This window comes from Halomonas sp. RT37 (genome assembly GCF_040070525.1).
Classification (GTDB): Bacteria; Pseudomonadota; Gammaproteobacteria; order Pseudomonadales; family Halomonadaceae; genus Halomonas; species Halomonas litopenaei.
The window spans coordinates 848,631-1,771,376 of sequence record NZ_CP098827.1; the positions used below are offsets into that span (position 1 = coordinate 848,631).

Sequence of the window (922,746 nt, forward strand, 5' to 3'; positions counted from 1 at the left end):
ACTCCTGGCTGCCGCGCCAGGCGGTGATGTCATGCAGCAGCGGGTACCAGGCCAGGTCTTCGGGACGTCTGAGTGGTGGGCGGCCCTTCAGCAGGCCGGGTGAACAGACCGGGAAGATGCGTTCCTGCATCAGCGGGGTGATGGCAAGTCCCGGATAGTGGCCGTCGTTGAGGTCGAGCGCGAGGTCAAAGTCGCCGTCACGCAACGAGATGTTGCTGTCCTCGGCGGTGATATGCAGTTCGATATCGGGAAACCTGGCCTGCAGACGCGGCAGGCGGGGCATCAGCCACTTGTTGAGGAAGGAGGGCACCGAGCGCAGGCGGATGACCCCGCTCATTACCCCGCTGCGCAGGCGACTCACCTCGAGTCCCACCGCCTGGTAGGCGTCGTCCACCACGGCGGCCAGGCGCTTGCCTTCTTCGGTCAGTTCCAGGCGACGGGGCAGGCGTCGGAACAGCTTGAAGCCCAGCCGGTCCTCCAGTTGCTTGATCTGCTGGCTGACGGCGCCGGTGGTGACGTGCAGTTCCTCCGCCGCTCGGGTGAAGGACAGGTGGCGGGCGCTGACGGCGAACCCCTTCAGCCAGGCGTGGGTCTGGGCGTTGAGCAGTCGACTCATTGCGATGTGTTCCGACAAGAGGTCATGGTCTGGCCGTGGTATGGCGGTGGTTTAGGTATGGTTTAGCTGAGCTATAGTGAAGGCAAGATATTCTGCCTTGTCCATCGAAGCGATGGCAGCCAGCATAACGATATCCCGGAGGAACGACAGCCCTCGCTTTAGCGAAATTGACCTCGCAGGTCTCGGACCTCCGCCCCTCATGCCCCACACTTCGCGTCATTCGTACAAGAGGCAGCGCCATGGCTATCAGCGTATTCGACCTGTTCAAGATCGGGATCGGGCCGTCCAGCTCCCACACCGTGGGGCCGATGAAGGCCGCCTACGACTTCGTCGAGGCGCTGCGGTCGCAGGACCTGCTGGAGCGCGTCGCGGGGATCGAGATTCACCTCTACGGTTCGCTGTCGGCCACCGGCAAGGGCCACGCCACCGATCGCGCCTGCGTGATGGGACTGATGGGTGAGCGTCCAGACCGCATCGATCCGGCCGTTGTTGGCCCCTGCATCGAAGAGCTGCTCGAGAGCCAGACCCTGTTGCTCGGTGGTCAGGTGGCGGTGCCTTTCCTGTGGGCCAGAGACCTGCAATGGCACGAGGAGAGCCTGCCCTATCACCCCAACGCCATGACGCTGGTGGCCAAGGGGCACAGCGAGGAGGTCAAGCGCGAGACCTACTACTCGGTCGGAGGTGGCTTCGTCATCGACGAGGCCCAGGCCCGGGACGGAGCGCTGGATTCCGACACCACCCCCTTGCCTTACGACTTCAACAGCGGCGCGGAACTGATGGCGCTGTGTCGTCTGCATGGCATGAGCATCAGCGAGCTGATGCTGGAAAACGAGAAGGCCTGGCGCAGCGAAGCCGAGGTGCGCTCCGGTCTGTGGGATATCTGGCAAGCCATGCAGGCCTGCGTCAACCGTGGTGTCGAGGGGGAAGGGGTGTTGCCTGGCGGGCTCAACGTCAAGCGTCGCGCCGCGTCACTGTATCGCCGTCTCGAGGCGATGGGCGATGACGCGGGGCTGATCGCCACGACGTTTTCGGCGATGGACTGGGTCAACGTCTACGCCCTGGCGGTCAACGAGGAAAATGCCGCCGGTGGGCGCATGGTCACCGCGCCCACCAATGGCGCCGCGGGGATCATTCCCGCCGTGCTGCACTACTACATGAAGTTTCAGCCCGGTGCCTGTGAGAAGGACGTGGTCAACTTCCTGCTGACCGCCGGTGCCGTCGGCATCCTGTGCAAGAAGAATGCCTCCATCTCCGGCGCCGAGGTGGGCTGTCAGGGTGAGGTGGGATCGGCCTGCGCCATGGCCGCGGCCGGACTCGCCGAAGTCATGGGGGCCAGCGTTCCCCAGGTCGAGAACGCCGCCGAGATTGGCCTCGAACACAACCTGGGGCTGACCTGCGATCCGGTCGGAGGCCTGGTCCAGGTGCCCTGCATCGAGCGCAATGCGATTGCCTCGGTCAAGGCCATCAACGCCGCCCTGATGGCCTGTCGCGGTGATGGTGAGCACTTCATCTCGCTGGACAAGGCCATCCGCACCATGCGCGACACCGGCGCCGACATGCAGGAGAAGTACAAGGAAACCTCCAAGGGGGGACTCGCCGTCAACGCCATCGAGTGCTGAGCAGGACGCGGGCCCTGGTCGTGGTGGCTGACCAGTCGCTCGACGAGGACCGAACCATTGGAGCCTCTTCCTTCAGGCCCCCCACCCCCCCCCCCTTCGGCCTTGGGGGCGGCGGCCTTGATGCGTCCCCGGGCGCGGGGGCCTTGTGCTTTTCAGGGGGAAAACCTCGCGGGGCCAAGGTGTTGCCGGTTTGTCGTAAGCAACCTATTGAAATGCGGAGAATACATCTTTGGTCTTGTTCAACGCTTGGCCAATTGCGTCGGGCCTTTGACTCTTCTAGCTTACGTAAACGTAAAGTAGAGCGTCGCCATCGCGGCATCGAACAACCATAACAACCTCAAGCCAGGGACCCCGGTCCCGCAGAGGACGCCACATGACCCAGCAGTACGTGCTAGAGACCCGTGGCCTGACCAAGTCGTTTCGTGGCTTCACCGCCGTGGACGGCGTGGATCTCAAGATCACGGAAGGGCATATCCACGCCCTGATCGGCCCCAACGGCGCCGGCAAGACCACGGTCTTCAATCTGCTCACCAAGTTTCTTCCGCCGACCCGCGGCGAGATCCTCTATCGCGGCAAGCCGATCACCCGCATGCGGGCCAACGAGATCGCGCGGCTGGGGCTGGTGCGTTCGTTCCAGATATCCGCCGTGTTCGCCCACATGACCGCGCTCGAGAACGTGCGTGTGGCCCTGCAGCGCAAGCTCGGCACCTCCTTCCACTTCTGGAAGTCAGAGCGCTCGCTGGAGCCACTCAACCAGCGTGCCATGGAACTGCTCGAGCAAGTGGGACTGGCCGACGTCGCCGATGTCCTCACCGTGGAGCTGCCCTACGGACGCAAGCGTGCGCTGGAGGTGGCCACCACCCTGGCGCTGGAGCCCACCGTGATGCTGCTCGACGAGCCCACCCAGGGCATGGGAGCCGAGGACGTCGACCGTATCGTCGAGTTGATTCGGCGGGTTTCTGCCGGGCGTACCGTGTTGATGGTCGAGCACAATCTGAGCGTCGTCAGTCGTCTTTGTGATCGCATCACCGTGCTGGCCCGGGGCTCGGTACTGGCCGAAGGCGACTATGCCAGCGTCTCGGCCGATCCGGCGGTGCGTGAAGCCTACATGGGCAGTGAAGCCAGCGTCGGTGAGGAGGCCAGCGCATGAACCAGACTCTCGACAGGCCAACTCCTTCACCGGCGGTCGGCGCCCATGGCGACGAAGCGCTCAGTCTAGCGGACGTCAACGCCTTCTACGGCGAGTCGCATATCCTGCATGGCGTGGAGCTGCGCGTGAAGCGGGGAGAGCTGGTGACCCTGCTGGGGCGCAACGGTGCCGGACGCAGCACCACCCTGAAGACCATCATGAACATGGTCGGTTCGCGCAGTGGCTCGATCAAGATCAACGGCCAGGAGACCCTGGCCATGAAGCCTCATCACATCCCGCGTCTGGGGGTCGGCTACTGCCCCGAGGAGCGTGGCATCTTCGCCAGTCTCGACGTCGAGGAGAACCTGCTGCTGCCGCCCACCGTGCGCTCGGGCGGAATGAGCCTGGATGACATCTACGCCATGTTCCCCAACCTCTACGAGCGGCGCCGCAGTCAGGGGACGCGGCTGTCCGGCGGCGAGCAGCAAATGCTGGCGATGGCCCGCATCCTGCGTACCGGGGCCGAGATCCTGCTGCTCGACGAGATCACCGAGGGGCTGGCACCGGTCATCAACCAGAAGCTCGCCGAGGTGCTGATTACCCTCAAGTCTCGGGGCATGACCATCGTGCTGGTGGAGCAGAACTTCCGCTTCGCCGCGCCCCTGGCCGATCGCCACTTCGTGATGGAACACGGTCGCATCATCGAGACCATCGAGGCGCGTGATCTGGACGCTCGTCGTGAGCACCTCAACAGCCTGCTCGGGGTCTAGTGTCCATGGCCGCTGTCTTCCAGGCCTTAGAGGACCTTTGCATCAACCACAAGATGTCCGGCAGTAGCCGTTCAACAACCACTTTCTAAACAACAACCTATTCAACAACAACAAGGGCCGCTGGCCCCAGGAGCCTCCCATGACCAAGGTACACGCTTCCTCCCCCCGTCTTGCCCGCCGCCACCTGGCCCTGGCGGTCGCCGCCGCCACCGGCCTGGGCCTGGCATCGTCGGCCATGGCGCAGGATGCCATCAGCGATGGCGAGGTGCGTATCGGCTATCTGGCCGACATGTCCGGCACCTACCGTGACCTGGCCGGCCCCGGCGGCCTCGAAGCGCTGAAGATGGCGGTAGAGGACTTCGGCGGCGAAGTCGCCGGTGCCCCCATCGAGGTGTTCAGCGCCGACGATCGCAACAGCGCCGACGTGGGCGCCAACACCGTGCGCGGCTGGGTCGACCAGCAGAACGTCGACCTGGTGGCCGGCATGGTCGCCTCCTCGGTGTCCATCGCCGTGACCAAGGTGCTGGAGGAGGCCGGTGGTCTGGCCATCATTTCCGGCTCGGCGGCCTCGAGCATCACCAACGAACACTGCACCCCGAACCATATTCACTACGTCTATGACACCTATCCGCTGGCCAACGGTACCGCCAAGGCGGTGGTCGAGCAGGGCGGCGACAGCTGGTTCATGCTCACCGCCGACTACGCCTTCGGTCATGCCCTCGAGAGCGACGTGGAAAAGGTGGTCACCGACAACGGTGGCACGATCATCGATCGCGTTCGCCATCCGTTCCCGACCAGCGACTTCTCCTCCTACATCCTTCAGGCCCAGGGCTCCGGCGCCAAGATCGTCGGTCTGGCCAACGCCGGCTCCGACACCGTCAACGCGATCAAGACGGCCAGCCAGTTTGGCCTGACCCAGAGTGGCCAGCAGCTGGCCGGCCTGCTGATCTTCCTCAACGACGTCCATGCCATGGGCCTGGAGACGACTCAGGGCCTGTTGTTGACCACCGGCTGGTACTGGGACATGGATGACGAGTCCCGCGAGTGGGCCGAGCGCTACTTCGAGCGGGTGGGCAAGATGCCGACCATGGTTCAGGCCGGCATCTACTCCAGCACCACCCAGTACCTGAAGGCGCTGGAAGACGCCGGCACCGACGATCCTGCCACCGTCAGGGCCAAGCTGGGCGAGGCGCCGATCAACGACTTCTTCGCTCGCAATGGCCAGATTCGCGAGGATGGTCGCATGGTGCATGACATGTACCTGGCCGAGGTGAAGGCTCCCGCCGACTCCGAGGGCGAGTGGGACCTTTACGAGATCCAGGCCACGATCCCGGCCGAAGAGGCCTACCGTCCGCTGTCCGAGAGTTCCTGCAAGCTCGTCAACTGAGCCGCCCGCGCTCGATCTACGCCGGGGTCACCAGGGTGGTGCCCCGGCCTGATGCTCAAGGGAAATCATCATGACCATGATATTCGGCGTACCGCTGGCGGTGTTCATGGGCCAGCTGATGCTGGGGCTGATCAACGGCGCCTTCTATGCGCTGCTCAGCCTGGGGCTGGCGGTCATCTTCGGTCTGCTGAAGATCGTCAATTTCGCCCACGGCGCCCAGTACATGCTGGGTGCCTTTGCTGCACTGCTCGGGGCTCAGTACCTGGGCATCAACTACTGGCTGGCGCTGTTGCTGGTGCCGCTGGTGGTCGGCGCCTTCGGTGCTCTGCTCGAGCGTCTGGTGCTGCGGCGCATCGCCCACCTGGATCACCTCTATGGGCTGCTGCTGACCTTCGGCCTGGCGCTGATCTTCGAGGGTAGCCTGATCAACCTGTTCGGCGTGTCCGGGGCCAGCTACCCGATTCCCGAGGCGTTGAGCGGCGGCATCAAGCTGCCCTTCATGTTCCTGCCGACCTATCGCGGCTGGGTGCTGGTGGCGGCCCTGGTGGTATGCCTGGGCACCTGGTTCATCATCGAGCGAACCCGGCTTGGCGCCTACCTGCGGGCGGGCACCGAGAACCCCGCCTTGATGCAGGCCTTCGGCGTCAACGTGCCGCTGCTGGTCACCCTGACCTACGGCTTCGGGGTGGCCCTGGCGGCCTTCGCCGGGGTACTCGCCGCGCCCTTGTACCCGGTGTCACCGACCATGGGCTCGAGTCTGTTGATCGTGGTCTTCGCGGTGGTGGTGATCGGCGGCATGGGCTCGATCCTCGGTGCCATCCTGACCGGTCTTGCCATGGGGCTGATCGAGGGGCTGACTAAGGTGTACTACCCGGAGGCAGCCAACACCGTGATCTTCCTAGTGATGATCATGGTGCTGATGCTGAGGCCCGCCGGGCTGTTTGGAAAGGAGGCCTGAGATGTCCACAACCACTACTTCGCCGACGCCGACTCAGACCCGGGCCCGCGCCGCGCGCCGACGCCAGGGCATGCTGATGATCGTGTTGCTGGCCATCGCCCTGGTCGCGCCGCTGTTTGCCTACCCGGTGTTCCTGATGAAGGTGCTGTGCTTCGCGCTGTTCGCCTGTGCCTTCAACCTGCTGCTGGGCTTCGCCGGACTGTTGTCCTTCGGCCACGCCGCCTTTCTCGCCACCGGGGGCTACGTCACCGGCTTTCTGCTGTCGAGCTATCCGGGCCTGACGCCGGAACTCGGGATCGTCGTCGGCACCCTGGCGGCGGTGATCCTCGGCACCCTGTTTGGGGCGCTGGCGATCCGTCGTCAGGGCATCTACTTCGCCATGGTGACCCTGGCGCTGGCCCAGATGATGTTCTTCTTCTACATCCAGGCGCCCTTCACCGGGGGCGAGGATGGCCTGCACGGTGTGCCGCGGGGCAAGCTGCTGGGGCTGATCGATCTGTCCGACAACCTGGCGATGTACTACGTGGTGCTGGCGATCTTCGTGATCGGCTTCGCCATCATCCAGCGCACCGTGCACTCGCCCTTCGGTCAGGTGCTCAAGGCCATCCGCGAGAACGAGCCACGGGCGGTGTCACTGGGCTACAACGTCGACGCCTACAAGCTGGTGGCCTTCGTCATCTCGGCGGGGCTTGCTGGCCTTGCCGGCGCGACCAAGACGGTGGTGTTCCAGCTTGCCTCGCTCACCGATGCCCACTGGCACATGTCCGGCGAGGTCATCCTGATGACCCTGGTCGGTGGTGTCGGCACCCTGTTCGGCCCGCTGGTCGGCGCTGGCCTGGTGGTCAGCCTGCAGACTCAGCTGGCGCAGTCGCCGCTGGGCAACTGGGTCAGCGTCATCCTGGGGTCCATCTTCGTGCTCTGCGTGCTGAGCTTTCGCAGCGGTATCGTCGGCGAGATCCAGAACATGGTGCGCAAGAACTTCAAATAGACACGGCGATTGCCGCTGTTCTCCCGCTGCCCGGCCTCAAGGCCGGGCTTTTTTTGTCAGGATTTTTATCTCAGGGTGGAGTGCGTGGTTTTGATGTGGAGAAAAATATTGAAGATATGGTGAAATATAATGAGAACGCCTGGAGGTTGGGTGCAGTTGATGCGGGACACGTTCTGTTTGGAATGTACTATACCGGGGGTGGCGTCGAGAAAAACAAAGGAGTTGCATTAAGATATCTATTGGATTCAGCTAGGCTAGGTTTTATTAGATCGCAAAGACAATTGGGCGTGGCATATAGGGGGCTAACTTTACGTGACTTGGTGGATAAAGATGAAGCTGCAGCATTCGAATGGTTTTTATTGGCTGCAGAGCAAGGAGATAGGACTTCTGCAACGAATGTGGCAGTGTTTCTTCACGAAGGAAGAGGTGTAGATAAAGATGACGATGAGGCATTTCGTTGGTTTTCTAGGACGGAGGATATGCCTTATGGCCGCGATACATCAGGGTTTAGAGGGCTGGCAGCATTTTATGAAAAAGGTATCGGTACCGACATAGATCTCGTCCAAGCCTATAAATATTACGACCTTCTCTCCCCCGGCAGCGCCCCCGACAAAGCCCGCCTTGAAGAACAAATGACCCCTGAGCAGATCCGTGAGGCGATCCGACTTTCTCGCCAGTGGCAGGAAGAACACAATATCTTTGTTCCCAGCTACTACGGCCTGGAGTATCAGGAGGATGGGACCTTTCAATAGCCGCAGATGGCAGGCAATAGGAGACAAGGCTTTTGGTGACCAGATGTCGAAGGCCCTCGATACGAAAGCGTATCGAGGGCCTTTTTGTCGCTGGGGGTTAATCGGATGGCGCTGGCTCGTCGATGCCTCGCCTGTCGCGATATCGCGGTGGCAGGCGCTCTGCGAGGTGCTCGGCGAGGTAGTCGATGACCACGCGGACCTTGGGGGAGCGGTGGCGGTGGTGGGGGGTGACGGCCCAGACGCCGGTATCGCTGTGACGGTAGGTGTCGAGTACCGAGACCAGCTCACCCTGGGCCAGATGGTGCTCGACGTAGTAGTCGGGAAGCTGACCCAGGCCCACGCCCTTCAGCACGGCGTCGAGCAGGGCCGGGCCGGAGTTGCCCTGCCAGGGCCCCTTGATCGCCACTTCCCGGGGAATGCCGTCGACGGCGAAGCGCCAGCGATCGCGTGAGCCATGCAGACAGCGGTGATGCTTCAGCTCGGACAGGGCGTGGGGCTGCGAATAGCGCTGGAAGTAGTCGGGGGAGCCCACCACGTACTCGCGGCGATCGGCCAGACGACGGGCGATCATGGTGCTGTCCTCCAGCGTGCCCATGCGGATGCCGATATCGAAGCCTTCCTCGATCAGGTCCACCTGGCGGTTGGTGAAGTGCAGGCGCACGCCGAGCTGGGGGTACTGGATCAACAGGTCATTGATCAGAGGCGCCACGTAGCGCTCGCCAAAGGTGGTGGCGCAGGTCAGCGCCAGCTCGCCCCTGGGGTGAGCCTCGAAGTCCTTGACCACGGCGTCGGCCTCGCGAAAGCCGTCGACCAGCGCCTCGCACTGCTGATAGTAGAGCCGACCGGCCTCGGTCAGGCTTATCTGGCGGGTGGTGCGATACAGAAGCGGCGTATCGAGCCGGCTTTCCAGGGCGGCCACCTGTCGGCTGACGTGGGAGCTGGATACACCCAGGCGTCGGGCGGCGGCGGCAAAGGACTTCAGGCGTACCACTTCGATAAAGGCTTCAATGCCGGCCCAGGGGTGCATGGCGCTCTCCATTGTTGCGAGACAGCAACAATGTTATGCCGAATGCGTGCTTTATCCCAGTCCGTAGCGAGGTCTAGACTGTGGTCATCATCAACCGGGTCAGGATGACCCGTGCCCCTTACATCAGTGCGCCAGGCTTGGTCGTTCATGCCTGGCGTGCAACCCCCGATCCGAGGAGATTGCCATGAAGTCTCGCGCCGCCATTGCCCTTGAAGCCGGCAAGCCGCTTACCCTGACCGAAATCGATGTCGAAGGCCCCAAGGCCGGCGAGGTGCTGGTCAGGGTGGTCGCCACCAGTGTCTGTCACACCGACGCCTATACCCTGTCCGGAGCCGACCCGGAGGGGCTGTTTCCTTCGGTACTGGGTCACGAGGGAGCCGGTGTGGTCGAAGAGGTGGGGGAGGGCGTCACCAGCCTGAAGCCCGGTGACCACGTCATCCCGCTGTATACGGCCGAGTGCGGCGAGTGCAAGTTCTGCCGTTCGGGCAAGACCAACCTGTGCAGCTCGGTCCGTGCCACCCAAGGCAAGGGCCAGATGCCTGACGGCACCACGCGCTTCTCGCTGGATGGCAAGCCGCTCTATCACTATATGGGCACTTCCACCTTCAGCGAGTACACCGTGGTGCCGGAGGTCTCGCTGGCCAAGGTGTCCAAGGAAGCGCCGCTGGACAAGATCTGCCTGCTCGGCTGCGGGGTGACCACCGGGATCGGCGCGGTGATGAACACCGCCAAGGTCGAGCCGGGCGCCACCGTGGCGGTGTTCGGTCTCGGTGCCATCGGCCTTGCGGTAATCCAGGGTGCGGTGATGGCCAAGGCCGGTCGTATCATCGCCATCGACGTGAATCCGGACAAGTTCGAGCTGGCCAAGCAGTTTGGCGCCACCGACTTCGTCAATCCGAAGGACTACAGCGATTCCATCCAGCAGGTGATCGTCGACCTGACCGACGGCGGCGTCGACTACTCCTTCGAGTGCATCGGCAACGTCAACGTCATGCGCTCGGCGCTGGAGTGCTGTCACAAGGGCTGGGGCGAGTCGATCGTCATCGGTGTCGCCGGCGCCGGCGAAGAGATCTCCACCCGGCCTTTCCAGCTGGTGACCGGTCGGGTATGGAAGGGCTCCGCCTTCGGTGGCGTCAAGGGCCGTAGCCAGCTGCCGGGCTACGTCGAGCAGTACATGAAGGGCGAGCTGAACATCGACGACTTCATCACCCACAACATGGAGTTCGAGAAGATCAACGAAGCCTTCGACCTGCTTCACGCCGGCGAGAGCATCCGCACCGTACTGCATTACTGAGCCGGTAGCATCGAGACGGCGCTGATGAGGCCACGCCCGCCTGACCCAAGCGATGGGCCAGGCGGGCGCCGATTGGCGGTGAGTCGAATGCTGGCGCAGTATTGATGCCAGCTCGCCCCACCGCCAGACGGCCGCGTCGTCCGCCAGAACGCACCGCGTCGTTTTATCCGCCCCGGACCTCGGGGCTTCATCGTTGAGGGGAAGTCGCCATGTCCATGAGCGAACATCTGGAACTGGTCAGCGCCAATCGCAGCTTCGGCGGCTGGCACAAGCGCTATCGTCATCATTCGCGGGCGCTGGACTGCGAGATGACCTTCGCCATCTATCTGCCGCCCCAGGCCGAGACGGAAAAGGTGCCGCTGCTGTGGTGGCTGTCGGGGCTGACCTGCACCGACGAAAACTTCATGCAGAAGGCCGGTGCCCATCGGCTGGCGGCGGAACTGGGCATCGCCATCCTCTGCCCCGACACCAGTCCCAGGGGGACCGACCTGCCGGGTGAGCACGACAGCTATGATCTGGGCTCCGGGGCGGGCTTCTACGTCAACGCCACCCAGGAGCCTTGGAAGGCCCACTACCGGATGTACGACTACGTCACCGAAGAGCTGCCTTCGGTGGTTCGTCAGCACTTCCCGCTCAACGGTCGCGAGTCCATCAGTGGTCACTCCATGGGAGGCCACGGTGCCCTGATTCTGGCGCTGCGCAAGCCGGGGCACTACCGCTCGGTGTCGGCGTTCTCGCCGATCGTCAACCCGACCCAGTGCCCCTGGGGGCGCAAGGCTTTCTCGGCCTATCTGGGCGAGGATTCCAGCAAGTGGACCCAGTACGACGCCTGTGAACTGGTGGCCCGTGGCGCCTCACGTCAGCCGTTGTTCATCGACCAGGGCGACGCCGATGACTTCCTCGATGAGCAGTTGTGTCCAGAGCGGCTCGAGGCGGTCTGTGCCGAGCGCGATCACCCGCTGATCCTGCGTCGCCAGCCCGGCTACGACCACAGCTACTTCTTCATCGCGACCTTTATCGAGGATCACCTGCGCTACCACGCCGAGAAGCTCTACGCCAAGCGCTGAGCGAGACTTCTCGCCAACCTGCAGTACCCTCCAAGGTATCCACCACGGCCCCCGATCATCGGGGGCCGTGGCGTTTCTGGGCTCTTGATTCTTGGGTCCAGAATTTCTGCGGCCTGAACTTCCGGGCCATGGAGTGGGAGAAGAGAGTGCTGGGTTTGGCGTGTCCGGGCAGGGGGGGCGTGCGCTGGCTGGCGAGCCAAAGGCGGCGTCCCGGCAAGGCATCGCCGGGTCGCCTGGAGAGATAGCCCTGTCGTGAATGGGGAAATATGGCCGATCCTTTGCCTTGTCAGATGACAGATGCGACCTCGTCATAGTCACCAGCGACATCATTGTCGGAGACGACTGGTCAAGCGGCAGCCGATAGCGATTATTGTGATGCCGAGACTCAGTCGCCAGGCGTAAAGTCGTCGGAGAAAAGCACGGACGCTCCTGCCTGCGATACCCGTAGCGACGCTGGCAACGTCGAGGGTGTCGACACCATGCGCGAGTCCTGTTCCGTTTACGACGTCGCGATAACAACAAATGGACGTGACGGTACCTCGTGGCTTGCGACGAGGAGGCCGACGCTGTGGAGAAGATGACCATGACCCTGCCCAGCCGGCCCGAGGGGCCACAGACCGTAGGTTTTCTGCTGCTCGAGCATTTCACCCTGATCTCGCTGGCCTCGGCCATCGAGCCGCTGCGCATGGCCAACCAGTTATCGGGCCAGGAACTCTATCGCTGGTTCACCCTGAGCCTGGATGGTGCGCCGCTTCAGGCCAGCGACGGCCTGACCGTGACGCCGGACTCGTCGATCACGGTGCCGCTGTCGCTGGATATGGTCGTGGTCTGCGGCGGCGTGGCGCCGACCCGCCATGTGCACCAGGGCCACGTCAGCTGGCTGAAGGCCCAGGCACGCCACCTCAAGCGATTTGGCTCGGTGTGTACCGGCGCCTGGGCGCTGGCCCGGGCCGGGCTGCTCGAGGGTTATGAGGTCAGCACCCATTGGGAGTGCCAGGCAGCGCTGCAGGAGGCCTACCCGGGTATCGGCCTGACCTCGAAGCTGTTTGCCATGGACCGGGACCGTTTCACCTGCTCCGGCGGCACGGCGCCGCTGGACATGATGCTGACGCTGATCGGGCGTGACCATGGGCGCGAGCTGGCGGCGGGCATTTCCGACATGTTCGTGTGCGATCGGGTGCGTGGCGAGCAGGACCAGCAGCGAGTGCCGCTCAAGCATATGCTCGGCACCACCCAGCCGCGACTGCAGGAGATCGTCGCGCTGATGGAGAACAACCTTGAAGAGCCCATCGACCTGGACGAACTGGCCCGCTATGTCAGCTTGTCGCGGCGCCAGCTGGAACGGCTGTTCCAGCGCAACCTGCACTGCTCGCCGTCGCGCTATTACATGCGCCTGCGGCTCAATCGCGCGCGTCAGCTGTTGAAGCAGACCTCGATGTCGATCATCGATATCGCCGCCGCCTGTGGCTTCGTCTCCACCCCGCACTTCTCCAAGTGCTACCGCGAGTGCTTCGGCCTGCCGCCGCGGGAGGAACGCCTGGGCTGGAGCGCCTTCTCACCGGTGGTGGCCGGTAGCACCGTATCCCCGCTGCTGGCGGCCGCCCCTGACGAACCGGTGTCCCGGGCGCTGTCGGCGTTGGAAGAAGCGCGCGGGGAGCCGACCTACGGCAGCTTCAAGGTGTTGCCCAAGTAGCGAAGAGCGTGTTGAACAATGCGCCTTCGCTGGCTGAATTTGCTGGACGAAGCCAGGGACCAGGCTTCGGCATGCCTGGACGCCAGATATCGGCAGAAGAGCCTTTGGCCACACCGGTAAAATGCTGACAGCGGCGATTGCCCGCCCCACCCAAGGCCTTGATATACTCCCCGGATCGATTCCAACCGAGCCCGATGCATGCGCAACTGGTGGCGCCCTCTCAGCCGACTTCTGCTACGCGCCACCCTTGCCTTTGCGCTGGGGTCAGTGGTGCTGGTGCTGGTGTTTCGCGTGGTGCCGGTGTTCGGCTCCATGGTGATGCTGGAGCGCGAGGTCTCGTCCTGGTTCTCCGGCGAGCCGCTGGACATCCAGCAGCGCTGGCGTCCCTGGGACGAACTATCCGACAACGCCAAGCTGGCGGTAATCGCGGCGGAAGACCAGCGCTTCCCCGATCATCACGGCTTCGACCTGGTGGAGTTGAAGCGTGCCATCGAGTCCGCGATGAACGGAGGCTCGCTGCGCGGGGCCAGCACCATTACCCAGCAGACCGCCAAGAACCTGTTTCTGTGGACCGGGCGGGACTATGTGCGCAAGGTGTTCGAGGCCTGGTTCGCCACCCTGATGGAACTGCTGTGGCCCAAGGAGCGCATCCTCGAGGTCTATCTCAATATCGTCGAATTCGACCGGGGGGTCTTTGGCCTGGAGGCCGCCAGTCGCCACTACTTCGGCGTCGGTGCCGATCAGTTGAGCGCCGCGCAGGCGGCCCGCCTGGCGGCGGTGCTGCCCAACCCGCGAGAGCGCAGCGCCTCGCACCCGGGGCCGCGCACCGCCCGTCACGCCGCCTGGATTCAGCGACAGATGAATAACCTGGGGCTTGGCTACCTGGAGAAGCTGTAGCCGGCAGGCGTCGCAGTCCTTGATCCTTTGGGTTCTGCCCATTCACTTCTTTCCCTCTTCGCCCCTTTGCTTCCGGCACGTCTTCGCGGTGTTTTGAGGCGCGTCGTTTCGCTTCTTTCCTTTGCCCACGGGTGCCTTTTGTCGCTGCCGGAACGGCGGTGACGCTTTTGGAATTCTCGTCGTCGCAATCAGGCGTCGTGGCCCCCCGGGGCGGCGCTATCCTGCCCGCACAACGCCAGCGTTTGCCGCTGGCGCTCTCCCTGAAGCGGGTAAGGACAACAGCGATGAACTCCCCTCTGACGCAAACCGAAACTGGTGCCATCGACGCCCGGGCGCTTCACCGCGAGGCCACGGTGATCGACGGTCTGATCATCGCCAAGTGGAGCCGTGAACTCCTCGAGGACATGCGCCGAGGTGGGCTGTCGGCGGCCAACTGCACCGTGTCGGTGTGGGAGGGGTTCCAGGCCACGGTGGACAATATCGTGGCCACCAACGCGCTGATGGAAGAGTGCAGCGACCTGGTGCTGCCGGTGCGCACCACCGCAGACATCCGGCGTGCCAAGCAGCAAGACAAGACCGGCATCATCTTCGGCTTTCAGAATGCCCATGCTTTTGAAGACCAGATCGGCTACGTCGAGATCTTCAAGAAGCTCGGCGTCGGTATCGTCCAGCTCTGCTACAACACCCAGAACCTGGTGGGCACCGGCTGCTACGAGCGCGACGGTGGCCTGTCCGGCTTCGGTCGCGAGATCGTCGCCGAGATGAACCGGGTCGGGGTGATGTGTGACCTGTCTCACGTTGGCGCCAACACCTCCCGCGAGGTGATCCTCGAATCCTCCAGGCCGGTCTGTTATTCCCACTGCCTGCCCTCCGGGCTCAAGGAGCATCCGCGCAACAAGTCCGATGAGGAGCTCAAGTTCATCGCCGACCACGGCGGCTTCGTCGGCGTGACCATGTTCACCCCCTTCCTGCGGGCCGGGGTCAACGCCACCATCGACGACTACGTCGAGGCCATCGTCTACGTGATGAATATCGTCGGCGAAGACGCCATCGGTATCGGCACCGACTTCACCCAGGGCCACGATCAGGCCTTCTTCGAGTGGCTGACCCACGACAAGGGCTACGCCCGTCGCCTGACCTCCTTTGGCGAGATCATCAATCCCAAGGGCATTCGCACCATCGGCGAGTTCGGCAACCTCACCGAAGCTCTGCTGCGCCACGGCCTCAGCGAGGCCCAGGTGCGCAAGATCATGGGCGAGAACTGGGTACGGGTACTGGCCGATGTCTGGGGCGAGTAGCGCACAACCACCACAACAATACCGCCTGCCAAGGAGTCGACCGTGACCAAGATGGCGCCTGAACTGCCCATAGAGGTGGACGTCGAGACCGGTGTCTGGACCACCGACGCCCTGCCGATGCTGTATGTGCCAAGACACTTCTTTATCAACAACCATATCGCCGTGGAGCAGGCGCTGGGCGTCGAAGCCTACGCCGAGATTCTCTACCACGCCGGCTACAAGAGCGCCTGGCACTGGTGCGAGAAGGAAGCCGAGTTGCACGGTCTGGCCGGCGAGGCGGTGTTCGAGCACTACATGACGCGTCTGTCCCAGCGGGGCTGGGGCCGCTTCATTACCGAGGCCATCGACCTGGAAGCGGGGACCGCCCGGGTGCGCCTGGAACACAGCGCCTTCGTCTATCAACTGGGCAAGGTCGGCTACCGGGTCGAGTACATGTTCACCGGCTGGTTCGCCGGTGCCATGGACCAGATTCTGGCGGCTTCGGGGTCGGCGCTGCGTACCCGTGCCGAGCAGACCCAGAGCGCCGCTGAGCCAGGCTGCGAGGTAGGCCGCTTCGAGGTCCAGCCGCTCGCCACCGTGTCTCGCTGAGCTGCGCTATCTCGTCGATTCGGCGCACCGCCCTGGTGTCCTTGTTGGGTGACGCTGTTCGGCGAGCCCGATTGGCCAACCCCGTCGGCGAGCTCAGCCAGCAACCCCGGTCGGCGAGCCCAGCCAGCGATTCCCGTCAGCGACCACCGTCAGCGACCACCACTGGCCAAGCGTCTGTCGTGGTTCCACCTTCGTCCGGGCAGAGGAGTTTCCCCCATGGCCTTTGACGCGATCTTCGAGCCGATCACCATCGGCAGTCAGACCATTCGCAATCGCGTGGTCAGCACCGCCCACGCCGAGGTCCACGCCACCGACGGTGGCATGACCACGGAGCGCTACGTGCGCTACTACGAGGAGAAGGCCAAGGGCGGCTGCGGGCTATGCATCTGCGGCGGCTCCTCGGTGGTCTCCATCGACAGCCCCCAGGCCTGGTGGAGTTCGGTGAATCTGTCCACCGACCGCATCATTCCGCACTTCCAGAATCTGGCCGAGGCGGTGCACCGCCATGGCGGCAAGATCATGATCCAGATTACCCATATGGGGCGTCGTTCGCGCTGGGACGGCCACGACTGGCCCACTCTGGTGTCGCCCTCGGGCATCCGCGAACCGGTCCACCGCTCCACCTGCAAGACCATCGAGGAGGAGGAAATCTGGCGCATCGTCGGCGACTTCGCCCAGGCCGCGCGCCGGGCCAAGGAGGGCGGACTCGATGGGGTCGAGCTGTCCGCCGTGCACCAGCACCTGATCGACCAGTTCTGGAGCCCCCGCGTCAACAAGCGCGAGGACGCCTGGGGCGGCACCTTCGAGGGCCGCATGCGCTTTGGCCTGGAGGTGCTCAAGGCGGTGCGTGCCGAGGTCGGCGACGACTTCGTGGTGGGCATGCGCATCTGCGGCGACGAGTTCCACCCCGACGGCCTGACCCACGAGGACATGAAGGCCATCGCCGCCTACTACGACGCCACCGGCAAGGTGGACTTCTTCGGCGTGGTCGGCTCCGGCTGTGACACCCACAATTCCCTGGCCAACGTCATTCCCAACATGTCCTATCCGCCGGAGCCCTTCCTGCACCTGGCCGCCGGCATCAAGGAAGTGGTCAGCGTGCCGGTGATCCATGCCCAGAACATCAAGGACCCGACCCAGGCCAACCGCATCCTCGAAGGCGGCTACGTCGACCTGGTGGGGATGACCCGGGCGCATATCGCCGACCCCCACCTGATCGCCAAGATCAAGATGGGTCAGGTCGACCAGATCCGTCAGTGCGTCGGCGCCAACTACTGCATCGATCGCCAGTACCAGGGTCTGGACGTGCTGTGCATCCAGAGCGCAGCGACATCGCGGGAGTACATGGGCCTGCCCCATGTCATCAGCCAGAGCGAAGGCCCGAAGCGTCGCGCGGTGGTGGTGGGTGGCGGTCCCGGTGGCATGGAGGCCGCCCGGGTGCTGGCCGAACGCGGCCATGAGGTGACCCTGTTCGAGGCCGAGGACGGCCTGGGCGGCCAGATCACCCTGGCGGCCAGGGCCCCGAGCCGCGATCAGATCGCCGGGATTACCCGCTGGTATCAGCTCGAGCTTGCTCGGCTCAAGGTGGACCTGCGCCTGGGCACCCGGGCCGATGTACCCACCATCGACGACCTGAGGCCCGACCTGGTGGTGCTGGCCACCGGCGGGCGGCCGTTTCTCGACCAGTACGCCGACTGGGGCTTCGACCCTGATCCGGAAAAGAGCCTGGTCGTCAGCACCTGGGACATCCTCTCGGGCAAGGTGACACCGGGCAAGAACGTGCTGGTGTTCGATTCCATCTGCGAGTTCTCCGGGGTATCCGCCGCCGACTTTCTGGCCGACAAGGGCGCCCGGGTCGAGATCGTCACCGACGACATCAAGCCCGGGGCCGCGGTGGGGGGCACCACCTTCCCCACCTACTACCGCAGCCTGTACGAGAAGGAGGTCATCATGACCTCGGACCTGATGCTGCACGAGGTCTACCGCGAGGGGGCGTCGCTGGTGGCGGTGCTCGAGAACGAGTACAGCGGGGTGCAGGAAGAGCGTGTGGTCGACCAGATCGTGGTGGAGAACGGCGTGCGCCCGGACGAGCGGCTCTACCTCGAGATGAAGGAGGCCTCGCTCAATCGCGGTCAGGTCGATCTGGAAGCGCTCTACGCGGCCAGGCCGCAGCCCTGTCTGGCGGACCTGGACGCAGAAGGTCGCAGCGCTGGAGATCGCAGCGCAGGTTTCGTGCTGTTCCGACTGGGCGACGGGGTGGCGCCGCGCAATGTGCACGCCGCCATCTATGACGCCCTGCGTCTGTGCAAGGACGTTTGAGCGAGCCACGAGGGCGGCCCAGTCGCCGCCCGCCTGACCCTCGTCGAGAGGAGATAGAAGATGCCCGCAACCGTTCTTCCTGACCTGCTGGCCGTGCTGGTGCTGGCCGTGCTGGTGCTGACCCTGGTGGGTGGGGCCAGACGCTTCACCCTGTGGCGACGCGGGCGGCCCTCACCGGTGCCCTGGTTGGCGGGCCTGGCGGCGATGCCACGACGCTATCTGGTGGATCTGCATCATGTGGTGGCCCGGGACAAGGCCTTCGCCCACACCCACGTGGCCACCGCCGGAGGCTTCGTCGCCGCTGCGCTGATGATGCTGGTGGTCGTGCTGGTGCCGCTGCCGGCGGGGCTCAGACTTGCCCTGACCGGCCTGATGCTGGCCGCCAGCGTGCTGATGCTGGTTGGCGCCAGGCTGGTCGCCAGGCGTCGACGCTCGCCGCCGGCGCGGCTGTCACGTGGCCCCTGGATGCGCCTGCCCAGGAGCCTCACGGTATTCTCGGCAAGCCTTGCCGGCGTTGCACTGGTCAGTCTGCTTTCCTCGCTGCTGCCGCCAGGCTGGCTCGGCGGCATCCTCGGCTGGGCGCTTGCCGGCGTGCTGCTGGTGGGACTCGCGCTGGGGCTCGCCGAGATGTTGCTGGGCATGACCTGGGGCGGGCCGATGAAGCACGCCTTCGCCGGTGCGCTGCACCTGGCCTGGCATCGCCGGGCAGAGCGCTTTTCCACGCGCTCAAGCGAGCGTGAGGGGCGCACGCCGCGCTCCACCGGGCTCAAGGCGCTCGATCTGGACGACCCCGAGGCGCCACTGGGGGTGGCGTGTCCCGAGGACTTCACCTGGAACCAGCGCCTGGGCTTCGATGCCTGCGTGCAGTGCGGGCGCTGCGAGGCGGTGTGCCCGGCCTTCGCCGCCGGCCAGCCGCTCAATCCCAAGAAGCTGATCCAGGACATGGTGCGGGGCATGACCGGCGCCAGTGCCGACAGCTACCACGGTTCGCCCTATCCCGGCAGGCCGCTGACTCAAGACAAGGGGCAGGACAAGGGTCGCCAAAATGGCCAGCCGAGTGGACCCATCGTCGTCGAGGCGGGCGGCGCCCTGCTCGATGCCGATACCCTGTGGTCCTGCACCACCTGCCGGGCCTGCGTGGAAGAGTGCCCGATGATGATCGAGCACGTGGACGCCATCGTCGACCTGCGCCGTCACCTGACCCTGGAGCGCGGCAAGACCCCTGGCAAGGGCGCGGCGGTGCTCGACAATCTGATCGCCACCGACAATCCCGGCGGCTTTGCCCCTGGGTCACGCATGCACTGGGCGGCCGACCTGGAACTTCCGCTGATGCGCGACTACGGCCAGGTGGATGTGTTGCTGTGGTTGGGCGATGGCGCCTTCGATATGCGTAACCAGCGCACTCTGCGTGCCCTGGTCAAGATCCTGCGGGCGGCAGCGGTGGACTTTGCCGTGCTTGGCAACGAGGAGCGCGACAGCGGCGACGTGGCGCGCCGGCTGGGGGACGAGGCGACCTTTCAGCGTCTGGCCAGGGCCAACGTGGCGACGCTTTCACACTATCGCTTCCAGACCATCGTCACCTGCGACCCCCACAGCTTCCACGTGCTCGGCAACGAGTACGGCGCCTTCGGCGGCGACTATCGGGTACGCCACCACAGTACCTTTATTCAGGAATTGATCGCCGGTGGACGGCTTGCGCTCGAGTCCCGTCAGCGTGGCCGCGTCACCTATCACGACCCTTGCTATCTGGGGCGCTACAACGGCGAATACGAGGCCCCACGCCAGGTGCTGGCGGCGCTCGGCATAGAGCTTGCCGAGATGCAGCGCTCCGGCTTTCGTTCGCGCTGCTGCGGTGGGGGGGGCGGCGCCCCGATCACCGACGTGCCCGGCGAGCGGCGGATTCCCGACATGCGCATGGCCGATGTGGCCGAGACCGGCGCCGAGCTGGTGGCGGTGGGCTGCCCCCAGTGCACCGCCATGCTCGAAGGGGTAGTCGATGCCACCGCCCAGGTGCGCGATATCGCCGAGCTGGTGGCGGAGGCGTTGATCGAGCCGCCGGCTGGCAAGCGCCAAGCGCGCAAGGCGCAAGCACACGACAGGACGGTCGCCGAGGGTGTGGCAAAAGGAGGTGTGGCAAGAGGCGCCGACCCGGCCGTGGACCGAGGCGTGGGCCATGACGTAGAGGAGCTGAGCCAATGAACACGTCCGACGAAGCGACGCAAGGCAGCGCCCCTGTAGAGACGGCTCGGTGGCGTCGCGATCCCCGGCAAGAGTGGATCGCCCGCAACCGCCTGCATCCGCAGCATCAGGCGGTGCTGGCCACGTTGGAGGGCGCTACCACGCCACAGGCGTGGATGGGCCCCCAGGGACGGTTGCGCCGGAACCCGCACGCGGTGGGCTTTATTGGCCCCAACGGTCGCCGGCGTATCGACCGCAGCGGCGTTCAGGCGGGAGCCACCGCGTCGCCTGCCGGTCGCGCCCAGACCACAGACGTTCAGGCCGCCCGCGACCGGCGCCGAGCGGTAACGCTGGAGGCCCCGGCGGGCTGGATCGCGGTGGTCCCGGATACCGCCACGGGCAGGCTGACCGATCACGATCGTGATCTGTTCGGCCTGGCCCGCCAACTGGCCGATAACGGTTCGCAGCCAGAGGGAGCTGAACTGGCCGTGGTGGCCATCCTGTTCGGAGATTCGCCGCCATCCACGCTGCAACAGGCGCTGGGCGAGGCCGGGGCCGACCGGGTGGTCTGCCTGGCGGTGGCGGAGGGTTATGCCCCCGAGACACGTCTGGCGGCCTGCACCAGGGTGGACGAAGCGCTGGCCCCGCGCCATTGGCTGTTCCCGGATACCGTCCTGGACGGCGGCGATCTGGGGCGTCGGCTGGCGGTGCGGCTGGGCGAGCGGCCCGCCTGCGGGGTGTGGCGGGTCGAGGCGGATGGCGGGCTCGATACCGGCGGGTCCTGTGTCTGTCGTACCGGCTCCGGTCGCGAGGACCAGCCCCGTCCGCTGCCGCGCATCCTGATGGCGCTGGCCGAATGCGCCGAGCCGGTGGTCGAGACCCGCCACGAGGCGAGAGCGATGGACCTGGAGCCACCGCGCGCGCCCCAAGCATTCCAAGCAAGGCTCGAGGATCTTGGCGCGGTGGCGGTGGACCCCGCCGAGATCGCCCTGCACGAGGCGCCCTTTATCCTGTCCGGCGGCAATGGCGTTGCCGACTGGGCGGGCTTTCACCGGGCCGCCCAGGCGCTGGGCGCCAGCGAAGGTGCCTCCCGGGTGGCGGTGGACGACGGCCATATGCCGCGACATCGCCAGGTGGGGGCCACCGGCACCTTCGTCAGCGCCCGGGTCTACCTGGCGGTGGGGATCAGCGGGGCGATCCAGCATCTGCAGGGCATCCAGCGCTGCGACAAGGTCATCGCCGTCAACCGCGACCCCGGCTGCGATATGGTCAAGCGGGCCGATCTGTCGGTGATTGGGAATGGCGACGAGATCCTCGCCGAACTGGTACGTCTGGTCGAGGCCGGGGGGGAACGTGGAGGCAAAGGTGATAGCGAGCCTGGCGATACCCTCGAGTCCCGGCCCGCGGAAACATCCTCGAAGGAGGCCCTGAATGTTGCCTGAATTTTCGTCCCCCCATGGCGAGGCCCAGATCGGCGCCAGTGCCGATGCCAATGGCGGTGTCAAAAACAAAGCCAACGCCAACGCCAAGGCCTCCAGCGCAGACGCTGCCTACCTACAAGCCAGCGCCATCACCTCGCTTCGCCTGGATGTGCTTTTGTCGGTGGGGCGCCATCGCCTGACCGGTCGCGCCCAGCGTGCCGATGGCGACGCCCGGGCGCTGGAAATGGCGCTGTCGCTGAGACAGGCGTTGCAGACCGAGAAGACGACCCCTCCCGAGGTGGAGTTGATTCCCTGGCACCTGGGGCCGGAGGGCGACGACACCGAAGCAGCGCTGCGTGGTTATCTGGGCATGGGCCTGGACGCCATTCGCTGGATCAAGGCACCGGCGGCGACGGACGCCATGGCGCCACTTCGGGCGTCGCTGGCATCGTCCTCGGTGCAGGGTGTTCAGCACCGCCAGGCGCGCCTGGTGCTGTGCGGGATGCGTGCCGAGCAGGGCGAGGGCACCGGCATGCTGCCCATGGTGCTGGCCGAGCAACTCGGCTGGGCCTGGGTCCCTGGGGTGGTGGCCCTCGAGCGTATTGAAGCGATCGAGGGTCGCCAGCGGCACGCTGAGGACGGTGAGCCAGGCGAGGCGAAGCACGACGGGGAGACCGTGCTGTTCCAGGCCATCGTGCTGCAGGCGCTGCCGCAGGGACAGCGACGCCGTCTGGCGGTGACCCTGCCGGCGATCCTGGGGGTGGACAGCGCGGCACCGGCCGCGCGCCAGAGCGCCTTCGGTCCGGCCCGGCGTGGTCAGCTGCGTCTGGTCGAGTCAGGCGAAGAGCTGGTGCTGGACCCGGCGGTGGAGCAGTGGCCGCTGATCCCGGCCCGCGCCCGCCCCAGGCGGCTCAAGATCGTCACCGCCACCAGCGCCCGGGATCGCTTCAAGGCCGCCGCCGCCAAGGCCGAAGGGGGCGGTGGTCGGGTGCTCGAGGATGTCTCGGTCACAGAAGGGGCCGCCGCCATCCTGTCGATGCTCGAGGCAGAGGGCGTCTTGCCTGCCGGCGGGGCCCGGCACGGTCAACAAGGTAGCCCACAAGGCGATGGACGCTGACGCCAAGCGGTGCCAGCATCAAGGCAGGGACCGCCAGTGGCAGGGCGCGTCGACCCGGCAAAGTCCGCACCGCTGCCTTACATGGACATAACTAGAGTCAAGCAATGACCGTCGAACCCGATACCACCGTGACTTCCGACGCCAGTCGACCCCGGCGTACCCGGGCGACCCTCAAGGGGCGCCAGACCGATCCCGACCTCCTCGAGGCATTGCGTCGGTTGCTGGGCGATGAACGCAAGCACCCCGAGCTGCGGCGGCGCGATCTCTTGATCGAGCACCTGCACGCTATCCAGGGCGCCAATGGTCATCTGGCGCTTGACTGGCTGAGGGCGCTTGCGAGCTACATGACGCTGCCCATGGCGGCGGTCTACGAGACGGCGACCTTTTACGCTCACTTCGATGTGGTGCATGACGGCGAGGCGCCGCCACCCGCACTGACGGTGCGCGTGTGCGACTCGCTGTCCTGTGAGCTTGCCGGGGCCGAGCGTCTGGCCAAGGCGCTGAGCGACGGCCTCGACCCCGAGCAGGTGCGCGTCACCCGTGCCCCCTGCATGGGCCGCTGCGACCTGGCGCCGGTGGTCGAGGTGGGGCACCACCACCTGGGCCACGCCACCCCGCAGGCGGTGGAGGTGCTGGTGGAAACCGGCAAGACCCATCCAGAGGCGGTGCTGTGGCAGCGCCTCGACGAATATCGCCGAGAGGGCGGCTACGAGCTGCTGCGCGGCTGCCGGGAAGGCCAGGTGACGGCCGATGAGTTGACCTCGATGCTCGAGCGCGCGGGCCTGCGGGGGCTTGGCGGCGCGGGTTTCCCGACCCATCGCAAGTGGCAGAGCGTTCGCGCCGAGCCCGGTCCTCGCTGGTGCGCGGTCAACGCCGACGAAGGTGAACCGGGGACCTTCAAGGATCGCTACTACCTGGAGCGCGCCCCCCATCAGATGCTGGAAGGCGCCCTGGTGGCCTGCTGGGCGGTCGAGGCAGAAGGCGTCTATATCTACCTGCGCGACGAGTATCCCGGCGTCCACCGGGTACTGATCGAGGCCATCGAGGAGCTCGAAGACGCCGGTATCGCGCAGCCGGGCCAGCTTATCCTCAGGCGTGGCGCCGGGGCCTACATCTGCGGCGAAGAGTCGGCGATGATCGAGTCGCTGGAGGGCAAGCCCGGCAAGCCCAGGCATCGTCCGCCGCTGGTCGCCCACAAGGGCCTGTTCGGCCGGCCTACGCTGGTCAACAACGTCGAGACCCTGTACTGGATACCGGTGCTGTGGCGTGAGGGGGTGGCCATGTACGCCGGTCAGGGCCGACGCGAGCGCAGCGGCCTGCGCAGTTTTTCACTGTCCGGGCGGGTGCGGCGGCCTGGTGTCTATCTGGCGCCCGCCGGCATCAGCCTGCGCGAGCTGGTCGACGAGTACGGCGGTGGCATGGCGCCTGGCCATCAGTTGGCCGGCTATCTACCGGGGGGAGCCTCCGGCGGTATCCTGCCCGCTGCCAAGGCGGATATCGCACTGGACTTCGACACCCTCCAGGCCGAGGGCTGCTTTATCGGCTCGGCGGCGGTGATCGTGCTGTCCGACCAGGACGACCTGCGCGCGGTGGCCACCAACCTGCTGGCCTTTTTCGCCGATGAATCCTGCGGTCAGTGCACCCCCTGTCGGGTCGGCAGCGAGAAGATGCTGAGCCTGCTCGAGCGCGATCGATGGGTGGTGGAGGACCTGGAACGACTTTCCCGGGTGATGCAGGACGCCTCGATCTGTGGCCTGGGGCAGGCGGCGCCGAATCCGGTGCTGAGTCTGCTGCGCCACTTCCGCGATGACCTGGGGCGCCACGACATCATCGTCACCGATACCGCCGAGGGAGCATGCTGATGACCGGATCCCGGAACGCTTTTGTCTCCCACGTCGCTGAAGATTCGACGCTCGAGTCCTTCACGCTGACGCTGGATGGTGTCGAGGTGAGCGCCTGGCCCGGCGAGACCCTGTGGCAGGTGGCCAAGCGTGCCGGGGAGACCATCCCGCACCTGTGCTTCAAGGACGCCAGCGGCTACCGCGCCGACGGCAACTGCCGCGCCTGCATGGTGGAGATCGAGGGCGAGCGGGTGCTCGCCGCCAGCTGCCTGAGGGAGGCGCGCCCCGAGATGGTGGTCAGAAGCCAGTCGTCCGAGCGAGCCCGGGTCGCCCGCGAGGGCGTGCTGGAGCTGCTGCTCAGCGATCAGCCGCCGCGCGACGATAGCCCGGACCGTGCAAGCCAGCTGTGGCAGATGGCCGATCACCTGGCGGTGGACGCCACCCGCGCCCGCGCACGCTACCCCAGGCGCAGGCCCGACGTCGTGCGTCATGCGCCCGGCGCTCGCCTTCCCGGCCAGTGCCCGCCGATCGCAGATGATGCGAGCGGGGGGCGCCGTGCTTCCGCGACAGCAGGCCACGACACCAGCCATCCGGCGATGACGGTCAATCTGGACGCCTGTATCCACTGCAACCTGTGCGTGCGCGCCTGTCGTGAGGTGCAGGTCAATGACGTCATCGGCATGGCCCATCGCGGCGCCGCCAGCAAGGTGGTGTTCGACCTCGATGACGCCATGGGCCAGAGCAGCTGCGTGGGTTGTGGCGAGTGCGTCCAGGCCTGTCCCACCGGCGCCCTGTCGCCGACCAGCCTGATCGATGCCCAGGGCCGTGGTAACAGCGACAGCGCCGAGCGCAAGGTGGACTCGGTGTGTCCCTACTGCGGTGTCGGCTGCCAGTTGACCTACCACGTCAAGGATGACGCCATCCTCTACGTGGAAGGCCGCGACGGCCCGGCCAACCAGGGGCGGCTGTGCGTCAAGGGACGCTTCGGCTTCGACTACGGCCGCCACCCGTCACGGCTGACCCGGCCGCTGGTGCGGCGCGAGGGCGTGCCCAAGGGCATGGACGAGGGCTTCGATCCCGCCCGGCCACTGACCCATTTTCGCGAGGCCGACTGGGACGAGGCGCTGACGCTGGCCGCCGGGGGCCTGACCCGGCTCAATGCCGACCACGGCCCCAGGGCGCTGGCAGGCTTCGGCAGTGCCAAGTGCTCCAACGAGGAGGCCTGGCTGTTCCAGAAGCTGGTACGCACCGGCTTCGGCTCCAACAACGTCGACCACTGCACCCGTCTGTGTCACGCAAGCTCGGTGGCGGCGCTGATGGAATGCATCGGCTCCGGTGCGGTGACCGCCTCCTTCATGCAGGCGCTGAACGCCGACGTGGTGATCCTCACCGGCTGCAATCCGGCGGTCAATCATCCGGTGGCGGCGACCTTCTTCAAGCAGGCGGCCAAGGGTGGCACCCGGTTCATCATCATCGACCCACGGGGCCAGGCCATGGGCGCCTATGCCCATCGGGTACTGCGCTTCACCCCGGGGGCCGACGTCTCGCTGTTCAACGCCATGCTGAACGTCATCATCGACGAGCAGCTCTTCGATGAGGCCTATATCCGTGAGCACACCGAGGGCTTCGAGCGGCTCAAGGCATCGGTGCGCGATCAGACGCCGGAGTCGGTGGCCATGGCCTGTGGCGTGCCCGCCGACGAGATCCGCGCGGCGGCGCGGGAATACGCCAACGCCGAACGGGCGATGATCTTCTGGGGCATGGGGATCTCCCAGCATACCCACGGCACCGACAATGCCCGCTGCCTGATCTCGCTGGCACTGGCCTGTGGTCACACCGGGCGCCCCGGCACCGGCCTGCATCCGCTGCGTGGCCAGAATAATGTTCAGGGGGCCTCCGACGCCGGCCTGATCCCGATGGTGCTGCCGGACTATCAGCCGGTGTCCGACGCCCAGGTGCGGGCCTCCTTCGAGGAACTCTGGGGCAACGCCGGCACAAGCAGCGACGGCAGCGGCGACGCCCTGGATCCCGAGCCGGGCCTCACCGTGGTCGAGATCATGGACGCCATCCACGCCGGCACCATCCGCGGCATGTACATTCTGGGCGAGAACCCGGCCATGTCGGACCCGGACCTGACCCACGCTCGTGGTGCGCTGGCAAGCCTCGAACATCTGGTGGTGCAGGACCTGTTCGTCACCGAGACGGCGCAGTTCGCCGACGTCATCCTGCCGGCCTCGAGCTGGCCGGAAAAGGACGGTACCGTGACCAACACCAACCGTCAGGTGCAGCTGGGGCGCCAGGCGCTGCCGCTGCCCGGTGATGCGAGGCCGGACTGGTGGATCATCCAGGAGATGGCGCGGCGCTTCGGCCTCGACTGGGACTATGGCCACCCGCGCGAGGTCTACGCCGAGATGCAGAAGGGGATGGCCTCGCTGAACCATATCGACTGGGAGCGACTCGAGCGCGAAGGCGCGGTCACCTATCCCTGCCTGGCGGAAGGGGCGCCGGGCGAAGACGTGGTGTTCTCCGAGGCCTTCCCCACGGCGAGCGGCAAGGCGCGCTTCTCGCCGGCGCTGCCGCTGCCGCCCGATGAACCCATCGACCGTGACTACCCGACGGTGCTGTCCACCGGACGCCAGCTTGAGCATTGGCACACCGGGTCGATGACCCGCCGGGCCCAGGTGCTCGACGACCTGGAGCCCGAGGCGGTGGCCAGCCTGTCGGCGGGGGAGCTCACCCGGCTGGGCGTGCACCCGGGAGAGCGGGTGACCATCACCACCCGGCGTGGCGCCATCACCCTGGTGGCGCGGCTCGACGACGGCATGCCCGACGGCATGGTGTTCGTACCCTTCTGCTATGTGGAGGCGGCGGTGAATCTGCTGACCAATCCGGCGCTGGACCCCTACGGCAAGATTCCGGAGTTCAAGTATGCCGCCTGTCGCTTGAGTCGCGCCGAGCCGGCCCAGGTCACCTAGGCGCTGTCCGAAAAGTCGACGAGCGAAGGTTAGACAAGGCAAAAATCGGTGAGAAAGCGCAGTTTACGGGGTGTAAATGAGCATTTTGATCCGATTTTTAACGCCGTATTACCGAGCGCAGGCACTTTTCAGACAAGCCCTAATCTGAACGTAAGACACAGCAACAAGGAGTCACCCACCATGATGATTGCCGAGCTGATCGACGGTCGTGACTTTCGTGATCGGCTGTTGGCGCTGGGAGTGCGCCTGCCCGAGGATGCCTGCCCGGAGACCTGCGCCAGGATGGCCAGGCTCAAGGCTCGTGAGGTCGGCCTGCCCGGCCTTGCGGCGCTGGTGCGCGAATTGATGGACAAGCAGGAGGTGCTGTTGCCGTCGGTCCATCAGGCGATCCAGGCCCACCTGCTGGGGCTCGATGATAACGGCGAATCCAGGGCTGCAGGGAAGGGCTCAGCCTAGGGCGCCTAGCCTAGGGCGCCGACTGTGGTGCCGTCTATGGCTCAGCCTGGGGCGCAGGCTAGACCGCCGGCTTGCAGCCGCTCAGTCGCAAGGCGAAGATGGCGTTCTTCGCCAGCGGCGGCAGGTGGCCCCATGATTCTGAGCGCTGAGCTCGCACAGCAGATCATCGACAAGACCCAGGATATTCTCGACGCCAACATCAACGTGATGGACGCGCGCGGGGTGATCATCGCCAGCGGTGATCACTCGCGTCTGGGTACCCTGCACGATGGCGCAATGCTGGCGCTTCAGCGTGGCAATGGACTCGAGATATCCGAGCATGACGTCGATGCCTTCAAGGGGGCGCGACCGGGCATCAATCTGCTGCTTCAGTGCGCCGGCGAGACCGTGGGAGTGCTCGGTATCACCGGTCCGCCATCGCAGGTACGTCAGGCGGCGCGGCTGGTCAAGGTGACCGCCGAGATGCTGGTCGAACAGGCCGACATGCTGAGTCAGCTTGAGTGGGCCAAGCGCCACCGGGAAGGTTTTATCCTGTCATGGGTCAACGCTGAGCTTTCTTCCGAGCAACTTCATGACTGGGCCGAGCGACTGGGGATCGACGTCGCCTGTCAGCGACTGGCGGTGCTGATCGAACTGGACAGAGGATCGCCCAGTGCAGATCTGGACGCCATGCAGCGATTGATGGACCTTCTGGCCCACGACAGCCTGGTCACCCAGGTGTCACCCCATCGCGCTCTGGTGCTCCAGCCGGTGATGGATCAGGCTGGACAGCGCAGGCAGGGCGCACACCCAGGCCCCGACGGGGCTATCGAAGCCCTGCTGGCGCGACTGGCACGCCACGATATTCACGGGGTCAAGGTCGCCGTCGGGCGTGCCTTCGATGCACCCGGCCACCTCCACCTGTCCTACGAGAGCGCCCGGCAGGTACTGGCGATCGGCAAGCGCCAGTTTCCCGAGCGAATGACCTATCACTACGACGAGCTGCGCCTTCCGGTGCTGCTGTCGCCACTGAACGATGGCTGGCAAGGCGAGCAGTTGCGCGAGGCGGTCGAGCGCATCCGTGGCGCCGACAGCCATGGGCGTCTGCTCAAGACCCTGGCAATGCTGATCGAGCACGAGGGCAACCTGAGTCGCTGCGCCGATGCCCTGCATGTCCATCGCAACACTCTGCGCTATCGGCTGGATCGCATCCACGAGATTACCGGTATTTCTCCCCATTGCTTCACCGGCCTGGTGGAGCTTTTCCTGGGTCTGGAGCTGTCGTCCGGCGACGGCGCTCATTGAAACCCACAGGCTGATCTTTCTCGCGGGTGGCGAGCGGCGGCTTGCGAGCTGTCGCTTGCGAGGTAGTGCCTAGATGCTGTCCGTCATCATGTCGCAGGGGGCATCGGGCCTGCTGGTGTGTCTGCAGGTAGGGTGGTGGTTGCCACAAAGTCTGCCGTCAGGACTTGCCCGCGATAAGAATGTGAAGCCACGGCGCTTAGCTTGTGGCTTTTTTCTTACATTAAATTACGAATTAGTTACTGAGAGTCGTAGCGACATTTTGTGCAGGATAATTAGCAGGGAGACAAATCTGTGCAGCTTTCCCCTGAGGCGGGCTGATCTAAGGCGTTCGCCCAGGAGGCTTGCGCCGCCCATCTGGACGCTCCTTCACCACTGAGGCCGGCCGATGAGTGACTGGAAGTCCGAGGAAGAGCGGAGTCTGGGCTTTCCGCCACTGCTGCTGGTGGTGCTGACCTTCGGGGCCCTGATGGCCCTGCATACCCTGTTCGCCTCCTCCTCGTCCTCATTGTTCCTGTTCGATCTTCTGACTTTCAGCCGTTGGGGCGCGGTGGCGTCGTTGCTGGCGACGCTCGGTATTCTGGCGCTGGTTATCGGCTGTGATCGTGTCAGGCGGCTGGCCTCGTTGGCGCTGCTGGGGTACAGCCTGGGACAAGGGCTATGGCTGCTTGATCAAGTCAATCGTCAGGTGAGCCTCGAGGCGCTGCCGGCAATGTCGTTGCTGCTGATGCTGCTGATGCTGCTGTTCGCCTTCTGTCTGTGGCACGGTCGAGGCGTCGGGCGCAGGCGCTACGCGGCCCTGGGAATCGTGTGCATGGTGGCTGGTGCGCTGGGATTTTCGATCCTTTGGACGACGGAGGATGCCCCTCGTTGGCGCCTTATACTGTTCGAGTCCCGGCCGCTTGGCACCGTCATGGTGTTTACCTATGGCGTCATCTTCTGGCTGTTCGCCCGCCAGCGCAGCTTGAACTTGCGACGGCTGGCGCCCAGGGTGATCAAGGTCGGGCTTATCGGCACCAGTCTCAGCATGCTGGTGGGCTTTGGGGGCTACCACCTCTATTCGCTCGATCTGAAACAGGATCTGAGCACGCAGCTGGATACCTTGAGTGAGCGCATCGCCAATTGGGAAGAACGCTACCGCCTGGGCTGGAGCGAATGGAGCCTTCCACTGACCCAGGCAGGAGGGTCGCCGGAACCCACCGGTCCCGCAGCCCGGGGAGAGGTGCTTGCCTACGTCTGGTGGCAGGACAGGGGCGCATTGCGCTGGAACCCCGCTGACGGTGGTGGGGCGACGTCTCGACTCGAAGAAATGCTGGCGTTGCACGAGGTTCGAAGTTGGCTCGAACAGCGTCAGAACGAGGCCATGCGCTGGTGGATTCCGGGCAAAGGCGCGGCGCTGCTAGAGGTCAACAGCTTCGGTGCTGCGGGCCCCCGGCTGGTCGTACTGGTCGACACGACGCTGTGGCTTGAGCATATGAGTGAAGGACTGACGGCGAACCTGTCGCTGTTGGGGCTCCGCCCGGCAGAGGCGTTGGATCATGGTGCCCGCGAGGTCTGGGTCGAGCGCGGCAGGCTGGCCGGCGTAATGCGAGACGATATTGCCCTGGCTGGCGGCACGCTGCTGCGGGTTCAGGCATCGAAGCCGCTGTCGCTCAAGTGGGTGCTATTGCCGGCGCTGTTGCTGGCGTTGGGCCTTTTTGTCACCTATCAACTGATGACCTGGATTGCGCTGGCGCGATTGCGTAGAGAGCAGGCGATTTCGCTGGCGACGCGTGAACAGGAGTTTCATTCCCTGTTCGGACTACACCCCGTGCCGATGCTGCAGGTTCGACGTTCGGGCCTGATCGGTGCGCTCAACGACTCTGCCACGGAAGCTCTGGGTGACAGCGCAGGGGAGGCTATCGCTCGACCCTTCACCGAGGTAGCCAGTCGACTGCTGGGATGCGGTGATGCGCCCGATGAATTGATGAAGCACTTCGACAATGTCATGACCGGGCGACAGCGGTCCGTGGTGTTCGAGTGCTCGATCGCGGATTCTACCTTCAGGATACGCCTGCAGCAGGTCCGGGTGGGGGCGGCCTGTGTGGGCCTTTTCGCCAGTTTCGCCGACATCAGTCTGCGTCAGAAGGAGCAAGCCAGGCTGTCGATCATGGAGCACTGTCTCAGGGAGAGCAGCAATGGGGTCGTAATCTTCGACGCCCAGTCCAGGGGCTGCCCCGTGATGTATGCCAACGCTGCTCTGTGCCGCATGCTGGATGCTTCGGCATCCTCGGTGACCGGACTGCTGGCGAGTGAGCTTGCCAGGACCATGTGTCTGGACCCGGTGACCGAAGCCGAGATCTGTCACTGGATGAAGACCCAGCAGCCGGGCTCGGTCACTGCGCTGGCCAGCCAGGGAGGAGGAGGCGGTCGCTGGTACGACCTGACGCTCTCGCCGGTGCATGCGCTCCGCGAAGGCGTAAGTCACTACATCGGCATCGTCGATGACGTCAGTCAGCGCAAGGTTCAGGAAGAGATGCTGGCCCACCAGGCCACCCACGACGCCCTGACTGGTCTGCCCAATCGCACCCTGCTGGCCGACCGACTGGAGCACGACGTAGCCCTGGCGACACGTCATCGGCAGGGGCTGGCGGTGCTGTTCATCGATCTGGATGCGTTCAAGCCGATCAACGATAGCCTGGGGCATGAGGTCGGTGATCGCGTGCTGATACAGGTCGCCAAACGCCTGAGCCGAGGGCAGCGACGCTCGGATACCCTGGCGCGTCTGGGCGGGGACGAATTCGTGCTGGTGCTGGTGGATATCGGTGGCAAGGACAAGGCCATCGCGGTGGCCGAGCGTCTGCTGAACCAGTTGCGTGAACCCTGCCGCGTCGACGGCTTCCAGCTGCAGATATCCGCGAGTATCGGGATCGCCTTGCTGGACACCGGGACCACCCTGTCGCCACAACGGCTGATCCAGCAGGCCGATCTGGCCATGTACCAGGCCAAGCAACGCGGGCGAAACCAGTATCAGTTGTTCACACGCACCCTCGACGGTGTCCCCGGGCGTCATGTGACCCTGCGCAACGCGCTGCGTATTGCCATGGAACAGCAGCGTCTGCAGTTGTTCTATCAGCCCCAGGTGGATGGCGAGGGCAGGATCACCGGTCTGGAGGCATTGATACGCTGGTCCCATCCCGAATTCGGCTGGGTCTCACCGTCGGAGTTCATTCCACTGGCCGAAGAAACCGGCCAGATCATCGATCTGGGGCGCTGGGTGATGCGCAGGGCCTGCTACGACGCCAAGCGCCTGTGGCGAAGTGGACTCAAGCCGGGGCGGGTGGCGGTGAACCTGTCACCGCTGGAATTTCATCGCATGGATTTTCTATCGAGCGTGTGCCAGACGCTGGATCAGACCCACCTGCATGCCGAGTGTCTGGAGCTGGAAATCACCGAAGGCATGTTGCTGGATGACCAGGAACGCGTGGCTCGTACACTGGGGGCCCTGGCGGCCCGCGGGGTCACCACGGCGATCGATGACTTCGGAAAGGGATACTCGAGCTTCGATTACCTCAAGTCCCTGCCCATCGACAAGATCAAGATCGATCGTGGTTTTGTCGCCCAGTGCCTGGACAGTGAACGAGATATCGCGGTCTGTCGCAGCGTGATCACCCTGGCCCAGGAGTTGGGCCTCGAGGCGCTGGCAGAAGGGGTCGAGACACCGCATCAATGTGCCGCCCTGAAGGACCTGGGCTGCACCACCTTCCAGGGCTATCTGTTCTCTCGACCGGTGCCTTTCCGGGAGCTTGCCGGCCTGCTGCGTCGCCCCCATCTGGCGCCGCAGCAGGAGGTCCCGATGGATCGGCAGGACTTGATTGGGGCGGAAGCGCGCCGACGCTGAGCGACCGCCGAGTCCTGAAATCCGCCCAGGTGTCGTCTTGAAGACGACACCTGGGCTGGCTTCAGGGCAAGCGATGACGGCAGGCCGTTTCAGCAGGCTATGTCAGCGGGCTATGTCAGCGGGCTATGTCAGCAGGTCGGACACCAGGCCGTGACAGAGAGACACCCAGGGGGCCGCAATGTCGACAAGCGCAGGGGCTTTTCCGCCAGGCCCTAGGGCTTGTCTGAAAAGTGCCTGCGCTCGGTAATACGGCGTTAAAAATCGGATCAAAATGCTCATTTACACCCCGTAAACTGCGCTTTCTCACCGATTTTTGCCTTGTCTAACCTTCGCTCGTCGACTTTTCGTACAGGCCCTAGCCGCTGGCCAGGCTCAGCGCTGGGCTGCTGCCCAGGTTGGCTGCCAAGGTGGTGCGGTACCAGTCGATAAAGTCGATCACCCCGTATTCGTAGGTGGGGGAGTAGGGGCCGGGGCGATAGGCCAGGGAGTTGATGCCTCGCTGGTTCTCTTCGGCAAGCCTTCGGTCCTGGGCGTTGGTGGCGTCCCATACTCGGCTCAGGTTCTCGACGTCGTAGTCGACACCCTCCACCGCATCCTTGTGGACCAGCCATTTGGTGGTGACCTGAGTGCGCTGGGGACCCAGCGGCAGCACCCGGAACACCGCGGCGTGGTCGCCGACAAAGTGATTCCAGCTATTGGGCAGATGCAGGATGCGCAGGGAGCCCATGTCCTCGATGCCCTGGTGGGTCAGCGGACGGCGACAGGCGGCCCTGCCGTCCATGGTCATGGACACGGTGCCTTCGACCAGCGGGGTGCGGGTCAGGCGATTGCGCTTGCCTCCCGCCCAGCTCATCTTCCAGGGGATGCCGAGGCCGTCCCACTCCTGCTGCTTGCGTGCTACCAGACTGCGGTATTCCGGCGTGGCACGGGGGTCCTCGGTGTCGTCAAACTCGTAGAGCGACTTGATCAGCTCCGGGTGAGAGCCGTTGCAGTGGTAGCACTCGCGGTTGTTCTCGAGCACCAGTTTCCAGTTGGCCTGCTCCTCGATGGTGGTGGTCACGGCCACCTTGAGGTTGGCCATGTCGTAGAAGCTCAGGTAGCTGTCGAAGATGGCCTTGAGGTCGCTCACGTCCGGCGGATTCTCGGCGAGGCTGACGAACAGGTAGCCGCCGGCTTCGGTCAGCGCGACCGGGGCGAGTCCGTAGTCCTCGAGTCGAAAGTCCTCGCCCATCTCGGTGCCGGCGAACAGCAGGCGTCCGTCCAGCTCGTAGGTCCACTGATGGTAGGGGCACACCAGCTTGGCCAGCTTGCCCTTTTCGGTGGAGCACAGGCGAGATCCGCGATGGCGGCAGGTGTTGTGAAAGGCGTGAATGGCGTCGCCATCGCCGCGCACGATGACCACCGGATTATGGCCGATGTCGAGGGTGATGAAGTTGCCCTTGGCGGGAATCTCGCAGCTCATGCCGGCGAAGATCCACTCGCGCTCGAAGATGGTCTGCATGTCGAGCTGGAACAGTCGTTCATCGTTGTAGAACGGCTGCGGCAACGAGAAGCCGAAGGGGTGATGTGACATCGTCTCCAGGGCGAAACGACGGGCGTCCCCCAGGGGATCCTCCAGATTGAGATGGGCGATGGGCTCCATGGTGCACTCCTCGTGATGCGATAGATGCGGTGTCGATGGGCGCGGTGGCCCATGGTAAGGGGCGCCGCTATGGATCAGGGGAAAGCATTAGCGGCGCTATCAGCTGGCAGCTGGCGTGCGTCGCGGTTGTCATGCTGCGCAGTCTGGGGCAAGGGTGGGGACCCTGGGTATCTGGTGGCGACACCAGATGATGCCGTTGCGACCTCTTTGTCGCTGCAGCGAGCGTGGCCGGAGGATTCGAGTATGCTGATGTCGCGATCAGACAAGTGGCGTGCGAGGCGCGAGGGGCAGAATGCGCTCAATGACCAGGCCTCGAACGAGGTTCGGGGCCTGGGTGAACCGCCGACTGTCTGCGAGCGAAACCGCCATGGTGACGAATTTTCTCAATCCGGTGACCACCCAGACCTGGGCCAATGGCCGCCACGTCGTGCGCTGCGTCAAGGTCATCCAGGAGACCTGGGACGTCCGAACCTTCTGCTTCATGGCCGAGCAGCCGGTGATGTTCTTCTTCAAGCCGGGGCAGTTCGTCACTCTGGAGCTCGAGATCGACGGCGAGTGCGTCTTCCGCTCCTATACCATCGCCAGTTCACCCTCCATCCCCTACAGCTTCTCGATCACCGTCAAGCGGGTGCCGGGGGGGCGCGTCTCCAACTGGCTGCATGATCAGATGGACGTGGGCCACGAGCTGGCGGTGCACGGTCCGGTGGGGGACTTCAACTGCATCGACCATACCGCCGACAAGGTGCTGATGCTCTCCGGCGGTGTCGGCATCACGCCGCTGATGTCGATGACCCGCTGGTTCTTCGATACCAATGCGGCGGTGGACCTGGCCTTTATCCACTGCGCCAGAACCCCCAGGGACATCATCTTTCACCGTGAGCTTGAGCATATCTTCTCGCGGATTCCCGAGTTCCGGCTGAATATCGTGTGTGAACGGGACAACGAGCTGAACCAGGCCTGGGCGGGTTTCCGCGGCTTCCTGTCGGAGCCCATGCTGGAGCTGATGGCGCCTGATTTTCTGGATCGAGAGGTCTTCTGCTGCGGGCCCACGCCCTTCATGTCGGCGGTCAGGCGTCTGTTGACCCAGCGTGGCTTCGACATGAGTCGCTACCACGAGGAATCCTTCGGTGCCACGCCGGTCGACGTCCAGGAAGACGTCCACGAGCTGGCGGAGCAGGCCGAGGCAGAGGCCGAGGAGCTCGTGGCGGCCGACATGCACTGTGTCGAATTCGCCTCGGCGGGCAAGAGCGTGCGCATCCAGCCGGGCGAGACCGTGCACGCTGCGGCCTCAAAGCTCGGACTGCATATTCCCAAGGCCTGCGGCATGGGCATCTGCGGCACCTGCCGGGTGCCACTGGTCGCCGGCGAGGTGGACATGGAACACAACGGTGGCATCACCGACGAGGACGTGGCCGAGGGCTTCATCCTGTCCTGCTGCAGTCGGCCCAGGGGTAACGTCACGGTGGACTGGTAGCGGCGGTGGCTCCCGGCGGAGGCGGGTCGTGGGCTACCCAGCGCGGCAGTGGTGTAACCGTCCGGTGCAGGTGACTCCGTATGGCGTTGATAAATAGGAGGGCCGTGAGAAATTCGGTTAGGCTGGAGTCTGATTTTTGCTGGTATTTGGACGCCATGCCATCCTCGCCCCTGCACCCGCTCCATCCATCACGGCCATCGCCGGCACCATCGTCAGCACAGCAAGGGCACGCCGATGTCTCTGGCGGCGAGCCGCTCACGCCGGCGCTGTCGGTGGGCTTTGTGTTGCTGTCGCGCTTTACCTTGCTGCCCTTTGCTGCCTTCGTCGACTGCCTGCGGCTGGCGTCCGACGAGGGCGATCGCAGTCGTCAGCTACGTTGCCGCTGGCGCTTTCTGTCAGAGGATGGCGCCGAGGTTGCGTCAAGCTGTGGTGCGGTGATCTCGCCCTGCGAGCCGATAGGGGGGCGTCATGGGCAGCCTTTCTGTGATCCCCGCCAGTTCGACTACCTGGTGGTTATCGGCGGGGTGCTGGGGGAAGGCGAGGAAGCTGATAGCCCTGAGCGAACGAGCCCTGAACGACGGGCTCTCGAGCGAAACCGCCCCGAGCGAGATGGCGGCACCCTCGACTATCTGCGCCATGCGGCAGCGCTGGGCGTGCCGCTGGTGGGGGTGTGCACCGGGGTCTACTCGCTGATCCAGGCCGGTGTGATGGAGGGGCGGCGTTGCTGCGTCAGCTGGTACCACCACCTGGATCTGACCCGGCGTTTTCCCGCCGTCAGCGCGGTGGCCGACCGCCTCTATGTCGACGATGGCGACCGCTTGACCTGTGCCGGTGGTGCTGCGGCGGCGGACCTGGCCGCCTATCTGGTGGAGCGCCACCTGGGACGCGCCTGGGCACGCAAGAGCCTGCATATCATGCTGCTGGACGGCCACCGAAGCGGCGACCACTCCCAGCCCCAGCCGGTGGTCTTCGATCGCATCGAGGACCGCATCGTGCGTCGTGCCGTGGCAATTCTCGAGCAGCATCTGGGCGAGCCGCTGTCGGTGGATGAGCTGGCGACGCGCGCCGGCGCCTCGCGTCGGGGGCTCGAGCGCAAGTTTCGCCAGGCCTTCGGTGTCGGCCCGCAGAAGTTCGCCCGTGACCTGCGCCTGCGCTACGGTCTGTGGCTTCTGTACTTCACCGACCATAGCGTCACCGAGATCGGCGAGCGCTGTGGTTTCGCCGACACCGCCCACTTTTCCCGCCACTTCCGCAGCGCCTTCGGACAGTCGCCCTCACGTCTGCGTCGCGATCCCGTCGGTCGCGAGGAGGCCGGCGTCGACCCCTTCTTTCTGCATGTCGGTGCACGCCTGGGGCATCGCTGAGCGCCCCCCGCTGGCGCAATTGCCCCTGATATTGCTCCTGATAGTGCCGCTGATAGCTCCCCTGATCGTGCCGCTGGCAACGTCATCCAAGCGCTCGTCCACGGCGCTCGGCTCATGCCTGCGTCCAACAAAGCTGTCGCATTTGTTCAAGTTTTGAAGGAGCCGCTCGGCTTCAATGACCTTATCCCGCCGGGCACCTGCGCTCGTCTGGGCCGGCCTCTGCCTGTATGGGCCAGTCTGGGCCGGGCTCTGCCAGTCTGGGCCCGTCTGGGCCGGTCCGGGCAGCGTCGATGTCCCTGACGGCGACGCCGATGTCGTTTCCAGAATATCGGCGCCGGGATAGCGGCTTACCTTGGAGGCGGGGGACTGCCCGTCTTCGTCAGCCATCACAACGACAATATCGACCAGGCGAAAGCGGCCGCGAAGAGGCGCTTCGCCATTATCGGAGATACCCCATGCCAAGCGCTCATCTGTCCAGCTCGTCACTGTCCCGGTTCGATCCGCAGATCGCCGAGGCCATCGCCGACGAGGTCGTTCGCCAGCAGGATCATGTGGAGCTGATCGCCTCCGAGAACTACGCAAGTCCCGCGGTGATGGAGGCCCAGGGCACCCAGCTGACCAACAAGTACGCCGAGGGCTATCCCGGCAAGCGCTACTATGGCGGCTGCGAGCACGTCGACGTGGTAGAGCGTCTGGCCATCGAGCGGGCCTGCGCGCTGTTCAGCGCCGACTACGCCAACGTGCAGCCCCACAGCGGCGCCCAGGCCAATGCCGCCGCCTTCATGGCGCTGGTGTCCCCCGGTGATACCGTGCTCGGCATGAGTCTGGCTCACGGCGGCCACCTGACCCATGGCGCGGCACCGAACTTCTCCGGCAAGCACTACCACGCGGTGCAGTATGGTCTGGACGAGGCCACCGGCCAGATCGACTACGCCGAGGTCGAGCGTCTGGCCAACGAGCATCGCCCCAAGTTGATCGTCGCTGGCTTCTCGGCCTACTCCCAGGTGGTCGACTGGCGCCGCTTTCGCGCCATCGCCGACAGCGTCGGCGCCTGGCTGCTGGTGGACATGGCCCACGTCGCCGGTCTGGTGGCGGCCGGGCTCTATCCAAGCCCGCTGCCCCACGCCCACGTGGTCACCACCACCACCCACAAGACCCTGCGCGGGCCGCGCGGTGGCCTGATCCTGTCGGCCAGCGGTGACGAGGCGCTGTACAAGAAGCTCAACGGCGCGGTTTTCCCCGGCCAGCAGGGCGGCCCCTTGATGCATGTCATCGCGGCCAAGGCGGTGGCCTTCCGCGAGGCCATGAACCAGGACTTCGTACGCTACCAGGAGCAGGTCATCGTCAATGCCAAGGCCATGGCCGGGACCTTTCTCGAGCGCGGCTACGACGTGGTCTCCGGCGGCACCGAAGACCATCTGTTTCTGGTCTCGCTGATTCGCCAGGGGATCACCGGCAAGGACGCCGACGCGGCCCTGGGTCGCTCGCACATCACCGTCAACAAGAACGCGGTACCGGGAGACCCGCAGAGCCCCTTCGTCACCTCGGGCCTGCGCATCGGGACCCCGGCGGTGACCACCCGCGGCTTCGATGCCGAAGAGTGCGAGCGGCTTGCCGGCTGGATCTGCGATGTGCTGGACGTGCTGGCCCGTGGCGAGGACACCGCCGCCATCGAAGCCGACGTACGCCAGCGGGTCGGCGAGCTATGCACGCGCCACCCGGTCTATCCGACCCCTCGGCAAGCCGCTGCCGTGCCGGCCTGATGACCCCCCGGCGGTCGTGACGCACGCAGCGACCGCCCAGGCACTTTTCAGACACGCTCTAGCCCAGAGTTTTGAGGGACACCCTATGCAACGCTACTCCGGATTCGCGCTGGCCCGCCACGCCCTGAGTCACCACGAGAACTGGCAGCGCCAGTGGCGCAACCCGACCCCCAAGGCCGCCTACGACGTGATCATCGTCGGTGGTGGCGGCCACGGCCTGGCCACCGCCTACTACCTGGCCAAGGAATTTGGCGTGCGCAATGTCGCGGTGATCGAGAAGGGCTGGCTGGGCGGCGGCAACACCGCCCGCAACACCACCATCGTGCGCTCCAACTATCTGTGGGATGAGGCCGCCGCGCTCTATGAGCACTCGATGAAGCTGTGGGAAGGGCTGTCCCGGGATCTCAACTACAACGTGATGTTCTCCCAGCGCGGCGTGCTCAATCTTGGCCATACCCTGCAGGACATGCGCGACATCCAGCGCAGGGTCAACGCCAACCGGCTCAACGGCATCGACGGCGAGGTGCTCAACGCCAGGGGCGTGCAGGAGATCGTGCCGATCCTCGACTGCTCGAAGAACGCGCGCTACCCGGTGATGGGGGCCTCCTGGCAGCCCCGTGCCGGGGTCGCCCGCCACGACGCCGTGGCCTGGGGCTACGCCCGTGGTGCCGATGCCCTCGGCGTCGACATCCTGCAGCAGACCGAGGTGACCGGATTCAAGATCCGCGACGGCCGCATCCTTGGGGTGCACACCAATCGCGGCGATATCGAGGCTCGCACCGTGGGCTGCGTGACCGCCGGCAACTCCGGGGTGATGGCATCGCTTGCGGGGCTGCGCCTGCCGCTGGAGAGCCACCCGCTGCAGGCGCTGGTGTCAGAGCCGCTCAAGCCGGTGCTCGATACCGTGGTGATGTCCAACCACGTGCATGGCTATATCAGCCAGTCCGACAAGGGTGACCTTGTCATCGGCGCGGGCATCGACGGCTACAACGGCTACGGCCAGCGTGGCAGCTACGCCACCGTCGAGCACACCCTGCAGGCCATCGTCGAGATGTTCCCGATCTTCTCGCGGGTGCGCATGAACCGGCAGTGGGGCGGCATCGTCGATACCTGCCCGGACGCCTGCCCGATCCTGTCGAAGACCCGAATCGAGGGGCTCTACTTCAACTGCGGCTGGGGCACCGGTGGCTTCAAGGCGACCCCGGGTTCCGGGCATGTGTTTGCCGCGAGCCTGGCCAAGGGCGAGATGCACCCGCTGGCCGCCCCCTTCTCGATCGACCGCTTCCACAGCGGCGCGCTGATCGATGAACACGGCGCCGCCGGTGTCGCCCACTGATTTCAGGAGGTTTGCATGTTCCATATCCATTGTCCCTACTGCGACGAGTGGCGCGAGGAAGAAGAGTTTCATCCCCGGGGACAGGCGCACATCGCACGCCCCGAGGATCCGGCCGGATGCTCCGACGAGCAGTGGGGCGACTACCTGTTCTTCCGCGATAACCCCCGCGGCATCCACCACGAGCTGTGGGTCCACGCGGTGGGCTGTCGCAAGTTCTTCAACGTGACGCGCCACACCCAGAGCTACGAGATCCTCGAGACCTATCGCATCGGCGAGCGACCGCGCTTTACCCGGGACAACCCCGACGGGGTGGTTGCGTCAGCGCCTGAGTCCCTTGACGACAGCGACATCGCCACCGCCGCCCAGGAGGTTCGCGCATGAGCCAGCCCAATCGCCTCGACACCGGGGGCCTGATCGACCGCAGCAGGCCCCTGCGCTTTACCTTCAATGGCAAGGAGTACTCAGGCTTTCATGGGGACACCCTGGCCTCGGCGCTGCTGGCCAACGGGGTGGACGTGGTCAATCGCAGCTTCAAGTATTCGCGTCCCCGCGGCATCGTCGCCGCCGGCGCCGAGGAGCCCAATGCGGTGGTCCAGCTCGGCCACACCGAAGCCGAGCAGGTGCCCAATGTGCGTGCCACCCAGCAGGCCCTGTTCGAGGGGCTGACGGCACGTTCCACCAACGGCTGGCCCAACGTCCAGCGCGACCTGATGGGGACCATCGGCAAGCTTGGCGGCAAGCTGATGCCCCCCGGCTTCTACTACAAGACCTTCATGGCGCCGGCCTCGCTGTGGATGACCTACGAGCGCTATATCCGCAAGAGCGCGGGGCTGGGGCGCAGTCCACTGGAGCGCGACCCGGATATCTACGACCACATCAATCGCCACTGCGAGGTGCTGGTGATCGGTGCCGGGCCAGCGGGACTGGCGGCGGCCCTGGCCGCCTCGCGCAGCGGCGCCCGGGTGATCCTGTGCGATGAGCAGGAGCGCTTTGGCGGCTCGCTGCTGGACGGGCAGGCGTTGCTGGATGATCGTCCGGCGTTGCAGTGGGTCGAGCAGGTGCTCGAGGAGCTTGCCGCCAACCCCGAGGTGACGCTGTTGCCGCGCACCACCGCCAACGGCTATCACGACCACAACTTTGTCACCCTGCACGAGCGGCGCAGCGAGCACCTGGCCCACTGTGCCCCCCGAGTGGAGGGACGCCGTCAGTCGCGCTCGCGCCTGCATCGGGTGCGGGCCGCTCGGGTGGTGCTGGCCACCGGTGCCCATGAGCGTCCGCTGGTCTACGCCGGCAATGACGTGCCGGGCAATCTGCTGTGCTCGGCGGTGTCCACCTACATCCGCCGTTACGGTGTGGTGCCGGGCAAGCGGCTGGTGGTTTCCACCAGCAACGACGACGGCTACCGCGCCGCGCTCGACTGGCTGGACGCCGGGCGCGAGGTGGTGGCGGTGGCCGATGCCCGTCCCGCCCCCGACGGTGAACTGGTCGAGATTGCCCGGGCGCGCGGTATTCGCATCCTGCCGGGCTCTGCAGTGGTCGAGGCCAGGGGCGAGCAGCGGGTCGCCTCGGCGCGGGTCGCGACCATCGATATCGACGCCTTTCGCGTTACCGGCGCCAGCGAGACGCTCGACTGCGACACGCTGGCCAGTTCCGGTGGATTCAGTCCGGTGATTCACCTGGCCTCCCATACCGGAACGCGGCCGAGCTGGCGCGACGACCTGATCGCCTTCGTGCCCAACCTGCCCAGGGGCATGTTGGCGGCCGGTGCAGCCGGCGGCACCTTTGGCCTGGCCGAGGTGCTGGCGGAAGGTCGCGACGCCGGCCTCGAGGCGGCGAGCCAGGCCGGCTTCGAGAGTGCCGAGCTTATACTGCCGGCGGTAGCGTCGCGGCGAGACGGTGCGGCGGTGGCGCTGTTCCAGGTGCCCCACGAAAAGCCGACCCTGCGGGCGCCCAAGCAGTTCGTCGACCTGCAGAACGACGTCACCGCCGCCGGGATCGAGCTTGCCACCCGGGAAGGCTTCGAGTCCATCGAGCACGTCAAGCGCTACACCGCCATGGGCTTCGGTACCGATCAGGGCAAGCTTGGCAACATCAATGGCATGGCCATCGCCGCGCGCTGCCTGGGGCGCTCGATTCCCGAGGTCGGCACCACCGTGTTCCGGCCCAACTATACCCCGGTCACCTTCGGAGCCATCGTCGGTCGCTACTGCGGAGCGCTGTTCGATCCCGAGCGCTACAGCGCGCTGCACCAGTGGCACGTCGAGCAGGGTGCCGAGTTCGAGGACGTGGGCCAGTGGAAGCGGCCCTGGTACTTCCCCAGGACCGTCAACGGCAAGCGCGAGACCCTGCACGAGGCGGTGATGCGTGAGTGCCGCGCGGTGCGCGAAGGTGTCGGCATCCTCGACGCATCGACCCTGGGCAAGATCGATATCCAGGGGCCGGACGCCCGCGAGTTTCTCGGCCGCATCTATACCAACAAGTGGGCCAAGCTTGGCGTGGGCAAGGTGCGCTACGGCTTGATGTGCAAGGACGACGGCATGGTCATGGATGACGGCACCACCAGTTGTCTGGCCGAGGATCACTTCCTGATGACCACCACCACCGGTGGCGCCGCGGGAGTGCTCGAGTGGCTGGAGCTGTGGCACCAGACCGAGTGGCCGGAGCTCGACGTGAGCTTTACCTCGGTCACCGACCACTGGGCCACCATGACCGTCACCGGCCCCATGGCGCGAGAGCTGATGCGCGAGCTTACCGAGGGCATCGATCTGGATCGCGAGGCGTTTCGCTTCATGGACTGGCGTGAGGGCAAGGTGGCCGGGGTGCCGGCACGGGTGTTCCGGATCTCCTTCACCGGCGAGCTGGCCTACGAGATCAACGTCCAGGCCCACGCTGCCATGCACGTGTGGAAGGCGCTGTTCGCCCACGGCGAGAAGTACGACCTGACACCCTACGGGACCGAGACCATGCACGTGCTGCGTGCCGAGAAGGGCTTCATCATCGCAGGTCAGGACACCGACGGTTCGGTGACCCCGGAGGATCTGGGCATGCAGTGGGCGGTGGGTTACGACAAGCCATTCTCCTGGGTCGGCCAGCGGGCGCTGACCCGCAGCGACACCGCGCGCCAGGACCGCAAGCAGCTGGTGGGGCTGAAACCCAGGGATCCGTCGGTGGTGCTGGAGGAGGGCGCCCAGATCGTGCTCGACCCTGACCATCCGATTCCCATGCCGATGGTCGGCCACGTGACCTCGAGCTACTACAGCCCGACGCTCGAAACCGGCTTCGCCCTGGCGGTGGTCAAGGGTGGCCACCAGCGGATGGGCGAGACCGTCTATCTACCCTGTGTCGACGGCAAGGTCCACGAAGCCGAAATCGTTTCCACCATCTTCCTCGACCCCAAGGGAGAGCGCCAGAATGTCTGAAGCTATAGAACGTGCCCGTACCTTTGATGCCTTCCCGGACGAAGGCATCCCCCTGGAGTCGCCGCTGGCCTGGTCGTTTGAGCACGTCGGCTGCCCGGCGCCCGGCACCCACTCGCGGGTAATGATGCGCGAACGCCAGCACGACCATCTGATCCTGCGCGGTGGCGCCATCGTGCTCGACGAGGCGGTGCGCGCGGTGCTGGGGCTGTCGTTGCCGGCGCGTCCGCTGGAACTCAGTCAGGGAGAGAGGGCTTCGCTGCAGTGGCTAAGTCCCGACGAGTGGCTTGCCGTGCTGCCCCAGGGTGACGCCTTTCGCGTGGAGACGGCGCTGCGCAGCGCCCTGGGCGACGCCAGCGTGGCCTTCTCCGACGTCAGCGCCGGTCAGACGGTGATCGAGCTGACCGGTGATGACCAGGCCCTGCGCGAGCTGTTGATGAAGTCGGTGGTCTACGACGTCCACCCGCGCCACTTTGCGGTGGGCAAGGGGGTGACCACGGTGCTGGCCAAGACCAGCGTCATCCTGCGTCGCCCCGACGAGCGACGCTGGGAGCTGGTGGTGCGGCGCAGTTTCGCCGACTACGTTTATCGTTGGTTGCTCGATGCCGGTGAGGAGTTCGCCATCGGCGTCGAGCGTGACGTCACCGCCGGGGAGACGACATGACGATCAGCGTGAGCGCCGTGCGCACGACCCACTGGATCCTGACCGCCCAGTGTCCTAGTCGTCTTGGCACCGTGGACGTGGTTACCCGCTTTCTGCGCGAGCAGGGCTGCTACATCACCGAGCAGCAGTCCTTTGACGACAGCAGTTCCTGTCGTTTCTTCATCCGCACCGAATTCCGCCCTCCCGAGGAGGGCGAGTTCGATGCAGGCGCCTTCGAGGCGGCCTTTGCCGAGCGCGCGGCGCCGTTCTCCATGGCGTTCGAGCTGACCTCACCAGAGCGCCTCACTCCGGTGGTGATCATGGTTTCCAAGGCCGATCACTGCCTCAATGACCTGCTCTATCGCTATCGTACCGGCCAGCTTCCGGTGGCCATCAAGGCGGTGGTGTCCAACCACCCCGATCTGGCGCCGCTGGCCGAGTGGCACGGGCTGCCTTATCACCATCTGCCGATCAGCGCCGAGACCAAGGCCGAGCAGGAGGCCGAGGTGTGGCGGATCGTCGAGGACAGTGGCGCAGAGCTGGTGATCCTGGCGCGCTACATGCAGGTGCTGTCGAGCGAGATGAGCGAACGCCTGGCCGGTCGAGCGATCAATATCCATCACTCGCTGCTGCCTGGCTTCAAGGGCGCCAAGCCCTACCACCAGGCCTTCGAGAAGGGCGTCAAGCTGGTTGGGGCGACCGCCCACTACATCAACGATGACCTGGACGAAGGCCCGATCATTACCCAGGGGGTGGAGCCGGTCACCCACGCCGATACCGCCGAGGACCTGGTGGCCCGAGGGCGTGATATCGAGTGCATCACCCTGGCCCGGGCCGTCACCCTGCACCTGCAGCGTCGGGTGTTTCTCAACGGCTCGCGCACGGTGGTCTTCCAGCGCTGATGTCAGGGACAGACAGGCGGCGACGACGAGGCGCTGAACTCCATCTTGCTGAACCAGGCGGTGGCGTCGCCTCCGGCGTTGTCGCCATCGCTCATCAGCGCCAGGCCATCGACGCCGTCGGGGCTCGCGCCGAACAGTCGACGGTAGTCGGCGGCCACGTCGCGCACCTCGCCGACCCACTGACCAGCCTTGGCACCTCCGCTTTGCAGCGCCAGCAGGACGGCACGATCGGTAAAGGCGTTGGGCCAGCTGGTGCCTGCCGGCTGATTCGATGACCACACATAGTTGACCGACTCCACCTGCCAGGGCAGAAGGCCGGTGCGTCTGGCCACGTAGACCCGGGCGGGATAGTCGTCGCCACTCTCTGTGCGTTCGTCGACCCCGGAATAGACCCCGGATACCTGCCAGCACCAGCGCAGGTAGGGCGTCTCGCCGAGGTCGATGTCGCGCTCCAGATAGCGGGCCGAGGCCTGCCCCCGGGAGCGCGCTTCGAGCACGCTGACGCCATCGTGCTCGACCAGTCGGTAGGCCGTTTCGCCGGCGAAGGATTTGGTTGGCCAGTCGAGCATGGCGCGCGGGCTGAAGGTCTGGGCCTGGGCGCAGGAGGCCATCAGGACCGCAGCCGAGACAAGGGCGCAGGTCAGGGTACGCGGCGGTGGGGCAGCGAGGTGGCGAAGGGGAAGAATCCGGGCCATGCAGGCTCCTGTCGTCGGCAATCGGGGAAGCGGCTGAAACGACGTGAACGATATGAACGATATGAACCATCAGGTCCAAATCGTGTGGGCGGTCATCGCCTGTGCGCACATCGTGTAGCTGCATTGCGCGCACTATGCCCAGTCGCGTCGGCTATGGGTACTGGGTCGTCGCCCCGGCGTTGAACCTTACACAGCGTCAACCCGGATTGTGAGAGATTTCCCCTTGTGGTGGTCGGGGACCGGCGACCATGCTGTAGGCACATTGACCTGGAAAGGAAGCTCCATCATGAAGCAGTGCTATCGCAAGATGTTCACCCTGTGCCTGGGCAGCGTGCTGGCAGGATCGATGGCGACCATGGCCTGGGCGCAGGGCGAGGTCGAGGTGAGCGACAGCGGTATCGCCAGTCTGACGTCGACCGATAGCCTGGAGGCGGTGGAATCTCGCTTCAAGGAGGGGCTGGAAAAACGGGGAATGGGACTGATGGCAAGCGTGGACCACCAGGCCAACGCCGCCGGGGTGGAGCTGGAATTGCCAGCGACACGCACCTACATCTTCGGCAAGCCCGAGGTGGGCACTCGACTGATGCAGTGCGAGGGTAGTGTCGCGCTGGATCTTCCCCAGAAGATGCTGGTTCGCCAGCAGGAAGATCACCTGGTGATCGAGTGGAACGACCCTCATTACCTGGTGGAGCGCCACGGCCTGCAGGACTGCGAGCTGCCCGTGGACAAGATCGCCGAGGCCCTGACCGGGCTGGCGCGGGAGGCAGCGGGCCAGCAATGATGGCCTGGTCTTGCCCAGGCACCTCCCGAGCCTTGCTCACCGGGTCCGGCTCGGGACCTCTTTACCGGGGATCTGGCACGCAATCGCTTGAGGCTGACTCAGGTGGGGGGTAACTGGCGCCCCGTCGGCGGGCTGCCTTGGTGGCCCGCCAGGGGGAGGCAGAATGGTGGGTCGACCAGCGAGATGCTTCCCTCGAGGTAGGGCAGTCGAGGTAGGGCAGTCGAGGTCCTTGCGCCAAGTCCGTCAGCCGAGTCCTTCAGTTCTGGCGACGGGTCTCCGCCTCGGCCATCGCTTCCTTTACCTTCAGCAGGTCCTGATCACTGGCGACGTTGTCGGTAGTCGCGCCAGGGGACGTACCGTCCTGGGGTTTATCAATTGTGCCGTTATAGGCATTGCCGACCCGGTGCAGCATGCTGAACTGCTTTTCGCAGTTGCGACAGGCCGAGCACAACATCAAGTGAAACCGCAGCGAAATACGCTCCCTGGCCGTCAGGGGGGCATCCAACTGCTTTGACATCAGCCGCGTAGCGGCCTTGCACATCATCATGCCGCGTCCTCCTTCCATCCCTTTTCAATGCAAGCGCGAAGCTTGAGGCGAGCCCGATGCAGGATCACCCAAGCGTTGTTTTCCTTGATGCCTACTTCCTTACAAATATCGTCGGTGGAAAGGCCCATCAATTCGCGCAGGGAGAAAACGCGAGCCACGTTTTCTGGAAGACTCAGCATACAAGCGTCGAATACTTTCCAGAAATTTTCGTTCTCGAACGCTTGCTCCGGGGTGCTCCATGCCTGGGGCTTGGCGTCGGCGGCCCAGTGCCCATCCTGTTGAAACATGCGGTCGATGGCGTCGTCGCTGTGCTCTTCATCGAAGGGCTCCCAGCGACCATGACGCTTCTGCTGGCGCATCTGGTCGAGCAGCTTGTACTTGAGGATGCCGAATACCCAGGTTTCGTAGCCGGAGCGCCCCGAAAAGCTGTCGTTCTTCTCGATGGCGGCGATCATGGCTTCCTGCACGGCGTCCTCGGCGGCGGCATGATCGCGCAGGTGCATGCGGGCGAAGGACACCAGGCGGGGGCGCACGGCGGCGAGTTTCTTGTGGCGGTCGGTGAGCGTTTCTTGGGTCACGGCAGAATCTCCAGGGCGAGGGCTTCCATGTCGGCGAGGCGAGCCAGGTCCTGGGGCGTATCCAGGTCCCATACGGTCGTTGGACACTCCAGCGTCCACAAAAGCTCCGCAAGACGTGTGCGCGTCTGGGACATGACGCTGGACGTGCCCCAGTCGATTCCTCGGAAGAGACGGGGATCGGGGCGACGAACTCCAACCAGAGCATAGCCGCCGTCCTCGGCCGGAAGAAAGACGCTATCTGCGTCTTTAAGCCGTTTATGACAAGTTTTTAGTAATGTCTTATCCAATATCGGGCAATCTGTGCCGATTAGAAGGCTCGGGCCACCTGCCGAGCACAGCGCCGCGTGCATGCGCACCCCCAGGTCGCCTTCAGGCTGTGGTCTCAGCGTCACGCCGAACCGCTGGCGGATATCGACAAAGCACGGATGGTCGTGCTCAAGCGCCGTCCACAGCGTGATGTTGCGCGCGGACGTCGTCTCCAGCGCCGTCTTCAGGGTGTACTCGATCAGTCTGTGCTGGAGACGAGCGGCGCCTTCGGCGCCGAGGGCGGGGATCATCCGCGTCTTGGCCTGGCCGGGGATCGGCGCCTTGGCCAGGATGGCCAGCTTCAGGCCAACCTGGCCAAGGCTGCCAGCCAGCCCGTCGCTATCGTGGTCAGCGCACATGGCGATACTCCTCGGCCAGGCGAACGGGATCGGCCCCTCGCCAATAGCGAAAGCGCAGTCGCCACATCAGCAATATCGTCGTCAGCACGCCGCCCTGCTCCCAGCGGCGACCGTCGGTGAGCACCTTGAAGCCAAGGCAGGCAGGAGGCGACAGTCGCTTGAGGCGCTTGGACATTTCGATGTCTTCCATCAACGGCTGGTCGGGGAAGCCACCGACGGCGTCGAAGGCGCTGCGACGCATGAACATCGCCTGATCGCCGGTGGCGATGCCGGTCAGGCGTGAGCGCAGGTTCATGCAGGCGGCGATCAATGATAACCAGCGCGAGCGGCCCTGGATGCGCACGTCGAAGCGCCCCCAATGGCGCTTCTCCAGCGCCTTCAGTATCGCCGGCATGGCCGCCGCGGGCAGTCGAGTGTCGGCGTGCAGAAACAGCAAGGACGGCGCACTCGCCGCAGCGGCTCCCTGGTTCATCTGGCGCGCCCTTCCGCGGGGGGCATCGATGACACGATCGGCCAGGGGGCGGGCAAGCGCCCGGGTATCGTCCTCGCTGCCACCATCGACGACGATCACCTCGACGCCCTGCTGGCGCCACTCGGATAGCCGCTCAAGACCCGCGACGATGGTCGCTGCCTCATCGAGGACGGGAATGATCACACACAGGCGTGGGGCGACGACCTCGGACCCTGGTTCAGCGAGAGGCACGGCGGGCACCCTGCCAGGCGGCCCCGGCGGGGGCTTCGGTGGCGGCCGCCAGTTCGACGATCGGACCCGCCGCTGCCTCGGCGTCTGCCCTGTCGTGGGTGACCAGCAGCGCCGGAAGACGATGGTCTCGGATGCGCTGGAAGACCAGGTCACGCATCTCCTGGCGGAGCGCGGCGTCGAGCTTGGAGAAGGGCTCGTCCAGCAGCATCGCCTGGGGACGCGACAGCAGGGTGCGCATCAGCGCGACACGAGCGCGCTGGCCGCCGGACAGCGTTGCCGGATCGCGCTCACCGAATCCGGCAAGACCGATATCCGCCAGGGCCTCTTCGATGGCCTCGCGGCGCTCGCGTCGGCTGGCAGACGACGGCATGCCGAAGGCCAGGTTGCCGGCGACGCTGAGGTGGGGAAACAGCAGCGCATCCTGGAACAGCAGACCGAGTCGGCGGGCCGAGGCAGGCAGGTCGGTGACTCGCCTGTCGCCGAGGCGGACCTCGCCCTGGGCGTCAAAGGCAGGTGCGAGAAAGCCCGCAGCGTAGGCCAGCAGGGTGGACTTGCCGACACCGGAAGGCCCCATGACGCTGACCACCTCGCCGGGGGCGACCTGAGCATTCAGTGATACCAGGGGGGCACCGTCCAGCGAGATCACGACCCGATCGAAGACCAGTGCGCCCGTCGGGTTCGCTGGAGACGTGGGGGGAAGGTGGCATCGTGTGTCTGGTGTCTGTGACATGGTGGGCTCGGATGGCGTTGAGGCGGTTCAGGTCAGCAGGGCGCGTCGGTGGCTATGCAGTACGCGCGGCAAGCCGATGGCGAGGGCGAAGCCGAGTGCCGGCAAGAGTAGCTGGGCCAGGGCATAGACCGCCGTCAGGCGACGATCCCCGCCGGAGGCAAGCGATACCGCCTCGGTGGTCAGGGTGGTCAGGCGTCCGGCCCCCAGCAGCAACGTCGGCAGATACTGGCCGGCGCTGACGGCGACCCCCACGGCGGCGGCGGTGGCGATGGGGGCCAGCAGCAGCGGCAGGCGAACGCGTACAAAGGCGGCGGCCGGGCCATGGCCGAGACCTGCGGCGACCTGGGCCCAGCGGGGGTCAAGCCGCCGGTAGCTCTCGGCCAGTGACAGAAAGACGTAGGGCAGCACGAACAGGCAGTGTCCCAGTACCACCACCATGAAGCCCGGTGCCACCGACAGCTGCGCCTGAAGCTGCACCAGACCGTAGAGAAAGGCGACCGGTGGCACCAGCAGCGGCAGGTAGAGCACCAGGGTGGCGCTCGCTCCCATGCTGCGGTGATTGAGCGCTTCGCTCTCGAGACAGCCGATCACCAGGATGGTTGCGAGAGCGGTGGCGGCCAGTGCCAGCCACAGGGTGTCGAGGGCGGCCGGCAGCAGGCCTGGCAGCGCACGACCCCAGTTGGCCAGGGTCAGGGGCGTGGGCCAGGCCGAGGGAAAGGGCCAGAAGGCCGCCAGCGACCACAGCGTCAGTCCCAGCAGACTGGCACCGAGCAGGGTGACGCTGAGCCAGGTCAGACCGCCGCCCAGCAGGCTACCGAGGCGTTGACCGCTGTTGCGTCGGCCGTCGGTCAGGCGTGGCGTGGCGCACCAGCGTACGGCCTGTTCCAGGCACCACCAGCAGGCCAGTGCCAGCAGCGTGATGCCGAGCTGGCTCAGCGCTGCGGCGGAGGCCATGAAGCGCATCGACAGGTCGGGATCGCCAAGCCAGCGGACCACGCTGACCGCCAGGGTCGGTGGGGTGGACGGGCCCAGGATCATGGCCACATCGACATTGGACGAGGCAAAGGCGATGACCGCATAGACCGGTAGCCGAATCAGCGGGTACAGGCTCGGCAGTACCGCCTTGAGAAAGGCGGTCACCGGCGAATAACCCAGCGACAGTGCCAGGTGCCGACGATCGTCGGCCTGGCACTGAGGCAGCGCCGATAGACTCATCAGCAGCAGAAAGGGGACTTCCTTGACCACCAGTCCGGCGATCAGCGCAAGGCCAAAGGGATCACCGGGAAACAGGTAGTCAGGAGGCGTGGCGTGACCGCTCAAGGCCGGGGAGACCAGGCGCATGGCCAGGCCCGAGGGCGCCAGCAGAAAGGCCAGACCGATGGCGGCGGCGGCGTGGGGCACCGCCAGGAGCGGCGACAGCAGGCGCTTGAGCCAGACAAAGGCGGTGCTGTCGGCGAAGGCACCGAGAAACAGCACCACGATGGTCAGGGCCAGGGCGGTGCTGATCAGGCCAGTGGTGAAGCTGAGCACCAGCATCTCGAAAAGCCCGGGGGTGTTCGCCAGGCTCACCCAGGGCGCCAGGCTCAGCTGCTCTCCACCGAGCACCGGCAGCCAGCCGAAGGCCGGCGCCGCAGCGCCTGCCAGGCCGGCCACCACCGGGGCCACCAGCAGCAGTACCGTCAGCGCCGGCGCCAGCCCCACCAGGCGGGAGAAGGTCGAGGTATCAGCGGCTGCCATAGCGCTCGAGCCAGGCCGCCTCTACCGCTTCCATCCAGCTCGGGTGCGGCTCGGGCAGGGTCTGTTGCAGGGCCTGTGGCGCCAGTCGCGCTGGCTGGTCATCCATGGGCGTCAATGCCTGACGCTCGGCCTCATTCAGGCGCGCGAGATCGAGCACGCTGGGGTCGCCCCAGACGTCCAGGCGCTGCTTGCGCGCCTGGGCCTCGGGCGAGAGCAGGAAGTTGGCGGTGACCATGGCGCCGGCCTGGTGGCTGGCGTTGAACGGGATGGTGACAAAGTGAACGTTGCCGATGGTCCCGCCGTCGAGCACATAGCTGCGAATCGAGGGAGGCAGTTGGTAGTTGTTGACCGCAGCGGCAGGCTCGGCGGGGTTGAAGGTAAAGGCCAGCGACAGTTCGCCGTCACCCATCAGGCTTCTGAGCGCAGGCCCTGAAGCGGGGAAGTCCCGCCCCTGGCGCCACAGATGGGGATGCAGGGCGTCGAGATAGTCCCACAGCGGTGCCATGGCCGCTTCGGCGTCGGCTTCGCCGACGGGGCGGGCAAGCACCGCCGGGTCGTCGATCAGTGCGATGAGCGCCTGCTTGAGAAAGGTGGAACCGTGGAAGTCCGGGACCAGTGGATAGGTGAAGCGCCCAGGATGCTGCTCGGTCCAGTCGAGCAGGGCGGCCATGCTGGTCGGCGGCGCCTCGACACGCTCGCTGTCGTAGTAGAAGGTCAGCTGGGCCTTGCCCCAGGGTGACTCGAATCCCTCGGTGGGGACGGTGAAGTCGGTGGTCATCTCGGGATTGGCGTCCGGCGAGGTCAGCGCGAAGTTCGGCAGGCGCTGGGCAAAGGGCCCGAGCAGCAGATCATTGGCCTTCATCGCGGCGAAGTTCTCGCCGTTGATCCAGATCAGGTCGATGGCGCCCTCGTCGACGTTGCCAGCGGACTTCTCGGCCAGTACCCGGGAGACCGCAGCGGCGGTGTCGTCGAGCTTGACGTGGACCAGATCGATGTCGTGGCGCTGTTCGAGCTCGCCGGCGACCCAGTCGAGATAACCATTGACGTTGGGGTCACCGCCCCAGGCGTTGAAGTAGACCGTCTGCCCCCTGGCCTGCTGCTCGATCTCCTGCCACGGCTGGTTCAGCGGCGTGGACGTATCCTGGGCCCAGGCGGGCGAGCCTAGCCCCAGGGCAGCCAGGGCGGTGAGGACGAAGGCGCCACCGGGAGGCCAGGTCAAGCGGAGGTCGGCCAACGGGCGTCTACAGGAAAAAGGCGTGGTCATGGTCGCGTCCTTGTGACGATGGATAGGCAGGGGTGGATAGAGCCGGACAGGGTTGGATAGAACCGGGCAGGGCCGGACAGAGCCGGACAGAGCCGGACAGAGCCGGACAGACTTGGACAGCGCCAGACAGCGCCGGGAAAGTCAGCCGGCACGGGCGAGTTCCTCGAGTTCGTCGGCGACACGCCTGATGATGGGGGCCGAGAGGTAGTGATCGACGCGGTCGGCCACATGGGCGATCAAGGCATGGTCGCTTAGCTGTGCCGACCAGTCTTCACCACTGTGCTGCCTGTCGACCTGGCGGCGCTGCTGGGCACGCCATTTGGCACACCAGGTCAGCGACCATAGCCACATGGCGCGACGACAGGTGATCAGCGTCGACCAGTCGCTGTGATGACTGTCTTCGGCCATCAGTTCCTGCCAGCGCCGATACAGCGCCACCAGATCCTCGACGAACAGCACCGCGCGGCTGTTGAGGTCCCAGGTGGTGGAGGTGTAAAGGCTCAGGTGGGCCAGGTCGAAGCCGGGTAGCGAATAGCGGCACTTTTCCAGATCCACCAGTACGGCGCGTCCGTGAGGCGTGATCAGAAAGTTGCCGGGGTGAGCATCGAAGCTGATTAGGCGAATCTCGTCGTCGGCGATGCGAAGCCTCTGCGGGAGCTGTGCCAGCGCCTGTTCGATCAGGGCAGTGCTGGTGCGAGATAGCCCGGCCCCGGGGAGAAAGCGGGCCTGGGTGGCGATCTCGTCGAGCATCTCTCGCCAGGGATCCACCGGTGAGGCCAGGGGGGCGCGTTGATCGGGCAGCGGCAACCGGTGCAGGCTGGCCAGGGCCGAGGTCAGGGCCGGCAGGTCCGAGGGCAGGCTGGCGGGACGGCCATCGATGGCCTCCACCACCAGCGCGCCTCTGGGCAGCAGGTCGTCGCAGGGCAGCCAGTCATCGAGTCTGGGTGTATGGCCACTGGCCTGGGCGCGGTCAAAGCAGGCGACCTGATAGGCCAGGTTGGACGCCGCGTCCAGCCCCATCTGGCTCTGCTTGGGCAACCGCGCCAGCCAGCCGCCCTTGTCACTGCCGCCGGCCAGGCGCACATGCCAGTGGGCCAGGCCGGTATCGGCCAGTGGCTCCAGTCGATGCCCGGACAGAGGCCTCCCATGGCGCGCGAGACTATGCTCGAGCGCTATCAGCGGCGGGCCCGGCGATGGGCTCTCCGTTCGCGATGACGGTGGCGTCGAGGCGCATCGCTCCATGTCGCGTTCCTTGGACGTAGTCAGCTGAGTCGGCAGGGGGCAACGATCCTTACACATTTTTTTAAGAAGATGCCACCGGGCGGGCTTGGCCGGATCGAGACTGGTCGGAGTCAGGCTGGGTAGCAGCGTCGCCTTGCTCGGGTGGTTCTGGTAAACTGCGCCCCTTCCCGTGTCTCCACTACATCATGACAGCGCCAGGCTAACGCCTCCCGGTGCGCTGCTGTCGTGGAGAAACGGTCGGCCCTGGGCCGCTTGTCGCGATATCTCACAACCACTCCCCCTGGACCGCCTCATGATGCGATCGATCAAGCAAGACTGGTTTTCCAATATTAGGGGCGACGTGCTGTCCGGCATCGTCGTGGCCCTGGCGTTGATTCCGGAGGCCATCGCCTTCTCCATCATCGCAGGTGTCGATCCCAAGATTGGCCTCTACGCCTCCTTCTCCATGGCGGTGATCATTGCCTTCGCCGGGGGCCGGCCGGGGATGATCTCTGCCGCCACCGGCGCCATGGCACTGTTGATGGTGACCCTGGTCAAGGAGCACGGACTTCAATATCTGCTGGCCGCGACCCTGCTGACCGGGGTACTGCAGATCATCGCCGGCTATCTGCGCCTGGCCGACCTGATGCGTTTCGTCTCGCGCTCGGTGGTGACCGGCTTCGTCAACGCCCTGGCGATCCTGATCTTCATGGCCCAGCTGCCCGAGCTGACCAACGTCACCTGGCACGTCTACGCGATGACCGCGGCGGGTCTCGGCATCATCTATCTGTTCCCCTACGTGCCCAGGATCGGCAAGCTGCTGCCGTCCCCGCTGGTGTGCATCCTGGTGCTGACCGGCGTCTACCTGGCGACCGGCATGGACATCCGCACCGTCGGTGACATGGGCGAGCTGCCCGATACCCTGCCGATGTTCCTGTGGCCTGACGTGCCGCTGAATCTCGAGACCCTCGGCATCATCTTCCCCTATGCGGTCATGCTGACCGTGGTCGGTCTGCTCGAATCGATGATGACCGCCACTATCGTCGACGATCTGACCGATACCTCCAGCGACAAGAACCGCGAGTGCAAGGGCCAGGGTCTGGCCAACATCGGTACCGGTCTGCTTGGCGGCATGGCGGGCTGCGCGATGATTGGCCAGTCGGTGATCAACATCAAGTCCGGCGGGCGTGGACGCCTGTCTACCCTGCTGGCGGGGGTCTTCCTGCTGCTGATGGTGGTGTTCCTGTCGGACTGGGTCTCGCGCATCCCCATGGCGGCGCTGGTGGCGGTGATGATCATGGTGTCCATCGGTACCTTCAGCTGGAGTTCGCTGCGCGACCTCAAGAAGCACCCGATGTCCACCAATGTGGTGATGATCGCCACCGTGGCGGTAGTGGTGTGGACCCACAACCTGGCGATCGGTGTGTTCGTCGGTGTGCTGATCGCCGCGCTCAACTTCGCCAACAAGGTCGGCAACTTCCTGTACATCGCCAGTGACGAGCTGGAACAGCAAGAGGAGCTTGGCAAGGGACGGCGCTACCGCGTGGTCGGCCAGGTGTTCTTCGCCTCGTCTCAGCGTTTCTCCGCCGCCTTCGACTTCAAGGAAAGCGTCGAGAAGGTGGTCATCGACCTGTCACGTGCCCACTTCTGGGACATCACCGCGGTCCAGGCGCTGGACATGGTGGTGATCAAGTTCCGCCGTGAGGGCACCGACGTCGAGCTGATCGGGCTCAACGAGGCCAGCGCCACCATCGTCGATCGCTACGCCATCCACGATAACCCGGCGGCGGTGGAAAAGCTGATGGGTGGTCACTGAGGCAGGCGCCGAAGATGTGACGGGTGTGTGCCAGTTGGTGTAGAACTGGAGGTAACACCCGGATCGGGCTAGACAACAGGTCTGAGGGTCGCGCCCCGCTCGGGCGCGACGACAAGGCCACAATCGATGGAACGCGACGTCTGAGGACGCGCGTTCGCCCCCAACGCCAGGCAGGACGATTTCATGACAGAACAGGTGATGGCCGCCATCGACGGGTCCCCGTTTTCCGAAGGGGTCTGCGACTCTGCCGCCTGGGCCAGTCAGGCCCTCGATGCGCCGCTGACGTTTCTTCACGTGGTGGATAACCACCCCCAGACCGCCGAGGCCGATCTGTCCGGTAACCTGGGACTCGGCGCCAGGGAGCACCTGCTCGAGGAGCTGGCCAGTCTCGATGAGCGGCGGGCCAAGGTCGCCCAGGAGCACGGCCGCCTGATGCTCAAGGCGGCCAAGGATCGCGCCAGCGCCAGTGGTGTTGATGACCTGCATTGCCGACAGCGCAACGGCACCCTGGTGGAGACACTGCTGGAGCTGGAAGACGAGATCCGCCTGCTGGTGATCGGCAAGCGGGGCGAGAGCGCCCAGCAGGCCAGCGAGCACCTGGGCTCGAATCTCGAGCGGGTGGTCCGCGGTCTGCATCGGCCGATTCTGATGGTACCGGAGAGCTTTACGCCGCCGACTCGGGTGATGATCGCCTTCGATGGCAGCAAGACCACCCGCAAGGGCGTCGAGCTGCTGGCCAGGAGCCCGCTGTTCAAGGGGATCGCCTGTCACGTGGTGATGGTCGGCGCCGATACCGGTGATAACCGCACCCAGCTGGAGTGGGCGCTGGACAGCCTCAAGGGCGCCGGTCACGAGGCCCAGGGCGAGATTCGCGCCGGAGAGGTCGAGGAGACCCTGCGCGCCTACCAGAAGGACCACGCCATCGAGATGGTGGTGATGGGAGCCTATGGCCACTCGCGGATTCGCCATCTGCTGGTGGGCAGCACCACCACCAGTGTGCTCAGGCGCACCTCGCTGCCGGTGCTGCTGCTGCGCTGACGAGGCTGAGCCGACATCGACATCGACACGACATCGACCCCCCGCCGAATCCTGTTCGGCGGCGGGTCGTTTCTTTTTTGCGTCTATGCGTCGTCGGCGCGGTCCTGCTGTGGCGTCATCGGTTCGCGACCTTTGCCTTTCATCCTGCACAGCAGCCACTCCAGCGAGAGACAGCCGCCGCCGCGCAGGATCAGGGTGGCGAGGCTCGCCGCCCAGAGTCCGTGGGTGACCCAGGCCTCGGGATAGACGAAGGTCTGGATCACCAGGGTCATGATCAGTAGACCCAGGGCTGCAAGTCGCGTGGCAAGCCCCGCCCACAGCAGCAGCGACAGCGAGAACTCGGCGAGTGTTGCCAGGTAGGCGGCCAGCACCGGCGAAATCAACGGCAGGGCGTATTCGTGCTCGAACAGGAAGAAGGTGCTGTCGGCGATACCGAACCCTTCCACCTTGGTCAGCGCCGACAGAAAGAACACGGCGCCGAGTACCAGGCGCATCAACGCCAGCACCAGGTCCAGCGAACGACGCTCGAGCCAGGGGCAGAGTCGCCCGTAGTAGGTGTCCAGCAGGTTTGTCATCGGTGTCATGGGGTGCCTCGTAGCAAAGTGGGGGCGGGGTCCAGTACCGCGAGCGCGCCATGGCCGACCAGGGTGCCCAGGGCGTGGCCGAGCGCATCCTCTGCCACGCCGCTGTCGGCCAGTTCGCCCAGCGCCTGGGACAGCGAGGTCGGTGTGTCCAGCAAGCCGTATAACGCTGCGCTTGCCGCATCGAGTGGCCTAAGCCTGACCTGGCGACCCGAGCGGATCACCAGCCAGTGGCCGGCGCCTCGCTCGCCCAGGGGGGCGCCACCCTCTCCGCTCTCCAGCGCCTGCCACAGGGCTTCGACGTCATGTTGGCAACGGATGGTCCGGCTGGCCGGACGGGCCTGGACGAGCCGCTGGTCGTCAAGGACGGCGCCGATATCGGACGCCTCCAGCGGCACTGCCTCGGCTGCGTGACTGACCTGAAGCCGGGCGTGCTCGAGTCGCGCGATATCGGCGACGAAGCGATAGGGCGCAAGCGCCGGTGCGCGCGCCAGAGCGTCGGCAAAGCCCCGGCCGTAGCGGCTGAGTCGAGGGTCCTGCGGGGGGCTTGTGGCCGCGTAGCTTGCGGCCTCGGCACTGAAGCAGCCCTCGCCCAGCAGGGTCAGGGTATGGGGAAAGGCTTCCTTCAGGGCCTCGATCAGGCTTGAGCGAATATTGTTGCGGTAGACGTCGAGCCCGGCCTTGTGGCCGAGCTGTGGTGGCGTCGCCTGGGGGCGATGCATGGCATCGATGAAGCTGCGCTGCCAATCGAGCAGGCCGCTCATGGCGCTCTCCCTGTGGCTTGCGCCGAGGCGCTGGCTGCCAGGGCGGTGCTCGCATCGGCGCCGGGGCCATGGGCTGCATGCTGATGCCGGCGTGCCAGGTCGACCTCCTGCATCCAGCGCTCTAGCGTCGGCACCCGGTTGTCCCACTCGATCAGTGTGGGCAGGCCGGGACGCCGGGCGAGCACCTGGCGGTAGCGCTGCCACACCGGCTCACTGACGGCGCTGCCATGGTCGTCGATGTACAGCTCGCCGGCGGCATCGAGACTGTGGCCGGCCAGGTGCCATTCGCCGACGGCGGCCCAGGGCACCTCGTCCAGATAGGCATCCAGGTCGCGTCCCAGATTGGCGGCGCTGATATAGGCGTTGTTGACGTCGAACAAGAGCCCACAGCCGGTCATTTCCACCAGCCGCTGGAGGAACTCGGTCTCGCTGAAGCGATTGTCGAGGCTGACGTAGAGGCTCGGGTTCTCCACCAGCAGGCGGCGGCCGAGACGGTCCTGGGTGCGTGCGATATTGTCGCCGAGGACGCGCAGCGATTCCTCGGTCAGCGGCACCGGCAGCAGGTCGTTGTAGCTGTGGCCATCAAGACGGCTCCAGGCCAGGTGCTCGGAGACCAGTGCGGGGTTCAGGTGATCGACCAGGCGTGCAAGACGTTCCAGATGGGCCGGGTCGATGCCCTCGGCACTGCCCAGCGACAGGCCGACGCCGTGGACCGAGAGCGGGTAGCAGCGTGCCAGTTCATCGAGTCGATCCTGAAGGGGCCCGCCGGCGTTCATGTAGTTCTCGGCGTGCAGTTCGAGAAAGTCCGGGGCCTGGGCCGACTGGGCTGAGTGAACCGAGTGAGCCAGATGGACCAGCGCCTGCATATGCTGAAACTTGAGGCCGATACCGACCGCATTGGCCGCCATTGGCTGTGGCGCTGGCAAGGACGCCGAGACGGGCGTCTCGAGCGACTCGCGTGGAAGGCTGGATGACAGGGAAGAGGGCATGGGCGATTCGCTATGGCTTGAGGCTTGGCGTGTAAACGTCACGGGAAGGCCGTAGCCTCCCCGTGGCGCCAGTGCTCTGGCTCAGGGGCGCTCGACCTCGCTCAGGCTGCCATTGCCGTGGGGCGTTTCGATATCGGTACAGGTGCCTTCCGGGACCAGGGTCCAGGCGTTGCCCTGGTAGTCGACGGTAGAGGTGCCGGCGCAGGTGGTGCCTGGCCCTGCCTTGCAGTCGTTCTCTCCGGCCAGGGCGACGCCGTAACACTTTTCCATGTCGCCATCGGCGGCCTGGACGGTGGCGATGGCGCCGGCTTGCGCCAGGGCGGTGGACAGCACGGCGGCCATCATGACGGAACGTTTCATTTGCAAACCCTCATATAAACGGTTGGGCGACAGCAGGACTGTCGTGACTATGTCGCCGGGGTGAGGGATACCTGACATCGCAAAAGAGGCAAAAGCGCGACAACAGACTATCTGGCGCAGGGAGAAGTTGGCTATATTGGGCGGCTGTCTAACGTTGCAGAGAAGACACTGGTGAAGAGGTGGTCGAATCGGCTGTCTTTTCGAGATTTTTTAGAAATACCGACTTTTTTGGAGAGAGCGATGAGCATTCAGCGTCACGACACCAAGACCCGCATGAGCCGCGCCGTCATCCACCACGGTGTTGCCTACCTGTGTGGTCAGGTCGCCGGACCGGACGCCCGTCAGGGGGATATCACCGCCCAGACCACCAGCATGCTGGAGCGTGTCGATGAGCTGCTGGCCGAAGTGGGCAGCGACCGCGAGCATCTGCTGAGCGCCACCATCTACCTGCAGAACGGCGAGGACTTTGCCGCCATGAACGCGGTATGGGACGCCTGGGTGCCGGAAGGCCACGCCCCCGCCCGTACCTGCGTGTGCGCGCCGATGCCGGCCAAGGAGCTGAAGGTCGAGATCACCGTCACCGCCGCCGTCAAGGGCCTGTAACAGAGCCGCAGTGACATAGCCGTTGACGTAGCCGTCCGCTCGAACGACAACGCCGGCCCCGTGGCCGGCGTTGTCGTTTGTGTTGTTTTTGAGGCACTGGTCCTGGCGTCAGGATGTGCCGGATAAAGCGCGTGTGCCGCCCTTCAAGACGTCTTGTCTTCGGTGCAGGCAGGGGTCTTCCCTTCAGCGCAGACAGGGGTCTTCCATGGGTGGCTCACAAGGCCTCAGACGGCGAGCCAGGGCGTCGACGGCGATATTGAGCAGGGCGGTGATCACCAGCAGGGCGAAGGCCACGTCGAACATCAAGGTCTGGAAAGCGTCGTCGATATTATCGCCGAGGGTGGCGACCCCAAGCATGCCGAGCAGGGCGCTTTCGCGCAGGATCACCTCGGCGCGGTAATAGACCAGCGCCAGCATGCCCGGGTACAGCCGCGGCAACAGCTCGTAGGCCAGCCGCCCCGAGGCCGGGAGTCCCGGCATGCCGGGCTCGATGGCCTGGGCGTGGCGACATACCAGAAAGGCGATCAGGGCGCCGTTATGCAGCGCCAGGGCCAGCCAGGCCGGCAGCAGCGATGGCCCCAACAGCAACAGGAAGACGAAGGCCAGCATCAGCTCCGGGGTCGAACGCAGAAAGATCAGCAGACCCTGGCCGATGCCCTGGCTGACGCGATTGCCGAAGTGGCGCGATGCCAGGGGCCACAGCACCAGGGCGAGCAGCAGGGCGCCGACGGTGCCGAGCAGCCCCAGCAGCAGGGTATTGGCCACCGCGCCGACGAGGTCGGGCAGTTCGGCCAGCCAGCGGAGCACACCGCCGATGTCGCCCTCAAGCAAAGCGCGGGGCCAGATGTCTACGCTGACGAAGCGCCATAACAGGCCTGGGTCGATCTCGGGCCAGGGACCCAGCAGCCACACGCTGGCCAGCCCCAGCGGCAGCAGCAGGCGCCGATGGGCCCACCAGGGCAGGGTGGCGACCAGCAGGTAAAAGGCCCACAGCAGGGCGCCGGCCTCGAAGTAGCGACCCTCGCGAAAGGCGCTCTCGAGTTGGTAGCCCAGCGTCGGCAGACCGACAAAACCCAGCAGCACGCTGCTTCTGAGCGCGCACTCGAAGCGGTAGCGGGTGTAGGCGGCCAGTTGGGCGAAGGCCTGGGGCAGCTCGGTATAGGCCAGCCGGGCAAGGCGCCCGGTACCCTCGGGCAGCGCCGCCTGGGGCGCCTGGGGCGTCTGCTCGAGGATCTCGGCGTAGACCTTGGCGAAGATGCCGGCGTAGGGGATCGCCAGGGCCGCCAGGGCGGTCAGCGCGGACAACCCGAACACCTGCAGGAACAGCAGCGCCCAGAACAGCTCATGCACTGCCCGCACCGCGGCACTGGCCGCGCGCACCAGGCGTGAGCGGGCGTAGACCAGCGCCAGGGGCAGCCCCAGCACCACGCCGGCCAGGGTGCCCCAGAAGGCCACCGCGATGGTAAGGCCGATGGCCTGCAGGGGCGTCTCGATGGCGCCGAAGTCAGGCAGCGCCAGGCCCATTGCCATGCGTCCGAGTTCGCCCCAGGGATCGCGGCTCAATACTTCGAGGTCGGCCAGCGGAATCGCCAGGGCAGCCAGCACCACCAGCCACAGGCTGTGGCGTGCCAGGCGGGCACCGATACCGTCGCCGGCCAACAGGCCTGGGCGTGTCGCTTGCGCGGCGCTCACGGTCGTGCCTGCTCCTCGCCGGCCTGGTGCGAGGCGTGGCGAGCGCTGGCCTCGGCCGGCGAATCGCTGTTGTCGTCGCGAGCAGGGCTGGGAGCAGCGGGAGAGGAGGCCGTGCGTGACGCACTGGGGTAGAGCGCGTCGAGATCATCGAGGCTTAGATCTTGGCTGGGCGCGTCGAGCACCACGCGACCGTCGGCCAGCCCCCAGACGCGATCGAAGTGGCTCAGCGCCAGCTCGCGCTGGTGCAGGGCCATCACCGTGGTAGCGTGCTGGGCATCGATTCGATCGAGCAGCGCCATGGCCTGGTGGGGGTCGACGCTGGCGACCGGCTCGTCACCGAGAAAGACCTGGCGGCGCTGATAGAGCGCACGGGCGATGGCGACCCGCTGGCGCTGGCCACCCGACAGCCGACCTACCGGGCGCCTGATGGCGCCTTCGAGCCCTAGTTCAGCGCACAGACTTGCGACATCTTCCCAGGCCTGGCGCAGCGGCCTGACCAGGTTCCACAGGTTGACCAGCGCCGAGTGGCGCTCCAGCCTGCCCATGTAGACGTTATGGTAGACCGATAGCTGAGGCACCAGGCCGTGGTACTGGGGACACCAGGCGGCGTGGCGGCCAAGACGGCGGCGCAACTCCGCCAGCAGGGTGGACTTGCCGACGCCGCTTTCCCCGAGCAGGGCGACGCGCTCGCCGGGCGCAAGGCGAAGGTGGACGTCATGCAGCACCCTGTGGTCGGCGTGGCCCAGGTCGACCCCGTCGAGGATCAGTGTCGGGAAGTCACCGTGGCCGTTGTCCCGGCCGCCGGTGACCTGACGTTGGCCATCGTCCATCAGCGCAGCAGGCCGAGGCTCTCGGCGACCGTCTCGATGGGGGCGTACATGCTGTTGTCGGCGGGAATGAAGCCGGAACGCGGGAAGCTCTCCAGCAGTTCGGGATCTTCCATCTCGAGCAGTGCCTGGCGAACCCTGTCGGTAAAGCCTTCGCCGAAGGCCTCATCGGCGTCGCCGCGCAGGGTCCACTGGTAGTCCGGGTAGCTCGGGGTAGACCAGATCACGCTGACCTTGTCGGTGTCGACATCGCCATTTTCCAGCGCCGCGTCCCACACCTTGAAATTGACCGCGCCCAGCTCGTAGGTGCCGGCCTCGACCAGGGCGATGGTGCGTGAGTGATCACCGGAGAAGCCGACCCGTGAGAACAGCTCTTCCGGCGCGGCGTCGAAGCGCTCGCGCAGGTAGTGCTCCGGCATCAGGCGACCGGAAGTGGATGTCTTGGCGCCAAAGGTGAAGGTCTTGCCCTCGATCTCTTCGGGCAGCTGGTCGGCGGCCTCGAGTCCGGTGCTGGAGTGGGCGATGAAATAGCTCTCGAAGGCCGCATCCTCGACGCCCTGGGCCAGCGCCTGGGAACCGGGCACCAGACGACGGGCCTGGACACCGGACAGACCGCCAAACCAGGCCAGCTGAACCTGGTCGTTGCGGAAGGCGGTGACCGCCGCACCGTAGGACTTCACCGGCACGTACTCGACCTCGACCTCGAGCGTCTCGGACAGATAGTCGGCCACCCGCGAGAAGCGCTCCACCAGACGCGATTCGTCCTCGTCGGGGATGGCGGTGAAGCGGAAGGTCTCGGTCTGGTCGGCCAGCGTCGGCAGGCTGAACAGCCCCAGGCTCAAGACGGTCAGAACGGAGGTCAGGGATGGCAGTGATCGCATGAGGCTTCCTGGCAATGGTGTGGATGGCGGCGTGCGGACAGGGACGCAAGACAGGCCGCTATTGTTGTGCCAATACGCTAAGGAGGCAAGCCGAGGAGCGGGCCTGACGTTGTTGTCACTCGTCGACGCTGTACCTTGTGCTGCGCAGGCTGTCCTTGATCTTCTTGAGGTGGTGCAGGAAGTCCTCGCCGCGACGCAGGGTGACGCCGGTGGCCAGCACGTCGATCAGCGCAAGCTGTACCATGCGTGAGGTCATCGGCATGTAGTGGTCGGTGTCTTCGGGCGCGCTGACCGCAAGGGTTTCGGTGCACTGGCGCGACAAAGGTGAGTCCGGCGCGGTGATACCGAGCACCACGGCACCGTTTTCACGGGCCAGGGCGGCGATGTCGACCAGTTCCCGGGTGCGCCCGGTGTAGGACAGTACCACCACCACGTCGCCGGTGTGGCAGGCCGAGGCGACCATGCGTTGCATCAGTACGTCGATGTAGGCGCTGACCGGCAGGTTGAAGCGAAAGAACTTGTGCTGGGCGTCCTGGGCCACCGCGCCGGAGGCACCGAGTCCGAAGAAGTGGATCTGCTTGGCCTGGATCAGGTAGTCGACCATGCGCTCGATGCGCTCGGGAGCGACCTCCCGACTGGCGAGGTCCAGCGCCGCGATGGTGGCGCCGAAGATTTTGCCGCTGTAGGCCTCGGCACCGTCATCGGGTTCCACCGCCTGGCTGACATAGGGGGTGCCGCCGGCCAGGCTCTGGGCCAGCTGGATCTTGAAGTCGGGATAGCCCTTGGCCTCGAAATTTCGGCAGAAGCGATTGACGGTGGGTTCGCTGACCGAGGCAGCTTGAGCCAAACTGGCGATACTCATGCCGGTTGCGGCGGCGGGGTCGGCCAGAATGACGTCGGCGACCTTGCGCTCGGAGCGGTTGAGCTCGTCGAGGCGGGTGCGAATGCGTTCGATAAGGTCGTGGCGAACCATGGTCGAGGTCGGCTCCGTGACGAAAGGCGCGGGCAACTGCGCGGTGGTGCGCGGGCAGCGGCGCATTTATTGGGGTACCCGAGACAATTCTCTCTGGGGATGTGGTGATTTAACTACGTATTGGCGGCTATCCTAGCGCTCCACCGATCTACATCCAACGTATAAGCGCGCCAGCGGGATATTTTGTGTAAGTTTACAAAATATTTTTCAATCTGGCCGTCGAAAGTTGACCATTTTTTTGTAAACTTAGATACCCTGACGGTAAGCAGGACACATCTCGCTCGATAGCCTTCTGCGATATCCAGGGGTCTACCACCAAACGAGGACGGTTATGACACGACACACCCGATCCGGTGACGCCGAGCGTACCGACATCGATCTGGCGTTGTTCGGCGCCCTGGGCGACCTGTCTCGCCGCAAGCTGTTCCCGGCGCTCTACCAGCTGGACCGCGAGGGGCTCTTGCATGACGACACCCGGCTGCTGGGCCTGGCGCGTCAGGACATCGACCAGGAGGCCTTCCGCGAGCGCATCCATGGCTCCTTGAAGGAATACGTCAAGTCGAGCGAGCTCGATGACAAGGTGGTCGCCCGTTTCCTCGATCGCCTGTCCTTCCTGTCGGTGGACTTCACCACGGTGGAAGGCTATGGCGCCATCGCCGAGTGGCGTGAGCAGGGCGGTCAGCAGCGCCCGTTGGTGGTCTATCTGGCGGTGGGGGCGAGCCTGTATGGCGATATCTGCCGCCACCTCGAGGCCAGTGGCAGCCTGGACGAGCAAAGCCGCGTGGTGGTGGAGAAGCCGATCGGCTACGACCTGGAGTCGTCGCGGGAGGTCAACGATGCGGTGGGGGCGGTGTTCCCCGAGTCACGGGTCTATCGTATCGACCACTACCTGGGCAAGGAGACGGTGCAGAACCTGATCGCGCTGCGCTTTGCCAATCCGCTGTTCGGAACCCAGTGGAACCAGAACCATATTTCCCACGTGGAGATCACGGTGGCCGAGAAGGTCGGCATCGAGGGCCGCTGGGGCTACTTCGACGAGGCTGGCCAGCTCAGGGACATGGTCCAGAACCACCTGCTGCAGCTGGTCTGCCTGATCGCCATGGACCCGCCGGCCAACCTCGACGCCGACGCCATCCGCGACGAGAAGGTCAAGGTGCTCAAGGCGCTCAAGCCATTCACCGACGACATGATCGGACGTGACGTGGTGCGCGGACAGTACACCGCCGGCACCAGCGACGGCACCAGTGTACCCGGCTATCTCGAGGAAGAAGGCGCCAATACCCGCAGCCATACCGAGACCTTCGTGGCGATGAAGACCGAGGTGTCCAACTGGCGCTGGGCCGGCGTGCCCTTCTACCTGCGTACCGGCAAGCGCATGCCCGAGAAGCTGTCACAGATCGTGATCCACTTCCGTCAGCAGCCGCACTATATCTTCGACCCGGATCAGCGGGCGCTGGCCGCCAACAAGTTGATCATCCGGCTGCAGCCGGAGGAAGGTATCCGCCTCGAGGTGCTGACCAAGGACAGTGGTCTCGACAAGGGCATGCGCCTGCGCCGTGGCCCGCTGCACCTGGACTTCAACAGCGCCTTCCCCAAGGCACGTATCCCCGACGCCTACGAGCGTCTGCTGCTCGAAGTCATGAAGGGCCAGCAGTACCTGTTCGTTCGGCGTGACGAGGTCGAGCATGCCTGGCACTGGTGCGACGAGCTGATCGCTACCTGGCAGGATCGTGACGAGCCGCCGCGCCGCTATCCGGCAGGCTCCTGGGGACCGGTGGCCTCCATCGCCATGATCACCCAGGACGGACGCAGCTGGTACGAGGACTACTGACATGAGCAGCGAGCAACTTTCTCCGTCTCCCCGAGAGCAACTGGCGCACCAGTTGGCCCAGACCGTGGCCACGGCGCTGCGCGAGGATCTGTCGTCCCAGGATCGCGCCCTGCTGATCGTGTCCGGCGGCTCCACCCCGGTGCCGTTCTTCGAGGCACTGTCCCGGGAAACACTGCCCTGGGATCGGGTCGACGTGACCCTGGCCGACGAGCGCTGGGTCGCTGCCGAGGCCGACGATTCCAACGCCCGGCTGGTCAGGAAGCACCTGCTGATCAACCGGGCCGAGGCGGCCACCTTTGTCCCGCTCACCACCGAACACGATACCCCCGAGGAAGGCACCGACGAGGTCGCCCAGCGACTGAAGGGCCTGTCCTGGCCGGCATCGGTAGTGATCCTGGGGATGGGCGGCGATGGCCATACCGCCTCACTTTTTCCTGACAGTCGCGAACTGGACCTGGCACTGAGCACCGATGCCCATGTGGTGGCGGTGCGCACACCGAGCCAGCCCCAGGCGCGCATTACCCTGAGCGCCGAGCGCCTGCACCATGCCCGCCGCCATTACCTGCACCTGACCGGTGACGACAAGCGCGCCGTGCTGGGAAGCGCCATGGCCGGTGACAACGTACGTGAACTGCCCATTCGTGCCTTTCTTAGCTGCCCGCTGGCCGTCTACTGGGCGCCCTGATTTCCTGGAGCCACGCTCATGACCATTGAAAAACAGCTTCCGTCTACCCGCACCACCGAGCTCGACAGCATCTGCCTGAAGGCCGAGGTGATCCCGGTGATCGTCATCGATCGCATCGAGGACGCCGTGCCCATGGGCCGCGCCCTGGTCGAAGGTGGTCTCAGCGTGCTCGAGGTGACCCTGCGCACCGACTGCGCGATCGAGGCCATCGCCCGGCTGAAGAAGGAGCTGCCCCAGGCCAGCATCGCCGCCGGTACCGTGCTGACACCTGCCCAGTATCGTCAGGTCGAGCAGGCCGGTGCCGACTTCGTGGTGACCCCGGGCGCCACCGAGGCGCTTTACCGTTACGGCGTCGAGAGCCCGGTGCCGATGTTGCCGGGGGTGGCCACCATCTCCGAGCTGATGACCGGCTGGCAGTACGGCTATCGTCGCTTCAAGTTCTTCCCGGCCGAAGCCAGCGGTGGCGTCAAGGCGCTCAAGGCCTTCGCCGGCCCCATTGGCGAGGCTCGCTTCTGCCCCACCGGCGGCATCAACCTGGGCAACGCCTCCGAGTACCTGGCGCTGCCTAACGTCATGTGCGTGGGCGGCTCCTGGCTGACCCCGAAGTCGCTGGTCGACGCCGGTGACTGGGACGCCATCCGCGCCCTGGCCAAGGAAGCCGCGGATCGTTTCCATCACTGAAGCCATCACCGAATGCTCGATGACGAAGCGGCGCTGGCCGCTTCGTCATGATTCCTGAGCTCTCTGCACCGGAAGGGCGTCATGCCTATCCATGTGCTCTCTCGACAGCTGGTGCTGTCCTTGATCCGGCCTCTGGCCGGATTTTTTTTGTCCGCCGCCATGGGATGATGGTTGCCTGAGCGAGCGGAGAAAAACCTATGAAACTGTTGATACTGGGCGCGACGGGGTTGGTGGGTAGCGAGGTGCTGCGCCAGGCATTGGCCCATCCCGACGTCACCGAGGTGCGGGCACCGGTACGCCGACCGCTGACGCTGGAGCACCCAAGGCTAGCCGCCCCGGTCGTCGATTTCGCCGATCTGGAGTCACTGCGACCGGACAAGACTGGACGAGGTGATGCACCGGCGCTGGAGGGGAATGACGAGTTGTGGAAGGCGGATGGCGTGATCTGCGCACTGGGCACCACCCTCAAGGCCGCCGGCTCGCGAGAGGCCTTTCGACGTGTGGATCTCGAGCTGCCGCTGTGGTTTGCCCGCCACGCCAGAGCCGCCGGTGCCGAGCGTTTTGCCTTGAACTCGGCACTGGGCGCCGATCGCGGCTCGCGCTTCTTCTATTCCCGGGTCAAGGGCGAACTGGAAGCCGAAATGACCAAACTCGACTACCCGAGCCTGACCCTGGTCAGGCCGGGCCTGATCGACGGCGAGCGCGCCGAGGTGCGCCACGCCGAGCGCCTGGGGCTCGCGCTTTCTCGCGGTCTGCGTCCGTTGCTGCCACGCCAGTGGCGACCCAGTCCGGTGGCCCGCATCGCCGAGGCGCTGGTGCAGGGCGCCATCAGCGCGCCAGCCGGAAGGCATCTGGTAAAGGCCAGGGACCTGGCCTGACTCAAGCCGTCAACGCAGTGATGGAATAGGCCGTCAATGAACCTAGGATTGCTTTACCGCGTGCTTGGACTACCAGGATTGCGCTTTCTGCTTCTGGTGGTGGGGTACAGCGTCGGTCATGAGATCGCCGATCACCTGGGCAGGGAGTACCGGGGTGGTGTGTCCTGGGGGATGACCCTGGGCTACTACTCGTGGGGGGTTGTGTTGCTGTCGCTGGTCGAAGGAGTCGTGGTGTACCGCTGGTCGCGGCGCTGGGTCAGGCTCGAGTGGTTGGCGGCAACGATCACCGCGGCCATCGTGCTGACCTTCACGGGGATCCTGACTGGACACTCGGGCTCATGGGCGCACCCTTATCGTCTGGCCTGGTTCCAGGGCTGCGCGGTGGCTGCCATCTTTCTGCCGCTGATCGTCCACAGGCGGGTCAATCGCTGGCGCCATGCCAGGGCGGGGAGGCGATAAGCCCTGGCATGGCGGCGGGGGACTTTCGGGTCACCCGAGGTTGTCATGATGTCAGCTGTCGATCACGTCTTCGCGGCGCGGCAGGGCCGCGTAGGCGCCGGGGCGCGTCACCGCGTGGGCGCCGCAGCGACAGGCCAGGGTCAGGGCGCGTTCGAGGAAGGCCTCGTCGTGCTGCCAGTTGGGGCGCTGCCAGTCGTGGTCGGCCAGAGCCGCCAGCAGACCGCCGATAAAGGCATCGCCACCGGCGGTGGTATCGACCGCCTTGACCGGCGGCGGTGTCATGCGCTTGACGCCCTGGGTGGTGTGGGCGGCGACCGCACCGGGACCATCGGTGATCACGATCAGGCGAGCACCGGCGGCCAGGCGTTCGGCCAGCCAGTCGTCACGCGGGTGATCACCCCGCAGGGCGTCGAGTTCATCGGTGGACAGCTTGATCAGGTCAGCCTGGTCGAGCAGGCGGGTGACCAGGCCGACGTCGATGCTGTGCTCGGGCCAGAGGTTGTGACGCAGGTTGGCATCGACGCTGACCAGACAGCCTGCCCGGGAGGCCATCTCGGTGATCGCCAGGGAGGTGGCGGCGATGGCATCGTCCGTAAGGCTGTTGCTACACAGGTGGACGATGGCGGGCTCGCTGAACACTCCATGGGGCAGATGCTCGGTGCGATACAACAGGTCGGCGGCGGGAGGACGATAGAAGTCGAAGGTGCGCTCGCCGTCTGCGTCGCGGGAGACGAAGGCCAGGGCGGTGCGGGCCTCGCGGGTGCGTGATACGCCGGAGACGTCGACGCCGTGGTGCTCGAGCTCACGGGCCAGGAAGTCGCCGAAGTGGTCGTCGCCCAGCATGCCGAGAAAGCGACTGGTCAGTCCCAGTCGCGCACAGGCCACGGCCACGTTGGCCGGCGCGCCACCGGCGTAGGGGGTGAAGGTCTCTGGTCCCTCGGCGGCATCACCGAGACGACTGGAGAGCATGTCGACCAGGGCTTCACCAAAGGCGATCACGGGGGTCATGGCGGGATTCCTCGTCGATCAGTGGTTGTCGGCCAGCGACAGGGTGGTGCCGAGCATATGCTGGGCGCCGGGTACCAGCCACACCGGATCGAGGCGGGTGTTGGCGGACTCGACGCACAGAAAACGGCGGGCGGCGTCCAGCGGGGTGTCCGGGTTGGGTGTCTCGCCGGGATTCCACACCACCACCGAGTCGCTGTTCTGGCGAGCCACTCGCAGGCGGCGCTGGCCGTCATCGAGCACCACCTCGGCGTTGGAATGATAGATACGATCGACGCCTTCACGGACCCCGAGCTCACCCACCTGCTCGCTCTCGGCGAAGCCCTTGAGCTTGTCCAGGTAGCGGGCCCCGACGAGGCCTTCGACGCGACAGGCGAAGACCTGATCCACCGCCAGATAGCTGTGCAGGGCGGCGGTCATCTTCACCGGCGTCTCGCCCAGGTGCTCGGTGATCAGCTCCACGTGCAGACGCTGGGCGTTGGCCTGGACCACCGCACGGGGATGCAACTGGCTGTGCAGGCGCTGTGGCAGTGACAGGTGCACCTCGACGCCGTCTTCGTGCTCGTCCACCGCGTCCAGTTGCCAGTCGGCCTTGCGCGCCGGGCCGTGCATCGGGCCGGAGCGGTCGGGGGACTCGTCGGCGGTGTTCTCGTCGGCGAACCACGGCCAGCACAGGGGGATGCCGCCACGAATCGCACCCGGCACGTCCTGGGGCGTGGGGGTCACCCACAGCCAGCCAGCGGGCACCAGAGGATCATCCGCACCGCTGTCGACGGTGGCTTTGGCGGGAGAAGCGCCTGCGGCTCGCGTGGGGTCGGGCGCGGGAGATGCGCCTGCGGCTCGCGTGGCGTCGGGCGCAGGTTGAAAGTGAAGCACCTGGGCGCCCTGCAACGAGATCGCCAGCTGGCCCCAGCTCTCGTTGGCCACCCAGATGTCGCGGCCGGCCCAGTGGATGTGCCCCTGGCCCTCTACCTCGTCGATACGTGTCTTGAGCGTTGCCGGAATCATTCGACCTCCTCGTTGTGGAGCGCCTCGGCGGCGCCCAGCAGCCCCGTCCACGGGGCCGTGACCACCTGGATGGAGATGGCTTCGTTGTAAGGGCGCATCCTTCCCTTGTTGCAGAAGGCGCTGAGAAACCCACTGTGAGGCAGCCAGTCGATCAGCCGTGGCACGATGCCACCACACAGGTAGACGCCGCCTCTCGCACCCAGGGTCAGCGCAGCGTCGCCCGCCACGTCGCCGAGGATCTTGAGAAAGCGCAGAATGGTATCACGCCCCAGCGGGTCGCCGCGGTTGGCGGCCTCGGTGACTTGAGCCGGCGTGCTGGCGCTGGCCTCCAGACCATCGATCTCGGCCAGTACTCGGTAAAGGTCGAGCAGGCCCTGGCCGCACAGGATGCGTTCCACACTGACCCGGCCATAGCGACGGTGGAGGCGTCGATAGATCTCGAGCTCCTGTTCGTCGGTGGGCGCGAAGCTGGCATGGCCACCCTCGTTGGGCAGTGGCACCCAGGCGCGCCGTGCCGGGAAGAGGCCAGCCATGCCGAGGCCAGTGCCCGGTCCGATGACCAGTCGAGCGGCGTGCCCTTCGGCCTCGCCGGTCTGGATGCTGACCAGATCATGCGAATCGACGTGGGGGACGCCGAGCGCCTGAGCCATGAAGTCGTTGATGACCTTGAAGTCATCCAGGGCAAGGTCACGCTTGACCTCGCCCTTCAGGAAGCTCCAGTGATTGTTGGACATGCTGACCCGTTCGGCGTGCACCGGACAGGCGAACGCCAGGCACGCCTCCCGCGGGGCCTTCTCGCCGCTGGCGCCCACCCGCTCGAGGTAGTCACGGGCAGCTTCCACCACGCCGGGATAGTCGGCACAGGGCAGGGTCAGGATGTCGTGGGGGGCAGTCTTGCCCGGCGACACCAGCGCGAAGCGTGCGTTGGTGCCGCCGATGTCCCCGATCAGCGCTTGGCGTGTCATGGGCGAACTCAGGCGTCCTCGTCGTGGATCTGTCCCTGCTGGCGCTCGAGGTCGTCGGCCTCGAAGCCACCGAAGACGCCGGCGCCTTCCTCGGCGCCCATGGCCAGGTGACGGTAGCCGCCGAACAGCTCGCGACCCAGACCCACATGGTAGTGGTCCAGTTCGGCCACGCGCTTGGGACGATCCCGCCATTCGGCGTCGCTGAGCACGACAGACAGCTCGCCCTTGTCGGCGTCCAGGCGCACCACATCGCCATCACGCAGCCTGGCCAGCGGGCCACCGTCCAGCGCCTCCGGGGTCATGTGGATGGCCGCAGGTACCTTGCCCGAGGCACCGGACATGCGCCCGTCGGTGACCAGGGCAACCTTGTAGCCGCGATCCTGCAGGACGCCCAGGTAGGGGGTCAGCTTGTGCAGTTCGGGCATGCCATTGGCCTTGGGGCCCTGGAAGCGCACCACCACGATGACGTCACGGTCGAGATCGCCGGCGTCGAAGGCGGCCTTGAGGTCGTTCTGTTCCTCGAAGATCTTGATCGGCGCCTCGACGACCCGGTGCTGAGCCTCTACCGCCGACACCTTGATGACGCCACGGCCGAGATTACCCTCGAGCACGTTGAGGCCACCGGTGGCGGCAAAGGCGTTGGATACCGGGCGCAGCACGTCCGGGTCGAGGCTCTCCAGGGGGCCTTCGCGCCATACCAGCTTGCCATCCTCGAGGAAGGGCTCCTGGGTGTAGGCGGTCAGGTCGGTGCCGAATATCGTCGGGATGTCGCCGTGGATCAGGCCCGCACCGAGCAGCTCCCGGATAAGCAGGCTCATGCCGCCGGCGGCCTGGAAGTGGTTGATATCGGCCTGGCCGTTGGGATAGACCCGGGTCAGGCTGGGCACCGCGGAGGACAGCTCCGAGAAGTCATCCCAGTTGATGGTGATACCCGCCGCCGCGGCCATGGCCACCAGGTGCATGGTGTGGTTGGTGGAGCCGCCGGAGGCCAAGAGGCCGACCATGGCGTTGACGATGGCACGCTCGTCGATCTGGCGATAGAACGGGCGGTAGTCGCCGCCGGGCTCGGTATTGCGGATCGTCTGTTCGGTGGCGAAACGAGTCAGCGCTTCGCGCATGTCGGTACCGGGGTTGACGAAGGAAGCGCCCGGCAGGTGCAGCCCCATGAACTCCATCATCAGCTGGTTGGAGTTGGCGGTGCCGTAGAAGGTGCAGGTACCGGGGCTGTGGTAGCTCTCGGACTCGGCTTCCAGCAGCTCGTCACGGCCGACCTTGCCCTCGGCGAACAGCTGACGGACGCGGGCCTTTTCCTTGTTGGGCAGGCCGCTGGGCATGGGCCCGGCCGGGATGAAGGTAGTCGGCAGGTGGCCGAAGCGCGCCGCGCCGATGAACAAGCCCGGCACGATCTTGTCGCACACGCCAAGATAGAGGGCGGCGTCGAACATGTTGTGCGACAGGCCCACGGCGGTGGCCATGGCGATGACGTCGCGGGAGAACAGCGACAGCTCCATGCCCGGCTGGCCCTGGGTGACGCCGTCGCACATGGCCGGCACTCCGCCGGCGAACTGGGCGGTAGAGCCCATCTGGCGGGCGCTTTCGCGAATCACCTCGGGAAAGGTCTCGAACGGCTGGTGCGCCGACAGCATATCGTTGTACGACGAGATGATGCCGAGGTTGGCGCTATTCATCAGCTTGAGCTGATTCTTGTCCTCGCTGCCGCACGCGGCAAAACCGTGGGCCAGGTTGCCGCAGGACAGTTCGGAGCGATGGACGCCGCGACGATGCTGGGCCTCCATGCGCTCTTCGTAGAGGGCGCGCCTTTGCCGAGAGCGCTCACGGATGCGCTCGGTGACGCGGGCGACGGTGGGATCGAGCGAAGAAGCTTGCTGGCTAGCCATGGTCAACCTCAGACGTGTTGATGCGGGTCAGGTACGTAACTTTACCAAATAAAAAGCCAATTTCCTCCCCCTTGACCGAGTGCTTTGGTCGAATATGTAGTTTTTTTACAGGGAGTGGCCGGTGGTCGCCGCCTTCGACGATCTCGGCGACGAGCACCTCCAAAGTCTGGCACTCTGTGGCTGAATCGCAAAGTGCAAGGAGTGGGTTGTGACGCCATCATCCCCGCAGCAAGAACAGGGCGGCCACGCCGAGGAAGGTCTTTCGGTCAAGTGCCTGGAGACCGTCGCCGAGGTGCCGGCCGAGCACTGGAACGCCCTGGTGGACCCGGACCACCCCTTTGCCCGTCACGAATTTCTCGATGCGCTGGAGGCCACCGGTGCGGTGGGGGAGGGCACCGGTTGGCAGCCTCGACATCTGACGCTGTGGCGAGGGGCGCGACTGGTAGGCCTGCTGCCGTACTACCTCAAGGAGCACTCCTGGGGCGAGTACGTGTTCGACTGGAGCTGGGCGGATGCCTGGGAGCGTGCCGGGGGGCGCTACTACCCCAAGGCGGTGAGCGCGATCCCCTTCACCCCGGCGCCAGGCCCGCGCCTGGCACTGGCAGAAGGTGAAGACGAGCAGACCGTCATGGCCATGCTGGCGAGCCAGTGGCAAGACGACCCCGGGCTATCGGGCTGGCATCTGCTGTTTGCCGAGGACTCGGAGGTGGCCGCCTGGCGACAGGCCTGTCCGGGCCTGATCGCCCGAAGCGGCGTGCAGTTTCAATGGCGAGACGAGGGCTTCGGCGACTTCGAGGGATTCCTGGCGGCGATGACATCGAAACGGCGCAAGGAAGTAAGACGCGAGCGTCGCCGTGTCGCCGACCAGGGCATCGAACTGCGGCGCCTCGAGGGCAGCGAGATCGACGAAGCGGCGATCCGCCACTTCTTTCGCTGCTATCGCATCACCTATCTCGAAAGAGGTACGACAGGATATCTAAGCGAGGTATTTTTTCAGCGGCTTCGCCGTCATATGCCGGAAAACCTTGTGCTTGTTCAAGCTTTTGTTGAAGGCCGCCCGGTGGCCGCCGCGCTCTGCCTTCAGGGAACTCGAACCCTCTACGGTCGCTACTGGGGCAGCGAGGTGCTGGCCGACTGTTTGCACTTCGAGGCCTGTTACTACCAGGGTATCGAGCACTGCCTTGCGCGAGGCCTCGACTGCTTTGACCCCGGAACCCAGGGTGAGCACAAGGTGTCCCGGGGCTTCGTCCCCCGCCGGCTGACGTCCTTGCATCATGTCAATGATCCCCGCCTCAACGATGCGGTAGCGCGATTTTGTCAAGAGGAAGCCCGACAGCTCGAACTGTATGTGGCGGCGGCCCACCGTGGACTACCGTTTCGAGGTAGAGCGTAATACGGTGCTATGATTCAACCGATACTCATGTGAGATAACGATTACATTACGCAGGCGCAGATGGATCGAGGGCGGTCGGGTTCGTAGTCGCGCTGGCGCGACAGTCCGATCGTTGCTGGTGTCTGCGGGCGGTTGGGTTCAGGGGACAGGCGATGGACGTCAAGCAACGTTGCAGTTGGTGGATCGGCGACCCCGGTGGTCGTGCCGGCCACCTGCTGGAGGGATTGCAGTCGAGTGGCTGGCAGATGCATCCGCTGGTGTCGCCGCTGTCGGATTGCCGCTTGCAGCCTGATGACCCTTGCCGGGTCGGCATCATGGTACTGGAGGACCTGTCCTGTCAGGACCTGCGCCATCTGGAACCGCTGATCCTGAAAAGCGAAAGGCCCTGGATCGCGGTCGGCACCTCGGATCAGTGTGACGACCCCGAGATGCGTCGCATCATGGCCCACCTGAGCCACTCCCTGGTGTCGCCCCAGGTGGATCTGCTACGCCTGTCGATCCTGATGGAGCACGCTGCGGAACTGTCGATGCTGCAGCAGCGCGACCGTGAAGAACAGCGCATGTCGGCCGCCGCCGAAGACAGCGAGTACGAGTTCGTCGGTACGACGCCGGTGATGTGGAACCTGTTCAAGACCATCCGCAAGGTGGCGGTGGTCGATGCCCCGGTGTTCATCAGCGGGGAGTCCGGTACCGGCAAGGAGCTGACGGCCCAGGCCATCCACGAGCGCTCCACGCGTTCGCGCCAGCCCTTTCACGCCATCAACTGCGGCGCCCTGCCCGAGCATTTGATTCAGTCAGAGCTGTTCGGCCACGAGAAGGGCGCCTTCACAGGTGCCTCGCAACGCAAGATCGGTCGTATCGAGGCGGCCGACGGTGGCACCCTGTTCCTCGACGAGATCGGCGACCTGCCGCTGGAGCTTCAGGTCAACCTGCTGCGCTTTCTGGAAATGCGCTGTATCCAGCGCGTCGGTGGGCTCGAGGATATTCCGGTGGACGTGCGCATCGTCGCCGCGACCCACGTCAATCTCGAGCTGGCGGTGAAGGAGGGACGCTTTCGGGAGGATCTCTATCACCGGCTCAATGTGCTCCAGGTGCAGGTACCTGCCTTGCGCGAGCACTCGGAAGATATCGAGATCCTGGCGCGTTTCTTCTTCGAGCGCTTCTCCTGCGAGAAGGCCTCCTGTCTGAAAGGCTTTTCCCGAGAGGCGCTCTCGGTGATGCAGCGCTACCATTGGCCCGGCAACGTCCGCGAGCTGATCAATCGGGTTCGCCGGGCCATGGTGATGTGCGAAAACCGCCTGATCCAGCCCGAGGACCTCGGCATCGAACGGCGTGGCTTGAACCGCCACCAGATAACGCTTGAAGAGGTTCGCGAGGAAGCCGAGCGTGATGCGCTGCTCTCGGCGCTGGGGCGCAACAAGTACCGGGTCAACGCCGCCGCCAAGGAACTTGGCGTCTCCCGGGTGACCATCTATCGGTTGCTCGACAAGCACGGTATTTCACGTACGCCTCCCCAGGAGGCCGCCTTTTCCTGACGGCCTGGTGTCATTGATTCTGTTCGAGCGATAGTGAAGAGGCGTTATCGGCAGGTCTCTCCTCGCAGCGCTCTCTTCTCTCTATATGACATCTCGGCTATATGACCTCTCGGCAAACCACTCTTTAATAGCCCCGCTGCAAGCGGGGCTTTTTGCATCCAGGTTCCAGTGCTCTGCTATCTGGGGGCTTTCTATCGCCCTGGCATCTGGGTCCTTCTATCACCCTGGTATCTGCGTCCTTCTATCACCCTTGTATCTGCGCTCTGACATCCGGATCCGATTATCGACGTTGAGAGATCGCGGCAAGATGTCGACGCTATGCGGACGAAGCTGATGCTTCGTACTCCCGAAAAATGGGCCTGGCGCAAAAGTGTTGCTTTGTTGAAACATTGGCCAGAAGGACAGTGTTGAAGTGGTGAATGTCTAAAAAATACCTTTTATATCAGTATATTGCTTGTTGATGGGTCAGTTTTAACTGTGCTCAATCATGCGATTTCTGACATTTCTCCCCCATCCGTACAAGGTGCCGGCTTCCCTCGTAACGCGAATGTCGTCCTTGAACACACCCTGCCACATTTTTTTGCTGTTTCTTCTGAAACCCCCGCCTCGCGGGCCCTTCAGCACGATAGTGCCAGGCTGGCAGCGTCGCTTTGCCTGTTTGTCGCTATCGCTCAGTTCTGTGCTGTACCAGTAACGGTACTTTTTGGAAAACCACCGACAAAACAGATAGTTGACGATGTTTTGTGCTGTTTTTTCTCATCGGCTGAAGGTGCGTTGTTTCATCCGCTTAACACTCTTCATTTCGCACAAAAATAAAAATGCCTATAAATCAACAGATTATAAGTTGGCACGGCGATTGCTCTGTTCTTTGTGCAGGAGAAACACTGCAACGGGAACAGGACCCGAGGAGACGCCGACATGAACCAGACGATCGCAAACAGCCGGACCCTAGTCCTTGGCGCGTCCATCGCGATCGGTGTGGCGCTGGCCGCCACCGGATCCATGTCGGCCCGATCGGACACCGCGATGCTCGACGAGCAGCAGGTGTTCGGCGCTCCCGGGGAGCAGCACCTCGTCAATGACGGGGCGCTGGACACAATTCGAGGCCGCTTCGTGCCGGAGCAGGGAATCGACGCCGACGGCGTCATCCTCTGGGACGAACGGCCGGGACGAGGTGCCGGAGGCGGGGGCGACGACAGCAGCCATCGCGCAGCCAACGGGCTGAACAACCGTCAGAGCGCCAACGTCACTACGCAACGGGACTGGTGATCACCATGGGACACCTGAAGCACAAAGAAGGGCAAGGGGGGAGCGGGAACGCCGTGACGTGCCAGTGGCGTCTGGCCCTGGCCGCAGCGGTAGTAGCGGTGGGCCTGGTCGGTGTGGGGACCGACCAGAGCCTCGGCGCCGATCTTCGCCCCGGCGTCCAGCCCGGCGAGATCATCATGCTGCGAGAGGTCGAGACTGCGCCATTCGGCTACGTCAATCGCGAAAGCGGGCCGATTCGTGGCCGTGCCGACCTGATGCACAGCAGCAACATGGCGCGCAGCGCCACCGGCAGCGTTCACACCCGCATGGGTGGGGTCTCCGCGATCATGCTCGATGACACCCGGGCGGCCAGTATCTCCGCCGGCGTAGGCCGCGGCATGAGTCAGATGCACCGCGCCCTGGGTACCGGCGCCAATCTCGGCACCGGCCCCCTGGGCAGCAGCAATCGGGTAGCGACCTCGGTCGGTGGCGGATCGGCAGCCGGTGGCAGCGTGATCGGGGCGACCTCGGGTATCGCCAATACCGTGACTGGCGCGCTGGCGCCCCTGACCGGCGGGAGGCGCTGATCATGCGGATCTTCAAGCCTTCATTCGTGCCGGTACGGCTGACTCGCAGCCTGGTGCTTACCGCCGCCTTCGGGCTGGTGATGGTGAGCCCGGACCCGGCCCAGGGCCAGGACCTGAGCGGCCTGCGCAGCAGCAGCGTGATCAGCGGACAGGCGCTCAGCGGTGTCAGTGGTGTCGCGGCGGCCAACCAGGCCGCGGGCAACCAGAATCTGCAGTCCAACAGCGGCGCCCTGGCCATCGGTGATGGCGCCACCATCAACAATCGTCTGGTGCAGCAGGTGCGCATCGACGAACGACTCGCCGGCATGGAGGTGGGCACCGCCATCAGGGAGGGCGCCTTTAGTGGAGCCTCCGGGTGGATGTCCGTCAACCAGGCGGCGGGGATAGGCAACCTTCAGAGCAACAGCTTCGGCATGGCTCTGGGGAGCACGGTCAGCGGCCTGAGCGACGACAGTCTGCAACAGGTGCTGGCACCAAGGCAGGGGCTGAATGGGTCGAGCAGCAATGGCTCCGACAGCGCCATCCGGAATCTCGAGATCGATGAGAGTACCTTCGGGGGCGCCAGAGGAGTGATTCAGGTCAACCAGTCAGCCGGCACGGGGAACGCCACTCGCAACAGCTTCAGCTATCGCTTCAACCAATAGAGCAAGCGTGGAAGACAACGAGTGACGTCAATAAAAGCAGTGAAAAGACAGTACGGTTCATTCAGGAGAACGATCATGAAAACTTTCGAAAAAGCACCGCTCGCTCTGGCCATCTCTGCACTTCTGGTCGCACCGGCGGCACTGGCGGACAACAGCTTTGACACCGATTCCTACATGGATTCCGACGTCAACAACCGCTACGACGTTCATATCAAGAACGATTCCCACACCTACAAGCGGCTGGGTGCGCTCGGTGGAGCCCTGGTTACAGATGACAACTACTCCGGCGCCACCGTGGACAGCAAGCAGTTCAGCGACAACAACTATGCCACGCAAGACCTGACCACCAATGACGCGACCCTGGGCGGCAATGCCCTGCAGGGTGCTGCCGGTAATATCGGTGCCAACGTGGCCGCCGGTGACAACAACCAGCAGGCCAACGACGCCGCGCTGTCGTCTTCCGACGCGGCCACCGTATTCGGCCAGGCGGCTTCCTTCTCCTTCCAGTCCACCTCCAACAACATGACTGGCATCACCGGCAGCCCGAACACTGCCCTGATGGGTGGCAACGCCCTGCGTAACGCCAGCGGCAACATCGGCGTCAACGTCGCGGCTGGTATCGGCAACGCCCAGCACAACAGCCTGGCGGCAGCCGTCAACACCGCCAGCGGCAGCGCCGACGCCACCACCGGCGGCGTCCAGGCCAGCTACAACAACAGCACCACCACCGCAGGACAGGTCGTGACCCTGGAAAGCGGCTCCGAGTTCAGCGCCGGCGTGGTACTGGGCGGTGGCTACATCGGTGGCGGTGTCGGTAGCTACGAGGGCAACTGGGAGCAGACCAACGACGTCTATCCGGAAATCTGGCAGGGCGGCGATAGCCACCCCGGCGGCGAGTCCCTGTGGGGCCATGCTGACTTCGACGACCAGGGCCCGGATGGCAACGACGGTCGTTTCGAGGGTGAAGAAGGCGGTTCTCTCGGCTTCGTCGAGGCCGGTCTGATTGGCCTGGCCGGCACCGCTTCCGGTTCCAGCAACTCCTTCAATGAAGTGCTGGTCTACCAGGAAAATACTGCCACCCTGGGCGGCAATGCCCTGCGCGGCGCCACCGGCAACATCGGCGTCAACATCGCCTCCGGCACCGGCAACATGCAGCGCAACTCGCTGTCGATTGCCTCCAGCATGGGCGGCGCAGCCACCGGCGGTGGCGCGGGCGAAGCGCAGTAATCCGTTCGATCCAATCGGTACTTCCCCGGCCCATCTGGGTCGGGGATCTTTCCAACAAGACACGACCGCCAAAGCTCACCAAGAAGCTGGCCAATACGACACTCACCATCTGGATACGGGGGACAGGTCATGACACTGCCACGCTGGCCGCTGGCCGCGGCACTGGCCATCGGCCTCGCACTACCACTCGGCAACACCCAGGCTGCCACCATTCGCCTGGGAGGGATCGTGCCGGGGACGGTGATCAACAAGGACGTGCAGTCCATCCGTGAGCGTCGCTACGAAAATCTGGTCGAGCAGCGCACCGACTTTTCCTGTGGTGCCGCTTCGCTGGCCACCCTGCTCAAGTACGCCTACCAACGTCCCGACACCACCGAGCACGACGTGCTGGCGGGGATGCTGGAGGTAGCCGACCTGGAGCTGGTACAGCAGCAGGGCTTCTCCCTGCTGGATCTGAAGAACTATGTCGAGACCCTGGGCCTGCGCGGGCGCGGCTATGAAGTCGACGCCGAGACCCTGGATGACGTCTCAATTCCGGTGATCGTCCTACTGGACCTCAACGGCTACAAACACTTCGTGGTCATGAAGAAGGCCAGCGCAGATCGCGTCTATATCGGTGATCCGGCGTTGGGCAACCGGGTGATGTCCCGGGACGAATTCATGGCCGCCTGGAACAATATCATCTTCGCGGTGGTGGGCGACGGCTTCGATCGCTATACCGCCTTGCTCGATCCGCGCCAGCCTTTGACGGCGCATCGAATGAAGGACGTGTTTTCGCCCGTCTCACGCGAGCAGATGATCGACTTCGGTTTCCGTCACGCTGAACTGTTCTGATAACGATAACGCTCTTTCGGCAAGGCTCAGCGGCGAGCAGGAAGGCGCCGTCGATCAGGGGGCAACACCATGATGGGACATGACAGGGGACCAGGGCTGAAATACTGGGCAATGCTGTTGGCATTGTCGTTGGCTCTGGGCGCACCGGCAGCGTTGGCTGCCACCACCGACTTTGACCGCTTCGAGGGTTTCAGCGAGGCGCGTCAGCTATCCGACAGTGAACTGGGACAACAGCGCGGGCGCTTCGCCGATAAGGGGCGCCTGATGTTTTTCGGGGTGCAGATGGTCAGCGAATGGCGCACCGCGGCGGGGGATCATCTATCTGCCGGGGCGCAGATGCTGGGTGATCTGAGTCGAGGCCAACCCACGGTGAGCTTCCAGCCCACCATTACCGTGGTGGAGAGCGCCGCGGGTCTGGCAAGTCTTGGCAACGGTGCAACGATAGTCGATCGGGGCACCGCCAACGCCTCCGGCGTGGTGCAGTCGATCCAGGCGGGGGGGGACTTCAACGTCGCCGCCAATGACCTGGTCATCGATGTCATGGACGCCTCGAGCTTCGGTGGAGTGAGCCCGGACACCAGCGGCAATCTGACCCGCTCCATCGCCGGCAGTACCATCGCGGTATCCGCCGTTGGCAACAACATGAGCGTATCCGTGGACATTCCGGGTATGGGCAGCATCAGTCAGGCCATTGTACCCGGCGGCGGGCTGAATCAGGCGATCCAGCTCTCCAGCAACATGCAGCAGGTGCGCAACCTGACCCGGCTGCAGCTGTATATGGGTAACCAGGCCGGGGTGGGAGACAGGGCGGTACCCGGCATGCTCAGCGGCATCAAGTCCGCGGCGGCACTGCGTTGACAGCTATGAAGGATTTGGCCGTCGTAAACGCACAATTTGACTACACTTTACCAGGAGTGTCGGGGGACCCTGCTGGAAGGGGAGCAGAAGGGCGCAGTAGACGCTCGACAAGAAGTACAAACGATTTCATTCGGGGACAAGGAGATCGACGTGAATATCGTCATCAACAGGACGCTCTGCCCGCCGTTGGCGGGCCTTTTACTGGCCGGTGCTGCGGCGCCTGCTCTTGCACAACAGACCGTCGGAGCCGAACAGCAAGAAGCGCTGGAATCCCAGGAGGCCTCGCGCAGCGTGCAGGATATTTTCCGCGAGGAGCACGCGCTGTTTTCCGATCGCCTGACCATCGAACCCGGGATCACCTACACCTACTCGGATCGGGATAGCCTGGCACTACGCGGCTTTCTGGCACTGGACGCCATCTTTCTCGGCGAGCTGAATCTCGACAATGTCGAGACCCACATTACCACCCTGGATATCAATACCCGTTATGGCCTGACCGATCGGCTGGAAGCCAGCATCAATGTGCCCTTCGTCTATCGCACCACCACCATCCAGTCCATCGGTGGTGAGTTCTCCACAGAACGCAATGTGGAGGATGACGTCGATGAAGCCGGGCTAGGTGATATCTCGGCGAGCCTGTCCTACCGGCTGCTGCCGGAGACCGTGGAGAGGCCCGACGTGGTGGTCAGTCTGGGGGTGCGTGCGCCCACCGGCAAGGACCCCTACGGCATCGAAATCGAGCAATCCGATACCGCCGGTAACCTGTCGGTTCCCAAGGAATTGCCCACCGGCAACGGCGTCTGGGGCGTGACTGCCGGGGTGTCGGTACTCAAGACTCTGGACCCGGCCATCGTCTTCGCCAACCTGGGCTACACCTACAATATCGAGGAAGATTTCGACGATATTTCGGCGGGTGAGGGTGATCAGCGCGCCGATGTGGATCTGGGTGACAGCATCAGCGCAGGCTTCGGTACCGCCTTTGCCTTGAATGAGCGGCTGAGTCTGGCGTTGTCCTACTCCCACGAATATATCCGCAAGACCGAGATTACTCCGGAAGGTGGCAATGAGACCGAGGTTATCGGCAGTGACGCCACTATCGGGGTGTTCAATATCGGTGGCACCTACGCCATGACCGATTCCACCTCGGTGGTCACCAACCTGGGCATCGGCATGACCGATGACGCCTCGGATATCAGCCTGACCTTCCGTATGCCGTTCCAGCTATAGAGCGGTTGGCATTTAACCAGCGCAAGAACGCTCGCCAGTGAGTCGGCTGACCCTCGGGGTCGGCCGATTGCGTTGGTGCCTCTGGTCTTGATGCGCTCTCCTGGCCATCGTGACATGGGCCGACCCGCGACTCGCCCCCGACCGGGCGGCGATGGCATACTAGGCGCCGAATCGAATGTCGACGGTACCTGCATGCTCAAGACCTTGGCGATAGTGCTGCTGGCACTGCTCGCCCTGCTTCAGTATCGACTGTGGCTGGGCCAGGGCGGTGTCATGGAAATGAATGAAGTCAGCGGGCGGGTGGCGGCGCTGGAGGCGGAAAACCAGCCCCTGCGCGATCGCAATGCTCGCCTTAGCGCCGAGGTGGTGGACCTCAAGACCGGTCTCGATGCCATCGAGGAACGCGCTCGCAGCGATGTGGGCATGGTGCGCACCGACGAGCAGTTCTTCTGGGTGCCCGGGGTCGAGACCGACGTCGCCCCGGTGGCCCAACCGACACCGGGATCTGCCCAGGGGGCCAGTGAATGAGCCGACTGTGGCTGATCGTGCCGGCGGCGGGCGTCGGCAAGCGGGTCGGCGGGACCTGCCCCAAGCAGTATCTCGAAGTGGCGGGGCGACCGGTGCTGGCGCATACCCTGGCGCGGCTGCATCAGAGCTTTCCCGAGGCGCGGCTGTGCCTGTGCCTGGCGCCCGATGACGACTGGTTCGACCCGGCGCTGGTCCCCTTTACCGACTGGCAGCGGGTGGCCGGCGGCGCCGAGCGCGTGCACAGCGTGGTCAATGCCCTGGCGGCGGTCGCCGCCCAAGGCGCCCCCGATGACCTGGTGCTGGTGCACGACGTGGCGCGCCCCTGTGTCAGCGCCGATGACCTGTCACGGCTCTACAACGCTGCCCTCGCGAGCCCTGACGGGGCGCTGCTGGCCTCGCCGGTGGCGGATACCATCAAGCGTGACGATGGCCAGGGGGCGGTGGCGAACACCGAGGACCGACGGGGTCTGTGGCAGGCCCAGACGCCCCAGGCATTTCGCTTTGCTCTGCTTCAGGAAGCTCTGGCCCGGGCGCTGGCGCCGGACGGCATCGGTGTCGGCCGGATCACCGACGAGGCGTCGGCGGTGGAGGCCCTGGGCCGCGCGCCCCGACTGGTCGCCGGTCGCCGCGACAATATCAAGATCACCCACCCCGAGGACCTGCGCCTGGCCGAGTTGATCCTGGCCGGCGACGCGGTGCTCCGGGATCTGCACGAGAGTTCATGAACATGCTGCTGCCCCTGCGCATAGGCCACGGCTTCGACGTCCATCGCTTCGGCGAGGGTGACCACCTGATGATCGGGGGCGTGCGACTGCCCTTCGATCGGGGGTTCGTGGCGCACTCCGATGGCGACGTTCTGTTGCATGCCATCAGTGATGCGCTGCTGGGCGCCTGCGCCCTCGGTGATATCGGTCACCTGTTTCCGGATACCGACCCTGAGTGGAAGGGCGCCGACAGTCGCGACCTGCTGCGGCGGGTGGTGGCACGGGTGGCGCAGGCCGGCTACCGGGTGGCCAACCTGGACGCCACCCTGATGGCCCAGGCGCCGAAGATGGCACCGCATCTCGGTGCCATGCGCGACGCCCTGGCCGAGGACCTGGGCATCGACAGGGGCGCCATCAACGTCAAGGCCACCACGACAGAGCGTCTCGGCTTCACCGGGCGTGGCGAGGGCATCGCCGCCGAGGCGGTGGTGCTGATGGCGGCCATTGACAATGATGCCACCAGCGCCGCCGGGGACCCTGGCGCCAGTGTCACGAGGGCCGAATCGACATGAGCGATGCCATCGTCTGGCCCCCGGACTGGCCGCGCTATCTGGACGAGCGTTTCGGCGCCCCGATGGCTGGGCGTTACCGGGAAACCCCCGAGGATTTCCAGGTCGAGGAGGACCTTGGGTTCGCTCCTGAGGGCCAGGGCGAGCACCTGTGGCTGTGGATCGCCAAGCGTGACACCACCACCGCCAGGGTCGCCTCGACCCTGGCCCACCAGTGTCAGGTGAGTCGCCGCGACGTCGGTTATGCCGGCATGAAGGACCGCACGGCGGTAACGCGTCAGTGGTTCTCGGTGCATCTTGCGGGGCGTGAGGCGCCGAAAGATCTCGACGCACGACTGGCGGCGGAGGGCTATGTGGTCGAGGCCGCCAGCCGTCATCCGCGCAAGCTCAAGCGTGGGGTCCATCGCGGCAACCGCTTTCGTCTGAAGCTGACCGGCGAGGTGGCTCGGGACCCTGGGCTCGAACAGCGCTTCGAGGCCTTGGTGAGCGACGGGGTGCCCAACTATTTCGGGCCCCAGCGGTTCGGTCACGAGGGGCGCAACCTGAGCAAGGCCTGTGCGGTGCTCGAGCGCGGCTGGCGCAAGCGTGATGACCGCGAGGGCATGCTGTTGTCCGCCGCTCGCAGCTACCTGTTCAACGCCCAGTTGGCCGAGCGTCTGCGCAGGGGCTGCTGGCGAGAGGTGCTGGCCGGCGATGTGATGATGCTGGAAGGTACCCACAGCCTGTTCGACGTGGAAAGCCCCGATGACGCCTTGAAGGCGCGCCTCGAGCAAGGCGACATCCATCCCGCCGGGGTACTCTGGGGGACCGGTGGCAGTCGCGCCCGGGAGCGAGCCGAGGCGCTGGAGCAAGACGTCCTGGCCGAGGCGCCGGCGCTTTGCGCCGGACTCGAGAAGGCCAGGGTCAAGGCGTCCCGACGGGCGTTGAGAGTCATGCCCACCGAGGCCCGTCTATGGCGTCAGGGCGACGCGGTGTGGCTCGAGTTCCGCTTGCCCGCCGGGGCCTTTGCCACCGCCGTGCTGCGTGAGCTGATGGATCACCCCACCTTGAGCTTTCGCAACGCGCCGTCCGTCGACGAGCCTTTAGTGAAGGAGCCTGTGGCCAGGCAGCCTGGGGAAGAGCTGACCGGGGACGCGCAACCAGTGGCCGAGCAACACCAGGGAGATACACCATGAGGAGACTGCTGCTATCCAACGACGACGGCGTCAACGCGCCTGGCTTGAAGGCCTTGCATGACGCCCTCAGCCCCTATGCCAAGCTCAGGGTGGTCGCCCCCGATCGTGATCGCAGCGGTGCCAGCAACTCCCTTACCCTGTCGCGTCCGCTGTCGCTCAGCCCCATGGACAGCGGCTTCTACAGCGTCGACGGTACCCCCGCCGACTGTGTCTATCTTGGCGTCAACGGCGTCTGGGACGAGACGCCGGATCTGGTGATCTCGGGTATCAACCATGGCGGCAACCTGGGCGACGACGTGCTCTACTCGGGCACCGTGGCGGCGGCCATGGAAGGGCGCAATCTGGGCATGACGGCCATCGCCGTGTCACTGGTCGGGCACCGCTACTTCGAGACCGCTGGCCGGGTGGCGGCGAGCCTGGTAGGGGCACTGGAGCAGCTTTCGCTGCCGCCGCGCAGCCTGCTCAATGTCAATGTGCCGGATGTGCCGTGGGAGGAGCTGCGCGGCTTTCGCGTCACTCGCATGGGCTATCGTGGCCCCGCCGAACGCCCCATCGAGACGCGCGATCCCCGTGGACGGTTGCGCTACTGGATCGCCCCGGTGGGGGAAAATGCCGACGATGCGCCGGACACGGACTTCGCCGCGGTGGCGGAGGGTTACGTCTCCATCACCCCGCTGCAGACCGATCTGACCCGACACGCCGCACGCGATGATGTGCAGGACTGGCTTGATGCGCTCACCTGATCTCAGAGGCGTCGGCATGACGTCCCAGCGAACCCGGGACCGCATGGTCAGCCGCATGCGCGAGCAGGGCATTCGCTCGTCTCGCGTGCTCGAGGTGATGGCGCGGGAACCTCGCCATCTGTTCCTTGACGAGGCCCTGGCGCATCGTGCCTACGAAGATACCGCGCTGCCGATCGGCCACGGCCAGACCCTGTCGCAGCCCTGGATCGTCGGACGCATGAGCGAGCTGATCCTCGAGCAGGCGCCCGAGCGAGTGCTGGAGGTGGGGACCGGGTCAGGCTACCAGACGCTGATCCTGGCACGTCTGGTGACGGAACTCTGGTCGGTGGAGAGGATCAATGCTCTGCATCGTATCGCCGCCTCACGCCTGCGCCTGTTGAAGACCTACAACGCGCGCTTGAGGCTGGCCGACGGCGGGCACGGGTGGCCCGAGGCCGCCCCCTTCGACGCCATCCTGCTGACCGCCTGTGCCAGCGAACTGCCCGAACCTCTGCTGTCCCAGCTGGTGGACGGCGGCGTGCTGATCGCGCCGCTGGAAGGGCACGATGGACGCCAGTGGCTGACCCGTGTAAGGCGCGAGGGAGAGCGCTTTGAATTCGAACGGCTGGAGCCGGTACGCTTCGTGCCGTTACTTGAAGGAGTAATTCGTTGAAACATTCGCTAGGCCTCTACCTCCGGGGTGCGGGCATGGGGGCGGCGGATGCCGTCCCGGGAGTCTCCGGGGGCACCATTGCCTTCGTCACCGGCATCTACGAGGAGCTGATCCACACCATCAAGCGCTTCGGTCCCAGTGCCTTCGGGGCGCTGAAACAGGGCGGCGTCAGGGGGCTCGTCGCTCACCTGAACCTGCGCTTCCTGCTTCCGCTGATGGCCGGCATCCTGACCAGCCTGATCACCGTGGCTCACCTGGTGGTGTGGCTGCTGGATAGCCATCCGCTGCTGCTCAACGGCTTCTTCTTTGGCCTGGTGGCGGCGTCGGCGCTGGTGGTCGGCAAGCACCCGGCCGACTGGCGCTGGTGGCACATGCTGCCGCTGGCGCTGGGACTGGTGCTGGCCCAGGCGCTGCCGTCGCTGATGCCGCTGGTCAACGCCCTCGGCAGCCCCTCGCTGGTACTGGTCGTCGGTGGCGCCATCGCCATCAGCGCGATGCTGTTGCCCGGCGTCTCGGGCAGCTTTCTTTTGTTGAGCATGGGCCTCTACGACGTGGTGATGCAGGGGATCCGCGGTTTTGATGTACCGCTGCTGGGGCTGTTTGCCCTGGGGTGCCTGGTTGGCCTTTTCACCTTTTCGCGTCTGCTGTCGTGGCTGCTGCGACGTCATCACACCGCCACCCTGCAGCTGCTGGTCGGCTTCATCGTGGGCTCGCTGCCGATCCTCTGGCCCTGGCGGGAGCTGACGCGCTATCAGCTAGGCAGTGACAATCAAGTCATCCCGCTGGACTATCGTTATCTGGCCCCCTGGGATTATTCTGCGGTGACCGGAGAGGCCGCGCAGCTGGTGGGGGTGACGCTGCTCGCCATCCTCGGCATGCTGGTGGTCCTCATCGTTGCCAGGGTTGGCGCTTCGTCCGCCGCCCGCGAAGACGCCAACGCTAGCCGCTCGACGCGGTCAGCCGACAAGGAGACACCACACGATGCATAAGACTCTCGTCATCTCCAGCCTGGCGCTGGTCCTGGCCGGCTGTGTCAATCAGCAGGGCCCGAGCCAGCCGGTCCAGGTTCAGGACCTGTCGTCGGCCCGTGCCGCCCAGGTGCCTGCGCAGTACACCGTCGAGTCCGGCGATACGCTGTACGGCATCGCCTGGCGCCACGATATGGACTTCCGCGAACTGGCCCGGATCAACAATATCCAGCCTCCCTACCGCATCGACGTCGGCCAGACGCTGAGCCTGTCGGCCAACGGTCAAGCCCCGTCGTCGGGCGCCGGTAGCCAGCAGGTAGCGGGCGCGCAGGCAGGCCAGGGCGGGGCGGTGGCAACGCCCCTCGGCCAGGAAAGTCAGAACGCTCAGCCCTCCTCCGAGGATCTCGAGTGGCTGTTGCCGGACGGCAGCACCGAGACCGTGAGCGCGAGTACCGAGCAGATCAGCGGTACCGCGGCCCAGGGCGCAGCCGCCGTGGCCGGTGTCAGCGCGACCGCTCCGGGACCGGTGTACGACTACGACACCCCCGGCGCCGATGGCAGCCTGAGCAGTCAGGATGAGGCCGAACGCGCCCAGCGCGAAGCCGAGGAATCGGTGGTGGCGGCCGCCGAGGAAGAGGCCAGGGCACAGCAACAGCAGCAGGCCGAGGCTAGCGATTCTGCACAGTCAGAAACCGTGGCCGCCAACGCTTCGCAGGACAGCGGCAGCAGCAGCCAGGCGACGTCTTCCAGTGGCGGCGAAAGCGCTTCAATCGGCGGGTCCCGGACCTATACGCCGGTCGATGAGGTCCCCTGGCAGTGGCCGGCCGACGGCCAGATTGTCAGCCAGTTCGGCGAGAGTTCGAGCATCACCGCCGGCATTGATATCGGCGGTCAAAAGGGGCAACCTGTCAGAGCGGCGGGGCCGGGCAAGGTGGTCTACGCGGGCAGCGGTGTGCGGGGCTACGGCAAGCTCATCCTGCTCAAGCATAACGATGAATACCTGAGTGCCTACGCCCACAACGACAGTCTCAAGGTCAGCGAGAACGATGTCGTCGAGGCAGGCCAGGTCATCGCCACCATGGGCGATTCCGACGCCGAGGACGTACGCCTGCATTTCGAGGTGCGCAAGGACGGTCAGCCGCAGGATCCGACGAAATATCTTCCTTCCCGTTGAGAAACGGCAGTTTCTCCAGGATGAGCGTCACACAATAATAATCTTTGGCGTTGATCGTAGTGGGTGACGACAACGCCGGGTCGCAACCACGGGGTAGCTATACGATGAGCATGCTTGAACGGGATCTTCAGGATGTGAATCTCGAAACGGTAGACGAGGCTGACGAGGACGCCGTCGAGGACGTGACGGACGAGGCCGAAGAGGTCGAGGAAGCCGACGACGAGACTCAGGCGTTCGAGAAGGCGCTGGGTCGCGAGGATCGCTATGCGCGCCAGAGCCTCGACGCCACCCAGATCTACTTGAACGAGATCGGCTTCTCGCCATTGCTGACGCCGGAGGAAGAGGTCTATTTCGGCCGTCTGGCGCGCAAGGGCGACCCCCAGGGGCGGGCACGGATGATCGAGTCCAACCTGCGCCTGGTGGTGAAGATCGCGCGCCGCTACCTCAATCGTGGCCTGACCCTGCTGGACCTGATCGAAGAGGGCAACCTCGGCCTGATTCGTGCGGTGGAGAAGTTCGATCCGGAGCGCGGCTTTCGCTTCTCGACCTACGCCACCTGGTGGATTCGCCAGACCATCGAACGGGCGCTGATGAATCAGACCCGCACGATTCGCCTGCCGATCCACGTGGTCAAGGAACTCAACATCTACCTGCGCGCCGCCCGCGAGCTGACCCAGAAGCTCGATCACGAGGCCACCGCCGAAGAGATCGCCGAACATCTGGACAAGCCCGTCGAGACCGTCAAGAAGATGATGGGGCTCAACGAGCGGGTGTCCTCGGTCGACTACCCCATGGGCGGCGAGAGCGACAAGCCGTTGATCGAGACCCTCACCGACGACAACGAGCAGGGGCCCGAGTCGACGTTGGTCGACGGTGACGTCAAGGCCCACGTCAATCACTGGCTGGCGGAGCTTACCGAGAAACAGTGCGAGGTGGTGGTGCGACGCTTTGGCCTTCGTGGCCACGAGGCCGCCACCCTGGAGCAGGTCGGCGAGGAGATCGGCCTGACCCGCGAGCGGGTGCGCCAGATTCAGGTCGAGGCGCTCAAGAAGCTGCGCCGGATGCTCGACAAGCAGGGCCTGTCGCTGGACGCCATCTTCGAGTAGTCCCGTCAGCCTGGCGTGACCAGGGTACTGTCGGTGGAGGTACCCGCTAGTAGATGATGTCAGTGCATGCTGGAGCGCTTGGATAGAGGCATGTGCTCGACCTTCAAGACTGACCCCGTGAGACGTATCCATAAGCGCCGGGCCAAGCCTGGCGCTTTTTTTAGTGGTTTTGTCTGGTTGCTATCTAAGTATTGGTTTAACTAGCTGTCTCGGAAGAGTTTTATGGACTTATATGCCATGAAATACCCTTTTCTATTGAGCATAATATGGTGACAACACTAGCCTCTGCACACTGACCTCGGAGTCCCCATGTCTCGCCCCCTGATCGCCGATATCGACCTGGATGCCCTGCGCCACAATTACCGGCTTGCCGCGGGCCTGGCCCCTGGCAGCCTCAGCGTCGCGGTGCTCAAGGCGGACGCCTACGGCCATGGCGCCGTCGCCTGCGCGAGGGCCTTGTCCGGCGAGGCGCCGATGTTTGCGGTGGCAGCGATCGAGGAGGCGGTCGCCCTGCGCGAGGCCGGCATCGAGGAGCCCATCGTGCTGCTCGAGGGGATCTTCAGCGCCGATGAGCTGGCCCAGGTGGAGGCGCTTGGCCTGGGCATGGCGATTCACAGCGACTGGCAGCTCGAGGCCGCCCTGGCACGGCGTCCGGCCCGGCCCATCCCGGTGTGGCTGAAGGTGGACTCCGGCATGCATCGGCTGGGCTTCCCGCCCGAGCGGGCCGAAGCGGCCTGGCGGGCACTCGAGGCGGCCCCCGAGTGTGTCTGTGATCTTCACCTGATGAGCCACTTCGCCACCGCCGACAGTACCGATGCTGGCTACTTTCAACGTCAGCGCGAGTGCATTGTGGCGCTGGCCGAGCGTCTCGACGCGCCCACCTGCCTGGCCAACTCGCCAAGTATTCTTGCCCAGCCCTCGGCCCACGGTGCCATCAACCGTCCGGGAGTGATGCTCTACGGGGCCGACCCACTGGAGGTCGCCAACAGCGCAAGCCAGCAGCTTGCACCGGTGATGAGCCTGCGCAGCGAGATCATCGCCGTGCGCGAGCTTTCCGCGGGGGAGCCGGTGGGCTACGGGGGGCGCTTCGTCACCTCTCGGCCCTCGCGTATCGGGGTGGTGGCCTGTGGCTACGGCGACGGCTATGACCGCCACGCGGTGGACGGCACTCCGGTGCTGGTCGACGGCAAGCGCACCCATGTGGCCGGCAAGGTGTCGATGGACATGATGACGGTGGACCTGAGCGAACTACCCGAGGCAGGCATCGGCAGCGAGGTGGTGCTGTGGGGCCGCAGCCGTCACGGTGGCGTTCTGTCGGTGGATGAAGTGGCCCGATTCTGCGACACCATCAGCTATACCCTGTTGACCGGGGTGCTGCCACGGGTGCCCAGGCGGTACAATGGCGCCGTTAGCGACTGACGGCCTGGCTCGTCGGTCGTCCTGATCGACCGACGAGGGATCGCATGTCCAAGGACACAACGACCGCGCCACGTTACTGGACCCAGCCACGCTACTGGCCGACCTACCTTGCCATCACCGCCATGCGCGCCAGTGCCTGGTTGCCGTGGCGCTGCAAGCTGGCGCTGGGCCGATTGATCGGACTGGCTGCCTGGCGTTTCGCCGGGCGTCGCCGTCATATCACCGAGACCAATATTCGCCTTTGCTTTCCCGAGCTCGACCCGGCGGCCCAGGCCCGCCTGGTCAAGCAGAGCTTTCTGGCCAACGGCATCGGCATCTTCGAGACCGCCACCGGCTGGTGCCGGGATCCCGAACATCTGCGCCACCGGGTCACCTTCAAGGGCCAGGAGCATATGGCCAAGGTCCAGGCCGAAGGCAAGGGCGCGCTGATCATCGGCATCCACTTCTCCACCCTGGATCTCGGCGGCGCCCTGCACTCGCTGTTCTTTCCCGCCGACGTGGTCTATCGCCCCCACGACAATCCGGTGTTCGAGCGTTTCATGACCCGTGCCCGCAACGGCATCTTCGGTACCGCCATCGATCGTCATGACCTGCGTGGCGTGGTGCGACGGATCAAGGCCGGTCACCACGTCTGGTACAGTCCGGACCAGGACTTCGGTCGTGACGCCAGCGTGTTTGCGCCCTTCTTCGGGGTCGAGGCGGCGTCGATCAAGCTGACGGCCAAGATCGCCAAGATGACCGGCGCGCCGGTGATGCCGCTGATCTTTCATCGCAATCCCGACAATCGCACCTACAGCCTCGAATACCTGCCCGCCCTGGACAACTTCCCCAGCGGTGACGAGGTCGCCGACGCTGCCCGTATCAACGCGGTGATCGAGGCCGCGATTCGCCGCCATCCCGAGCAGTATCTGTGGATGCACCGGCGCTTCAAGACCCGCCCCAGGGGCGAGGCCAAGATCTACTGATGGACCCGCCTGGCGGGGCTTGCCGGCTTGGCCGTGGGCGCCCCGTCGGTCCAGGCGTCAACCGATCTGCTCGAGGCGCGCCGCCAGGCGTTCTCGCATGGGGGTCAGGTCGAGGCGGTGTGCGCCTCTTTCCAGTCGTTCCACGATAAAGGCCTGATCCATCGGGTCGCTGGCGCCGTCCGCCAGCGCCTGGCCGACCCGCTGAGCCATCCGCTGAATGCTGGGGAGCTGGTGTTCCCCGGCGAACAGTGACTGGGTCTTGAGCGACTTGAGCAAACCCAGCAGGGTGCTCTGGTCCTCGGCGCCGTAGGACAGGATCGGCACGAACAGGCGGTGCAGCAGGCTGTCGTAGCGTTCCACCGGCCAGGTCACACGGCGCTTGCCGTCACCGTCGACCATGGTGTTGGCCGGCTGCCACTTGAGGTAGCGGCACAGCAGATCGGTCATCCGGTGCAGGCACAGCCTGGCGGTGCCGGGGTCGTTGATCCCCGGGGACAGCGCCTTGATCGCCACTTCCATCATCTGGGTCAGTCCGTGGACGAAGTGCTCGTCGATGGATTCACCGTCGAGATAGGTGAGGGTGGAGAGCACCTCGTCGCACCACTCCTCGTTGGGCGTGTCCTCGCATTCCAGGATAGCGATGGGCAGACCTTCCACCACGTAGTCGCCGAAGCGAAACTGCAGATGCAGCACGCCACCGATGCGCTCGGCAAGCTCCGCCAGTCGCTCGAGGTTGGCGTTCTGCACATAGCCCGCCATGCGCGCATGGATCTCGTGACACTGGGCGCTCGGCGGTGCAGCCGAGGGCAGGTAGCGCCAATGGTCATCGGTTTCCTTGTCGTGCAGACGCTGCATGCTGGCCAGGGTGGTGTCATGGAGCCCGGAGATCACGGCGTCGATCTGGATCGACTGGGAGGCGTTGTGGATGAAATAGACGAACAGCGCCAGGCAGTGCAGCACCATGGCACAGGCCAGATAGATGGCGAGCGAACGCCAGGCGGCTTCGCCGTCGTCGACCTCCGGCACGATCAATAGAATCAGGATGAACAGGATGGTGCCCAGGTAGTGGCCGAGCACCCACTGATTGGCGCGCTCCGATACCAGCCCGAATACCAGCTTGTGGGAAAAGTTGCCGCCGGCCTGGGACAGCACCGACATCACCATGGAAAAGCTGAACACCATCAGCGAGATCATGCCGCCGAGCATCGCCGCCAGCAGTGACTGGGCGCTGCCCGGGGCGGTGAGACTGAGCTTCTGGATCACCTCCGGCAGCGAGGTGTCGCTGATCGGTGGGGCCAGCGCCAGCAGGCCGAGCAGACCGTAGACCAGGGCTGCCAGGGTCGGCAGGTAGGCGATGCTGGTATAAAAGGCGCGAATCAACCGCACCGGATGGAAGGTCAGCGATGACATGGCAGGGACCCTGTCAGGTAGCGGTGGATGGGATAGGTCGATGTCGACGACAAGATGCGTCGCATGTGGCTCTTATCGCTTCAAGCGTGCTGTCATGCAAGTACGCCGGTAAACGCTGGCGGCAGCGGAAAGACTGGAACTGCACAAACGACGACGCCACCGGCGTGGGCCGGTGGCGTCGTTGCAGTGCGCAGTGCTTGTCGTATCAGGCGTCGATACGCTTGTACTTCATCCGATGCGGCGTGTCGTCACCGACGCGCTTCTTGTGGTCGGCTTCGTACTCGGTGTAGTTGCCGGCGAAGAACTCGACGTGGGACTCGCCTTCGAAGGCCAGGATATGGGTCGCGATGCGGTCCAGGAACCAGCGATCGTGGGAGATCACCATGGCGCAGCCGGGGAAGGCCAGCAGAGCCTCTTCCAGCGCACGCAGGGTCTCGATATCCAGGTCGTTGGACGGCTCGTCGAGCAGCAGCACGTTGGCGCCCTGCTTCAGGGTCTGGGCCAGCTGCAGGCGGCCGCGCTCACCACCGGAGAGGTCCCTGAGGAACTTCTGCTGGTCATTGCCCTTGAAGTTGAAACGCCCGACGTAGGCCCGTGAGGAGACCTCGTAGCCGTTGATGTTGAGGATGTCCTGTCCATCGGACACCGCTTCCCACACCGTCTGCTTGTCGTCGAGGGCGTCGCGCATCTGCTCGACGTAGGCGATGTCCACTGTCTCGCCGAGCACCACTTCGCCGGCGTCCGGCTTCTCGCTGCCCTGGATCAGCTTGAACAGGGTGGACTTGCCGGCACCGTTGCCGCCGACGATACCGACGATGGCACCCTGGGGGATGGTGAAGCTCAGGTCCTCGTAGAGCAGCTTGTCGTCGAAGCGCTTGGACACCCCGTGGAATTCGATGACCTTGTCGCCCAGACGCGGACCCGGCGGAATGTAGATCTCGTTGGTCTCGTTGCGCTTCTGGAAGTCGCCGGACTGCATCTCCTCGAAGCGGTTGAGGCGCGCCTTGCTCTTGGCCTGACGGCCCTTGGCGTTGGAGCGAACCCACTCGAGCTCGTGCTTGATCGCCTTCTGACGCGAGGCCTCGGCCTTGGCTTCCTGCTCCAGGCGCTTCTCCTTGGCTTCCAGCCACTGGGAGTAGTTGCCTTCGAAGGGGATGCCCTGGCCGCGGTCGAGCTCGAGGATCCAGCCGGCCACGTTGTCGAGGAAGTAGCGGTCGTGGGTGATGGCCACCACGGTACCGGAATAGTCGTGGAGGAAGCGCTCGAGCCAGGCCACGGACTCGGCGTCCAGGTGGTTGGTCGGCTCGTCCAGCAGCAGCATGTCCGGGTTGGACAGCAGCAGGCGGCACAGCGCCACGCGGCGACGTTCGCCACCGGACAGGTGGCCGACATTGGCCTCCCAGGGCGGTAGCCGCAGCGCCTCGGCGGCGACTTCCAGCTTGCGCTCCAGGTTATGGGCGTCGGCGGCCTCGATCAGGTTCTCGAGCTTGGCCTGTTCGGCGGCCAGCGCGTCGAAGTCGGCGTCCGGTTCGGCGTAGGCCGCATAGACGGCGTCCAGCTTGGCCTGGGCTTCCTTGATCTCGCCCAGTGCCTCCTCGACGGTCTCGCGCACGTTCTTGGTGTCGTCGAGCTCGGGCTCCTGGGGCAGGTAGCCCACGTTGAGGCCCGGCATCGGCCGTGCCTCGCCTTCGATCTCGGTGTCCACGCCGGCCATGATCCGCAGAAGGGTGGACTTGCCGGCGCCGTTGAGACCGAGCACGCCGATCTTGGCCCCGGGGAAGAAGGACAGGGAGATGTCCTTGAGGATCTGCTTCTTGGGGGGCACGACCTTGCCCACCCGGTTCATGGTGTAGACGTATTGCGCCATGGGAACTCGCTAGTGTTGGGGAAACGATCACCACCGGCGCTGACGGACGCCCTGGGCGTCGACAGCATAGCCAGACGTGGACGATGCCGCGTTTCCACTGGGGTTCGCGGAAAAAAAGCTGGTCACAGATGATAGAGCCGGAGGCGCACAAACGCCAGCCATGTGGCGAGATCGAGGGTCGCCTCACACAAGGTGAGGGGATTCGCCAGGCGAGAGCGAAGGGCGGGGGCGATGCACCGACCGCCCCGGGAAAGACAGGTGGCGCTGGGTGCTATTCCTCTTCTTCTTCTTCCTCTTCCTCGTCATAGCCCCAGTCGTCATCGATGGCCTGGCGCAGGCGACGTTCCTCGAGCAGGGCTTCCACTCGTCGGCGGGCGCGCAGGGTGTCAGCACGGTTGGAAGGACGACTGCGGGAATAGTCCTCGTCGTTGACCGCCTCCTGATCAGAGAGGTCGAGGTAGGCATCATCGAGAAGGGAATCACGGCTCATGTGAAATCTCCCATGGCCAGAGCGCCGAAGCGCGTCTTGTCACACCATGCTTCCGACGGCGGGAAGCGCCAACAGAATCCGAGGACTCTGTTGGCTATATAAGCGGGAATCGAGAAAAGTGCAAGAGGGAGGCGTGGACTGGCTCAGGCGCTGTCGGCGCCGTCACGCAGGCGATCGATCTCGGCCAGGTTGGCCACACGTTCGCTGACGTCCTTCTGGACGCCGATAAAGTAGACCAGCTCGTCACTTTCGTCCAACACCGGGGTCAGTGACAGCTCGTTGTAGAACAGGGTGCCGTCCTTCTTGTAGTTGCGCAGAACTTCGCGGCAGGGGCGCAACTCCTTCAAGGCCTTGCGCACGACGTCGAGGGCCGGCTGGTCGGTATCGTCGTTCTGCAGGAAGCGGCAGTCGCGGTAGAGGATCTCGTCCGCGCTGTAGCCGGTCAGGCGCTCGAAGCCCTGATTCACGTAGATCAGGATATGCTCGTCGCCTTCCTTCTCGGCCACCACGATCCCGTCTTCCGAGGCGTTGACGATGCGTTCGAGCAGTTCCGGGGCGATCATGTTCGGTCGTGTCATGGGACGTCCTGTTGCGGGCTTGGCGTTACACCCTTGTTGCCTGGTAATCAGGGGCCGGGGATTCAGGGGCCAGGATGTGCACCAAACCGGTAGTCTCTCAAAGACGGTTTGTGCGCAACCTCGGGATGTAATGATGGCTCTAATCGGCAAAATTTGATGCTAAGCATGGCCAGAGGGCGAGATTAAATCAATGGTCCGCTAAGGAAACGCTGCATAAATTGCTGCGCTCGACATCTCGACCGCCGGCGGTACTCAGGCTCCTCATTTAACCCATGTAAACTCGAAACCTTGCGTTCCGGCGGCAACCGACCTGTCATCGCTCGCGAGATTTCTTCAGCGCTTCCTGTCGTCTTTGCTGTGGCGGTAGTGTGGAGCGGACGCTGAGGCTGCCCTTGCGTCACTCTACCTCCGGCAGGCGCAACGCGCTGAGGGCGGCCAGGGCGGCGGTGGCGGCCAGCACCAGCAACAGCGGGCCGGCGCCGAGCCATTGCGCCAGAGCACCGATCACGGCGCCGACGATCAGCATCAGCACGCCAGTGATGGTGTTGGACAGGGCCACATAGAGGGCACGATTGTCGGCGCCGGCCATGTCGACGATGTAGGTCTTGCGACCGAGGCGAATGCCCGAGTGGACGATGACCAGCAGCGCGTAGACCAAGGCGTAGGGCCAGACACTTGCGCTCATCGACTCGGGCAACCAGGCCAGCGATGCCCCCAGCAGGCAGCACAGGGTGGTACCGATGGCACCGTCGCGCATCACCGTTTTGCTGGAGGCATCCGAACGCTTGCCCCAGATGGGGCTGGCGACCATGCCGGCGACCCCGGATACCACGATCAGAAGTCCCAGTCCGCCAAGTTCAGTACCGCCGTTGTCCTGGGCCATCAGCGCTACATAGGGCAACGCCAGGGCGCTGGACAGCAACAGGGCGCGGGTCAGATTGAAGTTACGAAAGGCGGCGTCGTCGCGCATCAGGGCGAGGCCGGTCTTGACCGAATCCCAGGCGTTGGCGCCGCCGTCGGTGGCGCCTTCCGCTTCTTCGATGGCGGCGGCGCACAGCGCATTGAGGGTCCATCCCAGCGCCGCCACGCCAAGCAGCACCGCCAGGGCGAGCTCGCCGGGACGGTCGTCGAACAGCACCAGCACCGCACCGGCGGCCAGGGTCACGGCGCCCGCCACACTGCCGCTCCAGCCCATCAGGGTCCCGCGACGTTGCTTGGAGATGGTCTTGCCGAGCACGTCCTTGGTGGCGATGGACGACAGCCCCCGGGCCAGCGACAGGGCGACCAGGGCCAGCAGTACCAGGCCGCCGCCAACACCGCCGGAACCGATCAGGGCAAGAACCGACAGCGCCGCGGCGGCCAGCGCCTGGAGCAATCCACCGACCATCCAGACGCCCTTGCGCCTGGGTTTCAGGCGGATAAAACCGGCCACGAACAGTTGGGGCAGCAGGGCGCCGGCCTCGCGAATCGGCACCAGCAGGCCGACCATCCAGGTCGGCGCGCCGATGGCGCCCAGTAGCCAGGGCAGGACCAGACGGGCGCTGGAGAGTTCGTCGGCGAGCTTGTTGCCTAGCGACGCCAGCAGATGCAGGAAGAAGTTGCGCGGCTGCTCATCGCAGGCGCTGTCCGGGATGTCCTTGCACAGGCGACTGTCCTCGTCGCCGGTGAGCCACTCGTAAAGTCGCGTCTGGGTTTCGCCACTGGCCATGGAGGCTGTCCTGACTGTTATGATCGTGGTTTGAGGGAATACGGTGTACGTGCTGCCTTGCAGCGCGTTTCCGGTGTTTCCACCTACGTGCTGGAACAGGGAGGCTGAACGTGGCACGCATTCGGATTATCTACTGTACGCAATGTCAGTGGCTCTTGCGTAGTGGCTGGTATGCCCAGGAGCTGCTCTCGACCTTCGGCGAGGATCTCGAGGAGGTGACGCTGGTGCCTTCCCACGGCGGCCATTTCGAGATCCGGCTGGATGACGAGACGCTATGGGAGCGCAAGCGAGATGGCGGCTTTCCCGACGTCAAGACGCTCAAGCAACGGGTCCGCGACGGCATCGCTCCCGAGCGCGATCTGGGCCATCTGGACCGTTGAATGTTGCCGATGGTCATCCTGTGTTGACGGTCTGAACGCGGGCTCGATGGCGTCATCCTGATTGACCGCGTTCCCCCTTCGCGTGGCTATGGCTCGCGGCTCCTTACCCTCATCTTTACCCCAGGGAATGTCATGACAACTGATCGACAGGCCATGGCCTTCGGCCTTGGCGCCGTGGCGTTGTGGTCCACGGTGGCCACCGCCTTCAAGCTGGCGCTTGCCCATATGAGCCCGCTGGAGCTGATGTGGCTGGCGGCGCTGGTGTCCTGGGCGCTGATGAGCGTGCTGATGCTGCGGCGCGGACAGCTGCATCAGGCACTTCGTCGCGGCTGGCGCACCGCTGTGTGGGCCGGGCTGATGAACCCGGTGGCCTACTACCTTGTGCTGTTTGCGGCCTATGACCGGTTGCCCGGACAGGAGGCCATGGCGCTCAACTACACCTGGGCGCTGGCCATGGCCCTGCTGGCGGTGCCGATCCTCAAGCAGCGGTTGACGCCGATGGACGTGGTGGCCGGCCTGGTGGCCTACGCCGGGGTCTGGGTCATCGCCACCCGTGGCCAGGTTTTTGACGTGGCCTTCGCCGATCCTCTGGGCGTCGCACTGGCGCTGGTGTCGACGCTGATCTGGGCGCTGTACTGGCTGTTCAATGCCCGCGACCGGCGTCCGCCGCTGGTCGCCCAGTGGCAGAACTTCAGCGTCGGGGTGCCGGTGCTGACGCTGCTGATGGTGCTGGGTCCAGGCTTTCAGTGGCACGGCAGTGCCGCCCTGGGCGCGGGCATCTATGTCGGACTGTTCGAGATGGGCGTCGCTTTTGTGCTATGGCAGGCGGCGATGCAGCGGGTGTCGCGCACCGCCAAGGTCTCCAACCTGATCTTTCTGTCGCCACCGGTGTCGCTGATGCTGCTCTACCTGGTGGTCGGCGAGCCGATACTCCCCTCGACCCTGATCGGACTGGTGCTGATCCTGCTGGGGCTTGGGCTACAGCAGTGGCAGAAGGCGCCGGCTCACGTCGAGCCATCCTCCTCATGAAGACCTGGCGGTAGGCGCTTCTGCGCACTCCAGCGCGGAGCAAAGCGGTGGGATATCAGGAGGCGCTCGCTTGCTCGCTGCGTTCTTCGCTGTCCTTCTGGCTGGAGGGCTGGGTCGACACCGCCTCGGTCCCCGGCGTCTCGGTCTCGTCCAGCAGGGGCGCAAGGCTCGGCCAGACGTTGTCGAGCAGCCTTGGCTGGGCCTCGGCGGTGGGGTGGATGCCGTCGTCCTGCATCAGCTCAGGGTCCAGCGCCACCCCTTCGAGCAGGAAGGGCACCAGCGGCACCTCATGGGTGTCGGCCAGTTCTCGAAAGACCCCGGTGAAGGCCTGACGGTAGGCGTCGCCGTAATTCGGGGGAATATCGATACCCAGCAGCAGCACCTGGGCGCCGGCGGCCTGGCTCTTTTCGATCATGCCTTCGAGGTTTGCCGACATCTGGCTCGGCGGAAGGCCCCTGAGTCCATCATTGCCGCCCAGCTCCAGCAGAACGATGTCCGGGTCGTGCTGTCGGAGGAGTTCAGGGAGACGGGTGGCGCCCCCGCCGGTGGTTTCGCCGCTGATGCTGGCATTGACCACCTCGGCGCGGTGCGCCACTCGCTCGGCCAGCAACGCCACCCAGCCGGCGTCCCGTTCGATGCCGTAAGCGGCGCTCAAGCTGTCGCCCACCACCAGCAAGGTCGGCGGGGCTGTGTCAGACTGGGCCCAGACCGACCCCGGCACAAGGGCGGTCAAGACGCAGGCCATCATCAGCGTCTTCAGCATCCGCCTGGCGGGCGTTGCCCGGCGATCCTGCGCTCGTCTTCCTGACGTCGTGGCATCAGCAGCGCCGAAGCGCGAGGCTCCAGAAAAAAACCGCCGTGCCGCCCCAAACGTCCAAGTCCCAGGGAATGCCATCACCATGTCGCTGTCTCCTTCCGAGAATACCGTCCCGACCACCGTGCTGCGCGCGCGAGGCCTGTCCAAGCGGGTCGCCAGCGGAACGCGGGAACTGACCATCCTGCGCGAGCTTGAGCTCGACGTACAGTCCGGCGAGAGCGTCGCCATCCTCGGCCAGAGCGGTGCCGGCAAGTCGACCCTGCTGGCGCTGCTGGCCGGTCTCGATACGCCGAGTGCCGGCGAGCTTGCGATGTTCGGTACATCGCTTGCCGAGCTCGACGAGGACGGTCGCGCGGCGCTGAGAAACACCCGAGTGGGCTTCGTGTTTCAGAACTTCCAGTTGCTGCCGACCCTGACGGCGCTGGAAAACGTGCTGCTGCCGACCGAGCTGTCGACCCTTGCCAACCGTGAGGCCCGTGCCACCGACTGGCTCGGTCGAGTGGGGTTGGGCGAACGCCTGGATCACCTGCCCAAGCAGCTGTCCGGCGGCGAACAGCAACGGGTGGCGCTGGCGCGGGCCTTTGTCACCGGCCCCGAGCTGGTGTTTGCCGATGAACCGACCGGCAATCTCGACCCGGACACCGGGGAGCGCATCATTCAGACCCTGTTCGAGCTCAACCGTTCCGAGGGCACCACCCTGGTGCTGGTTACCCACGACCACGCTCTGGCGAGGCGCTGCGATCGGTGTCTGCGCCTGGCCGACGGCCAGCTCACCGAGGTGACATCCAAGCTTCCAGCCGAGGCGCCAGACGCCCAGCGGGAGGCCTCGGCATGAGTGAGCGAAGCTCCACGGCGAAGGGCCAATTGGGACGTCAGCTGGTGATGGCGGCGCGCTCTCTGCGGCGCGATCTTCGTGCGGGTGATGTACGCGCCTTGCTGGTGGCGCTGACCCTGGCGGTGGCCGCCTCGACCATGATGGGGTTCTTTCTCGACCGGCTGGAACGTGGTCTGACCCGTCAGGCTAGTCAGATGATGGGCGGCGATGTGGTGCTGGAGCAGTCCAATCCCTTCGCTCTGGAGATCCGGGAGCGTCTGGAAGGCGCCGGCATGCGCCTGAGCGACCAGGTCGATCTGGTCTCCATGGCCAGTCGCGATGGCGCCTTTCAGCCGGTCAGCATCAAGGCGGTGGACGAAGACTATCCACTCTACGGCGTGTCCCGGGTCGACCAGGGCGCCGGCGTCGAGGAGCTCGCCAGTGGCCCTGCGCCAGGCGAGGTGTGGCTGGCGCCGAGGCTCGAGACGCTGCTGGACATCGAACTCGGCGATAGTCTGACGCTGGGCAGGGGCGAGTTCCAGGTGACCGGCTGGATCGAGCGGGAGGCCGACCAGTCTGCCGGCTTCGGCAGCTTCAACCCGCGGGTGATGATGCACGTCGACGACGTCGAGGCGACCGGGCTGATCCAGCCCGGTTCGCGCATCGAGTTCGAGATCCTCGCCGCCGGCTCGCCCCAGGCGGTGGAGACGCTGTCGCCCTGGCTCGCCCGCCTGCGCGCCGACGGCGTCGAGGTACGTGACGTGCGCGAGGACCGGCCTCGGCTGGGCTCGGCGCTGGAGCGAGCCGAGACCTACCTGAGCCTGGCCGGTCTAGCTGCCGTGCTGCTGGCCGGGGTGGCGGTGGCCATGGCGACGCGGCGCTACGTCGATCGCCATCTGGATACCGCCGCGCTACTGCGCTGCTTCGGCGCGTCCCAGCGGGACCTGGCGCGTATCTTTACGTTCCAGCTGGCCGGTCTGGCGCTGGTGGCCTCGCTGATCGGCGCGCTTCTGGGGCTGGCGGGGCAGGCGTTGCTGCTGGCCTTGATGCAGCGTTTTCTGCCGCTGGAGCTGCCGCCCCCCGGAGCCTTGCCGTTGTGGCTGGGCGTGCTGACGGCACTGGCCGTGCTGGCCGGCTTTGCCGGGCCGACCCTGCTGCGCTTGAAGCGGGTTAGCGCACTCAAGGTACTGCGCCGGGAGCTGGACCCCTTGCCTGCCTCCGGTTGGTCGCTGCTGCTGGCGGCGGCGCTGGCCTTCGGTGCTCTGCTTTGGCTGTACTCCGGCAGCCTGGGGCTGGCGGCGGGACTCTTGGCCGGCGGCATGGTGGCGTTGGGCGTACTGTGGGGCCTGGCGGGCTTGATCCTCGATGGACTGTTGCGTCTGGCCGCGCGGCTCGACGGTGGTGATCCCGCTGGTCTGCGCGGGTCGTTGCGTCTGGGCGCTCGGCAGTTGGCGCGCCGTCGCAACGCCAGCCTGGGGCAGATGCTGGCGTTCGCGGTGACCTTCTTCGCCATGACCATGATCGCCCTGGTGCGGGGCGATCTGTTGACCACCTGGCAGGCGCAGTTACCCGAGGACACACCCAATCACTTCGCGATCAATATCCAGCCCGGCGAGCGCGACGACTTCGAGCAGCGGCTCGAGGCCATCGCCGAGGCCAGCAGTGATCTCTACCCCATGGTCCGCGGGCGTATCACCGCGATCAACGGCCAGCCGCCGAGGCAGGCCGTGCCCCCCGAGGCGAGGGGAGAAAACGCCCTGCGCCGGGAGCTCAACCTGACCTGGCGGGAGGACCTGCCGAGCGGTAATCGTCTGGTGGCCGGCGAATGGTTTGCCTCGCGCGCCGAGGCCGGCGGCTGGCTCGACGAGGTGGACGCCCAGCCGTCCTCGGCGCCCGCAGGCGATGACGTCGCCGAGACGGCGCCGATCTCCATGGAACGAGAACTGGCAGAACGTCTGGGGCTGGCGCTGGGGGATCGTTTAAGTTTCACCATCGGCGCCGACACCCTGGTCGGTGAGATCACCAGTCTCCGCGACCTCGATTGGGACAGCTTCAAGCCCAACTTTTACGTGATCTTCCCGCCTGGTGTGCTGGAACGCTACGGCCATAGCTACATCACCGCCTTCTATCTGGAGCAGCAGCAGAAGCGCGAACTGGGGAGCCTGGTCCAGGCCTTCCCGGGGGTGACGCTGCTCGACGTGGATGCCCTGCTGGGGCAGGTCCGTGAGGTGCTGGGGCACGTGACCCGGGCGGTGGAAGTGGTGCTGGCCTTCGTGCTGCTGGCCGGGGTCAGTGTGCTCTACGCCGCGTTGATCGCCAGTCAGCCGGTACGTGCCCACGAAAGCGGCTTGTTGCGCGTCTTTGGCGCAGGTTCCCGTCTGCTCGCGCGGGTGCAGTGGGCTGAATTTGCCGTTCTGGGACTGGCCAGCGGCCTGATGGCGGCGCTGCTGGCGGAGGTCGCCACGGCCGCGTTATATCTGCTGTGGCTGGATCTGCCGCCGCGGGTGCATCCCTGGGTCTGGCTGCTGGTCCCGACGCTCGGCGCTGTGGTACTGGGCTTGGTAGGGCATCTGTTGTCCCGGGGCATTCGGCGCCAGGCGCCGGCGGCGAGCCTGGGGCTGCTGGGCGAGGCCTGAAAGGCGAATCATGGCATGAAAGGGTGAATCGCCTCACGAAACGCGAAGCGCCTCATGCAAAGCGATGCGCCTCATGCAAAGCGATGCGCCTTATGCAAAGCGAAGCGCCTTATGAACAGGGAAGTGCGTCATGAAGGAGCGACGATGACCAGGACCAAGGTGGCAAAGGGAAAGAAGCGGGGCTCAACCAGCAACGCCTCTCGCAAGAGCGCCTCCGGCAAGACCATGTCCGCCGAGGAGTGTCAGCGGTTTCGCCTGCTGTCGGCCCAGCTGGAATTGGCCCAGCGAGCGGATCGGGCAGTGGTAGTGCTGGTGGCCGGCCACGCCGCCACCGGCAAGGGCGAGCTGATCAACCTGCTCAACCACTGGCTGGAGAACCGGTTGACCGAGGTGCACGCCCTGGTGCCCGGCGACGAGGAGCGCCGACGACCTTACTGGTGGCGATTCTGGCGGCGTCTTCCAGGGCGTGGCCGGCTCGGGGTGTTCGTCCATGGCTGGGTCGGCGATGCGGTGCTGGCGCGGGCCTCCCGCGCCTTGGGTGAGGGCGCCTACAATGACCGCATCGAACAGATGCGTCAGTTCGAGGCGGAGCTTGCCGCTGACGGAGTTCGCCTGGTCAAGCTGTGGCTGCAGATCGATGCAGACACCCAGCGACAACGACTCGAGGCCTGGGCCGCCGACCCGGCCAGTCGCTGGCAGGTCACCGACGAAAAGTGGCGCCGCCACGCCCAGCATGGCCTGCTCGATGAGCTTGCCCGCGACCTGCGTGCGCGCACCCACTGTCGCCACAGTCCCTGGATCGAGCTCGACGCGAGCCCCGGCAACGACCTGCTGCCCCAGGTGGCCGAAGTCCTCGAGAAGGTCATGGCAAGCCCTGTCCCGGCCCTCGAGCGCCCCGAGACTCCCCCACTGAATGCCATCGCTCCCCCTCGGCTCGACGCCCTCGAGCATGACGACCCGCCCCCCCGACTCAAGAAGCGCGACTACAGCGAGCGCCTGGCCGACGCCCAGGCCAGGCTGGCCCAGCTGGCGCGCAGTGCCGCGCGCCAGGGAGTGCCACTGGTGGTGGTGTTCGAGGGCCATGACGCTGCCGGCAAGGGCGGCGGCATCCATCGCCTGACCTCGGCGATGGATGCACGTCAGTACCGTGTGCATCAGATCGCTGCGCCCACCGAGGAGGAGCGCCTGCACCCGTGGCAGTGGCGCTTCTGGCATCGTCTGCCCCGCGATGGCCGGGTGGCGATCTTCGACCGCTCCTGGTATGGCCGGGTGCTGGTGGAACGGGTCGAAGGCCTCGCCGATGAGCGGGACTGGCGACGCGGCTTTGAAGAGATTCGCCAGTTCGAGGCGCGCCTGCTCGAGCACGGCACCGTGCTGGTCAAGCTGTTCCTGGCCATCGACAAGGACGAGCAGCTCGAGCGTTTCGAAGCCCGGGCCGAGACTCCTCACAAGCGGCACAAGCTCACCGACGAGGATTGGCGCAACCGCGAGCGCTGGGACGACTACCAGCAGGCCATCGACGAGATGTTCGCGGAAACTCATGCCCCTGGCGGCGAGTGGGTGCTGATCGACGCCAACGACAAGCGTCGGGCGCGCCTGGCGGTGATCGAGGAGGTGAGTCGGCGGTTGTCGGCGCGCCTGCCGCTGGATTGAGTGACCGATGTCCTGTCAACACTGCTGAAGGCCTGTCGACGGGTTCGTTCAGGCGCTACAGTGAAGGCTGACACAACTGCCGTATCGGCAAAGATCGTTGGCGTTTGCCAGGTTCTATTTTCACACCGGAGGTGAAAGTTCATGAAGTGCCGTCTGTCTTCCCGCCACGCCGTCCCTTTCGTGGCGCTGCTTTCTCTGGGGGCGAGCGTCGCCCAGGCCGACGCCGAACGTCTCGAGGCTGACCTGCGTGCGGCCCTGGAGCGTGAAGGTACCCTCGAGATCGGCGAGGTATCCGATGAGCTGCTCGGCAGCACCACCAGTGCCGAGAACCTGACCCTGACCGGCGACAGCGGCGAACGCCTGACCATCGCGCGCTACCTGGTCGAGGGCGACTACGACGCGCCGGAAGAAGTGGTGCTCGAGGACATCGAGCTGGTCGACCGGGGCGCCAGCATGCTGCTTGAGCGGCTGGTGTTCGAGGAGCCCGGCCAGCCGGTGCTCGATCTGCGTGATCTGCCCTGGGATGAAGACAACCCGCTGGCCGGGATTAGCCTGGAAGGACTGGTGATGGATCAGCGCCAGGGCAAGGTGGGGGCTGACCTTCCCTGGGGCGACTATCCCGGACGCATCGAGATCCAGAGCCTGGGCGCCAGCGACGTCAGCGCCGATGCCATCGGCAGCCTGACGCTGACCGGGATGAGCGGCTCCAGCGACAACTTCGAGGAGCTCGGGGCCGGAACCTTCTCGCTGCCGTCACTCAGTCTGACCGGCCTCAAGGGGCTTGCGAGCGACGCGCCCACGGTGGACGCCCTCGAGCTCGAGGACCTGGAGATCGCCACCGATCGCCTGGTGGCAAGCCTTGAGCATCTGGTGGCCGACGGCGACATGAACGACGGCGAGTACAGCGGGCGCATGGACAACCTGACGGTGGATCTGGCCAGGATGATCGAGCTGGCGCCGGTGGACGAGCGCACCCAGCTACGTCTGGTCAGCAACGTGCTGACCGATGGCTCCGGACAGCTCACCCTGGACGCCGACATGGACGGTACCTGGGAGGCCAGCGGTGCCAATGGCCAGGTGGCCAGCCGTTTCGAGATGACCGCAGCCGATGCCTTCCGCCTCGGCTTCGACAGTGACCTGCCGGTAAACCTGCCCAAGGGCCAGGACCCTGCGGCCTACTTTGCCGGCCTCGAGGACTGGACCGAGCTGGACACCCAGGGCGGCGACGTCTCGCTCAGTCTCAGCGATCTGGGCGTGTTCGGGCGTATCGCACCGGTGGTGGCAGCGACCCAGGGGGTGTCCGAAGACGCCCTGCTCGAACAGCTCAGGACCCAGTCCGAAGGCTTCGGCATCATGATGGGACCGCAGATCGGCGCGGTGCTCACGGGGCTGGTGCAGATGATGGCCGGCGAGGCCAGCGAGATGTCAATCGACCTCAGCCTGCCACCCAGCCGACAGCTCCAGAAGCTGGCCCAGGACCCGCTGGGGCTGCCCCAGGCGTTGTCCATGGAAGTCACGATGGACTAGGGCTTGGCCGAAGGGTCGTGGCGCCCGCCGGCGTTTCGGGCTGAGCCTGGAAAAGAGCGCCCGGTGGGCCACGCTTCAGTCTGACTGAAGCCAAGATGAGAAATCATGCAGCAGCCCATGACGGTCTTTCATGTGAAAGCGGTCATGGGCTGCGCTATGATGGCGGCCCGCTTTTCGCGATTGCCCCTTGAATCCCCCGCTGCGAGGTTATGCCGCCGATGTTCAGCCGTGATATGCAGATTGCCGGTTTCGATGATGCCCTGTTCGATGCGATGCAGAAGGAAGTCGCCCGTCAGGAGGCTCACATCGAGCTGATTGCCTCCGAAAACTACGCCAGCCCCCGGGTGATGGAAGCCCAGGGTAGCCAGCTGACCAACAAGTACGCGGAAGGCTATCCCGGCAAGCGTTACTACGGTGGCTGCGAGTACGTCGACGTGGTCGAGCAGTTGGCCATCGACTATGCCAAGGAGCTGTTTGGCGCGAGCTACGCCAACGTCCAGCCGCACTCAGGCTCCCAGGCCAACGGCGCGGTCTTCCAGGCCCTGGTCAAGCCCGGTGACACCGTGCTGGGCATGAGCCTCGACGCCGGCGGTCACCTGACCCACGGCGCCCGCCCGAACTTCTCCGGCAAGCACTACAATGCCGTGCAGTACGGCATCGACGAGTCCGGCCGCATCGACTACGACGAGGTGGCCCGCCTGGCCCGCGAGCACCAGCCGAAGATGATCATCGCCGGTTTCTCCGCCTACTCGCAGATCATCGACTGGGCACGCTTCCGCGAGATCGCCGACGAGGTGGGTGCCTTCTTGCTGGTGGACATGGCCCACGTGGCCGGCCTGGTTGCCGCCGGTGTCTACCCGAATCCGCTGCCCCACGCCCATGTGGTCACCACCACCACCCATAAGACCCTGCGCGGTCCCCGTGGTGGCCTGATCCTGTCCGCCGAGAACGACGCCGACATCGAGAAGAAGCTGCAGTCTGCGGTCTTCCCCGGTGGCCAGGGCGGCCCGCTCGAGCACGTCATCGCGGCCAAGGCGATCTGCTTCAAGGAGGCCATGGCGCCCGAGTTCAAGACCTACCAGCAGCAGGTGGTCAAGAACGCCCAGACCATGGCCAAGGTATTTATCGAGCGTGGCTACGACGTGGTCTCCGGCGGCACCGAGGATCACCTCTTCCTGCTGTCGCTGATCAAGCAGGGCCTGACCGGCAAGGACGCGGACGCGGCCCTGGGTCGTGCCCACATCACCGTCAACAAGAACGCCGTGCCCGGTGATCCGCAGAGCCCCTTCGTGACCTCTGGCCTGCGTATCGGCACCCCGGCGGTCACCACCCGTGGTTTCGGCGAGAGCGAGTGCGGTGATCTGGCTGGCTGGATCTGCGACATCCTCGACGTCATGGCCAAGGGCGAGTCCACCGAGGCCATCGAGGCCGAGGTCAAGGCCAAGGTGGAAGAAGTCTGCACCCGTCTGCCGGTCTACGGCTGAGTGCCCGGCGGGGTGACCCGCCGCTCAGGCCACCAAAGACACCCCCGAGAGCTCCGCTCTCGGGGGTGTCGTCGTTCTGGGGCTGTGTGCTTGCAGCGGGGCGTCGGCTGTCGATGCACCATTGTGGTGCCTTATCCTGCACCGGGCACGGCCGCGTCCGCCCCGGACCTGACGGGGCCTCGTTGCGCTGACGTCTACATTCCCTTCATCTGCTTGTTTTCCCGTTGCTCTTCTCAGCGATGGCGCAGCCCTTGCTTTGTATCTCGGTGAACCCTTTTGATGCGAAGGTCCCACCATGCACGCCAGCACGACTCCCCGAATCGGTGCCTTCGACGGGCCCAGGCTGCTGTTCACCGACCTGGATGGCTCGCTGCTCGACCACCATGACTACGGCTGGAAGCCCGCCGAGCCCTGGCTCGATGCCCTGCGTGAGGCCGGCGTTGCGGCGATCCCGGTGACCAGCAAGACCCGCAGTGAACTGCTCGGGCTGCGCCAGCAGCTCGGCCTCGCCGATCGCCCCTTTATCGCCGAGAACGGCGCGGTGATTGCGCTGCCCCCCAGCTGGTGTCACGCCCGACGTGAGGGACAGCCGGGCCCGGATGGCCTGGTGATCCGCACCCTCGGGGTGGATATCGGGCTGATTCGCCGGCGGGTGGCGATCTGGCGTGAGCGGCTGTCCGCGCGCTTTCTGACCATGAGCGAGATGGCGCTGGAGGACGTGGTGGCCTTCACCGGTCTGGATGAACAGGAGGCTCGCCTGGCACGCCTGCGCGAGGGCAGCGAGCCGCTGTTGTGGGAAGACGACGAAGCGCTGCTGCAGCGCTTTCGCGAGGGCCTGGCCAGTGACGGCCTGCGCATGACGAGGGGCGGGCGCTTCTGGCACGTGCTCGGCGACACCGACAAGGGCCAGGCGGTGCAATGGCTGTGCGCCCGCTTCGAGGCGCTCAAGGGCCGACGCCCCGAGACCCTGTCGCTGGGCGATGGCCCCAACGATGTCGCCATGCTCGAGGCCACCGATGCGGCGGTGGTGATTCGTGCCCGCCATGGCCTCGACGTGTCCCCGTGCCAGCCGCGCTTGTATCGCAGCGAGGCGCTGGGCCCCAGGGGCTGGGCCGAGGGGGTTGCGCACTTCTGGGGAGAGCAGGACGCGGCGGAGCCTGCCAGCAGCGCTGAGGCCGGCAGCACCGATGCCGGCGGCGCCGACGACAAGGATCATCACAAGCTGGGCGAGGAGGGTGAGGCATGAGCGATTTCCACCAGAACGGCATCATCACCGACTTTCACAACCTGACCCGGCGCAAGGTCGAAGACCTGGAGGCGGATCTGGAGCGCTTCGGCCGCCAGCGCCCGCTCGGGCTGATCCTGCCGTCATTGTACTCGGAGCTGGAAGGACCGGCGCTGGACGCCATCGTCGAGTCCCTGGCCCAGGCGAGCTATCTGTCGGAGATCGTGATCGGCCTCGATCGTGCCGACCGGGACCAGTTTCTGCGGGCACGCGAGTTCTTTTCGCGCCTGCCCCAGCACCATCGCATCCTGTGGAATGACGGCCCGCGCCTGAGCGCGCTGGACGCGCAGCTGGCCGAGGAAGGCCTGGCGCCACAGCAGCCGGGCAAGGGCCGCAATGTGTGGTTCTGTGCGGGCTATGTGCAGGCATCCGGGCGCACCGCCGCGGTGGGGCTGCATGACTGCGATATCCTGACCTACGACCGCGGCCTGCTGGCACGGCTGATGTATCCGGTGGCCCACCCACGCTTCAACTACGCCTTCTGCAAGGGCTACTACCCGCGTATCGCCGAGGGCAAGCTCAACGGCCGGGTCTCCCGGCTGATGGTGACCCCGCTGCTGCGGGCGCTAAAGATCATGCACGGGCCCTTGCCTTACCTGGACTACCTGGACAGCTATCGCTACCCGCTGTCGGGGGAGTTCTCGATGCGTACCGAGGTGCTGGACAACATCCGTATCCCCGCCGACTGGGGGCTGGAGATCGGGGTGCTGTCCGAGGTCCACCGCGACCACTCCACCAATCGGCTGTGTCAGGTGGATATCGCCGACGTCTACGACCACAAGCATCAACCGGTGTCCGCCGATGACGCGGCCACCGGGCTCAACCGCATGAGCCTGGATATCGCCAAGGCGCTCTATCGCAAGCTGGCCACCCAGGGTGTGGGGTTCTCGTCGGAAGGCTTTCGTACCCTCAAGGCCACCTACTATCGCCTGGCCCTCGATCTGATCGAGGCCTACGACCACGACGCCACCATGAACGGGTTGAGCCTGGACCGTCACGCCGAGGAGCAGGCGGTGGAGTTGTTTGCCGCCAATCTGATCGAGGCCGGTAACGCCTTTCTCGACAACCCCAGGGAGAAGCCCTTTATCCCCAGCTGGAACCGTGTGCGGGCGGCCTTGCCGGACCTGCCCGAACAACTATATAGCGCGGTAGAGGCCGATAACGCGGGGGATGTCTAAGGCTTTGACGAAAAGTGTCTGCGCTCGGTAATACGGCGTTAAAAATCAGGTCAAAATGCTCATTTACACCACGTAAACTGCGCTTTCTCACCGATTTTTGCCTTGTCTAACCATCGCTCGTCGACTTTTCGTTTAAAGCCTAAAGCGTGCTGGCACCAGGCCCTGGTGCCAGCGCCTTGATAAACCCTGTCAGTTGGGCTCCGGCCCCATGATGGTATGGAACAGTTCTTCGCTCGGCAGGCCTTGGCTCATCTCGAGCTTGCCATCGTTGCGATAGACGATGCCCGGGGTCGCCACCATGCCGAAGCTGCGAAACAGTTCGTGGTTGCTCTGCAGGCGCTGCTCCAGGTCTCTGGGCAGTTGGCGCATGGGCTCAATCGGATCGCCGCTCTCATGGGCGCGGAGGGCGGCCTGAGGGTCATCGGCGGCCAGCATCGTGACCGCCTGGCGCGGACTTTCGGGGTCGAGGATACCGACCATCACGTGGCGTAGCTGGACCTGGCCGCTTTCGACGAAGGGCCGGCTCTGCTGCCACAGGCGGGTGCAGTAGGGGCAGTTGGGATCGGTGAACACATAGACGATGCGCTCGGCGTCGGGATCGCCGTCGGCGATCCAGGCGCTGTCCTCAAGGCTCTGCCAGGTGGTCTCGTCCTGGGGGCCGCGTACCAGGCGCTCCAGCGGCGCCTCCGACAGATTGTTGGCGTCGGCATCGATCAGATTGCCGACGATGGCGTGCTCGCCATCCTCGGTGACGAAGATGGTCATCGGCTGTCCGCGATGGCTGGCGGCGAAGCCGCTGAGTCCACCCGGCGCGTCGAATTCACCGTGCACCTCAAGACCTTCCTCTTCCAGCGCTTCGATGGGGGCGGGGTGGTCCTCTGCCTCGACGCTGGACAGTGGCATCAGGCCGAAGGCCACCGCCGCCAGGGTCATGAAGGAACGCTGATGGCGGGGCAGGTCGGGGAGGCGGGGCAGTCGGGGGCGGCGGGGCATGTCGTTACTCTCCGGCATCTTGTAGGACGAATCCCGCGACAAGCGAGAATCACTCGCACTAGGACAGCAGCAAACGCCATCGGTTCGACCGCTGACGTCGCCGGGCAGTGAAAGCGCCAGGGCCGCGCTGTTGTGTGATACACCGAGCGCGCGGTGGCTTATCTGTCGGTGCGCACCAGCCACAGTGAACGATAGGGGGCCAGGGTGTCGACGGGCCGCCAGGCGCCTCCTTCCAGCAGGTCCTGCCAGCCGGACTGGTCGAGGCCGTCCAGTACCAGTGGCTGAGGCCGATCGGTGACGTTGTGAATGGCCAACAGTCGACGGCCATCGTCCAGGGGGCCGCGCTGGATCGCCAGCAGCTCCGGTGGTGTGGGGATGACCGTCTGGGCCGCATCGGGGTGGAAGCAGGGTTCCCTGCGACGGATCTCGAGGCGTCGGGTGAGGGCGAAGAACACCTCGCGGGTCGGCGTGTGACGGCTGTCCAGCAGAGGTTCCAGCTCCTGGCGGTCCCAGCGCTTGCGATTGATCGAACGCAGGCGCCCGCTGCGTTCGACCCCGTCGTGGTCGTTCTGGGTGGCGGTCAGGCAGTGCAGGTAGACGCCGGGGATACCCTTCAGCACCAGCATCAGGTGCTGGCTCAACAGGAAGCGCTCGACCTGCCACGGGTCGGGGCCGCGCCGGGTGCCGCTCATGGCGTCGAACCAGGTGATATTGAGCTCGTAGGGGCTGTCGCTGCCGTCGGCCTGCCGGCGCATGCTGACGAAGCCACCGAAGCGCTGCATCAAGGAGACCAGGGCGTCGATCTCGTGGCCTTCCAGCCAGCCTTCCAGCGGGCGCACGCCAATGCCATCGTGGCTGGCGGTGAAGTTCAGATAGCTGCAGCCGGCGGGGAGCTCGGGCAGGCTGTCGAGCCAGCGCGCCAGGGTGCCGGCCTCGCCACTGGTCAAGGTGTGCAGCAACAGAGGTGGCAGCGGAAACTGGTAGACCAGATGGGCCTCGTCGGGCGGCGTGTCCTGTCGCTCAAGGCCGAAGTAGCTGATGTTCTCGGCGTGGGGCACATTGGTCTCGGTGATGATCAGGGTGCCGGGGGCGACGTGGTCGACCACCGCCCGCAACAGCCGCACCACCGCGTGGGTCTCGGGAAGGTGGATACAGCGGGTGCCGGGGCGTTTCCACAGGAAGGCGACGGCGTCCAGCCGGACGATGCGGGCGCCCTGCTGCAGGTAGAACAGCAGGATGCCGACGAATTCGATCAAGACGTCGGGGTTGGCGAAGTTGAGGTCGATCTGGTCCTCGGAGAAGGTCGCCCACAGGTGGCGAACGCCACGGCGGGTGCTGACGGGGACCAGCAGCGGTGAGCTGCGCGGACGCACCACCTCGCTGAGATCGGTATCGGGGTCCATCTCGATGAAGTAGTCGCGCCCGGGCAGGTTGCCGCCGAGATAGTCGGCGAACCACAGCGATTCCCGCGAGACATGGTTGAGCACCAGGTCCACCATCAGATCATGGTGGCTGGCCAGGCGCCGGATATCGCGCCAGTCGCCCAGTTTCGGGTCGACCTCGCGATAGTGGATCACCGAGAAGCCGTCGTCGCTGCTCCAGGGGAAGAAGGGCAGCACATGGACACCGCTGAAGACGGTCTTCAGGCGCTTGCTCAGGAACTCATCGAGTACCGCCAGGGGGGGCTTGTCGGCATCCAGCAGCGAGTCGCCATAGACGATCAGCCACTGGTCCTGCTCGCTCCACAGCGTCTGGCGTGCACCATGACGGTGCCTCAACCCGGCCCCCTGCGCTTCGATCAGGCGCAGCAGACGGCGCAGGACCTCTTCGCTGCGTGCACCATAGAGAGGCGCGAGCAGCTCTGCGGCACGCTGGCGAAAGTCGTCGGGTTCCAGGGGGGAGAGGTGGCTTGCCATGGTGTCCTCCGCAGGCGTGGGGGCGCCTTGCCCCGTGAGCGCTCGCCATTTCATTGACGGCTAGAAAGAAAGTATCAAGCACAGGGCGTGCCAACTCAGCTGAAATCGCGGATGACCTGGGCCATTGCGCTGGGCGGGGCAGGCCTCAGCCGTTACACTATGGCGACATATTTTTCCTGCCGGACTGTCCGCTATGCATTGCCCCTTCTGTGGCGCCCAAGAGACCCGAGTGACTGACTCCCGGCTGGTCGCCGAAGGTGATCAGGTGCGCCGACGGCGGCAGTGTGCTGGCTGCGGTGAGCGCTTCACCACCTACGAGACCGCTGAACTTATCATGCCACGGATCATCAAGGCCGATGGCTCGCGGGAGGTGTTCGACGAGATCAAGCTGCGGGCCGGCATGCTGCGGGCGCTGGAAAAACGCCCCGTCAGCGCCGAGTCGATCGAGGCGGCGGTGGAACGTATCCGCCAGAACCTGCGCGCACGGGGCGAGCGCGAGGTCCAGGCGCGGGTGGTCGGTGAAGAGGTGATGAATGCCCTGAAGCGCCTCGATCAGGTGGCCTATATCCGCTTTGCTTCAGTCTATCGACGGTTTCAGGATATCGACGAATTTCGCGCCGAGATCGACCGCCTGGCCCAGGAGCCGAGTTTCTCGCCCGACACCGGGGAGAGCACATGAATCCGACGGACATCACGGCAGGCCAGGATGAAGCCTGGATGGCCAGGGCATTGAAGCTGGCCGAACGCGGTCGCTACACCACCATGCCCAATCCGAGGGTCGGTTGCGTACTGGTCAAGCACGGCAAGCATCTGGCCGACGGCTACCATCAGCGCGCCGGGGAGCCCCACGCCGAGGTCCATGCACTCGAGGCTGCCGGTGAGCACGCCCGAGGCGCCACCGCTTACGTGACGCTGGAACCCTGCTCTCACCAGGGGCGCACAGGGCCTTGCTGCGATGCCTTGATCAAGGCCGGTGTCGCCAGGGTGGTGGTAGCCATGCAGGATCCCAATCCTCAGGTGGCGGGACGCGGTATCGCACGCCTGCGTGACGCCGGGGTCGAGGTAAGGCTCGGTTGCCTCGAGGCGGACGCCCAGGTATTGAACGCCGGCTTCGTGTCGCGCATGACCCGGGGGCGTCCACGGGTCAGCCTCAAGCTCGCCATGAGCCTCGACGGCCGTACCGCCATGGCCTCCGGCGAGTCCCAGTGGATCACCGGTGCCGAGGCTCGGCGTGACGTCCAGCGGCTGCGGGCTCAGAGCTGCGCCATCCTCACCGGGGTGGATTCGATCATCTTCGACAACTCGCGGCTGACGGTGCGTGCCGATCAGCTCGGGCTCGATGACGCCGAAGTCATCGCCCGACGCCAGCCGCTTAGGGTCGTGGTGGACTCGCGCCTGCGCATGCCGCTGGCCGCGGCCTGCCTGAGCGAGCCAGGGGAGACGCTGGTGGTCTGCGTCGAGGGCAGCGAATCCCCTCGCAGAGACGCGCTGATGCGCTCCGGCGCGCGGGTGCTGGAGATGCCTGCAGGCGACGACGGCCGCGTCGATCTTGGCGCGCTGCTCAAGTGGCTCGGTGACGAGGGCGGCTGCAACGAGCTGTTGGTGGAGACCGGCGCGACCCTGGCAGGTGCCTTGATGGATGCCTGTCTGGTGGACGAGTTGCGTCTTTACATGGCGCCGACCCTGCTCGGCTCCGACGCGCGCGGGCTGATGGCGTTGTCGGGCATCGAACGCATGGCCGAGCAGCGGCCTCTGGAAATTCTCGATATCCGTGCCCTCGGCAAGGACTGGCGTATTCTGGCGCGCCCGGCGCTGGCCGCCTGCGCCGAGCACTGACCCGACGAAAGTCACCGGGGCCCGGGATCGTAGTAGCGGGGCTTCATATAAGCGGCGCCCGACGCGGAGTCGCAGTGGCCGATCTTGATATAAGCGGCGCCCGACGCCCTGTCTGGTCTTTGTCTTTGACTGGCGCCCGACGCCGCGCCACGGTACCCTGACGCGGTTTCTGGCCGCCGTCGCGAGTGGCCATTTTAGATCCAGGGAGCATACATGTCGCAGTCTTCCAGCGGGGGCCTGGCCCCTATTGCCGAACTCGTCGAGGATATCCGCCAGGGCCGCATGGTGATCCTGATGGACGACGAGGATCGGGAAAACGAAGGTGACATCATCATGGCCGCCGAGAAGGTCGAGGCCTGGCACATCAACTTCATGGCGGTTCACGCCCGTGGTCTGATCTGCATGCCGATGACCCGGGAGCGCTGCGAACAGCTCAAGCTGCCGCTGATGGTGCAGGACAATGGCTCCGGTTTCGGTACCAAGTTCACCCTGTCCATCGAGGCCGCCGAAGGCGTCAGCACCGGCATCTCCGCTGCTGACCGCGCACGCACGGTGCAGGCCGCCAGCGCGCGCAATGCCAAGGCAGAAGACATCGTCCAGCCCGGCCACATCTTTCCGCTGATGGCCGAGCCCGGCGGCGTGCTCAGGCGCGCCGGCCACACCGAGGCGGCCTGCGATCTGGCCGCCCTGGCCGGTTGTGATCCCAGCGGTGTGATCTGCGAGATCATGAACGACGATGGCAGCATGGCCCGACGTCCTGAGCTCGAGCGCTTCGCCGAGACCCACGGGATCAAGATGGGCACCATCGCCGACCTGATCCACTACCGGATCCACAACGAGCAGACGGTAGAAGAGGTCGAGCGACTGCCGGTGACCACCGCCTACGGTGAGCTGACCGCCCACGTCTTTCTCGACCGCACCCACAAGGTGCACCACCTGGCGCTGGTGAAGGGCTCGCCGAGTCCGGACAGCGTGACCACGGTGCGGGTGCATCTGGCCAACGAGATGCGTGACCTGATGTGCCTGGTCAAGGGCGAGGACGCCTCCTGGCGCGCCCACCAGGCGCTGGAAGAGGTGGCGCGGGCCGAGCAGGGTGTCTTCGTGCTGCTCGATGACATGCGTCCGCATCAGGACCTCAACGATATGCTGCAGGTGTTCCTGGAGCGCCGCCGCACCGCTCGCGGCAGCGAGTCCGACGGCGCCGGCAACTACCTGACCATCGGAACCGGCTCCCAGATCCTGCGCGAGCTCGGTGTCGGCAGGATGCGTCTGCTGAGCTCACCGTGGAAGTTCTCCGCGCTGTCGGGTTTTGATCTCGAGGTGGTGGACATCGTCTCGCCAGGTGATATCAGCGGTTGATTCACGCCGGGCGAGGCAGTAATGCTGGCGTCCGGTGTTTCGGTTTTTACCAGGGGACAGGCCCTTTGACAGGGTCACCCCGACTACCGGCCCCAGGCCGGTACATTCAGGAAGATTCAAGATGCAACCTATTTCCCAAGTCGAAGGCAGCTTCGTCGACGTCCAGGGCCGCTACGTGATCGTCGTGGGCCGCTTCAATCACCATGTGGTAGATAGCCTGGTCGAGGGCGCGGTGGACAGCCTGGTGCGCCACGGGGTGGACATGGAGATGATCGACATCGTCCACGTCCCGGGCGCCTGGGAACTGCCGCTGGCGGTCAAGCGTGTGCTCGCGGTGGCGCGTCCCGACGCCGTGGTCGCGCTCGGCGCGGTCATTCGCGGCGGTACCCCGCACTTCGAGCACGTGGCCGGCGAGTGCAATTCCGCGCTGTCGCGGCTGCAGCTGGAGTTCGATACCCCGGTGGCCAACGGTGTGCTGACGGTCAACTCCATCGAGCAGGCCATCGAGCGGGCCGGCACCAAGGCCGGCAACAAGGGCGTCGAAGCCGCCATGGCCGCCATGGAGATGGTGTCGCTGCTGCGTCATTTTGGTGACGATGCCGAGGAGACCCCCGCATGAGCCGCGAACAGCGTGCGCCCAGCAAGGCCCAGCAGTCTCGCCGTGCGGCTCGCGAGCTGGCGGTGCAGGGACTTTATCAGTGGCAGATGACCGACAAGTCCATCACTGCGGTCGAGGCCGAATTTCGCAGCCAGGTGCCCGATGACGACCTGGAGGTGCACGAGAACTGGCTCAAGGTCATGGAAATCGCCGATCTGGCGCTGTTCCATGAGCTACTGCACAACGTCGCACGCTACCGCAAGGAGCTCGACGCCTCCATCTCGCCGCTGCTGGACCGCCGCCTCGAGGACATCGACCCGATCGAGCTGGCGATCCTGCGCCTTGGAGCCTACGAGCTGTCCAAGCGTCTGGAGGTCCCTTATCGGGCGGTGATCAACGAAGGGGTCGAGCTGGCCAAGTCCTTTGGCGCCACCGATGGCCACAAGTACATCAACAGCATTCTCGACAAGCTGGCCATCAAGCTCAGAAGCGCCGAGGTCAGTGCCCGTCGCCGCTGAAGGTCGCGCCTGATGTACGGAGAATTCGAACTCATCGAGCGCTGGCTGGCACCCACGACGGGCGAGCCCGGCAAGGCCTCCGGCGTCTCGCTCGGGGTGGGTGACGATGCCTGCCTGATGCGCCCTGCGCCAGCGCACGAACTGGTGGTCAGCGTCGACACGTCGGTGGAAGGGCAGCATTTTCCCGAAGACGCACCGCCGCAGGCGCTGGGGCATCGCGCCCTGGCGGTGAGCCTGAGTGATCTGGCCGCCATGGGCGCGCAGCCGCGCTGGTGTCTGATGGCGCTGACGTTGCCCGAGGTGGAAGAGCAGTGGGTGGCAAAGTTCGCCCAGGGCTTCCATGCTGTGTGCGACGAGGCGGACATGACCCTGGTCGGGGGCGACGTCACCCGGGGCCAACGCGCCGTCAGCGTCACCGTGATGGGTGAGGTACCCACGGGCGAGGCGCTGCGTCGCGACGGTGCCCGCGCCGGCGACGTGCTGGCGGTCACCGGTGCGCTGGGTGGCGGCGCCGGGGGACTGGCGGCCTGGTACGAGGGTCAGCGAGATCTCGAGTCACCGCTGCTTGCCCGCTACCTGTTGCCCCAGGCGCGCTGGCAGGCAGGTCTGGCGCTGCGGGGACTGGCCAGCGCGGCCATCGACGTCTCCGACGGCTTGCTTGCCGACCTTGGTCACCTGCTGAAAGCCAGCGGTGTCGGGGCGCGTCTTGACGCCGAAGCGCTGCCTCTGGCCGAAGGGCTCGTAGAGGCCCTCGGCACCGAGGCGGCCCGAGAGGCCGCCCTGACCGGCGGCGACGACTACGAGCTGGTCGTGGCGCTGCCGTCGGCGGCGTTCGATCGGGCCCGCCTGGCACTGGCGGAACTGGGGCTCGCCTTCGTTGCCATCGGCCAGGTCACCGCGTCGCCGGGGATACAAGGGGTGAATGCCTCTTCGCTGCCGGGGTGGCAACATTTCCACGGAGGGACATCGTGAACAAAGCACCGGCTAGCGTGTGGCGTCGACCGACCCATTTTCTTGCCTTCGGGCTGGGCAGCGGGGCGGCGCCCTTTGCCCCGGGGACCTTCGGGACCCTGGCGGCCATTCCCTTCTACTGGCTGTTGTCCGAGCTGACCCTGGGCTGGTACCTGGTGATGATCGCCATCACCTTCGTCTGGGGTGTCTGGCTGTGCGACAAGACGTCCCGGGACCTCGGCGTGCACGACCACTCCGGTATCGTCTGGGACGAGTTTGTCGGCTACTGGCTGACCATGGCGGCGGTGCCCTTTTCGTGGGAAGCGGCGCTGTGGGGCTTCGTTGTCTTTCGCGTATTCGACGTGATCAAGCCCTGGCCCATCCGCTGGGCCGATCGTCGCGTCGCCGGCGGCTTCGGCATCATGGTCGATGATGTCATGGCCGGCGTTTACTCCTGGTGCACCATGCACCTGTGGTTCTGGCTACACTGAACAGCGTATCGTCACGCCGACGGGGGCAGGGAGGCTCCTCTCGGCAGAGAGGGCAAGGAATGCGCAAGGAACGATGGATCGTACCGGTGGTGGTGGTGCTGGCGCTGGCCTGGGCGGTGGCCCAATATATCGCCAGTCTGCTGTTCGAGCGCGAACTGGAGAGGGCGCTTGCCGATCTCGAGGCGCGCGGTGACCTGCGAATCTCGCGCGACGACGTGGAGCAGGGCTGGCTGCGTTCCTCCGGCGTGTTGCATGTGGCTCCCCTGATCGGTCACGCCTGGCATCTTGCGATTCCCTATGAGGCACGCCACGGCGTACTCGATACCAGCGTCTTTGGCCGGCTCGACGTACACGTCGGCGACGCCGACCGGCGCCTGTTCGGTGATGCCATGCCGGCAAGCCCGCCCCGCTGGGAAGCTCACTACCGCACCCTGGGGGGCACGCTGCAGGGGGAGTTGCGGCTGGCACCATTTCTCATCAGTCAGTCGCCGTCCGGTGAAGCGCCTCGCTCGCTGCAATTCTCCGGTGGACGTATCGCCTTTGACGGAGTCTATGGCGACTGGCGCACCCAGGTGCTGCTGGAGGCGATCGAGTTGCGCGATGGAGACGCGGTGCTGGAAATCGGCCCGCTCCATCACGAAAGCCGTTACGCCTATACCCCCGGGGCCCTGCACTTCACCCAGCAGGACAAGCTGACCCTGGACGCCGTCAGTCTGCGTCACCCTCAGGTCAACCTGGATGGCACCGAACTGGTGCTCGAGGCCCGCACCCTGCTGGATGACAGCGAGCTGAGGCTGCAGAGCACCTTGACCATCGGTGAGGTGCGCTCCGGCGACGACATGCTGGTGGACGGCGAGGTCAGTCTGGAGTTGTCTCGCATCAACGCCGAGGCGCTGCGTTCGGTGGTGGCCCTGGCGCGTCACAAGACCGCGCTAGGCACCGTCTCGCTCGAGGACGCCGAGGCCTACTCGGCGATGGATCGCGCCCTGGCCCAGTTGCTCAAGGACTCACCGCGTCTGGATCTGAAGGACGTGGATCTCGACAGCCCCATGCTGGGACTGAGTCTAAAGGGCGAGGGCGTGCTGGTGCTGGACCCCCGAGATCTTGCGTCGCTGAGCCTGCTGTCGCTGGATCGCCCCGAGATGCGCGAGCGCTTTCGCCAGCGCCTGGACGGAGACTTCGAATGGCGTGATCCGCCGGCCGTGGTCGCGCTGTGGCTGGGGTTGCCGCTGGATACCTCGATGCTGGGCATCGACGTGGTCAAGGGGCGACTGCGGGTCAACGGACGTCCGTTACCACCGCTGCTGGGTGGTTGAGCGGACTCCGTTCACACCGTCAGAAGAGCCACCAGATTCCTGTCCTCTGAATTCCCTCCCGGCCGGGCCCGGCAGCGTCCCCGATGGCGTCACTCTGCTGCTATCCTCCTGTCACGCCTTGAACTTGGTCGTGGTCGCCCGCATTGCTGATACCCAGACGGGCAAGACGCCCCCTACTTCAGGATGAGGACACCATGAGCGATGATCGCGATCCCCGGTCCGACGATCTGGACTGGATTCCCATGAGTGGCGACGCCGAAGACGGAACCGCGGACGGCCTGGCCGATGGCGAGCAGGTCCAGGGCCATGCGGTGATTCCTGCCAGCGCCTCGCTGCCGGAACGGCTTTACCTGTTGCCGATTCACAATCGTCCCTTCTTTCCCGCCCAGGTGCAGCCGCTGGTGATCAACCGCGAACGCTGGTCCGAGACCATCGAGCGGGTCGCCAATACGCCCCATGACACCGTCGGTCTCGCCTTCGTCGGAGAGGCCGGTGTCGAGGAGCTGTCCTACGAGGACTTTCCGACCATCGGCACCGCGGTCAAGGCCCACAAGCTGCAGGGCGAGGACAACCAGATCCAGTTCATCGCCCAGGGCGTGCGACGCTTCAAGATCGAGCGCTGGCTGTCGCGCACCCCGCCGTTTCTGGTCGAGGTGTCCTACCCTCGTGAGCCGGTGGACGCGGAGGAGGACGAGACCCGCGCCTACGCCATGGCGCTGATCAACGGCATCAAGGAACTGTTGCCGATCAATCCGCTGTACGGCGAGGAACTCAAGCACTACCTCAATCGCTTCAGTCCCCACGAGCCGGGCCCGTTGACCGACTTCGCCGCCGCCATCACCTCCGCCCAGGGGCAGGAGCTGCAGGACGTGCTCGCCACGCTGCCGGTGGTGCCGCGGATGCAGAAGGTACTGCCGCTGCTGCGTAAGGAGATCGAGGTAGCGCAGCTGCAGAGCGAGATCAGTGAGCAGGTCAACGCCCAGATGCAGGAGCGTCAGCGCGAATTCTTCCTGCGCGAGCAGCTCAAGGTGATCCAGCGCGAGCTGGGCATCTCCAAGGACGACCGTGAAAACGACGTCGACACCTTCCGCGCGCGCCTCGAGGGCCGCGAGGTGCCCGAGCGGGTGCAGGAACGCATCGACGACGAGCTGGCCAAGCTGTCGGTGCTCGAGACCGGTTCGCCCGAATATGGCACCACCCGCAACTATCTGGACTGGCTGACGGCCATGCCCTGGGGCCAGCGCAGCCAGGACCAGCTGGACCTGGCCCACGCCAGACAGGTACTCGACCGCGACCATGACGGACTCACCGACGTCAAGGAGCGGATCGTCGAGTTCCTCGCCGAGGGCACCTTCAAGGGTGACGTGGGGGGCTCCATCGTGCTGCTGGTGGGACCACCAGGTGTCGGCAAGACCTCCATCGGTCGCTCCATCGCCGAGGCGCTCGGCCGTGAGTTCTATCGCTTCTCGGTGGGTGGCATGCGCGACGAGGCCGAGATCAAGGGCCACCGGCGCACCTACGTCGGCGCCATGCCCGGCAAGCTGGTCCAGGCGCTCAAGGAGGTCGAGGTCGAGAACCCGGTGATCATGCTCGACGAGATCGACAAGATGGGCCAGTCCTTCCAGGGCGATCCGGCCTCGGCCTTGCTCGAGGTGCTGGACCCGGAGCAGAACGTCGACTTCCTCGACCACTACCTGGACGTGCGTCTGGATCTGTCCAAGGTGCTGTTCGTGTGCACCGCCAATACCCTGGATTCCATCCCGCCGGCGTTGCTCGACCGTATGGAGCAGATTCGCCTGTCGGGCTACATCGCCGAAGAGAAGCAGGCCATCGCCAGGAACCACCTCTGGCCCAAGCTGCTCAAGCGCGACAACATCCCCAAAAAGCGTATCAATCTGACCGCCGCAGCCCTGCGCCAGGTGGTCGAGGGCTACGCCAGGGAGGCCGGTGTCAGGCAACTGGAGAAACAGCTGCACCGGATCGTGCGCAAGGCCGCCGTCAAGCTTCTGGAGAACGACCAGGCGACGGTCAAGGTCTCGCTCAAGAACCTCGAGGAATTCCTCGGCGCCCCACTGTTCCGCAAGGAAAAGGTGATGAAAGGGCAGGGCGTGGTCACCGGCCTGGCCTGGACCTCCATGGGCGGTGCCACCCTGTCCATCGAGGCCGGCAAGGTGCACGGGCTGGATCGCGGCTTCAAGCTCACCGGCCAATTGGGCGACGTGATGAAGGAGTCGGCCAACATCGCCTACAGCTATGTTCAGGGGCACCTGACCGAGTACGGCGCCGATGCCGGCTTCTTCGATGCCTCCTTTGTTCACCTGCACGTGCCCGAAGGCGCCACCCCCAAGGATGGCCCCTCGGCGGGGGTGACCATGACCACGGCGCTGCTGTCACTGGCGCGTCATCAGTCCATCGAGCGCAACCTGGCGATGACAGGCGAGCTGACGCTGACCGGACAGGTGCTGCCGGTGGGGGGGATCCGCGAGAAGGTCATCGCCGCGCGCCGCAGCGATATCTTCGAGGTGATCCTGCCCGAGGCCAATCGGCGCGACTATGACGAACTGCCGGAGTACCTCAAGGACGGCATGACCGTGCATTTCGCCAATCGCTACAAGGACGTCGCCAAGGTGGTATTTGGCTAACGACGGCACTTCGGCGCATTTCGCCGACCGCTCTCGTCGGCCACTGCAGGGATGTCGCCAAGGTGGTGTTCGCCTAACGGCAATATGACGGTGCATTTCGCCGACAGTGAGCCGTCAAGCCGTTCCGGATCGGGCCCGAGGCCGCATGACGCGGTTCTCGGGCCCGTGGCGTGATGGCCTGTGCAAGGCTAGTCAGTGCCGTCTGTGCGTGACAGAATCGACAGTCTGGACACGCGACACCGCCCGGTTGCCTTCTGCATCACGGGTGGACGAAAAATGACGAGGATTCCATGCCTGAGTATCGCTCCCGTACCACCACCGCCGGTCGCAACATGGCCGGCGCTCGCGCCCTGTGGCGCGCCACCGGCATGAAGGATGGCGACTTCCAGAAGCCGATCATCGCGGTGGCGAACTCCTTCACCCAGTTCGTGCCGGGCCACGTTCACCTGAAGGACATGGGCCAGCTGGTCGCCCGTGAAATCGAAAAGGCCGGCGGTGTGGCCAAGGAATTCAACACCATCGCCGTGGACGACGGTATCGCCATGGGCCACGACGGTATGCTCTATTCGCTGCCGAGCCGCGATCTGATCGCCGACAGCGTGGAGTACATGGTCAACGCCCACTGCGCCGACGCTCTGGTGTGCATCTCCAACTGCGACAAGATCACGCCTGGAATGTTGATGGCCGCCATGCGCCTCAACGTGCCGGTGATCTTCGTCTCCGGCGGCCCCATGGAAGCCGGCAAGACCAAGCTGCTGGATCACGGCCTGGACCTGGTGGACGCCATGGTCATGGCCGCCGACGATTCGGTGGACGAGGAAACCCTGAACGAGGTCGAGCGCAGCGCCTGCCCCACCTGTGGCAGCTGCTCCGGCATGTTCACTGCCAACTCCATGAACTGCCTGACCGAGGCGCTGGGTCTGGCGTTGCCGGGCAACGGCACGGTGCTGGCCACCCACGCCGATCGCCGCCGCCTGTTCGAGACGGCGGGCGAGCGCATCGTCGAGCTGGCCAGGCGCTACTACGAAGGTGACGAAGCGCACCTGCTGCCCCGTGCCATCGGCTCCAAGGCGGCGTTCAAGAACGCCATGACCCTGGATATCGCCATGGGCGGCTCCACCAACACCATCCTGCACCTGCTGGCCGCCGCCCAGGAGGCAGGCGTCGACTTCAACATGATGGACATCGACCGGCTGAGCCGCGAAGTCCCTCAGCTGTGCAAGGTGGCGCCCAATACCCAGAAGTATCACATCGAGGACGTGCACCGGGCCGGCGGCATCATGGCGATCCTCGGCGAGCTGGATCGCGCCGGAGTGCTGGATACCTCGGTGCCCACGGTCTACGGCGACAGCCTCAAGCTGGCCCTCGACGAGTGGGACATCATGCGCAATCCGTCGGCGGAGGTGGTCAACTTCTTCAAGGCCGGCCCCGGTGGTATCCCGACCCAGACGGCGTTTTCCCAGAGCGCCCGCTGGCCGAGCCTGGACGGTGACCGCGCCACCGGTTGTATCCGCGACTACGAACACGCCTTCTCCAAGGAGGGCGGGCTCGCCGTGCTGAAGGGCAACATCGCTGAGAACGGCTGTGTGGTGAAGACCGCCGGCGTCGACGACAGCATCCTGGTGTTCGAAGGGCCGGCCCACGTGGTCGAGTCTCAGGATCAGGCGGTGGAACATATCCTTGGCGACAAGGTGAAGGAAGGCGACGTGGTGGTGATCCGCTACGAAGGCCCCAAGGGCGGCCCGGGCATGCAGGAGATGCTCTACCCGACGTCCTATCTCAAGTCCAAGGGGCTGGGCAAGGGCTGCGCCCTGCTCACCGACGGACGCTTTTCCGGCGGCACCTCAGGGCTGTCGATCGGCCACGTCTCACCGGAGGCCGCCGCCGGCGGCGCCATCGCTCTGGTGGAAAACGGCGACCGTATCCGCATCGACATCCCCGCTCGGACCATCAATGTCCTGCTGGACGACGCCGAGCTTGCCGAGCGCCGCCAGCGCCAGCAGGAGCGCGGCAAGGATGCCTGGAAGCCGAGCATTCAGCGTCTGCGCAAGGTGACTCCTGCGCTGAAGGCCTATGCCTTGTTGGCCACCTCGGCTGACATGGGCGCGGTGCGCGATCTGGAAAAGCTTGACGACTAATATCTGCGCTTTTTAGCACAGAGTAGCTCGATGAAGGCCGGCATACGCCGGCCTTCATCGTTGATGGCGTCCAGCGCTCAGGCGACTCGCTTGAAGAAATGAGCGACCGATCAGCGAAATGAAACAGCTTGCGTGTACGCCGGAACTCGATAATTTCCGGGGATTTGGTCATTCTGACGTGACAGGGGATCGACAGATCAAAGAAGCCCTCGACAAGATGGGCGAGATGCAGGCACGGGGACCGCTATGAAAACACAGACTCTCAATGTGGGCCTGGTGGGTTACGGCATGGCTGCCAAGACCTTCCATGCCCCCTTGATCCAGGCCGCGCCAGGGCTCGAGCTGACCTCGGTGGTCAGCTCCGACGCCGACAAGGTCTTGCGTGACCTTCCGGACGTGACGGTGCACGCCAAGCTCAACGAGCTGCTCGAGGTGCGCCACGTTGACCTGATCGTGATTGCTACACCCAACGAGCAGCACTATGCCATGGCCAAGGCGGCTCTTGCGGCAGGCAAGCACGTGGTGGTGGACAAGCCGATCACTGTGTCGGCCTCGGAGGCGCGTCAGCTCCGCGCCCAGGCGGACCGCTCGGAACTGCTGCTCAGCGTCTTTCACAATCGTCGCTGGGACTGCGACTTCCTGACGGTGCGCAAGCTTCTGGAGCAGGGCCGGCTGGGGCGAGTGACGTCCTTTACCTCGCGTTTCGATCGCTATCGACCGGCGGTGAACAACCGCTGGCGAGAGCAGCACAAGCCCGGTGGCGGCATCTGGTACGACCTCGGCCCGCATCTGCTCGATCAGGCCATAGAGCTGTTCGGCATGCCTCGGGCAATTCTGCTGGAACTGGCCTCCGCCAGAGACGGCGCCGAGGTGGATGACGACTTTCTGGCGCTGCTCGAGTACGACCGCCTCAGGGTGACCCTGCAGGCCAGTTCGCTGGTAGCCGAGCCCAGCCCGCGCTTCGTGGTGCACGGCACCGAGGGCAGCTATTCGATCTACGGGCTCGACCCCCAGGAAGGCTGGCTCAAGCAGGGACTGATGCCGAGTGAAGACTGGGGCGTCGACGATGCGCCGGGACAACTGACCCTCAACCGGGGCAGCGCCGAGGAGCCGGACCTGGTCACCGAAGAGTGGCTGTCGGAACCGGGCAATTATCCCGCCTTTTACACTGCCGTCGCTCAGACCCTGCTGCATGGCGACCCGCCGCCGGTGTCCGGCGAGCAGGCGGTGGACGTGATGACCTTGCTGGAAGCGGGGCTCGACAGCTACCGCCAGGGGCGCTGGGTGCGCCTGAAGGAAGGCAACAGCAACCTCCGCCGGCTGCACGCCCGTCGCTGAGGCGAATCAGCCAGGCACGACAAGAGGGCCTTGGCCAAGGAAGCTTGGCCAAGGCAAATTCGACCAAGGCACGTTGACCAGGGGGCCGTCAGGGCCCCCTGGTCGTATTGGTAGGGTGGGTCTTACCAAAGTGAGGTATCGGCCTGCTCGCCCTTGAGCTTGTCCCGGGCGATGTACAGCGCAGCGATGGCGCGGGCCTCGTGGAAGTCCTCCCGGGCGAGCAGCGCGGTTATGCTGTCCAGCGCATGGGTCTCCACCACCAGCGGCTCCGGCTCATCGCCCTCCAGGCGCTTGGGGTAGAGGTCGCTCGCCAGCATGACCTGCATACGCTGGCGCATATAGTTGGGCGACAGGGAAAGCTCGACCAGCGGTTCGATACGCCGGGCGCCCACACCACACTCTTCCATCAGCTCGCGGTTGGCGGCGGTGACGATGTCCTCGCCGGGGTCCACGACGCCCTTGGGCAGGGTCAGTACATAGTCCTCGAAACCGGCGGCGTACTCTCGGATGAGCAGCACATGGTCGGGGTCGGGCATGGCGACGATCATGACCGCGCCGATGCCCTTGCCGTTGCCAAGCAGCCGTTCGAAGTGACGCTCGGCGCCGTTGGAAAAGCGCAGTTCGAGTTCCTCGACCCGGAACAGACGGCTCTCGGCGACGGTCTTGCGTGAGAGGATGCGGGGTTTTTCCGGGGAACTGTCGTCCATGGGAGCTCCTGGGCGGTGGGATGGGCTGGTGGATCGCGTAATGAATAGCGCAATGACTAGCGCAATGAACAGGGGGCAGGCGGGGTTGGCGGCGTCGCGGGACATCCGCCGTCCGCACCGGGCCGAGACCAGGCGCAAGCGCCCGGGCTGCGAGCCCGAATGCCTTTGAGGTACACTAACACGTTACTCAGGTGTCGGCGGACGTTCGCCGGCGCAGTGGAACAAGCATTGAGCTGGTGATGGCTGGAGATGAGGTAATGCTCGATTGGGACACCATCGATACCGTGCTGCTGGACATGGACGGCACCTTGCTGGACTTGCACTTCGACAGTCATTTCTGGCTGGAGCATCTGCCTCGCCGCTACGTAGAACTGCACAAGCTGGATGAGGCCACCCAGGAAGTGGTGCGCGCGCGGATCATCCGGGAGCAGGGCACTCTCAACTGGTACAGCCTGGCCTACTGGAGCCGCGAGCTCGACGTGGATATCGTCGCGCTCAAGCGCGAGGTCCAGCATCTGATCGGCCTGCGCGGCGATGCTCTGGACTTTCTGGGCTGGCTCAAGAGCGCCCATCCGCGAGTGGTGCTGGCGACCAACGCCGATCGCGAGAGTCTGGCGCTGAAGCTGCCGCTGACGGGCCTCGACGACTACCTTGACGCCATCGTGTCGTCTGCCGATATCGGTGAGCCCAAGGAAGAACAGGCGTTCTGGCATGCGCTCAACGAGATCGAGCCCTTCGACCGCGAGCGGACCCTGTTCATCGACGACAACGCGGCGGTGCTCGAAAGCGCCCGCGAGTACGGTATTCGCCATCTGCTGGGGATCCGCCAGCCGGACAGCCGGCGGCCGGAGAAGTCGCTCAAGGACTTTATCGCGCTGGACCGTTTCGCCGATATCATGCCCTCGGCGCCGCAGACTCCGGAGGCCCCCCGTGGATAGCGTCAGACTCGACAAGTGGCTGTGGGCGGCACGATTCTTCAAGACCCGCGCCCTGGCCAAGAAGGCCATCGAGGGTGGCAAGGTCGAGGTCGACGGGGCCAGGGCCAAGACCAGCAAGTCGGTGAGCCCCGGCATGTTGATACGTGCGCCTCAGGGCTGGGATGTGTGGGAGGTCGAGGTGCTCGAGGTCAGCGAGCAGCGTCGTGGGGCGCCGGAGGCGCGGCGGCTGTACCAGGAGACCGAGCAGAGTCGCGAACGTCGCGAGCGCGAGGCCGATCAGCGCCGCCAGGCCAACGAGGTCTTCAAGCATCCGCTCAAGCGCCCCGACAAGCGGGCGCGCCGCGATATCAAGCGCTTCCAGCGCGAGGGCGGCTCCTGACGGCGCGCGTCGCGCTCATCCCAGCGCCCTCGTCGAACACCCTTCTTTTCGTCAGACGCGCGCCCGCCGGGGCGCGCCCAGCAGAGATCGTTTTTCATGGCTGATCAGATACAGCGATTCATTATCGATGACACCAACGTCCGCGGCGAAGTCACCCGCCTGTCCGAGGCCTACGACGAGGTGCTCAAGCGTCACGAGTATCCGGCCGCCGTCAATCGTCAGCTCGGTGAACTGCTGGCGGCGGTGGCTCTGTTGACCGACACCGTGAAGCTTGACGGCACCATGACCCTCGAGGTGCGCGGCAGTGGTGACGTCTCCCTGATGATGGCGGAGTCCAATCCTGGCGGTGAGCTTCGCGCCATCGCCCGCCTCGCCGAAGATGCGGCACTGCCCGGCGATGAGGCCGGCTTTCGCGAGCTGGTGGGAGAAGGCCAGATCGTGATCACCCTCGACCCCAAGGAAGGGCGGCGCTATCAGGGTATCGTCGGCATCGAGCACGATCGCCTGGCCGGCTGCCTGGAAGCCTACTTCACCCAGTCCGAGCAGCTGCCCACGCGGCTGTGGCTGGCGGCGGACGGTGTCAGCGCCGGTGGCCTGCTGCTGCAGCGACTGCCCGACGAGTCGCTCAATCAGGATGACGACGCCTGGGATCGCGCCTATCACTTGGCTGCCACCCTCAGCGAACAGGAATTGCTGGAACTGGATGCGGCAACTTTGCTGGTGCGGCTGTTCCATGAGGAGCCATTGCGTACCTTCGAATCCAAGGCGTTGCGTTTTGGTTGTACTTGTTCTCGTTCGCGCATCGCCGGGGGACTGATGTCGCTGGGGCACGAGGAATTGCGTCAGATCGTCGCGGAGCAAGGTACGATCGAGACCCAGTGTCACTTCTGCAACACCCGCTACGCCTTCACCGCGGCCGATGTCGAAGCCTTGATCGAGGACCCCAGCGACGGCAGCCCAACGGTGCATTGAGCGGTTGCAGCGTCCAGGCCCGAGCCGTTTCGCTGGCATGAATGGCAGGCTCGAGGTTATCGGGACTGCGGTGGCGGTTGCAGGTTTGTAGTGGAATGACAGGAAATGCACCAAAAAGGCCGAAATGTTGTAATTAAACTACAATAACGTCTTGAAAAATGGGCATTTCCTGTCTCGGGGTTTTTTGCCATAATCCCCGCCGATCCCGGACGCGTCGTCAGTCGAAGAAGACGGTCGAACCGCGTAGTCGACTCGCCGGATCCCTTGCGCCGTTCGCCCTGTCGGATGGCGCCAGTCCACGAGAGAGAAGCCGAAGGCCCAGGAATCCTATGACCACCACCACGCAGTCTTCTACCGTTCACGTCAACCTCAGCACTGCCGAGCTCATCGAGCGTGCGGTGGCCCAGGGCGAGGGCCGACTGGCCTCCCACGGCGCCCTCGTGGTCAAGACGGGTGAACGTACCGGGCGCTCCCCCAAGGACCGGTTCATCGTCGACGAACCGTCCACCAGTGCCCAGATCGACTGGGGCAGCGTCAACCGTCCCTTCGACGCCGAGCGTTTCGATGCACTGTGGGAGCGAGTGGAAGGCTACCTGGGCGAGAAGGACAGCTATGTCAGCGAGCTTCACGTGGGCAGCGATCCGACCCACTACCTGCCGGTTCGTGTGACCACCGAGACCGCCTGGCACAACCTCTTTGGCCGCACCATGTTCGTGCGTCCCGAGGCCTACAATGCGTCACGCAAGGACGAGTGGGAAATCCAGAATGCCCCGCACTTCGTGTGTGAGCCGAGCCGTGACGGCACCAACTCCGATGGCTGCGTGATCATCAACTTCGCCAAGCGCCGGGTGCTGATCGCCGGCATGCGTTACGCCGGCGAGATGAAGAAGGCCATGTTCTCGGTGCAGAACTTCCTGCTGCCCGAGGCCGACGTGCTGCCCATGCACTGCAGCGCCAACGTCGGCGAAGACGGCGAGACCACCCTGTTCTTCGGCCTGTCCGGCACTGGCAAGACCACCCTGTCAGCGGACCCGGGTCGCTACCTGATCGGCGACGACGAGCACGGCTGGGGCGTCGGTACCGTGTTCAACTTCGAGGGTGGCTGCTACGCCAAGTGCATCGACCTGTCGGAAAAGAACGAGCCGGTCATCTGGAATGCCATCAAGTTCGGTACCGTGCTCGAGAACGTGGTGCTCAACGATCGTCGTGAGCCGAACTACGCCGACGACAGCCTGACCCAGAATTCCCGCGCCGCCTATCCGCTCGAGCACGTCGACAAGCGTGTGGCCGAGAACCGCGCCGGCGAGCCCAACGCCATCGTCTTTCTGACCTGTGACATGAGTGGCGTGCTGCCGCCGGTGTCGGTGCTGTCCAAGGAGGCCGCCGCCTATCACTTCCTGTCCGGCTACACCGCCAAGGTGGGCTCCACCGAGATGGGCTCTTCCAGCGGTCTGGAAGCGACCTTCTCCACCTGCTTCGGTGCGCCGTTCTTCCCGCGCCCGGCCCGCGAGTACGCGGATCTGCTGATCAAGCGCGTGGCCGAGAAGGACGCCCAGGTCTACCTGGTCAACACCGGCTGGACCGGCGGTGCTTACGGCGAGGGCGGCTCACGCTTCTCCATCCCGACCACCCGCGCCATCATCCACGCGATCCAGACCGGCGTGCTGCGTGACGTGGAAACCCGCCACATCGACGGCCTGAACCTGTCGGTGCCGGTGTCCGTGCCCGGCGTCGACTCCAGCCTGCTGGACCCGCGTCAGACCTGGGAAGACCAGGCGGCCTACGATCGCAAGCGCAGCGAACTGGCAGGCAAGTTTGTAGAGAACTTCAAGAAGTTCGACGGCGTCAGCGACGCCATCGTCAAGGCAGGCCCGAGCCTGGTCTAGGCGGCTCCGGGCCTGGTTTAACCTGCGGGTTGCCAAGGCAGTAAACGACTGAACCTTGCCGCGAGGCAGGGGTCGAGAAGAGGAGAAGGCGATGGCCTTCTCCTCTTTTTTTGCTCTTGTTCCAGCGCCTTGCCGTCGATAGTTGGCGAAGGTCCGGACGGACAGCGACGATTGAGTGTAAGGAAGGGGAGGGGCAGACCGACCCAGCACAATCCTTGACGCAGGAGACTCTACAATGAAACGACGCAATTTCCTCGCGCTGCTCGGGCTCGGCGGCCTCGCCAGCATGGTGCCGGCGGTGGCCAATGCCCGCCCGGAGCTGGAGCTTTCGCCAAGTCCCGATATCGAGCCGCTGGAATTGAGCGAGAGCGAGTGGCGTGAGCGCCTGAGCCCGGCCCAGTACGATGTGCTGCGCGAGGCAGGGACCGAGCCGGCAGGCTCCAGTCCGCTCGACGGCGAGAAGCGTGAAGGCGAATTTCGCTGTGCCGGTTGTGATCTGTTGTTATTCACCAGCGCCATGAAGTACGACTCCGGCACCGGCTGGCCGAGCTTCTACGAGCACGTGGAGGGCCACCTGCTGACCAGTGTGGACTACAAGATCCTGTGGCCGCGTACCGAGTACCACTGCGCTCGCTGTGGTGGTCATCAGGGGCACGTGTTCGAGGATGGGCCCGATCCCACCGGTCTGCGCTGGTGCAACAACGGGGTCGCGCTCAAGTTCGTTCCGGCCTGAACGAAAAGCTGCCCGGGGGATGACGCCGGGCAGCGGGTGGCGGCGGCGCAAAAGGGCGCTTTGTGATACCTTGGCCGGATCACAGACGTCGTATTGCCAAGGATTTCATGGACGCTACAGCCAAGATCATTGCCCGCCTGGCCGAAGAACTGGCGGTCAAGGCCCCTCAGATCTCCGCGACCGTCGAGCTGCTGGATGGCGGCGCGACGGTGCCGTTCATTGCGCGCTATCGCAAGGAAGTGACCGGAGGACTCGACGATACCCAGCTGCGCAACCTGGAAGAGCGCCTGGGCTATCTGCGTGAACTGGAAGAGCGCCGCACCACAGTGCTTGCGGCCATCGACGAGCAGGGCAAGCTCAGCGATTCGCTGGCCGCCAGCATCCAGGCTGCCGATACCAAGCAGCGCCTGGAAGACCTCTACCTGCCCTATCGCAAGAAGCGCCGGACCAAGGCACAGATCGCCCGGGAAGCGGGTCTCGAGCCGCTGGCCGACGCGCTGCTGGCCGATCCAACCCTCGACCCCGAGACCGAAGCCGCGGGCTACCTGCGGCCTGCCGAAGGCGAGACGCCGGCGATCGAAGACGCCAAGGCGGCGCTCGATGGCGCCAAGCAGATCCTGATGGAGCGCTTCGCCGAGGACCCCGAGCTGGTCGGACGCCTGCGCGAGAGGCTGTGGAGCGAGGGCGAGCTGTCCAGCCGCGTGATCGCCGGCAAGGAGCAGGAGGGCGCCAAGTTCTCCGACTACTTCGAACACGACGAACGGCTCGCCAAGGTGCCTTCTCACCGCGCCCTGGCGATGTTCCGTGGCCGTAACGAGGGTGTGCTGGCGCTGGCGTTGCGCCTGCCTGGCGAAGACGAGGCGCCGGTGCACCCAGCCCAGGTCGCCATCGCGCGTCACTTCGAGATTCGCGACGAGGGGCGCAAGGCCGACCGCTGGCTGGCCGAGGTGGTGCGCTGGACATGGCGGGTCAAGCTCTACACCCATCTCGAGACCGAGCTGATGGGGCGTCTGCGTGAGCGGGCAGAAGGCGAGGCCATCGACGTCTTCGCCGCCAACCTCAAGGATCTGCTGCTGGCGGCGCCGGCCGGCCCCAAGGCCACGCTGGCCATCGATCCCGGCCTGCGCACCGGCTGCAAGGTGGCGGTGGTCGATGCCACCGGGCAGTTCCTCGAGCAGGCCACCATCTTTCCCCACGCCCCGCGGAATCAGTGGGATGCGTCGCTTGCCGAACTGGCGAAACTGGTCAAGAAACACGGCGTCGAGCTGATCGCCGTAGGCAACGGTACCGCCAGCCGGGAGACCGATCGGCTGGCCGGGGATCTGCTCAAGGCGATGAAGGATCCCCGGTTGTCGAAGGTCATGGTCTCGGAGGCGGGGGCCTCGGTGTACTCTGCCTCCGAGTATGCCTCCCGCGAGCTGCCTGATCTCGACGTGACCATTCGTGGCGCGGTGTCGATCGCGCGCCGCCTGCAGGACCCCCTGGCCGAGCTGGTCAAGATCGAACCCAAGTCCATCGGCGTCGGCCAGTACCAGCACGACGTCTCCCAGGTCCAGCTGTCACGCAGCCTCGAGGTGGTCATCGAGGACTGCGTCAACGCGGTGGGGGTCGACCTCAATACCGCCTCCTCGGCGCTGCTGTCGCGGGTGGCGGGGCTCAATCCGGGGCTGGCCGAGAACATCGTCACCCAGCGCAACGCCAAGGGCGCCTTCCGTGATCGCCGTGATCTGCTCGAGGTGTCCCGGCTGGGGCCCAAGACGTTCGAGCAGTGCGCCGGCTTCCTGCGCATCATGAACGGCGCCAATCCGCTGGACGCTAGCGCCGTGCACCCGGAGGCCTATCCGCTGGTCGAGCGCATCGCCGAGCGCAGCGGGCGCGAGCTGTCCGGGCTGATCGGCGACAGCGCCACGCTGAAGGCGCTCAAGCCCAGCGAGTTTGCCGACGAGCGCTTCGGGGTGCCCACCGTCAGCGATATCATCGCCGAGCTCGACAAGCCTGGCCGCGACCCTCGTCCCGAGTTCCGTGCAGCGCAGTTCCGCGAGGGCGTCGAGACGCTCAAGGACCTCGAGCCGGGCATGGTGCTGGAAGGTACCGTGACCAATGTCACCCACTTCGGTGCCTTCGTCGATATCGGTGTGCATCAGGACGGTCTTGTGCACATTTCAGCGCTGTCGGACCGCTTCGTCGAGGATCCACGCACCGTGGTCAAGGCGGGCGACATCGTCAAGGTCAAGGTGATGAACGTGGATCTGCAGCGCTCGCGTATCGGGCTGTCCATGCGCATGGACGATACTCCCGACAGCGCCGACGGAGGTGACGCTCGCCAGGCCCCCAGACGTCGCGAAGGCGGTGGCAAGGGCAAGGGCCCTCGGAGCCAGCAGGGTCGCGGTCAGGCAGGCAAGGGAGGGCGCGACGAGGCCGCTCCCATGGGCGCTCTGGGTGCCGCTCTGCTCAAGGCGAAGCAGGGCCGTTCTTGAAACCTGCCAATGGAACGCCATAATCTGTCGACCTTATCCAGCGATCTCGACTGTCGACCTTCGCTGTCGACCGTATCTGTCGACTGAAACAACGGGCGCCTGAGCGCCCGTTGCCGTCGCCGCCATTCGAAGCAGGCCCCCGGGCCCTTCCACGACACGGGGTGTTCACCTTGTCCACTCAGCTTTCTTCGCTCCTCGAACGCCTGCGCGGCCCGGCGGCCGCACGACGCTTCGGCCGCCTGCGCCGCGGCATTGAAAAGGAGGGGCTTCGGGTCGACGACCGCGGCGTGATCGCGGCGACCTTCCATCCCCGGGCGCTGGGCTCCAAACTGACCCACCCCCATATCACCACGGACTACTCCGAGGCGCTGCTGGAGTACATCACGCCGGTCTACAGCCGTCCCGACGAGGCGCTGGAATTTCTGGCCGATCTCCATCGCTACACCTATCGCCATCTGGACGGAGAGTGGATCTGGCCGGCCAGCATGCCTTCCCGGCTCAATGGCAACGACAGCGTGCCCATTGCCGACTACGGGAGCTCCAACGTCGGCACCATGAAGCATGTCTATCGTCGCGGCCTGGACGCTCGCTACGGGCGGATCATGCAGTCGATCGCCGGCATCCACTACAACGTGTCGCTGCCCGACGACCTGTGGACGCTGCTGCAGACCCTGGACGAGCAGGAGCAGGTGTCCATGGGCGAGTACCGCTCGTCGCGCTACTTCGGACTGATCCGCAACTTCCGGCGCCATAGCTGGCTACTGCTGTATCTGTTCGGTGCATCGCCCGCCATCGACGACAGCTTCCTGGATGATGGCGAGATCCCCGAGGGGCTGGAACGCCTCGGCGAGCGCACCCTGGTATCTCGCTATGCGACGAGCTTGCGGATGTCCGATCTGGGCTACCAGAACAAGGTGCAGGATCAGCTCAAGATCTGCTTCAATTCGTTGTCGAATTACGTCAACACCCTGCGCCATGCCATCGCCACCGGCTGGCCGGACTACGAGGCGTTGGGTGTGCGTGATGGCGATAGCTGGCGTCAGCTCAACGCCAACATCCTGCAGATCGAGAACGAGTACTACAGCGATATCCGTCCCAAGCGGGTCACCCGTCACGACGAGACACCGAGCCAGGCCCTCGAGGCCCGTGGTGTCGAGTACATCGAGGTCCGCTGTCTGGATATCGATCCCTTCGCTACCCTGGGGATCGATGCCGCCCAGACCCGCTTTCTCGACACCTTCCTGGTGTGGTGTCTGCTGTCCGACAGTCCCTGGATCTCCGACGAGGAGTGTGACCACCTGGACGACAATCGGCGCCTGGTGGTGGAGCGCGGTCGCGAGCCCGGGCTCGAGCTCAATGACCGAGGCAACCGCCGCGGTCTGGTCGACTGGAGTCGTGCCATCGTCGCCGAGATGCGCGAGGTCGCCGCGCTGCTCGACCAGCTCGAGGATGGCAGTCCCCACCAGCAGGCGGTGGACGCGATCGCGCCGCGCATCGATGATCCGTCGCTGACGCCTTCTGCTCGCGTGCTGGCGCGCCTCGAGGACAACGGTGAGGAGTTTGTCGAGGCCATGGTCGCCATCGCCCGTGAGCAGGCCGCTGCGCTGGCTGACGAGCCGCTCAATCGGTGTCGTGCGTCCATGCTGGAAGACCTGGTCGAGACCTCTCATCAGCAGCAGCGGGAGATCGAGGCATCCGACACCAGCGATTTTGCTCAATTCCTGAGCGACTATTTCAGCCGAGCCCGGGAGACCCGGGCGTTGGCACCCACGGATCAACCGACCCATAGCGGAGAGAGCCTGAAATGAGCGAGTGGAGCCTGCGGCAGTGGAGCCTGGCGGGACTGGGCTTTTGCGTGGCAATGATGGCCGTGGCCCTGGGGCTTGAGCACCTGGTCGGGCTCGAGCCCTGTCCGCTTTGTGTGTTTCAGCGGGTGGCGGTGATCGCGGCAGGGCTGGTGTTTGCCGTGGCCGCGCTGCATGGACCTCGTGGTGCATTCGCCACAGTGGCCTACAGCGGTCTGGCGGCCCTGGCGGTGCTGTCCGGGATCGCCGTTGCCGGGCGTCATCTGTGGCTGCAGTCGCTGCCGGCGGATCAGGTGCCGAGCTGTGGCCCCGGTCTCGATTACATGATCGATGTGCTGCCGCTGCAGAAGGTCATCGCCTCGGTGTTGTCCGGCTCCGGCGAGTGCGCCGAGGTCGGCGCTACCCTGCTCGGGCTGTCGCTGCCAGGCTGGACGTTGATTGGCTTTGTGGTACTGCTGGCGGTGCCGGTGGGCATGCTCACGACGCTGCGGGCCACGACCAGCGGCTATCGCTGGAACGGCTGAAGCTTGGCGGTAGAGGCGTTCTCTGCGCCGTTTTGCTGTCGGTGATGACGGCCAATCAGGTACTTGGCATGCATTCGTTGACAGGGGCGGCGGCACGAGGGAGTCTGTTCATCCGCCTGGATTCGGGGTGAGGCAGTGCTAGGGAGGCCGCCATGTTGGAAGATTGCAAGACCGCTCGCGAACGCTGGGGAGGCGTCCATCGACTGATCGACCGCTGGCTCGAGCAGCGCGAGGGTTTGCTCGTTGTCTTGAATGAGCTCGAACAGTCATGCGATGCGGATCTGGAAACCATCACCAAGGAACGCATCGACACCTTCAGCGAGACGCTGATGGACTACATCAGCGCCGGCCATTTCGAGGTCTATCCGCAACTGAGGGAAGAGGCGCGTGCCTTCGATGACACGTCGGCACTGAATATCGCCGATCGTCTGCTGGAACGCCTCGAGATGTCCACCGAACTGGTGCTGTCCTTTGACGAGGACTACTCTACTCCGGTGCGCTGCCAACGCTTTCTGCCGCGTTTGCCGGCCTGGCTCGAGCGTCTGAAGAAGGGCCTGTCGGAGCGCTTCGGCCTGGAAGATCAGCTGATTGCACGGCTCCACGACGAGCACGCCCCCGCCGAAGGCATCTCCTGACAGGGGTGCCGGCGGTGAAGGAGGGTAGTGAGGGCGGACCGTGAGGGCGGACCGTGAGGGCGGACCGTGAGTGAGAGGGTTAGTGAGAGGGTGAGTGGGCGCGCAAGGCCAGCGCAGCGCCTTGATCGCCTTCGATAACACCGAAGGCTTTGGTGGCGTTGTTCGCACCAGGCCGCCGATTTCGCCCGCTCCCGATACTCAGAGGATCCGACACTTCTGGATCTGGCTCTTGAGGGCCGCCACGTCAGATCGTCCAGGCGGACGTGCCTGGCGACAACCCAGGTCGGCGGTGCGAGGCCAGGTCAATTGCGTCGGGCCAATTGAGTTTTGTGCACTGCAAGCATAAGATTTTCCGCGTCCTGAACGCCGCCCGAGGCAGCCAAGGTGTCGGCCGACGTCTGCATGATGCCGCCCGGGCCCCTTCACGGCGACAATCCCAAGGAGCCATGATGAAAGACCCCGTACGTATTGCCATCACCGGTGCCGCCGGTCAGATCAGCTACTCTCTCGCCTTCCGTATCGCCGCCGGCGATATGCTGGGCCCGGACCAGCCGGTCATCCTGCAGCTGCTCGAGATCACTCCGGCCATGGAAGCGCTGAATGGCGTGGTGATGGAGCTCAACGACTGTGCCTTCCCGCTGGTTCAGGACATCGTCGCCACCGACGATGCCAACGTGGCCTTCAAGGACGCCGACTTCGCCCTGCTGGTGGGTGCCCGTCCGCGCGGTCCGGGCATGGAGCGCAAGGATCTGCTCGAGGCCAACGCCGCCATCTTCTCCGCCCAGGGCAAGGCCATCAACGACAACGCCAGCCGTGACATTCGCGTGCTGGTGGTGGGCAACCCGGCCAACACCAACGCCCTGATCGCCTCCTGCAACGCGCCGGACCTCGACGCCGGTCAGTTCACCGCGATGATGCGTCTGGACCACAACCGGGCCAAGACCCAGCTGGCGCAGAAGGCCGGCAAGCACGTCACCGACGTCGACAGCATGATCGTCTGGGGTAACCACAGCGCGACCCAGTACCCGGATCTGTCCCACTGCAAGGTGGACGGCAAGCCGGCCTTCGACCTGGTCGAGCGCGACTGGTACGAAAACGACTTCATCCCGACCGTGCAGCAGCGTGGCGCCGCCATCATCAAGGCGCGTGGTGCATCCTCCGCTGCCTCCGCCGCATCCGCCGCCATCGATCACATGCGTGATTGGGCGCTGGGCAGCGACGGCATCGTCAGCATGGGCATTCCTGCCGACGGCAGCTACGGCGTCGAGCCGGGCATCATGTATTCCTACCCGGTGGTGTGCAAGGACGGCAAGTACGAGATCGTCCAGGGCCTCGAGGTCGACGAGTTCAGCCGCACCAAGATGAAGGCGACCGAAGACGAGCTGCGCGAAGAGCGCGCTGCGGTCGAGCACCTGCTGGGCTGATATCGGTCTCGCAAGGCCCGACAGGGCCTTGCACAGCATCGCCGGCACGTCGACCAGCGGTCATCGTGCCAACGAAGAACCCCGCCACAATGTGGCGGGGTTCTTTTGTGGATGGCGTCGGCGTCGTGCGAGGGGGCTTGTCTCAACCGCGCTTGGCTCAACCGCGCAGGGAGATGATCTTCCAGCCCTTGGCCTCGGCGACTTCGCGCAGGGCCGGGTCCGGGTCCACCGCGACCGGATGATCGACCTGCTCGAGCAGCGGCAGGTCGTTGTGGGAGTCGCTGTAGAACCAGGCGCCGTCGAGGGTGTCGTCGCGCTCAGAAAGCCACTGTTCCAGGCGGGTCACCTTGCCCTGCTGAAAGCTCGGCACGCCGCTGACCCGGCCGGTGTAGCGGCCATCGACGAGCTCCGGTTCCACGGCGATCAGGTCATCGATGCCCAGGCGTTCGGCGATGGGGCCAGTGATGAAGCGATTGGTAGCGGTGATGATCAGAAGGGTGTCGCCCCGTGCGCGGTGGCGGGCGATCAGTTCCTCGGCCTGGGGCAGGATGGCGGGCTCGATCTTGCTGGCCATGAACTGCTGATGCCAGGCGGCGAGCTGTTCCATGGAATTGTCCGCCAGTGGCTTCAGGGCCACCTCCAGGAAGGCCATCATGTCGAGACGACCGGCGTCGTAGTCGGCCTTGAAACGGTCATTGGCCTCGCGATAGGCCACCGCGTCCACGGCGCCCTGCTCGAGCAGGAATTCGCCCCAGGCATGGTCGCTGTCGATCGACAGCAGGGTATTGTCCAAATCGAAGATGGCCAGACTCAAGGTGTGTCTCCCGGCGCTTGGGTGAGGCGACCTCCCGGCCCGGCGATCTGTGTCGGAGTGGCCAGCAACAGGCGTACGTCATGCCCATGGGCCCCTGGCCCGGGAAGGCCACAAAGGGGGCGATTATGTCAGAACCTCGGCAGGGGTTCGAGATGTCGTATTGATGCGCTTCGAGCCATTGTGGAAGAATGCAGTCAATACCGATTGGAAAGGTGAAGCCCGTGATCGACGCAGACGGCTTTCGCCCCAACGTTGGCATCATCATCGTCAACGACCAGGGGCAGCTGCTATGGGCGCGTCGGGTAGGGCAGAACGCGTGGCAATTTCCCCAGGGAGGCATCAAGTCAGATGAGACGCCCCAGCAGGCTTTGTTCAGAGAGCTCCACGAAGAAATCGGCCTGACCGCCGAGGATGTGGAGGTACTGGCCTGCACCAGGGGGTGGCTACGCTACCGCCTGCCGCGACGCATGGTTCGCACACATTCGCGCCCAGTGTGCATAGGACAGAAACAGAAGTGGTTCCTGCTGCGGATCCGCTGCCAGGAAAGCCGCATCTGTGTGGATGGCACCCCCAAGCCCGAGTTCGATGGCTGGCGTTGGGTCAGTTACTGGTATCCGCTGGGGCAGGTGGTACCGTTCAAGAGGGAGGTCTACCGCCGAGCACTACGTGAGCTATTGCCTCGCGCCCAGAGCCTGGCGCTGGAGAAGGGATGAATCCAGCGCCCGCGGCAGCACATCAGCCACGTCGGCGAGAGGCCGGTGGCGTTGCTGCCTCCCACTTATCGTTCGGTCGCCCCATGGCCGGACCAGTACAAGAACAGGGGTGAGACCTTTCCATGCTCAAGGTCCTGCAACGAATCATTCAGGAGGTCAACAGCGCGCGCAGCCTGGACGCGGCGCTGGCGACCCTGGTGCGCCGGACACGCAAGGCGATGCAGACCGATGTCTGTTCGTTCTACCTGTTCGACGGCGAACGCGATGCGCTGGTGCTGATGGAGACCATCGGCCTGAGAACCCAGGCGGTGGGCCAGGTGGCGCTGCCGGTAGGGGAGGGGCTGGTCGGCACCGTGGCCCGCCGCGAGGAACCGCTCAACCTGGAGGACGCCCAGGCTCACCCCAGTTTCCGTTACTTCGAGGCCACCGGTGAAGAGCGCTACTCGAGCTTTCTCGGTGTGCCCATCATCCATCAGCGCCGCATGCTCGGTGTACTGGTGGTGCAACAGGCAGAGCGTCGTCGTTACGATGAATCCGACGAGGCCTTCCTGGTCACCATGGGCGCCCAGCTTGCCGGCGTGCTGGCCCATGCGCTGGCCACTGGTGGGTTGACCTGCCCGGCCTTTCCCGGCGTCCAGGCGACCTTCATCGGGGTCGCCGCCTCACCCGGCATGGCCATCGGCGAGGCGGTGGTGCTGTCACCGCCGGCCGATCTCGACAGCGTGCCGGATCTGGTGCCCACCGACGTCGAGTTCGAGATCGCACGGCTCAAGGACGCCATCGCTCGGGTGCGCGAAGAGATTCGTGCCGCCGGCGAGCGGCTGGCCAATCGTATCTCGGCCCAGGAACTGGCGCTGTTCGACGTCTATCAGCAGATGCTCGGCGAGGCGGCGCTGTCCCAGGAAGTCGAAAAGCGTATCCGCGAGGGCCAGTGGGCGCCCGGCGCCCTGGCCGACGTGGTGCGCCGCCATGTGCAGTATCTTGAGCGTGTGGACGACGATTACCTGAGAGAGCGTGCCGCCGACGTGCGCGATCTCGGACGCCGAGTGCTGGCCCATCTGCAGGAAGAGTCGCCGCGGTTGCCCGAACACTACCCCCAGGGGGCCATCCTGATCGGTGACGAGATCAGCGTCGCGCTGCTTGGCGAGGTGCCCCGGGACCGACTTGGCGGACTGATCTCGGTACGAGGGTCGAGCAACTCCCATGTGGCCATCATCGCCCGTGCCATGGGGATTCCGCTGGTGTCGGGGATGATCGACCTGCCATTGCCGCGACTCGACGGCGCCCCGCTGGTGCTGGATGGTCACCGAGGGCGCGTGTTCGTGCGTCCTGGCCCGGAGCTGGTGGCCCATTACCAGAGCCAGATCGACGAGGAGAAGGCCCTGGCGGCGCTGCTCGAACACGAGCAGGACCTGCCCAGCGTGACCCCGGACGGTCACGCCATGACGCTGATGGTCAATACCGGACTGACCGTCGATACGGTCGCATCGCTCAAGACGCGTATCGGCGGGGTAGGGCTGTATCGCACCGAAGTGCCGTTCATGATCACCGAACGTTTCCCCGGCGAGCAGGAGCAGACCCGGCTGTACAGGGAGCAGCTCGAGAGCTTTGCCCCGCTTCCGGTGGTGATGCGGACCCTGGATATCGGTGGCGACAAGGACCTGCCGTACTTCCCCATCGAAGAGGCCAACCCCTTCCTCGGCTGGCGCGGTATTCGCGTCACCCTGGATCACCCCGAAGTGCTGATGGTACAGCTGCGCGCCATGCTCCGGGCCTCCCAGGGGCTCGACAACCTCGAGCTGCTGCTGCCCATGGTGACCAATGTCGATGAAGTCGATGACACCCTGAAGCTGATCGAGCGGGCGATCATCGAGCTGGGCGAAGAGGGGGTGGAAGTGCGCCGGCCGCGCCTCGGGGTGATGCTCGAGGTGCCGGCGACGCTTTACCAGCTCAGGGCACTGGCGGCGCGGGTCGACTTTTTCTCCGTGGGCAGCAACGACCTGACGCAGTACCTGCTGGCGGTGGATCGCAACAACCCGCGGGTCGCTGACCTCTACGATTCCTGTCACCCTGCGGTGCTGTCGGCGCTGCATCGCCTGGCCGCCGAGAGCAGCGAGCTGAATGTGCCGACCTCGGTGTGCGGCGAACTCGCCGGCGACCCGGCTGGTGCGCTGCTGCTGATGGGCATGGGCTTCCGGGTGCTGTCGATGAATGGCCCCAACCTGCCCCGCGTGCGGGCGGCCATTCGTCGGGTATCGCGAGAGGCGGCAGCCGAGCTGGTGGAGCAGACCCTTGCGCTGGAAACGCCAGCCGAGGTGCGCGCCCACCTGGCGAGCCGCATGCAGGCCTGGCAGCTGGCCCATCTGCTGCCGCCCAGGGATTGAGCGAGGCAGCGGCCGTCAAGGATGGCCGCGCGCCTTGGCATCTCGCAGCGTGGCCAGCGACGCTTCAGCCGTCTCGGTCGATGGTCAGCGCCAGCCGGGTCTCGCCCTGAGGCCGCCCGCCCGGGCCAAAGCGCCGTTCCGAGATGTCGAAACGCTCGCCGTTCACGTCGCGGTGCAGCGTCAACTCGCTGGTGGCACGGGTGCCGTAGTCGTCGCCGACGATAAAGGCCGGTGACAGGAAGCGTTCGAGCTCCAGCCCCACGCCGGTGTCCGGCAGGCTAGCGTCCGGCGCCGGGTGGCGGTCGAGGAAGCCCTGGCGGGCGTTTGCCAGGGAGGCGTGTCTGGCCTCGGCGATGTCTTCGGCCAGGGCGTTGCGCACCTGGACCAGCTTGGGCCAGGGGGTATCCAGAGAGGCGTTGGACAGGCCGTGCACTCCGGCCTCGACCGCCTGCAGTGCGCAGCCGTGGCGATGCCGCTCGAGGTGCCAAAGCCGCTTGCCGTCGCCGATCAGCAGATTGAAGCCACCGTAGCGCAATGCCTCGCCCGCACTCTGGCATTCGAGCCAGGCCTCGAGGTCATCGGTTTCGAGGCCACGGCGCACCAGCAGGCCGCGGCTTTCGCTCGGTTGCGGTGGTATCAGTTCCGGGTCGCGAACATTGGTGATGGCGGCGAAGCGGCCGCGACGATGGATGCCGAGCCAGGTCCCGCCGGCCTCGAGGTCGCGACCGGCGACCAGTCCCGGGGCGTCCGGCCAGGCGGCCAGGGGCGCGGTGGGGCGCGCGTGGACCTCGTCGCGGTTGGCGATCAAGGTGATCGGCCGCGCACTGTCCGGGGCGAAGTGAAAGGCAATCAGGCACATGGGCGCAGCGTAGCCGGATTTTCTGCCCAGGGGAATCCGGGGAGAGCCTGCAACTGTGCCACCATGACAGGCTGCGGCCGGCAACGTACACTCTTGGCTTCTTCATTCAACAGGATGGAAGATGGAAGGCGACGATAGCAGGGATCGCTTTTGGCGCAGGCTGGTGATTCCCATCCTGTGGCCGGTGGTAGCCGCCCAGGGGGTGCTGCTGGCGCTGTGTCTGGTGCTGGGCGCCTCGCTGCACTGGCTGATGCCCGCCGCCGCCGGCTGGAGCACCACCCTGTGGATCGTCATGGGTCTGCTGGTGGGCACCACGCTCAACATCCTCGTCTTCCTGGTGCTGCTCAAGCATCGCCTATCCCGCGCTCAGCGTGACTTCGACAGCCTGCTCGAACGGGTCGAGAGCCAGTTGTCGCCACAACTCGATGGGCGGCACGAAGCCCCCTCGCCGGAAGACTCGCTGATGGAGCGAGTCAGGTGGCTGCTCGAGGCCATCGACGCTCGACCGAAGGCAGGCCAAAGACGGCGCGGCAGTCCGCCTGACGTCGAGAGCGGTGATGCGGTTTGGCTCGAAAGCCAGGGGGAAGTCAGAGCAGATATCGGAGTAGATAGCCGAGCAGATAGCCGAGCAGATAGCCGAGCAGAGAACACGCCGGATTCGCTGGGCGAGCCCAGCGACTGGGAGCACGAAAGCCGGCGCCTGGCCGCCGCGCTGTCCCGCGCCAGAGAAGAGTCGCGTCTGAAGTCGAGCTACCTGAGCCACGTCGGCAAGGCATTGGCACCCTTGATCGCCGAGCTCGATCAGCTGATCAACCGGGCCGGCGACGGCGCCGAGCCCGAGGCGTTACGCCGACTGAGCGATATTCGCCTGTTGCTCGACAACCTCGAGGACGGCACCGACACGGCGCCTGTGGCAGAGCCTTCCGAGTCATCGGCCGACGAAGCGACACCCAGGGTGCTGATCGTCGACGACGGTCCGGTCAACCTGATGCTGGCGCGGGAGGTTCTCGAGCGCCGAGGCGTCGAGGTGGTGACCGCGACCCGCGGAGAGGAAGCGCTGGAGCGGCTGGCGGCGGTTGCCGTCGATCTGGTGCTGATGGATATCGTGCTGCCGGATATCGACGGCGTCGAGACCTGCCGTCGTCTGCGCGCGATGGAGGCGGCGGATTCGGGCCGCCCGCGTGCGGTGGTGATCGCCCTGACCGCCAATGCCAGCGACCAGGACCAGGCGCGCTTTCAGCAGGCCGGCATGGACGCCTGGCTGGCCAAGCCCTATCGTCCCCAGGCGCTGCTCGAACTGCTCGATCACTGGTTGCCGCTGCCGACGAGGTCGGTCTGATGCTGGCGTCCCTGGTCTCCTATCTGGCGCTCGGCACCGCGGCGGGCTTCCTGGCCGGTCTCTACGGCGTGGGTGGCGGGCTGATCATCGTGCCCAGCCTGATGACGGTATTCGCGCTGCAACAGGTGTCCGGCGAGGTGGCCATGCACCTGGCGGTGGGGACCTCGCTTGCGACCATCGTGATCACCGGCGCCTCGTCCGCCTGGGGCCACTTTCGCCGGGGCAGCATTCGGCGTGACTGGCTGGTAGCGCTGCTGCCGGGGCTGGTGATGGGCGCCGTGCTTGGGGTGTTCGTTGCCGGCGCCCTGTCGGGCGGCCTGCTCGGCACGCTGTTCGGCGTCTTTCTGCTGCTGGTCGCCGCCAAGCTGGTGCTGGGGCGCTCGCCCAAGGCGGGGCGTCAGGCCCCCGGGCGTGGCAGCATGGTCGTCGCCGGCGGTGTCATCGGAGGTGTCTCTGCCCTCTTCGGTATCGGTGGGGGGACACTGAGCGTTCCCTGGCTGATTCGCTGCGGTGCCAGCATGACCCAGGCGGTCGGTACCTCGGCGGCCTGCGGAATGCCCATCGCCCTGGTCGGCGCGGTGACCTTCATCGCCGTTGGCCTTGGTGATCCGCGACTGCCCGATGGCGCCTTCGGTTTTGTCATGCTGCCGGCGCTTTTGGGGATTGCCCTGACCAGCGTTCCCTGTGCGCGGCTTGGTGTGCGACTGGCGCATCGGTTGCCCGCTCGGGTGCTCAAGCTGTCGTTCGCGCTGTTGCTGACGGTGGTGGGGCTCGGCTTCCTGCTGTAGCGAACCGTCGCCGCCGCTTGCTGTCCTATTGCCGCTGTGGCGTTTTTCTGGCGGTCATCCGCTTGTATAGCGCTACGTTACTCTCTGGTCACCTCGGTCACTTTCAGGAAATCTACCGACTATGCTGTCTTATCCCCAGATCGATCCCGTTGCCATCTCGCTGGGTCCGCTCCAGGTCCACTGGTATGGACTGATGTACGTGGTGGGCTTTGTCGCTGCCTGGTGGTTGGGCTGTCGACGCGCCCACCGCATCGGCCTGACCCGGGACGACGTGGGCGACCTGCTGTTCTACGCCGCCCTCGGCGTGGTGCTCGGTGGACGCCTTGGCTACGCGCTGTTCTACGGGCTGGATCAGTGGCTCGCGGACCCGCTGTGGATCGTCAAGGTGTGGGACGGCGGCATGAGCTTCCATGGCGGCCTGCTCGGGGTGTTGCTGGCGGCCTTGCTGTTCGCCCGGCGCAAGAACCTGGCGTTCTTCACCCTGACCGACTTCGTCGCGCCGCTGGTGCCGATCGGCCTGGGGGCCGGGCGCATCGGTAACTTCATCAATCACGAACTGCCGGGCCGCGTCACTGACCTTCCCTGGGGCATGCCGTTCCCTGGCTACGGCCCCGAGCCGCGCCATCCTTCCTCGCTGTACGAGGCGCTGCTCGAAGGCCTGGTACTGTTCGTGGTGCTGTGGTGGGTGTCGAGCACACCGCGACGTCGCGGCCTGGTCTCTGGTCTGTTCCTGTTGATCTACGGCTTGAGTCGCTTCGCCGTGGAGTTCGTGCGTCAGCCGGACCCGCAGCTTGGCTTCATTGCCCTTGGCTGGGTCACCATGGGCATGCTGCTTAGCCTGCCGATGATCCTGTTCGGCGTGCTGTTGGTGGCCTGGTCTCGCCGCCAGCCGATGGATGTCCGTACCGCGCCTGCGGCCGACTAGGCGCTGACGATCCGCCGATGCATGATGCGGCCGCCTTGGCCCGGCCCGGTTGGTCATGCCCGAGAGGCTGCGTCACGCCGACAGGGCCCCGGTGGCCGCGCCAAGCTGGCCGCGCCAAGCTGGCCGCGTCTGGCATCGAAGCATGCCGAGCAGTACAATTGCCGGTTTTTCTGGTTTCGAGAAACCGTCCCGAATCCGTCACGACCAAGCGAGTGAATCCCGATGCCTGTTGATAGCGCTGCCGAAGCCACCGACCTCCCCGCCCTGGAGCAGCCGTATCTGGATTTGATGCGCAAGGTGCTGGACGAAGGGGTCGAGCGTGACGACCGCACCGGCGTGGGCACACGCTCGATCTTTGGTCATCAGATGCGCTTCGATCTGTCCCGCGGCTTTCCGTTGGTGACCACCAAGAAGCTGCATCTGCGGTCGATCATCCATGAGCTTCTGTGGTTTCTGAAGGGCGATACCAATATCGCCTACCTCAAGGAAAACGGCGTGCGTATCTGGGACGAGTGGGCCGACGAGAACGGCGACCTCGGCCCTGTCTATGGCTATCAGTGGCGTAGCTGGCCGGATCCTCGCGGTGGCAGCGTCGATCAGATCGAGACACTGCTCGACCAGCTTGCCACCAACCCGCGCTCACGGCGGCTGATCGTGTCCGCCTGGAACCCGGCGCTGGTGGACGAGATGGCACTGCCTCCCTGTCATTGCCTGTTCCAGTTTTACGTGGCCGACGGCAAGCTGTCCTGCCAGCTCTATCAGCGCAGTGCCGACATCTTCCTTGGCGTTCCCTTCAATATCGCAAGCTACGCGCTGCTCACTCGGATGATCGCCCAGGTGGCGGGTCTTGCCCCCGGTGATTTCGTTCACACCCTGGGGGATGCCCACCTTTATCTGAACCATCTCGAACAGGCCGAGTTGCAGCTGAGTCGAACGCCCACCCGGGCGCCTCGCCTGGAGCTGGAGCCGTCGGTGGATAACCTGTTCGACTTCCGTTTCGAGCACATCAGCATCCACGACTATGAACCCCATCCCCATATCAAGGCCGAGGTAGCGGTATGAGCAGCGCCGACAATGCGAGCGAAGGCCAGGATCTGGCGAGGCTCGACACCTTCGTGCCGGTGGCGATGATCGCCGCCATGTCGCGTAACCGGGTCATCGGGGTCGACAACCAGCTGCCCTGGTACCTGCCGGAGGACCTCAAGTTCTTCAAGCGCATGACCCAGGCCAAGCCCCTGGTGATGGGACGCAAGACCTTCGAGTCCATCGGCCGTCCGCTGCCTAACCGGCTGAATATCGTGGTCACCCGTGACACCTCCTTTCATCACGATGGCGTCAGGGTCTGTCACGACCTGGCCAGCGCGATCGAACTGGCCGACAGTCAGGCCACCATCGAGGCCGCCGAAGAGATCATGGTCATGGGCGGGGCTCAGATCTACGCCCAGGCCATGCCGATCGCATCGCGGCTCTATCTCACCGAGGTGGATGTCGATATCGAAGGTGACGCCCACTTCCCGGCGCTTGAAGGCGACTGGCAGGAAGTCGCCAGCGAAGCCGGCTCGCCGAGCGAAGGCCAGCCCGCCTACCGCTTCGTTCGCTACGAGCGTTCAGCCGAGAGCTGAAGCGCCTAATGCCTGGTTGCGGATTTGCGGTAGTCGCCACGGGACGAAATTGGCGTCTTGCAGGTGACACAATGAGCGTCGCCGAGCGGCGACAATTGCGACATCGCAAGCCCTGGCACAGACTGTGGCGACAACCCTGACAACAGCGGGGCGTGACCGGAGTCACCCCTGCAACGCGGCATTTTGCTGAGCCTGGAGGAGTCGACGTGATCGAGACACACGCAGAACACCCGTTGGAGGCGCTCGAGCAACGCACGGCGACGCTATTGGACGGACTGCGTGAAGGGCGTCGGCGCGAGCGTCAGCTGTCCAGCGAGCACCAGCGTATGGCCGACGAGCGCCAGCGCTTGATGGAGGAGTGCGAACGGCTGGCGTCCGAACGAGAGCGGTTGAGCGCTGAGCTGAACGCCGAATTGACCGCCGCCCGAGAACGTCAGCGTGAGCTCGAGTCGCAACTTGGCAGCGCCGTCGAACGCAGCGGTCAGCTCGAGACGGAGCTTGAGGCACTGCGCGCCGAGCGCCAGGCGCTGTTTGAAGAAAACAGCGAACTGACCGAGGAAAATCGCGAACTCGACGAACAGAATCGTGAACTCGAGGCCCACAACGCCAGGCTGCGTGAGCGCGTCGAACATCCCGAAGCCGAGCCTCAGTCCCCCGCCTTTGTTCGTCCCAAGCGACGCGCCCAGGGCCTGGCTGCATTGATGCAGCATCGCCCGCGTCATGCCAGTGGTGATCAGTCAGCCGACGAGACAGACGATCGGACGACTGAACAAGCAGCCGACCAGGCGTCTGACCAGACAGCGGCTCATACAGCCGTTGAGCAAACCGAGCAAGCCGACAAGACATCTGCCGAGCACAGCGGTGAGCAAGCCCCTGTCCAGTCTCCTGAGCAAGCCTCTGACCTGGATGCTGGGCGAGTGGACGGGCCTGCCGGCGAGGTCGCATCGGCTGTAACGGCCAGCGAAGCGTCCCCGGCCCCGTCCACTGACGCGACGGTGTCATCCGACGCCTCTCGGTCGCAGTCAAGCCAACAAAGCCAAGGGGCGCCTTCCAGGGACGCTGACCTCCAGGGTGATACATCCGAAGCGACGGCCTCCGACGAGGCTGGCCGCCAGGGGGATCTGGCCATCGACAAGGCGCCGTCTCCCCAGGCGCTGTTGGGTGAGTGGTACCAGCGCTATGACAAGACCTTCTTCAAGGGCCACACCCGTCCCTTGAAGGTGGGCATCCACGAGGACCTGGCGGCCAGCGAGCCCTGGCCCGAGAAGCTGGTGCGGCGGGCCCTGGCCTGCTACGTCAACCTGCCGCGGTATCTCAAGTCGGTCAGGGAAGGCGCCGAGCGTATCGATCTGCAGGGCGCGCTGGTCGGAGCGGTCGATGCCCAGGCCGCCGAACACGCCAAGCGCAAGCTGGACCGCCTGCAGGCGGAGCAGCAAGGGCGCGGCAAGGTGTCGCAGCGGCGCAGCGGCCAGGGCCGGCGGCGCGCTGGCGCAGGCAAGGGCAATCAACCCCAGGGGGCATCAAAGGCCGACCCGCAGCCCCATCGGGAAGTCGAGAGTGAACAGAGCAGCCGCACGGCGATGTCACAGGGGCGCCCCCCGCATCTCCACCAGCCGCAGAACGAGTCCAGGCACCAGTCTCATGGCCACGACAGCGAGGAGTCGCGGCTACAGCGCAAACTCGACGCCCTGATGGCCCGCCACAATGGTAGTCACTGACCGCGCTCCTTGGGTGTGGTCGTTGTCTGGGCGCTTTATGCCTGGTCCTGATGTGCGGTCCTCAATTGTGCGGTCCTTATGGACGGCCGCCGCCGTTGACGACTGTCGACAGTGTTCAACCCAGCTGACTTGAAAGCGTCACATCAGCGGGGCATGATGTAGTCGCTATGCCCGGCGCAGCACTTTGTGCAGAATCGGTTCGAGGTTAGCGAACAATGTTCGTTAAGTCGTTTTTCCGGTTCCAGCGCTGGCGGCGCCTTCGCAGGGATCGGTGTCGAATCGAGGGGCGGCGGGAACGAAAACAGTGTTTTTTTCTTGTTGCGCTCCTGAGAATCCCGGTATATGGTTGCCCTTGCGAGCATTGGACTATAACAAGGCTTCGCCGCTGTCAGGCTCGCTGCCTCGGTTCCCTGCCAGGAACCACAAGGCCAGAAAAACGAGCCGGCAACGACCGGCAAGCCAAGGCTGCCAAGCGCAGCAACGATCGAAACAGCAAGCTAGTCAAAAGGAACTCAGCAATGAAAAAGACACTGTTAGCGACTGCCATCGCCGGTGCTGCCGCCTTTACCGCCGTCAGTGCCCAGGCCGCCACCGTCTACAACCAAGACGGCACCAAACTCGACATCTACGGCAACGTCCAGCTGGTCTACGCCGGAGTCAAGGATGACGATGGCGAAACTCGTGACGAGATCGCCGACAACGGTTCTACCTTCGGCTTCGCCGCCGAGCACGTCATCTACAACGGTCTGATCGGCTACGCCAAGATCGAAATCGACGACTTCAAGGCCGACGAAATGAAGGTCGCCGGTCGTGATGCAGGCGACACCGCCTACATCGGCCTGAAGGGCAACTTCGGTGACGCTCGCGTTGGTTCCTACGATTCCCTGCTGGACGACTGGATCCAGGATCCGATCTCCAACAACGAATACTTCGACGTTTCCGACTCCAACACCTTCAAGGGTGCTCCGGGTGACGAAGCTGGCGACGCTGACGTTATCGTCGGTGATCCCGAAGGCGACAAGATCACCTATACCTCTCCGGTCTGGGGCGGCTTCCAGTTCGCTCTGGGTACCCAGTACAAGGGTGACGGCGAGTCCGAGAACCTGACCGATTCCGGTGAGGCCTCTATCTTCGGTGGTCTGAAGTACACCTACGGCGGCTTCTCCATCGCCGGTGTCTACGACGATCTGGGTATCTACGACATCGAAGATCAGTCATTCACCTACATCGCTACCGATGTTGATGGTGATAGCGTCACTAACAGTGTAGAAACGGTGGACATCGATAGCGACCTGGGCGACCAGTACGGTGTCACCATGCAGTACCAGTGGGACAGCCTGCGCGTTGCCGTCAAGTACGAGCGCTTCGAGTCCGACAACGACCTGCTGAAAGACGCTGACTACTACGCCATCGGTGCCCGTTACGGCTACCTGGACGGTATGGGTGACGTTTACGGCTCCTACCAGTACATCGACTTCGGTGGCAGCGGCTTCAGCGACTTCGACAGCGCCAACGATGACGAGAACGACGACGACAACCACAACGAGTTTGTTGCCGGCGTGACCTACAACATCTCCGACGCCATGTACACCTACGTGGAAGGCGCCGTGCGTGACCGTGACAACGACCAGGGTGACGGCTACGCCGTGGGTCTGACCTACCTGTTCTAATCCGACAGGTTTGACCCCCTAGCGTTGGAACGCTATAAACGAAAGCCGATCCTCCGGGATCGGCTTTTTTTCTGCTCTCAATCGGCAAGCATGTGAGGATCCATGAAAGACGTCACCCTACCCGCGGCGCTGCTGGCGCTTGGTGTTGCCCTTGCAGGTACCACCGTACAGGCTTCTGACAGTGCCATGACCGAGCGCTTCCGTGAGGAGAACCGCCAGCTCGATCTGACCGGCTTCTTCAAGCCGGAGAGTGACGCCCGCAGCCAGAGCTTCATGTTCGGGTCCCCCCATGCCCATGACTTCGAGGTAGAGGAAGAAGGGGTCTATCGTTTCGAGAGCCGTGTCAGCGCAGGCTATGAAGACAGCTACCAGATCGATGCGGTGCTGATGGACGATGCCGGCAACGTGATCGCTCGGGGCGAGGGCTACGGCCAGGATGGTGGTCTCCAGTTGGAGAGTCGCCTGACACCCGGCAAGTACGAGTTGCAGGTCAAGGGCACCCGCTTTGGTCGACGCGGTCGCGCCGGCGACGGCTACAGCATCGCCGTGGTGGGTCTCGATGATCGTGGTAATCGTATCGAGGTGGATGATGGCACCGGCTTGCAGTTCGTGGGCTCGGATCGTGACGGGAGCCAGAGCGCCTTTGTCACCAGTCGTGACGCCGTGGTTACCCTGGGTAGTCAATCCGGTGCCTCCGGGGCCGCCGCGACTCAGTCTGCCGCAGCCCAGTCCTCCAGCGCAGCAGCGACTTCTGCGTCTGCCTCCTCCGCAGCGGCAGCAGGCGAAGTGGCCTCAAGCGCAGGTGCCTCGGCGGCCACCACGGCGTCCACGGCCGGGGTGGCGGGTTCCTCCTCGGCGGCCGGTGCCACAGCAGGTGCAGCCGCCGGCGCTGGCGCGGCAGCCAGCGTCAGCGGTAGTGCAGCGCGCAGCGATAACCCGGATGAGCGTCAGGTGCAGAGCGTCAAGACCGACGTCAAGATTCGCGCTCGTGGTGAGGTACTGAGCTTCAACGTGGCCGAGCCGAGCAGCGTGCGTATCACCACCTCGACCTTCCCGCCGGGCGACGAAGACACCTATCGCCTGACCATGGAGGTGGCCGATGCCTCCGGGCGTATCGTCGCCGAGGGTGAAGGTCAGGGCTTCAACGGCAACGTCGATCTGACCACCCAGCTGGATCCGGGTATGTACCACATTCGGGTCACCGGTCAGAAGTTCGGCAACGCGCAGGACGGCCCCAACAACTACGAGCTCAAGGTCGTGCTCGACAACTGATATCGCGAGCGACGTATCGTCGCGAGTGGTGACAACAGGACGGGCCCTTCGGGGCCCGTTTTTTGTGCAAGACGTTGGTCTCTGGCCGGTGGGGTCGCCCGACAAGCCGAACGATGCCACCACGGTGGACACAAAAAAATACCCCCGCCTTTAGGCGGGGGCATGGGGACGTGCTGTGACGGGATTGGTCAGCGGGTGGCACTTCTCGCCTGGTGGCAAGATGGGTCAGTCACCGACCCTTGCGATGGCCTCACGGACACCGGCAGCATACTCCGGGTGGCACTTCTCGAAGTGGCCGAGCTGACGCTCCTTGATAAAGTCCGGGACACCCTGCATATGCCGGGCGATATTGCCGAACAGTCGCTCCCGCTGCTCCGGGCTCATCAATTCGAACAGGGCGCGCGGCTGCGAATAATCGTCGTTGCCTTCGCGATGGTCGTAGCGCCAGGCGTCGCCTTCCAGCGGCAGCGGCGGTTCCACTACGCTCGGGTCCTCGGTCGGTCCATCGAAGGAGTTGGGCTCGTAGTAGGCGTCGCCGTTTTGCTCTCCGTTGGCGAAGAAGCGCATCGGGCCGTCCTTGTGGTAGTGGTGGACCGGACACTTCGGCTGGTTGACCGGCAGCGCCTCGTAGTGGGTGCCGAGGCGGTAGCGGTGGGCGTCGGCGTAAGAGAACACCCGTGCCTGCAGCATCTTGTCCGGCGAGAAGCCGATGCCCGGCACCTTGTTGGACGGTGAGAAGGCAGCCTGCTCGATCTCGGCAAAGTAGTTGTCGGCGTTGCGGTTGAGCTCGAAGTAGCCGACCTCGATCAGCGGGTAGTCGCCATGGGGCCACACCTTGGTCAGGTCGAAGGGATTGAACGGCGCCTGCCTGGCCTGTTCCTCGGTCATCACCTGGATAAAGAAGTTCCAGCGCGGGTAGTCGCCGTTTTCCAGGGCGTTGTAGAGGTCTTCCTGGGTGGTCTCGCGGCTCTTGCCCACCACCTGTTCGGCCTCGGCATCGGTAAAGTGCTTGTGACCCTGGGCGGTGCGGAAGTGGAACTTGCACCACACGCGCTGGTTGTCGGCGTTGATCAATGAGTAGGTGTGGGAACCGTAGCCATTGATGTGACGAACGTCGGTGGGCAGGCCACGGTCCGACATCAGCATGGTCACCTGATGCAGTGACTCTGGCGACAGCGACCAGAAGTCCCAGGCCGCGGTGGCCGAGCGCATGTTGGTGCGCGGGTGGCGCTTCTGGGTATGGATGAAGTCCGGGAACTTGGACGGATCACGGATAAAGAACACCGGCGTATTGTTGCCGACCACATCCCAGTTACCTTCCTCGGTGTAGAACTTCAGGGCGAAGCCGCGCACGTCACGCTCGGCGTCCGCCGCACCCTGTTCGCCGGCCACGGTGGAGAAGCGGGCCAGCATCGGCGTCTGGCTACCCGGGGTGAAGACCTTGGCCCTGGAGTAGCGGGTGATGTCCTGGGTGATGGTCAGGGTGCCGTGGGCGCCCCAGCCCTTGGCGTGGACGGTGCGCTCGGGGATGCGCTCGCGGTTCTGGTGAGCGAGTTTCTCGAGAAGCTGGTAGTCCTCGAGCAGCAGAGGTCCACGGGGGCCCGCACTCAGGCTGTTCTGGTTGTCACCGATGGGGGCACCGGCGCTGGTGGTCATTGTCTTGCGGGTCATGTGGCGTCTCCTGCTCTTGGTCTGGTCCGATATAAGGTATAGACCGCTGTCGACGAAGAACAATCGAACCTTTCTATTTCGTTTATAGGAAATGGATGTTTAGCGTTACTATTTATGCTATTCACGATGCATGTAACGTATTTCGCACCACCGCCACCGGCGGTTCGACCCTGAAGGAAAGCCTTCGTGCCCAAGCTGTGCAGATTTGTCGCTTCGCTCTCGCTGCAACTGAGAATGATGACTGGCCTGGCGATGACCTGGGTTGTCGTGGTGACGATCCTGCTGGCGTGGGGCTGGTACACCGGCAAGGACCTGGTGCGTGAGGTGAACTTTTCTCACCTGCGTTACGAGACGCATCTGATCGCCGATGAGGTGACCGAAGAGATCGAGACACGCCTGGCGATGCTTGAGCGGGTGGCGTCCAGGCACCCGAGTGGCGCGTTGCTCGACCCCGGCGGTGGGGTGTTGAAGGACAACAGCGTACTGCTCGAACTGTTCGACGGCCTGGTGGTGTTCGACGGCGACGGCAAGGTGGTCACCGATTGGCCGGTGACACCGGGGCGCGAAGGGCTCGATATCAGCGATCGTGAGTACTTCAGTTTTTTGCGCGAGGTCGGGCGGCCCTACGTCAGTGACCCCATCTATGGGCGTATTACCGGGCTTCCGCTGGTGCTGATGCTGGTGCCGCTGAAGGGCGACGACGGTCGTTTCATGGGGGCTCTGGGAGGCGTAGTCGAAGTTCATTCGGGCGGTATCTTCCGACGCTTGAGCCGGGTCCGGCTGGGTGGCGAAGGCTACGCAGCCGTGTTCAGCGCCTCAGGGCAGGTGCTCTACCACCCTGACCGTCGGCGCGTGATGGGGACGCTGGGAGACCTGTCCCACAACCCGGCCCTGGACCTGGCCCTCGATGGCTGGGAGGGCGAGCGTTATGGACCTACGGTAAATGGCGAAATGACCTTTCAGGCCTACCGGCAGGTGTGGCCGGCGGACTGGATCGTCGGCGTGTTCTTGCCGGAAGGCCAGGTATTGGCGCCCTTGTGGGGCTTGCTGAAACGCCTCAGCTGGGTCGGGGTGGGTATCGCGCTATTGCTGCTGCCGCTTCTTGGCTGGATGGTTTGGCTGCTGCTGCGGCCGCTTTACCAGTTGCAGTCGCAGATCGCCCAGGTAGGCAAGGGGCTGCGTGGGCGCGTCTCGCTGGGTACCGAGATGAAGGAATTGACCCAGGTCGCCGAGGCATTCAATGCCGTGGAGGTCGAGCGAAACCGGGCGCTGAATGATCTGCGCGGACGTCAGGCGTTCCTCGACAGCGTGCTGGCGTCCTCGCCGGTGGGCATGTTCGTGACCGACACCCAGGGGCGCATCACCTACATGAATGACGCCCTGGCCCAGTTGACCGGTCGTACCATGAAAGGGCAGGACCGCTACGGCTGGGTCCAGGCGATCCACGCCGAGGATCGTGATGCGGCGATCGAGCTGTGGCGCTACAGCATGGCCTCAGGGAAGGACTTTCTGCGTCAATACCGCTACTGGCGGGCCGATGGCGAGCTTCTGTGGCTGGAGGTTCACGCCAGCCAGGTCGCCATCGATACCGAGGTGATCGGCTTCGTCGGTACCGTGAAGGACATCACCGCCCGTCGTCAGCAGGAGGCGATACGTCAGTGGGAGGCCGAACACGATCCCCTTACCGGCCTCTTGAACCGTCGAGGCTTCGAGCGTCGCCTCGAGGAGGCCATGGCGGACTGGCGCAAGTTGGCCAAGCCCTCCGTTCTGATGCTGTTCGACCTGGATCGCTTCAAGCCGATCAACGATGAGGGTGGCCATCCGCTCGGTGACGAGATGCTGCGTCGCATCGCTCGGGAAGTCGGCCGCTGTGTTCGCAGCAGCGATCACGTGGCACGCCAGGGCGGCGATGAATTCGCGGTGCTGCTGCCAAGTTGCACACTGGCCCAGGCGCAACGCATCGGCGAGGCCATCCTGGCGGTGATCAACGACACCTGTGTGGTCCACGAGGGGCGTGAATACCATGTCACCACGAGCCTCGGCATCACCGAGTTTCGTGAAGGCGATGCCGATATTCACGCCCCCATCGAACGTGCCGATGCGGCCAGCTACGCGGCCAAGCGCCAGGGGCGCAATCGCCTGGTGGTGGACGAGAGCGAGGCGTAAGGCCGGCCGCACCGACGACCCAACCAACGACCCCACCGCCAACCACCCGACGACTCTTTGGCTGTCGCATCAGCGCCTGGGCGACGTCGGTCGACGTCCGATGACGCCCAGGCACTTTTTCATCCAGGCCGAAGGGGGCAGGGCATCTTCAGGGATGCTATTGATTGCCGCGTAGCTGGCGCTCCAGCTGCCCCAGTCGTGGGTCGTCCGGGCGTAGTCGGCGCAACTCGGCCAGGGCCGACAGCGCCTGGGGGATGCGCCCGCTGGTGGCGTTGACGTAGACCAGGGCGTAGAGCAGGTCGGGATCTCCGGGTGCCTGCCGGCGTCCCTGTTCGAGTGCCGCCAGGGCCTCGTCCTTGCGTCCCAGGCGGTCCAGCATCAGTCCGCGGTTGTAGTGGGTGCGGGCGTGGTCCGGGCGCCATTCGGCCGCCTTCTCGAGCCAGGACAGGGCCTCTTCCATCCCACCCTCTTCTTGCATCCCTCCATCCTCTGCCAGCGACAGTGCCAGCAGGTAGGCCAGGTGGCCTCGATCCGGTGCGGGCATGCCATCGAGGGCGATGCCGTCCTTCAGCAGTGCTCGGGCGTCCTGTTGGCGGCCTTCGGCGCTGAGCTGGGTGACCAGGTTGGCGCGGGCCGGCAGGAAGTAGGGGTCCATCGCCAGCGCCGCACGATACTGTTGCTCGGCTTCGTCCTCGCGTCCGGTACGCGCCAGCAGTACCGCCAGGTTGAGGCGGTTGCCGGGCAGGTCGGCGTTCTGCTCCAGGCGCCGCTCGTAGTCGCGACGTGCCTCGAGAAAGGCTGCACGACGCTCTTGTGGCATGACCATCAACGAGGTGCCGGCCAGCGCCTTGACCGCCTCGTCGCGTACCGCCAGGCGTTCGTCATCGATCAATGGAAGCAGCAGCTCGACCCTGGCGCCTTCGGGGGCCTGGGCGAATACTGGCGCTGCGGCGGCACGGACCAGTGGGGACTCGTCTTGCAGCGCCTGCTCAAGCGTCGGCAGGGCGTCGCCGGCAAAGGGGGTGAGCGCGTCCACCGCGGTGGCGCGCACTATGTCCGGAGTATCGTCATCCTCAATCAGCGCCTTCAGATAGTCCGGCGCTTCAGGGCGGCCCAGGCGGGCCGACTGAAGCGCCACACCGTAGTGGGAACGACTGGCGCTGCGGCTGTCGTCACCGAACCACTCACGAATCTGCGCCGCGGCGTCGGCGGGCGACAGGTCCTGGTGGCAGCCGGTGCAGGCGTCGGGGCTACCGGTGGCCTCGGCGAGATCCGGGCGGGGCACCCGGAAGCTGTGGTCGCGACGCGGGTCCACCACCATGTAGGTGGTCTCGGGCATATGGCAGCTCACGCACTGGGCGCCTTCGCTGCCGGGGGTATGGTGATGGTGCTCGGGACTGTCGTAGTTGTTGCGCTGCATGGTCGGGAAGCGCGGCGGAGGCGCCGGGTTGTGGCACTGCAGGCACAGGCCGTTGCCCTCGATCTTTACCTCGCTGGTATGCGGGTCATGACAGTCCATGCAGCTGACACCCTGCTGGTACATGCGGCTCTGGGTGAACGAGCCATAGACGTAGACCTCGCCCTGGATCTGGCCGTCGGCGTGGTACATGCCCTCGCCCAACAGGCTCGGCAGGGCGGCATCGGTCAGCGGAGCACCATGCACCGGGCCCGCGCCCAGCATCTGGCGGCGACTGTGGCAGCGAGCGCACTGCTCGACCAGCTCGGGGGCGTCCATGTCGGCGAGATCCAGGGCAAGGCCCATATCGCCGGCTGAGGCGGGAGAGGACGCGGGAGCGACTTCGTCGGCCTGCCACCGGGCCGCCCAGTCCAGGTGATCCTGGGCGGGGCCGTGGCAACTCTGGCAGCCGACACTCTGCTCGTGCCAGGTGGTGGCGAAGCTGTCGCTTTCAAGATCGTAGTGCTTCTCGAGGTTGGTCGAGTGGCAGTCGGCGCACATGGCGTTCCAGTTCTGGTAGCGCCCGCGCCAGTGCAGGGGGTCATCCGGGGTAAACGCCTGGCCCGGGTAGAGCGAGAACCAGCGCTGCCCACCTTCGTCGGCGGGGCGCGAGTCCCAGGCGATGGTCAAACTCTGCAGTCGTCCCCCTGGCTGCTCTACCAGATACTGCTGCAGCGGGCGTACGCCGAAGGTGTGGCGGATCTCGAAGGTCTCGGCGGGGTCCTGTGGGCCTTCCAGAGTCGCCAGGAAGGTATCGCCTCGGCGGTGAAAGCGTGCCTTGACCTCGCCATCCTCGAAGCTGGCGTCGTCGAAGTCGCCCAGTACATTGTCGGGGGTGGCGTCGCGCAGCGCCCAGGCGTGGTCGGAATCCTGCCATGCCTGGGTCTCGGCCTCGTGACAGGAGGCGCAGCTTCCTTCGGGGGCGTAGCCCTTGGCTTCGGTGGCCGTCGTCGGGGGCGTTCCCTGAGGCGCCTGGGCAATGCTCTCCGGTGCGGCCAGCAACCCCGCCATCAGGGCCATGGCAAGCGCTGGTGCCGATACCATCGAAAGCGCTGGTGTCAGCGTCGACGAAAGCGCAGGTGCGGGCCCTGTGGACTCGACGCTCGGAAGGAGCGTCGCAAGTCGAGCACGCAGGCATCGAAGAAAGGATAAACGGCCAGGTTCACGCATTACGTCGGGTCACTTGTGCAGTCGGGTTCAACGCCGTCAGGCGGTCGTGGGCAAGCTGTCGGTTTGCAGAGCGCGATGATGCAAGCTCTCGTGCACTTGGCAGGGCCTGTGCCAGGCGTTGCCAGAGGGATTCTTTACTGTCCATGCCATCGCCTTCGCCGCCGCCATCCCCATCGCTGCCGCCGTCGCCACCAGTATCGCGAAAACCTGCCGCTGGCTTGGCGATCTCGCGATCGGGACCGAGGCGGGCGCGACACAGGGCGTCGAGTCGGTTGGCAAAGCGGGCGCGCGCCTCGCTATTGCTGTCCAGATGGGGTTCCAGGGCCTCCCAGTGTCGGCGCACCGCGACCAGGTCGCGGGCATCGAGGGATCGCTTCAGGCGATGAAGCCCGGCCACGCCGCTGGCCTCGCGACGCTGGCGCTGTTGTTGCTGGTGATATTGCCAATGCGCACGCACCTTGGCACCGATGGCAAGGCGCCGCCACAGCCAGGCGGTGAGCGACACCAGCAGCACCAGTCCCAGCAGCCAGGGCAAGACGCCGAGAACGAGGCGCGACCAGTCCTCTGCGCTGCGAGCGGCGCGGGGTGCCGAGACGCTGACCTCGAGTGGCGCAAGCTCTGCCTGCTCCAGGCTGTCGCTCTCGGGATCGTACCAGCGCAGCGAGACTCCGGGCAGAGAACTCTTGCCACCGGTTTCTGCCACATAGGTCACGCGGTCGGTACGGGTGCCGCCATCGCTGGACTCTTCAAGGCGTGGTGTCTCGGGATAGACCCCGAGCGGGGCCATCGCTGTCTCGTCGCCTGCCTCCTTGGCCGGTGCAGACAGCAGGTCGGGCAGCAGCAGAGCGCTGCCGCCGCTCAGTCGCGCGGTGACCGTGCGGGTGACGCTGTCGCCGGCCTCGAGCTCGATGGGGCCGCTGTCACCGTCGGCACCGTCTTGCTCCGGTGACTGTCGGTCGTCGCCCGCGTTTTCGGTGTCGTCAGCATCACCATCGTCTCCTTTCTGGCCCTGCGCCTGCTCACCGTTCTTGCCATTCTCTCCGTTCTTGCCGTTCTTGCCGTTCTCTCCGTGCTTGCCCGCTCGCACGATCTCGAGCGTCTGGGTCAGCTCGATGTCGCGGGCCGACAGATAGGGCTCGAGTCCCTCGGCGGCCTCGGGCAGCTGGGCCGTCAGGGTCACCGGTGGCAGGGTGAGGCGTTGCTGGGTCGGGGAGTTGTCCTCGGGAGAGGCGTAGGTGACCTCGAGGCTGCCGCTGCCCAGTTCGAAGCGTCCGGCGGACAGTGGCGTCAGGCGATAGCGGCGCGATACACCGGACCAGGTCTTTCCATCGACGCGCTGGCTGGTCGGGGTGGTGGCGCGATCGCCCAGGGTCACCCTGAGCCCCGGCTGGTCCAGGCTCGGAAAGGTGACAGGCTCAGGCATCCAGGTGGGTACCAGCACCTGGACACGCAGCTCGGCGCTGTCGCCGGGCGCCAGCTCCTGCGGCTCGAGCTCGACCGTGAGCCGGACCGGGGACGAGCTGGTATTCGCCGCTGTCGCTGCGGCCGAGCAAAGTGTCGACATCAGCGCCAGCGACGACAGCAGCAACGACAGCAGCATGAGCCCCGCCAGACTCGGCGCACTCTTGCCAGGGCGCGAGGCGCGGCTGACTCGACGTGGGTTCATGGCGCCGTCTCCCTGTCGTTGTCGCTATCACGATCACTATCGGTCCCACTCACGGAGCTAGCGGGAGCCTGCGCCTCGATGGCGAAGCGCTGGCGTAGGAAGTCGCTGGTATCGGTGTCCAGGGTCTCGATCCACTGCTCGGCGGTGATCTGCTGGCCAGGTTTCTCCACCGGCTGTTCGGTGTCCTCACCCCGGGCCTCTTCATTGTCGAATACCACGTCGTCGGCGCCGATGCCGAGCTCCTCGCCGGTATCGGACTGCTCACGGGTGTCCTCGACGTAGGCGAGTATCTCCCTGGCCAGTTCCAGGTTGCGTTGACCTTCGGGATAGTCGGGGTCGCGCTCGAGCACCGTCTCGAAGGCGTCGATGGCGGGGCGGTACTGACGATTCTTGATCAGCGCCAGACCCTGGGTGAAGGCAGCATCGGCGCTGTCGAGCCGTTCGAGCACCTCGACCGCCGCCTGGTACTGGCCATCGCGGTAGAGCGCATAGCCGAGCCAGGCCGGATCCTCGAAGTGGCGGGCCGCACGGCCGTAGTCGTTGTGTTCGGCCCACCATCGGCCCTGCTGGTCCGGCGTCAGAAAGGCGTCTGCGAGGCCTTGGGTCAGCCTTCCCGCCAGGCTGGTGTCGAGGGTCTCGGTGGCCCTGGACGCCTCCTGGGCCAGGGCCGGCGTGACGGGCCCGGCCCACAGCACCGGCAGCAGCGCCAGGCCGGACAGGCCGAGCTGCCAGCCGCGGCGAAAGCCCAGTAGAGCGAGCAGTGCCGCCGGCCAGGCCAGCCATACGCCGCGATCCTCCCAGGCCAGGCGGTCGTCATCGCGTAGCGCCTGCTGGTAGGTGGCGGCCAGACGGCGGGTGATCTCGTCCACGTCGGCGTCGTCAACGCTCAGCCCCACGCGGGTCGCGCCTGCCACCGACGCCGTGCTTGTCCCGGAGCTGCGGGGAGCGTTCACGTCCAGCACCAGCAGGGTGTCATCCTCGCCGAGACCGGCCGTGACGGAACCCTGCGCGGTGACGCCGTCGCTCACCAGCAGTACCGCGCCGGGAAGCCCTGCGTTGTCGCGTCGAGCCCCGTCGAGCACGCTGGCGGCAAGCGCCAGCGCTTGCCCGGCGGCGTCGCCGTCTTCCGGCATGACGTCGCTGGAAAGCCCCTCGAGGTAGGGCGTGACCAGCGCCGGGTCGTCGGTCAGCGGCACCACCTGGTGGGCACTGCCGGCGTAGGCGATCAAGGCGGTACGGGCGCCGTCGCGACGTTCGAGCAGGGTCTGGATCTTGTGCTTGGCGCGCTCCAGGCGGCTTGGTGGCACGTCGCTCTGGTCCATGCTGGCGCTGACCTCCAGCACCACCACCAGCGGGGCGCTCTGGGCGATCAGCGGGTTGGGCATGCGCGTCCAGGCGGGACCGGCAACGCCCAGGATCAGCAGGATGGCGAGCAGCGCCAGGGTGTCCAGCGGCCGCAGTCGGCGGCGGTCGTGCCCATCGGCACGCAGGGCAGATGCCAGGTGGGGGGCAAAATGGTCACCGCCGATGTCCGCCGAGGGGGTCCGGCGGCGCCACCACCACAGCACCACCACCAGCGGCAGCAGCAGGCACCACAGTGGACGCAGCAGGTGCAGCGCGGAGAGACCGTCGAGCCATTCGCTCATGGCGTGCCCTCCTGCGTGTTGTCGCCGCGGCTGGTATCAGGGTGTTCGGCGACGTCTGTCCGGGTATCTGCCTTCCCGCCAGCGGGAGCGCCAGCCGTCCGTGAGCGGACCAACTGCCGGCGATCGAGCGCCAGGGTCAGCAGCACCAGCGCCGCCGCCAGAGCGAGCGGCCAGTGACTCAGCGAGCGGTGCTCGCGATAGCTGTGGGTGGCGACCTCACGCGGTGCCAGTTCATCGATCCGCGCGTAGATGGCGGCAAGTGCCTGCTGGTCGGTGGCGGTGAAGAAGGCGCCGTCGGTGGTCTCGGCGATGGCCTCGAGGGTTTCGCTATCGACGCGGTTTTCGCCGCTGCCCTGAGGATCACCCATGGCGATGGTGATCACCCGCACGTCGCGCTCGGCGGCGATGGAGGCGGCGTTGATGGGGCTCATGCGGCTGCCGGTGTCGGCGCCGTCGGACAGCAGGATCAACAGCCGCTGTTCCACGTCGCTTGCCTCGAACTGGCGGATGGCCAGACCCATGGCGTCACCCAGCGCGGTATGCGGGCCGGCCATGCCGACCTCGGTCTGGTCGAGCAGCGTGGTCAGCGTCTTGAGGTCCTCGGTCAGCGGCGCCTGGACGTAGGCCCGCGAGCCAAACACGATCAGCGCCAGACGCTCGCCCTCGCGATCGGCGACGAAGTCGGCGATGACCTCCTTGACCGCCGCCAGGCGCTGGCGGGGCTCACCCTCGGCATCGATCAGGTCGGACTCATCCATGCTGCCGGAGATGTCCACCGCCAGGATCAGGTCGCGGGCGGCGCTCTGCCAGACGATGGGTTCGCTGAGTTTCTCCGGACGGGCCAGGGCCAGCACGATCAGTCCCCACACCAGCGGCTGTGTCAGCCGAGCCAGCGGCGAGCGCTGGCGGCCGCGCGGAACCGAGACACCGGCGGCCTCCACCAGTCGCTGAAAGAACGGCAGGCGCAGCGCTGCCAGCCGTTGGCGGTGGGCTGGCAGCAGCCAGTAGGCCAGTAACGGCAGCGGCAGCAGGGCCAGCGCCCAGGGCGTCGCCAGTTCGATCATGACGCCGACTCCTGGGGAATATCGCGACGGTGGTGGCGGATCCAGCGTCGGCTCAGTGCCACGAGTTCCGCCGATGGGGGATTGGTGCCGTCTGTCGGGGTGGCCCGGTAGGGCGCCGTGGACAGCTCCTGGCCCAGCGGGCCGTCGAAATGCGGGGTGCGTCTGTCGCCCAGGCTTGCATCGAGAAAGCGCCACCAGCGCTGGCCGGTCAGGCCGGCGACACGCTCTCGCGGATAGGCAGAGAGGGCGGTCCGCCTGAGGATCTCCGCCAGGGCGATCGCTCCTTCGTCATCCAGGCGCTGGTCGAGCTCGATCAGGGCGGCGCGGCGATAGGCATCGGCACGCCAGCGCAGATACCGACGGATGCCCCATAGCGCCAATAGCGCCACTATCACGACGGCCAGCAGCGACCAGCCCCAGGTCTGGGGTATCCAGGGGATCGCAGGGGGAACCGGTGCCTCGGACAGCTGATCGATCAGGTCGGGCAACATCACGATATCGTCGTTGCTCGCAGCGGTACTCATCGCGGCCCCCCTGTCGCCGGGTCATCGCCAGCGTCTGAACCAGCAGCACCCTCGGACGGCAGCCCCAGTAAGGTACGCAGCTGGGGCAGGGTGGGGGAGCCCGCAGACAGCGACGCCAGGCCGACGCCAAGCTGTCGTGACCAGCGCTCAAGCTGCTGGCGGCGCTCCCTGGCCACGCTTTCCAACGCCCGGCGCTGATCGGCGTCGGAGGTATCAAAGCGGGCGTGGCGTTGACCGTCGGTGGCCACGCAGGCGAGGTCGTCAGGCAAGCGCTCGGACAAGGGGTCGCTGACCGCCACCAGCATCAGGTCATTGTGGCGGCGGATGGCGCCGAGCAGTGCTTCGGTGCGCGGGCCCGGAACGTCGAAATCGCTGAGCAGGATGATCAGGTGGTCACGGCTGGCCAGGCGTGCCACCGACGTCAGTACCTGATCCAGCGAGGTCGGCGCGGGTGCCTTGCGCTGTGGATGCAAGGCCTGGTTGGCCTGGGCCAGGGCGCTCAGGTAGCGCATCAGCTGGGCCCGGGAGCGACGCGGTCGGAACTCTTCGACGGCCTCGTCGCTGACCACGATGCCGCCCACCCGGTCGCCCTGCTCCAGCACAGCGAAGCCCAGCAGCGCGGCGGCTTCGGCGGCGGTGACCGACTTCATGGCGTGGCGGCTGCCGAAGAACATCGACATGCGCTGGTCGACCACCAACAGGGCGGGGCGATCGCGCTCTTCGGTGAACACCCGTACATGGGGAGTGCCGGTGCGCGCGGTGACCCGCCAGTCGATGTTGCGCACGTCGTCCGATGGCTGATAGTCGCGTAGTTCAAGGAAGTCCAGGCCGCGCCCCCGGAGGTGCGAGCCATGGCGGCCATTGAGCACGCTGCGAGCCGGCTGGCGCGGCAGCAGTCGCAGGCGGCGGCCCTGGGGTTCCAGCGCCGTCAGCTGGGCCAGGTCCAGGTGCACGCGCGGATCCAGCGTGGTTCGCTCCGTGGAGCCGGGCACCGTCCGGGAAGCCGGGTGTCTGGCGAATGGCAGGCGCATCGATACCTCTTGTCCAGGGATCCGTCCCTTGCCGGGGCGAGGCTCACGCCGTGGCGAAGTCTGGCGGCTAGAAGGCGTGTACGGACCGGGTTTGCACGAGACCAGGCCTCAGGGGAGCGCCACGCAGCCAAGCAGGGTGGCGACCGCGTCGTCGGCGCTGAAGCCCTGGCCCTGGGCCTCGAAGCTCAGCCCGATGCGGTGGCGCAGCACCTCCGGAGCCACCTGCTGGACGTCCACCGGATCCACGTAGTCGCGGCCTTCGAGCCAGGCGTGGGCGCGGGCGCAACGGTCGAGCGCCAGCGAGGCGCGCGGGCTGGCGCCGAGTTCGATGTAGCGGGCCAGGTCGTCGCTGAAGTCCGCCGGGTGACGGGTGGCGTCCACCAGCGTAGCCATGTACTGCTCCATCGGCTCGGCCACGTGCAGGGCGGCGATCTCGCGGCGGGCGGCGAAGATCGCCTCCTGGGCCAGGGCCACGGGGACCTGAGCAGGAGCGTCGCCGGCGGCCGGGCTTGCCTCGCGATTGTTGGCCTGCTCTTCCTGACGCACCAGGCGAATCACCTGAACCTCTTCCTCGCGGCTGGGGTAGTCGACCCGCACATGCATCATGAAGCGGTCCATCTGCGCCTCGGGCAGCGGGTAGGTGCCTTCCTGCTCGATCGGGTTCTGGGTAGCCAGCACCATGAACAGCGCCGGCATCTTGTGGGTCGTGCCGCCCACCGTGACCTGGCGCTCCTCCATGGCCTCGAGCAGGGCCGACTGTACCTTGGCCGGGGCGCGGTTGATCTCGTCGGCCAGCACCAGATTGGCGAACAGCGGGCCCGGGTGAAAGCGGAATACCGCGCCTTCCTCGCCCTGATGGTAGACCTCGCTGCCGGTCACGTCGGAAGGCAGCAGGTCGGGCGTGAACTGGATACGACTGAAGTCGGCCTCCAGGTGGCGCGCCATGGCCTTGACCGCGCGGGTCTTGGCCAGTCCCGGCAGGCCTTCGATCAGCAGGTTGCCGCCGGCCAGCAGGCCGATCACCAGCCGCCGAATGACGTCGCGCTGGCCGATGATCGACTCGCCGATGGCGGCCTCGAGTCCCTTGATGTCGTCGTTGAGGCTCATGGTTTCTCCGGGTAAAGGCGTTGCCAGTCGCGGGCCATGTCGATCAACTGCCAGTCGCGCGCTTCAGCCTGTTCCAGGCCATCGGCCAGGCGTCCGATATGGCTGTCGCTGTCGTAGGCGACCTCGCGCTCGCCATCGGTGTGGTGAACCAGCACGCCAAGGCGCGGGCCTTCGCCCTCGGTGGTCCAGATCAGCATCGGCACGTCGCCGTCTGAGTTGCCCACGGCGAGAATAGGGCGCTGGCCCAGATGGCGGTTGATCGATATCACCTTGCCGGGGCCGTCATCGAGCCAGATGTCGCCGCCGCGCTTGTAGAGCTGCGGATCGTCTTCGAGATCGACCAGTTCCATCTCGCCGGTACTGCCGATGATGTTCTGGGGCGGCACGCCATAGACGTCGCTGGCGAAGACGCGCATGAACTCGAGCCCGCCACCGGAGACGATGTAGGTCGAGAAGCCGTGGTCGCGCAGATAGCCGAGCAGTTCGAGCATCGGCTGGTAGACCATGTCGGTGTAGAAGCGGCCGGTCGCGGGGTGGGTGGCGTTGGCCAGCCAGTCGCTCACGTCCTGCTGGAAGTCACTCAGCGACAGGTCCTGGTGGGACAGCGACAGCAGCGCCTGGATGCCTTCCTCGCCTGCCTCCAGCAGGGTGTCGATGTCACCTTCGGCGGCGGCCTTCTTGAGCGGCGTGTCGAGCGCCTCGGGGTCGGCCTCGCTGGCGCGGTCCAGGGCGTAGAGCAACTGGGTGTAGGCGGGCTGTTCACTCCACAGGGTGCCATCGTTGTCGAACACCGCGATGCGTCGCTCCTGTGGCACGAAGTCTTCGCTGTCCGGATCGCTGGTGGTCTCGACAAAGTCGACGATGGTGCTCTTGCTGTGACCGGCATTCCAGGAAGGCAGCGGGTCGGCCAGTGCCATCGCAGGAAGCAGAGACAACAGTACCGCGGGCAGCAGCGTTGCCAGTGACTGTCGTTGGAGGATGCTCGGATTAGGGGGATTCATGCACTCGGTTCCTTGAGAGAATGGAAGGGGCTCTTCGACCCGTCTTTTTTCACCGACGAGCCGCCCCCGGGGGAGCGGCTCGTGGCGTTCAAGCCGGCGTTAGTGAACGCTGGCGGGTTGTTCCAGGGCTTCCATTACCTGATCCAGACTGAAACTTGCTGCCTTCATGCGTGGCGGAAACTCCTTGAAGGTCTCCAGGAAGTTTGCCACATAGGACTGGGCGGGCAGGGCCAGGAAGGAGTGATCCAGCAACCAGTCATAGTAGGTGTTGGAGGTCAGCTGAGCACGCTCGTAGGGATCGCGGCGAAGGTTGAACATCAAGGGGACACGCAGCGGGGTGAAGGGGTTCGCCCACACTTCGAAGGTACCCTCGATGCGCTGCTCCATGAACACCAGCTTCCAGTCATCGTAGCGCAGCGCGGTCAGGTCACCGTCATCGGAGAAGTAGAACACCTCATGACGGGGGCCTTCCTCACTTTCCCCGGTGAGCAGGGGCAGGAAGTTGTAGCCGTCCAGATGTACGTTGTACTCGCGACCGATGGCCTGAACGCCACCCTCCAGCAGGTCCTGCTTGATGGAATCGTTGCCGACGGCGGCCATGAAGGTCGGCATCCAGTCCATGTGGTGCATGACCTCGTTGGAGATGGAGCCTTCCTCGATCTGACCTGGCCAGCGGACCATGGCGGGTACCCGCCAGCCGCCTTCCCAGTTGGTGTTCTTTTCACCGCGGAATGGCGTCATGCCAGCGTCGGGCCAGGTATTCATGTGCGGCCCGTTGTCGGTGGAGTAGAACACGATGGTGTTGTCGGCGATGCCCAGCTCGTCAAGCTTGTCGAGGAACTGGCCCACGTGCATGTCGTGCTCGACCATACCGTCGGCGTATTCGTTCTGACCGGAGATACCGCGCAGCTCGTCCTTGACGTGGGTACGGAAGTGCATGCGGGTGGCGTTCCACCAGACAAACCAGGGGGTGCCCTCGGCGGTCTTGCGCTCGATGAAGTCCAGCGCCGCGGCGGAGGATTCCTCGTCGATGGTCTCCATTCGCTGGCTTGTCAGCGGTCCGGTGTCCTCGATCTGCCCGTCGGCGCTGGACTTGATTACCCCACGGGGGCCGAAGGCCTCGCGGAAGGTACGCCCGTCCGGCATTTCCATATCGGCAGGGTAGTCCGGGTGCTCGGGTTCTTCCTCGGCGTTGAGGTGATAGAGGTTACCGAAGAATTCGTCGAAACCGTGATTGGTCGGCAGGTGTTCGTCGCGATCACCCAGGTGGTTCTTGCCGAACTGGCCGGTGGCGTAGCCTTCGGCCTTGAGCAGGGCGGCGATGGTCGGGTCCTTCTCGCTGATGCCCTGAGCGGCGCCCGGCAGGCCGACCTTGGATAGCCCTGTGCGAAACACGCTCTGGCCGGTGATGAAGGACGAGCGGCCGGCGGTGCAGGACTGTTCACCATAGTAGTCGGTGAACATCATGCCTTCGTCGGCGATGCGGTCAATATTGGGGGTCTGGTAGCCCACCAGACCGTGGGTGAAGGGCGAAATATTGGACTGCCCGATATCGTCGCCCCACAGCACCAGGATGTTGGGTTTGGACGAGTTCCCGTTGTCCTGCTGCTGGGAGTCATTCTCCTGGGCAAGCACCGACGTGGACATCGTCATGATAAGGCTGGCCGCTAGATAACCGCTCCAGCGTTGCGCTCTGTTGCGATAAGGATTGAATGCGAACACCGTCTGTCTCCCTGACCCGGTCACGTACGACGATGACCAGTGATTTGACGCGATGAGAGGCTCCAAGGGAGCCCGATCGAACGAGTATAGGAGGAGTTGTTGACGATTCAGTGCAACAGAAGAGGTAAGGCGGGGGAGGATAATCAGGGTAAGGAGAGAAAGCGTCTCATTGCGGCGAGAAAGTCCGATGTTGGCGGACGTTTCGCGTCAAATACAAGGAGTTGCTGGATTGTCGTATTTTTGTAAAAAAGTGTTTTGATGACGCGGTCGACGTCGGTACAGAAATTGGAAGGGCGTCGAACGAAAGATCAGATAGAAAGGCTAGACAGAAAAGCCAGAAAGAAAAGACAGACAAGATACAAGAAAGACAATCGATGGCGCGCCCGGGAGGATTCGAACCTCCGACCACCTGATTCGTAGTCAGGTACTCTATCCAGCTGAGCTACGGGCGCGCAGATGCCGCAGGGGATGCGGCGTCGAGAGGCTGCGCATGGTAGAGCAAAGAATGTGATTTCGCAAGGTGTCTTCGGGAGGCAGTACCAGGCCCGGCCTGCGGGACTGGCCGCCGAATCAAGTAGCGGAGCTGCTTGATCAGGAACCAATCAACCGATCCGCCAACTTGCCGATATCGTCGACGCTATAGTCCGGTACCGGGACGCCGTCCGCCGGCAACATGGCGTTGTAGGGTCGTAGCACCAGTGCACCCTGCCAGCCGGCGGCCTGGGCGCCGATGGTATCCCACAGGTGGCAGGCAATCAGGCACAGTCTAGATGGCGGTGTCTGCATGGCCTCGGCGACCTGGGCGTAGGTGTCCGGCGCGGGCTTGAACTTTTTGACCTGGTCGACGCTGAACGAGCGCTCGAAATACTCGGCCAGTCCTGCCTTTTCCAGCGGCGTGGGGCCAGCGCCCGGTGCCGAGTTGGTCAGGGTGACCATGCGAAAGCCGGCCTGACGAAGCCGCTCGAGTGCCGGGGCCACGTCGGAGTGCGCCGGCATGGAGCCGATGCGCTCACCCAGTTCGTCGAGATCGTTCTGCTCGAGGGTGACCCCGTGAATCTCGGCGGTCATGCGCAGGGCGCCTGCGCCGAGTTGGCCGAAGGGCGTATAGAGACCCGACAGGGTCATCGACTGGGAGTAGAGGATCAGCTGGGCGAACCATTCGCGCAGCATCGCCGGGTCGCCGAACAGCCGATCGAACAGCGGCTCAAGGTGGGTCAGGTCGAGCAACGTTTCGTTGACGTCGAAGACCAGCACGTCGGGGCGTTCTGGGGCAGTCATGGCGTCTCCTTGATCGAGCCCGTCGCGATCGACGGGGCCTTCGGTGGCCTCGGCCAGGTACCACGACCAGGCACCACGACAGGACGCCACAGTAGCGTCCTGTCGATAGGGTGGTCGTTACTCGGCCTTCTTCCAGTCGAACTTGGCGAAGGGTTCGTCCACCGGGGTGTTGGCCAGGTGATTGGTGTAGTTGCTCATGACCTTCTGGGACAGGGCCAGGATCACTTCGAGCACCTGGCGCTTAGTGTAGCCGGCGTCGAGGAAGGCCTGCACGGCGTCGTCATCGACGTTGCCACGTTCGCGCACGACCGACAGGGTGAAGGTACGCAGCGCTTCGAGGCGCTCGTTGGGCAGCGGGTCTTCGTTGCGCAGGGCGTCGGAGACGGCGTCATCCACTTCCATCTGCTTGGCGATGGCGGTGTGGGCCGGCACGCAGTAGTGACAGTTGTGCTCGACGTTGATGGTTTGCCACACCACGGTGGTTTCCTCGGCATCGAAGGAGGAATCCAGAAATAGCTGGTGCAGGCGCTGGTAGCCTTCCAGCAGGCCCGGTGCCTCGGCCATGACCGCGTGCAGGTTGGGGATCATGCCAAAGGCGTTGACCGAGTTGTCGAGCAGTGCCTGGCTCTCTTCGGGGGCGCTTTGCTTGTCGTGGAGGCTAAAGTCGGTCATCGGGTTCTCCTGTGTGATGGCGCCTGTGGCAAGGCCGCAGACCGTTGCAGACCGGGGCGTTGCACGCGCCATTGATTCCGAATTTTTTGAGCGATTGCTCAAAATTGGCCGCCAGCAGGCCCTGCTGAAAGCCGTTCGGGCACACTCTAGCTATACCTGAGCGATCACTCAAGTTAAAATTTGAGCAGTTGCTCAATTTTCTGAAGGCCGTACCGGCCACGACACCGGACCCATCCATGCCGCGCGCGACACTACACAACCGTCAGGATTCGCTTGAACGTGCCCTGCACCTGTTCTGGCAGAAGGGGTTCCACGCTACCTCGCTCAAGGACCTGGAACGCACCCTCGATATGCGGCCGGGCAGCATCTATGCCGCCTTCGGCAGCAAGGATGCGTTGTTTCAGGAGGCGCTGGAACGCTATGCCCGGCTCGGGCTGGTCGAGCTCGAGCGTACCCTGGCCGAGTACGACTCGCCCTTGGCGGGGCTGGCCGCCTACCTGCGCAAGCTGGGCTGTCTGCGGGACCAGGAGCTTCCCAGCCGGGCCTGCATGCTGGTGAAGAGCCTGCTGGAGTTGGGCGAGCGAGAGCAGGCGGCGCTGGGCAAGGCCGAGGCCTTGCTCGAGGCCATGGAAGCCGGCTTCGTCGAGCAGTTTCGCGCAGCCAAGGACGCCGGAGAGCTTGAGCCGAGCGCCGACCCGGTGCGCCTGGGACGGCGGCTACAGGCCGAGGTGATGGGTCTTCGCGCCTACGCCCAGCGCGAGGTCGATAGCCAGGCGGTGCACGCCCTGGCCGACGATATGGCCCGGTCGATCGAAGCGCTGCGGCTTCCCTGATAGCGGCGCGCCTGTTCTGATCGAAGCGCTGCGGCTTCCCTGATAGCGGCGCGCCTGTTCTGATGCACGTCCGCCAATGGTGGGCTGCCTGCCGAGTCCGACGCAGGTAACGCCAGACTCGGCAGCGGGCAGGGCCTCAGGAGGCGGAGGGTGATGTCGCCTCGGGTGACGCGGTATCGCTATCGCCTGAGCGTGGCCGGCGACGTTCCACCAGGCGACGCACGCCCACATAGAAGAGCGGGGTCAGCAAGAGCCCGAACAGGGTCACCCCGATCATCCCGTAGAACACCGCCACGCCCATCGCCTGACGCATTTCGCTACCCGCACCGGAGGCCAGCATCAGCGGGATGACGCCCGCGGTGAAGGCCACCGAGGTCATCAGGATCGGCCGCAGGCGCAGGCGGCAGGCGGTCAGCACAGCGTCCAGTCGCGACTGTCCCTGGCTCTGCTGCTCGCGGGCGAACTCCACCAGCAGGATGGCGTTCTTGCAGGCCAGCGCCACCAGCACGATCAAGCCGATGCGGGTGAAGATGTTGTTGTCACCGCCGGTCAGCCACACACCGGCCATGGCCGACAGCAGCGTCATTGGCACGATCAGGATGATCGAGAACGGTAGCGACCAGCTCTCGTACTGGGCCGCCAGCACCAGGAACACCAGCAGCACCACCAGCGGGAAGACGTAGATCATGGTGTTGCCCGCCAGCACCTGCTGGTAGGTGACCTCGGTCCACTCGTAGGCCACGCCGGCCGGCAGGGTGGTGGCCAGCACCTCCTCGATCGCCTGCTTGGCCTGGTCACTGGACACGCCCGGTGCCGGCGAGCCGTTGATGTCGGCGCTGACGAAGGTGTTGTAGTGCATGACCCGGTCCGGCCCGGTGGTCGGGCTGACCTCGACGAAGCTGCCCAGCGGGATCATCCGGCCGTCGTTGCTGCGCACCTTGAGCTGGCGGATGGCCTCGGCGTCCAGGCGGTATTCGGCGTCGGCCTGGGCGCGCACCTGGTAGGTGCGCCCGAAGCGGTTGATGTCGTTGACGTAGAGCGACCCCAGGTAGATCTGCAGGGTGTCGAACACCGCGTCTAGCGAGACATTCATCACCAGCGCCTGCTCGCGGTCCACCTCCACGTCGTACTGCGGCACCTGGATGCGGTAGCTCGAGTAGACACCGGCCAGCCGCGGATCCTGGTTGGCGGCGCCGACCACCGCCTGGGTCGCCTCGAACAGCCCGTCGAAGCCGACGTTGCCGCGGTCCTGTAGCTGCAGCTTGAACCCCCCGGTGGTGCCGAGGCCAAGGATCGGCGGGGGCGGGAACACCGCCACGTAGGCCTCGTCGATCTGGGCGAACTGGGCATTGAGGCGGGCGGCGATGGCGCCGGCCGAAAGCTCCGGCGACTGGCGCTCGTCGAAGGGCGCAAGCGGGGTAAAGACGATGCCCGAGTTGGAGGCGTTGACGAAGCCATTCACCGAAAGACCGGGGAAGGCCACGGTGTTGGCTACCCCCGGCGTTGCCAGGGCGATCTCCTGCATCTCGGCGAGCACCTCGCTGGTGCGCTCGAGGCTCGCGGCGTCGGGCAACTGGGCCATGGCCACCAGGTACTGCTTGTCCTGGGACGGAATGAAGCCGCCGGGGACCTCCTGAAACAGCTTGCCGGTGAGTCCCAGCAACGCCAGGTAGCCGAGACCGACGATCAGCCCGAAGCGCAGCAGGCGACGAATCAGCCCGGTGTAGCCCCGCGACATGGCAGCGAAGGCCCGGTTGAAGGGGCTGAACAGCCAGCGGCCGAACAGGGCGTCGATCAGCCGGGTCAGCCAGTCGGGCTTCGCCCCGTGGGGCTTGAGCAACAGCGCCGACAGTGCCGGTGACAGGGTTAGCGAGTTGAACGCCGAGATCAGCGTCGAGATGGTGATGGTCAGCGCGAACTGCTGGTAGAACTGGCCGGTCAGACCGCTGATGAAGGCGGTCGGCACGAACACCGCGGTCAGTACCAGGGCGATGGCGATGATCGGCCCGGTGACCTCGCTCATGGCTATGCGGGTGGCCTCATAAGGCGAGTGGCCGAGTTCGATATTGCGCTCGACGTTCTCCACCACCACGATGGCGTCGTCCACCACGATGCCAATCGCCAGCACCAGGCCGAACAGTGACAGCGTATTGATCGATACGCCGATCAGTTGCATCACCGCGAAGGTGCCGATCAGCGAGACCGGCACCGCGATCAGCGGAATCAGCGATGCTCGCCAGGTCTGCAGGAACAGCACTACCACGACCACTACCAGCAGCACCGCCTCCAGCAGCGTATGCACCACCGCCTCGATGGAGCCCCGCACGAACACCGTGGGGTCGTAGACGATGTCGTAGTCGACGCCGTCGGGGAAGGTCTCGGCGGCCTCGGCCATATAGTCGCGCACGCCGTCGGACAGGGCGATGGCGTTAGAGCCCGGACGCTGGAACACCGGCAAGGCCACCGCGTCCTTGCCGTCGAGCTGGGCGCGCAGGGCGTACTGGTCGGCACCGAGCTCCACCCGGGCGACGTCGCCCAGGCGGGTGATGCGGCCGTCGTCGTCCACCCGGATCACGATCTGGCGAAATTCTTCAGGCGAGGACAACCGTCCCTTGACGTTGAGCAGGCGCTGGAACTGGCTTTCGCGCGGGGCTGGCTGGGCGCCCAGGCTGCCGGCGGCGACCTGCTGGTTCTGCTCACGCAGCGCCGCCACCACGTCGCTGGCGCCGAGGCCCCGGGAGGCGATGGCGTCCGGGTCGAGCCACACCCGCATGGCGTACTCGCCGGCCCCGAACAGGCCGACGTCACCTACGCCCTCGAGGCGAGCGATGTCGTCCTGCAGGTTCAGCCGCGCAAAGTTCGACAGCCACAGCTGGTCGTAGCGCCCATCCGGTGAGGTCAGGTGGACCACCATGGTCAGGTTGGGCGACGACTTCTCGGTGGTCACCCCCAGCGCCTGGACCTCCTGGGGCAGGCGAGGCGTGGCGCGGGCCACCCGGTTCTGGACGTTGACCTGGGCCTGGTCCAGGTCGGTGCCGAGGGCGAAGGTCACGGTCAGCGTCAGGTTGCCGTCGGCGGTGGACTGGGAGTCCATGTACAGCATGCCTTCGACCCCGGTGATCTCCTGCTCCAGCGGGGTGGCCACGGTCTTGGCGATGACCTCCGGATTGGCGCCGGGGTAGTTGGCCTTGACCACCACGGTGGGCGGCACCACCTCGGGGTATTCAGAGACCGGCAGCTTGAACAGCGCCAGGCTGCCGGCCACCACGATCAGGATCGACAGCACCGCAGCGAACACCGGGCGTCTGATAAAGAAGTTCGACAGGTTCATGTGCGCGCAGGCTCCTGATCGAGGTGCTTGGCGTCGAGGCGTTCGGCCAGGCGACGGGTACGCTCTCGCAGTTGCTCCAGCGGGGCGCGGTCGGGGCCGTCGACCAGCGCAGGAGAGATCGCCATGCCGGGGCCGAACTTCGAAGGACCGGCGGCGACCACGGACTCACCGCCCTCGAGCCCTTCGCTGATCTCGCGCCAGGCCCCGAAGCGGGCGCCGGTGGTGACCTTGCGGTAGGCGAGTTTGCCCTGTTCGTCGGCGACCAGTACAAAGTTGGCGTCGAGGTCGGTGCCAATGGCGCGGTCGGGCACCAGCACCCCATCGCGATGGCGGGCGGCAGCGATTCGCACCCGGGCGAAGGCGCCGGGGCGCAGCGAGGGATGCCCGGCGTCGAAGCGAGCGCGCACCCTCAGGGTGCCGGTGGCCTCATCGACCCGGTTGTCGATAAAGTCGAGCTCGCCCAGGTAGGCGAAGTCGTCCTGGCCGGCGAGCTGCAGTTCTACCGGCCAGCCCTGATCGGCGGTAATCTCGGCAAAGTCGCGGTTCCAGCTGCGCTCGTCGATATCGAAGTAGGCGTCGACCTGGTCGGTGCTGACGATGGTGGTCAACACGCTCTGGCCGGCGCTGACCACGTTGCCCACCGTCAGGTCGGCGCGGGAGACGCGACCGCTGATCGGCGCGCTGACCTCGGCGTGGGCCAGATCGAGACGAGCACTGTCGAGCTGTGCCTGCAGCGAGGCGACCTCGGCATTCTGGGCCTGGGCACTGGCGCGCCGGGCCTCGGCTTCCTCGCGGGCCATCAGGTTGCGCCCGACCAGCTGATTGGCACGGTTGGCCTCACCGTTGGCGCGGGCCAGCTCGGCCCGGCCCCTGGCAAGCCCCGCCTCCAGCTCACGCACCCGCGCCTCGAAGGGCGCCAGGTCCAGGCGCACCAGCGGTTGGCCCTGTTCGACCAGGGAGCCTTCCTCGAACAGGATCTCGGCCACCTGACCGGTGACCCGGGGGCGCAGGGTGACACGCTCGGGAGCCTCGAGGCGGGTGGTGTAGCGATACCAGTTCGAGACCGGCTGACGCACCGCCTGAACCACCTCGACCCGAGGCGCGGGCGCAGAGCCCGCGCCATCGGCAGCGTCACCCTGTCCTCCCTGACCTTCGCCGGGTTGGCAGGCCGCCAGCAACAGCGCCAGGGTGGCGAGCCCCAGGCCACGGGCCAGGCGACGTGTTGCACGAGGTGCAGTGCGACGTGCCGTGCGACTCGCCTTGCGATGTCCAGTGCGGCCAGCGCTATCGGCACCCCCTCGAGCCGGCAGGTCGTCAGGCTGCGGTGGCGATACGGCAAGCGCAGGGGAGGGGGCAGGCGACACCACCTGGGGGTCGCACGGGGGGCGTTGGTCGGACATCTGGCGACTCCTGAGCAAAAGGTTCGCCAGTGTAATCCTCGATCGAGACTTGTATTAGACCGGTTGGTCGCACATTATTGATGCCAAATATGCACGCATGTGTGCGCTTGTACCTTCTGTGGAGACCTTCATGGACCAACCGAGTCGTCTGCTGCTGCTGGTCGATGTGGCCGAGCTTGGCAGCTTTTCCGAGGCCGCCAAGCGCCGCGAATTGGATCGCTCGGTGGTGTCCAAGCATATCGCGCGCCTCGAGCAGGAGCTGGGGGTGCGCCTGCTCAATCGCTCGACGCGCTCGCTGTCACTGACCCAGGCGGGGCAGGCCATGGTGCAGCAGGGGCGTGAGCTGCGTGACTGGATGTACCACACCCAGGCGCTGGCCGAGAACCTGCAGCAGCTGCCGAGCGGACGGCTCAAGGTGAGCGCCCCGGGCATCCTCGGCCGCTGCCTGGGCTTCGAGGCCATGCGACGCTTTCGCCAGCACTATCCCGATGTGCAGGTGGACCTGCAGTTGGAAGAACGACGGGTCGACGTGATCGGTGAAGGCTATGACCTGGTGCTGCGGGTCGGCGACCTGAAGGATTCCAATCTGGTGGCCTCGCCACTGGCGCCCAATCATCTGTTGATCGGCGCCAGTCCCGCCTTTATCGAGCGCCATGGTGAGCCACGAGACCTCGCCACCCTGGCCCGGCTGCCGGCGTTGACCTTCAGCTCACAGCAGTTCCAGCTCGACTATCTGCCGTACCTCGATGACCAGGGGCGGGAGCAGAAGCTGCCGCTCAATAGCCAGGTGCGCACCAGCGAGGCTGAGGTGATCAAGCGTGGGGTAATGGAAGGCATGGGCATCGGGGTACTGCCGGCCTTCGCCATGTACAACGAAGTCAGTGACGGGCGCATCTTGCCGCTGATGACCGACCTGGCACTGCCGGAGTTCGGCGTCATCACGCTGCTCTATCCCCACCGCGAGATGCCGCTGCGTACCCGGCGCTTTATCGAGATTCTGCGCGAGATGGTCGGCTCGCCACCCCAGTGGGAGGCACGCATCCCCGGCTTTGCCGAAATGTACGGCAAGGGCACTGGTGGGATGGGCCTGGCGTCCTGAGTGTGGAAAGGGTGACGAGCCGGCTGTTAGTCGCACGTCGCTGCGCGGTGAGCCTAGCCAGCATCGAAGGCCGGCAATACCTCCTCGGCCAGGCGATGCAGGGTCTCTTCCACCGGCGCCTGGTTGCGGCGCAGGTTCAGGCCGATGTGATTGACGCCGGCGGCCTGCATGGCCTCGAGCTCGGCGATCAATCCCTGGCTGCCGACCCTCAGCCCGAAGCGGTGGCGGCGAGGCGGTTCGTCCGCGCGCTCGGCCAGGTCCAGGTGCAGGAAGCTGATGTAGGGCTTGTCGCCGGCCACCTCGCGCCACAGGCCGACCCGACGGCGGTGGTCCTCCGGCGTGCCGGGGTAGGCCAGCCAGGCATCCATGTGCTGACCGACCCAGTCCGGGCGCTGCTGGGCCAGACCGGCCACCAGCAGGGGCGGTGGCGTCGCCATCGGCAGCAGCGCCTGGCCCGCGTCCAGGCGCGCATCCTGATCGCCCCTCAGCACCGCGACGGCGTCGCGAAAGGCCTCGCCGCGCTGCTCGAAAGGTATGCCGAACAGCGGATACTCCACCGGACGGTCACCGCTGGCGACACCCAGCAGCAGCCGGTCACCGCTGAGCTGTTGCACGCTCGCGGCGGCCTTTCTGACCAGCCAGGGCATGCGCAGCGGCAGCACCGCAGCGGCGGTGCCCAACAGTGCATGCTGCGTGGACGCCGCCAGATAGCCCAGGTAGGTGAACATCTCGAACACCTGACCGGCGTCGCCAAAATGCGGGTCGTAGAGCGGTACATCGCGCAGCCACAGCGCACGAAAGCCGAGGCGATCGGCCAGCTGGACAGGGTTAAGGTGTTCGCTCAGATCGGGGACGCCGAAGGCGCGACCATCGCGCAGGCGGGCGGCTTCACCGGCGGGGCTCCAGTCATTGTCCAGCGCCAGCTCCAGACCCAGGGTCAAGGGGCCACTGGTCAGTCGTTGCAAGCTCATCTTGGCTCCTGCCTCGAGGGGAGGCGTATCAATTCGATAGAACGCTAGGCGCTGTCCGAAAAGTCGACGAGCGAAGGTTAGACAAGGCAAAAATCGGTGAGAAAGCGCAGTTTACGGGGTGTAAATGAGCATTTTGATCCGATTTTTAACGCCGTATTACCGAGCGCAGGCACTTTTCAGACAAGCCCTAATCGTTGTAATGGAGTGTGGCGCCGTCAGGGGCGGGGAAAAAGAGGCTCGCGGCGGAATCACTTTTTCGTTTGCGGCAACAATCGACACGAAACATCCGATGATGCTGGCGCAGGCACGGGGCAGGGCGACACCATTGAACTGACACGGTGAGTCCTGCTTCACTAGGACAGCGGTATCAGCGATAAAGATATCGCCGACTGGGGCCGGCTCAGGGAAGGGCAGCGGGCGATGCCACGGCGCAACGGGAGGAAAAAATGAAAGACGAGACAACCCAGCAGGTCATCTTGGCCGGAGAGCCGATCGACGAGCACCAGGGCCACTATTCCGACGAGCGCTTCTGGGCCAAGGTCGGGCGCTACGCCAAGGCCGCCGGCGAGGTCACCCTGTCCCGGGCACTGACGCTCTACTACGCCGCCCGGGACAAGGACACTCCTGTGTGGGCCAAGACCACCATCTACGGTGCGCTCGGCTACTTCATCTCACCGCTGGACGCCCTGCCGGATCTGACCCCGCTGGTCGGCTACACCGACGACATGGGCATGCTGGCGGTGGCGCTGATGACCGTGGCGGCCTACGTCAAGGATGAGCACAAGGACAGGGCCAGCGCTACCTTGACACGCTGGTTTTCCTGATCAGCCCTCGACCTCCACGACCACCTTGCCGACGGCCTTGCCCGAGGTGAGGTGGGCGTAGGCCTTGCCGACGTCGGCCAGGGCGAAGCGGTTGTCGTCCACCAGCGGCGTCAGTGCCCCCGAATCGATGATCTCGGCAAGCGTCGACAGGATGTTGCCGTGCACTTCCCGCCCGACGTTGTGGATCATCGGAATCAGCATGAAGATCACGTGCAGCGAGGCGCCCTTGAAGTGCGCCGGGGTCATGTCCAGTTCGGCCAGCGACATGGTCGTCGCCACCTGGCCGTTGAGCTTGACCGCATTGAAGGAGTTGATCAGGTTGGGGCCGCCCACGCTGTCGAAGATGACGTCGAAGCCGGCACCATCGGTGTGCTGGTTGACGTAGTCATCGACGCTCTGGGTCTTGAAGTCGATGGCGGTGGCACCGAAGCCTTCGATCAGTTCGCGCTGTTTGTCGCCGGAACCGGTGGCGTAGACCTCACACCCCAGATGGCGGGCAAGCTGCACCGCCACATGGCCGACGCCACCGGCGCCGCCATGCACCAGTACCTTATCGCCGGTTCCTGCGCCTGCGCGGGTCAGGCCCTCGTAGGCGGTGATGGCGACCAGCGGCAGGGCCGCGGCGTCACGCATCGACAGGGAACGCGGTTTGTGCGCGATCAGTCGGGCGTCGGCGAGCATGTACTCGGCCAGACTGCCCTGCAGGTCGGTGAGCCCGCCGGCGCAGCCGTAGACCTCATCGCCCGGGGCGAAGCCGGTCACGCCTTCGCCGACTTCCTCGATGGTGCCGGCAAAGTCCATGCCGAGCACGGCGGGCAGATCCGGTGCGATCGGCAGCTCCTCCTGGCCCAGCTGACGGATCATGGTGTCGATGGTGTTGACGCTGGTGGCGGCGATACGCACCACCACCTGACCGGCGCTGACCTGGGGGCGAGGCAGTGTGGCGGATTCGAACGGCGCGTCCTCGCCGTAGCGGTTGAGGACCATGGCGGACATCGATGAGGTGGACATTGTCGGTCTCCTGTAGGGGGTGTGGATCAATGCCTACAGGATTGCCGATGCCGCCTTGGAAAAAAACGCCATGACCCGGGAATCAGTTTCTGGAAATCGCTGACAGTGCGCGCCGGCTACTGCGTAGTACGGCGTAGTAGGGCGTAGTGCTGTCAGTGCCTGTCCCAGATCGGTGGAGTGCCGATCTTCTCCAGCAGGAAGTCGATGAAGACCCGGACCTTGGCCGTCAGCACGTTGGCTTTCGGGTAAACCAGCCAGATGGCGGAATGATCGTCGACCTCGTGGTCGGGCAGTATCCTGACCAGCGTCCCCTGTTCCAGGTCCTCGTGGATGCTCCACAGCGCATGCATGGTGATGCCGGTGCCCGCCACTGCGGCCACCCTCATGCTGGCGCCATCGTCGCAATAGACGCGGGGCTTGGCCCCGGCCGGGGGAAAGGTGTGAGGGGTGCGCATCCCGTTCTTTGATAACGCCCGCGGCGTGCCACCCTGAAAGGCCACCAGCCGATGGCTTTGCAGGTCCTGCGGCGTCCTCGGCACGCCGTGGCGCTTCAGGTAGTCGGGGGAGGCACACAGCACGCGCTTGTCGTCGGCCAGCTTGCGCGCCTTGAGGTTGCTGTCCTCGATCGGATAGTTGCGCAAGGCCAGGTCAAACCCACCCTCGATCAGGTTGGTCTGGGTATCCGACAGTCGCAACTCCAGGCTGACGCTGGGATAGCGTTCGAGAAATTCCGGCAGAATCGGTGCGACATAGAGCTGGGCGAAGGTGCTGGAGGCGGCGAATCGCAGGCGCCCGGTCGCCTCTTCGCTGTCCTTGCCGAGGGCGGCGAGCCCGGCGTCCTCCTGGGCCAGCATCTCCTTGGCGAAGGGAAGAAAGGCCGCGCCCTCCTGGGACAACGATACCTTGCGGGTAGAGCGGTGCAGCAGGTCGGCACCGACCTGATGTTCAAGCTTGGATAGTCGAGCGCTGGCGACCGCCGGTGCGATGCCGAGTTGGCGTCCCGCCGCGCTGATATTCAGCGTCTCGGTCGCCAGTACAAACAGGCGTAGTCCATCTGTGTCCATTCACTAGGCTCCCGGTGACGTTGATGGCCTCGGCACCAGCTTAAGGCAAGCGCCACGCTGCAGATAGCGCGGTTCGCTGCAGGGCCGAGGCAAGGGCTTGAAAGGACCGCGGCGCGGTGGTGCTCCGGCGATGCCTTAACCACACCTCGGCGATGCCTTACCCATGCCTCGGCGATGCCTTACCCATGCCTCGGCGATGCCTTGACCATGCGCAGCGCCCCCTGGCCGGGCCGGGCGGCAGCACCGAGCGGCCCCCGGGGCAGAGGCGCGGTATCGAGGCCGCACGAATCTTTCCGGGAGGCCGGGGGCACGGCGAACGCGAGGCGTCGGGAGGTCAGCGCGACGCGAAGTCGAAGCTGCCATCCGTGCGCACGTAGAACAGGCATTCGGCGTCCGAGGTGCAGGTCAAGAGCGGAGCCGAGTCGTCATTCGCGCTGAAATAGCTGCCAGAGGGAAGCGGTGACGAGCCCTGAATATCGGCCCCGCTCAATTCGGCGTCGCCCTGGATGACAACCGCGCGCAAGGTATCACCGTCCCCGCTGATGGTCCCCGAGGCTCCTGCCGGGATCTTCAGCAGGGAGCCGTTGGCTTCTCCGGGCGCGGTGCTTCCCCAGAGAAAGGCCACTTCGGCGCCCTTTTCCTGCGACTGGCCGGGTACCTCGAGCCAGTTGATGGCATCGGCATCTAGCCAGACCATATTGCCGGCTTCTAGGTTGACGGGTTTCTCACCATTGTCGAAGGCCTGGTCCGAGGGCTGGACCAGGTAGGGGCCCTTCAGAATTTCCAGAAAGATGGTGGCGCCTTCTTCGGCGATGGCGGAGGTAATGTGATCCTCGCCAGCCGGCTGTGTCCAGAACGACCCCGGACCCATCCACATGGTGGCGGCATCCGGGTCATCATTGTGCACGGCACCCTCGATGACGACCGCACGGTAGGTGATGTTGTGAATATGTGGGGGCGAGGCAAAGCCTTCCTTGAACTCGATGATGGCGCCACTGGGCACATCTTTGGTGATGTCGCCCCACAGCACGCTGGCCTGGGGACTGGCGTCGCCTCTGGCAGGGTTCAGCGGCTGTGGCGTCACCTCCGAGCGCAGCACCACCTCGGTGGCGGCGGTGGCTGGGCCGGCGATCGAGAGCGTTGCCATCGCGACGCTGGTGGCAAGCAGGGGGAAAGCAGACAAGCGCATGGGATCACTCCTGAGAAGACGCTGGTTGGACGGCGGGGGGGCCGGAGCTTCGGAATGCGAGGGTCGGCAACCGAAGCCTCGTTCAAGGCTCCGCAGGGAGTAGCATGGCTACCGGCCCAGCAGTGAGGCGATGAACGGTATCGGCTGGGGTTGGGGGGATAAACCGCCTATATTCGAAAAATAAATCCGGAGAATCCGAATAATGCTCGTTCACAACATGCGCCTCTTTCTGACCATCGTGGAAAAGGGCAGCCTGGTGGCGGCGGCCAGAGAGACGGGGCTTTCCAGTACCACCGTGTCCGAGCGCCTGGCGTCGCTGGAGCAGTACTTCGGCGTGGTGCTGATCAATCGCACGACCCGCTCCATCAGCCTCACCGAAGAAGGCCGTACTCTGGTCGAGGGCGCCAAGCAGGTGCTGGCAGAGCTTGAGGAGCTGGAATCCCGCATTCGTCATGGCGCCCAGACCCTGTCCGGGCCGATTCGCATCAGCGTGCCCATCGACCTGGGCCGCGGGGTGGTGTCCCAGGTGATGGCGCACTTTGCCCGCGAAAACCCGGACGTATCGCTCGAACTGTCGCTGTCGGACGGTTTCACCGATATCGTCGGTCAGGGCTTCGACCTGGCGCTTCGGTTCGGGCAAGTGCTGGACAGCAGCCTGCGCATTCGCCAACTCGGATCGTTTCGCCGGATCGTCTGTGCCGCCCCTACCTACCTGGAGCGCCATGGCGTTCCTGGCACTCCCACGGAACTCGCACAGCACAACTGCCTGGTGATGCGTTTTGGTGCGGCGCTGGACAACGTCTGGAGCTTTGGGCCTGAGGACGCACCGCAGCAGGTGACGGTAAAGGGCAATCGGATCGCCAACGACGGCTCACTGGTGCGCCAGTGGGCGGTGGAAGGTCATGGCATCTGCCTCAAGTCCGAGCTGGACGTCCAGGAGGACCTTGAACAGGGACGGCTGGTGCCACTGCTCGAGGACGTGGCGGCGCCGCCCAAGCCCTTGCAGCTGATGTTTCCCCCCGCTCGCGACCAACCCCGGCGGGTGAAGGCGTTCGCCGAAGCGCTCTGCCAGGAGCTGTCTGCCAGAGAGCAGGCCGCCACGGCCCACAGGGCTGGCAGAGAGAACCGGTAATGAGAGCTGGTAGAGAGCTGGTAAAGAGAGCTAGCAGAGGGAACTGGTACAGAGAGCTGGCACTGGCGGGCGTCTTGTCGGGGGAGAGAATGTGAGGGAAGTGCCTGAAAGGGCAAAAATTGGTCCCCATTATACGGATTTTGCGAATTCTGAAACCGGAAAGCGGCCATTCTGAAGCCATCTCGACTGGGCTAAGTTGGTCCGAGTGTCATCGAGCTGAATGGTAGCCACGGGAGGCCGGCGTGCAAGGCGCAGAATGGCTCGACCATCCGCAGTGCCAGGCCGGCGACGGATTCACGAATCTGTCCGAGGGGATTGTCATGCAGTACAGAAATTTCACCACCTTTAACGTATCGGTACGCCGAGGTGCCGCCTGGGTGACCTTCCTGGAGGCCCCGCTGGACCCGAGCGGTGCCATCTTTCTCGACGAGATGAGCAAGCTGCTGGATCATCTCGAGCGCGATGCCAGAATCGATGCCATCGTCTTTCAGTCTCGGTTCCCTGAAGTGTTCTCGCGCCTGGCGGGATACCAGATATTGAAGGGTGCCTCGTTCCCCCAGGTCGGCGATGACGACAGCAGAAAACGTGAGTTCAAGCGTCTTCTTGCGCGAATCGAAGACCTCCCGCAGACCACCATCGCCAAGGTGGAAGGCATGGCCCGGTATGGTGGCCACGAGCTCGTCATGGCGTGTGACGTGCGCATTGCCGCAAGAGGCCTTGCGAGATTCGTGCCGATGGAGGTGGGCTTGACGGGGCTGCTGGCCCGTGGCGAGTCTTACGGGCACGAGAATCGTGTGGGTCCGGTCGGTGGACTGAGTTCCTTGCTGGGTAGCCGAGACTACGGAGCCGATCAGGCGGAATATCTTGGCACCATTCACCGTGCCCTGGACCCGGAAGATGTCGCCGCCTATGTCGATGATCTGGTGAGACGGCTGACGGGCCAGACCGGCGTGACAGATGAACGCAGAGACATCGACCCTGCGTCGACACCCTTGCACGATAGCCCAAGGGAAGATGCACAGACGGATTACCCAGGCTTCGCCCTGGCCTAGGGCTTGTCTGAAAAGTGCCTGCGCTCGGTAATACGGCGTTAAAAATCGGATCAAAATGCTCATTTACACCCCGTAAACTGCGCTTTCTCACCGATTTTTGCCTTGTCTAACCTTCGCTCATCGACTTTTCGGACAGCGCCTAGTCGAGAGGAATGACGCGCGACCTGACGCACAGTGCAGCGCGCGACATGACAGACGGTATGACGAGCCCGGTGTGAACCTCCCGGGTCGGCAGGATCATGGCTTCCCGCGTGCGAGCGTGCCGACATCGACAGCACGATCCTTGATGTAACGTTCTGTTGTTTAATTGCTTTCTTTTGGATGTTTTTCCGTTTTGCCGGTCATTGGTGAGATAGGCTGGGGGCGCCGGTACCTCGGCGACTTTTCACCAAAAAAAGACGGGAAGGATCCATGTCACGACACCTCTTGCTTGCCTCTCTGCTGATCGCGGTATCCACCAGCGCCATGGCCAGCGACCTCAAGCCTGGACAATGGGAAATTATCCAAAGCATGTCGGGCGACCAGATGCCTGAGCAGATGACTCAGGAGACGACCGAGACGCAGTGCATGACCGCGGAAGAATCCAGTGACATGATCGCCACGTTGCGCGATGACTGGACATCGTCTGGTTGCGAAGACATCAAGATCAGACGCGATGGCGATACCATCGATGCCCAGGCAACCTGTCCCGCCGGCGCTCGCACGACCACCTTCGATGCCAGTATCACGATGCACAGTGACGAGCACTTCAATAGCATGATCGAGATGGACAACGGCCAGCAGGTCACCATCGAGCAGGAAGGTCACTGGGTCGGCGAGAACTGTGAAAGCTAAGCTAAGCCAAGCCAAGCCAAGCCAAGCCAAGTAAGCCAAGTAAGCCAAGTAAGACCAAGCCAAGTAGCCAAGCACGGCCCTCGAACCACTTGGCTTGCAGCATGGCTGATCAAGCAGAAGGCCCGCCATAGGCGGGCCTTCTGCTTTTCTCCATCAAGGCGATAGCGAGTGAGGGCGTTGCCACCTGGCCAGGTGCCCTCACACATTCTCGGGTGGGAGCGGTAGTTACTGCGCCTTCTCGATATCACCTGGCTTCCAGCTACCATCCAGCGCCGGTTCGGCGGGGGCATAGAGGCGCAGGATGGCGAAGAAGCCGCGCCCCGGGGCGGTGGCGAGCCAGTTGTCCTGCTGGCCCTCCGGGGCCTCGGGACCGAGATAAAGCTGGGTGCTGCCGTCATCCTCCTGGGCGGGTTCATCGAGCTTGCCGAGCGAGGGAAACGGTTGGCCATTGTCGAGGCCCGAGGCATTCTCCGCCTCGTACAACGTCACCGACCAGAACAGTTCCGCCGGGATATCGGGGGGCAGTGTCAGGGTGTAGTGCTGGTCGCCGACCAGTGGCTCGCCGTCCGCATCCTCGAAGGCGATCATGTAGAAGGCGCCCTTGCCGGGGGTCATCGACACCATGCCGGGGCTGATCGAGAAGTAGTCGGTGAAGAACCAGGCGCGAGCGTCCAGTTCACGGTATCCCGCCTCGTTCGACATCCAGTCGAGCCCGACCGGCACGTCGGGCCAGCGGGCCGAGACGTTGTTGACCGGATTCAGCCATTGGCGGTCCTCGTACACGCGGAAGTCCTCGCCGTTCAGACCGTGCTGGAAGCCGATGACGCGGCTGGTCTTGTAGCCGGTCCGGGCGGCGGCTTCCAGTGTCTTTCGGGTCGACTCATCCGGGGCGAAGTCCCGATCGGAGGCGATACCGATACCCTCGAGCATGCCCAGCCAGTCGGGGCCGGCAAGGGCTTCTCCTTCGGTATCGACCAGATACTTGAGCTGGTCGAATGCCGTGGCATCGGAGCGCGGCAGCATGTTGTAGGAGCCGCCCGCGGCGTCCGGGAATTCCATCGGCCTGGCGCTATCCTTCTCGCCGAGGGGATAGATCAGCGACTGTTTCAACAGGTCCGTCGCCGGCGCGATGTTGTCGAGGGACTGATAGAACGAGCGCAGGAAGAAGAAGACGTTATTGGTGCCCGAGCGATAGACGTAGTGATCCTCGGGAACGTCGCCCTCCCAGCCCGGCGGCACGATCAGGAAGTTGCCGCCCTCGCCACCGTCTGGCCCCGGCAGGCCCAGATCACCGAAGTATTCGCCGCCGTCGACGGGAATCGGGCGTTGCCAGGCATCCAGCAGGATACCCTGCAGCTTCGGTGGCGCCTCGAAGACCAGCGGGCCGCTCTCGCCCAGGTCTGCGAATACCATGCCGTAGATCAGGTCCGAGTTGGGCGTCGTGATCAGCGTCCTGGCGTCCAGGCGCTCGGTCCAGATGGGCATGACGTTGTAGCCGGTGCCGAAGGCCTCCGCCGCGCCGTCGCGCATTCCCATGGTGTTCAATAGTGGCAGCGCCCACAGATAGGTCTGTGTCGCTCGCTGGAAGGTCAGCTCCTCCATCAACTGTTGGGCGGTCTGCTCGGTGGGACGGTTCTGTTCAAAGGGCAGGTTGGCAAGTTCCGTCGCGCGCTCGGACTGGGCCAATGCGACCGGTGTCAGGGCCAGTGGCAGGGTCAGGGCAAGACCGGCACAGAGAAGGGGTCTGGACAGGCATTTCATGATCGGCTCCCGCGGCGTGAAAAGGGGCGACCCGCCGGCAAGGGCGGCGGGTCGAACAGGGGATTACTCGACGAGTTCAAAGTCCGGGAGTGAGAAGGACTTGTCGAAGAAGGCCTGGCCTGGTGCGTAGAGGCGGAAGTACACGAACCAGCCATCATCCTCGACCGTCTTCATGTGATTGCTTTCCAGGCCGTCCGGGGCATCTGGACCGATGTAGAGATCGATGGAGCCGTCTTCGTTGTACTGGAGCTGTTCCATGCGGCTGTCGAGGCTGACATCGGAGATCTCCGTTCCTCCGTTGTCATAGGGGCGGCGAGTGTCTTCGCTGTAGAGCGTCAGCGACCAGAACTGCTCCACCGGAACCTCCGCCGGGACATGCAGCACGTAGTTGCGATCGGCGCGCAGCATGTCGCCGTTGGCGTCACGCTTGGTGGTCATGTAGACCTGTCCCGCGCCGGGCGTCGGGTTGACCATTCCCTCGCTGGAGCCGACCGCCTCGTAGAACCAGGTCGCACGTTCGTCGATCTGCTGCAGCGTATCGGTGGCCTGGGCGACGACGAAGTCGAAGCTCTTGTACCAGGAGGTGCCCTCCCACCAGACATCCGCATAGCGCGGATTCACCTGCAGGTTGCGGGTCATCAGCTCACCCAGGGCCGCGCCCTGCAGCAGGATCTCTCGCTGGCGCTCGTCCGGTGCAAAGGCCTCGCCCTTGATGATGCCGAGCGGCGCGAGCATCGCCATCCACGCCTTGTCGATCTCGCGCACCGGCTCTTCGTCGATGATCGAGGCGAGCTTTTCCCAGTAGGCGAGGCCCCGTGGGGCGGTGGCGCTCCACTCGACGTCCTTGCCCTTGACGAAGGTGCTGGGCGAGGTGTCACCCACCGGCCCCATCTGGTATTGGGACACATAGGTGTCGTAGTAGGCCGGGTCGGGATCGAGGATACGGATGCCCACCAGCACGTTGTTCGTCTCGCTCTGGAAGACGTGGGCATCTTCCTCGCTGTAGTCGTCGGGATCGTCACCGGGGCCGACCACGATGTAGGTGGCGCCTTCGCCCTTGTCGGGGCCGGTCAGGCCGAGGTCGAATACCGGGCGCATCCACATGTCGAGCACCCCGCCGGCGGTCTGGCCGGGTGGGTAGTCGATCTGCACCGGTCCATCGGAAAGATCGGTGAAGTTGAAGATGTAGGGGGTCGTCAGGTTGGCGGTGACGATGCCGCGTTTTTCCTTGAGCGTCTCGAGGACGGCAAAGGCACCGGGTTCATCGGTACCGAAGGCTTCGCCCTGGTTGTCCCGCCAGGTCGTCGTGCTGACCAGCGGCGTCGACCAGATATAGGCCTGGGCGGCCCGTTGTACGTCCATGGTATCGAACAGTCGCTGCGACGCCTGTTCATCGAAGTAGCTGTCCTGCAGTTCGATCTCGCCGGCGGGCGTCTCGATCACCTCGTCGCCCTTGAGGGTTGCCTGATCGAGTGGAACGGCCGCCTGCGCAAGCCCCGAAGCGCAGAGCAGCGCCCCGGCGACGGTGGCCGTGGTCATGTGACGAAGCATCTTCCCGAACTCCCTTTCTGTTATCGATGGTGGTCTGAGCCGGGCGGAGTTCGCCTCCATCGCGCTAATCCGCGCCGTCGTGCTATCGATCCGGTCGTGCCTGGTTGCGTCCGAGTCTCGTGTGGGGGCCCTGCGCATCGACAGGACGCAACAAAGCCCGCCCGGCGCGGCGCCTGATTCGCCACCGCTCGAGAATCGTCTTCAAAATATTTCTGATTTAGAAAGCTGGCACAGAGCCCGAGATCCCGCCACTAAGCCGCCTTCGGGCTGATGGTGATTCTGCATACTTTCTATGTGACAGGATCCAGGCCTGCCTGGTGTCATTTCGAGTCGTAGCTGTCAGGGAGCAGACGAGGCATGGCTGGGGTAAACACCAGGGATCGCTGGCAGGAAGAGAGCCGTGGCCTGTTTGCGTCCGGGGGCACGCCGGATATGGTGTTGGCAGACATGCCCAGGTCCGATGTTTCAGACGGATGATCCCAGGGGGAAGGTGGCTACTTGGCGGCGGGCATGAAATGAAGATGGGGATGGCTGTTGTCATGGTGAGCGGCCGCCAGGCGACCGCTCACACCCGATGGGGTCAGGCAAATTTCCGGGAGAAGGTGACGAGGGTGGACTTGAGGTCCCTGTCGTCCACCGCTTCACCGATCGAGCGGAACTTCCAGCTCTCACCATGGCGGTAGACGCTGGCCATGATCATGCTGATCTTGCCCGAAAAGCTGGCGTCATTGGCGACATCGAAGGTGCCAAAGATCGAACCACTGCCGTCATGGATACGAATGTTGGCATAAGGGATGTCGGCGAAATCCTGCTTTCGAAATGAGTTCAGGACAAGGCCGAGTCTGGTGATGTTGGCAGGGATCCGATTGAGGTCGATGGAGATGACCTCGTTGTCGCGGCCGTCGTCACCGCCGATATCGCCGGTCAGGTCGTCACCGCTATGGTGGATGGCTCCACACCTGGATTTCAGCTGACCGAAATAGACGATATCGACGACCTCGCCTGACTCATCGAAAAGCCCTACCGAGGCGTCGAGGTCAACGTCTACATTCCTTGTTTTTTCGCCGCCAAAAAAGCCTTTGGTTGTCTTTTTGATGGCGCCCCAGTTTACACCGATTTCGATACGGGAAAGGGAGGTCCCGTTCTTTTCAAGACTGATGCGCTGCCCCTTGGAGAGATTGATGCTCATAAGAAATTTTCCTGGTGATGTCTGTTTAGGCTCTTGCGAAACGATATCGGCCGGTTGAAATAGGCCGAGACAAGGACGAGAGGTGATGACGTCGCACCTTTAGCCGAAGAGCCCGAAGAGGCCTTTCTTTTGTAGCTTTGACTGGTCGACGTTGGCGAACGTCTTGGTGATGTTTCGCTGGCGGTTGTACGAGGGGCCCTTTGACGCCTGCTTTCCCTTGAAGACCGCTGGGCCGTTGACATCGACATCGACTGAGCTTCCATGCCAGGAGATCCAGGCGGTTTCTTCTTCACCTGGTCGTGAGGTCTTTCCAGATGGAGCGAGGATTACCTCGGACTCCGTGACGATGGCGTAGCCGATGACGTAGGTGTAGATGTTGGGGTTGGCTGTGCTTATATCCTTGGAGAAGTCGTAGGAGCAGACGACGACATCCGTGCCGCAGCTCATTTTCATTTGAGGCTTCAGCGATGCGACCGAGACGGCGCCGTTGCCAAGCGCCGAATAGACGCTGAACACCATGGCCACTGGCCCACCGGCCCTCTTGGCGATGTCCTTGGCTACCGTGATGACTTCCTCTCCCGGCATTTCCTGGCTGGCATTCTGAACATCGCCGTGGTGATGGGCATAAGGCGCCTGGTCGAGCGCGCAGCGGTACTCGGCATCGACCAGATACATCTGCCCGTCTGGAAAGAGAATCGAACAGCGAAGGTCCAGATCATCGTTGTCACTTGAGGCATCGCCGTTGTCTACCCACTGGGCCTTGACGACCAGGTCGGTGGTGCCCTTGGAGAGATCGATCGTGGCAGTTTCGTCGACTTTGTTGAGGTTGATCATCGTCAGCTTCCTTACTGTTGATGTTGATACTCGGCTTGCAGGGAATGGATTCGCTGCGCCCAGGACCCATGGCAGGTCTGCTCGAGCATTTGCCCGTTGTCCTGGAAGACGGCGTCTCCACGTGTCAGGAGTTGGTTGGCCTGTTGACGCTGTCGCTGGATGGCCTGCTTCAGGTGGGCCTCGATGACATCGATCTGCGATGGGTGGATGCAGGTCTTGGCGTAGAATCCCCAGGCGATGTCCTGAGCGACCTCACGGGCCAGTGTCTCCGGCTCGCCGATCAGGTCACAGACCGGCGCCGCTATCTCGTAGCCGGCCGGTCGGAACAGGGTCACGATGCGCTCCAGTGTCGAGCGTAGCGGTGTGTCGTAGATCGTCATGCCCGGTTCGCGCTTGATGCCGAGCGTGCCCAGAAGATCGTTGGCGCCGATGCGCAGTGTGATGACGGGATTGCGCAGTTCATCCAGAGACTCGCCGATGGCATCCGCCGTCGCATCGCGAAACAGCGCGGCGGTCTCCAGAGTGGGCATCAGTGGCAACTGTGGGGCGCTGTCGAGGACCGACTTCCAGCGCGCCGCGCTGCGGCTGTCGAACTTCGGCACCACGATACCGTCCAGGGCGTCCAGCGCTCCCGCTGACTCGACCAGTTGGCGTAGCACCAAAGGCGAGCGTGGCCTGACAAATCGCAGATGTCGGGTATCTCTCGGTGTGCTCTTGAGTGCCTTGATCAGGCGCTGCACGGCCCAGGCGACTGCATCGGGTGCCACCGCATCCTCGGTGCAGAAGATGATCGAGCGTGCCCCGTGGCAGCCGTGGGCAAGGATATGGTCAAGACGCGGGTGGGTTGCCGGAACATACAGCGAGGCGCCCAGCGCGGCGTAGAGTCGGGAGACGCTCATGGGCGTGCCTCGGCGGTCAGGGTCTTGATGATCGAGCAGGCGTGGAAGGGCATGTCCGGACGCTCCACAACCGCAACGGCCTTCTCACCAGCCAGCAGCAACAGGTGTTCCACATCAGGATGGCGCTTGTCTCGCACCAGCAGCAGGGCCGGTACGCGACGCAGCATGACGCGTGTTGCCTCGGCAATGCCGGGTTTGATGTGATTGATGTCACTGACCTGATAGTCCCGGGCCAGGGTATCCAGCATCGTCAGCATCGATTGCCGCTGGCGGGCACGCTCGGCGGTGGCGGTGGCGGTGGCGGTGGCGGTGGCGCGGGAAAGGGAGCTATCGAGGCCGGTGAAGTGCGTTGAAACCTGATCCAGAAAGGCATGAGAGCGGTCGTGTTCGGCCAGGTCATCATGGATCACGCAGCCGTGGAAGGCGCCGGCGGGCACCTGGTCATTGACCACCGAGCGGGAGACGAGACCCGAGACGGTCGCGTTGAGTACGCCGGAAGGAATGGCGTAGTCGTCGAAGGTGGCCGAGTAGTCGGCGGTGCCTCCGATGTCCGAGATGACGGCCAGGCGCACCGGGACCGGCGACTTGCCAGCCGCTTTGCGTTCAGCGTTGTAGCGCGCCAGACTGGCACGCAGCTCCCGCGTGATGACGCCTTTGGCGGTCCAGGCATCGATGAAGACCAGCCGCTCTGGTGCCAGGCCGACGGTGTCAAGAATATAGTCCAGTGCCTGGGTGTCGATGCCACGGTCGCGAATAATGGAAATACTGTAGTGCTCGCAGGGCTGTTGCCCCTGCCCCACCAGGGCGCGCCGAAGCAGTGCGCCCACCGGCGTCCCGGCCCGAGCGAGGCTGACCAGTCCGATCGGTGCCTGACTGTGGCCGATGTCGGCCAGCAGACGGCCAGCGAGCGAGCAGACTTCCTGGGCCAGACGCTGGGCGTAGCGGTCACTCAGGGCGTCGAAGAGACTCAGATACCGAGCGCTGGGCGCCGCCTCGCGATGGATCATCTCGCTGTAGTGGGCTTGTCCCGTCTGAATTCGCCTTTCCTTCTCCTCGATGGACAGAAATCGTGGGCTGATCGGGGTCAGCAGGAACTGGCAGTCGTCGGGACAGTAGGATCCGTGGATGGGAGTAAGGCCGATCATCGAGGTCATTGGGCAAACTCCTGCAATTGGCGCCAGATCTGGCTGTTGGTCGGCGCCACGGCCATGTCGCCAGTCCCCATGAAGTCGATGTCGGACAGGCTGTCACCGAAGGTGAGCACAGTGTCTTCGGGGTGGCGTTCCAGCAGCTGTTCGAGGACAAACCTGGCGGCGCTGGCCTTGCAGGTGTAGTGGGGTCGCAAGGCTGCATTGCGTGCGTTGGCGTGGAGTCTCAGCCCAAACCGAGCGGAGGCCTCGCTAAGCGCCGCGACAAGGCGCTCTGGCAGTTCAGCGCAAGACTTGACGGAGAGATAGACGGGAACATCGAGGTCATGCAGGACGCGCAGATGGATGTCGCCACCTGGCGCGAGTCTGGCGACGAGCGGCTCGAGATGATTTCTGGCCTGTTCAAGGGCCGTCTTGGCCTCATCCAGGTGCGGTGCCAGATGCTCTGCCCAGGCCGAGACGATAGTGCCATCCAGTGTCACCAGGGCACCGTGGCTAGCGATGGTGTAGCCGCCTCGCGCCAGCAATGTCACTCGTTCGACCGCGTAGCTGGTGCGGCCGGTCACTGGAATGATGATATCGGCGGTGCGTTCGATCAGCTTCCACAGCGCACTTTGCCGGGCTGTCTGGAAGCAGAGGGGGGCTCCCTGGCGATCGACTGCAGCAAGATGGAGCCGCTTGTCCTCGGTGGGCTCTGCGCGTTGGGTGCTGAACCAGGTATCGTCGAGGTCGCTGAGAACGATCAGGCGGTTGGTCATGGACAGGCCTGTCGACTGAAGGACTGGAGATGGTTGGCTTCCAGTTCACGGCTAAGGTCGATCCGTCCGATACCGTCAAAGGCCAGTGGCAGGTGTCGAGCCGGAGCGTTGTAGAGGTAGTGCCTTTTTCCTCCGGCATCCGGCGCCGCGTGCTCGATCCGGGACGTCACCGCGTCGGCCACGGCAATGGGCGAACGTGTCGAGCTTTGAAACAGCACTTCTTGTCCACGCTGCTCCAGCTGAAGCGCCAGGCGAAAGGGGGCGTCAAGATATTCACCCATGCCGAACACCACGACAGGCACGTCGGGGGTGATATCGAGAGCCTCGAGCATTGCCGGAGGGGGCTGCTGGCGAGAGCTCATGACCTTGCCGTAGAGGCCTTCGTTCTCGATCGGCAGCGGTCGATGTCGGCGATGCGCAATCGCCTGGCAGAAGCCAGTGTCAACGTCGTCGGGCAGGGATGGAGCAAAGTCAGGGCAGGGGCGGAACGTGAATTCTCCCGCCATCAACTGGATGAAGCGTACCTCCAGCATCTCAGGCAGTTGATCGAGAAGCGCCTGTCGAGCGGTCGGCGAAAGCCAGCTTACCAGAGAGACGATATGGAGCCGCTTCACCCGAGCAAGCTCGGGTTGAATCATCAGCGCCCGTGCCAACTGGGCCAGCGTTCTGCCGGTGGTGATCTCATCGTCGACCAATACCAGATCCTGCACCTCGCTGACCGCAGCTTGAGCCTCCACGCCAAGCTTCGCCAGGTGCATGGTATCTGCATGGGAATGGGCCTCCCTGATACGGATCCAGGGCGTCGCGACGGTGAAACGTGTGGTGTGATGGAAGACGCTGTCGTCATGGGTAGCGGCGAGGTGACGGCTAACGCCGGCACCGAGGCCGACGGCGGTTTCCGCCATGCCTACGACATAGGCGGTCGACCCCAGCAGCTGGATCGCGGACGCCAATTCTGCGTGAATGCTATCCATCGCGGTCGGGCGGACGGGGATATGCTTGCCCAGAACCCTGGAGATAAACAGATAGCCACGGCGCGGATTGAGCCGCGAGCCGAAGGCCAGCAGTTCCTCCAGCCTCTCTCCCTGCTCGTGAAGGGTCAGCTCGAGAGTGCCGGCACAGATGGTGGCACTATGCTGCGTGATAGGCACGGAATCCCCTATCGTTGGTGCAAGCGAGGGTCAGCCCATGAAGACGGGACCTGGCGCTTTCCTTGACGCTTGATGGATGAAGGTGGGGCGAAAAGCCCCACCGTAGCTGCTCAGTTTCGGGCTATGGCTGGGGGCCAAGCGTCTGCAAACAATGAAACGACAATGAGAAGATCGGCAGGTAGCCTGAGCTCACCAGATGCAAGAGCATCTATTGAGCCGATCCATCATGTCCTAATGCCCGATGCAGACTCATGGCCGCCAAGCCTCAGGCAGCGTTGAGGCCATACTTGCTGACAAGGTCAGCCAGACCGCCGTCGAAGCCCTGGCCAATGGCGCGGAACTTCCACTCTTCGCCATGACGATACAGTTCACAGAAGATCATGGCGTCTTCGGTGCTGTAATCCTCTGACAAGTCGTAACGAGCCACTTCCTGGTTGTTTTCCGCGTTCACCACCCGGGCAAAGGCATTCTCCACCTGTCCAAAACTCTGCCCACGGCTCTTTGACTCATGGATGGTGACGGTGATAGCAATGCGATCAATGTCGCGAGGGACAAGAGGCAGGTCGATGACGATGGTTTCATCGTCGCCTTCACCGTCGCCTGTGGTGTTGTCTCCAGTGTGTTCGACAGACCCGTCAGCAGATTTGAGGTTGTTGTAAAAGATGAAATCTTTCTCGTTACGGCATTTTCCATTTTCATCAACCAGGAACACGCTGGCATCCAGGTCGAAGTCGTGCCCGGTAGTGATGCGAGCATCCCAGCCAAGGCCAACCCGAATTTTCTTGATGCCCGGCGCTTCCTTGGTCAACGAGATGTTGGCGCCTTTGGAAAGTGAGATTGCCATGATGACCTCCGTTAGTGGCTTTCGCTCTTTTGTCGGTTAGTGGAAGAGGTGTTACTGAAGTCCGTATTCCTTGAGGAATGCAGCCAGTCCCCCTGCGAAGCCATCTCCCTTTGCCGCGAAGCGCCAGTCACCATCTTTCTTGTAAAGCTCGCCGAAGATGACAGCCGTCTCGGTAGAGTAGTCTTCGGAAAGGTCATATCGTGCAATGACATCCTCGCTGCCATCCTGAAGGATGCGGACATAGGCGTTGCTGACCATGCCGAAGTTCTGTCCACGACTTTCGGCTTCATGGATGGTTACCAGAAGAATGATTTTTTCGATGTTGCTATCTATGGCAGTGGTATCGACAATAATGCTTTCATCATCACCGTCTCCTTCCCCGGTCAGGTTGTCCCCAGAGGATGCGACACCGCCACACGGTGATGTCTGCTGTCCATAGAACACCAGTGACTTTGGTCCGCCGACCGGTTTCTCGCTGGCGTCCAGTAGCAGGGCCGAGGCATCCAGGTCAAAGTCGGTACCATCGGTCTTGCGCGCGTCCCACCCCATGCCGAGAATAAACTTGGTGGCGCCGGGGGCTTCTTTTGACAGGTTGATGCGGCTACCTTTACTCAGATCAATCATGATTTGCCTTCTCCTTGGCTGGTGGCAGCGCTCAGTAAAGAGGCGCTGGAAAGTCTTGGGTGGCTTTCCAGTGCCCCCTCAATGGAGGCATCGGCTGACTTATGGATCAGAGGCATGTTGTTCCTTCTCGGGAAATAGAAGGCTTGCAACCACGCCAAGCGTAATAAGGCCAAGCACCACGATAAGACTTACCTCATGATGGATGTGATAAAGACCCAAGGCGGAACTGCCGAGCTTGATAGCGATGAATACCAGCACGAGTGCGACGGCCTTCTCCAGGTGGATCAGGTACTTCGCTGCCGCTGCCAGCATGAAGTAAAGGTTCCTGAGTCCGAGTATGGCGAAGATGACAGCCGAGTAGACCAGGAATGGTTCCTTCGTTACTGCGATAATCGCCGGGACGCTATCGAAGCTGAAGATGATGTCCGAGACTTCGATGCAAAGAAGACACAGCAATAGAGGTGTCGCATATAAGGGAGCGCTTCTGGAAAGTGAAAATCCTTCCTTTTCAGCAACGTCATCGGCTATTGAGCGTTTCACAAGGAATTTGTTTTCCACCAGGCGGGGGAAGACGGGTAACAGTTTCTTGGTCAACCGCACCGACCAGTGGTGTGAATAGTCGATGGTTTCATCGTTTTCCTCGCTGCCGTTGAACATCTTTATGCCTGTCCACAGGACGATGGCGGCGAACAATAGTTCAATCCAGTGGGAGAGTCCGAATACAGCGGTGCCGGCCGCAACAAAGGCGGCACGAAATACCAGCGCACCAACGATGCCGTAGTAGAGGATTCGGTGCTGCAAGATCCCCTTGATGCCGAAGCTGGAAAAGATGGCAACGAACACCATCATATTGTCTATCGACAGCGCTTTCTCGAGCACGTATCCCGACAGGAAGAGGCTGGCAAATTCTTCGGAGTATCTAAAATGAAGATAGCCGTAGAACGCTAGTGCCACGGATATCCAGAAGACGGACCAGGCGGTCGCATTCTTCAAGGTGACCTCTTCGCTGTTTCGGTGAGAAAAAAGATCTAGCCAGACCGAAGAGACGACGGTTACCCCCAGAATTACTACGGCCTCGGAGGGGAATCCAAAATCCATGGGGACATTCCTTTATCAAGAGGGCAGGTCAAACTCTGAGGGGGAGAGTCCCAACTCCTTGGCGATCTGTGATGCCTTGGCCTTCTCTTGGTCATCGAAGTTGCCGTCGGCCCCGCCAATGGCGATAGCCAGGCGAAGCACCATTCGCGCTTGTGCATCGTTTTTCTTAATCTTTCCAATGATTTGCATTGAAGTTATGCTCGCGATATCGACGTCGGTGCCAGGGTTGTCCGGGTCAAGGCGATCCAGATGCTTCTTGAAACAGTTTCCTACCTCAATCGGATCGAAGATCTGAAGGGCTTCCAGGTTTTTGACAAAGTTGAACGCCTTTTCCTTCTCTTCCCGACTGATGCTTCCGTCGGCAACGGTAATCATCGCACTTGCGGCCATTGCCGATTCGAGAAAATCAGCATTGCGATATTTTTTTGCATTTGTTGCCAGGTCGCTTAAGCCTTTCTTGGTCTTTTCAAGGAAGCTGTTCAGCATGTTTATCTCCGTTTTTTCGTGGTTTTTATTCCTGTCTCAGCGTATCCCATCGTGACTTTTATCGATAAGTGTCGACTAATCTATTTCGGTAGGCCGATGACAAGGGATGATCGAGATCATTTTTTACAGGGAGGGTAAAGTTTGTGGACTGGGCGTAATCTGGTGAAAAGGGGGCTGGGCGACGACGCCATGTTCGGATCACTGTGAGGGGGAGTTCTGGTGACCATTTCTGGATATCGTCATCTGTCGAGTGACAACACGGTGTCAAATGACGACGCCAATAGCGTCGGCTGCACTGATCGGGGCGCTTCATCTGGCCCCGAGCGGCCCCTTTGCGACGGGGCCGGTATAGACAAGGGGGCGTGCCGGTGGCGGTGAAGGAAAGCCCTAGTCGCTGCCGCCCTCGACCATTTGCAGCAGCAGCAGACGCTGCCCAGGCCGAGTACCGGCAAGAAGCTTGAGATTGGTACGCAGTTCGACTCTGGCGCCGACAGGACAAGGGGCGTCGGTATCGGCATTTTTCAACTCGGGCATGCCCTCGTTCACCAGAAACCAGCGTCCCTGGTGCTGCACGAAGTAGCCGACCCGTCGCCTGTGAGCCGCAGGCAGGCGTTCATTCGGGGTGATGGTGCGGTCGATGTGCCAGGGAAAGAGGCTCAGGTTGGAGTACACCATCAGGCGATGGTTGTCCGGTCGATATTTTTCGCCACGCTTCGAGTACAGATTGATGATCGGCAATTGGCCCGTGTAGTGCGTGCCACAGAACGGGCAGCGTGGTGGCGTGGCATTGTCGAAGACGAACCAGCCCTGCTCACAGGCGTTGTTTTGGCAGGGCTGTATCAGGTCGACGGTGCGTACCAGCGCCGACTCCCATTCGTCCGCGCTGGGCCGCATCGCCGGGTTGTGCAGTCCGTCGATGAAGGCTCTGTCGAAAAGCACCTTGAGGTAGGGGCCGGTGGCGGTGCAGGGGAGGCTGTCGGGGTCCACCCAGGGCAGTTCCGTGGGTCTTGCCCCATCGACGCTGAGGCGGTTGGAGCTATCCACAGGGTGCTCGATGAACACGGCCTTTTCCCCCATGGCCAGCCGCTCGTCCTCGACCGGGTCCTTGGCGTGGATCTTCTTTCCCCGCAGAGGGTGACGCAGCAGCAGCAAGCTATAGATCATCACGGCCAGTGCGTGGCTATCGGTGCTGATGCTGGGCAGCACGCGGCGAGGGTCATCCCGCGGCAGGCTGCTGCTCATCACGACCTCTGGCGCGATGAAGTCGGGTGTGCCGACCACCTCCGGTGGAAACCGAGCGGGGACCACCAGGCCATCGACATCGATGATGCAGACCCGGCCGCTGGTAGGGGCCAGCAGTACGTTCTTGTAGCTGAGGTCGGAGTGGGCGAGGCCCGCTGCGTGCAGGCGTCGCAGAGCGCGTGCCAGTTTCAGGCAGAGCTGCAGGTAGCCAAGCCAGTTGCCGCGCTCTCTGGCATCCAGAAACTTGAACTGATGGTGAGGAGAGGCAAACCATTTGCCTTGCTTGTCCTTGCCTCGAATCTTGAGCATGTCGTTGTTGAACGAACCATGCTTGAAGAAAAAGTGGTCGTGGTAGAACGGGGCCACGACACCGATGCGCCCGCCATGCTGGACCGTTGTGGTGGGCCAGCAGAACAGTTGTTTCCAGTAGTCCCCGGCCTCGCCTTCGAATATCCGCTCGCGGTAGGGGCCGGTGATCATGTCGAGCCGCTCGATGGCGTGCACGTCCGGTGCCTTGCGGTAGAAGGCCACGACATAGTCCCTTTCCGGGCTTGCGTAGACATCCTTCATGCCGCCACTGGCGATGATTCTGTCACGGAACTTGATCGTCTCGCCGTTGGCGGCCGTCAGCGTGGTGATGGCATCAGTCATGCTGTCCCCCACCGACGGTTGATGCCGCTTCGGGGTTGGTGACGCCACCGCGACGATGCAGCAGCGCGATCGTGCGGTCATCGTGGTGCCGTTCGACGAAGAAATCGAGATACTCCAGCAGCGGATCCATGGTCTCCGTCGTCGACGGGGCCACCAGGTGCGGTCTGATGTCCTCGAACAACGACCACCAGAGGGGGCCATTGTGCAGATCGTTGTCGGAGTCGAACTTCGGGTCTGTGACCCCATCGGTGGCCAGCACGAGCGCCTCCAGGTCAGGCAGCACCTGAACGTGAATACGCCGGTACAGATCATCGACCTCCTGGAACAGAGCCCTGTCGAGGAACCGTGTCTGGCCAGCGTGGTCACCGCAATCGGGCGTATTCATCAGACGGACGTCATCTGGCGCCGTCAGCGCTGCGATCGCGCCATCGCCGATGCCGAAGCTGATGATCAGGTGACCGTCTTCGGTCGCTTTATGGACCGCCAGCAGCAGGGTCGTGGCGAAGGCCTTGACGGGGTGGCCGGAGGCCTCGGCTTCCTCGACGATGGCCTGGTAGCCGGCATGAATCGAGGAAACGACGGTACTGCTCAGCGCTGTGATTGCTGTCTGGGGTAGTGTCGATCGATCCTTCGATCTCCACCATTCGGTCAGCGCCTTTTCCAGGGCGCCACCTTCTCGGCTCAGTGATTCGCCAAGGACCTCAAGGGTACGGGTGGTGGCCAGCCGGCTGCCTTCCCGGGAAAAGTGACAGGAACCTGCTCCGTCACCGATGACCAGCAGGTCCCAGCCGCCTTCATGGTGGGTGATGACGCCATGATCATCGCGGTGACTGCCACGGTGGGCGTGTGATCGTCCTCGTTGTGACCCCACCGTCAGCTGCCAGCCTGGGCGGGACGCGCATCGATCGATGTCGCTTTCGGGTTTCGCGTAGGGCGCGGTCTGATCGGCAGGCATGTTCTGCCAAAGATCACGCGAGTTGGGGATGACGGCAAATTTCAGGACAGCATCCACCAGCGGTTGGCCATCATGGCCCACGCCGCGTACCCGTAGGCGATGAGAGCCTGTGCTGGAGGGGTATCCGCTGAGGCATGCAGGAGGCTCGAGCACCAGGCCGATATCGTCCCCCTCCATCATGGTTACCTCAGCACATGCTTGCAGGCCGGAGCAGAGGCGGGTCAGGTCCGCCCGGTAAAGCTGACCCAGGCGCCCGTTGGGTATGCTCAGCGTCAGCGCGGTGATGGCTGGCTCATGGGTAGGGCGTGGCGTCATGCTCGTCGGGAGTTCTTCGCACGCCTGTGGCGTATTCGATGGACGGCTAGTGTCGACGGGCTCATGGGGAGCGCTGCCAGCCTCCTTGTCGGGTACCGCCGGGTCCTGCGGCAAGGAAGTTCGAACGTCTGCTGACTGGGCTTCGCCATAGGCGCGCATGGCCTCGCCGAGGTCTTGCCTGAAGCGCTTGATCAGGTGCTGGATCGTCGGCGATTCGGCGAGTCGATCCAGTTGCGAGGGGTGTCTGGGCCGAACATTCGGGTCCGGGTACAGGGTGGCGAGGATGATGCGAGCGTTGTGTCGCGGGGTATCGTATTTCACGTTCATCCAAGCCCCCGGGTCATATCAAAGCCGGCTCCATGGCTTTCGGCAACGAACTCGACCGACTGGTCGCACCAGGGACACTGCTGGACACCGGGACCGTTGCAGCACATCAATTTTCCACAGCTGCACTTGGCGAGAGTGGTGCGGGCACCGCAATGGGGGCAGGGGGGAACGCCCTCGATCTGGCTTGTGGAAAGCGCCGCGTGAAGAGGCACGATCGATGACCACTCGAAGTAGCTTTCTTCCAGTGGGTAGCATCCTTCGAGACCGTAGAAGTGGTCCCAGTCACCCGTGCTGAACGTACCGGGGACGGCCACACTGGCGTACTTGAGTAGATAGGGGCGAGATGTTCGATGGCATCGACCGGTGAACACCGCTACCCGTTCATCCATCGGTGCCCAGGATGAGACGTCCGATTGCTTGATCAGGTTGATTCCCGCTTCTTCTGCCTTGGCGATCGACAGACGCGACGAAGTCCCCTCTGCGATATCGATGGCCTGGCTCTGGGCGGCCACGGAGGCGGTGACCCATTATGCGAACCGTCCCAGTGCCTCGGCGCTGGCAGTTTCCATGGCGACCACGTCATCGGTGAGGCGCTTGAGTAGCGCCAGGTCCGCCGCCGGACCCAGGGTCACGGCAATCAGGTGGGCGCGGCTGGCGAAGTGGCGTTGCCAGCGTGCTATCGCGTGATCGGTGTTGTCGGTAGGACGGCCGTCGGTCAACAGGTAGACGATGGGCTCCCAGTCCCCGCGCTGATCGGCAGTCGTCTTTTTGACGTCGACTTCGATGCGGGTCATCAGCTCGTCGAGGGCCGCCCCTAGCGCCGTTCCGCCGCCAAGCGGCAGTCGTGGCGGGTAGAACGTCATCAGTTCGACCATCGGCACGATCAGCTGGGCCTTGCCGGCGAAGGCGATGACCGACAGGTGAACCGACTCCAGGGCGTGGGGATCCTGGCGCAGCGAGTCGACGATGGACTCCATCGTGTGTCCGAGTTCGGCCAGGGGGTCACCCGCCATGGATTCGGAGACATCGAGAACAAGATAGATCGGTAGACGACGCATCGGCGATTCCTCAGATCACGACCTGGACTTCATCGGGCGGCGGGGGCAGGTCGATGTCCTGGTCATCGTCCTGCTGTTGGCCGGATGCGGAAGCCGCGATCGAAGCCGACACCCACTGGAAGTAGTTGGCGAAGCTGGAACTGTCCATGTGCTCCAGCGATACCGTCTGGGTAGCGAAGCGTTTCAGCTCCTGCGTCCTGGCCTTTGGCCCGGCGGCGCAGGCGATGATCTGGGCGAACTCCACGCCCTTGAGGCGTTCGACGGCACTGTTGAAAGCCATGAGATCGGACGGTGAGCCATCGGTCATGACGAACAGCATCGGGCGAAAGTCGCCCTTCTGGTGGTCTGTCGAGGTACGGACATCCCTGGCGATTCGATCGCAGACGAAGTGGAGACCTTCTCCCAGGTGCGTCGCCCCCGAGCGAGGCAGCTCGATATCATCGATGTGCGCCGTTTCCAGGGCCTGCAGGGGGACCAGCTCCTTCACCTGGTTGTCGAAGGTAATGATCGAGATATGTACCGTTTCGAGGGCATAGGGATCTTGGCGCAGGGCGGACAGCATGGCGCTGATGCCGACGTTCACGGATTCAATGGGTTCACCGCGCATCGAGCCTGAAGAGTCGATGAGCAGATAGATGGGGAGTCGACGATCCATGTGAGTCCTCTTGTGATGGGGGCATGTCTTGGCGATATCGGTGATCTGGCTCTCGTCAGGGGCGGGGAAGCGGGGTCGGGTGTCGAGACCAAGCCCCGGGATCAAGCCTCGGGACAGGCATCGATGCCCACCCGCACAGGTCTTAGATGTCAGCGGCTTCGAGAACGTCGAAGCAAGCGACCTGAACGGGTAGATGTGGCGCGCTTTCCCGTGTCCTCGCCGTCGACGTGGAGACGAGCTTCCGGCCCGGTGCTCTAGCAATTATTAGGTTTGTCTGATGCTGACAAGCCGGTGCAACCCGGAACCTGACCTGGGTCCTGGGTTGGGCGAGTCGAATGCTCGATGGAAGCTAGGCGCTGTCCGAAAAGTCGACGAGCGAAGGTTAGACAAGGCAAAAATCGGTGAGAAAGCGCAGTTTACGGGGTGTAAATGAGCATTTTGATCCGATTTTTAACGCCGTATTACCGAGCGCAGGCACTTTTCAGACAAGCCCTAGAAGGAAGGCTCGCCAAGGTAAGTGGACGGTGCATGGCACGTCACTCGTCGTGGGCGAAGGTGGGGTGACCTTCCCCCTGATCCAGGTTCACCCCCGTTTCATGCGTCAGCGACACAGGCCCGGGACAGCAATTGCGTCAGGAGGCCCACTGGTATCGATGAAAAGAAGACGACAGGCTGAGGGTATGGTGATGTCGGCCTGGTCGAGGGAGCGGGCCTGGAAAAGCGGGCCTGGAAAAGCGGGATAGAGGCGGATGCGGTCGGAGAAGGCCGGCCCTGGCAGTGGAGGAGCGAAGCGAGCAGATAGGGACCAGCGAGACGGTGGCAGGGCGCCGATGGCGCGCTCTGCAGGATTCGATATGTAGCATTAACGATTTTATTTTTATGCATTTTTTCGAATGCGTGATTTTTGTTATACCGTTCGCTATACCAGTCCCCCTGCACAAGGCTATGCACCAACGCCTTTGCAGAGAGCATTATGCCCCCTTGCCCACTCTCGGCCAGAAGTAGACAATTAGTCATACTCTCATATGACGATGAAGCTCTGATCCGCCGATCCCTGCTAACGGTGAAGATGCAGTAGCGGCCTCAGCGAAGCATTAACTCTCATTTTTGCGCTCAACGTCATCGATAATTCGATTCAGATTTACTCCAATGCCGAAAAAGTTGGGGTTCAAAGTCACATATCTATTTAACGAGTGTACTAACTTCCGCAGCGTGTTAGATCCTCTAGAAGGAATAGCTTCTGCTTCGAGGAGATCGATCATCCATCGATCACGCAGCTGAATAAACAGTGGATCATGCGCTTTGACAAATTTTAGGCGTTTCTTAGCCTCATCTAGGTCCCGCCGATCGAGAGAAGTTGCCGCCAAGAGCGCCCAAGAAATGGCAAGATCGAACCGCCCTGGCTCCTTAAGCGATGTTTCATCTATCGAGTTTAATAACTTCCTCGCACGCTCTCCGTCTCCAGAACTCTTGATTGCTCTTGCTAAAAATATTTTGGTGAGATCTGCTGAGAAAATCTTTAGGCTCTTAGTATAAGCTTTCTCGGCCCCAACAGAATTCTCCAGAGCCGCTTCATAGTCACCCAACAATTTGTAAAGCTGTGAAAAGTATTCTCGTGAAAATTGGTCATCGGCGTGCTTAATTAACTCAATGACTGCCGCTCTTCCTTCCTGAAGCACCTCAGTTCTTCCTTCGGCGGCTCCATATAGTTCTAAGGCATGGACAAACTGGAACCTACCATATAGAGTTTTCTTGTCTTCCGGAAGCGAACGGAAGATAGAAAGTGCCTCTTCAAATATCTTGTCACCTTCCTCTGGTTGGCATATCAAATGATATTTTATCGCTTTTAGAATACGGTATTGGAGCCGTACTGACTCCTTTGGCGTACTGTTGATAATCCGATTGATTATGCCAATATATTCTGTGAATGCGATCTGCCTTGGAGCCACTTGCAGATATAGTGCCAGTATATCCGCATCGTTGCACGCCCCGATGTTGATGTCTTTGAGCGCCTGATATGCTGTCGCCTCATCATTCTTGTATTCGACGTACCAGAGCCCTCGCATATAGGCTGACTTTCCAATCCACCGCTCATGATTAACAACATAAGTGGTTGCATCAATAACATTAAGAAATTCTTCCCCCCTCCCTAGGTGGTGGTAGCAGAGATGAATATTTTCTAGCAGTTCTGTAAGCGCCCCGATGTCTATGTCGAGAAGTTCCTGGCCAGCGTCGTGATTGGCGCGCAGCAGTGGAACTGTGTGCGCTTTATGTGCTAGGGCGTACCAAGTGAAGTGCCGCCGCGCTTGGAGTAGTGCCTGCGCAAAATTTCCTGAGTTGTAAGCGTTACGAAAAAGGCTCGATGCCTCCGATGAGTACACATCAGAACAGCATCGCTTAAATTTTAGGCCAGAACCACAAACACACGGTGTGTTTCTTCCGGGTTCGTAAATAGAGAGGTGGTGGCTTGGGTGATTACTTGGCATAGTGCACACTGGTAATGGATTTTTAGACTTGAACGCACAATCTCGTTTAAGTCAATGTACGAGTATGATTGTCCTCGTGACCCCTGAGTTATCTCGAAATCAAACATGGCTCGGCAGCTTGACACCGATAGGCCTGCGGGCTGGATAACACGGATGGGCATGCCATCAGCGCTAACTCGCATGACAGCTTTTGATCCTTAGCTGCCAACCAATCGTATCAGAATAGACGACACTGCCGCGCTCCACCAGAAACGGTCCTACAAGAAAACAACTAACTCTCTCTTTTCTGGAAAGAAATAGTCTAGGGAATAATTGCATCTGGTTACTTTCCAGGTAAGAATCTGCCTGTACTAATTATGGTGAGGGACTTTGATCCACGGGTCATCGCTACATACAAATGCTTAGCGTCAAGTACGTCCGCATCAAGGATTACCGCATGGTCATATTCCAACCCTTTTACTAAGAGGGTCGTGCCGATAAGCTTCCGGTGGCTAATAGGGCGTCCCGCATGTCTCATCTCTCGCTGGTATAAATTTGCGGTTTCTGAGAGTGTCATCCCTTCATATTCAACGTGCATCCTAAGCACGTTCAGGAATCGATAAAGCAGGTCGCGACGGTAGGCCGAAGTTTCAGGGTTGTCCCTCAACTCTAGGAAGAATGCCTTGAGGTTTCTGCTTGTTGGCTGATTCAAGTATGAATTCGCTGCCTGCAAGAGCAAGGGGTACTTAGTTCCTTTAGTTTTTTTCGCCACCTCGCCTCGTTTTGTTCCGGCTGTCAGTGCTTTACCCACACCAGTAAAGCACTTCTTCGCAAACTCCAATGCGAGAAGAAAACCTGCTTGGACCGACTTCGCGGCTTCGAGCTTATTAATAAATATATGAAGGTCTTTACCTTCAACTTCTTCAATAGAGGAAAACCTGCCTGCCATGGTTCTTGCTAGCAAGTGAGACTTGCTTTTTGAGAGCGGATCCCCACCATGCAGGGCTATCACGCTCTCATTATGATCCAGCAACTCACAGAGCGACGAATACTGTTTGGCAGCAAGGTATTCGGAGCCGGTATAAACATAAACCACACTACGCGGCCGCTCGCCATGCAGGTCAACTTTCTGTCCCTGCTCAATCTTATTCCTTGCCTCCTTCAGCCAAGCGCCAAGATCTGGCTCTCCCGCTTTCTCCCAGCGCCAAGGAGTTTCCAGCTGCCCCAGACAAGAAAAATTCGGGTAGACGCTTGCGTCCCAGTTCACAGGCTTGCCATCGTCAAAGTCAAAGATGGCTTGCATGGGATCGCCCAAGATACGAGTAGGCAAGAACTCGGATAAAGCGCAGACAAGTGAGTGCTGAGAATTGGAGCAATCCTGATACTCGTCTACATAAACTCCAGCATAGGTAGCGGTGACTATATGACGAACGAATTCTTTACTCAGCAACTTAGAGCAACATTCGTATAGCATGTTCCACTGCTTATTAGTTGGATTTTCAGTCACCCACCCCGAGGTCTTGGGATAAGATAAGCAAAGGCGCAGTGACCAGCTTGCGATCGTATCCACGTGATATTTTTCGGTAGAAATACCAAGTGTGGTCATCTTGCTCTTGATCGAACTCACACCTGCAAAGGTGTGGGTCAAAATCAGTTGTCTTCGGCTAGATACTAGCACTGATAATGCGATGAGATGTGTCTTACCATATCCCGCAGGTGCGATCACATATCCTTTTGTTGTGCAGTTGTTGAGTTTTTTTGCCAGATCCTCAGGCATGCTCTGACCACTCCCAAAGTTTGCCGAGCTCAAGCGCAAGATTCGACCTGGCAAATTCAGCGTCTTGGAATGCTGGACTGATCAACTTGAACCATAAGTCGCCTCTCGTAGTGTCCTTGAACCACTTGAACTTGTTAGCGGAAACTCCAATGGCCGTTCTTAATTCCGTATTTTCCTTCCACGTACCAATATCCTTGGCTAAACTCTCATCGAACTTAGATTGCACCTGATTATGCACAGGGAACCCCAGATCCTCTTGAGCGTACTTAAGACTGATTAAAACATAGTCCCACGGCAGATCATGGAAAGCCCGCTCTTCCAGTGAAAGTTTCTCGCTCCATGCATGGACCGGTATTCCCAAACTGATGAGCTCTGCCTCATCAGCGGGAGAAAACTGCTCCTCGGCATCGCTATCAGCGAGCACCGACACGTCATAGCAAAGCGATTTGAAAGCCTTCGCAAGCGCCTTCACCTTGCTGGCTCCCCTCGCATCGAGCAGCGCTACGCCGTGGAAAGAAAGCGGATCTTTATCGTTCTCTACCTGATAGTCGTCAAAGCCCCTCAGAAAACCCACCTCAGTGGCGCCTTCACAAACCACAACCTTCTTCGCTAGAAACGCATCGGTGCTTGACCGTATTTTGCCCTGCACCTCGTGCTCTTCAAGTCCCTCCCTAGCGGCTGAAATGATCTGCACCATACCGACCTTGTTATGAACTATATGAAGCTCTTTGACTGTTAGTTCCCGTAAAACAATGGGTGAGTGGGTTGTGAGGAAGTACTGCCCACGCTTGTCTTCTCTTATGTGCTTTATTAGCCGGGTAATCCGGTGTGGCTCCAAGCCAAACTCAACTTCATCGAACAAGGTGATATGACCTTCTTCTAGGCCCTCTTTCTGAATGCCACACAGAAGCATACGACGCGATCCAAGTCCCAACTGACGTAGCGGTATGTCGCCGTCATGTAAGGTCAGGCCGCCTACCTTTAAGTTTATAGAGGTCAAATCAAGGTGAGCTTTATAGTGATCCAATACGGGGACTCCCAGAAGCTTAGCCATCTCTTGCGATTTCACGGCCGCAGCGTCAAAGTTCTTAAGACTGACGGACCTATTAGCATCCAGTGAGTTTCTGGCAGTTCTGGAGGCGTGCGCCAAAAGTTCGCTCAGACTCTGTGCCTCAGTCAGCTTAGCCAACGCTGTCCCATTCGCCCACGAGAGTTGCTTCTCACTATATGCACCTATAAGACCTACGCTTACTTTATTTCTGTCGGCCTTCTTGAATGGTATACCTTCTGGGCTGCGGTCACAGACTACGTTCCATTTCGGTTCTAAGTCCTTCTCAACCGTAAGCTGTACAGTCAAAACGTTCTCTAGATGGTCATCCGGCTCATCCATGATCTTGAGTGCTGCTCCGTCCCATCCACGAAGGTAGTTGCCGTACTTATTTAGAGAACATAGATCTTCCATCAAGTCACCAATCGTTATTTCGATGACGATTGAGTTTTTAATCTCGCATTTATAGAAATCCGAGTCGCTGAGGATGAGATTCCATTGGGGATAGAACGCATATCGGATCGCTTCCAAGATGCTCGACTTGGAAGAGTCTCCTTTCCCTATGAGACAGAAGATATCGGCTTCTGGAAGACTCCAGTCAAGTTCTTTCACCCCACGAAAATTTTTGATCGATATTTTTCTAATTTTCAATTATAAGTATCCTATAGAAAGTTCAAAAGTAAATTGTGATCTTCGGAAAACTCCAACTGAATATTCTTGGCAAAGAAAGGAATGGTTTTTGATCTTTAATGATTTTTGTAAATTATGTTAAGCAAATGAGTAGATAGGATAAGAAGTTTTGTAGTCAGTGCCTTTATCATACATTAGTAAATAAATGCTTGACGTGTGGGCAACTGATTTCGACCGTTTTATAAAGCCATCAGCGTTCGCTGTGGGTCGTAAGCCGCCTTCGGATTAATCAAGCCCTTTTAGGGCCATACCGTTGCGAACTTGGCATAGATTCATCCATTTCTCCACATACGTTACTCCAACGCGTAGCATCCCCGGCCCAAATTTGCATGATTTCGCATGAGTCCTAGCGACCCTCTTTTACCGGCAGAGCCCCATAGTGCCGCGTCTTCGACCTCAGCGCATGAGTGCATTAAAACCGACAGATTTAGCGCGCAGGCGGGGCGGGGTGTCGACAGCGCGCCAGGGCCGGGCATTTGATAGGGCTCGAAACGGATCAACCCCGCCGTATGGCGGGGTTGATGGGTAGGGCGCTTGCCAGAGTTGCCTCCAGCTCCTTCAGGCGTCTCGCTGGTGTGATTGGCCTCTCGCGGTATTTTACCGCTCAGCTCTGGGATTACTGCTTGATGCTCATCGCTGGCATGAGGTAGCGGTAGCAGCTTGAGGAAGAGAGCACCGATAGCGGCCAATGGTCTCTGCTCAATGTCATGTTTGACCTGTTGGGGTTCCTACCGGTCGAGGTGGCTGAAAGCTCCTCTACGGGCTGCTTGCTGGTGCCGATCTGGTGGACGGTGTCAATCTTGTGGCAAAACCGAACTGGGCCATAAACAAGGCGTGGGTCATCTTTGAGCAGCAGGATTGATGACGTGCAAAAGTACGGTTGAGCCTGGGCAGGAAAGGCTTGCAGCAACATCCAGGAGCAGCAATCGGGAAAAAAGCGCCGGAATGTCAGGGGAGGGGGCATGGATCGCAGATCTGACATGGCGCCCTCTGCAGGATTCGAACCTGCGACCTGCCGCTTAGGAGGCGGCTGCTCTATCCTGCTGAGCTAAGAGGGCGTTGGGGCGGCATTATAAGCGGCTGACTCGCCAAGATAAACCCGCAGTTGGCAGGGAAGGTGGCTGGGACGGTGGCAGGGAAGGTGGCTGGGCAGGTGACGAGGGCGGGTGTCAGCGCTGGCCTGGCTCGGTAGAATGCGCGCCACGGCTCTTTGTTATCCACACCTGTCTGGCGTTTTCGATGTCTCAACACCCCACGAGTGACGCTGCCGTCACCCCCGCTGCTGGTTCTGTCGCTGCTTCTGATGCTGCCGCTTCTGTTGCTGGTCATGCGTCCGGCGGCGCGCCGCTGTCTGTCCATGGCGATCGCCACTTCGATGGACTGGCGGACAAGTTCTCGGCGTCGCTCTACGGGCACCTGCGCGGCGAGCTGCGCCTGTCGTTGCTGGACCGCCTACTGCCGGAGATGCTCGATCTCGAAGGCCAGCCGGTGCTGGACGTGGGCGCGGGGCTCGGTCAGCAGGCCCAGTGGTTTCTCGAGCGTGGGCATGCGGTGACGCTGGCCGAGCCCGCCGGCGAAATGCTCGACCGGGCCCGGGAGGCGATCGACGCCCAGGGTGTCGAGGCGTCCCGGGTCCGTTTTCTGACGTCGCCGCTGCAGGATCTGGCGGGCGAGGCCCCTGGGCCCTGGCCGCTGGTGGTGTGCCACGCGGTGCTCGAATGGCTGGGCGACCCCAGGGCGGCCATCGATCGCCTGGCCGCGCTGATGGCGCCGGGGGCGCAACTGTCGCTGATGGTGTTCAACCGCGACGCCCTGCGGCTGTCCAACGTTGTAAAGGGCAACCTGGACAAGGCGCTGGAGGACCGGCTCGAGGGCAAGGGGCAGCGCCAGCGGCTGACGCCGATCTCGCCGCTGACCCATGACCAGGTGATGGCCTGGACCGAAGAAGCCGGGCTTCGTTGCGAGGGCGTGGCGGGGATCAGGGTGTTCCACGATTACCTGCGCCAGCCGCCCCAGAACGACAATGAACTCGACAAGCTGGTGGCGCTGGAGCACGCCTACTGCCGCCTGGATCCCCACTGGCGGCTGGGCCGCTATCTGCTCTATACCTTCCGCCGTCCGGCCGACCCCGAGGGGAGTCCATCGCCGCGCGACGGCGGCGCTGACACCCGTGAGGAGACCCCGACATGAGTGCCGAAACCCCGGTGTGCCAACTGCTCGAGCGTCAGGACGCCGATTATCGCGGCTGGTGGTGGGTGGCGCCGCCCCGGGATGGCTGGCTCGAGCAGGGCGAAGGGACCCTGATCAGCGCCGATGTGTCGGTGCGCGCCGCCTGGCAGGCCCAGGGGCGCCCGGCGCTGTCTCCGTTCTCGCCCGAGGCGCCGCCGCCGGGTGTGGTGCTGTTCTGGCCCAAGTCCCACGCCCTGGGGGAGTGGTGGCTGCTGTGGCTGTGTCAGATATTGCCCGAAGGCACGCCGATGCAACTGGTGGGCGAGCACCAGGGTGGCATCAAGCGGGTACTCAAGGTGCTGGCGGCCCTGGGCATGGGCTGTCGCAAGCTCGACAGCGCCCGGCGCTGCTCGCTGTTCGCGACCCGCTCGGCGCCCCAGCCCCTCGATCCAGAAGCGGTGTGGACGCGTTTCGAGGCCGCCGGCCTGACGCTGGCAAGTCATCCCGGCGTCTTCGGACACGGAAAGTTCGACGAGGGCACGGGGCTGCTGATCGAGCAGCTAGAGACCGCTTTGCCCCGGGGCCAGGTGCTCGACATGGGCTGCGGTGACGGCATTCTGGCGGCCTGGATGGCGAAGCAGGGGAGTGATGTCACCGCGGTGGATGTCAGCGCCTTTGCGGTGGAAGCGACCCGGCGCTCGCTGGCGGCCAATGGGCTCAACGGCGAGGCACTGGAAAGCGACGTCTACTCGGCGCTGGCGGGTCGTCGCTTCGACGCCATCGTCTCGAATCCGCCGTTTCACCAGGAGCGCTCCATCGACTACGGCCCGGCGGCCCGTTTGATCCAGGAGGCGCCCCAGCACCTGACGCCGGGCGGGCAATTGATCCTGGTGGCCAACGCCTTCCTGCCCTACGCAGATCCCCTGGAGAAGGCCTTCGGCGGCTTCGAGATCCTGGCCGACAATGGCCGTTTTCGGGTCTACCGTGCCCGCCTCGCCAGGGGCTAGGTGCCAGCCAGGCTAGGTGTCTGCCGGGCTACGTCTTCTGACCCGGCGTGCGGTAGTGGATCTCGGTGATCAGCCAGGTGGTCTCCCCGCCGGGGGCGGCCACCGTCACTTCGTCGTCCAGCGACTTGCCCAGCAGCGCCTTGGCCAGCGGCGCGTCGACGCTGATCCAGCGCTTGCTGGTGTCGGTCTCGTCGTGGCCGACGATGCGCACTGACATCTCTTCGCCGTCTTCGTCCTCCAGGGTGACGAAGGCGCCGAAGAACACCCGATCGGTGTCGGCCGGCAGGCGGTCCACCACCTGCAACTCATCCAGGCGTTTGGTCAGGTAGCGAATGCGACCGATGACCCGGTTGAGTTCCTTCTTGTTGTAGGTGTAGTCGGCGTTCTCGCTGCGGTCACCAAGGGCCGCCGCCTCGCCGACCTTGGCCGATAGCTGCGGTCGCTTGACCCGGCTCAGGTGGTCGAGAATGCCCCTCAGGCGCTCGGCACCTTCCAGGGTGATCAGGTTGCTCTTGGGTTCCTGACGGGGATCCTTCGCCGGGTCACGCCAGCGAGTCATGTTGCGGCCTTTCATGGCGATCCTCGGTGCGTCGTTGAATCAGACAAGGTCCACGAGGGTGCCGCGACTTGGGTCAGGTCGCAAGCGCTTTGGGTGGTGGGGGAAAGGTCAGGGGAGCGATGCAGTGAGCGGTCGACGAAGAATGCGACTGGCGAATAAATCAAACGTTCGTTACATTTCGGGGAGGGCGCCAGAACGCGTGTGGCTTTCCGTATCGGGTCACAACGCTGCCGGTCAGTGCTCGGTAGCGCTCGGCCTGATCGCTCAGCCTGACTGCGCACTACGGCCGCCCACCATGACCACCCAGCATCAGGGTGCATCACAATAACAGTATCCGGAGCCGCCAAATGTCACGAACCCTGTTTTCCGCCTCGCCCGATGTTCCGTCTACGTCGTTGCGCCGTCGCCCGCGTCGGCTCTTAGCCACGACGGCGTTGACGCTTGTCACCCTGTCCGCCTGCCTCGCCAGCGGCGTGGCGCTGGCCTGGCAGGGTGAGCTCGACCAGCTAAAGAACCGCTGGGAAAGCGTCACCACCTCGAGCGCCTTGTCGGCCCAGGAGGACCCGTTGACGGCGCTGGCCGCCGAGGCCCACGAGCTGAGCTCGGCCAATCCCAACGTCAGCGAGCTGCTGGTCTGGGAGGGCATCATCGAGGCGTCCCTGGCCAAGGCCAAGGGCGGGCTCGGCGCGCTGGACAACGCCAAGGCCGCGCGGCGGGCGCTGGAGCGGGCCATCGCACTGGACGCCAATGGCCTCGATGGCTCGGCCTACGTGACCCTGGGGGCGCTGTATGACCGTGCTCCGGGCTGGCCGGTGGCCTTCGGTGATGACGACAAGGCCGAGGAAATGTTCAAGCGCGCGCTGACGATTCGCCCCGGGGGTATCGACGTCAACTACTACTATGCCGCCTACCTGGCCGATGAAGGGCGCGATGCCGAGGCCCGCCAGCACGCAGAAAAGGCCATCGCCGGCGCGGTTCGCGCCGGACGCGAAGCCTCTGATGAGGCGCTCAAGGCCGAGGCGCGCGCCCTGCTCAACGAGCTATGATCAGGCGCTAAACGAGCTCTGACCCACGCCAATTTCCCTGTCGTTTCCCGCCTTGACAGGAGGCCCCACCTGGACTCGCCTTGTGGGGCCCCTGACCGATCCGGATAATGGGCCGATCTGTCTGCGGAGGTCCCCATGCCGGAAACGAGCAACATCGATGCCCCCTTTACCGCCCAGGACGTCGAACTGGTGTCACGCGATTGCCTGCACCAGGGCTTCTTTCGTCTGGACAAGCTGACCTTCCGTCATCGCAAGTTCGAAGGTGGCTGGAGCGAGGCGGTGGTGCGCGAGGTGCATAGCCGGCACGACGCCGTGGGCGTCATGCTCTATGACCCCGAGCGCGACAGCGTGGTGCTGGTGGAGCAGATCCGTGCCGGCGCAATGGAAGATGCCCACACCCCGTGGAAGCTCGAGTGCGTGGCCGGACTGGTCGACAAGGACGAGTCTGCCGAGGAAGTGGCCCGTCGCGAGGCCCTCGAGGAGGCCGGTTGCGAGGTCGGGGACCTCATCTTGCTGCATAGCTACTATCCTAGTCCGGGTGCCTGCGACGAACGTGTGACGCTTTTCTGCGGTCTCGTCGATACCAGCGGACTGGGTGGGGTGCATGGCCTGGACGAAGAGCACGAGGATATCCGCGTCCATGTGTTGCCATTTCATCGTGCCTGGGAACTTCTCAATCAAGGGAGACTCGATAACGCCATGTGCCTGATCGGCTTTTACTGGCTGGCCGCCGAACGGGCGTCGTTGAGAGCAAGGAGGTAGCGTGACCCAACGCAGCGCCTACGTCACCGATCTGCGCACGTTGCAGAGCGAGTGCACGGCCAACTACATCCGCCTGACGCGCCTGCTGGGCGAGCTGGAAGAGGGCGAAAGTCGCGAGGTCGAACTGCTCAACGGCGAGCGTCGACTCGGTGCCCTGCGCCTGCATGTCGAAGAGCTGGCGCCCTATACCAGCATCATTCGCGTCAGCCAGGAGGGTATCCTCGACGGCGTCATCGACAGCCCGCGCATGCGCGTGCACCTGTATCACGATGTGCGCATGGCCGAGGTCACCGACTTTCAGCGCCGGCGCCACTTCGATGGCCGCTACCGCTACCCCAACGCGCATATGCACCAGCCCGACGAGAAGCTGCAGATCAATCGCTTCCTCGGCGAATGGCTCGATCACGGGCTGGCCCACGGCCACTCGCTGGATCTGCCGCAGTTGCCCTGAGCCGGTTCGCCGTTGCCGCCCGTCGAGAGATCTCCATGCGCCTGATCCAGATTAGCGATTGCCACCTGTACGCCGACCCGATGGCGCGCTCGCGCCGAGGCCTGCCCGCCCATCAGCTGGAGGCGGTGGTCAAGGCGGTGGACGCCGACCGCCCGGACCTGGTGCTGGTCACCGGTGACATCAGTCAGGATGAGTCCGAGGCCGCCTACCGGCTCGCCACCGAGCGATTGAGCCAGCTCGACTGCCCCTGGTTCTGGATTCCCGGCAACCACGACGACGCGGCACTGATGGGCGCCGAGCGGGACATCCTGCCCGAGGTCGAGGCCGGCCACTGGCGGCTTCTGCAGCTCGATACTCAGCTTGTCGGCGAGGCCTCCGGGCAGCTGGGAGAAGAGGCCCTGGCCGCACTCGGCACGCGTCTGGCCGAGGACGACCGCCCGACCCTGATCGCCATGCACCATCCGCCCCTGGCGGTGGGCAGCGCCTGGATCGACGCACTGGGCCTGGTGGATGCCGACGGCTTCTGGGAGGTGCTGGACGGCTATCCCCAGGTGAAGATGGTGCTGTGCGGTCATGTGCATCAGGCCTTCCATGGCGTGATGTCACTGGCCCATGGGCGGGTCGACGTCTACGCCTGTCCCTCCACCTCGGACCAGTTCCTGCCCGGCAGCGAAGACTTCGCCGTTGATGAGGCGTCGCGCCCCGGCTACCGGGTGGTGGAGCTGAAGCGGGAGGGGGAGTGGCAGACCTGGGTGGAGCGCGTCGATATCTAGGTTGTCTTACGCTTGGTTCTAAAAAGATAGTTATTAATTCTTTTACGTTATTACTCGCCCCGCAGTATCCTCGCTGACATCTCCACTTTTCCCGTCATGCGAGGTGTCCGGCCATGACCAGCCTTTCCGCACCAGCCCGTGAGGGCGCCGCCCAGGCGTCGCTCACGCCGAAGCGACTGACCCACCTCAAGCAGCTCGAGGCGGAGTCCATCCATATCATCCGTGAAGTGGCCGCCGAGTTCTCGAACCCGGTGATGCTCTACTCCATCGGCAAGGACTCCTCGGTGATGCTTCACCTGGCGCGCAAGGCCTTCCATCCTGGCCCGCCGCCGTTCCCGCTGATGCACGTGGATACCACCTGGAAGTTCCGCGAGATGATCGCCTTCCGCGACCGCATGGCCAAGGAAGCGGGCATGGAGCTGATCGTCCACACCAACGAGGAAGGGCGTGCCGCCGGCATCAACCCCTTCGACCACGGCTCCAGCGGCTATACCGACGTGATGAAGACCCAGGCCCTCAAGCAGGCGCTGGACCAGTACGGCTTCGACGCCGCCTTCGGTGGCGCCCGCCGCGACGAAGAGGCCAGCCGTGCCAAGGAGCGGGTGTTCTCCTTCCGCGACCGCCACCACCGCTGGGACCCCAAGAACCAGCGTCCGGAACTGTGGAATCTGTACAACGCCCGCATCAACAAGGGCGAGTCGATCCGTGCCTTCCCGCTGTCCAACTGGACCGAGCTGGATATCTGGCAGTACATCTACCTCGAGAACATCGACATCGTGCCGCTTTACTTCTCCGCCCCGCGCCCGGTGGTGGAACGCGACGGCATGCAGATCATGGTCGATGACGAGCGCCTGCCCCTGGCCGAGGGCGAAGAGCCCGAGCAGAAGTGGGTTCGCTTCCGCACCCTGGGCTGCTATCCGCTGACCGGTGCGGTGGAGTCGAAGGCCCAGACCCTGCCGGAGATCATCCAGGAGATGCTGCTGACCCGTACCAGCGAGCGCTCCGGCCGTGCCATCGATCATGACCAGGCCGGCTCCATGGAGAAGAAGAAGCGCGAAGGCTACTTCTGACGCCGGCACCGACCGCACGCAGCCACGCGCCTTGCTCCGGCCGACAGTGATCGGGAGCGAGGACGCAGATGACAGATCAAGGGCCCGGCGTCCTGCACGACGTCGGGTCACCATCAGGGGTACAGCATGTCTCACCAGTCCAGTCTGATTGCTGACAACATCGAGCAGTATCTGCACGAGCACGAAAACAAGGACCTGTTGCGGTTCATCACCTGCGGCAGCGTCGATGACGGCAAGTCGACCCTGATCGGTCGCCTGCTGCACGATTCCAAGATGATCTTCGACGACCAGCTGGCGGCCATCACCCAGGCCTCCAAGACCAAGGGCACCACCGGCGAAGAGGTGGATCTGGCGCTGCTGGTCGACGGTCTGCAGTCGGAGCGCGAGCAGGGCATCACCATCGATGTGGCCTATCGCTTCTTCTCCACCGACAAGCGCAAGTTCATCATCGCCGACACCCCGGGGCACGAGCAGTACACCCGTAACATGGCCACCGGTGCCTCTACCGCCGGCCTCGCGGTGATCCTGATCGACGCCCGTTACGGCGTGCAGACCCAGACCCGTCGCCACAGCTTCATCGCTGACCTGCTGGGCATCCAGCATCTGGTCATCGCGGTTAACAAGATGGACCTGGTCGACTACTCCCAGGCGCGCTTCGACGAGATCGTCGCCGACTACCGCGCCTTCGCCGAGCAGCTCGACGCCAGCGACATTCACTTCGTGCCGCTGTCGGCGCTCAAGGGTGACAACGTGGTCGATCGCGGCGAGCGCCTCGACTGGTACCAGGGCCCGGCGCTGCTGGAGCTTTTGGAGACCGTGGAGGTCAGCCGCGACCAGAACCTGAGCGATCTGCGCTTCCCGGTGCAGTACGTCAATCGCCCCAATCTCGACTTCCGCGGCTACGCCGGTACCCTGGAGGCGGGCATCCTGCGCCCCGGCCAGGCGGTCAAGGCGCTGCCGTCCAACAAGCTCAGCCGGGTCGAGCGTATCGTCACCTTCGAAGGCGATCTTGACGACGCCTACCCGGGCCAGGCCATCACCGTGACCCTGGAAGACGAGATCGATATCTCGCGTGGCGACTGGCTGGTGGCGGCGGACGCGGACATCACCCTGTCCAATGCCTTCGACGCCGACATCGTGTGGATGCACGACGACGCCCTCGAACCTGGGCGTCAGTACGATATCCGCATGGCCGGGCGTGCGGTGGCGGGACACGTCGATGCCATCCACTATCAGGTCGACGTCAACAGCCTGGAGCGTCATGGCGCCGAGCGACTCGAGCTCAACGCCATCGCCCGCTGCCGGGTGGCGCTGACCGCCGAGGTGCCCATCGATGACTACGCGCGGGTGCCTGGCACCGGCAGCTTTATCGTCATCGACCGGCTGACCAACGTCACCGTGGGCGCCGGCATGATTCGCGGTGCGGCCAGTGTCGAAGGCGGCGCTGCCGAGCAGGTCGACTGGGCCGGCTTCGAGCTGGAACTCAACGCCCTGGTGCGCAAGTACTTCCCCCACTGGGAGGCCAAGGACGTGCGCGAGCTGTTCAAGCGCTGACGTCCGGGACCGGCTTCACCATCGTTGGTTCGCTACAACAGCGGCGTCTCAGTGGCTTGGTTGAACCAGAATGCTAGTGCTTTTCGATGGGTTTAACTCCAACTGCGCAGACAGATGGTGGCGGGCTGGTGCCTGGGCTAGACCAAAGGCAGGATGCGTCGCGTGTGACGTCATGACGACGTCTTCCATTCCCCCACGCAAGCAGGGAGGGCATGAATATGGTGGCCTGCCATCTCTATGACAATATCGAAATCGCCTGCCTGTACCATTTTCCGGTCAAGCTGTCGCTACGAGACGGTGATGAGAAGCACGGCGAGGCACTGGATACCGCCTTCAACGAGGATCGCGAGGAGTGTCTGTCGCTGAAGACAGAGCGCGGCGAGCGCATGGTGGTGCTCGACGACATTACCCGCATGGAAGTGCTGGTCGACAACCCCCATTTCATGGTGCTGGACTTCGTCTGACGCGGATCCGCCCCTGACACAGCCCCTGACACAGCCCCTGACGACGACGCCCCGCTGACTGGATCAGCGGGGCGTCGCGTCTTATGGGGGCAGGGGGCACGGGATCAGGCTGGGCGCGTCGCGATCACTACGGCCCGACGCGGGGCCGGGTGTCCCTCGCGGGTCAGGTGGGGGCGCTCAGGGTCGAGGAAGTCACCCAGCGACTGAAAGGTCATCCAGTCGGTGGAGCGCTGCTCCTCCAGGCTGGTGGGTGCTTCATCCACCACCCGAACGTCGCAAAAGCCGACCTTCTCGAGCCAGCCCACCAGGGCGCGCGACGATGGCAGGAAGTAGACATTGGGCATCGCCGCGTAGCGATCGCCCGGCACCAGTACCCGGGTCTCGTCGCCTTCCACCACCAGCGTCTCGAGCACCAGTTCGCCGCCCCGACGCAGGGCGTCGCGTAGCTGCATCAGGTGGTCGAGGGGGGAAGGGCGGTGGTAGAGCACGCCCATGGAGAACACGCTGTCGAAGAAGCCCAGGCCCTGGGGCACATCGTCGATGCCCACCGGCAGGAAGTGGGTACGCCCGCCGTCGGCATCGCCGACGAAGTGCTTGACCGCCTGAAACTGCCAGTAGAAGCGCGGTGAGGGATCGATCACCAGCACGAAGTCGGCACCGGCGCCGGCCATGCGCCAGGCGTGATAGCCGTTGCCGCCACCCACGTCGAGCACCCGTCGACCGCGCAGCGGCGACAGGTGCGGCGCCAGCCGTTGCCACTTCCAGTCCGAACGCCACTCGGTATCGATCGCGATGCCTGCCAGTCGGTACGGGCCCTTGCGCCACGGCATCAGCGCGCGCAGCAGGTTCTCGCTCTGGCGACGACGGCTGTCGTCGAGCTCCAGCTCGACCGTGACCTCGTCGCGATCGAGCTGGACCTGGCGCTTGTCGGGCAGCGCCGGCAGCTTGGCCACCGCCTTCTCCCAGGCCGGCAGGTCGCCGTGACGCTGGCGGTCGAGGCCGCGGGCGAACTGCTCGGGCAGGCGGGCAAGCCAGTCGCCCATGCCGGCGTGGCGGAAGGATTGCTCGAGAAAGGCGCGGTACACATCGCGCTGATGCTCGGGAATCATTTGAAGGCCACCATGGAGGCGAAGTTCAGGTACTGAAACCAGGTCAGCGAGCGTGCAAAGCCTACCCGCGCAAGGCGCTGGTGGTGCTGCTCCAGGGTGTCGGGCACCAGCACGTTCTCCAGCGCGTTGCGCTTCTGGCTGATCTCCAGGTCGCTGTAGCCATTGGCGCGCTTGAAGTCGTGATAGCGCTCCACCAGCCAGGCGTTGTCCTGTTCGTCTCCGGCCTTGATCTTCTCCGACAGGATCAACACACCGCCGGGCTCCAGCGCCTGGTAGAGCTTCTCGAGTACGCCGTCGCGGTCTTCCGGGGCCAGAAACTGCAGCGTGAAATTCAGCACGATCATGCCGCTGGGACGGTAGTCGAGGTGGCGGATGTCGCCTTCGATCACCTCGATGGCGTGGTCGGGGCACTCGTGCTCGAGGGTCTGGCGGGTGCGCTCGACCATCGCCGGGGACAGGTCGACCCCGGTCAGGCTGAAGGCGTCCTTGGGTAGCTGGCCGGCCAGCGCCAGGCCCACGGCGCCAAGCGAGCAGCCAAGGTCATAGACGTGGGCGCCGTGGCGCAGGTGGCGCTCGGCGATCACCCCCAGCATGCCGAGGATCTGGCCGTAGCCGGGGACCGATCGGCGAATCATGTCGGGGAAGCAGGCGACGACCCGCTCGTCGAACGAAAAGCGCGCCACCTTGTCCAGGGGTGTGGAAAAGATGGCGTCACGGTAAGATGCGTCACTCATGGATTGCCAGTGTTGTCGGGCTCGGGGGGAGTGATTGTACGCGCCCCGCGGTCAGGCTGCACGATGAGGCTTGCCGTCGCCGTTCGGCCCAGCTTTGCCCACCAGACAGGGCCCAAGGAGAGGAATCATGCCATCGATCGATCAAACGCCGGCCTGGCAGGCGTTGAAGCAGAAGGCACAGGAAGTCGGCAAGCGGCACCTGTGCGACATGTTTCGCGAGGATGCCGGGCGATTTGCCACCTTCAGCCACGAGGCTGCGGGGCTGAAACTAGACCTGTCCAAGCAGCGCTGGGACCAGCAGACCCTCGAGGATCTGCTGGCGCTGGCCGACGAGGCCGGCGTGCCCGACGCCATCCGTCGGCTGCTGGCCGGTGAGCGGGTCAACGTCAGTGAGGACCGCCCTGCGCTGCATACCGCGCTGCGTCTGCCGCAGGATGCATCTCTGGTGGTCGAAGGCGAGGATCTGGTGCCGGCGGTGCACGCCACCCTGGACAAGATGGCGACCATGGTCGAGCGCTTCCATTCCGGCCAGTGGCGCGGCGCCACCGGCAAGCCGATCCGCGACGTGGTCAATCTGGGGGTCGGGGGCTCCGACCTGGGGCCGCTGATGGTGACCCACGCCCTGGCCGACTATCGCCCGGCGGATACCCATCCGGTCGAGGTCCACTTCGCCTCGACCATGGACGGCTCCCAACTGGTCGACTACCTGATGCGCTTCGACCCCGAGACCACGTTGTTCGTGCTGTCGTCGAAGTCCTTCACCACCATCGATACCCTGTCAAACGCCAACACCGCGCGGGATTGGCTGCTGTCCCGGCTGGTCGAGGCGCGCCAGGAGGGCGTGGATCGCGAGCTGGTGCTGCGCCAGCACTTCATCGGTGTCTCGGCAAGCCCGGACAAGATGGCCGAGTGGGGCATCGCCTGCGACCACCAGCTCGAGTTCTGGGAGTGGGTCGGCGGGCGCTACTCGCTGTGGGGCGGCATCGGTCTGCCCATCGCCCTGGTCATCGGCATGGACGGCTTCCGCGACTTCCTGGCCGGCGCCCACGCCATGGACGTGCACTTCCAGAAGGCGCCGCTCGAGGACAATCTGCCGGTGCTGCTGGCGCTGGCCGGTATCTGGAACAACAACTTCCTGGATATCCGTGCCCACTCGATTCTGCCCTACGACGGACGCCTGGAGTACTTCGCCGCCTACCTCGAACAGCTCGAGATGGAGTCCAACGGCAAGTCGGTGACCAACGACGGCGATATCGTCGACTACTCCACCTGTCCGGTGCTGTGGGGCCAGCTCGGGCCCAACGCCCAGCACGCCTTCTACCAGTTGCTGCACCAGGGCACCCAGGCGGTGGAGTGCGACTTCATCGCGCCGCTGGCCCGCTACGATGACGTCGAGGATCCGGCCACCCGCGAGCACCTGATGGGCCAGCACCGGCTGACGCTGGCCAACTGCTTCGCCCAGTCCCGTGTATTGATGCTCGGCGACGACGCCATCGCCGATGACGGTCCCAGGCCCGAGCACAAGCGCTATCGTGGCAACCAGCCCTCGACCACCCTGCTGCTGGAGCGGTTGACCCCGCAGACCCTGGGCGCGTTGATCGCCCTCTACGAGCACAAGGTGTTCGTCCAGGCCACCATCTGGGGCATCAATCCCTTCGACCAGTGGGGCGTTGAACTGGGCAAGAAGATCGCCAACGAGACCCGTGACATCATCGAGGGGCGCCAGGGCCTGGAGGCGATGGATGACTCCACCCGCGGGCTGATCGAGGCCACCTGGCAAGCCGCGCGGGACTGATGGCCGTTGGCATGAGTGATGGCGATAGCGATAGCGACAGCGCCCCTGCGGGCGCAGGGGAGGGTTGAAAACTGGCCATTTATACAGGTTTTCCGTTATGCTGAGCCCATCAACAGCGTCGAGTGCTGCCGCAGCGAGCGGCGTGCTCTACCTGCATGGATTCAATAGTGCCGGCGCCTCGCCCAAGGCGCGGCTGATCAAGGCCGCCTGTGCGGAGCTGGGGCTTCCCTGCGAGACCCCGGACCTGTCCTCGCAGGCGGCCGACGCCCTGCGGCTCGCCGAATCGCTGTTACCCCGGCTGGGGCCCAGTCCGATGCTGATGGGCAGCTCCATGGGCGGCTTTCTGGCCACGGTGCTGGCAGAGCGCCACGAGCTGCCGGCGGTACTGGTCAATCCGGCGGTGCGACCGGCCAGGCTGGTCGACACCATGCTCGGCGAGAGCTTCGTCAACGCCTACACCGGTGAGCGCTTCGTGGTCGAGCAGGGCCACCGCGACCAGATCGCCGAGATGACGCCGGAGGTGGTGACACCTGGGCGCTATCTGCTGCTGCTGGTGACCGAGGACGAGACGCTGGACAGCGCCGACGCCTTCGCCGCCTACCGCGGGGCCAGGGCGATCCTGCATCCCGGCGGCGAGCACGGCTTCAATGCCCTGGCCGACTACCTGCCGGCGGTGTTCGCCCACGGCGGTCACGCCCTGGCGCCCGGGCGAGTGGCGCCGGTACCGGCCGAGTGAGCCGTTCAGTCGACGGCGCAAAGACGATCCCAGTCATCCTGATGATGGACCACGCATGACCCAATACAGTGCCAGTTCGATCGAGGTGCTTTCCGGGCTGGAGCCCGTTCGCAAGCGCCCCGGCATGTACACCGACACCTCCCGCCCGAATCACCTGGTCCAGGAGGTCATCGACAACAGCGTCGACGAGGCGCTCGCCGAACACGCCAACGAGATCCGCGTGGTACTGCGGGACGACGGCGGCATCGAGGTGACGGACAACGGTCGCGGCATGCCCATCGACGTTCACCCGGAGCACGGGGTGTCGGGGATCGAGCTGATCATGACTCGGCTGCACGCCGGCGGTAAGTTCTCCTCGTCGAGCTACCGCTTCTCCGGCGGCCTGCACGGGGTCGGGGTGTCGGTGGTCAACGCCCTGTCGCGACGCCTCGAGGTCGAGGTCCTGCGCGACGGCGAGCGCCACGCCATGGCCTTCGAGCACGGCGACAAGGTCGAGGACCTGCACGTCATCGGCACCGCGGCCAAGCGTGCCAAGGGCACCCTGGTGCGCTTCTGGCCGGATACCAGCTACTTCGATAGCCCCAACCTGGCGGTGGGACGGCTCAAGCACCTGCTGCGGGCCAAGGCGGTACTCTGCCCCGGGCTCAAGGTGGAGCTGGTGGAAGCCGACGGCACCGCCACCACCTGGCAGTTCGCGGACGGTCTGCGCGACTATCTGGCCCAGACCACCGACGGCTACGAGGTGCTGCCGAGCTCGCCCTTCGTCGGTCACTTCGCCGACGACGAGCAGGGGGTGGACTGGGCGATTCAGTGGTTGCCCGAAGGCGGCGACTCGCTGATGGAAAGCTACGTCAACCTGATCCCCACCGCCCAGGGCGGCACCCACGTCAACGGCCTGCGCTCGGGCCTGCTCGAGGCACTCAAGGAATTCTGCGAGTACCGCAGCCTGCTGCCGCGCGGGGTCAAGCTGACCGCCGAGGACCTGTGGGAGCGGGTCGCCTACGTGCTGTCGGTGAAGATGCTCGATCCGCAGTTCGCTGGCCAGACCAAGGAGCGGCTGTCGTCACGCACCGTGGCGGGCTTCGTCTCCGGCGTCGTCAAGGACGCCTTCTCGCTGTGGCTCAACCACCACGTCGACCAGGCCGAGGCGCTGGCCGAGCTGGTGATCAGCGCCGCCCAGCGGCGCCAGAAGAGCTCGAAGAAGGTGGCGCGCAAGAAGGTCACCTCCGGCCCTGCGCTGCCCGGCAAGCTGGCCGACTGCAGTGGCCAGGACCCGGCCTTGAGCGAGCTGTTTCTGGTCGAGGGTGACAGCGCCGGGGGCAGCGCCAAGCAGGCGCGCAACCGCGAGACCCAGGCGATCCTGCCGCTGCGCGGCAAGATCCTCAACACCTGGGAGGTCGATTCCCACGATATCTACGGCTCCCAGGAGGTCCACGACATCGCCGTGGCCATCGGCGCCGACCCGGCCAGCGCCGACCTGTCCAAGCTGCGCTATCACAAGATCTGCATCCTCGCCGATGCGGACTCCGACGGGCTGCACATCGCCACCCTCCTGTGCGCGCTGTTCGTGCGCCACTTTCCGTCGCTGGTCGACGCCGGCCACGTCTTCGTCGCCATGCCGCCCTTGTACCGCATCGACCTTGGCAAGGAGGTCTACTACGCCCTGGACGAGAGCGAGAAGGCGGCCATCCTGCGCAAGCTGGAAGGCAAGCGCGGCACCCCCAACGTGCAGCGCTTCAAGGGCCTTGGCGAGATGAGCCCGCTGCAGCTGCGCGAGACCACCATGGCGGTGGAGACCCGGCGGCTGGTCCAGCTGACCCGGGAGGAGGGCGACGGCACCATGGAGATGATGGACATGCTGCTGGCCAAGAAGCGCGCCTCGGACCGCAAGAGCTGGCTCGAGGACTACGGCAACCTGGCGGATATCGAAGTGTGACGGGCCGCTATCGCGGTGACTTGCACGCAGTGACGCTCCCGGATTTCACGTCGTCGGTTCAGGCGACCAGGATTGAGAACGAGGGATCATGACTCTGGACATTGAGGTGGCGGAGGGCGACGTCGAGCGACTGTCCCTGCGCGAATACACCGAGAAGGCCTACCTCGACTATTCGATGTACGTCATTCTCGACCGGGCCCTGCCCCATATCGGCGACGGCATGAAGCCGGTGCAGCGGCGCATCATCTACGCCATGCGCGAGCTGGCGTTGAACGCCAACGCCAAGTACAAGAAGTCGGCGCGTACCGTCGGCGACGTGCTCGGCAAGTTCCACCCCCACGGTGACAGCGCCTGCTACGAGGCCATGGTGCTGATGGCCCAGTCGTTCAGCTATCGCTATCCGCTGGTGGACGGCCAGGGCAACTGGGGTAGCCCGGACGATCCCAAGTCCTTCGCCGCCATGCGCTACACCGAAGCGCGGCTGTCGAAGTTCGCCGAGGTACTGCTCAGCGAACTCGGCCAGGGCACCGTGGACTGGGCGCCCAACTTCGATGGCACCATGAACGAGCCGGTGGTGCTGCCGGCACGTCTGCCCCATGTGCTGCTCAATGGTGGCACCGGCATCGCCGTGGGCATGGCCACCGACATCCCGCCCCACAATGTGCGCGAGGTGGTCGAGGCCACCTGCGAGGTGCTGCGCAATCCCGGCGTCACCACCGCCGACCTGATGGCGCACCTGCCTGGCCCGGACTTTCCCACCCGGGCGGAGATCATTACCCCGCGCGCGGACCTTCGAAAGCTCTACGAGAGCGGTCGCGGCAGCGTCAAGATGCGCGCCCGCTACGAGCAGGAAGAGGGCCAGGTGGTGATCACCGCGCTGCCCTACCAGGTCAGCGGGGCCAAGGTGCTGGAGCAGATCGCGGCGCAGATGCAGGCCAAGAAGCTGCCGATGGTGGCCGACCTGCGCGACGAGTCGACCCACGAGGAGCCGACCCGTCTGGTGATCGAACCGCGCTCCAATCGGGTCGATATCGAGTCGCTGATGGCGCACCTGTTCGCCACCACCGACCTCGAGAAGAACGTGCGGGTCAATCTCAACGTGATCGGCCTCGACGGCCGCCCACGGGTGATGCCGCTGCCGGAGCTGCTCGGCGAATGGCTCGACTTCCGCCGCACCACGGTGCGCCGTCGCCTCGAGCACCGGCTGGGCAAGGTCAACGACCGCCTGCACCTGCTCGAAGGCCTGTTGATCGCCTACCTCAATATCGATGAGGTGATCCGCATCATCCGCGAGGAGGATGAGCCCAAGAGCGCGCTGATGGCGGCCTTCGGTCTGACCGACCGTCAGGCCGAGGCGATCCTGGAGCTGCGCCTGCGCCACCTGGCCAAACTCGAGGAGATGAAGATCCGCACCGAGCAGGATGAGCTCGAGGCGGAGCGCAAGCGTCTTGAAGAGCTGCTCGGCAACGAGGCGGCGATGACCGACCTGATCGAACAGGAGCTGCGCAAGGCCGCCGAGGAGCACGGCGACGAGCGCCGCTCGCCGATCGTCGAGCGCGAGGAGGCCAGGGCGCTGTCCGAGGTCGAGCTGGTAGGCGCCGATCCGGTGACGGTGGTGCTGTCCGAGAAGGGCTGGATTCGTGCCGCCAAGGGCCACGACATCGACCCCTCCGGGCTATCCTACAAGGCCGGCGACGCCTTCCACCTGGCCGCGCGAGGCAAGACCAACCAGCCGCTGGTGCTGCTCGATGACACCGGCCGGGCCTACACCCTGCCGGCCCACCAGCTACCCAGTGCCCGCGGCCAGGGCGAGCCAGTCACCGGCAAGGTCAATGTGGTGGCCGGCGCGCACATGGCCGGCGTCATGCTGGCACCGGGGGACGCCCGCTTCCTGCTGGCCTCCGACGGCGGCTACGGCTTCGTCGCGCGGCTCGAGGACCTGACCGGCAAGAACCGTTCCGGCAAGGCGGTGCTGAGCCTGCCCAAGGGCTGCAACGTGCTGCCCCCGGTGGAGCTGCCGGCGGCCGAGGAATTGACCGTGGCCACGGTCTCCAACGAAGGCCGACTGCTGCTGTTCCCGCTGGACCAGTTGCCGGAGATGTCCAAGGGCAAGGGCAACAAGATGCTGGATATTCCCGGTGCTCGGGCGGCCCGGCGCGAGGAGTTTGTGCGCGGCCTGGTGGTGCTGGCGCCAGGGGATACCCTGGTGGTGCACGCCGGCAAGCGCAAGCTGTCGCTCAAGAACGGTGAGCTCGACTACTATCGGGGAGATCGCGGACGGCGAGGCAGCAAGCTGCCACGCGGGCTGCAGAAGGTCGACCGGCTCGAGCGCCTCGAGGCGTAACCCTTACGACGGTACGGCGCCCGCCGGTTGCTGCGGGTGCCCAAGGAAGACACATCATGACACGACGAATCCTGATGCGCGCCACCGGCCGGGCCCGGCCCGGCCAGCTGGCCGGCCTGGGGCGGATCCTGGCCCGCAGTGGCGCGCGCCTTCTGGACATCAACCAGAGCGTGACCTTCGGTATCGTCTCGCTGGAGGCGCTGGTAGCGCTTGACCACGAGGCCGACCTGGAAGGCGCCCTGTCGGGCGCCGGCGATGAACTGGGCCTGGACGTCCAGGCGATCCAGATCAGCGCCGAGGAGTACCATCGCTGGAGCGAGACCGCGAGTCAGCCGCGCCTGATCATGACCCTGCTGGCGCCGCGACTGCCTGCCGGCATCCTGGCCGAGGTGGGGGCGCTGACCGCCGAGCACGGGCTGACGGTGGAGTTGATCCATCGCCTGTCCGGGCGCGAGCCGCTGGACGGCGAGGCACCGGCCCAAGGCAGCTGCGTCGAGTGCTGGCTGCGCGGCGAGGACGTCGACCTTGAGTCGCTGCGCGAGAAGGCGCTGGCGCTGGGTGCGACCCACGGGGTCGATATCGCCCTGCAGGAAGACTCCATCTGGCGCACCCACCGTCGCCTGGTGTGCTTCGACATGGATTCGACCTTGATCAAGGCCGAGGTCATCGACGAGCTGGCGCGCCGCCACGGGGTCTACGACGAGGTGGCCGAGGTTACCGAGCGGGCCATGCGCGGTGAGCTCGACTTCCAGCAGAGCTTCCGGGAGCGCATGGCCAAGCTGAAGGGCCTGGACGAGTCGGTGCTGGCCGAGATCGCCGAAGAGCTGCCGCTGATGGACGGGGTGGAACAGTTGATGGCCCAGCTCAAGCGCTTGGGCTACCGCACCGCCATCCTGTCCGGCGGCTTCACCTACTTCGCCCGGCATCTACAGCAGCGGCTGGGCTTCGACGAGATCCACGCCAACGAGCTGGTGATCGAGAACGGCAAGGTCACCGGCGAGGTGCGCGAGCCGATCGTCGATGCCGATCGCAAGGCCGCGTTGTTGCACCAGATCGCTCAACGCGAGGGGATCGCCATGGAACAGACCATCGCCGTGGGCGATGGTGCCAACGATCTCAAGATGCTGGCCGCCGCCGGACTCGGTATCGCCTTTCGGGCCAAGCCGCTGGTGCGTGCCCAGGCCCGTCAGAGCATCTCGACCCTGGGGCTTGACGCCGTGCTCTATCTGATCGGCTATCGCCAGGCGGATCTGTCCTGCCAGGCGCCGGGCCACGACTAGTCCGGACGTCATCGACATCGCCGCTTGGACGCGATGTTTACTTCTACTGCAAGGGAGCCCAGGGCTCCCTTTTTTTGTCCCCCCCATTCCCGCACGGTGCCAGCGAGCCTGGACGCTGTCGCGAACCTGGTAGCGACATGGCGCTGCAGGCACCCGCGAAGCAAAGTTCCCTCGTTCGGGACGAGCCACTGACCGCAAATCCGAGGGAAAGGTCGTTGCAAGCGGCCGAGATCAAACAGTGGTGGTGGAGCGATATAACCTGATCGGGGTCGTTATTATGTACTTCGAAAGGCGTAGTTGACACGAGTCAGCAGAGAGGTGTGTACGGCGGTTTCGGTAGCCTCAAGGGGCCAAAAAGAGAGTAGCCTGAATTGGCAAACTTTTGGTCCCCACGAGGAAACCCTTCCCATGGAAAATGACACAGGAAAGCTGAGACTCGGCGCCTTGCTCGCGCTGGTCGTCGGCTCGATGATCGGGGGCGGTATCTTTTCGCTTCCGCAGAACATGGCGGCGAGCGCCGCACCAGGGGCGGTGCTGATCGGCTGGGGAATTACCGCGGTCGGCATGCTGGCACTGGTGTTTGTCTTTCAGACGTTGGCCAATCGCAAGCCGGAACTCGACGCCGGCATCTATGCCTACGCCAAGGCCGGTTTCGGCGACTATCTTGGCTTCTCTTCCGCCTGGGGTTACTGGATCAGCGCCTGGCTCGGCAATGTCAGCTACTTCGTTCTGTTGTTCAGCACCCTGGGCTTCTTCTTCCCCATCTTCGGCGAGGGTAATACGCCGGCGGCCATCGGCTGTGCATCGATCCTGTTGTGGGCCGTTCACTTCCTGGTGGCCAGGGGCATCCAGCAGGCGGCGTTCATCAATCTGGTGACCACCATCGCCAAGATCGTCCCGCTGATCATGTTCATCGTGCTGGCCGCCATCGGCTTTCACCTGGACGTCTTCACCATGGACTTCTGGGGCACCGGCAACGCCGATCTGGGCAGCGTCATGGACCAGGTTCGCAACATGATGCTGGTCACCGTCTGGGTATTTATCGGTATCGAGGGTGCCAGCATCTATTCCGCCAAGGCTCGCGATCGTCGCGATGTCGGGCGCGCCACCGTGATCGGCTTTGTCGGTGTGCTTCTGCTGTTGGTGATGGTCAATGTGCTGTCCATGGGCATCATGAGCCAGCCGGAACTCGCCGAGCTCAAGAACCCGTCCATGGCGCTGGTGCTGAGCCAGGTGGTCGGCCCCTGGGGCAGTCATCTGATCAGCCTTGGCCTGGTGATCTCGCTGCTCGGTGCCTTGCTGTCCTGGACACTTCTGTGCGCCGAGATTCTTCACGCGGCCTCCAGCGACGGCACCATGCCTGAACTGTTGAGCAAGGAAAACGCCAACAAGGTGCCGGTCAATGCCCTGTGGCTTTCCAACGGCCTGATCCAGCTCTTTCTGCTGCTGACGCTGGTCAACGAGTCCACCTACCTGAGCCTTCTTTACCTCGCAAGCTCGATGATCCTGGTGCCTTATCTGTGGTCGGCGGCCTACGCCCTGTTGATCGCGGTAAAGGGGGAAACCTACGAGAAGGAGCCTGAGGTACGCCGCAAGGATCTGTTTATCGGCGGCCTGGCTACCCTCTACGCGATCTGGCTGCTGTTTGCCGGCGGTATCGACTATCTGTTGCTGTCGGCGCTGCTTTACGCCCCTGGTGCCGTGTTTTTCTGTAAGGCCAAGAGCGAGCGTGATGAAAAGGTCTTTACCCCCATCGAGAAGATTATCTTCGCGGTCACTATCGCCTCGGCGCTGGTGGCCACGCTGGGGCTCTATCAGGGGTGGTTGAGCCTGTAGTTAGACCTCGATGTTCAACATGTTACAGCGGTCAGGTTCATTGATGATGCGGTAGTGACAGTCCCGCTAAAGGGAAGGAGAAACAGAATGAAAAGTGGATCTTCACGATTGGGTGTCTACTCCGAGGTAGGCAAGCTTCGCAAGGTCATGGTGTGCTCGCCAGGGCTTGCTCATCAGCGGCTGACCCCCAGCAACTGTGATGACCTTCTGTTCGATGATGTGCTGTGGACCAACCAGGCCAAGCGCGATCATTTCGACTTCGTGACCAAGATGCGCGAGCGTGACATCGAAGTGCTCGAGATGCACAACCTGCTCACCGAAACCCTCGAAAATCGCGACGCCATGCGCTGGATTCTCGAGCGCAAGGTGACCTCCAACCTGGTCGGCTTCGGCCTTGCCGATGAGGTCCGTGCCTGGCTCAGCGAACTGGAGCCACGGCGTCTGGCCGAGTTCCTGATCGGCGGGGTGTCCTGGGCCGACATCACCGAGAGCCACGGAGGCGAGACCCTCAAGACCTTCCGCGACTATCTGGGCCAGTCCAGCTTCGTGCTGCCACCGCTTCCCAATACCCTGTTTACCCGCGACACCACCTGCTGGATCTATGGCGGGGTGACACTCAATCCGATGTTCTGGCCGGCCCGCCGCCAGGAGACGCTGCTGACCTCGGCGATCTATCGCTTCAACCCGCGCTTCGCCGGCGCCGAGTTCAAGGTGTGGTACGGCAATCCCGACCTGGACCACGGTTCGGCCACCCTGGAGGGTGGCGACGTGATGCCGGTGGGCAATGGCGTGGTGTTGATCGGCATGGGCGAGCGCACCTCGCACCAGGCCATCGGTCAGGTGGCGAGCGCCCTGTTCAGGGCCGGCGAGGCCGAACGGGTGATCGTGGCGGGACTGCCCCGGTCGCGTGCCGCCATGCACCTGGACACCGTCTTCAGCTTCTGCGATCGCGACCTGGTGACGGTCTTCCCCGACGTGGTCAAGGATATCGTTCCCTTCAGTCTGCGCCCCGACGAGAGCAAGCCCAGTGGCATCGACGTGCGCCGCGAGAAGGGGAGCTTCATCGAGGTGGTGGCCGAGGCGCTGGGACTGCCGAAACTGCGGGTGGTGGAGACCGGTGGCGACAGCTTCGAGGCTGAGCGCGAACAGTGGGACGACGGCAACAATGTGGTCGCCCTGGAGCCAGGCGTGGTGGTTGGCTATGACCGCAACACCTACACCAACACCCTGCTGCGCAAGGCCGGGGTCGAGGTGATCACCATCAGCGCCAGTGAACTGGGCCGTGGACGGGGCGGCGGTCACTGCATGACCTGTCCGATTCAGCGAGATCCCGTCGACTTCTGACGACGACGCTACGCGTTACTTCGCTTTTTCTTACCGTGAATCGGCGGCTGCCCAGGTGGCCGTCAAGGAGACCCTCATGTCCTTCAATATCCACAACCGTCACCTGCTGTCGCTGATGCATCACTCCGAGCGCGAGCTGCGCTACCTGCTGGACCTGTCGCGGGACCTCAAGCGGGCCAAGTACAGCGGCTGCGAGGCCCAGCGACTCAAAGGCAAGAACATCGCCCTGATCTTCGAGAAGACTTCCACCCGGACCCGCTGCGCCTTCGAGGTGGCCGCCTATGACCAGGGCGCCAACGTCACCTACATCGATCCCACCTCGTCCCAGATCGGGCACAAGGAGTCCATGCGTGACACCGCCCGGGTACTGGGGCGCATGTACGACGCCATCGAGTACCGCGGCTTCAGCCAGGAGGTGGTCGAGGAGCTGGCGGCGTTCTCCGGGGTGCCGGTCTACAACGGTCTGACCGACGAGTACCACCCGACCCAGATGATCGCCGACGTCCTGACCATGCGCGAGCACGCCGAGAAGCCGTTGCACCAGATCTCCTTCGCCTACCTGGGCGATGCCCGCAACAACATGGGCAACTCGCTTCTGCTGATCGGCGCCAAGCTGGGCATGGACGTGCGGATCGCCGCGCCACGTTCGCTGTGGCCGGACGAGGAGCATCTGGCCAACTGCCGGCGCTTCGCCGAGGACAGCGGCGCGCGCATCTGCCTGACCGAGGACCCCCGCGAGGCGGTCAGGGGCGTCGACTTCATCCACACCGACGTCTGGGTGTCCATGGGCGAGCCGGTGGAGGCCTGGGCCGAGCGCATCGACCAGTTGCTGCCCTACCAGGTCAACAAGGCGCTGATGGAGGCCGCCGGCAACCCCAGGGTCAAGTTCATGCACTGCCTGCCGGCCTTCCACAACTGTGACACCAAGGTGGGGCGCCAGGTCGCTGAGCAGTACCCGATGCTGAAGGACGGCATCGAGGTCACCGAGGAGGTGTTCGAGTCACCGGCCTGCATCGCCTTCGAACAGGCAGAGAACCGCATGCATACGATCAAGGCGGTGATGGTCTCGACCCTTGGCGATGTGTAAGCCACGCACCAACGGATCGGCAAGATAGCCTGGCGGCCCCTGGGCCGCCAGCAACCCCGAACGGGAAGGACACTGTTATGCGTATCACGATTGCCCTTGGTGGCAACGCCCTGTTGCGGCGTGGCGAGGTCATGAACGGCGAGGCCCAGCGCGCCAACATTCGCATCGCCTGCGAGCAGATCGCGCGCATCGCATCGGGCAACGAGCTGGTGATTGCCCACGGCAACGGGCCCCAGGTGGGCCTGCTTGCCCTGCAAGGAGCAGCCTACGACGAGGACAACGCCTTTCCTCTGGATGTGCTGGGTGCCGAGACAGAAGGCATGATCGGCTACATGATCGAGCAGGAGCTCGGCAATCTGTTGCCGCCGGAGGTGCCCTTTGCGTCGCTGTTGACCCAGGTCGAGGTGGACGCCGATGACCCGGCCTTCCAGCAGCCGAGCAAGCCCATCGGCCCCATCTACCAGCGTGACGAGGCCTGCCGGCTGGCGGAGCTCAAGGGCTGGACCATGGCCCGTGACGGCGATCACTACCGCCGGGTGGTGCCGAGCCCTAGACCCAAGCGAATCTTCGAGATTCGCCCGCTGCGCTGGCTTCTGGAGAAGGGCACCGTGGTGATCTGCGCCGGCGGTGGCGGCATCCCCACGGTCTACGGGGAGGATGGCAAGCTCGAGGGCATCGAGGCGGTGATCGACAAGGACCTGTGCTCATCGCTGTTGTCACAGCAACTCGCCAGCGATCTTTTGATCATCGCCACCGACGTGGACGGGGTCTATCTGGACTGGGGCACGCCGCATAGCCGTCGGGTGGCAATGGCCGATCCCGATAGCCTGGAAGCCCAGGGTTTTGCCGCAGGATCCATGGGGCCCAAGGTGCAGGCGGCCTGTGAGTTTGCTCGTTCAAGCGGCAAGACGGCAGTTATCGGTGCGCTGGCCGATATAGAGGCTATCGTCGCCGGCCACGCCGGCACTCGGGTCAGTGTCAGGGCCACCGGCATAAGCTTCGCTCAGGAGACGACAGCTCCTTGAAGGAGGAGCGGGACATGCCTGGTTGCCTGCCCTCGTCTGGAGGCGGCTGGCTACCGCCGATGGGGGAGCGCTCTCCAGGTTGACGATCGTTAGGATGGAGCCCTCGGAATGGCGTTAGGGGCGCCAACGCCACGGAAGGCGTTCTGGCCGGGTGGTTATCCACCCGGCCGTTTTTATGCGTTCCGCCTAGATTCGCGGGTGGTCATTGCCGCTTATTTTGCCAACTCGTCGGCCATGCAGTTGGCGTAGAAGGTGACCGCCGCCGGCCAGTCAGAGAACACCGCCTTGACCCCGATATCGCGGGCCATCACGTCAAGCGCCACCATCTTGTCGCCATCGTTGTCGACGACATTGTCGATGGTCTGGTGGTACCAGGCACCGTCACGGGTCAGCGGCGCCGAGCGCTCGAAGGACCAGGCGATCAGCTCCAGTCCTGCCTCCTTGGCCTTCTCGGCGTAGACCGATGGCACGATGGGCCGGTCTTCGCTGCCCCCCTCGGCCAGCAGCATCCACATCGGCGGGGCCAGAATCTTCACCCCCATGTCGGCCAGCTCCTGCATCGACGGCTCCCAGCTTGCGGGATCGGTCACGTCGAAGCCTTCCACGTCATAGCGATCGTCCAGGTATACCGCCTGGTCGGCGAACTCGGTGTTGTCGACCCAGTAGCGCACGTCATCGAGCAGAAACGACTGGGGAAAGACGTCTTCCGGGGGCACGCCGGCCTCGACGTACTCGTCGATCAGCTTCTGGGCATAGTCCTGCTGGCTCATGCCGTCGAAGGGCATCTCGACGCTCGGTGTCTTCAGCTCCGGGGTCATCTTGACGCCCAGGTCCTGAAACAGCGCGATGCTTTCGGCGTGACTCATCAGGGTACCGCGATCGGCATAGAGCTCGGTGCGCCAGCGCGGGTTGCCGGCCAGGTAGGCCTCCAGGGTGTCGGCGCTGGTGTCGACGCCGTCCATGCGGCCTTCCAGGGTCTTGAACTCGGCCAGGGTGATGTCGCTGGTGCAGCACTGGACGTCGGCGGCGTTGGTCAACTTGCCATCGGCATCGAAGGTCGGTGGCACGCTGCACTGCTCGGCAAGCTCGGTCTCGAGGATATTGGTGGTGCCGTGCAGGTCGCACTGGGAGTGGCGGCAGACCAGTTCCTTGTCCTCGGTAAAGGCCACGTCGCACTCGAGCACGCCAGCGCCCATGCGCGCGGCGGCCAGGTAGGATTCCCGGGTGTGCTCGGGGAACATCAGGGGGGCGCCGCGGTGGCCGATGGAAAAGTCGCTCCGGGTGGGCTGCTCAAGGTTGGCTGCGCACTGCTCAAGGGTCGCCTTGAGCTCGGCGGACTGGGCATTGTCCTCGTCCATGTCGTCGATCAGGAAGTAGGGGCGGGGGCCCAGACTGACCGGCAGGGAGGAAGAAGCGCTGGCGTTGGAGGCGTTGTCCTCGGCCATGGCGGGCGCGACACTGGCCCCGCAGAGCGCGATGGCAGTGATCGCGCATGACAGTAACGCGGCGAGGGGAGCGGGGCGGCGGTGGTGATGGGCATCCATGGAGCGTCTCCTTTGTGTCAGCCATGCTGAACCATCAGCACGAGTCTGGTGGTGTTGTCAGAGATTACGGTGGTTCCGGGGCGCCGGAATCGCTCTATTACCCTAGTCCGGCTCGAGGACATTCACATGACAGCGAGCGCTCTTGGCGCCCGCGCTGGCGCGCCGCAGTTGACAACGTCGCTGAAGACTGATTTTCTAGAGCGCATGAACATGACATCTCGCCACCTCGACCTACGACTACTACTACGCGTTTGAATGCGCGTGGCGACGCCCTTTGTGCTTGCGTCGCCGGCAGGATCGCCACCAGTCAGGTTGAGTCGAGGTTGCAAGATGTCCGTCAGTACCCAGTGCCCCACCATGAACCCGTCCCGTCACGCCACCTGTGGTGTCCGCTCTCGTCGTTGCGACGATGTACGGATGGCTGGTGCGCGAATTGTCGTGGTCGCTATCGTCTCGGTCCTGGAACGACTTATGACGCCCCGCTCGCCTCTGGCGAGCGGGGCGTCGCCGTTTTCACCTGGCCTTTGCTCACAAGGCGCTGGCCGGGTCGCCCAACAGGCCTTCCAATAACGCTTCGCTCGACACACCCTATTCCGGAGAAAACGCCATGATGCTCAAGGACCCTTCGACCAAGTACCGCCCCTTCGTGGCCGTGGACCTGCCTGATCGGCAGTGGCCCAGCCAGCGCATCGAGACCCCGCCCCAGTGGTGCAGCGTCGATCTGCGCGACGGTAACCAGGCGCTGATCGATCCGATGGACCAGGAGCGCAAGCAGCGCTTCTTCGATCTGCTGGTCAAGATTGGCTTCAAGCAGATCGAGGTGGGCTTCCCCTCCGCCTCCCAGACCGATTTCGACTTCGTGCGCAGCCTGATCGAGGAAGACAAGGTCCCGGACGACGTCACCATCCAGGTACTGACCCAGGCCCGTCCGCACCTGATCGAGCGCACCTTTGAATCGCTCAAGGGCGCCAAGAACGCCATCGTTCACGTCTACAACGCCACCGATCCGGTGTTCCGTCGCGTGGTATTTAATGTCGACAAGCCCCAGTGCATCCAGATTGCGGTCGATGCCACCACCCAGATCCGTGACCTGATGAAGGCGGCCCCCGAGACCAACTGGACCTTCCAGTATTCTCCGGAGCTGTTCACCACCACCGAGATGGATTTTGCGGTGGAGATCGTCAATGCCGTGCGCGAGACCTTCGGGGCCAGCGCCGACAACAAGATGATCGTCAACCTGCCGGCCACGGTGGAGTGCGCCACCCCCAACAACTACGCCGACCAGATCGAGTGGTTCTGCCGCAACGTCGAGCACCGCGATCACCTGATCGTCAGCGTTCACCCCCACAATGACCGTGGTACCGGTGTGGCCGCCGCCGAACTGACGGTGATGGCCGGCGCCGACCGGGTCGAGGGCACCCTGTTCGGCAACGGCGAGCGCACCGGCAACGTCGACATCGTCACCCTGGCGATGAACCTCTACACCCAGGGCGTCCATCCGGGCCTCGACTTTTCCAACATCACCCCGATCATGCGTGAGGTCGAGCACTGCAACCAGCTGCCGGTCCACCCGCGTCATCCCTACGTCGGCGATCTGGTGTTCACCGCCTTCTCCGGCTCTCACCAGGACGCCATCAAGAAGGGCATGGCGCTGCGCAAGGAAGACCCGGACAGCGTCTGGGCGGTGCCTTACCTGCCCATCGACCCGCTCGACGTGGGCCGCAGCTACGAGGCGGTGATCCGCGTCAACAGCCAGTCCGGCAAGGGCGGCGTCAGCTACCTGCTGGAGCAGGAGCACGGCATCGAACTGCCGCGCCGGCTGTCCATGGAGTTCAGCCTGGTGGTGCAGGAGGTGGCCGATCGGGTCGGCAAGGAGATCACCTCGGCGATGATCTACCAGACCTTCGTCGACGAGTACCTGGCCAAGACCGAGCCCTACAGCCTGGTCAGCCACCGCCTGTCGTCCGAGCCGGACAGCCCGACGGTGACGCTGGAAGCCTGCATCGCCAAGGACGGTGAGCGCCACACCATCAGCGGCGAAGGCAACGGCCCGCTGGCGGCCTTCGTCAAGGCGCTGCGCAGCGAAGGCCACGACATCGAGATCATCGACTACCACGAGCACTCCCGCGGTCAGGGCGCCGACGCCGAGGCGATCGCCTACGTCGAGGTCCGAGTCAAGGGCGAGGCGGTGTTCGGCGTCGGTACCGACGAGAGCATCACCAGCGCCTCGATCAAGGGTGTGATGAGCGCGATCAACCGCTGCCTGTCCACCGAAGAGGTGGCGCCCAACGTCACCGCCGACAGCGTGGCCTGATTCGCGCCGCTGGCAAATGGCGTAAACGCACCGCCCCCGGGGGAAAACCCGGGGCGGTTTTTTTGCAGCATGCTTGGTGTCGGCTACAACGGCGTCTTGCTGGCTTCGCCGGGGACCTCGCGGACCAGGGTCGGCATCAGGAAGCCGGGCAGGCGGGTGCGCAACTCGTCGACCAGAGCGTTGGCGCGGGCGTCGGCCACGTCGAAGTGGGCTGCCCCGGACACCGGGTCGAAGGCGTGCAGGTAGTAGGGCAGTACGCCGGCCTCGAACAGCCGCTCCGAGAGCGCTTCCAGCGCATCTACCGAGTCGTTCACTCCCTTGAGGATCACGCTCTGGTTGAGCAGGGTCACGCCGGCCTGCTTGAGCCGCGCGCAGGCGCCGGCCACGGCCTCGTCGATCTCGTTGGCGTGGTTGATATGCAGCACCATGACCTTCTGCAGGCGGCTGCCGGTGAGCCACTCGAGCAGGGGGCCGTCGACGCGATCGGGGATCACCACCGGCAGCCGGGTATGCAGGCGTAGTCGCTTGAGATGGGGGATGGCGTCGAGCCGCTCGACCAGCCAGGCCAGCTGGCGATCGCTGGCGGCCAGCGGATCGCCACCGGACAGGATCGCCTCGCGCAGGGTGGCGTCCTCGCGCAGGTAGTCCAGGGTGTCGTCCCACTGGCTGCGTGAGGGCGCGTTTTCCTGGTAGGGGAAGTGGCGACGGAAGCAGTAGCGGCAATTGATCGCGCAGGCGGGGCTGGTGATCAGCAGTACCCGTCCGGCGTACTTGTGGATCAGGCCGCGACGGGCGGTGTGCTGGGCCTCCTGGAGCGGATCAGTGACGTAGCCCTCGGGGTTTGTCTGCTCGGCATCCAGGGGCAGCACCTGGCGCAGCAAGGGGTCGTCCGGGTCTGCGTGGCGCATGCGCGCGGCAAAGGCCTCGGGCACACGCACCTCGAACAGGGAGTGGCCGGCCTCGGCGCCGGGGATCAGGGAGGCGTCGAGCCCCAGGCGTCGGCACAGCTCGCGCGGGTCACGAATGGCGCCGGCCAGCTGTCGCTGCCAGCCACCGAGGGCGGGAAGTCCCGGCTCATCCGGGGCAGAGCAATGCAAAAGCGTCGAGCTTCGGGTTATCATGCGGGCCATCCATCGATGCGTGCGAGGGGCTTGTCCTCGCAAAATGTCAGTTGAGTGCCGCTCTGAGCCGATGGCCGGGCCGGGCACCGAAAGGAACGAGATCTCATGGCGAACTATTCTACCAACGAATTCAAGGGCGGTCTGAAGGTGATGCTCGACGGTGACCCCTGTGCCATCGTCGAGAACGAATTCGTCAAGCCCGGCAAGGGCCAGGCCTTCAACCGCGTGAAGCTGCGCAACCTGATGACCGGCCGCGTGTGGGAGCGTACCTTCAAGTCCGGCGAGTCGCTGGAAGGCGCCGACGTCATGGATCTGGACATGGAGTACCTCTATACCGACGGTGACATGTGGTACTTCATGAAGACCGACGGTTCCTTCGAGCAGTACGCCGTCGAGAAGAAGGCCCTGGGCGACAGCGACAAGTGGCTCAAGGAGCAGGTGGTGTACACCGTGACCCTGTGGAACGACAACGCCATCTCGGTCTCCCCGCCCAACTTCATCGAGCTGGAAGTGGTCGAGACCGACCCGGGCCTCAAGGGCGACACCGCCCAGGGCGGCTCCAAGCCGGCGACCCTGTCTTCCGGTGCGGTGGTGCGCGTTCCCCTGTTCATCAACCAGGGCGAAGTGCTCAAGATCGACACCCGTAGCGGTGATTACGTCTCCCGCGCCTGAGGCGAGGGCGATATCCCCGGATCGGCAGATCGAGATACAGACAAAGGCCACGTGATCGCGTGGCCTTTGTCGTTTGGGCAAGTGGTAAGGAACGAACGATGACAGACTGGCAACCCACGGCCTCGCTGGACACCCTGCGCTGTCGCGCCGTGCTGATGCAGCGGGTGCGCGGCTTCTTTGTCGAGCGCGGCGTGCTCGAGGTGGAGACCCCCTGTCTCGGTCACGGCGGCAGCACCGACGTGCACCTGGCGTCGCTGTCCTGTCGAGCGGTCACCCCGGCGGGCAGCGAAACCCTGTGGTTGCAGACGTCGCCGGAATTTCACATGAAGCGCCTGCTGGCGGCCGGCAGTGGGCCGATCTTCCAGATCGCCCGCAGCTTTCGCGACGGCGAGGTGGGTCGTCGCCACAATATCGAGTTCAGCATGCTGGAGTGGTATCGCCCGGGGTGGAGTCTCGATGCTTTGATCGAAGAAACCCAGGCGCTGATCCGCGAGGTGCTGCCGTTTAATCCCGGCCCGACGCGAAAGCGTTGCTATCGCGAGCTGTTTGGCGAGGTGCTGGATATCGATCCTTTTGAGGTGGAAATCGCATCACTTCGCCGTATTGCCGGTGAACGCGGTGGCCTCGACATGGCCGAGGCGCCGCGCGATGAGTGTCTCGACCTGCTGATGAGCCTCGTCATCGAGCCCGAGCTAGGCCGCGACGGCATCGACGTGGTGCTGGACTACCCAGCCAGCCAGGCGGCGTTGGCCCGGCGTCACCAGGACCCCCGCGACGGCGCCTGGGTGGCCTCGCGCTTCGAGGTCTATCTAAACGGGCTCGAGCTTGCCAACGGCTACGACGAGCTGACCGATGTGGACGAACAGCGCGTACGCTTCGCCGGTGACAATCGTGCCAGGCGTGAGGAAGGCCTTGCCGAGGTCGACGTCGACGAGCGCCTGCTGGCGGCGCTGGGCGCCGGCATGCCCGAGGGCAGCGGGGTCGCCCTGGGACTCGACCGGCTGATCCAGCTGGCGCTGGGCAAGTCGCGTCTTGAAGAGGTGATCGCCTTTCCCACACCGCGCTGTTGAGGGGGGCTGGGCACCTCGTGGGGTGGTGATCCAGACAGCGTCCGGATCATGCAATCATCCGGGACCTGACAGCTACGCCAAGAAGGGCGGCCATAGCCGCCTCTGTCAAAGGTGTTACCAATACGCCTTGGCGCTTCAGTCCGCGCTGGTGGTCGCTTCGCCGTCTGCCGTCGCCGCTGTTGCGCTAGTTCCCGGCTCGCCGCCCAGGCGTTGGCCCATGCTCACCGCGACGGGGCTGCCGGCCTTGCCGCTCAAGGCATCGAAGTCGACCTTTTCGGCGAAGGCCATGACCACGGTGGAGCCGAGCTTGAAGCGGCCCATCTCGGCGCCCTTGGCGAGGTGAATCGGGCGATCGAAGCGGACACGCTCGACCCGGCCGGACTGCGGTGTCACCTGGCCGGCCCACACCGTTTCAATGGCGGCGACGATCATCGCGCCCACCAGCACCAGCACCATGGGGCCGTGTTCGGTCTCGAAGTGGCACACCAGCCGCTCGTTGCGGGCGAACAGGCCCGGGACGTGGCGGGTGGTGGCGTCGTTGACCGAGAACAGGCGCCCGGGCACGTAGACCATCTCGGTCAGGGTGCCGGCAAGCGGCATATGCACCCGGTGGTAGTCCTTGGGCGACAGGTAGACGGTGGCGAAGCTGCCGCTCTGGTAGCGGGTGGCCGCCCTGGGGTCGCCGCCGAGCAGTTCGGTCATGCTGAAGCGATGGCCCTTGGCCTGGACCAGCCGGCCATGGTCGATGGCGCCCCATTGGGACAGGGTGCCGTCGGCGGGGCACAACAGGCCGTCTTCCAGTGGACGGGCGCCGGCCGCCAGCGCCCGAGTGAAGAAGGCGTTGAAGCTCGGGTAGACCCTGGGGTCCGATTCCACCGCCTGGCTCATGTCGACCTTGAAGCGCTTGATGAAGGCGCGGATCAACAGGTTCTTGAGCCAGCCGATACGGCAGTCGGCAAGCAGACCGACCAGGCGCGACAGCAGGTGGTGGGGGATGGGGTACTGGATCAGGGAAAACAGCTTGGCGAGGGTCACGAAGGGACGATCTCCGGGTGGTCAATGACGCGCACGCGGCCTCACGGCCGCGCCGCTGGTGCAATCAAGTGCCCTAGGCTCAGTCCGAAAAGTCGACGAGCGCAGATACTTTTCAGACAAGCCCTAGATGGGCAGAGGAACAAGGGGGTCAGTGTTCGATGGGGGTATCGTCGCGATTGCCCCACTCCTTCCACGAGCCCGGGTAGGCACGCATGCGTTCGAACCCCAGTGCCTTGCCTACCAGCCAGGTGAAGCCGCTGCGATGATGGGTCTGGCAGTGAGTGACCACTTCCATATCCGGGGTGATACCCATGGCGCCCAGTTCGGTGATCAGCTCGGCGTAGTCGCGCAGGCGAAGTGAGCGTTCACGGTCCATGGCGTCGGTCCACTCCATGTTGACCGCTCCGGGCAGGTGGCCGAGGTGCCGGTTCTGGCCCTTGTTGCCATCGAACTCGTCGACGGAGCGGGCATCCCAGATGGCGAAGTTGTCGCTGCCCAGGCGCTCTTCAAGCTCGAGTCGGTCGATCGCGACCTCGGGATTGAGGACCTCGGCCTGGTAGTCCGAGGGCTTCGGCGCATGGTCTTCGGTGGACTGTGGCAGCCCCTCGTCACGCCAGGCGTGAATGCCGCCATTCAGGTAGGAATAGCGCTTGTGGCCAATCAGCTCCAGCGTCCACAGCAGGCGCCCGGCCCAGCCGCCGCCCTCATCATCGTAGGCGACAACGTGGGTGTCCCGGGTCAGGCCCAGCGACGAGAACAGTTGTGACAGGGCCTCTTCATCGGGGACGTCGTTGGGGACGTCGCCGGAACCTTTCAGCAGACGACGATGGTCGAGAAAGATCGCGCCGGGCACGTGGCCCTCGGTGTAGCTTTCCGCCTTCAGCGGCACGTCGATCACCAGGATGTCCTCGTGATCCAGCACGCCGGCGAGTTCCTCGGGCTCGGCGATCAAGGGCAACAGATTGTCTTCTGAGCTCATGGTTCTCTCCTGGCGGATCCACACGGATGAAAGGGGCGGGCGCTGTGTCTGGCGCCTGGCACTTCGCGAGGGGACGCTACTGGCGTTTCCCTATTGGCTATCCAGACTATCGACGATACGACGATAACTGGCAAAGCGTTCGGGGTGAATCGCCCCCTCGTCGATGGCGTCGCGAATGGCGCAGCCCGGCTCCTGCCGGTGGCGGCAGTCGCGGAAGCGACACAGGCCGAGGTAAGGGGCGAATTCGATAAAGCCCTCGGTGACCTCGCGCTCTGTCAGGTGAGTGAGGCCAAACTCGCGGATGCCGGGGGAGTCGATCAGCTCGCCCGAGGCCAGGCTCTCGTCCGGTGCGGGCAGGTGGTAGAGCTGGGCGGTGGTGGTGGTGTGGCGACCCTTGCGCGAGTCCTCCGACAGCGCGCCGATGCGCAACTGTTCGTCGGGCAGCAGACGGTCGATCAGTGAGGACTTGCCGACCCCGGACTGGCCGACGAGCACCGAGGTGCGGTCGGCGAGCTGGGCGTAGAGGGCGTCGAGTCCGCCGTCGACCTCGGTGGAGGTGGCCACCACCTGGTAGCCGATGCCGCGGTAGCGATCGAGCAGCCCGCGCAGTTCGCCGCCCTCGTCGGGCAGCAGGTCGGTCTTGTTGAGTACCAGCACCGGGGTGATGCCGGTGGCCTCGGCCGCCACCAGGTAGCGATCGATCAGGCCGGCGTGGGGCTCGGGTTCCACCGCGAAGACGATCAGTATCTGGTCGATATTGGCCGCCACGGGCTTGAGTAGCCCGCGCATATCCGGGCGTTCGAGCACATTGTCGCGCTCGCCTCGGGCCACCACCACGCCGCTGCCGTCCTCGCCGGCCCGCCAGATGACGCGGTCTCCGGTGACCAGGCCCTCGAGGTTGGCGCGCAGATGGCAGCGGGTGGGCGTCTCGCCGGCACGGCTGGCGACGTCCAGGGTCCGTCCGAAGTGAGCGATCACTCGGCCGTCTCGCTCGGCGCCGTATTCGCCGGCGGCAAGCTTTTCGTCGTCCTGGCCGGCCTTTCTGGCGGCGCGCTCGGCGCGTTCGGCCTGGATCTTCTCGATGCGCCAGCGCTGCTGGCGGCTCAACTTGCGTTTGCTCATGAGCACCCGATGGTCGGTACAATGGTCGGCATTGTACCTACACGCACGGCCCCTGTCCCGACAAGGGCCACCGCCTGATCAAGGAAGCGACGATGTCCGATGCCAGCGCCAGCCCCGACGATACCCTCAACCCGCGTCCTGACGATGCCAAGACCGGCCCGCGAAACGACGCCCTGATCTGGATCGACCTGGAGATGACCGGGCTCGACCCGGAGCGTGAACGCATCATCGAGGTGGCCACCCTGGTCACCGACGGCGAGCTCAATGTCATCGCCGAGGGGCCGGTGATCGCGGTTCACCAGAGCGACGCATTGTTGTCCGGCATGGATGAGTGGAATACCCGTACCCACGGCAATTCCGGGCTGGTCGAGCGGGTGCGCAAGAGCCAGATCGATACCCGCGAGGCCGAGCGCAGGACGCTCGAGTTTCTCTCAGCCCATGTGGCCCGGGGAACCTCGCCGATGTGCGGCAACTCGATCCACCAGGACCGGCGCTTTCTGGAGCGCGAGATGCCCGAGCTGTGGGCGTTTTTCCACTACCGCAATCTCGACGTCTCGACCTTGAAGGAGCTGGCCAAGCGCTGGAATCCCCAGGCGCTGGAGGGCTTTTCCAAGCGCAACGTGCACCTGGCCATGGACGACATCAAGGAATCCATCGCCGAACTCGCGCACTATCGCAAGACGTTCCTCAAGGCTGGGGAATAGTCAGCAGTTGACGCCAGGTTCGAGGCGAGGGGCGCGTTCAGCTTGAGGCGCTCGGCTCGAGGCGCTCAAGCAGAGGTGATCAGCTCGGCGCGCCGCTGGCGCTGGCGGGCGAGCGCCCAGCGTACGTGCTCGCGCACCAGCTCGGAGGGATAGGCCAGGCGGGTGAGCAGGGCGCGTTCGATGGCGGCGCTCCAGGGGGCGTTACCGAGCCCCACCGCCAGGTTGCGCAGCCAGCGTTCGTAGCCGATACGACGAATCGGGCTGCCGGCGGTGCGCTCGAGAAACTCCTCCTCGCTCCAGCCGAACAGGGTCAGCAGCTCCACCCGGTCGAGATCGTGGCGCGGCGCGAAGTCAGGTTCGCTGCTTGCCCGTGTGAAGCGGGTGAAGGGGCACACCAACTGGCAATCGTCACAGCCGAACACCCGATTGCCCATAGCCTCGCGATAGCGCTCGGGAATGGCGCCGAACAGCTCGATGGTCAGGTAGGAAATGCAGGCGCGGGCGTCGACCACCTTGTCCTCGACGATGGCGCCGGTAGGGCAGGCGGTGCGGCAGGCGCTGCAGCTGCCACAGTGTTCCTGCTCGAATGGCTCGTCCACCGGCAGCGGCAGGTCGGTGTAAAGCTCACCGAGAAAGAACATCGAGCCGGCTCTGGGATTGAGCAGCATGGCGTTCTTGCCGAACCAGCCGATACCGGCCTTGCGCGCCAGGCCGCGCTCCATCACCGGGGCCGAGTCGACGAAGGCGCGGTAGCCGAAGTCCCCGACTTCCGCCTCGATGGTCTTTGCCAGGCGCTGTAGCCGCTTGCGCATCAGCTTGTGGTAGTCACGCCCGGTGGCATAGCGTGACACATAGGCGCGGCTGGGCTGTCCCAGCACCTTGGTGGTCTCCACCTCCGGCGGCAGATAATCCAGGCGCACACTGATGACCCTGATGGTGCCGGGTTCGAGCTCGGCCGGACGGGTACGTTTGGTGCCGTGCTTGGCCATGAAGCCCATCTCGCCGTGGAAACCTGCCTCCAGCCAGCGCTCGAGGTGAGCCTCGTCGTCGCTCAAGTCGACGTCGGTGATGCCGACCTGCTGGAAGCCGAGCTCCCGCCCCCAGGTGCGGATGCGCGCCGCCAGGTCGTTGAAGTCGACGTCGGTGGACGGGGACGATGCAGACATAAATGAGGACATACCCGGCAAATGGCAAGACAGCCCGGCTCTGCGCTTGGCGCGAGAGGAGAAGGGCTTAGACTTCATAGGGAAGGAAGTGACCGCCATGGTAGACCATCACGATCGAAGGGAGAACCGCATGGACATCTTGGACGGCGGCGTGATTGAGCCAGGACAGACTCCGTTGTACACCGCCGAGCAGGTACGCGAGCTGGACCGACGGGCGATCGCCGGCGAGAGCGACGGCTTCGCCCTGATGCACCGGGCCTCCGGCGTCGCCTGGCGCTGGCTGAAGGCGCGCTGGCCGGCGACCAAGTCGCTGACGGTGTTCTGCGGTGGCGGCAACAACGGCGGCGACGGCCATGTGCTGGCAGCGCTGGCCGCGACCGAAGGGCGCCAGGTGCAGCGCATTTCCCTGACCCCGCGTGAACGCCTGAAGGGTGACGCCTTGCGCGCGGCCGAGATGGCCGACGACGCCGGGGTCGGCTTTATCGAATGGCGAGAAGGATTGCGCGTGGAAGGGGACGTGGTGGTCGATGCCATGCTCGGTACCGGCTTTGCCGGCGACCTGCGTCCGACCTACGCCGCGGCCATCGCCGCCATCAATGAAAGCCGGTGTCCGGTGCTGGCGGTGGATATTCCCTCGGGCATCACCGCCGACGGCGGCGCCGAGCCCAGCATGGCGGTCAGGGCGGTGATGACGGTGACCTTCATCGCCGACAAGCTGGGACTGCACACCGGGCGTGGCGCCGCCCTGGCCGGCGAGGTGGTGGTGGAATCACTGGGGGTAGACGCCCTGGCCCATGACGATATCGCGCCCACCGCCTGGCGCCTGCAGTCGAGCCTGGTGAACCTGGCGTTGCCTCCGCGTGAGCGCGACATGCACAAGGGCGCCGCCGGATTCGCCGGCATCTTCGGTGGCGCACCCGGGTTCGGCGGGGCCGCCCTGCTGGCGGCAGAGGCCTGCGCCAGGGTGGGCGCTGGCCGAGTGCTGCTGGCCACCGCGCCGGAACACGTCGGCGCCAGTCTGGTGCGCTGCCCCGAGGTCATGGCGCGTGGGGTGACCCATGCCAGCGAACTCGATGAGCTGCTCGATCGCCTGAGTGTGCTCGCCGTGGGGCCAGGGCTTGGTCAGGGGAGCTGGGGCCAATCGGTGCTGCAGACCGCGCTGAAGCGCTCGATTCCGCTGGTGCTGGACGCCGATGCCCTCAACCTGCTGGTCAGCCGCTTTGCCGATCTGCGGCGTGACGACTGGATCCTGACCCCCCATCCGGGAGAAGCGGCACGCCTGCTCGAGACCAGCGTGGCCGAGGTCGAGGCGGACCGCCCCGGTGCCGCGCGCGCCCTGCAGCAACGCTGGGGCGGGGTGATCGTGCTCAAGGGGGCCGGCACCCTGATCGCCGGTCCCGACGGCCTGGCGCTGTGTCCTTTCGGCAACCCGGGCATGGCCAGCGGCGGCATGGGCGATACCCTGACTGGTGTGCTGGCGGGCTTGATGGCCCAGGGCCAGGCCCCGGGCTGGTCACTGGAACGCACCGCGCGGCTGGGCGTGCTGGTACACGCCCTGGCCGGTGACATGGCGGCGAGAGAGGGCGGTGAGCGTGGTCTGTTGGCCAGCGATCTGGCATCCTGTGCACGAAAATTAGTCAATCCGACGATGGGCGAGGAAGATGCAGCTGCGACTCGATGATGAAGACCGCCAGGTCGCACTGGGGGAGTGCCTGGGACGGGCCTTGCAAGGACGAGGACGCGTCCACCTGTCGGGAGAGCTTGGGGCCGGCAAGACCACCCTGGCTCGCGGTGTGTTGCGCGCCTACGGCCATCAAGGTGCGGTGAAGAGTCCTACCTATACCCTGGTGGAGCCCTACGAGCTTTCGCTGGACGGGGAGCCGGTCACGCTGCACCACTTTGACCTCTACCGCCTGGGCGATCCCGAGGAGCTTGAGTTCATCGGTGGGCGCGATCTGCTCGCCGAGGGGCATCTGTGCCTGGTGGAGTGGGCCGAGCGCGGCGAGGGCTGGCTGACGCCGCCGGATCTCGAGGTGGCGCTAAGCCATGCCGAGACAGAAGGGCGCGAGGCGCGCATCAGCGCCGCCACGACCCTGGGCGAAGCGCTGCTGACGCGCCTGAAAGACGAAGTCTCCCGCGATCAACGACTGGCGGGAGGCAAGGCATGAGGCGTCGCCTTCCGGCCCGTATGGGTGCTGGTCTATTGACGTTGGTGGCCACACTGGGCCTTACGCTTTCGAGCCTTGCCCAGGCCGCCAGCGTGGACAACATGCGCCTGTGGGCCGCGCCGGATCACTCGCGGCTGGTGTTCGACCTGTCGGCGCCGGCCACTGCCAACGTGTTCGAGCTCGACAACCCGCGCCGGCTGGTCATCGATCTCAGTGGCACCAGCCTGGCCGCCGATCCTGCCAGCATGGACCTGTCCAACAGCGCCATCAGCTCGGTGCGCACAGGCGTGCGCGACGGCGGCGATCTACGCGTGGTGCTCGAGCTCAGCCGTGCCATCGAGCCGCGTCACTTCTCGTTGGCGCCCAACAACCAGTACGGCGATCGTCTGGTGGTGGATCTGGAGTACCCCGGCGAGAGCGCGGTGGAAGACCCCATCGATCCCATCGAGTCGATGATCCGTGAGCAGGAGATCGCCGCCGAGCGGGCCAAGACCGTGGCGGTGGCCGAGGGCCGTGACCCGGTGGAGGCAGCACCGGTGATCGACACCGCTCAGCCCCATCCCAAGCGCGACATCATCATCGCCGTGGACGCCGGGCACGGTGGCGAGGACCCCGGCGCGCTGGGCCCGAGCGGTACCCGCGAGAAGGACGTGGTGCTGCAGATGGCCGATCGCCTGGCGCGCATGATCAACGACTCCCCCGGCTTCAAGGCGGTGCTGATCCGCGACGGCGACTACTACGTCGGGCTGCGTCAGCGCACCCTGATCGCCCGCGAGCAGAAGGCCGACTTCTTCGTCTCCATTCACGCCGACGCCTTCAACAGTCCGCGTCCCCACGGCAGCTCGGTGTTCGCGCTGTCCCAGAGCGGAGCCACCTCGGAGACCGCCAAGTGGCTGGCGGCCAGCGAGAACCGCTCGGATCTGATCGGCGGGGTCGACGGCAACCTGTCGCTGGATGACAAGGATCAGGTGCTCAGGGGCGTGCTGCTGGACCTGACCATGACCGCGACCCTCAATGACTCCCTGACCATCGGCGACGAGGTGCTCAGTCGCATCGGGCGCATCAATGATCTGCACAAGCCCAGGGTCGAGCAGGCCGGCTTCGTGGTGTTGAAGTCCCCGGACATTCCTTCGCTGCTGGTGGAGACGGGCTTTATCTCCAACCCCGAGGAAGAGCGACGACTCAAGGACGGCGGTTACCAGCAGCGGATGATGAGCGCCGTGTTCGGCGGCATCCGCTCGCACTTCGAGCGCAACCCGCCACCGGCAAGCCTGCTGGCCTGGCAGCGCGATCAGGGGCGGTCCACCGCTACCAACGAGTATCGCATCCAGCCAGGCGACACCCTGTCCGCCATCGCCTCGCGTCACGGCGTGGCGCTCAGCGCGCTCAAGCAGGTCAACGAGCTGTCCGGGGACGTCATTCGCGTCGGCCAGGTGTTGAGGATTCCCAGTTCATGAGTGATATCCCGTGTGAGAGCGAGCCTGGCGTCCAGGTGTCACAGCGCCGCTCGATCAAGATTCTCGACCCCCGGCTGGCCAACCAGATCGCCGCCGGTGAGGTGGTGGAGCGCCCGGCCTCGGTGGTCAAGGAGCTGATCGAGAACGCCATCGACGCCGGCAGCACCCGCATCGAGGTGGACATCGAGTCCGGCGGTGCCCGGTTGATTCGGATCCGTGACGATGGCTCCGGCATCGGTGAGGAGGACCTGCCGCTGGCGCTGTCACGACACGCCACCAGCAAGATCCTGTCGTTGGAGGAGCTCGAGGGCGTCGCCAGCCTCGGCTTTCGCGGCGAGGCGCTGGCCTCGATCAGCTCGGTGTCGCGACTGGAACTGACCTCCAACGTCGAGCAGGACCCTCAGGGCGGCTGGCGGGTGGTGGCCGAAGGGCGGCGCATGGAGCCCCGCGTCACGCCGGCACCCCATCCTCGTGGCACCTCGGTGGCGGTGCGTGATCTGTTTTTCAACACTCCGGCCCGGCGCAAGTTCCTGCGTACCGAAAAGACCGAGTTCAACCATGTCGAGGAGGCCTTTCGGCGCCAGGCGCTGTCGCGCTTCGACATCGGCTGGACCCTTCGCCACAACCAGAAGACCATCCACCAGTTGCCGGTGGCACGGGATGACCACGCGGTGGAGCGACGTCTCGCTTCGCTGCTGGGCAAGAACTTCCTGGACAATGCCCTGACCCTGGACATCGCCACCGGCAGCCTGCGCCTGTGGGGCTGGGTGGGGCTACCGACCCACTCTCGCGCCCAGGCCGACCAGCAGTACTTCTTCGTCAATGGCAGGGTGGTGCGCGACCGGCTGGTGGCCCACGCCATCCGCCAGGCCTATCGCGATGTGCTGTTCAATGGTCGCCACCCGGTATTCGTGCTCTATCTGGACGTGGACCCCACGGTGGTGGACGTCAATGTCCACCCGACCAAGCACGAGGTGCGCTTTCGCGACGGGCGCATGGTCCACGACTTTCTGTTCTCGAGCCTGCACCGGGCGTTGGGCGAGGCCCGCGCAGGGCATCAGGATGGTCAGTCTTCGCAGCAGCAGGCGAGCATCCAGAGTGATGGCCTCGACGTCGACCCCGAGACCGGCGAGATCCGCGAGCCGACCCCCCAGGGCGGGAATCCCGGCCAACACCCGTCCCGGCAACAGCCTTCCTGGCAGCAGCAGCCGATGGCGCTGCACCCGCGCCGCGACGAGGGCGAGGGCGGTGTCACCCCGGACCGGGTGCGCGCCTTCATGGACGGCTACCGCAAGCTGCACCCGGACCACGAAGACAGCCTGCTGACGCCGCAGCCAGGAGGCCCAGGCGCCGGCGGTCTGGCCGCCGGCACGGCCCAGGCCGAGCGCCATAGCCCCACGCCGAGAACCTGGCCCGGCGCCGCTGGCGCGGCTAGCGAGCCCCCTGCCGGGGCCGGCGGTGCATCGCTCACCTCGTCGACGCCTGAGGTGATGCCGGAAGACGACGCCACCCAGGCGCCGCCGCTGGGCTACGCCATCGCCCAGTTGCACGGCATCTACATTCTGGCCCAGAGCGCCCATGGACTGGTGCTGGTGGATATGCACGCGGCCCACGAACGGATCGTCTACGAGCGCATGAAGACCCAGGTCCACGGTGGCGCGCTGGACGCCCAGCCGCTGCTGGTACCGGTGTCGCTGGCGGTCAGTGCCGCCGAGGTCGAGACCGCCGAGCGCGAGCGCGAAGCCTTCACCCGGCTTGGTGTCGAACTCGATGCCGCCGGTCCAGAGACCCTGCTCGTGCGCCAGGTGCCGGCGCTGCTGGCCGATGCCGACGTGGAACCGCTGGTGCGCGAGATGCTCTCGGACCTGGAGCGCTACGGTCGCTCCGATCGCATCGAGGCCCACATCAACGAGCTGCTGTCGACCATGGCCTGCCACGGCAGCGTACGCGCTAATCGCCAGTTGACCATTGCCGAGATGAACGCGCTGCTGCGTGACATGGAGCGCACCGAGCGCAGCGGTCAATGCAACCACGGCCGCCCCACCTGGACCCAGATGAGCCTCAAGGATCTGGACCGGCTGTTTCTGCGAGGGCAATGATGGCGCCGACAGACGCTCCGGCCGCGGCCACGCCGCCCGCGCAGGACGACCGACCGCTGGCGCTGCTGCTGATGGGCCCCACGGCGGCGGGCAAGACCGATCTTGCCATCGAGATCCGCGAGCGCCTGGGTGGCGAGATCATCAGCGTCGATTCGGCGATGATCTATCGCGGCATGGACATCGGCTCGGCCAAGCCCTCGGCCGAGGAACTCGCCCGGGCGCCCCATCGACTGATCGATATCCGTGATCCGGCCCAGGCCTACTCGGCGGCGGAGTTTCGCGACGATGCCCTGGCCGAGATGCACGATATCGCCGCCAGTGGCCGGCTGCCGCTGCTGGTCGGTGGCACCATGATGTACTACAAGCGCCTGGTCGAGGGGGTCGCCAACCTGCCCTCGGCGGACAGCGCCGTGCGTGAACGCCTGTCCCGGCAGGCCGAGCAGGACGGCCTCGAGGCGCTGCATCGCCGCCTGGCCGAGGTCGATCCCGAGTCGGCCGCGCGCATTCACCCCAATGATCCTCAGCGCCTGATGCGGGCGCTGGAAGTGTTCGAGCTGTCCGGGCGGCCGATGAGCGAGCTGTGGAATGAGCAGCGTCGTGAAACCTTTCCCTTTCGTCTGCTGTCCATAGGGCTCGCTCCCGCCGAGCGCTCCGTGCTGCACGAGAGAATCGCCAGGCGCTTCAACGCCATGCTGGACGGCGGATTTCTCGATGAAGTGGCGGCGCTCAAGGCGCGTGGCGATTTGACGCTGTCGCTGCCATCGATGAAGAGCGTGGGCTATCGTCAGGCATGGCAGTACCTGGATGGCGAGTTTGATCGTGAGACGTTCATTCATCGTGGCGTGGTGGCGACGCGTCAACTGGCCAAGCGGCAGCTGACCTGGATGCGTAGCTGGCCTGCGCTGACCTGGGTGGACCCGTTGGCGGCCGACCCCGCCGAGCGCCTCGTGAAACTCGTGCGCGAAGCGGGGACTTAGCGTAAGATAACGAGTTCGTGCGACCACTTGCAGGGTCCCGCCGAACAACCGAATACCTGTCGCCCGCCGTCTTGAAGACCTCGGCGGGCGGCACCATAACCTAAAACCCTAAGACACTTCAGGGAGAGCAACATGTCCAAAGGGCAGTCCCTTCAAGACCCGTACCTGAACATTCTGCGCAAGGAGCGCATTCCGGTATCGATTTTCCTGGTCAACGGCATCAAGCTGCAGGGCCAGATCGAATCCTTTGACCAATTTGTCATCCTGCTGCGCAACACCGTCAGCCAGATGGTCTATAAGCACGCCATCTCCACGGTGGTGCCGTCACGCAATGTGCGTCTGCCGGCCCAGGATCCCGCTGCGCAGCCGGAGAGCTGATATTTCGTGAGGTATTGATTGTTTTTTGAACGTCCCGACGCCGGTGAAACGGCGGTACTCGTCCATATCGACTTTCAGGACGAGAAGGAGCGCGAAGATCCCGGTGAGTTCCACGAGCTGGTGAGGTCGGCGGGTGCCGAACCCGCAACCCTCGTGACCGGCTCGCGGCAACGACCCGACCCCAGGAGTTTCGTGGGGTCGGGCAAGCTCGAGGAAATCGGCGAGGCCCTGGCGGTACACAAGGCCGAGCTGGTGATCTTCAATCACGCGCTCAGTCCTTCCCAGGAACGCAACGTCGAGCAGACGCTGAAGTGTCGTGTGCTCGATCGTACGGGCCTGATTCTGGATATCTTCGCCCAGCGGGCGCGGACTCACGAGGGCAAGCTGCAGGTGGAGCTGGCCCAGCTCGAGTATATGTCCACGCGGCTGGTGCGAGGCTGGACCCACCTGGAACGCCAGAAGGGCGGTATCGGCCTGCGCGGTCCGGGTGAAACCCAGCTCGAGACCGACCGCCGCCTGCTGCGTGCGCGCATCAAGTCGATCCACAAGCGCCTGGACAAGGTGCGTAGCCAGCGCAGTCAGAATCGTCGCGCCCGCTCGCGTGCCGAGATCCCCAGCGTCTCGCTGGTGGGCTACACCAACGCCGGCAAGTCAACGCTTTTCAACAGCTTGACGGCGTCTGAGGTCTATGCGGCGGACCAGCTCTTCGCTACTCTCGACCCTACGCTGCGGCGTCTTGAGGTCGAGGACGTGGGGCCGGTGGTGCTGGCGGACACGGTGGGCTTTATCCGCCACCTGCCGCACAAGCTGGTCGAGGCGTTCCGTGCCACCCTGCAGGAGGCCGCCGAGGCCAGCCTGCTGGTGCATGTGATCGACTCAGCGGATCCTGATCGTGAGCTCAACGTCACCCAGGTGGAGGCGGTGCTCGACGAGATCGGCGCGCTGGACGTGCCGACGCTCAAGGTGATGAACAAGATCGACCTGTTCGACAGTTCGCCACGCATCGAGCGCGACGAGCACGGGGTACCGCAGACGGTGTGGCTGTCGGCGCAGAAGGGGCTGGGGCTGGACCTGCTGACCCAGGCCCTGACCGAGCGGCTGGCGGAAGACATCATCGACTTCTCGCTGACCCTGACGCCGGAGCAGGGCAAGCTGCGCGCGGCGCTGCATGAGCTGAATGCCGTGCGCGACGAGTCCTTCGACGAGGACGGCCAGACGCAGCTGGATGTGCGTCTGCCGCGTCGTGACTTCAATCAGTTGATGGCACGCCTTGGCGAGCGTGCCGCCGATTACCTTCCCGTCGCGCTGCAGGAACGCGACGTCTGGGAAGCCTGAACCGACCCGCCTGACGGGTCGGCAAGAGCGTCGCCCGGATGGTGACGCCACAAGGAAAGCACTGAAGAAATGTCGCGAGCGACGACAGGTTGGTCGCCGCCGGAGCGCAAAGGTCGGAGTTGACACAGGGTTAAATGAGAACCTTGAGCACCGCCGGCGGCCGAGATGCCGAGCGCAGCAATGTATGCAGTGTTTTCCAAGGATCGCAATCGATGCGCCTCGTCTAGGCGGGGGCACAGAGTGGAGACGACGTATGGCCTGGAATGAGCCTGGTGGCGGCAACGGCAACCAGCACGACCCCTGGAGTGGCGGGGGGCGCCGTGGCGGTAATGGGGGCGGTGGCAACCGCGGTGGCGACAATCAGGGTCCCCCCGACCTCGATGAGGCCCTGAAGAAGTTTCAGGACAAGCTCAATGGCATGCTCGGCGGCCGCGGCGGCAAGCGCGGCGGTGGCAAGGATGGCGGCAAGGGCGGCGGCAATCGCCCGCGCAATACCTTCGCCTTGCCGGGACTGTTGATCATCATCGGTCTCGCCGTATGGGCGGCCAGTGGCTTCTATCTGGTCGACCAGTCGGAGCGGGGCGTCGTGCTGCGCTTCGGCAAGTTCCAGGAAGTCGTCACCCCGGGTCTGCAGTGGAATCCGCCGCTGATCGACGACGTGCGCATGGTCAACGTTACCCGCGTGCGCTCGGTCAGCCAGACCCAGTCGATGCTGACCCAGGACGAGAACATCGTCTCGGTCGAGATCTCGGCCCAGTACCAGGTGGCAGCGCCGCGTGACTACGTGCTCAACGTGCGTGATCCCGAGCTGTCGCTGGAAAACGCCCTCGACTCGGCGCTGCGTCACGTGGTCGGTGGCACCGACATGATCGACATCCTGACCTCGGGTCGTGAGATCCTCGGCAGTGCCGTGACCAGCCGTCTGCAGACCTACCTGGACAACTACGGTACCGGTATCCGTCTGGTGACCCTGAACGTCGAGTCCACCTCGCCGCCCGATGCGGTGCAGGATGCCTTCGATGACGTCATCCGTGCCCGCGAGGATCGTCAGCGCACGATCAACCAGGCCATGGCCTACGCCAACGCCATCATCCCGGCGGCTCAGGGTCAGGCGCAGCGTATCGTCGAGCAGGGCCAGGGTTACCGCGAATCAGTGGTCGCCGAGGCGCGTGGTCAGGCCAACCGCTTCACCGCACTGCTGACCCAGTATCGCAATGCCCCCGAGGTGATGCGCGAGCGTCTCTACCTCGACGCCATCTCCGAGGTGCTCGGCCAGACCAACAAGGTACTGGTGGACGTCGATCAGGATGGCCCCTTGATGGTGCTGCCGATGGACCGTATCGGCCGTGGTCTGGGCACGTCCACCGCTGCCGACGCCGAGAATCAGCTCGATCCGCAGGTGCTGGAGCGCATCCGTGCCGAGTCCGCCAACGCGGCCTCCAATTCAAGCTCGAACCGCAACGGTCGTGACACCGGTATTCAGCGGGAGGGTCGCTAAATGATCAATAATCGATCCCTGCTCATCGTCGGCGGCCTGGCCGCCGCCGCCTGGCTGGCCAGCAACAGCCTCTACGTGGTCGACGAGACCGAGCGTGCGGTCAAGCTGCGCTTCGGTGAGATCATCGAGGAAAATATCCAGCCGGGCCTGCACGTCAAGGTGCCGATCACCCAGACCATTCGCAAGTTCGACACCCGGGTGCTGACACTGGATACCGACGCCAGCCGCTACCTGACCCAGGAGCAGAAGGCGGTGATCGTGGACTCCTACGTCAAGTGGCAGGTGGTCAACCCCACTCGCTACTACGAGGCCACGGCCGGCGACGAACTGATGGCGGTTCGCCTGATCCAGCCGCGGGTCGACGAGAGCCTGCGTAACGAGTTCGGCCAGTTGAACCTGCAGCAGATCATCTCCGAGAAGCGTGACGAGCTGATGTCCGGCCCCACCGAGGAGCTCGACAAGCTGATGCGCGAAGAGATCGGGGTGGCCATCCTCGACGTGCGGGTCAAGCGTATCGACCTGCCCGAGGACGTGTCCTCGGCGGTGTACGATCGCATGCGCTCCGAGCGTGAGCGTGAGGCCCGCGAGTGGCGTGCCCAGGGTCAGGAGGAGTCCGAGCGGATTCGTGCCAACGCCGATCGCCGCCGTCAGGTGCTGCTGGCCCAGGCCAACGAGCGTGCCGAGACCCTGCGTGGTGAGGGTGACGCCGAGGCCGCCGGTATCTACTCCGACGCCTACGAGGGCGATACCGAGTTCTATCGCTTCTGGCGTAGCCTCAACGCCTATCGCGACTCCTTCGGTGCCGGCGAGGGCAACATGATGGTGCTGGATCCCTCCAGCGACTTCTTCCGTTACCTCAAGAGCGCCGATCCCCAGGGAGCTGGCAGCCAGCCCCAGGGCTAGCGGTGGCCCCTGGCCGCCGACCGCAAGGGCGAATGCCGCCCTTGCGGGGTTCAACTGGCGGCCAAACGTGATAGAATCGGTAAACCGGGCGTGGCCCGGTTTTTTTGTGGCCGTCATTCCCGACATCGTTCCGTCCGACGCATTCGCCAGCACGCCAGAAGTTCCGAGACCGCTCCGAGATGAGTTCCCGGATTTCACCAGTGCGCGAGGTTTTGCGTGCGCGCGGACCAGGCCCACCGTCTAAGCAAGATATCGACCAAGCAGGATATCGACATGACCATCGCTGACCGCTGGCTCCTGCCCGACGGCATGGACGAGGTGCTGCCACCTCAGGCCAGTCGTATGGAGGAGCTGCGCCGGGCGCTGCTCGACCTCTTCCATCTCTGGGGTTACGACCAGGTGATGCCGCCCCCGGTGGAGTTTCTCGACTCCCTGCTGACCGGCACCGGCACCGATCTCGACCTTCAGACCTTCAAGCTCACCGACCAGCTCACCGGGCGCATGATGGGGGTGACCGCCGACGTCACGCCGCAGGTGGCGCGCATCGATGCCCACTCGCTCAAGCGCGAAGGGCCGGTGCGTCTGTGCTACTGCACCAACGTGCTGCGGGCCAAGGCCGACAAGCATCAGGGCGGGCGCAGCCCGGTCCAGGTCGGTGTCGAGCTGTTCGGCAGCGCCAGCCTGGCGGCGGATCTCGAGATCCTGCGCCTGGCGCTGGAGAGCCTCTCTGCCTCCGGCGCCGGCGAGGTGCACCTGGCGCTTGGCCACGTCGGCATCTACCGCAACCTGGTCGAGGTCGCCGAGCTCGACGCCGAGGCCGAATACGCCATCTCCGCGGCGCTGGCGCTGAAGTCGCCGGGGCAGCTCGAGGCAGAGGTGTCCAGGGCGGTAAGCGATCCCGCTCTGGCGGCCATGTTCCGCACCCTGGGCGAGCTGCACGGCGGCCCCGAGGTGCTCGACCAGGCCCGCGAAGCCTTTGCCGAGGCGCCCCAGGCGGTCAACGACGCCCTCGACAAGCTGTGCGAGCTGTATCAGGGCGTGCATCGCGAACACCCCGAGGTGGCCTGCTACTTTGACCTGGCCGAGCTGCGCGGCTATCAGTACCACACCGGCATGATGTTCGCCGCCTACGTGCCGGGGTACGGTCAAGCCCTGGCCAAGGGCGGGCGCTACGACGACACCGGCCGTGCCTTCGGTCGCGCCAGGCCTGCTACCGGCTTCTCGATGGATCTGAAGCTGTTGGCGACGCTGGCCTCCAGCGAAGCCGCCAGCGACAGCGTCTGGGCGCCGGCGGAAGGTGACGCCGAGGGCCTCGACGAGGCGGTTCAGGCCTTGAGGCGTCAGGGGCGCCGGGTGATCCAGGGGCTGCCCGGCCAGCGCGCTGCGGGACACGGCTGCAGCGAGCAGCTGGTGGCCCGAGACCAGCGCTGGGTGCTCGAACCGCTGGCGACATGATCCTGCCGGCAGTGCCTGGCACTGTCTGGCAAGCAATACCGGGGCGCCGGGGCGTGGCGCTTTAATCGACTGTGGCGCCAAGGCGCAACCAAGAAGAGACGAGAACTGCAATGGGCAAGAACGTAGTCGTACTGGGTACCCAATGGGGCGATGAGGGCAAGGGCAAGGTCGTCGACCTGCTGACCGAGTCCGCCTCCGCCGTGGTGCGTTTTCAGGGCGGTCACAATGCCGGCCACACCCTGGTCATCGACGGTGAAAAGACCGTCCTGCACCTGATTCCGTCCGGCGTGCTGCGCGAGGACAAGACCTGCGTCATCGGCAACGGCGTGGTGCTGTCGCCGGAGGCACTGATCAAGGAAATCCGCGAGCTCGAGAGCAAGGGCGTACCGGTGCGCCAGCGCCTGCGTCTGTCGCCGGCCTGTCCGCTGATCCTCGACTACCACGTGCGTCTGGATCAGGCTCGCGAGAAGGCTCGTGGCATCGCCAAGATCGGCACCACCGGTCGCGGCATCGGTCCGGCCTACGAAGACAAGGTTGCCCGCCGTGGCTTGCGTCTGGGCGATATGCTCCATCGTGAGCGCTTCGCCTCCAAGCTGGGCGAGGTGCTGGACTACCACAACTTCGTGCTGACCAAGTACCACGGCGAAGAGCCGGTGGACTTCCAGGCGACCCTGGAAAGCGCCATGGAGATGGCCGAAGAGCTGCGTCCGATGGTCACCGACACCGTGAGCCTGGTCCACGACCTGCGCAAGGGTGGCGAGAACATCCTGTTCGAAGGCGCCCAGGGCTCGCTGCTGGACATCGACCACGGTACCTACCCCTACGTCACCAGCTCCAACACCACCGCCGGCGGCACCGCTACCGGTTCAGGCGTCGGCCCGCTGTATCTGGACTACGTGCTGGGTATCACCAAGGCCTACACCACCCGTGTCGGCTCTGGTCCGTTCCCCACCGAGCTGTTCGACGAGCACGGCCGTCACCTGGCAGAGAAGGGCCACGAGTTCGGTGCCACCACCGGTCGCGCCCGTCGTTGTGGCTGGTTCGATGCCGTGGCGCTGCGTCACGCGGTGCAGATCAACTCGGTATCCGGCATCTGCCTGACTAAGCTCGACGTACTGGACGGCCTCGAGAACATCCGTGTCTGCGTGGGCTATCGCAGCAAGGACGGTGAAGTGCTCGACAACCCGGTGGATTCCGAAGGCTACGAGGCCATCGAGCCGGTCTACCAGGACCTGCCGGGCTGGAGCGAGTCGACTCTGGGCGTCAAGCGCGTCGAGGACCTGCCCAACGCCGCCCGCGCCTACATCAGCTTCCTCGAGGAGCAGGTCGGCACCTCCATCGACATCATCTCCACCGGCCCGGACCGCAACGAGACTATCGTCCTGCGCAATCCCTTCGGTGACTGATCGTCAGGTCGCCTGACCCAAGCGACGGGCGCAACAGAAAAGGCCGGCAGTGATGCCGGCCTTTCGCCCTCTATCGATAACCCTCACCGATTCCCTTTGCTGGTGAATTTACGGCGGCACTCCATCGAGAGCCTCGTGTGATTTTCTGTATACGCGCCCCAAAGCAAGCAGAATGACGCCAAGCAAAGCGACGCCGATCATGATCGAGAAGCCGGAGAGATAGTCGCTGAAATAATCGAAAGCGCTTGTGTCCATAACGTTAGAAAGCTCTTCCGATCGCTTGAACGATATCAATAGAAAAGTAATCAAGACATTGACTGCCTGCCCTGATAGTAGCGTGATGCCTGACAATGTCATCCAATTTGACCCAGGGTATACCACCAGGCCAAGTAACAGGAATCCTGCCAGAGGTATGCAATATTCCCCCATTACTTCAAATTTTACATTCCCGGTTTCTGGGACATCGAAGAAGGCCAGCAGGCCCACTGTATATACGAAAAAGGCGCAGATCGTTAGAAAGAGAATAACAAATAATTTTCTCATGATGATACCGTCATGAGACGAGAGAATTAAAATAGATATTGGCTTTCTGACGATATAGGAAAAAGGTGGATATTATAAAAAACAACAATAATAAATTTGTTATTGATTTGTCGAAGTTAATGAAAAACAAAAACAGAAGAGTGAAGCCGTGCCAAAATATAAAGATATTTCTCCCTCTTTTTAGACGAGCGAATATCATCATTGCTGCATATAGTAGCATAGTAGCATTAACGGTTAGTAATAATGGCTGCATTTGCCTAGGCAGCCCAATCATGTGCATTTTTATGGTAAAGTCGATGCTTTCATAGCCTCTCATCATTAATACAAATTGTACTGTGGAAAGTATCATCAAGGCGCAGCAGATGATTGATATGGAAATAGGGCGTTTAGGCATTACACACTCCTTTGTGTAGTTTACTTCCTGCAATAAGTTACGGCTGGTTTATCAAAGCTCCTTTTTTCCTGAGTGAATTTCACATATGTAAGGTGACAGCATACGTCTATATAAAGTGTCGAAGCGTCCCCAAAAACTGGATGTGTGGTAGTACTGGGGTAGGGAAACGAACATATAAAACGAAGACATAGCATTCTTGCTACTTGTAGCTACCATCCGGCTGGTGCTTCAGGCCATAGTAGCTCGGGAAAAACGCGCGATTCTCTTCCTGCCAAACTCGGGATAGGGTAATGGCCTGCTGCACTTGTTCCGACGTCATCTGGGCCTCCAGTCGGCGTTTGTCGGGTACGCCAGCGGTGCCCTGAAGATCGTAGTACTTATATGCCTGAACCAGATCTACCTCGGTGCCGATACCCTGCTCGTAACACATGGCAAGACCACTATGGCTCATGCGTCCTTCAAATGGCATGTTCTCTGCTCGCTTTAGCCATTCAAAAGCGACTTTGTCGTCCTTAGGTACTCCTAATCCCTTATAGTAAATTTGTGCTAACTGAGTGGCAGACTCGGCATCGCCCTGTTCCGCCGCTTTGGTAAACCAGTATCGTGCCTTCTCGATATCCAGCTCGACGATGCCTCGTGGTTGAGGACCTTGGCTATTTCCCCTATAAGCATAAGCAAGGTTTTTTTGCGAACGTATGTAGCCTTTTTCTGCCGATGCTTCGAGATAGGCCAATGCAAGGGGGTGATTGACGCGGACGCCATGTCCGTAGAAGTAAACTTTGAATAAGATATGGCCCGCATCCACCACGCCAAGCTGCCATGCTTCCTGAAGCAGTGTTAACCCGTATGCTTTGTCCACGGGTTCTTCAATCCCTGTGACCATATCTAAATATATCAATCCAAGGATAAGTTTGGCCTCTCCGTCGTTTTTTTGCTATCTTCTGTTAGTTGCGTCATGTCGATATTTTCAAGTCTATCCGACAGTGCGTATCGACTGGGCGCATTGGCAATAAAATATGGAGAATTTTCCATTTCTATAAAGGCTGTGCTTTGTTCGTCATTTTTATGGATGTTCGATAAGTTGTCGCAGCCATGTAGTGTTGTTGTTAAAAATAATGTCAGGATGAATGATAGGACTTTGTTGATAGAAGGCATTTTTATACTCTAATTTTGAATCCGGCCTTGAGCTCGATATCTCCGCGTTGGCAAATGCAGTCGAGGGTGTAGCGGAAGGGGTGGGACATTCGCTCATTGCCCACCAGTCGATGGGGAATCAGTGGATGCTTGCCGACGCTGAGTTTCAGCAGTCGTTCGTCCTGCGTGAGTTCCGTATCGAACAGTGATCCCAGCCAGCGGCCCGAGCCATTCTCCATTGCTTTGCGCTCCCTGTGCGTGTCCATGCCCACGCTTCCGCCAGAACGTGTCCGGGAACGCTCTTCAGGTGTGTCGAACTTCGGGTCGGACTTGTACGGGGCGAGCGACGGCGAACCGTTATCTAATGGTTATCGCTACATTAGGCATCATCGGTTGTCTGGGGGAATCGGTGATATGGATGGATGAATGGAAGCGGTGGATTTGTAAGAAGATCAGTACAAACTAACCGGGAGTGACGAAGTGGCTCGCGCGGTATCTCTGGCGGGGACGTGGCGGCTCAAGGCGGGGCGCTGCGTTGGCGCAGATGAGGAGAGCCGCTGACGAGAGAGGCTCCCCCGTGGCCAGGATATCGTCCACGGGGGAGAGAATGATCGACCCTTCAAGGCCAGTAGTGGCTGCCCACATCGGGCACGCTGCCTGGCCATCAATCGAGCAAGCCTGGCTGGGTCGGGGCGCTACAACTCGTTGAAGTAACAGTGATGCCGGGTCTCGCAACGAGACACTCGGTACTCCAGCGCCTGCTCTTGAATATCTCTTGCTACCCGCCGTATCTCGAGGATCGGACTACCTTCGGCGATTTCCAGGTGGTGGGCTTCGTCCTTGCCAGCCGCCACCGCGAACAGGCGTTCCTCGGCGTGGCTGACGTTGCAGCCGAAACGCTGCTGATACAGCTGATAAAGGGTGTTTGGCAGGGTCTCCGGCAGGCTTTCCAGGGTCGGAAAGCGTGTCGCCGCGACCACCACGTCCTCAAGCAGGGCGGGGCGTTCGTCGAGCTCCCTGACACGGCGAATATGGATGACGTCGTCTGCGTCCTCCAATCCCAGCACCTCCATTTCCTCTTCGTTGGCCGGACGCCTTTCGCGCACCAGGATGCGTGACGTCGGTAGCGAGCGGGTGCCATCGAGCCGGGTCAGGTGGAAGAAGCGAAACAGCGAGCTGTCCTGATCGTGGGTGGCGACCACGGTGCCCTTGCCCTGGTAGCGGATCACCACGTTGTCGCTGGCCAGGGAGTCCAGCGCCTTTCTCAGGGTGCCGACACTGACCTGATACTCCTTGGCCAACGCCGACTCGCTGGGGATAAAGGTGCCGGGTGCCCACTCTCCCGAGACGATGCGCTGAAGCAGCACCTCCTTGATCTGCTGGTAGAGCGGTCGGTAGCTGAGGCTTGGCTGATCCATGCGGGTTCCTTCTTTGCGTTGGGCGAGGCCCGTTTCTTCGTCGCCAGTATAGCTCGAGGGAAATCTAGTTGATACTTGACTAACCTATATCCTATGTCCTATACATGAATTGTGAGGGCAGCAAGCGAGACCTGCCCAGGGCCAACCGGCGATATCACAACGTCAACAACATTCGTTCAGGAGAGGGGCAGCATGAGCATCGATTTCGTAGTGCACGATGCCGACGACAGTGTCGGGGTCGTGGTGGTCGAAGGCGTCGAGGCGGGGCAGACCCTGACAGGCTGGGTCATGCATCAGGACCAGACGGTCACCTTCGAGGTGAGCGACGCCATTCCCATCGGTCACAAGCTGGCCATTCGTGACCTCGATGAGGGCGACACCGTGATGAAGTACGGCGTCGATATCGGTCGCGTCGTCCAGCCGATCAAGCAGGGCGAGCACCTGCACGTACACAACGTCAAGACAAAGAGGTGGTAAGCATGGAAATCAAGGGTCGCAAGTTCCAGGGGTATCGGCGTGAAAACGGCCGTGTAGGGGTCCGTAATCACGTGATCGTGCTGCCGGTGGACGACATTTCCAATGCTGCCGCCGAAGCGGTTGCCAACAACATCAAGGGCGCACTGGCGCTGCCGCATCCCTACGGCCGCCTGCAGTTCGGCGCCGATCTGGACCTGCACTTCCGTACGCTGATCGGCACCGGCTGCAATCCCAACGTGGCGGCGGTGGTGGTGATCGGTATCGAGCCAGGCTGGACCAACAAGGTGGTGGACGGCATCAAGGCCACCGGCAAGCCGGTCGAAGGCTTCTGGATCGAGCAGAACGGTGATCACAACACCATCTGTGCCGCCTCCAAGAAGGCCAAGGAATTCGTCCAGTACGCCAGCGAGATCCAGCGCGAGGAGTGCGACGTCAGCGAACTGTGGGTGTCCACCAAGTGCGGCGAGTCGGACACCACCTCCGGCTGCGGCGCCAACCCCACCGTGGGCGACGCCTTCGACAAGCTGTACGACGCCGGCTGCACCCTGGTATTCGGCGAGACCTCAGAGCTGACCGGCGGGGAACACCTGGTGGCCGAGCGCTGCGCCACCCCCGAGGTGCGTGAACAGTTCCAGGCGATGTTCGATCGCTACAGCGACATGATCGACCGCCACAAGACCAGCGACCTGTCCGAGTCCCAGCCGACCAAGGGCAACATCGAAGGTGGCCTGACCACCATCGAGGAGAAGGCGCTGGGCAACATCCAGAAGATCGGCCGTCGCTGCAAGGTGGATGGCGTACTGGACAAGGCCGAAACGCCGGACAAGCCGGGCCTGTGGTTCATGGACTCGTCTTCCGCCGCCGCCGAGATGGTGACCCTGTGCGCCGCCGCCGGCTACGTGGTGCACTTCTTCCCGACGGGGCAGGGCAACGTCATCGGCAACCCGATCCTGCCGGTGGTGAAGATCTGCGCCAACCCGCGCACCGTGCGCACCATGAGCGAGCACATCGACGTCGATGTGTCCTCGATCCTCAAGCGCGAGATCAACATGGAAGAGGCCGGTGATCAGCTGCTTGAAATGATGCTGCGCACCGCCAATGGCCGCAATACCGCCGCCGAGGCGCTGGGGCATCGGGAGTTTGTGCTGACCCGTCTGTACGAAAGCGCCTAAGCCAACGCCCGAGGCGGCGATCTGGCAAAAAAACCGGCTCCTCCCGCCGTTCGTCGGGAGGGGCAGGCCGTTGTAGTAAATAAGGTTGTGCAAGAACGGCGAGCAATGAAAGCGAGTTGCTCGTAGCGAAGATCCTGACCACCCCATAACGACAACATCAGGAGTAACGTCATGCGCCTTTCCCACACCCTGACCCTGACCGCGATGCTGGCGGCGTCAACCCTTGTGGCCCCGCTGGCCCTCGCCGACGCCGAGGACTTTCCCGCCAAGGACGTGCAGTACGTGATCCCCTTCGGCCCGGGCGGCGAGTCCGACATCAGTGCCCGACTGCAGCAGAGGTACTTCGAGGAGATCACCGGCCAGCAGCTGATCATCCAGTACATGCCCGGTGGCGGCGGCGCGGTGGGCTGGTCCCAGCTCAACGACATGACCGCCGATGGCCATACCATCATGGGCTCCAATCTGCCCCATATCGTGCTCAAGCCGATGGGCAAGGACGCCGGTTTTGCCACCGAGGACGTCAACAACTTCTACTTCTTCCACTACTCGCCGGACGCCATCCTGGTCCGCGAGGACAGCCCCTACCAGACCCTGGAAGATCTGGTCGAGGCGGCGCGCCAGGCGCCCGGTGTGGTGACCTTCTCCGGTAGCGGCACCTACAGTGCCAATGACGTGGCCAATACGCGCTTCCAGCAGTTGGCCGACGTCACCACTACCTACATCCCTTTCAAGGGCACCGGCGCGGCGGTCACCGCTCTGCTGGGTGGCCAGGTCCAGGCCGAGTGGGGCTATACCACCGTGGCCGCCAACCATCAGGACAAGGTGCGCATGCTGGCGGTGGCCGCCGAGGAGCGCCATCCGCTGTTCCCCGACGTGCCGACCTTCCAGGAACTCGGCTATGACATGGTGGGCGGCGCCTATCGTGGCATGGCGGTGCCCAGCGAGACGCCGGCAGACGTTCAGGCGCGGTTGTCCGAGATCTTCGATCAGATCAACCAGAATCCCCAGTTCCGCCAGGAGATGGAGGATCTGGGCTTCGTGTTGATGGACGTCGGCAATGATGACGTTGCCGACTTTCTGGCCGAACAGAGCCAGCAGTATGAGACCAGCGCGCGAGAACTCGGCCTGATCGACTGAGGTCAACGCCATGGATCTTATCGTTCACGCGCTCGGCGCTCTGTCGCCGCTCAATCTTGCGCTGGCCCTGCTCGGGGTAACGGCGGGCATCGTCATCGGTGCCCTGCCGGGGCTTTCCGCCACCATGGCAGTGGCGGTGCTGGTCCCGGTGACCTTCGGCATGGCGCCAGAGTCGGCCCTGATCATGCTCGGCGCCATCTATACCGGGGCCATCTACGGCGGCTCCTACTCGGCGATACTGGTCAATACGCCAGGTACGCCCTCGGCCATCGCCACCACCTTTGACGGCTATCCCATGGCCCGCCGGGGTGACGGTGATCTGGCCGTCACCCTGTCGACCATCGCCTCGGTGGTCGGTGGGCTGGTCGGGGTGCTGGCGCTGCTGCTGCTGGCGCCGCTGCTGGCCCAGGTCGCGCTCAGCTTCGGGCCGGTGGAGTACTTCTGGCTGGCGATCTTCGGGCTGACGCTGATCTCGGCGCTGTCCGAGGACTCGACCCTCAAGGGGTTCATGGGGGCGGGCTTCGGCCTGTTGCTGTCCACCGTGGGCGTCGCGGTGATCGGCGGCGATATCCGCTACACCTACGGCTCGCCGGTGCTGCTTGGTGGCATCGAGACGGTCTCGGCGCTGATCGGCCTGTACTGCATTCCGGTGCTGATCGATCTGGTGGCAACACCCGCCGCTCACCTCAAGGTGGATGGCGTGTCGCGCGGGGTGCGCTTTCGCGAGGGCATGGCGATCGCCATCAAGGGCAAGCTGAACCTGCTGCGCTCGGCGACCATCGGCACCGGTGTCGCCATCCTGCCCGGGGCGGGCGGCTCGATTGCAAGCCTGGTGTCCTATTCGGAGGCACGCCGGGTGGCCGACGAGCCGGCGAGCTTCGGCAAGGGCAATCCTCAGGGGGTGCTGGCGACCGAGGCCGCCAACAATGCCACCGTGGGCGGCGGCTTCATTCCGACCCTGGTGCTGGGCATCCCGGGCACGCCGCCGGATGCAGTGATCCTCGGGGCCTTGCTGGTGCAGGGCTTTCGTACCGGGCCGGAGCTCTTCACCACCAACGCCGGCATCACCTACACCTTCGTCGCCGGGCTGTTTCTGGCCACCTGCCTGCTGCTGCCGCTGGGTCTGTTGATCGGGCGCTACGCCTTCAAGTCGATCATCTCCATTCCCAAGGCGCTGCTGGTACCGACCATCGCCTTCATGACGGTGATCGGCACCTACGCCATCCGCAACAGCGCCAGCGACGTGGTGATCATGCTTTGCCTGGGGGTGCTGGGCTGGGTGCTCAATCGCTACGGCTTTCGGCCCTCGCCCATCGTGCTGGGGCTGATCCTCGGACCCATTGCCGAGCAGGGCTTCGTCCAGGGCTTCCTGATGGGGCGGGCCAGCGGATCGCTGTTCGCTACCTTCTTCGGTGGTCCGATCAGCCTGACGATCATTGCGTTGTCGTTGCTGAGCGTCTTCTACCCGATGGTCAAGGCACGGCGTGAGGCAAGACGTCAGGACAAGACGATCAATGGGGAGGCGTCGCCATGAGCGCTGTTCACAACAGAAGCACTGGTCACGACACGAGCACTGGCCACAACACCAGCGCTGCCGGCAAGAAGAAGCACGCCATCCAGGCCTCCTGCTCCCGCGCAAGCGAGTATCTGCTGCCGACGCTATTCGTCGCTGGCGCCGCTCTATGCCTGTGGGAGACCCGTGAGATGAGTCAGCTCGGGGCGGTATTCCCTGCGGTGATCTCGCTGGTGGTAATCGTCGCGGGACTGCTGCGCCTGGGGCAGCTTGGGCTGCGCGGGGTGGTGGCCAACCATGAGCGGGGCTCTGATTCGAGTTCTGATCCAAGTTCTGATCCGAGTGTGGGCTCGGGTTCGACCCCTCGTCGCCTGGCGTTGGTCGGAATCATGCTGGCCTGGGCCCTGGCGCTGCCCTGGCTCGGCTTCCTGCTGACCGGCCTTGCAAGCTTCGTCGGGCTGATGGTGGTGGCGCAGTACCGGCGCTGGCATCCGCGTCGCCTGGCCGGACACCTGCTGACCGGCGCCGTGCTGGTGGCCTTCTTCTATGCCCTGTTCGCGCTGGTACTCAATGTTCCGCTGCCGGCGGGTCGCTGGTTCACGCTGTGAGGCCGATTCGACGGCAACATCGAGGGAGTAAAACGATGGCCAGGATAGTTATCTCGGAATTTATGGATGAGCAGGCGGTGGCCTGGCTCGATGAGCACCACGAAGTGCTGTGTGACACCCGTCTGGTCGAGGATCGAGGACGCCTTCTGGACGCGGTGGCCGACGCCGATGCGCTGATCGTGCGCAATCGGACCCAGGTCGATAGCGAACTTCTGACACGGGCGCCGCGCCTCAAGGTGGTGGGGCGTCTTGGTGTCGGACTCGACAATATCGACCTCGGGGCCTGCGCCGAGCGCGACGTCGAGGTCAAGCCGGCCCAGGGTGGCAACGCCGGCTCGGTGGCCGAGTACGTGATCGCGGGGGCGCTGATGCTGCGCCGAGGTGCCTACGCCTCGACCCCGGCCATGTTGGCAGGGGAGTGGCCCCGCCAGGCGCTGATGGGGCGTGAGGTCAGCGGCGCGAGGTTGGGTCTGGTGGGCTTTGGTGCCATCGCCCAGGTCACCGCCGGGCTCGCCCGGGCCCTCGGTATGGAGGTGCTGGCGTTTGATCCCCACCTGCCGGCCGAGTCTGCGGCCTGGGGCCAGACCCAGCGCTGCGAGACGCTGGAAGCGCTGTTGGCCGAGGCCGACGTGGTCAGTCTCCACGTGCCGCTCAATGACCAGACCCGACACCTGCTGGACGCCGATCGCCTGGCCGTCATGAAGCCCGGCGCAGTGGTCATCAACGCCGCCCGCGGTGGGGTGGTGGACGAGCCGGCACTGGCCGAGGCGCTCACCAGTGGACGCCTGGCGGGGGCCATGCTCGATGTGTTCGAGCAGGAGCCACTTGGCGCAGGCTCGGTGCTCGAAGGGGTGCCCCATCTGGTACTGACCCCGCATATCGCCGGGGTGACCGAGGAGTCCAACGCGCGTATCAGCCAGATGACCGCCGAGAACGTGGTTGCGGTACTGACGCCGGAGGGGGTGGCATGAGCCAGACGACAACACTTGCCCGCGAACAGGCGCGGGAACTCGCCATGGAGGCGATGCGTGCCAGAGGCTTCCCCGAGCGCGAGGCCGCCATCACGGTGGAGGCGCTGCTCGACGCCGAGCGTGACGGTCTGCCGTCCCACGGGCTCTCGCGCCTGCCGTTCTATCTGGACCAGGCCGCCAGCGGCAAGGTCAACGCCGGTGCCATACCCAGGGCCGAAGCCGATGGCGCGGTGGTGCGGGTCGACGCCGACCATGGACTGGCCTTTCCGGCCATCGCCAGCGGGCTGGAAGCCGGCTTCGAGGTGGCGCGGCAGCAGGGGCTATGCGCGGTTTCCATCGGACGCTCTCACCACTTTGGTGTGGCCGGTGCGCCGGTGGAGCGAGCGGCTCGGGAGGGCTTCATGGCGCTGGCATTCAGCAATGCACCGTCGGCCATGGCGCCCTGGGGTGGTCACAAGCCGCTCTACGGCACCAACCCCATCGCCTTCGCCTGTCCGCGACCCGAGGGCGAACCCATGCTGCTGGACCTGTCGCTGTCCAAGGTGGCCAGGGGCAAGGTGATGCTGGCGCGCAAGGCCGGCAAGCCGATTCCCGAGGGCTGGGCGGTGGGGCCGGATGGGGCGCCTACCACCGATCCGGAGGCCGCCATCCAGGGCAGCATGGTGCCGGCAGGAGACGCCAAGGGGGCGGCGCTGGCGATGATGGTGGAGCTGTTGTGCGCGGGGCTTTCCGGTAGTCGCTTCGGTTTCGAGGCGGGGTCTTTCTTCGAGGCGCAGGGAGAGCCACCCGGGGTCGGTCATTTGATGCTGCTGTTCGACGTCGATCGCTTCGCGCCCGATGTACTCGCGCGCTGTGAAGTGCTGTTCGCCGCGATGCTCGAGCAGCCGGGCGTACGCCTGCCCGGCGACCGGCGCCACCAGCTGCGACGCCAGAGCCATGATCGGTTGACGCTGCCGACGGCGGTGGTGGATGACCTGACGGCCATTGCGGCTTCCTAGACGTGCGGTTTCCTGGATAGCGTTCGCGGATACAGTTCGCGGACAGCGCCTAGAACGACTTTCTCGAATAGCTTTGCTGAATGGCTTTATCAGCCAGCTCAGCCACCCTACTGGCCGATTCCGGCAGGTGGCGGCGCCGTCGATCCCCGTAGCTGGACGCTGGCATCCAGGTGCAGGTCGCTGGGCCGCTCGCGATGGCGAATCCACGTCATCAGGGCGTCGGCGGCATGCACTCCGATGTCACTGGCGGGCACCGAGACGGTGGTCAGCGATGGCGACATGTAGGCCGCCTGGGGCAGGTCGTCGAAGCCGGTAATCGACAGTTCCCGAGGCAGGTCGAGCCCGCGTCGCTGGGCCTCGAGCAGGGCGCCGAAGGCCAGGGTGTCATTGCCGCAGAGCAGCGCCGTGGGCGGGGAGGGCATCTCCAGCAGTCGGGCGCAGGCGTCGGCGCCCTCGGCGACACCATACTCCACTACCTCGACGTCTGGCGCCGGGCAACCGGCAGCGGCAATCGCATCGCTGAACCCCTCGAAGCGGGCCCGGGCACGGTCATTGTGTTCATAGGGTGCGGTGACGATGGCGAGGTGGCGGTGGCCCAGGTCGATCAGGTGGCTCGCCAGCTGTCTGGCGGCGCCGCGATTGTCGAAGCCGATACAGGGGGCTTCGGCCTTGTCATGGGTCTGCCAGCTGGTGAGGAAGGGCAGTTGACGCTGGTGAAGCAGACGGTAGGCGTCGGCAAGGTGTTCATGGCCGATCAACACGACGCCGTCCACGCCATGCTGGACCAGCGTCCGCAACGCCTGCAGTTCGTCCTCGAGGTCGTAGCGGTAGGTGGCCAGCAGCAGACGACAGTCATGCTCCTTGAGGCGCCGCTCCAGGCTGTTGGCCATGGTGCCGAAGATCGGGTTGTCGAGGGTCGGTACCAGCAGACCGATGGCGCCGATGCGGCGTGAGGCCAGTGCACGGGCCGAACCATCCGGCACGTAGCCGAGGCGGCCGACGGCAGCCTCCACTTTCTTTCGCAGGCGGTCGCTGACGTGGGGTGCGCCGTTGAGCACCCGCGAGACAGACGCCGTCGAGACCCCGGCCTCCCGGGCCACATCTTCCAGCAACGCTCTGGTGGGACGATCGTTCATCTGGCCTCTCCTGGGTGGCGCCACCGGTGTGATCCGATCGGCGCCACGGTTGCGGCTAAAGTCGAAGGTCCTTTACAGGATTCTGGCTGGACAAGTCCTATAGAGGAATCTACCTTGAATAGTGCGCCATGTAAGCGCTTACAATTATAGCAGCAGACAGCGTTGATCGTAGTTCACTGCTGCATTTTTGCCTCGTTAGCCTGACCACGGCTTCGAGCGGAGCCGGTCCAGGCTCAGCAAGATCGACAACGACGCGTACCACCAAATACAACGAGAGTCGGGAGTCGCCACCCATGTCCAGGTCGTCTTCGTCCTCAGCCAAGTTGATGTTATGGCTGTCGATATGTCTGTTCGCCGCCTTTTTCATCAACGTCGCCATCCAGCGCTATGTACCGGGAATATGGGCGCTGGAAGCCGCCTACGAGGCGGTGCTGTTGACGCTCGCTACCGCCTTCTTCGTCTCTGCCTGCCTCAAGTTCGAGGGCAAGGCGCCGTCTGGCGCCAAGCCGGGCACGCCAACCACACAACAAGGACAATGACCATGCGAGATTTCATCACCAATGACAGCGGTGCTCCCAGTCAGCCGGAAAGACGGCTGTTCATGGGCACCGTGGCGAAGTTCGGTTTTACCGCCGCGGTGGTCGGTGCGGTCGGCGGTGCGTTGTTCTCGGAAAGCGCCATGGCGGCCACCGCCAAGGAAGAGTCCGAGCGGGAAGCCGCCGCCGAGAGCACCATTGTACTCGCCACCGGCTATACCCTGGGTGCCTCGCGGGCCTATCCGATCATGCAGCTCAACTTCAAGGAGAACCTGCAGAACTTCTCCGGCGGTCGGCTCTACGTGAAGCTGGCGCCCGGTGGTCAGCTTGCCACCGGCGGGGCGCTGATCTCGATGGTCCAGAACGGTTCCATCGCCATCGCCCAGCATTCGCTGTCCAACCTGTCGTCCTTCGCCCCGGAAGCCGACCTGGTGAACATTCCCTACTGGTGTGGCGAGAACCAGCGTCTGATCAATCTGGTGACCTCGGACGCCTGGCGCGACACCGTTCACCACAAGGTCGAGGAGCGCGGCTTCAAGGTGCTGTCCTATATCTGCATCGACCCGAGGACCGTCGCCGTGCGCGAGGGCCTGCTCGATGGCCCGGTGCGGGTCCCCGATGACATCTCCGGCATCAAGTTCCGGGTGCCGTCCTCGCAGATCCTGCAGCAGGTCTATCGACTGGCCGGTGCCAACCCGACGCCGGTGGCCTGGGGCGAGACTTCGTCGGCGATCAAGCAGGGCGTGGCCGATGCCCTCGACCCTAGCGTCCAGGCCCTGCTGGTGTTCGGCTTCACCGACGTGCTGTCCAGCATCTCCACCATCCAGTCGGTGCCGGATGCCCAGGTCTACACCTGCAACAAGGCCTGGTTCGACAGCCTGGATAGCGCGCTTCAGGACGCCGTCATGCAGGCGTCTGATGTCACCTTCCGCGAAAACCTCGCCAAGGTCCCGGCGGCGCGAGCCTACGCCCATGACCAGATGCGCCTGGCCGGCGTCGAGGTCTACTCCCTGAGCGACGAGGAAAAGGCCCAGTGGGTCGAGCGTTGCGGCCATCAGCTGCCCGCCTGGGACGACACCAAGCGTGAACTGGCGGGGTCGCTGGAGGCATTCGACAAACTGCTGGCCGCCACGGAGGTGCAAAATGGCTATTTCGTCGACAGCAACGCCTAAGGACACGCGCTGGCGCGCCCTGCGCCTGCGCTGTGACGACGTCGATCGCCGCACCGAGCGCTGGCTGCTGCTGACCTTCTACGCGCTGATCATCCTGACGGTGGCGGTGGAAGTCATTCGCCGCTTTGCCCTCAACTACTCCTCTGTCTGGGGCGAGGAGCTGGCGCGCTATGCCTTTATCTACCTGGCCTGGCTCGCCGCCGCCGCGGCGGTCAGGGACCGCGCCCATATCCGCATCGATGTGCTGATCAACCTGGGCGGGCCTCGCATGAAGCGCCTGGGCTGGTGGATCTCGGATATCGCCACCCTGGTGCTGGCGGTGTGGGCGCTGTACCTGTCGATCTCCCCGGTGCTGACGTCGATCAACTTCGGTTCGGTCACCGCGGGGCTGCGGGTTTCCCAGGCGTTCTTTCTGGCCGCCATCCCGGTGGGCTTTCTGCTGATCGCCTGGCGGGTGGTACAGAGCATGCTGGCGGATATCCGGCGCATGCAGCGTGGTGATCCGGTCTTCGATGGCCAGAAGCTCTTCGACTGAGGGGGACCGTCATGGAATTCATGGAAATTCAACAGGCTGCGGCCTCCCTGGACTGGACCTTCTATGCGCCGCTGGCGGCGCTGATCGTGATGATCCTGGTCGGGGTGCCGGTGTGGGTCGCCATCGGTCTCGGCACCCTGGGCATGCTGACCTTTACCGAGACCTTGCCGCTGTCGGTGTTCGGCGAGTCGCTGTTCGAGGGCATCAACGCCTTTGCGCTGATCGCGGTGCCGCTGTTTATCCTGACCGGTGATGCCCTGGTGCGCTCCGGGCTTTCCGGCAAGCTGCTGGATGTGGCCGAGGCCAGCGTCGGCGGGCTCAAGACCGGCCTTGGCAGCTCAACGACGCTGGGCTGCGGCTTCTTTGCCTGCATCTCCGGCTCGGACGCGGCGGGTGCCGCGGCGGTGGGGCGCATGACCATTCCCCGGCTGGTGGAGCGCGGCTATCCGTTGCCGGCGGCCTGTGCGCTGGTGGCCTCCGGTGCCTGCACCGGCATCCTGATCCCGCCATCGATCGCCTATATCGTGATGGGCCTGGTGCTGGGCATGTCCGCCTCGACGCTGTTTCTGGCGGCGGCGATCCCCGGGGTGATGGTGATGATCTCGGTCATGGCCACCAATATGGTGCTCAATCGCATCTACGGCTTCGAAGGCGATCGCGAGCGTTTCTCCTGGCGACGCTGGATCGACACCGTATGGGACGCCCGCTGGGCGCTGTTCGTACCGGTGGTGATCCTGGGCGGCATCTACACCGGCATCTTCACTCCTACCGAGGCGGCATCGGTGGCCGTGGTGGTGGTGGTCATCATCGGCCTGCGCCAGGGGCGCCTGACGCTGGGTGACATTCCGCGCATGCTGGAGAGCTCGGCGCGGGTTTGCGGCGTCATCGTGCCGATCATCGCGGTGTCCCTGCCGCTGGCGCAGAGCCTGGCCAGCCTCGATATCCCCCAGACCCTGGTCAGCGGAATCAGCGGTGTCACCGACGCCCCCTGGCTGATGATCCTGATGATGATCGGTATTCTGGTGCTGGCTGGCTGCGTGATGGAAACCACCCCCAACATCGTCATCCTGGCACCGCTGCTGCTGCCACTGGCGCTGGAGGCGGGGATGAACGAGTTCCACTTCGCGATCCTGATGGTCACCACCCTGGGCCTGGGCTTCATCACGCCACCGCTGGGACTCAACCTGTTCGTGGTATCCGGCTTGACCCGCTGTTCGGTGCTGTCGATCGCTCGCTACGCGCTGCCGTTCGTGCTGGGGATGCTGATCGTGGTGTTGATGATCGCTTATTTGCCTTGGTTGTCGACCTGGGCGATAGGGTAGGGCTCGTCTGAAAAGTGCCTGCGCTCGGTAATACGGCGTTAAAAATCGGATCAAAATGCTCATTTACACCCCGTAAACTGCGCTTTCTCACCGATTTTTGCCTTGTCTAACCTTCGCTCGTCGACTTTTCGGACTGAGCCCAGGGAGAGGTTGGGGGAGAGCTGTCTTCCCCCTTTTTTCAACGGATTTGTAAGCGCTTACAAAAGTGTGGACGTAAAGATACGAAGCGAGGGCAAGGGCGACGCTAGGCGACTGGCTGGCCCACGCCTCGCCAGAGCAACACTCACCAGAACAACGACGCCGTCGGCGCATCACGGCCGAGTCGACGGCACACCCTAGGCACTGCGCATGCTCAAGACTCAAGCATGTGTGGCGACCGATACCGGCCGATGACCTCAAGGAGACTCAACATGGCGATTCACTACTACAAGCAAGCCGACAAGAATGCCTCCAGCAACGACACCCAGACCCATGAAGTCGTCTCGCGCATGCTCGCCGAGATCGAGGCCGGGGGAGAGGCCAAGGCGCGGGAGTACTGTCGCGAACTCGACGGCTGGGAAGGCGACGTCATCGTCAGCCGTGACCAGATCGAGGCGGCCAGGGAGAAGGTCCCCGAGCAGCTCAAGCAGGATATCCACTTCGCCTATGAGCGCGTCAGCCGGTTTGCCGCTGCCCAGCGCGACAGCATCCAGGGCTTCGAGACCGAGCTGTCTCCGGGCCTGTTCGCCGGGCAGAAGCTGATCCCGATGGAGACCGCCGGTTGCTACGTGCCCGGTGGCCGCTACGCGCATATTGCCTCGGCGATCATGAGTGTGGCCACCGCCAAGGTGGCCGGGGTCAAGAACGTGGTGGCCTGTTCGGTGCCGCGGGACGAGAACGGCATCCACCCGGCCATCCTCTATGCGATGGATCTCGCCGGTGCCGACGTCATCCTGCAGATGGGCGGGGTTCAGGGCATCGCCTCCATGGCCTTTGGACTGTTCACCGGCAAGCCCGCCGACATTCTGGTCGGCCCGGGCAACCGCTTCGTCGCCGAGTCCAAGCGTCAGTTGTTCGGACGCTGCGGCATCGACATGTTCGCCGGGCCCACCGAGATCGGCATCATCGCCGATCACAGCGCCGATCCCGATATCGTGGTCGAGGACCTGGTCGGCCAGGCCGAGCACGGCCCGGATTCGCCGGCCTGGCTGTTCACCACCTCGCGCGAACTGGCTGAAGCGGTGGATCAGCGCATCCAGGCGCGTATCGATGACCTGCCGGAAACCCAGCGCAAGGCCGCCGACGCCGCCTGGCGCGACTACGGCGAGATCATCGTCTGCGATACCCGGGAGGAAGCCGTCGAGGTCAGCGATCGTTATGCCTCCGAACATCTGGAACTGCAGGTGGAGGATCTGGACTGGTGGATGGAGCGCCTCAACAGCTACGGCTCGCTGTTCGTCGGCGAGGAGGCTTCGGTGGCGTTCGGCGACAAGTGTTCGGGTACCAACCATATCCTCCCGACCAAGGGGGCGGCACGCTACACCGGCGGGCTGTGCGCCCAGAAGTTCCTCAAGATCGTGACCTACCAGCGCCAGAGCCGCGAGGCCACCCGTACCGTGGCCGCCACTGCCGCCAGGCTGTCGCGCTGCGAGGGCATGGAAGGCCATGCCCGTACCGGCGATATCCGTCTGGCCAAGTACTATCCCGATGAGCGCTTTGTGCTGGCGGTGGAAGAGGACGTATGACCATGCGCCCCGATTTCGACCTCGACGGGCGGGTGGCGCTGGTCACCGGGGGCAGCAGCGGGCTGGGTCTTGCCATCGGCGAGGCACTGGCGGCGAGCGGCGCCCGGGTGGTGCTGGCCGCCAGGCGTCAGGACGCGCTGGATGCGGGAGTGGAGCGGATTCGGAGCATGGGCGGCCAGGCGGCCGCCCTCAGCGCCGACCTGGCCGACGCCAGGGGCCTCGAAGAGGTGGCACGTCGCGCCACCGAGGCCTTTGGCGACCCCCAGATTATGGTCAACGCCGCCGGGGTGAACCTGCGCCAGCCGGCAGAAGAGGTCGATCTGGCCTCGTGGGAGCTGACCCTGCAGCTCCACCTGGGCACGCCGTTCTTTCTGTCACGGGCGCTGGTGCCGGGGATGCGCGCGGCGGGCTACGGTCGCATCATCAACCTGGCCTCGCTGCAGTCCAGTCGTGCCTTTCCCGACAGCGCCCCTTATGGCGCCGGCAAGGGCGGCATCGCCCAGCTGACCCGCGCCATGGCCGAGGCCTGGTCGCGCCATGGCATCAACGCCAACGCGCTGGCGCCGGGATTCTTTCCTACCGAGCTGACTTCGCCGGTGTTTGACGACGCGGCCAGGTCCGAGGCGCTGGCGCGCCAGACCGCCATTGGCCGTAACGGAAGGCTTGAGGATATCGCGGGACCGGCGGTATTCCTGGCGTCCCCGGCCTCGGCCTACGTCACCGGACAGATCCTTCACGTCGATGGCGGCTTTACCGCCAAGTGATTCAGGAGACTCACCATGCAAGCCTTGTTCTACGTCGGTCGCGAGCAGATGGAGATGCGTGGCACCGAACCCGAGCCGCTCAAGCCGGGGGAGTCGCGGGTGCAGGTGGAGGCCACCGGCATCTGCGGTTCCGACCTGCATGCCTACCATGGCCATGATCCCCGGCGGGTGCCGCCGATGATCCTGGGCCACGAGGTCGCGGGACGGGTGGTCGAGGGCGCCTGGAAGGGCAAGCGGGTCACCATGAACCCGCTGATCGTCTGCGGCCACTGCGAGTACTGCCAGGCCGGGCGCCAGAATCTGTGCGAGAACCGCAGCATGATCGGCATGAATCGCCCCGGCAGCTTCGCCGAGACGGTCAACATCGCCGATCACAGCCTGATCGAGCTGCCACAGACGCTTAGCGCCGAGGTCGCCGCCATGACCGAGCCGGTGGCGACTGCAGTGCATGGTATTCACCGCCTGGAGCGGGTGCTCGATCGCCCGCTGGCGGAGTCCCGGGTGCTGGTGATCGGTGCCGGCGCCATTGGCCTGATGACCGCCTTGATCCTGCGCCAGCGCGGGGTGCGCTCGCTGCGTATCGCCGATCTCAACCCGCTGCGCCGGGAGGCGGCGCTCAGGGTCGGGCTCGAGGCCTTCGACCCGCGCGAAGCGCCGCCCCGGGCCGACTCGGTGGAAGCGGTGTTCGACTGTGTGGGAGCTGGCCCCACGCGCAAGATGGCGGTGGCCTCGGCTAGTCCTGGTGGCGCCATCATGCACCTTGGTCTGCAGGACAACGATGGGGTCACGGATACCCGCGCCATCACCTTGAAGGAGCTGAGTTTTCTTGGTGCCTACACCTACAGCTTCGGTGATCTTCGCGCTGCCGTCGCACTGCTCGACGCCGGTGCGCTGGGGGAGCTGTCCTGGGTCGAGAAGCGGCCTCTGGCCGAGGGGCCGGCCGCCTTCGAGGAGCTGGCAAGCGGGCGCAGCGCCGCCGCCAAGGTCATTCTGTATCCGTAAGGGCCGCGTTGGCACCGAGCAGCGCTTTGAACAGGCGATGTCGAGTGGACGCGCTGTGCGTCGCCTGTTGCTTCACCAGCGCTTTTGCCAGCGCTATCTGTCATCCTTTTGCCAGTCCTGTCGCCAGCGCTATCTGTCATCCTTTCGGCTATCTTCTGGGTTCATCCGGTCGGCAAGGTGGCGCAGATGTTCGACGTTTTTTCTGAGCGAATAAATAGCTGAGTGAGCGCTTGTTCAATCGTGAAAGGGCGGTCGACCTCAGGCTGCATTTTCCGTTGTTGTTCGCTGGAGGTTGCCTTCAGGGTGTGATCACGCCGCCAGACCGGGCACGCCGGGCCTGGGAGGCTCGGAAGGGCATAAGGTTACACCCCGCTTCGTGCCGGTTCTCTTAATGGATTCAGGTGGTTGCTCTCACATTGCAGTGCACAAATTACTGGCGATCCCCTCTTGTGCAGACTAGCCACAAGAGGTAACACTGGTAGGAATGACAACAAGAAACCATAACAAGCAATCGTAATAACGTTGGCCACATGGGAGATCCATCGTGAAGATAGGAGCACCAAGGGAACGGCATAAGGGCGAGGCGCGTGTCGCGCTGACGCCCGAGAGCGCCGGACACATTCAGAAGCTGGGTCACGAGTGCCTGATCGAGACGGGCGCAGGTGAGCTTGCCGGCTTTACCGACGCCGCCTATGAAGAGGCCGGTGTCACTATCGTCGACAGCATGGAGGCGGTGTTCGAGCAGGCCGACGTGGTCGTCAAGGTGCGCGAGCCACAGAAGGAAGAGTCCGACCTGCTGCGCCAGGGCCAGACCCTGATCAGCTTCTTCTGGCCGGCCCAGAACGAGGAGATGCTCGAGACCTGCAAGGACAAGGGTGCCAGCGTCGTCGCCATGGACATGGTGCCGCGGATTTCCCGCGCCCAGAAGATGGATGCGCTGTCCTCCACCGCCAACATCGCCGGCTATCGCGCGGTGATCGAGGCAGGCAACCAGTTCGGGCGCTTCTTCACCGGTCAGGTTACCGCCGCGGGCAAGGTGCCACCGGCCAAGGTGCTGATCATCGGTGCCGGCGTCGCCGGTCTTGCCGCCATCGGCACCGCCACCAGCCTTGGTGCGGTGGTGCGTGCCTTCGACGTGCGCCCCGAGGTTTCCGAGCAGATCGAGTCCATGGGCGCCGAATTCCTGTTCCTCGATTTCGAGGACTCCCAGGACGGCTCCGAAAGCGGTGGCTATGCGGCGCCCTCCAGCCCCGAGTTCCGCGAAAAGCAGCTCGAGCTGTTCCGTCAGCAGGCCCCCGAGGTGGATATCGTCATCACCACCGCCCTGATCCCCGGACGCCCGGCTCCCAAGCTGTGGCTCGAGGACATGGTCAAGGCGATGAAGCCGGGCTCTGTGGTGGTCGACCTGGCCGCCGAGAAGGGCGGCAACTGCGACCTGACCAAGCCTGATGAGCGCGTGGTCACCGACAACGGCGTCATCGTGGTCGGCTATACCGACTTCCCGTCGCGCATGGCCACCCAGTCGTCGCTGCTGTACTCGACCAATATCCGTCACATGCTGACCGATCTGACGCCGGAGAAAGACGGCAAGATCGTTCACGACATGGAAGACGACGTGATCCGTGGCGCGACCGTCACCCACCAGGGTGAGGTCACCTTTCCGCCGCCTCCGCCCAAGGTCAAGGCCATCGCCGCGGCCAAGCCGAAGCCCAAGGAGAAGGAGCCGACACCGGAGGAGCGCAAGGCTGCCGAACACGCCGCCTTCATGAAACAGACCAAGAGCCAGGTCACCATGCTCGCGGTCGGCGGTATCGTCATGGGGCTGCTCGGTCTGGTGGCGCCGGCGTCCTTCATGCAGCACCTTATCGTCTTCGCGCTGGCCTGCTTCGTCGGTTTTCAGGTCATCTGGAACGTCAGTCACTCTCTGCACACGCCGCTGATGGCGGTGACCAATGCGATTTCCGGGATCATCATCCTCGGTGCCGTGCTCCAGGTGGGCTCGGGTAGCTGGTTGGTCGCCTTGCTGGCGGGCATCTCGGTGCTGATCGCTTCCATCAACGTCGTGGGTGGCTTCCTGGTGACACGCCGGATGCTGGCCATGTTCCAGAAGTCCTGAACCGCGGAGAGACGAAATGCTAGGACAACAATTCGTAACCGCCGCGGCGATCGCGGCGAGTGTGCTGTTCATCCTCTCGCTGGGGGGACTCAGCAATCAGGAAAAGGCCAAGCGCGCGGTGTGGTACGGCATCGTCGGTATGGGCCTGGCGGTGTTCTCAGTCATGCTCGGCCCGAACATCGGCAACTACTGGCTGATGATTCCGTTGATGATCGTCGGTGCCGTGGTCGGCACCATGGTGGCCAAGCGGGTCGAGATGACCCAGATGCCGCAGCTGGTGGCGGCGCTGCACTCCTTCGTCGGTCTGGCGGCGGTGTTCGTCGGCTGGAACGCCGAGATGGAACGTGCCCGGGTGCTGGCGCTGAAGGCGGCCGGTGAGTCCCTCGACGGCCTGTCGGCGTTCGCCGCTACTCTGGCCTACAAGACACCTGCCGAGCTGACCTTCCTGCAGGTCGAGGTGGTGCTGGGCGTGTTCATCGGTGCGGTGACCTTCACCGGCTCGGTGATCGCCTTCGGCAAGCTGGCCGGCAAGATCGACGGCAAGCCGAAGAAGTACCCCGGCGGTCATGCACTGAACGCCGGTGCCGCGATTCTCTCGCTGGTGCTGGCCATCGCCTACCTCAACGGTGCCGGCTTCTGGACCCTGTTGCTGATCGCGCTGCTCGCCTTCTTCATCGGCTGGCACCTGATCCTCGGCATCGGCGGCGCCGACATGCCGGTGGTGGTGTCGATGCTCAACAGCTACTCGGGCTGGGCCGCGGCCGCTATCGGCTTCACCCTGTCCAATGACCTGCTGATCGTCACCGGTGCGCTGGTGGGCTCCTCCGGTGCCATCCTGTCGTACATCATGTGCAAGGCGATGAACCGCAACTTTGTCAGCGTCATCCTCGGTGGCTTCGGCGGTGCCCAGGGGCCGGCCCAGGAGATCGAGGGCGAGCAGGTGTCGATCGACGCCGGTGGCGTCAGCAGCGCCCTCAACGACGCCGACAGCGTGATTATCGTGCCGGGGTATGGCATGGCGGTGGCCCAGGCCCAGAACGCGGTCAGCGAACTGGTGCGCAAGCTGCGCTCCGCCGGCAAGGAGGTGCGCTTCGGCATCCACCCGGTGGCGGGTCGTCTGCCGGGCCACATGAACGTGCTGCTGGCCGAGGCCAAGGTACCCTACGATATCGTGCTGGAGATGGACGAGATCAATGATGACTTCGCTTCCACCGACGTGGTCATCATCATCGGCTCCAACGACATCGTGAACCCGGCCGCCCAGGAAGACCCCAATAGCCCCATCGCCGGCATGCCGGTGCTCAAGGTGTGGGAGTCCAAGCAGGTGTTCGTGTGCAAGCGTGGTCAGGGAACCGGCTACTCGGGCATCGAGAACCCGCTGTTCTTCAAGGAGAACACCCGGATGTTCTACGGCGATGCCCGGGCCAGTATCGATTCGCTGATTCCGCTGATCGACTGAACTGAGCCGCGTGTAGTACAGGGCTCCTCTTTAGAGGGGCCCGACGACGCCCCTGTTTCAAGGGGCCCGAAGACGCCCCTCTTCAAAGGGGCCCGACGACGCCCCTTTCGAGGGGCGTTGCTCGTTGTGGCACCAGGTCAGTCAAAGTGGCGACGAGATCCCTCGTCGTGACGTCAGATTCGGTACAATCCACCAAGACTCATCGACTGCGGAGCAAGCATGACCGACATGGACACCAGGGTGGCGGTGCTGGGGGGCGGGAGCTTCGGCACCGCTCTGGCCAGCATCGCCGCCGATAACGGCTTCCACGTGCGCCAATGGCTCAGGGACGGCGCGCTGGTGGAAAGCATCAATCGTGATCATCGCAATCCGCGCTACCTGCCCGACTACGCCATTAACCCCAGGGTCGAGGCGTCCACCGAACTTGAGTGGGTGCTCGAGGAGGCCATCCTGGTGCTGGTGGCGATTCCCTCCAAGGCCTTCGCCGAGGTGGTGCGCCAGGCACGTCCCTGGCTCAAGCCCGAGCAGATTCTGGTCAGCACCACCAAGGGTATCCAGGAGGATGGCTTCAAGCTGATGAGCCAGATCCTCGAGGACGAGACGGGGTTTGCCCACGTGGGCGTGCTGTCCGGGCCCAACCTGGCCTCCGAGGTGGCCCAGAAGCAGCTCACCGCCACGGTGATCGCCAGCCACGACGCCGAGACGCGATCGCGGGTGCAGGCGGCGCTGGGCTGTGACTATTTCCGCGTCTACGCCAGCAATGACCGCTACGGGGTCGAGCTTGGCGGTGCGCTCAAGAACATCTACGCCATCGCCGCCGGCATGGCAGCGGCGCTGGGCATGGGCGAGAATACCCGCAGCATGCTGATGACCCGTGCGCTGGCCGAGATGAGCCGATTCGCCGTATCCCAGGGCGCCAATCCGATGACCTTCCTGGGGCTGGCCGGCGTCGGCGACCTGATCGTGACCTGCTCGTCGGAACTGTCGCGCAACTATCGCGTCGGCTTCGCGATGGGCAAGGGGCAGAGCCTGGACGAGGCGGTGGCGTCTCTCGGCCAGGTGGCCGAAGGGGTCAATACCGTCAAGCTGGTGCGCGACAAGGCCGACGCCGAAGGCGTCTACATGCCGTTGGCGGAAGGGCTCTATCAGGTGCTGTTTCGCGGCGTGCCGGCCCGTGACATGGCCAAGCTGCTGATGCGCGGCGAGCAGAGCAGCGATGTCGAGTTCGTGCTCCCCCGCGAGGACGTCAAGCAGGACCGGCGACAGACGGAGGCCAAGAATGGCGGATAGACTCTGGATCATGCGTCACGGCGAGGCCACTCCGGGCTTTCCCGACGAGGCGCGCAGGCTGACCACCCGCGGCGAGGACGAAGCTCGCGCCATGGGGCGCTGGCTGGCGAGTCGTGACGACATCGACTGGCGTCGGCTCAAGGTGCTGGCCAGTCCCTACGTGCGTGCTCAGCAGACCGCCGCCCTGGTGCTCGACGCTCTGCCGGACGAGGTGAGTCTCGATACCCTGGACATCATCACCCCCGACGATTCCCCCGAGGCCGTGGTGGACTGGCTGACGCTGGAAAGTGACGAGGGCCCGCTGCTGCTGGTCAGCCATATGCCGTTGGTCGCGGCCCTGACCGGGCTGCTGGCGGAGGGCAGGGCAGGGGCCGGGGTGGGCTTTGTCACCGCGGCAATCGCCGAACTGGAAGCCGATGTCAGAGCCGCTGGTTGTGCGCGGCTGGTGGGCATGACCACGCCATCGTCACTTCGCTGACCCTGACCGCAGTAGTTGGAGTGGTGCGAGCGACGTGTCTGCCATATTTCGCACTCGATAGAACAGGCCCGTCACTGGCGGGCTTTCACCTGAAGGGACGCCCATGAGCTTTTTCGTCAACAACCGCATCTTCGTCAATCCGGGCTTCGAGGACGAGTTCGAAGAGCGCTTTCGCCGTCGCGCCGGAGAGATCGACAAGCAGCCGGGCTTTGTCGCCATGCGTGTGCTGAGGCCACTGGGCAACCAGGCGCCCTACGTGGTGGAGACCCAGTGGGAGAGCCAGGCGGCGTTTCGTGCCTGGGTCGGCAGCGACGACTTCAAGCGTGCCCACGCCAACCCGCTGCCGGCAGAGGCCACCCGCGAGGGCGGCGGTATCGAGCAGTTTGAGGTGGTCGAGGGGACTGAAGCCAAGGGCTGAACTAGGCACTTTTCAGACAAGCCCTAGATCAGCCCGTTGAGCCGCAGGGCGAAGACACCCACCGTCACGCTGATGCTGGCCACCAGGGTGGTGAGGGCGATGATATTGGCCGTCAGGATCTCATCGCCGCCCATGGCCTTGGCCATGACGAAGGCCGCCGCCGCGGTGGGGCTTGCGAAGAACAGAAACAGCACGCCCAGCTCGGCGCCACGAAAGCCAAGCCCAAGTGCCGCCAGGGTGGCCACCAGCGGGATCACCACCATCTTGGCGAGGCTTGCGCTGACGGCGGTGCGATAGCTGGTCTTGAGCGCCCGGGTCGAGATGGTGGCGCCGATGCAGATCAGCGCCAGCGGCAGGGTCAAGGAGGCAAAGTAGTCACCGGTGGTCTCGATCCACTCGGGCAGGCTGACCTGCAGCGCTGCCAGGGGCGTGGCGACCACCACCGCCAGGATCAGCGGATTGGTCAGGATATGGCGGAAGATGCTGTTCCAGTCGATGGCCTTGCGCCGGCCGTCCTCGTCCAGTTGGTACGCCGCCAGCACCACCACCGACAGCACGTTGTAGCAGAGGATTACCACCCCCAGCAGCAGACTCCCCAGCGATAGCCCCACCTCGCCGTACATGCCGTGGGCGAGTGCCAGGCCGACCACCCCGCAGTTGCCGCGAAAGGCGCCCTGTACATAGACCCCGCGCTGGTGACGCTTGACCCTAAGCGCAGCGTAGCCCCAGGCGAGAACGAAGCTTGCAATGGTGGCCAGTGCGAAGAAGGCCAGCATCCAGGGGTTCAGGGTGCGTTCCAGATCGGCGCGGATCAGGCTGAGAAAGAGCATGGCCGGCAGGGTGGCGCGAAACACCAGTCGCGACGCCGTATTGACGAAGGCCTGATCGATCCAGCCGAGTCGCTTGAGCGCAATGCCGATAAACACCATGGCAAACACCGGCAGGCTGATGTTGAGCGTCGACAGGAAGACATCGATCAATGACATGGGCGCGCTGTGAAGCCTCTTGATGGTGGCGCCGGGTCGTCCACAAGGGATCAGAGAGGTGCGCCTTGAACTTTGGTCTCAATTTACCATAGCGTCCCTTGTCAGTCCTGAAACAAGTCGCTAACTTGTACTTTGTATGATGTATGACATGATGGGGAATCGAAACCCTCATGTCCGTTCACGACGAAGACAGGAGGACGTTTCGGTGAAATTTTCCCATGCACAGGTCAAGCAGGCGATCAGCGATGGTCTGCTGTCCTTTCCGGTCACGGACTTCGACGCCGAAGGACGTTTCGACGCCGAGAGCTATCGCGCGCGTCTCGAGTGGTTCATCAGTCACGAGATTTCGGCGGTGTTCGTCGCCGGTGGCACCGGCGAGTTCTTCAGCCTGTCGCTGGAAGAATTCCGCGCGATCGTCCGTCTGGCCGTGGAAGTCGTCGATGGCAAGCTGCCGGTGATCGCCAGCGCCGGTCTGAGCGTGGCCACCGGTTCCGAGTTCGCCCGCATCGCCGAGGAAGAGGGCGCCGACGGTATCCTGCTGATGCCGCCCTACCTGACCGAGTGTCCCCAGGACGGCCTGGTGGAATACGCCAGCCAGATATGTCAGTCCACCAGCGTCAGCGTGATCTATTACAACCGTGGCAACGGCGTGCTCAACGCTCAGTCCGCCAAGCGGCTGGCCGACGCCAACCCCAACCTGGTGGGGCTCAAGGACGGCAAGGGCGACATGCAGGCGCTCAACCGCGTGATCAAGACCGTCGGCGATCGACTGGCTTACGTCGGTGGCGTGCCCACCGCCGAGATCATCGCCGAGGCCTACCTGGCGGTGGGCGTAAACACCTACTCCAGCGCGGTGTTCAACTTCGTGCCGGACATGGCGGTGACCTTCTACAAGGCCCTGCGTGCCGGCGACAGCGACACCGTGCGCAAGATCTCCCGCGAGTTCTTCCTGCCCTTTGTCGCCCTGCGCGACCACAAGGCAGGCTACGCCGTCAGCCTGATCAAGGCCGGCACCGACCTGATCGGCCGTCCGTCCGGCGCGGTGCGTGCCCCGCTGGAAATGCCAAGCGATGAAGAGCGCAAGCAGCTCGAGCAGCTGATCGAGCGCGCCCGATCCTTCTGACCGAGGACGGTCGCTAGCGCTACGGTGTAGACCGCCCCTCGATCTGGCCCTTCGTCACGATCCTCCCGTATCGAAGGGCACCACTCGTCCAGCCACCAACAACCATTTCAATGAGGTGACTTCATGAGCATGCCAAGACTCTCTTTGCCCCTGACCCTGACCGCTACCGCCCTGGCGACCTCGCTGGCCTTGGGTAGCGCTGCGGCGCTGGCCGCCGACGGGCCCCTGCGCGGTAACATCCGTGTGGTCATCGGCTCCAGTTCCACCGGTGGCGACACCTACCAGAACTCCGCCATCGTGGTGGACCAGCTGTCCGAGGCGCTGGACCTGAACATGAAGGTCGACGCGGTGGGCGTCAGCGCTGCCTATCGCGCCCTGGATCGTGATCCTCGCGGCAACACTCTGATGATCTTTCATGACCAGGCCTACCTGGGGAATCAGTACGGGGTCGAGGGCTACAAGGACCCGTTCGAGAATTACATCATCGGTCCGACCATCGCGATCAATCCGGGCAATGCCTACCTGGTGCCCAAGGACTCGCCCTACCAGACCCTGGACGACATCATCGAAGCGGTCGGCAGTGGTGAGACCGTGCGCGTGGCGATCCAGCCTGGTGGCGTCTCCGAGATTGGCTACACCGCACTCAAGAACGCCATCCGCATCGAGCACCCCGGAATGGAAGACAACCTGGTGGCGGTCAATACCGGCTCCCAGGCCGACAAGAACCAGCTGCTGTTCGATGACCAGGCGGACTTGATCAACGGCTCGGTGCAGGCCAACGAGCAGTACACCCGTCTGCCTGAGGATGACCAGAAGGCCATGCGCTTCGTCTGGCTGACCGCACGCCATGACACCCTGCAGCAGGCCAACGAGGAAGGTCTGGGTCAGACCGACCGCGAGACGCTGCTGCAGTTCGTCGAGCCCAACGTCGAGGTGACCATGGGAGAGGGCGAGAACTTCGCCTTCGATAAGGAATTCTTCTTCCTCTACAACAAGGACATGAATCCAGAGATCGTCGAGCAGATCGACGCCACCCTGGAAGAGATCTACGCCGAAGGCGAGATCCAGGAGGCCCAGAAGACGTCGTTCTTTATTCCTGACTTCATGCCCTCCGAAGAAGCCCAGGCCCACCTGCGCGAGAAGGCCGACCGCTACGCCGACATCATCGACAGCATCAAGTAAGGGACCGCTGCCGGCGGCTTGCCCGCCGGCATCCTTGTACTTGTCCGTCCACACAACTCGCAAGGCTCTCCCGTCAGGCCTGCCCCGGAGCCGCTATGGAAACCTCACCGTTGAGTGTGTCGATCGACTTCGACAGCTCTCACCTGTTCTTCCCCACGATCATTCACTGGGTACTGGCGTTGCTGTTCGCCCTGATCGTGGTGTTTCGCCTTGTTCCTTTCTTTGCTGCGGTCAAACGCGGCGAGAAAACGTTGCCGATCATCGGCGAGTCCATGGACGGATTTCGTTTCTTCGGCACCCTGGTGCTGATCACCGCCTATTTCGTGCTCATGTCGGTGGTGGGGAACCTGTTCCCCTATACCGGCTACGGCTTTCTGTTCGTGTCCATCGTCTTTCTGTTCTTGATGTCGATGATGTACATGCACACCCGCACCCGCCGCAAGGTGATCACCGCCGCGATCAATGCCGTGGTGGCACCCTCACTGGCCTGGCTGATATTCGCCAAGCTTTTTTACATCACCTTGCCGTAGGGGAGAGTTGACCCATGGAACTTCTGTCCTACCTCGATATCACCTTTTTCCTGCTGGCCGCGATCGGTGCCTTGATCGGCATCATCTTCGGCGCTATTCCCGGCATGACCGCCACCATGGCGGTGGCCGTGTGTCTGCCGCTGACCTACGCCCTCGGCCTCGAGCATGGCCTGGCACTGCTGCTTGGCCTCTACGTCGGCGGCATCTCCGGCGGTATGGTGCCGGCGGTGCTGCTCAATATTCCCGGCACGCCCTCGTCGATCACCACCACCTTCGACGGCTACCCCATGGCGCAGAAGGGCCAGGGCGAGAAGGCCCTGCGCGTATGCGTCGTGGCGTCGCTGGTGGGTGGACTTGTCAGCGCCCTGGTGCTGTTCTTCTTCGCTCCCTTGCTGGCCGAGTTTTCGATCAAGTTCTCCTATGTGGAGAAGTTTCTGATCATCTTGCTGGCGCTGACGGTCATTGCCTCCATGTCCAGCAACATGTTGATCGGTATCTTCAGCGGTGTACTGGGCATCTGGCTGAGTCTGATCGGCACCTACAGCCTGTCCGACGGCGGTAACGGCAAGACGCGACTGATGTTCGACTTCATGCAGCCCTATCTGGTGGATGGCTTTGCACTGCTGCCGGTATTGATCGGGATCTTCGGCATCTCGACCATCCTGCTGGAGGCAGAGAAGGGTGTGAAGAGCGGTCTGTCCGGCGCCAAGATCGAGATGGGCAAGGGCGGTGGTTTCACCTTCGGCCTGTTCAAGGGCCGCCTGACCAACCTGATGCGCTCGTCTTTCATCGGCACCTTCGTCGGCATGCTGCCGGGGGTCGGCGGCAGCGCCGCCTCGGTGCTTGCCTACACCCAGGAAAAGAACCTGTCGCGGGATTCCAGCCAGATGGGCAAGGGTGCGCCCCAGGGGCTGATTGCTTCCGAGTCGGCCAACAACGCCTTGACCGGTGGCGCCCTGATCCCGCTGTTGTCGCTGGGGATCCCCGGGGACTCCACCACGGCGGTATTGATCGGTGCCTTCACCCTTCAGGGCATTCAGGTGGGGCCGTTGTTCATCCCGGAAAACCAGGACACCTGGACGGTGATGATGATCGCTCTGGTGTTCGCCAACATCGTGATGTTCTTCCTGATGTTCTACGCCATCAAGTACATCGCCCGGGTGGTGCTGGTGCCCAAGTACGTGCTCTATCCGATCATCGTGATGATGTGCGTGGTCGGCGCCTACGCCATCAACTACGGCATCATGTTCGACGTCTGGACGCTGCTGATTTTCGGCATCTTCGGTTACCTGATCGAGAAGATCGGGCTCGAGGTCGCGCCTTTGATCATCGGCTTCATTCTGGGCAGCTCCGCCGAGGTGTACTTCGTCAAGAGCCTGGAATCCTTCGGCACCTTCTCGATCTTCTTTACCAAGAGCCCCATCGCGCTGGTGCTGTGGGGGCTGATCGCCGCGTCCATCGCCTTCTCCATCGTGCTGGGCATCAAGACCCGTGCGCGTCAGAAGATGGAATTGAGTCAGGTGTCTGGCACCACTTCTGGATCGGGAGAACGTCATGACGGCTGAACCCAGGACCAACGAGAGCCGCGTGATCCGCGTCCATCCAGGCGACAATGTCGCCATCGTGGTGGGCCAGGGCGGATTGCCCCGGGGTACCCAACTGGATGATGGCGTGGCGCTGGTGAGCGACATTCCCCAGGGCCACAAGGTGGCCCTGGCGGATATCGCCGAAGGTGAGCGCATCCTGCGCTACAACGAGGTGATCGGCACGGCGCTGTCGGCCATCCCGCGCGGTGGCCACGTCAACGAGAACAACGTCAGGCTGCCGATACCACCGAAGCTCGACGAGCTGCCTCTGGCGACCCGCAAGGCGCCGGTGGTCGAGCCACTCGAGGGCTACACCTTCGAGGGCTTTCGCAACCCTGACGGCAGCGTCGGCACCAGGAATGTGCTCGGCATCACCACCAGCGTGCAGTGCGTGGCCGGTACCGTCGATCACGTGGTGGCGAAGATCAAGCGAGAGCTATTGCCGCGCTTCCCCAACGTCGATGACGTGGTCGGGCTCAACCACAGCTACGGCTGCGGGGTGGCGATCGGCGCGCCGGCGGCGATCGTGCCCATCCGCACGCTCAGGAACCTGGCGCTGAACCCCAACTTCGGTGGCGAGGTCATGGTCATCGGCCTTGGCTGCGAGAAGCTGCAGCCCTCGACTCTTATCGAGGACCGCCCGGTCAAGATTTTTGAGCGCAGCGAGGATGCCGCCACAGGTTCCGCCAACGACGACGCCAACGTGTTGAGTCTGCAGCACGAGTCCTTCGAAGGTTTCTGCGAGATGGTCGACGGCATCATGGCCATGGCCGAGCGCCACCTTGAGCGGCTGAATCGTCGCCGCCGGGAGACCTGTCCGGTGTCGGAGCTGACGGTGGGCATGCAGTGCGGCGGCAGCGACGCCTTTTCTGGGGTAACCGCCAATCCGGCGGTGGGATTTGCCACCGACCTGATCGTGCGTGCCGGCGGCAGCGTGATGTTTTCCGAAGTCACCGAGGTGCGCGACGCCATCCATCTGCTGACGCCTCGAGCGGTAGACGAGGAGGTCGCTCGGGCGCTGATCGAGCAGATGGCCTGGTACGACGACTATCTGGCCCAGGGCCAGGCCGATCGCAGCGCCAATCCGTCGCCGGGCAACAAGAAGGGCGGGCTCAGCAATATTGTCGAGAAGGCGCTCGGCTCGGTGATCAAGTCCGGCAATTCACCTATCGTCGACGTCATAGGCCCCGGCGAGCGCCTGCGCAAGCGCGGGCTGACCTTTGCCGCCACGCCGGCCAGCGACTTTATCTGCGGCACCCTGCAGGCGGCGGCGGGCATGAACCTGCAGGTCTTCACCACCGGGCGCGGTACCCCCTACAACCTGGCGATGACGCCGGTGATCAAGGTTTCCACCAACTCGACCCTGGGACGTCGCTGGCACGATCTGATCGACCTGGACGCGGGGCGCATCGCCACCGGCGAGGCCAGCATCGAGGACATCGGCTGGGAGCTGTTCGAGCTGATTCTCGAGGTGGCAAGCGGCCGTCACCAGGTCGCCGCCGACCGCCTGGGTCTCTACAACGACCTGGTGCTGTTCAACCCGGCGCCGGTCACCTGAGCGCTTCATCATCTTTAACCGAACATCCAAGAGGCAAGACTCCATGTTTCCCAAGATCACCAAGATGAACATCGTGCCGGTGGCCGGCGAAGACGGTTTTCTGCTCAACCTGAGCGGTGGCCATGCCCCCTGGTTCATCCGCTGTGTGCTGGTGCTGGAAGACGAGTCCGGCAATCGCGGCGTCGGCGAGATTCCCTCCAGTGACGGCATCCTCAAGGGGCTTGAGCAGTGTCGTTCGCTGGTCGAGGGCGCACGGGTCAACGAGGTCAAGCAGGTGCTGAGCCAGGCTCGCCAGGCGCTGTCGCAAAACGGCCCGGAGGAGCGCGGTCGGCAGACCTTTGATCTGCGCGTGGCGGTACACGTGGTTACCGCCATCGAGTCGGCACTTTATGACCTGTTCGGCCAGGCGCTGGGCATGCCAGTGGCCGACCTGCTCGGCCAGTACGGACGTCAGCGTGACGAGGTAGAGGCACTGGGCTACCTGTTCTTGCTCGGCGATCCGGACAAGACCGACCTTCCCTATCCCAAGGTCAGCGACCCGATAGACGCCTGGGACGAGGTGCGGTACCAGAAGGCGATGACTCCGGAGGCGGTGGCCAACCTGGCCAAGGCCGCCTACGCGCGCTACGGCTTCAAGGACTTCAAGCTCAAGGGGGGCGTGCTGCGCGGCGAAGAGGAGGCCGACTGCATCCGCGCCCTGCACGAGGCCTTCCCCGAGGCACGTCTGACGCTGGATCCCAACGGTGCCTGGTCGCTGGATGAGGCGGTGCGAGTGCTCGAGCCGATCAAGGAACTGTTGAGCTATGCCGAGGATCCCTGCGGCCAGGAAGGCGGCTACTCCGGTCGCGAGACCATGGCCGAGTTCAAGCGTCGTACCGGCCTTGCCACCGCCACCAACATGATCGCCACCGACTATCGTCAGCTGAAGCTGGCGGTCCAGCTTAACTCCGTGGACATCCCCTTGGCGGACTGCCACTTCTGGACCATGCAGGGGGCCGTGGCGGTGGGCGAGCTGTGCAACGAATGGGGCATGACCTGGGGCTCGCACAGCAACAACCACTTCGACATCTCGCTGGCGATGATGACTCACGTCGCCGCTGCCTGTCCTGGCGAGATCACCGCCATCGATACCCACTGGATCTGGCAGGACGGTCAGCGCATCACCAAGGAACCGTTCAAGATCGAAGGCGGCAAGCTGAAGGTGCCGACCACGCCAGGCCTTGGCGTCGAGCTCGACGACGACAAGCTGATGGAGGCCCATCGGAAGTACCAGGGCCTCGATGTCACCAGCCGCAACGACGCCATGGCCATGCAGTACCTGATCGACGGCTGGGAGTTCGATCCCAAGCGTCCTGCCCTGGTGCGTTAGCCTCGACTCGATGGCTCAGGTGCGAAAGCCCCGGTGAGGACGAAAGCCGACGGCCTTTACCGACGCTCACCCCGTCGAACGTCACACGACAGGAGAAGATTCATGAAACTGGAAGGAAAGCAGCTGATCGGCAGCCAGGCCGTCGAGGCCAAGGGCGAGCCCATCCACGCCGTCAATCCGGCCACCGGCGAGACCCTCGAGCCTGGCCACAAGGCAGGCGCGAAGGCCGAGGTCGAGCGCGCCTGCGAACTGGCCTGGGCGGCCTTCGATAGCTACCGCGAGACCGGCCTCGAGGCCCGTGCGACCTTTCTCGAGACCATCGCCGAGGAGATCGAGGCGCTCGGTGACGCCCTGATCGAGCGGGCCATGCAGGAGTCCGGCTTGCCCCAGGCACGTCTTGAGGGCGAGCGTGGCCGTACCTGCGGCCAGCTGCGCCTGTTCGCCTCGGTGGTACGCGCCGGCGAATGGCTCGACGTGCGTCACGATCCGGCGCTGCCGGACCGCGAACCGATGCCGCGGGTCGACCTGCGCCAGCGCCATATCGCGCTGGGTCCGGTGGCGGTGTTCGGCGCCTCCAACTTCCCGCTGGCGTTCTCGGTGGCCGGCGGCGACACCGCCTCCGCCCTGGCCGCCGGCTGTCCGGTGGTGGTCAAGGCCCACTCGGCCCACCCCGGCACCTCGGAGCTGGTCGGCCGCGCGCTGCAGAAGGCGGTGGCCCGCTGTGAACTGCCGGAAGGCGTGTTCTCGCTGTTGTTCGGTTCCGGTCGCGAGGTCGGCCAAGGCCTGGTCAGCGACGCGCGGATCAAGGCGGTGGGCTTCACCGGCTCGCGCAGCGGTGGCACCGCCCTGATGAAGACCGCTCAGGCGCGTCCCGAGCCGATCCCGGTGTACGCCGAGATGAGCTCGATCAATCCGGTGTTCCTGCTGCCCGAGGCGCTCAAGGCCCGTGGCAAGGCGCTGGGCGAGGCCTTCGTCGGCTCGCTGACCATGGGGGCCGGCCAGTTCTGCACCAACCCGGGGCTGGTGATCGCGGTCAAGGGCGAGGCGCTCGACGGCTTCGTCGAGGCTGCCGCCGAAGCGGTCAAGGGCGCAGGCGCCCAGACCATGCTGACGCCGGGCATCCACGACGCCTACACCCAGGGCGTCAACACCCTTGGCGGCAGCGACAAGGCCCGTGAAGTGGCGCGTGGCCCACAGGGCGACGGACCCAACCAGTGCCAGGCCGGCCTGTTCGTGGCCAAGGCCAGCGACTTCCTCAATGATGAGGCGCTCAAGGCCGAGGTATTCGGTTCGACCTCGCTGGTGGTCGAGTGTGCCGACCTAGACGAGGTCAAGGCACTGGCCGAGGGGCTCGAGGGCCAGCTGACCGCGACCCTGCAGATGGACGACGGCGACATCGACGCGGCCCGTGGCCTGCTGCCGATCCTCGAGCGGCGTGCCGGACGGGTGATGGCCAACGGCTGGCCCACCGGGGTCGAGGTGTGCCACGCCATGGTCCACGGTGGCCCCTATCCGGCCACCTCTGACTCGCGCACCACCTCTGTCGGCAGCGCCGCCATCCACCGCTTCCTGCGCCCGGTGTGCTATCAGAACCTGCCGGATGCCCTGCTGCCGCAAGCGCTCAAGGATGGCAATCCGCTGAACGTCAGCCGCCTGGTGGACGGCAAACGGGACAGGTGAAGGGACTGATGGACAGCGCCAGACGCGCTCGGTGGTGACACCGCTGACGTGCAGACAGCAAGGCCCGGTGAGTCGATCACCGGGCCTTGCTGGTATTGCATTGACGCTCGCACTTTTCAGGTTGCGCAGGAGCGTTCATTTGACTCGAGGTGGTACTAAGCTTTGGTACTGTCGGTGCGTGAAACGAAAACACGCAAGTTTCGAGAAGTGCGCGTGTTTCATCGTCCACACCCGACACCGGATACGGATAAGGGGGCCGTCGCAAGCCTTCGTAAATGGCTGGAAGCAAACGGATTGATGCCATGAACAATGTCATGATGATCAATGGTTATCGCGCCATTATTCAGTATGACCCCGAAATCGAGATGTTTCGCGGAGAATTCACGGGACTCAATGGGGGCGCCGATTTCTATGCCGATAGTGTCTGTGCCTTGCGCAAGGAAGGGGAGATATCGCTGCGTGTCTTCTTGGATACTTGCCGCGAGATGGGGATCGATCCTGTCAGGGCGTACTCTGGAAAGTTCCAGGTCCGCGTTCCCGAATCGATGCACAAGCAGGCGGTTGATGCCGCCAAGGCCCGCGGCATCAGCCTGAATCTGTTGATGACGACTGCGCTAGAGAACGAGCTATCGACGTGACGTCGATGAATTGAGGTCAAGACGTACCGAGATTGCTGGACGCATAGGGTGTGCTGGACCTTTTTCTTACACCAGTTCGGCAGCCGTCAACACCATGATCCCCACACTGATGGAGACCAGGCTAAGCAAGGTGCTGAGCATGATGATGCTGGCGGCGAGGCGTTGATTGGCGCCGGCCCCCCTGGCCATGACGTAGGCTACGGCGGCAGTGGGGCTACCGAGAAACAGGAACAGCATGCCGAGTTCGGCGCCCCGAAAGCCCACCGCCAGTGCCAGTGCAACACCGATGGCCGGCATGACGGCAACCTTCCACAGGCTGGCCGACAGCGCCAAGGTTCCGCTCTCACGGGCGGCCTGCAGGCTCAGGCTGCCACCGATGCAGATCAGCGCCAGCGGTAGCGACAGCGAGGCCAGGTAGTCGCCGGATGTCATCAGCCAGGGCGGCAAGTCGAGGTGAAGGTAGGTCAGCGGCAGGGCGGCGACGATACCGATGATCAATGGGTTGGTGGCGACGTCCTTGAGGATCGCCAGGGGACGTGAGCTGACCACCGGACTGTAGACCGACAGTACAATGGCCGACATTACCAGGTTGACGATGATGATGCCGCCGGCCATGACACTGCCGAGCGACAGGCCAAAGTCGCCGTACATGTTGGCCGACAGGGCCAGTCCGACGATACCGCAGTTGCCGCGAAAGGCGCCTTGCACAAAGACGCCGCGATCCACTCGCGGGCAGCGCCACAGGGCCCAGCCCCAGATGACAAGAAAGATGGCCACCGAGACGACCAGATAGAAACCGACCAGTCCGAGCTTCAGGTCCTGGCCGGGATCGGCGCGCAGCAGGCTCAGGAACAACAGCGTTGGCATGGTCAGGCGAAACACCAGGCTCGAGGCGGTGTCGACGAAGGCTTGATCGATCCAGCCCAGACGCTTCAGAACGGCGCCGATGAAGACCATGGCGAAAACGGGCAGGCTGACGCCGAGGGTGCTGGCAAGGATGCTGATATCGATGGGGAGACCCTCCTGCTCGGATAGCACGCTAAAGGACTTAATATACTATGTATGATTTATAGTTGGGAAGCCTTTGGGTGGACGGCGTCGGGTGAGGTTCTTGGTATGACCGGGAGCGCGGGACTTGGATGGTGGCTGGATTCAGGAATCTGAGGGCCAATCACGGTGCGGTTCGACCAGGGAGAGGGCCGGTCGAAGAAGAGGTGGTGAAGAGGACGTGAAGATGAGGTGAAGAGAACGACTGAAGAGGGCGCACGTCGGGGCTTCTGGTGCGCCCTTGTCAAGAGAGTTCAGCGCGCCAGCCAGAGTCCGATGACCACCGCCACGGCCACGGTGGTGAAGAACAGACGGTTGCGCAGGCGGGTATCGCGGGCGGGTTTACGGGACACGCGTTGCTCCTTGGTAGCGGGGAGTCAGGGGGAATTCCGGGGAATCTAGGCTTTGGTTCACTTGGCGGCCTAGGGTAATGCCGTTAGCCTGCCAAGGCTACAGCGGCGGGTCGCCGCCTCTCATCGGATGAGACAGAATCATGCCAGATACCCCAACCTTGCTGTTCGCCCACGCCAATGGCTTTCCCGGCGGCAGTTACAGAAGCCTGCTGGCACCACTCGCAGAGCGCTTCGACGTCCAGCCGCTCGATCGCCTGGGCCACCATCCCGATTTTCCCGTGGGCCACAACTGGTTGGCATTGCGTGATGAATACCTCGAGAGCACCCGCCACCTGGCCGGACCCTTTATCGGTGTCGGCCACTCCATGGGCGGGGTGATCACCGCCATGGCGGCGCGCCAGGAGCCGGAGCGGTTCCAGGCCGTGGTGATGCTCGACCCGCCGCTGATGCTGGGCATCGACGCCTTGGCCATGCGCGTCAGCAAGTGGCTCGGCATGGTGGATCGAGTGACGCCGGCAGGCAAGAGCAAGGGGCGCCGTACCCGTTGGGAAAGCCGTGATGCGATGCGCGCTCAACTCCGGCGCAAGGGTCTGTTTCGCAGCTTCACCGAGGAGGCGCTGGACGACTACATCGATGCCGGCACCACGACCCTGGAGGACGGCGCGGTGGTGTTGAGCTATGACCCGGATATCGAGGTCGAGATCTTCCGTCATCTGCCCCACCATCTGGATCGTCTGCCCACGGAGGTACGAGTACCTCTGGGTGTGCTGGCAGGGGAGACGTCTGACTTGCTGACCGAGGCACGTTGCCGACGTCTCAGCCGGCGCGGTATCGCCCTGGACAGGGTGCCCGGCAGTCATATGTTTCCGATGGAGCAGCCCGAGGCAACGCGACGCGCCTTGCTTGCCATGATCGACCGTCTGCTGGGCGAAGGGACAACGCAATGAAGCCATCGGGAGAAGCGCTTCGCCTGGCACAGGGGCGCCTGGCCGCACTGGCCTGGGGACGCACGGAGGCGCCGGTGTGGCTGGCGCTGCACGGCTGGCTCGACAACGCCGCAAGCTTTGCGCGTTTAGCGCCGGTGCTGGCCGAACGGCTCGATATACGCCTGGTGGCCATCGACATGGCCGGCCATGGACACTCCGAGCGGCTGCCCGGTGACTACGACTACGCCATCTGGGACTACTGCCACGACCTGCTCGATGCACTGGATGATCTCGGACTGGACAGTGCCCCGGTGCTGGCTCACTCCCTCGGCGCCGGGGTGGCCTGCCTGGTCGCCGCGGCCTGGCCCGAACGCATCGAGCGCCTGGTGCTGGTCGACGGTCTGGGGGCCTTGACCACCCCACCTGAAGATACCGCTGGCCAGTTGGGGCGTTCGTTGCGGGCCCAGCGTCGCCGTCGCTCGCGGATTCCTCATTATGCCGATCTGGATACCGCGGTGGCGGCGCGGGTCGCCGGTGGCGCCACCCCGGTGGATGCCGACACGGTGCGCGACATCGTGGCCAGGAACCTGACCCCCTGCGACGAGGGCGGCCTGCGACTGCGCACCGACCCGCGCCTGCTGCGCCCCTCCCCCGTGCGGCTGACCGATGACCAGGTCGCCAATCTGCTCGAGGCTATTGCCTGCGAGGTACTGCTGGTCGAAGGGCGTGACGGTATTCTCGGGGAACGTCCACGAGGGGTGGCCTCGCGAGCACGCGTTCGCCGCCTGACCCGTTGCGTGCTGGAGGGCGGACACCATCTTCATGCCTCGCCGCAGCACGCCCCCGCGGTGGCCGATGCCATCGTCGAGGCGTTGTCCGCAACACCTTGATCGACAAGACGACCTTGGCAGCCAGTCGGTGGATGAGTCTTGGCCGCTGCGCCGTGACAGGCCGCGTAAGCTTTTCCACGGTGGGTTAGTCTAAGCTTATAGACAGGCCTGCGAGTGCGAGGCATGCGCTGTTCAAGCGCTGCCCGCGCGGCCAATCCGCAGCAGGAGGGCATTGCCATGACCGTCTATCGCCACGATTGTCCCCCGGGATCGAGCGGCAAGCGCATTGCGCTGACATTGGGTAGTGGTGGTGCCCGAGGCTATGCCCACATCGGTGTGCTGCAGGAATTGGTCGCCCGCGACTATGAAGTGGTGGCGATCTCGGGGTGCTCCATGGGCGCCCTGGTCGGGGGCATCTTTGCTGCGGGGAAGCTCGAGCCCTACCGTCAGTGGGTCGAGGAACTGGGCTCCTTCGGCGTACTTCGTCTGCTCGACATGTCGTTCACCTCCATGGGCGCCATGCAGGGCAGGAAGGTGATGAGCAAGATCGAGTCGTTTATCGGTGATGTCGCCATCGAGGACCTGCCCATTCCCTTCACCGCGGTGGCGACCGACCTGATGCGCCAGCGAGAAGTGTGGTTTCAGCGGGGGTCCCTGCTCAAGGCTATCCGTGCCTCCATCGCCATACCCGGGGTCTTCACGCCGGTCGAGGATGGGCCTCGGCTGCTGGTCGATGGCGGTCTGCTCAATCCGCTGCCGATCATCTCCAACGTGTCGGTCCACGCGGACCTGGTGATGGCGGTCAACGTCACCGCCAACAGCCCCAACCTTGTCTCTCTCGAGGAGTTGCTGCCGGTGGAGTGCCCGAGCTGCGATGAGGCCCGAGGCGGTAAAGGTACCAACGGAGAACGCCGCAGGGGCGATCGACGCGGTGCGCTGATGGCGCGGCGTTTTCAGGAAAGCGCCGAATCGGAGGCCGAAGCCGACCGTGCCGAGCGCGGTAATGCCGCGCTGGGGCGCAAGGACTGGGGGCGGCTGGCCACCATCCTGACCTCCTTCGACATCACCCAGGCGGCGTTGGCGCGCTACAAGGAGGCGGGCTATCCGCCGGACATCCTGGTGGAGATACCCAAGACCGTCTGCGGTTCCTTCGAATTCCACCGTGCCAGGGATCTGATCCGTCTGGGGCGTCACCTGACCTGCCAGGCGCTGGATCGCATCGAGACCTGCGGTATCGTCGAGCAGACCGAAAAGCCAGCAGGCTGACCCAGGGCATCGGCCGCGACTTCCAGGCCCATATCGACTGCGCCGCCTCAGCAGCATTTGGGTCGCACCGATGCACCTTCTGAGAGGGGGGCAGGGTGTCTGTCTGACCGGGGCTCAGGGCGTTTGTCCGCGCCGTCTCAGCAGCACGTAAACCGCACCGGTGCCGCCTTCGGCGTCGGTGGCCGAACAGAAGGCCAGCACGCTCGGCCATTCTCTCAACCACGCATTGACGTGACTCTTGATCACCGGATAGTCGGCGGTGGCGCCCCAGGCCTTGCCGTGGACCACGATCACGCAGCGATGGCCACTGGCCACCGAGTCACGCAGAAAGCTCTCGAGTTCCGAGCGAGCCTCCTCGAGGCTGTAGCCGTGCAAGTCCAGACCGCCTTCCCAGCCGATCATCCCGCGCTTCAACTGGCTACGGGTGCGATAGGGCAGGTCGGGAAGGGCAAAGTCCAGATACTCCGATGGGCGTACCGGCTCGACTCGGCCATCCGAGGTGCGCCCGGTGGCCACGTCATCACCCGCGCTGACGGCGGCAGCGCGGCGTGCGGCGGCGGCCTGATCTCGCTGGGCACGGGTGGTCGGACGCGGCTTGCCGGTGTCGGCGCGGTTGTGGCGGATACGACGGACACCTGCCTGCTCCAGGGCCTGGCGAAACGCGCTGATCTCGTCGTCGGGCGGTGGCTGGCGCTGGCTCATGGGGTCCTCGGGTCCGGTAAAAGGGAGGCCCAGTATACCGTGGTGGCCGTGGCAGTGAACCGCCGGCACGGATACAATGCCTTGCGAGTCAGATAGCCATCTATATCGCTATCTCGATCTCTATCTATATCGCTATCCAGGATCTTGCATCTGCCTTCGCCCCTGGAACGGAAGGGACCTTCGCGTGAAGGTCGTCGAAGGCGGTGATTGTCCATGCGATCCTGGCGCACGCCTCTTCTTGAACCCGATCGACAGGATGCCCTCTTGGCCGACTCTTCCTCCTCTCCGTCCACTTCCAGGTCTTCGACGCTGGCGCTCCCCGACGCTGAATTGGCCGACGGCCTGTTCACCCTGCGCGACTGTCTGCGCTGGGCAACCAGCGAGTTTCACCTGGCGGGGCTGACCTACAGCCACGGCACAGACAGCGCCTGGGACGAGGCGGTGGCACTGGTGCTTGGCGCCTTGCATCTGCCCTGGAACGTGGACCCCGGCGTGCTGGACGCGCGGCTGCTGCCGATGGAACGCGAGCGCATCGTCGGTCTGGTGCGCGCCAGGATCAGCGACAGGCGGCCCTTGCCCTACCTGCTCGGCGAGGCCTTCTTCGCCGGGCTTGTGTTCAGTGTGGACGAGCGGGTGTTGATTCCGCGCTCGCCGATTGCCGAGTTGATCGAGTCGGGCTTTCAGGCCTGGTTCCCCGAGGAGCCGCCTCGGCGCATCCTCGACCTGTGCACCGGCTCGGGCTGTATCGGCATCGCCTGCGCCGAGTATCTGCCTACCGTCGAGGTGGACCTGTCCGATATCAGCCAGGACGCCCTGGCGGTGGCCCGTGAGAACATCAATCGCCACGACGTAGGCCGGCGCGTGCGCGCGGTGCACAGCGACGTCTTCGATGGCCTGGAAGGTCAGCGCTACGACTTGATCGTGTCCAACCCGCCCTACGTCGATATCCGCGACCTGACCACCATGCCGGAGGAGTTCCGTCATGAGCCGGCTCTGGCGCTGGGGGCGGGCAGCGATGGCCTGGATATCGTCAGACGTATCCTGCGCGAGGCAAGAGCGCACCTCAGCGACCACGGCGTGCTGATCGTCGAGGTCGGCAACTCCGATCATCATCTGGAAGCGGCCTTCCCCGAGGTTCCCTTCCTGTGGCTCGAATTCGAGCGCGGCGGTCAGGGCGTGTTTGCCCTCACCGCCGAAGAACTCGACGCCCATGCGGCGTCCTTTGCACAACAATAGAGGAGCGCCCATGTCCGGCAATACCTTCGGCAAGCTGTTTACCGTCACCACCTTTGGCGAGAGTCACGGGCTTGCGCTCGGCGCCATCGTCGATGGCTGCCCGCCTGGCATCGAGCTCAGCGAGGCCGATCTGCAGGCCGACCTGGATCGTCGCCGTCCAGGCACGTCGCGCCATACCACCCAGCGTCGTGAGCCTGATCAGGTGAAGATCCTGTCGGGCGTGTTCGAGGGGCGCACCACCGGTACCTCGATTGGCCTGTTGATCGAGAACACCGACCAGCGCTCCAAGGACTATTCGAAGATCAAGGACCAGTTCCGGCCGGCCCACGCCGACTACACCTATCACCACAAGTACGGCGAGCGCGACTATCGCGGTGGCGGACGTTCCAGTGCCCGCGAGACCGCCATGCGGGTGGCCGCCGGGGCCATCGCCAAGAAGTACCTGGCGAGCCAGGGCATCGTGGTGCGTGGCTACATGAGTCAGCTGGGCGAGCTGGCCATCGAGTTTCGTGACTGGGAAGCGGTCAACGACAACCCCTTCTTCTGTCCCGACCCCAAACGGGTGCCGGAACTCGAGGCCTACATGGACCAGCTTCGCCGTGACCAGGACTCGGTGGGGGCGAAGATCACCGTCACCGCCGAAGGGCTGCCGCCCGGGCTTGGCGAGCCGGTGTTCGACCGCCTCGATGCCGAGCTGGCCCACGGCCTGATGAGCATCAACGCGGTCAAGGGCGTCGAGATCGGTGACGGCTTTGCCAGCGTGGCCCAGCGTGGCAGCCAGCACCGTGACGAGATGACCCCGGAGGGTTTTCTGTCGAATCATGCCGGTGGCGTACTGGGAGGCATCTCCAGCGGCCAGACGCTGATCGCTCACCTGGCGCTCAAGCCGACCTCCAGCATCACCATTCCTGGGCGCTCCATCGACGTGGACGGCAATCCGGTGGAGGTGGTAACCAAGGGACGCCACGATCCCTGCGTGGGGATTCGTGCCACGCCCATCGCCGAAGCGATGATGGCGCTGACCCTGATGGACCACCTGCTGCGTCATCGCGCACAGAACAGTGATGTGCGAGTCAGCACACCACGGCTACGCTGAATCGCAGAGCATGACAGGACTGCTACACTCAAGTAACTGTGGCAGGGAAGGTGCAGGATGCAGGCATCTTTGCGCCCGATAGCGCGGGCTACCGGCGCCACACACCGCCATACAAGGATCACGAGGCCAGCATGAAGATCAACGTCGAATTCGATCTGACCCCGGAAGAGTTACGCCAGGCATTGGGGCTTCCCAATATCGAGGCCTTCCAGCAGGACCTGCTCGATCGCATTCATCGGCAGATGGAGTCCGGTGTCGAAGGCTACGATCCGATGAGCCTGATGCAGCCGTTCCTGCAACAGCCGGCGCTGCAGCAGGGACTGTCCCAGGGGCTTGCCAGTTTCGGCAACTATCAGAAGATGATGATGGATATGCTGACCCAGGCCGCCCAGAGCGCCAAGGGTTCTTCTGCCAAGGATGACAAGGCCGAGGAGGCGTCAAGCTCCACGGCGCCGCGGTCCAGTGGGGCGGCCAAGGCCAGCTCGCGCAGTGCCAAGGGCGGCAAGAGCTAGCCAGGTGCTCGTCAAGTGCCCGCCAGGGGCCCGCAGGAAAGCGGCCACGGGTATGGCGGGGAGGGCAGATTCGCCGATGGCGAGGGTGCGGGGCGTCTTGATGCACAATCGCGCAGGAGGCGACGCCTGTCATGGCGTTGTCACCGAGGGTGTGCCAGACTGAGTTTGTTGCGCTGCAACAACGCTGTCCTCAGCATGCTTCCTGGACGGAGGCTCCCTGGCGGACAGTGGCAGCGGATTGCCGAGTGGACAGACACCATCGACACGATTCCAGGAGGTTCGGTCATGCAAGACAAGATGTTCGACAACTTCAACGAGCAGACTCGTCAGTTCTTCGAGCCGATGCGCAAACTCAACTCCCTGATGCTGGACAACATGCAGAAAATGTCCCAGTACCAGATGGAGTCGATGAAGCGCTATAGCCAGATGGGTACCGAGCGCATGCGTGAAGCCACCGCGATCAACGACGCCGAGGGGCTGCGCGACTTCTCTACCCGTCAGGCCGAGATGCTCAACGAACTGTCGGCGCAGATGCTCGAAGATGCCCGCGCCATGAGCGAAATGAGCCTCGAGTTCAAGAGCGAACTGGAGTCGCTGTTTGCCGAGTCCGGCCAGCAGCTTGCCGATCAGGCGACCCAGGCCCGCGACCAGGCGACCGAGGCGGTCGAGAAGGCCACCCAGCAGGTCACCGAGGCAGCCGAAAAGGCCACCCAGCAGGCCAGCCAGGCGACTTCACAGGCGGCCTCCCAGGCCTCGTCTCAGACCAGCAGCGCCAGCAAGTCGACCGGCGGAACCGCCAAGGCGACCTCCAGCCGCAAGCGCACTTGAGGCAAGCGGGTCTGAGGCAAGCGCACCTGAGACAAGAGTACTGTTGGACGTGCCAATGAGTGAGCGGCCGCAGGCGAGTGCAGGCATTGGCGTGAAGCGCCTGCCGCACGACGGCATAGTCAGCGGCGGCCGACTCGCCCCCCAACAACGATGACGAAACGAGGGTGGATAGCTGCGACGCCGCGAGGCCGACGGTGGTCCACCCTTTTTTGCAGGGCAGGCCAGAGGAGAACGCAATGGCGGCAGGTGATCAGGCGGCGGACAACCCGGAGGAATGGGGCAACCAGCTATCGGTGCTGGGCGCCGAGTACCAGGCGTTGATGGAAGATTTCCTTTCGCGCATGGTGCCCAATGACGCAGCGGATTCGGTGATGGAGGACATTCGCAACAGCTTCCAGGCCGGTGCCGAATCGCTGATGCGCAATCCCACCCTGCTATGGGAGACCCAGGCCAAGCTGATGCAGGATCAGATGGCGCTGTGGCAACAGGCCATGGCGGCGGCCAGCGGTGGCGCTTTCGAGCCCTTGGTGACGCCGTCCCGCGGCGATCGCCGCTTCAAGGACGAGGCCTGGACCAGCGATCCTGGCTACAACGCCATCATGCAGCAGTATCTGCTGTTCTCGAACACCGTCGAGACTCTGGTGGACAAGCTCGACGATCTGAGCCCCGGCGAGAAGCGCAATCTGTCCTTCTACGCGCGTCAGATGGTCAACGCCATGTCGCCGACCAACTTCGTCTCCACCAATCCCGAAGTCATGCGCAAGACCCTCGAGACCCGGGGCCAGAACCTGGTCGACGGTCTGTCGCGTCTGCGCGAGGACCTGGCCAACTCGGCCGAGGGTCTTAACGTCACCATGACCGATCGCAGCGCCTTCGAGGTCGGTGAAAACATCGCGGTGTCACAAGGCGCGGTGGTGATGGAAAACGAGCTGATCCAGCTGATCCAGTACGCGCCCACCACCGAGAAGGTGTTCAAGACGCCGCTGTTGATCGTGCCACCCTGGATCAACAAGTTTTACGTGCTCGACCTGCGCCCGGAAAACTCGCTGGTGAAGTGGCTGGTGGACCAGGGCCACACCGTGTTCCTGATCTCCTGGCGCAACCCCGGACCGGAGCAGCGCGATCTGACCTGGGCGGACTACATGCAGCTTGGCCCGATCGCGGCGCTGGACGGTATCGAGCAGGCCACCGGCGAGAAGTCGGCCAACTTCCTGTCCTACTGCATCGGCGGCACCCTGACGGCCTCGACCATGGCCTACCTGACCAGTACCCGGCGCGGGCGCAAGGCCAAGTCGGTGACCTACATGGCGACCCTGCAGGACTTCCGTGACCCCGGCGAGATCGGCGTCTTCCTGAGCGAACCGGTGCTCCAGGGCATCGAAGCCAAGCTCGAGCAGGACGGTTACCTGGATGGCCGCGTCATGGCCTACTCGTTCAACCTGCTGCGGGAGAACGACCTGTTCTGGTCGTTCTACGTCAACAACTACCTGAAGGGCGAGGATCCTGCGGCCTTCGACCTGCTGTACTGGAATACCGACGGCACCAACCTGCCGGCGGGCACCCACGGCTGGTACCTGCGTCACCTGTATCAGGAGAACCAGCTGGTCGAGCCAGGCGGTGTCGAGCTCGACGGCGTCAAGATCGACCTGCGCAAGGTGTCGACGCCGAGCTACTTCATCGCCACCAAGGAAGACCATATCGCCAAGTGGAACAGCAGCTACTACGGCGCGCTGTTGCCCAAGGGCCCGGTGACCTTCGTGCTGGGGGGCTCCGGCCATATCGCCGGTGTGGTCAATCCGCCGCACAAGAACAAGTACGGCTACTGGACCAACGACGAGCTACCCGACAACCACGAAGAGTGGCTGGCCGGTGCCGAGGCTCATGAAGGTTCCTGGTGGCCCCACTGGCAGGAGTGGATGGTCAAGGGTGGCTACGTGGACGCCGACAAGATGGTCGATGCCCGCGAGCCTGGTGGCGGTGAGCTGCCGCTGCTGGAGCCCGCGCCGGGGCGTTTCGTCAAGACCAGCATCCCTGAAGTGCTGGGCGAGGCGGAGGACGACGAGGCCGCCGAGTAACGTTCGTCAGCGTGACAGGCAGGAGGGTATCCGAGGAACGCATCTGGCCTTTGATACCCGCCTGACGCTCGTACACTAATCCGCACTGTTGCAACACGGTTGCAACACAACAACGCCGGGGGGGCCTGAGCCCTCGCGGCGTTGTCGTTTGTGGTGAATGTCGTTCGCGGCCAGAGCGGCGTCGACGGTCGTTGGCTTGCGTCGGCTTGCGTTGGCTCAGTCCCGCCGGCGCCACAGTGCGCCCGCCAGCAGCATCAGCCCGGCGACGAGCCAGGTGGGCCAGCTACCGGTGCGGGTGAAGGGCGTCAGCCCCTGCATCGGCTGCACCTGACCGTCCAGGCGCGCCGTCTCGAACTGGGGCAGCTGGTCGAGCAGGCGGCCCTGATCGTCGATGATGGCGGTGATGCCATTGCTGGTGGCTCGCATCACGTAGCGGCCGTTTTCCAGGGCGCGCAGCCGGGCCATTTCCAGATGCTGGTGGGGGCCGATCGAATCGCCAAACCAGCTGTCGTTGGAGACGGTGAGCAACAGTTCCGAATCACGGGCACGCTCGGCCACCAGGTCGGCGTAGATGATCTCGTAGCAGATGGCGTTGCCGAGGGTGTGACCGGCGGCGGTCATCGGCGGCTGCGTATCCGGTCCCGGCGTCATGGCAGGCATCGGCAGGTCGAAGAAGGCGATGGCGCCCCTGAGCAGGCTTTCCAGTGGCAGGTACTCGCCGAAGGGCACCAGGTGGGCCTTGCGATAGGCGCCACTGGCGTTGCCGTAGGCGCTCACGGCGTTGAAGAAACGCCCGTCGGCGTCGCGCTGAAGGATGCCGGTCAGCAGCGCCGTCTCGGGGGCCAGCGCCGCCTGGGCGCGGGCCATGATCGGCTCGGCCTGGTCCTCGAACATCGGCAGGGCCGCCTCGGGCCAGATAACGATGTCCGGCTCCACCGGGGCGGTCGCCTCCAGGTCACCGGTCATGCCCAGATAGGTATTGACCGCCTGGCGCTGGCCTTCGGGCAGCCACTTGATCTCCTGGGGCAGGTTGCCCTGCAACAGAGCCACGTTCAGCGGATCACCGGTGGGCGAGGTCCACTGGTTCGGCAGCAGCCAGGGCAGGCCCCACATGGCCACCAGCGGCAGGGCGGCCAGCGGTCGTGGCCGCGCGAGCTCCGTCAGCAGCACACCGCTGGCCGCCACCACCAGCGACAGCAGGTAGACGCCGCCCAGGGGCGCCAGCGTCGACAGCGGTGAGTCGACCTGGGTGCTGCCGAGCAGCAGCCAGGGAAAGCCGGTGAACAGCCAGGTCCTGATCCACTCCATCAGTACCCAGAAGCCGACGAAGCCGAGCCCGCCTGCCAGCGCGGTGGGGCGGGCCGGCATCAGGCGCCGGAACAGCCCCATCGGCAAGGCGACGAACAGCGCCATGCTGGCCACGAACAGGGCGGTCAGGAAGAACGCCAGCGGTGCGCTGGTGTAGCCATAGTCGTGGATCGATACGTAGACCCAGGAGGCGCCGCTTCCGAACAGTCCGAGGCCGTAACACCAGCCGCGCAGCAGCGCCTGGCGTGCGCCCCGACGATAGAGACCGGCGTAGACCAGGGCGGCGGCCAGCGGGGCCAGCCACCACCAGGAAAAGGGGGCGGCGGCGAGGGTCGTCAGCCCTCCGGCAATCAGGGCGGCAAGGTAGCCGGCCCTGCCGCCGAGCACTCGCTCGAGCATGGGGTCCATCCTTGGTGTGGGCGAGAAAGGCAAGGCGTCCCCGGACGGGGACGCACGGGTTCAGTCGTCGGTACGGCTTTCGGGTTCGACCTCGAGCAGCCGGATACGCCGATTGTCGGCGTTGAGCACGGTGAAGCGCCAGCCCCCGATCAGAGTATGTTCGCCGCGCGCCGGCAGGTGGCCGAAACGCTGCATCACCAGTCCTCCCAGGGTATCGAACTCGTCGTCGGAGAAGCGCGTGCCGAAGCGCTCGTTGAAGTCCTCGATGGGGGTCAGGGCACGCACCGCGTAGCGGTCATCGCCCAGCTGGCGGATGTCCTCTTCCTCGTCGGTGTCGTGCTCGTCTTCGATGTCGCCGACGATCTCCTCGAGGATGTCCTCGATGGTGACGATCCCGGCGGTGCCGCCGTACTCGTCCACCACCACCGCCATATGGCTGTGGGTGTCACGGAACTCCTTCAACAGGCTGTTGAGGCGCTTGGACTCCGGCACGAACATGGCAGGGCGCAGGACTTCTTCAAGCTGGAAGGGGCGGTCGTCGCTGGACCCCTGCAGCAACGGCAGCAGGTCCTTCACCAGCAGGATGCCCTTGACCTCGTCGAGGTTCTCGCCGATCACCGGGTAGCGCGAGTGACCGGTCTCGAGAATGATCGGCAGGTAGTCCTCCAGCGGCTGATCGAGCTCCAGGGCGGTGACCTGGGAGCGCGGGATCAGCACCTCCCTGACCTGCTGGTCGCTGATGTTCAGGGCGCCTTCGATGATGGTCATGGCATCCTGCTCAAGCTTCAGGCGGCTGCCCGCCTGGCGCAGGAATTCGCGCAACTCTTCTCGTGAGCTGGGTTCGTCACTGTCGCTGGACAGGGCACTGAAGAGTTTGTCGAACCAGGATTTGTTGGGGGCCTGGCTACTCGATCGGTCTTCGCTCATGCGTCGGCTCTCTCGTCCTCGCTACCGGGATCCGGAGATGGGGCCGGCGGGGCGTAAGGGTCGTCAATGCCCAGGCCGGCAAGGATACTGCGCTCGAGGCCTTCCATGAGGTCGGCCTCCTCATCCTCGATATGGTCATGGCCCAGCAAATGCAAGGTGCCGTGCACGACCATATGAGCGTAGTGATCGATCAGCGACTTGTCCTGCTCGCGTGCTTCGCGCACGACCACCTGATGGCAGATCACCAGATCGCCAAGCAGCGGAAGCTCGAGGCCTGGCGGGGCCTCGAAGGGGAATGACAGGACATTGGTCGGGGCATCCTTGCCACGGTAGTCACGGTTGAGGGTCTGGCTCTCGTCGGCGTCGACCAGGCGAATCGTGAGTTCCGACTCCGCCCGTTCGGGGAAGTGGGCCAGCACGGCGTCGACCCAGCGCTCGAGGTCATCTGCCTCTGGCAGCTCGCTGGCCTCGCTGGCCACCTGACGGTCCACGCAGGCGCTCATCCGCGGGCGTCTCCGTCACCGTTCAAGGACTGTAGACGCTCGGCACGCTCCAGCCGACGCTCTTCGGCACGCGCCTCGCGGCGGGCGCGTTCCTCGGCTTCCTGGTTGGCCTCGAACAGGTCGTAGGCCTCGATGATACGCTGCACCAGCGGGTGGCGAACCACGTCCTTGGCGGCGAAGTGGGTCACCCCGATACCGGCGGTGTCCTTGAGCACATCGAGCACCTGGATCAGGCCGGAGCTCTGGCCCTTGGGCAGGTCGACCTGGGTCACGTCGCCGGTGATCACCGCGGTGGAGCCGAAGCCGATGCGGGTCAGGAACATCTTCATCTGCTCGCGAGTGGTGTTCTGGCTCTCGTCGAGAATGATGAAGGCATTGTTCAGGGTGCGCCCGCGCATGTAGGCCAGCGGCGCGATCTCGATCACCTGGCGCTCGATCAGCTTGGCGACTTGCTCGAAGCCGATCATCTCGTACAGGGCGTCATACAGTGGGCGCAGGTAGGGATCGATCTTCTGGGCAAGGTCACCGGGCAGGAAACCGAGCTTCTCGCCGGCTTCCACCGCCGGGCGCACCAGCAGGATGCGTCGCACCTGCTGCTGGTTGAGCGCTTCCACCGCGGCCGCCACCGCCAGGTAGGTCTTGCCGGTGCCGGCGGGGCCGATGCCGAAGTTGATGTCGTGGTTGCGGATGCTGGTGACGTAGCCCTGCTGATTGAGACCGCGCGGCTTGATCAGGGTGCGCGGGGTACGAATCAGCACCTCGCCCTCGCCGGCGTCTTCTTCGGCGTCCTCGTCGAGGGCCTCGATGCCGGCTTCCTGCAGGAACAGGTGCACGGTGTCCGGGGTCAGCTCGGTGGCCTCGGCCTCACGATAGAGGTGTTCCACCAGGTTCGCGGCCGCCTTGACGCGAGCGCCGGGCCCGGCCAGCTGGAACATGTTGCCGCGGTTGCGCAGGGTGACGCCGAGCCGGCTTTCGATCAGCTTCAGATGCTCGTCGCGCTGGCCACACAGGTTGGCAAGACGGCGGGGCTCGTTGGGTTCGAGGTTGAGCGTGATGATGCGGTTGGCCTGGGTCGATGGCTGGCTCAAGGCGTGAAGAATCCGTGTTTGGGTGGCTTTGAAGGTTCAGCTTACTGCCCCGGCGTGGGCCAGGGCAATGCTCCGGGTCCTGAGCATTGGCGATCGTCATGGTGAAACGGCCAAGCCGCCCGTCCCGGAGCAGGGCGAGCCTCAGTAGCGCTCGCCGGAAGCCAGTTCGCCACGCAGCGAGTTGGGCAGGGCCTCGGTGATCTCGACGTCGACGAAGTAGCCGATCAGCTCGGTGGGGTTGGCCGCGCGGAAGTTGACCACCCGGTTGTTCTCGGTGCGTCCGGACAACTGGCCCGGGTCGCGGGGCGAGAAGCCGCTGACCAGCACACGCTGGGTAGTGCCCACCATGCGCCGACTGATCTGCATCGCCTGCTGGTTGATGCGCTCCTGCAGGATCGCCAGACGCTGCTTCTTGATCTCTTCCGGGGTCTCGTCGTCAAGCGCCGCCGCCGGCGTGCCCGGGCGAGCGGAGTAGACAAAACTGAAGGACACGTCGAAGCCGATGCGATGGATCAGGTCCATGGTCGCCTCGAAGTCCTCCTCGGTCTCGCCCGGGAAGCCGATGATGAAGTCCGAGGAGAAGCTGATGTCCGGGCGCAGCGCGCGGATACGCTCCATCTTGTCGACGTACTCTTCGACCGTGTGACCGCGCTTCATCGCCGCCAGGATGCGGTCGGAACCAGCCTGCACCGGCAGGTGAAGGTGGCTGACCAGCTCCGGAATCTCGGCGTAGGCCTCGATCAGGCTGTCGCTGAACTCCACCGGGTGCGAGGTGGTGAAGCGGATACGGTCGATGCCGTCCACCGCCGCCACGCAGGCGATCAGTTCGGCCAGATCGATTTCGTCGCCGTCGTCGTTGAGCCCGCGGTAGGCGTTGACGTTCTGGCCCAGCAGGTTGATCTCGCGAACGCCCTGGTCGGCCAGGTGGAAGACCTCGTCCATGACCGCCTCGAACGGCCGCGAGACTTCCTCGCCACGGGTGTAGGGCACCACGCAGAAGGTGCAGTACTTGGAGCAGCCTTCCATCACCGAAACGAAGGCGCTGGCGCCGTCGGAGCTGGGCTTGGGCAGGTGATCGAACTTCTCGATCTCGGGGAAGGTGACGTCCACCACCGAGATCTGGTTGTCACGGCTGGCGTCGAGCATGCTCGGCACCCGGTGCAGGGTCTGGGGACCGAACACCATGTCGACGTGGGGGGCGCGCTTGCGAATAGCCTCGCCTTCCTGACTGGCCACGCAGCCGCCGACGCCGATCACCAGATCGGGGTTGGACTGCTTGAGCTTCTTCCAGCGACCGAGCTGGTGGAAAACCTTCTCCTGGGCCTTTTCCCGAATCGAACAGGTGTTGAGCAGGATCACGTCCGCGTCCTGTTCGTTGTCGGTCAGTTCCATCTGATGGGAGTCGCCGAGCAGATCCGCCATGCGGGCAGAGTCGTACTCGTTCATCTGGCAGCCGTGGGTCTTGATGAAGAGTTTCTTCGTCATAGCAATATGTCGGGCTCCCGGCCCGATGGGCACCAGGGGTGCCTGGTCACGTGAGTGGTGGTGAATGGGCGCGAGACTGGCGGTCGAACGACCGTGGCGCATGGTGGCGCATTATACGCACCCGGCCCGGGTGGGGCCAGTTTGCCGACGTACCGGCCAGGGACCAGGGCAGGGCGCGCGGAGATCCCGGTGGATCTTGGTCCACCGGCCGGGGTATCCCGGTGAGCCAATGTGATAGTCTTGCGGGCGGATGGGAACGCGGGCTGGCTATTTTATGACCATTTTGTGCCAACCCCAGGTGTCTCGCCCGCAGGACAGCGATGTCCAGCGGTTTTCCCGACACTTGTCCACAGGAGCTGTGGAACGTTTGTCACCCTCCTTGGTCTCATCGCACGTTGCGGCTTGGCAGGAAGCCGGCGCAGCGTCACTCGAGTCGCAACCGAGCCCAGATTAGCCAGGAAAGACGGCATGAAAACGCAATTTCTCAAGACAGTGACCCTGGGCCTCGCCCTGACCGGCGCCGCCCTGCCGGCGATGGCTCAGGACGACGGCACCTCACGATGGGTGTCGGACGAACTCACCACCTATGTGCGTAGTGGTCCCACCGACGGCTACCGCATCGTCGGCACCTTGACCGCCGGCCAGCCGGTGACCCTGCTGGACACCTCCGGCGACTATTCCCAGGTCCGAAGCGACAGCGGAGACGTGGTCTGGGTCCCCAGCAGCGAATTGCAACAGACCCCCAGCGCCAGCGACCAGCTGCCCAAGCTCGAGGCAAGGGTGGAAGAACTCACCGAGGAGCTCGACGGCATCAACGAAAGCTGGGAAGAGCGCACTCGGACCATGACCGAGACCCTCGAGGTGCGCGAGAGCCGCATCGCCGAACTGGAAGCACGCAATCATGAGCTGGAGAGCGCCTTCAGCGATATCAGCGAGACCAACAAGGACCTCGAGGCTCGCCTGGAGACCCGCAAGGAAGACCTGCTGATGCGCTACTTCATGTACGGCGGGGGCGTCGCCGGGGCGGGCCTGATCGTCGGCCTGATCGTGCCGCACCTGCCGCGGCGTCGGCGCAAGCGCGACCGCTGGTTCTAGCACCCGGGACAGAGAATTCGATGCACGAACACTGGTTGAAACGCTGGGAAGAGGGGCGCATCGGCTTTCATCGCGATAGCGTTCATCCTGCACTGATCCGCCACTGGCCGATGCTGGGGGCGGTTCCCGGGACCAAGGTACTGGTGCCGCTGTGCGGCAAGAGCCTGGACATGCGCTGGCTGGCCGAGCATCAACATCCGGTGCTCGGCATCGAGCTGTCGGAGCGCGCGCTCGAACAGTTTGTGGAAGATGGCCGAGGGGAGGTGTCGCGCTACCAGCAGGACGGTTTCGCGATTCTGCGTCAGGGCAGTATCGAGCTATGGTGCGGTGACTTCTTTCACTTCCATATCGCCCAGGCCTCGGAGATCGGCGCCTTCTATGATCGCGCCGCCCTGATCGCCTTGCCCGAGGCCACCCGCCAGCGCTACGCCTTTCACCTGGCCCAGCTGATACCGCCTGGCGCGCGCGGGCTGCTGGTCAGTCTGAGTCGGAGCGGCGACGACGGTCCGCCGTTCCATGTGGACGGCGCCGAAGTGAGGCGGTTGTTCGACCCCAACTTCATCGTCACCCACCTGGAAGACGGCGAGCCCGAAGCCAATGGCTTTCGTGAGTCGGTCTGGGCGCTGGTACGGCGTGGTCCCACCACCGACGAGTGATTGAGTGCATCAAACCAAAGCGCGCCACCCACAAGGGGCGGCGCGCTGTCGTGTGCCTGCCTGGCCCGCCCCGCTGGGCTGGCGAGCGTCAGCGGGCCAGCAATTGGCCCAGCTCCGGGTCGGCGAAGGCCCGGTTCAGACCGTCGGTGAGCAGGTCGGTGACCATGCGCTGATTGGTTGCCTTGTCCGGCTTCACCGCATAACTCTGCACGCGGCGCGAGGTGTAGGTGCCGGTGTAGGTCTGGCCGTCATTGCTGGCTTCGGCCTCGATGACGCTTTCCAGTCTGGCCTCGTCCACCAGCGGCTGACTCTGGCCGCGTTCATAGCTCAGCTTCTTCAGCGTCAGCGTCAGGCTGGGGCGGCCCGGAGCCGGTTCGGCGGTGGGGCTGAAGCCCATCTCGCGCACCGCCCGCTCCACCTCGGCCTGAAGCCTCGGCACGATCTCGTGGGGGCTGACGCTGATGGTGGCGGTGGAGCTTGCGCTGCCGCTGCGGGTACCGAGCACGTCCGAGGGGCGGTCATCGGCGGCGATGACGGTGACCGCCTGGCCAGAGCCGGAGGCCGGCACGGCCACGCTGCGCTTGGGGTCGGGCTGCAGATGGTGGGGGCTCGAGCAGGCGCTGAGCGCGAGCAGCGCGGTCACACCAGCGGCGCCCAACAGAAGGCGACGAAGCATAGGGGGAACTCCTTGTCGTATTATCGGTAGAAATCGCACCGTAGTGCGCACTCGTCGGACGAGGCTTTGCCTGGACGGGCGATAGTACGTCTATCAGAGGGGGGCGTGCAGCAAAAGTTCCTGGGCTGATCGAAGCGGACAAGGCCCGCCAGGCGGGCGTCTGCGCCGGATTCGCGGCGCTTGGACAGTGGCGCCGGGCCCGCAGCGCTTGGACAGCGGCGCCACCCTTGGCGGCGCTTAGACGGTGGCGCCGGATTCTCGGCGCTTAGACAGTTGCGCCGGATTCTCGGCGCTTGGCACCACTCTTGGCGGATCTATCACCCGACACGTCCGGTTGCTGGCTATCGGGCCGACTGTCTGGATAGTGGTGCCAGCGGCGGGGCAGGGCGTAGACCCGGGAGCCACGGCCAAGTGCCAGGCGTTCGGCGTCGCCATGGCTCAGGGTCGCCATCCAGGGCTCGTCCATCCAGTCGGCGTTCAGCTCGATGCGCACTTCGGCGCCCACCGGGACCACCGCGGTGACCACCGCGGGCAGGTGAGCGTCGGCACTGGGGGCGGCGGCCACCTGTACCTCGTGGGGGCGCAGCAGGATCTCCTGAGGGCCGTCGTCCAGGTCCAGTGTCAGGCGCGCCTCACCGCAGGTCAGCACGCCGCCGCGAACCTCGCCTTCCAGATGATTGACGTCGCCGAGGAATTCGAACACGAAGCGATTGCGCGGTTGACGGTACAGCGTCTCCGGGGTGTCGATCTGCTCGATACGGCCGTTGCTCATCACCACCACACGGTCAGACAGCTCCAGCGCTTCCTCCTGGTCGTGGGTCACGAACACGCTGGTGAAGCCCAGCTCGTCGTGCAGGTGCCTGAGCCAGCGTCGCAGCTCCTGGCGGACCTTGGCATCGAGCGCCCCGAAGGGTTCATCGAGCAGCAGCACCTCTGGCTTGAGCGCCAGGGCGCGTGCCAGCGAGACACGCTGCTGCTGCCCGCCGGAGAGCTGCGCCGGGAAGCGTTCGGCCAGGTGAGACAGCTGCACCATCTCCAGCAGTTGCATGACCCGGGAGCGGATCTCACCGCTGGAGGGACGTTCGCGGCGGGGCAGCACGGTCAGGCCGAAGGCGACATTGTCGAACACGCTCATATGGCGGAACAGCGCGTAGTGCTGGAACACGAAGCCGATACGCCGGTCACGTACGTGTACATGGGTCACGTCGCGTTCGCCGAACAGAATGCGGCAGTCGGGGTGGTCGTCCGGTGTCTCTAGCCCGGCGATGATCCGCAACAGGGTGGTCTTGCCGGAACCGGACGGACCCAGCAGGCCGATCAGCTCGCCGCTGTTGATGTCCAGGTCGATGGGAGACAGCGCCTGGGAGCGTCCGAAGTGCTTCTGGATATGGTCGAGACGAATGCTCATGTCAGGGCCTCCCGGCGCGTGGCGCGCCATTCGAGCGTGGCCTTGGCGGCCAGGGTAAGCAGGGCGATCAGCGCCAGCAGGGCGGCGCTGGCGAAGGCGCCGACGGTGTTGTAGTCCTGATACAGAAGCTCCACGTGCAGCGGCAGGGTGTTGGTCTCGCCGCGGATGGCCCCGGAGACCACCGAGACCGCGCCGAATTCACCCACCGCCCGGGCGTTGGTCAGGATCACGCCGTAGAGCAGGGCCCAGCGGATATTGGGCAGGGTCACCCGGCGAAACAGCGTAAAGCCGCGTGCGCCGAGGGTTACCGCCGCTTCTTCCTCGCGGGAGCCCTGGGCCTGCATCAGCGGGATCAGCTCCCTGGCGACGAAGGGGCAGGTGACGAAGATGGTCACCATCAGGATGCCGGGCCAGGCGAACATCAGCTGGATGTCGTGGGCATCCAGCCAGCCGCCGATCCAGCCGTTGCGGCCGTAGAGCAGCAGGTAGACCAGGCCCGCCACCACCGGCGAGATGGCGAAGGGGATGTCGATCAGTGTCTGCAGAAGGCGCCGTCCGGGGAAGGCGAAGCGGGTCACCAGCCAGGCCAGCATGACTCCGAAAACCAAGTTGACCGGGATCGTCAGCAGGGTGATGAACAGGGTCAGGCCGATCGCCGCCAGGGTGAAGTGATCCGTGACATTGGCGATGAAGGGCCCGACACCCTCGGCCAGGGCCTGGGCGAAGATGGCCAGCAGCGGTAGCAGCAGAAACAGTGCCGAGAGCGTTACCGCCAGCGCGATCAGGCTGCGCCTGAGCCAGGGGGCGTCACCGATTCGTTGCATCAGCCGCGTCCTCCGTGCAGTCGGCGGATAAAGCGTCCCTGCCACAGGTTGATCGCCAGCAGCAGCGCCAGCGAGGTCGCCAGCACCACCGAGGCGATGGCCGAGGCCCCCACGTAGTCGTACTCCTGCAGCTTGACGAAGATCATCAGCGAGGTGATCTCGGTCTCGTAGGGCATGTTGCCGGCGATGAAGATCACCGCACCGAATTCGCCCAGGGAGCGCACGAAGGCGAGCCCGGTGCCGGTGACCAGGGCCGGCCACAGGTGGGGCAGGATGACCCGACGAAAGGCCACGCCGTCGCGGGCGCCCAGACTCATGGCGGCTTCGTCGATTTCCGCGGGCAGGTCCTCGAGCACCGGCTGCACCGTGCGCACGACGAAGGGGATGCTGGTGAAGGCCATGGCCAGGGCGATGCCGACCCAGGTGTAGGACACCTGCCAGCCCAACGGCTCCAGCAGCTGTCCCATCCAGCCCTTGGACGAGTAGAGCGTTGCCAGGGTGATGCCGGCGACCGCCGTGGGCAGCGCGAAGGGCAGGTCCATCAGGGCATCGAGCAGGCGCTTGCCGGGGAAGTCGTAGCGCACCAGCACCCAGGCCATCAACAGCCCGAACACGGCGTTGACCAGCGCCGCCACCAGGGCGCCACCGATGGTGGTGACGTAGCTTGCCACCACGCGGGGTTCACTGATGATGACCCAGTACTCGGACAGCGACAGCCCCTTGAGCTGGCCGACCAGGCCGGTCAGCGGCAGCAGCAGTACCAGCGAGACGAAGGTGAGGCTGATGCCCAGAGACAGGCCGAAGCCCGGCAGCACGCGGCGCCGGGCGGATCGGGCAAAGGGCAGGGAGATGGCCTTGTGCATGGGATAGGTCGCTTGCCTTGACGATCAGCGACGCTGCAGCTGGTCCAGCTCGCCGCCGCTCTTGAAGTGGGTGTCCATGGCGCTGTCCCAGCCACCGAACACGTCCTGAACCTCGAACAGCTCGGTCTCGGGGAAGCTATCGGCGAACTCTTCCTTCACCGCTTCGTTGTGGACGCGGTAGTTGAAGCCTGCCAGCTGGCGCTGGGCCTCCTCGCTGTAGAGGTAGTCGAGGTAGGCACGGGCGAGCTCGAGGTTGCCGTTGCGCTCGGCGTTCTCCTCGACCACCGCCACCGGGAACTCGGCGAGGATGCTGACCGGCGGCACGATGACGTCGTATTCGTCGCTGCCGTACTCGTCACGGATATTGTTGACCTCGGACTCGAAGCTGATCAGCACGTCGCCGATGCCACGTTCGATGAAGCTGGTGGTGGCGCCGCGACCGCCGGTGTCAAACACCTTCACATTGCCGAGGAAGTCGCTCATGAACTCGCGCACGTGGTCCTCGTCGCCGTCGAAGTTGCGCTCGGCGGCACCCCAGGCGGCCAGGTAGGTATAGCGGCCGTTACCGGACGTCTTGGGGTTGGGGAACACCAGTTCGACGCCCTCGGCGGCCAGGTCTTCCCAGCTCTCGATACCCTGGGGGTTGCCCTTGCGCACCAGGAAGGCGGTGGTGGAGTAGTAAGGCGAGGCATTGTTGGGCAACTGGCTCTGCCAGTCTTCCGCGACCAGGCCGGCATCGGCCAGTACCTGGACGTCGGTGACCTGGTTGTAGGTCACCACGTCGGCCTTCAGGCCCTGCAGGATGGCGCGGGCCTGGGCGGAAGAGCCGCCGTGGGACTGCTTGATGGTCAGCTCACCGTCATTCTCTGCCTGCCAGTGCTGCTGAAACGCCGGGTTGATGGCGGCGAACAGCTCGCGGGCGATGTCATAGGACGAGTTGAGCAGCTCCTTGTCCTCGGCCATTACCGGCGAGGCCATGGCACCGCCGAGGCCGGCGGCCAGGGCCAGGGACAGGGCGGTACGGCGCAGGATCGGGGGCAGCTTCATGTCGGGGTTCCTTGACGTCGGGGGTGGGCCGGGGAAATCGGCGGATCGCAACGAAGGCTAAGGCTAATTTTAAGGAATTACAATCCTGTTTGTTAAAACTGTTTGGAATATAAGATGTCGCAACGCGCATACTATAGACGACTGCAACCGGACGAATCGGCAGAAGACGTGGAGGAAGATCGCTGATGCGGGCGGGACCAACTGCTAGAATGCCGCTTTTCGTCGAGCCCTTGTGGCCTCCACCATGACTCTCTCCTCGGATGACTCCATGAACGACTTCCTGATCGCGCCTTCGATCCTGTCCGCTGACTTCGCCCGCCTGGGAGAAGAGGTCGACAACGTGCTGGCATCGGGTGCCGATATCGTCCACTTCGACGTAATGGACAATCACTACGTGCCTAACCTGACCATCGGGCCGATGGTCTGTGAGGCGCTGCGCAAGCATGGCGTCACCGCGCCCATCGACGCCCACCTGATGGTCAAGCCCGTGGATCGACTGATCGGTGACTTCATCGATGCCGGTGCCAGCTACATCACCTTCCACCCCGAGGCCTCCGAACATATCGATCGCTCGCTGCAGCTGATTCGTGACGGCGGCTGCAAGGCGGGACTGGTGTTCAACCCGGCGACGCCACTGTCCTACCTGGACTACGTGATGGACAAGGTCGACATGGTGCTGCTGATGAGCGTCAATCCGGGCTTCGGCGGGCAGTCGTTCATCCCGGCGACGCTCGACAAGCTGCGCCAGGCGCGTGCGCGCATCGACGCCAGCGGACGGGATATTCGTCTGCAGGTGGATGGTGGCGTGAAGGTAGACAATATCGCCGAGATCGCGCGCGCCGGGGCGGACACCTTCGTCGCGGGCTCCGCGGTGTTCGGCGCGCGTCGCGACGAGGACCCCCACGGCTACGACAGCATCATCGCCGACTTTCGCTCGCGCCTGGCCTCTACGCGGTGATTGGCGATTCGGACTATGCTGGCTCAGGCAAGCCGGGCTTAGGCGAGCCGGGCTTGGATGAGCCGGGCTTAGTCGAGCCTGTCTCAGATGAGCCTGTCTCAGGCGAGCCAGTACCCGAGCTGCCGGCGGCGGCAACGACGACGTGGTACCTGTATATCGTCGAGACGGCGGCCGGGGCGCTTTATACCGGCATAACCACCGATGTCGCCAGGCGTGTCGAACAACACCGCAGCGGCAAGGGCGCCAAGGCGCTGCGTGGCAAGGGCCCGCTGACGCTTCGCCATCAGGAGCCGGTCGGCACGCGAGGTGACGCCAGCCGGCTGGAAATCGCCGTCAAGCGCATGTCGGTGCGTCGCAAGCGCCAGTGGCTGGCGGCGCGCATCAGCACTGACGAAGCGAGGGCGGTGGTTGAGCAGGATCGTACTTCGATAACGAAAACGACATACAAGGAGAGGTAGATGGAGTTCCTGCAAAAGCTGGACGTGGAGGCCCTGATCGAGTTTGCCTCGACCACCGGGCTGCAGTTTCTGATCAATCTGGTCGCCGCGGCGGCGATCTTCATCATCGGGCGCTGGGTGGCCAAGGCGGTACACCGGGTGGTGGTCAAGGGCATGCAGCGTGCCGACGTCGAACCCCTGCTGGTCAAGTTCCTCGGCAACATCCTGTATGCCTTGCTGCTGACCTTCGTGATCCTGGCCGCCATCAGCCGGATCGGTATCCAGACCGCCTCGTTGATCGCGGTGATCGGTGCCGCCGGTCTGGCGGTGGGTCTGGCCCTGCAGGGGTCGCTGGCCAACTTCGCCGCCGGGGTCATGGTCATCATCTTCCGCCCCTACCGGATCGGCGACTACGTGGAGGCCGGTGGGGTCAGCGGCACCGTCGAGGATGTGCAGATCATCAGCACCGAGCTGAGCACACCGGACAATCGCAAGATCATCGTGCCCAACGGCCAGATGATGAGCGGTGCCGTGGTCAACTATTCTGCCCACGCCACTCGTCGGGTCGATCTGACGGTGGGGGTCGGCTATGACGACGACATCGATACCGTGCGTCGGGTGCTGGAGAGCGTGGTCGCCGACGACCCTCGCGTGCTCAGCGAACCGGCGCCGAATATCCGCATGAATGCCATGGGCGACTCCTCCATCACCTGGATCGTGCGGCCCTGGGTGCAGGCATCCGACTACTGGGACGTCTACTGGGAGATGACCGAGGAGATCAAGCGTCGCTTCGATCGCGAAGGCATCAGCATTCCCTTTCCCCAGCGTGACGTGCACCTCTATCACCACGCCAAGGACGAGTCCCAGGCCAACGCCTGAGCAGGATGTGGTGCTGTCGATGACGACAAGCAAGAGAAGCTGCCCTGGGGCAGCCTCTCTTGCTGTGAACGTGCGTGCGATGTCTGCCAGGGGAGTGCGGGCAGGGACTAGGCTCTGTCCGAAAAGTCGACGAGTGCAGGCACTTTTCAGACGAGCCCTAGTGCAGCTTTAGCCTGGGCTTGAGGAAGCGGTTAAGCCCATCGACCACCACCATCATCGCGGTCTTGACCGTGCCGTGGATGGCGCGCTGGTGCATGCGGTAGAGCGAGGCGTAGAAGAAGCGCGCCAGGTTACCCTCGATGAACAGACTACGGGCCGAGGCGGCGCGCATCAGGCTGCCGATGGCGTCGAAGTGGGCCAGCGAAATCAGCGAGCCTCGGTCGCGGAAGACAAATTCCTTGAGCGGCTTGCCGTCGACCACGGCACACAGGTTGCGGTAGAGCACGCCGGCCTGTTGGTGGGCGGCCTGGGCCCTGGGTGGCACCACCGTGCCGTCTTCCTGGGGGCAGCTTGCGCAGTCGCCGAAGGCGAAGATGCGCGGGTCATCGATGCTCTGCATGGTGGCGGCCACCTTGACCCTGTTGTTGCGCTCCACCTCCAGCCCCAGTTCTGCCAGGAAGGCCGGAGCCTTGATGCCGGCGGCCCACACCCCCAGGTCGATCTCGATGGCGTCATCGTCGGTGGTGTGGATGGCGCGCTCGTCGACCATGGTCACCCGGGTGTCCACATGGACCTTGACCCCCAGGTTCTCGAGTTCCTTGTGCACCGCGCCGCTGATGCGGTCCGGCAGCGCCGGCAGCACCTTGGGTGCGGCCTCGATCAGGTGGACCCGCAGGTGCTCGCGGCCCAGCGCGGTAAAGCCGTAGCTCTTGAGCATGCGCGAGGCGTCGTGCAACTCGGCGGCCAGTTCGACGCCGGTGGCCCCGGCCCCGATGATGCCCACGGTAATGCAGGGATCCTGATCCTCGAGCCGGGTGCTGTAGCGCATGAAGGTATTGAGCAGTGCCTGGCGAAAGCCTTCGGCCTGGGCGGGGCTGTCGAGGAAGTGGCAGTGGTCCGCCACGCCTTTCGTGCCGAAGTCGTTGCTGACGCTGCCGACCGCCAGTACCAGGTGATCGTAGTCGAGACGCCGCGCCGGCAGGATCTCGTTGCCCTCGTCATCGACGATGGGGGCCAGGGTCAGTTGGCGGGACTCGCGATCCAGATCGCACAGGGTGCCGCGCTGGAAGCGGTAGCCATTGGCCGCCGAGTGGGCCTGATAGGAAATCTCGTCGAGGCCCGAGTCGAGGACGCCGGTGGCGACCTCATGCAACAGCGGTTTCCAGATGTGGGTCGAATTGCGATCGACCAGCACGATGTCGGCCTTGTCCTTCTTGCCGAGCCGTCGTCCCAGGCGCGTGACCAGCTCAAGGCCGCCGGCGCCGCCGCCGACAACCACGATGGTGGGTTTGCTCATGATGAGCTCCAGAAAAAAGGTGGAGCGCCATCATAGACAGATAAGTGCTTGGCTGACCACGGCGCTTGCGCCAGAATGTGCGCCGCGCATAGATATTCCAATTTCGGCATAGTCGAGGAGACGGCCTATGGGTGACGCCCTGGAGGGGGTGCTGTTGGTGGCCTTCGATCTGGATGGCACCCTGATCGATTCGGTCCCGGACCTGGCAGCGGCGGTGGATGCCGCCTTGATCGACGTCGAACTGGCGCCGGCAGGCGAAGCCAGGGTGCGCGACTGGGTCGGCAATGGTGCCTGGGTGCTGCTGGAACGTGCCCTGACCGATGCACTGGGCGAGGCCCCCAGCGAGGTGCTGTTGAAGACCGCCCACGAGCGCTTCCTCGAGCACTACCATCGTCGGCCCTGCGACAGGACGAGGCTCTATCCGGGGGTGACGGAGACCTTGAAGCGGCTGTTCGGGCGGGGTCTGATCCTGTGTCTGGTCACCAACAAGCCCGAGGCCTTCATCCACCCGATCCTCGAGCACCTGGGTATCGATGGCTTCTTTTCCGCCTGCCTCGGTGGCGACACCCTGCCTCGTCGCAAGCCTGATCCCATGCCGCTGCGGCACCTGTCCCAGCAGTTCGACGTCTGTCCCTCGTACTGTCTTATGGTGGGCGACTCCCGTCACGATGTCGCGGCGGGCAAGGCCGCCGGTTTCCGTACCGTGGCGGTGCCTTACGGCTACAATCACGGCGAGCCGATCAGCCTGAGCGAGCCGGATCTGGTGGTTGAATCGCTGGAACAACTCGTTTAGGGTTTTTTGGCATGACACTATCGTTAGCGTCATGCCGATAAATCCTCGCTATTGCAGGCTTTACCAGGCGCCCGTCACAGGGAATCCCGTCGTGTGGAATCCTCGAGCGCGGCGCCCGGGTCTCGCGGTAGCGGTCTGTCACTCGTTGGCTTCATTCATTCGTTTCGCTGGTGGACTGCCCATGGCCCAGCCTTGCTTCTCCTCGATGTCCTGTCCGCATCTGTCTGCGTCGCTGCCTACGACGTCCTGCGGTTGGCGATGGTGACCGTTACTCCGTTCTTGTCGTTGTCACTTTCGTCTCTTGAATTGAGGATCTGGGCATGATGACCCCCGAGCGTTTCGACGAGCTGGCCCAGGCCGGCTACAACCGTATTCCCATCACCCGCGAGATGATGGCCGACCTGGACACGCCGCTGTCCACCTATCTGAAACTGGCCGATCAACCCTGGACCTTTCTGCTCGAGTCGGTGACCGGCGGCGAGAAGTGGGGGCGTTACTCGATCATCGGTCTGCCCTGTCGCGAACGCATCGAGGTGCGGGGCTATCAGGTTCAGCATATTGTCGATGGTGACGTGACCGGCGCCACCGAAGTGGAAGATCCGCTGGCCTGGATCGAGGAGTTTCAGTGTCGCTTCAAGGTGCCGGTGCTCGACAACCAGCCGATCTTCGACGGCGGACTGGTGGGCTACTTCGGCTACGACACGATCCGCTATATCGAGCCGCGCCTGGCCGGTGTGGAGAAGGACGACCCCATCGGGGTGCCGGACATCCTGTTGATGGTGTGCGATGAGCTGGTGGTGTTCGACAACCTTTATGGGCGTCTGACCCTGTGGACCCACGCCGATCCTTCCACGCCCTCGGCCTACAGCGCCGCCCAGGCCCGGCTGAGCGCCCTGGAAGACGCCCTGCGCAGCCCGCTGTCGGTGGCCTCGCGAGTGCCCGGTGACGCGCGCCCGGCGGTGGAGGAGGGGCACTTCACCTCCGGCTTCACCGAAGAGGGCTTCAAGTCGGCAGTGGAAAGGATCAAGGAGTACGTGCTGGCGGGCGACGTGATGCAGTGCGTGCCGTCCCAGCGCATGTCGATCGAGTTCCAGGCCGAGCCGCTGGACCTGTATCGGGCTCTTCGCAGCCTCAATCCGTCGCCCTACATGTTCTTCTTCAACCTTGACGACCACCATGTGGTGGGTGCCTCGCCGGAGATCCTGACCCGCCTGGAGGATGGCATGGTGACGGTGCGTCCGATCGCCGGCACCCGGGTGCGCGGCAAGACCGAGGCGGAGGACAAGGCGCTGGAGGAGGACCTGCTTGCCGACCCCAAGGAAGTCGCCGAGCACCTGATGCTGATCGATCTGGGCCGCAATGACGTCGGCCGCATCTCCGAGACTGGCAGCGTCGAGGTGACCGATCAGATGGCCATCGAGCGCTACTCCCACGTCATGCACATCGTCTCCAACGTCACCGGCAAGCTGAAGCCGGGCTACAGCGCCATGGACGTGCTGCGCGCCACCTTCCCGGCGGGCACCCTGTCCGGAGCGCCCAAGATCCGCGCGATGGAGATCATCGACGAGGTCGAACCGGTCAAGCGCGGCGTCTACTCCGGGGCCGTCGGCTACCTGTCCTGGCATGGCAACATGGACACCGCCATCGCCATCCGCACCGCGGTGATCAAGGACGGTCAGCTGCACGTCCAGTGTGGCGCCGGCGTGGTGGCGGACTCGGTGCCCCAGTCCGAGTGGGACGAGACCCTGAACAAGGGGCGTGCGCTGTTTCGTGCCGTGGCCATGGCCGAGCAGGGACTGCGCTGAGTTCGGCCTGACATCCGCTTGACAGCCATGACCACGACACACACTATAAGCCCATGATGAATATGACCTCCGCACCGTCCCGTGATCGCCAGCAGTGGTGGCGCCCCTTCGACTGAAGCGGGCGGAGGAACCCTGAGCGCCGGGGTGTCGCGGACCACGGTCTGGACAACGACGGTCAGGACAGCGAAAGTGCCGCCCGCGAGGCGGCATTTTTGTGTGTGGGTCGTCTCGCTGGGTGAAGCCCAATATTGAATCCTGGAGCCACCATGATCTTGATGCTCGATAACTACGACAGCTTCACCTACAACATCGTCCAGTACCTAGGCGAACTGGGCGCCGAGGTGGTAACCCGACGCAACGACACCATCAGCCTCGACGAGATCGAGGCCATGGCGCCCAGCCACATCGTGGTGTCGCCGGGGCCCTGCACGCCCAACGAGGCCGGCATCTCGCTGGAGCTGATTCGCCACTTCGCCGGCAAGCTGCCGCTGCTCGGTGTGTGCCTCGGCCACCAGGCCATCGGCCAGGTGTTCGGCGGCAAGGTGGTCCGCGCGCCCCAGGTCATGCACGGCAAGACCTCCGACATTCGCCATGCCGGACAGGGCGTGTTCAAGGGCCTCGATGATCCGCTCTCGGTGACCCGCTACCATTCGCTGGTGGTGGAGCGCGAGAGTCTGCCGGAGTGTCTCGAGATCACCGCCTGGACCGATGACGACGACGTCACCCCCGGCCTGATCATGGGCCTGCGCCACAAGGAGCTGCCCATCGAAGGGGTGCAGTTCCACCCGGAATCGATCCTGTCGCGACAGGGACACGAGATGCTGGCCAATTTCCTCGAGCGCCACTGACTACCATCAGGAGACTTGCATGCAGATGACCAATGCCATCGCGGCGGTGATGCGCCGGGAGAACCTGGGCCGAGAGCAGGCCTATGCGGTGATGCGCACCATCATGACCGGCGAGGCCAGTGACGCCCAGGTCGCCGCCTTTCTGATGGGGATGGCGATGAAGGGCGAGACCGCCGAGGAAATCAGTGGCTGCGCCCAGGTGATGCGCGACCTGATGACGCCGGTAACGCTGTCCTGCGACAACGTCGTGGATATCGTCGGCACCGGTGGGGACGGCGCCAACCTGTTTAACGTATCCACCGCCTCGAGCTTTGTCGCCGCCGCCGCCGGCGCCCATGTGGCCAAGCACGGCAACCGAGGGGTGTCGTCGTCCTCGGGCAGCGCCGATCTGTTCCAGGTGGCCGGCATCGGCCTGGATCTGGACGCCGAACAGGTAGGCCGCTGCATCGAGGAGGTCGGCGTCGGCTTCATGTTCGCGCCCAATCACCACCCGGCCATGCGTCACGCCATCGGTCCGCGCCGCGAGATGGGTGTGCGCACCCTGTTCAATATTCTGGGGCCGTTGACCAACCCTGCCAGTGCGCCCAATCAGCTGCTCGGCGTCTACCACGCCGACCTGCTGGAGTTGATGGTGGAGGTGCTGCGTCAGCTCGGCAGTCGGCATGTGCTGGTGGCCCACGCCGAAGACGGCCTGGACGAAATCTCGCTGGCGGCGCCGACCCGCATCGCCGAACTCAAGGATGGCGAGATCCACCGCTATACCCTGACCCCCGAGGATGTCGGTATCGAGCGTCAGTCGCTCGCTCCGCTCAAGGTCAAGACCGCCGAAGACAGCTTGCGCCTGGTCGAGAAGGCGCTTTCCGGCGAGGGGCCTGCGGCGGATATTGTCGCCCTCAACGCCGGCGCTGCCCTCTACGCCGCCGACGTGGCCGATTCCCTCAAGGAAGGCGTGCTGATGGCCCAGGACGCCCAGGGAACCAGGCTGGCGCTGGAAAAGATGAAGGAACTGGCCCACTTTACCCGGGTGTTCGCTCAGTAGGACCTTTCTGAAAAGAGCCCGACGGGCCGCAAGGAGAATCACAACATGGCCAATGCCACCCCGACGATCCTCGAGCGAATCCTCGAGCGCAAGGACGAGGAGGTCGCCAGCCGACGCTGCCAGGTCAGCGAGCAGGCGCTGCTCGCGCGTGCGCGAGAGCAGGATGCACCGCGCGGTTTCGTCATCTCGCTGGCCGAGCGGATCCGCGACGGCGACGCCGCGGTGATCGCCGAGGTCAAGAAGGCGTCACCCTCGAAGGGGCTGATCCGTGAGGATTTTCGCCCGGCCGAGATCGCCGCTCAGTACGCCCGGGGTGGGGCGGCCTGCCTCTCGGTGCTGACCGACGCTGACTTCTTCCAGGGCCATGAGGACTACCTGATTGCCGCCCGCGAGGCGTGCAGTCTGCCGGTGATCCGCAAGGACTTCATCGTCCACGGCTACCAGGTCAGCGAGGCGCGGGCCATCGGCGCCGACTGCATCCTGCTGATCGTCGCCGCCCTGGAGGACGCCCAGATGCGCGACCTGCACCAGCAGGCCGGCGAGCTTGGCATGGACGTGCTGGTGGAGGTCCACGACGCCCAGGAACTGGAGCGGGCGCTGGCGCTCGATCTGGATCTGGTCGGGATCAACAACCGCGACCTGCATACCTTCAATACCCGACTCGAGACCACCCTGGAACTGCTGCCGCGGATTCCGCCCGAGGTCACGGTGATCACCGAGTCCGGCATCCACAGCCGAGACGATGTGCTGCGCATGCGCGAGAACGACGTCCACGGCTTCCTGGTGGGCGAGGCCTTCATGCGCGAAGAAGATCCGGGCGAGGCCCTGCGGCGACTGTTCTTCTAAGTCCTGTACTCGCCTGATGACACCTCGGGCCGGTCATCGACCGGCCCGAGGTGTTTTTATTTCCGACTACTTTGCCGGTCCGGCATGACCAGGCGGATCACATGATCGCCCTTGCGTGGTGTCAGCGGCGCGTCGGCGGTGGCGATGCGCGGCCGCCCGGAAGTGCCGACACAGATCAGCGGCGCCGAGTCGGTATCGCCGGGGAAAGCCCCCTGACGTCTCGCGCTGGCGACGTCCCTGGCCTGGAGAGGCGCTTGCCGGGTGTCTGTGCTGTGGACGTGACCTGGACGTCTTTCTCCCCTTTCTCCCCTTTCTCCACTTGCACGCTTATCGCCGCTCGCGCGCAGCAGCGCCCGTGAACGGGGGGCTTCGTCGAGCCTTTCGACCTCGAAGCGAGCCCCACGCTCGACCAGGCTCGAGAGCTGGGCAAAGGTCATCTCGCGGCCGAACAGGTAGGGAACATGCTCGATGGCGGTGGCGTGCTGGCGCCGGGCCTGGCGCCCCAGGTTGACCGCCAGGCGGAACACCTGGCCCTGGCCCAGCAGATGCTCGAAGTGCAGCGCGGCCAGATCATTGAGCTCTCGGTAGGGCGACAGCGGCATCAGGTAGCCAATACCGCTCAGCTCCATATGCTGGGCGGCGTGTTCGGACAGCGGGTCACCGTAGTAGGCCGAGAGCCCCTCGGCGCGGGCGGCCTGCACCGCGTCCCAGCTCGAGTCGGTCAGCAGCACGCCGAGTCGGGCCTGGCGCAGACAGTGGGCCATCTGCCGGGCCACCGGGTTGGCGCCGATGATCAGCACGCCGTGGGCCGAGGGACGGCGCACCTTCAGCCAGTCGCCCAGCGGGCGGGCCAGCAGACTCTGGGATACGACCGTGGCGATGATCACCAGAAAGGTCACCGGCACCAGCCGGTCGGCGCCGGGCACTCCGATCTCTTCCAGCCGCAGCGCGAACAGCGAGGCCACCGCGGCGGCGACGATGCCGCGGGGCGAGATGAACGCCAGCAGACTCTTCTCGCGCCAGTCCAGGCCGCTGCCCAGGGTGCACAGCCACACCGCCAGCGGACGCACCAGCAGCAACAGCACCGCCAGAAAGGCCCAGGCCGGCCAGCCCAGCAGTGCCAGTTGCTCGACCGTCAGACGTGCCGCCAGCAGGATGAACAGACCCGAGATCAGAAGGATCGACAGGGTCTCCTTGAACTCGATGATCGGTCGGGTGGGCACGCCACGCATATTGGCGAGCCAGGCGCCCATTACCGTCACCGTCAACAGGCCGGACTCGTGAAACAGGGTGTTGGACAGGGTGAACAGACCGAGCATGGTCATCAGGGTGCCGAAGCTGTGCAGCCGTTGCGGCAGCAGGTGCTGGCGCAGTACCTGGCCCCATAGATAGCCGCCGGCGACGCCAAAGCCGAAGCCGATCAACGCGGTCTGGGCGAACAGCATCAGGGTATGCGGCAGTGCCTGGGTGCCGGAGCCCAGGGCGACGAATTCATAGACCAGTACCGCGCCGATGGCGCCCACCGGGTCGATCAGGATGCCCTCCCAGCGCAGGATCTGGGTCAGGTGCTCGCGGGCCCGCAGGGTCTGCAACAGCGGCAGGATCACCGTCGGGCCGGTGACCACCAGCAGGGCCCCCAGCAGGCTCGCCATCTCCCAGCTAAGGCCCAGCAGCCAGCGGGCGGCCAGCGCTCCGCACAGGGCGGTGATCAGGGCTCCCCAGGTGACCAGGCGACGCACCGTGCGGCCATGCCCTCCCAGCTCGCGAAAGTTCAGGGTGAGGCTACCCTCGAACAGGATCACCGCCACCGCCAGCGACACCAGCGGGAACAGCAGCTCGCCGAACAGGGCGTCGGGGTCGAGCAGGCCAGTCACCGGGCCTGCGGCAATGCCGGCGATCAACAGCGTCAGGATGGCGGGGACCTTGAGGCGCCAGGCTAGCCACTGTGAGCCCAGCGCCAGCAGGCCAACGGCCGCCAGGGTGAGTCCGGCATGCTCCATGGTCGGTCGACTCCGAAACGGGAAAAGCCGCGCAGCGTACTGACGCGGCGTCGATCATGCAAACCATCGCCATCATAGGCGTCAACGATGGTCTGACTCAGCTCGCCCGACGAAGTGCGCCGAGCAGCGCCTGCAGCGGATGCGGCAGCTGGCTGTCGGAGAAGCGTCGGGCCTGGCTGCGACAGGAGTAGCCGGTGGCCAGCAGGCGACCGCTGTCGCCGTGCTCCTGCACCACCGGTTCCCAGGACTGGGCGTAGATGGTGCGCGAGGTCGTAAGGTTGCGTGCCTCGTGGCCGTAGGTGCCGGACATGCCGCAGCAGCCCGAGGGCAGGGGCGCCAGGCGCAGCCCGAAACGTTCGAACAATTGCTGCCAGGCCTTGGGGCTGCCCGGCGCCTGGGTCTTCTCGGTGCAGTGGGACAGCAGCTGGAAGGGGGCTTCCTCGCTCAGGTCGAGTCCCGAGGGCACCAGCGAGGCGCCCAGACTCGAAAGCCACTCCTGCAGCATCAGCACCTCAGGCACCGCCTGCTCACCCAGTGCCTTCACGTACTCCTGGCGATAGGTCAGGGTCATCGCCGGGTCGATGCCCACCAGCGGCACGCCGCTGGCGGCCAGGGCGGAGAGCTCTCGGGCACGCTTGCGGGCGGTGCGCTCGAAGGCCCCGAGGAAGCCCTGGACGTTGAGCGGCTTGCCGTTGGGCTTGTAGGGCGCGACGAAGACGCGGATATCGAGGCGCGACAGCAGCTCCACCACGTCGGCGACCAGTCTGGCTTCGAAGTGGCTGGTGAAGGCGTCCTGCACCAGGATCACGCTGCGCGCCTTCTGGCGCTCGCTGAGGCGTCCCAGCGTCAGCGGAGTGGCCTCGGCCACGCCCCAGGCCTTGAGCTGCTTCTTGAGCCGGGCGCGTGACAGCCTGGGGCTGTCGACCATGCCGAGGCCGCGGGCCATCAGCCGGTCCACCAGGCGGTTATCGAGTGCCGCGTTGTAGGCCGGGGCCAGTGGCGCCAGCGCCGGCAGCAGGAATTCGAGCCCGCCGATCAGGTAGTCGCGCAGCGGGCGCAGGTAGCGTCCGTGGTAGACCTCGAGGAACTGGGAGCGGAAGGCCGGGACATTGACCTTGATCGGGCACTGGCCGGCGCAGGACTTGCACGCCAGGCAGCCGGCCATGGCGTCGTAGACCTCGTGGGAAAAGTCGTCCTTGCCGCGCAGGCTGTTGAGCGCGCGGCGGGGCAGGTGGGCGAGCCAGCCGAGCGCGGTCTCATCCTTCTTGCGCTGTGACTCCTCGACCACGTCGATGCCGGCCTTCCCCTGCAGGCGCAGCCATTCGCGCATCAGGCTGGCGCGGCCCTTGGGCGAGTGCACACGATCCCGGGTGGCCTTCCACGACGGGCACATGGCGTCGTCGGGATCATAGTTGTAGCAGGCGCCGTTGCCGTTGCAGTAGACGGCGTCGGCGTGGGCCTGCCACACCCGCTCGTCGATCTGACGATCGAAGTCGCCGCGCATGGGCACCGCGTCGATGGCCAGCAGGCCGGGGTCGCTGAGGCTGGCGCCGGGCTCGGGCTGGCTGTTGGCCGCTTCGTCGGTCTCCACCAGCGGCGTGGCGATCTTGCCGGGATTGAGCTGGTTGTGCGGGTCGAAGGCACCCTTGAGGCGTCGCAGGCTGGGGTAGAGCTCACCGAAGAAGGCCGGCGCGTACTCCGAGCGCACGCCCTTGCCGTGCTCCCCCCACAGCAGGCCGTGGTAGCGCTGGGTCAGCGCCGCCACTTCATCGGAGATTTCGCGGATCATCGCCTGCTGGCGCGGGTCCTTCATGTCCAGCGCCGGGCGCACATGCAACACCCCGGCGTCGACGTGGCCGAACATGCCGTACTCGAGCCCGCGGGCATCGAGCAGGGCGCGGAACTCGGCGATGTAGTCGGCCAGGTGCTCTGGGGGTACCGCGGTATCCTCGACGAAGGGCAGCGGGCGCTTCTCGCCCTTGACGTTGCCGAGCAGGCCCACCGAGCGCTTGCGCATGGCGTAGACCCGACCGATGGCGTCACGGCCGATGGCCTGGGTGAAGCCCAGGCGGGTGACGCTGGTGTCGCTTTCGAGTCCCCGGCAGAAGGCGTCGACCCGGGCCTCGAGGCGCTCGGGGTCGTCGTCGTTGAACTCCACCAGGTTGATGCCCTCGATGGCCGGGCCGTCGTCCACCGGGAAGAACTCGGCCACCGAGTCCCACACGAAGTCCTCCATGGCGAGCTTCAACACCTTGTCGTCCACGGTCTCGATGGAGGTGGGGCGAAGCGCCTGCGGCTTTTCTGGTGACGAGCCGCCGGCCATCAGCGCCTTGGCGTCGGCGAGGGCCGCCATGAAGCTCGGGTAGCGCACATTGACCAGGATCGAGTGGCGCGGGATCGGCAGCACGTTGAGCACCGCCTCGTTGGTCAGCGCCAGCGAGCCCTCGGCGCCGCACAGCACGCTGTTGAGGTTGAAGCGGCCGTCGTCGTCGCGAAGGTGGGCCAGATCGTAGCCGGTCAGGCAGCGGTTGAGCGGCGGGAAGATCGCCTCGATGCGCTCGCGCTCCTGCTCGATGATCTTGCGGGCGGCGCGATAGGCGCGGCCCCGGGCCGAGTCCTCGGCGCACAGGGTCTCGAGTTCGTCCTCGTCGACCGCGGCGCTGATCAGGCGCTCGCCGCCGATCAGTACGCTGTCGAGCTCGAGCACATGGTGGCGGGTCTTGCCGTATTCGCAGCTGCCCTGGCCGCTGGCGTCGGTGGCGATCATGCCGCCGATGGTCGCCCGGTTGGAGGTGGACAATTCCGGTGCGAAGAACAGCCCATGGGGCCTCAAGGCGGCGTTGAGCTGGTCCTTGACCACCCCGGCCTGGACCCGTACCCGGCGGTTGTCGACGTCGATCTCGAGGATCTGATTCATGTGCCGGGAGACGTCCACCACCAGGCCGTCGCTCAGCGACTGGCCGTTGGTGCCGGTGCCGCCACCACGCGGTGTCAGGGCCACCTTGCGGAAGGTTTCCCGCCCGGCGAGCCGGCCGAGCAGCTCGAGGTCAGCTGCGTGACGCGGAAACACCGCCGCCTGGGGCAGACGCTGGTAGAGCGAGTTGTCGGTGGCCAGCACCGTGCGGCTGGCGTAGTCCGGGGCGATTTCGCCCTCGAAACCTTCCGCCTTCAGGGCCTTGAGAAAGTCGACGTAGTGCTGGTCCAGTGGGGTCGCGGCATCAGCTAGGGGCAGTGGTGCGATCATGGTCTCGGTCGATACAGGCCCCGCGGCGGCGCGGCTGGCGCTATCGACAGGGCAGGAGAATGGGAGGGCGTCCACTTTACCGCGTCTCGGGGGGTAGGTGCATCCCGATCGCGAGAGAAGCGGGCGCTCGCCCCCGGTCGATGGCGCCGCCTCTCGCTTTTGCCTACAATGTGTCGCCTGCGCGGAGGGTGGTCCCAGGGCACACCAGCGGGGCGCTTTTCGGCTGTCCTCACGGTGGGGCCCGAGAGCAGCGTCCGACGCTGGCGATGGTGACGCACGCCCCCAGGTGACGCCTTCCGCATCCGACATGTTCTTTTCACTCAGGCGACGGACCAGACTCCATGCTCGATCCGAAACTGCTGCGCGGCGACCTCGATACGCTCGCCCAACGACTGGCCACCCGCGGTTACTCTCTCGACAGCGAGGCGCTTGGCTCGCTGGAATCCCGCCGTCGCGAGCTGCAGACCGAGACCGAGCGTTTGCAGAACGAGCGCAACACTCGCTCCAAGGCGATCGGTAAGGCCAAGGCCGCCGGCGAGGATATCCAGCCGCTGCTCGACGAGGTCAGTGACCTGGGCGAGCGCCTGGACGCCGCCAAGGTGGCGCTGGCCGAGGTGCAGGGCCAGTGGGAAGACATCGCTGCGGGGATCCCCAACCTGCCCCACGCCAGCGTGCCCGAAGGCGCAAGCGAAGACGACAACGTCGAGGTGTCGCGCTGGGGCAACCCCGGCGAGTACGCCTTCGAGGTCAAGGATCACGTTGATCTGGGAGCCAAGAAGGGCGATCTGGACTTCGAGGTTGCCGCCAAGCTGACCGGCGCCCGCTTCGCCGTGATGCGCGGGCCGATCGCCCGTCTGCACCGCGCCCTGACCCAGTTCATGCTCGACAAGCAGACCCTGGAGCACGGCTACGAAGAGTGCTATGTGCCCTACATGGTCAACCGTGACTCGCTCTACGGCACCGGCCAGTTGCCCAAGTTCGGCGAGGACCTGTTCAAGCTCGATGACGAGCGCGAATTCCACCTGATCCCGACTGCCGAGGTGCCGCTGACCAACCTGCTGCGTGGCGAGATCGTCGACGCTGGCGCCTTGCCGCTGAAGCTGACCGCCCATACTCCCTGCTTTCGCAGCGAGGCAGGTTCCCACGGTCGCGACACCCGCGGCATGATCCGCCAGCACCAGTTCGACAAGGTCGAGATGGTCCAGCTGGTCGATCCGGCCAAGAGCTACGAGGCGCTGGAGGAAATGCGCGGCCACGCCGAGGCGATCCTTCAGGCGCTCGAGCTGCCTTACCGGGTGGTGACCCTGTGCACTGGCGACATGGGCTTCTCCGCCGCCAAGACCTACGATCTCGAGGTCTGGCTGCCGAGCCAGGACACCTACCGTGAGATCTCCTCGGTGTCCAACTGCGAGGACTTCCAGGCACGCCGCCTGCAGGCGCGCTTCCGCGCCAAGGGTGAAAAGAAGCCGCAGCTTCTGCACACCCTAAACGGCTCCGGCCTGGCGGTGGGCCGCTGCCTGATCGCGGTGATGGAAAACCACCAGAACGAGGACGGCTCCATCACCGTTCCCGAGGTGCTGCGTCCCTATATGGGCGGGGTCGAGCGCATCAACGTCTGATCCGCCCTCGAGAGGGGCAGGCGCGCTTGCCCTTGATTAAGCAAAAGCCCCGGGGGTCGGGACCACCCGGGCTTTTGCGTCACGGGCTTTTTACGTCACGGGCTTAGGCGATATGGCACCGGACCCCGGCCGCTTTCCGTTGGGCGGGTGCGACTCGTTGGCCACCGATGCCATGGCCGTCGGGCTGACGTCGCCGCTATCGTCATTGCGGCGCAGCCGGGACCTGCTGGCGATCCTGATCGATATCCGTGGTTGCCTCGGCCAGCCCCCAGCGGACCTGGACACCGGCGTCGATGGTGATGCTGCCGGGGCTGTAGTCGGCGTTGCCGCCGCTTTCGGCCATGTCGGCGCGCATCGCCATCATGCGTGGCTGAAACACCGGGGCGTTGGTCTCGCTGACATGGATCACCTCACCGAGCTCCACTCCCAGGGCGTCCGCCATCAGTTCGGCCTTGGCCCTGGCGCGCTCGAGAGCCTGGGTCAGTGCGCGGTCGCTGGCCGCGTCGCGGTCGGCAAGATCGTAGCTGACGCCGTCCAGTGCATTGACGCCGGCTTCGGTCAGGGCGTCGAGCAGGGTCGGAAGGCTATCGAGATCGCTGATCGCCAGGGTCACCGGACGCTCCAGGCGAGTACGTACCATGGGGATGGGGTTGTCGTTGCCCTGGCGCGTTTGATGCAGCATCTCCTGCTGTACCCGCAGCGATCCAGCGTTGATCGCCTCGCGGGAAAGACCCGCGTCTTCCAGCGCCGAGATCAGCTCGGCGGCGCGATCCTCCAGGCGTTGGCGGGCCTCAGCCAGGGCCTGGCCGTGGTCACCACTGTCCTTTTCCTGGGCGATGGCCGGTGTCAGCTCCCACAGTCGGGCGTTCAAGGTCGCCTCGTCCGGAGCGACCTTGAGCTCGGACTGGGCCTGGATATCCAGATAGCGTGGCGTGGGTGACTCGGCGGCCAGGGAGGGCGTGGCGGCCATAGAAGCCAGCGCCAGGCCGAGCCCCACCGTCGCCAGCCGGTGGAGGTGGCGCAGGCGAAGGCTCGGCATCGCCCGTGACCGGGCGGAGGGAGTGGCGAGTGACATCGGATTCTCCTTGTAACGTGGGGGATGAACGACAGGGCAAACAACAGGGCGAACAACAGGGGGCGCGTCGCAGACAAGTCTGACAGGGTCCAGCACCGGCCAGGGCCTACTGACTGGGACGGTGTCCCTGGCGAGACGTTCCCGGATCTCAAGCGTCTCCACGATCCTTGCATGGTTGAGCCTGGGCCGGCCAATGTCGCCGGAGTGATACACGGAACATTGGCAATGTTGCGCCATGTGCCATGATTCTTTGTGCTGAAACGATTGGCGGGGCATGATGGCGCCGATAACGCCGTCGAGCCGACGGCTGGTTAACGAGAGGAGCTACCGTCCATGGAAGATGAAGTCGAGGCGCAGGAGCGCAGGCTCCCCTTGAACCTGACGCTGGCCCTGGCTGCACTGGTGGTCATCGTCGCCGGCATGCGCGCGGGGGCAGACCTGCTGGTGCCGGTGCTGCTGTCGCTGTTCATCGCGGTGGTGTGTACCGCCCCGGTGCAGTGGCTGCACGAGCGGGGGCTGGGCTTGAGACTGTCGGTATGGGTCACGCTGGTGGTGATCGGCGGCATGCTGATCCTGCTGGCGCTGTTGCTGGCCAATAGTGTCGGTACCTTTGCCGAGGCCTTGCCCGGGATCGAGGAAAAGCTATACGAATACTACCTGCGCCTGCTCGATGGACTGGCCAGCATGGGGCTTGCCATCGACACCCAGCGGCTGGCCGGGTTTCTCGACACCCAGAAGCTTGGCGAATGGCTTCCGGCACTGCTCAGCCAGCTCGGCAATCTGATGATGCAGAGTGTCGTGGTGGCGCTGCTGGTGATGTTCATGTTGTTCGAGACGCTGAACTTCCGCGACAAGATATCCCGGGCGCTGGCCAACCCCGCCCCGAGCCTCGAGCGCTTCAACGAGTTCAGCCACACCCTCAAGCGTTACCTGGCGGTCAAGACCGTGATCAGCCTGGTCACCGGGGCCCTGGTGTGGGTGGCCTGTCTGCTGGTGGGGGTCGACTTCCCGCTGCTGTGGGCGGTGCTGGCCTTTGCGCTCAACTATATCCCCAACATCGGTTCGGCCATCGCCGCGGTGCCGGCGGTGCTGCTGGTGCTGGTGTCTCCGGACGGGGGCATGGGCGATGCGCTGCTGCTGAGCCTTGCCTATCTGTCGATCAACTTCGTCATGGGCAATCTGGTCGAACCGCGGGTCATGGGGCGGGCGCTGGGGTTGTCCACCTTCGTCGCCTTTCTGTCGCTGGTGGTGTGGGGCTGGATCTTCGGGGTCACCGGCATGTTGCTGTCGGTGGTGCTGACGATGACGTTGAAGATCGCCCTCGACAGCCACCCCCAGACCCGCTGGATGGCCCACCTGCTGGGACCGGCCAAGGGTGGCCCGGTGGAGGACGCCAGCCGGCCACTGGCCGAGCGTGCTCGCATGAGCAAGCTGAAACGCAAGGTCGAATCGGTCCAGCGCAAGTAAACCGACCGGGCGCATGAGCCAGCGATATGGACCACCTGAACGCAAGGTCGAATCGGTCCAGCGCAAGTAAACCGACCGGGCGCATGAGCCAGCGATATGGACCACCTGAACGCAAGGTCGAATCGGTCCAGCGCAAGTAAACCGACCGGGCGCATAAGCCAGCGCTAGTAAGCTGGGCAAACCCAACAAAAGGTTGAGCCGACCCGGCCAGGGTCGGCTGCTGTAGTGCAAGTGAGCCAAGGACGGGGTTATGGCGCCTTCTCGGGCGGTGGGAACACCACCTCCATGCCACGGGCGTCGAGCTGACGGATGTCCTCGGGGCTACCGTCCTCGGCCAGGGTGACCAGACCGATGCCGGGCCCGTTCCACAGGCGTTCTCCGGCCTTGGCGCGGTCCGGGTCCCTGGGCTCCACCGCCATGGGCCGGCGCTGGGTGAACCAGTTGAGCGGCGAGCGTGGCGAGTAAAGCCAGCGATTGAGACGATCAAAGGTATCCAGCAGGGTGTCGGGAAAGCAGTTCTTGAGACCGCTGGAGGTGATCTGCCAGATCATCGGGCCCTGGTGTCGGTGACGGATACGCACGTCGTAGACGAAGGAGTAGTGTACGTCGCCGGACAGGATGACGTAGTGCCCCGGGGTCCGCGAGTGGCGGAAGATGTTGAGCATCACGCTGGCGGCGCCACGATGGGCCATCCAGTTTTCGGCATCCACCAGCAGCGGCTTGCCCGCCAGGGTGAACAATTTCTGGATGGTCTCGATCAGCTTGACCCCGAACATCGGCGCCGGAGAGACGATGACCGCCGACGGCGCGTCGATCAACTCCTGCTGAAATTCCGATAACGCCTCCCAGTCCATCAGGCCGGATGGCCGTTCGGGCTTGCGCCCGTTGCGCCAGCGTCGGGTGCGGGTATCCAGCACCACCAGACGTGGACTGCCCTCCACCTGAAATTCCCAGCCCTCGAAGCGAAAGAGGCGCTCGAGACAGGCATCCTGCTGATCCTTGTCGAGCCAGCCTTGGTTATCGTTGGCGTTGCTCAACAGCGCCTGGGCTTCGTCCAGCGGTGTCTTCAACCGCTCGGGGGCGTTGCCCCAGCCCTGACACAGCAGATAGGCCAGCAAGGCATTGCCGATGATGCGCTTGGAGAAGGGGTGGCCGTAAGCCGTGCTTTCCCACTGCGCGGTAAGGTTCCAGTCGTCGGTGACGTCGTGGTCATCGAAGATCATCAGGCTCGGCAACTGGGCCATGACGCGGGCGGCGGCAGGCAGGGTAGCGACGAAGTCGTCGATGATCCGGGCCTGGTCGTCGTAGGTCTCTCGTCGCTCTTCTTCAAGCGCAGGAGGCTGGCACTCGATGAGGCGCCACGGCGTCGGCGACCAGACCAGCAGGTACATGGCCACCATCTCGGCGAAGGTCATCAGGTGATTGGCGGCGCTGGCCGACGTGAACACCGGCTTGCGTACGCCCCCGAAGAAGCGATCCTTGAGGGCAGCCGAGCTCTTGACGTCGGGCAGCAACTCTTCGCGTCGATAGTAGCTGAAGGGGCTTGCGTAGAGCGATTGGCTGTCGTCGATGGTTGAGCCCTCGAGGGTCTCGTCGAACAGCCCCAGGCGCTCGATCAGCGCGTGTATCGCCACCAGCAAGGGGCCGGCGACGTCATCGGCGTAGATCTGGTCGCCGGTCATCAACAGCCAGGCCGGCCACTGTTCGGGACAGTCGAGACGCTGGGCGAGCCAGTTGTCCAGATGGGCCAGGCCGTCCGGGCCATCGTAGTGAGGACGACGGCAGGAGCCATGCAGCAGGCGTCGGTGGCTCGATGCCAGCACGAATGCCGGCGTCTCGTGCCCTTCATGGCACAGATGGGGCGCCAGCTCGCCGAGTGAGGTTTCGCGCTCGCCCGTCACCTTGAGGTCGTAGTCGATCCGGGTGTCCTGGGGCAGAGGCTCATCCAGCGGTGCATCGATCAGGTAGAGCAGGGCATGGCGGCCCAGTGGCACCAGCCGGTAATCGTCCTCACCAAGCGGCTGTCGGCGCGGTGACTCGCCGCTGGGTGACAGCTCGAGGGTCAAGCTGAGAGGACGGCTCGCCACCAGCCAGATGCGCAGACGTTCGGGACTCAAGCGTCGCAGGATGGGGCCGGCGAGGATGGCGGGAAGGTCGTCGGGAGACGTTCCGGTGTCGGTCATGGCGGTCCTGTGTCGGTTCGCTGTCGGTAAGCCCCGTTCCGGGGGAGACCTCGCGCATGGCGAATACATCAAGAGTATCAACGGTAAGCGGCAAGGAGGCCAGAGCGCCGGCGTATGCCTTGCAGACTGTTCCCGAGGTGGCCGTTGCGCTGACTGGTCTGGTAGCGCTTGTCTTGACCTGGCTGCGCGACCGATCCGGGTCAGCACCTGGCAAATGCTAGCATCAAGGATGAGGAACGCGTCTTCCCGGGAGACTCCCATGGCTCATGAACATCGAACGACCGAAAGCGCCAGAGCGGACGGCCCTGCTCACCAGCACGCTGAGCGTGACCAGCATCGGCACGATCCCCACGGCCATGACGCGCACCGCCATGGCCATGGCATCGGCCATGTACACACCGACAGCCAGCGTCGGCTGGCCTGGGGCATCCTGCTGACCGCGTCCTTCATGGTGGCCGAGGTGGTCGGAGGTGTTGTCTCCGGATCGCTGGCGCTGCTGGCCGACGCCGGCCATATGCTCACCGACAGCGCTGCCCTGATGCTGGCCTGGTTTGCCGCACGCCTCAGCAAGCGACCTGCCGACGACGCCCGCAGTTTTGGCTATGACCGGGTGCAGATCCTCGCCGCCTTCGTCAACGGCTTGACCCTGATCGCCATCGTGGTCTGGATCTCGATCGAAGCGTTCCGCCGCCTGCTGAGTCCGGTCGAGGTGCTGGGGCCTGTCATGCTGACGGTGGCGGTGGCGGGACTGCTGGTCAATATCGTGGTCTTCGTGATTCTTCACGGCGGCGATCGCGACAATCTGAATATTCGCGGTGCTGCGCTGCACGTGCTGGGTGATCTGCTCGGTTCCGTTGCGGCGATCGTTGCCTCGCTGGTGATCATGGCGACCGGATGGACGCCGATCGACCCGCTGCTGTCGGTGCTGGTGGCGCTGCTGATCCTCAGGAATGCCTGGACACTGACGCGCCAGAGCGGGCACATCCTGCTGGAAGGCGTTCCGGAATCCCTGGACATCGATGCCATGAAGCGGGCCGTCGTCGAGACGGTACCGGCGGTATGCGACGTTCATCATGTTCACGCCTGGTCGCTGACACCCGGACGGCATCTGGTGTCGATGCACGTCGGCGTGCGCTCGGGAGAAGACCACCAGACAACTCTGGTGGCAGTGCGGGAGGTGCTGACCCAGGAGTTCGATATCGAGCATGTCACGATGCAACTGGAAGAGGTGGGGGACTGCGTCGATCATCGCTGAGCAACACCACTGCATGAAGTCAGGCAGGCGCAAGGCAAGCCGAAAGGGAAGAGCGGGTGGCCGCCCCCCTGGAGGCAGGGAGGGCGAGGATGGCCGGCGACTAGAGAAGCTTGGTCTGTCGCAGACTGTGCAGGGCGCAGGGGGCATCGAAGCTGTTCGCATCCGCCAGATCCCAGAACTCACGATACAGCGGATGGTTCTTGGCACCGCCCTCCAGCAACTCCTTGGGTGCCAGGCTGTCGATCAGGCTGATGTAGGGCAGCGCCTTGCCATTGGAGAGGCGCCTGATGATGTGTTCGGGGCCAAGTTCGCTGGGGTGATGCAGCCCAGCAGCCTCCAGCATCTCGCACAGGGCGAACTTGGTATTGGCGTGGAAGTTCTTCACCCGCACCGACTTGTCCTCGACGTCCAGGCGGTTGCCGCGGGCCTTGTCCTGGGTGGCGACCCCGCTGGGACACTGGTCGTTGTGGCAGCTCTGGGCCTGGATGCAGCCCAGCGAGAACATGAAGCCACGGGCCATGTTGACCCAGTCGGCGCCCAGCGCCAGCGTACGGGCGATGTCGAAGGCGCTGATGATCTTGCCGCTGGCGCCGATGCGAATCTCGTCGCGCAGTCCGGCGCCGACCAGGGTGTTGTGGACCAGGATCAGGGCGTCGTTGAGCGGCATGCCGAGGCGGTTGATGAATTCCAGCGGTGCGGCGCCGGTGCCGCCCTGGCCACCGTCGACCACGATATAGTCGGGGCGGTCGCCGCATTCAAGCATGGCCTTGACCATGGCGAACCATTCCCAGGGATGGCCCAGGGCCAGCTTGATGCCCACCGGCTTGTCGCCGGAGAGGGTGCGCAGCTCCTGGATGAAGTGGATCATCTCGCAGGGGGTGGAGAAGGCGGAGTGCTTGGACGGCGAAAGTACGTCCTGGCCTTCGGGCACGCCGCGAGTCGAGGCTATCTCGGCGGTCACCTTGGCCCCCGGCAGGATGCCGCCATGGCCAGGCTTGGCGCCCTGGGACAGCTTGATCTCGATCATCTTCACTTCGTCACGACGGGCATTCTCCTTGAACTTGTCGCGATCGAATCCACCGTCGTCGCGACGACAGCCGAAGTAGCCGGAACCGATCTGCCACACCAGGTCGCCGCCGCGCAGGTGGTAGGGCGATATCGCCCCTTCCCCGGTGGTGTGGTAGAAGCCCCCGAGCTTGGCACCTTCGTTGAGGGCGCTGATGGCATTGGGCGACAGGGCACCGAAGCTCATGGCGGAAATATTGAGCACGCTGGCCTTGTAGGGCTTGGCGCGATGCTCGCCGACGACCACGCGGAAGTCATGATCGGTGATCTCCACCGGTGACAGCGATGGCCCCATCCACTCGTAGCCGGGGGCGTTCATGTCCCGGAGCGAGCCGAAGGGCTTCTTGTCGATGGTGCTCTTGGCCCGTCGATAGACCAGCGAGCGCTGCTCGCGGGAGAAGGGCGACTCGAAGGTGTCCGCCTCGATGAAGTATTGGCGGAACTCGGGCCCGATGGATTCCAGGAAGTAGCGAATATGCGCCAGGATCGGGTAGTTGCGACTGACCGTGCGCCGCCGCTGGACGATGTCATAGGTGCCCAGCGCGGTCAGCGCGCCAAACGCCAGCACCCCCGTCAGCCACCATAGTGACGCCAGTAGCCCGAGCAGGCTGACGATCAGGCCGGCGACGGCGATGTAGTAGGCGCCGAAGCGGGTCGAGGCGTGGCGTGAAAGGTACGAGGCCATGTCGTTCTCCCTGAGTCACGGTTTTCTTGTGTTCTTTACTCATGCAAGCACATTACCTGTCACCGGCATAGAGCACGCGGCACCGGGTGACGACCAGGCACAGTGGAGCAAAAGGCGGAGACATGGCTCGGGAGGGAGGCCGCGCTAAAGGCAGCAGCCGGCAAGTCGTGAGGTGCTGCTGCAGGTGACTGCAAAGCGTCATCGTCTCGTAACCAAGTGCAAATAGTGTTTGACCTGAGCGCCAAGACGGCGCATGCTGCTCGCAGTTGGTTAGCAAGTTGAACGTCTCAGAGGTCATCGAAGCATCCTGGCGACGATGTTCCGGGGGAAGGTTTCTTGTTTTACCCACTGCAACTCGGGTATCTCCCGGTAATGTATATACGCTAGTCGAGGATTCGATCATGGCAACTGGTACCGTCAAGTGGTTCAACGACACTAAGGGCTACGGCTTCATCTCTCCGGACGACAACGGTGACGACCTGTTCGCTCACTTCTCCGAGATTCAAGCCGACGGCTTCAAGTCCCTGCAGGATGGCCAGAAGGTCTCCTTCGAGGTGACTCAGGGTAAGAAAGGCCTCCAGGCTTCCAACATCAAGGTCATCGACTAAGTCGATCGCTTGATGGCCGCTCAGGCGGCATGATGCATCGCACTTGATGCATGGAAAAGGCTCGCTACGGCGGGCCTTTTTGCGTTTCTGATGTGTCATTCTGCGCCCCGGGTGGGTGCCGGTGAAGGACACCCGTAAACGAGGTGAATCTCTCGCAAAGGCGCTGTGGCATAGGGTGAAGGGTCCATATGCCTGAAAGAGATAAAAAAATAATACATTGTAACTATTTAGAATAAGGTGGGGGAGGCACAATAGGCTGATTCTCTTCAGCAAGGCCACCTCATGTCGCTGGATGCCTGGATCGCCCTTTCCGTTGCCTGTGCCGTCTTCCCGTTGATGGCGCTGACCCGTCTCGGCCCCGACATGGTGCTGATGGGGGCTCTTGTGGTGCTTCTAAGCCTTGGGGTCATCGACGCCGAGCAGGCGTTGGGCGGTTTTTCCAACAGTGGTCTGTTCACGGTTGCCTTCCTCTACATCCTGGTCGCCAGCCTGCGTGATACCGGTGGTATCGATCTGATCATTCGCCACGTGCTGGGACGCCCCTCTGGCGAACGTCACGCCTTGTCACGCCTGGTGTGGCCAGTCACCGCCGTCAGCGGGCTGCTCAACAACACGCCGGTGGTGGCCACCTTCATCCCTGCGGTGATCAGCTGGGGGCGTCGCTTCTCGATTGCCCCGCAGTTGTTGCTGATGCCGCTGAGCTTCGCTTCGATCCTCGGCGGCACCGTCACCCTGATGGGTACCAGTACCAATCTGGTGGTGCATTCGCTGATGCAGGAGCGCTTCCCGGACCTTCACCTGGGGCTGTTCGAAATCGCCTGGGTGGGCGTGCCCATGGCGCTGGTTGGGGTCGTCTACCTGCTGGTTGTAACGCCTCGTCTGCTGTCCAGGCGCCCCGGCAGCGAGGAGGCCTTCGCCAACCTGCGCGAGTTCACCATCGAAATGGAAGTGGATCCGCAGGGGCCGCTGGTCGACCGCACCGTCGAAGAGGCCGGGCTGCGGCATCTTTCCGGGCTCTTCCTGGTGGAAATCGAACGCGGTGGCAATGTGGTCAGCGTGGTGGGGCCGGGTGAACGTCTCAAGGGCGGGGATCACCTGGTCTTTGCCGGCACCACTGAGGGGGCAGTGGAATTGCAGCAGATGCGCGGTCTGAGGCCATCCCGTCTGGGGGAGTCGCATCTTGAGAAGGAGTTTCGCGAGCGCCGCCTGGTGGAAGCGGTAGTCTCCGACCAGTGCCAGTTCATCGGGCAGAAGATTCGCGACGGCCATTTTCGCACGCTCTATGGCGCCGCTGTGCTGGCGGTCTGTCGTGGCGGGCGCAGGGTAGCGGGTAGCCTCGGACAGATTCGTCTGCAACCCTCCGATGTGCTGTTGCTCGAGGCGCGCCCGGCCTTTATCGAACGTCATCGACAGTCTCAGGACTTCCTGTTGATCAGCCAGGTCAATGGTCAGGCCAGGCCCGCCTTCGACCGAGCGCTGCGCGCCTGGGCGATCCTGGCGACGGTAGTGGTTCTGGCCTCCACCGGGCTGATGAGCATGATGAACGCCGCCATGCTGGGCGCCACGGCAGCCCTGTTGAGCGGCTGTGTCAGCGTCCGCAGTGCCCGTCGCGGCATGGACACCCAGGTGTTACTGACCATCGCCGCATCCTTTGGCCTGGGCGCCGCACTGCAGACGTCCGGGGCAGCAGATGTGGTGGCCCGTGGGCTGCTGAGTGTCGTCGGCGACAGTCCCTGGGCGCTGCTGGTGGGCACCTACTGTGTGGTGGCGCTGCTGACCTCGCTGGTGACCAACAACGCCGCAGCGGTCATTACCTTCCCCATCGCCATGGCAGGGGCCGAGAGTCTCGGCGTCAATCCCTTGCCCTACGTGGTGGTGGTGATGTTTGCCGCATCGGCCAGTTTTCTCACCCCGATTGGTTATCAGACCAATCTGATGGTCATGGGCCCCGGTGGCTACCGGGTTCAGGATTACCTCAAGCTCGGCGGCCCCCTGAATCTACTGACTGCCGTCGTGGTGCTGACGCTGACACCCTTTTTCTGGCCGTTCTAAAAAGCCCTGTGTGCTTCTCGGTAGCCGGGTGACTTCACCTGTTTGGCTCGTCCCCTCTGGCGCATTGCGGTAGGCTAGGAGGTTGTGCTTTGCAACATAGACTGAGATCTGCCCATGAGCGACAACGACCAGCTGGTCATCGAGCCCCGAGGCGAAGCGGACGCCTGCATGATCATTCTTCACGGCCTGGGAGCGGATGGACGTGACTTCGAGCCGGTGGTGCCCATGCTGCCAAGGCCCGGTTACGCTCAGATCCGATTTATCCTGCCCCATGCACCGCGCCTGCCGGTCACCATCAATGGTGGCATGGTCATGCCCGCCTGGTACGACATTCTCGAGATGAGTCTGGACCGTCGGGTGGACGAGATGCAGCTGCGGCTGTCGGCCGAGCGGATCAAGGGCGTCATACAGTCCCAGATCGATGCCGGCATCGACAGCCGACGTATCCTGCTCGCCGGGTTTTCCCAGGGTGGGGCCGTTGCCTATGAGGCCGCCTTCAGCTTTGACAAGCCGCTAGGCGGTCTGCTGGCGATGTCCACCTACTTCGCCACCGCGAACTCGATCGAGCTAAACGAGGCCAATCGCGACCTGAGGGTGGAAATCCATCACGGCAGCATGGACCCGGTGGTACCCGAATCCCTGGGCCGAGCCGCCTTCGCTCGTCTGGAGGAGCTTGGCTATCACACCGTCTATCGTCAGTATCCCATGGCTCACGCGGTCTGCCCGCAGCAGATCGGGGATATCGGTGAGTGGATGAGTGAGCTGCTGGGACAGTGAGTCTTGAGGCTGCTTTGCTCAGCCTGAGAACATGAGACTTTTCATCCTGCGAAGGAAGTCTGGTTCTTCTAAGCTTTTTTCGTACAAAAAATTAAGAAAAAGCTTACGGGATGCAGGGTGATGTCTGTATGGAGGTTTTTCCGTCGCGACAAGACAAAGGCTGAGAGTGGCACACCCCCACAGACCATGACGGTCAGTGACGGGGAGTCGGGGGCCGAGGCCTTGCTGGGCGCCGCGCCGGGGGCCGCCTTGTTGCTGGACCATGAAGGGACCATCGTCTGGGCGAACGCTCGTCAGTGCAATGAACTGGGCAAGTCTCTGGCAGACATCAGGGGGCTGCGCCTGACCGATGTTCATTGCAGTACGGCAGCCGAGACACTGGAGCTGGCCCTTGCGCGTTGTCGCGAGGGGGGCGGGAGCTGGGAAGGCGTGGTGGCCTGTGACGGGGTTGGTCGTCTACGTCACCTTGGTACCAGCATCCACCCGGTGTCGTGGTGCGCTGCCCGCTGGATGCTGATGAAGCACGACGTCAGCCGACTGCAACTGCAGGCGGCGTCAGCTCAGCGACTGAGCCGCACCATTGAAAGCCGCATGGCGAGGCTCCCGGGAGTGGTGTTCCGGCTGCGCCAGTCGCCCGGGGGAGGCTTGTCGTTTGACTACCTGGGACCTGGCTTCGAATCCCAGACGGGGCTGTCTCGTCAAAGTGCCCTGGAAGACGTCGAGGTCGTGCTTTCCAGGCTGGACGAAGACGCGCGTGAGCAGTTGACGCTGGCGCTCGCCCAGTCGCTGGTCAGTCTCACACCCTGGCACCTGGACATCACCCTGGGTGATGCTCAGGAGACCGTCGCGGAAGGTCAGCGCTGGTTCGAGGCCAGGGGCACGCCCCAGCGATTCGATGACGGCACCGTGGTCTGGGATGGCCTGCTGCTGGATGTGACCCAGCGCAAGCAGGCGGAGTCGCGTGTCGCCAAGCTGGTCAGCACCGATGTCCTCACCGGCGTGATGAATCGCCGTGCCTTCCTCGAGGCAGGAGCGCGGGTACTCGCCCGATTGCGGCGACGTGGCGAGCCAGCGGTGCTGGCGATGCTGGATCTTGACCATTTCAAGTCACTGAACGATGCCTACGGCCACGCCGCCGGGGATATGGTGCTGAAGGCTTTTGCCGATACCTGTCGTCTAAGCCTGCGCCCCTATGACCTGCTGGCGCGTATCGGGGGCGAAGAATTTCTGGTACTGCTCGGTGACGTTCATGCCGAAGACGCCTGGGACATACTGGAGCGTCTTCGAAGCAACGTGGAAGCATCGACCTTGAAGGTCGACCGTCGTGCCCTCAAGGTAACGGTGAGCATGGGAGCCATCTGTGTCGGGCAGGACGAAAGTCTCGACATGGCCATGCGGCGTGTGGACGGAGCGCTCTACGATGCCAAGCGTGCCGGTCGCAACCAATTGAAGGGCCTCCTTCCTGAGTATGAACGCGATAACCTCGCGTTGGGCAAGGCCCTGGCATCATCCACCATCTACAAGGAGATCGAGATGGCGTTGAGCGAAGATCTGCGGATCCCCAAGCCCTGCCCGAACTGCGGCAGCTACAACATGCGAGTCCCCAGCACCAAGAATCCCGATGAAAAGGTGCACTGCGCTTCCTGCCAGACCTACGTCTGCCTTTACGCCGAAGCGGAGGAGATGATCGAGAAGACACCCAAGAGCGAGTCCGAGGAACTGATCGAGAAGGCCATGAACCGGGACAAGTGACCGTGACAAGTGACCGGGGCAACTGAAAGTGTCAGCTCCGGGCCGAACGCCAGCGCCCCCCCCTTTTCGGGCGGGGGCGCTTTGGTTTCGTTGGGGGGCGCTTTCGTTCCGCTGGGGGCGCTTACAACAGCTCTTCGCCGGCCAGGGCCAGGCGCGAGCGCTCGACGCTCTTCAAGGTCACATGGCCGGCATGGGGCCAGTTCTTGAAGTTCTGAACCACTGCGGCCATGCCGCAGGTATTGGCGGTGAGGTAAGGGGTGTCGATCTGGCCGACGTTGCCCAGACAGACGATCTTGGTGTTGCGTCCCGCTCGGGTGATCAGGCTCTTCAACTGCTTTGGCGTAAAGTTCTGGGCCTCGTCGATGATCAGGAAGGTGTCGTTGAGGGTGCGTCCACGCATGAAGCCCGGCGCCCGGATCTGTACGCGTGAGCCCAGCAGTTGGCGCGTGGCGTCCTGGTTCCAGGTCGAGCTTCCGTCATGCTCGTCGCGCAGCAGGTTGTCCATGTTGTCGTGGAAGGCGCCCATCCAGGGCGACATCTTTTCCTCTTCGGTGCCGGGCAGAAAGCCGATGTCCTCGCTCATGGAGATCGGCGCTCGGGTGAACACCACCCGTTCGAAGCGCTTGGTATCGAGGGTCTGCTGGAAGGCCGCGGCCAGGGTCATGAAGGTCTTGCCGGTACCGGCACTACCGGCCACCGTGACCAGGTCCACGGCGTCGTCCATCAGCAGGTTCAAGGTGAAGTTCTGCCGGCTGTCGTGGGCGTGTACCCCCCAGACGCTGGCGCCGTGGCGATAGTTGGTCAGAAGCTCCAGGGTGGCCTGGTGGGGGGCGAGTTCGCGCACGATGGCTTCGAAGCTGGCCTCGCTGTCGGCGTCGGACACCAGCATGCCCAGGTGCCAGTGCTGGGGAATCTCGCCGCTCAGGCGATAGATGACACGGTCATGGTCGCGCTCGACCTTGACGTCCAGCGCCATGGCGTCCCACAAGCCACGGCCGGCGTCCTCATACACAGCGACACCGTCGGTCATGGCGTCGGAGTCATCGAAGGCGCGATCGGTCAGGTAGTCCTCGACCGGCACGCCGAGGGCGGCGGCCTTGACCCGCAGGTTGATGTCCTTGGTGACCAGGATCACCGAGGCGTCGGGGCGCTCCTGACGCAGTCGGCAGGTCTCGCCGAGCAGACGATTGTCGGGGCTGTCTTCCAGGTTGTCGGGCAGGGTGAGGTCGGAGTAGCAGAGCAGTCTCAGTCGGCCATCTGGTCCGCTGACGCGGGTGATGGGAATACCTTGGCGTATCTGGTCGATGTCGACGTTGGCGGTCAGGTCAGAGAGGGTCCGGCTGACTTGCCGGGCGGTGCGGGCGATTTCGCGGATGCCATTCTTGTGCTTGTCGAGCTCCTCGAGCACGGTCATGGGGATAACCACTTCGTGCTCTTCGAACTGGTAGAGGGCGCTGGGATCATGGATCAGTACGTTGGTGTCCAGCACGTACAGTCGGGTGGCCTTCTTGTCGATGCGTACCATCGGCACAGCTCTCCTGATTGTCACCTTGGGCGTCAACATGACGCCTTGATGTCGACACTCTCAGCGCGCGATGTCAGGAATGTGACAGCCGCCAAGGTGTCGGATTGCACACGATAGGCTCCTCCTGTGGCCATGAAACGGTTCTCAACCGATTCTCAACTGGTTCTCAATCGATTCTCGAACCCTTGGGCGGGTTGGCCGTTCCTTGCAGCTTGTCCCGCTGTGGCGCAAGACGTGCTGCCAACGGCGCTTCTTTACATTGGACCCTGATTCGGTCCAGCGGTGCCCTTGAGTCAAGCATGGACGATGACAAAAATGCTGCAAGGGCGAAGTGTCAACGCTGCGCTATCAGGTCAATTCTTCGGTCAACCTTCCCGCTCACGCCAGGCCGGTCCTCTGCGATTCGGCCGCGACGGACTTATCCCCCGAGATGACGGTCAGGACCGAGCCCGCCAGCTTTCGTGCCGCACAGGCCCGGGCCGAAATGCTGCGGCGCTCAGGGTGCGATCATTACCCTGTCCTGGTCGAAGGCCACCGCCCAGGTGCGCAGCGAGACGCTGTCGTCTTCCACGCAACTGCCGTCCTTGAGGCGAAAGTGCTGCTTGTACAGGGGAGAGGCCACCACCGGCTCTCCCTGGATGTCGCCGACGATGCCTCTGGCCAGCACATTGGCCTTGGCGATGGGGTCGTGGTGGTCGATGGCGAACAGTTCCGGGCTATGCCCGGGCAAGTAGAACAGCGCCACCTGGGCGGGGCCCTCGGCGCTGTCGATCCAGGCGGCGACACCGGAGAAGGGCACCAGGTCGCTGCGCTGGCACAGCGGTATCCAATCCAGCGAACGGCTGATGGAAGAAGCGGTCATGGAAAACTCCTTGTGGCGTTGTTGGCAGCCCGTCTCGTGACGTGGTGTCGGTCACGAGGGCGGAAACGGTGGTTGGCTCAGGCTGGGCGGAGCTGACCGCGCTCCTCGGTGACGATGATGTCCGGGTCGGGGCGGCTGTCGTTGACGTAGCTGCGAAAGCGCTTGAGCTTGTCCGGATCGGCCAGGGCGCCCGCCCACTCGCACTCGTAGGTATCGATGACGTGCTGCATCTGGCGTTCGAGCTCCTCGCCGATGCCCAGACTGTCGTCGAGCACCACCGCCTTGAGGTAGTCGAGGCCTCCCTCGAGGTTTTCGCGCCACACAGAAGTCCGCTGCAGTCGATCGGCGGTGCGTACGTAGAACATCAACAGACGGTCGATGGCCTGGATCAGGGCCTGGTCATCCAGGTCGGTGGCGAACAGCTCCGCATGACGCGGACGCATGCCGCCGTTGCCGCAGACGTACAGGTTCCAGCCATGCTCGGTGGCGATGACGCCGATATCCTTGCTCTGGGCCTCGGCGCACTCGCGGGTGCAGCCGGACACCGCAAACTTGAGCTTGTGCGGCGAGCGCAGTCCCTTGTAGCGATGCTCGAGCCGCAGCGCCATGCCGACGCTGTCCTGGACGCCGTAGCGGCACCAGCTGCTGCCGACGCAGGATTTCACCGTGCGCAGCGACTTGCCGTAGGCGTGTCCGGTCTCGAAGCCAGCGTCGATCAGTTCCTCCCAGATGGCCGGCAGGTCTTCCAGGCGCGCGCCGAACAGGTCGATGCGCTGGCCGCCGGTGATCTTGGTGTAGAGGCCGTACTTCTTGCCCACCTGGCCCAGCACGATCAGCTTGTCCGGGGTGATCTCACCGCCGGCGATACGTGGCACCACGGAAAAGGTGCCGTTCTTCTGCATGTTGGCCATGAAGGTGTCATTGGTGTCCTGCAGCGGGATATGCGCCGCGTCGGTGATCGGCTCGTTGAAGCAGGAGGCCAGGATCGAGGCCACCGCCGGCTTGCAGACGTCACAGCCGAGACTCGGCGCCCCGTCGTCCAGGATGGTGCCGTGTCGGGTCATCAATTCGCTGAAGGTCTTGATGCCCTCGACCCGAACGATATCGAAGAGCTGCTGGCGGGTGTGGGCGAAGTGCTCGCACAGGGAGGTGTCGACCTCCATGCCGCGGGCCGCCAGTTCATGGTCGAAGACGTTCTTGAGCAGCGCCGCACAGCCGCCGCAGCCGGTACTGGCCTTGGTCGTCCCCTTGACCGCGCCGAGGTCCTCGCAGCCGGCGTCGATGGCGACGCTGATGGCGCCCTTGGTGACGTTGTGGCACGAGCAGATGGTGGCACTGTCCGGTAGGGCGTCCGGGCCCAGCGCCGGCGCCGGTTCGCTGGAGGGCACGATCAACGAGGCGGGGTCCGCCGGCAGATCCAGGCCATTGGCGTAGTACTGCATCAGGCTGTCGTAGGCGGAGTTGTCGCCCACCAGCATGGCGCCGAGCAGGCGCTTGCCGTCACCGGAGACCACCAGCTTGCGATAGACCTGCTGGATCTGGTCGAAGTAGCGGTACTGCTTGGCGCCGGGATGGCGGTTGGCGTGGGCGTCGCCGATGGCCCCCACGTCGACCCCCATCAGCTTGAGCTTGGTGCTCATGTCGGCCCCGGTGAAGGTCGAATCGCCACCGCACAGGGTGTCGGCCGCGGCCTTGGCCATCTGGTAACCGGGGGCGACCAGGCCGAAGATGCTGTTGTTGTACAGCGCGACCTCGCCCACCGCGAGGATGGCGGGATCGCTGGTCAGGCAGTGGTCATCGATCACCACGCCGCCACGTTCGCCGATCTCGAGCCCGCACTCGCGGGCCAGCTCGTCCCGGGGGCGTATACCGGCGGAGAACACGATCAGATCGGTCTCCAGCACCTTGTCGTCCTGAAATACCATGCGCAGACGGCTGGCTTCACCGGGGACGATCTCGCGGGTCGCTCTTTCGGTCAGCACCTGGACGCCCAGGCCCTCGATCTTTTCCTTGAGCAGTTCACCGCCTTGCTCGTCCACCTGCATCGGCATCAGACGCGGGGCAAATTCGACCACCGCAGTGTCCAGGTCGAGGCCGCGCAGGGCGTTGGCGGCCTCCAGCCCGAGCAGTCCGCCCCCCACCACCACGCCGGTATTGGCGGTGGCGGCGGCGGCGCGAATGGCGTCGAGATCGTCCAGGGTGCGGTAGACCAGGCAGCCCTCGCGATCATTGCCGGGAATCGGCGGGACGAAGGGGAAGGAACCGGTGGCCAGCACCAGACGGTCGAAGTCGAGGTTGCCAGCGTCGGTGTGAACGCGCCGTGCATCGCGATCGATGGCGGTGACCGCCTGGTGCAACTTGAGCTCGATGCCGTGCTCGGCGTAGTAGTCGGCGGTGGAGAGCGCCAGGGACTGGGCGTCGCGGCCGCTGAAGTACTCTGACAGGTGCACTCGGTCGTAGGCCAGATGACGTTCCTCGCCGAACACCACGATGCGGTAGCGGCGGTGCTGATCACGTTCGACCAGCTGCTCGACCAGGTGGTGACCGACCATGCCGTTGCCTACCACGACCAGGGTGGGGCGGGTATCCGCGGCGTTGCTGTCGGGAGCATTGTGTGCGGCGAAATTGTGCTTTGTGCTGGACATCAGGCGGCATCCTGTTCGGTGGTCGATGGGGCGGTGTCGGTGGTGGCGTCGTCCGCCAGCAGGGCCTCGGTATCGGCCTGGCCCAGCAGCAGCGAGTGGCGCACTCGGTCCAGTCGCAGGCCTTGCTCGGCGAGCCGGAATAACCAGGGGCCCATGCGGGTATCGCCGTAGAGCACGGCGCCCTCGAGTCGGCCGTCGCGCAGCAGCAGTCGGCGGTATTCCCCCTGGTCGCGGTAGCTGAGGACCTCATGTCCGTCCTCGGCCTCGGTGGGGCCGAAGGCGTACAGCGAGACGCCGGAAACCTTGAGCTTGGTGGCGCAGGCGCGTTCGTGGTATGGCGCCGACGGCTCGCCGCACAGGCGACTGGCCAGTACCTCGACCTGATGCCAGATCGGCTCCACCAGGCCGTAGGTGGTGTCCTCGAACTGGCAGCATTCGCCGAGGGCAGAAATGTCGGGGTCCGAGGTGGCCAGGGTGTCGTCGACGACGATGGCGCGATCGCAATCGAGCCCCGCATCCCTGCCCAGCTCGGCGTTGGGGGTGATGCCGGCGGCGATCACCACGCAGTTCGCCGGCAGCAGGCGCTCGTCGTCTTCCAGGCGTACGCCGATCACCTTGCCGTGCTCATCGCCGACGATCTCGGCCAGCCGCGCCCCGGTCTCAAGATGGATGCCGCGGCCTTCGATTTCGCTTGCCAGCATGGTGCTGGCGGTGGCGTCCAGCTGCCGGTTCATCAGGCGCGTTGAGCGTTGCAGCACGCACACCTGCATGCCTCGGGCGGCGAGGCCGGCGGCGGCCTCCAGGCCCAGCAGACCACCACCGACCACCACCGCCGCGCCGCCAGCCTTTGCTGCGTCGGCCAGGCGCGCCGCATCGTCCAGATCGCGAAAGCCCGACACGCCCGTCAGCGTGATGCCGGGGATCTGTGGCATGGCGCTGCGCGAACCCAGCGCCAGCACCAGATGGTCGTAGGGGATCACCTCGCCGTCGTCGCACTCGACCAGGCGCCGGGCACGATCGATCCGCTCCACTCGCGCGCCCAGGCGCTGATCGACCGTGACGGCGGAGTCATGCGGCGGTGTCAGCGTCAATCCATCCTGCTCGACATCGCCGGCCAGCCAGCTCGACAGCAGAATGCGGTTGTAGGCCGCGTGCGGTTCGGCGCCGATCACGGTGATGTGTCGTGGGGCATTACTCTTGGCCGCCAGGGTCTCGATCAATCGATGCGCGGCCATGCCGTTGCCGACGATTGCCAGGTGGGGAAGACGTGCGTCATCAGACCTCGTCGGGGAAGACGAGCCGGCCTGGGTCATTTCGGAACGGGACCTTGAGTCAGGCAGGCCAGAGGAACGGGGCCTGGAGTCAGAAGGACCAGTGGAATAAGGCATCGCATGGGCTCCAAAAACGCCAAAGACGTCTCTCACACCTCCGGCGTCGGAGGGTGAAGAGACGTCTTTGTCTAGTGTCGGTGCGATCGCCGTTGACCGCCGCCGGCATTCGCCGGCACTTGCTACAGGCTATCCAAGTTTCATGCCTGTTTTACGTTTTGTGCAGGTAAAACAGCCTGTTGGTGTAGGCCCTGGCGGAGGGCGTCAGCACCGGTCAGGCAGGGTTCAGGGCGTGTCGGCACCGTACTGGTGCGTGGCGGCGTCGTAATGCACAGCGCTGTAGCACTCCTCCAGGGTGGCGGTGTCGAGCTGTCGCCCGCGAGCCTCGAGCAGCGGCGACAACCGCTGGATCAGCCCCTCGAAGTCGGCCGTCAGGGGGCGCAGTCGCTCACCGATGCAGGGGTAGCCTGGGGCGGCTTCCAGCGGCAGCTCGTCGAGATGGCCTACGGCTTCATCGAGGTAGGGGGGCAGCGCCAGCCAGGCCAGGGTCTGGCGTCTGGCCTCAGGCGCCTTGTCCAGCCACAGGGCGGCGGCCTGGAGGGCGCGCAGCAGCGCGGACAGGGTATTCGGGTAGCGCCGCGCCCAGGAGGCCGTCACCCCCAGCACCTTCTCGGGATGCGCCGGCATCAGTTCCGCACCGCTGGCCACCACTCGACCCACCTGACGATGCTGGGCCAGGCTGCCCCAGGGCTCGCCGACGCAGAAGCCATCGATCTCGCCTTCGCGCAGGGCGTCCACCATGCGCGGGGGCGGCAGCGCGACCAGTTCGACCTCGCTGTCGACGTCGATGTCGCCGCGAGCCAGCCAATCACGCAGCAACAGGTGTTGGCAGGAGTAGGGGTAGACCATGGCCAGGCGTGGCCGGGTGCCTTCTTTCAGCGAGGCCTTGAAGCGTCGGGCCAGTTCGCTGGCCGCGCCGAAGGCGCCGGGCTCCCCGCTGTCGACCGAAGCGCCAACCGCCTCGACCAGGCGGCGAGACAGCACCAACGTGTTGCCCTGGCGGCTCAGCACCGCGGCGGCCAGGGTGTCACAAGGCGCGCGGGACAGCCCCAGGCTCATGGCCAGCGGCATCGGCGCCAGCATCTGGGCGCCGTCAAGCAGGCCGGCGGCGACCTTGTCGCGCAGGGTGGACCAGGCGTTCTCGCGTGACAGGCTGACCTCGACCCCCTGGGCGGCGAAGAAGCCGCCTTCCCGGGCGATGATCAACAGCGCAGCATCCAGCAGCGGCACGAATCCCAGGGTCAGGCTGGCGAGCTCGGGTGGATGCGGCGCGCCAGTTCTGGACGTGCTGGCCGCGTCAGAAGACAGCGATGGACTCATGATCCCTTCTCCAGTGGCTTGAGGATGTCGACGACGTTCTGGGCGACCTGTGCGATGCGCTGGCCGCGGTCCATGGCCAGCTTGCGCAGCATGCGGTAGGCCTGTTCCTCATCGCAGCTCTGATGCTTCATCAACAGGCCCTTGGCCTGTTCGATGCGCTTGCGGTCGGCGAGCTGGTTGCGTGCCTTGTCGAGGTCGCGGCGCATTCCCTGAAAGGCTTCGAAGCGGGCGATGGCGACATCGATGACCGCCTTGACGCGGTTGGCCGCCAGACCGTCCACCACATAGGCGCTGACGCCGGCCTTCACCGCCGCCTTGAGCGATTCGGGGTCGTGCTGGTCGGCGAAGAACACCACCGGTCGGGGGTTTTCCCGCTGCAGCAGCGCCATGCTTTCCAGGGTGTCCCGGTCAGGCGATTCCATGTCGATGATGACCACGTCGGGTTGATGCTGCTGCACCATGTCGTTGAGGCTGGCCGGGCTTGACAGTCGGCAGACCACCTGGTGTCCGTCCAGCGCAAGCGCCTCTTCGACCATGGCGGCGCGCACTATCTCGTCGTCGACCAGCAGGACCTTCAAGGTGTCGTGTTCGGGCATGGGCGTGGCTCGATGATGCTGTCGCTCGATAGAGCTCGAGTCGACGTGATGAGGGGGGCACCTTGGGTGCCTCTGCACCTGTCAGCGCAAAAGGCGTTCCATTTTCGATCTTGTCGTTTTCTGTCAGGGAGATAACCCCCTGCAAAGCCGCCGCCGTGCCCCCGCAGATATGCCGGGCAGGCGCTCGCGCACCGAAAGGGTGCGTAAACGGTGGCCTCTATCGTTCGTTGTGGTGCGAGCCTGGGGTCTGTCAGACGTCTTCTCGCCACCATCGACTGGGCAAACGTCAGAAAAAACCTCGTTGGTTCAATTGGCTGGCACCGGCTTTCCGCGTGACAAGGGGCGATTGCGGTGTTCTGGCACAGGGTTTGCTTTAATTACTGCCAAAGCTAGTGCCGTTGTTGGTGCCATGGGCATCACTCAGCCGAGCCAGATGACTAAGCCGAGCCAGATCGCTAGGCCGAGCCAGATCACTAGGCCGAGCCAGGAAGGGTCCCGACGCTGGTGGCGGGTGGGCCGGTCCGACAACTCGTCTGCAACGGGCGCTAGCACACACGAAATCCAGCGCGGGATTTCATCCGGCAACGACGCCCATCTCCTCGAGCCTCGCTCGACGGGATGGGCGTCGTGCGTTTGGGCCGCAGCAAGACCCGACCGATCAAGGCCCGGCCACTAGCGGAGCGATGATCTGCCGATGAGAGACCGCCGATATGCCAGAGCAGCAAGATGGCCGACAGGAGAGCGCGATGACCCGGACGGATAGCGACAGCACGGAGATCGACAGCGGTGCAGGCGGAGAGGCCACAGGCACCACCTGTCCCTACTGCGGGGTCGGCTGCGGCGTCGAGCTACGTCGCGATGGCGAGGCGGTTACCCTCAGGGGCGATCGGGATCACCCGGCCAACTTCGGTCGCCTGTGCGTCAAGGGCTCGGCCTTGGCGGAGACCCTTGGCGTTCAGGGGCGCTTGACGCGACCCAGGGTGGACGGTCGCGAAACCGACTGGGACAGCGCGCTGGACGCCGTCGCCGAGCGTCTGGGAGCGATTGCCGAGGGCAGCGGTCCAGAGGCCATTGCCGGCTACCTGTCCGGGCAGCTATTGACCGAGGACTACTACGTCGCCAACAAGTTGTTCAAGGGATTTCTCGGGACACCGCACCTGGATACCAACTCGCGGCTGTGCATGGCGTCAGCGGTGGCGGCCTACAAGCGCACCTTGGGCGCCGACGCCGTCCCCTGCAACTACGAGGATCTGGAAGAGGCCGAACTGGTGGTGCTGGTGGGGTCCAATCTGGCCTGGAACCATCCGGTGCTGTATCAGCGGCTGCGTCTGGCCAAGACCCGCAATCCGCTGATGCGGGTCGTGGTCATCGATCCTCGGGTCACCGACAGCTGCGAGATCGCCGATCTGTACCTGGGGCTGCGCCCCGGCAGCGACGCTTTGCTGTTCAATGGCCTGCTGGCCTGGATGGCCCGTCGCCAACGGCTCGATGAGGTCTATCTGAAGCGCCATGTGGACGGCGCCGAAGAGACAATTGCCGCCGCCCTGGACGAGGCCTCGGACATCGAGGCGGTGGCGGCGGCCTGCGATCTCGACGCCGAGCGCCTCGAGACCTTCTACTACTGGTTTGCCACCCAGCTGCACGTGGTCACGCTTTACTCTCAGGGCGTGAACCAGTCGACCAGCGGCACCGACAAGTGCCAGGCCATCCTCAACTGCCACCTGGCCGGCGGCAAGATTGGCCTGCCCGGCGCCGGCCCCTTTTCCATCACCGGCCAGCCCAACGCCATGGGCGGGCGCGAGGTCGGTGGGCTGGCCAACCAGCTGGCCGCCCATATGGACTATCACACCCCGGGCGCCATCGAACGGCTGACCCGCTTCTGGTCGACCGAGGCGCTGGTGCCGACGCTGCCTCGGGAGCCTGGCCACAAGGCGGTCGAGCTATTTCAGGCCGTCGAGCGCGGCGACATCCAGGCGCTGTGGATCATGGCCACCAATCCCCTGGTGAGCTTGCCGGATGCCGACCGGGTGCGCCGCGCCATCGAGCGCTGTCCGCTGGTGATCGTGTCGGAGTGCATGGCCGACACCGACCTGGTGGAACTCGCCGATATCGTGCTGCCGGCCAGCGGCTGGTCGGAAAAGGACGGTACCGTCACCAACTCCGAACGACGCATCTCGCGCCAGCGCGGTCTCCTGCCGCCGCCGGGCGAGGCCCGCCACGACTGGTGGATCCTGTGCCGGGTGGCCGATCGCCTGGGCTTCGGCGAGGCCTTCGCCTACCGCCACCCCTGCGAGATCTTCGACGAGCATGCGCGCTTGTCGGGCCTCGACAACCAGGGACGGCGGGCCTTCGATATTTCCGGGCTGGCGGGGCTGTCCCGGGTCGAGTACGACGATCTCGCACCGATCCAGTGGCCGGTGACGGCAAGCGCACCTCGAGGCACCGCGCGGCTCTTCGAAAACGGCCGCTTCTACACCGAGAGCGGCCGGGCGCGGTTGTGGCCGGTGAGCGCGCGGGCGCCGCGCCAGGCGCCTGACGCCGACTATCCGCTGCGGCTGAATTCGGGGCGGGTGCGCGATCAGTGGCACACCATGACCCGTACCGCCAGGGCCAACCGACTGATGAATCACCGCTCCGAGCCCTTCGTCGAGGTCCATCGGGATGACGCCGAGGCCCTGGGGCTGTGTGACCAGGGGCTCGCCAGGATCCGCTCGCGCAGCGGCGAGATGCGCGCCCGCGTCAGGGTCTCCGCCGCCCAGCGCCGTGGGGAAGTGTTCGTGCCCATCCACTGGACACCGCGCTTCAGTCACTCGCCGCTGGCGGGGAGCCTGTTCGCCCCGGACGTCGATCCGCTTTCTGGCCAGCCGGAGACCAAGCATGGCGCGGTGGCGGTCACGCCGCTGCAGCACGCCTGGGAGGCGACCCTGGTGGTTTCCCGGGCACTGGCCCAGCAGGGACCACCCGAGGGTTCGGGCCTGGCCGCCCGGGTGGTCGAGGGGACGAACTACTGGACGCGGGTCCCGCTGGCCTCGGCGGAGCGATGGCAACTGGCCGGTGAGCCCGTTGAGCAAGAGGGTGTAGAGAAAGTGGGCGTCGAACGCGACTGGCTCGACTGGGCCGCACGCCAGTTGCCGGGGGAGCTGGGCCCGGTGGCCCAGGACCCGGCCAGTGGTCGCTGGCGCCTGGCGGGGTTCGAGCAAGGACGCCTGTGCTGGTGGCTGATGGTTGGCCCGGTCAGCGAACTGCCGGGGCTTGGCTGGCTGTGCGAGCGCTTCGACGAGGCCGCACGTGGCGAGGCCATGGGTCAGCAGCATCGGCGGCGAGTGCTGGCGGCCTGTCATGACGGCGCCGCCGACCAGGGGCCGATCGTGTGCAGTTGCCATCAGGTGGGGCGTTCCCCGATCCAGCGGGCGATTCGTGCCGGCGACGACAGCGTCGAGGCGCTCGGTGCGCGATTGGCCTGCGGTACCCAGTGCGGCAGTTGTATTCCCGAATTGAAGAGTCTGGTGGAAGAGGAGAAGAGCCGTGGTCGCATCGAGCGCGCACAACCCCAGTCGGCCTAGAGACCGGCTGGGTCACCTTGCTGAAGCGGGGACGACGCCTTGGCTGGCACGTCGTCTGGAAGGGCTGTCGATGCTGCTGGGGCGACTGGCATGGCAAAGCCAGCATTGGGCCGACCGGCTGGCGTCCCGGTCCGCTGCCAGCGGCGCTGGCCATCGGTCAGGCGGCGCTGTTGGCCGGGTCGCGCTGGTGGGGGCGGGCAGCGGTGCGGGTGAACTGCTGACGCTCAAGGCGCTGAACCGGATCGAACACGCCGACGCGGTGGTCTACGACCGCCTGGTGGGGCCCGAGGTGCTGGCGATGATTCCGGCCGGCGTCGAGCGCCACTATGTCGGCAAGGCCAGGGGCCACCACAGCGTCGATCAGGCGCAGATCGGCACCCTGCTGGTGGCGCTGGCGCGCCAGGGCAAGGCGGTGGTGCGCCTCAAGGGCGGCGATCCGGGCATCTTTGGACGCCTCGGGGAAGAACTCGACGCCCTGGACGATGCCGGCATTGCGCGTGAGATCGTGCCCGGCATCTCGGCGGCGGCTAGTGCCTGCGCCGCCATGGGGATTCCGCTGACCGATCGCGGCCACGCCCAGAGCCTTCGTCTGATCACCGCCCAGCAGTGTCGCGAGGGGGGCGAGCCGGACTGGGCATCGCTGGCCCGACGCGACGAGACCCTGGTGTTCTACATGGGGCTCAACAAGCTTGGCGCGATTACCCGTGGCCTGCGTGGCGCAGGCCTGCCACAGGACTGGCCGGTGATGCTGGTGGCCAACGCCAGTCTTCCTGAGATGGCCTCGTTGGTGGGCACCCTTGGCGATATCGATCAGCGCCTGGCGGAGAACCCCCTGCCATCCCCCTGCCTGATCATCGTCGGCGGCGTGGTGTCGCGGGTCTCCGGCAGCCGGGCGAGCGTTGCTGAACCGGCTGCCTGCCTGTCGTAGAGCGAAGACGGTGGAAACTCATTTAGGCGACAGCACCAGGGTGGCATGGCCGTTGGCGGTACCTGGCGTGACGGTGCCGGTCTTCACGTAGCGGGCCAGAAAGTCGAGCATCAAGATGTTGCCGCCCTGCGCATGAAGGTTGGTGTCGATCCAGCGGTAGGCGTCGAAGGCGCTGCCTTCGGGGGTGATCGGCAGTGGCGCCAGGCTACCGGTGTGGATCAGCTGGATACCCACGCCGCTGGCGCTTTCCTCCGCACTGTCCAAGGCCAGAATGCCCTGATTCCCGCCGGGATCGTAGGCCGCCGCCTTGCCCAGCACGGCCCACTTGATGTCGCCGTCGGTGTGACACCAGGCGGTGACGTGCACCGGGGTGTCGGCGACGCCCGTGGCGGGCTGGCCCAGGGTGGTGAAGCGATGGCTGCCCACCTCTCCCAGTGACACCGAGACATTGTTGATGCCATGGCAGGGATTGATTCTAACCCGTGTACTCTGGGCCAGCTGCAGCCTGACCAGATTGAATAGTTCGTGGTTGGCCCCGGAGGGCGTGCCCTGGCTGTTCAGCAACGAGAACAGGCTGAAGCCGGCGTTGTTGTTGTTCTGAAGCTGTACACCGCTGGTGCCGGGGGAACCGGCCATGCGGTAGAGCGTGACCTTGATCTGGAAGGGAGGAAGCTGGCGCCAGTTGACGGCGTAGTCGCCGATGGGGCAGTTGATTTCTATCAAGGGGGGGTAACCCTCGGCGGCACCCGTCCCCAGCAGGGCGTCGCGGCAGGGGATGCCGTGGATCTCCTCGCCGATCGGCGGAAGGTTCTTGTTGGGGGAAGCGGAGACCCAGGAGAACGCATGGGCGTTGCCGTTGACCAGCAATTCGGTTGTATAGCCGACGCTGCCGCTGCCCCCGCCGCCGTAGGGATTGCGGCTACCGCTGTCCTGCATGATGTAGACGCGCCCGTCGGCGCTGTCCACGCTGATGCCGGGGACCGGGAAGTAGCCGCTGGACTGGGAGTAGTGCTGCTCGAGCCACCAGTACTTGATCGCGTCGTCCTGATTGTTGCAGGTAGCGACCCAGCCTCCTTTGATCGCATAGAGCTGGCTGCCGGGGATGACCGCCGTGGCGATGGGCGTGCCGACGGCCACGTTTTCGTCGAGCACGATCTCGGCGCCAAAATTTACCGTCAGAGGCTGGTCACTCCATGGTGGGTTGATGCGTCGGCAGCTGGCCTCCACCGAGGTCGCCGACAGCAGTGCGGCGATCGACAGCAGCAAGCCGAGAAGTCTGATGGCGAAACGCAGCGGAGCGCTCGCGCTGCGGGTCTTCAAGCCGATGGTGCGCATTCACGTTGTCTCCAGCAGGTCTTTCAGTGGCGTTGGCTGGCAGGGGCTGGTGACGATCGGTATCTCGTCGCTGTCCGTCGGAGGCGTCCAGACAGGACGTGCCCAGCAACGTCGTTCGCCTCCCAACGTCACCTGGAGCGAGGTACCGGGCGTCAGATCGCGCAGTAGCAGCATGCCGCCGGCGCCGACCACCCCCAGCTTGCGTCCGTCGGTGGCGCTGACTTCGGCGCCCAGCGGTACGCCCCGGCCGTTCTGCTCCAGCACGATCACCACCGGCAGCCCGGTTCGAGTGGCGAAGCGCAGTGGCACCACCGCGCCGGCATAGGGCGCGACATCGATCGAAGTTCGCTGAAATTCCACCGAGGTGGCGGCGCCGCGCGGGTCCAGCTGGACCGCGTTGTCGTGGTAGGCCGTCAAGTAGGGGACCAATGCCTCGCCGTCATCGTCGAGGGTCAGGTTGGCGGCGTTGGTGACGCGAGCGCCGGCGCCCCCCGGGGCGCTGACCAGGCCTACGGTATCGCCGGTGCTCTGGCCGAAGGTCACGCCGTGGCGGTGTATCAGCACGGCGCCGCTGGCGCCGATGGAAAGTTGTCGGTAGTCGTCGCTTTTCGAGCCTGCCGCGGTGAAGCGGCCGACGGAGGTTCCGCTCGACAGGTTGAGCCCGTAGGAGCGGTAGCGCTCCTTCGGGCCGCGGGTCTGATTGGCGAACAGCCCGTAGGACAGCTCGCGTTCGTCGCCCAGGGTGCCGGTGAGGTCGAGGTGGGCATCGTCATGATGGCGGCTGTCACGACTGGCGGAGACACCCAGACGTGGGGCGAAGGACGCGTTGGACAGTGGCAGCGTCAGCGATACCAGCGCGCGGTGCTCGGCCTCTCCTTCGCGGTTGTCGGTGCGCGACAGGTTGAGGGCCAGGCTGACGCGCCCGATGCGGTGACTCAGACTCAGCTGGTAGGACGACTCGGTGCCGCCGCGATGCCAGTAGTCCGCCAGGCTGCCGGTTGCGGAGATGCGTGTACGTGGCCCGAGGGGCTGGCTCAGATTGAGCTGCAGACGACTGCGTTGATCGATGGTCGTGCTGTTGTCTACGTATCCTTCGTCTGCCTGAGCGCCGTCGTCGTCAGCGTCGGCAATCCAGGCGGCGTCGGCCAGCGACACGAACCCCGTGGTCGAGTAGCGATACGCCGCCAGATTGATGTCGGTATCGGTGGATTGCAGGTGGCGGCTGTAGGAGGCCTCGAGACTCCAGCCGTTGCGACCTCCCTGGGGAAGGTCGGCGTGGGCGTACTGGGCATCGACAGCAATGGCCCCCGCGGGGGTATTGAAGGCGGCGCCGATCAGTGGAGACCAGTAGTGTTCACTGAGCTGGGCGCCGCCGTAGGCGGTGATGGCGTTGCCGAGCCCCCGTCGATAGCCGGCCTCCAGCAGTGAGGGAGGGTCATCGAGGCCTTTGGCATGGTACTGACCGGCGGCCAGCGAGAGGCGCGATTGACCCGGTCTCAGCAGGCCCGGGACGGCAGCGTAGGGCACGCTGTAGTGCTCGACGCGTCCATCGGCCTCGGTGACTTTCACCTCAAGATCGCCCCCGTAGCCGGTGGGATAGAGGTCGTCGATCTCGAAGGGGCCGGGAGGCACGCTGGTCTCGAGCAGACGCCGCCCCTGCTGGGAGATGGTGACATGCGCCTGGGTTCTGGCGCTGCCGCGGACCACGGGAGCGTAGCCACGTCGACTGTCGGGCAGCATGCGGGTCTCTGTGCGTAGCGTGACCCCGCGCAGCGCCAGCGAATCGAAGAAGTCCCCTCGGGTGTTGATCTCGCCGGCCCGCAGCAGCAAGCCCTGGTCCGGCAGGGGCCGCTGAACGTAGTGATGAAGGCTGTCCCAGTCGACGTCGCCGTCATCGCTGCGGGAAACGTTGAGGCTGCTGCGAAACTGCCACAGGCCAAGGTTGGCGCCGAGCGTCGTGCCGAGAAAGGCACTTTGATAGTGCCCTTCGTCGGTGCTCGAGCGATAACCGTTCACTTGATAGTTGGCCAGCAGAGCGGTGGTGCCGGGCTCCCAGCGCGCGCTGTCGACCTGGCCACGAGGCAGCCGATGAAGCAACGCCTGGGGCACGCTGAGGTGGGCACGCAGGTCACCGATGGCGAGATCCAGGCTGGCGCCGGGCAGGGCGGCGTCCACCCCCAGAAAGCAGTTGGCGTCCAGCCGGCAGCTATGTCGCACTTCCTGTTCGAGGGCCGGCTCAAGGCGTGCGGCCAACCAGGCGTCCAAGGGCAGGGTAAGTCGCTGTGTTCCGTCCGGGATGTCCTCGACACGTAGCGGATAGCGTCCCAGCGGCGTCTGGTTGAGGGTCAGATCGACCAGATAGTCGCCTGGTAGCACGTAGTCCGGTCGGGAGAAGCGACGCATGTCGAGACTGGCGTCTTCGAGGAAGGCTGGGTCGAAGGTCACCTCGTCGGCCTGGACCGGCCGTGGCCCAGTTACCGTCGCCACCACAGCAGCCGCGACCACCAATGCCGCTCGCCACCGGTAGCGCCCGGCGGTGAAGCACCACCGGCAGGGGGGAGGATGTCTGGCAGCGGCCAGCGGCGTCGACTCGGTAGACGGTAGTGCCATGTCGTCGGTTCATTCGGTGTCCGGGATGGCCTCGCGCACCACGACGGCGCCGTAGTCGTTGATCGCCCGGTACCACAGTGATGACCCTGGCGCAGGCCTCGTCTGCAGTGACCAGCTTGCCTCGCTGTGCGGAGCCAGCATGTCGAGGGAAAGATCATCGTGGTCGCTGAACTGCCGCCAGGCACCGCCGATCAACGACACGTGGTAGTTCGAGGGGTTGTCGCACACCAGGCGCAGGTCGGGGCCAGGCGCCAGATGCCACTGAAGATTGGCGATGGCGTCGCCGGGTTCACCGGCGAGGCCCGTCGGACGATAGAACAGTTTCAGGCGTGTCAGGATGCCTAGCTGCAGTCGGTTGGTGGTCCCCTGGGGTAGCGGTGGCACCTCCTTGATGTTGAGCCAGTAGAGCGACTCCTGGTCGGACCTTTCCACGTCGCGAATGCGCAGGATACGCAGGGTCTGACTCTCACCGGGGTCGAGACGGAATACCGATGGCGTCACCAGAAATGGCGACTCGGCGTCCCGCGCCGGGCGCCCTCCGGCGTGGCGGTCGGCCCAGGCCTGGACCAGCACCGGGACACTATCCTGGTTTTCCAGCCGGAGCGTCTGCTCCCGCTGGACCTCCTGATAGATGACGCGGGTGCCATTGATGGTGATGCTGGCCTCGGCCTTGTGGCCTGGCAACGCCGCGATCATGAGCGCAAGACACAGACTCAGACCCAGGCCGAGGGCGTGTATCACCAGTCGCTGCCACGCCCGCATGGCAAAGGGCGAAGCGCCGGGGCCTTCTATCGCGGTCATTGGTAGACAATCTCGATATTGCCGCTGGCCTTGACGGTGCCGGCGGTTACCGTGGCGGCGGTGGACTGGTACCAGGCGCTCAGGGAAATGACCGTCGTGTCATCGCCTGCCACGATGTCCACCGGCGGGGTGCTGTCGTTGTCGGCCGCCTTGACCCAATCGTCGTTGGCATCGTAGACGGCGACCCCCACGTCCTTGGCGGTGCTGTCGCTGGTGAGCAGGAATAGCCCGGTGACCGGATCCACCTGGGTGTCATCTCCGGTAAAGCGCACCGAGACCTTGTTGCGGCCAGTGGTGCCGGCGGCGCATTTCAGCACGAGCTGGAAGGCCTTCTGGCCTGCTCGGGTGCCGGAGGCACCGAAGGCGCTGGTGGACACCTTGGGTAGCGTCACGGTAGTGGCGGCCGTCGGTATGGTGCAGTTGGCCGCGACGATTTCGCCGGTGAAACTGATGGTACCGTCGGCGGCCTGGGTCGAGGTGCCGGCAAGCAACAGAGCGACAAGGCTCAGCCGGGCGATGGAGAAGTGACGGACGGGCATCGTGGTTTCCTCTTGTTCGGGGCAGTCGGCTTTTCACGGCGGTGGAGAAGGCCTGCGTGAGGGGATCGGGGAAAGGCTATTAGAAAAAGTAAAATTAGATTTGACGTAAATCAGTGCAGCGACGAACGAAGGCTGCGGGTGCCCGTTGTGGACAATACGTCGTTCGGGTGGCAACGGTGGCGGCGTTGGGGGGGCAATCGAGAGGTTGATCGAGAGGTTGATCGAGGGGGCGGTCGAGGGGGCCGGCGATGAGAAAAAGCCTTGCGGTGGTTCTTCTTCAACTTCGCTATGCTGTAACGGCCAACCCAGCGACGAATGGAACTCTCGAATGCCCGTTATCGGAAAACCGCTGATGCTTGCCCTGTGGCTATCGGTGGCCGTGTTGTTAACTGGATGCAGCGGCCTGCCCTCCCTGGAAGGGCGTAGCCAGACACAGCATCTGACGCTGGAGCAGGCCCGCGACACGGCGCTCGGCGAAATGCTGGCACCCTATGTGGATGCCCATCCCGGCAAGAGTGGTATCCATACTCTGCGCAATCCCCACGACGCCTTTGCCGCACGACTGTTACTGGCGGAAGCGGCAGAGCGGACCCTCGATGTCCAGTATTACATCTGGCACGACGACATCACCGGCTCGATGCTGTATCAGGCCATGCTGGACGCCGCCAATCGTGGCGTGCGCGTCCGCATGCTGCTCGATGACACCAACACTGCAGGGCTCGATGACAAGCTGGCAGCGCTGGATGCTCACCCCAATATCGAGATACGCCTGTTCAATCCCTTCGTGGTGCGCTCACCGCGGTTTATCGGCTACCTGACCGACTTCTCCCGGGCCAATCGGCGCATGCACAACAAGTCACTGACGGTGGACAACCAGGCCACCATCATCGGCGGGCGCAATATCGGCGACGAGTATTTCGGCGCCGGCGACAACGTGATGTTCGCCGATCTCGATGTCGTCGCCGTGGGGCCGGTGGTCGAGCAGGTCTCTGAAGACTTCGATCTGTACTGGGCCAGCCAGTCCTCCTACCCGGCCAGTCGGGTGCTCGACTCGGCGGGGCGCCAGGGGCTGGCACGCTTCGAGCAGGCCTCGGCGGAAATCGTCCGTACCCCTGATTCGCTGGAGTACCGGCAGGCGCTGGACGAAAGCCAGTTCATCGAGTCGATCGAGGACGGTAGCCTTGAGCTGGTCTGGGCCAACACCAGAATGGTCAGTGACGATCCGGCCAAGGGCCTGGGGCTGGCCGCCGATGAAGACCTGCTGACCGGACGCATACGTGGCCTGCTGGGGCCGCCCCGGGACAGCGTGCATCTGGTGTCGCCGTATTTTGTGCCGGTAGAGAAGGGCACTCGCATGTTCGCCGATCTAGAGGCGCGCGGCGTGGAGGTGACCATTCTGACCAACGCACTGGAGGCGACCGATGTGGCCGCGGTGCACGCCGGCTACGCCAAGCGGCGACGCGAGCTGTTGGAGGCTGGCGTCCGGTTGTTCGAGCTCAAGCGCGCGCCAGATGCGCCGGGGCGCAGCGAGTCTGCCGGCCCCTTCGGCAGCTCGGGTGCCAGCCTGCACGCCAAGACCTTCGCCGTGGACGGCGATCGGCTGTTCGTCGGCTCGTTCAATTTCGACCCACGTTCGGCGCGACTGAATACCGAACTCGGCTTTATCATCGAGAGTCCGGAGCTCGCTCAGGAAATGCAGCGGGTGTTCAATACCGACGTGCTCGACAACGCCTACGAGGTCAAGCTGGACGAAGACGGCAGCATGATCTGGCTGGAGCGTACGCCGCAAGGGGTAGTGCAGTACGACGGCGAGCCCAACGTGGGCATCTTCCGCCGGGCGGCGGTAACCTTGATCTCTGTGCTGCCGGTGGAGTGGATGCTTTAGCGTCCCGAGCGGCAAGTGCCGAGATGCCAGGGCAAGACTCGGCTCGACACGGCTCGATACAAAGACAGGACGGCCAGCATTGCGCTGGCCGTCTGTATGTCACCGGAGTGAAAACGGCGGGCTTGGCTGAACGTGGCGCAAGTCACCAACGCTGGCCAAGGGCCTGGAGGAACCAGTCTCAGCTGTCCTTGGAAAACGCCTCGAACAGTTCCTGGCCTGTCAGATTGCGGGTGTCGTTGCCGAAGTGGTACCAGTGGGGCTTCTCGTCGATGAAGATCTGGAGGTCGAACCGCCAGGCTTCTCCGCTGTCGATCAGGCCAACGGGTACCGAAGTGTGCTCGCCGTTCTTCAATCGGTAGAACAGGTGGGTGCCGCAGTGGCGACAGAAGGCACGCTCGGCCCAGTCGGACGATGAATAGAAGGTGACAGCCTCTTCGCCTTCGAGCGTCAGCTGACTGACCGACTCCAGCGCCAACAGCGGGCCGCCGCCCCAGGTTCGACACATCTGGCAGTGGCAGGCGCCGACGCTCTGCTGTTCAAGAGCTACCTTGAGTGTCACCGCACCGCACAGGCAGGTACCGCTCAGGCGCATGGCCTGGTCTGCTGTCGCGTTCATGGTCCGTGCTCTCGTCAGTGGGGGCTACCCCCCAAGACTAGCAGAACTGTGCTGGATGACCGCCTTGAAGAAGGGGGTGAAGGCGGGGGCTTGGAGGCGGGGGCGTCAGCCCCCGCTTGCAGCGCCAGGCTTTATACGAAAAGCCGGCGAGCGATGGTTAGACAAGGCAAAAATCGGTGAGAAAGCGCAGTTTACGAGGTGTAAATGAGCATGTTGACCCGGTTTTTAACGCCGTATTACCGAGCGCAGGCACTTTTCGTACAAGCCTTAGAGCCTGGCCAGCACCGTCTCGGCACTGGACGCCTCGATCACGCCGCGTTCGGTGTCGACGCCCAGATACTCGACCACGCCGTCGTTGACGATCATCGCGTAGCGCAGGCTGCGCACGCCCATGCCTGCGGCACTGGCATCCTTGTCCATGCCGATGGCTCGGGTGAAATCGGCGTTACCGTCGGCCAGCATGGTGATCGCTTCGGCGTTCTGGTCCTTCTGCCAGGCGCCCATGACGAAGGCGTCGTTGACCGCCAGGCAGGCGACCGCGTCGGCCTTTTCCAGCAGCTTGTCGGCGTTGACCACGAAGCCGGGCATATGGGTGTTGGAACAGCCCGGAGTGAAGGCGCCGGGGACAGCGAACAGCACCACCTTGCGTCCTGAAAAGAAGGCGTCGGTGGTCAGTGACTCTGGACCCTTGTCGCCGTTGGTAAAGAGGGTCACGTCGGGCAGGCGTTCGCCGGTAGCAATGGTCATGAGGTCTCCATCTGGGTGTGGTGAAATCGCGTCGGTGATGGTGGTGTCCGAAGAGTGAAGACGTTCACTCTTCCAGCGGTGGCGTGGGACGCACCAGGATCTCGTTGACGTCGACATGGTGCGGCTGGGAGATGGCGTACATCACGGCGTTGGCGACGTCGCGATCTTCCAGGGCATGTTCCGGTGGTTCATCGAAGAAGGGGGTGTTGACCATGCCGGGCTCGATGAGCGTGACTCGGATCCCGCTGCCGCGCAGTTCCTCGCGCAGGTTGTAGCCGATGCCGGAGACCGCCCACTTGGTGGCACCGTACATGGAGCCGGGGATGGTGGTACGCCCCGCTGCCGAGCCGGTCAGCAGGATGTGTCCGTGGCTACGCCTGAGCTCGGGCAGGCAGGCCTGGATGGTCAGCCCCAACCCGTACACGTTGGTCATCAGCATCGACTTCCAGCTTTCCGGGTCGGCCTCGCTGAAGCCGCCAGGAGAGCCACCACGTCCGGCGTTGGCGAACACCGCGTCGAGACGACCAAAGCGCTCGAGGGTCTCGTCCACCATGGTCTTCTGGGCCTCGATGTCGGTCACGTCGACGCCGACCGTCAGCACGTTCTCCGGTCCCAGCTCCTGAGCCAGGGCCTCGAGTCCGTCCTTCGAACGGGCCGCCAGGACGAGGTGATAGCCCTCTCGAGCGGCCGCCCTGGCCGTGGCGGCCCCGATGCCGCTTGACGCTCCGGTGATCAGCAACACTCGTTCTCGCATCGCTTCCTCCTGGTCTCTCGGTGACGGGGCTTGACGGGCTATCTCTGTATGATTGATTCAGCATGCTCGTCCATTGCCTTTGTTGCAATCCTTCGGGCGGCGTCTGCGACTTTCAAGGGGCATCTTTTCCCGGATATCGGGTAGCAGAAAAGGATGAGTCCTGTCGGATATTGGCGGACGGACCTGCACGGGAGGGGCTCGTCAGGCTGGGCCCGATACGAGAAGGCCCGGCAGGATGCCGGGCCCAGGTCGTCTTGCCAGGGGTCGCAACAGCGGACTCAGCGCAGCGACAGCGCGCCCCTTGTCTCGCCTGAGGCAGCCTGTTCGTAGGCGGCGGCTTCTTCGGCTTCGACCTCGGGGCTGAAGCGCACCAGCAGCGCGCACAGCGAGGCCAGGATCACCGCCGCGCCCAGGTAGAACAGCCCCTGCTGGTAGCTGATCGATTCGGAACGGAACAGGAATCCCGCCGCCACCGCACCGGCGTTGCCGCCGGCGCCGACGATACCGGCCACCGCGCCGAGGGCGCGACGGTTGATGAAGGGCACCACGCCGAAGGTGGCGCCTTCGGCCATTTGCACGAACAGACTGAACACCAGCATCAGGCCGATGGCCAGCGCCAGTACGTGCATCTGGGAGAAGAACATCAGTGCCACGCCCTCACACAGCATGGCGATGAACAGCCAGCGTACGCGACCCTTGAGCCCGGCGTTGCGGGCGAACAGGTCAGAGAAGACCCCGCCCATGGTGCGAGCGAACAGGTTCATCAGGCCGAACAGTCCGGCGATCATGCCGGCGGTGGCCAGGGTCAGGTCGAAGTTGTCGAAGAAGTAGATGGCGGCGATGTTGTTGATGGTGAGTTCGACGCCGAAACAGGCGGCATAGACCACGAACAGCGCCCACACGCGGATATCCCGGGCGGCGGCGCCGAAGGTGCTGGACATGGAGCCTTCGCCGGAGGCTTCCGGCAGCTCGCCGCGTGCGCGCAGGTCCTTGAAGTTGCCGTCGGGCGCGTCCTGGGTGAAGCGGTAGTAGCACAGACCGGCAATGAACATCACCACACCTGGGACCACCATGGCCAGGCGCCAGCCCAGGGTCTCGCTGACGCCCAGCATCAACAGGCCGGAAAAGATCAACGGCATCAGGATCTGGGTAGTGCCACCGCCCAGGTTGCCCCAGCCGGCGGAGGTGGCGTTGGCCGTACCCACCACATTGGGCGCGAACATCACCGAGGTGTGGTACTGGGTGATGACGAAGGAGGCGCCGATCGCGCCGATGGCCAGGCGGGCCATCAGAAAGGACTCGAAGCTGTCGGCGAAACCGATGCTCATCACCGGGATGGCGCCCAGGCACAGCAGCCAGGTGTAGGCCAGGCGCGGCCCGATACGGTCACACAGGACGCCGATGGCCAGACGCACGATTACCGTGATGGCCACCGAGGCGATGATGGTGTTGCCGATCTGGGTCTTGGTCAGTCCGAGGTCATCTCTGACCACGGCCATCAATGGCGCGATGCCGAACCAGCCGAAGAAGCACAGGTGGAAGGCGAACCAGGAGAAGTGAAAGGCTCGCATCTGGGGAGTCGAGAAGGAAAACAGGCGAATCCTGTTGGCCTTGTTGCGCAGATTCATGAACACAGCCCTCGCTGGGTGGACGAACACTCGAACTTGTGTGGCCTTCGCCATTGAAGGTCGGGTCCGACGCACTCGTACCGCTGGGGCCTGGTCTACGTCTGGCTCTCGCTAACCACTACCAAGCAAGCGGGATGCCTGTTTTTATTGAAACCTTGTTATATCAACGCTTTGTGGTTTTTATGCTGAATAGCACTTCAGTAGGATCGCATCATTGCGCTGCATCATTGTGCACTCGACACCGCCCCAGTGCGCCGACTTGGTGCCAAAGGGAGAAGGTAGAGGAGAGCAGCGAAGAGAGAAGGAGCAGGAAGAGAGAGAAGGAGCAGGAAGAGAGAAGGCAGAGGGAGAGAGAAGGGAGAGAAAGAGAAAGGAGAACGACTCAAGAAGATGTGCGAACAGAACTGCGAACAGAGATGCGAAAAAAAGAGAACAAGGAGGAGCGGTCACCCGCCGCTGGCGGGTGACGCCGACGCTGGAACCTCAAGCGACGGACTCAGTCGTTGAGGGCCAGGCGCTCACTGCTGTTCGGACAGCGCAGAAAGGCCGAATTGTTGAGCCAACGCTGGTCCGGGTAGTAGGTGAACAGGTACTGATTGTCGCGAATGCTGTTGATCAAGGGTACCGCCACCTCGGTACGTACCGCCGGACAGCCGTGGCTGCGGCCGATGCGTCCGGTACGGTCGATGAACTCCTGACTGACGTAGTCCGCACCGTGCATCACGATGGCGCGATCGAAGGCGTTGTCGTTGACCCCCGGCTCAAGACCCTCGAGTCGCAGGGAATAGCCGTTGCTGCCTACATAGCTGTTCTTGGTGCGAAACAGTCCGATGCTCGACTGGTAGCTCTCGGGCACGTTGGAGAACAGCGTGGCCATGGCGTCGCCGGAGTTCTTGCCGTGGCTCACCCATTCGCGAAACATCAGCCTGGGCTGGCGCAGGTCGAAGACCCATAGGCGGCGTTCGGTTGAAGGCAGGGAAAAGTCGATGACCGCCAGGCGCTCGGCGCCGGGGTCGGCGCAGTTGAGCGCCCGTGCGGCCAGGCGCAGTACCCCCGGGTTGGCCTTGGGGGCGAGGCGGGCCAGGGTCTGTTCGAGCGATGTGGCTGACGGCGCATTCGCCCTGACGGATGTCCTGAGAAAGTCCTGAGCGAGCACAGGCGCCGCAAAAAAGGCACTTAGGGTCAATAATAAGAGGTAACGAAAAATCGAGAGACGAGGTGATGCATTGTCATGAGAGGAGCTTCGTGACATCTCTAGGCTTCCTGTCGGTGATGTCGCGGATACGCGAACAGGCGTTACGCAAGATCAAATAACGCGATACGCTAATACACGGAGCGGAGAAACATGATCTTCGCGCACGCTAGAAAAATCAGGTCGGCTCGGCGGATCCCGATACCGACGACTCTATTATGACAATACCGCCCAGGATGGCCAGTATTGACGTCATGTTGCAGGGAGTAGATGCCATGTTTAGCCCAAATGTTCTATTGCGACTCATGCCAAGGAGGGGCGTCGCTGTAGCGCTTTGTTATGGTCTGCTGGTTACCCCGGTCTGGGGGGCAACGGCAAGCGACGGAGGCGACGTCAGTGGCGAGGTCGCCAACGGCCAGGGGCTTGCCAGCGATGCCAGCGTCGAGCAGAACCTTCAGGATCTCGACGGGGTCGTGCCGGGTCCCCTGGCCAACGAGTTGGTCGGCGCCTCCGAGATGGCGCAGCGATTCTACAGTCTGCGTGGCCAGCGTCCGGTGTGGACCGACATGGGCCGCGTGGAGGCCCTTGCCGACGGACTCAGGACGCTCGAGGACGATGGGCTCTCACCCTCGGACTATGCGCCCGACGCGCTGCTTGGCCAGGCCAGGGGGGCCGATCTCGAGACCCCTGGAGGCTTCGAGCTCGAGGCCACCGAAACGCTGCTGACCGCCATGGCCCACCTGCAACGTGGCAAGGTGGATCCACACCGCATCGACAGTGACTGGGAGGTCGATATTGCGCCACCGACGTTCGATCTGGTGGCGTTGTCGCGTGCCTTGGACGACGGCGATGTCGAGGCTGCGCTGGCGCTAGCACGGCCTCCTTTCGAGCCGTATCGTCAGCTAAGGGCCGCCCTGGCACGCTATCGCAACATCGAACGTCTGGGGGGCTGGCCACTGCTGCCGAGTCGCGAGACGCCGCTGCGTCCCGGCGATCAGGACACCGACGTCGCGCTGTTGCGCCAGCGCCTGGCGATGATCGGTGAACTGGAAGTGATGTCCGCCGACACCGGCCACTACCCGCACGTGGAACTCGAGGCCCCCGAAGCTGAGGTGTACGACAGCACCCTGGCCGAGGCGGTACGCCGTTTTCAGCGCCGCCACCTGCTCGCCGACGATGGGGTGGTCGGACCCAATACCCAGACCGCCCTCAATCTTCCGGTGGGCTTTCGCATCGATCAGATCCGCGCCAACCTGGAGCGTGCCCGCTGGCTGCTGCATGGCCTGCCGGACTCTTTCGTGCTGGTCGATATCGCCGGTTATCGGCTCAGCTACTTCCGCCCCGACGGCGACGTCTGGCGCTCACGTATCGTCGTCGGCCAACCCTACCGGCGCACGCCGACATTGCGTTCGGAGATTACCCACCTGACCCTCAACCCCACCTGGACGGTGCCGCCCACGATCTATCGTGAGGACATTCTGCCTCGAGTGAAGCGCGATCCGGGGTATCTGGCCAGCCGTGACATGGTGGCGTTATCACCCTCCGGCAAGCGCGTTGATCCCTATTCGGTCAACTGGTCGAGCCCCGGCGGGGTGATGCTGCGCCAGGGGGCCGGGCCTCGCAACCCCTTGGGGAGGGTCGTGATCCGTTTTCCCAATGACCACCTGGTCTACCTGCACGACACCCCGTCGCGAGGGCTGTTCAACCGTACTCAGCGTGCGCTGAGCTCAGGCTGTATCCGCGTGGAAGGGGTGGCGGAGCTGGCCCAGCTGTTGTTCGACGACTCGGACACCTCCGCCAACGTCGGCCGCCTGATCAACGACGGCAAGACCCGCAACGTGCGTCTGGATCGGCGCATTCCGGTGGTGCTCAACTACTGGACGGTGCAACCCGAGACCGACGGCCACCTGGCCTTCCGTCCCGATATCTACGACCGCGACCAGGCGGTGGTAACGGCGCTGGATGCCCCGGTCATCCTGTAACAGGCCTGGAGTATCCACGACGCCGCTCTCGCAAGCGGCGTCGTGCCTTGTGAGGGGGAGGGGCGGGCCTGTCAGTTTCGCGTTGTACAACGCTGTCTGGCTGGCGCATTATTTGCCTGCGAACCAAGCGCTTTTCAGACAAGATCAAACAACAACGACATGGAATGAGGCGAAGTCATGCAACGATGGATGGCGGTGGCAGCACTAGGCATGGTCAGTACCGGTGTCTGGGCGCAGGATGACGACAAGCTGTTTCTGTTCAACTGGACCGAGTACATGGACCCGGCGCTGGTCGAGGCCTTCGAGCAGGAGTTCGGGGTGGAGGTGGTGCAGAACTACTTCACCTCAAACGCCGAGATGTTCTCCAAGCTGGCCGCCGGTGGTGACGCTCAATACGACGTGGTGGTGCCCACCGACTACTACGTCACCCGGCTGATCGACGCCGGCCTGGTGAGGGAGCTCGACGACCTGCGCATCCAGCAGGGGCGAGAGGATCTGATGGAAGCCTTCCGCCAGCCGCCCTATGACCCCGAAGAGCGCTACAGCGTGCCCTACCTGTGGGGCGTTACCGGTATCGTCTACGACACCAACACCTTCGACGAGCTGCCGCACTCCTGGAGCGTGCTGTTCGACCCCGAGATCAATCCCGACCAGCCCTTCGCGCTGCTGGGTGGCGATCCCCAGGTATCACTCGGCATGGCCTGCGCCTACCAGGGAGCGGGGTTCGACTGCGTCGGTCAGGAGGCCTGGATCAACGCCGCCAAGCTGGTCAGCCAGACCCTGGAACGGGGCAACTTCACCGGCTTCGTCGACAGTACCGCGGCGGTGGAGCAGGTGGCACGAGGCGTCAGTGCAGTGGCGGTGACCTACAGCGGCGACGTGGACTACCGCAAGGCCGATTCCCCCGAGATCTATGGTGATCTGGCCTTCTTCGCCCCCGAGGAAGGCGCCCAGCTCGGCATGGATACCTTCGTGGTGCCGGCGAGAGCCCCCCATCCGCAGCTGGCCCAGGACTTCATCAGCTTCATGATGCGTCCGGAAAATGCCGCCAAGGCGGCGAACTATGCCTACTACAGAACGCCCAATGAGGCTGCCCTGCCGATGGTCGACGAGGCACTGCGAGAGGCCTCCAGGCTCGATCCCGAGACCAGCGGTCACCTGGTGACCACGCCGCTGATCGAGGGGGACTCGCTGACCATGCTGCAGCAGCTATGGACCGAGGTGCGCTCACGTTGAAGCGCGCATGGGTGTTGTTCGAAAAGTGTTCGTCCTCGTCCACGTTTCGGATGTGACCTCGAGGGCGTTGGTGCCTAGTGCGCCGCGCCCTTTACGCCCACCTTGCGATCGCTTGACCTTGATACCCTTGGTGTCTCGAAGGGCATGAGGCTTCGGCCACGAAATCGGCAAGGGGCTGTTCTTCCTCTATCTCTCCGCTATCTCTCCTATCTCTCCGCTATCTCTCAGCGAGGGCCAGCTTGGCACCCAAGGCAATGAAGGTCCCGGCGAACAGTCGCCGAAAAGCGGTCATGATGCCGGGGCGTCCCGCGACGTGGCCCCTGATCCAGGCAGCTCCCAGCCCATAGGCAGAAAAGATCACCAGGGTCATCAGCATGAAGATGCCGCCGAGGCCCAGCATCTGTTCGAGTGCGCTCGCTCCCGACGCGGTGATGAACTGCGGCAGAAAGGCCAGGAAGAAGACCGACAGCTTGGGATTGAGGACGTTGATCAGGGCACCGATGACGCCGATCCTGACAAGCGAACCCTGACGGGCCGGTCGGCCAGGGAGGTCCAGGGCTCCACCCTGCTTCAGCAGGCTAAGGGCCATGTAGAGCAGATAGATGACGCCGAGTATCTTGAGCACGGAAAAGGCCAGGGCGCTGGTATGCAGGATGGCGGCGACGCCGGTGATGGCGGCAATCAGCGAAGGCACGATGCCAAGTGTGCAGCCAAGCGACGCGGCCAGACTAGCCTTTGCACCACGTCCGAGTCCTGTCGCCAGGGTATAGATGACCCCGGTGCCGGGGGCAAGCACTACGATGAGACTGGTCAGCAGGAACTCTATCGACATGGTGACGCTCCTCAATCCGATTGATGCTGGCGGTAAAAAAGCGGCCAGGCGACCCTTTCAGGGTAGCCTGGCCGCTCGCTTTTGCACGGACGTCACCGCGCAAGGGGGCTCACCTCGGTGGACGTCAGCCCTTCAGCTGGTTGCCCACCGGCAGCTCCCGGATGCGCTTGCCGGTGGCGGCGAAGATGGCGTTGGTCAGGGCCGGCGCCACCGGGGGAAGCCCTGGTTCACCCACGCCGCCCATCGGCGCATCGGGATTGTCGACCAGATGGACACGCACCTCACGCGGGGCGTTGGCCTGGCGAGGCAGCAGGTACTGGTGGAAGTTGTCCTGTTCGATGCGACCGCCGCTTGCGCTGATCTCGTTCAGCAGGCCGATGCCGATGCCCATCACCACCGAGCCCTCCATCTGGGCACGGATGCGCTCGGGGTTGACCCTGGGGCCGCAGTCGAAGGCCACGTCCGCCTGGTGGACGATCACATTGCCCTGATCGTTGACCTCCACGTCCAGCACGATGGCGGTGTAGGAGCAGAAGCTGTGATGCACCGCCAGGCCCTGGCCGCGGCCTTCGGGCAACGACTTGCCCCAGTCGGCTTCCTTGGTCGCCCGCTCGACGACGCCACGCAGGCGTCCGACATCGATGGTATAGCGCTCCGGGTCCTCGCCGTAGTTCCAGGTGGCGCCGACGGCCAGCGGGTCGATCTCGCGCGCCGGCCCCAGAAGTTCCAGCAGGTAGTCGCGATGATCGCGTCCGGCGGCTGCGGCGAGTTCGGCAACGAAGCTCTGGATGGCAAAGGCGTGGGGCAGGTTGACCACCGAGCGGAACCAGCCGATGCGCTTGTGCGCCGGGGCCTCGCCGTTTTCCAGCGATAGCGCGGGAATGTCGAAGGGCAGGGGTGTCAGGCCCATGCCGAGTTCGTAGGTCGCCTTGTACCTGGGGTCGTCCTGGAAGATCGACATGATGGTCGGCGCCAGGGTGCGATGACGCCAGCCCTGGACCTTGCCGTCGCTGCCAAGACCGGCTTCCAGGCGGTCCACCGACAGCGCGTGGAAGTAGGTGTGGTGAAGGTCGTCCTCGCGGGTCCATTGAAGCTGCACCGGGCGGCCGTCGAGGGCACGACTCAGGTGCGCCGCCTCCACCACGAAGTCAGGCTTGGCCTTGCGCCCGAAGCCGCCGCCCAGCAGCGTCTGGTTGACCTTGACGCTGGCGCCGTCGATGCCGAGCTGCTCGGCGACCTGGTCGCGGGCGCTCTGCGGGTCCTGCACCGGCGCCCAGGTCTCGGCACCGTCTGCGCTCACCCGGGCGATGGCCACCGGTGGTTCCATGGTGGCATGGGCCAGGTGAGGCATGTAGTAGGTGGCGCTGTGGCGGGACTCGGCGTCGGCCAGCGCCGCCTCGATATCGCCGCTGGCTCTGAGCACCTTGCCGGGGGAATCGGCGCGCTGCGCGAGCATCTCGCGGTAGCTTTTGGTGTCGTAGCCGGCGTTGGCGTCGAGCCCTTCGGTATTCCACTGGATCTTGAGCGCCTTGCGTCCTTCGATGGCCGCCCAGGTGTTGTCGGCGATCACCCCCACGCCGCCGAGCGGGTGGAAGGACGACGGCTGGGAGGTGCCCTCGAGCCTGACGGTCTTGATCACCCCGGGAATCTTGAGCGTCTCGCTGTCATCGACGCTGGCGACGCTTGCACCCAGCACATCGGGGCGCGCGATCACCGCGTAGGCCATGTCCGGCAGGCGCATGTCGCCGCCGTAGATGGCCTTGCCGCTGACGATGTCCTCGCCATCCACCGCGGGAGCGCGCTCGAGGTTGCCGGTATCACTGTCGTGGCTGGGGCCTAGGGACTTGCCGATCAGTCGCCATTCGCTTTCTGGCTTGAGCGAGAGGGTGTCTCGAGAGGGGATATCGAGCTCCCTGGCCGCCGCCGCCAGCTCGCCGAAGCCGAGTTCGCGCCCGCTAGGCGTGTGGACGATGACGTGGACGCCGGCCTGGCATTCGTCCACAGGTACGTCCCAGCGCTGGGCGGCGGCCTGTTCCAGCATCCGACGGGCCGAGGCGGCGGCCCGCCGCATGGGATCGAACCAGTGGCGCATGCTGCGCGAGCCGTCGGTGTCCTGGTTGCCATACGTTTCGGAATCCCCCGGTGCCTGGGTAGCCTTGACCTTGCTCCAGTCGGCACCCAGCTCATCGGCGGCCACCATCACCAGGCTGGTACGGATGCCCTGGCCCATCTCGGCGCGATGGTTGGTCACGGTGACGCTGCCGTCCTCGTCGATCTGGATGAACACGTTGGGATTGTCGACCCAGCCGTAGGCCATGCCGGCGGCGCCGTACTGCTTGTCCTCGGCGGCGGCGGCCAGGTCCCAGCGGGCGGCTACCACCAGCGCGCTTCCGGCGGCCAGTCCTTGGAGAAAGCGTCTGCGGCTGACGTTGGCCAGCAGCAGCGTATCGACGGCACGGTTCATGCCTGCTCCTCCTGTCCGGCTGCACGATGGATCGCGGTGCGGATCCGGTTGTAGGTGCCGCAGCGGCAGATGTTGCCCCCCATGGCGCTGGCGATGTCATCGTCGCTGGGGTTGGCGTTGTCCTTGAGGAAGGCGGTCGCGCTCATGATCTGGCCGGCCTGGCAGTAGCCGCACTGGGCCACGCCGATATCCAGCCATGCCTCCTGCACCTTGCTGCCGACAGCGTCGGTGGCCATGGCCTCGATGGTGGTCACGCGCTTGCCCGCCGCCGCCGCTACCGGCGTGACGCAGGAGCGCACGGCGGCGCCGTCCAGGTGAACGGTGCAGGCGCCACACAGCCCCATGCCGCAGCCAAACTTGGTGCCGGTCAGATTCACCACATCGCGCAGCGCCCACAGCAGCGGCATCTGCTCGGGCACGTCCAGTTCATGCTGCTGGTCGTTGATCGTCAGGGTTATCACCGTTCACCTCCTGATGCTTGTTGTTGTCGATGCGCTCTTTGTTGGCGCTGTGCTCTTTGTTGGCGCTGTGCTCTTTAATGTCGATGCGCTTGCGATATCGCTGCGCTCTTCACTGGCACTGCACTGGTCGTTGTCGCCATGCTTGCCGTTGCCTTGGCGTGTCACGGTCGAGGCTTTGCCCCTGCAGCTGATCATAGGCAATTTACCTGCAACTTATTGTTCCACTTTGGGCCGAAGTCGGCGCCCTTGGCTAAGCGTACTTAGGTGTGCGAGTGCCGTAGCACGGCCTCGGCTCTGCCGACCGAAAACGCCAGCGGGAGAGGGGGCCAAAGAAATGCGCGAGCGCAAGATCGATAACAATGCGACTGGCAGAAAATCGACAGGTGGGGAGAAGAGACAGGAGAGGAGAAAAGACAAGGGACACGCCACCCGAAGGCGGGTGGCGTGAAGGATCGATCAGTTCTGGTCGACGCGATCCTTGGCGGCGCTGAAGCCCATCAGCGACACGTTGAGGTCCTGACGCTGGCCGCGCGGGTTGACGATGCTGACGGTGGCAGTGCTGCCGGCCTTCAACTGGTTGAGCAGTTGCGGCTGCAGCGGGATGTCGGCACGGCAGCCCTGGGGCACACACACCTGGTAGGGCATGCCCACCGGCTCGTTGGTATCGACCTTGAGCTGCAGGCCTGGGGCCAGACGTACGCCCAGCGGAACCAGGAAGGTCATGGCAGAACCGTCCAGCTGAGCAGGGTTGCCGACCACGACCCGAAGGACCGGCTCGCCATCGGCACCATTGACCAGCTGGGTCATGGAGCAGGAGCCGTCGGACGGGTTGACCGGGCAGTTGACCTCCCAGGACTGGAAGGTTTCGGTGTTGACGGCGGGTCCGGCATTACCGGTGCTCTGGGCGAAGGTCAGCGGCGACAGCGCCAGCAGGCTCAGCACACCGGCGGCACGCAGGCCGGACGCAAGGCGATTGAACATAAACGGCAGGCTCCTTTCCAAATCCATTGGCAGACAAAGGCTCGGGGCATAGTTCAACACGGAATGGGGCCTGTTGGCGACTGTCGCGAAGGGTTAAGGGCACTGACCACGGCGCCATGTCGGATTTTCTCTTTTTCCCAGCCCAGCCCAGCCCTACACAAGACGCGGTCGACCTCGGATAGCGTGGAAGCAGGAGCGACTGCGGGATCGATCGAGAGATCGACTGCGGGATCGACTAGAGTGGGGCGAGATCCTCGTAGCTCGCCTCCAGCACGATCCCGAAGTGCTCTTCAAGTGCCGCCAGGTAGGCCGCGCCCGGGGGCAGGAGCTGTTCGCTTGTCGTGTCCCCGCGTCGGATCTTCAGGGTGAAGTCGGAAAGGCTGATCTGGCCCTCGGGGGTGGTCAGCGCGGCCATGCGCGAGGTGGTGAAGTGCAGGCCTGGCCAGGTGGAGGTGAAGTGATTGGCCATCTGAATATCACCTTCGCACACCGTGGTGAAATCGACGCTATAGAGGTCGACCCATTGGGCTCCCATCAATGATTGCAGCATGATCCCGTAGCGAGCGTTCTCCACCAGTCGTAGTGTCTGGTCTCCGATGTGGAGCGGGGTGTCCGGGGTCAGCGGGATCGGTGCACGGGGCGTATTGGTGCCGAAGCCGGCGTCGACCAGCCATTGGCGTTTGTCCAGCGTCACCAGCGATACCTGATGACTGCGCCCGGTGGGGGGTCCCGACAGATGCACACGTCCCAACAGGGCCCTGGCCTCGAATCCGAAGGCCTCAAGTGCCATCAGCAACAGGCCGTTGAGCTCGAAGCAGTAGCCGCCCCGGCGTTGACCGATGAGCTTGGCCAGAATCCCCTGGGCACTGACATCCACGCCGCGGCCCAGGCAGATATCGAAGTTCTCGAAGGGCAGCGAGGTGAGCTGGGCGCGATGCAGCGCGCGCAAGCACTCGGCAGACACCTCGACGGGTTGCACAAGGCCGATACGCTCAAGGTATTGGTCGCAGGGAAAGTCCGAGAGGGGCATGGGCGGTTACGCGTAGCAAAGTTCGGTTTAGCCTAGTGCGAGGGCAGCGGCCTTGCCAGCCTTCGCGCGTCGTCACCACGCATGCGGACAGGCTCGGTCGCTTGCCTGCCTGCCCGGCACAGCGCAACAGCCGTGGTAGGATGACCGATCCTTTTTCGATCGCTTGGGGGCTTGGCATGGAGGAGATGGGGCTGCGATGGCTCGCCGGGCAGGCCGTCAGCCTGGTGGCGCTCACGCTCTGCGTGATCGGCTTCGCCAGCCGGCATGACGACAAGCTGTTGGTATTGCTGCTGGGAGCCAACCTGGCCTTCGCGACCCAGTTTGCCCTGCTGGGGAGCTGGGTAGCCGCGTCGATCTCGGCCCTGATCATCCTGCGCATCGCTCTGGCGCGACGCTTTCCCGGCAATCTGGCGATCATGCTCGGCATGTTGCTCGCCACCTTGCTGGTAGCGGCGCTGACCTGGAGCGATGCGCGTGATCTTCCTGCCCTGGCGGCAGGGCTGCTTGGCACCTTTGCCATGTTCATGCTCAGAGGGGTGGCGATGCGTCTGGTACTGGCCGGCGCCGCCTTCTGCTGGATCATCAGCAATCTGCTGGCAGGTTCGCTGGGTGGCACCCTGGCCGAGACGCTGATCTTCGCCACCAATATCATCACCATCGTGCGCCTGAGGCGCCAGGCCTCGGCCGCCGCCCACTGATCCTGGCGGCTGTCGTCGATTCCTTGTGGTGGACGCGAAACGGTCACGGAATTGACATCCTTGTCTCGTATATATGAAATTCCATATATCCTGAGGCGCCCCCGATGACGATGTCACAAGAGTCCCGCAAGCAACGCGTGCTGTTTCTGTGTCACGCCAATTCCGCTCGCTCGCTGATGGGCGAGGCGCTGCTGCGCCACCTGGCCGGTGATCGCTTCGATGCCTTCAGCGCCGGTACCGAGCCGGACGAGCCGCATCAGAAGACGCTGGCCGCGCTCAAGGAGCAGTCCATCAGCACCGAGGGGCTCGCCAGTCAGTCCCTCGACAGCTTTGAGGGACAGCACTTCGATGCCGTCATCGTGCTTTGCGACAAGGCCCAGGAAACCTGTCGCGACTGGGAGGGCAGTCGCGACGAGCATCTCTATTGGGATATCCGTGATCCCCGTGGCATCGAGCGTGACAACGCCTACGCCCAGGCGCTTCAGGAAATCCGCGTGCGCCTGATGCTGTGGCTGCAGATCAAGGATCGTGATCGCGCCCGCCACCTGGCCGACGATTGATGGCGTAACCCTCTGTCGGCAGAGCCTGGCGGGTGCCGGGGCGCGATACTCACTTTCTAAAGCGAGACTTTCATGACACTACGTATCGGTATCAATGGTTTCGGACGGATCGGCCGCCTGGTGGTTCGCAGTCTGTGGCCGCGTATCGCCGCCGGGGAGGTCGACCTGGTTCGCGTCAACGATCCCGGTGGTGACGCCGCCACCTTCGCCCACCTGCTGGAGTTCGATTCGGTGCACGGCCACTTTTCGCCTGAGGGCGGGATCAATGGCGAGGGCGAGCAGCTGAACCTCGACGGTCGCGCGGTGGCCTTCAGCGGAGCAAGCGTTCCGGCCGACGCGGACTGGTCCGGCTGCGACGTGGTGATCGAATGCTCCGGCAAGCACAAGACTCTGGACAGGCTTCAGGCCTATCTCGACCAGGGCGTGCGGCGCGTCGTGGTCAGCGCGCCGGTCAAGGAGGAGGGCGTGCTCAACGTGGTCATGGGGGTCAACGACGATCTCTACGAGCCCGAGCGTCACCGCATCGTCACCGCCGCCAGTTGCACCACCAACTGTCTGGCCCCGGTGGTCAAGGTGATTCAGCAGCGTTTCGGAATCCGTCATGGCTCCATGACCACGGTGCATGACATCACCAACACCCAGACCATCCTCGACGCGCCCCACAAGGACCTGCGTCGGGCGCGGGCCTGTGGCATGAGCCTGATCCCGACCACGACCGGGTCGGCCAAGGCAATCACCGCGATCTTTCCCGAGCTCGAGGGCAAGCTCAATGGCCACGCCATCCGCGTGCCGCTGGCCAATGCCTCGCTCACCGACATGGTCTTCGAACTTGAGCGCGAGGTGACGGTGGATGAGGTCAACGCCGCCCTGCTCGAGGCCGCCGAAGGGGAGCTTGCCGGCATTCTCGGCTACGAGGAGCGCCCGCTGGTGTCCATCGATTACCGCACCGACCCGCGCAGCTCGATCATCGATGCGCTGTCGACCATGGTGGTCAACGCCACCCAGCTCAAGCTCTACGCCTGGTACGACAACGAGTGGGGCTACGCCAACCGCACCGCAGAGCTGGCGCTGAAGGTGGGTCGTGGCTGAATCGTTGATGGCGCGGGTGAAGGCGCTGCCCTTCGAAATCCGCCAGTACCTGCTGATCACCGGCAACTACTGGGCCTTTACCGTTACCGACGGCGCCCTGCGCATGCTGGTGGTGCTGCACTTCCACCAGTTGGGCTATTCGCCCCTCGAAGTGGCGATGCTGTTCTTGTTCTACGAAGCCTTCGGGGTGATCACCAACCTGGTGGGGGGCTGGCTCGGAGCACGGCTGGGCCTCAATCGCACCATGAATCTGGGACTCGCTCTGCAGATCGTGGCGCTGGCCATGCTGATGGTGCCGTCCTCGGCGCTGAGCGTGGCCTGGGTCATGGCGGCCCAGGCTTTGTCGGGCATCGCCAAGGACCTCAACAAGATGAGCGCCAAGAGCGCGGTCAAGGTACTGGTGCCCGCCGAGAGTGCCTCGGCAAGCTCTACCCTGTATCGCTGGGTGGCGATCCTGACCGGCTCCAAGAACGCGCTGAAGGGGGCCGGTTTCTTCCTCGGCGGCCTGCTGCTGACGCTGATCGGCTTTCGTGGTGCGGTCATCGTCATGGCGGTGATGCTGCTGGCGGTGCTGGTCCTCTCGCTGGTTCGCCTCAAGGCCGATCTGGGGCGCGCGAAGCGCAAGCCCAAGTTCTCCGAGATATTTTCCAAGTCCCGCGCGATCAATGTCCTGTCGGCCGCGCGCCTGTGTCTGTTTGCCTCCCGGGACGTCTGGTTCGTGGTGGCCTTGCCGGTGTTTCTCTATGACCAGCATGGCTGGAGCCACTGGACGGTGGGCGGGCTGCTGGCGATCTGGGTGATCGGCTACGGGGGAGTCCAGACCCAGGCGCCCCGGCTGACCTCGCTGATGGCAGGAAGCCAGCGGCGCACGACGGTATTCTGGGCGCTGGCCCTGGCGGGGCTGCCAGCCCTGCTGGCGGTGCTGCCGCTGGCTCAGGTGGGCTGGCTGGTGGTGGGCCTGTTGCTGTTCGGGGTGCTGTTCGCCATCAATTCGAGCTGGCACAGCTACCTGATCGTGCACTACGCCCGCGCCGAGGGTGCCTCCATGGACGTGGGCTTCTATTACATGGCCAACGCCATGGGGCGCCTGCTCGGCACCTTGCTGTCGGGCTGGCTGTATCAAAGCCAGGGGCTGTCGGCCTGCCTGTGGGTGTCGGCGGCGCTGGTGCTGGCCAGCGCCCTGATGGCACTGGCCTTGCCCGGCGATGGTGAGCCTGAGCCCTCAGCCGCTGACGACGAGGCAAGGCCCGCTTAGGGCTTGTCTGAAAAGTGCCTACGCTCGGTAATACGGCGTTAAAAATCGGATCAACATGCTCATTTACACCCCGTAAACTGCGCTGTCTCACCGATTTTTGCCTTGTCTAACCTTCGCTCGCCGACTTTTCGGACAGAGCCTAGGATAGTCGGCCTGCGGAGGTACCCCGTGGCGCTGAACGAAGAAAGCCGCTGCCCAGGGAAAAAAGATGAACAGGCAAAGATGAACAGGAAACGTCGATGATGTCGCTGGACCCGTTACGCCTCTACAAGTGCCTGTCGGAAGAGACGCGCCTGTCGATCATGCTGTTGCTGCTGCAGGAAGGAGAGCTCTGCGTCTGCGAAATGACCGCGGTGCTCGAGGTGTCGCAACCCAAGGTGTCACGCCACCTGGCAGAGCTGCGTCGCTGTGGGTTGCTCCAGGATCGTCGCGATGGCCAGTGGATCCACTACCGGCTGAGCGCCGAGCTGCCCGACTGGGCGCTCGACTGTCTCGAAGCCGGCGCCCAGGGGCGACGGGCCGAGCTTGAGGCATTGCACGCAGGACTGGCCAGGATGGGGGATCGTCCGCAGCGCTGCGAGAGCCTCTGCTGAGGCGCCGTTGCCTTCCATGGTCATCCTGATCGCCTTGCCCGGCCTTTGAAAAGACGCAGGCAACTTGCCTGTATGACAAGAAGAGGGCCTACACTGAAGCTGTGCACCGGCATGTTAATTCTCATGCTAATCAATTAATATGCCGGCCACTTAAACGATTCAGCGCAAGGACCTTGGATCATGATCATCTACTCCCTCATCTTGTTGTTGGTGGGGCTTTCGCTATTGGGGGGCGGCGCCTGGCTGGTCACCCTGGGTGGAAGCTGGTACTACGCCCTGGCCGGTCTGGTGCTGATCGCGGTGGGCGCCATGGCGCGCTCCCGTCGCGTGCCGGCGCAGCTGCTTTACGCCGGGCTGCTTATCGCCACGGCCGCCTGGGCCCTCTGGGAATCCGGCTACGACTGGTGGCCGCTGGCCACCCGCATGGGCCTGTTGATGCTGCTAGCCATTCCGCTGCTGTGGCCGCCGCGTGCCGGCAAGCGTCTGGGTACGGCGGTGCTGCTGCCGGTCTGGGCGGTGCTGGGTGTAGGCCTGCTGGGTAGTCTGGCGGTGGACGCTCATCGCATCGAGGGGCGACTCAACGAGGACGAGATCGTCCAGTCACCCAAGCTTGGCGATTCGCCGGAGGCGAGCTGGCATGCCTACGGCCGCAGCAACCTGGGTCAGCGCTACTCGCCGCTGGACCAGATCACCCCGGACAACGTCGGCGAACTGGAACTGGCCTGGCAGTACCAGACCGGTGACAGGAAGGGCCCCGACGACGTCGGGGAGACCACCTACGAGGCCACGCCACTCAAGGTCGGCAATGCGCTGTTTCTGTGTACGCCGCACAACTGGCTGGTGACGCTGGACGCCGATAGCGGCGAGAAGCTTTGGCAGTATGACGCCAAGGTGCCGGCGGAAAGCTCACGCCAGCACCAGACCTGTCGCGGCGTCTCCTACCTGCCGCCGGCATCCGGCGATGGCGATAGCCTCGACGTCGCGGCGGCGAGCCAGCCGGCCGAGGCGCTGGAGCCGATCCAGTGCGACGCCCAGCTGTTCATGCCGACCTCCGATGCGCGCCTGCTGGCCGTCGATCCGGCCACCGGTGCCCGCTGCGCCAACTTCGCCGACAACGGCGAACTGGACCTGATGCACAACATGCCGTTCACCCAGTCCGGCTTCTACTACTCGACCTCGCCCCCCGTGGTGGCCAATGGCCTGGTGGTGGTAGCCGGGGCGGTCAATGACAACTACGCCGTCGATTCACCCTCCGGCGTGATCCGCGCCTACGACGCCAGGACCGGCGAGCTGCGCTGGAACTGGGATTCCGGCAACCCGGACGAGACCGCGCCGATCGGCGAGGACGAGACCTACGCCACCAGTTCCCCCAACAGCTGGGCGGTGGCCAGCGCCGACGAAGAGCTGGGGCTGATCTACTTCCCGATGGGCAACCGGACCCCGGACCAGCTCGGCCACTTCCGCAGTGAGGCCGAAGAGAAGTTCGCCACCTCGGTGGTGGCGCTGCGTCTGGACAGCGGCCAGGTTGAGTGGGTCCAGCAGTTCGTCCACCACGACCTGTGGGACATGGACACCCCGGCGCAGCCGAGTCTGGTCGACCTGGAGACCGACGAGGGCATGCAGCCCGCGCTGGTGGTGCCGACCAAGCAGGGGGACGTCTACGTCCTCAACCGCGCCACCGGCGAGCCGATCTTCCCGATCACCGAGGAGCCGGCACCGCAGGGCACCATCGAAGGCGACTACGCGGCACCGACCCAGCCCAGGTCTGCCCTGAGCTTCCGTCCGCCGAAGCTGCGCGAGGCCGACATGTGGGGAGGCAGCCTGATCGACCAGATGGTCTGCCGTATCCAGTTCCGCTCGCTGCGCTACGAGGGTCAGTACACCCCGCCGTCCGAGCAGGGCACCATCGTCTTCCCCGGCAACTTCGGCGTCTTCAACTGGGGTAGCCTGGCGGTGGACCCCAAGCGCCAGGTGATGTTCGGCATGCCGCTGTATCTGGCCTTCACCAGTACCCTGGTGCCCAAGGACGGCGCCGAACTCGGCGAGACCAACCAGGGTGAGCAGGGGCTCAACGAGAACGCCGGTGCCGACTATGCGGTGGAGATGAAGCCGTTCCTGTCGCCGCTGGGCATTCCCTGTCAGCAGCCGCCCTGGGGCTACGTGGCCGGCACCGACCTGCGTACCGGTGAGGTCGCCTGGCAGCACAAGAACGGCACCATCGAAGACATGACAGCGCTGCCGCTGCCCTTCGAGATGGGGGTGCCGGGTATCGGCGGTCCGATCATCACCGACGGAGGAGTGGCCTTCCTGGCGGCGTCCGTGGACGACTACTTCCGTGCCTACGACCTGACCACCGGCGAGCAGCTGTGGGAGTCGCGGCTGCCAGCCGGCGGCCAGGCCACGCCGATGACCTACCTCAACAGCCAGGGCGAGCAGATGGTCGTGCTGGTGGCCGGGGGGCATGGCTCGATCGGCACCACCATCGGTGACTACGTGATGGCCTACAAACTGCCGGATCAGGCGTCACAGTAAGCGAGCAGGGTGGGGAGCCGAACATTCGGCTCCTGCCCTGAAACCACGCCGTTGCAGCAAGAGCCCCCGTCGGATGCCCGTCGGGGGCTCTTGCTTGTGTCACAAGGTGGCCGACAAGGGTGCGGCAAAACACCCGCTACCGGCCATAATAAAAGATTCAGATAATGGGGATCTTTGTGCCGCTTCGGGATCGAGTGTCTCGACGGCCTACCGCCAGGGACAGGGAGAAACGCATGTCAGATATCGCCCTCTACGTGATGATCTACGCGGCCGTGCTGATGTCGATCTATCAGGTCTACTACATCTACTACGAGCAGCACTTTGCCGACTTCGAAAAGCGTCCCGGAATGGACGCCGAGGCGCTTGAGGAGCTGTCGCGGCTGGCCGAGCAGGCCAGGAATACCGGTGATCGCGAGGCCTTTGCCCGGGCGGTGAACGAGCGCTTCGATGGCCGCGTCGACCCCAGGGTAGCGCTGGCGGCCTTTTCCCGGGACGACGAGCCGGTCAATGCCGCCATGCTGCTACGCCGCCGTCGCCAGATCGTCACCAATGGGCGCATCATGGTCCGCCATCTGGCGAGCTGGACGACCCGCCCGCCGAGCCGGGACCTGCGTGGCACCCTGATCATCGTGATCATCGCGCTGTGCCTGTCGGTGCTGGGGCTGGGTGGGCTCAGCGTCTATACCATCGGCTATGAACTGGGCTCACCGGCGTTCGCCTGGGCCAACGATCCCGCCGTCCTGCTTTCGTTGATCGCGCTGTTGATCGTCGCTACCCACCTGGTCTACAAGCTGGACGTCTACCTTCACGATCTCTACGAAATCGGCAGGCTGAATCCGCACTTTCGCTAGGGCTAGCCTGAAAAGTGCCCGTGCTCGACGACTATTCGGGCAGGGCTCCAGGCGTCGCCGTATCTGCCGTCTTCCAGTGCCACAAGGCTAGCCGTCTTCCAGCACCACCAGGCCGTAGCTGCCGAGCTCCGGCAGTCCGCCTGCACTGGTGCGCAGTGATAGACCACCATCCTCGGCGACATCGAAGGCCATCACCTGGCCGGTGTTGCCGACCAGCTGATAGAGGGTGTCGCCGTCGGGGCTCAGCGCCATGTCCGAGAAGAACAGCAATTCGCCGTCGTCCTTGTAGGCGGTAGCATCCTCGAGGGCGATGCTGCCGTCCGGTTTGACGCTGTAGCGGCTGATGGAACTCGACAGGGCGTTGGCGGTGTAGAGGGTATCGCCGTCGGCGTTCAGCGCGACCCAGCAGTTGGCGATCTCGCCTCCTTCCATGGCGGCGCCGGTCAGGGCGTCGGCGGTCTTCAGGGTGAGTCCGCCCTGATCATCCAGCACGTAGCTCGAGACCGAGCTGGTCTGCCAGCTGTAGAGTGGGCTCTGGGGTACCTTGTCGGCCTCCTCACGCAGGCCGAATTCCGGCGTCAGGAAGCGTGCCTCCGACATCAGCAGGGTCTCGCCCTGGTCCCCCTGGCCGATGGCGAAGCCCACCGGTATGGCGTGGAAGCGTTCGGCCGGCGCACGCGGGCTGTCCACGCTGGCGATCGGATCGGCGGACAGACCATCGTCACTGACCGCAAAGCTGTGAATCTTGCCGGTCACCAGCTCGTTGACGATGACGAAGGCTCCGGAACGCGAGAAGGCGATGGTCGAGGGGCGGGCGCCCAGGTCGCGCCGGCTGCCCTGGATCGCGATCAGTCCTTCGGGGGTGTGGCGATACAGCGCGATGGAGCCGGCCTGGTTGCTGTCACCCACGCTGGCGGAGGCGACCAGGTGGCCGTGGATGGCGACAGAAATCGGGAAACGGTCCGAGGCCGTCACGCTGTTGACGGCCTGAAGGCTGCCGTCGGGGGCGCGGTTCATCAGGCTGAGGGTACCGTCGCCTGGGTTGACCGCCACCATCCAGCCGCCGTCCGCGGAGGCCGCGATGGCGTTGGCGGAGATCAGGGGGTCATCGCCGTTGGCCAGCGGGTGGTCAGGGTTCTTCTCCAGAGCCGGAATCTCCAGATCACCGGTACCAAGGCCCCCGGTGGGATACTCGGAGGCTAGGGAAAGCGTGCCGTCATCGTCGGCATGGAAGGCGGCGACCGAGTTGCCTTCGGTCTTGTTGGTGACCACGTAGATCGTTTCTGCCGCCAGGCAGGTGGACAGCGGGGCAAGTGTCAGCAGCATCAGGGTGGGCAGGCGTAGCGTCATGGGCGGGGCTCTCCATGGGAAGGGACTCTCGATAGCTGTCTCTTACCTTAGGGCAGTCCTGCAGCGGTGCTCTTCATGGCTGTGCCTTGCCACAACACGGCCGGAAAAAAGGTCGATGTGATGCCTCGATGCGCGATCTTGCAAGGTTTGTGGTGCGCCAAAGAAGAGCGCCGACATCCCGGGATGTCGGCGCTGTGGGCAGGGGCTGTAAACCGCGACGCTCTGATCGGAGGCGCCGCGGTCAGCGCTCAGTTTTCCTTGAGCTCCAGGTCCGGTACTTCGACCTTGAACAGGCGGGTCAGATAGAGCAGGTAGGCAAAGCCGACGGCGACCCAGGTGAGGCCCACCTGGAAGGTGTTGAGCGACAGACTCGACCACAGCCAGATGGTCAACAGGAAGCCGACGCTTGGCATGACGCCGTAGCGCAGCAGGTTCTTGGGTTGCATCAGGTGCTCATCCACCAGGTAGTGCTTGATCACCGAAAGGTTGACGAAGGAGAAGGCGACCAGGGCGCCGAAGCTGATCATGGTGGCGGCCAGCTCCAGGCTGATGACCAGCGCCATCAGCGAGATGGCGCCGACGATCAACGTCGACCCCAGCGGGGTGCCGTAGCGCTGGCTGAGCTTGCCGAAGACCTTGGGCAGGACCTGGTCGCGGCCCATGGCGAACAGGATCCGGGAGACGCTGGCCTGGGCGGCCATGGCCGAGGCGAAGCAGCCTGCCACGTAGGCAGCGGTGAAGAAGGCGACCAAAAAGCCCCCGCCGGCGCGGCGCATCACGTCCACCGCGGCCGAGTCGGCGCTGCCGAAGTTGTGATAGTCGGGAAACACCAGATGCCCGACCCAGGAGGCCAGAATGAACAGGCCGCCGCCGATCAGGGTGCACAGCATGATGGCGCGGGGAATGTCACGCTTGGGCTCGCGGGTTTCCTCGCACAGGGTCGAGACGGCGTCAAAGCCAAGAAACGACAGGCACAGGATGGCGGCACCACCGACGATGGTGGTCCACTGGAGCCCTTCGCTGTGGAAGGGCGCCAGCAGCGAGGGGGCTTCGCCACCGGCGATGACCTTCAGCGAGATGGCGATGAAGGTGGCCAGAAAGACGAACTGAAAGCCGATGATGATCAGATTCATCTTGGCCACCAGCTTGATGCCCAGGATGTTCAGCGCGGTCACGGCGACGATGGCAGCGACCACCCAGACGCCCTGATCGATGGCGGGGAAGACCTCCTTCATGTAGATCCCGATCACCAGGTAGTTGATCATCGGCAGGAAGATGTAGTCGAGCAGCAGCGCCCAGCCCACCATGAAGCCCACACGGCCACCGAAGGCGCGGCGTGTGTAGGTGTAGGCGGAGCCGGCGGTAGGGTAGTGCTCGACCATCTTGCCGTAGCTGTAGGCGGTGAAGAACATCGCCGCCAGGGTGATGACGTAGGCCATGGGCACATGGCCGCCGGTGGTTTCGGTGACCACGCCGTAGGTGGTGAATACGGTCAGCGGCACCATGTAGGCGAGGCCGAAGAACACCAGGGCGGGCAGGCCCAGGATGCGCTTGAGGCCGCTGTCCTGGCCGTCGGGGGCCTCGGGGAGGCTGGAACGTCGTTGTTGTGTCATGGGTCGGTTCCTGTTGTTGCTGTTGTTGTTCTGAGCGCGGCTCAGGGCGTGGTCTACCGCCCGTTTCAGGTTGCCGTCGTCGATGCGGTCTGGCGGCTGCGTCGGGGGAGACGTTTCGCCGAGCCGTGCACGGTCCCCGTGGCAAACCAGTATGGGAAACCGGCGGTGCTCGCGTGGCGCTGACGCCCGTCCGGGACAAGCGACCTACTGATGTCGTACGGGGCGTCGAGCGTTTTCGTCGAATCGGTCGTGCCTTGTGCCTTGTGCCTTGTGTCTTGTGCCGTGTGCCGGGGCTCAGGCGTTGTCGAAGCCCTTGAGCACGTTGATCGCATTGACCCCGATTTCTTCCACCGCGTAGCCGCCTTCCATCACGAATAGTGTGGGCAGACCGATGCGCTTGAGGCGGGCGCCGATGTCCAGGTAGTCGTCGCTTTGCAGGGTGAAGGAGCTGATCGGATCGTTCTCGAAGGTGTCGACCCCGAGGGCGATGATCAGCATGTCCGGGGCGAAGTCCCTGACGCGCGCGATGGCGTCATCCAGCGCCTGCGCCCAACGGGCGTAGTCGGTGCCGCTGGGCAGGGGGTAGTTGACGTTGTAGCCCTCGCCCTCACCTCGTCCGGTCTCGTTGGCGAAGCCGAGAAAGTAGGGGAACTCGTCCATGGGGTCGCCGTGCAGCGAGAGAGTGAGCACGTCGCTGCGCTCGTAGAAGATGTCCTGGGTGCCGTTGCCGTGGTGGAAGTCGATGTCGAGGATGGCGACCCGCTGGTGGCCCCGGTCCAGTGCCCGCTGGGCGGATACCGCCACATTGTTGATGAAGCAGTAACCGCCGTACTGGTCCCGCGCGGCGTGATGGCCGGGCGGTCGGCACAGGGCGAAGGCTGGCGCGCCGCTGTCGAGCACCTGGTCCACGGCGGTCAGGGCGATGTCCTTGCTGAGCAGGGCCGCCTCGAAGGTGTCTGCGTTCAGCGAGGTTTCTCCGGCCAGGGCGTAGTAGCCAAGGCGGCCCTCGATATGGCGGGGTATGGGGCCGCCGGGCATCCGCCGTGTCGGCCAGATATTGGGAATCGCTTCGCCTTCGTAACCGGCCGCCTGCCAGTCGCGCCAGGCAACCCGCAGAAAGTCGATGTAGTCCGCGTCATGGATGGCCAGCACCGGCTCCAGTCCATGCTCGTCGGGGCCGCGGATCTCGCCGATGGACTCGGTCCTGGCGCGTTCGATGATGTAGTCCACCCGCTCGGGACACTCGAAGGGCGCGACCAGTTGGCCGGCAAACAGCTCGGTGAGAGTGCGACGGTCGCGGGTGGCGTCGCTATGAACGATCAACATGGCGGTGTCTCCTTTGGCAGTTCCGGGGCAAGGTGACGAGTGTGCGGCCTGCATCGCGGCTGTCGCTGTCTACTCGATCACGGCGGCAAAACGGTCGTTGAGTCGGCTCAGCGCCGGGCCGATCAGCGGCAGGTGGCGCTCACGCGACGCCAGGGACTCCTCGGTGGCGTAGCTCAGGGTGATGGTCTGGGCGCCCAGCCAGCGCAGGGGTTCGGGCTCCCAGCGACGAACCACCTGGTCCAGTGCACAGCCATCGAAGGCCCAGGGGGCCCGTGTCAGCGGAGTGTCCTGTCCACAGAGCATCTCGGCCAGGGTGCGCGCCATCAGGTGGCTGGCGGCGACGCCTTCGCCGGCATAGCCGCCGGCGGTGGCGATGCCGGCTCGCCGATCGACGAGGGCGTGGGGGCGAAAACTGCGCGAGAGGCCCAGAGTGCCGCCCCAGCCGTGGCTGATATCGACCTCGCCGAGGTCGGGAAACAGATCCTGGAGCAGCGCCTTGCGCATCTGGATGTCGCCCTGGGTGATGGAGGCCTGGTGACGCGGACGGGCGTTGAAGCGGTAGCGACCCCTGGCGCCGAAGATCAGGCGACCATCGCGGCTGCGATGGCCGTAGTTGATCAACCGGCTGGCGTCGGCGAAGGTCGGTCGCTGTGCCAGGCCGATAGCGTCCCACTGGCTCTGACTCAAGGGCTCGGTGGCGATCACCAGGCTGGAGACCGGGACCAGGTGGGGACGCAGCTGGGGCAGGGTGTTGTAGCCTTCGGTGGCCATCACGATCATCGGTGCGCGGATGCTGCCCTGGGGCGTGGTCACCTTGCCGGCGTCGATGCTCGTCGCCGGGCTTTGTTCGTAAAGCCTGACCTGCATGGCCGCGAGTCGCGCGACCAGCCCATCGATCAGCTTGCCGGGGTGCAGCGTGGCGACCTGACGATGAAAGATGCCACCGAAGGGGCGGCGGAAGCGGGCCCGGTCGCTGAGTTCGTCGGCGGACAGCCAGCGGCAGTCATGCTGGCGATGGCCGAGTTCCAGCAGGTGTGCGAGGTAGTCCCGCTGGAGCGCCTCCTGGGCCGGGTAGCGGGCCGCCGCGTAGAGCGCCCCGCCCTTGTGGAAGTCGGCGTCGATGGCTTCCTGCGAGAGGGTCGCGCCGATCTCGTCGACATTGGCGGACAACAGCTCGCACAGCGCCTGGCGCCGGGCCAGGGGCAGGCCCTTCAGGTGCCGCTCGAGGCCCGCCAGGTTGCCCACCACCCAGCCCCCGTTTCGGCCCGAGGCGCCGTGGCCGAAGCGCCTGGCCTCGAGGACCCGGATGTCCTTCTCCGGGGCCAGGCGCTTGAGGTGATAGGCGGTCCACAGGCCGGTGAAGCCACCGCCGACAATGACCACGTCTGCCTGCTCATCACCGGTCTGTTCATCGATAGCCTGTTTATTCCCGGCCTGTTCATCGATGGCCTGTTCGTTGATGGCCTGTTTATCAATGGAGAGGGGGGCGAGTGGGACTCGCCCGTTGTCTCGGTGTGACCAGAAGATGGCGTCGTTGGACGGTGCTTTCGTCATCACATGAATCCCAGTACCAGATAGAGGGCGGCGGCCAGCAAGCCGGCCAGGGCCGCGTAGGGCAGTTGGGTAAAGGCGTGCTGGAAGGGCGTGCAGCCGCTGGCCTGGGCCGTCAGCACCGTGGCATCCGAATAGAAGCAGGCGTGGCTGCCGAAGGTACTGGCCGAGAGGGTGGCACCGATCACCAGCGTCATGTCGGCGCCCAGATTGTGGCCCAGGGTGGTGACGATGGGCAGGATGATCACGAACACGCCCCAGTTGGAACCGGTGGCGAAGGAGACGAAGCCCATCAGCGCAAAGATGATGAAGGGCAGGATCTGGGCGTTGATCAGCGGTTCGACCGTGGTGATGATGTACTCGTTGAGTCCCAGGGTGGTGTTGACGTCATTGAACATGAAGGCCGCCACCAGCACCGCCAGGGCATCCAGCATCGACTTGAAGCCCTCCAGAATGTTGTCGAAGGTCTCGCCGGGGGTTAGCTTCTTCAGGCCGATGAAGGCCACGATCATGCCGGCCAGGGTCACGAAGATGCCCATCAGGAAATCGAGATCGAAGTACCAGGTGAAGAAGGCCAGCGACATCATCGGCAGCAGGAACATCCAGACGCTGCTGCGTGTCTGGTCCTTGGCCGCCAGGTGGGCGATCTCTTCATCGATGTGCTCGGCGCCGGGCGGCACGCAGCGCCCCTCGAGCTGGGCGCGCTGCTCGGCGCGCTTCATCGGGCCGAACAGCGGAATCTTGCCGTAGGCGACCAGCGGCACCATGGCCACCGCGATCCACGGATAGAACATGAAGGGGATGGCCTGGATATAGGTCCAGACTCCCTGGCCGTCGGCGGCCAGGCCGTTCTTTTCGATCAGCGCGCCGAAGAACACCGCCCAGGTCGAGATCGGGATCAGTACGCTGATCGGTGCGGCGGTGGAGTCGATGACGTAGGCCAGCATCTCTCGCGACGTCTTGAAGCGGTCCGTCACCTGACGCATCGAGGTGCCGACCGCCAGGGAGTTGAGGTAGTCGTCGACGAACAGCACGATGCCCATGAACCAGCAGCCGAGCAGCGCCCGAGGCTTGCTGGTGATGTAGCGCAACAGGCTTTCGGCGAAGGAACGCGAGGCGCCGGACTTCAGCAGCAGTGCAATAATCGAACCCATCAGCCCACATACCGCGATCACCCAGGCTACGTCCTCGTCGGTCAGGACGTTGAGCAGGCTCTCCGACAGGGTCGAGAGGGCGCTGGTCGGCTCGATCAACAGGGTGCCGACGAAGGCGCCGGCCACCAGCGGCTCGAGCGCGCGACGGCTCCACAGTGCCAGCAGCAGTACAACGGCGGTGGGCAGCAGCACCAGCCAGCCGCCTGCGGGGAAAAACGCTTCCATGGATGTCCTCCTGGACGATCATTGTTGTTGGTGAAGCGACCTGGCGATGGCCGTGGGTCGCGTCGATCAGGAGCGTGGCGTGACAGCTATTGGTTGTCGTTGATGTTGTCGTTGATGTTGTCGTTGGCGTCGTTGATGGTGAAAGGTCCGGTCGATATCGAGCTGCCGACGGCGAGTCGGCGGCGGACGCTCAGCGCAGTTTTTCGCGCAACTGGTAGTACCACATGCCCGCGGCCAACAGGCCGTTGCCGAGGCGCTCGCTGACCGGGATGCGCCAGTGGCGCATGTCGGCGAACAGGTCGAACTCCTCCAGCTGACCGCTGATCGCCCTGGCCATGATGTTGCCGACGATGTGCGAGGTGGCGATGCCGTGCCCCGAGTAGCCCTGGGCGTAGAAGACGTTGGGCGACAGCTTGCCGAGCTGAGGGATGCGGTTGATCACGATGCCCGCCTTGCCCTGCCACTGGTAGTCGAGCGCGATGCCCTTGAGCTGGGGGAAGGTGTGTTCGAGCCGGGGGCGCAGTTCGGCGCCGATATCCGCTGAGTCCTGGCCGGAATAGTTGGCGCCGCCACCGAACAGCAGGCGACCGTCGGCGGTCAGGCGGTAGTAGTCGAGCACGAAGCGGGTGTCGTAGACCGCCAGGTCCTGGGGATTGATCGCGGCCTGCTGCTCCCGGCTCAGCGGGGCGGTGGTGACGATGCCGAGAGAGGCGGGGAACAGCTTGCCCTTGAGCGCCTTGCGCTCCAGCCGGTGATAGGCGTTGCCGGCCAGCACCACACTGTCGGCGTGGATCTGGCCACGCTCGGTGACGACACAAGGGGTAGCGCCGTGGCGGATCTCGGTGACCCGGGTGTCCTCGAACAGCAAGCCGCCCAGGTCCTCAAGGGCGCGGGCCTCGCCAAGACACAGGTTCAGCGGGTGCAGGTGCATGTTGTAGTCGTTGCGCACCGCGCCATGGTAGAGCTCGGTGCCCACCAGTTCGCGTGTCTGATCGGCGTCCAGCAAACTCAGGTGCTGGGCGATCTCGTGGCCCTGGGCCGCTTCGACGTCGCGCCTCAGTTCGGACATGTGGCTCGGTCGGTAGGCGGCGTGCAGGTGGCCGAACTTAAGGTCACAGGCGATGGCGTACTTGTCGACACGCTGACGCAGAATGCGGTGGCCTCGCCAGCGAAGATCCCAGACGAAGTTCTCGGCTGCCTCTCGCCCTAGCGGGCCGGAGAGCTGCTTGAGCATGGCATCCTGCCCCGACAGGCTGCCGGTGACCTGACCGCCATTGCGACCGCTGGCCCCCCAGCCGATCCGGTTGGCCTCGACCAGCGCTACTCGGTAGCCACGTTCGGCGAGTTCCAGCGCGGTGTTGACGCCGGTGAAGCCGCCTCCGATCACCGCAACGTCGACCCGATGCTCGCCCTCGAGCGTGGGATATTCGGTTTCTTCGTGGATGGTCGCGGCGTAGTAGGACGCGCAGCGCGGTTCGCTCATGACGACTCCCGAAACGATGACAGCTTGTTATTGGTGTGATCACATGTTGTGATCACACTAGCAGGGCTTGCAGATGCGCACAAGATGCGAATTCGACCCTGGGCGGCCCAGGCTGCGGCGTCCCGGCCTGGGCTATCGTCATCGCGATGGGCTAGTCTTGACGCCAGACGCAGGTAGATATCGCCGTGATGGTGGCAGGCCAGCGGCCTGTCGGGTTTTCCGCCGATGGTGACAGACGAGCGGTCGACGGGCGGCCGGCAAAAGAAGCAAAAGGGGAGTGATAGAAAAGTTATAGTGGGTTGGCGTGAGGAGTGAAGTGGAGAAAGGAATGGCGAGGGGAATGGCGAGGGGAATAGAGAGCGGAATGGCAGAGAGGAATGGAGAGAGGAATGGACAGAGGAGTGACAAGGAAGCGCAATGACCGACGTTCATACTGACAATAGCGATGACGCCATGGTCGCGCCGATCGGCACGGAACCATCGCCTCCGCCCTACCTGCCGGATACCGCCTCGACCCGAATTCACCAGGACCTGAGGCGTCGTCTGTGCGAAGGGGCCTTCAGTCCGGGCGAGGTGCTCTCGATCCGTGGCATCGCCGCCTGCTATGACACCAGCGCCATGCCTGCTCGGGAGGCGCTGCGCTGGCTGGTGAGCGAGGGGGCTCTGCAGTTTGTCGACAGCCGCAAGATCATCGTGCCGCACTTGAGCCGGGAGCGCTTCACCGAGGTGCTGTTCGCCCGCAGGCGGCTGGAAACCGAGCTGGCCCGGCAAGCCTTTACAGCGATCGAGCACCAGCACATCGACGCCCTGGAGGCGTTGGACGATGGCATCAATCGTGCCATCGAAGCCGCCGACCTGAAGAGCTATATGCGTGGCAACCACGCCTTTCACTTTCTGATCTACCGGCTGAGCGGCTCGACGGTATTGCTGCCGCTGGTCGAGCAGCTATGGCAGCAATACGGTCCCAGCATGGGCTTTATCTGCACGCGTTGGGGCGGCTCCGCCATCGCCGACGATCACCATCGTGAGATTACCCAGGCGTTGCGCCGGGGGGACAGGGACGCCTTCTGTCGCGCGGTGACCGCCGACATCGAGCAGGGGATGCGGCTGCTGGACGACTACTACGCCTCGTCGATGTGATTTCTGGGCTATCTTGATGACGTCCGGCGCCAGTCCTTCGGACCGCCAACCCGAGCATCGAAAGCACGTCGTTGAGTCATCAGGAAAAGCTCATGCAAATCTACCCTTACCTGTTTTTCGACGGCCAGTGTGAAGAGGCCCTGGCGTTCTATGCCGAGCTGATGAACGGCCGAGTGAGCGAGCTTCATCGCTACAGGGACATGCCCGCCGATGCACCTGATGCTGGATGCGGGGAAGCGGGTACACCGTCGCCAGAGCACATCATGCATATGCAGATCGAGGTGGCGGGTCATGTGCTGATGGGGTCGGACGCCTCTGGGGAGGCGCCTCAGGGCTTTTCTCTGGCGCTGTCAGTGGACACGCGCGAAGAAGCCGAACGGCTTTGTTCCGGGCTTGCTGAAGGTGGAGAGATCACGTTGCCCCTGTCGGAAACCTTCTGGGCCGAGCGTTTTGCCCTGGTGAAGGATCGCTTCGGCGTCGCCTGGATGGTCATGTATGAAGGCGCACGTGGCGGCTGAATAACGGTGCGTCTTGATGCAGGGCGTCCAGCGGAGCCGGAGGATTCCCAGGCGGCGTTCGCAAGCGGGGGCAAGGAGCACGACAAGCGCTCAAGCATGGGCGGCGAATAGCGACAAGAGAAGGAGGATGGGGGCAAGGATGGAATTTTCAAATGTCAGGGGGCCTTATATCAGCGAGCCCCAGATGCTGCCGGGCTTCGGTGAGAAGAGTGGTATCTACAAGGTCGCTGCCGCTGAGCCTCAATGGCTGTCCCGACTGGGGCTTTCCAATGACAGCCAGGCCAATCAGGTCGATCACGGTGGGGTGGACCGCGCCCTGTGTCACTACTGCGCCGATCACTATCCCCGCTGGAGCGAGCGCTATCCCGACGCCGGTGTGGCGCTGGAGGCCGGCGTGCTGGGTGAGAATATTGCGAGCCAAGGGGCCGATGAGCGCGAGGTGCGTATCGGTGACGTCTATCGCATCGGCGAAGCGCTGGTGCAGGTGACCCAGCCCAGGCAACCCTGCGCCAAGGTCGATGCGCGTACCGGCCAGCCGGGGCTGGCACGGGCCTTTATGCAGGAGGCCCGGATGGGCTGGCTCTACCGCGTGCTGGAGGAAGGATGGATGGCGCCGGGGCCTGTCATCGAGGTGGTCGAGCGCGGTGATGAAAGGTGGAGCGTGGAGGCCTGCTGGCGGGTGCTGGAAGACCGCAGGGCGCCCCTGGATACCATGGCCGAATTGCACGGCGTCGAAGCCCTGGCGCAACACTGGAAGGACCAGCTGGTCCGGCGTATGGACTATTGGCGCGGGCGCGCCTGAGGCCAGCAGGCGGGTGAGTACCACGCGCTGTACGGTGCGGCTGCGCCTGACGCCGAACCGACTGAGCCTGTCTTCTCTACACCTGTCTCCTCTGCCCCTGTCTCCTCTGGCTCTGTCTCTTGGGCTGAAACGACAAGGCCCTGCTGTGTTGCAGCAGGGCCTTGTCGCAGGGGCTTGTCGCAGGGTCTTGTCGTGATCAACCGCAGCGGAGCATCAGATGTCGCTGTCGGCGGCCAGGTCGTTGGCCAGCGCCACTTCGGATCCGGGCTTGGCGGTCTGAAGCGCGGCCAGGGTGGGGCCGGTTTCCTGCTGGAAGGAGGCCAGCGCCTGACCGGACAGGCTCTGGTTTTCCGGAAGGGCCACGCGCATCGCATTGACCTGATTGTTGTTGACCATGACCTCGTAGTGCAGGTGAGGTCCTGTGCTGCGACCGGTGTTACCCGACAGGGCGATCCGTTCGCCCATGGTCACGCGCTGTCCGGTGCTGACCAGCGGGCGCGACAGGTGCAGGTAGCGTGTCTTGTAGCCATTGTCGTGACGAATCACGATATAGCGACCCGCCGCCGGGTGGTTGCCGACCTTTTCCACGCGACCATTGGCCGGGGTCTCGATGCCGGTACCGATCGGCATGGCGAAGTCTGTGCCCTTGTGCGGGCTGACGCGGCCGGTGATCGGATGGCGGCGGTTGAGGTTGAAGTTGGAGCTGATGCGGTAGCTGCCGGAGAACGGGTAGCGGTTGAAGGCCGGGTCGAGGCTCTGGCCTTCGGGGGTGTAGAAGTTGTTGTCCTCGGGATTGCGCACCAGCGTCAGGTCCATGCGCTCGCCGTCGTAGGACACCGCCAGCACGCGGGGGTCCAGGCGCTGGCCGTCGATGATGTCGGACTCGACCAGTACCCGGAAGCTGTCTCCGCGGCGGGTGTCGCGGCGAAAGTCGAGCTTCTTCTCGAGCACCCGTGCCATCTCCGAGACTTCGGCACGGCTCAGGCCTGCGGCCTCGGCGGAGCGAGCGAAGCTGCCGCTCACGGTGCCGGCGTAAAGGCGTTGTGAGGCTTCGCCGGCACGCTCGATGGTCGCCACGTCAAAGCCTGAATCCTGGCGTTCGATCAGGTAGCCGTCGCGCACGTTCTTCATGATGCGCAGCGCCAGCAGTCGACCGTCCTCGCCAAGCTGGTACTCGAAGGTGTTACCGACGCGCCAGCGGGTCAGCACGTTCTGGTCGGGCAGGTCCTCGAGCAGCGCCATGACCTCGCTGTAGCCCAGCCCCAGGGTCTTTTCGGCCATTTCGGCGAAGGTATCGCCCTGCTGGACGCGATAGGTCTGCCAGGTCGGGACGAACGGCTCGTTGGCCGCAATCTCTTCCTCGAGCACGATCGGGCCTTCATCGAACAGTTCGAGCTCGTCTTCGCTGACATCCTCATAGGAAGTGGCGTCGCTGGCGACGTCCAGTGACTGCTGCTCCAGCAGCCCACTGGCCACGGTACCGAGCACCACGGCGATATGCAGGGAGCCTTCGTCGAGCTTGAAGGCGGGCGGCTGCGGATTGCCGTCCAACGCAACTGGCGCCGCGGTGGATGAATCAGCGGCGCCAGGAAGCGTGCGAGAGGATTGTAAGGTAAGAGGAGGTAGTCCCGACGATGAACGCATGGCGTTCTCGAACTTGACGTCGGCGTGGGCCTCGTCGACGAAGTCGATGTCGACGATTTCGCTGGCCTTGAGCTGAGAAATCGGGATGTGCTGGCTGGTGGCATCCAGCGCCAGGTCGATGGCTTCGGCGACCTGGGTTCGCTCGAAGTTCAGCGAGGGCAGTTCCGGCGAGGCAGACTCTCCTAGCGGAACCAGAACTGACTCCAGCGATTCATTGCCTCGCTGAACGTCTTCGTAGGTGGTGACAATCTTGTGGGCGCCCAGCACGGTGACCATGGTGGCAACGGGTAACAGCAGCAGCTTGTGCGTGCGGGGCAGCGAATGGAGGATTCGCATCATGGTAAAAGGGCCATAGAAAAATTGATGAAGGTAAATATATAGGCTATTGCACCATACCCCATGAAGTATGGTATGCCTAGACTGTATGGCCATACAGCGGATGGCGCATCGCCCGGTGGTTTATGTGACCGGGGGCGCCAGGAATGGATGAAGCTGTGACAAAACCCTGTTCGAACGCTGTTTATTAACTGTTGTTCATTGGACCCTTAGCGTTGAACAAATGCAACCCCCCGGTAAGTCGTAGTGCTTTCTACTCCCCCTGGAGGACGATAAGTCTCATTTTGTTGATATAAGTCCAATGACTGGCCAGGCGCCGTACAAGGCCTCGCGCGGGAGGGGCGTATCGTGACTTTCATCGATGCGACTTTCATCGATGGCAAGTCGTGCCATTGGCGCCGTCGGCTGGCATGCTCAATGGATATCGTCAAAAGGATTCAAGCATGTCGCGTGTCACGCTCGCACAGTGGCAGATGCTGGCCGCCGTGGTCGATCACGGTGGCTTTGCCAGGGCCGCCGAAGCCGTTCACAAGAGCCCTTCGACCCTCAACCATGCAGTGCACAAGCTGGAGGAGCAGTTGGGGGTCAAGGTGCTGGAACCGGTGGGGCGCCAGGTTCGGCTTACCGAGGAAGGGGCCTTGCTGCTGCGCCGTGCCCGCCAGCTGCTGGAGAGCTCCGACGCGCTCGTGGATATCGCCGCTCGACTGCGAGAAGGCCTGGAGGCCGAGGTGGTGCTGAGCATCGACCAGATATTTCCCTCGAACGTACTGGCCAAGGCGATGGAGGCTTTCTCCAGCGCGCTACCGCAAGTCAGGCTGCAATTGCACGAGTCGGTACTCAATGGTGGTGTGGAAATGCTCGAGGATGGCCGAGCCGACCTGGTGGTGTCAGGGGTGCCCACGTCGGGCTACCTGGGCGAACCCCTGGTCAGCGTGCCTTTTATCGCGGTCGCTCACCCGGACCACCCTCTACATGCCATGAGCAGGCCGCTGGACCTCAGGGATCTGGAGCACCATCGCCAGGTCGTGCTGAGGGACTCGTCGCAAAGGGCGTCGCGTGATTCGGGCTGGCTCAAGGCCGAGCAGCGCTGGACCGTCAGCCATATCGCCACCTCGGTGGAGATGCTCGAGCACGGGCTGGGGTTTGCCTGGTTGCCCAAGACCCGCATTCGCGACCAACTGGCCAGTGGTCGGCTCAAGCCATTGCCGCTGCAGGCCGGCGGTACGCGTGAGGCGCCCATCCAGCTGTATCATCGCGACGCCGACCGGGCGGGACCCGCCACCAGGGCCATGGCGGAGCATCTGCGTCAGGCTGTCCGGGACTGCAGTTGCTGAGGTCTGGGCACGTCGGAGGCCTTGGGTTCGAATGAATCGAAAGGTTGGCGGCAAAATGTGCGCTTGTAGTCGATTCTTTCCACCGTATGCTGGGCTCTCCAAGGCGTTTCACGGGAGAGACCGTATGGGACTGTTAATCGATGGGGTCTGGCACGACCAGTGGTACGACACCGAGAGTACCGGCGGCGAGTTCGTGCGAGAGTCCGCCCAGTTGCGAGACTGGGTCAGCGCCGATGGCGCGCCGGGCCCCGATGGCCAGCCAGGCATCAAGGCCGAGGCGGGACGTTTTCACCTGTACGTGTGTCTGGCCTGTCCCTGGGCCCATCGCACCTTGATCATGCGCCGACTCAAGGGGCTTGACGCGCTGATCGGCGTCTCCCACACCAGTCCGCTGATGGGTAACAAGGGCTGGAGCTACAACGAGGCCGAAGGCTCCAGTGGCGACTCGATCAACGGCGTGAGCTTTCATCATGAGCTCTACACCCTGACCGACCCTCACTACACCGGTCGGGTGACCGTCCCGGCGCTGTGGGACAAGCAGCGCAAGCGCATCGTCAACAACGAGTCGGCCGAACTGGTCAGAATGTTCAACTCGGCCTTCGACGAGCTGACCGGCAATCGCCTCGACTTCTATCCCGAGTTTCTGCGCCAGACCATCGACGAGATCAACGCCGACGTCTACGACAACATCAACAATGGTGTCTACAAGGCGGGATTTGCCTCCGATCAGGCGGTTTACGAACGTCACGTCTCGGCGCTGTTTGCCTGCCTCGACAGGCTCGAGGCGAGGCTTGCCAATCATCGCTATCTGGCCGGAGCCTGGCTGACCGAGGCCGATATTCGTCTGTTCACCACCCTAGTGCGTTTCGATGCCGTCTACCATGGCCACTTCAAGTGCAACCTCTATCGCATCGAGGACTATCCCAATCTGTCGCACTACCTGCGCGAGATCTACCAGTGGCCGGGTGTCGCCGAGACCGTGGACCTGGATCATATCCAGCGCCACTACTATATGAGCCACGACACCATCAATCCCAACGCCATCGTGCCGCTGGGACCTGTGCTGAGACTGGATCGGGACCACGACAGAGAGCGTCTGGCCTCAGAAGGCGTCTACCAGGGCTGAGTCAGGCGCTGGCGGAGATGATCCGCTGGTGAGCCGTTGGTGGGGGAGGGGACCGGCTCGCGAGCCGGTCCGGGCGGCTTGATCAGCGTGCGTGCCTGGCCAGCCAGCGATCGAGGGCGTTGGCAAACTCCCGTCGATCACTGTCCGAGTAGCCCTTGGGGCCGCCGGTGTGCTCGCCGCTGGCACGCAGGGTCTCCATGAAGTCGCGCATCTGCACGCGTGCCTTGATGTTGTTGCGATCCAGGGTCTCGCCTCTGTTGGTCATTACCATGGCCCCCTTGTCCAGCGCCTCCAGTGCCAGCGGAAGGTCGGCGGTGACCAGCAGGTCACCGGGTGCGATGCGGCTGACGATCTCGTTGTCGGCGGCGTCGAAGCCGTGGCTCACCGCCATGGCCTTGACCCACTTCGAACTGGTCAACGGGATCTGGTGGTTGGCGACGAACCAGGTCTGGGTGGTGGTGCGTTCGGCGGCGCGGACGATGATGTCGCGAGCGACTCTGGGGCAGGCGTCGGCGTCGACCCATAGTTGGGGCATTGGTGTCTCCGGAGCAGAAAAAGGGGGCTCGATCATAAAAGGGCTGGTCAGAGCCATGAGTCGATGGTAGCATGCGCCCTCCTCGCATGTGTTGACCCCACCATCATGACGCAGCGACCTCCGACGCCCAAGCGGCCTCGAGAGTTCAAACTGATGCTGCAACGCGCAAGACGCGTTCGAATTGTGAAGATGGAGCACCCGACGTCGATCCCGACGCCCGCGGTGCAAACGGTCGCCACGATGGCTCCACGCAGTTGCGTGAGCCGATGCCAGGTGCGACCGGCGTCCCCGACTCCGAATGTTGACAACAGACTTGTTGACCTTGCTCTACCACGAGTAGAGCGACGTATTTCTGTTCGCCCCGAATACGGGCGCGTCAGGGACGCCAACCACGTTATTTTGCCGGTAACCCCGGCCTACCAAGGTGTGATTCATGACCTCGACGACTGTCGCTTCACCGTCTTTTGGTGATCTGGCCCTGCTGCCTGCCGTTCTCTCCGCCATCGAGACCCTGGGCTACGAGACTCCCTCGCCCATTCAGGCGCAGACCATTCCAGCCCTGCTGGAAGGCCGCGACATGCTGGGCCAGGCCCAGACCGGCACCGGCAAGACCGCTGCCTTCGCGCTCCCCATCTTGTCTCGTATTGAACTCGATCGGCGTGAGCCCCAGGTGCTGGTTCTGGCGCCGACCCGCGAGCTGGCTCAGCAGGTAGCCGTCTCCTTCAGCAAGTACGGCCAGAACCTCAAGGGTCTGGAAGTCGCTACCCTGTGCGGCGGCCAGGAATACCGTGAGCAGCTCAGCGCGCTGCGTCGTGGCGCCCAGGTAGTGGTCGGTACCCCCGGCCGCGTCATCGATCACCTGGATCGTGGCAGCCTCAAGCTTTCCGGCCTCAACGCTCTGGTGCTGGACGAAGCCGACGAGATGCTGCGCATGGGCTTCATCGACGACGTCAAGCGTGTTGTCGCCGATACCCCCGAGAACGCTCAGCGTGTGTTCTTCTCGGCGACCCTGCCCACCGAGATCGAGCGCATCGTCAATCGCTACCTGGTGGATCCGGTCAAGGTCGCCATCGAGGCGCGTACCACCACCGCCGAGAGCATCGAACAGCGCCTGGTGCGCGTCGATGGTGGCGCCAAGCTGGAAGCGCTGTCGCGCATCCTTGAAGTCGAGCCGGTGGACGCCGCCATCGTGTTCGTGCGCACCCGTGCCGCCTGTACCACGCTGATGGAGCAGCTGTCCGCGCGTGGCGTCAACGTCGCCAGCCTGTCCGGTGATCTGGACCAGAGCCTGCGCGAGCGCACCATCACTCGCCTCAAGCGCGCCAAGGTCGATGTGCTGATCGCCACCGACGTGGCCGCTCGTGGTCTCGACGTGCCGCGCATCACCCACGTCATCAACTATGACCTGCCCCAGGATGCCGAGGCCTACACCCACCGCATCGGCCGTACCGGCCGTGCCGGCCGCAACGGTGTGGCGATCACCTTCGCCGGCTTCCGTGAAGGCCGCAAGGTAGGTTGGCTCGAGCAGGCCACCGGCCAGAAGATGGCGGTCATGGAGCTGCCCGACGAGGCCGCCATTCGTGCCCACCGCGACAACGTCTTCCATCAGCGCGTGATCGCCGCCGTCACCAAGGGTGCCGAAGAGCAGCGTGCTCTGGTCGAGCGTCTGGTCGAGGAAGGCTACGATCCCATCGAGCTGGCCTGTGCCTTCTCCGCCATGGCGCGCGCCGACGAGGCACCCATCGGTCGCCTGCAGGCGCCGCGCAAGGAACGCAATGACCGCGCCCCGCGTGACGGCAAGCCGCAGCGTCGCCGCGAGAGCCGTGGACCCAGCGAAGGCATGACCCGCTACCGCGTCTCCGTCGGCCACAAGGATGGCGTCAAGCCTGGCCAGCTGGTCGGCGCCCTGGCCAACGAAGGTGGTATCGAAGGCGCCCGTATCGGCCGCATCGACATCCGTAACGGCTTCTCCACCGTGGAGCTGCCCAATGGTCTGCCGGCCAGCATCCTGGCCAAGATGGCACGTGCCCGTGTGGCCGGTCGTCCGCTGGAAATCAGCGAAGACCGTGGCGGTGATCGCGCTGAACGTGGTGGCGAGCGCAGCGGCGAGCGTGCTCCCCGTCGTCGTCGCGATGACGAGGCGCCTGTGCGTCGCCAGTCGCGCGCCTGATCGAGGTGCCAGGGGCCTGAGCCGACAGCTGGTACAAGGCCCCTGTTGATCCGATGACGCATCGGATCACGACAAGGCAGGTTTCGTGAACGGGCCGGTGGATATCCACCGGCCCGTTTGCGTGTGCATGTTTCGCCGGCTTCCTGGGCGTTGGCTCCCTGGCATCGGGCCCGATGCGATCCTCATTCCCCTCAATGTCGACTTTTTCCCTCTCTGATCTACGTCAACCTCTGGCGCGATGCTGCCGCTCCTGATGGTCGGTGCGTTGCATAATGTTGCAGAGTGTAACTTCCGGGTACGGTGACAGGGTCTCTCTTGTCCCGGCCGGGCTGAAGGCATGATTACAATGGAGAGCGACGGGACATGGAACGGAAAACAGGCAAGGGATGGCTGCTTGGCGTCATGCTTTTTACCCTGGCCGGTAATGGATACGCAGCCACCGGCACCATCACGATATCCGGGAAGGTGCTTGCCACGACCTGTACGGTAAAGGTCAACAATGCGGGAACCGGGGATGGCACGGTGGTGCTTCCCACGGTCAGTGTCAGCGACTTGAAGAGCGGTGAGACGGCGGGTGACACCTCCTTCACCATCGACATGAACTGCTCCGCTGCCGTGGACAATGTGAAGCCGTACTTCGAGCCTACCAATGTCGATGCCGCCACCGGCTATCTGGTGAATACCGCAGGCACCGGCGGCGCCAAGAACGTCGAGATACAACTGCTCGACCATACCAACAAGGTGATCAATCTGATCGCCAATGATGCCACCGCGATGGATCTGGCCGACGACACCACGGCGACTCAACTTCGCTACACCGCGCGCTATTACGCCAGTGGCGCGGACGCCGTCGCGGGGACCGTCAGTACCTCAGCGGTGTATACCCTGAACTACCAATAGATCTCGCAGTCCGCCCGCACTGGCAGAAGTGCGCGGAGGTAGTGCGTCTGGCAAGGCTTCATAAAGGCTACAGAAAGGCATAGGGATCATGCGTGTACGGGAGTCGTGGGGAAGGGGAGTGGCGCTGTTGGCGCTGGTGGCGCTTTGCAGCCTTGTCAGTCGTGTCGATGCCAGTGTGGTGGTCTCGGGCACCCGGGTGATCTACCCCGCCGATGCCAGGGATGTGAGCGTCGCGCTGACCAATGCGGGCGATACGCCCTCGCTGGTGCAGGTGTGGATCGATCGTGGCGACCCGGACTCCACGCCGGAGAGTGTCGAGGTGCCGTTTCTGACGACACCGCCGGTGACACGCATCAATGCCCATGGAGGACAGGCGATTCGGATCGCCTATCTGGGCGAGGTGGCGCCTGTCGATCGTGAGTCCGTCTACTGGCTGAACGTGCTGGAGGTGCCCGCCACCCAGGCGGCGCCGGAGCGCAACGTGCTGCAGCTGGCCTACCGCACCCGCATCAAGCTGTTCTATCGACCCGTCGGGCTTGCCGATTCCCCCGAGCAGGCCGCCGAGCAGCTTCACTGGGAGCTTGAGCGGGGGCCCGGCCGCTGGACGCTGGTGGCCCGCAATGAGAGCCCCTACAGTGTGTCGCTTCGTCGGGTCGGGCTGGGCAACGAAGAGCACCAGGTCACGGCTCGTGGCAGCCTGATCCCGGCCCTGAGCTCCCGCCGTTTCAGCATCGAACCGCTGGCAACCTCCCAGGGTTTCTTCGATTGGATCAATGACTACGGGGTGACGCAGCGGCGCCGATTCGAGCTGTGAAACGTCTGTCTGGCACAGCAGCCGGCAAGGTTCGGGGGTTGCGGCGGCACGAAGGCCTGTCTGTGCTCATTGCGCTGGGGCTGTCACTCGTCACCGACGCCGGTCTGTCCGCCCGGGCCGACGACGGTAGCAGGGTGACCGGTGGTGCGTCCGAGCGCCGGGTCGAGTACGCCTTCAACGCCAAGCTGCTGAAAGGGTCACTCCAGGGCATGGACCTGACCCGCTTCGAGCAGGGTATGACGGTCCCTCCTGGTCGCTATGAACTCGACGTCCTGGTCAATGGCCAGGCGTTCGGTCGCGAGACGGTGACGATCGGCGAGGACCCGGAAGGGACGCGTCTGTGTCTGTCGCTTGATGCGATAAAGCGCCTGCCGCTGAAGCCCGCGGCAGGGGAAGGCGACTCAGGCCGCGAGTGCGTCGATCTGGCCGCTCGCTATCCCTATGTCGATAGCTCGATCGACTCGGCGAACATGCGACTTGAATTAAGCGTGCCCCAGGCCTATCTGCGACATCGCGTCAGGGGAAAGGTGCCGGCCGAGGCGTGGCAGGACGGCATCAATGGCGCCTTTGTTCGCTACAACAGCAATGCCTTCCGTGGCGAGCGCGACGGGCAGGAGTCCCGTGAGGACTATCGACTCGGGATCAACGCCGGGGTGAACCTTGGCGGTTGGCAGCTTCGTCACAATGCCAGTCTCGATGACGCCAGTGGCGAGACCGCCCACTATCACGTCACCAACACCTATCTGCGCCGTGACGTGACGCCCTGGCAGGCCGACCTGGTCATCGGCGAGTATCAGACCTCCGGGATGGGATTCGAGTCGATACCCTTCACCGGCGTCCAGCTCGCCAGCGACGATGCCATGCTGCCTCCGTCCCGGCGGGGCTACGCCCCGGTAGTGCGAGGCACCGCTCGCACCAACGCCAGGGTGACGATCCGTCAGGGGGAGGACGTCATCTACGAGACCAGCGTGACGCCCGGCCCCTTTGCCATCGACGACCTTTACGCCACCAATGTGGCTGACGACCTTGAGGTCACCATTACCGAGGCCGACGGCAGCGAGCGCGCCTTCGTGCTGCCCTATACCTCGGTGGCACAGTTGCTGCGACCCGGCGCCCAGCGCTTCCACCTGACCCTGGGGGAGTATCGGGATGACGGCCTCGTCGACCTGCCCCGGTTCGTTCAGGCCGAATACCGACGCGGGGTCAGCAATCGGCTGACGCTCTACTCCGGCGCCATCCTGGCCGAGGACTATATGGCGGGGCTTGCCGGTGGCGCCGTGTCGACCCTGTTGGGCGCCTTCGCGCTGGATGCCACCATGACCCGGGCGAATCACCTGGAGGCGCTGAGCGGTGAGCCGGAGAGCCCGCGTGGCGAGAGCTTTCGGGTGAGCTACAACACCCGTTTTGATCCCACCGACACCGAGCTGTCGGTGGTCAACTACCGTTTTTCCAGTCAGCACTATCTGAGCCTTTCGGACGTTGCGCTGCTGCGCGATGATGCAACGACATCCTCACCACGGGACCGTGAACGCCAACGTCTCGAGGTCAATCTGACCCAGACCCTGGCTGGCGGCACCAGGCTGTTTGCCTCTGGCATCAGCGCCGACTACTGGGATCGCGAGGACGCGACCACCTATCAGGTCGGTGTCAGTCGTGGCTTCTCCTGGGGCACCCTGAGCGCCACCGCAGGCCGTAGCGAGACCGAAGGCGACTACACCAACGAGTTCTACCTCAATCTCAGCGTTCCGCTGGGAGGCCACCTGCAGCTGACCTCCAATCTGGCCCATCGGGGCGATCATCGCTCGGGCCAGTTGAACCTCAGCGGCGACAGCGGCGCGCTGAACTATGGTGTCTACGTCAACCACAGCCGTGATGACCGGTCGCACGATTCAAGCTATGGCGGCAACCTGGGGATGGACACCTCCCGGGTTCGTCTTGGCCTCAACCTCAGCGCCGGGGATGACTACCGCAGCTACAGCGCCAGCGCCGATGGCACCGCCATTGCCTATGCGGGTGGCCTGGTGCTGACGCGGGATCAAGGCGAGACCATGGCGGTCATCGAGGCGCCGGGCGCCAAGGGCGCGGCGATTTCTCAACATGACCAGGTGTTGCTGGACGGGCGGGGCAAGGGGGCGATCAGCGGACTGACACCTTACCGCTACAACCGGGTGGCGCTGGATCCCTCCGGCATGACCGATGGCGTCGAGCTCAAGGGCAATGCCAGGCGGGTAGCGCCTCGCCGAGGCGCTATCGTCAGGCTGACTTACGACACCCTGGTGGGGGCGCCGACCCTGGTGCGGGTGACCACGCCGGCGCCTTTCGGCGCGCAGTTGATCGACGCCGATGGAGACGTGCTGGCGGTGCTGGGTCAGGGGCGCATGGCAGTGGTCAGGGGAATCGATGCACACCGGGGCTATCAGCTTCGCTGGGGGCCGAGCCCGCGGGAGCGCTGTCGCCTGACACTGGAGCCGCAACGCGAGGCGACGCCGCACCAGGGTGCCGCGCCGCGTATCGCCCAGCGCCAGGCCACCTGCTTGCCTGGAGATGTCACGTCTGGCTAGGTTCGACGATCGAACAGGGTCAGGGCGAAGGCGTCCAGCAGGCTGCTGGCCTCGGGGGTCTCGACCACAGACCGCTCGAGTGCCTCGACGTCCTCGTCCTGAGCGACAAGAATGTCGCGCTGGTGCGCCAGGTAGGCCGCGGTCACCTGGACGGTGAATTCCGGGTGGAACTGCACGCTGTACTGGGCTGGGCCATAGCGCAGGGCCTGGTTGGGGTCATGGTCGTTGGCCGCCAGGACCGTGGCGGTCTCGGGGCGTGACAGGGCGCTCTGGGCGTGGGTCAGCTGGGCGGCGAAAGCATCGGGCAGCGCACCGAACAGCGGGTCCCCGCGACCGGCCTCGGTCAGCGTGAGGGTACGCGAGCCGCATTCCCGCCCCCGGGGGTGGTAGCCGGCGCTGCCGCCGAAGGCCTCGGCCATCAACTGGTGGCCATAGCACACGCCAAACAGTGGCAGGCCGCGGTCGAGCGCCTCCCTCAGCCAGGGTTTCAGCGCTTCGCTCCAGGCTTCCCGGTCGGACACCATGGCGTGGGACCCGGTCACCACCACCCCGTCCTGATCAGAGATTGCCGGCAGCGGTTGGCGGCGAACGTCGATCACCTCGATGACGCCGCCACGACGACGAAAGCCGTCGAGACGTGCGCTGAACAGGTCCTCGAAGTCGCCGTGCTCGGCGACGACATCGGCGAAGCTGTCGCCGGTCTTGAAGATGGCAAGGCGAGGCGGCTCAACAGGCCTCGCCGGGCTTGAAGCAGTGTGGGTCACGGTCTTGGCTCGAAAAGGGGAATCCAGGGGCGCTTGCGGGTGTAGATTCAGCCGCGCTTGAGGCGATCACCGAGGGCGACCATGAAGCGGCTGCCGGCGTCGAGCTGTTCGCGCTCGATGTATTCGTCGGGCTGGTGGGCCTGGCTGATGCTGCCGGGGCCGCAGATCACCGTGGGCAGGCCGGCGAGCTGGAACTGACCGGCCTCGGTGGCGTAGGCCACGGCGGCGCCGTCGGGGCTGTCGCCGAGCAGTTCGCGGCACAGGCCCAGCGCCTCGCTGTTGTCACGATCGGCCAGGGCCGGCACGGTGGTGTTGAGCGCCTCGGTGGTGATCGAGGCCTCGGGGGCGCGCTGGCGCATGCGGGCTTCGAGTTCGCGGGCGGTGGTCTCGACCCGGGCCAGCAGCTCCTTGGCGTCATCGGTGGGCAGGTGGCGAATTTCCCATTCGAAGCTGCAGCGCCTGGCCATGATGTTGATGGCGGTGCCACCCTCGATCTTGCCCACGTGCAGGCTCGAGTGGATCACGCTGAAGGCCTCGTCGACCCGACCCTCTTCCTTGAGCTCCGCCATCACGTCCTCGATGCGGGTGACCAGGCGGGCGGCGACGTGGATCGCCGAGACCCCTTGATACACCTGGCTCGAGTGGGCTTCGCGTCCGATCACCGTGGTGCGGAAGTTGCTGGCCCCCTTGTGGGCCACCACCGGCTCCATCAGGGTCGGCTCGCCGACCACCACGGCGGCAGGGCGGGGGTGTTCGGCCATCAGCGTCTCGATCATGCGCGGGGCGCCGACGCAGCCGATTTCCTCGTCGTAGGACAGCGCCAGCCAGATCGGCACCTCAAGCTCCAGTTCGCTCCAGTGCGGTACCTCGGCCAGGGCGCAGGCGATGAAGCCTTTCATGTCACAGGTGCCGCGACCGTACAGGCGCCCGGCATTGTCGCCCTCGCCGGCGGTCAGGGTGAAGGGATCGCTGGTCCAGGGCTGGCCCACCACCGGCACCACGTCGGTATGGCCCGAGAGCACCACACCGCCCTCTACCGCCGGGCCGATGCGCGCCAGCAGGTTGGCCCTGGAACCGTCGTCGCTCTCGACCCGCCAGTGATCGACGCCGTAGCGGTCGAGCCACTCTTCGACGAAGGCGATCAATTCCAGGTTGGAATCCCGAGACACGGTGGCAAAGCCCACCAGGGTCTTGAGCAGGTCGTGTGCGGTCATGAAGGCTCCGTCGACTGAGGTCACAAGGAGCGTCAATGTACCATGGCCAGGCGACGCGCCCCAGCGTATCACCCCGGGTTACCGCCCGAGCACGCTGCTCTCCTGGGTCACCCAAGACTGAGGCCGCCCAGGACAGGAACCGCCCAAGCCTGGGTCACCCAAGACCAGGTCCGCCCGACAGCGACGTGCGGGGCGGACGGGACTCAGTCGGACAGCGCGACCCGACTCTCGCCATTGCCGGCGGGATGCACCTGGATCTGCACCGGAATGCGCTCATGCATCTCCTGGACGTGGGAGATGACCCCGACCCGTCGGCCCTGGGCCTGGAGACCGTCGAGGGCGTCCATCGCCAGCGCCAGCGATTGGGGATCGAGGCTGCCGAAGCCTTCATCGATGAACAGCGACTCGATTGCCAGCTCCCCCGAGGCCAGCGAGGCGAGCCCGAGCGCCATGGCCAGCGACACCAGAAAGGTCTCGCCGCCGGATAGCGAGTGCACCGAGCGACGCTCGTCGGCGACGTCCTGATCGATCACCAGGAGCCCCAGCGGGCTGCCTCCTCTCACCAGACGGTAGCGCCGGCTGAGGCCCGCCAGGTGGACGTTTGCCTCGTCGATCAGGCGCTCCAGGTTCCAGGCCTGGGCGATGCGCCGGAAGGTCTTGCCGTCGGCGGCGCCGATCAGCTCGGCGATGCGGCCCCAGCGATGATGCTCGTCCCTGGCCCTTTCCAGGGCCTCGAGGCCGTCACGTTGGCGCTGCCGGCGTCGATCATCGTCGCGCACGGCGTGCAGGGCGCCATCGCGGCGTTGCTGGGCGGCCTCCAGCCGCGGCCGGTTGGCCTCACGTCTGGCGTCGAGGTCGGCCTGGCGTGCATCCAGCTGGCGTTGGGTGGCCTCGTCGAGCAGTGTCTGCGGGTCCTGCTCCGGCAGGTGGCGGGCCCGCCAGGCGCGCCAGCCCTGGCGACGCTCGTCGCGACTGGTGCGGGCGGTCTGGCAGGCCTCGCGGGCGCCGTCCAGTCGGGCGCGCAGGGCCTTGAGCGCATCGTCGGCCTGGTCGAGCAGCCGCTCCAGGTCGCCATCGGTGATGTCCGGGTGCTCGTTGCGCCAGCGTTCCAGTTCGGCGTCCAGGCGGGTCTTTTCGTCCTCCAGCACCGAGAGCGCCTTGCCCTCGTGCTCGATTCTCTGGGTCAGGCTCAGCACCTGACGCTGGGCCTGGTCATGGGCCTGGCGGGCCTGCTCGTGGTCCTGACGTGCCTGGCGGACCTGGGCTTCGAGGCGCTCGAGCCAGGCATCTGCCGAGCGGTCATCGCCGAGCGCCTCGGCCAGACGTCGTCTGTGCTCGTCGATGCTGCGGGTCAGTTCGGGACGCTGATCGTCGAGCCGTTTGAGTTCCTCGTCGAAGTTGGCAGCGCGCAAGGCAAGCGCCTGACGCTCTCGCTCGTCTTCCTCGATGGCCTCTGCCAGCGGGGCCAGCTGGCGTTCGGCGTCGTCCAGTGCCTGGAGGCGCTCGCGAGCCTGTTGCTGGCGCTGGCGGGCCTTTTCGCTGTGCTCGGTGAGCCAGGCTTGGCGGGCGTCGGCGTCGAGGGCGCGCCACTGCTCGGCGAGCGCCGGGTCGTCGAGCCTGGCCTGGGCTTCTTCGAGACCGGCCTGGGCCTCGTTTCTTCGAGGTTCAAGCGCGAGCAGGCTGGTCTCGGCCTGCTCGACGCTGGCCTTCAGCGCCTGAAAGCGCCCGAACAGGGCGTCACGCTGCTCGCGCAGCTCGCCGAGTCGGCTTTCGGACTCGGCGAGCTGATCATCCTCCAGTGCGATCTGGGCGGCGAGCTGGGTGGCCTCCGGGGTGGCGGGGGGCGAGTCGCGCCAGGGGTGCTCGTGACTGCCACACACCGGACAGGCGGTGTCCGGTTCCAGGGTGGCGCGCATGTCGGCGACGCTGTCGCTTCGGGTGGCGCGGGCGCGCTGGATAAAGCGCGTGAGCTGCTCGTGCTCCGCCGTGGCGTGGTCCAGGCGCGCCCGCGCCTGCTTGCCTTGGTCCAGCAGTTCGTCGCGCTGTGCGCTGTCGCGGCTGCGCTCGGCGTCGAGCCGGTGCTGTTGCTCATCGAGCTGGCGCAGCAGACGCCAGCGCTGCTCCAGTTCGGACAGCGCCAGCAGACGATGGCCGGCGTGCTCGAGGTGCTGCTGGGCCTCGGCCCTGGCCGTTGCGACCTGCTGATGCTGGCCAAGATGGCGTGACAGGGTGCGGGTGGCGGCGTCGCGCTGCTCCAGATGGCGGCGATGGCGCTCTGCCAGCGCTCGCTGCTGCCCGTCGAGATCCTCGCGCTGGCGCTTGCGCTTCTGGTGTTCGTCCTCCAGCTGTCGATGCTGTTGCTCGCGGCCCTTGAGTTCGCTGGCAATTTCACGGGCCTGGGCGATGGCGGGACGGGCCTGCTCGAGCGCCTGCTCGCTGTCCTCCAGGGTCTGGCGGCGACGGCTGGTTTGCTGGTGCTGTTGTTCCAGGGCGGTGCGTGCCTGGGCCAGGGCTGACTTGGCTTGTTCGAGCTGCTGGCGCTGGTCCGGCAACTGTCGAGAAAGGCTACGCTGGCGCAGCAACTGGGGGCGCCAGGGTGCGACGCGCTCGAGCATCTCGCACTCACGGCGCTGCTCGCTCAGTGCCTCCCACTGGGCCTCTGCCTCGACCAGGCTGGCGTCGGCTTGTTCGCAGCGCTGGCGCCACTGGGCGTCCTGGGCGAGCCACTGGGCCTCTTCGTCCAGCGCCTTCATCTGCCGCTGGCAGGTGTCCAGCTCGCCTTCGGCCTCGGCCAGTTCCTGCTCCATGGCCTGGCGTGCGCTGTCGTCGCTGGGCGCGTCCTCGGCGAGCAGCGCCTGCTGGCGGGCCACCGCGTCGCGGGCCTCCTTGGCCCGGGCGTAGCTTTCGACCGAGATGCGCGAGTATTCCTGGGTGTTGGTGAGCTTCTCGAGCAGGTCCGAGCGGGCGTTGTCGTCGGCCTTGAGAAAGGCCGCGAACTCGCTCTGGGCCAGCAGCACGGCGCGGGTGAACTGCTCGAACGATAGCCCCAGGCGCTCGGGGATCAGCTCGGCGAATTCGCGCTTCTGGGCGGTCAACAGGCGTTCGTCGTCCAGGTCGGTCAACGATTGCTCCACCGCCTGCAGCTTGCCGTCGGCCTTGTCCCGGGCGCGCCGCACGGCCCATCGCGCGCGGTAACGGCGAGCGTCGCGACCGATGAAGTCGACCTCGGCGTAGCCGCTGGCGGCGCCGCGCCTCAGCAGGCTGCGGGGGTCGGCGGTGGCGATCCGCGAGCCGTCCAGGTCCTCCAGATGGGAGTCGCGCCCCGGGGCGTGGCGAAGCCTGGGCGTATTGCCGAACAGCGCCAGACACAGGGCGTCGAGCAGGGTGCTCTTGCCGGCGCCGGTGGGGCCGGTGATGGCGAACAGGCCGGCATCGGCCAGTGGCGCCGCGGTAAAGTCCAGCTCGACCGGACCGGGCAGGGAGGCCAGTTGGGACAGGCGCAGGGCGAGAATCTTCATGGCTGCGTGCTCCCTTCGGCGGCGCCCTGGTCTTGTCCATCCGCGCTCTGGTCTTCGGCATCCACGTCCTGGACGCGCTGGCACAACCAGTCGAAGTCGGCGATCACGCTGTCATCCGGTGCCTCGCCCCAGCGCTCTTTCCAGGTGCGCGAAAACAGCTCACGGGGTCCGATGTCCTCGAGGCGCTCGCCACGCCCGGGTGCCTGTGACTCAGTGACCGGCAGTTCGCGCTTCAGCCGCAGCAGGCGCACCGCACGGCCGCCCAGCGCCTGCTCGATGCGCGAGCGCAACTCCGGCATCGGGGCGTCCAGGCGCACGTTGATCTCGAGCCAGTCCCAGCGCTCGACCGGGCCTGCCCCGTCGCGGGCCGGCAGCGCCTCGATCGCGCCCAGGATCTCTTCCAGCGGGGCAGGGCCGAGGCGACGCATGGCCACCGCCCGCGGCACGCTGATCGGCTCGACATGGGCAAGGGCGCCATCGGCGAAGTCCGCCATCAGCACCTGATGGGGGTAGTCGACTTCGCTGAAGTCCAGCGGCAGCGGGCTGCCGCTGTAGCGTATGCGTTCGTCGCCGACCCGCTGGGCGCGGTGCAGGTGCCCCAGGGCGACGTAGTCGATGTCCTCGGGAAACAGCGAGGCCGACAGCGCTTCCTCGCCGCCGATGACGATAGGGCGTTCGCTGGCCTCGGAGACGGCGGCGCCACGCAGGTGGGCGTGGCTCATGGCGATCAGCGCCTGGCCAGGCTCGCGCTTTTCCCGGGCGGCCGCGATCAGTGCGCGATGGACCCGCTCGACGCTGGCCACATAGTCGTCGCCGGCGTTCGTCTCTTCTCCTGCTGCGTCCGCCGCTTGTCTGGTCTGCCGGCCACGACCGGTGATCTCCGCCGGACGCAGGAAGGGCAGCGCCAGGCACCAGGCGCGGACCTCATCCTGGGCATCGCGCAAGGGCACCAGCAGGCGATCGCTGTCCAGCGCGCCGTCATCGACGAAGCGCACCCGGCCAAGGGCATGGGTGCGCAGGTGCTGCATCAGCGGGGCGGGCAGCTCGATGCGGCTGCCGCTGTCGTGATTGCCGGCGATCAGCGCAATGGTCAGGTCAGGGCAGCGCTGGTGGACCCTGACGATAAAGTCATAGAGCAGCTCCTGGGCGCGCAGCGACGGATTGACCACATCGAAGACGTCGCCGGCGACCAGCAGCGCGTCCACCTGGCGTTCGGCGAGGGTGTCGACCAGCCAGTCGAGGAAGGCGCGATGTTCCTCGTGACGTTCCTGGCCGTGAAAGCTCTGGCCCAGATGCCAGTCTGCGGTGTGGATGATCCTCATCCGTCCTCCCTGATGGAGCGCCAGGCCCTGCGGCCGGCGGCTTGTTGATCCCCGTGACTGGCGCGTAGTCTACCGCGAGCGGGTGGCGTCTTCAGCCACCCCTGGTCGTCAACAGGGAGGTGACATGACCCAGCACCCCAGGACACGAGAGACTGCGCTGCACGACTGGGACCTGGCGCCGAAGGAGGCCATCGCCTTGCAGCGGACCCTGGCAGGACGCCTGATACGCGAGGACGCCCTCGGTGAAGTGGAACACATAGCCGGAGTGGATATCGGCTTCGAAGATGGAGGCGACACCACCCGCGCCGCGGTGGTGGTGCTGTCCTGGCCGGGGCTTGCGCCGATCGAGCAGGTGGTGGCGCGTCAGCCGACGCGCATGCCCTACGTGCCGGGGCTTCTGTCCTTTCGTGAGATACCGGCGGCCCTGGCGGCCTTCGAACGACTCGACAGCCGCGTGGATCTGGTCATGGTGGACGGCCACGGCATCGCCCATCCCCGACGTCTCGGGGTGGCGGCGCACCTTGGACTGTGGCTGGATCTGCCCACCCTGGGCGTGGCCAAGAAACGCCTGACCGGGCGCCATAGCGAGGTCCCCGAGGGGCGTGCCGAAAGTACCGACCTGATGGACGGCGACGAGCGCATCGGGGTCGTGCTACGCTCTCGCGCCGGCGTCAAGCCGGTGTTCGTGTCGCCGGGCCACCGGCTGTCGGTGGATTCGGCCAGGGCCTGGGCGGTGGCCTGCCTCGGCCGCTACAAGTTGCCCGAACCCACAAGGCTGGCCGACAGGCTGGCATCACGGCGCTGAGCCGGCCTTCACTCAAGCATCCGAGAACTCGCCATGTCCGACACAGAGGTATCACCCGGCGTTGCCGCCACCGCAGCCTGGGTCGAGGAATTCGTGGTGCACCTCAACGTCTGCCCCTTCGCCGGACGAGAGGTCACACGCGGGTCGATTCGCTATATCGAGGTCGACGGGCGCAGGCTCGAGGACGCCCTGGTGGCGCTGATGGAGGCCTGCCACCACCTCGAGACGACACCCGAGGTGGAGACCAGTCTACTGGTGTTCACCCGAGGGCTTGCCGACTTCGACGACTATCTCGACGCCCTGGCCATGGCCGAGGCATTGCTCGCCGACCGCGGCTACGAGGGCGTCTTCCAGCTGGCGAGCTTCCACCCTGACTATGTCTTCGACGGCGTGGATGATGATGATCCGGCCAACTTCACCAATCGTTCTCCCTGGCCGGTCTGGCATCTGCTGCGTGAAGAGGGTCTGGAAAGGGCGCTGGCCCACTATCCCGACCCCGAGGCTATCCCCGAGCGCAATATCGAAAGGTTGAGGGAGATCGGCAGCGACAGTCTGGCCGAGCAACTGGCCGAGTTGAAAGTACGCTTTCGCTGAGCTGAAGGCGAACTCCCGTGTCTCGTCGAGCCCGGCCCGGCTAGACGATATCCAGCGGCACCTTGCGCTGGGGTGCCGGATACAGGGCGTCGAGTCGCGCAACTGTCGCCTCGTCCAGGGTTACCTCCAGCGCCCTGGCGTTGTCGTCGACGTGCTCGGGGGAGGCGGCCTTGGGAATCGCGATGACATCGTGCTGGCCCTCGACCGGGCGGATGGCCCAGGCCAGCAGCAGTTGCGCCGGGGTCAAGCCGAGGTCCGTGGCGAGTTCGCCAAGTTGCGGGTCGGCCAGGGGATCTGCGCCGACGGCGCCGGCCTGGGCCAGCGGACAGTAAGCCATCAGCGGCATCCGTTGCCGGCGTTGCCATGGCCTCAGGGCGACCTCGATTCCCCGCGACGCCAGATGGTAGAGCACCTGGTTGACCGCGCAGTCGCCGCCACCGGGCAGTCGAGCGAGTGCCTGCATGTCGTCCACATCGAAGTTCGACACACCGAAGCGACGAATCTTGCCTGCCGCTACCAGGCGATCGAAGGCCTCCAGCGTTTCGTCCAGCGGGATGCTCCCCGGCCAGTGCAGCAGGTACAGATCCAGGTAATCGGTGCCCAGGCGCTCAAGGCTCGCTTCGCAGGCGGCGATGGCGCTGTCGCGACCGGCGTTCCAGGGGTAGACCTTGGAGACCACAAACGCCTGGTCGCGGCGACCCTGGATGGCCTCGCCGACCAGGCGTTCGGCGGCACCGTCGCCGTACATTTCGGCGCTGTCGATCAGCCGCAGACCTCGCTCCAGCCCACGTTGCAGGGCGGCGATTTCCTGACGCCGGGGCGCACGCCCTTCGCCCATGTACCAGGTGCCCTGGCCCAGGGCAGGCAGGGCCTCGGCGGTGCTTCCGGTTTCCAGCAGAACCTTGGCAGTCGTCATGTCGCACACCTTTGCGGAATAGTTTTCCAGAGATGCGCTCGACTATCGCAGCCATGACCGTCGACGCGCAAGACGAGGCTGGACAGACCTCGGTACAAGATGCATGGTGAAGTCATCAGTTGTCCCGCCAGGGATGATTGGCCCCGCAGGTACCGCCCATCGATGGGAGGTGGCGGGGCGAGCGCCTCAGGAAGAGGCGCCACCGTAGTGTGATTACCAGCCCGTGTATCTCAACTGGAAGGAGTCGTCATGAGTATCACCAACACCGCATCCGCGCAGTGGAAGGGCAGTCTCAAGCAGGGCAAGGGCGTTGTATCCACCAACAGCGACGCGCTCAGCGATGTTCCCTATGACTTCAAGCAGCGCTTCGAAGGCCAGGCCGGGACCAATCCGGAAGAGCTGATCGGTGCGGCCCACGCCAGCTGCTATTCCATGGCACTGTCGATGATTCTGGGCGAGTCCGACCTGGAAGCCGACAGCATCGACACCAGCGCCGAGGTGACCCTCGATGAGGTCGACGGTGGCTTCGCCGTGACCAAGGTGCATCTGACCACTCGCGCCAGCATCCCCGGCGCCGACGAGTCGGTGTTCCAGGAGGCCGCCGAGAAGGCCAAGGCCGGCTGCCCGATCTCCAAGCTGTTGAACGCCGAGATCAGCCTGGACGCCAAGCTGGCCTGATCCGGCCGGGTCGCGTCAGCGACGTCGTTGCCATGACGTAGTTGCCACGACTTAGTTGCCACGATGTTGTTGCCACATGGAAAAGCCCGCCGATTGGCGGGCTTTTTCGCGCAGCTGCATTGACCCTCGAAGGCTCGTGCTCAGGAGGCGCTTTGTGTGGGACGTTCGGCGCGGGGTTCCGGTGGCAACTGGCGCTCGGCGTGGGGCTTTCTCGCCGCGTCGACCAGAGCGCGGATGAGTCGTTGCTGGGGGCGATTGAAGATCAGGAATTCCGGGTGCCACTGAACCCCCAGCAGGAAGTCGTGCTCGCGGGACTCGATCCCCTGCACCAGACCATCCCGGTCACGTGCCACGATATCCACACCGCGACCGGTGTGTTCCACCGCCTGGTGATGAAGGCTGTTGATGCGACACCAGCTGACCCGCAGCAGCTGGTGCAGGCGGCTGCCCTCGACGATGTCCACGGTCTTGCGTGGCAGCACGGTGCGCCGGCGCTTGAGCCCCTCGTGGGTGGTGTAGATGTCACTGTCCAGGGTGCCACCCAGGTGGACGTTGATCAGTTGCGAGCCGCGGCAGATACCGAGTACCGGTGTATTGCGGGGGATCTCCCGGGCCAGCAGCTCGAGCTCCAGTTCGTCGCGTTCTGGATCGACGCGCACGTCGAGCTGCATCTCACCGCCGTACAGATGCGCCTGGATGTCATCACCTCCGCCGACGATCAGGCCATCGAGCCGGTCCGGTCGTGGCCGCGACGGCGATAGCCTGAGCGGTTTGCCTCCATGGCGCCACACCGCGAACCAGTCGAAGCACCAGGCCAGCAGGCTCTTGTGGTCGGAGGTGGAAATACCGATCACCGGGCGTTCAGCCATCCTTGGAGTCTCCCTTGAGCTTGTGCTTTATCTTTTGCCACAGCGAGCTGTCGAGGTGACGGGCTCGGTACTCCGCCATACGCTCATGCAAGGTCTCGGGCGCGCAGGCCAGCCGCTCTACCTCGAGCCAGCGGTTCCATTCGGTCACCGCGCCCCAGTCGGCTTCGGAAAGCTGGGCGTTGGGCAGACGGTAGTGAAAGGTGGGTCGCGGCTGGACAAGCTCCTTGCGAAACAGCTCGTGGGGATGGTCGGGCCTGAGGTGGGCGAACAACGGCAGCATGTCCAGATCGCGGTTGCGAGTGTCGTTGTCGGCCAGATAGTCGTCGATCAACTGGTCGATATCGGGCGCATAGTCCTCGTCGAACAGCTTGAGGCAGTAGCGCTTGTGGAAGGGGTTGGCGTGGGGCAGCACCTCCCGGGTGATATCGACCCGGATCTGTTCGCGCAGCCAGTCGGCGGACAGCAGGTAGGCGCGTAGATAGCGCAGGATGTCCTCGGCCTCGAGGCTAGGGAGCTCCGGATTCAGATGCAGACCGAAACCGTACATCAGGCTGGCCTCGGTGCCCTTGGCGCCGTGCTCGCGGAGTCCGTCGAACATCGCGTCGAGCTTGTCGAGCTCATCCCAGGGGACCGGGGGGCAGACGATCTCCGTCGGCACCAGTCCGGTGACCATGTCGCCCAGCAGCTCGCGAGAGCGACGGTCGAGGTCGCGGCGCATGCGATCCCAGTCGTCGCCGGGTGTCTTGGCCGCGTCCTCGGGCGATTCGGGGTGGACGTACTGAGAGTCCAGTTCGATCTTGAAGTCGCCCCACTGGGTGTCGCTGACCTTCATCCGGTGGGCGCTCTGGACCTCGATACGACCGTCGAACAGGGACTGGACCATCTCTGCGGTGGCCATGGGGTCCAGGCCGGCGAACTCGATTTCCACTCCCACCTTGCGGATGTCTCCGTCGGCGGTGGTGGGCTCGGGTGGCGCTTGAGCTTTCATGGCGGCATCCTGATAAGGCATTAGTGGGACGTTACTTCGCAGACTACCATAGGCGGTCACTTTTCATCGGCGGCGGCGCCGAGTCCTCACCGGCAGGGAACACGAATGTTGCTGCATAGAAGTAAAATCTTTCACATATTTCAATGGTTTGTGCTTCTCTTTCTAATTGGGGTATGTATTTTGCCCGTTCAGGCGTCGGCCCAGGGCCTGGCGCTGGAGGCCCTGGCCGGAGGCGGTGAACAGGCCCCCCAGGAGGCCTCGTCGGAAGAGCTGCAGCGCTCCCTGGATACCCTGATCCAGACGCTGGAAAGCGACCAGAGCCGTCAGGAGTTGCTCGATAGCCTCAGGTCACTGCGCGACGCGGGCCAGGCCGCAGCGGAAACCGGCACCGGTTCCCAGGGACTGCTGGGGGCGCTTGCCGACACCTTCACCGAGCTTGGCGAGCAGGCCGAAGGGGCCGGGTCGCCCATGGCCCAGTGGCGCGCCAAGCTGGCGGAGGGCTGGCGCGATATCAATGGCCTGATCGCCGACACCAGCCATAGCGAGCTGGCCCAGTTCGCCGTGGAGTTCAGCATCCTGCTGACGATCTGGGGTGGCATGGTGATCATCCTGGTGGCGCTGGGGCGTCTGATCGGGTCCCGCCGGGGCTGGCCGATGGACCTGCCGAGAGAGCCCAAGGCGTGGCTGCTGGCGGCTCACTTTCTGCGCCGCATGCTGCCCTGGGCGCTGGCCTTTCTGGCGGTGCTGGGGGTGTCACAGCTTGTGCCCGGCAGCGCCGGGCGCACCGTCGTATCGGTGATCGCCTACGCCGCGCTGTGCGGGCGCATCCTGTCGGTGGTGGTCGAGATCGTCATCTCGGTGTTCACCCGCGGGCATCGCTATACCGCGGTCAAGCTGCTGCAGCAGCGGGCTCTGCGTCCGCTGTTCGTCATCGGCGCACTGATCGCCCTCGGCGACGCCTTCAAGACCGAACGTCTGGTGGACCTGCTGGGGGTCGATCTGTCCTCGCTAGCCTCGGTGCTGGCCAATATCCTGGCCGCGGTGCTGACCTTCCGCTTCATCGTTCGCTTCAAGCGGCCGATCAAGCATCTGATTCGCAACCGCACCTATGCCATCCGCAGCGATTGCTCGAGTCCTACCGAGGTCACCCGGGTGATCGGTCGGCTGTGGCATATTCCCGCGCTGCTGCTGGTGGGGGCCTCGCTGGTGGCGATCTTCGTCACCGGAGGCGATGTCGGTACCGCACTGGCCCGTTCGATCATCAACGCCGCCCTGCTGGTGCTGACGCTGGTGGTCACAGCGCTGCTGCGCCGCCAGAACGAACGTCATGACCACAGCCGGGGGCGCCATCGCCACCACAGCGAGTATCGCCGCCGGCTCGAACGTTTCGCCTATACCCTGGGGCATGTGCTTGCCTGGCTGGTGTTCGCCGAGCTGTCGCTGCAGGTGTGGGGTGGCTCGCTGGTGGGCATCGGCCGCGAAGGGGTGGCCAGCGTGCGCATCGGCCAGGCGATCCTGGCGATCGCCTTTACCGTATTGCTGGCCTGGCTGGTGTGGATCTTCGCCGATACCGCCATCCAGCGGGCGCTGACCTCCTCGGCGCGCTCGCGGGGGCGCCGGGTCAACCAGGCACGGGCCCAGACCATCACCCCGATGATTCGCAACGTGATCTTCGCAGCCATCGTGATCATCGCCTCCATCGTCGGCCTGGCCAATCTGGGGGTCAACGTGACGCCGCTGCTGGCCGGTGCCGGGGTGATCGGTCTGGCCATCGGCTTCGGCGCCCAGACCCTGGTGCAGGACCTGATCACCGGCATCTTCATCCTGATCGAGGACTCCCTGGCGGTGGACGACTTCGTTCAGATCAATGGCCACATGGGCACGGTGGAAGGGTTGACGCTCAGGACCGTACGCCTGCGTGACCTGGACGGCATCGTGCATATCCTGACCTTCTCGCGTATCGACTCCATCCATAACATGTCGCGGCAGTTCGGCGTGGCGCTGATGAAGATCCGCATTCCCTTCGACATGAAGATCGACGACGCCACCACCCTGATGCAGGAGACCGCCCGCGATCTGCGCCAGGATCCGATCATGCGCCACCACATCTGGTCACCGCTGGAAATGCAGGGTATCGATCGTTTCGAGGATGGCTGCGCGATCCTGCGGATGCGCTTTCGCACCTCGCCGGAAATGCAGTGGGACGTGGCCCGTGCCTTCAACATGCTGCTCAAGCAGCGCATGGAGGAGATGGGCGTCGAACTGGGCGCGCCGCGCCTCAGCGTCAGCATGGAAGGCCGTGGCGGCGGGCGTCTCGATGGTACCACCAGCGAAGGCGAGGCCGACCACCAGGGGCGCGATGCCAGCGGGCGCGCCCGGGGCCAGGCCGGGGTGGCAGACCCCCACCATCAAACCAGTGCTACCGGCGCCTCGCCCGACCCGGGAACCTGATGGCGTTGTGCTGTACCCCGCATACATTGCACTGAGGTGAGAAAAGTCGGGAAAGGCTGTCAGGAACTCGCGAGTGGCGACACCAAGTCAGCAAGTCGGGCGGCGGCAAGGTCTGGTACCAAGGCTCAGCGCCAAGGTTGAACCTCCGGAACGCGCCGTCGCCTGCACCAACTGTTTCGGGTGTCGTCGACTCTTGAAGGGAGTGACGTCACCGACCATATCGTCAACGAGCGGTATCACCCACGAGGGAGTCGTCACCATGACCGTTGCCAAGGATCTCGCGCTTTACCATTTTGCCCACTGCCCGTTCTGCGCCTTTGTGCGCCGTGAACTCGACAAGCTCGGCGTCGAGGTGGATATCCGCGACGCGGGCGCCAACCCGGCGCACCGCAAGGCACTGAAGGAAGGCGGCGGCAAGATTCAGGTGCCGTGTCTGCTGATCACCAGTGAAGACGGCAGCGAGACCTGGATGTACGAATCCATGGACATCGTCGCCTACCTGAAGAAGCGCTTCAGCGAGGGAAAGGTAGCCTGAAGCAAAGCGTCTGACGTCGCGGGGCTCATGAACCCGAAGCGGCCTGAAGCAAGCGCGGCCACCACTTGGGACAAACGAGCCTTCGCATCGCGTGGCGTCACCGCCAGTCTCGCCACGCGAAAGACGCTACAGCACGTCTGATGGAACCGATCTCAGGCAAGTCCAGCAAGCCTTGTGGGCCACCAGTGGTGGCCTTTTTTGCGTCTGGCGCGCGGTGGCAGTCGCAATGCCGTCGGCTCAGTTTTCCTTTGTCACATCGTCGGGGGGCGAGTCATCGGCGGGTGACACCAGGTGGATGATATTGCAGGGGCTGGTGATCCAGAACGAGTTGAACTCCTCCGGCAGGTGCTCGATCTCGTCGCAGCGCTGACAGCCACGCTGTTCGAGGTAGCTCGAGGCGGCCTGGATGTCGCTGGCCAGGATCTGAAGCCAGATTTCTGCCTGGCTCAAGTGCGGCTCGCGATCCAGCCACAGCACCTTGTCGCCGAAGGCAAAGCGCGGCGTCTCCCGGTCACCGGGGGGCGTCAATTCCTCGAGCTTCAGGATCTCGCGGTAGAAGGCAACGGTCACCTCGTACTCGTGGGCGGGAATCTTCATGGCGATATTGTCGCCGGGAGAGAAGTCTGTGGTCATGGACCGTTACCTTGTTGTTTGAATTGAGGCGGGTACTTGGACGCAGGAGCTTGCGCTGTGATGGCCGCCACCCCGATGACCTGCACAAGGTGATGCAGCGCGGGTGCCCCTCGTCCTGCCTCGCGGCCAAAGCGAATGTCACGTCTCGAGCGAGTGTGGTGAGCCGGGCGGGGTCGCGCTGAACAGTATTGAGCATAGGCTGAATTGGCTCGGGCCGGTGCTGCCCGCTGGCGGTGACGCGTTCCGCTGTGCGGTGGCGAGTTGGCGAGGGTGCACCCTTGTTGGGCTTAGGTCATATTGATGTTGGTAAAACTTCGATCTGAGGTATGCTGAAGCGTACAGGCAGTAACGTTGCTGGCGCCGTGCCAGCGAGTGAGCGCCGGGAGACCGCGATGGAGCTTCTCGAAAAGGACCGTGCAGCGGGTGGCGGAGTGATGGCGCAGATCGACCTGCCCCGCGAGGTGTACACCGATTCAGCCGCTTTTATCAGAACCGTCAGGCAAGGGCTGCCGGGAAGCGTGCTCAAACAGGCGATCGATGCACTGTCGGCCGACCGCGATCTCTTTGTACGACTGCTGGAGACGGACTCCGGCAATCTGCATCGCTTCTACAAGCGCAAGGCGCTGGGGCGTGCGCAAAGCGAAGAAGTGCTCGACACGCTGAAGTTGTTTGTCGAGGTAGGTGAGGTGTTCGCTGACGAAGCGGTCGGTCATCAATGGCTGCACGCCGAGGTACCCGCACTCGCCGGCTCGCGTCCGATCGAACTCCTGGATACCTTTGCTGGCCGTGAACTGGTACGACAGGTGCTGCGCAAGATCAGTCACGGCGACTTCAGTTGATGAGGCTGTACCGTATCGCTCCTGAGCGTTTTCTGGCCAACCTGTCCGGGCGCGGTGCCAGCTATCACGATGGGGCGCGCTGGAACGACCCCGGCCATCCGGTGCTGTATTTCGGTACCAGCGCCTCCGTCGCCATGCTGGAAATGGGTAACTATATTCCAGACCCGCGATTGGTCCCGAAGGATTTTCGCCTGGGCATCTATGACGTACAAAGCAGCGCCGTCGAGAAGGTCGGAGTCGATGAATTGCCTGATGGCTGGGACCTGTTTCCCCCTCCTGAACACACGCGGCGACTCGGTACCGCGTTCCTGTCGGCGGCCCGCAACTTGATACTGCTGGTGCCAAGTACCGCTGCTGCGGGTATTGATCAGGTGGCGGTGGTGAATCCGCTGCACCCGGACATGGACAAAGTCTCGCTCATCGACATCCGGGCACGGATCTACAATCCGAGATTGTTTCAGGGCATCCAGTAGCGCTCCGGTTGCCGAGTCAGTTCGTTTGGCGCTCAGGCAGGTCTGCCAGGCAAATCGAGCCGATTTGGCAGCGTCAGAGCGGACAACTCCCAGGAAGTGAATTCGCTCGCCTAGCTGGCGAAGGCGGAGTCCTTGCCCAGGTTCTCCGGCCCGAAGGAGTCCGGCAGCAACTCGTCCATGGTGTAGCGCTTGAGCAGTTGGCCGTCCGCGTCCACCACCCGGATCAGGGTGTCGGGGGAGGAGAACTCGCGCAGGCGCTGACGGCAGTCACCGCAGGGGGTGCACAGATGCTCGCCGGGACCGATGACGTAGACCTCCTTCAGCCGGGTCTCGCCGCTGGTGACCATGGCGGCGATGGCCGAGGCCTCGGCGCACAGCCCCTTGTAGTGGGCGACCTCGACGTTGGCGCCGACGTAGCGGGCTCCCGAGTCGCTGATCAGCAGGGCGCCTACCGGATGGCTGGAGTAGGGCACGTAGGCGCGACCGCGTACCTCGATCAGCGCCTTGACGATATCGGCGTCGACGGTCTCTGTCGTCCTTGGATCGCTCATTGGGTGGTCTCCTGGCGGCTGGTTTGCTGGCGGTCGTCCTCGAGCACGGCCTCGAGGGCGATGGTCATCATCTCGTCGAAGCTGGTGGCGCGCTCGTCGCTGGAGAGGCTGTCGCCGTTGACGATATGGTCCGATACGGTGCAGATGGTCAGGGCGCGGGCGCCGAATTCGGCGGCGACGCCGTAGAGCCCGGCGGCCTCCATCTCGACGCCGACGATGTCGAACTTGCGCAGGCAGTCGATCAGCGCCGGGTCCGGGTGATAGAACAGGTCGGCAGAGAAGATGTTGCCGACCTTGACCGGGGTGCCCTGGGCGCCGGCGGCGTCCACGGCGGCACGGGTCAGGTCGAAATCGGCGATGGCGGCGAAGTCGAGGCCGCGAAAGCGCGAGCGGTTGACGCCGGAGTCGGTGCTGCCGCCGAGGCCGATGATCAGGTCACGTACCTTGACGTCGTCGCGCACGGCGCCGCAGGAACCGACGCGGATCAGCCGTCTGGCGCCGAATTCGGTGATCAGTTCCTTGGCGTAGATCGATACCGAGGGGATGCCCATGCCGTGGCCCATGACCGAGATCTCGCGTCCCTTGTAGCGGCCGGTGTAGCCGTACATGTTGCGCACCTCGTTGACCAGGCGCGCATCCTCGAGAAAGGTCTCGGCGATGTATCTGGCGCGCAGGGGATCGCCGGGCATCAGCACGGTGTCGGCGAAATCACCACGTTCGGCCTTGATGTGGGGGGTAGCCATCTAAGCTCCTCGTCTATCCAATGCTCGTTTGCGCTCGATAAAGCTTTCACCGTCGGCCATGGGGGCAAGACCGAAATAGCTCGCCAGGCTCTGGCCGATGTCGGCGAAGCTCTGCCGACGCCCCAGCGATCGGGCCGCAAGCCCAGCGCCACTGGCCAGTACCGGGATGAACTCGCGGGTGTGGTCGCTGCCTTGCCAGGTTGGGTCGCAGCCGTGGTCGGCGGTGATCACCAGCAGATCGTCGTCGGTCAGCCGTTCGAGCAGCGCCGGCAACTGTCGGTCGAAGGCTTCCAGCGCCGCCGCATAGCCGGACACGTCGCGGCGATGGCCGTAGACCATGTCGAAGTCGACGAAGTTGGTCATGATCAGGCGCTGGGTGTCGCTCGCCACCGGTTCATCCATGGCCGCCAGGGTCGCCGCCATCAAAGCGTCATGGCCCGACGCCTTGATCAGACGACTGATGCCGCAGTGGGCGTAGATGTCGGCGATCTTGCCGATGGCCACGACCTCGCCTCCGGCGTCGTGAAGCTTCGACAGCACCGTGGGCGAGGGCGGCTCGACGCTGTAGTCGCGACGATTGCCGGTGCGCTGGAAGCTTGCGGCGTCGTCACCGACGAAGGGGCGCGCGATCACCCGACCGATATTGTAGGGCTCGAGCAGCCGCCGGGCGGTCTCGCACAATGACAGCAGGCGCTCAAGGCCAAAGCTGTCCTCATGGGCGGCGATCTGGAAGACGCTGTCGGCGGAGGTGTAGACGATGGGCTTGCCGCTGGCGCAGTGTTCTTCACCCAGACGGGCGATGATCTCGGTGCCTGAGGCGTGGCAGTTGCCCAGCACACCGGGTAGCGCCGCTTCCTCGATCAATGCCTTGAGCAGTTGCGGCGGAAAGCTCTGCTCCCTGTCCTCGAAGTACCCCCAGTCGAAGCGCACCGGGACCCCGGCGATTTCCCAGTGCCCGGACGGGGTGTCCTTGCCCGAGGACACCTCCATGGCGTGTGCGTAGGCGCCGTCGACCTCGCCTAGCTGGATGCCTGCGGCGCTGGCGCCGGTGGCCTCGCGGTGGGCGTGATAGAGCCCCAGGCGGGCCAGGTTGGGAAGTTGCAGCGGGCCGCGGCGGCCACGGTCGTCGGCCTGCCCGCGGGCACAGGCCTCGGCGATATGGCCCAGGGTATCGGCGCCGGCGTCGCCGAAGCGCTCGGCGTCGGGGGCAGCACCGATGCCGAAGGAATCCATCACCAGCACGATCGCGCGGCTCATGGTGTCTCTCCCGTTATCGAAGGATCGCACAAGGTCTCGTGCACCAGTGGTGGGGGCGTGCCGTCGTCGCCGAGGGTGAAGGCCTCACGTACCCGCGCCGCGAGTCTGTCGGCGTCCGCCTGGCTGGCGGCGTGAATGCGCGCCAGCGGGGTGTGACGGTCGACCGTCTGGCCGATGGCGGCGATGGCGTCCAGGCCGACACGATGGTCGATGGCGTCGCCGGCACGGCGGCGCCCACCGCCCAGCTCGACCACCGCCATGCCCAGCGCTTTGACGTCCTGGCGTGCCACCCGTCCCGGATGCTCGGCCAGGACGTCCTGGATCACCGGGGCCGGGGCGGGTAGGGCGCCAGCGTTTTCCAGCAGGTCGGTCGGTCCGCCAAGACCTGCCACCATGCGCTCGAAGCGCTCGGCCACGTCGCCGCTGGCCAGGCGTGCCTCGAGCTGGCGTTCGGCGTCCTCTTTGGACGTCGCCAGTCGGCCGGCCAGCAGCGCTTCCACCGCCAGGCGGCGGGTCAGCGTCAACAGCCGCGAATCGCGCTGCTCACCGCGCATGATCGCCAGGCACTCGCGTACCTCGATGGCGTTGCCGGCGCTTTCGGCCAGGGTCTGGTTCATGTCGCTGAGCACCGCCGTGGTCGGGGTGCCGGCACGTCGGGCGACGTCGGCGATGGTGGCTGCCAGGGTTCGGGTCTCGTCGTCGTTCGCCATGAAGGCGCCGTTGCCGATCTTGACGTCCATGACCAGGGCATCGAGGTTTTCGGCGAGCTTCTTGCCGAGGATCGAGGCAACGATCAGCGGCAACGAGGCAACGGTGGCGGTGACGTCGCGCACCGCGTAGAGGCGCTTGTCCGCCGGCGCCAGATCGCCGCTCTGGCCGACGATGGCCACACCGACGTCCTTGAGCAGGCGCTCGAAGGTGGTGCGCTGAGGCGTGACGTCATAGCCGGCGATGGCCTCGAGCTTGTCCAGGGTGCCGCCGGTGTGGCCCAGACCACGACCGGAGATCATCGGCACGTGGGCTCCGCAGGCGGCGAGCCAGGGGCCGAGGATCAGCGATACCGGGTCGCCCACGCCGCCGGTGGAATGCTTGTCGAGGATAGGCCCCGGCAGGTCCAGCTGTCGGTAGTCCAGCACGCTGCCGGAGTCCCGGGTCGCCTCGGTCAGCGCCACCGTCTCATCCAGCGTCATGCCGTTGAGATAGGTGGCCATGGCGAAGGCGCCGATCTGCTCCTGACCGGCGCTGTCATCGGCGATGGCCATCACGAATTGGCGGATGGCCTCACTGGACAGCGCCTGGCCGTCACGCTTGGCGGCAAGAATATCCTGCAACAGCATCAGTAGCCTCCGGACTGGCCCCCGCCGTCGACACCGACACCGGCGGTCATCAGCAGGTTGTCGAGCAGGCCCGAGGCGCCGAAACGGAAGGTCTCGGGACGGGCCCAGTTGGCACCCATGATCTCGGCGGCAAGCTCCAGATAGACGGCGGCGTCCTCGACGCTGCGAACGCCCCCGGCGGCCTTGAAGCCGACCGGGCGGTCCGCGTAGCGGATGACTTCCAGCATCACTCGGGCGGCCTCGGGCGTCGCGTTGACGGCGACCTTGCCGGTGGACGTCTTGAGGAAGTCGGCACCACCGGCGATGGCCTGCTCGCTGGCCCGGCGGATCAGCTCGGCGTCCTTCAACTCGCCGGTTTCCAGGATCACCTTGAGGGTGCGGCCGCTGGCGGCGGCCTTGCACATCTCGACCAGTTCCTGGCCGATCTGATCATCGCCATTCATGAAGGCGCGGTAGGGGAAGACCACGTCCACTTCGTCGGCACCGGAGGCCACCGCTTCGCGGGTAGCGCGGGCGGCTGCCATGACATCGTCTTCGCCGTGGGGGAAGTTGGTCACGGTGGCGATCTTGACCTGGCCGCTGAGGTTGTGGGCGGTGAGGGCGCGCCGCGCCGGCACCACGAACTGCGGATAGATGCACACCGCAGCAGTGTGCCCCAGCGGCGTCTTGGCCCGCTGGCACAGGGCCTCGACGACATGGTCGGTATCGTCATCGTTGAGGCTGGTCAGATCCATCAAGGACAGTGCCTGGCGAGCGATCACGGAGGGGTTGGTCGACTGGGAGGACATGGGAGGCTCCTGAAGTGGGACAGGCCGCCGCCTCGGGCGGCCGAAGATGTGAGGGCGGGCGCTGGATCCGCGACGTGGGATCAGGCGCCCAGAGTCATGAAGAAGCCGGCGATGCAGGCCGACATCAGGTTGGACAGGGTGCCGGCCAGTACCGCCTTGAGGCCATAGCGGGCGATGTCGTGACGACGGCTCGGGGCAATGCTGCCGAGCCCGCCGAGCAGGATGGCGATGGAGGACAGGTTGGCGAAGCCGCACAGCGCGAAGGACAGCACCGCGGCGGTATGGTCGCTCATCACCTCGCCGGTGGCGGCCACGAGCTGCTCGCCGTCGATGTAGGGGGCCAGGTTGATGAAGGCGACGAACTCGTTGACCACCAGCTTCTGGCCGATGAAGGACCCGGCCAGGGTCGCCTCTTCCCAGGGAATGCCGAGCAGGAAGGCCAGCGGCGAGAACACCCAGCCCAGGATCAGCTCGAGACTGAGATCCTCGAACCCGACCCAACCACCGACGCCACCGAGGATACCGTTGAGCAGGGCGATCAAGCCGATGAAGGCCAGCAGCATGGCGCCCACGTTGGCCGCCAGCTTGAGGCCGGACGAGGCGCCACCGGCGGCGGCGTCAAGCACGTTGGCCGGCTTGTCCTCGTCCTCGATGACCTCGGAGACGCGGTCGGCCTTGTCCGCCTCGGGATCGGTCTCCGGCATGATCAGCTTGGCGAACAGCAGGCCGCCGGGGGCCGCCATGAAGGAGGCCGCCACCAGGTATTCCATGGGAATGCCGAGTGCGGCGTAGCCGGCAAGCACCGAGCCCGCCACCGAGGCCAGGCCACCGCACATCACCGCAAATAGCTGGGAGGCGGTCATGCGGGCGATAAAGGGCCGCACGACCAGCGGCGCCTCGGTCTGGCCGACGAAGATATTGGCGGTGGCGGACAGCGACTCTGTGCGTGAGGTGCCGAGCAGCTTCTGCAGCGCGCCGCCGAGCAGCCGCACGACCCATTGCATGATGCCCAGGTAGTAGAGCACCGCCGTCAGCGACGAGAAGAAGATGATGACCGGCAGCACCTTGACCGCGAACACGAAGCCGACGCTGTCGGCGTTGGCCAGGCCGCCGAACAGGAAATCGATGCCGTCGTTGGCGTAGAGCACCACCTGGCTGACGGCGTCCGATACGGTCTTCAGGACCTTCTGGCCAAAGGGCACGTAAAGGACGAAGGCCCCGAGACCAGCCTGGATCAGGAAGGCGCCCCCCACGGTTCTCAGGCGAATGGCACGGCGGTTGTAGGAGAACGCGACGGCGATGGCGATCAGGGTGGCCATGCCGACCAGGCTCATCAGGAGTGTCATAGGTTCCTTCGCCTCATCAAAATATGAACGTTGAAGAATAGATCATCGCACTTCGGGCCTGGTCTGGCGTCCCGCATCGCGTTGATAGCGGGCAATTGCCTCGAACGGGGCGGAAATCTCTTATGCCGAATGGGGTATCAGAACAGGAATTATAGAGGTGATGGGGCATGGCGGCGGCTCGTGTCGAGTGATTGTTGTCGAGCGGAATTGGCCGGCACGGGCTGGGCCCATCCGTCAATGAGTGTATAGTAACACCTGATGTGAGAAAAATAACATTTGTGCAGTGGCGTTTTCTTACCTGCCCGGGCACTGGCTGAACCCGGTAGTTCAGGGCATGCTTATTGAAAAACGACGGCAGCAAGCCATGACCGTCGAGGCGCGGGGGAGAATCCATGAATCAGCGCAGTATTCAGCGACAGGAGCGCCTTTTGCAGGCGCTCGCCGGAGGCGGCAGCCTGAGGCTGGCGGACGCCGCCATCCTCTGCGGTGTGTCAGAGATGACCCTGAGGCGCGACGTGTCCACCAAGGACAGCCCTCTGATGCTGATGGGCGGGCATCTGGTTCGCCGCGACGACCCCCACTTCACGCCAGTCTACGACCTGGAAACTCAACAGGATCGCGGCGCCGATATCAAGGCGCGTCTGTGTCGCCGCGCCAGTGGCTACGTGGAAGACGGCGATACCCTGTTTATCGATTGCGGCACCACCCTGGTGCCGATGATCGCAGAACTTGCCAGCCGACGAGACCTCACGGTGGTGACCTACGCCCTGAACGTGGCCAATGCGGTCAGCCATTTCGATGGCATCCGACTGATCCTGCTGGGCGGCGTCTATCAGGGCGTCTCCCAGTCCTTCGACGGCGAAGATATTGCCCGCCAGGTCCGGGGACTCGGCATCAATCGCGCCTTTCTCTCCGCCGCCGGGGTGCATGCCGCACGGGGCCTGAGCTGCTTTCACTTTCATGAAGTGGCGCCCAAGCAGGCCGCCATCGAAACCGCCGCCCAGCGGATCCTGGTATTCGACGACAGCAAGTGGGGCGTGCTGCGCCCCGCCTTCTTTGGCGCCCTGATCGACGCCGATGTCATCATCACCCACGGCGAGGGTGCCGCAGGCCTGTCACGCACGCCGGAAGTGGCGTCTCGGCTGGTTCATCCCTGATTCCCCGGTTTCGGTTTCTTGCCCAGCGTGGATCCTTGTCTTTCGGATTCTTGGCTTGTGGATCCTTGTCTTGTGACTTCTTGTCTTGCGGATCATTGGCCTTTCAGTCTCTGACGGCCTTTCTCGATAGTGGTCCCCTGGGCGCACGGTTGCGCCTCTCGTTGTGGTCTGTCCCTTCTGCTCGAGCCTTCCCTTGGCCTCCTTGCTGATCTGGCCCTCGTCGCCGATTCGCTCTTTCATGACCAGGCCCTTGGTGAGCCGGTCCTTCTTTATCTGATCCTTCCTTATCTGATCCTTCCTTATCTGATCCTTTCCTATCTGCACCTTCCTTATCGCCCTCTTCACGGTCTGGCCTTCTCGACATCGTCATCGTTTTCGTCCTGGCGTTGGGGCGATGGCGTCGGGGGAGATAACGTCAGGCGATAGCGTCATGCGATAGCGCGGCGCGGCTTATCGTTCTTTTCCATCAGATCGCCTTTCCCATAGGGTGGGGTCCGGCCTCGCTGATACGGTTCCTGGTGGTGCTTGCTGGGTGTGGTGTTGGGTCGCAGGGCAGGTTCTGCTGGCCCAGGCAATTGGCCATTTGTGCACTGTTGCGACGCCTTGGTGCGACAGATCAAGGAAAGGTGCGACACCCCTGCGGCAAATCGTCGCTTCTCAAGTCTGGTCGCTCTGTCGACAATACGCCCCGGTCGCATTCCATCTACTTCTTTTGTTCAGGTGACGACGTCTTGTCGTGGTACCGAGGCAGGGTAGGGGATGCGAAATTTTGCGGGTCTAGTCCGTGGTTCGGCACATTTCATGCAACTTTTGCCAAAGGTGCATGCAATGTTCCACCTCAGCGGCCCCTGCACATCGCGCGAGCCTGAGCTCGTAATCTCTGGTATTCCGCCTCCAAGCCCTGACGAGGTTGCTACATGAGAAGAAAGTCGTACCTGCGCGTGCTCAGCGTTGTGCTGATGCTGGCGCTGCCCCTGTTGCTGGCGGGCTGCGAATCGGCGCTGCTCGACCCCAAGGGGGAGATCGGCCGTGAGCAGCGTACCTTGATCCTCACCGCCTTCGGTCTGATGCAGATCGTGGTGGTGCCGGTCATCGTGCTCACCCTGTGGTTTGCCTGGCGCTATCGCCGTGGCAACACCGATGCCACCTATTCACCCGACTGGGCCCATTCGACCAAGATCGAGGCCATCGTCTGGTTCATTCCCTGCGTCATCATCGTCTTCCTGGCGCTGTTGACCTGGTACAACTCCCATAGCCTCGACCCGCACCGCAGTCTCGAGGCCAAGGAAGGACAGAACGAGCCCATGGAAATCCAGGCCGTATCACTGGACTGGAAGTGGCTGTTCATCTACCCGGAGCAGGGCATCGCCACGGTCAACGAACTGGCCTTCCCCGAGGACACTCCGGTGCGCTTCCGGGTGAGCTCCGGTTCGGTGATGAACTCTTTCTTCATTCCGCGCCTGGGTAGCCAGATCTACGCCATGGCCGGCATGGATAACGACGTTCACCTGATCGCCGAAGAGCAGGGCGTCTATCCGGGCCGCTCCACCAACTACAGCGGTGCAGGCTTCTCCGAGATGACCTTCGACGCCCACGTGGGTTCCGTCGAGGACTTCGAAGAGTGGGTGGAGAAGGTGCGTTCCTCGTCCGATACGCTGACCTTCCCCGAGGAGTACTACGATCTCGCCACGCCAAGCGAGGACAACGAGGTCCAGTACTTCTCCGAGATCACCCCGGCGCTCTATGAGCGCATCATCAAGAGCTTCCTGGCCGGCGGCAAGCATGCCGAGTTCGTCGAGACCTACGGCGGCGTGGTCAACGGGCACGGCGCAGGCGGCCATGGCGACGAGAGCGAGTCTCACGGCGAGTCCATGAGCGCAGAGGCAGCGGAGTAAATCATGTTTGGAAAACTGACGTTAGACTCGATTCCGATCCAGGAGCCCATCATCATGGTGGTGGCGATCGGTATCGCCCTGGGCGGGATCGCCGTGGTCGGCGGCCTGACCTACTTCAAGAAGTGGGGCTATCTGTGGCGCGAGTGGATCACCTCCGTCGACCACAAGAAGCTCGGTATCATGTACTTCCTGGTCGCGCTGGTGATGCTGATCCGTGGCTTCGCCGACGCCATCATGATGCGTACCCAGCAGGCCATGGCCTCGGCCGGAGCCGAGGGCTATCTACCGCCTGACCACTATGATCAGATCTTCACCGCCCACGGTGTGATCATGATCTTCTTTGTCGCCATGCCCATGGTCATCGGTCTGATGAACCTGGTGGTGCCGCTGCAGATCGGCGCGCGCGACGTGGCTTTCCCCTTCCTTAACAACTTGAGCTTCTGGCTGTTCGTTGCCGGTGTCATCCTGGTCAACGTCTCGCTGGTGGTCGGTGAGTTCGCCGCGACCGGCTGGCTGGCCTACGCGCCACTATCGGGGATAGAGTACAGTCCCGGCGTCGGGGTGGATTACTGGATATGGGCGTTGCAGATATCTGGCATCGGTACGACCCTGACCGGTATCAACTTCTTCGTCACCATCCTGAAGATGCGTACCAAGGGCATGACCCTGTTCCGTATGCCCATCTTCACCTGGACGTCGCTGTGCGCCAACGTGCTGATCATCGCGTCCTTCCCGATTCTGACCGCGACCATCGCGATGCTGACGCTGGATCGTTACCTGGGGACTCACTTCTTCACCAACGATTTTGGCGGCAACATGATGATGTACGTCAACCTCATCTGGGCCTGGGGCCATCCTGAGGTGTACATCCTTATCCTGCCGGCATTCGGGGTGTTCTCCGAGGTTATCGCGACGTTCGCTCGCAAGCGGCTGTTCGGCTACGGCACCATGGTGTGGGCGACCATCGCCATCACCTTCCTGTCGTTCATCGTCTGGCTGCACCACTTCTTCACCATGGGGGCCGGGGCCAACGTCAATGCCTTCTTTGGCATCATGACGATGATCATCGCCATCCCCACCGGGGTGAAGGTATTCAACTGGCTGTTCACCATGTACCGCGGTCGTCTGGAGTTCACCTCTCCGGTGCTGTGGACCATCGGCTTCATCATCACCTTTACCCTGGGTGGCATGACCGGTGTGATGCTGGCGGTACCGGCGGCCAACTTCGTGCTGCACAACAGCCTGTTCGTCATCGCCCACTTCCACAACGTCATCATCGGCGGCGTGGTGTTCGGCATGCTGGCGGGTCTGACCTACTGGTTCCCGAAGGCCTTCGGCTTCACCCTCGACGAGAAGTGGGGCAAGCGCTCCTTCTGGTTCTGGTTGACCGGCTTCTACGTGGCCTTCATGCCGCTGTACGTGCTCAGCTTCTTCGGTGCGGTGCGTCGCATGCAGTCCTATGACAACGGCGCCTGGCAGCCGTGGATGATCATCGCCTGGATCGGCGCCGTGCTGATTCTGTGTGGCATCGCCTGCACCGTGATCCAGTTCTACGTCAGTATCCGTGATCGCAAGAAGAACCAGGACGTCACCGGCGATCCCTGGGATGCGCGTACCCTGGAGTGGGCGACCTCGTCTCCCGCACCGTTCTACAACTTCGCGCATCTGCCCGAGATCAAGGACATCGACGACTTCTGGAACCAGAAGCAGGCCAACGGCGGCAAGGCCGGCGTGTCCAAGGGACCGTACAAGGACATTCACATGCCCAAGTACACCTGGGAAGGTCCGGTGATCGGTCTGATCTCCGCGGTCTTCGGCTTCGCCCTGGTGTGGCATATCTGGTGGCTTGCCATCGTGACCGCACTGGGCATGTTTGCCACCTTCATCGCGCGTATCTTCAACGATGACGTCGACTACTACGTGCCGGCCGCGGAAGTCGAGCGTATCGAGCGCGAACACCAGAACCGTGTGGAGATGCAGGCATAACCATGGCAACCGACACCCTCAACCAGCAAGGTCATGCCCACGGGCATGACCATGATCACGACCACGACCATCATGATGCCGCGGGTACCAAGGTCTTCGGTTTCTGGGTCTATCTGATGAGCGACCTGGTGATCTTCGGGTCACTGTTCGCCACCTACGCCGTGCTCCTTCGGGGCACGGCCGATGGTCCGACCCCGGGCGAGATCTTCCAGCTCCCGTTCATCCTGGTCGAGACCTTCCTGCTGCTGTTCTCGAGTTTCACCTACGGCATGGCGGTGCTCGCCATGAACGCCAATCAGGCATCCAAGGTGATGAAGTGGCTCGGGATCACCTTCCTGCTGGGCGCGGCCTTCGTGGCGCTGGAACTCTATGAGTTCCATCACCTGATCCATGAGGGCTTTGGTCCGGATCGTTCAGGCTTCCTGTCGGCCTTCTTCCTGCTGGTCGGTACCCACGGTCTGCACGTGACCGCCGGTCTGATCTGGATCCTGGTGATGATGATCCAGGTGAAGCAGCGTGGTCTCGACGATATGGTGCGTCCGCGCATCATGTGTCTGAGCCTGTTCTGGCACTTCCTGGACATCGTCTGGATCTGCGTCTTCTCCTTCGTCTACCTGATGGGAGCCCTGTGATATGAGCGGACACGCCAACGACCATCACAGCCATGGCAGCGTCAAGTCCTATGTGATCGGCCTGATCCTGTCCATCGTGCTGACCGTCATTCCCTTCGGGGCGGTGATGACCGGCGCCTTCGACACCTTCGCGACGGTGATCGTGATCGTCGGTACCGCGGTGGCTCAGGTGCTGGTGCAGCTCGTGCTGTTCATGCACATGAACACCAAGGCCGATGAAGGCTGGAACTTCATGTCCTTCGTCTTCACCGTGGCGATCCTGGTTCTGGTCATCGGAGGTTCCCTATGGATCATGTACCACCTGCATCACAACATGATGATCGGCTGACGCCGACTCGCATGATGTTCAGGGACACTCTCAGGGACTACCTCACCATCACCAAGCCGGGCATCATCGGCGGCAACGTGATCTCTGTTCTGGGCGGCTACTTCCTGGCCGCCCAGGGCCAGTTCGATGCCATGGTGTTCCTGTCGGCGCTGTTGGGTCTGGCCCTGGTAATCGCCTCGGGCTGCGCCTACAACAACGTCATCGACAAGGACATCGATGCCTTGATGGAGCGCACCCGCAACCGCCCGCTGGTGCAGGGGCGGGTCAGCGAAGCGGCGACACTTCGGTTTGCCACCCTGCTGGGCATCGCCGGCTTCGGTCTGCTGGCGCTGGGGACCAATGCGTTGACGGTGGGTCTGGCGGCCTTCGGCTTCGTCATCTATGTAGGGGCCTACAGCCTCTACATGAAGCGCAATTCCGAGTTCGGCACTCTGGTCGGCAGCCTCTCCGGGGCAGTGCCGCCGGTGGTGGGCTATTGCGCGGTGACCGGCAGCTTCGATACCGGCGCCTTGACCCTGCTGGTGATCTTCAGCCTGTGGCAGATGCCGCACTCCTACGCGATCGCGATCTTTCGCATGGAAGATTACCGCGCCGCCAACATTCCGGTGCTGCCGGTGGTTCGCGGTATCGGTACGGCCAAGCACCATATCCTGGGCTATATCCTGGCCTTTATCGGTGCGACGCTGTCGCTGAGTCTGGCCGGCTACGCTGGACCCGGTTACTTCATCGTTGCCCTGGTGCTGGGCGTCTACTGGCTGTATATCGCGGCCAAGGGCTACCGTACCGACGACAACGTGCGTTGGGCGCGACAGGTATTCGGCATCTCGATCCTCACCATCACGGCGCTGAGCCTGATGATGTCACTGGACGCGACGCTGATGCCAAGCACGCCGATGTGGACCTCCATGTCCTGATCGGGTGGCGCTGAAACCGAAACCCCGCATCTTCACCGATGCGGGGTTTTTTTTGTGTTTATCAGTCGTATGGGTGAAGCGTGACTGGCGGTCAAGTGTTGTACAGGACTTGTATAGTATGTACGGTAACGTTGGTAGCGAAGCGAAAAATCGCTTCTATACTGCAAGTTAAGGACAACGGAGTCGCGGGCGCCGAGTGCCGGTCTCGGGACTTACTTCAGCGGTAGCAGGAGGGAGTCAGTATGCTGACACACGTCTGGGGATTGATGGCCCACCCGAATCGCGAATGGAAGCAGATCAAGCAGGAAAGGGAGACGATAACGCACCTGTACGCGCATCACGTGTTGTTGCTGGCCGCCATACCGGTGATCTGCTCGTACATCGGTACCACCCAGGTCGGCTGGAGTCTCGGCGGCGGCACGACCATCAAGCTCAGTTATCTAGACGCCCTGGGGGCGGGGATCGCCTTCTATCTGGTGATCCTGGCGGCGGTCTACATCGTCGGCAAGACCATCCGTTACTCGGCCAAACGCTTTCCCAAGACACCCAGCCAGAGCCAGTGCATCATCTTTGCCGGCTATGTGGCGACCCCGATGTTCCTGAGCGGCATCGTGGCGATCTACCCGATCATCTGGCTGTGCCTGCTGGCCGGCGTTATCGGCCTCTGTTACACCGCCTACCTGCTGTATCTGGGCATTCCCTCCTTTCTCGATATCAGCGAAAAGGAAGGCTTCGTCGTCTCCAGCACCACCCTTGCGGTGGGGGTACTGGTGCTCGAAGGACTGCTCGGCATGACCGTCCTGCTGTGGGGCTACGGAGAGCGCATCATTCTGTCGCTGCTGGGGTGATTAGAGGGTGACTGGAGGGTGGCAAGAGGTCGACTAAAGATCGATCAAAGGTCGGCTAAAGAGTGACAAGTTGACGGGGATGACCCGAGAGCAATGAAACTCGAGGCGTGCAAGACCTGGCCGTTCAGTCCGACAACACGGGTAAGACAAGAGGGGCGACGCTGATGCGTCGCCCCTTTTTCTATCTGGGCTTTTCTGTGCGGCCCGATCTGGTGGGTGCCAGTCCGTCTATCCCTTGATACTGTCCAGCGCCTTGCGCAGGTGGTCGATGCTGCGCTCGGGCTGATGCAGCTTGTCCAGGCCGAACAGGCCAATGCGGAAGGTCTGGAAATCGTCGCCTTCATCGCACATCAGCGGGACCCCGGCGGCGACCTGGACGCCGGCTGCGGCGAACTTGCCGACCAGCCCCGGGTCGTTGTGGTAGCAGACCACCACACCGGGCGCCTCGTAACCCTCGGCGGCGACGCTCTTGAAGCCGTACTCGGCCAGCAGGCTGCGCACTCCCTGACCCAGGGCCCACTGTTCCTGTTTCACCTTGTCGAAGCCGTAGGCGTCGGTCTCGCGCATGATCTCGCGTAGTTCGCGCAGGCTGTCGGTGGGCATGGTCGCGTGGTAAGCGTGGCCGCCATTCTCGTAGGCCTCCATGATCTCGAGCCACTTCTTGAGATCGGCGGCGAAGCTGGTGCTGGTGGTTTCCTTGATGATCTCTCGCGCCTGGGCCGAGAGCATCACCATGGCGCAGCAGGGTGAGCCGCTCCAGCCCTTCTGGGGGGCGCTGATCAGCAGGTCGACGCCAGTATCCTGCATGTCCACCCAGACGGTGCCCGAGGCGATGCAGTCCAGCACCATCAGGCCGCCGTGGGCGTGCACCGCATCGGACACGCGACGGATGTAGTCGTCCGGCAGGATCATGCCGGACGAGGTCTCCACGTGGGGGGCGAAGACGATGTCCGGCTGCAGTCGCTCGATGGCCTGCTCGACCTCCTCGATGGGGGGCGGGGCGAACGCCGAGGTCGGATCGCTGTCCTGCTGACGTCGGGCCTTCTCCACGCACAGTTCCGCCGGGATCTTGCCCATCTCGAGGATCTGGTGCCAGCGGTAGCTGAACCAGCCATTGCGGATGACCAGGGCGCTGCGGTTCTGGGCGAACTGGCGGGCTACCGCCTCCATGCCGAAGGTGCCGCTCCCGGGCACGATGACCGCGCTGTGGGCGTTGTACACCTGCTTCAAGGTGGTGGAGATGTCGCGCATTACGCCTTGAAAGCTCTGCGACATATGGTTCAGGGCGCGGTCGGTATAGACCACGGAGTATTCCAGCAGGCCATCGGGATCGACGTCCGGGAGCAAGCCAGGCATGAGGCGCATCCTTACAGTGGGCGTTGAACAAGCCGAAGACGCGGACTGCGTCAGCGACGACGGCGCCGAGCGGCTAGGGCTCGGCGCTCATTATTCTCTACAGCATAAGGTTAAAGGGCGGTGGCGGCCAGAGGACGGCGGCTCGCGCGTGGCGCGGTCATTTTCCTTGTGTGACTGTCGTTACATCCGAGTCCGTCGTGATATGTGTTTTTGTACTGATTCGAGTAAAAAACGGCCTAACCCGCCAATAAGGATTTTCATGAGACTTATCAGCCATTTCGCGTAGATGTCATCTCAGTAGCTGAAGCAGCGCGGCATGACCGATGGCTGGCAAAGCAAACTTTGACCATGCTGAGAAGACCGCTGCCAATAAGGCGTCGCAGCGTGTTTCGTCTAACGCCGTCGGTGACGCCGGGAGGTCCGGCCGGCGGAGCACGATCTTCCCAGGTGGAGGACGTCGATCATGAACGAACCATCATCATGTACGTGTCAGGCCGCTGGACTGACGCCTGAGCAGCTCGACGTGCTGCTGGCGCGAAACCCGCAATTGGCACAGGAACTGTCGGCACGATATCAGCAAACACTGGCCGAACCGGCAGAGCTGGACAGGCCAGATGACCTGGCCGCGGTGGGACTGGGGCCGGACGGGGCGCCGCTGGTCAGCGGTCCTGCGGAGCCCATGCCGCTGGCCCGTTTCGATCTCAGCAACGGCAACCGCGTCGAATTCGTCGGGCTTAGAGGCGACGACAAGGAGGCCCAGGTAGGTATGCGGGAGTTGGGCGTGAGCGATCGTGCGACCCCGCGAACCTTTGCAAGCGAAGTTGGCAAGTCCGCGCTGGATCACTACCTTATGCTCGCCCCGCAGGAGGTGCCCATCCCGAAGATGCTGCTCGAGCTGAATCCCGACATCGACCGCAAGGCGTTCAAGAATCGCACCGTGGAGCGGTTGGAAGAACCCATCGAGGTGGATCTGGACGAGTTGGGCATAACGCCGGACACTGCCAGGGCAGGGTCCTCGGCAGGAGGCGGAGCAGGCCAGCAATACTGTGTCCCGGGCGATGGTTATCATCTGTTTCGCAACCACAACTGCGAGACCGTCTCCTTCCCGAGCAACACCTGGTGGTGGTGCGACCCGGAGGCCCACTATTCCTTCCGGGATCGCTGGACCTCTGACCGCAAGCGTCGCAACTCTCTTGGTGTCACCACTGCCTGCCATGGGCCGGCGGCCACCCTGCACTACTACAAGAATGTCTTTGGCAACTGGAAGCATCTACATACCTTTCACCTGCCTTCAGGCTACTGGCAGTGGACCCGGTATGAGGGGCTATCCAAGCGAGACCGCTGGATACGACATCGCTGTGTGACCGCGGGAGGCAGCAGCTTCGTGCGCTGCGTCAGCTTCTTCTACAACTGAGGCCTGTGTCACCTCGGCAGCGCTCGTTGCTTTCGTTGCTCTCGTTGCGTGAGCGACTAACCGATGCACCTTGGCGCCATCACCGTTGTCGCGGTGGTGGCGCCTTGCTGTTTGATGCCTGGCTGTTTGACGTCTTGCGGGTTGACGTCGGGGGCACGCATTCCGGACATGGCGGGCGTTGCCACCAGGCGAGGGCGTCAGGCAGAGGTTTCCGGTTCTGCGATGGGCTCGGGCAGGGCACCCTGGTTGATCCGCGCGATGGCGGCGGCGGCGCGCTCCAGCGCGGGCAGGCAATCCAGGGCGCGCTGTTTATCCATGCGCATCACCGGTGCCTGGATCGCCAGGCCGACGTTGGAGACCCCGGTGGGGTTGGGGGCCAGCACTGCGATGCACAGAAGCCCCGGCAGGAATTCCTCGTCGTCGAAGGCGTAGCCGTCGCGCTTGACCTGCTCGATCTCCGCTTCCAGAGCGTCGATGTCGGTAAGCGTGTTTCGGGTGAAGGCCTCCAGGGTGGCATCGGCGAGCAGCCGACGGCGCTGGGAGGCGCTCATCTGGGCCAGAAAGAGCTTGCCGCTGGCGGAGCAATGGGCAGGCACCCGGGAGCCGGGATGCAGATAGAAGCGCAGCGGCGCCGAGGTCTCGACGCGGTCCAGATAGAGCACCTCGCTGCCGGACAGGGCAGTGATATTGCAGCTTTCCCCGACCTCGCGGACCAGCTCAGCCAGCACGCCGTGACGTGCGCCCTGAACGGTGTCGTTGAGCAGCAGGGTCTCGGCCAGCCGGCGCAGGCGGCTGCCCTTGCTGTAGTGACGGTTGTCCGCTTCGCGCTGCAGCATGCCGGAGTTCTCGAGCTGCTGCAGCATCCGGTGCAGCGTTGGCTTGGGCAGGCCGGTCTCGTCCACCAGGCTCTGCAGGGTGAAGTACTGGTCCTTCTCCGCGATCACCTCGAGCAGCGCCAGCAGGCGCTGGGCCGGGGTGTCGCCCTCGATGATCCGGGTGTCAAAGCTTGCTGTGCTCATGGCGGGGTCTCCTCGATACTACAAGCCTATACGTATCTAAAAATTAATCAATGTGTATCGGAAAACGGAATTCACCGAGATCGCTGTCGTCTCTGACTGGAGCACGTCGGCGTCGGGAACCGGGCTGTGGACGTGAGTGGACAGGCACCCATGAGCCAGGACTCGGCCATGGCCAACCGGTTGTCGCGGTATCCGGCATAGGCTGCCCTGTCTGAGCTTGCACCGAGTCAAAAGTCCGAGCGGATTTCGGCACGGTAGCTGAAGCGGTCGGCCCTTCCCTTGGTGGTACGGACTTCCACGATACGGTCGTGGCTGGTGTAGGTCATCCGCTTGAGCACCACCACCGGGGTGCCGGGAGCGATGTCCAGCAGGGCGGCGGTGTGGGTATCGGCGGCTTCTGCGGTCAGGGTTTCGTCGGCCCGGACGACGGGGATGCCGAATCGGTCGAGGATCAAGGCATAGAAGTAGTCGGGAATATAAAGCTCGGAATCTTCCAGCCCCGGCACCAGTACGCTTGGCCACCAGCTGTACTCCACCAGGGTCGGGGCGTCATCGACCACTCCCAGGCGCTCGATATAGGTGACTGGACTGGTCTGGCTCAGGCCGAGGCGGGTATAGACCTCATCGGGAGCCTGGCGGATGGCGCGATCGGTGGTGGTCTTGTGGATACGCACGTCCTTGCCGTCGGCGTCCCCGTAGCTGACAAAGCGAAACAGGGTTTCCTCGAAGTCGGTCCGCGAGACATAGGTGCCCTTGCCCTGATGGCGGAACAGCAGTTTTTCCCAGACCAGATTGGAGATGGCCTTCTTGACCGTTCCCTGACTGATCTGCAGCCGGTCGGCGAGCTGCCATTCGGGTGGAATGAGGTCGCCCGGGGCCAGGTCCCCCCGTTCGATCAGGCCGCGAATATGGTCCTGCAGCAGTCGGTACAGCGGTTTCCCCGGCTGTGCCACCATCACCTCGGGGGAGAAGAGGCCAAGGCGATCAGATTCGTTTTCACTGGTCATTCGCAAGATCCCGCTGCTGGCAAGGTCGGAAGGGGAGGCTGCTCGGGTCAGGCGCTTGTCTGACTCGCCGCTGCCCTGCAGCAGCGTGACGGCGCTCGCCCCTTTCACACCTTGATTCATCCGTTTCATTCTTAAGTGGTATTTCATCAATCTATCACGGGGCTCCTGTGCAGACACCTTTCCGGCCGTGTGACCCCTGGCCTCAGACCGGAAAGAGAAACAGCGGGCGGCGGGTGCGACGACTGATCTTGCGCGCCACCGAGCCAAGCACCATATGACCCAGCCCGGACTGGCGCTGTGTTCCCATGACGATGCAATCGGCATCGATTCTGTCGGCCTCCTGCAGGATGATTCGGGATGGCTTGCCAATGCGGACGTGAATCTCCTTCAGGGAGGCGTGGTAGCTGTCTTCCGAGGCCAGTGTCGAGTGGCCGAAGTCTTCAAGGCGGCGCTTGATTTCATCGATGGCCTGCCGGGTCGCTCGTTCGCGATAGTTGTCCAGCGGGGAAACGGCGGTATAGCGGCTGGCCAGGCTGTCTTTCAACAGTGCCGGATCTTCGATGACGTGCAGCAGGTGGACCGCGGCGCCGAAGCGTTCGGCGATACCGATGGCCTTGCGGAAGACGTCGGGGCTGTGGGCGCTGAGGTCAGTGGCATACAGCAGCCGGGATATCTGGAAGCTCATGGCTTCATCCTCACAAAGGTTGGATGGCGCAGGCGGTGAACCGACGTGGCCGAGGCACCTTCGACGCCAAGGCCGGGCTCGCCGGCGCCAGGCCCGCCCGAAACATCGATCAGGCAGGACCCTGGGTACCGCGAGCGCAGGCCAGGGCATCGGGCGCCAGGCTAGGCCGGTGCTTGATGCAGATGGTCGATCATCTCCGCAATCTTGAGGCGCTGGACCTTGCCGGAGGGCCCTCTGGGCAGCCATTTCACGATGTGAACATGTTCAGGCGCCTTGTAGTCACCGACCCCCTCGCGACAGTAGTCGAGAAGTTCTTGCTGGGTCGCCCGATGGCCTTCCTTGAGCACCACGACGGCCTCTACGACCTGCCCGTAGTGCCGGTTTTCCATGGGATAGGCGGCTGCCTCCAGCACCGCCTCATGGGCCAGCAGGGCGTCATCGATCTCGCGCGGGGCGATGTTCTCGCCACCCTTGATGATCAGCTCCTTGATGCGGCCCGTGATGAAGAAGAAGCCTTCCTCATCGCGATAGCCAAGGTCGCCGGTGTGCAGCCAACCCTCGTTATCGATGGTGTCTGCTGTGGCCTCGGGATTCTTGTAGTACTCCTTCATGACGTTGTCGCCGCGGACCACGATTTCACCGATCTGGTGGCAGGGCAGTACCTGTCCTGTCGAGTCGAAGACACTGACCTCGTTGCGGTAGGCGATACCGGGGGATCCGTAGCGAGATTCGAAAGGGGGCAAGGGGTTGGACAGGATCTGGGCCGCGGTTTCGGTCAGTCCCATGGTTTCCACCAGGCTGACACCGAAGGTGGTCTCGAAACGGCGGTGGCTCTCCGCCGGCAGTGCCGAAGAGGCAGATCGCCCGAAACGCACCTGACGCATGCGCGGATCCTCGCGCAGGTCCTTCGACTCCGGCTTCTCGGCATGCTCCAGCAGGTAGGCGACAATCGTCGGCACGATACTGAACCAGGTGCACTGGTTGTCGAGCAGCCAGTCCCAGAATGCCGAGACACTCAGCTTCTCCGGCAGCACCACACTGCCGCCACTGATCAGTGGCGCCATGATGGTGACCACCTGGGCGTTGATATGGTAAAGCGGCAGAACGCAGAGGGCGCGATCCTTCTGGCACAGCGAGTGGGCCTCCATGGTGCACCTTCCCCCCGCGATCAGATTGGCGTGGGTCAGCACGACGCCCTTGGGCTTGCCTGTTGTGCCCGAGGTATACATCAACAATGCCGTGTCGTCGGGCGCTACCACGGGCAAGGGCGAAGACGCGATACGCTCTTGCTGCCGCGGCCCGTTGCGAGGACAGGCGACCAGAATTTCCTTCTCGCTCCCGTCGAGCAGGCCATCAAGGCGCTGCTCGTAGTGGGGCGATACGATGACAGTCGTGGCATCACAGTGCTCCAGCACGTAGCGCAACTGGGCATCCCCTGCGATGGCGTTCAAGGAGACCGCGACACGACCGCTGGCCATGATCGCCAGCAGCAGTGAGGCGGTCCACAGTCCGTTGTCCATCAGCATGGCCACATAGTCGCCGGGCTGGCAGCCGCGCGCCTGAAGAAGGCCATGCACCCACTCGACTCGCTCCTGGAGTCGGGACATTGAGACCGTCTCGCCAGTGTCGGGACAGATCAGGAAATCAGTGGCGGGTTGGCGTTCACACTGATGCTTGATGGTGTCTTGAATGGTCATCATCTGGCCGGCCTCTAGAAGGGATTGGCGATGCCGTGCTTGTCGAAAAAACCGGAAAACAGATCCTGTGGCAGAGGGGGAGAGGCCTCGATGGTGCGCACGATGCGGGTCGTGTTGAGGTAGTGGCGGTAGTTCATGTTGTCGGAAATGCTGTTCTTGCCCCAGCTACCGCAGCCCATCGACAAGGAAAACGGAAGGGCGTTGTCGAAGTTGCCACCATTGCCGAAGGCGTGGGCCTGATTGACGATCACCCGGCAGACCGGCATCTCCAGTCCCAGCTTCTCGATGTGCTCATCGGTGGTGCTGTGGATACCGCAGGAGTGCCCCTTGCCCTGGTATTCGAGCAGTTCCCTGGTGATAGCAAAGGCGTCCTCGAAGTCTCTGGCCCGGTAGAGGGTCAGCACCGGTGACAGCTTTTCGCCCGAAAAGGGGTAGTCCGCCCCGATACCGCTTTCTTCCACCAGCAGGATCGAGGCGTCGAGACACGCCGGACGATCGAGCCCCACGGTGCTGGCGATACTGCCGGCATCCCGGGCGATCACGTCACGACTGAGGTTGCCATCCGTCCACATACGACCTTCGAGAATCCGCTTTTCCTGTTCGGTCAGCAGTACCGCCGCGTGGTCGCGCAGTGCCGAGACCATGCTGTCGTAAACGCTGTCGAGGATGACCAGGCTGTTCTCCGAGCTGCAGCTGGTCGCATTGTCGAAGGTCTTGGAGGCAAGAATCTTGCGCGCGGCATCTGCGATATTGGCGCTTTCATCGATGATGACCGGGACGTTGCCTGCCCCGACGCCGATGGCCGGGGTGCCACTGGAATAGGCGGAGCGCACATTGTTCTGGGAGCCGGTGACGACGATCAGGTCGACCAGTTGCATCAAGGCATGGGTGCTCGCCTTGGTCACCGGGTCCGGTAGCAGTTGCACCAGATCCCGGGGGGCTCCGATACGGGCGAGCTCGTCCTGCATGTAGTTCACCAGCCGTTCGCACACGGCGTAGCCCTTGGGCGAGGGAGCCAGCACGATGGCGTTGCGACCCTTGAGTGCGTTGATCGTCTTGTTGGTGGGCGTGGCCGCAGGGTTGGTGGAAGGCACCACGGCGCCGACCACGCCGATCGGGCGGGATATCTCGACGATGCCTGTGCTCGGGTCTTCGGAGACGATACCCACGGTACGCTTGCCCTCGAGGTCGGCCAGCAATCCAAGGGTCTTGCGGTGGTTCTTGGCGATCTTGTCGGAAACCTTGCCAAGCCCGGTGGTGGCCACTGCGAGTTGTGACAGCTCCTCATTTCGCGTGGGCTCCATCAACGCCCAGGCGGCGGCCAGCACGACTTCATCGACTTGCTGCTGGTCGTATTGCTCGAACCGGCGCTGGGCTTCTCGGGCTCGTTCGACAATGGGGGCTACCAGCCGGTAGGCGCTATTGTCGTCAGAAGAATGCTTGTGGTTGGTATCCATGTTGCTACCTCGACGTGTCGATGGGGTAAGCAAGGGCGGCTCAGGGTATGGATGGCGGCTCCCTGCGGTGCAGGGGAATGAGGCCTGTGTTCCACGCGTCGCTACCCTTGCTTTTGTTGCCGTTGGCCTGAAATCCGCAGAGGTCACGGTGTCTCGAGCTGAGCGAAGAGTTCAGTCAGGTACGCTTGCTGTTGTTTCCACAGCGCCTCGAGGTCGGACGCTTCCATGACGCGAAGGGTCGATCCGCCTTCTTTCATCTGCTCGGCGATTCCCTCGTCCTGGAACATGTCGATGAAGTTGGAAGAGAGGTAGTCGACCGTTTCCGCGTCGACCCCTCTGGGAACCATGATCCCCCTGAGGTTGAGGCTGGTGTCGTCGACGTCGTATCCCGCTTCGATAAAGGTGGGTACATCCGGCAGGAAATCTTCGCTTCTTTCGAGATCGGCAATGCCGAGGATCTTGATGCGGTCCTGGTTGCGGAAGGCGTCGGACAAGTTGTTGAATCCCGCCATCACCTGACCACCGACAACAAACCTGAGGGCGTCCACTCCTCCTGAGGTAGGAAGGTACTTCAGGGTCACCTCGGCGCTTTGCTGAAGCTGAAGGGCAGCAATATGGTGTCCGACGTAGAGCCCGGCGCCCGAGACCGTCAACTTTCCAGGATTGGCTCTGGCGTACTCCACCACGTCATCGATGGAATCGAACTCACTGTCCTTGCCGACGATGAGTACGGCAGGGTCTGCGCCCCAGTTTGCAATGGGCTGCAGGTTCTCGATGCTGTAATCGGTGTCGTACATGATCGACTGAGCGATGAAGTGCGGCACGTTATAGGCCGCAATATCGTAGCCATCGGTAGCGCCGGTACTGACAAACTGATTCCAGCCGATCTGTCCGCCTGCACCCGGGCGGTTGATCACCGTGACCGGCTGCCCGAGGTACTCATCGCCCTTCGAGGTGACGATCCTGGCCTGGAAGTCTGTTGCACCACCAGCCGAATAGGCGACCGTCAGATTCAAGGGCTTTTCCGGGAAGTCCGCCAGGCTGGGGAGGGGAGCAAGCAACAGACAGACCGCGAGGGTTGACGCTGTTTGACGCTTTACTGAGGTGGCGTGAATGGTCATTGTTTTATGCCTTCTACAGAAGTAGGCCTTTGGGAAACTGCACCTTTAACAGGGCAGTGAATACGCCGAAGAGCACCGCCAGAAAGCCGGTACCGATGACGATGTTGAGAAGGATCTTTCGGCTCGAGGAAAGCCCGGGCATATAGACGCTACTGATGACGACGAACCCCACCAGGGTGGTGACGTAGAAGCCGAGAATTCGTAGTGCGAGCAGTAGCAGGAAAAAGATGGCAAGCGCCGGGATGATGCTGCCCCAGGGGATGGAGATGGCGCCTTCCTCGGCCTGGCCTGGGGCCAGGATTTCCACCGCGAGCAGCACGACTGCCAGAGTCAGTACGATCAATGACACCACTCGGGGAAAGCTGTAGCCGTATGCCCCGCCTGCCCAGGAGGCGGCTACCAGGCCAAGTGCAATGATCAGTGCGCCGAGGGCCACCTGACGCGGTTTAGTGAGCATCATGGTTGGCCTCCGGATGTACCTGGACTCGATGATCGGGCGTCGCACGCTGGCGGGTCTTGCGGGCCTGCCAACTGGCGTAGAGGCTGTAGGCCACCGACAGCAGGCACAGCGAGACCAGCAGGATATTGAGCCAGCCACCGAACATGTAACGCAGCATGCCGTCGCCGGCCTGGGCCAGCATCTGACTCTGCAGGAAGTTGGTTTCGGCAATAGGGCCGAGAATGATACCGAGTACGATGGGCCCGGGGGTGAAGCCGTACTGCATGCCGAAGTACATCAGAGAGCCCATGGACATCATGATGATGACGTCGGAGAAGCTGTTCTGGACGCTGTAGGTGCCGAAGATGGCCAGCGTGGTCACCGCCGCCGCCATGATGTGGCGAGGAATCCGAATGACGTACTTGCCGATCCCGCTGATCCACAGCCCACACACCACCAGCAGAATCTGGCTGATCAGCAGTGCTCCCATGAAGGTCCAGGCGACCGAAGCATGCTGGGTGAACAGGTCTGGTCCGGGAAAGAGGCCTTGAATCAACAGGCCGCCGAGCAGCACCGCGGCGGTGGGGCTGCCCGGTATGCCAAGCGACAGCATGGGCACCAGTGACGCCCCGACCATGGCGTTGTTGGCACTTTCTGCAGCGATGATGCCCTCCGGCTCGCCCTTGCCGAAATTGTCCTTGTTGTGACTGAATTTCTTGCACTGGTCGTAGGCAATCAGCCCGGCAATCTGGCCACCGGCGCCGGGAATGATGCCGACGATGATGCCGGACAGGCTGCCGATCACCAGCGCCTTGACCTTCTTCAGGTTGAAGATGATCGCCTTGATCACGGAGGTGGGTGCCATGTCGAAGCGTTCGCCGCCGTTGGCACCCTTGGCGCCCTCTACCATCTGCAGCACCTGGGGTATCGCAAACAGGCCGATCAGGGCCGGGATGATGGTGATGCCGCCCTGCAGATGCTCGCTGAAGACGAAGCGTTCGGTGCCGGTCACCGGGTTGAAGCCGATCAGCGAGATCCAGACGCCGATCGCGCCGCCGAGCAAGCCCTTGAGTACCGAGGCGCTGCCCAGAGAGCCGATGACGGTGATGCCGAGGATGGCCGTCCAGAACAGCTCCGGGGGGCCAAACTTCAGCGCCACATTGACCAGGTAAGGGGTCAGGAAGATCAGCACCAGGACCCCCAGCACGCCCCCGACGGCGGAGCTGATAAAGCAGTAGTACAGCGCCTGGGTCGCCTTGCCGGCCTTGGCCATGGGGTGGCCATCCAGCATCGTTGCAATGTTGGCGGGCGCCCCGGGGATGTTGATCAGGATGGCGCTGACCGCGCCGCCGGCGACCGTCGAGGTATACAGAACGCCGAGCAGGATCAGCCCCGAGGTAGCGTCCATCTTGAAGGTGAAGGGGATCAGTAGCGCCACCGCCATCGTCGGACTGAACCCCGGCGTCGCCCCCAGAATCAATCCGACGATCGTGCCGCCGATCAGGATAAGCAGGTTCCAGCCGCTGAGAACCTGCGGAAGGTAATGCAGTAGTTCCACCTTGAGCCTCCCGTGACGCCACAGGGGCGGGCGTCTGTTGTCGTTGTCATTCAGTTGGGATAAGCGCGTTTGCCTTTGGCGTGCTTTCTTTCACGGGCTTGATGGCGGTCGCATCAAGGTTGGTGAGTGTGTAGAGGGTTTTGATCAAGTCATTTAACAGATGTACATGAGTTGTATGTCTAGAAGTCTCCCGCGGGACTGTCAACGTATTTTTCCCTCCGAAATGCCGCTGCAATGCAGCAATGGCGGGCCTTTCAGCGGGATGCGGGGGTTCGGCAAAAGGCGCGTGATCGATCCTGCAGGCAAGGGTGCAAGGGGCGCGGATGGAGGGGCGGGCGAGCGGCGGGAGGCGCTGCAGGGGCTTGGCGGAGCAAACAGGGTGGCACGACGACGGTCTTTTTTTATAAAAAACGAACCGTAACGTATCAAATAATGAAATTCGTCTTGACCGGGCACGAATCGGCCGCTACCTTTGGGTCAAGTTTCGCAAATCGGAACTTATGGTATCGAAAAGCTTGAGGCGACCGATCCGGAGCGGCTCAAGCCAAGACAAGGCCCGAGGCCCTGATGGCCGACGCCGCCAGCATCCGCTTTTGTTCCCTGGAGGAGCCCCATGAGTCACAACGACAACACCAACAAGCGCCAGGTCGTGAAGGGTAAGCAGAAGATGACGCCCTCCGAGGCCTTCGTCGAAACCCTCGTCGCCAATGACGTCACCGACATGTTCGGCATCATGGGCTCGGCCTTCATGGACGCCATGGACATCTTTGCCCCCGCCGGCATTCGTCTGATTCCGGTGGTGCACGAGCAGGGCGCGGCCCACATGGCCGACGGCTATGCCCGTGTTTCCGGCCGCCACGGTGTGGTCATCGGCCAGAACGGCCCCGGCATCTCCAACTGCGTGACCGGCATCGCGGCGGCCTACTGGGCCCACAGCCCGGTGGTCATGATCACCCCGGAAACCGGCACCACCGGTATCGGCCTGGGCGGCTTCCAGGAGTGCAACCAGCTGCCGATGTTCCAGGAGTTCACCAAGTATCAGGGCCACGTCACCCACCCGGCGCGCATGGCCGAGTACACCGGTCGCTGCTTCGAGCGGGCCATGTCGGAGATCGGTCCGACCCAGTTGAACATTCCGCGTGACTACTTCTACGGCGAGATCGAGGCCGAGATTCCCGAGCCGCGTCGCATCGACCGCGGCCCCGGTGGCGCTCAGTCACTGGACGAGGCGGCGGCCCTGCTGGCCGAGGCCAAGTTCCCGGTGATCGTTTCCGGTGGTGGCGTGGTCATGGCCGACGCGGTGGAAGAGTGCAAGGCCCTGGCCGAGCGCCTCGGCGCGCCGGTGGTCAACAGCTACCAGCACAATGACTCCTTCCCCGCCAGCCATCCGCAGTGGTGTGGTCCGCTGGGCTACCAGGGCTCCAAGGCCGGCATGAAGCTGATCTCCCAGGCCGACGTGGTGCTGGCGCTCGGCACCCGTCTCGGGCCCTTCGGTACCCTGCCGCAGCACGGCATGGACTACTGGCCGAAGGACGCCAAGATCATCCAGGTGGACGCCGACCACAAGATGCTCGGCCTGGTGAAGAAGATCTCTGTCGGCATCTGCGGCGACGCCAAGGCCGCCGCGGTCGAGCTGAGCCAGCGCCTCGAGGGCCGTGACCTGGCCTGCGACGCCTCCAAGGACGAGCGTCTTGCCAAGATCAAGGCCGAGAAGGACGCCTGGGAGAAGGAACTCGACGAGTGGACCCACGAGCGTGATCCGTTCAGCCTCGACGCCATCGAGGAAGCCAAGGACGAAAAGCCGTTCTCCGGCGGCGAGTACCTGCACCCGCGTCAGGTGCTGCGTGAGCTCGAGAAGGCCATGCCGGAAGACGTTATGGTCTCCACCGATATCGGCAACATCAACTCGGTGGCCCACAGCTACCTGCGCTTCGAGAAGCCGCGCAGCTTCTTCGCCCCGATGAGCTTCGGCAACTGCGGTTACGCCCTGCCGACCATCATCGGTGCCAAGACCGCCGCGCCGCATCGTCCGGCCATCGCCTACGCCGGTGACGGTGCCTGGGGCATGAGCCTGATGGAGACCATGACCGCCGTGCGTCACGGCATCCCGGTCACCGCGGTGGTGTTCCACAACCGCCAGTGGGGCGCCGAGAAGAAGAACCAGGTCGACTTCTACAACCGCCGCTTCGTGGCCGGCGAGCTCGACAACGAGAGCTTCGCCGAGATCGGCCGCGCCATGGGTGCCGAGGGTATCACCGTGGACCGTCTGGAAGACGTGGGCCCGGCGCTGAAGAAGGCGGTGGACATGCAGATGAACGAAGGCAAGACCTGCATCATCGAGATCATGTGTACCCGCGAACTGGGCGACCCCTTCCGCCGTGACGCCCTGAAGAAGCCGGTGCGTCTCTTGGAGAAGTACCAGGACTACGTCTGATACCGGCGGCGAAGGACTCCCCTGTCTGACTCGCCACGCAAGACTCTCTCGTCCGGTATGACGACATTGCCCTGGCCTGGTGCCAGGGCTTTTTTACATTCGCCAGAGGGTGGTAAAGAGCCCCGGCTGAGTGAAGGGATGGGCGGAGTCTCCGATAACAATGACCCCGGGAGAGCTGTTCCGATGAAAGCGCTCAATCATATACGCGACATGGCCCGCCAGGACCCCAGACGTATCGTGCTGTGCGAGGGCGACGATGCGCGGGTGCTCAAGGCAGGACTGGCGGCAAGCCAGGCCGGCTATGCCCGAATCTTGCTGGTGGGGGATCGTCAGGCGATCGACGCCCGGGCCGAGGCCGAAGGGCTCGAGATTGGGGCGATCGAGCTGATCGATCCCGCCGACTCCGAGCACACCGATCGCCTGGCAACGCTCCTGCTGGAACTGCGCGGGCCCAAGGGCATGACGGCGGAGGATGCCGCCCAGCGGGTACGTGAGCCGCTGATCTTTGCCAACCTGATGGTCCGCGACGGCCTGGCCGACGGCTGTGTGGCTGGGGCAGTGCACACCACCGCCGACGTCGTCCGCGCCGCCATCCAGTTGATCGGCAAGGCGCCAGGGGCGAGCCTGGTGTCGAGCTTCTTTCTGATGATGTTGTGCAAGGAGTTCCATAGCCTGAAGGGAGGCATGATCTTCTCTGACTGCGGGCTGGTGGTGGACCCCGACGCCGAGGCGCTGTCGCAGATCGCCATGGCCGCCGCCGACAGCGCCGAGGCGCTGCTCGACGAACCGGCACGGGTGGCGATGCTGTCGTTCTCCACCAGCGGCAGCGCCCACCACGCCTCGGTGGACAAGGTCGTGGAGGCGGCGCGCAAGGTCAAGAACGCGCGCCCGGGCCTGGCCATCGACGAGGACGTGCAGCTCGACGCCGCCATCGTCGCCGAGATCGCCGAGCGCAAGCTGCCGGACTCCAGGGTCAAGGGCAACGCCAATGTGCTGATCTTCCCGGACCTTGAGGCTGGCAATATCGGCTACAAGCTGGCCGAGCGGATCGGCGGCGCCGAGGCTATCGGTCCGCTGCTGCAGGGCCTGGCGCGGCCCGCCAATGACCTCTCGCGGGGGTGCAGCGAAGAGGATATCGTCAATGTGATCGCCGTCACCACGGTCCAGGCCCAGCGGCTGTCGGTGGCGTAACACTCATCTGGCCGGCCGGGAGGGAAGATGACACTGGTACCCGAGGGAATGGAGCTGTCTGGCCTTTTGGCGGTAATACTGATCACCGTCCTGGCAGGCTACCTGCACACGGTGTCCGGGTTCGGTATCGGCATGATCATCATCGGCGTGGCCAGTGGCTTCGAGCTGGTCAGCGTCGCCACCCTGGTGGCGGTGGTCAGTCTGGTGACCCTGGTCAACAGCGCCGTGGCGCTGCCCGGCAAGCTGCATCATCTCGACCGGCGCCATGTGCTGGCGCTGGGGCTCGGCATCGTGCCGTCTATCGGCCTCGGGGTGTGGGCGCTGAACTGGCTGAGCGTCAGCGCCGAGGCGCTGTTGATGCTGATGCTGGGAGCGCTGGTGTTCTACGGCGGGCTCAGCGTGGGCTTGCGGCCGCGCCCACGCGCGGCCGTATCGTCCTCGGCAGGCTTCGCCGCGAACGGCGTCATGACTGGGCTGCTGGCCGGGATGTTCGGCATGCCGGGGCCGCCGGTCATCTACCACTGCTATCGCCAGCCGCTGCCCACCGAGACCATCCGGCTATTGCTGATCGCTTGCTTCGCCATGACCTCGGGGGTGCGCACCCTGTATGTCGGCGCCGCCGGCGGGCTCGATGCCCAGGTCTGGCTGTTGGCGTTGTGGACCCTGCCGGCGGTGGCGCTGGCCACCTGGGCCGGACGCCGCTATCCGCCGCCCTGCAGCGCCGTGCTATTGAGACGAGTGGCCATGCTGACGCTGATGGTGATAGGCGTGGGGCTGATGCTCGACGGCAGCCTGGCGCTGTGGACCAGGGCTTGAGGTTCGCACAGATACTACAACGGAACAGGAGTTTGCCCGTGAGAGTCGCCATGGAAGAGGCACCGCTTGGGGTGCTGTGTCTGGATTCTTCCTTTACCAAGCCGCTTGGTCATCTGCGCAACCCCGACACCTTTCGCCACCCGATACGCTACGAGGTGCTGCAGGGCATCGATATTCCCCGCCTGCTGCATGCACCCGGGGATGAGCTGGGCGCGCTGCTGGTGGACCGCGCCAGGCGTCTGGAGCGTGAGGGGGTGTGTGCCATCGCCGGGAGCTGTGGCTTCATGGCGCGCTATCAGGAACGGGTCGCGGCCGCGGTGACGGTGCCGGTGGTATTGTCCAGCCTGACCCTGCTGCCGTGGCTCGCCAGCGTGCACGGTGGCACAGGACGGATCGGCGTGCTGACCGCAGACTCGGGGGCGCTCAAGCGCGCCCACTTCGTCGGCGCTGGCTGGCAAGGGCCTCTGCCGGTGGTGCAGGGGCTCGAAGACGGTGATGAGTTTCGTCAGGTGATCCTGGAAGGTCGACGCGATGACCTGGATCTCGCCGCCATGGCGCAGGAGCTGGCACAGGCAACCCGAAGACTGAAAGCGCAAGCGCCGCTGGACGCGGTAGTGCTGGAGTGTACCGACCTGAGCGCTTTCGTGGAGGTAGTGCGACGGGAGGCGGGCTGCCCGGTCTACGATATTGTGCCGGCACTCGAGCTGATCCTTCGCTCCGCTGCCGGCAGGCAGCAATCGGCGCCGGACCCGCTCGTCACGGGCTGAGCGGCGACAGCGCGCGCCGGTGCCAGGTGTCGAGTCCCTTTTCCAGATAGGGCAGAAACCGCTGGCACTGGCGCGAACTGGTGTGAAAGCGCGAGGTGATCACGGCGATATCGAGGTCGATGGCAGGAACGAAGGGCAGGATCGCCACGGCGCAGTCGCGACGCATCAGAAAGCTCCAGGCCGAGACCGGGTCCACCAGGGCATGGCCGATGCCGGCATTGACCAGGCTGATGGCGGAAGGGAACAGGTGGGTTTCGGCGGCGATCTGCCAGTCGGCGCCGGCCTGTCTGAGCGCCTGCTTCAACTTGAGTGTGCTCTGGTGGTGCTCGTCCAGGGTCACCAGAGCCTTGCCGTCAAGATCCGCCGCCTCTACCTGAGCAAGGCCCGCCAGCGGGCTGTGGCGCGGTACCGCCAGGTGCATGCGCAGGGACAGGTGGCGGGCATCGAGGTCGTTAAGGTCATCCTGGCGTTCGATCACGCCGACATCGAACTGGCCCTCGGCCACCCAGTCCCGGATCTTGCGCGAGCTGAAGGTCTGCAACGACAGCCGGGTATCGGGATAGTCGGCCAGGTACTCGGCCATGATCCCGGGCATGGCGGTGGGCGAGAGCCCCGGCATGCAGCCCAGGATCAGCTTGCCCGCGCGGCCCTGGCGCAGGCCATCGGCGAGTTCGTCCAGATGTGACACCGACGCCAGTACCTTGTCGACCCCCTCCATCAGATAGCGGGCCTCGGGGGTCAGCTCGGTACCGTAGTTGTTGCGGCGAAACAGCAAGAACCCCACCTCCTGCTCGAGATTGGCGATGGCCGAGCTGACCGCCGGCTGGCTGAGTTCCAGACGACGGGCGGCCTTCGACAGGCTGCCGGTGTGCACAACCTCACGAAATATCTGGAGCTGGCGAAGCTGGTGACGAACCTTCATGGGCGTCCCTCCGGGCGCCCTCGGGAAGTGAGCGAGCGCCTCTAAATTGTATTTATGGTTTCATAGTTATCTCAAAGTTGTCTTTATGGCAATGGCGGTCGATGCTGACACCACCCCCAACAACCATAACGAGGGTAGTTCCATGAATCCCATCGACCTCGGCGGTCTGCTTCTGTATTTCGCGATACTGATCTACATCGGCTATCGCAGCGCCAAGAAGGTCTCCGGCAGCGCGGACTTTGCGGTGGCCGGCAACAAGATCATCTGGCCGGTGCTGTTCGCCACCCTGGCGGCTTCCTTCCTCGGCGGCGGCGCCTCCATGGGGCGTGCCGGCAAGTCCTTCGACGAAGGCTACGCCTTCATGGTCGCCGCCTCGGCCTTTCCCCTGGCCACGGTACTGGCGGGTCTGTTCATCGCCCCCCGGCTCAAGCGCTACGTCAACGCCCAGACCGTAGGCGACATCATGGCGCAGCACTTCGGTGCCAGCGCGCGACTGTTCACCGGCATCTTCTCGCTGGTGTTCTGCATCGGCATCCTCGGCGCCCAGGCCCTGGCGGTGGGCACCGTGTTCCACGCCATCCTCGGTATCGAGGTCTCCACCGGCATCCTGATCGGCATGGCGGTGGTGCTGTTGTATTCCACCGTGGGTGGCATGTGGGCGGTGATCCAGACCGACGTGGTGCAGTTTCTGATGCTGGCGGTGTTCCTGCCGGTGACCATGCTGATCGGCATCCATGACCTGGGCGGCCCCCAGGCGCTGGTGGAGCGGTTGCCCGAGGGCCACTTCAGCCTGATGGGCGACTATTCGGTGGGCATGTTCCTGTCGATCTTCATCGCCTTTCTGCTCGGCGAGACCCTGGTGCCGCCCTACACCCAGCGCGCCCTGTCGGCCCCTGACTCGCGCCACGCCCGCATCGGCTATTCGGTGGCCGGCGGCTTCGGCTTCCTGTTCTATCTGGTCAGCGCCACCATCGGGCTGGTCGCGCTGGTGCTCTATCCGACCATCTCGCCCGACCAGGCGATGCCGACCCTGATCCGCGACGCCCTGCCGGTGGGCATCACCGGACTGGTGCTGGCCTCGCTCCTGGCCGTGGTGATGTCCACCGCCGACTCCTACCTCAACTCGGCGGCGGTGATCTTCGTCGGTGACATCTACAAGCCCTTTATCGAGCCTGACGTCAGCGAGAAGAAGCGGCTGTGGATCGAGCGGCTGGTCAACCTGCTGATTGGCCTCGGCGCGGTGGTCTTCGCCCTTTACGCCACCTCGATCATCGATGCGCTGCTGCTCAGCTACGCGCTGTGGGCGCCGACCATTCTGCTGCCCTTCGTGTTCGCGGTGCTGTTCGATCTGCGCTGCACCCGCTCGGCGGTCGCCGCCATGCTCGCCGGCGCCCTGGTGACCATCCTGTGGAAGTGGGGGCCCTTCGACCTGCAGGCGGCGACTGGTCTGACCGCGCTGATCGCCGGCGTCATCGCCAATGTGCTGGTGTTTGTACTGGTCTACCGACTGTTCCGCTCGGTCCCCGACGCCCCTGTCGCCGCCAAGGCTCAGTGAAGGAGATTCCCATGACTCTGTACGCTCTTGCTCTGTATACCGTCAGTGCTGTCAGCATCCTCACCGCGGTGGGGGTGGGTATCGCCTCCTGGCGCTTCTACCGCGACAACTGAACCCCACGATATCGCCCACAAGACGCGGCTGGCCCCAAGCACGGGCCTGCCGCCCTCGTCCAACAGGAGACAGTGCATGAATACCATCGCCGTCGTGGGTGCCGGCATCGTCGGGCTGGCCGTGGCGCGTTCGCTGGCGGGACGTGGCCACCGGGTACAGCTTTTTGACCCGGGCCCGCCGGGGGAGGGCACCTCCTTCGGCAACGCCGGCCTGATCGCCAACTACGCCACCTCGCCCATGGCCAGTATCGATACCTTGAGGCAACTGCCTGGAGAGCTGTGTCGGCGTGACGCCTCGCTGTCGGTTGACCCTCGCTATCTGGCCCGCCTGGCGGGCTTTGGTCCGCGCTTTCTCAAGGCGGCGACGCCGTCGCGTTTTGCCCGCCACAAGTCGGATCTGGTGGCGCTGATTCAGGATGCGGTCAAGGCTCAGCACGCGTTGCTTGAGTCGCTCGAGGCGCCGGATCTGTACGCCGATACCGGCTGTCTGCAACTCGCCCGCCAAGGCGACCCGCTGGCCGCGACCCTGGAGGCGTCGGCCCGTGCCAAGCGGGCCGATGGGGTGGCCTGTGAGGCGCTTACGGCGCAGGAGGTGCGCGATCTGGAACCCGCGATCCATCCCGCGGATCTCGTCGGCGGCCTGTACTTCCCCGAGACGCGCCACCTCAAGGATTCCCTGGCGGTGAGCCGAGCCCTGTGGCAGCGCCTAAAAGGCGAGGGCGTAGTGCAGCATGGTGCCCGCATCAGGGGGCTGGTGCCGCTGGCCGCGGGGGGCTGGCGCCTGATCTGTGAGGACGGCGAGAATGGTGAGAACGGCGAGAATGGCAAGAATGGCAAGCCCCGTGAGTACCAGGCCGACCAGGTCGTGCTGTGCGCGGGCATCGCCAATGATGCCTTGCTCAAGTCGCTCGGAGTGTCGCTGCCGGTGGTGAGTGAGCGCGGTTACCATGTGCGGCTTGAAACGCCGCTTTCGCTGTCGCGCCCGGTGGGCTGGCTGGCCCGCCACTTCTACGCCACTCCCATGCATGGCGGCGTTCGCCTGGCCGGCACCACCGAGTTTACCGCTCCTGACCGCGCCGCCGACGAGCGCCGCTGGGAAAGGCTCAAGGGCTGGGGAGAAGCGCTGTTCGGACGGCCCCTGAGCCTGGCAGAGCGCTGGATGGGCGTGCGCCACTCGACACCGGACGGCCTGCCGGTAGTGGGGCAGGTGACGGGCAGAGAAGGGCTCTTCGTGGCCTACGGCCACGGCCACCTGGGGCTGACCCAGTCCGCCCACACCGGCGAATTGATCGCGGCCATGATCCACGGCGAAGCCCTGCCTGACTACGTCGCCAGCCTGTCTCCAGCACGGTTTTAGGAAGGGCGATTCTAGACGAGAGCTAGTAACGACGCCTCGACAACATCAGCTCCACCACTTCGTCGAGCAGGGCGTTGTCGAGGGTCTGGTCCAGGGCGATGACCCGGTGGCGGGCGTAGTAGGGACTCAGGTCCAGGCCGACGCCGAGGCCGATGATATCGATGGGGCCGGGGCGACGGCCGTTGCCGCCGCCGAAGGTTGCGACCACCGAGCGCAGGTGGTTGTCGAGGTAGTGGCGGTCGTTGGCCAGGTTGGTGGCGCTGTCCGAGGGGCTGCCGTCGGAGATCACCACCAGCAGGCGGCGATTGACGTCTGCCGCCATCAGGCGCTGGCAGGCCCACTCGACCGCTTCACCGTCTATCCCTTCCTTGTACAGGTCGGCCTTGAGCAGGGCGGCAAAGCGCTTTCGCGCGCGTCGCCACGGCTGCTGGGCGTCCTTGAAGATCAGATGGCGCGCCTCGTTAAGCCGTCCCGGCGTGGCGGGGCGTCCGGCCTTGAGCCAGTCGCGCTGGGCTCGGCCACCGTTCCAGGCGGCGGTGGTGAAGCCCAGCACCTCGCTGTCGACGCCGGCCATGTCCAGTGCCCGGGTCAACAGCTCGACCAGCATGGCGATGGACTCGCCGTGAGCCTTCATCGAGCCGGAGCAGTCGATCAGCAGGGTGACCTGGGTGTCGCTGACCGGACGGTAGCGCTCGCGCCGAAAGACGCGCCGCTCCTGGGGCGAAGAAACGATCTGGGACAGCCGGCGGCCGTCGATGACGCCGCTTTCCTCGCCGTCCTGCCAGCCATCGCGATCGGCCACCGACAGGTGGCGGCGAAACTGACGGGCCAGACGACGCACATTGACCTTCTGGGCGTGCAGGCGCTCGTCCAGGCGCGTCCGATACTCCTCCAACTGGGCCTGACGCACCAGGCTGTCGGCCTCGCGCTCGCTGTCGTAGGCGGTGGTGAAGGCGCGATAACGATGGGCGCCGTCGGCCAGGGTGCGGCTCTGGCCAGTGGCGGCCAGGGGCACCTCGTCGTCGAGTTCGTCCTCGCTGTCGAGCAGCAGTGCCAGCGCCCGGCGTGGGTCCTTGGCTTCGTCCTCGCGCTCGCCCTGAGGCTCGTAGCCTTCGAGCTGGGCAGCGATCCAGTCGGCGATGTCGCGGGCGTGACGCTGGAATCCTTGCTGGTCGTGGCGCTCGCGCCGCAGTCCCGCCAGGGCGTGGCCCAGCGCCGGTACGATATTGGCGCGGGTCGCTTCCAGCAAGTCCTCGAATTCCTCGAGCATGGGCGCCGCCATCAGCCGTGACCGGCTGATCTGGATCACGCAGAACAGCAACAGGCCCAGCGCGCTCTCGGTGAGCTGGGCGTGGTGATAGTCCAGCGACCAGCGCTCGAAGCGTGCCTTCAGGTTGCGCGCCATGCCTGGGGCTGGCCCGTCCATCAGGGCCTCGACCCGACACTGCTCGAGCCAGTCGTAGATCAGTCGCGGCTCGGGTTCCTCGGGGCGCAGGCGCTGGTGCAGCCGGTCGTCGCTGAAGCGCTGGCGCAATGCCAGGGCGTCGCTGACGGCGCGATAGTCGGCGAGCGACAGGCAGTCCTCGGCGAGCTTGAGGTGAGGCGCGCGCAGGGCCACCCGGGACGCCCCTCGGTAGAGCCTGCGACCGGCGTAGAACCAGTCGTGCTCACCGGTATGGGCGCGCAGCACGGCTGCCTCCAACTCCTCCAGGTACTGCTGGCGGCGCTGGCGGGCGAGCGCCAGCGCCGCCTCGCCCGCTGCGCTCATGGCGCCTCCCCGGTGTCTTCTTTCTTGTCCAGTGAATCCCTGGCCTGTGAATCGTCGTCTGACGACACACTGGCCACTGACTCGCTGAGTTCGGCATCGAAGCAGCGCTGGTAGAACTCGGCGACCAGGGGCCGTTCGTGCTCGTCGCACTTGTTGAGAAACGATAGCCGGAAGGCCAGCGCCGGGTCGCGGAAGATCTCGCAGTTCTCGGCCCAGGTGATGACGGTACGCGGCGACATCAGCGTCGACAGGTCGCCGTTGGCGAAGCCCTTACGGGTCAGTTCGGCCACCGCCACCATGGCGTCGATGTGGCGTCGGCCACGTTCGTTGTCCTTGCTCGGCACCCGGGCAAGCACGATCTTCACTTCCTCGTCGCGGGGCAGGTAGTCGAGCTTGGCGACGATGTTCCAGCGGTCCACCTGGGCGTGGTTGAGCAGTTGGGTGCCCTGGTAGAGGCCGTCCTGGTTGCCTAGTCCCACGGTATTGGCGGTGGCGAACAGGCGAAACATCGGATGCGGGCTGATGACCCGGTTCTGGTCGACCAGGGTGAACTGGCCGTCGCGCTCCAGAATGCGCTGGATCACGAACATCACGTCGGGACGCCCGGCGTCGTACTCGTCGAAGATCAGCGCCACCGGGCGCTGCAGCGACCAGGGCACGATGCCTTCCTGAAACTCGGTGACCTGGACCCCGTCGCGAATGACGATGGCGTCCTTGCCGACCAGGTCGAGTCGGCTGATATGGCCGTCAAGGTTGACCCTGGCGCAGGGCCAGTTGAGGCGGGCGGCTACCTGCTCGATATGGGTCGACTTGCCGGTGCCATGCAGGCCCTGAACCATCACCCGGCGGTTGCGGGTGAAACCGGCCAGGATCGCCAGGGTCACGTCGGGATTGAAGCGATAGGCGTCATCGATGGCCGGCACATGGTCGTCGCGCGTCTCGAACACCGGGACCTGAAGGTCGGAGTCGATGCCGAAGATTTCCCGGGCGCTGTGCCAACGCTGGGCGGGGAGGGCGTCGTCGAGCAGGGGTGAGGCGTCGGCCATGGTCGTCAATCCTGAAACGCGGTGGAAAGGTGTGTCGTCACTATAGACCTGTTTTAAAAAATAACGCAAATTGTATCGAAAAATGAGATTTGATTGATCTTGTGTCGCTGCGACGATTGGCCTTTGGCGGTGATAACAGCGGTGATAACGGTGGTGGCAGCGGTCGCGATAGCGGCGCTGAATTGACATGGGCAGACGAGCGAGGAGGCGAGCATGAGCGATGTAGTGGTGGTAGGCGGCGGGGTCATCGGCCTGATGAGCGCCTGGCAGTTGGCCGAGGCGGGGCTTTCGGTGACCCTGGTGGAGCGCGGGCGCTGTGCCCGGGAAGCCTCCTGGGCCGGTGGCGGTATCGTCTCGCCACTCTACCCCTGGCGCTACAGCGCCCCGGTGTCGGCGTTGTCGGCACTATCGGAAGAGGTCTATCCGGGACTCTGCGATGAACTCAGGGAGACCACCGGCGTAGACCCTCAGTTCAGCCGACACGGGCTTCTGTACCTGGCGGTGGAAGATGCCGACGCGGCGCGTCGCTGGGCCAGGTGTCAGGCCAAGCCGCTCGAGGACATCGACGCCGATGCCATCCGCCGGATGGAGCCGGCGTTGGCCGACACCCATTGGGTCCGCCAGGGCCTGGGCGGACTGTGGATGCCGACCCTGGGTAGTCTGCGCAATCCGCGCCTGGGCCGTGCCCTGCGTGTGCGGCTCGAGCGGCATCCAGGGGTCGAGCTGCGCGAGGGCTGTGAGGTGACCGGCTTCAAGGTCGTGGCCGGGCAGATCCAGGGCGTCGACACCGCCACCGGCGTGCTCACCGCGTCCAGGGTGCTGGTATGCGGCGGCGCCTGGAGCGGTGCCCTGCTCAAGCACCTCGGGGTCGGCATGGCGGTGGCACCGGTCAAGGGCCAGATGATGGTGCTGCGACCGGCTCCCGGCACGCCGCGGCCGCTGTCGCGGGTGGTGCTGGCCGATGGGCGCTACCTGATTCCACGGCGTGATGGCCGCATCCTGGTGGGGTCCACCCTTGAGCATCAAGGCTTCGACAAGCGCACCACCAGTGAGGCCCGGGTGTCGCTGTATCGCAGTGCCGTGCGCCTGCTGCCGGCGCTCGCCCGGGCGTCGATCGAGCACCACTGGGCGGGCCTGCGTCCCGGCTCCCCCGGGGGGATACCCTTTATCGGTGAGGTGCCGGGATGTCGTGGCCTCCACGTCAATGCCGGTCACTTTCGCAACGGCCTGGTGCTGGCGCCGGCGGCGGCGCGGCTGGGCGTCGAGCTGATGCTGGGGCGCACCCCTTGCGTGGATCCGGCCCCCTATCGCATCCAGCGCGAAGAGCCGGCGGGCCCTGTCTCTACCCCTGGCTCGACGTCCGTGTCGGGGCTGGCCCAATCGACGGCGGGCAACTGGTGCTAAGTGGCAGACGACCGGCCCCTATAGGCTCAAGGTGAGTCGAGGCGCGCTGCGCCTCGCCACCACTTTGCTGACACAGCGTGAGCGACATCCACCCGCGCTGCCAATAACAAGGAGTCTCACCATGAGCCAGCCCGACGCCCAGTTTCTCGCCGACTTCGCCGACGCCCTCAACCGTCACGATATCGATGCGGTGATGTCGATGATGACCGACGACTGCGAATTTCATGCAGTCGCAGGTCCCGACCTGCTCGGCAAGACCTTTCGTGGTCAGCAGGAGGTTCGCGCCGGGCTGCGTGCCGCCTGGGAAAACGCGCCGGACGCCCAATGGCTAGACGGCGTGCATCAGGTCGTGGGAGATCGCGGCTACAGCGAAAGCACCTATAGCGGCACCACCGCCGATGGCATGCGCTCCGAGGCGCGGATGATCGACGCCTTCACCTTCCGTGACGGCAAGATCGCGGTGAAGAACGCCTACCGCAAGCAGCGCCCCGCCACGCCGGTCAACAACGGCTGAGCGACCTCGGATACCTGACTCGGGAGCTTCGACATGCTGGATCTACAGACCCCGCTGGCCGCTTCGTCGGACGATGCCGCCCGGGCCACTCCGGCCCAGGCCCCCTATGATCCCGCCTATGATCCGTTGACCGCCAGGCAGGTCGGTACCGGCTGTGACTATGCGCCGACCTACTGGATCGCCACCGCCGGCGAGCCCCCGGCCGACGATGGCCCGATCGTGGCGGACACCGACACCGATGTGGTGATCATCGGCTCCGGGTTCACCGGTCTTACGGCGGCGATCTTTCTGGCCGAGCGCTACGGCATCAAGGCCACGGTGCTCGAGGCCAACCGCGTCAGCTGGGGATGCAGCACCCGCAATGGCGGCCAGGCCCAGTGCGCCTCGGGGCGGCTCAAGCGGTCTCAGTGGATCCAGCGCTATGGCCTCGATACCGCGCTCAAGTTGCACCGCGAGTGTGTCGAGGGCATGCAGACCTTCAAGTCGCTGATCGCCGATATCGACTGCGACCCGCAGCCCGGCGGGCACCTGTATATCGCCCACAAGGATAGGGTGATGCCGAGCCTGGAGAAGGAGGCGCGGCTTCTGCGCGAGACCTTCGACTACGACGCTCGCATCATCGACGGCGACACCGTCAAGCGCGAGTGGGTGGGCGACAGCGAGGCGGCCGGCGCCATGCACGAGCCCGAGGGCATCGGTATCCACGCCGCCAAGCTGGCCTTCGGCTACCATCGCAAGGCGCGCGCCCTGGGGGTGAAGATCCACCCGGCGAGCCCGGTGCTGGGCTGGGAGACCCATGGCGACGTGCACCATCTGCGCACGCCAGGCGGCGTGGTCAAGGCGCGGGCGGTGGGCATGGCCACCGGCGGCTACGTCACCGGCCAGCTGAGCCCCCACCTCAAGAACCGGCTGCTGCCGATTCTGTCGAACTCCATGGTCACTCGGCCGCTGACCGAGGCCGAGATCGAGGCCACCGGTTTCCGCACCCGACAGGTGCTGACCGACACCCGAATCCTGCGCCACTACTATCGGCTGCTGCCGGACAACCGCGTGCAGATCGGCAGTCGCAGCGCCATCAGCGGCCGCGATGCCCCCAGGGAGCGCTACGCGGCGGTACTCAGGGCCGACCTGGAGCGCAAGTTCCCGGCGCTTGCCGGCATCGAGATCGACTACTCCTGGTGGGGCTGGGTCGACGTCAGCCACGACATGATGCCGCGCATCCATCAGCCGGACCCGAAGGAGAGCGTCTACTACGCCCTGGGCTATGGCGGCAACGGGGTGATGTACTCGGCCCAGGCCGGCAAGCGCCTGGCCCAGTGGATCACCGGGGAGGGCAGGTCGTTGGATCTGCCGATCTTCACCTCGAAGCTGCCCTTTCCCAACCTGCGCGAACGTATCGAGTCGGAGGCCTTCGCCCCCTTCCGCCGATTCGGCCAGCGCTTCCTCTATCGCTACTACTACTTCAAGGATGAGGTGCTCTGAACTCGATCGGTCCCGTTCTGGATATGGGTAACCCTCACGACGATGCCGCGACCCTGGGGTCGCGGCTTTTCAATGTCTGCAGTGCTGCGGTGGGTGCTGCGGCTACTTCACTTCCTCCGGTGGCAGCATCTTGTCGAGGCGGTCGAGAAAGGCCTGCTGAACCGCTGTCACGCCGTCTTCCCGCCAGGCCACCTCGGTGACCAGGCACTCCTTTACCCCCTCCAGCGGCAGCAGGGTGACGCCCTTGCGCACATAGTTGGTGGCGCACTCCAGGTGCACGGTGACGCCGAAGTCGCAGGCGACAAAGGCAAACATGGTCTCGCTGTTGAAGGTCTCCTGGGCGACATGGGGTTCGAAGCCCGCCTGCCGACAGATCTGCTCGAGCATCTGGCGAAAGTGCAGCCACATGCTGCGGGCGCCAAGAATGAACGGCTCCCGGGCCAACTCCTCCAGCCGGATGCTCTTGCGCCCGGCCAACGGGTGGTTGTCACCGACCGCGGCGATAAAGTGATCTCGCTGGATGGGACGGGAACGCAGCCCCGGGGTCAGCACCGGGCCGGTAACGAAGCCGAAGTCCAGGCGTCCCTCGGTCAATTCGTCGAGCTGCTGGGCGGTGGAGCCGAAGCTCAGGTCGAAGTGGATGTCCGGATTCTGGCGGCGAAAGTCGTCCAATAGTGCCGGCAACTCACCGGTGATGGCGAAGTCGGTGTAGCCGATGGCCAGCCGGCCCAGTTCTCCACGGCCCGCTCGCTGGGTCTTGAGCACCGCATCATCGACCTGGCGCAGTATCTGGCGGCTCTCCTCGAGCATGATGCGTCCCGGATCGGTGAGGCGGACCTGGCGATTGTTGCGCACGAACAGCGCTTCACCGATGGCGTCCTCGAGCTGAGCGATGGTGCGACTCAGCGCCGGCTGGGCGACGTTGAGACGCTCGGCGGCGCGGCGAAAGTGCAGGCTGTCGGCCACGGCGACAAAGGCGTAAAGGTGGCGAAGCTCAATGCGCATTGATGCCTCACAGGTATCAAGTGAACGTTAAATGATATTATACGCGCAACGATGGCGTGCCTAGGCTGGAAGTGTTCGCTTCACTTCCAACAACGACAACGTCGAGGTGACTCCATCATGCAAGACTCCTTTCACGGGGTGATCGCCTTCGCGCTGCTTGCCCTCATGCTGTGGGTCGGCAGCCAGCTGAGAAGCCGGCTGAGCTGGCTTCGGGCCTCGCTGGTTCCGGCCAGCATCGTCGGCGGCCTGATCGGTTTCCTGGCGCTTTCGCTGGATCTGCTGCCGGGCTACTCACCCGCCGACTTCACCGCTCTGACCTTTCATTTCTTCACCCTGAGCTTCATGTCGCTATGCCTTACCGGGGGTGGTCGCCAGGACGCGCCCGGTGGTGGCGGCAGTATCGTGCGCGGCGGACTCTGGCTGACGCTTGCCTGGAGCATCAGCCTGGGCATGCAAGGTGCCATCGGCTTTCTGGTGGTGACCGGCTATGACGCCGTGACCGGCAGCGACGTCAGCGGATTTCTGGGAGCCATCGTGACCCACGGCTTTACCCAGGGGCCGGGCCAGGCGCTGACCTACGGCACCATCTGGGAGACCGAGTACGGCATCGCCAATGCCGCCCAGGTGGGGCTGATCTATGCCTCTCTGGGATTCTTGATGGCGTTTGCCCTGGGCGTGCCGCTTGCCCGGCGCTACCTGACCAAGGGGTTGAACGCCAATCGCGCCTCGCGCCTGGATGACAACTTTCGCCTGGGCTTCTTTACCCGGGCGGGCGACGACGAGGGCAACCAGCAGGCTCCCGGGATGGGGCGCATGGTGTCGCACCCGGGCAATCTGGATTCGCTGGCCTACCATCTGGGCCTGCTTGCCATCGCCTACGTGATCACCCACCTGTGGCTGACCTTCGTGCAGGGCATCATCGGCAATGCCTCGCCGTTCGGCATCAACGTCGGGGTGCTGTTCAGCCACAACCTGTTCTTTCTGCACGGGCTGGGTGTCTGCGTGCTGATGCGCATGGTGATCGATCGGCTCGGGCTTTCCCACCGTGTCGATGACGAGACGCTCAAGCGGATCACCGGCAGCGCGGTGGACTTCATGGTGGTGGGAACCCTCATGAGCATCCAGTTCGCGGTGCTCTACGCGCTGCTGGCGCCGATCCTGCTGGTGACCGTGACGGTGACGATCGCCACCCTGGTGGGCTGTCTGTTGCTCGGGCGGTTGAGCGGCAATCTGGGACCAGAGCGTACCGTGACCTCGTTTGGCTGCTGCTGCGGCTCCACCGGTACCGGGCTCTTGCTGTTGCGCATGATGGACGCCGACTTTTCCACCTCGGTGCCCAAGGAACTGGCCTTCTTCAATCTGGCCATCGTGGTGGTCAACCTGCACATCCTGATGATCTTCGCCCCCATCGTGCCGTCGCTGACGCCGGCGATCTATCTGCTGGTGTTCGGCGGCACCGCCATCGCCCTGATCGCCTGCATCCCGCTGATGCTGATGTGGGGGCGGCACGGCAGAGCCTCATCGCCCTCGTCGGGCTGGGCCGAGGGTGTTCCCACACAAGGCCATGCCGCCGCCCAGTCAGACTCAGCCTCCGCGTCTTCGCCCACCATCAGCAAGGGAGCTGCCTCCTGATGAGCATCACCGTCTATCCCGCTCGACGCATCCTGACCATGAATCCGTCCCAGCCCGAGGCGACCCATGTCGCGGTGCAGGGAGATCGCATCCTGGCGGTGGGGGATGCGCAAGCCATGCCAACCGACGCCCGCATCGATGATCGCTTTGCCGACAAGGTGATCCTGCCGGGCTTCGTCGAAGGCCACAGCCACGCTCTGGAAGGCGCCATGTGGGACTACCTCTATCTCGGCTATTTCAGCCGGGTCGATGCCGAGGGCAAGGAGTGGCCGGGGCTGAAGAGCGTCGCCGAGATGCAGGCCCGGCTGCGCCAGCATGCCGAGAGCCTGCCGCCGGGCGAGCCGCTGGTCGCCTGGGGCTTTGATCCGGTCTACTTTCCCGGCCAGCGCTTAAGTCGCCACCAGCTCGATGAGGCGGTGGGAGATCGACCGCTGGTGGTGCTGCACGCAAGCCTGCACGTGATGACCGTCAATTCGGCCATGCTGGCACTGTCCGGCATCAGCGAGGGGCCGCGGGTCGAGGGCATCATGCTCGACGAGGACGGCCAGCCCAATGGCGAGCTCCAGGAAATGGCCGCCATGTTCGTGGTGTTCGATGCCCTTGGCAGGAATCTGTTCGAGGCGGTGGCGTCACCCGAGGTGCTCAGGCGCTACGGCGCCATCGCGGCGGCCAAGGGCGTCACCACCATCACCGATCTGTACAACCCCTTGAGCGATGACGCCATCGCCTCGATGGTCGAGGTGACCCGGGAGGCCGATTTTCCGGTGCGCCTGGTGCCGGCCATGGGGGTGCTGGCGTGGTCGGCCGAGGAGGGCATCGCGCGGCTCCAGGCGGCGATGGGCCACAGCCATGAGCGGCTGGTGTTTGGCCCGGCCAAGCTGATGACCGACGGCTCGATCCAGGGCTATACCGCGCGGCTGAAGTGGCCCCACTACCATGACGGTCATCCCAACGGGCTGTGGAACGCCGAGCCAGAGGGACTGGTGGCGCTGGTGCACGCCTACCACCAGGCGGGGCTTCAACTGCACATTCACACCAACGGTGACGAGGCCGTGGAGTTGATGCTGGACGCCCTGGAGGAGGCGCTGACCCTATGGCCGCGCTTCGATCACCGCCATACCCTGCAGCACTGCCAGATCATCGACCATGCCCAGTTACGTCGCGCCGCCCGTCTTGGACTGTGCCTGAACATGTTCGCCAATCATCTCTACTACTGGGGCGATGTGCACCTGGAACGCACCCTGGGACCGACGCGCTGCCAGCGCCTGGAGCCGCTGGCCTCGGCCCGCCGACTGGGCATCGTCACCGCCATCCACAGCGATGCGCCGGTGACCCCGCTGGGGCCGCTGTTCACCGCCTGGTGTGCGGTCAACCGGCAGAGCGCCAGTGGCCAGACGCTGGGTCACCATGAGGCGGTGAGCGTGGAAGATGCACTGGAAATGATCACCCTGGGCGCTGCCATCACGCTGGGTATGGACGACCGTGTGGGTAGCCTGGACGTCGGCAAGTTTGCCGATATGGCGGTACTGGACGACGACCCATTGCAAGTTTCAGCACAGGATCTGCGACACATCCGGGTACACGCCACGGTGTCGGGAGGACAGGTGCATGAGGTGTGATGATCGGGTGCCGGTGACGGTGATCGCAGGTTTCCTGGGGGCGGGCAAGACCAGTTATCTCAACCGTCGGCTGGCGTCGGGGGATATCGAGGATGCTCTGATTCTGGTCAACGACGTCGGCGAGGTGAACGTCGATGTAGCGGCGATCGACTACCGCGATGATCGAGTGCTGTCGCTGTCCAACGGCTGCGTCTGCTGCACCCTAGGGGGCACGCTGGCCGAGCAGCTGTCCCAGGCGCTGCGACTCAAGGCCAGGCCAACGGAAATTCTGATCGAGGCCAGCGGCGTGGCCAATCCTCAACGGATCGCCGATATCGCCAGGCTGGCGCCGGGGCTTGAGCTTGCCGATATCGTGGTACTGGTGGATGCGAGCCAGGCTGGCCGTCTGGCGCTGGACGCCCAGGTGGGGGAGTTATGGCGCGCCCAGGTGCACGCCGCCCATCGTCTGCTGGTCAATCGTCTGCCCCAAGAGGACAGCGCGCGCGACCAGCTGCTCGGGTGGCTGGGCCAGCTCGCCCCTGGTGCGGCGGTGGCGACAGAGCCGGTACAAGTCGCTCCCGCGTCGTCCAGGACGACGTCCTCTGGCCCGGCCTTTTGGCAGGGAAATGGCGCCAAGGCATCGGCGGAGCCGTTCGCCGTGCGTGCCCGACACTCGGGGCTGACCGATGCCACCCTGCACCTTCGCCACTCCCTGGTGGCCGAGGAGCTGCAAGTGCTGCTCGAGCGCTACCGCGACTGCCTGTTTCGCGCCAAGGGTTTTGTCCGCTGTCGGCTGGCGGACGGGGAAGAATGGCGAAGTCTGCAGTTGAGCGGGCAGCGCCTCGCCTGGCAGAGCCACGGGCCGCCCGCCACCGGCGCCGTGCTGGTGTGCATCGGGCGTCGGGGCGAACGCTTTACCCGGTTGATGGAGGAGCTTGCGCAGCTCGACAGCGAGACTGATACGGCGCCGATGGCACCGATCGGGCGCTAGCCCAGTGCCTCCCGGATTCAGCCGGTGCGACGTGCCTGGGGCAGCAAGGCCGCCAGGCGTTCGATGCCGCGCTCGATGCGGGTCTCGTCGATGGCCGAGAAGCCGAGCCTCAGGGTGGGGCGAGGCGCCGGGGTCAGGAAGTGCACCTCGCCGTTCTCGATCAGGATGCTGTGCTCCTCGGCCAGCCGCTTCAGCAGTGCCACGTCAGTGTCGGCGGGGGCCTCCAGCCAGAAGCAGGAGCCGCCGAAGGTGGAGCGGATACGCAGCTCGGGCAGGTGGGATGCGAGGGCGTCACGCATCAACAGCCAGCGGCGCTGGTAGGTCTGGCGAATCTGGCGCAGCAGCGCGTCGTGGTAGCCGCGGTCGAGAAACAGCGCCACGCTGCGCTGGTTGTTGGTGGCGGGGTGGCGCAGCATCAGCCGGCGCAGGGCGCGCGCCTCGGCGATAAAGGCGGGGGGCGCCACCATGTAGCCGAGCCGAAGGCCCGGCGCCAGGGTCTTGGACAGGCTGCCCACGTAGATCACCCGGCCATCGCTATCGAGGCTCTTGAGTGCCGGCGTCGGGTTGTCGACGAAGTTGGTCTCGCTCTCGTAGTCGTCCTCGATGACCAGATAGTTGTTGGCGCTGGCGCTGTCGAGCAAGTCGCGGCGGCGCTGCATCGGCAGGGTCACGCCGGTGGGCGACTGGTGGCTCGGGGTGACGTAGGCCAGGTGGCAATCGGCCAGGCGCTGGTCGATCACCAGGCCCTGGTCGTCCACGTCCACCGCGACGATTTCGTCGGTGAAGGTGCGGGCGATATTGACCATGTCGACGTAGCCAGGGTTCTCCATGGCGAAGCGTCGACCCGCCCCCAGGATCAGCATGGCGGTGATCCATAGCGCCTGCTGGGCGCCCACGGTGATCAGGATCTCCTCCGGTCGGGCCCAGACGCCACGGCGGGGCAGCAGTCGCTGGTGGATCTGTTCGATCAGCAGCGGGTCGTCTTCGCTCAGGTGGTCTGCCGACCAGCGGCGGATGGCGGGTACGCTGACCGAGTCGCGGCTGCACTCCCGCCAGTGCTGGGTGGGAAACAGGTTGGGATCGATCTGGCCGTAGAGGAAGGGGTAGTCATAGTCGAGCCAGTTGGCCGGCTTGACGATGGTCGGCTGGCGCGAGGGTCGCATCGTCAACAGCTCGTCCCAGGGCGTCGCTGTGCCGGAGTGGGAGGTGGCGCTGGCGGCTGGGGGGGCGATGTCGGCTGGGGGCGTGACGCGTCCGGCGAGGATATCCGGATTGACGAAGTAGCCGCTGCGCTCCCGGGCGACCAGGTAGCCGTCGTCCAAGAGTTGCTCGTAGGCGATCATCACCGTGTTGCGGGCCACGCCCAGCTCCTTGGCGAGCTTGCGGCTCGAAGGCAGGGCCTCACCGGTGGGCAGATGCCCCTCGAGGATGGCGTGGGCGATCTGCTCGCGAAGCTGGCACTGAAGGCTTTCCTGACGCTTTGCGTCGAGTCGAAACAGGGGGGCGCTCATACCGACGACGGGTTCCCGGATGGTGGTTGTTGGACGAGTTCCGGCGTGGCCCAGGCCTGGCGGCCACGCTTGCCTACGATCTTACAGCGTCGACGTCTTGTCGAGGGCTCGCGGGTGCCTGGCCCAATCGATGTGGGGCCACTGGTCCTATGGCGTCGATGCTCGACGGGGGAGAGTGAGTCACATGGCGGGTCGGACCTGACGGCGCTCGCCAGCCAATGACGATCAAGATGTGACACCCGCAACAAGATTCCGCTTTAAGCGGCACAACAATGATGGGAGTTCCGCATGCACACCAAGTCCCCTTTCCTCCGCACCACGCCCCCGCGCAACATGACTCCTGCGGCCATCGGCGCTGCCGCCTCGACCCGGCGCCTGGGCCCACGCCCGCTGGTGGCGGCGGTCGCCCTGGCGCTGCTGGGCGCCGCTGGCTCGGCCCAGGCGGCGACCTGGAAGATGGCGCTGGGCGACGCCGCCGGTGGCACCCAGCATGAGATGGGACAGACCTTCGCCAAGCTGATCGAGGAAAAGTCCGGCGGCGACGTCAGCGTGGACCTGTTTCCCAACGGCCAGCTGGGCAGTGAGCAGGACACCGTCAACAACGCCAGCATGGGCCTGCTCGACCTGTCGGTACTGGCGATCAACAACATCACGCCGTTCTCGCCCACGGTCGGGGTGATGACGCTGCCCTACGTGATTCAGAGTCCCGAGGACGCCCGCACCCTGACCCAGGGCGAGATCGGCCAGGAGATGGTCGACAACACCATCCGTGACGCCGGCGTGCGGATACTGGGCTGGGCCTACTCCGGCTGTCGCCGTCTGACCAACTCGGCGAGGCCGGTGGCGAGCCCCGAGGATCTGGATGGCCTGGTCATCCGGGTGCCCAAGAACGAGATCATGATCTCCGCCTACCAGTCCTGGGGCGTCAATCCCAACCCGCTGGCCTGGTCGGAGACCTTTACCGCCCTGCAGCAGGGCGTCGTCGACGGCCAGGACAACCCCTACATCACCATCGACGCGATGAAGTTCTACGAGGTCCAGGATCACGTCACCGACAGCTGTTATGTGTTCTCCATGGAGCCGTTGATCATGGGTGAAGGCATGTTCCAGAGCCTGTCCGAGGAGCAGCAGCAGTGGGTACTGGAGGCCGCTCAGGAGGCCACCGATCACAGCTACGAGTATCTGCTGGCCCAGGAAGACGCGATCAAGACCCGGCTGGTGGAAGAGCACGGCATGGAGATCACCGAGCCCGCCGACGGCGAGCAGGCGTGGATCGAACAGGCCACCGCCATCTGGCCCGACTTCTACGACAGCATCGGCGGCAAGGCCAAGCTCGACGAGGCGCTCGCCGCGCTGGGACGTGAGCCAGCCCCCTGATCAGTCACGACGTCGCTATCGTCTTGAATCCTCCCGGCGCCTGACTCCAGGCGCCAAGAATCATGGCACCGCCGGACGTCTGCCATTGGACGCCAGGTGGTGCCTGCTCAGAGGTCGTCGTGATGAATCGTCTATGGAAGCTCGTGGACAACCTCGAGAACTGGCTGTGCCAGCTGTTGCTGGTGACCTTCGTGGCGCTGCTGTTTGCCCAGATCATGCTGCGCAACCTGTTCAGCTATTCGCTGCCCTGGGCCGATGAGCTGGCTACCTACGCCTTCGTCTGGTTCGCCTACCTGGGGGCGGTCTACGCCGCCAAGAAGTCGGCCCATAACCGTGTCACCTTCCAGTTCCGTTTCTTCCCGCGCTGGGTGGAGGTGGCCTGCGGTGCGCTGACCGACCTGATCTGGATCGCCTTCAACCTGGTCTTCATCTGGCTCAGTTACGACTTCGTGTTCAACAAGATGAACACCTTCTGGAAGTCCCAGACTCTGGGCATCCCGATGAAGGTGTTCTACCTGATCCTGCCGCTGGCCTTCGTGCTGATGACCCTGCGCATCCTGCAGAACAACTACCTGCGCTTCGTCAAGCATCGCGAGCCCGTCGATCCCGAGGCCGAGGCCATCGCCGAGGCCAAGTCCTCGACGCTGTCGTCATCCAACGAGAAGGGAGACTGATCCATGGAGACGACCATCATCTACGTGCTGTTCGGCGTGTTCTTTCTGCTGCTGGTGCTGGGCGCGCCGATCACGGTGTCGCTGGGGGTGGCCGCGCTTGCCACCTATCTGTCGCTGGGGGAGAACCCCATGGCCTTCGTGCAGATCGCCTTCACCTCGGTGGGGTCCTTTCCGCTGATGGCGCTGCCGGCTTTTATTCTCGCCGGGGCCTTGATGGAAGCCGCCGGCATCTCGCGACGCCTGGTGGATATCGCCGAGGCCTTCGCCGGGCCGGTCACCGGCGGTCTCGCCGCCGCGACGGTGTTCGCCTGCATGTTCTTCGGCGCGATTTCAGGCTCAGGGCCCGCCACCACCGCGGCGGTGGGCATGCTGATGATCCCGGCCATGGCCAACCGCGGCTATGATCGCGGCTATGGCTCTGCCATCACGGCGTCCTCCGGTGGCCTCGGCGTGGTGATTCCACCGTCCATTCCCATGGTCATCTTTGGTATCTCGGGGATGGGTCTGCAGCCACCGGCGGAGGCCGTGGCCGCGCACGGCGCCTTCCAGACGCTGTCGATTCCGAAGCTGTTCATCGCCGGCATTCTGCCCGGCATGGTGATCGCTGGCTGCCTGTTGACCGTCAACTACATCATCTCGCGCCGGCGCGGTTACAGCGGGCTGAGCGACAGCTGGTCCTGGGACACCATCGCCAGGAGTCTGAAGCGTGGCGTGTGGTCGATCCTGGCGCCGCTGATCATCCTCGGCGGTATCTACAGCGGCCTGTTTACGCCCACCGAGTCGGCCATCGTGGCCATCGCCTACACCCTGATCGTCGGCATCTTCCTGCACCGCGAGCTCAAGTGGAAGCCTACGCTCAAGACTCTGGAGACCACCACCTGGATCACCGGACGGGTGCTGTTGATCCTGTTCACCGCCACGGTATTCGGCCGCTTGCTGGTCGAACAGCGGGTGCCGGCGGTGATCGCCGAGGGCATGCTGGGACTGACCGATAACCTGTACTTGATCTGGGCCATGGTTATCGCATTTCTGCTTTTTGTCGGCATGTTCATGGAAACCCTGGCGGCTATCATGATCCTGACGCCGGTATTGCTGCCGATCATGTACATGCTGGGCATGGACCCGGTGCACGTCGGTATCGTCGTCGTCTGTGCCCTGGCCATCGGCTTCCAGACGCCGCCCCTGGGGGAGAACCTGTTCGTGGCCTCGGGCATTGGCGGCGCCTCCATCGAGGAGATATCGATCAAGGCGCTGCCGTTTGCCGCAAGCTCGGTGTTCGCGCTGTTCGTGATCGCCTACTTCCCGGAAATATCGCTGTGGCTACCCCGTATGCTGGGGTATTGATTGCGCACCGTCAGCGCACCGCAAAAAAGGCCGGGTGTCTTCGCATGTCGCGGCGACCCGGCCTCTCGCCAAGGAGTCACGCCATGCCTGTTTCGATCTCGCGTCTTCTCTGTTGCCTGGGGCTGAAGGACGATTGCCGCCAGGTGCTTGCCCACACCCTGACGCTGGCCAAGGCCACCGGGGCCGAGGTTCACGTGCTGCATGCGGTCAAGTCGTTGTCCGATGACGTCATGCATACCCTCAAGGCCAACATCGGTGAACGCGCCACCCTGGATGGCTTGATGGAGCAGCGCCTGCGTCTGGCGCGAGAGCGTCTGGACGAATTTGTCGAGGCCTTCTGGCAAGAGCACGAAGCGAACCTGCCTGGGCGCGAGGTGGTGGCCGCCAAGTCGGTGCTGGAGGGTTACCCGGCATCGGAGATTACCCGCTACGCCGTGCGCCATGACTGCGACATGATCATCATGGCCACCAACAAGCGCGGCTTCGCCTCGTCCTATGCAGGCCGGGTGACCAAGGGCGTGATCAAGCGTGCCAGTGTGCCGGTGGTGGTGGTGCCACCGATGTAGCCACGAAGAACGTCAGTCTGGCTGGCCGAGCGTGTCCTGACCCGATCGGTCAGTCAGCGTACCTTGGCAATGCGTTCATGCGTTCATGCGTTCGTATGCTCAGTGGTCGAAGGTATCCTGCAGCTGCCCGGCGATACGCCGCATCAAGGGCGCCCACTCCATCAGCGAGTCGATGCTGTGGCGCAGCCGGGGCGCGTGGATCGCCAGCGTCGCCTGGATGCGCCCGGTCTGGTCGTACACCGGCACGGCGATGGCCACCATGCCCTGGATGAACTCCTCGTTGTCGGTGCTCAGCTCCTTTTCGGCGATGTCCGCCAGACGTCGCTCCAGCTCGTCTGCTTCGGTGGCGGTGTAGGGGGTATAGGCCTCCAGCGGCAGGTGCTTGAGCAGCTGGCGGCGCTGGGCCGGCCCCATCAGCGCCAGAAACATCTTGCCGCTGGCGGTGCAGTGCAGCGGAAGACGTGAGCCCGGCGGCAGCTGTATGCGTACCGGCCAGTTGGTCTCCACCCGTTCGTAGTAGAGCACCTCGTGACCTTCGAGCAGGGTCAGGTTGCAGGTTTCGTTGACCTCTTCGGCCAGGCGCTTGAGCAGCATACGGCGCGGCGCCTTGAGGCTTTCGTTGGCGAGCACGCCCATGGCCATACGGTGCAGTCGTTCGCCGGGAAGCAGATGCCGTCCTTCCACGTCGCGCACGATCAGGTCCTGTTCCTCGAGTTGCTTGAGCAGGCGATGCAGGGTGGGCTTGGGAATGTCGAGCTGACGCTCCAGGTCCGAGGCGCTGACGCCGTGGATCGAGGTGGCGATGGTTTCCAGCAGTACCAGGCCTCGTTGCAGCGTCGAATTGGTCGTGGTCCGAGTGCTTGCTGTAGACATACGCGATCCTTGACGACGGAAAATGGTGGCAGGCACTCATGATAACGCGGCAAGCCCGGTGAGGCTTGCCGCGTGCTCCTGCTTGCCTGTCGGTGTTACAGGTTCACCAGCATCAGTGACAGCGCCGGCCACATCGAGATCGCGATCCAGCAACTGATCAGCGCGATGAAGTAGGGGATGACGAACTTCACCAGGCGCAGGTAGGGGATCCCAGTGATGCTCGAGGCCACGTAGAGGTTGAGGCCGAAGGGCGGGGTGACGAAGCCGATGGCGGCACCGACCAGGAAGATCACCGCGAAGTGGATCGGGTCGACCCCGGCGTTCTGGGCGATGGGCGCCAGGATCGGTGCCAGGATGATGGTCACCGGCAGGCTCTCGAGGATCATCCCGGCCAGCAGGATCATCAGCATGCAGGCCCCCAGGATCACATAGTAGTTTCCCAGGCCACTGAGCAGGTCCTGCAGCGCCTGGCCCGCGCCCAGCACCGACAGCAGTTGCTGCATCACCACCGAGATCGCGATCAACGGCGCCAGCATGCCGGCGATCTGGCCCGAGCGCAGCATGATCGAGGGCAGCGCGGTGAAGCGAATCTCGCGGGTGATCAGTAGCCCCGCGATCAGGGTGAAGCCCACGGTGATGGCGGCGGCCTCGGTGGGCGAGAACTTGCCCGAATAGATGCCGTAGATCACCACCCCGATGGTGGCGAAGCCGAGATAGGCGCGCCTGGCAAAACGTGCGCTTTCACCCGCCTTGAACGGAATCAGGGTGCCCCAGCCGTGACGTCGCGCCACCAGGTGGCAGGCCGCCATCATGCCGAACACCATCATCGCCCCGGGGATCATGCCGGCGATGAACAGGTCGCTGATCGACAGGTTCATCATGAAGCCGTAGACGATAAAGATGATCGACGGCGGGATGATGATGCCGACCGTTCCGCCGGAGGCGGCGGTGGCGGCGGAAAAGCGCTCGTCGTAGCCGTTCTTGACCATCTCCGGCTGCATGATCGAGCCGATGGTGGCGGTGGTGCCGGCGTTGGATCCGGAGATCGCCGCGAACAGGCCGCAGGCGCCGAGGGTGGCCATGCCCATGCCGCCACGCAGCCAGCCCAGTACCGAATAGGCGAAGTCGGACAGTCGCTTGGCGATGCCGGCGGCGTTGATCAAGTCGCCGGTCAGGATGAACAGCGGCAGGGCCAGCAGGCCGAAGAAGCTCAGGCCCTGGAACAGGGTGACCCCGATATTGGCCAGGGTGAAGTCGATGATCAGGCTGGTGCCGACCACCCACAGGCCGATCACCAGGAAGATCGGTACCCCCAGCAGAAAGATGGTGGTGCAGCCCGCGGTGACCAGGCCGATAAGCATGCCGTCGGTCATGACGTCTCTCCTAGTCCATGATGGACGGTTGCAGGTTGAACGGCTCACGGCGCCGGAAGCGCGCGATGTCGCTGGCCAGGTTCTGCAGTACCCGGAAGATGATCAGGGCCCAGGCCAGCGGTGTGGCGAGGTAGAACCACCACTGCATCACGTTGTCGGTGCCCGGCACGATGGCGAAGTTCATGTGCGCCAGTTCCACCTGGGCGATGGTGAAGTGGATGACCAGGGCGCCGAAGCCGATCCACAGCACGGCGTCGAGTACCTGGCAGGCGAACTGACCGGCGTAGGGCAGGCGCATGCGAATCTCGTTGAGCGACAGGTGGGTGCGCTGCTTGACGTTGAGCGAGGCGCCGAACCAGGTCAGCCACAGAAACAGCAGCACCGGAATGCTGGTGCTCCAGGGCGCCTGCAGGCTGAAGAAGAAGCGGCGGATGACCTCGACGAAGATGATGCCCGCCATGCCGCTGTAGGAGATCAGGATGATCACCTTTTCCAGATTGGCGTCGAGCCACTTGATCGGCGCCAGCCAGGCGGGGGTCGGCCGATCGGCGACGTCGTTCGACGTCGCCTGGGCCGCGGTGGCCTTGTGATCGGTCATTACGCCCTCCACCAGCGCTTCGGCGCCACGTTGACCGCCGCCATCTCACGCGGGATCTCCCGGGCGATGGTGTGGATTTCCTTGTAGATGTCGACGTCGCCGGCCCAGGCATTGAGCCGCTCGCGCCACTGCTCCCAGGGCTCTGGGTTGAACTCCGGGGCGCATAGCTGCTCGGCCTGGGCACGGATCTCGTCGGATAGCGGGGCCACCCGCACGTTGTTCTCGGCGAACACGGTGCCGGCGGCGGGGTGTTCGGTGGCGCCGACGATCTGGTAGCGGCCGGCCTCGTTCATGCCCTGGGTGAAGATCTGGGCGGCGTAGGCCGACTCCATCACCTGATCCTGCAGCTCGGCATCCAGCGCCTCGAACTTCGACAGGTTCATGGCGGTGTGCTCGGTACCGGCGAAGAAGCGCAGGTCGACCGCCTGGGACACCACCGGCGCCATGCCGGCGTAAGCCACCGCGCTCATCCAGGTCTCGGCGCCGTCCAGCAGGCCCTGGCGCAGGCCGTCCAGGGTCTCTTCCCAGGCCACCGGGACCGGGTTGAGGCCAAGCTGTTCCATGGCGATGCGGCCAAGCTGGGTGCCGGTGACGCGGTTCTTGGTGCCCTGCAGCACCTCGAGGCTGTCCACCAGCGGCTTGTCGGCCCAGCTCTGGCCCATCATCAGCCCGCGCAGGTCGCAGTGGGTGAACAGGAACTGCAGGTTGTGGCGCTGGCGCATCGGCTCGCGCAGCAGGGCCTCGCTGCGAGGGTCGTAGAAGAAGTGAAACATCGAGGCGACGCTCGGGAACATGTAGGCGAAGTCCAGCACGTTCAGGTAGGGCGCGCCGCCGGCGGAATTCTGGGTCGAGGCCGAGAAGATGTCGACGATGCCCTGCTGGGCCTTGCTGACGCAATCGAGCTGGTTGCAGACCTCGTTGGAGCCCATGAACTCGACGCGGATGGCGCCGTTGGTGCGCTCCTCGACGTCACGGGCGAAGAACAGCTGCCCGGACTTCTGGATATCGAGATTGCGCTCGTTGAAGCCCGAGGCGCCAAAGCGCAGCTGGAACTTGGGTTCGGTCTGATAGCGGCGTTGCTGCTCGGCGTCGGCGGCTCGGGCCAGGCTCGAGGCGGTGAGGCCAGCACCCAGACCACTGGCGGCCAGCAGCGTGGAGGTCATGCCGAAGCGACCCGAGATATTCAGGAAGTCGCGGCGCGACACGTCTGATGAGAAGAGGCGTGAACTCATGGAAGGCTCCCAGTCTTGTGTTTGGTGTAGGGATGCAGGGGAGTGCCGGGGCGTTCGCGCTTGGCGATCGTCGCCTGGCACCGGGCCCGACAAAGGGCCTTGACCACACCTTAGAAGTCTCTCGGGAATAGATCAATAAAAATGAGTTTTTTTGTCTCGATATTGATATTTTGAGAAAATTGTCTAGTATCAATTGAGACAAAACGTCTCGATTGAGTGAGCGACATGACAACCACAACACCACCGCCAGAGGCTTTCGACTACATCATCGTGGGGGCGGGCTCCGCCGGCTGCGTGCTGGCCAACCGCCTGAGCGAGGACCCCGAGGTGTCGGTACTGCTGCTCGAGGCCGGCGGGTCCGACTGGAATCCGTGGATCCACGTGCCCGTGGGCTACTTCAAGACCATGCACAATCCGGCCACCGACTGGTGCTACCTCACCGATCCCGACGAGGGCATCGACGGTCGCCGGCTGCAGTGGCCCAGGGGCAAGGTGCTGGGAGGGTCAAGCTCGCTCAATGGGCTTCTGTACATCCGCGGTCAGCGCGAGGACTACGACGATTGGGCGCAGCTTGGCAATGACGGCTGGGACTATGACTCGGTGCTGCCCTACTTCAAGAAGTCGGAGTGCCAGGAGCGAGGCGCCGATGACTACCACGGCGCCGACGGGCCCTTGAAGGTCTCGGATCTGCGCCTGCGCCGCGAGATCGCCGAACGCTTTATCGAGGCGGCCAAGGCCTCGGGAATTCCCGAGAACCGCGACGTCAACGGGGCCAGCCAGGAAGGCGTGGGCTACTTCCAGCAGACCTCCTACAAGGGCTTTCGCTGCTCGACCGCCAAGGCGTTTCTGCGTCCGGCGCTCAAGCGGTCCAATCTCACCCTGGTCAAGCGAGCCCACTGTCAGCGGCTGCTGCTGGAGGGCAAGCGCGTGGTCGGGGTCGAGTACCGCCAGGGGCAGAGCACCCATCGGGCAAGCGCCAGGCTCGAGGTGCTGCTGTCCAGCGGCGCCATCGGCTCGCCGCAGATCCTGCAGTGCTCCGGCATCGGGGACCCCGACCACCTGGCCGAGGTCGGCGTCGACTGCCACCACGCACTACCGGGCGTCGGCGAGAACCTGCAGGACCATCTGCAGATCCGGCTGGTGTTCAAGACCTCCTGTCGCACCCTCAACGACGAGGTGCGTCATCCGCTGAGAAAGCTGGCGGTAGGCACCCAGTACGCCCTGACCCGCACCGGACCGCTGACCCTGGCGGCCAGCCAGGTGTGCATCTTCACCCAGTCGCGGGAGGGCCTGGATCGCCCGGATATCCAGTTCCATATGCAGCCGCTGTCGGCGGACAAGCCGGCCGAAGGGGTGCATCCGTTCTCGGCCTTCACCTCCTCGGTGTGCCAGTTGCGTCCGACCAGCCGGGGGCGTATTCGCATCACCAGCGCCGACCCCGCCGTCTACCCCTCGATCCAGCCCAACTATCTGAGCACCGAAGAAGACTGCCGCGTGGCGGTGGACGCCATCAAGGTGGCGCGACGCATCGCCGAGCAGGCACCGCTTGCCGAGGTGATCACCGATGAATACGTGCCGGGGCGGGAGTATCAGAGCGACGAGCAATTGCTCGAGGCCGCCCGGCGCTACAGTCAGACCATCTACCACCCGGCGGGCACCTGCAAGATGGGCCACGACGACCTGGCGGTGGTCGATGACCGACTGCGGGTGCACGGTCTCGAGGGCCTGAGGGTGGTGGACGCCTCGATCATGCCGATCATCGTCTCGGGCAACACCAACGCCCCGACCATCATGATCGCCGAACGCGCGGCGGACATGATCAAGGCCGATCGCCGTGCCCAGGCGCGCGTCGCCTGACGTGCAGCGCTGGAATCTCGACGGCGGATCGATGCCATCGGGGCCTGGCCTTACTCGAGGCCGCGCTCTGGCCCTAACGTCGCGACAGCGGGCTGGGCCAGGATCAAATCAATAGCGCGTCATCGGCTGACCCGCTGAGCGCGACCCCTGCTACGCGAACAACGAATAAACGAGAGGACGCCCATGTCCCAGCCAACGACACACGCCAAGCCCGAGACGCCCGTGACCGGATGGCGTCGCCATCTGGAGCCCGCCCGGGAGCGCATGCCGGGGGTGCTGATCTGCATCACCATTGCCCTGGCCACCACCTTTATCGCCGATCACTACGGTGGCCCGACCCTGCTCTACGCACTGCTGTTCGGCATGACCCTGCACTTTCTCAGCGAGCAGGGCCCTTGCCTGGTGGGGGTGGAGTTTGCCGCCCGCACCATCCTCAGGCTGGGTGTTGCCCTGCTGGGTGTACGCATCACCCTGGAGCAGGTGGCGGAACTCGGGATCGGCCCGGTGGTGACGGTGGTCGCCGGGGTGGTGCTGACCATTCTGGCGGGAAGCGTGCTGGCGCGACTGCTGGGGCTGAAAAATGACCTGGGGCTGCTGACCGGCGGGTCGGTGGCGATCTGCGGCGCCTCGGCGGCGCTGGCACTGTCTGCGGCGATGCCGCGCAACGAGATCGCCGAGCGCAATACCATCCTGACCGTGGTTGGCGTGACGACGCTGTCCACCGCCGCCATGGTGCTCTACCCGCTGCTGGTCGGCGCGCTGGAACTGACCGACACCCAGGCCGGCATCTTTCTTGGTGGCACCATCCATGACGTCGCCCAGGTGGTCGGTGCCGGCTATATGATCTCCGACGAGACCGGCGACATCTCAACCTTCGTCAAGCTGTTGCGGGTCGCCATGCTGGTGCCGGCGGTGATGGTGTTCATGCTGCTGTTTCGCCGCGCCCGTGGCGGTGAAGGCGGCAAGGTGCCGATGTTCCCGAGCTTCCTGGTGGCCTTCGTGGTGCTGGTGCTGATCAACAGCCTTGGTGTGATCCCCCAGGTGATGGTCGAGGGCATGACCGACCTGTCGCGCTGGTGCCTGGTCACCGCCATCGCCGCACTCGGTATCAAGACCTCCTTCCAGAAGCTCGCCGTGGTCGGCTGGAAGCCCGTCATCCTGATGGTCGCCGAGACCGTCTTCCTGCTTGGGCTGGTGCTGGTGTGCCTGTATACCGGCATCGCCGAGTGGTAGCGAGCGGTCCCGGGCCAAAGCCCACACAAATGCCAAGGCCCCGGTACTCCCGGGGCCTCGGCGTTTCTGACGGTCTGTGGCGCTGTGCTGGTCGTTACTGACCGGCCTGGATCGCGGTCAGCGCAATCGTATAGACGATATCCTCCACCAGGGCGCCCCTGGACAGGTCGTTGACCGGCTTGTTGAGGCCTTGAAGCATGGGGCCGATGCTGACCACCCGAGCGCTGCGCTGGACCGCCTTGTAGGTGGTGTTGCCGGTGTTCAGGTCCGGGAACACGAACACCGTGGCGCGACCGGCCACCGGGGACTCCGGTGCCTTCTGCCGGGCCACGCTGGCGATGGCCGCCGCGTCGTACTGCAGCGGGCCGTCGATGGCCAGGTGCGGCGCCCGTTCCCTGGCGATGCGAGTCGCCTCGCGGACCTTGTCGACGTCGGCGCCGCTGCCGGACTCGCCGGTTGAGTAGCTGATCATGGCGACCCGCGGCTCGATGCCGAAGGCCTCGGCGCTGGTGGCGCTCTGCAGGGCGATCTCGGCCAGCGTCTCGGCGTCGGGGTCGGGGTTGACCGCGCAGTCACCGTAGACCACCACCTGGTCGGGCAGCAGCATGAAGAACACCGACGACACCTGGCCGTAGCCGGGGGCGGTCTTGATCAGCTGAAAGGCCGGGCGCACGGTGTTGGCGGTGGTATGCACGGCGCCGGAGACCAGGCCATCGACCTCGCCTTCGGCGAGCATCATGGTACCCAGCACCACGCTGTCATGAAGCTGGGCCTCGGCGGTCAGCGGGGTCAGCTTGCCACGCCGGCGCTCGACCATGGGTGCGACAAAGCGACCACGCTCGGCGTCCGGGTCGAGGATCTGCAGGTCGTCGGGCAGTTCAAGGCCACGCGCCTTGGCCACCTCGAGGATGGCGCGACGCTTGCCCAGCAGCACGCAGTTGGCGATGCCACGACGCTGGCACAGGATGGCCGCTTCCAGGGTGCGTGGCTCGTCGCCTTCGGGCAGCACGATTCGCCGACGCTTGTGCTGGGCCATGCTGACCAGTTGATGGCGGAAGGCCGCCGGTGACAGGCGGCGCTGGGCGTCGTCGTGAATCAGTGCCAGCAGCCAGTCACGATCCAGGTGATCGGCGACGAAGGCGCAGATGGCCTCGGCGCGCTCGTGATCATCCACCGGGATGCCGCCGGACATCTCGGTGAGCCGGGCCACGGTGGCGTAGCTGTCGGTGTCCACCGAGAGTACCGGCAGCCCCGAGGCCAGCGCCGGGCGACAGACGTCGATCAGCTGCTGGCTGGGTGACTCGCCGTGGGTCAGCAGGAGGCCCGCCAGGGGCACGCCATTCATGGTGGCCAGGGCCGCCGCGAGCAGGGTGTCGTCGCGGTCCCCGGGTGACACGATCAGCTCGCCGGGACGCAGGGCGTAGAGCAGGTGCTCGGCGCTGCGGGCCCCCAGCGTCGAGTGGGCGACGCGGCGGCGATCGGCCTCGCCGTGGTGCAGGATCCTGGCATCGAGGGCACGGGCCACGTCTACCACTCGCGGTGCGGTCAGGGAGGCCCGGTAGGGCACCGCCGCGACCACCGGCAGGGTCAGATCGGCGCCGCTGGCGAGCTGCTGCTGCCAGTGCTGGCGATGGGCGCGGGCCTCGACCTCGCTGACCGAGGCCAGGGTCTGGTCGATGGCCGAGCCGTCGCCGTCCCCCGGCAGTCGCATCAGCATGGCACCCAGAGTACGCACCGAACCCACCGCGTCGATGCTCTGGCGATGGAACTGCAACTGCTTGGCCAGCTCCTGGGGATCGGCGATCTGGCCATCGGCGACCAGTACCACCTGGGCGTCGAGGGCACTGGCCAGGCGCACGTTGAGGTCGAAGGCGTAGGCGTTTCGCGGCAGTGGGCGAACGCCCTCCACCACGATCAGCGCCGGTGCCTTGCCGGTGGCAGGGCGGGCGACGCGGGCGTGACGCTCCACGGCGAGTTCCAGCAGACCATCGCGATCGTCGCGGCCGAGATACTGCTCCAGTGTCTGGCGCGAGATCGGACGCGGCGAACCTATGCCCAGGGTGCTGGCCACCAGCGAGCGGGCGCGTTCGTCGTTGTCACTTGCCTGCTCGCCACCTTCGGACTGGCTGAAGGGCTGCAGAAAACCCGCGTCCAGCCCTAGCGTATCCAGTGCACGAAGCAGGCCGAGGCCGGCGGAGGTGAGGGCGACGCCGTCGTCGATGGGGATCAGCAGCAGCGTGCGGGACTGGGTGCTCACAGAACCTCCTCGAGCTTTGGCGTGGACGCCTGGCTCGCGATCAATTCCCGGGTCTGGCTGGCGATATAGCCTTCTTCGTCGGTGGGGATGACGCGGATCTCCGGCGCCGAGCTGGCGCCTCGGTCGTGGATCTGGCCTTCCTCGCCACGCCCGAGGCTCTCGTTGGCGTCAGCGTCCAGGCGCACACCGAGGGCCTCCAGGTGGCCCAGGGTCCGGGCGCGCACCAGGGCAGAGTTTTCGCCGATGCCGCCGGTGAAGGCGATGCCGTCGATCCGGGGCAGGGCACAGGCCAGGCCCGCCAAGGACTTGGCCAGGCGGTAGCAGAACACTTCGATGGCCAGGCTCGCGCCGGCGTGACCTTCACTGGCGGCCTGTTCGAGCTCACGCATGTCGTTGGTCAGCTCGGACAGCCCCAGCAGTCCGCTCTTCTGGTTGAGCAACTGATCGACGCCCTCCAGCGACATGCCTAGCTGGCGCGCCAGGTGCAGGTGCAGGCCGGGGTCGACGTCACCGCTGCGGGTGCCCATCACCAGGCCTTCCAGCGGGGTCATGCCCATGCTGGTGTCCAGGCTCCTGCCGGCCCATACCGCAGTGGCGGAGCAGCCATTGCCCAGGTGGGCGATCAGCCAGCCGCCTTCACCACGGGCGCTGACTTCTGTCAGGCGTCCGGTCACGTAGGCATGGCTCGAGCCGTGGAAGCCGTAGCGACGGATGCCGTGTCGGCTGTAGAGCTCTTCGGGGATGGCGTAGCGGTAGGCGTGGGGCGGCAGGGTCTGGTGGAAGGCGGTATCGAACACCGCCACCTGAGGCAGATCCTCGAACAGCCGGCGCGTGGCGACGATACCGTCGAGGTTGGCCGGATTGTGCAAGGGAGCCAGGCTGATGGTCTGGCGAATGGTGCGCACCACGGCGTCGTCGAGCAGGGTAGCGGCGGTGAAGCGCTCGCCGCCGTGTACCACCCGGTGGCCGATACCGATGGGCCGGTGGACGTCAAGGTGCTCGAGGATGGTCTTGAGCGCCAGGGCGTGGGTCGCTCGGGGAAGCGAGACCTCGCGGGCGCTGCCGTGTTCGTCTACAAGCTTGAGGCGAGCCTCGTGGCTACCCAGGCGCTCGGCGATACCGGACAGTCGGGGAGCGTCGGGGGCCTGATCGACCAGCGCGAACTTGATCGAAGAGGAGCCGCAGTTGATCACCAGAATCGGGGCTTTCATGCCATCTCCAGAAAAGACGCCTTGGTGAGGCGAGAATGCGTGGGATGGCGGCGAATCTAGCACCGCCCCGGGGCGCGAATAACTGGCCTGGGGAGGTAGTCGAACGGCTTTGCTGGTGGATCCGACGAAGCCGTGATGAGCGTCAAGTGCATGAATCTTCGAGTTAGACTTTTGTCTAACTTTGTGCGGCAGAACTGGGACCAGGCGTACAAGACGTGCATCCCCGGGCAGTCGAACGCTGCCCGGGGATGCGCCGGGGAGTGGCTTGTCTCAGACTTCCTTGTAGAGCTCCGCGCCTTGTTCACGGAAGGCCCGGGCGCGCTCCTCCATGCCGGCCATGACGGCGTCGCCGTCACCCTCCAGGCCGTTGTCGCGGGCGTAGTCGCGGACCTCCTGGCTGATCTTCATGGAACAGAACTTGGGGCCGCACATGGAGCAGAAGTGGGCCACCTTGGCGGAGTCCTTGGGCAGCGTCTCGTCGTGATAGGCGCGGGCGGTGTCAGGGTCCAGGCCCAGGTTGAACTGGTCCTCCCAGCGGAACTCGAAACGCGCCTTGGACAGGGCGTTGTCGCGGCGCTGGGCGCCGGGATGCCCCTTGGCCAGGTCGGCGGCGTGGGCGGCAATCTTGTAGGTGATGATGCCGGTCTTGACGTCGTCCTTGTCGGGCAGGCCCAGGTGCTCCTTGGGGGTGACGTAGCACAGCATGGCGCAGCCGTACCAGCCGATCATCGCCGCTCCGATGCCCGAGGTGATGTGGTCGTAGCCCGGGGCGATATCGGTCACCAGCGGCCCAAGGGTATAGAAGGGCGCCTCGTCGCAGTACTCGAGCTGCTTGTCCATGTTCTCCTTGACCAGGTGCATGGGCACGTGGCCGGGGCCTTCGATCATCACCTGGACGTTGTGGTTCCAGGCGATATGGGTCAGCTCACCCAGGGTCTTGAGCTCCGCCATCTGGGCCTCGTCGTTGGCGTCGGCCACCGAGCCCGGGCGCAGGCCATCGCCCAGCGAGAAGGCCACGTCGTACTGCTTGCAGATCTCGCAGATTTCCTCGAAGTGGGTGTAGAGGAAGCTTTCCTGGTGATGGTAAAGGCACCACTTGGCCATGATCGAGCCACCTCGGGAGACGATGCCGGTGACCCGGTTGGCGGTCAGCGGCACGTAGCGCAGCAGCACGCCTGCGTGGATGGTGAAGTAGTCCACGCCCTGTTCGGCCTGCTCGATCAGGGTGTCGCGGAACACCTCCCAGGTGAGGTCCTCGGCCACGCCCTTGACCTTCTCCAGCGCCTGATAGAGCGGCACGGTGCCGATCGGTACCGGCGAGTTGCGGATGATCCACTCACGGGTTTCGTGGATGTTCTGGCCAGTGGACAGATCCATGATGGTATCGGCGCCCCAGCGGATGCCCCAAGTCATCTTCTCGACCTCTTGCTCGATGGAGGAGGTCACCGCCGAGTTGCCCAGATTGCCATTGATCTTCACCAGGAAGTTGCGCCCGATGATCATCGGCTCGGCTTCCGGGTGGTTGATGTTGGCGGGGATGATGGCGCGCCCGGCGGCGACTTCCTGGCGCACGAACTCTGGGGTGATCTCCTCGGGAAGACGGGCGCCGAAGCCCTGCCCGGGATGCTGGTGGTCAAGGATGCGCTCGACCTCATCGCTGCCTCGATAGCCATCGGCCAGGGCCTGTCGACGCTGGTTCTCGCGGATGGCGATGAACTCCATCTCCGGGGTGATGATGCCGCGGCGGGCGTAGTGCAGCTGGGTAACATTGCCGGCGCGGCCATCGGCGCCACGACGTGCGCGGCGCGGCGTACGAGTCAGTTCGAAGCGCAGCGGAGCGAGCGTCGGGTCGTTGGCACGTCGGCGACCGTAGTCCGAGGTCGGGCCATCGAGCCATTCGGTGTCGTCGCGCTCCTCGATCCAGGGCCGGCGCAACTCGGCAAGCCCGCGGCGCAGGTCGACCTCGACCTGGGGATCGGTGTAGGGGCCGGAGGTGTCGTAGACCAAGAGCGGCGGGTTGGCCTCATCGGCCCCGGAGGTGCGGGTCGCCGACAGCGAAATCTCGCGAAACGGCACCCGCAGGTCGTCGCGGGAGCCCTGTACATGGACCTTGCGAGAGCCCGGCAGCGGCGCAACCGCGGCCTGGTCGACCTGGGCGGTCTCGGCCAGGAAGTGCGCACTATGGCGGGGTTTGTTTGAGGAAACGGGTTGATCGAGCGGCATTGGCTTGTCCTTCTCACGGCACTGGGTGCTGTCGTTGTTGTAGGCATGGCGCGAGGAAGGAGGGGGCGTCGTGGCCTGGGCCGTGAGCGCTTGATCCCTACGCTGGTCCTCACCGCGATGCCATGGCATCGGGGTTACCCCCAGATCAGGTTCAACGGGTCCCATGCGCTGCATGATCTCAGCCGCCTCTGGCGGCCCCCCGTCAAGCGTGGTGCTGATTGTGTTAGTCGCTTAGATCGAGTCCCATCTTCCAGAAGTCGATCTCGAGTCGTGTTGCGTCGGCGAAGATCCGTGACAGTCGCGCGAAGCGCTCGCCGGACACCTGGCCAAGCTGATCATCGAGCCAGGCCTGCTCCTGGCGCGCTGCGGCCTGGAAGTCGTCGCTTTCGTACATGGCGATCCAGGCGTCGAAGGGGTTGTCGGCACCGCGCAGGGTGTCCGGGCGGGCGTTGAGGTTTCGTGCGATATCGGCGTAGCCGACCATGCAGGGGGCCAGCGCCACGTGCAGGTCCAGGAGGTCGCCGCGGCTGCCGGCGTCCAGCACGTAGCGGGTATAGGCCAGGGTGGCGCGGGCTTCGGGCAGCTCGGCGAGTTCGGCCTCGCCGATGCCCCAGTCGCGGCAGAAGGCGAGATGCAGGCCGAGTTCCACGTCGAGGATGGTCTTCATGCCGTCGAAGGCGCCGCGCAGCTCGTCGAGGCTGTGGCTCTTGTAGGCCGCCAGGGCGTAGGCCCGGGAGAACTGCAGCAGAAACAGATAGTCCTGCTTCAGATAGTGACGGAAGCTGGCGTCGGCCAGTTCACCACGGCCAAGGGCGAGCACGAAGTCGTGTTCGATGTAGGCGTGCCAGTCATCGCGGCAGGCGTCGACAAGATCGGTAAAGCGGTAGCCCATGTTGCCTCCGGTTGGTGCGAATCCGGAGAGCGGCGGCCAAGGACACGGCGACGAGAAAGGAGGGAGGTGCGCGCGCAGGGGCTGGCACCACCGCCTGATTCCCTACGCCGGTTCAAGGTGTGAAGCCACACCGCACCCGGATCAGGTTCCACGGGATCGGCGCTGGCGGCCGGTGATTCGTCACCCTGGCCCTGCGCCATCTCAGCCGGATTCACCGGCACCCCGTCAAGCGAGTCTGGATCGAGTCTAGCATGACCTCGAAGGGAGTCCACCTCGGCTTGGCAAGAACCGATCCCGATCAGTAGATACGCCGCTGGGGGGAGGAGGTTTCCACGATATCGCGAGAGTGCAACTGCCCAGATATCTGGAGAAGTTTCCGCATGGTTGAGAATGCATTTTATCCGATTGAGGAAATGTGGCGAAGTAGAGTCCTGATTGATCAATTCGACAAAGTTTCGACGATTTTGTTGTTATTTAAAGGGATATTTGCGTGGTTTTTCCTGGATGTTCTCTGGATTGTATTTGCGTGTTTTGCGGCTGCCTGATAGAGAATATGTGAGAGAATCTAGAGTGAAAAAAGTACGTTTGTTTTATCGATATTCTGACAGTCGTTGTGCGCTTGACGACTCCTTTGTGAAGAAGGGCAGAAAGTGACAGGTGTGTTGGTCCCGTTTTATTGGCAGCATTGGTTCGCCGAGCTTTCATGGAAGCTAAAAATGCTTGCTTTGTTCTCTTTTGAACCACCCGTGGGTCAGGTAAATGGTGCATGGGGAAGGTTTTTATGAAGGGCTCCGGGGCCGTTGTCAGTGCTCGTTTCTCAACACAATAGACAAATATTTCGCCTATCTTTTTTTATGCAAATATTTTAGAAAGGAAGACGAGATGCCAGTGTTGGCGTAAACATTCCTATTCGTCGTGGCAATGTGTGATTTAAGATAGACGTTATCAATTTTGTTCGTTCACGACCGATGTTATATCTTATATCTGAGGTGATTAATATGAATCCATATTCGACACTTCCAGACCGTGCCTTCTGGAAAAAAGCTGTATCCGAAAAGTCGTTTTTTGACATATCCAATTTGTGGTCTCCACAGTTCAAGATCACAAAGGATAGTAGGGTGGTTACCTTCGGTTCCTGCTTTGCGCAACATATTGGAAATGCTCTTGATAGCAGAGGGTTCAACTGGGTCTCGACAGAAACTCCACCCAAGGGACTCTCGCAGGAAAATGCAAAAAAATACAATTACAATATTTTTTCGGCCAGAACCGGGAATATATACACTACCTCATTGTTGAAGCAGTGGGTAGAGTGGGCAACAGGGATAAAAGAGCCGCCTGAGGAGATTTGGGAAAAGGACGGACGGTTCTATGATCCCTTTCGCCCCGTGGTGGAACCAGAGGGTTTCTGTAGTAAAGAAGAGTTAATGCTCTCTCGAGAGGAGACAATAAAAGCGTTTAGGGAATGCATCGTCTCATCAGACTTCTTTGTCTTCACCCTAGGGTTGACTGAAAGCTGGTTCAATGCGGAATACGGCTACGAGTATCCGATGTGTCCCGGAACTTCAGCAGGGACCTACCTGAAAGGTATCCATGCGTTCAAGAATCAGATGTATCCCTCTGTGATGAATGATCTGCGAGATGCCATAGAAATAATGCGTCATGAGAATCCTGCGCTACGCCTTATATTGACAGTTTCCCCTGTTCCTTTGGTAGCGACCAACTCCAGGAACAACGTGATCGTCGCTACAATGGAATCCAAGTCAGTGTTGCGCGCCGTGGCTGGGCAAATTGCTAGAGGTTGTAATTATGTGGATTATTTTCCTTCGTATGAAATAATCAACAGCCCGGTTTTCAAGGGGGTGTTTTTCGAACCCAATCAACGAAGTGTTAACCCCCACGGTGTCGATTTTGTGATGAATCATTTTTTTTCTTCTCTGAGGACAAAGTTCGGCGCTGAGATTTTCGGAAAACAAAACAAGAGGGTAGGTAACGTAAAGAAAGTTAATGATCTGGTTTGCGAAGAAGAGATCTACGACGCCTTTGGAGGTAAGGAATGAAGAAAAATATTTGTGTGCTGGGCAATAGCCACGTTGGTGCTTTGAAAAGAGCCTGGGACCTGATGCCGGAGTGGCATCAAGAATATAATCTTGTCTTCTTTACCGCTAGAAGTAATGGCTTGGGTGGACTGATTCTCATCGATAATAAACTTGTTCCAAAAACAGCTAGATTAAAGAGAACCATCACCTATACATCGGGTGGCAAGAGTGAAATTGATATCGTTGAATATGACCTATTCTTGATTTACGGACTTCAGATGGAAGTTTTTTTTGTCGAACTTGGGAAGTTTTTTTCATCAGCAGTAATAAAACAAGCCGTGCAGGATAGTGTCAAGGGTACGACGTCCTGGAAGATCATGGAAATGATCAGGAGCGTGACCAATAAAAAGATATATGTTGGACATAATCCCCTGCCTATTCAGAAGAAAGGTGATGATAGAAGTTATCCTCCGGAAAGCTACCTGTCCGGAATAAAGTTGATGAACGATGAAGTGTATGATAAATGCAATGCCGAGTTGATCGCTCAGCCTGCTGATACCATCGTCAACGGATGTTTTACGGAGCGGGAGCTCTCGAAGGGAAGTAAAAGATTGCCTGTAGGGGATGCCATGGATGAGGAAGCGCATCCAGACCATGATATCAGGCATATGAACGAAGAGTTCGGGAAAAAGTGGCTATCCTGCTTTTTAAGTAGAGATTGACAAAGGGTTGTCCTGGCGGATGTGTGTTATTCGGAGCTGGAGAACGCTCTTTGTAGAGCAAAGCGTTACCACCAGACAGCGGCAAACAGATGAATCATGGATCACGCCACTATGCTTGACGTGTTGTAGTCCGCTGGGATTCCCCCTCCGGATGATGCAAAAGGAGGGGGAGGACACAACGCTGTGCCACGGCACCGGCTCAGTCGACGGGCTTCTCGCCGGAGACTTCCGGCGCCGATTCCGTGCCGTGCTCACGAAAGGACTGCACCGGCATCTCGCGGGGGATTTCCCGTGGCGGCTCGGCCGGGGTCGCCGGCGGCGGTGGTGCCTCGGCGACGCGAAGCTCGCCTACCACCGCCGGGGGGCGGGTCTCGCTCGGGACCAGCAACAGGCCGGCGCGCCTCAGGGCCCGGCCGATGCTCAGGCTGGAGCTCCAGCGGACCAGCGGAGCGGCCATCACCAGGCCGAGCCACACCGGCGTCAGCCAGATGAAGAAGCTCGGGGTGAAGGCCCAGGTCACCAGCGCCCACAAGGCGCCGATCAGTGACCATAGCCAGGTGTGGCGAAAGGCTTCCTTCCAGGGCAGGGCGCGGCCCTCGCGGGACTGTGGATCCCAGGCCACGGTGCGGCCGCTCAGTACCTGAATCACGAAACGACTGTGGAACACCATCATCAGCGGCGCGATGAGCATGGCAAACAGCGTCTCGAGCAGCATGCTGGCGACGAGCCGGGCCCGTCCGCCATAGGCCTGCGGGTTCTGGATCAGCCCCAGCACCAGCCCCAGTACCTTGGGCATCAGCAGCATGCCCAGGGTACCGATCAGCAGCGGCATGATCAGGTTGGGTGGGGCGATCGGCCAGTCGGGAAACAGCTGCGAACTCGAGGTGAAGAAGTTGGTCGGCACCAGCGCCCGGATCAGGGCGTCGATGGTGCTGATCACCAGGATCGCCAGCCACACCAGCGACGACAGGTAGGCGAGGGCACCGAAGAAGAAGTGCAGACGGCTGAGCACGTGCAGTCCGCGCCCGCCGAGCAGGCGCATATGCTGCAGGTTGCCCTGGACCCAGCGCCGGTCGCGTTTGGCGTAGTCGAGGATATGACTCGGCATCTCTTCGAAGCTGCCGCCCAGGTCGGTGCGCATGCGCACCTGCCAGCCGGCACGGCGCAGCAGCGCCGCCTCGACGAAGTCGTGGCTCAGGATATCGCCACCCAGCGGTGGCTTGCCGGGCAGCTCCGGCAGGCCACAGGCATCGGTGAAGGCGTCCACGCGAATGATGGCGTTGTGGCCGAAGTAGTTGGCCGCGGTGGCGTGCCAGAAGCTCAGACCGCTGGCCAGCATCGGCGAGTAGAGTGCAGCAGCGAACTGGTTGGCGCGGCCAAACAGGCTGTCCTGGCGCACTGGAATCGGCACCGTCTGCAACAGGCCAAGGCGCGGGTTGGCCATCATCTCGTCGATCAGCTCGATGACGGTGGTGCCGCTCATCAAGCTGTCGGCGTCGATCACCAGCATATAGTCGTAGTGGCTGCCCCAACGGGTGCAGAAGTCGCCCAGGTTGCCTGCCTTGCGCCCGACGTTACTGTCACGGTGGCGGTAGTGCAGTTGGCAGTGGCCTTCCAGGCGCTTCTGCAGCTCGGCCATGGCGGCCTTTTCCTCGGCCACCACCTCGTCGTCGGTGCTGTCGCTGAGCACGAAGGCTTCCACCTCGATGCCTTGCGGCAGGTCATTCAGATCCTTGCAGGTGGCCTCGAGTCCGGCGGCGACTCGCAGCACGTCCTCGTTGTGGATCGGCATCACCAGGGCGGTGCGGGAGTGGGAGCCTTCGGGCCGCATGGGATAGGAATGGCGCGGCTTCAGGCTCAGCGGGTCACGCCCGGTCAGGTTGAGCACGAAGCCGATCAGCGCGCTCCAGAAGGCCATGGTGATCCAGCCGAAGGTGATCGCGAACAGGCCGATGATCGCCATCTCGAGCGGACTGATGCCCTCCACGTAGAGGATCCTGAACATGGTCCAGACCCCCAGCGCCGTGGTGGCGGCAATGGCCAGGCCGACGCCAAGACGTCGCAGGCGTGGCCAGGGTACCTCGGGAGTATGAGCGTTCATCAGGGGCTCCAGATGCTGTTCCAGGTTTCGCTCAGGCGCTCGCCACGAAGCATGAGAGTCAGGCGGATATCAGCGGGCTGGTCGCCGTCGGGCAGCAGCGTGAAGGCGGCGCGCCAGGTGTCGTCGTCGGGCAGCGGTGTGACCTTGGCCTCGGCGGTCTCGCCGCTGGAGGTGGTCAGGGTCATCTCGACCGGTTGGCTGGCATCGAGTCCCTCGAGCTCACCGCCGCGGAAGTCGATGATGAACTGGCGCAGGCGCTCGTCGGGGGGATCGCTCTGTCCCGGCACACCGCCCCAGCCCTGGCGCGAACGCACCACACGAGCCAGCGGCTCGGCCGTGGGGGTGTCGCCGAAGGTCCAGGTACGATAGCGATAGGTGCGGGAGTCGCCGGCCATCAGCGGGGTGGCGGGCACCCAGTAGGCGGTGATGTTGTCGTGAGCCTCGCTGTCGGTGGGGATCTCCACCAGCTCGACATGGCCTTCACCCCACTCGCCCTGGGGTTCGACCCACTGACTGGGGCGACGCTCGTAGCGGGCCTCCATGTCCAGGTAGGCGTTGAAGTGCTGGGGCCGCTGGACCAGGCCATAGCCCTTGGGCGAGGTGTCCTGCAGCCCGGAGATCTGCAGGCTTTCGGGGTTTTCCAGCACGCGCCATGTCCACTCGCCGGTGCTGGTGGCCATCAGCAGGCCGCTGGAGTCATGTACCCGGATGCGGTAGTCGTCCTCCTGGCGGCGATCCATCTCGCCATGCAGGAACATGCTGGTCAGCGGTGCGACGCCGAGCTTCTCGACGTCTTCCCTGGCAAACAGGCGTGCCTCGGTGTCGACCTGGGTGCGTTTGCCCGGGGCGATGTCGAAGCGGTAGGCGCCGGCCAGAGACGGGCTGTCCAGCAGCGCCAGCACGGTCATGTGGGTATCGCCGGGCTGCGGCTTGACCAGCCAGTATTCACGAAAGGCGGGAAACTCCTCGCCCTGGGGCAGGGCGGTGTCGATGGCCAGGCCACGGGCCGACAGGCCGTAGCCCTGGTCGCGGCCGACCAGGCGGAAGTAGGACGCGCCCAGAAATACCGCGAACTCATCCTTGTAGTCGGCGCGGTTGAGCGGGTAGTGCAGGCGAAAGCCGGCATAGCCGAGCCCACTCAGGTCGAGCTCGGCGAGGTCGGCGGCATCGTCGTCGTAGCGAAAGCGCTCAGGCTCGAAGGGCAGCGAGCGTACCTCGCCATCCTCCAGCAGGTGGATATCCACCGGCTGGTCATACAGAAAGCCTGGGTGGAAGAGCTCCACCTCGAAATCGCCATCATCCTTCCAAAGTGCCCGCTCATCGCGGTAGCGAATCTGTCGGTAGCGATCGTAGTCCATCTCGGTGAGGGCCTCGGGCAGCTCGGCCGAGGCCTCTTCATAGGGGGACGCGGCCAGTTCCTTGGCCCGGTTCGTGACCTGTTCGAACAGCGCGCCGGTCTCGACGGCCATGGCCGGCGTCGTCAATGCGGCGCTGGTGATGACGCCGACGAAGGCGAGCGCCAGGTTGCGCGAGCCAGGTCGCCGCCGTGCAAGGGTGTGTCGTGCTCGAGATATTGCCGTGTCCAAGTGCGCTCTCCTTGCGAGCGGACGAACGCCCGGTGGCTCGGGGTCGCCCGCTGGGGGTGTAGGGGATCCTTCTGCCGTTCACATCGATGGCATCTTCTATGCGACCTTCTATGCCACTTTCTATGCCAGATCGAGCCAGCTTTTAATCTAGCCTATTGGCCGAGACAAAAGTTGCAATAGATGTCATCGGAGTGCATTTGAGGGTTTGTGCTAATTCGGGTTCCGTGTCGCCGATTGGCGACGGTATCGGGGTGGGCAGGTTACTGAGCGGTAACAGGCGAAGTTGATGCACGAGCTTGCGGTCGAGGCAGCGCGTATCTACTGTGTAGATACGTACAGGAGGGGAGTGATATGGAACTCAAGATTCAGAAGTGGGGCAATAGTGCCGCCATCAGGTTGCCAGTTGAATTGCTTCGACAGCTGGGCCTCAGCGATGGGGATTTGCTGGAAGTCGAGGAAACTTCCCACAGGTTGGTGTTGAAGCCTGTGGCGTCAAAGCCAAAGTATTCCCTGGAGGAATTGCTGGCACGCTGTGATCCCGAGGCTCCCGAGCCTGAAGACCTGGCAGCCTGGCAGGAAATGGCCCCGGTAGGGCGTGAAGAATGAAGCGTGACAAATATAGCCGTGGCGATATTGTGCAAGTTCCCCTCAATCTGACCGAAGGACGCGAGCAGCGAGGTGACTTTCGCCCTGCGCTAGTGTTGACGCCAATAGCTTTCAATCATTTTGGTACGGTGGTCGTGGCACCCATCACCCAAGGTGGCAACTTCGCGCGCCACGCAGGCTTTGCGGTACCTCTGAGCGGGACCCGTACGCAGGGGGTAGTGCTGGTCAATCAGATCAGGACTGTCGATCTTGAAGCGCGCGGAGCGCGCAGAGTCGAGTCTGCCCCGGATCACGTCGTCGATGATGCTTTAGCGCGTGTTCGTACGTTATTTGAATAGGCCGTGGTCGCAAATTCTTAGGCGCTGTCCGAAAAGTCGACGAGCGAAGGTTAGACAAGGCAAAAATCGGTGAGAAAGCGCAGTTTACGGGGTGTAAATGAGCATTTTGACCGGGCTGGCGCACCAGCCGATTTTTAACGCCGTATTACCGAGCGCAGGCACTTTTCAGACAAGCCCTAGTGCTGGCATTGCCGCGCCTACCACAGCCAGCTGGATGGTCTGGGCGGCGGCAGGCGCTGGTGCAGGGCACGCCAGCCGACGATGCAGCGGATCACGAACCAGGCGGTGACCAGCAGTGGGGGCAGTGCCAGGCCGATGATCAGCACCGACAGTACCACTGCGGCGACCATGTAGAGCAGGCCGATCCAGAAGGTGCTGATCAGAAACTGGTAGTGGGCACGCAGCCAGGGGGCGGCGTCGGTGCGATAGACGTAGGCGACGACCAGCGCGATCAACAGTGTCACGAATCCGCTCACCAGCCCTGCCAGGTAGAGCAGATAGAGGACGTGGCCGACGCGAGTCTCCGGCGGCGGTGACACTGACGCTGTCGTCACTTCATGTTCCTCGAGCTGTAGAGGCGGTAACGGCGGAAGTCGGGATCGCCACGTTGTTCTTCCAGGGTCTTGGTGTAGCGCTTGTATTCCCACTGGTACTGGGCCGGGTCGAGTGCGATCACCGCCTCGATGCTGGCATTGACCCCGCTGCAGGAGATGGTCTCGTCTTCATCGTAGACGCGCTCGTCGGCGGCCAGGAAGTACAGCGCGAAGCCCCGCCCGGGACGGCGCAGAGCGACGCCGGTCACGACCCTTGCATTGGTGCGCGACACCAGCTTGGGCAACAGGGTGGCAGTGTAGGCGGGGCGCTCGAAGAAGGGCGCGAAAACGCCGCTGCCCCAGCTGGGTTCCTGATCGGGCAGGATGCCGACGGCCTCGGATCGCTTGAGCGCCTTGAGCAGCGCCGCCACGCCTCGGGAGTTGGTCGGCACCAGGCTGGCGCCGCAGCGCTCGCGCCCGGCGCGGATGATCGGGTCCAGCGGTGCCAGCTTGGGCGGCTCGTACATGGCGGTGAAGGGGAAGTGGCTCGACAGCCAGAAGTTCAGCACCTCCCAGTTGCCGAAGTGAGGCGCCAGGATGATCACGCCCTTGCCCTCGGCGCGGGCATCATCCAGCAGTTCGCGGCCATGTACCTCGACGATGCTGTCGGCCACTCGGTCGGGGTCGCCCTGCCAGGCAAAGCCGAGTTCCAGCATGGTGGCGGTGGAATGCTTGAGGCTTTCGCGCCCCAGGGTGGCGCGACGGGCCTCGGTAAGGTCGGGATAGACCACTTCCAGGTTGAGCCTGGTCACCGCGCGTTCGCGCTTGAGCAGGGGGTAGGCCACATTGACCAGGGCGACGCTGAGTCGCCACAGGGTCGTCGGTGACAGTCGTGACAGTATCCGCCACAGGCGTGATATCGCGGTAGCCTGGAGTCGCTGTTGCCAGGGGACGTTCATATCAGATCAACCAACTTTCCACATTGTCCGGAGCGCGCTTTTCCTGCAGTGCCTTGAAGCCTTTGACGCAGCGCACGATCAACCACACCGCCAGGGCCAGCAGCAGCGGCAGGCCGATCACGATCAAGGTCAGGATCGAGGCCACGATGCCGTAGAGCAGGCCTATCCAGAAGGTACGGATCTGGTAGCGATAGTGCTCGTCTAGCCACTCGGGGCCCTTGCCACGGTAGACGTAGGCGATGATCACCCCGATCACCGCGGTGAAGCCGGTGACCAGGTTGGCCAGCAGCAGCGCGTAGCCCACCAGCGACATGGTGGTGTCGGCGGGGGGCGTGTCGCCAGGTGAGGGAGGCTCGACAGTGGGTCGTTGAGGCGTAAGGTCGTGTTGGCTCATCCATGGTCCCTTGGGTGCATGTCATACGGCCCCGTTATCATACCCAGCCTGTGCCGCATTGCCATGACAGGCGAAGCGACCCGCAGGGACGACCGACGTTACTCCTGTTTGAGCGGACGGCTGATCTCCAGCAGGTTGCCGTCCGGGTCGCGAAGATACAGCGACTCGATCTTGCCGGTGGCACCCTGACGTTCCACGGGGCCCAGTTCCACCTCGACCGACAGGGCATCGAGGTGAGCCTTCACCTCAGCCAGCGGCAGATGGCTCTTGAAACAGACGTCGAGGCTGCCTGGGGTAGGGGTGGCGGCCCTGGGGGTCACGTCGGTGGCGGTCCAGTGCAGGCGCAGGGCCAGCTCGCCGAGCATCAGGTCGACCCGCTCGGTATCGCGATAGCGGACGTCCAGGCCCAGAACGCGGGTGTAGAAGTCCACGGCGCGGGAAATATCGGTCACGGTGATGACCAGGTGATCTAGACCTGACAGCATGCCTCTCTCCACAAATGATCCAAGTCCCAGAGAATACGACGATGCCAAGCTGTCCGCTATGCGCAAACCCGACGACGCACCACTTTCATGCGGACGGGCGCCGCGACTATTTTCGCTGTTCGGTATGTGACCTGGTGGCGGTGCCTCCCGAGCAGCGACTGGGACCGCAGGCCGAGAAGGCGGTCTACGATCAGCACGACAACCGCCCGGATGATCCCGGCTACCGTCGTTTTCTGGGTCGCCTGTTTGATCCCCTGAGCGAGCGTCTGTCGCCGGGTGCCGAGGGGCTCGATTTCGGTGCGGGGCCCGGTCCGACGCTGTCGCTGATGTTCGAGGAGGCGGGGTTTGCCACTCGGATCCATGATCCCTACTACCATCCCGCGCCGGAGAACCTGAAGCGGTATTACGATTTCATCACCGCCACCGAGGTGGTCGAGCACCTGTTCGCGCCCGGCCCGGTGCTGTTTGCGCTGGCGCGACAACTGCGACCCGGTGGCTGGCTGGGGCTGATGACCAAGCGCACGCCGGAGGACTTTGCCCGCTGGCACTATATTCGTGATCCCACCCATGTGGTGTTCTTCAGCGAGACGAGCTTTCGCTGGTTGGCCGAGGCACTTGGCATGAGTGTCGACTTCCCCGCGGCCGATGTGGTTCTGATGCGCCGTGACACGAGTCACTGAGGCCGGATTTATGCTTGACCAACAATGCGTTACAGATGCATGGGTGACGCCCTTCGAAAGACATTGACAGGCGCGAAAAGGGGGGTATATTCGCCGCCCAAGAGTCGTCGATACGCACCGCGACGGACGGACTCGAAACATCAACACCCACCCGCCGCCGCCGTCCGCGTCGTCCGCATCGCTGGAGCCCGACTCCTCATGTCTCCCCAACTCCTGGCCATGGCCCTGCCCCCCGTTCTGGGGCTATTCATTCTGGGCATCGGCAACGGTTTTCTGTCTTCGCTTATCACCCTGCGCCTGGACGCCGCCGGTGAATCGCCGGTGGTCATCGGCTGGGTCTCCGGCGCTTACTTCATCGGTCTTGGCCTGGGTGCCCTGTTCAACGACCGGCTGCTGCTCGCCATCGGCCATATTCGTGCCTACGGCAGCTTCGCCTCGCTGGTGGCGGTGACGGTGTTGCTGCAGGGGCTGATCCTGGATCCGGTGGCCTGGTTCGGCCTGCGTCTGATCGGTGGCTGGGCCACGGTCGGGGTCTTCCTGGTGATCGAGAGCTGGCTGCTGGCCTCCGGAGACTCCAAGGTGCGCGGGCGTCTGCTGGCGCTGTACATGATCGCCCTGTACGGCTCAGGTGTGCTCGGTCAGCTGCTTTTGGGCATTACCCAGAATATGGGCGAAACGGCCCCCTTCATGGTCATCGGTGCCCTGGCCTCGCTGTCGGTGCTGCCGATGGCGATGATTCCGCGGGTCACGCCACTGCTCGACAAGGTCGAGCCGCTGTCGCCGCTGCGCCTGATGATCCTCACCCCCACCGGGGTGGTGGGGGCCTTCGGTTCCGGCATGCTGGCGGCTGCGGTGTACGCCCTGATGCCGCTGTATCTGCAGCGTACCGGCTTTGATCTGGCCGAGGTCGGCCAGCTGATGGCGATAACGGTACTCGGCGCCATGCTGCTGCAGTATCCGGTGGGCCGCTGGTCGGATCGTCACGACCGCCAGCTGGTGCTGATCCTGATCGGTCTGTTCTGCCTGGCCATCTCGCTGGCGGTGCTGCTGCTGCCGTTGCCGAGCTGGGGGCTGGCCGCGCTGCTGTTCCTGCTGGGCGGTGGCGTCTTCTCGTTGTATCCGGTCTCGGTCAGCCACTCGGCGGACCGTGCACCCGCCGGCGCCCTGGTGCCCATGAGTCAGGGCCTTTTGCTGATCAGCGCGCTTGGCTCCTCGGTCAGTCCGCCGCTGGTCAGCCCGGTAATGGCGGCGCTTGGCGATACCGCCCTGTTCATGGCCTTCGGCGCCCTCGGTGGCGCCCTGGTGCTGTTCTTCGCCTGGCGTCGCCTGGTGCGTCCGGCGCCGGTGCCGGTGGTGCCGTTCTCCCCGGCGACGCCGTTGTCGTCGGTGGGTGCGGAATTCGTGGTCACCGACGAGTGGGTGGCGGGCGCCAAGGAGCACGAGCATATGGAAGACCTGTCCGACGTGGTGCCGGACGTGGACGTGGCCGAGCCCATGGTGGGGCCGCCAGCGGAAGAAGGTCAGTACGTGCCTTATTTCGATGAAGACGGCTACCACGATGGCGTGCTGGAGGTGAACCATCACGAGTCTGATGAAGACGCCGCCGCTATCGAGCCAACGCCCGTCGAACCCGGCTGGGAGCAGGAGTCGCCGTCGGCGACTGAGCCGGGCGACGCACCCAAGGGCTGATCAACGTGGCCGGCGAACTTGTCCCTTTGGGTCGCCGTGGGCGGCTCAGAGCTGGCAAGAGGCGCCGGCCTGAGCGGTCAACATGTGGCAGACAGTGGGCCTCAGTTCGGTCCGAACAGCAGCTTGAACAGCGCACGACGTACCGCGGGTGTCGCCTGCTGGCGGGCGTAGGCCAGCAGCACGTCGTGATGGTTGGGATGACGGGCGTTCTGTACCAGGATCTGACGAGCTTGCTGTAGCTGGGTGGCCGACATGACAGTCCCTCCGGAGCATCGGGTGCCCACCATGGGCACTTGAGTCCCACAGTAGTCGCGGTCCTGGCTCGCTCCTTACGATGCCTGGTTGTGCTGCAGCGGCCTATTTCCTTCCCACGTCGAAGACAGATGGTTTTTCTCAAGTGGTATCTGAGCTGCCACCTCCGCTTCTATCTCATCCGCTATCTGCGGCCTCATCGAGCTGCGCCCGCCAGGCCATGATGCGAGCGAAACGCTCTTCCTGGCCATGATCCGTGGGGCGGTAGAAGCGCTCGGTCGGCACTGCCTCGGGCCAGCAGTCGTGGGCCGACCCCGCCGGGTAGCCGTTGGGCTCGGCGTGGGCGTAGCGGTAGCCGTCGCCGTGGCCCAGGGAAGCCATCAGCTTGGTCGGTGCGTTGCGCAGGTAGGTCGGCACCTCCAGGCTCGGCTGGGCCGCGACAAAGGCCTGGGCCTTCTTCCAGGCCTGGTCGATGGCGTTGCTCTTGGGCGCTACCGCCAGGTGGATGGCGGCGTGGGCGATGGCGCGCTGGCCTTCGTAGTCGCCCAGACGCAGGTAGGCATCCCAGGCCGACATGACCAGTGGCAGGCAACGCGGGTCGGCGTTGCCGACGTCCTCCGAGGCGATGGCCGCCAGGCGACGGATGACGTCCAGCGGATCGCCACCGCCCTGGATAAAGCGGGCCATGTACAGAAGGGCAGCGTCGGGGCGCGATGAGCGTACCGACTTGTGCAGTGCCGACAGCAGGTCGTAGTAGTGATCGCCTTGCTTGTCGAAGGCGCTGGCAGTGTGGCCGATGACGTCCTCGAGCGCCTCGCGGGGCAGACGCTCTGCACCGCCTTCCGCATGGGTGAAGTCGCAGGCGGTCTCCAGAAGGCCCAGGGCGCGCCGGGCGTCGCCGGCCGAGGCGCGCGCCAGTATCGCCAGCACCTCGTCTTCGACGCGGATGTCGCGGTGACCAAGGCCGCGCTCGGGGTCGGCCAGGGCGCGGCGCATGACCTCGATCAGCGCGGCCTCGTCCAGCGCCTTGAGCACATGGACACGGGCCCGGGACAACAGCGCCGAATTGACCTCGAACGAGGGGTTCTCGGTGGTGGCGCCGATCAGCGTCAAGAGCCCCGACTCGACGTGGGGCAGCAGGGCGTCCTGCTGACTCTTGTTGAGGCGGTGGATCTCGTCGAGAAACAGCACCGTGGTCTGCCCCTGGCCCTGGGCCACCCGGGCGCGCTCCACCACCTCGCGAATGTCCTTGACCCCGGCCATGACCGCCGACAAGCGCTCCAGCCGTGCGCTGGAGGCGCTGGCGAGGATGTCGGCCAGGGTGGTCTTGCCGACGCCGGGTGGCCCCCACAGGATCATCGAGCGCACCTGCCCGGCTTCTACCATGCGCCGCAATGGTTTGCCTGGCCCCACCAGCGACGGCTGGCCCACGTAGTCGTCCAGGGACCTCGGGCGCATGCGCCAGGCCAGGGGCGCGGCGTCTTCCTGGTGGGCCTGTTCGAACATGTCCATCGCCGACTCCTGAGAAGAATGAATTGAGCGCCAGACGTCAACGCTCAGGCGGTGTGTAGGAAATCAACCCTTCTGAATGTGGCAATTTTCGTCGGGCAAAAACTCGATTATGCGTCTAGGGTGATACATTCCGGTTCCCGCACGATCCGGAACCTGACCCGAGAAGGCCAGTCTAAGCTAGGGTGCCTTCAGCTCATGCTGACCACAGGAGGTTTCCGTCATGCCCATGCTAAAGCAACTGCGACGGGATCATGCCAACATGGCGCGCATACTGCACGTCCTGCAACTCAAGCAAAAGACCCTCGCGCAGGGAGAGCGGCCCAACTTCCAGCTCGTCAGGGAGGTGGTTGACTATATTCTCGACTACATGGCGGGTTTCACCCTGCCCCTGGAGCAGATCTGTACCGACCGTCTCAAGGAGCTGGCCCCCGAAAGCGAGGCAGTGGCCGAGCAGCTGTCCGGCGACTACCGCAAGCTCAAGGCCCGGCTGACGCGCCTGTCCCGTGACATCGACATGATCCTGATGGATGTCGCCATCCCCATGGACCAGTTTGCCGATGACCTCAAGCAGTACCTGGACAGCCACCGTGCTTACCTTCGCCAAGAGCGTGAGGAACTCTTCCCGCTGATCAGCGAGCACTTCTCGGACGAAGATCTCGATCGCCTGGCCCACGCCCTGCCGGAGAACGCCACCGCCGAACTTGAGCGACTCCAGGCGGCCTACCCTGAACTCTATGCCGAGCTACGCGAGGAGCCGGTACCCGCCTGATCGGTTTTTCCCTCGTTCGTTCCTTGCTTCTCGAGCATCACGTCGTCGGCCCGAACTCCGGTTCGGGCCGCATGACGTCTGCGCTCACCTCGGCGCGCTGGCGTATCCGTGGGCGCCCTTGCTGCGCTTATGCAGGTCCGCCAATGTCGGGTAGAATGGCGCCCATGTTGATTCAGGTGCCGTTTCCCTTGCTCAGCCTCTTGCCCCTCCTCCTTCCCCGTCTCCGGTCGGCCTCGATGGCGGCCCGATCCGATCGTGGGGGATATTTCCCCGCCGTCCGGCAGTGGCGGTGGGCATGGGCTTTGCCCGTCAGGGAGGAGGCTTGATGGCCGGACCTGTGCTGGTGTTCGACTCCGGCGTGGGCGGGCTTTCCGTGGTGGCGGCGCTCAGACGCCATCTGCCCGATACGGCGCTTGCCTACTGCTGCGACAACGCCATGCTGCCCTACGGTACGCGGCCGGACCCTTGGTTGGTCGAGCGGATCGTCGCGGTGTGCGAGGCGGCGGTGAATCGTACCGGTGCCGATACCTTGGTGGTGGCCTGCAATACCGCCAGCACCCTGGCACTGGAGGCCTTGCGCGAACGCCTGGACGTGCCGGTGGTGGGCACGGTGCCGGCGATCAAGCCGGCCGCCCAGGCCAGTCGCAGCGGGCATCTGGCACTGCTGGCCACCAGCGCAACGGTCGCCCGGCCCTACACCCAGCGGCTGATCGACAGCTATGCGCCGCACTGCCAGGTCGAGAAGGTGGCCGCCGACGCTCTGGTGGCCGAGGCGGAGCGCGCCATCCAGGGGCACGCTATCGATCCTGCGGTGGTTCGCCAGGCGCTGGCAGCGCTTGTGGAGGATGCCCGTATCGATACGGTGGTGCTGGGCTGTACCCACTTTCCCTTGCTGCGTCGCTGGCTCGACGAGGCCATGCCGCGGGCCGTCACCTGGGTAGACTCCGGCGACGCCATTGCCCGACGGACGGCCCAGGTGGCGGTGGGCCCGGATGCCCGACAGGGCCTCGATGCGGCCTGGGTCACGAGTCTATTGCGGGATTCGTCAGGTGCGACGGACGCCTCGGAAAGGCTGACGCGAGGGCTTGCGTCCTTCGGCTTTGCGGCCCCTTGCCTGCTGGACGTGCCCAGCGCTTGACCCACCTCTTGTACACCGTCCGGCAGCGGCGCTGACCACGCCGCCATCGCCCACGTCATTTGTTTATTGTTCATCGTTTTTCCAGGAGTTTCCGTGGCCATACCCGTCGTTGAACCCGAACGCTATGCCGAACAGCTCGCCGCCAAGCGTGATCGCCTGGTCGAGCAGTTTGCGCGGTTTTCTCCGCCCGAGCTCGAGGTGTATCCGTCACCGCCGAGTCACTACCGGCAACGCTGCGAGTTTCGCGTCTGGCATGAGGGCGACGATCTCTACTATGTGATGTTCGAGGTCAATCCCGAGGACTCCGACGACAAGCGACTGGTACGCATGGACCAGTTCGCGGTGGCCAGCGAGCGCATCAATGCCCTGATGCCGGCGCTGCTCGACGCCATCCGTGACAACCCGGTGATGCGGCGCAAGCTGTTTCAGGTGGAGTTTCTGACCACCCTGGCGGGTGAGACGTTGATCAGCCTGATCTACCACCGCCCGCTGGAAGAAGACTGGGAGCGGGATGCCCGGGAACTCGAGCGCGAGCTTGGGGTGATGATCATCGGCCGCTCACGCAAGCAGCGGCTGGTGCTGACCCGCGACCACGTGTGGGAACGTCTCGAGGTGGACGGACAGGTACTGCACTACCAGCAGGTGGAAAACAGCTTTACCCAGCCCAATGCGCGCATCTGCGCCTCCATGCTGTCCTGGGCACGGGAGGTGACCGCGGGCAGCCAGCAGCAGGACCTGGTCGAGCTCTACTGCGGCAACGGCAACTTCACCATCGCCCTGGCAGAGAATTTTCGCCGGGTTCTGGCCACCGAGATCTCGCGCACCTCGGTGGCAAGCGCCAGGGTCAATCTCGAGGCCAACGCGGTGACCAATGCCTTTGTCGCGCGGATGTCTGCCGAAGACTTCTCTTCTGCGCTCAAAGGGGAGAAAACAGGCCGGCGAGTGGACGAGATGTGCCTGGGTGACTATGACTTCTCCACAGTGCTGGTGGACCCACCGCGGGCCGGTCTGGACGCCGACAGCTGTGATCAACTGAGTGAATACCCGCGTATCGTCTATATTTCATGCAATCCGGACACCCTGGCCGTCAATCTCGAACAGCTCACCAGGACGCACCGCATCGTTCGTTTCGCTCTGTTTGACCAGTTCCCCTTCACCCATCACTGTGAGTGCGGGGTCTTGCTGGAACGGCGCTCCTGAGGCGCCAACGAGCCTAACGCAAGCGTGCTGTCAAGGGGGGATGCGTAACCGTCATGCTCCATGAGAAGGCGGGCATCTGGATGGGGGTGGGGTGGGGATTGGCGTAAGCTTGCCGAATGCGCCGGGAGCGCCGGATGCGTAGCGCCGCGCAGCACGCTCGTCACTACCTTTACACAGGCCACAGTGAAGTGGCCGCCGCCAACCGAGGTGAGGATGTTACACGTCGCACAGGATGACAGTCGCGAGGATCTGCTCAAGCAACTCGAGGAAAAGCTGGAAGGACGCCTCGATCAGGAAAAGGCCGGTCTGGTGGGTGACTTCGCTCGCCATTTCTACTCCACGGTGCCGCTGGAGGATCTCAGCGAGCGGCGCCTGGATGATCTGTACGGCGCCACCCTGTCGGTGTGGCACTTCCTGCAGCAGTTCGATCCGGCCTCACCCAAGGTCAAGGTCATGAACCCTGACTTCGAGGAGCACGGCTGGCAGTCGACCCACACCTTTGTCGCGGTGCTGCACGAAGACATGCCGTTTCTGGTCGACTCGGTGCGCATCGAGCTCAACCGTCGTGGCATGACCGTCCACGCCATCCACAATTCGGTCCTGTCGGTCGCTCGTGACAAGCAGCACCGGGTCGAGCGTGTGTCGTCTCCGGGTGAAAAGGACGCCCCCGAGCATCGTGAGTCGCTGATCGCCATCGAAGTGGATCGTCACTCCGACCCCGAGGAGCTGGCGGCCATCGAGCAGAGCATCCACGAGGTGCTGAAGGAAGTGCGCACGGCGGTGGCGGACTTCGATCCGATGCGCGCGCGCATCCGCGAGACCATCGACGAGCTCAAGAATTGCTGCCCGGGCCCGATCGACAAGGCCGATCACGACGAGGCGGTGGCCTTCCTCGAATGGATGCTGGAAGACAACTTCACCTTCCTCGGTTATGACGAGTTCACCGTCGACAAGGACAACGGTGGCCAGAGCCTCAATCAGGTCGACGGCAGCGAGCTCGGTCTGTTCCGTCTGTCCGATGCCCAGTATCGCCAGCGTATCCGCACCGACCAGGGGGTCGAGGGCGATCGCTACGTGCTGGTGCCGCAGCTTCTGTCATTCGCCAAGAGTGCCTTCCACGCCCGCGTCCACCGTCCCACCTATCCGGATTACGTGACTATCGATCGCTATGACGACAAGGGCAACGTCATCGGCGAGCGTCGCTTCCTGGGGCTGTTCACCGCTGGGGTCTACAACGACTCGCCGCGTCATATTCCGATCCTGAGGCGCAAGCTCAAGACGGTGATGGATATCGCCGGCTTCAACCCCAAGGGCCACAACGGCAAGCAGCTGACCCAGATCCTCGAGGTCTATCCCCGCGACGACCTGTTCCAGATCGACACAGACGAGCTGGCCCAGACGGCGCTGGGTATCCTCGATATCCGTGAACGTCGCCGGGTGCGGCTGTTCATCCGCGAGGATCGCTTCGGTCGCTTCTATTCGTGCCTGGTATTCGTGCCGCGCGACGTGTTCTCGACCGAGCTTCGTCTGCGTCTGCAGAACCTGCTGTGCGAGGAACTCGACGCCACCTTCGGTGACTTCAACACCTACCTGTCCGAATCGGTGCTGGCGCGGATCCAGTTCATCCTGCGCTTCAACGGCGACACGCCGACCGACTACGACATCAAGGCGCTGGAAGAGAAGCTGGCGCGGCTCGCCCGCAACTGGCGCGATGATCTGCTCAATGCCGCCATCGAAGGCTTCGGCGAGGAACACGCCAACCAGCTACTGGATCGCTTCCGCGACGCCTTCCAGGCCAGCTACCAGGAAGACTTCAGCGCTCGCACCGCGGTGTACGACCTGCAGCACATCGGCGAGCTGGACAACGGCAAGCCGCTGGCGCTGTCGCTGTACCGACTGATCGAGGAAGAGGGCAGCGGCGTCAACCTCAAGCTGTTCCACAAGCGCAAGCCGATTCCGCTGTCCGACGTGCTGCCGATGATGGAAAACCTGGGGCTCAGGGTCATCGGTGAACGGCCCTACGAGGTCGAGGCGGTGGACGAGAGCTACTGGATCCACGACTTCGATCTGGAGCATCACACCGACACCGAGGTCAACCTGCAGGAGATGCGCAAGCCGTTCATCGAGGCCTTCCAGCGCATCTGGGCCGGCGAGGCGGACAATGACCGCTTCAACCGTCTGATCATCGGCGCCAACCTCGACTGGCGTGAAGTGGCGATGCTGCGCTCCTACGCGCGTTATCTGAAGCAGATCCGCTTCGGCATCTCCCAGAACTTCATCGCCAATGCACTGGTGGCCCACCCGCAGATCACCCGCGAGCTGGTGACCCTGTTCGAGCTGCGCTTCGATCCCGAGGATCGTCCCGCCGAGGGTGAGATCGAGGCCTGCGTCGAGCGCATCAATGGCCTGCTAGACGACGTCGCCAGCCTCAACGACGACCGGCTGCTGCGTCGTTACGTGGAGCTGATCCAGGCGACCCTGCGCACCAACTACTATCAGAAGACCGAAGACGACGGCTTCAAGGACTACCTGTCGTTCAAGCTGGAACCGTCCAAGGTCACCGGCATGCCCAAGCCGCGCCCGATGTTCGAGATCTTCGTCTGCTCGCCGCGGGTCGAGGGTGTTCACCTGCGCGGTGGCAAGGTCGCCCGTGGCGGCCTGCGCTGGTCGGATCGCCACGAGGACTTCCGTACCGAGGTGCTCGGGCTGGTCAAGGCGCAGCAGGTCAAGAACTCGGTGATCGTGCCGGTGGGGGCCAAGGGCGGCTTCGTGTGCAAGCGCATGCCGGAAGGTGCCGATCGCGAGACCATCCAGAAGGAAGGCATCGCCTGCTACCAGACCTTCATCCGCGCGCTGCTGGACGTGACCGACAATCTGGTCGGTGGCGAGGTCGTCGAGCCGAAGAACGTGGTACGCCACGACGAGGCCGACCCCTACCTGGTGGTGGCGGCCGACAAGGGCACCGCCACCTTCTCCGACATCGCCAACGAGATTTCCATCGAGTATGGCCACTGGCTGGGTGACGCCTTTGCTTCCGGCGGCGCCAACGGCTACGACCACAAGAAGATGGGCATCACCGCCAAGGGCGCCTGGGAGTCGGTCAAGCGTCACTTCCGTGGCCTCGGCATCAATACCCAGTCCGACGAGTTCAGCGTGGTCGGTATCGGTGACATGGCCGGTGACGTCTTCGGCAACGGCATGCTGCTGTCCGAGACCATTCGCCTGGTCGGTGCCTTCAACCATATGCACATCTTCGTCGACCCGACGCCGGATGCGGCCAGTACCTTCAAGGAGCGTAAGCGCCTGTTCGAGATGCCGCGCTCCAGCTGGGAAGACTATGACACTTCGTTGATCTCCGAAGGCGGCGGTGTCTTCTCCCGTGCGGCCAAGTCGATCAAGATCACGCCGCAGATGAAGGAGGTCTTCGGCATCAGCGAAGACAAGCTGCCGCCCAATGAGCTGATCCAGGCGATGCTGCGCTCGAAGGTCGACCTGATCTGGAACGGCGGCATCGGCACCTACGTCAAGGCCAGCACCGAGACCGACGCCGAGGTCGGCGACAAGGCCAACGACGTGCTGCGCATCGACGGCAAGGAACTGAACTGCCGAGTGGTAGGCGAGGGCGGCAACCTTGGCCTGACCCAGCGCGGGCGCATGGAGGCGGCGGCGCGTGGTGTGCGCGTCAACACCGACTTCATCGACAACGCTGGCGGGGTCAACTGCTCCGACCATGAGGTCAACATCAAGATCCTGATCGATGAGGTGGTGGCCAACGGTGACATGACCGACAAGCAGCGCAATCAGCTGCTGGCGGACATGACCGAGGAAGTCAGCGAGCTGGTGCTGACCGACAACTATCGTCAGACCCTGGCGCTGGATCTGTCCGAGCGGCTGTCCCACCAGGGGATCGGGCCCTATCGCCGCTTTATCAGCGAACTGGAAGCGGCCGGTCAGATCGATCGCGAACTCGAGTTCCTGCCCTCCGACGAGGAGCTCCAGGAGCGTTCCGCCAATGACCAGGGCATGGTGTTGCCGGAGCTGTCGGTGCTGATCTCCTACGCCAAGAGCACGCTCAAGGGCGACCTGATCGCCTCCGACGTGCCCGACGACGAGATCATCGCCCAGCACGCCACCCGGGCCTTCCCCCAGAGCCTGGTGGAGCGCTACCGCGACCAGGTCCTGAGCCACCGCCTGAAGCGCGAAATCGTGGCGACCCAGCTGGCCAACGATCTGGTCGACCACATGGGCATCGTGTTCACCCGCCGGCTGATCGACTCCACCGGCATGGGGCGTGCGGACATCGCGCGGGCCTACGTCATCGCCCGTGACAGCTTCCAGCTGCCCAAGCTGTGGGAGCAGATCGAAGCGCTCGACAATCAGGTCTCGACCGATATCCAGTACGGAATGATGCTCGACCTGATGCGCATGATTCGCCGCGCTTCACGCTGGTTCCTGCGCCATCGTTCGGGCCAGGCTGCCGGTGACTGCATCGAGTACTACCAGCCGCGTATTGCCCAGCTGCAGGAGAATATCGGCAAGCGTCTGCGTGGCGAGGAACTCGAGGCCTGGCAGGCCCGCCGTGACGAACTCGTCGACGCCGGGGTGCCCGAGGCGCTGGCCTCCACCGTGGCCGCGGCCGATAGCCTGTACGCGGCGCTGGGCATCATCCAGACCGCCCGCCAGGTCAACGAGAAGCCGCAGAAGGTGGCCGAGGTCTGCTACGAGATCGGCGCCCGTCTGGAGCTGCCGTGGATGATCCAGCAGGTTACCGCCTTGCCGGTGAAGGATAGCTGGCAGGCCCAGGCGCGGGAGACCTTCCGCGACGACATCGAGCGTCAGCAGATGGCGTTGACCGCCAGCGTGATGAAGATGGAGAGCGGCGCCCGCGATACCGCCGGACGTGTCGATCAGTGGCTCAAGCACCACGAGTCCATGCACAAGCGCTGGTGCCGCCTGATCAACGAGGTCGACAGTGGCGCCCAGGGCGGCTTCCCGCTGTTTGCCGTGGCGGTGCGTGAGCTGGTGGATCTGGCCGAGAGCAACAGCGAGGTCTAGACCCCGGGTCAGTGAGTCGACCACTAGAGGACGCCCACGGGCGTCCTCGTCGTAGCCGACACCGATCGAGTGAATCCGTGACGTTGGTTCACACAAGGTGGCGGTTCACACCAGGTGGCGGTTCACACAACGCAAGAAGGGCGCCCCCAGGGGCGCCCTTCTTGCGTCTGGCCTTTGCAGGCCTTGTCGGCAACCAACGGACCGAGGCTTAGCGGCAGCTGATGCTCCAGATCGCCTTGAAGCCTTCGCTATCGTCGTTCAGCGCCGCCAGGTTGGTGTCTTCGTTGACGGTGCCGCCTTCGACCATGGCCTCGGCGCGCTCACGCTTTTCCGGGCTGGTGTTGGGGCCAAGCACCTGTTGCTCCTCGATGATGAATTCGTCGCGATCCTGGGCCTCGCACTGCTCCAGTGCGCGTTCCTTGGCCTCTTCCAGGGCTTCCTGGCGATCGTCGCCGAGCCCGGTGACGATGTAGTCGGTGCTCTCTTTCTCCATCGAGGCGCTGTCGCTGGCGCAGCCGGCAAGGCCGAGGGCGGCAACGGCGCCGAGGGCAAGCATCATGGGGCGAGTCTTGATCATCATGCGGTCTCTCCTTTTCCGTCTCGGGGATCCCTGTTTCCAGCAGGGATGGGCGCTTGTCACCCGCGCCTTGCTGACCATGCTAACGAATCAGCACAGCAGCACAAGAGTAGCGTACCGGCGACGGGGGGTGTCGCAGACGGGAGACGGCAGACAGGAGACGGCAAACAAGAGCCGGTAGATAAGAGACAGCAGACGAGGGGCGCACTAAGCGGGAGGCAAGAGTCGGTAGACAAGAGCCGGTAGATAAGCGACAGCAGACGAGGGGCGCACCAAGCGGGAGGCAGGTGCCGGCAGACTAGCGACGCAGGTGGCGGGACCACCGATCGGCCACCAGTGCCCGTGGGGCAGTGATGGCCGGTCGTGATGGCCGAGCGATGATGCCGCTCAGCGAAGCGCTACAGCAGGAAGATCGTCGCCAGGCCGAGGAAGGACATGAAGCCGATCACGTCGGTGACGGTGGTCAGAATGACCGAGCCGGACAGCGCTGGATCGATGTTCATGCGCTTGAGCACGAGGGGAATCACGATGCCGCAGACCCCGGCGGCCAGCATGTTGATGACCAGGGCGGCGGCGATGATCACGCCGATCGCCACGCTCTTGAACCAGAGCACCGCCAGCACCGCCACCACCAGTGCCCAGACGATACCGTTGAGCAGGGCGATGCCGACCTCCTTGCGCAGCAGCCAGTTGCTGTTGGTCTTGCTGATCTGGCCGAGGGCGAGGCCGCGAATGGCCAGGGTCAGGGTCTGGCTGCCGGCGATGCCGCCCATGCTGGCGACGATCGGCATCAGTACCGCCAGCGCCACCACCTTCTCCAGGGCATCCTCGAACTGACCGATGACCCAGGCGGCGAGAAAGGCGGTCAGCAGGTTGATGCCGAGCCATACCGCACGACGCTTGGCGCTGGGCAACACCGGCGCGAACAGGTCTTCCTCCTCGTCGAGGCCGGCCATGTTCATCAGCGCCTGTTCGGAGTTCTCCTGGATGACGTCGACGATATCGTCGATGACGATACGGCCGATCAACATGCCGTCGTTGTCCACCACCGGGGCCGACGTCAGGTCGTGGGTCTGGAACAGGGTGGCCACGTCGCGGGACTTCATGTCGCCCTGGATGACGTCGACGTCGGCGTCCATCAGCTCCGCCACCGAGGTCTCCTGATCATGGGAAACCAGCCGGGCCAGCGGCAGCACGCCGACGAAGTGGCCGATGCGGTCCACCACCATCAGGTTGTCGGTGTTGTCCGGGATCGACTCCTTCCAGCGCAGGAAGCGTTGCACTGTCTCGAGGGTGACGTCGGAGCGCACCCCGATGGCGTCGGTGCGCATCAGGCGCCCGGCGCTGTCTTCCTCGAACGACAGGGTCTCCTGCAGACGAGTGCGCTGCATCTCGTCCATGGTGCGCAGCATGTCCTCGGCCACCTGCTTGGGCAGGTCCTCGAACAGCTCTGCCAGGTCGGCGGTGTCCAGGCTTGCCGTGGCGGCGACGATCTCCTCGGGGTCCATGTCCTCGAGCAGGGTGCTGCGCACCTCGTCATGGACGTGCAGCAGGACCTCGCCGTCGTCCTCCGCCGGTACCTGTTCCCATAGCCTGATGCGCTCGCTCAGCGGCAGCGATTCGAGCAGCAGGGCGACCTCGGCGGGTTCGAGATCCTCCAGGGCCTCGGAGACCTCCTGGGGGTTCTCGTCTTCCAGGGCCAGGTGGATGCGCGACAGCTGGCTTTCAAACGTCTCGGTCACTTCTGTCATGGGCCCTCCCGGCATATGTCGCTGACTGACAAGACAACGATCGTGTCCTACGTTGATGGAGTTAGTAGAACACAACTATTTACAAAGAAAAGGAGTGGCGAATGGCTGGATCGAGCGAGGGCTACCACGAACCGGTGGAAGAGTTGACGGCGCAGACCCGGGATTACCATCGCGCTATCGTGTCGTTGATGGAGGAACTGGAGGCAGTCGACTGGTACAACCAGCGAGTTGACGCCTGTCAGGACGAAGATCTACGCAAGATCCTCGAACATAACCGTGATGAGGAAAAGGAGCACGCGGCCATGACCCTGGAGTGGCTGCGCCGCAAGGATCCCGCCATGGACAAGTATCTACGCGAGTTTCTGTTTACCGAAGGGGACATTGGACACTGACGACCTGGGATGAAAGCCCGTTTGGGCAAAACGGCTGAGGTCTGATTCAGGAAGTCGTCGTGGCGTCGCGGCTGCGCTATACTCGCGCCCGGCCGCGCGCCCTCGTCCTTTTTCGCCTCGGAGACGCCATGTACGATCTCGCCCGCTCCCTGTTGTTTCGCCTGGATCCCGAACGGGCCCACGGCCTGTCCTTGACGTCGCTGGACTGGGCGGCGCGCGTGAAGGCGACGCGGTTGCTGGCAGGTGCCCGCGTGGACGATCCGGTCAAGGTGATGGGCTTGAGCTTCCCCAACCGTATCGGCCTGGCGGCGGGGCTCGACAAGAACGCCGATCACCTCGACGCCCTGGGTGCGCTGGGCTTCGGCTTCGTCGAGGTCGGCACCGTGACCCCCAGGGCCCAGTCCGGCAACCCCAAGCCCCGGCTGTTCCGCCTGCCCGAGCGTGGCGCCATCATCAATCGCATGGGGTTCAACAACCTCGGCGTGGATCACCTGGTGGAGCAAGTAAAGGCCAGCCGCTACCGCGGGGTGATCGGCATCAATATCGGCAAGAACCTGACCACCTCGGTGGAGGACGCCGGTGACGACTACCTTTACTGCCTGGAGCGGGTTCACGCCCACGCCGACTACGTGGCGGTCAATATCTCGTCACCGAATACTCCGGGGCTACGCAACCTGCAGTTCGGCGACCACCTCGATGAGTTGCTCGGACGCCTGCGCTCGACAGGCACTCGCCTCGATGAACAGAGTGGGCGTCGTGTGCCGCTGGCGGTAAAGATCGCCCCGGACATGGACGAGGAAGAGGTCGTTCTGGTGGCGCGGGCGCTTGCGGACAATGGCATCGACGCGGTGATCGCCACCAACACCACGGTATCCCGTGAAGCGGTGCAAGGGCTTGCGCACGCCGATGAGCAGGGCGGACTGTCGGGTTGCCCGGTGTTCGATGCCTCCAACCTTGTGATCGAGCGGCTGCGCCAGGCGTTGCCCGACATGCCGATCATCGGCGTCGGCGGCGTCGACAGTGGCCAGGCGGCGGTGGCCAAGCGTCAGGCAGGGGCGGATCTGGTGCAGGTGTATTCGGGCTTTATCTACCGCGGACCGGGGCTGGTCCGGGAGTGCGCCAGGGCGCTGGCGTCGGCGCGCTGAAAGGGCGGGCAGCAAAAAGCCCATGGCGTCTTGTGCCATGGGCTTGGCGGGTCTTTCCTTTACCTCGACAGTACTGCGTTATCAGAGCACCATGGGGTTCTTGTGAATGCCGGACACTCCCGTCATGCCCGACCACTGGTCCCCACGACCTTCACGCCAACCGCTCATCCAGTATTCCCGTAGATTGATGTCCTGGCTGGGGCAGTCATCGCGGGATCTACCCGAGAGACCGGCCTTGTAGCCATGTACATAGGCACGCTGGAAGCGATCACGTTTCTGTCGTTTCATGGGTCTACCTCGTGACAAAGGTACCAATCTGACCTGCCCCTGCGGGAAATTCGGGGGATGCAAGCGGCAGGCCCGTGATGCCCAAGCCCTGCGATGTGCAGGCTCTCCCGAGTCGCACGAAATGAAGGCTTGTTGACAGGGACACATGTGTCGTATCTCGTAGCTACCATTCCATTGATAGCGTAAGCCGCTCGGCATTGTCGACTGTTGTTTTGTAACAACCTGTTCACCTTGTCGTCATGAAATGGTTAACCGAATAATGGCTTTCGCAGTCATCATTAATGTAGGAGAAGCAAGTGCCTGAGAAGCTTGACCTTCTGGCAACCTGTCCGCGGGGCATCGAACAACTGTTAGCCGACGAGCTAGTCACATTCGGCTTGACACCGGGCAAGACCACCGTGGCAGGCGTGAACGCCGAGGGCGATCTCGAGGGTGCCTACCGGGCCTGTCTGTGGTCGCGCCTGGCCAACAGGGTCATCCTGTGTCTGTCGCGGACGGAAGGCGTCGAAACGCCGGATGCCCTGCACGATGCCGCCGCCGCCGTCGACTGGCAGCGCCATCTGCCTGCCGGTGCCAGCATTGCGGTGGACTTTCATGGTCGCAGTGACGAGATTCGACATACCCGCTTCGGCGCCCAGACGGTCAAGGATGGCGTGGTCGACCGTCTTGGTGCGGCCGGCCAGGCGCGTCCCGATGTCGACGTCCGTAATCCCGACGTGCGCCTGTATGCCCACCTGCACCGTGGCCGCTTGACGCTGGGCATCGACCTGTCCGGCGACAGCCTGCACCGGCGCGGCTATCGTCGCGATACCGGCCACGCCCCGCTCAAGGAAAACCTGGCGGCGGCGCTGCTGGTGCGCGCCGGCTGGCCGGAGTTGGCCAAGCAGGGCGCGCCGCTGGTTGACCCCATGTGTGGCTCGGGCACGCTGTTGATCGAGGCCGCGCTGATGGCCGCCGACATGGCGCCCAACCTGAACCGGGAGCGCTTCGGCTTTGCCCGCTGGGCCGGCCACGACCCGGCGCTGTGGCGCGAGGTCCTGCGCGAGGCCGAGGCCCGGGCGAGCATCGGACGAAAACGCGCGCGCTCGGTGATCTTTGGCTTCGACCAGAGCCCGCCGGCGCTGTCGGCGGCCAAGACCAACGCCATGCGCGCCGGCATCCCGGCGCTGATCCACCTCGATGGCGCCAGCGTGCATCGCCTGGCGCGGCCGCGGGTGCTCGACCCCGAGCTTGCGGGGCTGGTGATCAGCAACCCGCCTTACGGCGAGCGTATCGGCGAGCTGCCGGAGCTGGTGCGGCTCTATTCGGACCTGGGCGAGCGGCTCAAGGCCGACTTCGGTGGCTGGCGCCTGGCGCTGTTCACCGGCAATCCGGACCTTGGCCACCGTCTCGGCATGCGCGCCCACAAGCAGTACGCGCTGAGAAACGGCCCGCTCGAGGCCAAGCTGTTGCTGATCGATATCGCACGCCGCGATGGCCAGAGCCAGAACCAGAACCTGGGCCAGGATCAGAACCGGGATCGGAGCCAGGGTCGCCGCCATGACGCTGAGGCGACGTCGGCGGTCGATGGCCAGGCCAGCCCGGCCACCGGGGCAGGTGAAGGGTCGGCATCCTCCGATACCCAGGCAACATCCACGGCACCTCGTAGCGAGGGCGCCCAGATGTTTGCCAACCGTCTGGAAAAGAACCAGAAGAAGCTGCGCAAGTGGCTCAAGCGCAGCGGCGAGAGCTGCTATCGGCTGTACGACGCCGACATGCCCGAGTATGCCCTGGCCATCGATGTCTACGGCGATCACGTCCACGTTCAGGAGTACGCCGCGCCCAAGTCAATCGACCCGTCCCAGGCCCAGCGGCGTCTGTTCGATGCCCTCGGGGTGATTCCCGAGGTGCTGGAAGTGGACCCCGGCAAGGTGGTGATCAAGCGGCGCAAGCGTCAGCAGGGCAAGTCCCAGTACGAGAAGCAGGGGCGAAGCGGCCAGCGCTTCCAGGTCACCGAAGGTCGCGCGACGCTGTGGGTCAACCTGCGTGACTATCTGGACACAGGGCTGTTTCTCGATCATCGCCCGGTGCGCCGTATGCTCGGCGAGATGGCTGCCGGCAAGCGCTTTCTCAACCTGTTCTGCTACACCGCCACGGCCACGGTGCAGGCAGCGCTCGGCAGCGAGGCCGAGGGCGGCGCCAGTGACAGTGTCAGCGTCGACATGTCCAACACCTACCTGGAGTGGGCGCGGGACAATTTCGCGCTCAACCGGCTCGACCCGTCGCGCCACCGGGTGGTGCGCGACGACTGCCTGCGCTGGCTGGAGACCGCAGGCGGCGAGTTCGACCTGATCTTCATGGACCCGCCGACCTTCTCCAACTCCAAGAAGATGGAAGACACCCTGGATGTCCAGCGGGACCACCCGCGTCTGGTGCGCCTGGCCATGGCTCGGCTGGCACCGGGCGGTACCCTGGTGTTCTCCAACAACCAGCGGCGCTTTCAGATGGATGACGAGCTTGCCGTCGACTTCGAGGTCAAGGACATCTCGCGTCAGACCTTCGATCCTGACTTCAGCCGCCGGCCGGACCTGCACCACTGCTTCCTCATCCGCCATCGGCGGACGTCGTGATGGTGCTGACGCTCTACACCACCCTGGGCTGCCATCTGTGCGAGCAGATGGAAGCCCTGGTGCGTGCCCTTGCCCGGGTGGAGTTCACCATCGAGCGTATCGAGATCAGCGAAGACGACACCCTGCTTCGCCGTTACGGCGAGAGGATCCCGGTGCTGATCGACGCTGAACGTCCCGATGACGTACTGGAGGGGCGGGTGGAGCCCGACGCCGTCGTGCGCTGGCTGGCGACACGCGGGTGGTTGAGCGAGCAAGCGGTCGCTGTGCAAGCCGAAGCGGACTCGGCGAGCCAGGGGAGGGAGGCTCCCGCAGTAACAGCGACCCGGGTGAAAGGACGCCGCGTCTTCGGCAAGCTCTGAACGGGTGCCGGGATGGCTGTAGGATGACTGTAACAAGGGCTATGGCGAGAGCGCCCGTAGTGGTGGCCTCGTCGCCATGGCGGCCACCGCGTTAGCGGCGGGTCGCCAGGGCAGCCGCCAGCTCTCGCTGGTAGGCCTCGAGATGTGAGGTCGGCTCCTCGTCAAGACGCCCCAGTGCCACCGCCAGTTCGAAGAAGCCGGGGCCCGGCAGTTGGGGTGCCTGGCGGCTGACCACCAGGGCGGCGATCAGCGGTCGTTCGGCCGCGACATCCTCGCGCATGGTGATTTCCAGGGCTTCGGCCACCCGGCGAATGGTGCGTGGCGGGGTGAGTCCGAGGGCCTCGGCGGCCTGCTGGTAGGTGATCGGCAGGGCGCTGTCGGGCAGGCTCTCCAGCAGGGCACGCAGTCGGGGGGCCAGGCTGGCAGGGGAGGTGTCCGCCATGCTCAGTGTTCGTCCAGCAGTGACAGTTGCCCCATGGCCTCACGGCCTTCCGGGCTATGGTCGTCGGCTTCCAGGACCTTGGTGAAACCTCGCGATCCGAGGATGGTCTTCTCGTCTTCCAGCCACATCATTGCCTGACCGTAGTCATCGGCCAGCTGATGCTTGAGCCCGCCGAACTGGGTACCGATCTGGCCCCAGGCACGGCTGAAGATCCAGTCGCCGAACATGTCCTGGTGCACGTGCACGAGGACATAGTCATGGTCGGTTTCCCAGCGGACGATCACGGCGACTCCCGTCATATCACTTGGTGGCTACGGAGGGCGGGCGCCGGCTCCGTGTCTGGAAACGCTGATAAAGCCTTTGCAGTGTTTCCATTATGGTTATCATGGGCATTGTAAGCCCTTGAGGCTAATCCACAAATAGCCCGGTTGCATGACCGGGAGCCCGATACCTGCGACCCGGGGAGCCCCATGAAGATTCTTGTCGATGCCAACGTGCCCGCCGCCGATGCCTGCTTTGCGCCGCTTGGCCAGGTCAGCCGTCGGCCGGGGCGCGAGATCGACGCCGACAGCCTGGCCGATGTGGATGCCCTGGTGATTCGCTCGATTACGCGTCTCGACGCCGATTTGATCGAGGCCGCCAAGGCCAAGGGCTCGCCGCTGTCTTTCGTCGGCAGTTGCACCATTGGCACCGACCACGTCGACCAGGCCGCCCTGGCGCGCCATGCCATCACCTTCGCCAGCGCCCCTGGCTGCAATGCCGAGCCGGTGGTGGACTACGTGCTGTCGGCGTTGATGCTGGCCTGCGAGCGTCGTGGTCAGTCGCTGCTCGAGCGTCGCGTGGGTATCGTCGGCGTCGGCAATGTAGGCGGCCGGCTGGCGGCCCGTCTGGCTGCCATGGGCATCGAGCACCGGCTGTGCGACCCGCCAAGGGCAGAGAGAGAAGCCGGCAGCAGAGCCGGTCGCGAGAACGGCCAGGACTTTGTCGAGCTGGACGCCCTGATCGACAGCTGCGACGTGCTGTGCCTGCATACCCCGCTGGTGCGCGAGGGACGCCACGCTACTCGCCACCTGCTCGACGCCCGGCGCATCGAGGCGCTGGCGCCCGGTACGCTGCTGCTCAATGCCGGACGTGGCGACTGCGTCGACGGTCAGGCGCTGAGCCGACGCCTGGCTCGTGGTTATGACCTCACCGCACTGCTCGACGTGTGGGAGGAAGAGCCCTCCATCGACCAGGTACTGGCGCACCAGGTCGCCCTGGCCACGCCCCATATCGCGGGGCATAGCCTGGACGGCAAGCTGCGCGGTACCCATCAGATCCATCAGGCGCTGGTGGCCCATCTGGGGCTGGGGGAAAGGGTTTCCCTCGCTGAGCTGCTGCCCGCTCCCGCGCTGTCACGCCTGGTGCTTGATGGCGGCCTGTCGCCGGAGGAGGCGCTGGCGCTGTGCATGCGGGCGGTGTATGACCCGCGGCGCGATCATGATCGACTGCTGCGAGCCATGGCCGTCGATGACCCGAGCAAGGGTTTTGATCAGTGTCGGGCGAGCTATCCGCTGCGTCGTGAGTTTTCGACCCTGACGCTGGAGCTTGTCGGCCAGGCGCAGGAGCTGGCGCCCCTGCTGTCCGGGGCCGGCTTTCAAGTGGACTGCCGCTGACTCAGACGGCACCGCTGACACAGACGGCACCTGCTGACACAGACGGCACCGCCGCCCAAGTGGTCTTTCCCGACCAGCTGCATGGACACCCCAAGGGCCCGACGCCATGCGCCGGGCCCTTGTCTGTTGTGGCGGACATCCTCTACCGCGACTGCCATCGTGTGTCGCGTCCAAGTCTTGGCGTTGCCTGGGTGTCAGCAGGCTACAGCCCCATGGCCGAAGAGGTGGAACGGCGCGGATCGGCACCGCCGTAGAAGACGCCGTCCTCGATCAGGATCGACTGGGCGGCACCCATGGCCTCCTGCTGGCTGACGGTGTGGCCCATGCTCTCCAGCAGGTCCAGGGTGTCGGGGCTGACGCCCTGTTCGATACGGATTTCGTCGGGCAGCCACTGGTGGTGGATGCGCGGCATGCTGACCGCTGCCTGGATGTTCATGTCGTGGTCGATCACGTTCATCAGCACCTGCAGGGTGGTGGTGATGATGCGCGAGCCACCGGGGCTGCCGGTGATCAGGTAGTTCTTGCCGTCGCGCTTGACGATGGTCGGCGTCATCGACGACAGCATGCGCTTCTCCGGCTCGATCTTGTTGGCTTCGCCGCCGATCAGACCGTAGGCGTTGGGTACCCCCGGCTTGGCCGAGAAGTCGTCCATCTCGTTGTTGAGCATGAAGCCGGCGCCGTCGACCACGATGCCCGAACCATAGCTGAAGTTGATGGTGTAGGTGTTGGACACCGCCAGGCCGTTGCCGTCGGCGATCGAGAAGTGGGTGGTTTCGTTGGACTCGTAGGGCAGCGGGTTGCCTGGCGCGATATCGGCACTCGGGGTGGCCTGGTCGGCGGCGATATCGCTGCGTAGCTCGGCGGCGTACTCCTCGGAGGTCAGCCCGGCCAGGGGCACCTCGACGAAGTCGGTGTCACCCAGATACTGGGAGCGATCGGCGTAGGCCCGCTTCATTGCCTCGGCCATCAGGTGGATGGTGCGGGCCGAGTTGAAGCCCAGCTCGCCGATATCGTCGTCCTCGAGGATGTTGAGGATCTGCACGATATGGGCGCCACCGGAGGACGGCGGGCTCATCGCGTAGACGTCGTGGCCACGGTAGCTGCCATGCACCGGGTCGCGCACGGTGGCCTCGTAGCTGGCCAGATCCTCCCGTGTCATCAGGCCGTCGTGACGCTCCATCTCGGCGGCGATCAGCTCGGCGGTCTCACCCTCGTAGAACTCACGGGGGCCCTGTTCGGCGATGCGCTTCAAGGTGGCGGCCAGGTCCGGCTGGCGGTAGATGTCGCCGACCTGGTAGCGCGAGCCATCCTCCTTGAAGAACTTGGCGCGGCTGGCCTCCCAGGGCTCGAAGCGTTCGCTGGCGCTGTCGATGCCGTCGACGAAGCGCTGGGGCACGGCGAAGCCCTCTTCGGCAAGCTTGATGGCCGGGGCCAGGGTCTCGGCCAGGCTCATGGTGCCGTAGCGCTCCAGCGCCAGCGCCAGCCCTGCCACGGTTCCGGGTACGCCGGCGGCGTTGTGGGTGTAGCGGGACAGCTCGGCCACAGCGTCGCCGTTGTCGTCCTGGAACATGGTCTCGTAGGCCGCCTTGGGCGCTTTCTCGCGGTAGTCGATGGCGATGACTTCATCGCTGTTCTCGTCGGAGATCAGCATGAAGCCGCCGCCGCCGATATTGCCCGAACGCGGCTGGGTGACCGCCAGCGCAAAGCCTGCGGTCACGGCGGCGTCCACGGCATTGCCGCCGTTGGCCAGCACCTCTCGGGCCACCTCGGAGGCCAGGAAGTGGCTGGTAGCGACCATGCCGCGGGTGCTGACCTCAGGATGGAAGCGTTCGCCTTCCAGGATCGCCTGACTGTCGGCCAGCGCCGAGGTCGAGACGAGACCCAGAGCGAGCCCTAGCGCCGAGCCTGCGATTGCCCCGCGCAGGGAGTAAGAGACTGACATGGCATACCCTCGTGTTTTCGGTAGATCGTTGCAGGCCGCTGGCCGTGCGGCCAGAACGCCTCGTTGTACGCTGCTTAACTATTGTCGTGACGAGGCGTACGCGCAAATGGCGAAGCGATCCTGGGTGTGCCGAGAGGAGTAAGTGCATGCTGGCTCCAACGACAACGCCCCCGCCAGGCAGGGCCGGGCGGGGGCGTTGCGAGCGCATCAAGTGTGCGCTTACTGGCGGTAGGCGGCTTCCTTGAGCGCGCGGATGCGATCATCCAGCGGCGGGTGGCTGGCAAACAGCTTTTCCATCAGCTTGCGGGTCTGGCCGGTGGTGATGGCGAAGGCGGTCAGGGTGTCCGGCATCTGGTCGGGCATCTGGGTCTCGGCCTTGAGTCGAGCCAGGGCATTGATCATGGCGCCGGAACCGGCGAGCTTGGCCCCGGCGGCGTCGGCGCGGTACTCGCGGAAGCGCGAGAACCAGGCGGCGATCATCGAGGCCAGGATGCCGAACACGATCTCGGCGACCATGACCACGGCGATGTAGCCGAAGAAGCCAAGGCCTTCGTTGTCGTCACGCCGCAGGAAGCTGTCGACCACCTGCGCGACGACCCGGGCGAAGAACATCACGAAGGTGTTGAGCACGCCCTGAATCAGCGCCAGGGTGACCATGTCGCCGTTGGCGACGTGGCCGATCTCGTGGGCCAGCACCGCCTTGATTTCTTCGGGCTGCATGCGATTGAGCAGGCCGGCGGACACCGCGACCAGGGCATCGTTCTTGTTCCAGCCGGTGGCAAAGGCATTGGACTGCTGGGCCGGGAAGATGCCGACCTCCGGGGTCTTGATGTTGGCTTCGCGGGCCAGCTCGGCGACGGTGTCGACCAGCCACTGCTCGGTGGCGTTGGAGGGATTTTCGATGATCACCGTGCCGGTGGAGCGCTTTGCCATCCACTTGGAGATGAACAGCGACACCATGGAACCCGCCATGCCGAACACGAAGCAGAAGATCAGCAGGCTGTTGAAGTTGATGCCCTGGGCGTTGAGGTAGGGCTCCACGCCGAGCAGGCGCAGGGTGATACTCGCCACCAGGATCACCGCCAGGTTGGTGCCCAGGAAGAGCAGGATTCTCATCATTGCCGACATTCTCCGTAAGGAAGGAAACCTGCCGAGCCAATCGGCTCGACGGGAGGAATCAGATGCTTAGATAAGCCCTGGAGCGACAAGTTTCAAGCGCCCGGGCGCGGATGACGCTATCACCGTGCCAGCGTCGAGATAGCGGATTCGATGCTGGCACCCGGCGATGACGTCGACGTGACCGCTTACTGGCGATAGCGCGAGAGGAAGCGGGCGAAGCGATCCAGGGCGTCGCCGAGCTGATCGGCCCAGGGCAACGTGACGATGCGCACGTGGTCCGGGTCGGGCCAGTTGAAGGCGGTACCCTGGACCAGCAGGATCTTCTCCTGCAGCAGCAGGTCCAGCACCAGTTGCTGGTCGTCCTGGATATTGAAGACCTTGGGGTCCAGGCGCGGAAAGGCGTAGAGCGCGCCCTTGGGCGTGGTGCAGCTGACCCCTGGGATGGCGTTGAGCTTTTCCACCGTGATGTCGCGCTGGGCCAGCAGGCGCCCGCCGGGCAGGATCAGGTCGTTGATCGACTGGTAGCCCCCCAGTGCGGTCTGGATGGCGTGCTGGGCGGGCACATTGGCGCACAGGCGCATCGAGGCCAGCATGGTCAGGCCCTGGATAAAGTCGTTGGCGCGCTGGCGTGCCACCGCCCCGGACAGGGTCATCCAGCCGCTGCGAAAGCCGGCGCAGCGGTAGCTCTTGGACAGACCGTTCATGGTCACCACCAGCTGGTCTTCGCTGGCCAGTGCCCCGGTGGCCACGTGCACGGTGTCGTCGTAGAGGATCTTGTCGTAGATCTCGTCGGAGAACACCACCAGGTTGTGCTCACGGGCGATGTCGAGCAGCTCGCGCAGCACCTCGGGGGGGTAGACCGCACCGGTGGGGTTGTTGGGGTTGATGATGACGATGGCGCGGGTGTGGCTGGTTACCTTGGCGCGGATATCGTCCATCGCTGGCGCCCAGTCGGCCTGTTCGTCGCACAGATAGTGCACGCCACGCCCACCGGACAGGTTCACCGCAGCGGTCCACAGCGGGTAGTCGGGGGCCGGGATCAGCACCTCGTCGCCGTCGTTGAGCAGCGCCTGCATGGCCATCACGATCAGCTCGGAGACGCCGTTGCCGATGTAGATGTCCTCGATGCCCACGCCAGGGATCTCCTTGCGCTGGCACTCCTGCATGATCGCCTTGCGCGCCGAGTAGAGCCCCTTGGAGTCGCAGTAGCCCTGGGCGGTGGGCAGATTGCGCATCACGTCCTGCAGGATCTCTTCCGGCGCCTCGAAGCCGAACGGCGCCGGGTTGCCGATATTGAGCTTGAGGATGCGCTGTCCTTCGTCCTCCAGCCGCTTGGCGTGCTCGAGCACGGGCCCGCGGATGTCGTAGCAGACGTTGTCGAGCTTGTGAGACTTGGAAAGGGTGGGCGTGTCCATGGCGCGGGTCTCGCTGGGTCCGTGTGTCCGTGCCCGCCGGGGCGGGAGTGTCGTTGTTGGTGAGTCCTGTCGATGCGTTGCCGGGGTGGCGGTGGCCGGGCGTGCGGCCTAGTCGTCGCTCGCCGCTTCGCCCTGGGCACCCTGGTGAGGTGCTGCCTTCGAGGCGCCTTCTGCGACATCCTGCGAGCCGTCTTCCGAGGCATCTTCCTCGGCCTCGACAGCGGCTTCCTCAGGCGCCGGGATGTCCTCCGGGGTCTCCAGGGTCAGGCGCCCGAGCTTGCCATCACGCAGTTCGTGCAACAGCACCTCGCTGCCGCGGTGCAGGTCGATCTCGCCACCGGCGCGCAGGCCACCGCGCTTGGCGGCGATCTCGGCGAGGATGGCGTGGCCGTCGAAGCCGGCCAGCGCCATCAGGTCCGGGCGAGCGTCTCCATCGGCCTCGACCTTGTCGGCGTCGGGATTGGCCTCGTAGGCCGGCAGCGCCTTGAGTTTATAGCGTGCCTTGAGCGCCTCTGGATAGCGTTTGGCCAGCTCGGCGGCGGTGATCAGGGCCACATCGACATAGTCGATGGCGGTATCGCGGATGGCGCCGCTGGCCGCCAGACGATAGGCACTGGCCTGATCCTCGATCTTTGGCCACAGCACGCCCGGGGTGTCGGTCAGCGCCACGCGACCCTGGATGCGTACCTTCTGCTGGCGCTTGGTCACCGCCGGTTCGTTACCGGTCTTGGCGATGGTGCGTCCCGCCAGACCATTGATCAGCGTCGATTTGCCGACATTGGGGATGCCCATCACCATCACCCGCACGTCGCGGTCGGCACGCACCTGGCCAGCCAGTTCATGGCACAGCTTGGGAATGCGCTTGAGCTCGCGGGTATTGGTGGTGGTCATCGCCAGGGCGCGGGTGTCTGGCTGGGCGTCGAAGTGGGCGGTCCAGGCGCGGGTACCCTCAGGATCGGCCAGATCGGCTCGGGACAGGATCTTCAGTACCGGCTTGTGGCGGGTCAGGCTTGCCAGCATCGGATTGGCACTGGAATAGGGCAGGCGCGCGTCCAGCACCTCGATGACCACGTCGATTTCCGGCAGCGCCTCGAGAATCTGGCGTCGCGCCTTGTTCATGTGTCCCGGAAACCAGCCCAGCATCTCGTTCTCCTGCCTTTTCTAAAGGGTGTTGCGCAAATGGCTCCCCATCTTATGGAAATGCGAGGCAAATGTCGCGAGCGGTGGATGACAAGGTCGCAGATGATGGAGGGCAGGGTCGCACACGGCGGGAGGCGAGGTCGCAAGGTCCGGGCGACAAGCGCGCCAGGCCCGCCGAGAAACACCTGGCGGCGGGCACAGGGGCTTGCAACGAGGAGGGAAGGGGCAAGGGGAGAGAGACGTCTGAGGCGTAGGCCGGGGGAGGGCGCAACGCCTACTCCCCCTCATGAAAGTCGATGGCCAGCGAATTGATGCAGAAGCGCTCTCCGGTGCTGGTCGGACCGTCGGGGAACACGTGGCCCAGGTGGGCATCGCAGCGATGGCAGGTGACCTCGATGCGGTGCATGCCGTGGCTGGTGTCCTCATGGCGCTGCACGCTTTCGCAGGACAGCGGGCGGTCGAAGCTGGGCCAGCCGCAGCCAGCGTCGAACTTGTGCTCGTTTTCAAACAAGGGGGCGTTGCAGCACACGCAGTGATAGATGCCGTGCACCTCGGTGATCTGGTAGTCACCGGTAAAGGGACGTTCCGTGCCTTTTTCGCGGGTGACGTGGTACTGCTCCGGGGTAAGCTGCTCTCGCCATTCGGCGTCGGACTTCTCGATCTTCTTGCGCATGGACGGTCTCCCGTGACGTTCGGTCGAGGCTTGCGCATCGTGGTTCGCGTCGATGCGGCACCCACGACTGCATCAAAGTCGCAGCCTCGGTATTCAAGCTAAGACGTTTGCTGCAGTTTGACCAACTCCTGCGTTCCACGATGCAGGGGAGGGTGGCCAAAGCGTCGATGGAGAGCGAATGTGTAGAGAAAGAGCCTATATAGAGAAGGGCGCTGAATCGAGCAGGAAATCCTTCAGCCGGGGTTGACACTTTTGAGGGTGCTCAGTAACATACGCGCCACCTCGAGATGAGACGAGGCGGATGCGTCCCATTCGTCTAGTGGTCCAGGACACCGCCCTTTCACGGCGGGAACAGGGGTTCGAACCCCCTATGGGACGCCAACTCGAATCTCGAGGCCGGAATGCGGCAGTAGTGCGCAGCGCGGGAATAGCTCAGTGGTAGAGCACAACCTTGCCAAGGTTGGGGTCGCGAGTTCGAATCTCGTTTCCCGCTCCAATGCGTCCCATTCGTCTAGTGGTCCAGGACACCGCCCTTTCACGGCGGGAACAGGGGTTCGAACCCCCTATGGGACGCCACTTTCCGGTACAATTTGCGATGCGTTTGCGGGAATAGCTCAGTGGTAGAGCACAACCTTGCCAAGGTTGGGGTCGCGAGTTCGAATCTCGTTTCCCGCTCCATGCGTCCCATTCGTCTAGTGGTCTAGGACACCGCCCTTTCACGGCGGGAACAGGGGTTCGAACCCCCTATGGGACGCCACTTCGCAGCGCAGGCAGGACACGATGAAGACATCGTTGGACTGCATCGATCAAGCGGGAATAGCTCAGTGGTAGAGCACAACCTTGCCAAGGTTGGGGTCGCGAGTTCGAATCTCGTTTCCCGCTCCAGTATCGAGAAGCGTCTCAAATACCTGTGGAAAGCACATCGCCAGAAGCAGCAACAGTCGCCTGAGCGACGCGAATCATCGCGTTGATCGGCGATTTTTTTGTGCTTGCGCGAAGCGAGTCCGGCGTAAGACCATCGAGTGCCCCTTGCGTCGACGCCGCATTTGCCGCTTTGTCCGGTTGAAGATGCTCCCGACCGACCCCATATGCTAAGCCTTCTATCGAATAGCGAATCCCGTCGCTCGGCACGGCGCGATCGCGACGGGTTGGGCAAGCCGATGCCAACCGTCAACGTCGAGTCACCCGCGACAGGCAAACTAGCGAAGGCGTGCAGCGCTTGGCGTCCGATCTCATGCTTCAAAGCCCAAGCTTTCAACCCTGACACCAAGGATCCCTCATGGCCGAACCGGCTCTGTCCATTCGAGGCCTGACCAAAGTCTACGGCAATGGCTTCAAGGCCCTAAAGGGCATCGACCTCGACGTTCAGCAGGGCGACTTCTACGCCTTGCTTGGCCCCAATGGGGCGGGCAAGTCCACCACCCTGGGCGTGGTCTGTTCGCTGGTGCAGAAGACCGCCGGCCAGGTAAAGATCTTCGGCATCGATATCGACGAGGACTTTGCCCGGGCCAAGTACCATCTCGGGGTGGTGCCGCAGGAGTTCAACTTCAACCAGTTCGAGCGGGTCATCGATATCGTGCTGGCCCAGGCCGGCTACTACGGCATGCCTCGCCGTGAAGCCCTGCCTCGGGCGGAAAGCCTGCTCAGGGACCTCAGCCTGTGGGACAAGCGCAATGGTAGTGCGCGCATGTTGTCCGGCGGCATGAAGCGCCGCCTGATGATCGCCCGCGCGCTGATGCACCGTCCCAAGCTGTTGATCCTCGATGAGCCCACCGCCGGGGTGGATATCGAGTTGCGTCGCAGCATGTGGGAGTACATGCGGCGTATCAACCGCGAGGAAGGCACCACCATCATCCTGACCACCCACTATCTGGAAGAGGCGGAGAGCCTGTGCCGCAACGTGGGCATCATCAACCACGGCGAGATCGTCAGGAACACCAGCGTGCGCGAGCTACTGAGTGAGCTCGACACCGAGACCTTCCTGCTGGATCTGGCCGAACCCATCGATCATGCCCCCACCATCGAAGGCTTCGAGGTCAAGCAGGTGGACAGCGCCCAGCTATCGGTGATGGTGCATCGAGGGCAGTGCCTCAACGACGTCTTCGATGCCCTCAAGGCAGACGGCGTGCGGGTGCTGTCGATGCGCAACCGGGCCAACCGGCTGGAGGAAATGTTCGTGTCCATGGTGGAAAGCGGCAACGCCGACAAGGAGCTGAGAGGATGAACCCGAGTCAGATCGCGATCGCCCTGTGGACCCTGGTAGCCAAGGAAGTCCGGCGCTTTACCCGGATCTGGCCGCAGACCCTGTTGCCGCCGTCGATCACCATGACGATGTACTTCATCATCTTCGGCAACCTGATCGGCTCGCGCATCGGTGAGATGGACGGCTACAGCTACATGGACTTCATCGTTCCGGGGCTGATCATGATGTCGGTGATCACCAACAGCTACTCCAATGTGGCCTCGTCGTTCTTCTCCAACAAGTTCCAGCGCAGTGTCGAGGAGATGATGGTCTCGCCGATGCCCAACTGGGTGATACTGGCGGGCTTTATCCTCGGTGGCATGGCGCGCGGGCTCGGTGTCGGCATTATCGTCACCGGGGTGTCGCTGTTCTTCACCCGTATCGAGGTGGCCCACCCGCTGTTGACCATCGGGGTGGTGATTCTGACCGCGGCACTGTTCGCCACCGGCGGCTTCATCAACGCTCTGCTCGGCAAGAAGTTCGACGATATCTCCATCGTGCCGACCTTCGTGCTGACGCCGCTGACCTACCTGGGTGGGGTCTTCTACTCGATCTCGCTGCTGCCGGCCTTCTGGCAGGGCGCCTCGATGCTCAACCCCATCCTCTACATGGTCAACGTCTTCCGCTACGGTTTCCTTGGCGTCTCCGACATCCCGGTCGGCTGGGCGCTCGCCGCTATCTTCGGCTTTATCGTGGTGCTGTTCGCCATTGCCCTGTGGATGCTGGAAAACGGCAAGGGCATTCGCAGTTGATCGCTCCGGCCGCCTCGGGCGGCCGGTAGCCGTTTGTCTCTCGGACTCTCTCTTGTTCAGGTATCGCCATGTCCACTATCCCTCGGGATCCCCACCACCGCCCCGACACCCTGACCGATGCGCCCCTAGGACGGGAGTCGGACTATCCCGAGCGCTACGATGCGCAGCTTCTGTTTCCCATCGAACGCGCCGCCAACCGCAAACCGCTGGGGATCGAGGAGGGCGCGTTGCCCTTCGTCGGCGAGGACGAATGGCACGCCTTCGAGCTCTCCTGGCTGACGCCCAGGGGCAAGCCCTGTGTCGCCGTGGCACGCTTTCGCCTGCCGGCTAGCTCACCCCGGCTGATCGAGTCCAAGTCCTGGAAGCTCTACCTCAATAGCCTGAATCAGACCCGCTTTGCTGGCCACGACGAACTGATCGAAACGCTGAAGCGCGACCTGAGCGAGGCCGCCGGTGCCGAGCTCAGCGTGGAGATCCTGGCGGTGGACGACGCCGAGCTCAACCCGCGCCCATTGCCGGGGGAGTGCATCGACGATCAGGACATCGAGATCAGCGACTATACGCCGAGCCCGGAGCACCTTTCGGTCAGTGATGAGATCGTCGAGGAAACGCTGACGTCCCACCTGCTCAAGTCCAACTGCCCGGTGACCGGTCAGCCCGACTGGGGCAGCGTGATGATCCGCTACCGCGGTCCCCGGCTCGATCGCGAAGGCCTTCTGCGCTACATCGTCGGCTATCGCCAGCACCAGGACTTCCACGAGCACTGCGTCGAGCATATCTTCATGGACCTGATGGACAAGGCTCGCCCAGAACGGCTCTTGGTGCTGGCACGCTACGTACGCCGCGGTGGTCTCGATATCAGTCCCTGGCGCGGTACCCTCGGCGAGACACCGCCCACGCCGCTGCGCCTGGCGCGCCAGTAGTCGGCAATGGCTCAGGGCGATAGCGATAGCGCCACAGACAATACCCGAGTGATCTGGTAGGGTAATGCGAAGAATTCTCGATCGCTGAACAGTGACAGGGCTCGGACCCTCTGGAGTGACACGATGGATGCAATGACACTGCTGCACGAGCGCAGCTCCATGGGCAAGCTGATGGGGCCGGCCCCTAGCCGCGAACAACTCGAGGCGATCTACTGCGCCGCCCTGCGCGCACCGGACCACAAGGAGCTCAGGCCTTGGCGGTTTATCGAGTTCTCCGGCGAGGGGCTCGACCGCCTGGGTGAATTGTTCGCCGAGGCCGAATTTCGCGAAGACCCCAAGGCGACAGACGAGTGCCTCAATAGCGCCCGAATGAAGCCCAGGCGCGCACCCATGATCATCGGCGTCGTCGCCAAGGTGGACCCGGACGTACCCAAGGTGCCGAAGATCGAGCAGGTCATCTCCGCTGGCTGCGCTGCCCACGGCATCCTGCTGGCCGCCCACGCCTTGGGGCTCGGCGCCATGTGGCGCAGCGGCAAGTACGCCTTCGACGACACCGTGCGCAAGGGCCTCAGGCTTGGCGACGACGACGAACTGGTCGCCTTTATCTACATCGGCCAGCTCGGTGGCCGCCACAAGCCCATCGCCTGTCACGATAGTGAGGATTTTGTCGAGCGCTGGGACTAACCCCTCATGGATGAATTGATCAGACGCGTTGGCACGGCCCACCCGCGGCCCGTCTTGCCGCCCGAGGGAGGCGAGGACGACCCCGGGGCCTTTCTCGACTGGCTGGGTGAGGCCATCCCCCTGGTCGGGTCGCTTGGCATCACCCGTATGGCGCGCGACCAGGACTCGCTGCGCTGGGAGCTTGCCCTGACCCCTAACCTCAACGACAAGGGCACCGGTTTTGGCGGCTCGCTGGCCGCCCAGACCACCTTGCTCGGCTGGTGCTGGACCACCCTGTGGCTGCGCCGTCGAGGCTACAACCGCGACGTAGTGGTGGCCGAGGCCAGCCAGCGCTTTCTCGCCCCGGTGACCGGCGACTACCGCCTGATCTGCCGACCCGAGGCAAGCAGCTCCGCAGACGTTGATGCCAGTGGTGCGGCAGGGCCGGGTAGTGCCGGGCAGGTCAGCAGGGAAACAGGCGCCGAAGCGGCGCTGGAGCAGCGCCTGGCGGAACGCGGCAAGGGCCGCATTGCCCTGGTCCAGCAGCTGTGGTGCGGCGACACCCTTTGCCTGGAAGCCAGGGGTGACTACGCCGTGCTGGCCAGCGAACCTCCCATCGCAGCACGCTGACGCCATCGCGCCGCTTCGCCACCGCGCCGCTTCGCCATCAGACCCCGAACTGCCACACGACGAATCTGATGTAAGCCGAAAAACGGCTTGCAATCGAGAACTTAAGGCGATAAAGTATGCGCCGTCTTGAGGGATAAGCACCGCGCAACGCGGGCATCATGTTTCTCGAGATGACAATGCGGAGGGGTGTCCGAGTGGTCGAAGGAGCACGCCTGGAAAGTGTGTAAGTCGAAAGGCTTCGAGGGTTCGAATCCCTCCCCCTCCGCCACAGAATTTGAGAAAGCCGCTGAGAAATCAGCGGCTTTTTTCTATGTGAATTCTATCCGCGTTGACCCCACCCCAATCCATGCAGGGTGTCTGTCCTTCCTCAGGTTCGCCAGCCTGATCCATCTGGCAGCGGTAAAGCCTCGCTTCACAGCACCGGAATTGACGATACCTCCCACTCTCAAACGGCAGATCTCCACCGCGTGGCACAGCACGCTGGCAGCAGGCCGGGCTTGCCCAGCCCAGGGGCTAGCGGAGAAAATTAGTCGTTTACCTATTGAGAGGGAGGTGCGTTTTGGCACACCTGTTTATCTACGGGACCTTGGGGCCGGGCGGACCCAACGAACACGTCATGCAGGCCATCGGCGGCCATTGGCAACCGGGCAGCATCAAGGGACGGCTGCACCAGGCGGGTTGGGGCGCCGAGATGGGCTTCCCGGGCCTGGTGCTGGATGACGCCGGCGACGATATCCGAGGCCACGTCTTCGTGTCCGACGCACTACCGGAACACTGGGCGGCCCTGGACGAGTTTGAGGGGCCCGAGTACCTACGTACCCCGGTCACCGTCAGCCTCGATGATGGCGGTAGGGTCGAGGCCTACGTCTACGCCCTGCGCAGAGAGGCCTGACGAGGGGGCTGATCTCACCCCGCGGTGGTGTGGAAAGGCGCGTCAAACCGGCCTGATGGTGCGTATTGCCCGTACCGCAAGATCACCGGCTATCGAAATACGTGTGGCGAGCTTTTCGCCTTGGCGGTGGATCACTTACCAGTGAAAGGTCTGTGAAATACCATCCTCGCTCGCCGCATTGCCATAGCCCAAGTTGTGCATCAGATGCCATCAAGCTAGCCGATCCCGGGCCGCGAGCGCAGCTTTCTGCGCGAGCAGCTGGTTCCTATTAAGTGCAGCTTGATACTGAGATGCTGCTGCGGCCCGGCAGGGGTGTCGGGGTGAATCAAGCCTACCCTGGCGATGGCAGGGCAGCTTCCTGTCCGTGCGGGTATCTCTTGGCTACTGCCTTCATGGACGGGCCAGGGTCAGCTTGGGCGACAGGGCGTGTGGGTCTACCTTCAAGTCCAGGATCGCGGGAACCCCTGCCTCTCTGGCTGCCTGCAGTGCGGCTGGAAATTCGCTATCGCTTGTCACGGTTGCGCCAAAGCCCCCGTAACTTCTGGCGAATGCAGCGAAGTCGGGATTGTGCATTCGTGTTCCCGAGGGGCGGTCCGGATACTTTCGTTCCTGATGCATGCGAATGGTGCCGTACATGCCGTTGTTGGACACCAGAACGATGACATTTGCGCCGTACTGACAGGCAACACCAAACTCTTGCATCACCATCTGAAAGCAGCCATCCCCTGCCAGGCAGACCACGTCTCGCTCGGGGTGGCGCAATTTGGCGGCGATCGCTGCCGGCAAGCCGTAGCCCATTGAGCCACTGGTGGGGGCAAGCTGGGTGGGCCAGTTGCGATAGCGATAGTAGCGATGAAGCCACGCGGAGTAGTTCCCGGCACCATTTGTCAGGATGGCATCCTCACCGAGCGCCTCGTTGAGGTGAGAGATGACTTGTTCCATCTTCAGGTCACCGGGGCTCTGCTGTAGTTGCTGCCACTCCTCGTAGTCCGAGCGCGCGCCGGTGATCCATTGATCACGCGGTGACTCCGGCGACCTTGCTGCATCGGCCAGCTGACAGACGAGCTCAGCAGCGTTCGCGACGACGCCGAGGGCCGGTCGATAGACACGACCAATTTCCGCAGCGTCTGCGTGGACGTGTATGAGGGTCTGTCGCGGCAGGGGAGGCGTCAGCAAGGTGTAACCGCTGGTCGTCATTTCACCCAGTCGAGCACCGAGTGAGAGAATGACATCGGCATTCTTGACGCGTTCCGCGAGCTTGGGGTTGATGCCGATACCAACGTCGCCAACATAGTGTGAATGTCGGTTGTCGAGATAGTCCTGGCAGCGAAAAGAGGCTCCCACCGGTAGCGCGGCCTTGTCGGCAAATCGTCCGAGCGCATTGGCGGCTTTCTGGGACCAGGGCCCACCGCCGACGATAACCAACGGGCGTTCGGCCTTCGCCAGCATGTCGACAATGGCGCCGACATCGCTCTCAGCCGCCTTGCCCGAAGGTAGCGTGGCAGCCGGTACAGCCGGGGCGCCAGTGTAGTCTGATGAGAGGATGTCCTCGGGAAGTGCGAGCACAACAGGACCCGGACGGCCGCTTTGAGCGACATGGAAGGCGTGGCTTACGTACTCAGGAATCCGGTCGACGCGATCAATTTCCGCGACCCATTTTGCCAATGGATTGAACATGGCCCGGTAGTCGACTTCCTGGAAAGCTTCTCTGTCGCGCTGATCGCTCGCCACCTGCCCAATGAAGAGAATCATGGGCGTCGAGTCCTGGTAGGCGACATGTACGCCACAGGAAGCGTTGGTGGCGCCGGGGCCCCGCGTGACGAAAGCGATGCCAGGACGCCCGGTAAGTTTCCCATCGGCTTCGGCCATCAGCGAGGCCCCGCCTTCGTGTCGCGTCACGATGGTGTCCACGCCGGAATCGAAAAGCCCATCAAGAGCGGCCAGGTAGCTTTCTCCAGGCACACAAAATACCCGCTCCACCCCCTGTGCCTCGAGGGCTTCGACGAGAACTTTTCCACCATGACGTGACGGTTGTTCACTCATAAATCTAGACCCTTGTTCTTATAGAAAGTCTTCGCGAGCTGCCAGACGCTCAGCCGCGCGTTCGAAGCGTAGGCGTGTCGCGCTGCGAGCTAGCGATGCGTCTTGTATTGCCAGTGCATCTCTCACCGCGCGGTGTTCATCCAGAATGGAAGGGCCGAATTCAGAAGCCGCTGCATTCTTCAGAAAGGCCGAGCGCAGGTTGCTCTGTATATTCCCCTCAATCATGCCGATAACCTCGACATAATATTCATTGTCAGAAGCTTCGGTAATGCGCCGATAGAATTCGAGCTCGGTGTCGACTCTTTGCTCAAGCGCTCCATCTGGACCGAGTGCGTCAAGTCGCTCGATTTCTGCAAAGAGATCTTCTAAAGCCTGCATTTGCTCAGCCGTGCGTGTTCCAGCGGCAAGCGCCGAGGCCCCTGCCTGCACCTCTGCTCTAAGCTGAAGCAACTTTATGATCTGCTTGCGTTTTTCGAAACATCCCGGGCTGATGCGAAACGCCGAACGATTGGTGGTTTCCGTAATAAAAGTGCCGACGCCACGTCGAGAGTCGACGACGCCATCGTACTTGAGAAGCGAAATCGCCTCGCGGATCACCGTGCGCGCAACGCCAAATTTCTTGGAAAGTACCGCCTCGGTGGGAAGGCGGTCGCCAGGCTGAAGCTGGCCTCCTTCGATCGCCTTGGTCAGGGCTACCGCGACCTCATCAGGTAGCCGGCGAGGGCGATCAATACGCCCATAGATTTCAAAATCCTGCATTGGGATGTCTTCCTGATCGTCTGAACAGCTCAAGCCGCGACGCGTCGTTGAAGCGTAGGCCATGCGACCTGCAAGGGGCTAGTGCGACAAAGGTAGCACTAAAAACAGTTGTCAGACAAACAGGCTTGAACTAGCTTGAGGTCCACAGAACACAAGAGCAACAAGGAGAAGGTAATGGCAGGGCAACGTATCGGGTTTGTCGGTCTGGGTGGCATGGGGAGAGGGCTCGTCAAGAATCTCTGCCTCAAGGGCCACAGGGTTACGGTCTACGATCTGGATCCGGAAAGGGTCGCCAGAGCGGTCAATGAAGGCGCGGTAAAAGGAGGCTCGGTCGGCGAGATCGCCTCAGAGTCCGATATTCTTGCCGTCTGTATCACCACCGCAGAAGCGGTCCAGGCGCTCGCCCTCGGACCCGATGGCGCCTTGGCCAAGTTGCCTAAGGATGCCATCTTTCTGGACCACACGACGGTCTCGGTCGAGCATGTCGAGCTGATGCGCAAAGCGTGTGAGCAGGCCTCTGTTCAATACGCAGAAGCCCCAATGACCCGCACTCCCGCTCATGCTGAACGTGGTGAGGTCAACGTCTTGTTTGGTGGCGATGAGGCACTGCTGGAGCGACTGCGCCCCGTCTTCGGTGCTTATGCAGAAAACATTTTTCATGTGGGTCCCGCCGGACACGCGACACGCTTGAAGTTGATCCATAACTACATTGCCTTCGCCAATGTGGCGTCCTGGTGCGAAGGCTTTGCCCTTGCCGCGAAAGAGGGGCTCGATATGTCAAAGGTCATCGGGATTATCTCGGCGGCTGGTGGCAAGTCGGGGATGATGGACCTTTATGGCAACCTGACGCTCCAGCGTGATTTTACGCCACACATGTCGTTGGAAAATGCTCAGAAAGACGTTCGTTATTATGCCGAGTGGTTGGAACAGGCAGGTCTTCCGGCTTTCATGGCGCAGTCGGTGCACAACACCTATGCCCTCGCTTCGATAATGGGGCACGGTAACGAAGGTTGCACAGCCGTGATCAAGGCATATGAAGAGCTTTCTGGCATCGAAGCTTGCCTGAAGGAGTAGGCGCTCACTGATGTAATGAAACAGAACTGATAGCTATAATGAGAGGAAGATTGTACTATGTATTATAATAAAATCCTTTTCGGCACGCTCGCTTGCATTCTGTCAGCCTCGGTTGAAGCGCAGGATGTTACGTTACGAATGGCACATTTTGCTGCAGAATCTCATCCTGCCCATCAGGCGGCGTTGGCATTCGCGAAAAATGTTGAAGAAAGAACAGAGGGTGCGGTATCTGTCGAGCTATATCCCGCAAACGAGCTTGGCTCACCTCCCGAGCAGCTTGAGCAAACCGTTCTCGGTGTCGTCGATATGAACTTGCCGACTCAGGGGGGATTGGACAAGTATGTAAAAGCATTTGGTACGGTAATGACACCCTTCGCCTTCGGCAGTTACGAAGAGGCTCACAACGTCCTTGACGGTCCCTTCTTTGAGTGGGTTGCGCCACAGCTCGAAGAGGAGGGGCTGGTCATGCTGTCAAACTGGGAGTACGGGTTCAGAAATATCACCAATAGTGTCAGGCCGATCGAGAGCCCCGAAGATGTGGACGGCTTGAAGTTGCGCACCCCGCCAGAATTGCAGATCGTCGCAGCGCTTGAGGCACTTGGTGCATCAACCGCGCAGATTGCCTTCCCCGAGCTTCCCAATGCTCTTAATCAAGGGGTCGTTGACGGGCAGGAAAATCCCATCAGCGTTATCTACCACTTCAACTTTGACGAGTTGCAGGACCATCTGGCTCTGACACGCCATGTCTACAACTCCATGGTCCACGTGGTCAATAAGGACACCTGGGATTCTCTTTCCGAAGATCAGCAGTCCATTGTCCGTGAGGAAAGTGTCGCCGCCTCGACGATGATGCGGGACGCCGTCATCGCACAAGAGGAGAAAGATATTGCTGCCCTCAAGGAGCGAGGCATGCAAGTGACGGATCCCGACTCGGCGATGTTTGTTGAGCTGATGGGGCCGGCCAGAGATCGCGTTTCAGAGTATGTCGGTCAGGAAAACATGCAAACATTCCTGAGCTTCCTGGATTAATCTCTACGGCACGGATTGGAGCGCTGGACTGCGCTCCAATCCGTATGGGGTGTGCTATATGCTGACATTCGTCATCCTTGGAGCTCTTGTCTCTTTGATTGGTATCGGGCTTTCGGTTGCTGCTGCGCTGGGTCTGATTTCCGTTGGTTTTTATTCCCTGCAGGGGGACTTTGATATTCTGGCGATGTTGCCGCAACGAATGTTTTCGGCAACCACCGGTTTTACGCTTCTAGCGATACCGTTTTTCATCCTGGCCGGTAATCTCATGAACACGGGAGGGATTACTCACCGGATCTTTCGTTTCGCCGATGCGTGTGTCGGACATATTCGTGGTGGACTTGGGCAGGTAAACGTTCTGGCGTCACTCTTCTTTTCCGGCATGTCTGGTGCCGCTGTGGCGGATGCGGCCGGGCTTGGGCAGGTTGAGCTCAAAGCGATGGCGGATCGAGACTACGATCCGGACTTTTCTGCGGCAATCACGGCGGCCTCATCCACCATAGGGCCGGTGTTTCCGCCATCCATCCCCTTCGTCTTGTATTCATCGATCACCGGGGTGTCGGTAGCCCAGCTTTTTCTTGCAGGCGTTGTGCCTGGCGTCCTGATGGCGCTGGCCTTGATGCTGGCGGTTTACGTGCACGCCTTGCGCCACAAGATGTCCCGACGGGATCATGTCGATTGGGCCGAAATCGGCCGTAGTTTCCTGTCTGCACTTCTATCGTTGCTGACGCCGGTGATTATTATTGCGGGGATATTTGGTGGCGTGTTTACACCGACCGAGGCGGGGGTCATGGCCAGTGCCTACGCCATGTTTTTATCAATGGTTGTCTATCGTGAGGTTAAGGTATCCGACCTTCCTGAGATAATATGGGAAACATTGGTCCATACGGTACGGGTCATGTTCGTTATTGCTGCCGCCGGCTTCTTTGGCTGGCTGTTGATACACCAACGCATTCCCAATCAGTTGGTGGAGACCATGCTTTCCCTCTCCGAGAGTCCAGCAATAATAATGGCTATTATCGTTGCTATCTTGCTGGTCCTGGGGATGTTTCTGGAAGGTATCGCGGTCATCGTACTAACCGTGCCTTTGTTTCTTCCTGTCGTAACACAGATTGGCGTTGATCCGGTGCATTTCGGCGTGATCATGATCATGTGTTCGATGGTCGGTTTGCTGACGCCTCCCGTGGGTATGGTTCTCTTTGCAACATCGTCGATTGCCAAAATCAGCGTCGGCCGCTTGTCGCGTGCCTTGACGCCTTACTTGATTGGTCTTTTCGTGGTGTTGATGGCCGTCGTCATGATTCCAGCGATATCGACATGGCTGCCTGATCTGGTGATGAACTCATGAATAAACTTGATCGAGTGGTGGGCCAACTCCTGCGCGCGATTGCCTCGTTCTGTTTGGCAGCGTTATTCATCCTGCTGTTTTCAAGCGTCATTGCGCGCAGCTTTCAACTTGCGAGCTTCGCATGGCTGGATGAGGTGGTAAGGGGCTTGTTTTCCTGGATGGTATTCATGGGCTCCTCTGCCTTATGGCGAGAGCGGGGACACTTCAGAGTAGATTGGCTCGAGCAGGTGATAGGGCAAAAGCGTGCGGCACCTTTGCTCAGGGCCTTTCTGGCATTTCTATCCCTTGGGTTCATGCTCGCCATGACGTGGTACGGATGGGAGCTGACGGCACGGAGCAGTGCAGTAACGCCTGTACTGAACCTTCCGACGGGGCTTTTCTATGCCGCGATCCCCATCTCGGGAACATTGATGATGATTTACTCATTGCGTGATCTGTTTGAATCGATCGCGGACGTTAAAGCGCCATTTTCTACCATGATGAAGGAGAAGTAAGATGATCTACGATCTAAGAACATACACCTGCCGCCCGGGTACCATCAAGAAACACATGAAGCTCTATGAAGACCACGGGTGGAAGGTGCAGAGTAAACACCTGGGTTATCCCGTTGTTTATGGGGCGGTTGAAACGGGTGATGTCAACTCCTATGTGCATGTCTGGATGTACGAGGATGCGGCCGACCGCGCAGCCAAGCGCCAGAAGCTACAGGCAGACCCGGAGTGGAAAGAATATCTCGCGAAAAGCGCCGAGGCGGGGTACCTGGTCAGCCAGGAGAACAAGATACTCGTCGCCGCGCCTTTCTTTGATCCCTTTCACGTAAAGAAGGTCGAAGGGTAGTACATAGGAAATAGCGACTTTTGATGTGATCGACTTTTGATGGAAATACTTTCTAGTCGACTAAAATATATGTTTCGATATGGCAATGGGCTCCTTTTCTCACCGAGATAAGGAGCTTTTTGTCGAACTGGGGGATTGATGTCGGGGATCGTGGGTCGATGAAGCGGCTTCACACTGTTTTTTGTTTCCTGGCCGTGCCCGCCGGCGAACTGCCAGAATCGCCCAGTGAGCTTCGTGTCGGGATGACCGCGTGTCCTCGCATTGCGGGCGGGGTCGATCGCCAAGGGGGGCGCCATGCAATGCCATCTATCCAAAGACGTGAGGCGCTCCACCATGACAGCGGACTCAACGAGCCAACAGATGGTGGTGTCGTTCCCTTGTCTGGCTGAAGCGGCAATCAGGCTGAACCGGTTGCGTGAGCCTGACCGCCGTTGTCACCCAGTTTCGGCCCGATGGCCAAGCACCGAGTGAGTGATTCGCCCTGGTGCCTTGGTGTTTCAGCCAGTGGTTAGAGTGTCGGCCCGGAATCCTCGCCACCGCTGCTCTGGTAGAACCAATCATCGGCGAAGGGTACGCCATCGGTATCGTTGGCATCGACGCGGGCAATCTGACCGCGGCCGAATACCGGCTGTTTGGTGCCATCTCTTGCTGGATCGACGTACTGCTCGAACCACGCAACCATGCGCTGTTCCAGCTCTGCCGCGATATCGGCATGCTCGGGGGAGTGGATGAGGTCGTTGAGTTCGTCTGGATCCTCGGTCATGTCGTAGAGTTCGTTGGGCCAGTCACCCACGCGCCAGATAAACTTCCAACGGCTGTCGCGGAGCATTCGCACGGGTCCATATTCGTCGAACACCACGACATCCCGGCTTTGCGTGTCATCTGGCCCCGTCAGGATGGGCAGAAACGACCTTCCAGGCAGATTGTCGCCGACCTTCGCATCGATGCCGAGGTACTCGAGCAAGGTCGGGCAGAAATCGTAGTGACTGACGAGTGCCGTCGAGGCTCTTGGTGTGATCTTGCCGGGCTGGGCCATGATAAAGGGCACGCGAACCGCCTGGTCGTACATATTCTGCGGGTAGGTCGCGTTGCCTTTGCCGTAGATGCCGTGGTGGCCAAGGCTCATGCCATTGTCGCTGGTGAAGATGACCAGAGTATCTTCGGTGAGGCCGAGATCCTCGAGCCTGGCCAGGACCCGTCCGATCGCCGCGTCGGCTGCGGTCAGTGAGGTGCAGTAGCCCTGGATCATCTCGTTGACGTCTTCCTGGGGATAGACGCCGTTGTTGATCTGATCGGGATGGCGCGGCAGGCGAGGGAAGGTGGAAAACTCACAATCGTCGTACTGGCTCCAGACCTCGCGTGGATGCTGTGACTTGTGCCAGGGCCGGTGGGGAGCGGAAAAATTCAAGGACAGGAAGAAGGGACGGTCTTCTCCGGCACGGGACTCGAGATAGTGGGTCGCCTCGTCGGCCAGGAAGTCCGTAAGATAACCCGGGACTATCTCTTCGACGCCGTTGCGGTACATTCTGGCGCCGTAATAGCTGTCGGAGCCTTTCGGCATGGTGATCCAGTGGGTGAATCCTTTCTGGGGATGTGCGCTGTCACCCAGATGCCACTTGCCGATCAAGGCGCAGTCGTAGCCGTTGTCATGAAGCACGTCACTGAATCCCAGCATGCCTTGCAGGTATTCGACGGACCTGTCGCCATTCTTGTCCTCGGAGCCCTGGCGGATCCAGTCGAGCACACCGTGCTGCGACGGGATGCGTCCGGTGAGTAGCGAGGCGCGGGCAGGGGAGCACACCGGAGAAACACAGTAGCAGTTGACGAAATCCACTCCGCTACGCGCCAGAGCGTCGATATGGGGGGTCTGGACTTCCTGATTGCCGCGCGTTCCCAGGCTCCAGAAGCCCATGTCGTCGGCCAGGATCATTATCACGTTGGGTTGCTTATCCATATTGTTCTCCTCGCATGCGTGATGGATGACTGTAGAGCGAGATTTGTATAGACGTCAATAGAACGATCTAACTAGGTGTCAAGTGAGCTAGTATTTGTGGCAGGACGGCGGCATGATTGAGAAAAAGGAGGTCCGATGCGTAAGAAAGTGACGATGGAGATGGTGGCCAAGGCGGCCGGTGTGTCTCGGGCGACCGTATCGCTTGTCGCGCGAAATTCGCCACTGGTGTCGGATGCGACTCGCGAGCTGATCACCAAGACCATGAAAGATATGGATTATGTCGCTGATCGTGCGGCCGCCCGGCTGCGCAGTAATAGCAGCGGTACGGTGGGGCTGATCGTTCCAAACCTGATTAATCCGTTTTTCATTGATTTCCTGGCGGGCGCCGAGCGGACCATGGCCGACGAAGGTCGGGTCATCCTGTTGGCCAACAGCTATGACGACACGGAGCGTCAGGAGGATATCCTGCAGAGGTTCCGGGAGCATTCGGTCGACGGCATCATCCTGTGTCCGGCCGTAGGCACCCCACCGGAGCTACTTTCACGCATTGCCAACTGGGGTATTCCGGTGATCCAGGCCATGCGCGCAGTCTCTCCGACCGAGTCTGACTATGCCGGGACCGACAACGCCAGCGGCATGCTTAGCGCCGTTCGGCATCTGACCTCCCTTGGACACCAACGCATTGTTTTTGTGTCTGTTTCGTCCAGGTCGTCGGCTCGGTCCGAGCGTGTTGGCGCCTTCCATCAGGGGTTGGCCGAGGCCGACGGTGTCGAGGGAACCATCATCGAGACCGAGTTCTCGCTCGACGGCGCCATCGAGGCGGGGGCCCGCATCAAGGACGAAGCCGCTGACGCCACCGGCATCATCTGCTTCAACGATATCGTCGCTGCTGGGGTGATGCAGGGGCTACGCCAGAGCGGCGCAGTACCAGGCGAGACGCATGCCATCATCGGCTTTGGCGATCTGCCCGTGGCGCGGATGGCGTATCCGCAGTTGACGACGGTGGCAACGAACCCCGGCAACACGGGATCAAGCGCATCCACTCTTTTAGCGCGCCGTCTGGGCAAGCCGGAGGCGCCTTTCGAGCGTGTTCTTACCGTTCCCTCCCTGGTGGTTCGCGGCAGTACCTTCGCCCTGTAGTGGACAGTCGACGGTAGTGCTTACAGGCTACTTCGCTGTTTCTGCTTGCTATTTTTCGTCTAAATCACTCTCGCTGGAGCGGCTCGATGCTACCGGCGAGTGGTAGTGCGATCCTCCTTCGCCCTCCCGGTAGTCTCCCCTTGTCGGCGCTTGCTGCGGTATCGCCGACCCAAGCGGCAGGAGGCCTGAGATGTAGGCTTCTACGACTATTGATATCAAGCCTGGCGCCCGGCGAGTTTCCTGCTGTTCCGGCGTCGAAGAAGTTCTCGAATGCGCTAGAAATATCCATGTTTAACAGTGTTGTAGGTTCATATTCGACAACGCTAACAGATGGCTTGACGAAGGTGCCGGCAGCGATGGCCCTTGGCGTGAACCGGCCTCCTACCTTGACATTGTGTAAGGTGCAATTTAGAACGATATAAACAACAAGGAGGACCAACATGTACGATTTCAATTTTCAGCCAGTCTTCGCGAGCTGGGATGCGCTGCTCGTCGGGGCACTGCTGACCATTCGGCTATCGGCCACCGCGATGGTGTTCGGGCTGGGGATCTCGATTCTCGGTGCCGTCGCCCGCACGTCACATGTTCGACCCCTGCGAATGATCGTGGCGTCCTATGTCGAGGTCATCCGCAACACGCCCTTCATCGTACAGATCTATTTCATCTTCTTTGGCCTGCCGGCGGCTGGCATCACGCTTTCCCCGAACACCGCGGCGCTAATGGCGCTGACGATCAACGTCGGCGCATACGGCACCGAGATCGTACGATCCGGTATCGAAGCGATTCCGCGCGGCCAGATCGAAGCGGGGCGGGCGTTGGCACTCAGCCCGTTCAACATCTTTCGCCATGTGGTCATCAAGCCTGCGCTTCGCACGATATACCCCTCGCTGACCAGCCAGTTCATCTACCTGATGCTGATGTCGAGTGTGGTCTCGGTCATCTCGGCAAGCGACCTCGCTTCTGTCGGCGCCGACATCAACGCCGCGACCTTCGCAAGCTTTGAGGTCTATCTGGTGCTGACCGCCGCCTACCTGGCGATGGCGCTGGGCTTCTCGGGCGTATTCGCGCTCATCCGTCGCAAACTCTTCACCTACCCTGTGAGCTGACGCCATGATTCGTGAATTCTCGACCGCCGACATACTTTTCATGGCCTCCGCCGTGCGCTGGACGCTCCTGCTGTCGCTTATCGCCTTTGGATGCGGCGCGATTGGGGGCTTGCTGATCGCCGCCATGCGTACCTCCGGCTACAAGATGGTGAGCACTGCTGCAGCCTTGTATATCCAGTTGTTCCGGGGCACTCCGCTGCTCATGCAACTCTTCCTGATCTACTTCGGTTTCTCGGTGTCCAGCTTTCCGGTCAGCCCCCTCACCGCTGCCGCGGTGGGCCTCACCCTGCACGCCAGCGCCTTCCTTGGTGAAATCTGGCGAGGCGCCATCGAGGCCGTGCCGGGTGGACAGACCGAAGCGTCGAAGGCCCTTGCGCTCAGCTACGTCAACCGGATGCGTCATATCATCCTGCCCCAGGCAATCAAGATCGCCACGCCAGCCACCGTCGGTTTTTCGGTACAGCTGATCAAGGGCACCTCGCTCGCCTCGATCATCGGCTTCACCGAGTTGACCCGCGCCGGACAGATCGTCAACAACGCCACGTTCTCGCCGATTCTGGTCTTCGGCACGATTGCCATTTTCTATTTTCTGTTGTGTTGTCCGCTGTCGATGTTCGCCAAGCGACTCGAAGCGCGGATGAGACTCTCAACCGTTCGATAATCCCCTAAGGAGCATAAAAAGATGATAAAAATAAAACATCTTGTCGCCAGCACCGCCTTGACCCTCATGGCCGTTGGGACACAAGCATCCGCCGTCGCTGCTGAACTCACCGACATCCAGGAGTCCGGCAAGCTACGTGTCGGCATGCTGGTCGATTTCCCCCCCTTCGGTGTGCTCGATACCTCAGGCAATCCCGATGGCTATGATGCCGCCGTGGCAACCGAACTGGCGGAAAGCCTCGGCGTCGATTTGCAGATCGTGCCGGTGACAGGGCCTAACCGTATCCCTTACCTGCTGTCTGGCCAGGTCGATGTTCTTGTGGCGTCCCTCGGCATTACGCCGGCTCGTTCTGAAAAGGTGGATTTCTCTGACCCTTACGCGGCCATCAGTATTGCCGTGTACGGCGATGCGTCCAAGGAAGTCGAATCGAAAGCGGACCTGGCCGACTACATCGTGGGCGTAGCCCGGGGCTCCACCCAGGAAAAGGGCGTCGTCGAGGCGGCCCCGGAGGGCACGGAAATCCGTCGCTTCGATGATGGTGCCGGTGCAGTACAGGCGCTGATGTCGGGCCAGGTCGACCTTCTAGGCGCCTCCAACGTAGTGATGGGAGAAGTGATCGCCGTCACCGGTGGCCGTTTCGAGAAGAAGCTCGATCTGTCCAACCAACTCCAGGGAATCAGCGTGGCGCCAGGCTCCGACGAGCTGCTGGAGCAGATCAACAGCTACCTCGCCCAGATCAAATCCGATGGCACCCTGAACGACATCCACCAGGAGTGGCTGGGTGAGCCGCTTCCGGATTACCTGAACAAGTAAGCCAATAATTGGGGACTGCCAATGTCTGCACAAGCTGTCGTGATGCAGGATGTCGTGAAGTACTACGGCGAGTTTGCCGCCCTGACAGACGTCAACCTGTCCGTCGAGTCGGGTGAGCGTATCGTCATCTGCGGCCCATCCGGATCAGGGAAGTCCACCCTGATCCGCACCATCAACCAGCTCGAAGAGATACATTCGGGCACGATCGTTGTCGACGGGATCGAGCTTACCGCGGGAGGCAAGAACGTTGCCAAGGTACGTGAAGACGTCGGCATGGTGTTTCAGAGCTTTAATCTGTTTCCTCATATGACGGTGCTGGAGAACTGCATCCTGTCACCGATGAAGACCAAGAAGGTCAGTCGTGCCGAAGCCGAGAAGACCGCTCGTCACTACCTCGAGCGAGTCAAGATCCCCGAGCAGGCCGACAAGTATCCGGCGCAGCTCTCCGGTGGGCAGCAACAGCGCGTGGCTATCGCTCGGGCTCTGTGCATGAAGCCACGGATCATGCTGTTTGACGAGCCGACCTCTGCGCTCGATCCGGAGATGGTGAAGGAGGTACTGGATACGATGATCGATCTGGCCGGGGAGGGCATGACGATGATGTGCGTGACCCATGAAATGGAATTTGCCAAGGCCGTGGCCGATCGTATCGTCTTCATGGACGCGGGCAAGATCGTCGAGATCAACGAACCGACCGGGTTCTTCACCAACCCGCAGAACGAACGGCTACAGAACTTCCTGGGTCAGATCACCTGAGCTGACAAAGGGCCAGGCCTCCCTGCCGGTGCGTCGGCAGGGGGCGTCCTGCTTGGAGCAGAGGGACGCATGGCCTTCCATGCAAGGTGAGTGCTTTCTCTCCGGTTGAATACTCGCCATGGCAAGGGTGTCAGTACACGTAGTAGCGTATTCCCGATGTGAAGATGCTTTCATAATCTTCATCCGGGGAAAATACGTAGCTCGGGACGACCTCCGAGAAGACTGAAATATCGATCGGCGTCATCAGCTCAATGCCGATGGGAAGCCTGACTCCCCGGCGTTCGTTGGTATTGTTGCTCTTGTTCTCGAAGCCGTAGTCTTCTTGTCCTTTGAGCAACATGATCCCTGCGCCGGCGTAGAAGATGGGAGTTATACGTGCTAGCAGGTCCTTGGGTGATGTGTACAGGTGCGCATTCAGATGAAGCATGAATGAGTCGTCAAAGTCTGTGTGGGCGCCAAGCTCTGCACTGAAGTTTTCGTAAAATGCCTTGTCCGAGTAGTGTAGCTGTTCGTTGTTGTAATTTGCGATGCCGATGCCAAAGTGTAGCGTATCGCTGGCCCCCATGGTTGGCGCAAGGAATAGAACCGTCGCGATCGGAAGGGTCATGATATGCATTGCTTTTGCTCTCTTGTTTTTTCTGGTTTTTTCGTCTTGTCGAGATTTTTATATTTGCCATCCGATAGATGTTTCTTTTTCTGAGACTGCCCATAATTTCTCGGCGACGGCCCTGTCCCAGACAAATGGTTTGATCTCACATTTTCCGACTGGCCCTATCCAGTTAAATAAGCCGGAAGGACCATAATAAGCTTGCTGTTCGAGGTTTTTAGTGGTGGCACACATCACTTCCGGGTAGGCGCCTCTTTCCGCTGTTTGCACCATCGGTGATTTTGCCATCAACGAAAAGATCAAACGTGACGCCACATTGGCCTTTTCGTTTATCAGGGAAGTCCGGGATGCACCAGGATGGCACACATATACTTTTATGTTTTTCCCTGCCTCTGTTGTTCTTCTCTGTAACTCGTAAGCAAATATCATCTGAGCTAGCTTGCTATGGCAGTAAGTGCTGTTTGGGTGGTAATTCTTGTTCCAGTTCATATCATCGAACTGGATGGTTTTTAAGCCCATCTTGTAGCCTTCACTGCCAACTACGACTATGTGCCCGTTCGAATCATCGATTCGCTGGTAGAGCAGTCCACAAAGAAGGAAATGGCCGTAGTGGTTTACGCCGAGATGACTTTCAAAACCATCCTGAGTAAATTCCTGCCTGGCGACCTGTGCAATAGCACCGTTGCAGATAAGGGCATCAATTCGGGGGAGCGTTGCCAGTACTTCTGCCGATGCTTTACGCACCGAGTCAAGCGAAGCAAGATCCAGTCGAACGAACGTTGCTTGTACCTCTCTACCGAATTCTTGTTTCAGTGCTGCTATCGCTGCTTCCGATTTTTCGACACTACGATTCATCATCACCACCCCGGCGCCTTTGGACACTAGAATGCGCGCCGCCTGAAAGCCCGTACCTGAGTTGGCTCCAGTAATTACATAGGTGTTTCCCTGCAGGGACTCGAGTTGATCTGGTGTCCAGCCCTTCGCTAGGGTTTTTTTTGTACACATTTTCGTGTCTCCAATTCTAGCCAGACCGACTAGTAAAACAGTGACTGAAGTTTGTGGCGCCAATGATAACTCTCGGCCATGCGTGAATGTAGACCAGATAATCTCTAAAACATGCCTATTCGTATCACTTCGTTGACTTTGTCTCTTTTGGTTGATAGCTTTCTTCCACTAAGTTATTCGAGTTTTGTCGAATGAGCAGGCACAAGATAAAAGCGCTTGTCGAAAGCAAGCTTCACGAAGATGGGGTGATGGAAACGGGGGTATCGGGCGTTCAGATATTCCGTGTTACTGAGGCGCTTCATTGTACTCCTGCCGTCTACGAACCTAGCGTGATCGCGATCGTAGGCGGTTCCAAGGAAGCCATCGTGAATGGCAGGCGATATGTGTATGACAGCAGCCAATACATGTGTTGCCCCATTTCGTTGCCGGTCGAGGCGGGTACCCCGGCTGCCTCCCCAGAAAATCCCTTGTTGGGTGTGTCTATTTCCCTGAATACAAAAGTGATGAAAGAAATAGTTATTCAGGTAGAAAGCACCGCAGCGGGGGCTGAAAAACCTCGTGGGGATTCATTGTCGCAAAGCGTATCTCTCGCCCGATGGGATGATGAATTTTCTGAAGCACTGTTACGCTTGTTGCAATTAGGTGATAGCAAGACGCAGACCGAGGTTCTCGGAGAAGGGCGCCTTCGCGAGTTGTACTATGCCGTTTTGATGGGAGATGCCGGGGCTTCGGCGAGGCTCGCTTTTGGAGTCGGCAACGAGATTGCCAGAGCCATCGAATATTTACAGTCCCGCCTCGATGAAACTGTCACCATTGACGAAATCGTCTCGTATGTGGGGATGAGTCGTGCTGTTTTTCATCGGAAATTCAAGCAGGCGACCACGATGTCACCCATTCAGTTCGTGAAAACGATGCGGCTGAACAGCGCCGCCATGAAGATTGCTACGGGAATGAACGTGAGCGAAGCGTCAATGGCGGTCGGGTACGCAAGTGCTTCGCAATTCAGTCGAGAGTTCAAACGACTGTATGGAAAGTCCCCCAAGCAGTGGAGCCAATACCAGGCGCTTGCCAGGGGCTAGAGAAGTGGCAGGCATTCAGGTTTCAGGGGGAGAGCCCCAAGCGAGGGCGCCGAGCGCGTAATACCTGCTCGCCATTGTCTTGCCCGCTGCGATGGGTATCGATATTGGGTCGACCACGAGGTGATCTCGCTGAAGGCGGTAAATCCGGCTCGCAGGGCAGCATCCGCCGCCCTGCGTGTGTGAGTGGTAACTTATCCGAGCACGCCCTGGCTACGCAGGTAGTCGTCGTAGCTGCCACTGAAGTCGACGATGCCATCGTCCTTCATCTCGATGACGCGGGTGGCCAGTGAGCCGACGAACTCGCGATCGTGGCTGACGAAGATCAGGGTGCCGGGATAGTGCTCGAGCGCCAGGTTGAGCGCCTCGATGGACTCCATGTCGAGGTGGTTGGTGGGCTCGTCCATCACCAGCACGTTGGGGTTCTGCAGCGAGAGCTTGCCGAACAGCATGCGTCCCTGTTCACCGCCTGAAATCACCTTCACCGACTTGCCGATATCATCATTGGAGAACAGCATCCGCCCGAGGGCGCCGCGCACGATCTGCTCACCGGCGGTGGTCCACTGCTGCATCCATTCGAACAGGGTTTCGCCCCCCTCGAAGTCCGCCGCGTGGTCCTGGGCGAAATAGCCCACTTCGGCGGCATCGGTCCATTTGACCTCACCGGCATCGGGCTCCATCGCGCCGACCAGGCAGTTGAGCAGGGTGGTCTTGCCGATGCCGTTGGGGCCGATGATGGCGACCCGCTCTCCGGCTTCGATGCGCAACCCGAAGCGCTCGAACAGGACATTGTCGTCCCAGGCCTTGGACAGCGCTTCCACTTCCAGCGCCTGGCGGTGGATCTTCTTGTTCTGCTCGAAGCGAATGAACGGACTGATCCGTGATGACGGCTTGATCTCGTCGAGCTGGATCTTGTCGATCCTGCGCTGGCGTGAGGTCGCCTGCTTGGCCTTGGAGGCATTGGCCGAGAAGCGACTGACGAACTGCTTCAACTCGGCAATTTCTGCCTTTTTCTTGGCGTTTTCGGACTGCAGACGTTCACGCGCCTGGGTGGCCGCGGTCATGTACTCGTCATAGTTGCCGGGGAACAGCTGCAGCTCGCCGTAGTCCAGATCCGCCATGTGCGTGCACACACTGTTCAGGAAGTGGCGATCGTGGGAGATGATGATCATGGTCGACGAGCGCGCACGAAGAATGTCCTCGAGCCAGCGAATCGTGTTGATGTCCAGGTGGTTGGTCGGCTCATCGAGCAGCAGCACGTCGGGGTCGCTGAACAGCGCCTGAGCGAGCAGTACGCGCAGTTTCCAGCCCGGTGCCACCACACTCATCGGCTGGTCGTGCTGCTCAAGCGGAATCCCCAGACCCAGCAGCAGCTCACCGGCACGAGCCTCGGCGGTGTAGCCGTCGAGCTCGGCGTAGCGGACTTCGAGGTCTGCCACCGCCATGCCGTCTTCTTCGCTCATCTCGGCCTGGGAGTAGATGCGCTCGCGCTCAGCGGTCACGCTCCACAGTTCTTCGTTGCCCATGATGACGGTGTCGATGACACGTTCGTCCTCGAAGGCGAACTGGTCCTGGCGCAACTTGCCCAGGCGAGTGGTGGCGTCCTTCATCACCTGGCCGCTGGTCGGCTCGAGGTCGCCCCCGAGGATCTTCATCAGGGTCGACTTGCCACAGCCGTTGGCCCCGATCAGACCGTAGCGGTGGCCCTGGCCGAATTTGACAGAAACGTTTTCAAACAGCGGCTTGGGGCCAAACTGCATGGTGATGTTGGCGGTAGAGAGCACGGCAGAGTATCTCGCGGGATGAACATGAATGAGAGACTTGGGCCGGCACGGCAAGGGGCTTCGACCAAAGTGGAGGGCGCATTGTACGCGTCTGACCCGGTGGCTAGCTACTCGAGAACCGGGCGGCACCGGCAGCTGCCGGCCGGCGGGGCAGGGAAGGCCTTTGAAACGTGGAGTGAATCTTGGCGGTACGTCGTGAGAGGGGAGGGGTGGCAGGCTCGGTTTAGCCTCGTGTGTTGGTGGGCGTGTGTAAACGGGTGAAGCGGTCTCGTGATACCGTCAAGTGCTTGTCCAGCTCCCGCTCGGCCAGGAAGGTGTTGCGCTTCAGGGCGTTGGCAATATCGTAGTGGCCGGCGTTGGATAGATCGAAGGTGCGGGTCATGTTGTTGCGAGCGAGGCGGATCTTGTCTGCTACCAGGCGATAGGAGTCAATGAGGTATTGATTGCCGGAAGATTCGATCAAGGTCATGTGGTATTGGTAGTCGAACGCTTCATAGCTCAGCCAGTCTTCTTTCGAGATGGCTTCATCCATCTGATGGCACAGGGTCAACAGACTGTCTGAGAGGGATAACACATCTCGAGACATGTGCAGGGCGCCAATCTCCATCATCTTTCGGTACGCCATGAGCTGTTCAAGCTCGGTCAGCGTGGGGTTCCAGATCCTGTTGCCGCTCTTGGGTGAAATGGTGATCAGCCCTTCATGCTGCAGGCGTTTCAACGCCTCGCCTACCGGGCTGCGTCCAATCCCGAGGCCCTCGGTCAATTCCTTGATCGAGATCTTCTGGTCCAGGGCATAGGTGCCTTTCAGGACGCGATCCTTGATGATGGTATATGCCTGCTGCGACATCGACTCGGCACCGTCGGCCATCCTTCTTCTCCTGTTCTTGCTCTTTAGACCGTATCCGTTCCGCCGTGACAACGGGCGAGGTGCCAATGACACCAAGCCCGTGTGTTTTACTGTCGATCGTGGACTTAGTCCAGTTCTGGCGATACTGCGCCGGTATTGACTGGTGCATCGATGCCAGTGGTGGTCGGCGTTAGATACTTCTTGCCATCGATATCTCGCACCGCCGTTTCGTTGAACAGATCCCGATTCAGCATCAGCATGAAGCTACGTCCAACGATGGCGATGACGAAGCACAGCGGGAACCCCGTCAGGATCGATATCGTCTGTAGTGGCGTCAAGCTTTCTGGATTGAGGAAGTAGAGCGCTGTGGAGACCAGCCCGACCAGCACCAGCCAGAAAGACGCGTTATAGCGTGACGCCTCCTGCTCGGGAAGCAGGGTCTTTTGCGTCGCCGAGGCTAGTGAATAGCCGACCGCACATTGACCGCTGACATAGGACAGCAGGGCTACCAGACCGAACACCACGATGAACAGTCCTGCGGCAGGCAGTTGCTCGAGCATGGCCTTCACCACCTCGCCGCGACCCGCCTCGTTCATCACCGCGATGAGGTCCAGTTGGCCGCTGGTCTGGAGGTGGATGCCGAATGCCGGAAAGACCATGTAGAACACCATGCAGCCCAGCGACCCGGCCACCAGGCCGGCGAAGACGATTCCCCGAATGGTCCTGCCACGCGATATCTTGGCGATGAAAAGTCCGTAAGGCAGGGCGTAGACGACCCACCAGGAGAAGTAGAAGATCGTCCAGGCTTGGGGAAAGCCGGTATTGCGAATAACGTCTGTGGCGAAGCTCATGTAGACGAAGTTCTGGAGCATCAGGCCCAGCCCGTCTACCGATTGGTTGAGCGTGAAAGACAGCGGGCCACACGCCAGGACGCCCACCAGCAAGGCAATATCCAGGCGGACGTTGAAATTGGACAGGCGAGCGACGCCTTTCTGCAGGCCGAGGATCAGCGCCATCATCGGAATGGCGGTCCACAGAAATATCACGAAGACGTCGAGTACCGGGTTGCCTGCCTGCATGCCAAATGCGTAGGCGAAGGTGCTCGAAATAAGCGGCGTGCCAAGGGCGATCGACGTCATGACGCCGCCGATGATGCCGAACATATACAGAAAGTTGATGGCGTGACCGACCAGGCCATCGGCCCAGCGCCCTAGCACCGGGCGAGTCAGTTCACTGAGTTTCAGGTTGCGTTGCTTGCGGACGTACATGGCATAGCCGATCGGTATCGCGCAGGCGATATACCAGGCCCATGCCGAGGGGCCCCAGTGAAACATGCCGAACGCGCTGGCCCAGCGTGCCGCCTCTGCAGTACCGGGCTCGGCGCCGAAGGGAGGCGACTGCATGATCCAGATCCATTCGGCGGCGCTGAGGTACAGCAGGCTACCGCCGGTGCCCGAGGTGAAGATCATGCCCAGCCAGGTGAGGGTCGAGAATTCTGGACGAGTGTCGCGGTCTCCCAGAACCACCTTGCCGTAACGCGACATCGCCAGATACAGGCAGAAGCTGATCGCGCCGATGGTGGCCAGCAGGAAGAACCAGCCAAGTTCGTTGGTGGTGAAGGCGTGAATCTGATGGAGGAGGCTCCCGCTCTGCTCGGGCCAGAGGGAAAAGACCAGAGCCAGTAGCAGGGTGAGGAGGAGTGCAGGCATGAACACCGCTGGATCGATGCCGGCGATTTCCTTTCTTATTTTCTGATAGCGCATGGGCGAAGCCTTTGCAGGTGAAAACAAAAACCCTGTCGAAGCAGGGGGCGGGCGTGTTGTGGCTATCTAAAATGCTAGTTTAGGGGTTGTCTTTCAACTGCTGTGCGAAGGTGATGTCGTGTCAGAGCGAGAGATGTCACTGAGTGATCCCTTTAATTTCCATAAAAAACAAACATATGAAGGTTTGTTGTGTTTTGGTTAAAGGTTTTTCGCTACGACAAAAGTCTATGCTGTTGTGATGCGCATGACTATTTCGCGTCTTCACAACACCAAATCTAGAATGTTAGATTGTGGTCAGTCATCACCTTTCCTGGCTGGAGCAGCCCGCATGGTTTCAGAGGTCGACATCATCATCATTGGAGCAGGCTCCGCCGGCTGTGTATTGGCGGAAAGGCTGTCACAGGATTGCGATCGACAGGTGCTGGTGATTGAGGCAGGAGCCCGCGGCAAGACGCCGACAATCTCGGTGCCGGCGGGGTTCGTCCATCACTTCAACAGTCCTCGCTACAACTACTGCTATCGCTCCGAACCTGAGCCCGAGCTGGGGCAGCAGCGGGTTTACCAGCCCCGGGGGAAGGGGGTTGGTGGCTCCGGTGCGATCAACGCCATGATCTACGTGCGTGGTGATCGGCGAGACTTCGATGACTGGGCTGCGGTCAGCTCTCCACGTTGGTCCTATGACGCTGTCCTGCCCTATTTTCGGCGCCTGGAGCGACACCATAGCGAGGACACAAGGTATCACGGTCGTGATGGCAGCATTGGGGTCCTTTCCACCCGGGATAGTGCCCCCGAGCTTTGCCATGCCTTCTTCGCTGCCTGTGACGCGTCTGGACTGCCGAATAATCATGACTTCAACGGCGAGCGCCTGGATGGCTATGGCTTCTACGACATGAATGTTCGGGCCGGTCTGCGTTCATCGAGCGCTCGGGAATACCTGACCCCGGCGCTGAAGCGCTCGAATCTGTCGCTGATGACGCAGACGCAGGCGAGGCGACTGGTGTTCGAGGGGCGACGTGCCGTCGGTGTCGAGGTCGCGTGCGGTGGCGAACGACGCACGATCAAGGCCCGCCAGGAGGTAATCCTGTGTGCCGGAGCGGTGGATTCTCCGAAGTTGTTGCAGCTTTCTGGCGTTGGGGACGCCAAGGCATTGGCTCGACTGGGCATCGATAGTGTCATCGACAACCCCAGGGTTGGGCAGAATCTGCAGGATCATTTGTGCGGCAGTCTGTTCTTCGAGAGTCGCGAGCCGACACTCAACGTGACGCTTGGCCGGCTGACGGGCAAGTTGCGGGCTGGCTGGGACTACGTGAGTCGCCGCCAGGGTCCCTTGGCCTTTGGCGTCAAGCACGCTGGCGCCTTTGTCCCCCTCGAGGGGACGGGGGTGTCGGGTCACGGGGAGCACCCGGTGCAAGGGAGTGGCGATGGTCACGCCAAGGCGCAGGTGTTCTTCAATCCCATCTCCTACGCCCTGCCGGAAGAGGCCGGGGGGCGCCTGGTGTTGCATCGGCACGCCGAGGTGTCGCTTTTCTACAATGTCTGCCGACCCTACAGTCGCGGCTCCGTGACGCTCAAGAGCGCTGACCCCGACGATGCGCCGGCAATTCACAATCGTTACCTGTCCGATGCTCGTGACAAGGCAGAACTGCTCGCGGCCTTTCGTCAGGTACGCAGTCTAGCCAGCGCGGGGCCGCTCAAGGACATCCTGGTCGATCACCGCGGTTACGCCGATATGCACAGTGACGAGGCCATTCTCGACGACTTCCGGGCGTCGTGCGGGTCGATCTACCACCTCTGCGGAAGCTGCGCCATGGGTACCCGGCTCGAGAATTCGGTCGTCGACCCGTCACTCAAGGTTCACGGAGCCGAGGGCCTGAGGGTCGTCGACGCGTCCATCTTTCCCAACATTACCTCCGGCAATACCCAAGCCCCCACCTTGATGGTGGCCGAGGTGGCCGCCGACATCATTCGCCAGTCCTGGAACACTTAGATGAAAATCAAGAAGGTCGAATCTTTCTACAGCGAGGACGTTGGTATCGTCCGCGTCACCATGGCCGACGGCAGCCAGGGCGTGGGCCAGGTGTCCACCTACAACGCCGACATCAGTGTCGAGATCATGCATCGTCAGGTGGTTCCCTGGTTCGAGGGGCGCGACATCAACGGGATTGATGATATCGCTGACAGCGTGGCCCTGGTGCTGGAACGCCAGCACAAGTTTCTGGGCTCATATCTCTATCGCGCGCTGTGCGGTGTCGAGACGGCGCTGTGGGACTGGCTCGGCAAGGCTCATGACAAGACGGTCTGCGAGCTACTCGGTGGTACGGTTCGACCGCTCAGGGTCTATGCCTCCAGCATGAAGCGCGACATTACCCCCGAGCAGGAAGCTGAACGCTTTCTACGCTTGCGTGATCGCCACGGCTATGACGCTTTCAAGTTTCGTGTGGGCGCCGAGTGCGGTCGTAACCAGGATGAATGGCCGGGGCGCACGGAGGCGATCATCCCGACCATTCGTCGAGCCATGGGGCCTGACGTCGACCTGCTGGCCGACGCCAACAGCTGCTTTCGACCGGAGCGCGCCATCGAGGTAGGGCGTCTTCTGCAGGACAATGGCATCCAGCATTTCGAAGAACCCTGCCCCTATTGGGAAATGGAGTGGACTCGCCAGGTCACGGCCGCGCTGTCGCTGGACGTGACAGGGGGCGAGCAGGATCACTATCTGCCGGCCTGGCAGAAGATGATCGATGACCGCGTGGTCGACGTGCTGCAGCCAGACATCTGCTATATGGGCGGCATCACACGCACCCTTCAGGTGGTGGAAATGGCCCGCAAGGCTGGGCGTGTCGTGACCCCTCACACCGCGAATCTCAGCTTGGTGACCATCTTCACCCTGCACCTTCAAGGGGCCATCGACAATGCTGGCCCTTATCTCGAGTTTTCCATCGAGGAAGACGACTACTATCCCTGGCAGTACGGCATCTATGACAACTTCCCGGTGGCCAAGGATGGCAAGGTTGCCATCCCCGACGAGCCAGGCTGGGGCATCCGCGTGCGCCAGGACTGGCTGGAATCCGCCCACTACCGAGCGAGCGAATTGACATGACAGCACTCAAGACTCTTTGCGAGAAAGCCGGCGTGATCGATCCGACGCCGCACCTTACGCCGCAGCACTTCATTGACGGGCGGTGGCATACGTCTACCTCGGGCGAGACTATCGAGGTTACCGATCCCGGCAGCGAGAGCACGATTGCGCACATCGCCAGGGGCACCCCGGAAGACGTCGAGGCTGCAGTAACCGGCAGCCAGCGTGCCTTCGAACACTGGCGCCGCCTTGCGCCTGCCGACCGGGCCGAGCACCTCTTTCGTCTCGCCGACACGGTGCGCCGCAATAGCGAACTGCTCTCGGTCATCGAGTGTCTGGATTCGGGCAAACCCTACGCCGAGGCCGAAGCTGATATTCAGGGGGCAGCGTCACAGCTCGCCTACTATGCAGGGCTAGCCGACAAGATCGCGGGAAGCACCACCCCCCTGGGCGACGGGTTTGTCTCGATCAATCGCCGCGAGCCGGTGGGGGTGACCGCCCACGTCGCTCCGTGGAACTTTCCGCTGTTGACCGCCGTACGCGGGATCGCCCCGGCACTGGCGGCCGGCTGTACCGCGGTCGTCAAACCGTCCGAGCTGACGTCGCTGTCCACGCTGGTCATGGCGGCCTTGTTCAGCGAAGCCGGCCTGCCCGACGGTGTGGTCAATGTCGTGACCGGCTATGGTCACGATATTGGCGATGCCCTGACGTCCCATCGTCTGGTTCAGCACGTGACCTTTACCGGTTCGGTTGCGACCGGGAAGCAGGTAATGAAGTCGGCTGCCGACAATGTTTCCAGCGTGCTGCTGGAGTTGGGCGGCAAGTCCCCTGCCGTGGTGCTGGCCGACGCCGATATCGACAAGGTCGCCGAGGACATGGTCTGGGCGATCTACTACAACGCCGGCCAGGTATGCACCGCCGGTTCACGCCTGGTGATCCACGAGTCCCAGCACGAAGCCTTCATGCAGGCCTTTCTGCCGCGAGTGGCGGAGCTGACATTGGGACATGGCCTCAAGGGACGAGACATCGGCGCTATCAACTCCGCCGGCCACCTGGCCAAGATTGCCTCCTTCGTCGATGACGCCAAGGCGCGCGGCTTGACCATCCGCTGTGGCGGAAATGTTACCCGTGACCCTGAGAGCGGCAAGGGGCTCTTCTTTGAGCCCACCGTGATTGATCGACTGGAGCGTGATGACCGACTGGTGCAGGAAGAGATCTTTGGTCCGGTCCTGGCGGTACAGGTGGTCGCCAGCGATGAGGAAGCCCTCTCGATTGCCAATGGCACCGACTACGGCCTTGCCGCCTGTGTCTACAGCCGCGATGTCGCCAGGGCGCTTAGACTTGCCGCCGAGATCGATGCAGGTCAGGTCACCATCAACCAGTACTTTGCCGGCGGAATATACGCACCGGTCGGTGGCACCAAGCACTCAGGGTTTGGCCGAGAAAAGGGCCTTTTGGCACTCGACAATTACCTGAGGAACAAGAACGTGACGGTCAAGCTCTAGGGCTTGTCTGAAAAGTGCCTGCGCTCGTCGACTTTTCGGACAGCGCCTAGCGTCCCTGGACGGCTGAATGATACCGCGCCACCCGTGTGGTGGTGCGGTATCGAGCGCTGTTCACCCGTCTTCCCCATGCCAAACGCTCGGCCAGGTGGTACTTGGCCGAGCGCCCCTCTTGCCTGGCATCTTCCTGCCGATTCCCTCACCATATCCCCTTCAGATCACCGCACCCTTCGCGGCGCGCTCGCCAACCGCCTGCCTTGCACTGGATGGCTGGTGGTATCTGCCGCTGTCTGTCACCCCAGGGGCGTCCCTGCAAACTACCCGGCCCATCACATCTTCTGCCTATGAACCCCAACCCCGCTTCCATGAAGTCGCTGATCGCCTTCGAGGCCACGGCCCGGCTCGGCTCCATGACCGCCGCCGCGGAGGCCGAGCGAACCACCCAGCCGACCATCTCCCAGCGAATCCGGGGGCTGGAGGAATACCTGGGGTTGGTACTGTTCGACCGGCACGGCGGCCGGCTGAGCTTGACCGTCGAGGGCGAGCGCTTCTACCGCGAGATGGCGCCGAGTCTCACCACCCTCAGAGACACCTGTGATCGCTTCGTGCGCCACGGCCAGGGGCCAGCGCCAACGGTCGTCATCGCAGCCGACGCGGGTTTTACCCACCTGTGGCTGTTGCCTCGGCTACCGGCGCTCAAGCGGGCCTTTCCCGACTTCAGCTTTCACCTGATGCCGATCGATCGCTCGGACGATCCGCAGCTGCTGGCCGCCGACATCGCGATTCGTTTCGGGCCTTATCTGCCCCAGGAAGAGGGGCAGTTGGTGGCCCGGGAGGCGGTCTTCCCGGTGTGCAGCCCAGACTACGCGCAGGCACATGGGCTTTCAGGCCCCCTGTCAGCACAGGACCTGTCACGGCTCTTGCTGTTGCATCAGGACATCAGGAATCCGCGCTGGCTCGACTGGGCCCAGTGGTGCCGCCATGCGGGGCTCACTCCACCCCCGGCGGCGGATATCTTCGCCTACCACAACTACGCGCTGTTGCTGAACGCGGCGCTGGCGCATCAGGGCGTGGCGCTGGGCTGGTCGAACCTGGTCGAGGAGTATCTGGTCACCGGCCAGCTCACTGCCCTGGGACCGCAGGTCACGCGGGAAGACTATGGCTACTGGCTGAGCGTCAAGCACCAGCGCAGCGCGGTCACGGAGCCGGTCAGGGACTGGCTGCTGGACGCGGTGCATCGTGGTGAGGGTGCCACCTCGGGAGACCCGGGGCGGTTACGCTGAGGGGGCGCCAGATCGGGGCTGATAAGACGCACTGACGTAAAGCAGGGCATGCATTGGGCGTGGATGCGTTCGCCATGGTGATGGCAAAGGTGCAGAGAGGTAGAGAGGAAGAGAGATGACGAGGATAGAGAGAGGCGGGGCCCAGGACCCCGTGCCCGATGTGGGCACGGGGCGGCCTGTCAGCGCCGGCGCGGGCGCAGTCGAAAGCCTTGGCGATAGGGATCGCCCGGTTCGCGGAACAGCGAGAGCAGCACGCCGAGGGTCATGACCAGGATGACCACGCTGACCGGCAGGGCGGCAGCGATCAGGGCGGTCTGCAGGGCGGAAAGCCCACCGACCACCAGCAGCACGGCGGCCACCAGGCCGATCACCACACCCCAGAAGACGCGGAACAGCTTGGGCGGATCGTCATCGCCCAGCGACAGGATGGTGGTCAGCACCAGGGTGCCGGAGTCGGATGAGGTGATGAACCAGCTCATCAGCAGGAACACCATCATGGCCGACAGCACCCAGCCGAAGACGCCAGAGCCGACGATCCCGTCCGCGGTGGCGAACAGCGCAGACGGCAGATCCCAGGCGCGCACCATCTCCATGATGCCGGCAGTGCCAGCGCCACCGGCGGCGTTCAGCTCCTGGTGGATGGCGTTGCCGCCGAAGATGACCAGCCAGACAAAGGCCAGCAGCGTCGGTACCAGCAGCACACCGAGGACGAATTCGCGCAGGGTGCGGCCCTTGGAGATGCGAGCGATGAACAGCCCGACGAAGGGAGCCCAGGCGAGCCACCAGCCCCAGTAGAAGATGGTCCAGGCCTGCTGCCATTCGCTGGTACCGGATTGCTCGGCGTACCACAGGCCCATGGGAATGACCTCGGTGGCGTAGTCCGCCAGCGTCTCGCCGAAGGTCTGGATCAGCCACAGGGTCGGCCCGCCGAACAGGAAGATGCCGATCACGACCGCGGATACCCAGATGTTGAGCACCGAGATGATGCGGATGCCCTTCTGCACGCCGCTGACTACCGAGATGATCGATAGCGTCGAGATCACCGCGATCAGCACCAGTTGGGTCGGCAGGCCATCGTCGATGCCGAACAGCTTTTCCAGTCCCACGCCCATCTGGCTGACGCCGAGTCCCAGCGAGGTGGCCACACCAAACACGCAGCCCAGCACGCCGAAGATGTCGAACAGATGCCCGGCGGGCCCGAAGATGCGATCGCCGATAAAGGGGTAAAGCGCCGATCTTAACGCCAGCGGCAGGCCCTTGCGGTAGGCGAAGTAGGCCAGCGACATGCCGACGATGACGTAGATCGCCCAGCCGTGCAGCCCCCAATGGAAGACCGTCACCCGCAGCGCGTCGATGGCGCGCTCATGCCCGATGGCGGTGGCCCCGGCCATGTCGGCGTGGGGGTTGTTGGGGTAGCCGAAGGAGTCGGTATTATCGAGATAGAAGATCGGCTCGGCGACACCGAAGAACAGGATGCCGATACCGATGCCGGCGGAGAACAGCATCGAGAACCAGGCGAAGTTGCTGAACTCCGGTCGGCTGTCGTCGGTGCCCAGGCGAATGCTGCCGTAGCGACTGCAGACGATAAAGGCGCAGACCACCAGCAGGGCGACCACGGTCACCAGGTAGTAGCCGCTGAAGGTGCCCTCGATCCAGGCGCGTGCGGTGCCGAAGACCACGGCGGCGGTGTCGGAACTGAGACCGGTGAACAGTACGAAGAGCAGGATCAGTGCCCCTGACGTGATCGTCATGCCGCGGTGCATGCCCTGGAAGGGGCCGCGTTGTTCGAGTTCGGTCACCTTGTAGTCGGTGCCCATCACCGCGTGGGGATTGTCGTCGGAGGGAGACCCCGGGGAAGATGATTCTGGAGTAGCGATAGTCTGTGTCCTCTTGAGCCGGACCTCGGGCCGGCGATCCCGCTGCCGCTACCGTGAGCGGCCTTGTCGGCGCGGCGGCTCGGGGCGAGCCGCCGCGTCAGACCTGTGGCTCATGGCTCCAGCGGATGCTCCTCGCCGATCACCTCCGGATCGAAGGGCTGGCGAGCGAAGATGCGCCGCAGCATGGGCTCGAAGTGTTCCAGTGGTGGCGTCGGATAGTCCGGATCGAACGCCGCCTGATCGTAGCGTTCACAGAAGTCCACGCAACTCTGGTACCAGGGATGGTCCCGGTAGCGATCGCGTTCGTGCGGATCCTCTCCGAAGTGGTGCGCATAGTACACTTTTTGAAACAGCCCGTGGTGATGGATCACCCAGGTCACTTCGGCGCGCACATAGGGCCGGATGATGGCGGCGGCCAGCTGGGAGTGGTTGTAGGGTGCCAGGTCGTCACCGAGATCGTGCAGCAGCGCGGCCACGATCATGTCCTCGTCGGCACCGTCGGCTTCGGCCCGTGCCGCCGACTGCAGCGAGTGTTCCAGACGCGTCACCTGGTAGCCGCTCAGGCTGTTCTCGAGTCGGCGCAGCGCGTCCAGCAGGCGGTCGACCAACCCCTGGTTGAAGTTATCTTCGAGTTGCTCGAGAAAGACGTATTCCTCCCGAGTCCCGTCCTTCATCTGGCGAAACGTGACCGTTTCCATTCAGGCGACCTCCTCGATGGACGCATGTTGCTTCAAGAGACTGGCGAAACGCTCCCGCGGGCCGTCGGTATCCAGGTAGCAACCCTGCAGGTGGCGCTGTCCTTCGTTGCTGTCATAGCTGGTGCGGCCGTGTAGTACGCGACTGTTGTCGAACAGCATCAGTTCGCCGGCGCCGAGCGCGAAGCGTACCTCGTAGGTCGGGTCGGCAAACAGCTCGCCAAGGCGCTGGCGGGCGCGGTGGAACAGCCGTGTCTCGGCGTCGGAGAGCAGCGGCAGGCCATCCAGGCGCGGGCTGTAGTGAACGCCGGTGGGGCGACCGTCGTCATCGGTCTGGATCATGGTGCGCTGGGTCACCAGCTGGGTGCCGGCGTCGACGAAGCGAAAGCGTACCGGGGTATGTTTCAGTAGCTCGTAGCCCTCGGGGGTCTCCTGGCGTAGCCGCTCGAGAACCTTGAGGCTGTCGACCAGGGTGGACAGGCCGCCGCTGGTCTCGTTGACCAGACAGTGCAGCAGCTGGATACCCGGCACCGGGTTGCGGTAGGGGTTGTCGGTGTGGGGACCAAGCGCCACGCTGCGATAGGCCAGGTCATTGCCGCTGGGGCGTGAATAGACCTCGAAATAGCGACCGAAGTTGGTTTCCTTGACGTAGCCATAGTGGCTGCCGACCTGAAGGATGCGTTCCGGGTCGGTGGGTACCTTGTAAAGCACCAGATAGCCGTAGCGTAGATAGGCATCCAGTGACTCGCGAAAGACGTCGGGGTCGTCAAGCACCTGGGTCCAGTCAAAGCGCACCTTGTTCTGATCGAGCGAGGCGTCCCAGGGTTCGGCGGCCGGAAACAGCTCGCTTTCACCGAGTTCCTCGGCCAGGACGCGCAGATCGTAGGTCTCGCGATGGCCGTCGCTGAAGGCCAGCGCCACATGCTGCTCATCGACCTGGGTCGCCTGGGTCAGCGCCAGATTCGCGTCGATGGCATGGGAGTCGAACAGCCGTTGCTGGGTCATCGGCTCCAGTTGATCCGGCGCCTGGGTGCGTTCGCGCAGCCACAGCGGGCTGATTTCGCGGGACTGCTGGCCGTCGATGACAACGATGGCCGGGGGCTGTTCTTGGATGACGAACTCAGGGCGGGAGGTTGGCTTTCGCATCGCGGGTCTCCGGTGTCTGGCAAGCGTTCGGCGCGCATGCTGAGCCATCTCCCGGCGAAGGAGTAGAGGCGCTGGCTTATCCTCCACCATGCATTTTCTTTATACCCGTGATGGCAAAGCGCCCGGCAGTACCGGACGCCTGAGGTAGACGCTGTAATACGCGCAGAGGGGTTCATGGCCGTCAAGCTAACCTGGATTTGGCTCCAGGCGACAGCTCTCTACGGCCGCCAGTTGTCGCGAGTGTTATCCGGTGTCGAGCCTTGGCGTGAATGGTGGCGCGAGGGGGGGGCGTAAGCGGCTGTCGAGACCCGCAAGAATCACGTCGTTGCGAAATTCCGCGCGCACCAGATCGTCCTGTGTCAGACACAGTGTCTTGAGTTGGGCGGACGGCTTGGAAGAGGTGGTGAGGCTGCGAGCAGGGCGGGTGGAAGTGGTCATGTCTGTATCCTGGTCCCCTTGTGAGTCGGCAAGCGCCGACCCAGGGGTTAGGAGTCGCACGCCGCTTTAGCTGCACTTGTATTCCGCCCGCAAGTTGGTGCTTAAATCGGCGGCGTTACGTTGTTCGGTAATAAAAAGTGTTCGGGCAACAAAAAACCCGCTCAGCAATAGCTAAAGCGGGCCTCTGGCGTCGCTTTAGCTGCATTTTTTAAAGCGCCCGCAAGCTGAGATTCAAATCGGCGCTGGTTACAACCTATCCCGCAGGTGACCGGCTGTCAATGAGGGGGGAGGATGGGCGGTCTTTCTCTCGTCGGGCTGGTGTAGCCCTGCTGACGTCGCTAGCGAAAAGGGGGCTTGGGTATGCTGATGGCCTAGATGCCCCCCGGTGAGCAAGTGGTTGCTCATCGGGGGCGCGTCTGTTCTGGCGACGTCGCCTCAGGCGGTGGCGAGGGGCGCCGGGCGTTCCAGGGTCAGCAGGGTGTCGTGGTCGCGCAGTCGATAGAGGGTGTAGCAGGCGGCCAGCATCGGCAGGGCGGCGAAGAACAGCATATGGCCGAAGGGATCGGTCACCATCGCCGGGATAGTCACCAGTGTCGAGACGCCGTGTACCAGCAGCACGCCACCATAGCTTATGCGCTTGAAGCTGCCGCTGACGAAGGCCAGGATCAGCACCAGTTCGAGCACACCTAGCGCCACCACGACGGCGGTGCCGACGCCGGCGATGCCGAAGTACTTGTCCATGATCCCGCTGCCCTGGCTTGGATTGATGAACTTGCTCAGGGTCCAGACCAGCAGTACCAGAAAGATGCCGATACGCATCGCCAGCAGCCCGCCCTTGAGGCCCGCCATCTCGTTTCCTTCAGTGTGCATCTGAGCTTCCTTGGTCGTCTTCTAGGGGATGGCGCTCGATGGGCGAGCGCCGTGGGGGGCTGTGTCGCATCTGAAAGCGGGACCTTACAACCAGAAGAAAACTTTTCGTGCAGGAGCAGCGAAGGGGCCAGGCCATTTGCCGAGCCACCGAAAACGGAGGGGCTCAGCCGGCGACGCCCCTGGTAGCTGTTCGGACGGGGGCTACTTAGATCGGGCCTACTCGGATGGGGCTTACTCGGGCGGAGCTAGCTCGGACGGGGACTACTCGCGGGGGGCTTACTCGGGCGGGGACTGCTATGACCGGGCCTACTCGGGTGGGGCCTGTGGTGCGGCGCAGCCTTTGAGGTGGTCGACGAACTGGCGCACCTTGGCGAGCTCTCCCAGGTGCTCGGGATAGACCAGGTAGTAGGCGTTGGGACCGCGCAACAGGGTGGGCCAGGCGGGGACCAGGGCGCCGGCTTCTAGTTCATGGTCGATCATGAAGCGTGGAATCAGGGCAAGGCCGCCGCCGGCCATGACCGTGCGAATCAGCGTCTGAAAGGTCTCGAAGCGGATGCCGTGGTAGCTGCGATCGGTGCGAATACCCTGTTCGTCGAACCAGCGGTGCCAGGCGTCGGGGCGGGTCGACAGGTGCAGCAGCCGGCAGTTGGCCAGATCGGCGGGGCTGTCGATGCGCTGGCGCGCCAGGTAGCCGGGTGCGCCGACTGCCATTACCTCTTCCTCGAACAGCTTGTGACATTCGAGGTTGGGCCAGCTGCCGTGGCCGTGGAAGATCGCTACGTCGATGCCTTCGTTTTCCAGATCGAAGGTCTCCACGCGGTCGGACAGGTGCAGGGTGATACCGGGGTGAGCCTCGAAGAAGGCCGGTAGCTGCAACGACAGCCAGCGCGTGCCGAAGGTGGGAAGCGTGGCCACCTTGAGCACGTCACCGTGGCCGCTGTAGGTCATGATGGCGTTGGCCGACATCTCGAGGTGGGCCAGGATCTTGCGCACCTCGGTCAGGTACAGCGAGCCCTCCGGCGTCAGCACCAGGGTGCGCCTGAGTCGACGGAAGAGCTTGTGCTGAAGGTAGTCCTCGAGCTGGGCCACCTGCTTGCTGATGGCGCTCTGGGTGATGCTCAGCTCATCCGCCGCCCGGGTGAAACTCAGGTGCCGGGCGGCGGCTTCGAAACACTGAAGCGTGGTGGTCGAGGGGAGATGACGGGCCTTCATCGAACGCTGACTCCAGCGTAAAAAACGCCATTCTACCGCAGTCGAGGGACTACCGTTGAGGTCGATACCGTCTGCAGATATACGCCAGCAATGGCCGGTCAGATGTTTTTCAGGCCATTGCCAGGGCACCGTTCGGGCACATCTACGCAGCAATCGACACTGGTTCCGGCATGGAGGTCCGGTAAAACTCACCGTCTTGATCGCTCGTAAAATACAAGATGGATGTGAGGAATCTTCTTTCCATATCGCTTCTTTTTTCGACGCTTTATCGCAGCTGCTTTGCCTGAAAAGTCGGTGAAGCAATGATGGGGTCGGAAAGCGTAGAAACTGGGCTAGGCTGTTGTCTTTTCTTGTGTGGAAGTTCACAGGTGAGGATGTTCTATGCCACTTTTTACGATCTCCGGACTTGACTCGTCGGCCTCTGCCGAGCTCGCCGTCACCTCGCATGCGCTGGCGACCTACTCGCAGACAGACCGTGCGCTCGGGCTTCCCCTTGGACAGATGCTGGTGACCCTGGACAACATCGCAGGACCGGGGACCTTTTCAGCCAATCAGGTCACCAGTGGCCTGCCGGGTGGCTGGCGAGAAGTCTCGGCCAGCGAACTGGGGTTGCCATCCTCTCTGGTGGACGTCGATGGCTACATCACGCTTCAGAGCCCCTTGCTCGGCAATGTCTCCCGTGGCCCGCAGCTCAAGGTCCTGGCCGAGCAGGACGCCCTGGGCAACATCAGCCGCGTCAGCGTGGCCTATGCCGGTACCAATGCCCCGGTAGATGTCGTCGACTACTCCTTTCTGAATTCCGGCAAGGAGATCGCGAAGACCATGGCACCCGTGCTGTCCGGGGTGGCGTCGTTCATGGACCAGCATGGGCTTGAGGGTGATGACGCCATCATTACCGGCTATAGCCTGGGTGGGGCGCTGGCCAATATCCAGGCGCGCTTCTCGGATCAGTTGGCGGGCGGGTTCTTCGCTGACAGTCACTATCTTGGCCATGCGTCACCGCTGATCTTCGAAGCCGACAATGTGCTCAATATCGGTTTCGAGAACGACGTCATCCATCGTTTCGTCGGTGACCACGAGGATCTGAAGTCGGCGCTCGCGGGCTTCGATGGCTTTCTGGAGAACAGCGATGAGAGCTACTCAAGCTCCGTGGACAATCTGGTGCTGTTCGATGCTGTCTACAGCAAGTCACCCTGGCTGTTGGCCAGCGACAGCGGGCTGAATCCCTTCGCCTGGGGCGCGCATCTCGGTGGCATCACGTCGGACGCGGTCGCGCGCATTGTCTCCTCATCATTTTATGAGCTGATGAGTCAGGACAGCGTAGTGGTGGTGTCCTCGCTTGGTGCCGCTGGGCGCGCGATACACTGGGTGGGCGACGTCGACTCGCCGACATCCAATCACGCGGGCGAGCCGGCCTTTATTGTCGGCAGTGTCTTTGACGACCTGCTGCGTGACGGCACGTCAGATGATTACATCGAAGGCTTTGCCGGAGACGACCAGATCCGGGTCTCGACCGGCACCAATCAGGTCGAAGGGGGGCAGGGCACCGACACCCTGTTATTTGAGGGAGAGGCGGACGACTACGAGGTCTACCGGCTGGATGATGGGCGGATTGGCGTGTCCGGCAATGATTCCCTGACCCTGGCGAGCGGCATCGAGCGCATCGAGTTCGAGTATGGCGGCGGCTTTCGCGGTGCCGGTCCCGGCCTGCGCTACGTTATCGAAGACGATCGTCTGGAAGACGAGTTTCGATTCGATTGGTTCGATCGCGATATTGCCTTCGTCGATGCACCTCAGGAAGGCCAAGGCGGCGAGTGGTCGAGGGAAGAGGTCGCGCTTGCCGATGCCGGCGATAGCGTCTTCTCGGCCGCGGCCCGTGACGACGCCCTTCACCTTGGTGACCTGTTCGATGACGAGGCTTCCTTCAGCGCTGAATCTTCTCGTGCCTCGGGCGACGGCATCTTCGGCTGGCAAGGTGGCGCCATGGCGCTGGCCGGACTCGAGGCTGCCGCCTCCTTTGTCGGACCGGCACTGAGTGGGCATGTGGAACTGCCGGAGGCATGGCAGGCGATTTAAGATCTGCAACAGGGCGCGGCTGGGGCCTGAAAGCGATTCTTCAGACCGTCCGCGTCCGTTTTCAGGCCATGAAGACACATCGGCCTGCTCGACCGCCCCCACGGCAAGCCCCTTGCGATAGTTGTCCGCCCCCTGCACGCCGATGGCCACGCAACGGCGCTCGAACACCATCCCCAACCCGTGCACGCCCAATACCGCCCGGTCTCCCGGGCGTCGTTGTTTGTGGCTTCAACTTTAGATGCAACGCCAGGACGTGATCGCCTGCTGAGGATGTCGCCGTGATGTCGATCGGCTGGGCACACCATCGTGATGCTGGCGCGCCTCGGGCGGTGAGTACCGTATCGGGTTCTCACTTAGTGGGTTTTGATATTTTCAAAACTTATATCTGGATTGCGAATAACTGAATTGTACTGGTCTGTAGTCCCCATATTCTGAGGCATAACCAAGAAGGAGCCCCACCAAGGGTCGATTCCCCTCGGTGCAGATTAAACAAATTTTATAAAGGGCCGATCCCTATGACCGCTATCGCTTCCCTTCTCGTCGCTGGCCAGATCGGTGAACGTGCCTCTCCGGGCCATCAGCACGCCTGCCACCGTGCCTCCGGTGTGGCCAGTCGCCAGCTGACGCTGGCGCTCGATACAACAACACAGGAGACAAGTTGATGGCCAACACACCACTGGACGAACCAAAGAAAGGGCCTCTGGACGGCGTGACGGTACTGGACTTCTCGCGGGTGCTTGCAGGGCCCTACTGCACCATGGTCCTGGCGGACCTTGGCGCTCGCGTCATCAAGGTCGAAAAGATCGGCACCGGTGACGACACACGAGAGTTCGGCCCCTTTGTCGAAAACGAAAGTGCCTACTTCAGTTGCTTCAATAGAAACAAGGAAAGCATCGTACTGGACATCAAGTCGCCGCGTGATCGCGAGTTGCTGGAGCGCCTGCTGGACGAGGCCGATGTGCTGGTGGAGAACTTCAGGCCCGGGGTCATGGAGCGTCTTGGCTATGGGCCGGAGCGTCTCGCCCAGACCCATCCTCACCTGATCTATTCCTCGATTTCAGGCTTCGGTCACACCGGCCCGTTCAGCGAGTTGCCAGGCTACGACATGGTGGTGCAGGCCATGGGCGGCGTGATGAGTCTGACCGGTTGGCCGGACGGTGAACCGGCCCGAGTCGGTACCAGCTTTGGCGACCTGAGCGCGGCCCTGTTTGCGGCGGTGGGCATCATCTCTTCGCTGTACAGCCGAACCAAGGACGCCCAGGGGACCCGTGTCGATATCGGCATGCTGGACTGCCAGGCGGCGATGATGGAAACGGCGCTGGCACGCTACGACATCGAAGGCGTCGTGCCGAATAGAACCGGTGATTGCCACCCGTCGCTGGCGCCCTTCGAAAGCTTCAAGGCCGAGGATGGCAAGCTGGTCATCGCCGCCGGCAACGACACCCTGTTTCTGCTGATGGCCGATGCCATCGGCGCCTCGCGACTGGCCTTCGATCCCCGGTTCATCACCAATGATCTTCGCTGCCAGAATCGCCCGGCGCTGGTGGAGGAGATGGAACGCATCCTGACGACCAGGCCCGTGCAGCACTGGGTCGACCTGCTCAACGAGGAAGGCGTTCCCTGCTCACCGATCAACACCATCGACAAACTGCTCGATCATCCCCAGTTGAAGGCGAGAAACATGATCGTCCAGGTCCAGGGAAGCGCCGGGAAGCCCTTCAGGACGGCGGGCAACCCGATAAAGATGACCGGCAGGGTGGACCTTGGCAGCGACACACCGCTGGTGGCGCCAGGCCTGGGTCAACATCGACAGGCCATTCTCGATGAGTTGATGGCGCGTCACGGCTCCTATTGCCTGCCTTCCACGCCAGGGCAAGCCGGCAAGGCGGGGTCGGCCAAGGCCGACACGGCATCCTCGGGGCAACGTCAAGGAGCCCAAGGCGATCAAGCAGCGATGGCCAGGCAAGACTCGCGCAAGGCGAGTGGCAGCGCCGCCACCCGGATAAAGGGGGCCCCGGCGGCCTCCGATAACCAGGGTCAAGGACCCGCTCGAGATCTGGGCAAGCGGGTCGGAAAACCCTAGTCGTCAGATGCGTTTTTTCATCAGATGTACGCCGCTTGGCGATATCGGGTCGTGAATATCCGGTGTGGCGCGGCGCAGTCAGGTCGCATCACGACCAGGCGAGGTGGCGGCCGCAGGTGGGAGCGTATCGAACCGATACGTAGCTGGTTTACGGGTAACGTCAGGAGACAAGAGATGAACAAGAAGGTCGAAGAACAAACACAGAATGTCGCCTCCGAGGCTTCGTTTGAGGCAGGTAACGGTGAGCCAGAGATGATCGTGGTGGAACGCCGTGAACGGGTCGGGCTGATCATCCTGAATCGCCCGAAAAGCTTGAACGCACTCAATCGCCAACTGGCGGAAGAAACGCTCGCGGTACTGCGCGAGCTGGACGCCGACCCCGGCATCGGTGCCATCGTGATTACCGGCAACCCGAGAGCCTTTGCGGCCGGCGCCGATATCGAGGAGATGGCCGAGAAGTCGTTCACCGATTTCTACATGGATGACTTCCTGGCCCCCTGGGACGAGGTGCGCCACATTTCCAAGCCCATCATCGCTGCGGTGGCCGGCTTTGCGCTGGGCGGCGGCTGCGAGCTGGCCCTGCTGTGCGACATGATCATCGCGTCCGACGACGCCCAGTTCGGGCAACCCGAGATCAAGCTGGGGATCCTGCCCGGCATCGGTGGCTCCCAGCGACTGGCACGTTCGGTCGGCAAGGCGATGGCGATGGACCTGGTGCTGACCGGTCGCAACATCGGCGCCCAGGAGGCCAAGGAGATTGGCCTGGTGGCGCGAGTCGTGCCGAAGGATGAGCTGATGCAGACTGCCCTCGAGGCGGCGCACACCATCGCAGGCTACAACGCGCCAGCCGTCAAGATGGCCAAGCGAGCGGTCAACGCGGCCTTCGAGACCCCGCTGGCGGAAGGCCTGCGCCAGGAGCGTCTACTGTTCCAGGCGGCCTTTGCCACCGAGGGGCAGAAGGAAGGCATGAATGCCTTCGTCAAGAAGCGTGCGCCGGTCTTCCGCCATCGCTAGACGTCGGCCGAGCTCGCGACGAAAGACAACCAACAGCGTCGAATACAGAGCGTCAATCATTGACCGGGACAGGAGGGGTGGATGCCGTTTGTGACGATCAATCTAGTGAAAGGGAAGTCGAGAGACTACGTCAGGGCCGTGGCGGCTCAGGTTAACGCTGCCGTCATCGATACCATGGGCTTCCCCGACGATGATCGCTACCAAGTGATCAATGAGTGCGAGCCGGAGAACCTGCAGTTGCAAAGGCGTGATTCGGATCGCGTCATGATGCACCTGGTGATGCGAAGTGGTCGCCCGGACGCCGACAAGAAGGCGTTCTACGCCAGGGTCGTCGAGTCACTTGCCGAAAACCCCGGCATCCCCCCGCATAACGTCATGATCACCATCACCGAGAACCAGGACATCGACTGGTCGTTCAGGGATGGTGTGGCGCAGTTCTGTGAAACCTGAAAACGGATGCACCGAGACGACCATGGCCCGCGAATAGCGGGCCATTTTTTAGGCGAATCAGAGGGCCTGCCCGGCTCGTTCGTCCACCGGTTCTCTTCCTTGATTTCTGAACTCTTTGCCAAGGCACTTCAGCAAAGCCCCTCATCAAATCCCTCGCCAAAGCCGCTTGCAAAGCCCTTCATCAAACCCCTCACCAAAGCCGCTTTCCCGGGAGTCGGGCTAGAGCGGTCGCCCATCCAGTGAATGCTCCATGATCGCAAGCGTCAGTGTGAAGTGATGCTGGGCGACGCTGAAGGCGTCGTCTGCGCGTCGCTCGAGGATGGCCTGGACCAGTTCACGATGTTCCCGTCTTGCCCTTGGCAATGATTCGGCGGGGTAGGGTTCGGAGCCGAATCCCAGGGTGGCGCGCGCCGTCAGCTGACGTGACTGGGCGACCAGATGGTGATTGTCGGCCATCGCCATGATGCAGTCGTGAAGGCGCTCATCGAGTTGGCGGGCGACGGAGGCGTCGTCGGTGTCGCAGAAGCGGTCCAGCAGCGCCTGCAACGTTTTGGCCTGGGCCTCGTCGTGACGCTCGGCGGCGGTTCTGGCCACCAGCCCCTCCACCAGACAGCGATAGTCGAAGAAGTCCCTGAGCTGGGGCAGCTCCTGTCCGAGGATACGCTGGGCGGTGTTGGGCGAGGCCTCGTCGACCCGTTTGAAGGTGACAAAGGTACCGCCATCACGACCACGGCGGGATTCGATCAGGCCAAGCTCGCCCACGATCTTCAAGGCGCCGCGGACGGTGACGCGACTGACCCCCTGGCGCTCCGCCAGGTCGCGCTCCGGCGGCAGGCGATCCCCGGGGGAGTAGGCGCCAATGGCGATCGCCGTCACGATCCGGTCCGCCAGCTCCTGGGTGGCAGAGCGGGCGCCGCCGGCGCCTGGCAGGTCGGTTCGAGACGGTTCAAGCATAGGGTTCTCTCCAAAAGGTATTGTCACAATACCTTTAAGTGTGATTTTCTAAAAATGAAGCGGCCAACGTCGCTGTGTCCGGCGCACTGTCGCAGGTCGCGAACCGCGTCCGGGTCTGCTGGCGGGTTCGAGTATACACGGCGCCGTCAGATTCTTGACCGGCCAAGGGAATGCACAGCAAGAGGCCGCCCAGTGTCGCCACGCAGGCAGTCTCGACCCGGTGGACGTCTTCGACCGCTCGATGGCGGGAGATCCCCGCCTTGCCAACTAGAACAAGAGGAAATCACCGATGAGTGACAATACCCTGGAGAGTCTGGGCTACACCCAGGAACTCTCACGAACGCTCAAGCTGAGAGATCTGGTGATCTACGGCCTGATCTTCATCGTGCCGATTGCTCCCTTCGGTATCTTCGGCCACGTCATGAGCGCCAGCGGTGGCATGATCGTCACCGCCTATGTCATCGGACTGGTGGGGATGCTGTTTACCGCCATCTGCTACTCCCAGATGGCCAAGGAATTCCCGGTAGCAGGCTCGGTGTACTCCTACGTGTCCCGCGGGGCGGGCAGCTTTGCCGGCTTCGTCGCGGGCTGGATCATGCTGCTGGACTACATCCTGATTCCGGCGCTGTTGTACGTGGTGGGGGCGCTGGCGATACACGACATCTTCCCGTCACTGTCACCGATCCTGCTGGTGGTGGCCTTCGTCGTGTTCAATACCTACATCAATATTCGCGGCATCAGCTTTACCGCCGCCTTCAACCGCTGGATGCTGGTGGCCGAACTGCTGGTGCTGGCGGTGTTTCTGGTGGTGGGGGTGGTGGCCATCAGCAACAACGTCAACGGTGCGGTCTTCTCGATGGCCCCGGTCTACGATGCCGATGACTTCTCGCTGGGGCTGATCATCTCTGCGGTGCCGATCGCGGTGCTGAGTTTCCTCGGCTTCGATGGCATCTCCACCCTGGCGGAAGAGGCCAAGGGCGGTGGCAAGGCGGTCAGCAAGGCGATCTTCCTGGTGCTGTTGATCATCGGTGGCCTGTTCATCGCCCAGACCTGGGTGGCGGCGCTGATCCAGCCCGATCCCGCCTCGTTCAACAATCTCGACACCGCCTTCTATGAAACCGCACGTATCGCCGGGGGCGGCTGGCTGGCGGTGCTGACCGCCGCGACCACCGCTATCGCCTGGGGCGTCGCTGACTCCCTGGTGGCCCAGATCGCGACCGCGCGAATCCTCTACAGCATGGGCCGTGATCGGCTGCTGCCGGCGCCGCTGGCTCGCGTTCACCCGCGCTTCAAGACGCCCTACGTCAGTGCGCTGCTGGTCGGTGCCGTGTCCATCGTCGCGGGGATCGCTTTCATGCAGCAGCTGGCGTTGTTGACCTCCATCGTGACAATCGGCGCCCTGACCGCCTTCATCATTCTGAACATCACCACGCTCTACTACTTCGTGTTCAAGAAGAAGGCAGCCAATCCCTTCCTGCATATCCTGTGTCCGCTGCTCGGCCTGGCCGTGGTCGGCTACATCTGGAGCGGGTTCGAGTCCTATACCGTGCTGATCGGGCTGGCCTGGGCGGTTGTCGGTGTCGGCGTCTACGCCTTTGCCAAGCGCGGTGGACGTGCCGTGCAGATGGAAATCTAAGGCTTGCCTGAAAAGTGCCTGCGCTCGTCGATGTTGAGAACAGCGCCCAGGGCCAATTGAAAACACTCGAGGCGTCGGTCGGCGGAGACGACCGGCGCCTCGAGGTGGAGACACAAGAATGAAGATCAAGACGATACACGACGTTCATCACTGTTTTGACCACGCCCTCGAGCCGCAGGAAACGATCAGTTCCGGTGATACTCGGCGCTTCGATATTCTCGATGCCAGCGGTGGCTTGATTACCCGACACAGCCAGGCCGACGCGCTGACCCGACTGCCGGCAGGGGAGCTCAATCCGGTGTGTGGCCCCCTCTATATGGAGGATGCCGAACCCGGCGATGTGATCGAGGTGGAGCTGGTCGACTTCGAGCCGGGGCAGTGGGGCTGGACGGGGCTGATCCCGGGTTTCGGGCTGCTGGCCGACGATTTCACCTCGCCCTGGCTCAAGGTGTCGGAGTACGACAGCGAGTCGGTGTACTTCGACGAGGACATCGTGATTCCGTTTCGGCCCTTCGCCGGTACCATCGGGCTCGCGCCTGCTGAGCCGGGGCAGCACTCCATCGTGCCGCCGCGCATCTGCGGCGGCAATCTCGACATCCGTGACCTGGTAAAGGGAGCTCGGCTGTACCTGCCGGTGCAGGTCAAGGGAGGGCTTCTGAGCATCGGCGACACCCACGCCTGCCAGGGTGATGGTGAGGTCTGCGGAACGGCGGTAGAGACCCGCATGGCCGCCACGGCCACATTGCGTCTGCACAAGGCAGGCAATATTCCTGCGCCGATGTTCGACGTGCCGCCGGGAGCGTCGAGCGAGGAAGATGCGGGCTTTCTGGTCACCACCGGGGTGGGGCCGGACCTGATGCAGGGCGCCCGTGACGCGGTGCGCTTCATGATCGATCGGTTGCACCGTCAGGCCGGCATGGATGAGCAGCTGGCCTACGCGCTTTGCAGCGTGGCAGGGCGGCTGCGGGTCAGCGAGATCGTCGATCAGCCCAACTGGGTGGTGTCCTTCTACATGCCTCGGTCGATCTTCCGCTCGAAGAGTCTTAGAGCCATCTAGGGTTGAGCTGAACTGACCTTTCCGTTCGTCAGAACGTAGGGTCAGGCCCGCGGGCCTGACCAATAACGCCGGGTGTTGTGGCACCCGGCGTTGTCGTCATGACGTCACTTCGGCTCGCTCGGCGGCCACCTGCGCAAGGACTTCCTGGTAGTTCTCGACGCCCTGGGCGCCGGTGACCAGGTAGCGGCGGTTGAACACCATGGCGGGTACCCCGCTGATGCCCTGCTGTTGCCAGAAGGCCTGGCGCTGTCGCACCGATTCGCCGCGCTCGCCCGACTCGAGTATCGTCACTACTTCGGCGCGGTCATGGCCGAGACTCTCCGCCACATCGGCCAGCACGTCGACTCGGTGGAGGTCGCGGCGCTCGGTGAAGAAGGCGCTGAACAGGGCCTGCTTCATGCGGTGGCCTTCATCTGGAGAGCGCTGCTCCGCCCAGTCGATCAACTGGTGGGCGCGGAAGGTATTCACCATGCGCATGTCATCGGTGTAGTTGAAGGTGAAGCCGAGGTCGGCGCCCATCTGGGTGAGCCGTTCCCGTGCGCTGCGCGAGTCCTCATCGCTGGTGCCGTACTTGGCGGCGATATGCTCGCGCAGGTTTTCGCCTTCCTCGCCCATCTGCGGATTGAGCTCGAAGGGGTGCCAGTGCACCTCGATGTCGATCCCGCTCTGGCGCGCCGCCTCGGCGAGCTGGCGGTAGCCGATGATGCACCAGGGACAGACGACGTCGGAGACGATGTCGACGGTGATGGTGGTGTCGCTGTCGCGGCTATCTTGGGGTGTGGGCATGTCGGCCTCTACTCCTGAAGAAAGGTGTCCCGGGTTGGTCGTTAGCAGGGCAACCAACCTTACAGGCCCCGGGACACGATCAACAGACAAGCCTCAGATGAGTCGATCCCACAGCCCATCCTGATATTCCTTGGCACTGGCCTCGAAGCTGTCCGGGTAGACATTGCGGAAGCGGTGCTCGTCCAGCGGGATCAGTCGTGCCATCTCGTCGATCATGGCCGCCGGGTCCTGCTGCAGGTCGTCGCCGGCAAACTGCTGCTGCACCGAGCGAATCGGTTTTTCAGGGGTGAAGCAGGCGTCGGGGTCGTACCACTGGTCCAGGGTGTTGTACATGCGGTCGTTGAAGCCGGTGCGGAAGGGGCCGGGGTTAATGGTGGCCACCTTGACGCCCAGCGGGGCGAGCTCTTCGTAGAGCAGTTGCGCCATGCCTTCGAGGGCGTGCTTCGAGGCGACGTAGGGACCGAGGTAGGGGAAGGTGGTGAAACCAGCGATGGAGGAGGTCAGTACGATCTTGCCCTTGCCTCGCTCGACGAACTCGCGGGCGTAGGGCTGCACGAATTCCAGGGTCGAGAAGACGTTGGTCTCGAACACTCGGCGTACCCGGTCCACCGGGATCTCGGCCAGCGGACCGGTCTCGCCGATGGCGGCGTTGGCCACCACGATATCGACCTGGTGCCCGTAGCTGGAAAACACCGCGTCGCGGTCGCGCTTGTCGGTGATATCGAGCTTTTCGACGGTGAGCGTCAGTTCCTGCTGCCGGGCCTTTTCCTTGAGCGAGGTGACCTGGGGCCAGATCTCCGTGGTAGCGATGACCTTGTGTCCCGCCCTGGCCAGGGCCAGTGCCGTACCTTCGCCGAGTCCGCTGCCGGCGCCGGTGATCAGAATGGTCTTCATCATCGTGCTCCTGTCTGGGAAAAGGAACGGTCGCGGCACGCCTGGGCGTAGCGCCTGGCAAGGCCATTGGGCGCTTGCCACTGGGCGCTTGCCTCTGGGCATTTGTCAGCCCGGGACCCTAACGTGCCGCGGCGGCGCTGCTCAACCATCGCGCCAGCATCGCGTCGGCACCCTGGCCCGTATCCTGGCCAACATCATGGCCAGCATCGTGATCAGGGCGGCCGACCGTCGCCACCGCGAGTCCCAGCGTGCTGCCGAGGTCATGTCACGATGATGACGCTTCGGTGTCGGGGACCGTCGATCGACGATCCTTGTGCACTGCCCTTGCCTGCGAGTGTGGCCTGCGGTCCTGTCGACCCAGCGGGACCATCATCGGGCGGCCGCTGACGGGGTCTGCGAAGACGTGGCTGTCCAGTCCGAATACCTCCCTGACCATGGTGGTGGTCATCACCTCACTGGCCGGGCCGCTTGAGTAGACCTTGCCGGCGGCCATGGCGATCAACTCATCGGCATAGCGCGCGGCAAGGTTGAGCTCATGCAGCACCATGACGATGGTGGTGCCGCGCTGGCGGTTGAGGTCCTCGAGCAGATCGAGCACCTCGACCTGGTGGTGGATATCGAGATAGGTGGTGGGTTCGTCGAGCAGCAGCACGTCGGTGCGCTGGGCCAGGGCCATGGCGATCCATACCCGCTGGCGCTGGCCGCCTGACAGTTCCTCCAGCACACGCTCGGCGAGGCCGGTGGTGTCGGTGGCTTCCAGCGCCTCGCTGACGGCGTCATCGTCTTCGCGGCTCCAGCGCTGAAACATGCCCTGGTGGGGGTGGCGGCCACGGCTGACCAGCTCCAGCACGGTGATGCCTTCAGGGGCGAGTGGCGCCTGAGGCAGCAGTCCCAGGCGCTGGGCCAGGCGCCTGGCGGGCAGCCGGTGCAGGTCGTGGCCGTCGAGCAATACCTGGCCGCGCTGCGGCGCCAGCAGGCGTGACAGCGAACGCAGCAGGGTCGACTTGCCGCAGGCGTTGGCGCCGACGATGGCGGTGATACCCGCTGGCTTGACCTCCAGATCGATGTTGTCGAGGACCGCTCGGTCACGGTAGCCGGCGGTCAGGCCTCGGGCACTGAGTCGGGTAGGCGTCATCAGGTGGATCCTCGGGCGTTGTCGCGCATGACGAGGGTAATCAGGTAGGGGGCGCCGATCACGCCGGTGACCACCCCCACGGGATAGCGGGCCGGCAGCAGATGCTGGCCGATAAAGTCACCCAGCAGCACGAACAGGGCGCCGACCAGGGCGGCGGGGATCAGCACCGAGCCATTGTGACGGATCAACCAGGCGGCGACCGGGCCGCTGAGGAAGGCGACGAAGGCGATCGGCCCGGTCACCGCGGTGGCAAAGGCGACCAGCCCCACCGCCGCGATCACGATGCCCAGGCGGGTGAGCGACAGCCTGACACCGAGCCCCCGGGCCATGTCATCGCCCAGGCGCATCGCCTCCAGGTCCCTGGCGAAGTGAAGTAGCGGCAGGCCAAGCACGACCAGCGCCAGCAGCAGGGGCAGGCTCTGATCCAGGTGCACGCTGTTGAGGCTGCCGGTCATCCAGCGCATGGCCTCCTGCAGTGGCCAGGCCGGGGCCTGGGTCAGCAGGTAGGCGATGGCGCTCTGGAGCATGGCGGCGAGGCCGATGCCGGTCAGAATCAGGCGAGTATCGGCGACGCCGCGGCGCCACGACAGGGCATAGATCAGCACGGCGACGCCAAGACCGCCGACGATGGCCACCAGTGCCACCGGAGCGCCACGCAGCGACAGCATGACGATGGCGAAGACCGCCGCTGCGCTGGCGCCGGCGCTGATACCGATCACGTCGGGGCTGGCCAGCGGATTGCGCAGCATGGTCTGGAAGGCGGCGCCGCCGAGGCCGAAGCAGGCCCCGGCCAGCACAGCAATCAGCGCCCGGGGTAGCCTCAACTCCATCAGGGTGAAGGAGGCGCCGGGTACCTGCTCGCCGGACAGCACCGCGATCACCGTGGCAGGGTCGATCCACGACTGGCCCAGCATCAGGGTGAGGCAGACCCCGGCAAGCAGCGCACACAGCAGCAGCGCAATGATCCGCCGGCGCTGGCGTTGGCGTTGCCGTCGCAGTTGCCTGACGGTCGACGGCGTGGACCTTGCTTGGGTGGACCTTGCTTGAGAGGACGTCGCTCGGGGGGACATGGCTTGAGAGGACGTCGCTCGGCAGGACATGGCTTGAGTGGCCGTCGCTCGCTGGGAGGTGGTCGGTGTCGTCGTCACAGTGACCTCAGCGTATGGCGGCGGACGATCCAGATGAAGACCGGACCGCCGAGCAGGGCGGTGACGATACCGACGTCGAGTTCTGCCGGACGGACCAGCACCCGGCCCAGAGTGTCGGCCAGTATGACCAGCAGGGCGCCGCCGAGGGCACACAGCGGCAGCAGGCGGCGGTAGTCGGCACCGACCAGCAGGCGCAGCGCGTGGGGCACGACCAGGCCGACGAATCCGATGGGACCACAGGCCGCGGTGGTCGCCCCGCACAGCAGGATGGCCCCCACCGCGGCCAGCGCTCGGGCCAGGGCCACGCGCTCGCCGAGGCCGGTCGCCGCCTCATCGCCCAGCGCCATCAGGTTGAGCTTGCGCGCCGCCAGCAGCGACGCGGCAATGCCCAGGGCCAGAAAGGGCAGCACCGGGGTGATGCGATCGAGGGTAGCGCCGCCGACGCCGCCGATCAGCCAGGAATGGATCAGCCCGGCGATGTCGGTGCGGGGCAGAATCACAGCGGAGGTCAGCGAGGTCAGGGCGGCGGTCACCACCGCGCCGCTCAGCGCCAGCCTGAGAGGGGTGGCGCCGCCTCGTCCGAGGTTGGCCACCAGGTAGACCAGCAGTGCACTGGCGCCGGCGCCGGCGATGGCCACCCAGATGTAACCAGAGGCCTGCTGCATATCGAACCAGGCGATGCCGATGACGACTGCCAGCGCGGCGCCGGCGTTGACCCCGAGCAGGCCTGGATCGGCCAGAGGATTGCGGGTCAGGCCTTGCATGGTCGCCCCGGCCACGGCCAGCGCGGCCCCCGCCAGCAACGCCAGCAGGGTGCGGGGCAGACGGCTGGCGATTGCCGCTTCGTCGATGGAGTCGATACGCCCATCCAGCAGACCCATGAGCGCGGTCAGATCCGTCGGCCTGGCGCCGATGACCACCGACATCATGACGCTGGCGGCCAGCGCCGCCAGCAGCAGATAGACGCCGGTCGGGCGCGAATGGCGTGGCCTGCCAGGCGCCAGCGGCCTTGCCTTCATATCCTTCCCTTCCTGCTCATTTGTGCGTATCCATCCCGTCCAGACGCTCCATTCAGGGTTGCTGACGCTTGCGAGCGGCTTCGGCCAGTCGTTCGACGTAGTCGTCGAGCACCCAGGGGATCGACAGCGGCGTCGGGTTGGCCGCGGTTCCTGTGGGATTGTTGCCGAGCAGCACCAGCGAGCCCTGTTCCACCGCGGGCAGGCGCGAGGTCAGCATATGCTCGTTGAGTCGCTCCACCAGCGGCTCGCCACCATAGGTAATGATGATGTCGACATCGGCAATCTCGTCGATACGCTCGGCGCTGATGGAGCCGGCGAAACGGCCGTCAACGGAGCTGTCGGTGACGAACTGGGGCGAGGTCAGGCCGATCTCGTGCAAGAAGCGCACCCGGGCGTCGTTGTCGTTGTAGAAATTGATCTGACTGAGGTCGGTGGGCTTGATATGGCTGATCAGCATGGCGCTCTTGCCGGCGAGTTCCGGGTGCTCGGCGATCTGTTGCTCCACCTGGGCCTCCAGGCGTGCGATCAAGGCCTCGCCTTCCTCGGCCATGCCCATGCCGGCGCTGTTGAGCCGGATCATGTCGCGCCAGCCCGACGACCAGGGGGCTTCGGGGTAGGCCACCACCGGGGCGATCTTGCTGAGGGTGTCGTAGTCGGAGCGGCTGAGGGCGGAATAGGCCGCCAGGATAACGTCGGGCTGGCTCGCGGCCACCGCCTCGAAGTCGATGCCATCGCCTTCGTCGAACAGGTTGGGGGGGCCGGCGTCGAGCTCGTCAAGACGCTGCTCCACCCAGGGCCAGAGGCCATCGCCATCGTCATCGCCGAAGGTGGTAGCGGGAAAGCCCACCGGCACCACTCCGAGCGCCAGCGGCACCTCGTGGTTGGCCCAGGCCACCGTGGCGACCCGTTCGGGCTTTTCCTCGATCACGGTGACGCCGAGCGCGTGCTCGATTTCGATTGGATAGCCATCGTCGCCAGCGGCGAGGACAGGCTGGACGGCGGCGAGTAACACAAGGCCGAGCGGCCAGCGTGGGTGGATCAGGGGCATGGGGTCTTCCTTATAGAGGCGATGACCGGCTCTCGCAGGAGAGCCGGTTTGACAGTGGTGTCGCGAGTGCCGGTCGGGCGCACAGCGCCCGACGCGGATGTCGAGGTTTCGGCGTTCCAGGGCGCTAGAAGTCGTAGGTCAGGCTCAGCAGCGCGCTGCGCGGCTCGCCATAGATACCCTGGCTATAGAAGCCGAGCTGCGAGTAGTACTCCTCGTCGAACAGGTTGGTGACGTTGAGCTGGGCGCTCATGCTGTCGTTGATGCGATAGCGGGCCATGGCATCGGCGACAAAGACGTCACCCTGACCGATCTTCTCGGTGCCGTTGGGGGTGTCGTTGTCGCGGTAGGTGTCACCCTGCCAGCGCGCACCGCCGCCGAGGGTCAGGTTCGACCAGCGGCCAGGCAGCTGCCAGCTGGCGAACAGCTTGGCCTGCTGGCGGGCATAGCTGGTGTTGAGCTGCTCACCGTCGGCGTCCTCGGCGTCTACCAGGGCGTAGCTGGCGGACAGGTTGACGCCGTCGGCCACCTCGCCTGCGATCTCGAGCTCGAAGCCTTCGACCTCGGCGCCGTCGGTGGTGGTGTAGGCCTGGTCGGTGGTGCCCGCGACGAAGACCCCGGGGATTTCCACCGCCAGATTGTCCTGCTGGCTGTGGAACACCGCGAAGGACACGTCGGCACGATCGTCGAACAGCTCGGCCTTGAGACCGGCCTCGTAGTTGATGCCTTCCAGCGGATCCAGCAGGGCGCCGCTGGGCGAGCGCTCGCTCTGGGTGTTGAAGATCTCGGTGTAGCTGGCGTAGGCGCTGAGGTCGTCGGTGATGTCGACGATCAGACCCGCGTAGGGGGTGAACTCGTTGTCGTACTCGTACTCACGCTCGCCGCGATAGTCCTGGTCGATCTTCCAGTCGGTCATGCGCGCGCCGACGATAAAGTGCACCGGGTCTGCCAGCGAGAAGCGGGATACCGCGTAGTAGCCCTGCTGTTCGGTCACGGTGTCATCGGTCAGGCCCCACTCGCCCCAGACCGGTTCTGCCAGGGCCGGGTCGTTGCGGTCGCTGAAGCTGCCCAGCGCCGGCACGTCGCCGGCCGGGCCGCGACTGTTGATCTGGTAGTCCTCGTGCAGGTCCATGTAGCCGAAGCCGAGCTGATGCTCGCGGCCGAACAGGGTGAAGGGACCTTCGGCGCTGACATGCAGATTCTTCTGGGTGCGATCGCCGCGATAGTCGACCAGGTAGGATTCGGTGGCGTAGCTGGGCGTGTAGTAGAGCACACCGGTCTCGCGATCCGGATAGCCGCCGCGGTAGTTGTAGGTCAGGCCATAGTTGGCGTCGCCGTAGCTGTAGGCGGCGCGGGCGGACCAGCCATTGTCGAAGTGGTGGGTCAGGTCGACGAAGGCGCGGGTGTTCTCGGTGAAGAAGTTGGCCCAGTCGGTGTTGTTGGCGGTGGAGCGGTCGAAGTCGGTACGGCCACCGTCCAGGTAGTACTGCGGCACGCCAATGTAGGCGCCGTCCTGGTCGTAGTGCTGGTACTCGATGCCCACGCTGAGCTCGGTGTTGTCGGTCAGCTCGGCGGCGATCACCCCGTAAAGGGTCTCGCGGTCGTTCTCGACGCCGTCCATGAAGCTGTCCGAGCTGTCCTTGGCCGCCACGAAGCGCACGCCGACACGCCCCTCGCTGTCCAGCGGGGTACTGACATCGACCACCCCGCGCCCCCGGTCCCATCGGCCCACCGCGGCAGTCACGCTACCCGCCGCCTCGTCTAGCGGCTTCTTGCGCACAAAGTTGACGGTGGCAGAAGGATCGCCGACCCCGGTCATCAGGCCGGTGGCGCCGCGCACGACCTCGACCCGGTCGTAGATGGCGGTATCCCACTCGGCGTCGCCGAACGGCCAGAACGCGCTGGTATTGCTCTGCAGGCCATCGAACTGGAAGTTGCGAATGGTGTAGCCGCGGGACTGGAAGCTGGTGCGAGTACCGTCCAGACGGATCGCCGAGACGCCGGGCAGCCGTTCCACAGCCTCGGTGGTGCTGGTGATGGCCTCGTCGTCCATCTGCTGGCGGGTCAGGAAGCTGATCGACTGTGGCGTCTGGCGCGGCGTCAGCGTCAGGCCGTTGGCGCTGGTGCTGGAGGCCACCTGGTAGCTCTTGGTCGATTCGGTGGTGGCACGCAGGTCGTCACCGACCACGGTCATGCTGGCGAGTTGCTCGGCGTCCTGGGCCAGCACCGGGGTCGACAGGACGGCACCGGAGGCAAGGGCAATGGCGATAGCCAGGCGGCCAGGAACGAGGTGGCCAGGAACGAGACGGCTTGGAACAAGGCAGGTGAGGGGAGCGGAATGGTACGGCACGAAAGGGGTTCCCTGTTTATGTTTTAAGAATGCAAATTATTCACGTTTCCATTGACGGGTGTTTATGAGCGCTGCCAAGTTGTCTATGCGAGATGCCACAAATGCACAAAACGGCAGAACTTTTTGGCGAAGTGGCACCATTGGCCTGGTGCAGGGGCCGAGCAAGCGGAGAAGGTCAGGAACCAAGAGAAGGCCAGGCAAGAAAAGGAAACCAGGCAAGAAGAGCAGCCCTGACGCGAACGACCAGGGGCAAGACGATCTGGCAGAAGGCGGCCGGCGGTAGAAGACGCCGCTGGAGGTGGGAAGGGACATTGGCGGTGATGCGAGGCCCGCCAGCGCAAGGCGCTGGCGGGGAAAAACGACGGTAGGCGTGTTCTGGCGGGCGCGTTCGGCAGGGGGCCTGTCAGGTACGCTCGGGTTCGGCGGCGCTCGCCGGGCCTTCCTCCAGGGAGGACTCCTCGTCCGCGTCCATCAGTTCCAGGTCGAGCTGCACCGGATCGTCGGCCGCTTCCTCGACCCAGGTCGCCCCCAGGGAGGCGGTGCCGGCGGGGACCGCGACATAGTGGCCGTGGGTGTCCGACGGCTGGTTCGGATAGCGCCATAGGCAGTAGCCGCCGAAGACCACGATAAGCGCGTGGATCAGCGCCAGGTCCCACAGAAAGCCGGCAGAGCCCAGCAGGTCCATCAACAGCCCCGTGCTTAGCGGGCCGAGGATGGCGCCGATGCCGAGCGCCAGCACCAGACTGCTGCTGGCGGACACCGTCTGCTGCGGTGTCAGGACGTCATTGGCGCAGGCGAGAAACAGCGAATAGAGCGTCAGGGTGGTGCCGCCCAGCAGCACGCCGAGCAGCGTCAGCGCATGGCTTGCGCCCTGGTCGAACAGCAGCCCGGCCAGCGAGAAGGCGGTGGCCAGGGCGGCGACGATGAGGATCACCCATTGGCGGTCGGTCTTGTCGGAGAGCTTGCCCAGGGGCCATTGAAACAGCGCCCCGCCGAGGATGAACGCCCCCATGAAGGCGGCGATCTGGTGGGTTTCCAGGCCATGGTTGGCGGCAAACACCGCGCCCATGCCGAACACAGTACCGTTGGCGATCCCGGTCAGCAGGCAGCCGAGGGTGCCCAGCGGTGACAGTCGATACAGGCGCAGCAGGTTCATCGCCTCGGGCTGGCTGGTGTCCGGCTGCGGGGTGTAGCTCAACAGGATCGGCACCAGCGCCAGCGACATCAGTATCGAGACGATCAAGAACAGCAGGATGCCGCTGGGGTCCGCCACGTTCAGCAGCAACTGGCCGCCGCCCATGCCGAGATAGCTGATGACCATGTAGAACGCCAGCAGACGCCCGCGCAGGTGGTTGCTGGCGTGGCCGTTGAGCCAGCTTTCGGTCACCACGTAGAGCCCTGCGTAGGCGAAGCCGGTCATCAACCGCATCGCCGCCCACACCCAGGGGTCGATGAACATGACGTGGACCAGGATGGCGATGGAGGTGATCGAGGCCAGGGCGGCGAACACCCGGATATGGCCGACGTCGCGAAGCTTGCGTGGGGTCAGGGTGGAGCCGGCCAGAAAGCCGACGAAGTAGGCAGACATCACCAGCCCGGTGACCGTGTTGCCGAAGGATTCCTCGGCGGCGCGCACCCCGAGCAGGCTGCCCTGCAGTCCATTGCCGAGCATCAGCAGGCCGACGCCGAGTAGCAGCGCCCAGAGGCTCCAGGCCGCCGACAGGGTGGAAGTGGGAGTCGATGTGGTCACGGCGGCCTCGCTTGTCCGGGGAGGGGGCGACGGAAGTCTGTTGTCGGCTGGGGTACCGCGGCGCCGGTCCATCGCCGCCGCCGCTAATCGTCAGTGTGTCCGGCGTACCGCTGATCGGCAAGGGGCGCCTCGATCGGGTCAGCAAGTGGTTGTCGGCAAAGAATTTCCTTCCGCTAATACTGGATTAATCTTCGCCGCCTAACGTGCCCCTCGGAGTTGGACGGAACCACTCCTTGCGTCGGGATGCCCTCGGCGTCCCAAGCCAGGGACGCCCGATGAAGGGACTGGCAAGGCATCCCGACCACCCGTTTTCGCACCCGGCGACGAGCCCACCGCGCAGTGTTCAAGCGAGCCCGCGGCTTGCGCCGGTCTGCAGTGGAAGATCATTCGACGACAACGACCGACGCGTCGACCTGCGTTGCCAGGCATCGAGGCGGCTCGTCGCTGGAGCATAGAACCGCATGAATATCACCATCTTTGGATCGGGCTACGTCGGCCTGGTGACAGGCGCCTGTCTGGCCGACGCGGGACACAATGTGATCTGCATGGACGTCGACAAGGACAAGGTCGCGCGTCTTGAACAAGGCGACATCCCGATCTACGAGCCTGGCCTGGAAACGCTGATCGCCAGCAACGTCGAGGCCGGCCGTCTGAACTTCACCACCGACCCGGCCCTGGCCGTGGCCTTTGCTACCCTGCAGTTCATCGCTGTCGGCACGCCCTCGGATGAGGATGGCAGTGCCGACCTGCACTATGTGTTGAGCGTGGCGCGCACCATCGGTCAACACATGGAGGGTTACAAGGTCATCATCGACAAGTCCACCGTGCCGGTGGGCACCGCCGACCGGGTTCGCCAGACCGTCGAGCAGACCCTGGCCGAACGTGGCGCCGAGCAGGCCTTCGATGTCTGCTCCAACCCCGAATTCCTCAAGGAAGGGGCGGCCATCGATGACTTCAGTCGTGGTGCGCGCATCGTGGTCGGCACCGACTCCGACGAGGTCCGCCGCCTGATGCGGGAGTGCTACAGCCCGTTCAGCCGTCAGCAGGACAAGATGATCTTCATGGACGTGCGCAGCGCCGAGCTGACCAAGTACGCCGCCAACGCCATGCTTGCCACCAAGATCAGCTTCATCAACGAGATGGCCAATCTGGCCGAGGAGCTGGACGCCGACATCGAACAGGTCCGCCACGGCATCGGCAGCGACCCGCGCATCGGCTACCACTTTATCTATCCGGGCTGCGGCTACGGTGGCTCCTGCTTCCCCAAGGACGTCAAGGCGCTGGCTCAGACCGCCAACGAAGTGCAGCAGCCGGTGGCGCTGCTCAAGGCCGTCGAGCAGGTCAACAAGGGCCAGAAGCATCGTCTGTTTCGGATGCTCGACGAGGCCCTGGACGGCGATGTCGCCGGGCGCACCATCGCCCTGTGGGGGCTCGCCTTCAAGCCCAACACCGACGACATGCGCGAGGCGCCTAGCCGAGTGCTGATGGAGTCGCTGTGGGAGGTCGGCGCCAGCGTTCGCGCCTACGACCCCGAGGCCCAGGCGGAATGCCAGCGTCTGTATGGAGAGCGTGACGACCTGGCGCTGGCCGACTCCGCCGAACAGGCGCTCGAGGGTGCCGATGCCCTGGTGATCTGCACCGAGTGGAAGAGCTTTCGTGGCTTCGAGTTTGCCACCATCCGCGAGCGCTTGAAGCGTCCGGTGATCATCGATGGACGCAACCTGTTCGAGCCGAGCCGTGTGCGTGAGGCGGGGCTTCAGTACCACGCCATCGGCCGCCGTCACGTGGCCAACGGCTGAGGAGGAGGCATGAGCAAGGCGACCTTCGCCTCCTCCAGGGCCAGCCGCGTCACCGAGCTTGCAACCATGCTTCTGTTGCTGGCGCTGCTGACGATCCTGGTACTGGAGCTGCCCGACGACGTCTTTTCCCCCGAGTCGCAGAGCTTCTTCTTTGCCATCGGGGCCATCGGTGCCTGGCGCTACAGCTGGTGGTTCATCCATGCGGCGCGCTCGCTGTGGTACAACCGAGTGCGTTTTCCGCAGCTGCGCCGTGACGCCGACGCCACGGCCCAGGCCATACGGCCGGACGAACTCTTCGTACTGTGCACCTCCTTTCGCATCGAGCCGGAGGTGAGCTTCCCGGTCTATGAGGCGCTGGTGCAAGAGTGCGCCAACTACGGCGTGCCGACCACCATCTTCGCCTCGGTGTCCGACCGCACCGACGTCGACGTGATCCAGCACGTGATGGACGTATGCGGCCAGCCGGCCAACGTGTCCGTGCGTTACATGTTTCAGCGCGGAGACGGCAAGCGCTCGGCCATGGCCGAGGTGCTGCGTGCCATCTCGCGCCAGATGCCCGGGCCCTCGTCGCTGCTGGTGTCGATGGACGGGGACATCCTGCTGGAACCCGGCACCCTCGAGCGCTCGCTGCCGTTTCTGCTGATGCGCTCGGACCTGGGCGCCATCACCACCAACAACCGCGCCCGGGTGACCGGTGGCGACGCTACCCGCGAGTGGTACGACCTGCGCTACGCCCAGCGTCACCTGATGATGAGCTCGATGTCGATCTCCGAGCGCCAACTGGTGCTGACCGGTCGCTACAGCGTGTTTCGTGCCGATGTGGCGGTGGAGCGGGAGTTTATCCAGACGGTCGAAAGCGACCATATCGACCACTGGCGCTTCGGCACCTTCAAGTTTCTGTCCGGGGACGACAAGTCCACCTGGTTCTGCCTGCTCAAGCGCGGCTGGAAGATGCTGTACGTGCCGGACGTGTACGTCAGTGGTTTCGAGGAGCTGCCCGATCGTCATCGCTTCTTTCATTCCACCACGGATCTGATGCGTCGCTGGTACGGCAACATGCTGCGCACCAGTGGCAGGGCTATTCAGCTCGGCCCCAGGCCCATGGGCTGGTTCACCTGGTGGTGTCTGGTCGATCAGCGGCTGTCGATGTGGACCACCCTGATCGGTCCCACGGTGGCGATCCTGGTCACGCTGTTCGTGCGGCCTTCGTTCATCTTCGCCTACCTGCTGTGGATCCTGTTCACCCGCGGTATCGCGACTCTGGTGCTGGCCCTGCAGCGTCGCCGCTTCAGCGTGCTGTGGCTGCCGCTGCTCTACTACAACCAGATCTTCGGTGCGCTGCTGAAGACCTACGTCAGCTTTCGCTTCAACCGTCAGGCCTGGTCGCGCCAGGGCATCGCCGCCGGCGAGCCCGACGACCCCCGGGCGGCACGTCGCCAGCGGCGCATGGGCCACCTGCTGCATGGCTTCCATATGGGTGCACTGGTGCTGGTGCTGGTGCTGGTCACCGGGGCACTCAAGGCCCCTGATCTGCCCAGCGCCAACCTGCTGAGCGAGCAGCTTGCCGCCGACCAGGTCGACACTGGCAGCGACAACCGCTGGTTGTCCCAGGCGGCAGTGCGGGCACCGGAAGGCACGGCGCTGCGCCTGCCCCCCGGCGTGGTGGCACTGGACCATCAGCTGGCCAGCGAACTGGGCAGCGAGGACGAGGTGCGCGTCGAGCGCCTGCTCGGCGCCGATGACGGCGACGCCACCGTGCTGTCGCTGAGCCCCGAATTCGCCGCCCAGGCACTCAGGCTGCCGGGGCTGACCGCGAGCCGCGAGGCCAGGGTGAGCTGCCCGGTCGATGCCGGCTGTGCACTGTCCCTGGGCGGGCAGGAGATCGCTCTGGAACGCCTCGAGGTGCAGGTGCTCTAGCCACCGTCACACCGCCCGCGCGACACCACGTGCGCAGAGTGCCTGCCACTCGCCAACTTAACGACACCACAGCAAGCAAGCGCGTCCCTGCCCGAGTGGCGGCCGCGCCCTTCGGACACCAAGCACAACGGATCAACCATGACCACAGACAACGACGGCAACAGGCGTGACGACACCGCGAGCCGGATGGATCAGGTCAGCCATGAAGCTCGCAGCGAGCGTCACCATATTCGCGTCTCACCCGACTTCGAGGTGGTGATGCCGCAGGGCGAGCACGCCAGGGGCATCGATCTTTCCCTGGGCGGCATGGCCATGCGAGGCGACCAGCGCCATGCCCCCGGCGACTGGATCCAGGCGGAGCTGCGTATCCAGGAAGCCGGGCGCGAGTTCATCGTGCCCTTCTCGGCGGTGTGCCGCCACAAGACCGAAGCCCACCAGGGTGAAGCGCCGCTGACCGGCTGGGAATTCACCTCGATCGAGCCGCAGCACCTGGCGCTGGTCAAGGACATCGTCCGGGCACGCCTGAGTGGCCGCCACCTCGATCCCCAGTCGATGGTCGGCAGCGAGAACGCCCAGACACCGCGCAAGCGCAAGGGTGGCGCAGGTGCCGGCGCCAGCCACAAGGGGGGCGGTGGTCGGCGCTGGGGCCGCTATCTGCTGCTGGTCGCCGGTATTGCGGCGCTCGGTCTGGTGTTGACGGCGGCGCTGTATCGCAACTTCATGCTGATCGAACCAAGCTTCGCCGCGGTCAGCGCACCGCGTATCGAGGTGCGCGCCCCCGGGCCCGGCGTCTTGATGGAGCACGGGCTGCGCGCCGGGGATCGCGTCGAGCGCGATGAAAAGCTCACCAGTGTCAGGAACCACGAGCTGCAGTCCGGGCTGATCCTGACCCAGGCCGCCCAGGAGTATAACGACCAGCTGATCGACAACCTGGAGCAGAGCCTCGAGGCCGCGGGCTCCGGCCCGGTCAGTGTGGCCAACTCGTCGAAGCCGGCCGGGCGCAGTTCGGTGAGCTACGACACGGTGTCACCGGCGGTGGCGCGGGCCCGCATCGACCAGTTCGAGACCGCCCGCGAGTATCAGAGCTCGCGCCTGGCCGCGCTCGAGGCCGAGCAGGCCCAGAACGAGATCTTCAGTCCCTGCAACTGCCTGGTGGCCTGGGCGCTGTCCAGCGCCGACGGCACCTATATCGACCAGGGCGAGCGGATCATGACGCTGGTGCGCACCGGCGACGACGAGATCATGGTCGAGGCACTGGTTCACATGAGCGATATCGAGCGAATCGAGCCCAACCAGAAGGCCTTTATCTCGTTGCCCCACGAGTCCGGCATGATCGATGCCCGGGTGCGCAGCGTGGCGCTGGATGTCGAGCGCGAGCCGCGCGCCGGCTTTCCTGGCTGGGTTCGCCAGCAGAAGAACGTGGCCAGTGTGCTGTTGATTCCCGAGCAACCGCTACCTGCCAGCAGCGTCGGTACCCCGGTGGACGTTCGCTTCAACGAGACCCCGATCATCGGCGAGACCGTCGAGCGGGTCTGGCAGGGCGGCCGTACCGTGTTCAATGAGGCCCAGGACCTCTATGAGCAGGTAGAAGAGAGCGTGCGCGAGAACGTCTAGCGCAGCACTCGAGACGCCCCTGTGGCGGGGCCGACCAGACCCCGTCACGGCGATGACCGCCACCGAGGGCCCGAACGGGCCGACGGGAGCGACCGATGCACCACGACAAGACCATCGACACAACGCAGTCACAGACCGGGCCGACGCTATATGTCGGGCTCGCCCTGGGGCTCTCGCTTGCCACCCTGGCCCCCGGGGCAGGGGCCGACGCCATGGAGGTCACCAGCGACGTCTCGGCGACGCCCTGTTCGCAGCGGCTGCGCCCCGTGTTCGCGCCGGATCTCGACGACGTCGAGGGGGAGATCGACGACATCATCGAGCAGCGCTTCGGTAGCCATCGCGACTGGGGCCTGGAGAACCTGAGCCTGGTCGAGGACCCCGAGGCGGGAGCCGTGTTGCGGGCCTTCTATCCCGCGGGCACCTCTTCACCCAGCGATGGTAAACGTGGCGGTGCGGGCTTCTACGCCGCGCCCCAGGCCCTGGCCGGAGCCGAGCATGCCTGCCTGCGCTATCGGCTGCGTTTCCCCGACGGTTTCGATTTCGTCAAGGGCGGCAAGCTGCCCGGGCTTTATGGGGGCGAGGCGCCCAGTGGCGGCACCCAGGCGACCGGTGACAACGGCTTCAGCGCCCGCTTCATGTGGCGGCGCGACGGTCAGGGTGAGCTCTACGCCTACGTGGTCAATCAGGATACGGCCTACGGCGCCTCGCTGGGGCGCGGGAGCTGGCACTTCGCCAGTGGTGATTGGGTCACCGTCGAGCAGGAAATCCGGCTCAATGAGCCGAGCCGTCAGGATGGCCTGATGCGGGTGTGGATCGACGGCGAGCCTCGACTCGAGGTATCTGGCGTGGAGTTTCGCGACGTCGAGGACGGCTACATCGACGGCCTGATGTTTTCCACCTTCTTCGGTGGCACCGGCGAGTCCTGGCGCACCCCGCGAGACCAGCACCTGGACTTTGCCGACTTCGAATTTTATCGCCGGTAGCGACCTGCTGCCGGCCAGGAGACACGATGCTGAATGTAGCGATAACACTGCCGCGCCTGGCGCGAGCAGGCGGCCTTGCGTTGCTGCTGGGTGGCTGGCTGCCCGTGGCCAGCGCTCTGACCCTGGAGCAGCGCCAGGCGCTTGACCTCGAGGACTACCGGGTTTCGGACCCACAGGCCTCCTACTTCGATGTCGAGGCGCGCATGGCCCTGCTGGAAGAGCAGGACAACAGCATCCTGACGCAGATACAGGATTCCCTGGGTGAGGGTGTCAGCTGTCGTCAATTGTTGCAGCCGCCGCCCATCACCTCGCAGATGCGCATTCCCGGCTTCTACCCGAGCCCCGAGGAGTGGCGTGAAGCCTCGGCGCCGCTGTTCGAGTTCGAGGACAGCGTGTCGCTGCTGGCGGGAACCTTCGTCGCCACCGGCGATGACTACTACGCCAATTGTCTGGTGCGCTATCTCGATCACTGGGCCAGCCAGGACGCCCTGACTCGCTTCCATTACGAGCCCGAGGAGCCCCAGGCCTGGTTTGCCACCGAGTCGATGATCTTCGCCGCGGCGCTGGCCTACTCGGTGGTGCGCCCCGAGGTGGACGGTCTGGAAGAGCCGAGGCAGAGGGTCGAGCGCTGGCTCGAGGATCTGGCGCTTGAGCATTCGGCGATCCCCGGCGACGCCGGCAACAGTTGCTGCAACAACCACTTCTACCGGCGGGCGCTGTACGCCAGCACGGTGGGGGTGCTGGTGGAAAACGACGAGCTGTTTCGCTTCGGCGTCAGCGCCATCCACTCGGCGCTCAATGACATGACCGAGCAAGGCGCCTTTCCGCTCGAGATGGAGCGGGGGCGTCGCGCCACCCACTACCAGAACTACGCACTCTTGTACTTGATTACCAACATGCAGGTGATCGCCCGTCAGGGCTACGACATCTTCTCGCTGGAGGTGGACGGCAAGACGATCCATGACGCCGTGGACTTCACCATGAGCGCCATCGATGACCCTGGCGTGCTGGGGGATATGGCCCCCAGCGAGCAGTACCGCGGCTTTCTGACAGACCCCCAGTACTTCTCGTGGATGGAGGTCTACCAGTCGCGCTTCGACGACCCACGCATCGCCGATTTTCTCGAGCAGCGTCGGCCGATCTACAACCGCAGCGCCGGGGGCTACGTGACGCTCTATTTCATGGCGCCGGGAGCCCAGCAACACCTGGAGCTCGAGGATCAGTCGCGCAAGCAGCAGACCCTGGAGGCACTCAGCGAGGCCGATGGCGTCTCGCTGATACCCGATAACGGAGGCCCACAATGACAACACCCAGATTGATCACAAATGTCAGGCACTGGGGCAGCGCCGCCGGCGTGGCACTGCTGCTATCCGGCTGTGTCACCACCGCAAGCGACCTGGGGCCCCACGGGACACGCGAGCTTGCCGCCGAGGACCAGGCGCTGTTTGACGGCGGCCAGGCCAATAACCTTCTGTGGATGCACAAGAACCGCGTCGAGGAGGCCGACCGCGCCCTGGCCGCCGGCGACACGCAGCAGGCGATAAGGGCGCTGGAGCGGTTGACCCATCAGGGGCTGCCCCAGGGCTACTACGAGCTGGCCAAGATCTACGACCAGGGGCTTGGCGTGCCGCGCGATGCCGAGCGAGCCGCCGAGCTTTATCGCAAGGCGGTGGCGACGCCTTCCTGGATTCGCGGCCATGCGTCGCTGAACCTGGCGAGACTGACCCTGGAAGGCGACGGTGTGCAGCGTGATGATCTGCTGGGCTACTACCTGCTCCAGCAGGCCATCGAGGAGGACGTCGGGCGCGACGCCAAGGCCCGGCTGGCAGCGCTGCTCAGCCGCGGAGGGGACGGCGTGCGTGCCGATCCGGCGAAGGCTCGAACGCTGTACCAGGAACTGGCCGATGACGGTGATAGCGAGGCCATGGCGGCGCTGGCCGAGGCCCATGCGCCGGGCGGCTGGCTGGCCGAGGCGCCGGAGCTGGTGGAAGACTATCGCCGGCGTCAGCTCAGGGCCCTTGAGCGGGAGGCCGAGGCCGGCGAATCCGCGGCCATGGTCGACCTGGCTAAGCTTTATGCCGAGGGTGGCTGGCATCCAGGCAACAGTGAACGGCGTCGGCAATGGCTGTCGCGGGCGGCAAACGCCGGTGAGGTGTCGGCGATGACCGCGCTGGGACGTGACCACCTCAGGGCCAGCGACGGCAATGCGCGCCTCGCCCGTCGCTGGCTCGATCGCGCTGTGGCCGCCGGGGACGTCAACGCCATGGTGGTACTGGGGCGAGCCCTGGTGGAAGGCAACGGCCTTGAGCGAGATCTGGACGAGGGCACGGCGCTGTTGAACCGGGCCGCCGAACAGGGCGACCCGTTGGCCCACGCCGTGCTCGGAAGCCTCTATCTGGACGGGGACAAGGTGCCTGCCCAACCGCAACTGGCGCTCGAGCATCTGCGCCAGGGACAGCAGCTTGGCCACCCCTGGGCGAGCTACCAGCTCGGCAAGGCCTACCTGGAAGGCGATCATGTCGGCCAGGACCCGCTGCGCGCGATGACACTGCTGCAGGACGCCATCGACAAGGACCACGCGGCGGCGCGACGCACCCTGGGCGCGGCGTTGCTCGAAGGTGAGGTGCTGGACGCAGACCCGGCGCGAGCCGAGGAATTGTTGACGCAGGCGGTCGAGCAGGGCGACGTGCGTGCCATGACGCTGCTCGGTCTGGCTCGACTCACCGGCCAGCTGCCGGGGGGCGGTGGCCGAGGCCAGGGCGTCTCGCTGCTTGAGCAGGCCGCCGAGCAAGGCGACGCCTACGCCATGCTGGTGCTCGGGCGCGCCTATCGCAAGGGTACCGGCGTCGGCGTCGACCTGGCGCGCTCGGCCGAATGGCTTAAACGTGCCGAGCAGGCCGGCCACACCTCCGCTGGCGAGGCCTTGATGAGAACCCGCCTGGCCCAGGGGGACGCCGGCAATATCCGCCAGCTCCGGCGCGCCGCCGAGGCCGGCCACGCCGGTGCCATGACCCAGCTTGGCCAGGCCTACCTGGCGGGCAATGGGATCGCTCGCAATCCTGTACAGGCGCGTACCTGGCTTGCCCGTGGACTGAGTAGTGGCGATACCAGCGCCGCGGCGCCGCTGGGGCGCATCTACATGGAGGGCATCGGAGTGGCCAGGGACGCCGGCAGGGCCATGGACCTGTGGCGCCAGGCGGCCGAGGCGGGCGACAGCCACGCCATGGTCGACCTTGGGCGCGCCCTGCTCGAAGGAGACGGCGTTGCGGCCAATCCGCAACAGGGTGTCGCCTGGCTCGAACGCGCCGCCGAACACGGCCGCCTGGGGGCCCAGCTGGCGCTGGGCAAGGCCTATCTGGAAGGGGAATCCGTGGCGGCCGATAGCCAGCGAGGCCTGTCGCTGCTGCGCGATGCAGCCGCCGCCGGCAACGCCTACGCGGCCCAGTTGATCGGCCGTGCCTTTCTCGACGGCCAGGGCGTGAGCGCCGATGGCGAGCGGGCCGACCGTTGGCTGACCCAGGCTGCCGAGTCGGGTAGCGATTCGGCCCAGAAGATTCTGGGCACCGCTCTGGTACGTGGCGAGGGACCGCTGTCGGTGGACGCCGAGCGAGGCCGGCGCTGGCTGACCACCGCCGCCGAGTCCGGCCATGCCGGGGCCAAGGCGACCCTGGGGCGCGAGCTGCTGCGAGGCCAGGCGCTCGAGCAGGATCGTGAGCGTGGCGCCGAGTATCTGGTCGACGCGGCGCTCGAGGGCCACGGCTCGGCGCGACTGGCGTTGGCCAAGGCCTACCTGGCGTCCAGGGGGCTTGAAACCGCCAACCAGCAGGCGGCGTTGTTATGGCTCGACGGCGTGCTGGAAGGCGAGGGGGATCTGGCCATCGAGACCCTGCATCAGCTATTGATGGAAACCCCCAACCTGGAAAGCTGAAGACCCGCCACGTTGCGCCTCTAGCGAGGCGTACCGCCATCAAGTTGTAGGTCGCAAGACGCACGTTTCGCGGCGAATATCCACGGTGTCGTGCTCAGGGCTGGTGCCGAAGATCAGGCCCGGGGCAGCACCACACGGATCTCGGTGCCCAGCATCGGCCTGCGGTGGGCGGAGACGTCACCGCCGTGGGCCTTGACGATGGCGCGCACGATGGCCAGGCCCAGCCCGCTGCTCTTGCCGGTCTCGCTCTGATAGAAGGGCGAAAAGATCTGGTTACTTTCTTTGGCATCGATGCCCGAGCCCTGGTCGGACACGCTGAGTACCAGCCACCTGTCGTCACTGCAGTTCACCCGAGTGAGGATCTCGCCGCCGCGAGGCGAGTAGCGGATGGCGTTGTCGATCAGGTTGGTCAGCAGAGTGCGCACCAGCTCAGGCTTGGCCTCGATCTCGGAGTCGTGGGGGCCGTCGACACGCCATTTGAGCACCACCCCTTCACGCTGGGCGGTGACGGTGCGCCGTTCGATGCTCTCTTGCACCAGAGCGCTGAGGGTGATGCGGGAAGGATTCTCCAGCGGCGCGGACGGGTCGGTGCGGGCCAGCAGCAGCAATTGATCCACCAGCTGGGTCATTTGCAACAGGGCGCGCTCGGCCTTGGCGAGTGATTGCTTGAGGCGGGAAGGGTCCTCGATGCGCTGGGCCACCTGGACCTGGCTGAGACAGCCGGCCAGGGGGGTGCGCAGCTCATGTCCGACGCCGTAGGCGAAGGTGCGTTGCTCTTCCAGCAGGTTCTTGGTCTGGTCAAGAATCCGGTCGAGCTGGGTCACCAGTGGGCGCACGTCGCGGGGCAGTCGCGCCGGATCCAGCGCCAGGGGGCGAGGGTTGAGCAGGTCTTGATTTGCGAGCGCGTCCTCGATCTTCTTGAGCGGGGTAAAGCACCGATTCTGAATAGCGATCGCCAGCAGACCGAGAAGCGTGATGGCCCATACCAGCGGCTGCTGCAGCGTCAGCAGCAACATCTCGGTCAGCGGCTTGGGCTCGGCCGGTGTAAAGGCGACGCGAGACCAGGTCTGCTGGTCTTCACTCACTGCGGTAAAGACGCGCCAGCGTTCGTCTCCCTGGGAATGACGGGAGAAGCCGTCGACTGCCTCTTCTGATAGGTCTGGAAAGGAGGAGGAGCGCAGTGCCTGGTCGCCAGAAGAGCGACCGAATTCGTAGGACATCGTTTCGCCCAGGCTTTCGCCGATCTGGTCCAGTTGGCGGATCAGGGCGTCTCCGGTGACAGGCTCGTCGGTCTGGCTGGCGGCGCGCAACATCAGCCAGGCCACCGCCTGGGCCCGCTGGGCCAGCTGCTCTTTGGAGGCTTGCTCGATACCGGAACGAGTGGCCAGCGAGCTGGCGATCCAGGTCAGCACGATCAACAGGCACGACAGAAGTACCACGCGCTTGCGTAGCCCGGTATAGAAGGTGCTCATGGCGACACCCGATAGCCTAACCCGCGCAACGTCTCGATCCTGTGGTCACCGAGCTTGCTGCGCAGCTTGTGGATCAGCACGCTCAGGCTGTTGCTGTCGGGACCATCGTCCCAGCCGTACAGACGCGCTTCGAGCTGACTGCGGGCGACCACGCGGCCAGGTCGCTCCAGCAGGCTTTCGAGTACCACGTATTCGTAGGCCGAGAGGTCCAGCGGTTCGCCACCGAGCCACGCCAGCCTGTCGCTTCGGTCGAGACGGATGTCGCCGCATTCCAGCAAATTGTCCGCATGTCCACGGGCTCGGCGCAGCAGCGCCTTGAGGCGAGCGTCCAGCTCGTCCAGGTCGATGGGCTTGGTGATGTAATCGTCTGCCCCCTCGTTGAGGGCCTCGACGCAGCGACGGGTATCCTCGTCGGCGGTCAGTACCAGAATCGGTTCACGAAACCCCTCGTCCCGCCAGCGCCTAAGCAGCTCCATGCCGGTAAAGCCCGGCAGGGACAGGTCGAGGATGACCGCGTCAAAGGCGTTGTCGGCAAGGGCGTGGGCCGCGGTGTCGCCACGGGTCAGCCAGTCGACCTGATGGCCGAGCAGCGATAGCCCCTCGGAGAGTCCATCTCCGAGGATATCGTCATCTTCAATAAACAGGATTCTCACGTCGATATTCCGAAACTGGCGTCTGATATCGACAAAAGCCTACCACCGATCGTTGGGTTTTTCCCGGCGCCCTGTCCCGCCCCTTTCCTGATCAAAGCAGACTTTGTTGCTTCGCACATTGGAAGTTGGTGAGTGAATAATTGGTAAGGATTATCATTTGCCGCTTCTCCTCGTTGACCTCACATGGGGAAGCTGACGCGTAGATGGGCAGGATAGCCTTCAGTAATAGGGACCAACGCAAAGCGTGTCGCTGATGAAAATGGCCAGGCAGTACCTGCTTCTTGTTGTCTGGATTTTCGATCGGCTACCGGAGGCGATGCGTGTGGAAGGGAAGAGCGAGATTGCCGAAGGTTTTACGCCACCATCCGAGAGAATTCCGCTATCTTGACGTCTGGTCGAAAATGGGTAAATTATCCTTCGTCCGTCAGGTTGGACATTTTCTGCACAGCACAGTAGGGTGTGTGCGCCGCAGCGATGGTTTTATCCCGCCTTTTACAGGCCTCACGTCGCTCTGGACGCCGAGCCCTTATCCTGGCTCGCGATCCGATGCCAAGCTGGCGTTATACCGCCAGGAGAAGTGCCATCGCTGGATGGATGTGGCACCTTCCCGACTGGATTACCCCGGGGCCAATGGCCCGGCGGGGACCTGTTTGTCTTGTCTAATGCTGTTCCTGCGTTGTCGCTGGAGAGGACCGAGATGTCGCCCCACTACACCGACCAGGGCCGCTGCATGCCGCGCCGCCCGCCTCCCTGACCCACCTGTGGTCTGCTGGCGTCTTCGATACGCCCCGCCGGTTGTCGCAATGTCGGCCCGTCTGCCTCTGCTGCAATGGCTGGCCATGTGCTGCGGCGCGTCCCGACGCCTTTCTGTACCGAAAAAGCGGCAGTAATCCGTTTTATTTCGGCCCTTGAGACTTCAATGACCCCGAGGAAGCTTCGTCCTTTTCGTGGGCGGAATTCCTGTGGCGTTGTCGTGCTCGTCTAGTGAGTTTTTCGCGGTGAAGTGCCGGCATGCGTTCGCATTAACCGTCGCTCGCCTGTGTTCCACCAACAAGAGAATTGCCCTTGAATAGCGCCTCCCTCCACCAGTTTTCGACCCTGACGGTCATCCTGTTGATGATCGCTTTTTATGGCGGCACCTACCTGCTGACCCTGAGCATCCGCAAGAAGAAGGAAGACGCCGACGCCTTCATGGTCTCGAACCACCGGGTCGGCTTCGGCATCGGTGCCGCCAGCATGACGGCCACCTGGATCTGGGCCGCTTCTTTCTACGCCGCTGCCACTTCCGGCTATACCTATGGTGTGTCCGGCCCGATCCACTACGGGCTGTGGGGCGCGCTGATGATCCTGTTCATCTATCCGTTCGGCCGCCGCTTCCGGCGGCTGGCGCCCAACGCCCACACCCTGGGCGAACTGATCCACGCTCGCCACGGTTCCTCCAGCCAGCTGATCCTGGCGCTATCGAACCTGCTGGGCAGCATCATCAGCCTGATGGTCAACTTCACCGCCGCCGGGGCGCTGGTATCGGTGCTGTCGCCGCTGTCGTTCCAGGCCGGCGTCATCATCGCCGGTGTCGGGGTGCTGCTGTACACGCTATGGTCGGGCTTCCGCGCCTCGGTGCTGACGGACTTCGCCCAACTGGTGGCGCTGATGGCGATCGCCGTGGTGATCATCCCGGCGGTGTTCTTTGCCATGGGCGGGCCCACTGAACTGGTGGCCGGGCTCGACAACCTCACCGCCGAGCAGGCCAACTTCTTCTCGATGGACGCCATCCTCAATCAGGGCGCACCCTTCTTCGTTGCGGTGCTGGCCTATGCCATCGGTAACCAGACCATCTCCCAGCGTCTGTTCGCGGTGAACGAGGATCACATCAAGCCGACCTTCCTCACCGCCACCGTGGGCTACGGGGCCATCGTCATCGGCCTTGGCATGATCGGCCTGATGGCGCTGACCCTGGGGGTCGAGCCGCTCAACGGTGACATGAACAACCTGATCCCGCAGATGGTGTCCAGCTACCTGCCGCCGGTGTTCATCGCTGCCTTCTTTATTCTGGTGATCGGTTCGCTGTCCTCGACCGCCGATTCCGACCTGTCGGCACTGTCGGCGATCATGATGGCCGACGTCTACGGCAAGAACATCGCTCGAGGCAAGGCCGACCCCCGCCGCATGCTGCTGGTAGGGCGCATCACCATGATCGTGGCCACCGCCATCGGTATCGTCTTCGCCAGCTTCTCGCTGGATATCCTGGTGATGCTGGTCTTCGTCGGGGCACTGTGGGGAGCCATCGTCTTCCCGGTGATCGCCAGTTGCTTCTGGAGCCGGGTCACCAACGCGGCCTTCACCACCTCGGTGCTGGTGGCCATGGTGACCTTCTGCGTGGCGCGTTTTGAATGGCTGCCGATGACCGGTGTGGCCGGTCTTGGCTTCGAGTTCCTGGCCAGCATCGGTGGCGGCATCATCATCGCGCTGATGGTGTTCGGCTTCCTCGGCCGCGTGGCCGGCGCCGTCGCCGGGCTTGCTGCCTTTGTCGCCATGCTGGTGTTCGCCACCGGTTTCCTCAGGGAGTACACGGTGCTGCTGGCGTCGCTGACCGCCTACGGCACCAGCACCCTGGTGTGCGTGGTGATGAGCCTCGCCAGCCGCGAGCGGTTCGACTTCGACACCATCGCCGAGCGGGTCGGCAACTATGATGCCGCCGAGGCCGTGACGGTAGCCGACGAGCGCCCGTCCAAGTCCGCCCCGGCAGGGCTTGCGACCCAGCGCTGAACCCTTGTTTGACGGGCGCCGCAGGCTGGCGGCGCCCACCGACGGAGATTCCCCATGACTCTGCTTTTTGGCTTTTACGTATTGATCTGGCCTGCGCTCACCCTGGGCGTGCTGCTGCTGATCTGCCGCGCCGTTGCCCGCGATCGTCGTGAGGCGAAAAAGGGCCACCGCACCCTGGTGTGAGGCGCAACTCGCACTGACCCGTTGCGACACCTGCCCTTGATGCGAGGGACAGGCCGCAACCAAAGAAGCCGCCCCAAGGGGCGGCTTCTTTCGTCATGGCAGGCGGCAGGGCAGGGAGGTCGCGTCAGCGCCGCGCCAGGTAGCCCAGGTTGCCCGAAATGTTGCGACCGGCCTCGACCAGAATGCGCTTGTACTCCGAAGTCTTGTCTTGGTGGTAGCGGATGCTCGGGATCGACATGCTCAGGGCGGCGATGGCGCGCCCGGTGTGATCGAAGATCGGGGTGGCGAAGCAGCAGACGCCTTCATCCATCTCTTCGAGATCCTCGGACAGCTCGCTCTCGGCGATCTCGGCCAGCTCTTCGCGCAGTGCCGCTTCGGTGGTCACGGTGTTCTGGGTGCGTGGTTCGAACTTGACGTTCGCGAGCAGGGCGTCGAGCTGTGCTGGGGGCAGGTGGGCCAGCAGGGCCTTGCCGATGGAATTGGTGTAGGCCGGGCTACGGTCGCCGATGCGGGTGTGCATGCACAGGTTGAAGTGAGAGTTGTACTTGTGCACGTAGATCACTTCGGCGGTGGAGGTGTCCAGGGTGCCCAGGTGCACGGCTTCGCGGGTCAGCTCGGACAGTGCCGCCATGTCGGGATCGGCCATCTTGATCAGGTCGGCCTTGCCGAGCGCCGAACTGCCAAGCGCAAAGACCTTCATCGTCAGCCGGTATTTCTCGCTTTCCGGATTCTGGGCGACGTAGCCCAGGTTCTTGAGCGTCTGCACAAAGCGATAGGCGGTGCTCTTTGACATCACGGCGCGTTGGGACAGCACCGCCAGGCTGGATTCTCCGCCCTCATCCAGAGCCTCCAGGATCGCCATGACCTTGAGTACCGCTGTGACGTTGTCGACCTTCGCTTCAGTAGCCATAGGGCCAAGATTCCAGAAATTGTGAAATAGGGTTTTATCTCTTGGTTTCGAGTTATACGTCTTTTGTCGTATGTCTGCAATCTCCTACAACGGGAACCCGCGCAAAATCTACAAATTCGTTTTTAGAATAAGCTTATAATCAAACAGTATCTGAAATAGCGTTTTAAAAAATATGCATCGTTGCTAGCGTTGCTGAAACGCTATCCAAATATTTACAAATCGAGCTTCTGGCGACTGCCGCTAAATGCTTATTTACAGGCGCTGTGGGCGGGTTTGGCGACTTTTGCACGACACCTGATGACAAATATTGGCAATGGCGGCCGACGCTCCTCCCATGACAACCCATGAGGCAAGTCCATGTTTGACGATCTGAAAGGCAAGAAGATTCTGGTAACCGGCTCGACCGCTGGCATCGGACTGGAAGCCGCCAAGTCGCTGGCCAGCGCCGGCGCCAGGGTGGCGATCCATGGCAGCCGCCCTGCCGATACCGCCCAGGCGGTGCTGGAGCAGTTCGAGGCTGGCGCCGATGTGGCCTATTTTCAGGCCGATGTGCGCTCAAGCGATGCGTGCAAGTCGCTGGTCGAGTCCGCCGCGGAGCACCTCGGTGGCATCGATGTACTGATCAACAACGCCGGTGGCCTCGGGGGACGCAACGGACTCGAGAGCATCGACGATGCCTTCTTCGATCAGGTGCTGGATCTCAATATTCGCTCGGTGGTGATGGTGACCAAGTACGCCATTCCCTACCTGCGCCGGTCCGCCGAGCAGAGCGGGGAAACCAGCAGCGTGATCAGCACCGGCTCCATCGCCGCGCGTGAAGGCGGCGGTCCAGGTGCATCGCTGTACGGTGGCAGCAAGGCCATGGTCCACAACCTGCATCGCAACTGGGTCAAGGAGTTCACCAAGGACAACATCCGCTTCAACACGGTGGCGCCCGGGACCATCGATACCGCCTTCCACGAGGACAAGGACCAGGGCACGCGGGACAAGATCAGCGGCACCATCGCCATGGGGCGCTTCGGTTCCTCGGCTGAGCTGGCCCCGGCCTACGTCTTCCTGGCCTCCCACACGGCGAGCGGCTACGTCACCGGTCAGGTGCTCGACGTCAATGGCGGCCAGATGTGCCCCTGACGGCAGCCGCCCTCCAGGCCGAGTCGCCTTCGTCAGACGACGTGGCGACTCGGCGATCCGTCGCCCCCGCGTCGCACCGCCACCCACCGAATAGATGAAGTGAGTCGAGAACATGGATAACGCCTTGCTGTTTACCAAAAGCGAGATTCAGGAACTGCGCGAAGCGCTCGAAAGCAAGCGCCTGCCTGCGCTGTATCAGGAGCAGATCATTCTGGATCAGGTAAGACTGCGTCCATGTCTTGGCGAGCCCCCCCAGATCCCCGGGCAGGGGGAGGCGGGGGGCGCCGATCACACCCGGCACAAGCAGAACTACCAGCAACTGCATCTTGCCTCGCAGTTGTGGCTGTTGACCGAACATCCCGACTATCTGGCCTTTGTCAGGTCGATGCTGCTGGGCTATGCCGACATCTACGAGTCGCTGCCGTCCCATGTGTCGAAGGACAGCAATCCGCCCGGTCGGCTGTTTCATCAGTGTCTGAACGAGAGCATGTGGCTGCTGTACGGCAGTGATGCCTACAGCAACGTGCGCGACGCGCTGAGCGAAGAGGAACGACGGCATATCGAACAGCGCCTGCTGGTGCCCATGGTCCAGTTAATCGCCGATCACAACGCCGACGACTTCGACGTCATCCACAATCATGGCATCTGGTCGGTGGCCGCAGGCGCCTTCGCCGGTCTGGTGCTGGGCGACAAGGAATTGGTCAATCGCTCCTTGTACGGTAACGCCGGCGACGGAGTGTCGGGCGGGTTCTACGCCCAGCTCGACCGGCTGTTCTCGCCGGACGGCTACTACCTGGAAGGGCCCTACTACCACCGCTTTGCCCTGCGCCCGATGATCCTGCTGGCCGAGGCGCTTTATCAGAGCGGCAACGACACCGGCATCTTCGGCTATCGCGACGGTATCATCGGCAAGGCGATCGCCTGTCTCAATGAGCTGACCTTCGAGGACGGACGATTCATCGCCATCAACGACAGCTCCAGGACGATGGGGCTTGCCGACGAGGGCGCCATCCTCGGAGCGATGACCCTGGTCGGTCGCTACCGTCAGAGCGATCTGCCGCTGGCCCTGCGCGAGATCCTGCTCGACCAGTCGACACCGCTTTCTTACCTCGCCACGCTGCCGCAACTCGCCAGCTACCTGGAGAGCGGCGGCCAGGCGCATGCCCCGCGCGACAGCCTGTTCATCACCGATGGCCGCGACGGCGGCCTGGGTGGCATCGGGGTGCTGCGCGCCGCCACCGAGGCGGGGCACGAGGCCATGGCCTATCTGACCTTCGGTCAGCACGGCAGCGACCCCAACTTGCACAGCGCCCTCGATCACGGCCACTTCGACGGCCTGCATCTGGGCTTCTACAACGGACGCCGCGAGACCCTCACCGACTACGGCTTCTGTCGTTGGGTCAATATCGAGCCCAAGTTCGGCGGGCGCTATACCGCCGAGAACAAGAGCTATGCCAAGCAAACGGTGGCCCACAATACGCTGGTTGTTGATGAGCAGTCCCAGCACGGCTTCAGCACCCCGCGGGCCTGTGACAATCATGGCAAGCTGGTGTTTTTCGAGACGTCCCGGCCGGAGGTTCAGGCCGTCAGCGCGCGCTTGAGCGGCTACTACGAAGGCGTCGAGCTGCAGCGCAGCGTGGCGCTGGTGAGCCTGCCCGAGATCGCTGAACCGCTGCTGGTCGACATCCAGTGCGCCGACAGTGACCAGACGCATCGCTACGACAGCCCGCTGCACATCAATGGCCAGCTGATGACCACACGGCCGACACTCGAGCCGGTCGCGGCGCCGGCGGCGCTGGGCAGCGCCAACGGCTACCAGCACCTGTGGAAGCTGTCCGAGAGCGCGACGATCGAGCCCGACCAATGTGCCCATGTCACCTGGCTTGACGGTGACACCTTCTCCACCGCCCACCTGGCGTCCAGCAACCGCTTCAGCGTGGGATACGGGCTGATCGGCGCGGCCGACCCCGACAATAACCTGCGCAACGAACCCTACCTGATGGCGCGTTCCTCGGGGCGTGGGCATATCTTCGCCACGGTCATCGAGACCCACGGCTACTTCAACGAGGCGCGCGAGATCTCGCGCGGAGCGCGGCCGAGCCTTGCGCGGGTGGCCATCGCGGCCGCCGACGAGACCCACCTGGTCGTGACCCTGACGCTGGATTCGGGCAAGGCCTATCACCTGGCCTGGGCGCGACAGCAGGGCGGTCATCACCAGGTCAACATCGACGGGAACAGCCTGGCCTGGGATGGCTGGGTCAGCCTCAGCGCCGTCGAGAACGCCTCCTGATGTGCGTCAGGAAATCTGACCGGCGAGACGCATCGCCGCGGCAACAATCAGTGAGAAGTCAGAAGATGTCGAAGACGATGATGGGACTACTGTGGACGCGGGACGACCTGGCGCGGATGGCCGAGCACGTCGGTAGCGCGAGCCGGCTCGGCGTGACCCTGGACGAGCTTGGCGAGCGGGTCGATGACGCCATGGCCGCAGGGATCGTGGTGCCCGGGCAGGGCGAAGCGGGCAGTTTCGAGCACAACACCCACAAGCACAACGGCAAGCTGATCGAGCAGGCCGCGCTGGTGGGGCGGGTGAGGGAAGATTCCGCCTGTCTGGACGTTGCCCGGGATCTGCTGCTTGCCTACGCCGAGATCTATCGGGGCATGCCCTATCAGGTGGCCAGGAACACCAACCCGCCGGGCAAGCTGTTCCACCAGATTCTCAACGAGCAGATGTGGCTGCTGGGGGCCTCGCTCGGCTATTCATTGCTGCGCGAAGACCTGAGCAACGACCAGCGCACACGCATCGAGCAGGGGCTTTTCGAGCCCATGCTCGAGATGTTCACCGTTACCTACGAGCACGACTTCGATCGCATCCACAACCACGGCCTGTGGGCGGTGGCCGCGGCGGGTATCTGCGCGCTGGTCATCGGCCGCCAGGACGTCGTCGACAAGGCGATCCTCGGCAATGATGGCAGTGGAGAAACCGGCGGCTTTCTGGCCCAGATCGACACTCTGTTCTCGGCCGATGGCTACTACGTGGAAGGGCCCTACTACCACCGCTTTGCCATCCACCCGCTGTGTCTGTTCACCGAGGCGCTGGCGCTGCATCGGCCCGAACTGGCGATCCATGAACGGTCGGACGGACGAATCGGCAAGTCCATCCGGGCGCTGCTGGCGACTGCCTACCCGGACGGGACCTTTCCCGCCCTCAATGACGCCTCGCGCACCATGGACATCGACGACGAAGGCGTACGGATCGCGCTGGCGGTACACATTGGCCGCCACGGTGCCGACCCGGAACTCGTCGCCATGGCGGCCCAGCAGCGTGGCACCTGGGCCCATGGTTTCGGCGTGGATCTGGCCGAGGCCGTCGCTCGGTCGTCGGCCTCTGCCACGATCCCCAGCGCACTTCTGAGTGATGGCGCAGGGGGACAGGCTCACCTCAAGCAGGGGGAGGGGGCGCAGCGCCACCATCTGGTGGTGGCGGCCGGCCAGCACGGCATGGGGCATGGGCACTTCGATCTGCTGGGCCTGTCCTTGTTCAGCGCTGGGCGCGAGCGCCTCAACGAGTATGGCTATTGCCGCTGGGTCAACGTGGAGCCCAAGTTCGGCGGGCGCTACCTGGCCGAGAACGAGGGCTACGCCAAGCAGTCCGTCGCCCACAATCTGGTGGTGGTGGACCAGGCCAGTCAGCACCGGGGCGACCATCGCCTGGCCGATCAGAGCGCCGGGCGCATCGAGCAGTTCATCGATCGCAGCGACGTGGATGGCGTCACCGCGGTGTGCTGCTCGACCGATGACGCCTATCCGGGAGTCAGCCTGCGTCGCCACTGCCTGCTGCTGACGACCGAGCTGAGCGAGCATCCGCTGCTGGTCGATATCGTCGAGGCCAGCGGCCATGAGCGTCACTGCTACGACTACGTGTTCAACTTCACCGGCCAGGTCATCAAGTGGTGGGGGGGCTACGCCGCCCGCGACACCCTCGAGGTGCTCGGAGAGGCCGATGGCTATCAGCACCTATGGGTGGTGGGCGAGCAGCGGGGCTCCCAGGAAGGCCCCAGCAGCCACGCGATGACCTGGCTGGATGGCGACCGTTTCATCACCTGGCACCAGCGCTCGCAGCACCCGGCGAGCGCCATGCAGCTATTGGTCGGCGCCAACGATCCTGAGCGCAATCTGCGCCATGAGAAGAAGGTCATGGCGAGAAGCCACGCCGAGGCGACCGTGTTCGTCAATGTCTTCGAGCAGCACGGTCACTTTGATGAAGCCCATGAAGCCTGTCTGAATGCCAGGCCGACCCTCAAGTCGGTGGAGTTCGACCGCCTGGCCGATGAGCGGATCGAGGTAAGGCTTACCTTCCCCTGGAGGCGCGAGACGCTGGTCATCGACCCGAACGCTGCCTCCGGCTCCGACTACGTCAGTCTGAAGGGAGGGGGATATATGAAATGATCTTTCCATGTTGAGGCAACAACGCCTCGTTCCGTTCAGTAATACCTCGAAATAAAAGCGTTAATGGTTCGGAAAGCTGAAATTTCGGCTCTCCGAGCATGGCCTCCTTATGCCCGAAATTCAGACAACGCCATGTCCCGGAAGTGATTGGCTCCAGTTTTCCGAGTGGAAGTACAACGACAACACGAGTTCGCCAACATGAGTCTAGATATCGATACGATCATCATAGGGGTCTATTTCCTCTTTCTGATTGCGATTGGCTGGATGTTCAGGACCTTTACCTCGAATACCAGTGATTACTTTCGCGGCGGCGGCAAGATGCTGTGGTGGATGGTCGGCGCCACCTCCTTCATGACCCAGTTCAGCGCCTGGACCTTTACCGGTGCTGCCGGCAAGGCCTATGACGATGGCTTTGCGGTCGCCATCATCTTCATGGCCAATGCCTTTGGCTATCTGATGAATTATCTGTATTTCGCACCGCGCTTCCGTCAACTGCGCGTGATCACCGTGATTCAGGCCATTCGTCTCAGGTTCGGCAAGGTCAACGAGCAGGTGTTCACCTGGTCAGGCATGCCCAACAGCGTCATCTCGGCGGGCATCTGGCTCAACGGTCTGGCGATCGTGGCCTCGGGCCTGTTCGGCTATGACATGGAGACCACCATCATCATCACCGGTCTGGTGGTGCTGTTCATGTCGGTGACGGGTGGGTCCTGGGCAGTTATCGCCTCGGACTACATGCAGATGGTGATCATCATGTCGGTGACCATCACCTGCGCCATCGTCGCCGTCTATCAAGCCGGTGGTGCCACCAATATCGTGGACAACTTCCCGGTCGACTTCTTTATCGGCGACAACATCAACTATCTGTCGATCTTCGCGATCTGGGGTTTCTGTATCTTCATCAAGCAGTTCAGCATCACCAACAATATGCTGAACTCCTATCGCTACCTGGCCGCCAAGGACTCGAAGAACGCCAGGAAGGCCGGCCTGCTGGCCTGCGTGCTGATGACCATGGGGCCCTTCATCTGGTTCATGCCGAGCTGGTTCATGGCCAGTGAAGGCGTCGATCTGGGGGCGCTGTATCCCGAAGCTGGCGCCAAGGCGGCCGACTTCGCCTACATGAGCTTCGTCGAGCTGTACATGCCGGCGGGTATGCTCGGGCTTCTGATCTCGGCGATGTTCGCCGCCACCATGTCCTCCATGGACTCCGGTCTGAATCGCAACTCCGGCATCTTCGTCAAGAACTTCTATGAAGTCATCCTGCGTCCCAACGCCAGCGAGAAGGAGCTGGTACTGGTCTCCAAGATATCGTCCACGGTGTTCGGTCTGGCCATCATCGGTTTTGCCTTGTTCATCAATTCGCTCAAGGGACTCAGCCTGTTCGACGCCATGATGTACGTCGGCGCCCTGATCGGCCTGCCGATGACGATTCCTGCACTGCTCGGCTTCTTTATCCGCAAGACCCCGGACTGGTCGGCCTGGGCCACCCTGATCGTCGGCGGCATCGTGTCCTACCTGGTCGGCGTGGTGATGACGGCGGAATTCATCCAGAACACCTTCCAGCTCGACACCGCTCTGACCGGACGTGAATGGGCCGATCTCAAGGTCGCGGTGGGCATCATCTCCCACGTCGTGATCACCGGTGGCTTCTTCGTCTCGACCTGCCTGTTCTACCGCGGCCACAGCCCCGAGCGTCAGGTCGAGGTCGACACCTTCTTTACCAACCGCGACACCCCGGTGGTCACCGGAAAGGACGAACAGGTCGAGGTGGACAACCGTCAGCGCAACATCCTTGGCTACCTGATCATCGTCGCCGGCCTCGGCGTGACCCTGATGTTCCTGCTGCCCAATCCGTTGTGGGGACGCGTCACCTTTGTGGTGTGCGGCGGCATCATCCTGGCGATCGGTCTGGTACTGATCGGCTCCATTCAGAAGACCACCAACAGCAGCAAGAAGGAGGAATACGCCTAGCACCCTTGAAGACACAACAAGCAACAAGGAGATCCATCATGCCACTCAATATTGACCACAGCAGGAAGACCGGACTTCTGCTGTCGGCGGTCCTGGACCCGAGCCTCTGCGAGGCTCGGTACCCCGCCCATCACTTGCTCGAGACGCTGGACCATGGCCACTTTCGCTTCCCTCAAGAGGGTAGGTCGTTATCCAGCGGGCCTTGTATCGATCGTCTGAACATCGGCCCCTGCAGGGCGCCAGACACGTTCAGGACCGATGGGCCGTCTCTGCCGAAAAAGCCGACGTCAAAGCAACAAGTACAATGAGTGAACCAATGAGCAAGAAATTTATCCTCGGTGTTCTGTCTTCCGCTGCGTTCATGTCCACCAGTGTCATTTCTACCAGCGTTGAAGCGATCACCCTCGACTATCGACACGAGTACAAGCATCACACCGAACAGCACGCCAACCGGGTCAAGGTCAGCGATTCCATGGGCATCTTCTACTACGGACTTGAGGCCAAGTTCGCTGGGCAAAGCGAAGATGATGGCACCCAGGGCGCCTTTTCCGACCTCGGCCGTGGTGACAGCGAGATCGACTGGGGCATCAAGTACCCCCTCGATGAAAACTGGTACATCCAGCCCGGCATGCCGATCACCTTCGGCGACGGCAACAACAGCCTCAAGCCGCAGTTTCGCATCGGCTATCGTGCCAGCAGCCTGCCGCTGACCACCACGCTGCGCTATCGCCGTCAGTACACCAGCTACAGTGACGACGATCGCGAAGACTATGTGCAGAACAAGATCACCTTTGTGATGAGCTATAGTCCCGGGGATTATCGCTACTGGCTGGAGCTGAACTACAACCACAACGAGGACCGGGACATCTTCGACAACGGCCGGGAAGCCTACGATGCGATCTTCGGGGCCGGACGGCGCTTCGGCTCCTGGATGCCGTATTTCGATCTGTCAGATGTCGGCGTCAGCTCCGATTCCGATACGCGTCAGCTACGCACTCGGGTGGGCCTCAAGTACTACTACTGAAAGGCTGCCGGGCGAAGTGAGCACTCGCTTCGTCCGGCCCTCGATCATGACCGACAACAAGGCGGCCTTCACCTCGCAAGGCCGCTTGCCGTCCAGGGCCGACCCTGTAATGGAGCCTGTCCACCGGGACCGGACATTCTGAGGAAGTTTCGGCTCGGGCGGCCTCTTTCTTAGCGGAGAATCACCCGATGCCTACCCTCGACAGGGTCGCGCTGTTGCTCGCCTTGATGGTCATCGTCGGCACGGTGATCGCCTATCGCCGCCGCGCCGAGACGCCGGACGGCTTCGTCCGTGGAGGAGGGCGGGTGCCCTGGTGGATGGCGGGCAGTACCGCCTTCATGACCCAGTTCTCCGCCTGGACCTTTACCGGCGCCGCCCAGAAGGCCTACGAGGACGGCTTTTCGGTGCTGATGATCTTCTGGGGCAACGCGCTTGGGTTTCTGCTGGCGGCGCTCTATTTTGCACCACGATTTCGGCGTCTGCGGGTGTCCACCTACTCCGAGATCATTCGGATGCGCTACGGCAGGTTCACCCAGCTTTTCTATGTGGTGAGCCAGATCCTTCTCACCCTGATGACCGCCTCCATCGCGCTCTATGGCGTGTCGCTGTTTCTCGGCGCGGTGTTCGATATTCGGGTGGCCTTCGTCACCCTGGTGATCGGCGCCGTCATCATCTGCGTGACGCTGATCGGCGGGGTCTGGGTGGTGTCCGCCAACAACTTCATCCAGATGGTCCAGCTGGCGGTGCTGACCTTCGTCATCGGTGGCTTCGGCCTGTGGCTTGCCGCCGATACCGACATGAGCGTGATCGGCGACGGCCGTGACTTCTGGATCGGCGGCGACGACTACAGCCTGGGCATCATGGTCGTGTGGTCGGCGGCGATGCTGGTCAAGCAGTGCATCAGCATCAACAACGCCACCTCCAGCTATCGCTTCCTTACCACCAATGGTGATCGCGATGCGCGCAAGGCCGCCTCCCTGGCATCGATCCTGTTCGTGGTGGGGCCGGTTAGCTGGTTTATCCCGCCCTGGCTGATCGGGCAGGCGGGCATCGATCTGGCCGCGCTCTATCCGGCGCTTGGCGAGGACGCCGCCAACGCCGCCTACGTCCACTTCATCCGTGACTTCCTGCCGCCGGGGGTGCTGGGGCTGGTGGTGGCGGCGATGCTGGCGGTCACGGTGGCGCCGATCACCACCTCGCTCAACCGCGACGCAGGGGTGATCATCAGCCTGCTGACGCCGCTGCTGGGGGCGAGCGAACGGCTCGGCCAGCGCCTGGTGGCCATCGGGCGTAGTTTCGGGGTGCTTCAGGGCAGCATCATCGTGACGTTGGCCATCGCCCTGGGCCAGGTCCACCACCTCAGCCTGTTCGACATCATGGTGATGTTCGGGGTGATCTTCCAGATGCCGCTGGCGCTGCCGGCCATGCTGTCCATCGCCAGGACCGGCGCCCCTGACTGGGCCGGTTGGGGCGGGGTGCTGGTGGGTATCCTGGTGACCACCTCGAGCTATGTGTGGCTCGACGTCGAGGCCCTGGGCCAGTGGCTCGGCCTGCCGTCGATCCATCCCTCCCAACTGGTCGATATCAAGCTCGCGGTCTCGCTGATGCTGCAGGTCGTCAGCGTGGTGGGTTTCGTCTACTTGGCACGCTTCGTCCATGCGCCGCCCAGAAGCACCGCCCGCCAGGCAGAGGTCGACGAGTTGTTTGCCCGGCTGGAGCGCCCGGTGGCCGCGGACACCACGCCGGACAGCGGTGGGCCGTCGCGCAAGCTGGCGCCGCGACTGGTGCGGTACGTCGCGCTGGTATCGCTGCTGTTGGCGGTACTCGCCGATACCTGGCTCGGCGCCGGCTTCTTCGTGATCGTGGCCTTGTGTCAGTTGGTTGTCTCGCGACTGCTGAAGCAATAGAGGTTATCGCCAGGCCATCACGAGCAAATTTCATCCGGCTGGCCAAGACGTCGCCGGGGGAAAACTGGATAATGCGCCCCAAAGGCGTTGTCGGTGGCGAGTGTCCGACGACCCAAACCCATTACTCCGGTGCTGACTCCATGGAAATCAAGGTCAATTTTCTCGACAACCTGAGGCTCGAGGCCAAGTTCGACGACTTTACCGTCGTTACCGACCAGCCCATCCGCTACAAGGGTGACGGCTCGGCGCCGAGCCCCTTCGACTATTTCCTGGCGTCGTCTGCCCTGTGTGCCGCCTACTTCGTCAAGGTCTACTGCGTCGCCCGGGATATCCCCACCGAAAATATCCGGCTGTCGCAGAACAACATCGTCGACCCGGAAAACCGCTACAACCAGATCTTCAAGATCCAGGTAGAGCTGCCCGAAGACCTGTCCGACAAGGACCGCCAGGGCATCCTGCGTTCCATCGAGCGCTGCACGGTGAAGAAGGTGGTGCAGACCGGTCCCGAATTCCAGATCGAGACGGTGGAGAACCTCGACGAGGACGCCCAGGCGCTGCTGATGGCGGAGCCGGAAGAAGGCCAGAGCACCTGGATCGAGGGCAAGGACCTGCCGCTGGAGCAGACCATCGCCAACATGACTGCCATGCTGGCCGAGCTCGGCATGAAGGTCGAGATCGCCTCCTGGCGCAACATCGTGCCCCACGTCTGGTCACTGCACATCCGCGACGCCGCCTCGCCCATGTGCTTCACCAACGGCAAGGGCTCGACCAAGGAGAGCGCTCTGTGCTCGGCGCTGGGCGAGTTCATCGAGCGCTTGAGCTGCAACTTCTTCTACAACGATCAGTTCTTCGGCGAGGAGATCGCCTCGAGCGAGTTCGTCCACTACCCCTGCGAGAAGTGGTTCAAGCCCGGGCCCAACGACGAGCTGCCCAAGGGCATCCTCGACGATTACTGCCTGGAGATCTTCGATCCCGACGGCGAGCTTCAGGGCTCGCACCTGATCGACACCAACTCCGGCAATGTCGAGCGCGGCATCGTCGCGCTGCCCTTCGTTCGCCAGTCCGATGGCGAGGTGATCTACTTCCCCTCCAACCTGATCGAGAACCTCTACCTGTCCAACGGCATGAGCGCCGGCAACACCCTGGCCGAGGCCCAGGTGCAGTGCCTGTCGGAGATCTTCGAGCGCGGTGTGAAGCGCCAGATCCTCGAGCAGGAGCTGGCCCTGCCCGACGTGCCCGAGGAGGTGCTGGCGAAGTATCCGGACATCGTCGAGGGCGTGAAGGCGCTGGAGGCCCAGGGCTTCCCGGTGCTGGTCAAGGATGCCTCGCTCGGCGGCCAGTTCCCGGTGGCCTGCGTGACCCTGATGAACCCCAAGACCGGCGGCGTGTTCGCCTCCTTCGGCGCCCACCCGAGCTTCGAGGTCGCCATCGAGCGCAGCCTGACCGAGCTGATGCAGGGGCGCAGCTTCGAGGGCCTCAATGACTTCATGCCGCCCACCTTCAACTCGCTGGCGGTGACCGAGCCCAACAACTTTGTCGAGCACTTCATCGACTCCTCCGGGCTGGTGTCCTGGCGCTTCTTCAGCGCCAGGTCCGACGTCGAGTTTGTCGAGTGGGACTTCTCCGGCAGCAACGACGAGGAGGCGGCGACCCTGTTCGGCATCCTCGAGGAGATGGGCAAGGAAGCCTACATGATGGTCCACGAGGACCTGGGTGCGCCGGTCTGCCGCATCCTGGTGCCGGGCTATTCCGAGGTCTATCCGGTCGAGGACCTGGTGTGGGACAACACCAACATGGCGCTGGACTACCGCGAGGACATCCTCAATCTGCATCGTCTCGACGACGACCAGCTCGCGGATCTGCTCGAGCGGCTGGAAGAGAGCCAGATCGACGAGCACATGGACATCATCACCCTGATCGGTATCGAGTTCGACGAGAACACCGTGTGGGGCCAGCTGACGATCCTCGAGCTCAAGCTGATGCTCCACCTGGCGCTCGGTCAGCACGAGGAGGCGCTGGATCGGGTCGAGATGTTCCTGCAGTACAACGACAACACCGTCGAGCGTGGCCTTTACTACCAGGCGGTGCGGGCGGTGCTGGAAATCACCCTGGACGACGAGCTAAAGCTCGATGACTTCCTCTACAACCTGCGCCGCATGTTCGGGGACGAGACCATGGACAGCGTGGTCGGTGCGGTCAACGGCGAGCTACGCTTCCCTGGCCTTACCCCGACCAGCATGGCGCTCGAAGGGCTGGAAAAGCACCAGCGCCTGATCGAGAGCTACAAGAAACTGCACGCGCGCAGGGCTCAGCTGGCCAAAGCCCAGGGCTGATCAGCCCAGCCACCGGCGCCGGTGTAACGGTCAGGCGCCGATGGCCTGCAATACCAACGCCCCCGACGTCTTCGTCGGGGGCGTGTGCTTGAGGGGCGCTCGCTGGATCGGGTCGCTCAGGCGCCTAGCCCGGTTACCTCACGCCTTCGGTCGGTTCACCGGCCACAGCACCTTCTCGCCGCTGGCGAAGCGTACCGCTTCCTCGGCCACCTTGCGCTTGAGCTCTTGCGCGGCGTCTTCTGAATACCAGGCCATATGCGGCGTGATCAGGCAGTTGTCGATGCCCCTGAGCGGACTGTCGGCGGGCAAGGGTTCCTGCTCGGTGGTGTCCAGGGCGGCGCCGGCAAGCCTGCCTTCCTTCAAGGCCTGGGCCAGGGCCGTCTCGTCGATGATGCCGCCACGAGAGGTGTTGATCAGATAGGCCGAGTCCTTCATCCGCTCCAGTGCCGCGGCGTCCACCAGATGGCGGGTTTCCTCGGTCAAGGGGCAGAACAGCCCGATCACGTCGGCCTCCTGGAACAACTCATCGAGTTCCAGGCAGCGAATCTCGTCGGTGCCGTCTTCGGCGTTGGGCTGATGGTAGCGGTCGTGGGCGATGACATTGAAGCCCAGCGCCGCCATCTTGCGGGCGTAGAGTTGACCGATGCGACCCAGGCCGACCACCCCGGCGGTCATCCGGGTCTGGCGTCGGATCGGCATGGCGTCGGCGTACTCCCAGCGTCCGGTCTGGCAGCCGGCGTTCATCGGCACCAGTTTGCGAATCAGCGCCAGGCTCAGGGCCAGGGCGTGATCGGATACCTCGTGCATGCCGTAGTCCGGGACGTTGCAGACCTGGACCCCGGCGGCGCTGGCGGCCTCGAGGTCGACGTTGTTGACGCCGACCCCGTAGCGCACGATCTGCTTGAGATCGGGCAGGGCCTCGAATACCCGGCGGGTGAAGGGGGCGTACTGGTTCAGGGCGATATCGACGCCCTGGAGCTGTTCGATCAGCGCATCTTCGCTTTGGCATTCAAGCAGCGGGACATCGAAGCCCGCGCGCTTGAAGATCTCGGTTTCCACGTCGTGGTTGGCGTGGTCGAGGTCGGTAAAGACGATCTTCATGCAAGTCTCCTGTCAGCGGCCGAGGTAGCCGCCATCGACGGGCAGGGTGACACCGTGGACATAGTCCGAGGCAGGGGAGGCCAGAAACAGCAGCGGTCCTTTCATGTCGTCGCCATTGCCCCAGCGCCCGGCGGGAATGCGTGCGGTGATCTCGGCGTTGCGACCCTCGTCGGCCAGCAGAGCGCTATTCATGTCGGTGGCCATGTAGCCCGGGGCGATGGCGTTGACGTTGATGCCCTTGGCCGCCCATTCGTTGGCCAGGGCCTTGGTCAGCTGCATCACGCCGCCCTTGCTGGCGGCGTAGGCCGGCACCGTCATGCCACCGAAGAACGACAGCAGCGAGGCGATATTGATGATCTTGCCCTGGCCGTCGGGCCCTTCGACGTCGCGCTCGAGCATATGCCGGGCGGCTAGCTGACACAGCTCGAACACCGCCGTCAGGTTGACCTCGAGCACCGCCTCCCAGTCATCGGCGGGGAAGTGCTCGGAAGGGTGTCGGCGCTGGACGCCGGCGGCGTTGACCAGGATGTCGAGGCGACCGCCGAGCTTGGCAAGGGCAGCGTCGAAGCCCTCGCTGCGCTGCTGGCGGCTAGCCAGATCGACGACCACGCCATGACAGGCGCTGGTCGACGTGGACAGGCCCGAGGCGACCTCATGGACCTTGTCCGACGAGCCCAGGATGACGACCTCGGCGCCTGCCTCGAGCAGGGCTTCGGCCATGCCGAGGCCGAGGCCCCGGGTTCCGCCGGTGACGATGGCCTTGCGGCCGTGTAGATCGAACAGCTTCATGATTGGCAGTCCACCAGAACCTTGACGGTGTTGAGGGAGGGCGTGGCGATCATCTCGAAGACACCGGCCGCGTCGGACAGCGGCACCACCTGGGTGATGGTCTGGCGCAGTTCATCGGCCAGGGTGTCGGCCAGAGCCAGGGCGTCGCCGAACTGCTTGTGGGTATAGACCCGGGAGCCGATCAGGGTCAGCTCCTTGAAGTTCACGTCGATCAGATTGACCGCGTGGGCCGCCTTGTGGGTGGCGGTCAGGCAGATGGTGCCGCCGACGCGTACTACCTTGGTCATCTCCAGCGCCGCGCTCTCGACGCCGGAGCACTCGAACACGGCGTCGGCGCCGTCGCCGCCGGTGGCGCTGGCCACCCGCTCGACCAGGCTCTCGCTGCGCACGTCCACGGTATCGAAGCCGAGCTGGCGACACAGCCCCAGGCGGCCTTCGTCGACATCGGAGACGATCACCCGGGAGGCGCCTGAGTGGCGCAGCACGATGGCGGTCAACAGGCCGATGGGGCCGGCGCCCATCACCACTGCGCTGTCGAGCAGCGCAAAGCGTGCCTGGTGCAGGGTCCTGACCACCACCGCCAGAGGCTCCACCAGCGCCGCCACCTCATCGGACAGGCTGTCCGGCACCTTGAACAGCACGCTTTCGTCGATCCACTGATGGTCGGTCATGCCACCGTCACGATCGATGCCGATCAGGCGCAGGTTGGCGCAGACATGCGGGGTGCCGTTGCGACAGGGATGGCAGTCGCCGCAGGAGATCAGCGGGTAGGCGACCACTCGGTCGCCCACCGCGAAGCGCGAGTCCGGCGGTGTCTGCTCGACGCGGCCGACGAATTCGTGGCCCAGCACCAGGGGCGCCTGGGCGCGCGGGTGCTTGCCCGAGTAGATACCGATGTCGGTGCCGCAGACACCGCAGTAGAGCATGCGAACCTTGACGGCGCCGGCCCGCTCGGCGGGCTCCGGCACCTCGGTGACCTCGACCTGGCGGGGGCCGGTATAGACCAGTGCTTCCATGGGGGTTCCTCGTGTCGTCGGGGCGTTGTGAAGAGGGAGAATTCAGGCGCTGTGCTGCTGGCGCTCGGCACCGCTGTCGCTGCCGAGCCGTGCACCGCCGGTGCGATGGGGGGCCATCCGGTCGCGGTCGAACTCGACCCCGATGCCGGGGCTGTCCGGGGCCACCGCGCGACCCTGGTCGAGGACCAGCGGACGTCGGGTGTAGTGATCGATGGGGAAGGAGTGGATCTCCATCCAGCCGGCGTTGGGCTGGGCCGACACCAGGCTTACGTGTAGCTCCTGCATGCCGTGGCTGCAGATGGGCAGGCCGTAGTGGCGGCTCTGGCGGGCGACATCGAGCCAGCCGCTGATACCGCCGCAGTTGGAGGCGTCGGGCTGGATGAAGGATAGCCGCGCCTGTTCGAAGGCGTAGCCGAATTCGTGAGAGGTGTGCAGGTTCTCGCCCATGGCCAGGGGCATGCCGGTCGCCTCGGCGATGCGGGCATAGCCCTGGTAGTCATCGGGAAGGGTGGGTTCCTCGAACCAGGTGATGTCGTAGGGCGCGAAGGCCCTGGCGGCCTCGATGGCGCCATCGACGCTCAGCGCGTAGTTGGCGTCCACCATGAAGGGACGCTCGGGGCCGATCAGTTCGCGTACCCGGGCCACCCGCTCGACATCCTCGGCAAGGGTCGGGCGGCCGACCTTGATCTTGATGGCCTCGGCGCCCTGGTCGAGGTAGCCCTGAACGTTGGCAAGCAGTCGCTCGAGGGAGAAGTTGAGGTCGATGCCGCCGAAGTAGGCCTGGCACTGGCGGCCCTGGCCGCCGGCCATCTGCCATAGCGGCTGGCCGAGGCGGCGGCCCTTGAGGTCCCACAGCGCGATATCCAGCGCCGAGATGGCGAAGGCGGCGATGCCGCCGCGGCCCACGTAGTGGATATGCCATAGCATGTCGTCGTAGCAGCCGGCGATGTCACCGGCGTCACGCCCCAGCAGCATCGGCGCCAGGTCGTGCTCGAGCAGTGCCAGGATGGCGTGTCCGCCGCGCCCGCCGGTATAGGTGTAGCCGGTACCGCTGTGGCCATCCGCGGTGGTGACGGTGGCGGTCACGACCTCGAAGTCGGTGTGCACGCCATGCTTGGCATCGCCCATGGGCTCGCTCAGCGGCAGTCGGTAGAGGTCGAGCTCGATGGAGGTGATCGTCGACATGGGAGGATTATCCTGTGTTGCGTGTGCGCGTGATCTGCACCTGGATCGCGATCACGACGAAGAGAAAGGCGCCGCGGATGACCATCTGCCAGTAGGCGCTGAGGTTGAAGGTGCCGAGTCCGTTTTCGAAGTTCAAAAGGTTGAAGATCAGACCGAGCATCAAGGCGCCGATCAGCGTCGCCACCAGCGACCCCTTGCCGCCGGTCAGCAGGGTGCCGCCGACGACGACGGCGGCGATGGCGGTCAACTCCCAGCCTAGTCCCTCCAGCGGCTGGCCGGCGCCAAAGCCCGAGGCCAGAAAGACCCCGGCGAGCCCGGCACAACCGCCGCTGATCAGGTAGGCCAGGGTCTTGGCCTTGCGTGCGGGCAGGCCCATCAGGTGGGCGGCTTCCTCGTTGTCGCCCACCGCGAGCATGGTGCGGCCGATGGGGCGTTGTTCCAGCAGCCACCAGAGACCGGCGCCGACCACCAGGGTGATGGCGAAGCTCCAGGGCAGCAGGCCGCCGATCGACTCCATCCCCAGTCGGGTAAAGCCGCTGGCCCAGTCCACCGGCACCGTCTGGTTGCCACTGATGATCAGGGCGGTGCCCTTGGCCGCGAGCAGGCTCGCCAGGGTGGCGATAAAGGGAGGGATATGCAGACGCGTGATCATCACGGCATTGACCAGACCCGCCGCCAGTCCGGTGGCGAGCCCCGCCAGGAGCGCCGGGACCAGGCCGTAGGGGCTTACGTAGGCGGCGGTGACCGAGGACAGCGCCGCCACCGTGCCTACCGACAGGTCGATGCCGCCGGTGATGATCACCAGGCACATGCCCAGGCTGATCAGCACGAACATGGCGTTGTAGTTGAGAAAGGACGAGAGATTGTAGGCGCTGCCGAAATTGTCGTAGCGGATCAGGCCGAGGCAGACCAGTGCCAGCAGGATCACGCAGACCCCGGTGGCCTGGCCATTGTCGGCAAGGCGCTGGCGCCAGGAGACGGTGGTCATGTCAGTGGGCTCCTCTGGGCGTCTGGAGATACACCGCCAGCACGATGATGGCGGCCTTCACCACCAGCGCCACCTCGTCGGCGACGCCGTTGGCGAGCAGGGTGTAGCGCACCAGCTGAATGATCGCGGCACCGAGGATGACCCCGGCGATGGGGGCCTTGCCGCCCTTGAGCAGGGCGCCGCCGACCACCGCCGCGGCGATGGCGTCGAGCTCCATCAGGTTGCCGTTCTTGGCCGCGTCCGAGGCGGAATTGATGGCCACGGTGATCAGCCCGGCGAGGCCGGCGAGCAGGGCACAGCTGGTGTAGGCTGCGAGCTTGACGCGGGTCACCGGGACCCCGGCCATGCGTGCCGCCTGGGGGTTGCCGCCGGTGGCCAGCAGGTAGCGGCCGTAGCGGGTGCGGGCGATGACCCAGGCCACCACCAGGGCGATGACCACCACCAGCCAGCCCTGGAAGGGCAGGCCGAGTAGCCGACCGGCGCCGAGGAACTCGAAGGCGGGATTGTCGAAGGTCTGCAGGTTGCCGTTGGTCAGCACCTGGGCCAGACCGCGGCCGGAAATGAACAGCACCAGGGTGGCGATGATCGGCTGCACGCCGAAGCGACTGACCAGCACGCCGTTGAACAGCCCGCAGGCTACGGCGACCGCCAGGGCCACGATGATGGCCACCAGGGTCATCGCCAGCGGCGCCTGCTGGCCGAACTCTGACAGAAAGATCAGCGGCGCCAGGGCGCCGGCCAGGGCCATCACCGCGCCCACCGACAGATCGATGCCACCGGTGGCGATGACCAGGGTCATGCCGATGGCGACGATGGCGATGGTCGACACCTGGGAGACGTTGACCGACAGCGTCTGCCACTCGAGAAAGTTGGGGGTGATCGCGACATTGAACAGGATCAGTGCCAGCAGGGCGACGAGCAGCGCCAGACTGCGGGGATTCACCGGCATGGCCTGGCGCCATCGCGGGCTGGCCGACCGGGGCGTCGCCTGACGGGAGGAGTGGAGCGACGTCATGGTGCGGTCTCCTGGTGGTCGGTGGCGGTAGCAGACGGTGCAGCGTCGTCACGCGCCGCGCCGTCGGCTCGGTCGTGCTGGGCGGTGGCGATGGCGGTGACCAGGGCGTCTTCGCTGAGCCCGGGGTTGTCGAGCACCCGGGTCGAGTGGCCTTCGTGCATGATCACCACCCGCTGGGCGCCCTCGGCGAGTTCCTCGAATTCCGAGCTGATCATCAGCACCGCGCCGCCCTGAGCCTGATAGTCCTGGACGATGCGCTGGATCTCGCGCTTGGCGCCAATATCGACGCCACGGGTCGGCTCGTCGAGGATCAGCAGTCGCGGCTGGGTCGCCAGCCACCGTGCCAGCAGTACCTTCTGCTGGTTGCCGCCGGACAGCTGGCCGATGGGTTGTTCCATGGAGGCGGTCTTGATCTTGAGCGCCTCGATATAGTGTGCGGCGAGTTCGCGCTCGCGCCGCCGTTGAATGACGCCACGACGGCTCAGCGTGCCGAGCAGGGGCAGGGTCATGTTCTCGCGCACGCTCATCTCGGGGATGATGCCCTCGACCTTGCGGTCTTCGCTGAGCAGCGCCACCCCCGCGGCGATGGCGTCGCGGCTGTGGCGGGGGGCGTAGCGCTGGCCGGCCAGCCGCATGCTGCCCCGGGTGGTGCGATCGAGCCCGAACAGGGCGCGGGCAAGCTCGCTGCGACCGGCCCCGAGCAGACCACCGAGGCCCACCATCTCGCCCTGATGCACCTCCAGCGAGGCGCCTCGCAGGCCCTTGTCGGTGGCCAGGGATTCGACCTCGAGCAGCGTCTCGTCGGTGTCGAGTTCCATCTCACGAAAGCTGGTGGTGCCGCTTGCCTGGATGTCCGAGGCCTTGCGGCCAAGCATGGAGGCCACCAGCTCCAGGCGCGGTGTCTCGCTGAGGGTGCGCTGCTCCACCGTGGCGCCGTTGCGCATGATGGTGGCGCAGTCGCACACCGCGTAGAGCTCCTCGAGGAAGTGCGAGACGAACAGCACCGAGGTGCCCTGGGACTTGAGCAGTCGGATGACCTCGAACAGCCGCTGGACCTCGCGTTCGTCCAGCGAACTGGTCGGCTCGTCCATGATCACCAGCCTGACCTGCTGGGACACCGCTCGGCCGATGGCCACCAGCTGCTGGATGGCGGTGGAGTACTCGCTGAGCGGACGGCGGACGTCGATGTCCAGCCCCAGCTCCTCGAGCACCGTGCGGGCCCGTCGATGGGCCTGGGGCCAGTCGATCCCGCCCCACCAGTGAAGGGGCTCGAAGCCCATCATCATGTTCTCGGTGACCGAGCGCAGCGGCACCAGGTTGAGCTCCTGGTAGATGGTGGCAACGCCTGCCTGCTGCGCCCGGCGCGGGCCGGAGAAGGCCACAGGCTCGCCGTCGAGCAGGATCTGGCCGCTGGTCGGTGTGTAGACCCCGGTCAGAACCTTGATCAGGGTGGACTTGCCCGCCCCGTTCTGGCCGATCAGGGCGTGCACCTCACCCGGCGCGATCGTGAGCGAGGCGCCGTCGAGGGCGACGGTGCCTCCAAACCGCTTGTGGATGTCGCGCATGTCGATAAGCGCTGTCATGACGTGGTACCTGGTTGGAATGTCAGGTCGGGATCAACCGGCGTGGCTCAGCTCAATAGGCGTCGTCGATATGCTCGGCGGCGTTGTCTTGGGTGAAGACACGGTCCTCGACGCGCACCCAGGGCTCGATGGTCTCGCCGGCGGCGTAGCGGTTGAGCACGTCGCAGGCCATCGGACCAAAGCGCGGCGACGACTCGACGCTGACCCCGAGCTTGCCGTCGAGGATCGCCTGCAGGGCGTCGCGGGTGCCGTCGATGGAGACCAGCAGCACGTCCTCGCCTGGGGTGCGTCCGGCCAGTTCCAGCGCCTGGATGGCACCGATGATCATCTCGTCGTTGTGGGCGTAGACCACGTTGACCTCAGGATGGGCCTGAAGCAGCGTCTCCATCACCTGGCGGCCGGTATCGCGGGCGAAGTCGCCGGACTGGGAGGCGATGATCTCCATGTTGTCCTGTTCGGCGATGACCGCATCGAAGCCTTCCTTGCGGTCATTGGCCGAGGAGGCGCCGGTGGTGCCCTCGAGCTCGATGATGTGGGCCTGTTCGCCTTCGAAGTTGTCGACCAGCCACTGGGCGGCGATGCGCCCCTGCTCGATGAAGTCGGAGCCGAGGAAGCTAACGTAGTGCTCACCGGCCTTGGCGACCTCGTCATCGACGATACGGTCGACCAGGAACACCGGGATGCCTGCCGCACGGGCCTTCATCACCGCCGGGATCAGCGCCTTTTCCTCGCGCGGGGGCAGGAAGATCGCATCGACGCCCTGGGCGATCATGCTGTCCACGTCGGCGACCTGCTTGGCGGCGGAACCGGCCGCGTCGGTGACCGTCAGCTGCCAGTTGCACTCGGGGGCGATATCACGAAACGACTGGGTCTCGGCGATGCGCCAGGGGTTGTTGCTTTCCATCTGGGCGAAGCCCACCCGGTAGCTGTCCTTCTGTTCCAGCGGCGGCAACTGCTGGGCCCAGCCGGGCATGGCGGAAAGTCCCAGCAGGGCGGCGGTGGCAAGCCCCGCCAGGCGGCGGGTGCGGGGGTGACGGGCGGTCGGGGAGTGGTGGGTCGAAGGCATCGTGTTCTCCTGGGCTATTGTGCTTGTTGTCAAAAGAGCACCGCGTCGGCAGTGCTCCGTGCTGCAGGGAGGGGGCGTTCAATCGCCCCAGTTGACGTACATCGTCTGCTTCTTGAAGTAGGCGGAAAAACCGTACTTGCCGTCCTCGCCGCCGACGCCGGAGTGGCCCCAGCCCGAGTGATAGGCGTGGACCTGCTCGCCGTTGGCGCGATTGAAGTAGATCTCGCCGAAGCGCAGCTCCGAGGGCAGCCGCATCAGTCGCTTGAGGTCGCGGGTGAAGACATAGGCCGAAAGGCCGTAGGAGGTGTCGTTGGCGAAGGCCAGGGCCTGCTCGAAGTCGTCGACCCGCTGGATCGGCACCACCGGTCCGAACACCTCGTCGTCGATCAGCGGCGAGCGATTGTCCCGGGTCTCGACGATGGCCGGGGCGATCCAGTAGCCCTTGGCGTAGTCGCCTGAGTCGAGCGGGCCGCCTTCGAGCAGCACGCGGTCGCCCTGGGCGATACCGCGCTGGACCATGGCGGCGACCTTGTCGCGTTCACCACGGCTGACCTTGGGGCCCATGTCGGGGTCATCCAGCGGATTGCCGATGCTCAGTGCGCGCGAGGCGGCGATGAACTTGTCGATGAACTCGTCGGCGATCTGGCGATGCAGGTAGATACGCTCGCTGCAGGTGCAGATCTGGCCGCAGTTGGTATAGCGCGCGGTGACGGCGGCCTTCACCGCGGCGTCGACGTCGGCGTCTTCCATCACGATGAAGGGCGCCTTGCCGCCGAGCTCCAGCCGCACGATCTTGAGTTCCTCGGCGGCGCTGCGAAAGATCTGTCGCCCCGCCCGGGTACTGCCGGTCATGGTGATCAGATCGGTGTCGGGGTGCTCCACCAGCGCCTGGCCCACCACCGGCCCCTGGCCGGTCACCACGTTGAAGACGCCGGGCGGAAAACCGGCGCGCTCGGACAGCGCCGCCAGGTAAAGTCCGGCGAAGGGGGTGATCTCGTGACCCAGCAGAATAAAGGTGTTGCCCGCCACCAGGGCGGGGCCAGCCTTGCGCGTGGCCAGGGCCGCCGGATAGTTCCAGGCGGTCAGTCCGGCGACCACCCCCAGCGGCAGCGAGCGAATCTGAATTTCCTCGTGGCGATTGTCCGAGGGCAGAATGTCGCCTTCGATGCGTCTGGCCCACTGGGCGCTGTAGCGCAGAAATTCGCTGCAGGCGCCGACCTCGCCGCGAGCCTGGGACAGGGGTTTGCCCTGCTCCAGAGCAATCAGCCGGGCGAAGGGTTCGAGATGGCGATCGATCTCCTCGGCCCAGCGGGTCAGCAGCTTGCCACGCTCGTTGGCCGGTCGCCTGGCCCAGTCGGACTGAGCCCTGGTGGCCGCGGCGACGGCGGCGTCCACGGCGGCGGCGTCACCGGCGGGGACCTGGCCAAGCAGCGCCTCGCTGGCCGGGTTGTCCACCTCGATGGCGTGGGAGCCGGCATGCTCAAACCAGCTACCATCGACCCACATGCGGCCTTCCAGGGGGGTGGCACCGAACTGTTGGAAATCCATGGGGCGTCCTCTGTTGGGTAAGGCCAGAACGATGATTGGATAACGCCAGAACAACGTTGGGGTGGTCAGAACGTCTGTTGGATAACGCTGAAATGACGTTTGGTACGACCATATACTGTTGGTGGTCGAGGTGGCTGGCAAGCGTAAGGTGCTACGACCATTGTCTATATTTTCTTCAAGCTCATGAAATATAGCGATTTTATGGGTTGTTGTGGCGGTATTAGCCATTGGTTGTAGTTGTTGGTCGAGAATTTAATGATTATTTTGGTACGACGATAAACGAGGTGTTGTATGAGCGGACGCAGTGCGGACTCGATCACTCTGGATATTGAGCGCTCCATCGTTGCCGGCGAGCTGGAGGAAGGACGTCCGTTGCCCGCTGAGCGGGCGCTGATGGAGCAGTACGGCGCCAGTCGCACGGTGATTCGCGAGGCGATCACCGCGCTCACCGCCAAGGGGTTCTTGAAGAGTCGGCCGCGCTATCGCCCGATCGTCTGTCGCCCGGATGCGAGTTCGGCGATGCAGGCGGCGGGAGGCGTTATCAAGCACCTGCTCGATAACTCCCGGGGCGTACATGACCTCTACCAGGTACGGGTGTTGTTCGAGCGGGTGCTGGTGCGGGACGCCGCCACCGGGGCGGGCAAGGACGACCTCAAGCGGTTGAAGGATGCACTGGACGACAACCAGGCGGCGATCTGCGATTCCGAGCGCTTCTACGCCACCGATGTGGCCTTTCACCGGGTGCTTTACACCATCTCGGGCAACCCGGCCTATCCGGCCATTCACGCCGGCTTTGTCGAGTGGCTGGCGCCCCAATGGAGCCGGATGCCACGCAGCGAGCAGCGCAATCACGACAACTTCCTGGCTCACCAGGCGATCTACGAGGCCATCCTGATGCGTGATCCCGACGCGGCGGAGCGTGCCCTGGTCGATCACCTCGAGGCCTCATGGGAGTTCGTGCGCAGCACCTTCTTTGCAGGAGAGAACGAGTGAGCGACGTCGATCATATTGTTGTCGGGGGCGGGGCCGCCGGGTGCGTGGTAGCCGCCCGCCTGGTGCGCGAGCAGGGTGCCAGGGTGCTGCTTTTGGAGGCGGGCTCGTCCCACCACCACCCGCTGCTCGACATGCCCCCGGGCATCTTCAAGATGATCAATGGCTCGAAGTTCATGCGCTATCACCAGACCGAGCCGCAGGCTAATCTGGGGGGACGGGTCCACGACATTCCCCAGGGTCACGTGCTCGGCGGCGGTACCTCGGTCAATGCCCAGGTCTACATGCGCGGGCGGCCCGAGGACTACGACGACTGGGATCGGCGACTCGCCGGCAACGCGGCGAGGGCCGACTGGTCCTGGCAAGGGGTGCTTAAGCACTTTCGCCGGATGGAGGACAACGACCGTCTGGTCAATGAACACCACGGGCGCGGCGGACCACTCAAGGTCTCTGACCCCGGTCATGTGGATGTGGCCTCGCGCTGGTTTATCCAGGCCGCCCAGGCGGCGGGGCTGCCCTACAACGGCGACTTCAATGGCGAGCGTCAGACCGGGGTCGGCTTCTATCAGTTCATGAATCGGGCGGGCAAGCGCTGCTCTGCCGCCTACGCCTACGTGGAGCCGCTGCGCGAGCACCCGGGGCTCGAGGTCGCGCTCGACTGCGAGGTCCAGCAGGTACTGGTCGAAGACGGACGCGCCGTGGGCGTCGAGTACCGCGACCGCAAGGGCAAGGTGCACCGGGTGCGCGCGCAGGGCGAGGTGATCCTGGCGGCGGGTGCGCTGGTGACCCCGAAGCTTCTGATGCTCTCGGGTATCGGGCCAGCCGAGCAGTTGGCGCAGCACGACATTGCGGTGAAGGCGGACCTGCCGGGTGTGGGGCAGAACCTGATCGACCATCCCGAGGTGCCGATCACCGCCTACGCCAGGACCCCGTGTGGCTACTATCGCCAGGGCGTTGGCTGGCGGATGCTGGCCAACGGGCTCCAGTTCAAGCTGTTCGGCAGTGGCCCGGTGACCTCGGCCGGGGTCGAGGCGGGCGCCTTCGTCAACCCCGTCGATCCTCAGGCGGCACCGACCATCCAGGCCTTCTGCGTACCCATCGTCTACCTGGACCGGGATACCCGGGACGCGCTCAAGGACGACTACGGACTGACGGTGACCACCGTGGTGGTCAAGCCCAAGGCCAGAGGCAGCGTTTGCCTGCGCTCGGCCGACCCCGGCGACATGCCGCGGGTATCGCCCAACCTGCTCGGCCATCCCGACGACATGCAGGCGATGGTGGAGGGGCAGAAGTTCTTTCTGCGCGCCTTCGAACAGTCACCGCTCAAGGAAAACCTGCACGGTGTGGCCTTGCCCTTCGCCGGAAGCGGCGCCAGCGACGATGAGCTGCTCGAACACTGCCGACGCTTCGTCAAGACCAACTACCACCCGGCCGGTACTGCGGCCATGGGTGCCGATGACGACCCCATGGCGGTGCTCGATGCGCGACTGCGGGTTCGTGGGGTGCGCGGGCTCAGGGTCTGTGACATGTCCGCGGTGCCCGATATACCCGCCGGCAACACCACCGCCCCGGCGATGATGCTGGGCAGCCGCTGCGCCGACTTTATCGGCGAGGATGCCGGCCTGGGCCAGGACGCCCGGCGCGACGCTGCAGCGCCCGAGACGAAGGTCTCCGGGGCGGCGATGCATTGACCTACCGAACGGATTTTTAAGCACCGACAGCAACCGACAGCAACCAATAGCAACAATGAAAAAGGAGCATCCGATGACACGCCTGACTCTTCTGCCGCTGACCCTGAGCGCAGGTCTCGCCGCCGCCGCCAGTGCTGCCCAGGCTGCCGACACTGTCCAGTGGGCCCATGTGTACGAACCCTCCGAAGCCTACCATCACTGGGCCGAGTGGGGCGCCGAGCAGATCGCCGAGCGCACCGACGGTCGCTACGAAGTGGAGGTCTTCCCCGCCTCGACCCTGGGCAAGGAGGTCGAGATCAACCAGGGGCTGGTGCTCGGCACCGTCGACATCATTTACACCGGCCAGAGCTTCGCCGCCCAGACCTACGGGCCGCTGGCGCTGTCCGACGCCCCCTTCGTGTTCCGTGACTACGAGCACTGGAAGGCCTACGCCGACAGCGAGCTGTTCGCAGAATTCGCCGACGGCTACCGTGATGCCTCCGGCGGCAACGTGATCCTGGGTGACTGCTACTACGGCCAGCGCCACGTGACCTCCAATACGCCGATCGTCGAGCCCGCCGACATGGAAGGCCTCAAGATTCGGGTGCCCAATGCGCCCATCTACAGCCTGTTCCCCCGTGCGGTCGGCGCCCAGCCGACACCGGTGGCCTTCTCCGAGGTCTATCTGGCCCTGCAGCAGGGGGTGGTGGACGCCCAGGAGAACCCCTTGCCGACCATCCGCGCCAAGAAGTTCTACGAGGTCCAGGACTACATCAACCTGACCGGCCACGTGACCGGCTCCAACCTGATCGTTGCCGGCGGTCCCTTCTTCAACGGCCTGTCCGAGGAGGACCAGCAGATCTTCCGCGAGGTGCTCGGCGAGGTGGCCAGGAAGGTCTCCGACGATGTGCGCGAGCAGGAGCTGGCTTCCATCGACTGGTTCAAGGAGCAGGGCGTGGAGGTGCTGGAAGTCGAGCGTGAGGCCTTCCGCGAGAAGACGTTGCCGGTGCTCAACGGTGACGAGGCGACCTGGACCCAGGAACAATTCGATCGCTTGCAGGCGCTGTAACGCCTCGGGAACAACATTATGAACCACACTGACAGCGAGGCCCTGGGCTCCGCACGGGCATCCCGGGAGGATGCCCGTGAGGGGCCGCAAGGCCCGGATATCGACTTTGACGACGACGGCCCGACCTTCGCCTGGCGCGACATCGGGCTTGAGGACGCGCTCACCCTGGTGGTCTTCTGGACCATGGCAGCGGTGGTGTTCGCCCAGTTCTTCAGCCGCTACGTGCTTGGCTCGCCGCTGGGCTGGACCGAGGAAGTCGCCCGCTATCTACTGATTTGCGTCGGCTTTCTGGCGGCGACCGTGGGGGTGCGCAAGCGCAGCCACATCCGCCTCGAACTGCTGTATCGCTACCTTCCCCTGCGTGCCTCGGCGGTGATGATCTGGCTGGTCGACCTGGGTCAGCTCGTCTATTTCGTGCTGCTGGGGTGGGTCACCTGGAAGATCCTGCCGCTGATGAGCGCCCAGAAGATGACCTCGATGGCGGTCGGCATGGACACACTCTACAGCGTGGTGCTGTTGAGCATCGCCATCATGGCGCTGCGTCAGGCCTGGCAGTTGGTGCGGGCGAGCGGTCCGAAACAGTGGCTGGCGGCGCAGCGAGCTGACACCACCGGCGAGGAGGCATCATGACGCTACTGGTCCTGTTCGGCGGCCTGCTGCTGATGCTGGTGATGGGCTTCCCGGTGATGGTGGCGCTTGGCGCCTCGTCGCTGGCGGCGATCCTGGTCGATGGCGGCGTCCCCGACTTTATCGTGCTGCACCGTATGGTCGGTGGCATGGACAGCTTTCCGCTGCTGTCGATTCCCTTCTTTGTCCTGGCCGGTGCACTGATGAACTCCGCCGGCATCACCAGTCGCATCTTCGACTTCGCCAGGGCCCTGGTGGGCTGGATGCCCGGGGGGCTCGGCCACGTCAACGTCGGCGCCTCGGTCATCTTTGCCGGCATGTCCGGTGCTGCGGTGGCCGACGCCGGCGGGCTCGGCGCGATCGAGATCAAGGCGATGCGCCGGGCGGGCTATGATCCCGGCTTTTCGGTGGGGATCACCGCTGCCTCGTCCACCATCGGGCCGATCATTCCGCCTAGCCTGCCGCTGGTCATCTACGGCGTGATGGCCTCGGCCTCGATCGGTCAGCTGTTCGCCGCCGGCCTGGTGCCGGGACTGTTGATGGCGCTTTCGCTGATGCTGATGGTGGCCTGGTACGCGGTGCGCTATCAGTATCCGCGTGACGTCGGCTTCGCCCTGGGCTGGATCGCCTTGACCTTCCGTCGTGCCTTTCTGTCACTGCTGACCCCGGTGATCATCGTCGGCGGCATCGTGCTTGGCATCTTCACCGCGACCGAGGCCGCCATCGCCGCGGTGATCTACGCCATGCTGCTGGGGGCGGTGGTCTATCGCACCCTGACCTTCAAGAGACTGCTGGCGGTCACCATGGAGACCATCGAGACCACCGGGATCATCATGATGATCATCGCCGCCTCGTCGATCTTCTCCTGGCTGCTGACCAGTCACCATGTGGCCGAGAACTTCGCCAACTGGATGCTGGCGGTTACCTCCAACCCCACCATCATCCTGCTGTTGATGACGTTGATCCTGTTCGTGGTGGGCTGCTTCATGGAAACCATCGCGGCGATCACCATCCTGGTGCCGATCCTGCTGCCGATCGCGGTCAACCTCGGCGTCGACCCGGTGCAGTTCGGTATCGTCATGGTGCTGAACCTGATGATTGGCCTGCTGACGCCACCGGTGGGACTGGTGCTCTACGTGCTCTCGCAGGTGTCCAAGGTGCCCTTCGAGCGCTGCGCCTCGGCGACCCTGCCGTTCCTGATCCCGCTGTTGATCGTGTTGATGCTGGTCACCTTCGTGCCCTCCATCTCGCTGTGGCTGCCGACCTTGATCTATCGCTAGGCGCTGTCCGAAAAGTCGACGAGCGAAGGTTAGACAAGGCAAAAATCGGTGAGAAAGCGCAGTTTACGGGGTGTAAATGAGCATTTTGATCCGATTTTTAACGCCGTATTACCGAGCGCAGGCACTTTTCAGACAAGCCCTAGCATCGAGCAGGCAAGGGGACACGTTGCGCCCCTGACCACCAACGCCCCCGACGGACATCGTCGGGGGCGTTTGCTTGAGGGGGCCCGATGGTGCGTCCTCGTCTGCCTATCGCCCCATCCAGCCGCCGTCCACGGTCATCACGCTGCCGTGCATATAGTCCGAGGCGCTGGAGGCCAGAAACACTACCGGTCCCTTGAAGTCAGCGGCGTCCCCCCAGCGACCGGCGGGAATGCGCGCGAGGATGTCGCGGGAACGCTCGGGATCGTCGCGCAGTGCCTGGGTGTTGTCGGTGGCGATGTAACCCGGAGCGACGGCGTTGACGTTGACCCCGTGGGCGGCCCATTCGTTGGCGAAGGCCTTGGTCAACTGGGCGATGCCGCCCTTGCTGGCGGCGTAGCCGGGCACGGTGATGCCGCCCTGAAACGACAGCAGCGAGGCGGTGAAGATCACCTTGCCGCTGCCTCGCGCGACCATCTGCCTGCCGATCTCCCGGGTCAGCACGAAGGGGGCGCTCAGATTGACGTCGATGACCCTGTCCCACAGCGCATCGGTGTGCTCGGTGGCGGGGGCGCGTTCGATGGTGCCGGCGTTGTTGACCAGGATATCGATACGCCGGTCGGCAAGCTGCTCGACCATCGCCATCAGCGCGCTGCGGTCCGACAGGTCGCAGGCGATCCCTGTGCAGTCTCGCCCCAGGGCGCGGACTCGCTCGCCCAGCTCGCCGCCGTCGGCGGCCATGCTGGTGCTGACGGCGATGATGTCGGCACCGGCTTCGGCCAGGCCCAGCGCCATGGCCGCGCCGATGCCGCGTCTCGCGCCTGTCACCAGGGCGGTCTTGCCGTCGAGTGCAAAGGTCGTCAGTACAGCCATCGAGAATCTCCTGAGTGATCGAACGGGCATGTATGGCAAAGGGGCTACCAGCCTAGTGGGCATGCAGGGCTGGGGGGAAGGCCTGGGAGGGGCGTGATGACCGGATGACAACGTTCTGTCTTGAGCATGTCTTGCGCTTTGTTAGGACAAATTCTTTCTTATTAGACCTATGTCTAAGGGGCGGGCATATTGATCGATCCTGAGTGAAAGTGGTTTTTCAAATAATTGAAAATAAAGGATTAAGTGTTATGTTCCGGGTTCTCGAAGTGGTCTCGAGTGCCGTGTTCAGGTCAAGATGAAAGCCAAGTTGTAAAAAGTTGTTTGAAAAGCCTTCCGACGCTTCCTATAGTGACTCCGTCAACGAACAACCCAGTTTGCCAGCGATAGGCGGAGCCCATGAGCATCATCAACGATTACCCCCACGCAGAGCTGTCCAACCTGACCCGCGAGCGACTGATGCGGGCTTCGACGGCGTCGCTGCACACCCTGCTGCACAAGCGGGGTCTGAAGAACACCTATATCCAGAACGTCGGTCGCATGAACAAGAGCCAGGTCAAGATGGTGGGGCAGGCCTACACCCTGCGCTATATCCCGGCCCGCGAAGACCTGGACGTGGTGGCCGCCTTCCGTGATCCGGAGCACCCCCAGCGTCTGGCGGTGGAGAGTGTGCCGCCTGGCCGCGTACTGGTGTCCGACTGCCGTCAGGATGCCAGCGCCGCGAGTGCCGGCAGCATCCTGTTGACCCGCCTGCAGGTGCGCGAATGCGCGGGCTTTGTGTCAGACGCCGGTGTGCGTGACTCGGAGTACGCCGAGAGCATGTCGATGCCGGTGTTCTGCACCAAGCCCAGCGCCCCGACCAACCTGACCAAGCACCACGCGGTGGATATCCAGCAGCCCATCGGCTGTGGCGGCGTGCCGGTCTATCCCGGCGACGTGCTGGTCGGCGACGGCGACGGCGTCATGGTGGTGCCGCTCGAGCTGGCCGACGAGATCGCCGAAGAAGCCAGTGGCATGGAGGCCTTCGAAGCCTACGTGCTGGACAAGGTCAACAACGGCGCGGCGGTCATCGGTCTTTATCCGCCGAACGAACAGGCCCAGGAGGAATACCAGGCCTACCTGCGCGAGCAGAAGTCTCGCGGCTGAAGCAGGAGTCGCGCGGCCAGACAAGCGCCGCCTCATCTATCCCCACACAATCACAAAATAATTCCAGGAGTCGCCATGTTTGCTCTCACTCCCCTCAACGCCACCCTCAGCACGACCCTGCGCAAGCGCCTGATCAAGGGCGCGACCGGCGCTACCCTGGCCGGTGTGGCGCTGGCCGCGGTCGTCGCCGTGCCCACGGCCCAGGCTGACTTCCCCCAGCGTGACATCCGCATGATCGTGCCCTGGCCCGCCGGCGGCGGCGCGGATGCCATCTCGCGCAAGATCAGCAATCTGGCCGAGCAGTCGCTGCCGACCTCGATCTACGTCGAGAACATCGGCGGGGCGGTGACCGCCACCGGCCTGATGCAGTTGGCCAAGGCGCGTCCCGACGGCCACACCATCGGTGTGCTGACCTACGACAGCGTCGTCACCCTGCCGCGGGGCAACATGGTGCCCGGCTACTCGCTGGACAAGCTCGAGCCGTTTGCCCGCGTGACCCAGGAAGCCGACGCCATCGTGGTATCCAAGCAGTCGGGCTTCACCTCCTACGAGGAGCTGATCGAGGCGGCCAGGGAAAATCCCGGCACGGTGCGCATCGGTGTGGCGCCCCAGGGCTCTGGTCCCTACCTGGCGGTACGTCGCCTGGAGGCGGCCACCGGGGTAACCTTCAACGTGATCTCCTATCCGGGGTCGTCCACCGCCGAGGCCGAGGCGCTGCTGTCCGGCGAGATCGACGCCGCCATCTCGAGCCTGGGGGACTTCTCCGGGATCCTGTCCTCGGGTGATGCGCTTGGCGTGGTCGAGCTGTCCGGTTCGCAGAACCCGGCCTATCCCGAGGTGCCGCCGATCTCCGAATTCGACGTGGATCTCGAGACCGGCAGCTTCATCGTGCTGGCGGCGCCGGCCAATACCCCGGAAGACGCCATCGAGACCCTGGAGTCGACCTACCACGAGGCTTACCAGAGCGACGAGTTCCAAGAGTGGGTCACCAGTATCGGTGTCACGCCGGGCTGGCTCGGCAGCGAGGAAGTCAACGAGTGGATCGGCAGCTACCAGGAGCGGACCTTCGCCGCCATGGATGAGCTGGACCTGTAAGTCCGGGGTGCAAGGTCCGGTGAAACATGTCTGAGCTTCACGCAGCGACCTTCCGCTTCCTGCCTCCATCTGGAGCGGGCGGGTAGAGCACCTGCCTCTGCCGGCCCGCTTCACTTCCCTTCCAACGAACACTGTGTTGTCGGTCTCCCGTCATTGGGGGCCGAGAGAGGTTTCGCATGTCTCGTTCATCTTCATCTCTGCTGGCGCGTGCGCTTGGCCTTGGCCCTGGCTTCAGTGCTGGCGCGATCCGTTTCCACGGCGTGCTGGCGCTGCTGGCCCTGGGCTACCTGATCGGTGGCCTGGCGATGGGGCCTCCGCTGGAGGCCGGCAAGCTGACGCCATCCTTCTTTCCGTTGCTGATCGGTGTGCTGGCCACCGTGCTGTGCGTGCTGCAGTGGTGGTCCTCGGTGCGCAGCGCCGCTGCTCTGGATCGGGACAACGCGGCCGATGAAGGCGATAGGCCGAGGGGCCATCGTCTTTCGCCAGAGCTGACCCTGATGCTGGCGACGCTGGTCTATGTCCTGGTGTTTCAGTCACTCGGCTATGTGCTGTCCACCCTGGTCTATGTACTGGGCGTGATGCTGTTGTTCTCGGGGCTCGACAAGTGGTTGAGCAAGGCCCTGATCGCGCTGGCCATTACCGCGGTGGGCTTCGTGCTGTTCAACCAGGTCTTCAACGTCCGTCTACCGACACTCTGGGGGTGAGCCATGATGACTGATGCAACCCGCTCGGCGCTCGCTGCCGGGCGACACGCCGGGGGTGACCCATGGACTTCCTGACCCAGGTGCTGGCGAGCTTCGGCTTGCTGCTCAATCCCACGGTGCTGTTCTATGTGGTGGCCGGCTTTCTGATCGGCACCGTGTTCTCGGCGATTCCCGGCCTGACCGCGACCCTGGCGCTGGCGCTATTGCTGCCGCTGACCTACAGCCTGGACGTGACCACGGCGCTGATGGCCTGTGCCAGCATCTATATGGCCGGCATGTGCGGTGGCAGCATCACCGCCACCACCATCAATATTCCCGGTGCTCCCTCGTCGATGATGACGGCGCTGGAAGGCTATCCGATGCAGCAGCGCGGCGAAGGGCCTCTGGCGCTGGGCCATGCCTCCTTCGCCTCGATGATCGGCGGCGTGTTCGGGGCGGTACTGCTGGTGCTGCTGGCGCCCTTGATCGCCGACCTGTCGCTGCTGGTGCAGACCACCGGCAAGTGTGCGCTGATCCTGTTTGCGCTGATCGTCATCGTCATCGCCCAGCGGGGCAATGTCCGCCGTGCGGCTATCGCCGCCTGTCTGGGGCTGATGCTCGCCACCGTGGGGCTAGACGCCATGGTGCCGGTGGCCCGATTCAGCTTCGGCATGGGTGACCTGGCGGCGGGAATCGACCTGATGCCGGTGATCATCGGTACCTTCGCCATCAGTGAGCTGTTGACCCAGCTTGCCGAGAACGACAAGGCCCAGGCCATTCGCGATAAGCTCAAGGGAGTGGCGAAGATTCGTCGCCGCGACTTTATCCCGTCGCGCTCGGCGATCCGTCGTATCGGCGCGGCCTGCTATCTGAAGTCTTCCACCATCGGCTATCTGGTAGGCACGCTGCCCGGGGCCGGGGGCTCCATGGGTGGCTTTCTGGCCTACGTGGAAGCGGTGCGTACCTCGCGCGAGCCGGACAGCTTCGGCAAGGGCAATCCCCAGGGGATCGCGGCGGCGGAAAGCGCCAACAACGCGGTCTGCGGCGGCGCCTTGGTGCCCATGTTGACCTTTGGTATCCCGGGCGACCCGATCACCGCCATCGTGCTCGGTGTGCTGGTCATCAACGGCATCCAGCCGGGGCCGCAGCTGATGGAATCCCAGGCTGGGCTGATCGCGCCCATGCTGGCGGCACTGATTTTCAGCGCGCTGATCCTGATTCCGCTGACCATGTACCTGCTCGGGCCTTACTTTATCCGCATCGTGCGCATTCGCCGTGATGTGCTGTTTGGCTCGATCGCCATGCTGGCGGTGGTGGGCAGCTACGTGGCGACCTACTCGACCTTCCAGATGATGATGACGCTGGTCATGGGGGTGCTGGCCTTCTATCTGAGAAAGCACGGCTATCCGGTGGTAACGCTGCTGCTCGGCTTTATCCTCGGCCCGGGCCTCGAGGAGTACCTGCGCCGTTCCCTGACCCTGTCCAACGGTGACCTGACGGTCTTCGTGACCCAGCCCGACAGTCTGTTCTTCATCGTGCTGACCGGGGTGTTCGTGTACTTCCTGGCGATCCGCAAGCCGGTGCAGTTGAAGGGTAGCCAGAACACGACCTGAGGCCCGTACAGATTCCAGAGCAGGAAACTTCAGCGCCTGTCCGACGGCATATTGCCCGGGGGCAGGCGCTTTTTTTGGCATTTCACGATGGCCATCTGGTGTGGTGTCCATCGATCATGAAGGCGTGCTGGTGCCGTCCTCTTTCATGTTGGTGCGGATGGCGGTGCGGTTCCGGTCCCTCCCAACCCTCGTGCTCATGCTGGTGGTGGTCGTCATGGTAGTGCAGGTGGGCGTGCGTCAAAGGAGCATGCTCATGCTCAAGCACGATCGGCTCTCGTGACGGCCAGACACGGGCCGCGAGTAGCGTCGACAACAGAGCAATAGTCCCCAGTAGAGCAAAGGTCTCGAGCAGGCCCACCTTGGCCCCGACCCAACCGGCCAACGGATAGGTCACCAGCCAGCAGCCGTGCGACAGCGAGAACTGCGCGGAGAATAGCGCCGGCCGGTCCTCTACGTGACACGACTGCTTGATGAGGCGGCCGGTGGGCGTCATGACCAGCGAGGCGCCGATACCCATCAGAAACCAAAGCCCCATCAGGCCGACAAACCCAGGGGCAAGCAGGCCAAGGAACAGGCTCACTGTCATCAAGCTGCCGCCCGCAAGCAAGACCGGGCGCTCGCGCAAGCGCTCCAGTACCTTCGGAAGAAGCAGGGCCACCAGCATCGACCCGCTCCCTGCCGCCGCGAAGGCCATGGCGACCGCTTGCTCACCCAGGCCCAGGGCAGAACGGATATAGACCACGGTATTGACGATCTGCATAGCTCCGGCGGCTGAAGTAACCATACTTATGGCCAACAGTCCTCTTAGCCGGGGCGTTTTCAAGTAGATTTGCATGCCGTGGGACACCCGGCGCCAGATTCCTGGCGCTTCATCATTGGCAGCCTGGGGAGAGGGCAGGGCCACCGAGCCGACCAAGCCAGCCGAGACAAGAAAGGCCAGGCCGTTGAGCAGGAACAGCGCATCGAAGCTCATCAGCAACAGTAGCGCTGTCGCGGCCAAGGGACTCAGCAGGTTCTCCAGGTCATAGGCGAGACGCGACAGGGACAAGGCCCGCGTGTACTGCCCCTCGTCTTCGAGGATGTCGGGGATCGTTGCCTGGAAGACCGGAGTGAAACCCGCCGAGCATGCGTTGAGCAGAAAAATCAGAACATAGATTTGCCACACCTCTGTGACGAAGGGCAGCGTGCAGACCACGGCTCCACGCAGGAGGTCCAGGCCGACCAGCAGCCAGCGCCGGGGCAGACGCGCCGCATAGGCTCCTACCAGCGGGGCGATGCCCACGTAGGCCATCATCTTGATCGCCAAAGCCGTGCCCAGAACGACTCCCGCCTCCCCGGCGGCCAGGTCATGCGCCAGCAACACCAGGGCGATCGTAGTCAGACCCGTGCCGATCAGCGCGATGACTTGGGCCAGGAACAGGTGGCGATAGGTTCGGTGTTCAAGGGGGGCAAGCATAGGGCTCTCATGATGAGACGATTCGATAGTGTTGCTTCAGCGATTTGCTGCACAACAAAGCGCCTACGGGCACGAACGTTGTTGCTGGAGGCGATCTCCGTTAGCATTTCATACTATCCCCCCGGGGGGGATAGGTCAAAATGCAGAGCTGGACCGGTCAGCCGCGCAAATAACCACTTCTTGAGCCAGGAACGCTGATAATGCATCACCATCGACTTGATCACTGGCAACATGAGCACCGCTTCGGCCAGGACAAAAAGCGAACGGGAGAGACGCGAACACTCATCGTGGTCGGCCTGACCCTGGCGATGATGATCTGGGAAATATTGGCGGGCGTGGTCTACGGCTCGATAGCACTGCTGGCAGATGGGTTGCACATGGGCTCCCATGCAGTCGCGCTTGGCATTGCAGTTTTCGCTTATGCCTATGCACGCAAGCATGCAAGCGACGCGCGCTTTTCCTTTGGCACTGGCAAGGTCAACGCGCTGGGAGGCTTTGCTGGCGCGATTCTTCTAGCTGTTTTTGCCCTTTATATGGTGGTGGAGAGTGTCGAACGCTTTGCTAGCCCCGTCGAGATTTCCTTCGATGGCGCGATTTTCGTCGCCGTGATTGGCTTGGTGATCAACGGGGTTTCAGCCTGGATACTGGGGGGTGATGAGCATGAACATGGCCACGATCACCATCACGGATATAGCCATCACCAGCACGACCATAACCGCCGAGCAGCGTACCTCCACGTCCTGGCCGATGCGCTGACCTCGGTGCTGGCGATTGTTGCCCTCTTGGCCGGTAAGTATGCGGGATGGTACTGGATGGATCCGGTAATGGGTATCATCGGCGCCGTGTTGGTGACGCGCTGGTCATGGCACCTGCTCAAAGACACGGCTACCGTGCTATTGGACCAACAGCACCGTAACCTGGAGGACGCCGTCAAAGGGGCAGTGGAGAACCACGATGCACGTGTCAGCGACCTGCATATTTGGGCCATTGGCCCCAACATCCAAGCAGCGATTGTGTCGATTGTGTCTCATCAACCGGAAGCGCCAACTGCCTACAAGCAGCGCATTCAGGCCAACTGTCACTCGTCGGTGCATGTCACGGTCGAGCCGTTACAGTGTGATTGATGTTGTGAAGTAGTTCGGTGCTCGCTCACAGGTAGCGGGCGATGGCCTTGAAATCATCGACATGCTGCTGCTTAGCGGGATCCAAGGGGCCAATCGCATCGTCCAGGCAGTGTTCAATGTGATCGTGGATCAACACGCGCTTGGCTTGCTGAATGGCCTTCTCCACGGCGTGCAGCTGCTGGGCGATGTCCAGGCATGGGCGTCCCTCCTCGAGCATCAGGGACACGCTCTGCAGGTGGCCCCGGGCGCGGTTCAGGCGTTTGATGATGTCCGGGTGGGTACGGTGGGTGTGCTCTGTCATCTTCTGTTCCTTTGGTCTATTCCTATCCTCTGGGGGGGGATGTTAAGCTCTCTCCGGCGTCGTGCCAATGCCCGATTCAACAAGGGTGCTGCACGTGTCTTCGGACTCCCCTTTCAATCTGGTTGGTTTTCCATGCTCCACCGGCTGCGCCATCGCCTCGGCTACCTGATCCTGCTGCTGCTGTTCCTGCCCGGCCTGGTGCTGAACAGTGTCGGCGAGGCGCGTGCCCATGGGCCGCTGAGCTCGGAGGAAGTGCAGGAGACTGAGCTGGGGCATCATGGGGACGGTCATGACCATGACCATGACCAAGTCCAACTGGACGACAGGGGCCAAGGGGACGGTCACCACCTTCATCATGATAGTGGTAGCCACTTTCACGAAACGGCGGATCGTCTCGCGACAGGCTTGAGCCTGGCACCAGGCTTCAATGACGCCCTGCGAATCGGCGATCGGAACGGTGTCCCGCTGCGCCGCGTTTATCGCCTGGAGCGCCCTCCACGACTGGGTCATTGCTGAATGATCGGTGCCGTCCATTGGACGGCTGACTCTCAAGACTTGCCCGTGGAGGTTTCATGTTTCCATCTCGAATGGGGAGTGCGTTTGGCCTGCCAGATATGGCCCGCCGGCACGCCCTGGCCTTTCTAACGTTGCTGATAATGCTCCTGGGAGCTAGCGGTGACGCCCTTGCTCACGCTGTTGCCGAAGGCGACAAGGGATATATACAGGAGATCTATGGCGTTCACTTGATCTCATTCGTCTATCTCGGCGCCAAGCACATGGTGACCGGGTACGACCATATCCTGTTTCTGCTGGGGGTGATCTTTTTCCTCTACCGGATGCAGCACATCGCCATTTACGTCAGCCTCTTCGCCATTGGTCACTCGACGACCATGCTGCTGGGGGTGTACTTCGATATTGGCATCAACAGCTATCTCATCGATGCCATCATTGGCTTATCCGTCGTCTACAAGGCGCTGGACAATCTCGGCGCCTACCAGCGCTGGTTCGGTTTTCAGCCCAACACCAGGGCGGCGACGCTGATCTTTGGTTTCTTCCACGGTTTCGGCCTGTCGACCAAGATAATTGAATACGAAATCTCGCCCGATGGCCTGCTGCCCAACCTGTTGGCGTTCAACGTCGGGGTGGAACTGGGCCAGTTGCTGGCCTTGAGTGCCATCCTCATCATCATGAGTTTCTGGCGGCGTACCGCCGGCTTCCTGCGCCACGCCTATACCGCCAACGTCGCCATGATGTGCGCGGGTTTCATGTTGATCGGCTATCAGCTCACCGGCCTATTCACCGCCTGATACAGGAGTCCCGAGATGTACAATACCGACCTTCCCACCCGTGCCGAGTTGCCTTCTACGGGTAAATTACTTCGCTCCACTGTGCTGGCTGCAGTTGTCGCCAGTGCTCTGTTGATCACTGTGGTACTGCCGGCGGAATACGCCATCGATCCTACCGGCGTGGGACGCCTGTTGGGGCTAACCGAGATGGGGGAAATCAAAAGGCAGTTGGCCGAGGAGGCCGAGCTCGATCGGGCGACGACACTGGACGCCACAGCAAAGGAGGCGCAATCCACTGTGGCACAGAACGCCGAGGGCAATCAGTCCGCTGCCGTGGCTGCTGATCTACAGTCACCGATCTCGGACGGCGAGGCCGGCCAAGTGACTAATGTTGCACCATCCCAGAAGGCGACTCAGCCAGAGCCAAGCCAAGAGCTGGCCAACGCCTCGTCGACCCAAGAACAACCGTCGAAGTCGACCGAGGAAACGGCCTCCTGGCGCGATGTGGTGAGCTTCACCCTGACGCCAGGGGAGGGCACCGAGTACAAGTTGACCATGGAGGAGGGAGCCGTCGCGACGTTCGCCTGGTCGTCCAGCGGAGGACCGATCAATTTCGATACTCACGGTGACGGAAATGGCAACTCCATCAGCTATGAGAAGGGACGCGGTGTGCCTGAGGACGAGGGTGAGCTGGAGGCAGCCTTCACTGGTAATCATGGCTGGTTCTTTCGCAACCGAAACGACAACGACGTGACCGTGGAACTGCGAATCGACGGCAACTACGGTGAGCTTAAACGCATGATGTAATCGTTGAAGTGGACTGTATCGCCCTGGCCCTCTCGCAAGGGTCAGGGCCTCTGGCACCTGTGTTGTCTATCGCAATATAGCTCTACCTGACGAAAACCGATCAGCCTGGTTACCATCAATTTAACTACACGTTCCGTAAATCGACCCCATCAATCAGGATAACCCTTTAGGTAGTGAGTAGGGGGCTTCCTGTGGGACCTTAAGGCTAGCCAGATATTCGGGATGCTCAGATGTGCCCGAAGTGGGATCTCCCACTGTGGGCACACAAGAGGTGGCTAGCGCTTACATAGCGCAGATCGACGTCATCAAAAAAAGGCCCTCGCCGGTGGCGAGGGCCTCGTTGATGGTGCGCCAGGGACGCCGGTGGGCTGGCGTCGCCTGTTGTAGAGAAAGAGAGAAGGAGAAAAAGAAAGAACGCTGGGTTAGCGCTTGCCGTTCACCTGGCGGGTCAGCCCCAGAGGGTTGTCGGCCTTGAGGCTGTCCGGGGCCAGGGCCTCGGGCATCGCCTGGTAGCACACCGGGCGCAGGAAGCGCTGGATCGCGGCGCTGCCCACCGAGGTGGTGCGCGAGTCGGAGGTCGAGGGCCAGGGGCCGCCATGGACCATGGAGTGGCACACCTCGACGCCGGTGGGCCAGCCGTTGAACAGGATGCGACCGGCGCGACGCTCAAGCAGCGGCAGCAACTGGTCGGCCAGCGCGTAGTCGGCTTCCTCGAGGTGGACCGTGGCGGTCAACTGGCCTTCCAGCGCGGTCAGCACCTGCTGCATCTGTGCCACCGAGTCGCACTCGACGATCAGCGCGCAGGCTCCAAAGACCTCGTCATGCAGAGCGGCGTTGCCGATGAAGTCACTGGCGCTGGTGCGCAGCAGGTGCGGCTGGCAGGGGCAGGCAAGATGGCCGGTGGCCTTGCCCTTGGCGACCAGGCTGACGCCCGGTTGGTCGACGAGTTGGGCGACTCCCTGCTCGTAGGCGGCGTGGATGCCGGGGGTCAGCATCAGCTGTGGGGCGGCTTCGCGTACCGCGGCACCGGCCTGCTCGACGAAGCGCTCAAGCGCGGCGCCGGACAGTGCCAGAATCAGCCCCGGGTTGGTGCAGAACTGGCCGGCGCCCATGGTCAGCGACGCGACGAAGGCGTCGCCCAGGGCCTCGGCGTTGGCTTCCAGCTGCTGCGGCAGCAGCAGCACCGGATTGATGCTGCTCATCTCGGCGTAGACCGGGATCGGCTGGGGGCGCGCCTGGGCGGTGCGCAGCAGGGCGGTGCCGCCGTTGCGCGAGCCAGTGAAGCCCACCGCCTGGATGCGCGGGTCCTTGACCAGGGCCTGGCCGAGCTCGCTGCCGCTGCCGTAGAGCAGCGAGAACACGCCTTCGGGCATGTTGCTGCTCTTGGCGGCCTGTTGCAGGGCGCGTCCGACCAGCTCCGAGGTGCCCGGGTGGGCGGAGTGGGCCTTGACGATCACCGGGCAGCCTGCGGCCAGCGCGGCGGCGGTATCGCCGCCGGCCACCGAGAACGCCAGCGGGAAGTTGCTGGCACCAAACACCGCCACCGGACCCAGCGGCACCTGCTGCTGGGCGAGAGAGGGACGCGGCATGGGCGCGCGCTCGGGCAGGGCGTCCTCGATGCGTACGTCGAGATAGTCGCCGCTGCGCAGGACCTCGGCGAACAGTCTGAGCTGTCCGCAGGTGCGGCCACGCTCGCCTTCAAGGCGTGCCCTGGGCAGGCCGGTCTCGGCCATGGCGCGCTCGGTCAGGGTGTCGCCGAGAGCATCGATATTGTCGGCTGCCGCCTCGAGAAAGGCAGCGCGGTCTGCAAGCGGCAGGCGGCGGTAGGCCAGGAAGGCGTCCTCGGCCAGCTGGCAGGCGCGCTCCACCTCGGCCTGGCCCGCCAGGGGGTAGGCCGGGGCAAGGGTCTCGCCGGAGGCGGGGTTGACCGCCGAGATGGTACGTCCGTCGGTGGCACCGGCCATCGAGGAAAAGCCGATCAGATGATGACCTTCGAGTGTCATGGGGACTCCTGTTATTGCGCAGTGAAGATGATGAAAGGTGGCAAGGGGCGGCCGCTGCCAAACCGGGGTCGACGCGCACGAAACCTGCGATCGCAGTACGCACGAACGCCGAGTAGGGGAGTGGATAGCGAAGCGGCCGGAAGCATGTCCGGCCGCTCGGGGCTCAAGGGGTAGACGTCGATAGCGCCGTCACGCCGGTGGCCCGGGATGCTGCGATATGCCTCAGGGGCACATCTGGCCGCCGTTGACGTCGATCACCTGGCCGGTGATGTAGCCGCTGGCAGCGTGGGAGGCCAGGAACAGGAAGGACGGTGCAACCTCCTCGGAGGTGCCAAGGCGGCCCATGGCGATAGTGGAGGCGATCTTCTCTTTCACCTCAGCGCTCTTGTCGGCGTGGAAGGCGGTGTCGATGGTGCCCGGTGCGACGATGTTGAAGCGCACGTTGTCCTTGGTGAATTCCTTCACCCAGTTGCGATGCAGGTTGTGCAGCATGGCCTTGGAGCCGCCGTACAGGGAGGCGCCGAGGCCACCGCCTTCGCGACCGGCGATGGAACCGGTGCTGATGACGCTGGCGGTCTCGCCGCGCTTCTCGGCGGAGGCCTTCAGGTGCGGCATGGCGAAGCGGGTGGTCATGATCACCGAGCGCAGGTTCAGGTCCATCACCAGGTTGAAGTCGTCGTCCTCGAGGGACTCGAGGCCCTTGCGCACGCCGAGGCCGCCGGCGTTGTTCACCAGCACGTCAAGGCTGCCGAACTGATCGACAAATTCGTTGACCAGGGTCTCGCACTCGCCGCTCTTGGTCAGGTCGCGCTCATAGTAGGCGAAGCGCGCACCCTCGGACTCCAGCTGGGCGATCAGCTCCTCGGCGGCGCTGTCCTTCTGGCTGCTGTTGATGCCGACGATGGCACCCTGGCGGGCGAAGGCCACCGCGGCGGCACGACCGATGCCCTTGGTGGAGCCAGTGATAAGGACGGTCTTGTCGTTGAGATCGGCGAACATGAAGTGCTCCTGAACGAATCGGGCCTGCAACAGGCCGCATCATGGATGTTGATAGGAGAAAGGAGGGCGCAGCGCGACCAGCCTGGGATTGTGGGATAAACCTTAGCCTAGCGCCTGATGGACTTCAAACAAATACTAACAAGTGAGCATGGTACTTTGGTCTTGTGGGCAGAGATCTGCTGTCAAAGATAACTTTGGAAAGCGCGGTACTTACGATTGAGAGTTTTGTTAAGACATTGTAAACAAAAGGTTTTAGTGGGGTGTCGGCGATCGATTTTTCCTCTCGGCAGGTGGCGGTGAAGGCTCGTCTACGGGGCCCGTTAGCATAAAGTATAAGTTGTAATAACTTGTCTAGTTGGCGCCGTGGCGGCACTCTTGCAAGCGTTCTTTCCGGTGGCGGGTCGCCACGACCTTGACCGGATCCTCAGACGCTCGACGACAAGAGAGATAACTCATGCGAACGCTCCCACGCCTGCTTTGCGCGTCCCTGCTGGTGGCCACCTCCACGGTTGCCGTCGGTGACGACTATCCCTCCAAGCCGATCACCCTGATCGTGCCCTGGTCCGCCGGTGGCGGCACCGATGCCGTCGGTCGTCAGTTTGCCGCCGGCCTGCAGGAAGAGCTGGGGCAGCCGGTCAACGTGGTCAACCGCACCGGTGGCTCCGGTGTGGTCGGCCACATGGCGATGAAGATGGCGCGTCCCGATGGCTATACCCTGGGCCTGGGCACCGCCGAGATCGCGACCTATCGCCATATCGGCACCGCCGACCTGTCCTACGAGGACTTTACCCCGATCGCGCTGCTCAACCTCGATTATGCGGCCTTCACTGTCAACGCCGAGTCGCCCTGGCAGAACCTGGACGACGCCCTGTCCGACCTGGCCGAGTCACCCAACGAGTACACCGTATCGGGTTCTGCGCCAGGTGCTGCCTACCACCTGTCGTTTGCCGGCTTCCTCGACCAGCAAGGCATCGATCCGAATACCGTCAATCTGGTACCCAGCGAAGGCGCCGCGCCGGGCCTGCAGGAGCTGGCAGCGGGCGGTGTCGACATCGTCTTCTCGTCGCTGCCGGAGACCGAGTCCATGCGCGAATCCGACCGCGTCCGCACTCTGGCGGTGCTGTCCAGTGAACGCGAAGAAGCCTTCCCGGATATCCCGGCGGCCGGCGAGGTGACCGGTGATGACTGGTCTCACGGTTCCTGGCGTGGCCTGGTCGGCCCCGAGGGTCTGCCTGAAGAGGTCTCCGAGCGCCTTTTGAGCGCCGCCGAGACGGTGTGGAACTCCGAGGACTTCCAGTCGTTCATGGACGGTCGTGGCTTCGGCACCGTGTGGGAAGGCCCGGAAGGTTTCGAGGCATTCATGGCCGAACAGGATGCCAACAACGCCTCCATCATCGACAAGCTTGGCCTGGCCCAGTAACCGAGAGCCCAGTAGCTGAAGGCTCAGTAACCAAGAGCCCAGTGACAGACCGCTCGGTGACAGAAAGCTCAGCGAGCGGTCGACTGGCACAGTCTGCAATACACCCGATTGAGCGCCGCATCGGCGGCGCACTGACAAAGGTGCGGTAACGCCCGGGAGATCGTCATCATGCGTACCAGTGACGCGGTATCGGGAACCATGGCGGCGGCCCTCGGGGCCGCCCTCATCGTCGCTTCCGCGGACTTGAGTCCGCTGCCGCGCCAGGTCTATGGCGCCGGCACCTTCCCCAAGGTGGTGGGGGCCCTGCTGCTGTTGATGGGAGGGCTATTGGTGCTCAAGGGCCTGCGCCAACGCCAGCCCTGGGCGCGCTGGACCTCCAAGGTGTCCGGCCGAGCGTTTGTGCTGGCGCTGGCGGCGGTGGTCGCCAGTGTCATCGCCTACGTGGTGCTCACGCCGCTGCTGGGTTTTCCGATCGTTGCGGTGGTGCTTCTGACGCTGTTGTTTCGCGCCTATCACCGTCGTGGTTGGGGGCGTGCACTGTTGATCGCGGTGATTGCCACAACCGTGATCTGGATGCTGTTCGCACAGCTTCTGCACGTGCCGCTGGAGGCAGGACTGCTTGAACGGGTGCTCTACTGATGAATGAATTGATGCAAGCCGCTGCCATGGTGCTCGACGGCGAGGTGCTTTTGGTGATTGTCGCCGCCTCGTTGTTCGGGCTCTTCATGGGGGCCATCCCTGGTCTCACCGCCACCATGGCAACCGCCTTGCTGGTGCCGGTGACCTTTTTCATGGAGCCGCTGCCGGCCATCGCCGCCATCGTCTCCGCCACCGCCATGGCGATTGTCGCCGGTGACATTCCCGGTGCCTTGCTGCGCATGCCGGGGACGCCCGCGTCGGCGGTCTACGCCGACGAAGCCTACCTGATGGGCAAGAAGGGCAAGCTTGGTCTGGCGCTTGGTATCAACGTCACCTGCTCGATGCTCGGTGGCATCATCGGGGTCGCGGTGCTGGCGCTGTTTGCCCCGCGGATCGCCGAATTTGCGCTGCAGTTCACCAGCGACGAGTACTTCTGGCTGGCGCTGCTGGGGTTGTCCTGTGCGATTCTGGTCGCCGGCGGTGATCCGCTCAAGGGCGCCATCTCGATGATGATCGGACTGTCGCTGGCGATGATCGGCATGGACAGTGTGTCCGGCCAGATGCGCTTCACCATGGGCAGCTATGACCTGCTCGCGGGTATCTCGTTGCTGCCGGTGCTGATTGGCCTGTTCGCCATCACCGAACTGCTGCGCAGTCTGCCCAACGCCGGGCAGCGCGCCTCCAGGGTGGAAACGCCCAAGGGCAAGCTGCTCGACGGCGTGGCCCGTACCACCTGGCGCTACAAGGGCGGCGTCGCCCGTGGCGGGCTGCTCGGCACCATGATCGGTGCACTGCCGGGCGCCGGCGCCGACATCGCCTCCTGGATCAGCTACGCCATCAGTCGCAAGCTGTCGCGGGAGCCGCAGAAGTACGGCACCGGCCATCCGGAAGGGCTGGTCTCGGCCAGCGCCGCCAACAACGCGGCCCTGTCCGGCGCCTATATCCCGGCCCTGGTGTTTGGCATTCCGGGGGATACCGTCACCGCCATCATCATCGGCGTGCTGACCACCAAGGGCATCACCCCGGGCCCCGACGTCTTCACCGAGCAGGGGGCTCTGGTCAACGCCATCTTCATGGTGTTCGTGCTGGCCAACCTGTTGCTGCTGCCGCTGGGGCTGATGGCGATCAAGGGCGCCGGCAGGCTGCTGGCCGTGCCCACTGGCGTTCTCTACCCATTGATCCTGATGTTTTGTATCGTGGGGGCCTTCTCCGCCAATAACAGCATGTTCGATGTCTGGGTGATGCTCGGCCTGGGGCTGGTCGGCGTATTCCTGATGGAGAACGATTTCCCGCTGGGCCCGCTGATTCTGGCCTTTATTCTCGGCCCGATCATCGAGAGCAACTTCATGCGCTCGATCCTCAAGTCAGACGGTGACCTGATGGCCTTCGTCGACCGGCCCATCGCCATGGTGCTGGCGGGGCTGGCGATCCTGACCTGGACCCTGATCATCGCCAACGGCGTGTGGAAGGGCCGCAAGGCCGGCAAGGGCGGCGGAGTCTCCACCGAGGCATCCTGATCCGCGGGCGGTGGTGATCCGCCCGGATAGGGCAGGTAGAGGCGCCCTGTGTGGCCTAAAGGCCCAATGCGGGGCGCCTTTTGCAGTGGTAAAAGGGAGGTGGCGCCTGATGGTGCAAGCCAGGCGGCTTCCAGGGAACAGAGAACCGGAGCAAGGCAAGATGGCACAAGACGAAAAATTTTCACTGGCTTCGGCGGTCTACGAGAAGATTCTGGAAGCGATCATCGAGGGCCAGTATCCGGTCAACAAGAAGCTGCCGACCGAAGCGCAACTGTGCCAGCGCTACGAAGTGTCCCGGCCGGTGCTGCGTGATGCCCTGGCGCGCCTCAAGGAAGACGAGCTGGTGGTGTCCCGGCGGGGCTCCGGCAGTTTCGTGATCCGTCAGCCCGACAGTGCGGTGCTCAAGTTCGCGCCGATCTCGAGCATCGCCGATATCCAGCGCTGCTTCGAGTTTCGTACCAATGTCGAGGCGCGGGCGGCGCACCTGGCGGCGTTGCGACGCACCCAGGACCAGCTCGACCAGATCCGTCGCTGCTACGACATCATCGATGAGGCCAACGCCCGCCACGACCTGGCCACCGACGAGGACTATCGCTTCCACCTGGCGATCACCGAGGCGGCCAGCAACCACTACTACATTACCGTGCTGAAGTCGCTCAACGAGAGCATCAAGGAAGGCATGAACCTGACCCGGGGGCTGTCATTGATGGCCTCTCAGGAGCGCTTGAAGCTGGTCCAGGATGAGCACCTGGCGATCGTCGAGGCGATCAGCGACAAGGATGGCGAGCGCGCCGAAGCCGCCATGCGCGCCCATATCGACAACGCCCGGCATCGCATGTTCGAGGGGAGCCAATAAGGGCGCGGGGGAGTGCTGGCGTGCCCGAGCGCGGCCCTCCAGGATAGTTTGAAGTGGGTCGCTGAGTGGCTCGGGACTCGGAAGATTAGGAAGGTATTCCCGAGCGAGTGTTCTTTATCTGCACATGGACAGCCCAGCTGTCTGGCCTGGTGGCGTGCTTAGCTGTGTGTGCCCTGTTCTTCGCTTGTCTCTCCATGTTGCACGTCAGTACGCTGGCTTTTGGCATAGACAACCTCTGGGTCAAGATCGATTCCTGATTCCCATTCGATGGTGTCAAATGATACCCGAACGCGATCAAATACCTTGCGATCCTTTAGCTTCTGAAACACTCCAAAATCCAGGTAGGTTTTCATATCCAGGACGCCATTCTCTCCGTTGTCAAAATGGATCGAGAGGCGATAGTCGTCAATCGGTGTAACCTTTTTCACAGATGGGTACATGATTTCTCCCTCACTGTAATGGCTGGATCTTGAAGGGTTCTTCGCCGTTCATGACCAGTCGCCAGTCTGCCATCAATTCGTCCTGATGAAGCTCGGCCCATGCCAGGACAAGCTTGGTTTGCTTCCTTGGCAGATCTCCTTGAATAATCTCACATGTACGGATATTGATCGTTCCCTTGTGTTCGCCTTAGTAGACATGGAAATGCGGCGGCGGGTGCTCTTTCGGAGCATAGTACATCCGAATGATGATGCCATAAAACATTGAAATTGTAGGCATTCAACCTCTCCTGCCCGAACATGCTGGTGCTGTTCTCGTGGCAATGGCGTGCAAGAGGCCTGACAGGAAGTAGTGTGAATAGCAGCTCCGAGCTCAGGCGACCTATTGTGAAGCTAGCCGGAACACGGCGGTCATGTCCAGATGGCACGCCCGAGTCCAATCGTAGCCACCAGGCGGCTGACAGTCAGTCGTTTTCCTAAGGCTCGTTGCCGCCAGAGGGGATCTTGCCGACGCGGGTGAATCTCGAGGTGGCTCAGGCCAAGTTCGTGGCTCTCGCTATGCTCGATAGCCCGGCCAGCGAGCGAGCCCCGTTGACGATGCTCGTCGACCTCGATGGTGTTCCCCTCACGCACGTCTTTACAGGATAAGCCCCGCCGAGGCGGGGCTTATCTCTTTACAACGGTGTACAGCGGTGGCTTTCGTACTCGCAGGGCTGCTGCGGGTCGCTTCGGGGGTCAGTAGAACAGCAGCGGGTCGAGGATTCCCTGGGGATAGGTCAGGGTCAGAAACTCTGCCATGGCCAGCAGGAATGCCAGTACCCCCAGCGCCATCAGCACCGCGACCCAGGGCTTGAGCTTGGCGATGGCCAGCAGGAACACCAGGGTGAACAGTGTGGCCGTGGTGATGAAGCCCAGCGTCAGCATGGCGGCGACGAGGGCAAAGAAGCCGACCAGCCAGATGGCTTCTCGGGCGAAGGTCTGACGCTCCCAGCGGGGGCGACGTACCACGCTGCGGACGATCTCGGCCAGGCAGGCGAGGGCCATGATGGCAATCGCGAGCCGCGGCATGATGCCGCCGATCAGTGACAACTCCGAGACGTTGACCCAGGCGCTGGCCGCCAGTGCCAGCAGGGCTACCAGCAGCACGATATCGATGATCCCAAGACGATGGGATTCAGCGTCGGGCTTAGGCTCGGTGGCCGCGGCGCCCACCGACATCGGCTGACGCCGCTTCTTGATCTGCTTGCCGATCACCGGAATGAACATGGCGGCAAGAATCATGGCGCCGATGATCAGCACGCCGGGGCGCAGGAAGGCGTCGGTGCCCTGGAACTGGACCGCCTGGTAGAAGTAGGCCTCGGCGCCCGGTGCCAGCACAAAACCGATCAGGAAGGCCGGACGTGACCAGTTGGCCTGCTTGAACAGCACGCCAAGCACGCCGATGGCACCCAGGGCGAGCAGATCGCCGGTGGCGCGGGTGGCCTGGAAGGCGGCGAACATGATCAGCACCGTGATCAGCGGCGCCAGGGTGGCAAAGGGCACCCGGGTCAGGTTGGCCACGGGGCGAGCCAGGACCAGGCAGAGCGCGGCGCCGAGGATATTGGCAAGAGCCAGCGACCAGATGATGGTGTAGGTCAGGTCCAGATGGGTCTCGATCATGCCGACCCCGGGCTGCAGGCCGAGCAGCAGCAGGCCGCCCAGGAACACCGCCGCAGTGCCTGAACCGGGCACCCCGAACAGCAAGGTCGGCACCATGGCGCCACAGGCGCAGGCGTTGTTGGCCGACTCCGGGGCGATGACGCCGCGAATATCCCCCTTACCGAACTCGGAGCTGTCCTTGGCCGATTGCACCGCATGGCCGTAGGTCAGCCAGTCCACCACCGAGCCAGCGAGCCCCGGAATGGTGCCGACCAGGCTGCCGATGGCGGCGCAGCGTGCGACCAGCCCGCGCTGCTCGCCGACGTCCTGGATACCGCGACGCCAGCCTTCGCCGAGACGGCAGGGCTTTTCGGCGATGGCGCCTCGCTTGACCAGCAGATCGATGATCTCCGGCAGGGCGAAGATGCCGAGGCCGACGACCACCAGCGGCAGGCCATCGAACAGGTAGTCGATGTCGAGGTTCAGGCGAAATTCTCCGGTGGCCGGTGCCATGCCGATACCGCCCACCAGCAGACCCAGGCCACAGGCGGCCAGACCCTTGAACAGGTCGGCTCCCGACAGCACCGCCACCATGGAAAGCCCGAGCAGGGTCAGCATGAACAGTTCCGATGACGAGAACGACAGCACCAGTGGTCTTGCGATCAGGATAAAGCCGGTCAGCACCACGGCACCGATCAGGCCGCCGATCATCGAAGACAGAAAGGCGCTGGACAGGGCCCGTGCGGCCTGGCCTTTCTTGGCCAGGGAGAAACCGTCGATGACGGTGGCCTGTGACGCGCTGGAGCCGGGAATGCCCAGCAGCACGGAGGCGAAGGTGTCGCCGGTGGGGATGACCGCCACCAGGCCCATCAGCATGCCGAGTGCGACCGTTGGCTCCATGCCGTAGAGAAAGGGCAGCAGCAGTGACATGCCGGCGATGCCGCCGAGGCCTGGAATGATGCCGACGACCAGGCCAACCAGCACCCCCAGCGTCATGAACAGCAGATGGGACAGGGTAAACAGCTGTCCCAGGCTGGAAAGAAGGATATCAAGCATGGCGTGTGGCTCTCGAGTTGTTGGTGACGCCCGAGGGCGTGTTGTTGAAGTCGTTGAGCCAGGAGGCGCCGGCCGTCGCGGCCGGCGCTTCCCGAACGGTGTCAGATCCTGGCGTTGTGCTTCTCCTCGAGCCACTTGGCCAGCCACTCACGGGTCGCCTCATCGATCGACATGGCGTCTTCCAGGTGGCGCTGGATGACGTCGCCGATGACCGGGGTATAGGGGCCGAGCTGGGCCTCTGCGTCCTGCTTGAACTCATCGGTGGCGACGAACTCGCGGGCAGCGTCACGGTAGGCGTCGACCAGCTCCTGAGGGGTGTCCCTGGGCACCATGATCAGCTTCTGCAGGGCGAAGCCAGAGGCGAAGAACTTGCGAAATGCCTCATAGGCAGGCCCGGAGGGCGCCTCGCCGTGACGCGCCTGGTAGACCTCGTTGAAGGTCGGCAGGTCGGGGAAGGCCGGGTCGCGAACAATCTTGCCGTCGTCGTCGAGCAGGCCCAGCGAGAACAGCGGCACTGCCTTGCCGGACTCGACCAGCGGGGTGACGTTGCTCAGGTAGGCCGAGCTGGTCTGGAAATCGATGTCCGCTTCGCCGCGTTCGAAGGCCAGTCGTCCCTCGCCGCGGCTACGCATACCGAACACCGCCTGGACGTCGGCGCCGAGCAGGTCGAGGGCGATCAGCACGGGCAGCTCGAGACCGGTCGGGTTCTGGGCGGCCAGCTTGACCGGCTGGCTGAGCAGGGCATCGATCGCCGCGTCGGCGGTGTCGCCAAGGCTCGGCTGGCCATAGACCACCCCGCCGGTGGGGGTCGCCAGGATCGGCGTCCATTCGCTGTAGTCATAGCGTACGCGGCGATCATCCAGCATCGCCGGGTACTGGGTGGAGGCCGATGTGCCGAGCCAGTTTGAACCGTCGGCCTTGGCGCGCATGGCGAACAGATTGGCGCCATTGATCGAGCCGCCTCCCGGGACGTTGTCGATCATGATGGTCGGCTCGCCGGGGATATAGTCGCTGAGCCAGGGCGAAAAGAAGCGCGCCCACACATCGGTGCCGCCGCCGACGCCGAACGGCACGGTCCACTTGATATTGGCGGGTACCTCGACCTCTGCGGCCTGGGCATTGCCGGCGAGGCTGGCGCCTGCGATGGCGATGCCGAGTGCCGCGGCCCTGGTAACGCGGGACAAGGCGAGGCGTGATGCGGTGAACGAGGAAGGTTTACGGGTCATCATGGCGTGTCTCCTGACGGTCGTTGTGACGATTGTTATGTCTGTTGGGGAGGTGGTGATTGTTATGGCGGTTGTGGTTGTCGGGCGCGGCGGCGCTTCGGGCAGCCGGCAGCGTCCTTGTCGGTGCTGATCAGTCCGGGCCGGGGCGGCTGGAAGGCGTACCGGGCAGAGTAGGGTCGGGCAGGGCGTAGAACAGGGTGCCGCTCATGATCTTTCTGGCGGTGCGGATCAATGAGGCTCGGGCGATATCGCCGGGGTCGCCGTCGCGGTGCTCCACCTGGAGATCGATGAAGCCCGACGGGTGCTCCAGGCTGACGGCCGCCTTGAGGTCACCGGCCTTGAGTTGCCCTGCATCGATGGCGATGCGATTGGCGACGGTGCCAGGGACGCTGACGGCGCTCGCCACAGCGATGGCACCGGTGACAGCGATCGCCTTGTGACAGCGATGGGGGACAAAGTAGCGGGTGCACAGGGTGCGCTCGGCATCCTCGGCGGGCGAGGCCAGCACTGGCTTCGGTAGCACGCTGTCGCTGACGTCACCAAGCCCCATCAGCTCTCCTGCATGACGACGGATCCTCTCCAGACGCTTGAGCAGGTCGCTGTCGGCGTCCAGCTCGAGCGGCGTCTCGCGGCCACTCAGTCCAAGCTCTCGCGCGTCGATCATGATGATCGGGGTGGCTGCATCCAGGCAGGATACGGTGACACCGTCGATGGTGTCGGCGGCCTGGCCGGTTGGGAGCAGTCCCGACGTCTTGGTTCCGACGATGTCGAGAAAGCTCAGTTGAATGGCGGCGGAACTGCCGGGGACACCGCTGATGCGAGTGTCGCCGTCGTAGCGGACCTGGCCGGCGTCGGTGGGTACGTGGCACTCGATCAGTCGCTGGGTGTTGAGGTTGCGTACCCGCACCAGGGTGTAGTCCGGTTGCGGCTCCACCAGGCCGGACTCGATGGCGTAGGGGCCGACGGCAGACAGCATGTTGCCGCAGTTGGGGTTGAAGTCGACACGGCGGTTGAGCACGTCCACTTGGGCGAACAGGTAGTCCACGTCGGCGTCCGGGTGGCTGGAGCGCTCGACGATGGCCACCTTGCTGGTCAGCGGGTCGCCGCCGCCGATCCCGTCGATCTGCAGGGCGTGGCCGGAGCCCATCAGGCTGATCAGGATTTCCGCCCTGGCGGGCTCGTCGTCGGGGAGGTCGCTCATGCGCAGGAAGGGCCCGCGGGAGGTGCCGCCGCGCATGATCATGCAGGGGATGCTGTTCATCATCGTGATGCCACGCCGTTGTTGGAGGTCGTGGTATCAGCTTGTCAGGCGCCTATTGATGCTTCAAATGCTAAGTTTGGTGTCTATCAATGCAAAAAAAGGATTAATGCACTATGGTTATTAGTCCAAAAGCCTTCATGCAAGAGTGACCCGATGCAGCACCGTCTTGAATTTCTCGATCTGCAGGCCTTCATTCAGGTCGCGGAGCTGGGCTCCTTCCATGAGGCGGCTCAGCGCCTGCACCTGTCGCAGCCTGCGCTGTCACGGCGAATCCAGAAGCTCGAAGAGTTGCTGGAGGTGGGCCTGCTCGAGCGCACCACCCGGCGTACCCGGCTGACGCCGATAGGCGCCGACTTTCTGCCTCGGGCGCGACGGATGATCGAAGAGTACGAGTCCTCGATCCTCGGTATCCGCGAGCTGGCCACCCACCAGACCGGCACCGTGACCATCGCCTGCCTGCCGACCGCTGCCTTCTACTTTCTGCCAAGCGTGATCAGGGGGTTCAGCGAGGCCTGGCCGGGCATCCGTATTCGTATTCTGGATGTCAGCGCCAACGAGGGTCTCGAGAAGGTCATCAGCGGCGAGGCCGACTTCGGCATCAACATGTTCAGCGCCCAGCGGCCTGAGGTGTCTTTCACCCAGTTGATGAGAGACCCCTTCGTCTTGGCGCTGCGCTCCGATCACCCTCTGGCGGCCAGGGAGCAAATCGAGTGGTCAGACCTCGAGCAGGTGCGGCTGATCACCGTCAGTCGCGACAGCGGCAATCGCACCCTGCTGGACAATGCGCTGTCCGCCGAGGGCATCCACCTCAACAGCTTCTACGAAGTACAGCATCTGTCCACCTCGCTGGGGCTGGTGGAGTCGGGCCTGGGGGTGGCGATTCTGCCGCGCATGACCATGCCGGGCCCGGATCACGAGATCCTGTGTTCGCGGGAGCTGCCGGAGCCACGCATCCAGCGCACCATCGGCCTGGTACGCAGCAACGTGCACAGTATCTCGGGCACCGCCCAGCTGTTTATCGATCTGCTGCTGGAACAGTGGAAGCATTCGTAGGCGCAGTGAACCGCATGGCCATCTATCGCCGATTCAGTATGGATTCAGGTTCTTGCGCTACAAACAGAGGGAGACACCCAAAACGGAAGGATGACGTCATGCGCAGCACACTGATGGTGGTCGCTCTTGGCCTGTTGTCGACCCAGGCATTGGCAGGTCCCGGCCACGCTCAATCGGAGGCCATGGACCCCGATCAGGCGGATCGCACCATCGCCGTCGAGGCTGGCGATATCTGGTTCGATCCGGAAAGCTTGAGCGTTGCCCCCGGGGAGGTGGTGGCCTTCGAGGTCACCAACAGCGGTCAGCTCGAGCACGAGTTCGTGATCGGCTCCGCCGAGGCACAGAACGAACACCGCAAGATGATGCGTGAGATGGCCTCGGGGGGAGGGCATGGCATGCACGGTGACGGCCACGACATGAGTCAGATGCACGGTGCCATGGACATGCCGGCGGTGACTCTGGCGCCGGGAGAGACCAGGACGCTCGTCTGGCAGGCGCCGGAGCAGGGGGCATCGCTGACCTTCGCCTGCAATGTACCCGGACATTTTGAAGCGGGCATGCATGGCACCCTGAGTGTGGGAGAATAGGCGGCAAGCCTGGGACGGGGCCACCCCGTCCGGCTCGAGTGAGGCGTGGCATGCCTGGGCCCGCTGGCAGGGAGATGATGGTGATGAAGCTGTTGCTGGTCGAGGACGATGACCTGCTCTGCGAGAGTCTGAAGGATACGCTGGATGATCATGGCTATCGCGTCGACGTTGCCGAGCGACTGAGCGTGGCAAAGGCGCTGTTGCACAGCGAAGAGTATGCGCTGATGATCCTGGATATCGGCCTGCCCGATGGTTCGGGGCTCGACTGGCTCGAGTTCCAGCGTGAACACGGCCTAGGCCTTCCGGTGCTGATCCTGACGGCTCGCGATGCCTGGCAGGACAAGGTGGACGGCCTTCGTCGGGGGGCTGATGACTACCTCACCAAGCCCTTTCACGAACAGGAACTGCTGGCGCGGATACAGGCGCTGCTGCGGCGGCGTACCGAATTGACGGCGCGGCTGATCGTCAATGGCATCCGCCTTGACGAGGAGCAGCGCCAGGTCAGTTGCGCGGGAGGCCCATGGCAGACGCTTACCGCCACCGAGTTCTGCCTGCTGCGCTACCTGATGCACCACCCTGACCGGGTGCACTCCAAGACGAAGCTGCTCGATCAGCTCTACGCCCTGGAGCAGGATGCCCCGGCGCCCAATCTGGTGGAGGTCTATATCGCGCGCCTGAGGCGTCTGCTGGGCAAGCATGTCATCCAGACCCGCCGTGGCCAGGGGTACGTGCTTGTTTCGCATTAGACGCAATAGTCTCCGTCTGCGCCTGCTGGTCAGCCTCGGGGCGGTGTCCCTGCTGGTCATGGGGTTGACCTGGTTCATGCATGGCCTGCTGCTGCGCGAGACCGCGCGGGACTTTCTGGGTGACCGACTGCGGCAGGAGGCGGAGTATCGCCTGGCGCAACTGCGTCAAGCCGCAGACCCGGTACCGGCCCCCACCTTGCCCTCGAGCCTGTCGGCCGAGGTCTTTCATCACCTGTACGTGCTCAAGCGCGGCGAGCTCGTCACCACCTCCCATCCGAGCTGGTTGTCGGCATTGACGCCCCATCTGGATGGGCCTGACAGGTCGCTGCTGGATGTACACCTGGAGGGACGTCACCTGCTGGTGTTGAGGCGAACCTTTACGGTGGACGGCAGGCCTGGGGTGCTGCTCATCGGAGAATCCTTCGACAGCGTCGAGGAAGGCCTTGCGGCCCTGCACTGGTGGATTGGCGCCATCGCAGGTCTGGTGCTGCTGGCTCTTTCGCTGCTTAACGGGTTGGCGGTCAATGCCGCCCTGCGGCCACTGGATCTGTTGCAGCGCCAGCTGGCCGAGCTGCGAAGTGGTCAGCGACAGCGTCTCAGAATGAAGGTGCCGCAGGAGTTCCGCCCTCTGGTCTCGCAGCTCAACCGTCTGATGGACAGCCAGGAGCGCCGATTGGTGCGTTCGCGTAACGCCGTTGCAGACCTGTCCCATGCGCTCAAGACCCCTCTGACCGCGGTGATGCAGGCGCTGCGCAGCAAGCGTGAGCTTGATAAATCCCGCCGTGAGCGTCTGCTGGAGCGGTTGACGCTGATGCAGGAGTTGATGGAGTCCCATCTGCGTCAGGCGCGTCTGGCGGGCCCCGGTGGCGGCCAGCACACCCGGGTCAAGCGGGAACTCGACCAGCTTTTTGACATGTTTCGAAGCCTGTACCCCGACAAGCGCTTCGTCATGGCCCTCGGGGACGCCGAGGATGCCTGCATCGAGATGGAGCGACAGGACTTCCTGGAAATGATTGGCATCGTGCTCGACAACGCGGGCAAGTGGGCCAACCAGTCGGTGTGGCTCGCGCTGACGTTGGGGCGATGTCTAGAGCTGAAGATCCAGGATGATGGCCCCGGAGTGGCGGCGGAGTTGCTGCCGCTGTTGGGCCGGCGAGGGCACAGGCTGGATGAAGGGCGGCCAGGCAACGGCATTGGCCTGTCGATTCTGCTTGAACTGGTCGAGCAGTACCGGGGAGAGGTCGGCTTTCAGGCGCCGCCCAGCGGTGGACTCGAGGTGACCATCCGCTTGCCGTTGGCGCTGGCGTCAACCTCCGAGAGAGAGGCCGTGCGTTAGGGCTTGTCTGAAAAGTGCCTGCGCTCGGTAATACGGCGTTAAAAATCGGATCAAAATGCTCATTTACACCCCGTAAACTGCGCTTTCTCACCGATTTTTGCCTTGTCTAACCTTCGCTCGTCGACTTTTCGGACAGCGCCTAAGGATTCAGCTGGCTTTCAGCTTGGCGATGGAAGATGGCAGAAGTTCATCGCACAGGAAGACAGCACCCATGTCGACGACACTTCTGCCGCCACATCGGCTATCACGACGAGGATTCATCAAGGGAAGCGCAGCCCTGGGAATCGGCACCGCCGCCCTCGGTCTGGCGCCTGCCTGGGCCAACCCCTGGGGACAGACCTCGAGTTACCCCAAGGGGGTGGAAAGCGGTCCGGATATCTCGCTGGCCATACGTCGCCAGAGCGTGCCCATCGCTGGCCAGTCTGCACGGCCGATTACCCTCAACGGCACCAGCCCTGGCCCCCTGATCCGGCTCAAGGAAGGGCAGGACGTGACGCTGCGGGTGACCAACCTGCTGGACGAGCCCACCTCGATTCACTGGCACGGCATTCTCCTGCCGCCGGAGATGGATGGCGTCCCCGGCGTGAGCTTTGCCGGCATCATGCCGGGTGAAACCTTTAACTACCGCTTTCCCCTCCGTCAAAGCGGCACCTACTGGTACCACAGCCACTCAGGACTGCAGGAGCAGATTGGCCATGTGGGCCCCCTGGTCATCGACGCCGAACAGCGCGAACCCTTTCGCTATGACCGCGAGCACGTGCTGCTGCTGACCGACTGGAGTTTCGAGGACCCCTCGACCATCTTCCACAACCTGAAGACCGGGGAGGGGTACTACAACTTCCAGGAGCGCACCCTGGGAGACTTCATCGCCGATGTGGACCGTCAGGGGCTCGCCTCCACCTGGGAAGCGCGTGCCATGTGGGGCCGGATGCGCATGAGCTCCCGTGATATCGCCGATGTTACCGGCGCCACCTACACCTATCTGCTCAACGGTCATTCTCCCAATGACAATTGGACTGCCCTGTTTCGCCCCGGCGAGACGCAGCGGCTACGTGTCATCAATGGCTCCGCCATGAGCTACTTCGACGTGCGGATTCCGGGGCTCGAAATGACGGTGGTGGCGGCCGACGGCCAGCCGGTTCGGCCCGTGCCCGTCGAGGAGTTCCGCATCGGGGTGGCGGAAACCTATGACGTTCTGGTGACGCCGAAAGACGATGTGGCCTACACCATCTTTGCCGAGTCCATGGACCGAAGCGGCTTTGCCAGGGGGACCCTGGCGCCGCGTATGGGGATGGTGGCGCCGCTGCCGGAACGCCGACGTATTGCCGATCGAGGAATGGAGGCCATGGGAGCCCACGAGGGCATGGATCACGGCTCGATGGCTGGTATGGATCACGGTTCGATGGCCGGTATGGATCACGGCTCGATGGCTGGTATGGATCACTCGAACATGGGCGGCATAGATCATGGCTCGATGACCGGTATGGACCACTCGAGCATGGCGGGAATGGATCACGCTCAGATGGACAGTACGGAGAGCGCCACTGGTACAGCCATGCTGCCGGTGGGCGTGGCGCAGCCAAGCTCCCGCCTCGATCAGCCTGGAATCGGCCTGGATGCCCGCGAGCGTCGTGTGCTGGTGTATCAGGACCTGAAGGCCATCGCGCCATGGCCTGACCGTCGTCCTCCTGGTCGCGAACTCGAGCTTCATTTGACCGGTAACATGGAACGCTACATGTGGTCCTTCGACGGCAAGAAATTCAGTGAGGTCTCGGGGCCGATCCACTTCGACAAGGGCGAGCGTCTGCGCCTCATCCTGGTCAATCGCACCATGATGGAGCACCCGATCCACCTGCACGGCATGTGGATGGAGCTGGAGAATGGTGCCGGTGAGCTGATTCCGCGCAAGCACACCCTGAACGTCAAGCCAGGCGAGCGCCTTTCTGCACTGATCACGGCGGATGCCGAGGGCAGCTGGGCGTTCCACTGCCACCTTCTTTATCACATGGACGCCGGCATGTTCCGCGTCGTCAAGGTTGCCTGAGGAGAGATGACGCATGGAAATTCGTGTGGGCCGTATTTGCCTGGCAGCGCTATCGGGCCTGGGGTTGTCGTCGCTGGCGCTGGCTGAGGATGGCTACGACGCGCCAGATCACTGGCCGTCGCCCATGCAGGAACATCTGCGTGGCTCGGTGCTGGTCGACCGTCTGGAATACGTCTGGCCGTCTGAAGACAGCGAGGCAGTAACCTGGGATTTTCAGGCCTGGTACGGAGGCGACGTTCATCGCGTCTACCTGAAGGGGGAAGGTGACAATACCCAAGGGGATGGCGAAGATGCGGAATTTGAATCGCTGGATCTGCTGTATAGCCGACTGATCGCCGACTTCTGGGAGCTACAGGGAGGGCTTGGCTATCAGGGCGGGCTTGGCAGCGATGACCATCCCGAGCGCTATTTCGGCGTGATCAGTCTGCAGGGGCTGGCGCCCTACCGGTTGGAAACCGAGCTGGATCTTCGTGTCAGTGACGATGGTGATACCTCCTTGAGTCTGGAGCAGGAATATGATCTGCGACTGACCCAGCGGCTTTATCTGCAGCCTCGCCTGGAAATGGAAGTGGCGTTCGATGATGCCGAGGAGTTCGGTGTAGGGGAGGGATTCAATTCCTTGCGCACCGGCCTGCGCCTTCGCTATGAGCTACATCGCAAGTTCGCGCCCTATATCGGCGCCTATTGGCAGAAACTTTATGGTGATACTGCCGATATGGCGCGTGATGAAGGCGATCAAGTGGAGGACACCGCAGTGGTTGCCGGGCTACGCGTCTGGTTTTGATGCCTCTGCGGACATGGCTGCCACTCAAGGAAACCCCGCCAGGCAATGCCTGGCGGGGTTATGCTGTTCGTCTGGAACCGTCAGGTCAGGTGTGTCTTACATTAACAGTGCCTTGGCCGGCATCCACAGGCCCATCAGCAGCATGATCAGGTTCTCGCTCAGGGAAACGAAGCCCAGGGGAACGTTGCTGTTGCCGCCGACGCAGGCGCACTTGAGTTCGCGCTTGTCGATGTAGACCGCCTTGAACACCGAAATGGCCCCCACGGTACCGATGAACAGGGCCACAGGCGCGGCGATCCAGATCAGGCTGCCTGCCAGCATCAGTATCCCGGCCAGTGTTTCGGCGTAGGGGTAGATGTAGCCGTAGCGTACATCGCGTTGGGCCAGCAGGTCGTAGTTCAGGAACATGGTGCTGAAGCTTTCCACGTCCTGCAGTTTCTGCAGGCCCAGCAGAACCATGGCCGAGGCGACGGCGAACTCGATGGTGCGCACTGAGACCAGCGACTGGCCGGACACCCAGCCCACCGCCAGGCCGATCAGCAGGGCCGTGGCGAAGATGGCGATGACAGGACGGTAGCTGACTTCCTTGTCGCCGGGCACGCTCATGCCGAGGTGGCGGCGCAGTTCCTCGTAGCCGCCGATGCGCTCGTCGCCGATGTACACCTGGGGGGTGGTGTCCACGTCGGCTTCCTGCTTGAAGCGGTCGATGGCCTCACGTGACGTCAGGGTGTGGTCGTCGACCTGGTAGCCCTTGCGCTTGAGCAGCGACAAGGTCTTGAGGCCGAAGGGGCAGAGGTGATCCGCGGTCTTCATGCGATAGAGGCGGGCAGTGCTGGATGAGGCCCGCTGCGCCGGGCTTGCTGTGTTCGTGCTCATTTCCTCTCCCTGTGGTGGTTGAGAAAAGCCCAGACAGGCCAGGGTGGTGGCCCCTGAAGCTTCCGTCACTACTATGCAAGTTCGAGCATCTTCACCACAGACTAAAACCCTTGTGCAGCACAAGGGTCAAGGCGATAAGGACGTCTGCTGGTCAGTCCTGGACAACCTGCGCAGGGGGATCCAGGTGGCGGGATATATCGGCTCGGGACCGGGCGATAGCGCGATCGACGAGCGTGGGGGCGATGGCGTTGATCAGCGCGAACAGGCGCTCCTTGCCGCCGAGGACGGCGCGACGCTGGCCTCTTGTCAGCTGCTTGATGATGGCATCTGCCACGCGCTCGGGGCTGTCCACGGTATTGCCCAGGGCCTCGTTCATGGCCTCGGCGTCGGGGCCGTTCATGGCGGTCCGGGTGGCGCGGGGGGCCAGGTACTGCACCCGGACCGAGGTGTCTTCGAGCTCCCGGGACAGCGCTTCGGCGAAGCCCTTGAGGCCGGCCTTGCTGGCGCAGTAGGCGATATAGCCCGGGTGGCCGATATGCCCCAGCAGTGAGCCCACGAACAGCAGGTTGGCGCTGGGTTGGCCGAGAAACAAAGGCAGCAGGGCCTGGGTCAGCAGCAGGGTCGAGCTCAGATTGGTATCGAGCACCCGGATGACGTCGTCTGGCGAGGTTTCGCGAAACCAGCCGAGATGATTGATGCCGGCCAGGTGGACCAGCGTCGAAGGGCGCTGCTCGGGTGCTGCCTGACTTAGCTGGTCGAGTAGCCGCTGGCGGCCCATCGCGGTGGTCAGATCGACGCCAGCGACGAGGGTGTGTCTCGAGGCAGCCTTGCCAAGCTCGCCCGCCAGGGCGCTGAGCTTGCCCTCATCACGCCCTGCCAGCCACAGGCTGGCGCCTTCGGCGTCAAGCCGCTTCACTAGGGCCGAACCGATGCCGCCGGTGGCGCCGGTCACCAGAATCCTGCGCTCGCTCAGTGATGGCATGAGTTTGCCTCCAGCGCTTCGTCCGTCCAGTGCTCGGCGTCTCGCAGGGCGGCGTCATGGACCGCGCCATAGAGGCGATAGAAGGCGCGGGCCGAATGGATGATCTGGGCCTGCTCCTCGGTGTCGGTGATGGTGTCCATCAGTTCGGCGAAGAAGGCCATATGGGAGATGTCCAGTTCGCCGTGGGAAAACAGGTAGTGGAAGGCGTCATCGGTCAGGCCCAGGCTATCGCGGATGGCCCTGCCGGCGGCGCTGGCCGCCGAGGTGCTGGTACCCTCGAGCACCAGCACCATGCCGAACATGGCCAGTGGATGGCGACGTCTGATGCTGTCGTAGGCGTAGGACACTATCCATTCCGTCTCGAACAGCGGTGGGCGTGAACGCGCGTGGTGCCGATCGACGCCGGTGGACTCGAGGTCATCGAGTATCCAGTGTTCGTGGCCCTTTTCCTCGTCGATGTACTCGGCGATGGCCATGCGCAGGTTGTCGCGCAGCACGAAGTTAGGAGCGGACAACTCGGCGCCGCAGGCCATCATCAGTGAGACGGTGTGGCGCACATGGTGATAGGCCTGGGCGAGAAAGGCGCGATATTCGGGCAGCGTGATCTTGCCACCCTGGGCGCGCCCGATCAGTTCCCCTCCCATCAAGGCTTGGCGTTCGTCTTCGGTGGCAGCGAGCAGGTGGCGGTAGAAACCATCGGGCTTGCCGTTGTCGACAGGTGGCGAGGTGACGATCGGGGTATCGGTCAGCGTGTTCATGGGGGTGGGGGTTCCTGTGGGTATGAAGGGAGGCCGTCGGCGGCGGAGGAGAGCGCTGCTGACACCTGCTCATGGCCGGGGAAGGTTCTGGCGACAAGCCGCTCGATGTCGCAGCGACGGCGGAGCTGAATGCTGGCCCGGCGCAGGCGTCCGTTGGCGGTCAGTTCGTTGCTGGCGCTCGACAGCGGTGCTGCGACCCCTGGCAGTTGCCGCATCAACGACTGCCAGCCGCGGACCCTGGCGTAGTCGGGCAGGCGCTGATTGAGCGCGGTGATGTGGGCTTCCAGGCGGGGGGGCTGGATAGCGGCTGAAGGGCTAAGGAGCGCCAGCACCCCCGGCAAGCCTTCGCCGAAGACGAAGGCACGATCGATACCGTCGATGAGCTCGAGCTCCGCCTCGAGCCACTCGGGACAGAGATTGCGTCCGTTCGACAGAATGATGACGTTGCGCTGACGCCCGTCCAGGCGCCAATGACCGTCCGCCAGGCGGTGACCGAGATCTCCGCTGGGCCAGGGCATCTCGGTTGACGGAACCTGATGATCGGACGCCAGATAGCCGAGCATGCGACGACCGTGGACCAGCAGTTGGCCCTGTTCATCGGTGCTCAGGCGCAGTCCCTTGAGGGGGCACCCGACACGGCCATCCTGGGGCTCGTCCGGGCGGCTTAGACAGACCACCGAGCCCATCTCGGACATGCCGTAGCCCTGGGCGACAGGGAGTCCCAGCTGGGTTGCCTGTTCGAGCAGGCGGCGGGGCACCTGGCCCCCGCCCACGGCGACTAGCGACAACACCTGTTGCCAACCGTTTGCCGCAGATTGATGTGAGGCCAGGTGAGTTAGCGCCTTGAGCAGCGCCGGCACCAGAATCAGGCTGTCGGGTCGCCGCTTGGCTAACCAGCGTTGCCACTGGGCCAGGTCCAGCGTACCGCTGCCATGAAGCCCGGTAAGATCGGGTGAGTCGATAACGACGGTGGCTCCTCGCCAGAGGGCGAACAGCGCGCCCGCAAGGTGCTCGAGTAACACCGCCATGGGCAGCATCACGCCGTGACGATGCAGGGGTACACCTGCAAGGCGTTGTTCCAGTCCTTCGATGACCGACTCGAGATGTGGCCCGGACAGGCAGACCCCCTTGGGGGTGCCGGTGGTGCCGGAGGTAAAGGTGATCAGTCGCGTTCCGTCCGGCAGCGGTGCGGGCGTCGAGGGGCGCCGGAACAAGGCGATGGACAGGCCGGCCGGAGCGTCGAGTGGCTGGCGCTTGAAGTCGTTTACGTGGGCAGACGGCAGCCAGGCGTCCAGCGGGCTGTCCTGCGCGATCAGAAGCCCGTCCAGCCCGGTGGTATCGAGCAGGTGGTTGAGCTGTTGTTCGCTGAAAAATGCAGGTATCGGGGTGATCGGCAGGCCCGCCCTCCAGGCAGCGAGCTGGGCGACCAGCCAGCCAGGAGAGTTGTGACCCAGCAGGCCCAGGTGAGAAACGCCCGACTGCTCGAGTTGGTGCGCGACAGTGTCGGTGGCGGCCTCCAGTGGCCGGGCGGTAAGTCGGATGTCGGCGCCATCCGGGGTTTGCCCGAGCAGGCTCTCCACATCCGGCGACAGCCTCGCCCTTTGGCGCAGGCGCTGGTGTAGCCTATCCATGGGGCACGTCCCCGGCCGCCGAGCAGGCGTGGACATGGGGTAGCGCCGGTACGGGATCTGCCGCCTCCGGGGCAAGCTGTGCTGCGCCGGCGAGAAGCAAAGCGCCGAGCGGGGTGGCGCGCATGCTGTTGGCCACCTCGAGGGGGCGAATCACCACGACCCTGGGGTCCCGCTCGTAATACCGTCCCCAGTCCACAGGGTTGTCCAGGCAGTGGCGATGGGCGCGACCGATCGTGTGCATCTCGATGCCGAGCCGCGCGAGGCCGTTGCGCACGTCCCTGGACGCCGTCACCACCAGCCAGTCGATGCCCAGTCGCTCGAGCACCACCACCAGCGACAGCATCAGCCGTCGGCCGGCGCCTGGCGATGCGCTGGCCAGGGCGCCGACCTCCATGACCTGGTGGCGCGGCGGCGCAAGGTCGCAGAGGCCACGAGTGGCGAGCACCATCTCGACAGGTGCCTCGAGGTAGTGTTCCACCATGAGAGGGCCTTCATCGGCACGCCTGAGCCCCGTGGTGGCGACGAGCGCGCCATGGGGGGCTCGCAGTGTCAGCAAGCGCTGGTAGGGGTTGCTGATGGAGGCATTGTGATGGAGACGATAGACGTCGGAGATGAAGGCGTTTGCCTCACCCAGCCGCTCCGGGGACGCCCAGCACAGTCCCGAGGGCATGTCCGGCTCGGGAGCATCCGTGTGGGCTGTCGTCTTCGAGGCCGATGCTGCGATTGCCGGGGTCATGTCATCGCGTCCTTGAAAGAGGAGTTGATGGCAAGGCTAGGCTGCCTAGCTTAGCGAAAACTTAACGTTCGCAGATGACTAACCCGCAGCGGGCAGGGCAGGCCGATGGGGGTGCAACAGATGGTGCTAGGCTGATCCTGCAGGGTCCGGTAACGGAGGTAACCATGTGCGGCCGTTTCGCCTGTTACACACCTTTTGCTCAGCTGGCGGCGCTGATGCGCTTGCCGGTGGCGCCGCGCCTGCCCGAGCAGGAGCCGCCACCTCGCTACAATGTCGCGCCGGGCACCTGGATCACGTCGCTGGCCATGGACGGGGAGGGCGTACCTTCCTTTACCTCGATGTGGTGGGGCTATCGACCCCACTGGGCCCAGGCCGGGGCGCCGGAGCCGATCAACGCCACCGTGGAGAAGGTCGCCACCTCGCGCTATTTTCGTGGGGCCTTTGCCCGCCATCGCTGCCTGGTGCCGGCGGATGGCTGGTACGAGTGGCTGCCGGGCGAGACCGGTAAGCAGCCTTATTTCTTGTGTCGTGAAGATCGCGCGCCGCTGTGGCTGGCGGCGATCTTCAGTGAAAGGGACGACGGCTGGCCGGGCCTTGCCATCCTTACCGAACCCGCCCGGGGCTGCGCGAGTGAGGTGCACGCCCGGATGCCGCTGGCGCTGGACGACGGCAGCCTTGAACCCTGGCTCGATCCTGCCCTGAGTGATCGCGACGTCATGCGCCAGACGGTGCGGCATCTACCTGCTGGCGCCTTCGAGGCATGGCCGGTCTCGACCAGGGTCAATCGGGCGGGAGAGGAAGGAAGGGACTTGATGGAAGCCGTCCAGGCACCGGGCTGAGCGTCGGGTCTGAAGCGCCCATCTGCATGCCCTGGCTGCGGTGATGTTCCAGGTGCTGCGCGGCTTGTCCGCCCCGCGCCGATGGGCTAAGGTCGAAGGCGCATGGCACGGGGTGTCCCGCACGATAGCGGGGCTGAGAAACACCCGTCGAACCTGATCCAGTTCATACCGGCGAAGGGATGTCAGCGCAGTCGTCAGTCCAGGGGTCGGCGTGCGTTCCTCGCCTCGACCAAGGACCCGCCAGATGACCCTTTCCGACGCCTCACCCGCTACCTCCGCAAGCCCGCCCGCGCTTCCCATTTCCCGCCAGCTGGTCGTCGTCACCGGCGCCGGACGTGGCCTCGGTGTCAGCCTGGCGCGCAGTTTCCTCGAGCAGGGCGCGCGGGTGGTGGTCAACTATCGACGCAGCGAAGAGGGCGCCAACTCGCTGGTAGCCGACTATCCCGAGCAAGCCCTGGCGGTGGCCGCCGACGTCTGTGATCGCTGCGCCGTCGATGCCATGTTCGCGCGTGCCCGCGAGCACTTCGGCGCGCCGGTTACCACCTTGATCAACAATGCGCTGCCGGACTTCGCCTTCAACGGCGACGCCCGCCCCGGTCCCGACGAGCTGACCTGGGAGCACCTCGATCATCAGCTTCAAGGGGTCGCCCGGGGTGCGCTGAACACGGTGCAGGCTTCGCTTGCCGGCATGCGTGAGGCCGGCTTTGGTCGCATCGTCAATATCGGTACCAACCTGTTCCAGAACCCGGTGGTGCCCTACCACGACTACACCGCCGCCAAGGCGGCGCTGCTGTCGCTGACGCGCACCCTGGCCCACGATCTGGGCCCGGACAACATCACCGTGAACATGATCTCCGGGGGCCTATTGCGCACCACCGATGCCTCCCGCGCCACGCCGGAGGCGGTGTTCGATCTGATCGCCGCCAGCACACCGCTGAGACGGGTGACCACGCCGCAAGAGTTTGCCGACGCTGCGCTACTGTTCGCCTCGCCCTGGTCGCGAGCGGTCACCGGCCAGAACCTGGTGGTCGACGGCGGACTGGTGAAGGACTGATGGCCAGCATGCACCTCAATCTGTTCATCATGGGCTGTGGCCACCACAAGGCGGCCTGGCGTCATCCCCGTTCCAGCGTCGAGCGCCTGGCCGATATCCGCTACTACGAGGAGCTGGCGCGGCTCGCCGAGCGGGGTCGCTTCGATGCGGTGTTCTTCGCCGATGGTCACGCCGCGGGCAACATCGCCGACGGTCCGCTGTGGACCCTGGAGCCCCTGACCATGCTGGCGGCCATGGCGCGGGCCACCGAACACATCGGGCTTATCTCGACCGTCTCCAGCACCTTCTATACGCCGTTTCATGCTGCGCGCATGCTGGCCTCGCTGGACCATATCTCCGACGGACGCCTGGGCTGGAACCTGGTGACCTCGATGTTCGACAGCGAGGCGCGCAACCATGGGCTCGAGGCCATGCCGAGCCACGCCGAGCGCTATGCCCGGGCGGAGGAATTCGCCAATACCGTGCTGGCGCTGTGGGACTCCTGGAGTGACGACGCCCTGGTGAGGGATCGCCAGGGCGATTACGTCGACGCCAGCCGGGTCGGTCCCATCCATCATCACGGCGAGCACTTTCTGGTGGATGGCCCGCTGACGGTGCCGCGTCCGCCCCAGGGCCACCCGGTGCTGTTCCAGGCAGGCGCCTCGGATCAGGGCCGTGACCTGGCCGCGCGCTGCGCCGAGGCCATCTACGCGGTGGCCTACGATCTGCCCTCGGCCCAGGCCTACTACAGCGACCTTCAGGCCCGGGTAAAGGCCGCTGGCAGACCGAAGGTCGCGATCATGCCGGGGCTCGTCACCTACGTCGGCTCCACCGAAGAGGAGGCCAGACGCAAGCAGCGGGAGCTCGACGAACTGTTGCCGGTGGACAGCTCCCGGCGCCAGTTGAGTCAGTTCATCGGTCAGGACGTGAGCGACTGGGAATTGGATGCCCCGGTGCCCGAGCTGCCGCCACTGGAGGCCTTCAGCGGGCCCAAGGGGCGCTACGCCACGATTCTGCGGATCATCGAGAGCGAACGACCGACGCTGCGCCAGTTGCTGGGACGGCTCGCCGCCGGTGGCGGCCACTGCACCATGGTCGGCACCCCGGAGCGTATCGCCGACGAGATGCAGCGCTGGGTCGAGCAGGGCGGGGCGGACGGCTTCAACCTGATGCCGCCGTCGCTGCCGGACAGCATCGAGGACGTGGTCGAACAAGTGGTACCGGAACTGCAGCGCCGCGGGCTGTTTCGACGCGAGTACCAGGGCCGCACCCTGCGCGATCACCTGGGGCTGGTGCGGCCCGGGCGCTGATGAGCCGGAACTGCCAGGGCCCCTGATCGCCAGGCCTTGAAACGACAACAGCGGGACGCGTCAGCACGTCCCGCTGTTTTTTATCACGCCTTGCCAGGCTGTCAGCGTGGCGGTGTCAGCTCTGGAAACGCCGCACCAGACTGCCCATGCGGGTGAAGTCATAGTCCTGGCGGGATGGCAGCAGCTTCATCAGCACCAGCGAGACCAGCACCGGCACGAAGGCCGCCAGCAGGAAGGATTCCAGCAGGGTGGCGGTACCGCCGCTGGGGGACGGGAACATCGCCAGCCCGGCGACCAGACCTGCAGCGGTGCTGAGGACCGCGTTGCGCCCGTCGTAGCGGCGATTGAACAGACCGAAGAACACCGGGAAGGCCGCCGCCGAGCACAGCAGGTCCGCCAGCAGGAACAGATAGAGCACGCTGTAGCCCTGGGCCGCCACCCAGGTCACCGGCACCGCTGCGGCGACGATCAGCCAGCGTGCCAGGCGCATCAGGGTGGCTTCGCTGGCCTGGGGCAGCAGCCGGTGCATGTCGACGGCGATGATGCTGGAGGTGGCGTTGACGGTGGTGTCGGCACTGCTCATCACCAGGGCCAGACCCAGCGGAATCAAGGCCAGGGCGAACCACCGCGGCACCTCGGACAGCAGCACGCTGAACAGCGCCACCGAACCGTCTCCCTCGAGCCCGAGGCCGACGAAGGCCAGGCCGAACAGGCCCATCAGCACGATCACCGGAAAGTTGAACAGCCCTGCGATCCAGAAGCCCCGCCGCAGCACCTTGCTGTCCCGGGCGGCGTAGATGCGCTGCCAGGTGCCCTGGTAGAACAGGCCGGTCAGCATCACCGCGATAAAGAACGTCAGGCCGGCACGCAGGCCACCGGCATCGGTGACATCCAGCAACTGGGGCGCACGTTCCTGCAGGCCCTCGAGCGTCGGCGCGACGCCGCCGGCGGCCTGCCAGCCGAACACCAGCAGCAGCGCCAGCAACGGCAGGATCACCAGCATCTGTACCTTGTCGGTGAAGATGGTGGTGCGCAGGCCGCCGTAGAAGGTGTAGAGCAGGGTCGCGATCATCACTACGCAGGCGGTCAGCCACAGAGGGATCGGCGCCAGCAGGGTGACCATATGGGCGATTGCGGTGAGGCCTGCCGCCAGCGAAATGAACAGATAGAACAGCATGATCGTCAGGGTGAAGGCGTACATGGTGCGCCCGTAGCGATGGATCACGAACTCGGTAAGGCCGTGGCCTTCGGGGATCAGCTCACGCATGCGTCGTCCCAGCGGGATCATCACCAGGCGCGGTACCATGGAACCCAGCGCATAGCCCAGTACCGCGCCGATGCCGCCCCAGGTGGCCGCCTGGGCGGGGCCGAACAGGATCCAGGTGCCCAGGGTGGTGGCCACCAGGGTCAACACCGTGGCGCGGGTGTTCTGGCTGTTGCGAGCCGAGATGTAGTCATCCAGGCCGCCCTGACGACGTCGGGCATAGATCAGGCCGGGGATGGCAAAGATGGCGGCGCACAGCAGAAGCCACAGCGCCGTCCAGGTGGGATCGAGCATCATCGAAAGAAGACCTCTTTCTTGTCGTTGTCCGCAGGGACCGGTGGACAGGCGGGACGAGCGGCGGACAGGAAGAAAGAGGAGATAACGCAACCATCCTTCCCTTCGCCGGCATGACCCGGATCAGGTTCAAAGGGTTACCGCGTGATGCGGAATCTCAGCCGTCAGGCTCCCCCAGGAATGCGCACAGCGTAGGACCGCCTCCGATGGCTGTCAATTGGCGCTTTGGCCGCAGCGACGGGGCGTCAGACGGTGGGCGAGGTGCGCAGGCTGTGCCAGCCATCGTAAAGCCAGTTTGCCGCCCGGCGTGGATCGATGTCAGCCATCGCCAGATAGCCATGACAGCAGGCCTCGCGGCTCGCTCGCACAATGGCCGAGGCGTCGGTGGCGTCCATCACCAGGGTGCGTCGGTGCCCGCCGCCGCCGCGCAGGAAGGGAGCCGCGGGCGCGCGCTGGAACTCGACGCCTGCCGGCAGGGGCGCTGTCGAGTGATGCGTGTCGGGGTGGTCTGGGGCGCACAGGATGACCTCGAAGCCGAGCCGTTGTCCCTGGCGCGCCAGGTCGGCATTGACCGGAGAGTGGCCGGTCAGTACCAGACGCAAGGCCGGCTGGATCAGCACCTCGACGACGTCGTCGCCGATCTGGACCAGCGGACTGGTTGGCGTGGGTCGCTGCAGGTTCATGGACGTACTGCCCAGGCTGACGCGGCGAATCAGCGATGGCTGGCCGGCGAGCGTTGCATGGATGACCTCCAGGTGCACCAGGGTCTCGCTGCTCGGTGACAGGCGCTCGACCAGACAGGGGGTGCCATCGTTGGCGTTGTTGTCGATATTGACCAGGCAGGCGCCGCCGCCCCGGGCCTGGGTCAGCAAGATGGGCTGTCCGGCGTACCCGGGGCCATCGGCATCGCTGGTGACGCTCAGGTGGGGGAAGGCGGGAGCAGGGGTGTCCAGGCGTGTGCACAGCCAACTGGTATCCCCGCGATTGGCCAGCGTCAGGGCGTGTTCGATGGCGACAAGGTCCTGGTGGATCATGGGCAGCTCCCGCGGCGGTGTCGGCCACGCCAGCATAGCGTGGAAGCGGGCAAGCGAAATAATCCGGCATCTATAAGCATCTTTTCATAGGCTAGAGAAGACGGCACGCGAGCCGCCAGGGTATTGACCTGCTGCCGGTCCAGGGCAGGGCTTACGCAAGGAGATGTCCTCATGGAGCGTTTTGCCTGGGTGGAAGAGGCATTGGTGTCGTCCGGAACGGTGCTGGTACGCCTGACGCCGGAGTTGCAGGTGCACGACGTGGTCGGTGATGCCGTGCGCGTGCTGGGCGAGCCTGGAGACGTCTGGATCGGGCGGGGGCTGGCAGAGCTGCCTGGCGAGGCCGCGGCAGTAGCTGAAGCCTGGGTCTCCCGGGGTGCCGCTCACGCTGCCAAGCCTTCGATGCCGCTGGAAATGGGCGATGGTAGCTGCTGTCGCCTGGCCGATGGTGGGCTGGTGCTGCGACTGTCGGCTCGGCAGAAGGCAAGCCGCGGTGTCATCGCGCGGATGGCCGACCACCTGCCGGTGATGGTGGCCTACGTCGACCGCGACTTCTGCTTCCGTTTCAACAATCGTGCCTACCTCGACTTCATCGGCCTGCCTGCCGAGGCGCTGATGGGGCAGCCGGTGTCTTCGGTGCTCGATGCAGACTCCTACGCCAAGATCCGGCCACGTTTCGATCTGGCGCTGGCGGGGCAGGAGGTCAGCTACGAGGATTCCCTGGTGCTCCAGGATGGTCGCCAGATCTACTTCAAGGTCCACTATCTGCCGGACCTGGTGGAAGATGAAGTGATGGGCTTCTACGCCATCATCCAGGACGTCTCCGAGTATCGCTCGATGATCCAGTTGTTACGGGATGTCCATACCGGGGTAAATCGCACCGATATCGGAGTATCAGAGATCGTCGACATGCTGCTGCGTGACGCCTTGAGCTACCTGAGGCTGGATATCGCGCTGGTCAGTCAGGTCGAGGGGGAGCGTTACACGGTGCGCTGGGCGGCCTCGGATAATGCGCCAGTAGGGGCCGGCGATAGCTTTGCACTGGGTGACACCTACTGTCGGCTGACCCTCGACGCCGATGACGTCTTCCATACCCACCGCGCCGGGCAGGACGAGCGAGTCAAGGGCCACCCCTGCTACGAGAACTTTCAGCTGGAGACCTATATCGGTGCACCGCTGCGGATCCAGGGCAAGGTCTGGGGAACCCTGAACTTCTCCAGTCCGTCGGTGCGCCGGCACGCCTTCAGTGAGGTCGACATCGAGTTGGTCCGGCTACTGGTCGGGGCCGTCGAACGTGTCATTTCCAACGAGATGGAGGTCGAGCGTATTCGCCTCGAACGTGATCAGCTGGAAGACCAGGCGATGACCGATGCCTTGACCGGACTCCCCAATCGAAGCCAGCTGGATCGCCACGTCACCCGCCTGATCGAGGAATGCGACAGTGGCGGGATGGTGTTCTCGCTGGCCGCGGTCGATATCGACTTCTTCAAGCAGGTCAATGATGGTTTCGGTCATTCGGCCGGTGACCAGGTGCTCACCTGGCTGGCGCAGACAGTAGCCAACTGCCTGCGTGATGGCGATCTGGTGGCGCGCACCGGCGGCGAGGAGTTCGTGGTGGTCATGCGGCGCACCGCCTTGCCCGAGGCGATCAAGGCGGCCGAGCGGGTGCGTCGTGCGGTGGAAGGGGGGGAAATCACCCTGTCGGATGGACAGACGATTCGCATCACCATCAGCATCGGCGTCAGCCAGTATCGCAAGGGGGAGGGATTTGCACCGCTGTTCGAGCGCGCCGACCGGCGCTTGTACAGCGCCAAGCGTAGTGGTCGCAACCGCATTGCCAGCCAGGATGAATAGTGCCCAGGTGTCGCCAGGTGCAGCGTTGTCATCGCTGACGTAGGACTTTGCTCGTGCTTGCGGTCTAGTCTGAAAGGCCCAGTGTGGGTGGTTGGGTAATCTCAGGTGGCTGGGCTGAGGTGACAGCGGCTGGCAGGCCCTGGCATCACCTTCCCGTCACGGGATTTTCACCACACCCTCGGCCCCGAAGAGTGCCTCCTGCCTAGGCGTAGTTCCTGAACTTTCCAGGTTTCAATGTGTTACCCGATTCCCTTCGGTTGCGGAATGCGATAGCGGGTATGAACTTTCTCATCTTTTGCGATGTAGTTTCCTACTGCGTCGATACTGCGTTGATCATGTTGCCTGCAAAAGAGTAGATAGGAGCTGTGTTCCTACAAAAGATGTGGGTAATATCGTACATCCGTTGTTAATAAAATATTACAAAGCAGTTGCGTAATGCCGGTGTTTGTCCCACCGGTGCGCAGGGGAAAAATCATCATGCATCTCAACAAGCTTGCGTTCGGCCTGGCGTTGGGCGGGTGGGCGTGCCTGCTTGCTCCGTCCGTGCTGGCAGAAAGTCTGCTGGAACTTCACGAGCTCGCGGTGGACAGCGATCCTCAGTTTCAGGCCGACTTTCATGGTAAGCAGGCCACCGATGAGCGTTACTATCAGGCGCGCTCAGCGCTGCTGCCGCAGATCAATGTCAATGTCGAGCGCAGCGAGATCTCCCAGGACATCGTCAGTACCGACAACGAGGTCTACGGCAGCGGCAGCACGTCCTACCCGACCACCGTCTACGGTGTCTCGCTCGAGCAGTCGATCTATGACTATTCCCGCTGGGCAGCCTTTGGCCAGGCCAAGCTGGAGATCCAGCAGGCCGCGTCCGAGCTCGAGGTCTCGCGCCAGGATCTCTACCTGCGGGTGGCCGAACGCTACTTTGCGGTACTCGCCCTGTCGGAAAACCTGAGTTTCCTGCAGGCCGAAAAGAAGCAGGTCCAGACCAATCTCGAGCAGGTCAGGGCGCGTTTCGAGGACGGTTTGATTCGCGAGATCGATCTGCTCGACGCCCAGGCGCGCTTTCTGCAGGTCGAGGCGCGGGAGCTGGACGTGGCCAACCGTCTGCGCGATGCCCTCAATGCCCTGGCCGAGGTCAGCGGCGTGCGTCCGGTGGAGCTTAGCCTGGTCGATGAGGACCTGACCCTGGCGAGCCCGGAACCGTCGTCAGTCGAGGCCTGGATCGAGCTGGCGATGCAGCGTAATCCTCGTCTGTCAGCCGCACGGCTGGCGGTGGAAGTGGCCAATCAGCAGGTCAAGGTGAGTCGTGGTGGTCACTATCCGACCCTCGATCTGAGTCTCGACTACGACAACGACGAGACCGAGGGCTCATTGTTCGGCGGCGGCAGCGAGGTCGAGACCCAGACCATTCGGGTCGGCCTCGATGTGCCGGTCTACAGCGGTGGGCGAGTGTCGTCGGAGGTGCGCGAAGGAACCCGTCTGATCGAGGCAGGGCAGGCTCGACTCGAACAGGTGCGGCGAGAACTCGACCGCGAGATACGTGCGGCCTTCGAGGGTATCGTCACCGCCATGTCCCGGGTCAGGGCTCTGAGCGAGTCCTTGAGCGCCAACCAGCGCATCGTCGAATACCGCCAGGTGGCCTATGAATCCGGTGTCATGCCGGTGCTCGAACTGCTCGACGCCGAGCGCGATCTGTTCTTCGCCCGCAGCGAACTTGCCAGTGCGCGCTACGACTACCTGATCAGCGTGCTGCGGCTGAAGCATGCCGCCGGCGTCATCAATGGCGAAGACCTGGCGGAGATCGACGCCCATATGAATGACCGGATGGACCTCCTTGCCTTCCAGCACTGAACCCCGGCCCTTCGCCGAGCGTCAGGCGTTGATCGAGTCCTGGCTCGATAGCCTCGCGCGTCCCTACAGTGCCGAGCGCTCGGTCAAGTGCGCTCCCGCCCGCTGGGCGCATCAGCGCAGGCTCTACAGTGTGCCGCTCGAGGGCGTTGACGCCGACGATCTGGCGGTGCGCCTCGAGGGGTTGCTGGAGTCGCTGGCGCTGGCGCCTGGCGACCGGAGGGCCTTCGTCGCCGGACTGTCGACGCAGACGATGGCGCACTATCTGCATCTCGGGCTGGAGGCCGCGACCACCAAGGTGTACTGGGAAGCGCCGCTGCCGGACAAGGCCCTGCCGGGGCGTCGCTTCCCGCTGTACCAGGCGTGGAAGTGGCGCCCTGGCGTCGACGCCAGTGTCTCCGACTATGTCCTGCTCGAGAGCGCCGAGGCGGTGCGCCATGCATTGGCGAGCACGCTTGCGGCGATGCCCCCGCTCGTCGGTGACGTGATCGAACAGCTCGAGGTCAGCCACGCGCTGGCACGAAAGCCCTGGCCACCGTTGACCGTGAGGATCGAGGAACGGCGCCAGGGTCGCGATACCGGTCGTGATTCCCTCAATCTGCATCTACATCCGGCCGAGATACGTCTGGGCGAACTGGCGGGCCTTTTGTTGTCGCTGGCTCGCGAGTGGCGCTGTACGTCGCGCGCACAGGCGATCGAGTGGATCGCCGCCCACGGCGACAAGCCGCTGAGCAACCTTTCTCTGGGGTTCGATGCGAAAGGCGAACCCTTCGTGACCTTCTACCACGGGGTGACACTGGTCTCCCCGACTTCCACCGGCGCGCTGGCCGCGCAATGGCGCTGACGTCCAGGCCCAGGGACGACACTCAAGTACTAGAGGACTCTTTCATGGCGACTCAACTTCTTATCTATCGCAACGTTCAGCCGATCACCCGCGACAAGCATGGCGAGCTGTCGCTCAAGGTCGGCAAGGACTTCGGCTTTGCCAGCGGGGTGAACTCGGTGCCGCTGATGGCGGCCGAATTTCCGACCGCCGCCACCGACCTGCCGATCGTCTTCACCCAGGCCGACGACGGGGTGCTGCCGGTCGCCGTGCTGGGACTCGAGCAGGACCAGAATCTGCTGGTGGACCGTGAAGGCCAGTGGCGCGGTGAGTACGTGCCGGCCTTCTTCCGCCGCTATCCCTTCGTGTTTGCCTCCGCCGACAACGACAAGACCTTCACCCTGTGCATCGATGATGACTACGAAGGGCTCAATCGTGACGGTCGCGGCGAGCGCTTCTTCGACGCCGACGGTGAGCAGACCCAGTACCTGGGCAAGGTGCTGGACTTCCTTCAGGACTATCAGGCGCACTTCCAGCGCACCCGCGCCTTCTGCGCCCGTCTGGTCGAGCTCGACCTGCTCGAGTCGGTCGAGGCCCAGATTCGCTTGCCGGAAGGTGGTCAGCGCACCCTGACCGGCTTCCAGGCGGTCAACCGTCAGAAGCTCAAGGCGCTGCCTGAGGACAGCCTCAAGGCGCTGCTGGACAGTGACGAACTGGAGCTGCTCTACGTCCACCTGCAGTCGCTGCGCAATCTCAATCGACTGAGCCGTCAGGCGCAGGGTGGTTCGCGGCTGGGTGCTCTGGCCAAGGGCGACCCCGCCGAGGAGGCGGTCGCGTCCGACGCCGAACAGGACACTCCCGTTCACTGATCGACCGAGATCAGGGGGCGTATCGTCGCCGCGATGCGCCTCTTGACGTTTTTCGCCACCGGAGTCCCCCCATGAGTCGCCACCAGCGCAAGCCTCTGTCCGAATTGATCGCTCGTCTTCTCCGCCAGCCCAGGCGTGCTCGTCGTGCCCAGGCAGAGCCGTCCCGGTTCGTGTTCGAGGGACTCGAGCCACGCATGCTGATGTCGGCGGACCCGCTGACTGCCAGCGTGGCCGGTGGCGCCGAGATGACGTTGCGGGTGGTCGAGGAGAACCAGCAGCAGGTGCTGCAGGTGGTCGAACTCGACGAGCAAGGCGTCAGTCAGGTGGTGGCCTCACGCGGCCTCGATGAGGCCAAGGCCAGTGGCGGCGTGGTCATCCAGGGCAGCGACGCCCAGGACATCCTGCGCGTGGACCAGAGCCTGCTGGGCCAGGCGGATGGGTTGCTGGTGAGCTTCCAGGGCGGCGACGGCGACGACGTTCTGGCACTCGAGCATAGCCAGGGGCTGACCATCACCTTCGCGGGGGGCGAGGGCGATGATCGCATCGAGGGCATCCAGGGCAACACCGAGTGGCAGGTGAGCGCCGATGGGTCGGGCAGCGTGGACTGGTCGAGCACCACCACGGCGGCGCGCAACGATAGCTGGCTCAGCTTCACGGGCATCGAGACGGTGAACGCCGCCTCCTATCGCCAGGGCGACGACGGCGTGCTGTCACCCACGGACGATGCCGCCCAGCACCGGCTCTCGAGCAGCCAGGACGGGGCGCGTTGGTCGCTTTACGACGAGGGCAGTCTGGGGCTAGGCAATATCGCGTTCAACGGCATCGACCGACTCGACGGTCGGGCCGGCCAGATCCTCGACTTCAGCGACTTCTCCAACTCGGTAGAGGTCGATCTGGGGACCGGCAAGGCCACCGGCTTCGTCGGTATCGACGGCTTCAATCACGTTATCGGTACCGGCGGCGATGACCGCCTGATCGGTGATGTCACCTCGCAGGTCGACACTATCCTCGACGGGGGTAATGGCAACAACCTGATCGTCGGGGGCGGCGGCGACGACACCCTGAAGGCCGGCGCCGGTCGCAGTACCCTGGTGTCGGTGAGCGGCAGCGATCGCTTCGAACAGAGCGAGCTGGGCAGTGAGTTCACCCCCGAGGAGGCCGAGCTGACCTATGTGGTGCAGCGCGCATCCGGGGACATCAACCTGACCAGCGCTGGCGCCACCGCGACGGTCACCACCGGCGACGGCAGCCTGAGCTTCCAGCGCCAGCCGGTGGAACTGGTGCTGTCCGCCGCGGGGACCGGCCAGACGCTGAACGCCAGCGGCTACTCGCTTTCCGGCGTGACCTTCCAGAGCCTGGATGGCGCCAGCAATAGCCAACTTGTCGGCAGCGCGCAGGACGACCGATTCGTGCTCAGCGCCGGGGGCGGCAGTGTCCAGGCCGGTGGCGGCAACGACCGCATCGAGGCCAGCGCCGACGCCGACATTACCCTGACCGATACCGCGCTGAGCGTGACCGGCTGGACTGACTGGGTATTGGGCGACGTCGAACTCGCCACCCTGGTGGGCGGTGCTTCTGCCAATATGCTGGACGCTTCTGCTTTCACTGGTTCGGTTCAGTTGGAGGGTGTCGCCGGTGACAACACCCTCAAGGCCGGCGCCGGCGATGCGGTACTCTTGGGCGGCAGTGGCAACGACACCCTAGTCGGGGGTGTCGGCGACGACGTGCTGTTCGGCAATCGCGGCAGCAACAGCCTCGATGGTGGCAGCGGCAGCGACTCGGTGCTGGGCAGTACTTCCCACAGCTTGCGTCTGTTCGGTGGTAGCGGTAGCGCCACCCTGGTGCGCGGCGACGTCGCCGAGGAGCGCGAGCTGGTGTGGTCGCGCAGCGCCGGTGAGACGGTGGTCTTTCACTTCGCCGGCGAACAGACAGACGCGCTGGCCTGGGATGCCGACGCCCTGGCGGTACAGCAGGCGCTCGAGGGGCTGTCTGCGGTGGGCGAAGGCAACTTGCAGGTGGCCCGCGAGCTGTTCGAGTCTGCTGGAGAACAGCAGGTGCGCTGGCGCGTCAGCTTTATCGGCGACTTCATGGCCGTGGCCGACGACGGTTCCTTCGCCAAGGCGCTGGTCGGCAGTGGTCTGGCGCTGGGAGCTTCCGGGGCCAGCGCCACGGTGACCTCGACCCAGGTGCGCGCTCGGGAAGCCGGGCGTGACAGCCTGGCCGGTATCGAGCATGGCATGCTGCGTGCCGAGTTTGGCGACACCGTGCTCGACGCCAGCGGCTTTGGCGGCAGTGTCTATCTCCAGGGGGGCAGCGGCAACGACCTGATGATCGGTGGCGAGGCCACGACCCAGTTCGTGGCGGTAGCCGGGGATAACGTCATTCGTGCCGGGGCTGGGCAGAACGAGATCCGCGGCGGCGTCGGCCAGGATCGTCTGGAAATCGTCCTTGCCGATGGCCAGAACGCCGTCAATGTGAGTGGGGACAGCTTCAGCATCGACGGCGGGACCGCTTCGAGCTATCGCGATATCGAGGCGCTGACGCTGGTCGGCAACGCCGGCGCCAACACCCTCGATGCCAGCGGCTGGCACGGGGTCGGCGAGCAGACCCGGGTCACTGCGCTGATGGCCGCGGGCGGCGCCTCCAACGCCGAGATCGAGACCTTCCTCTCGGCGCTGGGCGATGCGATTCCCGGTGCAGAAGACTTTGCCAGCCAGGCGGAATACGAGTCCTATCTGGCGCGTTACGTCACCGGTAGCGAACTCGAGAACTCCGGCGCGCACCTGAGCTTCACCCTGCAGAACGGCGAGACGCGGGCGCTCAATGTGGCCGACGCCCGCACCCTTGGCGACCTGCTGGTGCTGCTGGACAACGTCGAGGGCCTGACCGCGAGCTTCGATGGTGCCAGCGGGCGTCTTGTGGTCACCGACACCACCACGGGAAGCGCGAGCTTCGCCGTCAGCGCCGACGCCACCGCGAAGATCCTGACCGATGCACTCGGCATGGGCGTCAGTGCCGACAAATGGCTGAGCACCGCCTTGAGCGGGACTGGCGTGGTGCTGGACGCCAGTACCGGGGGTAGCGACACCCTGACCGGTAGCCGTGGCGATGACCGTATCGTCGTCGTGTCCGGCGCCGCCAGTGTCGACGGCGGCGCCGGCACCGACAGCCTGCTGGCGGCGGCGGGCGACTCCATGACGCTGACCGATGGCGGGTTGGTCGTTGGTTCGGCCACAACCACGCTGTCCGGGATCGAGGCGGCGCGTCTGAGCCTGACCGGAGGCGCCGACAAGACCTTGACGGCCACTGCCTTTACCGGCGCTTTGGCCATCGATATCGCCGAGGCGGCGACCGGAACCCTCGTGAACGCCGAGACCGGCGATCAGGTCGAGGTGGAACTGGCGGCGGGGAGTCTCGCCCGGCTTGACGACGTGACCGTCATTGGGGGCGCCAGCCTGGTGGGCTACTGGGATGGCGACGCCTCCCTGTCCAACGTGACCAGAACGTTGGACAGCAGTGTCGAGCTGCGTGCCGACGGTGCCTTGACCCTGGACAACGTCGATCTGAGCATGAGTGATCCGACGCTGGGACACGATCTGTCGATCCTGGCGCGTGAGCTGACGATCGGTGGCGATAGTGTGATCGATGCCGGTAGCGGCGAGTTGCACCTTGGCGCGCAGTTGTTTCAACCCCTGCTGGCGCCTGCCAATGGCCTGGTCGACGTGGGCCTGTTCGACCTGTCGGTGGATATCGACAAGGCCACGCTCAAGGGCGGGGACGTAACCATCGATGCGCGTCTGGTGGATCCCGATCGCGACTGGTTCAACCTGCGCACCGGCGTGGCCTTCCTCGACCAGGGCATCGATACGGCGCTGGACTTCCTTCAGGGGCTGTCGCTGTTTGGCAGTGTCTCGGTGATGGTGGCCGAGGTCGCCATCGATATCGGCTCTGACGCGGTCATCACCGCCACCAGCGGGGACATCACCGTCGCCTCCGAGCTCGACATCAGTACCGAGGTGGGCGCCAGCAAGGCCTGGGGCCTGGGCGTGTCGGTCAGCACCCTGATCACCCGCTCAAGTGTGCATGTCCACGGTACCCTGAGCGCCGCAAACGACATCAACCTGAGCAGCAGTGTCAGCACCGCCCAGAGCGTCTCTGCTGAACCGGATGGCCTCAAGGGCGTGGCCGGCGCGGTAGCGGTCAGCGTGCTGGTCAGCGATTCCCGGGTGATGGTGTGGGAAGACGCCAGCCTGAGTGCAGGCAATGATCTGGTGGTTGCGGCGACCAGCGTGGAGGAAAACGAGACCTCCGCCAGTTCCGCCCCTGACAAGGGCAAGGTCGGCATCGCCCTGGCGATCAACGTCGAGACCAGCAACACCGAGGCGCAACTGGCCGGTGACGTCAGTGTGGGCGGCGATCTGACACTGAGCGCCGAGACCTCCCAGGGTGAAGACCACGGCGGTACCAGCGCCAGCGCCGGTACCGCCCCCGGTGGTGGCCCCGATAGCCTTGTCGACGGGGCCACGGCCAGCGCCGAGGACCTGTCGCCGACATCGGTGATCGGCAACTTTCAGGAGGCGCTCAGCGGCGTCATCGGTGACAAGATCAAGGAAGGCATCGCCGACCGCGGGCCTGCCTCCATCGGCGAGCACTTCAAGGAATCCCAGGGCCAGCAGAAGAACGCCCTGGACGTGGCCGCCGCCCTGGCGGTCTCGGTGGACATCAATCGTGCCGAGGCCCGCCTTGGCACCAGCGTGACGCGACTGGGCGCCATCGCCACCCAGCGCAGCGACATCGAGGTGGCCGGCGCGGTCAGTGTCAGCGCCACCAGCGCCCACCGCCCGGCGGTCAGTGCAGAGGGTTCGGCTACCGGCGTCGACCCCAACAAGAAGGAAAAGGAAGAGAGCTTCACCGACAAGGTGCTGGGCAACACCCTGATCGGCAAGCTGCGAGACGCCGCGGCGGAGTCCGAGGTCCAGGGCACCGACAGCGCCAAGGATCAGAAGGAAGACAGCCAGGTAGCCGATGTCGGTGTCGCCGGCGGCTTCGTCTTTGCGCTGCAGAACAACCATGCCGATGCGGTGGTCGAGGGCCTGGTGGACCTGGACGCCGGCGATGCCATCAGCGTCACCGCCGAGAGCCTCAACAGCGTCGATATGGATAGCCTGTGGGGGCGTCACCTGTATGTGGCGGGCAAGGCCCTGGGTGAACTCGATGGCACCTACGACCATGCAAGCGCGGAAGGTACGGCAGACCTGGCCAACGGCGACAAGGTGCTGGTAGCCGATGACCACCAGCGCGGGGGCGAGGCCGGCCTGATCTATCAGTTCGAGGGGGCCGACGTCAGCGGTGTGGATCTCGCCAGTGAAGACTTCAGCGACGACAGCCGCTGGACCGCCCTGAGCTCGCCGTTGCAGACCCGTATCGAGGAATTCGTCGAGGCGCTCAACGCCTTTACTACCGGCAATCTGGGGATCAGCGGCAGCTTCGACAGCTGGACCGTGGCCACCGCCGAGGGGGGCAAGCTCGCCATCGCCGGTGCCGCCAACGTCTTCCTGGTCAATCAGGATAGCGAGGCCCGCATCCGCGAGGGTGCCCGGATCAATCTGGGGGGCGCCACCGATGTGGCCAGCGTCACACCCAGCGACGAGCAGCAGGTCGAGGTCATCGCTCGCAGCGACAACCACCTGCTGTCGCTGGTCGGCAATCTCAGCCTGCCGACCTTTGCCGGCGCCGACGAGGCCAGCGCCGAGGCCTGGCGTGACGCCTTCAAGAGCGATATCGATACTATCAAGTCCGGGTTCGCCGGCATCCAGTCCGATGGCAGCGCCATCGGTGCTTCCATCGGCGTGCATCTGCTCGGCGGGGATACCCGTGCGGTCATCGAGACAGGTGTGGCGCTGGTCGCCAGCAGTCTGGACGTGCGCGCCGACAGCGACACCCTGCTGATCGGGGCGGCGGTGTCCGGTGGCAAGGCCGACAAGGTGGCCTTCAACGCCACTTCAGTGGCCAATATCGTCGACAACACCACCCTGGCGCAGATTCAGGACGGGGTATCGCTGAACATTGGTACCGTCTCGGTGGATGGGACCAGCGGGCCGGCGCTCAGGGTCGGCGCCAACGACGACACCTACGCCTTTGGTATCGGCGGCAGCGTCGCCTCCGGCAAAAGCGCTGGCGTCGGTGTATCGGCGGTGGTCTCGGTGATGGAGCGCGACACCCGAGCGGTGATCGGTGGTGTGACCACGCCAGCCAGCGCCAGCGGTAGCATCACCGTAGGAGGTGATCTGCTGGTCGAGGCCAATAACGGCGGGGTGGTAGCCAACCTCGCCCTGGCCGGAGCCAAGGCGGGCAGCAGCGGTACCAGCGGGCTGGATTCGGCCGGTGACGCCAGCGGCTCGGGCGCTGGTGGTGGTTCGGCTCGGGGCAGCGCCACCAAGGACGACCCCAACAAGTGGCCCAACAACCAGAGCAACTATGACAGCGTGCTCAAGGAGTTGAGTGGCAAGCTCGGCGGTGCCGCCAAGGCGTCTTCCGGCGGCAGCGGCGGCACGTCTTCCACCTCGTCCGGCGGTGACCAGAAGGGTAGCTTCGGCCTCGGTGTCTCGGGTTCGGTGGTGGTGAATATCGCCGACTATCGTACCGAAGCCCTGATCCAGGGGATCGAGACGCTGAAGATCACCGGCAAGACGTCGGTGGCCGCCAAGGACAGCAGCCACCTTGGCATGCTGGCAGGTGGCGCGGCGCTGTCGCTGGGCAGCAGTGGCACCCAGGTGGCGGTGGCCGGGGCCGCCGCCCTGGCCTTCGACAGCGGCATCACCCGGGCGCGGATCGATCGCGTCACCTCCTTTGATACGGGCGGTCTGGCACTCAGCGCTGCGCGAGAGGGCTGGACGGTGGTCGCTGCCGCCGGTGTCGCCGTCGCTTCGGGCGCCAAGGGCTTTGGTGTGGCCGGGGCGGCCAGTGTGCTGACCTCCGCTCGCACCGTCGATGCGGGGCTTTTGAACATCCAGTCCGGTGATCTCGGGGACGTCAGCGTGGTGGCGCGTGACGCCGCCAACGCGGTACTGATCGCCGGTGCGGTGGCTGGCGCCGGCAAGGCCGGCGTCGGCGGGGCGGCGGCCTTTGCCGATATCAGCCACGACGTCGACGCCCACGTCGAAGCGCTGGGCAGTGCCAGCGAGTCGCTGGTGATCGGCGGACTCTCGGTCAAGGCGCTCAGCGATACGCTGGTCATCAGCCTTGCCGGCTCGGCCGGTATCGGTGCCGGGCCCAAGGGGGTTGGCCTTGCGGGAACTGCCGCGGTCAACCTGATCGACAATTCCACCCAGGCACGTGTGGTCGACAGTTTCCTGGACAAGGGCAGTGACGCCCTTGCACCGACACCGGCGGTGTCGGTCAACGCCGATGACCAGAGCAGCATTTGGACGCTGGCCGGCGCCGTCGGTGTCGGCGGCACCGCCGGCTTTGGTGCCGGAGTGTCGGTCAACAGTCTGTCCAATGAAACGCTGGCCCTGATCAGCGGCGGGGCCATCGCCAACGCTGGTACCGTGGCGGTGGTGGCGGCCAACACCGGTCTGGTGCGCTCGCTGACCCTGGGGATAGGTGCCAGCACCAAGTTCGCTGGTTCCGGCAGCGTCTCGGTCAACCAGATCGCCAATACCCTGCGCAGTTCAATCAGTAACGCCAACGTCTCGACGGTCGGCCAGGTGCTGGTGGCCACCCGCGATCGCGCTGAGCTTGTGGCGATCAGCGGTGCAGGAGCCGGTGCCGGCAAGGTGGCCCTGGCCGGCAGCGTCTCGGTCAACCTGATCGACAACGACAGCCAGGCGCTGATCCAGAACGCTACCGTCTCGGCCGGCGGTGATGTGGTGGTGGACGCCGAGGCCAGCAGCCTGGTGGTGTCGGTCGCTCTTGGCGGTGCCGGGGCCGGCAAGGTGGGCCTCGCCGGTGCCGTCAGCGTCAATCTGATCAAGGGCAAGGTGGAGGCCCTGATCGACGGCGGTCGGGTCGAAAGTGGTAGCGGTGATATTCGTGTCCAGGCCACCGACAGTGCCCAGGTGGTAGTCGTGGCCATCGGCGCCGCGGGCGCCGGCACCGTGGCCGGCGGGGTCAGCAGCGGCACCGTTCAGGTCGACAACGCCATTGTGGCCCGGGTGACGGGGGCCACCTTGATCGCCGGTGGTGACGTAGCCGTCTGGGCGGGCCTGGCCGAGCGCAGCGGTCGCGCCGCGCTGGAATTGTCGGCACTGGGACTTGAGATGGACCCGGCGACCCAGGGCACCGAGACCAATCCGAGCACAGGGTCATCGGATATTGCCGCCCGGGACATGTCCAACATGGACTGGACCGCCGGGGTGATCAACCTGACCATCGCCGGTGCGGGCGCCGGCAGCGTGGCCGGCTCCGCTGCGGTGGGGCTCAACTGGCTGCGCTCCAGCGTGCTGGCCGAAGTCTCGGGCGGCGCCAGTATCACCGCCGCTGATAGTGTCAGCGTGCTGGCCCAGGACAAGAAGGGGCTGGTCAACTTCTCCTTCGGCGCCGCCGGTGCCGGCAATGCGGCGGGGGGCGCGGCGATCGCCTTCAATTATCTGGGAGGCGACCCCAGCGATCCCTCGCGCACCGTCGACAACACCAGCGACCAGAACGTCGACGCCAGCGAAGACGCCTTCATCCTCCAGGGCGAGCGCAGCGACCACGGCTACAGCGTGGGCCAGATCGCCGCCTTGATCGATGCCTCCAGTGTGACCGCCACCAGTGGTGACGTGCTGGTGGACGCCCGTTCCGAAGCCAGCATGCTCAACATTACCGCCGGCGGTGCGGGCGCCGGGGCGGTGGCCCTGGCCGGCTCCATCGGCATCAACTTCATGCAGAATGATGTGCTGGCATCGATTGGCAATGGCGCCGTGGTCAGGGCCAGCGCCGGTGACGTCAACGTGCATGCCTCGGTGGCGCCGATCATGATCAACGTGGCCGGCGCGGCGGCTGGTGCCGGCTCCGTCGGTCTTGCCGGCGCCTCGGCGACCAACGACATGGCGTCGGCGCTGAGCGCGAGCATCCTCGGGGCGAGCACCGAGGTAACGGCGGGTGGGCGCGTCGACGTCAAGGCCGAGTTGATTCGGATCACCGATGTGCCTTCCGTCAAGGTCGATGACAGCCTGATACCGCCAGAAGACTCAGACGAGAATCGCCCGGCGACGCCTGGGCAGGGCGACCAGGTCTGGAGCTTTGCGCTGGCCGGTGCCGGTGCCGGCAAGGTGGCGGTGGCCGGGGCGCTGTCGCTCAACTGGCTGCGCGGCAGCGTCACGGCGGTGATCGACCAGGCCACGGTCTCGGCGACGGGAGACATTGCCCTGTCGGCCAGCGATGATCTCGGCCTCAATGCCTTTACCGTGGCGGGGTCCGGTGCCGGGGCCTTCGCCCTTGCCGGTTACCTGGCCTACAACTACATCGGCGGTGATCCGGACGACCCCACCAGCGACAGCGCCAACCGTATCCACGCGCTGATCAAGGGCGGCGCCAGCGTGGCGTCCAGCGCCGGCAAGGTCAGCCTTTCAGCGGTCTCATCCTCGAGCATCAGCGCCTACTCCCTGGGTGGTGCCGTGGCCGGTTTCGCCGCACTCAGCGGTACCACCTCGCTCAATTTCACCCGCAAGGACGTGGTCGCCGATATTCGCGACAGCGCCACCGAGGTGAGTGGCGCCGGCGGCATCGCGGTAAGCGCCAGCGACACCAGCGCGATCTCGGCGGCCAGTGCCCAGGTCAACGTGGCGGTCAAGGGTGGTGCGGCCGGTCTTTCGGTGGCCTATCTGGACATCGACAACAGCATCCTGGCCGGTAGCCAGGGCGCCACGCTCGACTCGAGCGGCGGCGATATCGCCATTGATGCCCGCTCGCGCTCCACCAACCTGATCGTGATAGCCGGTGTCAGCTATGGCACCTTCGGCGCAGGTGCCGGCAACGCCGGCAGCTCGTTGATCAACAACACCAGCGTCGCGCGCATCGACGGCGGCAGCGTCGATGCCGCCGGCAACGTCAGCGTGGTCAGCGACAGCAAGGACGTCAGCACTATTACCCTGGGCACCGTCAGCGTGGGTGCGGTGGCGCTGGGCGGTGGTGTCGGGGTCGACCTGCTGGGCAGCACCTCTGAAGCCTGGATCGGTGGTGGTGCGCGCGTCAGCGCCGGCGCCGGCGGTGCGGCCGTATCGGTGCGCGATGACTGGAACAATGGCTGGACGACAGACAGCCACAAGGGTGTGGTGGTGCTGGCCACCAGCGAGGTGTCCTTCACCAGCGTGGCGGTGACCGCGGCGGGCGCCGCCGGCAATGCCTTGGCGGCCAATGTGGTGGTGGATGGTGTCACCGGCGCGACCCGCGCCTACATCGACAAGGCGCGCATCGACAGCACCGCGGACGTGGTGGTGCGGGCCCTGCATCGTGGCGACGCCGACAGTGGCGGTGGCGCGGCGGCGGTCAGTGGGGGCAGCTCCGGCGCCGCTGGTGTCGATGTCACCCTTTTCCAGCACAAGACCGAGGCCTTCATCAGCGGTGACGGCTTCGACCACTCGGCTGAAAGCGACGGCCTGATGGTCAAGGCTGGCGGCGACGTGGCGGTGGAGGCCCGCGCCGACGTGAGCTTCCTGTCCACGGTGATGGGGGCGGCGGTGGGCCTCAACGGTGTCGCCGGTTCGGGATCGGCCAGCGTGGTCGATCTGTCGCTTGAGACCCTGGCCTATCTCAAGGACGTGGAGGTCGCCGGCACCAACGTGGCGGTACGTGCCGACAACGACGTGGACGGCCGCTTTATCGTCGGTGCGGTGGCCGGTGGCTCCGTCGGTTTTGGCGCCTCGCTGGCGCTGGGGTTGCTCAACCCCGAGGCACGAGTGTCGCTGGACAAGGCAATAGTGACTGCCAGCAATGATATCGCGGTGTCGGCAAGCCAGCGCCTGGATCTGGGGATCACCGTAGCCACCGCCGGTGGCGGTGCGGTCGGTGTGGCCGGCGCGGTATCGGTGATGACGGCGGATGCGGTGACGCAGGTGCTGGTGTCCGGCGATAGCGAGCTGACCGCCGGCAATGACGTGCTGCTTGAAGCATCCACCACCACCCTGGTCAATGAGCGCAGTGGCCCGGCCGGCTATCTGCAGGGGGTCGGCGCTGCCGCCGTCGGCGCGGCGGGCTTCGGTGCTTCGGTGGACGTCATGGTGCTGCGCGAGCAGACCCGTGTCAGTGTGGCGGATGGTGCGCAGATCATCGCGGGGGGCGATGTGACCGCCGAGGCAAGGCTGTCGCGTACCCTCAACTCCACGGTGATCGCCTTTGCTGGCTCCGGCTCTTTGAGCCTCAGTGGCGCCATCTCGGTGATCAGTCTGGGCAAGGGGCTGAGTGAGGAGAGCTTCGAGCGGGTCGAGGACCTGCAAGACTTGGTGAGCGATACCTTCGCCGGTTTCCAGAGCGGCGAGTTCGCCATGAAGGCCGAGGCCGAAGACTCTGATTCCGGCACCGATACGCCGCTGGACAGCGACGAGCAGGCGGCGTTCGACGGTGACTTCGATCGCCCCGACGATGCCGGAAACCACAACAAGGCCAACCGCACCTCGACCAACAGCGCCCTGAGCACCCTGACCGGTGGACTCTCGGGGGATACCCTGTTCGACGTCGAGGCGTCACCTCTGAAGGTAGGTGACACCGCCGCGACCCTGGGACGTGGCGTGACAATCACCGCCGGCGGGGACGTCAGCGTCAAGGCCAGCGAAGCCCTCAAGGTGCAGACCCTGACCGGCTCCGGTGCGGTCAGCGGTGTTGCCAGTGTCGGCCTGTCGGTGGGGGTGGTCGAGCTCAACGGGGCGGTGACCGCCCAGGTGGGCCACGGCTCGACCCTGGATGCGGCGGACACCATCGAGGTGGCGAGCGACTACGACGGTGACGTGTCGATCAGCGCCTATGGCGGTTCGGCGGCACCCAGCATCGCGGTGGGTGGCCAGGTGGCCATCCTGCTGGATCGCACCCAGCAGCTTGCCTCGCTGGAAGGCGCCACGAGCGCCGCTGGCGGCACCCTGATCAAGGCGGCGGATCGCGTCGATATTATGGCCAGCGCCGATCGCGACTATTCACTGAGGGCTGCAGGTGGGGCCATCGGCCTGGTGGCCGCAGGCGTGTCGGTGGGCACCGTCGAGATCAGCGGTGCGACAAGGGCCTGGGTCGGCGAGTATACCAGGGTGGGCGAGAACCAGAGCGTCGGTTCGCTGAACGTCTCGGCCACGAGTATCGATCGGGTCGCGCTGGAGGTGGTGGCGGTGGCCGCCGGGATGGCCGGCGGCAGCGCCAACGTGGCCCTGGTGACCCTGTCCCAGGAGGTGCAGGCGTGGATCGGTGACGGCGCGCGGATCTCGTTGTCTGACGCCCTGAGCATCAACGCCAGCCTGACGCCTGCGGTACAGATCAAGACCCTGGGGGTATCGGTGGCGGCGGGCGTCGGCATCGGCGTCTCGGTGGTCGAAGGAGAGCTCAAGGCCAAGGTGCTGGCGCGGGTCGGTACACCTGGCTCCAGCGCGGCCCATGATATCCGCATCACCGCCGGGTCCATGGACGTTGCCGCGTCCCTGAATACCCTGGCGAATGGCAACAGTCTGAGCGGTGAGGCCCTGGGTTCCGCCGGAGGGGCGCTGTTGGGCGTCGATGCGACCCTGGTGACGCTCAAGGACAGCACCGAGGTGGTGGCAGAGATCGCCGACACCTCCCTGGAGGACGGCAGCGGTAGCCTGCGCGAGAGCACCAATATTGCCATCGCCGGGCGGCTGGACGTCACCAGCGACCTGATCTCGCGCCTCTCTGGCAAGTCCAGCAGTATCGTCGGCGGCCTGGTGGCGGCGGGTGCCGCCAAGGTTACCGTCGATCAGCGCACCGTCAGTCGTGCGCGCATTGGCAGCGGCAATGGCATCCTCGCCGGAGACGCCAGCGTCCGTGCGAACGGGCAGCTGGAAGCGACCCTCGACGCCCTGGCTGGCAGTGGCGGTGTGGCCGCCGGCGCCGGCGCCGCCACCCACGTCACCCAGCATGCCACCACCGAAGCGCTGATCGGCGCCGCCGAACTGCTGCTGGTGAAGGCTGCCGGCAACAGCGGCCTGCTGACCGTGCACGCCGATCAGAGCTTCGACGTCGACGCCCGCATCATGAGTGTCTCCGGGGGCGTGTTCGCCGGAAGCGGCGCCGAGTCGCGCTACTGGATTACCGCCAATACCCTGGCCGAGGTCGGTGACAAGGCGCTGGTCAAGGCTGCGGCGATCGACGTATTCAGCGATACCCGGCTGGACAAGCAGCGTCTGGCAGGCACCGACGATGGCAATATCCGTGGGGTGGCCGGTGGTGCGGTGGCCGGCGCCGGCGCCTCCAGCGTCGCCCGTCTCGATCTGAATACCCGAGTGGTGGTCGGTGCGGGTGCGTACCTGCACACCAGTGACGGTGATCTGCGCCTGGCGGCGAAGAACCAGGTGGTGTTCAAGGAGAAGGTCAACCTGACCGCCGGCGGCCTGGCCTCCGGCGCCGGTATCACGGTGGACATCCTGACCACCAATCTGGCCGCCAGCGTCGAGATCAAGAGCAACGCCGAGCTGGTCAGCCAGGGCGAACTGCTGATGTCGGCCCGTGGCGGCGGCGACCTGGCGGCGACCCTGCTGATGGATACCTATGGCGCGGCCACCGTCGGGGTGGGCAGCGCCAAGGTGGTGGTGACTCCGGACAACAGGGTCACCGTGCGCGGTGGTGCCAAGGTGTCCGCGCTTGGCAATATCGATATCGTGGCCGGTGGCAGTGCCCAGGGCGAGCGTGATCGCTACGCGGTCAGCGCGGTGCTCGACAGCTTCGCCGGCAGCATCATTCCGATCGATGACCTCAACGCCCTGGCCAAGATGGACCAGACCAACCGCATCGAGGTGGCAAGCGGGGCCGAGGTCATCGGTGCGCGGGATATCCTGCTGTTTACCGAGCGCTTTGGCTTCAGCGACATGGAGGCGCGGGCCAAGGGCGTCAACTGGCTGTCGGCGGTGGGCAGTGCCATCGACGCAGCCCTCGGCAGCGGCGGCGCTCAACTGGTGGACGGCGATGTCGAAACCGACGCCGACGCCGACGTGATTATCGACGGCCGGGTGGAAACCGGCCTGGGGCGCCACAAGACGCTGGTGCTCGGGGTGATCGACGTAACGCAGGAACAGCAAGACATCGCGGATCTCAATTCGCGCATCAATGCCCTCGCAGAAGCGCTCAACAGCACCAGCCTGACCCCCGCCGAGCGCACCCAGAAAGAAGCCGAAATGGCAGCCCTCGAGGACCAGCTAGCGGCCAAGGTGGCCAATAGTGGCAACTATATCGTGGCCGAATCCGGCCATGACGATATTGGTTTCGCGGTGAGCGTCACTCCGGGTCAGAGCGGACTGGTCGACGAACTTCAACGCATTCGCGAGGCATACAACGTCTATCGCAACTCCGGCAATACCCGGCTGGTCGACTTCTACCAGGGCGAGATCGCGCGCCTCGAGCAGGCCCTGGTCGATGAAGGCTATGGCGAGAAGGTCAATGGCCAGCTGATCGTCAGTCGGGTGGACGAATTGACCATCACCCTGGATGACGTCTGGGCCCAGGCGGGGGCGGTCTACGTCTACGCCGACGACTTGAGCGGTGACGGCGTTGTCGAGGCGCCCACCGACGCCAGCATCACCATCCTCAACAAGGCGCCCTCGCGCATGGTACTGGGCGATATCGAGATTCCCCAGGTTACCGGTGGGCTCTATCTGAACCTGACCCAGGTGGCTTCCAGCGCCGAGATCGACGCCATCAACGCGAGCGTGAGCACCGGCTTGAAGGTGGAGGGAGACCCTGGCGCCCAGAATGGCCAGCCGCGCATCACCGTGGTCAACAGCTACGGTGTTGCCTTCAGCGAGGACGACGCCAACCAGAAGAAGATCCGCGACGTGCTGATGGGGGCGCTTGGCTACAGCGACGCGGAGTCGCTCTACGACCGACGAATCTTTGACACCGCTCCGCCCTCGAGCCTGGTGTTCGGCGGGCTGACCCGCAATATTTCCGGCGAGCTGATCGGCTACGCCAAGGGATCCATCTCGGTGGAAAACGAGATGCGCGCTGAAAGCATCCTGTTGAGCTCGCCGGGCGAGCTGACGATCAAGGGGCTGTCACAGTTCAACCCCGGGGGTAATGCGGATGCTGCCGCGGTGCGAGCCGATGGCGACGATGGCGCAGGGGCGCTGGACGCCGATGCGCTATCCGCGATCGCCAACAGCGCGAGCGCGAGTCCACAAGTGGAGGCGCGCAGCATCGTCATCGATGCCGAATATGTCAACTTGAACGGCTATATTCGTGCCGGCGTCGACGGCTACGACCTGACCATCGGCGCCGCCGATGCCCAGCGTATCGCCGACCACATCCGCAGCGGCTCCAGCGGTAACCTGACGCTGTCGGCGTCCTCCGGCGACGCCCTGGTGATCTTCAATGGCCATACTCGCCAGATAGAGGTCACCGGCCTTGCCATCAGCGGCGGCAAGCTGGATATCACCGGTCACATCGCCAATACCGGCAACGGCAAGCTTGAGGTGCTGGGGGGCTATGGTGCGATCAATATCACCAACAACACTTCCTACACCCTGGCGGTGGGGGATCTCGACGTCAGCCGTCATGGCGAGGGCTATCTACGGATCGCCGACAAGTACAAGGGCTCCAGTACCAATCCCCTGGTGACCGAGTATCGCTACGACTTCGCCGATCCTGGCAAGACCTACACCTATACGCCGGACAGTGATGTGCGCTACGGCTTCAGCGTGGTCCAGGACAGCTCCAAGCGGCGTTATGCTCAGACCGCCTCCAGCGCCTGGGCGGGAATCGACGCCTTTGCCGCCGACCCGGATACCCTGAACTGGGGCGAATCCGAGATATCGCCTGGGCGCCTGCAGGATTCGCTGTCCTACTTCTATACCAGCAGCGAGACCGGTTATCAGTACAACAAGAGCGAGGTCAACGCCAGCGAGTGGACCGATCCGCAGCTCGTCGACAAGTGGTCGACCAGCACCTGGTATGGCAAGAAGACCCACTACGCCAAGTTCGTCCAGGAACAGTCGAGTCAGATCCTGCACACCCACTCGGTGGCCGCCAACAAGTCGGTGGATCTCAGCTTCTTCGGCCAGGCTACGGGTTCGATCAATATCGATTCGGTGGGCGACGTGGTGGTGCTCGGGGATCTGGCCAACTATAACGGCGAGACACGCATCGACAGCGATGGCCAGATTCTTCACTACAATGACCCGACCCGTGATGTGCGGGTCTCCGGCGCCAGCGTGGTATTGCGCGCAGCGGACGGTATCGGTGATGGTTCGGCGTTGAAGCTCCTGTCCATCGAGGGCGCTGGCGGCGCTGCGGCGATGACCATGACGGTGGACGCCGTGACCGAGCGTGGTCCGCTGAATCTGGCGCACGAAAACGCTGACCTGATCGTGCTGCGCGCCCACAGCGGTTGGGGCGACGTCAGCCTGTCTGCCGAGGGCTCGCTCAAGGCGGGCAGTGCCCTTGGCGGTGTCCACGTCAAGGGCAACAACCTGAGTCTGGCGGCCGGCGATGCGATCGGCTCCTTGGCCGCACCCCTGACCCTGGCCCAGCACGCCGATGGCCGTCTCAATGCCGTGGCCGGTGGCGATATTGCCATCGATCAGCTCAGCGGGGTCCTGGGGATCGAACGGGTCGAAAGCCGCCTGGGCGATGTCTGGGTGCGTGCCGCGGGGGATCTGCTCGACCGCAATGACGCCGCCACGGTCGATGAGCGTACGGTCGAGCAATTGCGTGACGGCGTCTGGTCACAGCTCAATCTGGTCGGCAGCGCCGCCGAGCAGAAGATTCAGGACGCCCAGGACGACCTGGCAACCCGCAAGACCCAGGAGTACAACACCTACTGGAACTACCGCCAGGCAACCTCCGATGACTGGATCGGCGGCTTGGCCGATGGCACCAGCTACAGTGTGCTCAGCGTCGACAGCGGGGCCATCCTGCTCGGTCTTGTGCGTCAGATCAGCGATGGTAGCGGCGGCACCCTGGAAGTACGTGACGAGCTGCGCCTCAGCGCGCCGGACATCGTCGCCGGTGATGCCCGCGTCGAGCATCGTTTCTATCGGGCCGATGGCAGCTACTTCACCATCGACAGTCTGACCGACCTCAGCGCAGAAGGGTTGATCCTGGCCTCCGGGGCTGGCGTGGCCCAGGGCAACACCTTGACCTACCGTCGTGTGGCGTCCTACGCCAGCGATCAGGTGATCAGGCTGTCCCAGGCGGAGCGTGACGCCTATCGTCAGCGTTTCGCCGACCAGGGTCTCGACGACGCCCAGATCGAGGCTCGTCTCACGGGCATCGAGTCCGATCGCACCGATATCTACCACGAGCTGCATGACGTCTACGGCAGTGCGACCGAGTACCAGGACGCAAGCTACAGGGTGACCTTGAGCGCGGCAGAGAAGGAGCAGGTGCGCGGCAGCATCAAGGTGTGGACCGAGCAGGAGCTGCTGTCGCTGATCGGCGCGGGCCTGTTGCAGGAAACCACCGATACCCGCACCGAGATTCAGGAACCCAACGTGATTGCCGGGGGCGATATCTCCCTCATCGCCGGCGACAGCGTCGGTGTGGCCCGCGGACGCGAGCTGCTCGACATGTCAGGTGGGCTGACCGGGCTCTCCGACGAGCAGCGGGTACTGCTGTCCGCCGCCGAACGGGCCGATGTCACCTACCTCAAGCAGGCACCACATAGCGCCGTGGTGGACTTCCTTGATATCCAGCGCGACCAGGGCGTGACCACGGTCAAGCTGGTGCGCACCGACGGGCAGAGCTGGGATACCAGCGTGTTCAAGGTGGGCGAGGCCGTCGATCTTGCCGGCAAGTCGCTCAATGTGACCGAGAATGGACGCTACTACACCGTGACCGCGATAAGCGGCGGCACGCTGGAGCTGTCCACCGCGCTGGAGGTGGTCGGCGAGCTTGGTGCCCAGGTGGAGCTGGCAACGGTGTTGCTGGACCCCCAGACCCAGGTCAGTAGCGGTGAGCAGTTGATTCGCTACATCTCGATCAATCTGATCGATGACTTCGCCATCGAAAACGCAGGCGATACCTTTATCACCGCCGCCAACTCGGCCTACGTGGTGTCGGAGACCGATATTCGCCTGGCCAAGCTGGTGGCCGGACAGGACGCCAGGGTCAAGGTGTCCGGATCGATCCTGGCGGCCACGTCCTCCGGTGTCGATCTGGTCATACGCACCTCGGATCTGGTGCTGGAAGCGGCCAGCGGGCAGATCGGTTCCGGCGCCAGCGCACCGCTCAAGCTGGCCCTGACCGATGCCGCCACCCTGACCGCACGCGCTCAGGGCGATATCTCGCTGCACGAGATCGAAGGGGATCTGGCGATCTCGACCCTGTTCACCGAGCGCGGCGACCTGTGGCTGAAGGCCGCGGGCAGCATCATCGACGGGCTGAACCACGACCTGCTCAAGGTGCTGGCCAACAATATCACCCTGATCGCCGGCGACAGCGTGGGCCAGGCGACCAACGCCATCGAGCTGGCCACGCGCGGCGATGGTGTCGTCACCGTCGATGCCGGCGAAGACGTCTACCTGGCGGCGGTGGATGGCAATCTAAGGGTCGGCCATATCAAGGGGGGAGAGCGGGTCGAACTCAGCGCGCTCAACTCCATCATCGCGACCCATGCCGATGAATTCCGCGGCGACATCGAGGCGAAAACGCTGCAGCTCGAGACCGGCTTCGGCGGAGTCGGCGCCGCCGACCGCCTGCTGGCGCTGGTCACCGATGACACCGTGGGGCGCGTCGATATCGATAGCGCCGATTCCGTGTTCGTGCGCGAGGTGAAGGGTGATCTGCAGCTGGGAACCGTGCAGGCGGGGCCGGCGGGCTCCACCGATGCGCTGGCGTTCGTGTTCTCGCAGGGCGCCATCTACAGCGCCCTGGGTGCCAACGAGACGTTCAACCTGTTGACCGCCGGGGTACGTCTGATCGCGGTCAAGGACGTGGGCACCAAGAGCAAGGTGCTGACCTCCCGTATCGGCACTCTGGAAGGCCAGTCCCGCGACGGCAAGGTCTACCTCAACAACACCGGACATCTGACCATCCATGGTCTGGGACTGACGGCCACCGGCGATATCGAGATAACCGCCAACAGTCCGATCACGGTGACCGAGGATATCGTTTCGGCTGATGGCGATATCGTGCTGACGGCCAGGGAAAACACCTCTGACGCCAATGACAACGAAGACTACCTGCACATCGAGGCAGGGGTGACGCTGGATGCCGGTCGCGACATCCTGATGACCGCGGGCGACGATCTGCTGTTCAAGGCCAACGACATCATCGTGAAGGCCGCGCGCCATGTGGTGATGAAGGTCGACACGCCAGATGAAGACCAGCCCGCCTTCCGTGATACGCCGGAGGCCAAGGTCGAACTGCGTGGTGACTGGACGGTTGCCGGTGATATCACTCTGGAAGGGGGCGACAAGCGTCAGACGGTACTGATCGCGGCGGGTGCAAGCCTGAAGGCCGACAGCATGAGCGTGACGTTGGGGGCCGGCAATGATGCGCTGACCCAGCAGGGTAGCCTGGACATCACCCAGCAACTCAACATTGCCGGCGGCGATGGTGACAATCACGTCATTGTCGAGGGCGACGTCAAGGCGGTGAGCCTGAGAATCGACGGCAACGCAGGCGTCGACACCGTTACCTTCAACGGCACCCATCAGGCGGGCTCGCTGAGTCTGGCGCTGGGCGCCGGCGATAATGTGCTGAGCGTCAAAGACAGCCTGACGGTAACCAACGCCTTTGATGTGACGACCGAAGAGGGCGATGACCGCATCACCTTTGACGCCAGCATCCAGGCCGGCTCGCTCTCCATCGCCATGGGCGAGGGCGCCAACACCCTGGACGTGACCAAAGACCTCACCGTCGATGGTCTGGCCGAAGTCACCGCTGGATCGGGTGTGGACAGCGTCACCTTCAACGGCACCCACCAGGCGGACTCGCTGAGCCTGGCGCTGGGCGCCGGGAATAACGTCCTGACCGTCAACAACTCACTGGACGTGACCAACGCCTTCGATGTCACGACCGAAGAAGGCGATGACCGCTTCACCTTCGACGCCAGCATCCAGGCCGGCTCGCTCGCCATCGCCATGGGCGAGGGCGCCAATACCCTGGACGTGACCCAAGACCTTACCGTCGACGGTCTGGCCGAAGTCACCGCCGGCTCCGGCGTCGACACCGTTACCTTCAACGGCACCCATCAGGCCGGCGCGCTGAGCCTGGCGCTGGGCGCCGGCGATAACGTCCTGAGCGTCAACAACTCACTGGGCGTGACCGACGCCTTCGATGTGACGACCGGAGAGGGCGATGACCGCATCACCTTCGACGCCAGCGTCAAGGCCGGCTCGCTCGCCATCGCCATGGGCGAGGGCGCCAATACCCTGAACGTGACCCAAGACCTGACCGTCGATGGTCTGGCCGAAGTCACCGCCGGATCAGGTGTGGACAACGTCACCTTCGGCGGCACCCACCAGGCGGGGTCGCTGAGTCTGTCGCTGGGCGCCGGCGATAACGTGCTGTCCGTCAAAGACAGCCTGACGGTAACCAACGCCTTTGATGTCACGACCGGAGAGGACGATGACCGCATCACATTCGACGCCAGCATCCAGGCCGGCTCGCTGTCCATCGCCATGGGCGAGGGCGCCAATACCCTGAGCGTGACCAAGGACCTGACTGTCGATGGTCTGGCCGAAGTCACCGCTGGCGCTGGTGTGGACACCGTCACCTTTAACGGCACCCATCAGGCGGGCTCGCTGAGTCTGGCGCTGGGCGCCGGCGATAACGTGCTGAGCGTCAACAACTCACTGGACGTGACCGACGCCTTCGAGGTGGAGACCGAAGAAGGTGATGACCGCTTCACCTTCGATGGCAGCATCCAGGCAGGTTCTCTCTCCATCGCCATGGGCGATGGCGCCAACACCCTGGACGTGACTCGAGACCTCACCGTCACCGCAGCGGCCAGTGTCACCGCCGGCTCCGGCGTCGACACCGTCACCTTCAACGGCACCCACCAGGCGGGCTCGCTGAGTCTGTCGCTGGGCGCCGGGAATAACGTGCTGTCCGTCAACAACTCACTGGACGTGACCGACGCCTTCGATGTCACGACCGAAGAAGGCGATGACCGCTTCACCTTCGACGCCAGCATCCAGGCCGGCTCGCTTGCCATCGCCATGGGCGATGGCGCCAACACCCTGGACGTGACCCAAGACCTTACCGTCGACGGTCTGGCCGAAGTCACCGCCGGCTCCGGCGTCGACACCGTTACCTTCAACGGCACCCATCAGGCCGGCGCGCTGAGCCTGGCGCTGGGCGCCGGGAATAACGTGCTGTCCGTCAACAACTCACTGGGCGTGACCGACGCCTTCGATGTGACGACCGGAGAGGGCGATGACCGCATCACCTTCGACGCCAGCATCCAGGCCGGCTCGCTCTCCATCGCCATGGGCGATGGCGCCAACACCCTGGACGTGACTCGAGACCTTACCGTCGATGGTCTGGCCGAAGTCACCGCCGGATCGGGTGTGGACAGCGTCACCTTTAACGGCACCCATCAGGCGGACTCGCTGAGCCTGGCGCTGGGCGCCGGGAATAACGTGCTGTCCGTCAACAACTCACTGGGCGTGACCAACGCCTTCGATGTCACGACCAGAGAGGGCGATGACCGCATCACCTTCGACGCCAGCATCCAGGCCGGATCGCTGTCCCTCGCCATGGGCGAGGGTGCCAACACCCTGGGCGTGACTCGAGACCTTACCGTCGATGGTCTGGCCGAAGTCACCGCCGGATCGGGTGTGGACAGCGTCACCTTTAACGGCACCCATCAGGCGGACTCGCTGAGCCTGGCGCTGGGCGCCGGGAATAACGTGCTGTCCGTCAACAACTCACTGGGCGTGACCAACGCCTTCGATGTCACGACCAGAGAGGGCGATGACCGCATCACCTTCGACGCCAGCATCCAGGCCGGATCGCTGTCCATCGCCATGGGCGAGGGTGCCAACACCCTGGGCGTGACAGAAGACCTTACCGTCACCGCAGCGGCCAAGGTCACCTCTGGGGCTGGTACCGATACTGTTACCTTCAACGGCGATCACCGAGCCGACACCCTGCTGGTAGACAGCGGGGATGGCGACGATCTGGTGTCCTTCCTGGGCCAATGGCAGTTTGCCGACAGCCTGACGGTGGTGACCCGGGCGGGAGACGATCGTCTGCTCTTCGATGGCCGGCATCGCGCAGGGTCAATCGCCGTCGATCTGGGCGACGACAACGATATTCTGCATGTGCACGGCGATATCGCGGTGACCAACAACATGAGCTTCCGGGGTGGCAGCGGCAACGACGACATGCTGATCCATGCCGATACCCTGGTGGGCGCCATGCTGGTGGCCGGCGACGGCGGCAAGGACCGTCTGACCCTGGTGGAGCTCAATGATCGCCAGGCGCTGTTGACCCTGGATGGTGGATCCGGCAGCGACGAGCACCGGATTGTCACGCGCCAGGCGGATCAGGGCGACTACCGCATTCGCGTTCTCGACAGCGGTGCCAGCAATGCCGGAGCGGACACCCTGTTCATCGAAGGTCGTGGCTACGACAACTATGACGGCAGTATGGTCCGGGCCCAGACGACGGCGTCTACCACGGGCGATCTGTTCCTGGTCCGCGACAACTTCGTTGCGCGCCTGGCCGAGGCTGGCAGCGCCGTGGAGCGTATCGATGTGGTGGCCAGCATCAATGCCCGGGTGACCATCAATGGCCACGACGGCGCCGACCGCTTCGTGGTCGATGGCTCATCGACCGTGATGACGCTGGACGGAGGTCGCGGCGACGATCGCTTCGAGATTGGCCAGCAGTACGGCGAGCATCCGAACCCTGTAGGCACGGCCAGCGCGGGCGTCTACGCCTCGGGCGTCGTCGTGGGCGATGAGATCGCGGTGACCCAGGCCGGCGACGGCTTTGTCAGTCGAGGCAACGGCCAGGCAATGAGCGTGCTGGGGGGCCAGGGCAACGATCAGTATCAGGTCTACGCCACCCAGGCGCCTCTGGCACTTGATGGCGAAGACGGCTACGACAGTCTGAGTGCCTTCGGCAGCAGCGCCGACGACAACTTCGTGATCACCGCGGGTGCCGTGTTTGGCGCTGGGCTCAATCTGTCCCATGACGATCTCGAGCGTGTGCGCGTCGAGGCCGGAGCGGGAGACGATCGGATTCAGGTGCTGAGCACCCGCGAAAGCGTACTGACTGAGGTCATCGGTGGTCTCGGCAGTGACCAGATCCAGGTGGCGGGGGACGTCAGCGGCGAGGTGAAGGCGATTGACGCCAGGGGTGCCAGCAGCCTGGTGGGCCATGGCACGGTGTCCGCTGACGAGGCCTACGCAAATCTTCTGGCCGAGGCGCTGACGGTGCAGGTGGCTAGCCCCGAGCACGGTGCCATCCTGGTCGAGCAGCCCGGTGGGGCCACTCGTGTCGTGGAAGGCGGAGATGCAGCCTCCTACTGGCTGTCGACAAACCTGCCGGCTGCCGGTGTTGCCGATGGCAGCAGGGTGACGCTGACACTGTCTGCCAGCATGGCGTCGACTCAGGACCGTCACGCGGCGGGCGCAGCGTCGGCCGAGACGCTGCTTCTGTCACTCGACGCTTTGGGCGAGTTTACCCAGGCGATCACCGTGGACTTCGTGTTCACCGGGGGCAGCTGGTCACCGCGCCAACAGATCTTCGTCAAGGCGCCGACCGATGGTCTGGCCGAAGGGACTCGCCAGGTGGCGATCAGCTATCTGGCCCAGGTCGAGACGCCCTCGTCGTCTCCGTTGCCCCAGGCGTTGGCCTCGCTGCTGGATCAGCCCATCGCCGATACCGAGATCACGGTATTCGATGCGACGCGCGGAGATGTGGTGGTGTCCACGGCCCAGGATCGACTCCAGGTGATCGAAGGTGAGGGTGCGTCGGCTCAGGCCGGCAGCGTCGAAGTGCGCCTGTCGGTGGCGCCCCAGGCCGGTGAGGTGATCACGGTCAGCGTGGATCTGTCGGCCTTCGGCGGTCGTCTGGTGGCAAAGCACGGCGCCACCCTGAGCTTCGATGCCTCCAACTGGGACAAGCCCCAGACGCTGGTGCTGGAGGCGCTCGGCAACACCGACATCGAAGACCGGATCGACGCCCAGCTGGGCTTCGATATCTTCAGCAATCTGGGGCAGGCCAGCTCGTTTGCCGATCGCGCCACGAGCAAGGTCGACGTCAGCGTCCACGACGATGACAGCGCTGGGCTGGTGGTGGAGCAGTCGGATGGCGGAACCCGCGTCTCGACCCTGGGCGGCAGCGACAGCTACACCCTGAGGCTGACCAAGGCGCCGAGCGCTGAGGTCAGGGTCCAACTCAATAGCGATGGCCAGACCGAGTTCCCCTTGGGTGGGCGCATCGTGCTGGATACCCTGTTCGACGGTGAGCGCAGCGTGACGGTGCTGGCCGCGCAGGGAGCCGGGGCGATTCTGGTCCTGGAAGGTGGCGACTGGGCATCGCTGGGGGCCCAGACCGGGCGCTACCTGAGCCTGGAAGATGGCTCGGGATCGAGCATTGCCGGGCGTCTGCGGATCAACCACATCGATGCCCAGGGAAGGCTGCACCTGATGTCCGACGATACCCTGGGAAGCTGGGTCGGTGACAGCCTGACGCTGACCTCCGTCACCACCCCTGCGGTGGTGTTCGACGCCAGCAACTGGGCCGACAAGGTGGCCGTCGAGGTGGTGGCGGAGACCCGCTATCGGGCTCCGGTCGAGGCGGGCATGCAGTTTGTCACCGAACGGCGTCTGTCCGGCATTCAGGGACCGCTGATCGTCGAAGGGGGCACTGTCGCCGATACGCCGGTGCCGTCTGTGCCGCTGATGCTGCCTTCTGAAGGTGTCAGCGCGCTGGCCGCCGTGACTTCCGGCACCGCGCATGAGGATAGCGATAGCCTGGTGCTGCACGTGGATGCCAGCGTGGCCGACCTGTCTGGTGTCATTGGTGCCGAGCGGGTCAGCGGGCTCGGCATGGGTGAAGGTGTGCTGTCCCAGGACAATGGTGTGGGCGGTACCATCGATACCGAGCGAGGGGTTCATTTCCACGGTGTCGAGGTCTTCGAGGCGCTGATGGGGGCAGGCGATGATCAGCTTGCCATCGATGCCGATCCGGTGGCCTTCGACGGCGACTGGCAGGCACAGACGGTGGCGGGTGTTTCCCAGCTGAATCGTAGTGCCGGCAGCTGGTACGCCGATGGCTTCCGCGCTGGTGACAGCGTACTGGTCGGCGAACAGCGTCTGTTGATTCGCGACATCACCAGCGCCGGGGCGCTGGTGCTCGACGGAGTGGTGAGTGCCAGCAGTGGCCGTGTGATTCGTGAAATGCCGCTCAGTGTGGTCCACGGTGGCGGCGGTGATGACCACATCCGGGTGAGCGGTGGCTATCAGTGGCAGATGCCGCTGGTGGTGTTCGGCGATACCTCTCGCAGTGGCGAGCGCTACAGCGCCGTCGGCGGCCGGCCGACGCTGCTGGCTCAGCCGTTCCTGGAGGCCGGTGATAATCTGCTGGACGCCAGTCAGGCCATCGGTGGCGTGGTGCTGGTGGGTGGCGCCGGCGCGGATACGCTGATTGGCGGCCTCGGTGATGACCAGCTGTTTGGTGGATCCGGCGATGACCGTCTGAGTGATGAAAAGGGCGGTAACAACCATCTGTACGGCGATGGTGGCATCGACGTGGATGTTTCCCGACGCCTCAGCCAGGCCGATACGGTGATGACGGTGCATGCCAGCGCCGCAGCGATTGCCCATCCGACCGGAGATAGCCTCACAGCCGGTGATGACGTGCTGAGTACTGGAGGAGGCAACGACATCCTGCTGGGGGACCACGGCGTGATCCAGCTGGAGGCTCGCCCCGGAGAGGCGGGCCTGCGACTGCTCGATAGTCAGCGGGTGATCGCGGTGGAAGGCGTCGACATGGCGTCGGGCGGCGATGACAGCTTGAGCGTCAGCGGCGGCGACAACCTGTTGATCGGTGGCAGTGGCAACGACGTCCTGAGCGGAGGCGGCGCTTCCGACTGGCTGATCGGTGACAACGCCAAGGTTACCTTGAAGGTGGTGAACGATCTGTCCAGTGGTGCCACGCTGGTGCTCAAGGACAGTATCCACGACGGAGGCGACCGACTGTTCGGCGGCGAGGGCAATGACTTGCTGCTGGGGGGTGGCGGGTCTGACGTGCTTTACGGTGGCAGCTTGACCAGCGGCGGTCGCAGCGGTGATGACCTGCTGGTGGGCGACTACGCCCGGCTGGACGTGGTGGGTACCCAGGTACGTGAACTGGTCACGCTGCCAAGCGCCAATGGGGCAGCAGATCGTCTTGACGGTGGTGATGGTCGCAACGTCCTGATCGGCGGAGAAGGCAGTGATAGCCTCAGCACCGGTGGCAATGACCGCGTGACTGCCGCCTCGCCTGAGCGCAGTGCCAGCGTGGCGATCGGTGACCATGGTCTGCTTGAGTGGAACGCCGCGGGTGTCCTGGTCAACGCGACCTCCCGCCTGGCGTCCGATACTGCCGCCAGCGAGACGGCGGCTATGCTGAATACCCGCGGCGGGGACGACAGCATTCGCTTGAGCGGTGGCCACTCCGTGGTCATCGGTGGAGTGGGCAGTGACCTGATCGAGATCGTCAAGGCTGGCGACGGGGCGCGCCATGTGGTGCTGGCGGATCGCGGCACCCTGAGCTGGAGCGACGTCGGCGTTCTGGTCAACGGCGATAGTCTGACGCCCAACGTCGGCGGCGCCGATCGTGTGGCTGTCGAGTCGGGTTCGGTCACCGCTGTGGGCGGTGCCGGTGCGGACACCATCGAGATCAGCGCAGCATCGGTCGACGCCCGTCACCTGCTGTTTGGCGATAACGGTTCTCTGCGCCAGAGTGCCAGCGGAGTGTTGTTGAGCGCCGCCTCCAGTGCGACTGCCATCGGCGGCGACGACACCCTCGAGGTGAATGCCGGTTCGGTCACGGCCATCGGCGGCGCTGGCGATGATCGGATTTCGATCACCGCCGCCTCGGCCACCAGTCGTCACCAGTTGATCGGTGACAATGGGCGACTCCAGTGGGACGACACCTCGGTGTTGAGGACGATGACCAGTACCGCATCGGCGGTGGCGGGACAGGATCGCATCGGCGTCAATGCCGGTCGCAATGAGATCGTCGGTGGTGCGGGCAGCGATGCCATCACCACGGGTGATCAGACCAGCACGGTGCTTGCCGACCTCGGTCGCCTGGAGTGGAACGCAGCGGGACATCTGGTGAGCGCGCGTTCGTTGGCGCACGGTCACGGCGCGGCGGATAGCGTCAGTGTCGGCAGCGGCGGCAACCTGGTGATCGGCGCCGAAGGCGACGATGTCATCACCTCCGCCGCTGGTGCTGACAAGGTAGCGGGTGATCACGCCGAGGTACTGTTCGACGCCAATGGCGTGGTGACGTCCTTTGCGTCCCTTCATTTCGCCATCGGCGGGATAGATACCATCACTACCGGCAAAGGTGATGACTGGATCATCGGCGGGTTTGGTGGTGAACGCATCAGTGCCCTTGGCGGCGACAACGTGGTCATTGGGGACAATGGGTCGATCACCGCACAAGATGGTGTTCGCCAGGAGGTGAAGAGCCTCGATCGGCGCCAGGGCACCGGTGGGGATGACGTCATCCTGCTGGGAGTGGGCCGGGATCAGGCGATTGGCGGTGTCGGCGCCGATACCCTTGTCAACGCCGGCGGCGAGACCGTGGCCATCGCCGATGACGGCCGCATTCTCAGTGATACCACCGGCCGTTACCGCCTGGCGGAAACCGGCAATATTGCCCTGCGCAGCGACAATCACCTGATTGGCGGCATCGATCGCGATGTGCTGCTGGGTGGCGGCGGCCAGGACACGCTCGAGGGCGGTGCCGGTAACGATATTCTGATGGGCGATTTCGCTCGGGTGACTCGCGTGCCAGGGCTGATCACCATCGAGACCATCGACAACTTCGAAGGTAGCGACGACGTCATCCTGACCGGACTGGGCCACGATGTGGCGATGGGCGGCGCCGGCTTCGACGGCTTCGGTGGTGACTACGGCTTCGACATCCTGATCGGCGAATATGGCCGAGTACGGTTGAGTGTGGCCTCTGCCGGTTCGACGAGTGTGCCGGAGGTCGAGCGTGTCACCTCCATCGTGACCCTGGCTCAGGGCAAGCTGGATCTGGTGCGCGGTGCGCAGCAGAACCTCTACCGTGAGCAGGAGCCAGGCGGCCGCCTGGCCGCCTGGAGCTGGATGGATCGCACCGCGTTCGCCCTGGGCGAGGCGATGGTCTCGAACAACCGCCCGGCAGCGGTGGCTCCGAGCCAGGGACTCGAGGATCTACGTGGTGTTGTCGCTGGTTGGGCGGCCCACCATGACAGTCGCGGTGGCATCATCAGCGGCTTGCCGCTGTTCGCCGCTCCCCCGGCTGCCGGCAGCGTGCCAACGGCGCCAGACGCTGCGGAGGGTAGTGAGTCGCTCGAGGCGGTACCGTCGGTCGATGACGCAACCCTGGACCAGTCGCCACAGGCGGCAGGCTCACCGGCGTCGACCGAGGTATCGCCCAAGGTGTCGAGCGAGGCAGATGCGTCCGTTCCTGCCGAACAGCAAGGTGCCATGGGCAGTTCGGCACTGGGTGGCCTGGCAGCGGCGCTGGCCGGCGCTGGCTGGGGTGTCGCCCGAGCCATGACGTCGTCCACCGACCACACCGATAGACTCAAGACGCTTCGACGTGAACAGGCCGCCGAGCAATGGCGTCGGCTGCGCAAGGATGACGATGAGGAGACGTCTTGATTGACACCTTGATGAGGGGCCTGAACGGGCCAGCGGGAGCGGTATGCTGCTAGACGAGGCAAGGGGCGACGTTGAAGCGTCCATGCGTGAACGGATGCAGCACTGGCTGTCCCGGCACTGTGAGCGCAGCGGCGCTGTCGACGAGGTGCGGCTGGTCGAGGGATTGGTGGCGTGGCGTGGGCGATCCGGCATCGAGCCAGTGGCGCTGTGGACGGGCTTCAGCGAGGGCGAAGGCGTTGGCGAGGCACTGCTGGCGCTGGCAAGTGAGGTCGCCGAGGTTGCCAGTGGCATGGTCAGCCAACTGGATGAGGCGCACCTGGGCATCGGCTATCCGGTGAGCATGGATGGCGAGGTGGCAGGCGCGGTAGCGCTGAGCCTGGCGATTCCGCCTGGCCTGCGCGACACCTCCGACGACGGTGTGGCGCGGGCACGTCAGTCCCTGGTGCCACTGATGCAGCGACTCGAGGAAGGTGTCGCTGCGCTGGAACGGGACCTGATGAGTGAGCGGCAAGAAGACATGCTGCGACACCAGGCGGTACTCGGGGACCGCCTGTCCCTGCTGGCCGGCGTGCTGTCGGAGGCTACCTTCGCCGCAGCCTCGGCACAGCTGGTGACCCGTCTGGCCGAGCAGTTCGGTGCCGAACGCGTAAGCCTCGGCTGGCGCCGCGGTGCCAGTTGTCGCGTTCTGCAGATTTCCCACAGCGCCCAGTTCAATCGCAAGATGAATCGAGTGAAGGCCACGGCGGCGGCCATGGATGAGGCGCTCGACCAGTTGGCCAGCGTGGCCTGTCCTCCCGTGGAAGGTGCGGCAGGGCGGCACGATGGCGGTGTCCAGCTGGCCCATCAGGAGCTGGTCACCCTCGGCGGTGTTCCTTCGGTGGTCAGCGTACCCTGCCTCGACGATGGGGTGGCGCGTGGCGCCGTGACCCTGGAACGCGATCGACCCTTTACCCTCGACGAGATCGAGGCGCTGGAGAGTCTGCTGGCGCTATGCACCCGTGCGATGGAGGAAAAAAGGCGCAACGACCGGCCGCTGGTGGTCAAGGCGCTGGCATCGGCTGGGGAGCAACTGGGGCGCCTGCTTGGACCGGGACATCTCGGGCTCAAGCTGGCGGTGCTGGCGCTGGTGGCTCTGCTGGTCGCCTCCACCCTGATCACCACGGTGGACGAGGTGGCGGCGGAGGTGACCGTCGAAAGTCGTGTGCAGCGGGTGATCTCGGCGCCGTTCCGGGGGTATCTCGAGGCAACCAGCGTGCGAGCCGGTGATCGTGTCGAGCGCGGGCAGGTGCTGGCGAGCATGGAAACCCGGGAGCTGCTGCTGGAACGGCTGCAATGGCAGAGCGAAATCGCCAAGCTGTCACGCCAGGAGCAGGAGTCCCGCGCGCGTGGTGATCGCGCCGGGCTCAACGTGCTGGCGGCTCAGCGAGAGCAGGCCGAGGCGCGGGTTGCGCTGGTCGAGTCCAGGCTCAATCGGGCCACCCTGGTCGCGCCCTTCGATGGGGTGGTGGTCAGTGGCGACCTGACCCAGCGACTGGGCGCGGTGACCGAGCAGGGCGAGGAGCTGTTTCGCGTCTCTCCGCTGGACGGGTTTCGCCTGGACCTGGCCGTGCCCGAGGGCCGTATCGATGATCTGGCGCCGACCCAGCATGGCTCGATGGTGCTGGCCTCGATGACCGGCAAGCGTTGGCCGCTGGTGGTCGAGCGGATCACACCCCGGAGCACCAGCGGTGAAGGTCAGACCCGCTTTATCGTCGAGGCTCGCCTGGAGATGAACGCCGGCGAGGTTGACCCCCGGCAGGTGGAACGCTTGCTGCGCCCAGGGGTGTCGGGTATTGCGCGGGTCGAGGTCGGCGAAGGTCCGCTGATCGAGATCTGGACCCGCGGGCTGCGAGACTGGCTCAAGCTGACGCTGTGGCGCTGGTGGGGGTGAATCATGACCACTGCACTGTTCAGCCAGCACTGGCACCGAGTCGCCGATCTACGCCTGCGCCTGCGCCGGCATGCGCGTTTGTCACGCCACGAGTATCGCGGCGAGCCGTGGTACGTGCTGCACGATTCCCTGACTGGACAGGTGCATCGTTTTACGCCGGAGTCCTATCAGATCATCGGGCGACTCGATGGACGACGCACCCTCGACGACATCTGGCATCAGGTCAGCCGGTCGTTGGGCGAAGCCATGCCGACACAGCAGGAACTGGTCACCCTGATCGGTCGCTTGCATCGTGCCAATCTGCTTTCGGGGCACGAAGACATCAATATCGAGGAACTGTCACGGCGTCAGACGCGGCAGCGTCGCAGCAAGTGGCTGCAGCTGATCAAGTCGCCGCTGGGCATCCGCATCCCGCTGCTGGATCCGGAGCGCTTCGTCGCCGCGAGCTACCCGCTGGTAAGACCGCTGCTGGGCCCGCTGGGCGCGGTGCTGTGGCTGGCGACCGTGGTGCTGGCGCTGGTGGTCGCAGGCATCCACTGGACGCAGCTGAGCGACAACCTGGCCGATCGGGTGCTGGGGGTCGACAATCTGTTGCTGATGGCACTGGTCTACCCGTTGATCAAGACCCTGCACGAACTGGGGCACGCCTGGGCCACCCGCGACGCGGGCGGCGAGGTCCACGAGATCGGGGTGATGCTGCTGGTCTTTTTCCCGGTACCCTACGTCGACGCCAGCGCCGCTGCGGCCTGCCCGGACAAGGGCAAGCGCATGCTGGTCGGGGCCGCCGGGGTGCTGGTCGAACTCTGGCTGGCGGCGGCGGCCATGCTGGTGTGGGCCATGGCCGAGCCTGGCGTTGTTCGCTCGCTGGCCTTCAACGTCATGTTGATCGGCGGTGTCTCGACCCTGATGTTCAACGGCAACCCGCTGCTGCGCTTCGACGCCTACTACGTGCTGGCCGACTACCTGGAAATTCCGAATCTGTTTTCCCGCGCCAACCAGCAGCTCACCTACGTGGTCAAGCGCTACCTGCTGGGACGTCGCGATGTCAGCGGTCAGGCCGGTTCGCTCAAGGAGGCCTGGTGGCTGGTGGCCTATGCAGTGCTGTCCTTCGTCTACCGACTGATCATCATGGTGGTCATCGCCACCTTCGTCGCCACCCAGTACCTGTTCATCGGTATCCTGCTGGCGCTGTGGTCGGTGACCATGACGCTGCTGTTGCCCCTGTTCAAGCTGTTGAAGGCCATGTCCGTGGATAGCCAACTCGAAGGTTCTCGCACTCGCGCCTGGAGCTGGTTGCTCGGCGGTCTGGCGTTGCTGCTGGCGGGCCTGCTGCTGGTGCCCGCGCCTCACGCCACCACCCTCAAGGGGGTGATCGATTCTGCCGAGCCCGCGCGCCTGCGGTCCGGTGTCAGCGGTGAGCTGGTCGAACTGATGGCGATACAAGGGCAGCCACTTCGTACCGGCGACCCGATTGCCCGTATCGCGGCACCGGAACTCGACGCCGAGGTGAGGCTGCTCGAGGCCAGGGCACGGGAAATTCAGCAGCAGCAGCAGGCCGACATTCGCGACCCGCAGGCGCTGTCGGTGCTGGCGGAGACTCAGCGCCTGGTCGATGGTCAGCTGGTCGATGCCAGGCGCAGAGCGGCGGCGACATTGCTGACGAGCCCCCACGATGGACGCTGGATGATGCCCGAAGGGGCGCCCCTCCTGGGTAGCCATGTTCGCCGCGGCCAGGCCCTAGGGGTGCTGGTCAAATCCGGTGACCTGCGAGTGCGGACGCTGGTGCCGACCCACCAGGCGGAACTCGTGCGCGACGACCGGCGCAGCGTCAGCGTGCGTAGCGGCGGTGATGCGAAGGCCGTCGCCTCGCATCTGCTGCGGTTGTCCCCTGGCGCCAGTCATGAGGTGCCGAGCCTGAGTCTCACCCAGAAGGGCGGAGGCGATGTCGCCCTGGACCCCACGGCGGCGTCGGGGGAAGGCGAGCCGCTGAGGGCCTTTCGTCGGCATCATCTGGCGGACTTCAGCGCCACCGGCCTGATCGAGAGCGCTGCAAGGGTGCGCCTGGGTCAAGGTGTCCAGGTGCGTATCGAGCACACACCGGAGCCGATTGGATTCCGCATGTGGCGGCAGGTCCGGCGTTCCTTCCTGCGCCTGTTCGAGCGCTGAGTCGATGCTGACACGAGTTCCCGCAGACGTCATCAGCCGCGCCGAGCGCCCGGTGTCAGCACCTGGTGCACTGGAACGGGCCTGGCACGGGGTGAGGGCAAGCCTCGGCGGGCCCTCCTCGGTCAGACGATGGGTCTTGCGTTGCCGTCTTCCCGTCATTCACTGGCATGCGCGGCAGCTGTCACGACTCGACGACACCGCGCTCGATGCGCAGGCTGGCCTTCTGCGCCAGGCGTTGCGCCGTCGCGGCGTGGTTGGGTGGCTATGGCCACGTGCCTTCGCCCTGGTCAGGGAAGTGGCACGACGTGAATTGGGCATGGCACACCACGACGTGCAGCTGTTGGGGGGCATGGTCCTGCTGAAGGGTCAGGTAGCGGAAATGCAGACCGGCGAGGGCAAGACCCTGACGGCCACTCTGCCGGCTGCTACCGCCGCCCTGGCCGGCATCCCGGTGCACATCATCACGGTCAACGACTACCTGGCGTCAAGGGACGCCGACAAGATGGGCCCCGTCTACGCTCGCCTGGGTCTCTCGGTGGCCTCGGTGGTCCACGGCATGACGCCCGCCGAAAGGCGCAGGGCCTACTCGGCGGATGTGGTCTACTGCACCAACAAGGAACTGGTATTCGACTACCTGCGGGACACCCAGGAACTGGGCACCAGGCGTCACCCCTTGAGCGCCCACGCTGCACGACTGCAGGGGCGTCTCACCAGCCACAGGCTGCTGCTCAGAGGGCTGCACTTCGCCATCGTCGACGAGGCCGACAGCGTGCTGATGGACGAGGCGCGGACTCCCTTGATCCTGTCAGGCCCCGCCGGCGAGGGTGCACTGGATATTGCACTTGTCGATGAGGCCATCGCCATGGCGAAGCGCTTTGTCGAGGACGAGCACTTCGTGCGGGAACAGGGGCAGCTGTTGTTGACCGACAGCGGCAAGCGTTACCTGGAATCGCAGGTCGAACGACTGTCCCGCCAGGCGATGGCCGGACACTGGCAGGGACGTTCCCGTCAGCAGTGGTTGATCCAGCAGGCTCTGCTGGCGCAGCACCACTTTCAACGTGACGTCCACTACCTGGTACGGGATGGCAAGGTGCTGATCATTGACGAGCACACCGGCCGGGTGATGGAGGATCGGCGCTGGGAAAAGGGGCTGCAGCAGATGATCGAGCGCCGCGAAGGGTGCGAGCCCAGCGATCCCAACATTACCCTGGCGCGTCTGACCTACCAGCGTTTCTTTCGCCGCTATCGCCACCTGTCGGGTATGACCGGTACGGCCAGGGAGGTGCGGCGCGAACTCTGGACTACCTACCGTCAGAGGGTGGTGACGGTGCCCCCCCATAGGCCTGGCCTGCGTCGTCTCGGCAAGGTGATGCGTTGCGACACGAAGGCGGCCAAGTGGGAATGGATCTGCCAACGTCTTCCTTCTCTCGTCGCGCAAGGGCGTGCTGTGCTGGTGACCACCGTCAGCCTCGCTGATGCCGAAGCGCTTTCGGCGAGACTCAAGGCCAACGACATTGCACACCGAGTACTGAGCGCTCGCCAGGACGCCGACGAAGCTGCGGTCGTCGCCGCAGCCGGGGTGCCAGGGGCGGTCACCCTTGCCACCAGCATGGCAGGACGCGGGACCGATATTCCGCTTGATCCGGTGACTCGTGGTGCGGGCGGCCTGCACGTGATCCTGGCGGGCCATCACGACGCTGCGCGGATAGATCGTCAGATCATGGGGCGCTGCGCTCGCCAGGGCGATCCGGGCAGCGTCGAGTGGGTGCTGTCCGAAGAGGATGAATTGCTGACGGAACTGGATGGCTGGCAACGCCGTCTTGGAAGGCTTGCCACACGACTGCGCCGCGCGCAGCAGACCAGGGAGCGTCGCCACGCCCGGGAGCGGGCACGTTTGCTCGAAGCCGACTGGCGTGAAGATGACCAACTGGGTTTCAGCGGAAGAGGGGAGTAGCGTGGCGCGGAAGTGGCATGGCGCGGAAAGAGGCGCGTTCATTTCTTTCATTCGCTCTATGGTTTTTCCCACTGGCAGATCTGTATGGCCATGGTCTGCGCTGATAGCCGATCGTTGTTTAACCCTTGTCTCCGTCATGGAAAGGAAGTGCGCATGAAAGCAGCGAGATCACTGATCGTCGCCCTGGGATGCATCGCCGCGCCGGCACTGGCGCAGGACACGGATCTGCAAGAACCGGGATTTGGTGAAATAAGCTGCCTGGTGGAGCCAGGTCGCCAGGCTGCTCTGTCGAGCCAGGTGCCGGGCGTCATCGAGCGAATCGACGTACAAGCGGGCGTGCGGGTGGCGGCTGGCGATCCGCTGTTTTCGCTGATGCGGGATGTCGAATCCGCCAGTGTCGAACTGGAGCGTTCTCGCGCCGCCTATGCGTCACGACGCATGCAGCGAAACCAGCGAATGATCGAGCGCAATATGCTCAGCGAGAGCGAACGTGACGAGATCGATACCGAGCTTCGCCTGGCCCGCCTGCAGGTCAATCTCGCCAATGCACGTCTGCAACAGCTCACGACGCGTGCTCCCTTCGATGGGTGGGTGAGCGAACGCCTGGCGGAGGAGGGTGAATTCGTTGACGCCACGCCGGTGCTTGAACTGGTTCAGCTCGATCCGCTACGCATCGAGGCCGCTTTGCCGCTGGCCGCTTACGGAAGAATCGCTGCAGGAGATGTCATCGAGGTAACGCTATCGAGCCCGGTGGGGCAACGCTATTCAGCGGAGGTCATCCATGTGGACCCGGTGATCGACGCTTCGAGCGGGACCTTCGCCTTGGCCATGCGGCTTGCCAATCCAGATGAGCAGATTCCTGCAGGGATCGCCTGTGAGCTCGGCGGCATCGTGGAAGGCGGCGACGCCTAGGCCAATTCGACACGTCAGTGGATGCTCCATGACGAGCCAGGTAAGCAGGGAAAGCCCCGGCGGTTTGCTGCAGTTTCTTGGCGCCTTCCTCGTCGCCTTGTCGGGGATGTCATGCAGATGACGCTGGCGTGAAATTTTTTTACACGAAGTGCTTGCCAAGGCCGGTCCCAATCCGTAAAGTACGCATCCGCTGCCGGCGACGAGCAAACGTCACAGGCGGTGAAGAGTGGTAAAAGTGATTGTTTTGAAAAGGCTTTTTTAAGTCTTCGAAAAATTCTCCACTTGACGGGCAACGAGAAATCGGTAAAATGCTCGCCACTCGATCGGAGTCGCCAGGACGGCATCGCAAGATGCGCGTCAGGCTCGCTTCGCTTTCTCTTGGGTCCTGCAGGCATCGCTTGCACAGCGAAAAAAGAAAGCCTTGACGAAACGCTTCGATTCTGTAGAATACGCCTTCCTCGCAGGGCGCTGTGACAAGGGCTCGGGTTAAAGATTCGGGCTGCGGCGCAGCAAAGCGAGACGCTCTTCCGGCTGGTTTGGTCGAGGGCAAGCTCTTTAAAAATTGATCAGGTAATTCATGTGGGCGCTTGCCGATGAGTCAGTGACACTGTCACTGAAATATCAAGGCAAGCGACTCGTCAAACGAGACGTTTGAACCTTGAGCCAAGTTTGGTCCGCTTAACGGACTATCAGACTTTAAACTGAAGAGTTTGATCATGGCTCAGATTGAACGCTGGCGGCAGGCCTAACACATGCAAGTCGAGCGGAAACGATCCTAGCTTGCTAGGAGGCGTCGAGCGGCGGACGGGTGAGTAATGCATAGGAATCTGCCCGGTAGTGGGGGATAACCTGGGGAAACCCAGGCTAATACCGCATACGCCCTACGGGGGAAAGCAGGGGATCTTCGGACCTTGCGCTATCGGATGAGCCTATGTCGGATTAGCTAGTTGGTGAGGTAACGGCTCACCAAGGCTGCGATCCGTAGCTGGTCTGAGAGGATGATCAGCCACATCGGGACTGAGACACGGCCCGAACTCCTACGGGAGGCAGCAGTGGGGAATATTGGACAATGGGCGAAAGCCTGATCCAGCCATGCCGCGTGTGTGAAGAAGGCCTTCGGGTTGTAAAGCACTTTCAGTGAGGAAGAAAGCCTTGAGGTTAATACCCTCGAGGGAGGACATCACTCACAGAAGAAGCACCGGCTAACTCCGTGCCAGCAGCCGCGGTAATACGGAGGGTGCGAGCGTTAATCGGAATTACTGGGCGTAAAGCGCGCGTAGGCGGCTTGATAAGCCGGTTGTGAAAGCCCCGGGCTCAACCTGGGAACGGCATCCGGAACTGTCAGGCTAGAGTGCAGGAGAGGAAGGTAGAATTCCCGGTGTAGCGGTGAAATGCGTAGAGATCGGGAGGAATACCAGTGGCGAAGGCGGCCTTCTGGACTGACACTGACGCTGAGGTGCGAAAGCGTGGGTAGCAAACAGGATTAGATACCCTGGTAGTCCACGCCGTAAACGATGTCGACTAGCCGTTGGGCTCCTTGAGAGCTTTGTGGCGCAGTTAACGCGATAAGTCGACCGCCTGGGGAGTACGGCCGCAAGGTTAAAACTCAAATGAATTGACGGGGGCCCGCACAAGCGGTGGAGCATGTGGTTTAATTCGATGCAACGCGAAGAACCTTACCTACCCTTGACATCGAGAGAACTTTCCAGAGATGGATTGGTGCCTTCGGGAGCTCTCAGACAGGTGCTGCATGGCTGTCGTCAGCTCGTGTTGTGAAATGTTGGGTTAAGTCCCGTAACGAGCGCAACCCTTGTCCCTATTTGCCAGCGATTCGGTCGGGAACTCTAGGGAGACTGCCGGTGACAAACCGGAGGAAGGTGGGGACGACGTCAAGTCATCATGGCCCTTACGGGTAGGGCTACACACGTGCTACAATGGCCGGTACAATGGGTTGCGAATCCGCGAGGTGGAGCTAATCCCATAAAGCCGGTCTCAGTCCGGATCGGAGTCTGCAACTCGACTCCGTGAAGTCGGAATCGCTAGTAATCGTGAATCAGAATGTCACGGTGAATACGTTCCCGGGCCTTGTACACACCGCCCGTCACACCATGGGAGTGGACTGCACCAGAAGTGGTTAGCCTAACTTCGGAGGGCGATCACCACGGTGTGGTTCATGACTGGGGTGAAGTCGTAACAAGGTAGCCGTAGGGGAACCTGCGGCTGGATCACCTCCTTAAACGACACGTCATCTGACTGTCGGTAAGTGCTCACAATGAATTACCTGATCGATAGAGCGGTTAACGGAACTTTGAGTTGGACGTTTGTGCTTCATTAGCAAGCCACAAGCCGCCAGCTTAGAGTTTTGTGCTCTAATGCTCTTTAACAATGTATATCATGCTGACAAAGTAAGATACGTTTCAAGCGTATCCGGCAATTGTCGTGACATCATCGATTGACAGACCCTTTGGGGTTATATGGTCAAGCGATGAAGCGCATACGGTGGATGCCTAGGCAGTCAGAGGCGATGAAAGACGTGGAAGCCTGCGATAAGGTTCGGCGAGGTGGCAAACGACCTGCGACCCGGACATCTCTGAATGGGGAAACCCACCCAAGGTAACTTGGGTATCTCATGTTGAATATATAGACATGAGAGGCGAACCGGGGGAACTGAAACATCTAAGTACCCCGAGGAAAAGAAATCAACCGAGATTCCCCTAGTAGCGGCGAGCGAACGGGGACCAGCCCTTAAGCAACACAACTGGTAGGTGAACAGATTGGGAAATCTGGCCATAGTGGGTGATAGCCCCGTAACCGAAACCTGAGTGTTGTGAAATCGAGTAGGTCGAGGCACGTGAAACCTTGACTGAAGACGGGGGGACCATCCTCCAAGGCTAAATACTCCTGACTGACCGATAGTGAACCAGTACCGTGAGGGAAAGGCGAAAAGAACCCCGGAGAGGGGAGTGAAATAGATCCTGAAACCGTATGCGTACAAGCAGTGGGAGCCAACTTGTTTGGTGACCGCGTACCTTTTGTATAATGGGTCAGCGACTTATTTTCAGTGGCGAGCTTAACCGTATAGGGGAGGCGTAGAGAAATCGAGTCTTAACTGGGCGACCAGTCGCTGGAAATAGACCCGAAACCGGGCGATCTATCCATGAGCAGGTTGAAGGTTGAGTAACATCAACTGGAGGACCGAACCAGGATCTGTTGAAAAAGATTTGGATGACTTGTGGATCGGAGTGAAAGGCTAATCAAGCCCGGAGATAGCTGGTTCTCCTCGAAAGCTATTTAGGTAGCGCCTCACGTATCACCGCCGGGGGTAGAGCACTGTTTCGGCTAGGGGGTCATCCCGACTTACCAACCCGAGGCAAACTCCGAATACCGGTGAGTGCAAGCGTGGGAGACACACAGCGGGTGCTAACGTCCGTTGTGAAAAGGGAAACAACCCAGACCGTCAGCTAAGGTCCCGAAATCCTGGTTAAGTGGGAAACGATGTGGGAAGGCTTAGACAGCTAGGAGGTTGGCTTAGAAGCAGCCATCCTTTAAAGAAAGCGTAATAGCTCACTAGTCGAGTCGGCCTGCGCGGAAGATGTAACGGGGCTCAAACCAGGTACCGAAGCTACGGGTGTGTTCGCATCACTTAAGGTGATTCGATAGTGTCAGTTCGCTGCCATCGCGAAGCGATGGCAAAGCGCTTCCCGAACGTTGAGTCGGGCAGGGCAAGGTGAACGGCCTGAGTCATTTTAAGGATGCGAACACGCGGTAGAGGAGCGTCGTGTAAGCCGATGAAGGTGTGTTGAGAAGCATGCTGGAGGTATCACGAGTGCGAATGCTGACATGAGTAACGACAAGGGGAGTGAAAAACTCCCCCGCCGGAAGACCAAGGGTTTCTGTTCGACGCTAATCGGAGCAGAGTGAGTCGGCCCCTAAGGCGAGGCCGAAAGGCGTAGTCGATGGGAAACGGGTCAATATTCCCGTACCTCACAGTATTGCGATGGGGGGACGAAGAAGGCTAGGTGAGCCAGGCGTTGGTTGTCCTGGTGAAAGCCGGTAGGCTGAGGATTCAGGTAAATCCGGATCCTTAAGGCCGAGAGGCGAGACGAACTGACTACGGTCAGGAAGTCATCGATGCCACGCTTCCAGGAAAAGCCTCTAAGCTTCAGATACTGTGAGACCGTACCCCAAACCGACACAGGTGGTCAGGTAGAGAATACCAAGGCGCTTGAGAGAACTCGGGTGAAGGAACTAGGCAAAATGGTGCCGTAACTTCGGGAGAAGGCACGCCGCATTAGGGTGAAGGTCCTCGCGACCGGAGCCTGACGCGGTCGAAGATACCAGGTGGCTGCAACTGTTTATTAAAAACACAGCACTCTGCAAACGCGCAAGCGGACGTATAGGGTGTGACGCCTGCCCGGTGCCGGAAGGTTAAGTGATGGTGTTAGCTCACGCGAAGCTCCTGATCGAAGCCCCGGTAAACGGCGGCCGTAACTATAACGGTCCTAAGGTAGCGAAATTCCTTGTCGGGTAAGTTCCGACCTGCACGAATGGCGTAATGATGGCCACGCTGTCTCCACCCGAGACTCAGTGAAATTGAAATCGCAGTGAAGATGCTGTGTACCCGCGGCTAGACGGAAAGACCCCGTGAACCTTTACTACAGCTTCACACTGGACGCTGATGTTGCTTGTGTAGGATAGCTGGGAGGCTTTGAAACCCTGTCGCCAGATGGGGTGGAGCCAACCTTGAAATACCAGCCTGGCATCATTGGCGTTCTAACTCAGGACCGTAATCCGGTTCGAGGACCGTGTGTGGTGGGTAGTTTGACTGGGGCGGTCTCCTCCCAAAGAGTAACGGAGGAGCACGAAGGTACCCTCAGCACGGTTGGAAATCGTGCAGTGAGTGCAAGAGCATAAGGGTGCTTAACTGCGAGACAGACACGTCGAGCAGATACGAAAGTAGGTTCTAGTGATCCGGTGGTTCTGTATGGAAGGGCCATCGCTCAACGGATAAAAGGTACTCCGGGGATAACAGGCTGATACCGCCCAAGAGTTCACATCGACGGCGGTGTTTGGCACCTCGATGTCGGCTCATCACATCCTGGGGCTGAAGTCGGTCCCAAGGGTATGGCTGTTCGCCATTTAAAGTGGTACGCGAGCTGGGTTTAGAACGTCGTGAGACAGTTCGGTCCCTATCTGCCGTGGGCGTTGGAGATTTGAGAAGCGCTGCTCCTAGTACGAGAGGACCGGAGTGGACGTACCTCTGGTGTTCCGGTTGTCACGCCAGTGGCATTGCCGGGTAGCTATGTACGGACGGGATAACCGCTGAAAGCATCTAAGCGGGAAGCCCCCTTCAAGATGAGATCTCCCTGAGGCCTTGAGCCTCCTAAAGGACCCAGCAAGACCAGCTGGTTGATAGGCCGGGTGTGGAAGCGCTGCAAGGCGTTGAGCTAACCGGTACTAATGGTCCGTGAGGCTTGACCATATAACACCCAAAGGGTTTTGGTCGATGATGTCTCGAATCAATTGACGGATACGATGAAACGTATCGTCGGCATGATATATATTGTCTTTTTTCCGCCTGACGACCATAGCGAGTGGGAACCACCTGATCCCTTGCCGAACTCAGAAGTGAAACCGCTCAGCGCCGATGGTAGTGTGGGGTCTCCCCATGCGAGAGTAGGTCATCGTCAGGCATTTATTCAGAAGAAGCCCAATTCCGAGAGGAGTTGGGCTTTTTCGCATGCATGGGGAAGACCCCTCTCTTTATATGTGGGGCCGCACTGCGTGCGGTCCGGCCGCTCGCAAGCTCGCGTCGTTCGTCACCCCTTGCGGCGTTGCCGCAAAACCCTGGGGTGACTCACCCCCATGCGAGAAACATTGTTATCTTGGTGGCGTCATCCGGCAGTCTTCAGGGAAGAGCGGCGGCCAGGACGGACGGGCGCTGTAGAGCAGAAGGCGGGACCGTCCATCAGGCATTTATTCAGAAGAAGCTCGGTTATCGAGAGATAGTCGGGCCTTCTTTTTGTAAAGAGCGCATGCATGGTCTCTCTACAAGTTCAGCCCCTCTCTTTATATGTGGGGCCGCGCCGATAACCCCCTCGGCGCGGTCCGGCCTGGCTCTTCTCAAGGGCAAGCTCGCGTCGTTCGTCCCCCCTTGCAGCTTCGCTGCAGCCCTTGTAAAGAGCGCTGGGGTGACTCACCCCCATGCGAGCGACCTTGCTGTCTAAGCGTCATCGTCAGGATTTTCTTTAGAAGAAGCCCAATTCCGAGAGGAGTTGGGCTTCTTTCGTTTCTGCTTCCTATGCGGAATGCTGCTCTGGATGGAACAAAGGTGCTAAAGAAAGATCGAAATGGCATATTCATCGTACACAGAGCGAAGGAGGTGCCAGATGCAACGAATTCGTCATTCCGAGGGGCGGCCACAGGTGACGGGATTCTTCGATACCGCGACATCGAGCGTCCAGTACGTGGTCACGGACCCCGATACCAGACGGTGTGCCATCATCGATCCGGTGCTTGATTTCGATGCGGCCTCCGGTGCGACGTCCACCGCCAGCGCGGATGAACTGCTTGGCTACGTGAAGGAGCACGGCCTCGAAGTGGAGTGGGTGCTGGATACCCATCCCCATGCCGATCATCTGTCGGCGGCGCAGTATCTCAAGCAGCAGACGGGGGCGCCGACGGCGATTGGGCAGAAGATCACCGAGGTACAGGCGCTGTGGAAGGATATCTATCATTGGCCGGAGCTGGCCTGCGACGGTAGTCAGTGGGACAGGCTGTGGGCCGAGGGGGATCGCTTCTCCATCGGTAGTCTCGAGGTCGAGGTGATGTTCTCTCCCGGGCATACCCTGGCGTCGGTTACCTACCGCGTCGGTGATGCTGCCTTCGTCCACGACACCCTGTTTCAGCCTGACTTCGGCACGGCCCGGGCTGACTTTCCCGGTGGCGACGCTCAGGCATTGTGGCAGTCGATACAGGACCTGCTTGCCTTGCCGGAAGATACCCGCATATTTACCGGGCACGACTATCGCCCCGGAGGCCGGGAGCCCCGGTGGGAGAGCACGGTGGCTGAGCAGCGCCGTGACAACATCCATCTCCAGGGTCAGCACGAGGCCGGCTACATCGCCATGCGCAATGGACGCGACCAGGACTTGCCGATGCCTGCGCTGATGCTGCCATCACTCCAGGTGAATATTCTGGGAGGACGTTTGCCCAAGGCAGAGTCCAACGGCCGTCGCTACCTCAAGATCCCGCTGAACGCCTTTTAAGCGCGGTGACGGCTGCTGAGAACGGCCTCCGAGAGCGGAGTCCATGAATATCCCTGCGGCGGGCGCTTGGGCATGCGTTTCTGGTGAAGTGTCTGCTTTCACGCTAGGTTGGTCAGACGGTGATTGGCTTGCAAGCTCACAAAGGAGGCAGCATGCCCCGTCTCGACCGCTATGGACTGGCGACGCGCACCATCCATGGCCAGCAACAGCGTGATCCCTTCGGCAGTCCCCATATGCCGATCTACGACACCACGACCTTTGCCTTCGATGATACGGCCTCTCTGCGAGAGGTCGGAGAAGGGAAGAGGCGTGGTGGCTTCTATTCGCGCTATGGCATGAATCCGACGCTGTACGCCCTCGAGGATGTGCTGGCAGGACTGGAGGGGGCCGAGGCCGCCCTGAGTTTCAGTGCAGGGATGGGGGCCATCAGCGCGTTGCTGCTGGCCCACGGCAAGAAAGGGGTGGTGGGCTACGGTGAGATCTACGGTGGCACTCTGGGGCTGATGGCGAAGGGATTGCCAAGCCTCGGTTATCCCGTCGACCTGGTGTTGGGCGATGAAGGCGACGCTCTCGAGCGGAGGCTACGCGAGGGCGTTGGACTGGTCTTTGTGGAGACACCGAGCAACCCGACGCTTGCCATCACCGATATCGAAAAGCTGGCGAGGCATGCGCACGCCCATGGCGCACTGGTGGTGGTGGACAATACCTTTGCCACGCCGGTCAACCAGCTGCCGCTGCCACTCGGCGCCGATCTGGTGGTGCACAGTGCCACCAAATATCTGGGAGGGCACAGTGATCTCACCGCAGGGGCGGTGATGGGCACTCGTGCGTTGCTGGAGCCTATCGATTGGTGGCGTCAGTCTCTGGGCAGTGCTCCATCGCCGCAGACAGCGTCATTGTTGTCGCGAAGCCTCAAGACCCTGTCGGTTCGAGTGGCGCAGCACAACCGTTCGGCGCAGACGATCGCCGAAGCGCTGCAATCGCATGCGGCAGTACGTCGTGTCCACTATCCTGGTCTGACGAGTCACCCCGGGCACGAGGTGGCCAGGCGGCAGATGCGTGGGTTCGGGGGCATGCTGACGCTCGAGCTGGAGGCGGACCTTTCGTTGACGGAGAAGATCGCGGAATCGCTTCGCTGGTTTGCCCTGGCACCAAGCCTGGGTGGCGCCGAAAGTCTGGTGACTCAGCCCCGCACGACCACCCACGTGGACTTGAGCGACGAGGAACGCCAGCGCAGAGGTATTTCGGACAGCATGTTGAGATTGTCGATAGGGCTCGAGGACGTGGAAGACCTGCTCGAGGATCTCGATCAGGCGCTTAGGATTGCTTGAAGCAGCATGAAGAAGGCGGGGCAGGTCGATGCTATCTCGGCACGGCGATCGTCTTGCCTGTATTTTTCAGCTTGGCCTGCGCGCGTCGGTGGTGACGCCGATCGTGTGATGGGCGCTTATGCCTTCGGCTCCAGGGCGATTGATGGAGTCCAGTGTCAGGAGAAAGGGATGTTCGATACGCTTGGTCTTGCCCTGGTGATCGGTGTCGGCGGGACGGCGCTGCTGGATCTGTGGAATTGGCTGTTGAACAAGTCGATAGGGCAACCACTGCCACCCTGGCATCTGGTCGGCCGCTGGTTTTCGGGCTTGCCCAAGGGGAGACTGGTCCATCGCCAGGGGATCGCTTCCTCGCCTGCGATCGGCGGTGAGCTCGCCATCGGCTGGATCATGCACTACGTCGTGGGCGTGAGCTTTGCCCTGGCGCTGTTGTTGGTGTGGGGAGATGGCTGGGCGTTGGCACCGACCTTTGGCCCGGCCTTGATCGTAGGCCTGGTGACGGTAGGCGCGGGCTGGTTCATCCTGCAGCCTGGCATGGGAGTGGGGGTTGCCTGCTCGGGCGCTCCCAACCCGAGCCTCGCCCGCATGAACAACGTGGTGGGCCATATCGTCTTTGCCCTGGGCATGTATCTGACGGCGCGTCTGATCACGGCGGGCTGAGCAGATACCTTGGGGTGAAGCGAGGTTCCAAATAGACGGTCTGGGCCGTCAGAGCAATGCTCTCGAGTGCCTTGTTCAATCGCTCCGGTGTCAGATCGGCCCCCGCTGCAGCCAGGGCTTCTCCGAGCAGGGCGCCAAGGGCGTAGCCGCGCAGGGCTTCGGGCCCCTGATCGTGGAGGGCGGCCCAGCTCAGGGCGTCCTGGTGCGGTATGGCGAGGATAACCTCATGGCCGGCTTCTGCCAGGGCAGCGGCGTGTTCGCCGAGATGATCCAGACAACCGACCAGGGTTCTGGGGGTGTCCAGCAGTTCACCATTTTCCAGTTCGTCGACAATATTGTCGCTGGCGACCAGGGTCACATCGGCTGCCGCCGAGAGCGGAAGACTCATGGTCATCAGCCGAAAGCGAAATTCATCGCCATGGCGGCCGAGCAGGCCCACGCGCTGTGCGCTGGTATTGCGCACTTCCCTGACGGCGGCCACCAGGCAGGCCGTCTGCAAGCGCTCTTCCAGCCGGTCGTCGATCTCGGTCAGGGTCGTCAACACGTCAGGCCGCGTCGTCACCTCGATACGTCGACCAAAAGCGCCGCCCTGGCTATTGAAGGCAACAATGGCCGCGCTGAAGCCGATATCCAGGTCCGAATTTCCGGAGATGCCCACCAGCACTCGTGTGGGTTCGATGCCGGTGTCCGTCGCCGCCGAGAGCTGTTGCAGGTGGTCGATCAGCGAGTCCAGAACGTCGTCGTCCAGTGCGTAACGTGGCATCTGCGCAGACAGTCGGCGTTGATCGGGAGCGATGCCCTGACTCAGTGCCTTCAGCAGACTCGTTCGATCATAGCCAGGCTGGTGGTCTTCGCTGGTCAATGCCGTCCAATGGACAGCGGGTGCAGTGCCATCGATCCCCAGGCCATCGACACCGTGGCAGCTTGCACAGGAGGGATGAGGTGACTCGCCGTGGGTTCCCTGCTGGTAGAGGGTCTGTCCTGACGTCAGAGGAGGGGAGTCGGCGGCTCGGGCGGAAAGCACGATGCATGAGGCCATGACGGCAAGTCGAATGCTGGCTCTCAAGGCAGGGTGTCCTCCCGCTATTGCGTGTCCATGTACAGTAACGCAGCTTCCGAGTGACTGGGCAAGCTACCATCGTCCACTCCCCCTGGCTCCTTGCTGCCCACACACTGTAGCCGGGATTGCCGACTCAGGGCGGCCGACGGCCGAGTTTGTAGTCAGTCGACGTAGCCTCTGTCGGATGCTAACCGACAACCTGTCGGTGCGACTCGAGGTGTTCCCGAAGCCGCCCGATTTGGCACGTACCGAACAAAAATTTGCCAATTGGGTCCGCCCGAAAATGACGTCCGTCCCAATGCTGGCGGTCGCTACCTGGCGTCTCCTGGACGAGCCCGACCGGCTAGCGTCCTCAAGCGTTCGCAAAGCGCTCCCGCGGGTTCCCTGAGCAAGCTTTCTTCCCGTAGCCGTCTGGCCTGGGAGTAAAGCCCAGCAGGAGTGGAGCAGAATTGGGCAAAAGACTCGGTAGACTTAGGCGATCGTAGGCTTCGGGTTGCGGATCTTGAACAATATAACCATCCTTGTACAAGTTTGGTATATGGAAGAACCGTGACATCGCCATGGAACAGACGCCGTCGACGGCGCGATCCTGGCTTCGCTTCGACAAGGAGGAAGAGATCCGTGACCATCTTTGAAGCCCTGCGTGAGAGCCACGACAAGCAGCGCCGCCTGCTGGAACTGCTGGTGGAGACCGAAGGCGACAGTGACGGGCGCGATGAGCTGTTCAAGCGCGTCAAGGAGGAGCTCGAGAACCACGCTGGCGCAGAAGAGCGGGCGCTGTACATGCCGATGATGGAGCATGACATGACCCAGGAGAAGGCGCGGCACAGCGTGGCCGAGCACCACGAGATCGATGAGCTGATCGAGGCGCTCGAGACGACCGACTACAGTTCACCGGGCTGGCTTGCCAGCGCCAGGAAGCTGCAGCATCTGGTCACTCATCACCTCGACGAGGAAGAGCAGGAGGTGTTCCAGCTCGCCGGACGCGCCTTTGACGATGCCACCAAGGCCAACCTCGCCGAAGAGTACCTGCAGGACATGCAGGATCGGGAAGCCGGCTGAAGGCAGACGCTTTCCAAGCCGCTTGCATAAAGGGCGCCGGAGGAAACTCCGGCGCCCTTTGTCGTGTGACAGGACTCTAGGGCTTGTCTGAAAAGTGCCTGCGCTCGGTAATACGGTGTTAAAAATCGGATCAACATGCTCATTTACACCCCGTAAACTGCGCTGTCTCACCGATTTTTGCCTTGTCTAACCTTCGCTCGTCGACTTTTCGGACAGCGCCTAGGACCGGGCGTGTCGGAGTGGCGCCCCGGCGGACCAGGTTTCCAGCGCTCCACCCAGCGAATGCCTTCAACGGTGCTACCTCCGTAGCTTCGCCGAATATCCAGCGCTCTATGCCACAAGGCAGAGGTGGGTGCAGCCTGGCCAAGTCGGCCCGCCTGAAAAGATTAGTAAAAAAGAATGATGAGAAACGTACTTTAATAGTGATAATTATAATACCTTAATATCTAGAATAATAATATAAGGTGTTTTATATAGTGGTTTCTGGAATCGAGAAGCATGGTGTCACGCAGAGGCGTGAGTGTTACCTAATATGCAGTTTCGTGCATTCTTGAGACGTGTTTTAGCTAAAAATGTAACAAAATGTTCCAAAGTGCTATAACTCGGGCAAGGTTTCTTGGATGCATCTTACCGGTGTTAAGGCACTGATCAATGTGGTCTCCCTCCTTGTTCACCGGTTGCGATACGTCGGTTTGCATTCCTTCCGAGGGTTCGGTCCAGGAGCCTGGGTGACTGGCCAGTGACAATGATAATCGATCTACGACAGGGGCTTGGTGCTATGAATTCACGGGTTAGAATTCTCGACATGGAAGGGGAGGTCTGGATTCGTGATGACTCCGGTCAACTGCGTCTGCTGAGAGTAGGCGAAAGCCTATCTACCGATGCTGTTGTTTCGGCTCCCCAAGCCGCCACCTTGGTACTCGAAGGAGACCCAGCCCTTAGACTGAACCTGATGACGACGGATGGCGTGCTCGTTTCTCGACTGCTGAGTGAGAGCCCTTCGCCATCCGATTCGGGCGATTTTTACCGCGGGCCCGATGATGACACGCCCCTCGGTGAAGGGGATTTCAGTCGTACGGGAGAGGAGATCGGTGACGAAACCCTGAATGAGCTGCTGGCTGAACTCGAGGAGAATCCTCCCCAGGCGGGTAGTAGCTCATCGGCTGGAGGGAGCGGTAATGAAGGACACGGTTTCGTACGCCTTTTGCGCATCGTCGAAAACGTGGATCCGCTAGCATTCAATTTCCCACTGGCGGATGAGGTGGGCATTGAAGTGCGTGACGGTGACCCCATCGACGATGATGATGGTGCCTTGCTGGATGATGCGCTCAGCGTGAGCGTCGAACTGTTGGGCGCGGGAGCCGACGGCATCTTTTCTCTGGCGGAAATCGGCGATGATGGCAGCGTCACCGCCAGAGTGATTCTTGGTGACGATACGGAGGTCGGTGATCGCCTGGTGGTGGTTGCCGCCGATGGCAGTGTACTGCTGGATCGCCCGGTCACGGTGACTGATCTAACGGAAGGCGTCGATCTGGAAGTGCCTGTTGCGCCCGGCGATGACAGTGTCAGTGTCCAGGCGACCGTGACCGACGCCGATGGCAACAGCGACAGCGACGACGACACCAAACCGATCGACGACCAGCCGCCGACGGTGGAGGTCAATCTGGCCGGCGCCGGTGATGATGGCGTCTACAACCTGGCCGAGATCGGCGACGACGGCAGTGTCACTGCCAGGGTGACCCTGGGTTCGGGCACCGAAGTAGGCGACACCCTGAGGGTGACCGATGGTCAAGGTAACGTGCTGCTCGAGCGCAGCCTCACCGCCCGGGACTTGAGCGATGGGCTCGACGTCGAGGTGCCGGTCACCAAGGGCGACGAAAGCGTGAGCGTCACCGCCACCGTCACCGATCCTGCCGGCAACAGCGACAGCGACGACGACACCAAGCCGATCGACGACCAGCCGCCGAGCGTGACGATCTCACTGATCGGGGCCGGTGATGATGGTGCCTACCAGCAGAGCGAGATCGGCAACGACGACAGTGTTACCGCGCGGGTGAACCTGGGTGCCGGCACCGAAGTGGGCGACACCCTGAGGGTGACCGATGGTCAAGGCAACGTGCTGCTCGAGCGTAGCGTCACCGCCCAGGACCTGAGCGATGGGCTCGACGTCGAAGTGCCGGTGGTGGCCGGTCAGACCCACGTTCAGGCAAATGCTCGGGTCACCGATCCGGCGGGCAACTCCGACGACGCCTTGGATCGCAAGCCGGTGGCCTTGGGCATCGAATTGAGCGCCAGCAGCACGGTCGTCGAGGGTGAGTTCATTACCGTAACCGCGACCATGGACAATGTGGCCGATCGCGATGTGGTGGTGACGCTCGAAGACGGAAATACCATCACCATTGTCGAGGGCGAGCGCAGTGCCAGTATTCAGGTGGCGAGCCGACCCGATGAGCATGTGAATCAGGGGGAGACGAGCCGGGGTTTCTCCATCGAGTCGGCCACGCCCACCGGCTACGACCAGGTCGATCTTGGCGATGGCGTCACTACCCTTATGGTGGACGACAACGACATTACTCGACTGGTGCTCAAGGCCACTCCTGAGTTGACGGAAGGTGGCGCGATCACCTACACGGTGGAGTTGCAGGACCCACAGGGCCAGCCCCGTAGCGCCGACAAGGCGATCGCTGTGACCTTGGCCAACGGCGAGTCGCTGACTGTACCGGCGGGTCAGACCAGCGCCTCGGTCACGGTGGCCGCGCCATCAGACGATGTCTACGTCGATCCCGGCCAGGTGGTCAACTCGATCCGTGAGGCGAAGGAAGTTGAGCCTGATGGCCAGCCGGCCAGCGGTATTGGCACGCTGGAGAAGCTCGAGGTCGACTCCGCCACGGTCAGCACTCAGGTGAATGACACCATCGATGAAGTGGTGGTCTCCCTGAGTGCGCCTGACGATGCGGATGAAGGACAGGCAGTCAGCGTCACACTGACCGTCGAGGAACCACCCCAAGGCGGCCCTCTGACGATTACGCTCGACGATGGCACCAAAGTGGTCATCGCCGAGGGCGCCACCAGTGCCCAGGTGACGTTGCGTGCTCCCGATCAGGACCAGAATCTGGGGCCAGGCGAAAGCGCCGATGATACCGCTTCCTGGACCATTGGCATCGATACCTTGACGGGGGGTAACTACGAGAAGCTGGTTGCCGGGGGCGACAAGACGGTCATCGTCCATAGCGATGTCCCCGAACTGACGATCCCCGATGACAACGGTCCCACTGTGGCAGGAGACGCCAGCGTCAGCGAAGCCGGCCTCGAATCAGGCTCGCTGGCTGACGATAGCGATGTGGTGTCGGGAGTCATCGCCGTGGGCTCGGGCGGAGTCGACGAGGTGGCCAGTGTTGCTTTCGGTTCCATCAGCAAGTCCCTGGCAGAGCTTCAGGCAGCGAGCGCCAGCCAGCCGATCTCTATCGACATGGCCTACGGAACCTTGTCGATCACAGGGTACGACGCGGTTGCCGATGAACTGTCCTACACCTATACGTTGACGAAACCAGCAAATCACGCCAGTGGTTCGGTGGTGGATTCGCTAGCGGTCAAGGTGACCGATGACTCCGGTGACAGCCGTCAAGATAATCTGGATATCCTGATCCGCGACGACGGTCCCTCTGCCACCAGCGACTCTCTGCAGACCACCACCGAGGGCGACGCGCGTACAAGCGGCACCAACCTGTTGGTCAACGACACCCTGGGCGCCGATGGGGCCCGGGTCGAGAGCATCACCTTTATCGATCGCAGCGGTGCCACGACCGCCCGCAGCATTTCCGACGGCGGCAGTGTGACTGTGGAGACTCGCTACGGCAGCCTGACCGTTGCAAGTGATGGAAACTGGAGCTATACGCCTGTCGCCAGCGCCGCCCATCCTCGCCCGCAGGGTAATGACAGCGGCGATACGCTGCGCGACGATTTCAGCTATGTGCTGATTGATGCAGACGGCTCTCGGTCGAACACCGCGCAGCAGCCGGTGTTGGTCAAAGACACCGAACCGAGCATCGGTGATCCGACCGATGGACGCCTCGACGAACAGTATCTGGCATCTGGCTCCGAGCCGAACACCAGCAAACGCTCGGTGAGCGGTGATCTTGATGTCAACAAAGGTCAGGACAGCATCGATACCCGGTTCACCGCTGATACCGTGGCGACCCTGAATCAGCTTGGGCTGACCTCCGAGAATCAGGCGATCGGCTATTCGCTTTCCAGTGATGGGCACACCTTGACCGCCCGTGCAGACGGCGAAACGGTATTTACCATCAGCGTGCTCGATGCCGGTAGCAACGATGCCAGCTACCGCTTCACCCTGGAGGGCCCGCTGGATCACGTGACCTCGGTGGTCGATAGCAACGGCAATATCGTGCTGACGCTACCGTTCGAGGTGATCGACAGCGACGGCGATATCGATGAAGACGACTTCCAGGTGACCGTGGTCGATGACCCGGCGCAGGAGTCTCAGAGCATCACCTTGAAGGAAGATGGCAAGAAAACCTTCTCCACCCCCGCCAACGCTACCGAAGATACCCTAGCGATCAGCGACGCGCCGGAGTATGGCAGTGTCACCATCGGTGCCGACGGCAGACTGACCTACAAGCCCGACGGCAACTACAGTGGCGCCGATGCCTTTACCTATACCTACACAGAGGGCGGCACCACCTATTCGGTAGACGTCGATGTGACCGTCACCCCCGTGGCTGACAAGCCGGATCTTCCGTCATCATCGGCGGCGACCGACGAAGATGTATCGGTGGCGCTTGGTCTTGCCGCACCATCGCCTACCGACACCACCGATCAGAACATGGGGGCAGCAGGGGACAACCCCGAACTGCTGGGGGCCATTACCGTGTCCGGGCTTCCCTCTGGAGCCAAGCTGCTGAAGGCCGACGGTAGCGTTATCGACACCAAGGGCAAGAGCACGCTGACCATCAAGCTGTCCGATGGCTCTCATCTTTCGACCTTGGACGACGGTGACGTTGACCTGGTGATGACCCGTGCGGAATTCGAGGGGCTGAAGGTAGCGCCGAAGGCACAGGACGGCAGCAATTTCTCGTTATCGATCCAGGTCTCGAGCTATGAGGTCGACGCCGACGGCGAGCGTCTGAGCGGCATCCCGGGAGCCACCTCGGCGATTCGTGTCCCGGTAACGGTCCAGGCGGTCACCGATGACGTGACTTTGACCTTCGCTGACGACACCGATCACAAGGTCTTCAAGACCGCGGAAGACGTCGCCTTCAACCTGAGCGAGACGCTGAAGGCGTCTTTCGAGGATCTGGACGGCAGCGAGTATCGTGAACTGTTGCTCGAGGGATTGCCCGAGGGCACCGTGGTCACCATCAACGACAACCTGACGCGAGTCGTTGGCGCCAGTGGCCAGGTGCGGGTACCCGCCGGTGGGCTGAGTGCTTCGACTACCGACTTCCCCAAGATCACCATTACGCCGCCGGATGACTTCAGCGGTGAAATCAAGGGAGTCTCGGTAACCTTGAGAGCGCGGGATGGCGACGCCGATGGTCCCTCGCCGAACGGCGTCTGGAAGGAAGACAAAGTCACTCTGGACATCGATGTGACTCCAGTGGTGGATGACCCTTCCGTCAGCGCGCGCGGTACTGAAGATGAGGCCTTCAAGTTTCTCGCCTCGCTCAAGGTCGGGGATGACGACGGTGGTGGTGCGACCAGCGAGACGATCACCTCGATCGAGATCGCCGTGGTACCCGATGGCTGGGAGATCCGCAACGCCGACGGCAACCTGGTGCACACCGGCAACGGCAGCGACGGGTTCAGCGTACCCAAGAGTGACGTGGATAGCGGTGCCTTCAAGAACTACAGCCTGACCGGGCCGGCCCACGAGAGCGATGACCCAAGCCTGACGCTCAAGGTCGGGATCACCGATACGGCCACCATCGATGGCGCTACTGTCAGCGATGAGGAGGTCAAGGAGGTGACCTACTCGCCCAAGGTCGCGCCCAAGGCGGAGGTCATTGCCGCCAGCGGCGTCAGCGACAGCGATGGCGATGGCAAGGCCGATCTCACCATGACCGGTGGGCATACCTATGGCGCCAGCGACGGTGTCGCCGAGGACGAGTGGTTCAAGCTGACCAATGATGATTTCGACTTGAAGGACGATTGGTCGAATCAGGACAGCGATGGTTCGGAGAAGACCTTCGCCCGACTGACGCCAGAGCAGCTGGATGGTCAGGCCGGAGACATGATCGGTGCCAGCTTCCGCTATCTCGATGAGGCTGGTCAGTGGGTAGAAAAGTCCTACGACGGGACCCCGGTAGAAATTCCGGTCCAGCATCTTTCCAGCGTGGAGTTTCGCCCGCCGACCAATCGCAAGGGCACCTTCCAGATCCGCGTGCAAGCGAAGACGGTGGATACCGATGGAGAGGGCAACGTGGACACTGCGGTGTCCGGCGAGGCGCTGTTGACCGGCATCCGCGTCCAGGAACCAGTAGCGGATCGTGTGTCCCTGGGCTACGAGCCGGTGGCCCAGACCGATGAAGACACGGCGGTGGCGCTTGAACTTCGGCCCCAGAGCGATGATCCCAACGAGGTCTATCGCATGACCCTGTCCGATCTGCCGGATGGGGCGGTGCTTCACTACAATGGTCAGCAGGTGGCCGATGACGGCAATGGCAACTATATCATCGACAACTTCGATGCCAGTGTGCCTCTCACCATTACACCTCCACCGGACAGCAACGAAGATTTTTCCATCAAGGCAACACCTGTCAGCGTGGACACCTTCGGTGGCGTCACCAGCGAGTTCACCGGTGAAGCACGCGATATCCTGGTCAAGGTCAAGGGAGTCGCAGACGCTCCCGAGGTGACCACCAGCGTCGAATCCTACGTGGAGCAGGCGCTGGACGATGGCGTGACCGAGGTACGATTGAGCGATCTTGTCACGGTGCAAAGCGGTGATCGTGATGACTCTGAATCACTGGCCTACCGCATCAGCGGGCTGGACGAAGGCTTCGCCGTGGCCGGAGCGGTGCTCATCAGTCCTGAGGATGCCGAGGGCGACGAGCGGGTCTGGGTCACCAGAGAGCTTGCCGACGTGCGCATCACCACCCCTGACAACTTCAGCGGTCGTGTCGACTTCAGTGTCACCCCGGTGGTGACCGAAGATGATGGCGATTCACGCGATGGGGACCAGCATCAGGTCTCGTTCGAAGTGACGCCGAGTCCTGAAGGGGTGATCGAGACCGATTCGCGTCTTGTCGAGGATACCCTGGGCAAGCTCGATTTCAGTCTGGTAACACAGAATGGCGACACCAACGAGATGCTCGAGACGGTGTGGATCGACGCCGCTGATGTGCTCCAGGCGCCATTTACCATCTACGTCGGCAATTCCACGAGCACCACGCTCGCCCAGGCGGCGGCCACAGACCCGGATGTCACTATGGAGGGCGGCGAGTACAAGCTGACCAATGGCGCCTGGGAGCGTCTCTACGCCAAGGGGGATGCCAACTTCGGTGCGGGTAGCGCCGAACTGGCGCTGCGCTACCAGGTGACCGACACACCGAACGCCGGCTACGAAGGTCAGGTGGATGACGTGACGTCGGCACCCAGGGATGCCATTCATCAGGTAGTCATCGATGCCGTCACCGACACGCCGACCATCGATATCACCAGCATCGTCAACCTCTCGGGTGGTGGTGTCAGCATCACCGGCAATGACGTCAATGCCGGGACCGGTGATCGCGTTCAGGTCAATGTCGCGGTCGATCAGTCCGCCGACGCCGACGCAGGTAACCAGCCCGACGAGGACGGCAGTGAGTCGCTCCGCTATTTCCTGATCGATGGTGTGCCGGAGGGCGTCAGTGTGGAAGGGGCCGAATATATCGGCGTGGTGGCCGGTGACAGCGGCGGCCGCCAGTGGCGAATCGAGTTGGATCCGCCCCAGAGTTTCGACGGCCCCATTCCGCAGCAGCACTCTTTCGTCTTTGTCCTGGGGGAAGGGGGGCAACTGAACGATATCAACAACCACTCCATCACCATCACCGCGGTGACCCAGGACGCCGGGGGCAACACCCTGGAGCAGAGCGCCAGCGCAAGCTGGACGCTGAGCGGCAGTGGCGATGACAACGACGGGGAGGATGCCTCCGATATCGAGCGCTGGGACAACGACTCCAGTGCTGCCATGACCGAGGACTCGGCGTCTCCGCTGTCGCAGCTGATCGATGCCCAGATCGCCGGGAACGACGGTGCCAGCTCCATCACCCTCAGCAATCTGCCGCCGGGGACCGTGGTTACGGGCATGGAGGAGACCACGGTCAACGGCCAATCGGTGTGGTACGCCAGTACCGACGGCGGTGGTCAGGCCGCATTGGATGACCTGATGGCGTCGATCAGCGTGACGCCACCGGCCAACTGGAATGACAATGGCGAAGATTTCACCTTCGACGCCACCCTGACCACCCGCTCATCCAGTGGCAAGGAAAACTCACATTCTGTCACCGTGGACCCCCCGGTTACTCCGGTGACGGATACCCCCGAGGTCAGCGTATCGGGCGAGCTGGCCGACAATGGTCGTGATGTTGACTTCGAGGTCGGCGTCACCAGCCCTGCCGACAGCCCGGACGTTACGCTGGTGGACGGTCAACTGGTTCTGACCCTCGACGAGAGTGGAGCAACCGATGCCGATGGTGGTGCCGCGCCAGGCGGTACCCTGTTCTACAACGGCCAGGCGCTGACGCCAGGATCAGATGGTCGCTACGTCATCGACGGCGTCGCAGTCGGAGACACGGTCAATCTGACCTACCGTCCGGCGGTGGGGGTCTGGGGAGAAGTCTCGCTTGTCGCCGAAGGCTCCACCCAGGAAACCGACGCGACCAATCGGGAAGCCGATCAGGACCAGGCCAGCGTCGAGGTACCGCCGCCGCCGCCTGAAGTGTCGGTCAACGACATCCGGGGAGAGGAGGACAGCCTGATCGATGTCAGCGGTCTCGAGGTTGATTTGCTCGACCCCTCCCAGACCCTGGAAGCGGTGCTGATCGATGGCCTGCCTAACGGCTGGCTGGTGATGACCGGAGCCGACGCGGCTTCCGCGACCCTGGCGGAGAATATGGGTAAGGGCAGCTGGTCGATTCTCAAGCCTGACGGGAGTTTGCCTGCCTACGTCGGCCTGATCCCTCCACGTGACTGGAGCGGAGACCTCAGTGGCGCCGATAGCCTCTCGGTGACAGCCATCGCCGGCCGTGATGGCGAACGTTACATCGGTGACGAGGCGTTCTCGGTGTTGGTGGACGCCGTGGCCGATCCGATCGAGGCCGATCCGTTGCTGAGCTTCGGCGATGAGGGCGACAGAATTCCGCTCAACCTCAACGCCTCGGTGCTGGATCGAGACGGTTCCGAACAGGTGACGTTGACCCTCAAGGGGCTGGGGGAGCACGCCAGCTTCTTCAGTGGCGACAATCTTCTGGACTGGACCTACGACGCCGGAACCGATACCTATGTGATCGATGACATCTCAATCGACCAACTGAATGCGCTGACGCTGGTGCAGAAGGCGACCGATGGCAATGTCACCCTGGACTTCAGCCTGGCCACCGTGGACGGTCAGGATACCCTCGACCCGCCTTATGAAGGCCAGGTGGACCTCGATATCCGCGCAGTGGAGCCGACGACCGGTGACGATACGCTGCTCTACAGCGGCAAGGCGATCAATGGTCTCGGTGGTGACGATGTGGTCGAGTTGCGCTTTGGCGAGGACATCGATCCCGGCAAGGTGCGCAATATCGAGACACTGGACCTGATGGGGGAGGGCCAGGACCATGACGTTACCTTGAGTGCACAGGATGTGCTCGACATGACCAGTGGTGATGAGCTGTTTGTGCGTGGTGACGCCGGAGACAGGGTCTCCTTGAGAGCCGATGAATGGTCCGCCACCGGCAATCAGGTGCAGGAAGATGGCATCACCTACAACGTCTACGATGGAAACGGCAACGCCGTGCTCAAGATCCAGGATGGTATCGACGTGGACATCTGATTCGCCGACTTGCCCGGCAGGTGGCAACGGGGGACACGGTCCCCCGTTGCCGCATGGCTAGCGTGAATCGCTGGCTCGGGGGTAGTCGTGGCGCCTCTTCGCAAGCAGATGCACAGGCAGTTGAGCCGCAGAATGGTCAGCTGTCTTGCTGCTCGTCGAGCAGGTGGCTCAGGGCGTCCTTGCGGTTTTCGTAGATGTGCGGTGCATCGGCACGGCGCTCCAGCGCGTCGCCGAGCTTGAGGCGCAGGAAGGCACTGGTGGTGTAGCGAGTGACGCGCTCGTAGAAGCGCTCGGACAATCCGCAGATCATTTCGGTGTAGCGCTCGACAAGGTGCGGCGCGATGGTGAAGTTGTCGTAGTTGACGATGGCATAGACAGGACGGCCCAGGGGCTCAAGCAGGCGTTCGACCTCCCTCTCGATGGTGGCGATGGTGTCATCGTCGTTGACCGCCAGTCCCTCGAAATTGATGAAGAACTGGTAAGTGTCGAGATCGACGCTCAAGCGCTCGGCGATCGGGCGCTCCAGCAGGGTCTCGAGCAGGTCCATGGAGGCGCTGTCGAACAGGCGGGGATCCATGGTGGCAAGGGGCGCGTCGATGTGGGGCCGAAAGTCCATCAGCGCCAGGATGTCGCGCTCCAGTTCCACCCCCGGGGCGATCTCGATCAGCGTCAGCCCTTGCGCGCGCAGTTCGAACACGCAGCGCTCGGTGACGTAGAGCACCGGCTGGCCGCGCTTCGCCGCCAGGGGACCGCTGAAGGTGCGGTGCTCGACGCGCTCGACAAACTTGCGCTGGCTGCCGTCGGCGTCGATCTTTAGTCTTCCCGACTCGATGGACAGTTGGGCACCGGCGGTGAAGGTGCCGACGAACACTAGCCGTTTGGCGTTCTGGCTGATGTTGATAAAGCCGCCAGCGCCGGCAAGCCTGGGGCCGAAACGGCTGACGTTGACGCTGCCCTCCTGGTCGACCTGGGCGAGACCGAGAAAGGCGATGTCCAGGCCGCCGCCATCGTAGAAGTCGAACTGGCTGGGCTGGTCGATGATCGCCTGGGTATTGATGGCGGCGCCGAAGTCGAGCCCGCCCGCCGGCAGACCGCCGATGACGCCGGGCTCGGCGGTCAGCGTCAGGTACTCCAGCAGCCCTTCCTCATTGGCCACGTTGGCGATGCCCTCGGGCATGCCGATGCCCAGATTGACGATGCTGTTGGGCCGAAGCTCGAAGGCGGCGCGGCGAGCGATGACCTTGCGCTCGGTCAGCGAGAGGCTGGCGATGTCATTCATCGGCGCCTTCAGTTCGCCGGCGAAGGCACGACTGAACTGGGTGGCGAAGGTCTGCCAGTGATGCTCGGGCTGTGCCAGCACCACGGCGTCGACCAGCACGCCGGGGATCTTCACGTCCTTGGCCTTGAGGGTGCCTCGTTCGGCCAGACTCTCGACCTGGACGATGACGATGCCTCCGGAGTTGTGCACCGACATGGCAATGGCCTGCATCTCCAGAAACAGCGCCTCACGCTCCATCGTCACATTGCCGTCGGCGTCGGCGGTGGTCCCGCGCAGTAGCGCGACCTGAATCGGCTGAGCCTGGTAGAACAGGTACTCCTCGCCATCGATGGGCATCAGCCGCACGCGATCTTCGGTGGTGCGCTCGTTGATCTTGCCGCCCCCCTGGCGTGGGTCGACAAAGGTATCGAGCCCCACCTTGGTCAGGGTGCCCGGCTTGCCGGCGGCGGTGTCGCGAAATAGATGGGAGATCACGCCCTGTGGCAGGTTGTAGGCCTCGATCTGGTTGTCGATGGCCAGCTTCTGCAAGCGCGGTACCAGCCCCCAGTGGCCTCCGATGACGCGCTTGAGCAGTCCCGGGTGACCGAAGTGATCGACGCCACGGCCCTTGCCGTCGCCCTGGCCGGCGGCGTAGATCAGCGTCAGGTCACGAGGATGGCCGGACTCCACGAAGCGTTGCTCCAGCGCTACCGCCAGTGCCTCGGGAAAGGCCACCCCGACGAAGCCGCCGGTGGCAAGGCTGTCGCCGTCACGGATCAGCTGTACCGACTCCTCGGCACTGACCACCTTGTTGCGTTGGCGACTGACGCTGGGAGGAGTGCGATGGGGCATGGGTGTTCCTTTTCAAGGCATGGGGATAGGGGGCACGTCGGCACGCAGCGCCTATGGACCAGTGTGAGCGACATGAAGGCGGCGAGAGGTCGAGATGCTTGACGGTGCAAAGTAGAGAGTCGTTGCTTGGCCCTTGAAGTCAGTCGCTGACTGTCCCACTCTGTACAAAAGTGGTACACAACCTTCACGTCACGTGCAGAAAAGGGCTTCTGCCGCAGACGCCTGTTGCGTACCGCCGGCCCCCAGGGATGCCCGTGGTGGCGGGGGCCATGACGTTCGCCATGTCGATGAGCCGAAGGAGTGGATCCATGTCTACACAGCAACCCCCTCAGCAACAGCATCGTCAGCCCGGCAGCGAGTCGGCCATGCAGCCCGAGCCGGAGGTGATCCGTGACAGCTACCGTGGCAGCGGCAAGCTGGACGGCAAGGTGGCGCTGATCAGCGGCGGCGACAGCGGTATCGGTCGCTCCGTGGCGGTGCACTATGCCCGTGAGGGCGCGCACTGCGCCATCGTGCATCTGGAAGAAGATCAGGATGCCGAGACCACCCGCCAGATGGTCGAGAAGGAAGGCGGTGAGTGCCTGGTGCTCAAGGGGGACGTCGGTGATGCCGACTTCTGTCGTCAGGCCGTGGCCAGCACCATCGAGCGCTTTGGACGGCTCAATATCCTGGTCAACAACGCCGCCGAACAGTATGACTGGTCCGATATTACCGAGGTGGATGATGCGCAGCTGGAGCGGACCTTCCGCACCAATGTCTACAGCCACTTCTATCTGTCCAAGGCGGCGGTGCCCCACCTCGACGCCGGCGATACCATCATCGCTACCTCCTCGATCAATGCCTTCAAGGGCAATGACACCCTGCTCGACTACACCGCGACCAAGGGGGCGGTGCAGGCACTGGTACGTTCGCTGGCGGCGACCCTGATGGATCGCGAGATTCGCGTCAACGCAGTGGCCCCGGGGCCGGTATGGACGCCGTTGATCCCGGCGAGCTTCGACGAACAAAAGGTCGCCGAGTTCGGTGGTCAGGTGCCGATGAATCGGGCAGGCCAACCCAGCGAGATGGGGCCCGCCTATGTCTATCTGGCCAGCGAGGAGTCGTCTTACATGAGTGGTCAGACGCTGCACCTCAATGGCGGCGTGGTGCTCAATACCTGAGATGCCGCGGGAGGCTGCGCGACTCGCCTCTCCAGCGGCAGCGATGAAAGGCGGGATCGAAATGACAGGCGAGCCGGCACGGGCCGGCTCGCCTGTTGACCGTCTGGGCGACGTTACTGGTTGAGTTCCTGCTCGGTGAACAGGTCGGCGAACAGCGCCGAGCTCAAATAGCGCTCAGCGCTGTCTGGCAGTACCACCACGATATTCTTGCCGGCGAACTCGGGTAGCTTGCTGACACGCACCGCAGCCTCGACCGCTGCCCCGCAGGAAATGCCGCAGAGGATGCCTTCCTCACGCATCAGTCGATGGGCCATGGCCATGGCGTCCTCGTTGGTGACCGTCTCGACGCGATCGACCAGATCCATGTCCAGATTGTCCGGCACGAAGCCGGCACCGATGCCTTGGATCTTGTGGGGAGCGGGCTTGAGTTCCTTGCCTTCCCTGGCCTGGGTCAGGATGGGGGAGTCGGTGGGCTCCACCGCCACGGTGGTGATCGCCTTGCCCTGGGTCTTCTTGATGTAGCGCGAGACCCCGGTCAGGGTGCCCCCGGTGCCGACGCCGGCTACGAAGACATCGACCTCGCCGTCGGTATCGTTCCAGATCTCGGGGCCGGTGGTGGTCTCGTGGATGCGCGGGTTGGCCGGGTTGGAGAACTGCTGGGGCAGGAAGTAGGTCGACGGATCGGACTTGGCCATCTCTTCGGCCTTGGCGATGGCGCCGGGCATGCCCTTGGCCGGTTCGGTCAGCACCAGTTCGGCGCCCAGGGCCTTCAGTACCTTGCGCCGCTCCAGGCTCATGGAGGCCGGCATGGTCAGGGTCAGCGGGTAGCCCTTGGCGGCGGCGACGAAGGCCAGGGCGATACCGGTATTGCCGCTGGTGGGCTCGATGATGGTCATGCCCGGCTTGAGCACGCCGCGTTCCTCGGCATCCCAGATCATCGCCGCACCGATCCGGCACTTGACGCTGTATGCCGGATTGCGCCCCTCGATCTTGGCCCAGATCGTGGCGCCTTCATTGACCCGGTTCAGCCGCACCAGCGGGGTGTTGCCGATTGCCTGGGCATTGTCGTCGTGGATGCGAGCCATGTCTGACCTCCGTTGCAGGGCCCCGGGTAGCCAGTACAGGCAAGTCGACCAGGGGCAAATGATGGATGCGAAAGAAATCTATCGAGCGTCCACTATGCCTCAGGTTGGCGCCCGCCACGAGAGAGCGAGGGCTCGCTTACCGCCAGGGGAATTAAAGCGGCTGGCGAAACAGCACGCGCCCGCATCAAGCGGGCGCGTGATCGGCATGGTGAACGCCGCCGCCGTTCAGGACCCTAGGTCGGGTCTCCCGGCGAGCAGCGCTGACAAGGGCGGAACCTCCTACTGCTGGTCCCACGCAACGAAGGCGTCGACCACCTCCTGGGGGCGCTCCAGCGGATAGAAGTGGCTGGCGTCCAGGTACTCCCAGGTGGCGTGGGGCATGATGCGGGCCAGCGCCACGCCGGAGACGTAGGGCGGCTGGAAGGGGTCATGCACGCCCCACAGCAGCATCGCAGGCTTGTTCCACATCACCATCTGAGGTGAGGCCTCAAGGGTGAGGCGGTTATCCATGGCCTTGAGGTACTCGATGAAATGGTTGCGGGTCGACTCGTTCTCGGCATAGTTGCCGTAGAGGTCCTCGAGGATCTCGTCGGTCAGGGTCTCCTCCGGCTGCATGAGACCTGCCGAGGCGAAGTTCTTGACGATCTCGCGGACGTTGTCGGCACTGAAGATCTGGCTGGCCTCGGCGGACTTGGCCTTGGCGATGGCGGCGTTGGCCTCAGGGACCGGCCACATGTCGAGCACGGCGGAGTTGCCGATCACGATCTTGCGGACCTGGTTCTGCTCCTTGAGCTCGGGATCGGTCACCATGATCTGGGCGATGCCGCCTCCCAGGTCGTGGCCGAACAGGATGTAGGGGCCGGGCATCACCTGATTGGCGAAGTCGGTCATGATTTCGGCCTGGCCCTTGAGCGAGTGGTCGGCATCCATGGGGCCGTCGGTGTAGCTGAGCCCGAGTTGGCCGGGCGCGAAGACGTGATAGCCCTGTTCCGCCAGCAGCGGGCCCACCCGGGAGAACAGCACGCTGTTGAGCGGAATGCCATGGATCAGCATGACCGCCGGGTCACCAGGCTCGCCCCATTCGCGATAGGCGACGCGAAAGTCTCCTACATCAGCAAACTGGCGGCCGGGCATCTCGTCGGCAAAGGCCGCAAGTGGTGTGACGGCAAGCGGTGTGATGGCAAGGGCGAGCGACAGGGCAAGGGCGTTGATCGTGCGGATGGGCATGGCGGCTCCTGGGACGGTTATCGATAGCGCTGGCGCCGATGAGCACGGTCGTGATGGCGGTGGCGCAGGCACGAGTGTCAACGGCGGTGCTGACATGGGAGACGGTGGCCGGCCGAGGGCCGAGGCCAGTCGCTTCAAAGGCACTTCATACTCTAGATCAGCGTTACCCGATAAGAAGCCCCCCTGGATTGTCCAAGCATGTTTGAGCATAACGTGATGAAAGCTCGAGTCTGTGCCTTCTCTCCGAGGCCTGTGCCTCTTCACCATGGTCGGGGCTAAAAGAGCACAAGATCGAGCACCTACCTCGAAAGGTGAGTGCCATCTTCGAATTCAAACGCGCTAGCGTGGTAACCGAATCCATGAAATAGGGAGCTTGGCCGTTGAACCATCAAGGGACTGAAAGGTGCGTGCTGGTGACAGGGGCGTCGTCAGGGATCGGCGAGGCGATCGTCACCGCGCTGCTCGAGCAGGGGTTTATCGTCTACGCAGGCGCTCGGCGGGTCGAGCGCATGAGCCACCTGGCTGACAAGGGCGCCCGGGTGCTGTCGCTGGATATCACCGACGCCGACAGCATTGCCGCGGTGCTGACACGTATCGAGCGCGACGGCGTCGAGCTCGATGGGTTGGTCAACAACGCAGGCTACGGCAGCTATGGCGTGCTGGAGGAAGTCCCGATCGAGGAGGCCAGGCGTCAGTTCGAGGTCAACGTGTTCGGGCTGATGGCGTTGACTCGGGAGGTCTTGCCCGGCATGCGACGTCGACGGCGCGGTCGCATCGTCAATATTGGCTCCATGGCCGGCCGTATCTGGTTTCCGGTGGGTGGCTGGTACCACGCCACCAAGTACGCGTTGGAAGCGCTGAGTGATGCCCTGAGGGTCGAGACGCGCCCCTTTGGCCTGTCCGTCAGCCTGATCCAGCCCGGGGTGATTCGCAGCGAATGGGCGGCGATTGCCCGCAAGCCCTTGTGCGAGGACCCTCCCGAGGCGCCCTATGCGCGGATCAAGCGCGGCATGGCCGCCATCCTTGCCGATCACTCCCGGGCCGGCACCCCCGAGATGATCGCCGAGGCGGTGGTCCATGCCCTGACCGCCAGTCGCCCACGTCGACGCTACGCGCGGCCTCGGGACGCCAGGATATTGATCTTCCTGCACTGGCTTTTACCCACCTGGGCGTGGGAGAGAGGCGTCAGGTGGTTGCTGGCACGCTATGCCCGCAAAGCGAGTGACGACAACGGCGGCGGTGCTAGTGTCGACGGAGGCGAGGCCGGCCCTGACAGCGGCCCGGAAAACAGCAACGAAAGCGGTAATAAAAGCGACGGCGAAAAGCGGGGTGAGGCGGAAAGCTGAGCCGACGCCGGTCAGAACAACGTGGAAAGCATCAAGGGAAGCATCGAGGGAAGCTACAAGGGAAACCACGAAGGAAACGACAAGGGCCCGCCATGCTCAGGCGGGCCCTTGTGATTGCCATGCCGGTTACAGGCGGCTGGCGGGGCGCAGGTCGTAGTCGAAGTACTGCTCCATCAGGCGCTGGAAGGTGCCGTCGGCGTAGACCTCGTTTAGAGCCTGGTTGAAGGTCTCGGCCAGGGCTTCGTCGCGGGGGCGCACGGCGATGGCGTTGCCGCGCCCGAAGATCGACTCCGGCGAATTGATACGCTCGCCGACCTGGGTGAAGTCGCCATCCTCGGCCTTGATATCCAGCGCCTCGATGGCCACCGGGTAGTTGATGAAGGCCAGGTCCAGGCGACCGCTTTCCATGTCGAGGGCGACCTCGTCGGCGGTGGCGTAGCGACGGATATCGAGGGTGTCGCGATAGCGCCCGGTGATGTAGGTGTCCTGGGTGGTACCGCGCTGGACGCCGACGGTCATGCCCTCGAGGCTTGCCAGGTCTTCTGGGTCGACGGCCTCGCCGCGACGGGCCACCCAGACCTTGGGCGACATGGCGTAGGGCTCGCTGAAGCGAACCTGGCGTTCACGCGCTTCGGTGATGCGCATCGACGACAGGATGGCGTCGTACTTGCGTGCCAGCAGGCCGGGGATGATGCCGTCCCAGCCCTGGACGATCCACTCGCAGTCCAGTTCGGCGCGTTTGCACAACTCGTTGCCCAGATCGATCTCGAAGCCCGCGAGTTCGCCGTTGGCATCGCGGTATTCGAACGGTGGATAAGGCACATCGACGGCGATACGCACCTGGCGAGCCTCGTCGGCGAAGGCGGCGGGCATCGTCAGCATCGTCGCGCAGGCGATGGCCAGGGGGGACAGCAGACGCTGGGAGAAAGAGCGCATGGGGAACCTTGTCGTCAGGGAAGAAGGGGGAGGGGTTATCGTTATGGTGACCGTCGACGGGGCCAGCAGGGCCCCGTCGAGGGACTGTCGGGTGAGTTGCACCCAGGCCGTCAGGCCGCCTGCAGGCGCTTGGTGCGACGGTGGTGGCGTACCGCCAGCACGACCGACAGTGCCGCCAGCAACAGCAGGCCCAGCGAGATAGGACGGGTGAAGAACAGCGTCCAGTTCTCGTCGGACATCAGTGCGCGGCGCAGGTTGGTCTCGGCGATGGGGCCGAGAATCACGCCCAGTACCAGCGGTGCCAGCGGGTAGTCCAGCTTGCTGAGCACATAGCCGAAGACGCCGACACCGAGCAGCAGGTAGACGTCGGTGACCCGGTTGTTCAGCGCGAAGGCACCGATCACGCAGCACACCAGGACCACCGGCACGATGATCGACTTGGGCACCTCGGTGACGCGCAGAAACCAGCGCATGCTGAACAGACACACCACCAGCACCATCAGCGCGGCCACCAGCATCGCCATGAACATGCCGTAGACCAGATCACCGTGATCCATGATCAGGCGCGGACCGACGCCGATGCCATGGACCATCAGCGAGGCCATCAACACCGCGTCCACCGCGCTGCCGGGGATACCGAGGGCGATCATCGGAATCAGGCCGCCACCGGAGGTGGCCGAGTTGCCGGACTCCGAGGCGATCACCCCTTCCGGCGTCCCGGTGCCGAATGCCTCCGGGGTCTTCGAGGCGCGCTTGGCCTGGTCATAGGCCAGCAGGTTGGCGATGCTGCCGCCGGCGCCGGGCACCGCACCGATGAACACCCCGACCAGGGAAGAGCGCACCAGGTTGACCGGATAGCTGAGCGTTTCCTTCAGCGCCGCCATGGGGTTGAAGTTGACGTCGTCGGGCATCAGCGCCTTGCCGTGCTTGACACCCTCGGCGTCTTCCACCTCGGACAGCAGCTGGCTGACGGCGAAGATACCGATCAGCACCACCAGGAAGGGGAAGCCGTTGGCGAGCAGGTCCGAGTCGAAGGTGAAACGTGCCACTCCCATCATCGGGTCGGAGCCGACGGTGGCAATGAACAGTCCCAGCAGGCCGGTCATCAGGCCCTTGAGCATGGACTTGCCGACCAGGCTTGCGACCACCGTCATGGCGAAGATGATCAGCGAGAAGTACTCCCAGGCGCCCAGCTTGACGGCGATCAGCGCCAGCGGTGGGGCGGCGATGATCAACACCACCACGCTGACCAGCGCGCCGAAGAAGGAGGCCCAGATACCCAGCGCCAGGGCGCGGCCAGGCTCGCCCTTGCGCGCCATCGGGAAGGCGTCGAAGGTGGTCGCCACCGACGACGGCGTGCCGGGGATGCCGAGCAGCGCGGCGGAGATCAGGCCGCCGGTATAACCGCCGACGTAGACCGCCAGCATGGTGGCCACGCCCTGCAGCGGGTCCATGGTGAAGGTCAGCGGCAGGGTCAGCACGATGGCCATGGTGATGGTGAAGCCAGGAATCGCCGAGGCGATGACGCCGGCGATGACACCCAGCAGCATGGCGATCATGGTCGAGAGCGTAAACAGTTGGTCCATGCCGGACAGCAGCGCATCCATCATGAGCAATTTCCTCGAGGAGTCGTTGCCGCCTCAGCCGAACAGGCCGCGGGGCAGGCTGATGACGAAGACGTCGCGGAACAGGGTGTCGACCCCAAGCGAGAACACCAGGGCGACCACCACAGCGATGGCCAGGGCCTTGAGCGAGCGCGCGCCCAGAAGCCATTGACCCGCCAGCAGGAAGGCCAGCGAGGCCAGGCTGAAACCCAGCCAGGGCAGGGCGATGATGTACACCGCAAACAGCGCCAGCACAGCGAAGGCCAGCCGGTGACGCCAGATCCAGGCGCCGACCTGGCCGCGCTCACCGGCGCTCTGGCGCAGGAAGGCACGCGCCTCCTTGAAGGCGATGGCCAGGTTCAATGCCACCAGCGCCGCCAGTACCAGCCGCGGGAAGCTGCCCGAACCCAGTGGTTCCCACATCGACGATGGCAGCGCCTGGGCCCTGACAAAGAGCGCGGTGAACAGCGCCGCCAGGGCGATGTTCAACAGCACATGGGCCAGGGGACCACCCCGGCCCGGGGCGTGCCGCTCCCCGGAAGGGGAGCGGTCGGTGGTGCTCTGGCTCATCGTGCAAGCTTCCCTGACAGACGCTCGATGGTGGCGTTGCTGGTCTCGAGGTACTCGGCGAACGCCTCGGGGCCTTCGAACACCACACTGGCGCCGGCGTTGTGTACCGACTGGGCGAAGGCCTCGTCCTGGCTCATGGCCTCGAAGGCCTCGGCCAGGGTGTCGATGCGTTCTTCCGGGGTGCCCTTGGGTGCCAGAATGCCGCGAATGATGTTCAGCTTGAGCTCAGGATGGCCGAGCTCGGTGAAGGTCGGTACGTCCGGCGCTTCGGGCTGGCGCTCCTCGCTGCCCACCGCCAGGAATCGCAGGTCACCGTTCTTGACGAACTCGCCGCTTGAGGAGATGTCGCCGATGGCGGCGTCGATGTGGCCGCCGACCAGGGCGCGGATGCGCGAGCCGGTGCCCTCGAAGCCGACGTAGCGGAATTGCAGGTCTTCGGCTTCTTCCATCATGGCGGCGTGGATATGCGGCACGCCGCCCAGGGTCACGCCGAAGCGGACCTCACCCGGATTGGCCTTGGCGTACTCGACGAACTCCTCGAAGGTGGTGTAGGGCGCGCCGGCAGGAACCGTCAGGTACTGGGGCGACTGGGTGACGCCGGCCACCGGTTCGAAGTCATCGTAGTTGAGCGGAGTCAGGCCGGTGTGATGGGCCACCATCAGGCCTTCGTGGACCTGACCGATGGTGTAGCCGTCGGCGTCACGCCGGGACAGTTCCTTGAGGCCCGTGGTGCCGCTGACCCCGGGCATGTTGATCACCGGGATCGGCTGACCAAGCTGGGATTCGGCGTGGTTGGCGACCAGGCGCATCAGGGTGTCGCTGCCGCCGCCCGGCGACCAGGGCACGATGAATTCCACCGGCTTGTCAGGGTAGGCATCCTGGGCCACGGCCACACTGGCGGCGGCCAGGGCGGAGGCAGAGGCCACCAGGGCCAGCGCGGTCCGGGTGCAAGAGCGGCGGGAAAGAACGGTCTTTGACGGGGTACGGTGCAGGGTCATGGGATTGTCCTGTGCGTTGAGGGCTTTTGTCTGTGATTGTTGGGATGGATGGTCGGGTTGATTGTTATGGGTGGATCGAACGTCACGCGTGTTGTTGTGGATGGTTCGGTGGCGTTGTGTCGTCTCTCAGCCCAGCAGCAGGGCGCCGTAGCCGAGCCCGAAGCACACCACCAGGGCCGGGTGTACGCGGGTCTTGAATAGCAGCAGTGCCGCCACAGCGGCGATGATCAGGGTGTGCACCAGGCCCGAGGTCGCCATGCCCTCCTTGAGGAAGCTGACGGTCAGGTAGGCCATCAGGACCATGACGACCGGACGGACCCACTGGCTCATGGACTTGACCTTGATCGAGTCGCGGTAGCGATAGAGGGTGCCCAGGGCCGCCAGCATCAGCAGCAGCGAGGGGCCGACGGTGGCCAGTACCGCCACCATGGCACCGCCGGCGCCGGCTACCTCATAGCCGATGTAGCCGGCCATCTTGGTGGCGATGGGGCTCGGCAGGGCATTGCCCAGCGCCAGCGTCTCGGCGAAGCCCTGATGGGTCATCCAGCCATAGGTGCCGACCACCTCGTTCTCGATCAGCGGAATGATCGCGGGCCCACCGCCGTAGCCGACGATATTGGGGATGAAAAAGGCCAGAAATAGCTGCCAGTAGATCATCAGGAGCGACCTCCTTCAGGGGCGTTGCGGGGCTTCTCGGGCCTGAGCAGAGCGGCGATCAGAATGGCGCCGATGATCAGCCCCGGGTGTACGCCAAGACCATAGATCAGGCCTCCGGCGGCCACTCCCATGACCAGGGTGGCGACCACGCCGAGCCCGGCCCGGGACTTCTGGAAGAAATCGAAGGTCAGCTGGGCCATCATCACCATCACCACCGGCACCACGCCCAGCCCCATGCCCTGCACCCAGCGTTGGTTGCCGTAGCGACTGTAAAGGCCGAGCAGCGCGATCATGGCGAAGATTACCGGCACGATCACCGCCACCACCGCATTGATGGCGCCGAACACCCCGCCGACCCGATAGCCGATGTAGCCGGCCATCTTGGTGGCGATGGGCCCCGGCAGGGTATTGCCGATGGCCAGGACATCGGCGAAGGCGTCGTCGTCCATCCAGGCGTGGCGCTTGACCACCTCCTGGTGGACCAGCGGAATCATCGACGGACCGCCGCCGAAGCCGAAGATGCCGATGCGAAAGAAGGCGGCAAATAGCGAAGCTTGTACGCTCATGGGTCAGAGCACCGCGATGGTGGCGTCGGTGCGGGGCTCGGTGCCGCCACAGTAGATGCCGGTCTCGGGGTCACGCAGGATCACCTGGCCACGGCCGTAGCTGCGGCTGTCGGTATCTACTTGCATGCGATGACCACGTGCGGCCATGGCACGTACCAGCGGTGCCGGATAGCCGTGCTCGATACCGATGGTGCGACCGCCCATCCACTGCCAGCGCGGTGCGTCCAGGGCCGACTGGGGGTTGAGGCCGAAGTCGACCAGGTTCATCACCACCTGGACGTGGCCCTGGGGCTGCATGAAGCCGCCCATCACGCCAAAGGGCCCTAACGCCTTGCCGTTTCGGGTCAGGAAGCCCGGGATAATGGTGTGGAAGGTCTTCTTGCCGGGCTTGAGCACATTGTCGTGGCTCTCGTCGAGGCTGAAGTCGTGGCCGCGGTTCTGCAAGGCGATGCCGGTTCCCGGCACCACGATGCCGGAACCGAAGCCGTGATAGTTGCTCTGGATGAAGGACACCATGTTGCCATCCGCGTCGGCGGTGGCCAGATAGACGGTGCCGCCGGCCCTGGGCTTGCCCGGCTGCGGGTCGATGGCCGCGTCCTGGATCAGCTCGCGACGGGCCTCGGTGTAGGCGTCGGACAACAGCTCCTCGACCGTGTAGGTCATGGCCTGTGGCTCGCTGATATGGGTCTTGCCGTCGGTGTAGGCGAGCTTCATCGCCTCGAGCTGACGATGCAGCAGTTCCGGGTCGTCGCGGTGGGACGCCGGATAGCCATCGAGCAGGCGCAGCGCCATCAGCGCCACCAGGCCCTGGCCATTGGGCGGGATCTCCCAGACGTCGACGTCGCGGTAGCGGGCCGAGATCGGGGTGACCCACTCGGGCTGATAGGCCGCCAGGTCGTCCTTGCGCAGATAGCCGCCGGTGCGACGCGAGAAGGCGTCGATGGCCTCGGCCAGCTCGCCCCGGTAGAAGCTCTCCGCCTGACTCTCGGCGATGGCCTCCAGGGTCCTGGCCTGGTCTTCGTTGCGAAACCACTCACCGGCGTCGGGAGCGCGGCCATCGAAGGTAAAGGTGTCGAACCAGGGCTGGGTGGCTTCGCCTTCGAGGTGCTTGTGGAAGGTCGCGGTGTCGCGCTGCCACAGGCTGGCGATGACCGGTGACACCGGAAAACCGTCGCGGGCCAGGCGAATGGCGGGTTCGAGCAGGGTCTTGAAGTCCAGCTTGCCGAAGCGGCGCGACAGTTCGGCCCAGGCGGATGGCGTACCGGGCACCGTCACCGGGGTCCAGCCGTAGAGCGGGACCTTGTCGTGGCCGGCCTCGACCAGCGCTTCCCGGTTCAGCGCCTGGGGCGCCACGCCGCTGGCGTTGAGCCCGTGCAGTTCGCCGTTGCCCTGATCATCGTTGGCGATCCACACCAGCGCGAAGGCGTCGCCGCCGATGCCGCAGCCCGTGGGCTCGACCACCGTCAGCGCGGCGGCGGTGGCGATGGCGGCGTCCACCGCGTTGCCGCCGCGGGCGAGCACGTCACGGCCGATCTGCGCGGCCTGGGGCTGGGACGCCGCCACCATGCCATCGCGAGAATAGGTCGGGCTGCGCCGGGACGGGTAGGGCGTGGCATCGGGGTAGGGAGTGGACAGGGAGCTGGGGTTCGCGCGCTGGGAAGACATGGCGTCTCTCTTCAAGGTGGCTGACTCGAGGTCGCTGATCCAAGCTGGATCGGGTCAATCGTTATTGGTGTTAAAAATCGATTTTATGACCCGACTATGCCGCGCCCTCGAAAGGCCGTCAATCCCCTGAAGAGCGATCCAACGGTTCGGGGCCCGGCAAGGCGGGCCCCGAGAACGATGGCCGGTTTGATGTTCATCGTGGCCGCGATCCAGCGGTGACGCAGGCCCTGGCGGAATATCAGGCCCCGGAGGCGGAGCCGGCCGGCTGGCGCTCGTCGCTGCCATGACCCAGGGTCAGGCCGGTGAGTACATAGAGCAACGAGAAGGCGATGGCGCCGTAGCAGAGGATGGCGTAGACGAAGAAGTCGGCGGTGGCGACCCCCAGGGTGGCGGCGGTGAAGGCGCCGGTGACGCCCCAGGGCACCAGCGGCGACAGGGTTGTGCCGGTGTCCTCGAGGATACGTGACAGGTTCCTGGTCGGGCTGCCACTGCTGGCGACCAGCGGGCGCAGCAGCGGGCCAAGCAGCGAGAAGGTCACGTAGTAGCTGCCGGTCAGCAGAAAGGCGAGGCTATGCAGCGCCATGGAGCCACCGAGCACCTGGCGCCGGCCGGCGTGGCGTCGGGCCAGGTAGGCGATGGCGGCGTCCAGGGTGCCGGCACTCTTGAACGGGGCCCCCAATACGGCGGCGGCAATCAGCACCGCCACGGTGGACATCATGCCCTGCAGGCCACCCCGGGACAGCATCTTGTCGACCATGGCGACCCCGGTATCGGCGACGAAGCCTGCGTTCATGGCGGAACCGATCTCGGAAAGGCTCGCGCCCTGGAGCACCACCGCGATCAGCGCCGCGCTGACGATGCCGAGCATGAAGGCGGGCAGCACCGGCTTCTTGGCCAGGATGCAGCCGAACACCACCAGGGGCGGCAACAGGGTCAGCAGATTGTCGCTGAAGGTGGCGGCCAGGGTGTCGATGATCGCCTGGGTCTGGGTCGACATGCCGTCACCGGCGAGGGTCGCCCCGGAGGTGGCGACGCCGCTGCCGAGCCAGGCGTAGACCGCCAGGGCGATCAGGTAGGCCGGCAGGGTCGAATACAGCATATGGCGGATGTGGGTGATGATATTGACCTCGCATACCGCCGAGGCCATCACCGTGGTATCCGACAGCGGCGACAGCTTGTCGCCGAAGAAGGTGCCGGTGACGATGGCGCCAGCGGCGTAGGCCGGGGGAATGCCGAGTCCCAGCGCGACCCCCATCAGCGCCACGCCGATGGTGCTGAGGGTGCCCCAGGAGGTCCCGGCCATGACCGACATCAGCGAGCATGACAGGCAGGCCACGACCAGAAAGAGCCCTGGCGTCAGCGACTCGAGGCCCAGGGTGACCATGGCTGGAATGGTGCCGGAGAGCATCCATACCCCCACCATCATGCCGACGCTCATCAGGATCAGAATGGGCACCAGCATGGCCTGGATGCCCTTGAGCAGATCACTTTCCAGGCGGGACCAGGCGATCCCCCAGGCCAGGCATAGCGTCATGGCGATGGCGCCGGCGACGATCAGCGCCACCGCGGTGGGAATGCCAAGGCCCATGATGCCGACCAGCAGACTGCCGATGGCGGCGATGAGCAGAATCAGATGGCGAGAGCCAGACAGCGAGACAGCGGGCGCTGTCGAAGGGGAAGCGTCTTGGGACATGGGCGTGTTCCGATGCTGTTGTTGTGTTGAAGGGGACAGGCTCCGCCCTGTTGGGTCAGGGTTTTCTGTGTCGGGGCATTCTGTGTCAGGGCCTGTTTTGTCAGAGATATCGACCCTTGTGGAAGAAATATCTCGATCGTTGTAAGAAATATCGTCTACTGTATTTAATATCGATATTTTCTAAAAACTATGGCCCAGCGCTTGGCGAACGTCAATTGCCGACGTACTCTGCAAGCCTGTTATTTGCGAGTGTTGTCATGATCAATTCCCAACCAGCCGAGATGGCGGCGAGCGGCGAGACGGCGGCGAGCCAGGTATTCAGTGCGCTGAAGCAGGACCTGATCCGTGGGCGTTTTGCGGCGGGGGAGAAGCTCGCCATCAGCGCGCTGAAAGAGCGCTACGAGGTGGGGCTGAGCCCGCTGCGTGAAGCGCTTAATCGGCTGGCCGCCTACGGCCTGCTGGAGCAGCACAATCAGCGTGGCTTCCGGGTGCCGCCGCTGTCGGTGGAAGAACTCGAGGATATCTCGCGGCTACGCATGCAGCTGGAGTGCATGGCGCTGACCCAGGCCTTCCAGGAGGGTGACGCCGAGTGGGAGTCGCAGTTGCTGGCCGCCAGCCATCGTCTGTCGCGGGCCAACAAGGCCCAGGGCGAGATCGAACAGTGGGAGCAGGCCCACCAGCGTTTTCACCGCACCCTGCTGGCGCCCTGTGGTTCGCACTGGCTGTTGCGCTTCATCGAGCAGTTGCACGATCAGTTCGATCGCTATCGTCGTCTGGCCCCGGGCAACCCGGAGATTCGTGAGCGCCTGGATGCCCAGCACGGCGAGCTGGTCGAGCTGGCGCTGGACCGGCGTATCCACGATGCCCGCTACCTTCTCGAAGATCATATCCGTCAGTCCTGGGAGGTCGCCAAGGGCGCCTGCGAGCAAGGCTGATGGCTCGCCCTGTCGGCCGCTGGAGGACGCGCTGGAAGAGTCTAGTGGCGCGTCAGTTCCCGGAGGTCGCCAGGGATGCCTGCAAGGGAGGATGTCAGCGCCTAGCGATTGGAAGGATGCAGCTCGAGGTAGCGATTCTTGGAGGGCAGCAAGTGCTGCCGGCACAGCTCGCGCAGCGCGTGGCGGTCCTGTTGGCGGATCGCCTCGATCATCGCCTGATGCTCGTGGCGCGCCCGGGACAGGCTGTGGCTGTCGGCGATGGCGATAAAACGAATGCCGTGGGCCTTCTGGGCGAACTCGTTGATGGTCTCGTAGAGGTAGGGATTGCCGGTCGCCGCGAACAGGGTGCGGTGAAAGGCAATATTGAGGTGGAATACCCGTCGCAGATCATGGGCGTCCACGGCGGTGCTGTAGCGCTGGTGGATGTCCTCGAGCTCGCTCAGCCACGGCTCCGGCGCCGGTAGTGGCAGGGCGTCGACACCGGCGAGTTCGAGGATCTCACGCATGGCGTAGAGTTGCTCGACCTCTTCGGGCGTGTAGGCCTTGACGAAGGCGCCGCGGTTCCTGATGCGTTCGACCAGGCCGATGCTCTCGAGCTGGAACAGCGCCTGACGCACCACGTGGCGCTTGCAGTCGAAGCGCTCGATCAGGTCCTCCTCGACCAGCCGCTCCCTGGGGTGCAGACGCCCCAGCACGATGTCCTCCTCGACACTGCCGACGATGTCCTCCGCCACGCTGGTGGCGCTGGGACGACGGGTGCTGTTGGAAGGGTCCTGCACGCTGACCTGGCTCATCTCGCATCCTCTGCGATCACGATGGTGAAGCGGCGACGAGACGGTCTCGTCGCCGACTCCAGTCTATCAATAGCGCTCACCGCCTTCATCGGCTCGAATGACTTTCCTCACTCCTGGGTCGGCACGCGACAGTGGGGCTCGGGGCGGCACACCTTGAAGTCACAGCCCTGGTCGGCCTGCAGGATCTGCTCCATGAACAGTCGACGATAGCCGAGCATCGGTGGCTGCTCACGCGGCGGGGGCGTGGTCTCGTGGCGGCGGCTCTCCAGGGTCTGCTCGTCCACCTCCAGCGAAATACGGTTGGCAGAGACGTCGAGTTCGATGATGTCGCCGTCGCGCACCAGGCCCAGCGTTCCCCCTTCGGCGGCCTCCGGCGATACGTGCAGCACGATGGTGCCGGCGGCGGTGCCGCTCATGCGTCCGTCCGAGATGCGCACCATGTCCTTGACGCCCTGGGTGGCGAGCTTCTTCGGGATCGGAATGTATCCGGCCTCGGGCATGCCCGGAGCACCCTTGGGGCCGATGTTGGCCAGCACCAGGACGTCGTCGGCGTTGACGTCCAGGTCCGGATCGTCGATGCGCGTCGCCAGATCCTCCAGCGAATGAAAGACCACCGCCCGTCCGCGATGCTGCATCAGCTCCGCAGACGCCGCCGACTGCTTGATGATGGCGCCGGCCGGGGCCAGGTTGCCGCGCAGCACGGCGATACCGCCTTGTGCGTAGACAGGACGGGAGCGTGGGCGCACCACCGGCTGCTCGACCAGATGCACCGCCGCGTCGATGTTCTCGCCCAGGGTGCGACCATTGATCGTCATGGTGTCCAGGTGCAGCAGGGGCTTCAGCTCTCGCAGCAGCGTCGGCAGGCCGCCGGCGCGATGCAGATCCTCCATATAGCCCTCGCCGGAGGGCTTGAGGTCGACCAGCACCGGCGTCTCGCGGCTCATGCGATCGAAGGCGTCCAGGTCGATGTCGATGCCCAGCCGACCGGCGATGGCGGTCAGGTGGATCAGACCGTTGGTCGACCCACCCAGTGACAGCAGCACCCGCAGGGCATTTTCGAAGGCCTTGGGGGTCAGGATCTGGGAGGGCGTGACCCCGTCACGGGCCAGCCGTACCGCCTCGGTCCCGGACTGCTCGGCGATGCGCTGGCGGTCGGCGTAGACCGCCGGCGCGGTGGCGCTGTTGGGCAGCATGATGCCCAGGGTCTCGGCCAGGCAGGCCATGGTGCTGGCGGTGCCCATCACCGAACAGGTACCCACGGTAGGCACCAGCTTGTCGTTGACCTCGCTGATCTCGGCGTCGTCGATGTCCTGGCCGCGGTAGGCCGCCCAGTAGCGACGGCAGTCGGTGCAGGCGCCGACCCGGGTGCCGCGATGGGAGCCCGACAGCATGGGCCCGGTGACCAGCTGGACGGTGGGTATATCGGCGCTGGCCGCCGCCATCAGCTGGGCCGGCACCGTCTTGTCGCAGCCGCCGATCACCACCACCGCATCCATCGGCTGGGCACGGATCATCTCCTCGGTGTCCAGCGCCATCAGGTTTCTCAGGTACATGCTGGTGGGGTGGGCGAAGGACTCGTGCAGCGTGATGGTGGGGAACTCCACCGGCAGCCCGCCGGCCAGCATCACCCCTCGCTTCACGCTCTCGACCAGCCCCGGCACGTTGCCGTGACAGGCGTTGTAGCCGCTGTAGGTGTTGGCGATGCCGATCACCGGCCGCGACAGCGCATCGTCGGTGTAGCCCATGCCCTTGATGAACGCCTTGCGCAGAAACAGCGAAAAGTCGGCGTCACCGTAGTTGGTCAGGCGGTTGGACATGCCCCGGGTGGCATTGTTGTGGTTGTTGTCTGAGTCCTGGCTCATCGATCGGTCCTCGTATCTTTATCGCTGGCGCCGAACAGCCCCTTCGCAGGAGGGCGTTGCGTCGTGGTTCGCTAGCTAGGTTAGGACGAGAAAAGATGGTTAACAAGATTATTGACAATTTTGTTGGCGACCGACTACGTTGAATCTGGCAGTCACGACGTGCCCGGCGCCTTCGCCCCGACTCCGCGCCCCAAGACAGCGCCCCAGCGTCCTGAGACAGGGCCCAGCGCTCGAAGACAGCGCCTGAGCAGGTGCGCGATGACCGCGCCCGTCGCACGTACCAGTGCAAGACAACGATAAAGACAACGACAACCGCACAAGAGGTGCAGCCATGAAACATCGTGGAGCTTACGCCGCCATCCTTCTGTCGACCCTGCTTCTGCCCGGCGCCGCCATGGCGGAGTATTCCGCCGGCGACGAGATCAAGGTGCTGCAGGGATTCAAGGCCGGCGGGGGCAGTGACGCCCTGGCCCAGCTGACCCAGCCGTTCCTGCGCGAGTCGCTGGGAGTGGACTTCGTCAACGAGTACCTGCCGGGGGCTACCGGTGCCATCGCCTGGACCCGCCTGGCCAAGCAGACCGAGGCCGACGGCACCACCATCAGCATCACCAATACGCCGATGCTGATGACCAACTACATCATGAACGACACCATCACCTACTCGGTGGACGAGCTGACCCCGATCGCCAATGTGGTGACCGACCCGGGCATCATCGTGGTACCGGCGGAGAGCCCCTACGAGACGGTGGAGGAGTTCCTGTCCGCCGCCGAAGAGAACCCGGGCACCATCACCGTGGGCAACTCCGGCGTGGGTGGTGATGACTTCTTCTCCACCATCCTGATCGAGCAGGCCTCGGGGATCAGCTTCCAGAAGGTGCCGTTCCAGGGTGACGGACCTTCGGCCACCGCCGCCATGGGCGGGCAGATCGACGCCAGCTTCAACAACCTGGGCAACGTCTACGGACACATTCAGTCCGGTAGCCTGAGGCCGCTGGCGGTGTTTGCCCGCGAGCGCCTGTCGATGCTGCCCGACGTGCCGACCCTGAGCGAGAAGGGCATCGAGGTGGTGGCCGGCTCCTCACGCGGCTACAGCGCACCGGCCGGCATCCCCGACGAGGCGCGCCAGCAGTTGATCGACGCCTTCGAGGCACTCAAGACCAACGAGGAGTTCAAGAAGGTCGCCGAGGAGCGGGCCATGAACCTCGATATCCAGACCGGCGATGACTATCGCCAGATGATCGAGGACATGGAAGGCCAGTTCGAGGAGATCTGGGCCAGCGTGAAGGACGAGATCAACGGTTGATCGGTGCGCTTGCCGACGGGCCTGGCCCGTCGGCAAGCGACCGAGGGAGTCATACTGATGAAACTCAGTCGCCTGCTGTTTGGCCTTTTCGCCCTTGGGGTGGCCACGCTGTTCGGGGTCACCTCGCTGGGCTATCCCGACGCCGCGGCGCGGATGCCGCTGATCTACGCGGTGGTGGTGGGACTGTTCGCCATCGCCATGATCGTGCAGGAGTTGACCGCGCATTCCCGCGCGCGGGCCCAGGCCTCGTCGAGCGCCGCGCCCACCCTCGAGGGCAGTCAGCTGGCCGAGGGCGAACTCACCGAAGGCGATGGCGCACCCGCGCCGCCCGCCAGGCCGCTCAAGGCGATGGCGGTGTTCGCGTTCGCCGCCGTCTACATCTACAGCATCTCCTGGCTCGGCTACGTGGTCGCCACGGCGGCCTTCATGGGCCTGTCGCTGTGGCTGGTGCGCCATGTGTCGCTGCGCTTCAGTCTGATCGGCATCGCCGGCCTGATCACCGTGGTCTGCCTGGTGTTCATCGGCTTTCTGGGCCTGCCCGTGCCGCTGTTGCCACCGCTGTTTTAAGTCCTGTCGTGCGCTTCGCCACACCGATCGGCTTCGCTGAGGTCGTCATTGCACCCGCGCGAACCTGGAGCCTGACCCTATGAACGACTCGCTTGTGATGGTGGGGCTGAGCAACGTGCTCACCTTCACCAATATTGCGCTGATCCTCGGCGGCACCCTGCTGGGGCTGTTCGTCGGCGCCATGCCGGGGCTGTCCGCCACCATGGCGCTGGCGTTGCTGTTGCCGCTGACCTTTACCATGGACCCGGCGACGGGGCTCAGCATGCTGGCCTCGCTGTACGTCGGCGCCTCCTACGGCGGCTCCATCGCCGCCATCCTGCTGCGGACCCCAGGCACGCCCTCGGCGGCGGCCACCGTGCTCGACGGCTTTCCGCTGTCCCAGCAGGGGCAGGCGGGCAAGGCGCTGGGGGTGTCGCTGTTCGCCTCCTTCTTTGGCGGCCTGATGAGCGGTATCGCCCTGCTGACCGCCGCACCGTTGCTGGGGGTGCTGGTGTTGAAGTTCGGCCCGGTGGAGCTGTTCGCCATCGCCGTGCTGGGCATCACCATCATCGGCTCGCTGTCCCAGGGCTCCATCGTCAGCGGATTGCTGTCCGGCATCATGGGGCTGCTGCTCAGCACCGTGGGCATGGACCTGATCACCGGCACACCGCGCATGACCTTCGGCAACATCAACCTGTTTTCCGGCATCGAATTCACGGTGGCGCTGATCGGGCTGTTCTCGATTCCCCAGGCGTTGATCCTGATCGAAAACGCCCACGACAGCGACAAGGTGGCCAGCAAGATCACCGATCGGCTGGTGCCGCGGCTGAAAGAGCTGCGCACGCTGATGCCCAACATCCTGCGCTCCGGCGGCATCGGTATCGTTACCGGCCTGATCCCCGGCACCGGCGGCGACACCGCGAGCTGGTTTGCCTACAACGAGGCCAAGCGCTTTGCCAAGGACAAGAGCCGCTTCGGCAAGGGCGACATCGCCGGCGTTGCCGCCCCCGAAGCCGCCAACAACGCGGTGGTCGGCGGCGCGCTGATTCCGACCATCGCCCTCGGCATCCCCGGCAGCTCGTCCACTGCCATCCTGCTGGGGGCGCTGATGGTCCAGGGCATCCTGCCAGGCCCCAACCTGCTCACCGACTATGGCGACGTCACCTACACCCTGATCTGGGCGGTGATCTTCGCCAATGTCGGCCTGCTGGCGGTGGGGCTGATGTTCACCCGGCTGTGCGTCGGGGTGACCAAGGTGCCGGACAGCTTCGTCGCCTGCGCCATCATTACCCTGTGCGTGATCGGCGCCTTCGCCATCAACAACAGTCTGTTCGAGGTGGGGCTGATGCTCGGCTTCGGCCTGTTCGGCTACTGGATGAACAAGGCCGGCATCTCACCGGCGCCGATGGTCATCGGTCTGATCCTGGGGCCGGTGATGGAAACCAGCTTCCAGCAGTCGATGCTGATCGGCCAGAACAGCCCGATGATCTTCGTCGAAAGCCCCATCGCCATGGTGCTGCTCGGCATCGCGGTGCTGTCGATCCTCCAGGCCACGCCGGTCTTCCGCTGGCTGCGAAGCTCGTTGCGGCGCGGGGCACGCACCGGCTGATCGAGGCGCTGTCACCGCTTCACTAGCGGTGACAGCGCTTCATCCACGCCTGCAACCATCTAGCGATAACCACAATAATGTCTTGAAAGGAGCCCACCATGACGCGTATCAGCGACGTCCGTGCCCGCACCATCAGTGTTCCACTGGACCATCCCACCAGCTTCTCCAATCGTCAGGTGTTCAAGCGCGACTACGCCCTGGTGGAGGTCGAAGGCGACGACGGCGTGGTCGGGATCGGCTTCTGCTACGGCGGCAACAATGCCGGTCTGCTGGTATCACAGGCGGTTCGTGAGCTGCTGAGGCCAGTACTGCTGGGGGCCGACGCCCACGCCACCGAAGGCCTGTGGCAGGCCATGTATCAGGAGTCTCTGCTGCATGGTCGCTGCGGCTCGGTGATGCGGGCCATCAGCATTCTCGACACCGCCCTGTGGGATCGCAACGCCCGGGCGGCGGGGCTGCCGCTGTACAAGTACCTGGGGGCGAGTGACAGCGACAGCGTCCCGGCCTACGCCAGTGGCGGCTACTACCTCGACGGCAAGACGCCGGAGATGCTGGGCGAGGAAATGGCCGGCTACGTGGCGCAGGGCTTCAAGGCGGTGAAGCTGAAGGTGGGCCGCGAGGACCTGGCCGGGGAGGAGGCGCGACTGGCGGCGGTGCGCGAAGCAGTCGGCCCCCATGTGGCGGTGATGATGGATGCCAACAACGCCTGGCGCGACCTGCCATCTGCGCTCGCGTTCATGCGCATGGCCGAAGCGTACTCGCCGTTCTGGATCGAGGAGCCGTTCAGCCCCGACGACATCGACAACCACCGCCGTCTGGCCGAGCGTACCCCGGTGCCGGTCGCCACCGGCGAGATCGAGGCCGGACGCTGGCGCTTCAAGGAGCTTCTGGACAAGGAGGCGGCGATGATCCTGCAGACCGACGCTGCGGTGTGCGGCGGCATCACCGAGTTTCGCCGCATCACCGCCACGGCGGCGAGCTACGGGGTCGAGGTCTATCCCCACTGGTTCCATGACCTGCACGTGCACCTGGTGGCCTCGGCGCCCAACGCGCGCATGGTGGAGTTCTTCGCCGATGACCAGGTCCTCAACTTCCGCCGGCTGATCGACACCCAGCTTCAGTTCTCCGACGGCGACCTGCTGCTGCCAAGCGCCCCGGGCCTTGGCTTCAACTTCGACAGCGAGGCGCTGGAGCGCTACGCCAGCGAGCCCTGGTCGTGACCCGTCGTCATCGGACGCTGGTCGGGCGGGGCCCGACCCCGATCGAGCGCTCCACTCCATTTAAGGAAATCGCATCATGACAGCCACCAACCTGGCACATGCCAGCGACGCCTGGTCGCCGGTGATCACCCCCTTCACGTCGAATCTAGCCGTCGATACCGAGCGCTTCATTGCCCACTGCCGCTGGCTCGATTCCCACGGGGTCGGACTCGCGGTGTTCGGCACCAACTCCGAGGCCAACTCGCTGACCCTTGGCGAGAAGCGCGAATTGCTCTCACAGCTTGGGCAGGCGGGCATCGATCCCTCCCGGCTGATGCCGGGCACCGGCCACTGCGCCATCGACGATACGGTCACGCTGACCCGCGACGCGGTAGACATGGGCGCGGCCGGAGTGCTGATGCTGCCGCCGTTCTACTACAAGGGCGTCAGCGACGAGGGCCTCTATCGCTACTATTCCGAGGTCATCGAGCGGGTAGGCGATGCGCGCCTGCGGCTGTATCTCTACCATATTCCGCCGGTGGCCCAGGTGCCGCTGTCGATCGAGCTGATCGCACGGCTGCGCGAGGCCTTCCCCGAGATGGTCGCGGGGATCAAGGACAGCGGTGGCGACTTCGCCAACACCCAGGCACTGATCGACGCCTTCGGCGCCGACGGCTTTGCGGTGTACGCCGGCAGCGAGCGTTTTCTGCTGGATACGCTGCGCGGCGGGGGAGCGGGCTGCATCAGTGCCACCGCCAACGTCAATCCGGCGGCCATCGCCGGGCTCGCCGCCGACTGGCAGACAGCCGAGGCCGATGAACGCCAGGCAGGGTTGAACGCCATGCGCGATCTGTTCGAGCGCTATCCGCTGATACCGGCGATGAAGGCGGCTACCGCACATTTTTCGGGACAGGCGTCCTGGGCGACGCTACGCCCGCCCTTGATTGAACTGGCCGCAGGGCGTCGCCAGGAGCTGATCGCGGCGCTGGAAGAGCGAGACTTCGCCATGCCGGGACTCAAGGAGGAACAACATGGATAAAGCACCCGCTGCCCGCGATCGTGGGCAGGCGCCTCGTATCGTCGCCCTGAGGCGGCTGGGCGAGGAGGAACTCGCGGCCTTGAACGAGGTGGGCCAGGTGGACTATTTCGAGGATCTGAACGAGGGCAATCGCGAGGCCTTCGAGGCAGCGATGGCCAGCGCCCACGGTCTGATCGGCGGCAAGCTCGAACTCGATGAGGCGATGCTCGAGCGCTCTCCTAATCTCGAGGTGGTGTCGACCATCTCGGTCGGCTACGACCAACTGCCGCTCGAGGCGATGAATCGTCGGGGCATCCTGCTGTGCAATACCCCGGACGTGCTTACCGAGACCACCGCAGATACCGCCTTTGCCCTGATCATGGCGACCCAGCGGCGGTTGGTGGAGCTGTCCTGCATGGTGCGGGAAGGACGCTGGACGTCCCATGTCGGTCCCGACCAGTTTGGTCACGACGTGCACGGCAAGGGACTGGGCATCGTCGGCGCGGGGCGTATCGGCGCGGCGATCGCCAGGCGCGGCGCGCTGGGCTTCGGCATGTCGGTGCTGTACACCGCGCGGGCACCGAAGCCTGAGCTCGAGCAACACCTCGGCGCCGAACACTGCTCCCTGGACGAGCTGCTCGCGCGCGCCGACATCGTCTGTCTGGCGGTGCCCTACAGCGATGACACCCATCACCTGATCGACGCCGACGCCCTTGCCCGGATGAAGCCCTCCGCCGCGCTGATCAACATCGCCCGGGGCAAGGTCGTCGACGAGACGGCACTGATCGAGGCGCTGGAACAGGGCACCATCCGCGCCGCCGGGCTCGACGTCTTCACCCGGGAGCCGCTGGACGCCGACTCGCCGCTCGCGCGCATGGACAATGTGGTGGTGCTGCCGCATATCGGTTCGGCCACCCACGAGACCCGTGCTGCCATGGCGCGGCGCGCGGTGGACAACCTGATCGGTGCGCTGGTCGGCGAAGGCCCGGTCAACGCCGTCAACAAGGCGTCCTGGCGAGCAGGGAGGGCATCATGAAGCGACGTCTCGAGCGCATCCTGAGCCTGGACGACTTCGAGCGGGCGGCGCGTCGTCACCTGCCGCGGCCCCTGTTCGGCTATGTCGCCAGCGTGGCCGAGGAGGGCGAGACGGCAAGGGCTGGTCGCGAGGCCTTCAATGAAGTGCACTGGCTGCCCAGGGCGCTGGTCAATGTGTCGTCGATTTCCACCGAGGTGGAGCTGCTGGGGCAGCGGTTCTCGCAGCCCTTCGGTATCGCTCCCATGGGTATCAGCGCGCTGACCGCCTACCGGGGCGACATGGTGCTGGCCGAACAGGCCCAGCGTGCCGAGATCCCGATGATCGTCAGCGCCTCCTCGTTGATACCCATGGAAGAACTCGCCGAGGCCACCGGCGCGGACTGGTTCCAGGCCTACCTGCCCGGCACCCTGGAGGGCATCGACGCCCTGCTTGAGCGGGTCATCCAGGCCGGCTACAAGCGTCTGGTCATCACCGTCGACTACCCGGTGCCGCCCAACCCGGAAAACCATCGTCGCTCGGGCTTTTCGAGCCCCTTGAAGCCGAGCGCGCGGCTGGCCTGGGATGGACTGACACGTCCGCGCTGGCTCACCGGTACCTTCCTGCGCACCCTGCTGCGTCATGGCGTTCCCCACTTCGAGAACAACGCGGCGACGCGCGGGGTGCCGGTGCTGGCGAAGCATGCCGCCCGCGACTTCGCCGGCCGGCGTCACCTGGACTGGTCGACCCTCGAGCACGTGCGCTCGCGCTTTCCCGGCCAGCTGGTGGTCAAGGGGATCCTGCATCCCGACGACGCGCGCCGGGCCTGCCAGGCGGGCGCCGACGGTCTTATCGTGTCCAACCACGGCGGCCGCCAGCTCGACGCTACGGTGGCGCCTATGACCATGCTGCCCGAGGTGGTGAAGGCGGTGGAGGGCAAGGTTCCGGTGATGATCGATGGGGGCTTTCGCCGCGGCGGCCAGGTGCTCAAGGCGCTGGCGCTGGGGGCCGACTTCGTGTTTGTCGGCCGGCCCTTCAACTATGCGGCGAGCGTCGCCGGAGGGGCAGGGGTCGCCCACGCCATTCGTCTGATGAGCGAGGAGATCGAGCGCAACATGGCGCTGCTCGGGGTAACCGCCATCGACCAGCTCGGCCCCCACCTGCTGCGCCGCAGGGAAGGTGGCACGGCGGGTGCCACGACAGCCGCCGATACGGGAATCGGGGCAGGCGTCGAGACCGGCGACAAGGCATCCGACTGAGCCGCTCGCGCCTGATGTGCGTCAGGCCCCGTGGTAGCCCTTTTGCTCGGGCTCTTCATCGGCGTCATCGGTGGCTGCTTCGGGCAGTTCGGCCACCCACTCCATGGCCGCGCTGTGCTCCTTGTGGGAGAAGGTGCGGATCTCGATCTTCCTGACCAGCTTGTCCTCGAGATGGGCGATGTGCTTGATCCACTCCTTGTCGGTGATCACCGCGGCGCGATGGTAGTGGTCAAGCTCGCCGATCTGGGTCAGGCCATAGCCCAGGTCACGTAGCAGCGCGGTCAGGGTCATCCATCGCAGGTTATCGAGTTCCGCCACCAGGCTGACCTTGGGGCAGCGCTTCTTGGTCATTTCGATCAGATCGATGGCTTGCTGGAGTTCCTGCGCGGTCACGGTACCGCCGGCGCGGATGGCGACCACGTGTTCGGCCGGGTGGGGAATCTGCTCGAGCATCTTGAATCTCCTTGTCGGGGACGGCGGGACTCACGTCGCGATGCAGCGTGACGGGATTTTCTCAGCATAGTCGCTGTGGCATCCATGGCGGCCGATCTTCCGTGTTCGACGCCAACGCTTTGCCGTCCTTGCACTCGGTCGTAAGGCCTGACGTAACGATAGCGACAACGACAGGTAGGCCCCGACCTTGCTTCTAACGTAGCGATAGATACAGGTGTGAACACAGCAATGTCGGCGCCATGACCAGACCAGGCATCATCATGCAAAGGAGGGTGGCGAACATGCAAGCGGATGGAGAGAAAGGCCAGACGGTGGGGTGGGCGAGCTGGGCCCTGGCCTTCGGCCTGGTGGGGGCACTGGGCTGGGTCGCGCCGGCCCATTCACAGCAAGCCCAGGCAGCCGACACGTCCTCCGGTCAGGCAACCGTCATCGAGTTGACCCAGGTCGGCTGTCAGTTTCTGGAAAGCGAGAACGGCACCGATCACGGCATTCACCCGCAGAGCAAGGCCGACTGCGAGGCCTTCAACGACGACACCGGTGAGGCGCGGCTGGCAGAGGCCAGGGTGCTGAAAGTGCCCACCGGAGACTATGTGTTCCGGGTCAAGAACGAGGGCGTGCCCTATGACCTGGGTTTCTGGCTGCGTGGCGACGGCCTGCTCAACCGCGCTCGGCTACCCAGCGTATCCGGCGGTGGCCTCGGCACCGGCCAGACCGGGGATTTCGCCGTCAGCCTGGAGCCCGGTGAATACGTCTACTCCTGCCCGCTGAATCCGACCCTGGACTATAAGCTGGTTGTCGAAGGCCAAGGATAAAGCGGAAGGCTTGCGCGAAAAGTGCCGGTGCTCGCCGACCTTCCGAAGAAAGCCCGAGGCTTGTCTGAAAGGTGACTGCGATTGTCGACGGCGGGTGCGAGGCGAGGCGAGGCCAGGTCAAATCTAGTCAGGCTAGACTAGACCCCGGTCAGTGCGCGCGTGCCTCAGACCCATAGGATCGCGACACCTGACGATCGCCTACGCCGCCGACGAAAAAGCTTAACCACCTTGATACCCGCTGTGTCGTTTCGACACGGCGGGTTTTTTGTATCTCCAGCATCAGAGTTTTCCCGTCTAGGCTCTCAGCAATAGCTGTCGTACGCCAAAGCGTCAGGAGGGCCAGATGGCAAAGGTCGAACCCCGCGCGCCCAAGCCGCGTATCGGAATGATCACCCTCGGTGTTCACTCGCTCGAACGGGCCATCGACTTCTATCAACAGGGGCTTGGCTGGCCACGCCTGGAGGACAGCGCCCCCAGGATCGCCTTCTTTTCGCTGCAGGGTACCTGGCTTGCCTTGTACGGCTGGCACGATCTGGCCGATGACCTGATGGTCAACGCCGGTGGCGAGGGCTTTCGCGGCGTGACCCTGGCCTACATGGCCGAGGACCCCGAAGAAGTGGACGCGGTGCTGATCCAGGCCAGACGAGCGGGCGGGAACCTGCTCAAGCCTGGGCAGAAGGCCTTCTGGGGCGGCTACTCCGGCTACTTTGCCGACCCTGACGGGCACCTCTGGGAGGTGGCCCACAATCCCTTCTTCTGGCCTGGACCGGGCGAACCCCAGGCCAGATCCAGCAACGATAGTTGATCTCGGTCCACGTTCTGGCGGATATCCAGGATGCTGTTTTTCCAATAAAAACAAAGCTGTCAAGCAGGGGGTAGGACGTCGAGGAGAGCCTGGTGGCTACGGGTGCTGTGCTTTCAGGAAGGGACCCTCGACGCAAGGCCGTTACCAATAACCTGCCGCAAGGGAGTCGCTCATGAGTGCAGTCATCGTGTTGGTCCTGGGGTTGGCCGCCATGGCCCTCGGGTACTTCATCTACTCGAAGTTCATCGCCGAGAAGATCTTGAAGCTGTCCAGGGACTTCGTCACCCCCGCCCACGAGTTCGAAGATGGCGTCGACTTCGTGCCGACCAACCGCTACGTGCTGTGGGGCCACCACTTCACCTCGGTGGCCGGAGCGGCACCCATCGTCGGCCCGGCCATCGCGGTCATCTGGGGCTGGGTACCGGCCTTCCTGTGGGTCATCTTCGGCACCATCTTCTTCGCCGGGGTTCATGACGCCGGCGCGATCTGGGCCAGCGTGCGCAACAAGGCCAAGTCGGTGGGCGCGCTCACCGGGGAAGTGGTCGGCACCCGCGCCCGCAGCATCTTCATGATCGTGATCTTCCTGCTGCTGCTGATGGTCAACGCGGTCTTTGCCGTGGTCATCGCCGGCCTGATGATGAAGTTCCCCTCGGCGGTCATCCCGGTATGGGGCGCCATCCTGGTGGCGCTGGTCATCGGTCAGTTGATCTATCGCCGGATCATCGGCCTTGGCCTGGTATCGGTGATCGGTGTGGTGGCGCTCTACGCCCTGATCGGCATCGGGCCGGCGGTGCCGATCCAGATGCCCACCGAGGTCGGCGTGCTGTCCGGTCAGGCGGTGTGGATCCTCCTGCTGTTCGGCTATGCCGCCATCGCCTCGCTGCTGCCGGTGTGGATGCTGCTGCAGCCGCGCGACTACATCAACGGCCTGCAGCTGTTCATCGGCCTGATCATCCTCTATGGCGCCCTGGCGCTGTTGAACCCGGACATCGTGGCGCCTGGCTTCAACAGCGATGTACCCGAGGGCACGCCGTCGCTGTTCCCGCTGTTGTTCGTGACCATCGCCTGCGGCGCGATTTCCGGTTTCCATGGTCTGGTGTCTTCCGGCACCACCTCCAAGCAGCTGGATCGCGAGACCGACGTGCGCTTCGTCGGCTACTTCGGCGCGGTGGGCGAGGGCATGCTGGCGCTGGGGTCGATCCTGGCGGCCACCGCTGGCTTCGCCACCCTCGGCGACTGGCAGGCCATGTACGACGCCTTCGGCAAGGGTGGGGTCAACGCCTTCGTCGAGGGCGGTGCCTTCATCATCCACAACGGCATCGGCCTGCCCCAGGCCACCGCCGCGACCCTGCTCACGGTGATGGCGGCACTGTTCGCCGGCACCACCATGGATACCGGCCTGCGCCTGCAGCGCTACATCTTCCAGGAGTGGGGTGAGATCTACGACCAGCCGTGGATGAAGAAGCCGGCGGTGGCGACCCTGCTGGCGGTGCTGTCGTGCCTGGTGCTGGCCTTCGGCGCTGGGGCAGACGGTTCCGGTGGCCTGATCATCTGGCCGCTGTTCGGCACCACCAACCAGCTGCTGGCCGGCCTGACCCTGCTGGTGGTCACGGTGATGCTGATGCGCAACCATCGCCCGGTCTATTACACCCTGATTCCCCTGGTGTTCCTGCTGATCGTCACGGTGCTGGCGCTGCTGGCCCAGCTCAAGAGCTTCTTCGTGGCAGGCAACTACTTCCTGCTGGCGCTCGATATCGTGGTGCTGATCGCCTCGGTGCTGGTGGCGATGGAGTGCGCCTCGGCGCTCAAGCGGCTGCGCCATGAGGTGCGCGGGGAGGCGCCGTGAGCGATCACGACGAGGGACTGGCCAAGTGGCGTCGCTGGTTGTCGTCGGCGCGCCACTTCGCCGAGGAGTCCTACTCGGCGCCGTATCGCGGCGCCATCGCCCGCGCCCGGCGCGACGAGGACGACCTGTTCATGCTGCTGGTGTTCTCGGAACTGATGGGCATGCCCAATCCGGTGGGCTACTACACCCTGGAGCTTCAGCCACTGTTGATGGAACGGTTCCATGACTGGCACCAGCGCATGGGCATGGAGCGCTCACCGCTGGACGACTTCCGCTGCTGCTGAACCGGAGGCGGAGGACCATCACGACACCCTCTAGCAACCATTGCCGGGACCGAGCGTGCGCTGGACAGGGGGTAACGCTGTGCCGGGGTGACAAGGGCAGGGCTGACAAGGGACCAGAATGGACAAGGGAAGACCATGAAGGAACTGCTGGATCGTCGCCGACTGTGGGTCGGCGGCAAGGGCGGCGTCGGCAAGACCTCGATGTCGGCGGCGCTGGGCGTGCTGGCGGCACGCCGAGGCAAGCGCGTGCTGGTGGCCTCCACCGACCCCGCCCATAGCCTGGGCGACGTCTTTGCCAGTGAACTCGGGGATACCCCGCGGCGGCTATTGCCCGGGCTGGACGCCATGGAGATCGATCCTGATCGCGAGGTCGAGGCGCATCTGGCGCGGGTGACCGCCCAGATGCGGCGCTATGCGGCGCCTGCCATGATGGATGAGCTGGAACGTCAGATGCGCCTGTCGAGGCAGTCGCCGGGAACCCAGGAAGCGGCGCTGCTGGAGCGACTGTCGCGGCTGATGACCGACGACAGCCTGCCCTACGATCTGGTGCTGTTCGACACCGCGCCCACCGGTCATACGCTGCGTTTGTTGAGCCTGCCCGAGGCGATGGCCGCCTGGACCGACGGCTTGCTCGCCCACAGCCGCAAGTCCGAGCATCTGGGCAAGGTGCTGGCCCATCTGACCCCGGGATCACGCCGCGACGTGACCTCGCCCTTCGAGTCGGACGACGGGGCAGCGTCCCGGGATCAGGACCCGCGCACCCGGGATATCGCCGAGACCCTGCTGGCGCGACGGCGGCTGTTTCACCAGGCCCGCCGGCGCATCCAGGACGCAAGTCACAATGGCTTCCTGTTCGTGCTGACGCCGGAGCGCCTGCCGATCCTCGAGACCGCCCGTGCCGTGGCGTCACTGGAAGAGGCGGGGATTCCCGTTGCCGCCACCCTGGTCAACCGCGTACTTCCGGTAGAGGCGGACGGCGACTTTCTTGCCGCCCGCCGCGTGCAGGAAGAGACCTACCTTGCGCGTATCGATACGACCTTCGCCCACCTGCCGCGTCCGCGGGTGCCCTGGCTCGCCACCGACGTCCAGGGTGTCCCGGCGCTGGAGAACCTGGCCGACTGCCTGGAGAACGCAGGTTTTTAAGACGCAGATTTTTAAGACGCTGGTTTCCAGGACAACGGTTCAGTGGGCGTCCGGCGACTGTTCCATCTCTCGCTCCAGCTTGCGCGCCACGTCGCCGGGCGAGCCGGTGCGCCGTGCCATCAGATCGTAGGCCACCGGTACCACGAACAGCGTAAAGAAGGTGGCGGCGGCGACGCCGGTGAAGATCACCGTGCCGATGACGATGCGCGTCTCGGCGCCGGCGCCGCTGGACAGGATCAAGGGCACGCTGCCGGCGATGGTGGTGACCGAGGTCATCACGATGGGACGCAGGCGGGTCATGGCCGCACGCATCAGCGCCTCGCGGAACTCGGTGCCTTCGTCTCTTAGCTGGTTGGCGAACTCGACGATCAGAATGCCGTTCTTGGCGGCGAGCCCCACCAGCATGACCAGGCCCACCTGGCTATAGATATTCAGCGACTGACCGGTCAGCCACAGGCCGAGCAGGGCGCCGCCGATGGCCAGGGGCACCGTCAGCATGATCACCAGCGGATGGACGAAGCTCTCGAACTGGGCCGCCAGCACCAGGAAGACCACCAGGGTGCCGAGTACCAGCAGGAAGGTGGTGGCGCCGGTGGACTCGCGATAGTCCCGGGCCGCGCCCTTGACGTCGGTCTGCACGCCCGCCGGCAACACCTCACTGACGGCGTTCTCGAGGTAGTCCAGCGCCTCGCCCATGGAGTAGCCGTCGGCCAGATCGGCCTGCAGGGTGATCGCCCGAAGGCGGTTATAGCGGTTGAGCTGGCTGGGCCCGGCGAAGGCCTCGACGGTGACCAGGCTCGACAGCGGGATCAGCTCACCGGTGCGGTCCGAGCGCACCCGCACGTTGTCCAGGGAACTCGGCGTGGGGGTGGAGCCACGCTCGCCCTCGAGGATGACGTCGTATTCTTCGCCCTGGTCGGTGAAGCGGGTCACGGTGCGGCCACCCAGCAGTGTCTCCAGGGTGCGGCCGATCTCGCTGACGGTGACGCCGAGATCCGCGGCGCGGGTGTAGTCGATATTGACGTTGAGCTGGGGCTGGTTTTCCTCGTAGTCGCTCTCGAGGTTCAACAGTCTCGGATTGGTCTGGCGAATATGGTCCATCAGGGCGTCGCGCCAGGTCACCAGCTGCTCGTAGCTGCCCCCGCCAAGCACGAACTGTACGCCCTGTTCGGTGCCGCCGCCGAAGCCCTGGCGCATCACCGGGAAGGCTCGGATGCCGGGCAGGTCGGCCAGTGACTGGCGCACCTCGTTCATGATCGGCCAGGCGGGCCGGCGCTCGGCCCAGTCCGACAGGCCGACGATGGCGAAACCGGAGTTGAAGTTCTCGGTGTTGCCGCGTCCCTGGGGAGCGATGATCAGCACCCGTTCGACCTCGCCGGTCTCGCGCAGGGGCAACAGCCGCGCCTCGACCTCGTCCATGTAGTCCTCCATATAGGAGAAGGTGGCGCCGGGCGGGCCGCTGATGATGACGAAGAAGGTGCCGCGGTCTTCCCGCGGGGTGTACTCGGCCGGCAGTTGAGGATACAGCCAGGCGATCCCGGCCAGCATCGCCACAAAGCAGGCTACCACCAGCCAGCGCGCCTTGAGCACGACCTCCAGGCAAGCCCGGTAGACGCCCTGGGCCCAGTTCAGCCCCTGGTCGACCCAGTGGGCCAGGCGCCCCTCGTGAAGGCTTGGCGACAGGATCTTGGAGGCCATCATCGGGGTCAGGGTCAGCGCCAGCAGGGTGGAGATGGCCACCGCCGCCGACAGGGTCAGGGCAAACTCGGTGAACAGCTTGCCGACGTCGCCCTGAATAAAGCTCAGGGGCACGAACACCGCGATCAGCACAAGGCTGGTGGCGATGACCGCAAAGGCCAGCTGGCGGGCGCCGCGGAAGGCCGCCACCAGCGGTGTCTCGCCATACAGATGCATGCGTCGATGAATGTTCTCCAGCACCACGATGGCGTCATCCACCACCAGGCCGATGGCCAGCACCAGCGCCAGCAGGGTCAGCAGGTTGATGGTGAAGCCCATGGCCGCCAGGGCGGCGAAGGTGCCGATCAGGGTGACCGGCACGGTGACCGCCGGCACCAGGGTGGTGCGCAGGTTGCCGAGGAACACGAAGATTGCCACCACCACCAGGCCGATGGCGATCAACAGGGTGCTGACCACCTCGCGAATGGCGCCGGACACGAAGGTGGAGGCGTCGTAGTTGAGTGACAGGCTCATGCCGTCCGGCAGGCGAGGGGACAGCCGTTGCATTTCGGCGCGCACCGCCTTGGACAGCGCCATGACGTTGGCGGTGGACTGCTTGACCATGCCAAGGCCCACCACCGTCTGGCCGTTGCCGCGAAACAGCGAGCGCTCCTCCACGGTGCCGAGTTCCACCTGGGCCACGTCGGCCAGCCGGACCAGATAGCCGCCTTCGCCGCGATCGAGCACCAGGGCGCGGAAGTCCTCGGGGGTCGAGAAGCTTCGTGGCAGGCGCACCATGAACTGACGATCCTGTGACTCCACCGCGCCGCCGGGCAGCTCGACGTTTTCAGCCCGGAGCGCGGACTCCACGTCGCTGACGGTCAGGCCGCGGGCGGCCAGGGCGTCATTGTCGAGCCACACCCGCATGGCGTATTCCTTGGCGCCGCCGACGAACACCCCGGAAACGCCTTCCTGCACCGAGAAGCTGTCCACCAGGTAGCGCTCGGCGTAGTCGGTCAGCTCCGCCGTGGTATAGCCCTCGCCGGACAGCATCAGCCACATCACCACCTCGGAGCTGGTGTCCTCCTTGCGCACCTCCGGCGGGTCGGCTTCGTCCGGCAGATTGTCGGCGGCGCCGGAAATACGGTCGCGCATGTCATTGGCGGCGGCGTCGATGTCGGTGGACAGGCTGAACTCGACGTTGATATTGGAGCTGCCGTCGGTGGAGGTGGAGGAGATCACCTCGATGCCGGCGATGCCGGCGATGCGCTCTTCCAGTACCTGGGTGATACGGGTCTCGACCACGTCGGCGGACGCCCCGGGGTAAGCGGTACGGATGCTGACGATGGGCGGATCGATGGTCGGGTATTCCTGCAGCGGCAGACGGGTCAGCGCCAGCAGGCCGAAGGCGACGATCAGGGCGGCGAGCACGGTGGCCAGCACCGGGCGCTGGACGGAAACGTCGGACAGGCGCATCAGGTGTCGTCTCCCTGGCGCTGCTCGAGCAGGATGTCGCTGACGCTGGTGGTCTCGTCCTCGATGCCGATCAGCGTGATCCGGGAGGCTTCATGCAGGCGGTCATTGCCGTGGGTGACCACCAGCTCGCCGGCCTCGAGTCCCTTGACGACTTCCACGTCGCCTTCGCGCCGCGAGCCTACCTCGATATCCCGGCGGACCACCTCACCGGCCTCGGTCGACGTCGGCTCACGCGTGGTCAGTACCCAGACCCGCTGGCGCTGGCCTTCCGGGACCAGCGCGGACTCGGGAATCACCAGCGCCTGACGCGGGCTTCTGGCGATGGTCACCCGCATCAGCATGCCGGGACGCAGCAGCCTCTCTTCGTTGTCGAGCAGGGCACGCACCGAGATGCTGCGGCTGATCGGGTCGATGCGCGAGTCGATGGTGGCGATCTCGCCCTCGAACACCCGGTCCGGGTAGGCCGCGGTGGTGGCGGTAAGCGTGAGCCCCCGTGACAGCGAACCGAGCTGGACCTCGGGCACGTCGAAGTCGAGCTTCATGTGGGAGACGTCGTCCAGGGTGGTCAGCTCGGTGCCCGGGGTGACCAGGGTGCCGACGCTGATATCGCGTACCCCGACCACGCCGTCGAAGGGCGCCTTGACCCGGTAGTTCTCGAGCATCGCCTCGAGCCCGGCGATGGTCGCGTCCACCTGCTGAAGCTGGGCACGGCTGTCCTCGACGTCGGCGCGGGGCGCCAGATTGCGGCTTTCGAGTTGGGCGAAGCGATTGACCGCGTTCTGTCGCTCGGTGCGCAGTGCCTGGGCCTCACGCAGGGCGGCGCGTTCCTCGATGTCGGACAGCTCCACCAGCACATCGCCACGGCTGACCTCTTCGCCGCCCTCGAAGTTGAGCGCCGAGACGGTGTCGGTCACCGTGGCCGACAGGGTCACGCTCTCGTTGGCCGACAGCGTCCCCAGCGACTCCAGCGGATCGGACCAGGCCTCCTGGGTCACCTCGGCGGCGATCACCGGGGTGGGGGGAGGCCCCTGGGTGCCGGCACCGCGCTGCTGCGCCAGGCTGGGCGACACCACACCCGCCAGCACCGGGGCCAACACCAGAGCCAGGGCCAGGCGAACCCCCATCCTCCCTGGTCTCGACGTGCGATGCGATAGGGTCCTGGGGCAACGAACTGACGGCATGGCAAGCTTCCTGCGTTGGGCATTCTACGGTGGACGGCGCTCGAGGCGTGGCCGACGCACAGCGTAAACGATCGGATACGATGGTCGTACACAAGTGTCCGAGGATAGCGACAGCATGCCTGAGACATGGCCTCGCTGGCTTGAGCAAGGTGCGGGTTGCACAATCTTTTCGCAAGTCGTTCGCCGAGTAACAACAGGCCGTTGCATGCCACGGTGTTTCAGGGCGAATCGAGTGGACGGCTCTGCTAGTATGGCGGGCTTTTGTTGCGCCAAGGGTTTCGGCAGCGCGCTTGCACATGGCGACCAGCCCAGGGTGAGGCGCTGCCGACGAGGGCGCCAGGGCGTGATGCGAACAACGGGCGGTGAGGGGAATGATCCATGAAGGTTGACGTGGTAGTGATTGGTGCCGGAGCCGCCGGTCTGATGTGTGCGCTGACGGCGGGCTACGCCGGACGCTCGGTGCTGGTGATCGATCACGCCAACAAGCCGGGCAAGAAGATCCTGATGTCCGGCGGCGGGCGCTGCAACTTCACCAATATGGCGACGACCCCGGCCAACTTCTTCTCCGCCAATCCCCACTTCTGCATCTCGGCGCTCAAGCGCTATCGCCCGGAGCACTTCGTCGAGCTGGTCGAACGCCACGGCCTCGAGTACGTCGAGAAGGCGCCGGGACAGTTGTTCTGCGCTGACTCCGCCAAGGACCTGCTCCAGGTGCTGCTGACCGAATGCGACTGGGCCGGCGTCGAGCTACGCCTGAAGACCAGTGTCGAGCGCATCGAACGCCAGGGCGAGGGCATGCGCCTGGCCACCTCCGCCGGGCGCATCGATGCCGGTGCAGTGGTCGTCGCCACCGGTGGGCTGTCGATCCCCAGCATGGGCGCCACCGGCTTTGGCTACGATATCGCCCGTCAGTTCGGCCTGGAGGTCACCGATACCCGGGCGGCGCTGGTGCCCTTTACCCTCACTTCGCAGTGGAAGGAGCGGGCGGCGGCGCTTGCCGGGGTGTCCACCGACGTCGTCGCCCGCTGTCGCGGGGGCGAGTATCGTGAACCCTTGCTGTTTACCCACCGTGGGCTGTCCGGTCCCGCCATGCTGCAGATCTCCAGCTACTGGCAGCCCGGCGACGACCTCGAGATCGACCTGATGCCCGGCAAGGACGCCTTCGAGGCGCTGTGTCAGGCCCGCCGCGATACCCCCAAGCGTCGCCTGTCCACCTGGCTGTCCGAGCACTACCCCAAGCGCCTGGCGCAGTCCCTGGTGGAGTGGCAGGGCGATGACGGCGTACTCGCCGAGCGCTCCAACGCAAGCCTTGCGGCCTGGGCGGACTTCCTCAACCGCTTTCGCATCAAGCCCTCCGGCACCGAAGGCTGGCGCACCGCCGAGGTGACCATGGGCGGCGTCTGCGTCGACGCCATCTCGTCGAAGACCTTCGAAGTCCAGGGCCTGCCCCAGCTTCGTTTTATCGGCGAGGTGCTCGATGTCACCGGCGAACTCGGCGGCTACAACTTCCAGTGGGCCTGGGCGTCGGCCGTGGCCTGCGGCCAGACGGTGTAGACGCTTCGTCCCCCCTGCCTACTCGTGCGACGGCAAGGCCTCCATCTCGCTGACCAGGTGGTCGATAAAGCGGCGGATGCGGATCGGCAGGTGATCGGCGTAGGGGTAGACCGCGTAGATGTCGGCGTTGGGTAGCTGGTAGTCCGGCAGCACCCGTACCAGGCGTCCCTGCTCCAGATGTTCGTGCACGTCCCACTCGGCGCGCACGGCGATGCCGTGGCCGCGAATGGCCCAGGTCAGCACGCTCTCGCCGTCGTTGGCCGACAGGTTGCCACGGACCTTGACCTGATGGTGACGCTCTCCCCGGGTGAAGCGCCAGTTGCCGTAGGTGTCCTCGTTCTGTCTGAGCACGATGCAGTTGTGTTCGCTCAATGCTTCCGGGGTGTCGGGATGCCCGTGTTTCTTCAGATATTCGGGTGATGCACAAAGCAGACGTCGGTGGGAGGCGATCTTTCTGGCATGCAGTCCCGAGTCGGGAAGGGTGCCGAATCGGATACCGATATCGAAGGCATTTGCCACCAGATTAAGCGGGTGATCCGAGAGGTGAAGCTGACAGTCGATATCGGGGAATTGTTCGACGAAAGATGCGACGAAAGGAGCAATATGACGTCGACCGAATCCGAAGGGGGCGTTGATTCTTATCTGTCCCGAGGCTTCGTCGGCGTTCACCTTTAGTGCATGGTGAAGCGCTTCCATGTCGGCCAGCATGCGCTTCGCGTAGCGCAACATGACGACCCCGTCCGGGGTCAGACTCATGGCTCTCGGGGTGCGGTAAAAAAGCTGGGTGTCCAGAGATTTTTCCAGATTTGCCAAGCGCTTGCTGGCAGCAGCCGGGGTGATGTCGAGATCCTTTGCGGTGCGCGACAGGCTGCCCGCTTCACACAGGATGACAAAGAATTCGAGGTCGGCAAGCGATTTCATGGTTAACCCAGGCGTCATGGTAGCTTCAACCGCCAGTCTATTGCCGCCAATTGTCCCTGTCACCTAGCCTTCGTGAACCCGGCAAGACCTCCGGTTTACAGAATCTTCAGTGAGGTGACAGCAGATGAGAACGCATAAGGTGGCGGTGATTCCCGGTGACGGTATCGGCCTTGAGGTCATCGAGGCAGGCAAGCAGGTCATCGAGGCGCTGGCCAAGAAGAGCGGCGACTTCAACTTCGAATTCGAGGACTTCGACTGGAGCTCGAAGCGCTATCTGGAACAGGGCGAGTACATCCCCGAGGGTGGCCTCGCGAAGCTCGCGAAGTTCGACGCCATCTACTTTGGCGCCGTGGGCAGCCAGGACGTGCCCGACCACGTGTCGCTGTGGGATCTGCGCCTGGCCATCTGCCAGGGCTTCGATCAGTACGCCAATGTGCGCCCGGCGCGGGTGCTGCCGGGCGTGAAGAGTCGTCTCGAGGGCGCCGACAAGATCGACTGGGTGATCATCCGCGAGAACAGCGAGGGTGAATACTCCGGCAACGGCGGGCGCGTGCACCAGGGGCTGCCCGACGAGATCGGCACCGAGCTTTCCATCTTCTCGCGCAAGGGCATCGAGCGGATCCATCGCTTTGCCTTCGAGATGGCCCAGAGCCGCCCGCGCAAGAAGCTGACCCTGGTGACCAAGTCCAACGCCCAGCGTCACGGCATGGTGCTGTGGGACGAGGTGTTCTTCGAGGTGGCCAAGGACTTCCCCGAGGTCGAGATCGATCGTGAGCTGGTCGATGCGGTGACCACCCGCATGGTGCTCAAGCCCGAGACCCTGGATGTGGTGGTCGCCACCAACCTGCACGCCGACATCCTCTCGGATCTTGCGGCAGCGCTTTCCGGCAGCCTGGGTATTGCGCCTACCGCCAACCTCAACCCCGAGCGCAGCTTCCCCTCCATGTTCGAGCCGATCCATGGCTCTGCCTTCGATATCGCGGGCCAGGGGATCGCCAATCCGGTGGGCTCGTTCTGGACCGCGGCGATGATGCTCGAATACCTCGGCGAGAACACCGCCGCCGAGCGCCTGATGGCAGCCATCGAGCGCCTGACCGAGTCCGGCATGCAGACCAAGGACCTGGGCGGCGACGCCATGACCCGCGACGTGACGGCGGCCATCTGCGCCGACATCGAGGCCCAGGGCTGAGTCTGAGATCCCCGTCGTTTCCTGCCCCCTGCGGGCAGGAGGCGATGACCTTGTCCCCGTCGGATGGCATCGATGCCGAAACACCGACGCGGGATTCGGGGAGGCTCGGCTTTCGAGCAGAGACTCCCCGCTCCACGAGCCCATCGAGAGGCTTGGCAGTAACAATCACAACGCCAAGGAGCAACGCCATGAAATCCCAAACCCTTCTTTTCAGTGCAGTGATCGCCGCGGTGGCGGCGAGTCCGAGCATGGCCGCCGACGACCAGAGTGACTGGCCCCAGAGTGTCACCATCGGCACCGGTAGCCAGGGCGCCACCTACTACATCTACGGCAGCGGCTGGGGCAACCTGGTCGGTGAGCGCACCGGCATCTCGTTCGGCGCCGAGGTCACCGGTGGCCCGGTACAGAACGTCACCATGGTGCAGATGGGCGAGCACGAGTTCGGCATGGTCACCATGGGACCGGCCTACCAGGCCTGGCAGGGCAACAGCAAGCTGGCTCCGGGGGTCGAGCACACCGACGTGCGCGCGGTCTTCCCGATGTACCAGACGGCGCTGCAGGTGATCGCGCTCGAGGACTCGGGCATCGACTCCATCGATGACCTCGACGGCAAGACCGTCGGTATCGGGCCGGCCGGTGGTACCGGCGATCTGTATTTCCCGCAGATCTTCGACAAGCTCGGGATCGAGGCAGATACCCGCAACGGCGGCGCTGCCGACCAGGCCGGTCAGGTCCAGGATGGCCTGCTCGATGCGTTCGCCTTCGCCTCGGGGATTCCGGTATCGGCGTTCAGTCAGCTGGAAGCCCAGGCCGACGTCAACATCTTCTCGTTCTCGCCGGAGGAGAGTGAGCAGTTCCTTGAGGACTTCCCGGCACTCAGCGCCTCGTCGATCCCGGCCAGCGCCTATCAGTCGCTGGACGAGCCGACACCGGCGGTGTCGATCTGGAACTTCGCCATCACCCACAAGGACATGCCGGAGGGGCTGGTCTACGAGGTGACCAAGGCCGTGATGGAAGAGCATGAGCGCATGCTCAAGGTCCATGGCTCGGCGAAGGAAACGCTGCCGGAAAACTTCTCCCAGAACAGCTTCATGCCTTGGCATCCGGGCGCCGTGCGCTGGTTCGAGGAGAACGGCTACGACATTCCGGACGATCTGGAAGGCTGAAGTGCTATGGCGCCGGCCGTCTGAGACGGTCGGCCCTTGAAGCTCGTGAGCCGGGGTCCGCCAGGGCCTCGGCCCTCGTGACCTGAGGTACAGCGAGATGACAACGACAAGACAACCGGAGCCCGCCGACGAGGTGGCTCCGCTTCAGACGGTGGTGGCGGATGGCGCCGACGAGCTGCCCCGTGCCCACAACGAGCGCGTCCTCGGCGGGCTGGTCGGCAGGACAGTGATGCTCGGCTGCGTGCTGTTTACCGCGATGCACCTCTACGCGCTGAATATCGCGCCGATCGAGACCTGGACCTTTCGCATTCTGCACATCGCCGGTGGACTGATGGTCGGCTTTGCCATCACCGCAGCGATGTCGGTGGACCCTGAAGGCGGGGCCGGCAAGGGCTCAAGGCCAGCAGGACTCGAACGTCTCGCTGCGCTGATCACGGCACTCGCCAGTGGCTACGCGGGTGCCTGCGCGCTGGCCCTGTGGGGGCTGAGTGAAGGCCCTGGTGTGGCGGTGACCAACTGGCTGCCGCTGCATCTGGCGGTGGCGCTGGCGATCGCCAGCGTGGCGGGGGTGGTATCGAGCTGGTGCTTTCCCAGTCGTGGTGATCGCATTCACTGGCCGGATCTGGCGCTGATGGTATCGGCGCTGGTGGTGGCGGCCTTTCTGATCTTCGTACTGGGACGCTGGCGCATGGCGGCGGGCACTCCGCTGGTGGGCACGCCTGAACTGCTGGTCTCGGCCAGTGGGGTGCTGTTGATCATGGAGCTGACCCGGCGTATCGCCGGTCTGGCGCTGATCGCCATCACCAGTGTCTTCCTGCTCTACGCCTTTGCCGGGCCCTACCTGCCGGGCATCCTCGAACATGACGGCTACACGGCCAAGCGCTTCTTCACCTACTTGTACACCGACAGCGGGGTGCTGGGGCCGACCACCGCGGTGTCGTCCACCTACATCATCCTGTTCATCACCTTCGCCGCCTTTCTGCAGGCCTCCAAGGTCGGGGACTACTTCGTCAACTTCGCCTTCGCCGTGGCCGGGCGTTCGCGCGGTGGCCCGGCCAAGGTGGCGGTGTTCGCCTCGGGGCTGATGGGCATGATCAACGGCACCTCGGCGGGCAATGTGGTGGCCACAGGCTCGCTGACCATCCCGTTGATGAAGCGGGTGGGCTACCATCCGCTCAGCGCGGGCGGCATCGAAGCGGCAGCTTCCACCGGTGGCCAGATCGTGCCGCCGATCATGGGCGCCGGCGCCTTTATCATGGCCGAGATCACCGGCATCCCCTATACCGAGATCGCCTTCGCCGCGCTGATACCGGCGGCGCTGTACTTCCTCGCCATCTATCTGATGGTGGACCTGGAAGCCCGCCGCGACGGCATGCAGGGTCTGCCCAAGGACCAGTTGCCGCTGGTCACCGAGATGCTCAAGCGGGTCTATCTGTTCCTGCCGATCATCATCCTGATCACCACCCTGTTCATGGGCTATTCGGTGATCCGTGCCGGCACCCTGGCGATGGCCAGCGCCGCCGTGGTGTCCTGGCTGACGCCGCACTGGATGGGGCCCAAGGCCTTGCTGCGGGCGCTGGAACTGGGGGCCCGAATGTCGGTGCCCTTGATCGCAGTGTGCGCCTGTGCCGGCATCATCGTCGGCGTGATCTCGCTGACCGGCGTCGGTGCGCGCTTTGCCTCCATGCTGCTGGGGCTGGCCGACACCAGCCACTTCCTGGCGCTGTTCTTCGCCATGTGCATCTCGATTCTGCTTGGCATGGGCATGCCGACCACGGCGGCCTACGCGGTGGCGGCGTCGGTGGTGGCGCCGGGGCTTCAGCAGATCGGCATCTCGCCGCTGGTGTCACACTTCTTCGTGTTCTACTACGCGGTTCTGTCGGCGATCACGCCACCGGTGGCGCTGGCCGGCTACGCGGCGGCGGCGATCTCCAACACCAATGCGCTGAAGACCGCGGCCACTTCGTTCAAGTTCGGCCTGGCGGCGTTCATCGTGCCCTTCATGTTCTTCTACAGCCCCGAGCTTCTGATGCAGGGGACCTGGTGGGCGATCCTGAGGGTGGCGATCACCGCCGGCATCGGCATCTATCTGCTGGCGGCGGCGCTTCAGGGCTATTTCCTGGCGGCTCCGGCGAATCTGCTCCAGCGTGTGGTGCTGGGGGCAGCCGCTCTGGCGATGATCTCCGGTGGCCTCGTCACCGATCTGATCGGCCTGGGACTGGGCGCGGCGATCTGGGGCGTGCAACGCTGGCGCCACAAGAGCGCCGGTACGCTGCCCTCCTGAGGAGCGCAAGGCAGCAAAGCCAGGACGCCGCGGTACCTGGCGTCCTGGACCTGAGCGCAAGCCCAGGTGGCAAATCGCGGGGAGGCGGCCTACGGGCCGCCTCTTTTTGTGCTACTACCGTTTGCAGACGTGGAGGCTTCCTGTTCAAGCGATGCCTGTCCGCCACTTTTTTTCTCAGCCGCCCAAGGAATCGGCTACCAGCGACGTCTTTACATGTAGCTGCCCCCCTGTGGGCTGATGTGTATTTCCGAGAGCCCGACCGCGAGGAGCGGCCACTTGTCGATTCAAGAGCCCGAAAACCGGGCGCCAACGGATGTAGAACTGGTGAAGGGCGCCGCCGGAGGCGAGCGTGAGGACTTCGCGTGCCTGCTGTCTCGCCACTACGACCGGCTTTATGCGCTGGCCTGGCGGCTGACTGGCAGCCGCGCCGAGGCCGAGGATCTGACCCAGGACATCTGTCTTGCGTTGCCCGACAAGCTAATCCGCTTCGATGGGCGCGCCGCCTTTACTACCTGGCTCTATCGGGTCGCGGTCAACGCCGCCCACGATCGACGCCGGCAGCAGGCCACGCGGCGCAAGGCTGCCGAGGGCTGGGAGGCCTGGGAGCAAGACCGACATCGGCGCAATCGACAGCGCGATGATGAACAGCGCTGGCTCGCCAGGGCGATGGCGACGCTGTCGACTGAGCTGCGTGACACCGTGGCGCTGTCGCTGGGCGAAGGCATGACCCAGGCGCAGGTGGCCGAGGTGCTGGAGGTTTCAGAGGGTACCGTGGCCTGGCGCATGAGCGAGGTGAAACGACAATTGAGCGCGCTGGCCCAGGCGGAGGAGTAAAGATGAGTGATGAGCTGAAGCGCCTCGAACGGGCCCTGTCATCGGCACCCGCGCCGGAGGCGGAGGTGAAGTCCGGGCATCTAAAGGCGGCGCTTGACCGGTTCGATCAACGTCAGGCCGCCGACCAAGAGTCCAACTCCGAGCCACGTCTCTCGGGGGAAGGTCGCGACGACATCAGGTCGCGGCCGCGTTCACCCCGGAGGGATGCCAGCATGAACCGATCGCTTAGCCACAGCCCGTCATACCGTCGCCCATTGCATCGTCGACCATCAGTGGCTGCCGCCGCCTCGCTGGCGGCGCTGTCACTGGGGCTTTACCTGCTGTGGCCCCAGGGCCAGGACTTCGACGCCATGACAGGGCCCGAGTCGGGCCAGGATACCGAGATGGCCGTCTCGCCACCCCAAGCTGCCAGCAAGCCCGAGGCTGCCCCTGAATCGAATGAGGGCGAACGTCTGGCGATTGTGGCGAGCAAGACAGGACCGGTGGCAGACCAGATGGCCGGTGACATGCCCCTTGATACGGCCGTCGTGACGGCTGTCGAGACGGAAAGCAAGTCTGCTGGGCAGGTCACTCAGTTGGCCGAGGCTCCCAGGCTCTCTGTGTCGCGATCTCCCGCGCTCTCTTCTTCACCATCGACGTCGCTCTCTCCTTCGACATCGATGGAGATGCGCGGCCTGATGCCGAGTCAGGAGGTCGCACGGATAGCGCCCTTGCCGAGCCCGGAACCTTCGGTCCAGATGCCCACCGCCTCCTCGGAAGCCTATCCCGAGTTCGACGCCTCGAGTGTCAGGGTGACCGCCGAGACGCCGGTGTCGACCTTCTCGGTGGACGTGGACACGGCAAGCTACGCGGTGGTGCGTTCTTCGCTGATGCAGGGGCAGTTGCCGCCGCCCCAGGCGGTGCGCATCGAGGAGATGATCAACTACTTCGGCTACGACTACCCCCAGCCGGACGCCGAGGCGTTTCGCCCGATGGTCGACGTCTTTGCCTCGCCGTGGAATCCCGAGCGTCAGCTGGTGCGGGTGGCGCTGCAGGGCAGGGCGGCCACGCCTGGGCCCCGCTCGCCGGTCAACCTGGTGCTGCTGATCGACACCTCCGGCTCGATGCGCTCGCCAGACAAGCTGCCCTTGCTCAAGCGCTCCATGTCGCTGTTGCTGGGTGAGCTGAATGACGACGACGAGGTCGCCATCGTCACCTACGCCGGCAGCGCCGGGGTGGCACTGGCACCGACTGCGGCATCGAACACAGAGGAGATCATGCAAGCGCTCGAGAGCCTGGCGCCCAGCGGCGGTACCGCCGGCGAAGCCGGCCTGAGCCAGGCCTATCGGCTGGCGGGGCAGATGAACGGCGAGGACGAGACGACCCGGGTGCTGCTGGCCACCGACGGTGACTTCAATCTGGGGCTGAGCGATCCCGAGGCGCTAGAGCGCTTTATCGCCGACCGGCGTGAGGGCGGCGTGTATCTGTCGGTGCTGGGCTTTGGCCGAGGCAATCTCGACGACGCCGTGATGCAGTCGCTGGCCCAGCATGGCAATGGCCAGGCCGCCTATATCGACAGTATGGCCGAGGCGCAGAAGGTGCTGGTGGACCAACTGGCGGCGTCGCTCGAGCCCATCGCCAACGACGTCAAGGTGCAGGTCGAATTCAATCCGGCGCGGGTGCATGAGTACCGCTTGATCGGCTACGAGACCCGCGCGCTCAGGCGAGAGGACTTCCGCAACGACCGCGTCGATGCCGGCGATATCGGTGCGGGTCATCAGGTGACGGCGCTCTACGAGATTGCCCCGGTGGGCTCGAGCGCTGCCCTGACCCGGCCATCTCGCTATCAGCAGGGACAGCAAGTGACGGGGGGCCAGCATGACGAGCTGGGGCATGTGGCGCTGCGCTACAAGGTGCCGGGGGAGTCGCAAAGCCGCCTGATCGAAACGCCGATCTCGCCAGGCGTGACGACAGCCGACAGCGAGGCGTCCTTCGCCGCCGCCATCGCAGGCTTCGGCCAGCTGCTGGGTGACGATCGCTACCTGGGCGACTGGGGGTGGGATGAGGCTATCGCGCTGGCCGAGGCCAGCAAGGGCAAGGACCGCTACGGCTATCGCGCCGAGGCGGTACGCCTGATGCGCCTGGCCGGCGGACTGTCGGATCGCTGAGTTTCTGCGCTACGCTTGAATGCATCATCTATTTCTTGTTCAGGAGAGAGTGTATGGCCAAGGCGCTGGGACAACGGCGGCTGGGGACGGTGCTTGAAGCCGTCATCCTTGAGATGCTCGATGAGGCTCGTCAGGCCTATCCGCGCATCCAGGACCCCGAGGACAGCGAAGGGCTGCACGACTTTCGGGTGGCCTTGAGGCGCCTGCGCAGCACCATCAAGGAGTTTGGCGATCAGCCGGGGTTTGCGATCGACAAGGCATTGTTGCGCCAGTTGACGGCGCTGGCGCGAGCCACCAACGACGCTCGTGACGGTGAGGTGATGCTGGCCTGGCTCGATAGTGTGGCCGAGACGACGGGAGCGCCGGAGCGTGGCGCCATCGGCTGGTGGCGGGAGCGCCTGGCGGCGCAGGTGGAACAGGAGTACGCCTCCATCGACGCCAGTGTGGCGGGGTTTCCGCTGCTCGACACCCGCCTGCGCGAGGCTGCCGGCAAGGCCGCTCTCAAGGACAAGGGCAAAGACAAGGACAGCAAGAAGAAGGACAAGAACAAGGACAAGAAAAAAGGCAGCAACAAGGCCGGCAAGGAGCCTCGGTTTGGTGACGCGTCGGCCCAGGTGCTGGCCCGGCTTGGTGAGGGCTGGCTTGAGGAGCTCGCCGCGGTAAAAGGGCGCGAGGAAGAAGAGACGCTGCACCGGCCGCGTATCACCGGCAAGCGACTGCGCTACCTGCTGCGTCCCTGGCGGGAACAGGGCGAGGTCTTCGCCGAGCTCGAGGAAGAGCTGAAGACCTTTCAGGATGCCTTTGGCGATCTCCACGACGACCTGGTGAGGGGCGACGTGCTGACCACGGCGGCGCTCTTGCATACCGAGGAAGAAACCCTGGATCGTCTGGAGGCAGCGCTCGAGCAGGCCTCACCCAGGGCCACCGCGCCTCGCCATCTACGCGGCTTCATGCTGCTGCACGCGCACCACGAGGCGCAGACAGAGCAGAACCTCAAACGGGTGCAGGCGCTATGTCGCAAGCCGCGCCTGGAGCGTCTCGAGGCCAGGATCAATGAGGCCGTGACACTGATGAAGGCTCCGCAATAGCGCTGAAAAAGACCCAGGGCGGCCCTGAGGGCGCGCCCGAGAACAAGCCTCGGGCCGTTCAGTCAGGCCAGGCGCTGTTCGATCTCTTTCCACAGGCTGGCGTAGGCGCGGCACGCTGGGGTATAGGGGGAAAAGTGGCGTACTGGGGCGCGCTCAAGCCCCATGCGCTCCACCGCACTTGCCGCCGGGATGACGCTGGACAGCCGCAGCGGCCAGCGCTTGCCGAAGCTTTCCATCACCTCGCGATGCATGGTGCGGCGCCGATCGGCCAAGGTGATGAAGGGCCACAGCGGGCAGACCAGGTCCTGGTCGTCGAGGAAGGTCTCGAGTTGCTCCAGGGTGCGTAGCGAAAGGGTTGAAGGCACCACCGGTACCAGCAGGGCGTCGACGCTGGTGAACATGTTCTCGGACATGTGGGACAGCGTCGGTGGGCAGTCGAGGATGACCAGATCGTACTCGTCGCGTACCTTGCCGAGGATCTGACGCAGATGACTGGAGCCATGATGCTCGAGCAGCTGGTCCATCTCGCGGGAGTCCAGCGAGGCCGGCAGCACATCGAGGCCATCCACGTTGGTCGAGCGGATGACCTTGTTGAAGACCGCCTTGCCTTTCACCAGCTTCTCGACGCCACCGCGGATCTTGGGCTTGATCTTCAGATAGAACGTCGTTGCCGCCTGGGGATCCAGGTCCCACAGCAGCACCCTGTGGCCACAGGCGGCGGCTTCGCAGGCTAGATTGACCGCCGACGCCGTCTTGCCCACGCCCCCCTTGATGCTGTAAAGCGACAACATCCGCATCGCAATTCGCCCCGTGAATTTGATGAACTAGAACAACGACTTTAGCACAGCTTTGTGCAGTGAATGGCGTTGTTCGCCAGGGGATATTGACGTTGTTTTGTATACGGTCTTGGTAGTCGCTGCAACAACAACCTTTCTTGATTGAAGTTCTGGGCGCTGAAGGTCTGGGCGTAGAGGGGCTGGGCGCAGAGGGGCCGGACAGTGAGGGGGCGGTGTCCTGTCAGCGCTTGACCAGGCGCCTGACGCGCTGGATGGCGAGACCGGTCACCACCAGCTTGCGACCCCAGCGAGCCAGTCGGCCGGGGTGGCGCAGCACGGGAATCAGCGCCGTGCCGGCGGCAAGCAGGGCCGGCGTGCGATAGCGACTAAGCGCCTGCCAGCCGGCGTCGATGCGCTCTCCGGCAAGATGGAAACGGCGCGAGGCCAGCAGGATGTCCAGCCGCTGCTGTTCGATGGTGGCCTCGAGTTCGGCCTTGCGCTCGGCGCGAGAGGGGCTCGCACGGCGGTCATCGCGGCTCATGGCATTGCTCCCTGACGTGTCGGCAGAAAGATGGCGGCTCATCGACGATGTGGCTCATCGACGTCGGGCCGCATCGATTCTTCGGCAAGCTCTCGATCCAGGGCCAGGTGCTTCAAGGTGCTGACCAGCAGCGTGCGACGACGTGCCAGGCGCATCGCCGCCAGGGCCAGCCCGACGCCTCCTGCCAGAAGCACCGCCGCGCATACGGCGATGGCGGTAAGCCGGAAGGAGTTCCAGAACAGGACCACGACGAAGGCCGTCAGGGTGGCGATGCCGAGCATCAACAGCACCATGCTCAGCCCCAGCAAAAGGGCCAGGGTTACCAGTCGAGCGCGTTCTTCCTCGAGTTCCAGAACGGCGAGACGCAGGCGCGTCTCGCCGGTGGCGATCAAGGTCGAGAGGACCCGCTTGCCCGCCCCGAATAGCCGTTGTGCCGGTCCTTGGCTGTCTGCCATCAGCGCCGCCCGATCAGCATACCGACGATGCAGCCGACGGCAGCACCGATGCCGATGCTCTTCCAGGGGTTGTCGTGGACGTAGCGATCACAGGCATCGACCTGGTCGGTGACGCTGTCGCGGGTCTGACGGTAGACGCGCTCTCCAGTGGCTTCGAGGCGAGCACGGGTGTCCTTCAGTCGCGCCTCTGCCTTGCTGCGCCATTCCTTGACGGTCTCGCTGGAGTCGTCGGCGGTGGCGCTCAGCAGGTCCTCGAGGGTGCTCGACAGCTGCTTGAGGTCGTCCCTGAGTTGCTCGGTGGAGGCGCTGGAGCTGCTGGTGTCCGCGTCGCTTGCAGCGCTCTTGGCGTTGGACTTGCTGGCGGTGGTGCTGGAGCTTCGTGTAGCCATCGTGTCTTCCTTTGACGCAGGTGGATTAACGGTACCAAAGATGAATCTTTACCCGTTCATGCTCGCATCAGAATAGCAGTCACGGCAATGGCCGGCGGCCGACTGTGCAAAGAAGCACAATTGGCCGCCGCCGGCATCACGGATTGAAGCCGCCCGCCGAGAACAGCGGGTTCATGCTGAAGCCGATACCCAGGCGATTGACGCGCTCGTCGTAGTCGATAAGGCTCTCGCCGTAGCCATAGTAGTACTGCACGTGCCCACGCACCTTGCCGAACAGCGGCCAGGAGTAGTCGAGCTGGGTGCCGTAGTTGCCTTCGTCGGGGTTGCCGCGCATCAGCAGGCTGGCTTCGTGGGTATCGAACATCTGCCGGGCCACGGTGACGTCGGCATAACCCACGTAGTCCTCGATGTCGGGGTTGTCGTCATCACTATCGTCTTCCGGGATGCGCCAGAACGGCGAGACTGCCAGCGCCCACTCGTCGTTGATCCAGGAAGTGGTGCCGATGACCCGGTTCCAGCTGCGAGACAGCGGGTCCGAGCGGCCATTGGACTGGTGATTGAGCGAGATGCGGTTGTTGACGTTGGTCCAGCCCCACAGGGTGGTGTCGTTCTGGAAGTCGATGAAGAACTCAGGCTCGTAGTTGGTCTCGCGAAACGGCGAGGACTCGTCGCTGTTGTAGGCCTGCCACCAGCTCTTCTGGGTGTAGGCGAAGTAGAGGTCGGCGTTGTCGAACAGCACGTCCTCGGCGATGTTGAACTTGGCACTGAACTGAAACTTGAGTTCGGTGTTGTCCATGTCAGCATCGTCTTCACCGGCACGAAAGGCGCCGGAATTCGGGTTGGTGTTGTAGCTGATCGGCAGGATGTAGTTGCGCCGGTGGGTGGTGATCGAGAACGGGTTGCTCTCGGACTCCTGCTCTAGCTGACGACGCTCCTCGACGGTCTCCTCGATGGGCTTGCCCGAGGCACGTGCAACGATCTCCTCGGAGGCGGGCAGACCGGTGGTGTCGGGGGCTTCGGCGTTGACCGTCGATGAAGTGCCGGCGCTACTGACGGCCACGGCCTGTGCACCCTCGCGCTGGGCCTCGTCATCGTCGAGTTCATTTTCCAGCTTGGCGAGCTCAGCCTTCAGGGCCTCGATACGCGCCTCCTTGGCCGCGCGCTCGGCGTCGGTCAGGCCGCCGTCGGCGACGGCCTGTCCACTGATGGCAAGCGCCAGCAGGGAAGGGAACAGGGAGGAACGGACGGCGGGGCGGGTCATAGGGTGAATCCATTCGACAGGTGGAGGCGTTGTTCTACCATGGCGGCGCAGCGAGTCAACTTCGTGGAAGAATCTTGCACTGGATTGCCATACTGACACACTGGGTTGAGAATCTCGCCTCCTCCACGCTGCGACAGGAAGTTCTCTTAAGATGCCCAGCTCGCCTTCTTCGTTGTTCCGAATACTCCCCCTCTTGCTGGTGTTGCTGCTGTCTCTGCTGTCGGTATCTGCGGTGGTGGCCCAGGAAGCGCCCGAGAAGAGGCTGCCGGACAAGCAAGAGCTGCAGTCGCGCCTTGACGAGCGCGTCGCCAATGCCAGCGATCCGCCAAGCGCCACGGCGCAGGAAGAGATCGATGCGCTGTCCGAGGCGATCGATGCGGTGGAGAAATTGGCCGAGGTCGAGCGTGACCTGGAGAGTCTAGAGCGGCGTATCGAGGAGGCACCCGAACGGCTGGCGGCGCTTGAGGAAGCGCTGCGCCAGAGTGAAGAAGGCGAGTCGCACAATCTAGCTGAGCTCGAGGGGCTGAAGATGCCGGCCGTCGAGCAGCGCCTGAGCGACGCCACCCGAGTGCTGCAGTCGACCCAGGATACCCTGACCAGTGTGCAGAGCCAGTTGCTGGGGGCCCAGACGCTGCCGGAGCGGGCGCAACAGGCCATCACCGAGGCCAATCGGGAGATGGATGAGGCGAGGGTCAAGCTCGAAGACCTCAATCGTCGTGACGTGCCGGAAGATGCCCCCTTGCGGGTGGCGGCGCGGGCGCGCCAGGCTCTGGCCGAGGCTCAGCTCGAGCTGCACCAGCGTCAGCTCAATACCAATACACGTATGCGTGAGGTGCTGCAGCAGCGCCTCGCGCTGTTGAAACTGGAGGCGGCAAGCGAGGAGGCCTGGGTCTCCGCGCTGCAGGGTCGGCTCGATCGACTGCGCCGCGAGCAGACCGAGCGGGCCATCGCCGAGGCAGTACGCGATGAGCCAGAGGCCATCTCACGGCATCCGGTGATTCAGGCGGCCCAGACCACCAACCGTCAGCTCTCCAAGGACTTGCTCAACGCCACCTCGCGAGCCAACGATCTGGTGCGTGACGGACTCGAAGTGCGTCGCCAGCTCGAACGGGTGCGTCGCCTGCAGCAGGGGCTGACCCAGAACATCGAGGCGGTGCGCGGCAGTGTACTGTTGTCGCGCATCCTGCGTGAGCAGCGAGGATCGCTGCCCGAAGTGCAGCCACGGCCGGGCCTGCGTGACGAGATCGCCGATGTACGCCTGGCGCAGTTCGAACTCGACAGCGAACGCGACGCCTTGCGCTCCCCGGAGGCACTGGCAAGGGAGGTGTTGGCGCAGGCCGAGGTGGACGAGCCCGAGCCCCTGGTGGAGCCGCTGGTGCAGCTGTTCAATTCTCGGCGTGAGCTGATCAGCCAGCTAGAGCCCACCTACGGTCAGATCCTCACGGCTGCCATCGATATGCAGCTCAACCAGCAGCAGTTGCTCGACATCAGTGCGCAGTTGCGCACCAGCATCGACGAACAGCTGTTCTGGGTGGCTAACGCCAGGCCCATCGATCTCGGCTGGCTGATGAAGATCCCCCAGAACCTGATGATGGAGTGGCGGGAAGGCGAGTGGCGCCAGATCCTGCCTCACAACTGGCGCTGGCCGGGGCCTGGTGCCTGGGTAGCGGTCCCGGTACTGCTGGTGGTGTTGCTGCTGCTGGCGCTCAGGCGCGCGATCATGCGTCGCCTGGTCACCCTGCACGACCAGATCGGTCGACTTCGCTACGATTCTCAGCTGCATACGCCCAAGGCGGTGGCATTGAACGCCCTGGTGGCCGCACCGGGACCGCTGTGCCTGGTGGCCTTCGGCCTGCTGTTGACCCTCGGTGGCTCCGAGGTGGCAGCGGATGTCGGCTACTCGGTACTGCAGCTTTCACTGGCCTGGGGCGTGGTCGCCTGGTCGCGTCGCCTGCTGGTCAGCGACGGCGTGGCGACACGTCATTTCCACTGGCCGGTCAAGTACGTGGGCAAGCTACGCTGGTGGCTTTTGTGGCTTGGCGTCAGCATGGCGCCGGTGCTGCTGATCGCGCCGCTTGCCAGGGACGCTGCGGTGACCTTCAACCAGCGCCCGCTGGGGCTCGGACTGTTGCTGCTGGGGCTGATTGGGATGAGCGTGGCGCTCAGCAAGCTGATCATGGCCCACACCCCCTTCTTCGGGGTGAAGCTCTTTCGTCTGGTGCTGGGGCTGGCGCTGGCGATGGTGCCGGTGGTGCTGGGTGGTGCCGTGCTTTATGGCTACGTCTACTCGGCGTTGAGTCTGGTCAGCCGCTTCGTGATCTCGTTGTACCTGCTGGGCGTGTGGATCCTGGTCGAGGCAGCGGTGGTCCGCGGATTGGCGGTGGCTGCCCGACGCCTGGCCTATCGTCGTGCGCTGGCTCGCCGGCGAGCCCTGGCCCAGGACGACAACGACCGTGGCCTCGATATCGTCGAAGAGCCGCCGCTGGATATGGAGCAGGTCAACCAGCAGTCGCTGAGGCTGTCCAAGCTGCTGCTGACCATCGGCTTCGCCGCCTTGCTGTATCTGGTCTGGACCGATTTCCTCGGGGTCATCGGCTACCTCGACAACGTCACCCTGGTGGAAGGCGCCACCGGAGAGGGTGGCGAGGCGCTTGAGGACAACCTGAGTGTCGGCGACGTGCTGGTGGCCTTGTTCATCGCCGGGGTGACCATGATGCTGGCGCGCAACCTGCCGGGTCTGCTCGAGGTGATGGTGCTGTCGCGCCTGGAGCTCAAGCAGGGCAGCGCCTACGCCATCAGTTCGCTGTTGTCCTACACCATCGTCGGCACCGGTACGGTGATGACCCTGGGCGCACTCGGGGTGTCATGGGCCAAGTTGCAGTGGCTGGTAGCGGCTCTTGGTGTGGGTCTCGGTTTCGGTCTTCAGGAGATCTTTGCCAACTTCATCTCGGGTCTGATCATCCTGTTCGAGCGGCCTGTACGCATCGGCGACACCATTACCCTGGGCAACCTTACCGGTACGGTGAGCCGGATTCGTATCCGCGCGACCACGGTCACCGACTTCGATCGCAAGGAGATCATCATCCCCAACAAGACCTTCGTCACCGACCAGCTGATCAACTGGTCACTGTCGGACAGTGTGACGCGGGTGACGTTGAAGTATGGGGTCAGCCACGACGCCGATCGCAGCCTGGTGCATCGCCTGCTAGAGCAGGCCGCCGAGGAGAACGAGCGGGTGCTGTCCGATCCGCCCCCGGAGATCTACTTCATGGCCTACACCGCCAGCACCATGGAGTACGAGTTGCGCATCTACGTGAATGCACTGGGGGATCGACTGCTGGCCACCGACGAGCTCAATGGCCGCATCGGCGACATGTTCTCCGAGCATGGCATCCGTATCGCCTTCGACCAGCTCGATGTACACATTCGACGCTCGGGGCAGCGCGACGTGTGGAAGGGCGTGCATCGGGTCAAGGGCGACCCTCAGGAAGGCCACCCGCCCCCCGGGGCCAAGGGTGACCCGGGTGACGTCGGTATCGGGGATGGCGGCGGCAGCGATGGGGGCGGAGACGCCGGCGGGCGCTAAGGGCGGCCGACCGCGGTCGCTGGCGAAAGGCTACATGGTCTGCTGCATGGCCCGTTGCTTAGCCTGCTGCATGGCATGTCGCATAGCCCGCCGCACAGCCTATCGCTAGCGCCGGCGGGCCTGTAGCAGAAACTCGCGGTTGCCATCGCCGCCGAGGATCGGACTTTCCTGCCAGTGCAGGATCTCGAAGCCGACCGAGGCGCAGCAGTCGCGGATGCGTTGCTCGACCTCGGCGTAGCGGCGGGGGTCGCTTACCACGCCTCGCTGATCCACCGCACCAGGCCCCAGCTCAAACTGGGGCTTCACCAGCGACAGCAGCAGGGCGTCCCGTGCCAGCAGCGTCGCCAATTCCGGCAGGATCAGCGTCTGCGAGATAAAGGATACGTCCATCACCGCCACCTCCGGCCGACCGATTTTCTCCATCAGCGTCGCCAGTTCGCGGCTGTCACTCAAGTGGCGTGCGTTGAGCCCCTCCAGACAACTGACGCGGGCGTCGCCCCGCAGGCTATCGTCGAGCTGTCCGTGGCCTACCTCGATGCCGATGACGTGGCGCGCGCCGGCGGCCAGGGCGCAGTCGGTAAAGCCCCCGGTGGACTGGCCCACATCCAGTACCAGGCGGCCGTCCAGTGACAATTCCAGCGCCGAGAGCACCGCCTCCAGCTTGAGTCCGGCGCGGGAAACGTAGCGCTCCTCCGGGTCCTCGGCGACCACCAGAGCGAGGTCGTCGGGGCACTTCTCTCCGGGGCGTGTCAAAACCTTGCCGTCATCCCGGCGGGAGACACGGCCGTGGCGGATCAAACGCTGGGCGCGGGTGCGAGAGCGAACCAGGCCCTGGCTGACGAGGAGTTGGTCGAGACGTGGCATGGGGTGTTCCTGTGGCGCCTTGGTCGGGCCGTCTGGAGTTCAAGCAGAAAATGCCGGCGCATTATGCCACGGCGAGGCCCCTGTGGGGGCGCACACCAGCCTCCACCGCTTTGAGCCGGCTATCACCACCCTTCATCACATCCCGTCAGTTACTACTCGCTAACCTGTCGTTTGCCGATGGTAAGCGCTCGTCCCCTTTCAACATCGCCTGGGCTCTCACACCGTAGGGAGACTATCCAGTTTTAGCGCCACCTTCCGGTCGAAATGGCCAGGATCGCAGGCTATGCTAAAAACCAACAAGCTTACTTAGGATTGCACAAGGCGTCAGGTTCTGTGCGGAGTTGCGACAAGTGGCGGCGTGACAAGCAGTACGGCGAGGGAATGCTGATCGAACGACGGAATCAGGTGACAAGCCAAAGCCACAACCTTGGCTGCTAATACGTCATGTCACACCACGCGCAGCACCCAGTCCCAGCCTACCCAACTTGTAATATTTCCCCGCCAGAGAGCGATGACGTCGTCACCGTGATGTTCAGGGAAGGGACTTGCACGGGTGGCATGTCCTCCCGGTAGGGTGCCCGAACGGTTTGTCTCGCCGCTTTCCACCGCTATCTCTCCGCCACCTGATTTACAACGACTGATTGCCCTGTGGGGGAGGCCAGCAAGGGTCTCCTGATGGGGCCGCAGCGCTCGTACTAAAATGGATTTATACACAGTATATCTGGCTGCACGCCGAGGGCCGGCAGGGAATGCTGAAAGTGGGTGCTCACTTAGTGAGCATAGTCTCAAGGTTTTTGTCGGAAAAAACAGGATATTAGAGAGAAGCGTCGAAGCGATATGCGGCACGGTTATCGGAAAAAATGAGCATGCACGTTTTCAGATTTCGCGAATTGACGGAGAAGTGAAACCGCCGGTGGGATTTCAAGTAGATAATCGGGGGACTTTGCGGAACCAGTCGCGGAAAATTTGAGCACGCCTACGATTAAAAATGTTAGCCGTCTAATAATTGTCAACTGCATACTCTCTAGGGTTAATAAAGTAACTATGTCAAAAAAAATAGGGTTTCTCGTTCCAAAGACGACTTAAAAGCCGAGTTAAAAGAACAGCTTCAAATACTCCAACATGCTTGTAAAAGCTATGATGATGGTCTTGAGGCTATAGGAAAGCATATAGCTTTAAGTTTGCGAGTACTTTTACATCATCATGGACAATCCCGTTCATTGCTTGAACAACTTGGATTACGCAATAAAAGATTTTTTGATTCTGCTGGACCTATAAGCTCGACTAACCTGCTCACAGAGTGTAATTTGGTTGGTGGTACTATTAATGGTAGCGGTGGCTCTTATACGCCTTTAGTACAAATGGGAGGCGGTCCTATTCCCCCGAAAAAGGTGGAGTTTGTCAAGTGGTGGAATGAACCTGTACTCAAAGATAATCAAGGAAGAACATTTTCACGTAGAGAACTGGTAAATAATGTAGCTAATACGGATGGCGGCGCTCACGTAGATCCATCGCTTGAAGAATCTTATATGGATTTATCTAGGCGTAATTCTCTCGGCTGGAATTTTGGTGTTGGTAGCGTTGAAGAAACATTTAAAGGACGTGCGGAACTAGCTTGTATGAGACAAATAGCACACGAACTAATGATTAGTATTGAAAAAAACGCACCTGAATACTTTCCTAGCAATTACGGCTAACAAACTGCTTAAGAGGGATTCGCAACGCGTGGCATTTTTACTATGCGTCGAATTTAGTGATTAAGATGGTGTGCGGCGGCTACAGTGTTGTGTTGCTCACCCCTTAGCAGCGCGTTAGGCCGCACGGATGCGTACTGCTCACTGGAGGCAATGAATGGCCACATACAACGGTGGTTGCCTATGTGGTGCCGTTCGAATTACGGCATCAGGCCAGCCTTATCGCGTCGGCCTGTGCCATTGTCTTGACTGCCGCAAGCACCATGGTGCCCTCTTTCACGCTTCCGCCGTTTTTCCCAGAGACGCAGTCATGATCGATGGCGAGACCAGAAACTATGAGGAGCGTCATTTCTGCCCACAATGCGGCTCATCGGTCTATTCGTGCAGCGCAGATGAAATCGAGGTCAATCTAGGTTCGCTGGACTTTCCTGATCAACTAACCCCGACCTACGAACTCTGGACGAGCCGTCGAGAGTCTTGGTTGCCGGCGTTTCCATCTGTCCGGCGCTACACCCAAGATCGTGACCCCACGAGCCGTGTTGAAGAATAGGCCGCCGATGAATCGTCGCGCTTCTTTTCACAATCATCAAAGGTTGAGCCGGTGCGGCCTAACCAGTTGCTGCAGGGGACGTTTGACCCGACACCCGCTTGCTATCGCAAAGCGCAAATGCCCCTGAGTTCAGGTGTTAGGCTCCATGAGCCACGGAGGAATTGAGTGGAAATCAAGTGTATTGCAGGCTTTGCATCAATTACCAAAGACCCTGCGGCAAGTACGTCCTTGTATGAGGATGCGCTAGGTCTGCCGCTAGAAAAGATGGACGATTATCGTTTCATGGATAAATTCCCAGGAGCGAATCATTTCGGGGTATGGCCCCTCGCTATGGCGGCCCAATCTTGTTTTGGGCAGGAGGAATGGCCTGACCATGTTCTTGAGCCGACAGCTACAATTGAATTTGAGTTGGCGGACGCAGCTGCAGTGGAAGCGGCAGTGAAAGAATTGAAGGAAAGGGGGCAGGAGTTCGTTCATGAATCCCGGACTGAACCCTGGGGGCAGACAGTTGCAAGGTTTATGAGCCCCGAGGGAGTGTTGGTAGGTCTGAGTTATGCGCCATGGCTTCATGAATAAGAGCCTAACCATAGCATCAACGCGGACTGGCTTTTCCGGTGACGCTGAAAAGCCAACCGGTTACGCTGGGCGTTATGCAGAAGGAGAGTGACAATGCAGTGTCCAAAGTGTGGATCTTTAAAGATTGACAAGCGGAATTATGGAAAGCGAGCCGGGGCTACCATCGGGGGGATGGGTGGAGCAGCCGGTGGGGCGGCAACCGCCGTTGCTGGCGCTGCTGCAGGAGGAAAGGCAGGTGCGGCAGTTGGCGTGATTGCTGGCCCTCTTGGTGCGGCAGCGGGAGCCTCGATTGGAACAGTGGCGGGAGCTATCGCGGGTGCCTTGGCAGGAGGTACAGTAGGTGCCACGGCTGGAGCGATGACGGGTAGGGCAGTAGACGAGAATATTCTTGATAATTTTAAGTGTTTGAGCTGCGAGCACGCATTTAATGAGGCTTAGTTGCGGTGTGACAAGTGGCTGAAGCCGCAAGAAGGTTGAACACTTCCCATTCCTTCCATGTTGTGGTCGATATGTCGGTTATCTTTTCGATATGGAGTAAACTCGCCTAACCACTGCGTGAACGCGGGCAAGCTTTGTCGCTGCGCTCCATATTTCGCCGGTACGCTAAACGTCAAGCAGTAGGGGGAATTGTGTACGCGAATGTGTCCCGTTACGGAATTATCCTGAACTCCGAAAACTATTCGGATTGCGTTGCTTTTTATCGCGACTTATTTGGTCTTCCTCTACTGTTCGAAAAAAATGAGGATGACTTTAAACTATCCTGTTTCGAGTATGGAAGCGGATACCTGATGGTTGAACAGGGGGGCAAGGCGAAGAAGGGAATCAAGTCGCCAAAAGAGTGCAGTTTCAAGTTGCGGTTCAACGTTGATGACCTGGAAGATGCGCTGAGGGAAATTAGGTCATGGGGCATCGAAGCCTCTATTACCGAGAGTGCATGGGGAAGAACCATCAATATCAGTGATCCTGATGGCAACCGAGTTGGAGTTCGGGATGAGTCCGGCTTTGTGCAACAGATCACTGCATAACGAATCGCATCAGTACGGGGCCGTTGGCTGCCACTGAAGTGGCGTCGCTGTGCTCAGCGTTATACGCAAAAGTGGAGGGGTGAATGTCGAAAGAGTTATTTTTTCCAGTTGTGGAAACTGAACGATTGGTACTTAGGCCTATAGTGATTGAGGACGCGGAAAGCCTGCTGGGAATTTTCTCTGATCCTGAGGTTATGCGGTATTGGAATACTGCGCCTTGGAAAACCCTTCAGGACGCCATTGACTTCATTAATGCGAGTAATGATGCGATACGACGTCAAACATCGCTCGTACTTGGCGTATATCTGAAGTCTACGGGTGATCTGGCTGGTAAATGTATGTTGTTCAGCTATGACAAGGAATCCAGGCGTGCCGAGATCGGATTTGGGTTGGGTCGTTCTGCTTGGGGAAAGGGTTACATTGGTGAGGCTGGCGAGGCATTAATTCAGTATGGTTTCAATTCATTGGGGCTACGGCGAATTGAGGCAGAAATCGATCCGGACAACCAGGCTTCTGCAAACGCGCTTGAGAGACTCGGGTTTTCCCGAGAAGGCTTGTTGAGGCAGCGTTGGGAAGTCAACGGCATTGTCTCTGACTCGGCGATGTATGGTCGACTGGCAAGCGACCCTTCAGCAATGGCTAGCTGAGAATTGCACGTGGCAAGCGCATGATGGCGACGTTAATGAGGTAGAAGACCTCGAATCCAGACATTCATGCACCGGCAGTCCCGGCAAGCCGAGTCGGGTGGCGGCGAGGGTAGCAGACCCTCTGACACCGTGTGTTCGGTGTCTGTTGTGTCTGGACGACGATTCAAAAAGGTTTACACAGGTAGAGGGAAGGGCACTGGCCCGGACTTGGCGGAAGGAAGCATTCTTCCCCTCAAGTCCGGGCCAGTGGCGTTTTAGACGCCCTCGTCGGCCTGTAGGCCACCTGCCGGGATGCGGTCGGCGCCCCAGCTTTCCTGAATCATGGCGACGACGCGGTCGAGTTCCTGCTGGTCGACCTGGGCCAGTTCGCCGTGCTCCAGCGGGTCGTAGTGATAGATGTACAGACGCGAGGCGAACTGCTCGAAGGGCAGAGAGGCCTCGCCAAAGCGCTCGCCGTGGCTGGAGGTGCTGACCTTCACGCCCATGCCCCAGTCCTGGCCGCTATCGTTGTTTGGGTTGAAGAAGTAGATGCGCATCTGTCCCGACGGATCCAGCGAGGCCCGCAACACGGTGATGGCATGCCAGCCGATGAAGCGCCCGGCGCTGTCGGTGACGGCGATGCCGGCGGGTTGGGGGTGGATCAGCGGCTGGTTGCCGTTGTAGTAGGGGTGGTAGCTCGCATAGAAATGGCGCAGGAAGGTGTCCAGGTCGGTGAGCTGGCCGGTGGCCACGTCCACATTGATACGAAACCCGCGTCCTGCCCACCAGCCATGGAATTCCGGGTTGACCCAGCGGTGGGGGTCTCCCTCACGGCCCAGGCAGCGACGCCCCATCTCGGCGTAGATACGGTCCAGATGCGGCACCACCAGCAGCGACACTGGATCAAGGTCCAGCGGCAGGGTCTGTGCGACGCCGGAGAGGCTCTCCTGAGACGAGATCGGCTGGCCTTCGAAGTGCATCAGGATCTCGTCGTCGCGGGCGGCCCAGGCCACCATCTGCAACAGATAGTCCGGGTCGTTGTAGGCCCACATGGACAGTGCTCGCGCCGACTGGCAGGTCGGGTTGTTGCCCTGGCCGACCCCCAATGGAAGGCCCAGCATGCACAGCACACCTTCCATCAGGCGGGCCCGGTAGGACACGCCATCACCGAAGGCGGCGTGGAGTCGCGCCTCGGACCAGTCGGATAGCTTGAGGCCAAGCTGCCGCCACAGCGCCGGCGCCACCGGTGGCTGGTAAAGGATGCCACGTTCCAGGGTCAGTGCCAGTCCATAGACAGCCTGGGCGGTCTCTGGATAGATGGCAGTGCGCACCATGGTGTGGACCAGATCGCAGTAGCACAGCAGGCAATCGCGGCCGGTGGAAGAAAGTCCCAGCGCCTCGGACAGCAGGTTGTCACCAAAGTCGAGCAGGTGGCGCAGCAGCACCGGGTGATAGGGCGACACCAGGCCGGTGTCGTGCATCGCCCTGGCAAAACCGCTGGCTTCGTACTGTAGGCCTCTCGCGTCCATGCTGGCTAGCCGTTCGCGGTAGACCTCGATGCCGGGGTCCTCACGGCAGCCCTGGGTCGGGCCAAACAGCGAGCTGACCAGGCGGTCCGCGCCCTGGCCACTGGCGCCCAGGTCGATCTCGGGGTTGGCCTGACACAGGGCGATCTGAGTGATCATCTGCTTGACCGGATCGACCTGGATCGGGCGCTGCTGCAGGATCCGCCAGATCTCGCTGATCAGCTCGTCGATGACGTGTTCATAGCCGATGCGCTCGGCCAGGTACTGAAACAGCTGGCGGGGAATCTCGGCCAGACGGCCCTGGGTCTCACGCTCGGCCTCCGACGGGGCGGAAAACAGCAGCGGCAGATTGATCGCCATGACCTGGGTGAGGTAGTGGTGGGCCCCCTCATCGGAAATGAGGTGGTGGCGATAGCGTCCCTTGGCGACTGCCAGCATACGCAACTCGCTCAAGGCCTCGATAACCACCAGCGAACTGTCGGCGCTCTTGAGCGACTGGGTGGTCAGGGAGGGGATCAGAATATGCGGGCTGGCCCAGTCCGATCCCAGAAAGGCGCCAGCCTGTTCGAGGGTTTCGGCGCGCTGCTCGATTTCCGCGCAGCCTCCTGGCTGCATCAGCACACGGCGGCAGGTATCGATGACCCGAGGCAGCTTGGCCGGCTTGGCGAACTCCCGGGACTCGCCAAGGCTGGCGATCGCGTCGTCCAGCTTGGTCAGCAGGCCCCGAAGCTTGTCGTTATCCGCGGGGGATGGAGTGTCTGGGTTGGTCACACCGGCTCCTTGTCGTCCTGAAGTTGGCTCCCGGAGGAGTTCCGGCAGCAGTCCCTACATCAGGGGGTCGAGTCGTGTCACGTCGAGCGGACGACGCCAGTATACGCATGCTCGGGCGGCGGCGTCGCCAATCCGGCGGCGCTGCCCCGACGGGGCAGCGCTTAACAGGCAGGCCTAGATGTAGTAGTCCTCGTCTTCCTGTGCCTTCAACAGGTCGCGCAAGGTATGGGCGTCGTCGCCCTTGAAGTAGACCAGGCCCCAGTGGGTACCGAAGGCGGTACGCTTGGTGACGGTCTCTTCCAGCGGCGCGGTCAGCTCGTGTGACTCGAAGTAGGGGTGGTCTTCCACCGACTCCGGGATTTCCAGACGGCTGACCACACGGCGGCGCGGATAGACCCCGAAACAGCCGGCGAAGCCGTTGGCGTCGACCACTTCGCGCGGGAAGAACTCGGCGACTTCCTCGGGCGTGGTCTTGGGGTCGAACACCAGCATGCTGGCCTGGTAGGCGTTGAAGCCATAGACCCGCTCGAGCAGCTCGAACACCTTGAAGCCGGGCGGACGATAGGCCACTTCGCCGAAGTACATCTCGCCATCGCTGGTGACGAAGTACTCGGGGTGGATCAGGCCGAAATCGATGTCGAAGGCCTTGATCAGCTTCTCGATCTGCACGCGGATCTGCTCGCGGTAGCGCTCAAGCTCCGGCGAGGCCGGCACGAACACCGAATAACCCAGGGTCACGTACTCGGAGATGTTGAGAAAGGCGATCTTGCCGTCATGGATCCAGGCCTCCACCGCGAACTCCCAGCCATCCAGGTGGGATTCCATCAGCACCGGAAATTCCTCTTCCGGGATGGTGTCGACTTCGTCGGGGGTACGGATCACCCGGTGTCCAAGGCAGCCAGCCTTGTCGAAGGCCTTGAGGTGGATCGGGTCGTTGGGGTCACCGTCGAGCTTGAGCAGGGTCTGGTTGACCCGCTTGAGGAAGCGGATGACGTCCTGGTGGTCGTGGGCTTCCTCGAAGATGCCGACGCGAATACCGCCGAGCTGCGCACGCCGCTTCATCAGGGCCTTGTCACGCAGCAGCAGCGACTGGCCGTAGAGGCGCGGGTTGTCGAGTAGCACTGAGTTGATCGCTCCGGCCCACTCCACGGTTTCCTCGAACAGTGGAATGGACACGTCCACGCCCATGTCGCGCAGGGTCTCGGCGATTTCCAGCGAGCGGTCGTTGAGCCGTTCGAAGTTCCAGGAGACGTAGGGGATATCGTGCTGCTTGCAGTAGTCCTCGGCCCAGTCCGGGGCCACCACAACGTAGCGACGGTCGAAATTCTCGGCGGCCTCGATGGCGTTCAGGCTCCAGCCGAGTAGTGCGATGTAGCCTTTGTTGGGATCCTTGTTCATGCAGCGCCTCCTTGGAATGGGCGTTGGTGGGCGTAATGGTGCTGGTTGTTCGTGGTCGTCATCCTCAAAAAGTGACGCCTGGTGAGTATGAGCTCCCAGGCGTTAAGGTGCTTCCACCATACAGCTTCAGTGTAGAAGTCTCACATTTCGAGCGCTGCATGACTGTTGAGGCAAAGTCTACTGGGTTTGCCCTTGTGGCCCGGGCATGACCTTGGTATAGTGCCCGCGTCCTGAGCAAGAGGCTGATTTTTCAGGCCTTGCCCGGTGACGTTTTCAGGCAGTCGACATTTCCTTTTTGTCGAGCTCGCCTTGCTGTGGTGGCCCTGTCGGTCCTCCCGCAACGCTAGACCGCAAACCCCGCCAGGCCCGGAAGGGAGCAACGGTAGTGGTGGACGCGTGTGCCGGGATGTGGCTGTCGGGGCCGCCTCCATTTCAGGCCATGCCTTTGATCCTGCAGGACCTTCTGCCTCATTGATCCCGCTGTTGCACAACAGTGGTACAAAGAGGTGGTACAACCGTGTCTGCTATCTTGCGCTGAGTATTCCTTATTCCCGCATTTGTGGGTCGGTATTGAGGTGCCCCTTCGATGTGGCATTCGCCGGTCTGATGCGCCGCCCGCGCTGCGATACCAGGAACTTCCTGTTTACACAGCGGAGCGCCTTGCTCGGCGCCCCTACCTGTCTTTCTCGTCTCGGCTCTTCCTCGCCCAGGCGGATACTGCCTTGCCTAGCGGATCTCGCGATCCAGGGCAAAGTAGTCATCGGACTTGAGTTTGGCGATCTCCGCCGAGAGAGTGGATTCTTCGTTGCGCGACAGCAGCACGCTGGCGACGGCGCTCAGTGAGCACAGCACCTCCTTGCATTCGGTGCGGGTGCGCTGGATCGACTGGCGCGCCAGCAGCAGGCACATGGCCTGAGCGCGGGCAGGGCGCTTGATCAGGGTGCCGTAAAGGTTACCGATGACCACGCCACTCAGCTCCTGGTCCTGGATCTCTCGATTGTCGTACTCACGGTAGAAGGCTTCTTCCTGGCCGTCGGGGATGAAGTAGTGGATGAACTCCTTGTAGTCGGGGTCGTAGGCGATGCTGCTGACGGCGTTGACCAGCTTCTTTTTCAGGGCGGCGTGCTCGGGATCCTGCTCGTCGACCTTGGCGAGCCGGTCGGCAATCTTGACCGCGCCTTCCAGTTCACGCAGCAGGTGGGCGTAGCCTGAGTTGATCTCGTCATGGCAGCGGGCGATATCGTCGAAGTCGCTCTTGATGCTGGCGACCATGCCGTCGCCTTCGGGCAGGCTGCCGAGGACCGGGAACAGCAGGTACTTGTGGACGTGGCAGCTCTCGTAGTAGCGCGAGACCTCGTCCTTGAACGCCTGCAGGTATTCGCCGACCTCTTCCAGGTAGTCGTCGTTCTGCTCGATATGCCGCTGGACCGCGTCCACACCATCCTGTTTCCACAGCCGGTTGAGGCGTCGTTCGATCTTGCCGGCGTTGGTGATCATGCTGTTGAAGTCTTTTGACAGCTGGATGGTGGTTTCCTGGACCTTGGTCACGGCGATGGCGCGGGCCTGGTCATTGATGCCGACCTCGCGAGCCATGCGCCGCTGACGGTGATTGTCCAGCGTCCAGGACACGAAGGCACCAAGGATCGCCAGGCTGGTGGCGATGTCCACGCCAATCGATAGGTTGTCCACTGCGTTGTCTATCCTTTTTAGGGGTTATCGTTATGTGCTGGGAATCGCTTCCGGGGTTACCAGAAGCGATGGCCGTCTCACGGGCATACTGGTGTAGCCTTAAACAGGTATGCTGAATCAGGCTAATACGATAGTAGTGGCTGTCGATGACGCTTAGAAGGGGAAATCCCGTCGTTTCGATGTGGGTTGTCAGTTTTTTATCAACATGATCGGGAGATTGCATGTCAGACGTCCTTCGTCGGCTCGAGCGGTTGCGGGCGCCAGCCATCGGCCTTGGCTGCATGAACGTGTCCCACGCCTATGGCAGTCCGTTGCCGGAAGCCGAGGCGGTCAGGGTGTTGCAGCACGCTTTCGAGGTGGGCTACCGCCACTTCGATACCGCCACCCTCTACGGCAAGACGGCCAATGAGCGAGTCGTGGGGCAAGCGCTTGCCGGTCGCCGTGAAGAGGTCTTCCTGGCCAGCAAGTGTGGCATGGCCTTCGACCCGGAGATCGGTGCCAAGCGCATCGACGGGCGGCCTGAGACGCTGCGCCGCCAATGCGAGCAGAGCCTTTCGCGACTGAAGACCGATCATCTGGATCTCTACTACCTGCATCGACGGGATCGTCAGGTGCCGATCGAGGAGAGCGTGGGAGAACTGGGACGACTCGAGCAGGAAGGGAAGATCGGTGGGGTCGGGCTGTCCGAGGTGTCGGCGGCGACGCTCAGGCAGGCCCGGCAGGAGCATCCCATCGCGGCGGTGCAGTCGGAATACTCGGTGTGGACGCGCAACCCCGAGATCGCGTTACTCGACGCCTGCCGTGAGTCGAATACCGTGCTGGTGGCGTTCAGCCCGCTGGGCCGCGCCTTTCTGACCGGTACCCTGCGTGACCCCGCCAGGCTCGAGGAGGCCGACATGCGCCGAGGCATGCCGCGCTTTAGTGCCGACAACTACCCGCGCAATCTTGCCCTGCTGGCCGAGTTCGAGGCGCTGGCGCGCCAGCGCGAGTGCACCCCCGCCCAGTTGGCGCTGGCCTGGCTGAGAGGGCAGGGGGCGGACGTGATACCGATCCCCGGATCACGTACAGCCACCCACCAGGAAGAGAACCTGGCTGCCGAGGCGCTGACGCTGGATGCCGGCACGCTTGCGCTGATCAACGCCATGATGACGGCGGACCAGGTGGTCGGTGCGCGTTACAGCGAGGCCCAGCAGGCGGATATCGACACCGAGGAGTTTGCAACGGCGCGTGGCGACGGGAATCACTGAAGCGTCGACAGGCCTCGGGGAGAAATTTGTTCGGCAGCCACGCCGAACTCTGGTCGAATCCTCCTGTCCACCGTGGCGGGCCGGCGCTATGCTGTTTAGCCCCCTGAATCTGCCGAGAGCCTTCGCCATGCGAAGGCTGGTCGCACAGCCATGCCGCAAGGAGAGACAGCCATGAGCCATTACAAGGTTACCAACCCGGCGACCGGAGAGGTCGAAGCCACCTACCCCGACGCCAGCGACGGCGAGATTCTGAAGGCCGTGGAGTCGGCGCATCAGGCGTATCTGGCCTGGCGTGACGTCACCCCCGCCGAGCGTGCGGCGCTGCTGCACCGGGTCGCCGACCTGCACGAACAGCGCCGTGACCAGCTCGCCGATATCATCGTGCGCGAGATGGGCAAGCCGAAGTCCCAGGCCCTGGGCGAAATGTCGGTGGTGGTGGACATATACCGCTACTACGCCGACAACGGCCCGGCCTGGCTGGAGCCGGAGCCCATCGTCACCGGCGGCGCCAAGGCCGAGGTGCGCAAGCAGGGGCTCGGGGTGCTGCTGGGCATCATGCCCTGGAACTTCCCCTACTATCAGGTGGCGCGCTTTGCCGGTCCCAACGTGCTCAACGGCAACACCATCCTGCTCAAGCACGCTCCCCAGTGTCCGGAGTCGGCCAAGGCCATCGAGGACATCTTCACCGAGGCGGGGGCGCCCAAGGGGCTTTACACCAACCTCTACGCCAGCAACGAGCAGGTGGGTGAGCTGATCGCCGACCCGCGGGTGCAGGGCGTGTCGCTGACCGGTTCAGAGCGTGCCGGCGCGGCGGTGGCCGAGCAGGCCGGTCGCCAGCTCAAGAAGGTGGTGCTGGAGCTGGGTGGCTCCGACCCCTTCCTGGTGCTGCCCGACGCCGATCTGGAGCAGGCCGTCAAGCAGGCGGTGCAGGGACGTTTCGGCAACTGCGGTCAGGCCTGCAACGCGGCCAAGCGGATCATCGTCGACGACGCCGTCTACGATGACTTCCTGGCGGCCTTCCGCGAGGCGGTGGAGCAGATCAAGGTCGGTGATCCCATGGCGGACGATACCGTGATGGGACCGATGTCCTCGGAGCAGGCGCTTACCAACCTGGATGCTCAGGTCCAGGACGCGATCCGCCAGGGCGCGACCCTGGTCACCGGCGGCAAGCGCCTGGATCGCGCTGGCGCCTGGTACGCCCCGACCCTGCTGACCGGCGTGACCCGCGACATGCGCATCTTCCAGGAGGAGCTGTTCGGACCGGTGGCTGTGGTCTACCGCGCCGCCGATCTGGAGGACGCGATCGACCTGGCCAACGACACGCCCTATGGCCTGGGTGCAGTGATCCAGACCTCCAACCCCGAGGGAGCGCTCGAGCTGGCCAATCGTCTGGAGGTGGGCATGGTCCACATCAACGAGCCGCCCGGCAGCGAAGCCGAGCTGCCCTTCGGTGGCGTCAAGCGCTCCGGCTTCGGCCGCGAGCTTGGCAAGGATGGCATGGATGAGTTCGTTAACCGCCAGATGGTGAAGATGGCACGCTGATCCCGGGCCGACATCTGAGCCGACAGCGCGATGCGCCGCTGGACAAGGACCCGTCAAGTTCGCTTGGCGGGTTCTTGCGTTCAGGAGGACTCGATCCGCGAGGACAAAACAGGAGGCCAAGGCTGGTGCCAGTGTCTATGGTGACGCCATGGGCCCTTGTCCGCGGTTGAATCGAGATGGCGGCTCGTATCCAGGGAACCTCGCCGTCGTCGAGCTTTCCAATGACCATCGACCAAGGAGGAGTGCGATATGAATGCCAAGTACCTGCTCGACCAACTGATGAAACAGGCCAGCGGTTCGTCTTCCGGCGGTTCGTCTTCCGGAAAGGGCGGCTTCGACGTGCAGGGGCTGATCAACAGCGTCTCGTCCCAGCTGTCCGGGGGATCGTCGTCGTCCAGCGGTGGCGGCGGCATGGACATGAAGAGCCTGCTCGGCGGCGGTGCGCTAGGCATGCTGATGGGGTCCAAGCGCGGCCGCAGCATGGGCGGCAAGGCGATCAAGTACGGCGCCATCGCCGGCGTCGGCATGCTGGCCTGGAAGGCCTGGCAGAAGTCCCGTGGCGGTGACGAGGCCACCCCCGCGTCTCAGGGGGCTCAATCCGGTGAAGGGGCTCCGCTGGAGGAGCTCGGCGGCGAGGCCCAGGAACGGCGTAGCCTGGAGGTATTGCAGGCGGTGATCATGGCGGCCCGGGCCGACGGCCACATCGACGCCCAGGAGCGCGCCCTGATCAGCGAGCAGATTCAGCAGCTCGGGGCCGATGATGAGCTGCATGCCTGGGTCGAGCGTCAGCTCCAGGCACCGCTGGACGCCCAGGCCCTGGCCAGTCAGGCCGACTCGCCCCAGGCGGCGCGGGAGATGTACCTGGCCAGCGCCGCGGTGATCGACGACCAGAATGCCATGGAGCGTGCCTGGCTGGACGAGCTGGGCACCGCGCTGTCGCTGGACGAGAACGTGCGTCGCGAACTGGAACGCCAGCTCGAGGGGCAGGGCTGAGCCACCGTCACGCACGACCGCTTGAGAAGCCCTCGGACACGCAAGCTCTGACAACAGCCCTGACAGAAAAGCCCTTTGATGATGAAGCCCGGCGCCAGTCGCCGGGCTTCCCTTGTTGATGGGCCCGGCGGCACAATACGTTCGCCCGATTTGCGCTGAAGGCGTTGTCGGTCACCCCGTCGCCGGTCAACAAAAGGAATAATGCAAGCATGCAGGTGTACCACAGTGAAGCGACCAAGCTGCGTCGTGCCAGGACCGAACTCCACGATGGCCAGCTGATGACCCCCTTCGAGTGCCCCGAGCGGGTCGACCTGGTGCTCGCACAGCTCCGTGACAGCGGTGTCGGACCGGTCGCCGCGCCGAGGGAGCACGGCCTGGCGCCGGTGCTGGCGGTGCATGATGCAGCCTACGTCGAGTTTCTCTCGACCTGCTGGGACGAATGGCAGGCCGCCGGTCACGGCGGCGAGGCCATCCCTACCATCTGGCCGACGCGTACCATGCGTGAAGATCGTATTCCCGGCCATGTCGGTGGCAAGCTTGGTTACTATGCCCTCGGTGGCGACACCTCGATTTCCCCCGGCACCTTCGAGGCGGCGATGGCCAGCAAGGATGTGGCGCTGTCGGCCTACGAGCACACCGCTTCCAGCGGCCAGCCGAGCTTCGGCCTGTGCCGCCCGCCGGGTCATCACGCCGCCAGTGATCAGTTCGGCGGCTACTGCTTTTTCAACAATGCGGCCATCGTGGCCCAGCGTGCGCTCGACGATGGTCACGCTCGGGTGGCGATCCTCGACGTCGACTTCCACCACGGCAACGGCACCCAGCAGATCTTCTATGGCCGTGACGATGTCCTGACCCAGTCGATCCACGGCGACCCGGATCAGTGCTTTCCCTACTACCTCGGCCACGCCGACGAGAAGGGCGAGGGGCCGGGGCTTGGCTACAACGTCAACTATCCGCTGCCGCCTGGTACCGACTATGCCACCTGGCGCGAGCGCCTGGAGCTTGCCCTGGCCGAGATCAGCGACAAGCAGGCAAGCCTTCTGGTGGTGTCGCTGGGTGTCGATACCTTCGAAGGCGACCCCATCTCGAGCTTCCGCCTCAAGAGCGATGACTTCCTCGACATGGGGCGTCGGCTGGCAAGCCTGGGCCTGCCCAGCGTCATCCTGATGGAGGGCGGCTACGCGGTGGAAGAGATCGGCGTCAATGTGGCCAAGGTGCTTCAGGGCTTCCAGGGCGCCTAGGCTTCCAGGGGGCGGCGTTCAGTCTCGCGACTCGACGTCTGCCTGGGGCGGCGGATGGATCACTCGCTCCTGCCTGGGTGGCGGCAGGCGAAGCGATGCCCCGGGCCGCGAATACAGCCCCTTGAACAGCTTCAGCCCAAGCCATAGAAACAGCAGCGGAATCACCAGGGTGCGCATCACAAACAGCGCCATCAACTGGAGGATGGCGTTGGTGCCGGATTCGACTCGGCTCTGAATGGCGCTGATGCTGAGGCCGTCGGTAAGGGCTCCGATGCGCTCGGCCAGGCCGTCGAACAGACCTTCGTCCGGGTCCTCGCCCGCCAGGCGGCGGCGCAGGGTGTCACGTTCGCGGTCCACGGCGGCGAGCTCGGCGAGCTGGCCCTCGCGCTCGTCGGTGAGCTCGGCCAGGCGCTGTCGCCGTTGGCCAAGCTGCTGTTCGAGGCGCTCGATCTCGGGGTTGTCGTGGAAGGGGTTGAGGCGCTCGGTCAGACTCAGCCGGGCGGTTAACAGCGACAGCCGACCGCGACTCTGTTCCACCGCGTCCTCGGCCTTGCCGATCTGTCGATTGGTCTCGATCAGCGATTCGCGCAGTTGCTGGCGCCGCTGGTCGGTATCGGCCATCTCGGCCTCAAGCCGCTCGCGCTGCTGTGGCGTCAGGGCATCACCGGCCTCTGCCAGGCCGGTGGCCTGGACCTCTTCGGACAGGCCCTGGACTTCGGCCATGCTGGCGCTGGTGCGCTCATCGAGAAAGGCCTGATCCACCAGGGTGCTGGCCACCAGTGTCATCAGCAGCAGAAACCGGCCGAGTCCGATCAGTGCGAAGGCCTTCCACGCCAATGGCGTCAGCCGCCAATCTCGCCACAGGCACAGGATCAGCAATGCCCCGGCCAGGCTCAGGGCAATCTTGAACATCAGCGAGCCGGTGATCTCCAGCAGCAGGGTCTGGCCGATCAGTGAGCCGATGGCCAGCTTCATCACGCTGGCGTAGTCCTCCACCAGGTCGTTGAAGGGGTCCAGCGCCTCGAAGGGATGGGTCGACACGCCAACGCCCATCTCGGTCGACTGCAGCACCGAGATGCCAGCGTTGAGCCCGCGGGCGGCAGCGAAGGCGAGCAGCGCCTGGGTAGTGGCGCCCTCGACCTGGCGCTGGGTCGCACGGTCGAGCACATCGAGCCAGGACAGTGCCATCACCGCGACGATGGCCAGCGTCAGCAGCACCTTCAGCCGCCGTGAGGGCGAAAGCCGTCGCTTCGCGGTGGGGGGCGTCTCAGAGGAGGTGGGCGCGGAGTCAGACATGAAGGGTCCTGTGGCAATGGAAGGCGGGACGCTACCGTCGGTTGGCTGCGGGTACCTCTCACCAGTGGCGGATGCGAGCAACGCCAGACGGGCGCACAGGTGTGAGGTGCCGCTTCAACGGCGTGAACCCCCTTGGCCTTTGCGCCCAAGGCCCCACCCGGTAGAATGCCACGACCATCGGGCGGGAAACACCGTCGCGTGACCGCCACGCCGCCTCGCTCCCGCCGCGTTGTCTCAGCGGGTCGCCTGGCCCAAAGCCCAGCCGCAGGAAAGAACGTTCAATGAGCTATCAGGTACTGGCCCGCAAATGGCGGCCTCGCACCTTCCATGAACTGGTGGGGCAGGAGCATGTCCAGCGGGCGTTGGTCAATGCCCTGGACCAGGGCCGCCTGCACCATGCCTACCTGTTCACCGGGACCCGAGGTGTCGGCAAGACGACCCTGGCGCGCATCCTGGCCAAGTGCCTCAATTGCACCGACAAGGGGGAAGGTGACGACGGCGTGACCTCGACCCCCTGTGGCCGTTGCGATAGCTGTCAGTCCATCGACCAGGGCCGCTTCGTCGACCTGATCGAGGTCGACGCCGCCTCGCGGACCAAGGTCGAAGACACCCGCGAGCTGCTCGACAATGTTCAGTACGCGCCGACCCAGGGCCGCTACAAGGTGTACCTCATCGATGAGGTGCACATGCTCTCCACCAGCAGTTTCAATGCGCTGCTGAAGACCCTGGAAGAGCCGCCGCCCCATGTGAAGTTCCTGCTGGCGACCACCGATCCGCAGAAGCTGCCGCCGACGGTGCTGTCGCGCTGCCTGCAGTTTACGCTCAAGCATATGCCGCCGGAGCGTATCGTCGGCCACCTGTCCAAGGTGCTGGAAGCCGAGCAGGTACCCTTCGAGGAGTCTGCACTGTGGCTGCTGGGCAAGGCCGCCGCCGGCTCCATGCGCGATGCCATGAGTCTGACCGACCAGTCGATCGCCTTCGGCCAGGGTGAGGTCCGCCACGCCGACGTCGCCGCCATGCTCGGTACGCTCGACCATCGCCACGTGCTGGCGCTGATCGAGGCGCTGGCCGAGGTGGACGCCGCACGGCTGCTCCAGGAGGTGGCGAGCCTGGCCGAGCAGGGTCCGGACTTCGGTGCGGTGCTCGACGATCTGACGGCGGTGCTGCACCGCCTGGCGATCGGTCAGATGGTGCCGTCGGCGCTGGACAACGGTCACGGCGACCGTCAGGCGCTGCTTGAACTGGCCGGGCGCTTCGCCGCCGAGGACGTGCAGCTCTACTATCAGATCGGGGTACAGGGACGTGCCGACATGGCCCACGCCCCTGACCTGCGTACCGCCCTGGAAATGACCCTGCTGCGGATGCTGGCGTTTCGTCCCCAGGGCGTGCCCAGGCCCGCCCGGACGCCGCTGCCGATGCGCGGCGAGGCAGCGCCGCAGGCGGGTTCACCGTCTGCCGCGCTGCCTGACTCTCGGAGCGAACCGCAGCCCGAAGTTCAGACACAAGCTCAGACCCCAGCCCAGAACCAAGCTCAGCCTCACGTTCAAGCTCAGTCCCAGGCTCAGTCTCACGTTCAGCCCGCACCGCAGCCTGAACCACAGCCCGAGCCTGGGGCGCCATCCTCGTCCGAGACCCAGGCGAAGACGGCGGCGCCGGTCGAGGCCAGTGTCGATGCCGCGCCGGCGCCCGTCGATGGGCCAGCGCCCATGCCGGGTGAAGCGCAAGACAGTCGCGATGATAGTGGCGGCGAAGCCGACTATCGTGCGAACAACCACGCCAGTGACGTGCCGCCGCCCTGGGAGGGCGGTGCTCCCGAGGACCCTACGCCGGGCGCTGAGGCGCCCACCGCCGTCACCAGCGAGCCGGCGCCGACCGCCTCGAGCGAGCCGGTGGGCCTGGCCGAGACGCCGTCCGCCGAGGCCCAGGCCGGGCAAGCGATGGCGTCCACACAGGACCAGCCGCTCCCGACCGAACCGCACCCGGTTGAGTCGCACCTGGCCGAAACGCCTGCGGTCGCCGGGAGCGAAGAGAGTAGCGGTGAGCCAAGTCCTGAGCCAAGCTTTGGGCCAAGCGCAGAGCCAAGCCTTGAGCCCGACGCCGGGGTCGAGGAGTTGGCGGATGAGGCGATGGCGGCCGAGGCGATGGTCGACGAGGCCTCGCAGCACCAGCAGCACGCCGCAGAGCCCGCCGCCGGCGAGACCACCGCGACGTCGACAGGGGCGCTGACTCACAGCGCCTGGCTGGCCCACTTCGACGATCTTGGCGTGTCGGGCCTGACCCGCAACCTTGCCGCCCACTGCGTGGTGGCCGCCGACGACGGTGAACGGCTACATCTGCATCTGGACCCGTCGCAATCGGCGATGAACGCCGAGGTTCACCAGAACCGGATTCGCGATGCCCTCGAGGCCCTGGGGTATCCCCGTCGACTCGAGATCGAGGTGCGTCAGCTCGACACCAGCGTCGAGACCCCGCGGCAGATGGCCGAACGCCTGGCAGCGGAACGCCACGCCGAAGCGGTTGAGGCCTTGAAGCGTGATCCCCATATTCAACAATTGCAGCAGACATTCGGCGCCAGGCTGGTGGAGTCCAGCGTGACCCCCGCCGGTGAGACCCGCAAGGCCAGACGCTGAGCGTCTGCGCCTGACAGTTTAAAACGAGAGGATCGGACCATGATGAAAGGTGGAATGGGTAACCTGATGAAGCAGGCCCAGGAAATGCAGGACAAGATGCAGCGGGTCCAGGAAGAAATCGCCAAGGCCGAGGTGCTGGGTGAAGCCGGCGCCGGCATGGTCAAGGTGACCATGAACGGCCGCCATGACGTCAGCAAGGTCGAGATCGACCCGTCGGTGATGGAAGAGGACAAGGAACTGCTCGAGGACTTGCTGGCCGCTGCGGTCAACGACGCCGTGCGCAAGGTCGAGACCAGCTCCAAGGCCAAGATGGAAGAGGTGACCTCGGGCCTCAACCTGCCGCCCGGCTTCAAGATGCCGTTCTGAGCCGACCCTGACGCGACCCGGGCCAGCGACTGGCCTGGGCGAGAGTGTATCCGCCGGACGCAGTGTTTGCCCGGCGCTGGACGAGTTTGCCCATGAGTTTTTCTCCCCTGGTCGAGCAATTGATGGACGCACTGCGCGTGCTGCCGGGCGTCGGGCCCAAGACCGCCCAGCGCATGGCCATGCACCTGCTGGAGCGCCAGCGTGAAGGCGGCCAGCGTCTGGCCGAGGTGATGCGTGAGGCGGTCGAAAGGGTAGGCTACTGCCAGCGCTGCCGGACCCTGACCGAAGAGCCGCTGTGCGGGCTTTGTCAGAGCGCGCGTCGGGACGACAGCCTGCTGTGTGTGGTCGAGTCGCCGGCGGATATGCTGGCCATCGAGGAGGCCGGCGGCTTTCGGGGACGTTACTTCGTGCTGCACGGCCACCTGTCGCCGCTGGACGGTATCGGGCCCGAGGACATCGGTCTCGATCAGCTCGAGACCCTGATGGAAGAGGGCCTGATCGAAGAGGTGGTGCTGGCGACCAATCCCACCGTGGAAGGCGAAGCCACCGCCCACTATATCGCCACCCAGATCCAGCGCCACGGTGCACGTCTGTCGCGTCTGGCCTATGGTGTTCCCATGGGGGGTGAGCTCGAGTACGTCGACGGCGGGACCTTGAGCCGCGCCTTTTCCGGTCGCCTGCCCTTCGACAGTGAATAAGTCGGGCGAACGTTGTTGCCTCAAATGGATGCTTGAATGCCTGTAATCCCTGATATTCGATGGATCGATAGCGCCGACGCTCTCGACGACGCCTGCCAGGCGCTGTCCCAGGCACCGGTACTGGCGCTGGACACGGAGTTCTTTCGCGAGAAGACCTTTCACCCGGTTCCCGCACTGATCCAGATCTACGGTGGCGACGCCACCTATCTGATCGACCCGCTGGAGGTCGCCTGCACCGAGCGTTGCCGGCAACTGCTGACCAATGACGCCTTGAAGCTGCTGCACGCCAGCAGCGAGGACCTCGAGGTATTCGGCCACTGGGCCGGGGTCGCGCCGACGCCGCTGGTCGACACCCAGGTGGCCCAGGGGCTCTTGGGCGAAGACGCCGCCATGGGCTACCAGCGGCTGGTGGAGTTCTGGGTGGGCGAGACGCTGCCCAAGGAAGAGACCCGTTCGAACTGGCTGGAGCGCCCCCTTAGTGATTCCCAGCTGAGCTACGCGGCGCTGGACGTGGTCTACCTGCTGATGGTGTGGCAGCACCAGCGTGAGTCGCTGGAGCGCCACGGTCGACTCGAGTGGGTGCTGGAGGACTGCACCGACCTGGTGGCCCAGTCGCAGCGCTCCAGCGAAAGCGACGGCCAGTGGTACCTGCGCCAGCGTCAGCTATGGCGGCTGGCCCCGCGTCAGGTCGAGGCCTACCGCCTGATGACCACCTGGCGCGAGGGCGAGGCCCGGGCCAGGGACCTGCCGCGCAACTGGGTGATTCAGGATCGTGTGCTCTACGCCATCGCCGAGAAGATGCCGGCCAACCGTCATGACCTGGCGGCGGTGGAGGGCGTCAAGCCGACCCTGATCAAGCGAGAGGGCGACACCCTCTTGGCGATGGTCAAGCAGGCCGCGCACCGAGAGGCCTCGGAGCTCGCGCCTGCGCCGCTGGCACCGACCTTGCCGCCGTTCAAGGCGCGCATGAAGGCGCTCAAGAAGGTGGTCAATCTCGACGCCGAGTCGCTGGGAGTCGCCCCCGAGGTGCTGCTGCGCCGGCGTGAGCTGGAAGCCCTGGTCACTGCCAGCCTGCGCAACCAGCCGCTGCCGCTGCCCGGTGGCTGGCGTGGCGAACGACTTAATGAGCGCCTTGAAGGAGCCCTGGGGGAGTTGGCCCAAGCCGGCTAGAAAGAAGGACTCGACCAGGCTGACGAAACACTAACAGCAACGACGAGGCGTCCGATGAATCGAAAGGACGCCCACCAGACCGACAGGGCAGCCCAGGTGGCGCCCGATGAGACCGACATGACGACGATGCAGGGCAAGATGCTGTGCGAGATATTCAAGAGCTCGCGCAAGGACGAGATGTATCTCTACGTGGACAAGCGCGAGGGGCTCAAGCGGGTCCCCGAAGCGCTGATGGAGCGCTTCGGCACGCCGGTATCGGTGATGACCATGATCCTCACCACCGACAAGGCGCTGGCGCGCGCCAGCGGCGCCGAGGTGATGGCGGCGATCGAGGAAAAGGGGTTCTATTTTCAGATGCCGCCGGCCAAGGACGAGTATCTGCTGGACCTGTATCGCACCCCCACCGAAGCCCGCTACTGACGTCATGGCCGAGCTGAGAGAACGTTTCTGGGAGCGCTACGCGCTCGATGAGCTGACCCAGCAGGAATGGGAGGCGCTGTGCGATGGCTGCGGCCAGTGCTGCCTGCGCAAGCTCGAGGACGAGGACACCGGCGATCTGGCGGTGCTGGGCCTGTCCTGCCGGCTGCTCGATACCCACAGCTGCCGCTGCAGCGACTATGACAATCGCCTCGCCAAGGTGCCGGACTGCACCCAACTGACGCCCGAGCTCGCCCACCAGTTCAAGTGGTTGCCGCACTCCTGCGCCTACCGACGGCTGGCCGAGGGACGAAAGCTCGCCGGCTGGCACCATCTGATCTGCGGTGATCCCGAGCGGGTCCACCGCAAGGGTATCAGCGTGCGCAGCTTCGCCATCCCCGAGACCGAGGTGGACGAGGCCGACCTCGAGGACCACATCATCGCAGTGATCCCGGTCGAGGGCTGAACGCCTCTTGTGGCAACGCCACCTGCAATCTCTGATAGCGACCTCCTTCGGGAGGTCGCTTGCGTTGTGGCATGCCCCTGGTACCTGGCGTGCCGTCAGCCCGCCGCCATGGCCTCGATCAGGGCGTCGCGAAACGCTTGGGCCGGCGGCGACAGTGCTCTCTTGCGGTCCCAGGCGAAGCCCACGTCCATGGTCGGGATGGGGTCGGCCAGGTCGATGTGCTCGATGCGTCGGCCCTCCAGCGACCAGGGCCGATAGACCATATCCGACAGGATGCTGACGCCCGAGCCGCTGGCGACAAGGGAGCGCACCGCTTCCACCGAGGATGTGCTGAACAGCGTCTGTGGACCGAGTCCCGATGGTGCCCAGTAGCGCAGTGCGGTCTGCTCGGCCTCGTCGACGTTGAGCATGATATAGGGCTCGCGGGCGACGTCGGCCAGGCCAACGTCGCGCCTGCCGTGAAGAGGGTGGTGGCTGGCGACCCACAGGCGGCGGGGCGATCGGATCAGCAGGTGCTGGGCCAGCGGGGCACCCGGTTCAAGGTTGGAGATCAGCATGATGGCCAGATCGAAGCGCCCGCCGAGCAGGCCGGCCTGGATCGTCGGCCTCGAGGCCTCGTGCAGGCGTACCGTCACACCGGGATAGCGACGTTGAAACTGTGCCAGCAGCGGCGGAAGAAAGTAACCCGCCACGGTATAGCTCATGGCCAGATCGAGGCGTCCCTCCAGCGTCGGCGAGTGCACCCGGGTCGAGTCGAAGGCCTCGTCCACCGCCTGGAAGACGTGTCTGACCCGGTCGAGAAAACGCGTGCCTTCGCGGGTCAGCACCATGCCCTGGGCCTGTCGGTCGAACAGCTTGACGCCCAGCTCGTCCTCGATTTCCCGCACCCCGGTGGTGATCGACGACTGGGACACGTTCAGGTCCACCGCGGCCTGGGTCACCTTGCCGCTTTCCGCCACCGCCACGAAGTAGCGCAGCTTGCGAAGGGAAGGACTGCGCGCCATGTGAGATCTCCCTCAAGTTCTGTTGTTCGAACCTGTTATTCGGATTTTTTGATAATGCCAAACAAGAATTGGTATTTCCAATCAGTGGCGCCTCTCATATACAACGATGGAACACCCGCGAGGAGACCCACAATGACAACACTGGACCTCAATGCCGACATGGGGGAGGGATTCGGCGCCTGGCGCATCGGCGGAGACATCGACGATCGCATCATGGCCGGCATCAGTTCCGCCAATATCGCCACCGGCTTCCACGCCGGCGATCCCACCATCATGACCCATAGCCTGCAGCAGGCGGCGAAGCACGGTGTCGCGGTGGGGGCCCATCCCGGTTTCCGCGACCTGGTCGGCTTTGGTCGCCGGCATATTCACGCCGCCGCCGATGAACTGGTCAATGACGTCATCTATCAGCTCGGCGCCCTGCGCGAACTGGCCGCCCGGGAGGGCCTAGGCCTTCATCACCTGAAGCTTCACGGGGCCCTGTTCATGCACGCGGCCAGGGACGAGGGCTTCGCCACGGCGCTATGTCGCGCACTGATGACCATCGACGCCAATCTGCCGATCTACTGCCTGGCCGGGTCGGTGATCGATCGGGTCGCCGAGGCCGAGGGCATCCAGCGCGTCCACGAGTTCTACGCCGATCGTGACTACGACGATCAGGGTTCCATCGTCTTTGTCCGGCAGGTGCAGCGCCTCGACCCCGAAACGGTGGCCGAGAAGGTGCTGCTGGCGGCCCGCGAGGGCGTGGTCGAGACCGCCAGCGGCAAGCGTGTACCGGTCAGCTTTCAGTCGGTGTGTCTGCACAGCGATTCCCCCGGGGCGCTGGAGATGCTCGACGCCATCCGCCGCCGGCTGGCCGATGCCGGCATCGAGCTCAAGGCTCCCTGAGCCAGCGGCCGCCTGGCCACAGCCATCTTCACCTTGATCGTGTTCAGCGCAAACCAATTCCAATGACAAGCGAGAGACCTCATGTCCCAGCAAACACAGCAAGCCCCCTTTCCCGGCGTCTTCTATCGCCGTCCCTCGCCCGAGGCCGAGGCCTTCGTGTCCCCGGGTGATAGCGTCCAGGCCGGCGACACCATCGGCCTGCTCGAAGTGATGAAGCAGTTCTGCGAACTCAAGGCCGAGGTGACAGGCCAGATCGCGTCCATCGAGGTGGATGACGGCGATGTGCTGGAAGCCGGTCAGGACATCCTGGTCATCGACGTTTCGGAGGGCGAGGCATGAATGCGACCCGTCTGTTGATCGTCAATCGCGGTGAGATCGCCGTGCGGGTGGTGCGCGCCGCCCGCGAACTCGGCCTGACCAGCATCGTCACCCACAGTGAGGCCGACGCCGACAGCCTGGCGGTCAAACTGGCCGATGAGGCGGTATGTATCGGCCCGGCCCAGGCCGCCAAGAGCTATCTGAACATCGAGGCGATCCTGGCGGCAGCCCGGGAAGTCGGTGCCGAGGCGGTCCATCCCGGCTACGGCTTCCTGTCGGAGAGCGCCGACTTCGCGCGCCGTGTGGTCGAGGCCGGCATGATCTTCGTCGGCCCCGACGCCGAATTGATCGAGCGCATGGGCAACAAGGCCGAGGCCAGGCGCACCGCTCTGGTCGCAGGTGTTCCGGTGGTGCCGGGGTCGCCGTCGGCGGTGGCCGACGTGGAGGAGGCGGTGAAGGTCGCACTCGAGGTCGGCTATCCACTGCTGATCAAGGCCGCCGCCGGCGGTGGCGGGCGCGGCATTCGCACCGCTGCCGACGAGGCGGAACTCCGCGCCCAGCTACCGCTGGCCCAGAGCGAGGCGCGAGCCGCCTTCGGCGATGACAGCGTCTATCTCGAGCGTTTTATCGAGCGTGCACGACATATCGAGGTGCAGATCCTGGCCGACGGTGAGCGTGCCGTGCATCTGTACGAGCGGGAGTGCTCGCTGCAGCGACGGCGTCAGAAGGTGTTCGAGGAAAGCCCATCGCCGGCGCTGGACGAGGCCGCCCGCGAGCGCCTCTGCGCCTCAGCGGTGGCGCTCGCCGAGCACGTCGGCTACAAGGCCGCCGGGACGCTTGAGTACCTGTACGACGATGACAGCGGTGAGTTCTTCTTTATCGAGATGAATACCCGCATCCAGGTGGAGCATCCGGTCACCGAGATGATCACCGGTGTCGATCTGGTGCGGGCGATGCTCAGGGTATGCCTGGGTGAGCCGCTGGGGGTGGCCCAGGACGATATCGCGATACGTGGCTGGGCCGTGGAGATGCGTATCAACGCGGAAGACCCGGACAATGGCTTCTTTCCGTCGCTGGGGCAGGTCGAGCGACTGACCTGGCCCACCGGCCCGGGGGTGCGCGTCGACAGCGCCCTGTACGAGGGCTACAGGATGCCGCCGTTCTATGACTCGCTGGTGGCCAAGCTGGTCGTCTGGGACGAGGATCGCGCCTCGGCGCTGGTCCGTGCCGGCCGTGCCCTCGACGAATTCACGCTGGAAGGCTTCACCACCACGGCGGGGTTGCACCGTCGGCTGGTCGAGGACCAGGCGGTACGTCGCGGCGACTTCCATACCGGCACCCTGGAGCACTGGCTGGGCACAGCATCGGCGGCGTCAGCGCCATCAGTACAGGAGAAAGCGTCATGAAGCCATCCACCCAGCGTGACCCCGGGCAGGCCAAGCCCGCACGCTACAGCGCCGCCGGAGACGAGTTCCTGTTCGTCGAGCTGTCCGAGGCGATGAACCTGGAAGCCTTCTTTCGCGGGGTGTCGATCACCAGTCGGCTTGCCGAGCGCGAGATCCCCGGGGTGACCGAGATCTGTCCCGCCAACGCCTCCTATCAGGTGCGCTACGATCCCGACCGGCTGCCGCTGTCACGCTTGATCGAGACTCTGGAGCAGATCGATGCCGAGGTGCTCGGCCAGCAGGTTCAGCGCCTGGAGACCCGGGTGGTGGAGGTGCCGGTGCTCTACAACGACCCCTGGACCCATGAGACGCTGATGCGCTTTCGCGATCGCCACCAGGACCCGTCAGGCACCGACCTGGAGTACGCCTCCAGGATCAACGGCTTTGCCAGCGTCGATGGCTTTATCGAGGCCCACAGCGCCAGTCCCTGGTTCGTGTCCATGGTGGGCTTCGTCGCCGGCCTGCCGTTCATGTACCAGATGGTGCCCCGTGAGCGCCAGATCGAGGTGCCCAAGTACGTGCGGCCTCGTACCGATACGCCCAAGCAGACCGTCGGCTATGGCGGCTGCTTCAGCTGCATCTACTCGGTGCGCGGCGCCGGGGGCTATCAGATGTTCGGGGTGACCCCCATGCCGATCTACGATCCCAGCGGCAGCCAGCCCCACATCGACGACTCGATGATCTATTTCCGCCCCGGTGACATCGTCAAGCATCGGCCCGTCGATCGCAGCGAGTACGACGCCATGGTGGCCGCTGCCGAGGCCGGGCGCTTCCGTCCGAAAACCGCGCCATTCGTGTTCGACCTGGATGAATATCGCGATGCACCCGAAGCCGTGGCCCGTCGCGTCGAGGAGGTGCTCAATGAGCATTGAAGTGATCAAGCCGGGGCTTGCGACCTCGGTCCAGGATGCTGGACGCGCCGGTCATTACCACCTGGGCATTCCGCCCTCTGGCGCCATGGACCAGTTCGCCATGCGCTCGGCCAACCTGCTGCTGGGCAACGCCGAGGACGCCGCGGTGCTCGAGTGCGCCCTGATGGGACCGGAGCTGCGCTTTACCCAGGCCTGCCGTATCGCCACCGGCGGCGCGGAAATGGTGCCGAAGATCGATGGCCAGCCCCATCCCAACTTCGAGGTGCTTGAGGTGCCCGCCGGCAGCGTGCTGAGTTTCGACTTTGTGCGCGCCGGGGCGCGGCTCTACCTGGCGGTGGAAGGCGGCATCGATGTGCCCGAGCGTCTGGGTAGCCGCAGCACCTACGCGCTCGGCGCCCTCGGTGGCTACGAGGGGCGTCCGCTCAAGGCTGGCGATGTGCTGCCCGTCGGTCAATCGAACGCCGCAACCCGCGCGGCAGTCGGTCGGCGTATTCCCGAGGCCTTTGTGCCGCGCTTTGCCAAGCACTATGAGTTGCGCGTTGTGCCCGGACTTTACGACCACCTGCTCGAGGAAGAGGCGAGGGAACGCTTCTATCAGGAGGACTGGAGCGTGGCATCGGAGGCCGATCGCATCGGCTATCGCTTCAAGGGCGGTACACCGCTTCGGTTCATCGAGCGAGAGCCGCCCTTCGGTGCCGGTGACGACCCGTCCAACATCGTCGATGCCTGCTATCCCATCGGTTCGATCCAGGTGCCCGCCGGCAGCGAGCCGATCATTCTCCACCGAGACGCCGTGTCCGGCGGTGGCTACGCCATGGTTGGCACGGTGATCAGCGCCGACATGGATCTGGTGGGCCAGATTCAGCCCCATCAGAAGGTGCGCTTCGTGGAGGTGTCCCTCGAACAGGCGCTGGAGGCGCGTAAGGCCTACGCCGAGCGCCTGGAGGCGCTGCGCATCGCCCTGGGCCAGGCCCAGGGTCAGGCGCTCGACTAGCCGGCTGAAAAGGATCGAAGGCAAGAGCCTGAGTGCTTCGATCCCGTCTCACTTATTCCCGCAATTGCCACTTTGCCCGGCGGAGCCAGATGTCTCCGCCCGGGCTCCCCTTGCCCGGAATGTCACTCGAGCCCTGTCACCGAGGTATGGGCTGGCTTTTCGGTCCAAGGGCTTCGTCCAACCACAACAACAGCACGAGGCAACAACCATGAACGACACGACATCCCGCGAGAAGGCTGGGCAAGGCGCCGGCGACTTCGCCGACCGCCCCATGCCCCTGGACCAACGCATGCCCAGGGGCAATCTGATGATGGCCTGGTGGGCGGTATGCAGCGCCATCTTCTACATGGTGGTGGCCGCCGCCATGGCCCGCAGTTACGGCACCACCAACGCGCTGATCGGGATCGCCCTGACGGTGGTCTGCTACGGCGTCATCAATGCGGTGATCAGCCGCTATGCGATACGTACCGGGCTGACCGTGGCGCTGTTTTCCCGGGTCCTGTTCGGCCATCTGGGAGCGATGATCGCGACCCTGATCTTTTTTGCCACGGCGCTCTACTACGCGGTATTCGAAGGCTATGTGATGGCGCTGGTGCTGTCCGAGTGGTCGCCCTCGCTCGGCATGGCCAGCGCTACCCTGATCGTGGTGGTGGTCGGAGTCTCGCTGATCTTCGGCAGCGTCCAGCACTGGCTCGACAAGTTCAACGGCGTGCTGCTGCCGGTGTACATCGTCGGCATGCTGATCGCCGTGGGCATGGCGATGGCCGAGTTCGGCTATCCCTCCGGCTGGCTCTCCCGGGTGCCCGAAGGAGGCGCCAGTCCCTTCGGCTGGCTGTCCACCTTTGCCTACTACATGGGGGTCTGGGTGCTGATGATGTTTACCTTCGACTACGCCCGCTTCGGTCGCGTCGAGGATAGCCGCTTCCATGCCCGCGTCACCTTCGGCATTCCCTTTTATCTGATGACCTTCGTGTTCAGCGGAGTGGTGGGGATCCTGCTCGACGCCTGCCTGCCTACCGACGGCCTGTCGGAGGCGTCCATCGTGTTGGGGCTGCTAGAGTTGATGGGGCTCGGCGGGCTGGCGCTGGTGTGGGTGACCCAGAGCCGCATCAATACCGCCAACTTCTACCTGGCGACGGTCAATCTCGAGGCCTTCGTCGGCAAGCTCACCGGCCTCAAACTCAACAAGATCCTGGCCGGCTGTCTGGTGGGCGGGCTTGCCTACCTGCTGATGCGGGCGGACGTGTTCAGCTACCTGCTGGCGGCCCTGGCCTATCAAGGCGTGTTCGTGGTGGCCTGGGTGGGGGTGGCACTGGCCCATATCCTGTCGCCGGATGGGCGTCTCGAGGTCGATCTGGACGCTGACATCAGCGCCTTCAACCCTGTGGGGCTGGCGGCCTGGGCCCTGGCGGCGATTGTCGGCATCGCGCTGATGCTGTCGCCGAGTCTGGCCGGAGCCTCGGCACCGCTGTCCTTTGTGGTGGCCTGGGGGATCTATGTCCTGGGGCGTGGTCTGGCCAGGCATGGAGCCACCGCCGCCTGACCGGCTAGATAGGGAAACGACAGCGCCGGGCCTCGTGAAGAGGCCCGGCGCCTTGTCGGCAAAGAGGGCTTCGCCGAGTGTTGGCGATCAATTGCCGCTGTGGCTAGCGTCCGTCTGCCGGTCGTCGCCGTCTTCTGTGCTTTCTCCTTCGTTGTCAGCCTGGGCGTCATCGCTACCTTGCGGTTCGGCGGCTGTAGCGGCGTCGCCGGGGTCGACCGCCGGCTCTGAGCGCTCGCTTTCCATCGCTTCTTCCATCTCGCCTTCCATGTCACCTTCGAGAGACCCCGACATGGCCCCCTCACCGGTGAACAGCGGACGGCCGTCATCGAGGCTGTTGAAGTCTTCGATCAGGACGGTGGCGTTCTCGGCCTCGCCTTCGTTGCCCTCGGCTTCGACGTAGCTGCTGCCGTCGAAGCGCAGGTGCAGGGCCTGTGCCGGCTGATCGGCGGCCAGGTGGCGCTTGACCACCAGGTCTCGCCAGCCCTCGTGAGATGCTTCGCCAAGCTGGATCGGAGGCTGGGTGGTGGGCTGGGCGCTGATGACGCGGTAGGCGTCGTCCTGGGCTTCGAGGATCAGGGTATCGCAACCACCGGTGCCGCAGACCATCGGGCCGACCACGTGGACCACGGCCTCGTCCTGACCATCGTCGTTCAGGTCACTCCAGCCGACCAGGTAGCGAATCTCGCCGAGCTGGGGATCAAAGTTGGCGCGCAGGGACTGCTCCAGTGCCTCGCGGCGATCCGCCGGGCTCATCTCCGAGATGTCGTCGCCTTGTTCGTCGCTGGTGTCGTCTTCACCGGCTGAGTCTGCGCTCTCGTTGCTGCCGCCACCATTACCGGAGGTGACGTTTTCGCTCTGCTGTGACGTGCCCTCGGACGTCTCGGACTCGTTGTCGTCGGAGCAGCCGACGAGGGAGGTGCCGAGCCATAGCGCAGCGGTGAGGGCGAGCATCGGTTTGGCGTTCATGAAATTCCTTATTCTGAAAGTGGCCGCTAAAGCGGCCAAGGGCGTCCAAAGGTGCGGTCAGGCCTGCGGGCTCTCGTCGGTGGAGCAGGGATGGGGCCTTGGTGATTCGACCGGAGAGTTGTCCATCAGGTCCGCATTCACCAGGTCTGCATCCAGCAAGTCCAGGGCCCAGAGCACGAAGGCATCCTGGCGTGCCCCTTCGCGCCAGGCCTTGAAACGACCCGAGGCGCCGCCGTGACCGGACGTCATGTCGGTCTTCAATAGGGTTGTCCGGTTGGACAGTGCCGCCTGCTCGGCGTTCGCCAGGCTCAGGCGTGCGTAGAGCTTGGCCGGCTCCCAGTAGGGCACACGGCTATCGTGCCAGCCACCCTGCAGGAATACCGGCGGCCAGGCCTCGGCATCGAGGTTGTCCAGCGGTGAATAGCTGCCGATGCGTCGGGCGTCGGCAGCGTGGCTGGGATTGCCCCATTCGGTGTACTCCGCCGTGGTCAGCGGCAGGTCCGGGTTTTCCATGGTACGCAGGACGTCCACAAAGGGCACGTCGAGTACCGCCGCGCAGAATGCCTGTGGCGCGCGATTGAGGCTGGCGCCCACCAGCAGACCGCCGGCGCTGGCGCCGTAGGCGACGATACGCTGGGGATTCGATACACCCGCGTCGACCAGGGCGTCACGTGCGGCCAGGAAGTCCTCGAAGCTGTTGGGCTTGTGCTCGAGCTTGCCGGCCAGGTACCAGGGTTCGCCGCGCTCACCGCCGCCTCGCACGTGGGCCACCGCGAAGGCCACTCCACGCTGGAGCAGTTCCAGTCGAGACACCGAGAACCAGGGATCCAGCGCCTCGCCGTAGGCTCCGTAGCCATACAGCAGCGTCGGCAGCGGCTGGTTCGCCAGGTCCTTGCGGCATACCACTGACACCGGCACCCGCTCGCCGTCGTGGGACTCGGCCCACAACCGTTGGCAGTGCAGGTCTTCCGGTGCCAGATCGCCGTGCAGAGGCTGCCGCTTGAGCAGTCGGCGCTCGCCGCTATCAAGATCCAGCGACCACCAGCTTGGCGGGGTGCAGAAGGATTCCTCGCGTAGGCGCAGTATCCGGTCGTCGAAGTGTGGGCTGTCGCCGAGCCCCAGGCTAAGCGGTGCGGGCGAGCAGGGCAGGGGGGCGTCGAGGGTGACGCTGTGGTTGCTGTCGAACTCGAGGCGACGCAGGCGCACCTGGGCCTCGAGGTGGTCGCGTTCGGCGATCACCAGGCCCCAGGCGTAGGCATCGACACCCTCCAGGGTGGTCTCCTGGCGATGGGGCACCAGTACTTGCCGCTGACCGGAGCGGTCTTCGTTCTCCACTTCCAGCTGAAAGTGCACCAGCCCTTCGTTGTGCAACACATAGAAGTGACCGGGACGATGATCCAGGGCGTACTCGACACCCGGGCGACGGGGCTGAAAGCAGTGCGGGGGAGTCGCTGGCGCGTGGGCCGGAACCAGATGGGTCTCGCTGGTGTCCTTGGAGGCCGACTCGATGGTCAGCCAGGCCCGCGATCGGGTCTTGCCCAGACCGATCCAGAACTCGGCGTCGTCCTCGCGCAGGACCAGCTCGTCGGTCTCGACCCTGGCGTCTGCGCTGGCCGCATCCAGCGACAGGCTGAGCCGCCAGGCGCTGTCGGGTCGCTGGGTGGCGTCGTAGCGGGTGAACAGCAGGGTCTGGCCGTCCTCGGCCCAGCACAGCTCAGGGCCGATGTCGTCCAGCAGTCGATGCTCGGCGCCATCGGGCAGGCGCTTGATGAACAGGCGATAGGTCTCGTCACCCTGGGTGTCCTCGGTCCAGGCCAGCCACTGCTCGTCCGGGGACAGCGCCATGTCACCGAGTTCGAGGAAGGTGTGCTCCTGCGCTCTGGCCTCGAGGTCGAAGAACACCTCGCGCGACTGCGGGGCATCGTTGGGATGGCGCCACCAGACCGGATAGTCGGCGTCGGCGGCGGTCTCGCTCCACAGGGTGAAGTGGTCCAGGCGACTGGGCAGCCCCTTGACGGCCAGCTCTCGCCGCGCCAGGTGGCCCTGGTAGAGTCGCTCGATCAAGGATTCCAGAGGGGCAAACCAGGTGTCGGCCTGGCGGTTGGCGGCCTCGAGAAAGTCACTCACGGCGGGATCGTCGCGATTCTCGAGCCAGTGCCAGGCGTTATCGTCCTGACGCGTGAAGTCCAGGGCGGGGCCCCGAGTTGCTGCGGCCGGTGCATTTGGCGGCTGTGCTTTCATGGTGCGAGATGTACCATACTCAAGAGAAATTTCATCTGTGCGCGGCGCGCACGTCAGGTTGGAGCATGCAATGTTGATTTCGGATTCCATGTCCACGCTGTGGTTGATCTATGGCGCATTGTCGCTGGTCGTACTGTTGGCTGGCTACCTTGGACTGGCTTTTTTACCGCGCCTGCCACGCCTGGTGCTGACCTGGGCAGTGGCCGGCGTGATGTGGATGCCGTCGATGTTCGAACTGCCGTTGATCGAGGAAGGCCAGGTCTACAGCGGTCAGGCGCCGGCCATCATGGTGGCAGCGGTCGCCTTCATGGACGGCAACAATGGCGTGCTGGTGCCGGCGGCCACGCGCGTCATCGTCGGCGCGGCGATCGGTGCGCTGTTCGGACTGGCACTGTGGTGGAGTGGCCGTCGTCGCCGTCTGCGCAAGGCCGAGGCCGCTGCAGCGGCGCGTGACCAGGACGCAGAGGCTCATGGGACGTCGCGTGAAGAAGGGCGGGAGCGTCAGGAGCCGGTGCTCGGCTAGAAACGGCTGGCGACGTCGCTCTGGCCACCGTGAACGGTGGACCATCGATGAACACGTCGAAGGGGGATGTAAAAGACGTCCACCGCCCACGGCCTGGAGATTCCGGGCAATTTCCAAGGAGGACACATGGCCAAGCGGGGCCAGCAACGCTGCGGGAAAGGGGTAATGATGGCGACAATCGTGGCGTTGTGCCTGTCGCCGCTGACGGCGCTTGCCCAGTCGGTGACTGGGCAAGCGGGCTCGGATGAGCCACCGGACGTTCGCGTCGTGGTGGACGTGTCCGGCAGCATGAAGACCAATGACCCCAATCGCCTGGCAGGCAGTGCGCTGGACATGCTGGTGGCGCTGTTGCCGAGTGGTGTCAGCGCCGGCATCTGGACCTTCGGCGAGTCGATCGACAATCCGTTGCCTCTGGGGCAGGTCGACGCCCAGTGGCGCGAGCGGGCCTTGGCGCTGCCGCCGGCGCTGGAACAGTATCAGCAGCATACCGATATCGAGGCGGCGCTGCGCACCGCGGCAGCAGCCGAGGGTGACGGCTGGCGCCACCTGGTGTTGCTGACCGACGGGGTGATCGACCTGTCGCCGGGCAGGGGTGCCAAGCCCGACGTGGACCTTGCCTCTCGCCAACGCCTGGTCGAGGCGATGGTGCCGGACCTGGCCAACCAGGGGGTGGCCATCCACGCCATCGCCTTTTCGCCAGGCGCCGACGTTGCCCTGGTCGAGCGACTGGCGCAGCGCACCGGGGGACTGGCGGCGGTGGTCGAGACACCGGACGCCCTGTTGGGCGCCTTTCTCGATATCGTCGAGCGCATCTTCCCGGTGGATCAGGTGCCGCTTGAGGACCGCCGTTTCACCGTCGATGCCGGCGTCGACGATTTTTCCGCGTTGATCTTCCATGACCCCGGCCAGGGAGAGGTGACCCTGGTGGCGCCGGACGGCACCCGTTACACCCGCGACACCGCACCCGCAGAGGTGCGCTGGCAGCGGGAACCACGCTTCGACCTGATCCGCGTACCCGACCCCGCCCAGGGGGAGTGGCGGATCGAGGGTCCTCTGGCGGCGGACTCGCGGATTACCGTCAACAGCGATCGCCACCTGGTGACGGAGGCGCTGCCCGCGACGCTGTATTCCGGCTTCGAGGTGCCGTTGGCGGTGCGTGTCGAAAGTGACGGCGAGGTGACGGTGCCCGAGGGGCTCAAGGTGACGGCGGAGCTGTCCGGCGAGGCGGTGGACGGCCTGCAGATCCTGGCGCTTGGCAACGATGATGGCGTGTTTCGCGGGCGGCTGCCGTCGCCGTCGGGCACCGGCGCGGCTGAGCTGGTGATCACCGCCGAGGGCGAGGACTTCCATCGCCGACGGGTGCAGGCGGTCAATGTGCTGCCGGCCGTCGGCGCGGCACTGGACGAATCCGGGCGTCGGGTGACGCTGGTGGCCGAACATCCGCGCCTTGGCCACGACAACACCCGCTTCGAGGCCGATCTGCTGGGCCAGTCGCTGGAGGTGGCCCCGGCAGACGCCAGGCGCTGGAGCCTGGAAATTCCGCCCCAGGAGGATGAGGTCAGCCGTCCGCTGCGGATCTCGGCGGTGGCGACGATCGACGGCAACGAGACCCGCTGGAACCTGCCGCCGCTGTGGATCAATCGCGATGGCGAGGTGGCCCTGGATCGGGCGCTGGCAGGCCCCACCCTGTCCGGTGAACGCTTCGCCGAAGCCAGTGAGCGACAGGCCGAGGAGGAGGCTGGCGAGGCGCTGGCCGACCAGTTTGTGGCGTTGGTGAATGAAGGCCCCGAGCGGCTGGTGCAGTGGTGGCGCGAGGGAAGGCCTGGTCTTGAGCCCGCCCTCGAGCGTGCTCGACATGATCCGCGCAGCTGGCTGGTAGCCGCTATCCTGGCGGTGGTGGTGATCGCCTGGCTGTTGTGGCGTCGCCGGCGCACTCGCCTGGCTGCGGCCGGGTCAACAAGAGAGGAACCCCATGTGTGAGCTTCTGGGCATGAGTGCCAATGTGCCCACGGATATCTGTTTCAGCTTTACCGGCTTTCTGCATCGTGGCGGCGGCACCGGCCCCCACCGTGACGGCTGGGGCATCGCTTTTTACGAAGAGGGGGGCTATCGCGAATTTCGCGACCCTCATCCTTCGGTGCACTCGCGAATCGCCCGGCTGATCTGCGAATACCCGATCAAGTCGAATATCGTCATCAGCCATATCCGCCAGGCCAATGTGGGCGGAGTGAAACTGGCCAATACCCATCCGTTCGTGCGCGAGATGTGGGGGCAGCCCTGGTGCTATGCCCACAACGGCCAGTTGTCCGGCTGGGAGACGCTGGAACTCGCCAGCTATCGACCGGTGGGGTCCACCGACAGCGAGCACGCCTTCTGCCACCTGCTGGGTGAGCTCAGGCGGCGCTATCCAGACCCGCCGGAGGACCGTCGCGGTCTGTGGTCGTCACTGCACGAGCTGTGCGAGAAGCTCAGAGGTCTGGGCGTCTTCAACCTGCTGCTGGCCGACGGCGAGTACCTGTACACCTATTGTTCCACCAAGCTCGCCCATATCACCCGCCGCGCGCCCTTTGGCGAGGCCAACCTGTCGGACGCCGAGATGGTGGTCAACTTTGTCGAGCACACCACCCCCGACGATGTGGTCTCGGTGCTGGCCACCGAACCGCTCACCGACAACGAAGAGTGGGTGCGCATGCAGCCGGGTGAGCTGCTGGTGTGGCGGGAAGGCGAGATCGTGGCCCGTTATCTAAGCGATGAATAGCGGGTTTTAAACGAAAGTTTGAATCAGGCGTATTACAGTCGCTGCGGGACTGGGCTATGGTAGCCAGTGTCGACACCACAATTTGATAATAAGAGGGGACCTGGTCCCCCGAATGGAGAACGCCCATGAGTGAGAACGCCGCTGCATCGATCGTTCGGGGGGAGGCCCTGGAAGGGCTCGATGACTATCATTCGGTGATGGATATCTTCCACCGCTCCGTCAAGCGCTACGACGAAAAGGTGGCCTTCTCGTGCATGGGCAAGTCCCTGACCTACGCCGAGCTTGACCGGCTGTCCGGTGATTTCGCCGCCTGGCTGCAGCACGAGACCAACCTTGAGCCCGGTGATCGGGTGGCGATCCAGTTGCCGAATCTGCTGCAGTTCCCGGTAGCGGTGTTCGGTGCCATTCGCGCCGGCATGGTGGTGGTCAACACCAATCCGCTGTACACCGAGCGCGAGATGACCCACCAGTTCAAGGATTCCGGCGCCAAGGCGATCCTGATCCTGGCCAACATGGCAGACAAGCTCGAGCGGGTGCTGGACAAGACCGACATCGAGCATGTGGTGATCACCGAGATCGGTGATCTGCACGACTTCCCCAAACGACCGCTGATCAACTTTGTGGTCAAGTACGTCAAGAAGATGGTGCCGCGCTACTCGATCCCCAAGGCGGTCGGGTTGCGTCAGGCGCTCAAGCAAGGCGCCTCCCTCGAGCACCGTGAGGTAGAACGCGAACTCGACGATATCGCCGCGCTGCAGTACACCGGGGGGACCACCGGGCTTGCCAAGGGCACCATGCTGACCCACCGCAATCTGGTGGCCAACATGCTTCAGGCCAAGCAGATCATCGGGGGTGGCTTGAGCGAGGGTAGTGAGGTGGTGGTCGCGCCGCTGCCGGTCTATCACATCTATACCTTTACGGTGAACTGCCTGTTCATGCTGGAAGGCGGCAACCATTCGCTGCTGATCACCAATCCGCGGGACCTCGATACCTTTATCAAGGAGCTCTCGAAGACGCGTTTCACCGGCTTCGTCGGGCTCAATACGCTGTTCAATGCGCTATGCAATCGTGACGACTTCAAGGCGCTGGACTTCTCCCACCTGCACCTGACCATCTCCGGTGGCATGGCGCTGACCAAGGCCGCGGCCAAGCGTTGGGAAGAGGTGACAGGCTGCCCCATCGCCGAGGGTTACGGCCTGACCGAGACCTCGCCGATCGTCAGCTTCAACCCGGTGGAGGCGATACAGCTGGGCACCATCGGCCGCCCCGTCGCCGGCACCGAGCTCAAGCTGTGCAACCCTGACGGTGGCGACCCCGAGCCGGGCGAGCCGGGCGAGCTGTGCGTGCGCGGCCCCCAGGTGATGAAGGGATACTGGAACCGCGATGACGAGACGGCCAAGGTCATCGATGCCGATGGCTTCTTCCACACCGGTGACATCGCGGTCATCCAGGACGATGGCTACGTGCGTATCGTCGATCGCAAGAAGGACATGATTCTGGTGTCCGGCTTCAACGTCTATCCCAACGAGATCGAGGACGTGGTCGCGGCCCACCCCAAGGTGGTCGAGTCCTGCGCCGTCGGGGTGCCCGACGATACCAGCGGCGAAGTCATCAAGCTGTTCGTGGTGGCCAAGGACAGCTCCTTGACCAGTGACGAGCTGCGCGCCTGGTGCAAGCAGGAGTTGGCCGGCTACAAGGTGCCCAAGCTGGTGGAGTTTCGTGACGAACTGCCCAAGACCAACGTCGGCAAGGTGCTCCGGCGCCAGTTGCGTGACGAAGGCAGCACCGAAACCGGGACCGGCACCGACGGCTGACGCCCGCCGACAAGGTCCGGGGAAGGGCAGGGGCCGGCGATTGGCCCTTGCCTTGGCTGCGGCGTTACAATAGCGCCCTTTGCGTTGCGGGAGCCTTCCCGCCCCGCGTCCGTGCGACGCGGCGCCCATGATCCACCCGGAGCCTTCGACCCCAACGTGAGTAGTTCTACGCCCACCGCCCAGCAAAACGCCGACGACGCCTCTCGCCTGAAGTTTCTGACCGAAGGACTGGAACAGGTGATGCTTCGCGATCGCCCGACGCTGGCCAAGCGTCTGGCCGGTCTCGAGCGTCGTCGACGCGACGGCAAGCCCATCGACCGGGGACTCAAGGAGGTCGAGCACCACTGGCAGCGCTCTCGTCAGACCCTGGCCTCGCGCCAGGCGCGCCCGGTCACGCTCGACTATCCCGAGCAGCTCCCGGTGGCGGCGCGGCGAGCCGATATTATCAAGGCACTGGAGTCCCATCAGGTGGTGGTGGTGGCCGGCGAAACCGGCTCCGGCAAGACCACCCAGTTGCCCAAGCTGTGTCTGGAGCTGGGGCTTGGCCGTCGCGGGCTGATTGGCCACACCCAGCCGCGGCGCCTGGCGGCACGCTCGGTGGCGACCCGTCTGGCAGAAGAACTGCAGGTGCCGCTGGGCGAGCAGGTGGGTTATCAGGTCCGCTTCACCGACCAGACCAACGACGACACCCTGGTCAAGCTGATGACCGACGGCATCCTGCTGGCGGAAACCCGCCAGGATCCGGACCTGCGCCGCTATGACACCCTGATCATCGACGAGGCCCACGAACGCAGCCTCAATATCGATTTCCTGCTCGGTTACCTCAAGCGCCTGCTCGACCGCCGCCCCGACCTCAAGGTCATCATCACCTCCGCTACCATCGATGTGGAGCGCTTCAGTCAGCACTTTGCCAGCCGAGACCAGGACGGCGTCGTGCGTCCTGCTCCGGTGGTGGAGGTCTCGGGTCGTACCTACCCGGTGGAGGTGCGCTATCGGCCGCTGATTCGCGACGAAGATGACGAGGAAGACCGCACCCTCAGCGAGGGTATCCTTCACGCGGTGGAGGAAATCGAGACCATCGAGCGCGAAAAGCGCTGGTTCCATGGTCCCCGCGATATCCTGGTGTTTCTGCCCGGTGAGCGTGAGATCCGCGAGACCGCCGACGTACTCCGGCGTGCCGATCTCAAGAGCACAGAGATACTGCCGCTCTACGCCAGGCTTTCTAACGCCGAGCAGAACCGCGTGTTTGCCCCCCACAGCGGGCGGCGCATCGTGCTCGCCACCAACGTGGCCGAGACCTCGCTGACGGTGCCGGGTATCCGCTACGTGATCGACCCGGGGCTGGTGCGCATCAGTCGCTACAGCTATCGCGCCAAGATTCAGCGCCTGCCGGTGGAGGCGGTCAGCCAGGCCAGCGCCAATCAGCGCAAGGGCCGCTGCGGCCGGGTGGCGGAAGGCGTGTGCATCCGTCTGTATGACGAAGACGACTTCCTGGCGCGCCCTGAGTTTACCGATCCGGAGATCCGGCGCACCAACCTGGCCTCGGTGATCCTGTCGATGCTGTCGCTGAAACTGGGCGACATCCAGGACTTTCCCTTCGTTGATCCACCCGACTCGCGCTTTGTCACCGATGGCTTCAAGTTGCTCTATGAGCTGGGTGCGGTCGACGACAACAGTCGCCTGACGACACTGGGGAGACGGCTGGCGCGACTACCCATCGATCCGCGCCTGGCCCGCATGGTGCTGGCCGGGGTCGAGCAGCAGAGCCTGCGCGAGGTGCTGATCGTGGTCTCGGCGCTGGCGGTGCAGGACCCGCGTGATCGACCCTCCGACAAACGCGAAGCCGCCGATCAGGCCCACCGCCGCTGGCAGGATCCGGATTCCGACTTCGTGGCCCTGCTCAATCTGTGGCACGGCTTCGAAGCCGCCCGAGAGGAACTCTCGGGCAACCGGCTGCGTCGCTGGTGTCGCGATAATTTCCTGAATTACCTGCGCCTGCGCGAGTGGCACGATACCTTCCGCCAGTTGCGTCAGCTGCTCAAGGACATGGATATCCAGGTGCCGTCGGCCAGGCCCGCCATCGCCGCCGAAGGTGAAGATGACGACGGTCAGGCCAAGGAGCGAAAGCGTCAGCAGACGGTGGCCATGCACAAGGCGCTGTTGACCGGCCTGCTGAGTCATCTGGGCACCCTGACCGAGAACCGCGAGTACCTGGGGGCGCGCAATCGCAAGTTCATGATTCATCCGGCATCGGGGCTTTCGAAGAAGTCTCCGAAGTGGGTGATGGCGATGGAGCTGGTCGAGACCTCGAAGCTGTTCGCGCGCAGCGTGGCCAAGGTTGAGCCACAGTGGATCGAGCCTCTGGCGGGCCATCTGGTCAAGCGCAGCTACAGCGAGCCCCATTGGGAGATGAAGCGGGCACAGGTGGTGGCCTTCGAACAGGTCACCCTGTTCGGGCTGCCGATCGTGGCCCGGCGCAAGGTCCACTATGGCCCCATCGCCCCGGTCGAAAGCCGTGAGCTGTTTATCCGCCGGGCGCTGGTGGAAGGCGAGTTTCGCACCAAGGGCGAGTTCTTCGCCCACAACCGGGCACTGATCGACGAGGTCGAGGACCTCGAGGATCGCGCACGGCGGCGCGACATTCTGGTGGACGAGGAGCAGCTGTTCGACTTCTACGACGCTCGCCTGCCTGAGGATATCGTCAACGGCAAGGGCTTCGAAGCCTGGCGGCGCAAGGCCGAGCGCAGTGACCCTGAGCTGCTCAAGTTCGACCGTCAGGCGCTGCTGGCACGGGAGGCGGATGACGTCACCGGTGACGCCTATCCTGACGAGCTGTCGATCGACGGTGTGCGCTATCCGCTGGCTTATCACTTCGCGCCGGGGGCCGAGGATGACGGTGTGACCATGACGGTGCCGGCGGCGATGCTGTCTCAGCTGTCGTCGTCTCGTCTCGAGTGGCTGGTGCCGGGATTGCTCCGGGACAAGTGCATCGCCCTGTTGAAGTCGCTGCCCAAGTCGATACGCCGACAGGTGGTGCCGATACCCGACTGGGTCGACGCAGCGCTGGAGGCACTGGTGCCCGGGGACGGCAGCCTGACCGAGGCGCTCGGTGAATTTCTGCGGGTCAAGACCGGGCTGCGCCTGTCGCCGGACGACTGGCGCCTCGATCAGCTCGAGCCCCATCTGGTGATGAACCTCAAGGTGGTCGACCACAGCGGCAAGGTGCTGGGCCAGGGCCGTGACCTGCGGGCGCTGGAGCGGCGCTTCGAGGCTGCCGCCAGTCAGGGTGCCCGGGCGCTGGCCAAGAGCGTGGAGAGCCAGTCCGAGCTGTCGGGCTTCCCCGAGCAGGCATTGCCGGAGTCGCGGGTGACCTCCCAGGCCGGGATTCGTGTCGAGGCTTTCCCGGCGCTGGTGCCTTCGTCGAGCGGGCTCACTCTCGAGCTGTTCGATCATCCGGCCAAGGCCCATGAAGCGCATCGCCGCGGGGTGGTCAAGGCGGCGATGGAACGCCTGCCAGATCAAGTGAAGGCCATCGAGCGTACCCAGGGACTGTCGACCTGTGCTCTATTGTTCGCCAAGGTAGGCAGCAAGCGTGCACTGACCGAAGATGTGGTGACGGCCGTCTTCCGGCAGGTCGTGGCGGTGGACCCGCTGGCGCGAAGTGCCGAGGCCCTGGAACAACGCATTCAGGCGGTTCGCCAGGATATCGTTCCCCATGCCGACAAGCTGGTGGCGGTGCTCAAGCCGGCACTGGAAGGCCACCTGGCGGTGACAAAGGCGTTGAAGGGTAACCTGAGCCTGTCGCTGGCGCTGGTATACAGTGACCTCAAGGCACAGATGCAGCGGCTGGTGTACCCGGGGTTCGTGACCGACGCCGGTGCCTGGCTCGAGGCTTATCCGCGCTACATGGAGGCCGCCCAGGTGCGCCTGGAGAAGGCCCCGCGCGAGCGCATGCGCGACCAGATGCTGATGCAGACGGTGCAGGACTTCGAGACGCGCCTCGAGACGCGTCGACAGGCCGAGCACCGAGGCGGCGTCGAAGATCCATCGCTGGTGGAGTTTCGCTGGTGGATCGAGGAGTTGCGGGTATCGCTGTTTGCGCAGCAGCTGGGTACCGCCATGCCGGTATCGGAGAAGCGCCTGGAGAAACGCTGGGCGGAATTGACCGGGCGGGGGTAAGGCCCCCGCGCCAAAGATGACGAAAGTGAGTGGCCGCCCCGGGCGGTCGCGATCGACCGGCGGCACCGAGGTGCCGCATGAAGGAGAAGGGCATGACCCCAGCGAAGGTGCTTATTACCGGCAGCGGCCTGTATACCCCGGCCAACGCCATCGACAACGACGCCCTGGTGGCGTCGTACAACGCCTGGGTGGATGCCGAGAATGCCCGCCACCGCGAGGCGATCGAGGCCGGGGAACGTGACGCCCTGGCGCATTCCAGCAGTGAATTCATCGTCAAGGCCTCGGGTATCCACAGCCGCTACGTGCTGGACGCCGAGGGTATCCTTGATCCTGAGCGCATGCGCCCGAAGCTCGACGAGCGCGACAACGACAGCCCCGGCATCCAGTGCGAGATGGCGCTGGCCGCCTCGCACGAGGCGCTGGCCGCAGCCGGGGTCGAGGCCGCCGACATCGACCTGGTGATCGTGGCCTGCTCGAACCTGGAGCGCCCCTATCCGGCGGTGGCGGTGGAGTTGCAGCGTGCGCTGGGCACCGTGGGCTACGCCTTCGACATGAACGTGGCCTGTTCCTCGGCCACCTTCGCCATCGACAACGCCGCCAATGCCATCCGCTCTGGCGGCGTGCGCCGCGCCCTGGTGGTCAACCCCGAGGTGTGTTCGGCACACCTGAACTTCCGCGACCGTGACAGCCACTTCATCTTTGGCGACGCCTGTACCGCCCTGGTGCTGGAAAGCGACCAGGTGGCGACAGCCGAGACACGGTTCGAGGTGCTCGGGACCCGACTGGTGACGCAGTTTTCCAACGCCATTCGCAATAATGCGGGCTTTCTCAACCGCGTCACCGACGCCGACCCCCAGGCAGCCGACAAGCTGTTCGTGCAGGAAGGCCGCAGGGTCTTCAAGGAAGTCTGCCCGATGGTGGCACAGTTGATCCGTGACCACCTGGAGAGCCTGGATATCGCGCCTGGTACGCTGTCGCGGTTATGGCTGCATCAGGCCAATCGACACATGAACGATCTTATCGCACGACGGGTGCTGGGCCAGGAGCCTGCTCCGGATCAAGCGCCGATTATTCTTGACCGTTACGCTAATACAAGTTCTGCCGGTTCGATCATCGCGTTCCATCTGCATCATCAAGACCTGGAACCGGGCGCTACCGGGGTGGTGTGTTCCTTCGGCGCGGGCTACAGTGCGGGCTGCGTGGTGATTCGCAGGGACTGAGGCCGACCCTCCGGGGAACCGACCGCTGACTCGTCGGCGGAACCAGACGACTGCCGTACGCAGAGGCGTCGTCGCTGACGCTACCCGGAGTCCAACCCCGGACAACAGCGCCGATAGATTGACGATCGTGACAAGGACAGGCAAGGGAGGCAGTCGAACGATGAACGCGAACTACAGCGGTGCCCTGGGCAAGGGCATGCAGAGGGGTGTCCTGGTCATGGCCGTCGCCCTGGCGGCAAGTGGCTGCGCCAGCAGCGGCGTATCCAGCGAGCCCAATCCAGCGGACCCCTGGGAGGGCTTCAATCGCAGGGTCTTCGCCTTCAACGATGTGCTGGATCGCTATGCACTCAAGCCTGCCGCCCAGGGTTATCGCTACGTGACCCCGGACCCGCTCGAGCGCGGCGTCAGCAACTTCTTCGACAACCTCGGCGAAGTGCGCACGGTGTTCAACAGCCTGTTGCAAGGCAAGGGTGCCAATGCGGGCAACTCGAGCATGCGCTTTTTGATGAACACCACCTTCGGTCTGGGTGGTCTTCTGGATCCGGCGACCCACGCCGGCTTTATCGCCGACGAGGAAGACTTTGGCCAGACCCTGGCTGCCTGGGGTGTGGGCGAGGGGCCCTTCGTGGTGCTGCCGTTCCTCGGCCCCAGCACAGTGCGTGACACCAGCGCCTTGCCGGTCGACTGGTACACCTACCCGCTGACCTACGTCGAGGACGACACCGTGCGCTACTCGCTGCGTGGTCTCGAGCTGCTCGACGCGCGTGCCAGCCTTCTCGATCAGGAGGATCTGATTCGCGGTGATCGCTACAGCTTCATTCGTGACGCCTGGCTACAGCGTCGTCGTTTCGAGGTCACCGATGGTGAGCTTGGTGACGACAGCTTTATCGACGATGGCTTTGACTACGACGAAGATGCCTTCGCCGAGTAAGGTGGCATCTGCATGCAAGCAGCCAAACCTCTGATCGGGGTAATCGACCACCCGGGCGAGCACCGCGACGCCCTGGTGGACGCGATTGCTCGCGACGGACTTGCGGTCTTTGCCGCCGCCAGCGCCGATGAGCTTCCCGGCTCCACGGCGCTGGTGGTAGCACACTCGCTGGCGGTACCGAGTCGCGAGTGGATGGTGCTGGCCGAGCGCTGGCCCACCCTGGTGGTCAGCGAGGACCGGCGAGACGACGATCTGCTCAAGGCCGTTGACGCGGGCCTTGTCGACTACGTGATCGACCCCTTGCGCCATGCCCATCTGCTCAGGCGGATGATCCGGCGTGTGGTGGACGTCAATCGTCTGGCCCGGGAGCGTGAAGAGGATCGAGCGCGACTGGAAGAGCTCAACGAGAGCCTGGAGACCCACCTGGCGATGCTCCGGCTCGACCAGCAGGCCGGCGGTCAGATCCAGCGTCGCATGCTGCCGCCGAGGCCGCAGCAACTGGGGGCGATCGGCTGTGACTACTGGCTTGCGCCCTCGTTGTATCTGTCAGGCGACTTTCTCGATATCCAGGCGTACAATGAGCGCTATACATTATTCTATTTCGCTGATGTGTCGGGCCACGGAGCCTCGTCCGCCTTCGTGACGGTGCTGCTCAAGTATCTGTTCAATCGCTGGCAAGGCGAGTGGGACGGTGAGGCACCCGAGGCATTGCCGCCGCGCTGGCTGTCCCAGTTGAACCGGGAACTGCTGGACACGGGGATCGGCAAGCACGCCACCCTGTTCGTCGGCGTGATCGACCAGCAGAAGCGCTATCTGCACTATTCTCTCGGCGCGCAGCTGCCGATGCCGCTATTGAAGTCCGACGAGGGCGTCACCACGCTGGCGGGAGAGGGCATGCCGGTAGGCTTGTTTCCGGAGGTCAGTTATCCGGCACTGGGATGTGACTTGCCCGATGACTTTTCGCTCTGGCTCTGCTCCGATGGGGTGCTGGAGTGCTTGCCGGGGGACAGTCTCGAGGCGCGCCTTGACGATCTCAGGCAGCGGGTCGAAGACAGTGATTCCCTGGATACGATGCGTCGGGGGCTGGCCCTGGGGGCGCTCTCCAGCGATGAAGAAGCGCTGGAGGATCCCACCTCGGGGCGCGAAGAGCTGCCCGACGACTTGACGATCATGTTGGTGAGCGGGTTTGGCGATGAAAGTGCATGAAGGTCGACTGAAGGCGGCATTCGAGGCCGGTGTGTTCGTCCTGAAGCTATGTGGCGACGTGCGCCTGACCCTGTGTGCCACCCTGGATCTCCAGGCCCAGCAACTGGCCGACACGCCGGGACTCAAGGCGGTGATGATCGACCTGCGCGAGGCCAGCAACGTCGATTCCACGGCGCTTGGCTTCCTGGCCAAGGTGGCCATGGCGCTGCGCGGCAAGCTCGAGCAGGCGCCGACCATCGTGGCCGACAATCCCGACGTCAAGCGGATGCTCGAGGTGATGGGCTTTGGCGCTTTCTTTACCTTGCTGGAGCGTCCCATCGCCGAGGTCGACGACTTCGAGGAGCTCCCCGAAGTGCCCGCCGATGAAGAGGGGCTGCGGGAGCGCATCCTCGAAGCGCATCGTATCCTGATGCGCATGAACGAGCATAACCACGAACAGTTCCAGCCGCTGGTCGAGATGCTCGAGGCCCAGAACGACGCTTCGCACAAGGCCTGATCCTGCCCTTGCCGGGCCTGACGTCGACGCGCCGAAGGCGTGTTCAGCAGAAGGCGCCGAAGGCGTAGAAAATGGCGAACTCCGAAAGCGGAAAGCGGTGTCAGATCGCCGCAAGCTGGCAACCGCATAATGCAAGAGGGCGATCCATGGATCGCCCTCTTGATCATCTGCAGCCAGGCCCAGCAAGGCTTGCCGGTGGTGCGCTCGTTATCATCCCTGGCGCAGTTCGGTCAGCAGGGTTTCCAGCTTGCGCTGATCGGCCATGAACTTGCGGATGCCTTCGGCCAGTTTTTCGGTGGCCATGGCGTCTTCGTTCATGGCCCAGCGGAAGTCGTCTTCGGTCTGGGGCTCCGGTGCGCTGGTCTCGGCGTCGCTGCGCACGAGGCGGCGTTCGAGAGCGCCTTGCTGACCGTGCAATTCCTCGAGCAGTGCCGGCGAGATGGTCAGACGGTCGCAGCCGGCCAGCGCCTTGACCTCGTCGGTGTTGCGGAAGCTCGCGCCCATCACGATGGTCGAGTAGCCGTGGCCCTTGTAGTGGTCGTAGATGCGCTTGACCGATTGCACGCCGGGATCGTTGTCGCCGCTGAAGTCGGCCTCCGGCTGCTGGGCCTTGTGCCAGTCGAGGATGCGGCCGACGAAGGGCGAGATCAGCGTGACCCCGGCATCGGCGCAGGCCTGGGCCTGGGCGAAGCTGAACAGCAGCGTCAGATTGGTGCGGATGCCTTCTCGCTCCAGCGTCTTGGCGGCACGAATGCCTTCCCAGGTGGACGCCACCTTGATCAGGATGCGCTCGGCGCCGACGCCCTTGCGGGCATAGCGCTCGATCAGTGAATGGGCGCGGGCCAGGGTACCTTCGGTATCGAACGATAGCCGTGCGCTGACCTCGGTCGACACATAGCCAGGCACCAGCTCGCTGATCTCGCTGCCGATGTCCACCGCCACGGCATCGAGGGCGTCATCGATGTCGTTGGCCTCCTTGGCAATGGCGGCCAGGCGGGCGCGACGATCGGCGTGGCTGGCGGCCTGCAGGATCAGCGACGGGTTGGTGGTGGCGTCGGTGGGCTGGAAGCGACGAATGGCGTCCAGGTCGCCGGTGTCGGCGACCACCGTGGTCATCGCCTTCAGTTGGGTCAGCAGATCGTCTGCCATGTGGCAATCTCCGTAGTTGGGCGGTGGTGAGCTGGACCTACTGTACCAAGGCGTCGATGTGGACAACAGCCGCAGCGGCGTCACGATCAACCCGATGACAATTTTTCAAACCTTGTTCTTCATGGAGCGCCTGTGTCCCTGAATGCCCGGCGTGTCGCCCTGCTGGTGGCCGCCAATACCGCCCTTGCCCCCTTCGCCATCGACGCCTATCTGCCGGCCATGCCGGCGCTGGCCGAGTCGGTGGGGGCCAGTGTTCATCACACCGAGCTTTCACTCAGCGTGTTCATGGTCGGCTTTGCCGTGGGCCAGCTCACTTGCGGGCCGCTTTCCGACCGCATCGGACGCAAGCCGGTGCTGCTGGCCGGACAGATCCTGTTCTTGATCGCCAGCCTGGTGATCGTCAGCGTCGATTCGTTGACGGAGCTTCTGGTCTGGCGCTTTGTCCAGGCGCTCGGCGGCGGCGCCTGCGTGGTCAATTCCGCAGCCATCGTGCGCGACTGTTTCAGTGGCCGCGAGGCGGCCAAGGTCATGTCGACCATGGCGATGATCCTGATGCTGGCGCCGCTGGTGGCGCCGATGGTCGGCAGCCTGCTGCTGTACCTGGCCGACTGGTGGCTGATCTTCGTCTTCCTGGCGGTCTATGCCGCCTTCCTGATGTGGCTGCTCGGGGCCTTTCTGCCGGAGACCCGGCCAGCAGGGGCACCGGTGGCCTCGCCCCGTCAGGTGCTGCGCAACTACGCAAGTGTGCTGACCGACCGTCAGGCCATGGGCTACATCCTGGCGGTGGCGGCGTCCTTCGCCGGCATCTTTGCCTTCGTCACCTCGTCGCCGTTTCTCTACATGCAGCACTACGGGCTGTCGCCGGCGGCCTATCCCTTTGTCTTTGGTGCCAATGTGGTGGTGATGGCGCTGTCCAACCGGGTCAATATTCGCCTGCTGCGTCGGCGTACACCCCAGCAGAACCTGCGCCTTGGTCTCGCCATTCAGCTGGTCGCCGCCGGCGGCCTGCTGGTGGTAGTGGCCACGGGGACGGACTCGCTGTTCACGGTGGTGCCTCTGGTGATGGCGTTTCTGGGCGTGGTGGGTCTGATCTCGCCCAACGCCATTTCGTCGCTGCTGGAGCGTTTCAGTCATATGAGCGCTACCGCCACGGCGCTGCTCGGCAGTATCCAGTTCAGCAGTGCAGCACTGTCCGGTGCCCTGGTCACCGCCTTTGAAATCGACTCTGCCTGGCCCATGGTGATCGCCATGGTCACGGTGGCGTTGATCGGCAACGTCGGCCTGCGCGTGCTCGCCGGACGTCCGCCTCGGGTCGAGGAGGCGGCGTCATGATGGCGTCGTTGCTGGCCGCAGTGCAGGACTGCGCAAGGGAGTGGTGGGTGCTCAGCGAGCTGACCCTCGGCTCGTGGCTGTGGGTGGGGGCAGTACTGGCGTTGGGGACCTTCGTCCAGCGTACCACCGGCTTCGGCATGGCGGTGGTGGGGGCGCCACTGATCCTGTTGAAGGCGCCGTCCCTGGTGCCGGTGGTGCTGGTGGTCTACGGCTTTCTGGTGTCCTGTCTGGTGGTACGCCGCTATCGCCGGGAAGTCGCCATGACCGATATCTCCATGGCGTTGGTGGGCAAGGTGCCGGGAACCCTGCTTGGGGTCTGGCTGTTGCTGGTGGCACCCATGGCGACGCTGGAGGTGATGATCGCCAGCATCGTGCTGTTTGCGGTGGTGGTGACGCTGTTCAAGCTGCGTCTGCCGGTCAACCGCTCGTCACTGTTTGGTGCTGGTTTTCTGTCGGGAGTGTTCGGTGCCGTGGCGGCGATCGGCGGACCGCCCATCGTGCTGCTGATGCACGGCATGCCGATGGACCGCCTGCGGGGCAACCTGGCGGCGTTCTTTCTTATCTCGTCGTTGATGACCCTGGCGAGCCTGGCCGCCGTGGGCAGGGTGCCGCTGTGGCTGTTGGGCGTGAGCCTCAGTTTCATGCCCATGGTGGTGGCGGGCCACGCCCTGGGGGCGGTGCTGGCGCCGAAGTTGCCTCGGCGACTGTTGCAGGCGGCGTCCTTGACCCTGTGCGCCGCGGCGGCATTGGGGCTATTGATCAGCTGACCCCGTTGTTTCATGTCGTCGCTATCGCAGCGACACCAGATGGGCCGTCCGGCGCAAAGCCGGGCGGCCTTTTTTTGCGGCACCTTCTTTTGTGTCCGCTCAGGTTGCCGTCGGCTGTAAAAGCGTGGCATTGACCGGGGTCGCGGTGACAGAGCCGTGACGCCGTCATGACATGGCCGGGCAGGAGGAGGGGCAGGGGGGAAGCGTAAGAGGTATCGGGAAGGCGTCAACCGGAGTGCACTGTCATGAAGCTGTCATTTTTCTGCGGCATTGTGTGTTTCGCGAAGGTTGACCATCTCATCATCAGGAGCTTTCTCCATGAACCGCATCCTCAAGACCACCGCTATCGCCGCCGCCGTCATGGGCGTGGTGGGTGTCGCTCAAGCCCGCGATCAAGTCCGTATCGTTGGTTCCAGCACCGTCTACCCGTTCTCGAGCTACGTGGCCGAAGAGTTCGGTGCCACCACCGACTTCCCGACGCCGGTCATCGAGTCCACCGGCTCCGGTGGCGGCATGAAGCTGTTCTGCTCCGGTCTGGGTGACGATACCCCGGACATCACCAACGCCTCGCGTCGCATGAAGACTTCCGAGTTCGAGACCTGTGAAGCCAACGGCGTGACCGACATCACCGAAGCCTTCATCGGCTATGACGGCATCGCCTTCGCCCAGTCCGGCGACAACGAGGCGATGGACGTCACCCGCGAGCAGATCTTCCTGGCGCTGGCCGCCAAGGTGCCGGTCGATGGTGAGCTGGTCGACAACCCCTACACCAAGTGGAGCGACATCGATTCCTCGCTGCCGGATCGCGAGATCGCCGTCTATGGACCGCCCACCACCTCCGGTACCCGTGATGCCTTCGCGGAGCTCGTGATGGAAGCCGTTTCCGAGGACATGGAGGCCTACGGCGGTGAAGGTTACACCGACGTGCGCGCCGACGGTGCCTTCATCGACGCTGGCGAGAACGACAACCTGATCGTTCAGCGTCTGGCCGAGAACACCGATGCCTTCGGCATCTTCGGCTACTCCTTCCTGGAAGAGAATTCCGACACCCTGATCGGCTCCAGCATCGACGGCGTCGAGCCGACTCCGGACGCCATCGGCAGCGGTGAGTACCCGGTGTCTCGCTCCATGTTCTTCTACGTGAAGAACCAGCACGCCGAAGACGTACCGGCCATGTACGAGTACGCCAACATGTTCATGAGCGAGCAGATGGTCGGTGACCTCGGCTACCTCAAGGGCATCGGCCTGATCCCGGCGCCGGAAGACGAGCGCGCCGAGGCTCGCAGTGCCGTCGAGAACCACGAGACCCTCGAGCTGGCCGACCTGAAGTAAGGGACACGGTCCTGATCACGCCGGCCGGCATCCTGCAACGGGTGTCGGCCGGTACACGTTCCGGCAAGCCCATGCTTGCTTGAGCACAGAACCCCGAGAGACACCCATGCAGACCAATCAACTCCTGGCGATGTTCAGCGGCTCGCTGCTTCTGCTCGGTCTGATCGCCTTCTTCCTGGCCCGCGGCAAGGCCGCCAGAGTCCGAGCCTCCGGCACCTCCATGTACGCTCAGCCCGATCAGTACGGCTGGTTCACCGTCATGTCTACGGCGGGTCCGGCGCTGGTGGTCGGTGCCGTGGGTAGCTTCATCATGCTGCTCGTGGGTGCCGAGATTCCGCCGCTGCTGCTGCTGGCCAGTTGCCTGGTCATCGCCTGCATCGGCCTGGTGCTGGGCGTGGCGATGGTGCGTCCCGACTTCCACGCGCGTCAGGCGATCGAGCGGGTCATCCGCTTCTTTCTCGCCGGCGCGGCCCTGATCTCCATCTTCACCACCCTGGGGATCCTGCTGTCCATCGTCTTCGAGGCGATCCGTTTCTTCCAGATGCAGAGCTTCTGGGACTTTATCACCGGCACCACCTGGAACCCGGGTGCCAGCTTCCTCGAGGCCGCCGGTCGCGCCGAGGAAGGGGCCAGTGCCGCCAAGTTCGGTTCGGTGCCGCTGTTCGCCGGTACCTTCATGATCACCTTCATCGCCATGCTGGTGGCGATTCCGATCGGTCTGCTGGCGGCCATCTACATGGCCGAGTTCGCGCCGCCCAAGGTGCGTACCATCGCCAAGCCGGTGCTCGAGGTGCTGGCCGGCATTCCGACCGTGGTCTACGGCTTCTTCGCCGCCATCACGGTGGCGCCGATCATCGTTGCCGTGGCCGGGTTCTTCGGTCTCGAGGCCTCGTTCAACAACGCCCTGGCCCCGGGCATCGTCATGGGCATCATGATCATTCCGTTCATCTCCTCGCTGTCCGATGACGTCATCAACTCGGTGCCCAACAGCATGCGCGAAGGCTCGCTGGCGCTGGGCCTGACCAAGGGCGAGATGATTCGCGACATCGTGGTGCCGGCAGCCCTGCCGGGCATCATCTCGGCCTCGCTGCTGGCGGTGTCCCGGGCGCTGGGCGAGACCATGATCGTGGTGATGGCGGCAGGCATGCGCCCCAACCTGACCTTCAATCCGCTGGAAGACATGACCACCGTGACCGTGCGCATCGTCGCCGCGCTGACCGGTGACCAGGAATTCGCCAGTGCCGAGACGCTGTCGGCGTTCGCACTCGGACTGATGCTGTTCGTGGTGACCCTGAGCCTGAATCTGGTGTCGGTGATCATGATCCGTCGCTTCCGCGAAAAGTATCGCGTCAACAACCTGTAAGCCGTGGAGCCAAAGCCAATGAGACAATCCTTCGATGACATCAGCGCCCAGCTCCGCGCTCGCCACCGCAGGTCGGCCCGACTGAAGTGGGCGTCCATGGGAGCGCTCGGCCTTGCCGGCCTGTTCCTGGTGCTGTTCTTTGCCGACATGCTGGTCAAGGGGCTGCCGGCCTTCCAGCAGGCCCAGATCCAGGTCGAGGTGGACTACTCCGAGCAGGCCAGCCAGATTCCCCTGGCGGCGGTTCAGGAAGACGTCCGCCCGCTGGTCAGTCGCGGCTATCTGCGCCTGATCCCCGGCCGCATGGAAGACAACCCGGACCTGCTCGGTACCTCCCGCATGGAGTGGGTGCTGGCCGACGGCCAGGTGGACCAGTACCTCAAGGGCCACCACGCCAAGCTCAGCAACAAGGAAATGGCGGTGGTCGATCGGCTGAAAGAGGATGGGCGGGCCGAGCTGCGTTTCAACTCGACCTTCTTCTCCAGCGGTGACTCCAAGATGCCCGAGCTCGCCGGTATCGCTTCGGCGGCCATGGGCACCGTGCTGACCCTGCTGGTGACCCTGGCGGTAGCCTTTCCCATCGGCGTGATGACGGCGGTCTACCTGGAGGAGTTCGCGCCGGACAACCGCTTTACCCAGTTGATCGAGATCAACATCAACAACCTGGCGGCGATTCCCTCGATCCTGTTCGGTCTGCTGGGCCTGGCGATCTTCATCAACTTCTTCGGCGTGCCGCGCTCTTCCCCGGTGGTCGGTGGCCTGACCCTGGCGCTGATGACCCTGCCGGTGATCATCATCGCCACCCGGACCGCGCTTCGCAGCGTGCCGGACTCCATCCGTCATGCCGCCTTCGGCGTCGGCTGCTCACGCTGGCAGATGGTGCGTGATCACGTCCTGCCGGTGGCGCTGCCGGGTATCATGACCGGTTCGATCATCGGCCTGGCTCAGGCCATGGGCGAGACCGCTCCGTTGATCATCGTCGGCATGGTGGCCTTCATCCCCGATGTGACCAACTCCTTTACCGAGGCGGCCACCGTGCTGCCGGCACAGATATTCACCTGGGCGGGCGAGCCTGACCGGGCCTTCATCGAGAAGACGTCGGGCGGCATTCTGGTGCTGCTGTCGATCCTTATCACGCTCAACGCCACCGCGGTGGTGCTGCGCAAGAAATTCGAGCGGCGCTGGTAAACCGGCCCCCAAACAGGATACGTTGCCATGAACATGAAAGTTGCCCAGCGCGGAGAAAGCGTGATGAAGCAGGACCAGCCCGGCCAGCCGGTCACTCGCAACGAGGATGCCAACCACGAGTTGAGCATTCGAGTGAACGACCTGAATCTGTGGTACGGAGACTTCCACGCGCTGAAGTCGATCGACATGGATCTGTACCAGAAGAACGTGACCGCCCTGATCGGCCCGTCCGGTTGCGGCAAGTCGACCTTCCTGCGTTGCCTGAATCGCATGAACGATCTGATCCCGAGCGTACGCGTCAAGGGCCTGATCGAGATGGACGGCCGCGACGTCTACGAGCCCAAGATGGACGAGGTCGCGCTGCGGCGTCGGGTCGGCATGGTGTTCCAGAAGCCGAACCCCTTCCCCAAGTCGATCTACGACAACATCGTCTATGCCCCGAAGATGCATGACCTGGTCAGCCGCAAGGCCGACCAGGACGAGCTGGTCGAGCGCGCCCTGCGTGACGCCGGCCTGTGGGAAGAGGTCAAGGACAAGCTGCACCAGCCCGGCACCTCGCTGTCCGGTGGCCAGCAGCAGCGTCTATGCATCGCCCGTGCCATCGCGGTCCAGCCGGACGTGATCCTGATGGATGAGCCGACCTCGGCGCTGGACCCGATCTCCACCGCCACCATCGAAGACCTGATGGACAAGCTCAAGCAGCAGTACACCATCATCACGGTGACGCACAATATGCAGCAGGCGGCTCGTGTCGCCGACTACACGGCGTTCTTCCACCTGGGAGAGGTCATCGAGTACAACGACACCAAGACCATGTTCTCGACCCCGCATACCAAGAAGGCCGAGGACTACATCACCGGTCGTTACGGCTAGGCCGAGAGGCGTGCGTGGTAGCGTTCACCGCGGTAGCAAAGGGAGGCCTTCGGGCCTCCCTTTTTACTACCTGTGAACCGGGGACAGTAGCCGTGGTGGTCCGCTCTGGTGTCAGGATTGGTGTCTGCATCTGATGTCAGGGTCTGGTGTCAGGGGGCTGGCATCAGGAACTGGCGGGCTGGCGGCGGACGTAGGCGGCGACACCACGCATCGACCACAGTCCCAGCACCGGTCCGGGCAACAGTAGCCACAACACGCTCAGTTCGTGCTCCTGCCACAGGCTGGCACCGAGCCAGATGCCGGGCAGGGTAAGGGTGAAGCCGATGGCGTTCATCACCGCCAGGGTCGCGCCGATATGCGCCCTGGGGGCGGTGGCCGAGGCCAGTGACGAGAACTGGGCCGAGTCGGCGATGACGCTGAAGCCCCAGAGGTACAGCAGGCCCAGCAGCAGCAGGGGGCTGGCCTGACCAAGCCAGGGGTAGATCAGGCACAGGGCGCCGGAGGTGGCGAGCGCCAGGTTGGCCGCACTGGCGCTGCCGTGGCGTCGGCTGAGGGCGCCGGCCAGGATGCAGCCCAGTGCCCCCACGGCGATGACCGAAAAGCTCAGCCAGGGCGCCCAGTCGGCTGGCGCCTGAAGGCGCGTGACCTCACGGCCGACCAGGAAGGGCACCAGCAGCCAGAAGGCGTAGAGTTCCCAGCAGTGGCCGAAGTAGCCGCCGGCGACGCTGAGAAAGTGGCGATCACGAAAGGCGGCAAGGCCATCCTTCAGTCTGGCGCGAGACGCGTTTGCTGGCAGGTGCGGGCCGTCGCCCAATAGCGCCACGGCGATGCCACCGGCCACCGCCAGGGCCGAGGACAGGATCAGGGTCCAGGCCCAGGGGAGGTCCAGGGTGGCGCCGCGCAGCAGATGGGGCATGGCCGTGCCGAGTGTCAGCATGCCCACCAGCCAGGCCAGGGCGGCCCCGGTGTGACGCGGGGTCCAGCCGATCACCAGCTTCATGCCCAGCGGGTAAATGCCGGCCAGGCAGAGTCCGGTGGCGAAGCGCAGCAGCAGGGCGAGGGCGTGCTGCTCGGCAACGGTGATAAAGGCGAGGTTGACCAGAGCGCCTGCCAGGCTAGCGCTCAGAAAGATGCGACTGGCGCGGTAGCGATCGGCGAGACCGCTGGCGGCGATCGTCAGGGTGCCGACGATAAAGCCGAGTTGCACTGCCAGGGTCAGGTGACCGATTTCGGCCTCGCGAATGCCGAGGTCGCTTCCCAGCGAGGCGGCAACGCCGTTGATGCTGAACCACAGCGATGTACCGCACCACTGTGCCAGCACGATCAGCGGCAGGGCCAGGCGAGAGCGCTCCATGCGTGAGTCCTGTTGTGGATCCAGACCTGAGGTCAAAAAAATGGCCGGGAGCGCCTGTGAGCGCCCCCGGCCATGCTGACCGCTTATCGGCGTGGAAGGCAAGCGTCGCGCCTGCCTTTCAGACTACGACGTTGGCTAACCAGGTCTCGACGTCAGTCGATCAGCTCTCGGCCTCATTCGATCAATGGCCGGCCTCAGTCGATCAGTTCCACCGCCACGGCGGTGGCTTCACCGCCGCCGATGCACAGACTGGCGATCCCTCGTTTTCCGCCCTTGGTGCGCAGGGCGTGGATCAGGGTGGCGATGATCCGTGAGCCAGTGGAGCCGACCGGGTGACCCTGGGCGCAGGCGCCGCCGAAGACGTTGACCTTGTCGTGGGGCAGTCCCAGATCGTCCATGGCCATCAGGGTGACCACGGCGAAGGCCTCGTTGATCTCGAACAGATCCACATCATCCACCGACCAGTCGAGCTTCTTCATCAGTGACTCGATGGCGCCCACCGGGGCAATGGTGAACTCGCTGGGGTGGCGCGAGTGGGTGCTGTGGCCGAGCATGCGGGCCAGCGGGGTGGCGCCGAGGCGATCCGCCGCTGCCTGGGTGGACAGGATCAGGGCAGAGGCGCCATCGGAGATGGAGCTGGCATTGGCCGCCGTGATGGTCCCGTCCTTGGCAAAGGCCGGCCTCAGGGTGCGAATCTTGTCCAGACGAGCCTGGAAGGGTTGCTCGTCATGCTCGACAAGGGTGTCGCCCTGACGGCTGGAGACCGTGACGGGGGCCATCTCGGCGGCCAGGTGGCCGGCCTCGGTGGCCTGCATCGCCCGCTCCAGCGAAGCGATGGCGAAGTCGTCCATGCGCTCGCGTTCGTAGCCGCGCTCGCTGGCGACTTCCTGGGCGAAGCCACCCATCAGCTTGCCGGTCTCGGCGTCCTCCAGGCCATCGAGGAACATATGGTCCTTGAGTTCGCCATGGCCCAGGCGGTAGCCGCCACGGGCCTTGGTCAACACATGGGGGGCGTTGGACATGGACTCCATGCCGCCGGCCAGCATGACCTCGGCGGTGCCGGCCCTGATCAGGTCGTGGGCCAGCATGGTGGCCTTCATGCCCGAGCCACAGAGCTTGTTGATGGTGGTGGCGCCGCGGTGGTCGGGAATGCCGGCCTGGCGCATGGCCTGACGGGCCGGCCCTTGCTTGACCCCGGCCGGCAGCACGCAGCCGAAGATCCCTTCTTCGATGGCGTCTGCCGGAATCTTGGCACGCTCGATGGCGGCGCGAATGGCGCAGGCGGCCAGCTCGGGGGCGGTCTGACTGGACAGGGAGCCCAGCATGCCGCCCATGGGGGTGCGGGCAGCGGCAAGAAAGACGATATCGGACTGACTCATGGCGTGACTCCTGAAACCGTTGCATGTCGATTCTGCGATCGAGCGGCAAGGTGTTGTGTTTGTGTGGGCCGTGGACACGGCGCTGTGATGTCAGTGTGGTTCAGTCCCCGGGGTTTCGCTCGCGACGCGAATCGCGTACGACAAGGTCAGCAAACGACGTTGACCCCGAGGGTGGGCTATGCTTTTCTCAACGAAACCAAGCAAGCGCTAGTGTAACTGTCGATGAATGTAATGAATGACTCGCCCCGTCGCAAGGAGCTGACCCGGCTCGCCGCTCAGCTGTTTGTCCAGGAAGGCTTCGATCGCACCACCGTGCGCATGCTGGCACAGGAAATGGGGATCAAGTCAGGAAGCCTCTTTCACCACTTTCGTGACAAGCAGGAGATTCTTGCTGCGGTCATCGAAGAGGGCACCCAGAACGCCTTGACGTTGGCTCGAGCCGCGCTCAAGGACAGTGCGCCCGACCCCTTGTCCAGGCTGCATGCCATGGCGCGGGCCCATCTGGATACGCTGTTGACCGACCGCAACGCCCACGTGGTAGCGCTGTATGAGTGGCGGCGCCTCGACGATGGCGCTCGGGACCACCTGACCCACCTGCGTGACGCCTACGAGGCGCTGTGGAACGAGGTGCTGGATGACGCCATCGCAGCGGATCTGGTCACCGGCGATCGCGCCCTGGTTTCGCGCTTTGTGCTGGGCGCCCTGAACTGGACGGTGCGCTGGTACGACCCGGACGGGCCGCGTGACCCCGAACAGCTGGCCCACGAACTGGTCGTGATGATCACCCGCCGTCCTTGATCTGCCAAGGGCAGAGTAGCGGGCCGCCCCCTGTGATGGACAGCTGGGGCGCGCCGTGTGCCTGGTAGTCGGTTCTGCTCGTCTTTTCTCTTTCTCTTTTTCTGCTGTTCTCCTCTTCCCATTCCCGCGTTGTCGTTGCCTCGATGAGGTTCATCCTTTCGCCGAGGGCGCGGGCACGTCCGTCGTGCTCGGTCGGTGCGGTACTTCGAGGTATTCCTAGACGATGGTCTAGCGCACTCTTGCTTGTGTCATGACGTTGAAGCCTCTAGCTTCAACCCTAGCGCTTGCTAGGTTGACGCTTACGTCAACGGAATATTGCTGCCGGGGTCACCCTGGAGAGCTTCATCAACAATCACAACGCAAGAGGCCCGTCATGAGCCACGTCACGCCCGTCGATGCCGAGAGCTATCGCGAGACCTTCGACATCCAGCAGGTGATCGATCGTCTGGACGACCACCAGGATGGATATCTCAACGCCTATCATGCCTGCTGTGGTCGACATCTAGGGCAGGGCAGGGGCGACGTCCTGGCGCTGGTGCATGAGGACACCGCCGGTCAGGTGAGCCGGTTGACCTATCGTGAGCTCGACCAGCAAAGCGCGCGTCTGGCGGGCTGGATGGCGGCTCGGGGGCTGGGTGTCGGTGACCGTATCGCCTGCATGCTGCCGCGTTCGCCGCAACTGCTGGTCGCCGTGGTGGCGACCTGGCGTCTGGGTGCGGTGTACCAGCCGCTGTTTACCGCCTTCGGGCCGGATGCGGTGGACTATCGTCTGGGACGCGCCGACACCCGCCTGGTCATCACCGACGCGGCCAATCGTCACAAGTTCGACGGCCTGGAAAGCTGTCCCCCGGTGCTGGCGCTGGGTGGGGCCAGCGAGACGCACCCGCAGGACCTGTCCTGGGATGAGGCGCTGGCCAGCGAAGCGCTTCAGGACTCGCCGCCGCGGCTGTCGCCAGACGCCCCCTTTCTGCAGATGTTTACCTCCGGCACCGTCGGCAAGCCCAAGGGGGTGGCGGTGCCGCTGTCGGCCATGCCGGCCTTTGCGCTGTATATGGAGCTGGCCGTGGACCTGCGCTCCGAAGATCGCTTCTGGAACATGGCCGATCCAGGCTGGGCCTATGGCCTCTACTACGCCATCGCCGGGCCGCTGCTGCTGGGCGTCACCACCCACTTCTGCGAGGCGGGGTTCAGCGCCGAGGGAGCGCTTGCCTTCATGCAGCGCCATGACATCACCAACTTTGCTGCGGCGCCCACCGCCTATCGACTGATGAAGGCCTCGGGTCTGTTCGACAATGCCCATGAGACGCTGTCGCTGCGCGCGGCAAGTTCAGCGGGCGAGCCGCTCAATACAGAAGTGGTGAGCTGGGTGGAGTCGGCGCTGGGCTGTCCGGTGATGGATCACTACGGCCAGACCGAGACCGGCATGACCTGCAACAACCACCATCGGCTCGAGCACCCGAAGCACATCGGCGGCATGGGCGTACCCATGCCCGGCTACCGCCTGGTGATCCTCGATGCCGAGTACCAGGAGTTGCCCCCCGGTGAGCCCGGCGTGCTGGCGGTGGATATCGAGCGCTCGCCGGCGCACTTCTTCCCCGGCTATACCTGGCAGGAGAAGCATCCCTTCGCCGAGGGTTACTACCTGACCGGAGACGTGGTGGTGCGCAACGAAGACGGCAGCTTCCAGTTCGCCGGGCGCGACGACGACATCATCACCACCGCCGGCTATCGGGTCGGCCCCACCGACGTCGAAAACTCGGTACTGACCCACCCCGCGGTGGCGGAATCTGCGGCTGTGGGGCAGCCGGACGAGATCCGCGGCGAGATCATCAAGTCTTATGTGGTGTTGCGTGACGGCTTCGAGGCCAGCGATGGCCTGGCCGACGAAATTCGTCAGCAGGTGCGAGAGCGCCTGTCGACCCACGCCTTCCCTCGGGTGATCGAGTTTGTCGATGAGTTGCCGAAGACCCCGAGCGGCAAGATTCAGCGCTTCAAGCTGCGAGCCGATGCCGCCGAAAAGGCCTGAACGAGCCGTCGGTATGGTGTCGGGCCAGGCATCCAGATAGACGTTTTTACCTTACGCCCCGAGCGAGTGCTCGGGGCTTGTTGCATGATTGATCAGGAGAATTCGCATGCGTATCGAGAACGCGACCTTTGTCATCACCGGTGCCGGCTCCGGCCTTGGCTCCGCCTGTGCCGAACGCCTGGTGGCCGCCGGTGGTCGAGTCGTGCTGTGCGACTTGAGCGAGGGCGTGCAGGACCAGGCCAGACGTCTGGGCGACGCTGCCATCGCGGTGCAGGGCGATGTCACCTCGGCGGATGACATCCAGGCGGTGATCGACGCGGCCCAGGCCCACGGTGACGGCCTTGCCGGAGTGATCCACTGCGCCGGTGTGGTCAGTGTGGCCAAGCTGGTGGATCGCCACGGCAACCCGGCCGACCTCGACGCCTATGCACGCACCGTGCAGATCAACCTGGTCGGGACCTTCAACGTCATGCGCCTGGCGGCGGCGGCCATGAGCCAGAACCCGCCGGGAGACGACGGTGAGCGTGGGGTCATCATCAATACCGCTTCGGTCGCCGCCTTCGATGGCCAGGTGGGGCAGTGCGCCTACAGCGCCTCCAAGGCGGGGGTGGTAGGCATGAGCCTGCCGGCCGCCAGGGAACTGTCGCGTCACGGCATCCGGGTGATGGCGATCGCGCCAGGCGTGTTCGAGACGCCGATGATGGCGGACATCCCCGAGGATGTCGTCGCCGCGCTGTCCCAGGCGGTGCCTTTCCCCAAGCGGCTGGGCAAGCCCGATGAATTTGCCCGCCTGGCGGAGCAGATCATCACCAACAGCATGCTCAATGGCGAAGTCATTCGCCTGGATGGCGGTATTCGCATGCAGTGAATCCTGCCCTGAAACGAACGCTTGACTTAGAGGGCGGTCGTCGCTACTTTCAAACACATGTTTGAAAGTGCGTCCTGGCGAGGTCCATCGCAGGCGCAGCCACCGAATCCAGGAGTGCCCCATGCCCGACTATCAGGCCCCGCTGCGCGACATGCGCTTCGTGATGGACGAACTGTTCGACTACCCGAGCCATTATGCTCGTCTTCCTGCGGGGGATGATGTCTCGCCCGACGTGGTGGCGGCGATCCTCGAGGAGGGCGCGCGCTTCGCCCGCGAGGTGCTGCTGCCTCTCAACCAGAGCGGTGATCGCGAGGGCTGTCGTCTCGAAGGTGGCGAGGTCAAGGCGCCGAGCGGTTTTCGCGAAGCCTATCGACAGTACGTGGAGGGTGGCTGGCCAAGCCTTGCCGCAGAGCCCGAGCACGGTGGCCAGGGCCTGCCGCCGTCACTGTCGATGCTGCTGTCGGAGATGATCTGTGGCTCGAACCTGGCCTGGGGCATGTATCCGGGTCTGTCCCACGGGGCGGCAGACGCGCTGCGACACCACGGCACCGAAGAGCAGCAGCGTGTCTACCTGACCAAGCTGGTGGAGGGGAGCTGGACCGGCACCATGTGCCTGACGGAGCCCCACTGCGGTACCGACCTCGGGCTGATCAAGACCCGCGCGCTGCCCCAGGATGACGGCAGCTACCGCATCAGCGGGACCAAGATATTCATCTCCGCCGGTGAGCATGATCTGGCCGACAACATCCTTCACCTGGTGCTCGCCAAGCTGCCGGATGCACCCGAGGGATCCAAGGGCATCTCGCTGTTTCTGGTGCCGAAATTTCTGCCAGATGGCCAGGGCGAAGCGGGGGAGCGCAACGGCGTGGTGTGCGGCTCTCTCGAACACAAGATGGGCATCCACGGTAACGCTACCTGCGTGATGAACTTCGACGGCGCCACCGGCTACCTGATCGGTGCGCCGAACAAGGGTCTGGCGTGCATGTTCACCATGATGAACGCCGCGCGTATCGGGGTCGGTATCCAGGGCCTGGGGCTCGCCGAGGCGAGCTTCCAGAACGCCCTGGCCTACGCCCGGGATCGACTGCAGATGCGCGCGCTGTCGGGCCCCAAGGCACCCGAAAAAGCCGCGGATCCGATCATCGTCCATCCGGACGTGCGGCGCATGCTGCTGACCCAGAAGGCTATCGCCGAAGGCGGCCGGATGCTGGTGCTGTATACCGCCCAGTTGGTGGACGTGGTCGAGCAGTGTTCGGCCGGCGAGGAGCGCGAGCGGGCCGAGACCCTGCTGGGCCTGTTGACCCCGGTCGTCAAGGCGTTCCTGACCGAGCTTGGTTTCGAGGCCACCAATGAAGGGGTACAGGTGTTCGGCGGCCACGGCTTTATCCAGGAATGGGGCATGGAGCAGATGGTGCGTGATGCACGCATCACACGGCTGTACGAAGGCACCACCGGGATCCAGGCGCTGGACCTGCTGGGACGCAAGGTGCTGATGAACCAGGGCGAGAGCCTGAAGGTCTTCACAAAGGAGATCCACAAGTTCTGTCAGGCCAATGCCGACGACGAGGCCATGGCGCCCTTTGTTGGCCCGCTGGCCAAGCTCAACAGTCAATGGGGCGAGCTGACCATGGGCATCGGCATGAAGGCCATGAGCGATCGTGAAGAAGTGGGGGCAGCCTCGGTGGACTACCTGATGTACTCGGGCTACGTGACCCTGGCCTATCTGTTCGCCCGGTCGGTCAAGTGCGCCCGGGAAGCGCTGGCGGACTCGCCCAGCGACGCCAGCTTCTACCAGGCCAAGATCCACACCGCGCGCTTCTACTTCGAACGGCTGTTGCCGCGCACCCGTACCCACGCCGCCCAGATGCAGGCAGGGGCCGAGGGCCTGATGGTGATGGACGCGGAAAGTTTCGGCCTTGGTTTCGAGGTGTAGACGGGACTGCCTGTCGACACGATGTTTTGCTGAGCTCTCTCGATCGGGTGACTGATCGTTGATGGGCGGCGAGCCTGGCTCGCCGCCCTTTTTTTATCGAGGCGAAGCGAGCCCGGGGGATGCGTCTGTCGGAGCAGAAGACTGAGACACTTCATTAGCCGCCATACGGGTTTCATGGCATGATGCGCCGATACGCATATTCTTATAGTGAAGGTGATGCAAGACTCTCTCCATCTGTCGATTCTCGCCAAGGAGGCATCATGAGCCGCCACCTGGGATTGGGGGGTCAAGTCGTTACTTATCCCGTTGTTGTCCTTTCTGGTCGCACTGGTGCCGGTGCTGTGGATCGGCAGCCACGCGCTTCAGGACGTCGAGCGCCACTTCGGACAACGCTTCGCCGAGCAGTACAGCCAGCTGCATACCCAGCGCATGCTGACGCCGCTTTCCACCGAGCTGGCCCTGGCCAGGCGCTTCGGCGATCTGACGGTCACCCGCGACTGGCTCTCGGATATCGACAACGAGGAACTCAAGGCCCGTTTCTTCGCCGAGTCCGAGGGATTTCGCCAGCAGTTCGACGGTGACGACTACTTTGTGGTGCATCACGACAGCCGCCAGTTCTACTTCAACGACGGCAAGATGAGTCCGAGCCGTGCCCCCCGCAACCAGCTGTCACGCAGTGACAGTGAAGACAGCTGGTACTTCCGCATGATGGACAGTGGGGCGCCTACCCGGGTTCAGGTCGCCTATAGTCCGGCGCTGGACATCACCCGGGTGTGGATCAATGTTCGCGTCGACGGCGAGAACGGGCCCCTTGGCATGGTCGGTGGCGGCCTCAATTTCAACCGCCTTCTGGCCAGCAGCTTCGACGATCAGCCGTTGGGTGTGGCTTCCTTCCTGCTCGGCCGCGAAGGTCGGGTGCTGGCGATGGCAGAGGACGGAGAGCTCCAGGCGACCGACTTGAGCCAGGTCGATGAAGGCGGCGGCGTGCTCGATGCGGCGGTCGAGGATCCCGAGGCCCTCGCCGAGATGCTGGCATCGGCCCGAGAGAGCGGCGGAGAGGTAGAGACCCGCACCCTCGAGTGGTCCGGTGAGGAGCGAGTGGTGGCGGTCAGCTACATGCCGGAGCTCGACTGGTGGTTGGTGTCGGCGGTCGATCCCTACGCCGCCACCTTGCTGGAAAAGCGTTGGTTGTGGCCGCTGATGTTCGCCCTGGTGGCCAGCCTCGGGGTGGTGCTGCTGGTGGTGGTGATCGCCCTGCGGCGGCTGATCGTCAACCCGATGCGTCGCCTCAGTCAATCCGCCCAGGCGCTGGCCCAGGGCCGTTATGACACCAGGCTCGACAGTGACCGCGGTGACGAGATCGGCGATCTGTCACGCGATTTCCAGCGCATGGCCGATCAGGTTCAGGCCCATACCGAGGAGCTCGAGGAACGCATCCGTCAGCGCACCATGGATCTCACCCTGGCCAATCGGCAGATGAGCGAGGCCAAGCGTCAGATCGATGATTCCCTCGACTGCGCTCGGGTATTGCAGCAGGCGATCCTGCCCAGCCGCGACATGCAACGCTGCGCCGGGCTAAGGCACGGCGTGCTGTGGAGTCCCAAGGATACGGTCGGCGGCGACATCTTCGTGTTCCGGGACTTCGGTCATGACCGCGGCTATCTGCTGGGGGTCATCGACTGCGCGGGACACGGCGTGCCCGGCGCCCTGATGACCATGCTCGCCCGTGCGGCCTTCGACAACTCGGTCAACCAGGTGGGGCCCGAGAATCCGGCGGGTATCCTCGAGGAGATGGACCGGCGCATTCGCCGCACGCTCGAGGCCGACAGCGATGCCCACGGCGTGACGCCGCACATGGATGCGGGGCTGGTGTGGGTCGGCGCCGACCAGCAGCAATTGACCTTCTCCGGCGCCAAGCTGGATCTCTATGCCACCGATGGCCAGCGCCTGGAGGTACTGGCCGGTGGCCGACGCGCCCTGGCGTTCAAGCGTCGTGGGGAGTTCACCAATCAAACGTTGGCACTGGTACCTGGCTGGTCCTGTACGCTGTGCAGTGACGGCTTCCTGGATCAGGCAGGCGGCGAGCACGGGTTCGGCTTCGGCAGGCGGCGTTTCGAGGCCATGCTGCTGGAGCACGCCGGGCTCGATCCCAGGGCACAGGTCGCGGCCTTCCTGGATGCGCTGGCGCGATTCCAGGGCGAGGCGCACCAGCGTGACGATATCACCCTGCTGTGCTTCCAGCCGGCGGTCGAGGACGAGCAGGACGGCACCGCGTCCGCGACGTCCAACATTCACCACGGTCACGATGAGGGAATTCCATGGACCTCTTGACGCTGCGCGACCAATTCGACAAACAGCGCGTGCTGCTAAGCTTCAATGGCCCGATTTCCCATAGCCTGATCGAAGAGATCGGCAAGGCCATTCGCAACTACCTCAACAACGAATCTGCGGCACCATCGGCGGCGATGGACGTGTTCTCGACCTACATCGAAATGACCCAGAACATCAGCCATTACGCCACCGCCATGGGCTATGACGAACAGCGGGCCACCGCCACCGTTGCGGTGGCGCGGGGCGAGCAGGGGCACTATCTGGTGTCGGCGGGCAACGTGGTCGAGCATGCCGATGGCCAGCGTCTGATGGCGACCGTCGAGGAACTCGGTGAGATGGACGCGGTCGAGCTCAAGCGATGCTACAAGCAGCAACTCAGAAAGCCGCGTGAAGACGGCTCCCGGGGAGCAGGGCTGGGGTTGATCGACATGGCGCGCAAGTCCTGCCAGCCGCTTCAGTCGAACCTGACGCCGCTCTCCGATCAACAGAGCTTTTTCTGCATCACCGCCACTATCTGACGGAAAGTCGAGAAAATGATCAACGACATTGCGATTGACGGGACCCAGTCGACCCCTGACATTCGTTCTGACTGGGACGCCGGAACGCTGACCATGCGTGGCGATTCCTATCCCGAAAACACCTTCGAGCTCTACAGTGGCGTGCTGAACTGGGTAGATCACTACCTGCGAGACGGCGAGAGCCCCCTCGAAGTGTGCCTGGAACTGGTCTACCTCAACACCAGCTCGGTCAAGGCGATGATGGACATCTTCGACCTGATGGAGGAGGCTCACCTGGAAGGCAAGGCCTGCAGCGTGGATTGGCGCTACGATGTCAGAAACGAACGCATCGCCGAGCTGGCCGAGGAGTTCAAGGAAGACTGCAGTTTTCCGTTTGCGATCACCCCCGTCGAGGATCCCAGTTCATGACCGAAAGGGATCGTCAGCTGCTGCGGGACATCGAGGCGCTGCTGGCCTCGTCCGAGCATCAGGACAATCCACTGAAGGCACCGCTCGAAGCGCTCTACCGGCGGCATACCGAGCAGCTTGAGCGGCTAGAGCGCATGGCTGCCATTTCCGATGGCTTTCAGCGCAACGTCAAGAGCGACCTGACCACCGCCGAACGCCGGCTGGAGCGACAGCAGCGTCGCCAGCACAAGCTGTCACGCATCGCCGATGGTTATCAGGAGCTGCTGTTCGAGCGCAAGCAGACGCTGGAAAGCGAGGTCATGCTCGATCCATTGACCAAGATCCCCAATCGTCGTGGCCTGCACACCGAGCTGCGTCGACTGATGGCCGCCTCCAGCCGACAGCAACGCCCTTTTACCCTGGCGATGGTGGACATCGACCACTTCAAGCGCTTCAACGACGAGCATGGGCATGATGTCGGCGATCAGGCGCTGCTGGTAGTGGCCAAGGTCCTCGACGACACCCTGCGTGGTGGCGATATCGTCGGTCGCTGGGGGGGCGAAGAGTTTCTGATCGCCTTGCCCGGCGCTTCGCTGTGGGCGGCTGAACCCCTGTTCGAGCGGCTCCAGGCCAAGCTGCGTACCACCCAGGTGGTGAGCGACGACTCCCTGACGCTGACCGTCAGCATCGGCGCGGCGGAGCACCGTCATGACGAGACCTACGAGCAGACCATGAATCGCGCCGACCAGGCGTTGTATCAGGCCAAGCGCAATGGGCGAGATCGCTGGGAGGCCGCCGAGTGACGGGCGTTCTGACTCAGCATCAGATGGTGTGTCGGCGTTGGAGGTTGCGCGGGTCCGGACCTGGCAGGCAGGAGGTGCCGGCAGCATGCTGAGGGTGTCCGAGCGGCTGTGGCTTGCGTCGATCGGCAAGGAACACTGTGACGCTCTGTGGCACGCCATCGATGCGAGCCGGGAGTCGTTGAGGCCCTGGCTGCCGTGGGTCGATGCCACCCGCGAGCCGGGAGATTGCGAGGTCTTCGTCACCGCTGCCATGGCTGAGCGGCGTCTGGGCAGCGCTCGACACTTTGTCTTGCTCGAGGACGACGAGCTGATCGGCGTCGTCGGCTTCAACCGCATCGTCGAGCGTCACCGCTGGGCGTCGCTGGGCTATTGGCTGCGCAGCGACTTCCAGGGTGGGGGCCGGATGACGCAGTCCGTGGCAAGCCTGGTGGAATGGGGTTTCGACGAACTCGAGCTTCATCGACTCGAGATTCGTTGTGCCGAAGGCAATAGCCGTAGTCGCGCTATCCCCGAGCGACTCGGCTTTCAGCAGGAAGGCGTGCTGCGCGAGTGCGAATGGGTCGGCGGACGGGCGCTGTCCCATGTGGTCTATTCGCGTCTTGCCGGTGACCCCGCGCCGGGCTGACGGCCTCGCCTTCAGGCCCAGCGTTCCTCGGCGGTAAAAGCGACGGTAAACCAGCGGCGCTCGGGGGGAATGCTCAGTCGTGAGGATATCTCCTCGCGGATCTCGTCCATCTCTACCATGCCGCGCCCGGCGGCGAAGTTCGGCGCGGTGACGATATGAATCTCGATAAAGTGGCCCCGGCCACTCTTGGCCACATGACTGTAGTAGTGGCTGAGACCCTCTCTTTGCATGATCTCCTTCATCGCCGCGTGCACCTCACGATCGATGGCGCTGGGTGCCATCAGCAGGATGTCCTTGGCGGCTCGCCGAATGATGTTGATGGGCACCGGCATGAACACCAGGGTCAGCACCACCAGCAGCGCCGAATCGACGTAGGGTGTCCAGTGGTCGAGCGCGGTACCTTCCAGCATAAGGGCGATCACGAAGGCCACCAGCAGCGCGCCGGTGATCAGCGCCGCCATCAGCCAGTTCTTCTGATCGATTCGCAGAAACTCGGAGTTGGCCCTGCGATTGATCTTCTTGAGATACACCGCCATGGTGCTGCAGATCACCAGCACCACGGCGGCGTAGAGGGTGGCCGCGCCGAAGGCGAGGGCGTGGCCGCCGCCCAGCAATTCCCGCAGCGCGTTGAGAAAGGCGTAGAAGCACAAGAGCAGCAGAATGCCACCGTTGAGCGCCGCCACCATCGGCTCGAAGTGCCAGAAGCCATGCTGGAAGCGTGAGGTCGCCTCGCGCACGACCAGCCGCGATACCGCCAGCGCAAGCCCCGACATGGCGGCGTCAATGGTGGAAAAGACGCCATCGAAGAGGATCGACTGGGAGCCGGCCAGCAGGCCGAAACTGACCCCGAGCAGGGCGACGCCCAGGGTGGTGATGATCGAGAGCGACAGGGCCCGTTGTTCGAGTCGTGAATCCATGATCCGATGCAGTGTCGAGGAAAGCTCGACTATAGGGGCTGGCGTCGTTTGGCACCAGCCGGGGCGTTCGCGTCGGCTATCACAGGGCGTGGATCAACAGGGAGAACACCATGAGCAACAATCTCTACGCCAGGGCAGAGTGTGGCTGCGGCGCCATTGCGCTGCTGGTCGCCGGTGAACCCGAGGCCGTCGATCCTCGCCTGAGGCTGGCCTGGTGGCCGGAGACAGCGCTGCAGTTGACGCAAGGGGCGGACTGGCTCGAGCTCACGGATGAACGGCGCGGAGAGCATCGCTTGCTGGTGGAGAGTTGCCGCCGCTGTGGTGACCGGCTCATGGTCTCACGGGAGGGCTGGGTCGAGACGACGCTTGAATGGGTGGAGAGGCTGGGGCTGGAGGTATCGACGCTCAGTGCCAGTGATGCACTTCGAGAGAGCTTCGGGCATGCACGCCCCGTTGACTGAGTCGTCGTGATATCCGCCCATGGGCGCTCGCTGCCTGCGCGGTGAAGGGATCAAGGGTGCGCGTTGGCGAGGGAGGGGTAGCCCAGCAACTGCCCCAGGCGCTCGGCGTGAAGCGACAGCCAGTCGGGGTCGATCGGCCCCCAGTCATCGATGCGATAGTGACCGATATTGTGAGGCTTGCCTGGCTGATGCTCGAAGCGGCAGCGGATATCCAATTCCTCGAGGGCGGCGAGGGTGTCCTGAGCGGTACGTCTCGGCATGCCGGTGGCGGCGGTGATGGCCGGCACGCTATCGATGCCGGTGGCCACCAGATGGGCCAGGTAGAGGCGTCGATAGAAGCTGGTGCGGGTCTTGCTGAGGCTGGTCATGGGCTTTCGCTATCTCGTCAGGGGCCTTTGGTACCGATGGTTCAGCGTCACGTAAAAGCGCGGCCAGTGCAACAGAGGTTCGAGACTTTGATGCACGTCACAGGCGTGCCTGCCGGCACAGGCTAGAGTGTGGCGACACCGGGCGGTGCTTCATGAACTTCGTCATGGAAATGATTCTTGAAGCGCGAACGGTTCTCGCCATTTTCTATCCCGAGGTTCTCGCATGTCTGCATCGCCGATCTTTGACCGCTCCGCCCTGGCCGCCCTGGCCACCACCCTCTGTCTTGGTGTCTTTTCCAGCAGTGCCTCGGCGCTGGAGTATCCGATCGGCGAGCCCGAACTGGTCAACGGCATGGAAGTCGCCGCGGTCTACCTGCAGCCGGTGGTCATGGAGCCTGCCGGTGAGCTGGCCGCTGCCGAGGCCGATATTCATCTCGAGGCGGATATTCACGCCCTCGAGGACAACGACAACGGTTTTCCTCCCGGCGCCTGGATTCCTTTTCTGCACATTGACTATCGGTTGCAGAAGGAAGGCAGCGACAGTGTGATCGAAGGTAGCCTGATGCCGATGATCGCCAGCGACGGCACCCACTATGGTGTCAATGTGGCGCTCGAAGGCATGGGGCGCTATCACCTGAGCTTCCACATCGAAGCGCCGCACCTGATGCGTCATATCGACAAGGAAACCGGCGTGGCACCCTGGTATGCGCCCTTCGACGTCGAGTATGACTTTGTCTACGCCGGCGTGGGCAAGAAGGGCGGCTACTGAGAGGAGGCGGTCATGTTGCTGCTACGTCGTTCCCGTCTCTCGGGCGCGCTGATCACGGCGCCGTTGGTCGCGCTGTCGCTGATGACACTGTGCGCCACCTCTGGTCAGGCAGAGGCCGGAGCGCTGCCTACCTACCGGTTGACCCTTGTTGACGGCAGGCTTGATCCCGTCGAACTCGAGGTCGTCGCCGGGCAGCGGTTCAAGATCGAACTGCATAATGCCGGAAGTACGCCGGTGGAATTCGAGAGTCGCCGGCTTCGCCAGGAAAAGGTGATGGGCCCCGGCGTTCACTCCTTCGTCGTGGTCCACCCGCTGAAGCCGGGGCGCTACGACTACTTCGACGAGTTTCACCTGCCCGATGCCCAGGGCGTGATCATCGCTCGGGAAGCCTCCGAGGAGGCTCACCCATGAACGAAGCGGCCTTTATCGTGGTCCTGCGCGAGAGCCTGGAGGCCATCCTGGTGGTCGGCCTTGTCTACGCCTGGCTCGCCCGAGAGGGGCGTCGCGATGCCTTGAATTGGCTGTGGGGCGGTGTCGCGGCGGGTATCGCCCTGGCGGTGGTGCTGGGTGCTGTGCTGATGGGAGTAGGGCGCTGGTTGACCGGTGACGCCCAGACCCTGTTTCACACCGCCATGTCGGCGCTGGCCGCCGCGTTGATCGTGCAGATGGTGGCGTGGATGCGCCGTCGCGGCGCCTCCTTCAAACGCTCCATGGAGTGTGACGCCATGCTGTGTCTGTCGCGCTCACGGCTGTGGGGCATTGCTACCCTGGTTGCCCTGGCGGTGGCTCGGGAAGGCGCCGAGACCCTGGTGTTTCTGTACGGTCTGGGTCTGGCCCAGTGGCGAGGCGGACAACTGACCTCCTTCGCCCTGGCCGCAGGTCTCGGCTTTGTCACGGCGGCTGCCTGCTTCGTGATGCTGCAGTGGTCCTCGCGACGACTGGCCTGGCGCGGGTTCTTCCGGGCCAGCGAGATCCTGCTGCTGCTGGTGGCGGCGGGCCTGTGGGTAGCGGCGCTCGAGCGGCTGATGAATCTGGGCTGGTTGCCGGTCGGGATCGATCCGCTGTGGGACACCAGTGCCTGGCTGGATGATGGCCAGGGAGTCGGCGGACTATTGGCCAGTATCGCCGGTTACCGTGCCTGGCCTTCCTCGACGCTGGTGCTCGGCTACCTGTGCTATTGGGGCCTCGTCTACTGGTGGGTGGGCGGGCAGCGCCCGTCGCACAACGTCGTCGAGGGAGCGGTGTCGTGAACGAGGCGGCGGCAGTGACGGCAACAGGGACGGCAACAGTGACGCCAGCAGTGATGCCAGAAGCCAGCGATCGTCGCTGCGGGCCTGGCAAGGAGACTCGGCCAACCGTGGCTGAGAATCGGCATCCAGGCGCCCGCAAGACCCGACGCTGGGCACGTCTGGGAGCCTGGCTGAAGCATCATCGGCGCTGGATTCTGACACTGCAGTGGGCCGTGGTGGCGTTCTACGCCGTGCTGCTGCTGGTGCCGCCCTTGTTGCCCCTGCCGAACCATGAGGCACGCATCCTCGATCACCTCACGGTGTTCGCCGAGTTCGTGTTCTGGGGTATCTGGTGGCCGTTTGTCATGGTCAGCATGGTGGTGGCGGGGCGGCTATGGTGCGGGATGATGTGTCCGGAGGGTGCCATCACGGAAGCCGCCAGCCGTGTCGGCCTGGGTCGGGCGATACCGCGCTGGATGCGTTGGGGTGGCTGGCCGTTCGTGGGCTTCGCCATGACCACGATCTATGGGCAGCTGGTCAGCGTCTACCAGTATCCCAAGGCCGCACTGCTGGTGCTGGGGGGCTCGACCCTGGCGGCGGCCGTGATCGGTCTGGTCTACGGCAAGGGCAAGCGCGTCTGGTGTCGCCATCTGTGTCCGGTCAGCGGCGTCTTTGCGCTGTTGGCCAAGCTGGCGCCGTTGCACTACCGCGCCGACCCCGAGGTATGGACCGAACACGGACGGCGCCAGCGCCGGCGTGAGGTGTCAAGAAGCCGGGCTCCGGACTGCCCGGTGCTGATCCCGCTGAAGCAGCTGGACAGCGCCAGTGACTGCCATCTGTGCTCGCGTTGCTCAGGCTACAAGGATGCTATCCATCTCGAGCTCAGGGCGCCCGGCATCGAGGTGGTGTCGCCACCGCCTCAGCGACCCGCGACCCTGTGGGAGTTCGTGCTGGTGGTATTCGGCCTGCTGGGCATCGCGGTGGGGGCATTCCACTGGTCGGCGAGCCCCTGGTTCGTGGCCGCCAAGCAGCAGGCGGCCGTCTGGCTCTATCAGCACGGTTGGGGATGGCCGCTGGAAACCAGCGCACCCTGGTGGCTGCTGACCCACTATCCCGAACACAACGACGTCTTCACCCTGCTCGATGGAGCCCTGCTGCTGGGCTATATCGGCGTGACTACCCTGGTGCTGGGGGGGCTTGTCTCGCTGTCGCTGTCGCTGACCAACCGTCTGCTTGGCCGCTGGCGCTGGCAGCGCCTGTGGCACCTGTCCTACGCCCTGATACCCCTGGCCGCGGTCGGCGTCTTCCTGGGCCTGTCGATGACCACCCTGACCCTGCTGCGAGGCGATGGCCTGCTGATCCACTGGGCCAATGACGCCAGGGCGCTGTTGCTGGGGCTTGGCGTACTGGCAAGCGCGGGGCTTGGATGGGGCATCCTCGGACGCTACGCCAGTGGCCCGCGTCGACTTCTGGCCATGCTGCCCATGCTCGCCGCCCAGGCGCCGGTGATCGGCGCCTGGTGGCTGCTGTTCTGGGGCTGGTAGAGCGTGGTATCGCCTGGTAGAGAGCCAGCCACCGCACTAATTATGCGTTTGCGGTGAAAGGGGCCTGTCTCTGGTAAAGCGGGGCCGCAATGATCTGGCGCATTTCCTCATCCTAGGTGATATAGGCCGGCGGGCTGGTAGAGAGCCAGCCAGCGCCGACCCTGCCCACTAATTATGCGTTTGCTGTGAAAGTTATGCGTTTGCTGTGAAAGGAGCCTTCATGGCCTTGATGATCTGGCGCATTTCGTCATCCGAGGTGATATAGGCCGGCATGGTGTAAAGCCATCTGCCGAAGGACCTCAGCCACACGCCCTGTTCACGGGCGATGGCGGCGGCACCTTTCAGCGCTTTACTGTCGTGCACCTCGATCACGCCGGTGGCGCCGAGCACACGGATGTCGGCCACCGCAGGGTGGGCGCGCAGGTCACTGTCGCCGGCGAGCTCCTGCACAAGGATGGCGTTGAGCCGAGCGATACGGCCCAGATAGTCGTCCTCCTCGAAGACCCTGAGGCTTTCCAGTGCCACGCGACAAGCCAGCGGATTGCCCATGAAGGTCGGGCCGTGCATAAAGGCGTGAAGCTCGCTGTCGCCGATAAAGGTGTCATGGACACGGTCGTTGGCCAGGGTCGCCGCGTGGCCAAGGTAGCCACCGGTCAGCCCCTTGGACAGCACCATGATGTCCGGACTGACACCGGCATGGTCGGCGGCGAACATGCGCCCGGTGCGTCCAAAGCCGGTGGCCACTTCGTCGAACACTAACAGCACGTCGAACTCGTCGCACAAGGCGCGAGCACCCTTCAGATAGTCCGGTGAGGTCATGTTGAGACCTCCGGCGGCCTGCAGCAGGGGTTCCATCAGCAGCGCGGCGATCTCGTGGTGGTGGGCTTCCAGCACCGCTCGCAGGGCGTCGAGGTCGGCGGCGACCTGCTCCGGCGTGGCCGCATAGGGGGCCGTCGGCGCCGGGGCGAAATGGTGTTTCGGAAGAAAGCCGGAAAACAGCGAATGCATGCCCTCTTCGGGGTCACACACCGCCATGCAGCCGGCGGTATCACCGTGGTAGGCCTTCATCAACGACAGCATGCGGTGCTTGTTGGGGCGGCCGCGCAGATGGTGGTACTGCACCGCCATCTTCATCGCCACCTCCATGCCCACCGAGCCGCTGTCTGAGAAGAACACGTGGTTGAGGCCCTCTGGCGTGACGCGAACCAGTTCCCGCGCGAGCTGGTCGGCGGGATCGTGGGTCAGTCCTCCAAGCATCACGTGACACAGCGTGGCAGCCTGCTCCTGAATCGCCTTGACCAGCCGTGGATGTCCGTAGCCGTGGATCATGCACCACCAGGAGCAGGTCGCGTCGAGCAATGATTCGCCGCTGTCCAGGGTAAAGCGGGTGCCCTGGCCGCCGACTACCCGGGGGGCAGGGGCCTGGGTCTTGAGATGGGCGTAGGGATGCCACACCGGAGAGGTCATGTCGGCTCCTGAGGGACGCTTGGTGGTAAACTGAGTGACGAGCTAAAAGTTTACCACCGCTGCTGCTGCCGTCGCCAATGCCAGCGCTCGTACCCGGAAAACCGGGGTAGAGCGGGGCAGGCGAGGGTACAAGGCGGAGCGGTGCTTTCTAAGGGATGCTGGGCTCTGGGATGCTGGGCTCAGGGATGCTGGGCTCAGGGATGCTGGGCGTCGACACGTTCGAGAAAGCGCTCGAACAGAAACGCCTCGTCGTTTTTCAGCGAGCGACTCAGGCAGTCGATGAACTCTCGGCGCGGATAGGTGAAGACCCGCGGCGCCTTGTAGGCATCCAGATCGATGGCGATCACCTCTCCGTCGACGACCAGGAAGTTCTCTGTGTGCAGGCCACGACAGTGGATACGGTCACGGTACAAGGCTTCGAGAATGTCCAGGTAGCGGTTCTGCAGTTCCGGAGAGTCGAGGACCAGCTTTTTAAGCGCGATGCCGTGCACGTTGGCGGTGACCAGACGATAGCGCTCTGCCGACAGGATTTTCGGTGTGGCGATACCCAGTCGCTCCAGTCGGCCGGCGACATAGCGAAAATTGTGGCCGGGGTAGCGCCGGATGCCCAGGCGGTAGCGCCAGCGATCGCTGGTCTTGGGCGTGAAGGTCTTGATGAAGGCGTCCTGGTCCGCGTCGTAGTGGACCTCGGTGTACTTGCCGGTCTGGATTAGTTGCATGGCGTCCTTGGCAGGCAGGGGGTGGCGGTCAAAACAAGGAGAGGTAAGACGTCAGGCGTCTTCGTCGAAGCGTGCGTCGAACAGTGCCTCCAGAGCGTCCAGCACCGCGTCCGCGTCCTTGCCTTCGGCCTCCAGGGTCAGCTCCGTACCGCAGGGGGCGGCCAGCATCAGCAGCGACATGATGTTGGCGGCGTCACCCGAGCGGCTGCCATGGTGGACGGTGACGGTGGCGTCAAAGGGTTGGCAGCAGGTGACCAGGCGAGTCGCGGCGCGTGCATGCAGGCCGCGACGATTGGTCAGGGTCAGGGTGCGTCGGGCCACGCCTAGAGTCCTCCGCTGTCCAGTCGGCGTTGCTGGCCGAGTTCGCGGTGGCGTAGACGGACGCGGGGATGCTGGTCGGCCAGGGCCGAGGCGATTCCCTCGGCCAGGTAGACCGAACGATGCTGTCCTCCGGTGCAGCCCACCGCCACGGTGAGGTAGCTGCGCTGGCTTTGCTGATAGCGCGGTAGCCAGGTGCGCACCCAGGCGAGAATGTCGCGTTTCATGTCGGCGACGTCCTGATAGCGTTCGAGGAAGTCGATGACGCTGGGATCGCAGCCATTGGCATCACGCAGCGATGGTTCCCAGTAGGGGTTGGGCAGACAGCGGGCATCGAACACGATGTCTGCATCCGGCGGCACGCCACGCTTGAAGCCGAAGGACTCCACGGTCAGGCTCAACTGGCCGCTGCGGTGGTCGGCGACCTGTTCGGCGATGCGCGAACGCAGTTCGTGTACCGACAGGCGAGAGCTGTCGATGACCAGATCGGCCAGGTCTCGAATGCCCGAAAGGGCCTTCTGTTCGGACTCGATGGCTTCCGCCAGGGTCATGTCGCTATCACGGGTCAGCGGGTGACGGCGCCGCGTGTGGGAATAACGCTCGAGCAGAATTCGCGCATCACTGGTCAGGTAGACCACCTGGCAGTCGATCGGACTCTGCTTGAGGGACGCCAGCTGGGCGGGGAAGCGTTCCAGCGCCTCAGGCAGGTTGCGGGCGTCGACGCTGACGGCGATACGGCGGGAATGACCGTTTTCCAGCTCGTCCACCAAGGCGCCCAGCAAGGTCGCGGGAAGGTTGTCGATGGCGTAGAACCCCAGGTCCTCCAGGGCCTGAAGGGCCACGGACTTTCCCGAGCCGGAGCGACCACTGATGATCACGAGCTGCATGTCCTGTCTCCTTGGGCAGGCGTCCATTGCTGATGGCCTAGGCAAGGCCGCGATCAGGAGGGAGTGTCGTCCCCTGGCGCCTGTTGGCGGATGGCTTCCTGCAGGCGCTCGTGAAGCTCGCGCTGGGAGCTGGCGTGGCGCAGACGGTGACGTGTGTCGGCGTCGTTCATGACGCCAGCGACCTGGCCGAGCAGGGCAAGATGGGCGTCGTCGGCCTCTTCCGGCACCAGCAGCACGAACACCAGATCGACGGGCTCACCATCGATGGCATCGAAGTCGACAGGTTCCGCGAGTTTGAGGAAGCCGGAGATGGGCGCCTTGCAGTGGGGGTTGCGGGCATGGGGAATGGCGACGCCATTGCCGATGCCGGTACTGCCCAGGCGCTCACGTCCGATCAGCCGACTGAAGACCTCCTGGCTGTCCAGGCTCGGGGTGTTCTGCGCAATGAAGGTGCTGAAAAACTCCAGCACCCTCTTCTTGCTGCCTCCCGGGACATCGAACAATGTGCGCTCGGGAGGGAGAATGGCTTCCAATGTCATGAGAGTCAGCGAATTCCGGCGCCTTGGGCGCGGGCTTGGGATTTTTCCTTGTGCTTGACCAGCTGGCGGTCCAGCTTGTCGGCAAGGGCGTCGATAGCAGCATACATGTCGCCGTCCTGCGCTTCGGCATGCAGGTCGGCACCGGCGGCGTGAAGGGTGCAGGCGGCCAGCTGGCGTTCCTTTTCCACCGAGAGGGTCACCTGGACGTTGGTGATGTTGTCGTAGTGGCGCTCCACACGGGTGAGCTTCTCTTGTACGTAGTCACGCAGGGGATCGGTCAATTCGACGTGGTGGCCGGTGATGTTGACTTGCATGACAGGCTCCTTGCTCTTTCGGGTGGTGGCTTGATTGTAACCCTTTTTCCGATCCTGCAAACCCCCTCGACGCTACGCAGAAAGACGCAGATGTCATGCGAAATTTCAAGTGCTTGCGCTTTCCCGATAACTAGGCTAGCGACGCCGCAGCGCAAGGCCTCAGCGCAGTCGCTTGCGCTCGCTGGAAGACGGAATATTCATGGCTTCCCGGTACTTTGCCACGGTGCGTCTGGCGACATTGACGCCGTCTTCCGCCAGCAATTCCACCAGTTTGCTGTCCGACAGAGGTTTGCGGGCAGGTTCCTTTTGAATCAACGATTTGATCATGGCGCGGATGGCGGTACTGGAATGGGCGTCGCCATCCTGGCCGACCTGGCTCGAGAAAAAATACTTCAACTCGAACACGCCGCGAGGCGTGTGCACGAACTTCTGGGTGGTCACGCGGGAGATGGTGGACTCGTGCATCTCCACCTTGTCTGCGATATCGGCCAGCACCAACGGTTTCATGGCCGCTTCTCCCTGCTCGAGGAAGTCGATCTGACGCACCATGATTTCCCGGCCGACCTTCAGCAAGGTGTCGTTGCGGCTGGACAGACTCTTGATCAGCCAGCGCGCCTCCTGCAGGTGGTCCTTGAGGAACTGGTTGTCCTGGCTCTTGTCCGCGCGCCGAATCAGCGCAGCGTAGTCGGGCTGGATGCGCAGTCGGGGCATTGCATCCGGGTTGAGTTCAACGCGCCAGCCCTCTTCGGTGTGGCGTACCACCAGGTCGGGTATGACGTAGTCGTTATCGCTGTCACCGAACTGGCTGCCGGGACGTGGGTCGAGGCTCCGGATCAGCTCGATGACGCTGTCGAGTTGGTCGTCATCGAGTCCTAGTCGGCGCTTCAGCAGACGTCGGTCGCCGCTGGCCAGCGCCTCGAGAAACTGTCTTACCAGTCGTCCGGCCTGGGGCAGCAGGACGGTATCGCGAGGCAGGCTATCCAGTTGCAGCATCAGACACTCGCGCAGGTCGCGGGCGAACACTCCGGTCGGTTCGAACTGTTGCAGCCGAACCAGCACCGCCTCCACCTCTGCGAGGGGAGGGGGGCGACGACCGTCTTGCTCGAGCCCCTGGGCAATGTCATCCAGTGTCTGCTCGAGATAGCCGTCGGCGTTGACCGCGTCGAGCAGGCTCTCGGCGATCAGGCGCTCCTGGTCGCTGACGTCGAGCATCGCCAGTTGCCAGCTCAGGTGGCTGTGCAGTGACTGGGAGCTTGCCTGGCGCTCGAAATCCGGCGCCTCGCCACTGCCGGCGGGGGTGGTGCCCAGGTCCTGGTAGGTGTCGGACCAGTCGCTGTCCACACTGAGTTCCGAGGGAATCTGATCCGCCCAGTCATCTTCCACGGCTTCCCTGGTCTGCTGTTCGCCGAACTCGTCCTCGAGTTCGAGCATGGGGTTGGCCTCCAGCGCCTGCTGGACCTCCTGGCGCAGGTCCAGGGTCGAAAGCTGCAGCAGGCCGATCGCCTGTTGCAGTTGCGGGGTCATGGTCAGCTGGGTACCGATGCGCAGCTGCAGTGACGCCTTGAGGGCCATGGGTCGGGATCCACCAGTGTTGTCGAAAGGCTTTACCCTAACGACGAGTCATCAGACATGCAAGCATCTTGCCAAGTTGGTGTTTTTTGACCTGTGGGAGGGAGTGTAAAGGTCGATGTGGAACAACTTGGTAGGGGGGAGGTGCTTCTTTCGAGGGAGGCCCTGTGTGCAAGGTGAGGCCGACCCTTTCGGGGCCGGCGGTTGAATGCTGATGCTGGCAAGTGTTGCGGCCGCTTGATGCGACTGCGACTGCGGCTGTCGGGCGGCCCTGCGGTCTAGAGGCGGAAGTTCTCGCCCAGGTAGACCTCCTTGACGCGCTGGTTGGCGAGGATGGACTCGGCGCTGCCCTCGGCGATGATCTGGCCGTCGCCGACGATGTAGGCACGATCGCAGATATCGAGGGTCTCGCGCACGTTGTGATCGGTGATCAGGACGCCGATATCGCGGGCCTTGAGTTGACGAATGATGGACTTGATCTCGCCCACCGAGATCGGGTCGACCCCGGCGAAGGGTTCATCGAGCAGGATAAAGGCCGGCTCGGTGGCCAGGGCGCGAGCGATCTCGACCCGGCGCCGCTCCCCGCCGGACAGGCTCATGCCGGGGTTGTCACGAATATGGCTGACGTGGAAATCCTCGAGGAGTTGCTCGAGACGTGCTTCTCGGCCCTCGCGGTCGAGGTCCTTGCGGGTCTCGAGGATCGCCATGATGTTGTCGGCCACCGACAGCTTGCGAAAGATCGAAGCCTCCTGAGGCAGGTAGCCGATACCGGCCAGCGCGCGCTGGTGCATGGCCGCGCGGCTCAGGTCCCGATCATCGATGCTGATGCTGCCGGCGTCGGCTCTGACCAGGCCGACGATCATGTAGAAGGAGGTGGTCTTGCCGGCCCCGTTGGGGCCCAGCAGACCGACGATGCTGCCCTGCTCGATCGACAGGCTGATGTCCTGGACGACGCGACGCTTCTTGTAGCTCTTGGCCAGATGGCGAGCGTGGAGAGTCTTCATCAGTTTCCTTGGCTTTCCGGCTCGAGGGTCATGCGAATGCGCTGCTCGCCCTGGACGCCCTGGGCGCTGGAGCGGGCCTGGACCACGCGGCGATCGAGGAAGTACTCCAGATAGGCACCGTCGAAGGTGTCATTGGCCTTGTGCAGCTCAGCCTGGTCGATCAGCTCCATGCGGCGTTCGGCCACGTGGTAGATCACCTTGCGGCCCCAGCCCTTGACCACCGGTTCTTCCGGGGATGGCTTCTGCTCGAGGTAGGCGCGGGAGCCGGTCGCGGTCGCCAGTGACAGTTGTCCCTGGTCGTTGCGCTGGATCTCGACGCGTTCGCCGGTGAGGATCATGCTGCCTTGCACAATGCGCACGTCGCCGGTATAGACCGCGGTACCGGCGCGATCATCGAGATCCAGCTGGTCGGCCTCCACCTGAATCGGTGCGCTGCGATCACTTTCCAGCGCCAGGACACTGCTGCCGGTGGCGCCGGCGGCCAGGCCAAGGGCCAGGGCAAGCAGGAGGGCGGGACTTGGACGCATCATGGAAGGGGCTCCTTATTGAGGCTCTGGCGGATGATGACCGGTGACATTGTCGGTCAGGCGAGCGGTATTGTCATGGATCCAGGCGTCGAAGCGCTCCCCTTGCATCTGTTGAGGGGGTTGGCGTAGGACGGCTGGCGTTTCGCTCCAGACATGGCCACTGTCGCTGTCGTAGACCAATACCTCTGTATCAAGCTGCCAACGCTCTGCGGGGGCCTCGAGATGGGCGTCGCCCGACAGGGTCAGGGGGTTGCCGTCCGGACCCAGTTCACCGTTGTCGGCGTCGGCGATCCACTCTCGGCCGCTGTCGTCGATCAGCGCAAGGTCCGGCTGGTCCACCCGGGTGACGTCGTCGAGCGGTGTGTGCACAAGGCGTGGCGTATCGATGCGCTGATGGGGGGTGCCCTGGGCATCGAAGCGGGTCAGGCGGGCATCCACCAGGTAGTAGTCGGGCTCGCCGGCCTTGTCATTGGGTACCAGGTCGGGGACGTTGCTCTCGCGGGGGTCGAGCAACGTCAGGCCGCCACCGAGTACCAGCAGCAGGATGACCAGCCAGAAGCGAAAGCCTGGACGCAGTGCGCTCAGTTTCATGTCAGCGGTCCGTTGCTCAGGTAGCTGTCGATGATATCGTCGAGGCGGCCCTGGGCCATCAGCAGGGTGTCGGTGATCTCGCGCACCGCGCCATGTCCGCCGGCAACCTGGGTGACCCAGTCGGCGTGCTGACGAAGGTAGCAGGGGGCGCCTGGCACGGTGATGCCGACCGCACTGCGATGGATGCAGGGAAGGTCGGGCAGGTCATCGCCGCAGTAGGCGACCTGGTCGAGGGCCAGGCCAAGCGAATCGCACAGCGATTCAAGGGCGGGCAGCTTGCGCTCGACCCCTTGCTGTACGTGCTCAATGCCGAGTGCTCTGGCTCTCTGGGTGACCATGGGGGAGCTGCGCCCGGTGATCAGGGCCACCTGGATACCGGCGCGCTTGGCCAGCTTGAGGCCGTGGCCATCCAGGGTGTTGAACGCCTTCAACTCGGAGCCGTCGGCGTGGAAGTACAGTCGACCATCGGTCAGTACGCCGTCCACGTCCAGCGCCAGCAGCTTGATGTGGCGCAGGCGCTCCACCAGATCCGGCGCGAGGGAGGCGAGAAGCTCGTGAGACATGACGGCGTTCCTTGTAAAGGGATAAATGAGGCTCAGATGACACCGGCGGCCAGCAGGTCGTGCATATGCAGTGCACCGACTGGGCGCTGCTCGTCATCGACCACCGCCAGGGCGGTGATCCGGCCTTCCTCCATCAGCTTGACCGCCTCCGCCGCCAGGGTGGCGGGGCCGATGCGTCGCCCGGGGGTGGTCATCACGTCATCCACGGTAAGCGAGCTGAAGTCTTGATGACGATCCAGGGTGCGGCGCAGGTCGCCGTCGGTATAGACCCCGGCCAGGGTGCCGTCGGGGGACACCACGCAGGTAAAGCCAAGGCCCTGGCGGGTGATCTCGAGCAGGGCGTCGCGCAGCGGCGAGCCCGACGGTACTGAGGGCAGGCGGTCGCCGGTGTGCATCAGATCGGCCACGGTCAACAGCAGTCGCTTGCCCAGGCTGCCGCCCGGATGGGACAGGGCGAAATCCTCGGCGGTGAAGCCGCGGGTCTCGAGCAGAGCCACCGCCAGGGCGTCGCCCAGCGCCAGCGCTGCGGTGGTCGAAGAGGTCGGGGCCAGGTCCAGCGGGCAGGCCTCGCGCTCGACCCCTGCGTATAGATGGGCCTCAGCGTGGCGGGCCAGGGTCGAGTGCGCTCGGCCGGTCATGCTGATCAGTGGAATGCCCATGCGCTTGAGCAGCGGCAACAGGGCAGTGACCTCGGCGGTTTCGCCGGAGTTGGACAGTGCCAGGACGACGTCGCCGGGCGTGATCATGCCCAGGTCACCATGACTGGCTTCACCGGGATGGACAAAAAAGGCCGGCGTGCCGGTGCTTGCCAGGGTGGCGGCGATCTTGCCGCCGACATGTCCCGACTTGCCCATGCCGGTGACGACCACCCGGCCGCGGCAGGCCAGCAGCAGTTGGCAGGCACGGTCGAAGTCGCCGTCGAGACGCCCGATCAGGGCGTCGATGGCGTCACGTTCCAGCTCCAGGGTGCGTCGTGCGATATCGCGGACGCTCAGGGTCGGCGTCTGCGCCGAGGAGGGGTGTTTGCTCATGGCCATGATTGTTGCCGTTTACTGCCGTTGTCACAAGGGGCCTGCCGCGACCGAAAGGCCGAGCCAGGTCAGATAAAGCGCATAGGTGCAGGCCAGCAGCGCGCCGATCCAGCGCCCCAGGCGACCGCGGCGTTGCCACAGCAGCAGCGCCGCCAGCAGCAGCGTCAGGCCAAGCATTACCGGAAAGTCGCGGCCGGCGGCTGCGGGATCGGTGGCTCCCGGCGCCAGCAGCGCCGGTACCGGCAGTACCGCCAGCATGTTGAACAGGTTGGAGCCGATGACGTTGCCGATGGCCAGATCGTGGTGGCGCTTCAGCGCGCTGGCCACGCAGGCGGCGAGTTCCGGCAGGCTGGTGCCGATGGCGACGACGGTCAGACCGATCACCAGCTCGCTTACGCCAAAGGTGCGTGCCAGCTCAGTGGCGCCCCAGACCAGGGCGCGGGAGCTGGCGATCATCACCGCCAGGGTCAGCACCAGCCAGCCGATGGCCTTGCCCAGTGCCATGCCGGGAATGTCGTCGGCCATCTCCTGTTCGGCCTCGTCGGCGCGAAACAGCCACCACAGACTGAATACCAGCAGCGCGATCAGCAGGGCCGCGTCGAGGCGTTCGAGGCTGCCATCGGCCAGGGCGTAGCCGGCGAGGCCGGTGGCGCCCAACAGCAGTGGCAGCTCGCGGCGCACGATGGTGAAGCGCACCGGGATCGGCACCACCAGTGCAGTCACGCCCAGTACCAGCGCGATGTTGGCGATATTGGAGCCCAGCGCATTGCCGGTGGCCAGGTCGGGGGCGCCATCCAGCGAGGCCATCACCGAGACCACGATTTCCGGGGCAGAGGTGCCGATGGAGACGATGGTCATGCCGACCAGCATGATGCTCATGCCGGCGCGGTAGGCGGTGGCGGCGGCGGCGCCGACAAAGCGATCCGCGCTCCAGAGCAGGCCCACCAGGCCCAGGGCGACGACGACAGACGGTAACAGCATGGAGAACGACTTGGTTGCAGAAAGGGCGCCCATTGAACCCTTAGATAAACCTGCGCGCAAGCGCGCAACCGGGGCACTGGCATGCTGCATTTGAGTTAAGATACGATGTTCGAAAACCGAGCGCGGCTCAAGGCGCTCTATTCTCAAGGTTCGGGCTCAGGTCTGGCCAGGCGTCGAATCCGAGGATTCGGGGCGGGCGTCCGGTCTGAACCGCCGGTTCACGGTGATACTGACTCTATAGGGACTGCGATGACGGCTTCCTCCTTGGTGGAGGTGGAGAATCTGCATTTCACGCGCGGCGACAGGGATATCTTTCGCGGCGTGGATCTCTCCATACCCCGCGGCAAGATCACGGCCATCATGGGGCCAAGTGGCACCGGGAAGACTACCCTGCTGAAACTGATCGGGGGGCAGCTCAACCCCAGTGGCGGACGCGTCCTGATCGATGGTCAGGACGTCCATCGCCTGTCGCGCAAGGATCTGTTCCAGATGCGTCGGCGCATGGGCATGCTGTTCCAGAGTGGCGCGCTGTTTTCCGATCTCAGTGTCTACGAGAACGTGGCATTTCCGCTGCGGGTGCACACCGATCTGCCGGAAAGCATGGTGCGTGACGTGGTGCTGATGAAGCTCGAGGCGGTGGGGCTGCGTGGGGCCAGAGACTTGATGCCAGCAGAGCTGTCCGGCGGCATGACACGGCGTGTGGCGCTGGCGCGGGCGGTGGCGCTGGATCCTGAATTGATTCTCTACGACGAGCCCTTCGTCGGCCAGGATCCGATCTCCATGGGTGTGCTGGTCCAGTTGATTCGGCGGCTGAATCAGGCGCTGGGCTTGACGGCGGTGGTGGTCTCCCACGATATCAAGGAGACCCTGTCCATCGCCGACTACGTCTACGTGGTCGCCGACGGGCGGGTCATGGCCCACGGCACGCCGGCATCGCTGGACGTGGAACAGGACGCCCGAGTCAGTCAGTTCGTGCATGGTGAGCCGGACGGCCCTGTGCCGTTTCACTACCCGGCCAACGATTTCCACGATGACATTCTGGGCCAGGGGAGCCGTCCATGATCGAACGAATCACCCATATGGGACGGCGCGGCTGCGACCTGCTGGAGGCCGTCGGCCGGGCCAGCATCTTTCTCGGCCAGTCCATGCTGGGGCGCCCCTCGGCAGAAGGGTTCAGCCTGTGGGTGGCCCAGGTCTATGCGGTCGGTGTGCTGTCGTTGGCCATCGTGCTGGTGTCGGGGCTGTTCATCGGCATGGTGCTGGCGCTTCAGGGTTACACCATCCTGGTCGGGTTCGGTGCCGAGGACGCGCTCGGCCAGATGGTGTCGTTGGCCCTGTTGCGTGAACTGGCGCCGGTGGTGGCGGCGCTGTTGTTCGCCGGGCGCGCGGGCTCGGCATTGACCGCCGAGATTGGCCTGATGAAGGCCACCGAGCAGCTGACCAGCATGGAGATGATCGGTGTCGATCCGCTGCGTCGTATCGTGGCGCCACGCCTGTGGGCGGGGTTCGTCTCGCTGCCGCTGCTGACCATCGGCTTCAGCGTGGTCGGCGTGTACGGCGGCTACCTGGTCGGGGTCGAGTGGCTCGGGGTGTTCGAAGGCTCGTACTGGGGCAACATGCAGGCCAGCGTCGGCTTCTTTACTGATATCGGCAACGGCGTGGTCAAGAGCATCGTGTTCGCCATAGTGGTCACCTGGATTGCCGTGTTCCAGGGGTATGATCTGGTGCCGACCTCGGAAGGTATTTCGCGGGCCACCACCCGTACCGTGGTGTATTCCTCCCTGGCCGTGCTGGGCTTGGATTTCGTTCTTACCGCCGTGATGTTCGGCGGGCTTTCCTGATTCTGCGGAGACTGTCCATGAAGCGCAGCAAGACGATGGAGTTTGGTGTGGGCCTGTTCATGCTGGCCGGTATCCTGGGGCTGGTATTCTTGGGGCTCAAGGTCAGCGGCCTGGACCTGCAACGTGCCGACGACACCTACGAGCTCCGGGCCAACTTCGCGAATATCGGTGGGCTCAAGCCGCGGGCACGAGTGACGATGGCCGGGGTGACCGTGGGACGGGTAGAGAGCATCGAGCTGGATACCGAGTTCTACGATGCCGTGGTGGTGATGTCGCTGGACAGCTCCCTGGCCGGCAAGCTGCCGGATGACAGCACCGCGGCGATCCTTACCTCGGGCCTGCTTGGCGAGCAGTACATCGGGCTGTCGGTCGGGGGGTCACCGGAGATGATCGCCGAGGGTGAGGCGATTCGTGATACCCAGTCCGCGCTGGTGCTCGAGGAACTGATCCAGCAGTTCGTGTCCAATCTGACGAAAGACTGATCCGGCAGTTTCCGGAGATACAAGGAGGCAACCCATGACCCGTTCTTTGCCCGCAATGGTTCACCTGCGCCGCTGGTTGATGGCGCTGATGATGGTGCTGGCCAGTCTGCCGGCCATGGCCCAACAATCCCCCGAGCAACTGATTCGCGACAGCGTCAATGATCTGATGGGGATGATCGGCGGCCGAGAGGCCTACTTCATGGACCGTCCCGACGAGCTCAAGCAGATGGTCGACGAGAGTCTGCGTGGCGTCGCCGACTTTCGCTACATCGGCGCCAGTGTGATGGGCCGCTACTTCAACAATGCCACGCCGGAGCAGCGTTCGCGCTTCGTCGAGGTGTTCAAGCAGACCCTGCTCGACACCTATGCCAAGGGCCTGGTGACCTTCGAGTACAAGGAAGTTCGCGTGCTCGATAACCAGTCCGCCTCACGCTATGACGATCAGGACAGCGTCGAGATGGAAGTGGTGGCCACCGACGGCACCATCTACCCGGTCAACTACACCCTGCGCAAGTCCAACGGCCAGTGGCGGGTGGTCAATGTCATCGTCAATGGCATCAATCTCGGTCTGACCTTCCGCAACCAGTTCGATCAGGCCATGCGTGACCACAATCGTGACTACGACGCCGTGATCAACAACTGGTCGCCGGATGTCGGCGTCGACGAACTGGAGCGCGGTGCGTGAGCGTGTTGATGGAAGTGGCGTCGGCCCGCCTGCTCGAGGACGGAAGTACACTCCGGGTGTGTGGCAAGGTCGACTTCGACGGGGCCGCGGACATGGCCGAGGCAGGTCGTGAGTGGCTCCAGAGTCGAGCATCGGGCACCTCGGTGTGCCTCGACCTGAGCGAGGTGGAGCACGTCTCCAGCGCGGCGCTGACCATGATGCTCGAGTGGGCGCGTACCATTCGCCGGATCGGGCTGTCGCTCAACAGCATCAAGTTGTCGGCGCAGCTCAGGCAGTTGACCGAGCTGGCCGGTCTGGATGATCTGTTGCCTTCCAGCACCGTTACCGCCTAGCGGCGGTTGTCTGGCTGCTGGTGTCCGCGATGCGCCCGGTTCGACGTCTGAAGCCAGCGCCTTGATCCGGGCTGCTCGCCCTCGCCGCTAGCCCTTCCGGCACCCCCGACCACCGCAAGGTGGCCGGGGGTGTCTTTTTTGTGACGGACGTATAGATGGAAACCTCGCTGCGTCATCGCCAAGCGCGCCGCTTTTCTTTACCATATGCCCTTTGAGTTTTTTCGGGACGTCACGGCGAGGCCGTGGGCGTCTCCCGTCATTGGTCTGGTCAAGGAGCAGGTGCATGCAACCCAGCGACGTCAAAGCGCTGCTCGAGAGCCGTGTCGACGGCTGTGAATTTCATATCCAGGGTGAAGGCTGCAACTTTCAGGTGATTGCGGTGGGCGAACGCTTCGCCGAGCTGTCACCGGTCAAGCGTCAGCAGGTCATCTATGGTGCGCTGTCCGAGGAAATCGCCTCCGGCGCCCTTCATGCGGTCAGCATCAAGACCTATACCCCCGCACAGTGGCAGGCTGCCGCCGAAAACACCGGAGCCTGATGGTACCGCCTTCATGGACAAATTGATCATTACCGGCAACGGACCCGCCGAGGGCGACGTCTGGGCCAGTGGCGCCAAGAATGCAGCGCTGCCCATCCTGTGCGCCACCCTGCTGTCCGAAGAGCCGGTCACCATCGGCAATCTTCCCCATCTGCAGGACATCACCACCACCCTGGAACTGCTCGGCCACATGGGCGTGCAGGCGGTGATGGGCGAAAAGATGTGCATTCAGCTCAACGGAGCCCAGGTCAGCGATTGCCACGCGCCCTATGAGCTGGTCAAGAAGATGCGCGCCTCGATCCTGGTGCTGGGACCGCTGCTCGCCCACTTCGGCAAGGCCGACGTGTCGCTGCCGGGCGGGTGCGCCATCGGCTCGCGTCCGGTGGACCTGCATATTCGTGGCCTCGAGGCCATGGGTGCCGATATCCGGGTCGAGGGTGGCTACATCCGTGCTACCACGCCGGGCCGCCTCAAGGGGGCGACCATCTTCTTCGATACCGTGACCGTGACCGGTACCGAGAACCTGCTGATGGCCGCGACCCTGGCCGACGGCACCACGGTGCTCGAGAACGCCGCCAAGGAACCCGAAATCGTGGATCTGGCCGAGTGCCTGATCAAGATGGGTGCCGATATCCGTGGTCACGGTACCGACACCATCACCATCGAAGGGGTGGAGCGGCTCCACGGGGCTCGCCACGACGTCATGCCGGACCGTATCGAGACCGGCACCTTCCTGGTCGCAGCGGCGCTCAGCCGTGGCCGCGTTCGGGTGCGTCGTACCCGTGCCGACATTCTCGAGGCGGTGCTGGCCAAGCTCGAGGAGGCGGGGGCCAGGATTACCACCGGTGAGGACTGGATCGAGCTGGACATGGAAGGGCGCAGGCCCAAGGCGGTCAATATCAGGACCGCTCCGTATCCGGCCTTTCCCACCGACATGCAGGCCCAGTTCGTGGCCATGAATGCGGTGGCCGAGGGCTCCTCGCGAGTGGTCGAGACGATCTTCGAGAATCGTTTCATGCACGTGCAGGAGTTGAACCGTATGGGCGCCAACATCGCCCTGGAAGGCAACACTGCCGTCATCGAAGGCGTCGAGCATCTGTCCGGTGCACCGGTGATGGCCACCGATCTGCGCGCTTCGGCCTCACTGGTGATCGCGGCGATGATGGCCAAGGGCGAGACCCTGGTCGATCGTATCTACCACATCGATCGCGGCTACGAATGCATCGAGGAAAAGCTCCACCTGCTGGGTGCTCGGATCAAGCGCGTCCCGGGCTGAGCTTTCTTCGCCCAGCCGGCTCGGACTGCCCGAGCCGGCGCGGGGAAACACGCCACATTGACTTCCAACCCGACAACCGGGCGAGACCATGAGCAAGCAATTGATAGTGGCGCTCTCCAAGGGGCGCATTCTCGACGAGACGCTGCCACTGCTGGCGGATGCCGGCATCCGGCCCGCCGAGGACCTGGGCAAGAGTCGCAAGCTGTTGTTCGACACCAATCTGCCAGACGTCAAGCTGGTGGTGATTCGTGCCACCGATGTGCCGACCTATGTGCAGCTGGGGGCGGCGGACCTGGGGGTGGCCGGCAAGGATGTGCTGCTGGAGCACGGTGCCGAGGGGCTGTATGAGCCGCTGGACCTCAATATCGCGCGTTGCAAGCTGATGACGGCTGGTATTCAGGGTGCCGAGCCCGCCCGTGCCCGGCGTCGGGTGGCGACCAAGTTCGTCAATGTGGCGCGGCGCTATTACGCCGAGCAGGGCATCCAGGCCGAGGTCATCAAGCTGTACGGTGCCATGGAGCTGGCGCCGCTGATGAACCTGGCCGACGAGATCGTCGATATCGTCGATACCGGCAATACGCTGCGTGCCAACGGTATGGAGCCACGGGAACTGATGGCCCATATTAGCACCCGGTTGGTGGTCAATCAGGCCTCGATGACCATCAAGCATGATCAGATCAAACCGCTGTTGCGCCGCTTGAGCGACGCCGTCGAGGCGCGGCGGCAGGCGGCAAGCTGAGCGCACCAGCCAACGGAACCCGAGGGTTCTCAACGTATGGCCAAGACAGAAGCGGAGATTTCCGACATGAGCCAAGACACGCCCCTGGTGGCCCGACTCTCGACCCGAGACGAGGATTTCGAGTCCCGTCTCACCGACCTGCTGGCGTGGGAAGGCGTGTCGGACCATGGTGTCCAGCAGGCGGTCTCCGAGATCATCAGCCAGGTGCGTCGGGAGGGGGATGCCGCCCTGGTGGCGCTGACCTGTCGCCTCGATCGCCTCGAGGCCTCGAGCATGGCGGATCTGACCCTGGGGGCTGATCGTCTCGAGGCCGCCTACGCGTCTCTGCCCGACGACCAGCGTCAGGCGCTGGCCACCGCCGCCGAGCGTATCCGCGTCTACCACGAACGCCAGAAGCCCACTTCCTGGCAGTACACCGAAGACGACGGCACCGTGCTGGGGCAGAAGGTCACGCCGCTGGATCGCGCCGGTATCTACGTGCCCGGCGGCAAGGCCGCCTATCCCTCATCGGTGCTGATGAACGCTGTGCCGGCCCACGTGGCGGGAGTGCGGGAGATCATCATGGTGGTGCCCACGCCCGACGGCGTGGTCAACGATCTGGTGCTGGCGGCGGCGCATCTAGCCGGGGTGGACAAGGTGTTTACCCTGGGCGGTGCCCAGGCCGTGGCGGCGCTGGCCTATGGCACCGAAAGCGTGCCCAGGGTCGACAAGATCGTCGGGCCGGGCAACATCTATGTGGCCACCGCCAAGCGCGCGGTCTTTGGTCAGGTGGGGATCGACATGATCGCCGGGCCTTCCGAGATCCTGGTGGTGTCCGACGGCCAGACTGATCCTGACTGGCTGGCCATGGACCTGTTCTCCCAGGCAGAGCACGACGAAGACGCCCAGGCGATCCTGGTCAGCTGGGACGTGGAGCATCTGGCGGCGGTGGAAGCGTCCATGGAACGGCTGCTGCCGACGCTCGAGCGCGAAGCCATCGCCGGGGCCTCGCTGCGTACGCGCGGTGCGCTGATCGCCTGTCGTGACGAGGGCGAGGCGCTGGAGTTGATCAATCGCATCGCGCCGGAGCATCTGGAGTTGTCGGTGGAGCACCCGGAGCGACTGGCGGAGCAGGTGCGCCACGCCGGAGCCATCTTCATGGGACGCCATACCGCAGAGGCGCTGGGCGACTACTGCGCTGGTCCCAACCACGTGCTGCCGACCTCGGGTACGGCGCGCTTCTCGTCACCGCTTGGCGTCTACGACTTCCAGAAGCGCTCTTCGATCATTCACTGCTCGCCACAGGGGGCGTCTACCCTGGGCAAGACCGCCTCGGTGCTGGCTCGTGGTGAATCGCTGACCGCCCACGCGCGTTCGGCGGAGTACCGCATCAAGGATTGAAGCGACGCAGGGCCGGTGGTCGTTGTGACCGAGCGCCCCCGGCCCCAGACAGGCATCCAGACATGAAAAGGCCCGGAGCAATTCCGGGCCTTTTCATGTCTGGACGGTGGGGCACGCTTGGACACTGCTTCTGCGTTACCCACCTCGGGGTGCGTCTCAGGGGGCTGACTGGCTGCTGCCGGTCTGCTGCGACTGGGATTGGGGCGTGGGGCGCTCGCCGACTTCCAGTTCCACCTCGATCGGCTTGCCGTCGCGGGCGACGCTGACGGTCAGGGTGGTGCCGGGAGCCACCGCAGCGATGTCGCTCATGGTCCGACGCGGATCGATCACCGCGCGACCGTCGACCTCCAGCAGTACGTCTCCGGGTTTCAGTCCCGCCCGGTCGGCCGGTCCCTGGGACACCACGCCGGCGATGATTACCCCGGCTGGCGCCTGCAGGCCGAAGGAAGCGGCCAGTTCCTGGTTCAGCTCCTGGGCCTCGATGCCGAGCCAGCCGCGGATGACCCGGCCGTGGGTGACCAGCTCGTCGAGGATGCTGCGGGCCAGGTTGGCCGGGATCGCGAAACCGATACCCTGGGAGCCCCCCGAGCGGGAGAAGATGGCGGTGTTGATGCCGACCAGGGCGCCGTCGGGGTTGATCAGGGCGCCGCCGGAGTTGCCCGGGTTGATCGCCGCATCGGTCTGGATGAAGTCCTCATAGGCGTTGAGTCCCAGATGGCTGCGACCGGTGGCGCTGATGATGCCCATGGTCACCGTCTGGCCGACCCCGAAGGGGTTGCCGATGGCCAGCGAAACGTCGCCCACCGCGACCTTGCGCGAGTCGGTCAGCTCGATCACCGGCAGGTCGCCGAGATCGATCTTGAGTACCGCCAGGTCGCTTTCGGGATCGGTGCCGATGACCCGGGCCAGGGTCTCGCGGCCGTCGCGCAGCGCCACCTGGACCTGGTCGGCGCCGCTGATGACGTGGTGGTTGGTCAGCACGTAGCCGTCCTCGCTGACGATGACGCCGGAGCCAAGGCTCGAAAGCATGCGTTGGCGCGACGGCACGTCATTGTTGCCGAAGAACTGGCGGAAGAAGGGGTCTGACATCAGCGGGTGGGTTTCCCGTTCCACGACCCGCGAGGAGTAGACGTTGACCACCGCGGGCGCGGCCTTCTCCACCGCCTCGGCGTAGCTCACGGGGCCGCCACGGCGGTCCAGCGGCGCAGCCTCCTTGACCTCGGGGGCAGGACGTTGCGGTGCCTGCTGCTCGGTGGTTGTCGCTGGTGGCGTGGCGGGAACTACCGTCAGGCTGTCACCGCTCGGTGACGGTAGTCTGCCGAGCCGTTCGGGGAAGGCATTGATCAGCACGATGGCGAGCAGAATGCCGATGAAGACCGGCCAGATATAGGTCGAGAGGGTGCGTCGCATGCGGCGATGATCCTTGGCGCTTGGCAGTGAGGCGGTCGCGGGCCGGCGGGGCGGTGCGTACAATGTGCGCCATTGTAGCATCGCCAACCTGATGCTTGTTTGGAGCTATTTCAGGAGATCTCATGATAGACCGCGACGAACTGGTATCGGCCTGCGAGCAGCTGCTGGAGGCCCGGCGCTTCAAGGACTACACCGAGAACGGGCTGCAGGTGGAGGGCGCACGCACGGTCACCCGTGTGCTCTCCGGCGTCACCGCCTGTCAGGCGCTGCTTGACGAGGCGGTGCGCTGGCAGGCCGATCTGGTGCTGGTGCACCACGGCTACTTCTGGAAGAACGAGCCGGTGGCGGTTACCGGCATGAAGCGCCGGCGGCTGTCGACTCTGCTGGCCAACGACATCAACCTGCTGGCCTACCACCTGCCATTGGACGCCCATCCCGAGCTTGGCAACAATGCGACCCTGGCGCAGCGCCTGGGGTGGACGGTGGAGGGAACGCTGGACGCGCCCATGGGCGAAGGGCTTCTGTGGCACGGTCGGCTGGAAAGGCCAATGGGCGTTGCCGAGCTGGCTGCCCAGGTAGGAGCGTCGCTGGCACGCGAGCCGTTGGTGATCGAGGCGCCTGGTACCGACGCGGTGAGTCGAATCGCCTGGTGTACCGGCGGCGCTCAGGACATGATCATCCCGGCCGCCGAGGCCGGTGCCGAGGTGTTCGTTTCGGGCGAGATATCCGAGCGCACAACCCACCTGGCGCGGGAGATGGGGATCCACTATCTGGCAGCGGGTCATCACGCCACCGAGCGCTACGGCGTCCAGGCGTTGGGGGAATGGCTGGCGCAGCGCTTTGGTGTCGAGCACCGCTTCGTCGACATCGACAACCCTGCCTGAGCAGCAAGCGCCATCGACCGCTTGTGTCGCTGCCAACGCCAGAGCCCGCACCAGTGTGCGGGCTCTGTCATGGCGGGGTGGTCAGTAACGTGGCGGGCGCGGTTCTGCGTTCTGGTCGTCATTGGCCTGGCGCAGACCGAAGTCCTCTGACAGGGTGCCGCGGTTGCCGTCGGCGTAGTCCCGCGGAATGGCGATATCATCGCTGGTCTCGCCGGGTTCGCTGGGCGGTGTCACCTCGCCGCCGATGGCCTTGCTGCCAAGCTGGCGCGCCGACTCGTGAAGTTGGCGCTGCAGGGTGAGGGCGTCATCGCAGACCTGCCGGGCCAGGTCGTCCATCTGTTGCAGGTGGTCGTCGACACCGTCTTTCCACTCGGTCAGCTGGCGTTCCCGTTCGGTCAGCTTGAGGCGCAGCCTTTGGGCACTGCGTGCGCCGCCGTTGAGCAGGTGGTAGCCCAGTGCGCCGAGTCCAATTCCGGCCACCAGGCAAGCCGCCGCCAGGATCATGTTGAAGTTGCTTGGTTCCACGTAGTTCTCCCTGAGCTCTTTCGGACGACCCGCGGCCGCCGCCGGCCTGGCCGACGGCCCATTATAGAGGCGTTGGCTCATAAAGGGTCAATGGCCTGGGGCCTCCCTTGTCGTGCTGGCGTGATGCGCTGTTGCCGGTCGCGGCCTGGGACCTGCCATTCCTGTGTGGTCTGCGTATAATGCGGCTCCGAACTTGTTGACAGTCAGGACGCTACATGAGCTCTTCCCCGTCGAGCAGTGGTCGGCCAGAAACTCCGCTGGAACGCTACCGGCGCGACCTCCAACGTGATGATTTCACGGAGGATGCCGCCCAGGCCAATGCCGTGGCGCATCTGCAGCGACTGTATGACGAGCTGGTGGCAGCGCCCAAGGCCAAGGCGCCGGCGGCGGCGCGCGACGGCTGGGCGTCGAAGGTGAAGGGCCTGTTCGGGCGCAAGGAGGAAGAGCAGGAGCCGGCGCTGCCAGCCATCTCCGGGCTCTATTTCTGGGGCGGCGTCGGTCGTGGCAAGACCTACCTGGTCGACACCTTCTACGAAGCGCTGCCGTTTCCCCAGAAGATGCGCACCCATTTCCATCGCTTCATGCAGCGTGTCCACAACGAGCTGGATCACTGCAAGGGCGAGAAGAACCCGCTCCGGCTGATCGCCGGCAAGTTTGCCGAGGAGGCGAGGGTGATCTGTTTTGACGAATTCTTCGTCAAGGACATCACCGATGCCATGATTCTGGCCAATCTGCTCGAGGCGTTGTTCGAGCGCGGTGTGGTGCTGGTCGCCACCTCCAACATCGTGCCGGACGATCTGTACAAGGATGGCCTGCAGCGCTCTCGCTTTCTGCCGGCCATCGATCTGCTCAAGCGCCACTGTGAGGTGGTCAACGTCGATTCCGGCGTCGACTATCGACTGCGGGCGCTGGAGCGCGCCGAGATCTTCCATTCGCCGCTGGACGAGGCGGCGGATCAGGAGCTCGAGCGCAGCTTTCGCGAGATCGCCGGTCAGGCGGGGGAAGAGCAGGTGCCGGTGGAGATCAACCATCGCATCCTCAAGGCGCGTCGACTGCACGAGGACGTGGTCTGGTTCGACTTTCTCGAGCTGTGCGACGGGCCGCGCAGTCAGAACGACTACATCGAGCTGGCTCGCGAGTTCCACACGGTCCTGGTGTCCTGTGTGCGGCGCATGGACGCCGCCACCGACGATCAGGCCAGGCGCTTCATCAACATGGTCGACGAGTTCTACGACCGTGGCGTCAAGCTGTTGATGTCCGCCGAAGCGCCGGCAGAGGCGCTCTATGAGGGTGGCAAGCTGGAGTTCGAGTTCGAGCGCACTCTGTCCAGGCTTCAGGAGATGCAGTCCCGGGAGTACCTGGCGCTGCCCCACAAGCCTTGAGCCGACGGTGATTGCGTGTGTCCGAGGGGGTGACGGCACGCTTTCGCTCATGTAGAATGCGCGCTCGCTCGACCGTTGTGGCGGCATCGTCCGGATTTCCGGGTGCCGCGCAACCAAGAAAAATAGGGATGATCTCTTCGCGGCGTGGTCTCGCTGAACACCTGTCGGGTGTCCAGAACACGACGAAAGGGATCCAACACATCGAATTGGTGATTTCATCCATGAAGACGTTCAGTGCTAAGCCGCAGTCCGTCCAGCGCGACTGGTATGTCGTCGATGCCGCGGACAAGACGCTCGGTCGTCTGGCTACCGAAATTGCTCGCCGCCTGCGTGGCAAGCATAAGCCGGAATACACTCCTCACGTTGATACCGGCGACTACATCGTCGTGATCAATGCCGAGAAGGTTAAGGTCACCGGCAACAAGGCCAGCGACAAGATGTACCATCGTCACACCGGTTACCCGGGTGGCCTGCGTTCCATGACCTTCAGCCAGCTGATCGACCACGCTCCCGAGCGTGTCATCGAAGGTGCCGTCAAGGGCATGCTGCCGAAGGGTCCGCTGGGCCGTGCCATGCACGCCAAGCTCAAGGTCTACGCCGGTTCCGAACATCCGCACGCTGCCCAGCAGCCGCAAGAACTGAACATCTGAGGGGATCTTCGCCATGACACAGCAGTATTACGGTACCGGGCGCCGCAAGACCTCAACCGCGCGCGTCTTCCTCAAGCCGGGCACCGGCAAGATCACCGTCAACAGCCGTGACCTGAACGAATACTTCGGTCGCGTGACTGGCCGCATGGTGGTTCGCCAGCCGCTGGAACTGACCGAGACCCTCGGCCAGTTCGACGTCTATGTCACCGTCAAGGGTGGCGGCGGCAGCGCCCAGGCCGGCGCCATTCGTCACGGCATCACCCGTGCCCTGATGCAGTACAACGAGGACTTCCGTCAGCCGCTGCGTGCTGCCGGCTACGTCACTCGTGACGCACGTGAAGTCGAGCGTAAGAAGGTCGGTCTGCGCAAGGCGCGTCGTCGCCCGCAGTTCTCCAAGCGTTAATCACCCACGCTTGCCGATCAACAACGCCCGGGCCATTGGCCCGGGCGTTGTCGTGTCCGGGGTTCGAAAAATTGTGTGCTGTAGTGCTCTGGTGGTGGGGATCATCGGGTCGCCTGGCGGCGCTTGTTTCCCTCGTTAATCTGTCATCGTCTATGCCTTTTGAGCCGCCCTGTCCCTCAAGGCGAACAGGCACAGTGGTATAAAGTTGTTCCACGTCAATTGTCTGGGGCTTGCGCAGGGGGTCTGGGTCAGCCGGCTTCTTGTGCCGGTGGGGGGGATTTCCTAACATACAATCCACTTGTATCCGTGGTCACGGACATTCAAGGGGCCGTGAAAACAACAACGGATAAAGTCTGATGGGAGAAACCAGATCATGGCAGACAACGGCGTGAACAAAGGGCGACGCCGTTTCCTCGTAGGGGCGACCTCCGTAGTTGGAGCAGTCGGCGCCGTCGGGGTAGCGGTACCCTTTGTGGCTTCCTGGCAGCCTAGTGCCAGGGCTCGGGCGGCGGGTGCGCCCGTTCAGGCGGATATTTCGAAGCTCGAACCCGGGCAGCGAATGACCGTCGAGTGGCGGGGCCGTCCTGTATGGGTCATCAATCGCACGCCGGAGATGATCGAACGTACCGAGGCGTTGACCGACGAGGTGCTGGCAGACCCGGATTCCGCCAAGCCGATGCAGCCGGACTATGCCGGCGGTTCGCTGCGCTCCATTCGGCCCGAGATCGGTGTGCTGGTCGGCATCTGTACGCATCTGGGCTGTTCACCGCTGTTCAAGCCCGAGCCCAACGCCGAAGGCGTCGGTGTCGATGACTGGCCCGGTGGCTTCTTCTGCCCGTGCCATGGTTCGCGCTTCGACCTGGCGGGCAGGGTGTTTCGCAATGTGCCCGCTCCGGTGAACCTGGAAGTTCCACCCTACTACTTTGTCAACGAGTCGGTCATCGTGGTCGGCGAAGACGGGGAGGGCGCATAATGGCGAATCCCAACAAGGCCAAGGCCGAACGCGGTTTCATGCGCTGGGTCGATGATCGCTTCCCCGCCACCCAGATGTGGCAGGAGCATCTGTCCGAGTACTACGCGCCCAAGAACTTCAACTTCTGGTACTTCTTCGGCTCCCTGGCGCTGCTGGTGCTGGTCAATCAGATCCTCACCGGTGTCTGGCTGACCATGAGCTTCAACCCCAGCGCGGAGGGTGCCTTCGCCTCCGTCGAGTACATCATGCGTGATGTCGAGTACGGCTGGCTGATCCGCTACATGCACTCCACCGGCGCCTCGGCGTTCTTCCTGGTGGTCTACCTGCACATGTTCCGCGGCCTGCTCTATGGCTCCTACAAGGCGCCGCGTGAGCTGGTGTGGATCTTCGGCATGGCGATCTACCTGGCGCTGATGGCCGAAGCCTTCATGGGCTATCTGCTGCCCTGGGGACAGATGTCCTACTGGGGTGCCCAGGTCATCATCTCGCTGTTCTCCGCTATCCCGAGTATCGGTCCCGACCTGGCCCAGTGGGTGCGCGGTGACTATCTGATCTCCGGGATCACGCTGAACCGCTTCTTTGCCCTGCACGTGGTGGCGCTGCCTATCGTGATCCTGGCGCTGGTGGTGTTGCACATCATTGCCTTGCACGAGGTGGGGTCCAACAATCCCGATGGCATCGATATCAAGGCCAAGAAGGACGAGACCGGCAAGCCGCTGGACGGCATTCCCTTCCATCCCTACTACACGGTGAAGGATATCGTCGGAGTGGCGGTGTTCCTGTTCGTGTTCTGTGCGGTGATCTTCTACTTCCCGGAAGGCGGCGGCTACTTCCTCGAGAAGCCCAACTTCGAACCGGCCAACCCGCTGAAGACGCCGGATCATATCGCCCCGGTGTGGTACTTCACGCCCTTCTACGCGATCCTGCGCGCCATCACCTTCTCGCTGTTTGGGCTGGACGCCAAGTTCCTCGGGGTTATCTTCATGGGGGCAGCCATTGCGGTGCTGTTCGTGCTGCCCTGGCTCGACCGCTCTCCGGTGCGCTCCATGCGCTACAAGGGCTGGATCTCCAAGGTGATGCTGGTGCTGTTCGCGATCAGCTTTGTCATCCTTGGGGTGCTCGGGGTGCTGCCGCCGACCGGCGCCAGGACACTGCTGGCCCAGATCTGCACCGTGATCTACTTCGCCTTCTTCGTGTTGATGCCCATCTATACGCGGCTGGAGAAGACCAAACCCGTTCCTGAAAGGGTGACTGGCTAATGAAAAAGCAACTGTTCGCACTGCTCTTCGCGCTGGTCCCGCTTTGCTCCTTCGCCGCGGGCGGCGAGGGGGTGCACCTGCGCAGCATGTCGCCGGATCTGGAGAATCAGGCCTCGTTGCAGAACGGGATGAAGCTCTACGTCAACTACTGCATGGGCTGTCATTCCCTGGAGTACCAGCGTTTCTCCCGCGCGGCCGAGGATCTGGGGATGCCCCAGGATCTGGTCGAGGACAATCTGATCTTCTCGCCGGAACTGGGGTACAACGACCAGATGCACAAGGCGATGAGTGCCGAGGATGCCGAGGTATGGTTCGGCAAGGCGCCGCCGGATCTGACCCTGGAGGCCAGACTGCGCGGCACCGACTGGATCTACAGCTATCTGCTGAGCTTCTATCGTGACAGCGAGCGTGCCACCGGGGTCAACAATGTGGTGTTCCCGGCGGTGGGCATGCCCAACGTGCTTGAGCCGCTGCAGGGGGTGCAGGAGAAGGTCTGTGCAGCCTCCGACCATGCGGTCGGTGACGCCGAACTCGATCCGCTGACCGGCAAGTACCAGTCCTGCGAGACCCTGCAGGTGACGTCGCCGGGCAGCATGGAGCCCAAGGAGTTCGAGCAGGCGGTGTATGATCTGACCAACTTCCTGGCCTACGTGGGCGAGCCGTCCAAGCTGCATGCCCAGGCGCTGGGACCGAAGGTGCTGATCTTCATCCTGCTGTTTGGCATCATCGCCTACTTCCTCAAGCGCGAGTACTGGCGAGACATTCACTGACCGATTGGTCCACCATGGCGGGCGCGGGGTCGATGACCACGCGCCCGTTGCCTTTTCTGGTATCATCGTTGCGCCCGGGCGGACCCGCTGCGGGAGCAAAGATGTGCCCCTGATGCCCCCCCGAGAAGGGGGTTGTCGTGTTATCATCCCGGCTTGAACTGATGCGAGGATTGTTTCATGGGTGTAGTGGCCAAGCGGTCGTCGATGATCTTCTACTCCGGTGGCGAGGACCATTTCAGCCATCGTGTGCGGATCGTGCTGGCTGAGAAGGGCGTGGCCGTGGATATTGTCGAGGTGACCGACGACAAGCATCCCGAGGAGTTGGCGGACCTGAACCCTTACAACAGCGTCCCCACGCTGTTGGATCGTGACCTGGTGCTCTACGAGTCCAAGGTCATGATGGAGTATCTGGACGAGCGTTTCCCGCACCCGCCGTTGCTGCCGGTCTATCCTGTCGCGCGTGCCCAGAGCCGACTGTGGATGCATCGTATCGAGCGCGAGTGGTGCCCGATGGTCGATCGCATCCTGTCCGGCAGCAAGAAGGAAGCCGACAAGGCGCGCAAGGAGCTGCGTGAAAGCCTGATCGGTATCTCGCCGATCTTCGAGGACATGCCCTTCTTCATGAGCGAGGAGTTCACCCTGGTGGACTGCTGCCTTGCGCCGATCCTGTGGCGTCTTCCTGCGCTCAATATCGAGCTGCCCGAGAAGCAGGTACGGCCGCTGATGGGCTACATGGAGCGCGTGTTCGCCCGTGATGGCTTCCGTGCTGCGCTGTCCGAGGCCGAGCGCGAAATTCGTCCCTGATGTTTTGCTTGAACGGAATGCCTGAGCCGTGTGTGTCCGGTCGCCACCGGAGTCGCCCGAGTTCCCATTCGCCAACCAAGAGGGCCATATCATGAAGTCGAGCCGTCCCTACCTGGCCAGGGCGCTGTACGAGTGGCTGCTGGATAATGAATTGACGCCGTATATCGTCGTCGATGCGGAGTACGAGAACGTCGAGGTTCCCAGGCAGTTCGTGCAGAACGGCCAGATCGTGCTGAACCTTGGCCCTACCGCCGTGCGTGATCTGGACATGGGCAACGACGTGATTCGTTTCTCGGCGCGCTTCAGTGGCAAGTCGGAGTTGCTGTTTGTACCGCTGCCTGCACTGATTGCCCTGTACGCCCGCGAGAACGGCGTCGGCATGGTCTTTGGTCACGAGCCTGAGCTTCCCGTCGAAGAGGCCAACGACGTCGATGCGCCGGCCCTGGAGAGCGTCAAGGATTCGTCAGAGGAGGAGTCTCCTGCCGCTTCCGATGAGGATGCAGGCGGTGAGTCCGATGGCGGCGATGGCGTGGATGAAGGTGTCGAGAGGTCCAAGCCGCCTCGCAAGGGGCGTCCGTCACTCAGGGTGATCAAGTAAGGCCATCGGGCGCATCGCGCTCTAAAGGTGGTCGTCGGCGAGCTGTCGTCGGCTTGATCTGCTGGAAAAGCGTGACCTCTTCACAAGCGGGACCTCTTCACAAGCGTGATCTCATAAAAAGCGGCGAGCCCTCAGGCTCGCCGCTTTTTTGTGCATCTTTTGCGCTTGAGGGGCGTGCCTTCTTGCGAGGGCACGCCTGTCGCCATCAGTCGATGTAGTCGAATACCTTGACGATACGCTCCATGCCGCCGGCGTTGGATACCACATTGACCGCACGGTCGGCCTCGGCGTGGGTCACCAGGCCCATCAGGTAGACGGTAGCGTTCTCGGTGACCACGGTGATGCGGCCGGAGTCGACCTGATCGCTGGTGGCGAGGGCGGTACGTGCCTTGGTGTCCAGCCAGGCGTCGTTGAGGCGCTGACTGGTGGGCAGGTTGGCCGCCACGCTGAGTTCATTGTGGACCCGGCGAACGTTGCGCACCTGGCTGACGATCTCTTCGGCGCGCTGCTTGAGCTCTTCGCTGGGGACCTGGCCGGTCAGCAGTACCACGCCGTTGTAGCTGTCGACGTTGATCCTGGCGTCCTTCAGGCGTGCATCGACGCGTCCCAGGTTGTGGGCGGCCTTGGTCTCGATGCTCTCGTCCTCGACGGTCGCGCCCAGGGTGCGCTCGCCGTAATCCTCGTCGATGGTGCCGGGGTTGGTCACCGAGGTTACGGTGGTGCAGCCGGCCAGCAGGGCGGACAGCAGCAGGGCGGTCATCAGGGGGCGTGTCGAACGGGAATCGCGTTGCGTCATGTTATTCACTCGCACCAAAGAGTTGTTCGTCGATAAGGTCACACAGGCAGTGGATCACCAGCAGGTGAACCTCCTGAATACGGGCTGTGGAGGTGGCCGGCACCCGGATCTCGCAATCGTCCTGTCCCAGCAGGGAGGCCATGTTGCCGCCGTCCCGTCCAGTCAGAGCCACCACCGTCATGTCACGGTCATGAGCGGCCTGGATGGCCTGGATGACATTGGCCGAGTTGCCGCTGGTGGAAATCGCCAGCAGCACGTCGCCAGGCTGGCCCAGGGCGCGCACCTGCTTGGAGAACACCTCGTTGTAGCTGTAATCGTTGGCGATGGAGGTCAACGTCGAGGTGTCGGTGGTCAAGGCCAGGGCCGGCAGACTGGGGCGCTCGCGCTCGAAGCGATTGAGCAGTTCGGAGGAGAAGTGCTGGCTGTCGCCGGCGCTGCCGCCGTTGCCACAGGCGAGAATCTTGCCGTCGGTGACCAGGCTCTGGACCATCATCTGGCTCGCGACCTCGATGAACGGTGGAAGCACTTCGCTGGCGTAGGTCTTGGTGTCGATACTGTCGTTGAACTGTCCGAGAATTCGGCTCTGGAAATCCATGCTGCCTTCCTGGTCCATGGGGGCTCGCCGGGAGCCCGCTGTGTCAGTTTGCTTCGAATGCACCGGCGATCCACTGGATGTCGAGGCTCGGTGACGAGCCGGTAACGGCCAGGACATCGAAGCGGCAAGGACATGATAGCCCGTTGCGGTGGAGATAAAAACGCGCCGCCTGGATCAGGCGGCGTTGTTTGGTGATGGTGATTGTTTCTGCAGGATGGCCGTGGCGGATGCTGCGGCGGTGGCGCACTTCGACGAACACCAGGGTCTCGCCGTCGCGCATCACCAGATCGATCTCGCCTCCCTTGGCACGCTGGTTGCGCGAGATCGCTATCAGTCCACGCTGGCACAGCCAGGCCTCGGCGTGACGCTCGATGGCCTGGCCGCGGGCGACGGCGTCTATGGCGTCAGGGCGCCGCATCACCGAGGCCGTCACTGAACACGGGTGCCGGCACGCCGCTGCTGAACTGCGCCCATGGCAGTTCGCGGTAGATGCGGCCATCGCCGGCGGCGCTCAGGGTGCCGGTAGCGCCCTGCATGCGTGAACCCGGCAGGGCCTGGATCTGCGGCATGCGGCGTGCCAGTTCGTAGGCGTCGACGCCCATCGCCATCAGGCGGAAGATGGCTGGCTTGTTCTCGGCCTTGAGCTCTTGATAGGTGTCGTAGAAGGGCAGGGCCTCGGCACCGCCCACGGCGGCGTCGGGAATGTTCCAGGGAATATCGGGGAACTGCACGCCGTCGAGGTCGCGGTCCAGGCGCGACTGAGGGGTGCCTTCGTAGAGGTGTGAGGTGGCGTACACCGGCAGATTGGAGGCCGAATAGTATTCCAGTGTCGGCGGCACCTGGCGGGCGAAGTCCGGCAGGGCCAGCAGGAACAGCATGTCCGGACGCGGGTTGCTGATGGCGCGGCGGGTGCTGTCGGTGGCCGAGGCGCCGGGGTTGTAGCGCACTGCCGTGGCAATATCGCCGCCCAGTTCGCTCCAGGTGTTCCAGAAGGCCTCGCCGACCCGCTGACCCCAGTCGTTGTCGGGTACCAGCATGGAGGCGCTGCGGTGGCCGTCCTGCCAGCCGCGGCGGGCCGCCTGGCGGGCTTCGTCTTCTGCCGACAGGCCGTACTCGTAGAGGTTTTTGGTCTGGTTGGAGGCGGACTGGCCGTAGTTCAGCGCCAGGGTCGGCAGGGGCACCTCGGCGCGGCTTTCGAGACGGGTCACGTCGCTCTTGTCCAGCGGGCCGATGACCACCTGGGCGCCGCTGCTCTGGGCCTGCTGATAGAGTTCATCGAGATTGCCGTTGGAGGCGTCGAAGAAGCTGAGCTGGGCCCCGTTTCCGCCGCCGTTGACCACATTGGCCTGGTGGCTGCGAATTCCCTTTTCGATGGCGTCGGCGACGCCGGAAAGCGGGCCCGACTCGGGCAGCAGCACCGCGATGCTCTGCACGCTCTTGCCACGCAGTTCACGCAACTGGGTGATCTGGGTAGGCAGGCGACGGTTGGCGGGGTGGTCCGGATTGGCCACGCGCCAGTCATCGAGACGAGCGAATAGCCTCTGGATGTCACCGCCGCTCTGGTTGACCAGGCGGGTCAGTTCGAGCCAGCCGGTGACGATGGCATTGCCGGGCTCTTCAAGTGCCTCGAGCTGGCGGCCGTTGAGTGCGCTCAACTGGTCCCAGATGGCGTCGTTGATGTCCTCGCGGCCGGTGGCGCTCTGCACCTGCATCAGCAGGCGAGCCGACTCGAGTGGTTCGCCCAGCTGGCCCAGTGCCAGCCCCTGGCGCAGGCGCAGCAGATTGGCTTCGTCGTTGGGCAGCTGCATCTCGTCGAGCACGCTGGCGGCTCTGACGACCGCCTGGGGATCGCCCTCACTGTCGCCCAGCTCGGACAGCAGCAGTGCCCACTGACGCCGGCTGTCGCCGGAGAGCTGGCTGTCGTCCAGGCTGTTGAGGACTTCCAGTGCCTGGGGGCGGCGTCCGGAGCGTGCTAGGATGTCGGCCGCCCTCAGCCGGGTCTGCGCGGCTTCGGCGCCTTGTTGCTGGGAGGCTTGCGCCAGTAGTTGGTCCGGGTCGTCGTCCATGGCCCGCTGTACGATGCTCGGCGTGAAGCTGCAGCCGGCCAGCGTGATGGCCAGTACAGCGGCGGCCACGGGGCCGCGAGTCAAAGTCCTCATGAATCCTTCCTTGTCCGTGTTCCGGATGGCAGCCCAGGGAGCCAAGATGTCAGAAGCGAAAGCTGGTTCATTGTACGTGGTCGCCACGCCAATTGGGAATCTGGAAGATCTCAGTCCCCGCGCCGCCCAGGTGCTGGGCCAGGTGGCGTTGGTCGCGGCGGAGGATACCCGCCACAGTGGGCGCCTGATGCGTCATCTCGGTCTGTCGCCGGCGATGATTTCCGTGCACGACCATAACGAGGCGTCCCGAGTCGAGACGCTCAGGCAGCGGCTTGCCCAGGGCGACGACGTGGCGCTGATCAGTGATGCCGGTACTCCCTTGATCAGCGATCCCGGCTACGTCGTGGTGCGTGAGCTCAGGGCGGCGGGTTTTCGGGTGGTGCCGATCCCCGGTCCCTGCGCCCTGGTCACTGCGCTGTGTGCCGCCGGGCTGCCTACCGATCATTTCAGTTTTCATGGCTTCCTGCCGGCCAAGGGTGCGGGGCGGCGAGCGCGCATCGAGGCCTGGAGGAATTCGCCCTTCACCCAGGTCTGTTACGAGTCTCCCCATCGTATCCGCGACACCCTGTCCGATCTGGCCGCCGTACTGGGCGAGCGCAGAGTGGTGCTCGGGCGAGAGTTGACCAAGACCTTCGAGACCTTCCTCGACGGCAGCGCCGCCGAGCTGCTGACACTGATGGAGTCTGATCCTGATCAGGCGCGTGGCGAATTCGTGGTGATGGTGGCCGGGGCCTCGGGGCCGGCACCGGACCAGCGAGCGGTGGATGATGAAGCGCTGCTGCGCGCGCTGCTGGCCGAAGGGGTGGGGGTCAAGCAGGCCGCGGCAGTGGCCGCGCGCGTGCTCGGCGGGCCGAAGAAGCAGTGGTACGCCCAGGCGCAGGCGTTGAAGGACGCCGATTGAATCCAGCCCCGGTTCGCTGCCAGGCGGTCGTTAGGACGAGCTATGGATTGTCCCGGCCCCGTCACGGCAAGGCGGGGATTGAGGGCGTCGAGAGGGTGTCGAGAGGGCATCAGGAGCGATCGCCTGAAGAGGCTGGGGGTTGTCCCAGGCCCGTCACGGCAAGGCGGGGATTGAGGGCATCGAGCGGGCATCAGGAGCGATCGCCTGAAGAGGCTGGGGGTTGTCCCAGGTCCGTCACGGCAAGGCGGGGATTGAGGGGGTGGCAGGGCACTGGTATGCTTGCCGCGGGAGTTGGCCAGACAGTCGCCGCCGCTTGATGCGGGGGAGGAAAGTCCGGGCTCCATAGGGCGGAGTGCCAGGTAACCCCTGGGCGGCGTGAGCCGACGGAAAGTGCAGCAGAGAGTAGACCGCCTACGTCTCCCTCGGGAGGCCGGCAAGGGTGAAAGGGTGCGGTAAGAGCGCACCGCGCGCCTGGCAACAGTGCGTGGCACGGTAAACCCCACTCGGAGCAAGACCAAATAGGAACCCGTTGGCGTGGCCCGCGCTGGGTTCGGGTAGGTTGCTTGAGGGCAGTGGTGACACTGCTCCTAGAGGAATGACTGTCCTCGACAGAACCCGGCTTATCGGCCGACTCCCCATTTTTCTTGCGCGCTCGGGCCTGGCTCGAGCGGCGCGATCACTAGTTTGTGCGGCCAGGAGTCCAGTGGCGTGAGGGTTTTCCACCGCTGACGGCGCTGATGGCTGGCCGCGCGTAGGAACACCGCCGTCGAACGAGACCCGCATGCCGTCACCTTCCCCTGAATCCTCCGTGCGCGGCTTCGCTCATGAAAGCGTCCTGCTCGACGGTGCCGTCGACGCCCTGGTGCATGATCCCGCTGGCGTATATCTGGATGGCACCTTCGGACGAGGCGGTCATTCCCGCGCCATCCTTTCCCGCCTTGCACAAGACGGTGGCCTGCTGGCCCTTGATCGCGACCCCCAGGCGATCGCCGAGGCGGCCAGCATCGATGACCCACGCTTTACCATCGAACGTGCCGAGTTTGCGCGGCTGAGAGAGGTCGCCCGCGATCACGGCCTGGATGGCAAGCTGTCCGGTATCCTGCTCGACATTGGCGTGTCCTCCCCTCAGCTTGACGATCCCGATCGCGGTTTCAGCTTTCTGCGCGACGGCCCGCTGGACATGCGCATGGACCCGACCCAGGGCGAGAGCGCGGCCCAGTGGATTGCGCGTGTGGGCGAGGCCGAGATGGCTTCGGTGTTCAAGCGTTATGGCGAGGAGCGCTACGCTCGTCGGCTGGCGCGGGCCATCATCGCTCGGCGCCAGGAACGGCCTTTCACCCGCACGGCCGATCTTGCCGAGGTGGTCAAGGCCGCCCATCCCGCCTGGGAGAAGGGCAAGCATCCTGCCACTCGCGTGTTCCAGGCCATGCGTATCGAGATCAACGGTGAGCTCGATCAGCTCGATCTGGCGCTGGAAGCCGCGCTGGAGGCACTGGCGCCCGGGGGGCATCTGGTGGTGATCAGCTTCCACTCGCTGGAGGATCGACGGGTGAAGAGATTTATCCGCGATCACGTCAAGGGCGATACCCAGGTGCCCCGGGGTATACCGCTGCGCGACGATCAGATCGCGCGACGGCTGGAGTCACTGGGCAAGGCGATGAAGGCCAGCGCCGAAGAGGTCGAGGCCAATCCACGCTCCCGCAGCGCCGTCATGCGCATGGCGCGCAAGCGCTACTGAGGACCTTCCATGGCTCAAGGACGACTGGACATCAACGCCTTTGGCTGGCCGCTGCCGCGCACCATGTCGCCACGCCTTTTGCTGGTGGTGGCGCTGCTGCTGGCATGCCTGGTGTCGGCGCTGGCGGTGATCAGCGTCAGTCACCAGACTCGCCAGCAGTATGCTCGGCTCCAGGAGCTGGAGCGTGAACAGCAGCAGTTGCAGACGGAGTGGGGGCAGTTGCTGCTGGAGGAGAGCGCCTGGTCGACGCCGTCGCGTGTCGAACGCCTGGCGGTGGAGCGTCTGGAGATGCGGCTGCCCGATATCCATGACATCGAGGTGATCACGCCATGACCGCGGAACTTCCCCGGGGCGTGACACCTCGCCGCCCGCCACCGATGGAACCGATGGGGCGGGCGCGCTACGTGGTGATGATGACGCTGATCCTGCTGGGCCTGGGTCTGCTGGCCGGGCGGATCGTCGATCTTCACGTCATCGATCGAAACTTTCTTCAGGTGCAGGGGGACGCCCGTACCCTCAGAACCGATCCGATCCCCGCCCACCGGGGCATGATCACCGATCGTCACGGCGAACCGCTGGCGATCTCGACTCCGGTGGTGACGCTGTGGGCCAACCCCCAGGACCTGCCCGCCGACGACATCCAGCGGTTACGCCTGGCCCAGGCGCTGGGCCAGGACCTCGATGCCCTCAACGAGCGCATCGCGCGTTACAGCGAACGTGAATTCATGTACCTGCGTCGGCGCATGACCCCGGCCCAGGCCGAGGAAGTGCTCAAGCTGCGGGTGCCTGGCGTCCACGCCCGGGAAGAGTACAAGCGCTACTATCCTGCCGGCGAGGTGACCGCCCAGTTGCTGGGGGTCACCAACGTCGACGACCAGGGCCAGGAAGGACTGGAGCTGGCCTATCAATCCTACCTGTCCGGTGAGCCCGGCAAGCGCCGCGTGCTCAAGGACCGCCGTGGACGTCTGGTGCGCGACCTGGAGGTGCTGCAGGAGGCAGAGCCAGGCGGCAACCTGACGCTGTCCATCGATCAGCGACTGCAGTACATGGCCTACCGTGAGCTCAAGGCTGCCGTGGATGAGAACGACGCCGACGGCGGCGTACTGGTGATGATGGACGCGCGCAGCGGCGAGGTGCTGGCGATGGCCAATCAGCCCTCCTACAACCCCAACAACCGCGCCGGCCTGGACCCCCAGGGGCTGCGCAACCGGGCCATGGTCGACGTGTTCGAACCGGGCTCGGTGATGAAGCCGCTGGCCATGTCGGCGCTGCTCGAGACCGGTCGCTTTCCACGTGACACCGTGGTGGATACGTCGCCTGGCTGGATGCGAATCGACCGCTACACCATCCGCGACGTCTCCAACAATGGCGAGCTGACCCTGGCCGGGATCCTGCGCAAGTCCTCGAACATCGGCATGGCCAAGCTGACCCTGCAGCTCGACGACCCGGTGGTGCCAGATCGCTACCGCGCGCTGGGCTTCGGCCAGGCCCCGGGCACCGGCTTCCCCGGAGAGGCCACCGGCAACATGCCGGCGCCGGCGGTGTGGTCGAGCAGTCAGTGGGCCGCGCTGTCCTACGGTTACGGTCTGTCGGTCACCGCCTTGCAGCTGGCCAGTGCCTATACCTCCATCGCCAATCATGGCGAACGCCTGCCGCCGTCGCTGCTGCGCCTCAACCGCGCCGCCCAGGGCGAGCCGGTCATCGAGCCTGACGTCGCCGACCGCGTCCTGGCCATGATGGATGAGGTGGTGGCACCAGGCACCGGCGCCCGACGCGCGCTGGTGCCCGGCTACAGTGTGGCCGGCAAGACCGGCACCGTGCGCAAGAGCGGCAGCGGTGGCTACGAGCAGAACGCCTACCGGTCGTTGTTTGTCGGGATTACCCCGGTCTCCGACCCGCGCATCATCACCGTAGTAATGATCGACCATCCCCGGGGCGACGCCTACTACGGCGGCGCCATCGCTGCCCCGGTGTTCTCGCGGGTGGCGGGCAGTGCCCTGCGCATCCTCGACGTACCGCCGGATCGCCCCGAACAGGAGGGCGACAGCCCATGACGCAGAAGGCGACGGAATCCGCCATGACCCTATCCCTGGCGCGTCTTGAAGACGTGCTGACCCAGTTCTGGAGTGAGCTTGCGCCGAACGCCGCGGTCGCCGGCGAGGTGGCGACCTGGCTCACTACTGACAGCCGCGAGGTGTCGCCCGGCGCGACCTTTGTCGCGATCCCCGGCGTCGCCGCCGATGGCCGCGACTACATCGACAAGGCACTGGATGCCGGCGCCTGCCTGGTGCTGGCGGAAGGTCCGCAAGACGCTCCGCCGCGGGTCGATGGTCGCGTACTGTGGCTGCCCGGGCTGCGCGCCCGACTCGGCGAGCTCGCGCGCACCCTGTATCAGGTGCCCGATGGGCTCGAGCTGATCGGTGTCACCGGCACCAACGGCAAGAGCTCGGTGACCCACTATATTGCCGAGCTGTCCCGCGCCACGGGCAGCGACTGTGGCCTGATCGGTACCCTGGGTCACGGTCGCCCGGGTGCCTTGACCCAGGGCATGCTGACCACCCCCGAGCCACTGGCGCTGCAGCGCCAGTTGGGTGAGCTCGCCGACCAGGGCATCACTCGGATAGCCATGGAAGTTTCCAGTCACGCCCTGGAGCAGGAGCGGGTGGCGGGCTGTCGCTTTACTGCCGCGGTGTTTACCAACCTGAGCCGCGACCACCTCGACTATCACGGCAGCATGATCGCCTACGCCGCCTCCAAGGCGAAGCTGTTCAAGCGCCCGGAGATCACTCTGGCCGTGGTCAATGGCGACGATCCCCTGGCTCGGCTGATGCTGGCGGGCATCGGCGAGGGCACCCGGGTGCTGGCCTGTGGTGAAGACGATGCCGTCTCGCTCAGGGTGCTGGATGTCGAGCCCGACGTCGGTGGGCAGCGTGCGCTGATCGCCACGCCGGAAGGCGAGAAGGTGGTGGTGCTGCCGCTGCTTGGTCGCTTCAATCTCGACAACGTCCTGCTGGCCATGGCCACCCTCTACGGTCTGGGTGTCGGCATCGACGAGCTGGTGACTGCCGCCGCGACCCTGACGCCGGTGCCGGGACGGATGCAGGCGTTGACACGGCCCGGGGCTCCCACCGTGGTGATCGACTACGCCCACACGCCGGATGCGCTGGACAACGCCCTGGCGGCGCTTCGCGCCCACCTGCCCGGACGCGGGGCGCTGTGGTGCCTGGTCGGCTGCGGCGGTGATCGCGATAGCGGCAAGCGCCCGCTGATGGCCCAGGCGGCCGCAGGCCAGGCCGATCGACTGGTGATCACCGACGACAACCCCAGAAGCGAGGACCCGGACGCCATTCGCCAGGCGATGCTCGCGGGGCTGGAGGGCCAGGCCCGCCAGCAGGCATGGAACATCGCCGGTCGCGGTGACGCCATCGCCCGTACCATCGCCGAGGCGAGCGCCGATGACGTGATTCTGATCGCCGGCAAGGGACACGAGGCCTACCAGGAGATTCAGGGCGTGCGCCACGACTTCTCCGACCTGGCCGAGGCCGAAGCCGCCCTGGACCAGTGTCGACAGGGGCGGGACCAATGAGCGCGCCAGGGCTCGCGTCGCTGGGGTCGGTGTGCCGTGCGCTGGGTGTCGATGAAGAGGGCCGCGGCCTTCAGGGGCTTGCCAACTCGCCGATAGCCGCCATCGTCACCGACACCCGTCGGGTGGCGGCGGACACGCTGTTCGTGGCCTTGAAGGGCGAGCGCTTCGATGCCCATGACTTTATTGCCAAGGCCCGCGAAGGCGGTGCCGTGGCGGCGGTGGTCGAGCACCCGGTGGACGACCCCTTGCCCCAGCTGGTGGTGGGCGATACCCGCATGGCGCTGGGGCTGCTGGCCCGTGAGCGGCGCCGGGCCTGGGGCGGTCCGCTGGTGGCGGTGACCGGCAACAGTGGCAAGACCACGGTCAAGCAGATGCTGGCGACATTGCTGGCTCGTCAGGGCGAGACCCTCGCCACCCACGGCAACCTCAACAACGATATCGGCGCGCCCTTGACGCTGCTGGCGCTTGACTCGGATCACCAGAGAGCCGTGGTGGAACTCGGCGCCAATCACCTGGGCGAGATCGCCTGGACGGCAGCGCTGGCCGAACCCCAGGTCGCCATCATCACCAATGTCACCGGGGCCCACGTCGGCGAGTTCGGTGGCATGGGGCGCATCGCCCAGGCCAAGGGTGAGATTCTCGGCGGACTCGGCCCCGAGGGCGTCGCCGTACTCAACCGTGACGACCGCTACTTCTCGCTGTGGCAGAGCCTGGCGTCGCCCAGTGAGGTGATCGATTTCGGACTGACGCCCGAGGCGCGACTCCATGCCGGGGAGCTGGTCTGCGATACGCGCGGGCGCTATGCTTTCACGCTGACTTTCGACGCTCAGGTGCTGGGGCGTGTCGAGCTACCGCTGATGGGTCGTCACAACGTGTCCAATGCCCTGGCGGCTGCAGCAGGGGCGCTGGCCATGGGACTGTCCGCCGCCGACGTGGTGGCGGGGCTTGGCGAGGTGGTGCCGACGCCGGGACGCCTGACCGTGGAGGAGGGGTTACGCGGTGCGCGGCTGCTCGATGATACCTACAATGCCAACCCGGGGGCGATGAAGGCGGCCATCGACGCCCTGCTGGGACTGCCCGGCCCGCACTGGTGCCTGCTCGGCGCCATGGGAGAGCTGGGTGAAGCGTCTGCCGATCTGCACGCAGAGATCGGACGCTACGCGCGGGAACGCGGCATCACATTTCTCGGTACTCTGGGCGAGGCGGCCGAGACCGCCGCCCGAGCCTTCGGCGAAGGCGGGTACCATTTTTCTGATCAGGCGGCGATGGTCCGCCATGTGCGTCAACATCTGCCCGAGGCGGCCAGCGTGCTGGTCAAGGGCTCCCGCGCCGCGGGGATGGAAGGCGTCGTGGCGGCCTTGCGGCCGGATGTTTCAAGGTGAACCTGATACATGTTGCTTTTCCTGGCTGAATTGTTGGCGAACTATCAAAGCGCCTTCAACGTCTTTGGATACCTCACCCTGAGGATGATTCTGGCGACCATCACCGCGCTGGTGCTGTGTCTGTGGTTTGGCCCCCTGATGATCCGCCGTCTGGTGGAGCGTCAGATCGGCCAGGCGGTGCGCGACGACGGTCCCCAGTCCCACCTGTCCAAGGCCGGTACGCCGACCATGGGCGGCGCCATGATTCTGATGGCTATGGCCGTCAGTACCCTGCTGTGGGGCGATCTGACCAACCATTATGTGTGGGTGGTGCTGGTGGTCACGCTGGGCTTCGGCGCCATCGGCTGGGTCGACGACTATCGCAAGGTGGTGGAAAAGAACCCGCGTGGACTGCCGGCCCGCTGGAAGTACTTCTGGCAGTCGGTGATCGGCCTGGGGGCTGCCGTGGTGCTCTACCTGACCGCGGCCTCGCCGGTGGAGACCAGTCTGATCCTGCCGCTGCTCAAGGACTTCGTGCTGCCCCTGGGTGGCTTCTACATCCTGCTGACCTACCTGGTGATCGTCGGCTCCTCCAACGCAGTCAACCTGACCGACGGCCTCGACGGCCTGGCGATCATGCCCACGGTGATGGTCGCCATGGGCCTTGGCGTCTTCGCCTACGCCAGCGGCAACGCGGTATTCTCCGAGTACCTGCAGATTCCGATGATCCCCGGTGCCGGCGAGCTGGCGGTATTCTGCGCCACCATTTCCGGCGCCGGACTCGGCTTTCTGTGGTTCAACACCTATCCTGCCCAGGTGTTCATGGGTGACGTCGGCGCCCTGGCGCTGGGTGCGGCCCTGGGCGTGGTCGCGGTGATCGTGCGCCAGGAAGTGGTGCTGTTCATCATGGGTGGCGTCTTCGTCATGGAGACCATCTCGGTGATCCTGCAGGTCGGCTCCTACAAGCTGACCGGTCGTCGTATCTTCCGCATGGCGCCGCTGCATCACCACTTCGAGCTCAAGGGCTGGCCCGAGCCTCGCGTGATCGTGCGCTTCTGGATCATCACCGTGGTGCTGGTCCTGCTGGGTCTGGCCACCCTCAAGATCCGCTGAGGTGGCCATGGACGCCAGTCAGGATGTGCGACTGCCGCAACGCCATGTCGTGCCCGCCCACCTGAGCGTGGTGGTAGGGCTCGGCCTGTCGGGGATGGCGATCTGTCGCCATCTCAAGCGTGAAGGCCGCGATTTCATGGTGGTGGACACCCGCGAGGCGCCGCCGGGACTCGACGTCTTCCTGGCGGACTTTCCGGGGGTGCCGGTGCGCCTGGGGCCGCTCGATGGATTGGTGCTGGACGACGCGCGGGAGGTGATCCTGAGCCCCGGCATCGACCCCCATCAGGCGTGCTTCGAGACGCCGGCCAGGCGCATCGATCCAGACACCGGCGAGCCCCGTCTGGTGGGTGAGATCGCGCTGTTCCGGCGGGCCTGTCGCGCGCCGCTGGCGGCTATCACCGGTGCCAACGCCAAGTCCACCGTGACCACCCTGGTCGGCGAGATGGCCCGCGAGGCGGGGCGGCGGGTGGCCGTGGGGGGTAACCTCGGTACCCCGGCGCTGGACCTGCTGGTGCAGGAACCCGAGGCGGATCTCTTTGTGCTGGAGCTGTCCAGCTTTCAGCTCGAGACGACCCCGTGTCTGGGGGCCGACAGTGCTGCCTTCCTTAACCTCAGCGAGGACCACCTCGATCGCCACGGCGACATGGCCGGCTATCGCCGCGCCAAGCTCGCGATCTTTCGTGGTGCCAGGCACGCGGTGGTCAACGCCGAGGACCCCCTGACCTGGCCGGACGAGGCGTTGCCTGCACTGTCGCGCTTCGGCGTGACGGCGCCGCAATCCGGCGACGACTGGGGCGTGGTGGAGCACCAGGGCGAGCCCTGGTTCTTCCACGCGGACCAACCGCTGTTGCCGGTGGCTCGCATGCGCCAGAGCGGCCGTCACCACCAGGCCAATGCGCTGGCCGCCCTGGCCATGGGCCAGCGGCTGGGCTTTCCGCTGGAGGCCATGGCCCGGGTGCTCGAACGTTTCAGCGGGCTTGCCCACCGCAGCGAGTGGCTCGCCACCATCGACGACGTCGACTGGATCAACGACTCCAAGGGCACCAATGTGGGCGCGACCCTGGCCGCCATCGCCGGTCTCGGCCCGACCCTGGATGGGCGTCTGGTACTGCTGGCCGGCGGTGTCGGCAAGGGTGCCGATTTCTCGCCGCTGGCCGCCCCGCTGTCGCGCTACGCCCGTGAGGTGGTGCTGTTCGGCCGCGACGCCGAGACGCTGGCCCAGTCCCTGAAGGGAGCGGTCGCCATCACCCGCGTCGACGATCTGGACGCCGCCATGTGTCGCGCACGGGAGGTGGCCAGGCCCGGTGATGCGGTGCTGCTGTCACCGGCCTGCGCCAGTCTCGATCAGTTCGTCAACTATCAGGCCAGGGGAGACGCCTTTCGCGCCTGGGTGCAGGACCTTTCCAGCGGAGCCAAGCCATGAGCCGTCTCGCCCGATCTCGCCAGCGCCTCGGTGCCCTGCGCGAGCGTCTTTCCACCCGCGACCATGCCTTCGATGGCTGGCTGGTGGTGGCTACTCTGTCGCTTCTGCTGATCGGCTGGGTGATGGTGACGTCGGCCTCCACCGAGGTGGCGTCGAGCCTGACCGGCAACGCCTGGTACTTCAGTATTCGCCACGGCATCTTCGTGCTGGGCGGGTTGACCGTGGGGTGTCTGGCGCTGCGCGTCCCCCTGGCCTGGTGGAAGGCCAATGGCCCGCTGCTGCTGCTGGTGGGACTGGTGCTGCTGTTGCTGGTGCTGCTGGTGGGGCGCGAGGTCAACGGCAGCCGCCGCTGGCTGTCGATCCCCGGGGTGCCCTTCAATCTACAGGCCTCGGAGGTCGCCAAGCTCTGCTTGATCGCTTACATGGCGGGCTATCTGGAACGCTTTCTGCCACAGGTCAGGCGTCAGTGGGGGGCCTTTCTGCGCCCGTTGGTAGTGGTCGGAGTGGTGGCCGTGCTGCTGATCCTCGAGCCCGACTACGGCGGTGTGGTGGTCATGACCAGCTGCGTCATGGGCATGTTGCTGATGGCCGGGGCGCCCTGGGGGCGCTTTCTGCTGTTGTTCGTGCTGGTGGGAACCCTGGGTGCCATCCTGGCGGTGGCCGAACCTTACCGCATGGCGAGACTGACAAGTTTCATCGATCCCTGGGCGGACCAGTTCGCCAGCGGTTACCAGCTGACCCAGGCGCTGATCGCCTTCGGTCGCGGCCACTTGATCGGCATGGGCCTTGGCAACAGCGTACAGAAGCTGTTCTACCTGCCGGAGGCCCACACCGACTTCGTCTTTGCGGTGCTCGCCGAAGAGCTCGGCATGGTCGGCGCGATCGCCGTGGTCGGCCTGTTCGCACTGCTGGTGTGGCGGGCCATGGCGGTAGGGCGTCGGGCCGAGCTTGCGAGGCTGCCGTTTGCCGCTTACCTGAGCTATGGCATCGCCCTGGTGATCGGCGCCCAGGCCTTTATCAACATCGCGGTGAGTACCGGCATGTTGCCGACCAAGGGGTTGACCCTGCCGCTGTTGTCCTACGGTGGGTCGAGCCTGGTGGTGAGCTGTATCATGGTGGCGTTGTTGCTGCGGGTGGACATCGAGACGCGCGAGCGCCAGCGTCGGCAGTCGCCGGCGGCGCGGCGTGACCAGGCCCGCGAAGCGCCCAGGAGAACCAAGGCTGCAGGAGTGAAGCCGTGAGTGACACACAGGGAAGGCGAGCGCTGATCATGGCCGGCGGCACCGGGGGACACGTCATCCCGGCGCTGTCGCTGGCCAGGGGATTGCAGCAGCAGGGCGTCGAGGTGGCGTGGCTGGGTAGTCCCAGAGGTATCGAGAATCGCCTGGTGCCCGAGGCCGGCATAGTGCTTCACCAGATCGCCATCAGCGGCCTCAGGGGCAACGGTCTGGCGGGCTGGCTCAAGGCGCCGGTGCGCCTTGGACGCGCCGTGTGCCAGGCGAGAAGCGTGATTCGCGAGTTCGACCCACAGCTGGTGGTTGGGCTCGGAGGCTTTGCCAGCGGCCCCGGCGGGCTTGCCGCCCGACTGTGCGGCAGACCGCTGGTCATCCACGAGCAGAACGCCGTGGCCGGGCTGACCAATCGTGCACTGTCGCACCTGGCCAAGCGAGTCTACGCCGCCTTTCCCCAGGCCTTCGGTGGCCGCGCCGAGGTCGTCGGCAATCCGGTCAGGGATGACATCGCCGCCCTTGGCGAGCATGCACGTGTGGCCGACCAGATGCGCGGACGACGCCTTCGTCTGCTGGTGGTCGGCGGCTCCCTGGGGGCGCTGGCGCTTAACCAGCAGATGCCCAGAGCGCTGGCCGAGCTACCCCCCGAGTCGCGTCCCGAGGTGCGCCACCAGGCCGGTAGAGACAAGGACCAGGCGACCCGCGAGGGCTATCAGGCTGCCGGCGTTGACGCCGAGGTCAGCGACTTTATCGCAGATATGGCCGACGCCTACGATTGGGCGGATCTGGTGGTCTGTCGCTCCGGCGCGCTGACCGTGGCGGAGCTGGCGGCGGCGGCCAAGCCGGCGCTGTTCGTACCTTTCCCCCACGCCGTGGATGATCATCAGACGGCCAACGCCCAGGCGCTGGTCGGTGCCGGTGCCGCGGCGCTTATTCAGCAGCGTGACATGAATCCGACGTCCCTGGCCGAGCGCCTGGGGACCTTGCTTGAGCCCGACACCCTGGCGGCCATGGCGAGCAAGGCAAGGGCCGAGGCCCACCTTGACGCTGTGGAACGGCTGGTGGCGGGCTGTATGGAGACAGGTTTTGAGTAATTCGACCCAAGGGCCGGTCCCCGGCCAACTGAGCTCATCCGCTGCCACCAGGCCCGGTCTCGGCATGCGGCGCATTCGTCGTATCCACTTCGTCGGCATCGGCGGCGCCGGCATGTGCGGCATCGCCGAGGTGCTGGCCAATCAGGGCTACCAGGTCAGCGGCAGCGATCTGCGTCATTCGTCGGTGGTGGCGCGACTCGAACAGTGCGGCGCCCAGGTGTTCATCGGACACGCTGCCGAGCACGCTGCCGGTGCCGATGTGGTGGTGGTATCCACCGCCGTGGACGCGGACAACCCGGAGCTTGTGTGGGCCCACGAGCATCGCGTGCCGGTGGTACGTCGCGCCGAGATGCTGGCCGAGCTGATGCGCTTCCGTCACGGCATCGCCGTGGCCGGGACCCATGGCAAGACCACCACCACCAGCCTGACCGCCACTCTTCTGGGTGAGGGCGGGCTGGACCCGACCTTCGTCATCGGCGGCAAGCTGACCAGCGCCGGCACCAACGCCCAGCTGGGGCAGGGCGACTACCTGGTGGCCGAGGCGGACGAGTCCGATGCCTCCTTTCTGCACCTGCAGCCAATGGTCAGCATCGTCACCAATATCGATGCCGACCATATGAGCACCTATGGTGGCGACTTCGAGCGTCTCAAGCACACCTTCATCGAGTTTCTGCATAACCTGCCGTTCTACGGTCTGGCGATACTGTGCATCGATGACGACAACGTGCGTGGCCTGCTCGACCGCATCAATCGCCAGTTCGTCACCTATGGCTTCTCCGACGACGCCGACTATCGCATCGAGAACTTCACCCAGAGTGCCGGCGAAGTCCGCTTTACCGCAGTGCGGCCCGGCAACCTCGAGGATCTCGATGTCAGTCTGGCCATGCCGGGCCGTCACAATGCGCTCAATGCGCTGGCGGCGATCGCCGTGGCCAGCGACGCCGGGGTCGACGCCGAGGCGATTCTGCGGGGACTCGCGAGCTTTGCCGGGGTTGGCCGTCGCTTCCAGGTACACGGTCACTTCGCCGCGCCGAACGGTGAAGGTGAGGTGATGCTGGTGGACGACTATGGTCACCACCCCCGCGAGGTGGAGATGGTCATCAAGGCGGTGCGCGATGGCTGGTCCGAGCGCCGGCTGGTGATGGTCTACCAGCCCCATCGCTACTCACGCACGCGCGATCTCTATGAGGACTTCGTCAGGGTGCTGTCCGGCGTCGATACGCTGGTACTGCTCGACGTCTACAGTGCCGGCGAAGCCGCGCTGCCCGGCGCCGATGGTCGCAGCCTGGCGGGTTCCATCCGTCAGCGTGGCGAAGTCGATCCGATCTTTGCTCAGGACAAGGCGGAATTGCCGGCGCTGCTGGCCAAGGTGCTCAGACCCGGCGATATCCTGATTACTCAGGGCGCCGGTGACGTGGGTGGCATCTCCCAGCGTCTGGCGGATGCTCAGCTTCAGTTCGACGAGGTGATCCTGTGACACGACAAGTACAGTCCTACGGCCATGTGGTGGTCATCTACGGTGGCCATAGCGCCGAACGAGAAGTGTCGCTGAACAGCGGTGCCGCCGTGCTGGCGGCGTGTCAGCGCCAGGGCCTTGAAGTGACCGGCTATGACCTTGCCGAGGGCGGCGTTGCCGGGCTGCAGGCGCTGAACCCCGATCTGGTGTTCATTGCCTTGCACGGCAGGGGGGGGGAGGACGGCTGTCTGCAGGGGGCCCTGGAGCTGGCGGGAATCCCCTATACCGGTAGCGGTGTGCTGGCCTCGGCGCTGGGAATGGACAAGCTCAGGACCAAGGCGCTGTGGCAGACCCTGGGTCTGCCGACGCCCGAGAGCGTGCTGCTGTCGCCCGAAGCCGACTGGAACGAGGTGGCCGACCGACTGGGTCTGCCGCTGGTGGTCAAGCCGGTCCATGAGGGTTCGACCATCGGCATCAGCATCGTCAACAGCCGTGATGAACTCGAAACCGCCTATCGTGAGGCCGCCAACTTCGATACTCGGGTGATGGCCGAGCGTTTTGTGTCGGGAGACGAATTTACCTTGTCGGTACTTGGCGACAGCGCGCTGCCGGCCATTCGCGTCGAGGTGCCCAGCGGCTTCTACGACTACGAGGCCAAGTACCTGTCCAACGAGACGCTTTACCACCTGCCCTGTGGTCTGGATGCCGAGCAGGAGACCGCGCTGGGCGAGCTGTGCCTGGCGGCGTTCGAGGCGGTGGGCTGTCAGGGCTGGGGCCGCGTCGATGTGATGTGCGACGCTGAAGGTCGGTTCTGGCTGCTCGAGGTCAATACCGTGCCCGGTATGACAGATCACAGTCTGGTGCCCCAGGCGGCGGCCCATGCAGGCATCGACTTCGACGAGCTGGTCCTGCGTATTCTCGATACCGCCAGGGAGCACGGCTGAGATGGCCAGGCGCGGCACCTGGCTTGGCGTCGTGCTGCTGGCTGCCCTGGTGGGCGCCGGTGGCAAGGCGCTGTGGTTGTGGCTGGATCGGCCCATCGAGCGGGTGTCCATCGGTGGTGAGTTGCACCACGTGGATGCCAGCTATCTCAAGGGCCAGCTGGCGCCGCTGGTCAGGGGCCGCACCTGGCTGTCGGTGGACCTGGAGGCGCTGCGTGAGCAGGCATTGCAGGTGGGCTGGCTCAAGGAGGTGCGTATTCGTCGCGAGTGGCCCAATGCACTGACCTTCGAGCTCGAGGAGCAGCGCCCGGTGGCGCGCTGGAACGACGATCAACTGCTCAACGGCGATGGCGAGCCCTTTGTCTTTGCCCCGGTGGAGCCGCCCATGGGACTGCCGGATATGGCGGGACCCGGTGGCGCCGGCCCCGAGGTGCTGGCCTACTTCGATGACCTGGGGCAGCGGCTGGACAAGATGGGGCTCGGGATCGACCAGCTACGTCTGGAAGCCCGCGGCGCCTGGCGCTTTCAGCTGGACAGCGGCGTCTGGATCATGCTCGGCCGTGGAGATCTGGACGCCCGCCTCGGGCGCCTCGAGGCGGCCTGGCGGCGTGAACTGGGTGAGGTCGCGTCGCACATTCGCTACATCGATCTGCGCTACCCCAACGGCGTCGCCGTGGCCTGGCATGGCGAGACGGAGCCGGTCGATGATGAGGCCGCGACTCGCGGTTAACGAAAAGACGGCATGGATCAGACGCGAGAACGGAATTATATGGCGACACTTTTCCGGCCATCGGCAAAGTTTTCTCGGTTTCTTTTGTTTAAATGTGTCCGTATCGTGGAATGAATGTACGCCCCGGGCTGGTCGAACAAGCGCTATTGTTCCTATAATCGTCCCAGGTTTTTTTATAACAGAGGCAGGTTCCGAGGTAACGGAATCCGTTCAAGGAGATTTCCCGGCTCATGGCAGGTCCATCCAACGTGTCCAATATGGTAGTCGGGCTGGATATCGGAACATCCAAGGTCGTCGCGATCGTGGGGCAACCCACCGACGATGGTGGTATCGAAATTGCCGGTATCGGCTCTCATCCCTCCCGTGGCATGAAGAAGGGAGTGGTGATCAATATCGAATCCACGGTCCAGTCGATTCAGCGTGCGGTTGAAGAAGCTGAGTTGATGGCCGGTTGCGACATACATTCGGTTTATGTGGGCATTGCCGGCAGTCATATCAGTTCCATGAATTCCGACGGGGTCGTGGCGATCAAGGAGCGCGAAGTTGCGCCTTCCGATATCGAGCGAGTGATCGACTCGGCGCGGGCCAGGGCCATTTCCGAAGGGCAGCGGGTGCTGCACGTGTTGCCCCAGGAGTTCGCCATCGACACCCAGGGTGGTATCCGTGAGCCGCTGGGCATGTCGGGGGTGCGTCTGGAGGCACGCGTTCATCTGGTGACCGCCGCGCTCAACGCGGTACAGAACATCGAGAAGTGCGTGCGTCGCTGTGGGCTCGACGTCGACGCCATCATCCTCGAGCAGCTGGCTTCCAGTCATGCCGTGCTGACCGAGGATGAGCGTGAGCTGGGCGTCTGCATGGTCGACATTGGCGGGGGCACCACCGATATCGCGGTATTCACCGAGGGCGCCATTCGCCACACTGCGGTGATACCGATCGCCGGTGACCAGGTCACCAACGATATCGCCATGGCGCTGCGTACCCCGGCTCAGTATGCCGAGGAGATCAAGGTCAAGTACGCCTGTGCGCTGACCCAGCTGGCTTCCAGCGACGAAATGATCAAGGTACCGAGTGTCGGAGACCGTCCCGCCAGAGACCTGTCTCGACAGTCGCTGGCCGAAGTGGTCGAGCCGCGTTACGAGGAATTGTTCACCCTGGTGCGCGACGAACTGCGCCGCAGCGGCTTTGAGGATCTGGTCGCCGCAGGGGTGGTGTTGACCGGTGGCACATCACGCATGGAAGGTGTGGTGGAGCTTGCCGAAGAGATATTTCACATGCCGGTCAGGGTCGCTTGTCCGCAGAATGTGAGGGGCCTGGCCGACGTGGTGCGAAATCCGATTTATTCGACGGGTGTCGGTTTGTTACATTACGCTCTACATGAGGCCCGTCAGGGTCGTGTCCACCAGGGGCAGGGTGGCACCATCTCGTCGCAATCGAGACGCGAGGACGTCTCCCGGCGTGGACCAGAGGAAAGGACTCCGGCGCTGGAAAAGATCAAAGGCTGGTTCAAAGGAAATTTCTGAAAGGGCCGCACAAGCGGCTCAGGAGACGGGGCAAATGTTCGAAGTCGTAGATAGCGCGCCCTCAAGCAGCGCGGTCATAAAGGTCATCGGCGTCGGTGGCGGCGGCGGCAATGCCGTCAATCACATGGTCGAGAGCAGCATCGAAGGGGTGGAGTTCATCTGCGCCAATACCGATGCCCAGGCGCTCAAGCGCGTCTCCGCCAAGACCGTGTTGCAGCTCGGCAGCGAGATCACCAAGGGGCTTGGCGCCGGTGCCAACCCCGAAGTGGGTCGTCAGGCCGCGATGGAAGATCGTGAGCGGATCGCCGAGTTGCTCGGTGGCGCCGACATGGTCTTCATCACCGCCGGCATGGGTGGTGGTACCGGCACCGGCGGGGCACCGGTGGTCGCCCAGGTCGCCAAGGAGCTGGGCATCCTGACCGTCGCGGTGGTCACCCGCCCGTTCCCCTTCGAAGGCCCCAAGCGCATGCGCGCAGCGGAAGAGGGCATGAAGGAGCTGTCCGAGCATGTCGACTCGCTGATCACCATTCCCAACGAGAAGCTTCTGTCCGTGCTTGGCAAGAGCGCGACACTGCTGACTGCCTTCAGCGCCGCCAATGACGTCCTGCTGGGTGCCGTACAGGGTATCGCCGAGCTGATCACCAGCCCGGGCATCATCAACGTCGACTTCGCCGACGTGCGCACCGTGATGTCAGAGATGGGCATGGCGATGATGGGCACCGGTGGTGCCACCGGCGAAAATCGCGCACGCGAGGCCGCCGAGAAGGCGATCCGCAGCCCGCTGCTCGAGGATATCGATCTGCACGGCGCTCGCGGCATCCTGGTCAACATCACCGCTGGGCCGGATCTGTCGATCGGTGAGTTCAACGACGTCGGCGCCACGGTGCAGGAGTTCGCCTCCCAGGACGCCACCATCGTCGTGGGTACCTCCATCGACATGGACATGACCGACGAACTGCGGGTCACCGTGGTCGCGGCGGGTCTCGACAATCAGGTGTCACGCCAGCAGAAGCCGGCGGCGCAGCAGCAGGTTCGTCGTCCCGAGGCGCGCCAGCGTCCTCAGCAGAGTGCGATCAATCGCGCCCAGGGCGGCGCCGGTGTGGCCGCAGCGAGCAAGCCAGAGGCGCAGGAATCACCGCGACCGCAGGCCGAGAAGCGCAAGTCTCAGGAGTTGGACGATTATCTCGATATTCCCGCCTTCCTGCGGCGTCAGGCGGACTGATCGAGAGCAGAGTGCGCGAAATTTCCGGGGTGCAGGGATCGAAAGGCGATGTTTTTTTGTTGAAACGTCCGTTTGGTGTTATAGTGAACGGTGTTTGATAACCAACGACTGCCTGGCGACTGCACAATGATCAGACAACGTACCCTCAAGAATGTCATCCGCGCCACGGGCGTGGGACTGCACTCCGGCAAGAAGGTCTACCTGACGCTTCGCCCCGCGCCGGTGGACACGGGCATTGTGTTCGTGCGCACCGACCTCGAGCCGGAAGTCCGCATTCCCGCCCAGGCGTTGAATGTGACCGACACCACTCTCTGCACCGCCCTGTCTCAGAATGGTGAGAAGGTCGCGACCGTGGAGCACCTGATGTCCGCCTTCGCGGGTCTCGGCATCGACAATGCCTACGTCGATGTGAGCGCGCCCGAAGTGCCGATCATGGACGGTAGTGCCGGACCCTTCGTGTTCCTGATCCAGTCCGCCGGGATCCAGGAGCAGAGCGCGGCCAAGAAGTTCATCCGCATCAAGCGTGAGATCAAGGTCAGCGAAGGCGACAAGGAAGCCGTCTTCCTGCCCCATCAGGGCTTCAAGGTCTCCTTTGCCATCGACTTCGATCACCCAGTGTTCGAGGACCAGAAGCAGACCGCCATGGTCGACTTCTCCACGACGTCCTTCGTCAAGGAGGTGTCTCGCGCGCGGACCTTCGGCTTCATGCGTGATCTCGAGTACCTGCGCTCGAACAACCTGGCGCTTGGTGGCAGCCTCGACAATGCCATCGTGGTGGACGACTACCGCATCGTGAACGACGGTGGTCTGCGCTACGACGACGAGTTCGTCAAGCACAAGGTGCTGGACGCCATCGGTGACCTTTACCAGCTCGGCCACAGCCTGATCGGCGAGTTCCGTGGCGTGAAGTCCGGCCATGCGCTGAACAACCAGCTGTGTCGTGCGCTCATCGAGCAGCCCGAGGCCTGGGAGATCGTGACCTACGAGAGCGAAGCCGAATCGGCGCCGATTTCCTACGCGGCACCGGCCATGGCGTGATGCGAGCCTCGGTGATGGCCAGGCCAAGGTTAGCCCCGCAGATCGCCAGTCTTCCGTAGCAACTTGTCTTCGGCCATCACTCGCATGAACGCCGCCCCTCGGGGCGGCGTTCTGCTGTCTGGGGTTTCATGTTCGCCTCATGTTCACGTCATGTTCGGCGTCGCCAAGCGGCGCGGGCAGGGTCGGGAGGCCGCGGCGATTCATGTGCGGGGAACGCCGATGGGGTTAGGCGTCGTCTTTCCCTGAAGGCGACTCGGCGTGGGCCGCCAGGCGCTCCAGGGCGCGCTTGAGTCGCGGATCCTCGACATCGGCGGCGCAGCTCGAGAGCTCGTCACCGGCCTGGGCGGGCAGGCGCCTTACCTGGCGCGGCGCCACCTTGGCCGGGCGCACCGGACGTACCTTGAGGTGGAAGCCGGTCACCGCCTGGAACTCCGGCAACTGGTGCAGGCAGTCGAGCAGACGCGGCTGTTCGTAGCGCAGACGGGTCAGCCAGGCTGCGCCGTCGGTGATCAGGGTCAGGCGGCCGTCACGGAAGCCACCGACAAACAGGTGTTCCGCCAGAGTGGGCGAGAGTTCATTGCGCAGATGCTCCTGAGCGCGCTCGATCAGGCGCGCCATGCGCATCAGTCCGCCCAGTTCGCCGCGGCCCTGAAGAAGCCCTGTCATGGACTGGGCGCGGAACCGCTTAACCTTTATACTCATGTGCTTGTGTCTTGGGATGCCCCAGGATCAATGAATTTGTTGCTCGGCGGCGTTCGTCTGTGGAACGCAGGTGTCATGGCCGTTTGCATGATGGCCGCTCGAGTGATGGGCAGCCGGCATGGCGCCGGCCCGAGACTAGCACGCCAGGGAGTTCCCCGACAGCATGACTGCCATCGACCCACATCGCTGCTGCCCCCGCGAGGCTCGTGCCCGTCGGGTGGCCAGATGGTGGTTGGCAGGGCTGCTGGTGGGCTGCCTGCTGCCGGCGAGCCTGAGCGCCGCCGAATCTCCCCGAGCCACCGAGCGACTGGTGCAGATCTGCATCATGGCGCCGGCGGTCATCCGGGCCCATACCATGCTCAAGGCCTGCCGCCATCGGCTGGCCCGACATCCCCTCAAGACCCTGCCCAAACCATCGTCCCCGTCGGTGGCCTGGTCGGCGCCAATGCTGGTGCCGGTGGCCGCCCTCGACGTGGTGTCCCGCCGGGGTCCTCCTGACATCGCCTGAATTCGATGAAGCGTGACGGTCGCCAATGCCTGGCGGCCTCTTTTTCAGGTTCCAGATTTCAGGAAGTTTCATGATCAATTCTCTGCTGCGTAAAGTCGTCGGCTCCAAGAACGACCGCGACGTCAAGCGCATGTCCCGCCAGGTTCGCGCCGTCAATGAGCTCGAGCCGAGCCTCGAAGCCCTCGATGACGCTGCGCTGGCCGCCCGCACCGCTGAGTTCCGTGAGCGTCTGGCGGCCGGTGAGTCGCTCGATGCCCTGTTGCCCGAAGCCTTTGCCACCGTGCGCGAGGCCAGCAAGCGGGTGATGGGCATGCGTCACTTCGACGTACAGCTGATCGGCGGCATGACCTTGAACCGCGGCCGGATCGCCGAGATGAAGACCGGTGAGGGCAAGACCCTGGTCGCGACCCTGGCGGTGTACCTCAACGCCTTGCCCGGCAAGGGCGTGCACGTGGTCACGGTCAACGACTACCTGGCCCGGCGTGACGCCAACTGGATGCGCCCCCTGTACGAGTTCCTCGGCCTGTCGGTAGGCGTGATCTACTCCGGCCAGACCTCCGAGGAGAAGCGTGACTCCTACGCCTGCGACATCACCTACGGCACCAACAACGAGTTCGGCTTCGACTACCTGCGCGACAACATGGCGTTTTCGCTGGAAGACAAGGTTCAGCGGGAACTGCACTTTGCCATCGTCGACGAGGTGGACTCCATCCTTATCGATGAGGCGCGCACGCCGCTGATCATCTCCGGTGCGGTGGACGAGAACACCGAGCTGTACAAGGTGGTGGATCGGCTCGCCAGGGAGCTCACCCCCTGCAGCGACGAGGAAGATCCCGAAAGCGGCGACTTTACCCTCGACGAGAAGCAGAAGCAGGTCGAGGTGACCGAGCGCGGCCACCACAAGGTCGAGGAGCTGATGCGCGCCCAGGGGCTGCTCGGCGAGGACGACTCGCTCTACGCCGCCCAGAACCTCAACCTGTTGCAGCATATGCACTCGGCGCTGCGTGCGCGCCACCTGTACCACCCTGACGTCGACTACATCGTCAGCGAGGGACAGGTGGTCATCGTCGACGAACACACCGGGCGTACCATGCCGGGACGTCGCTGGTCAGAGGGCCTGCACCAGGCGGTGGAAGCCAAGGAGGGTGTGACCGTCCAGCGCGAGAGCCAGACCCTGGCCTCCACCACCTTCCAGAACTACTTCCGCCTGTACGAGAAGCTGTCCGGGATGACCGGTACCGCCGATACCGAGGCCTTCGAATTCCGTCAGATCTACGGGCTCGATGTGGTGGTCATCCCCACCAACAGGCCGCTGGCGCGCAAGGACATGAACGACCTCGTCTACCTCAGCGCCGAAGAGAAGTTCGAGGCGATCATCGAGGACGTCAAGGTCCAGGTCGAGGCCGGCCGTCCGGTGCTGGTGGGTACCGCGTCCATCGAGACGTCCGAATACCTGGCCGAGTTGATGCGCAAGGCGGGCATCGACTTCAACGTGCTCAACGCCAAGCAGCACCAGCGCGAGGCCGAGGTCATCGCCCAGGCCGGGCGCCCAGGTGCGGTGACCATCGCGACCAACATGGCCGGTCGTGGTACCGATATCGTGCTCGGCGGCAACTGGGAGGCCGAAGCGGCCAAGCTGGAAAACGCCAGCGACGCCGAGGTCGAGGCATTGAAGGAGGCCTGGCGCGAGCGCCACGAGGCGGTGCTGGCCGCCGGTGGTCTGCACGTCATCGGCTCCGAGCGCCATGAGTCACGGCGCATCGACAATCAGCTGCGTGGTCGTAGTGGCCGCCAGGGCGACCCGGGCTCGACCCGCTTCTTCCTGTCGCTGGAAGACAACCTGATGCGTCTGTTCGGTTCCGAACGGGTGCAGAAGCTGATGCAGGCGCTTGGCCTGGAGCGGGGCGAGGCCATCGAGCACAAGATGGTGTCCAACGCCGTCGAGCGTGCTCAGAAGAAGGTCGAGGGACGCAACTTCGATATCCGCAAGCAGCTGCTCGAGTACGATGACGTGGCCAACGATCAGCGTCGCGTGATCTACGAGCAGCGCAACGAGATCCTGGCCGCCAGCGACGTCTCCGACAACGTCATGGGCATTCGTGAAGAGGTGCTGGACGAGGCCATCAGTGCCTACGTGCCGCCCCAGAGCCTGCCCGAGCAGTGGGACCTGGCGGGGCTCGAGGCTCACCTCAAGAGCGAGTACCAGTTGGACGCGCCGGTGGTGCAGTGGGCCGAGGAGGACGAGCGCTTCCACGAGGAGCAGCTGCGCGAACGCCTGCAGACCCAGCATCGCGAGACCTACCAGGCCAAGGTCGCCATCGCTGGCGAGGAGCTGATGCGGCGCTTCGAGAAGCAGGTCATGCTGCAGGTGCTGGACACCCGCTGGAAGGAACACCTGCAGTCCATGGACCATCTGCGTCGTGGTATCCATCTGCGTGGCTACGCTCAGAAGAATCCGAAGCAGGAGTACAAGCGCGAATCCTTCGAGCTGTTCCAGAACCTGCTGACCAATATCAAGGCCGACGTCACCCGTATCCTCAGTCACGTGCAGGTGCGTGCCCCCGAGGAGGTGGACGCCCTGGAGCGTCAGCGTCGCGAGGCCCTTGCGCGCGAGAGCGCCCAGGCGGCCAGTCGCCACGACGCACCTGCCGCGACGGACGCCGAGATGGCCGACGAGGGCGGCGAGCGTCACGTCAACGAGGTTGCCGATCAGCGCCCGGTGCGTCGAGACGCCCCCAAGGTTGGCCGCAATGATCCCTGCCCCTGCGGCTCCGGCAAGAAGTACAAGCAGTGCTGCGGCAAGCTCAGCTGAGCAAGCCTCGCAACCCATGACGACGGCGACCCCGGGCTTCAAGGCCTGGGGTTGTCTTTGACGCAAGGAGAAAACAATGGCAGTCGGTGACAGCATTTTTCCGGCAATGGGGCCGATCCCCGGGGTTCGCCTGGGCAGTGCCATGGCAGGCATCAAGAAGCCGGGCCGGCGTGATCTGGTGGTGATCGAGGTGGCCCCGGGCGCCAGGGTGTCCGGCACCTTCACCCGCAACGCCTTCTGCGCGGCGCCGGTCCATGTGGCCCGCCAGCATCTGGCCGCGGGCGACGCGGTTCGCTACCTGGTCATCAATACCGGCAATGCCAACGCCGGCACCGGCGAGATCGGCATGCGCGACGCCCACGCCACCTGTCAGGCGCTGGCCGAACTCGCCGAGGTGTCGGCCGACCAGGTGCTGCCGTTCTCCACCGGCGTGATCGGCGAACCGCTGCCGATGGAGCGACTTCTCGGTGGCCTGCCAGAGGCGCTCGACCAGCTCGACGACGGTGGCGACGCCTGGGCTCGGGCGGCCGAAGGCATCCTCACCACCGACACCCGGACCAAGGGCGCGACCCGCCAGGTAACGCT

General features: G+C 64.2%; 748 protein-coding genes, 9 tRNA genes, 3 rRNA genes, 2 other RNA genes, 1 pseudogene and 4 riboswitches (2 of these 767 running past the window's edge). Of the genes and pseudogenes, 463 read left to right on the forward strand and 300 right to left on the reverse strand.

Annotated elements, in window-relative coordinates; genetic code table 11:
- Positions 1–616, reverse strand: the 5' portion of a protein-coding gene (locus NFG58_RS03905; protein WP_108448077.1) for a LysR substrate-binding domain-containing protein. The gene continues 308 nt to the left of window position 1, outside the view; only the first 616 of its 924 coding nucleotides appear in the window; the start codon lies at positions 614–616; the stop codon falls past the left edge of the window.
- Between the two features lie 239 nt (positions 617–855).
- Here NFG58_RS03905 and NFG58_RS03910 point away from each other — a divergent pair, with 239 nt between their 5' ends.
- The 7 genes from NFG58_RS03910 to NFG58_RS03940 all read left to right on the forward strand — a co-directional run bounded on the left by NFG58_RS03910 (position 856) and on the right by NFG58_RS03940 (position 8,219).
- Positions 856–2,235 carry an L-serine ammonia-lyase gene (locus tag NFG58_RS03910; RefSeq protein ID WP_348815404.1) on the forward strand — a complete coding sequence of 460 codons (1,380 nt, stop codon included), beginning with the start codon at positions 856–858 and terminating at the stop codon, positions 2,233–2,235.
- 373 nt (positions 2,236–2,608) lie between these two features.
- On the forward strand, positions 2,609–3,385 hold the full coding sequence (locus NFG58_RS03915; protein WP_124802746.1) for an ABC transporter ATP-binding protein: 777 nt from the start codon (positions 2,609–2,611) through the stop codon (positions 3,383–3,385).
- Positions 3,382–4,134 (forward strand): ABC transporter ATP-binding protein, encoded by a 753-nt coding sequence (locus NFG58_RS03920; RefSeq protein ID WP_348827628.1) that lies wholly within the window; start codon positions 3,382–3,384, stop codon positions 4,132–4,134. The genes NFG58_RS03915 and NFG58_RS03920 overlap by 4 nt, the downstream gene beginning before the upstream one ends.
- Before the next feature lie 139 nt (positions 4,135–4,273).
- Entirely contained in the window at positions 4,274–5,521 is a 1,248-nt protein-coding gene (locus NFG58_RS03925; protein WP_045991866.1) for an ABC transporter substrate-binding protein, read from the forward strand.
- 70 nt (positions 5,522–5,591) lie between these two features.
- Positions 5,592–6,479, forward strand: a complete 888-nt coding sequence (locus tag NFG58_RS03930) for a branched-chain amino acid ABC transporter permease (RefSeq protein ID WP_045991867.1) — start codon at positions 5,592–5,594, stop codon at positions 6,477–6,479.
- A 1-nt stretch (position 6,480) separates the two neighbouring features.
- Entirely contained in the window at positions 6,481–7,467 is a 987-nt protein-coding gene (locus NFG58_RS03935; protein ID WP_045991868.1) for a branched-chain amino acid ABC transporter permease, read from the forward strand.
- 53 nt (positions 7,468–7,520) lie between these two features.
- Positions 7,521–8,219 (forward strand): tetratricopeptide repeat protein, encoded by a 699-nt coding sequence (locus tag NFG58_RS03940; RefSeq protein ID WP_348827629.1) that lies wholly within the window; start codon positions 7,521–7,523, stop codon positions 8,217–8,219.
- Between the two features lie 97 nt (positions 8,220–8,316).
- Here NFG58_RS03940 and NFG58_RS03945 read toward each other — a convergent pair whose 3' ends face one another.
- Positions 8,317–9,246 (reverse strand): LysR family transcriptional regulator, encoded by a 930-nt coding sequence (locus tag NFG58_RS03945; protein ID WP_108131345.1) that lies wholly within the window; start codon positions 9,244–9,246, stop codon positions 8,317–8,319.
- A gap of 184 nt (positions 9,247–9,430) precedes the next feature.
- Here NFG58_RS03945 and NFG58_RS03950 point away from each other — a divergent pair, with 184 nt between their 5' ends.
- The 15 genes from NFG58_RS03950 to NFG58_RS04020 all read left to right on the forward strand — a co-directional run bounded on the left by NFG58_RS03950 (position 9,431) and on the right by NFG58_RS04020 (position 33,551).
- A complete protein-coding gene (locus NFG58_RS03950; RefSeq protein ID WP_045994980.1) occupies positions 9,431–10,540 on the forward strand; it encodes an S-(hydroxymethyl)glutathione dehydrogenase/class III alcohol dehydrogenase in 1,110 nt (369 codons plus the stop codon).
- Positions 10,541–10,749: 209 nt separating this feature from the next.
- Positions 10,750–11,607, forward strand: a complete 858-nt coding sequence (gene fghA / locus NFG58_RS03955) for an S-formylglutathione hydrolase (RefSeq protein ID WP_045994979.1) — start codon at positions 10,750–10,752, stop codon at positions 11,605–11,607.
- A gap of 577 nt (positions 11,608–12,184) precedes the next feature.
- Entirely contained in the window at positions 12,185–13,300 is a 1,116-nt protein-coding gene (locus tag NFG58_RS03960; protein ID WP_045994991.1) for a GlxA family transcriptional regulator, read from the forward strand.
- A gap of 198 nt (positions 13,301–13,498) precedes the next feature.
- Complete coding sequence (gene mtgA / locus NFG58_RS03965) at positions 13,499–14,197, forward strand: monofunctional biosynthetic peptidoglycan transglycosylase (RefSeq protein WP_045994978.1); 699 nt, start codon at positions 13,499–13,501, stop codon at positions 14,195–14,197.
- 284 nt (positions 14,198–14,481) lie between these two features.
- Positions 14,482–15,495 carry a dipeptidase gene (locus NFG58_RS03970; RefSeq protein WP_108448107.1) on the forward strand — a complete coding sequence of 338 codons (1,014 nt, stop codon included), beginning with the start codon at positions 14,482–14,484 and terminating at the stop codon, positions 15,493–15,495.
- A gap of 42 nt (positions 15,496–15,537) precedes the next feature.
- On the forward strand, positions 15,538–16,083 hold the full coding sequence (locus NFG58_RS03975) for a DUF5943 domain-containing protein (RefSeq protein ID WP_222515607.1): 546 nt from the start codon (positions 15,538–15,540) through the stop codon (positions 16,081–16,083).
- Positions 16,084–16,299: 216 nt separating this feature from the next.
- A complete protein-coding gene (locus tag NFG58_RS03980) occupies positions 16,300–18,402 on the forward strand; it encodes an NADH:flavin oxidoreductase (protein ID WP_348827630.1) in 2,103 nt (700 codons plus the stop codon).
- Positions 18,403–18,462: 60 nt separating this feature from the next.
- Positions 18,463–20,601 (forward strand): (Fe-S)-binding protein, encoded by a 2,139-nt coding sequence (locus NFG58_RS03985; RefSeq protein ID WP_348827631.1) that lies wholly within the window; start codon positions 18,463–18,465, stop codon positions 20,599–20,601.
- A complete protein-coding gene (locus tag NFG58_RS03990; RefSeq protein ID WP_348827632.1) occupies positions 20,598–22,022 on the forward strand; it encodes an electron transfer flavoprotein subunit alpha/FixB family protein in 1,425 nt (474 codons plus the stop codon). Before NFG58_RS03985 ends, NFG58_RS03990 begins: the two co-directional genes overlap by 4 nt.
- The gene (locus NFG58_RS03995) at positions 22,012–23,118 is read left to right on the forward strand and encodes an electron transfer flavoprotein subunit beta (RefSeq protein ID WP_348827633.1); all 1,107 of its coding nucleotides are present in this window, start codon (positions 22,012–22,014) and stop codon (positions 23,116–23,118) included. Before NFG58_RS03990 ends, NFG58_RS03995 begins: the two co-directional genes overlap by 11 nt.
- Positions 23,119–23,222: 104 nt before the next feature.
- On the forward strand, positions 23,223–24,980 hold the full coding sequence (locus tag NFG58_RS04000; RefSeq protein ID WP_348827634.1) for an NADH-ubiquinone oxidoreductase-F iron-sulfur binding region domain-containing protein: 1,758 nt from the start codon (positions 23,223–23,225) through the stop codon (positions 24,978–24,980).
- Entirely contained in the window at positions 24,980–27,934 is a 2,955-nt protein-coding gene (fdhF, locus tag NFG58_RS04005) for a formate dehydrogenase subunit alpha (protein WP_348827635.1), read from the forward strand. Before NFG58_RS04000 ends, fdhF begins: the two co-directional genes overlap by 1 nt.
- A 180-nt stretch (positions 27,935–28,114) precedes the next feature.
- Positions 28,115–28,390 (forward strand): hypothetical protein, encoded by a 276-nt coding sequence (locus NFG58_RS04010; protein WP_045990997.1) that lies wholly within the window; start codon positions 28,115–28,117, stop codon positions 28,388–28,390.
- 132 nt (positions 28,391–28,522) lie between these two features.
- Positions 28,523–29,674: a sugar diacid recognition domain-containing protein gene (locus tag NFG58_RS04015; protein WP_348827636.1), complete on the forward strand. Its 1,152-nt coding sequence runs from the start codon at positions 28,523–28,525 to the stop codon at positions 29,672–29,674.
- Between the two features lie 385 nt (positions 29,675–30,059).
- A complete protein-coding gene (locus NFG58_RS04020; protein WP_348827637.1) occupies positions 30,060–33,551 on the forward strand; it encodes an EAL domain-containing protein in 3,492 nt (1,163 codons plus the stop codon).
- A gap of 355 nt (positions 33,552–33,906) precedes the next feature.
- Here the strand turns inward: NFG58_RS04020 and NFG58_RS04025 are convergent, their stop codons facing one another.
- Entirely contained in the window at positions 33,907–35,193 is a 1,287-nt protein-coding gene (locus NFG58_RS04025) for an aromatic ring-hydroxylating dioxygenase subunit alpha (protein ID WP_108448114.1), read from the reverse strand.
- 367 nt (positions 35,194–35,560) lie between these two features.
- On the opposite strand from NFG58_RS04025, the gene NFG58_RS04030 reads away from it, so the two are divergent.
- From NFG58_RS04030 to purU, 8 genes are all read left to right on the forward strand, one after another.
- A complete protein-coding gene (locus NFG58_RS04030; RefSeq protein ID WP_108131354.1) occupies positions 35,561–36,667 on the forward strand; it encodes a hybrid-cluster NAD(P)-dependent oxidoreductase in 1,107 nt (368 codons plus the stop codon).
- A gap of 155 nt (positions 36,668–36,822) precedes the next feature.
- Positions 36,823–38,031: a GlxA family transcriptional regulator gene (locus NFG58_RS04035; protein ID WP_108131355.1), complete on the forward strand. Its 1,209-nt coding sequence runs from the start codon at positions 36,823–36,825 to the stop codon at positions 38,029–38,031.
- 455 nt (positions 38,032–38,486) lie between these two features.
- Positions 38,487–39,794, forward strand: a complete 1,308-nt coding sequence (glyA, locus tag NFG58_RS04040) for a serine hydroxymethyltransferase (protein WP_108131356.1) — start codon at positions 38,487–38,489, stop codon at positions 39,792–39,794.
- 85 nt (positions 39,795–39,879) lie between these two features.
- Positions 39,880–41,130: a sarcosine oxidase subunit beta family protein gene (locus NFG58_RS04045; protein WP_108131357.1), complete on the forward strand. Its 1,251-nt coding sequence runs from the start codon at positions 39,880–39,882 to the stop codon at positions 41,128–41,130.
- A 15-nt stretch (positions 41,131–41,145) separates the two neighbouring features.
- Positions 41,146–41,511 (forward strand): sarcosine oxidase subunit delta, encoded by a 366-nt coding sequence (locus NFG58_RS04050; protein WP_108131358.1) that lies wholly within the window; start codon positions 41,146–41,148, stop codon positions 41,509–41,511.
- Positions 41,508–44,549 (forward strand): sarcosine oxidase subunit alpha family protein, encoded by a 3,042-nt coding sequence (locus NFG58_RS04055; RefSeq protein ID WP_348827638.1) that lies wholly within the window; start codon positions 41,508–41,510, stop codon positions 44,547–44,549. The genes NFG58_RS04050 and NFG58_RS04055 overlap by 4 nt, the downstream gene beginning before the upstream one ends.
- Entirely contained in the window at positions 44,542–45,210 is a 669-nt protein-coding gene (locus NFG58_RS04060) for a sarcosine oxidase subunit gamma family protein (protein ID WP_108131360.1), read from the forward strand. Before NFG58_RS04055 ends, NFG58_RS04060 begins: the two co-directional genes overlap by 8 nt.
- On the forward strand, positions 45,207–46,091 hold the full coding sequence (purU, locus tag NFG58_RS04065) for a formyltetrahydrofolate deformylase (protein ID WP_108131361.1): 885 nt from the start codon (positions 45,207–45,209) through the stop codon (positions 46,089–46,091). The genes NFG58_RS04060 and purU overlap by 4 nt, the downstream gene beginning before the upstream one ends.
- Positions 46,092–46,093: 2 nt before the next feature.
- On the opposite strand, the gene NFG58_RS04070 is transcribed toward purU, so the two are convergent.
- Positions 46,094–46,786 (reverse strand): DUF3047 domain-containing protein, encoded by a 693-nt coding sequence (locus tag NFG58_RS04070; RefSeq protein WP_108131362.1) that lies wholly within the window; start codon positions 46,784–46,786, stop codon positions 46,094–46,096.
- Between the two features lie 286 nt (positions 46,787–47,072).
- Between NFG58_RS04070 and NFG58_RS04075 the strand changes: the two genes are divergently transcribed.
- On the forward strand, positions 47,073–47,567 hold the full coding sequence (locus NFG58_RS04075) for a DUF302 domain-containing protein (RefSeq protein ID WP_231498455.1): 495 nt from the start codon (positions 47,073–47,075) through the stop codon (positions 47,565–47,567).
- A 256-nt stretch (positions 47,568–47,823) separates the two neighbouring features.
- Here NFG58_RS04075 and NFG58_RS04080 read toward each other — a convergent pair whose 3' ends face one another.
- From NFG58_RS04080 to NFG58_RS04115, 8 genes are all read right to left on the reverse strand, one after another.
- On the reverse strand, positions 47,824–48,114 hold the full coding sequence (locus tag NFG58_RS04080; RefSeq protein WP_108131363.1) for a zf-HC2 domain-containing protein: 291 nt from the start codon (positions 48,112–48,114) through the stop codon (positions 47,824–47,826).
- Entirely contained in the window at positions 48,111–48,692 is a 582-nt protein-coding gene (locus tag NFG58_RS04085) for a sigma-70 family RNA polymerase sigma factor (protein WP_045991008.1), read from the reverse strand. The genes NFG58_RS04080 and NFG58_RS04085 overlap by 4 nt, the downstream gene beginning before the upstream one ends.
- Positions 48,689–49,357, reverse strand: a complete 669-nt coding sequence (locus NFG58_RS04090) for a TIGR04282 family arsenosugar biosynthesis glycosyltransferase (RefSeq protein WP_108131364.1) — start codon at positions 49,355–49,357, stop codon at positions 48,689–48,691. Before NFG58_RS04090 ends, NFG58_RS04085 begins: the two co-directional genes overlap by 4 nt.
- Positions 49,347–50,060, reverse strand: coding sequence for a TIGR04283 family arsenosugar biosynthesis glycosyltransferase (locus NFG58_RS04095; protein WP_348827639.1), 714 nt, complete (start codon positions 50,058–50,060; stop codon positions 49,347–49,349). The genes NFG58_RS04090 and NFG58_RS04095 overlap by 11 nt, the downstream gene beginning before the upstream one ends.
- Positions 50,047–50,706, reverse strand: a complete 660-nt coding sequence (locus NFG58_RS04100; RefSeq protein ID WP_258183891.1) for an ATP-binding cassette domain-containing protein — start codon at positions 50,704–50,706, stop codon at positions 50,047–50,049. Before NFG58_RS04100 ends, NFG58_RS04095 begins: the two co-directional genes overlap by 14 nt.
- A 111-nt stretch (positions 50,707–50,817) precedes the next feature.
- Positions 50,818–52,527 carry an ABC transporter permease gene (locus tag NFG58_RS04105; RefSeq protein ID WP_108131366.1) on the reverse strand — a complete coding sequence of 570 codons (1,710 nt, stop codon included), beginning with the start codon at positions 52,525–52,527 and terminating at the stop codon, positions 50,818–50,820.
- The gene (locus tag NFG58_RS04110; protein ID WP_348828117.1) at positions 52,514–53,653 is read right to left on the reverse strand and encodes an ABC transporter substrate-binding protein; all 1,140 of its coding nucleotides are present in this window, start codon (positions 53,651–53,653) and stop codon (positions 52,514–52,516) included. The genes NFG58_RS04105 and NFG58_RS04110 overlap by 14 nt, the downstream gene beginning before the upstream one ends.
- A 279-nt stretch (positions 53,654–53,932) precedes the next feature.
- Positions 53,933–55,033 (reverse strand): aminoglycoside phosphotransferase family protein, encoded by a 1,101-nt coding sequence (locus NFG58_RS04115; RefSeq protein ID WP_219906529.1) that lies wholly within the window; start codon positions 55,031–55,033, stop codon positions 53,933–53,935.
- 292 nt (positions 55,034–55,325) lie between these two features.
- Here NFG58_RS04115 and NFG58_RS04120 point away from each other — a divergent pair, with 292 nt between their 5' ends.
- Both NFG58_RS04120 and NFG58_RS04125 read left to right on the forward strand, forming a co-directional pair.
- Complete coding sequence (locus NFG58_RS04120) at positions 55,326–56,828, forward strand: SulP family inorganic anion transporter (RefSeq protein WP_045991010.1); 1,503 nt, start codon at positions 55,326–55,328, stop codon at positions 56,826–56,828.
- A 183-nt stretch (positions 56,829–57,011) separates the two neighbouring features.
- A complete protein-coding gene (locus tag NFG58_RS04125; RefSeq protein ID WP_108131368.1) occupies positions 57,012–57,866 on the forward strand; it encodes a universal stress protein in 855 nt (284 codons plus the stop codon).
- 83 nt (positions 57,867–57,949) lie between these two features.
- On the opposite strand, the gene NFG58_RS04130 is transcribed toward NFG58_RS04125, so the two are convergent.
- The 4 genes from NFG58_RS04130 to NFG58_RS04145 all read right to left on the reverse strand — a co-directional run bounded on the left by NFG58_RS04130 (position 57,950) and on the right by NFG58_RS04145 (position 60,560).
- Positions 57,950–58,450, reverse strand: coding sequence for a DoxX family protein (locus NFG58_RS04130; protein WP_108131369.1), 501 nt, complete (start codon positions 58,448–58,450; stop codon positions 57,950–57,952).
- Positions 58,447–59,211 (reverse strand): DNA-binding domain-containing protein, encoded by a 765-nt coding sequence (locus NFG58_RS04135; RefSeq protein ID WP_108131370.1) that lies wholly within the window; start codon positions 59,209–59,211, stop codon positions 58,447–58,449. The genes NFG58_RS04130 and NFG58_RS04135 overlap by 4 nt, the downstream gene beginning before the upstream one ends.
- A complete protein-coding gene (locus tag NFG58_RS04140; protein ID WP_231498459.1) occupies positions 59,208–60,200 on the reverse strand; it encodes a DUF692 domain-containing protein in 993 nt (330 codons plus the stop codon). Before NFG58_RS04140 ends, NFG58_RS04135 begins: the two co-directional genes overlap by 4 nt.
- Positions 60,201–60,281: 81 nt before the next feature.
- Entirely contained in the window at positions 60,282–60,560 is a 279-nt protein-coding gene (locus tag NFG58_RS04145) for a DUF2282 domain-containing protein (RefSeq protein WP_045991014.1), read from the reverse strand.
- 240 nt (positions 60,561–60,800) lie between these two features.
- Here NFG58_RS04145 and NFG58_RS04150 point away from each other — a divergent pair, with 240 nt between their 5' ends.
- Positions 60,801–61,163: a RidA family protein gene (locus tag NFG58_RS04150; RefSeq protein ID WP_045991015.1), complete on the forward strand. Its 363-nt coding sequence runs from the start codon at positions 60,801–60,803 to the stop codon at positions 61,161–61,163.
- 183 nt (positions 61,164–61,346) lie between these two features.
- Here the strand turns inward: NFG58_RS04150 and NFG58_RS04155 are convergent, their stop codons facing one another.
- From NFG58_RS04155 to NFG58_RS04170, 4 genes are all read right to left on the reverse strand, one after another.
- Positions 61,347–62,855 carry an ABC transporter permease subunit gene (locus NFG58_RS04155; RefSeq protein ID WP_108131372.1) on the reverse strand — a complete coding sequence of 503 codons (1,509 nt, stop codon included), beginning with the start codon at positions 62,853–62,855 and terminating at the stop codon, positions 61,347–61,349.
- Positions 62,852–63,685, reverse strand: a complete 834-nt coding sequence (locus tag NFG58_RS04160) for an ATP-binding cassette domain-containing protein (protein ID WP_108131373.1) — start codon at positions 63,683–63,685, stop codon at positions 62,852–62,854. The genes NFG58_RS04155 and NFG58_RS04160 overlap by 4 nt, the downstream gene beginning before the upstream one ends.
- A complete protein-coding gene (locus tag NFG58_RS04165; RefSeq protein WP_181248571.1) occupies positions 63,685–64,563 on the reverse strand; it encodes a putative selenate ABC transporter substrate-binding protein in 879 nt (292 codons plus the stop codon). Before NFG58_RS04165 ends, NFG58_RS04160 begins: the two co-directional genes overlap by 1 nt.
- A gap of 115 nt (positions 64,564–64,678) precedes the next feature.
- A complete protein-coding gene (locus NFG58_RS04170) occupies positions 64,679–65,536 on the reverse strand; it encodes a MurR/RpiR family transcriptional regulator (protein ID WP_045991062.1) in 858 nt (285 codons plus the stop codon).
- Between the two features lie 331 nt (positions 65,537–65,867).
- On the opposite strand from NFG58_RS04170, the gene zwf reads away from it, so the two are divergent.
- From zwf to NFG58_RS04195, 5 genes are all read left to right on the forward strand, one after another.
- On the forward strand, positions 65,868–67,367 hold the full coding sequence (zwf, locus tag NFG58_RS04175) for a glucose-6-phosphate dehydrogenase (protein WP_045991016.1): 1,500 nt from the start codon (positions 65,868–65,870) through the stop codon (positions 67,365–67,367).
- 1 nt (position 67,368) lies between these two features.
- Complete coding sequence (pgl, locus tag NFG58_RS04180) at positions 67,369–68,052, forward strand: 6-phosphogluconolactonase (RefSeq protein WP_108131374.1); 684 nt, start codon at positions 67,369–67,371, stop codon at positions 68,050–68,052.
- A gap of 18 nt (positions 68,053–68,070) precedes the next feature.
- Positions 68,071–68,733: a bifunctional 4-hydroxy-2-oxoglutarate aldolase/2-dehydro-3-deoxy-phosphogluconate aldolase gene (locus NFG58_RS04185; RefSeq protein ID WP_045991018.1), complete on the forward strand. Its 663-nt coding sequence runs from the start codon at positions 68,071–68,073 to the stop codon at positions 68,731–68,733.
- Between the two features lie 197 nt (positions 68,734–68,930).
- On the forward strand, positions 68,931–69,611 hold the full coding sequence (locus tag NFG58_RS04190) for an NAD(P)H-binding protein (protein WP_108131375.1): 681 nt from the start codon (positions 68,931–68,933) through the stop codon (positions 69,609–69,611).
- Between the two features lie 36 nt (positions 69,612–69,647).
- Positions 69,648–70,070, forward strand: coding sequence for a hypothetical protein (locus tag NFG58_RS04195; RefSeq protein WP_108131376.1), 423 nt, complete (start codon positions 69,648–69,650; stop codon positions 70,068–70,070).
- Between the two features lie 51 nt (positions 70,071–70,121).
- On the opposite strand, the gene NFG58_RS04200 is transcribed toward NFG58_RS04195, so the two are convergent.
- Genes NFG58_RS04200 through edd form a run of 4 tightly spaced genes read right to left on the reverse strand, consistent with a single transcriptional unit; the run spans position 70,122 to position 74,946 of the window.
- Positions 70,122–71,078 (reverse strand): carbohydrate kinase, encoded by a 957-nt coding sequence (locus tag NFG58_RS04200; protein ID WP_045991021.1) that lies wholly within the window; start codon positions 71,076–71,078, stop codon positions 70,122–70,124.
- Positions 71,079–71,096: 18 nt separating this feature from the next.
- Positions 71,097–72,083: a D-hexose-6-phosphate mutarotase gene (locus tag NFG58_RS04205; RefSeq protein WP_045991022.1), complete on the reverse strand. Its 987-nt coding sequence runs from the start codon at positions 72,081–72,083 to the stop codon at positions 71,097–71,099.
- The gene (glk, locus tag NFG58_RS04210) at positions 72,080–73,048 is read right to left on the reverse strand and encodes a glucokinase (RefSeq protein ID WP_108131377.1); all 969 of its coding nucleotides are present in this window, start codon (positions 73,046–73,048) and stop codon (positions 72,080–72,082) included. The genes NFG58_RS04205 and glk overlap by 4 nt, the downstream gene beginning before the upstream one ends.
- 8 nt (positions 73,049–73,056) lie before the next feature.
- Entirely contained in the window at positions 73,057–74,946 is a 1,890-nt protein-coding gene (gene edd, locus NFG58_RS04215; protein ID WP_045991024.1) for a phosphogluconate dehydratase, read from the reverse strand.
- Positions 74,947–75,220: 274 nt separating this feature from the next.
- On the opposite strand from edd, the gene NFG58_RS04220 reads away from it, so the two are divergent.
- The 20 genes from NFG58_RS04220 (at position 75,221) to lpxL (ending at position 94,502) form a co-directional block, all read left to right on the forward strand.
- On the forward strand, positions 75,221–76,339 hold the full coding sequence (locus NFG58_RS04220) for a GNAT family N-acetyltransferase (RefSeq protein ID WP_181248585.1): 1,119 nt from the start codon (positions 75,221–75,223) through the stop codon (positions 76,337–76,339).
- A gap of 152 nt (positions 76,340–76,491) precedes the next feature.
- Positions 76,492–77,874 carry a sigma-54 dependent transcriptional regulator gene (locus NFG58_RS04225; protein ID WP_231498460.1) on the forward strand — a complete coding sequence of 461 codons (1,383 nt, stop codon included), beginning with the start codon at positions 76,492–76,494 and terminating at the stop codon, positions 77,872–77,874.
- Between the two features lie 918 nt (positions 77,875–78,792).
- Positions 78,793–79,143, forward strand: coding sequence for a hypothetical protein (locus NFG58_RS04230; RefSeq protein ID WP_045991026.1), 351 nt, complete (start codon positions 78,793–78,795; stop codon positions 79,141–79,143).
- Positions 79,144–79,196: 53 nt separating this feature from the next.
- Entirely contained in the window at positions 79,197–79,709 is a 513-nt protein-coding gene (locus tag NFG58_RS04235) for a hypothetical protein (RefSeq protein ID WP_045991027.1), read from the forward strand.
- Between the two features lie 2 nt (positions 79,710–79,711).
- Positions 79,712–80,353, forward strand: coding sequence for a hypothetical protein (locus NFG58_RS04240; protein ID WP_045991028.1), 642 nt, complete (start codon positions 79,712–79,714; stop codon positions 80,351–80,353).
- A 75-nt stretch (positions 80,354–80,428) separates the two neighbouring features.
- Positions 80,429–81,580 carry a hypothetical protein gene (locus tag NFG58_RS04245; RefSeq protein WP_108131379.1) on the forward strand — a complete coding sequence of 384 codons (1,152 nt, stop codon included), beginning with the start codon at positions 80,429–80,431 and terminating at the stop codon, positions 81,578–81,580.
- A gap of 129 nt (positions 81,581–81,709) precedes the next feature.
- On the forward strand, positions 81,710–82,414 hold the full coding sequence (locus NFG58_RS04250; RefSeq protein ID WP_108131380.1) for a C39 family peptidase: 705 nt from the start codon (positions 81,710–81,712) through the stop codon (positions 82,412–82,414).
- Positions 82,415–82,483: 69 nt separating this feature from the next.
- Entirely contained in the window at positions 82,484–83,272 is a 789-nt protein-coding gene (locus NFG58_RS04255) for a hypothetical protein (protein WP_124802684.1), read from the forward strand.
- A gap of 150 nt (positions 83,273–83,422) precedes the next feature.
- Positions 83,423–84,499, forward strand: coding sequence for a transporter (locus NFG58_RS04260; protein ID WP_231498461.1), 1,077 nt, complete (start codon positions 83,423–83,425; stop codon positions 84,497–84,499).
- A gap of 192 nt (positions 84,500–84,691) precedes the next feature.
- The gene (ftsB, locus tag NFG58_RS04265) at positions 84,692–85,027 is read left to right on the forward strand and encodes a cell division protein FtsB (RefSeq protein WP_045991030.1); all 336 of its coding nucleotides are present in this window, start codon (positions 84,692–84,694) and stop codon (positions 85,025–85,027) included.
- Positions 85,024–85,752, forward strand: a complete 729-nt coding sequence (gene ispD / locus NFG58_RS04270; RefSeq protein ID WP_045991031.1) for a 2-C-methyl-D-erythritol 4-phosphate cytidylyltransferase — start codon at positions 85,024–85,026, stop codon at positions 85,750–85,752. Before ftsB ends, ispD begins: the two co-directional genes overlap by 4 nt.
- 14 nt (positions 85,753–85,766) lie before the next feature.
- The gene (ispF, locus tag NFG58_RS04275; RefSeq protein WP_045991067.1) at positions 85,767–86,303 is read left to right on the forward strand and encodes a 2-C-methyl-D-erythritol 2,4-cyclodiphosphate synthase; all 537 of its coding nucleotides are present in this window, start codon (positions 85,767–85,769) and stop codon (positions 86,301–86,303) included.
- Positions 86,300–87,475, forward strand: a complete 1,176-nt coding sequence (locus NFG58_RS04280) for a tRNA pseudouridine(13) synthase TruD (RefSeq protein WP_071211075.1) — start codon at positions 86,300–86,302, stop codon at positions 87,473–87,475. The genes ispF and NFG58_RS04280 overlap by 4 nt, the downstream gene beginning before the upstream one ends.
- On the forward strand, positions 87,472–88,218 hold the full coding sequence (surE, locus tag NFG58_RS04285; RefSeq protein ID WP_045991032.1) for a 5'/3'-nucleotidase SurE: 747 nt from the start codon (positions 87,472–87,474) through the stop codon (positions 88,216–88,218). The genes NFG58_RS04280 and surE overlap by 4 nt, the downstream gene beginning before the upstream one ends.
- Positions 88,205–88,870, forward strand: coding sequence for a protein-L-isoaspartate(D-aspartate) O-methyltransferase (locus NFG58_RS04290; protein ID WP_045991033.1), 666 nt, complete (start codon positions 88,205–88,207; stop codon positions 88,868–88,870). Before surE ends, NFG58_RS04290 begins: the two co-directional genes overlap by 14 nt.
- Before the next feature lie 35 nt (positions 88,871–88,905).
- A complete protein-coding gene (locus NFG58_RS04295; RefSeq protein ID WP_108131381.1) occupies positions 88,906–89,859 on the forward strand; it encodes a DUF368 domain-containing protein in 954 nt (317 codons plus the stop codon).
- Positions 89,852–91,012, forward strand: coding sequence for a peptidoglycan DD-metalloendopeptidase family protein (locus NFG58_RS04300; protein ID WP_108131382.1), 1,161 nt, complete (start codon positions 89,852–89,854; stop codon positions 91,010–91,012). The genes NFG58_RS04295 and NFG58_RS04300 overlap by 8 nt, the downstream gene beginning before the upstream one ends.
- Before the next feature lie 110 nt (positions 91,013–91,122).
- A complete protein-coding gene (rpoS, locus tag NFG58_RS04305) occupies positions 91,123–92,118 on the forward strand; it encodes an RNA polymerase sigma factor RpoS (RefSeq protein ID WP_108131627.1) in 996 nt (331 codons plus the stop codon).
- Between the two features lie 309 nt (positions 92,119–92,427).
- Positions 92,428–93,537, forward strand: a complete 1,110-nt coding sequence (gene alr / locus NFG58_RS04310; protein WP_108131383.1) for an alanine racemase — start codon at positions 92,428–92,430, stop codon at positions 93,535–93,537.
- Positions 93,538–93,581: 44 nt separating this feature from the next.
- Positions 93,582–94,502, forward strand: coding sequence for an LpxL/LpxP family Kdo(2)-lipid IV(A) lauroyl/palmitoleoyl acyltransferase (gene lpxL, locus NFG58_RS04315; protein ID WP_108131384.1), 921 nt, complete (start codon positions 93,582–93,584; stop codon positions 94,500–94,502).
- 57 nt (positions 94,503–94,559) lie between these two features.
- Here lpxL and NFG58_RS04320 read toward each other — a convergent pair whose 3' ends face one another.
- From NFG58_RS04320 to NFG58_RS04340, 5 genes are all read right to left on the reverse strand, one after another.
- Positions 94,560–95,912 carry a DUF2254 domain-containing protein gene (locus NFG58_RS04320; protein WP_045991038.1) on the reverse strand — a complete coding sequence of 451 codons (1,353 nt, stop codon included), beginning with the start codon at positions 95,910–95,912 and terminating at the stop codon, positions 94,560–94,562.
- A 205-nt stretch (positions 95,913–96,117) separates the two neighbouring features.
- Positions 96,118–97,779 carry an energy-dependent translational throttle protein EttA gene (gene ettA, locus NFG58_RS04325; RefSeq protein ID WP_045991039.1) on the reverse strand — a complete coding sequence of 554 codons (1,662 nt, stop codon included), beginning with the start codon at positions 97,777–97,779 and terminating at the stop codon, positions 96,118–96,120.
- Positions 97,780–98,050: 271 nt separating this feature from the next.
- Positions 98,051–98,269: a hypothetical protein gene (locus NFG58_RS04330; protein ID WP_348827640.1), complete on the reverse strand. Its 219-nt coding sequence runs from the start codon at positions 98,267–98,269 to the stop codon at positions 98,051–98,053.
- A 143-nt stretch (positions 98,270–98,412) separates the two neighbouring features.
- Positions 98,413–98,847 (reverse strand): PAS domain-containing protein, encoded by a 435-nt coding sequence (locus NFG58_RS04335; protein WP_108131386.1) that lies wholly within the window; start codon positions 98,845–98,847, stop codon positions 98,413–98,415.
- 397 nt (positions 98,848–99,244) lie between these two features.
- Positions 99,245–100,555 carry an MFS transporter gene (locus tag NFG58_RS04340; protein ID WP_045991042.1) on the reverse strand — a complete coding sequence of 437 codons (1,311 nt, stop codon included), beginning with the start codon at positions 100,553–100,555 and terminating at the stop codon, positions 99,245–99,247.
- Between the two features lie 110 nt (positions 100,556–100,665).
- Here NFG58_RS04340 and NFG58_RS04345 point away from each other — a divergent pair, with 110 nt between their 5' ends.
- Together NFG58_RS04345 and NFG58_RS04350 are read left to right on the forward strand one after the other, a co-directional pair.
- On the forward strand, positions 100,666–100,935 hold the full coding sequence (locus NFG58_RS04345; RefSeq protein ID WP_045991043.1) for a SelT/SelW/SelH family protein: 270 nt from the start codon (positions 100,666–100,668) through the stop codon (positions 100,933–100,935).
- A 132-nt stretch (positions 100,936–101,067) separates the two neighbouring features.
- The gene (locus NFG58_RS04350) at positions 101,068–101,964 is read left to right on the forward strand and encodes a DMT family transporter (protein WP_045991044.1); all 897 of its coding nucleotides are present in this window, start codon (positions 101,068–101,070) and stop codon (positions 101,962–101,964) included.
- 55 nt (positions 101,965–102,019) lie between these two features.
- On the opposite strand, the gene NFG58_RS04355 is transcribed toward NFG58_RS04350, so the two are convergent.
- A complete protein-coding gene (locus NFG58_RS04355; RefSeq protein ID WP_197037050.1) occupies positions 102,020–102,727 on the reverse strand; it encodes an arylesterase in 708 nt (235 codons plus the stop codon).
- A 136-nt stretch (positions 102,728–102,863) separates the two neighbouring features.
- Here NFG58_RS04355 and NFG58_RS04360 point away from each other — a divergent pair, with 136 nt between their 5' ends.
- The 7 genes from NFG58_RS04360 to NFG58_RS04390 all read left to right on the forward strand — a co-directional run bounded on the left by NFG58_RS04360 (position 102,864) and on the right by NFG58_RS04390 (position 113,358).
- Entirely contained in the window at positions 102,864–103,616 is a 753-nt protein-coding gene (locus NFG58_RS04360) for an ABC transporter ATP-binding protein (RefSeq protein WP_108448147.1), read from the forward strand.
- Positions 103,613–106,231 carry an FtsX-like permease family protein gene (locus NFG58_RS04365; RefSeq protein ID WP_181248570.1) on the forward strand — a complete coding sequence of 873 codons (2,619 nt, stop codon included), beginning with the start codon at positions 103,613–103,615 and terminating at the stop codon, positions 106,229–106,231. Before NFG58_RS04360 ends, NFG58_RS04365 begins: the two co-directional genes overlap by 4 nt.
- 144 nt (positions 106,232–106,375) lie before the next feature.
- The gene (locus NFG58_RS04370) at positions 106,376–107,884 is read left to right on the forward strand and encodes a polyphosphate:AMP phosphotransferase (protein ID WP_181248569.1); all 1,509 of its coding nucleotides are present in this window, start codon (positions 106,376–106,378) and stop codon (positions 107,882–107,884) included.
- A gap of 141 nt (positions 107,885–108,025) precedes the next feature.
- A complete protein-coding gene (locus tag NFG58_RS04375; RefSeq protein WP_108131389.1) occupies positions 108,026–109,411 on the forward strand; it encodes a hypothetical protein in 1,386 nt (461 codons plus the stop codon).
- Positions 109,412–109,629: 218 nt separating this feature from the next.
- Complete coding sequence (gene glyA, locus NFG58_RS04380; protein WP_045991047.1) at positions 109,630–110,895, forward strand: serine hydroxymethyltransferase; 1,266 nt, start codon at positions 109,630–109,632, stop codon at positions 110,893–110,895.
- A 295-nt stretch (positions 110,896–111,190) separates the two neighbouring features.
- Positions 111,191–112,141 (forward strand): HAD-IIB family hydrolase, encoded by a 951-nt coding sequence (locus NFG58_RS04385; RefSeq protein ID WP_071211076.1) that lies wholly within the window; start codon positions 111,191–111,193, stop codon positions 112,139–112,141.
- Positions 112,138–113,358: a glycosyl transferase gene (locus NFG58_RS04390; protein ID WP_045991048.1), complete on the forward strand. Its 1,221-nt coding sequence runs from the start codon at positions 112,138–112,140 to the stop codon at positions 113,356–113,358. Before NFG58_RS04385 ends, NFG58_RS04390 begins: the two co-directional genes overlap by 4 nt.
- A 189-nt stretch (positions 113,359–113,547) precedes the next feature.
- Here NFG58_RS04390 and dsbG read toward each other — a convergent pair whose 3' ends face one another.
- Both dsbG and NFG58_RS04400 read right to left on the reverse strand, forming a co-directional pair.
- Entirely contained in the window at positions 113,548–114,351 is an 804-nt protein-coding gene (dsbG, locus tag NFG58_RS04395; protein WP_231498462.1) for a thiol:disulfide interchange protein DsbG, read from the reverse strand.
- A 158-nt stretch (positions 114,352–114,509) separates the two neighbouring features.
- Positions 114,510–116,267, reverse strand: a complete 1,758-nt coding sequence (locus NFG58_RS04400; RefSeq protein ID WP_108131392.1) for a sugar phosphorylase — start codon at positions 116,265–116,267, stop codon at positions 114,510–114,512.
- A gap of 193 nt (positions 116,268–116,460) precedes the next feature.
- Between NFG58_RS04400 and nrdR the strand changes: the two genes are divergently transcribed.
- The 11 genes from nrdR to NFG58_RS04455 all read left to right on the forward strand — a co-directional run bounded on the left by nrdR (position 116,461) and on the right by NFG58_RS04455 (position 129,454).
- Positions 116,461–116,946 carry a transcriptional regulator NrdR gene (nrdR, locus tag NFG58_RS04405; protein WP_045993087.1) on the forward strand — a complete coding sequence of 162 codons (486 nt, stop codon included), beginning with the start codon at positions 116,461–116,463 and terminating at the stop codon, positions 116,944–116,946.
- On the forward strand, positions 116,943–118,103 hold the full coding sequence (ribD, locus tag NFG58_RS04410; RefSeq protein WP_108131393.1) for a bifunctional diaminohydroxyphosphoribosylaminopyrimidine deaminase/5-amino-6-(5-phosphoribosylamino)uracil reductase RibD: 1,161 nt from the start codon (positions 116,943–116,945) through the stop codon (positions 118,101–118,103). Before nrdR ends, ribD begins: the two co-directional genes overlap by 4 nt.
- 213 nt (positions 118,104–118,316) lie before the next feature.
- A complete protein-coding gene (gene ribBA / locus NFG58_RS04415) occupies positions 118,317–119,462 on the forward strand; it encodes a bifunctional 3,4-dihydroxy-2-butanone-4-phosphate synthase/GTP cyclohydrolase II (protein WP_108131394.1) in 1,146 nt (381 codons plus the stop codon).
- Positions 119,463–119,583: 121 nt separating this feature from the next.
- Positions 119,584–120,081 carry a 6,7-dimethyl-8-ribityllumazine synthase gene (gene ribE / locus NFG58_RS04420; protein ID WP_045993084.1) on the forward strand — a complete coding sequence of 166 codons (498 nt, stop codon included), beginning with the start codon at positions 119,584–119,586 and terminating at the stop codon, positions 120,079–120,081.
- A complete protein-coding gene (gene nusB / locus NFG58_RS04425; protein ID WP_045993083.1) occupies positions 120,078–120,578 on the forward strand; it encodes a transcription antitermination factor NusB in 501 nt (166 codons plus the stop codon). Before ribE ends, nusB begins: the two co-directional genes overlap by 4 nt.
- Positions 120,579–120,590: 12 nt before the next feature.
- Positions 120,591–121,550, forward strand: coding sequence for a thiamine-phosphate kinase (gene thiL, locus NFG58_RS04430; RefSeq protein WP_108131395.1), 960 nt, complete (start codon positions 120,591–120,593; stop codon positions 121,548–121,550).
- On the forward strand, positions 121,547–122,020 hold the full coding sequence (locus NFG58_RS04435; RefSeq protein ID WP_045993081.1) for a phosphatidylglycerophosphatase A: 474 nt from the start codon (positions 121,547–121,549) through the stop codon (positions 122,018–122,020). The genes thiL and NFG58_RS04435 overlap by 4 nt, the downstream gene beginning before the upstream one ends.
- Before the next feature lie 59 nt (positions 122,021–122,079).
- Complete coding sequence (locus NFG58_RS04440) at positions 122,080–123,336, forward strand: DUF945 family protein (RefSeq protein ID WP_045993080.1); 1,257 nt, start codon at positions 122,080–122,082, stop codon at positions 123,334–123,336.
- Positions 123,337–123,530: 194 nt separating this feature from the next.
- A complete protein-coding gene (gene lon / locus NFG58_RS04445) occupies positions 123,531–125,978 on the forward strand; it encodes an endopeptidase La (RefSeq protein WP_108131396.1) in 2,448 nt (815 codons plus the stop codon).
- A 290-nt stretch (positions 125,979–126,268) separates the two neighbouring features.
- Complete coding sequence (gene ilvD, locus NFG58_RS04450; RefSeq protein WP_108131397.1) at positions 126,269–128,116, forward strand: dihydroxy-acid dehydratase; 1,848 nt, start codon at positions 126,269–126,271, stop codon at positions 128,114–128,116.
- 246 nt (positions 128,117–128,362) lie between these two features.
- Entirely contained in the window at positions 128,363–129,454 is a 1,092-nt protein-coding gene (locus NFG58_RS04455) for an oxidoreductase (protein ID WP_045993077.1), read from the forward strand.
- Positions 129,455–129,576: 122 nt separating this feature from the next.
- On the opposite strand, the gene nudE is transcribed toward NFG58_RS04455, so the two are convergent.
- The gene (nudE, locus tag NFG58_RS04460) at positions 129,577–130,161 is read right to left on the reverse strand and encodes an ADP compounds hydrolase NudE (protein ID WP_045993076.1); all 585 of its coding nucleotides are present in this window, start codon (positions 130,159–130,161) and stop codon (positions 129,577–129,579) included.
- Between the two features lie 257 nt (positions 130,162–130,418).
- On the opposite strand from nudE, the gene yrfG reads away from it, so the two are divergent.
- The 10 genes from yrfG (at position 130,419) to NFG58_RS04510 (ending at position 141,934) form a co-directional block, all read left to right on the forward strand.
- Positions 130,419–131,099: a GMP/IMP nucleotidase gene (gene yrfG, locus NFG58_RS04465; protein WP_108131398.1), complete on the forward strand. Its 681-nt coding sequence runs from the start codon at positions 130,419–130,421 to the stop codon at positions 131,097–131,099.
- Positions 131,092–131,478, forward strand: coding sequence for a S4 domain-containing protein (locus tag NFG58_RS04470; RefSeq protein WP_108131399.1), 387 nt, complete (start codon positions 131,092–131,094; stop codon positions 131,476–131,478). The genes yrfG and NFG58_RS04470 overlap by 8 nt, the downstream gene beginning before the upstream one ends.
- Positions 131,479–131,574: 96 nt before the next feature.
- Positions 131,575–132,450, forward strand: a complete 876-nt coding sequence (gene hslO, locus NFG58_RS04475; protein ID WP_108131400.1) for an Hsp33 family molecular chaperone HslO — start codon at positions 131,575–131,577, stop codon at positions 132,448–132,450.
- A gap of 329 nt (positions 132,451–132,779) precedes the next feature.
- Positions 132,780–134,336: a phosphoenolpyruvate carboxykinase gene (locus NFG58_RS04480; protein WP_045994135.1), complete on the forward strand. Its 1,557-nt coding sequence runs from the start codon at positions 132,780–132,782 to the stop codon at positions 134,334–134,336.
- A 235-nt stretch (positions 134,337–134,571) separates the two neighbouring features.
- Positions 134,572–135,069 carry a peptide-methionine (R)-S-oxide reductase MsrB gene (gene msrB / locus NFG58_RS04485; RefSeq protein WP_045994136.1) on the forward strand — a complete coding sequence of 166 codons (498 nt, stop codon included), beginning with the start codon at positions 134,572–134,574 and terminating at the stop codon, positions 135,067–135,069.
- Between the two features lie 107 nt (positions 135,070–135,176).
- Positions 135,177–137,546: a Tex family protein gene (locus tag NFG58_RS04490; RefSeq protein WP_045994137.1), complete on the forward strand. Its 2,370-nt coding sequence runs from the start codon at positions 135,177–135,179 to the stop codon at positions 137,544–137,546.
- A 170-nt stretch (positions 137,547–137,716) separates the two neighbouring features.
- Complete coding sequence (gene gshA, locus NFG58_RS04495) at positions 137,717–139,354, forward strand: glutamate--cysteine ligase (RefSeq protein WP_108131631.1); 1,638 nt, start codon at positions 137,717–137,719, stop codon at positions 139,352–139,354.
- Positions 139,351–139,875, forward strand: a complete 525-nt coding sequence (locus tag NFG58_RS04500; protein ID WP_108131401.1) for a disulfide bond formation protein B — start codon at positions 139,351–139,353, stop codon at positions 139,873–139,875. The genes gshA and NFG58_RS04500 overlap by 4 nt, the downstream gene beginning before the upstream one ends.
- A gap of 152 nt (positions 139,876–140,027) precedes the next feature.
- On the forward strand, positions 140,028–140,510 hold the full coding sequence (gene rsd, locus NFG58_RS04505; RefSeq protein WP_045994140.1) for a sigma D regulator: 483 nt from the start codon (positions 140,028–140,030) through the stop codon (positions 140,508–140,510).
- Positions 140,511–140,959: 449 nt separating this feature from the next.
- Entirely contained in the window at positions 140,960–141,934 is a 975-nt protein-coding gene (locus NFG58_RS04510; RefSeq protein ID WP_045994141.1) for a malate dehydrogenase, read from the forward strand.
- Between the two features lie 157 nt (positions 141,935–142,091).
- Here NFG58_RS04510 and NFG58_RS04515 read toward each other — a convergent pair whose 3' ends face one another.
- Complete coding sequence (locus NFG58_RS04515) at positions 142,092–142,748, reverse strand: HAD family hydrolase (RefSeq protein WP_045994142.1); 657 nt, start codon at positions 142,746–142,748, stop codon at positions 142,092–142,094.
- A 221-nt stretch (positions 142,749–142,969) separates the two neighbouring features.
- On the opposite strand from NFG58_RS04515, the gene NFG58_RS04520 reads away from it, so the two are divergent.
- Both NFG58_RS04520 and ptsP read left to right on the forward strand, forming a co-directional pair.
- Positions 142,970–143,461: an RNA pyrophosphohydrolase gene (locus NFG58_RS04520; protein WP_045994143.1), complete on the forward strand. Its 492-nt coding sequence runs from the start codon at positions 142,970–142,972 to the stop codon at positions 143,459–143,461.
- 122 nt (positions 143,462–143,583) lie between these two features.
- Positions 143,584–145,845, forward strand: coding sequence for a phosphoenolpyruvate--protein phosphotransferase (gene ptsP / locus NFG58_RS04525; protein ID WP_108131402.1), 2,262 nt, complete (start codon positions 143,584–143,586; stop codon positions 145,843–145,845).
- A gap of 64 nt (positions 145,846–145,909) precedes the next feature.
- Here the strand turns inward: ptsP and NFG58_RS04530 are convergent, their stop codons facing one another.
- Positions 145,910–146,704: an NRDE family protein gene (locus tag NFG58_RS04530; protein WP_108131403.1), complete on the reverse strand. Its 795-nt coding sequence runs from the start codon at positions 146,702–146,704 to the stop codon at positions 145,910–145,912.
- Positions 146,705–146,825: 121 nt separating this feature from the next.
- Between NFG58_RS04530 and NFG58_RS04535 the strand changes: the two genes are divergently transcribed.
- The 8 genes from NFG58_RS04535 to NFG58_RS04570 all read left to right on the forward strand — a co-directional run bounded on the left by NFG58_RS04535 (position 146,826) and on the right by NFG58_RS04570 (position 156,038).
- Entirely contained in the window at positions 146,826–148,043 is a 1,218-nt protein-coding gene (locus NFG58_RS04535; protein ID WP_108131404.1) for a response regulator, read from the forward strand.
- Positions 148,043–148,831, forward strand: a complete 789-nt coding sequence (locus NFG58_RS04540; RefSeq protein WP_108131405.1) for a sulfite exporter TauE/SafE family protein — start codon at positions 148,043–148,045, stop codon at positions 148,829–148,831. The genes NFG58_RS04535 and NFG58_RS04540 overlap by 1 nt, the downstream gene beginning before the upstream one ends.
- A 121-nt stretch (positions 148,832–148,952) precedes the next feature.
- Positions 148,953–149,756, forward strand: a complete 804-nt coding sequence (gene lgt / locus NFG58_RS04545) for a prolipoprotein diacylglyceryl transferase (protein ID WP_108131406.1) — start codon at positions 148,953–148,955, stop codon at positions 149,754–149,756.
- A 222-nt stretch (positions 149,757–149,978) separates the two neighbouring features.
- The gene (locus NFG58_RS04550; protein WP_108131407.1) at positions 149,979–150,818 is read left to right on the forward strand and encodes a thymidylate synthase; all 840 of its coding nucleotides are present in this window, start codon (positions 149,979–149,981) and stop codon (positions 150,816–150,818) included.
- Complete coding sequence (locus NFG58_RS04555; protein ID WP_108131408.1) at positions 150,815–151,378, forward strand: dihydrofolate reductase; 564 nt, start codon at positions 150,815–150,817, stop codon at positions 151,376–151,378. Before NFG58_RS04550 ends, NFG58_RS04555 begins: the two co-directional genes overlap by 4 nt.
- Before the next feature lie 206 nt (positions 151,379–151,584).
- Positions 151,585–153,096: a ProQ/FINO family protein gene (locus NFG58_RS04560; RefSeq protein WP_231498464.1), complete on the forward strand. Its 1,512-nt coding sequence runs from the start codon at positions 151,585–151,587 to the stop codon at positions 153,094–153,096.
- Between the two features lie 518 nt (positions 153,097–153,614).
- Complete coding sequence (locus NFG58_RS04565) at positions 153,615–154,766, forward strand: porin (protein WP_108131409.1); 1,152 nt, start codon at positions 153,615–153,617, stop codon at positions 154,764–154,766.
- Between the two features lie 102 nt (positions 154,767–154,868).
- Entirely contained in the window at positions 154,869–156,038 is a 1,170-nt protein-coding gene (locus NFG58_RS04570) for a hypothetical protein (RefSeq protein ID WP_108131410.1), read from the forward strand.
- A gap of 225 nt (positions 156,039–156,263) precedes the next feature.
- On the opposite strand, the gene NFG58_RS04575 is transcribed toward NFG58_RS04570, so the two are convergent.
- Positions 156,264–157,709, reverse strand: a complete 1,446-nt coding sequence (locus NFG58_RS04575) for a catalase (RefSeq protein ID WP_108131411.1) — start codon at positions 157,707–157,709, stop codon at positions 156,264–156,266.
- 186 nt (positions 157,710–157,895) lie between these two features.
- Here NFG58_RS04575 and NFG58_RS04580 point away from each other — a divergent pair, with 186 nt between their 5' ends.
- On the forward strand, positions 157,896–159,875 hold the full coding sequence (locus NFG58_RS04580; protein ID WP_308812403.1) for a diguanylate cyclase: 1,980 nt from the start codon (positions 157,896–157,898) through the stop codon (positions 159,873–159,875).
- 157 nt (positions 159,876–160,032) lie between these two features.
- Here NFG58_RS04580 and NFG58_RS04585 read toward each other — a convergent pair whose 3' ends face one another.
- The 12 genes from NFG58_RS04585 to NFG58_RS04640 all read right to left on the reverse strand — a co-directional run bounded on the left by NFG58_RS04585 (position 160,033) and on the right by NFG58_RS04640 (position 174,212).
- Positions 160,033–162,375 carry a tetratricopeptide repeat protein gene (locus tag NFG58_RS04585; RefSeq protein WP_197037051.1) on the reverse strand — a complete coding sequence of 781 codons (2,343 nt, stop codon included), beginning with the start codon at positions 162,373–162,375 and terminating at the stop codon, positions 160,033–160,035.
- Positions 162,376–162,493: 118 nt separating this feature from the next.
- Positions 162,494–164,167 (reverse strand): BatD family protein, encoded by a 1,674-nt coding sequence (locus NFG58_RS04590; protein ID WP_108131413.1) that lies wholly within the window; start codon positions 164,165–164,167, stop codon positions 162,494–162,496.
- Positions 164,164–165,813 carry a VWA domain-containing protein gene (locus NFG58_RS04595; protein ID WP_108131414.1) on the reverse strand — a complete coding sequence of 550 codons (1,650 nt, stop codon included), beginning with the start codon at positions 165,811–165,813 and terminating at the stop codon, positions 164,164–164,166. The genes NFG58_RS04590 and NFG58_RS04595 overlap by 4 nt, the downstream gene beginning before the upstream one ends.
- A complete protein-coding gene (locus NFG58_RS04600; protein WP_108131415.1) occupies positions 165,810–166,877 on the reverse strand; it encodes a VWA domain-containing protein in 1,068 nt (355 codons plus the stop codon). The genes NFG58_RS04595 and NFG58_RS04600 overlap by 4 nt, the downstream gene beginning before the upstream one ends.
- Positions 166,874–167,401 (reverse strand): DUF4381 domain-containing protein, encoded by a 528-nt coding sequence (locus NFG58_RS04605; RefSeq protein ID WP_108131416.1) that lies wholly within the window; start codon positions 167,399–167,401, stop codon positions 166,874–166,876. The genes NFG58_RS04600 and NFG58_RS04605 overlap by 4 nt, the downstream gene beginning before the upstream one ends.
- Positions 167,398–168,432 (reverse strand): DUF58 domain-containing protein, encoded by a 1,035-nt coding sequence (locus NFG58_RS04610; RefSeq protein ID WP_108131417.1) that lies wholly within the window; start codon positions 168,430–168,432, stop codon positions 167,398–167,400. The genes NFG58_RS04605 and NFG58_RS04610 overlap by 4 nt, the downstream gene beginning before the upstream one ends.
- Positions 168,433–168,540: 108 nt before the next feature.
- Positions 168,541–169,539 (reverse strand): MoxR family ATPase, encoded by a 999-nt coding sequence (locus NFG58_RS04615; RefSeq protein ID WP_108131418.1) that lies wholly within the window; start codon positions 169,537–169,539, stop codon positions 168,541–168,543.
- The gene (locus NFG58_RS04620; RefSeq protein ID WP_108131419.1) at positions 169,536–170,540 is read right to left on the reverse strand and encodes an HAD family hydrolase; all 1,005 of its coding nucleotides are present in this window, start codon (positions 170,538–170,540) and stop codon (positions 169,536–169,538) included. The genes NFG58_RS04615 and NFG58_RS04620 overlap by 4 nt, the downstream gene beginning before the upstream one ends.
- Before the next feature lie 99 nt (positions 170,541–170,639).
- Positions 170,640–172,193, reverse strand: coding sequence for an arylsulfatase (locus NFG58_RS04625; RefSeq protein WP_348827641.1), 1,554 nt, complete (start codon positions 172,191–172,193; stop codon positions 170,640–170,642).
- Positions 172,194–172,637: 444 nt separating this feature from the next.
- Positions 172,638–172,714: transfer RNA gene (locus tag NFG58_RS04630), tRNA-Arg, on the reverse strand.
- Positions 172,715–172,853: 139 nt separating this feature from the next.
- A complete protein-coding gene (locus tag NFG58_RS04635) occupies positions 172,854–173,540 on the reverse strand; it encodes a haloacid dehalogenase type II (RefSeq protein WP_108131634.1) in 687 nt (228 codons plus the stop codon).
- A gap of 117 nt (positions 173,541–173,657) precedes the next feature.
- A complete protein-coding gene (locus NFG58_RS04640; RefSeq protein WP_108131421.1) occupies positions 173,658–174,212 on the reverse strand; it encodes a carboxymuconolactone decarboxylase family protein in 555 nt (184 codons plus the stop codon).
- A 236-nt stretch (positions 174,213–174,448) separates the two neighbouring features.
- Here NFG58_RS04640 and NFG58_RS04645 point away from each other — a divergent pair, with 236 nt between their 5' ends.
- Complete coding sequence (locus NFG58_RS04645; RefSeq protein ID WP_286986177.1) at positions 174,449–175,045, forward strand: TetR/AcrR family transcriptional regulator; 597 nt, start codon at positions 174,449–174,451, stop codon at positions 175,043–175,045.
- A 136-nt stretch (positions 175,046–175,181) separates the two neighbouring features.
- Here the strand turns inward: NFG58_RS04645 and NFG58_RS04650 are convergent, their stop codons facing one another.
- On the reverse strand, positions 175,182–178,376 hold the full coding sequence (locus NFG58_RS04650) for a multidrug efflux RND transporter permease subunit (protein WP_348827642.1): 3,195 nt from the start codon (positions 178,374–178,376) through the stop codon (positions 175,182–175,184).
- Positions 178,373–179,776 (reverse strand): efflux RND transporter periplasmic adaptor subunit, encoded by a 1,404-nt coding sequence (locus NFG58_RS04655; RefSeq protein WP_348827643.1) that lies wholly within the window; start codon positions 179,774–179,776, stop codon positions 178,373–178,375. The genes NFG58_RS04650 and NFG58_RS04655 overlap by 4 nt, the downstream gene beginning before the upstream one ends.
- A 130-nt stretch (positions 179,777–179,906) precedes the next feature.
- On the opposite strand from NFG58_RS04655, the gene NFG58_RS04660 reads away from it, so the two are divergent.
- Complete coding sequence (locus tag NFG58_RS04660; RefSeq protein WP_348827644.1) at positions 179,907–180,875, forward strand: LysR family transcriptional regulator; 969 nt, start codon at positions 179,907–179,909, stop codon at positions 180,873–180,875.
- 53 nt (positions 180,876–180,928) lie between these two features.
- Here the strand turns inward: NFG58_RS04660 and NFG58_RS04665 are convergent, their stop codons facing one another.
- Complete coding sequence (locus NFG58_RS04665; protein WP_222515559.1) at positions 180,929–181,846, reverse strand: TIGR03571 family LLM class oxidoreductase; 918 nt, start codon at positions 181,844–181,846, stop codon at positions 180,929–180,931.
- A gap of 446 nt (positions 181,847–182,292) precedes the next feature.
- Between NFG58_RS04665 and NFG58_RS04670 the strand changes: the two genes are divergently transcribed.
- The gene (locus NFG58_RS04670; RefSeq protein ID WP_348827645.1) at positions 182,293–182,670 is read left to right on the forward strand and encodes a YkvA family protein; all 378 of its coding nucleotides are present in this window, start codon (positions 182,293–182,295) and stop codon (positions 182,668–182,670) included.
- Here the strand turns inward: NFG58_RS04670 and NFG58_RS04675 are convergent, their stop codons facing one another.
- The 3 genes from NFG58_RS04675 to NFG58_RS04685 all read right to left on the reverse strand — a co-directional run bounded on the left by NFG58_RS04675 (position 182,671) and on the right by NFG58_RS04685 (position 185,934).
- On the reverse strand, positions 182,671–183,681 hold the full coding sequence (locus NFG58_RS04675) for a zinc-dependent alcohol dehydrogenase family protein (RefSeq protein ID WP_348827646.1): 1,011 nt from the start codon (positions 183,679–183,681) through the stop codon (positions 182,671–182,673).
- 152 nt (positions 183,682–183,833) lie between these two features.
- Positions 183,834–184,745 carry a LysR family transcriptional regulator gene (locus tag NFG58_RS04680; RefSeq protein WP_348827647.1) on the reverse strand — a complete coding sequence of 304 codons (912 nt, stop codon included), beginning with the start codon at positions 184,743–184,745 and terminating at the stop codon, positions 183,834–183,836.
- A gap of 334 nt (positions 184,746–185,079) precedes the next feature.
- Positions 185,080–185,934: a DUF4437 domain-containing protein gene (locus NFG58_RS04685; protein ID WP_348827648.1), complete on the reverse strand. Its 855-nt coding sequence runs from the start codon at positions 185,932–185,934 to the stop codon at positions 185,080–185,082.
- Between the two features lie 202 nt (positions 185,935–186,136).
- Here NFG58_RS04685 and NFG58_RS04690 point away from each other — a divergent pair, with 202 nt between their 5' ends.
- The 3 genes from NFG58_RS04690 to NFG58_RS04700 all read left to right on the forward strand — a co-directional run bounded on the left by NFG58_RS04690 (position 186,137) and on the right by NFG58_RS04700 (position 188,952).
- Positions 186,137–187,066, forward strand: a complete 930-nt coding sequence (locus NFG58_RS04690) for a LysR family transcriptional regulator (protein ID WP_348827649.1) — start codon at positions 186,137–186,139, stop codon at positions 187,064–187,066.
- 320 nt (positions 187,067–187,386) lie between these two features.
- The gene (locus NFG58_RS04695) at positions 187,387–188,118 is read left to right on the forward strand and encodes an enoyl-CoA hydratase/isomerase family protein (RefSeq protein ID WP_348827650.1); all 732 of its coding nucleotides are present in this window, start codon (positions 187,387–187,389) and stop codon (positions 188,116–188,118) included.
- A 411-nt stretch (positions 188,119–188,529) separates the two neighbouring features.
- Positions 188,530–188,952: a DUF3617 family protein gene (locus NFG58_RS04700; RefSeq protein WP_213227648.1), complete on the forward strand. Its 423-nt coding sequence runs from the start codon at positions 188,530–188,532 to the stop codon at positions 188,950–188,952.
- Positions 188,953–189,177: 225 nt separating this feature from the next.
- On the opposite strand, the gene NFG58_RS04705 is transcribed toward NFG58_RS04700, so the two are convergent.
- From NFG58_RS04705 to NFG58_RS04805, 21 genes are all read right to left on the reverse strand, one after another.
- On the reverse strand, positions 189,178–190,713 hold the full coding sequence (locus NFG58_RS04705; protein WP_348827651.1) for a DUF1254 domain-containing protein: 1,536 nt from the start codon (positions 190,711–190,713) through the stop codon (positions 189,178–189,180).
- 63 nt (positions 190,714–190,776) lie between these two features.
- Complete coding sequence (locus NFG58_RS04710; RefSeq protein ID WP_213227652.1) at positions 190,777–192,264, reverse strand: DUF1254 domain-containing protein; 1,488 nt, start codon at positions 192,262–192,264, stop codon at positions 190,777–190,779.
- Between the two features lie 580 nt (positions 192,265–192,844).
- Positions 192,845–193,453, reverse strand: coding sequence for a TerD family protein (locus NFG58_RS04715; protein WP_348827652.1), 609 nt, complete (start codon positions 193,451–193,453; stop codon positions 192,845–192,847).
- 99 nt (positions 193,454–193,552) lie between these two features.
- Positions 193,553–194,287: a hypothetical protein gene (locus NFG58_RS04720; RefSeq protein ID WP_348827653.1), complete on the reverse strand. Its 735-nt coding sequence runs from the start codon at positions 194,285–194,287 to the stop codon at positions 193,553–193,555.
- 11 nt (positions 194,288–194,298) lie between these two features.
- On the reverse strand, positions 194,299–195,186 hold the full coding sequence (locus NFG58_RS04725) for an aldolase/citrate lyase family protein (protein WP_287162962.1): 888 nt from the start codon (positions 195,184–195,186) through the stop codon (positions 194,299–194,301).
- Positions 195,183–196,340 carry a cysteine protease StiP family protein gene (locus NFG58_RS04730; RefSeq protein WP_348827654.1) on the reverse strand — a complete coding sequence of 386 codons (1,158 nt, stop codon included), beginning with the start codon at positions 196,338–196,340 and terminating at the stop codon, positions 195,183–195,185. The genes NFG58_RS04725 and NFG58_RS04730 overlap by 4 nt, the downstream gene beginning before the upstream one ends.
- Positions 196,337–197,092, reverse strand: coding sequence for a hypothetical protein (locus NFG58_RS04735; protein ID WP_348827655.1), 756 nt, complete (start codon positions 197,090–197,092; stop codon positions 196,337–196,339). The genes NFG58_RS04730 and NFG58_RS04735 overlap by 4 nt, the downstream gene beginning before the upstream one ends.
- A complete protein-coding gene (locus NFG58_RS04740) occupies positions 197,089–198,243 on the reverse strand; it encodes a phosphoribosyltransferase domain-containing protein (RefSeq protein WP_348827656.1) in 1,155 nt (384 codons plus the stop codon). Before NFG58_RS04740 ends, NFG58_RS04735 begins: the two co-directional genes overlap by 4 nt.
- 265 nt (positions 198,244–198,508) lie before the next feature.
- Positions 198,509–199,090, reverse strand: a complete 582-nt coding sequence (locus NFG58_RS04745) for a TerD family protein (RefSeq protein ID WP_348828118.1) — start codon at positions 199,088–199,090, stop codon at positions 198,509–198,511.
- Between the two features lie 48 nt (positions 199,091–199,138).
- On the reverse strand, positions 199,139–199,711 hold the full coding sequence (locus NFG58_RS04750) for a TerD family protein (protein ID WP_290442791.1): 573 nt from the start codon (positions 199,709–199,711) through the stop codon (positions 199,139–199,141).
- Between the two features lie 99 nt (positions 199,712–199,810).
- Positions 199,811–200,809: a TerC/Alx family metal homeostasis membrane protein gene (locus NFG58_RS04755; protein WP_348827657.1), complete on the reverse strand. Its 999-nt coding sequence runs from the start codon at positions 200,807–200,809 to the stop codon at positions 199,811–199,813.
- A gap of 15 nt (positions 200,810–200,824) precedes the next feature.
- Positions 200,825–201,295 (reverse strand): TerB family tellurite resistance protein, encoded by a 471-nt coding sequence (locus NFG58_RS04760; protein WP_286985178.1) that lies wholly within the window; start codon positions 201,293–201,295, stop codon positions 200,825–200,827.
- Positions 201,296–201,682: 387 nt separating this feature from the next.
- Complete coding sequence (locus NFG58_RS04765; protein WP_348827658.1) at positions 201,683–203,188, reverse strand: kinase; 1,506 nt, start codon at positions 203,186–203,188, stop codon at positions 201,683–201,685.
- Positions 203,181–204,785 carry a PP2C family serine/threonine-protein phosphatase gene (locus tag NFG58_RS04770; protein ID WP_348827659.1) on the reverse strand — a complete coding sequence of 535 codons (1,605 nt, stop codon included), beginning with the start codon at positions 204,783–204,785 and terminating at the stop codon, positions 203,181–203,183. Before NFG58_RS04770 ends, NFG58_RS04765 begins: the two co-directional genes overlap by 8 nt.
- Positions 204,782–205,297, reverse strand: coding sequence for a TerY-C metal binding domain-containing protein (locus tag NFG58_RS04775; RefSeq protein ID WP_348827660.1), 516 nt, complete (start codon positions 205,295–205,297; stop codon positions 204,782–204,784). The genes NFG58_RS04770 and NFG58_RS04775 overlap by 4 nt, the downstream gene beginning before the upstream one ends.
- A 15-nt stretch (positions 205,298–205,312) precedes the next feature.
- A complete protein-coding gene (locus tag NFG58_RS04780; protein WP_348827661.1) occupies positions 205,313–205,843 on the reverse strand; it encodes a VWA domain-containing protein in 531 nt (176 codons plus the stop codon).
- Positions 205,844–205,853: 10 nt separating this feature from the next.
- A complete protein-coding gene (locus NFG58_RS04785) occupies positions 205,854–206,498 on the reverse strand; it encodes a VWA domain-containing protein (protein ID WP_348827662.1) in 645 nt (214 codons plus the stop codon).
- 1,094 nt (positions 206,499–207,592) lie between these two features.
- On the reverse strand, positions 207,593–208,879 hold the full coding sequence (locus NFG58_RS04790) for a hypothetical protein (RefSeq protein ID WP_348827663.1): 1,287 nt from the start codon (positions 208,877–208,879) through the stop codon (positions 207,593–207,595).
- Between the two features lie 427 nt (positions 208,880–209,306).
- Positions 209,307–210,740 (reverse strand): UvrD-helicase domain-containing protein, encoded by a 1,434-nt coding sequence (locus tag NFG58_RS04795; RefSeq protein ID WP_348827664.1) that lies wholly within the window; start codon positions 210,738–210,740, stop codon positions 209,307–209,309.
- Complete coding sequence (locus tag NFG58_RS04800) at positions 210,733–212,439, reverse strand: AAA family ATPase (protein ID WP_348827665.1); 1,707 nt, start codon at positions 212,437–212,439, stop codon at positions 210,733–210,735. The genes NFG58_RS04795 and NFG58_RS04800 overlap by 8 nt, the downstream gene beginning before the upstream one ends.
- 1,020 nt (positions 212,440–213,459) lie before the next feature.
- Positions 213,460–213,536, reverse strand: a tRNA-Arg gene (locus NFG58_RS04805).
- A gap of 181 nt (positions 213,537–213,717) precedes the next feature.
- On the opposite strand from NFG58_RS04805, the gene NFG58_RS04810 reads away from it, so the two are divergent.
- On the forward strand, positions 213,718–214,668 hold the full coding sequence (locus NFG58_RS04810) for a methyltransferase domain-containing protein (protein WP_348827666.1): 951 nt from the start codon (positions 213,718–213,720) through the stop codon (positions 214,666–214,668).
- On the forward strand, positions 214,665–215,654 hold the full coding sequence (locus NFG58_RS04815; protein ID WP_348827667.1) for a methyltransferase: 990 nt from the start codon (positions 214,665–214,667) through the stop codon (positions 215,652–215,654). The genes NFG58_RS04810 and NFG58_RS04815 overlap by 4 nt, the downstream gene beginning before the upstream one ends.
- A 28-nt stretch (positions 215,655–215,682) precedes the next feature.
- On the opposite strand, the gene greB is transcribed toward NFG58_RS04815, so the two are convergent.
- Complete coding sequence (gene greB / locus NFG58_RS04820) at positions 215,683–216,228, reverse strand: transcription elongation factor GreB (protein ID WP_108449830.1); 546 nt, start codon at positions 216,226–216,228, stop codon at positions 215,683–215,685.
- A gap of 332 nt (positions 216,229–216,560) precedes the next feature.
- Between greB and NFG58_RS04825 the strand changes: the two genes are divergently transcribed.
- The 7 genes from NFG58_RS04825 (at position 216,561) to NFG58_RS04855 (ending at position 222,333) form a co-directional block, all read left to right on the forward strand.
- A complete protein-coding gene (locus NFG58_RS04825; protein ID WP_348827668.1) occupies positions 216,561–217,259 on the forward strand; it encodes a hypothetical protein in 699 nt (232 codons plus the stop codon).
- Positions 217,260–217,394: 135 nt separating this feature from the next.
- A complete protein-coding gene (locus NFG58_RS04830) occupies positions 217,395–218,021 on the forward strand; it encodes an NUDIX domain-containing protein (protein ID WP_108131435.1) in 627 nt (208 codons plus the stop codon).
- Between the two features lies 1 nt (position 218,022).
- Entirely contained in the window at positions 218,023–218,472 is a 450-nt protein-coding gene (locus NFG58_RS04835; RefSeq protein WP_045994525.1) for a DUF1249 domain-containing protein, read from the forward strand.
- A gap of 35 nt (positions 218,473–218,507) precedes the next feature.
- Positions 218,508–219,245, forward strand: a complete 738-nt coding sequence (locus tag NFG58_RS04840) for a phosphodiesterase (RefSeq protein ID WP_348827669.1) — start codon at positions 218,508–218,510, stop codon at positions 219,243–219,245.
- 113 nt (positions 219,246–219,358) lie between these two features.
- The gene (gene cysD, locus NFG58_RS04845; RefSeq protein WP_253555545.1) at positions 219,359–220,315 is read left to right on the forward strand and encodes a sulfate adenylyltransferase subunit CysD; all 957 of its coding nucleotides are present in this window, start codon (positions 219,359–219,361) and stop codon (positions 220,313–220,315) included.
- Positions 220,316–220,441: 126 nt separating this feature from the next.
- Positions 220,442–221,869 (forward strand): sulfate adenylyltransferase subunit CysN, encoded by a 1,428-nt coding sequence (gene cysN / locus NFG58_RS04850; RefSeq protein WP_348827670.1) that lies wholly within the window; start codon positions 220,442–220,444, stop codon positions 221,867–221,869.
- Between the two features lie 212 nt (positions 221,870–222,081).
- Positions 222,082–222,333 (forward strand): Rho-binding antiterminator, encoded by a 252-nt coding sequence (locus tag NFG58_RS04855; protein WP_231498472.1) that lies wholly within the window; start codon positions 222,082–222,084, stop codon positions 222,331–222,333.
- A 104-nt stretch (positions 222,334–222,437) separates the two neighbouring features.
- Here the strand turns inward: NFG58_RS04855 and cmoB are convergent, their stop codons facing one another.
- Both cmoB and cmoA read right to left on the reverse strand, forming a co-directional pair.
- Positions 222,438–223,442, reverse strand: coding sequence for a tRNA 5-methoxyuridine(34)/uridine 5-oxyacetic acid(34) synthase CmoB (cmoB, locus tag NFG58_RS04860; protein WP_348827671.1), 1,005 nt, complete (start codon positions 223,440–223,442; stop codon positions 222,438–222,440).
- Positions 223,439–224,176 (reverse strand): carboxy-S-adenosyl-L-methionine synthase CmoA, encoded by a 738-nt coding sequence (gene cmoA, locus NFG58_RS04865; RefSeq protein ID WP_348827672.1) that lies wholly within the window; start codon positions 224,174–224,176, stop codon positions 223,439–223,441. The genes cmoB and cmoA overlap by 4 nt, the downstream gene beginning before the upstream one ends.
- Before the next feature lie 127 nt (positions 224,177–224,303).
- Here cmoA and pgi point away from each other — a divergent pair, with 127 nt between their 5' ends.
- The 9 genes from pgi to arcC all read left to right on the forward strand — a co-directional run bounded on the left by pgi (position 224,304) and on the right by arcC (position 237,559).
- Entirely contained in the window at positions 224,304–225,971 is a 1,668-nt protein-coding gene (gene pgi / locus NFG58_RS04870; RefSeq protein WP_045994518.1) for a glucose-6-phosphate isomerase, read from the forward strand.
- 97 nt (positions 225,972–226,068) lie between these two features.
- On the forward strand, positions 226,069–226,707 hold the full coding sequence (locus NFG58_RS04875; RefSeq protein WP_289104789.1) for a YqiA/YcfP family alpha/beta fold hydrolase: 639 nt from the start codon (positions 226,069–226,071) through the stop codon (positions 226,705–226,707).
- A gap of 55 nt (positions 226,708–226,762) precedes the next feature.
- The gene (parE, locus tag NFG58_RS04880) at positions 226,763–228,643 is read left to right on the forward strand and encodes a DNA topoisomerase IV subunit B (RefSeq protein WP_045994516.1); all 1,881 of its coding nucleotides are present in this window, start codon (positions 226,763–226,765) and stop codon (positions 228,641–228,643) included.
- 88 nt (positions 228,644–228,731) lie between these two features.
- On the forward strand, positions 228,732–230,987 hold the full coding sequence (parC, locus tag NFG58_RS04885; protein WP_045994515.1) for a DNA topoisomerase IV subunit A: 2,256 nt from the start codon (positions 228,732–228,734) through the stop codon (positions 230,985–230,987).
- A 56-nt stretch (positions 230,988–231,043) separates the two neighbouring features.
- Positions 231,044–232,267 (forward strand): phosphoserine phosphatase SerB, encoded by a 1,224-nt coding sequence (gene serB / locus NFG58_RS04890; RefSeq protein ID WP_348827673.1) that lies wholly within the window; start codon positions 231,044–231,046, stop codon positions 232,265–232,267.
- Positions 232,268–232,675: 408 nt separating this feature from the next.
- Positions 232,676–234,103 carry an arginine-ornithine antiporter gene (gene arcD / locus NFG58_RS04895; protein ID WP_348827674.1) on the forward strand — a complete coding sequence of 476 codons (1,428 nt, stop codon included), beginning with the start codon at positions 232,676–232,678 and terminating at the stop codon, positions 234,101–234,103.
- A gap of 87 nt (positions 234,104–234,190) precedes the next feature.
- The gene (gene arcA / locus NFG58_RS04900; protein ID WP_348827675.1) at positions 234,191–235,447 is read left to right on the forward strand and encodes an arginine deiminase; all 1,257 of its coding nucleotides are present in this window, start codon (positions 234,191–234,193) and stop codon (positions 235,445–235,447) included.
- 76 nt (positions 235,448–235,523) lie between these two features.
- Positions 235,524–236,534: an ornithine carbamoyltransferase gene (locus NFG58_RS04905; RefSeq protein WP_045994511.1), complete on the forward strand. Its 1,011-nt coding sequence runs from the start codon at positions 235,524–235,526 to the stop codon at positions 236,532–236,534.
- A gap of 77 nt (positions 236,535–236,611) precedes the next feature.
- The gene (arcC, locus tag NFG58_RS04910) at positions 236,612–237,559 is read left to right on the forward strand and encodes a carbamate kinase (protein ID WP_213227704.1); all 948 of its coding nucleotides are present in this window, start codon (positions 236,612–236,614) and stop codon (positions 237,557–237,559) included.
- A 212-nt stretch (positions 237,560–237,771) separates the two neighbouring features.
- On the opposite strand, the gene NFG58_RS04915 is transcribed toward arcC, so the two are convergent.
- Positions 237,772–239,103 (reverse strand): glycerophosphodiester phosphodiesterase family protein, encoded by a 1,332-nt coding sequence (locus NFG58_RS04915; RefSeq protein WP_348827676.1) that lies wholly within the window; start codon positions 239,101–239,103, stop codon positions 237,772–237,774.
- A 607-nt stretch (positions 239,104–239,710) separates the two neighbouring features.
- On the opposite strand from NFG58_RS04915, the gene leuA reads away from it, so the two are divergent.
- Positions 239,711–241,417 (forward strand): 2-isopropylmalate synthase, encoded by a 1,707-nt coding sequence (gene leuA / locus NFG58_RS04920; protein WP_108131447.1) that lies wholly within the window; start codon positions 239,711–239,713, stop codon positions 241,415–241,417.
- An 83-nt stretch (positions 241,418–241,500) separates the two neighbouring features.
- Here leuA and epmB read toward each other — a convergent pair whose 3' ends face one another.
- Positions 241,501–242,538 (reverse strand): EF-P beta-lysylation protein EpmB, encoded by a 1,038-nt coding sequence (gene epmB / locus NFG58_RS04925; RefSeq protein ID WP_348827677.1) that lies wholly within the window; start codon positions 242,536–242,538, stop codon positions 241,501–241,503.
- A gap of 105 nt (positions 242,539–242,643) precedes the next feature.
- On the opposite strand from epmB, the gene efp reads away from it, so the two are divergent.
- Complete coding sequence (efp, locus tag NFG58_RS04930) at positions 242,644–243,210, forward strand: elongation factor P (protein ID WP_045994506.1); 567 nt, start codon at positions 242,644–242,646, stop codon at positions 243,208–243,210.
- Positions 243,211–243,308: 98 nt separating this feature from the next.
- On the forward strand, positions 243,309–244,280 hold the full coding sequence (gene epmA, locus NFG58_RS04935; protein WP_348827678.1) for an EF-P lysine aminoacylase EpmA: 972 nt from the start codon (positions 243,309–243,311) through the stop codon (positions 244,278–244,280).
- Positions 244,281–244,415: 135 nt separating this feature from the next.
- Here the strand turns inward: epmA and asd are convergent, their stop codons facing one another.
- The 3 genes from asd to rsgA all read right to left on the reverse strand — a co-directional run bounded on the left by asd (position 244,416) and on the right by rsgA (position 247,416).
- Positions 244,416–245,315, reverse strand: a complete 900-nt coding sequence (gene asd / locus NFG58_RS04940; RefSeq protein ID WP_108449815.1) for an archaetidylserine decarboxylase — start codon at positions 245,313–245,315, stop codon at positions 244,416–244,418.
- 148 nt (positions 245,316–245,463) lie between these two features.
- Positions 245,464–246,294, reverse strand: a complete 831-nt coding sequence (locus tag NFG58_RS04945; protein ID WP_348827679.1) for a rhodanese-like domain-containing protein — start codon at positions 246,292–246,294, stop codon at positions 245,464–245,466.
- Positions 246,295–246,384: 90 nt separating this feature from the next.
- Complete coding sequence (gene rsgA, locus NFG58_RS04950) at positions 246,385–247,416, reverse strand: small ribosomal subunit biogenesis GTPase RsgA (protein WP_348827680.1); 1,032 nt, start codon at positions 247,414–247,416, stop codon at positions 246,385–246,387.
- A 92-nt stretch (positions 247,417–247,508) separates the two neighbouring features.
- Here rsgA and orn point away from each other — a divergent pair, with 92 nt between their 5' ends.
- Positions 247,509–248,120 carry an oligoribonuclease gene (gene orn / locus NFG58_RS04955; protein ID WP_348827681.1) on the forward strand — a complete coding sequence of 204 codons (612 nt, stop codon included), beginning with the start codon at positions 247,509–247,511 and terminating at the stop codon, positions 248,118–248,120.
- A gap of 65 nt (positions 248,121–248,185) precedes the next feature.
- Here the strand turns inward: orn and queG are convergent, their stop codons facing one another.
- Entirely contained in the window at positions 248,186–249,286 is a 1,101-nt protein-coding gene (gene queG / locus NFG58_RS04960) for a tRNA epoxyqueuosine(34) reductase QueG (RefSeq protein WP_045993091.1), read from the reverse strand.
- Positions 249,287–249,416: 130 nt separating this feature from the next.
- On the opposite strand from queG, the gene NFG58_RS04965 reads away from it, so the two are divergent.
- The 11 genes from NFG58_RS04965 (at position 249,417) to NFG58_RS05015 (ending at position 262,962) form a co-directional block, all read left to right on the forward strand.
- Complete coding sequence (locus NFG58_RS04965; protein ID WP_348827682.1) at positions 249,417–250,967, forward strand: NAD(P)H-hydrate dehydratase; 1,551 nt, start codon at positions 249,417–249,419, stop codon at positions 250,965–250,967.
- A complete protein-coding gene (gene tsaE / locus NFG58_RS04970; protein ID WP_348827683.1) occupies positions 250,948–251,454 on the forward strand; it encodes a tRNA (adenosine(37)-N6)-threonylcarbamoyltransferase complex ATPase subunit type 1 TsaE in 507 nt (168 codons plus the stop codon). The genes NFG58_RS04965 and tsaE overlap by 20 nt, the downstream gene beginning before the upstream one ends.
- A 20-nt stretch (positions 251,455–251,474) precedes the next feature.
- Positions 251,475–252,911 carry an N-acetylmuramoyl-L-alanine amidase gene (locus tag NFG58_RS04975; RefSeq protein ID WP_108131638.1) on the forward strand — a complete coding sequence of 479 codons (1,437 nt, stop codon included), beginning with the start codon at positions 251,475–251,477 and terminating at the stop codon, positions 252,909–252,911.
- Positions 252,908–255,010, forward strand: a complete 2,103-nt coding sequence (gene mutL / locus NFG58_RS04980; protein ID WP_348827684.1) for a DNA mismatch repair endonuclease MutL — start codon at positions 252,908–252,910, stop codon at positions 255,008–255,010. The genes NFG58_RS04975 and mutL overlap by 4 nt, the downstream gene beginning before the upstream one ends.
- Complete coding sequence (gene miaA, locus NFG58_RS04985; protein ID WP_253555570.1) at positions 255,010–255,987, forward strand: tRNA (adenosine(37)-N6)-dimethylallyltransferase MiaA; 978 nt, start codon at positions 255,010–255,012, stop codon at positions 255,985–255,987. Before mutL ends, miaA begins: the two co-directional genes overlap by 1 nt.
- 132 nt (positions 255,988–256,119) lie before the next feature.
- Positions 256,120–256,365 carry an RNA chaperone Hfq gene (gene hfq / locus NFG58_RS04990; protein ID WP_045993095.1) on the forward strand — a complete coding sequence of 82 codons (246 nt, stop codon included), beginning with the start codon at positions 256,120–256,122 and terminating at the stop codon, positions 256,363–256,365.
- Positions 256,366–256,383: 18 nt separating this feature from the next.
- Positions 256,384–257,700: a ribosome rescue GTPase HflX gene (gene hflX / locus NFG58_RS04995; protein WP_045993096.1), complete on the forward strand. Its 1,317-nt coding sequence runs from the start codon at positions 256,384–256,386 to the stop codon at positions 257,698–257,700.
- Between the two features lie 253 nt (positions 257,701–257,953).
- On the forward strand, positions 257,954–259,198 hold the full coding sequence (gene hflK, locus NFG58_RS05000; RefSeq protein WP_045993097.1) for an FtsH protease activity modulator HflK: 1,245 nt from the start codon (positions 257,954–257,956) through the stop codon (positions 259,196–259,198).
- Positions 259,199–260,101 (forward strand): protease modulator HflC, encoded by a 903-nt coding sequence (gene hflC / locus NFG58_RS05005; protein ID WP_045993098.1) that lies wholly within the window; start codon positions 259,199–259,201, stop codon positions 260,099–260,101.
- A gap of 273 nt (positions 260,102–260,374) precedes the next feature.
- Entirely contained in the window at positions 260,375–261,556 is a 1,182-nt protein-coding gene (locus NFG58_RS05010; protein WP_045993099.1) for an ATP phosphoribosyltransferase regulatory subunit, read from the forward strand.
- A 110-nt stretch (positions 261,557–261,666) separates the two neighbouring features.
- Positions 261,667–262,962 carry an adenylosuccinate synthase gene (locus NFG58_RS05015; protein WP_045993100.1) on the forward strand — a complete coding sequence of 432 codons (1,296 nt, stop codon included), beginning with the start codon at positions 261,667–261,669 and terminating at the stop codon, positions 262,960–262,962.
- 108 nt (positions 262,963–263,070) lie between these two features.
- On the opposite strand, the gene NFG58_RS05020 is transcribed toward NFG58_RS05015, so the two are convergent.
- The 5 genes from NFG58_RS05020 to NFG58_RS05040 all read right to left on the reverse strand — a co-directional run bounded on the left by NFG58_RS05020 (position 263,071) and on the right by NFG58_RS05040 (position 266,451).
- Positions 263,071–263,505: a hypothetical protein gene (locus NFG58_RS05020; protein ID WP_286985161.1), complete on the reverse strand. Its 435-nt coding sequence runs from the start codon at positions 263,503–263,505 to the stop codon at positions 263,071–263,073.
- A 593-nt stretch (positions 263,506–264,098) separates the two neighbouring features.
- On the reverse strand, positions 264,099–264,758 hold the full coding sequence (locus tag NFG58_RS05025; RefSeq protein WP_348827685.1) for a tetratricopeptide repeat protein: 660 nt from the start codon (positions 264,756–264,758) through the stop codon (positions 264,099–264,101).
- A gap of 35 nt (positions 264,759–264,793) precedes the next feature.
- A complete protein-coding gene (locus NFG58_RS05030; protein WP_348827686.1) occupies positions 264,794–265,054 on the reverse strand; it encodes a hypothetical protein in 261 nt (86 codons plus the stop codon).
- 2 nt (positions 265,055–265,056) lie between these two features.
- Entirely contained in the window at positions 265,057–265,272 is a 216-nt protein-coding gene (locus NFG58_RS05035; protein ID WP_348827687.1) for a hypothetical protein, read from the reverse strand.
- 456 nt (positions 265,273–265,728) lie between these two features.
- Positions 265,729–266,451 (reverse strand): GntR family transcriptional regulator, encoded by a 723-nt coding sequence (locus tag NFG58_RS05040; RefSeq protein WP_108449804.1) that lies wholly within the window; start codon positions 266,449–266,451, stop codon positions 265,729–265,731.
- A gap of 192 nt (positions 266,452–266,643) precedes the next feature.
- On the opposite strand from NFG58_RS05040, the gene NFG58_RS05045 reads away from it, so the two are divergent.
- From NFG58_RS05045 to NFG58_RS05075, 7 genes are all read left to right on the forward strand, one after another.
- Complete coding sequence (locus tag NFG58_RS05045; protein ID WP_045993107.1) at positions 266,644–266,928, forward strand: UxaA family hydrolase; 285 nt, start codon at positions 266,644–266,646, stop codon at positions 266,926–266,928.
- 2 nt (positions 266,929–266,930) lie between these two features.
- Positions 266,931–268,100 carry a UxaA family hydrolase gene (locus NFG58_RS05050; protein ID WP_045993108.1) on the forward strand — a complete coding sequence of 390 codons (1,170 nt, stop codon included), beginning with the start codon at positions 266,931–266,933 and terminating at the stop codon, positions 268,098–268,100.
- A 171-nt stretch (positions 268,101–268,271) separates the two neighbouring features.
- Complete coding sequence (locus tag NFG58_RS05055) at positions 268,272–269,237, forward strand: tripartite tricarboxylate transporter substrate binding protein (protein WP_213227747.1); 966 nt, start codon at positions 268,272–268,274, stop codon at positions 269,235–269,237.
- Positions 269,238–269,247: 10 nt separating this feature from the next.
- Positions 269,248–270,771, forward strand: coding sequence for a tripartite tricarboxylate transporter permease (locus tag NFG58_RS05060; RefSeq protein WP_045993110.1), 1,524 nt, complete (start codon positions 269,248–269,250; stop codon positions 270,769–270,771).
- Positions 270,768–271,358 (forward strand): tripartite tricarboxylate transporter TctB family protein, encoded by a 591-nt coding sequence (locus NFG58_RS05065; protein ID WP_348827688.1) that lies wholly within the window; start codon positions 270,768–270,770, stop codon positions 271,356–271,358. The genes NFG58_RS05060 and NFG58_RS05065 overlap by 4 nt, the downstream gene beginning before the upstream one ends.
- 35 nt (positions 271,359–271,393) lie before the next feature.
- Positions 271,394–272,329 carry a hydroxyacid dehydrogenase gene (locus tag NFG58_RS05070; RefSeq protein WP_348827689.1) on the forward strand — a complete coding sequence of 312 codons (936 nt, stop codon included), beginning with the start codon at positions 271,394–271,396 and terminating at the stop codon, positions 272,327–272,329.
- Positions 272,326–273,327: an Ldh family oxidoreductase gene (locus tag NFG58_RS05075; RefSeq protein WP_348827690.1), complete on the forward strand. Its 1,002-nt coding sequence runs from the start codon at positions 272,326–272,328 to the stop codon at positions 273,325–273,327. The genes NFG58_RS05070 and NFG58_RS05075 overlap by 4 nt, the downstream gene beginning before the upstream one ends.
- 107 nt (positions 273,328–273,434) lie before the next feature.
- Here NFG58_RS05075 and NFG58_RS05080 read toward each other — a convergent pair whose 3' ends face one another.
- Positions 273,435–274,463 (reverse strand): LacI family DNA-binding transcriptional regulator, encoded by a 1,029-nt coding sequence (locus NFG58_RS05080; protein ID WP_348827691.1) that lies wholly within the window; start codon positions 274,461–274,463, stop codon positions 273,435–273,437.
- 293 nt (positions 274,464–274,756) lie between these two features.
- On the opposite strand from NFG58_RS05080, the gene NFG58_RS05085 reads away from it, so the two are divergent.
- The 12 genes from NFG58_RS05085 to NFG58_RS05140 all read left to right on the forward strand — a co-directional run bounded on the left by NFG58_RS05085 (position 274,757) and on the right by NFG58_RS05140 (position 287,279).
- The gene (locus tag NFG58_RS05085; RefSeq protein ID WP_348827692.1) at positions 274,757–275,002 is read left to right on the forward strand and encodes a hypothetical protein; all 246 of its coding nucleotides are present in this window, start codon (positions 274,757–274,759) and stop codon (positions 275,000–275,002) included.
- 2 nt (positions 275,003–275,004) lie between these two features.
- Positions 275,005–276,171: a TRAP transporter substrate-binding protein gene (locus tag NFG58_RS05090; RefSeq protein WP_348827693.1), complete on the forward strand. Its 1,167-nt coding sequence runs from the start codon at positions 275,005–275,007 to the stop codon at positions 276,169–276,171.
- Complete coding sequence (locus NFG58_RS05095; protein ID WP_348827694.1) at positions 276,143–276,706, forward strand: TRAP transporter small permease; 564 nt, start codon at positions 276,143–276,145, stop codon at positions 276,704–276,706. Before NFG58_RS05090 ends, NFG58_RS05095 begins: the two co-directional genes overlap by 29 nt.
- Positions 276,707–276,726: 20 nt before the next feature.
- Positions 276,727–278,028 (forward strand): TRAP transporter large permease, encoded by a 1,302-nt coding sequence (locus NFG58_RS05100; RefSeq protein ID WP_348827695.1) that lies wholly within the window; start codon positions 276,727–276,729, stop codon positions 278,026–278,028.
- 410 nt (positions 278,029–278,438) lie between these two features.
- Positions 278,439–279,752 carry a histidinol dehydrogenase gene (hisD, locus tag NFG58_RS05105; RefSeq protein ID WP_108131471.1) on the forward strand — a complete coding sequence of 438 codons (1,314 nt, stop codon included), beginning with the start codon at positions 278,439–278,441 and terminating at the stop codon, positions 279,750–279,752.
- The gene (locus tag NFG58_RS05110; RefSeq protein ID WP_348827696.1) at positions 279,749–280,516 is read left to right on the forward strand and encodes an SDR family oxidoreductase; all 768 of its coding nucleotides are present in this window, start codon (positions 279,749–279,751) and stop codon (positions 280,514–280,516) included. The genes hisD (NFG58_RS05105) and NFG58_RS05110 overlap by 4 nt, the downstream gene beginning before the upstream one ends.
- A 15-nt stretch (positions 280,517–280,531) precedes the next feature.
- Positions 280,532–281,518, forward strand: coding sequence for an alcohol dehydrogenase catalytic domain-containing protein (locus NFG58_RS05115; protein WP_348815532.1), 987 nt, complete (start codon positions 280,532–280,534; stop codon positions 281,516–281,518).
- Between the two features lie 544 nt (positions 281,519–282,062).
- On the forward strand, positions 282,063–283,634 hold the full coding sequence (locus tag NFG58_RS05120) for a Re/Si-specific NAD(P)(+) transhydrogenase subunit alpha (RefSeq protein WP_108131474.1): 1,572 nt from the start codon (positions 282,063–282,065) through the stop codon (positions 283,632–283,634).
- 16 nt (positions 283,635–283,650) lie between these two features.
- Entirely contained in the window at positions 283,651–285,093 is a 1,443-nt protein-coding gene (locus tag NFG58_RS05125; RefSeq protein WP_348827697.1) for an NAD(P)(+) transhydrogenase (Re/Si-specific) subunit beta, read from the forward strand.
- A 219-nt stretch (positions 285,094–285,312) separates the two neighbouring features.
- Positions 285,313–286,383 (forward strand): NAD(P)H-dependent glycerol-3-phosphate dehydrogenase, encoded by a 1,071-nt coding sequence (locus NFG58_RS05130; RefSeq protein WP_045991813.1) that lies wholly within the window; start codon positions 285,313–285,315, stop codon positions 286,381–286,383.
- Positions 286,373–286,861 carry a phosphohistidine phosphatase SixA gene (sixA, locus tag NFG58_RS05135; protein WP_348827698.1) on the forward strand — a complete coding sequence of 163 codons (489 nt, stop codon included), beginning with the start codon at positions 286,373–286,375 and terminating at the stop codon, positions 286,859–286,861. The genes NFG58_RS05130 and sixA overlap by 11 nt, the downstream gene beginning before the upstream one ends.
- 103 nt (positions 286,862–286,964) lie before the next feature.
- Positions 286,965–287,279, forward strand: coding sequence for an antibiotic biosynthesis monooxygenase (locus NFG58_RS05140; protein WP_045991811.1), 315 nt, complete (start codon positions 286,965–286,967; stop codon positions 287,277–287,279).
- Between the two features lie 23 nt (positions 287,280–287,302).
- On the opposite strand, the gene NFG58_RS05145 is transcribed toward NFG58_RS05140, so the two are convergent.
- The gene (locus tag NFG58_RS05145) at positions 287,303–288,265 is read right to left on the reverse strand and encodes an AEC family transporter (RefSeq protein ID WP_222515523.1); all 963 of its coding nucleotides are present in this window, start codon (positions 288,263–288,265) and stop codon (positions 287,303–287,305) included.
- Positions 288,266–288,470: 205 nt separating this feature from the next.
- On the opposite strand from NFG58_RS05145, the gene kdgD reads away from it, so the two are divergent.
- The 8 genes from kdgD to NFG58_RS05185 all read left to right on the forward strand — a co-directional run bounded on the left by kdgD (position 288,471) and on the right by NFG58_RS05185 (position 297,931).
- Positions 288,471–289,388 carry a 5-dehydro-4-deoxyglucarate dehydratase gene (gene kdgD / locus NFG58_RS05150; RefSeq protein WP_315900712.1) on the forward strand — a complete coding sequence of 306 codons (918 nt, stop codon included), beginning with the start codon at positions 288,471–288,473 and terminating at the stop codon, positions 289,386–289,388.
- Between the two features lie 123 nt (positions 289,389–289,511).
- Positions 289,512–290,570: an ABC transporter substrate-binding protein gene (locus NFG58_RS05155; protein WP_348827699.1), complete on the forward strand. Its 1,059-nt coding sequence runs from the start codon at positions 289,512–289,514 to the stop codon at positions 290,568–290,570.
- A 95-nt stretch (positions 290,571–290,665) separates the two neighbouring features.
- On the forward strand, positions 290,666–291,100 hold the full coding sequence (locus NFG58_RS05160; RefSeq protein WP_213231548.1) for a tripartite tricarboxylate transporter TctB family protein: 435 nt from the start codon (positions 290,666–290,668) through the stop codon (positions 291,098–291,100).
- Positions 291,101–291,114: 14 nt separating this feature from the next.
- Positions 291,115–292,665 (forward strand): tripartite tricarboxylate transporter permease, encoded by a 1,551-nt coding sequence (locus tag NFG58_RS05165; RefSeq protein WP_045991806.1) that lies wholly within the window; start codon positions 291,115–291,117, stop codon positions 292,663–292,665.
- On the forward strand, positions 292,655–294,244 hold the full coding sequence (gene garD, locus NFG58_RS05170; RefSeq protein ID WP_348827700.1) for a galactarate dehydratase: 1,590 nt from the start codon (positions 292,655–292,657) through the stop codon (positions 294,242–294,244). The genes NFG58_RS05165 and garD overlap by 11 nt, the downstream gene beginning before the upstream one ends.
- Positions 294,245–294,287: 43 nt before the next feature.
- Positions 294,288–295,613, forward strand: a complete 1,326-nt coding sequence (locus tag NFG58_RS05175) for an enolase C-terminal domain-like protein (RefSeq protein WP_348827701.1) — start codon at positions 294,288–294,290, stop codon at positions 295,611–295,613.
- Positions 295,614–295,715: 102 nt separating this feature from the next.
- The gene (locus NFG58_RS05180; RefSeq protein WP_348827702.1) at positions 295,716–297,293 is read left to right on the forward strand and encodes an aldehyde dehydrogenase (NADP(+)); all 1,578 of its coding nucleotides are present in this window, start codon (positions 295,716–295,718) and stop codon (positions 297,291–297,293) included.
- A 302-nt stretch (positions 297,294–297,595) separates the two neighbouring features.
- Positions 297,596–297,931, forward strand: a complete 336-nt coding sequence (locus NFG58_RS05185) for a type II toxin-antitoxin system HicB family antitoxin (protein WP_348827703.1) — start codon at positions 297,596–297,598, stop codon at positions 297,929–297,931.
- A 66-nt stretch (positions 297,932–297,997) separates the two neighbouring features.
- Here NFG58_RS05185 and NFG58_RS05190 read toward each other — a convergent pair whose 3' ends face one another.
- Complete coding sequence (locus NFG58_RS05190) at positions 297,998–298,969, reverse strand: AEC family transporter (RefSeq protein ID WP_315901136.1); 972 nt, start codon at positions 298,967–298,969, stop codon at positions 297,998–298,000.
- Between the two features lie 502 nt (positions 298,970–299,471).
- Here NFG58_RS05190 and NFG58_RS05195 point away from each other — a divergent pair.
- The 3 genes from NFG58_RS05195 (at position 299,472) to NFG58_RS05205 (ending at position 302,353) form a co-directional block, all read left to right on the forward strand.
- Positions 299,472–300,278 (forward strand): alpha/beta hydrolase, encoded by an 807-nt coding sequence (locus NFG58_RS05195; protein ID WP_348827704.1) that lies wholly within the window; start codon positions 299,472–299,474, stop codon positions 300,276–300,278.
- Positions 300,275–301,147, forward strand: coding sequence for an alpha/beta hydrolase (locus NFG58_RS05200; protein ID WP_348827705.1), 873 nt, complete (start codon positions 300,275–300,277; stop codon positions 301,145–301,147). The genes NFG58_RS05195 and NFG58_RS05200 overlap by 4 nt, the downstream gene beginning before the upstream one ends.
- Positions 301,148–301,324: 177 nt before the next feature.
- Positions 301,325–302,353 carry a patatin-like phospholipase family protein gene (locus NFG58_RS05205; RefSeq protein WP_045991798.1) on the forward strand — a complete coding sequence of 343 codons (1,029 nt, stop codon included), beginning with the start codon at positions 301,325–301,327 and terminating at the stop codon, positions 302,351–302,353.
- A gap of 114 nt (positions 302,354–302,467) precedes the next feature.
- On the opposite strand, the gene NFG58_RS05210 is transcribed toward NFG58_RS05205, so the two are convergent.
- On the reverse strand, positions 302,468–303,055 hold the full coding sequence (locus NFG58_RS05210) for a Smr/MutS family protein (RefSeq protein ID WP_045991797.1): 588 nt from the start codon (positions 303,053–303,055) through the stop codon (positions 302,468–302,470).
- 264 nt (positions 303,056–303,319) lie between these two features.
- Here NFG58_RS05210 and prmB point away from each other — a divergent pair, with 264 nt between their 5' ends.
- From prmB to phaC, 5 genes are all read left to right on the forward strand, one after another.
- Positions 303,320–304,291: a 50S ribosomal protein L3 N(5)-glutamine methyltransferase gene (gene prmB / locus NFG58_RS05215; RefSeq protein ID WP_231498478.1), complete on the forward strand. Its 972-nt coding sequence runs from the start codon at positions 303,320–303,322 to the stop codon at positions 304,289–304,291.
- Between the two features lie 10 nt (positions 304,292–304,301).
- Positions 304,302–305,387, forward strand: coding sequence for a chorismate synthase (gene aroC, locus NFG58_RS05220; RefSeq protein WP_348827706.1), 1,086 nt, complete (start codon positions 304,302–304,304; stop codon positions 305,385–305,387).
- A gap of 131 nt (positions 305,388–305,518) precedes the next feature.
- Positions 305,519–305,899 carry a hypothetical protein gene (locus tag NFG58_RS05225; RefSeq protein WP_045991794.1) on the forward strand — a complete coding sequence of 127 codons (381 nt, stop codon included), beginning with the start codon at positions 305,519–305,521 and terminating at the stop codon, positions 305,897–305,899.
- 285 nt (positions 305,900–306,184) lie between these two features.
- Positions 306,185–306,727, forward strand: a complete 543-nt coding sequence (locus NFG58_RS05230; RefSeq protein ID WP_045991793.1) for a phasin family protein — start codon at positions 306,185–306,187, stop codon at positions 306,725–306,727.
- Between the two features lie 236 nt (positions 306,728–306,963).
- Positions 306,964–308,802, forward strand: coding sequence for a class I poly(R)-hydroxyalkanoic acid synthase (gene phaC / locus NFG58_RS05235; protein WP_222569219.1), 1,839 nt, complete (start codon positions 306,964–306,966; stop codon positions 308,800–308,802).
- Positions 308,803–309,018: 216 nt separating this feature from the next.
- Here phaC and lnt read toward each other — a convergent pair whose 3' ends face one another.
- The 5 genes from lnt to miaB all read right to left on the reverse strand — a co-directional run bounded on the left by lnt (position 309,019) and on the right by miaB (position 314,512).
- Positions 309,019–310,509 carry an apolipoprotein N-acyltransferase gene (gene lnt, locus NFG58_RS05240; protein WP_348827707.1) on the reverse strand — a complete coding sequence of 497 codons (1,491 nt, stop codon included), beginning with the start codon at positions 310,507–310,509 and terminating at the stop codon, positions 309,019–309,021.
- 60 nt (positions 310,510–310,569) lie between these two features.
- The gene (locus NFG58_RS05245; protein ID WP_045991790.1) at positions 310,570–311,436 is read right to left on the reverse strand and encodes a transporter associated domain-containing protein; all 867 of its coding nucleotides are present in this window, start codon (positions 311,434–311,436) and stop codon (positions 310,570–310,572) included.
- A complete protein-coding gene (gene ybeY, locus NFG58_RS05250; protein ID WP_348827708.1) occupies positions 311,433–311,939 on the reverse strand; it encodes an rRNA maturation RNase YbeY in 507 nt (168 codons plus the stop codon). Before ybeY ends, NFG58_RS05245 begins: the two co-directional genes overlap by 4 nt.
- Positions 311,936–313,027, reverse strand: a complete 1,092-nt coding sequence (locus tag NFG58_RS05255) for a PhoH family protein (protein WP_348827709.1) — start codon at positions 313,025–313,027, stop codon at positions 311,936–311,938. The genes ybeY and NFG58_RS05255 overlap by 4 nt, the downstream gene beginning before the upstream one ends.
- 141 nt (positions 313,028–313,168) lie before the next feature.
- Positions 313,169–314,512, reverse strand: a complete 1,344-nt coding sequence (miaB, locus tag NFG58_RS05260) for a tRNA (N6-isopentenyl adenosine(37)-C2)-methylthiotransferase MiaB (protein ID WP_045991787.1) — start codon at positions 314,510–314,512, stop codon at positions 313,169–313,171.
- Between the two features lie 468 nt (positions 314,513–314,980).
- Here miaB and NFG58_RS05265 point away from each other — a divergent pair, with 468 nt between their 5' ends.
- Entirely contained in the window at positions 314,981–315,607 is a 627-nt protein-coding gene (locus tag NFG58_RS05265) for a TIGR04211 family SH3 domain-containing protein (RefSeq protein WP_108131485.1), read from the forward strand.
- Positions 315,608–315,627: 20 nt separating this feature from the next.
- A complete protein-coding gene (locus NFG58_RS05270) occupies positions 315,628–316,263 on the forward strand; it encodes a thiopurine S-methyltransferase (protein ID WP_045991785.1) in 636 nt (211 codons plus the stop codon).
- Between the two features lie 88 nt (positions 316,264–316,351).
- On the opposite strand, the gene NFG58_RS05275 is transcribed toward NFG58_RS05270, so the two are convergent.
- The 5 genes from NFG58_RS05275 to cysP all read right to left on the reverse strand — a co-directional run bounded on the left by NFG58_RS05275 (position 316,352) and on the right by cysP (position 321,081).
- Positions 316,352–316,939 (reverse strand): YajG family lipoprotein, encoded by a 588-nt coding sequence (locus NFG58_RS05275; RefSeq protein WP_045991784.1) that lies wholly within the window; start codon positions 316,937–316,939, stop codon positions 316,352–316,354.
- Positions 316,940–317,204: 265 nt separating this feature from the next.
- Positions 317,205–318,347 (reverse strand): TOBE-like domain-containing protein, encoded by a 1,143-nt coding sequence (locus NFG58_RS05280; protein ID WP_108131487.1) that lies wholly within the window; start codon positions 318,345–318,347, stop codon positions 317,205–317,207.
- Positions 318,344–319,171, reverse strand: a complete 828-nt coding sequence (gene cysW, locus NFG58_RS05285; RefSeq protein ID WP_108449783.1) for a sulfate ABC transporter permease subunit CysW — start codon at positions 319,169–319,171, stop codon at positions 318,344–318,346. Before cysW ends, NFG58_RS05280 begins: the two co-directional genes overlap by 4 nt.
- Positions 319,171–320,034, reverse strand: coding sequence for a sulfate ABC transporter permease subunit CysT (gene cysT, locus NFG58_RS05290; protein ID WP_348827710.1), 864 nt, complete (start codon positions 320,032–320,034; stop codon positions 319,171–319,173). Before cysT ends, cysW begins: the two co-directional genes overlap by 1 nt.
- A gap of 24 nt (positions 320,035–320,058) precedes the next feature.
- Entirely contained in the window at positions 320,059–321,081 is a 1,023-nt protein-coding gene (cysP, locus tag NFG58_RS05295) for a thiosulfate ABC transporter substrate-binding protein CysP (protein WP_348827711.1), read from the reverse strand.
- A 268-nt stretch (positions 321,082–321,349) separates the two neighbouring features.
- Between cysP and rpe the strand changes: the two genes are divergently transcribed.
- Genes rpe through NFG58_RS05310 form a run of 3 tightly spaced genes read left to right on the forward strand, consistent with a single transcriptional unit; the run spans position 321,350 to position 323,355 of the window.
- Positions 321,350–322,039 (forward strand): ribulose-phosphate 3-epimerase, encoded by a 690-nt coding sequence (gene rpe / locus NFG58_RS05300; RefSeq protein WP_083970258.1) that lies wholly within the window; start codon positions 321,350–321,352, stop codon positions 322,037–322,039.
- A 53-nt stretch (positions 322,040–322,092) separates the two neighbouring features.
- Positions 322,093–322,497: a GIY-YIG nuclease family protein gene (locus tag NFG58_RS05305; protein ID WP_231498480.1), complete on the forward strand. Its 405-nt coding sequence runs from the start codon at positions 322,093–322,095 to the stop codon at positions 322,495–322,497.
- Positions 322,498–323,355: a mechanosensitive ion channel domain-containing protein gene (locus tag NFG58_RS05310; RefSeq protein WP_249743072.1), complete on the forward strand. Its 858-nt coding sequence runs from the start codon at positions 322,498–322,500 to the stop codon at positions 323,353–323,355.
- Between the two features lie 157 nt (positions 323,356–323,512).
- Here the strand turns inward: NFG58_RS05310 and NFG58_RS05315 are convergent, their stop codons facing one another.
- Positions 323,513–324,811 (reverse strand): NAD(P)/FAD-dependent oxidoreductase, encoded by a 1,299-nt coding sequence (locus NFG58_RS05315; RefSeq protein ID WP_108131491.1) that lies wholly within the window; start codon positions 324,809–324,811, stop codon positions 323,513–323,515.
- 127 nt (positions 324,812–324,938) lie between these two features.
- On the opposite strand from NFG58_RS05315, the gene NFG58_RS05320 reads away from it, so the two are divergent.
- From NFG58_RS05320 to trpC, 5 genes are all read left to right on the forward strand, one after another.
- Entirely contained in the window at positions 324,939–325,604 is a 666-nt protein-coding gene (locus NFG58_RS05320; RefSeq protein WP_108131492.1) for a phosphoglycolate phosphatase, read from the forward strand.
- Positions 325,605–325,927: 323 nt separating this feature from the next.
- The gene (trpE, locus tag NFG58_RS05325; protein WP_222515799.1) at positions 325,928–327,409 is read left to right on the forward strand and encodes an anthranilate synthase component I; all 1,482 of its coding nucleotides are present in this window, start codon (positions 325,928–325,930) and stop codon (positions 327,407–327,409) included.
- A 266-nt stretch (positions 327,410–327,675) separates the two neighbouring features.
- A complete protein-coding gene (locus NFG58_RS05330; protein ID WP_045994387.1) occupies positions 327,676–328,257 on the forward strand; it encodes an aminodeoxychorismate/anthranilate synthase component II in 582 nt (193 codons plus the stop codon).
- 19 nt (positions 328,258–328,276) lie between these two features.
- Entirely contained in the window at positions 328,277–329,296 is a 1,020-nt protein-coding gene (gene trpD, locus NFG58_RS05335; RefSeq protein ID WP_045994365.1) for an anthranilate phosphoribosyltransferase, read from the forward strand.
- A gap of 45 nt (positions 329,297–329,341) precedes the next feature.
- Positions 329,342–330,142, forward strand: coding sequence for an indole-3-glycerol phosphate synthase TrpC (trpC, locus tag NFG58_RS05340; protein ID WP_222515469.1), 801 nt, complete (start codon positions 329,342–329,344; stop codon positions 330,140–330,142).
- Between the two features lie 56 nt (positions 330,143–330,198).
- On the opposite strand, the gene NFG58_RS05345 is transcribed toward trpC, so the two are convergent.
- Complete coding sequence (locus NFG58_RS05345; RefSeq protein ID WP_222515468.1) at positions 330,199–332,142, reverse strand: sodium:proton antiporter; 1,944 nt, start codon at positions 332,140–332,142, stop codon at positions 330,199–330,201.
- Between the two features lie 97 nt (positions 332,143–332,239).
- Entirely contained in the window at positions 332,240–335,386 is a 3,147-nt protein-coding gene (locus tag NFG58_RS05350; RefSeq protein ID WP_222515467.1) for an FAD-binding and (Fe-S)-binding domain-containing protein, read from the reverse strand.
- A gap of 341 nt (positions 335,387–335,727) precedes the next feature.
- Here NFG58_RS05350 and serS point away from each other — a divergent pair, with 341 nt between their 5' ends.
- Entirely contained in the window at positions 335,728–337,005 is a 1,278-nt protein-coding gene (gene serS / locus NFG58_RS05355; RefSeq protein ID WP_108450105.1) for a serine--tRNA ligase, read from the forward strand.
- Between the two features lie 202 nt (positions 337,006–337,207).
- Here the strand turns inward: serS and NFG58_RS05360 are convergent, their stop codons facing one another.
- Entirely contained in the window at positions 337,208–338,080 is an 873-nt protein-coding gene (locus NFG58_RS05360) for an SIMPL domain-containing protein (protein WP_261395008.1), read from the reverse strand.
- A gap of 333 nt (positions 338,081–338,413) precedes the next feature.
- Between NFG58_RS05360 and NFG58_RS05365 the strand changes: the two genes are divergently transcribed.
- On the forward strand, positions 338,414–339,547 hold the full coding sequence (locus tag NFG58_RS05365) for an AI-2E family transporter (RefSeq protein WP_045994370.1): 1,134 nt from the start codon (positions 338,414–338,416) through the stop codon (positions 339,545–339,547).
- Positions 339,548–339,795: 248 nt separating this feature from the next.
- On the opposite strand, the gene NFG58_RS05370 is transcribed toward NFG58_RS05365, so the two are convergent.
- Entirely contained in the window at positions 339,796–341,730 is a 1,935-nt protein-coding gene (locus NFG58_RS05370) for an alkaline phosphatase D family protein (RefSeq protein WP_222515465.1), read from the reverse strand.
- A 259-nt stretch (positions 341,731–341,989) separates the two neighbouring features.
- Here NFG58_RS05370 and NFG58_RS05375 point away from each other — a divergent pair, with 259 nt between their 5' ends.
- Positions 341,990–342,985, forward strand: a complete 996-nt coding sequence (locus tag NFG58_RS05375; protein WP_222515464.1) for a cation diffusion facilitator family transporter — start codon at positions 341,990–341,992, stop codon at positions 342,983–342,985.
- A 100-nt stretch (positions 342,986–343,085) separates the two neighbouring features.
- Here NFG58_RS05375 and NFG58_RS05380 read toward each other — a convergent pair whose 3' ends face one another.
- Entirely contained in the window at positions 343,086–344,735 is a 1,650-nt protein-coding gene (locus tag NFG58_RS05380) for an FMN-binding glutamate synthase family protein (RefSeq protein WP_045994372.1), read from the reverse strand.
- A gap of 401 nt (positions 344,736–345,136) precedes the next feature.
- Between NFG58_RS05380 and NFG58_RS05385 the strand changes: the two genes are divergently transcribed.
- The 4 genes from NFG58_RS05385 (at position 345,137) to NFG58_RS05400 (ending at position 349,924) form a co-directional block, all read left to right on the forward strand.
- On the forward strand, positions 345,137–345,343 hold the full coding sequence (locus tag NFG58_RS05385; protein ID WP_045994373.1) for a cold-shock protein: 207 nt from the start codon (positions 345,137–345,139) through the stop codon (positions 345,341–345,343).
- Positions 345,344–345,625: 282 nt separating this feature from the next.
- Positions 345,626–347,395, forward strand: coding sequence for an SLC13 family permease (locus NFG58_RS05390; RefSeq protein ID WP_222515463.1), 1,770 nt, complete (start codon positions 345,626–345,628; stop codon positions 347,393–347,395).
- Between the two features lie 114 nt (positions 347,396–347,509).
- Positions 347,510–348,172 (forward strand): carboxylesterase, encoded by a 663-nt coding sequence (locus NFG58_RS05395; protein WP_108131499.1) that lies wholly within the window; start codon positions 347,510–347,512, stop codon positions 348,170–348,172.
- A gap of 186 nt (positions 348,173–348,358) precedes the next feature.
- Positions 348,359–349,924 (forward strand): sensor domain-containing diguanylate cyclase, encoded by a 1,566-nt coding sequence (locus tag NFG58_RS05400; protein ID WP_348827712.1) that lies wholly within the window; start codon positions 348,359–348,361, stop codon positions 349,922–349,924.
- A gap of 121 nt (positions 349,925–350,045) precedes the next feature.
- Here NFG58_RS05400 and NFG58_RS05405 read toward each other — a convergent pair whose 3' ends face one another.
- From NFG58_RS05405 to NFG58_RS05430, 6 genes are all read right to left on the reverse strand, one after another.
- Positions 350,046–351,449 (reverse strand): PhoH family protein, encoded by a 1,404-nt coding sequence (locus NFG58_RS05405; protein ID WP_124802560.1) that lies wholly within the window; start codon positions 351,447–351,449, stop codon positions 350,046–350,048.
- Between the two features lie 496 nt (positions 351,450–351,945).
- Positions 351,946–352,311 (reverse strand): nitrite reductase small subunit NirD, encoded by a 366-nt coding sequence (nirD, locus tag NFG58_RS05410; protein ID WP_108450113.1) that lies wholly within the window; start codon positions 352,309–352,311, stop codon positions 351,946–351,948.
- Positions 352,312–352,388: 77 nt separating this feature from the next.
- Positions 352,389–354,956: a nitrite reductase large subunit NirB gene (gene nirB, locus NFG58_RS05415; RefSeq protein WP_348827713.1), complete on the reverse strand. Its 2,568-nt coding sequence runs from the start codon at positions 354,954–354,956 to the stop codon at positions 352,389–352,391.
- Positions 354,956–356,269: an FAD-dependent oxidoreductase gene (locus NFG58_RS05420; RefSeq protein ID WP_348827714.1), complete on the reverse strand. Its 1,314-nt coding sequence runs from the start codon at positions 356,267–356,269 to the stop codon at positions 354,956–354,958. Before NFG58_RS05420 ends, nirB begins: the two co-directional genes overlap by 1 nt.
- A gap of 300 nt (positions 356,270–356,569) precedes the next feature.
- Entirely contained in the window at positions 356,570–357,664 is a 1,095-nt protein-coding gene (locus NFG58_RS05425; RefSeq protein WP_348827715.1) for a CmpA/NrtA family ABC transporter substrate-binding protein, read from the reverse strand.
- Positions 357,661–358,260 carry an ANTAR domain-containing protein gene (locus NFG58_RS05430; protein ID WP_348827716.1) on the reverse strand — a complete coding sequence of 200 codons (600 nt, stop codon included), beginning with the start codon at positions 358,258–358,260 and terminating at the stop codon, positions 357,661–357,663. Before NFG58_RS05430 ends, NFG58_RS05425 begins: the two co-directional genes overlap by 4 nt.
- Before the next feature lie 746 nt (positions 358,261–359,006).
- On the opposite strand from NFG58_RS05430, the gene NFG58_RS05435 reads away from it, so the two are divergent.
- Both NFG58_RS05435 and cobA read left to right on the forward strand, forming a co-directional pair.
- Positions 359,007–361,823, forward strand: coding sequence for a nitrate reductase (locus NFG58_RS05435; RefSeq protein ID WP_348827717.1), 2,817 nt, complete (start codon positions 359,007–359,009; stop codon positions 361,821–361,823).
- Positions 361,786–362,751, forward strand: a complete 966-nt coding sequence (cobA, locus tag NFG58_RS05440; protein WP_348827718.1) for a uroporphyrinogen-III C-methyltransferase — start codon at positions 361,786–361,788, stop codon at positions 362,749–362,751. Before NFG58_RS05435 ends, cobA begins: the two co-directional genes overlap by 38 nt.
- Before the next feature lie 18 nt (positions 362,752–362,769).
- Here cobA and NFG58_RS05445 read toward each other — a convergent pair whose 3' ends face one another.
- Genes NFG58_RS05445 through NFG58_RS05460 form a run of 4 tightly spaced genes read right to left on the reverse strand, consistent with a single transcriptional unit; the run spans position 362,770 to position 368,036 of the window.
- Positions 362,770–364,086: a fimbrial protein gene (locus tag NFG58_RS05445; RefSeq protein ID WP_348827719.1), complete on the reverse strand. Its 1,317-nt coding sequence runs from the start codon at positions 364,084–364,086 to the stop codon at positions 362,770–362,772.
- A complete protein-coding gene (locus tag NFG58_RS05450) occupies positions 364,087–366,696 on the reverse strand; it encodes a fimbria/pilus outer membrane usher protein (protein WP_348827720.1) in 2,610 nt (869 codons plus the stop codon). It abuts the gene before it with no gap.
- 9 nt (positions 366,697–366,705) lie between these two features.
- Positions 366,706–367,497, reverse strand: a complete 792-nt coding sequence (locus NFG58_RS05455; RefSeq protein ID WP_124802532.1) for a molecular chaperone — start codon at positions 367,495–367,497, stop codon at positions 366,706–366,708.
- Positions 367,494–368,036 carry a fimbrial protein gene (locus NFG58_RS05460; protein ID WP_348827721.1) on the reverse strand — a complete coding sequence of 181 codons (543 nt, stop codon included), beginning with the start codon at positions 368,034–368,036 and terminating at the stop codon, positions 367,494–367,496. The genes NFG58_RS05455 and NFG58_RS05460 overlap by 4 nt, the downstream gene beginning before the upstream one ends.
- 328 nt (positions 368,037–368,364) lie before the next feature.
- Here NFG58_RS05460 and NFG58_RS05465 point away from each other — a divergent pair, with 328 nt between their 5' ends.
- Complete coding sequence (locus tag NFG58_RS05465; protein WP_249743055.1) at positions 368,365–369,921, forward strand: phospholipase D family protein; 1,557 nt, start codon at positions 368,365–368,367, stop codon at positions 369,919–369,921.
- Positions 369,922–370,099: 178 nt separating this feature from the next.
- On the opposite strand, the gene NFG58_RS05470 is transcribed toward NFG58_RS05465, so the two are convergent.
- From NFG58_RS05470 to NFG58_RS05490, 5 genes are all read right to left on the reverse strand, one after another.
- Complete coding sequence (locus NFG58_RS05470) at positions 370,100–370,537, reverse strand: GFA family protein (RefSeq protein WP_108450220.1); 438 nt, start codon at positions 370,535–370,537, stop codon at positions 370,100–370,102.
- A 267-nt stretch (positions 370,538–370,804) separates the two neighbouring features.
- A complete protein-coding gene (locus NFG58_RS05475; RefSeq protein ID WP_108450219.1) occupies positions 370,805–371,284 on the reverse strand; it encodes a peroxiredoxin in 480 nt (159 codons plus the stop codon).
- 64 nt (positions 371,285–371,348) lie between these two features.
- Positions 371,349–372,038: an SDR family oxidoreductase gene (locus tag NFG58_RS05480; RefSeq protein WP_045992600.1), complete on the reverse strand. Its 690-nt coding sequence runs from the start codon at positions 372,036–372,038 to the stop codon at positions 371,349–371,351.
- A 278-nt stretch (positions 372,039–372,316) separates the two neighbouring features.
- Positions 372,317–373,666, reverse strand: a complete 1,350-nt coding sequence (locus tag NFG58_RS05485) for an MFS transporter (protein ID WP_045992599.1) — start codon at positions 373,664–373,666, stop codon at positions 372,317–372,319.
- Between the two features lie 496 nt (positions 373,667–374,162).
- Positions 374,163–374,822: a murein L,D-transpeptidase catalytic domain family protein gene (locus NFG58_RS05490; RefSeq protein ID WP_342586432.1), complete on the reverse strand. Its 660-nt coding sequence runs from the start codon at positions 374,820–374,822 to the stop codon at positions 374,163–374,165.
- A gap of 311 nt (positions 374,823–375,133) precedes the next feature.
- Between NFG58_RS05490 and NFG58_RS05495 the strand changes: the two genes are divergently transcribed.
- Together NFG58_RS05495 and NFG58_RS05500 are read left to right on the forward strand one after the other, a co-directional pair.
- A complete protein-coding gene (locus NFG58_RS05495; protein WP_045992597.1) occupies positions 375,134–376,840 on the forward strand; it encodes a L,D-transpeptidase family protein in 1,707 nt (568 codons plus the stop codon).
- A gap of 177 nt (positions 376,841–377,017) precedes the next feature.
- Complete coding sequence (locus NFG58_RS05500; RefSeq protein ID WP_348827722.1) at positions 377,018–378,076, forward strand: spermidine/putrescine ABC transporter substrate-binding protein; 1,059 nt, start codon at positions 377,018–377,020, stop codon at positions 378,074–378,076.
- A 217-nt stretch (positions 378,077–378,293) separates the two neighbouring features.
- On the opposite strand, the gene NFG58_RS05505 is transcribed toward NFG58_RS05500, so the two are convergent.
- From NFG58_RS05505 to NFG58_RS05525, 5 genes are all read right to left on the reverse strand, one after another.
- A complete protein-coding gene (locus tag NFG58_RS05505; protein ID WP_108450217.1) occupies positions 378,294–378,908 on the reverse strand; it encodes a LysE family translocator in 615 nt (204 codons plus the stop codon).
- 124 nt (positions 378,909–379,032) lie between these two features.
- Complete coding sequence (locus NFG58_RS05510) at positions 379,033–381,372, reverse strand: molybdopterin cofactor-binding domain-containing protein (RefSeq protein WP_348827723.1); 2,340 nt, start codon at positions 381,370–381,372, stop codon at positions 379,033–379,035.
- Positions 381,369–381,833, reverse strand: a complete 465-nt coding sequence (locus tag NFG58_RS05515; RefSeq protein ID WP_222515451.1) for a (2Fe-2S)-binding protein — start codon at positions 381,831–381,833, stop codon at positions 381,369–381,371. Before NFG58_RS05515 ends, NFG58_RS05510 begins: the two co-directional genes overlap by 4 nt.
- A 456-nt stretch (positions 381,834–382,289) precedes the next feature.
- Positions 382,290–382,814 (reverse strand): invasion associated locus B family protein, encoded by a 525-nt coding sequence (locus NFG58_RS05520; protein WP_045992593.1) that lies wholly within the window; start codon positions 382,812–382,814, stop codon positions 382,290–382,292.
- Between the two features lie 235 nt (positions 382,815–383,049).
- Positions 383,050–383,844, reverse strand: coding sequence for an arylamine N-acetyltransferase (locus NFG58_RS05525; RefSeq protein WP_348827724.1), 795 nt, complete (start codon positions 383,842–383,844; stop codon positions 383,050–383,052).
- A gap of 185 nt (positions 383,845–384,029) precedes the next feature.
- Between NFG58_RS05525 and NFG58_RS05530 the strand changes: the two genes are divergently transcribed.
- The 7 genes from NFG58_RS05530 (at position 384,030) to NFG58_RS05560 (ending at position 391,422) form a co-directional block, all read left to right on the forward strand.
- A complete protein-coding gene (locus NFG58_RS05530; RefSeq protein WP_348827725.1) occupies positions 384,030–384,542 on the forward strand; it encodes a YgjV family protein in 513 nt (170 codons plus the stop codon).
- A gap of 104 nt (positions 384,543–384,646) precedes the next feature.
- Complete coding sequence (locus tag NFG58_RS05535; protein ID WP_308812402.1) at positions 384,647–385,102, forward strand: arsenate reductase ArsC; 456 nt, start codon at positions 384,647–384,649, stop codon at positions 385,100–385,102.
- 72 nt (positions 385,103–385,174) lie between these two features.
- The gene (locus NFG58_RS05540; protein WP_222515449.1) at positions 385,175–386,191 is read left to right on the forward strand and encodes an ArsJ-associated glyceraldehyde-3-phosphate dehydrogenase; all 1,017 of its coding nucleotides are present in this window, start codon (positions 385,175–385,177) and stop codon (positions 386,189–386,191) included.
- Complete coding sequence (gene arsJ, locus NFG58_RS05545; protein WP_348827726.1) at positions 386,184–387,446, forward strand: organoarsenical effux MFS transporter ArsJ; 1,263 nt, start codon at positions 386,184–386,186, stop codon at positions 387,444–387,446. Before NFG58_RS05540 ends, arsJ begins: the two co-directional genes overlap by 8 nt.
- A 239-nt stretch (positions 387,447–387,685) precedes the next feature.
- Positions 387,686–388,039, forward strand: coding sequence for a metalloregulator ArsR/SmtB family transcription factor (locus NFG58_RS05550; RefSeq protein WP_348827727.1), 354 nt, complete (start codon positions 387,686–387,688; stop codon positions 388,037–388,039).
- 180 nt (positions 388,040–388,219) lie between these two features.
- Positions 388,220–390,571: a glucose/quinate/shikimate family membrane-bound PQQ-dependent dehydrogenase gene (locus NFG58_RS05555; RefSeq protein ID WP_348827728.1), complete on the forward strand. Its 2,352-nt coding sequence runs from the start codon at positions 388,220–388,222 to the stop codon at positions 390,569–390,571.
- Positions 390,572–390,804: 233 nt separating this feature from the next.
- Positions 390,805–391,422, forward strand: a complete 618-nt coding sequence (locus tag NFG58_RS05560; protein ID WP_348827729.1) for a hypothetical protein — start codon at positions 390,805–390,807, stop codon at positions 391,420–391,422.
- Between the two features lie 87 nt (positions 391,423–391,509).
- Here NFG58_RS05560 and NFG58_RS05565 read toward each other — a convergent pair whose 3' ends face one another.
- The 6 genes from NFG58_RS05565 to NFG58_RS05590 all read right to left on the reverse strand — a co-directional run bounded on the left by NFG58_RS05565 (position 391,510) and on the right by NFG58_RS05590 (position 400,124).
- Positions 391,510–392,772, reverse strand: coding sequence for a hypothetical protein (locus tag NFG58_RS05565; RefSeq protein ID WP_213230347.1), 1,263 nt, complete (start codon positions 392,770–392,772; stop codon positions 391,510–391,512).
- A gap of 248 nt (positions 392,773–393,020) precedes the next feature.
- Positions 393,021–394,385 carry an APC family permease gene (locus NFG58_RS05570; protein ID WP_348827730.1) on the reverse strand — a complete coding sequence of 455 codons (1,365 nt, stop codon included), beginning with the start codon at positions 394,383–394,385 and terminating at the stop codon, positions 393,021–393,023.
- A 294-nt stretch (positions 394,386–394,679) separates the two neighbouring features.
- Positions 394,680–395,711, reverse strand: coding sequence for a histone deacetylase family protein (locus NFG58_RS05575; RefSeq protein ID WP_108131523.1), 1,032 nt, complete (start codon positions 395,709–395,711; stop codon positions 394,680–394,682).
- 69 nt (positions 395,712–395,780) lie between these two features.
- Positions 395,781–397,265 (reverse strand): FAD-binding oxidoreductase, encoded by a 1,485-nt coding sequence (locus tag NFG58_RS05580; protein ID WP_348827731.1) that lies wholly within the window; start codon positions 397,263–397,265, stop codon positions 395,781–395,783.
- Positions 397,265–398,641, reverse strand: coding sequence for a Na+/H+ antiporter NhaC family protein (locus NFG58_RS05585; RefSeq protein WP_045991891.1), 1,377 nt, complete (start codon positions 398,639–398,641; stop codon positions 397,265–397,267). Before NFG58_RS05585 ends, NFG58_RS05580 begins: the two co-directional genes overlap by 1 nt.
- A gap of 190 nt (positions 398,642–398,831) precedes the next feature.
- Positions 398,832–400,124 (reverse strand): FAD-binding oxidoreductase, encoded by a 1,293-nt coding sequence (locus tag NFG58_RS05590; protein WP_348827732.1) that lies wholly within the window; start codon positions 400,122–400,124, stop codon positions 398,832–398,834.
- A gap of 417 nt (positions 400,125–400,541) precedes the next feature.
- Between NFG58_RS05590 and NFG58_RS05595 the strand changes: the two genes are divergently transcribed.
- The 3 genes from NFG58_RS05595 (at position 400,542) to NFG58_RS05605 (ending at position 402,584) form a co-directional block, all read left to right on the forward strand.
- Positions 400,542–401,264 carry a GntR family transcriptional regulator gene (locus tag NFG58_RS05595; protein ID WP_348827733.1) on the forward strand — a complete coding sequence of 241 codons (723 nt, stop codon included), beginning with the start codon at positions 400,542–400,544 and terminating at the stop codon, positions 401,262–401,264.
- A 71-nt stretch (positions 401,265–401,335) separates the two neighbouring features.
- Positions 401,336–401,782, forward strand: a complete 447-nt coding sequence (locus NFG58_RS05600) for a VOC family protein (protein ID WP_348827734.1) — start codon at positions 401,336–401,338, stop codon at positions 401,780–401,782.
- 139 nt (positions 401,783–401,921) lie between these two features.
- Entirely contained in the window at positions 401,922–402,584 is a 663-nt protein-coding gene (locus NFG58_RS05605; RefSeq protein ID WP_348827735.1) for an MOSC domain-containing protein, read from the forward strand.
- Between the two features lie 213 nt (positions 402,585–402,797).
- Here NFG58_RS05605 and NFG58_RS05610 read toward each other — a convergent pair whose 3' ends face one another.
- On the reverse strand, positions 402,798–404,567 hold the full coding sequence (locus tag NFG58_RS05610) for a peptidoglycan DD-metalloendopeptidase family protein (protein WP_045991895.1): 1,770 nt from the start codon (positions 404,565–404,567) through the stop codon (positions 402,798–402,800).
- A gap of 440 nt (positions 404,568–405,007) precedes the next feature.
- Here NFG58_RS05610 and NFG58_RS05615 point away from each other — a divergent pair, with 440 nt between their 5' ends.
- Positions 405,008–405,898, forward strand: a complete 891-nt coding sequence (locus NFG58_RS05615; protein ID WP_348827736.1) for a LysR family transcriptional regulator — start codon at positions 405,008–405,010, stop codon at positions 405,896–405,898.
- Between the two features lie 124 nt (positions 405,899–406,022).
- On the forward strand, positions 406,023–407,024 hold the full coding sequence (locus NFG58_RS05620; RefSeq protein ID WP_348827737.1) for a glutathione S-transferase family protein: 1,002 nt from the start codon (positions 406,023–406,025) through the stop codon (positions 407,022–407,024).
- An 82-nt stretch (positions 407,025–407,106) separates the two neighbouring features.
- On the opposite strand, the gene NFG58_RS05625 is transcribed toward NFG58_RS05620, so the two are convergent.
- Positions 407,107–407,559 (reverse strand): YaiI/YqxD family protein, encoded by a 453-nt coding sequence (locus tag NFG58_RS05625; RefSeq protein WP_348827738.1) that lies wholly within the window; start codon positions 407,557–407,559, stop codon positions 407,107–407,109.
- Between the two features lie 433 nt (positions 407,560–407,992).
- Here NFG58_RS05625 and NFG58_RS05630 point away from each other — a divergent pair, with 433 nt between their 5' ends.
- The 4 genes from NFG58_RS05630 to NFG58_RS05645 all read left to right on the forward strand — a co-directional run bounded on the left by NFG58_RS05630 (position 407,993) and on the right by NFG58_RS05645 (position 414,004).
- Positions 407,993–409,729, forward strand: a complete 1,737-nt coding sequence (locus tag NFG58_RS05630; RefSeq protein ID WP_108449702.1) for a DEAD/DEAH box helicase — start codon at positions 407,993–407,995, stop codon at positions 409,727–409,729.
- Positions 409,730–410,092: 363 nt separating this feature from the next.
- Positions 410,093–410,629 carry a fimbrial protein gene (locus tag NFG58_RS05635; RefSeq protein ID WP_052704279.1) on the forward strand — a complete coding sequence of 179 codons (537 nt, stop codon included), beginning with the start codon at positions 410,093–410,095 and terminating at the stop codon, positions 410,627–410,629.
- 88 nt (positions 410,630–410,717) lie between these two features.
- Positions 410,718–411,443: a fimbria/pilus periplasmic chaperone gene (locus tag NFG58_RS05640; protein WP_348827739.1), complete on the forward strand. Its 726-nt coding sequence runs from the start codon at positions 410,718–410,720 to the stop codon at positions 411,441–411,443.
- Positions 411,444–411,505: 62 nt separating this feature from the next.
- The gene (locus NFG58_RS05645; protein WP_348827740.1) at positions 411,506–414,004 is read left to right on the forward strand and encodes a fimbria/pilus outer membrane usher protein; all 2,499 of its coding nucleotides are present in this window, start codon (positions 411,506–411,508) and stop codon (positions 414,002–414,004) included.
- Here NFG58_RS05645 and NFG58_RS05650 read toward each other — a convergent pair.
- The 4 genes from NFG58_RS05650 to NFG58_RS05665 form a co-directional block, all read right to left on the reverse strand.
- Positions 414,001–414,768, reverse strand: a complete 768-nt coding sequence (locus NFG58_RS05650; RefSeq protein ID WP_348827741.1) for a glutamine amidotransferase — start codon at positions 414,766–414,768, stop codon at positions 414,001–414,003. The genes NFG58_RS05645 and NFG58_RS05650 overlap by 4 nt on opposite strands.
- Before the next feature lie 47 nt (positions 414,769–414,815).
- Positions 414,816–415,982 (reverse strand): acetylornithine deacetylase, encoded by a 1,167-nt coding sequence (gene argE, locus NFG58_RS05655; protein ID WP_348827742.1) that lies wholly within the window; start codon positions 415,980–415,982, stop codon positions 414,816–414,818.
- A 203-nt stretch (positions 415,983–416,185) separates the two neighbouring features.
- A complete protein-coding gene (locus tag NFG58_RS05660) occupies positions 416,186–419,500 on the reverse strand; it encodes an AAA family ATPase (protein ID WP_348827743.1) in 3,315 nt (1,104 codons plus the stop codon).
- Positions 419,497–420,822: an exonuclease SbcCD subunit D C-terminal domain-containing protein gene (locus NFG58_RS05665; RefSeq protein WP_348827744.1), complete on the reverse strand. Its 1,326-nt coding sequence runs from the start codon at positions 420,820–420,822 to the stop codon at positions 419,497–419,499. Before NFG58_RS05665 ends, NFG58_RS05660 begins: the two co-directional genes overlap by 4 nt.
- Positions 420,823–420,946: 124 nt before the next feature.
- Here NFG58_RS05665 and nfi point away from each other — a divergent pair, with 124 nt between their 5' ends.
- Together nfi and NFG58_RS05675 are read left to right on the forward strand one after the other, a co-directional pair.
- Entirely contained in the window at positions 420,947–421,627 is a 681-nt protein-coding gene (gene nfi, locus NFG58_RS05670) for a deoxyribonuclease V (protein WP_348827745.1), read from the forward strand.
- A gap of 33 nt (positions 421,628–421,660) precedes the next feature.
- Positions 421,661–422,221 carry a DUF1415 domain-containing protein gene (locus NFG58_RS05675; RefSeq protein ID WP_348827746.1) on the forward strand — a complete coding sequence of 187 codons (561 nt, stop codon included), beginning with the start codon at positions 421,661–421,663 and terminating at the stop codon, positions 422,219–422,221.
- A gap of 40 nt (positions 422,222–422,261) precedes the next feature.
- On the opposite strand, the gene NFG58_RS05680 is transcribed toward NFG58_RS05675, so the two are convergent.
- Positions 422,262–423,137: an aldo/keto reductase gene (locus NFG58_RS05680; protein WP_348827747.1), complete on the reverse strand. Its 876-nt coding sequence runs from the start codon at positions 423,135–423,137 to the stop codon at positions 422,262–422,264.
- Between the two features lie 249 nt (positions 423,138–423,386).
- On the opposite strand from NFG58_RS05680, the gene NFG58_RS05685 reads away from it, so the two are divergent.
- Positions 423,387–423,815 (forward strand): OsmC family protein, encoded by a 429-nt coding sequence (locus NFG58_RS05685; protein ID WP_045991908.1) that lies wholly within the window; start codon positions 423,387–423,389, stop codon positions 423,813–423,815.
- 140 nt (positions 423,816–423,955) lie between these two features.
- Here NFG58_RS05685 and NFG58_RS05690 read toward each other — a convergent pair whose 3' ends face one another.
- The gene (locus tag NFG58_RS05690) at positions 423,956–424,684 is read right to left on the reverse strand and encodes a gamma-glutamyl-gamma-aminobutyrate hydrolase family protein (RefSeq protein ID WP_348827748.1); all 729 of its coding nucleotides are present in this window, start codon (positions 424,682–424,684) and stop codon (positions 423,956–423,958) included.
- Positions 424,677–425,672, reverse strand: coding sequence for an amidoligase family protein (locus NFG58_RS05695; protein WP_348827749.1), 996 nt, complete (start codon positions 425,670–425,672; stop codon positions 424,677–424,679). The genes NFG58_RS05690 and NFG58_RS05695 overlap by 8 nt, the downstream gene beginning before the upstream one ends.
- Before the next feature lie 105 nt (positions 425,673–425,777).
- Here NFG58_RS05695 and NFG58_RS05700 point away from each other — a divergent pair, with 105 nt between their 5' ends.
- Together NFG58_RS05700 and NFG58_RS05705 are read left to right on the forward strand one after the other, a co-directional pair.
- Positions 425,778–428,123 (forward strand): mechanosensitive ion channel family protein, encoded by a 2,346-nt coding sequence (locus NFG58_RS05700; protein ID WP_348827750.1) that lies wholly within the window; start codon positions 425,778–425,780, stop codon positions 428,121–428,123.
- A gap of 259 nt (positions 428,124–428,382) precedes the next feature.
- The gene (locus NFG58_RS05705) at positions 428,383–428,658 is read left to right on the forward strand and encodes a glutaredoxin domain-containing protein (RefSeq protein ID WP_348827751.1); all 276 of its coding nucleotides are present in this window, start codon (positions 428,383–428,385) and stop codon (positions 428,656–428,658) included.
- A gap of 237 nt (positions 428,659–428,895) precedes the next feature.
- On the opposite strand, the gene NFG58_RS05710 is transcribed toward NFG58_RS05705, so the two are convergent.
- On the reverse strand, positions 428,896–429,291 hold the full coding sequence (locus tag NFG58_RS05710; RefSeq protein WP_348827752.1) for a hypothetical protein: 396 nt from the start codon (positions 429,289–429,291) through the stop codon (positions 428,896–428,898).
- Between the two features lie 392 nt (positions 429,292–429,683).
- Here NFG58_RS05710 and NFG58_RS05715 point away from each other — a divergent pair, with 392 nt between their 5' ends.
- Positions 429,684–430,130 carry an antitoxin Xre/MbcA/ParS toxin-binding domain-containing protein gene (locus NFG58_RS05715; RefSeq protein ID WP_045991913.1) on the forward strand — a complete coding sequence of 149 codons (447 nt, stop codon included), beginning with the start codon at positions 429,684–429,686 and terminating at the stop codon, positions 430,128–430,130.
- Positions 430,130–430,603, forward strand: a complete 474-nt coding sequence (locus NFG58_RS05720; protein WP_108131542.1) for an RES family NAD+ phosphorylase — start codon at positions 430,130–430,132, stop codon at positions 430,601–430,603. The genes NFG58_RS05715 and NFG58_RS05720 overlap by 1 nt, the downstream gene beginning before the upstream one ends.
- 110 nt (positions 430,604–430,713) lie before the next feature.
- Here NFG58_RS05720 and cdd read toward each other — a convergent pair whose 3' ends face one another.
- From cdd to NFG58_RS05750, 6 genes are all read right to left on the reverse strand, one after another.
- Positions 430,714–431,154 carry a cytidine deaminase gene (gene cdd, locus NFG58_RS05725; RefSeq protein WP_348815587.1) on the reverse strand — a complete coding sequence of 147 codons (441 nt, stop codon included), beginning with the start codon at positions 431,152–431,154 and terminating at the stop codon, positions 430,714–430,716.
- The gene (deoD, locus tag NFG58_RS05730; protein ID WP_348827753.1) at positions 431,151–431,897 is read right to left on the reverse strand and encodes a purine-nucleoside phosphorylase; all 747 of its coding nucleotides are present in this window, start codon (positions 431,895–431,897) and stop codon (positions 431,151–431,153) included. The genes cdd and deoD overlap by 4 nt, the downstream gene beginning before the upstream one ends.
- Positions 431,898–433,154: a phosphopentomutase gene (locus tag NFG58_RS05735; RefSeq protein ID WP_348827754.1), complete on the reverse strand. Its 1,257-nt coding sequence runs from the start codon at positions 433,152–433,154 to the stop codon at positions 431,898–431,900.
- Entirely contained in the window at positions 433,151–434,491 is a 1,341-nt protein-coding gene (gene deoA, locus NFG58_RS05740) for a thymidine phosphorylase (protein WP_348827755.1), read from the reverse strand. Before deoA ends, NFG58_RS05735 begins: the two co-directional genes overlap by 4 nt.
- The gene (gene deoC, locus NFG58_RS05745; protein ID WP_348827756.1) at positions 434,491–435,279 is read right to left on the reverse strand and encodes a deoxyribose-phosphate aldolase; all 789 of its coding nucleotides are present in this window, start codon (positions 435,277–435,279) and stop codon (positions 434,491–434,493) included. Before deoC ends, deoA begins: the two co-directional genes overlap by 1 nt.
- A gap of 80 nt (positions 435,280–435,359) precedes the next feature.
- Entirely contained in the window at positions 435,360–436,625 is a 1,266-nt protein-coding gene (locus tag NFG58_RS05750; RefSeq protein WP_045991920.1) for a NupC/NupG family nucleoside CNT transporter, read from the reverse strand.
- A gap of 392 nt (positions 436,626–437,017) precedes the next feature.
- Here NFG58_RS05750 and NFG58_RS05755 point away from each other — a divergent pair, with 392 nt between their 5' ends.
- From NFG58_RS05755 to NFG58_RS05785, 7 genes are all read left to right on the forward strand, one after another.
- A complete protein-coding gene (locus NFG58_RS05755; RefSeq protein WP_108131548.1) occupies positions 437,018–437,782 on the forward strand; it encodes a DeoR/GlpR family DNA-binding transcription regulator in 765 nt (254 codons plus the stop codon).
- Between the two features lie 917 nt (positions 437,783–438,699).
- A complete protein-coding gene (gene cyoA, locus NFG58_RS05760) occupies positions 438,700–439,677 on the forward strand; it encodes a ubiquinol oxidase subunit II (protein WP_348827757.1) in 978 nt (325 codons plus the stop codon).
- A gap of 3 nt (positions 439,678–439,680) precedes the next feature.
- Positions 439,681–441,663 (forward strand): cytochrome o ubiquinol oxidase subunit I, encoded by a 1,983-nt coding sequence (cyoB, locus tag NFG58_RS05765; protein WP_045991923.1) that lies wholly within the window; start codon positions 439,681–439,683, stop codon positions 441,661–441,663.
- A gap of 2 nt (positions 441,664–441,665) precedes the next feature.
- The gene (locus NFG58_RS05770) at positions 441,666–442,295 is read left to right on the forward strand and encodes a cytochrome o ubiquinol oxidase subunit III (protein WP_348815596.1); all 630 of its coding nucleotides are present in this window, start codon (positions 441,666–441,668) and stop codon (positions 442,293–442,295) included.
- 1 nt (position 442,296) lies between these two features.
- Positions 442,297–442,623 carry a cytochrome o ubiquinol oxidase subunit IV gene (gene cyoD / locus NFG58_RS05775; protein ID WP_222515415.1) on the forward strand — a complete coding sequence of 109 codons (327 nt, stop codon included), beginning with the start codon at positions 442,297–442,299 and terminating at the stop codon, positions 442,621–442,623.
- 11 nt (positions 442,624–442,634) lie between these two features.
- Positions 442,635–443,537 (forward strand): heme o synthase, encoded by a 903-nt coding sequence (gene cyoE, locus NFG58_RS05780; RefSeq protein WP_348827758.1) that lies wholly within the window; start codon positions 442,635–442,637, stop codon positions 443,535–443,537.
- A gap of 242 nt (positions 443,538–443,779) precedes the next feature.
- The gene (locus tag NFG58_RS05785; protein WP_083970270.1) at positions 443,780–444,385 is read left to right on the forward strand and encodes a Yip1 family protein; all 606 of its coding nucleotides are present in this window, start codon (positions 443,780–443,782) and stop codon (positions 444,383–444,385) included.
- A gap of 228 nt (positions 444,386–444,613) precedes the next feature.
- Here NFG58_RS05785 and NFG58_RS05790 read toward each other — a convergent pair whose 3' ends face one another.
- Complete coding sequence (locus NFG58_RS05790) at positions 444,614–445,741, reverse strand: aminotransferase class V-fold PLP-dependent enzyme (protein ID WP_045991926.1); 1,128 nt, start codon at positions 445,739–445,741, stop codon at positions 444,614–444,616.
- 463 nt (positions 445,742–446,204) lie between these two features.
- On the opposite strand from NFG58_RS05790, the gene NFG58_RS05795 reads away from it, so the two are divergent.
- Positions 446,205–447,155 (forward strand): hypothetical protein, encoded by a 951-nt coding sequence (locus NFG58_RS05795; protein WP_348827759.1) that lies wholly within the window; start codon positions 446,205–446,207, stop codon positions 447,153–447,155.
- Between the two features lie 197 nt (positions 447,156–447,352).
- Here NFG58_RS05795 and NFG58_RS05800 read toward each other — a convergent pair whose 3' ends face one another.
- The 8 genes from NFG58_RS05800 to NFG58_RS05835 form a co-directional block, all read right to left on the reverse strand.
- Positions 447,353–448,174: an IclR family transcriptional regulator gene (locus NFG58_RS05800; protein WP_108131551.1), complete on the reverse strand. Its 822-nt coding sequence runs from the start codon at positions 448,172–448,174 to the stop codon at positions 447,353–447,355.
- A 227-nt stretch (positions 448,175–448,401) separates the two neighbouring features.
- The gene (locus NFG58_RS05805; RefSeq protein ID WP_181248561.1) at positions 448,402–449,181 is read right to left on the reverse strand and encodes a GntR family transcriptional regulator; all 780 of its coding nucleotides are present in this window, start codon (positions 449,179–449,181) and stop codon (positions 448,402–448,404) included.
- Between the two features lie 202 nt (positions 449,182–449,383).
- A complete protein-coding gene (locus NFG58_RS05810; RefSeq protein ID WP_045991929.1) occupies positions 449,384–449,866 on the reverse strand; it encodes a universal stress protein in 483 nt (160 codons plus the stop codon).
- Positions 449,867–450,027: 161 nt separating this feature from the next.
- Complete coding sequence (locus NFG58_RS05815; protein ID WP_181248559.1) at positions 450,028–451,566, reverse strand: AMP-binding protein; 1,539 nt, start codon at positions 451,564–451,566, stop codon at positions 450,028–450,030.
- 11 nt (positions 451,567–451,577) lie between these two features.
- Entirely contained in the window at positions 451,578–453,020 is a 1,443-nt protein-coding gene (locus NFG58_RS05820) for an aldehyde dehydrogenase family protein (protein ID WP_181248558.1), read from the reverse strand.
- A gap of 143 nt (positions 453,021–453,163) precedes the next feature.
- The gene (locus NFG58_RS05825; RefSeq protein ID WP_108131554.1) at positions 453,164–454,141 is read right to left on the reverse strand and encodes a tripartite tricarboxylate transporter substrate binding protein; all 978 of its coding nucleotides are present in this window, start codon (positions 454,139–454,141) and stop codon (positions 453,164–453,166) included.
- A gap of 13 nt (positions 454,142–454,154) precedes the next feature.
- Entirely contained in the window at positions 454,155–454,601 is a 447-nt protein-coding gene (locus NFG58_RS05830; RefSeq protein WP_045991932.1) for a tripartite tricarboxylate transporter TctB family protein, read from the reverse strand.
- A complete protein-coding gene (locus NFG58_RS05835) occupies positions 454,588–456,138 on the reverse strand; it encodes a tripartite tricarboxylate transporter permease (RefSeq protein WP_348827760.1) in 1,551 nt (516 codons plus the stop codon). Before NFG58_RS05835 ends, NFG58_RS05830 begins: the two co-directional genes overlap by 14 nt.
- 613 nt (positions 456,139–456,751) lie before the next feature.
- Between NFG58_RS05835 and xsc the strand changes: the two genes are divergently transcribed.
- The 4 genes from xsc to NFG58_RS05855 all read left to right on the forward strand — a co-directional run bounded on the left by xsc (position 456,752) and on the right by NFG58_RS05855 (position 461,346).
- Positions 456,752–458,572, forward strand: a complete 1,821-nt coding sequence (gene xsc, locus NFG58_RS05840; protein WP_045991934.1) for a sulfoacetaldehyde acetyltransferase — start codon at positions 456,752–456,754, stop codon at positions 458,570–458,572.
- A 183-nt stretch (positions 458,573–458,755) separates the two neighbouring features.
- Complete coding sequence (gene pta / locus NFG58_RS05845; protein WP_045991935.1) at positions 458,756–459,763, forward strand: phosphate acetyltransferase; 1,008 nt, start codon at positions 458,756–458,758, stop codon at positions 459,761–459,763.
- A 27-nt stretch (positions 459,764–459,790) separates the two neighbouring features.
- On the forward strand, positions 459,791–460,579 hold the full coding sequence (locus NFG58_RS05850) for a TSUP family transporter (RefSeq protein WP_204248926.1): 789 nt from the start codon (positions 459,791–459,793) through the stop codon (positions 460,577–460,579).
- 38 nt (positions 460,580–460,617) lie between these two features.
- On the forward strand, positions 460,618–461,346 hold the full coding sequence (locus NFG58_RS05855) for an aspartate/glutamate racemase family protein (protein ID WP_146164632.1): 729 nt from the start codon (positions 460,618–460,620) through the stop codon (positions 461,344–461,346).
- Here NFG58_RS05855 and NFG58_RS05860 read toward each other — a convergent pair.
- Positions 461,336–462,268 carry a LysR family transcriptional regulator gene (locus NFG58_RS05860; RefSeq protein WP_052704284.1) on the reverse strand — a complete coding sequence of 311 codons (933 nt, stop codon included), beginning with the start codon at positions 462,266–462,268 and terminating at the stop codon, positions 461,336–461,338. The two genes, NFG58_RS05855 and NFG58_RS05860, sit on opposite strands and share 11 nt — an antisense overlap.
- Before the next feature lie 142 nt (positions 462,269–462,410).
- Between NFG58_RS05860 and NFG58_RS05865 the strand changes: the two genes are divergently transcribed.
- Together NFG58_RS05865 and NFG58_RS05870 are read left to right on the forward strand one after the other, a co-directional pair.
- Positions 462,411–463,823 (forward strand): sodium:solute symporter family protein, encoded by a 1,413-nt coding sequence (locus NFG58_RS05865; RefSeq protein WP_197037056.1) that lies wholly within the window; start codon positions 462,411–462,413, stop codon positions 463,821–463,823.
- Between the two features lie 189 nt (positions 463,824–464,012).
- Complete coding sequence (locus NFG58_RS05870; protein WP_348827761.1) at positions 464,013–465,293, forward strand: FAD-dependent oxidoreductase; 1,281 nt, start codon at positions 464,013–464,015, stop codon at positions 465,291–465,293.
- Between the two features lie 22 nt (positions 465,294–465,315).
- Here the strand turns inward: NFG58_RS05870 and NFG58_RS05875 are convergent, their stop codons facing one another.
- A complete protein-coding gene (locus NFG58_RS05875; RefSeq protein ID WP_348827762.1) occupies positions 465,316–467,061 on the reverse strand; it encodes a cobalamin biosynthesis protein CobT in 1,746 nt (581 codons plus the stop codon).
- Entirely contained in the window at positions 467,058–468,107 is a 1,050-nt protein-coding gene (locus NFG58_RS05880; RefSeq protein WP_348827763.1) for a MoxR family ATPase, read from the reverse strand. The genes NFG58_RS05875 and NFG58_RS05880 overlap by 4 nt, the downstream gene beginning before the upstream one ends.
- A 213-nt stretch (positions 468,108–468,320) precedes the next feature.
- On the opposite strand from NFG58_RS05880, the gene thiO reads away from it, so the two are divergent.
- The 3 genes from thiO (at position 468,321) to NFG58_RS05895 (ending at position 471,507) form a co-directional block, all read left to right on the forward strand.
- On the forward strand, positions 468,321–469,511 hold the full coding sequence (thiO, locus tag NFG58_RS05885; protein ID WP_222515408.1) for a glycine oxidase ThiO: 1,191 nt from the start codon (positions 468,321–468,323) through the stop codon (positions 469,509–469,511).
- Between the two features lie 121 nt (positions 469,512–469,632).
- Positions 469,633–470,025, forward strand: coding sequence for a nuclear transport factor 2 family protein (locus tag NFG58_RS05890; protein WP_045991941.1), 393 nt, complete (start codon positions 469,633–469,635; stop codon positions 470,023–470,025).
- Positions 470,026–470,058: 33 nt separating this feature from the next.
- Positions 470,059–471,507 (forward strand): FAD-binding oxidoreductase, encoded by a 1,449-nt coding sequence (locus NFG58_RS05895; RefSeq protein ID WP_222515407.1) that lies wholly within the window; start codon positions 470,059–470,061, stop codon positions 471,505–471,507.
- Between the two features lie 102 nt (positions 471,508–471,609).
- Here the strand turns inward: NFG58_RS05895 and NFG58_RS05900 are convergent, their stop codons facing one another.
- Positions 471,610–472,512 (reverse strand): LysR family transcriptional regulator, encoded by a 903-nt coding sequence (locus tag NFG58_RS05900; protein ID WP_108131561.1) that lies wholly within the window; start codon positions 472,510–472,512, stop codon positions 471,610–471,612.
- A gap of 117 nt (positions 472,513–472,629) precedes the next feature.
- Between NFG58_RS05900 and NFG58_RS05905 the strand changes: the two genes are divergently transcribed.
- The 3 genes from NFG58_RS05905 to NFG58_RS05915 are packed head-to-tail and all read left to right on the forward strand — an operon-like array spanning position 472,630 to position 476,733.
- Positions 472,630–474,144: a sodium/glutamate symporter gene (locus NFG58_RS05905; RefSeq protein WP_222515405.1), complete on the forward strand. Its 1,515-nt coding sequence runs from the start codon at positions 472,630–472,632 to the stop codon at positions 474,142–474,144.
- The gene (locus NFG58_RS05910; protein ID WP_124802462.1) at positions 474,144–475,763 is read left to right on the forward strand and encodes an amidohydrolase; all 1,620 of its coding nucleotides are present in this window, start codon (positions 474,144–474,146) and stop codon (positions 475,761–475,763) included. The genes NFG58_RS05905 and NFG58_RS05910 overlap by 1 nt, the downstream gene beginning before the upstream one ends.
- Positions 475,753–476,733, forward strand: a complete 981-nt coding sequence (locus NFG58_RS05915) for a GTP-binding protein (RefSeq protein WP_052704285.1) — start codon at positions 475,753–475,755, stop codon at positions 476,731–476,733. The genes NFG58_RS05910 and NFG58_RS05915 overlap by 11 nt, the downstream gene beginning before the upstream one ends.
- A 17-nt stretch (positions 476,734–476,750) precedes the next feature.
- Here NFG58_RS05915 and NFG58_RS05920 read toward each other — a convergent pair whose 3' ends face one another.
- On the reverse strand, positions 476,751–478,244 hold the full coding sequence (locus tag NFG58_RS05920) for a PLP-dependent aminotransferase family protein (RefSeq protein WP_124802460.1): 1,494 nt from the start codon (positions 478,242–478,244) through the stop codon (positions 476,751–476,753).
- A 288-nt stretch (positions 478,245–478,532) separates the two neighbouring features.
- On the opposite strand from NFG58_RS05920, the gene NFG58_RS05925 reads away from it, so the two are divergent.
- The 4 genes from NFG58_RS05925 to NFG58_RS05940 all read left to right on the forward strand — a co-directional run bounded on the left by NFG58_RS05925 (position 478,533) and on the right by NFG58_RS05940 (position 482,205).
- Positions 478,533–479,621, forward strand: coding sequence for a TRAP transporter substrate-binding protein (locus NFG58_RS05925; protein WP_253555674.1), 1,089 nt, complete (start codon positions 478,533–478,535; stop codon positions 479,619–479,621).
- Positions 479,622–479,743: 122 nt separating this feature from the next.
- Positions 479,744–480,295 carry a TRAP transporter small permease gene (locus NFG58_RS05930; protein WP_222515403.1) on the forward strand — a complete coding sequence of 184 codons (552 nt, stop codon included), beginning with the start codon at positions 479,744–479,746 and terminating at the stop codon, positions 480,293–480,295.
- Positions 480,296–480,298: 3 nt separating this feature from the next.
- On the forward strand, positions 480,299–481,639 hold the full coding sequence (locus NFG58_RS05935) for a TRAP transporter large permease (RefSeq protein WP_108131566.1): 1,341 nt from the start codon (positions 480,299–480,301) through the stop codon (positions 481,637–481,639).
- A gap of 83 nt (positions 481,640–481,722) precedes the next feature.
- Positions 481,723–482,205 carry a universal stress protein gene (locus tag NFG58_RS05940; protein WP_045991948.1) on the forward strand — a complete coding sequence of 161 codons (483 nt, stop codon included), beginning with the start codon at positions 481,723–481,725 and terminating at the stop codon, positions 482,203–482,205.
- Positions 482,206–482,304: 99 nt separating this feature from the next.
- Here NFG58_RS05940 and NFG58_RS05945 read toward each other — a convergent pair whose 3' ends face one another.
- From NFG58_RS05945 to dctP, 4 genes are all read right to left on the reverse strand, one after another.
- Complete coding sequence (locus NFG58_RS05945) at positions 482,305–483,078, reverse strand: IclR family transcriptional regulator (RefSeq protein WP_045991949.1); 774 nt, start codon at positions 483,076–483,078, stop codon at positions 482,305–482,307.
- A gap of 95 nt (positions 483,079–483,173) precedes the next feature.
- A complete protein-coding gene (locus NFG58_RS05950) occupies positions 483,174–484,451 on the reverse strand; it encodes a TRAP transporter large permease (RefSeq protein ID WP_045991950.1) in 1,278 nt (425 codons plus the stop codon).
- 10 nt (positions 484,452–484,461) lie between these two features.
- A complete protein-coding gene (locus NFG58_RS05955; RefSeq protein WP_083970277.1) occupies positions 484,462–485,049 on the reverse strand; it encodes a TRAP transporter small permease in 588 nt (195 codons plus the stop codon).
- Positions 485,049–486,281, reverse strand: a complete 1,233-nt coding sequence (gene dctP, locus NFG58_RS05960; protein WP_197037057.1) for a TRAP transporter substrate-binding protein DctP — start codon at positions 486,279–486,281, stop codon at positions 485,049–485,051. The genes NFG58_RS05955 and dctP overlap by 1 nt, the downstream gene beginning before the upstream one ends.
- 225 nt (positions 486,282–486,506) lie before the next feature.
- On the opposite strand from dctP, the gene NFG58_RS05965 reads away from it, so the two are divergent.
- Both NFG58_RS05965 and NFG58_RS05970 read left to right on the forward strand, forming a co-directional pair.
- On the forward strand, positions 486,507–488,138 hold the full coding sequence (locus NFG58_RS05965; RefSeq protein ID WP_222515402.1) for a choline dehydrogenase: 1,632 nt from the start codon (positions 486,507–486,509) through the stop codon (positions 488,136–488,138).
- Between the two features lie 183 nt (positions 488,139–488,321).
- The gene (locus tag NFG58_RS05970; protein ID WP_253029110.1) at positions 488,322–489,371 is read left to right on the forward strand and encodes a putative sulfate exporter family transporter; all 1,050 of its coding nucleotides are present in this window, start codon (positions 488,322–488,324) and stop codon (positions 489,369–489,371) included.
- A 94-nt stretch (positions 489,372–489,465) separates the two neighbouring features.
- Here NFG58_RS05970 and pta (NFG58_RS05975) read toward each other — a convergent pair whose 3' ends face one another.
- The 4 genes from pta (NFG58_RS05975) to tenA form a co-directional block, all read right to left on the reverse strand.
- Complete coding sequence (gene pta / locus NFG58_RS05975) at positions 489,466–491,628, reverse strand: phosphate acetyltransferase (protein ID WP_213228484.1); 2,163 nt, start codon at positions 491,626–491,628, stop codon at positions 489,466–489,468.
- Positions 491,625–492,839, reverse strand: a complete 1,215-nt coding sequence (locus NFG58_RS05980; protein ID WP_348827764.1) for an acetate kinase — start codon at positions 492,837–492,839, stop codon at positions 491,625–491,627. Before NFG58_RS05980 ends, pta (NFG58_RS05975) begins: the two co-directional genes overlap by 4 nt.
- A gap of 270 nt (positions 492,840–493,109) precedes the next feature.
- On the reverse strand, positions 493,110–495,062 hold the full coding sequence (gene thiC / locus NFG58_RS05985) for a phosphomethylpyrimidine synthase ThiC (protein WP_348827765.1): 1,953 nt from the start codon (positions 495,060–495,062) through the stop codon (positions 493,110–493,112).
- A gap of 77 nt (positions 495,063–495,139) precedes the next feature.
- A riboswitch (TPP riboswitch) is annotated at positions 495,140–495,274 on the reverse strand.
- Positions 495,275–495,285: 11 nt separating this feature from the next.
- On the reverse strand, positions 495,286–495,954 hold the full coding sequence (tenA, locus tag NFG58_RS05990) for a thiaminase II (RefSeq protein WP_213228478.1): 669 nt from the start codon (positions 495,952–495,954) through the stop codon (positions 495,286–495,288).
- A gap of 81 nt (positions 495,955–496,035) precedes the next feature.
- A riboswitch (TPP riboswitch) is annotated at positions 496,036–496,189 on the reverse strand.
- 763 nt (positions 496,190–496,952) lie between these two features.
- On the opposite strand from tenA, the gene NFG58_RS05995 reads away from it, so the two are divergent.
- Both NFG58_RS05995 and NFG58_RS06000 read left to right on the forward strand, forming a co-directional pair.
- Positions 496,953–498,011, forward strand: coding sequence for a GSCFA domain-containing protein (locus tag NFG58_RS05995; protein WP_348827766.1), 1,059 nt, complete (start codon positions 496,953–496,955; stop codon positions 498,009–498,011).
- The gene (locus tag NFG58_RS06000; protein WP_348827767.1) at positions 498,008–498,712 is read left to right on the forward strand and encodes a hypothetical protein; all 705 of its coding nucleotides are present in this window, start codon (positions 498,008–498,010) and stop codon (positions 498,710–498,712) included. Before NFG58_RS05995 ends, NFG58_RS06000 begins: the two co-directional genes overlap by 4 nt.
- A 199-nt stretch (positions 498,713–498,911) precedes the next feature.
- Here NFG58_RS06000 and mdoH read toward each other — a convergent pair whose 3' ends face one another.
- On the reverse strand, positions 498,912–500,813 hold the full coding sequence (mdoH, locus tag NFG58_RS06005; protein ID WP_348827768.1) for a glucans biosynthesis glucosyltransferase MdoH: 1,902 nt from the start codon (positions 500,811–500,813) through the stop codon (positions 498,912–498,914).
- A complete protein-coding gene (locus tag NFG58_RS06010) occupies positions 500,813–502,399 on the reverse strand; it encodes a glucan biosynthesis protein (protein WP_348827769.1) in 1,587 nt (528 codons plus the stop codon). Before NFG58_RS06010 ends, mdoH begins: the two co-directional genes overlap by 1 nt.
- Positions 502,400–502,750: 351 nt before the next feature.
- Between NFG58_RS06010 and NFG58_RS06015 the strand changes: the two genes are divergently transcribed.
- The gene (locus NFG58_RS06015; protein ID WP_124802450.1) at positions 502,751–503,005 is read left to right on the forward strand and encodes an AbrB/MazE/SpoVT family DNA-binding domain-containing protein; all 255 of its coding nucleotides are present in this window, start codon (positions 502,751–502,753) and stop codon (positions 503,003–503,005) included.
- Positions 503,002–503,343, forward strand: a complete 342-nt coding sequence (locus NFG58_RS06020; RefSeq protein WP_348827770.1) for a type II toxin-antitoxin system ChpB family toxin — start codon at positions 503,002–503,004, stop codon at positions 503,341–503,343. Before NFG58_RS06015 ends, NFG58_RS06020 begins: the two co-directional genes overlap by 4 nt.
- A gap of 197 nt (positions 503,344–503,540) precedes the next feature.
- Here NFG58_RS06020 and NFG58_RS06025 read toward each other — a convergent pair whose 3' ends face one another.
- The 4 genes from NFG58_RS06025 to NFG58_RS06040 form a co-directional block, all read right to left on the reverse strand.
- Positions 503,541–503,897 (reverse strand): hypothetical protein, encoded by a 357-nt coding sequence (locus NFG58_RS06025; RefSeq protein WP_231498501.1) that lies wholly within the window; start codon positions 503,895–503,897, stop codon positions 503,541–503,543.
- Positions 503,894–504,835 (reverse strand): lysophospholipid acyltransferase family protein, encoded by a 942-nt coding sequence (locus NFG58_RS06030; RefSeq protein ID WP_348827771.1) that lies wholly within the window; start codon positions 504,833–504,835, stop codon positions 503,894–503,896. Before NFG58_RS06030 ends, NFG58_RS06025 begins: the two co-directional genes overlap by 4 nt.
- A 1-nt stretch (position 504,836) precedes the next feature.
- Complete coding sequence (locus NFG58_RS06035) at positions 504,837–505,148, reverse strand: DUF4870 domain-containing protein (RefSeq protein ID WP_231498521.1); 312 nt, start codon at positions 505,146–505,148, stop codon at positions 504,837–504,839.
- 179 nt (positions 505,149–505,327) lie between these two features.
- The gene (locus tag NFG58_RS06040) at positions 505,328–505,714 is read right to left on the reverse strand and encodes a VOC family protein (RefSeq protein ID WP_108131577.1); all 387 of its coding nucleotides are present in this window, start codon (positions 505,712–505,714) and stop codon (positions 505,328–505,330) included.
- Positions 505,715–505,755: 41 nt separating this feature from the next.
- Between NFG58_RS06040 and NFG58_RS06045 the strand changes: the two genes are divergently transcribed.
- Positions 505,756–506,394, forward strand: a complete 639-nt coding sequence (locus NFG58_RS06045) for a class I SAM-dependent methyltransferase (RefSeq protein ID WP_108131578.1) — start codon at positions 505,756–505,758, stop codon at positions 506,392–506,394.
- Positions 506,395–506,592: 198 nt separating this feature from the next.
- Entirely contained in the window at positions 506,593–508,083 is a 1,491-nt protein-coding gene (locus NFG58_RS06050) for an MFS transporter (protein ID WP_348827772.1), read from the forward strand.
- A 101-nt stretch (positions 508,084–508,184) separates the two neighbouring features.
- On the opposite strand, the gene NFG58_RS06055 is transcribed toward NFG58_RS06050, so the two are convergent.
- Both NFG58_RS06055 and NFG58_RS06060 read right to left on the reverse strand, forming a co-directional pair.
- Positions 508,185–508,337 carry a hypothetical protein gene (locus NFG58_RS06055; protein WP_156088597.1) on the reverse strand — a complete coding sequence of 51 codons (153 nt, stop codon included), beginning with the start codon at positions 508,335–508,337 and terminating at the stop codon, positions 508,185–508,187.
- A gap of 175 nt (positions 508,338–508,512) precedes the next feature.
- Positions 508,513–509,847 carry a replication-associated recombination protein A gene (locus tag NFG58_RS06060; protein ID WP_348827773.1) on the reverse strand — a complete coding sequence of 445 codons (1,335 nt, stop codon included), beginning with the start codon at positions 509,845–509,847 and terminating at the stop codon, positions 508,513–508,515.
- Positions 509,848–510,073: 226 nt separating this feature from the next.
- Between NFG58_RS06060 and NFG58_RS06065 the strand changes: the two genes are divergently transcribed.
- The 4 genes from NFG58_RS06065 to NFG58_RS06080 all read left to right on the forward strand — a co-directional run bounded on the left by NFG58_RS06065 (position 510,074) and on the right by NFG58_RS06080 (position 518,009).
- Positions 510,074–510,616, forward strand: coding sequence for a hemerythrin domain-containing protein (locus NFG58_RS06065; protein ID WP_045994910.1), 543 nt, complete (start codon positions 510,074–510,076; stop codon positions 510,614–510,616).
- A gap of 325 nt (positions 510,617–510,941) precedes the next feature.
- The gene (gene murI / locus NFG58_RS06070; RefSeq protein ID WP_045994899.1) at positions 510,942–511,754 is read left to right on the forward strand and encodes a glutamate racemase; all 813 of its coding nucleotides are present in this window, start codon (positions 510,942–510,944) and stop codon (positions 511,752–511,754) included.
- Positions 511,755–511,847: 93 nt separating this feature from the next.
- The gene (trmA, locus tag NFG58_RS06075; RefSeq protein ID WP_213228462.1) at positions 511,848–512,954 is read left to right on the forward strand and encodes a tRNA (uridine(54)-C5)-methyltransferase TrmA; all 1,107 of its coding nucleotides are present in this window, start codon (positions 511,848–511,850) and stop codon (positions 512,952–512,954) included.
- A 213-nt stretch (positions 512,955–513,167) separates the two neighbouring features.
- Positions 513,168–518,009, forward strand: a complete 4,842-nt coding sequence (locus tag NFG58_RS06080) for an NAD-glutamate dehydrogenase (RefSeq protein ID WP_348827774.1) — start codon at positions 513,168–513,170, stop codon at positions 518,007–518,009.
- 208 nt (positions 518,010–518,217) lie between these two features.
- Here the strand turns inward: NFG58_RS06080 and NFG58_RS06085 are convergent, their stop codons facing one another.
- A complete protein-coding gene (locus NFG58_RS06085) occupies positions 518,218–518,589 on the reverse strand; it encodes a hypothetical protein (protein ID WP_045994896.1) in 372 nt (123 codons plus the stop codon).
- 395 nt (positions 518,590–518,984) lie between these two features.
- Positions 518,985–520,337, reverse strand: a complete 1,353-nt coding sequence (gene mgtE, locus NFG58_RS06090; protein WP_045994895.1) for a magnesium transporter — start codon at positions 520,335–520,337, stop codon at positions 518,985–518,987.
- Positions 520,338–520,438: 101 nt separating this feature from the next.
- On the opposite strand from mgtE, the gene NFG58_RS06095 reads away from it, so the two are divergent.
- Positions 520,439–520,729, forward strand: coding sequence for a ferritin-like domain-containing protein (locus tag NFG58_RS06095; protein ID WP_045994894.1), 291 nt, complete (start codon positions 520,439–520,441; stop codon positions 520,727–520,729).
- A gap of 128 nt (positions 520,730–520,857) precedes the next feature.
- Positions 520,858–521,874, forward strand: a complete 1,017-nt coding sequence (locus NFG58_RS06100) for a quinone-dependent dihydroorotate dehydrogenase (protein ID WP_108449714.1) — start codon at positions 520,858–520,860, stop codon at positions 521,872–521,874.
- Positions 521,875–521,955: 81 nt separating this feature from the next.
- Here the strand turns inward: NFG58_RS06100 and rmf are convergent, their stop codons facing one another.
- Positions 521,956–522,162 (reverse strand): ribosome modulation factor, encoded by a 207-nt coding sequence (gene rmf, locus NFG58_RS06105; RefSeq protein ID WP_045994893.1) that lies wholly within the window; start codon positions 522,160–522,162, stop codon positions 521,956–521,958.
- A gap of 296 nt (positions 522,163–522,458) precedes the next feature.
- On the opposite strand from rmf, the gene rlmKL reads away from it, so the two are divergent.
- Both rlmKL and NFG58_RS06115 read left to right on the forward strand, forming a co-directional pair.
- Positions 522,459–524,771: a bifunctional 23S rRNA (guanine(2069)-N(7))-methyltransferase RlmK/23S rRNA (guanine(2445)-N(2))-methyltransferase RlmL gene (rlmKL, locus tag NFG58_RS06110; RefSeq protein WP_348827775.1), complete on the forward strand. Its 2,313-nt coding sequence runs from the start codon at positions 522,459–522,461 to the stop codon at positions 524,769–524,771.
- The gene (locus NFG58_RS06115; protein ID WP_231498503.1) at positions 524,771–525,130 is read left to right on the forward strand and encodes a glutaredoxin family protein; all 360 of its coding nucleotides are present in this window, start codon (positions 524,771–524,773) and stop codon (positions 525,128–525,130) included. The genes rlmKL and NFG58_RS06115 overlap by 1 nt, the downstream gene beginning before the upstream one ends.
- Before the next feature lie 91 nt (positions 525,131–525,221).
- On the opposite strand, the gene NFG58_RS06120 is transcribed toward NFG58_RS06115, so the two are convergent.
- Both NFG58_RS06120 and NFG58_RS06125 read right to left on the reverse strand, forming a co-directional pair.
- Complete coding sequence (locus NFG58_RS06120; RefSeq protein WP_045994891.1) at positions 525,222–525,572, reverse strand: hypothetical protein; 351 nt, start codon at positions 525,570–525,572, stop codon at positions 525,222–525,224.
- Positions 525,573–525,574: 2 nt separating this feature from the next.
- Entirely contained in the window at positions 525,575–525,856 is a 282-nt protein-coding gene (locus NFG58_RS06125) for a hypothetical protein (RefSeq protein ID WP_045994908.1), read from the reverse strand.
- 186 nt (positions 525,857–526,042) lie between these two features.
- On the opposite strand from NFG58_RS06125, the gene pdxB reads away from it, so the two are divergent.
- On the forward strand, positions 526,043–527,227 hold the full coding sequence (gene pdxB, locus NFG58_RS06130) for a 4-phosphoerythronate dehydrogenase PdxB (RefSeq protein ID WP_348815643.1): 1,185 nt from the start codon (positions 526,043–526,045) through the stop codon (positions 527,225–527,227).
- A gap of 202 nt (positions 527,228–527,429) precedes the next feature.
- On the opposite strand, the gene ggt is transcribed toward pdxB, so the two are convergent.
- From ggt to msrB (NFG58_RS06155), 5 genes are all read right to left on the reverse strand, one after another.
- Positions 527,430–529,169 (reverse strand): gamma-glutamyltransferase, encoded by a 1,740-nt coding sequence (ggt, locus tag NFG58_RS06135; RefSeq protein WP_348827776.1) that lies wholly within the window; start codon positions 529,167–529,169, stop codon positions 527,430–527,432.
- 219 nt (positions 529,170–529,388) lie between these two features.
- Positions 529,389–530,288 (reverse strand): protease HtpX, encoded by a 900-nt coding sequence (gene htpX, locus NFG58_RS06140; RefSeq protein ID WP_045994888.1) that lies wholly within the window; start codon positions 530,286–530,288, stop codon positions 529,389–529,391.
- Between the two features lie 185 nt (positions 530,289–530,473).
- Complete coding sequence (locus NFG58_RS06145) at positions 530,474–531,703, reverse strand: pyridoxal phosphate-dependent aminotransferase (protein ID WP_045994887.1); 1,230 nt, start codon at positions 531,701–531,703, stop codon at positions 530,474–530,476.
- A 108-nt stretch (positions 531,704–531,811) separates the two neighbouring features.
- Positions 531,812–532,846: a ribosome biogenesis GTPase YlqF gene (ylqF, locus tag NFG58_RS06150; protein ID WP_348827777.1), complete on the reverse strand. Its 1,035-nt coding sequence runs from the start codon at positions 532,844–532,846 to the stop codon at positions 531,812–531,814.
- 271 nt (positions 532,847–533,117) lie between these two features.
- A complete protein-coding gene (gene msrB, locus NFG58_RS06155) occupies positions 533,118–533,516 on the reverse strand; it encodes a peptide-methionine (R)-S-oxide reductase MsrB (protein WP_045994885.1) in 399 nt (132 codons plus the stop codon).
- Between the two features lie 305 nt (positions 533,517–533,821).
- Between msrB (NFG58_RS06155) and NFG58_RS06160 the strand changes: the two genes are divergently transcribed.
- The 13 genes from NFG58_RS06160 (at position 533,822) to NFG58_RS06220 (ending at position 539,618) form a co-directional block, all read left to right on the forward strand.
- A tRNA-Glu gene (locus NFG58_RS06160) sits at positions 533,822–533,897 on the forward strand.
- 40 nt (positions 533,898–533,937) lie between these two features.
- Positions 533,938–534,012 (forward strand) — tRNA-Gly (locus tag NFG58_RS06165).
- Positions 534,013–534,016: 4 nt separating this feature from the next.
- Positions 534,017–534,092, forward strand: a tRNA-Glu gene (locus NFG58_RS06170).
- Positions 534,093–534,119: 27 nt separating this feature from the next.
- A tRNA-Gly gene (locus NFG58_RS06175) sits at positions 534,120–534,194 on the forward strand.
- Between the two features lie 3 nt (positions 534,195–534,197).
- Positions 534,198–534,273: transfer RNA gene (locus tag NFG58_RS06180), tRNA-Glu, on the forward strand.
- A gap of 53 nt (positions 534,274–534,326) precedes the next feature.
- Positions 534,327–534,401: transfer RNA gene (locus NFG58_RS06185), tRNA-Gly, on the forward strand.
- Between the two features lie 394 nt (positions 534,402–534,795).
- Positions 534,796–535,740 (forward strand): ABC transporter ATP-binding protein, encoded by a 945-nt coding sequence (locus NFG58_RS06190; RefSeq protein WP_348827778.1) that lies wholly within the window; start codon positions 534,796–534,798, stop codon positions 535,738–535,740.
- The gene (locus NFG58_RS06195; protein ID WP_045993708.1) at positions 535,737–536,510 is read left to right on the forward strand and encodes an ABC transporter permease; all 774 of its coding nucleotides are present in this window, start codon (positions 535,737–535,739) and stop codon (positions 536,508–536,510) included. Before NFG58_RS06190 ends, NFG58_RS06195 begins: the two co-directional genes overlap by 4 nt.
- Positions 536,511–536,578: 68 nt before the next feature.
- Positions 536,579–537,433 (forward strand): NADPH-dependent 7-cyano-7-deazaguanine reductase QueF, encoded by an 855-nt coding sequence (queF, locus tag NFG58_RS06200; protein WP_348827779.1) that lies wholly within the window; start codon positions 536,579–536,581, stop codon positions 537,431–537,433.
- A gap of 123 nt (positions 537,434–537,556) precedes the next feature.
- Positions 537,557–538,117, forward strand: a complete 561-nt coding sequence (locus NFG58_RS06205; protein ID WP_348827780.1) for a nitroreductase — start codon at positions 537,557–537,559, stop codon at positions 538,115–538,117.
- Between the two features lie 6 nt (positions 538,118–538,123).
- Positions 538,124–538,726, forward strand: coding sequence for a YiiD C-terminal domain-containing protein (locus NFG58_RS06210; RefSeq protein WP_108131654.1), 603 nt, complete (start codon positions 538,124–538,126; stop codon positions 538,724–538,726).
- A 180-nt stretch (positions 538,727–538,906) separates the two neighbouring features.
- Positions 538,907–538,994, forward strand: a tRNA-Ser gene (locus tag NFG58_RS06215).
- A gap of 291 nt (positions 538,995–539,285) precedes the next feature.
- Positions 539,286–539,618: a gamma-glutamylcyclotransferase gene (locus tag NFG58_RS06220; protein ID WP_348827781.1), complete on the forward strand. Its 333-nt coding sequence runs from the start codon at positions 539,286–539,288 to the stop codon at positions 539,616–539,618.
- Between the two features lie 390 nt (positions 539,619–540,008).
- On the opposite strand, the gene NFG58_RS06225 is transcribed toward NFG58_RS06220, so the two are convergent.
- Both NFG58_RS06225 and NFG58_RS06230 read right to left on the reverse strand, forming a co-directional pair.
- Positions 540,009–541,661, reverse strand: coding sequence for a thiamine pyrophosphate-binding protein (locus NFG58_RS06225; protein WP_348827782.1), 1,653 nt, complete (start codon positions 541,659–541,661; stop codon positions 540,009–540,011).
- 18 nt (positions 541,662–541,679) lie between these two features.
- Positions 541,680–542,420: a GntR family transcriptional regulator gene (locus tag NFG58_RS06230; protein WP_348827783.1), complete on the reverse strand. Its 741-nt coding sequence runs from the start codon at positions 542,418–542,420 to the stop codon at positions 541,680–541,682.
- A gap of 135 nt (positions 542,421–542,555) precedes the next feature.
- On the opposite strand from NFG58_RS06230, the gene NFG58_RS06235 reads away from it, so the two are divergent.
- Genes NFG58_RS06235 through NFG58_RS06255 form a run of 5 tightly spaced genes read left to right on the forward strand, consistent with a single transcriptional unit; the run spans position 542,556 to position 546,705 of the window.
- A complete protein-coding gene (locus tag NFG58_RS06235) occupies positions 542,556–543,494 on the forward strand; it encodes an NAD(P)-dependent oxidoreductase (RefSeq protein WP_348827784.1) in 939 nt (312 codons plus the stop codon).
- A gap of 57 nt (positions 543,495–543,551) precedes the next feature.
- Positions 543,552–544,523, forward strand: coding sequence for a TRAP transporter substrate-binding protein (locus NFG58_RS06240; RefSeq protein ID WP_124802376.1), 972 nt, complete (start codon positions 543,552–543,554; stop codon positions 544,521–544,523).
- Positions 544,524–544,581: 58 nt separating this feature from the next.
- A complete protein-coding gene (locus NFG58_RS06245) occupies positions 544,582–545,868 on the forward strand; it encodes a TRAP transporter large permease (RefSeq protein WP_124802374.1) in 1,287 nt (428 codons plus the stop codon).
- Positions 545,865–546,362, forward strand: a complete 498-nt coding sequence (locus NFG58_RS06250) for a TRAP transporter small permease (protein WP_306169318.1) — start codon at positions 545,865–545,867, stop codon at positions 546,360–546,362. Before NFG58_RS06245 ends, NFG58_RS06250 begins: the two co-directional genes overlap by 4 nt.
- Position 546,363: 1 nt before the next feature.
- Entirely contained in the window at positions 546,364–546,705 is a 342-nt protein-coding gene (locus NFG58_RS06255; RefSeq protein ID WP_124802370.1) for an NIPSNAP family protein, read from the forward strand.
- A gap of 508 nt (positions 546,706–547,213) precedes the next feature.
- Here NFG58_RS06255 and NFG58_RS06260 read toward each other — a convergent pair.
- A complete protein-coding gene (locus NFG58_RS06260) occupies positions 547,214–548,659 on the reverse strand; it encodes a sulfatase-like hydrolase/transferase (protein ID WP_348827785.1) in 1,446 nt (481 codons plus the stop codon).
- 135 nt (positions 548,660–548,794) lie between these two features.
- Between NFG58_RS06260 and NFG58_RS06265 the strand changes: the two genes are divergently transcribed.
- The 5 genes from NFG58_RS06265 (at position 548,795) to NFG58_RS06285 (ending at position 553,135) form a co-directional block, all read left to right on the forward strand.
- A complete protein-coding gene (locus NFG58_RS06265) occupies positions 548,795–549,799 on the forward strand; it encodes a LacI family DNA-binding transcriptional regulator (protein WP_287165741.1) in 1,005 nt (334 codons plus the stop codon).
- A gap of 440 nt (positions 549,800–550,239) precedes the next feature.
- The gene (locus NFG58_RS06270) at positions 550,240–550,905 is read left to right on the forward strand and encodes an amino acid ABC transporter permease (RefSeq protein WP_253028971.1); all 666 of its coding nucleotides are present in this window, start codon (positions 550,240–550,242) and stop codon (positions 550,903–550,905) included.
- Between the two features lie 7 nt (positions 550,906–550,912).
- Positions 550,913–551,566 carry an amino acid ABC transporter permease gene (locus tag NFG58_RS06275; RefSeq protein ID WP_221621135.1) on the forward strand — a complete coding sequence of 218 codons (654 nt, stop codon included), beginning with the start codon at positions 550,913–550,915 and terminating at the stop codon, positions 551,564–551,566.
- Positions 551,567–551,587: 21 nt separating this feature from the next.
- Positions 551,588–552,379, forward strand: coding sequence for a transporter substrate-binding domain-containing protein (locus NFG58_RS06280; protein WP_124802360.1), 792 nt, complete (start codon positions 551,588–551,590; stop codon positions 552,377–552,379).
- A gap of 21 nt (positions 552,380–552,400) precedes the next feature.
- Positions 552,401–553,135 (forward strand): amino acid ABC transporter ATP-binding protein, encoded by a 735-nt coding sequence (locus NFG58_RS06285; protein WP_124802358.1) that lies wholly within the window; start codon positions 552,401–552,403, stop codon positions 553,133–553,135.
- Between the two features lie 130 nt (positions 553,136–553,265).
- Here NFG58_RS06285 and NFG58_RS06290 read toward each other — a convergent pair whose 3' ends face one another.
- Both NFG58_RS06290 and NFG58_RS06295 read right to left on the reverse strand, forming a co-directional pair.
- Entirely contained in the window at positions 553,266–553,751 is a 486-nt protein-coding gene (locus NFG58_RS06290) for a hypothetical protein (RefSeq protein WP_348827786.1), read from the reverse strand.
- A 48-nt stretch (positions 553,752–553,799) separates the two neighbouring features.
- Positions 553,800–554,747 (reverse strand): SDR family oxidoreductase, encoded by a 948-nt coding sequence (locus NFG58_RS06295; RefSeq protein WP_124802354.1) that lies wholly within the window; start codon positions 554,745–554,747, stop codon positions 553,800–553,802.
- 191 nt (positions 554,748–554,938) lie between these two features.
- Here NFG58_RS06295 and NFG58_RS06300 point away from each other — a divergent pair, with 191 nt between their 5' ends.
- A complete protein-coding gene (locus NFG58_RS06300; protein WP_124802352.1) occupies positions 554,939–555,826 on the forward strand; it encodes an AraC family transcriptional regulator in 888 nt (295 codons plus the stop codon).
- A 191-nt stretch (positions 555,827–556,017) separates the two neighbouring features.
- Here NFG58_RS06300 and NFG58_RS06305 read toward each other — a convergent pair whose 3' ends face one another.
- From NFG58_RS06305 to NFG58_RS06315, 3 genes are all read right to left on the reverse strand, one after another.
- On the reverse strand, positions 556,018–557,607 hold the full coding sequence (locus NFG58_RS06305; RefSeq protein ID WP_124802350.1) for an ABC-F family ATPase: 1,590 nt from the start codon (positions 557,605–557,607) through the stop codon (positions 556,018–556,020).
- Positions 557,608–557,830: 223 nt separating this feature from the next.
- The gene (locus tag NFG58_RS06310; RefSeq protein WP_213228402.1) at positions 557,831–558,475 is read right to left on the reverse strand and encodes a GntR family transcriptional regulator; all 645 of its coding nucleotides are present in this window, start codon (positions 558,473–558,475) and stop codon (positions 557,831–557,833) included.
- Positions 558,476–558,579: 104 nt separating this feature from the next.
- Entirely contained in the window at positions 558,580–560,217 is a 1,638-nt protein-coding gene (locus NFG58_RS06315) for a BCCT family transporter (RefSeq protein WP_348827787.1), read from the reverse strand.
- 328 nt (positions 560,218–560,545) lie between these two features.
- Between NFG58_RS06315 and NFG58_RS06320 the strand changes: the two genes are divergently transcribed.
- The 4 genes from NFG58_RS06320 (at position 560,546) to NFG58_RS06335 (ending at position 566,078) form a co-directional block, all read left to right on the forward strand.
- On the forward strand, positions 560,546–562,204 hold the full coding sequence (locus NFG58_RS06320; RefSeq protein WP_348827788.1) for an FAD-dependent oxidoreductase: 1,659 nt from the start codon (positions 560,546–560,548) through the stop codon (positions 562,202–562,204).
- On the forward strand, positions 562,205–563,314 hold the full coding sequence (locus NFG58_RS06325) for a mandelate racemase/muconate lactonizing enzyme family protein (RefSeq protein ID WP_286984839.1): 1,110 nt from the start codon (positions 562,205–562,207) through the stop codon (positions 563,312–563,314).
- Positions 563,311–564,798, forward strand: coding sequence for an aldehyde dehydrogenase family protein (locus NFG58_RS06330; RefSeq protein ID WP_348827789.1), 1,488 nt, complete (start codon positions 563,311–563,313; stop codon positions 564,796–564,798). Before NFG58_RS06325 ends, NFG58_RS06330 begins: the two co-directional genes overlap by 4 nt.
- A gap of 341 nt (positions 564,799–565,139) precedes the next feature.
- Entirely contained in the window at positions 565,140–566,078 is a 939-nt protein-coding gene (locus NFG58_RS06335) for a LysR substrate-binding domain-containing protein (RefSeq protein ID WP_348827790.1), read from the forward strand.
- Positions 566,079–566,257: 179 nt separating this feature from the next.
- On the opposite strand, the gene NFG58_RS06340 is transcribed toward NFG58_RS06335, so the two are convergent.
- From NFG58_RS06340 to NFG58_RS06365, 6 genes are all read right to left on the reverse strand, one after another.
- Positions 566,258–567,895: a BCCT family transporter gene (locus tag NFG58_RS06340; RefSeq protein ID WP_181248556.1), complete on the reverse strand. Its 1,638-nt coding sequence runs from the start codon at positions 567,893–567,895 to the stop codon at positions 566,258–566,260.
- Between the two features lie 170 nt (positions 567,896–568,065).
- Positions 568,066–568,653, reverse strand: coding sequence for an HD domain-containing protein (locus NFG58_RS06345; RefSeq protein WP_348827791.1), 588 nt, complete (start codon positions 568,651–568,653; stop codon positions 568,066–568,068).
- A complete protein-coding gene (locus tag NFG58_RS06350; RefSeq protein WP_222515376.1) occupies positions 568,654–569,796 on the reverse strand; it encodes a TauD/TfdA family dioxygenase in 1,143 nt (380 codons plus the stop codon). It abuts the gene before it with no gap.
- Between the two features lie 243 nt (positions 569,797–570,039).
- Positions 570,040–570,234, reverse strand: a complete 195-nt coding sequence (locus NFG58_RS06355) for a hypothetical protein (protein WP_222515375.1) — start codon at positions 570,232–570,234, stop codon at positions 570,040–570,042.
- Positions 570,235–570,669: 435 nt separating this feature from the next.
- The gene (locus tag NFG58_RS06360; protein WP_045990950.1) at positions 570,670–571,104 is read right to left on the reverse strand and encodes a hypothetical protein; all 435 of its coding nucleotides are present in this window, start codon (positions 571,102–571,104) and stop codon (positions 570,670–570,672) included.
- 306 nt (positions 571,105–571,410) lie between these two features.
- Positions 571,411–572,316 carry a LysR substrate-binding domain-containing protein gene (locus tag NFG58_RS06365; protein ID WP_287165748.1) on the reverse strand — a complete coding sequence of 302 codons (906 nt, stop codon included), beginning with the start codon at positions 572,314–572,316 and terminating at the stop codon, positions 571,411–571,413.
- A gap of 381 nt (positions 572,317–572,697) precedes the next feature.
- Here NFG58_RS06365 and NFG58_RS06370 point away from each other — a divergent pair, with 381 nt between their 5' ends.
- The 4 genes from NFG58_RS06370 to NFG58_RS06385 all read left to right on the forward strand — a co-directional run bounded on the left by NFG58_RS06370 (position 572,698) and on the right by NFG58_RS06385 (position 577,939).
- The gene (locus NFG58_RS06370; RefSeq protein WP_348827792.1) at positions 572,698–574,392 is read left to right on the forward strand and encodes a hypothetical protein; all 1,695 of its coding nucleotides are present in this window, start codon (positions 572,698–572,700) and stop codon (positions 574,390–574,392) included.
- Positions 574,393–575,053: 661 nt separating this feature from the next.
- Positions 575,054–576,475 (forward strand): CoA transferase, encoded by a 1,422-nt coding sequence (locus NFG58_RS06375; protein ID WP_348827793.1) that lies wholly within the window; start codon positions 575,054–575,056, stop codon positions 576,473–576,475.
- Between the two features lie 252 nt (positions 576,476–576,727).
- A complete protein-coding gene (locus NFG58_RS06380) occupies positions 576,728–577,489 on the forward strand; it encodes an enoyl-CoA hydratase-related protein (RefSeq protein ID WP_348828119.1) in 762 nt (253 codons plus the stop codon).
- An 81-nt stretch (positions 577,490–577,570) separates the two neighbouring features.
- Positions 577,571–577,939, forward strand: a complete 369-nt coding sequence (locus tag NFG58_RS06385; RefSeq protein WP_348827794.1) for a tautomerase family protein — start codon at positions 577,571–577,573, stop codon at positions 577,937–577,939.
- Between the two features lie 219 nt (positions 577,940–578,158).
- On the opposite strand, the gene NFG58_RS06390 is transcribed toward NFG58_RS06385, so the two are convergent.
- Positions 578,159–578,893, reverse strand: coding sequence for an FCD domain-containing protein (locus NFG58_RS06390; RefSeq protein ID WP_108449868.1), 735 nt, complete (start codon positions 578,891–578,893; stop codon positions 578,159–578,161).
- A 289-nt stretch (positions 578,894–579,182) separates the two neighbouring features.
- On the opposite strand from NFG58_RS06390, the gene NFG58_RS06395 reads away from it, so the two are divergent.
- Both NFG58_RS06395 and NFG58_RS06400 read left to right on the forward strand, forming a co-directional pair.
- On the forward strand, positions 579,183–580,529 hold the full coding sequence (locus tag NFG58_RS06395; protein ID WP_108449869.1) for an APC family permease: 1,347 nt from the start codon (positions 579,183–579,185) through the stop codon (positions 580,527–580,529).
- 118 nt (positions 580,530–580,647) lie between these two features.
- Positions 580,648–581,586 carry an acetamidase/formamidase family protein gene (locus tag NFG58_RS06400; RefSeq protein ID WP_045990938.1) on the forward strand — a complete coding sequence of 313 codons (939 nt, stop codon included), beginning with the start codon at positions 580,648–580,650 and terminating at the stop codon, positions 581,584–581,586.
- Positions 581,587–581,682: 96 nt separating this feature from the next.
- On the opposite strand, the gene NFG58_RS06405 is transcribed toward NFG58_RS06400, so the two are convergent.
- The 8 genes from NFG58_RS06405 to NFG58_RS06440 form a co-directional block, all read right to left on the reverse strand.
- Positions 581,683–582,372 (reverse strand): DsbA family oxidoreductase, encoded by a 690-nt coding sequence (locus tag NFG58_RS06405; protein ID WP_348827795.1) that lies wholly within the window; start codon positions 582,370–582,372, stop codon positions 581,683–581,685.
- Positions 582,373–582,465: 93 nt separating this feature from the next.
- Complete coding sequence (locus tag NFG58_RS06410) at positions 582,466–583,266, reverse strand: SDR family oxidoreductase (protein ID WP_286985654.1); 801 nt, start codon at positions 583,264–583,266, stop codon at positions 582,466–582,468.
- A gap of 265 nt (positions 583,267–583,531) precedes the next feature.
- Entirely contained in the window at positions 583,532–584,401 is an 870-nt protein-coding gene (locus NFG58_RS06415) for an ABC transporter ATP-binding protein (RefSeq protein WP_253029095.1), read from the reverse strand.
- Positions 584,401–585,471 carry an iron ABC transporter permease gene (locus NFG58_RS06420; protein WP_348827796.1) on the reverse strand — a complete coding sequence of 357 codons (1,071 nt, stop codon included), beginning with the start codon at positions 585,469–585,471 and terminating at the stop codon, positions 584,401–584,403. Before NFG58_RS06420 ends, NFG58_RS06415 begins: the two co-directional genes overlap by 1 nt.
- Positions 585,472–585,545: 74 nt before the next feature.
- Positions 585,546–586,568: an iron ABC transporter permease gene (locus NFG58_RS06425; protein ID WP_348815677.1), complete on the reverse strand. Its 1,023-nt coding sequence runs from the start codon at positions 586,566–586,568 to the stop codon at positions 585,546–585,548.
- Positions 586,569–586,620: 52 nt separating this feature from the next.
- A complete protein-coding gene (locus tag NFG58_RS06430; RefSeq protein ID WP_348827797.1) occupies positions 586,621–587,616 on the reverse strand; it encodes an iron-siderophore ABC transporter substrate-binding protein in 996 nt (331 codons plus the stop codon).
- Positions 587,617–587,740: 124 nt separating this feature from the next.
- Complete coding sequence (locus NFG58_RS06435; RefSeq protein WP_348827798.1) at positions 587,741–589,963, reverse strand: TonB-dependent siderophore receptor; 2,223 nt, start codon at positions 589,961–589,963, stop codon at positions 587,741–587,743.
- 403 nt (positions 589,964–590,366) lie between these two features.
- Positions 590,367–591,713 (reverse strand): MFS transporter, encoded by a 1,347-nt coding sequence (locus tag NFG58_RS06440; protein ID WP_348827799.1) that lies wholly within the window; start codon positions 591,711–591,713, stop codon positions 590,367–590,369.
- A 461-nt stretch (positions 591,714–592,174) separates the two neighbouring features.
- On the opposite strand from NFG58_RS06440, the gene NFG58_RS06445 reads away from it, so the two are divergent.
- The 6 genes from NFG58_RS06445 (at position 592,175) to NFG58_RS06470 (ending at position 601,954) form a co-directional block, all read left to right on the forward strand.
- On the forward strand, positions 592,175–593,512 hold the full coding sequence (locus tag NFG58_RS06445; RefSeq protein WP_124802312.1) for a UDP-glucose/GDP-mannose dehydrogenase family protein: 1,338 nt from the start codon (positions 592,175–592,177) through the stop codon (positions 593,510–593,512).
- A 9-nt stretch (positions 593,513–593,521) separates the two neighbouring features.
- Positions 593,522–595,429 carry a glycosyltransferase gene (locus NFG58_RS06450; RefSeq protein WP_124802310.1) on the forward strand — a complete coding sequence of 636 codons (1,908 nt, stop codon included), beginning with the start codon at positions 593,522–593,524 and terminating at the stop codon, positions 595,427–595,429.
- Between the two features lie 138 nt (positions 595,430–595,567).
- Positions 595,568–597,043 carry an HlyD family efflux transporter periplasmic adaptor subunit gene (locus tag NFG58_RS06455; protein ID WP_287165756.1) on the forward strand — a complete coding sequence of 492 codons (1,476 nt, stop codon included), beginning with the start codon at positions 595,568–595,570 and terminating at the stop codon, positions 597,041–597,043.
- 95 nt (positions 597,044–597,138) lie between these two features.
- A complete protein-coding gene (locus NFG58_RS06460) occupies positions 597,139–598,026 on the forward strand; it encodes a polysaccharide lyase (protein ID WP_287165757.1) in 888 nt (295 codons plus the stop codon).
- A 26-nt stretch (positions 598,027–598,052) separates the two neighbouring features.
- Entirely contained in the window at positions 598,053–599,330 is a 1,278-nt protein-coding gene (locus NFG58_RS06465) for an alginate lyase family protein (RefSeq protein WP_287165758.1), read from the forward strand.
- The gene (locus tag NFG58_RS06470) at positions 599,327–601,954 is read left to right on the forward strand and encodes an SEL1-like repeat protein (RefSeq protein WP_348827800.1); all 2,628 of its coding nucleotides are present in this window, start codon (positions 599,327–599,329) and stop codon (positions 601,952–601,954) included. Before NFG58_RS06465 ends, NFG58_RS06470 begins: the two co-directional genes overlap by 4 nt.
- Before the next feature lie 113 nt (positions 601,955–602,067).
- On the opposite strand, the gene NFG58_RS06475 is transcribed toward NFG58_RS06470, so the two are convergent.
- Together NFG58_RS06475 and NFG58_RS06480 are read right to left on the reverse strand one after the other, a co-directional pair.
- The gene (locus NFG58_RS06475) at positions 602,068–603,426 is read right to left on the reverse strand and encodes a HAMP domain-containing sensor histidine kinase (RefSeq protein ID WP_348827801.1); all 1,359 of its coding nucleotides are present in this window, start codon (positions 603,424–603,426) and stop codon (positions 602,068–602,070) included.
- Entirely contained in the window at positions 603,423–604,079 is a 657-nt protein-coding gene (locus NFG58_RS06480) for a response regulator (protein ID WP_124802300.1), read from the reverse strand. The genes NFG58_RS06475 and NFG58_RS06480 overlap by 4 nt, the downstream gene beginning before the upstream one ends.
- Before the next feature lie 1,065 nt (positions 604,080–605,144).
- Here NFG58_RS06480 and NFG58_RS06485 point away from each other — a divergent pair.
- Positions 605,145–606,845 carry a sodium:solute symporter family protein gene (locus NFG58_RS06485; RefSeq protein WP_108131699.1) on the forward strand — a complete coding sequence of 567 codons (1,701 nt, stop codon included), beginning with the start codon at positions 605,145–605,147 and terminating at the stop codon, positions 606,843–606,845.
- A gap of 54 nt (positions 606,846–606,899) precedes the next feature.
- The gene (locus NFG58_RS06490; protein ID WP_213228344.1) at positions 606,900–607,028 is read left to right on the forward strand and encodes a putative transporter small subunit; all 129 of its coding nucleotides are present in this window, start codon (positions 606,900–606,902) and stop codon (positions 607,026–607,028) included.
- A gap of 124 nt (positions 607,029–607,152) precedes the next feature.
- Here the strand turns inward: NFG58_RS06490 and kdgR are convergent, their stop codons facing one another.
- Entirely contained in the window at positions 607,153–607,938 is a 786-nt protein-coding gene (kdgR, locus tag NFG58_RS06495; protein WP_108449877.1) for a DNA-binding transcriptional regulator KdgR, read from the reverse strand.
- Positions 607,939–608,295: 357 nt separating this feature from the next.
- On the opposite strand from kdgR, the gene NFG58_RS06500 reads away from it, so the two are divergent.
- The 7 genes from NFG58_RS06500 (at position 608,296) to NFG58_RS06530 (ending at position 620,753) form a co-directional block, all read left to right on the forward strand.
- Positions 608,296–609,069, forward strand: a complete 774-nt coding sequence (locus NFG58_RS06500) for an SDR family oxidoreductase (protein ID WP_348827802.1) — start codon at positions 608,296–608,298, stop codon at positions 609,067–609,069.
- A 112-nt stretch (positions 609,070–609,181) separates the two neighbouring features.
- Positions 609,182–611,359 (forward strand): heparinase II/III family protein, encoded by a 2,178-nt coding sequence (locus NFG58_RS06505; protein WP_348827803.1) that lies wholly within the window; start codon positions 609,182–609,184, stop codon positions 611,357–611,359.
- A gap of 65 nt (positions 611,360–611,424) precedes the next feature.
- Positions 611,425–613,518, forward strand: a complete 2,094-nt coding sequence (locus NFG58_RS06510) for a heparinase II/III family protein (RefSeq protein ID WP_185696353.1) — start codon at positions 611,425–611,427, stop codon at positions 613,516–613,518.
- A gap of 198 nt (positions 613,519–613,716) precedes the next feature.
- The gene (locus NFG58_RS06515; protein ID WP_348827804.1) at positions 613,717–615,489 is read left to right on the forward strand and encodes a transporter; all 1,773 of its coding nucleotides are present in this window, start codon (positions 613,717–613,719) and stop codon (positions 615,487–615,489) included.
- Between the two features lie 316 nt (positions 615,490–615,805).
- Complete coding sequence (locus tag NFG58_RS06520) at positions 615,806–616,513, forward strand: oligogalacturonate-specific porin KdgM family protein (protein ID WP_162816532.1); 708 nt, start codon at positions 615,806–615,808, stop codon at positions 616,511–616,513.
- 188 nt (positions 616,514–616,701) lie between these two features.
- Entirely contained in the window at positions 616,702–618,420 is a 1,719-nt protein-coding gene (locus NFG58_RS06525) for a hypothetical protein (RefSeq protein WP_348827805.1), read from the forward strand.
- Between the two features lie 140 nt (positions 618,421–618,560).
- Positions 618,561–620,753, forward strand: a complete 2,193-nt coding sequence (locus NFG58_RS06530; RefSeq protein ID WP_348827806.1) for an OsmC domain/YcaO domain-containing protein — start codon at positions 618,561–618,563, stop codon at positions 620,751–620,753.
- A gap of 138 nt (positions 620,754–620,891) precedes the next feature.
- Here NFG58_RS06530 and NFG58_RS06535 read toward each other — a convergent pair whose 3' ends face one another.
- The 9 genes from NFG58_RS06535 to NFG58_RS06575 form a co-directional block, all read right to left on the reverse strand.
- Positions 620,892–621,854 carry a C-terminal binding protein gene (locus NFG58_RS06535; RefSeq protein WP_348827807.1) on the reverse strand — a complete coding sequence of 321 codons (963 nt, stop codon included), beginning with the start codon at positions 621,852–621,854 and terminating at the stop codon, positions 620,892–620,894.
- A gap of 12 nt (positions 621,855–621,866) precedes the next feature.
- Positions 621,867–622,643, reverse strand: a complete 777-nt coding sequence (locus NFG58_RS06540; protein ID WP_108131707.1) for an SDR family NAD(P)-dependent oxidoreductase — start codon at positions 622,641–622,643, stop codon at positions 621,867–621,869.
- Positions 622,640–623,659 carry an alcohol dehydrogenase catalytic domain-containing protein gene (locus NFG58_RS06545; protein ID WP_045995140.1) on the reverse strand — a complete coding sequence of 340 codons (1,020 nt, stop codon included), beginning with the start codon at positions 623,657–623,659 and terminating at the stop codon, positions 622,640–622,642. Before NFG58_RS06545 ends, NFG58_RS06540 begins: the two co-directional genes overlap by 4 nt.
- Positions 623,660–623,701: 42 nt before the next feature.
- Entirely contained in the window at positions 623,702–624,844 is a 1,143-nt protein-coding gene (locus NFG58_RS06550; protein WP_124802276.1) for a mandelate racemase/muconate lactonizing enzyme family protein, read from the reverse strand.
- A 7-nt stretch (positions 624,845–624,851) separates the two neighbouring features.
- Positions 624,852–625,832, reverse strand: coding sequence for an ABC transporter permease (locus NFG58_RS06555; protein WP_045995138.1), 981 nt, complete (start codon positions 625,830–625,832; stop codon positions 624,852–624,854).
- Between the two features lies 1 nt (position 625,833).
- The gene (locus NFG58_RS06560; RefSeq protein ID WP_205254732.1) at positions 625,834–626,847 is read right to left on the reverse strand and encodes an ABC transporter permease; all 1,014 of its coding nucleotides are present in this window, start codon (positions 626,845–626,847) and stop codon (positions 625,834–625,836) included.
- Complete coding sequence (locus NFG58_RS06565) at positions 626,844–628,430, reverse strand: sugar ABC transporter ATP-binding protein (protein ID WP_348827808.1); 1,587 nt, start codon at positions 628,428–628,430, stop codon at positions 626,844–626,846. The genes NFG58_RS06560 and NFG58_RS06565 overlap by 4 nt, the downstream gene beginning before the upstream one ends.
- Before the next feature lie 52 nt (positions 628,431–628,482).
- The gene (locus NFG58_RS06570) at positions 628,483–629,496 is read right to left on the reverse strand and encodes an ABC transporter substrate-binding protein (protein ID WP_348827809.1); all 1,014 of its coding nucleotides are present in this window, start codon (positions 629,494–629,496) and stop codon (positions 628,483–628,485) included.
- A gap of 78 nt (positions 629,497–629,574) precedes the next feature.
- A complete protein-coding gene (locus NFG58_RS06575) occupies positions 629,575–631,044 on the reverse strand; it encodes an aldehyde dehydrogenase family protein (RefSeq protein WP_348827810.1) in 1,470 nt (489 codons plus the stop codon).
- A 291-nt stretch (positions 631,045–631,335) separates the two neighbouring features.
- Between NFG58_RS06575 and NFG58_RS06580 the strand changes: the two genes are divergently transcribed.
- The 5 genes from NFG58_RS06580 (at position 631,336) to NFG58_RS06600 (ending at position 636,680) form a co-directional block, all read left to right on the forward strand.
- Positions 631,336–632,037: an FCD domain-containing protein gene (locus tag NFG58_RS06580; RefSeq protein ID WP_108131711.1), complete on the forward strand. Its 702-nt coding sequence runs from the start codon at positions 631,336–631,338 to the stop codon at positions 632,035–632,037.
- Positions 632,034–633,725, forward strand: a complete 1,692-nt coding sequence (locus tag NFG58_RS06585; protein ID WP_348827811.1) for a GMC family oxidoreductase N-terminal domain-containing protein — start codon at positions 632,034–632,036, stop codon at positions 633,723–633,725. Before NFG58_RS06580 ends, NFG58_RS06585 begins: the two co-directional genes overlap by 4 nt.
- 73 nt (positions 633,726–633,798) lie before the next feature.
- Entirely contained in the window at positions 633,799–634,773 is a 975-nt protein-coding gene (locus tag NFG58_RS06590; protein WP_348827812.1) for a sialic acid TRAP transporter substrate-binding protein SiaP, read from the forward strand.
- Positions 634,774–634,791: 18 nt separating this feature from the next.
- The gene (locus tag NFG58_RS06595; RefSeq protein WP_348827813.1) at positions 634,792–635,403 is read left to right on the forward strand and encodes a TRAP transporter small permease; all 612 of its coding nucleotides are present in this window, start codon (positions 634,792–634,794) and stop codon (positions 635,401–635,403) included.
- Entirely contained in the window at positions 635,400–636,680 is a 1,281-nt protein-coding gene (locus NFG58_RS06600) for a TRAP transporter large permease (protein WP_348827814.1), read from the forward strand. Before NFG58_RS06595 ends, NFG58_RS06600 begins: the two co-directional genes overlap by 4 nt.
- A 249-nt stretch (positions 636,681–636,929) precedes the next feature.
- Here NFG58_RS06600 and NFG58_RS06605 read toward each other — a convergent pair whose 3' ends face one another.
- On the reverse strand, positions 636,930–637,694 hold the full coding sequence (locus NFG58_RS06605) for an SDR family NAD(P)-dependent oxidoreductase (protein WP_348827815.1): 765 nt from the start codon (positions 637,692–637,694) through the stop codon (positions 636,930–636,932).
- 396 nt (positions 637,695–638,090) lie between these two features.
- Here NFG58_RS06605 and NFG58_RS06610 point away from each other — a divergent pair, with 396 nt between their 5' ends.
- The 4 genes from NFG58_RS06610 (at position 638,091) to NFG58_RS06625 (ending at position 642,228) form a co-directional block, all read left to right on the forward strand.
- Entirely contained in the window at positions 638,091–638,837 is a 747-nt protein-coding gene (locus NFG58_RS06610; RefSeq protein WP_045994114.1) for a ribonuclease activity regulator RraA, read from the forward strand.
- 75 nt (positions 638,838–638,912) lie between these two features.
- The gene (locus NFG58_RS06615) at positions 638,913–639,932 is read left to right on the forward strand and encodes a tripartite tricarboxylate transporter substrate binding protein (protein WP_108449893.1); all 1,020 of its coding nucleotides are present in this window, start codon (positions 638,913–638,915) and stop codon (positions 639,930–639,932) included.
- Between the two features lie 176 nt (positions 639,933–640,108).
- Positions 640,109–640,636 carry a tripartite tricarboxylate transporter TctB family protein gene (locus NFG58_RS06620; protein ID WP_348815712.1) on the forward strand — a complete coding sequence of 176 codons (528 nt, stop codon included), beginning with the start codon at positions 640,109–640,111 and terminating at the stop codon, positions 640,634–640,636.
- Positions 640,637–640,698: 62 nt separating this feature from the next.
- Positions 640,699–642,228, forward strand: a complete 1,530-nt coding sequence (locus NFG58_RS06625; protein WP_108449895.1) for a tripartite tricarboxylate transporter permease — start codon at positions 640,699–640,701, stop codon at positions 642,226–642,228.
- Positions 642,229–642,310: 82 nt separating this feature from the next.
- Here NFG58_RS06625 and NFG58_RS06630 read toward each other — a convergent pair whose 3' ends face one another.
- Positions 642,311–643,684, reverse strand: a complete 1,374-nt coding sequence (locus tag NFG58_RS06630) for an MFS transporter (protein ID WP_348827816.1) — start codon at positions 643,682–643,684, stop codon at positions 642,311–642,313.
- A gap of 200 nt (positions 643,685–643,884) precedes the next feature.
- On the opposite strand from NFG58_RS06630, the gene dmeF reads away from it, so the two are divergent.
- Positions 643,885–644,808: a CDF family Co(II)/Ni(II) efflux transporter DmeF gene (gene dmeF, locus NFG58_RS06635; RefSeq protein ID WP_348827817.1), complete on the forward strand. Its 924-nt coding sequence runs from the start codon at positions 643,885–643,887 to the stop codon at positions 644,806–644,808.
- A 25-nt stretch (positions 644,809–644,833) separates the two neighbouring features.
- Here the strand turns inward: dmeF and NFG58_RS06640 are convergent, their stop codons facing one another.
- Both NFG58_RS06640 and NFG58_RS06645 read right to left on the reverse strand, forming a co-directional pair.
- Complete coding sequence (locus NFG58_RS06640; RefSeq protein ID WP_222515344.1) at positions 644,834–645,109, reverse strand: metal-sensing transcriptional repressor; 276 nt, start codon at positions 645,107–645,109, stop codon at positions 644,834–644,836.
- 42 nt (positions 645,110–645,151) lie between these two features.
- Positions 645,152–645,643, reverse strand: a complete 492-nt coding sequence (locus NFG58_RS06645) for a hypothetical protein (RefSeq protein WP_348827818.1) — start codon at positions 645,641–645,643, stop codon at positions 645,152–645,154.
- Between the two features lie 38 nt (positions 645,644–645,681).
- Between NFG58_RS06645 and NFG58_RS06650 the strand changes: the two genes are divergently transcribed.
- Both NFG58_RS06650 and NFG58_RS06655 read left to right on the forward strand, forming a co-directional pair.
- On the forward strand, positions 645,682–646,416 hold the full coding sequence (locus NFG58_RS06650; protein ID WP_348827819.1) for a HupE/UreJ family protein: 735 nt from the start codon (positions 645,682–645,684) through the stop codon (positions 646,414–646,416).
- A gap of 15 nt (positions 646,417–646,431) precedes the next feature.
- Complete coding sequence (locus NFG58_RS06655; RefSeq protein WP_348827820.1) at positions 646,432–647,202, forward strand: hypothetical protein; 771 nt, start codon at positions 646,432–646,434, stop codon at positions 647,200–647,202.
- Between the two features lie 422 nt (positions 647,203–647,624).
- Here NFG58_RS06655 and NFG58_RS06660 read toward each other — a convergent pair whose 3' ends face one another.
- Together NFG58_RS06660 and NFG58_RS06665 are read right to left on the reverse strand one after the other, a co-directional pair.
- Entirely contained in the window at positions 647,625–649,205 is a 1,581-nt protein-coding gene (locus NFG58_RS06660; RefSeq protein WP_348827821.1) for an aldehyde dehydrogenase (NADP(+)), read from the reverse strand.
- Between the two features lie 222 nt (positions 649,206–649,427).
- A complete protein-coding gene (locus tag NFG58_RS06665) occupies positions 649,428–650,204 on the reverse strand; it encodes an SDR family NAD(P)-dependent oxidoreductase (RefSeq protein ID WP_045994118.1) in 777 nt (258 codons plus the stop codon).
- A 454-nt stretch (positions 650,205–650,658) separates the two neighbouring features.
- Here NFG58_RS06665 and NFG58_RS06670 point away from each other — a divergent pair, with 454 nt between their 5' ends.
- The 4 genes from NFG58_RS06670 to NFG58_RS06685 all read left to right on the forward strand — a co-directional run bounded on the left by NFG58_RS06670 (position 650,659) and on the right by NFG58_RS06685 (position 654,636).
- Positions 650,659–651,624 carry a tripartite tricarboxylate transporter substrate binding protein gene (locus NFG58_RS06670; RefSeq protein WP_348827822.1) on the forward strand — a complete coding sequence of 322 codons (966 nt, stop codon included), beginning with the start codon at positions 650,659–650,661 and terminating at the stop codon, positions 651,622–651,624.
- A gap of 168 nt (positions 651,625–651,792) precedes the next feature.
- A complete protein-coding gene (locus tag NFG58_RS06675; protein WP_348827823.1) occupies positions 651,793–652,263 on the forward strand; it encodes a tripartite tricarboxylate transporter TctB family protein in 471 nt (156 codons plus the stop codon).
- The gene (locus tag NFG58_RS06680; RefSeq protein WP_348827824.1) at positions 652,263–653,780 is read left to right on the forward strand and encodes a tripartite tricarboxylate transporter permease; all 1,518 of its coding nucleotides are present in this window, start codon (positions 652,263–652,265) and stop codon (positions 653,778–653,780) included. Before NFG58_RS06675 ends, NFG58_RS06680 begins: the two co-directional genes overlap by 1 nt.
- Before the next feature lie 160 nt (positions 653,781–653,940).
- The gene (locus NFG58_RS06685; RefSeq protein ID WP_108131721.1) at positions 653,941–654,636 is read left to right on the forward strand and encodes a FadR/GntR family transcriptional regulator; all 696 of its coding nucleotides are present in this window, start codon (positions 653,941–653,943) and stop codon (positions 654,634–654,636) included.
- 158 nt (positions 654,637–654,794) lie between these two features.
- Here NFG58_RS06685 and NFG58_RS06690 read toward each other — a convergent pair whose 3' ends face one another.
- From NFG58_RS06690 to NFG58_RS06710, 5 genes and pseudogenes are all read right to left on the reverse strand, one after another.
- A complete protein-coding gene (locus tag NFG58_RS06690) occupies positions 654,795–655,076 on the reverse strand; it encodes a DUF2442 domain-containing protein (protein WP_348827825.1) in 282 nt (93 codons plus the stop codon).
- Between the two features lie 10 nt (positions 655,077–655,086).
- Positions 655,087–655,353: pseudogene (locus NFG58_RS06695) on the reverse strand (DUF4160 domain-containing protein).
- Between the two features lie 455 nt (positions 655,354–655,808).
- Positions 655,809–657,767 carry a tripartite tricarboxylate transporter permease gene (locus NFG58_RS06700; protein WP_348827826.1) on the reverse strand — a complete coding sequence of 653 codons (1,959 nt, stop codon included), beginning with the start codon at positions 657,765–657,767 and terminating at the stop codon, positions 655,809–655,811.
- Positions 657,768–657,868: 101 nt separating this feature from the next.
- Positions 657,869–658,996 carry a tricarboxylate transporter gene (locus NFG58_RS06705; RefSeq protein ID WP_348827827.1) on the reverse strand — a complete coding sequence of 376 codons (1,128 nt, stop codon included), beginning with the start codon at positions 658,994–658,996 and terminating at the stop codon, positions 657,869–657,871.
- Between the two features lie 127 nt (positions 658,997–659,123).
- Positions 659,124–660,257 (reverse strand): 4-oxalomesaconate tautomerase, encoded by a 1,134-nt coding sequence (locus tag NFG58_RS06710; protein WP_045994125.1) that lies wholly within the window; start codon positions 660,255–660,257, stop codon positions 659,124–659,126.
- Between the two features lie 150 nt (positions 660,258–660,407).
- Between NFG58_RS06710 and NFG58_RS06715 the strand changes: the two genes are divergently transcribed.
- The 6 genes from NFG58_RS06715 to NFG58_RS06740 all read left to right on the forward strand — a co-directional run bounded on the left by NFG58_RS06715 (position 660,408) and on the right by NFG58_RS06740 (position 666,804).
- The gene (locus tag NFG58_RS06715; RefSeq protein WP_045994126.1) at positions 660,408–661,307 is read left to right on the forward strand and encodes a LysR family transcriptional regulator; all 900 of its coding nucleotides are present in this window, start codon (positions 660,408–660,410) and stop codon (positions 661,305–661,307) included.
- Between the two features lie 98 nt (positions 661,308–661,405).
- Positions 661,406–661,894, forward strand: a complete 489-nt coding sequence (locus tag NFG58_RS06720; RefSeq protein WP_348815722.1) for a plastocyanin/azurin family copper-binding protein — start codon at positions 661,406–661,408, stop codon at positions 661,892–661,894.
- A 50-nt stretch (positions 661,895–661,944) separates the two neighbouring features.
- The gene (locus NFG58_RS06725) at positions 661,945–662,640 is read left to right on the forward strand and encodes a response regulator transcription factor (protein ID WP_240184300.1); all 696 of its coding nucleotides are present in this window, start codon (positions 661,945–661,947) and stop codon (positions 662,638–662,640) included.
- Positions 662,627–663,976, forward strand: coding sequence for an ATP-binding protein (locus NFG58_RS06730; RefSeq protein WP_261394976.1), 1,350 nt, complete (start codon positions 662,627–662,629; stop codon positions 663,974–663,976). Before NFG58_RS06725 ends, NFG58_RS06730 begins: the two co-directional genes overlap by 14 nt.
- 211 nt (positions 663,977–664,187) lie before the next feature.
- The gene (locus NFG58_RS06735; RefSeq protein ID WP_348827828.1) at positions 664,188–666,020 is read left to right on the forward strand and encodes a copper resistance system multicopper oxidase; all 1,833 of its coding nucleotides are present in this window, start codon (positions 664,188–664,190) and stop codon (positions 666,018–666,020) included.
- 13 nt (positions 666,021–666,033) lie between these two features.
- On the forward strand, positions 666,034–666,804 hold the full coding sequence (locus NFG58_RS06740) for a copper resistance protein B (RefSeq protein ID WP_108449902.1): 771 nt from the start codon (positions 666,034–666,036) through the stop codon (positions 666,802–666,804).
- A 96-nt stretch (positions 666,805–666,900) separates the two neighbouring features.
- On the opposite strand, the gene NFG58_RS06745 is transcribed toward NFG58_RS06740, so the two are convergent.
- The 5 genes from NFG58_RS06745 to NFG58_RS06765 all read right to left on the reverse strand — a co-directional run bounded on the left by NFG58_RS06745 (position 666,901) and on the right by NFG58_RS06765 (position 671,787).
- Entirely contained in the window at positions 666,901–667,680 is a 780-nt protein-coding gene (locus NFG58_RS06745; protein WP_213228301.1) for a glutaredoxin, read from the reverse strand.
- Between the two features lie 151 nt (positions 667,681–667,831).
- Positions 667,832–668,662 carry an SDR family oxidoreductase gene (locus NFG58_RS06750; RefSeq protein ID WP_348827829.1) on the reverse strand — a complete coding sequence of 277 codons (831 nt, stop codon included), beginning with the start codon at positions 668,660–668,662 and terminating at the stop codon, positions 667,832–667,834.
- Positions 668,650–669,420: an iron-containing redox enzyme family protein gene (locus NFG58_RS06755; RefSeq protein WP_348827830.1), complete on the reverse strand. Its 771-nt coding sequence runs from the start codon at positions 669,418–669,420 to the stop codon at positions 668,650–668,652. Before NFG58_RS06755 ends, NFG58_RS06750 begins: the two co-directional genes overlap by 13 nt.
- Positions 669,417–671,051: an AMP-binding protein gene (locus tag NFG58_RS06760; protein ID WP_348827831.1), complete on the reverse strand. Its 1,635-nt coding sequence runs from the start codon at positions 671,049–671,051 to the stop codon at positions 669,417–669,419. The genes NFG58_RS06755 and NFG58_RS06760 overlap by 4 nt, the downstream gene beginning before the upstream one ends.
- Positions 671,044–671,787: a thermostable hemolysin gene (locus NFG58_RS06765; RefSeq protein ID WP_348827832.1), complete on the reverse strand. Its 744-nt coding sequence runs from the start codon at positions 671,785–671,787 to the stop codon at positions 671,044–671,046. Before NFG58_RS06765 ends, NFG58_RS06760 begins: the two co-directional genes overlap by 8 nt.
- 164 nt (positions 671,788–671,951) lie before the next feature.
- On the opposite strand from NFG58_RS06765, the gene NFG58_RS06770 reads away from it, so the two are divergent.
- The 3 genes from NFG58_RS06770 to NFG58_RS06780 all read left to right on the forward strand — a co-directional run bounded on the left by NFG58_RS06770 (position 671,952) and on the right by NFG58_RS06780 (position 674,969).
- A complete protein-coding gene (locus NFG58_RS06770; RefSeq protein WP_348827833.1) occupies positions 671,952–672,626 on the forward strand; it encodes an SOS response-associated peptidase in 675 nt (224 codons plus the stop codon).
- A gap of 98 nt (positions 672,627–672,724) precedes the next feature.
- A riboswitch (TPP riboswitch) is annotated at positions 672,725–672,823 on the forward strand.
- 47 nt (positions 672,824–672,870) lie between these two features.
- A complete protein-coding gene (locus NFG58_RS06775; protein ID WP_348827834.1) occupies positions 672,871–673,680 on the forward strand; it encodes a 3-oxoacyl-ACP reductase in 810 nt (269 codons plus the stop codon).
- Entirely contained in the window at positions 673,680–674,969 is a 1,290-nt protein-coding gene (locus NFG58_RS06780; RefSeq protein WP_348827835.1) for an LLM class flavin-dependent oxidoreductase, read from the forward strand. Before NFG58_RS06775 ends, NFG58_RS06780 begins: the two co-directional genes overlap by 1 nt.
- 115 nt (positions 674,970–675,084) lie before the next feature.
- Here NFG58_RS06780 and NFG58_RS06785 read toward each other — a convergent pair whose 3' ends face one another.
- The gene (locus tag NFG58_RS06785; RefSeq protein ID WP_348827836.1) at positions 675,085–676,530 is read right to left on the reverse strand and encodes a sodium:solute symporter family protein; all 1,446 of its coding nucleotides are present in this window, start codon (positions 676,528–676,530) and stop codon (positions 675,085–675,087) included.
- Between the two features lie 80 nt (positions 676,531–676,610).
- A riboswitch (TPP riboswitch) is annotated at positions 676,611–676,713 on the reverse strand.
- Positions 676,714–676,772: 59 nt separating this feature from the next.
- The gene (locus tag NFG58_RS06790) at positions 676,773–677,561 is read right to left on the reverse strand and encodes a hypothetical protein (RefSeq protein ID WP_348827837.1); all 789 of its coding nucleotides are present in this window, start codon (positions 677,559–677,561) and stop codon (positions 676,773–676,775) included.
- Positions 677,562–677,732: 171 nt separating this feature from the next.
- Between NFG58_RS06790 and NFG58_RS06795 the strand changes: the two genes are divergently transcribed.
- From NFG58_RS06795 to NFG58_RS06865, 15 genes are all read left to right on the forward strand, one after another.
- Positions 677,733–679,412 carry a diguanylate cyclase gene (locus NFG58_RS06795; RefSeq protein WP_348827838.1) on the forward strand — a complete coding sequence of 560 codons (1,680 nt, stop codon included), beginning with the start codon at positions 677,733–677,735 and terminating at the stop codon, positions 679,410–679,412.
- Positions 679,413–679,889: 477 nt separating this feature from the next.
- The gene (locus NFG58_RS06800; protein ID WP_286985200.1) at positions 679,890–681,257 is read left to right on the forward strand and encodes a TolC family outer membrane protein; all 1,368 of its coding nucleotides are present in this window, start codon (positions 679,890–679,892) and stop codon (positions 681,255–681,257) included.
- Complete coding sequence (locus tag NFG58_RS06805) at positions 681,241–682,098, forward strand: hypothetical protein (protein WP_306169107.1); 858 nt, start codon at positions 681,241–681,243, stop codon at positions 682,096–682,098. The genes NFG58_RS06800 and NFG58_RS06805 overlap by 17 nt, the downstream gene beginning before the upstream one ends.
- A gap of 44 nt (positions 682,099–682,142) precedes the next feature.
- Positions 682,143–682,946 (forward strand): SapC family protein, encoded by an 804-nt coding sequence (locus tag NFG58_RS06810; RefSeq protein ID WP_287165795.1) that lies wholly within the window; start codon positions 682,143–682,145, stop codon positions 682,944–682,946.
- A 71-nt stretch (positions 682,947–683,017) separates the two neighbouring features.
- Complete coding sequence (locus NFG58_RS06815; RefSeq protein ID WP_348827839.1) at positions 683,018–711,904, forward strand: LEPR-XLL domain-containing protein; 28,887 nt, start codon at positions 683,018–683,020, stop codon at positions 711,902–711,904.
- Between the two features lie 43 nt (positions 711,905–711,947).
- Positions 711,948–713,834: an efflux RND transporter periplasmic adaptor subunit gene (locus NFG58_RS06820; protein WP_348827840.1), complete on the forward strand. Its 1,887-nt coding sequence runs from the start codon at positions 711,948–711,950 to the stop codon at positions 713,832–713,834.
- Between the two features lie 3 nt (positions 713,835–713,837).
- Entirely contained in the window at positions 713,838–716,000 is a 2,163-nt protein-coding gene (locus NFG58_RS06825) for a peptidase M50 (RefSeq protein WP_287165798.1), read from the forward strand.
- Between the two features lie 4 nt (positions 716,001–716,004).
- Complete coding sequence (locus NFG58_RS06830) at positions 716,005–717,954, forward strand: DEAD/DEAH box helicase (protein WP_348827841.1); 1,950 nt, start codon at positions 716,005–716,007, stop codon at positions 717,952–717,954.
- Between the two features lie 153 nt (positions 717,955–718,107).
- Positions 718,108–718,866 (forward strand): efflux RND transporter periplasmic adaptor subunit, encoded by a 759-nt coding sequence (locus tag NFG58_RS06835; protein ID WP_052704557.1) that lies wholly within the window; start codon positions 718,108–718,110, stop codon positions 718,864–718,866.
- Positions 718,867–719,564: 698 nt separating this feature from the next.
- Positions 719,565–721,102 (forward strand): 16S ribosomal RNA (locus tag NFG58_RS06840).
- A gap of 240 nt (positions 721,103–721,342) precedes the next feature.
- Positions 721,343–724,348, forward strand: a 23S ribosomal RNA gene (locus tag NFG58_RS06845).
- 95 nt (positions 724,349–724,443) lie between these two features.
- Positions 724,444–724,559 (forward strand): 5S ribosomal RNA (gene rrf / locus NFG58_RS06850).
- Together the 16S, 23S and 5S rRNA genes form the textbook arrangement of a ribosomal RNA operon.
- Before the next feature lie 696 nt (positions 724,560–725,255).
- Entirely contained in the window at positions 725,256–726,134 is an 879-nt protein-coding gene (locus tag NFG58_RS06855; RefSeq protein WP_108447577.1) for an MBL fold metallo-hydrolase, read from the forward strand.
- A gap of 152 nt (positions 726,135–726,286) precedes the next feature.
- Positions 726,287–727,465, forward strand: a complete 1,179-nt coding sequence (locus NFG58_RS06860) for an aminotransferase class I/II-fold pyridoxal phosphate-dependent enzyme (protein ID WP_348827842.1) — start codon at positions 726,287–726,289, stop codon at positions 727,463–727,465.
- Positions 727,466–727,633: 168 nt separating this feature from the next.
- On the forward strand, positions 727,634–728,122 hold the full coding sequence (locus NFG58_RS06865) for a DUF2938 family protein (protein WP_108447578.1): 489 nt from the start codon (positions 727,634–727,636) through the stop codon (positions 728,120–728,122).
- Here the strand turns inward: NFG58_RS06865 and NFG58_RS06870 are convergent.
- Positions 728,109–729,188, reverse strand: a complete 1,080-nt coding sequence (locus tag NFG58_RS06870; RefSeq protein ID WP_348827843.1) for a cytochrome c — start codon at positions 729,186–729,188, stop codon at positions 728,109–728,111. The genes NFG58_RS06865 and NFG58_RS06870 overlap by 14 nt on opposite strands.
- Positions 729,189–729,803: 615 nt before the next feature.
- Between NFG58_RS06870 and NFG58_RS06875 the strand changes: the two genes are divergently transcribed.
- Together NFG58_RS06875 and NFG58_RS06880 are read left to right on the forward strand one after the other, a co-directional pair.
- Entirely contained in the window at positions 729,804–730,244 is a 441-nt protein-coding gene (locus NFG58_RS06875) for a hemerythrin domain-containing protein (RefSeq protein ID WP_287164728.1), read from the forward strand.
- 1,261 nt (positions 730,245–731,505) lie between these two features.
- A complete protein-coding gene (locus NFG58_RS06880) occupies positions 731,506–740,280 on the forward strand; it encodes an immunoglobulin-like domain-containing protein (protein ID WP_348827844.1) in 8,775 nt (2,924 codons plus the stop codon).
- Between the two features lie 136 nt (positions 740,281–740,416).
- Here NFG58_RS06880 and NFG58_RS06885 read toward each other — a convergent pair whose 3' ends face one another.
- Positions 740,417–742,390: an acyl CoA:acetate/3-ketoacid CoA transferase gene (locus tag NFG58_RS06885; protein WP_348827845.1), complete on the reverse strand. Its 1,974-nt coding sequence runs from the start codon at positions 742,388–742,390 to the stop codon at positions 740,417–740,419.
- A 308-nt stretch (positions 742,391–742,698) separates the two neighbouring features.
- Between NFG58_RS06885 and NFG58_RS06890 the strand changes: the two genes are divergently transcribed.
- Complete coding sequence (locus NFG58_RS06890) at positions 742,699–743,550, forward strand: SDR family oxidoreductase (protein ID WP_045993342.1); 852 nt, start codon at positions 742,699–742,701, stop codon at positions 743,548–743,550.
- Between the two features lie 113 nt (positions 743,551–743,663).
- Here the strand turns inward: NFG58_RS06890 and cysK are convergent, their stop codons facing one another.
- Both cysK and NFG58_RS06900 read right to left on the reverse strand, forming a co-directional pair.
- Positions 743,664–744,635, reverse strand: coding sequence for a cysteine synthase A (gene cysK, locus NFG58_RS06895; RefSeq protein WP_045993341.1), 972 nt, complete (start codon positions 744,633–744,635; stop codon positions 743,664–743,666).
- Positions 744,636–744,914: 279 nt separating this feature from the next.
- A complete protein-coding gene (locus tag NFG58_RS06900; protein ID WP_222516904.1) occupies positions 744,915–745,862 on the reverse strand; it encodes an alpha/beta hydrolase in 948 nt (315 codons plus the stop codon).
- A 380-nt stretch (positions 745,863–746,242) separates the two neighbouring features.
- Here NFG58_RS06900 and NFG58_RS06905 point away from each other — a divergent pair, with 380 nt between their 5' ends.
- Positions 746,243–747,208, forward strand: coding sequence for an oxidoreductase (locus tag NFG58_RS06905; RefSeq protein WP_348827846.1), 966 nt, complete (start codon positions 746,243–746,245; stop codon positions 747,206–747,208).
- Positions 747,209–747,334: 126 nt separating this feature from the next.
- Here NFG58_RS06905 and NFG58_RS06910 read toward each other — a convergent pair whose 3' ends face one another.
- The 8 genes from NFG58_RS06910 to NFG58_RS06945 all read right to left on the reverse strand — a co-directional run bounded on the left by NFG58_RS06910 (position 747,335) and on the right by NFG58_RS06945 (position 755,897).
- Positions 747,335–748,144 carry a transporter substrate-binding domain-containing protein gene (locus NFG58_RS06910; RefSeq protein ID WP_124804274.1) on the reverse strand — a complete coding sequence of 270 codons (810 nt, stop codon included), beginning with the start codon at positions 748,142–748,144 and terminating at the stop codon, positions 747,335–747,337.
- A gap of 110 nt (positions 748,145–748,254) precedes the next feature.
- Positions 748,255–749,754, reverse strand: coding sequence for a tripartite tricarboxylate transporter permease (locus NFG58_RS06915; RefSeq protein WP_348827847.1), 1,500 nt, complete (start codon positions 749,752–749,754; stop codon positions 748,255–748,257).
- Positions 749,755–749,784: 30 nt separating this feature from the next.
- Entirely contained in the window at positions 749,785–750,318 is a 534-nt protein-coding gene (locus tag NFG58_RS06920; protein WP_052704387.1) for a tripartite tricarboxylate transporter TctB family protein, read from the reverse strand.
- Positions 750,315–751,316 (reverse strand): tripartite tricarboxylate transporter substrate binding protein, encoded by a 1,002-nt coding sequence (locus tag NFG58_RS06925; RefSeq protein WP_348827848.1) that lies wholly within the window; start codon positions 751,314–751,316, stop codon positions 750,315–750,317. The genes NFG58_RS06920 and NFG58_RS06925 overlap by 4 nt, the downstream gene beginning before the upstream one ends.
- A gap of 126 nt (positions 751,317–751,442) precedes the next feature.
- Positions 751,443–751,973 (reverse strand): chromate transporter, encoded by a 531-nt coding sequence (locus tag NFG58_RS06930; RefSeq protein ID WP_348827849.1) that lies wholly within the window; start codon positions 751,971–751,973, stop codon positions 751,443–751,445.
- Positions 751,973–752,539: a chromate transporter gene (locus NFG58_RS06935; RefSeq protein ID WP_348827850.1), complete on the reverse strand. Its 567-nt coding sequence runs from the start codon at positions 752,537–752,539 to the stop codon at positions 751,973–751,975. Before NFG58_RS06935 ends, NFG58_RS06930 begins: the two co-directional genes overlap by 1 nt.
- 3 nt (positions 752,540–752,542) lie before the next feature.
- Positions 752,543–754,204, reverse strand: coding sequence for a gamma-glutamyltransferase family protein (locus NFG58_RS06940; protein WP_348827851.1), 1,662 nt, complete (start codon positions 754,202–754,204; stop codon positions 752,543–752,545).
- A gap of 238 nt (positions 754,205–754,442) precedes the next feature.
- Positions 754,443–755,897: a Na+/H+ antiporter NhaC family protein gene (locus tag NFG58_RS06945; RefSeq protein WP_348827852.1), complete on the reverse strand. Its 1,455-nt coding sequence runs from the start codon at positions 755,895–755,897 to the stop codon at positions 754,443–754,445.
- Positions 755,898–756,154: 257 nt separating this feature from the next.
- Here NFG58_RS06945 and NFG58_RS06950 point away from each other — a divergent pair, with 257 nt between their 5' ends.
- On the forward strand, positions 756,155–756,832 hold the full coding sequence (locus tag NFG58_RS06950) for an FCD domain-containing protein (RefSeq protein WP_348827853.1): 678 nt from the start codon (positions 756,155–756,157) through the stop codon (positions 756,830–756,832).
- Between the two features lie 101 nt (positions 756,833–756,933).
- Here the strand turns inward: NFG58_RS06950 and NFG58_RS06955 are convergent, their stop codons facing one another.
- Positions 756,934–757,626, reverse strand: a complete 693-nt coding sequence (locus tag NFG58_RS06955; RefSeq protein ID WP_108132590.1) for a GntR family transcriptional regulator — start codon at positions 757,624–757,626, stop codon at positions 756,934–756,936.
- A gap of 107 nt (positions 757,627–757,733) precedes the next feature.
- Entirely contained in the window at positions 757,734–759,488 is a 1,755-nt protein-coding gene (locus NFG58_RS06960) for an IlvD/Edd family dehydratase (protein WP_348827854.1), read from the reverse strand.
- A gap of 331 nt (positions 759,489–759,819) precedes the next feature.
- On the opposite strand from NFG58_RS06960, the gene NFG58_RS06965 reads away from it, so the two are divergent.
- From NFG58_RS06965 to NFG58_RS06995, 7 genes are all read left to right on the forward strand, one after another.
- Complete coding sequence (locus NFG58_RS06965) at positions 759,820–760,791, forward strand: tripartite tricarboxylate transporter substrate binding protein (RefSeq protein ID WP_348827855.1); 972 nt, start codon at positions 759,820–759,822, stop codon at positions 760,789–760,791.
- Positions 760,792–760,848: 57 nt separating this feature from the next.
- Entirely contained in the window at positions 760,849–761,358 is a 510-nt protein-coding gene (locus NFG58_RS06970) for a tripartite tricarboxylate transporter TctB family protein (RefSeq protein WP_348827856.1), read from the forward strand.
- A gap of 79 nt (positions 761,359–761,437) precedes the next feature.
- The gene (locus tag NFG58_RS06975; protein WP_045993329.1) at positions 761,438–762,946 is read left to right on the forward strand and encodes a tripartite tricarboxylate transporter permease; all 1,509 of its coding nucleotides are present in this window, start codon (positions 761,438–761,440) and stop codon (positions 762,944–762,946) included.
- A gap of 98 nt (positions 762,947–763,044) precedes the next feature.
- Complete coding sequence (locus NFG58_RS06980; protein WP_108132594.1) at positions 763,045–764,166, forward strand: mandelate racemase/muconate lactonizing enzyme family protein; 1,122 nt, start codon at positions 763,045–763,047, stop codon at positions 764,164–764,166.
- 76 nt (positions 764,167–764,242) lie between these two features.
- Complete coding sequence (locus NFG58_RS06985; protein ID WP_108132595.1) at positions 764,243–765,184, forward strand: dihydrodipicolinate synthase family protein; 942 nt, start codon at positions 764,243–764,245, stop codon at positions 765,182–765,184.
- Positions 765,177–766,199, forward strand: coding sequence for a D-glycerate dehydrogenase (locus NFG58_RS06990; protein ID WP_348827857.1), 1,023 nt, complete (start codon positions 765,177–765,179; stop codon positions 766,197–766,199). Before NFG58_RS06985 ends, NFG58_RS06990 begins: the two co-directional genes overlap by 8 nt.
- A complete protein-coding gene (locus NFG58_RS06995) occupies positions 766,196–767,434 on the forward strand; it encodes an alpha-hydroxy acid oxidase (protein WP_348815757.1) in 1,239 nt (412 codons plus the stop codon). Before NFG58_RS06990 ends, NFG58_RS06995 begins: the two co-directional genes overlap by 4 nt.
- 21 nt (positions 767,435–767,455) lie before the next feature.
- Here NFG58_RS06995 and NFG58_RS07000 read toward each other — a convergent pair whose 3' ends face one another.
- Positions 767,456–767,887, reverse strand: a complete 432-nt coding sequence (locus NFG58_RS07000; RefSeq protein WP_045993324.1) for an STAS/SEC14 domain-containing protein — start codon at positions 767,885–767,887, stop codon at positions 767,456–767,458.
- Positions 767,888–768,168: 281 nt separating this feature from the next.
- Here NFG58_RS07000 and NFG58_RS07005 point away from each other — a divergent pair, with 281 nt between their 5' ends.
- The 5 genes from NFG58_RS07005 to NFG58_RS07025 all read left to right on the forward strand — a co-directional run bounded on the left by NFG58_RS07005 (position 768,169) and on the right by NFG58_RS07025 (position 772,777).
- Positions 768,169–768,699: a hypothetical protein gene (locus NFG58_RS07005; RefSeq protein ID WP_287164757.1), complete on the forward strand. Its 531-nt coding sequence runs from the start codon at positions 768,169–768,171 to the stop codon at positions 768,697–768,699.
- Between the two features lie 343 nt (positions 768,700–769,042).
- Positions 769,043–769,504 carry a VOC family protein gene (locus NFG58_RS07010; protein WP_287164759.1) on the forward strand — a complete coding sequence of 154 codons (462 nt, stop codon included), beginning with the start codon at positions 769,043–769,045 and terminating at the stop codon, positions 769,502–769,504.
- Positions 769,505–769,676: 172 nt separating this feature from the next.
- On the forward strand, positions 769,677–771,350 hold the full coding sequence (locus NFG58_RS07015; RefSeq protein WP_287164760.1) for a carbon starvation protein A: 1,674 nt from the start codon (positions 769,677–769,679) through the stop codon (positions 771,348–771,350).
- Between the two features lie 17 nt (positions 771,351–771,367).
- A complete protein-coding gene (locus NFG58_RS07020; RefSeq protein WP_045993347.1) occupies positions 771,368–771,634 on the forward strand; it encodes a cory-CC-star protein in 267 nt (88 codons plus the stop codon).
- A 135-nt stretch (positions 771,635–771,769) separates the two neighbouring features.
- Positions 771,770–772,777 (forward strand): TRC40/GET3/ArsA family transport-energizing ATPase, encoded by a 1,008-nt coding sequence (locus tag NFG58_RS07025; protein WP_348827858.1) that lies wholly within the window; start codon positions 771,770–771,772, stop codon positions 772,775–772,777.
- A gap of 39 nt (positions 772,778–772,816) precedes the next feature.
- Here NFG58_RS07025 and NFG58_RS07030 read toward each other — a convergent pair whose 3' ends face one another.
- On the reverse strand, positions 772,817–775,930 hold the full coding sequence (locus NFG58_RS07030) for an efflux RND transporter permease subunit (RefSeq protein ID WP_348827859.1): 3,114 nt from the start codon (positions 775,928–775,930) through the stop codon (positions 772,817–772,819).
- Positions 775,930–777,054 carry an efflux RND transporter periplasmic adaptor subunit gene (locus NFG58_RS07035; protein ID WP_348827860.1) on the reverse strand — a complete coding sequence of 375 codons (1,125 nt, stop codon included), beginning with the start codon at positions 777,052–777,054 and terminating at the stop codon, positions 775,930–775,932. The genes NFG58_RS07030 and NFG58_RS07035 overlap by 1 nt, the downstream gene beginning before the upstream one ends.
- Positions 777,055–777,489: 435 nt before the next feature.
- On the opposite strand from NFG58_RS07035, the gene NFG58_RS07040 reads away from it, so the two are divergent.
- The gene (locus NFG58_RS07040; protein WP_348827861.1) at positions 777,490–778,665 is read left to right on the forward strand and encodes an NAD(P)/FAD-dependent oxidoreductase; all 1,176 of its coding nucleotides are present in this window, start codon (positions 777,490–777,492) and stop codon (positions 778,663–778,665) included.
- 18 nt (positions 778,666–778,683) lie between these two features.
- Here NFG58_RS07040 and NFG58_RS07045 read toward each other — a convergent pair whose 3' ends face one another.
- Positions 778,684–779,586, reverse strand: coding sequence for a LysR family transcriptional regulator (locus NFG58_RS07045; RefSeq protein ID WP_108132603.1), 903 nt, complete (start codon positions 779,584–779,586; stop codon positions 778,684–778,686).
- Positions 779,587–779,710: 124 nt separating this feature from the next.
- Here NFG58_RS07045 and NFG58_RS07050 point away from each other — a divergent pair, with 124 nt between their 5' ends.
- From NFG58_RS07050 to NFG58_RS07075, 6 genes are all read left to right on the forward strand, one after another.
- Positions 779,711–780,775, forward strand: coding sequence for a tartrate dehydrogenase (locus tag NFG58_RS07050; protein ID WP_045993316.1), 1,065 nt, complete (start codon positions 779,711–779,713; stop codon positions 780,773–780,775).
- Positions 780,776–780,963: 188 nt separating this feature from the next.
- The gene (locus NFG58_RS07055; protein WP_045993315.1) at positions 780,964–781,941 is read left to right on the forward strand and encodes a TAXI family TRAP transporter solute-binding subunit; all 978 of its coding nucleotides are present in this window, start codon (positions 780,964–780,966) and stop codon (positions 781,939–781,941) included.
- A gap of 229 nt (positions 781,942–782,170) precedes the next feature.
- Positions 782,171–784,225, forward strand: coding sequence for a TRAP transporter fused permease subunit (locus NFG58_RS07060; RefSeq protein ID WP_157033064.1), 2,055 nt, complete (start codon positions 782,171–782,173; stop codon positions 784,223–784,225).
- Between the two features lie 276 nt (positions 784,226–784,501).
- The gene (locus tag NFG58_RS07065; RefSeq protein WP_348827862.1) at positions 784,502–785,059 is read left to right on the forward strand and encodes an RNA polymerase sigma factor; all 558 of its coding nucleotides are present in this window, start codon (positions 784,502–784,504) and stop codon (positions 785,057–785,059) included.
- A gap of 212 nt (positions 785,060–785,271) precedes the next feature.
- Positions 785,272–787,206: a VWA domain-containing protein gene (locus tag NFG58_RS07070; protein ID WP_213230629.1), complete on the forward strand. Its 1,935-nt coding sequence runs from the start codon at positions 785,272–785,274 to the stop codon at positions 787,204–787,206.
- A 53-nt stretch (positions 787,207–787,259) separates the two neighbouring features.
- Positions 787,260–788,294: a CHAD domain-containing protein gene (locus NFG58_RS07075; RefSeq protein ID WP_124804310.1), complete on the forward strand. Its 1,035-nt coding sequence runs from the start codon at positions 787,260–787,262 to the stop codon at positions 788,292–788,294.
- Between the two features lie 62 nt (positions 788,295–788,356).
- Here NFG58_RS07075 and NFG58_RS07080 read toward each other — a convergent pair whose 3' ends face one another.
- From NFG58_RS07080 to NFG58_RS07100, 5 genes are all read right to left on the reverse strand, one after another.
- A complete protein-coding gene (locus NFG58_RS07080; RefSeq protein ID WP_348827863.1) occupies positions 788,357–789,091 on the reverse strand; it encodes a ParA family protein in 735 nt (244 codons plus the stop codon).
- Between the two features lie 220 nt (positions 789,092–789,311).
- A complete protein-coding gene (locus NFG58_RS07085; RefSeq protein WP_045993311.1) occupies positions 789,312–789,611 on the reverse strand; it encodes a YqjK-like family protein in 300 nt (99 codons plus the stop codon).
- Between the two features lie 38 nt (positions 789,612–789,649).
- Positions 789,650–790,066 (reverse strand): phage holin family protein, encoded by a 417-nt coding sequence (locus tag NFG58_RS07090; RefSeq protein WP_045993310.1) that lies wholly within the window; start codon positions 790,064–790,066, stop codon positions 789,650–789,652.
- On the reverse strand, positions 790,066–790,455 hold the full coding sequence (locus NFG58_RS07095) for a YqjD family protein (protein ID WP_045993309.1): 390 nt from the start codon (positions 790,453–790,455) through the stop codon (positions 790,066–790,068). The genes NFG58_RS07090 and NFG58_RS07095 overlap by 1 nt, the downstream gene beginning before the upstream one ends.
- Before the next feature lie 136 nt (positions 790,456–790,591).
- Positions 790,592–791,716, reverse strand: coding sequence for a phospholipase A (locus tag NFG58_RS07100; RefSeq protein WP_108132605.1), 1,125 nt, complete (start codon positions 791,714–791,716; stop codon positions 790,592–790,594).
- Between the two features lie 151 nt (positions 791,717–791,867).
- On the opposite strand from NFG58_RS07100, the gene mscK reads away from it, so the two are divergent.
- A complete protein-coding gene (gene mscK / locus NFG58_RS07105) occupies positions 791,868–795,302 on the forward strand; it encodes a mechanosensitive channel MscK (RefSeq protein WP_045993307.1) in 3,435 nt (1,144 codons plus the stop codon).
- Between the two features lie 105 nt (positions 795,303–795,407).
- Here mscK and NFG58_RS07110 read toward each other — a convergent pair whose 3' ends face one another.
- Complete coding sequence (locus NFG58_RS07110; protein ID WP_348827864.1) at positions 795,408–796,166, reverse strand: TlyA family RNA methyltransferase; 759 nt, start codon at positions 796,164–796,166, stop codon at positions 795,408–795,410.
- A 1,220-nt stretch (positions 796,167–797,386) separates the two neighbouring features.
- Between NFG58_RS07110 and NFG58_RS07115 the strand changes: the two genes are divergently transcribed.
- The 5 genes from NFG58_RS07115 (at position 797,387) to NFG58_RS07135 (ending at position 800,658) form a co-directional block, all read left to right on the forward strand.
- Positions 797,387–797,863: a hypothetical protein gene (locus tag NFG58_RS07115; RefSeq protein WP_348827865.1), complete on the forward strand. Its 477-nt coding sequence runs from the start codon at positions 797,387–797,389 to the stop codon at positions 797,861–797,863.
- Positions 797,864–798,017: 154 nt separating this feature from the next.
- Positions 798,018–798,410, forward strand: a complete 393-nt coding sequence (locus tag NFG58_RS07120; protein WP_348827866.1) for a GFA family protein — start codon at positions 798,018–798,020, stop codon at positions 798,408–798,410.
- Positions 798,411–798,575: 165 nt separating this feature from the next.
- On the forward strand, positions 798,576–798,986 hold the full coding sequence (locus NFG58_RS07125) for a VOC family protein (RefSeq protein ID WP_348815770.1): 411 nt from the start codon (positions 798,576–798,578) through the stop codon (positions 798,984–798,986).
- A 572-nt stretch (positions 798,987–799,558) separates the two neighbouring features.
- Positions 799,559–800,011, forward strand: a complete 453-nt coding sequence (locus tag NFG58_RS07130) for a VOC family protein (protein WP_253555907.1) — start codon at positions 799,559–799,561, stop codon at positions 800,009–800,011.
- Between the two features lie 83 nt (positions 800,012–800,094).
- Complete coding sequence (locus NFG58_RS07135; RefSeq protein WP_124804318.1) at positions 800,095–800,658, forward strand: GNAT family N-acetyltransferase; 564 nt, start codon at positions 800,095–800,097, stop codon at positions 800,656–800,658.
- Between the two features lie 254 nt (positions 800,659–800,912).
- On the opposite strand, the gene NFG58_RS07140 is transcribed toward NFG58_RS07135, so the two are convergent.
- Together NFG58_RS07140 and NFG58_RS07145 are read right to left on the reverse strand one after the other, a co-directional pair.
- The gene (locus tag NFG58_RS07140) at positions 800,913–802,934 is read right to left on the reverse strand and encodes a hypothetical protein (RefSeq protein ID WP_348827867.1); all 2,022 of its coding nucleotides are present in this window, start codon (positions 802,932–802,934) and stop codon (positions 800,913–800,915) included.
- A gap of 174 nt (positions 802,935–803,108) precedes the next feature.
- Entirely contained in the window at positions 803,109–804,332 is a 1,224-nt protein-coding gene (locus NFG58_RS07145) for a carboxylate--amine ligase (RefSeq protein ID WP_045993197.1), read from the reverse strand.
- A gap of 324 nt (positions 804,333–804,656) precedes the next feature.
- Between NFG58_RS07145 and ffs the strand changes: the two genes are divergently transcribed.
- An RNA gene (ffs, locus tag NFG58_RS07150) (signal recognition particle sRNA small type) lies at positions 804,657–804,753 on the forward strand.
- 305 nt (positions 804,754–805,058) lie between these two features.
- On the opposite strand, the gene NFG58_RS07155 is transcribed toward ffs, so the two are convergent.
- Positions 805,059–806,021, reverse strand: coding sequence for a hypothetical protein (locus NFG58_RS07155; protein WP_045993201.1), 963 nt, complete (start codon positions 806,019–806,021; stop codon positions 805,059–805,061).
- A gap of 221 nt (positions 806,022–806,242) precedes the next feature.
- Between NFG58_RS07155 and NFG58_RS07160 the strand changes: the two genes are divergently transcribed.
- The 4 genes from NFG58_RS07160 to NFG58_RS07175 all read left to right on the forward strand — a co-directional run bounded on the left by NFG58_RS07160 (position 806,243) and on the right by NFG58_RS07175 (position 811,044).
- Positions 806,243–807,268 (forward strand): aldo/keto reductase, encoded by a 1,026-nt coding sequence (locus tag NFG58_RS07160; RefSeq protein WP_348827868.1) that lies wholly within the window; start codon positions 806,243–806,245, stop codon positions 807,266–807,268.
- Between the two features lie 171 nt (positions 807,269–807,439).
- On the forward strand, positions 807,440–808,810 hold the full coding sequence (locus NFG58_RS07165) for an NAD-dependent succinate-semialdehyde dehydrogenase (protein ID WP_108132613.1): 1,371 nt from the start codon (positions 807,440–807,442) through the stop codon (positions 808,808–808,810).
- Positions 808,811–809,059: 249 nt separating this feature from the next.
- Positions 809,060–809,803, forward strand: a complete 744-nt coding sequence (locus tag NFG58_RS07170; RefSeq protein WP_287164799.1) for a tellurite resistance TerB family protein — start codon at positions 809,060–809,062, stop codon at positions 809,801–809,803.
- Positions 809,804–810,012: 209 nt separating this feature from the next.
- On the forward strand, positions 810,013–811,044 hold the full coding sequence (locus NFG58_RS07175) for a histone deacetylase family protein (RefSeq protein WP_287164800.1): 1,032 nt from the start codon (positions 810,013–810,015) through the stop codon (positions 811,042–811,044).
- A gap of 18 nt (positions 811,045–811,062) precedes the next feature.
- On the opposite strand, the gene NFG58_RS07180 is transcribed toward NFG58_RS07175, so the two are convergent.
- On the reverse strand, positions 811,063–812,340 hold the full coding sequence (locus tag NFG58_RS07180; RefSeq protein WP_348827869.1) for a hypothetical protein: 1,278 nt from the start codon (positions 812,338–812,340) through the stop codon (positions 811,063–811,065).
- Between the two features lie 281 nt (positions 812,341–812,621).
- Between NFG58_RS07180 and dnaX the strand changes: the two genes are divergently transcribed.
- From dnaX to NFG58_RS07210, 6 genes are all read left to right on the forward strand, one after another.
- Positions 812,622–814,970 carry a DNA polymerase III subunit gamma/tau gene (dnaX, locus tag NFG58_RS07185; RefSeq protein WP_348827870.1) on the forward strand — a complete coding sequence of 783 codons (2,349 nt, stop codon included), beginning with the start codon at positions 812,622–812,624 and terminating at the stop codon, positions 814,968–814,970.
- 39 nt (positions 814,971–815,009) lie between these two features.
- On the forward strand, positions 815,010–815,336 hold the full coding sequence (locus tag NFG58_RS07190; protein ID WP_045993209.1) for a YbaB/EbfC family nucleoid-associated protein: 327 nt from the start codon (positions 815,010–815,012) through the stop codon (positions 815,334–815,336).
- 92 nt (positions 815,337–815,428) lie between these two features.
- Positions 815,429–816,034 (forward strand): recombination mediator RecR, encoded by a 606-nt coding sequence (gene recR / locus NFG58_RS07195; RefSeq protein WP_348827871.1) that lies wholly within the window; start codon positions 815,429–815,431, stop codon positions 816,032–816,034.
- 36 nt (positions 816,035–816,070) lie between these two features.
- The gene (rnd, locus tag NFG58_RS07200) at positions 816,071–817,204 is read left to right on the forward strand and encodes a ribonuclease D (RefSeq protein WP_124804325.1); all 1,134 of its coding nucleotides are present in this window, start codon (positions 816,071–816,073) and stop codon (positions 817,202–817,204) included.
- 117 nt (positions 817,205–817,321) lie between these two features.
- Positions 817,322–817,624, forward strand: coding sequence for a YcgL domain-containing protein (locus NFG58_RS07205; protein ID WP_124804472.1), 303 nt, complete (start codon positions 817,322–817,324; stop codon positions 817,622–817,624).
- A 4-nt stretch (positions 817,625–817,628) separates the two neighbouring features.
- Complete coding sequence (locus NFG58_RS07210; RefSeq protein ID WP_045993212.1) at positions 817,629–818,087, forward strand: YcgN family cysteine cluster protein; 459 nt, start codon at positions 817,629–817,631, stop codon at positions 818,085–818,087.
- Between the two features lie 95 nt (positions 818,088–818,182).
- On the opposite strand, the gene NFG58_RS07215 is transcribed toward NFG58_RS07210, so the two are convergent.
- Entirely contained in the window at positions 818,183–819,091 is a 909-nt protein-coding gene (locus tag NFG58_RS07215) for a LysR substrate-binding domain-containing protein (RefSeq protein ID WP_045993213.1), read from the reverse strand.
- Positions 819,092–819,223: 132 nt separating this feature from the next.
- Between NFG58_RS07215 and NFG58_RS07220 the strand changes: the two genes are divergently transcribed.
- From NFG58_RS07220 to NFG58_RS07245, 6 genes are all read left to right on the forward strand, one after another.
- The gene (locus NFG58_RS07220; RefSeq protein ID WP_124804326.1) at positions 819,224–819,979 is read left to right on the forward strand and encodes a 5-oxoprolinase subunit PxpA; all 756 of its coding nucleotides are present in this window, start codon (positions 819,224–819,226) and stop codon (positions 819,977–819,979) included.
- An 81-nt stretch (positions 819,980–820,060) separates the two neighbouring features.
- On the forward strand, positions 820,061–820,318 hold the full coding sequence (locus tag NFG58_RS07225; RefSeq protein WP_045993215.1) for an acetyl-CoA carboxylase: 258 nt from the start codon (positions 820,061–820,063) through the stop codon (positions 820,316–820,318).
- Complete coding sequence (locus NFG58_RS07230; RefSeq protein WP_045993216.1) at positions 820,315–821,703, forward strand: acetyl-CoA carboxylase biotin carboxylase subunit; 1,389 nt, start codon at positions 820,315–820,317, stop codon at positions 821,701–821,703. Before NFG58_RS07225 ends, NFG58_RS07230 begins: the two co-directional genes overlap by 4 nt.
- A complete protein-coding gene (locus NFG58_RS07235; protein WP_348827872.1) occupies positions 821,700–822,614 on the forward strand; it encodes an allophanate hydrolase subunit 1 in 915 nt (304 codons plus the stop codon). The genes NFG58_RS07230 and NFG58_RS07235 overlap by 4 nt, the downstream gene beginning before the upstream one ends.
- Positions 822,604–823,608 carry a biotin-dependent carboxyltransferase family protein gene (locus tag NFG58_RS07240; protein WP_045993218.1) on the forward strand — a complete coding sequence of 335 codons (1,005 nt, stop codon included), beginning with the start codon at positions 822,604–822,606 and terminating at the stop codon, positions 823,606–823,608. The genes NFG58_RS07235 and NFG58_RS07240 overlap by 11 nt, the downstream gene beginning before the upstream one ends.
- Positions 823,609–823,816: 208 nt before the next feature.
- Positions 823,817–825,151 carry an allantoin permease gene (locus NFG58_RS07245; RefSeq protein ID WP_071211126.1) on the forward strand — a complete coding sequence of 445 codons (1,335 nt, stop codon included), beginning with the start codon at positions 823,817–823,819 and terminating at the stop codon, positions 825,149–825,151.
- 87 nt (positions 825,152–825,238) lie between these two features.
- Here the strand turns inward: NFG58_RS07245 and NFG58_RS07250 are convergent, their stop codons facing one another.
- Entirely contained in the window at positions 825,239–826,117 is an 879-nt protein-coding gene (locus tag NFG58_RS07250) for a hypothetical protein (RefSeq protein ID WP_348827873.1), read from the reverse strand.
- A 57-nt stretch (positions 826,118–826,174) separates the two neighbouring features.
- Complete coding sequence (locus NFG58_RS07255) at positions 826,175–828,358, reverse strand: prolyl oligopeptidase family serine peptidase (RefSeq protein ID WP_348827874.1); 2,184 nt, start codon at positions 828,356–828,358, stop codon at positions 826,175–826,177.
- Positions 828,359–828,428: 70 nt separating this feature from the next.
- On the opposite strand from NFG58_RS07255, the gene NFG58_RS07260 reads away from it, so the two are divergent.
- From NFG58_RS07260 to NFG58_RS07300, 9 genes are all read left to right on the forward strand, one after another.
- A complete protein-coding gene (locus NFG58_RS07260; RefSeq protein ID WP_045993220.1) occupies positions 828,429–828,881 on the forward strand; it encodes a hypothetical protein in 453 nt (150 codons plus the stop codon).
- A 165-nt stretch (positions 828,882–829,046) separates the two neighbouring features.
- The gene (locus NFG58_RS07265; protein ID WP_045993221.1) at positions 829,047–830,861 is read left to right on the forward strand and encodes a vWA domain-containing protein; all 1,815 of its coding nucleotides are present in this window, start codon (positions 829,047–829,049) and stop codon (positions 830,859–830,861) included.
- Positions 830,854–831,639 carry a class II glutamine amidotransferase gene (locus NFG58_RS07270; RefSeq protein WP_045993222.1) on the forward strand — a complete coding sequence of 262 codons (786 nt, stop codon included), beginning with the start codon at positions 830,854–830,856 and terminating at the stop codon, positions 831,637–831,639. The genes NFG58_RS07265 and NFG58_RS07270 overlap by 8 nt, the downstream gene beginning before the upstream one ends.
- Before the next feature lie 125 nt (positions 831,640–831,764).
- Positions 831,765–833,453 (forward strand): AMP-binding protein, encoded by a 1,689-nt coding sequence (locus tag NFG58_RS07275; protein ID WP_348827875.1) that lies wholly within the window; start codon positions 831,765–831,767, stop codon positions 833,451–833,453.
- 207 nt (positions 833,454–833,660) lie between these two features.
- Entirely contained in the window at positions 833,661–837,632 is a 3,972-nt protein-coding gene (gene hrpA, locus NFG58_RS07280; RefSeq protein WP_348828120.1) for an ATP-dependent RNA helicase HrpA, read from the forward strand.
- Positions 837,633–837,724: 92 nt separating this feature from the next.
- The gene (locus NFG58_RS07285) at positions 837,725–838,852 is read left to right on the forward strand and encodes a beta-ketoacyl-ACP synthase III (RefSeq protein ID WP_348827876.1); all 1,128 of its coding nucleotides are present in this window, start codon (positions 837,725–837,727) and stop codon (positions 838,850–838,852) included.
- A 160-nt stretch (positions 838,853–839,012) separates the two neighbouring features.
- Entirely contained in the window at positions 839,013–839,783 is a 771-nt protein-coding gene (locus NFG58_RS07290) for a VacJ family lipoprotein (protein WP_045993225.1), read from the forward strand.
- Between the two features lie 12 nt (positions 839,784–839,795).
- Positions 839,796–840,989, forward strand: a complete 1,194-nt coding sequence (locus tag NFG58_RS07295; protein WP_045993226.1) for a SpoIIE family protein phosphatase — start codon at positions 839,796–839,798, stop codon at positions 840,987–840,989.
- Positions 840,976–841,485 (forward strand): STAS domain-containing protein, encoded by a 510-nt coding sequence (locus NFG58_RS07300; RefSeq protein WP_045993227.1) that lies wholly within the window; start codon positions 840,976–840,978, stop codon positions 841,483–841,485. Before NFG58_RS07295 ends, NFG58_RS07300 begins: the two co-directional genes overlap by 14 nt.
- Positions 841,486–841,695: 210 nt before the next feature.
- On the opposite strand, the gene tal is transcribed toward NFG58_RS07300, so the two are convergent.
- A complete protein-coding gene (gene tal / locus NFG58_RS07305) occupies positions 841,696–842,634 on the reverse strand; it encodes a transaldolase (RefSeq protein WP_045993228.1) in 939 nt (312 codons plus the stop codon).
- Positions 842,635–842,766: 132 nt separating this feature from the next.
- Between tal and NFG58_RS07310 the strand changes: the two genes are divergently transcribed.
- From NFG58_RS07310 to pstB, 6 genes are all read left to right on the forward strand, one after another.
- Entirely contained in the window at positions 842,767–843,966 is a 1,200-nt protein-coding gene (locus NFG58_RS07310) for a Bcr/CflA family multidrug efflux MFS transporter (RefSeq protein WP_045993229.1), read from the forward strand.
- Complete coding sequence (locus NFG58_RS07315; protein WP_308812435.1) at positions 843,963–844,733, forward strand: sulfite exporter TauE/SafE family protein; 771 nt, start codon at positions 843,963–843,965, stop codon at positions 844,731–844,733. Before NFG58_RS07310 ends, NFG58_RS07315 begins: the two co-directional genes overlap by 4 nt.
- 318 nt (positions 844,734–845,051) lie before the next feature.
- A complete protein-coding gene (locus NFG58_RS07320) occupies positions 845,052–846,065 on the forward strand; it encodes a substrate-binding domain-containing protein (protein ID WP_108132630.1) in 1,014 nt (337 codons plus the stop codon).
- Between the two features lie 106 nt (positions 846,066–846,171).
- The gene (gene pstC / locus NFG58_RS07325) at positions 846,172–847,428 is read left to right on the forward strand and encodes a phosphate ABC transporter permease subunit PstC (RefSeq protein ID WP_108132631.1); all 1,257 of its coding nucleotides are present in this window, start codon (positions 846,172–846,174) and stop codon (positions 847,426–847,428) included.
- 18 nt (positions 847,429–847,446) lie between these two features.
- Positions 847,447–848,613 carry a phosphate ABC transporter permease PstA gene (gene pstA, locus NFG58_RS07330; RefSeq protein ID WP_108132632.1) on the forward strand — a complete coding sequence of 389 codons (1,167 nt, stop codon included), beginning with the start codon at positions 847,447–847,449 and terminating at the stop codon, positions 848,611–848,613.
- A gap of 63 nt (positions 848,614–848,676) precedes the next feature.
- A complete protein-coding gene (pstB, locus tag NFG58_RS07335; protein WP_045993272.1) occupies positions 848,677–849,486 on the forward strand; it encodes a phosphate ABC transporter ATP-binding protein PstB in 810 nt (269 codons plus the stop codon).
- Between the two features lie 163 nt (positions 849,487–849,649).
- Here pstB and NFG58_RS07340 read toward each other — a convergent pair whose 3' ends face one another.
- Both NFG58_RS07340 and NFG58_RS07345 read right to left on the reverse strand, forming a co-directional pair.
- Positions 849,650–850,840: an MFS transporter gene (locus NFG58_RS07340; protein ID WP_287164824.1), complete on the reverse strand. Its 1,191-nt coding sequence runs from the start codon at positions 850,838–850,840 to the stop codon at positions 849,650–849,652.
- Between the two features lie 194 nt (positions 850,841–851,034).
- Entirely contained in the window at positions 851,035–852,219 is a 1,185-nt protein-coding gene (locus NFG58_RS07345) for an acetyl-CoA C-acyltransferase (protein ID WP_348827877.1), read from the reverse strand.
- 231 nt (positions 852,220–852,450) lie between these two features.
- Here NFG58_RS07345 and NFG58_RS07350 point away from each other — a divergent pair, with 231 nt between their 5' ends.
- From NFG58_RS07350 to NFG58_RS07390, 9 genes are all read left to right on the forward strand, one after another.
- A complete protein-coding gene (locus NFG58_RS07350) occupies positions 852,451–853,017 on the forward strand; it encodes a TetR/AcrR family transcriptional regulator (protein WP_045993235.1) in 567 nt (188 codons plus the stop codon).
- A gap of 373 nt (positions 853,018–853,390) precedes the next feature.
- Entirely contained in the window at positions 853,391–855,043 is a 1,653-nt protein-coding gene (locus tag NFG58_RS07355; RefSeq protein WP_348827878.1) for an AMP-binding protein, read from the forward strand.
- A 106-nt stretch (positions 855,044–855,149) separates the two neighbouring features.
- On the forward strand, positions 855,150–855,911 hold the full coding sequence (locus NFG58_RS07360; protein WP_348827879.1) for an SDR family NAD(P)-dependent oxidoreductase: 762 nt from the start codon (positions 855,150–855,152) through the stop codon (positions 855,909–855,911).
- 121 nt (positions 855,912–856,032) lie between these two features.
- The gene (locus NFG58_RS07365; protein ID WP_348827880.1) at positions 856,033–857,844 is read left to right on the forward strand and encodes an acyl-CoA dehydrogenase C-terminal domain-containing protein; all 1,812 of its coding nucleotides are present in this window, start codon (positions 856,033–856,035) and stop codon (positions 857,842–857,844) included.
- A 300-nt stretch (positions 857,845–858,144) separates the two neighbouring features.
- Complete coding sequence (gene siaA / locus NFG58_RS07370) at positions 858,145–860,175, forward strand: biofilm regulation protein phosphatase SiaA (protein ID WP_348828121.1); 2,031 nt, start codon at positions 858,145–858,147, stop codon at positions 860,173–860,175.
- Complete coding sequence (siaB, locus tag NFG58_RS07375) at positions 860,163–860,693, forward strand: biofilm regulation protein kinase SiaB (RefSeq protein WP_045993240.1); 531 nt, start codon at positions 860,163–860,165, stop codon at positions 860,691–860,693. The genes siaA and siaB overlap by 13 nt, the downstream gene beginning before the upstream one ends.
- Positions 860,694–860,708: 15 nt before the next feature.
- Positions 860,709–861,101 (forward strand): biofilm regulation phosphoprotein SiaC, encoded by a 393-nt coding sequence (siaC, locus tag NFG58_RS07380; protein WP_275041601.1) that lies wholly within the window; start codon positions 860,709–860,711, stop codon positions 861,099–861,101.
- Positions 861,098–861,883 (forward strand): diguanylate cyclase, encoded by a 786-nt coding sequence (locus NFG58_RS07385; RefSeq protein ID WP_348827881.1) that lies wholly within the window; start codon positions 861,098–861,100, stop codon positions 861,881–861,883. The genes siaC and NFG58_RS07385 overlap by 4 nt, the downstream gene beginning before the upstream one ends.
- A gap of 85 nt (positions 861,884–861,968) precedes the next feature.
- A complete protein-coding gene (locus NFG58_RS07390) occupies positions 861,969–862,508 on the forward strand; it encodes a GNAT family N-acetyltransferase (RefSeq protein ID WP_348827882.1) in 540 nt (179 codons plus the stop codon).
- Positions 862,509–862,519: 11 nt separating this feature from the next.
- Here the strand turns inward: NFG58_RS07390 and NFG58_RS07395 are convergent, their stop codons facing one another.
- Positions 862,520–863,425, reverse strand: coding sequence for a cation diffusion facilitator family transporter (locus tag NFG58_RS07395; RefSeq protein ID WP_045993243.1), 906 nt, complete (start codon positions 863,423–863,425; stop codon positions 862,520–862,522).
- A gap of 110 nt (positions 863,426–863,535) precedes the next feature.
- Between NFG58_RS07395 and NFG58_RS07400 the strand changes: the two genes are divergently transcribed.
- The gene (locus tag NFG58_RS07400; protein ID WP_348827883.1) at positions 863,536–863,886 is read left to right on the forward strand and encodes a hypothetical protein; all 351 of its coding nucleotides are present in this window, start codon (positions 863,536–863,538) and stop codon (positions 863,884–863,886) included.
- A gap of 50 nt (positions 863,887–863,936) precedes the next feature.
- Here the strand turns inward: NFG58_RS07400 and NFG58_RS07405 are convergent, their stop codons facing one another.
- Positions 863,937–864,254 (reverse strand): winged helix-turn-helix domain-containing protein, encoded by a 318-nt coding sequence (locus NFG58_RS07405; RefSeq protein ID WP_045993245.1) that lies wholly within the window; start codon positions 864,252–864,254, stop codon positions 863,937–863,939.
- A 223-nt stretch (positions 864,255–864,477) separates the two neighbouring features.
- Here NFG58_RS07405 and NFG58_RS07410 point away from each other — a divergent pair, with 223 nt between their 5' ends.
- The 4 genes from NFG58_RS07410 to NFG58_RS07425 all read left to right on the forward strand — a co-directional run bounded on the left by NFG58_RS07410 (position 864,478) and on the right by NFG58_RS07425 (position 867,796).
- Positions 864,478–865,023 carry an iron transporter gene (locus NFG58_RS07410; RefSeq protein ID WP_108447658.1) on the forward strand — a complete coding sequence of 182 codons (546 nt, stop codon included), beginning with the start codon at positions 864,478–864,480 and terminating at the stop codon, positions 865,021–865,023.
- A 12-nt stretch (positions 865,024–865,035) separates the two neighbouring features.
- The gene (locus tag NFG58_RS07415) at positions 865,036–865,434 is read left to right on the forward strand and encodes a cupredoxin domain-containing protein (RefSeq protein WP_231498632.1); all 399 of its coding nucleotides are present in this window, start codon (positions 865,036–865,038) and stop codon (positions 865,432–865,434) included.
- Positions 865,431–866,273 carry an FTR1 family protein gene (locus tag NFG58_RS07420; RefSeq protein ID WP_348827884.1) on the forward strand — a complete coding sequence of 281 codons (843 nt, stop codon included), beginning with the start codon at positions 865,431–865,433 and terminating at the stop codon, positions 866,271–866,273. Before NFG58_RS07415 ends, NFG58_RS07420 begins: the two co-directional genes overlap by 4 nt.
- 107 nt (positions 866,274–866,380) lie before the next feature.
- Positions 866,381–867,796, forward strand: coding sequence for a 4Fe-4S binding protein (locus tag NFG58_RS07425; RefSeq protein ID WP_348827885.1), 1,416 nt, complete (start codon positions 866,381–866,383; stop codon positions 867,794–867,796).
- Between the two features lie 192 nt (positions 867,797–867,988).
- Here NFG58_RS07425 and bioA read toward each other — a convergent pair whose 3' ends face one another.
- The 13 genes from bioA to NFG58_RS07490 form a co-directional block, all read right to left on the reverse strand.
- On the reverse strand, positions 867,989–869,263 hold the full coding sequence (gene bioA, locus NFG58_RS07430) for an adenosylmethionine--8-amino-7-oxononanoate transaminase (protein ID WP_348827886.1): 1,275 nt from the start codon (positions 869,261–869,263) through the stop codon (positions 867,989–867,991).
- A gap of 194 nt (positions 869,264–869,457) precedes the next feature.
- Positions 869,458–869,982 (reverse strand): hypothetical protein, encoded by a 525-nt coding sequence (locus NFG58_RS07435; protein WP_348827887.1) that lies wholly within the window; start codon positions 869,980–869,982, stop codon positions 869,458–869,460.
- Between the two features lie 51 nt (positions 869,983–870,033).
- A complete protein-coding gene (locus NFG58_RS07440; RefSeq protein WP_045993249.1) occupies positions 870,034–870,303 on the reverse strand; it encodes an HPr family phosphocarrier protein in 270 nt (89 codons plus the stop codon).
- Positions 870,304–870,305: 2 nt separating this feature from the next.
- Positions 870,306–871,187, reverse strand: coding sequence for an RNase adapter RapZ (rapZ, locus tag NFG58_RS07445; RefSeq protein ID WP_045993250.1), 882 nt, complete (start codon positions 871,185–871,187; stop codon positions 870,306–870,308).
- Between the two features lie 53 nt (positions 871,188–871,240).
- Entirely contained in the window at positions 871,241–871,726 is a 486-nt protein-coding gene (ptsN, locus tag NFG58_RS07450; protein ID WP_045993251.1) for a PTS IIA-like nitrogen regulatory protein PtsN, read from the reverse strand.
- Positions 871,727–871,731: 5 nt separating this feature from the next.
- On the reverse strand, positions 871,732–872,040 hold the full coding sequence (gene raiA, locus NFG58_RS07455; protein WP_108447660.1) for a ribosome-associated translation inhibitor RaiA: 309 nt from the start codon (positions 872,038–872,040) through the stop codon (positions 871,732–871,734).
- A gap of 159 nt (positions 872,041–872,199) precedes the next feature.
- Positions 872,200–873,612, reverse strand: coding sequence for an RNA polymerase factor sigma-54 (locus NFG58_RS07460; protein ID WP_213228699.1), 1,413 nt, complete (start codon positions 873,610–873,612; stop codon positions 872,200–872,202).
- Between the two features lie 275 nt (positions 873,613–873,887).
- Complete coding sequence (lptB, locus tag NFG58_RS07465) at positions 873,888–874,613, reverse strand: LPS export ABC transporter ATP-binding protein (RefSeq protein WP_045993254.1); 726 nt, start codon at positions 874,611–874,613, stop codon at positions 873,888–873,890.
- A complete protein-coding gene (lptA, locus tag NFG58_RS07470) occupies positions 874,613–875,143 on the reverse strand; it encodes a lipopolysaccharide transport periplasmic protein LptA (RefSeq protein WP_083970449.1) in 531 nt (176 codons plus the stop codon). The genes lptB and lptA overlap by 1 nt, the downstream gene beginning before the upstream one ends.
- A 12-nt stretch (positions 875,144–875,155) precedes the next feature.
- Positions 875,156–875,731 (reverse strand): LPS export ABC transporter periplasmic protein LptC, encoded by a 576-nt coding sequence (lptC, locus tag NFG58_RS07475; RefSeq protein WP_108132651.1) that lies wholly within the window; start codon positions 875,729–875,731, stop codon positions 875,156–875,158.
- Positions 875,728–876,294 (reverse strand): HAD hydrolase family protein, encoded by a 567-nt coding sequence (locus NFG58_RS07480; RefSeq protein WP_348827888.1) that lies wholly within the window; start codon positions 876,292–876,294, stop codon positions 875,728–875,730. The genes lptC and NFG58_RS07480 overlap by 4 nt, the downstream gene beginning before the upstream one ends.
- A gap of 32 nt (positions 876,295–876,326) precedes the next feature.
- A complete protein-coding gene (locus NFG58_RS07485; RefSeq protein WP_348827889.1) occupies positions 876,327–877,325 on the reverse strand; it encodes a KpsF/GutQ family sugar-phosphate isomerase in 999 nt (332 codons plus the stop codon).
- A 30-nt stretch (positions 877,326–877,355) separates the two neighbouring features.
- Entirely contained in the window at positions 877,356–878,306 is a 951-nt protein-coding gene (locus NFG58_RS07490; RefSeq protein ID WP_222516954.1) for a calcium/sodium antiporter, read from the reverse strand.
- Between the two features lie 249 nt (positions 878,307–878,555).
- On the opposite strand from NFG58_RS07490, the gene NFG58_RS07495 reads away from it, so the two are divergent.
- The 9 genes from NFG58_RS07495 to hisD (NFG58_RS07535) all read left to right on the forward strand — a co-directional run bounded on the left by NFG58_RS07495 (position 878,556) and on the right by hisD (NFG58_RS07535) (position 885,579).
- Positions 878,556–879,368, forward strand: coding sequence for an ATP-binding cassette domain-containing protein (locus NFG58_RS07495; RefSeq protein ID WP_045993258.1), 813 nt, complete (start codon positions 878,556–878,558; stop codon positions 879,366–879,368).
- Positions 879,365–880,147, forward strand: coding sequence for a lipid asymmetry maintenance ABC transporter permease subunit MlaE (gene mlaE, locus NFG58_RS07500; protein WP_045993259.1), 783 nt, complete (start codon positions 879,365–879,367; stop codon positions 880,145–880,147). Before NFG58_RS07495 ends, mlaE begins: the two co-directional genes overlap by 4 nt.
- A gap of 17 nt (positions 880,148–880,164) precedes the next feature.
- On the forward strand, positions 880,165–880,629 hold the full coding sequence (mlaD, locus tag NFG58_RS07505; protein WP_045993260.1) for an outer membrane lipid asymmetry maintenance protein MlaD: 465 nt from the start codon (positions 880,165–880,167) through the stop codon (positions 880,627–880,629).
- Positions 880,630–880,663: 34 nt separating this feature from the next.
- On the forward strand, positions 880,664–881,314 hold the full coding sequence (locus NFG58_RS07510) for an ABC transporter substrate-binding protein (RefSeq protein ID WP_045993261.1): 651 nt from the start codon (positions 880,664–880,666) through the stop codon (positions 881,312–881,314).
- Entirely contained in the window at positions 881,311–881,646 is a 336-nt protein-coding gene (locus tag NFG58_RS07515; RefSeq protein WP_045993262.1) for an STAS domain-containing protein, read from the forward strand. The genes NFG58_RS07510 and NFG58_RS07515 overlap by 4 nt, the downstream gene beginning before the upstream one ends.
- A 283-nt stretch (positions 881,647–881,929) precedes the next feature.
- Complete coding sequence (locus tag NFG58_RS07520; protein WP_045993263.1) at positions 881,930–882,184, forward strand: BolA family protein; 255 nt, start codon at positions 881,930–881,932, stop codon at positions 882,182–882,184.
- 13 nt (positions 882,185–882,197) lie between these two features.
- Positions 882,198–883,460 carry a UDP-N-acetylglucosamine 1-carboxyvinyltransferase gene (gene murA / locus NFG58_RS07525; RefSeq protein ID WP_108132653.1) on the forward strand — a complete coding sequence of 421 codons (1,263 nt, stop codon included), beginning with the start codon at positions 882,198–882,200 and terminating at the stop codon, positions 883,458–883,460.
- A gap of 88 nt (positions 883,461–883,548) precedes the next feature.
- Positions 883,549–884,199 (forward strand): ATP phosphoribosyltransferase, encoded by a 651-nt coding sequence (gene hisG, locus NFG58_RS07530; protein ID WP_045993265.1) that lies wholly within the window; start codon positions 883,549–883,551, stop codon positions 884,197–884,199.
- 66 nt (positions 884,200–884,265) lie between these two features.
- Entirely contained in the window at positions 884,266–885,579 is a 1,314-nt protein-coding gene (hisD, locus tag NFG58_RS07535) for a histidinol dehydrogenase (protein ID WP_108447962.1), read from the forward strand.
- 156 nt (positions 885,580–885,735) lie between these two features.
- Here hisD (NFG58_RS07535) and NFG58_RS07540 read toward each other — a convergent pair whose 3' ends face one another.
- Positions 885,736–886,989, reverse strand: a complete 1,254-nt coding sequence (locus NFG58_RS07540; protein ID WP_348827890.1) for a Do family serine endopeptidase — start codon at positions 886,987–886,989, stop codon at positions 885,736–885,738.
- 122 nt (positions 886,990–887,111) lie between these two features.
- On the opposite strand from NFG58_RS07540, the gene NFG58_RS07545 reads away from it, so the two are divergent.
- Positions 887,112–887,873, forward strand: coding sequence for a Nif3-like dinuclear metal center hexameric protein (locus NFG58_RS07545; protein ID WP_045993361.1), 762 nt, complete (start codon positions 887,112–887,114; stop codon positions 887,871–887,873).
- Positions 887,874–887,954: 81 nt separating this feature from the next.
- Here the strand turns inward: NFG58_RS07545 and NFG58_RS07550 are convergent, their stop codons facing one another.
- On the reverse strand, positions 887,955–888,398 hold the full coding sequence (locus NFG58_RS07550) for a DUF1043 family protein (RefSeq protein ID WP_052704392.1): 444 nt from the start codon (positions 888,396–888,398) through the stop codon (positions 887,955–887,957).
- A gap of 215 nt (positions 888,399–888,613) precedes the next feature.
- On the opposite strand from NFG58_RS07550, the gene zapE reads away from it, so the two are divergent.
- From zapE to NFG58_RS07590, 8 genes are all read left to right on the forward strand, one after another.
- Positions 888,614–889,780, forward strand: coding sequence for a cell division protein ZapE (gene zapE, locus NFG58_RS07555; RefSeq protein WP_045993362.1), 1,167 nt, complete (start codon positions 888,614–888,616; stop codon positions 889,778–889,780).
- Positions 889,781–890,001: 221 nt separating this feature from the next.
- Complete coding sequence (gene rplM, locus NFG58_RS07560) at positions 890,002–890,430, forward strand: 50S ribosomal protein L13 (protein ID WP_045993422.1); 429 nt, start codon at positions 890,002–890,004, stop codon at positions 890,428–890,430.
- A 13-nt stretch (positions 890,431–890,443) separates the two neighbouring features.
- Entirely contained in the window at positions 890,444–890,833 is a 390-nt protein-coding gene (gene rpsI, locus NFG58_RS07565; protein ID WP_045993363.1) for a 30S ribosomal protein S9, read from the forward strand.
- A 373-nt stretch (positions 890,834–891,206) separates the two neighbouring features.
- Positions 891,207–891,806 carry a ubiquinol-cytochrome c reductase iron-sulfur subunit gene (petA, locus tag NFG58_RS07570; protein ID WP_045993364.1) on the forward strand — a complete coding sequence of 200 codons (600 nt, stop codon included), beginning with the start codon at positions 891,207–891,209 and terminating at the stop codon, positions 891,804–891,806.
- Positions 891,806–893,065, forward strand: coding sequence for a cytochrome bc complex cytochrome b subunit (locus NFG58_RS07575; RefSeq protein WP_045993365.1), 1,260 nt, complete (start codon positions 891,806–891,808; stop codon positions 893,063–893,065). Before petA ends, NFG58_RS07575 begins: the two co-directional genes overlap by 1 nt.
- Positions 893,065–893,835, forward strand: coding sequence for a cytochrome c1 (locus NFG58_RS07580; RefSeq protein WP_045993366.1), 771 nt, complete (start codon positions 893,065–893,067; stop codon positions 893,833–893,835). The genes NFG58_RS07575 and NFG58_RS07580 overlap by 1 nt, the downstream gene beginning before the upstream one ends.
- Before the next feature lie 177 nt (positions 893,836–894,012).
- Positions 894,013–894,639, forward strand: a complete 627-nt coding sequence (gene sspA / locus NFG58_RS07585) for a stringent starvation protein SspA (protein WP_045993367.1) — start codon at positions 894,013–894,015, stop codon at positions 894,637–894,639.
- Positions 894,640–894,730: 91 nt separating this feature from the next.
- The gene (locus NFG58_RS07590; RefSeq protein ID WP_045993368.1) at positions 894,731–895,237 is read left to right on the forward strand and encodes a ClpXP protease specificity-enhancing factor; all 507 of its coding nucleotides are present in this window, start codon (positions 894,731–894,733) and stop codon (positions 895,235–895,237) included.
- A gap of 205 nt (positions 895,238–895,442) precedes the next feature.
- Here the strand turns inward: NFG58_RS07590 and NFG58_RS07595 are convergent, their stop codons facing one another.
- From NFG58_RS07595 to NFG58_RS07610, 4 genes are read right to left on the reverse strand one after another with little or no spacing between them, the layout of a single operon-like run.
- Entirely contained in the window at positions 895,443–896,033 is a 591-nt protein-coding gene (locus NFG58_RS07595; protein WP_108132656.1) for a BON domain-containing protein, read from the reverse strand.
- 1 nt (position 896,034) lies between these two features.
- A complete protein-coding gene (locus tag NFG58_RS07600; protein WP_045993370.1) occupies positions 896,035–896,628 on the reverse strand; it encodes a phosphoheptose isomerase in 594 nt (197 codons plus the stop codon).
- Positions 896,629–896,671: 43 nt separating this feature from the next.
- Complete coding sequence (locus NFG58_RS07605; RefSeq protein WP_108132657.1) at positions 896,672–897,046, reverse strand: YraN family protein; 375 nt, start codon at positions 897,044–897,046, stop codon at positions 896,672–896,674.
- Complete coding sequence (locus NFG58_RS07610; protein WP_348827891.1) at positions 897,033–898,787, reverse strand: penicillin-binding protein activator; 1,755 nt, start codon at positions 898,785–898,787, stop codon at positions 897,033–897,035. The genes NFG58_RS07605 and NFG58_RS07610 overlap by 14 nt, the downstream gene beginning before the upstream one ends.
- Positions 898,788–898,833: 46 nt before the next feature.
- Between NFG58_RS07610 and rsmI the strand changes: the two genes are divergently transcribed.
- The 17 genes from rsmI to lpxC all read left to right on the forward strand — a co-directional run bounded on the left by rsmI (position 898,834) and on the right by lpxC (position 918,139).
- A complete protein-coding gene (gene rsmI, locus NFG58_RS07615) occupies positions 898,834–899,688 on the forward strand; it encodes a 16S rRNA (cytidine(1402)-2'-O)-methyltransferase (RefSeq protein ID WP_348827892.1) in 855 nt (284 codons plus the stop codon).
- Positions 899,689–899,975: 287 nt separating this feature from the next.
- An RNA gene (gene rnpB, locus NFG58_RS07620) (RNase P RNA component class A) lies at positions 899,976–900,327 on the forward strand.
- 142 nt (positions 900,328–900,469) lie between these two features.
- A complete protein-coding gene (gene rsmH / locus NFG58_RS07625) occupies positions 900,470–901,426 on the forward strand; it encodes a 16S rRNA (cytosine(1402)-N(4))-methyltransferase RsmH (protein ID WP_108132660.1) in 957 nt (318 codons plus the stop codon).
- A 9-nt stretch (positions 901,427–901,435) separates the two neighbouring features.
- A complete protein-coding gene (gene ftsL / locus NFG58_RS07630; protein WP_052704393.1) occupies positions 901,436–901,759 on the forward strand; it encodes a cell division protein FtsL in 324 nt (107 codons plus the stop codon).
- Positions 901,756–903,480, forward strand: a complete 1,725-nt coding sequence (locus tag NFG58_RS07635) for a penicillin-binding transpeptidase domain-containing protein (protein WP_108132661.1) — start codon at positions 901,756–901,758, stop codon at positions 903,478–903,480. The genes ftsL and NFG58_RS07635 overlap by 4 nt, the downstream gene beginning before the upstream one ends.
- Positions 903,481–903,503: 23 nt before the next feature.
- Positions 903,504–905,012 (forward strand): UDP-N-acetylmuramoyl-L-alanyl-D-glutamate--2,6-diaminopimelate ligase, encoded by a 1,509-nt coding sequence (locus tag NFG58_RS07640; protein WP_348827893.1) that lies wholly within the window; start codon positions 903,504–903,506, stop codon positions 905,010–905,012.
- Complete coding sequence (gene murF / locus NFG58_RS07645; RefSeq protein ID WP_124804358.1) at positions 905,009–906,394, forward strand: UDP-N-acetylmuramoyl-tripeptide--D-alanyl-D-alanine ligase; 1,386 nt, start codon at positions 905,009–905,011, stop codon at positions 906,392–906,394. Before NFG58_RS07640 ends, murF begins: the two co-directional genes overlap by 4 nt.
- Before the next feature lie 9 nt (positions 906,395–906,403).
- Positions 906,404–907,486: a phospho-N-acetylmuramoyl-pentapeptide-transferase gene (mraY, locus tag NFG58_RS07650; protein ID WP_108132663.1), complete on the forward strand. Its 1,083-nt coding sequence runs from the start codon at positions 906,404–906,406 to the stop codon at positions 907,484–907,486.
- Between the two features lie 7 nt (positions 907,487–907,493).
- Positions 907,494–908,909 (forward strand): UDP-N-acetylmuramoyl-L-alanine--D-glutamate ligase, encoded by a 1,416-nt coding sequence (murD, locus tag NFG58_RS07655; RefSeq protein ID WP_348827894.1) that lies wholly within the window; start codon positions 907,494–907,496, stop codon positions 908,907–908,909.
- The gene (ftsW, locus tag NFG58_RS07660; protein WP_348815802.1) at positions 908,906–910,150 is read left to right on the forward strand and encodes a putative lipid II flippase FtsW; all 1,245 of its coding nucleotides are present in this window, start codon (positions 908,906–908,908) and stop codon (positions 910,148–910,150) included. The genes murD and ftsW overlap by 4 nt, the downstream gene beginning before the upstream one ends.
- A gap of 29 nt (positions 910,151–910,179) precedes the next feature.
- Positions 910,180–911,232 (forward strand): undecaprenyldiphospho-muramoylpentapeptide beta-N-acetylglucosaminyltransferase, encoded by a 1,053-nt coding sequence (gene murG / locus NFG58_RS07665; protein ID WP_222517043.1) that lies wholly within the window; start codon positions 910,180–910,182, stop codon positions 911,230–911,232.
- Positions 911,233–911,296: 64 nt separating this feature from the next.
- On the forward strand, positions 911,297–912,709 hold the full coding sequence (gene murC / locus NFG58_RS07670; RefSeq protein WP_045993379.1) for a UDP-N-acetylmuramate--L-alanine ligase: 1,413 nt from the start codon (positions 911,297–911,299) through the stop codon (positions 912,707–912,709).
- Positions 912,706–913,632, forward strand: coding sequence for a D-alanine--D-alanine ligase (locus tag NFG58_RS07675; protein WP_348827895.1), 927 nt, complete (start codon positions 912,706–912,708; stop codon positions 913,630–913,632). The genes murC and NFG58_RS07675 overlap by 4 nt, the downstream gene beginning before the upstream one ends.
- Position 913,633: 1 nt before the next feature.
- On the forward strand, positions 913,634–914,359 hold the full coding sequence (locus NFG58_RS07680) for a cell division protein FtsQ/DivIB (RefSeq protein ID WP_108132665.1): 726 nt from the start codon (positions 913,634–913,636) through the stop codon (positions 914,357–914,359).
- Positions 914,360–914,589: 230 nt separating this feature from the next.
- A complete protein-coding gene (gene ftsA, locus NFG58_RS07685) occupies positions 914,590–915,879 on the forward strand; it encodes a cell division protein FtsA (RefSeq protein ID WP_045993382.1) in 1,290 nt (429 codons plus the stop codon).
- A gap of 34 nt (positions 915,880–915,913) precedes the next feature.
- Positions 915,914–917,101, forward strand: coding sequence for a cell division protein FtsZ (ftsZ, locus tag NFG58_RS07690; protein ID WP_045993383.1), 1,188 nt, complete (start codon positions 915,914–915,916; stop codon positions 917,099–917,101).
- Between the two features lie 126 nt (positions 917,102–917,227).
- Positions 917,228–918,139: a UDP-3-O-acyl-N-acetylglucosamine deacetylase gene (gene lpxC, locus NFG58_RS07695; RefSeq protein ID WP_045993384.1), complete on the forward strand. Its 912-nt coding sequence runs from the start codon at positions 917,228–917,230 to the stop codon at positions 918,137–918,139.
- Positions 918,140–918,364: 225 nt separating this feature from the next.
- On the opposite strand, the gene NFG58_RS07700 is transcribed toward lpxC, so the two are convergent.
- Complete coding sequence (locus NFG58_RS07700) at positions 918,365–918,841, reverse strand: DciA family protein (RefSeq protein WP_045993385.1); 477 nt, start codon at positions 918,839–918,841, stop codon at positions 918,365–918,367.
- 163 nt (positions 918,842–919,004) lie between these two features.
- On the opposite strand from NFG58_RS07700, the gene NFG58_RS07705 reads away from it, so the two are divergent.
- The 3 genes from NFG58_RS07705 to argJ all read left to right on the forward strand — a co-directional run.
- A complete protein-coding gene (locus NFG58_RS07705; RefSeq protein WP_222569329.1) occupies positions 919,005–919,349 on the forward strand; it encodes a hypothetical protein in 345 nt (114 codons plus the stop codon).
- A 70-nt stretch (positions 919,350–919,419) separates the two neighbouring features.
- Positions 919,420–922,161 carry a preprotein translocase subunit SecA gene (gene secA / locus NFG58_RS07710; protein ID WP_213228685.1) on the forward strand — a complete coding sequence of 914 codons (2,742 nt, stop codon included), beginning with the start codon at positions 919,420–919,422 and terminating at the stop codon, positions 922,159–922,161.
- Between the two features lie 76 nt (positions 922,162–922,237).
- A protein-coding gene (gene argJ, locus NFG58_RS07715; RefSeq protein ID WP_222516966.1) for a bifunctional glutamate N-acetyltransferase/amino-acid acetyltransferase ArgJ crosses the window boundary here: on the forward strand, positions 922,238–922,746 show its beginning. It continues 709 nt past the right edge of the window; 509 of the gene's 1,218 nt are visible here — the first part of the coding sequence; it begins with the start codon at positions 922,238–922,240; its stop codon lies beyond the right edge, outside the window.

What these genes read in the sequence shown, in the direction of transcription:
- NFG58_RS04375 (WP_108131389.1), top strand. Translation starts at nt 108,026, where the DNA reads ATGAAGTGCCGTCTGTCTTCCCGCCACGCCGTCCCTTTCGTGGCGCTG.
- NFG58_RS06545 (WP_045995140.1), bottom strand. Translation starts at nt 623,659, where the DNA reads ATGGAAGCACTGGTCTATACCGGCCCCCGCCAGGTCGAGGTCACCGAG.
- NFG58_RS07260 (WP_045993220.1), top strand. Translation starts at nt 828,429, where the DNA reads ATGTTGATTTCGGATTCCATGTCCACGCTGTGGTTGATCTATGGCGCA.
- NFG58_RS06530 (WP_348827806.1), top strand. Translation starts at nt 618,561, where the DNA reads ATGGAAATCAAGGTCAATTTTCTCGACAACCTGAGGCTCGAGGCCAAG.
- NFG58_RS04320 (WP_045991038.1), bottom strand. Translation starts at nt 95,912, where the DNA reads ATGTCATCGCTGACCTTCCATCCGGTGCGGTTGATTCGCGCCTTTTAT.
- cyoB (WP_045991923.1), top strand. Translation starts at nt 439,681, where the DNA reads ATGTTTGGAAAACTGACGTTAGACTCGATTCCGATCCAGGAGCCCATC.
- NFG58_RS06830 (WP_348827841.1), top strand. Translation starts at nt 716,005, where the DNA reads ATGCTGACACGAGTTCCCGCAGACGTCATCAGCCGCGCCGAGCGCCCG.
- NFG58_RS07240 (WP_045993218.1), top strand. Translation starts at nt 822,604, where the DNA reads ATGAGCATTGAAGTGATCAAGCCGGGGCTTGCGACCTCGGTCCAGGAT.
- NFG58_RS06685 (WP_108131721.1), top strand. Translation starts at nt 653,941, where the DNA reads ATGGCACAAGACGAAAAATTTTCACTGGCTTCGGCGGTCTACGAGAAG.
- NFG58_RS05930 (WP_222515403.1), top strand. Translation starts at nt 479,744, where the DNA reads ATGAATCGTCTATGGAAGCTCGTGGACAACCTCGAGAACTGGCTGTGC.
- NFG58_RS03930 (WP_045991867.1), top strand. Translation starts at nt 5,592, where the DNA reads ATGACCATGATATTCGGCGTACCGCTGGCGGTGTTCATGGGCCAGCTG.
- NFG58_RS06885 (WP_348827845.1), bottom strand. Translation starts at nt 742,390, where the DNA reads ATGCCCCATCGCACTCCTCCCAGCGTCAGTCGCCAACGCAACAAGGTG.
- lpxL (WP_108131384.1), top strand. Translation starts at nt 93,582, where the DNA reads ATGTCCAAGGACACAACGACCGCGCCACGTTACTGGACCCAGCCACGC.
- NFG58_RS07345 (WP_348827877.1), bottom strand. Translation starts at nt 852,219, where the DNA reads ATGAGTCAGTCCGATATCGTCTTTCTTGCCGCTGCCCGCACCCCCATG.
- sixA (WP_348827698.1), top strand. Translation starts at nt 286,373, where the DNA reads ATGGCGGATAGACTCTGGATCATGCGTCACGGCGAGGCCACTCCGGGC.
- NFG58_RS04250 (WP_108131380.1), top strand. Translation starts at nt 81,710, where the DNA reads ATGACACTGCCACGCTGGCCGCTGGCCGCGGCACTGGCCATCGGCCTC.
- NFG58_RS07360 (WP_348827879.1), top strand. Translation starts at nt 855,150, where the DNA reads ATGCGTATCGAGAACGCGACCTTTGTCATCACCGGTGCCGGCTCCGGC.
- parC (WP_045994515.1), top strand. Translation starts at nt 228,732, where the DNA reads ATGACTCTGGACATTGAGGTGGCGGAGGGCGACGTCGAGCGACTGTCC.
- NFG58_RS06935 (WP_348827850.1), bottom strand. Translation starts at nt 752,539, where the DNA reads ATGAGCGTACAAGCTTCGCTATTTGCCGCCTTCTTTCGCATCGGCATC.
- cmoA (WP_348827672.1), bottom strand. Translation starts at nt 224,176, where the DNA reads ATGAGTGACGCATCTTACCGTGACGCCATCTTTTCCACACCCCTGGAC.
- NFG58_RS06245 (WP_124802374.1), top strand. Translation starts at nt 544,582, where the DNA reads ATGCTGACATTCGTCATCCTTGGAGCTCTTGTCTCTTTGATTGGTATC.
- NFG58_RS04645 (WP_286986177.1), top strand. Translation starts at nt 174,449, where the DNA reads ATGCCGCGCGCGACACTACACAACCGTCAGGATTCGCTTGAACGTGCC.
- NFG58_RS05365 (WP_045994370.1), top strand. Translation starts at nt 338,414, where the DNA reads ATGGAAGATGAAGTCGAGGCGCAGGAGCGCAGGCTCCCCTTGAACCTG.
- NFG58_RS06065 (WP_045994910.1), top strand. Translation starts at nt 510,074, where the DNA reads ATGCTAAAGCAACTGCGACGGGATCATGCCAACATGGCGCGCATACTG.
- NFG58_RS07230 (WP_045993216.1), top strand. Translation starts at nt 820,315, where the DNA reads ATGAATGCGACCCGTCTGTTGATCGTCAATCGCGGTGAGATCGCCGTG.
- NFG58_RS06660 (WP_348827821.1), bottom strand. Translation starts at nt 649,205, where the DNA reads ATGACACTCGAAGGTCATCATCTGATCGGCTTTTCCTCGATGGCCGGT.
- ylqF (WP_348827777.1), bottom strand. Translation starts at nt 532,846, where the DNA reads ATGCTGGGCTGGTTTCCGGGACACATGAACAAGGCGCGACGCCAGATT.
- ribBA (WP_108131394.1), top strand. Translation starts at nt 118,317, where the DNA reads ATGTCGCAGTCTTCCAGCGGGGGCCTGGCCCCTATTGCCGAACTCGTC.
- siaC (WP_275041601.1), top strand. Translation starts at nt 860,709, where the DNA reads ATGATCAACGACATTGCGATTGACGGGACCCAGTCGACCCCTGACATT.
- NFG58_RS05605 (WP_348827735.1), top strand. Translation starts at nt 401,922, where the DNA reads ATGGAATTTTCAAATGTCAGGGGGCCTTATATCAGCGAGCCCCAGATG.
- NFG58_RS05155 (WP_348827699.1), top strand. Translation starts at nt 289,512, where the DNA reads ATGAGCATGCCAAGACTCTCTTTGCCCCTGACCCTGACCGCTACCGCC.
- NFG58_RS05830 (WP_045991932.1), bottom strand. Translation starts at nt 454,601, where the DNA reads ATGATGCTCACTAAACCGCGTCAGGTGGCCCTCGGCGCACTGATCATT.
- NFG58_RS05500 (WP_348827722.1), top strand. Translation starts at nt 377,018, where the DNA reads ATGCAACGATGGATGGCGGTGGCAGCACTAGGCATGGTCAGTACCGGT.
- NFG58_RS04080 (WP_108131363.1), bottom strand. Translation starts at nt 48,114, where the DNA reads ATGATGATGTGCAAGGCCGCTACGCGGCTGATGTCAAAGCAGTTGGAT.
- NFG58_RS03945 (WP_108131345.1), bottom strand. Translation starts at nt 9,246, where the DNA reads ATGCACCCCTGGGCCGGCATTGAAGCCTTTATCGAAGTGGTACGCCTG.
- NFG58_RS04145 (WP_045991014.1), bottom strand. Translation starts at nt 60,560, where the DNA reads ATGAAACGTTCCGTCATGATGGCCGCCGTGCTGTCCACCGCCCTGGCG.
- NFG58_RS04195 (WP_108131376.1), top strand. Translation starts at nt 69,648, where the DNA reads ATGAACCTAGGATTGCTTTACCGCGTGCTTGGACTACCAGGATTGCGC.
- NFG58_RS05130 (WP_045991813.1), top strand. Translation starts at nt 285,313, where the DNA reads ATGACCGACATGGACACCAGGGTGGCGGTGCTGGGGGGCGGGAGCTTC.
- NFG58_RS04455 (WP_045993077.1), top strand. Translation starts at nt 128,363, where the DNA reads ATGAAAACACAGACTCTCAATGTGGGCCTGGTGGGTTACGGCATGGCT.
- NFG58_RS05065 (WP_348827688.1), top strand. Translation starts at nt 270,768, where the DNA reads ATGAGCGCTGTTCACAACAGAAGCACTGGTCACGACACGAGCACTGGC.
- NFG58_RS07170 (WP_287164799.1), top strand. Translation starts at nt 809,060, where the DNA reads ATGAATGCCAAGTACCTGCTCGACCAACTGATGAAACAGGCCAGCGGT.
- mraY (WP_108132663.1), top strand. Translation starts at nt 906,404, where the DNA reads ATGTTGCTTTTCCTGGCTGAATTGTTGGCGAACTATCAAAGCGCCTTC.
- surE (WP_045991032.1), top strand. Translation starts at nt 87,472, where the DNA reads ATGAGGAGACTGCTGCTATCCAACGACGACGGCGTCAACGCGCCTGGC.
- NFG58_RS06820 (WP_348827840.1), top strand. Translation starts at nt 711,948, where the DNA reads ATGCTGCTAGACGAGGCAAGGGGCGACGTTGAAGCGTCCATGCGTGAA.
- pstB (WP_045993272.1), top strand. Translation starts at nt 848,677, where the DNA reads ATGAAGCAGGACCAGCCCGGCCAGCCGGTCACTCGCAACGAGGATGCC.
- lon (WP_108131396.1), top strand. Translation starts at nt 123,531, where the DNA reads ATGAGCGATGATCGCGATCCCCGGTCCGACGATCTGGACTGGATTCCC.
- NFG58_RS07110 (WP_348827864.1), bottom strand. Translation starts at nt 796,166, where the DNA reads ATGCCACGTCTCGACCAACTCCTCGTCAGCCAGGGCCTGGTTCGCTCT.
- mlaD (WP_045993260.1), top strand. Translation starts at nt 880,165, where the DNA reads ATGAAGCGCAGCAAGACGATGGAGTTTGGTGTGGGCCTGTTCATGCTG.
- NFG58_RS04670 (WP_348827645.1), top strand. Translation starts at nt 182,293, where the DNA reads ATGAAAGACGAGACAACCCAGCAGGTCATCTTGGCCGGAGAGCCGATC.
- NFG58_RS04045 (WP_108131357.1), top strand. Translation starts at nt 39,880, where the DNA reads ATGCAACGCTACTCCGGATTCGCGCTGGCCCGCCACGCCCTGAGTCAC.
- NFG58_RS05665 (WP_348827744.1), bottom strand. Translation starts at nt 420,822, where the DNA reads ATGAGGATCATCCACACCGCAGACTGGCATCTGGGCCAGAGCTTTCAC.
- NFG58_RS05875 (WP_348827762.1), bottom strand. Translation starts at nt 467,061, where the DNA reads ATGAGCGCAGCGGGCGAGGCGGCGCTGGCGCTCGCCCGCCAGCGCCGC.
- trpC (WP_222515469.1), top strand. Translation starts at nt 329,342, where the DNA reads ATGGCCAATGCCACCCCGACGATCCTCGAGCGAATCCTCGAGCGCAAG.
- NFG58_RS06350 (WP_222515376.1), bottom strand. Translation starts at nt 569,796, where the DNA reads ATGCGAAAGCCAACCTCCCGCCCTGAGTTCGTCATCCAAGAACAGCCC.
- NFG58_RS04595 (WP_108131414.1), bottom strand. Translation starts at nt 165,813, where the DNA reads ATGAGCGAATGGCTCGACGGTCTCTCCGCGCTGCACCTGCTGCGTCCA.
- zwf (WP_045991016.1), top strand. Translation starts at nt 65,868, where the DNA reads ATGACACGACACACCCGATCCGGTGACGCCGAGCGTACCGACATCGAT.
- NFG58_RS05070 (WP_348827689.1), top strand. Translation starts at nt 271,394, where the DNA reads ATGGCCAGGATAGTTATCTCGGAATTTATGGATGAGCAGGCGGTGGCC.
- zapE (WP_045993362.1), top strand. Translation starts at nt 888,614, where the DNA reads ATGAGCTCTTCCCCGTCGAGCAGTGGTCGGCCAGAAACTCCGCTGGAA.
- NFG58_RS06270 (WP_253028971.1), top strand. Translation starts at nt 550,240, where the DNA reads ATGTACGATTTCAATTTTCAGCCAGTCTTCGCGAGCTGGGATGCGCTG.
- NFG58_RS06920 (WP_052704387.1), bottom strand. Translation starts at nt 750,318, where the DNA reads ATGAGCCAGAGCACCACCGACCGCTCCCCTTCCGGGGAGCGGCACGCC.
- NFG58_RS04290 (WP_045991033.1), top strand. Translation starts at nt 88,205, where the DNA reads ATGCGCTCACCTGATCTCAGAGGCGTCGGCATGACGTCCCAGCGAACC.
- hisG (WP_045993265.1), top strand. Translation starts at nt 883,549, where the DNA reads ATGAGCAAGCAATTGATAGTGGCGCTCTCCAAGGGGCGCATTCTCGAC.
- NFG58_RS04540 (WP_108131405.1), top strand. Translation starts at nt 148,043, where the DNA reads ATGCTGGCGTCCCTGGTCTCCTATCTGGCGCTCGGCACCGCGGCGGGC.
- leuA (WP_108131447.1), top strand. Translation starts at nt 239,711, where the DNA reads ATGATGCTCAAGGACCCTTCGACCAAGTACCGCCCCTTCGTGGCCGTG.
- NFG58_RS04365 (WP_181248570.1), top strand. Translation starts at nt 103,613, where the DNA reads ATGAGTGAGCGAAGCTCCACGGCGAAGGGCCAATTGGGACGTCAGCTG.
- NFG58_RS06250 (WP_306169318.1), top strand. Translation starts at nt 545,865, where the DNA reads ATGAATAAACTTGATCGAGTGGTGGGCCAACTCCTGCGCGCGATTGCC.
- NFG58_RS06345 (WP_348827791.1), bottom strand. Translation starts at nt 568,653, where the DNA reads ATGGAAACGGTCACGTTTCGCCAGATGAAGGACGGGACTCGGGAGGAA.
- NFG58_RS04170 (WP_045991062.1), bottom strand. Translation starts at nt 65,536, where the DNA reads ATGGTTCGCCACGACCTTATCGAACGCATTCGCACCCGCCTCGACGAG.
- serB (WP_348827673.1), top strand. Translation starts at nt 231,044, where the DNA reads ATGACACGACGAATCCTGATGCGCGCCACCGGCCGGGCCCGGCCCGGC.
- rpsI (WP_045993363.1), top strand. Translation starts at nt 890,444, where the DNA reads ATGACACAGCAGTATTACGGTACCGGGCGCCGCAAGACCTCAACCGCG.
- secA (WP_213228685.1), top strand. Translation starts at nt 919,420, where the DNA reads ATGATCAATTCTCTGCTGCGTAAAGTCGTCGGCTCCAAGAACGACCGC.
- NFG58_RS04015 (WP_348827636.1), top strand. Translation starts at nt 28,523, where the DNA reads ATGATTCTGAGCGCTGAGCTCGCACAGCAGATCATCGACAAGACCCAG.
- NFG58_RS05860 (WP_052704284.1), bottom strand. Translation starts at nt 462,268, where the DNA reads ATGAAGGTTCGTCACCAGCTTCGCCAGCTCCAGATATTTCGTGAGGTT.
- NFG58_RS04640 (WP_108131421.1), bottom strand. Translation starts at nt 174,212, where the DNA reads ATGACCGACTTTAGCCTCCACGACAAGCAAAGCGCCCCCGAAGAGAGC.
- NFG58_RS06365 (WP_287165748.1), bottom strand. Translation starts at nt 572,316, where the DNA reads ATGAAGGCCCGTCATCTCCCCTCGACCACCACGCTTCAGTGTTTCGAA.
- NFG58_RS04710 (WP_213227652.1), bottom strand. Translation starts at nt 192,264, where the DNA reads ATGCTTCGTCACATGACCACGGCCACCGTCGCCGGGGCGCTGCTCTGC.
- NFG58_RS05185 (WP_348827703.1), top strand. Translation starts at nt 297,596, where the DNA reads ATGAACAATGTCATGATGATCAATGGTTATCGCGCCATTATTCAGTAT.
- NFG58_RS07610 (WP_348827891.1), bottom strand. Translation starts at nt 898,787, where the DNA reads ATGAGGACTTTGACTCGCGGCCCCGTGGCCGCCGCTGTACTGGCCATC.
- NFG58_RS05685 (WP_045991908.1), top strand. Translation starts at nt 423,387, where the DNA reads ATGAGTATCACCAACACCGCATCCGCGCAGTGGAAGGGCAGTCTCAAG.
- NFG58_RS06040 (WP_108131577.1), bottom strand. Translation starts at nt 505,714, where the DNA reads ATGCTGTCAGGTCTAGATCACCTGGTCATCACCGTGACCGATATTTCC.
- NFG58_RS04385 (WP_071211076.1), top strand. Translation starts at nt 111,191, where the DNA reads ATGCACGCCAGCACGACTCCCCGAATCGGTGCCTTCGACGGGCCCAGG.
- NFG58_RS06035 (WP_231498521.1), bottom strand. Translation starts at nt 505,148, where the DNA reads ATGTCGCTGGTGGGCTACGCGCTGCTGCTGGCCAACCTGGTCACCGGC.
- NFG58_RS06020 (WP_348827770.1), top strand. Translation starts at nt 503,002, where the DNA reads ATGAAGCGTGACAAATATAGCCGTGGCGATATTGTGCAAGTTCCCCTC.
- NFG58_RS05850 (WP_204248926.1), top strand. Translation starts at nt 459,791, where the DNA reads ATGACACTGGTACCCGAGGGAATGGAGCTGTCTGGCCTTTTGGCGGTA.
- NFG58_RS03920 (WP_348827628.1), top strand. Translation starts at nt 3,382, where the DNA reads ATGAACCAGACTCTCGACAGGCCAACTCCTTCACCGGCGGTCGGCGCC.
- NFG58_RS05470 (WP_108450220.1), bottom strand. Translation starts at nt 370,537, where the DNA reads ATGAACGCGACAGCAGACCAGGCCATGCGCCTGAGCGGTACCTGCCTG.
- NFG58_RS06655 (WP_348827820.1), top strand. Translation starts at nt 646,432, where the DNA reads ATGTACAATACCGACCTTCCCACCCGTGCCGAGTTGCCTTCTACGGGT.
- ispD (WP_045991031.1), top strand. Translation starts at nt 85,024, where the DNA reads ATGAGCCGACTGTGGCTGATCGTGCCGGCGGCGGGCGTCGGCAAGCGG.
- NFG58_RS06390 (WP_108449868.1), bottom strand. Translation starts at nt 578,893, where the DNA reads ATGCTTGAACCGTCTCGAACCGACCTGCCAGGCGCCGGCGGCGCCCGC.
- NFG58_RS05940 (WP_045991948.1), top strand. Translation starts at nt 481,723, where the DNA reads ATGCCTGTTTCGATCTCGCGTCTTCTCTGTTGCCTGGGGCTGAAGGAC.
- NFG58_RS04025 (WP_108448114.1), bottom strand. Translation starts at nt 35,193, where the DNA reads ATGGAGCCCATCGCCCATCTCAATCTGGAGGATCCCCTGGGGGACGCC.
- NFG58_RS06970 (WP_348827856.1), top strand. Translation starts at nt 760,849, where the DNA reads ATGAAACTCAGTCGCCTGCTGTTTGGCCTTTTCGCCCTTGGGGTGGCC.
- NFG58_RS05390 (WP_222515463.1), top strand. Translation starts at nt 345,626, where the DNA reads ATGTCGCTGGATGCCTGGATCGCCCTTTCCGTTGCCTGTGCCGTCTTC.
- NFG58_RS04915 (WP_348827676.1), bottom strand. Translation starts at nt 239,103, where the DNA reads ATGGATGCCCATCACCACCGCCGCCCCGCTCCCCTCGCCGCGTTACTG.
- NFG58_RS06865 (WP_108447578.1), top strand. Translation starts at nt 727,634, where the DNA reads ATGTTCGATACGCTTGGTCTTGCCCTGGTGATCGGTGTCGGCGGGACG.
- pta (WP_045991935.1), top strand. Translation starts at nt 458,756, where the DNA reads ATGAAAGCGCTCAATCATATACGCGACATGGCCCGCCAGGACCCCAGA.
- NFG58_RS07435 (WP_348827887.1), bottom strand. Translation starts at nt 869,982, where the DNA reads ATGCAACTAATCCAGACCGGCAAGTACACCGAGGTCCACTACGACGCG.
- NFG58_RS05020 (WP_286985161.1), bottom strand. Translation starts at nt 263,505, where the DNA reads ATGAGAAAATTATTTGTTATTCTCTTTCTAACGATCTGCGCCTTTTTC.
- NFG58_RS06925 (WP_348827848.1), bottom strand. Translation starts at nt 751,316, where the DNA reads ATGACCCTGCACCGTACCCCGTCAAAGACCGTTCTTTCCCGCCGCTCT.
- NFG58_RS06595 (WP_348827813.1), top strand. Translation starts at nt 634,792, where the DNA reads ATGAACCACACTGACAGCGAGGCCCTGGGCTCCGCACGGGCATCCCGG.
- NFG58_RS05460 (WP_348827721.1), bottom strand. Translation starts at nt 368,036, where the DNA reads ATGCCCGTCCGTCACTTCTCCATCGCCCGGCTGAGCCTTGTCGCTCTG.
- NFG58_RS06915 (WP_348827847.1), bottom strand. Translation starts at nt 749,754, where the DNA reads ATGATGGATGCGCTGCTGTCCGGCATGGACCAACTGTTTACGCTCTCG.
- NFG58_RS05450 (WP_348827720.1), bottom strand. Translation starts at nt 366,696, where the DNA reads ATGGCACTACCGTCTACCGAGTCGACGCCGCTGGCCGCTGCCAGACAT.
- NFG58_RS05895 (WP_222515407.1), top strand. Translation starts at nt 470,059, where the DNA reads ATGCTGGATCTACAGACCCCGCTGGCCGCTTCGTCGGACGATGCCGCC.
- NFG58_RS06445 (WP_124802312.1), top strand. Translation starts at nt 592,175, where the DNA reads ATGAATATCACCATCTTTGGATCGGGCTACGTCGGCCTGGTGACAGGC.
- NFG58_RS03960 (WP_045994991.1), top strand. Translation starts at nt 12,185, where the DNA reads ATGACCATGACCCTGCCCAGCCGGCCCGAGGGGCCACAGACCGTAGGT.
- NFG58_RS05080 (WP_348827691.1), bottom strand. Translation starts at nt 274,463, where the DNA reads ATGAACGATCGTCCCACCAGAGCGTTGCTGGAAGATGTGGCCCGGGAG.
- NFG58_RS07045 (WP_108132603.1), bottom strand. Translation starts at nt 779,586, where the DNA reads ATGAAATCGCTTGCCGACCTCGAATTCTTTGTCATCCTGTGTGAAGCG.
- trpE (WP_222515799.1), top strand. Translation starts at nt 325,928, where the DNA reads ATGACCCCCGAGCGTTTCGACGAGCTGGCCCAGGCCGGCTACAACCGT.
- NFG58_RS05980 (WP_348827764.1), bottom strand. Translation starts at nt 492,839, where the DNA reads ATGAAAGCCCCGATTCTGGTGATCAACTGCGGCTCCTCTTCGATCAAG.
- NFG58_RS05495 (WP_045992597.1), top strand. Translation starts at nt 375,134, where the DNA reads ATGTTTAGCCCAAATGTTCTATTGCGACTCATGCCAAGGAGGGGCGTC.
- NFG58_RS07495 (WP_045993258.1), top strand. Translation starts at nt 878,556, where the DNA reads ATGACGGCTTCCTCCTTGGTGGAGGTGGAGAATCTGCATTTCACGCGC.
- murA (WP_108132653.1), top strand. Translation starts at nt 882,198, where the DNA reads ATGGACAAATTGATCATTACCGGCAACGGACCCGCCGAGGGCGACGTC.
- NFG58_RS04675 (WP_348827646.1), bottom strand. Translation starts at nt 183,681, where the DNA reads ATGTCCACCTCATCGATGTCCGCCATGGTCCTCAACCGCTACGGCGAG.
- NFG58_RS06260 (WP_348827785.1), bottom strand. Translation starts at nt 548,659, where the DNA reads ATGGATAAGCAACCCAACGTGATAATGATCCTGGCCGACGACATGGGC.
- NFG58_RS07005 (WP_287164757.1), top strand. Translation starts at nt 768,169, where the DNA reads ATGCAAGCGGATGGAGAGAAAGGCCAGACGGTGGGGTGGGCGAGCTGG.
- NFG58_RS07210 (WP_045993212.1), top strand. Translation starts at nt 817,629, where the DNA reads ATGGCCGAGCTGAGAGAACGTTTCTGGGAGCGCTACGCGCTCGATGAG.
- NFG58_RS06405 (WP_348827795.1), bottom strand. Translation starts at nt 582,372, where the DNA reads ATGCCCACACCCCAAGATAGCCGCGACAGCGACACCACCATCACCGTC.
- dnaX (WP_348827870.1), top strand. Translation starts at nt 812,622, where the DNA reads ATGAGCTATCAGGTACTGGCCCGCAAATGGCGGCCTCGCACCTTCCAT.
- NFG58_RS04190 (WP_108131375.1), top strand. Translation starts at nt 68,931, where the DNA reads ATGAAACTGTTGATACTGGGCGCGACGGGGTTGGTGGGTAGCGAGGTG.
- arcC (WP_213227704.1), top strand. Translation starts at nt 236,612, where the DNA reads ATGCGTATCACGATTGCCCTTGGTGGCAACGCCCTGTTGCGGCGTGGC.
- NFG58_RS04810 (WP_348827666.1), top strand. Translation starts at nt 213,718, where the DNA reads ATGTCTCAACACCCCACGAGTGACGCTGCCGTCACCCCCGCTGCTGGT.
- NFG58_RS06610 (WP_045994114.1), top strand. Translation starts at nt 638,091, where the DNA reads ATGAGCATCATCAACGATTACCCCCACGCAGAGCTGTCCAACCTGACC.
- NFG58_RS05125 (WP_348827697.1), top strand. Translation starts at nt 283,651, where the DNA reads ATGCTAGGACAACAATTCGTAACCGCCGCGGCGATCGCGGCGAGTGTG.
- efp (WP_045994506.1), top strand. Translation starts at nt 242,644, where the DNA reads ATGGCGAACTATTCTACCAACGAATTCAAGGGCGGTCTGAAGGTGATG.
- NFG58_RS04735 (WP_348827655.1), bottom strand. Translation starts at nt 197,092, where the DNA reads ATGACCAACCGCCTGATCGTTCTCAGCGACCTCGACGATACCTGGTTC.
- NFG58_RS05395 (WP_108131499.1), top strand. Translation starts at nt 347,510, where the DNA reads ATGAGCGACAACGACCAGCTGGTCATCGAGCCCCGAGGCGAAGCGGAC.
- NFG58_RS04200 (WP_045991021.1), bottom strand. Translation starts at nt 71,078, where the DNA reads ATGACCCCCGTGATCGCCTTTGGTGAAGCCCTGGTCGACATGCTCTCC.
- NFG58_RS07010 (WP_287164759.1), top strand. Translation starts at nt 769,043, where the DNA reads ATGGCAAAGGTCGAACCCCGCGCGCCCAAGCCGCGTATCGGAATGATC.
- NFG58_RS07235 (WP_348827872.1), top strand. Translation starts at nt 821,700, where the DNA reads ATGAAGCCATCCACCCAGCGTGACCCCGGGCAGGCCAAGCCCGCACGC.
- NFG58_RS07400 (WP_348827883.1), top strand. Translation starts at nt 863,536, where the DNA reads ATGAGCAACAATCTCTACGCCAGGGCAGAGTGTGGCTGCGGCGCCATT.
- NFG58_RS05795 (WP_348827759.1), top strand. Translation starts at nt 446,205, where the DNA reads ATGAACGAACCATCATCATGTACGTGTCAGGCCGCTGGACTGACGCCT.
- NFG58_RS05900 (WP_108131561.1), bottom strand. Translation starts at nt 472,512, where the DNA reads ATGCGCATTGAGCTTCGCCACCTTTACGCCTTTGTCGCCGTGGCCGAC.
- NFG58_RS06740 (WP_108449902.1), top strand. Translation starts at nt 666,034, where the DNA reads ATGGAAATTCGTGTGGGCCGTATTTGCCTGGCAGCGCTATCGGGCCTG.
- NFG58_RS05115 (WP_348815532.1), top strand. Translation starts at nt 280,532, where the DNA reads ATGCAAGCCTTGTTCTACGTCGGTCGCGAGCAGATGGAGATGCGTGGC.
- NFG58_RS05805 (WP_181248561.1), bottom strand. Translation starts at nt 449,181, where the DNA reads ATGACCAGTGAAAACGAATCTGATCGCCTTGGCCTCTTCTCCCCCGAG.
- NFG58_RS04715 (WP_348827652.1), bottom strand. Translation starts at nt 193,453, where the DNA reads ATGAGCATCAATCTCTCCAAGGGGCAGCGCATCAGTCTTGAAAAGAAC.
- NFG58_RS04585 (WP_197037051.1), bottom strand. Translation starts at nt 162,375, where the DNA reads ATGGTATCGGCACCAGCGCTTGCCATGGCCCTGATGGCGGGGTTGCTG.
- NFG58_RS06145 (WP_045994887.1), bottom strand. Translation starts at nt 531,703, where the DNA reads ATGGACACGCCCACCCTTTCCAAGTCTCACAAGCTCGACAACGTCTGC.
- NFG58_RS07135 (WP_124804318.1), top strand. Translation starts at nt 800,095, where the DNA reads ATGTCGAAAGAGTTATTTTTTCCAGTTGTGGAAACTGAACGATTGGTA.
- NFG58_RS05825 (WP_108131554.1), bottom strand. Translation starts at nt 454,141, where the DNA reads ATGACCATTCACGCCACCTCAGTAAAGCGTCAAACAGCGTCAACCCTC.
- NFG58_RS06300 (WP_124802352.1), top strand. Translation starts at nt 554,939, where the DNA reads ATGAGCAGGCACAAGATAAAAGCGCTTGTCGAAAGCAAGCTTCACGAA.
- NFG58_RS05715 (WP_045991913.1), top strand. Translation starts at nt 429,684, where the DNA reads ATGGAGCTTCTCGAAAAGGACCGTGCAGCGGGTGGCGGAGTGATGGCG.
- NFG58_RS06640 (WP_222515344.1), bottom strand. Translation starts at nt 645,109, where the DNA reads ATGACAGAGCACACCCACCGTACCCACCCGGACATCATCAAACGCCTG.
- glyA (WP_108131356.1), top strand. Translation starts at nt 38,487, where the DNA reads ATGCCAAGCGCTCATCTGTCCAGCTCGTCACTGTCCCGGTTCGATCCG.
- NFG58_RS03985 (WP_348827631.1), top strand. Translation starts at nt 18,463, where the DNA reads ATGCCCGCAACCGTTCTTCCTGACCTGCTGGCCGTGCTGGTGCTGGCC.
- NFG58_RS05935 (WP_108131566.1), top strand. Translation starts at nt 480,299, where the DNA reads ATGGAGACGACCATCATCTACGTGCTGTTCGGCGTGTTCTTTCTGCTG.
- NFG58_RS06045 (WP_108131578.1), top strand. Translation starts at nt 505,756, where the DNA reads ATGCCAAGCTGTCCGCTATGCGCAAACCCGACGACGCACCACTTTCAT.
- NFG58_RS04360 (WP_108448147.1), top strand. Translation starts at nt 102,864, where the DNA reads ATGTCGCTGTCTCCTTCCGAGAATACCGTCCCGACCACCGTGCTGCGC.
- NFG58_RS05090 (WP_348827693.1), top strand. Translation starts at nt 275,005, where the DNA reads ATGCGAGATTTCATCACCAATGACAGCGGTGCTCCCAGTCAGCCGGAA.
- NFG58_RS06795 (WP_348827838.1), top strand. Translation starts at nt 677,733, where the DNA reads ATGGAGCGTTTTGCCTGGGTGGAAGAGGCATTGGTGTCGTCCGGAACG.
- NFG58_RS07220 (WP_124804326.1), top strand. Translation starts at nt 819,224, where the DNA reads ATGACAACACTGGACCTCAATGCCGACATGGGGGAGGGATTCGGCGCC.
- NFG58_RS07015 (WP_287164760.1), top strand. Translation starts at nt 769,677, where the DNA reads ATGAGTGCAGTCATCGTGTTGGTCCTGGGGTTGGCCGCCATGGCCCTC.
- NFG58_RS04105 (WP_108131366.1), bottom strand. Translation starts at nt 52,527, where the DNA reads ATGGCAGCCGCTGATACCTCGACCTTCTCCCGCCTGGTGGGGCTGGCG.
- tsaE (WP_348827683.1), top strand. Translation starts at nt 250,948, where the DNA reads ATGCAGCTGCGACTCGATGATGAAGACCGCCAGGTCGCACTGGGGGAG.
- NFG58_RS07000 (WP_045993324.1), bottom strand. Translation starts at nt 767,887, where the DNA reads ATGCTCGAGCAGATTCCCCACCCGGCCGAACACGTGGTCGCCATCCGC.
- NFG58_RS04625 (WP_348827641.1), bottom strand. Translation starts at nt 172,193, where the DNA reads ATGACGATGTCCACGTCGGTGCTTGCCCAGGAGAATGACTCCCAGCAG.
- NFG58_RS07055 (WP_045993315.1), top strand. Translation starts at nt 780,964, where the DNA reads ATGAAATCCCAAACCCTTCTTTTCAGTGCAGTGATCGCCGCGGTGGCG.
- NFG58_RS07295 (WP_045993226.1), top strand. Translation starts at nt 839,796, where the DNA reads ATGCAAGCAGCCAAACCTCTGATCGGGGTAATCGACCACCCGGGCGAG.
- NFG58_RS07120 (WP_348827866.1), top strand. Translation starts at nt 798,018, where the DNA reads ATGGCCACATACAACGGTGGTTGCCTATGTGGTGCCGTTCGAATTACG.
- cysD (WP_253555545.1), top strand. Translation starts at nt 219,359, where the DNA reads ATGACCAGCCTTTCCGCACCAGCCCGTGAGGGCGCCGCCCAGGCGTCG.
- murD (WP_348827894.1), top strand. Translation starts at nt 907,494, where the DNA reads ATGGACGCCAGTCAGGATGTGCGACTGCCGCAACGCCATGTCGTGCCC.
- cysT (WP_348827710.1), bottom strand. Translation starts at nt 320,034, where the DNA reads ATGCACAAGGCCATCTCCCTGCCCTTTGCCCGATCCGCCCGGCGCCGC.
- NFG58_RS07180 (WP_348827869.1), bottom strand. Translation starts at nt 812,340, where the DNA reads ATGTCTGACTCCGCGCCCACCTCCTCTGAGACGCCCCCCACCGCGAAG.
- NFG58_RS04140 (WP_231498459.1), bottom strand. Translation starts at nt 60,200, where the DNA reads ATGCCCTCTTCCCTGTCATCCAGCCTTCCACGCGAGTCGCTCGAGACG.
- NFG58_RS04905 (WP_045994511.1), top strand. Translation starts at nt 235,524, where the DNA reads ATGTCCTTCAATATCCACAACCGTCACCTGCTGTCGCTGATGCATCAC.
- NFG58_RS05200 (WP_348827705.1), top strand. Translation starts at nt 300,275, where the DNA reads ATGAAGCCATCGGGAGAAGCGCTTCGCCTGGCACAGGGGCGCCTGGCC.
- NFG58_RS07060 (WP_157033064.1), top strand. Translation starts at nt 782,171, where the DNA reads ATGCTCGGCTGCGTGCTGTTTACCGCGATGCACCTCTACGCGCTGAAT.
- NFG58_RS05970 (WP_253029110.1), top strand. Translation starts at nt 488,322, where the DNA reads ATGTCCCAGCCAACGACACACGCCAAGCCCGAGACGCCCGTGACCGGA.
- nirD (WP_108450113.1), bottom strand. Translation starts at nt 352,311, where the DNA reads ATGACCGCTTCTTCCATCAGCCGTTCGCTGGATTGGATACCGCTGTGC.
- NFG58_RS05045 (WP_045993107.1), top strand. Translation starts at nt 266,644, where the DNA reads ATGAGCATCGATTTCGTAGTGCACGATGCCGACGACAGTGTCGGGGTC.
- NFG58_RS06230 (WP_348827783.1), bottom strand. Translation starts at nt 542,420, where the DNA reads ATGCAGGATTTTGAAATCTATGGGCGTATTGATCGCCCTCGCCGGCTA.
- NFG58_RS06295 (WP_124802354.1), bottom strand. Translation starts at nt 554,747, where the DNA reads ATGTGTACAAAAAAAACCCTAGCGAAGGGCTGGACACCAGATCAACTC.
- NFG58_RS07355 (WP_348827878.1), top strand. Translation starts at nt 853,391, where the DNA reads ATGAGCCACGTCACGCCCGTCGATGCCGAGAGCTATCGCGAGACCTTC.
- NFG58_RS06395 (WP_108449869.1), top strand. Translation starts at nt 579,183, where the DNA reads ATGAGTGACAATACCCTGGAGAGTCTGGGCTACACCCAGGAACTCTCA.
- NFG58_RS06890 (WP_045993342.1), top strand. Translation starts at nt 742,699, where the DNA reads ATGTCTACACAGCAACCCCCTCAGCAACAGCATCGTCAGCCCGGCAGC.
- NFG58_RS05370 (WP_222515465.1), bottom strand. Translation starts at nt 341,730, where the DNA reads ATGACCGACACCGGAACGTCTCCCGACGACCTTCCCGCCATCCTCGCC.
- NFG58_RS05755 (WP_108131548.1), top strand. Translation starts at nt 437,018, where the DNA reads ATGAATCAGCGCAGTATTCAGCGACAGGAGCGCCTTTTGCAGGCGCTC.
- NFG58_RS06240 (WP_124802376.1), top strand. Translation starts at nt 543,552, where the DNA reads ATGTATTATAATAAAATCCTTTTCGGCACGCTCGCTTGCATTCTGTCA.
- NFG58_RS04400 (WP_108131392.1), bottom strand. Translation starts at nt 116,267, where the DNA reads ATGGCAAGCCACCTCTCCCCCCTGGAACCCGACGACTTTCGCCAGCGT.
- NFG58_RS06945 (WP_348827852.1), bottom strand. Translation starts at nt 755,897, where the DNA reads ATGTCCCAAGACGCTTCCCCTTCGACAGCGCCCGCTGTCTCGCTGTCT.
- NFG58_RS05955 (WP_083970277.1), bottom strand. Translation starts at nt 485,049, where the DNA reads ATGACCGATCACAAGGCCACCGCGGCCCAGGCGACGTCGAACGACGTC.
- NFG58_RS06960 (WP_348827854.1), bottom strand. Translation starts at nt 759,488, where the DNA reads ATGAGCCAGGACTCAGACAACAACCACAACAATGCCACCCGGGGCATG.
- hisD (WP_108131471.1), top strand. Translation starts at nt 278,439, where the DNA reads ATGGCGATTCACTACTACAAGCAAGCCGACAAGAATGCCTCCAGCAAC.
- NFG58_RS06940 (WP_348827851.1), bottom strand. Translation starts at nt 754,204, where the DNA reads ATGTCTTCCCAGCGCGCGAACCCCAGCTCCCTGTCCACTCCCTACCCC.
- aroC (WP_348827706.1), top strand. Translation starts at nt 304,302, where the DNA reads ATGTCCGGCAATACCTTCGGCAAGCTGTTTACCGTCACCACCTTTGGC.
- NFG58_RS06095 (WP_045994894.1), top strand. Translation starts at nt 520,439, where the DNA reads ATGGCTGGATCGAGCGAGGGCTACCACGAACCGGTGGAAGAGTTGACG.
- NFG58_RS05630 (WP_108449702.1), top strand. Translation starts at nt 407,993, where the DNA reads ATGACCTCGACGACTGTCGCTTCACCGTCTTTTGGTGATCTGGCCCTG.
- NFG58_RS06780 (WP_348827835.1), top strand. Translation starts at nt 673,680, where the DNA reads ATGGCCAGCATGCACCTCAATCTGTTCATCATGGGCTGTGGCCACCAC.
- NFG58_RS04070 (WP_108131362.1), bottom strand. Translation starts at nt 46,786, where the DNA reads ATGGCCCGGATTCTTCCCCTTCGCCACCTCGCTGCCCCACCGCCGCGT.
- htpX (WP_045994888.1), bottom strand. Translation starts at nt 530,288, where the DNA reads ATGATGAGAATCCTGCTCTTCCTGGGCACCAACCTGGCGGTGATCCTG.
- NFG58_RS05230 (WP_045991793.1), top strand. Translation starts at nt 306,185, where the DNA reads ATGCAAGACAAGATGTTCGACAACTTCAACGAGCAGACTCGTCAGTTC.
- NFG58_RS06265 (WP_287165741.1), top strand. Translation starts at nt 548,795, where the DNA reads ATGCGTAAGAAAGTGACGATGGAGATGGTGGCCAAGGCGGCCGGTGTG.
- NFG58_RS04120 (WP_045991010.1), top strand. Translation starts at nt 55,326, where the DNA reads ATGATGCGATCGATCAAGCAAGACTGGTTTTCCAATATTAGGGGCGAC.
- NFG58_RS05535 (WP_308812402.1), top strand. Translation starts at nt 384,647, where the DNA reads ATGACGATGTCACAAGAGTCCCGCAAGCAACGCGTGCTGTTTCTGTGT.
- mdoH (WP_348827768.1), bottom strand. Translation starts at nt 500,813, where the DNA reads ATGAACGCTCATACTCCCGAGGTACCCTGGCCACGCCTGCGACGTCTT.
- NFG58_RS07640 (WP_348827893.1), top strand. Translation starts at nt 903,504, where the DNA reads ATGACCCTATCCCTGGCGCGTCTTGAAGACGTGCTGACCCAGTTCTGG.
- NFG58_RS07265 (WP_045993221.1), top strand. Translation starts at nt 829,047, where the DNA reads ATGATGGCGACAATCGTGGCGTTGTGCCTGTCGCCGCTGACGGCGCTT.
- NFG58_RS05915 (WP_052704285.1), top strand. Translation starts at nt 475,753, where the DNA reads ATGAGGTGTGATGATCGGGTGCCGGTGACGGTGATCGCAGGTTTCCTG.
- NFG58_RS07090 (WP_045993310.1), bottom strand. Translation starts at nt 790,066, where the DNA reads ATGGCAGACAGCCAAGGACCGGCACAACGGCTATTCGGGGCGGGCAAG.
- NFG58_RS07405 (WP_045993245.1), bottom strand. Translation starts at nt 864,254, where the DNA reads ATGACCAGCCTCAGCAAGACCCGCACCAGCTTCTATCGACGCCTCTAC.
- NFG58_RS06625 (WP_108449895.1), top strand. Translation starts at nt 640,699, where the DNA reads ATGGACTTCCTGACCCAGGTGCTGGCGAGCTTCGGCTTGCTGCTCAAT.
- NFG58_RS06750 (WP_348827829.1), bottom strand. Translation starts at nt 668,662, where the DNA reads ATGCCATCACTGAGCGAGCGCAGGATTCTGGTGACCGGCGCCACCGGC.
- NFG58_RS04765 (WP_348827658.1), bottom strand. Translation starts at nt 203,188, where the DNA reads ATGACTGATGCCATCACCACGCTGACGGCCGCCAACGGCGAGACGATC.
- NFG58_RS05700 (WP_348827750.1), top strand. Translation starts at nt 425,778, where the DNA reads ATGTTGCTGCATAGAAGTAAAATCTTTCACATATTTCAATGGTTTGTG.
- NFG58_RS06335 (WP_348827790.1), top strand. Translation starts at nt 565,140, where the DNA reads ATGAACCCCAACCCCGCTTCCATGAAGTCGCTGATCGCCTTCGAGGCC.
- miaA (WP_253555570.1), top strand. Translation starts at nt 255,010, where the DNA reads ATGGCGCCGACAGACGCTCCGGCCGCGGCCACGCCGCCCGCGCAGGAC.
- NFG58_RS04535 (WP_108131404.1), top strand. Translation starts at nt 146,826, where the DNA reads ATGGAAGGCGACGATAGCAGGGATCGCTTTTGGCGCAGGCTGGTGATT.
- NFG58_RS06285 (WP_124802358.1), top strand. Translation starts at nt 552,401, where the DNA reads ATGTCTGCACAAGCTGTCGTGATGCAGGATGTCGTGAAGTACTACGGC.
- NFG58_RS06690 (WP_348827825.1), bottom strand. Translation starts at nt 655,076, where the DNA reads ATGTACCCATCTGTGAAAAAGGTTACACCGATTGACGACTATCGCCTC.
- NFG58_RS05385 (WP_045994373.1), top strand. Translation starts at nt 345,137, where the DNA reads ATGGCAACTGGTACCGTCAAGTGGTTCAACGACACTAAGGGCTACGGC.
- NFG58_RS07605 (WP_108132657.1), bottom strand. Translation starts at nt 897,046, where the DNA reads ATGCGGCGCCCTGACGCCATAGACGCCGTCGCCCGCGGCCAGGCCATC.
- NFG58_RS06680 (WP_348827824.1), top strand. Translation starts at nt 652,263, where the DNA reads ATGAATGAATTGATGCAAGCCGCTGCCATGGTGCTCGACGGCGAGGTG.
- NFG58_RS05030 (WP_348827686.1), bottom strand. Translation starts at nt 265,054, where the DNA reads ATGCCTTCTATCAACAAAGTCCTATCATTCATCCTGACATTATTTTTA.
- NFG58_RS07595 (WP_108132656.1), bottom strand. Translation starts at nt 896,033, where the DNA reads ATGACGCAACGCGATTCCCGTTCGACACGCCCCCTGATGACCGCCCTG.
- NFG58_RS05555 (WP_348827728.1), top strand. Translation starts at nt 388,220, where the DNA reads ATGATCATCTACTCCCTCATCTTGTTGTTGGTGGGGCTTTCGCTATTG.
- NFG58_RS05380 (WP_045994372.1), bottom strand. Translation starts at nt 344,735, where the DNA reads ATGGCCTCGTACCTTTCACGCCACGCCTCGACCCGCTTCGGCGCCTAC.
- NFG58_RS04610 (WP_108131417.1), bottom strand. Translation starts at nt 168,432, where the DNA reads ATGCGCCTGCCATTCGCCAGACACCCGGCTTCCCGGACGGTGCCCGGC.
- ftsA (WP_045993382.1), top strand. Translation starts at nt 914,590, where the DNA reads ATGGCAGGTCCATCCAACGTGTCCAATATGGTAGTCGGGCTGGATATC.
- NFG58_RS04840 (WP_348827669.1), top strand. Translation starts at nt 218,508, where the DNA reads ATGCGCCTGATCCAGATTAGCGATTGCCACCTGTACGCCGACCCGATG.
- NFG58_RS07250 (WP_348827873.1), bottom strand. Translation starts at nt 826,117, where the DNA reads ATGAACGCCAAACCGATGCTCGCCCTCACCGCTGCGCTATGGCTCGGC.
- trpD (WP_045994365.1), top strand. Translation starts at nt 328,277, where the DNA reads ATGCAGATGACCAATGCCATCGCGGCGGTGATGCGCCGGGAGAACCTG.
- NFG58_RS04730 (WP_348827654.1), bottom strand. Translation starts at nt 196,340, where the DNA reads ATGACCTCGATGATCGGCCTTACTCCCATCCACGGATCCTACTGTCCC.
- tal (WP_045993228.1), bottom strand. Translation starts at nt 842,634, where the DNA reads ATGGCAGACGATCTGCTGACCCAACTGAAGGCGATGACCACGGTGGTC.
- NFG58_RS06255 (WP_124802370.1), top strand. Translation starts at nt 546,364, where the DNA reads ATGATCTACGATCTAAGAACATACACCTGCCGCCCGGGTACCATCAAG.
- NFG58_RS07590 (WP_045993368.1), top strand. Translation starts at nt 894,731, where the DNA reads ATGAAGTCGAGCCGTCCCTACCTGGCCAGGGCGCTGTACGAGTGGCTG.
- lptA (WP_083970449.1), bottom strand. Translation starts at nt 875,143, where the DNA reads ATGATGCGTCCAAGTCCCGCCCTCCTGCTTGCCCTGGCCCTTGGCCTG.
- NFG58_RS07545 (WP_045993361.1), top strand. Translation starts at nt 887,112, where the DNA reads ATGATAGACCGCGACGAACTGGTATCGGCCTGCGAGCAGCTGCTGGAG.
- cysW (WP_108449783.1), bottom strand. Translation starts at nt 319,171, where the DNA reads ATGCAACGAATCGGTGACGCCCCCTGGCTCAGGCGCAGCCTGATCGCG.
- NFG58_RS04335 (WP_108131386.1), bottom strand. Translation starts at nt 98,847, where the DNA reads ATGACACGACCGAACATGATCGCCCCGGAACTGCTCGAACGCATCGTC.
- NFG58_RS07315 (WP_308812435.1), top strand. Translation starts at nt 843,963, where the DNA reads ATGATGGCGTCGTTGCTGGCCGCAGTGCAGGACTGCGCAAGGGAGTGG.
- NFG58_RS06700 (WP_348827826.1), bottom strand. Translation starts at nt 657,767, where the DNA reads ATGCTTGATATCCTTCTTTCCAGCCTGGGACAGCTGTTTACCCTGTCC.
- bioA (WP_348827886.1), bottom strand. Translation starts at nt 869,263, where the DNA reads ATGACCTCTCCGGTGTGGCATCCCTACGCCCATCTCAAGACCCAGGCC.
- pstC (WP_108132631.1), top strand. Translation starts at nt 846,172, where the DNA reads ATGCAGACCAATCAACTCCTGGCGATGTTCAGCGGCTCGCTGCTTCTG.
- NFG58_RS06505 (WP_348827803.1), top strand. Translation starts at nt 609,182, where the DNA reads ATGGATAACGCCTTGCTGTTTACCAAAAGCGAGATTCAGGAACTGCGC.
- NFG58_RS06675 (WP_348827823.1), top strand. Translation starts at nt 651,793, where the DNA reads ATGCGTACCAGTGACGCGGTATCGGGAACCATGGCGGCGGCCCTCGGG.
- yrfG (WP_108131398.1), top strand. Translation starts at nt 130,419, where the DNA reads ATGCTCGATTGGGACACCATCGATACCGTGCTGCTGGACATGGACGGC.
- murG (WP_222517043.1), top strand. Translation starts at nt 910,180, where the DNA reads ATGGCCGGCGGCACCGGGGGACACGTCATCCCGGCGCTGTCGCTGGCC.
- NFG58_RS04780 (WP_348827661.1), bottom strand. Translation starts at nt 205,843, where the DNA reads ATGCGTCGTCTACCGATCTATCTTGTTCTCGATGTCTCCGAATCCATG.
- kdgR (WP_108449877.1), bottom strand. Translation starts at nt 607,938, where the DNA reads ATGGCTACTGAAGCGAAGGTCGACAACGTCACAGCGGTACTCAAGGTC.
- NFG58_RS05925 (WP_253555674.1), top strand. Translation starts at nt 478,533, where the DNA reads ATGCACACCAAGTCCCCTTTCCTCCGCACCACGCCCCCGCGCAACATG.
- nfi (WP_348827745.1), top strand. Translation starts at nt 420,947, where the DNA reads ATGACCCAGCACCCCAGGACACGAGAGACTGCGCTGCACGACTGGGAC.
- NFG58_RS04020 (WP_348827637.1), top strand. Translation starts at nt 30,060, where the DNA reads ATGAGTGACTGGAAGTCCGAGGAAGAGCGGAGTCTGGGCTTTCCGCCA.
- mscK (WP_045993307.1), top strand. Translation starts at nt 791,868, where the DNA reads ATGCCCAGCTCGCCTTCTTCGTTGTTCCGAATACTCCCCCTCTTGCTG.
- NFG58_RS05430 (WP_348827716.1), bottom strand. Translation starts at nt 358,260, where the DNA reads ATGCCCGAACACGACACCTTGAAGGTCCTGCTGGTCGACGACGAGATA.
- NFG58_RS04135 (WP_108131370.1), bottom strand. Translation starts at nt 59,211, where the DNA reads ATGAGCGGCCTGCTCGATTGGCAGCGCAGCTTCATCGATGCCATGCAT.
- NFG58_RS03950 (WP_045994980.1), top strand. Translation starts at nt 9,431, where the DNA reads ATGAAGTCTCGCGCCGCCATTGCCCTTGAAGCCGGCAAGCCGCTTACC.
- murI (WP_045994899.1), top strand. Translation starts at nt 510,942, where the DNA reads ATGGCCGGACCTGTGCTGGTGTTCGACTCCGGCGTGGGCGGGCTTTCC.
- NFG58_RS05425 (WP_348827715.1), bottom strand. Translation starts at nt 357,664, where the DNA reads ATGAGTCCATCGCTGTCTTCTGACGCGGCCAGCACGTCCAGAACTGGC.
- miaB (WP_045991787.1), bottom strand. Translation starts at nt 314,512, where the DNA reads ATGACGAAGAAACTCTTCATCAAGACCCACGGCTGCCAGATGAACGAG.
- NFG58_RS04755 (WP_348827657.1), bottom strand. Translation starts at nt 200,809, where the DNA reads ATGGATTTTGGATTCCCCTCCGAGGCCGTAGTAATTCTGGGGGTAACC.
- NFG58_RS05405 (WP_124802560.1), bottom strand. Translation starts at nt 351,449, where the DNA reads ATGGTACGCATCGACAAGAAGGCCACCCGACTGTACGTGCTGGACACC.
- NFG58_RS07700 (WP_045993385.1), bottom strand. Translation starts at nt 918,841, where the DNA reads ATGAGTATAAAGGTTAAGCGGTTCCGCGCCCAGTCCATGACAGGGCTT.
- NFG58_RS06460 (WP_287165757.1), top strand. Translation starts at nt 597,139, where the DNA reads ATGCACCACGACAAGACCATCGACACAACGCAGTCACAGACCGGGCCG.
- NFG58_RS06755 (WP_348827830.1), bottom strand. Translation starts at nt 669,420, where the DNA reads ATGAACACGCTGACCGATACCCCGATCGTCACCTCGCCACCTGTCGAC.
- ilvD (WP_108131397.1), top strand. Translation starts at nt 126,269, where the DNA reads ATGCCTGAGTATCGCTCCCGTACCACCACCGCCGGTCGCAACATGGCC.
- NFG58_RS04605 (WP_108131416.1), bottom strand. Translation starts at nt 167,401, where the DNA reads ATGAGTACCGCTGCGAGCAACGACGATATCGTGATGTTGCCCGACCTG.
- NFG58_RS07480 (WP_348827888.1), bottom strand. Translation starts at nt 876,294, where the DNA reads ATGTCTCACGAGCTTCTCGCCTCCCTCGCGCCGGATCTGGTGGAGCGC.
- NFG58_RS07030 (WP_348827859.1), bottom strand. Translation starts at nt 775,930, where the DNA reads ATGCGCCTGTCCGACGTTTCCGTCCAGCGCCCGGTGCTGGCCACCGTG.
- NFG58_RS06325 (WP_286984839.1), top strand. Translation starts at nt 562,205, where the DNA reads ATGAAAATCAAGAAGGTCGAATCTTTCTACAGCGAGGACGTTGGTATC.
- NFG58_RS05480 (WP_045992600.1), bottom strand. Translation starts at nt 372,038, where the DNA reads ATGCGAGAACGAGTGTTGCTGATCACCGGAGCGTCAAGCGGCATCGGG.
- NFG58_RS04635 (WP_108131634.1), bottom strand. Translation starts at nt 173,540, where the DNA reads ATGACTGCCCCAGAACGCCCCGACGTGCTGGTCTTCGACGTCAACGAA.
- NFG58_RS06995 (WP_348815757.1), top strand. Translation starts at nt 766,196, where the DNA reads ATGAAGCGACGTCTCGAGCGCATCCTGAGCCTGGACGACTTCGAGCGG.
- NFG58_RS04240 (WP_045991028.1), top strand. Translation starts at nt 79,712, where the DNA reads ATGCGGATCTTCAAGCCTTCATTCGTGCCGGTACGGCTGACTCGCAGC.
- arcD (WP_348827674.1), top strand. Translation starts at nt 232,676, where the DNA reads ATGGAAAATGACACAGGAAAGCTGAGACTCGGCGCCTTGCTCGCGCTG.
- NFG58_RS06115 (WP_231498503.1), top strand. Translation starts at nt 524,771, where the DNA reads ATGGTGCTGACGCTCTACACCACCCTGGGCTGCCATCTGTGCGAGCAG.
- NFG58_RS04795 (WP_348827664.1), bottom strand. Translation starts at nt 210,740, where the DNA reads ATGCCTGAGGATCTGGCAAAAAAACTCAACAACTGCACAACAAAAGGA.
- NFG58_RS03990 (WP_348827632.1), top strand. Translation starts at nt 20,598, where the DNA reads ATGAACACGTCCGACGAAGCGACGCAAGGCAGCGCCCCTGTAGAGACG.
- NFG58_RS04615 (WP_108131418.1), bottom strand. Translation starts at nt 169,539, where the DNA reads ATGAGCCTCAACGACGACATCAAGGGACTCGAGGCCGCCATCGGCGAG.
- ptsP (WP_108131402.1), top strand. Translation starts at nt 143,584, where the DNA reads ATGCTCAAGGTCCTGCAACGAATCATTCAGGAGGTCAACAGCGCGCGC.
- NFG58_RS07035 (WP_348827860.1), bottom strand. Translation starts at nt 777,054, where the DNA reads ATGGGGGTTCGCCTGGCCCTGGCTCTGGTGTTGGCCCCGGTGCTGGCG.
- rnd (WP_124804325.1), top strand. Translation starts at nt 816,071, where the DNA reads ATGCCTGTAATCCCTGATATTCGATGGATCGATAGCGCCGACGCTCTC.
- NFG58_RS06420 (WP_348827796.1), bottom strand. Translation starts at nt 585,471, where the DNA reads ATGTCCCCCCGAGCGACGTCCTCTCAAGCAAGGTCCACCCAAGCAAGG.
- NFG58_RS06515 (WP_348827804.1), top strand. Translation starts at nt 613,717, where the DNA reads ATGAGTCTAGATATCGATACGATCATCATAGGGGTCTATTTCCTCTTT.
- NFG58_RS05950 (WP_045991950.1), bottom strand. Translation starts at nt 484,451, where the DNA reads ATGACCGACGGCATGCTTATCGGCCTGGTCACCGCGGGCTGCACCACC.
- NFG58_RS07025 (WP_348827858.1), top strand. Translation starts at nt 771,770, where the DNA reads ATGAAGGAACTGCTGGATCGTCGCCGACTGTGGGTCGGCGGCAAGGGC.
- NFG58_RS05705 (WP_348827751.1), top strand. Translation starts at nt 428,383, where the DNA reads ATGACCGTTGCCAAGGATCTCGCGCTTTACCATTTTGCCCACTGCCCG.
- NFG58_RS07575 (WP_045993365.1), top strand. Translation starts at nt 891,806, where the DNA reads ATGGCGAATCCCAACAAGGCCAAGGCCGAACGCGGTTTCATGCGCTGG.
- NFG58_RS04225 (WP_231498460.1), top strand. Translation starts at nt 76,492, where the DNA reads ATGGACGTCAAGCAACGTTGCAGTTGGTGGATCGGCGACCCCGGTGGT.
- NFG58_RS04750 (WP_290442791.1), bottom strand. Translation starts at nt 199,711, where the DNA reads ATGATTGATCTGAGTAAAGGTAGCCGCATCAACCTGTCAAAAGAAGCC.
- NFG58_RS06425 (WP_348815677.1), bottom strand. Translation starts at nt 586,568, where the DNA reads ATGAAGGCAAGGCCGCTGGCGCCTGGCAGGCCACGCCATTCGCGCCCG.
- NFG58_RS05625 (WP_348827738.1), bottom strand. Translation starts at nt 407,559, where the DNA reads ATGCCCCAACTATGGGTCGACGCCGACGCCTGCCCCAGAGTCGCTCGC.
- NFG58_RS05210 (WP_045991797.1), bottom strand. Translation starts at nt 303,055, where the DNA reads ATGAGCCAGCGCCAGCCACCGCCCGACGACGAGATCAGCGCGTTTCGC.
- NFG58_RS06465 (WP_287165758.1), top strand. Translation starts at nt 598,053, where the DNA reads ATGCTGAATGTAGCGATAACACTGCCGCGCCTGGCGCGAGCAGGCGGC.
- NFG58_RS05890 (WP_045991941.1), top strand. Translation starts at nt 469,633, where the DNA reads ATGAGCCAGCCCGACGCCCAGTTTCTCGCCGACTTCGCCGACGCCCTC.
- NFG58_RS06835 (WP_052704557.1), top strand. Translation starts at nt 718,108, where the DNA reads ATGAAAGCAGCGAGATCACTGATCGTCGCCCTGGGATGCATCGCCGCG.
- NFG58_RS05640 (WP_348827739.1), top strand. Translation starts at nt 410,718, where the DNA reads ATGCGTGTACGGGAGTCGTGGGGAAGGGGAGTGGCGCTGTTGGCGCTG.
- hflC (WP_045993098.1), top strand. Translation starts at nt 259,199, where the DNA reads ATGATCAATAATCGATCCCTGCTCATCGTCGGCGGCCTGGCCGCCGCC.
- NFG58_RS05345 (WP_222515468.1), bottom strand. Translation starts at nt 332,142, where the DNA reads ATGGAGCATGCCGGACTCACCCTGGCGGCCGTTGGCCTGCTGGCGCTG.
- NFG58_RS05275 (WP_045991784.1), bottom strand. Translation starts at nt 316,939, where the DNA reads ATGCTTCGTCGCCTTCTGTTGGGCGCCGCTGGTGTGACCGCGCTGCTC.
- nirB (WP_348827713.1), bottom strand. Translation starts at nt 354,956, where the DNA reads ATGTCCAGCACAAAGCACAATTTCGCCGCACACAATGCTCCCGACAGC.
- NFG58_RS07270 (WP_045993222.1), top strand. Translation starts at nt 830,854, where the DNA reads ATGTGTGAGCTTCTGGGCATGAGTGCCAATGTGCCCACGGATATCTGT.
- NFG58_RS07420 (WP_348827884.1), top strand. Translation starts at nt 865,431, where the DNA reads ATGAACGAAGCGGCCTTTATCGTGGTCCTGCGCGAGAGCCTGGAGGCC.
- NFG58_RS07095 (WP_045993309.1), bottom strand. Translation starts at nt 790,455, where the DNA reads ATGGCTACACGAAGCTCCAGCACCACCGCCAGCAAGTCCAACGCCAAG.
- NFG58_RS07290 (WP_045993225.1), top strand. Translation starts at nt 839,013, where the DNA reads ATGAACGCGAACTACAGCGGTGCCCTGGGCAAGGGCATGCAGAGGGGT.
- NFG58_RS04620 (WP_108131419.1), bottom strand. Translation starts at nt 170,540, where the DNA reads ATGAATCCCCCTAATCCGAGCATCCTCCAACGACAGTCACTGGCAACG.
- NFG58_RS06765 (WP_348827832.1), bottom strand. Translation starts at nt 671,787, where the DNA reads ATGACCCCGGCAATCGCAGCATCGGCCTCGAAGACGACAGCCCACACG.
- arcA (WP_348827675.1), top strand. Translation starts at nt 234,191, where the DNA reads ATGAAAAGTGGATCTTCACGATTGGGTGTCTACTCCGAGGTAGGCAAG.
- NFG58_RS06510 (WP_185696353.1), top strand. Translation starts at nt 611,425, where the DNA reads ATGTCGAAGACGATGATGGGACTACTGTGGACGCGGGACGACCTGGCG.
- NFG58_RS06910 (WP_124804274.1), bottom strand. Translation starts at nt 748,144, where the DNA reads ATGCGCTCTTTCTCCCAGCGTCTGCTGTCCCCCCTGGCCATCGCCTGC.
- sspA (WP_045993367.1), top strand. Translation starts at nt 894,013, where the DNA reads ATGGGTGTAGTGGCCAAGCGGTCGTCGATGATCTTCTACTCCGGTGGC.
- NFG58_RS05660 (WP_348827743.1), bottom strand. Translation starts at nt 419,500, where the DNA reads ATGAAGATTCTCGCCCTGCGCCTGTCCCAACTGGCCTCCCTGCCCGGT.
- epmA (WP_348827678.1), top strand. Translation starts at nt 243,309, where the DNA reads ATGACAGACTGGCAACCCACGGCCTCGCTGGACACCCTGCGCTGTCGC.
- NFG58_RS07285 (WP_348827876.1), top strand. Translation starts at nt 837,725, where the DNA reads ATGACCCCAGCGAAGGTGCTTATTACCGGCAGCGGCCTGTATACCCCG.
- NFG58_RS05055 (WP_213227747.1), top strand. Translation starts at nt 268,272, where the DNA reads ATGCGCCTTTCCCACACCCTGACCCTGACCGCGATGCTGGCGGCGTCA.
- murC (WP_045993379.1), top strand. Translation starts at nt 911,297, where the DNA reads ATGCGGCGCATTCGTCGTATCCACTTCGTCGGCATCGGCGGCGCCGGC.
- NFG58_RS05810 (WP_045991929.1), bottom strand. Translation starts at nt 449,866, where the DNA reads ATGAGCTTCCAGATATCCCGGCTGCTGTATGCCACTGACCTCAGCGCC.
- NFG58_RS04975 (WP_108131638.1), top strand. Translation starts at nt 251,475, where the DNA reads ATGGGTGCTGGTCTATTGACGTTGGTGGCCACACTGGGCCTTACGCTT.
- NFG58_RS06810 (WP_287165795.1), top strand. Translation starts at nt 682,143, where the DNA reads ATGGCGACTCAACTTCTTATCTATCGCAACGTTCAGCCGATCACCCGC.
- ribE (WP_045993084.1), top strand. Translation starts at nt 119,584, where the DNA reads ATGCAACCTATTTCCCAAGTCGAAGGCAGCTTCGTCGACGTCCAGGGC.
- cysN (WP_348827670.1), top strand. Translation starts at nt 220,442, where the DNA reads ATGTCTCACCAGTCCAGTCTGATTGCTGACAACATCGAGCAGTATCTG.
- serS (WP_108450105.1), top strand. Translation starts at nt 335,728, where the DNA reads ATGCTCGATCCGAAACTGCTGCGCGGCGACCTCGATACGCTCGCCCAA.
- pdxB (WP_348815643.1), top strand. Translation starts at nt 526,043, where the DNA reads ATGAAGATTCTTGTCGATGCCAACGTGCCCGCCGCCGATGCCTGCTTT.
- NFG58_RS06340 (WP_181248556.1), bottom strand. Translation starts at nt 567,895, where the DNA reads ATGGGCACCGACTACAAGGTGACCGAACTCGAACAACGCGGCCCCTTC.
- ptsN (WP_045993251.1), bottom strand. Translation starts at nt 871,726, where the DNA reads ATGACATTGGAAGCCATTCTCCCTCCCGAGCGCACATTGTTCGATGTC.
- NFG58_RS05010 (WP_045993099.1), top strand. Translation starts at nt 260,375, where the DNA reads ATGACCATCGCTGACCGCTGGCTCCTGCCCGACGGCATGGACGAGGTG.
- NFG58_RS06735 (WP_348827828.1), top strand. Translation starts at nt 664,188, where the DNA reads ATGTCGACGACACTTCTGCCGCCACATCGGCTATCACGACGAGGATTC.
- NFG58_RS06980 (WP_108132594.1), top strand. Translation starts at nt 763,045, where the DNA reads ATGACGCGTATCAGCGACGTCCGTGCCCGCACCATCAGTGTTCCACTG.
- ftsZ (WP_045993383.1), top strand. Translation starts at nt 915,914, where the DNA reads ATGTTCGAAGTCGTAGATAGCGCGCCCTCAAGCAGCGCGGTCATAAAG.
- NFG58_RS05720 (WP_108131542.1), top strand. Translation starts at nt 430,130, where the DNA reads ATGAGGCTGTACCGTATCGCTCCTGAGCGTTTTCTGGCCAACCTGTCC.
- NFG58_RS05175 (WP_348827701.1), top strand. Translation starts at nt 294,288, where the DNA reads ATGTTTCCCAAGATCACCAAGATGAACATCGTGCCGGTGGCCGGCGAA.
- NFG58_RS06575 (WP_348827810.1), bottom strand. Translation starts at nt 631,044, where the DNA reads ATGGATTTCCAACAGTTCGGTGCCACCCCCCTGGAAGGCCGCATGTGG.
- NFG58_RS05140 (WP_045991811.1), top strand. Translation starts at nt 286,965, where the DNA reads ATGAGCTTTTTCGTCAACAACCGCATCTTCGTCAATCCGGGCTTCGAG.
- NFG58_RS06550 (WP_124802276.1), bottom strand. Translation starts at nt 624,844, where the DNA reads ATGTCGACGATCACCTCCATCGAGCTCGACCTCTACCGACTGCCGCTG.
- NFG58_RS05270 (WP_045991785.1), top strand. Translation starts at nt 315,628, where the DNA reads ATGCACGAACACTGGTTGAAACGCTGGGAAGAGGGGCGCATCGGCTTT.
- NFG58_RS06825 (WP_287165798.1), top strand. Translation starts at nt 713,838, where the DNA reads ATGACCACTGCACTGTTCAGCCAGCACTGGCACCGAGTCGCCGATCTA.
- NFG58_RS06620 (WP_348815712.1), top strand. Translation starts at nt 640,109, where the DNA reads ATGTCTCGTTCATCTTCATCTCTGCTGGCGCGTGCGCTTGGCCTTGGC.
- NFG58_RS05375 (WP_222515464.1), top strand. Translation starts at nt 341,990, where the DNA reads ATGGCTCATGAACATCGAACGACCGAAAGCGCCAGAGCGGACGGCCCT.
- cyoE (WP_348827758.1), top strand. Translation starts at nt 442,635, where the DNA reads ATGATGTTCAGGGACACTCTCAGGGACTACCTCACCATCACCAAGCCG.
- NFG58_RS06950 (WP_348827853.1), top strand. Translation starts at nt 756,155, where the DNA reads ATGATCAATTCCCAACCAGCCGAGATGGCGGCGAGCGGCGAGACGGCG.
- NFG58_RS04090 (WP_108131364.1), bottom strand. Translation starts at nt 49,357, where the DNA reads ATGTGCGCTGACCACGATAGCGACGGGCTGGCTGGCAGCCTTGGCCAG.
- NFG58_RS05145 (WP_222515523.1), bottom strand. Translation starts at nt 288,265, where the DNA reads ATGTCATTGATCGATGTCTTCCTGTCGACGCTCAACATCAGCCTGCCG.
- NFG58_RS05945 (WP_045991949.1), bottom strand. Translation starts at nt 483,078, where the DNA reads ATGTCTACAGCAAGCACTCGGACCACGACCAATTCGACGCTGCAACGA.
- NFG58_RS04760 (WP_286985178.1), bottom strand. Translation starts at nt 201,295, where the DNA reads ATGCTGAACAGCTTCCTTGAAAAGACCAAGAAAGGCTTAAGCGACCTG.
- NFG58_RS05040 (WP_108449804.1), bottom strand. Translation starts at nt 266,451, where the DNA reads ATGGATCAGCCAAGCCTCAGCTACCGACCGCTCTACCAGCAGATCAAG.
- NFG58_RS05205 (WP_045991798.1), top strand. Translation starts at nt 301,325, where the DNA reads ATGACCGTCTATCGCCACGATTGTCCCCCGGGATCGAGCGGCAAGCGC.
- NFG58_RS04030 (WP_108131354.1), top strand. Translation starts at nt 35,561, where the DNA reads ATGGTGACGAATTTTCTCAATCCGGTGACCACCCAGACCTGGGCCAAT.
- NFG58_RS04340 (WP_045991042.1), bottom strand. Translation starts at nt 100,555, where the DNA reads ATGGCCAGTGGCGAAACCCAGACGCGACTTTACGAGTGGCTCACCGGC.
- NFG58_RS04665 (WP_222515559.1), bottom strand. Translation starts at nt 181,846, where the DNA reads ATGAGCTTGCAACGACTGACCAGTGGCCCCTTGACCCTGGGTCTGGAG.
- NFG58_RS06310 (WP_213228402.1), bottom strand. Translation starts at nt 558,475, where the DNA reads ATGGCCGACGGTGCCGAGTCGATGTCGCAGCAGGCATATACCATCATC.
- thiC (WP_348827765.1), bottom strand. Translation starts at nt 495,062, where the DNA reads ATGCCGCTCGATCAACCCGTTTCCTCAAACAAACCCCGCCATAGTGCG.
- NFG58_RS04660 (WP_348827644.1), top strand. Translation starts at nt 179,907, where the DNA reads ATGGACCAACCGAGTCGTCTGCTGCTGCTGGTCGATGTGGCCGAGCTT.
- NFG58_RS06015 (WP_124802450.1), top strand. Translation starts at nt 502,751, where the DNA reads ATGGAACTCAAGATTCAGAAGTGGGGCAATAGTGCCGCCATCAGGTTG.
- NFG58_RS06100 (WP_108449714.1), top strand. Translation starts at nt 520,858, where the DNA reads ATGTACGATCTCGCCCGCTCCCTGTTGTTTCGCCTGGATCCCGAACGG.
- NFG58_RS06855 (WP_108447577.1), top strand. Translation starts at nt 725,256, where the DNA reads ATGCAACGAATTCGTCATTCCGAGGGGCGGCCACAGGTGACGGGATTC.
- NFG58_RS04685 (WP_348827648.1), bottom strand. Translation starts at nt 185,934, where the DNA reads ATGCGCTTGTCTGCTTTCCCCCTGCTTGCCACCAGCGTCGCGATGGCA.
- NFG58_RS05770 (WP_348815596.1), top strand. Translation starts at nt 441,666, where the DNA reads ATGGCAACCGACACCCTCAACCAGCAAGGTCATGCCCACGGGCATGAC.
- rapZ (WP_045993250.1), bottom strand. Translation starts at nt 871,187, where the DNA reads ATGCAGCTCGTGATCATCAGTGGTCGCTCCGGCTCGGGAAAGTCCGTG.
- NFG58_RS07635 (WP_108132661.1), top strand. Translation starts at nt 901,756, where the DNA reads ATGACCGCGGAACTTCCCCGGGGCGTGACACCTCGCCGCCCGCCACCG.
- NFG58_RS06775 (WP_348827834.1), top strand. Translation starts at nt 672,871, where the DNA reads ATGACCCTTTCCGACGCCTCACCCGCTACCTCCGCAAGCCCGCCCGCG.
- NFG58_RS06720 (WP_348815722.1), top strand. Translation starts at nt 661,406, where the DNA reads ATGCGCAGCACACTGATGGTGGTCGCTCTTGGCCTGTTGTCGACCCAG.
- NFG58_RS04965 (WP_348827682.1), top strand. Translation starts at nt 249,417, where the DNA reads ATGGACATCTTGGACGGCGGCGTGATTGAGCCAGGACAGACTCCGTTG.
- purU (WP_108131361.1), top strand. Translation starts at nt 45,207, where the DNA reads ATGACGATCAGCGTGAGCGCCGTGCGCACGACCCACTGGATCCTGACC.
- NFG58_RS06800 (WP_286985200.1), top strand. Translation starts at nt 679,890, where the DNA reads ATGCATCTCAACAAGCTTGCGTTCGGCCTGGCGTTGGGCGGGTGGGCG.
- NFG58_RS07300 (WP_045993227.1), top strand. Translation starts at nt 840,976, where the DNA reads ATGAAAGTGCATGAAGGTCGACTGAAGGCGGCATTCGAGGCCGGTGTG.
- NFG58_RS04150 (WP_045991015.1), top strand. Translation starts at nt 60,801, where the DNA reads ATGAGCATTCAGCGTCACGACACCAAGACCCGCATGAGCCGCGCCGTC.
- NFG58_RS05350 (WP_222515467.1), bottom strand. Translation starts at nt 335,386, where the DNA reads ATGATCGCACCACTGCCCCTAGCTGATGCCGCGACCCCACTGGACCAG.
- NFG58_RS04205 (WP_045991022.1), bottom strand. Translation starts at nt 72,083, where the DNA reads ATGATTCCGGCAACGCTCAAGACACGTATCGACGAGGTAGAGGGCCAG.
- garD (WP_348827700.1), top strand. Translation starts at nt 292,655, where the DNA reads ATGACGGCTGAACCCAGGACCAACGAGAGCCGCGTGATCCGCGTCCAT.
- xsc (WP_045991934.1), top strand. Translation starts at nt 456,752, where the DNA reads ATGAGTCACAACGACAACACCAACAAGCGCCAGGTCGTGAAGGGTAAG.
- NFG58_RS06455 (WP_287165756.1), top strand. Translation starts at nt 595,568, where the DNA reads ATGACCACAGACAACGACGGCAACAGGCGTGACGACACCGCGAGCCGG.
- NFG58_RS04295 (WP_108131381.1), top strand. Translation starts at nt 88,906, where the DNA reads ATGGGGGCGGCGGATGCCGTCCCGGGAGTCTCCGGGGGCACCATTGCC.
- NFG58_RS04705 (WP_348827651.1), bottom strand. Translation starts at nt 190,713, where the DNA reads ATGAAATGCCTGTCCAGACCCCTTCTCTGTGCCGGTCTTGCCCTGACC.
- NFG58_RS04510 (WP_045994141.1), top strand. Translation starts at nt 140,960, where the DNA reads ATGAAAGACCCCGTACGTATTGCCATCACCGGTGCCGCCGGTCAGATC.
- NFG58_RS06715 (WP_045994126.1), top strand. Translation starts at nt 660,408, where the DNA reads ATGCAGCACCGTCTTGAATTTCTCGATCTGCAGGCCTTCATTCAGGTC.
- murF (WP_124804358.1), top strand. Translation starts at nt 905,009, where the DNA reads ATGAGCGCGCCAGGGCTCGCGTCGCTGGGGTCGGTGTGCCGTGCGCTG.
- NFG58_RS04825 (WP_348827668.1), top strand. Translation starts at nt 216,561, where the DNA reads ATGTCACGAACCCTGTTTTCCGCCTCGCCCGATGTTCCGTCTACGTCG.
- rsmI (WP_348827892.1), top strand. Translation starts at nt 898,834, where the DNA reads ATGTCAGAAGCGAAAGCTGGTTCATTGTACGTGGTCGCCACGCCAATT.
- NFG58_RS06630 (WP_348827816.1), bottom strand. Translation starts at nt 643,684, where the DNA reads ATGCTTGCCCCCCTTGAACACCGAACCTATCGCCACCTGTTCCTGGCC.
- NFG58_RS07520 (WP_045993263.1), top strand. Translation starts at nt 881,930, where the DNA reads ATGCAACCCAGCGACGTCAAAGCGCTGCTCGAGAGCCGTGTCGACGGC.
- NFG58_RS05445 (WP_348827719.1), bottom strand. Translation starts at nt 364,086, where the DNA reads ATGCGCACCATCGGCTTGAAGACCCGCAGCGCGAGCGCTCCGCTGCGT.
- NFG58_RS04355 (WP_197037050.1), bottom strand. Translation starts at nt 102,727, where the DNA reads ATGCTGAAGACGCTGATGATGGCCTGCGTCTTGACCGCCCTTGTGCCG.
- NFG58_RS04280 (WP_071211075.1), top strand. Translation starts at nt 86,300, where the DNA reads ATGAGCGATGCCATCGTCTGGCCCCCGGACTGGCCGCGCTATCTGGAC.
- NFG58_RS06590 (WP_348827812.1), top strand. Translation starts at nt 633,799, where the DNA reads ATGACACGCCTGACTCTTCTGCCGCTGACCCTGAGCGCAGGTCTCGCC.
- NFG58_RS05595 (WP_348827733.1), top strand. Translation starts at nt 400,542, where the DNA reads ATGACCGACGTTCATACTGACAATAGCGATGACGCCATGGTCGCGCCG.
- NFG58_RS05035 (WP_348827687.1), bottom strand. Translation starts at nt 265,272, where the DNA reads ATGGAGAATGGCTCGGGCCGCTGGCTGGGATCACTGTTCGATACGGAA.
- NFG58_RS06085 (WP_045994896.1), bottom strand. Translation starts at nt 518,589, where the DNA reads ATGATGATCAAGACTCGCCCCATGATGCTTGCCCTCGGCGCCGTTGCC.
- dctP (WP_197037057.1), bottom strand. Translation starts at nt 486,281, where the DNA reads ATGAGTTCACGCCTCTTCTCATCAGACGTGTCGCGCCGCGACTTCCTG.
- NFG58_RS05735 (WP_348827754.1), bottom strand. Translation starts at nt 433,154, where the DNA reads ATGAGCCGCGCGATCGTGCTGGTGATGGATTCCTTCGGCATCGGTGCT.
- NFG58_RS04570 (WP_108131410.1), top strand. Translation starts at nt 154,869, where the DNA reads ATGAAAGACGTCACCCTACCCGCGGCGCTGCTGGCGCTTGGTGTTGCC.
- NFG58_RS06490 (WP_213228344.1), top strand. Translation starts at nt 606,900, where the DNA reads ATGACTCTGCTTTTTGGCTTTTACGTATTGATCTGGCCTGCGCTCACC.
- ggt (WP_348827776.1), bottom strand. Translation starts at nt 529,169, where the DNA reads ATGTCAGTCTCTTACTCCCTGCGCGGGGCAATCGCAGGCTCGGCGCTA.
- NFG58_RS05800 (WP_108131551.1), bottom strand. Translation starts at nt 448,174, where the DNA reads ATGAGCACAGCAAGCTTTGACACCCGGATCATCGAGGGCGACACCCCG.
- NFG58_RS03910 (WP_348815404.1), top strand. Translation starts at nt 856, where the DNA reads ATGGCTATCAGCGTATTCGACCTGTTCAAGATCGGGATCGGGCCGTCC.
- NFG58_RS05580 (WP_348827731.1), bottom strand. Translation starts at nt 397,265, where the DNA reads ATGACGAAAGCACCGTCCAACGACGCCATCTTCTGGTCACACCGAGAC.
- NFG58_RS03980 (WP_348827630.1), top strand. Translation starts at nt 16,300, where the DNA reads ATGGCCTTTGACGCGATCTTCGAGCCGATCACCATCGGCAGTCAGACC.
- NFG58_RS07460 (WP_213228699.1), bottom strand. Translation starts at nt 873,612, where the DNA reads ATGGCCCTCAAGGCGTCACTGCAGCTGCGCATCGGTACCCAGCTGACC.
- NFG58_RS06380 (WP_348828119.1), top strand. Translation starts at nt 576,728, where the DNA reads ATGATCGTGGTGGAACGCCGTGAACGGGTCGGGCTGATCATCCTGAAT.
- ybeY (WP_348827708.1), bottom strand. Translation starts at nt 311,939, where the DNA reads ATGAGCGCCTGCGTGGACCGTCAGGTGGCCAGCGAGGCCAGCGAGCTG.
- NFG58_RS05520 (WP_045992593.1), bottom strand. Translation starts at nt 382,814, where the DNA reads ATGTTCAATCGCCTTGCGTCCGGCCTGCGTGCCGCCGGTGTGCTGAGC.
- NFG58_RS05320 (WP_108131492.1), top strand. Translation starts at nt 324,939, where the DNA reads ATGGGTGACGCCCTGGAGGGGGTGCTGTTGGTGGCCTTCGATCTGGAT.
- NFG58_RS05620 (WP_348827737.1), top strand. Translation starts at nt 406,023, where the DNA reads ATGGGACTGTTAATCGATGGGGTCTGGCACGACCAGTGGTACGACACC.
- NFG58_RS05180 (WP_348827702.1), top strand. Translation starts at nt 295,716, where the DNA reads ATGAAACTGGAAGGAAAGCAGCTGATCGGCAGCCAGGCCGTCGAGGCC.
- NFG58_RS07395 (WP_045993243.1), bottom strand. Translation starts at nt 863,425, where the DNA reads ATGGATTCACGACTCGAACAACGGGCCCTGTCGCTCTCGATCATCACC.
- NFG58_RS04035 (WP_108131355.1), top strand. Translation starts at nt 36,823, where the DNA reads ATGCCATCCTCGCCCCTGCACCCGCTCCATCCATCACGGCCATCGCCG.
- NFG58_RS07680 (WP_108132665.1), top strand. Translation starts at nt 913,634, where the DNA reads ATGGCCAGGCGCGGCACCTGGCTTGGCGTCGTGCTGCTGGCTGCCCTG.
- NFG58_RS06540 (WP_108131707.1), bottom strand. Translation starts at nt 622,643, where the DNA reads ATGAAGCTGTTCGATCTACACGGCCGCAAGGCCATCGTCACCGGCGGA.
- NFG58_RS05525 (WP_348827724.1), bottom strand. Translation starts at nt 383,844, where the DNA reads ATGCCCCTCTCGGACTTTCCCTGCGACCAATACCTTGAGCGTATCGGC.
- cmoB (WP_348827671.1), bottom strand. Translation starts at nt 223,442, where the DNA reads ATGATTCCCGAGCATCAGCGCGATGTGTACCGCGCCTTTCTCGAGCAA.
- NFG58_RS05475 (WP_108450219.1), bottom strand. Translation starts at nt 371,284, where the DNA reads ATGACCATTGCTACCGGCGAACGCCTGCCCGACGTGACCCTCTTTACC.
- NFG58_RS06400 (WP_045990938.1), top strand. Translation starts at nt 580,648, where the DNA reads ATGAAGATCAAGACGATACACGACGTTCATCACTGTTTTGACCACGCC.
- dmeF (WP_348827817.1), top strand. Translation starts at nt 643,885, where the DNA reads ATGCATCACCATCGACTTGATCACTGGCAACATGAGCACCGCTTCGGC.
- NFG58_RS03925 (WP_045991866.1), top strand. Translation starts at nt 4,274, where the DNA reads ATGACCAAGGTACACGCTTCCTCCCCCCGTCTTGCCCGCCGCCACCTG.
- NFG58_RS06745 (WP_213228301.1), bottom strand. Translation starts at nt 667,680, where the DNA reads ATGAGCACGAACACAGCAAGCCCGGCGCAGCGGGCCTCATCCAGCACT.
- lptB (WP_045993254.1), bottom strand. Translation starts at nt 874,613, where the DNA reads ATGAAGACTCTCCACGCTCGCCATCTGGCCAAGAGCTACAAGAAGCGT.
- NFG58_RS06475 (WP_348827801.1), bottom strand. Translation starts at nt 603,426, where the DNA reads ATGAGCACCTTCTATACCGGGCTACGCAAGCGCGTGGTACTTCTGTCG.
- NFG58_RS03970 (WP_108448107.1), top strand. Translation starts at nt 14,482, where the DNA reads ATGAACTCCCCTCTGACGCAAACCGAAACTGGTGCCATCGACGCCCGG.
- NFG58_RS05540 (WP_222515449.1), top strand. Translation starts at nt 385,175, where the DNA reads ATGACACTACGTATCGGTATCAATGGTTTCGGACGGATCGGCCGCCTG.
- greB (WP_108449830.1), bottom strand. Translation starts at nt 216,228, where the DNA reads ATGAAAGGCCGCAACATGACTCGCTGGCGTGACCCGGCGAAGGATCCC.
- NFG58_RS05610 (WP_045991895.1), bottom strand. Translation starts at nt 404,567, where the DNA reads ATGATGCGAATCCTCCATTCGCTGCCCCGCACGCACAAGCTGCTGCTG.
- NFG58_RS07510 (WP_045993261.1), top strand. Translation starts at nt 880,664, where the DNA reads ATGACCCGTTCTTTGCCCGCAATGGTTCACCTGCGCCGCTGGTTGATG.
- NFG58_RS06375 (WP_348827793.1), top strand. Translation starts at nt 575,054, where the DNA reads ATGGCCAACACACCACTGGACGAACCAAAGAAAGGGCCTCTGGACGGC.
- NFG58_RS07145 (WP_045993197.1), bottom strand. Translation starts at nt 804,332, where the DNA reads ATGAACAAGGATCCCAACAAAGGCTACATCGCACTACTCGGCTGGAGC.
- NFG58_RS06030 (WP_348827771.1), bottom strand. Translation starts at nt 504,835, where the DNA reads ATGAACGTCCCCTGGCAACAGCGACTCCAGGCTACCGCGATATCACGC.
- NFG58_RS06580 (WP_108131711.1), top strand. Translation starts at nt 631,336, where the DNA reads ATGAGCGGACGCAGTGCGGACTCGATCACTCTGGATATTGAGCGCTCC.
- NFG58_RS06900 (WP_222516904.1), bottom strand. Translation starts at nt 745,862, where the DNA reads ATGCCCATCCGCACGATCAACGCCCTTGCCCTGTCGCTCGCCCTTGCC.
- hslO (WP_108131400.1), top strand. Translation starts at nt 131,575, where the DNA reads ATGGCTGATCAGATACAGCGATTCATTATCGATGACACCAACGTCCGC.
- NFG58_RS04390 (WP_045991048.1), top strand. Translation starts at nt 112,138, where the DNA reads ATGAGCGATTTCCACCAGAACGGCATCATCACCGACTTTCACAACCTG.
- NFG58_RS04245 (WP_108131379.1), top strand. Translation starts at nt 80,429, where the DNA reads ATGAAAACTTTCGAAAAAGCACCGCTCGCTCTGGCCATCTCTGCACTT.
- tenA (WP_213228478.1), bottom strand. Translation starts at nt 495,954, where the DNA reads ATGGGCTACCGCTTTACCGATCTTGTCGACGCCTGCCGCGATGACTGG.
- NFG58_RS04440 (WP_045993080.1), top strand. Translation starts at nt 122,080, where the DNA reads ATGCGCAAGGAACGATGGATCGTACCGGTGGTGGTGGTGCTGGCGCTG.
- NFG58_RS06560 (WP_205254732.1), bottom strand. Translation starts at nt 626,847, where the DNA reads ATGACGTCGCTCCACTCCTCCCGTCAGGCGACGCCCCGGTCGGCCAGC.
- queG (WP_045993091.1), bottom strand. Translation starts at nt 249,286, where the DNA reads ATGTCTGCATCGTCCCCGTCCACCGACGTCGACTTCAACGACCTGGCG.
- NFG58_RS06565 (WP_348827808.1), bottom strand. Translation starts at nt 628,430, where the DNA reads ATGACAGCGCTTATCGACATGCGCGACATCCACAAGCGGTTTGGAGGC.
- NFG58_RS04830 (WP_108131435.1), top strand. Translation starts at nt 217,395, where the DNA reads ATGCCGGAAACGAGCAACATCGATGCCCCCTTTACCGCCCAGGACGTC.
- NFG58_RS06385 (WP_348827794.1), top strand. Translation starts at nt 577,571, where the DNA reads ATGCCGTTTGTGACGATCAATCTAGTGAAAGGGAAGTCGAGAGACTAC.
- NFG58_RS04010 (WP_045990997.1), top strand. Translation starts at nt 28,115, where the DNA reads ATGATGATTGCCGAGCTGATCGACGGTCGTGACTTTCGTGATCGGCTG.
- cyoD (WP_222515415.1), top strand. Translation starts at nt 442,297, where the DNA reads ATGAGCGGACACGCCAACGACCATCACAGCCATGGCAGCGTCAAGTCC.
- NFG58_RS05160 (WP_213231548.1), top strand. Translation starts at nt 290,666, where the DNA reads ATGGAAACCTCACCGTTGAGTGTGTCGATCGACTTCGACAGCTCTCAC.
- cyoA (WP_348827757.1), top strand. Translation starts at nt 438,700, where the DNA reads ATGAGAAGAAAGTCGTACCTGCGCGTGCTCAGCGTTGTGCTGATGCTG.
- NFG58_RS04785 (WP_348827662.1), bottom strand. Translation starts at nt 206,498, where the DNA reads ATGGATCGTCGACTCCCCATCTATCTGCTCATCGACTCTTCAGGCTCG.
- NFG58_RS07390 (WP_348827882.1), top strand. Translation starts at nt 861,969, where the DNA reads ATGCTGAGGGTGTCCGAGCGGCTGTGGCTTGCGTCGATCGGCAAGGAA.
- NFG58_RS03935 (WP_045991868.1), top strand. Translation starts at nt 6,481, where the DNA reads ATGTCCACAACCACTACTTCGCCGACGCCGACTCAGACCCGGGCCCGC.
- NFG58_RS04700 (WP_213227648.1), top strand. Translation starts at nt 188,530, where the DNA reads ATGTCACGACACCTCTTGCTTGCCTCTCTGCTGATCGCGGTATCCACC.
- NFG58_RS05965 (WP_222515402.1), top strand. Translation starts at nt 486,507, where the DNA reads ATGACAACCACAACACCACCGCCAGAGGCTTTCGACTACATCATCGTG.
- NFG58_RS06990 (WP_348827857.1), top strand. Translation starts at nt 765,177, where the DNA reads ATGGATAAAGCACCCGCTGCCCGCGATCGTGGGCAGGCGCCTCGTATC.
- NFG58_RS05590 (WP_348827732.1), bottom strand. Translation starts at nt 400,124, where the DNA reads ATGAGCGAACCGCGCTGCGCGTCCTACTACGCCGCGACCATCCACGAA.
- NFG58_RS05910 (WP_124802462.1), top strand. Translation starts at nt 474,144, where the DNA reads ATGAGCATCACCGTCTATCCCGCTCGACGCATCCTGACCATGAATCCG.
- NFG58_RS06290 (WP_348827786.1), bottom strand. Translation starts at nt 553,751, where the DNA reads ATGCATATCATGACCCTTCCGATCGCGACGGTTCTATTCCTTGCGCCA.
- NFG58_RS06770 (WP_348827833.1), top strand. Translation starts at nt 671,952, where the DNA reads ATGTGCGGCCGTTTCGCCTGTTACACACCTTTTGCTCAGCTGGCGGCG.
- NFG58_RS05225 (WP_045991794.1), top strand. Translation starts at nt 305,519, where the DNA reads ATGAAGATCAACGTCGAATTCGATCTGACCCCGGAAGAGTTACGCCAG.
- NFG58_RS03915 (WP_124802746.1), top strand. Translation starts at nt 2,609, where the DNA reads ATGACCCAGCAGTACGTGCTAGAGACCCGTGGCCTGACCAAGTCGTTT.
- NFG58_RS05165 (WP_045991806.1), top strand. Translation starts at nt 291,115, where the DNA reads ATGGAACTTCTGTCCTACCTCGATATCACCTTTTTCCTGCTGGCCGCG.
- NFG58_RS04300 (WP_108131382.1), top strand. Translation starts at nt 89,852, where the DNA reads ATGCATAAGACTCTCGTCATCTCCAGCCTGGCGCTGGTCCTGGCCGGC.
- lpxC (WP_045993384.1), top strand. Translation starts at nt 917,228, where the DNA reads ATGATCAGACAACGTACCCTCAAGAATGTCATCCGCGCCACGGGCGTG.
- NFG58_RS05360 (WP_261395008.1), bottom strand. Translation starts at nt 338,080, where the DNA reads ATGTCACTCGCCACTCCCTCCGCCCGGTCACGGGCGATGCCGAGCCTT.
- NFG58_RS06975 (WP_045993329.1), top strand. Translation starts at nt 761,438, where the DNA reads ATGAACGACTCGCTTGTGATGGTGGGGCTGAGCAACGTGCTCACCTTC.
- NFG58_RS05505 (WP_108450217.1), bottom strand. Translation starts at nt 378,908, where the DNA reads ATGTCGATAGAGTTCCTGCTGACCAGTCTCATCGTAGTGCTTGCCCCC.
- NFG58_RS04530 (WP_108131403.1), bottom strand. Translation starts at nt 146,704, where the DNA reads ATGTGCCTGATTGCCTTTCACTTCGCCCCGGACAGTGCGCGGCCGATC.
- NFG58_RS05880 (WP_348827763.1), bottom strand. Translation starts at nt 468,107, where the DNA reads ATGGCCGACGCCTCACCCCTGCTCGACGACGCCCTCCCCGCCCAGCGT.
- argE (WP_348827742.1), bottom strand. Translation starts at nt 415,982, where the DNA reads ATGACCGCACACGACCTGCTCAAGACCCTGGTGGGCTTTGCCACCGTG.
- NFG58_RS04160 (WP_108131373.1), bottom strand. Translation starts at nt 63,685, where the DNA reads ATGGACGATGGCCAACGTCAGGTCACCGGCGGCCGGGACAACGGCCAC.
- NFG58_RS05550 (WP_348827727.1), top strand. Translation starts at nt 387,686, where the DNA reads ATGATGTCGCTGGACCCGTTACGCCTCTACAAGTGCCTGTCGGAAGAG.
- NFG58_RS06615 (WP_108449893.1), top strand. Translation starts at nt 638,913, where the DNA reads ATGTTTGCTCTCACTCCCCTCAACGCCACCCTCAGCACGACCCTGCGC.
- NFG58_RS04650 (WP_348827642.1), bottom strand. Translation starts at nt 178,376, where the DNA reads ATGAACCTGTCGAACTTCTTTATCAGACGCCCGGTGTTCGCTGCGGTG.
- NFG58_RS06415 (WP_253029095.1), bottom strand. Translation starts at nt 584,401, where the DNA reads ATGACGCCTACCCGACTCAGTGCCCGAGGCCTGACCGCCGGCTACCGT.
- NFG58_RS06225 (WP_348827782.1), bottom strand. Translation starts at nt 541,661, where the DNA reads ATGAGTGAACAACCGTCACGTCATGGTGGAAAAGTTCTCGTCGAAGCC.
- NFG58_RS07365 (WP_348827880.1), top strand. Translation starts at nt 856,033, where the DNA reads ATGCCCGACTATCAGGCCCCGCTGCGCGACATGCGCTTCGTGATGGAC.
- NFG58_RS05680 (WP_348827747.1), bottom strand. Translation starts at nt 423,137, where the DNA reads ATGACGACTGCCAAGGTTCTGCTGGAAACCGGAAGCACCGCCGAGGCC.
- alr (WP_108131383.1), top strand. Translation starts at nt 92,428, where the DNA reads ATGTCTCGCCCCCTGATCGCCGATATCGACCTGGATGCCCTGCGCCAC.
- NFG58_RS03995 (WP_348827633.1), top strand. Translation starts at nt 22,012, where the DNA reads ATGTTGCCTGAATTTTCGTCCCCCCATGGCGAGGCCCAGATCGGCGCC.
- NFG58_RS07275 (WP_348827875.1), top strand. Translation starts at nt 831,765, where the DNA reads ATGAGTGAGAACGCCGCTGCATCGATCGTTCGGGGGGAGGCCCTGGAA.
- NFG58_RS05435 (WP_348827717.1), top strand. Translation starts at nt 359,007, where the DNA reads ATGACCCGGACGGATAGCGACAGCACGGAGATCGACAGCGGTGCAGGC.
- NFG58_RS06120 (WP_045994891.1), bottom strand. Translation starts at nt 525,572, where the DNA reads ATGGCGGACACCTCCCCTGCCAGCCTGGCCCCCCGACTGCGTGCCCTG.
- NFG58_RS06320 (WP_348827788.1), top strand. Translation starts at nt 560,546, where the DNA reads ATGGTTTCAGAGGTCGACATCATCATCATTGGAGCAGGCTCCGCCGGC.
- cysP (WP_348827711.1), bottom strand. Translation starts at nt 321,081, where the DNA reads ATGAAGCTGCCCCCGATCCTGCGCCGTACCGCCCTGTCCCTGGCCCTG.
- NFG58_RS04690 (WP_348827649.1), top strand. Translation starts at nt 186,137, where the DNA reads ATGCTCGTTCACAACATGCGCCTCTTTCTGACCATCGTGGAAAAGGGC.
- NFG58_RS07245 (WP_071211126.1), top strand. Translation starts at nt 823,817, where the DNA reads ATGAACGACACGACATCCCGCGAGAAGGCTGGGCAAGGCGCCGGCGAC.
- ettA (WP_045991039.1), bottom strand. Translation starts at nt 97,779, where the DNA reads ATGGCGCAATACGTCTACACCATGAACCGGGTGGGCAAGGTCGTGCCC.
- NFG58_RS06060 (WP_348827773.1), bottom strand. Translation starts at nt 509,847, where the DNA reads ATGGACATGTTCGAACAGGCCCACCAGGAAGACGCCGCGCCCCTGGCC.
- NFG58_RS05995 (WP_348827766.1), top strand. Translation starts at nt 496,953, where the DNA reads ATGAATCCATATTCGACACTTCCAGACCGTGCCTTCTGGAAAAAAGCT.
- NFG58_RS06205 (WP_348827780.1), top strand. Translation starts at nt 537,557, where the DNA reads ATGGATGCAATGACACTGCTGCACGAGCGCAGCTCCATGGGCAAGCTG.
- NFG58_RS04115 (WP_219906529.1), bottom strand. Translation starts at nt 55,033, where the DNA reads ATGGAGCGATGCGCCTCGACGCCACCGTCATCGCGAACGGAGAGCCCA.
- NFG58_RS06710 (WP_045994125.1), bottom strand. Translation starts at nt 660,257, where the DNA reads ATGATGAACAGCATCCCCTGCATGATCATGCGCGGCGGCACCTCCCGC.
- NFG58_RS06955 (WP_108132590.1), bottom strand. Translation starts at nt 757,626, where the DNA reads ATGAGCCAGGTCAGCGTGCAGGACCCTTCCAACAGCACCCGTCGTCCC.
- NFG58_RS06315 (WP_348827787.1), bottom strand. Translation starts at nt 560,217, where the DNA reads ATGCGCTATCAGAAAATAAGAAAGGAAATCGCCGGCATCGATCCAGCG.
- hflK (WP_045993097.1), top strand. Translation starts at nt 257,954, where the DNA reads ATGGCCTGGAATGAGCCTGGTGGCGGCAACGGCAACCAGCACGACCCC.
- deoD (WP_348827753.1), bottom strand. Translation starts at nt 431,897, where the DNA reads ATGGCTACCCCCCACATCAAGGCCGAACGTGGTGATTTCGCCGACACC.
- NFG58_RS07175 (WP_287164800.1), top strand. Translation starts at nt 810,013, where the DNA reads ATGCAGGTGTACCACAGTGAAGCGACCAAGCTGCGTCGTGCCAGGACC.
- orn (WP_348827681.1), top strand. Translation starts at nt 247,509, where the DNA reads ATGTCCGATGCCAGCGCCAGCCCCGACGATACCCTCAACCCGCGTCCT.
- NFG58_RS06210 (WP_108131654.1), top strand. Translation starts at nt 538,124, where the DNA reads ATGGATGAATTGATCAGACGCGTTGGCACGGCCCACCCGCGGCCCGTC.
- recR (WP_348827871.1), top strand. Translation starts at nt 815,429, where the DNA reads ATGAGTTTTTCTCCCCTGGTCGAGCAATTGATGGACGCACTGCGCGTG.
- nusB (WP_045993083.1), top strand. Translation starts at nt 120,078, where the DNA reads ATGAGCCGCGAACAGCGTGCGCCCAGCAAGGCCCAGCAGTCTCGCCGT.
- NFG58_RS06360 (WP_045990950.1), bottom strand. Translation starts at nt 571,104, where the DNA reads ATGCACACTGAAGGAAACGAGATGGCGGGCCTCAAGGGCGGGCTGCTG.
- NFG58_RS06500 (WP_348827802.1), top strand. Translation starts at nt 608,296, where the DNA reads ATGTTTGACGATCTGAAAGGCAAGAAGATTCTGGTAACCGGCTCGACC.
- NFG58_RS07580 (WP_045993366.1), top strand. Translation starts at nt 893,065, where the DNA reads ATGAAAAAGCAACTGTTCGCACTGCTCTTCGCGCTGGTCCCGCTTTGC.
- NFG58_RS04655 (WP_348827643.1), bottom strand. Translation starts at nt 179,776, where the DNA reads ATGTCCGACCAACGCCCCCCGTGCGACCCCCAGGTGGTGTCGCCTGCC.
- NFG58_RS04165 (WP_181248571.1), bottom strand. Translation starts at nt 64,563, where the DNA reads ATGCGATCACTGCCATCCCTGACCTCCGTTCTGACCGTCTTGAGCCTG.
- pgl (WP_108131374.1), top strand. Translation starts at nt 67,369, where the DNA reads ATGAGCAGCGAGCAACTTTCTCCGTCTCCCCGAGAGCAACTGGCGCAC.
- NFG58_RS04060 (WP_108131360.1), top strand. Translation starts at nt 44,542, where the DNA reads ATGTCTGAAGCTATAGAACGTGCCCGTACCTTTGATGCCTTCCCGGAC.
- NFG58_RS04125 (WP_108131368.1), top strand. Translation starts at nt 57,012, where the DNA reads ATGACAGAACAGGTGATGGCCGCCATCGACGGGTCCCCGTTTTCCGAA.
- NFG58_RS07205 (WP_124804472.1), top strand. Translation starts at nt 817,322, where the DNA reads ATGACGACGATGCAGGGCAAGATGCTGTGCGAGATATTCAAGAGCTCG.
- NFG58_RS05675 (WP_348827746.1), top strand. Translation starts at nt 421,661, where the DNA reads ATGTCCGACACAGAGGTATCACCCGGCGTTGCCGCCACCGCAGCCTGG.
- NFG58_RS05420 (WP_348827714.1), bottom strand. Translation starts at nt 356,269, where the DNA reads ATGACCCAGGCCGGCTCGTCTTCCCCGACGAGGTCTGATGACGCACGT.
- pstA (WP_108132632.1), top strand. Translation starts at nt 847,447, where the DNA reads ATGAGACAATCCTTCGATGACATCAGCGCCCAGCTCCGCGCTCGCCAC.
- NFG58_RS05015 (WP_045993100.1), top strand. Translation starts at nt 261,667, where the DNA reads ATGGGCAAGAACGTAGTCGTACTGGGTACCCAATGGGGCGATGAGGGC.
- NFG58_RS06705 (WP_348827827.1), bottom strand. Translation starts at nt 658,996, where the DNA reads ATGATGACCCGTAAACCTTCCTCGTTCACCGCATCACGCCTCGCCTTG.
- mtgA (WP_045994978.1), top strand. Translation starts at nt 13,499, where the DNA reads ATGCGCAACTGGTGGCGCCCTCTCAGCCGACTTCTGCTACGCGCCACC.
- NFG58_RS07350 (WP_045993235.1), top strand. Translation starts at nt 852,451, where the DNA reads ATGAATGACTCGCCCCGTCGCAAGGAGCTGACCCGGCTCGCCGCTCAG.
- deoC (WP_348827756.1), bottom strand. Translation starts at nt 435,279, where the DNA reads ATGTCCTCCCAGTCGACCAACCCCTCCGTGATCGCTCGCCAGGCACTG.
- queF (WP_348827779.1), top strand. Translation starts at nt 536,579, where the DNA reads ATGTCCACTATCCCTCGGGATCCCCACCACCGCCCCGACACCCTGACC.
- petA (WP_045993364.1), top strand. Translation starts at nt 891,207, where the DNA reads ATGGCAGACAACGGCGTGAACAAAGGGCGACGCCGTTTCCTCGTAGGG.
- NFG58_RS06985 (WP_108132595.1), top strand. Translation starts at nt 764,243, where the DNA reads ATGACAGCCACCAACCTGGCACATGCCAGCGACGCCTGGTCGCCGGTG.
- NFG58_RS07705 (WP_222569329.1), top strand. Translation starts at nt 919,005, where the DNA reads ATGACTGCCATCGACCCACATCGCTGCTGCCCCCGCGAGGCTCGTGCC.
- thiL (WP_108131395.1), top strand. Translation starts at nt 120,591, where the DNA reads ATGTACGGAGAATTCGAACTCATCGAGCGCTGGCTGGCACCCACGACG.
- NFG58_RS04185 (WP_045991018.1), top strand. Translation starts at nt 68,071, where the DNA reads ATGACCATTGAAAAACAGCTTCCGTCTACCCGCACCACCGAGCTCGAC.
- NFG58_RS05575 (WP_108131523.1), bottom strand. Translation starts at nt 395,711, where the DNA reads ATGTTGATCGTTCATAGCGACGCCACCCGCGACCGTCGCACTCTCACC.
- NFG58_RS06520 (WP_162816532.1), top strand. Translation starts at nt 615,806, where the DNA reads ATGAGCAAGAAATTTATCCTCGGTGTTCTGTCTTCCGCTGCGTTCATG.
- NFG58_RS06645 (WP_348827818.1), bottom strand. Translation starts at nt 645,643, where the DNA reads ATGGACGGCACCGATCATTCAGCAATGACCCAGTCGTGGAGGGCGCTC.
- lnt (WP_348827707.1), bottom strand. Translation starts at nt 310,509, where the DNA reads ATGCTCGAGCGAGTGCTCGGCGGCAGGGCCGGCTACCTTGCCGCCCTG.
- NFG58_RS05815 (WP_181248559.1), bottom strand. Translation starts at nt 451,566, where the DNA reads ATGATGACCATTCAAGACACCATCAAGCATCAGTGTGAACGCCAACCC.
- NFG58_RS07070 (WP_213230629.1), top strand. Translation starts at nt 785,272, where the DNA reads ATGAACCGATCGCTTAGCCACAGCCCGTCATACCGTCGCCCATTGCAT.
- NFG58_RS06670 (WP_348827822.1), top strand. Translation starts at nt 650,659, where the DNA reads ATGCGAACGCTCCCACGCCTGCTTTGCGCGTCCCTGCTGGTGGCCACC.
- NFG58_RS04500 (WP_108131401.1), top strand. Translation starts at nt 139,351, where the DNA reads ATGAGCGAGTGGAGCCTGCGGCAGTGGAGCCTGGCGGGACTGGGCTTT.
- cysK (WP_045993341.1), bottom strand. Translation starts at nt 744,635, where the DNA reads ATGGCTCGCATCCACGACGACAATGCCCAGGCAATCGGCAACACCCCG.
- NFG58_RS04575 (WP_108131411.1), bottom strand. Translation starts at nt 157,709, where the DNA reads ATGACCCGCAAGACAATGACCACCAGCGCCGGTGCCCCCATCGGTGAC.
- NFG58_RS07215 (WP_045993213.1), bottom strand. Translation starts at nt 819,091, where the DNA reads ATGGCGCGCAGTCCTTCCCTTCGCAAGCTGCGCTACTTCGTGGCGGTG.
- NFG58_RS04490 (WP_045994137.1), top strand. Translation starts at nt 135,177, where the DNA reads ATGGACGCTACAGCCAAGATCATTGCCCGCCTGGCCGAAGAACTGGCG.
- ftsB (WP_045991030.1), top strand. Translation starts at nt 84,692, where the DNA reads ATGCTCAAGACCTTGGCGATAGTGCTGCTGGCACTGCTCGCCCTGCTT.
- rpe (WP_083970258.1), top strand. Translation starts at nt 321,350, where the DNA reads ATGAACGACTTCCTGATCGCGCCTTCGATCCTGTCCGCTGACTTCGCC.
- NFG58_RS04330 (WP_348827640.1), bottom strand. Translation starts at nt 98,269, where the DNA reads ATGAGCCGTGATTCCCTTCTCGATGATGCCTACCTCGACCTCTCTGAT.
- NFG58_RS04945 (WP_348827679.1), bottom strand. Translation starts at nt 246,294, where the DNA reads ATGAGCTCAGAAGACAATCTGTTGCCCTTGATCGCCGAGCCCGAGGAA.
- NFG58_RS05330 (WP_045994387.1), top strand. Translation starts at nt 327,676, where the DNA reads ATGATCTTGATGCTCGATAACTACGACAGCTTCACCTACAACATCGTC.
- NFG58_RS06430 (WP_348827797.1), bottom strand. Translation starts at nt 587,616, where the DNA reads ATGCCCCTGATCCACCCACGCTGGCCGCTCGGCCTTGTGTTACTCGCC.
- NFG58_RS06525 (WP_348827805.1), top strand. Translation starts at nt 616,702, where the DNA reads ATGCCTACCCTCGACAGGGTCGCGCTGTTGCTCGCCTTGATGGTCATC.
- NFG58_RS04720 (WP_348827653.1), bottom strand. Translation starts at nt 194,287, where the DNA reads ATGATCAACCTCAACAAAGTCGACGAAACTGCCACGATCGATCTCTCC.
- dsbG (WP_231498462.1), bottom strand. Translation starts at nt 114,351, where the DNA reads ATGCCCCGCCGCCCCCGACTGCCCCGCCTCCCCGACCTGCCCCGCCAT.
- NFG58_RS04550 (WP_108131407.1), top strand. Translation starts at nt 149,979, where the DNA reads ATGCCTGTTGATAGCGCTGCCGAAGCCACCGACCTCCCCGCCCTGGAG.
- NFG58_RS04555 (WP_108131408.1), top strand. Translation starts at nt 150,815, where the DNA reads ATGAGCAGCGCCGACAATGCGAGCGAAGGCCAGGATCTGGCGAGGCTC.
- NFG58_RS07040 (WP_348827861.1), top strand. Translation starts at nt 777,490, where the DNA reads ATGAAGGTTGACGTGGTAGTGATTGGTGCCGGAGCCGCCGGTCTGATG.
- NFG58_RS07490 (WP_222516954.1), bottom strand. Translation starts at nt 878,306, where the DNA reads ATGCTGTTACCGTCTGTCGTCGTCGCCCTGGGCCTGGTGGGCCTGCTC.
- cdd (WP_348815587.1), bottom strand. Translation starts at nt 431,154, where the DNA reads ATGAGCGATCCAAGGACGACAGAGACCGTCGACGCCGATATCGTCAAG.
- NFG58_RS05530 (WP_348827725.1), top strand. Translation starts at nt 384,030, where the DNA reads ATGGGGCTGCGATGGCTCGCCGGGCAGGCCGTCAGCCTGGTGGCGCTC.
- NFG58_RS06195 (WP_045993708.1), top strand. Translation starts at nt 535,737, where the DNA reads ATGAACCCGAGTCAGATCGCGATCGCCCTGTGGACCCTGGTAGCCAAG.
- NFG58_RS05400 (WP_348827712.1), top strand. Translation starts at nt 348,359, where the DNA reads ATGACGGTCAGTGACGGGGAGTCGGGGGCCGAGGCCTTGCTGGGCGCC.
- NFG58_RS05110 (WP_348827696.1), top strand. Translation starts at nt 279,749, where the DNA reads ATGACCATGCGCCCCGATTTCGACCTCGACGGGCGGGTGGCGCTGGTC.
- NFG58_RS06370 (WP_348827792.1), top strand. Translation starts at nt 572,698, where the DNA reads ATGCCACTTTTTACGATCTCCGGACTTGACTCGTCGGCCTCTGCCGAG.
- NFG58_RS05095 (WP_348827694.1), top strand. Translation starts at nt 276,143, where the DNA reads ATGGCTATTTCGTCGACAGCAACGCCTAAGGACACGCGCTGGCGCGCC.
- NFG58_RS05510 (WP_348827723.1), bottom strand. Translation starts at nt 381,372, where the DNA reads ATGAACCGTGCCGTCGATACGCTGCTGCTGGCCAACGTCAGCCGCAGA.
- NFG58_RS05790 (WP_045991926.1), bottom strand. Translation starts at nt 445,741, where the DNA reads ATGCCTGGCTTGCTCCCGGACGTCGATCCCGATGGCCTGCTGGAATAC.
- NFG58_RS04855 (WP_231498472.1), top strand. Translation starts at nt 222,082, where the DNA reads ATGAATATGGTGGCCTGCCATCTCTATGACAATATCGAAATCGCCTGC.
- NFG58_RS05870 (WP_348827761.1), top strand. Translation starts at nt 464,013, where the DNA reads ATGAATACCATCGCCGTCGTGGGTGCCGGCATCGTCGGGCTGGCCGTG.
- NFG58_RS06860 (WP_348827842.1), top strand. Translation starts at nt 726,287, where the DNA reads ATGCCCCGTCTCGACCGCTATGGACTGGCGACGCGCACCATCCATGGC.
- NFG58_RS06600 (WP_348827814.1), top strand. Translation starts at nt 635,400, where the DNA reads ATGACGCTACTGGTCCTGTTCGGCGGCCTGCTGCTGATGCTGGTGATG.
- ribD (WP_108131393.1), top strand. Translation starts at nt 116,943, where the DNA reads ATGAATCCGACGGACATCACGGCAGGCCAGGATGAAGCCTGGATGGCC.
- NFG58_RS04075 (WP_231498455.1), top strand. Translation starts at nt 47,073, where the DNA reads ATGAAGCAGTGCTATCGCAAGATGTTCACCCTGTGCCTGGGCAGCGTG.
- NFG58_RS06080 (WP_348827774.1), top strand. Translation starts at nt 513,168, where the DNA reads ATGTTACACGTCGCACAGGATGACAGTCGCGAGGATCTGCTCAAGCAA.
- NFG58_RS07075 (WP_124804310.1), top strand. Translation starts at nt 787,260, where the DNA reads ATGGCCAAGGCGCTGGGACAACGGCGGCTGGGGACGGTGCTTGAAGCC.
- NFG58_RS04725 (WP_287162962.1), bottom strand. Translation starts at nt 195,186, where the DNA reads ATGAGCGTCTCCCGACTCTACGCCGCGCTGGGCGCCTCGCTGTATGTT.
- NFG58_RS04565 (WP_108131409.1), top strand. Translation starts at nt 153,615, where the DNA reads ATGAAAAAGACACTGTTAGCGACTGCCATCGCCGGTGCTGCCGCCTTT.
- NFG58_RS07165 (WP_108132613.1), top strand. Translation starts at nt 807,440, where the DNA reads ATGAGCCATTACAAGGTTACCAACCCGGCGACCGGAGAGGTCGAAGCC.
- NFG58_RS06790 (WP_348827837.1), bottom strand. Translation starts at nt 677,561, where the DNA reads ATGATCCACCAGGACCTTGTCGCCATCGAACACGCCCTGACGCTGGCC.
- NFG58_RS07190 (WP_045993209.1), top strand. Translation starts at nt 815,010, where the DNA reads ATGATGAAAGGTGGAATGGGTAACCTGATGAAGCAGGCCCAGGAAATG.
- rplM (WP_045993422.1), top strand. Translation starts at nt 890,002, where the DNA reads ATGAAGACGTTCAGTGCTAAGCCGCAGTCCGTCCAGCGCGACTGGTAT.
- NFG58_RS05615 (WP_348827736.1), top strand. Translation starts at nt 405,008, where the DNA reads ATGTCGCGTGTCACGCTCGCACAGTGGCAGATGCTGGCCGCCGTGGTC.
- msrB (WP_045994885.1), bottom strand. Translation starts at nt 533,516, where the DNA reads ATGCGCAAGAAGATCGAGAAGTCCGACGCCGAATGGCGAGAGCAGCTT.
- NFG58_RS05310 (WP_249743072.1), top strand. Translation starts at nt 322,498, where the DNA reads ATGGAGTTCCTGCAAAAGCTGGACGTGGAGGCCCTGATCGAGTTTGCC.
- rmf (WP_045994893.1), bottom strand. Translation starts at nt 522,162, where the DNA reads ATGAAACGACAGAAACGTGATCGCTTCCAGCGTGCCTATGTACATGGC.
- NFG58_RS04130 (WP_108131369.1), bottom strand. Translation starts at nt 58,450, where the DNA reads ATGACACCGATGACAAACCTGCTGGACACCTACTACGGGCGACTCTGC.
- lgt (WP_108131406.1), top strand. Translation starts at nt 148,953, where the DNA reads ATGCTGTCTTATCCCCAGATCGATCCCGTTGCCATCTCGCTGGGTCCG.
- NFG58_RS06450 (WP_124802310.1), top strand. Translation starts at nt 593,522, where the DNA reads ATGAGCAAGGCGACCTTCGCCTCCTCCAGGGCCAGCCGCGTCACCGAG.
- NFG58_RS06965 (WP_348827855.1), top strand. Translation starts at nt 759,820, where the DNA reads ATGAAACATCGTGGAGCTTACGCCGCCATCCTTCTGTCGACCCTGCTT.
- NFG58_RS04055 (WP_348827638.1), top strand. Translation starts at nt 41,508, where the DNA reads ATGAGCCAGCCCAATCGCCTCGACACCGGGGGCCTGATCGACCGCAGC.
- NFG58_RS05905 (WP_222515405.1), top strand. Translation starts at nt 472,630, where the DNA reads ATGCAAGACTCCTTTCACGGGGTGATCGCCTTCGCGCTGCTTGCCCTC.
- mgtE (WP_045994895.1), bottom strand. Translation starts at nt 520,337, where the DNA reads ATGACAGAAGTGACCGAGACGTTTGAAAGCCAGCTGTCGCGCATCCAC.
- NFG58_RS06605 (WP_348827815.1), bottom strand. Translation starts at nt 637,694, where the DNA reads ATGGCTGTACTGACGACCTTTGCACTCGACGGCAAGACCGCCCTGGTG.
- NFG58_RS05060 (WP_045993110.1), top strand. Translation starts at nt 269,248, where the DNA reads ATGGATCTTATCGTTCACGCGCTCGGCGCTCTGTCGCCGCTCAATCTT.
- NFG58_RS05560 (WP_348827729.1), top strand. Translation starts at nt 390,805, where the DNA reads ATGTCAGATATCGCCCTCTACGTGATGATCTACGCGGCCGTGCTGATG.
- NFG58_RS07225 (WP_045993215.1), top strand. Translation starts at nt 820,061, where the DNA reads ATGTCCCAGCAAACACAGCAAGCCCCCTTTCCCGGCGTCTTCTATCGC.
- NFG58_RS05565 (WP_213230347.1), bottom strand. Translation starts at nt 392,772, where the DNA reads ATGACGCTACGCCTGCCCACCCTGATGCTGCTGACACTTGCCCCGCTG.
- glk (WP_108131377.1), bottom strand. Translation starts at nt 73,048, where the DNA reads ATGACACGCCAAGCGCTGATCGGGGACATCGGCGGCACCAACGCACGC.
- NFG58_RS04255 (WP_124802684.1), top strand. Translation starts at nt 82,484, where the DNA reads ATGATGGGACATGACAGGGGACCAGGGCTGAAATACTGGGCAATGCTG.
- NFG58_RS06050 (WP_348827772.1), top strand. Translation starts at nt 506,593, where the DNA reads ATGTCTCCCCAACTCCTGGCCATGGCCCTGCCCCCCGTTCTGGGGCTA.
- deoA (WP_348827755.1), bottom strand. Translation starts at nt 434,491, where the DNA reads ATGCTGTTGCAGGATATTCTTGCCGCCAAGCGTGACGGCCAGGCGCTG.
- ftsW (WP_348815802.1), top strand. Translation starts at nt 908,906, where the DNA reads ATGAGCCGTCTCGCCCGATCTCGCCAGCGCCTCGGTGCCCTGCGCGAG.
- NFG58_RS04680 (WP_348827647.1), bottom strand. Translation starts at nt 184,745, where the DNA reads ATGGACACAGATGGACTACGCCTGTTTGTACTGGCGACCGAGACGCTG.
- NFG58_RS04000 (WP_348827634.1), top strand. Translation starts at nt 23,223, where the DNA reads ATGACCGTCGAACCCGATACCACCGTGACTTCCGACGCCAGTCGACCC.
- NFG58_RS05485 (WP_045992599.1), bottom strand. Translation starts at nt 373,666, where the DNA reads ATGAATCTGCGCAACAAGGCCAACAGGATTCGCCTGTTTTCCTTCTCG.
- mlaE (WP_045993259.1), top strand. Translation starts at nt 879,365, where the DNA reads ATGATCGAACGAATCACCCATATGGGACGGCGCGGCTGCGACCTGCTG.
- phaC (WP_222569219.1), top strand. Translation starts at nt 306,964, where the DNA reads ATGGCGGCAGGTGATCAGGCGGCGGACAACCCGGAGGAATGGGGCAAC.
- NFG58_RS07415 (WP_231498632.1), top strand. Translation starts at nt 865,036, where the DNA reads ATGTTGCTGCTACGTCGTTCCCGTCTCTCGGGCGCGCTGATCACGGCG.
- NFG58_RS05585 (WP_045991891.1), bottom strand. Translation starts at nt 398,641, where the DNA reads ATGGAAGCGTTTTTCCCCGCAGGCGGCTGGCTGGTGCTGCTGCCCACC.
- NFG58_RS05050 (WP_045993108.1), top strand. Translation starts at nt 266,931, where the DNA reads ATGGAAATCAAGGGTCGCAAGTTCCAGGGGTATCGGCGTGAAAACGGC.
- NFG58_RS05865 (WP_197037056.1), top strand. Translation starts at nt 462,411, where the DNA reads ATGAATCCCATCGACCTCGGCGGTCTGCTTCTGTATTTCGCGATACTG.
- NFG58_RS04815 (WP_348827667.1), top strand. Translation starts at nt 214,665, where the DNA reads ATGAGTGCCGAAACCCCGGTGTGCCAACTGCTCGAGCGTCAGGACGCC.
- NFG58_RS07540 (WP_348827890.1), bottom strand. Translation starts at nt 886,989, where the DNA reads ATGCGACGCACCCTCTCGACCTATATCTGGCCGGTCTTCATCGGCATT.
- NFG58_RS05085 (WP_348827692.1), top strand. Translation starts at nt 274,757, where the DNA reads ATGTCCAGGTCGTCTTCGTCCTCAGCCAAGTTGATGTTATGGCTGTCG.
- NFG58_RS06330 (WP_348827789.1), top strand. Translation starts at nt 563,311, where the DNA reads ATGACAGCACTCAAGACTCTTTGCGAGAAAGCCGGCGTGATCGATCCG.
- NFG58_RS05820 (WP_181248558.1), bottom strand. Translation starts at nt 453,020, where the DNA reads ATGGATACCAACCACAAGCATTCTTCTGACGACAATAGCGCCTACCGG.
- NFG58_RS04875 (WP_289104789.1), top strand. Translation starts at nt 226,069, where the DNA reads ATGCTGAGCCCATCAACAGCGTCGAGTGCTGCCGCAGCGAGCGGCGTG.
- NFG58_RS05465 (WP_249743055.1), top strand. Translation starts at nt 368,365, where the DNA reads ATGCCCGTTATCGGAAAACCGCTGATGCTTGCCCTGTGGCTATCGGTG.
- NFG58_RS06725 (WP_240184300.1), top strand. Translation starts at nt 661,945, where the DNA reads ATGCCTGGGCCCGCTGGCAGGGAGATGATGGTGATGAAGCTGTTGCTG.
- rsd (WP_045994140.1), top strand. Translation starts at nt 140,028, where the DNA reads ATGTTGGAAGATTGCAAGACCGCTCGCGAACGCTGGGGAGGCGTCCAT.
- NFG58_RS06555 (WP_045995138.1), bottom strand. Translation starts at nt 625,832, where the DNA reads ATGACCACCGTCTCCTGGCGCCAGCGCCTTGCCGACAATGGCCAGGCC.
- NFG58_RS05100 (WP_348827695.1), top strand. Translation starts at nt 276,727, where the DNA reads ATGGAAATTCAACAGGCTGCGGCCTCCCTGGACTGGACCTTCTATGCG.
- NFG58_RS07085 (WP_045993311.1), bottom strand. Translation starts at nt 789,611, where the DNA reads ATGAGCCGCGATGACCGCCGTGCGAGCCCCTCTCGCGCCGAGCGCAAG.
- lptC (WP_108132651.1), bottom strand. Translation starts at nt 875,731, where the DNA reads ATGAAACTGAGCGCACTGCGTCCAGGCTTTCGCTTCTGGCTGGTCATC.
- fghA (WP_045994979.1), top strand. Translation starts at nt 10,750, where the DNA reads ATGTCCATGAGCGAACATCTGGAACTGGTCAGCGCCAATCGCAGCTTC.
- NFG58_RS06760 (WP_348827831.1), bottom strand. Translation starts at nt 671,051, where the DNA reads ATGGATAGGCTACACCAGCGCCTGCGCCAAAGGGCGAGGCTGTCGCCG.
- NFG58_RS06410 (WP_286985654.1), bottom strand. Translation starts at nt 583,266, where the DNA reads ATGAAGACCATTCTGATCACCGGCGCCGGCAGCGGACTCGGCGAAGGT.
- NFG58_RS06190 (WP_348827778.1), top strand. Translation starts at nt 534,796, where the DNA reads ATGGCCGAACCGGCTCTGTCCATTCGAGGCCTGACCAAAGTCTACGGC.
- NFG58_RS05750 (WP_045991920.1), bottom strand. Translation starts at nt 436,625, where the DNA reads ATGACACTCCTGATGAGCCTGGTCGGCATGGCCACCCTGATCGCCATC.
- NFG58_RS06815 (WP_348827839.1), top strand. Translation starts at nt 683,018, where the DNA reads ATGAGTCGCCACCAGCGCAAGCCTCTGTCCGAATTGATCGCTCGTCTT.
- rsgA (WP_348827680.1), bottom strand. Translation starts at nt 247,416, where the DNA reads ATGAGCAAACGCAAGTTGAGCCGCCAGCAGCGCTGGCGCATCGAGAAG.
- hfq (WP_045993095.1), top strand. Translation starts at nt 256,120, where the DNA reads ATGTCCAAAGGGCAGTCCCTTCAAGACCCGTACCTGAACATTCTGCGC.
- NFG58_RS07410 (WP_108447658.1), top strand. Translation starts at nt 864,478, where the DNA reads ATGTCTGCATCGCCGATCTTTGACCGCTCCGCCCTGGCCGCCCTGGCC.
- NFG58_RS04480 (WP_045994135.1), top strand. Translation starts at nt 132,780, where the DNA reads ATGACCACCACCACGCAGTCTTCTACCGTTCACGTCAACCTCAGCACT.
- NFG58_RS07080 (WP_348827863.1), bottom strand. Translation starts at nt 789,091, where the DNA reads ATGCGGATGTTGTCGCTTTACAGCATCAAGGGGGGCGTGGGCAAGACG.
- NFG58_RS06665 (WP_045994118.1), bottom strand. Translation starts at nt 650,204, where the DNA reads ATGTTCGCCGATCTCAACGACAAGACCGTCCTTATCACTGGCTCCACC.
- NFG58_RS06785 (WP_348827836.1), bottom strand. Translation starts at nt 676,530, where the DNA reads ATGATGCTCGATCCCACCTGGACGGCGCTGTGGCTTCTGCTGTGCGCC.
- fdhF (WP_348827635.1), top strand. Translation starts at nt 24,980, where the DNA reads ATGACCGGATCCCGGAACGCTTTTGTCTCCCACGTCGCTGAAGATTCG.
- hisD (WP_108447962.1), top strand. Translation starts at nt 884,266, where the DNA reads ATGAGCCAAGACACGCCCCTGGTGGCCCGACTCTCGACCCGAGACGAG.
- raiA (WP_108447660.1), bottom strand. Translation starts at nt 872,040, where the DNA reads ATGCAAGTCAACATCACCGGCCACCACGTCGAATTGACCGATCCCCTG.
- NFG58_RS04590 (WP_108131413.1), bottom strand. Translation starts at nt 164,167, where the DNA reads ATGAACCCACGTCGAGTCAGCCGCGCCTCGCGCCCTGGCAAGAGTGCG.
- NFG58_RS06570 (WP_348827809.1), bottom strand. Translation starts at nt 629,496, where the DNA reads ATGCCTTCGACCCACCACTCCCCGACCGCCCGTCACCCCCGCACCCGC.
- NFG58_RS05920 (WP_124802460.1), bottom strand. Translation starts at nt 478,244, where the DNA reads ATGAGCGCCCCCCTGTTTCGACTCGACGCAAAGCGTCAGGAAAGCCTT.
- NFG58_RS05075 (WP_348827690.1), top strand. Translation starts at nt 272,326, where the DNA reads ATGAGCCAGACGACAACACTTGCCCGCGAACAGGCGCGGGAACTCGCC.
- msrB (WP_045994136.1), top strand. Translation starts at nt 134,572, where the DNA reads ATGAAACGACGCAATTTCCTCGCGCTGCTCGGGCTCGGCGGCCTCGCC.
- NFG58_RS05710 (WP_348827752.1), bottom strand. Translation starts at nt 429,291, where the DNA reads ATGACCACAGACTTCTCTCCCGGCGACAATATCGCCATGAAGATTCCC.
- NFG58_RS06535 (WP_348827807.1), bottom strand. Translation starts at nt 621,854, where the DNA reads ATGAAGATCGTCTTTACCGACCTCGACCACGCCAACCACGACGTGGAA.
- epmB (WP_348827677.1), bottom strand. Translation starts at nt 242,538, where the DNA reads ATGATAACCCGAAGCTCGACGCTTTTGCATTGCTCTGCCCCGGATGAG.
- glyA (WP_045991047.1), top strand. Translation starts at nt 109,630, where the DNA reads ATGTTCAGCCGTGATATGCAGATTGCCGGTTTCGATGATGCCCTGTTC.
- mutL (WP_348827684.1), top strand. Translation starts at nt 252,908, where the DNA reads ATGAGTGATATCCCGTGTGAGAGCGAGCCTGGCGTCCAGGTGTCACAG.
- edd (WP_045991024.1), bottom strand. Translation starts at nt 74,946, where the DNA reads ATGGCTAGCCAGCAAGCTTCTTCGCTCGATCCCACCGTCGCCCGCGTC.
- NFG58_RS05695 (WP_348827749.1), bottom strand. Translation starts at nt 425,672, where the DNA reads ATGAAAGCTCAAGCGCCACCCGAGCCCACCACCGCCGACGGAGACATC.
- NFG58_RS06000 (WP_348827767.1), top strand. Translation starts at nt 498,008, where the DNA reads ATGAAGAAAAATATTTGTGTGCTGGGCAATAGCCACGTTGGTGCTTTG.
- NFG58_RS05570 (WP_348827730.1), bottom strand. Translation starts at nt 394,385, where the DNA reads ATGACACAACAACGACGTTCCAGCCTCCCCGAGGCCCCCGACGGCCAG.
- ftsL (WP_052704393.1), top strand. Translation starts at nt 901,436, where the DNA reads ATGGCTCAAGGACGACTGGACATCAACGCCTTTGGCTGGCCGCTGCCG.
- NFG58_RS06280 (WP_124802360.1), top strand. Translation starts at nt 551,588, where the DNA reads ATGATAAAAATAAAACATCTTGTCGCCAGCACCGCCTTGACCCTCATG.
- NFG58_RS05690 (WP_348827748.1), bottom strand. Translation starts at nt 424,684, where the DNA reads ATGGCTGAACGCCCGGTGATCGGTATTTCCACCTCCGACCACAAGAGC.
- NFG58_RS05195 (WP_348827704.1), top strand. Translation starts at nt 299,472, where the DNA reads ATGCCAGATACCCCAACCTTGCTGTTCGCCCACGCCAATGGCTTTCCC.
- NFG58_RS04370 (WP_181248569.1), top strand. Translation starts at nt 106,376, where the DNA reads ATGACCAGGACCAAGGTGGCAAAGGGAAAGAAGCGGGGCTCAACCAGC.
- NFG58_RS06930 (WP_348827849.1), bottom strand. Translation starts at nt 751,973, where the DNA reads ATGATCTACTGGCAGCTATTTCTGGCCTTTTTCATCCCCAATATCGTC.
- NFG58_RS05315 (WP_108131491.1), bottom strand. Translation starts at nt 324,811, where the DNA reads ATGAGCAAACCCACCATCGTGGTTGTCGGCGGCGGCGCCGGCGGCCTT.
- NFG58_RS06470 (WP_348827800.1), top strand. Translation starts at nt 599,327, where the DNA reads ATGACAACACCCAGATTGATCACAAATGTCAGGCACTGGGGCAGCGCC.
- thiO (WP_222515408.1), top strand. Translation starts at nt 468,321, where the DNA reads ATGAGCGATGTAGTGGTGGTAGGCGGCGGGGTCATCGGCCTGATGAGC.
- NFG58_RS05265 (WP_108131485.1), top strand. Translation starts at nt 314,981, where the DNA reads ATGAAAACGCAATTTCTCAAGACAGTGACCCTGGGCCTCGCCCTGACC.
- parE (WP_045994516.1), top strand. Translation starts at nt 226,763, where the DNA reads ATGACCCAATACAGTGCCAGTTCGATCGAGGTGCTTTCCGGGCTGGAG.
- NFG58_RS07320 (WP_108132630.1), top strand. Translation starts at nt 845,052, where the DNA reads ATGAACCGCATCCTCAAGACCACCGCTATCGCCGCCGCCGTCATGGGC.
- NFG58_RS05245 (WP_045991790.1), bottom strand. Translation starts at nt 311,436, where the DNA reads ATGAGCGAAGACCGATCGAGTAGCCAGGCCCCCAACAAATCCTGGTTC.
- NFG58_RS04350 (WP_045991044.1), top strand. Translation starts at nt 101,068, where the DNA reads ATGACAACTGATCGACAGGCCATGGCCTTCGGCCTTGGCGCCGTGGCG.
- rsmH (WP_108132660.1), top strand. Translation starts at nt 900,470, where the DNA reads ATGCCGTCACCTTCCCCTGAATCCTCCGTGCGCGGCTTCGCTCATGAA.
- NFG58_RS05785 (WP_083970270.1), top strand. Translation starts at nt 443,780, where the DNA reads ATGCTGACACACGTCTGGGGATTGATGGCCCACCCGAATCGCGAATGG.
- NFG58_RS04600 (WP_108131415.1), bottom strand. Translation starts at nt 166,877, where the DNA reads ATGATCGAACTGGCGACGCCCTGGGCGCTGGCCCTGCTGCCGCTGCCG.
- NFG58_RS04695 (WP_348827650.1), top strand. Translation starts at nt 187,387, where the DNA reads ATGCAGTACAGAAATTTCACCACCTTTAACGTATCGGTACGCCGAGGT.
- nrdR (WP_045993087.1), top strand. Translation starts at nt 116,461, where the DNA reads ATGCATTGCCCCTTCTGTGGCGCCCAAGAGACCCGAGTGACTGACTCC.
- NFG58_RS07385 (WP_348827881.1), top strand. Translation starts at nt 861,098, where the DNA reads ATGACCGAAAGGGATCGTCAGCTGCTGCGGGACATCGAGGCGCTGCTG.
- NFG58_RS06055 (WP_156088597.1), bottom strand. Translation starts at nt 508,337, where the DNA reads ATGTCGGCCACCCAGCTACAGCAAGCTCGTCAGATCCTGGTACAGAAC.
- NFG58_RS07340 (WP_287164824.1), bottom strand. Translation starts at nt 850,840, where the DNA reads ATGGAGCGCTCTCGCCTGGCCCTGCCGCTGATCGTGCTGGCACAGTGG.
- NFG58_RS04050 (WP_108131358.1), top strand. Translation starts at nt 41,146, where the DNA reads ATGTTCCATATCCATTGTCCCTACTGCGACGAGTGGCGCGAGGAAGAA.
- siaB (WP_045993240.1), top strand. Translation starts at nt 860,163, where the DNA reads ATGGACCTCTTGACGCTGCGCGACCAATTCGACAAACAGCGCGTGCTG.
- NFG58_RS05635 (WP_052704279.1), top strand. Translation starts at nt 410,093, where the DNA reads ATGGAACGGAAAACAGGCAAGGGATGGCTGCTTGGCGTCATGCTTTTT.
- NFG58_RS07050 (WP_045993316.1), top strand. Translation starts at nt 779,711, where the DNA reads ATGAGAACGCATAAGGTGGCGGTGATTCCCGGTGACGGTATCGGCCTT.
- NFG58_RS07255 (WP_348827874.1), bottom strand. Translation starts at nt 828,358, where the DNA reads ATGAAAGCACAGCCGCCAAATGCACCGGCCGCAGCAACTCGGGGCCCC.
- rpoS (WP_108131627.1), top strand. Translation starts at nt 91,123, where the DNA reads ATGCTTGAACGGGATCTTCAGGATGTGAATCTCGAAACGGTAGACGAG.
- NFG58_RS05280 (WP_108131487.1), bottom strand. Translation starts at nt 318,347, where the DNA reads ATGAGCATTCGTCTCGACCATATCCAGAAGCACTTCGGACGCTCCCAG.
- NFG58_RS07600 (WP_045993370.1), bottom strand. Translation starts at nt 896,628, where the DNA reads ATGGATTTCCAGAGCCGAATTCTCGGACAGTTCAACGACAGTATCGAC.
- pgi (WP_045994518.1), top strand. Translation starts at nt 224,304, where the DNA reads ATGCCATCGATCGATCAAACGCCGGCCTGGCAGGCGTTGAAGCAGAAG.
- NFG58_RS06355 (WP_222515375.1), bottom strand. Translation starts at nt 570,234, where the DNA reads ATGACCACTTCCACCCGCCCTGCTCGCAGCCTCACCACCTCTTCCAAG.
- NFG58_RS07485 (WP_348827889.1), bottom strand. Translation starts at nt 877,325, where the DNA reads ATGAGCAAACACCCCTCCTCGGCGCAGACGCCGACCCTGAGCGTCCGC.
- NFG58_RS05455 (WP_124802532.1), bottom strand. Translation starts at nt 367,497, where the DNA reads ATGACCGCGATAGAAGGCCCCGGCGCTTCGCCCTTTGCCATGCGGGCG.
- nudE (WP_045993076.1), bottom strand. Translation starts at nt 130,161, where the DNA reads ATGGACGACAGTTCCCCGGAAAAACCCCGCATCCTCTCACGCAAGACC.
- NFG58_RS07160 (WP_348827868.1), top strand. Translation starts at nt 806,243, where the DNA reads ATGTCAGACGTCCTTCGTCGGCTCGAGCGGTTGCGGGCGCCAGCCATC.
- NFG58_RS04230 (WP_045991026.1), top strand. Translation starts at nt 78,793, where the DNA reads ATGAACCAGACGATCGCAAACAGCCGGACCCTAGTCCTTGGCGCGTCC.
- NFG58_RS07100 (WP_108132605.1), bottom strand. Translation starts at nt 791,716, where the DNA reads ATGACCCGCCCCGCCGTCCGTTCCTCCCTGTTCCCTTCCCTGCTGGCG.
- NFG58_RS04770 (WP_348827659.1), bottom strand. Translation starts at nt 204,785, where the DNA reads ATGAACGTGAAATACGATACCCCGCGACACAACGCTCGCATCATCCTC.
- NFG58_RS06650 (WP_348827819.1), top strand. Translation starts at nt 645,682, where the DNA reads ATGTTTCCATCTCGAATGGGGAGTGCGTTTGGCCTGCCAGATATGGCC.